At 40.4% G+C, this 922,746-nt stretch carries 803 protein-coding genes, 5 tRNA genes, 1 other RNA gene, 12 pseudogenes, 1 CRISPR repeat array, 3 riboswitches and 2 other annotated features (2 of these 827 cut by a window edge); of the genes and pseudogenes, 507 read left to right on the top strand and 314 right to left on the bottom strand.

Annotated features, from left to right (window positions below):
* The 8 genes from J5M87_RS07820 to J5M87_RS07785 all read left to right on the top strand — a co-directional run.
* Window positions 1–818: the 3' portion of a MetQ/NlpA family ABC transporter substrate-binding protein gene (locus J5M87_RS07820; protein WP_154608339.1), read on the top strand. 37 nt of this gene lie to the left of the window's left edge; 818 of the gene's 855 nt are visible here — the last part of the coding sequence; its start codon lies beyond the left edge, outside the window; its stop codon occupies window positions 816–818.
* A 198-nt stretch (window positions 819–1,016) separates the two neighbouring features.
* Window positions 1,017–2,384: a M20/M25/M40 family metallo-hydrolase gene (locus tag J5M87_RS07815; protein WP_154608338.1), complete on the top strand. Its 1,368-nt coding sequence runs from the start codon at window positions 1,017–1,019 to the stop codon at window positions 2,382–2,384.
* The gene (locus tag J5M87_RS07810; RefSeq protein ID WP_154608337.1) at window positions 2,377–3,441 is read left to right on the top strand and encodes a methionine ABC transporter ATP-binding protein; all 1,065 of its coding nucleotides are present in this window, start codon (window positions 2,377–2,379) and stop codon (window positions 3,439–3,441) included. Before J5M87_RS07815 ends, J5M87_RS07810 begins: the two co-directional genes overlap by 8 nt.
* Window positions 3,442–3,451: 10 nt before the next feature.
* Entirely contained in the window at window positions 3,452–4,144 is a 693-nt protein-coding gene (locus J5M87_RS07805) for a methionine ABC transporter permease (protein WP_067091361.1), read from the top strand.
* 544 nt (window positions 4,145–4,688) lie between these two features.
* Window positions 4,689–5,426 (top strand): metallophosphoesterase family protein, encoded by a 738-nt coding sequence (locus J5M87_RS07800; protein WP_154608335.1) that lies wholly within the window; start codon window positions 4,689–4,691, stop codon window positions 5,424–5,426.
* Window positions 5,427–6,709: 1,283 nt separating this feature from the next.
* Window positions 6,710–7,627 (top strand): glycine--tRNA ligase subunit alpha, encoded by a 918-nt coding sequence (glyQ, locus tag J5M87_RS07795; protein ID WP_154608334.1) that lies wholly within the window; start codon window positions 6,710–6,712, stop codon window positions 7,625–7,627.
* Window position 7,628: 1 nt separating this feature from the next.
* Window positions 7,629–9,668 (top strand): glycine--tRNA ligase subunit beta, encoded by a 2,040-nt coding sequence (gene glyS / locus J5M87_RS07790; protein ID WP_154608333.1) that lies wholly within the window; start codon window positions 7,629–7,631, stop codon window positions 9,666–9,668.
* 8 nt (window positions 9,669–9,676) lie between these two features.
* Complete coding sequence (locus J5M87_RS07785) at window positions 9,677–9,934, top strand: DUF896 family protein (protein WP_067086395.1); 258 nt, start codon at window positions 9,677–9,679, stop codon at window positions 9,932–9,934.
* A 657-nt stretch (window positions 9,935–10,591) separates the two neighbouring features.
* On the opposite strand, the gene J5M87_RS07780 is transcribed toward J5M87_RS07785, so the two are convergent.
* From J5M87_RS07780 to J5M87_RS07765, 4 genes are all read right to left on the bottom strand, one after another.
* On the bottom strand, window positions 10,592–11,926 hold the full coding sequence (locus J5M87_RS07780; protein WP_154608332.1) for an MATE family efflux transporter: 1,335 nt from the start codon (window positions 11,924–11,926) through the stop codon (window positions 10,592–10,594).
* Window positions 11,927–12,139: 213 nt separating this feature from the next.
* Complete coding sequence (locus tag J5M87_RS07775; RefSeq protein ID WP_154608331.1) at window positions 12,140–12,811, bottom strand: potassium channel family protein; 672 nt, start codon at window positions 12,809–12,811, stop codon at window positions 12,140–12,142.
* A 451-nt stretch (window positions 12,812–13,262) separates the two neighbouring features.
* A complete protein-coding gene (locus J5M87_RS07770) occupies window positions 13,263–14,612 on the bottom strand; it encodes a TrkH family potassium uptake protein (RefSeq protein WP_154608330.1) in 1,350 nt (449 codons plus the stop codon).
* A gap of 356 nt (window positions 14,613–14,968) precedes the next feature.
* Window positions 14,969–15,508 carry a Gx transporter family protein gene (locus J5M87_RS07765; RefSeq protein ID WP_067086388.1) on the bottom strand — a complete coding sequence of 180 codons (540 nt, stop codon included), beginning with the start codon at window positions 15,506–15,508 and terminating at the stop codon, window positions 14,969–14,971.
* Between the two features lie 205 nt (window positions 15,509–15,713).
* On the opposite strand from J5M87_RS07765, the gene J5M87_RS07760 reads away from it, so the two are divergent.
* The 5 genes from J5M87_RS07760 to J5M87_RS07740 all read left to right on the top strand — a co-directional run bounded on the left by J5M87_RS07760 (window position 15,714) and on the right by J5M87_RS07740 (window position 21,825).
* Window positions 15,714–17,603: an NAD(P)/FAD-dependent oxidoreductase gene (locus tag J5M87_RS07760; RefSeq protein WP_154608329.1), complete on the top strand. Its 1,890-nt coding sequence runs from the start codon at window positions 15,714–15,716 to the stop codon at window positions 17,601–17,603.
* A 116-nt stretch (window positions 17,604–17,719) separates the two neighbouring features.
* Window positions 17,720–18,715: a polyprenyl synthetase family protein gene (locus J5M87_RS07755; RefSeq protein ID WP_160463237.1), complete on the top strand. Its 996-nt coding sequence runs from the start codon at window positions 17,720–17,722 to the stop codon at window positions 18,713–18,715.
* A gap of 135 nt (window positions 18,716–18,850) precedes the next feature.
* Window positions 18,851–19,384 (top strand): FMN-binding protein, encoded by a 534-nt coding sequence (locus J5M87_RS07750; RefSeq protein WP_154608328.1) that lies wholly within the window; start codon window positions 18,851–18,853, stop codon window positions 19,382–19,384.
* A gap of 436 nt (window positions 19,385–19,820) precedes the next feature.
* Window positions 19,821–20,876, top strand: a complete 1,056-nt coding sequence (locus J5M87_RS07745) for an FAD:protein FMN transferase (RefSeq protein WP_154608327.1) — start codon at window positions 19,821–19,823, stop codon at window positions 20,874–20,876.
* Window positions 20,869–21,825, top strand: a complete 957-nt coding sequence (locus J5M87_RS07740; protein ID WP_230082366.1) for a 1,4-dihydroxy-2-naphthoate polyprenyltransferase — start codon at window positions 20,869–20,871, stop codon at window positions 21,823–21,825. The genes J5M87_RS07745 and J5M87_RS07740 overlap by 8 nt, the downstream gene beginning before the upstream one ends.
* A 134-nt stretch (window positions 21,826–21,959) precedes the next feature.
* Here J5M87_RS07740 and J5M87_RS07735 read toward each other — a convergent pair whose 3' ends face one another.
* Entirely contained in the window at window positions 21,960–22,391 is a 432-nt protein-coding gene (locus tag J5M87_RS07735) for a NusG domain II-containing protein (protein ID WP_160463248.1), read from the bottom strand.
* A gap of 1,064 nt (window positions 22,392–23,455) precedes the next feature.
* Between J5M87_RS07735 and rsmH the strand changes: the two genes are divergently transcribed.
* From rsmH to J5M87_RS07610, 25 genes are all read left to right on the top strand, one after another.
* Entirely contained in the window at window positions 23,456–24,406 is a 951-nt protein-coding gene (gene rsmH, locus J5M87_RS07730) for a 16S rRNA (cytosine(1402)-N(4))-methyltransferase RsmH (protein WP_154608324.1), read from the top strand.
* 9 nt (window positions 24,407–24,415) lie between these two features.
* Window positions 24,416–24,739, top strand: coding sequence for a cell division protein FtsL (gene ftsL / locus J5M87_RS07725; protein ID WP_154608323.1), 324 nt, complete (start codon window positions 24,416–24,418; stop codon window positions 24,737–24,739).
* Entirely contained in the window at window positions 24,739–26,997 is a 2,259-nt protein-coding gene (pbp2x, locus tag J5M87_RS07720; protein ID WP_154608322.1) for a penicillin-binding protein PBP2X, read from the top strand. Before ftsL ends, pbp2x begins: the two co-directional genes overlap by 1 nt.
* 1 nt (window position 26,998) lies before the next feature.
* Entirely contained in the window at window positions 26,999–27,997 is a 999-nt protein-coding gene (gene mraY, locus J5M87_RS07715; RefSeq protein WP_154608321.1) for a phospho-N-acetylmuramoyl-pentapeptide-transferase, read from the top strand.
* Window positions 27,998–28,074: 77 nt separating this feature from the next.
* Window positions 28,075–29,418 (top strand): DEAD/DEAH box helicase, encoded by a 1,344-nt coding sequence (locus tag J5M87_RS07710; protein WP_154608320.1) that lies wholly within the window; start codon window positions 28,075–28,077, stop codon window positions 29,416–29,418.
* Between the two features lie 29 nt (window positions 29,419–29,447).
* On the top strand, window positions 29,448–29,672 hold the full coding sequence (locus tag J5M87_RS07705; protein WP_154608319.1) for a DUF4059 family protein: 225 nt from the start codon (window positions 29,448–29,450) through the stop codon (window positions 29,670–29,672).
* Window positions 29,673–29,694: 22 nt separating this feature from the next.
* Entirely contained in the window at window positions 29,695–30,612 is a 918-nt protein-coding gene (gene trxB / locus J5M87_RS07700) for a thioredoxin-disulfide reductase (RefSeq protein WP_154608318.1), read from the top strand.
* Between the two features lie 10 nt (window positions 30,613–30,622).
* Complete coding sequence (locus tag J5M87_RS07695) at window positions 30,623–31,159, top strand: YceD family protein (protein ID WP_154608317.1); 537 nt, start codon at window positions 30,623–30,625, stop codon at window positions 31,157–31,159.
* Between the two features lie 87 nt (window positions 31,160–31,246).
* On the top strand, window positions 31,247–32,671 hold the full coding sequence (gene gndA / locus J5M87_RS07690; protein WP_154608316.1) for an NADP-dependent phosphogluconate dehydrogenase: 1,425 nt from the start codon (window positions 31,247–31,249) through the stop codon (window positions 32,669–32,671).
* 3 nt (window positions 32,672–32,674) lie between these two features.
* Window positions 32,675–33,367 (top strand): response regulator transcription factor, encoded by a 693-nt coding sequence (locus J5M87_RS07685; protein ID WP_154608315.1) that lies wholly within the window; start codon window positions 32,675–32,677, stop codon window positions 33,365–33,367.
* Window positions 33,368–33,856: 489 nt separating this feature from the next.
* On the top strand, window positions 33,857–34,987 hold the full coding sequence (locus J5M87_RS07680; RefSeq protein WP_154608314.1) for an AI-2E family transporter: 1,131 nt from the start codon (window positions 33,857–33,859) through the stop codon (window positions 34,985–34,987).
* 110 nt (window positions 34,988–35,097) lie between these two features.
* The gene (nrdR, locus tag J5M87_RS07675) at window positions 35,098–35,565 is read left to right on the top strand and encodes a transcriptional regulator NrdR (protein WP_067086351.1); all 468 of its coding nucleotides are present in this window, start codon (window positions 35,098–35,100) and stop codon (window positions 35,563–35,565) included.
* Between the two features lie 8 nt (window positions 35,566–35,573).
* Window positions 35,574–36,725: a replication initiation and membrane attachment family protein gene (locus tag J5M87_RS07670; protein WP_154608313.1), complete on the top strand. Its 1,152-nt coding sequence runs from the start codon at window positions 35,574–35,576 to the stop codon at window positions 36,723–36,725.
* Window positions 36,726–37,625, top strand: a complete 900-nt coding sequence (gene dnaI / locus J5M87_RS07665) for a primosomal protein DnaI (RefSeq protein WP_154608312.1) — start codon at window positions 36,726–36,728, stop codon at window positions 37,623–37,625. It begins immediately after the preceding gene.
* Entirely contained in the window at window positions 37,622–38,335 is a 714-nt protein-coding gene (locus tag J5M87_RS07660) for an NADPH-dependent oxidoreductase (protein ID WP_154608311.1), read from the top strand. Before dnaI ends, J5M87_RS07660 begins: the two co-directional genes overlap by 4 nt.
* Before the next feature lie 13 nt (window positions 38,336–38,348).
* Window positions 38,349–39,659, top strand: a complete 1,311-nt coding sequence (gene der / locus J5M87_RS07655) for a ribosome biogenesis GTPase Der (RefSeq protein ID WP_154608310.1) — start codon at window positions 38,349–38,351, stop codon at window positions 39,657–39,659.
* A 135-nt stretch (window positions 39,660–39,794) separates the two neighbouring features.
* Window positions 39,795–40,022 (top strand): hypothetical protein, encoded by a 228-nt coding sequence (locus tag J5M87_RS07650; RefSeq protein ID WP_154608309.1) that lies wholly within the window; start codon window positions 39,795–39,797, stop codon window positions 40,020–40,022.
* Window positions 40,023–40,892: 870 nt separating this feature from the next.
* A complete protein-coding gene (locus tag J5M87_RS07645; protein ID WP_154608308.1) occupies window positions 40,893–43,988 on the top strand; it encodes a DEAD/DEAH box helicase in 3,096 nt (1,031 codons plus the stop codon).
* 176 nt (window positions 43,989–44,164) lie between these two features.
* Window positions 44,165–44,818 carry a hypothetical protein gene (locus J5M87_RS07640; RefSeq protein ID WP_154608307.1) on the top strand — a complete coding sequence of 218 codons (654 nt, stop codon included), beginning with the start codon at window positions 44,165–44,167 and terminating at the stop codon, window positions 44,816–44,818.
* Window positions 44,815–46,146 carry a UDP-N-acetylmuramate--L-alanine ligase gene (gene murC / locus J5M87_RS07635; protein ID WP_154608306.1) on the top strand — a complete coding sequence of 444 codons (1,332 nt, stop codon included), beginning with the start codon at window positions 44,815–44,817 and terminating at the stop codon, window positions 46,144–46,146. The genes J5M87_RS07640 and murC overlap by 4 nt, the downstream gene beginning before the upstream one ends.
* Window positions 46,147–46,248: 102 nt before the next feature.
* On the top strand, window positions 46,249–46,752 hold the full coding sequence (locus tag J5M87_RS07630; RefSeq protein ID WP_154608305.1) for a GNAT family N-acetyltransferase: 504 nt from the start codon (window positions 46,249–46,251) through the stop codon (window positions 46,750–46,752).
* Window positions 46,753–46,807: 55 nt separating this feature from the next.
* Window positions 46,808–48,541 (top strand): endolytic transglycosylase MltG, encoded by a 1,734-nt coding sequence (mltG, locus tag J5M87_RS07625; protein ID WP_160463239.1) that lies wholly within the window; start codon window positions 46,808–46,810, stop codon window positions 48,539–48,541.
* 80 nt (window positions 48,542–48,621) lie between these two features.
* Window positions 48,622–49,104 carry a transcription elongation factor GreA gene (greA, locus tag J5M87_RS07620; RefSeq protein ID WP_154608304.1) on the top strand — a complete coding sequence of 161 codons (483 nt, stop codon included), beginning with the start codon at window positions 48,622–48,624 and terminating at the stop codon, window positions 49,102–49,104.
* Window positions 49,105–49,330: 226 nt separating this feature from the next.
* Window positions 49,331–50,779: a glycosyltransferase gene (locus J5M87_RS07615; RefSeq protein WP_154608303.1), complete on the top strand. Its 1,449-nt coding sequence runs from the start codon at window positions 49,331–49,333 to the stop codon at window positions 50,777–50,779.
* Between the two features lie 15 nt (window positions 50,780–50,794).
* Window positions 50,795–56,422, top strand: a complete 5,628-nt coding sequence (locus J5M87_RS07610; protein ID WP_154608302.1) for an LPXTG cell wall anchor domain-containing protein — start codon at window positions 50,795–50,797, stop codon at window positions 56,420–56,422.
* Between the two features lie 144 nt (window positions 56,423–56,566).
* Here the strand turns inward: J5M87_RS07610 and yidC are convergent, their stop codons facing one another.
* Together yidC and J5M87_RS07600 are read right to left on the bottom strand one after the other, a co-directional pair.
* The gene (yidC, locus tag J5M87_RS07605) at window positions 56,567–57,487 is read right to left on the bottom strand and encodes a membrane protein insertase YidC (RefSeq protein ID WP_160463240.1); all 921 of its coding nucleotides are present in this window, start codon (window positions 57,485–57,487) and stop codon (window positions 56,567–56,569) included.
* A 63-nt stretch (window positions 57,488–57,550) separates the two neighbouring features.
* The gene (locus J5M87_RS07600) at window positions 57,551–57,835 is read right to left on the bottom strand and encodes an acylphosphatase (protein WP_067086312.1); all 285 of its coding nucleotides are present in this window, start codon (window positions 57,833–57,835) and stop codon (window positions 57,551–57,553) included.
* Window positions 57,836–57,907: 72 nt separating this feature from the next.
* Here J5M87_RS07600 and J5M87_RS07595 point away from each other — a divergent pair, with 72 nt between their 5' ends.
* From J5M87_RS07595 to J5M87_RS07580, 4 genes are all read left to right on the top strand, one after another.
* Window positions 57,908–58,648 (top strand): TrmH family RNA methyltransferase, encoded by a 741-nt coding sequence (locus tag J5M87_RS07595; RefSeq protein WP_154608301.1) that lies wholly within the window; start codon window positions 57,908–57,910, stop codon window positions 58,646–58,648.
* A gap of 46 nt (window positions 58,649–58,694) precedes the next feature.
* The gene (locus tag J5M87_RS07590; protein ID WP_154608300.1) at window positions 58,695–59,174 is read left to right on the top strand and encodes an HD domain-containing protein; all 480 of its coding nucleotides are present in this window, start codon (window positions 58,695–58,697) and stop codon (window positions 59,172–59,174) included.
* 20 nt (window positions 59,175–59,194) lie between these two features.
* On the top strand, window positions 59,195–59,890 hold the full coding sequence (locus J5M87_RS07585) for a Bax inhibitor-1/YccA family protein (RefSeq protein WP_154608299.1): 696 nt from the start codon (window positions 59,195–59,197) through the stop codon (window positions 59,888–59,890).
* A 346-nt stretch (window positions 59,891–60,236) separates the two neighbouring features.
* Window positions 60,237–60,893, top strand: a complete 657-nt coding sequence (locus J5M87_RS07580) for a CBS domain-containing protein (RefSeq protein ID WP_154608298.1) — start codon at window positions 60,237–60,239, stop codon at window positions 60,891–60,893.
* A 145-nt stretch (window positions 60,894–61,038) separates the two neighbouring features.
* Here J5M87_RS07580 and J5M87_RS07575 read toward each other — a convergent pair whose 3' ends face one another.
* Entirely contained in the window at window positions 61,039–61,902 is an 864-nt protein-coding gene (locus J5M87_RS07575; RefSeq protein ID WP_154608297.1) for a YitT family protein, read from the bottom strand.
* 270 nt (window positions 61,903–62,172) lie between these two features.
* Between J5M87_RS07575 and tmk the strand changes: the two genes are divergently transcribed.
* The 10 genes from tmk (at window position 62,173) to J5M87_RS07525 (ending at window position 69,506) form a co-directional block, all read left to right on the top strand.
* Entirely contained in the window at window positions 62,173–62,805 is a 633-nt protein-coding gene (gene tmk / locus J5M87_RS07570; protein ID WP_154608296.1) for a dTMP kinase, read from the top strand.
* A gap of 3 nt (window positions 62,806–62,808) precedes the next feature.
* The gene (locus J5M87_RS07565; RefSeq protein ID WP_154608295.1) at window positions 62,809–63,714 is read left to right on the top strand and encodes a DNA polymerase III subunit delta'; all 906 of its coding nucleotides are present in this window, start codon (window positions 62,809–62,811) and stop codon (window positions 63,712–63,714) included.
* Between the two features lie 3 nt (window positions 63,715–63,717).
* Window positions 63,718–64,035 carry a DNA replication initiation control protein YabA gene (gene yabA / locus J5M87_RS07560; RefSeq protein WP_154608294.1) on the top strand — a complete coding sequence of 106 codons (318 nt, stop codon included), beginning with the start codon at window positions 63,718–63,720 and terminating at the stop codon, window positions 64,033–64,035.
* A gap of 2 nt (window positions 64,036–64,037) precedes the next feature.
* Window positions 64,038–64,901 (top strand): 16S rRNA (cytidine(1402)-2'-O)-methyltransferase, encoded by an 864-nt coding sequence (gene rsmI, locus J5M87_RS07555; protein WP_154608293.1) that lies wholly within the window; start codon window positions 64,038–64,040, stop codon window positions 64,899–64,901.
* 674 nt (window positions 64,902–65,575) lie between these two features.
* Window positions 65,576–66,667, top strand: a complete 1,092-nt coding sequence (gene serC / locus J5M87_RS07550) for a 3-phosphoserine/phosphohydroxythreonine transaminase (protein ID WP_154608399.1) — start codon at window positions 65,576–65,578, stop codon at window positions 66,665–66,667.
* Entirely contained in the window at window positions 66,667–67,227 is a 561-nt protein-coding gene (locus tag J5M87_RS07545) for a GNAT family N-acetyltransferase (RefSeq protein WP_154608292.1), read from the top strand. The genes serC and J5M87_RS07545 overlap by 1 nt, the downstream gene beginning before the upstream one ends.
* A gap of 54 nt (window positions 67,228–67,281) precedes the next feature.
* Window positions 67,282–68,466, top strand: a complete 1,185-nt coding sequence (locus J5M87_RS07540; RefSeq protein ID WP_154608291.1) for a phosphoglycerate dehydrogenase — start codon at window positions 67,282–67,284, stop codon at window positions 68,464–68,466.
* On the top strand, window positions 68,466–68,669 hold the full coding sequence (locus tag J5M87_RS07535) for a DUF6440 family protein (RefSeq protein ID WP_154608290.1): 204 nt from the start codon (window positions 68,466–68,468) through the stop codon (window positions 68,667–68,669). Before J5M87_RS07540 ends, J5M87_RS07535 begins: the two co-directional genes overlap by 1 nt.
* A complete protein-coding gene (locus tag J5M87_RS07530) occupies window positions 68,659–69,159 on the top strand; it encodes a methylated-DNA--[protein]-cysteine S-methyltransferase (RefSeq protein WP_154608398.1) in 501 nt (166 codons plus the stop codon). The genes J5M87_RS07535 and J5M87_RS07530 overlap by 11 nt, the downstream gene beginning before the upstream one ends.
* Window positions 69,153–69,506 carry an arsenate reductase family protein gene (locus J5M87_RS07525; RefSeq protein ID WP_154608289.1) on the top strand — a complete coding sequence of 118 codons (354 nt, stop codon included), beginning with the start codon at window positions 69,153–69,155 and terminating at the stop codon, window positions 69,504–69,506. The genes J5M87_RS07530 and J5M87_RS07525 overlap by 7 nt, the downstream gene beginning before the upstream one ends.
* A 505-nt stretch (window positions 69,507–70,011) precedes the next feature.
* Here the strand turns inward: J5M87_RS07525 and J5M87_RS07520 are convergent.
* The 3 genes from J5M87_RS07520 to J5M87_RS07510 form a co-directional block, all read right to left on the bottom strand.
* On the bottom strand, window positions 70,012–70,599 hold the full coding sequence (locus tag J5M87_RS07520) for a helix-turn-helix transcriptional regulator (protein ID WP_154608288.1): 588 nt from the start codon (window positions 70,597–70,599) through the stop codon (window positions 70,012–70,014).
* A 188-nt stretch (window positions 70,600–70,787) separates the two neighbouring features.
* Window positions 70,788–71,168 (bottom strand): VOC family protein, encoded by a 381-nt coding sequence (locus J5M87_RS07515; protein WP_154608397.1) that lies wholly within the window; start codon window positions 71,166–71,168, stop codon window positions 70,788–70,790.
* Between the two features lie 9 nt (window positions 71,169–71,177).
* Window positions 71,178–72,005, bottom strand: coding sequence for an exodeoxyribonuclease III (locus J5M87_RS07510; protein ID WP_154608287.1), 828 nt, complete (start codon window positions 72,003–72,005; stop codon window positions 71,178–71,180).
* Window positions 72,006–72,202: 197 nt separating this feature from the next.
* On the opposite strand from J5M87_RS07510, the gene metG reads away from it, so the two are divergent.
* From metG to J5M87_RS07450, 12 genes are all read left to right on the top strand, one after another.
* Window positions 72,203–74,203 (top strand): methionine--tRNA ligase, encoded by a 2,001-nt coding sequence (metG, locus tag J5M87_RS07505; protein WP_154608286.1) that lies wholly within the window; start codon window positions 72,203–72,205, stop codon window positions 74,201–74,203.
* A 286-nt stretch (window positions 74,204–74,489) separates the two neighbouring features.
* The gene (locus tag J5M87_RS07500; protein WP_154608285.1) at window positions 74,490–75,452 is read left to right on the top strand and encodes a competence protein CoiA; all 963 of its coding nucleotides are present in this window, start codon (window positions 74,490–74,492) and stop codon (window positions 75,450–75,452) included.
* Window positions 75,453–75,514: 62 nt separating this feature from the next.
* Complete coding sequence (gene pepF / locus J5M87_RS07495; protein WP_154608284.1) at window positions 75,515–77,317, top strand: oligoendopeptidase F; 1,803 nt, start codon at window positions 75,515–75,517, stop codon at window positions 77,315–77,317.
* A 208-nt stretch (window positions 77,318–77,525) separates the two neighbouring features.
* Window positions 77,526–78,245, top strand: coding sequence for an O-methyltransferase (locus tag J5M87_RS07490; protein ID WP_154608283.1), 720 nt, complete (start codon window positions 77,526–77,528; stop codon window positions 78,243–78,245).
* 61 nt (window positions 78,246–78,306) lie between these two features.
* Window positions 78,307–79,299: a peptidylprolyl isomerase gene (locus J5M87_RS07485; RefSeq protein ID WP_154608282.1), complete on the top strand. Its 993-nt coding sequence runs from the start codon at window positions 78,307–78,309 to the stop codon at window positions 79,297–79,299.
* Between the two features lie 198 nt (window positions 79,300–79,497).
* Window positions 79,498–79,992, top strand: a complete 495-nt coding sequence (locus J5M87_RS07480; RefSeq protein WP_154608281.1) for an LURP-one-related/scramblase family protein — start codon at window positions 79,498–79,500, stop codon at window positions 79,990–79,992.
* A 19-nt stretch (window positions 79,993–80,011) separates the two neighbouring features.
* Window positions 80,012–82,630: an alanine--tRNA ligase gene (gene alaS / locus J5M87_RS07475; RefSeq protein WP_154608280.1), complete on the top strand. Its 2,619-nt coding sequence runs from the start codon at window positions 80,012–80,014 to the stop codon at window positions 82,628–82,630.
* 213 nt (window positions 82,631–82,843) lie between these two features.
* Window positions 82,844–83,047: a helix-turn-helix transcriptional regulator gene (locus J5M87_RS07470; protein ID WP_160463249.1), complete on the top strand. Its 204-nt coding sequence runs from the start codon at window positions 82,844–82,846 to the stop codon at window positions 83,045–83,047.
* A gap of 44 nt (window positions 83,048–83,091) precedes the next feature.
* Entirely contained in the window at window positions 83,092–83,289 is a 198-nt protein-coding gene (locus tag J5M87_RS07465; protein ID WP_154608278.1) for a hypothetical protein, read from the top strand.
* Window positions 83,286–83,474 carry a hypothetical protein gene (locus tag J5M87_RS07460; RefSeq protein ID WP_154608277.1) on the top strand — a complete coding sequence of 63 codons (189 nt, stop codon included), beginning with the start codon at window positions 83,286–83,288 and terminating at the stop codon, window positions 83,472–83,474. Before J5M87_RS07465 ends, J5M87_RS07460 begins: the two co-directional genes overlap by 4 nt.
* Window positions 83,475–83,476: 2 nt before the next feature.
* Window positions 83,477–84,226: a DUF3169 family protein gene (locus tag J5M87_RS07455; RefSeq protein WP_160463244.1), complete on the top strand. Its 750-nt coding sequence runs from the start codon at window positions 83,477–83,479 to the stop codon at window positions 84,224–84,226.
* Between the two features lie 10 nt (window positions 84,227–84,236).
* A complete protein-coding gene (locus J5M87_RS07450; RefSeq protein WP_154608275.1) occupies window positions 84,237–84,905 on the top strand; it encodes a CPBP family intramembrane glutamic endopeptidase in 669 nt (222 codons plus the stop codon).
* 727 nt (window positions 84,906–85,632) lie between these two features.
* On the opposite strand, the gene nrdF is transcribed toward J5M87_RS07450, so the two are convergent.
* From nrdF to nrdH, 3 genes are all read right to left on the bottom strand, one after another.
* On the bottom strand, window positions 85,633–86,592 hold the full coding sequence (nrdF, locus tag J5M87_RS07445) for a class 1b ribonucleoside-diphosphate reductase subunit beta (RefSeq protein WP_154608274.1): 960 nt from the start codon (window positions 86,590–86,592) through the stop codon (window positions 85,633–85,635).
* Window positions 86,593–86,895: 303 nt separating this feature from the next.
* The gene (gene nrdE, locus J5M87_RS07440) at window positions 86,896–89,055 is read right to left on the bottom strand and encodes a class 1b ribonucleoside-diphosphate reductase subunit alpha (RefSeq protein ID WP_154608273.1); all 2,160 of its coding nucleotides are present in this window, start codon (window positions 89,053–89,055) and stop codon (window positions 86,896–86,898) included.
* A 33-nt stretch (window positions 89,056–89,088) separates the two neighbouring features.
* The gene (gene nrdH / locus J5M87_RS07435; protein WP_154608272.1) at window positions 89,089–89,313 is read right to left on the bottom strand and encodes a glutaredoxin-like protein NrdH; all 225 of its coding nucleotides are present in this window, start codon (window positions 89,311–89,313) and stop codon (window positions 89,089–89,091) included.
* Between the two features lie 334 nt (window positions 89,314–89,647).
* Here nrdH and J5M87_RS07430 point away from each other — a divergent pair, with 334 nt between their 5' ends.
* The 6 genes and pseudogenes from J5M87_RS07430 (at window position 89,648) to J5M87_RS07405 (ending at window position 110,697) form a co-directional block, all read left to right on the top strand.
* Window positions 89,648–89,911, top strand: coding sequence for a phosphocarrier protein HPr (locus tag J5M87_RS07430; protein ID WP_018378296.1), 264 nt, complete (start codon window positions 89,648–89,650; stop codon window positions 89,909–89,911).
* 4 nt (window positions 89,912–89,915) lie between these two features.
* The gene (gene ptsP, locus J5M87_RS07425; protein ID WP_154608271.1) at window positions 89,916–91,649 is read left to right on the top strand and encodes a phosphoenolpyruvate--protein phosphotransferase; all 1,734 of its coding nucleotides are present in this window, start codon (window positions 89,916–89,918) and stop codon (window positions 91,647–91,649) included.
* Window positions 91,650–92,007: 358 nt separating this feature from the next.
* Window positions 92,008–92,331: pseudogene (locus J5M87_RS09840) on the top strand (transposase); the annotation flags it as partial.
* 501 nt (window positions 92,332–92,832) lie between these two features.
* The gene (locus tag J5M87_RS07415) at window positions 92,833–102,573 is read left to right on the top strand and encodes an Ig-like domain-containing protein (RefSeq protein ID WP_154608270.1); all 9,741 of its coding nucleotides are present in this window, start codon (window positions 92,833–92,835) and stop codon (window positions 102,571–102,573) included.
* 613 nt (window positions 102,574–103,186) lie between these two features.
* Window positions 103,187–109,723 carry a Rib/alpha-like domain-containing protein gene (locus J5M87_RS07410; protein WP_154608269.1) on the top strand — a complete coding sequence of 2,179 codons (6,537 nt, stop codon included), beginning with the start codon at window positions 103,187–103,189 and terminating at the stop codon, window positions 109,721–109,723.
* A 659-nt stretch (window positions 109,724–110,382) separates the two neighbouring features.
* Window positions 110,383–110,697 carry a MazG-like family protein gene (locus J5M87_RS07405; protein WP_154609139.1) on the top strand — a complete coding sequence of 105 codons (315 nt, stop codon included), beginning with the start codon at window positions 110,383–110,385 and terminating at the stop codon, window positions 110,695–110,697.
* Window positions 110,698–111,085: 388 nt separating this feature from the next.
* Here the strand turns inward: J5M87_RS07405 and J5M87_RS09835 are convergent, their stop codons facing one another.
* Both J5M87_RS09835 and J5M87_RS07400 read right to left on the bottom strand, forming a co-directional pair.
* The gene (locus J5M87_RS09835; RefSeq protein ID WP_219916697.1) at window positions 111,086–111,208 is read right to left on the bottom strand and encodes a DUF5960 family protein; all 123 of its coding nucleotides are present in this window, start codon (window positions 111,206–111,208) and stop codon (window positions 111,086–111,088) included.
* A 14-nt stretch (window positions 111,209–111,222) separates the two neighbouring features.
* Window positions 111,223–111,638, bottom strand: a pseudogene (locus J5M87_RS07400) (Y-family DNA polymerase); the annotation flags it as partial.
* 2 nt (window positions 111,639–111,640) lie between these two features.
* Between J5M87_RS07400 and J5M87_RS07395 the strand changes: the two are divergent.
* Window positions 111,641–111,742 (top strand): annotated as a pseudogene (locus tag J5M87_RS07395) (DUF4300 family protein); the annotation flags it as partial.
* 902 nt (window positions 111,743–112,644) lie between these two features.
* On the opposite strand, the pseudogene J5M87_RS07390 reads toward J5M87_RS07395, so the two are convergent.
* A pseudogene (locus J5M87_RS07390) lies at window positions 112,645–113,317 on the bottom strand (IS982 family transposase).
* 166 nt (window positions 113,318–113,483) lie between these two features.
* On the opposite strand from J5M87_RS07390, the gene J5M87_RS07385 reads away from it, so the two are divergent.
* The 6 genes from J5M87_RS07385 (at window position 113,484) to tnpB (J5M87_RS09905) (ending at window position 117,612) form a co-directional block, all read left to right on the top strand.
* Window positions 113,484–114,356, top strand: a complete 873-nt coding sequence (locus J5M87_RS07385; protein WP_160463250.1) for a helix-turn-helix domain-containing protein — start codon at window positions 113,484–113,486, stop codon at window positions 114,354–114,356.
* Window positions 114,357–114,416: 60 nt separating this feature from the next.
* Window positions 114,417–115,322 carry a ribosome small subunit-dependent GTPase A gene (rsgA, locus tag J5M87_RS07380; protein WP_160463251.1) on the top strand — a complete coding sequence of 302 codons (906 nt, stop codon included), beginning with the start codon at window positions 114,417–114,419 and terminating at the stop codon, window positions 115,320–115,322.
* 48 nt (window positions 115,323–115,370) lie between these two features.
* The gene (locus J5M87_RS07375) at window positions 115,371–116,231 is read left to right on the top strand and encodes an ABC transporter ATP-binding protein (RefSeq protein ID WP_160463259.1); all 861 of its coding nucleotides are present in this window, start codon (window positions 115,371–115,373) and stop codon (window positions 116,229–116,231) included.
* Window positions 116,228–116,947: an ATP-binding cassette domain-containing protein gene (locus J5M87_RS07370; RefSeq protein WP_154608537.1), complete on the top strand. Its 720-nt coding sequence runs from the start codon at window positions 116,228–116,230 to the stop codon at window positions 116,945–116,947. Before J5M87_RS07375 ends, J5M87_RS07370 begins: the two co-directional genes overlap by 4 nt.
* Before the next feature lie 97 nt (window positions 116,948–117,044).
* Window positions 117,045–117,230 (top strand): hypothetical protein, encoded by a 186-nt coding sequence (locus J5M87_RS07365; RefSeq protein WP_154608536.1) that lies wholly within the window; start codon window positions 117,045–117,047, stop codon window positions 117,228–117,230.
* On the top strand, window positions 117,211–117,612 hold the full coding sequence (gene tnpB, locus J5M87_RS09905) for an IS66 family insertion sequence element accessory protein TnpB (RefSeq protein ID WP_154608535.1): 402 nt from the start codon (window positions 117,211–117,213) through the stop codon (window positions 117,610–117,612). Before J5M87_RS07365 ends, tnpB (J5M87_RS09905) begins: the two co-directional genes overlap by 20 nt.
* Window positions 117,613–117,804: 192 nt before the next feature.
* Here the strand turns inward: tnpB (J5M87_RS09905) and J5M87_RS07355 are convergent.
* Window positions 117,805–118,236: pseudogene (locus J5M87_RS07355) on the bottom strand (S24 family peptidase); the annotation flags it as partial.
* 120 nt (window positions 118,237–118,356) lie between these two features.
* Here J5M87_RS07355 and J5M87_RS07350 point away from each other — a divergent pair.
* The 5 genes from J5M87_RS07350 (at window position 118,357) to J5M87_RS07330 (ending at window position 125,464) form a co-directional block, all read left to right on the top strand.
* A complete protein-coding gene (locus J5M87_RS07350) occupies window positions 118,357–120,006 on the top strand; it encodes a sensor histidine kinase (protein ID WP_154608534.1) in 1,650 nt (549 codons plus the stop codon).
* On the top strand, window positions 119,999–120,778 hold the full coding sequence (locus J5M87_RS07345) for a response regulator transcription factor (protein WP_154608533.1): 780 nt from the start codon (window positions 119,999–120,001) through the stop codon (window positions 120,776–120,778). Before J5M87_RS07350 ends, J5M87_RS07345 begins: the two co-directional genes overlap by 8 nt.
* A gap of 890 nt (window positions 120,779–121,668) precedes the next feature.
* Window positions 121,669–122,712 (top strand): ABC transporter substrate-binding protein, encoded by a 1,044-nt coding sequence (locus J5M87_RS07340; protein WP_154608532.1) that lies wholly within the window; start codon window positions 121,669–121,671, stop codon window positions 122,710–122,712.
* 12 nt (window positions 122,713–122,724) lie between these two features.
* Complete coding sequence (locus J5M87_RS07335) at window positions 122,725–123,804, top strand: ABC transporter ATP-binding protein (protein WP_154608531.1); 1,080 nt, start codon at window positions 122,725–122,727, stop codon at window positions 123,802–123,804.
* Between the two features lies 1 nt (window position 123,805).
* Window positions 123,806–125,464 carry an ABC transporter permease gene (locus tag J5M87_RS07330; protein WP_154608530.1) on the top strand — a complete coding sequence of 553 codons (1,659 nt, stop codon included), beginning with the start codon at window positions 123,806–123,808 and terminating at the stop codon, window positions 125,462–125,464.
* 427 nt (window positions 125,465–125,891) lie between these two features.
* Here J5M87_RS07330 and J5M87_RS07325 read toward each other — a convergent pair whose 3' ends face one another.
* Window positions 125,892–127,376 carry a DUF1846 domain-containing protein gene (locus J5M87_RS07325; protein ID WP_160463252.1) on the bottom strand — a complete coding sequence of 495 codons (1,485 nt, stop codon included), beginning with the start codon at window positions 127,374–127,376 and terminating at the stop codon, window positions 125,892–125,894.
* 185 nt (window positions 127,377–127,561) lie between these two features.
* On the opposite strand from J5M87_RS07325, the gene J5M87_RS07320 reads away from it, so the two are divergent.
* The 21 genes from J5M87_RS07320 to J5M87_RS09860 all read left to right on the top strand — a co-directional run bounded on the left by J5M87_RS07320 (window position 127,562) and on the right by J5M87_RS09860 (window position 148,960).
* Window positions 127,562–129,151 (top strand): ABC transporter ATP-binding protein, encoded by a 1,590-nt coding sequence (locus J5M87_RS07320; RefSeq protein WP_154608529.1) that lies wholly within the window; start codon window positions 127,562–127,564, stop codon window positions 129,149–129,151.
* Between the two features lie 102 nt (window positions 129,152–129,253).
* Entirely contained in the window at window positions 129,254–129,847 is a 594-nt protein-coding gene (locus tag J5M87_RS07315; RefSeq protein ID WP_154608528.1) for a hypothetical protein, read from the top strand.
* Between the two features lie 9 nt (window positions 129,848–129,856).
* Window positions 129,857–130,894, top strand: coding sequence for a winged helix-turn-helix transcriptional regulator (locus J5M87_RS07310; RefSeq protein ID WP_154608527.1), 1,038 nt, complete (start codon window positions 129,857–129,859; stop codon window positions 130,892–130,894).
* Between the two features lie 646 nt (window positions 130,895–131,540).
* The gene (locus J5M87_RS07305; protein ID WP_154608526.1) at window positions 131,541–132,788 is read left to right on the top strand and encodes a diaminopimelate decarboxylase; all 1,248 of its coding nucleotides are present in this window, start codon (window positions 131,541–131,543) and stop codon (window positions 132,786–132,788) included.
* 177 nt (window positions 132,789–132,965) lie between these two features.
* Complete coding sequence (locus J5M87_RS07300) at window positions 132,966–133,229, top strand: hypothetical protein (protein WP_154608525.1); 264 nt, start codon at window positions 132,966–132,968, stop codon at window positions 133,227–133,229.
* 270 nt (window positions 133,230–133,499) lie between these two features.
* A complete protein-coding gene (locus J5M87_RS07295; protein WP_154608524.1) occupies window positions 133,500–133,736 on the top strand; it encodes a YneF family protein in 237 nt (78 codons plus the stop codon).
* 230 nt (window positions 133,737–133,966) lie between these two features.
* Window positions 133,967–134,761: a glutamate racemase gene (gene racE, locus J5M87_RS07290; RefSeq protein WP_154608523.1), complete on the top strand. Its 795-nt coding sequence runs from the start codon at window positions 133,967–133,969 to the stop codon at window positions 134,759–134,761.
* Window positions 134,758–135,138, top strand: a complete 381-nt coding sequence (locus J5M87_RS07285; RefSeq protein WP_154608522.1) for a hypothetical protein — start codon at window positions 134,758–134,760, stop codon at window positions 135,136–135,138. Before racE ends, J5M87_RS07285 begins: the two co-directional genes overlap by 4 nt.
* Window positions 135,139–135,180: 42 nt before the next feature.
* A complete protein-coding gene (locus tag J5M87_RS07280) occupies window positions 135,181–136,170 on the top strand; it encodes a nucleoside-triphosphate diphosphatase (RefSeq protein WP_154608521.1) in 990 nt (329 codons plus the stop codon).
* Window positions 136,140–136,670: a metallophosphoesterase gene (locus tag J5M87_RS07275; RefSeq protein WP_154608520.1), complete on the top strand. Its 531-nt coding sequence runs from the start codon at window positions 136,140–136,142 to the stop codon at window positions 136,668–136,670. The genes J5M87_RS07280 and J5M87_RS07275 overlap by 31 nt, the downstream gene beginning before the upstream one ends.
* On the top strand, window positions 136,667–137,116 hold the full coding sequence (gene cbpB / locus J5M87_RS07270) for a cyclic-di-AMP-binding protein CbpB (RefSeq protein ID WP_067086286.1): 450 nt from the start codon (window positions 136,667–136,669) through the stop codon (window positions 137,114–137,116). Before J5M87_RS07275 ends, cbpB begins: the two co-directional genes overlap by 4 nt.
* Complete coding sequence (xerD, locus tag J5M87_RS07265) at window positions 137,113–137,859, top strand: site-specific tyrosine recombinase XerD (RefSeq protein ID WP_160463253.1); 747 nt, start codon at window positions 137,113–137,115, stop codon at window positions 137,857–137,859. The genes cbpB and xerD overlap by 4 nt, the downstream gene beginning before the upstream one ends.
* The gene (locus J5M87_RS07260; protein WP_154608518.1) at window positions 137,849–138,574 is read left to right on the top strand and encodes a segregation/condensation protein A; all 726 of its coding nucleotides are present in this window, start codon (window positions 137,849–137,851) and stop codon (window positions 138,572–138,574) included. Before xerD ends, J5M87_RS07260 begins: the two co-directional genes overlap by 11 nt.
* Entirely contained in the window at window positions 138,552–139,127 is a 576-nt protein-coding gene (scpB, locus tag J5M87_RS07255; protein ID WP_154608517.1) for an SMC-Scp complex subunit ScpB, read from the top strand. Before J5M87_RS07260 ends, scpB begins: the two co-directional genes overlap by 23 nt.
* Window positions 139,114–139,845, top strand: coding sequence for a pseudouridine synthase (locus J5M87_RS07250; protein ID WP_154608516.1), 732 nt, complete (start codon window positions 139,114–139,116; stop codon window positions 139,843–139,845). Before scpB ends, J5M87_RS07250 begins: the two co-directional genes overlap by 14 nt.
* Entirely contained in the window at window positions 139,842–140,084 is a 243-nt protein-coding gene (yidD, locus tag J5M87_RS07245; protein ID WP_154608515.1) for a membrane protein insertion efficiency factor YidD, read from the top strand. Before J5M87_RS07250 ends, yidD begins: the two co-directional genes overlap by 4 nt.
* Before the next feature lie 247 nt (window positions 140,085–140,331).
* Window positions 140,332–140,874, top strand: coding sequence for a tRNA (cytidine(34)-2'-O)-methyltransferase (locus J5M87_RS07240; protein ID WP_154608514.1), 543 nt, complete (start codon window positions 140,332–140,334; stop codon window positions 140,872–140,874).
* Window positions 140,875–140,995: 121 nt separating this feature from the next.
* Complete coding sequence (locus J5M87_RS07235) at window positions 140,996–141,520, top strand: hypothetical protein (protein ID WP_154608513.1); 525 nt, start codon at window positions 140,996–140,998, stop codon at window positions 141,518–141,520.
* 202 nt (window positions 141,521–141,722) lie between these two features.
* Window positions 141,723–141,835, top strand: a riboswitch (FMN riboswitch).
* Window positions 141,836–141,952: 117 nt separating this feature from the next.
* Window positions 141,953–142,510 (top strand): ECF transporter S component, encoded by a 558-nt coding sequence (locus tag J5M87_RS07230; protein WP_154608512.1) that lies wholly within the window; start codon window positions 141,953–141,955, stop codon window positions 142,508–142,510.
* A gap of 21 nt (window positions 142,511–142,531) precedes the next feature.
* Entirely contained in the window at window positions 142,532–143,182 is a 651-nt protein-coding gene (locus tag J5M87_RS07225) for a phosphatase PAP2 family protein (RefSeq protein ID WP_154608511.1), read from the top strand.
* 435 nt (window positions 143,183–143,617) lie between these two features.
* Window positions 143,618–148,960 (top strand): lectin-like domain-containing protein, encoded by a 5,343-nt coding sequence (locus J5M87_RS09860; RefSeq protein ID WP_208769374.1) that lies wholly within the window; start codon window positions 143,618–143,620, stop codon window positions 148,958–148,960.
* 299 nt (window positions 148,961–149,259) lie between these two features.
* Here J5M87_RS09860 and J5M87_RS07215 read toward each other — a convergent pair whose 3' ends face one another.
* The 3 genes from J5M87_RS07215 to J5M87_RS07205 all read right to left on the bottom strand — a co-directional run bounded on the left by J5M87_RS07215 (window position 149,260) and on the right by J5M87_RS07205 (window position 151,976).
* Window positions 149,260–151,059: an acyltransferase family protein gene (locus tag J5M87_RS07215; protein ID WP_154608509.1), complete on the bottom strand. Its 1,800-nt coding sequence runs from the start codon at window positions 151,057–151,059 to the stop codon at window positions 149,260–149,262.
* Window positions 151,049–151,477 (bottom strand): MORN repeat-containing protein, encoded by a 429-nt coding sequence (locus J5M87_RS07210; protein WP_154608508.1) that lies wholly within the window; start codon window positions 151,475–151,477, stop codon window positions 151,049–151,051. Before J5M87_RS07210 ends, J5M87_RS07215 begins: the two co-directional genes overlap by 11 nt.
* A 79-nt stretch (window positions 151,478–151,556) precedes the next feature.
* Window positions 151,557–151,976 (bottom strand): low molecular weight protein-tyrosine-phosphatase, encoded by a 420-nt coding sequence (locus J5M87_RS07205; protein ID WP_154608507.1) that lies wholly within the window; start codon window positions 151,974–151,976, stop codon window positions 151,557–151,559.
* Window positions 151,977–152,147: 171 nt separating this feature from the next.
* Between J5M87_RS07205 and J5M87_RS07200 the strand changes: the two genes are divergently transcribed.
* From J5M87_RS07200 to murQ, 18 genes are all read left to right on the top strand, one after another.
* Window positions 152,148–152,660, top strand: coding sequence for a Dps family protein (locus tag J5M87_RS07200; RefSeq protein ID WP_375138172.1), 513 nt, complete (start codon window positions 152,148–152,150; stop codon window positions 152,658–152,660).
* Between the two features lie 653 nt (window positions 152,661–153,313).
* The gene (locus J5M87_RS07195; RefSeq protein ID WP_154608505.1) at window positions 153,314–153,490 is read left to right on the top strand and encodes a hypothetical protein; all 177 of its coding nucleotides are present in this window, start codon (window positions 153,314–153,316) and stop codon (window positions 153,488–153,490) included.
* 4 nt (window positions 153,491–153,494) lie between these two features.
* Window positions 153,495–154,523 carry an acyl-CoA thioester hydrolase/BAAT C-terminal domain-containing protein gene (locus J5M87_RS07190; RefSeq protein WP_154608504.1) on the top strand — a complete coding sequence of 343 codons (1,029 nt, stop codon included), beginning with the start codon at window positions 153,495–153,497 and terminating at the stop codon, window positions 154,521–154,523.
* 80 nt (window positions 154,524–154,603) lie between these two features.
* Window positions 154,604–155,485, top strand: a complete 882-nt coding sequence (locus J5M87_RS07185) for an ABC transporter ATP-binding protein (protein WP_154608503.1) — start codon at window positions 154,604–154,606, stop codon at window positions 155,483–155,485.
* Window positions 155,485–156,213 carry an ABC transporter permease gene (locus J5M87_RS07180; protein ID WP_154608502.1) on the top strand — a complete coding sequence of 243 codons (729 nt, stop codon included), beginning with the start codon at window positions 155,485–155,487 and terminating at the stop codon, window positions 156,211–156,213. The genes J5M87_RS07185 and J5M87_RS07180 overlap by 1 nt, the downstream gene beginning before the upstream one ends.
* Window position 156,214: 1 nt before the next feature.
* Window positions 156,215–157,330, top strand: a complete 1,116-nt coding sequence (locus J5M87_RS07175) for a sensor histidine kinase (protein WP_154608501.1) — start codon at window positions 156,215–156,217, stop codon at window positions 157,328–157,330.
* Window positions 157,311–157,913: a response regulator transcription factor gene (locus J5M87_RS07170; RefSeq protein WP_154608500.1), complete on the top strand. Its 603-nt coding sequence runs from the start codon at window positions 157,311–157,313 to the stop codon at window positions 157,911–157,913. The genes J5M87_RS07175 and J5M87_RS07170 overlap by 20 nt, the downstream gene beginning before the upstream one ends.
* Window positions 157,914–158,560: 647 nt before the next feature.
* Entirely contained in the window at window positions 158,561–158,740 is a 180-nt protein-coding gene (locus J5M87_RS07165; RefSeq protein ID WP_154608499.1) for a hypothetical protein, read from the top strand.
* Window positions 158,741–158,793: 53 nt separating this feature from the next.
* On the top strand, window positions 158,794–159,006 hold the full coding sequence (locus tag J5M87_RS07160; protein WP_154608498.1) for a YqgQ family protein: 213 nt from the start codon (window positions 158,794–158,796) through the stop codon (window positions 159,004–159,006).
* A gap of 3 nt (window positions 159,007–159,009) precedes the next feature.
* Window positions 159,010–159,393 (top strand): rhodanese-like domain-containing protein, encoded by a 384-nt coding sequence (locus tag J5M87_RS07155; RefSeq protein WP_154608497.1) that lies wholly within the window; start codon window positions 159,010–159,012, stop codon window positions 159,391–159,393.
* Window positions 159,394–159,812: 419 nt separating this feature from the next.
* Window positions 159,813–160,352: a 16S rRNA (guanine(966)-N(2))-methyltransferase RsmD gene (gene rsmD / locus J5M87_RS07150; RefSeq protein WP_154608496.1), complete on the top strand. Its 540-nt coding sequence runs from the start codon at window positions 159,813–159,815 to the stop codon at window positions 160,350–160,352.
* Window positions 160,342–160,830, top strand: a complete 489-nt coding sequence (coaD, locus tag J5M87_RS07145) for a pantetheine-phosphate adenylyltransferase (RefSeq protein WP_154608495.1) — start codon at window positions 160,342–160,344, stop codon at window positions 160,828–160,830. Before rsmD ends, coaD begins: the two co-directional genes overlap by 11 nt.
* Window positions 160,817–161,866, top strand: a complete 1,050-nt coding sequence (locus J5M87_RS07140; protein WP_154608494.1) for a SepM family pheromone-processing serine protease — start codon at window positions 160,817–160,819, stop codon at window positions 161,864–161,866. The genes coaD and J5M87_RS07140 overlap by 14 nt, the downstream gene beginning before the upstream one ends.
* Before the next feature lie 469 nt (window positions 161,867–162,335).
* Window positions 162,336–162,902 carry a YutD family protein gene (locus J5M87_RS07135; RefSeq protein WP_154608493.1) on the top strand — a complete coding sequence of 189 codons (567 nt, stop codon included), beginning with the start codon at window positions 162,336–162,338 and terminating at the stop codon, window positions 162,900–162,902.
* Window positions 162,903–162,909: 7 nt separating this feature from the next.
* The gene (gene rlmN / locus J5M87_RS07130; RefSeq protein ID WP_154608492.1) at window positions 162,910–164,022 is read left to right on the top strand and encodes a 23S rRNA (adenine(2503)-C(2))-methyltransferase RlmN; all 1,113 of its coding nucleotides are present in this window, start codon (window positions 162,910–162,912) and stop codon (window positions 164,020–164,022) included.
* The gene (locus J5M87_RS07125) at window positions 164,019–164,534 is read left to right on the top strand and encodes a VanZ family protein (RefSeq protein WP_154608491.1); all 516 of its coding nucleotides are present in this window, start codon (window positions 164,019–164,021) and stop codon (window positions 164,532–164,534) included. The genes rlmN and J5M87_RS07125 overlap by 4 nt, the downstream gene beginning before the upstream one ends.
* A gap of 528 nt (window positions 164,535–165,062) precedes the next feature.
* Complete coding sequence (gene trpB, locus J5M87_RS07120; RefSeq protein WP_154608490.1) at window positions 165,063–166,253, top strand: tryptophan synthase subunit beta; 1,191 nt, start codon at window positions 165,063–165,065, stop codon at window positions 166,251–166,253.
* Between the two features lie 373 nt (window positions 166,254–166,626).
* Complete coding sequence (gene murQ / locus J5M87_RS07115) at window positions 166,627–167,544, top strand: N-acetylmuramic acid 6-phosphate etherase (protein WP_154608489.1); 918 nt, start codon at window positions 166,627–166,629, stop codon at window positions 167,542–167,544.
* A gap of 109 nt (window positions 167,545–167,653) precedes the next feature.
* Here the strand turns inward: murQ and pepC are convergent, their stop codons facing one another.
* Window positions 167,654–168,991 carry an aminopeptidase C gene (gene pepC, locus J5M87_RS07110; protein WP_154608488.1) on the bottom strand — a complete coding sequence of 446 codons (1,338 nt, stop codon included), beginning with the start codon at window positions 168,989–168,991 and terminating at the stop codon, window positions 167,654–167,656.
* A gap of 189 nt (window positions 168,992–169,180) precedes the next feature.
* On the opposite strand from pepC, the gene J5M87_RS07105 reads away from it, so the two are divergent.
* The gene (locus J5M87_RS07105) at window positions 169,181–169,900 is read left to right on the top strand and encodes a pseudouridine synthase (protein ID WP_154608487.1); all 720 of its coding nucleotides are present in this window, start codon (window positions 169,181–169,183) and stop codon (window positions 169,898–169,900) included.
* A 454-nt stretch (window positions 169,901–170,354) separates the two neighbouring features.
* Here J5M87_RS07105 and J5M87_RS07100 read toward each other — a convergent pair whose 3' ends face one another.
* A complete protein-coding gene (locus tag J5M87_RS07100; protein ID WP_154608486.1) occupies window positions 170,355–171,806 on the bottom strand; it encodes a UDP-N-acetylmuramoyl-L-alanyl-D-glutamate--L-lysine ligase in 1,452 nt (483 codons plus the stop codon).
* A gap of 167 nt (window positions 171,807–171,973) precedes the next feature.
* Between J5M87_RS07100 and J5M87_RS07095 the strand changes: the two genes are divergently transcribed.
* The 17 genes from J5M87_RS07095 (at window position 171,974) to J5M87_RS07015 (ending at window position 197,079) form a co-directional block, all read left to right on the top strand.
* Window positions 171,974–173,068, top strand: coding sequence for a cystathionine gamma-synthase (locus J5M87_RS07095; protein WP_154608485.1), 1,095 nt, complete (start codon window positions 171,974–171,976; stop codon window positions 173,066–173,068).
* Window positions 173,068–174,243: a MalY/PatB family protein gene (locus tag J5M87_RS07090; RefSeq protein WP_154608484.1), complete on the top strand. Its 1,176-nt coding sequence runs from the start codon at window positions 173,068–173,070 to the stop codon at window positions 174,241–174,243. The genes J5M87_RS07095 and J5M87_RS07090 overlap by 1 nt, the downstream gene beginning before the upstream one ends.
* A gap of 11 nt (window positions 174,244–174,254) precedes the next feature.
* Window positions 174,255–175,718 carry an SLC13 family permease gene (locus J5M87_RS07085; RefSeq protein ID WP_154608483.1) on the top strand — a complete coding sequence of 488 codons (1,464 nt, stop codon included), beginning with the start codon at window positions 174,255–174,257 and terminating at the stop codon, window positions 175,716–175,718.
* A gap of 12 nt (window positions 175,719–175,730) precedes the next feature.
* A complete protein-coding gene (locus J5M87_RS07080; RefSeq protein WP_154608482.1) occupies window positions 175,731–176,000 on the top strand; it encodes a chorismate mutase in 270 nt (89 codons plus the stop codon).
* 271 nt (window positions 176,001–176,271) lie between these two features.
* Window positions 176,272–181,845, top strand: a complete 5,574-nt coding sequence (locus J5M87_RS07075) for a ZmpA/ZmpB/ZmpC family metallo-endopeptidase (protein WP_154608481.1) — start codon at window positions 176,272–176,274, stop codon at window positions 181,843–181,845.
* A gap of 93 nt (window positions 181,846–181,938) precedes the next feature.
* Entirely contained in the window at window positions 181,939–182,568 is a 630-nt protein-coding gene (gene upp, locus J5M87_RS07070) for a uracil phosphoribosyltransferase (RefSeq protein WP_154608480.1), read from the top strand.
* A gap of 422 nt (window positions 182,569–182,990) precedes the next feature.
* On the top strand, window positions 182,991–183,599 hold the full coding sequence (locus tag J5M87_RS07065) for an ATP-dependent Clp protease proteolytic subunit (protein WP_076996025.1): 609 nt from the start codon (window positions 182,991–182,993) through the stop codon (window positions 183,597–183,599).
* 175 nt (window positions 183,600–183,774) lie between these two features.
* On the top strand, window positions 183,775–184,050 hold the full coding sequence (locus tag J5M87_RS07060) for a YlbG family protein (RefSeq protein WP_154608478.1): 276 nt from the start codon (window positions 183,775–183,777) through the stop codon (window positions 184,048–184,050).
* 88 nt (window positions 184,051–184,138) lie between these two features.
* Window positions 184,139–185,323: an ABC transporter substrate-binding protein gene (locus J5M87_RS07055; RefSeq protein WP_154608477.1), complete on the top strand. Its 1,185-nt coding sequence runs from the start codon at window positions 184,139–184,141 to the stop codon at window positions 185,321–185,323.
* Window positions 185,324–185,471: 148 nt separating this feature from the next.
* Window positions 185,472–186,359, top strand: a complete 888-nt coding sequence (locus J5M87_RS07050) for a branched-chain amino acid ABC transporter permease (RefSeq protein ID WP_154608476.1) — start codon at window positions 185,472–185,474, stop codon at window positions 186,357–186,359.
* A 2-nt stretch (window positions 186,360–186,361) separates the two neighbouring features.
* Window positions 186,362–187,312 carry a branched-chain amino acid ABC transporter permease gene (locus tag J5M87_RS07045; RefSeq protein ID WP_154608475.1) on the top strand — a complete coding sequence of 317 codons (951 nt, stop codon included), beginning with the start codon at window positions 186,362–186,364 and terminating at the stop codon, window positions 187,310–187,312.
* Window positions 187,312–188,076 (top strand): ABC transporter ATP-binding protein, encoded by a 765-nt coding sequence (locus J5M87_RS07040; RefSeq protein WP_154608474.1) that lies wholly within the window; start codon window positions 187,312–187,314, stop codon window positions 188,074–188,076. The genes J5M87_RS07045 and J5M87_RS07040 overlap by 1 nt, the downstream gene beginning before the upstream one ends.
* The gene (locus J5M87_RS07035) at window positions 188,076–188,786 is read left to right on the top strand and encodes an ABC transporter ATP-binding protein (RefSeq protein WP_154608473.1); all 711 of its coding nucleotides are present in this window, start codon (window positions 188,076–188,078) and stop codon (window positions 188,784–188,786) included. The genes J5M87_RS07040 and J5M87_RS07035 overlap by 1 nt, the downstream gene beginning before the upstream one ends.
* 676 nt (window positions 188,787–189,462) lie before the next feature.
* Window positions 189,463–190,524: a zinc-dependent alcohol dehydrogenase family protein gene (locus tag J5M87_RS07030; RefSeq protein WP_154608472.1), complete on the top strand. Its 1,062-nt coding sequence runs from the start codon at window positions 189,463–189,465 to the stop codon at window positions 190,522–190,524.
* Window positions 190,525–191,099: 575 nt separating this feature from the next.
* The gene (gene rnc, locus J5M87_RS07025) at window positions 191,100–191,786 is read left to right on the top strand and encodes a ribonuclease III (protein ID WP_154608471.1); all 687 of its coding nucleotides are present in this window, start codon (window positions 191,100–191,102) and stop codon (window positions 191,784–191,786) included.
* A 2-nt stretch (window positions 191,787–191,788) separates the two neighbouring features.
* On the top strand, window positions 191,789–195,322 hold the full coding sequence (smc, locus tag J5M87_RS07020; protein ID WP_154608470.1) for a chromosome segregation protein SMC: 3,534 nt from the start codon (window positions 191,789–191,791) through the stop codon (window positions 195,320–195,322).
* A 347-nt stretch (window positions 195,323–195,669) separates the two neighbouring features.
* Window positions 195,670–197,079, top strand: a complete 1,410-nt coding sequence (locus J5M87_RS07015; protein WP_154608469.1) for a family 1 glycosylhydrolase — start codon at window positions 195,670–195,672, stop codon at window positions 197,077–197,079.
* Here J5M87_RS07015 and J5M87_RS07010 read toward each other — a convergent pair.
* Window positions 197,076–197,957, bottom strand: coding sequence for a MurR/RpiR family transcriptional regulator (locus J5M87_RS07010; RefSeq protein ID WP_154608468.1), 882 nt, complete (start codon window positions 197,955–197,957; stop codon window positions 197,076–197,078). The two genes, J5M87_RS07015 and J5M87_RS07010, sit on opposite strands and share 4 nt — an antisense overlap.
* 36 nt (window positions 197,958–197,993) lie before the next feature.
* Here J5M87_RS07010 and J5M87_RS07005 point away from each other — a divergent pair, with 36 nt between their 5' ends.
* From J5M87_RS07005 to ftsY, 5 genes are all read left to right on the top strand, one after another.
* A complete protein-coding gene (locus J5M87_RS07005; protein WP_154608467.1) occupies window positions 197,994–199,904 on the top strand; it encodes a glucose PTS transporter subunit IIA in 1,911 nt (636 codons plus the stop codon).
* A 65-nt stretch (window positions 199,905–199,969) separates the two neighbouring features.
* A complete protein-coding gene (locus J5M87_RS07000) occupies window positions 199,970–201,559 on the top strand; it encodes an NAD-dependent malic enzyme (RefSeq protein WP_154608466.1) in 1,590 nt (529 codons plus the stop codon).
* A 319-nt stretch (window positions 201,560–201,878) separates the two neighbouring features.
* Entirely contained in the window at window positions 201,879–202,685 is an 807-nt protein-coding gene (locus tag J5M87_RS06995; protein ID WP_154608465.1) for a Cof-type HAD-IIB family hydrolase, read from the top strand.
* Window positions 202,675–203,502, top strand: coding sequence for a Cof-type HAD-IIB family hydrolase (locus J5M87_RS06990; protein ID WP_154608464.1), 828 nt, complete (start codon window positions 202,675–202,677; stop codon window positions 203,500–203,502). Before J5M87_RS06995 ends, J5M87_RS06990 begins: the two co-directional genes overlap by 11 nt.
* Window positions 203,489–204,820 carry a signal recognition particle-docking protein FtsY gene (ftsY, locus tag J5M87_RS06985; protein ID WP_154608463.1) on the top strand — a complete coding sequence of 444 codons (1,332 nt, stop codon included), beginning with the start codon at window positions 203,489–203,491 and terminating at the stop codon, window positions 204,818–204,820. The genes J5M87_RS06990 and ftsY overlap by 14 nt, the downstream gene beginning before the upstream one ends.
* 834 nt (window positions 204,821–205,654) lie before the next feature.
* Here the strand turns inward: ftsY and zwf are convergent.
* The 4 genes from zwf to J5M87_RS06965 form a co-directional block, all read right to left on the bottom strand.
* On the bottom strand, window positions 205,655–207,139 hold the full coding sequence (gene zwf, locus J5M87_RS06980; RefSeq protein WP_154608462.1) for a glucose-6-phosphate dehydrogenase: 1,485 nt from the start codon (window positions 207,137–207,139) through the stop codon (window positions 205,655–205,657).
* 688 nt (window positions 207,140–207,827) lie between these two features.
* Window positions 207,828–208,643 (bottom strand): TIGR03943 family putative permease subunit, encoded by an 816-nt coding sequence (locus J5M87_RS06975; protein ID WP_154608461.1) that lies wholly within the window; start codon window positions 208,641–208,643, stop codon window positions 207,828–207,830.
* A 1-nt stretch (window position 208,644) separates the two neighbouring features.
* Entirely contained in the window at window positions 208,645–209,547 is a 903-nt protein-coding gene (locus tag J5M87_RS06970; protein ID WP_154608460.1) for a permease, read from the bottom strand.
* 9 nt (window positions 209,548–209,556) lie between these two features.
* Window positions 209,557–209,697, bottom strand: a complete 141-nt coding sequence (locus J5M87_RS06965; RefSeq protein WP_181351479.1) for an SPJ_0845 family protein — start codon at window positions 209,695–209,697, stop codon at window positions 209,557–209,559.
* Window positions 209,698–209,843: 146 nt separating this feature from the next.
* On the opposite strand from J5M87_RS06965, the gene ligA reads away from it, so the two are divergent.
* The 31 genes from ligA to J5M87_RS06810 all read left to right on the top strand — a co-directional run bounded on the left by ligA (window position 209,844) and on the right by J5M87_RS06810 (window position 244,923).
* A complete protein-coding gene (ligA, locus tag J5M87_RS06960; RefSeq protein ID WP_154608459.1) occupies window positions 209,844–211,802 on the top strand; it encodes an NAD-dependent DNA ligase LigA in 1,959 nt (652 codons plus the stop codon).
* A gap of 8 nt (window positions 211,803–211,810) precedes the next feature.
* Complete coding sequence (locus tag J5M87_RS06955; RefSeq protein WP_154608458.1) at window positions 211,811–212,842, top strand: diacylglycerol kinase family lipid kinase; 1,032 nt, start codon at window positions 211,811–211,813, stop codon at window positions 212,840–212,842.
* Window positions 212,843–212,983: 141 nt separating this feature from the next.
* Window positions 212,984–213,187 (top strand): F0F1 ATP synthase subunit C, encoded by a 204-nt coding sequence (locus tag J5M87_RS06950; RefSeq protein ID WP_067089042.1) that lies wholly within the window; start codon window positions 212,984–212,986, stop codon window positions 213,185–213,187.
* Between the two features lie 36 nt (window positions 213,188–213,223).
* On the top strand, window positions 213,224–213,940 hold the full coding sequence (atpB, locus tag J5M87_RS06945) for a F0F1 ATP synthase subunit A (RefSeq protein WP_160463255.1): 717 nt from the start codon (window positions 213,224–213,226) through the stop codon (window positions 213,938–213,940).
* 18 nt (window positions 213,941–213,958) lie between these two features.
* The gene (gene atpF, locus J5M87_RS06940) at window positions 213,959–214,462 is read left to right on the top strand and encodes a F0F1 ATP synthase subunit B (RefSeq protein WP_067089050.1); all 504 of its coding nucleotides are present in this window, start codon (window positions 213,959–213,961) and stop codon (window positions 214,460–214,462) included.
* The gene (locus tag J5M87_RS06935; protein ID WP_067089053.1) at window positions 214,462–214,995 is read left to right on the top strand and encodes a F0F1 ATP synthase subunit delta; all 534 of its coding nucleotides are present in this window, start codon (window positions 214,462–214,464) and stop codon (window positions 214,993–214,995) included. Before atpF ends, J5M87_RS06935 begins: the two co-directional genes overlap by 1 nt.
* A 21-nt stretch (window positions 214,996–215,016) precedes the next feature.
* Window positions 215,017–216,522 carry a F0F1 ATP synthase subunit alpha gene (gene atpA, locus J5M87_RS06930; RefSeq protein ID WP_154608457.1) on the top strand — a complete coding sequence of 502 codons (1,506 nt, stop codon included), beginning with the start codon at window positions 215,017–215,019 and terminating at the stop codon, window positions 216,520–216,522.
* Between the two features lie 12 nt (window positions 216,523–216,534).
* Window positions 216,535–217,410 carry a F0F1 ATP synthase subunit gamma gene (locus J5M87_RS06925; RefSeq protein WP_067089061.1) on the top strand — a complete coding sequence of 292 codons (876 nt, stop codon included), beginning with the start codon at window positions 216,535–216,537 and terminating at the stop codon, window positions 217,408–217,410.
* 379 nt (window positions 217,411–217,789) lie between these two features.
* A complete protein-coding gene (gene atpD / locus J5M87_RS06920; protein WP_154608456.1) occupies window positions 217,790–219,196 on the top strand; it encodes a F0F1 ATP synthase subunit beta in 1,407 nt (468 codons plus the stop codon).
* Between the two features lie 9 nt (window positions 219,197–219,205).
* Window positions 219,206–219,622, top strand: a complete 417-nt coding sequence (locus J5M87_RS06915; protein ID WP_154608455.1) for a F0F1 ATP synthase subunit epsilon — start codon at window positions 219,206–219,208, stop codon at window positions 219,620–219,622.
* Window positions 219,623–219,995: 373 nt separating this feature from the next.
* Window positions 219,996–220,226 carry a DUF1146 family protein gene (locus tag J5M87_RS06910; protein WP_154608454.1) on the top strand — a complete coding sequence of 77 codons (231 nt, stop codon included), beginning with the start codon at window positions 219,996–219,998 and terminating at the stop codon, window positions 220,224–220,226.
* A 73-nt stretch (window positions 220,227–220,299) separates the two neighbouring features.
* The gene (gene murA, locus J5M87_RS06905; protein WP_154608453.1) at window positions 220,300–221,574 is read left to right on the top strand and encodes a UDP-N-acetylglucosamine 1-carboxyvinyltransferase; all 1,275 of its coding nucleotides are present in this window, start codon (window positions 220,300–220,302) and stop codon (window positions 221,572–221,574) included.
* On the top strand, window positions 221,575–221,769 hold the full coding sequence (locus J5M87_RS06900; protein ID WP_154608452.1) for a DNA-directed RNA polymerase subunit beta: 195 nt from the start codon (window positions 221,575–221,577) through the stop codon (window positions 221,767–221,769). It begins immediately after the preceding gene.
* Window positions 221,770–221,905: 136 nt separating this feature from the next.
* Window positions 221,906–222,736: a DNA/RNA non-specific endonuclease gene (locus J5M87_RS06895; protein ID WP_154608451.1), complete on the top strand. Its 831-nt coding sequence runs from the start codon at window positions 221,906–221,908 to the stop codon at window positions 222,734–222,736.
* Between the two features lie 8 nt (window positions 222,737–222,744).
* Window positions 222,745–223,206, top strand: a complete 462-nt coding sequence (locus J5M87_RS06890; RefSeq protein ID WP_154608450.1) for a GNAT family N-acetyltransferase — start codon at window positions 222,745–222,747, stop codon at window positions 223,204–223,206.
* A 215-nt stretch (window positions 223,207–223,421) separates the two neighbouring features.
* Window positions 223,422–224,966: an MFS transporter gene (locus J5M87_RS06885; RefSeq protein ID WP_154608449.1), complete on the top strand. Its 1,545-nt coding sequence runs from the start codon at window positions 223,422–223,424 to the stop codon at window positions 224,964–224,966.
* A gap of 66 nt (window positions 224,967–225,032) precedes the next feature.
* A complete protein-coding gene (locus tag J5M87_RS06880) occupies window positions 225,033–226,061 on the top strand; it encodes a sugar kinase (protein WP_154608448.1) in 1,029 nt (342 codons plus the stop codon).
* A gap of 17 nt (window positions 226,062–226,078) precedes the next feature.
* A complete protein-coding gene (gene uidA, locus J5M87_RS06875; protein WP_154608447.1) occupies window positions 226,079–227,878 on the top strand; it encodes a beta-glucuronidase in 1,800 nt (599 codons plus the stop codon).
* Between the two features lie 45 nt (window positions 227,879–227,923).
* Complete coding sequence (locus J5M87_RS06870) at window positions 227,924–228,637, top strand: FadR/GntR family transcriptional regulator (protein WP_067089108.1); 714 nt, start codon at window positions 227,924–227,926, stop codon at window positions 228,635–228,637.
* A gap of 137 nt (window positions 228,638–228,774) precedes the next feature.
* Entirely contained in the window at window positions 228,775–229,395 is a 621-nt protein-coding gene (locus J5M87_RS06865) for a bifunctional 4-hydroxy-2-oxoglutarate aldolase/2-dehydro-3-deoxy-phosphogluconate aldolase (protein WP_154608446.1), read from the top strand.
* 1 nt (window position 229,396) lies between these two features.
* Window positions 229,397–230,797: a glucuronate isomerase gene (uxaC, locus tag J5M87_RS06860; RefSeq protein WP_154608445.1), complete on the top strand. Its 1,401-nt coding sequence runs from the start codon at window positions 229,397–229,399 to the stop codon at window positions 230,795–230,797.
* 13 nt (window positions 230,798–230,810) lie between these two features.
* Window positions 230,811–231,905, top strand: coding sequence for a mannonate dehydratase (gene uxuA / locus J5M87_RS06855; RefSeq protein ID WP_154608444.1), 1,095 nt, complete (start codon window positions 230,811–230,813; stop codon window positions 231,903–231,905).
* 11 nt (window positions 231,906–231,916) lie between these two features.
* Complete coding sequence (locus J5M87_RS06850) at window positions 231,917–232,756, top strand: SDR family oxidoreductase (RefSeq protein ID WP_154608443.1); 840 nt, start codon at window positions 231,917–231,919, stop codon at window positions 232,754–232,756.
* 502 nt (window positions 232,757–233,258) lie between these two features.
* A complete protein-coding gene (locus J5M87_RS06845; protein WP_154608442.1) occupies window positions 233,259–234,791 on the top strand; it encodes a beta-glucuronidase in 1,533 nt (510 codons plus the stop codon).
* Between the two features lie 307 nt (window positions 234,792–235,098).
* The gene (locus J5M87_RS06840; protein ID WP_154608441.1) at window positions 235,099–235,899 is read left to right on the top strand and encodes an HAD family hydrolase; all 801 of its coding nucleotides are present in this window, start codon (window positions 235,099–235,101) and stop codon (window positions 235,897–235,899) included.
* A 10-nt stretch (window positions 235,900–235,909) separates the two neighbouring features.
* The gene (locus tag J5M87_RS06835; protein ID WP_154608440.1) at window positions 235,910–237,697 is read left to right on the top strand and encodes a glycoside hydrolase family 3 protein; all 1,788 of its coding nucleotides are present in this window, start codon (window positions 235,910–235,912) and stop codon (window positions 237,695–237,697) included.
* 786 nt (window positions 237,698–238,483) lie between these two features.
* Window positions 238,484–240,208, top strand: a complete 1,725-nt coding sequence (locus J5M87_RS06830) for a glycoside hydrolase family 3 protein (protein ID WP_154608439.1) — start codon at window positions 238,484–238,486, stop codon at window positions 240,206–240,208.
* A 439-nt stretch (window positions 240,209–240,647) separates the two neighbouring features.
* The gene (gene pheS / locus J5M87_RS06825) at window positions 240,648–241,694 is read left to right on the top strand and encodes a phenylalanine--tRNA ligase subunit alpha (protein ID WP_154608438.1); all 1,047 of its coding nucleotides are present in this window, start codon (window positions 240,648–240,650) and stop codon (window positions 241,692–241,694) included.
* 9 nt (window positions 241,695–241,703) lie between these two features.
* On the top strand, window positions 241,704–242,222 hold the full coding sequence (locus J5M87_RS06820) for a GNAT family N-acetyltransferase (protein WP_154608437.1): 519 nt from the start codon (window positions 241,704–241,706) through the stop codon (window positions 242,220–242,222).
* A gap of 9 nt (window positions 242,223–242,231) precedes the next feature.
* The gene (gene pheT, locus J5M87_RS06815) at window positions 242,232–244,634 is read left to right on the top strand and encodes a phenylalanine--tRNA ligase subunit beta (RefSeq protein WP_154608436.1); all 2,403 of its coding nucleotides are present in this window, start codon (window positions 242,232–242,234) and stop codon (window positions 244,632–244,634) included.
* 4 nt (window positions 244,635–244,638) lie between these two features.
* The gene (locus J5M87_RS06810) at window positions 244,639–244,923 is read left to right on the top strand and encodes a DUF2087 domain-containing protein (protein WP_067089152.1); all 285 of its coding nucleotides are present in this window, start codon (window positions 244,639–244,641) and stop codon (window positions 244,921–244,923) included.
* A 274-nt stretch (window positions 244,924–245,197) separates the two neighbouring features.
* Here J5M87_RS06810 and J5M87_RS06805 read toward each other — a convergent pair whose 3' ends face one another.
* Entirely contained in the window at window positions 245,198–245,500 is a 303-nt protein-coding gene (locus J5M87_RS06805; RefSeq protein ID WP_154608435.1) for a hypothetical protein, read from the bottom strand.
* 451 nt (window positions 245,501–245,951) lie between these two features.
* Between J5M87_RS06805 and J5M87_RS06800 the strand changes: the two genes are divergently transcribed.
* The 14 genes and pseudogenes from J5M87_RS06800 to J5M87_RS06735 all read left to right on the top strand — a co-directional run bounded on the left by J5M87_RS06800 (window position 245,952) and on the right by J5M87_RS06735 (window position 260,060).
* Window positions 245,952–248,708 carry a GAG-binding domain-containing protein gene (locus J5M87_RS06800; protein WP_154608543.1) on the top strand — a complete coding sequence of 919 codons (2,757 nt, stop codon included), beginning with the start codon at window positions 245,952–245,954 and terminating at the stop codon, window positions 248,706–248,708.
* Between the two features lie 147 nt (window positions 248,709–248,855).
* On the top strand, window positions 248,856–249,515 hold the full coding sequence (locus J5M87_RS06795) for an ArsR/SmtB family transcription factor (RefSeq protein ID WP_154608434.1): 660 nt from the start codon (window positions 248,856–248,858) through the stop codon (window positions 249,513–249,515).
* A gap of 263 nt (window positions 249,516–249,778) precedes the next feature.
* A pseudogene (trxA, locus tag J5M87_RS06790) lies at window positions 249,779–250,096 on the top strand (thioredoxin); the annotation flags it as partial.
* 9 nt (window positions 250,097–250,105) lie between these two features.
* Window positions 250,106–251,026 (top strand): thioredoxin-disulfide reductase, encoded by a 921-nt coding sequence (gene trxB / locus J5M87_RS06785; protein WP_154608432.1) that lies wholly within the window; start codon window positions 250,106–250,108, stop codon window positions 251,024–251,026.
* A complete protein-coding gene (locus J5M87_RS06780) occupies window positions 251,023–251,346 on the top strand; it encodes a hypothetical protein (protein ID WP_154608431.1) in 324 nt (107 codons plus the stop codon). Before trxB (J5M87_RS06785) ends, J5M87_RS06780 begins: the two co-directional genes overlap by 4 nt.
* 110 nt (window positions 251,347–251,456) lie before the next feature.
* Window positions 251,457–252,113 carry a DsbA family oxidoreductase gene (locus J5M87_RS06775; protein WP_154608430.1) on the top strand — a complete coding sequence of 219 codons (657 nt, stop codon included), beginning with the start codon at window positions 251,457–251,459 and terminating at the stop codon, window positions 252,111–252,113.
* Window positions 252,110–252,247 carry a hypothetical protein gene (locus J5M87_RS06770; RefSeq protein ID WP_154608429.1) on the top strand — a complete coding sequence of 46 codons (138 nt, stop codon included), beginning with the start codon at window positions 252,110–252,112 and terminating at the stop codon, window positions 252,245–252,247. Before J5M87_RS06775 ends, J5M87_RS06770 begins: the two co-directional genes overlap by 4 nt.
* A 3-nt stretch (window positions 252,248–252,250) precedes the next feature.
* On the top strand, window positions 252,251–253,303 hold the full coding sequence (locus tag J5M87_RS06765) for an LLM class flavin-dependent oxidoreductase (protein ID WP_154608428.1): 1,053 nt from the start codon (window positions 252,251–252,253) through the stop codon (window positions 253,301–253,303).
* A gap of 3 nt (window positions 253,304–253,306) precedes the next feature.
* Window positions 253,307–253,870 (top strand): TMEM175 family protein, encoded by a 564-nt coding sequence (locus J5M87_RS06760; RefSeq protein ID WP_160463256.1) that lies wholly within the window; start codon window positions 253,307–253,309, stop codon window positions 253,868–253,870.
* Window positions 253,871–254,554: 684 nt separating this feature from the next.
* Complete coding sequence (locus J5M87_RS06755) at window positions 254,555–255,823, top strand: ABC transporter permease (protein WP_154608427.1); 1,269 nt, start codon at window positions 254,555–254,557, stop codon at window positions 255,821–255,823.
* 27 nt (window positions 255,824–255,850) lie between these two features.
* The gene (locus tag J5M87_RS06750) at window positions 255,851–257,218 is read left to right on the top strand and encodes an ABC transporter permease (protein WP_154608426.1); all 1,368 of its coding nucleotides are present in this window, start codon (window positions 255,851–255,853) and stop codon (window positions 257,216–257,218) included.
* Between the two features lie 10 nt (window positions 257,219–257,228).
* Window positions 257,229–257,852: an ABC transporter ATP-binding protein gene (locus J5M87_RS06745; RefSeq protein ID WP_154608425.1), complete on the top strand. Its 624-nt coding sequence runs from the start codon at window positions 257,229–257,231 to the stop codon at window positions 257,850–257,852.
* Between the two features lie 199 nt (window positions 257,853–258,051).
* Window positions 258,052–258,705, top strand: a complete 654-nt coding sequence (locus J5M87_RS06740) for a response regulator transcription factor (protein WP_154608424.1) — start codon at window positions 258,052–258,054, stop codon at window positions 258,703–258,705.
* A complete protein-coding gene (locus J5M87_RS06735) occupies window positions 258,705–260,060 on the top strand; it encodes a sensor histidine kinase (RefSeq protein ID WP_160463257.1) in 1,356 nt (451 codons plus the stop codon). The genes J5M87_RS06740 and J5M87_RS06735 overlap by 1 nt, the downstream gene beginning before the upstream one ends.
* 64 nt (window positions 260,061–260,124) lie before the next feature.
* Here J5M87_RS06735 and J5M87_RS06730 read toward each other — a convergent pair whose 3' ends face one another.
* Window positions 260,125–261,273, bottom strand: coding sequence for a cobalamin-independent methionine synthase II family protein (locus J5M87_RS06730; protein ID WP_154608423.1), 1,149 nt, complete (start codon window positions 261,271–261,273; stop codon window positions 260,125–260,127).
* A gap of 185 nt (window positions 261,274–261,458) precedes the next feature.
* Between J5M87_RS06730 and J5M87_RS06725 the strand changes: the two genes are divergently transcribed.
* A complete protein-coding gene (locus J5M87_RS06725; RefSeq protein WP_154608422.1) occupies window positions 261,459–262,622 on the top strand; it encodes an MFS transporter in 1,164 nt (387 codons plus the stop codon).
* A gap of 863 nt (window positions 262,623–263,485) precedes the next feature.
* Here J5M87_RS06725 and J5M87_RS06720 read toward each other — a convergent pair.
* On the bottom strand, window positions 263,486–264,181 hold the full coding sequence (locus tag J5M87_RS06720; protein ID WP_154608420.1) for an ABC transporter permease: 696 nt from the start codon (window positions 264,179–264,181) through the stop codon (window positions 263,486–263,488).
* The gene (locus tag J5M87_RS06715; protein ID WP_154608419.1) at window positions 264,168–265,064 is read right to left on the bottom strand and encodes an ATP-binding cassette domain-containing protein; all 897 of its coding nucleotides are present in this window, start codon (window positions 265,062–265,064) and stop codon (window positions 264,168–264,170) included. The genes J5M87_RS06720 and J5M87_RS06715 overlap by 14 nt, the downstream gene beginning before the upstream one ends.
* Before the next feature lie 94 nt (window positions 265,065–265,158).
* Here J5M87_RS06715 and J5M87_RS06710 point away from each other — a divergent pair, with 94 nt between their 5' ends.
* Window positions 265,159–266,019, top strand: a complete 861-nt coding sequence (locus J5M87_RS06710) for an Rgg/GadR/MutR family transcriptional regulator (RefSeq protein WP_154608418.1) — start codon at window positions 265,159–265,161, stop codon at window positions 266,017–266,019.
* Window positions 266,020–266,112: 93 nt separating this feature from the next.
* A complete protein-coding gene (locus J5M87_RS06705; protein ID WP_154608417.1) occupies window positions 266,113–266,361 on the top strand; it encodes a hypothetical protein in 249 nt (82 codons plus the stop codon).
* A gap of 482 nt (window positions 266,362–266,843) precedes the next feature.
* Here the strand turns inward: J5M87_RS06705 and J5M87_RS06700 are convergent, their stop codons facing one another.
* Window positions 266,844–267,014: a DUF3042 family protein gene (locus J5M87_RS06700; protein ID WP_082815611.1), complete on the bottom strand. Its 171-nt coding sequence runs from the start codon at window positions 267,012–267,014 to the stop codon at window positions 266,844–266,846.
* Between the two features lie 68 nt (window positions 267,015–267,082).
* Here J5M87_RS06700 and miaA point away from each other — a divergent pair, with 68 nt between their 5' ends.
* The 8 genes from miaA to J5M87_RS06660 all read left to right on the top strand — a co-directional run bounded on the left by miaA (window position 267,083) and on the right by J5M87_RS06660 (window position 276,168).
* Entirely contained in the window at window positions 267,083–267,973 is an 891-nt protein-coding gene (miaA, locus tag J5M87_RS06695) for a tRNA (adenosine(37)-N6)-dimethylallyltransferase MiaA (protein ID WP_154608416.1), read from the top strand.
* A complete protein-coding gene (gene hflX, locus J5M87_RS06690; protein WP_154608415.1) occupies window positions 267,970–269,220 on the top strand; it encodes a GTPase HflX in 1,251 nt (416 codons plus the stop codon). Before miaA ends, hflX begins: the two co-directional genes overlap by 4 nt.
* Window positions 269,207–269,833: a cystathionine beta-lyase gene (locus tag J5M87_RS06685; RefSeq protein ID WP_154608414.1), complete on the top strand. Its 627-nt coding sequence runs from the start codon at window positions 269,207–269,209 to the stop codon at window positions 269,831–269,833. The genes hflX and J5M87_RS06685 overlap by 14 nt, the downstream gene beginning before the upstream one ends.
* A 10-nt stretch (window positions 269,834–269,843) precedes the next feature.
* Entirely contained in the window at window positions 269,844–270,773 is a 930-nt protein-coding gene (gene rnz / locus J5M87_RS06680) for a ribonuclease Z (protein ID WP_154608413.1), read from the top strand.
* Entirely contained in the window at window positions 270,770–271,525 is a 756-nt protein-coding gene (locus tag J5M87_RS06675; RefSeq protein ID WP_160463258.1) for an SDR family NAD(P)-dependent oxidoreductase, read from the top strand. The genes rnz and J5M87_RS06675 overlap by 4 nt, the downstream gene beginning before the upstream one ends.
* Before the next feature lie 827 nt (window positions 271,526–272,352).
* The gene (gene cls / locus J5M87_RS06670; protein WP_154608412.1) at window positions 272,353–273,900 is read left to right on the top strand and encodes a cardiolipin synthase; all 1,548 of its coding nucleotides are present in this window, start codon (window positions 272,353–272,355) and stop codon (window positions 273,898–273,900) included.
* A gap of 172 nt (window positions 273,901–274,072) precedes the next feature.
* Entirely contained in the window at window positions 274,073–274,825 is a 753-nt protein-coding gene (locus J5M87_RS06665) for a response regulator transcription factor (protein WP_154608411.1), read from the top strand.
* The gene (locus tag J5M87_RS06660) at window positions 274,822–276,168 is read left to right on the top strand and encodes a sensor histidine kinase (protein ID WP_154608410.1); all 1,347 of its coding nucleotides are present in this window, start codon (window positions 274,822–274,824) and stop codon (window positions 276,166–276,168) included. Before J5M87_RS06665 ends, J5M87_RS06660 begins: the two co-directional genes overlap by 4 nt.
* Before the next feature lie 122 nt (window positions 276,169–276,290).
* On the opposite strand, the pseudogene J5M87_RS06655 reads toward J5M87_RS06660, so the two are convergent.
* Window positions 276,291–277,851: pseudogene (locus J5M87_RS06655) on the bottom strand (IS1182 family transposase); the annotation flags it as partial.
* A gap of 564 nt (window positions 277,852–278,415) precedes the next feature.
* On the opposite strand from J5M87_RS06655, the gene J5M87_RS06650 reads away from it, so the two are divergent.
* The 17 genes from J5M87_RS06650 (at window position 278,416) to J5M87_RS06570 (ending at window position 293,085) form a co-directional block, all read left to right on the top strand.
* A complete protein-coding gene (locus J5M87_RS06650) occupies window positions 278,416–278,745 on the top strand; it encodes a helicase BlpT (protein ID WP_154608775.1) in 330 nt (109 codons plus the stop codon).
* A 45-nt stretch (window positions 278,746–278,790) separates the two neighbouring features.
* The gene (locus J5M87_RS06645; protein ID WP_154608776.1) at window positions 278,791–278,997 is read left to right on the top strand and encodes a hypothetical protein; all 207 of its coding nucleotides are present in this window, start codon (window positions 278,791–278,793) and stop codon (window positions 278,995–278,997) included.
* A 72-nt stretch (window positions 278,998–279,069) separates the two neighbouring features.
* The gene (locus tag J5M87_RS06640; RefSeq protein WP_181351490.1) at window positions 279,070–279,435 is read left to right on the top strand and encodes a hypothetical protein; all 366 of its coding nucleotides are present in this window, start codon (window positions 279,070–279,072) and stop codon (window positions 279,433–279,435) included.
* Window positions 279,436–279,450: 15 nt separating this feature from the next.
* Window positions 279,451–279,828: a hypothetical protein gene (locus J5M87_RS06635; protein ID WP_154608778.1), complete on the top strand. Its 378-nt coding sequence runs from the start codon at window positions 279,451–279,453 to the stop codon at window positions 279,826–279,828.
* Window positions 279,829–279,854: 26 nt separating this feature from the next.
* Window positions 279,855–280,469, top strand: a complete 615-nt coding sequence (locus J5M87_RS06630; RefSeq protein WP_160463289.1) for a CPBP family intramembrane glutamic endopeptidase — start codon at window positions 279,855–279,857, stop codon at window positions 280,467–280,469.
* A 139-nt stretch (window positions 280,470–280,608) separates the two neighbouring features.
* Window positions 280,609–282,834, top strand: a complete 2,226-nt coding sequence (gene recJ, locus J5M87_RS06625; RefSeq protein ID WP_160463288.1) for a single-stranded-DNA-specific exonuclease RecJ — start codon at window positions 280,609–280,611, stop codon at window positions 282,832–282,834.
* Between the two features lie 114 nt (window positions 282,835–282,948).
* Window positions 282,949–283,461, top strand: coding sequence for an adenine phosphoribosyltransferase (locus J5M87_RS06620; protein ID WP_067088858.1), 513 nt, complete (start codon window positions 282,949–282,951; stop codon window positions 283,459–283,461).
* A 301-nt stretch (window positions 283,462–283,762) separates the two neighbouring features.
* Window positions 283,763–284,704, top strand: coding sequence for a homoserine O-acetyltransferase MetA (metA, locus tag J5M87_RS06615; RefSeq protein ID WP_154608781.1), 942 nt, complete (start codon window positions 283,763–283,765; stop codon window positions 284,702–284,704).
* 9 nt (window positions 284,705–284,713) lie between these two features.
* Window positions 284,714–285,391: a DnaD domain-containing protein gene (locus J5M87_RS06610; protein WP_154608782.1), complete on the top strand. Its 678-nt coding sequence runs from the start codon at window positions 284,714–284,716 to the stop codon at window positions 285,389–285,391.
* A 3-nt stretch (window positions 285,392–285,394) separates the two neighbouring features.
* Entirely contained in the window at window positions 285,395–286,081 is a 687-nt protein-coding gene (locus J5M87_RS06605) for a tRNA (adenine(22)-N(1))-methyltransferase (RefSeq protein ID WP_154608783.1), read from the top strand.
* Window positions 286,068–286,862: a Nif3-like dinuclear metal center hexameric protein gene (locus J5M87_RS06600; protein WP_154608784.1), complete on the top strand. Its 795-nt coding sequence runs from the start codon at window positions 286,068–286,070 to the stop codon at window positions 286,860–286,862. The genes J5M87_RS06605 and J5M87_RS06600 overlap by 14 nt, the downstream gene beginning before the upstream one ends.
* Window positions 286,863–287,524: 662 nt before the next feature.
* Entirely contained in the window at window positions 287,525–288,394 is an 870-nt protein-coding gene (rfbA, locus tag J5M87_RS06595; RefSeq protein ID WP_154608785.1) for a glucose-1-phosphate thymidylyltransferase RfbA, read from the top strand.
* Complete coding sequence (locus tag J5M87_RS06590) at window positions 288,394–288,987, top strand: dTDP-4-dehydrorhamnose 3,5-epimerase family protein (protein WP_154608786.1); 594 nt, start codon at window positions 288,394–288,396, stop codon at window positions 288,985–288,987. Before rfbA ends, J5M87_RS06590 begins: the two co-directional genes overlap by 1 nt.
* 1 nt (window position 288,988) lies before the next feature.
* Window positions 288,989–289,477, top strand: coding sequence for a phosphoribosylanthranilate isomerase (locus tag J5M87_RS06585; protein WP_154608787.1), 489 nt, complete (start codon window positions 288,989–288,991; stop codon window positions 289,475–289,477).
* Between the two features lie 42 nt (window positions 289,478–289,519).
* Entirely contained in the window at window positions 289,520–290,566 is a 1,047-nt protein-coding gene (rfbB, locus tag J5M87_RS06580) for a dTDP-glucose 4,6-dehydratase (protein ID WP_067088890.1), read from the top strand.
* Window positions 290,567–290,612: 46 nt separating this feature from the next.
* Window positions 290,613–292,133, top strand: coding sequence for a glycosyltransferase family protein (locus J5M87_RS06575; protein WP_154608788.1), 1,521 nt, complete (start codon window positions 290,613–290,615; stop codon window positions 292,131–292,133).
* Window positions 292,126–293,085: a glycosyltransferase family 2 protein gene (locus J5M87_RS06570; RefSeq protein WP_154608789.1), complete on the top strand. Its 960-nt coding sequence runs from the start codon at window positions 292,126–292,128 to the stop codon at window positions 293,083–293,085. The genes J5M87_RS06575 and J5M87_RS06570 overlap by 8 nt, the downstream gene beginning before the upstream one ends.
* Window positions 293,086–293,784: 699 nt before the next feature.
* Here J5M87_RS06570 and lysS read toward each other — a convergent pair.
* The 5 genes from lysS to J5M87_RS06545 form a co-directional block, all read right to left on the bottom strand.
* On the bottom strand, window positions 293,785–295,275 hold the full coding sequence (gene lysS, locus J5M87_RS06565) for a lysine--tRNA ligase (protein WP_154608790.1): 1,491 nt from the start codon (window positions 295,273–295,275) through the stop codon (window positions 293,785–293,787).
* Between the two features lie 111 nt (window positions 295,276–295,386).
* Window positions 295,387–295,869, bottom strand: a complete 483-nt coding sequence (locus tag J5M87_RS06560) for an aminoacyl-tRNA deacylase (protein WP_154608791.1) — start codon at window positions 295,867–295,869, stop codon at window positions 295,387–295,389.
* Window positions 295,869–296,711, bottom strand: coding sequence for a DUF368 domain-containing protein (locus J5M87_RS06555; protein WP_154608792.1), 843 nt, complete (start codon window positions 296,709–296,711; stop codon window positions 295,869–295,871). The genes J5M87_RS06560 and J5M87_RS06555 overlap by 1 nt, the downstream gene beginning before the upstream one ends.
* A 203-nt stretch (window positions 296,712–296,914) precedes the next feature.
* Window positions 296,915–297,472 (bottom strand): energy-coupled thiamine transporter ThiT, encoded by a 558-nt coding sequence (gene thiT, locus J5M87_RS06550; RefSeq protein ID WP_154608793.1) that lies wholly within the window; start codon window positions 297,470–297,472, stop codon window positions 296,915–296,917.
* A gap of 66 nt (window positions 297,473–297,538) precedes the next feature.
* Window positions 297,539–297,634: riboswitch (TPP riboswitch) on the bottom strand.
* 26 nt (window positions 297,635–297,660) lie between these two features.
* The gene (locus J5M87_RS06545; protein ID WP_154608794.1) at window positions 297,661–298,500 is read right to left on the bottom strand and encodes a glycoside hydrolase family 25 protein; all 840 of its coding nucleotides are present in this window, start codon (window positions 298,498–298,500) and stop codon (window positions 297,661–297,663) included.
* Between the two features lie 130 nt (window positions 298,501–298,630).
* Here J5M87_RS06545 and J5M87_RS06540 point away from each other — a divergent pair, with 130 nt between their 5' ends.
* From J5M87_RS06540 to tuf, 9 genes are all read left to right on the top strand, one after another.
* On the top strand, window positions 298,631–299,137 hold the full coding sequence (locus tag J5M87_RS06540; RefSeq protein ID WP_154608795.1) for a hypothetical protein: 507 nt from the start codon (window positions 298,631–298,633) through the stop codon (window positions 299,135–299,137).
* The gene (locus J5M87_RS06535; protein ID WP_154608796.1) at window positions 299,118–299,492 is read left to right on the top strand and encodes a DUF4430 domain-containing protein; all 375 of its coding nucleotides are present in this window, start codon (window positions 299,118–299,120) and stop codon (window positions 299,490–299,492) included. The genes J5M87_RS06540 and J5M87_RS06535 overlap by 20 nt, the downstream gene beginning before the upstream one ends.
* A 192-nt stretch (window positions 299,493–299,684) precedes the next feature.
* Window positions 299,685–300,905: a cell division peptidoglycan polymerase FtsW gene (ftsW, locus tag J5M87_RS06530; protein ID WP_154608797.1), complete on the top strand. Its 1,221-nt coding sequence runs from the start codon at window positions 299,685–299,687 to the stop codon at window positions 300,903–300,905.
* A gap of 36 nt (window positions 300,906–300,941) precedes the next feature.
* Window positions 300,942–303,638 (top strand): phosphoenolpyruvate carboxylase, encoded by a 2,697-nt coding sequence (gene ppc / locus J5M87_RS06525; RefSeq protein ID WP_154608798.1) that lies wholly within the window; start codon window positions 300,942–300,944, stop codon window positions 303,636–303,638.
* A 101-nt stretch (window positions 303,639–303,739) separates the two neighbouring features.
* Window positions 303,740–304,237, top strand: coding sequence for an RNA polymerase sigma factor (locus J5M87_RS06520; RefSeq protein ID WP_082815614.1), 498 nt, complete (start codon window positions 303,740–303,742; stop codon window positions 304,235–304,237).
* On the top strand, window positions 304,224–305,297 hold the full coding sequence (locus J5M87_RS06515; RefSeq protein ID WP_154608799.1) for an anti sigma factor C-terminal domain-containing protein: 1,074 nt from the start codon (window positions 304,224–304,226) through the stop codon (window positions 305,295–305,297). The genes J5M87_RS06520 and J5M87_RS06515 overlap by 14 nt, the downstream gene beginning before the upstream one ends.
* Before the next feature lie 129 nt (window positions 305,298–305,426).
* Complete coding sequence (locus tag J5M87_RS06510) at window positions 305,427–305,924, top strand: RNA polymerase sigma factor (RefSeq protein ID WP_257721997.1); 498 nt, start codon at window positions 305,427–305,429, stop codon at window positions 305,922–305,924.
* Window positions 305,911–306,873 (top strand): anti sigma factor C-terminal domain-containing protein, encoded by a 963-nt coding sequence (locus J5M87_RS06505; protein WP_181351492.1) that lies wholly within the window; start codon window positions 305,911–305,913, stop codon window positions 306,871–306,873. The genes J5M87_RS06510 and J5M87_RS06505 overlap by 14 nt, the downstream gene beginning before the upstream one ends.
* A gap of 123 nt (window positions 306,874–306,996) precedes the next feature.
* A complete protein-coding gene (gene tuf / locus J5M87_RS06500) occupies window positions 306,997–308,193 on the top strand; it encodes an elongation factor Tu (RefSeq protein ID WP_067089207.1) in 1,197 nt (398 codons plus the stop codon).
* A 280-nt stretch (window positions 308,194–308,473) separates the two neighbouring features.
* On the opposite strand, the gene hutI is transcribed toward tuf, so the two are convergent.
* Window positions 308,474–309,730 (bottom strand): imidazolonepropionase, encoded by a 1,257-nt coding sequence (gene hutI, locus J5M87_RS06495; RefSeq protein WP_154608801.1) that lies wholly within the window; start codon window positions 309,728–309,730, stop codon window positions 308,474–308,476.
* Window positions 309,731–310,050: 320 nt separating this feature from the next.
* On the opposite strand from hutI, the gene J5M87_RS06490 reads away from it, so the two are divergent.
* From J5M87_RS06490 to J5M87_RS06455, 8 genes are all read left to right on the top strand, one after another.
* A complete protein-coding gene (locus J5M87_RS06490) occupies window positions 310,051–312,081 on the top strand; it encodes a urocanate hydratase (RefSeq protein ID WP_154608802.1) in 2,031 nt (676 codons plus the stop codon).
* 212 nt (window positions 312,082–312,293) lie between these two features.
* Window positions 312,294–313,193: a glutamate formimidoyltransferase gene (ftcD, locus tag J5M87_RS06485; RefSeq protein ID WP_154608803.1), complete on the top strand. Its 900-nt coding sequence runs from the start codon at window positions 312,294–312,296 to the stop codon at window positions 313,191–313,193.
* Window positions 313,194–313,207: 14 nt separating this feature from the next.
* A complete protein-coding gene (locus tag J5M87_RS06480; RefSeq protein ID WP_154608804.1) occupies window positions 313,208–313,834 on the top strand; it encodes a cyclodeaminase/cyclohydrolase family protein in 627 nt (208 codons plus the stop codon).
* Between the two features lie 20 nt (window positions 313,835–313,854).
* Complete coding sequence (locus J5M87_RS06475) at window positions 313,855–315,528, top strand: formate--tetrahydrofolate ligase (protein WP_154608805.1); 1,674 nt, start codon at window positions 313,855–313,857, stop codon at window positions 315,526–315,528.
* Window positions 315,529–315,546: 18 nt separating this feature from the next.
* Window positions 315,547–316,158 (top strand): HutD/Ves family protein, encoded by a 612-nt coding sequence (locus tag J5M87_RS06470; RefSeq protein WP_154608806.1) that lies wholly within the window; start codon window positions 315,547–315,549, stop codon window positions 316,156–316,158.
* 23 nt (window positions 316,159–316,181) lie between these two features.
* A complete protein-coding gene (locus J5M87_RS06465; protein WP_154608860.1) occupies window positions 316,182–317,501 on the top strand; it encodes an APC family permease in 1,320 nt (439 codons plus the stop codon).
* Window positions 317,502–317,524: 23 nt separating this feature from the next.
* Entirely contained in the window at window positions 317,525–319,066 is a 1,542-nt protein-coding gene (gene hutH / locus J5M87_RS06460; protein ID WP_154608807.1) for a histidine ammonia-lyase, read from the top strand.
* 614 nt (window positions 319,067–319,680) lie between these two features.
* Complete coding sequence (locus tag J5M87_RS06455; RefSeq protein ID WP_154608861.1) at window positions 319,681–320,673, top strand: arginase family protein; 993 nt, start codon at window positions 319,681–319,683, stop codon at window positions 320,671–320,673.
* A 116-nt stretch (window positions 320,674–320,789) separates the two neighbouring features.
* On the opposite strand, the gene J5M87_RS06450 is transcribed toward J5M87_RS06455, so the two are convergent.
* Window positions 320,790–323,846, bottom strand: a complete 3,057-nt coding sequence (locus J5M87_RS06450; RefSeq protein WP_154608808.1) for an AAA family ATPase — start codon at window positions 323,844–323,846, stop codon at window positions 320,790–320,792.
* A gap of 190 nt (window positions 323,847–324,036) precedes the next feature.
* On the opposite strand from J5M87_RS06450, the gene tpiA reads away from it, so the two are divergent.
* Entirely contained in the window at window positions 324,037–324,789 is a 753-nt protein-coding gene (gene tpiA, locus J5M87_RS06445) for a triose-phosphate isomerase (RefSeq protein WP_154608809.1), read from the top strand.
* A 239-nt stretch (window positions 324,790–325,028) separates the two neighbouring features.
* On the top strand, window positions 325,029–327,497 hold the full coding sequence (locus J5M87_RS06440; RefSeq protein ID WP_154608810.1) for a GBS Bsp-like repeat-containing protein: 2,469 nt from the start codon (window positions 325,029–325,031) through the stop codon (window positions 327,495–327,497).
* Window positions 327,498–327,694: 197 nt separating this feature from the next.
* On the opposite strand, the gene J5M87_RS06435 is transcribed toward J5M87_RS06440, so the two are convergent.
* The 4 genes from J5M87_RS06435 to J5M87_RS06420 are packed head-to-tail and all read right to left on the bottom strand — an operon-like array spanning window position 327,695 to window position 332,264.
* On the bottom strand, window positions 327,695–328,918 hold the full coding sequence (locus J5M87_RS06435; RefSeq protein ID WP_154608811.1) for an aminoacyltransferase: 1,224 nt from the start codon (window positions 328,916–328,918) through the stop codon (window positions 327,695–327,697).
* A gap of 10 nt (window positions 328,919–328,928) precedes the next feature.
* Complete coding sequence (locus J5M87_RS06430; RefSeq protein ID WP_154608812.1) at window positions 328,929–330,152, bottom strand: peptidoglycan bridge formation glycyltransferase FemA/FemB family protein; 1,224 nt, start codon at window positions 330,150–330,152, stop codon at window positions 328,929–328,931.
* A complete protein-coding gene (gene yidA / locus J5M87_RS06425) occupies window positions 330,152–330,961 on the bottom strand; it encodes a sugar-phosphatase (protein WP_154608813.1) in 810 nt (269 codons plus the stop codon). Before yidA ends, J5M87_RS06430 begins: the two co-directional genes overlap by 1 nt.
* Window positions 330,951–332,264 carry an HD domain-containing protein gene (locus J5M87_RS06420; RefSeq protein ID WP_154608814.1) on the bottom strand — a complete coding sequence of 438 codons (1,314 nt, stop codon included), beginning with the start codon at window positions 332,262–332,264 and terminating at the stop codon, window positions 330,951–330,953. The genes yidA and J5M87_RS06420 overlap by 11 nt, the downstream gene beginning before the upstream one ends.
* A 105-nt stretch (window positions 332,265–332,369) precedes the next feature.
* On the opposite strand from J5M87_RS06420, the gene J5M87_RS06415 reads away from it, so the two are divergent.
* The 10 genes from J5M87_RS06415 to ftsX all read left to right on the top strand — a co-directional run bounded on the left by J5M87_RS06415 (window position 332,370) and on the right by ftsX (window position 343,358).
* Complete coding sequence (locus tag J5M87_RS06415; protein WP_154608815.1) at window positions 332,370–333,263, top strand: sulfite exporter TauE/SafE family protein; 894 nt, start codon at window positions 332,370–332,372, stop codon at window positions 333,261–333,263.
* Window positions 333,260–333,646 carry a DUF1934 domain-containing protein gene (locus J5M87_RS06410; protein WP_154608816.1) on the top strand — a complete coding sequence of 129 codons (387 nt, stop codon included), beginning with the start codon at window positions 333,260–333,262 and terminating at the stop codon, window positions 333,644–333,646. The genes J5M87_RS06415 and J5M87_RS06410 overlap by 4 nt, the downstream gene beginning before the upstream one ends.
* A 197-nt stretch (window positions 333,647–333,843) precedes the next feature.
* The gene (locus J5M87_RS06405) at window positions 333,844–336,540 is read left to right on the top strand and encodes a cation-translocating P-type ATPase (protein WP_154608817.1); all 2,697 of its coding nucleotides are present in this window, start codon (window positions 333,844–333,846) and stop codon (window positions 336,538–336,540) included.
* Between the two features lie 270 nt (window positions 336,541–336,810).
* On the top strand, window positions 336,811–337,611 hold the full coding sequence (locus tag J5M87_RS06400) for a DUF2785 domain-containing protein (protein WP_154608818.1): 801 nt from the start codon (window positions 336,811–336,813) through the stop codon (window positions 337,609–337,611).
* 155 nt (window positions 337,612–337,766) lie between these two features.
* Window positions 337,767–338,264: a TM2 domain-containing protein gene (locus J5M87_RS06395; protein WP_154608819.1), complete on the top strand. Its 498-nt coding sequence runs from the start codon at window positions 337,767–337,769 to the stop codon at window positions 338,262–338,264.
* Window positions 338,265–338,914: 650 nt separating this feature from the next.
* Window positions 338,915–339,412, top strand: coding sequence for a VanZ family protein (locus J5M87_RS06390; protein ID WP_154608820.1), 498 nt, complete (start codon window positions 338,915–338,917; stop codon window positions 339,410–339,412).
* Window positions 339,413–339,450: 38 nt separating this feature from the next.
* Window positions 339,451–340,578: a tRNA epoxyqueuosine(34) reductase QueG gene (gene queG / locus J5M87_RS06385; RefSeq protein WP_154608821.1), complete on the top strand. Its 1,128-nt coding sequence runs from the start codon at window positions 339,451–339,453 to the stop codon at window positions 340,576–340,578.
* A gap of 33 nt (window positions 340,579–340,611) precedes the next feature.
* A protein-coding gene (gene prfB, locus J5M87_RS06380; RefSeq protein ID WP_154608822.1) for a peptide chain release factor 2 occupies window positions 340,612–341,707 on the top strand; the annotation gives its coding sequence in 2 pieces (ribosomal slippage) (window positions 340,612–340,683 and window positions 340,685–341,707; 1,095 coding nt in all).
* Window positions 341,708–341,743: 36 nt separating this feature from the next.
* On the top strand, window positions 341,744–342,436 hold the full coding sequence (gene ftsE, locus J5M87_RS06375; protein ID WP_154608823.1) for a cell division ATP-binding protein FtsE: 693 nt from the start codon (window positions 341,744–341,746) through the stop codon (window positions 342,434–342,436).
* On the top strand, window positions 342,429–343,358 hold the full coding sequence (gene ftsX / locus J5M87_RS06370) for a permease-like cell division protein FtsX (RefSeq protein WP_160463283.1): 930 nt from the start codon (window positions 342,429–342,431) through the stop codon (window positions 343,356–343,358). Before ftsE ends, ftsX begins: the two co-directional genes overlap by 8 nt.
* Before the next feature lie 104 nt (window positions 343,359–343,462).
* On the opposite strand, the gene J5M87_RS06365 is transcribed toward ftsX, so the two are convergent.
* Window positions 343,463–344,104, bottom strand: coding sequence for an MBL fold metallo-hydrolase (locus J5M87_RS06365; protein ID WP_154608825.1), 642 nt, complete (start codon window positions 344,102–344,104; stop codon window positions 343,463–343,465).
* A gap of 139 nt (window positions 344,105–344,243) precedes the next feature.
* Between J5M87_RS06365 and J5M87_RS06360 the strand changes: the two genes are divergently transcribed.
* The 4 genes from J5M87_RS06360 to proC all read left to right on the top strand — a co-directional run bounded on the left by J5M87_RS06360 (window position 344,244) and on the right by proC (window position 350,105).
* The gene (locus J5M87_RS06360) at window positions 344,244–346,718 is read left to right on the top strand and encodes a bifunctional DnaQ family exonuclease/ATP-dependent helicase (RefSeq protein WP_154608826.1); all 2,475 of its coding nucleotides are present in this window, start codon (window positions 344,244–344,246) and stop codon (window positions 346,716–346,718) included.
* A 256-nt stretch (window positions 346,719–346,974) separates the two neighbouring features.
* Window positions 346,975–348,051 (top strand): glutamate 5-kinase, encoded by a 1,077-nt coding sequence (gene proB / locus J5M87_RS06355; RefSeq protein WP_154632452.1) that lies wholly within the window; start codon window positions 346,975–346,977, stop codon window positions 348,049–348,051.
* Between the two features lie 17 nt (window positions 348,052–348,068).
* Window positions 348,069–349,307 (top strand): glutamate-5-semialdehyde dehydrogenase, encoded by a 1,239-nt coding sequence (locus tag J5M87_RS06350; protein ID WP_154608828.1) that lies wholly within the window; start codon window positions 348,069–348,071, stop codon window positions 349,305–349,307.
* A 12-nt stretch (window positions 349,308–349,319) separates the two neighbouring features.
* Window positions 349,320–350,105 carry a pyrroline-5-carboxylate reductase gene (proC, locus tag J5M87_RS06345; RefSeq protein WP_154608829.1) on the top strand — a complete coding sequence of 262 codons (786 nt, stop codon included), beginning with the start codon at window positions 349,320–349,322 and terminating at the stop codon, window positions 350,103–350,105.
* Between the two features lie 827 nt (window positions 350,106–350,932).
* Here the strand turns inward: proC and J5M87_RS06340 are convergent.
* Entirely contained in the window at window positions 350,933–351,346 is a 414-nt protein-coding gene (locus J5M87_RS06340) for a TetR/AcrR family transcriptional regulator (protein WP_067088934.1), read from the bottom strand.
* Between the two features lie 191 nt (window positions 351,347–351,537).
* Between J5M87_RS06340 and J5M87_RS06335 the strand changes: the two genes are divergently transcribed.
* The 3 genes from J5M87_RS06335 to J5M87_RS06325 all read left to right on the top strand — a co-directional run bounded on the left by J5M87_RS06335 (window position 351,538) and on the right by J5M87_RS06325 (window position 353,495).
* Entirely contained in the window at window positions 351,538–352,383 is an 846-nt protein-coding gene (locus J5M87_RS06335) for a DegV family protein (protein ID WP_154608830.1), read from the top strand.
* Window positions 352,384–352,544: 161 nt separating this feature from the next.
* The gene (locus J5M87_RS06330; RefSeq protein ID WP_154608831.1) at window positions 352,545–353,036 is read left to right on the top strand and encodes a rhodanese-like domain-containing protein; all 492 of its coding nucleotides are present in this window, start codon (window positions 352,545–352,547) and stop codon (window positions 353,034–353,036) included.
* 21 nt (window positions 353,037–353,057) lie between these two features.
* A complete protein-coding gene (locus J5M87_RS06325; RefSeq protein ID WP_160463282.1) occupies window positions 353,058–353,495 on the top strand; it encodes a GNAT family N-acetyltransferase in 438 nt (145 codons plus the stop codon).
* 103 nt (window positions 353,496–353,598) lie between these two features.
* Here the strand turns inward: J5M87_RS06325 and J5M87_RS06320 are convergent, their stop codons facing one another.
* From J5M87_RS06320 to J5M87_RS06310, 3 genes are all read right to left on the bottom strand, one after another.
* On the bottom strand, window positions 353,599–354,867 hold the full coding sequence (locus tag J5M87_RS06320; RefSeq protein ID WP_154608832.1) for an aminotransferase-like domain-containing protein: 1,269 nt from the start codon (window positions 354,865–354,867) through the stop codon (window positions 353,599–353,601).
* 61 nt (window positions 354,868–354,928) lie between these two features.
* Window positions 354,929–355,579 carry a PAQR family membrane homeostasis protein TrhA gene (trhA, locus tag J5M87_RS06315; RefSeq protein ID WP_154632453.1) on the bottom strand — a complete coding sequence of 217 codons (651 nt, stop codon included), beginning with the start codon at window positions 355,577–355,579 and terminating at the stop codon, window positions 354,929–354,931.
* Complete coding sequence (locus J5M87_RS06310) at window positions 355,563–356,012, bottom strand: DUF1836 domain-containing protein (RefSeq protein ID WP_067088954.1); 450 nt, start codon at window positions 356,010–356,012, stop codon at window positions 355,563–355,565. Before J5M87_RS06310 ends, trhA begins: the two co-directional genes overlap by 17 nt.
* A gap of 102 nt (window positions 356,013–356,114) precedes the next feature.
* On the opposite strand from J5M87_RS06310, the gene yaaA reads away from it, so the two are divergent.
* Window positions 356,115–356,846: a peroxide stress protein YaaA gene (gene yaaA / locus J5M87_RS06305; protein WP_154608833.1), complete on the top strand. Its 732-nt coding sequence runs from the start codon at window positions 356,115–356,117 to the stop codon at window positions 356,844–356,846.
* A gap of 677 nt (window positions 356,847–357,523) precedes the next feature.
* On the opposite strand, the gene J5M87_RS06300 is transcribed toward yaaA, so the two are convergent.
* The 3 genes from J5M87_RS06300 to J5M87_RS06290 all read right to left on the bottom strand — a co-directional run bounded on the left by J5M87_RS06300 (window position 357,524) and on the right by J5M87_RS06290 (window position 360,782).
* Window positions 357,524–358,525, bottom strand: a complete 1,002-nt coding sequence (locus J5M87_RS06300) for a hypothetical protein (protein ID WP_154608834.1) — start codon at window positions 358,523–358,525, stop codon at window positions 357,524–357,526.
* A gap of 1,149 nt (window positions 358,526–359,674) precedes the next feature.
* The gene (locus J5M87_RS06295; RefSeq protein WP_154608835.1) at window positions 359,675–360,220 is read right to left on the bottom strand and encodes an NADPH-dependent FMN reductase; all 546 of its coding nucleotides are present in this window, start codon (window positions 360,218–360,220) and stop codon (window positions 359,675–359,677) included.
* A gap of 118 nt (window positions 360,221–360,338) precedes the next feature.
* Window positions 360,339–360,782, bottom strand: coding sequence for a MarR family winged helix-turn-helix transcriptional regulator (locus J5M87_RS06290; RefSeq protein ID WP_154608836.1), 444 nt, complete (start codon window positions 360,780–360,782; stop codon window positions 360,339–360,341).
* Window positions 360,783–360,927: 145 nt separating this feature from the next.
* On the opposite strand from J5M87_RS06290, the gene J5M87_RS06285 reads away from it, so the two are divergent.
* The 4 genes from J5M87_RS06285 to J5M87_RS06270 all read left to right on the top strand — a co-directional run bounded on the left by J5M87_RS06285 (window position 360,928) and on the right by J5M87_RS06270 (window position 364,703).
* Window positions 360,928–361,425, top strand: a complete 498-nt coding sequence (locus tag J5M87_RS06285) for a cell wall elongation regulator TseB-like domain-containing protein (RefSeq protein WP_230082378.1) — start codon at window positions 360,928–360,930, stop codon at window positions 361,423–361,425.
* Window positions 361,422–362,600: a pyridoxal phosphate-dependent aminotransferase gene (locus tag J5M87_RS06280; protein WP_154608837.1), complete on the top strand. Its 1,179-nt coding sequence runs from the start codon at window positions 361,422–361,424 to the stop codon at window positions 362,598–362,600. The genes J5M87_RS06285 and J5M87_RS06280 overlap by 4 nt, the downstream gene beginning before the upstream one ends.
* An 84-nt stretch (window positions 362,601–362,684) precedes the next feature.
* Window positions 362,685–364,031 carry an asparagine--tRNA ligase gene (gene asnS, locus J5M87_RS06275; protein WP_154608838.1) on the top strand — a complete coding sequence of 449 codons (1,347 nt, stop codon included), beginning with the start codon at window positions 362,685–362,687 and terminating at the stop codon, window positions 364,029–364,031.
* Window positions 364,032–364,250: 219 nt separating this feature from the next.
* Window positions 364,251–364,703, top strand: a complete 453-nt coding sequence (locus J5M87_RS06270; protein WP_154608839.1) for a TlpA family protein disulfide reductase — start codon at window positions 364,251–364,253, stop codon at window positions 364,701–364,703.
* 136 nt (window positions 364,704–364,839) lie between these two features.
* Here J5M87_RS06270 and J5M87_RS06265 read toward each other — a convergent pair whose 3' ends face one another.
* Window positions 364,840–365,250, bottom strand: coding sequence for an OsmC family protein (locus J5M87_RS06265; protein ID WP_154608840.1), 411 nt, complete (start codon window positions 365,248–365,250; stop codon window positions 364,840–364,842).
* A gap of 135 nt (window positions 365,251–365,385) precedes the next feature.
* On the opposite strand from J5M87_RS06265, the gene J5M87_RS06260 reads away from it, so the two are divergent.
* The 8 genes from J5M87_RS06260 to J5M87_RS06225 all read left to right on the top strand — a co-directional run bounded on the left by J5M87_RS06260 (window position 365,386) and on the right by J5M87_RS06225 (window position 373,053).
* Window positions 365,386–365,766, top strand: coding sequence for a RidA family protein (locus tag J5M87_RS06260; RefSeq protein ID WP_154608841.1), 381 nt, complete (start codon window positions 365,386–365,388; stop codon window positions 365,764–365,766).
* Between the two features lie 12 nt (window positions 365,767–365,778).
* Complete coding sequence (gene rapZ, locus J5M87_RS06255; protein WP_154608842.1) at window positions 365,779–366,666, top strand: RNase adapter RapZ; 888 nt, start codon at window positions 365,779–365,781, stop codon at window positions 366,664–366,666.
* On the top strand, window positions 366,663–367,637 hold the full coding sequence (locus J5M87_RS06250; protein ID WP_154608843.1) for a YvcK family protein: 975 nt from the start codon (window positions 366,663–366,665) through the stop codon (window positions 367,635–367,637). The genes rapZ and J5M87_RS06250 overlap by 4 nt, the downstream gene beginning before the upstream one ends.
* On the top strand, window positions 367,634–368,545 hold the full coding sequence (gene whiA / locus J5M87_RS06245; protein WP_154608844.1) for a DNA-binding protein WhiA: 912 nt from the start codon (window positions 367,634–367,636) through the stop codon (window positions 368,543–368,545). Before J5M87_RS06250 ends, whiA begins: the two co-directional genes overlap by 4 nt.
* A 264-nt stretch (window positions 368,546–368,809) precedes the next feature.
* Window positions 368,810–369,157 carry a 50S ribosomal protein L19 gene (gene rplS / locus J5M87_RS06240; RefSeq protein WP_067085767.1) on the top strand — a complete coding sequence of 116 codons (348 nt, stop codon included), beginning with the start codon at window positions 368,810–368,812 and terminating at the stop codon, window positions 369,155–369,157.
* 103 nt (window positions 369,158–369,260) lie between these two features.
* Window positions 369,261–369,332 (top strand) — tRNA-Arg (locus J5M87_RS06235).
* Window positions 369,333–369,705: 373 nt separating this feature from the next.
* The gene (locus J5M87_RS06230; protein ID WP_154608845.1) at window positions 369,706–371,238 is read left to right on the top strand and encodes a ClC family H(+)/Cl(-) exchange transporter; all 1,533 of its coding nucleotides are present in this window, start codon (window positions 369,706–369,708) and stop codon (window positions 371,236–371,238) included.
* 588 nt (window positions 371,239–371,826) lie between these two features.
* The gene (locus J5M87_RS06225) at window positions 371,827–373,053 is read left to right on the top strand and encodes a chloride channel protein (protein ID WP_154608846.1); all 1,227 of its coding nucleotides are present in this window, start codon (window positions 371,827–371,829) and stop codon (window positions 373,051–373,053) included.
* A 54-nt stretch (window positions 373,054–373,107) separates the two neighbouring features.
* Here the strand turns inward: J5M87_RS06225 and J5M87_RS06220 are convergent, their stop codons facing one another.
* On the bottom strand, window positions 373,108–373,563 hold the full coding sequence (locus J5M87_RS06220; protein ID WP_154608847.1) for a flavodoxin: 456 nt from the start codon (window positions 373,561–373,563) through the stop codon (window positions 373,108–373,110).
* 99 nt (window positions 373,564–373,662) lie between these two features.
* Here J5M87_RS06220 and J5M87_RS06215 point away from each other — a divergent pair, with 99 nt between their 5' ends.
* From J5M87_RS06215 to serB, 11 genes are all read left to right on the top strand, one after another.
* Window positions 373,663–374,601 carry a DHH family phosphoesterase gene (locus tag J5M87_RS06215; RefSeq protein WP_154608848.1) on the top strand — a complete coding sequence of 313 codons (939 nt, stop codon included), beginning with the start codon at window positions 373,663–373,665 and terminating at the stop codon, window positions 374,599–374,601.
* Window positions 374,588–375,520 (top strand): FAD:protein FMN transferase, encoded by a 933-nt coding sequence (locus J5M87_RS06210; RefSeq protein ID WP_154608849.1) that lies wholly within the window; start codon window positions 374,588–374,590, stop codon window positions 375,518–375,520. Before J5M87_RS06215 ends, J5M87_RS06210 begins: the two co-directional genes overlap by 14 nt.
* Window positions 375,521–375,589: 69 nt before the next feature.
* Complete coding sequence (locus tag J5M87_RS06205) at window positions 375,590–376,192, top strand: NADPH-dependent FMN reductase (protein ID WP_154608850.1); 603 nt, start codon at window positions 375,590–375,592, stop codon at window positions 376,190–376,192.
* A 17-nt stretch (window positions 376,193–376,209) separates the two neighbouring features.
* Complete coding sequence (locus tag J5M87_RS06200) at window positions 376,210–377,448, top strand: NAD(P)H-dependent oxidoreductase (protein ID WP_154608851.1); 1,239 nt, start codon at window positions 376,210–376,212, stop codon at window positions 377,446–377,448.
* A 102-nt stretch (window positions 377,449–377,550) separates the two neighbouring features.
* Window positions 377,551–377,793: a type B 50S ribosomal protein L31 gene (locus J5M87_RS06195; RefSeq protein ID WP_067091298.1), complete on the top strand. Its 243-nt coding sequence runs from the start codon at window positions 377,551–377,553 to the stop codon at window positions 377,791–377,793.
* 281 nt (window positions 377,794–378,074) lie between these two features.
* Window positions 378,075–378,758: a Fic family protein gene (locus J5M87_RS06190; RefSeq protein WP_154608852.1), complete on the top strand. Its 684-nt coding sequence runs from the start codon at window positions 378,075–378,077 to the stop codon at window positions 378,756–378,758.
* Window positions 378,759–379,008: 250 nt separating this feature from the next.
* A complete protein-coding gene (locus J5M87_RS06185) occupies window positions 379,009–380,241 on the top strand; it encodes an FtsW/RodA/SpoVE family cell cycle protein (protein ID WP_154608853.1) in 1,233 nt (410 codons plus the stop codon).
* A 6-nt stretch (window positions 380,242–380,247) separates the two neighbouring features.
* Window positions 380,248–380,802 carry a DJ-1 family glyoxalase III gene (locus tag J5M87_RS06180; RefSeq protein WP_154608854.1) on the top strand — a complete coding sequence of 185 codons (555 nt, stop codon included), beginning with the start codon at window positions 380,248–380,250 and terminating at the stop codon, window positions 380,800–380,802.
* A gap of 231 nt (window positions 380,803–381,033) precedes the next feature.
* Entirely contained in the window at window positions 381,034–382,986 is a 1,953-nt protein-coding gene (gene gyrB / locus J5M87_RS06175) for a DNA topoisomerase (ATP-hydrolyzing) subunit B (protein ID WP_154608855.1), read from the top strand.
* A gap of 88 nt (window positions 382,987–383,074) precedes the next feature.
* Window positions 383,075–384,799, top strand: a complete 1,725-nt coding sequence (gene ezrA / locus J5M87_RS06170; RefSeq protein WP_154608856.1) for a septation ring formation regulator EzrA — start codon at window positions 383,075–383,077, stop codon at window positions 384,797–384,799.
* Between the two features lie 50 nt (window positions 384,800–384,849).
* Complete coding sequence (gene serB / locus J5M87_RS06165) at window positions 384,850–385,509, top strand: phosphoserine phosphatase SerB (protein ID WP_154608857.1); 660 nt, start codon at window positions 384,850–384,852, stop codon at window positions 385,507–385,509.
* 29 nt (window positions 385,510–385,538) lie between these two features.
* Here serB and J5M87_RS06160 read toward each other — a convergent pair whose 3' ends face one another.
* Window positions 385,539–385,985, bottom strand: a complete 447-nt coding sequence (locus J5M87_RS06160) for a DUF1694 domain-containing protein (RefSeq protein WP_154608858.1) — start codon at window positions 385,983–385,985, stop codon at window positions 385,539–385,541.
* 129 nt (window positions 385,986–386,114) lie between these two features.
* Here J5M87_RS06160 and J5M87_RS06155 point away from each other — a divergent pair, with 129 nt between their 5' ends.
* The 19 genes and pseudogenes from J5M87_RS06155 to J5M87_RS09900 form a co-directional block, all read left to right on the top strand.
* The gene (locus tag J5M87_RS06155; RefSeq protein ID WP_154608864.1) at window positions 386,115–387,119 is read left to right on the top strand and encodes a YeiH family protein; all 1,005 of its coding nucleotides are present in this window, start codon (window positions 386,115–386,117) and stop codon (window positions 387,117–387,119) included.
* A gap of 124 nt (window positions 387,120–387,243) precedes the next feature.
* Entirely contained in the window at window positions 387,244–388,551 is a 1,308-nt protein-coding gene (eno, locus tag J5M87_RS06150) for a surface-displayed alpha-enolase (protein WP_075099368.1), read from the top strand.
* Window positions 388,552–388,990: 439 nt separating this feature from the next.
* Window positions 388,991–396,691 carry a MucBP domain-containing protein gene (locus tag J5M87_RS06145; protein WP_160463280.1) on the top strand — a complete coding sequence of 2,567 codons (7,701 nt, stop codon included), beginning with the start codon at window positions 388,991–388,993 and terminating at the stop codon, window positions 396,689–396,691.
* A 201-nt stretch (window positions 396,692–396,892) separates the two neighbouring features.
* Window positions 396,893–397,078 (top strand): hypothetical protein, encoded by a 186-nt coding sequence (locus J5M87_RS06140; RefSeq protein WP_154608075.1) that lies wholly within the window; start codon window positions 396,893–396,895, stop codon window positions 397,076–397,078.
* Window positions 397,059–397,409, top strand: a complete 351-nt coding sequence (gene tnpB / locus J5M87_RS06135; RefSeq protein ID WP_154632458.1) for an IS66 family insertion sequence element accessory protein TnpB — start codon at window positions 397,059–397,061, stop codon at window positions 397,407–397,409. Before J5M87_RS06140 ends, tnpB (J5M87_RS06135) begins: the two co-directional genes overlap by 20 nt.
* A 49-nt stretch (window positions 397,410–397,458) precedes the next feature.
* Window positions 397,459–397,665 carry an IS66 family transposase gene (locus J5M87_RS06130; RefSeq protein WP_154632457.1) on the top strand — a complete coding sequence of 69 codons (207 nt, stop codon included), beginning with the start codon at window positions 397,459–397,461 and terminating at the stop codon, window positions 397,663–397,665.
* Window positions 397,637–398,971, top strand: a complete 1,335-nt coding sequence (gene tnpC / locus J5M87_RS06125) for an IS66 family transposase (RefSeq protein ID WP_208769386.1) — start codon at window positions 397,637–397,639, stop codon at window positions 398,969–398,971. The genes J5M87_RS06130 and tnpC (J5M87_RS06125) overlap by 29 nt, the downstream gene beginning before the upstream one ends.
* Window positions 398,972–399,494: 523 nt before the next feature.
* Window positions 399,495–400,862 carry a sugar transferase gene (locus J5M87_RS06120; protein ID WP_154609003.1) on the top strand — a complete coding sequence of 456 codons (1,368 nt, stop codon included), beginning with the start codon at window positions 399,495–399,497 and terminating at the stop codon, window positions 400,860–400,862.
* Window positions 400,863–400,878: 16 nt separating this feature from the next.
* Window positions 400,879–402,039: pseudogene (cps2T, locus tag J5M87_RS06115) on the top strand (beta 1-4 rhamnosyltransferase Cps2T); the annotation flags it as partial.
* A 30-nt stretch (window positions 402,040–402,069) separates the two neighbouring features.
* Window positions 402,070–402,462, top strand: coding sequence for a glycerol-3-phosphate cytidylyltransferase (gene tagD / locus J5M87_RS09810; RefSeq protein WP_230082387.1), 393 nt, complete (start codon window positions 402,070–402,072; stop codon window positions 402,460–402,462).
* Between the two features lie 9 nt (window positions 402,463–402,471).
* Entirely contained in the window at window positions 402,472–403,299 is an 828-nt protein-coding gene (locus J5M87_RS06110) for a LicD family protein (RefSeq protein WP_154609004.1), read from the top strand.
* On the top strand, window positions 403,292–404,245 hold the full coding sequence (locus J5M87_RS06105) for a capsular polysaccharide synthesis protein (RefSeq protein WP_154609005.1): 954 nt from the start codon (window positions 403,292–403,294) through the stop codon (window positions 404,243–404,245). The genes J5M87_RS06110 and J5M87_RS06105 overlap by 8 nt, the downstream gene beginning before the upstream one ends.
* Window positions 404,246–404,260: 15 nt before the next feature.
* The gene (locus J5M87_RS06100; protein ID WP_154609006.1) at window positions 404,261–405,241 is read left to right on the top strand and encodes a DUF6625 family protein; all 981 of its coding nucleotides are present in this window, start codon (window positions 404,261–404,263) and stop codon (window positions 405,239–405,241) included.
* 4 nt (window positions 405,242–405,245) lie between these two features.
* Entirely contained in the window at window positions 405,246–406,475 is a 1,230-nt protein-coding gene (locus J5M87_RS06095; protein WP_154609007.1) for a hypothetical protein, read from the top strand.
* Between the two features lie 9 nt (window positions 406,476–406,484).
* Window positions 406,485–407,531 carry a glycosyltransferase gene (locus J5M87_RS06090; protein WP_154609008.1) on the top strand — a complete coding sequence of 349 codons (1,047 nt, stop codon included), beginning with the start codon at window positions 406,485–406,487 and terminating at the stop codon, window positions 407,529–407,531.
* Between the two features lie 20 nt (window positions 407,532–407,551).
* Window positions 407,552–408,439, top strand: a complete 888-nt coding sequence (locus J5M87_RS06085) for a glycosyltransferase family 8 protein (RefSeq protein WP_160463308.1) — start codon at window positions 407,552–407,554, stop codon at window positions 408,437–408,439.
* A gap of 71 nt (window positions 408,440–408,510) precedes the next feature.
* Complete coding sequence (locus J5M87_RS06080; RefSeq protein ID WP_160463309.1) at window positions 408,511–409,356, top strand: glycosyltransferase family 8 protein; 846 nt, start codon at window positions 408,511–408,513, stop codon at window positions 409,354–409,356.
* Entirely contained in the window at window positions 409,340–410,884 is a 1,545-nt protein-coding gene (locus J5M87_RS06075) for a lipopolysaccharide biosynthesis protein (protein ID WP_154609011.1), read from the top strand. The genes J5M87_RS06080 and J5M87_RS06075 overlap by 17 nt, the downstream gene beginning before the upstream one ends.
* A 576-nt stretch (window positions 410,885–411,460) precedes the next feature.
* A pseudogene (locus tag J5M87_RS09900) lies at window positions 411,461–411,553 on the top strand (DUF1919 domain-containing protein); the annotation flags it as partial.
* Window positions 411,554–412,152: 599 nt separating this feature from the next.
* On the opposite strand, the gene J5M87_RS06070 reads toward J5M87_RS09900, so the two are convergent.
* Complete coding sequence (locus tag J5M87_RS06070; protein WP_154609012.1) at window positions 412,153–413,157, bottom strand: lactonase family protein; 1,005 nt, start codon at window positions 413,155–413,157, stop codon at window positions 412,153–412,155.
* A 144-nt stretch (window positions 413,158–413,301) separates the two neighbouring features.
* Between J5M87_RS06070 and J5M87_RS06065 the strand changes: the two genes are divergently transcribed.
* The 4 genes from J5M87_RS06065 to J5M87_RS06050 all read left to right on the top strand — a co-directional run bounded on the left by J5M87_RS06065 (window position 413,302) and on the right by J5M87_RS06050 (window position 416,866).
* Window positions 413,302–414,474 (top strand): AI-2E family transporter, encoded by a 1,173-nt coding sequence (locus J5M87_RS06065; RefSeq protein ID WP_154609013.1) that lies wholly within the window; start codon window positions 413,302–413,304, stop codon window positions 414,472–414,474.
* Window positions 414,464–415,693, top strand: a complete 1,230-nt coding sequence (locus tag J5M87_RS06060) for a tetratricopeptide repeat protein (RefSeq protein WP_154609014.1) — start codon at window positions 414,464–414,466, stop codon at window positions 415,691–415,693. Before J5M87_RS06065 ends, J5M87_RS06060 begins: the two co-directional genes overlap by 11 nt.
* Window positions 415,694–415,696: 3 nt before the next feature.
* Window positions 415,697–416,413 carry an acetolactate decarboxylase gene (budA, locus tag J5M87_RS06055; protein ID WP_154609015.1) on the top strand — a complete coding sequence of 239 codons (717 nt, stop codon included), beginning with the start codon at window positions 415,697–415,699 and terminating at the stop codon, window positions 416,411–416,413.
* 222 nt (window positions 416,414–416,635) lie between these two features.
* Entirely contained in the window at window positions 416,636–416,866 is a 231-nt protein-coding gene (locus J5M87_RS06050; RefSeq protein WP_154609016.1) for a hypothetical protein, read from the top strand.
* A 269-nt stretch (window positions 416,867–417,135) separates the two neighbouring features.
* Here J5M87_RS06050 and J5M87_RS06045 read toward each other — a convergent pair whose 3' ends face one another.
* On the bottom strand, window positions 417,136–417,606 hold the full coding sequence (locus J5M87_RS06045) for an 8-oxo-dGTP diphosphatase (RefSeq protein ID WP_154609017.1): 471 nt from the start codon (window positions 417,604–417,606) through the stop codon (window positions 417,136–417,138).
* A gap of 29 nt (window positions 417,607–417,635) precedes the next feature.
* The gene (locus tag J5M87_RS06040; protein WP_154609018.1) at window positions 417,636–419,285 is read right to left on the bottom strand and encodes an Rqc2 family fibronectin-binding protein; all 1,650 of its coding nucleotides are present in this window, start codon (window positions 419,283–419,285) and stop codon (window positions 417,636–417,638) included.
* Between the two features lie 512 nt (window positions 419,286–419,797).
* On the opposite strand from J5M87_RS06040, the gene trpX reads away from it, so the two are divergent.
* The 9 genes from trpX to J5M87_RS05995 all read left to right on the top strand — a co-directional run bounded on the left by trpX (window position 419,798) and on the right by J5M87_RS05995 (window position 432,016).
* Window positions 419,798–420,796 (top strand): tryptophan ABC transporter substrate-binding protein, encoded by a 999-nt coding sequence (trpX, locus tag J5M87_RS06035; protein ID WP_154609019.1) that lies wholly within the window; start codon window positions 419,798–419,800, stop codon window positions 420,794–420,796.
* Window positions 420,797–420,871: 75 nt separating this feature from the next.
* Window positions 420,872–421,738, top strand: coding sequence for an ABC transporter permease (locus J5M87_RS06030; RefSeq protein ID WP_154609020.1), 867 nt, complete (start codon window positions 420,872–420,874; stop codon window positions 421,736–421,738).
* Complete coding sequence (locus tag J5M87_RS06025; RefSeq protein ID WP_154609021.1) at window positions 421,735–422,493, top strand: ABC transporter ATP-binding protein; 759 nt, start codon at window positions 421,735–421,737, stop codon at window positions 422,491–422,493. The genes J5M87_RS06030 and J5M87_RS06025 overlap by 4 nt, the downstream gene beginning before the upstream one ends.
* Before the next feature lie 242 nt (window positions 422,494–422,735).
* Window positions 422,736–424,397, top strand: a complete 1,662-nt coding sequence (locus J5M87_RS06020) for a ribonuclease J (protein ID WP_154609022.1) — start codon at window positions 422,736–422,738, stop codon at window positions 424,395–424,397.
* A gap of 178 nt (window positions 424,398–424,575) precedes the next feature.
* Window positions 424,576–425,361, top strand: a complete 786-nt coding sequence (locus tag J5M87_RS06015) for an alpha/beta hydrolase (RefSeq protein WP_154609023.1) — start codon at window positions 424,576–424,578, stop codon at window positions 425,359–425,361.
* Between the two features lie 76 nt (window positions 425,362–425,437).
* Window positions 425,438–427,354 (top strand): ABC-F family ATP-binding cassette domain-containing protein, encoded by a 1,917-nt coding sequence (locus tag J5M87_RS06010; protein ID WP_154609024.1) that lies wholly within the window; start codon window positions 425,438–425,440, stop codon window positions 427,352–427,354.
* Window positions 427,355–428,286: 932 nt separating this feature from the next.
* The gene (locus tag J5M87_RS06005) at window positions 428,287–429,357 is read left to right on the top strand and encodes a galactose ABC transporter substrate-binding protein (protein ID WP_154609025.1); all 1,071 of its coding nucleotides are present in this window, start codon (window positions 428,287–428,289) and stop codon (window positions 429,355–429,357) included.
* A 123-nt stretch (window positions 429,358–429,480) separates the two neighbouring features.
* Window positions 429,481–431,013, top strand: coding sequence for a sugar ABC transporter ATP-binding protein (locus tag J5M87_RS06000; RefSeq protein ID WP_154609026.1), 1,533 nt, complete (start codon window positions 429,481–429,483; stop codon window positions 431,011–431,013).
* Entirely contained in the window at window positions 431,006–432,016 is a 1,011-nt protein-coding gene (locus J5M87_RS05995) for an ABC transporter permease subunit (RefSeq protein WP_244315561.1), read from the top strand. Before J5M87_RS06000 ends, J5M87_RS05995 begins: the two co-directional genes overlap by 8 nt.
* A 363-nt stretch (window positions 432,017–432,379) precedes the next feature.
* Here J5M87_RS05995 and J5M87_RS05990 read toward each other — a convergent pair whose 3' ends face one another.
* From J5M87_RS05990 to murT, 3 genes are read right to left on the bottom strand one after another with little or no spacing between them, the layout of a single operon-like run.
* Complete coding sequence (locus J5M87_RS05990) at window positions 432,380–432,673, bottom strand: lipopolysaccharide assembly protein LapA domain-containing protein (protein ID WP_154609028.1); 294 nt, start codon at window positions 432,671–432,673, stop codon at window positions 432,380–432,382.
* Window positions 432,674–432,682: 9 nt separating this feature from the next.
* Window positions 432,683–433,471, bottom strand: coding sequence for a lipid II isoglutaminyl synthase subunit GatD (gatD, locus tag J5M87_RS05985; RefSeq protein WP_154609029.1), 789 nt, complete (start codon window positions 433,469–433,471; stop codon window positions 432,683–432,685).
* A 1-nt stretch (window position 433,472) separates the two neighbouring features.
* Window positions 433,473–434,816: a lipid II isoglutaminyl synthase subunit MurT gene (gene murT, locus J5M87_RS05980; protein ID WP_154609033.1), complete on the bottom strand. Its 1,344-nt coding sequence runs from the start codon at window positions 434,814–434,816 to the stop codon at window positions 433,473–433,475.
* A gap of 187 nt (window positions 434,817–435,003) precedes the next feature.
* Between murT and cdaA the strand changes: the two genes are divergently transcribed.
* The 4 genes from cdaA (at window position 435,004) to J5M87_RS05960 (ending at window position 439,581) form a co-directional block, all read left to right on the top strand.
* A complete protein-coding gene (cdaA, locus tag J5M87_RS05975; protein ID WP_154609030.1) occupies window positions 435,004–435,858 on the top strand; it encodes a diadenylate cyclase CdaA in 855 nt (284 codons plus the stop codon).
* Window positions 435,848–436,564 carry a CdaR family protein gene (locus tag J5M87_RS05970; RefSeq protein WP_154609031.1) on the top strand — a complete coding sequence of 239 codons (717 nt, stop codon included), beginning with the start codon at window positions 435,848–435,850 and terminating at the stop codon, window positions 436,562–436,564. Before cdaA ends, J5M87_RS05970 begins: the two co-directional genes overlap by 11 nt.
* An 18-nt stretch (window positions 436,565–436,582) precedes the next feature.
* Window positions 436,583–437,935: a phosphoglucosamine mutase gene (gene glmM / locus J5M87_RS05965; protein ID WP_154609032.1), complete on the top strand. Its 1,353-nt coding sequence runs from the start codon at window positions 436,583–436,585 to the stop codon at window positions 437,933–437,935.
* A gap of 104 nt (window positions 437,936–438,039) precedes the next feature.
* Entirely contained in the window at window positions 438,040–439,581 is a 1,542-nt protein-coding gene (locus tag J5M87_RS05960) for an ABC-F family ATP-binding cassette domain-containing protein (RefSeq protein ID WP_160463310.1), read from the top strand.
* Between the two features lie 136 nt (window positions 439,582–439,717).
* Here the strand turns inward: J5M87_RS05960 and tnpC (J5M87_RS05955) are convergent, their stop codons facing one another.
* The 4 genes from tnpC (J5M87_RS05955) to J5M87_RS05940 are packed head-to-tail and all read right to left on the bottom strand — an operon-like array spanning window position 439,718 to window position 441,796.
* Complete coding sequence (tnpC, locus tag J5M87_RS05955) at window positions 439,718–441,052, bottom strand: IS66 family transposase (RefSeq protein WP_208769384.1); 1,335 nt, start codon at window positions 441,050–441,052, stop codon at window positions 439,718–439,720.
* Complete coding sequence (locus tag J5M87_RS05950; RefSeq protein WP_154632457.1) at window positions 441,024–441,230, bottom strand: IS66 family transposase; 207 nt, start codon at window positions 441,228–441,230, stop codon at window positions 441,024–441,026. Before J5M87_RS05950 ends, tnpC (J5M87_RS05955) begins: the two co-directional genes overlap by 29 nt.
* 49 nt (window positions 441,231–441,279) lie before the next feature.
* A complete protein-coding gene (gene tnpB, locus J5M87_RS05945) occupies window positions 441,280–441,630 on the bottom strand; it encodes an IS66 family insertion sequence element accessory protein TnpB (protein WP_154632458.1) in 351 nt (116 codons plus the stop codon).
* Complete coding sequence (locus J5M87_RS05940) at window positions 441,611–441,796, bottom strand: hypothetical protein (protein WP_154608075.1); 186 nt, start codon at window positions 441,794–441,796, stop codon at window positions 441,611–441,613. Before J5M87_RS05940 ends, tnpB (J5M87_RS05945) begins: the two co-directional genes overlap by 20 nt.
* Window positions 441,797–442,244: 448 nt before the next feature.
* Here J5M87_RS05940 and pepV point away from each other — a divergent pair, with 448 nt between their 5' ends.
* The 24 genes from pepV to J5M87_RS05820 all read left to right on the top strand — a co-directional run bounded on the left by pepV (window position 442,245) and on the right by J5M87_RS05820 (window position 463,209).
* A complete protein-coding gene (pepV, locus tag J5M87_RS05935; RefSeq protein ID WP_154608074.1) occupies window positions 442,245–443,642 on the top strand; it encodes a dipeptidase PepV in 1,398 nt (465 codons plus the stop codon).
* A 72-nt stretch (window positions 443,643–443,714) separates the two neighbouring features.
* Window positions 443,715–444,299 carry a uracil-DNA glycosylase family protein gene (locus J5M87_RS05930; RefSeq protein ID WP_154608073.1) on the top strand — a complete coding sequence of 195 codons (585 nt, stop codon included), beginning with the start codon at window positions 443,715–443,717 and terminating at the stop codon, window positions 444,297–444,299.
* 37 nt (window positions 444,300–444,336) lie between these two features.
* Window positions 444,337–445,128 carry a TPM domain-containing protein gene (locus tag J5M87_RS09855; RefSeq protein ID WP_154608072.1) on the top strand — a complete coding sequence of 264 codons (792 nt, stop codon included), beginning with the start codon at window positions 444,337–444,339 and terminating at the stop codon, window positions 445,126–445,128.
* Between the two features lie 122 nt (window positions 445,129–445,250).
* Entirely contained in the window at window positions 445,251–445,829 is a 579-nt protein-coding gene (locus tag J5M87_RS05920; RefSeq protein ID WP_154608071.1) for a LemA family protein, read from the top strand.
* 131 nt (window positions 445,830–445,960) lie between these two features.
* Window positions 445,961–446,635 carry a ribose-5-phosphate isomerase RpiA gene (gene rpiA, locus J5M87_RS05915; protein ID WP_154608070.1) on the top strand — a complete coding sequence of 225 codons (675 nt, stop codon included), beginning with the start codon at window positions 445,961–445,963 and terminating at the stop codon, window positions 446,633–446,635.
* An 86-nt stretch (window positions 446,636–446,721) separates the two neighbouring features.
* Window positions 446,722–447,933 carry a phosphopentomutase gene (locus tag J5M87_RS05910; protein WP_154608069.1) on the top strand — a complete coding sequence of 404 codons (1,212 nt, stop codon included), beginning with the start codon at window positions 446,722–446,724 and terminating at the stop codon, window positions 447,931–447,933.
* Window position 447,934: 1 nt separating this feature from the next.
* On the top strand, window positions 447,935–448,465 hold the full coding sequence (locus tag J5M87_RS05905) for a ClbS/DfsB family four-helix bundle protein (protein WP_154608068.1): 531 nt from the start codon (window positions 447,935–447,937) through the stop codon (window positions 448,463–448,465).
* Window positions 448,466–448,474: 9 nt separating this feature from the next.
* A complete protein-coding gene (locus J5M87_RS05900) occupies window positions 448,475–449,035 on the top strand; it encodes a nucleotidyltransferase family protein (RefSeq protein ID WP_154608067.1) in 561 nt (186 codons plus the stop codon).
* 17 nt (window positions 449,036–449,052) lie between these two features.
* A complete protein-coding gene (locus J5M87_RS05895) occupies window positions 449,053–449,862 on the top strand; it encodes a purine-nucleoside phosphorylase (protein WP_154608066.1) in 810 nt (269 codons plus the stop codon).
* An 11-nt stretch (window positions 449,863–449,873) separates the two neighbouring features.
* Window positions 449,874–450,584 (top strand): purine-nucleoside phosphorylase, encoded by a 711-nt coding sequence (deoD, locus tag J5M87_RS05890; protein WP_154608065.1) that lies wholly within the window; start codon window positions 449,874–449,876, stop codon window positions 450,582–450,584.
* Window positions 450,585–450,754: 170 nt separating this feature from the next.
* Window positions 450,755–453,019, top strand: coding sequence for a glycogen/starch/alpha-glucan phosphorylase (locus J5M87_RS05885; protein ID WP_154608064.1), 2,265 nt, complete (start codon window positions 450,755–450,757; stop codon window positions 453,017–453,019).
* Window positions 453,020–453,271: 252 nt separating this feature from the next.
* Window positions 453,272–454,411 carry a radical SAM family heme chaperone HemW gene (gene hemW / locus J5M87_RS05880; RefSeq protein WP_154608063.1) on the top strand — a complete coding sequence of 380 codons (1,140 nt, stop codon included), beginning with the start codon at window positions 453,272–453,274 and terminating at the stop codon, window positions 454,409–454,411.
* Window positions 454,411–455,151, top strand: a complete 741-nt coding sequence (locus J5M87_RS05875; protein WP_154608062.1) for an acyl-ACP thioesterase domain-containing protein — start codon at window positions 454,411–454,413, stop codon at window positions 455,149–455,151. The genes hemW and J5M87_RS05875 overlap by 1 nt, the downstream gene beginning before the upstream one ends.
* Window positions 455,138–455,755 carry an NUDIX hydrolase N-terminal domain-containing protein gene (locus J5M87_RS05870; protein WP_154608061.1) on the top strand — a complete coding sequence of 206 codons (618 nt, stop codon included), beginning with the start codon at window positions 455,138–455,140 and terminating at the stop codon, window positions 455,753–455,755. The genes J5M87_RS05875 and J5M87_RS05870 overlap by 14 nt, the downstream gene beginning before the upstream one ends.
* 9 nt (window positions 455,756–455,764) lie before the next feature.
* On the top strand, window positions 455,765–456,538 hold the full coding sequence (locus J5M87_RS05865) for a TIGR01457 family HAD-type hydrolase (protein WP_154608060.1): 774 nt from the start codon (window positions 455,765–455,767) through the stop codon (window positions 456,536–456,538).
* Window positions 456,528–457,157: a TIGR01906 family membrane protein gene (locus J5M87_RS05860; RefSeq protein ID WP_154608059.1), complete on the top strand. Its 630-nt coding sequence runs from the start codon at window positions 456,528–456,530 to the stop codon at window positions 457,155–457,157. Before J5M87_RS05865 ends, J5M87_RS05860 begins: the two co-directional genes overlap by 11 nt.
* 89 nt (window positions 457,158–457,246) lie before the next feature.
* A complete protein-coding gene (gene rpsU / locus J5M87_RS05855; protein ID WP_000048054.1) occupies window positions 457,247–457,423 on the top strand; it encodes a 30S ribosomal protein S21 in 177 nt (58 codons plus the stop codon).
* Window positions 457,424–457,488: 65 nt separating this feature from the next.
* Window positions 457,489–458,502: a UDP-glucose 4-epimerase GalE gene (gene galE, locus J5M87_RS05850; protein ID WP_154608058.1), complete on the top strand. Its 1,014-nt coding sequence runs from the start codon at window positions 457,489–457,491 to the stop codon at window positions 458,500–458,502.
* A 229-nt stretch (window positions 458,503–458,731) separates the two neighbouring features.
* Window positions 458,732–459,406, top strand: a complete 675-nt coding sequence (locus J5M87_RS05845) for a Crp/Fnr family transcriptional regulator (RefSeq protein WP_154608057.1) — start codon at window positions 458,732–458,734, stop codon at window positions 459,404–459,406.
* A gap of 11 nt (window positions 459,407–459,417) precedes the next feature.
* Entirely contained in the window at window positions 459,418–460,161 is a 744-nt protein-coding gene (locus J5M87_RS05840) for a nucleoside phosphorylase (protein ID WP_154608056.1), read from the top strand.
* Between the two features lies 1 nt (window position 460,162).
* Window positions 460,163–460,774: an ECF transporter S component gene (locus tag J5M87_RS05835; protein ID WP_119876500.1), complete on the top strand. Its 612-nt coding sequence runs from the start codon at window positions 460,163–460,165 to the stop codon at window positions 460,772–460,774.
* A 12-nt stretch (window positions 460,775–460,786) separates the two neighbouring features.
* Complete coding sequence (locus J5M87_RS05830; protein WP_160463192.1) at window positions 460,787–461,551, top strand: energy-coupling factor transporter transmembrane component T family protein; 765 nt, start codon at window positions 460,787–460,789, stop codon at window positions 461,549–461,551.
* Window positions 461,551–462,396 carry an energy-coupling factor ABC transporter ATP-binding protein gene (locus tag J5M87_RS05825; protein WP_119876501.1) on the top strand — a complete coding sequence of 282 codons (846 nt, stop codon included), beginning with the start codon at window positions 461,551–461,553 and terminating at the stop codon, window positions 462,394–462,396. Before J5M87_RS05830 ends, J5M87_RS05825 begins: the two co-directional genes overlap by 1 nt.
* 3 nt (window positions 462,397–462,399) lie before the next feature.
* Complete coding sequence (locus J5M87_RS05820; protein WP_154608055.1) at window positions 462,400–463,209, top strand: energy-coupling factor ABC transporter ATP-binding protein; 810 nt, start codon at window positions 462,400–462,402, stop codon at window positions 463,207–463,209.
* Between the two features lie 46 nt (window positions 463,210–463,255).
* On the opposite strand, the gene mscL is transcribed toward J5M87_RS05820, so the two are convergent.
* Complete coding sequence (mscL, locus tag J5M87_RS05815; protein WP_154608054.1) at window positions 463,256–463,648, bottom strand: large conductance mechanosensitive channel protein MscL; 393 nt, start codon at window positions 463,646–463,648, stop codon at window positions 463,256–463,258.
* 162 nt (window positions 463,649–463,810) lie between these two features.
* Here mscL and dnaG point away from each other — a divergent pair, with 162 nt between their 5' ends.
* The 3 genes from dnaG (at window position 463,811) to J5M87_RS05800 (ending at window position 467,349) form a co-directional block, all read left to right on the top strand.
* The gene (gene dnaG, locus J5M87_RS05810; protein ID WP_154608053.1) at window positions 463,811–465,601 is read left to right on the top strand and encodes a DNA primase; all 1,791 of its coding nucleotides are present in this window, start codon (window positions 463,811–463,813) and stop codon (window positions 465,599–465,601) included.
* Between the two features lie 2 nt (window positions 465,602–465,603).
* Window positions 465,604–466,722 carry an RNA polymerase sigma factor RpoD gene (gene rpoD, locus J5M87_RS05805; protein ID WP_154608052.1) on the top strand — a complete coding sequence of 373 codons (1,119 nt, stop codon included), beginning with the start codon at window positions 465,604–465,606 and terminating at the stop codon, window positions 466,720–466,722.
* A gap of 303 nt (window positions 466,723–467,025) precedes the next feature.
* Window positions 467,026–467,349 carry a metal-sulfur cluster assembly factor gene (locus tag J5M87_RS05800; protein WP_154608051.1) on the top strand — a complete coding sequence of 108 codons (324 nt, stop codon included), beginning with the start codon at window positions 467,026–467,028 and terminating at the stop codon, window positions 467,347–467,349.
* 37 nt (window positions 467,350–467,386) lie between these two features.
* Here J5M87_RS05800 and J5M87_RS05795 read toward each other — a convergent pair whose 3' ends face one another.
* Entirely contained in the window at window positions 467,387–467,980 is a 594-nt protein-coding gene (locus J5M87_RS05795) for a TVP38/TMEM64 family protein (RefSeq protein ID WP_154608050.1), read from the bottom strand.
* A gap of 101 nt (window positions 467,981–468,081) precedes the next feature.
* Between J5M87_RS05795 and ssrA the strand changes: the two genes are divergently transcribed.
* The 4 genes and pseudogenes from ssrA to J5M87_RS05775 all read left to right on the top strand — a co-directional run.
* Window positions 468,082–468,429, top strand: a transfer-messenger RNA (tmRNA) gene (gene ssrA, locus J5M87_RS05790).
* 7 nt (window positions 468,430–468,436) lie between these two features.
* Window positions 468,437–468,524: transfer RNA gene (locus J5M87_RS05785), tRNA-Ser, on the top strand.
* 521 nt (window positions 468,525–469,045) lie between these two features.
* On the top strand, window positions 469,046–470,059 hold the full coding sequence (gene add, locus J5M87_RS05780; protein ID WP_154608049.1) for an adenosine deaminase: 1,014 nt from the start codon (window positions 469,046–469,048) through the stop codon (window positions 470,057–470,059).
* A gap of 158 nt (window positions 470,060–470,217) precedes the next feature.
* Window positions 470,218–474,261, top strand: a pseudogene (locus J5M87_RS05775) (pullulanase); the annotation flags it as partial.
* 72 nt (window positions 474,262–474,333) lie between these two features.
* On the opposite strand, the gene J5M87_RS05770 reads toward J5M87_RS05775, so the two are convergent.
* The 3 genes from J5M87_RS05770 to J5M87_RS05760 are packed head-to-tail and all read right to left on the bottom strand — an operon-like array spanning window position 474,334 to window position 476,247.
* On the bottom strand, window positions 474,334–475,149 hold the full coding sequence (locus J5M87_RS05770) for a hypothetical protein (protein ID WP_154608047.1): 816 nt from the start codon (window positions 475,147–475,149) through the stop codon (window positions 474,334–474,336).
* A gap of 20 nt (window positions 475,150–475,169) precedes the next feature.
* Window positions 475,170–475,877 carry an ABC transporter ATP-binding protein gene (locus tag J5M87_RS05765; protein ID WP_154608046.1) on the bottom strand — a complete coding sequence of 236 codons (708 nt, stop codon included), beginning with the start codon at window positions 475,875–475,877 and terminating at the stop codon, window positions 475,170–475,172.
* Between the two features lie 4 nt (window positions 475,878–475,881).
* On the bottom strand, window positions 475,882–476,247 hold the full coding sequence (locus tag J5M87_RS05760; protein ID WP_067090724.1) for a GntR family transcriptional regulator: 366 nt from the start codon (window positions 476,245–476,247) through the stop codon (window positions 475,882–475,884).
* Window positions 476,248–476,491: 244 nt separating this feature from the next.
* Between J5M87_RS05760 and J5M87_RS05755 the strand changes: the two genes are divergently transcribed.
* The 5 genes from J5M87_RS05755 (at window position 476,492) to J5M87_RS05735 (ending at window position 484,646) form a co-directional block, all read left to right on the top strand.
* Entirely contained in the window at window positions 476,492–479,599 is a 3,108-nt protein-coding gene (locus tag J5M87_RS05755) for a DNA polymerase III subunit alpha (RefSeq protein WP_154608045.1), read from the top strand.
* A gap of 82 nt (window positions 479,600–479,681) precedes the next feature.
* Window positions 479,682–480,695: a 6-phosphofructokinase gene (gene pfkA / locus J5M87_RS05750; RefSeq protein ID WP_154608044.1), complete on the top strand. Its 1,014-nt coding sequence runs from the start codon at window positions 479,682–479,684 to the stop codon at window positions 480,693–480,695.
* Window positions 480,696–480,748: 53 nt separating this feature from the next.
* The gene (gene pyk / locus J5M87_RS05745) at window positions 480,749–482,254 is read left to right on the top strand and encodes a pyruvate kinase (RefSeq protein WP_154608043.1); all 1,506 of its coding nucleotides are present in this window, start codon (window positions 480,749–480,751) and stop codon (window positions 482,252–482,254) included.
* 89 nt (window positions 482,255–482,343) lie between these two features.
* A complete protein-coding gene (locus J5M87_RS05740; protein WP_154608042.1) occupies window positions 482,344–483,495 on the top strand; it encodes an MFS transporter in 1,152 nt (383 codons plus the stop codon).
* Window positions 483,496–483,602: 107 nt separating this feature from the next.
* Window positions 483,603–484,646, top strand: a complete 1,044-nt coding sequence (locus J5M87_RS05735; RefSeq protein ID WP_154608041.1) for a zinc-binding dehydrogenase — start codon at window positions 483,603–483,605, stop codon at window positions 484,644–484,646.
* A 75-nt stretch (window positions 484,647–484,721) separates the two neighbouring features.
* Here the strand turns inward: J5M87_RS05735 and J5M87_RS05730 are convergent, their stop codons facing one another.
* Complete coding sequence (locus J5M87_RS05730; protein ID WP_154608040.1) at window positions 484,722–485,843, bottom strand: NAD(P)/FAD-dependent oxidoreductase; 1,122 nt, start codon at window positions 485,841–485,843, stop codon at window positions 484,722–484,724.
* A gap of 118 nt (window positions 485,844–485,961) precedes the next feature.
* Here J5M87_RS05730 and J5M87_RS05725 point away from each other — a divergent pair, with 118 nt between their 5' ends.
* From J5M87_RS05725 to J5M87_RS05680, 10 genes are all read left to right on the top strand, one after another.
* On the top strand, window positions 485,962–486,591 hold the full coding sequence (locus tag J5M87_RS05725) for a DUF459 domain-containing protein (protein WP_154608039.1): 630 nt from the start codon (window positions 485,962–485,964) through the stop codon (window positions 486,589–486,591).
* Window positions 486,592–486,638: 47 nt separating this feature from the next.
* Entirely contained in the window at window positions 486,639–487,163 is a 525-nt protein-coding gene (gene lepB, locus J5M87_RS05720; RefSeq protein ID WP_154608038.1) for a signal peptidase I, read from the top strand.
* A 153-nt stretch (window positions 487,164–487,316) separates the two neighbouring features.
* Window positions 487,317–489,131, top strand: coding sequence for a glutamine--fructose-6-phosphate transaminase (isomerizing) (gene glmS, locus J5M87_RS05715; protein ID WP_154608082.1), 1,815 nt, complete (start codon window positions 487,317–487,319; stop codon window positions 489,129–489,131).
* Window positions 489,132–489,957: 826 nt separating this feature from the next.
* Window positions 489,958–490,599, top strand: a complete 642-nt coding sequence (locus tag J5M87_RS05710; RefSeq protein WP_154608037.1) for an amino acid ABC transporter permease — start codon at window positions 489,958–489,960, stop codon at window positions 490,597–490,599.
* 8 nt (window positions 490,600–490,607) lie between these two features.
* Entirely contained in the window at window positions 490,608–491,240 is a 633-nt protein-coding gene (locus J5M87_RS05705; RefSeq protein WP_154608036.1) for an amino acid ABC transporter ATP-binding protein, read from the top strand.
* A gap of 31 nt (window positions 491,241–491,271) precedes the next feature.
* A complete protein-coding gene (locus tag J5M87_RS05700) occupies window positions 491,272–492,111 on the top strand; it encodes an amino acid ABC transporter substrate-binding protein (protein WP_154608035.1) in 840 nt (279 codons plus the stop codon).
* Between the two features lie 938 nt (window positions 492,112–493,049).
* On the top strand, window positions 493,050–494,813 hold the full coding sequence (locus J5M87_RS05695) for a PTS mannitol transporter subunit IICBA (protein ID WP_154608034.1): 1,764 nt from the start codon (window positions 493,050–493,052) through the stop codon (window positions 494,811–494,813).
* Between the two features lie 51 nt (window positions 494,814–494,864).
* A complete protein-coding gene (locus J5M87_RS05690; protein ID WP_154608033.1) occupies window positions 494,865–496,817 on the top strand; it encodes a BglG family transcription antiterminator in 1,953 nt (650 codons plus the stop codon).
* A 1-nt stretch (window position 496,818) separates the two neighbouring features.
* Window positions 496,819–497,256, top strand: coding sequence for a PTS sugar transporter subunit IIA (locus tag J5M87_RS05685; RefSeq protein ID WP_154608032.1), 438 nt, complete (start codon window positions 496,819–496,821; stop codon window positions 497,254–497,256).
* Between the two features lie 15 nt (window positions 497,257–497,271).
* Entirely contained in the window at window positions 497,272–498,417 is a 1,146-nt protein-coding gene (locus J5M87_RS05680; protein ID WP_154608031.1) for a mannitol-1-phosphate 5-dehydrogenase, read from the top strand.
* 309 nt (window positions 498,418–498,726) lie between these two features.
* Here the strand turns inward: J5M87_RS05680 and J5M87_RS05675 are convergent, their stop codons facing one another.
* From J5M87_RS05675 to J5M87_RS05645, 7 genes are all read right to left on the bottom strand, one after another.
* Window positions 498,727–499,923, bottom strand: a complete 1,197-nt coding sequence (locus J5M87_RS05675) for a cation diffusion facilitator family transporter (RefSeq protein WP_154608030.1) — start codon at window positions 499,921–499,923, stop codon at window positions 498,727–498,729.
* A gap of 93 nt (window positions 499,924–500,016) precedes the next feature.
* The gene (locus J5M87_RS05670; protein WP_154608029.1) at window positions 500,017–500,880 is read right to left on the bottom strand and encodes a DUF4097 family beta strand repeat-containing protein; all 864 of its coding nucleotides are present in this window, start codon (window positions 500,878–500,880) and stop codon (window positions 500,017–500,019) included.
* The gene (locus J5M87_RS05665) at window positions 500,867–501,451 is read right to left on the bottom strand and encodes a DUF1700 domain-containing protein (RefSeq protein WP_154608028.1); all 585 of its coding nucleotides are present in this window, start codon (window positions 501,449–501,451) and stop codon (window positions 500,867–500,869) included. The genes J5M87_RS05670 and J5M87_RS05665 overlap by 14 nt, the downstream gene beginning before the upstream one ends.
* Window positions 501,448–501,765 (bottom strand): PadR family transcriptional regulator, encoded by a 318-nt coding sequence (locus J5M87_RS05660; RefSeq protein ID WP_119876537.1) that lies wholly within the window; start codon window positions 501,763–501,765, stop codon window positions 501,448–501,450. The genes J5M87_RS05665 and J5M87_RS05660 overlap by 4 nt, the downstream gene beginning before the upstream one ends.
* Before the next feature lie 439 nt (window positions 501,766–502,204).
* Window positions 502,205–502,843 (bottom strand): helix-turn-helix domain-containing protein, encoded by a 639-nt coding sequence (locus tag J5M87_RS05655; protein WP_154608027.1) that lies wholly within the window; start codon window positions 502,841–502,843, stop codon window positions 502,205–502,207.
* A gap of 171 nt (window positions 502,844–503,014) precedes the next feature.
* Window positions 503,015–504,235, bottom strand: coding sequence for a peptidase T (gene pepT / locus J5M87_RS05650; RefSeq protein ID WP_154608026.1), 1,221 nt, complete (start codon window positions 504,233–504,235; stop codon window positions 503,015–503,017).
* Between the two features lie 22 nt (window positions 504,236–504,257).
* Window positions 504,258–505,073: a Cof-type HAD-IIB family hydrolase gene (locus J5M87_RS05645; protein WP_154608025.1), complete on the bottom strand. Its 816-nt coding sequence runs from the start codon at window positions 505,071–505,073 to the stop codon at window positions 504,258–504,260.
* 798 nt (window positions 505,074–505,871) lie between these two features.
* On the opposite strand from J5M87_RS05645, the gene J5M87_RS05640 reads away from it, so the two are divergent.
* The 8 genes from J5M87_RS05640 to J5M87_RS05605 all read left to right on the top strand — a co-directional run bounded on the left by J5M87_RS05640 (window position 505,872) and on the right by J5M87_RS05605 (window position 514,161).
* On the top strand, window positions 505,872–507,701 hold the full coding sequence (locus J5M87_RS05640) for a BglG family transcription antiterminator (RefSeq protein WP_154608024.1): 1,830 nt from the start codon (window positions 505,872–505,874) through the stop codon (window positions 507,699–507,701).
* Window position 507,702: 1 nt separating this feature from the next.
* Window positions 507,703–508,746, top strand: coding sequence for an aminopeptidase (gene ypdE / locus J5M87_RS05635; protein WP_154608023.1), 1,044 nt, complete (start codon window positions 507,703–507,705; stop codon window positions 508,744–508,746).
* A gap of 11 nt (window positions 508,747–508,757) precedes the next feature.
* On the top strand, window positions 508,758–509,054 hold the full coding sequence (locus J5M87_RS05630; RefSeq protein WP_154608022.1) for a PTS lactose/cellobiose transporter subunit IIA: 297 nt from the start codon (window positions 508,758–508,760) through the stop codon (window positions 509,052–509,054).
* Window positions 509,055–509,072: 18 nt separating this feature from the next.
* A complete protein-coding gene (locus tag J5M87_RS05625) occupies window positions 509,073–509,405 on the top strand; it encodes a PTS sugar transporter subunit IIB (protein WP_154608021.1) in 333 nt (110 codons plus the stop codon).
* A 21-nt stretch (window positions 509,406–509,426) separates the two neighbouring features.
* The gene (locus J5M87_RS05620; RefSeq protein ID WP_154608020.1) at window positions 509,427–510,752 is read left to right on the top strand and encodes a PTS sugar transporter subunit IIC; all 1,326 of its coding nucleotides are present in this window, start codon (window positions 509,427–509,429) and stop codon (window positions 510,750–510,752) included.
* 11 nt (window positions 510,753–510,763) lie between these two features.
* Window positions 510,764–511,822, top strand: coding sequence for a M24 family metallopeptidase (locus J5M87_RS05615; RefSeq protein WP_160463191.1), 1,059 nt, complete (start codon window positions 510,764–510,766; stop codon window positions 511,820–511,822).
* A 4-nt stretch (window positions 511,823–511,826) separates the two neighbouring features.
* Window positions 511,827–513,023, top strand: a complete 1,197-nt coding sequence (locus tag J5M87_RS05610; RefSeq protein WP_160463190.1) for a MalY/PatB family protein — start codon at window positions 511,827–511,829, stop codon at window positions 513,021–513,023.
* Window positions 513,024–513,180: 157 nt separating this feature from the next.
* Window positions 513,181–514,161, top strand: a complete 981-nt coding sequence (locus tag J5M87_RS05605; RefSeq protein ID WP_154608019.1) for a polyprenyl synthetase family protein — start codon at window positions 513,181–513,183, stop codon at window positions 514,159–514,161.
* 460 nt (window positions 514,162–514,621) lie between these two features.
* Here the strand turns inward: J5M87_RS05605 and J5M87_RS05600 are convergent, their stop codons facing one another.
* Together J5M87_RS05600 and J5M87_RS05595 are read right to left on the bottom strand one after the other, a co-directional pair.
* Complete coding sequence (locus tag J5M87_RS05600) at window positions 514,622–516,814, bottom strand: alpha-galactosidase (RefSeq protein ID WP_154608018.1); 2,193 nt, start codon at window positions 516,812–516,814, stop codon at window positions 514,622–514,624.
* On the bottom strand, window positions 516,792–517,640 hold the full coding sequence (locus tag J5M87_RS05595; RefSeq protein WP_067089626.1) for an AraC family transcriptional regulator: 849 nt from the start codon (window positions 517,638–517,640) through the stop codon (window positions 516,792–516,794). Before J5M87_RS05595 ends, J5M87_RS05600 begins: the two co-directional genes overlap by 23 nt.
* Before the next feature lie 154 nt (window positions 517,641–517,794).
* Here J5M87_RS05595 and J5M87_RS05590 point away from each other — a divergent pair, with 154 nt between their 5' ends.
* Both J5M87_RS05590 and J5M87_RS05585 read left to right on the top strand, forming a co-directional pair.
* Entirely contained in the window at window positions 517,795–519,135 is a 1,341-nt protein-coding gene (locus tag J5M87_RS05590) for a glycoside hydrolase family 32 protein (protein ID WP_154608017.1), read from the top strand.
* Window positions 519,128–520,516, top strand: a complete 1,389-nt coding sequence (locus J5M87_RS05585; protein ID WP_154608016.1) for a PTS transporter subunit EIIC — start codon at window positions 519,128–519,130, stop codon at window positions 520,514–520,516. Before J5M87_RS05590 ends, J5M87_RS05585 begins: the two co-directional genes overlap by 8 nt.
* A 23-nt stretch (window positions 520,517–520,539) precedes the next feature.
* Here the strand turns inward: J5M87_RS05585 and cydC are convergent, their stop codons facing one another.
* From cydC to J5M87_RS05555, 6 genes are all read right to left on the bottom strand, one after another.
* The gene (gene cydC / locus J5M87_RS05580) at window positions 520,540–522,297 is read right to left on the bottom strand and encodes a thiol reductant ABC exporter subunit CydC (protein ID WP_154608015.1); all 1,758 of its coding nucleotides are present in this window, start codon (window positions 522,295–522,297) and stop codon (window positions 520,540–520,542) included.
* On the bottom strand, window positions 522,290–524,008 hold the full coding sequence (gene cydD / locus J5M87_RS05575) for a thiol reductant ABC exporter subunit CydD (RefSeq protein ID WP_154608014.1): 1,719 nt from the start codon (window positions 524,006–524,008) through the stop codon (window positions 522,290–522,292). The genes cydC and cydD overlap by 8 nt, the downstream gene beginning before the upstream one ends.
* Entirely contained in the window at window positions 523,998–525,026 is a 1,029-nt protein-coding gene (cydB, locus tag J5M87_RS05570) for a cytochrome d ubiquinol oxidase subunit II (RefSeq protein ID WP_154608013.1), read from the bottom strand. The genes cydD and cydB overlap by 11 nt, the downstream gene beginning before the upstream one ends.
* 2 nt (window positions 525,027–525,028) lie before the next feature.
* Window positions 525,029–526,450, bottom strand: a complete 1,422-nt coding sequence (locus J5M87_RS05565) for a cytochrome ubiquinol oxidase subunit I (protein WP_154608012.1) — start codon at window positions 526,448–526,450, stop codon at window positions 525,029–525,031.
* 79 nt (window positions 526,451–526,529) lie between these two features.
* Window positions 526,530–527,738 (bottom strand): NAD(P)/FAD-dependent oxidoreductase, encoded by a 1,209-nt coding sequence (locus J5M87_RS05560; protein ID WP_154608011.1) that lies wholly within the window; start codon window positions 527,736–527,738, stop codon window positions 526,530–526,532.
* Between the two features lie 15 nt (window positions 527,739–527,753).
* Window positions 527,754–528,656: a prenyltransferase gene (locus tag J5M87_RS05555; RefSeq protein WP_154608010.1), complete on the bottom strand. Its 903-nt coding sequence runs from the start codon at window positions 528,654–528,656 to the stop codon at window positions 527,754–527,756.
* A 232-nt stretch (window positions 528,657–528,888) separates the two neighbouring features.
* Between J5M87_RS05555 and J5M87_RS05550 the strand changes: the two genes are divergently transcribed.
* From J5M87_RS05550 to J5M87_RS05455, 20 genes are all read left to right on the top strand, one after another.
* Window positions 528,889–530,145, top strand: coding sequence for a DUF2130 domain-containing protein (locus J5M87_RS05550; protein ID WP_154608009.1), 1,257 nt, complete (start codon window positions 528,889–528,891; stop codon window positions 530,143–530,145).
* A complete protein-coding gene (locus J5M87_RS05545) occupies window positions 530,142–530,579 on the top strand; it encodes a GNAT family N-acetyltransferase (protein ID WP_154608008.1) in 438 nt (145 codons plus the stop codon). The genes J5M87_RS05550 and J5M87_RS05545 overlap by 4 nt, the downstream gene beginning before the upstream one ends.
* Window positions 530,579–531,349 carry an aminoglycoside adenylyltransferase domain-containing protein gene (locus J5M87_RS05540; RefSeq protein WP_154608007.1) on the top strand — a complete coding sequence of 257 codons (771 nt, stop codon included), beginning with the start codon at window positions 530,579–530,581 and terminating at the stop codon, window positions 531,347–531,349. Before J5M87_RS05545 ends, J5M87_RS05540 begins: the two co-directional genes overlap by 1 nt.
* A 77-nt stretch (window positions 531,350–531,426) precedes the next feature.
* Complete coding sequence (locus J5M87_RS05535; protein ID WP_154608006.1) at window positions 531,427–532,152, top strand: AAA family ATPase; 726 nt, start codon at window positions 531,427–531,429, stop codon at window positions 532,150–532,152.
* Between the two features lie 45 nt (window positions 532,153–532,197).
* Complete coding sequence (gene truB, locus J5M87_RS05530) at window positions 532,198–533,079, top strand: tRNA pseudouridine(55) synthase TruB (protein ID WP_154608005.1); 882 nt, start codon at window positions 532,198–532,200, stop codon at window positions 533,077–533,079.
* 36 nt (window positions 533,080–533,115) lie between these two features.
* Window positions 533,116–534,039 (top strand): bifunctional riboflavin kinase/FAD synthetase, encoded by a 924-nt coding sequence (locus J5M87_RS05525; protein WP_154608079.1) that lies wholly within the window; start codon window positions 533,116–533,118, stop codon window positions 534,037–534,039.
* On the top strand, window positions 534,032–534,775 hold the full coding sequence (locus tag J5M87_RS05520; protein ID WP_154608004.1) for a potassium channel family protein: 744 nt from the start codon (window positions 534,032–534,034) through the stop codon (window positions 534,773–534,775). The genes J5M87_RS05525 and J5M87_RS05520 overlap by 8 nt, the downstream gene beginning before the upstream one ends.
* Before the next feature lie 76 nt (window positions 534,776–534,851).
* The gene (locus J5M87_RS05515; RefSeq protein ID WP_154608003.1) at window positions 534,852–535,259 is read left to right on the top strand and encodes a Spx/MgsR family RNA polymerase-binding regulatory protein; all 408 of its coding nucleotides are present in this window, start codon (window positions 534,852–534,854) and stop codon (window positions 535,257–535,259) included.
* A gap of 2 nt (window positions 535,260–535,261) precedes the next feature.
* Window positions 535,262–535,540, top strand: coding sequence for a UPF0223 family protein (locus J5M87_RS05510; protein ID WP_154608002.1), 279 nt, complete (start codon window positions 535,262–535,264; stop codon window positions 535,538–535,540).
* Window positions 535,530–536,288 (top strand): inositol monophosphatase family protein, encoded by a 759-nt coding sequence (locus tag J5M87_RS05505; RefSeq protein ID WP_154608001.1) that lies wholly within the window; start codon window positions 535,530–535,532, stop codon window positions 536,286–536,288. The genes J5M87_RS05510 and J5M87_RS05505 overlap by 11 nt, the downstream gene beginning before the upstream one ends.
* Window positions 536,288–537,601: an RsmF rRNA methyltransferase first C-terminal domain-containing protein gene (locus tag J5M87_RS05500; RefSeq protein ID WP_154632443.1), complete on the top strand. Its 1,314-nt coding sequence runs from the start codon at window positions 536,288–536,290 to the stop codon at window positions 537,599–537,601. Before J5M87_RS05505 ends, J5M87_RS05500 begins: the two co-directional genes overlap by 1 nt.
* Window positions 537,602–537,722: 121 nt before the next feature.
* On the top strand, window positions 537,723–538,592 hold the full coding sequence (locus tag J5M87_RS05495) for a phosphate ABC transporter substrate-binding protein PstS family protein (protein WP_154632442.1): 870 nt from the start codon (window positions 537,723–537,725) through the stop codon (window positions 538,590–538,592).
* 2 nt (window positions 538,593–538,594) lie between these two features.
* On the top strand, window positions 538,595–539,512 hold the full coding sequence (gene pstC, locus J5M87_RS05490) for a phosphate ABC transporter permease subunit PstC (RefSeq protein ID WP_154607998.1): 918 nt from the start codon (window positions 538,595–538,597) through the stop codon (window positions 539,510–539,512).
* A complete protein-coding gene (pstA, locus tag J5M87_RS05485; RefSeq protein ID WP_154632441.1) occupies window positions 539,502–540,389 on the top strand; it encodes a phosphate ABC transporter permease PstA in 888 nt (295 codons plus the stop codon). The genes pstC and pstA overlap by 11 nt, the downstream gene beginning before the upstream one ends.
* A 15-nt stretch (window positions 540,390–540,404) precedes the next feature.
* Window positions 540,405–541,208: a phosphate ABC transporter ATP-binding protein PstB gene (gene pstB, locus J5M87_RS05480; RefSeq protein WP_154607997.1), complete on the top strand. Its 804-nt coding sequence runs from the start codon at window positions 540,405–540,407 to the stop codon at window positions 541,206–541,208.
* Between the two features lie 12 nt (window positions 541,209–541,220).
* On the top strand, window positions 541,221–541,979 hold the full coding sequence (gene pstB, locus J5M87_RS05475) for a phosphate ABC transporter ATP-binding protein PstB (protein ID WP_154607996.1): 759 nt from the start codon (window positions 541,221–541,223) through the stop codon (window positions 541,977–541,979).
* Window positions 541,980–541,997: 18 nt separating this feature from the next.
* Entirely contained in the window at window positions 541,998–542,654 is a 657-nt protein-coding gene (phoU, locus tag J5M87_RS05470; RefSeq protein ID WP_154607995.1) for a phosphate signaling complex protein PhoU, read from the top strand.
* Window positions 542,655–543,060: 406 nt separating this feature from the next.
* Window positions 543,061–543,735: a response regulator transcription factor gene (locus J5M87_RS05465; protein WP_154607994.1), complete on the top strand. Its 675-nt coding sequence runs from the start codon at window positions 543,061–543,063 to the stop codon at window positions 543,733–543,735.
* On the top strand, window positions 543,725–545,119 hold the full coding sequence (locus J5M87_RS05460) for a sensor histidine kinase (RefSeq protein WP_154607993.1): 1,395 nt from the start codon (window positions 543,725–543,727) through the stop codon (window positions 545,117–545,119). The genes J5M87_RS05465 and J5M87_RS05460 overlap by 11 nt, the downstream gene beginning before the upstream one ends.
* Before the next feature lie 592 nt (window positions 545,120–545,711).
* Window positions 545,712–547,478: a flavocytochrome c gene (locus tag J5M87_RS05455; RefSeq protein WP_154607992.1), complete on the top strand. Its 1,767-nt coding sequence runs from the start codon at window positions 545,712–545,714 to the stop codon at window positions 547,476–547,478.
* Window positions 547,479–547,508: 30 nt separating this feature from the next.
* Here the strand turns inward: J5M87_RS05455 and J5M87_RS05450 are convergent, their stop codons facing one another.
* Genes J5M87_RS05450 through coaA form a run of 3 tightly spaced genes read right to left on the bottom strand, consistent with a single transcriptional unit; the run spans window position 547,509 to window position 549,303 of the window.
* On the bottom strand, window positions 547,509–548,018 hold the full coding sequence (locus J5M87_RS05450; RefSeq protein ID WP_154607991.1) for a DNA topology modulation protein: 510 nt from the start codon (window positions 548,016–548,018) through the stop codon (window positions 547,509–547,511).
* 58 nt (window positions 548,019–548,076) lie between these two features.
* Complete coding sequence (gene rpsT / locus J5M87_RS05445; protein WP_012027069.1) at window positions 548,077–548,325, bottom strand: 30S ribosomal protein S20; 249 nt, start codon at window positions 548,323–548,325, stop codon at window positions 548,077–548,079.
* A 57-nt stretch (window positions 548,326–548,382) separates the two neighbouring features.
* Window positions 548,383–549,303, bottom strand: coding sequence for a type I pantothenate kinase (gene coaA, locus J5M87_RS05440; RefSeq protein ID WP_154607990.1), 921 nt, complete (start codon window positions 549,301–549,303; stop codon window positions 548,383–548,385).
* Window positions 549,304–549,400: 97 nt separating this feature from the next.
* Between coaA and J5M87_RS05435 the strand changes: the two genes are divergently transcribed.
* The 8 genes from J5M87_RS05435 (at window position 549,401) to J5M87_RS05400 (ending at window position 557,167) form a co-directional block, all read left to right on the top strand.
* Window positions 549,401–549,991 (top strand): class I SAM-dependent methyltransferase, encoded by a 591-nt coding sequence (locus J5M87_RS05435; protein ID WP_154607989.1) that lies wholly within the window; start codon window positions 549,401–549,403, stop codon window positions 549,989–549,991.
* Window positions 549,988–551,265, top strand: a complete 1,278-nt coding sequence (locus J5M87_RS05430) for a pyrimidine-nucleoside phosphorylase (RefSeq protein ID WP_154607988.1) — start codon at window positions 549,988–549,990, stop codon at window positions 551,263–551,265. Before J5M87_RS05435 ends, J5M87_RS05430 begins: the two co-directional genes overlap by 4 nt.
* A gap of 15 nt (window positions 551,266–551,280) precedes the next feature.
* Window positions 551,281–551,943 (top strand): deoxyribose-phosphate aldolase, encoded by a 663-nt coding sequence (gene deoC, locus J5M87_RS05425; RefSeq protein ID WP_154607987.1) that lies wholly within the window; start codon window positions 551,281–551,283, stop codon window positions 551,941–551,943.
* A complete protein-coding gene (locus tag J5M87_RS05420; RefSeq protein WP_154607986.1) occupies window positions 551,930–552,319 on the top strand; it encodes a cytidine deaminase in 390 nt (129 codons plus the stop codon). Before deoC ends, J5M87_RS05420 begins: the two co-directional genes overlap by 14 nt.
* A gap of 80 nt (window positions 552,320–552,399) precedes the next feature.
* Window positions 552,400–553,473 carry a BMP family lipoprotein gene (locus J5M87_RS05415; protein WP_154607985.1) on the top strand — a complete coding sequence of 358 codons (1,074 nt, stop codon included), beginning with the start codon at window positions 552,400–552,402 and terminating at the stop codon, window positions 553,471–553,473.
* A 149-nt stretch (window positions 553,474–553,622) separates the two neighbouring features.
* Window positions 553,623–555,158, top strand: a complete 1,536-nt coding sequence (locus J5M87_RS05410; protein WP_154607984.1) for an ABC transporter ATP-binding protein — start codon at window positions 553,623–553,625, stop codon at window positions 555,156–555,158.
* The gene (locus tag J5M87_RS05405; protein WP_154607983.1) at window positions 555,151–556,212 is read left to right on the top strand and encodes an ABC transporter permease; all 1,062 of its coding nucleotides are present in this window, start codon (window positions 555,151–555,153) and stop codon (window positions 556,210–556,212) included. The genes J5M87_RS05410 and J5M87_RS05405 overlap by 8 nt, the downstream gene beginning before the upstream one ends.
* A 1-nt stretch (window position 556,213) precedes the next feature.
* Window positions 556,214–557,167: an ABC transporter permease gene (locus J5M87_RS05400; RefSeq protein ID WP_154607982.1), complete on the top strand. Its 954-nt coding sequence runs from the start codon at window positions 556,214–556,216 to the stop codon at window positions 557,165–557,167.
* Window positions 557,168–557,371: 204 nt separating this feature from the next.
* Here J5M87_RS05400 and J5M87_RS05395 read toward each other — a convergent pair whose 3' ends face one another.
* Window positions 557,372–558,355 carry an L-lactate dehydrogenase gene (locus J5M87_RS05395; protein ID WP_154607981.1) on the bottom strand — a complete coding sequence of 328 codons (984 nt, stop codon included), beginning with the start codon at window positions 558,353–558,355 and terminating at the stop codon, window positions 557,372–557,374.
* Window positions 558,356–558,547: 192 nt separating this feature from the next.
* On the opposite strand from J5M87_RS05395, the gene gyrA reads away from it, so the two are divergent.
* From gyrA to radC, 3 genes are all read left to right on the top strand, one after another.
* Window positions 558,548–560,995 (top strand): DNA gyrase subunit A, encoded by a 2,448-nt coding sequence (gyrA, locus tag J5M87_RS05390; RefSeq protein ID WP_154607980.1) that lies wholly within the window; start codon window positions 558,548–558,550, stop codon window positions 560,993–560,995.
* Window positions 560,996–560,999: 4 nt separating this feature from the next.
* Complete coding sequence (locus tag J5M87_RS05385) at window positions 561,000–561,740, top strand: class A sortase (RefSeq protein ID WP_154607979.1); 741 nt, start codon at window positions 561,000–561,002, stop codon at window positions 561,738–561,740.
* 76 nt (window positions 561,741–561,816) lie between these two features.
* Window positions 561,817–562,497, top strand: a complete 681-nt coding sequence (gene radC, locus J5M87_RS05380; RefSeq protein WP_154607978.1) for a RadC family protein — start codon at window positions 561,817–561,819, stop codon at window positions 562,495–562,497.
* On the opposite strand, the gene J5M87_RS05375 is transcribed toward radC, so the two are convergent.
* The 7 genes from J5M87_RS05375 to J5M87_RS05345 all read right to left on the bottom strand — a co-directional run bounded on the left by J5M87_RS05375 (window position 562,494) and on the right by J5M87_RS05345 (window position 567,642).
* Window positions 562,494–563,186 (bottom strand): gamma-glutamyl-gamma-aminobutyrate hydrolase family protein, encoded by a 693-nt coding sequence (locus J5M87_RS05375; RefSeq protein WP_154607977.1) that lies wholly within the window; start codon window positions 563,184–563,186, stop codon window positions 562,494–562,496. The two genes, radC and J5M87_RS05375, sit on opposite strands and share 4 nt — an antisense overlap.
* A gap of 5 nt (window positions 563,187–563,191) precedes the next feature.
* Window positions 563,192–563,830 carry a redox-sensing transcriptional repressor Rex gene (locus J5M87_RS05370; RefSeq protein ID WP_160463189.1) on the bottom strand — a complete coding sequence of 213 codons (639 nt, stop codon included), beginning with the start codon at window positions 563,828–563,830 and terminating at the stop codon, window positions 563,192–563,194.
* A gap of 110 nt (window positions 563,831–563,940) precedes the next feature.
* Entirely contained in the window at window positions 563,941–564,156 is a 216-nt protein-coding gene (locus J5M87_RS05365; RefSeq protein WP_154607976.1) for a DUF4649 family protein, read from the bottom strand.
* Entirely contained in the window at window positions 564,153–564,506 is a 354-nt protein-coding gene (locus J5M87_RS05360) for a DUF1831 domain-containing protein (protein WP_154607975.1), read from the bottom strand. Before J5M87_RS05360 ends, J5M87_RS05365 begins: the two co-directional genes overlap by 4 nt.
* A complete protein-coding gene (locus J5M87_RS05355) occupies window positions 564,506–565,627 on the bottom strand; it encodes a cysteine desulfurase family protein (protein WP_154607974.1) in 1,122 nt (373 codons plus the stop codon). The genes J5M87_RS05360 and J5M87_RS05355 overlap by 1 nt, the downstream gene beginning before the upstream one ends.
* 9 nt (window positions 565,628–565,636) lie before the next feature.
* Window positions 565,637–566,614 (bottom strand): ribose-phosphate diphosphokinase, encoded by a 978-nt coding sequence (locus J5M87_RS05350; RefSeq protein ID WP_154607973.1) that lies wholly within the window; start codon window positions 566,612–566,614, stop codon window positions 565,637–565,639.
* A 449-nt stretch (window positions 566,615–567,063) separates the two neighbouring features.
* On the bottom strand, window positions 567,064–567,642 hold the full coding sequence (locus tag J5M87_RS05345) for a CYTH domain-containing protein (RefSeq protein WP_154607972.1): 579 nt from the start codon (window positions 567,640–567,642) through the stop codon (window positions 567,064–567,066).
* An 82-nt stretch (window positions 567,643–567,724) separates the two neighbouring features.
* On the opposite strand from J5M87_RS05345, the gene J5M87_RS05340 reads away from it, so the two are divergent.
* From J5M87_RS05340 to mutY, 7 genes are all read left to right on the top strand, one after another.
* Complete coding sequence (locus J5M87_RS05340; RefSeq protein ID WP_154607971.1) at window positions 567,725–568,396, top strand: GTP pyrophosphokinase; 672 nt, start codon at window positions 567,725–567,727, stop codon at window positions 568,394–568,396.
* Window positions 568,380–569,198 (top strand): NAD kinase, encoded by an 819-nt coding sequence (locus J5M87_RS05335; RefSeq protein WP_154607970.1) that lies wholly within the window; start codon window positions 568,380–568,382, stop codon window positions 569,196–569,198. The genes J5M87_RS05340 and J5M87_RS05335 overlap by 17 nt, the downstream gene beginning before the upstream one ends.
* Window positions 569,198–570,094, top strand: a complete 897-nt coding sequence (locus J5M87_RS05330; RefSeq protein ID WP_154607969.1) for an RluA family pseudouridine synthase — start codon at window positions 569,198–569,200, stop codon at window positions 570,092–570,094. The genes J5M87_RS05335 and J5M87_RS05330 overlap by 1 nt, the downstream gene beginning before the upstream one ends.
* Before the next feature lie 23 nt (window positions 570,095–570,117).
* Window positions 570,118–571,113 carry a phosphate acetyltransferase gene (gene pta / locus J5M87_RS05325; RefSeq protein WP_154607968.1) on the top strand — a complete coding sequence of 332 codons (996 nt, stop codon included), beginning with the start codon at window positions 570,118–570,120 and terminating at the stop codon, window positions 571,111–571,113.
* Window position 571,114: 1 nt separating this feature from the next.
* Complete coding sequence (locus tag J5M87_RS05320) at window positions 571,115–572,845, top strand: ABC transporter ATP-binding protein (protein ID WP_154608078.1); 1,731 nt, start codon at window positions 571,115–571,117, stop codon at window positions 572,843–572,845.
* A complete protein-coding gene (locus tag J5M87_RS05315) occupies window positions 572,835–574,595 on the top strand; it encodes an ABC transporter ATP-binding protein (RefSeq protein ID WP_230082350.1) in 1,761 nt (586 codons plus the stop codon). The genes J5M87_RS05320 and J5M87_RS05315 overlap by 11 nt, the downstream gene beginning before the upstream one ends.
* 849 nt (window positions 574,596–575,444) lie before the next feature.
* Complete coding sequence (gene mutY / locus J5M87_RS05310) at window positions 575,445–576,602, top strand: A/G-specific adenine glycosylase (RefSeq protein ID WP_160463186.1); 1,158 nt, start codon at window positions 575,445–575,447, stop codon at window positions 576,600–576,602.
* A gap of 439 nt (window positions 576,603–577,041) precedes the next feature.
* Here mutY and J5M87_RS05305 read toward each other — a convergent pair whose 3' ends face one another.
* From J5M87_RS05305 to J5M87_RS05290, 4 genes are all read right to left on the bottom strand, one after another.
* Entirely contained in the window at window positions 577,042–578,763 is a 1,722-nt protein-coding gene (locus J5M87_RS05305; protein WP_154607967.1) for a phospho-sugar mutase, read from the bottom strand.
* Window positions 578,764–578,853: 90 nt separating this feature from the next.
* The gene (locus J5M87_RS05300; RefSeq protein ID WP_154607966.1) at window positions 578,854–579,423 is read right to left on the bottom strand and encodes an ECF transporter S component; all 570 of its coding nucleotides are present in this window, start codon (window positions 579,421–579,423) and stop codon (window positions 578,854–578,856) included.
* Window positions 579,410–579,958, bottom strand: a complete 549-nt coding sequence (gene coaC, locus J5M87_RS05295) for a phosphopantothenoylcysteine decarboxylase (RefSeq protein ID WP_154607965.1) — start codon at window positions 579,956–579,958, stop codon at window positions 579,410–579,412. The genes J5M87_RS05300 and coaC overlap by 14 nt, the downstream gene beginning before the upstream one ends.
* A gap of 1 nt (window position 579,959) precedes the next feature.
* Entirely contained in the window at window positions 579,960–580,649 is a 690-nt protein-coding gene (locus tag J5M87_RS05290) for a phosphopantothenate--cysteine ligase (RefSeq protein WP_154607964.1), read from the bottom strand.
* A gap of 215 nt (window positions 580,650–580,864) precedes the next feature.
* Between J5M87_RS05290 and J5M87_RS05285 the strand changes: the two genes are divergently transcribed.
* The 49 genes and pseudogenes from J5M87_RS05285 (at window position 580,865) to J5M87_RS05050 (ending at window position 620,257) form a co-directional block, all read left to right on the top strand.
* Window positions 580,865–582,535: a formate--tetrahydrofolate ligase gene (locus J5M87_RS05285; protein WP_154607963.1), complete on the top strand. Its 1,671-nt coding sequence runs from the start codon at window positions 580,865–580,867 to the stop codon at window positions 582,533–582,535.
* 89 nt (window positions 582,536–582,624) lie between these two features.
* Window positions 582,625–583,239 carry a DUF5052 family protein gene (locus J5M87_RS05280; RefSeq protein ID WP_067089964.1) on the top strand — a complete coding sequence of 205 codons (615 nt, stop codon included), beginning with the start codon at window positions 582,625–582,627 and terminating at the stop codon, window positions 583,237–583,239.
* Window positions 583,236–583,733, top strand: a complete 498-nt coding sequence (locus J5M87_RS05275; protein ID WP_154607962.1) for a GNAT family N-acetyltransferase — start codon at window positions 583,236–583,238, stop codon at window positions 583,731–583,733. The genes J5M87_RS05280 and J5M87_RS05275 overlap by 4 nt, the downstream gene beginning before the upstream one ends.
* A 2-nt stretch (window positions 583,734–583,735) precedes the next feature.
* Window positions 583,736–584,389 carry a DNA alkylation repair protein gene (locus J5M87_RS05270; protein ID WP_154607961.1) on the top strand — a complete coding sequence of 218 codons (654 nt, stop codon included), beginning with the start codon at window positions 583,736–583,738 and terminating at the stop codon, window positions 584,387–584,389.
* 9 nt (window positions 584,390–584,398) lie between these two features.
* A complete protein-coding gene (locus J5M87_RS05265; protein WP_160463201.1) occupies window positions 584,399–584,506 on the top strand; it encodes a DUF1905 domain-containing protein in 108 nt (35 codons plus the stop codon).
* A 228-nt stretch (window positions 584,507–584,734) separates the two neighbouring features.
* Entirely contained in the window at window positions 584,735–585,133 is a 399-nt protein-coding gene (locus J5M87_RS05260) for a DUF1310 family protein (RefSeq protein ID WP_154607960.1), read from the top strand.
* A 224-nt stretch (window positions 585,134–585,357) separates the two neighbouring features.
* A complete protein-coding gene (locus J5M87_RS05255) occupies window positions 585,358–585,696 on the top strand; it encodes a lipase family protein (RefSeq protein WP_154607959.1) in 339 nt (112 codons plus the stop codon).
* A 22-nt stretch (window positions 585,697–585,718) separates the two neighbouring features.
* Complete coding sequence (locus tag J5M87_RS05250; protein ID WP_154607958.1) at window positions 585,719–586,114, top strand: DUF1310 family protein; 396 nt, start codon at window positions 585,719–585,721, stop codon at window positions 586,112–586,114.
* A 171-nt stretch (window positions 586,115–586,285) separates the two neighbouring features.
* Window positions 586,286–586,729 (top strand): hypothetical protein, encoded by a 444-nt coding sequence (locus J5M87_RS05245; protein WP_154607957.1) that lies wholly within the window; start codon window positions 586,286–586,288, stop codon window positions 586,727–586,729.
* Window positions 586,730–586,764: 35 nt separating this feature from the next.
* On the top strand, window positions 586,765–587,346 hold the full coding sequence (locus J5M87_RS05240) for a hypothetical protein (RefSeq protein ID WP_154607956.1): 582 nt from the start codon (window positions 586,765–586,767) through the stop codon (window positions 587,344–587,346).
* Window positions 587,339–588,232, top strand: coding sequence for a hypothetical protein (locus tag J5M87_RS05235; RefSeq protein WP_154607955.1), 894 nt, complete (start codon window positions 587,339–587,341; stop codon window positions 588,230–588,232). The genes J5M87_RS05240 and J5M87_RS05235 overlap by 8 nt, the downstream gene beginning before the upstream one ends.
* Window positions 588,233–588,234: 2 nt before the next feature.
* Entirely contained in the window at window positions 588,235–588,528 is a 294-nt protein-coding gene (locus tag J5M87_RS05230) for a DUF4176 domain-containing protein (RefSeq protein ID WP_154607954.1), read from the top strand.
* Window positions 588,529–588,909: 381 nt separating this feature from the next.
* Window positions 588,910–589,170, top strand: a complete 261-nt coding sequence (locus tag J5M87_RS05225; protein WP_154607953.1) for a TIGR04197 family type VII secretion effector — start codon at window positions 588,910–588,912, stop codon at window positions 589,168–589,170.
* A gap of 40 nt (window positions 589,171–589,210) precedes the next feature.
* On the top strand, window positions 589,211–589,549 hold the full coding sequence (locus tag J5M87_RS05220; protein WP_154607952.1) for a YccS family putative transporter: 339 nt from the start codon (window positions 589,211–589,213) through the stop codon (window positions 589,547–589,549).
* Window positions 589,539–590,000, top strand: a complete 462-nt coding sequence (locus J5M87_RS05215) for a hypothetical protein (RefSeq protein WP_154607951.1) — start codon at window positions 589,539–589,541, stop codon at window positions 589,998–590,000. Before J5M87_RS05220 ends, J5M87_RS05215 begins: the two co-directional genes overlap by 11 nt.
* Window positions 590,001–590,153: 153 nt before the next feature.
* The gene (locus J5M87_RS09800) at window positions 590,154–590,900 is read left to right on the top strand and encodes a bacteriocin (RefSeq protein WP_195848017.1); all 747 of its coding nucleotides are present in this window, start codon (window positions 590,154–590,156) and stop codon (window positions 590,898–590,900) included.
* A 3-nt stretch (window positions 590,901–590,903) separates the two neighbouring features.
* On the top strand, window positions 590,904–591,560 hold the full coding sequence (locus J5M87_RS05205) for a hypothetical protein (protein ID WP_154607950.1): 657 nt from the start codon (window positions 590,904–590,906) through the stop codon (window positions 591,558–591,560).
* Between the two features lie 236 nt (window positions 591,561–591,796).
* Window positions 591,797–591,964, top strand: a complete 168-nt coding sequence (locus tag J5M87_RS05200) for a hypothetical protein (protein WP_208769373.1) — start codon at window positions 591,797–591,799, stop codon at window positions 591,962–591,964.
* A gap of 669 nt (window positions 591,965–592,633) precedes the next feature.
* Entirely contained in the window at window positions 592,634–592,870 is a 237-nt protein-coding gene (locus tag J5M87_RS05195; protein ID WP_154632440.1) for a hypothetical protein, read from the top strand.
* Window positions 592,871–592,888: 18 nt separating this feature from the next.
* Window positions 592,889–593,461 (top strand): hypothetical protein, encoded by a 573-nt coding sequence (locus J5M87_RS05190; protein ID WP_154607948.1) that lies wholly within the window; start codon window positions 592,889–592,891, stop codon window positions 593,459–593,461.
* 356 nt (window positions 593,462–593,817) lie between these two features.
* Window positions 593,818–594,156, top strand: coding sequence for a hypothetical protein (locus J5M87_RS05185; RefSeq protein ID WP_154607947.1), 339 nt, complete (start codon window positions 593,818–593,820; stop codon window positions 594,154–594,156).
* A 389-nt stretch (window positions 594,157–594,545) separates the two neighbouring features.
* Window positions 594,546–595,115, top strand: coding sequence for a hypothetical protein (locus J5M87_RS05180; RefSeq protein ID WP_181351454.1), 570 nt, complete (start codon window positions 594,546–594,548; stop codon window positions 595,113–595,115).
* Window positions 595,109–595,444 (top strand): hypothetical protein, encoded by a 336-nt coding sequence (locus J5M87_RS05175; protein ID WP_154607946.1) that lies wholly within the window; start codon window positions 595,109–595,111, stop codon window positions 595,442–595,444. The genes J5M87_RS05180 and J5M87_RS05175 overlap by 7 nt, the downstream gene beginning before the upstream one ends.
* A gap of 62 nt (window positions 595,445–595,506) precedes the next feature.
* Window positions 595,507–596,463 carry a DNA/RNA non-specific endonuclease gene (locus J5M87_RS09795; RefSeq protein ID WP_154607945.1) on the top strand — a complete coding sequence of 319 codons (957 nt, stop codon included), beginning with the start codon at window positions 595,507–595,509 and terminating at the stop codon, window positions 596,461–596,463.
* A 1-nt stretch (window position 596,464) separates the two neighbouring features.
* Entirely contained in the window at window positions 596,465–596,971 is a 507-nt protein-coding gene (locus J5M87_RS05165; RefSeq protein WP_154607944.1) for an immunity protein YezG family protein, read from the top strand.
* A 315-nt stretch (window positions 596,972–597,286) separates the two neighbouring features.
* The gene (locus J5M87_RS05160) at window positions 597,287–597,706 is read left to right on the top strand and encodes a hypothetical protein (RefSeq protein WP_181351452.1); all 420 of its coding nucleotides are present in this window, start codon (window positions 597,287–597,289) and stop codon (window positions 597,704–597,706) included.
* 203 nt (window positions 597,707–597,909) lie between these two features.
* On the top strand, window positions 597,910–598,281 hold the full coding sequence (locus tag J5M87_RS05155; RefSeq protein ID WP_154607943.1) for a hypothetical protein: 372 nt from the start codon (window positions 597,910–597,912) through the stop codon (window positions 598,279–598,281).
* 11 nt (window positions 598,282–598,292) lie between these two features.
* Window positions 598,293–598,655, top strand: a complete 363-nt coding sequence (locus J5M87_RS05150) for a hypothetical protein (protein WP_154607942.1) — start codon at window positions 598,293–598,295, stop codon at window positions 598,653–598,655.
* A 284-nt stretch (window positions 598,656–598,939) separates the two neighbouring features.
* Window positions 598,940–599,287 (top strand): hypothetical protein, encoded by a 348-nt coding sequence (locus J5M87_RS05145; protein ID WP_154607941.1) that lies wholly within the window; start codon window positions 598,940–598,942, stop codon window positions 599,285–599,287.
* Window positions 599,288–599,781: 494 nt separating this feature from the next.
* Window positions 599,782–600,225 (top strand): DNA/RNA non-specific endonuclease, encoded by a 444-nt coding sequence (locus J5M87_RS05140; RefSeq protein WP_154607940.1) that lies wholly within the window; start codon window positions 599,782–599,784, stop codon window positions 600,223–600,225.
* 204 nt (window positions 600,226–600,429) lie between these two features.
* Window positions 600,430–600,684, top strand: a complete 255-nt coding sequence (locus J5M87_RS09870; RefSeq protein ID WP_348271963.1) for a hypothetical protein — start codon at window positions 600,430–600,432, stop codon at window positions 600,682–600,684.
* A 60-nt stretch (window positions 600,685–600,744) separates the two neighbouring features.
* Window positions 600,745–602,232, top strand: a complete 1,488-nt coding sequence (locus tag J5M87_RS05130) for a glycohydrolase toxin TNT-related protein (RefSeq protein ID WP_154607939.1) — start codon at window positions 600,745–600,747, stop codon at window positions 602,230–602,232.
* Between the two features lie 16 nt (window positions 602,233–602,248).
* The gene (locus tag J5M87_RS05125) at window positions 602,249–602,488 is read left to right on the top strand and encodes an Imm59 family immunity protein (RefSeq protein WP_154607938.1); all 240 of its coding nucleotides are present in this window, start codon (window positions 602,249–602,251) and stop codon (window positions 602,486–602,488) included.
* A 29-nt stretch (window positions 602,489–602,517) separates the two neighbouring features.
* Entirely contained in the window at window positions 602,518–602,715 is a 198-nt protein-coding gene (locus tag J5M87_RS05120) for a hypothetical protein (RefSeq protein WP_154607937.1), read from the top strand.
* A gap of 83 nt (window positions 602,716–602,798) precedes the next feature.
* Window positions 602,799–603,101, top strand: a complete 303-nt coding sequence (locus J5M87_RS05115; protein WP_442802879.1) for a hypothetical protein — start codon at window positions 602,799–602,801, stop codon at window positions 603,099–603,101.
* Window positions 603,102–603,145: 44 nt separating this feature from the next.
* Window positions 603,146–603,406, top strand: a pseudogene (locus J5M87_RS09895) (glycohydrolase toxin TNT-related protein); the annotation flags it as partial.
* 51 nt (window positions 603,407–603,457) lie between these two features.
* Window positions 603,458–603,637, top strand: a complete 180-nt coding sequence (locus tag J5M87_RS09790) for a hypothetical protein (protein WP_154607935.1) — start codon at window positions 603,458–603,460, stop codon at window positions 603,635–603,637.
* An 11-nt stretch (window positions 603,638–603,648) separates the two neighbouring features.
* Window positions 603,649–603,870: an Imm59 family immunity protein gene (locus J5M87_RS05105; protein ID WP_154607934.1), complete on the top strand. Its 222-nt coding sequence runs from the start codon at window positions 603,649–603,651 to the stop codon at window positions 603,868–603,870.
* Window positions 603,871–604,372: 502 nt separating this feature from the next.
* Window positions 604,373–605,449 (top strand): aspartate-semialdehyde dehydrogenase, encoded by a 1,077-nt coding sequence (locus J5M87_RS05100; RefSeq protein ID WP_154607933.1) that lies wholly within the window; start codon window positions 604,373–604,375, stop codon window positions 605,447–605,449.
* Between the two features lie 28 nt (window positions 605,450–605,477).
* Window positions 605,478–606,359, top strand: coding sequence for a 4-hydroxy-tetrahydrodipicolinate synthase (gene dapA / locus J5M87_RS05095; protein WP_154607932.1), 882 nt, complete (start codon window positions 605,478–605,480; stop codon window positions 606,357–606,359).
* Between the two features lie 108 nt (window positions 606,360–606,467).
* Complete coding sequence (gene nmlR / locus J5M87_RS05090) at window positions 606,468–606,860, top strand: stress response transcriptional regulator NmlR (protein ID WP_154607931.1); 393 nt, start codon at window positions 606,468–606,470, stop codon at window positions 606,858–606,860.
* A gap of 73 nt (window positions 606,861–606,933) precedes the next feature.
* Window positions 606,934–608,670, top strand: a complete 1,737-nt coding sequence (locus J5M87_RS05085) for an ABC transporter ATP-binding protein (protein WP_154607930.1) — start codon at window positions 606,934–606,936, stop codon at window positions 608,668–608,670.
* A 93-nt stretch (window positions 608,671–608,763) separates the two neighbouring features.
* Window positions 608,764–610,497, top strand: coding sequence for an ABC transporter ATP-binding protein (locus J5M87_RS05080; protein WP_154607929.1), 1,734 nt, complete (start codon window positions 608,764–608,766; stop codon window positions 610,495–610,497).
* Window position 610,498: 1 nt separating this feature from the next.
* A complete protein-coding gene (locus J5M87_RS05075) occupies window positions 610,499–612,244 on the top strand; it encodes an ABC transporter ATP-binding protein (RefSeq protein ID WP_154607928.1) in 1,746 nt (581 codons plus the stop codon).
* A 916-nt stretch (window positions 612,245–613,160) separates the two neighbouring features.
* Window positions 613,161–614,501 carry an FAD-dependent oxidoreductase gene (locus tag J5M87_RS05070; RefSeq protein WP_154607927.1) on the top strand — a complete coding sequence of 447 codons (1,341 nt, stop codon included), beginning with the start codon at window positions 613,161–613,163 and terminating at the stop codon, window positions 614,499–614,501.
* A complete protein-coding gene (locus J5M87_RS05065) occupies window positions 614,491–615,966 on the top strand; it encodes a helix-turn-helix domain-containing protein (RefSeq protein ID WP_154607926.1) in 1,476 nt (491 codons plus the stop codon). Before J5M87_RS05070 ends, J5M87_RS05065 begins: the two co-directional genes overlap by 11 nt.
* A gap of 189 nt (window positions 615,967–616,155) precedes the next feature.
* Window positions 616,156–617,670 carry a glycerol kinase GlpK gene (gene glpK, locus J5M87_RS05060; protein WP_154607925.1) on the top strand — a complete coding sequence of 505 codons (1,515 nt, stop codon included), beginning with the start codon at window positions 616,156–616,158 and terminating at the stop codon, window positions 617,668–617,670.
* A 15-nt stretch (window positions 617,671–617,685) separates the two neighbouring features.
* Window positions 617,686–619,512 (top strand): type 1 glycerol-3-phosphate oxidase, encoded by a 1,827-nt coding sequence (gene glpO, locus J5M87_RS05055; protein WP_154607924.1) that lies wholly within the window; start codon window positions 617,686–617,688, stop codon window positions 619,510–619,512.
* Between the two features lie 37 nt (window positions 619,513–619,549).
* Window positions 619,550–620,257, top strand: coding sequence for an MIP/aquaporin family protein (locus J5M87_RS05050; protein ID WP_154607923.1), 708 nt, complete (start codon window positions 619,550–619,552; stop codon window positions 620,255–620,257).
* Window positions 620,258–620,419: 162 nt separating this feature from the next.
* Here J5M87_RS05050 and pepF (J5M87_RS05045) read toward each other — a convergent pair whose 3' ends face one another.
* A complete protein-coding gene (gene pepF, locus J5M87_RS05045) occupies window positions 620,420–622,207 on the bottom strand; it encodes an oligoendopeptidase F (protein ID WP_154607922.1) in 1,788 nt (595 codons plus the stop codon).
* Between the two features lie 126 nt (window positions 622,208–622,333).
* Here pepF (J5M87_RS05045) and J5M87_RS05040 point away from each other — a divergent pair, with 126 nt between their 5' ends.
* The 24 genes from J5M87_RS05040 (at window position 622,334) to J5M87_RS04925 (ending at window position 650,535) form a co-directional block, all read left to right on the top strand.
* On the top strand, window positions 622,334–622,672 hold the full coding sequence (locus J5M87_RS05040; protein ID WP_067090026.1) for an ATP cone domain-containing protein: 339 nt from the start codon (window positions 622,334–622,336) through the stop codon (window positions 622,670–622,672).
* Between the two features lie 122 nt (window positions 622,673–622,794).
* A complete protein-coding gene (locus J5M87_RS05035) occupies window positions 622,795–623,565 on the top strand; it encodes a hypothetical protein (RefSeq protein WP_154607921.1) in 771 nt (256 codons plus the stop codon).
* Between the two features lie 129 nt (window positions 623,566–623,694).
* Window positions 623,695–624,126 (top strand): Rrf2 family transcriptional regulator, encoded by a 432-nt coding sequence (locus J5M87_RS05030; RefSeq protein ID WP_154607920.1) that lies wholly within the window; start codon window positions 623,695–623,697, stop codon window positions 624,124–624,126.
* Window positions 624,127–624,208: 82 nt separating this feature from the next.
* Window positions 624,209–625,207, top strand: a complete 999-nt coding sequence (locus tag J5M87_RS05025; protein WP_154607919.1) for an NADP-dependent oxidoreductase — start codon at window positions 624,209–624,211, stop codon at window positions 625,205–625,207.
* Between the two features lie 18 nt (window positions 625,208–625,225).
* On the top strand, window positions 625,226–626,062 hold the full coding sequence (locus tag J5M87_RS05020) for an alpha/beta fold hydrolase (RefSeq protein WP_154607918.1): 837 nt from the start codon (window positions 625,226–625,228) through the stop codon (window positions 626,060–626,062).
* Window positions 626,063–626,347: 285 nt separating this feature from the next.
* The gene (locus J5M87_RS05015; protein WP_154607917.1) at window positions 626,348–627,286 is read left to right on the top strand and encodes an alpha/beta hydrolase; all 939 of its coding nucleotides are present in this window, start codon (window positions 626,348–626,350) and stop codon (window positions 627,284–627,286) included.
* Window positions 627,287–627,826: 540 nt separating this feature from the next.
* Complete coding sequence (gene ylqF / locus J5M87_RS05010) at window positions 627,827–628,678, top strand: ribosome biogenesis GTPase YlqF (RefSeq protein ID WP_154607916.1); 852 nt, start codon at window positions 627,827–627,829, stop codon at window positions 628,676–628,678.
* Window positions 628,665–629,456, top strand: a complete 792-nt coding sequence (locus tag J5M87_RS05005; RefSeq protein ID WP_154607915.1) for a ribonuclease HII — start codon at window positions 628,665–628,667, stop codon at window positions 629,454–629,456. The genes ylqF and J5M87_RS05005 overlap by 14 nt, the downstream gene beginning before the upstream one ends.
* On the top strand, window positions 629,443–629,997 hold the full coding sequence (locus tag J5M87_RS05000; RefSeq protein ID WP_154607914.1) for a sugar O-acetyltransferase: 555 nt from the start codon (window positions 629,443–629,445) through the stop codon (window positions 629,995–629,997). The genes J5M87_RS05005 and J5M87_RS05000 overlap by 14 nt, the downstream gene beginning before the upstream one ends.
* A gap of 470 nt (window positions 629,998–630,467) precedes the next feature.
* Window positions 630,468–631,310 carry a DNA-processing protein DprA gene (gene dprA, locus J5M87_RS04995; protein WP_154607913.1) on the top strand — a complete coding sequence of 281 codons (843 nt, stop codon included), beginning with the start codon at window positions 630,468–630,470 and terminating at the stop codon, window positions 631,308–631,310.
* A gap of 101 nt (window positions 631,311–631,411) precedes the next feature.
* Window positions 631,412–633,496, top strand: coding sequence for a type I DNA topoisomerase (gene topA / locus J5M87_RS04990; protein ID WP_154607912.1), 2,085 nt, complete (start codon window positions 631,412–631,414; stop codon window positions 633,494–633,496).
* A gap of 301 nt (window positions 633,497–633,797) precedes the next feature.
* Window positions 633,798–635,138: a methylenetetrahydrofolate--tRNA-(uracil(54)-C(5))-methyltransferase (FADH(2)-oxidizing) TrmFO gene (trmFO, locus tag J5M87_RS04985; RefSeq protein WP_154607911.1), complete on the top strand. Its 1,341-nt coding sequence runs from the start codon at window positions 633,798–633,800 to the stop codon at window positions 635,136–635,138.
* A gap of 1,058 nt (window positions 635,139–636,196) precedes the next feature.
* Window positions 636,197–637,036 carry a BglG family transcription antiterminator LicT gene (licT, locus tag J5M87_RS04980; RefSeq protein WP_119876635.1) on the top strand — a complete coding sequence of 280 codons (840 nt, stop codon included), beginning with the start codon at window positions 636,197–636,199 and terminating at the stop codon, window positions 637,034–637,036.
* A gap of 16 nt (window positions 637,037–637,052) precedes the next feature.
* Window positions 637,053–638,897: a beta-glucoside-specific PTS transporter subunit IIABC gene (locus J5M87_RS04975; protein ID WP_154607910.1), complete on the top strand. Its 1,845-nt coding sequence runs from the start codon at window positions 637,053–637,055 to the stop codon at window positions 638,895–638,897.
* Window positions 638,898–638,907: 10 nt separating this feature from the next.
* Entirely contained in the window at window positions 638,908–640,317 is a 1,410-nt protein-coding gene (locus J5M87_RS04970) for a glycoside hydrolase family 1 protein (RefSeq protein ID WP_154607909.1), read from the top strand.
* A gap of 253 nt (window positions 640,318–640,570) precedes the next feature.
* Window positions 640,571–641,395: an alpha/beta hydrolase gene (locus tag J5M87_RS04965; protein ID WP_154607908.1), complete on the top strand. Its 825-nt coding sequence runs from the start codon at window positions 640,571–640,573 to the stop codon at window positions 641,393–641,395.
* Between the two features lie 12 nt (window positions 641,396–641,407).
* On the top strand, window positions 641,408–642,154 hold the full coding sequence (locus tag J5M87_RS04960; protein ID WP_154607907.1) for an esterase family protein: 747 nt from the start codon (window positions 641,408–641,410) through the stop codon (window positions 642,152–642,154).
* Window positions 642,155–642,168: 14 nt separating this feature from the next.
* Window positions 642,169–643,335, top strand: coding sequence for an ATP-grasp domain-containing protein (locus J5M87_RS04955; protein WP_154607906.1), 1,167 nt, complete (start codon window positions 642,169–642,171; stop codon window positions 643,333–643,335).
* 350 nt (window positions 643,336–643,685) lie between these two features.
* A complete protein-coding gene (locus tag J5M87_RS04950; RefSeq protein ID WP_154607905.1) occupies window positions 643,686–644,438 on the top strand; it encodes an ABC transporter ATP-binding protein in 753 nt (250 codons plus the stop codon).
* Window positions 644,439–644,441: 3 nt separating this feature from the next.
* Entirely contained in the window at window positions 644,442–646,409 is a 1,968-nt protein-coding gene (locus J5M87_RS04945) for an ABC transporter permease (protein WP_154607904.1), read from the top strand.
* A 97-nt stretch (window positions 646,410–646,506) separates the two neighbouring features.
* A complete protein-coding gene (locus J5M87_RS04940) occupies window positions 646,507–647,172 on the top strand; it encodes a response regulator transcription factor (protein WP_154607903.1) in 666 nt (221 codons plus the stop codon).
* Window positions 647,169–648,107, top strand: a complete 939-nt coding sequence (locus J5M87_RS04935; RefSeq protein ID WP_154607902.1) for a sensor histidine kinase — start codon at window positions 647,169–647,171, stop codon at window positions 648,105–648,107. Before J5M87_RS04940 ends, J5M87_RS04935 begins: the two co-directional genes overlap by 4 nt.
* Window positions 648,108–648,116: 9 nt before the next feature.
* The gene (locus J5M87_RS04930) at window positions 648,117–648,833 is read left to right on the top strand and encodes a carbon-nitrogen hydrolase family protein (protein WP_154607901.1); all 717 of its coding nucleotides are present in this window, start codon (window positions 648,117–648,119) and stop codon (window positions 648,831–648,833) included.
* A 190-nt stretch (window positions 648,834–649,023) separates the two neighbouring features.
* Window positions 649,024–650,535 (top strand): phosphohexomutase domain-containing protein, encoded by a 1,512-nt coding sequence (locus tag J5M87_RS04925; RefSeq protein ID WP_154607900.1) that lies wholly within the window; start codon window positions 649,024–649,026, stop codon window positions 650,533–650,535.
* A 40-nt stretch (window positions 650,536–650,575) separates the two neighbouring features.
* Here the strand turns inward: J5M87_RS04925 and xerS are convergent, their stop codons facing one another.
* Window positions 650,576–651,646, bottom strand: coding sequence for a tyrosine recombinase XerS (xerS, locus tag J5M87_RS04920; RefSeq protein WP_154607899.1), 1,071 nt, complete (start codon window positions 651,644–651,646; stop codon window positions 650,576–650,578).
* A 269-nt stretch (window positions 651,647–651,915) separates the two neighbouring features.
* Between xerS and J5M87_RS04915 the strand changes: the two genes are divergently transcribed.
* A complete protein-coding gene (locus tag J5M87_RS04915; RefSeq protein ID WP_160463147.1) occupies window positions 651,916–652,248 on the top strand; it encodes a GNAT family N-acetyltransferase in 333 nt (110 codons plus the stop codon).
* 29 nt (window positions 652,249–652,277) lie between these two features.
* Here the strand turns inward: J5M87_RS04915 and ffh are convergent, their stop codons facing one another.
* The 3 genes from ffh to J5M87_RS04900 all read right to left on the bottom strand — a co-directional run bounded on the left by ffh (window position 652,278) and on the right by J5M87_RS04900 (window position 654,977).
* Window positions 652,278–653,843, bottom strand: coding sequence for a signal recognition particle protein (ffh, locus tag J5M87_RS04910; protein ID WP_154607897.1), 1,566 nt, complete (start codon window positions 653,841–653,843; stop codon window positions 652,278–652,280).
* An 11-nt stretch (window positions 653,844–653,854) separates the two neighbouring features.
* Window positions 653,855–654,187, bottom strand: a complete 333-nt coding sequence (locus tag J5M87_RS04905; RefSeq protein ID WP_154607896.1) for a putative DNA-binding protein — start codon at window positions 654,185–654,187, stop codon at window positions 653,855–653,857.
* 91 nt (window positions 654,188–654,278) lie between these two features.
* Window positions 654,279–654,977, bottom strand: a complete 699-nt coding sequence (locus J5M87_RS04900) for a GntR family transcriptional regulator (protein ID WP_154607895.1) — start codon at window positions 654,975–654,977, stop codon at window positions 654,279–654,281.
* Between the two features lie 129 nt (window positions 654,978–655,106).
* Here J5M87_RS04900 and guaA point away from each other — a divergent pair, with 129 nt between their 5' ends.
* Window positions 655,107–656,654 (top strand): glutamine-hydrolyzing GMP synthase, encoded by a 1,548-nt coding sequence (guaA, locus tag J5M87_RS04895; protein ID WP_154607894.1) that lies wholly within the window; start codon window positions 655,107–655,109, stop codon window positions 656,652–656,654.
* Window positions 656,655–656,806: 152 nt separating this feature from the next.
* Here the strand turns inward: guaA and J5M87_RS04890 are convergent, their stop codons facing one another.
* The gene (locus tag J5M87_RS04890) at window positions 656,807–657,067 is read right to left on the bottom strand and encodes a type II toxin-antitoxin system RelE family toxin (RefSeq protein ID WP_154607893.1); all 261 of its coding nucleotides are present in this window, start codon (window positions 657,065–657,067) and stop codon (window positions 656,807–656,809) included.
* Between the two features lies 1 nt (window position 657,068).
* Window positions 657,069–657,290: a type II toxin-antitoxin system RelB family antitoxin gene (gene relB / locus J5M87_RS04885; protein WP_154607892.1), complete on the bottom strand. Its 222-nt coding sequence runs from the start codon at window positions 657,288–657,290 to the stop codon at window positions 657,069–657,071.
* 165 nt (window positions 657,291–657,455) lie between these two features.
* On the opposite strand from relB, the gene J5M87_RS04880 reads away from it, so the two are divergent.
* Window positions 657,456–658,163: an alpha/beta hydrolase gene (locus tag J5M87_RS04880; protein WP_154607891.1), complete on the top strand. Its 708-nt coding sequence runs from the start codon at window positions 657,456–657,458 to the stop codon at window positions 658,161–658,163.
* A gap of 35 nt (window positions 658,164–658,198) precedes the next feature.
* Here the strand turns inward: J5M87_RS04880 and J5M87_RS04875 are convergent, their stop codons facing one another.
* Window positions 658,199–658,435: a hypothetical protein gene (locus J5M87_RS04875; RefSeq protein WP_154607890.1), complete on the bottom strand. Its 237-nt coding sequence runs from the start codon at window positions 658,433–658,435 to the stop codon at window positions 658,199–658,201.
* A gap of 170 nt (window positions 658,436–658,605) precedes the next feature.
* Between J5M87_RS04875 and J5M87_RS04870 the strand changes: the two genes are divergently transcribed.
* The 5 genes from J5M87_RS04870 (at window position 658,606) to tnpC (J5M87_RS04850) (ending at window position 661,486) form a co-directional block, all read left to right on the top strand.
* Entirely contained in the window at window positions 658,606–659,061 is a 456-nt protein-coding gene (locus J5M87_RS04870; RefSeq protein WP_160463146.1) for a helix-turn-helix domain-containing protein, read from the top strand.
* Between the two features lie 346 nt (window positions 659,062–659,407).
* Entirely contained in the window at window positions 659,408–659,593 is a 186-nt protein-coding gene (locus J5M87_RS04865; RefSeq protein WP_154608075.1) for a hypothetical protein, read from the top strand.
* A complete protein-coding gene (gene tnpB / locus J5M87_RS04860) occupies window positions 659,574–659,924 on the top strand; it encodes an IS66 family insertion sequence element accessory protein TnpB (protein WP_208769382.1) in 351 nt (116 codons plus the stop codon). The genes J5M87_RS04865 and tnpB (J5M87_RS04860) overlap by 20 nt, the downstream gene beginning before the upstream one ends.
* A 49-nt stretch (window positions 659,925–659,973) precedes the next feature.
* The gene (locus J5M87_RS04855; protein ID WP_208769381.1) at window positions 659,974–660,180 is read left to right on the top strand and encodes an IS66 family transposase; all 207 of its coding nucleotides are present in this window, start codon (window positions 659,974–659,976) and stop codon (window positions 660,178–660,180) included.
* A complete protein-coding gene (gene tnpC, locus J5M87_RS04850) occupies window positions 660,152–661,486 on the top strand; it encodes an IS66 family transposase (protein WP_208769380.1) in 1,335 nt (444 codons plus the stop codon). Before J5M87_RS04855 ends, tnpC (J5M87_RS04850) begins: the two co-directional genes overlap by 29 nt.
* Window positions 661,487–661,625: 139 nt before the next feature.
* Here tnpC (J5M87_RS04850) and J5M87_RS04845 read toward each other — a convergent pair whose 3' ends face one another.
* The 21 genes from J5M87_RS04845 to J5M87_RS04745 all read right to left on the bottom strand — a co-directional run bounded on the left by J5M87_RS04845 (window position 661,626) and on the right by J5M87_RS04745 (window position 683,140).
* A complete protein-coding gene (locus J5M87_RS04845; RefSeq protein WP_154608546.1) occupies window positions 661,626–662,057 on the bottom strand; it encodes a hypothetical protein in 432 nt (143 codons plus the stop codon).
* A gap of 12 nt (window positions 662,058–662,069) precedes the next feature.
* Complete coding sequence (locus tag J5M87_RS04840) at window positions 662,070–662,828, bottom strand: SDR family NAD(P)-dependent oxidoreductase (RefSeq protein WP_154608547.1); 759 nt, start codon at window positions 662,826–662,828, stop codon at window positions 662,070–662,072.
* A gap of 193 nt (window positions 662,829–663,021) precedes the next feature.
* Complete coding sequence (gene cas2, locus J5M87_RS04835) at window positions 663,022–663,282, bottom strand: CRISPR-associated endonuclease Cas2 (protein ID WP_154608548.1); 261 nt, start codon at window positions 663,280–663,282, stop codon at window positions 663,022–663,024.
* A gap of 4 nt (window positions 663,283–663,286) precedes the next feature.
* Window positions 663,287–664,795, bottom strand: a complete 1,509-nt coding sequence (locus J5M87_RS04830; RefSeq protein WP_154608549.1) for a hypothetical protein — start codon at window positions 664,793–664,795, stop codon at window positions 663,287–663,289.
* Window positions 664,796–664,913: 118 nt separating this feature from the next.
* Window positions 664,914–666,004: a CRISPR direct-repeat array (repeat unit 30 nt; unit sequence GTCTCAATTCCTTATAGGTAAGGTAATACA).
* Window positions 666,005–666,167: 163 nt separating this feature from the next.
* Window positions 666,168–668,087 (bottom strand): CRISPR-associated endonuclease Cas1, encoded by a 1,920-nt coding sequence (gene cas1 / locus J5M87_RS04825; protein WP_160463266.1) that lies wholly within the window; start codon window positions 668,085–668,087, stop codon window positions 666,168–666,170.
* On the bottom strand, window positions 668,020–668,604 hold the full coding sequence (locus J5M87_RS04820; protein ID WP_181351482.1) for a hypothetical protein: 585 nt from the start codon (window positions 668,602–668,604) through the stop codon (window positions 668,020–668,022). Before J5M87_RS04820 ends, cas1 begins: the two co-directional genes overlap by 68 nt.
* A gap of 4 nt (window positions 668,605–668,608) precedes the next feature.
* Window positions 668,609–670,768 carry a hypothetical protein gene (locus tag J5M87_RS04815; RefSeq protein ID WP_154608551.1) on the bottom strand — a complete coding sequence of 720 codons (2,160 nt, stop codon included), beginning with the start codon at window positions 670,766–670,768 and terminating at the stop codon, window positions 668,609–668,611.
* An 11-nt stretch (window positions 670,769–670,779) separates the two neighbouring features.
* Window positions 670,780–671,634 (bottom strand): type III-B CRISPR module RAMP protein Cmr6, encoded by an 855-nt coding sequence (cmr6, locus tag J5M87_RS04810; protein ID WP_230082372.1) that lies wholly within the window; start codon window positions 671,632–671,634, stop codon window positions 670,780–670,782.
* 8 nt (window positions 671,635–671,642) lie between these two features.
* Window positions 671,643–672,017 (bottom strand): type III-B CRISPR module-associated protein Cmr5, encoded by a 375-nt coding sequence (locus J5M87_RS04805; RefSeq protein ID WP_154608552.1) that lies wholly within the window; start codon window positions 672,015–672,017, stop codon window positions 671,643–671,645.
* 14 nt (window positions 672,018–672,031) lie between these two features.
* Window positions 672,032–672,697 carry an RAMP superfamily CRISPR-associated protein gene (locus J5M87_RS04800; RefSeq protein ID WP_154608553.1) on the bottom strand — a complete coding sequence of 222 codons (666 nt, stop codon included), beginning with the start codon at window positions 672,695–672,697 and terminating at the stop codon, window positions 672,032–672,034.
* Complete coding sequence (locus tag J5M87_RS04795; RefSeq protein WP_160463265.1) at window positions 672,694–673,746, bottom strand: hypothetical protein; 1,053 nt, start codon at window positions 673,744–673,746, stop codon at window positions 672,694–672,696. The genes J5M87_RS04800 and J5M87_RS04795 overlap by 4 nt, the downstream gene beginning before the upstream one ends.
* Window positions 673,743–675,212 carry a type III-B CRISPR-associated protein Cas10/Cmr2 gene (gene cas10 / locus J5M87_RS04790; protein ID WP_154608554.1) on the bottom strand — a complete coding sequence of 490 codons (1,470 nt, stop codon included), beginning with the start codon at window positions 675,210–675,212 and terminating at the stop codon, window positions 673,743–673,745. The genes J5M87_RS04795 and cas10 overlap by 4 nt, the downstream gene beginning before the upstream one ends.
* A 2-nt stretch (window positions 675,213–675,214) precedes the next feature.
* Window positions 675,215–676,324 carry a hypothetical protein gene (locus J5M87_RS04785; protein ID WP_154608555.1) on the bottom strand — a complete coding sequence of 370 codons (1,110 nt, stop codon included), beginning with the start codon at window positions 676,322–676,324 and terminating at the stop codon, window positions 675,215–675,217.
* A gap of 1 nt (window position 676,325) precedes the next feature.
* A complete protein-coding gene (cas6, locus tag J5M87_RS04780; protein ID WP_154608556.1) occupies window positions 676,326–677,066 on the bottom strand; it encodes a CRISPR-associated endoribonuclease Cas6 in 741 nt (246 codons plus the stop codon).
* Between the two features lie 154 nt (window positions 677,067–677,220).
* Complete coding sequence (locus J5M87_RS04775) at window positions 677,221–677,820, bottom strand: lysozyme family protein (RefSeq protein WP_154608557.1); 600 nt, start codon at window positions 677,818–677,820, stop codon at window positions 677,221–677,223.
* Between the two features lies 1 nt (window position 677,821).
* Window positions 677,822–678,796, bottom strand: coding sequence for a nucleoid-associated protein (locus tag J5M87_RS04770; protein WP_154608558.1), 975 nt, complete (start codon window positions 678,794–678,796; stop codon window positions 677,822–677,824).
* Window positions 678,797–678,801: 5 nt separating this feature from the next.
* Window positions 678,802–680,058 carry a serine hydroxymethyltransferase gene (glyA, locus tag J5M87_RS04765; RefSeq protein WP_154608559.1) on the bottom strand — a complete coding sequence of 419 codons (1,257 nt, stop codon included), beginning with the start codon at window positions 680,056–680,058 and terminating at the stop codon, window positions 678,802–678,804.
* Window positions 680,055–680,660 carry an L-threonylcarbamoyladenylate synthase gene (locus J5M87_RS04760; protein ID WP_154608560.1) on the bottom strand — a complete coding sequence of 202 codons (606 nt, stop codon included), beginning with the start codon at window positions 680,658–680,660 and terminating at the stop codon, window positions 680,055–680,057. Before J5M87_RS04760 ends, glyA begins: the two co-directional genes overlap by 4 nt.
* The gene (gene prmC / locus J5M87_RS04755; protein ID WP_154608561.1) at window positions 680,653–681,483 is read right to left on the bottom strand and encodes a peptide chain release factor N(5)-glutamine methyltransferase; all 831 of its coding nucleotides are present in this window, start codon (window positions 681,481–681,483) and stop codon (window positions 680,653–680,655) included. The genes J5M87_RS04760 and prmC overlap by 8 nt, the downstream gene beginning before the upstream one ends.
* Window positions 681,483–682,562 (bottom strand): peptide chain release factor 1, encoded by a 1,080-nt coding sequence (gene prfA, locus J5M87_RS04750; protein WP_154608562.1) that lies wholly within the window; start codon window positions 682,560–682,562, stop codon window positions 681,483–681,485. Before prfA ends, prmC begins: the two co-directional genes overlap by 1 nt.
* Before the next feature lie 8 nt (window positions 682,563–682,570).
* Window positions 682,571–683,140, bottom strand: coding sequence for a thymidine kinase (locus J5M87_RS04745; protein WP_119876664.1), 570 nt, complete (start codon window positions 683,138–683,140; stop codon window positions 682,571–682,573).
* 154 nt (window positions 683,141–683,294) lie between these two features.
* Between J5M87_RS04745 and J5M87_RS04740 the strand changes: the two genes are divergently transcribed.
* Window positions 683,295–683,480 (top strand): 4-oxalocrotonate tautomerase, encoded by a 186-nt coding sequence (locus tag J5M87_RS04740; protein ID WP_154608563.1) that lies wholly within the window; start codon window positions 683,295–683,297, stop codon window positions 683,478–683,480.
* A 174-nt stretch (window positions 683,481–683,654) separates the two neighbouring features.
* On the opposite strand, the pseudogene J5M87_RS09865 reads toward J5M87_RS04740, so the two are convergent.
* From J5M87_RS09865 to J5M87_RS04665, 16 genes and pseudogenes are all read right to left on the bottom strand, one after another.
* Window positions 683,655–683,747, bottom strand: a pseudogene (locus J5M87_RS09865) (GTP pyrophosphokinase); the annotation flags it as partial.
* Window positions 683,748–683,796: 49 nt separating this feature from the next.
* A complete protein-coding gene (locus tag J5M87_RS04735; protein WP_154608564.1) occupies window positions 683,797–684,003 on the bottom strand; it encodes a hypothetical protein in 207 nt (68 codons plus the stop codon).
* A gap of 225 nt (window positions 684,004–684,228) precedes the next feature.
* A complete protein-coding gene (locus J5M87_RS04730; protein ID WP_154608565.1) occupies window positions 684,229–685,575 on the bottom strand; it encodes an MATE family efflux transporter in 1,347 nt (448 codons plus the stop codon).
* Window positions 685,576–685,822: 247 nt separating this feature from the next.
* Window positions 685,823–686,854, bottom strand: coding sequence for a sensor histidine kinase (locus J5M87_RS04725; protein WP_154608566.1), 1,032 nt, complete (start codon window positions 686,852–686,854; stop codon window positions 685,823–685,825).
* Window positions 686,855–687,541, bottom strand: a complete 687-nt coding sequence (locus J5M87_RS04720; RefSeq protein WP_154608567.1) for a response regulator transcription factor — start codon at window positions 687,539–687,541, stop codon at window positions 686,855–686,857.
* Window positions 687,542–687,697: 156 nt separating this feature from the next.
* Window positions 687,698–691,063 (bottom strand): SSURE domain-containing protein, encoded by a 3,366-nt coding sequence (locus tag J5M87_RS04715; RefSeq protein WP_154608568.1) that lies wholly within the window; start codon window positions 691,061–691,063, stop codon window positions 687,698–687,700.
* A gap of 90 nt (window positions 691,064–691,153) precedes the next feature.
* A complete protein-coding gene (locus J5M87_RS04710) occupies window positions 691,154–692,113 on the bottom strand; it encodes an alpha/beta hydrolase (RefSeq protein ID WP_154608569.1) in 960 nt (319 codons plus the stop codon).
* 61 nt (window positions 692,114–692,174) lie between these two features.
* A complete protein-coding gene (guaC, locus tag J5M87_RS04705; protein ID WP_154608570.1) occupies window positions 692,175–693,158 on the bottom strand; it encodes a GMP reductase in 984 nt (327 codons plus the stop codon).
* Window positions 693,159–693,486: 328 nt separating this feature from the next.
* Window positions 693,487–694,110: an endonuclease III gene (gene nth, locus J5M87_RS04700; protein ID WP_154608571.1), complete on the bottom strand. Its 624-nt coding sequence runs from the start codon at window positions 694,108–694,110 to the stop codon at window positions 693,487–693,489.
* 193 nt (window positions 694,111–694,303) lie between these two features.
* The gene (locus J5M87_RS04695) at window positions 694,304–695,374 is read right to left on the bottom strand and encodes an ABC transporter substrate-binding protein (protein WP_154608572.1); all 1,071 of its coding nucleotides are present in this window, start codon (window positions 695,372–695,374) and stop codon (window positions 694,304–694,306) included.
* Window positions 695,374–696,144: an ABC transporter permease gene (locus tag J5M87_RS04690; RefSeq protein ID WP_154608668.1), complete on the bottom strand. Its 771-nt coding sequence runs from the start codon at window positions 696,142–696,144 to the stop codon at window positions 695,374–695,376. Before J5M87_RS04690 ends, J5M87_RS04695 begins: the two co-directional genes overlap by 1 nt.
* Complete coding sequence (locus J5M87_RS04685) at window positions 696,144–696,944, bottom strand: ABC transporter permease (protein ID WP_154608573.1); 801 nt, start codon at window positions 696,942–696,944, stop codon at window positions 696,144–696,146. The genes J5M87_RS04690 and J5M87_RS04685 overlap by 1 nt, the downstream gene beginning before the upstream one ends.
* Window positions 696,928–698,082 (bottom strand): ABC transporter ATP-binding protein, encoded by a 1,155-nt coding sequence (locus tag J5M87_RS04680; RefSeq protein WP_154608574.1) that lies wholly within the window; start codon window positions 698,080–698,082, stop codon window positions 696,928–696,930. Before J5M87_RS04680 ends, J5M87_RS04685 begins: the two co-directional genes overlap by 17 nt.
* Before the next feature lie 147 nt (window positions 698,083–698,229).
* On the bottom strand, window positions 698,230–699,132 hold the full coding sequence (gene murB, locus J5M87_RS04675) for a UDP-N-acetylmuramate dehydrogenase (protein ID WP_154608575.1): 903 nt from the start codon (window positions 699,130–699,132) through the stop codon (window positions 698,230–698,232).
* Between the two features lie 106 nt (window positions 699,133–699,238).
* Window positions 699,239–700,105 (bottom strand): homoserine kinase, encoded by an 867-nt coding sequence (gene thrB, locus J5M87_RS04670; protein ID WP_154608576.1) that lies wholly within the window; start codon window positions 700,103–700,105, stop codon window positions 699,239–699,241.
* 1 nt (window position 700,106) lies between these two features.
* Window positions 700,107–701,393 carry a homoserine dehydrogenase gene (locus tag J5M87_RS04665; RefSeq protein WP_154608577.1) on the bottom strand — a complete coding sequence of 429 codons (1,287 nt, stop codon included), beginning with the start codon at window positions 701,391–701,393 and terminating at the stop codon, window positions 700,107–700,109.
* Window positions 701,394–701,592: 199 nt separating this feature from the next.
* On the opposite strand from J5M87_RS04665, the gene J5M87_RS04660 reads away from it, so the two are divergent.
* On the top strand, window positions 701,593–702,549 hold the full coding sequence (locus tag J5M87_RS04660; RefSeq protein ID WP_154608578.1) for a polysaccharide deacetylase family protein: 957 nt from the start codon (window positions 701,593–701,595) through the stop codon (window positions 702,547–702,549).
* 360 nt (window positions 702,550–702,909) lie between these two features.
* Here the strand turns inward: J5M87_RS04660 and lacG are convergent, their stop codons facing one another.
* The 76 genes from lacG to parE all read right to left on the bottom strand — a co-directional run bounded on the left by lacG (window position 702,910) and on the right by parE (window position 783,720).
* Window positions 702,910–704,319 carry a 6-phospho-beta-galactosidase gene (lacG, locus tag J5M87_RS04655; RefSeq protein WP_154608579.1) on the bottom strand — a complete coding sequence of 470 codons (1,410 nt, stop codon included), beginning with the start codon at window positions 704,317–704,319 and terminating at the stop codon, window positions 702,910–702,912.
* Window positions 704,320–704,328: 9 nt separating this feature from the next.
* Entirely contained in the window at window positions 704,329–706,014 is a 1,686-nt protein-coding gene (locus J5M87_RS04650; protein WP_154608580.1) for a lactose-specific PTS transporter subunit EIIC, read from the bottom strand.
* Window positions 706,007–706,330 (bottom strand): PTS lactose/cellobiose transporter subunit IIA, encoded by a 324-nt coding sequence (locus J5M87_RS04645; protein WP_154608581.1) that lies wholly within the window; start codon window positions 706,328–706,330, stop codon window positions 706,007–706,009. The genes J5M87_RS04650 and J5M87_RS04645 overlap by 8 nt, the downstream gene beginning before the upstream one ends.
* Window positions 706,331–706,363: 33 nt before the next feature.
* The gene (locus tag J5M87_RS04640; protein WP_154608582.1) at window positions 706,364–707,197 is read right to left on the bottom strand and encodes a PRD domain-containing protein; all 834 of its coding nucleotides are present in this window, start codon (window positions 707,195–707,197) and stop codon (window positions 706,364–706,366) included.
* A gap of 167 nt (window positions 707,198–707,364) precedes the next feature.
* Window positions 707,365–708,360 carry a tagatose-bisphosphate aldolase gene (gene lacD / locus J5M87_RS04635; protein WP_154608583.1) on the bottom strand — a complete coding sequence of 332 codons (996 nt, stop codon included), beginning with the start codon at window positions 708,358–708,360 and terminating at the stop codon, window positions 707,365–707,367.
* 29 nt (window positions 708,361–708,389) lie between these two features.
* The gene (lacB, locus tag J5M87_RS04630) at window positions 708,390–708,905 is read right to left on the bottom strand and encodes a galactose-6-phosphate isomerase subunit LacB (RefSeq protein WP_154608584.1); all 516 of its coding nucleotides are present in this window, start codon (window positions 708,903–708,905) and stop codon (window positions 708,390–708,392) included.
* A 30-nt stretch (window positions 708,906–708,935) separates the two neighbouring features.
* Complete coding sequence (lacA, locus tag J5M87_RS04625) at window positions 708,936–709,358, bottom strand: galactose-6-phosphate isomerase subunit LacA (protein ID WP_154608585.1); 423 nt, start codon at window positions 709,356–709,358, stop codon at window positions 708,936–708,938.
* A gap of 271 nt (window positions 709,359–709,629) precedes the next feature.
* Window positions 709,630–710,391 carry a DeoR/GlpR family DNA-binding transcription regulator gene (locus J5M87_RS04620; RefSeq protein ID WP_154608586.1) on the bottom strand — a complete coding sequence of 254 codons (762 nt, stop codon included), beginning with the start codon at window positions 710,389–710,391 and terminating at the stop codon, window positions 709,630–709,632.
* Between the two features lie 144 nt (window positions 710,392–710,535).
* Window positions 710,536–710,904 carry a 50S ribosomal protein L7/L12 gene (rplL, locus tag J5M87_RS04615; RefSeq protein WP_154608587.1) on the bottom strand — a complete coding sequence of 123 codons (369 nt, stop codon included), beginning with the start codon at window positions 710,902–710,904 and terminating at the stop codon, window positions 710,536–710,538.
* A gap of 73 nt (window positions 710,905–710,977) precedes the next feature.
* Window positions 710,978–711,478 (bottom strand): 50S ribosomal protein L10, encoded by a 501-nt coding sequence (rplJ, locus tag J5M87_RS04610; protein ID WP_067090582.1) that lies wholly within the window; start codon window positions 711,476–711,478, stop codon window positions 710,978–710,980.
* Between the two features lie 37 nt (window positions 711,479–711,515).
* Window positions 711,516–711,644: a sequence feature (ribosomal protein L10 leader region), on the bottom strand.
* Window positions 711,645–711,728: 84 nt separating this feature from the next.
* Complete coding sequence (gene yihA, locus J5M87_RS04605; RefSeq protein ID WP_067090585.1) at window positions 711,729–712,316, bottom strand: ribosome biogenesis GTP-binding protein YihA/YsxC; 588 nt, start codon at window positions 712,314–712,316, stop codon at window positions 711,729–711,731.
* A gap of 8 nt (window positions 712,317–712,324) precedes the next feature.
* Window positions 712,325–713,554, bottom strand: a complete 1,230-nt coding sequence (gene clpX / locus J5M87_RS04600; protein ID WP_154608588.1) for an ATP-dependent Clp protease ATP-binding subunit ClpX — start codon at window positions 713,552–713,554, stop codon at window positions 712,325–712,327.
* A 23-nt stretch (window positions 713,555–713,577) separates the two neighbouring features.
* Complete coding sequence (locus tag J5M87_RS04595; RefSeq protein WP_099092175.1) at window positions 713,578–713,748, bottom strand: hypothetical protein; 171 nt, start codon at window positions 713,746–713,748, stop codon at window positions 713,578–713,580.
* 3 nt (window positions 713,749–713,751) lie between these two features.
* On the bottom strand, window positions 713,752–714,264 hold the full coding sequence (locus tag J5M87_RS04590) for a dihydrofolate reductase (protein WP_154608589.1): 513 nt from the start codon (window positions 714,262–714,264) through the stop codon (window positions 713,752–713,754).
* 106 nt (window positions 714,265–714,370) lie between these two features.
* Window positions 714,371–715,210: a thymidylate synthase gene (locus J5M87_RS04585; RefSeq protein ID WP_154608590.1), complete on the bottom strand. Its 840-nt coding sequence runs from the start codon at window positions 715,208–715,210 to the stop codon at window positions 714,371–714,373.
* Window positions 715,211–715,330: 120 nt separating this feature from the next.
* Window positions 715,331–716,173, bottom strand: a complete 843-nt coding sequence (locus J5M87_RS04580; protein WP_154608591.1) for an aldo/keto reductase — start codon at window positions 716,171–716,173, stop codon at window positions 715,331–715,333.
* Between the two features lie 138 nt (window positions 716,174–716,311).
* Window positions 716,312–718,384 carry a bifunctional metallophosphatase/5'-nucleotidase gene (locus tag J5M87_RS04575; protein WP_154608592.1) on the bottom strand — a complete coding sequence of 691 codons (2,073 nt, stop codon included), beginning with the start codon at window positions 718,382–718,384 and terminating at the stop codon, window positions 716,312–716,314.
* A 203-nt stretch (window positions 718,385–718,587) separates the two neighbouring features.
* Window positions 718,588–718,866: a hypothetical protein gene (locus J5M87_RS04570; RefSeq protein ID WP_154608593.1), complete on the bottom strand. Its 279-nt coding sequence runs from the start codon at window positions 718,864–718,866 to the stop codon at window positions 718,588–718,590.
* Between the two features lie 32 nt (window positions 718,867–718,898).
* Entirely contained in the window at window positions 718,899–719,858 is a 960-nt protein-coding gene (locus tag J5M87_RS04565) for an ROK family glucokinase (RefSeq protein WP_154608594.1), read from the bottom strand.
* 66 nt (window positions 719,859–719,924) lie between these two features.
* Window positions 719,925–720,260 (bottom strand): hypothetical protein, encoded by a 336-nt coding sequence (locus tag J5M87_RS04560; protein ID WP_154608595.1) that lies wholly within the window; start codon window positions 720,258–720,260, stop codon window positions 719,925–719,927.
* 9 nt (window positions 720,261–720,269) lie between these two features.
* Complete coding sequence (locus tag J5M87_RS04555) at window positions 720,270–722,141, bottom strand: ABC-F family ATP-binding cassette domain-containing protein (RefSeq protein ID WP_154608596.1); 1,872 nt, start codon at window positions 722,139–722,141, stop codon at window positions 720,270–720,272.
* Window positions 722,134–723,345, bottom strand: a complete 1,212-nt coding sequence (locus J5M87_RS04550; RefSeq protein WP_154608597.1) for a CCA tRNA nucleotidyltransferase — start codon at window positions 723,343–723,345, stop codon at window positions 722,134–722,136. Before J5M87_RS04550 ends, J5M87_RS04555 begins: the two co-directional genes overlap by 8 nt.
* The gene (gene dapB, locus J5M87_RS04545) at window positions 723,342–724,109 is read right to left on the bottom strand and encodes a 4-hydroxy-tetrahydrodipicolinate reductase (RefSeq protein ID WP_154608598.1); all 768 of its coding nucleotides are present in this window, start codon (window positions 724,107–724,109) and stop codon (window positions 723,342–723,344) included. The genes J5M87_RS04550 and dapB overlap by 4 nt, the downstream gene beginning before the upstream one ends.
* 3 nt (window positions 724,110–724,112) lie before the next feature.
* Window positions 724,113–724,964, bottom strand: coding sequence for a DegV family protein (locus J5M87_RS04540; RefSeq protein ID WP_154608599.1), 852 nt, complete (start codon window positions 724,962–724,964; stop codon window positions 724,113–724,115).
* A 1-nt stretch (window position 724,965) separates the two neighbouring features.
* A complete protein-coding gene (locus J5M87_RS04535; RefSeq protein WP_154608600.1) occupies window positions 724,966–725,340 on the bottom strand; it encodes a DUF1149 family protein in 375 nt (124 codons plus the stop codon).
* Window positions 725,341–725,436: 96 nt separating this feature from the next.
* Window positions 725,437–727,392, bottom strand: coding sequence for a PTS fructose transporter subunit IIABC (locus J5M87_RS04530; protein WP_154608601.1), 1,956 nt, complete (start codon window positions 727,390–727,392; stop codon window positions 725,437–725,439).
* On the bottom strand, window positions 727,389–728,300 hold the full coding sequence (gene pfkB, locus J5M87_RS04525; RefSeq protein ID WP_154608602.1) for a 1-phosphofructokinase: 912 nt from the start codon (window positions 728,298–728,300) through the stop codon (window positions 727,389–727,391). The genes J5M87_RS04530 and pfkB overlap by 4 nt, the downstream gene beginning before the upstream one ends.
* Window positions 728,297–729,040 carry a DeoR/GlpR family DNA-binding transcription regulator gene (locus J5M87_RS04520; RefSeq protein WP_160463268.1) on the bottom strand — a complete coding sequence of 248 codons (744 nt, stop codon included), beginning with the start codon at window positions 729,038–729,040 and terminating at the stop codon, window positions 728,297–728,299. The genes pfkB and J5M87_RS04520 overlap by 4 nt, the downstream gene beginning before the upstream one ends.
* A 282-nt stretch (window positions 729,041–729,322) precedes the next feature.
* On the bottom strand, window positions 729,323–730,384 hold the full coding sequence (locus J5M87_RS04515; RefSeq protein WP_154608603.1) for an aminotransferase class I/II-fold pyridoxal phosphate-dependent enzyme: 1,062 nt from the start codon (window positions 730,382–730,384) through the stop codon (window positions 729,323–729,325).
* 308 nt (window positions 730,385–730,692) lie between these two features.
* The gene (locus J5M87_RS04510) at window positions 730,693–733,845 is read right to left on the bottom strand and encodes a pneumococcal-type histidine triad protein (protein ID WP_154608604.1); all 3,153 of its coding nucleotides are present in this window, start codon (window positions 733,843–733,845) and stop codon (window positions 730,693–730,695) included.
* Window positions 733,846–734,766 (bottom strand): metal ABC transporter solute-binding protein, Zn/Mn family, encoded by a 921-nt coding sequence (locus J5M87_RS04505; protein ID WP_154608605.1) that lies wholly within the window; start codon window positions 734,764–734,766, stop codon window positions 733,846–733,848.
* A 321-nt stretch (window positions 734,767–735,087) separates the two neighbouring features.
* Window positions 735,088–735,813 carry a tRNA (guanosine(37)-N1)-methyltransferase TrmD gene (trmD, locus tag J5M87_RS04500; RefSeq protein ID WP_154608606.1) on the bottom strand — a complete coding sequence of 242 codons (726 nt, stop codon included), beginning with the start codon at window positions 735,811–735,813 and terminating at the stop codon, window positions 735,088–735,090.
* Entirely contained in the window at window positions 735,803–736,321 is a 519-nt protein-coding gene (gene rimM / locus J5M87_RS04495) for a ribosome maturation factor RimM (protein ID WP_154608607.1), read from the bottom strand. The genes trmD and rimM overlap by 11 nt, the downstream gene beginning before the upstream one ends.
* A gap of 89 nt (window positions 736,322–736,410) precedes the next feature.
* On the bottom strand, window positions 736,411–736,650 hold the full coding sequence (locus tag J5M87_RS04490; RefSeq protein WP_067089824.1) for a KH domain-containing protein: 240 nt from the start codon (window positions 736,648–736,650) through the stop codon (window positions 736,411–736,413).
* A 22-nt stretch (window positions 736,651–736,672) separates the two neighbouring features.
* Entirely contained in the window at window positions 736,673–736,945 is a 273-nt protein-coding gene (gene rpsP / locus J5M87_RS04485) for a 30S ribosomal protein S16 (RefSeq protein WP_154608608.1), read from the bottom strand.
* Window positions 736,946–737,288: 343 nt separating this feature from the next.
* Window positions 737,289–739,991: a G5 domain-containing protein gene (locus J5M87_RS04480; RefSeq protein WP_160463264.1), complete on the bottom strand. Its 2,703-nt coding sequence runs from the start codon at window positions 739,989–739,991 to the stop codon at window positions 737,289–737,291.
* 83 nt (window positions 739,992–740,074) lie between these two features.
* The gene (locus tag J5M87_RS04475) at window positions 740,075–747,025 is read right to left on the bottom strand and encodes a putative Ig domain-containing protein (RefSeq protein WP_154608610.1); all 6,951 of its coding nucleotides are present in this window, start codon (window positions 747,023–747,025) and stop codon (window positions 740,075–740,077) included.
* A gap of 28 nt (window positions 747,026–747,053) precedes the next feature.
* The gene (locus tag J5M87_RS04470; protein WP_154608611.1) at window positions 747,054–747,485 is read right to left on the bottom strand and encodes a hypothetical protein; all 432 of its coding nucleotides are present in this window, start codon (window positions 747,483–747,485) and stop codon (window positions 747,054–747,056) included.
* A gap of 18 nt (window positions 747,486–747,503) precedes the next feature.
* Window positions 747,504–748,133, bottom strand: coding sequence for a DivIVA domain-containing protein (locus J5M87_RS04465; protein ID WP_160463263.1), 630 nt, complete (start codon window positions 748,131–748,133; stop codon window positions 747,504–747,506).
* A gap of 296 nt (window positions 748,134–748,429) precedes the next feature.
* Window positions 748,430–749,077, bottom strand: coding sequence for a pyroglutamyl-peptidase I (pcp, locus tag J5M87_RS04460; protein ID WP_154608613.1), 648 nt, complete (start codon window positions 749,075–749,077; stop codon window positions 748,430–748,432).
* Between the two features lie 41 nt (window positions 749,078–749,118).
* Window positions 749,119–750,042, bottom strand: coding sequence for a DUF979 domain-containing protein (locus J5M87_RS04455; RefSeq protein WP_154608614.1), 924 nt, complete (start codon window positions 750,040–750,042; stop codon window positions 749,119–749,121).
* Between the two features lie 9 nt (window positions 750,043–750,051).
* Window positions 750,052–750,723: a DUF969 domain-containing protein gene (locus J5M87_RS04450; RefSeq protein ID WP_154608615.1), complete on the bottom strand. Its 672-nt coding sequence runs from the start codon at window positions 750,721–750,723 to the stop codon at window positions 750,052–750,054.
* Window positions 750,724–750,784: 61 nt separating this feature from the next.
* Window positions 750,785–751,549: a class I SAM-dependent methyltransferase gene (locus tag J5M87_RS04445; protein ID WP_154608616.1), complete on the bottom strand. Its 765-nt coding sequence runs from the start codon at window positions 751,547–751,549 to the stop codon at window positions 750,785–750,787.
* Window positions 751,550–752,054: 505 nt separating this feature from the next.
* A complete protein-coding gene (locus J5M87_RS04440; protein WP_160463262.1) occupies window positions 752,055–752,369 on the bottom strand; it encodes a DUF2628 domain-containing protein in 315 nt (104 codons plus the stop codon).
* Window positions 752,370–752,408: 39 nt separating this feature from the next.
* Window positions 752,409–755,588, bottom strand: coding sequence for a carbamoyl-phosphate synthase large subunit (carB, locus tag J5M87_RS04435; protein ID WP_154608617.1), 3,180 nt, complete (start codon window positions 755,586–755,588; stop codon window positions 752,409–752,411).
* Between the two features lie 184 nt (window positions 755,589–755,772).
* On the bottom strand, window positions 755,773–756,861 hold the full coding sequence (locus tag J5M87_RS04430; RefSeq protein ID WP_154608618.1) for a carbamoyl phosphate synthase small subunit: 1,089 nt from the start codon (window positions 756,859–756,861) through the stop codon (window positions 755,773–755,775).
* Window positions 756,862–756,904: 43 nt separating this feature from the next.
* Complete coding sequence (locus J5M87_RS04425) at window positions 756,905–757,837, bottom strand: aspartate carbamoyltransferase catalytic subunit (protein ID WP_154608619.1); 933 nt, start codon at window positions 757,835–757,837, stop codon at window positions 756,905–756,907.
* A gap of 12 nt (window positions 757,838–757,849) precedes the next feature.
* Window positions 757,850–758,380, bottom strand: a complete 531-nt coding sequence (pyrR, locus tag J5M87_RS04420) for a bifunctional pyr operon transcriptional regulator/uracil phosphoribosyltransferase PyrR (protein WP_154608620.1) — start codon at window positions 758,378–758,380, stop codon at window positions 757,850–757,852.
* 413 nt (window positions 758,381–758,793) lie between these two features.
* The gene (locus J5M87_RS04415) at window positions 758,794–760,581 is read right to left on the bottom strand and encodes an oligopeptide ABC transporter substrate-binding protein (RefSeq protein ID WP_154608621.1); all 1,788 of its coding nucleotides are present in this window, start codon (window positions 760,579–760,581) and stop codon (window positions 758,794–758,796) included.
* A 234-nt stretch (window positions 760,582–760,815) separates the two neighbouring features.
* Window positions 760,816–761,460 (bottom strand): Pr6Pr family membrane protein, encoded by a 645-nt coding sequence (locus tag J5M87_RS04410; protein WP_154608622.1) that lies wholly within the window; start codon window positions 761,458–761,460, stop codon window positions 760,816–760,818.
* 77 nt (window positions 761,461–761,537) lie between these two features.
* On the bottom strand, window positions 761,538–761,873 hold the full coding sequence (locus tag J5M87_RS04405) for a zinc ribbon domain-containing protein YjdM (protein ID WP_067089781.1): 336 nt from the start codon (window positions 761,871–761,873) through the stop codon (window positions 761,538–761,540).
* A gap of 59 nt (window positions 761,874–761,932) precedes the next feature.
* Complete coding sequence (locus tag J5M87_RS04400; RefSeq protein WP_154608623.1) at window positions 761,933–762,823, bottom strand: RluA family pseudouridine synthase; 891 nt, start codon at window positions 762,821–762,823, stop codon at window positions 761,933–761,935.
* Window positions 762,807–763,271, bottom strand: a complete 465-nt coding sequence (gene lspA, locus J5M87_RS04395) for a signal peptidase II (RefSeq protein WP_154608624.1) — start codon at window positions 763,269–763,271, stop codon at window positions 762,807–762,809. The genes J5M87_RS04400 and lspA overlap by 17 nt, the downstream gene beginning before the upstream one ends.
* Before the next feature lies 1 nt (window position 763,272).
* Window positions 763,273–764,178, bottom strand: coding sequence for a LysR family transcriptional regulator (locus tag J5M87_RS04390; RefSeq protein ID WP_154608625.1), 906 nt, complete (start codon window positions 764,176–764,178; stop codon window positions 763,273–763,275).
* 218 nt (window positions 764,179–764,396) lie between these two features.
* Entirely contained in the window at window positions 764,397–765,020 is a 624-nt protein-coding gene (locus J5M87_RS04385; RefSeq protein WP_154608626.1) for a hypothetical protein, read from the bottom strand.
* 325 nt (window positions 765,021–765,345) lie between these two features.
* Window positions 765,346–765,735, bottom strand: coding sequence for a DUF1310 family protein (locus tag J5M87_RS04380; protein ID WP_154608627.1), 390 nt, complete (start codon window positions 765,733–765,735; stop codon window positions 765,346–765,348).
* The gene (locus J5M87_RS04375; RefSeq protein WP_154608628.1) at window positions 765,728–766,648 is read right to left on the bottom strand and encodes a hypothetical protein; all 921 of its coding nucleotides are present in this window, start codon (window positions 766,646–766,648) and stop codon (window positions 765,728–765,730) included. Before J5M87_RS04375 ends, J5M87_RS04380 begins: the two co-directional genes overlap by 8 nt.
* 79 nt (window positions 766,649–766,727) lie before the next feature.
* Window positions 766,728–767,147: a hypothetical protein gene (locus tag J5M87_RS04370; protein WP_154608629.1), complete on the bottom strand. Its 420-nt coding sequence runs from the start codon at window positions 767,145–767,147 to the stop codon at window positions 766,728–766,730.
* Window positions 767,148–767,205: 58 nt separating this feature from the next.
* On the bottom strand, window positions 767,206–767,610 hold the full coding sequence (locus J5M87_RS04365; protein ID WP_154608630.1) for a hypothetical protein: 405 nt from the start codon (window positions 767,608–767,610) through the stop codon (window positions 767,206–767,208).
* Window positions 767,611–767,668: 58 nt separating this feature from the next.
* Window positions 767,669–768,082, bottom strand: coding sequence for a hypothetical protein (locus J5M87_RS04360; RefSeq protein ID WP_154608631.1), 414 nt, complete (start codon window positions 768,080–768,082; stop codon window positions 767,669–767,671).
* Between the two features lie 58 nt (window positions 768,083–768,140).
* Entirely contained in the window at window positions 768,141–768,554 is a 414-nt protein-coding gene (locus tag J5M87_RS04355; protein WP_154608632.1) for a hypothetical protein, read from the bottom strand.
* 697 nt (window positions 768,555–769,251) lie between these two features.
* Complete coding sequence (locus J5M87_RS04350) at window positions 769,252–770,115, bottom strand: GNAT family N-acetyltransferase (protein WP_154608633.1); 864 nt, start codon at window positions 770,113–770,115, stop codon at window positions 769,252–769,254.
* A gap of 83 nt (window positions 770,116–770,198) precedes the next feature.
* Entirely contained in the window at window positions 770,199–770,492 is a 294-nt protein-coding gene (gene rpmA, locus J5M87_RS04345; RefSeq protein WP_067089616.1) for a 50S ribosomal protein L27, read from the bottom strand.
* A 51-nt stretch (window positions 770,493–770,543) separates the two neighbouring features.
* Window positions 770,544–770,858 (bottom strand): 50S ribosomal protein L21, encoded by a 315-nt coding sequence (gene rplU, locus J5M87_RS04340; RefSeq protein ID WP_008808969.1) that lies wholly within the window; start codon window positions 770,856–770,858, stop codon window positions 770,544–770,546.
* Between the two features lie 37 nt (window positions 770,859–770,895).
* Window positions 770,896–770,966: a sequence feature (ribosomal protein L21 leader region), on the bottom strand.
* A gap of 50 nt (window positions 770,967–771,016) precedes the next feature.
* Window positions 771,017–771,592, bottom strand: coding sequence for a hypothetical protein (locus J5M87_RS04335; RefSeq protein ID WP_154608634.1), 576 nt, complete (start codon window positions 771,590–771,592; stop codon window positions 771,017–771,019).
* 90 nt (window positions 771,593–771,682) lie between these two features.
* A complete protein-coding gene (thiI, locus tag J5M87_RS04330) occupies window positions 771,683–772,897 on the bottom strand; it encodes a tRNA uracil 4-sulfurtransferase ThiI (protein WP_154608635.1) in 1,215 nt (404 codons plus the stop codon).
* An 11-nt stretch (window positions 772,898–772,908) separates the two neighbouring features.
* A complete protein-coding gene (locus J5M87_RS04325; protein WP_154608670.1) occupies window positions 772,909–774,051 on the bottom strand; it encodes a cysteine desulfurase family protein in 1,143 nt (380 codons plus the stop codon).
* Window positions 774,052–774,375: 324 nt separating this feature from the next.
* Window positions 774,376–775,404, bottom strand: a complete 1,029-nt coding sequence (locus J5M87_RS04320) for a threonine aldolase family protein (RefSeq protein ID WP_154608636.1) — start codon at window positions 775,402–775,404, stop codon at window positions 774,376–774,378.
* A 119-nt stretch (window positions 775,405–775,523) separates the two neighbouring features.
* Window positions 775,524–775,595, bottom strand: a tRNA-Arg gene (locus J5M87_RS04315).
* Between the two features lie 33 nt (window positions 775,596–775,628).
* The gene (gene rpsA / locus J5M87_RS04310) at window positions 775,629–776,834 is read right to left on the bottom strand and encodes a 30S ribosomal protein S1 (RefSeq protein WP_154608637.1); all 1,206 of its coding nucleotides are present in this window, start codon (window positions 776,832–776,834) and stop codon (window positions 775,629–775,631) included.
* Window positions 776,835–776,954: 120 nt separating this feature from the next.
* A tRNA-Gln gene (locus J5M87_RS04305) sits at window positions 776,955–777,026 on the bottom strand.
* A gap of 308 nt (window positions 777,027–777,334) precedes the next feature.
* Window positions 777,335–777,415: transfer RNA gene (locus J5M87_RS04300), tRNA-Tyr, on the bottom strand.
* 51 nt (window positions 777,416–777,466) lie between these two features.
* Window positions 777,467–777,700, bottom strand: coding sequence for a DUF2969 domain-containing protein (locus J5M87_RS04295; RefSeq protein ID WP_154608638.1), 234 nt, complete (start codon window positions 777,698–777,700; stop codon window positions 777,467–777,469).
* A gap of 57 nt (window positions 777,701–777,757) precedes the next feature.
* Window positions 777,758–778,786 carry a branched-chain amino acid aminotransferase gene (locus J5M87_RS04290; RefSeq protein ID WP_154608639.1) on the bottom strand — a complete coding sequence of 343 codons (1,029 nt, stop codon included), beginning with the start codon at window positions 778,784–778,786 and terminating at the stop codon, window positions 777,758–777,760.
* Window positions 778,787–779,066: 280 nt separating this feature from the next.
* Window positions 779,067–781,517: a DNA topoisomerase IV subunit A gene (parC, locus tag J5M87_RS04285; RefSeq protein WP_154608640.1), complete on the bottom strand. Its 2,451-nt coding sequence runs from the start codon at window positions 781,515–781,517 to the stop codon at window positions 779,067–779,069.
* A 259-nt stretch (window positions 781,518–781,776) separates the two neighbouring features.
* A complete protein-coding gene (parE, locus tag J5M87_RS04280; protein WP_160463261.1) occupies window positions 781,777–783,720 on the bottom strand; it encodes a DNA topoisomerase IV subunit B in 1,944 nt (647 codons plus the stop codon).
* Between the two features lie 148 nt (window positions 783,721–783,868).
* Between parE and plsY the strand changes: the two genes are divergently transcribed.
* Window positions 783,869–784,513 carry a glycerol-3-phosphate 1-O-acyltransferase PlsY gene (gene plsY / locus J5M87_RS04275; RefSeq protein WP_154608641.1) on the top strand — a complete coding sequence of 215 codons (645 nt, stop codon included), beginning with the start codon at window positions 783,869–783,871 and terminating at the stop codon, window positions 784,511–784,513.
* A 26-nt stretch (window positions 784,514–784,539) separates the two neighbouring features.
* On the opposite strand, the gene J5M87_RS04270 is transcribed toward plsY, so the two are convergent.
* From J5M87_RS04270 to J5M87_RS04225, 10 genes are all read right to left on the bottom strand, one after another.
* Window positions 784,540–785,811, bottom strand: coding sequence for a dihydroorotase (locus J5M87_RS04270; RefSeq protein ID WP_154608642.1), 1,272 nt, complete (start codon window positions 785,809–785,811; stop codon window positions 784,540–784,542).
* Between the two features lie 10 nt (window positions 785,812–785,821).
* Complete coding sequence (locus tag J5M87_RS04265) at window positions 785,822–786,286, bottom strand: NUDIX hydrolase (protein ID WP_154608643.1); 465 nt, start codon at window positions 786,284–786,286, stop codon at window positions 785,822–785,824.
* Window positions 786,287–786,294: 8 nt separating this feature from the next.
* Window positions 786,295–786,948 carry a uracil-DNA glycosylase gene (locus J5M87_RS04260; protein WP_154608644.1) on the bottom strand — a complete coding sequence of 218 codons (654 nt, stop codon included), beginning with the start codon at window positions 786,946–786,948 and terminating at the stop codon, window positions 786,295–786,297.
* Window positions 786,948–787,943: a Gfo/Idh/MocA family protein gene (locus J5M87_RS04255; RefSeq protein ID WP_154608645.1), complete on the bottom strand. Its 996-nt coding sequence runs from the start codon at window positions 787,941–787,943 to the stop codon at window positions 786,948–786,950. The genes J5M87_RS04260 and J5M87_RS04255 overlap by 1 nt, the downstream gene beginning before the upstream one ends.
* 13 nt (window positions 787,944–787,956) lie before the next feature.
* On the bottom strand, window positions 787,957–788,892 hold the full coding sequence (locus J5M87_RS04250) for a glycosyltransferase family 2 protein (protein WP_154608646.1): 936 nt from the start codon (window positions 788,890–788,892) through the stop codon (window positions 787,957–787,959).
* Entirely contained in the window at window positions 788,889–790,376 is a 1,488-nt protein-coding gene (locus tag J5M87_RS04245) for a glycosyltransferase family 39 protein (protein ID WP_160463260.1), read from the bottom strand. Before J5M87_RS04245 ends, J5M87_RS04250 begins: the two co-directional genes overlap by 4 nt.
* Window positions 790,377–790,468: 92 nt before the next feature.
* On the bottom strand, window positions 790,469–791,098 hold the full coding sequence (pyrE, locus tag J5M87_RS04240) for an orotate phosphoribosyltransferase (RefSeq protein ID WP_154608648.1): 630 nt from the start codon (window positions 791,096–791,098) through the stop codon (window positions 790,469–790,471).
* 27 nt (window positions 791,099–791,125) lie between these two features.
* Window positions 791,126–791,821 (bottom strand): orotidine-5'-phosphate decarboxylase, encoded by a 696-nt coding sequence (gene pyrF / locus J5M87_RS04235; protein WP_154608649.1) that lies wholly within the window; start codon window positions 791,819–791,821, stop codon window positions 791,126–791,128.
* A gap of 186 nt (window positions 791,822–792,007) precedes the next feature.
* The gene (locus J5M87_RS04230) at window positions 792,008–792,958 is read right to left on the bottom strand and encodes a dihydroorotate dehydrogenase (RefSeq protein WP_154608650.1); all 951 of its coding nucleotides are present in this window, start codon (window positions 792,956–792,958) and stop codon (window positions 792,008–792,010) included.
* Between the two features lie 14 nt (window positions 792,959–792,972).
* Window positions 792,973–793,746 (bottom strand): dihydroorotate dehydrogenase electron transfer subunit, encoded by a 774-nt coding sequence (locus J5M87_RS04225; protein WP_154608651.1) that lies wholly within the window; start codon window positions 793,744–793,746, stop codon window positions 792,973–792,975.
* A 306-nt stretch (window positions 793,747–794,052) separates the two neighbouring features.
* Between J5M87_RS04225 and J5M87_RS04220 the strand changes: the two genes are divergently transcribed.
* The 5 genes from J5M87_RS04220 to glgB all read left to right on the top strand — a co-directional run bounded on the left by J5M87_RS04220 (window position 794,053) and on the right by glgB (window position 801,022).
* Window positions 794,053–794,964: a LysR family transcriptional regulator gene (locus tag J5M87_RS04220; protein ID WP_154608652.1), complete on the top strand. Its 912-nt coding sequence runs from the start codon at window positions 794,053–794,055 to the stop codon at window positions 794,962–794,964.
* A 152-nt stretch (window positions 794,965–795,116) separates the two neighbouring features.
* On the top strand, window positions 795,117–796,244 hold the full coding sequence (locus J5M87_RS04215; RefSeq protein WP_154608653.1) for a glucose-1-phosphate adenylyltransferase: 1,128 nt from the start codon (window positions 795,117–795,119) through the stop codon (window positions 796,242–796,244).
* A gap of 12 nt (window positions 796,245–796,256) precedes the next feature.
* Window positions 796,257–797,372: a glucose-1-phosphate adenylyltransferase subunit GlgD gene (glgD, locus tag J5M87_RS04210; RefSeq protein ID WP_154608654.1), complete on the top strand. Its 1,116-nt coding sequence runs from the start codon at window positions 796,257–796,259 to the stop codon at window positions 797,370–797,372.
* Window positions 797,373–797,380: 8 nt separating this feature from the next.
* On the top strand, window positions 797,381–798,826 hold the full coding sequence (glgA, locus tag J5M87_RS04205; RefSeq protein WP_154608655.1) for a glycogen synthase GlgA: 1,446 nt from the start codon (window positions 797,381–797,383) through the stop codon (window positions 798,824–798,826).
* A gap of 354 nt (window positions 798,827–799,180) precedes the next feature.
* The gene (glgB, locus tag J5M87_RS04200; protein ID WP_154608656.1) at window positions 799,181–801,022 is read left to right on the top strand and encodes a 1,4-alpha-glucan branching protein GlgB; all 1,842 of its coding nucleotides are present in this window, start codon (window positions 799,181–799,183) and stop codon (window positions 801,020–801,022) included.
* A 390-nt stretch (window positions 801,023–801,412) separates the two neighbouring features.
* On the opposite strand, the gene J5M87_RS04195 is transcribed toward glgB, so the two are convergent.
* From J5M87_RS04195 to J5M87_RS04165, 7 genes are all read right to left on the bottom strand, one after another.
* Entirely contained in the window at window positions 801,413–802,228 is an 816-nt protein-coding gene (locus tag J5M87_RS04195) for a transporter substrate-binding domain-containing protein (protein ID WP_154608657.1), read from the bottom strand.
* A 537-nt stretch (window positions 802,229–802,765) separates the two neighbouring features.
* A complete protein-coding gene (locus tag J5M87_RS04190) occupies window positions 802,766–803,233 on the bottom strand; it encodes an 8-oxo-dGTP diphosphatase (protein WP_154608658.1) in 468 nt (155 codons plus the stop codon).
* A gap of 9 nt (window positions 803,234–803,242) precedes the next feature.
* Window positions 803,243–803,728: a GNAT family N-acetyltransferase gene (locus tag J5M87_RS04185; RefSeq protein WP_230082373.1), complete on the bottom strand. Its 486-nt coding sequence runs from the start codon at window positions 803,726–803,728 to the stop codon at window positions 803,243–803,245.
* 363 nt (window positions 803,729–804,091) lie between these two features.
* Window positions 804,092–804,982, bottom strand: coding sequence for a glycosyltransferase family 2 protein (locus tag J5M87_RS04180; RefSeq protein ID WP_154608659.1), 891 nt, complete (start codon window positions 804,980–804,982; stop codon window positions 804,092–804,094).
* Window positions 804,983–805,312: 330 nt separating this feature from the next.
* Window positions 805,313–805,522, bottom strand: coding sequence for a hypothetical protein (locus J5M87_RS04175; protein ID WP_154608660.1), 210 nt, complete (start codon window positions 805,520–805,522; stop codon window positions 805,313–805,315).
* Window positions 805,506–805,715 (bottom strand): hypothetical protein, encoded by a 210-nt coding sequence (locus J5M87_RS04170; RefSeq protein ID WP_154608661.1) that lies wholly within the window; start codon window positions 805,713–805,715, stop codon window positions 805,506–805,508. Before J5M87_RS04170 ends, J5M87_RS04175 begins: the two co-directional genes overlap by 17 nt.
* Window positions 805,716–805,971: 256 nt before the next feature.
* Complete coding sequence (locus J5M87_RS04165) at window positions 805,972–806,391, bottom strand: DUF3990 domain-containing protein (RefSeq protein WP_154608662.1); 420 nt, start codon at window positions 806,389–806,391, stop codon at window positions 805,972–805,974.
* Window positions 806,392–806,859: 468 nt separating this feature from the next.
* Between J5M87_RS04165 and J5M87_RS04160 the strand changes: the two genes are divergently transcribed.
* Both J5M87_RS04160 and J5M87_RS04155 read left to right on the top strand, forming a co-directional pair.
* A complete protein-coding gene (locus tag J5M87_RS04160; protein WP_181351484.1) occupies window positions 806,860–807,027 on the top strand; it encodes a hypothetical protein in 168 nt (55 codons plus the stop codon).
* Window positions 807,024–807,617, top strand: a complete 594-nt coding sequence (locus J5M87_RS04155; RefSeq protein WP_154608663.1) for an N-acetyltransferase — start codon at window positions 807,024–807,026, stop codon at window positions 807,615–807,617. The genes J5M87_RS04160 and J5M87_RS04155 overlap by 4 nt, the downstream gene beginning before the upstream one ends.
* Window positions 807,618–807,775: 158 nt before the next feature.
* On the opposite strand, the gene tnpC (J5M87_RS04150) is transcribed toward J5M87_RS04155, so the two are convergent.
* From tnpC (J5M87_RS04150) to J5M87_RS04035, 24 genes are all read right to left on the bottom strand, one after another.
* Window positions 807,776–809,110, bottom strand: a complete 1,335-nt coding sequence (tnpC, locus tag J5M87_RS04150; protein ID WP_208769386.1) for an IS66 family transposase — start codon at window positions 809,108–809,110, stop codon at window positions 807,776–807,778.
* Complete coding sequence (locus J5M87_RS04145) at window positions 809,082–809,288, bottom strand: IS66 family transposase (RefSeq protein ID WP_154632457.1); 207 nt, start codon at window positions 809,286–809,288, stop codon at window positions 809,082–809,084. The genes tnpC (J5M87_RS04150) and J5M87_RS04145 overlap by 29 nt, the downstream gene beginning before the upstream one ends.
* A gap of 49 nt (window positions 809,289–809,337) precedes the next feature.
* Window positions 809,338–809,688: an IS66 family insertion sequence element accessory protein TnpB gene (gene tnpB, locus J5M87_RS04140; protein WP_154632458.1), complete on the bottom strand. Its 351-nt coding sequence runs from the start codon at window positions 809,686–809,688 to the stop codon at window positions 809,338–809,340.
* The gene (locus J5M87_RS04135; protein ID WP_154608075.1) at window positions 809,669–809,854 is read right to left on the bottom strand and encodes a hypothetical protein; all 186 of its coding nucleotides are present in this window, start codon (window positions 809,852–809,854) and stop codon (window positions 809,669–809,671) included. Before J5M87_RS04135 ends, tnpB (J5M87_RS04140) begins: the two co-directional genes overlap by 20 nt.
* A gap of 102 nt (window positions 809,855–809,956) precedes the next feature.
* Window positions 809,957–811,408, bottom strand: a complete 1,452-nt coding sequence (locus tag J5M87_RS04130) for a lipopolysaccharide biosynthesis protein (protein ID WP_154609125.1) — start codon at window positions 811,406–811,408, stop codon at window positions 809,957–809,959.
* 23 nt (window positions 811,409–811,431) lie between these two features.
* Window positions 811,432–811,845, bottom strand: coding sequence for an adenylyltransferase/cytidyltransferase family protein (locus tag J5M87_RS04125; protein ID WP_154609124.1), 414 nt, complete (start codon window positions 811,843–811,845; stop codon window positions 811,432–811,434).
* Window positions 811,814–812,539: an aspartate/glutamate racemase family protein gene (locus J5M87_RS04120; protein ID WP_154609123.1), complete on the bottom strand. Its 726-nt coding sequence runs from the start codon at window positions 812,537–812,539 to the stop codon at window positions 811,814–811,816. The genes J5M87_RS04125 and J5M87_RS04120 overlap by 32 nt, the downstream gene beginning before the upstream one ends.
* A gap of 17 nt (window positions 812,540–812,556) precedes the next feature.
* Window positions 812,557–813,201, bottom strand: a complete 645-nt coding sequence (locus tag J5M87_RS04115) for an NTP transferase domain-containing protein (RefSeq protein ID WP_154609122.1) — start codon at window positions 813,199–813,201, stop codon at window positions 812,557–812,559.
* A gap of 12 nt (window positions 813,202–813,213) precedes the next feature.
* Window positions 813,214–813,816, bottom strand: a complete 603-nt coding sequence (locus tag J5M87_RS04110) for an HAD-IB family phosphatase (protein ID WP_154609121.1) — start codon at window positions 813,814–813,816, stop codon at window positions 813,214–813,216.
* A 10-nt stretch (window positions 813,817–813,826) separates the two neighbouring features.
* Window positions 813,827–814,939: an NAD/NADP octopine/nopaline dehydrogenase family protein gene (locus tag J5M87_RS04105; RefSeq protein ID WP_154609120.1), complete on the bottom strand. Its 1,113-nt coding sequence runs from the start codon at window positions 814,937–814,939 to the stop codon at window positions 813,827–813,829.
* Window positions 814,940–814,959: 20 nt separating this feature from the next.
* Entirely contained in the window at window positions 814,960–815,676 is a 717-nt protein-coding gene (locus J5M87_RS04100; protein ID WP_154609119.1) for a hypothetical protein, read from the bottom strand.
* 39 nt (window positions 815,677–815,715) lie between these two features.
* Window positions 815,716–816,756, bottom strand: a complete 1,041-nt coding sequence (locus tag J5M87_RS04095) for an acyltransferase (RefSeq protein ID WP_154609118.1) — start codon at window positions 816,754–816,756, stop codon at window positions 815,716–815,718.
* A 9-nt stretch (window positions 816,757–816,765) separates the two neighbouring features.
* A complete protein-coding gene (locus J5M87_RS04090) occupies window positions 816,766–817,704 on the bottom strand; it encodes a glycosyltransferase (protein ID WP_154609117.1) in 939 nt (312 codons plus the stop codon).
* Window positions 817,676–818,854, bottom strand: a complete 1,179-nt coding sequence (locus tag J5M87_RS04085; RefSeq protein ID WP_154609116.1) for an O-antigen ligase family protein — start codon at window positions 818,852–818,854, stop codon at window positions 817,676–817,678. The genes J5M87_RS04090 and J5M87_RS04085 overlap by 29 nt, the downstream gene beginning before the upstream one ends.
* Window positions 818,855–818,861: 7 nt before the next feature.
* Window positions 818,862–819,956, bottom strand: a complete 1,095-nt coding sequence (locus J5M87_RS04080) for a glycosyltransferase (protein WP_154609115.1) — start codon at window positions 819,954–819,956, stop codon at window positions 818,862–818,864.
* A 29-nt stretch (window positions 819,957–819,985) separates the two neighbouring features.
* Window positions 819,986–820,840: a glycosyltransferase gene (locus tag J5M87_RS04075; protein WP_154609114.1), complete on the bottom strand. Its 855-nt coding sequence runs from the start codon at window positions 820,838–820,840 to the stop codon at window positions 819,986–819,988.
* Entirely contained in the window at window positions 820,837–822,057 is a 1,221-nt protein-coding gene (locus J5M87_RS04070) for a DegT/DnrJ/EryC1/StrS family aminotransferase (protein ID WP_154609113.1), read from the bottom strand. The genes J5M87_RS04075 and J5M87_RS04070 overlap by 4 nt, the downstream gene beginning before the upstream one ends.
* A 14-nt stretch (window positions 822,058–822,071) precedes the next feature.
* Window positions 822,072–822,752, bottom strand: a complete 681-nt coding sequence (locus tag J5M87_RS04065; RefSeq protein ID WP_160463274.1) for a sugar transferase — start codon at window positions 822,750–822,752, stop codon at window positions 822,072–822,074.
* A 2-nt stretch (window positions 822,753–822,754) separates the two neighbouring features.
* Window positions 822,755–824,566, bottom strand: a complete 1,812-nt coding sequence (locus J5M87_RS04060; RefSeq protein WP_154609112.1) for a polysaccharide biosynthesis protein — start codon at window positions 824,564–824,566, stop codon at window positions 822,755–822,757.
* 30 nt (window positions 824,567–824,596) lie between these two features.
* A complete protein-coding gene (locus J5M87_RS04055) occupies window positions 824,597–825,289 on the bottom strand; it encodes a tyrosine-protein kinase (protein WP_154609111.1) in 693 nt (230 codons plus the stop codon).
* 9 nt (window positions 825,290–825,298) lie between these two features.
* Entirely contained in the window at window positions 825,299–825,997 is a 699-nt protein-coding gene (locus J5M87_RS04050) for a Wzz/FepE/Etk N-terminal domain-containing protein (protein ID WP_154609110.1), read from the bottom strand.
* Between the two features lie 8 nt (window positions 825,998–826,005).
* On the bottom strand, window positions 826,006–826,737 hold the full coding sequence (cps4B, locus tag J5M87_RS04045; protein WP_154609109.1) for a capsular polysaccharide biosynthesis protein Cps4B: 732 nt from the start codon (window positions 826,735–826,737) through the stop codon (window positions 826,006–826,008).
* Window position 826,738: 1 nt separating this feature from the next.
* Complete coding sequence (gene cpsA / locus J5M87_RS04040) at window positions 826,739–828,196, bottom strand: LCP family glycopolymer transferase CpsA (protein WP_154609108.1); 1,458 nt, start codon at window positions 828,194–828,196, stop codon at window positions 826,739–826,741.
* A 1,116-nt stretch (window positions 828,197–829,312) separates the two neighbouring features.
* Entirely contained in the window at window positions 829,313–840,601 is an 11,289-nt protein-coding gene (locus J5M87_RS04035) for a Rib/alpha-like domain-containing protein (RefSeq protein ID WP_154632448.1), read from the bottom strand.
* A 675-nt stretch (window positions 840,602–841,276) separates the two neighbouring features.
* On the opposite strand from J5M87_RS04035, the gene J5M87_RS04030 reads away from it, so the two are divergent.
* Window positions 841,277–841,633 (top strand): helix-turn-helix domain-containing protein, encoded by a 357-nt coding sequence (locus J5M87_RS04030; RefSeq protein WP_154608929.1) that lies wholly within the window; start codon window positions 841,277–841,279, stop codon window positions 841,631–841,633.
* A gap of 389 nt (window positions 841,634–842,022) precedes the next feature.
* Here the strand turns inward: J5M87_RS04030 and J5M87_RS04025 are convergent, their stop codons facing one another.
* The 5 genes from J5M87_RS04025 to J5M87_RS04005 all read right to left on the bottom strand — a co-directional run bounded on the left by J5M87_RS04025 (window position 842,023) and on the right by J5M87_RS04005 (window position 846,428).
* Window positions 842,023–842,151 carry a putative holin-like toxin gene (locus tag J5M87_RS04025; RefSeq protein ID WP_154608972.1) on the bottom strand — a complete coding sequence of 43 codons (129 nt, stop codon included), beginning with the start codon at window positions 842,149–842,151 and terminating at the stop codon, window positions 842,023–842,025.
* 415 nt (window positions 842,152–842,566) lie between these two features.
* A complete protein-coding gene (locus tag J5M87_RS04020) occupies window positions 842,567–842,671 on the bottom strand; it encodes a putative holin-like toxin (protein ID WP_154608930.1) in 105 nt (34 codons plus the stop codon).
* A gap of 296 nt (window positions 842,672–842,967) precedes the next feature.
* On the bottom strand, window positions 842,968–843,072 hold the full coding sequence (locus tag J5M87_RS04015; RefSeq protein WP_195848019.1) for a putative holin-like toxin: 105 nt from the start codon (window positions 843,070–843,072) through the stop codon (window positions 842,968–842,970).
* A gap of 318 nt (window positions 843,073–843,390) precedes the next feature.
* Window positions 843,391–845,379: an excinuclease ABC subunit UvrB gene (gene uvrB, locus J5M87_RS04010; RefSeq protein ID WP_154608931.1), complete on the bottom strand. Its 1,989-nt coding sequence runs from the start codon at window positions 845,377–845,379 to the stop codon at window positions 843,391–843,393.
* Window positions 845,380–845,507: 128 nt separating this feature from the next.
* Window positions 845,508–846,428, bottom strand: coding sequence for a CPBP family intramembrane glutamic endopeptidase (locus J5M87_RS04005; protein ID WP_154608932.1), 921 nt, complete (start codon window positions 846,426–846,428; stop codon window positions 845,508–845,510).
* Window positions 846,429–846,978: 550 nt separating this feature from the next.
* Between J5M87_RS04005 and J5M87_RS04000 the strand changes: the two genes are divergently transcribed.
* Together J5M87_RS04000 and J5M87_RS03995 are read left to right on the top strand one after the other, a co-directional pair.
* Window positions 846,979–849,177, top strand: a complete 2,199-nt coding sequence (locus tag J5M87_RS04000; RefSeq protein WP_154608933.1) for an ABC transporter substrate-binding protein/permease — start codon at window positions 846,979–846,981, stop codon at window positions 849,175–849,177.
* Window positions 849,177–849,917 (top strand): amino acid ABC transporter ATP-binding protein, encoded by a 741-nt coding sequence (locus tag J5M87_RS03995; protein WP_154608934.1) that lies wholly within the window; start codon window positions 849,177–849,179, stop codon window positions 849,915–849,917. The genes J5M87_RS04000 and J5M87_RS03995 overlap by 1 nt, the downstream gene beginning before the upstream one ends.
* A gap of 380 nt (window positions 849,918–850,297) precedes the next feature.
* On the opposite strand, the gene lepA is transcribed toward J5M87_RS03995, so the two are convergent.
* The gene (lepA, locus tag J5M87_RS03990; protein ID WP_154608935.1) at window positions 850,298–852,121 is read right to left on the bottom strand and encodes a translation elongation factor 4; all 1,824 of its coding nucleotides are present in this window, start codon (window positions 852,119–852,121) and stop codon (window positions 850,298–850,300) included.
* Between the two features lie 169 nt (window positions 852,122–852,290).
* Between lepA and J5M87_RS03985 the strand changes: the two genes are divergently transcribed.
* Both J5M87_RS03985 and J5M87_RS03980 read left to right on the top strand, forming a co-directional pair.
* On the top strand, window positions 852,291–852,737 hold the full coding sequence (locus J5M87_RS03985; RefSeq protein ID WP_154608936.1) for a hypothetical protein: 447 nt from the start codon (window positions 852,291–852,293) through the stop codon (window positions 852,735–852,737).
* Window positions 852,738–853,041: 304 nt separating this feature from the next.
* Window positions 853,042–854,577, top strand: coding sequence for an ATP-binding cassette domain-containing protein (locus J5M87_RS03980; RefSeq protein ID WP_154608937.1), 1,536 nt, complete (start codon window positions 853,042–853,044; stop codon window positions 854,575–854,577).
* Between the two features lie 33 nt (window positions 854,578–854,610).
* Here J5M87_RS03980 and J5M87_RS03975 read toward each other — a convergent pair whose 3' ends face one another.
* The 18 genes from J5M87_RS03975 to J5M87_RS03890 form a co-directional block, all read right to left on the bottom strand.
* On the bottom strand, window positions 854,611–854,772 hold the full coding sequence (locus J5M87_RS03975; RefSeq protein WP_154608938.1) for a hypothetical protein: 162 nt from the start codon (window positions 854,770–854,772) through the stop codon (window positions 854,611–854,613).
* A gap of 654 nt (window positions 854,773–855,426) precedes the next feature.
* Window positions 855,427–856,740 carry a GTPase ObgE gene (gene obgE / locus J5M87_RS03970; RefSeq protein ID WP_154608939.1) on the bottom strand — a complete coding sequence of 438 codons (1,314 nt, stop codon included), beginning with the start codon at window positions 856,738–856,740 and terminating at the stop codon, window positions 855,427–855,429.
* Between the two features lie 74 nt (window positions 856,741–856,814).
* The gene (locus J5M87_RS03965; RefSeq protein WP_082815644.1) at window positions 856,815–856,940 is read right to left on the bottom strand and encodes a DUF4044 domain-containing protein; all 126 of its coding nucleotides are present in this window, start codon (window positions 856,938–856,940) and stop codon (window positions 856,815–856,817) included.
* A 69-nt stretch (window positions 856,941–857,009) separates the two neighbouring features.
* On the bottom strand, window positions 857,010–858,794 hold the full coding sequence (gene uvrC / locus J5M87_RS03960; RefSeq protein ID WP_154608940.1) for an excinuclease ABC subunit UvrC: 1,785 nt from the start codon (window positions 858,792–858,794) through the stop codon (window positions 857,010–857,012).
* Window positions 858,795–858,894: 100 nt separating this feature from the next.
* Window positions 858,895–859,641, bottom strand: a complete 747-nt coding sequence (gene ldcB / locus J5M87_RS03955; RefSeq protein WP_154608941.1) for an LD-carboxypeptidase LdcB/DacB — start codon at window positions 859,639–859,641, stop codon at window positions 858,895–858,897.
* Between the two features lie 26 nt (window positions 859,642–859,667).
* On the bottom strand, window positions 859,668–860,063 hold the full coding sequence (locus tag J5M87_RS03950; RefSeq protein ID WP_154608942.1) for a PaaI family thioesterase: 396 nt from the start codon (window positions 860,061–860,063) through the stop codon (window positions 859,668–859,670).
* A complete protein-coding gene (locus J5M87_RS03945; protein WP_154608943.1) occupies window positions 860,057–860,770 on the bottom strand; it encodes a YjjG family noncanonical pyrimidine nucleotidase in 714 nt (237 codons plus the stop codon). Before J5M87_RS03945 ends, J5M87_RS03950 begins: the two co-directional genes overlap by 7 nt.
* A 234-nt stretch (window positions 860,771–861,004) precedes the next feature.
* Window positions 861,005–861,889, bottom strand: a complete 885-nt coding sequence (locus J5M87_RS03940; RefSeq protein WP_154608944.1) for a DUF4300 family protein — start codon at window positions 861,887–861,889, stop codon at window positions 861,005–861,007.
* Between the two features lie 473 nt (window positions 861,890–862,362).
* Window positions 862,363–863,508, bottom strand: coding sequence for a galactonate dehydratase (dgoD, locus tag J5M87_RS03935; RefSeq protein ID WP_154608945.1), 1,146 nt, complete (start codon window positions 863,506–863,508; stop codon window positions 862,363–862,365).
* An 11-nt stretch (window positions 863,509–863,519) separates the two neighbouring features.
* Window positions 863,520–864,902 (bottom strand): PTS galactitol transporter subunit IIC, encoded by a 1,383-nt coding sequence (locus tag J5M87_RS03930; protein ID WP_154608946.1) that lies wholly within the window; start codon window positions 864,900–864,902, stop codon window positions 863,520–863,522.
* A 29-nt stretch (window positions 864,903–864,931) separates the two neighbouring features.
* A complete protein-coding gene (locus J5M87_RS03925) occupies window positions 864,932–865,210 on the bottom strand; it encodes a PTS sugar transporter subunit IIB (RefSeq protein ID WP_154608947.1) in 279 nt (92 codons plus the stop codon).
* Window position 865,211: 1 nt separating this feature from the next.
* Window positions 865,212–865,682, bottom strand: coding sequence for a PTS sugar transporter subunit IIA (locus J5M87_RS03920; protein ID WP_154608948.1), 471 nt, complete (start codon window positions 865,680–865,682; stop codon window positions 865,212–865,214).
* 3 nt (window positions 865,683–865,685) lie between these two features.
* The gene (locus tag J5M87_RS03915; RefSeq protein WP_154608949.1) at window positions 865,686–866,303 is read right to left on the bottom strand and encodes a bifunctional 4-hydroxy-2-oxoglutarate aldolase/2-dehydro-3-deoxy-phosphogluconate aldolase; all 618 of its coding nucleotides are present in this window, start codon (window positions 866,301–866,303) and stop codon (window positions 865,686–865,688) included.
* Between the two features lie 9 nt (window positions 866,304–866,312).
* Window positions 866,313–868,298 (bottom strand): BglG family transcription antiterminator, encoded by a 1,986-nt coding sequence (locus J5M87_RS03910; RefSeq protein ID WP_154608950.1) that lies wholly within the window; start codon window positions 868,296–868,298, stop codon window positions 866,313–866,315.
* Window positions 868,299–868,566: 268 nt separating this feature from the next.
* Window positions 868,567–871,236 (bottom strand): mannosylglycerate hydrolase, encoded by a 2,670-nt coding sequence (gene mngB / locus J5M87_RS03905; RefSeq protein WP_154608951.1) that lies wholly within the window; start codon window positions 871,234–871,236, stop codon window positions 868,567–868,569.
* Window positions 871,237–871,343: 107 nt separating this feature from the next.
* Window positions 871,344–872,438 (bottom strand): PTS fructose transporter subunit IIC, encoded by a 1,095-nt coding sequence (locus J5M87_RS03900; protein ID WP_154608952.1) that lies wholly within the window; start codon window positions 872,436–872,438, stop codon window positions 871,344–871,346.
* A gap of 18 nt (window positions 872,439–872,456) precedes the next feature.
* Window positions 872,457–872,774 (bottom strand): PTS fructose transporter subunit IIB, encoded by a 318-nt coding sequence (locus J5M87_RS03895; protein ID WP_154608953.1) that lies wholly within the window; start codon window positions 872,772–872,774, stop codon window positions 872,457–872,459.
* Between the two features lies 1 nt (window position 872,775).
* Entirely contained in the window at window positions 872,776–873,231 is a 456-nt protein-coding gene (locus J5M87_RS03890) for a PTS sugar transporter subunit IIA (RefSeq protein ID WP_154608954.1), read from the bottom strand.
* A 197-nt stretch (window positions 873,232–873,428) separates the two neighbouring features.
* Here J5M87_RS03890 and J5M87_RS03885 point away from each other — a divergent pair, with 197 nt between their 5' ends.
* Complete coding sequence (locus J5M87_RS03885; protein WP_154608955.1) at window positions 873,429–875,351, top strand: BglG family transcription antiterminator; 1,923 nt, start codon at window positions 873,429–873,431, stop codon at window positions 875,349–875,351.
* Between the two features lie 335 nt (window positions 875,352–875,686).
* On the opposite strand, the gene J5M87_RS03880 is transcribed toward J5M87_RS03885, so the two are convergent.
* The 23 genes from J5M87_RS03880 to J5M87_RS03770 form a co-directional block, all read right to left on the bottom strand.
* On the bottom strand, window positions 875,687–876,187 hold the full coding sequence (locus J5M87_RS03880) for a ribonuclease HI (protein ID WP_154608956.1): 501 nt from the start codon (window positions 876,185–876,187) through the stop codon (window positions 875,687–875,689).
* 79 nt (window positions 876,188–876,266) lie between these two features.
* The gene (locus J5M87_RS03875; RefSeq protein ID WP_154608957.1) at window positions 876,267–876,764 is read right to left on the bottom strand and encodes a YkgJ family cysteine cluster protein; all 498 of its coding nucleotides are present in this window, start codon (window positions 876,762–876,764) and stop codon (window positions 876,267–876,269) included.
* Window positions 876,765–877,068: 304 nt separating this feature from the next.
* Complete coding sequence (addA, locus tag J5M87_RS03870) at window positions 877,069–880,668, bottom strand: helicase-exonuclease AddAB subunit AddA (RefSeq protein WP_154608958.1); 3,600 nt, start codon at window positions 880,666–880,668, stop codon at window positions 877,069–877,071.
* On the bottom strand, window positions 880,658–883,903 hold the full coding sequence (rexB, locus tag J5M87_RS03865; RefSeq protein ID WP_154608959.1) for an ATP-dependent nuclease subunit B: 3,246 nt from the start codon (window positions 883,901–883,903) through the stop codon (window positions 880,658–880,660). The genes addA and rexB overlap by 11 nt, the downstream gene beginning before the upstream one ends.
* Window positions 883,904–885,420: 1,517 nt before the next feature.
* The gene (pcrA, locus tag J5M87_RS03860; protein ID WP_154608960.1) at window positions 885,421–887,691 is read right to left on the bottom strand and encodes a DNA helicase PcrA; all 2,271 of its coding nucleotides are present in this window, start codon (window positions 887,689–887,691) and stop codon (window positions 885,421–885,423) included.
* A gap of 145 nt (window positions 887,692–887,836) precedes the next feature.
* Window positions 887,837–889,207, bottom strand: coding sequence for a H2O-forming NADH oxidase (nox, locus tag J5M87_RS03855; RefSeq protein WP_154608961.1), 1,371 nt, complete (start codon window positions 889,205–889,207; stop codon window positions 887,837–887,839).
* Window positions 889,208–889,373: 166 nt separating this feature from the next.
* A complete protein-coding gene (locus tag J5M87_RS03850) occupies window positions 889,374–889,610 on the bottom strand; it encodes a CsbD family protein (protein ID WP_154608962.1) in 237 nt (78 codons plus the stop codon).
* Between the two features lie 78 nt (window positions 889,611–889,688).
* Window positions 889,689–891,383, bottom strand: coding sequence for a cache domain-containing sensor histidine kinase (locus tag J5M87_RS03845; protein ID WP_154608963.1), 1,695 nt, complete (start codon window positions 891,381–891,383; stop codon window positions 889,689–889,691).
* Window positions 891,380–892,114 carry a response regulator transcription factor gene (locus J5M87_RS03840; RefSeq protein WP_154608964.1) on the bottom strand — a complete coding sequence of 245 codons (735 nt, stop codon included), beginning with the start codon at window positions 892,112–892,114 and terminating at the stop codon, window positions 891,380–891,382. Before J5M87_RS03840 ends, J5M87_RS03845 begins: the two co-directional genes overlap by 4 nt.
* Before the next feature lie 228 nt (window positions 892,115–892,342).
* Window positions 892,343–893,464 (bottom strand): peptide-methionine (R)-S-oxide reductase MsrB, encoded by a 1,122-nt coding sequence (gene msrB / locus J5M87_RS03835; protein ID WP_154608965.1) that lies wholly within the window; start codon window positions 893,462–893,464, stop codon window positions 892,343–892,345.
* Window positions 893,465–893,473: 9 nt separating this feature from the next.
* Window positions 893,474–894,127: a redoxin family protein gene (locus tag J5M87_RS03830; RefSeq protein ID WP_154608966.1), complete on the bottom strand. Its 654-nt coding sequence runs from the start codon at window positions 894,125–894,127 to the stop codon at window positions 893,474–893,476.
* A gap of 29 nt (window positions 894,128–894,156) precedes the next feature.
* Window positions 894,157–894,864, bottom strand: a complete 708-nt coding sequence (ccdA2, locus tag J5M87_RS03825) for a thiol-disulfide oxidoreductase-associated membrane protein CcdA2 (protein WP_154608967.1) — start codon at window positions 894,862–894,864, stop codon at window positions 894,157–894,159.
* 135 nt (window positions 894,865–894,999) lie between these two features.
* Complete coding sequence (gene brnQ / locus J5M87_RS03820; protein ID WP_154608968.1) at window positions 895,000–896,325, bottom strand: branched-chain amino acid transport system II carrier protein; 1,326 nt, start codon at window positions 896,323–896,325, stop codon at window positions 895,000–895,002.
* A 140-nt stretch (window positions 896,326–896,465) separates the two neighbouring features.
* Window positions 896,466–898,295, bottom strand: coding sequence for a heavy metal translocating P-type ATPase (locus tag J5M87_RS03815; protein WP_154608969.1), 1,830 nt, complete (start codon window positions 898,293–898,295; stop codon window positions 896,466–896,468).
* Between the two features lie 59 nt (window positions 898,296–898,354).
* A riboswitch (NiCo riboswitch) is annotated at window positions 898,355–898,463 on the bottom strand.
* A 254-nt stretch (window positions 898,464–898,717) separates the two neighbouring features.
* The gene (locus J5M87_RS03810) at window positions 898,718–905,770 is read right to left on the bottom strand and encodes a MucBP domain-containing protein (protein ID WP_154608970.1); all 7,053 of its coding nucleotides are present in this window, start codon (window positions 905,768–905,770) and stop codon (window positions 898,718–898,720) included.
* 351 nt (window positions 905,771–906,121) lie between these two features.
* Window positions 906,122–912,487 (bottom strand): putative Ig domain-containing protein, encoded by a 6,366-nt coding sequence (locus J5M87_RS03805; protein WP_154632449.1) that lies wholly within the window; start codon window positions 912,485–912,487, stop codon window positions 906,122–906,124.
* Window positions 912,488–912,517: 30 nt separating this feature from the next.
* Window positions 912,518–912,949: a hypothetical protein gene (locus tag J5M87_RS03800; RefSeq protein ID WP_154609034.1), complete on the bottom strand. Its 432-nt coding sequence runs from the start codon at window positions 912,947–912,949 to the stop codon at window positions 912,518–912,520.
* A 17-nt stretch (window positions 912,950–912,966) separates the two neighbouring features.
* A complete protein-coding gene (locus J5M87_RS03795) occupies window positions 912,967–913,593 on the bottom strand; it encodes a DivIVA domain-containing protein (protein ID WP_154609035.1) in 627 nt (208 codons plus the stop codon).
* A 464-nt stretch (window positions 913,594–914,057) separates the two neighbouring features.
* Complete coding sequence (locus J5M87_RS03790) at window positions 914,058–914,663, bottom strand: recombinase family protein (protein ID WP_154609036.1); 606 nt, start codon at window positions 914,661–914,663, stop codon at window positions 914,058–914,060.
* 432 nt (window positions 914,664–915,095) lie between these two features.
* The gene (locus J5M87_RS03785) at window positions 915,096–915,248 is read right to left on the bottom strand and encodes a hypothetical protein (protein ID WP_181352641.1); all 153 of its coding nucleotides are present in this window, start codon (window positions 915,246–915,248) and stop codon (window positions 915,096–915,098) included.
* Window positions 915,249–915,427: 179 nt separating this feature from the next.
* Window positions 915,428–916,675, bottom strand: coding sequence for an ABC transporter permease (locus J5M87_RS03780; RefSeq protein WP_154609037.1), 1,248 nt, complete (start codon window positions 916,673–916,675; stop codon window positions 915,428–915,430).
* Entirely contained in the window at window positions 916,676–917,371 is a 696-nt protein-coding gene (locus tag J5M87_RS03775; protein WP_154609038.1) for an ABC transporter ATP-binding protein, read from the bottom strand.
* Window positions 917,337–918,506, bottom strand: a complete 1,170-nt coding sequence (locus J5M87_RS03770; protein ID WP_154609039.1) for an efflux RND transporter periplasmic adaptor subunit — start codon at window positions 918,504–918,506, stop codon at window positions 917,337–917,339. Before J5M87_RS03770 ends, J5M87_RS03775 begins: the two co-directional genes overlap by 35 nt.
* Before the next feature lie 234 nt (window positions 918,507–918,740).
* Between J5M87_RS03770 and gorA the strand changes: the two genes are divergently transcribed.
* Both gorA and J5M87_RS03760 read left to right on the top strand, forming a co-directional pair.
* On the top strand, window positions 918,741–920,090 hold the full coding sequence (gene gorA / locus J5M87_RS03765) for a glutathione-disulfide reductase (protein ID WP_154609040.1): 1,350 nt from the start codon (window positions 918,741–918,743) through the stop codon (window positions 920,088–920,090).
* A 506-nt stretch (window positions 920,091–920,596) separates the two neighbouring features.
* Window positions 920,597–921,136, top strand: coding sequence for a biotin transporter BioY (locus J5M87_RS03760; RefSeq protein ID WP_154609041.1), 540 nt, complete (start codon window positions 920,597–920,599; stop codon window positions 921,134–921,136).
* A 149-nt stretch (window positions 921,137–921,285) separates the two neighbouring features.
* On the opposite strand, the gene J5M87_RS03755 is transcribed toward J5M87_RS03760, so the two are convergent.
* Window positions 921,286–921,498, bottom strand: coding sequence for a YdbC family protein (locus J5M87_RS03755; RefSeq protein ID WP_067086059.1), 213 nt, complete (start codon window positions 921,496–921,498; stop codon window positions 921,286–921,288).
* 91 nt (window positions 921,499–921,589) lie between these two features.
* Between J5M87_RS03755 and J5M87_RS03750 the strand changes: the two genes are divergently transcribed.
* On the top strand, window positions 921,590–921,901 hold the full coding sequence (locus J5M87_RS03750; protein WP_154609042.1) for an LSm family protein: 312 nt from the start codon (window positions 921,590–921,592) through the stop codon (window positions 921,899–921,901).
* Window positions 921,902–922,247: 346 nt separating this feature from the next.
* On the opposite strand, the gene J5M87_RS03745 is transcribed toward J5M87_RS03750, so the two are convergent.
* Window positions 922,248–922,746, bottom strand: partial view of a peptidase U32 family protein gene (locus J5M87_RS03745; protein ID WP_154609043.1) — the 3' end only. Its footprint extends 791 nt past the window's final position; the window shows 499 of its 1,290 coding nt (coding positions 792–1,290); the start codon falls outside the window, past its right edge; it ends in the stop codon at window positions 922,248–922,250.

Raw genomic sequence — 922,746 nt, 5'->3', positions numbered from 1 at the left:
CTTTTGCTTCAGTTGCAGCTTTGGCAGCATGTGGTTCAGGAGCTTCCAAAGAAGCAAAGAATGACAATGTTCTTCGTGTTGGTGTGATGAGCTTGAGCGATTCAGAAGAAGCGCGTTGGGATAAGGTTCAAGAGCTTCTTGGTGATAAGGTGAAATTAGAGTTTACTCAATTCACAGACTATTCACAACCAAATAAAGCAGTTGCTGAAGATGAGGTAGACATCAATGCTTTCCAACACTATAATTTCTTGGAAAACTGGAACAAGGAAAATGGTCAAGACTTGGTAGCGGTTGCTGATACCTATATTGCTCCAATTCGTCTCTACTCAGGTACAGAAAACGGAAAAAACAAATACAAATCCGTTGATGAAATTCCAGATGGTTCTGAAATTGCAGTACCAAATGACCCAACAAATGAAAGTCGTGCCCTTTACCTTCTTCAAGCAGCAGGTTTGATTAAACTAGATGTATCTGGTACAGAATTAGCAACAGTAGTTAATATCAAGGAAAACCCTAAAAAGTTGAAAGTAACAGAATTGGATGCCAGCCAAACAGCGAGCTCACTTCCATCTGTCGCAGCAGCAGTTGTTAATAATACCTTTGTTCGTGAAGCGGGACTTGATTATAAGAATGCCCTTTACAAAGAGCAAAAAGATGAAAATTCACACCAATGGTATAACTTGATTGCAGCGAAGAGTGATTGGGAAAAATCATCAAAAGCAGATGCGATTAAAGAATTAATCAAAGCCTACCACACAGATGATGTTAAAAAAGTCGTAGAAGAGTCTTCTGACGGTATGGATGAGCCAGTTTGGTAAAAAATACAAAATGCTATGGTGGATTTTCCCCATGGCATTTTAAAATAAAAATCACTTGATTTTAAAAGGGTATCGCGAGAGAAAATCATGATATAATGAAAAGGAATATCATCAGTCAATTTCCCAATTCAAACGGATTGTCTTGGGGAGTAATTGATAGAAAGAAGCTGGAAAGTAGTAATCCAGTAAGGAGAAACGATGTCAAGACAAGAGGAACAAATCAAAAAATTCGAAGCAGATGCGATTGCACAAGCTTATTTTGAAAAACTGAAAGTGCTGATTTCAAAGAAATCGATTTTTGCCCAGCAAGTTGGCTTGTTGGACGTTGCGACCTATCTGAAAGAAATCTTTGAAGAAGCGGGGGCCGAGGTCATTTTGGATGATAGTTATGCAGCTCCTTTTGTCATGGCAACCTTTACCAGTTCGGTACCAAATGCGAAAACACTGATTTTCTATAATCACTATGATACGGTTCCAGCAGATGGTGATCAGGTTTGGACAGACCAACCGTTTGAAGTTAGTGTGCGGAACGGTTACATGTATGGTCGCGGTGTAGATGATGATAAGGGTCATATTACAGCTCGCTTATCTGCTGTCCAAAAATACCTAGCTAATCATGAGACACTACCTGTCAATATCATCTTTATCATGGAAGGTGCGGAAGAATCCGCTTCGGTTGATTTGGATAAGTATTTGGAAAAACACCGATCTCACTTGGTTGGAGCTGATTTGTTAGTCTGGGAACAGGGCGCTCGAAATATCTTAGGTCAACTGGAAATTGCTGGTGGAAATAAGGGAATTGTGACCTTTGATGTGGCAGTTAAGAGTGCAGAGCGAGACATTCATTCCTCTTACGGTGGTGTGATTGATTCAGCTAGCTGGTACCTTATGGCAGCTCTGCAATCTATGCGAGATTGTGATGGTCGTATTTTGGTTGAAGGGATTTATGAACAGGTAGAAGAACCAAATGAACGCGAGCTGGCTTTGGTTGAAGAATTTGCTCTAGCAAGTAGCGAGTCAGCGACAGAGATTTATGGATTGACCTTACCAACTTTAGAAACCGAGAGAGCAGCATTTTTGAAACGTCTCTTTTTCGAGCCGTCTATTACGATTGAAGGATTTTCAACAGGTTATTTAGGGCAAGGAGTAAAAACGATTATCCCTGCTGAGGCTAGTGCTAAAATGGAAGTTCGCCTCGTACCAGGTTTAGAACCGCAGGATGTCTTGGATAAGATTCGCAAGCACTTAGTTAGTCATGGTTTTGAACAGGTTGAAGTGACCTTTACGTTGGGAGAAATGAGTTACCGTAGCGATATGTCAGCTCCGTCTATTTTGAACGTGATTGAGCTTGCAAAACGCTTGACACCAGAAGGAGTAGCTGTTTTGCCAACTTCACCAGGTACTGGACCAATGCATACAGTCTTTCATGCCTTAGGTGTACCAATTGCAGGCTTTGGAATCGGAAATGCCAATAGTCGCGATCATGCAGGTGATGAAAATGTTAGCCTTGCAGATTATTATAGCCATATTGAGTTAGTAGAGGAGTTAATTGCAAGTTATGAGTAAGGAGATTATTACACTAGATAATATTGATGTGACCTTTCATCAAAAAAAACGCACAATTGAAGCGGTAAAAGATGTGACGATTCATATTGAGCAAGGAGATATTTATGGGATTGTTGGCTATTCTGGTGCTGGAAAGTCAACCTTGGTGCGGGTGATTAATCTTTTGCAGGTTCCAACAGCTGGTCGCATTTGTATCAATGATGATGTGATTTTTGAAGGGAATAAAGTGACCTTAAATTCAGCTCAATTGCGGACCAAACGTCGTGAAATTGGAATGATTTTTCAACATTTCAATCTCATGGCTCAGATGACGGCTGCTGAAAATGTTGCCTTTGCCTTAAAACATTCTGGTTTGTCTAAGGAAGAAAAGAAGGCCAAAGTTGCTAAACTATTGGACTTGGTTGGCTTGGCAGATCGTGCAGAGAATTATCCAGCGCAATTATCCGGTGGTCAAAAGCAACGTGTAGCCATTGCTCGTGCTCTTGCAAATGATCCGAAGATTTTGATTTCAGATGAATCGACATCTGCCCTTGACCCAAAAACAACCAAGCAGATTTTGGCCTTGTTGCAAGAACTCAATGAAAAATTGGGCTTGACCATTGTCATGATTACGCATGAAATGCAGATTGTCAAGGATATTTGTAACCGTGTAGCTGTCATGCAGGACGGTCGCCTAATCGAAGAGGGGTCTGTTTTGGAGATTTTCACCCATCCAAAAGAGCCGTTGACACAAGACTTTATCAAAACAGCAACAGGAATTGATGAAGCCTTGGTTAAAATTTATCAGCAAGACATCGTTCGACATCTACCTGAAGATAGTCTCTTGGTGCAATTCAAGTATGCGGGTTCTGCAACGGATACAGCCATTATCAACGATTTATACAAGACCTACCAGGTGTCTGCAAACATCTTGTACGGTAATATTGAAATTTTAGACCATACCCCTGTTGGTGAAATGATCTTGATTTTGTCGGGACATAGAGAACAGTTGCGCGAAGCCTTAACAGCAGTTACGACAGCTAAGGTAGAGGTGACGATTTTGAAAGGAGAGTATTAGGATGAATGAAGTGCTTTCATGGATTCAGGCCAATTTTCCCCATATTTATAAAATGGGTTGGGGTGGTCAGACGGGGTGGGGAACAGCGATTTATAGTACCTTTTATATGACCTTTGTTTCCTTTGGAATCGGTGGGGCAATGGGTTTGATTTCAGGCTTGTTCCTCGTCTTAACAGGTCCTCGTGGGATTGCAGAAAATCGTGTCGCCTTTTGGATTTTGGATAAGGTTGCTTCTATTTTACGTGGAATTCCCTTTATCATTTTGCTCTCAGCTATTTCGCCATTAACCAGGGCTATTGTGGGAACCTCTATCGGAATGAATGCTGCCTTAGTGCCATTGTCTCTATCGGTCTATCCTTTCTTTGCTCGTCAAGTTCAAGTTGTTTTGTCTGAGCTAGATGGAGGGGTTATTGAAGCAGCACAGGCCTCTGGTGCAACCTTTGGTGATTTGATTATGGTTTATTTCCGTGAAGGATTACCAGACTTAATCCGTGTGACAACTCTAACCTTGATTTCCCTTGTGGGCTATACAGCGATGGCTGGTGCAATTGGAGCAGGTGGTTTGGGACAAGTGGCTCTTTCATATGGCTATTTACGCTCAAATGATGATGTTACTTTCCTTGCGACACTTCTTATTCTGATTTTTATCTTTGTTATCCAGTTTGTGGGTGACTTGATTACTCGAAAAATTAGTCATAAATAGAATGAAGCTGGACTTAAGTCCAGTTTTTCTTATCAAGGTTAGTAAAAACAAGTAGTTGATGGAGATGATGTTCGCTTTTATAGTGAATTGAATAAAGGTTAGGACATCGTTCAGTCGCTTTGCTTCAATAGTCCAGTGGACTGTTGAAGGTTGGAAATAGGGATTATGGAGTAATCCTCAATTAACGCTAGTTCTATCTGTAACTCCTTGCCTTGTCCTATTCCTTTCTCAATCCACTATAAAGTTCCAAAGATATCTAATTACCTGTTGATACCCGATTCTAAAAATGAACAATGACAGCTTCCTATTCTTTCTACTTTTGACCCGAAACGTATTGCTACTTGTAAAAACATCAAGTTATGCAGGCTATACGTTTTACTGTTGCTCGCGTTGTTTAATTAGATGGTGAATTTTATAGGGGGATGTGTGTCCCAATTTTAAGGAAGCTTATGTGTTAAGTGGGGAGGGATTTACTGAGTAGTGCAAACATGATATGATTAGTTTAACACTATATTTTAGTGTCTGTCCTATAAGGAGAAGATAAATGACAAACTTTTATATAGCAGATACTCATTTTTCAGATGAGAAATGTCTAAGATATGATTGCCGTCCCTTTCAGAGTATAGAAGAAATGAATGAGCGAATGATTCAATCTTGGAATCGAACAGTTAGTCCAACAGATACAGTATATATTCTGGGAGATGTAGGGGGTAGAAAACTGGCTCCTCTCAAGAAAATCTTACCGAAGTTAAGAGGAAAGAAACAGTTAATTGTGGGAAATCATGACGGAACGATTCTAGCACATTCTTTCCTGAGTAAGTATTTTGAATCAATTAGTGATTATCGAGAGATTACAGACCGCTATAAGGGAAAAGACTACAATATCATTCTTCATCATTATCCTAGCCCTTTTATTAAGGATCATTATCAAGGGAATACGATTTATTTTTATGGGCATGTCCATAATAGCCATGAAGAAGACTATACGCTAGTGGCACGTCTTTACCACTTTTTGAATCATGAGGACAGTATTCGTTGTCATAAAATGCTTAATGTAGGTTGTATGATGCCCTATATGGGCTATCGACCAAGACGATTAGAAGAGTTAATGCCAGTGATGCTCGAGCAAAATCAGGCGCTCTATGATTATGCTAAAGATAAACAAAATGCACTGAAAGAAATCTGGCAAGATATTCATCAGAGTTTAAATTCTCAACGGCCCTTTGAACAGGCATTCATTGCTCATAAAAATGGGGAAATATGCCATGAAAATCCTAGATAAAAAAATTATGAAAGGCATTGCTAAGGTAATACTTGGAGCGTAAGCTTCTTTGTTTCCTGTTGACACATGAACTTAAAATCAATCGAAGTTCTTCTTGTTGCTTGCTATTGAGATTATGAAATAAATGAGAGGAATGACGAATAGGAATACAAAAAGAGAGTAGTGTAAAATCTAGGTTCAAAAGCCGCATGAATTTTTTATAGACAGCGGAGGAATTTTCTGTTATACTAACATGTAAGAAAGAGGGTCTCTTGATACAACCTATAGCGAGTTTGGGATAGTGAAAGCCGAACGGAAGTAAGAGTGATTGGCGCTTTCTCGCTAGTTTTAAGAACAAAATGAAGTAATAAATTAGGGTGGAACCGCGTTTCAACGCCCCTATGGAAACATAGGAGTGTTGGCGCGTTTTTTGCTGTACTATAGTGAATTGAATAAAGGTTAGGACATCGTTAAGGCGCTTTTACTCGTCAAAAATCAAAATCTGACGTCGTTAACTCACCTTGCTTCAACAGTCCTGTGGACTGTTGAAGGTTGGAAATAAGGATTATGCAATAATCCTCAGCTACCATTAGTCCGAACTAGTGGTTCAAAGGGGCGAGCTGTGCTCGTTCTATTTCCAGCCTTCCACAATTCTCAATTGTGGAAGCTAGTCAGATTTTGATTTTTATAGAGTATTGATGAATGCCAGTTCTATCTGCAGCTCCTTGCCTTGTCCTATTCCTTCATAAGATACGAGGGCGTATAAAGCACAAAGTGAAAATAGGAAGTCAGACGAAGAGCCAGTAGACTCTAGGAAGACTTATCTTTTTCACACAGAGCTTAGCCCGAGTTCAGTTTCATAAGATACAAGGGCGTTAATCAACTCCTAGACAAAATAGGAAATCGAAGCAGGTTGGCTTGCAACCAACAAGATTTATCCCTAAAGGGAGCCTCAGCTGTAACCAACTGAAGTTGGAACATCTGCGTCTCTTTTTTACACGGCTCTTAGTCCGTGTTCAGTTCTCAATCCACCATATATGTTTTACAGGTAGGGAAAAATAAGTCTATCCATTCTACATTTCTTCAAATCGTATCGTCCATTATCAAATAGAAAGAGAGAAACCAATGTCTAAAAAATTAACCTTTTACCTAGCCACACTTGCTAACAAATCTAAAGGTTTGAGCAACTAACGGCAATCGCTATGGCGAATTGCCTAGGCTATGCACTTGTTTTCCTTTCAAAAGATGGTTGTTTTTGAAAGAAAAACGTCGCAAATGATAAGTATTAAGAAAGAGAGAAACCAATGTCTAAAAAATTAACTTTTCAAGAAATTATTTTGACCTTGCAACAGTTTTGGAATGAGCAGGGCTGTATGCTGATGCAGGCCTATGACACAGAAAAAGGAGCAGGAACAATGAGTCCCTATACCTTCTTACGTGCAATCGGTCCTGAGCCTTGGAATGCAGCCTATGTAGAACCAAGTCGTCGTCCAGCAGACGGCCGTTATGGAGAAAATCCAAATCGTCTCTACCAGCACCATCAGTTCCAAGTGGTCATGAAACCGAGTCCAAGCAATATTCAAGAATTGTATTTGGAATCACTAGAACGCCTTGGTATCAATCCGTTGGAACATGATATTCGCTTTGTAGAGGATAACTGGGAAAATCCTTCAACTGGTTCAGCTGGTTTAGGATGGGAAGTTTGGCTTGATGGGATGGAAATCACACAATTTACCTATTTCCAGCAGGTTGGAGGTCTAGCGACAGGTCCAGTTACAGCTGAGGTAACCTACGGTTTGGAACGTTTGGCTTCTTATATCCAAGAAGTTGATTCAGTATATGACATTGAGTGGGCAGACGGAGTGAAATACGGTGAGATCTTCCTTCAGCCAGAATATGAGCATTCAAAATACAGCTTTGAAATCAGTGACCAAGATTTATTGCTCAGCAACTTTGAGAAATTTGAAATCGAAGCAAAACGTTGTTTGGATGAGCATTTGGTTCACCCGGCCTTTGACTATGTGTTGAAATGTTCGCATACTTTTAACCTACTGGATGCCCGCGGTGCAGTTTCAGTAACAGAGCGAGCCGGATACATTGCACGTATTAGAAATTTGGCGCGTGTGGTTGCAAAGACCTTTGTAGCAGAAAGAAAACGTCTTGGTTATCCACTTTTGGATGAGGCAACAAGAGCCCAATTATTAGCAGAGGAGGCAGAATAAGATGACGAAAAATTTACTGGTAGAACTTGGTTTAGAAGAGATTCCAGCTTATATTGTAATGCCTGCTATGGTTCAATTGAAGAACAAAATGGCGCAATTTTTAACAGATAATCGTTTGGCTTTTGAAGAAATCCAGATGTTTTCGACACCTCGTCGTTTAGCAGTGCGTGTGCGTGATTTGGCAGACCAGCAGGAAGATTTGACAGAGGATTTTAAAGGGCCAAGTAAGAAGATTGCCTTGGATGCTGATGGTCATTTTACCAAGGCTGCAGAAGGATTCGTTCGTGGTAAAGGGTTGACAACAGCTGATATTACCTTCCGTGAAATCAAGGGGGAAGAGTATGTCTATGTGACCAAGCATGAGACAGGAAAGACAGCTAAGGAAGTTTTAGCAGGCATTCCAGATCTTCTTGCTTCGATGACTTTCCCAGTCAGCATGCACTGGGCTTCAAATAAATTTGAATACATCCGTCCCGTCCATACCTTGACAGTTCTCTTGGATGATGAAGCACTTGAGATGGATTTCCTTGATATTACTTCAGGTCGTGTGAGCCGTGGTCATCGCTTTCTCGGACAGGAAACGGAAATTGCAACAGCAGATAGTTATGAAGACGACTTGCGTAAGGAATTTGTGATTACAGACAGCGCAGAGCGTGAGAGAATGATTGTAGAGCAAATCAAGGCGATTGAAACGGCACAAAACGTAGTCGTTGAAATTGATCAAGAGTTACTGAACGAAGTCTTGAACTTGGTCGAATACCCAACTGCTTTTATGGGTGCTTTTGATGCTAAGTATCTGGATGTTCCAGAAGAAGTTTTGGTAACTTCTATGAAAAATCACCAACGCTACTTTGTTGTCCGAGACAAGGACGGTAAACTCTTGCCGAACTTTATCTCTGTCCGTAACGGGAATGCGGAATTTCTGGCCAATGTCATTAAGGGAAATGAGAAAGTTTTGGTGGCACGTTTGGAAGATGGTGAATTCTTCTGGCGTGAAGACCAGAAGTTACAGATTGTAGACCTTGTGGAACGCTTAAAAGCCGTGACCTTCCATGAAAAAATTGGCTCATTATATGAACACATGGCACGTACAGCTGCCATTAGTAACCTTTTGGCAGATCAAGCAGAACTTTCTGATGAAGAAAAGACAGATCTCGCGCGTGCAGCTGCTATCTATAAATTTGATCTGTTGACAGGTATGGTTGGCGAATTTGACGAATTACAAGGGATTATGGGGGAGAAATACGCACTTCTTGCAGGTGAAACCCCAGCAGTTGCAACCGCTATTCGGGAACATTATTTGCCAAATAGTGCAGAAGGTAATCTTCCTGAAACCAAGGTCGGTGCGGTATTAGCGCTTGCTGATAAACTGGATACAATCTTGTCTTTCTTCTCAGTTGGTCTTATTCCAAGTGGTTCAAACGACCCCTATGCCCTTCGTCGTGCAACCCAAGGTGTGGTGCGGATTTTGGAAGCCTTTGGCTGGACGATTGCAATCGATGAATTGGTTGAAAAACTTTATGCCCTAGAGCATGATAGCCTTGCTTATGAACATCAGGCAGAGGTTCTTGAATTCTTCCGTGCTCGTGTAGAGAAAATGATCGATAAGAGCGTTCCGAAAGATATTGTGACAGCAGTCTTAAATAGCACAAACTTTGTGGTCAGCGATATGGTTGAAACAGCTCGTATCTTGGCAGAACAGACGAAAACAGCTACTTTCAAATCAGGCGTTGAAAGTCTTTCTCGTGTCTTTAATTTGGCAGAAAAAGCAGCGGCAGATGTTGCAGTAGATAGCAGTCTCTTTGAAAATGAAGCAGAAACAGCCCTAGCAGATGCAGTGGTAGGACTTACCTTCACCCAAGATTTAGCAGAAAATATCCAACAATTCTTTGGACTTCAGCCTCTGATTGACGCTTTCTTTGACAATACCATGGTTATGGTAGATGATGAAGCTGTGAAAAATAATCGCTTGGCCTTGCTTGCAACCCTAACTCAAAAAGCACAGAAAGTTGCGCAATTTAACCAAATCAATACCAAGTAGGAGAAAAAATGGAACAAGCAAAAATTGATCGCATCAATGAATTGGCCAGAAAGAAAAAAGAAACAGGCTTGACAGAAGAGGAATTAAAAGAACAAGCAGCCCTCCGAGAAGAGTATATCGAAGGCTATCGCCGTAGTGTTCGGGCTCATGTCGAAGGGATCAAAATTGTCGATGAAGCGGGCAACGATATAACTCCAGAGAAACTCAAACAAGTCCAACGCGAAAAAGGACTGCATGGCAGAAGCCTAGATGACCCTCATTCATAACAGACGAAAACCAGCTAGCAAGAATCTAGCTGGTTTTGTTTTGCGATATAGTGAATTGAATAAAGGTTATACTCTATAAAAATCAAAATCTGACTAGCTTCCACAATTGAGAATTGTGGAAGGCTGGAAATAGAACGAGCACAGCTCGCCCCTTGCAATTGAGAATTGTGGAAGGCTGGAAATAGAGCGAGCATAGCTCGCCCCTTGCAATTGAGAATTGTAGAAGGCTGGAAATAGAGCAAGCGCAGCTCGTCTCCACTGAACCATCGGACTAATGTTAGCAGAGGATTATGTCATAATCCCTATTTCCAACCTTCAACAGTCCGCTGGACTGTTGAAGCAAGGTGAGTTAACGACGTCAGACTTTGATTTTTGACGAGTATTAGGACATCGGTAAGTTGCTTTGATGAACACCAGTTCTATCTACAGCTCCTGGCTTTGTCCTATTCCTTTCTCAACCCACTATAAAATACTGATTTTTGTAGGATAGAACGATTAGAACCTGTATTCACAGCTCAGCAACACTATTCAGGACTTATTTTTCACTACTCATCGTTGCTTTTTTCGAAATACAGTCAGTATTCCTTCAAAAAAACCGCCTTGATTATCGTAAAATGAGCTCCTGATTAGAATTACTTCACTTATGAATGCAGGTCCTTAGATTTGCCCTTTTCTTAGTTTTCTTGTCAACATAATACTACTTGGAACCAAGACCAGAACGCTTCCGATCCAAGCAGCAGGATTGGCTGCAGCAACACCATAAAAGCCGAAATAGATCAGTCCGACAATAGCAACTCCAGCCCGCATGACTAATTCCATGATACCTGCTAGAGTTGGGACAAAGCCTCTTCCAAGTCCTTGGATGAAACTCCGTAAGACAAAGAGAATCGACAAAATCCAGTAGCAAGAGCCATTAATAATATAGTAGGCTAGTGCGAGAGAATAGACTTCTTGATTGCCGTCTGCTAGAAACAGCCGTGAGAAAAATTGATTTGCTGTCACTAATAAAATGGCAAAGACAATAGCCCATGCAATATCAATCAAAACAGCTTTTTTTAGGCCCTCTAAAATTCGCGAGTACAGCTTGGCGCCATAATTTTGAGCAGTAAAGGTTGAGACTGCCAAGCCAAGATTAATCATTGGGAGCATGGCGAGTTGGTCAGTCTTACTAGCAATGGCTTGAGCTGCTATAGCATTGGTGCCTAATTGATTGAGCATGACCTGTAAGGTAATGGCGCCAATAGCGATAATGCTAGCTTGAAAAGCCATGGGAAATCCTAATTGAGCATGTTTGATTAGATTTTTTCGGTCTAATCGAATGTCTGCTTTCGTGATATGGAAATAAGGAATTTTTTTATAAATATAAATGGCAAGATAAAGGACAGAAAAGGCTTGAGCTGTAATCGTTGCTAGACCTGCTCCGAATACTCCCAATCCGACATTTAAAATAAAGAGAAAGTCAAGGGCAATATTGATGAAACAGGCGATAATAAGAGCAATTAGCGGTGTAGTTGAATCACCGAGACTGCGGATGAGATTAGATAGATAGTTAAACAGCACAGAGAAAATCGTCCCACCAAAGATGGCTGTTAAAAACTGCTGCGAATGGGGAAGTAATTCCTCAGGAGTTTGCATGAAAATGAGCAGAGGACGTAGAAAGGTGAGGGCTAAAATGGTCAAAACAAGACTAACCCAAAGAGAATAAAAGAGTCCATGGACAAAACTTTTTTTAACTCCGTCAAAATCGCTTGCTCCAAACCGTTGAGCAGTGACAATGGTCAGTCCGCTGGTTAAGCCTTGTGCAAAGCCAAGAATGAGAAAGACAATGCTCCCAGTAGCTCCGACACTGGCAAAAGCGACCTTTCCTAGGGTATGCCCTACAATAATACTATCTGCAAAATTATAGGCTAATTGAAAAAAACTGCCAATTAACAGTGGCACAGTAAAGCGTAAAATCACGCGAATTGGTTTGCCTTGGGTTAAATCCTGCATAAAAATTCCTTTGTAAAGAGTAGAAGAGCGTGAGACTTGATCATGATTTTCTAGCAATCGCTTTTCCCCACTCCGGTATTTCTAGGTTTGTCAATGTGTAAAAATCCGACAATCCTCGTCTAAATTCGGGTAGCGACGGTTTACGGGACTGTGGTAGCTGCATCAACTTACTTAAATACTTGAGTGAAAGTGATCGATTTTATTGCCTGCAACCTATAGTTTATTTGTGTATTCCTCAAAGTGATCAACCGTATGGTTATCGGTTACAGCCATAATCAATTCGTGCTCGTTAAAGGTATAGTCTGGTGAAAATTGCACATTTAATTTATTGGTTTGTGCATCGCGGTAGCCAATAATATTGAGATTGTAATGCTGGCGTAGCTGGAGTTGGGCTAAACTTTTGCCAATCCATTTTTTAGGAGCATGAAATTCAATAATGGTCACATCCCCGTCTAATTCAATCAAATCAGTTGTATCACGGTGAAGAAGATGCTTAGCTAGGGATACACCAGTTTCTCTTTCTGGAGAAATGACTCGGTCTGCTCCGATTTTTAGTAACACTTCCTTTGCTGTCTTGCTTTTTACCTTAGCAACGACTTTTGGGACATTGAGAGCTTTACAATGGAGAACGGCAAGGACGCTTGATTCTAAGTTGCGACCAGTAGCGACCACAACCGTATCGCATCGGTCAATCCCTGCTGCGCGTAATAAATCCTTATCTGTAATATCTCCCACAATTCCTTTGGTTAAGATCATTTCAAGTTGATTGATACGATCTGCATGGTTGTCTACAGCAATAATATTACAATCGTAATGGTGTAAGGTTTTAGCAATGGTGGTACCAAATACACCAAGACCTAAAATGCCAATCGTTTGCGTTTTCATAATAATCTCCTTAAAGCAAGATACGAGGGCGTTAAAAAAGCGAAAGAAAAATAGGAAATACGACGAAGAAGCACAAGCTTCTAGGAGCATTTATCTTTTTTCCGAGCTTTTAGCCCGAGTTCAATTACGTAAGATACGAGGGCGTTAAAAAAGCGAAAGAAAAATAGGAAATACGACGAAGAAGCATAAGCTTATAGGAGTATTTATCTTTTTTCCGAGCTTTTAGCCCGAGTTCAGTTAAAAACAGGATACAAAGGACGTCGAGAGCAAAGTATACCCCTAGGGCATCCGTATCTGTAGAACGAGTAAGCTCGTAGCAGCTACGGCAATCTATCCCTAAAGGGGAGGCACAAGCTGTAACCGACTAAAGTTTGAACACCTACGTCTCTTTTTCCGAGTTTTTAGTTCAAATTCAATTAACAAGACACGAGAGCTTTTAGCCCAAATGCCGTTACACAATCATAGATGATTTAGCGTATTGTATGGTTTCTTCCTTCGATAATTTCCGAGAAGAAAGACTGATTAAAATTGACATCGGTCCAATTCGGCCAAAGAACATGAGCGCCATGATTACCAGTTGTCCAAGTTGCGATAGTTGTGGAGTTAGATTAGCCGTTACTCCAACCGTTGCTAGGGCTGACATGACCTCGAAAATCAATAAAAGCATGGGTTTGTGGGGGTCTGTCATGCTAATGGCAAAGAGCCCAACTAGAAAGACCATAATGAAAACAATAAAGGTTGCAAAAGCCTTGCGGATGGTTTCATTATCAATGGTTCGTGCCTTAAAATTCGTATGTGGTAAGCCGATAATCTCACTTCTAGCGTAGAGGATTAAGGTCAAAAAGGCTGTAATTTTGATACCTCCAGCTGTTCCACCAGGCGCTCCGCCCAGCATCATTTGAAAGGTATAGAGTAGCAAGGTGACAGGATTGGCCTTGGTGTAGTCAATCGAAGCAAAGCCAGCTGTCCGCATGGTAACAGTCTGGAAAAAGCTAACCAAGATCTTTTGTGGCAAGGATAAGGAGCCAATTGTATCAGGATTTCGATATTCTGTCAGCAGGGTCAGTAGGGTACCAAGCAGCAGAATGGCAGTCGTCATGGTTAGGACAACCTTGGTATGGAAACTGAATTTACGAAAGCTCAAGCGTTTTTGAATTTTTGTCTGCATATCAAACCAGACCGAAAAACCGAGGCCTCCCATGATAATTAGAGAAGCGATAGTTAGGTTAATCAGTGGACTAGTCGCATAATTCACAAGGCTAGTCGCACCAAAGTTATCAAATCCAGCATTACAAAAGGCAGAAATGGCTACAAAGAAAGCTGAAAAAAGCCCACGTTGCCAGCCAAATTCAGGTACGAACTGAAAGGAGAGTATAAGAGCTCCTATCGTTTCGATGGCAAAGGTGAAACCAAAGACAGACTTGATAAAACTACGGAAATGCTTGGTTTCGGTCACATTAAAACTCTCTTGTAGCGTAGCCATATTGATGAAGCTCAGTTTCCGTCCACCTCTTAGAGCAAACAGTCCGATGAAACTAATCAAGCTCAGCCCACCGATTTGAATTAAGAGCATACAAATGAGTTGCCCAAAAGTATTGTAGGTTTCTGCAACAGGAACGGTAAACAATCCTGTCACACAGACCATGGAAATAGTTGTAAAAAGATGATCCCAGTATCTAGCTTCTGAGCTAACCAGTTGTGAAATGGGTAAGGATAAGAGGAGCGAGCCAATCAGAATAACGCCTGCAAAACTGAGGACGATCCGTTGGCTCGGTGTGAATTTTAAACTAAAAGAAGACATATTTCCCTCTCGATAGTAGAATGTGAGGCTATTGTAGCACAAATTATAGTGAATTGAATAAAGGTTATACTCGTCAAAAATCAAAGTCTGACGTCGTTAACTCACCTTGCTGAACTTCAGTTCTAGCTACGATTTCGTTGCCTAGTCAGATTTTGATTTTTATAGAGTATTAAGACATCGTTCAGTCGCTTTGCTTCAATAGTCCAGTGGACTGTTGAAGGTTGGAAATAGGGATTATGGAGTAATCCTCAATTAACGTCAGTTCTATCTGCAGCTCCTTGCCTTGTCCTATTCTTTTCTCAATCCACTATAGTAAAAATGAAAGAAGAATTTACCAAATTAGTAGGAAAGATAGACTACTTCCATTCTGCTAAAATGATTTGATTATAGTGACGCAAGGGACCAACTTTTTGGAGGAGATAGTTGGCAGTTAGACCAACGAGAAAGCCAGAAAGGATACCGGTAAAGGATAAGATGGGTAGATAGTTGAGGACCAAGAGAGATTGGCCAATCAGAGCAAAAACTAAGAGCTGTCCAATGTTATGGAGCATGCCTCCTAGGATAGAGATGCCGATTGCGCTGACCCGATTTGGCCCGAGTTGCTTAGCAGATAGCATACCGATATAACTGAGTGTAACTCCAGCGAATCCATACAAAAAAGTGGAAAATGTTCCGCCTAAGAAAGTAGAAATCAGTAAGCGAATGCTAACGACTTTGACACTGTCTCTAGCTGGAAGAGTAAAAATAGCAATGAGGCTGATGAGATTTCCAAGTCCAAGTTTCGCTCCAGGAGCAAAGGAGAAGGGAGTTGGGATCAGTCTCTCTACCAAAGAAATAACGACTGCCTGAGCAGCTAGCATAGTAATAAATAATACGGTTTGATGTTTTGAATTCATAAGCGTTCTCTATTTAAAGTTTGCCTTACAATACAGCAATCAGATGACAAACTTCATATCCTATATACTATCTGTTTTGGAGGAGATATGCAAGTTTTTTCCGTCAAATCGTTGGCTAAAAACGAATGATTTGATTGTTTAATTTTTCGAAAAAGTGTATAATAGACCTTGTTAAAAAACAGACAAACTAATCGGAGGTTATGTTTTGACTAAAAATATTGTGATTGTAGGGGCTGGTTATGCAGGGATTGCAGCAGCACGCCTACTCGGGAAAAAATTCAAGAAAAACGATGATATTACCGTTACCTTGATTGATAAAAATTCATTCCATACCTATATGACAGAGTTGCATGAGGTGGCAGCTGGACGTGTGGAAAAAGATGCAATTAAATATGATTTGAAACGTATTTTTAACAAGTATCCAAAAGTTGATCTAGTGACTGACAAGGTTGTTGAGATTGACTATGATACAAAGCAAGTCATCGCCGAGCACCAAACCTTGCCGTTTGACTATCTCTTACTTGCTATGGGTGGAGAAGCAAACGACTTTGGCATTAAAGGTGTCAAGGACAATGGCTTTACGCTCTGGTCTATCGAAGCAGCAGAACGCTTGCATGATCATATCATTGATGCTTGCTACCGTGCCATGCGCGAACACGATGCAGAAAAACGCCGTGCTCTTTTAACCTTTACGGTTATCGGTGCTGGTTTTACTGGTATTGAGATGATCGGTGAGCTGATTGATTGGGTACCAATCTTGGCGCGTGAATTTAAGCTAGATCCAGCAGAGTTCTCACTCAAAGTGATTGAAGCAATGCCAAATATCTTGCAAATGGTCACTGAGAAAGAACAAGTTAAGACACGTAAATACCTTGAGAAAAAAGGTGTTGAATTAGTGCTTGGTGATGGAGTTGCAGCTGTTGAAGCAGACAAATTGATTCTGTCATCAGGTCGTGAAATTCCAACCCATACGTCTATCTGGACAGCAGGTGTGCAAGCAAACAGCGACGCTAGCGACTTCGGAATTGAAACAGCACGTGCAGGTCGCTTGATTGCCAACGAATACATGGAAGCTAAAGGCAAGGAAAATGTCTATGTAGCAGGTGATTTGGTATATTATGAAGAGCCAGGAAATGAGGGCAAACCAACACCACAAATCGTTCAAGCTGCTGAGCAAACTGGACATACTGCTGCCCAAAACATTATTGCTGCGATTACTGGTGGTGAAAAACATAGCTACAAAGGGAAATACGATGGCTTTATGGTTTCAATCGGTTCCCATTATGGCGTTGCCTTCTTAATGGGCAAATACCACTTGTCAGGCTTTATGGCGATGTTTATGAAGCATATGGTCAACTTGCTTTATTTCTTTACCATTCGCAGTTTCTTCTATATGGGCTCTTATGTTCGTCATGAATTCTTTGACATTAAGAACAAACGCAACATTTTTGGTGGCCATACATCAGGGAAGGGAAATCTTCTTTGGTCAGCACCACTTCGTGTTTTCTATGGCTCTGTGTGGCTTTATGAAGGGGTGAAGAAAGCCTTTGGATTATTTGGTACAACTTCATGGCTGGGAGATCAAGTCGTTTTCCCATTCCCATGGCTAGCAGATCCTGTCTCTGGTGCATCAGCTGCTGAAGCAACTTCTGGTGCTTCTCAAGCAGTTGCTGAAACAGCCCACGCTATTTTTGGACTTAGCTATGCTTATGGTGAGCAACCTATGACTGTTTTGGACGGCATGCCAGATTGGTTTGCTTCAATCATGCAATTCATGATGCCAAACCAAGAAGTTGCCCTCTTTATGCAAAAATTCATGACCATTGCTGAGATTGGAATTGGTCTTGCTTTGATTGCAGGTGCCTTTGTCTGGATTGTCAGCGCAGCAACAGTAGCCTTGGTTATCATGTTCAGTTTGTCAGGTATGTTCTACTGGGTCAACATCTGGTTCATTCCAGTAGCCATTTCATTGATGAACGGTGCAGGCCGTGCTTTCGGTCTTGATTACTGGATTATGCCATGGTTGGGTCGTTTCCTTGATAAGAAGATTTATGGCAAGCCTAAGCATATTTACACCGTAAAAGAAAAACGATAATGAATAGTGGTTCTTAATTCCATTATCATTGAAAAAAAGATAAAAATGATAAGGACTATTCAAAAAACGAGAAAAAAGTTTGCTGAATAGTTCTTTTTCGATGAAGTAGGAGAATTGTGGTACATCAAATTTGGGAGAATCATCCAGAAATACAAAGGGGCTTAGAACAAGTCAAGCGCATTATGGTGACAGAGATGAAGATGATTCATCCAACTGTGCGTGACAAGATTGTAGAATATATGGAAGCACCGGGGAAATACCTACGTTCTGGTTTGTGCCTTTTATTTGCCCAAGCTGTAGACGGAGAGATTAGACCGGAAAAGCTCTATTTTGCTGCTTACGTAGAGGTACTGCATCTGGCAACCCTGATCCATGATGATGTCATTGATGAGGCAGATGTGCGTCGAGGAATCCGTGCTGCTCACCGTCAATTTTCAAATCGCATTGCTATTTATGCAGGAGATTATCTAATGGCTTATGCAGGGCGCCTCTTAGCAAAAGGAATCAGAATACAGGGGTTGGAGCAGCAGGAAACGACATCTGTCAATGAAAAACTCATGGAAGGTATTTTAGCTGGGGAGTTGTCCCAGCTCATGAATCAATTTAATCCGCAGATGACAATGAGGCAGTATTTGAAACAGATTCAGGGCAAGACTGCTTTCTTATTTGGCATAGCCTGTCAATTGGGAGCACTTCAGGCAACTGGAAGAGTTCGGGAAACGTATCGAGCCTTTCAAGCAGGCCGTTCTTTTGGCATGGCCTTTCAATTACGTGATGATCTGATTGACTACCACTTGACGTTCCAAGAATCGGGGAAACCAGCCCTGCAAGATATCCAAAATGGCATTTATACAGCGCCCCTCTTGTTTGCAATAGAAGAAGATAGCAGTATTCGCCAAAATCTGGTTGATAGCATTGAAAGTGGTCAATGGGAGGCAATTGAGAACTTGATTGAGAAAATGAACCAGACCCAGGCGCAAAATCGAACAGAGAAGTTGATGCGAGCCTATCTCGTCAAAATGGAAAACTATATCTCACTCGTTGAAACCCAGTCTGGATTGGCAATCGACGGACAATGGCTTATCAAAAAGATGCTGAATTGGTCAACTTAACCTTTTTAGTAAATCTTAAATTTTACTTAAATGTATGGCAAACATTGGACAATTTTGCCAAAATGGTATATTATTATAGAGTAAGAAAACGCTTCGGCTTGTGAACTGAAGTTTAAAAAAGGAGTTTTATTTGTAATGAAAACAACAAAAGTCGTTTTAAAAAGTGTTGCAGTTTTAGCAGCTGCTTTTGCCTTGGTAGCATGTGGTGCTAAAGAAGAAAAAAAAGACACAATGATGTCTTCATCTGAAACTGCTATGTCCTCATCTGAGACAAGCATGTCTTCATCAGAAGCAAAAATGATGGCTGAATTGAAAGACGGTATGTATTCAGCAGAATCTGGTGCTGATGAGCGTGGCTACAAGATTGTTCACACAATCACTGTAAAAGATGGAAAAATTACAGAATCTAAGTTTGACTACGAAGACAAAGATGGTAAGATGAAGTCTGAAAACGAAGAATACAACAAAATGATGAGCGAAAAAGCAGGCGTTTCTGCGAAAGAAGCTATTGAAAAATTGAATGCTGGCCTTGTTGAAAAACAAGATGTTGAGGCAGTTGAAGTGGTTTCTGGTGCAACTCATACTTCAGAAGACTTCAAGAAGAGTACAACAGCTCTCCTTGCTGCAGCTGAAAAAGGTGACACTGCTAAAGTGATGCTTGACAAATAATCTAGCACAGAATAGATAGAAATAGGAGGCTGAGTACATAATCCAGCCTCTTTTCTAGTGGATTTTTGGTAAGAAGATGGTACAATGGTATGTAGAATTCCATGAATACTCGTCAAAAATCAGTTGTTTCTGTCGGTAACTCATACTCATTGAAATGCAAGCATAACTAACTTATTTACTATTTAGAACCTGAAAAAATAGAAATTAGTTGCGTTGATAACGTTAGGATAGTGATTGTATCAGGTTGGAAATACGGTAAGCCGAAGGCATTTAAATCTAGGATATTTTTGCAATATATGAATAGAGTATCATCTTATTGAATGATTGAGAAATGGTGTTGCTTTTTCAAGCGCAATCATTCACCGTTTTGTTGCCGAATTCAGCTGTTGATTCTTATAGAGTATTAGAGTATAAAGTAATGAAGGAGAATGAGAATATGAAATTGAAATGGCTAGCACTTCCCTTGCTTATCTGTAGTTTTTTTCTAGTTGCTTGCCAACCCAAACAGATAGCAAAAAATAGCTTACCCGTTATCGAAAAACCGCTGACTCGCACAGAAACCTTGCTTCATACGGTTGTTCAAATTAGTATCTATCACAAGGACCAGGAAGAAGCGATGGAAGACGGGCTTGCCTATGTAAAAGAGATGGAACGACTCTTATCAACGAATCTGGAAGGTTCAGATATTTACCGAATCAATCATGCGGCAGGAAAAGAAGCGGTGAAAGTAGACCCACGAACTTTTGAACTGATCGAACGAGCCTTGGAAACAAGTGAACAGAGCCAGGGACGTTTTGATATTTCAATCGGTGCAGTTAATAACCTTTGGAAAATCGGTTCAGAAGACGCACGTAAACCGAGCGATGCAGAAATCAAGGCGGCCTTGCCGCATATTCACTACCAAGATGTCCAGTTAGACAAGAAAAATCAGACAGTCGCAGTAAAAGAGGGCATGGTCTTGGAGCTGGGAGCTATTTCAAAAGGCTATATCGCTGACGGCTTAAAAAAACTGTTTGCTGAGAAAGGGATTACCACAGCTATTATCAACCTAGGGGGAAATGTCGTTGTTATGGGCTCATCCCCTGCCCATAAAGAAGGTTGGAAAGTAGGAGTGCAAGATCCAGATCAAGTACGTGGAACGGTGGTAGGCTCTGTTTATGTAGTGGATGGCTCTGTTGTGACCTCGGGCATCTATGAACGCTACTTAGAGGTAGATGGTGTAATCTATCACCATATTCTGGATCCTGCAACAGGCTATCCTGTTGAAAACACTATCTCAGGAGTAACCGTCTTTACCAAGACTTCTACTCAGGGGGATGCCTTGTCCACTACCTTGTTCCTCTTAGGAATAGATAAGGGGATGGAATTTATCGATCAACTGGATGGAGTAGAAGCGGTTTTTATTGATAAGAATCGTGGGGTGCATGTTAGTAAAGGGCTCAAGGATCAATTTGAATTGAGTAATGAGGAGTATCATCTTGTCAATGACTAGTCAAAAGGGAAGAATTACCCTACCGATTTTTTTAGAATTTATCGAATTACGGACGAAAGTAGCGAGTGTTTTTCCTATGCTACTAGGTATTTTGTGGTCATTGTATCGCTATCATGTGTTTACTCCCCTCAATACCTTTTTGTTTGTCCTAGCTGTCTTGAGCTTTGACATGTGTACGACAGCCATTAATAATACCATGGACTATGTCAAAGCCAAGGATCAGGTCTACCGTAAAGAGAAAAATGTCATTGGTCGTCATCAACTCGATTTTCGGCAAATGGTAGAGATTATTTTTTTCCTCTTGTTTTTCTCAATTGCCATTTCGCTCATGTTAGTTTGGCGGACGGACTTGATGTTGCTACCGCTGGGTGCCGTGTGTTTCGTGATTGGAATCTGCTACACCTTTGGGCCAATTCCCTTATCTCGGATGCCACTCGGTGAGATTTTCTCTGGCGTAACAATGGGTCTTGGAATTTTCTTTTTAGCTGTTTTTGTCCAGGCTCCTCCTCAACTTTTAGTCAGTCGCTTTGTGGGTCAATGGTTTCAGTTGCAAGTAGCCTGGGGAAAATTCCTTGAAATTGGCTTGATGAGTCTTCCTTTGGTCTGTTTAATTGCCAATATCATGCTAGCCAATAACTTGTGTGACTTGGAAGAGGATATTCGAAATGACCGCCATACCTTGGTATTTCATATTGGTCGTCAAAAGGGCTTGTTACTTTATACCTGCCTTTCCATGCTATCTTGGATCTTGTGGCTGCTCTACCCGCTTCTTGGCTTCTTGCCTTATTGGGCTTGGATAGGATGTGGTGTTGCTTTTCTCTCTTACAAAAGTCTAGGACGTTTTTTAGAAAAGCAAATCAAAGGGGAAACCTTTGTTGAAGCAGTTAAAAGTTTCGTTTTGTTTGCACTGATGTATCTAGTAGTTTTAATCTTAGCAATAGTATTTTAGTGAATTGAATAAAGGTTAGGACAGCCTTCAGTTGCTTTGATGAACGTAGCTCCTTGCCTTTTCCTATTCTTTTTCTCAATCCACTATATAAAGTATTCAAAAGGTCCTGAACTTTGCTCCAGGACCTTTTCTAATTAAATCGGTAAAATCAATTCTTCCTCTTCATCGGATTCTTGGTCTTCAGGGACACGGATTTCAATGATGAGATTGTGTGGGAGGCAGACAGCAATTTCTCCTGGCCGACTAATCCAGCCAGTATTAACAGCTATTTGATCAGGGCTATTGTCTTCTTTGTCACGAATCCGTTCTCCGTCTACTTCAATGATATTGTACTGACCAGGCTTGGGATGGTAGGTGACTTCCTTATGGGGTGTATCTTTTGACAATTTAAATTCTTCAACGACCTCGCCATTAATCCGAATTGAAGCAATCAGATAGGGTTCATCTGTCTGCTGCTTGCTATGGAGATAGGTAAAGGCTGCTGGCGTAAAAGATAGTAGGAGGGTCAAGCCAATCAAGATAAAGTCAAAGGGTTTTAATTGCCGTAAAATCTGTTTCATTCCAATTCTCATTTTCTTGCTAATAAAGAATATTGTAAAGGAATTCTGCTACTTTGTAAACTGTTTGGGGGTTGGAAGGGTTAGTCTGTGTTTCTCTCTAAACTGTATAGTGAATGGAATAAAGGTTAGGACATCGTTAAGTCCTAGTTCTATCTGCAGCTCCTTTCCTTGTCCTATTCCTTCATAAGATACAAGGGCGTATAAAGCACAAAGTGAAAATAGGAAGTCTGACGAAGAGCCAAAGGAGAGTTTGCTCTGCAAACTCCTATCACTCACCTCCAAAGGTATACTATACCTTTGGAGCTAGGAAGACTTATCCCTAAAGGGAGCCTTAGCTGTAACCAGCTAAAGCTGGAGCATCTGCGTCTCTTTTTCACACAGAGCTTAGCCCGTGTTCAGTTTCATAAGATACAAGGGCGTTAAGCAACTCCTAGACAAAATAGGAAATCGAAGCAGGTTGGCTTGCAACCAACTAAAGTTGGAACATCTGCGTCCCCACTAAAGGGAGCCTTAGCTGTAACCAGCTAAAGCTGGAGCATCTGCGTCTCTTTTTCACACAGAGCTTAGCCCGTGTTCAGTTTCATAAGATACAAGGGCGTTAAGCAACTCCTAGACAAAATAGGAAATCGAAGCAGGTTGGCTTGCAACCAACTAAAGTTGGAACATCTGCGTCCCCACTAAAGGGAGCCTTAGCTGTAACCAGCTAAAGCTGGAACATCTGCGTCTCTTTTTTACATAGCTCTTAGTCCGTGTTCAGTTCTCAATCTACTATAGATTCCAAGTTTCGTAATTTTTGTTGAAAAAATGCTTCCTAGCATCCAAGTCTTGTAATCTTCGTTGAAAATTTGTTCCCTAGGTTCTAAGTCTTGCTCTCGTTTGTAGGAACCTGTTCTCTGCAAGATGGAGTGTGTCGCTCGTGCCCAAGCCTGTTACTCATCTATTTCGCAATCTTGATTTCTCTGGCAAATTGTAGCTTTTTATGTCAGCTAGATGCGACATCAGATCTAAAATAGTGTTGAAAATAGTTTTCCGTCTCTTTTTGCCATGAAATGTGGTACAATAGTAAAGATATGATGAAGGAATTTAACCATACGACCGTTTTATTGCATGAGACCGTGGATCTGTTGGCGGTTAAGCCTAATGGGATTTATGTGGATGCGACTCTGGGCGGAGCCGGTCACAGTGAGTATTTATTAAGTCAGTTAAATGAAGACGGACATCTCTATGCCTTTGATCAGGACGAGACGGCTATTTTGAATGCCCACAAACGGTTAGCCCCCTATATTGAAAAGGGAATGGTAACCTTTATTAAGGACAATTTCCGCCATTTACAGGCTCGATTGAAAGAGCAAGAAGTAGAAGAAATTGACGGGATTTGTTATGATTTGGGAGTCTCTAGCCCTCAGTTAGATGAGCGCGAGCGTGGATTTTCGTATAAAAAAGATGCGCCTCTTGATATGCGCATGGATCGTACAGCAGCCCTCACAGCCTATGAAGTGGTCAATCACTATGATTACCATGATTTGGTGCGGATTTTCTTTAAATATGGGGAAGATAAATTCTCCAAGCAAATCGCACGAAAGATTGAGCAGGTGCGTGCCATCAAGCCGATTGAGACGACAACAGAATTAGCAGAAGTGATCAAGTCAGCCAAACCAGCTAAGGAATTAAAGAAAAAGGGCCATCCTGCTAAGCAGATTTTCCAAGCCATTCGGATTGAAGTGAATGATGAATTAGGTGCTGCAGATGAGTCGATCCAGCAGGCTATTGAACTGCTTGCGGTAGACGGTCGGATTTCTGTTATCACCTTTCATTCCTTGGAAGATCGGTTGACCAAACAATTGTTTAAAGAGGCTTCGACAGTCGATGTTCCAAAGGGCTTGCCGTTTATCCCTGATGAGTTGAAACCGAAATTGGAATTGGTCAATCGCAAGCCAATTTTGCCGAGTGAAGAGGAATTGGAAGCCAACAATAGGGCTCATTCAGCCAAATTGCGCGTGGCACGAAAAATACACAAATAGGTGAAGAAGATGTTACAAGAACAGCGAAAAGATGCGACAATGCGGATTATCAGTGAAAAGATTAAAACCTTTTCTCGAGTAGAGAAGGCTTTTTATGGGAGTATTGTCTTATCTGGCTTGACCTTAGCGATTGGGATTGTCTTTATGCAGACAAGGCTCTTACAGGTACAAGCACAAATGGCTCATGTTAATCAAGAAATTAACAATAAGCAAGTGGAGATTGATGATGCGGAGCAGGCAGTTAATGAATTGATTCGGGATTCAAGGCTCTTAGAAATTGCTGAAAAAGCAGGACTCACCTATAATAATGACAATGTTGGAGTAGCAGAATAATGTCGAAACGAAAGAAACAACTTTTGCGCTATGTCTTAAAAAAACGCTATATTCCGTCGCAAAATCGTCGGAGAGTGGGGCAAAATCTCATTCTTCTGACGGTTTTCATCTTTTTTATCTTTTTGATTAACTTTGCCATCATTATTGGAACAGATAAAAAATTTGGCGTTGATTTATCAGAAGGGGCAAGAAGGGTTCATCAGACTGAAATCACAGTGCAGGCCAAACGAGGGACTATTTATGATCGAACGGGTGTTCCCATTGCAAAGGATTCGACAACCTATACTCTTTATGCGATTATTGATAAGGAGTATGTATCAGCCTTACAAGAAGTTCTCTATGTTGAAGCAAGTCAATTTAGTCGAGTAGCGCAGATTTTAAACAAGCATTTGGGTCTTGAAATGGACTATGTGATGCAGCAATTAAATCAACCGAAACTCAAGCAGGTTTATTTTGGAACCTTGGGAAAAAACATTTCATATAGCAAGATGACGGAAATCCAAAAAGAAATGGAAGCTGCTGGCATTAAGGGAATTGCCTTTAATACAAATCCTGGACGCCTCTATCCAAATGGAAACTTTGCCTCAAGCTTTATTGGTTTAGCAAATTTGGTAGAGGATGACAAAGATGGCAGTCAGAGCCTGCAAGGTCAAAGAGGAATGGAATATGCCCTCAATAGTGTTCTAGCAGGTCAGGATGGGAAGATTGTCTATGAGAAAGATAGCAGAGGTCGGATTGTTCCTGGAACGGAAAATGTGAAGGAGGCAAGTGTAGATGGTCAGGATGTTTATACAACGATTTCAGCTGTATTACAGCGTTCTCTTGAGACCAATATGGATGTCTTCTTTGGGAAAACGAATGGTAAATATGCCAATGCAACCCTAGTTTCCGCTAAGACGGGTGAAATTCTAGCAACCACGCAACGACCGACTTATAATCCAGATACCAAAGAGGGAATTGATGATAAAGACATCTTGCAACGTTCCCTTCTCTATCAAGAAAATTTTGAGCCAGGATCTACAATGAAGGTCATGACAGTTGCTGCTGCCATCGATAATGGAACCTTTGCGCCGAATGAATACTACAATCGCTCTGAAATTAAAATTGCCGATGCAACGATTCGGGACTGGGATGTGAATGCAGAGGAAATCTTTGCTCCAATGACTTTGACCTATGCGCAGGGATTTGCCCTATCTAGCAACGTTGGAATGACCATTTTGGAACAAAAGATGGGAGACGAACGTTGGCTAGATTATTTGAGTAAATTCCGCTTTGGATACCCCACTCGATTTGGCATGTCCGGTGAGGAGGCAGGGCTCTTACCAGAAGATAATGTGGTGTCTGTTGCCATGACTTCTTTTGGTCAAGGGATCTTAGCGACCCAGACTCAAATGTTACGCAGTTTTAGTGCAATTGCCAATAATGGAGTGATGTTAGAACCTAAATTTATTACGGGCTTGTATGATTCAAATACGGATTCGGTAAGGCTTGCTCAGACAGAAGTGGTAGGAAAACCTGTTTCAGAAAAAGCAGCAGCAGATACCCGCCAATACATGATTGGAGTAGGGACAGATCCAACTTTCGGAACCTTGAGAGGATCAGGAGGGCCGGTCATTCAAGTAGATGGTTACGATATTGCAGTTAAGTCAGGTACTGCCCAAATTGGTAAAGAAGATGGAACCGGTTATTTGGAGGGACCCAATGATACAATCAACTCAGTTGTTGCCATGATTCCAGCAGAAAATCCTGAATTCATTATGTATGTGACGGTTCAGCAACCAGAGAGTTGGAGTATAGCCTTTTGGAAGGATATTATTAATCCAACCCTAAAAGAGGCCATGCTGTTAAAAGATAGTTTGAATTTGACAACGCCGGCTCCTGCTTTGACGTCAGTTACCAAAGAAACAAAATATAAGCTAGACAATATTATCGGTCAGCAACCGGGTGTTACGGCTAGTAATTTGCGTCAGCAGTTGGTGCAGCCAATCATCCTTGGAAACGGTGCAGAGATTAAAAAAGTATCCGTTGAAGTTGGCTCTAATCTTTCAGCAAATCAACAGATTTTGTTACTGACAGATCGTTTTACAATTGTTCCAGATATGTATGGCTGGACCAAGGAAAATATGGATATTTTCGCCGACTGGACAGGAATTGAAGTTGAATATACTGGAAATGGATCGCGGGTAGTGGGTCAAAATGTCCCAATCGGCAAGGACTTAGAAAAGACGAAAAAAATAAAAATTAACCTAGGAGACTAATATGTATTCTGTCATCATAGCAGGACTGGTCGCCTTTGTGGCGACGATTCTGTTGATTCCGAAATTTATCAAGTTTTATCAAGCAAAACGCATCGAGGGACAGCAAACCCATGAAGATGTAAAGCAACATCAGTTTAAGGCTGGTACTCCAACTATGGGTGGGACGGTGTTTTTGGCAGTAGCCATTGTTGTGACCTTCCTTGTTGCCTTGCTGTCTCAAATGCTGACAGGAGCAGTTTTAGCTATTTTGTTTATTTTATTGCTATATGGAATTGTTGGTTTCTTAGATGATTTCCTAAAGATTTTTCGCAGGGTTAATGAGGGATTAAATCCTAAGCAGAAACTGGCCTTGCAGCTTCTAGGTGGGATTGTCTTTTACCTAGTTCACATGCAGGGTACAGGAGGCGGTACGCTAAATGTCTTGGGCTATCCTCTCCATCTTGGGATTTTCTATGTTGGTTTTGTCCTTTTTTGGCTGGTTGGTTTTTCCAATGCGGTTAATCTCACGGACGGAATTGATGGCTTATCTTCGATTTCTGTGGTGATTAGTCTGTCGGCTTATTCGGTCATTGCCTTTGCTGAGGGACAATTTGATATTTTATTGGTCTGTGTGACTATGATTGGCGCCTTGTTAGGTTTTTTCTACTACAATCACAAACCAGCTAAAATTTTCATGGGGGATGTAGGAAGCCTTGCTCTTGGTGGGATGCTTGCAACGATTTCTATTGCACTTCATCAAGAATGGACCTTGCTTTTTATTGGACTTGTGTATGTAATCGAGACTTCTTCGGTTATGCTTCAGGTGAGCTATTTCAAATATACCAAGAAAAAATTTGGCGAAGGTAGGAGAATTTTCCGTATGACTCCTTTCCATCACCATTTGGAATTGGGAGGACTAACAGGTCGCGGTGAAAAATGGAGTGAATGGAAGGTCGATTTCTTCTTGTGGGGAGTTGGTCTAGTCATGAGCTTAGTGACCCTTGCCATCTTATATTTCTAATACCTAGTCAGTATCAAACAGCAGTCAAATGCTGTTTTTTTTGGTATAATAAGGGGAAGTAGAAAAAAGAGGATCTTATGAAATTTACAGAACTGACTTTAAAACCTTATATTCAAGAAGCACTGAAAGAAATTGGCTTTGTCACGGCAACGGAAGTTCAGGAACGCTTGATTCCCATCGTTTTATCTGGCCGTGACTTGGTCGGCGAATCAAAAACAGGATCTGGTAAGACCCATACTTTCTTGATTCCTATCTTTCAACAATTACAAGAAGATTTGGATCAAGTGCAGGCAGTGATTACTGCGCCATCACGGGAACTTGCTACACAGATTTACCAAGCGGCACGCCAAATTGCCCTTTGTTCTGAGACAGAGATTCGTGTGGTCAACTATGTTGGAGGAACAGACAAGCAACGCCAGATTGATAAGTTGCAGGCCAATCAGCCACATATTGTTATTGGTACGCCGGGACGAATCTATGACTTGGTAAAATCAGGAGATTTAGCCATCCATAAGGCGACGACTTTTGTGGTTGATGAAGCGGATATGACCCTTGACATGGGATTTTTGGAAACAGTAGACCGCATTGCTTCGAGCTTGCCAGCAAACTTGCAGTTCATGGTCTTTTCAGCGACGATTCCACAGAAATTACAGCCCTTCTTAAAGAAATATTTAAGCAATCCAGTAATGGAGCAAATCAAGACACAAACGGTCATTTCAGATACTATTGAAAATTGGCTGATTTCAACAAAGGGGCGGGATAAAAATGCTTTAATCTTGGAGCTGACGAAGCTCATGCAGCCTTATCTTGCGATGATTTTTGTCAATACCAAGACACGGGCAGATGAATTACATAGCTATTTAACAGCGAATGGTCTGAGGGTGGCCAAGATTCATGGGGATATTCCACCACGTGAACGCAAGCGAATCATGAATCAGGTTAAAAATCTAGAATATGAATACATCGTTGCCACTGACTTAGCGGCGCGTGGTATTGATATTGAAGGGGTCAGCCATGTCATCAATGATGCGATTCCACAGGATTTGTCTTTCTTTGTTCACCGTGTAGGACGGACTGGTCGAAATGGTTTGTCAGGAACAGCCATTACCTTGTATCAACCGAGTGATGATGCAGACATTCGTGAACTGGAGAAACTCAATATCCGTTTTGTCCCTAAAATGATGAAAGACGGAGAGTTTCAAGATACCTATGATCGTGATCGCCGCGTGAACCGTGAAAAATCAAGGGAAAAATTAGACCTTGAAATGATTGGTTTAGTTAAGAAGAAAAAGAAAAAAATTAAGCCAGGCTATAAGAAGAAGATTCAGTGGGCAGTTGATGAAAAACGACGTAAAACGAAGCGTATGGAAAATCGCGCTAAGGGACGAGCAGAGCGTAAGGCTAAGCGCCAGACTTTCTAGGACGATGTTAAAATAAAATAGGAAGATATATGTTACAAATACTATTAGGGCTATATATTAAAAGCCTATTGATTGCAACAGTCTTGGTTATCCTTGTCAGTGTTGGATGGTTTTTACTCCGCCTCCTCAAGAAAAAAGACAAAACGCTCCAAGAACGCCAAGAGGTTCTCTTTGATTTATTAATTATCAATGTTATGACCATTCCCATTTTATCATTTGGGATTGTCGGCATTTTGTTGATGATGAGAGTATAAGTATAAGAAAGAAGGAAAATAGATGTACGATACCATTATTATTGGAGCAGGTCCAGCAGGAATGACCGCAGCTTTATATGCTGCTCGTAGCAATTTAAAAGTAGCTCTTTTAGAACGTGGAATTTACGGTGGGCAGATGAATAACACTGCTGAGATTGAAAATTATCCAGGTTACGATAATATTAGTGGACCAGAATTGGCTGAAAAAATGTTTGCACCCCTTGATAAATTTGGTGTAGAGCATCTTTTTGGTCAGGTCGTTCGTGTGGAGACAGATGGACCTGTCAAACGGGTTGTGACAGAAGACACAACCTTGGAAGCCCATACGATTGTTCTTGCGATGGGGGCAAAACATCGTTTGCTAGGAGTACCTGGTGAAGACACCTACAATAGCCGTGGTGTGTCTTATTGTGCAGTCTGTGACGGAGCCTTTTTCCGTGGTCAGGACTTGTTAGTTGTTGGTGGTGGTGATTCTGCCGTTGAGGAAGCCCTTTTCTTGACTCAGTTTGCCAATACTGTGACTATTGTTCACCGACGTGATGAATTACGTGCCCAAAAAGTTATCCAAGAACGTGCCTTTGCCAATGAAAAGATTCAGTTTATCTGGGACAGCGTTGTCGAAGAAATCAAGGGTGATGACATCAAGGTACAAGAAGTCTTGATAAAAAATGTGAAGACAGGCCAAGTAACAACTCATGCCTTTGGTGGTGTATTTATTTATGTTGGTCTTGATCCAATGACAGAAGCAGTCCTTGATTTAGGAATTACCGATGAGCAAGGTTGGGTTGTGACAGATGAGCAAATGGCTACTCGCCAATCAGGAATTTTTGCAATCGGCGATATTCGTCAAAAACAATTGCGTCAAATTACAACAGCTGTTGGGGATGGAGCAATCGCTGGTCAAGAGGTCTACCACTATATCACAGACCATGTGAAGTAAGGGAGAAGTTATGTTTCATATCTATGATATTCAGAAAAAACCAGAAGGAATCTCCTTTGAAGAGACCCTTGAACTCTCTGGTGAGTTAATGGAACGAAATACAGATATCTTAGCTCTTTCACCGATTAGAGTGACAGGCCGAGTGAGTTTTGAAGCAGGACTCTTTCTTTTGAATTATCAAATGGCCTATGACATTACCCTTGCTTCAAGTCGTTCAATGAAACCAGTTGTGCTCTCGGAGGACTTTTCTGTTGACGAAATCTTTGTAGCGAATGAACAAGTACTGAAAGACCAAGATTTGGTGGAAGAGGATTTGGTGCTTGTCGTTGAAGAAGATACCATTGTGCTAGCTGAAAGTGTAGCTGATAATATCTTATTGCACATTCCACTCAAGGTATTGACACCTGAAGAAGCAGCTGGAGAGGATCTCCCGTCAGGAAACAATTGGACGGTCATGACAGAAGAGAGTTATGCGGCAGCAACTCAAGAGAAAAAAGAAGCAAGCAGTCCCTTTGCCCAATTACAAGGACTTTTTGAGGAAGAATGAAATTGACAGAAAATTGGAAAAATCTTGTCAATGGGTCGATTTCATTGTATAATGAAAAGGATATTAAGAAATAGGAGTAGAATATTCATGACAAAAGCAAATTTTGGTGTTGTAGGAATGGCCGTGATGGGTCGCAACCTCGCACTTAACGTAGAATCAAGAGGGTATACTGTTGCGATTTACAACCGTTCAGCAGACAAGACAGAAGATGTTGTGGCAAGCAATCCAGGTAAAAAATTGGTGCCAAGCTATGATGTTGAAAGTTTTGTTCAGTCTATTGAAAAACCACGCCGTATCATGCTCATGGTGCAGGCTGGTCCTGGAACAGATGCGACCATCCAAGCCCTTCTTCCTCATTTGGATCAAGGAGATATCTTAATTGACGGTGGAAATACCTTCTATGAAGATACAATTCGTCGCTCAAAAGAGTTGGCTAATTCCGGTATCAACTTCATCGGAACAGGTGTATCAGGTGGTGAAAAAGGAGCTCTTGAAGGACCTTCTATTATGCCAGGGGGTCAAAAAGAAGCCTATGACTTGGTAGCAGATGTCCTAGAAGAAATTTCTGCTAAAGCTCCTGAAGACGGTGCACCATGTGTGACTTACATCGGTCCAGACGGTGCTGGTCACTATGTGAAGATGGTTCACAACGGTATCGAGTATGGGGATATGCAGTTGATTGCAGAAAGCTATGATTTGATGCAACACTTGCTAGGACTTTCTGTAGAGGAAATGGCAGACATCTTCACTGAATGGAATAAGGGTGAGCTGGATAGCTATCTCATTGAAATTACAGCAGACATTTTAAAACGCAAGGATGATGAGGGCCAAGATGGACCAATCGTTGACTACATTTTAGATGCCGCTGGAAACAAAGGAACTGGTAAGTGGACAAGTCAATCATCTCTTGACTTGGGTGTCCCATTGTCACTGATTACAGAATCTGTCTTTGCCCGTTATATCTCAACCTACAAAGAAGAACGTGTACATGCTAGCAAGATTTTGCCAAAACCAGCTGCTTTCCAATACGAAGGAGACAAGGCTGAGTTGATTGAAAAAATTCGTCAAGCTCTTTACTTCTCAAAAATCATGTCGTATGCTCAAGGCTTTGCCCAACTGCGTGTAGCGTCTAAAGAAAATAATTGGAATCTTCCATTTGGTGAAATCGCAAAAATCTGGCGTGCGGGCTGTATCATTCGTGCACGTTTCTTGCAAAAGATTACGGATGCCTATGGTCGCGATGAAGACCTTGCTAACCTTCTCTTGGATGAATACTTCCTTGATGTGACAGCTAAATACCAACAAGCTGTTCGTGATGTGGTGACCTTGGCAGTTCAAGCAGGTGTTCCTGTGCCAACCTTCTCAGCAGCGATTACCTACTTTGATAGCTACCGTGCTGAAAATCTACCAGCTAACCTCATCCAAGCGCAACGTGACTACTTTGGAGCCCACACTTATGAGCGCAAAGATAAAGAAGGAATCTTCCATTATTCATGGTATGATGAAAAATAAGATATGGTAAAAAAAATCTTAATTGCAGGTCGGGAGCGCAATCTATCTCATTTTGTGTCCATGGAGTTGCAAAAAAAAGACTACTTGGTGGACTATGCTTCAACAGGAAAAGAAGCGCTTCTGCTTGCCCATGAGACGGATTTTGATTTGATTCTCATGAGTTTTCAGCTGTCAGACATGTCAAGCCATGATTTGGCGACTGAATTGTTGACAATCAAACCGTCAATGGTCATGATTGTTGTCGTGGATAGTGAGGATGCGAAAGAGCATGGTGTTGCGATTCAACGCTATGCGGTTTCCTATATTATCAAGCCCTTTGTCATTAGTGATTTGGTTGATCAGGTGACGTCTATCTTTAGAGGGCGGGATTATATTGATGAACATTGTAAACAAGTCAAGCTCCAAGCAGCTTATCGTGATGTAAAGATTGATTTTCAAAATCGCACGGTGACCCGTGGCCGAGAACCAATCAATCTGACCCGTCGTGAATATGATCTTCTTGCGACCTTGATGAATAGTCAAGAAATTCTAACTCGTGAGCAATTGCTAGAACGAGTTTGGAAGTATGAAGCAGCAGCAGAAACCAATGTCGTGGATGTCTATATACGCTATCTGCGTGGAAAATTAGACTTGCCAGGTCAAGAATCCTATATTAAAACAATTCGCGGTGTTGGTTACGCCATGCGAGAAGAATAAATGAGGAAGGTTGGATAAAAGTCCAGCCTTTCTTGGTTTATGAGAGAATCAAAATATAGTGATGTATGGATACTCATACTTATCAAAAATACTATAGTGAATTGAATAAAAATTAGGACATCGTTATACTCTATAAAAATCAACATCTGACTAGGCAACGAAATCGTAGCTAGAACTGAAGTTCAGCAAGGTGAGTTAACGACGTCAGACTTTGATTTTTGACGAGTATAAGTCGCTTTGCTTCAATAGTCCAGTAGACTGTTGAAGGTTGGAAATAGGGATTATGGAGTAATCCTCAATTAACGCCAGTTCTATCTGCAACTCCTTACCTTGTCCTATTCCTTTCTCCATCCACTATACTATCGAGCTTCCTTGAATAGGATTTCCTTGACATCACGATTGTCGATGTTATATAAGGTGCCTTCTGATATGCAAAGAGGCTAAATTATGCTATGATAAAGAAAATATGGATGAAAAGGAAATGAAAAGATGAAGAAAAGTTCGTTTACAGAGAAACTATTATTGATAAGCTTTGCGGCTTTGGTTTTATTGGCAGTACTGAATTATTCGGATATTTATAGTAGCATTAAGGTCTTGCTATCTAGTATGCATGCCTTGTTTATCGGAGCTATTTTCGCTTTTATTCTCAATGTTCCGATGAAAAAATTGGAAGATATGATTGAAAAAGTGTCTTTTTTGCGAAAAAGTAAGCGGACACTCGCTATTATTGGGGTTTTAATTGCTTTTATCTTGATTGTCACAGGAGTAGTCGTCATTATCTTACCGACCTTAGTCACGACGGTATCACAATTAGTCACGGTTACCAATCAAGCGATTCCGCAGCTGATTGCTACCTTGCAGGACAGTGGATTTCTATCAAACAAGTTGGGAAGTCAGCTGAACACCTATGTCACTCAGTTTACAGACTGGTCGAAGTTGTCAGGTTTTGCGACAGCTTTCCTTGCAGGATTAGCCAATAATGTGACTGGTATCTTTTCAAATGTATTGACCTTAATTATGGCTTTCTTTTTTACTCTGAGTATTCTAGGTAGTAAAGAGCAGCTACAAGATATGACTGTTAAGTTACTCCAAGCAGCTTTTCCAGAAAAAGTTGTTCGTGTGATTGCTTACATTGGAGAAGTCATTGTAGAGACCTATGATCGCTTTTTGATGAGTCAGATTGTTGAGGCCGTGATTATCGGTTTACTCGTTTTTGTCAGTTATTCGCTCTTTTCCATTCCATACGCTGGGATGGCAGGGATTTTATCGGGTGTCTTATCTTTTGTGCCTTATATTGGTCCGCTTTCTGCCTGCCTTATTAGTGCCTTATTTGTGTCGGTTCAAAATCCTTGGCTGGCCTTATGGTCTGTTGTGTTATTCCAAATTATCCAGTTAATTGAGGGAAATGTCATCTACCCTCGTGTAGTCGGGCAATCTGTTGGTTTGCCAACCTTGTTTACTTTGGCAGCTGCTTTAATTGGTGGAAATCTATTTGGACTCTTAGGTATGGTCTTTTTCACGCCAATTTTTGCGGTGATTTATCGTCTTGTCAAAGAATGGACCTATGCAAGACTAGAAGCGAAAGAAGCTGAGGGGCAAACGGTTAAGCAAATGGAATAAGAGAGTATTAAAAATTAAATCAGCAGTAGAGCAAGTCGTAGCTTGCTCTCTTTGCTTATCCCATGAAATATGATACAATGAAGTGATAATGATAAAATGGGAGAAGTAGCATGCGTTGCCCGAAATGTACCAGTATAAAATCCAGTGTTGTTGACAGTCGTCAGGCAGAAGATGGCAATACCATTCGCCGCAGAAGAGAGTGTGAGCAGTGTGGTTACCGTTTTACCACCTATGAGCGAGTAGAAGAAAAAACCTTGGTTGTTGTTAAGAAGGATGGGACTCGTGAACAATTTTCCCGTGAGAAAATTTTCAACGGGATTATTCGTTCTGCCCAAAAACGCCCAGTATCCAGTAGTGAAATTGAAGAGGTTGTTAGCCGAATTGAACAAAGAGTGCGTGCCCATAGTGATAGCGAAGTTGAGAGTGATTTGATTGGGAATCTGGTCATGGAAGAATTGGTCGAATTGGACGAGATTACCTATGTTCGGTTCGCTTCTGTTTATCGTTCTTTTAAAGATGTCGGTGAACTGGAAAACCTGCTCAAACAAATTACCAAGGGTAGTAAGGCTAGAAGATAGGACAAAAAATGAAACCAAATGATCTCTATTCTTACATCCGAAAAAATGTGGTGAGTCCGAATTGGCTGAGTTTTATTCTTTGTTATCAACCGATTATTGGCTTAGAAGCAGCGGCAGTCTATCAATTTTTGTGGGCTAGCTATGACCATGGTGCAGGTAAATACCCACTTAGTCGTATTCTGAATCATGTGAATATGGGAATTCCTCATTTAGAACAGACACTAGATGTTCTTGGAGCCATGCAACTGTTAGCCATTTATCAGAAAGGTGATAGCTATGTTTTTCGCTTAGCAGAACCGCTAGCCAAAGAAGATTTTCTTGACAATCCCCTGTATCAAAAACTATTGGCTAAGAAAATTGGTGAGCCAGCTGTTGAGGAACTCATTGTGTCTAAACCAGTAACTGACACGGAAGTGACTAAATCATTTTCAGACGTCTTTAGTATGACGGGAGATATTCCCCTAAAACCCTTCCAAAATTCAAGTTTTGATTTACAGGCTTTCAAAACCATGATGGCGCGTGATCAGTTGCGTTTTCAAAATGAAAGAGATGATGTTATTGCCTTGTATCATTTGGCAGAAAAAAATGGTTGGGATTGGACGCAGACCTATACTATCGCAAAAGAGACTGCAAATGGTCAGGTGATTAGGGTCAACCGGATGGAGCAAAAGGTTGAAGTAAAACCAGTTGTTGTGACGGGGTTGACTAAGCAAGAACAAGCTATTGTTCGAGAGAGTCGTGCAAAAACTGCTCTTGAATTTTTAACGCTCTTAAAAGAAACACGTCATGCGACAGTAACGATGTCAGAGCGTAAGTGCTTGCAGCAATTAGTCGATTTGGGCTTGCTGGATGAGGTGATCAATGTGATTGTTCTCTATACTTTTAACAAGATTGACTCAGCCAATTTACAGGAAGCCTATGCCTTAAAGTTGGGGAATGATTTTTCCTATAAGCAGATTAGGAGTGCGGAACAGGCTGTCCAACATTTACGAGATAGTAAGGGACAGGGCCGTAAGAAACAGGATGCTCCTGCTAAAAAAAGCAATGTGCCTGAATGGAGCAAGCAAGAAGTGAAAACCGAGCGGACTGAGCAAGGACAGGCAGAACTGGCTGCACTCTATCGTGAATTAGAGGCTATGGAAACGAAAGGAGAGGGATAGATGAAGGCTGTTCAAGACAAGGTACCACAGGGCGCTGGACCGGGGAGAAAATCTTACCAAGAACTCTATCAAGAGATTGTCCAAGATAAGGAAGTAGCTGATTTTATCCGTCAGCACCAGTTATCAGAGGATGTAGTGACACGGTCAATTTCAAAGTTCTTTGAATATGTAACAGAGCGCAATAAGTTTTTGCGTAAAGATGCGTCCTACGTTGCAGTGGGTTACCAACCTGTTCTTGTGATGAATGCAGGCTATGCAGATGTTTCTTATTTAGAAACGCCAGAATTGGTGGAATATCGCAAGGCAGAGGCGGTTAAAAATCGTATTCAGCTCATCAATCTCCCTGCTAGTTTAAAAAATATTACGATTGCAGATATTGATCTCAAGGATGAAAATCGTGTAGAAGTTGCTAAAGCCATTACGGAATTTGTCAAGCAGGCAGGTCAGGACAATAAGGGCTTGTATCTCTATGGCAATTTTGGGGTTGGAAAGAGTTATCTCATGGCCTTTTTAGCCAATCTTTTATCCAAGACCCACCAACTATCAACCACTATGTTGCATTACCCAACTTTTGTAGTTGAAATCAAAAATGCCATTGGCGAAGGGTTGGTCAAGGAGAAAATTGATGCCACTAAAACGGCACAAGTATTGATTTTAGATGATATTGGTGCCGAGCAACATAGTTCGTGGGTACGTGATGATGTATTGCAGGTCATCTTGCAACACCGTATGCAGGAAAATTTACCGACCTTTTTCACCTCGAATTTTTCCTTTGCAGATTTAGAACGTCATTTTGCTGCTGGTCGCTCAGGTGATGAAACCTGGCAGGCCAAGCGTGTAATGGAACGCATTCGATTCTTGGCAACTGAATTACAACTAGGAGGAGTGAACCGCAGATGAATGAAACCATTGATTTGATGTTATCCCATAGTTCTGTTCGTCGATTTACGGAAGAAGCTATTTCAGAAGAACATTTACAAGCAATCATCAGCGCAGGACGTGCAGCTTCGACATGGAAGAATTTTCAGTCGTATTCCATTATTGTTGTGCGTTCAAACGAGAAAAAAGAAGCACTTCATGCTCTGACTCCTCAGCCTGCGATTTTACAGGCCGATACGATTTTGCTCTTTGTAGGAGATCATTATCGTGCTAGTAAGGCAGCTGAATTGCATCAATCTGATTTCGATGCGAAAGGCCCAGAAAATCTTTTGATTTCATCGGTTGATGCGGCATTAGCTGGGCAAAACAGTCTCCTAGCAGCTGAAAGTTTGGGCTACGGAGGTGTATTTATTGGAATGATTCGCCACGTAGCCTGCGAGGTAGCAGCTCTCTTTAAGTTACCAGACTACACCTATCCTATTTTCTGTATTGCTTTAGGAAAACCAAACCAGCATTTTCCTGTTAAACCGCGTTTACCTCATGACGCCATTGTCTTTCAGGAAGAATATAAGGAACAGGGACTAGAGACGGTTCTTGCTTATGATCAAATTCAATCAGACTATGCAGGAGCTAGACAGAAAGAAACCTGGTCGGAACGTCTGGTCGCTCAGTTTGGTCAAGCAGAGCAGGAAAGCACGAAAACACTTTTGAAAGAAAAACACTTATTGTAGAAAAGGAGGAGCAATGGCTCTACCAACTATTGCCATCGTGGGACGTCCCAACGTTGGAAAATCAACCTTATTTAATCGGATTGCTGGTGAACGCATTTCCATCGTAGAAGATGTGGAAGGTGTCACTCGTGACCGAATTTATGCAACGGCTGAATGGCTCAACCGTCATTTCAGTATCATTGACACAGGGGGAATTGATGATGTCGATGCACCCTTTATGGAGCAAATCAAGCATCAGGCAGAAATTGCCATGAGTGAGGCGGATGTCATCGTCTTTGTTGTATCTGGAAAAGAAGGTGTGACAGATGCGGATGAATATGTTGCCAAAATCCTATATAAGACTAATAAACCAGTTATTTTAGCAGTGAACAAGGTCGATAACCCTGAAATGCGTAGCGATATTTATGATTTCTATGCCTTGGGCTTAGGAGATCCTTACCCAGTATCATCGGTTCATGGAATTGGAACAGGTGATATTTTGGATGCCATTGTGGAAAATCTTCCAGCAGAGCTTGAAGAAGAAAATCCAGATATGATCAAGTTCAGCTTGATTGGGCGTCCAAATGTTGGGAAATCTAGTCTGATTAACGCTATTTTGGGAGAAGAACGCGTGATTGCGAGTCCCGTTGCAGGTACGACTCGAGATGCGATTGATACAGTTTTTACAGATAGCGAAGGTCAAGAATTTACCATGATTGACACAGCCGGTATGCGTAAATCTGGAAAAATCTATGAGAATACGGAGAAATACTCTGTCATGCGTGCTATGCGTGCCATTGACCGCTCTGATGTGGTTCTCATGGTTCTGAATGCTGAAGAAGGAATTCGTGAGTATGATAAGCGGATTGCTGGTTTTGCTCATGAAGCAGGAAAAGGAATCATTATTGTTGTCAATAAGTGGGATACCCTTGAAAAAGATAATAAGACCATGCAGAATTGGGAAGCAGACATTAGAGATCAGTTCCAGTATCTCTCTTATGCACCGATTATCTTTGTGTCAGCTCTGACCAAACAACGTTTGCATAAATTGCCTGCCATGATTAAGCAAATTAGCGAAAGTCAGCAGACGCGGATTCCGTCTGCGGTCTTGAACGATGTGATCATGGACGCCATTGCCATCAATCCAACACCAACTGACAAGGGTAAGCGCCTCAAGATTTTTTATGCAACCCAAGTGGCAACCAAGCCACCTACCTTTGTCATTTTTGTCAATGAAGAAGAGCTCATGCATTTCTCTTATCTCCGTTTCCTTGAAAATCAAATCCGTAAAGCCTTTATCTTTGAAGGAACACCGATTCATCTGATTGCCCGCAAGCGGAAATAATCCTAGTCAGGAGCTGTCATGTTGCAAGAGCTCATCTTTTTTACAATCAATTATATCTTAGTGAGATTATCTAAACAGTTGCTGAATGGCAATGCTGCGACGTATGTGCCCTTTTCATGGAGGTACTAGGCGAGTTTGTGTGCCTATGCCTACCTCGTCCTCATTACAGTATTTGTAGGTATTCTAGGTATCAATGCAATGATTTCCCTGCTAGCAGGGCTTCAATTGGGCTTAGTAATGGTGTTGGGCTTATCCGTCTGTTTAGCCCTTGTCTGTTGCCGATTATTGCTGACCTATGGCAAAAAGCTAGCCGATGATACCTGCTATTATCGAGCGATGTGGAAAAAGAAGAATGATAGATAGACTGCCAAATACAATTGAAGCGGACATTTCCTATTTCCTTCAATTAGAGCAGTAATATAGTGGATTGAGAACTGAATATGGACTAAGAGCTGTGTAAAAAAGAGACGCAGATGTTCCAGCTTTAGCTGGTTACAGCTGAGGCTCCCTTTAGTGGGGACGCAGATGTCCAACTTTAGCTGGTTATAGCTGAGGCTCCCTTTAGGGACAAATCTCGTTGATTGCAAGCCAACCTGCTTCGATTTCCTATTTTGTCTAGGAGTTGCTTAACGCCCTCGTATCTTATGAAACTGAACACGGGCTAAGCACTGTGTGAAAAAGATAAGTCTTCCTAGCTCCAAAGGTATAGTATACCTTTGGAGGTGAGTGATAGGAGTTTGCAGAGCAAACTCTCCTTTGGCTCTTCGCCAGACTTTCTATTTTCACTTTGTGCTTTATACACTCTTGTATCTTATGAAGGAATAGGACAAGGCAAGGAGCTGCAGATAGAGCTGGCGTTAATTGAGGATTACTCCATAATCCCTATTTCCAACCTTCAACAGTCTACTGGACTATTGAAGCAAAGCGACTTATACTCGTCAAAAATCAAAGTCTGACGTCGTTAACTCACCTTGCTGGACTTCAGTTCTAGCTACGATTTCGTTGCCTAGTCAGATTTTGATTTTTATAGAGTATAACGATGTCCTAATCTTTATTCAATTCACTATAAAAAGTAAACCCAAAACCGAGCTGGTCGTTCCACCTCGGTTCTTTTATCGGTTCATTTTGCGGCTTTTACAAACAAAACGGAATACGGATGAAAAATGAAAAGCCTCTCCTTTAATGTATTGGGGAAAGTATGCTATAATGAAGAGATAAGATAAAGGAGTTTATATGGGTCGATTGATGCCGGGGCGGATTCGCCAAGAAGGAATCTTGCTCTATGAAACAGGACAAGTAGAGGTAAAACAGGTAGATGATAGGCAACTCTTTTTGCGAATTGCTGAAGAGGATTTTTGCTATACCCTAGATGAGACGAATCTTTCTTGCAGTTGTCACTTGTTTTCGCAAAAGGGCTACTGTCAGCACTTGGCAGCTGCCGAATATTTTTTAAAAAATGATATTGAAGGAAAACTCCTAGAAGAAGAACTTTCAACAGACCAAGTAGAACATGAGGAAACCATACGCAGAACCTATTTTGGTGGCTTATTTTTAGATGATTTACTGGCTTCGGATAAAGGGGGAGGTATTCGCTATCGTCTAGCCATAGAAGGTCAACTACTCCTCTTTGATACCAATATCGATTGGAGCTTGAAAATTGAACGTTTGCCAGATCAACGGAGCTATGTAATCCGTGATATTGGAGCATTTTTACAGGCTGTAAAAAAGGGAGGATACTACCAAATTGGTAAAAATTACTATGAGCCTCTCGTTTTTCAACAGTTTGATGTGGCAAGCCAAGATGTACTAGAGTTTTTATGGCAACTTATTCCAGATAAAAAAGTGGGTGATTTGGATATGTTAGTCCATTATGGTCGCCATCTGCGCCTACCGCTAGCCTGTTTTGAAGAAGGACTTGATCTCTTTATGCAGTTGGAATCCTTTGCATTTCAGCACGATATGACAAGTTATTCTGAACTGCACCTGTTGGCCTTTGATGAAAGAGCCGAATGTTACCAATTCACAGTGGTGGTGCATCAGTATATGATTGAATTGCAGATTCTAGAAAGACCTTTTAGAGAACTCTTTAATGGTCGCTACCTTTTAGTAGAAAATCGCCTCTACCAAGTTGATCGCAAGCAAGAGCAGATTCTGAGTTCTCTCAAAGGAGTACAAGCTGATGAGGCAGGAATGAAATCAGTCCAGTTTGATTTTCAAGATCAGGAACGCCTAGCTCTTAGTCTCTTGGCATTACAATTGGTTGGGAAGGTTAAGGCTCCTAAGCGCTTTATCATTCGTGATTTTAAACCGGCATTTGAATTATCCGTGCAAGATGAGGACGAGATTGTGCTTCAATTGATTCTGGAATTTGAGCAAGGGAAGGTCAGAACGCTGACAGAATTACAGTCCCTCCCCTTCTCTTATCATTTTCAACATTTGGAAATGGTAGAAAAAGCAATCCGAGAGGCTGGTTTTAGCGGACGTTTTACTGCTTGCCATCCAAGATTAAATGGAGAAGAATGGTACAAATTTTTCAGTCAGACTGTAGCCAAGTTAAGGGCCTTGGGTCAGGTACATTTATCAAAGGACTTGGAGGATCGTCTCATTGAGATGAAGCCGCAGATTACAGTAGCAACAGGTGGTTCCTTGCTGGATATTTCCTTTGATTTTGCTGGAATATCAGAAGCCGAAATCGATCAAGTAGTGACCGCCTTGTTAGAAGATGCAACGCATTTTACTAGTCAGACTGGAAAAGTCGTCATCTTTGATGAGGAGACGAAAAAAATTAGTCGCACCTTGCAGGAATTACGGGCTCGCCATACGTCAGCAGGACATCTGGAACTCAATCGCTTTGCTTCTTATCAGTTGGCGCAAGTATGGGAACATCAGTCTGGGATTCAATTTTCAAAAGACTTTCAGCAGTTAGCCTATGATCTGGCCCATCCAGAATCGTTTGCCCTACCTGAATTGCAGCTAAATGCTTCCTTACGGGAGTATCAGCAATTAGGAGTTAAATGGATGTCTATGCTGGATTACCATGGTTTTGGTGGAATTTTGGCTGATGATATGGGCTTGGGAAAGACCTTGCAGACCATTGCTTTTTTAACTAGCCATCTGGAGGAAGATTCCAAGGTTCTCATCCTAGCTCCTTCAAGCCTTATCTATAATTGGCAGAGCGAGTGTCAGACATTTGCGCCTGATTTAGATATTACTGTAGCCTATGGGACTAAGGAAAAACGAGAAGAGCAGATTCGTGGCGGACATCAGATTGTAATTACGAGCTACCATTCCTTCCGACAAGATATCGAATGGTATCAAGAGACTCGCTACGATTATCTCATCTTAGACGAAGCGCAAGTCATGAAAAATGCTCAAAGTAAGATTGCCCAGTTGTTGCGCAATTTTGAAGTTGGGAATTGCTTTGCTCTATCAGGGACACCAATTGAGAATCATTTGTCGGAATTATGGTCTATTTTTCAAATTGTCTTACCAGGTCTATTGCCAGGAAGAATGGAATTTACCAAACTCTCAGCAACAGAAGTGGCACGCCTGATTAAGCCGTTTATCCTCAGACGGAAAAAAGAAGATGTCTTGCTTGAACTGCCAGACTTGCTCGAAATGACGGTCTTAAATGAGTTGACAGATGAGCAGAAAGTGGTTTATCTAGCCCAGCTCAAACAAATGCAGTCTCGGATTGCCAGTGCGAGCGATGAGGAGATTCAGCAGAACAAAATCGAAATTCTAGCGGGCATTACCAGATTGCGACAAATCTGTGATACCCCAAGTCTCTTTATGGATGATTATCAGGGAGAAAGTGGCAAACTCGAAAGCCTAAGAGAATTGCTTCGTCAACTCAAAGAAGGCAATCACCGGGTTTTGATTTTCTCACAATTTAGGAATATGCTAGATAGAATTGAGAGGGAAGTAGAGGAACTTGGCTTGACCAGTTATAAATTGACGGGGTCAACTCCAGCCCATCTTCGTCAGGAAATGACAACAGCTTTTAATGCAGGCAGTCGCGATATTTTTCTTATTTCGCTCAAAGCAGGTGGTGTCGGACTGAATCTGACAGGAGCAGATAGCGTGATTCTAGTGGATCTATGGTGGAATCCAGCTGTTGAAGCTCAAGCCATTAGTCGTGCTCACCGCATGGGGCAAACTGAAAAAGTGGAATGCTATCGCCTGATTACACGTGGCACCATTGAAGAAAAAATCCAGGCCCTACAAGAAAGCAAGAAGAATCTTGTAACCACTGTCCTAGACGGTAATGAAAGTCGGGCCAGCATGACAGTAGACGATATCCGAGAGATTCTAGGAATAGTGCAGTAGAATAGGCTGATAAGTTGATTTTAAAGGGAACGTTCAGCTCTTGTTGATTGCTTGATTCTTGTTAGAATGGCTGTTTTCAGGGGGTGGATTAAAGAATGAACCTTGCAACTGAAAAGGGAAAAAGATAGTCAAAGACTAGAAGGTATGGTATAATAATCGATTGAAAGGAATATCTTATGATGAGAATGCAGACTAGATTTCCATTAGTAGCTGACGATGAGTTAATAGTGGGAGAAAATCCTGAGATGAGATTGTACGATGAAGGGGATCTTATCAGCAATATTAGGGGACCTTATCAGGAAAGAGAATTTGTTCAAGAAGGCAGCCCATATCCTATTCAGAACGAGCCTAAGGCAGAGGATAGTTTATTGCCTCCCCTTTTTGAAGCAAAACCGAGCCTGTACTCTCGAAAAGATCGCTATCAAAAGCCTGTTTCAAAAACGCCGATTAAAACACAAGGCCAGTTGGCGCGTGAAATGGCACGTGAAGATTTGAAGAAAAAACGTTCAGCTTCGTATCTCCATCAAGAAAAGCCACATCCCGTTACACCAACAAAACAACAGGTAACAGCTCCTTTGGTTGAAAAAAAGGTACCACATTTAACAAAGTTAGCGAATCGCTTGCGCCAGACCGATTACATTTTAGCAGATATGCCTGCTGTCTATCCTTTGAAGAAGGAAGAAAGAGGGCAAGAGCGACCAATTGCTAAAAATTCGTATGACTTTTTAAAGAAAAGCCAGGTCTACAATTACCCAGATCGCAAGGTTCAACGAGAACGTCAATTGGCACAAGAACTAAACCTAACACACATGGAAGAAGGATTGGAATGACAAAAACCTATCATTTTATTGGAATCAAAGGCTCGGGGATGAGTGCCTTGGCTTTACTCTTACATCAAATGGGACATAAGGTTCAAGGAAGTGATGTAGAAAAGTATTATTTTACCCAACGTGGTCTTGAACAGGCAGGAATTGAGATTTTACCATTTAGTGAGGACAATATCACAGCAGATGTTGAACTTATTGCTGGAAATGCCTTTCGCCCAGATAATAATGTAGAGATTGCCTATGCGGATGCACAGGGGTTCTCCTATAAACGCTATCATGAATTTTTAGGACAATTCATGCGGAATTTTACCAGCTTTGGAGTGGCAGGAGCGCATGGAAAAACTTCTACAACCGGTCTCTTGGCGCATGTTATGCGCAACATCACAGATACCAGTTATTTGATTGGAGATGGAACTGGTCGCGGTTCAGAAAATGCTCAATACTTTGTTTTTGAGTCAGACGAATACGAACGTCATTTCATGCCCTATCATCCAGAATACAGTATCATTACAAACATTGACTTTGACCACCCTGACTACTTTACCAGTTTAGAGGATGTCTTTCATGCCTTTGATGATTACGCAAAGCAAGTACAACAAGGCTTGTTTGTGTATGGTGAGGATGAGCAGCTCCGTCGTATTACTGCGACTGCACCGATTTATTACTATGGCTTCAATGAGGATAATGATTTTGTAGCCTACGATTTACAACCCTCAACGGCAGGATCGCAATTCAAGGTGCGCCATGCCGGAAAAGAATTGGGACAGTTTCAAATTCCAACCTTTGGTCGCCACAATGTCTTGAATGCAACAGCTGTGATTGCGAATCTATTTGTGGCAGGATTTGACTTGAACTTGGTGGCAGAACACCTGAAAACTTTTGGTGGAGTAAAGCGTCGCTTTACAGAAAAGATTGTCAATAACACTGTGATTATTGATGACTTTGCTCATCATCCAACAGAAATTGTCGCAACGCTTGATGCAGCTCGTCAAAAATACCCAAGTAAAGAAATCGTAGCTATTTTCCAACCGCATACCTTTACACGAACCATTGCCTTGTTGGACGAATTTGCCCTTGCTTTAAGTGAAGCAGATGCTGTCTACCTAGCGCCAATCTATGGGTCAGCCCGGGAAACAGATAATGGCCAAGTAAAAGTAGAAGATTTGGCAGAAAAAATCAACAAAAAAGGTGGGATCGTAACAGTTGAAAATACTTCTCCACTCTTAGACCATAACAATGCCGTTTATGTATTTATGGGGGCAGGAGATATTCAGTCTTACGAATATTCATTTGAACGTCTATTATCCAATCTTTCCAATAACGTTCAATAAAATACAGAGGCTGAGACCGAGTACTCAACCTCTTCCTTTTTGTCCGTCTTAACGAGTAGAATGGGACAATTTCATTTAGGTATGGTGTATAAAGGAGAAGGAATGAAAATTCGACATGCACGATTAGCAGATCTGGAACAGGTTCATCAGATTGAACAGGCTAATTTTAGTCCAGAAGAACAAATCGCAAAAGATGTCTTAAGATTTTATCTGGAGCAGGAGACTATGACCTGTCTTGTTATGGAAGATGACGGCAACCTAGCAGGTTATATTTTGGCACTTCCGACAGTACATGCTACCGTAACAGATGACTTATTTGAGCGAAAGAAAAAGGTGGAGGCTTCCTGTTCTCATCTAGCTATCGTGAGCCTTTCGGTCGCAGAAGACTATAAAGGGCAAGGAGTAGGAACGCTTTTACTGGCAGCTATCAAAGAGATTGCAGTACAGGGCGGTTATGAAGGTATTAGCCTAACCTGTAAAGATTATCTACTTTCTTACTATAGTATGTACCAATTTGAAGATTTAGGGGTATCCGAATCTCAGTTTGGTGGTATGGTCTGGTACGATATGTATTGGAGGAATCCCTCACCTAGTAGACATGCTTGATTTTGTTAGTGTTTTAAGATATAATGTCTTGTAACCGTTTGAAAGGAGCTTTATTGTGGCAAACGATTCACATAAAAATGACACGCAATCATCCAGCTTTCGAGACAAGATTTTGCGTGATTTAGAAGAAATAAAAAACCAGACAGATTCAGAGAAAGAATTAAAGTCTTTAGATTCTTCCTTGTTCCCGACAGATGATGTAGTAGAGGCACTATCGACCTCTGAAACTGTTCTTCCTCATAGAGTCAATATCAAGCTACCATTAGTGATGGATGAAGACTCACACTCATTGGTGACTCGTTTTCCAAGTGAGGAAGATGCAGTAGAAGCTACTTCGCATATTTTATCTGATTTTCCTTCAGATACAGATAACCTAGCTTTTCAAGAAAGTGAAGCAGTTGAACCAAGGAATATTTTGTCTGAATCAGCTGAGGTTGAGCTAGACAGACCGAAACTTGAAGCCTCATCAGATGAGCTTGAAGATTTGACGGCGACGGTTGCCCTACCTAGAAACTCTGTAAGAGAAGTGATTAGAGAGATAGAATCTTCGCCAATATCAAGAGCAGAATTGGAGGATACGATTATTCCAACAGTCCCAAGAAAACAGGTGGAAAGTCGAACGATGCAAACTCGTCGACGTCATCACCAACGTAAAAAGCAAGATGGATTAGCTAAACGGATTGTAAAAGTGGTGGTTGTCACTGTGTTGCTCTTGTTACTGTTGACAGGGGTTACAGGCTACTTCTATTTGAAATCAAGCTTAGAACCGGTTAATGCACAAGCAACTGAAATAACTCAAATAGAAATCCCAGAAGGATCTTCCACAAAAGAAATCGCTAAGATTCTGGAAGAGAATCGCTTGATTAAGAATGCGACTGTCTTTACCTACTATTCAAAACTCAAGAGTTTTAATAATTTCCAAAGTGGATTTTATAATTTGAGTCAATCTATGACTGTAGAAGAGCTCGCAAAAGCTCTACAAGAAAGTGGAACACCTACTGCGCAAGAACCAATTGCAGGAAAAGTATTGGTTGTAGAAGGTTATACGATAAAACAAATTGCTCAGGCTGTGACAGACAACGTTCACACGTCTGATAAGGAAGATAAAACCCCATTCACTGCAGAAGCCTTTCTTGAAACAGTTCAAAATGAGGCCTTCATCAATCGAATGGTTGCAACTTATCCAAAATTATTGAGCAATTTGCCAGCAGCAAATAGTGGTGTTAAGTATCGTCTAGAGGGATATCTCTTCCCAGCTACATATGAATACTCAACAAAGACGACAATAGAAGAGTTGGTTGAGCAGATGGTAGCAGCAATGGATAGTCGCTTGCAACCTTATTATGATCAATTAGCTGCAAAAGGTTTGGATGTCAATCAATTATTGACAGTAGCCTCGCTGGTTGAAAAAGAAGGATCAACAGATGAAGATCGTCGAAACATCGCAGGTGTCTTCTTTAACCGACTCAATGCTGGCATGCCTCTACAGTCTAATATTGCTATCTTGTATGCAATGGATAAGTTGGGCGAAAAGACAACCTTGAAAGAAGATGCGACGATTGACACAAACATTGATTCTCCTTATAATATTTATGTCAATGCTGGCTTAATGCCGGGACCTGTTGATAGTCCTAGTCTTTCTGCAATTGAGGCAAGCTTCGCTCCAAATAAGACAAACTATTATTTCTTCGTAGCAGATGTTACGACAGGTTCTGTTTACTTCGCAGAAACAGGCGAAGAGCATAATCAAAATGTTGAAAAATATATCAACAGTAAATTAAACAACTAGAGCAGTTGCTCGGACGAAATTATGTGGTTTTCCGCATAATTTTGTTTTCATTAAAGAATTTTAAAAGGAAGAAAAAGAAAATGGCAGAAAAAACATATCCAATGACACTTGAAGAAAAACAAAAATTGGAGAAAGAATTAGAAGAATTAAAACTCGTTCGTCGTCCTGAAATTGTCGAACGAATTAAGATTGCCCGTTCTTATGGAGACCTATCAGAAAACTCTGAGTATGAAGCAGCAAAAGACGAACAAGCCTTTGTAGAAGGGCAAATCTCCATGATTGAGACAAAAATTCGCTATGCAGAAATTGTTAATAGTGATGCAGTAGCAGCGGATGAAGTAGCAATCGGTAAAACAGTGACTATCCAAGAAGTTGGAGAAACAGATGAAGAAGTCTACCTAATTGTTGGAGCTGCAGGTGCAGATGCTTTCGCTAATAAAGTTTCAAATGAAAGCCCAATTGGTCAGGCTCTTATTGGTAAGAAAACAGGAGATACGGCAACAATTAAAACACCAGTTGGTAGCTATGATGTTAAAATTTTAAAGGTTGAAAAAACAAAATAGAAGTTGAAAGACAATCCTATCATGTTCGAAAGAGAAGATGATAGGATTTTTTTATATAAAACTCCTATTTACTTGACAAAACATACGGGGGGAGGGTAGAATTAACCTGATATTTATAAATTATAGTTTGATTATTCAAAATATTAGCTGTGTTAAGTGGGTAGAGCTTGTTTGTCAATGTGGATAGAAAGCTGGACAGGAGAGTTACGAAAGTGCAGACAGTGCAATGATATATATCTTTAATGAACGCCTCACTACTTCGTCAAGTGGAATCGAGTATGCAGAGGCCCAACTACTACAGATTTTAAAAGAACTTGATGTAGATTTTCGCATGATCTTTACTGGATGGACGAGACCATTTAGTTTGGTAGATTACTCCGATAAAATGAATTATCCAAGGGAAAATATAGTCTCTGTCTTTCATCATTTAACGGATTTACCTCTTTATCCTTCCAGTCTCCTACCTGAAGAAGTTCTTGCCCACTATCCAGATTTCGAGTTTGTCAAGCAGGAAGAAGAACGTATCTTTTATAAGTATGACCAGTTGGAGTTGATTTTTCATTTAATAGAAGATAAGGTCAATGAGGCTGTTTTAGTAAGAGATAGGCGTGTATTGCGTGTGGACTCGTATACTAGGCAGTTATCACACTCGGAGTTTTATGATAATACAGGGCGACTTACTTATATTGAATTTTATAATCAAGATGGTTCCTGTGGTTTACGGGAAACTATAAATGAGTGGGACTCAACCTTTGAAGCTTGTGATAATCGTTGGGAATCAAAACATGAGTTCATGAAGGCTTTTATGGAGCGGTTACAGTTGACTAGTTCGGACATTATCATAATGGATCGTCCTACATTTATAGACGCAGATGTTTTACCCTTTAGCGGAGCAGCAAAGGTTATTACAATGATTCATGCAGAGCATTTTATACGAGAAGTGTATCCTGAGCGACTAATTTTTAATCCTCATTATCAATATACTTTTATGAATCCTCAGTTTATAGATGTCTTTCGGGTCATGACGCAGGCTCAAAAGGAGCAACTGGAGGAACATCTTGAAAGGATAGGTATTCAAAAAAATATTGTAGTTATCCCTCCGACTTTTCTTGAAGAAGCTCCTAATGAATTAAAGAAGGAGTTGGATTACCGTTTGTTGACAGTTAGTCGTTTGGCTCCTGAGAAGCGGTTTGATCTGCTTATTCCAGCTATAGCGAGAGCTTGTCAGGAACTTCCTCAACTTCGACTGGATATTTATGGAGGTGGAGATATTCATGAAGTCCAGGATTTGATAGATTCTGTAGGAATGCAGGACAGGATTTTCCTAAAAGGACATACAGAGAATATTATGAGCTATTATTCTCAATATGATGCTTATATTAGTACCTCGCCAAGTGAATCTTTCGGACTGTCTATTTTTGAAGCCATGAGTCAGGGGTTACCATTTATCTTCCGAAATGTTCCGTACGGAAATCAAGAAGCATGGAATCAGAATGGTTTGTTGGTTGAAGGTGAGACAGACGATGAGGTGATAGAAAATACGGCAAACGCTATTGTGCAATTCTATAGGGAAGACCGTCATGCAGAGTATCAGCAAAATAGCTTATCAAAAGCAAAACAATATAGTAAAGAAATCATAAAACAAAAGTGGAAGGAACTTTTAGAAACAATCTAAAATGGAGTAAATAAAATGGAAAAACAGAATAAATACAGTATCCGTAAATTCAAAGTAGGGGTTGGATCAGTTTTGATTGGTTTTGCCCTAGCAGGGGGTGCTATGACTCCTGTTTATGCTGATGAGACAGCAGAGCTGGTTGCGACAACGGCACAAGAAGTCCCAAATGATCACGATACCTATGAAGAAGCGCCAGTTAAAGATTATTTGATTGTCGAAAACGCTAATAAAGAGTATGGTCAAGGTACAACATCCGATTCAAATGCTAATCGTCGTGTGACGATTGAGGTAGGTGTCAAGCCAACAGTGGAAGATAAGATGGTAGATGGTAAAGAAGTGACCTCTACAACAAATTATATGGTTCGCTACCCTCTTCTGAACGCAGAACCAGCTACCAATGCAAATAACGATGTCGTTGAAGCTACGGAAGCTGCAAAAACAGATAATTATAAAGAACTCGTCATTCCTTATGAAGAAGTCACTGTAAAAAATTACACTGGTCCACAGGATACCCTTGTACTTCAAGGATTTGGTGAAGAGGGGAGATTGGACGTAAATAAATTCCTTGAGCCAATCCGTGATAATTGGGACAACAATACTGCTGACACCAAGCGTGCAGTTGAATTTCGTTTTAAGGATGATACAGGAGATACTACTTACTTTAGAATTCTTCCAGGAGAAAACGGAAGTATTCGACCTGACGACCTTCGCTACCGTGATGCAGCTCTGACTGCAAATGACAACCTTGCCTTACCGCCTACTGCTTCTATCGGTCAAAGCTATACAAGTTATCCTGGGACGACAGATTTTAGAGGTTATGGAAAACGTTTGGATAATATTCCAACTGTAGGTCTCTATAAATATTTGTCGAAAGTTTTAAACCCATTAGACAATCCAGATATTCCAGAAAATCGTTCAACCAATAATCAGTTATATTTCTATAATGGGGAAAAAGATAAAGAACAGAAATTAGAAGTATCGTATCGGTATTATTATGCAGCGACACCACCAAGTTTAGAACCTGGTGCTCCTAATACGGGAGTTTGGGCAGGAGCAAACTATGATCCAGCAGCAGCGAATTCTTGGGAAACGATTGGTAGTGTTACGCTTAAGCCTCACATCCAGTATCTAGCGACAAATGGGCAAATGAGTTCTGAACCCAATCCTAATATTCCTATATCTTCTACATACTGGTATCGTAATCTTTACTCGGTAGATATCTCTCCGAAGACACGGACTGAGGGAGAATATACAATAAATACAACCTATAAGCTTGATAAGGAAACGGGTAGAGCAGTTGCAGTCAACGAAGAGCGGATAAAAACTTCTGAATTACCCAATAATCCATGGCAAACGATCTTCAACTCAGAAGTGATCGGTCTTAGTCTTCCAAAATTTAACAAGGCAGAAGGTGAGGAAGCCTCCGAAAAAGGGACTATTTCAATTTCCGAAAATCCCTTGCTCAAACTAGTATCTGATGCGAACTTTAATGTGAGCAAGACTTATCTAGTAGAGCTGTATAAAAAAGTATATGGTGCAAGCACTGAGAGGGATAGAGAACGTATTGCCAATGCTCTTTTGGAATACCGAGATTTAAACCTCGTTCGTCGAGCTGCAGATATTGATGATCCAAAGAATCTTTACGGTGTCAACAATTTACCTTATCGTGCAGATGTTCGAGAGCAAATTCAAAAAGAATTGGCGGTATACCTTGAAAGCGCACAGCCAAATCGTGCAGCTGTTTTAGTGCCGGATGTACGAGTTCGTCACTGGTTGAAAAAGAAATCTGAAGATCAGTCAACCTTGCTTCTTGAGGAAGAAAAAGGACCGATTACGAAGCTGAATGACTATTTTACGAAAGGTTCAGAAGAGGTTCTTGGCAAAGGATACACCTATCTTCGTGCAGAACATACAGACCAACAGTATATCTACAAAATCGATCAAGAAAATCTCTATTATGATGAATGGCGTAATATCCGTTATAATAGAATCCGCATTAATACCACACAAACGGAAGGATTAGGAACAGTTGCGCCACCATTCTTTGGAGCTAGTGGCTATACAGGAGCTGGGTTCAATGTTGATTATGGTTACTTCCCATTTGTAGAAGCAGTCAGCGATGAACGAGCAGAAGAAGTTCGTAATAATCCAAATGGTGAATACCGAGTGTATGATCGTGCTCGTCATGTAAGGACGATTGATGTTTTCTATGATGAAGTACCAACAGTCACAGAAACGAAAGAAAAAGGTCATGTCGTTGTTCATTATGTTGATGAGAATGGTAAAACCATTAAACCGGATAAAGTCCATGAAGAATTAGTTGTGAATAATATCACGACAACGACTTATCCAAGTGGTCGTGAACCTGAAATTGTAAACACTCCTACAAACGCAACCTATGATGTTAGACCTGATCAGGATGCCACCATCACTTATGAAGGCTTTGAATATAAATTTACAGCAGTAAAAGACAACAAAGAGTTGAGTGGTATCCTCCCAGCTGGCACGACAGAGATTACCTATATCTACAAAGCTGTTCCGCAGATGGAAGAAAAAGTAGAAACTGGAAAAGTTCTTGTATCTTATCGAACAATCGGTGGTACGATTATTAAAGATACCAAGCCGGTAGTTGATACAACGGTCCTTACCAAGATGATGATTACAAAGCTTCCAGACTCCATATCGAAAGAAGTTGAGCGTAATACAGTACAATACCGAACAACTGCGGAAGAAATGGAAGTCGTAGATGGCGTTCCTTACAAATTAGTCGGAATTGCTGGAAATTCTGCTCCTGTAGAAGGACAAGTAGAAGTGGGCGAGAAAGAGGTTATTTATCTCTACTCTCCAATTCAAGACGAAGTCATAACGACAGAAGTCAAGGGAAGCGTTATTGTGCGCTATATTGACAAGGCTACAGGTCTAGAAATCCATAGCCCTGACACAGTTGTGACAGATGGTCTTGTCAGAACAGAGACGCGTACGATTAGTCGATATGCAGATAAGGATGGGAAGTTCCGAGTTCTATCTGATAAAACAGTTCCTAGTCCAACAAATACAAGTTACAGTAGTATCTCTAAGCGTTTAGGCACTATTCCTGTTAATGATTCCATGTATTACTATGTTGAAGTTGATACAGCTGAAAGAGGTATACTTGAAGAAGGTTTGACAGTTATTACCTATAAGTACTTAAAGCCGACTGTCGCTGCTATGGAAGAAAAAGGTCAAGTTTTCGTTCATTATGTCGATACCGCAGGAAATGTCATTAAGACAAGAAAGCAATACAATGAAGTCGTGGTGAATCGTATTGCCACAAGTACCTATCCAGATGGGCACAAAGAGACAACGATTACTCCGACCAATGAGATGTACGATGTCTTGCAAGATCAAGATGAGAGCATTAACTTCAAGAATTACAACTATACCTTTAAAGAAGTCAAAGATAATACTGCCTTAACTGGAACAGTTCCTGTTGGTGAAACGCATATCACCTATGTTTATGAGGCTGTGCCAAAAGAAACAAGAGCAGATGAAAAAGGTCGCGTCATCGTTCATTATGTCGATACCGCAGGTACGACCATTAAAGCTGATAAAGTCTATGATGAAGTTCTAGTTCATTCGACTCTGACGAAGACCTACCCAGATGGACGTACGGTTCCTCAATCAACAGTAAGTGGGGAGCAATACAATGTCATCGGTGACAAGGATGAGAGCATTAACTTTGAAAAATTTGAGTATATCTTTAAGGAAGTCAAAGACAATGTCGCAACAGCTGGAACAGTCCCAGTTGGTGAAACACATATTACCTATGTTTATAGTGTTGCTCCAAAGATTGAAAAAGTAGAAGAAACCGGAAAAGTCCTTGTAACCTATCGAACAGTAAGTGGTAAACTCATTAAAGACACAGCTACAGTAGTAGATACAACAGTTGTCAAAGTGAGCACAACCACTTCAACACCAACGGAAAGCAAGACCGAAATACAACCAATTGAGGTGTCGTACGATACAGCTGCAAATGATACGGAAGTTGTAGAAGGCATAACCTATAAATTGATTGGAACAGATGTCACATCTGCCCCAGTAAAGGGAACTGTTGAAGTAGGTACGAAAGAAGTAATCTATCTTTATGTGCCTGTCCAAGAAGAAGTGAGCAAGAAGGAGACAAAAGGTAGCGTTAGTGTTCGTTATGTGGATATGGATACTAATCTTGAAATCCATAACCCAGATACTGTTGTCACAGACGGTCTGATTAGCACAGAGACTCGTACTATCAAGCGTTATGCTGATAAAGATGGTTTCTTCCAAGTTCTTTCTGATGATACAAATAAGACAACAACAGGAGCGACATATAACAGTACCGATAAGAAGTTAGAGACGATTGATGCCAACGGTGCGACCTATCACTATGTTGAAGTAGACAAACCTGAAACGGCTACTCTTGAAGAAGGTTTGACGGTCATTACCTATAAATATTTGAAACCGACAGTCGTTACGCAAACTGTAACTGGTCACGTAACGGTTCATTATATCATCAGTGGAACAACAACTGTTTTGAAAGATCCGGTTGAGACGATGAAAAATACAGTTGTAAAAACTACAACTACTCAAACTCTTCCAGACAAGACGATTACATCTACAGATGTGGATTATCATGTAGACTATGATACACAACCATTTGTACCACCGATTCTTGTCAAAGATAATGTGGAATATGTCTTAGTTGTGACCCCAGCAAACAGCGCAGGAACAGTGGTAGAAGGAAATACAGATGTTACTTACGAATACCTTCCAAAGATTGTTGAGGAAAAACACGAAGAGCTGAAGGGCTCAGTCGTCGTTCATTATGTGGACGAAGCAGGGAATCCACTTCTGCCGAATAACAATCTTGTCACAGATGTTCTTGTGAAAATAACAGATACAACTGTTATTAGAAATCAAAAAGAGCCCCTTGTGAAAGAGCAAGAATTCACAAGCACTTACATGGCTCACCGCGTAGAAACCTTGGTACACGAAGGCAAGACTTATCAATTAGTACGCGTTTCAGACAGCCATAAAGTTGGTGAAACCGATGTTGTAGCGTCAGATGCACGCATTGGTGAGGCAACAGGTAATGTGCAAGAAGGTATGACAGATGTTATCTATGTTTACCGATTAGTAGACGATTCTAACCAAGAACCAAAACCGGAACCTAAGCCGGAACCAAAACCAGAGCCAAAACCGGAGCCTAAGCCGGAGCCAAAACCGGAACCTAAGCCGGAGCCAAAACCAGAGCCTAAGCCGGAACCAAAACCGGAACCTAAGCCGGAGCCAAAACCAGAACCTAAGCCGGAGCCAAAACCAGAGCCTAAGCCGGAGCCAAAACCGGAACTTAAGCCGGAGCCAAAACCGGAACCAAAACCGGAACCTAAGCCGGAACCAAAACCGGAACCAACACCAGTTCTTCCAACTCCGAATCAGTCAGTTGAACCAAGACAACCAGCTTCTTCGAAAACTCCTGACCTTCCTGTTTCAACTCAAGCATCGACAGAAACATTGCCAAATACGGGTGATATGGCAGGAAACAGTGCATTTGCATATGGTGCGACTGCCTTAGGTTTAGCTGCTTTGATTGGATTCGGAAAGAAAAAATCAGAAGATGAAGAATAATGATTGTTTATTGATTTCACTCTTCTAACAATAGTAAGTACATCCCCAGATAGTCTATCTATTTGGGGCTTGTGCGCCTATTCAGACAAAACAAAAAGACTCTATTTCCTCGTATGGTCGTCATACTCAGAAATAGAGTTTTTCTTATCTCGAACGTTGTTTGCCAGCGTTGCGATTTTTCTTTTTAGAAGAAGATGTGGTAATCGCTGTATCCATTGTTGGGGTGACATCTTTTACACGAGTGCTTGTGTGAAGCGGTTTTGGAGGATTTTGTTCAAATTCTTCTGCAATTTGTCTGCGCAGTTTTGGTTTGAGGAAGAAGTTGGTAATCACTTGTTGAAGGATTCCGATAAATCCACCGACAACCCAGTAAAGAGTGACTCCAGCAGGAGAACTCCATGAGAAGAATGTAATCATGATTGGGTTCATCCACATCATTGATTTCATCTGTTTCTTTTGTTCTTCATCGACACCGACCTGCATGAGAAGGGATTGGAAGTAGTAGAGAACTCCGGCTGCTACAGTAAGAATGAGACTTGGCTTTCCAAGGGCGATTCCCATGAAACTAGCATCCGCAATTCCTTCTGTATAGCGTGCAGCATAGAACAGAGCTGAGAAGAAAGGCATTTGGATGAGGAGTGGTAGACAGCCCATTCCACCAAACATGCTCACACCATATTCTTTCTGAGTAGCAAAGAGTTCTTGTTGAGCAGCCAACTGTTCTTCTTGTGAGCTTGCATTTTTCATTCGCTCTTGGATTGGACCCAAGATAGGTTTGAGATAGTGCATTTTCTCAGACTGGTAGGTTGCTTTCCACGATTGGTAAATACCAAGTGGTAAGATGAGTAAGCGGACACAGATTGTCACGACGATGATAGCAACTCCAAATCCTAGTCCCTGATTTTCAGCGAAGAATTGGATGACATTGCCCATTGGCTCAACGAGGAATTTGTAGACCCAACCTTCCCCAGTCGGTACACCATTTTTGGTCTTTACACAGCCCGATAGGAAGAAGAGCATGGATAGGACAAATCCTGATAATACAATACGTTTTGATGTTTTCACTTTCTCGTTTCCTTTTTTACATGATACATTCTATTTTACTTGTTTTGGAGAAAATATACAAGTCTAATACCACTGTTTGACCTGAAAATCGCTAAAGTCTTCAAAATGAGCAAGAGTGACATCCAGATAGGTTACTTTTGCCATACGAGAGGGGCCTTTTCGGATTTCATGGATAAATTGGCTGAGCTTAGCAGTATCGCTTGATTGAGCAAGAATAGTGACTGTTCCATCATCGTTATTCCAGACTCGACCATAGATATCTCCGATTTCTCCTGCAAGAAATTGGACAGACCAACGGAATCCAACTCCTTGTACACGACCTGATGCAATCATTTTGACTTTTTTCATACATTTCTCCTTTTTGACAAGACCTTCACTTTATTATATCATTGATGATAATGAAAGAAAATGGGGAATAATATGGAAGTGATTCGCTCCAAGTCTAATCGCTTGATAAAGGAAACGAAAAAATTACATCAGAAGAAATACCGCAAAGAATCTTACTTGATTGAGGGCTGGCATTTATTTGAAGAGGCACGTAAAGCGAATGCTGAGATTGAGCGAGTGTTTGCACTCGAAAATCATGTAAATCAGGTAACAGGTTCTATTCCGGTAACGGTTGTCAGTCCAGAGATAGTACAAGAGCTGTCAGATAGTCAAACACCACAGGGTATCGTAGCTCAGGTAGCTCTAAAACAGCCTCTCTTTCCTAAACAATTAACAGGAAAATACCTTGTTTTAGAAGATGTACAGGATCCGGGAAATGTCGGAACCATGATTCGGACAGCTGATGCTGCAGGCTATGATGCCGTTTTTATCTCAGATAAGTCTGCAGATATTTATAGCCTAAAAACCCTACGTTCTATGCAGGGCAGTCATTTCCATCTGCCGATTTATCGTGTGGCAATAGATGATCTTCTTGGCCAGTTCAAAGCAAATCACGTACGCATCTTAGCTACAACCTTATCTACACATTCTGTGGATTACAAAGCGATTCGGGTACCTGATTCGTTTGCAATCATTATGGGAAATGAAGGCCAAGGCATTTCAAGATTGGTAGAAGAGCAGGCAGATGAGTTGGTCCACATTCAGATGCCTGGTCAAGCAGAAAGTCTAAATGTTGCCGTAGCAGCAGGTATTTTACTCTTTAGCTTTATTTAAGCTAGGAAGAGTAAACTGTGGTATAATGGAAAAACGAGGTGATGTGATGACAGTATATACAGAAGATGAAGAGTACATGGCTTATGTTGGATTCTTAATCCAAAAGCCCAAGGTACAAAAGCTCGCTACAATCCCTCATCATTACTATTCGACACGCTTGGAGCATTCCATTCATGTGTCCTATACCAGCTACAGGATTGCTAAAAAATTGGGTTGGGATGCAAAATCAACGGCTCGAGGGGCTCTCTTGCATGATTTGTTCTATTATGATTGGCGCGAAACTAAATTTCGGAAAAGCCATGCGTGGGTACATCCGCGAATTGCGAAGCGCAATGCACAAAAATTGACCAAGCTCAACAAGGTCGAAGAAGATATTATTGTCAAGCATATGTTTGGTGCAACCATTGCTCCACCACGTTATAAGGAATCTTGGATTGTGACGTGTGTAGACAAGTATTGGGCGATAAGAGAAGCAACACTTCCCTTACAAAAAATGTGGAAAGAACGGCATATTTCCATTCGTTGAGTGAAATAGAGGAGGATAAAATGAATCAAGAACAGTTTATTATCAATCAAGTAGATCATACTGCTTTAAATCGTTTCTTTGGAAAAATCTACGGCTTTGTCGCAGCAGGTATCGGACTATCTGCTTTAGTTGCCTACCTATCCTTGACAGTTTTTCAAGGATTTACACTTCGTTTATTATTAGGAGGATCATTTATTATCTGGCTGATTATGCTAGCTGAGCTTGCCCTTGTCTTTGCGGCTTCTCGTATGGCAGCTCAAAATAGTCCCATGGCTTTACCCATGTTTCTAGCTTATTCGGTGATGAATGGCTTTACCCTTAGTATCGTGCTTCTAGCTTATACAGGGGAAACCGTCTTAACAGCCTTTCTAACTGCCGCCTTGATGTTTGTAGCGATGGCGGTTCTTGGTCTGACAACTAAGAAAAACCTATCTGGTATGGGACAGGCTCTCTATGCAGCTTTGATAGGAGTGATTATTGCCAGTGTGGTGAACTTTTTCCTTGCTAGCTCTGGGATGAGCTTTATGATTTCGATCCTTTCTGTGCTGATTTTCTCAGGATTGATTGCCTATGATAACCAACGAATCCGCTATGTTTTTGAAGAAACCAATGGTGAAGTGGGTCAAGGTTGGGTCGTTTCGATGGCCTTGTCACTCTATTTGGATTTTGTCAATCTCTTCTTGAATCTTCTTCGAATCCTTGGTTCAAGAGATTAAATCAACTAATTGAAAGAATATATATGAAAGAAGGCTGCTATAGCGGTCTTCTTTTTGGATAGATTAGGAAGTGACGAGTATGTGACGAGTGTGTTATGATATGCTATTAATATCACTACTACAAAAGTATAGTGAATTGAATAACGGTTAAGACATCGTTCAGTCGCTTTGATGAACGCCAGTTCTATCTGCAGCTCCCTGCCTTGCCCTATTCCAGTTTCAGTTGACTATATTGTTGAATTTTAATGACTATTAAAGAAAAATTTCACTTTTTTTCAATAAAAATTGAAATCGTTTTCTGATTTATGGTATACTAGAATTATAGAAGAGACTAGGAGGATTGCATATGGCAGTTAAAGATTTTATGACACGAAAGGTTGTCTACATTTCCCCAGATACGACGATTGCACATGCAGCTGAACTAATGCGGGAGCAAGCGATTCATCGTCTACCTGTCATTGAAGATGATCAATTAGTTGGTCTTGTCACTGAAGGAACAATTGCAGAGGCGAGCCCTTCAAAGGCGACCAGTCTGTCTATTTATGAGATGAATTATCTCTTGAACAAAACCAAGGTTCGTGATGTCATGATACGAGATGTCATCACTGTGTCTAAATTTGCCAGCCTAGAAGATGCCGTTTACTTGATGTACAAAAATAAGGTTGGTATTTTGCCGGTTGTGGACAATAATCAAATGGCAGGGGTCATTACAGATCGCGATGTCTTTGCGGCCTTTCTACATGTGTCTGGTTATGGTGAAGCAGGCGTGCGCGTGCGCTTTTTGGTAGAAAATAAGGCTGGTGAGCTGGAAAAGATTATCAGATTGATTTCAGAAAAAGGCTACAACATTGTCAGCACTGTTCAGATTGCGGATAAGTCAGGTAGTGTGGTCATCGAAGTACAGATTGAAGGCAAGGTCGACAGTCAGCAGTTAGCAGACACATTTGAACAGGCCAATATCAAAGTGGATAATATGGTGCCAACTGAAACGAAGAAAATCTAAAAAAGAGCAGCTTGCTCTTTTTCTGTTATGATAATCGATACTCTAGAGACAGCAAGAGTTGTGATACTGAATAGCAAGTATACTCTCTTATAGATTAGTTTGAAAGGAATAGAAAAGCCATTCGATTTGAATGAATGGCACATCCTTATTTTTCAAAGGGTTGTTTATTGCTATCAAGTGTAAATCCTTCGCCTAAAACTTCATGGGCATCCGTAATTGTGATGAAGGCATGGGGATCAATACGGTGGATTAGTTCTTTCATTTCTTGTAGCTGACTTTTATAAATGACAGAATAAACCATATCAATCTCTTTTCGACTATAAAAGCCCTGTGCTTTAATCAGTGTAATCCCACGTTCGATATTTTCGTCAATCGCTTGCGCCAATTCATGTGATTTTTCAGAGACAATCATAACGCCTTTACTTCCGTAATTTCCGTCGCTGATAAAGTCAATCACACGGGAGACAATGGTGACCATCATGAGCGTATAGAGAACATTTCTTAAATCATGAAAGACTAGAATAGTGAGGGTTAAGACAAAGATATCAAAGGCTAGGATAATTTGCCCAATCGTATAAGAAGTATATTTGTGACCAATACGGGCTAAAATGTCACTTCCTCCAGTCGTTCCCCCAGCCTTGAAAATCATTCCCAGACCAGCCCCCATAAGAATCCCTCCTAGAATAGCAACTAAAATGAGGTCATTTTCTAAGGGAATGGTAATGGGGATATGTTCAAATATGGCTAGCCAAGCAGTTACGCCAAGCGTTCCCACTAGGCTGTAATAGAGAGTTCGTTTTCCTAGAATTTTCCAACCAATGATAAACAGAGGAATATTGATGAGAATATTCATGAGCCAGGGTTGAATCCCAAACAGATAGTAAAGAATGAGGTTAATACCCGTTGCACCGCCTTCATAGAGGTGGTTTGGAATAATTAAATAGTAGAGGCCAAAAGAAAATAGGCCTGCTCCTACCAGAATAAAAAAAAGATTTTTGGCTCGTAGCATTCACCTTCTCCCTTCATTTCGTCTATTCCCATTCTAACAGATTTAAAAAGGATACACAAGACAAATAAGAAGTGCTTTTTCCTGGCTTTTTTGGTAGAATAAAAAGAAGTGTAGTCATTCGTTTTCACTTAGTCGGTTGTTGCTTGCCTAGTCCAGCTTGGTTATGCCTGCGACTTATTTCCTAACACGAAATGAAAACTGAACGCGACTATATATTCAAGTAAGAGAAACAGATGATGCTGAAAGAGTATCATGAAATAGGGGATTCGTATGACACAAGGAATTTTTATCACATTGGAAGGGCCAGATGGTGCAGGAAAGACAACGGTCTTACAGGAATTGGTGCCTCGCTTGGAAGCATTAGGAAAGCAAGTCATCACGACTCGTGAGCCGGGTGGTGTTGCGATTGCAGAGGAAATTCGCTCAGTTATCCTAAATCCTCAGAATACAGCGATGGATGATAAAACAGAATTATTGCTCTACATTGCGGCAAGGCGCCAGCATTTGAAGGAGCGGATTATCCCAGCCTTAGAAGATGGCGCCCTGTTACTAGTAGATCGCTTTATCGACTCATCTGTTGCCTATCAAGGTTTTGGCCGGGGACTCGACATTGAAGCCATTGATTGGTTAAACCAGTATGCTACAGATGGTCGTAAGCCAGATTTGACTCTTTATTTTGATATTGATGTCGAAGAAGGATTGGCTCGGATTGCTCGAAACAAACATCGGGATGTTGATCGACTGGATATGGAAACCTTGGATTTGCACGAGCGTGTGCGAAAAGGGTATTTAACGATTGTAGACAAGGAAGCAGAGCGTGTGGTGAAGATTGATGCTTCTGAGAATGTGGAGAAAGTGGTAGAGGCAGCCTATACTGCTATCTATGACCGCCTTTTTAGATAAACGATGAAAAAAGAAGAATTACAAAGACTACAACCTCAGCTTTTCCAGTCTTTTCAACTGGTCTTACAACAAGAACGACTAGCGCATGCCTATCTCTTTTCAGGTGATTTTGCGAGTTTTGAAATGGCTATCTTTCTGAGTCAGGCGATTTTTTGTGAGAAGAAGGACGGACATGTTCCTTGTGGCCATTGCCGAACCTGTCGCTTGATTGAAGAAGATGAATTTGCAGATGTAACGATTATCCGTCCCCAGGGCAATACGATTAAGACAGAGACCATTCGAGATTTGGTCAAGCAATTTTCACAGTCTGGTTTTGAATCGACTCAACAGGTCTTTATTATTCGTGATGCGGAAAAAATGCACCCAAATGCTGCCAATTCTCTCTTGAAAGTGATAGAAGAGCCTCAGAGTGATAGTCACATTTTTTTATTGACCAGTCAGGAACAGGCCGTTTTGCCAACCATTAAAAGCCGAGCGCAGTTCGTTACCTTTCCCAAAAATTTACCAATCTTAGAGCGGTTGTTGGAGGAAGAAGGCTTGTTAAAAATGCAGGCCCAACTGATTGCTCGTCTGGTCGAAAATATTGAAGAAGCAAAACAATTAGCCAGTCAGAAATCTTTTTTGGACCTACTAGCATTCGCTAAAAAATGGCTTGACCTGCTGCTGACTCAGTCTGATCAAGCTTATCTGCAGATAGGGGTCTTAGTACGCCTAGTAGGTGAAAAGGGAGAACAGGCAAGGTTGCTAGATTTGCTTACCCTCCTATTAGCAGATCGAATGAGAGAGCCACATGTCTTGATTTACTTAGAACATCTACAACTAGCACGCCGGCAATGGCAAAGCAATGTTAGCTTACAAAACGCCTTAGAATACTGGGTATTAGCAACAGAAAAACAAGTGAAAGGATAGAGGATGGATAAGAAAGAGATTTTTGATGCCCTAGAAGGTTTTTCAAACAACTTACTGATTACGATAGCAGAAGTTGATGCGATTAAGAAACATTTGCGAGGGGTCATCGAAGAAAATACTGCGCTACGCTTAGAGAATTCCAAGCTGCGGGAACGCCTAGAAAAAGAAGACCGTGAACCAAATCGGACAGCGAATTTTGGAAAAGAAAATTTGAAAAGTATCTATGATGATGGCTTTCATATTTGCTCCTATTACTATGGTCAACGTGCGGATAACGTTGAGCCATGTATGTTTTGTGATGAATTGTTGAATAGAGAGTAACCATGCAGATTCAAAAATCAGTCAAACATTCCTTGCCCTATGGCACCCTATACCTTGTCCCAACTCCGATTGGTAATCTTCAGGATATGACCTTTCGAGCGATTGAGGTTCTAAAAGAGGTAGACAGTATTGCGGCAGAAGATACGCGCAATACAGGACTTTTGCTGAAACATTTTGGGATTGAGACGCGGCAGATTTCCTTTCATGAACATAATGCCTATGAAAAAATTCCTATCTTGCTCGATATGTTGCGTTCCGGTCATTCAATCGCTCAGGTGTCAGATGCGGGGCTTCCAAGTATTTCAGATCCAGGGCATGATTTGGTTAAAGCTGCAGTTGCAGAAAATATTCCAGTTGTTGCACTTCCGGGGGCATCTGCTGGGATTACAGCTTTGATTGCTTCTGGTCTAGCTCCTCAACCGCATATTTTTTATGGATTTTTACCACGGAAATCTGGTCAACAAAAAGCCTTTTTCGAAGAGAAAAAGCACTATCCAGAAACACAGATTTTCTACGAATCGCCCCATCGGGTCAAAGCGACCTTGGAAAATATGCAGGCTGTCTACGGGGATCGCTCTGTGGCTGTGGTTCGTGAATTGACAAAACTGTATGAAGAATACCAACGTGGACAGATTAGTGAAGTTGTGTCTTTTATCGCAGAAAATCCCTTAAAAGGTGAATGCCTAATTATCGTAGCGGGTTACGCAGAAGATGAGGTCCTTGTAACAGATGAAGTGGATATGGTAGCAGAAGTGGATAAGCTGATTGCGGCCGGTCATAAGCCCAATCAAGCGATAAAGGAAGTAGCCAAACGCTACCAACTTAAAAAGCAAGAAGTCTATGATCTCTATCATGAGATTGGCTAATCTTTGTAGGATTGATAATACGATAAGGCTATCTACATTAGAATAATTAATTGGGTTGGGTGCGATTACTTCAACCCTTTTTTCTATATGTCCATGCTTATTTTTCTCCTGTGATACATGCTTCTTAGCCTTTGAGCTTTGTAATCTTTATTGAAAACAGCCCGCCTAGGCTTCAAGACCTGATATCTTCGGAGAAAAAACTTAGCCTAGGCATCAAGTTTTACAGTTTTCGCTGAGAGAAAGTTCCCTAGGCTTTAAGTTTTGCTTTCTTCCGTGAAAAACACTAGCCTAGGATTCTATTCTCTCTTTTTTCAGTAGAAACTACCAGTCTAAGATTCTAGTCTCTCATTCTGCAGTGAAAACTATCCGCCTAGGTTTCCAGTCTTTCTTTTTTCAGTAAAGACAGTCAGCCTAAGATTCTATTCTCTCTTTTTTTCAGTAGAAGCTATCATCCTAAGATTCTAGTCTCGCATTCTTCAGAGAAAACTATCCGCCTAGGATTTTATCCTCTCTTTTTTTAATAAAGACAGTCAGCCTAGATTTCCAGTCTGGTTTTTCTCTTGTGAAATTTCTCCTCAAAAGACGAATAAGGGAGCTAACAAGAGTAAAAAAGATGGAATTGTCTGAAAATTTGTGATATAATAAACAAAATCTTTTTATCTTGGAGGAGTATGATGACAATCTATAATTTTTCTGCAGGACCTGCAGTATTGCCTACCCCTGTCTTAGAAAAAGCACAGGCTGAATTACTGGATTACAAAGGCTCAGGAATGAGTGTATTAGAGATGTCGCATCGCTCCAAGGAGTTTGATGACATTATCAAGGGAGCTGAAGCAACTTTACGAGAGTTGATGGCCATTCCAGACAATTATAAAGTTTTGTTCTTACAAGGCGGCGCCTCACTTGAATTTACCATGATTCCCCTTAATTTCGCTCGTGGCAAGAAGGCCTACTATCTAGCAGGTGGTTCATGGGGGAAAAAAGCTTATACAGAAGCAGTCAAACTCTCTAAAACAATCGCTTTTGAGCCGATTTTACTTGGCTCGACAGAAGACATTACCTATGCGGAACTGCCAAGTTTTGATAAGAATACAATCGACCCTGAGGCAGCCTATGTCCACTTGACGACCAACAATACCATTGAAGGAACAGCTGTTTATACGATTCCAGATACCAATGGTGTCCCAGTCATTGCAGACATGTCGTCCAATATTTTGGCGGCTCGCTATCGTGTGGAAGATTTTGCCATGATTTATGCAGGTGCTCAAAAAAATATTGGCCCTGCAGGTGTGACAGTCGTCATAGTCCGTGAGGATTTCTTGAATGATGAGCCAGTCTTGTCAAGCATGTTGGATTACCGCATTCAAGCAGAAAATGAATCGCTCTACAATACACCACCAGCTTATTCTATCTACATTTCGAAACTCGTCTTTGAATGGGTCAAGGAAATCGGCGGTGTCGACCAAATGGAAAAACTCAACCGTGAAAAATCAGGTCTCTTGTATGATTACATTGACCAATCAGCCTTTTACACAAACCCAGTACGTAAGATTGAAGAACGTTCGGTAGCCAATATTCCTTTTGTATCACCAAGTCCAGAACTCGATGCAAAATTCGTCAAAGAAGCGACTGCGGTAGGCTTTAAAAATATCAAAGGTCACCGTTCGGTCGGCGGTATGCGAGCTAGTCTGTACAACGCTTTTCCACGCCAAGGAGTGGTTGATCTGATTGCCTTTATGAAGAAATTTGAAGAGGAGAATGCCTAATGGAAATTCGACTTGCTCACCCCAATGAAGTGACTGCGATTTGTCAGATTTTTCAAGATGCTCGTGATTTTTTAGCACAGTCCGGTAGTAGCCAGTGGCAAGGTGTCTATCCGAGTCAGGATGATGTCTTTGAGGATATTTTATCAGGTCGTGGCTATGTGGCAATTGTAGAGGGACAGGTAGCAGCCTATACAGCTGTCCAAATTGGCAATGAACCAGCCTATAACGAGATTTATGATGGAAAATGGCAGCACAATAATTTTCTCTACACCACTTTTCACCGCGTAGCAGTTGCGCAACAGTTTCGTGGGCAACAAATCATTCAGACCTTTTTACAGGGCCTGATTGAAGGACAAAAGGGTCCAGATTTTCGATGCGACACCCATGAAAAAAATCTGCCCATGCAGCATATCTTGGAAAAATTAGGCTTTGTCTATTGTGGGAAAGTTCCAATTGACGGGGAGCGCTTAGCCTATCAGAAAATAAAAAGTAAGCAAGAAACCAGTTTGTATCAGGAAATTGCAGAAGATGACCGCTGGTTACTAGGACGAAATGACTAAAAAAGAATAGAAAGAGAAGGGAATGGGGATAGCCACTCCCTTTTAGGAAATAACATGGTATTTAGTGTACGAACTTTTAACAATATTAATCAAATTGGCTTGAAAGAACTGGGAAATCAATTTCAGATTGATGGAGATCAGGCAGCTAATCCAGATGCTTTTATTATTCGCTCTGAAAATTTACATGGTGTTGCTTTTCCTGAGAATCTAAAAGCGATTGCTCGTGCAGGTGCAGGAACCAACAACATTCCAATTGAAGAAGCAACAGCCCAAGGAATTGTTGTTTTTAATACACCGGGAGCCAATGCTAATGCGGTAAAAGAAGCAGTCTTAGCCTCTATTTTACTCTCTGCGCGTGACTATATTAGCGCTAGTGCATGGACCAACACCCTATCAGGTGATGATGTGCCAAAACAGATTGAAGCTGGGAAAAAAGCCTTTGCAGGAACAGAAATTACAGGGAAAACTCTTGGTGTCATTGGACTAGGTGCCATTGGAGCCAGAATAGCAAATGATGCTCGCCGTTTGGGAATGAACGTTTTGGGCTACGATCCTTACGTATCGATTGAGACTGCATGGAGCATTTCAAGCCACGTCAAACGTGTTGCTGATTTGAAGGAGATTTTTGCGCAGTCAGACTACATTACAGTTCATGTACCACTAACAGAGCAGACACGTGACTTGTTCAATGCGCAAGCATTTGCGATGATGAAAAAAGGAACGACCATTATCAACTTTGCTCGTGGAGAATTGGTGAATCATCAGGACTTGTTTGATGCTATTGCAACAGGTGTTGTTGGTCACTATGTGACAGATTTCGGAACAGAAGACTTACTCAACAAGCCCCACATTACAGTTTTCCCCCATGTTGGTGGTTCAACAGAGGAAGCTGAGCTAAACTGTGCCATTGCGGCTGGTCAGACAATTCGTCGTTTTATGGAAACAGGAGAAATTACGAACTCGGTCAATTTCCCAAATATGCACCAAGCACTGTCAACACCATTTCGGATTACCTTGATCAATAAAAATGTGCCAAATATGGTAGCTAAGATTTCGACAGCCGTATCTAGCTTAAATATCAATATTGACAATATCTTAAATCGTTCGAAAGGCGATTATGCCTATACCATGCTTGACTTGGATGAAGCAGATATGGAAAAAATCAAGGCACTTGCTGAGCAATTTGAAAGTGATGAGAATATTGTCAAGGTTCGTATCATCGAAGGTAGGAAAAACTAATGGATAAAAAAGAACGAAAAGAATATGTGAAAGAATTAAAAGAACGCTTTGAAGTCTTTCAAGTGAATCTCGTTACAGCCCTCTGGGTGGATAAGGAAACAGGTATCGAGTACCTTCGTCTAGGAGACGGGGAATTGCGTCCCTTGTTGAATCCAGAAGGAAAGCCAAACATCAATAAGAAATTCCAAGATGATGTACTATAAATGCCTGTATTCATCACCGCTAGGGGAGCTGTCTATCATTGCAACAGATAAAGGATTACGCGGTATTTGGTTTGAAAATCAGCAGCATTTTGAACGTGGCATCACAGAAAAACCAATCATGACAGAACACCCTGTCCTAAGACAAGCCGTCTCCTTGTTAGATGATTATTTTGCTGGTCGGACAGTTGATGTTTCCACTTTAGCGCTAGACGTTCCTGCTACACCATTTCAAGAAACTGTTTGGCAAGTGCTTCAAGAAATCCCCGGTGGGCAGACCATGACCTATGGTCAAATTGCCAAGCGCTTGGGTATGGCTTCTGGTCAAGCAGTCGGTGGTGCGGTGGGGAAAAATCCGGTTGCGATTCTGATTCCTTGCCACCGAGTAGTAGGTAGTAAGGGGCAATTGACAGGCTACGCAGCGGGTCTTGAGAAGAAAATTTGGCTACTCACACATGAATCATCAATGAAAAAAGAGGACAATACATGTTAACATTTTATGAATACCCAAAATGCTCAACCTGTCGAGCAGCAAAGGCTGAGTTACAAGCTCTGGGACTTGAATTTGAGGCGATTGATATTAAAACGAATCCACCCAAAGCTAGTCAGTTAAAAGAGTGGATGGAAGCGACAGGGCTTGAACTCAAGAAATATTTCAATACCTCTGGCAATAGCTATCGTGCTTTTGGGTTAAAAGACAAATTTGACCAGTTGACAGTCGATCAAGCCTTGGACCTACTAGCAAATGACGGTATGCTCATCAAGCGCCCTTTACTCATTCAGGACGGCAAAATCCTGCAGATTGGTTATCGAACAGAGTATAGAGCACTAGGGTTGTAAGAGAAGAAAGATAAATGAGCTAATGATGGTGACACTATCCTTGTATCATGAAGTTGAGCATGGCCGTTTATTGCAGATCCTATTCTTTACGTAATATACGCATACCGATACTCTCCAAAACATTATTGAAACATCTAAAAAAGATAGGGATAGGTATCCAATCGCAATACTTGATCATGAAGATGGGTACCTCATTGGCTTTTTTTGTCTGCACATAAATGCTAAGAAGTATGGTTATGATTTAGAGGATTATCTATTTTCTCCAAGGTGGCAGTAATCTAAGAAGTACTTATCTATAGTAAGTGCCACACATTGTATAGTGAATTGAATAAAGGTTAGGACATTGATAAGCTGCTTTGATGAATGCCCAGTTCTATCTGCATGTCCTATTCCTTTCTGAATCCACTATTATCAATCTTAACAGAAAAAACCACAGATATTATTTACTACCTATTTTAGGTGAAACAATGTCTGTGGTTTTGTTATTTTATCTTGCAGAGGATTTTCAAGGAAAGAAGAACAGGCAAATCCCTGCGACAAGAAGGGCAATCAAGGCACTAACGACTGTAAATCCCGCAACAATAAGAACGTTTTGATAAGGTGCTTTAGCTTTCTCCTCGCGTTTTTCGATTTTGCTGAGTGATTTTCCCTCGCTATAGGCAATCAATTCTTTGATAGTTTTCAAATTATATTTCTTCTTGAACCGATCGACCTGATGAGCGTAATAAAGAGAGACTCCCCAGAGAATCAAGAAAATGATAATGCCTGTCCAACCTAGATAGTAAAAGAGTGGAAATGAGAGGACGGCACAAAGAGAGAATCCCCAAGTCATGATGCGTGAATGGCGTTCGTATCTGTTATAGTCTGCTCCGTGGAGAATTTCTCTGAATGTCACAATATCCCCTTGCACGAGTTGGTTCAGGTCAGTATCAAAAATCTGGCAAAGGAGCAGAAGATTTTGAATGTCAGGATAGGTCGTTCCACGCTCCCAATTGGAAATAGTTTGTCGGCTGACAAATAATTCTTCTGCTAAATCATCTTGAGACAAGCCAAATTCCTTGCGATAGTATTGAATCTGTTTTCCAAGTTCCATAATGATTTCCTCCTTCTACCTCTAGCATACTAAATGATTGCATTTCTTGCTAGCAAAATCCTTTGACAAGGGATGAAAAAAGAGCAATGTCAAGGAATTAAGACACGTTCTAAGGCTAAAAATAAGTTGACAGGAAGTTGACAAGGTGTAAATAAAAAGGCAAGAGCGAACTCTTTTGCCTTTTTGCATTATTTGGCGGTGCTTTCTCGTACTGCGATGTAGTGTCCTTCGTTGTCAGCAAAGGTGAAATGAACCATCCCTTGGTATTCCATGATGGGATTGGTGGAAACGCCTGCTTGTGTCAAACGTTCGTACTCAGATTTCAAATCTTCTGTGTCGAACAACAGACTTGGAAAGCCGAGAGTCATACCAGGATTTGCTTTTGCAACCCACTCCTTATCATGAATGCCAAATTTGGTCGTAGCCTCAAGCGACGGCGTAATTTCATAGGAAATAGCGTCTCCGTGGTCAGCTGTATCTAAGAGAACAAAGCCCATTTTTTCGGTCCAAAATTCCATAGCGGCTGTTGTATCCTCTACATAGAGCATAGTGGTTGATGTTGTAATCATCATTTCTCCTTATAAATCAATTTCCATCACGATTGGTGTGTGGTCTTGGCGGGCACCTGAGTCAATCATCTCAGACTTGGTGACCTTATCAGCCACACGATTGCTGGTAAGCCAGTAGTCAATTCTCCAGCCGGTGTTGTTGATTTTGCTGGTCTTGCTGCGTTGTGCCCACCACGTGTATTGATGAGGAAGGTCACCGTGCAAGTGGCGGAAGGTATCGGTGAAGCCTTGGGCAAGTAGATTGGTAAATCCCGCACGCTCTTCATCGGTAAATCCAGGTGATTGACGGTTGCTAGCAGGATTTGCAAGATCGATTTCGTGGTGGGCAACATTATAGTCACCTGTTGCTAAAACAGGTTTTTCTTGGTCTAATGTTGCTAAATATTCTGCATACTTTTCATCCCAGACTTGGCGATCGCTGAGGCGTTTCAACCCGTCTCCCGCGTTTGGTGTGTAGACCTGGGTCACAAAGAAATGTTCGAATTCTAGGGTGATGATTCGACCTTCCAAGTCCATGGTCGTTGGCGCTCCAATTTCTGGGAAAGTAATAGTTGGTGTCAAGCCTTTTTTATAGAGAAACATGGTTCCTGCATAGCCTTTACGAGCTGGTTCGACAGACGAACGCCATGTATTTTCATAATCAGGAAAGAGTTGCTCTAAAATCTCCAAATGCTTTTTAGTAGGTCCTTTGGCTGACAATTTCGTTTCCTGAATGGCGATAATATCCGCGTCTTCTGTAACGATCGTTTGCAAGACAGCTTGTGACAATTGTGCACGGGCAGAGTCGCTAGTTAAGGCTGCATTGAGAGAATCAATATTCCATGAGATGAGTTTCATATTCTATCCTTTTCTTTTTGTTCTTCTTGTATTATATCAAAAAGTGAGAGAAGTAGGCTTTTTTTGTGCTCAATCTTCTGTGGTCATTTCTACACATAGGGAAGTAGAGTACGTGATATTTTGTGTGTTATCAGCTTCTTTTTTATGATATAATGAAGAAATAGAACTGGGTTTCATTTGCCCTGAAAGGAAAAGTTATGACAGAAAAGAATTTTTACATTACGACCCCCATTTATTACCCTTCTGGGAAGCTCCATATTGGTTCTGCCTATACAACGATTGCCTGCGATGTTTTAGCGCGCTACAAGCGCCTTATGGGCTATGATGTCTTTTATTTAACAGGATTGGATGAGCATGGTCAAAAGATTCAGACCAAGGCAGCTGAAGCTGGTATTACTCCGCAAGAATATGTGGACGGTATGGCCGATGAGGTCAAAAAATTGTGGGAACTCTTGGACATTTCCTATGATAAATTTATCCGCACGACAGACGACTATCATGAAACGGTAGTCGCAGAAGTGTTTGAACGTTTGCTGGCACAAGACGATATTTATCTAGGAGAATATTCTGGCTGGTATTCTGTGTCTGATGAGGAATTTTTCACCGAAAGCCAGTTAGAAGAAGTTTTTCGAGATGAAGCAGGCAAGGTGACTGGGGGAATTGCTCCTTCTGGTCATGAGGTGGAATGGGTATCAGAAGAATCCTACTTCCTTCGTTTGAGCAAATATGCGAATCGCTTGGTAGCCTTCTTTAAAGAACGTCCTGATTTCATCCAACCAGATGGGCGGATGAATGAAATCGTGAAAAACTTTATTGAACCAGGACTTGAGGATTTGGCAGTCAGCCGGACTTCCTTTACCTGGGGAGTTCCAGTACCGTCCAATCCAAAACATGTTGTCTATGTCTGGATTGATGCCCTCTTGAACTATGCAACAGCTCTTGGCTATGGTCAAGTAAATCATGCAAATTTTGATAAATTCTGGAACGGAACGGTTTTCCACATGGTTGGAAAAGATATTTTACGTTTCCACTCGATTTACTGGCCAATCCTCCTCATGATGCTCGATTTACCATTACCAGAACGCTTGATTGCTCACGGTTGGTTTGTCATGAAAGACGGCAAAATGTCTAAGTCTAAAGGAAATGTTGTCTATCCGGATATGTTGGTGGAGCGCTATGGACTCGATCCTTTGCGTTACTACCTCATGAGAAGTTTACCGGTCGGTTCAGATGGGACCTTTACACCAGAGGATTATGTAGGACGGATTAACTACGAACTCGCCAATGACCTTGGAAATCTCCTCAACCGTACGGTGGCTATGGTGAATAAATACTTTGATGGACAAGTGCCTACCTATGCAGAAAATGTGACAGCCTTTGATGCGGATTTGGCACAGGTAGCAGCAGAAGCAATCGCAGAATACCATAAGCAAATGGATGCGGTGGATTATCCACGTGCCCTAGAAGCTGTCTGGACTTTAATTGCCCGTACTAACAAGTATATCGATGAAACAGCTCCATGGCTGTTAGCAAAAGAGGAAGACAAACGAAGCGAACTGGCTGCCGTCATGAGTCACTTGGCAGCAAGCCTACGTGTGGTTGCCCACTTGATTGGGCCATTCATGATGGCAACAAGTAGCGCTATCCTAGAGCAGTTGGGAATGGAAAAAGCAAATAGCTTAGAGGATTTAGCACTGGCAGATTTACCAGCAGACTTGCGAGTGGTTACAAAAGGTCAGCCAATCTTCCCACGTCTTGAAATGGACGAGGAAATTGCCTACATCAAGGAACAGATGGCAGCAGGTCAGCCAGCTGTAGCTACTGAAAAAGAATGGAAACCAGAAGAGGTTGAATTGACCCTCAACCGCAAGGAAATCAAGTTTGATGATTTTGAAAAGGTCGAAATCCGTGTGGCGGAAGTCAAAGAAGTTAAAAAAGTTGAAGGTAGTGATAAATTGCTTCAATTCCGATTGGACGCTGGTGACAAGGAAGACCGCCAAATTCTTTCAGGTATCGCCAAATATTATCCAAATGAGCAAGAATTGGTCGGTAAAAAAGTGCAAATCGTAGCCAACCTCAAACCGCGTAAGATGATGGGACACATCAGTCAGGGGATGATTCTATCTGCTGAACATGGAGATAGCTTGACCCTCTTGACAGTTGATGCTACCGTACCAAATGGTAGTGTGATTGGATAGATAACAAAGAAATAGAAAAGATGAGGAGTGAGACAAAAATCGGTATTTCGAAGAAATCGATTTTGTTGTCTCACCCCCGCAAGGTTGACGCGGTTTGTAGAATGTTGATTTATCAACGTTTTACAAACCCGACAGTCCTCGCTTTTGAATTTCTAGGCTCAGGTATCAATAGTCACTCCCCTGACTATTGATATGCGTTAAACTGTTAAATCTATAAAGGAATCGAGGCTGGACATTTTTGTCTCAGCTTCTCTTTTTTTTTACGAATAAATAGACAGGAGGGCTTATGCTAGTTGCACAAAATGAACAAGGACAGTCTGTCCACTTACTCGAACAGCAAACAGTAGACGGTCAAGTGTTTTTTTGTCCCGGCTGTGGTGGACCTGTACGCTTACGCAAAGGGCAAGTTATGCGACCCCATTTTGCGCATATTTCATTGAAAAATTGCCATTATTTTTCAGAAAATGAATCGGAACAACATCTACAATTAAAAATGAGTTTATATCAGTGGGCTTTGCAAGATAGCCAGGCAGAACTCGAAAAACGATTGCCAACGATTGAGCAGATTGCTGATATTTTCATAGCAGACAAACTGGCTCTTGAGGTCCAATGTTCAAGTTTGCCGATTGGTCGCTTACAAGAGCGGACACGTTCCTATAAGCAGGCAGGATACCGCGTTCTTTGGCTCTTGGGGAAAGACTTATGGCTAAAGAAGCGTTTGACCAGTCTGCAAAAACAGTTTCTCTATTTTAGTTCCCACATAGGTTTTTTTCTTTGGGAATTGGATAGGGAGCGTGAAAAAATCCGTTTACGTTATCTTATTCATGAGGATTTGCATGGTCGTGTACAGTGTTTGACCAAGGAATTTTCCTTTGGAATGGGGAACTTATTGACGATATTACGTTTTCCATATCAAGGGGAAAAAGTAGCTGTACTAAAAGGGAAGCCAGATGGACAGTTGTTGGCTTATATCGCAAAACAACTCTATCATCACTCTCCCAAATGGTTGGAACTTCAAGCACACTTTTATCAGAAGGGTGGCAATCTCCTCACTCAAACATTAGATGATTTTTACCCTCAGATTCGTCTACCGGAATCGACAATCGGATTTGCCCAAATTGAGCAAGATTTGTCTGCTTATTATGCTCATTTTTGGCAATATTATCAGCAGTTGGATTGCAAGACAGAGCAGTATCTCTACTCACCAGCATTTTATCAGATAAAGTCAAGGAAAAAACTCGGACAGTAGAGCTAACGTTAGAAGAACTACGTTTGTTATGGTAAAATAGTCTGTACGGAGGTAAATCAATTATGACAAAACAACGTAGTGAAATTGAAGAAAAATACCAGTGGGACTTGACCACCATTTTTCCAACGGATGAAGCATGGGAAGGCGAACTAGCTGCCCTACAAGCTGATGTAGAAAAGACAACGGGATTTGCTGGCCACTTGCTTGATTCAGCAAAGAGTTTACTAGAAATTAGTGAAACTCAATTAGAACTCATGCGCCGTATGGAAACGCTTTATGTCTACGCTTCAATGAAAAATGACCAAGATACACGTGAAGGAAAATACCAAGAATTTCAAGCGAAGGCTTTGGGACTTTATTCAACTCTTTCACAAGCCTTTGCCTTCTACGAACCAGAATTCTTAGAAGCGACAGAAGAGCAGCTGGCAGCTTTCATGGAAGAAGAACCAGCTTTGCAACAGTATAGCCACCAATTTGAGAAACTATTAGCAGGCAAGAAACACGTCCTATCTCAAGAAGTAGAAGAAGTATTAGCTGCAACAAGTGAAGTGTTCGATGCACCGTCAGAAACCTTTTCTGTTCTTGATAATGCTAGCATTCGTTTCCCAGAAATAACAGATGAAGATGGGAATCTTGTTCCCCTATCACACGGCAGTTACATTTCGTTTATGGAATCAAGCAACCGTGTAGTTCGTCAAGAAGCCTATGAAGGTCTGTATAGCACGTATGAGCAATTCCAACACACCTATGCGAAGACCTTGCAATCCAATGTTAAAGTCAATAACTTAAAGGCCCGCTTGCGGAAGTACGACAGCGCTCGCCATGCAGCCTTGTCTGCTAACTTTATTCCAGAGTCTGTTTACGATACTTTGGTAGAGGCTGTCAATAAACATCTGCCACTCTTGCATCGTTATATCAATTTGCGGAAGAAATTATTGGGAATTGACGATTTGAAAATGTACGATATGTACACACCGCTTTCAGATGTTGATTACAAATTCACCTATGAAGATGCTTTAGCTAAGGCTACGGATACCTTAACAATTTTTGGTGATGAATACAGTGCCCAAGTTAAGGAAGCCTTTGAAAATCGTTGGATTGATGTTCATGAAAATGAAGGGAAACGCTCAGGAGCTTACTCTGGAGGAGCTTATGATACCAATGCTTTCATGCTCTTGAACTGGCAAGATACGCTTGATAATCTCTATACTCTGATTCATGAGACAGGGCATTCGCTTCATTCCATGTTTACACGTAAGAATCAGCCATATGTGTATGGTCATTATTCTATTTTCTTGGCAGAAATTGCTTCTACGACTAATGAAAATATCCTGACAGAAAAACTATTGTCAGAAGTCGAAGATGACAAGACACGCTTTGCCATTCTCAATCATTACTTGGATGGCTTCCGTGGTACAGTATTTCGTCAGACACAATTTGCTGAGTTTGAACAGGCAATCTACAAAGCCGATCAAGAAGGTCAGGTATTGACAGCTGAATTTTTGAATAATCTATATAGTGAAATCAATGAGAAATACTATGGTTTATCTGCTGAGGAAAACCCACAAATTCAATTTGAATGGGCTCGTATTCCGCATTTCTACTATGATTTTTACGTATATCAATATGCGACAGGCTTTGCAGCAGCTTCTGCTCTTTCTCATAAGATTGTGCATGGAAGTCAAGAAGACAAGGAGCGGTATTTGGATTACCTCAAAGCAGGAAGTTCAGATTATCCATTAAATGTTATCAAAAAAGCAGGTGTTGACATGACAAAAGAAGACTACCTGAACGATGCCTTCAAGGTATTTGAAGATCGTTTGACAGAGCTAGAAGCTCTAGTTGAAAAAGGTGTTCACCTGTAATATACTCATTCAGTTTTCATGATGACATCGTTGACGTGCTTTGCCTAACTTCAGTTATGTCTGCAACTCGTTTCCTAGTTCTAAATTCAACTGAAAGACCAACGAAAAAGAGTTAGTACATCTAGCTCTTTTTCTGCGGACTGAGAACTCATTTTGATTTTCGAAAAGGATTCTTGACCGCAAAAATCCCTTATGTTATACTGAAAAAATGGTAGAATCATACAGTAAAAACGCAAACCACAACATGCGCCGTCCAGTAGTAAAGGAAGAAATTGTGGAAATGATGCGGACACGTCAGGCGCAAAATATAGGATTTTTGAAAGAGCTGGAAGACTTTGCGCGTAAGGAGAATATTCCGATTATTCCTCACGAGACAACAGCTTATTTTCGCCTACTCATGCAATTGCTACAGCCTGCTGCTATCTTAGAAATTGGGACAGCGATTGGGTATTCTGCTTTGTTAATGGCAGAAAATAGTCCGACTTCCAAGATTACGACCATTGATCGCAATGAAGAGATGATTGGCTTTGCCAAGGAAAATTTTGCCAAATATGATCAGCGAAACCAGATTGAATTAGTCGAAGGTGAAGCGATGGATGTGTTACCGACCTTAGCAGATAATAGCTATGATTTTGTCTTTATGGATTCTGCTAAGTCGAAGTACATTGTCTTTTTACCAGAAGTCTTGAAAAAGGTGAAAGTTGGAGGACTGATTATTTTAGATGATATTTTTCAAGGTGGCGATGTAGCGCGTGATATTATGGAAGTCCGTCGTGGTCAGCGGACAATCTATAGGGGGTTGCAGCGATTATTTGATGCAACCTTGGATAATCCTGACCTGACAGCGAGTTTAGTGTCTATGAGTGACGGTCTACTCATGCTTAGGAAAAACGTAGAAAACGTACGCCTTCAGACAGAAGAAAATTAAGTATTTTTTAAGCATTTGTGGTATAATGGTACAGTTAATAAAAAAGGAGAAGCAATTCACAATGAAGACTAAAAAAATTCTCGCAGGAGCTGTAACCCTATTTGCAGCTGTGACTCTTGCGGCTTGTGCAAATGGATCTGACAAGGATATTGTCACGATGAAAGGAAATACAATCAGCGTTTCAGAATTTTATGAGCGTGTTAAAACCAACCAGCAAGCGCAACAGACCTTATTGTCTATGGTGATTGGTGATGTTTTTGAACAACAATATGGTAAAGAAGTTTCAGCCAAAGATGTAGATGAAACCTATGATAAAATGGCTGAACAATATGGAGAGTCATTTACAGCAGCCCTTACTTCCGCTGGTCTAACACAAGAAACCTATAAGAAACAAATTCGGGCCAATAAATTGGTGGAGTTTGCAGTAAAAGAAAAAGCAGAGAAAGAATTGGATGACGAAGCCTATAAAAAGGCTTACGATGCCTACACGCCTGAGGTAACTGCGCAAATTATCAAATTAGATGACGAAGCAAAAGCAAACGAAGTCTTAGGTCAAGCGCAAGCAGAAGGTGCTGATTTTGCGCAATTAGCAAAGGATAATTCAACAGATACAGCTACCAAAGAAAATGGTGGAACCATTAAATTTGATTCGACATCAACAACTGTACCAAATGAAGTCAAAACAGCTGTTTTTGCTTTAAACAACAATCAAGTAGGCGCATCAGTTGTTAAAAATGTGAATTTATCAAATTATAAAACAAGTTTTTATGTTGTAAAATTAAACAGTAAGACAGAAAAAGCTGCGGATTGGAAAGAATACAAAGACATTTTGAAAGATTCGATTGTTAAGTCCAAACAAAGTGATGCAGCCTACGTTAAAAATGTAATTGCAGAAGCCTTTAAAACAGCGAATGTAAAAGTGAAAGATCAAGCCTTCCAAGGCATCTTATCACAATACATCACTACAGGAGATGCTGCAAGTTCAGAAGCGTCAAGTACAGAGGCTTCAAGCAGTTCTGAAACAAAAGAATCAAGTTCAGAAAAAGATAAATAAGATTAAGAATGGATATTCTATCCCCCTTATTTCAGAGAATTGGCGGTCGGTGCGAGCCATATTATAAGGTAGACTATCTTGCTACTTAGTCATGACAATTGCATAGAAAAAGAGAATGACAAGTTCATTGAATGAAGGTGGTACCGCGGTTTTTCGCCCTTCGTTAGTGTTCTTGTTTTTTCTTTTTGGAGGTCTAGGATGAAACAGTTTCAGATTAAGCAACGTTTTTGGTCCTGGGGTGGCAAATTTGACATCAAAGATGACCGAGGTCAACTATGTTACCAAGTCGAAGGTAGTGTGCTCAAGTGGTTTAAAAACTTTGAGATTCACAATGCTAGTGGACAGCTTGTTAGTACCATTCAGAGGAAATTCTCTTGGTTCTTCTCTCGCTTCGAGGTAACCGTTCAAGGGCAAGCCCCATTCATCATTCAGAAAAAATTCTCTTGGTTCAAGCCTCGTTATGAAATTGAGAATCTAGGCCTGGAGGTGATTGGTGATTTCTGGGATATGCGATTTGATTTGCTCCATAATGGTGTAACCGTTGCCCGTATTGATCAAGAATGGTTTCGAATGACCTCAACCTATCAAGTAAGTGTCTATGAGGATGCTTATGCAGATGTTACGATTGCTTTGGTTATTGCAATTGATTATGTGAAGGAGATGCGGAGTGCCTCAGCAGCTGCCGCAACGTAAAGGAAAGGAAATAGGAAAAATGAAACAATTATCTAGTGCACAAATTCGTCAAATGTGGTTGGACTTCTGGAAGTCAAAGGGACATTCAGTAGAACCATCTGCTAATCTTGTCCCAGTCAACGACCCAACCCTCTTGTGGATTAACTCTGGGGTAGCAACCTTAAAAAAATATTTCGACGGATCAGTAATTCCTGACAATCCACGGATTACTAATGCTCAAAAGTCCATTCGGACCAACGATATTGAAAATGTCGGAAAGACAGCCCGTCACCACACCATGTTTGAAATGCTTGGGAACTTCTCTATTGGAGATTATTTCCGCGATGAAGCAATTGAGTGGGGCTTTGAACTGTTGACCAGCCCAGAATGGTTTGGTTTTTCAAAAGAAAAGCTCTACATGACCTACTACCCAGACGATACCGATTCTTATAACCGTTGGCTTGCTCTGGGGGTTGACCCAAGTCACTTGATTCCGCTTGAGGACAACTTCTGGGAAATCGGTGCAGGACCTTCTGGACCAGATACAGAAATTTTCTTTGACCGTGGAGAAGCTTTTGACCCAGAAAATATCGGCATTCGACTCTTAGAAGAAGATATTGAAAATGACCGCTACATCGAGATTTGGAATATCGTTCTCTCTCAATTCAACGCAGATCCAGAAGTACCGCGCTCTGAGTACAAGGAATTGCCAAATAAAAACATTGATACGGGTGCTGGTTTAGAGCGATTGGCTGCGATTTTCCAAGGGGCTAAGACCAACTTTGAAACAGATCTCTTCATGCCGATTATCCGTGAAGTGGAAAAACTATCTGGTAAAACCTATGATTCAGATGGGGATAACATGAGCTTCAAGGTCATTGCAGACCATATTCGTGCCCTTTCCTTTGCGATTGGTGACGGTGCTCTTCCTGGAAATGAGGGACGTGGTTATGTCCTTCGCCGTTTGCTCCGCCGTGCGGTTATGCATGGTCGTCGCTTGGGCATTAATGAATCCTTCTTGTACCAATTAGTTGTGACAGTTGGCCATATTATGGAAAGTTACTATCCAGAAGTGCTTGAAAAGCATGAATTTATCGAAAAAATCGTTAAACGAGAAGAAGAAACCTTTGCACGGACCATTGATGCGGGTTCAATCCACTTGGATGAATTGTTAGCTGAGTTGAAAGAAGCTGGAAAATCAACCCTCGAAGGAAAAGATATTTTCAAACTGTATGACACCTATGGTTTCCCAGTTGAATTGACCGAAGAATTAGCAGAAGACCAAGGATTTGCCATTGACCACGAAGGCTTTAAAACAGCCATGAAAGAACAGCAAGAGCGTGCGCGTGCGTCTGTTGTCAAGGGCGGTTCAATGGGCATGCAAAATGAGACCCTTGCAGGTATTACGGAGGAATCTACCTTTGTCTATGGTGCAGACGAGTTGACCGCAAGCCTAGTGGTTATTATTGCAGAGAATGCGCGTGTGGATAGCCTAGCAAGTGGCGAAGCCCTACTTGTCTTCAATCAAACACCTTTCTATGCAGAGATGGGGGGACAGGTTGCAGACTATGGATCGATTTTGGATGAAGCAGGTCAACTGGTTGCTCGTGTGACAGATGTTCAGAAAGCTCCGAATGGTCAACCGCTTCATACAGTAGAAGTGCTTGGAGAATTGCATACAGGTGCAACTTATACTCTTGCCATTGATACACTTCGTCGCCACCGTGTGATGAAAAACCATACAGCGACTCACCTTCTTCATGCTGCCCTTCATCACGTGATTGGGGAACATGCAACGCAGGCAGGTTCTCTCAATGAACAAGAATTTCTACGCTTTGACTTTACCCACTTTGAAGCCGTAACAGCTGAAGAACTCCGTCGTATCGAAGAAGAAGTCAACGCCCAAATCTGGGCAGCCCTTCCAGTCGTGACAGTCGAGACAGACATTGACACGGCGAAAGAAATGGGGGCAATGGCTCTCTTTGGTGAAAAGTATGGCAAAGAAGTCCGCGTTGTAACCATCGGTGATTATTCTATCGAATTGTGTGGTGGTACACATGTGGCAAATACTGCTGAAATCGGTCTCTTCAAGATTGTCAAAGAAGAAGGAATTGGTTCTGGAACTCGTCGTATCATTGCAGTAACCAGCCGTGAAGCCTTCCTTGCCTACCGTGAAGAAGAAGAATTGCTTAAAGCAGTAGCTACAACCATTAAAGCACCACAAATCAAAGAAGTACCAAACAAGGTCGCAAGTCTGCAAGAACAGTTGCGTGAATTGCAAAAAGAAAATGCAGCTTTGAAAGAAAAAGCAGCAGCAGCTGCGGCTGGTGATATTTTCAAAGGTGTTAAAGAAGCAAATGGTCTGCGCTATATTGCTAGCCAAATCGAAGTGTCAGATGCAGGAGCACTACGTACTTTTGCTGATAACTGGAAACAAAAAGATTATTCAGATGTCTTGGTGCTCGTCGCTGCTATCGGTGAAAAAGTTAATGTCTTGGTCGCAAGCAAGACCAAGGATGTCCATGCAGGAAATCTGATTAAAGAACTCGCTCCAATCGTAGCTGGTCGCGGTGGTGGTAAACCAGACATGGCTATGGCAGGAGGAAGCGATGCCTCTGCAATTGGAAAACTCTTGGCAGAAGTTGGCAACCATCTATAAGAAGACAAAGTAGTCTGGATTTCCAGACTACTTTTTTAGTGTTCATAGGTCATTTAAGTTGAGTTTTGACAAGGAAACTAGTTATTCTGACTAAGATAATAAACTTTTTGACAAAAATTATTATTTTTTTGACAAATATAGTTGTCAAAAAGAAAAGAATGTGTTACAATAAAATCAAGTTAGGAAGAACTAGCTAGGAAGGAGTTCTCTATGATTCTAAAAAATAGGCTCAAGGAATTACGAGCCAGAGATGGGTTAAACCAAACGGCTTTAGCAAAGGAAGCTGGAGTTTCAAGACAAACCATTAGCCTGATTGAGCGGGGAGAGTACACTCCATCTGTCATCATTGCCCTTAAAATTGCCCAAATTTTCAACGAACCCTTGGAGCAAGTCTTTCGCTTAGAGGAAGAAGAATAGTTCTTCCATCAAGCATGAAGTAGAGTGAGAGTAGGAGAAATAATATGAAAAAGAAACAGATTCAAGCAGGAAATGAGATATCTTTTAAAGTAGTCGCGTTGTTATTTGGACTATTTATGATGGGCTATGTAGCTGGGAAAGTCTTTGCAGGAAACTATGATGTGACAAACGAATTTCTCATTATCCTACCAGCTCTGTCTGGCTTGCTGATAGAAGAAGACAGCAAAGGAGATCAAAAATGAAGAAAAATGAAATCGTTATTACAGGCAGAATGGTACTCAAAGCAAGCTGGATTCTTGGAATGCTTGCCATGTTAGTCAGAATTTTAATGGGAGCGGTTTTCCAGCTAGAAGATTGGCTTATCATTGCTGGGCTTTTAGCAAGTATGGGGAATGCTTTTGGTAAAGATAATGAGGTGAGGGAATGAAAATGCAGAAACGATTACGTACAGTTGGTTTTCTATTTGTGTGTGGATTTGTGTGTGGATTGATTGGTTATTTTTTTGGTAAAGGAATTGCACAAGGTGTTGCATTTAAAGAAGTTATACGCCCATTGTTAATTTTAGACGGATATGTGTACCTTGCTCAAGTAGCAAGTATCTTATTGGCTGGTTTGACATGGTATTTCCTAAGTCACAGTCGTCGAGATATGATCGCCTATCAAAAGGCAGAAGAAAGGGATGACGAGGAAGGGATGGATACGTTTCACACCTCTTCTTTTAGGAAGTTGGAATATGGAACGATTGCCTTTAATATCTTTTCAATCAGTATGATTTTTTCTCTCTTTGGTGGCCTATACATGGTGGTAATTGATTTTACCCATTGGCTGAGTATGATGATTCCTGTGCTATTGTACATCGTTTTGTTCTTCCTTCTGAACGATCTTCAAAAAACGTTTAAGGTTGTACGGAACTATGATTTTCCCAAGTTCGCCATGCCAGAAGATGCTTTGAATTTAGTAAGGAGTTACGATGAGGGAGAGCGAGAGGCGAATTACGAAAATAGCTTTATGACCCTCTTTCAACTGAATCAAATTGTCTTACCAGCCTTGTATCCAATTATCGCTATTATTTCCATGATACTACAAGAATTTCAGCTGTTAGCCTTTCTGATTGTCGCCTTTATCCATATTTATATTAATTTCAGAGGGATTCAGCAAGTTAAAAATTATTTCAAATAAGGAGAAAAAGATGAAAAAAATACTTATTCGCATTGTTTTATGGTTTCTTGCCCTATATGCCTATTTAAATGGAGCCGGTTTATTAACGTTTGATATGGTAGCACATCAGAGACCTGATATACCTGCTGAATGGGTAGAGCGCATGGTGCCGATTTTTGGAGTGATTGGCCTAGTTTTTCTGACAGCCATGTCCTATCTCTACTGGAAGTATGTCTATGGCAAAAAAGATATTACAATTGAACTGCCAAAACCGTGGCTGTCTAACATCCTCTATCCAATCGGCTTGTTTATTCTAGTCCTTGTTGGGCAACAGGTTCTGCCAGTTCCTCCTAGTAATAACCAACAGCTTGTAGAACAAAGTGTCTTATCACAGCCACTCTTTTCTTTCTTTGCAGTTGTCATTTTTGCACCTATTATGGAAGAACTGCTCTTTAGAGGGGTGTTTGCGGGTTACTTCTTCCCAACTTTGACAAAAAAGATTAGTATCATTTTCTATTTGTTCTTGAGCAGTGGTCTGTTCTGCTTGGCACATGGGCCACGTACGTTATCAGACTTTTTGATTTATTTTACCATGGGAGTGAGTCTAGGATGGCTGTACTTGGCAAAACGAGATTTGCGCTACTCTGTCGGACTGCATTTCGCCAACAATCTCTTATCCTTTGTGACGATATTATTCTAAAAAGAAGTGAGGGTATTCACTTCTTTTTTGTAGCTCACTTTTTCACCAGTACATAGTCTACTTGATAGTTAATTAGAATCAATATTTTTGAGGTTTTAGGAGTATTTGCTTCAAGTCTTGCATATCTTTTTTGAAAAACGCCTCCCTAGATTCTAAGTTTTGCAATTTCTATTGAAAACTGGTTCCCTAGATTCTAAGTTTTGTAATCTTTCTTGAAAACTGCTTCCCAAGGTTTTAAGTTTTGCAATTTTTCTTGAAAACTGGTTCCCTAGATTCTAAGTTTTGCAACCTTTCTTGAGAAATGGTTCCCTAGATTCTAAGTTTTGCAATTTCTATTGAAAAATGATTCCCTAGATTTTTAGTCTTGCGTTTTTCATGAAAAACCCCGTTCTCTAAGTTTCAAGTCTTACATTTTTTCTTGAAAAACATTTTCTATTGTTTATACTCATTGAAACTCCAAGATAACCAACTTATCCACCATTTATAATCTTAAAAACACAACTTTTGAGACATTAGACTCAACATTTAGCAATGAAACTCCGAAGGGTTCAACAGTCCAGTGGACTATTGAAGCAAAGCGACTGAACGATGTCCTATCCTTTATTCAATTCACTATATCTAATAAAGTATCGAAAACTGCTACTTTTGATAGTAATAGAGTATGAGACGTATATCGCTGATTATTGGGATAAAAAAGAACTGGAAAATGATTTCCAGTCGTTTTTGTTTATAAACCGTAGAGATAGTCATTGTCTTGCATGGCTTCAACACTACCGAGAAGGTAACCATTTCCGACTTGTGAGAAGAAGTCGTGGTTAGATGTTCCTGTTGAGATACCGTTCATGACAATTGGATTGACATCATCGGCTGAATCAGGAAAGAGTGGATCTTGCCCTAGATTCATGAGAGCCTTATTGGCATTGTAGCGAAGGAAGGTCTTTACTTCCTCAGTCCAACCAACACCGTCATAGAGACTTTCTGTATAGCCTTCTTCATTTTCATAAAGTTGATAGAGGAGGTCATACATCCAATCACGGAGCTTTTCTTGCTCATCTTCAGATAATTCGTTAAACCCAAGCTGGAATTTATAGCCGATATAGGTACCATGAACAGATTCGTCACGAATGATGAGTTTGATGATTTCTGCTACGTTGGCTAGTTTATTATTTCCAAGATAATAGAGTGGTGTAAAGAAACCAGAGTAGAAAAGGAAGGTTTCTAAGAATACACTCGCTACTTTCTTTTCAAGTGGAGAGCCTGTTTCATAAATATCATTGATGATTTTAGCCTTGCGTTGGAGGTATTCGTTACTATTGGTCCAGTCGAAAATCTCATCAATTTCAGATTTAGTATTGAGGGTTGAAAAGATGGATGAATAGGACTTGGCGTGTACTGATTCCATGAATTGAATATTATTATAGACAGCTTCTTCATGTGGTGTACGAATATCGTTACGAAGTGCCTGAACACCTGTTTCAGATTGAAGGGTATCAAGCAAGGTCAAGCCGCCGAAAACTTTTCCAACCAGGTCTTTTTCTTCTGTACTTAATTTACGCCAGTCATCTAAGTCATTCGAAAGTGGGATACGGGTATCGAGCCAGAATTGCTCGGTTAATTTTTCCCAAGTGGACTTGTCGATGACATCTTCAATGGCATTCCAGTTTATGGCTTTGTAGTAGGTTTCCATAAGTATCACTTTCTATTACAGTATTCAGACCATTATACCATATTTTTAGCGAGTGGTCTAAAGGATAGAGATTTATGCAAAAAGAGAGGGAGTGGGCTTCATCGTGATTTCCATGAAATCTTGTCCACACTCCGTTCTATTTATCTTAGAACCTGTATTCACAGGCAACTCTATTCAGGGCTTATTTTTCACTACTCATCGTTGCTTTTTTTCGAAATACAGTCAGTATTCCTTCAAAAAAGTGCCTTGATTATCGTAACATAAGCTCCTAATTAGAATAACTTCGCTTATAAACACAGCTTCTTAAATCACACAGCTTTCACATTGGTTTGCGCCAACTTCTTCACCGTCATCTGTAAAGGTGCGGACGTAGTAGATGGATTTCACACCCTTGTTAAAGGCATAGTTGCGCAAGATTGAAAGGTCACGTGTGGTTTGTTTGTTTTCTGTCTTCCACTCGTAGATACCTTGTGGAATGTCACTGCGCATAAAGAGGGTTAGTGATAGTCCTTGATCGACATGCTCGGTAGCAGCAGCATAGACATCGATAACTTTTCTCATATCCATATCATAAGCTGACTTGTAGAATGGAATCGTTTCTGTTGCAAGACCTGCTGCTGGATAGTAGATTTTACCGATTTTCTTTTCTTGGCGCTCTTCAATTCGCTGGGTAATTGGGTGAATCGAAGCAGAAACATCATTGATATAGCTGATTGATCCGTTTGGAGCAACTGCTAGGCGGTTTTGATGGTAGAGGCCGTCTGCTTGTACCTTGTCACGAAGCGCTGCCCAATCCTCTCCACTTGGGATAAAGATGCCTTCAAAGAGTTCTTTGACTCGAGAAGAATGGGGTTGGTAGTCACCAGTGATGTATTTATCGAAGTAAGATCCATTTGCGTATTTTGACTTGTCAAAGTTGTGGAAGGTGGTCTTGCGTTCACGGGCAATGTTGTTTGACTCGACCAATGTCCAGTAGTTGAGGAGCATGAAGTAGATATTGGTAAATTCAACTGCTTCAGCTGATCCATAATCAATCAAGTTTTGGGCAAGGAAGCTATGTAGTCCCATTGCACCAAGTCCGATTGAATGAGCTTGGCTATTTCCGTGTTCGATAGACGGTACAGCTGAAATATGAGAGTGGTCTGTTACATAGGTTAGAGCACGGGTCATGGTACGGACAGAACGACCAAAGTCAGGTGATTTCATGAGGTTGACAATGTTGGTTGATCCCAGATTACATGACACATCTGTTCCCATTTTGAGGTACTCTTGTGAATCATTCAATTCACTTGGAGCCTGAACTTGGAGAATCTCTGAGCAAAGGTTGGACATGATGATTTTGCCGTCAACAGGATTGCTGCGGTTAGCCGTATCAATGTTAATAACATAAGGATAGCCAGATTCTTGCTGGAGTTTTGAAATCTCTGTTTCCAAATCGCGTGCTTTAATCTTGGTTTTGCGAATCTTTGGATTAGCAACTAATTCATCATATTTTTCAGTAATATCAATGTAGCTATATGGAATACCATATTCACGCTCGATAGAGTAGGGACTAAAGAGGTACATGTCCTCGTTCTTACGTGCTAATTCGTAGAATTTATCTGGAATGGTAATTCCAAGAGATAGGGTTTTAACGCGAACTTTTTCATCCGCATTTTCTTTCTTAGTAGAAAGAAAGGCAATAATATCTGGGTGGAAGACATCGAGGTAGACGACTCCAGCTCCCTGACGTTGTCCTAATTGATTAGAGTAAGAGAAGCTATCTTCAAAGAGTTTCATAACAGGAACAACTCCTGATGCAGCACCTTCGTAGCCCTTGATAGGAGCTCCTGCTTCACGCAGATTGCTGAGGGAAATTCCAACGCCACCACCGATACGAGAGAGTTGGAGTGCTGAGTTAATGGAGCGTCCGATTGAATTCATATCGTCTGTTACTTGAATCAAGAAACAAGAGACCAATTCACCACGGCGAGCACGTCCAGCGTTCAAGAAGCTTGGTGTTGCTGGTTGATAGCGGAGGTGAATCATCTCATTGGCCAAATTCATGGCAAGCTCTTCATCACCTTCAGCGAAGTATAGGGCGTTAAAGAGAACGCGGTCTTCCATACTTTCTAAATAATAGGCGCCGTCATTGGTTTTGAGAGCATATTGATTATAGAATTTATAGGCTGCCATGAACGATTTGAAGCGGAAGTTCTGATCTCGTAAGAACTGAGCTAATTTCTCAATAAAAGCAGGACTATATTGTTCTAAAAAGGCTTGTTCCAAGTAATTTTCTTCTAATAAGTATTGAATTTTTTCTGTAATGCTCACAAATGATTTGGTATTTGGGAGTACATTTTCCTTGAAAAAGGCCTTGAGAGCTTCTTGGTCTTTGTGAAGTGGAATTTGCCCATTGACTGGACGGTTGATTTCATTGTTTAGACGGAAGTAGGAAACATCTCCTAAGTCTTTCAAACTCATATCGTAACTCTTTCTATCTATTTGTATTGGATATTAGGCTGAAACAAGATTTTTTAATTTTCCGGGTTGGAAACCAGAAAAACTTTCCGTTTCAGTTTCAATGACAGGGGCAGCAGAAAATCCGAGACTTTTCACATGTTCGATAAATTCAGGTTGTTCATCGAGATTGATTTCGTTAAATGGAACCTTGTGCTGATCCAAGAATCGCTTTGTCATCTTGCATTGTACACAATCATTTTTTGAGTAAACAGTAATCATACATTTCTCCTTTTTTTAATCACCCATATAGGATACAATGAAATACCAAAATTGTCAACTGAGAAAACTAAATCTTGTGCTCTACTTGACAAGAGGACACAAGATGTAGTGTAATTATTGTTCTAATGCGGTTTGAGAGGCTTTTCCTCATTCTTACAGTATATTTTCATTTTTTTGCACGGATATGATTGATTTTCCTTGCTTTTGCTAGGGGAGGATTTTTGAAAGAAAGATAAAAAATTCTTGAAAATGATTTCAATAAATGATATAATGTGCTTTGTAAGGGTTATCACAAATAACCTTCAATATTGAAAAAATAAAGGAGAATCCAACTATGGCTTCAAAAGATTTCCACATTGTGGCAGAAACAGGTATCCACGCACGCCCAGCAACATTGCTCGTGCAAACAGCTAGCAAATTCGCTTCAGATATCACTTTGAACTACAAAGACAAATCAGTAAACCTTAAATCTATCATGGGTGTGATGAGTCTTGGTGTTGGTCAAGGTGCTGATGTGACAATCACAGCTGAAGGTGCTGATGCTGACGATGCAATCGCAGCAATCACTGAAACAATGGACAAGGAAGGTTTGGCATAAGAGTATGACAGAAATGCTTAAAGGAATTGCAGCATCTGATGGTGTTGCGGTTGCGAAGGCATACCTACTCGTTCAACCAGATTTGTCATTTGAAACTGTTACAGTTACAGATACAGATGCAGAAGAAGCTCGTTTGGATGCTGCTTTAGAAGCGTCACAAAACGAGCTTTCTGTTATTAGAGAGAACGCAGTAGCAAGCCTTGGTGAAGAAGCGGCAGCCGTTTTTGATGCCCATTTGATGGTTCTTGCTGACCCAGAGATGGTCGGTCAGATTAAAGAAACGATTCGTGCGAAAAAGGTAAATGCTGAAAGTGGATTAGCAGAAGTTACCGATATGTTCATTGCTATTTTTGAAGGCATGGACGATAATCCATACATGCAAGAGCGTGCAGCAGATATTCGCGATGTCACAAAACGTGTCTTGGCTCATTTGTTGGGTGTTCGTTTGCCGAACCCTGCAGCAATTGCAGAAGAGTCAATCGTTATTGCACATGACTTGACACCTTCTGATACAGCACAATTAGATAAAAACTTTGTAAAAGCGTTTGTTACCAATATTGGTGGTCGTACAAGCCACTCAGCGATTATGGCGCGTACACTTGAAATTGCAGCTGTTCTTGGTACAAATAACATCACTGAAATTGTGAAAGATGGTGATATTCTTGCGGTAAATGGTATTACTGGTGAAGTGATTATCAACCCGTCAGAAGAACAAATCGCTACTTTCAAAGAAGCTGGTGAAGCCTATGCTAAGCAAAAGGCAGAATGGGCCTTATTGAAAGATGCTCAAACAGTAACAGCTGATGGGAAGCATTTTGAGCTTGCTGCCAACATCGGTACACCAAAAGACGTTGAAGGTGTGAATGACAACGGTGCAGAAGCCGTTGGCCTCTACCGTACAGAGTTCCTTTACATGGATTCACAAGACTTCCCAACAGAAGATGAGCAGTATGAAGCGTACAAGGCAGTTCTTGAGGGAATGAATGGCAAACCAGTTGTCGTTCGTACAATGGATATTGGTGGAGATAAGGAACTTCCTTATTTCGATCTTCCGCATGAAATGAACCCATTCCTTGGTTTCCGTGCCCTTCGTATTTCGATTTCTGAAACTGGAAATCAAATGTTCCGCACACAATTACGTGCTCTTCTTCGTTCGTCTGTTCATGGTCAATTGCGGATTATGTTCCCAATGGTAGCCCTGATTACAGAATTCCGTGCAGCAAAAGCAATCTATGAAGAAGAAAAAGCAAAATTGCTTGCAGAAGGTATTCCAGTTGCGGATGACATTCAAGTGGGAATCATGATTGAAATTCCAGCAGCAGCAATGCTAGCAGATCAATTCGCTAAAGAAGTTGATTTCTTCTCAATTGGTACAAATGATCTGATTCAATACACAATGGCTGCTGACCGTATGAACGAGCAAGTTTCATACTTGTATCAACCATACAACCCATCAATCCTTCGTTTGATTAACAATGTAATCAAAGCAGCACATGCAGAAGGCAAATGGGCTGGTATGTGTGGAGAAATGGCGGGAGACCAACAAGCAGTACCGCTTCTTGTAGGTATGGGCTTGGATGAGTTCTCAATGAGTGCAACTTCCGTCCTTCGTACACGTAGCTTGATGAAACAATTGGATACTGCGAAAATGCAAGAATATGCAAACCGTGCATTGACAGAATGCGCAACAGCAGAAGAAGTCCTAGCTTTGCAAAAAGAATACGTAAATTTTGATTAAAAAAACAGCCCAGTGGGCTGTTTTTTCACGAGCTAGGAAATAAGAGAGCGAGTTAAGTCCAGTGGGCTGTTTTTTCATGAGCTAGGAAATAAGAGAGCGAGTTAAGCCCAGTGGATTATTGGTTCACGAGCTGAAGATTATAAAGTGAAAAAGAGGTCCAAAGGTCCTCTTTTTATGAGCCACGAAATACGCAATCGAGTCAAGTCTAGTGGGCTGTTTCAGCTTGAAGAAAAAGTCCATCTTGGACAATTTTCTTCAAGCTTTTTTCTTTTACTTGAGAAATAAAAACTCTTAATAATACCGCTATATCAGCATTTCTGAGAGTTTCTGTTAAGAATGATTTACGAAGGATTGACCACGAGATTTTAAGATATATGAAGCGAATCCTGTACAAGCTAGTGAGGAATTAGAGCAGTTAGCACGGATGGAAAAAGGAAATCTCAAACAAATTCACTACAATCCAATGTGGACCTATTTCAAGTATCTTGTCAAAGACGGATTGACAAGTGAAGAGGGAGCCGCATGTATGTCAAACGTAAGGTAGATGTCAAACTTGTATTTGGTAGGATGAAAGGTGTTTTTGGCGTGCGCAGATTGCCTGTCAGAGTGCAAAAAGTGGTTGAAACAGAAATAGGATTTCTCCTAATGAGCATGAATTTAGCGAAATTGGCTATGAAATTAGTCCGTGATAATGGAAACAAAAGAAAAAACAGATAGTTCAGCGAGACTTAATCAAAATCGGCTTGACACTATCTGTCTTTTTTTATTATTGGCTAGTTTTTGCCCAGACTCTTTATGTTGCTAGGACTTTTGGTCCAGCCTCATTTTTGTTAAAAAAACTATTTCAAATATTAGGATTTTTGAAACACAAAAATTTATACAATTCACAAGAAAAAAGGAAAACGTTCATGATATAAATTTTCAATCAAGAACCTTGATAAACCAAGAAATTTTTAAATTTAATCAATCCTACCCCACATTGTAGCATATTTTTCCCAAAAAGCCTACTTTTTGAGAAAGTAAAGAACTTAGATATACAAAGGACTTAAATAAATTTCATGTCTGATATTTTTAAACATTTAGGGGGAGTTGACAATCGGTAATTGCCCTGATAAGGCAAAATATAACATCAAACAAAATAGATTAAAGCTCTTGCTTGGTCTAAATATATTAGGAGGAAGAGATGTTTAAAAGAAAGAAAGATCGTTTTTCGATTCGAAAATTTAAGATTGGAGTTGGTTCTGTATTTTTAGGATCATTCCTGTTGGTTGCACCTCAGGTGTATGCGGAGACTGGAGAACTAGTTGAGCTAAATCCAACTTCAGAAAATACCGTGGTAGAAGTACCAGAAAAGAAGGCTGAAGTAGCTAAGGAAGATTCTGTAGATACAGCAAATACAGCTGTAACAGACAAAGCAAGTGACAAAGTTGCATTGAATAAAAATGTGTTACTGGATGAAGTTTCAACATTTGATAATCTAGCAAAGACAGAAAAATATCTACATGCGACAAATAAAAACGCATATGATAAAGAATTATCTCATGCTAAAGACCTATTACAAAAAGAAGGTGCTACACAAGAAGAGATTGACCAAGCTGTAAACAGCCTAACGAAAGAAAGGGAAGCGTTAGATGGAGTAGCCAAGGCAACGGAAGTAGAACGTGTAGCGGCGACGCTTTATAAAGTAGCATACACGGATCAAGAGTCTGGTAAGGAAGTGTATTCTATCAGCCACTCGGTTGCTGAAAAGACAACGTTACCGATTGATCAACCAAAAGAATTCCATGTAACAGTGGATGCTAAGACAGATTTGAAGATTCAACCAGCCCTTCAAGGTTATAAGCTGGCAGAGGACCAAGCAGAAGCGCAAGCAGCTGTTGTTGTAGAGCGTGGTGGACGTAAAAACTTTGTTAACTTCAATGTAGTTCGTGACGACCAGGCAGCTGCTGGGAATAACGGTACGGAAGGCTATACTGGCTTTAGAGCAATCCCATCAACACCAAATCCAGATAATATTGAAAAACTCTATACTCCAGCCTCAGTTGAAAGTGCAGAGCTTTATCGAGATGAAGCTGGAAAAGATACACCTGAATTACTTAAAAATCTGAATTGGCTAGATTGGGGCGATTCACGATATACCCATAACTTAGCAACTGGCGATGAGTTGCAAATTGGTACTTACTATGAAAAAGAACTCTTCCCAGGCTACACTGTAAAAGTAGAAGTGGTTAAGTTGAAGCCGTTCAATGCTTCTGAAACTTTCCATAAACGTGTAGAAGGAACAGAAGATGAATCTGCCTATAATCCAGATGCTATTAATAGCCAAATAGGAAGTCCAACTATTCCTAAGAAAGTTCTTGCAAAAGCGCAAAATGGTTACTCTAACTTAAGACAACAAGGTGTTAATGCAGGTACCAAACCAACCATTGGGGCAGAAGGGAACGCTGGAAATGTCGGAGTACAATTTAAGGTTACAGCAACCTATAATGGGAAGAAAGTTCCAGCCAACTTCTTTGTGGCGACTGGCGAAGAAGCTAGAGGGAATGAAGCTGAAATCTTCGTTACGGATGGAGAACCCTTTGAATTATTAGCAGAAATAGCAACAAATCCAAGAATTAGAGGTTCTTACTATCCTGCAACGGACTTAAAGGATAACGGAGGACTGAAAGACCTTCTCCATAAAGGTGGAACCCAGCTTCCAGAAGGCTATAAAATCAAATATGTTGCCAATATCAATCCTGAAAAATCTCGTGTCGGTATTGAAAGTGTGCTGGACGGAGAGAAGGTTATCTACGGAGATGGGATTGGTACCCGAGTGGCTGGTCCTAACGTAACAGTTAATAATAATCGTTCTGTTCCGATTCTTGTGACACGAAATGTCGAAAATATTGAGTTATATATCATGAGTAGAGGACAACAGTCCTTGATGATGGGGGTTATTGCCTTTGATGAAGGAGATGCACCAGAATCATACGGTTCTGCTCCACACTTGATTACCAATACAGCAGTTCGCCCTCAGCCATTCTTAGGAACTAAGAAAGCCGACTTGGATTATGTTGATCCAGATTTTGAAAAGCTAGACTTTGAAACAGATGACAGAAGTTCTTCAGCAGATGAAGGCGTTCGTCAATTAGTCGGTGCTGAGAATGTCCATGTGACATCTCAAGGTAGAGAAACCTACAGCTTGCATAGAGCGACAGATACGTCTTATACCTTAAAATTCAAAGCGAGCAGCGCTGCTGGTGATAAAGAATATACTGGTGCTACTGAAGGTATTCCTTCTACAGCCTATGCATATGCTTGGGCAGACTTTAACAACAACGGAAAATTTGATGAAGGTGAACGTTCTGAGTTAGTCACTGTAAATGGTGAGTTAGGAGATTACGAATTTACTTGGAATAATGTACCACAAATGGTCGATCCATCTGTTCGTAAAATCGCTGTTCGTGCACGTATTGCGAACAAGGCAGAAGATGTTGCTAAACCAACTGGAGTAGCTTACTCAGGGGAAGTAGAAGACTTTGAAGTACAAGTAACGCATCCACCACGTGGAGATAAAGAAGAAACATCAGGTTATTTAGGCGAAACACAAATGATGCCTATTGAATTCAGAGTTGGTGGGACAAACCCTGTAGTAGAAACGTCAGGCAATGGTCGTGTGGAATTCACAGCTTATGGTCGCTTAGACTATGACTTGGATACAGATAACTCAATTGCAGATGATGCAGAAGTGAAAATTGTTTCTCCAACTGGTGAATTAGTTGATACTTGGACAGAAGCAGGAGAAGGTACTTATACGGTTACTGGTAAGACCATTACCTTTAAACCTGAAGCAACCTTCACAGGAACTGCTAAAGGGGTTGCACTTCGTGTATCAGATAAGAACAAGGTATCAACTGGCTGGTCAGCAGCAGATGCTAATGCTTCTGCAAATGATGATAACAATCCAACGTACCGTAATTTAACAGATGTGAACGATGGAAGTCATACATTGACAACGCCTAGTATGGATGCGGTTTACATTCCACATGTTATCAATAACAAACCAAAAGGAACACCAGCTGAAACAGAAGGACCTCAAGGTGTTGCTCAAACAACAGACGCAAAAGCAATGTTCAAAGAGTACACAACCGATGAGCAAAATGAACCAACAGACACTGTAACAGATAAAGAAGCGTTGAATTATGATAGTTTGACATTATTAGATGCTACAGGTCAAAAAACAAACACTGTCACAGTGGACGGTCAAGGTACGTATACATTAGCTAATGGTGTGATTACTTTCCAACCATTACCAAGCTATACAGGAACAGCTACACCAGTAGAAGTACAAATTGCTGATGCAAGTGGTGACATTGCAAAAACAACGTACACACCAACTGTTAAGCCAATTACACCAACTGCTGTTGAATCAACAACTTCAGGCATTCAAGGAGCTAAACAAACTTCTCCAATCGTTTTTGGAGATGACAGCCAACCGAACTCAGTGAACTTCAAAGCAGGGGCTGAATCAGCTCCAATTGATAAAACAACGGTAACGTTATTAAATGCTGAAGGACAACCAGCTACAACGGTTGAAGTAACCGACTCAACTGGTAAGAAAATTGGTACGTACACACTTGAAGGTGAATCAGTTGTCTTTACACCAGAAAAAGACTTCGTAGGTCCAGCACCAGCTGTGAAACTTCAAGCCAAGGATAAAAATGGTACAGTAATTGAAACCACGTACACACCAACAGTAACAGGTGTTACACCAGTAGGTGAAAGCAAAGAAACAACAGGTGTACAAGGACAACCACAATCAGAAACACCAACCTTTAAAGGTGGCGATCCAGCAGTACCAGTAGAGATTTCAGCAGACAATCCAGCAACATTCTATGATCCAGTAACGAAACAACCAATTACTGACACAACTATCCCAGCGATGAAAGATGGTAAACAAGTTGGTACTTACACGATTGATCCTAAGACTGGTAAAGTAACCTTCCAACCAAATCCAGATTTCGTTGGAACAGCAGAATCAGTGACAGTTCAAGCGAAGGATAAGAATGGAACACCAGCAGAAGCAACGTACACACCAACAGTAACAGCAGTTGAACCAACAGGTACACCAGCAGAGTCAACAGGTAAACAAGGACAACCACAAGAAGGAACACCAACCTTCGAAGGTGGCGATCCAGCTGTGCCAGTGGAGATTTCAGAAAAAAATCCTGCTAAATTCATCGATCCAGTAACAAAACAACCAATTGATGGAACAGAGCTTCCAGCGATGAAAGATGGTAAACAAGTTGGTACTTATACAATTGATCCAGCAACTGGTAAAGTGATATTCACACCGAATAAAGACTTTGTGGGCACACCAGATCCAATAACGGTTCAAGCGAAAGATGAAAATGGTACACCAGCGACAGCAACTTATACACCAACAGTAACAGCAGTTGAACCAAAAGCAGATCCATCAAAAACTTCAGGTATTCAAGGGGCAGAACAAACATCTCCAATCGTATTTGGCGATGACAGCCAACCGAATTCAGTGAACTTCAAAGCTGGCGATGCAGTTGCTCCAATTGATCCTAAGACTGTACAATTGCTAGATGCTAAAGGTCACCCTGCTGAAAGTGTTGAAGTAACAGATGGAACTGGTAAGAAAGTGGGTACTTACACACTTAGAGATGGTTCAGTCGTCTTTACACCAGAAAAAGACTTTGTAGGTGAAGCACCAGCTGTCACACTTCAAGCGAAGGATGCGAATGGTACACCAGTTACAACAACTTATACACCAACAGTTAAAGGTGTTACACCAGTAGGTGAAAGTAAAGAAACAACAGGTGTACAAGGACAACCACAATCAGAAACACCAACTTTCAAAGGTGGCGATCCAGCAGTACCAGTAGAGATTTCAGCAGACAATCCAGCAACATTCTATGATCCCGTAACGAAACAACCAATTACTGACACAACTATCCCAGCGATGAAAAATGGTAAACAAGTTGGTAAGTACACGATTGATCCAGCAACTGGTAAAGTGACATTCACACCAAATAAAGAATTTGTGGGAACACCAGATCCAGTAACGGTTCAAGCGAAAGATGCTAATGGTACACCAGCGACAGCAACTTATACACCAACAGTAACAGCAGTTAAACCAACAGGTACACCAGCAGAGTCAACAGGTAAACAAGGACAGCCACAAGAAGGAACTCCAACATTTACTGAAGGCGACCCAGCTGTGCCAGTAAACATTTCAGCAGAAAATCCTGCTAAATTCATCGATCCAGCAACAGGTGAACCAACTGAAAAAACAGAACTTCCAGCGAAAGATAAAGATGGCAAAGAAGTTGGTAAGTACACGATTGATCCAGCAACTGGTAAAGTGACATTCACACCGAATAAAGACTTTGTGGGAACACCAGATCCAATCGAAGTTCAAGCGAAGGATAAGAATGGTACACCAGCTAAAGCTAAGTACACACCAAAAGTTGAAGGCGTTACACCGATAGGAAAAGATGATACGTCAACAGGTAAACAAGGACAAACTCAAGAAGGAACTCCAACCTTCGAAGGTGGCGATCCAGCAGTACCAGTGAAGATTTCAGCAGACAATCCAGCTAAGTTCATTGATCCAGTAACAAAACAACCAATTGATGGAACAGAACTTCCAGCGATGCAAGGTGAAAAAATTGTTGGTAAGTACACGATTGATCCAGCAACTGGTAAAGTGACATTCACACCGAATAAAGACTTTGTGGGCACACCAGATCCAATCGAAGTTCAAGCCAAAGATGCTAATGGTACACCAGCGACAGCAACTTACACACCAACAGTAACACCAGTTAAACCGACAGGTACACCAGCAGAGTCAACAGGTAAACAAGGACAACCACAAGAAGGAACTCCAACATTTACTGAAGGAGACCCAGCTGTGCCAGTGAAGATTTCAGCAGAAAATCCTGCTAAATTCATTGATCCAACAACAGGCGAGCCAACTGAAGAAACAGAATTTCCAGCGAAGAAAGACGGTAAAGAAGTTGGTAAGTACACGATTGATCCAGCAACTGGTAAAGTGACATTCACACCGAATAAAGACTTTGTGGGAACACCAGATCCAATCGAAGTTCAAGCGAAGGATGAAAATGGTACACCAGCTAAAGCTAAGTACACACCAACAGTTGAAGGAGTTACACCGACAGCAGAACCATCAGCAACAACAGGCATTCAAGGAGCTAAACAAACATCTCCAATTGTCTTTGATAAAGATGATACCGCTAAGTCTGTGAACTTTAAAGATGGTGATCCAGCTGTTAAAGTGAATCCAGAATCTGTAACTTTATTGGATGAAAAAGGTAATCCAGCTGAATCTGTAACGGTAATGAAAGATGGCAAACCAGTCGGAACATATACAATTGAAACTGGAGATAATGGAGAAAAAACGGTAGTCTTTACACCAGAAAAAGACTTCGTAGGTCCAGCACCAGCCGTGACACTTCAAGCGAAAGATGCGAATGGTACACCAGTTACAACAACTTATGAACCAACAGTAACAGCAGTTAAACCAACGGGTGAATCAGCAGTATCAACAGGTAAACAAGGACAAACTCAAGAAGGAACTCCGACATTTACTGAAGGTGATCCAGCAGTACCAGTGAAGATTTCAGCAGAAAATCCTGCTAAATTCATTGATCCAACAACTGGAGAGCCAACTGAAGAAACAGAACTTCCAGCGATGAAAGACGGTAAAGAAGTTGGTAAGTACACAATTGATCCAGCAACTGGTAAAGTGACATTCACACCGAACAAAGACTTTGTGGGAACACCAGATCCAATCACTGTTGAAGCGAAAGATGAAAATGGTACGCCAGTAGAAGCTAAGTATACACCAACAGTAACACCGGTTAAACCGACAGCGGAACCAGCAGAGTCAACAGGTAAACAAGGTGAAGAACAAGAAGGAACTCCGACATTTACTGAAGGTGATCCAGCAGTACCATTGAGCAATGATCCAGCTAAGTTAATTGATCCTGAAACTGGTAAGGAAGTAACAAGCGTTACCATTCCAGGCGAAGGAACATATACAGTTGATCCAAGTGGTAAAGTAACGTTCACGCCAGAAAAAGACTTTGTAGGTAAAGGAACAGGTGTAACAGTTAAACGTACAGATGAAAATGGTACGCCAGTAGAAGCTAAGTACACACCAACAGTGACACCAGTGACACCAACATCAGAACCAGCAGAGTCAACAGGTAAACAAGGTGAAGACCAAGAAGGAACACCAACATTTAAAGAAGGCGATTCAGAAGTACCATTGAGCAATGATCCAGCTAAGTTAATTAATCCTGAAACTGGTAAGGAAGTAACAAGCGTTACCATTCCAGGCGAAGGAACATATACTGTTGATCCAAGTGGTAAAGTAACATTCACGCCAGAAAAAGGCTTTGTAGGTAAAGGAACAGGTGTAACGGTTAAACGTACAGATGAAAATGGTACGCCAGTAGAAGCTAAGTACACACCAACAGTAACACCAGTGACACCAACAGGTGACAATGATTCTTCAACAGGCAAACAAGGTGAAGAGCAAGAAGGAACACCAACATTCAAAAATGGCGATGGTACACCACTTGTTCCAGATGCTTCTAACCCAGCTATGTTGATTGATCCTAAGACAGGTAAGGAAGTAACAAGCGTTACCGTTCCAGGCGAAGGAACATACACAGTTGATCCAAGTGGTAAAGTAACATTCACCCCAGAAAAAGACTTTACAGGAACAGGAACAGGTGTAACGGTTAAACGTACAGATGAAAATGGTACGCCAGTAGAAGCTAAGTACACACCAACAGTAACACCGGTTAAACCGACAGCAGAACCAGCAGAGTCAACAGGTAAACAAGGTGAAGAACAAGAAGGAACACCAACATTTAAAGAAGGTGATTCAGAAGTACCATTGAGCAATGATCCAGCTATGTTGATTGATCCTGAAACTGGTAAGGAAGTAACAAGCGTTACCATTCCAGGCGAAGGAACATATACTGTTGATCCAAGTGGTAAAGTAACATTCACCCCAGAAAAAGGCTTTGTAGGTAAAGGAACAGGTGTAACGGTTAAACGTACAGATGAAAATGGTACGCCAGTAGAAGCTAAGTACACACCAACAGTAACACCAGTGACACCAACAGGTGACAATGATTCTTCAACAGGTAAACAAGGTGAAGAGCAAGAAGGAACACCAACATTCAAAAATGGCGATGGTACACCACTTGTTCCAGATGCTTCTAACCCAGCTATGTTGATTGATCCTAAGACAGGTAAGGAAGTAACAAGCGTTACCGTTCCAGGCGAAGGAACATACACAGTTGATCCAAGTGGTAAAGTAACGTTTACCCCAGAAAAAGACTTTACAGGAACAGGAACAGGCGTAACAGTTGTTGCTAAAGATAAGAATGGTACACCAGCTAAAGGTGTATATACACCAGAAGTTATTCCAAATACTCCTCCAACAGGTGTTTCTCCGACAGTAGTTGTACCACAAGGAAGCACGCCAATCAGCGAGGAAGACTTGATTGCTTCTGTCACTCCAAATGACAAAGAAGATGGAACAGATGTAACTGTAACTGTCAAAGATAATCCAGTTGATTACAATGTACCAGGAGTTTACGAAGTAACATTCGTTGTAACAGACAAGGGAGGCTTAACAACAGAAGTTAAGAAGACTGTAGTTGTTACACCGAAACCAGAGACCCCAGAAGTTCCGACAACTCCAATCGTTGTGGAGCAAGATACACCAATCACTCCAGAGGATGTTGCTAAAAATGTGAAATTACCAGAAGGTGCTAAGGTGAAAACCGTTGGTAAAATTCCAACAACTGAAATCCCAGGTGTGAAGCCAAGTGTGACAGTAACGGTTGAATTACCAAATGGTGACGTGGTAGATGTAGAAGTACCAGTATTTGTTACACCAAAAGAAGAAGAACCAAATACCCCACCGACAGGCACATCACCAACAGTGACAGTACCACAAGGAAGTACACCAATCAGTGATAAAGACTTGATTGCTTCAGTCATTCCAAATGACAAAGAAGACGGCACAGATGTAACCGTAACAATCAAAGACAATCCAGTTGATTACAATGTACCAGGAGAATATGAAGTAACCTTCTTAGTAATAGATAAAGGTGGCTTAACAACAGAAGTTAAGAAGAAAGTTATCGTTACACCGAAAGTTCCGACAACTCCAATTGTTGTGACACAAGATACACTAATCACTCCAGAAGATGTGTCTAAGAATGTGAAATTGCCAGATGGTACTGTGATTACCGAAATTGGTAAAATCCCAACAACTGAAACTCCAGGTAAGAAATCAAGTGTAGCTGTTACAGTTAAATTACCAAATGGAGAATTGTTAATTGTAGAAGTTCCAGTCACTGTTACACCAATACCAGTAGTATCGATTCCTCCAGTAGTGTCAAATACCCCACCAACAGGTACATCTCCACTCGTAACTCTCCCTCAAGGAAGTACACCAATCAGCGATAAAGACTTGATTGCTTCAGTCATTCCAAATGACAAGGAAGATGGTAAAGATGTTGTTGTAACCATCAAGAACAATCCAGTTGATTACAATGTACCAGGAGTGTATGAAGTAACCTTCTTGGTAACGGATAAGGGTGGTTTGACAACAGAAGTGAAGAAGACGATTGTTATCGCACCAAAACCAGTAACATCAGTACCAGAAACTCCAGTTGCTCCAGAAGTTCCAGTTGCTCCAGAAGTTCCAGTTAAAAAAGTAACGCCAAGTCCAGTAATGGATCATCCTAAACAAGCGTTACCAAACACAGGAGATTCATCTGATCAAACAGGTGCTCTGTATGGTGCTGCCGCATTGGGACTTGCTGGTTTAGTTCTTCTAGGAAAACGTAAAAGAGAAGAATAACATCATCATTTGACTAAATAAAATGGTGGTTGCATTGCTTATAGGATAAATAGTGTGGAGGGAGTGGGACTTAATCGTGATTTTGTAGAAATCGATTTTGTCGTCTTACCCCCGCAAGGTTGACTAGGTTTGTAGAATGTTGATTTATCAACATTTTACAAACCAGACAACTACTGCGCTAAACTGTTAAAGCTACAAAAATAATGAGGTCAGGGACTTTTGTCCCAACCTCCTCCACTAGTTTAACAAGTTTGTCACATTCCCTCTTCTACTGTCCAGAAGATTGGCTTTCAGTATAGTGTCAAGGAATTCTTACATAGGAATAAGAGCGACAACACTTTTGTTTCAGTTTCTCTATCAAAGATTAAGAGAGTGGCGAAGGCTTCTCTCTTAGTCCGTTGGTAGAGCATAAGTTGCACACATATATATATATATACCTACAAATGTATGTAATTATCTATGTATATATGGTATTGATAGCTAATTACTTGGAAAAAATAGTTCGTTGGATATGATTCATCTCTGCCGTATATTGGCATGGATAATCGTTAACTTTTTAGTATTTAATAAATGCTTTAGATAAAGTGATTTATTAGAGGAGATAGAAAATAGAATGAATTTAGATAAAAAACAAAAATTTGCCATTCGTAAATTGACCATCGGTGTCTGCTCTGTCTTGTTTGGTATTCTAATGACAACCCCAGCTGTACTAGCTGAAGGGACTGTTACGGATACTGAAAATGGTAACACAGCTGTTGCAGGAAATGATGTATCGGCAACAGGAACACCAGCACCTGAAGCAGCTCCAGTAGCGAGTGACGAGACTGCTGCACCAGCAGCACCTGTAGTAGGAACGGACAGAGCCGTAGGAGATACAGTACCAGCTGTACCAGCACCTGAAGAAGGGCAACAGCCTAAAAACCCAACTTCACAAGGGTATATCAGCAACGCAAATACACGTGAAGTAGCTGAAACAACTCCTTGGCGTGACTCTTTTGACAAAGGGGATTTTGACGGTGCAGTTGAAAAAGCAGCAGAGCGTGATCATGTAATCGGTTTTTACCCACAAAAAGGTGAACCATCAGTTGCACGTAATGAAGAGATTGGATCTGTTCGCTATAAGTGGAAAGAAAAAGAATTTACTGCTGGAGAAGGATATGATGGTTGGACCTTGAAGTCTGGGGACAGCTTTAACGTTGTTCAACCTGAAACTCCAGAGTATATCAATCAAAATATGGATCGCTACCAACGGAGAAAAGTGACAGGGGATAATGGTGAAATTTCCTATGTCTTTGACAAATTGGATCCGTATGTATTAGGCGATAAGGATAAATCGAAGGTTTATGACATCCCTAAAGATGCAGTTGCGGGTGCTGTAGATGGTATCACAGGAGATGGTTATCTACTTAAAGGAACGCCAAAACCAGCGAGTACAGCTGCAGAAAGTGCTTCTATTGGTACTGTAAACTACTATCGTAGTGCGACTTCTACACGTTTTGTAGAGTTGAAAAATCAAGGGACTGAGATTCAGTCATCTCTTTATGCTGTCAATCCGAATTCAACCATTCGTTTCCACTTCTCGTATAAGGGAGCCTTTGATGGATGGAATCCTAGAACAGGACAAGGTGAACAAGGGATTGGTTACCTTGTAGACCAAGACGGAAATGTCTTAACAACAGCTGATGGAAAAACGAAAGAAATCGTCAATTTAGGTGCGGGTGTCTTTGGTTATAGTGAAGCGGGAGCCTTCTATAAGATTCCTGAAAATGTAACAGGTGTCCGTATGGTGCTGAAAGCTGGCGAAAAATCAAAACTGTATCCAAATCATCAGGATGCTGGATATATCTTTGATAACGTCGGTCTTGAGCTTGGAGCTGCATTGAACCATAAACAGATTTTGACAAAGATTCCTAAAGAAGGTGCTAATGTTACTGGAGAGGGAACTTACGGAAAAGATGATGTCTATACTCGTGGTGATAAGATTCAGTATGTACTGAACGTGAAAAACGAAGGTGGAATTACTGCTGCTAACGTTAAGACGAAAATCGTCGTGCCAGAAGGAGTTTCTCTGGATGGACCTTTACCAGCAGGATACACCTATGACGAGGCAAGTCGTACTATTACCGTTCCTAATACTGTTTACGGTGCTTCAGGAGATTCAGCCGCAAATGGATTCCAAGATTATTCGGCAGGACCAGCTTTAGCGGTTATGAAGAGTCGCGACATCACCTTGAACTTCAAGATTGATGACGATACTGATAAGCAAGGGGTCTTCTTTAAAGCGACGACAACATATACCAATAGTACCTATACATGGAGCAATGGGGTATCTGTGAGAGGTTCTGTAACGTCACAAGATGGTTTCACAGGACCACAACAACCACTTTATATTGATACCAAAGCACCAGTCGCGCCAATTGTAGATTCTATCAACACGGCAGCTAAGATTATTCCAGTGGATGTGACAGCAGCAGAAAAAGAAAATACAGCGGACTACACAGACGGTGGCGGTATTAAGTTGAAACTTTCTGTTATCGATCCAGCTTCTCCTGATACACCTGTTTTCGCAGTTGAAGCAACAAGAGATGAAAATGGTGTCTGGAAACTTCCTAACGGAACTGTCGTGGCAAAAAATGCAGAAGGTAAATTAGAACTTCCAGTTCCAGAAGGAACAAAATTGAAAGAGTCTGAGTTATCAATTGTAGCGACGATTCAAGATAGATATGAAAATGTATCTGGAGAGGCAAAAGCAAACATCACTAACGAAGCCCCAGAATTTGTGGTACCAACAACTGATAAGCCAGCTGATCCAATCGAAAAAGGCTCTACATTTACAGATGACCAAATCAAAAACTTGGTAACGAACATTACAGATAAGGAAGACGATTCAGATTCAGCTGATAAGAAAGAAATTGGCGCCGTTACGATTGTTGATAAAGGTGGCTTTGATCCGAATAAAGTAGACGACTACACAATTAAAGTATCTGTAACGGATAGCGATGGTAAAACAACTGAGAAAACATTCGTCTTGAAAGTACAGGATACAACAGCACCAAAAGCTCCTACAGTTGGCACAGTGGATACAGCTGCGAAAGTAGTACCAGTAACACCAAATGATACAGATGAAAAAACAATTGTCGTGAACTTCCCAACTGAAAATGGCACAGAACCAGTTAAAATCACAAAAGATGAAAATGGTGTCTGGAGACTTCCTGACAACACAGAAGTTCCAATTGATGGCAAAACACTTCAAGTACCAGTACCAGAAACAGCGAAATTAACTGAAGGCAAAGATAAGATTACAGCTGTTGCTAAAGATGCTTCAGGTAATACTTCTGAGCCAGGCAAAGGTGCAGTGACCAACGATGCTCCAACCTTTGATGTACCAGCAGAACCAACTGTTATTGAAAAAGGTACTGAATTTGGTGAAGACAAGATCAAAGCCTTAGTAACCAATATCAAAGATAAAGAAGATGGAACAGATTCTACTGATGCTAAAAATGTTGGCGAAGTAGTGATCAAGAATGACGGTGACTTTGATCCAAATACAGTTGGTAAATACACTGTTACGGTAACCGTAACCGATAGCGACGGTAAAACAACTGAGAAAACATTGGTATTGGAAGTGAAAGATACAACAGCACCAAAAGCTCCTATAGTTGGCACAGTGGATACAGCTGCGAAAGTAGTACCAGTAACACCAAATGATACGGATGAAAAAACAATTGTCGTGAACTTCCCAACTGAAAATGGTACAGAACCAGTTGAAATCACAAAAGATGAAAATGGTGTCTGGAAACTTCCTAACGGAACAGAAGTACCAGTTGATGGCAAAGCTCTTCAAGTACCAGTACCAGAAACAGCGAAATTAGCTGAAGGTCCGGATAAGATTACAGCAGTTGCTAAAGATGCTTCAGGTAATACTTCTGAGCCAGGTAAAGGTGCAGTAACGAATGAAGCTCCAACCTTTGATGTACCAGCAGAACCAACTGTTATTGAAAAAGGTACAGAGTATGGCGATGACAAAATTAAAGCCTTGGTAACGAACATTACAGATAAGGAAGATGATTCGGATAAAGCTGATAAGAAAGCAGTTGGCGCCGTTACGATTGTTGACAAAGGTAAATTTGATCCAAATAAAGTGGGCGAGTACACGATTAAAGTATCTGTAACAGATAGCGATGGTAAAACAACTGAGAAAACATTCGTCTTGAAAGTAGAAGATAAAACAGCGCCAAAAGCTCCTACAGTTGGTACAGTGGATACAGCTGCTACAGAAGTTCCAGTAACACCAAACGATGAGGATGTAACCTCTATTACCGTTAACTTCCCAACTGAAGACGGTACAACAGTACCAGCTACTGTAACCAAAGGTGAAGATGGTAAATGGAAAGATAAAGACGGAAAAGAAGTACCCGTTACTGAAAATGGTGAGATTCTAGTTCCAGTTCCAGAATCAGCTAAACTTGTTCCAGGTGGAGATAAGATTACAGCAACTGCAACAGATGCTTCTAATAACCCTTCTGATGAAGGTAAAGGTGAAATCACCAATGAAAAACCAGTTGTAACTGCTAAAGATCAAAAAGCTGAAACTGATGAACCAGTTGATTTGACAAAAGACGTTGTGATTACAGATAAAGAAGATGATAAATCAACTGAAGATACTAAGATGACTGAAGCTCCAACTTACATTATTGTAAAACCTGATGGAACGAAAGTAACCCTAACGGAAGATGAAGCCAAAAAATTTGTTCCAGATCAACCAGGTGAGCACACAGTGACGATTGTGACACATGATAGTGATGGAGAAGAAGGTAAAACAACTGTTAAATTAAATGTTGTTACAACTGCTCCAAAACCAAACCCAACACCTGATAATGAAAAATTTGAACCAACTCCTGGCGAAGTAGTTGTTCCTAAAGGTCAGGAAATTACTGAAAAGGACATTACGGATCAAGTATCAATCCCAGAAGGTTCAGGCGGAACAGCTAAAGTTGTAGGTGAGATTCCAACGACAGAAGAAGCTGGCGATAAAGGAACAGTTACAGTTGAGATTACTTATCCAGATGGAACGAAGGATACAGTTAAGGTCCCAGTAAAAGTTACGGAAACCCCAACACCTGAAAAAGGAAAAGATGCTGACAAGTATGAACCAGGCGTAGGTACAGTAACAGTACCACAAGGTACTCCGATTAAAGCAGATGACATTCTAGGTAAAGTAACGATTCCAGAAGGTTCAGGTGGAACAGCTAAAGTTGTAGGTGAGATTCCAACAACAGAAGAAGCTGGCGATAAAGGAACGGTTACAGTTGAGATTACTTATCCAGATGGAACGAAGGATAGAGTTGAAGTTCCTGTAAAAGTCACGGAAGTTCCAAACCCTACCAAAGATAAAGATACTGACAAGTATCAACCAGGCGTAGGTACAGTCACAGTACCACAAGGTACTCCAATCACTGAAGATACCATTCTAGGCAAAGTAACGATTCCAGAAGGTTCAGGTGGAACAGCTAAAGTTGCAGGTAAGATTCCAAGTTCTGAAACTCCAGGCGATAAAGGCACAGTCACCGTGGTTGTGACTTACCCAGATGGAAGCACAGATACAGTAGAAGTCCCAGTTAAAGTAACCGAAGTGAAAGTACCAGAAGATAAAGACACAGATAAGTATCAACCAGGAGTAGGTACAGTAACAGTGCCACAAGGTACTCCAATCATTGAAGATACCATTCTAAGCAAAGTAACGATTCCAGAAGGTTCAGGTGGAACAGCTAAAGTTACAGGAACGATTCCAAGTTCTGAAACCCCAGGCGATAAAGGTACAGTTACCGTGGTTGTGACTTACCCAGATGGAAGCACAGACACAGTGGAAGTCCCTGTAAAAGTAACCGAAGTGAAAGTACCAGAAGATAAAGACACAGATAAGTATCAACCAGGAGTAGGTACAGTCACAGTACCACAGGGTACCCCAATCACCGAAGATACCATTCTAGGCAAAGTAACGATTCCAGAAGGCTCAGGTGGAACAGCTAAAGTTGTAGGTAAGATTCCAACAACAGAAGAAGCTGGTGATAAAGGCACAGTAAAAGTAGTTGTGACCTACCCAGACGGAAGTACAGACACAGTAGAAGTCCCTGTAAAAGTTACACCAATTGCTCCTAAAGAAACAGATGCTGACAAACATACACCAGTAGTCGGTAGAGTGTCTGTCCCACAAGGAGCTCCAATTTCTGAGAAAGATATTCTTGCTCAAGTAACCATTCCAGAAGGTTCAGGTGGAACAGCTAAAGTTGTAGGTAAGATTCCAACAACAGAAGAAGCTGGTGATAAAGGCACAGTAAAAGTAGTTGTGACTTATCCGGATGGAAGCACAGATACAGTGGAAGTCCCTGTAAAAGTTACACCAATTGCTTCTAAAGAAACAGATGCTGACAAACATACACCAGTAGTCGGTAGAGTGTCTGTCCCACAAGGAGCTCCAATTTCTGAGAAAGATATTCTTGCTCAAGTAACCATTCCAGAAGGTTCAGGTGGAACAGCTAAAGTTGTAGGTAAGATTCCAACAACAGAAGAAGCTGGTGATAAAGGCACAGTAAAAGTAGTTGTGACTTATCCGGATGGAAGCACAGATACAGTGGAAGTCCCTGTAAAAGTTACACCAATTGCTTCTAAAGAAACAGATGCTGACAAACACACACCAGTAGTCGGTAGAGTGTCTGTCCCACAAGGCGCTCCGATTTCTGAGAAAGATATTCTTGCTCAAGTAATCATTCCAGAAGGTTCAAGTGGAGTTGCTAAAGTCGTTGGTAAGATCCCGACTTCAGAAACTCCAGGAGACAAAGGTACTGTTACAGTTGAGATTACTTACCCAGATGGAAGTAAGGATATTGTAGAAGTACCAGTAATCGTCATTGAAGTTACGACTGGTAAGAAAGATAGTGATAAAACGGGTGCAAATCAAACCATCAGCAATGATAGTCAATCAGGAATGGCTCCATCAGTTTCTTCTCCTACTAGTCCTGTACAAGCAGAGGAAAAACGTTTGCCAGCTACTGGAGACTCACATGCAGATACTGGGTTCATCTATATCGCTACAGCGCTTGGCTTAGCAGCTTTAGGTATGGTTGGTAGAAAGAGGGAAGGAGAAGAATAGCGAGAAATGAAAGAGCAAGAATCTAGTTTGTGGTATCAAAGTAGAACATTCATTTGTAAAAGGTGTGGTCAAAAAGTTACTACAATCCAAGGAAAGTTGGATCGTAGGTCTACATTTTGCAGTGCTCTTTGTAGTAGACGTTATTGGCGACATCCTGAAAGACGACGTAAAGCAAGTGAATGTATCTCATAACAATCGATTGATTGTGTAGAGGAGAAGGCGAGAGTCTTCTCCTTTTTCTGTTAGATAACTCATTATTTGGCGCTTATGTGTAGGCTTTTTCAAAATGCGTAAAATTTGATATAATGAATGAAACGTTTTCAAATAGAAGAGAGGAGATCATGAAGGGATCATTTAAGCAATCTTTACAAAAGGAGATTATTAAGAAGAGTAGCTGGTCAGCTTTGATAACCACCGGTATTTTAATGATACTGCTTGTTTCATCCTCTAAAGAGTAGCACTTGCTCGAGGGGTGCTATTGTCTTCTAAATTTTTGTTATTGGATGAGGTTAATTCAATGATTGACGAACAAACAACTAGGGATATAAGGGGATATCTATCACAACGAAACGTAGGTTTTATAGAGGTAGCACATAAAGTTTCCAAAGAGGACAAAATATTGTATAATAAATTTATAAAAGTTAAAAGGATTGTATAATATGATTACGTCATTAAAAGATTGCCAAAAGAAGATTTTAGAAAATAAAAAAATGAAAGGCTTTAATACTACAGATATTAAATTTGAGTTACTATGTTTATATGGAGAGGTTAATGAATTATTTCAGGCATATTTTAAGGATGATGTTTCAAATATTGCAGAGGAATTAGCAGATGTAGCTATTTTTTTACTTGGTATTTCTGAAATTCTCAATGTAGATCTTGAAACTGCAATCATTGAAAAAATTGTAGTCAATGAAAAAAGAATCTATAATGAAAATGGTTCAAAACTATCCACTCCGGCCAAGAAAGTGTAAAGTAGGTTATTTTCAACTATAGTGGATAGTTAGAAAATGCTTTACGTATGAAGTAACCGCATGTAACTATTTTTAGCTACATGCGGTTTTAAAATATTTTCATAAGAATCACAATTAAACAATGATAATATCTCGTCTTCGAAGACATTATAATATAGAAAATGATTAGAAAAGCAGTGTTCAAAATGAAAACACATTATCTGAAAGTTAAATATTTACATTTGTTAGGAGTGGTAGATGAAAAGTAATAAGAAGTTTGGGAGAGAAGCATTTTAGGAACTCGCTGAAAAAATATGCTTATAGACTAAATAAAATGAAAAATAAGGTATCTTGACAAATCATTAAAAAACTCATATTTTTCAATATTGATACCAAAAGAATCGTTTTTTTAGTTTGTAGAGCAAACAGTCTTTAGGTAGACATATTTTCTGATGAGTTTGTTGTTCTCGATAGGCTCAACGCTGAATAGATAGTAGTGGTTCCGATTGTTCTTGGCATTTTCTTTATTCAGTTTAAGGTATGGTTTTTGAGAATATCAGGATTGAAATTGGCCAGTTCTTTGATTGAATGAATACCAAGTTTTTGTAAATGAATCTCGGTTTTACTACCAATCCCCCAAAAGTCTGTTAATCTTGGTATGGACCATACCTTGGTTTCTACATCTTCGTATGACCAGTTAGCCCTCATCGTAGCGGTTTTCTTAGCTTCATTATCAAGAGCTAGTTTAGCTAGGAGAGGGTTGGAATTACTCATTCCCACAGTTGAGATAATACCTGTTTTGCGATAAATATCCCTCTGAATCATAGCCGAAATAGTATCTAACTTATCTTTCCTTGACATTGATTTATCAGAAATAAAGTAAGAAGTGAGCTAGTAAGGTCAATAAAGCCTTCATCGATTGAATAGGGGAGAATATCATCTGGAGCGGCATAGTCTTGAAAGAAAGGAAGATTGCTACCAGTATCTGTTAACGAAATACGCAGACTATACTGGAGAAGGATTGGCAAAACCATTTATCATGGACAATAATAAATGGGCACAGTAATCAACGAATAAAGAAGAAAACAGGAGCTCCTTTCAATAAGCGCCTGTTTTTTTATACCTTCCTGTCTTGTTAGAAGATAGTGAACTACTGTGTATAGGGAAATGATGAATCTGATACTAGCGTTTTCCAACAGCTTTGGTTCTCTAATGTGGTATAATGATAGGTGAATCAATTCGTTCTATTATGCACACCCTTTGAACCTCTTGCACACCCCTAGAAAGGAAAAACTTAAAATTGTATTACAAATTTCTATTATTTGAAATCAGTAGAAGTTAATTGATACAATAGAATGGTTTAAAACCCTTGAAATCGCTTGGTTTCAAGGGTTTTTCTTATGAATTTTAAACTTGTTTTATCTATTTTGCTTAGTAATTAATAATGAGCAATGTAGACCTAATGTAACATAATAGGTAATCGTTTAGATAGTTTCAAATCGTTAAATCGTGAAATTTTTTTATTTCCAATGACGCATCACATTGAGTGTGTTGCTCTGCTCGTAAAATCCTAGAAACCTTTGAACGAAAGGGATAGTAAAAAGCCTTGACATCAAGGCTTTTTGTTGTATGGTGGGTAAGTATCAGAGTGGGAGTTGAAATTGAAGTAGTGGGATTGAAAGCTTGGTGGTATAATTATTTATTCCCGTAAACCCTAGTGGGTATGGGTTTGTTTCCATTGACAAGGTGTTTACGGGAATAGAAACGTACCCTCCTTAAAAATAGCTGAATAGTCGATAGAAGCAAGAATATTGAGATTGATATAGACCTATATTCAGCATAAATAGCGGTATGATATAGTCATTCAGTTTATATTTTATTACGTCGTTAACTCGCTTTGCCGGGCTCCAGTACTGCCTGCAACTCGTTGACTAGTACTAAAAGCAAACTGAAATACTCCCCATGGTGCTAGTTTACTTCAAAATATCTGAGATAATAAGCTAGCAGGATTTGTTCAATCCGTAACTGTAGTCCATCCAGTCCTCTGGCAAGGGTTTGTTCTATATCAAACAAAGCATATAATTCAGAAAAACGAGTTTCAATAGTGCGCTGCATCGCTAACAATCTCCAATTGTTATGCTGATCGGCCCTCTCCATATTCTGTCGCAGCGGAGTCCATAAGTGATATCCTTTCTGTTCCAAATATTGTAGCCAATGTCTGCCTGCCCTGCAAAAATTCTTGCTCTATGGTTGCGAACAGGATGACAAAGAGGTAAAGGAAAACTATCCATGATGACAATGGCGTTAGGTGATAGTTGCCTATTCATGGCTTGGCGAATCAGTTGTACCAGCCCAATTAACTGTATAGCACGACGATTAAAGCGACTTCTTTCCAGCAATCTTCCACAAGGAAAGAAGCAACAGATTCTATAAAAATGACGCTGTGATTTGATTCCCAATTCAGCTTGAAGCACTAATAGAACGAGAATGGATTCATCTGATACTTAGATAAAGCAACATTATGACGATGTTTTAAGGAAGCTGGACAGTAATCACGATAAAGTTGGTGACAAATGTTTGATAATTGTCGCATATTCCATTGTAAGTGACGAGATTTTGCGGTATACTGTAAGTGGCTCATTTGGACTAACCTCCTGTTTGTTTAGGCACTTACAGTATAGTCCTTTTGGGTTTTTTGTGTAGTGGGAAGAGAACTAGCACCAATGGTATATTAAATATAACGTATTTGAATTATTTTAGAAATCGTGAGAAAATACAATTAGAAGTAATAGACTGGAGGAAATAGAGTGGGAAGCTTATTAGCTACTAGGATTAAGAGCAGAAGAAAAGAATTGAAATTATCTCAAAAAGAATGGGCAGAGGGCATTTGTAAACAAGGTCAAATTAGTCGTTTGGAGAATGGAGAATATACTCCAGGTTCAGAAGTATTACATCAACTGGCTAAAAAACTCAATGTCAGTATGGATTATTTTTTTGACGAGCAAATTTTGAATGAGAGTACGGAGCTTATAGAGTTTAAAAAAATAGCTAAAACATTTATTATTCAAAGAAATTATGAATCTTTGAAATATATCTATGAGTTAGAGAAAGGAAAATCTCATCGCTTATCACTGTCAGATAAAATATATCTGGAATGGATTGCTTCATTAGTTGATTTTTACGTTAGTGATAGAAGAGAAAGTGCGATAGAACGATTAGAGAAAGCATTAAAATCAACTCATAAGACAGATATAAACCACCTTCAAATTTCCAATACGCTTTTTAATTTCTATCATGATACAGACAATCTAGCTAAGTTTGATATGATGAAGGAAGAGTTGGTGGCTCATTTGCAGCAACTGACTTTAAATACAATAGAGGAATTGGAGTTGACTATCAAATTTAACTATAACCTAGGTCGCTATTTTTGGCTACGAAAGAATATGGAAGCAGCTATTAAACAAGTAACTGCAACCATTAAATTATGCCAAGAGTATAGAACAACTTATTTATTAGCAGATTCATTTTTGTTGTTGGGAAATCTAAGTCAAAACTTTTCAGAAAGATCGACGGTTAAAACCTACTTTGAGACTGCACATTTTTTGTATAAGCAAATCGAAGATAACACAGAGAAGGCTCTGGCAGTAGAGCACTATATCTCAGATAAATTTCAAAATTAGATAATCGAAGAAAATTTATAGGTGATGCTCTATTTTTATTTTAGTAATATGAGGAATTGGATGAAAAAAGATAATAGTAGAACTTTCATGAGCGCCAGAGTGATTTCTGAACGTAAAAATGATTATGTAGTAGTTTTATCTAATGGAGAAGAAATCGATATCCGAAAAGGTGAACTTAAGTGTTTTGTTGGAGATATAATTGAATTGTCGGAAGAATCTGATTATTTAACAATTAAACAGATTACAAAGAGAGAAAAAGTTGTGGAGAAGTCTAGTAATAAAACGGCAAAGAGCTATAGGTATTCAAAGAGTAATCAGGTTTTAGCTAGCAATGTTGATCAAATATATATATTTATTGCAGTTAATCAAAATTTTTCTTTATCAAAACTAGAGAGATATGTTTTAGTTTTTAGTCAAAAAGATATAGAACTTTATTTGGTCATTACGAAAATAGATTTGACGGATAACTATATTCAATGTGTGAAAACATTTAAAGTTTTGTATCCTAATATAAATATATTGGAAATTAGTATCTATAACAAAGAGAGTCTAAAGAACTTTGAGAATACATTAAAAAGTAAACATGTCGGCCTGTTTATAGGTAGTTCTGGTGCAGGAAAAACAACGGTTATCAATCATCTAAGGCAAAATAATCAGGAAAAAGTAGGGGATGTTAGAAAGGATGGTAAAGGTAAACATACTACTACGATGAGTAAAATGTTGTATTGTCAGAAATATGATTATTATGTCATTGATACGCCGGGATTTAAAGCTATTGATAAAAATGAAAATTTAGACTTGTCTATTCTGTTCTCAGATATTTTGACACTATCAGATAAGTGTCGCTTTTCAGATTGTAATCATGATAATACTCCTGGATGTGAAATTGAGTTAGCTTTGAAAGATGGAAGGATTTCAAAAGAAAAAGTTGAACGTTATGTATATAATCGAACTAAAATATCTTAAAAAAGTAGAAAATAAAGGAAGATACTTTAATGACAAAAAAAATTAACAATATGTGTCTATATTGCTAGATGTTGGAAAATAAATTTATTATTACTTTCTGTAATATTTGGTGGTTCTATCATATCTACATATTGGGGGGTTCTCAGTGCCAATGCACTTACAAGTCTTGTAAATGATGGATTTTCAACATTTATGTATTGGATTAAAATGATGTGTATTTGTTTGGTTGCTTGGGTAATTCAAATAGTGCTCTCAAGTTACTTACATGCTCTGGCTATTCAAAATATGAATATTCAAATCCGAAAAGATATAGCAAGTAATTTAGCTAATGTCGATGAAGAATATATTTATGATAAAGCTACTAGTTCTTATGTTTCTTGGATGGTAAATGATATTGCAACTATCAATGAGTATGGATTCGGAAATTTTTCGATGATCTTATCACAAATTTTTAATATATTAACAGGAGGGTATGTGTTGTTTTCTTTACACTACTCATTAATAGCAAGTATTTTATTATTGACAGTAGCAATGGTTACAGTACCTAAAATGTTTAGTAAAAAGCTAAATGCTTTTATGTTAGATGTTAGTAGAGCTAATGAGAATTTTACACATAATCTAAATGGTTTGTTTAATGGATTACGAGTGTTGTATAGCACTCAATCAATGCCTTACTTTATGAATAAAATTGTTTTGGAATCGAAGCTTTTAGCCAAAAACAAAATTAGATATAGTTCTTATTCCGGTTTAATGCAATCTGCAACAAATGGTGTAAGTATAGCTAGTCAAATTGTATTGCTCATGCAAGCGGGCTGGCTTTATTTTGCTGGGTATGTTGTTATTGGTTCCTTATCAGCGACACAATACCTCTCAGCAACGATTTTTTCGAGTTTAACTGGATTGAAATGAAAACAATTCAAGAAATATTTGATAAGTTTTCTGATATACAAGCTTCTGAAAAGCGAGATGATTTTACTTTACCGTTTTTTGAAAAAGAAATAATCGTGAAAAATGTTGGCTTTACTTATCCCGATTCAGTATTACCAACTCTGAATGATGTCAATTTTACTATTAAAAAAGGTAAAAAATATGCTTTGATTGGCCCATCTGGTAGCGGGAAAACTACCTTATTAAATATACTATTTGGAAGACTTAAATCAACTCAGGGAGAAATATATTATGATTCATATACATATGAAGAATTGAGGACTTCATTATTCCAGAGGATAGCATATGTTGAACAGAATAGTGTTATTTTTTCTGGTAGCATTATTGAGAATATCACTCTTGGAAAAGAATATGATGAAAATAAAATAAAAAATATTTTAAGTTCAGTAGATTTATTAGATTGGGTTGAACAACAAGCAGAAGGACTTATGACATTAATTGATTGGGAGGGAAACATGCTTTCGGGAGGTCAAAAACAAAAGATTGGTATAGCTAGAGCATTATTTTTAGAAAAAGATATTATATTTTTAGATGAAAGTCTTTCTGCCATTGATAAAGTCTCAGTACAAAATATAGAACAATGTCTTTTGAAAAAGACAGATGCAACAGTGGTACTTATTACTCATCATCTTACGCCAGAAATTGAAAATCTACTGGATGGGATTATTGAAATATAAATTTATAGATTAATTGTAACCGCCCAATAACAAGGTATCTATCTAATCACTTCCTCCTCCAGTATACTGTTATAAAAAACAAACTGGAGGATTTTTTATGTCACACCCTATCGTCCCATTAACAGTTCCTCAATCTCATCGCTTTGAAAAGAAAAGCAGAAACGATATTCTGATGAAAATTCGTCTCGGAAAAGTGAAAGTCACATTCTTCCAATCTATCAACCATGAAGTAATGGAAACAATCTTGGATAAGGTACGGAACTATGACCATCCGACTCAATGATTTAGGTCAAGTCCACTTGGTCTGCGGGAAAACGGATATGCGTCAAGGGATTGATTCTCTCGCCTACCTTGTCAAAAGTCAAATTAACCTAGCTCCCTTTTCAGGTCAGGTCTATCTCTTCTGTGGAGGTCGAAAAGACCGATTCAAAGCTCTTTACTGGGATGGACAGGGATTTTGGTTATTGTATAAACGTTTTAAAAATGGGAAATTGAACTGGCCAACCAATGAAGAGGAGGTTAAAGCCCTCACTTCCGAGCAGGTGGACTGGCTGATAATCAGTGATGTCGTATTCGAACTTATCAGGAGTGAAGATAATGCGTTCGTCCTTTATATAAATCATTTCTTTAACGTTCATAGGTATTGTCATCCTCCTCGGTCATAGCAATCAAAATAGAATCTTCTATCAAAAAAGCGTAAGGATAGATTTTTGCATCTTCATTTTGAGGAATAAGAATTTCATCGAATCCTTCATTTTCTAGTCACTCTTCAAAGTTGTCCATATTGAATATTTCAACTTTACAATCAGGGTTGAAGCCATACGTTCCAAGTTCTAAAATATCTTTTAATTTCATGACTATACTCCCTCGACAGGCATAAAGTGTCCCACAACTAGACCAACAATTCTTGGTTCATCCTCATAAGGGATGAACTTCTCAGGATAGTCCTTATTCAGGGAAACCATTCTAAAGCCATCCTCATCACGGTAGAGCTTTTTGATATAGACAGAGTCATTCCAAGATAGTGCATAGACAGCTCCATCATAGTCGAATCCGTTCGAGCGTATAAGTGCGACTTAACCACTCTTATAGATAGGCTCCATAGAGTCTCCCTCAATCCAAGCTGCAATGTCGTAACCGTATTGCTCCTCGTTTGAGTAGACAGTTTCAATCTTAAACTCGTCAAAGAATCCTTCTCCCAGACCAGCAGATAGCTGAACATCTGCTAGCACTTGTACTGAGAAGAGGGGAGTGACGTTAGAGGTTTGTTGTGAGATAAGGAGTTCCTCTCAATGAACAACATGAGATAGGCCCGAAAGGGCTTCTTTTTTGTCCTCCTATAACCTTTTTCAAAATGCGTAAAATTTGATATAATGAATGAAACGTTTTCAAATAGAAGAGAGGAGATCATGAAGGGATCATTTAAGCAATCTTTACAAAAGGAGATTATTAAGAAGAGTAGCTGGTCAGCTTTGATAACCACCGGTATTTTAATGATACTGCTTGTTTCATCCTCTTATGTTTTACAGTATTACCAATTGGTGCGAGATACCGAAGAGATTGTGCAGCATACATACGAGGGTATCGCAAGTAATGAGCTAGTTCTTAAGGAGTTAGATAAGGGAATCGTTCGAGAATTTTTAAAAGGAAATCGTACAGAGCGGGAACTCTATACTTCTTTCTATGAAAAGCGAGCGCAGCCCAAACTGGTTTCTGATTTAATGGTACTGGATAAGGAAGGAAATTCTCTCTTTACGACTAGTCGCTCACGAACAGGCTTGCTGATACCGACCTACTATTTGCAGATTTTAATGGAGCAGTCTTCTGTGGAAACCATTGCTCCTAAGGTCATTGTGTCAACAAATCATGAGCATTATCTCTTGTTTATCCATCCCATTGAGGAAGCAGGAGAGCGAATTGGTTATAGCATTTTATTTATCAATGCTCATGATTTTATTTCTTATGATGATATTTTATCGGCCAAATATATTTTGACAGATAAGTATGGAAATATTTTTGCAAAAAATTCCAATTACTTTACAGTATCGTCCTTAGAAAAATTGGATGAGCAGTTATTGCGACAACAGACCATCTTTAATTCAGAACAGCCAGTCTTGACCTATGAGGCGGAAATTGGACGCTATCTCTATGTCTATACGTTTCAGACCTTCTTTCCTATTCATTTTCTAGCAATTTTCTCATTAGCTATCACGGTAGTTGCCCTAACGGTTTATTTGATTCAGGCTCGCAAAATTGCCCATAAGATTGCTTCTTACAATGCCATTCCCATTGAGTCCTTGGTTCACCAGATGAAGCAGATTATTGCAGCAGATAAGAAGAAGGTGCAGCTAGAAACAGGGGATGAGTTTGAATTCATGGCGGAACAAATCAACCAAATGTTGGAAGAATTGGATTCATTGCATGAGCAAAAATTATTGTTGGAGCGGGAGAAATTGTGGTTTGAACGCAAGATGTTGGAAGCTCAATTCAATCCGCACTTTCTCTATAATACGCTCGAAACGATTAAAATTACTCACGAATTAGATCCTTCTTTGACCAATCAGCTGATTCAGAATCTAACCAGTATTTTACGCTATAGTGTTGCCCAGTTGGACCATGATACTTCTATTGGGGAAGATTTAGAAATTATCCAATCATATTTGGAGATTCATGCGGTTCGGTATGAGAGCTTTACGTATGAGATTGTATGCCCAGAATCTGTCAAACATCAGTTGATACCACGCTTGTTCCTATTGCCTTTGATTGAGAATGCCATGAAATATGGTAGAAAATATCGGATTGATTTGCATATTCGGGTTCAAATTGAGCAGCGGGACTCTTATCTGTATTTCACGGTAATAGACAATGCAGGTGGGTTAACGAAACAGGAGCGTCAAAATATTTTGGAGTCTTTAGAGACCAATCAGACCCAGCATGGAGTTGTGAATAGTTATCGGCGTCTAAAGGAATTTTTCGATGAGGTTCAATGTAATCTTGGGGTCAATCGGAAAGGCGAGACATGGATTCAGTTTGTTGTTTTGGAGGTAGGAGATGTATAAACTCATCATTGTTGAAGATGAGCACTTGATTCGGAAATGGTTATCGTTAGCAGTCGATTATTCCATGTTGGGAATTGAAGTGGTTGGCTTAGCGAGTCATGGCCAAGAAGGGATGTCTCTCATTCGTGACTTGCAACCAGATATCGTATTGACAGATATTACCATGCCCATTATGGATGCCTTTATGATGTTTGAGGTGACAGCTGATATTAGCTATGAGAAGATTATTTTATCAGGCTATAATGATTTTGAAAATGCCAAAAGGGCGATGAAGTTTGGTGTTTGTGATTTTATTAGTAAGCCAATTGATGCAGAGGAGTTAGAATCCTGCTTGAGAACCGTTGTCGAACGCTTAAAGGTGAATTCGGTCAATAGCCTGCCATTTAAGCAAGAATACCAGCAGTTTGTGCAGGAATTTAATACCCTTTCGAGCCAGAATACGTTGATTCAGCGCTTATTGGGTTGGGTTCGGGAACATTATCAAGAGCATTTTACGATTGCAGATATTGCAAGAGAATTTGGCTATAGTGAGAGCTATCTGTATCGGCTGATCAAAGAAAATTTATCCATCACCTTACATGAGTATATTTTGCAGTATCGTCTGAAGCAGGCAGTAGAGATGATGTATCGTTTCCCAGATATGAAGATTTATGAGATTGCGGATAAAGTTGGTATCTCTGATTATAAGTATTTTGGCAAATTGTTTAAAAATTATTTTGGAGTTTCCCCAACGGAATTTAAAGAAACAGAACAAATCAAAAAAATGTCATGAGGGAGGGATTCAATCGTGATTTCTAGGCTCAGCTCTCAATCGTCACTCTCCTGACTATTGAGATAAGAGTTATAAAAGAAGCAAGGCTGGACTTTTGTTTTAGCCTCTTTTTAGCTTAACAAGGAAATGTTAAATGGCCTAGAAAGCAAGAGAGCCTATTTTTCATGAAATTCGATCAGCCTAGAAACTAAGAGAGCTATTTTTCATTAGAATCGGCCAGCCTAGAAACCAAGTAAGTAATTTTTCATGAAATCTAGCTAGCCTAGAAAGCAAGAGAACCTATTTTTCGTGAAGAACAGTTAGCCTAGAAACTAAGAGAGCTATTTTTTATAAAATTCGATCAGCCTAGACACCAAGAGAGCTATTTTTCATTAGAATCGGCCAGCCTAGAAAGCAAGTAAGTAATGTTTCATGAAATCCAGCTAGCCTAGAAACTAAGAGAACTCATTTTTTGTGAAAGAACGTTAGCGCTAGAAGCGCTGTGAGTCAGAATCTAATCCATATTTTTTAGAAAGATAACCATCCACATATTCTAAAACAACTTCCTTCTTGAATGAGGCTGGGACAAACCGTGATGAGAGCGTCGCGCTCACCAACAAAAGAATGTAGTCTTGAAGATTACGTATAAAAAGTCCCTGCCCTCATTACTTTTGTAGATTGAACAATTTAGCGCATATCAATAGTCAGGGGAGTGACGATTGGTACCTGAGCTTGGAAATCAAAAAGCGAGGATTGTCTGGTTTGTCTCAGCTCATTTTATCATCTCATCGAACAGCTTGATTGTTTTCTCACAATGTAGATAATTTTCCCCTATTTTGGAGAGAAAAGGTGGTATGAAAAACGCTTTCAAAATTTTATACTATAATTGATTAAAAAAGGAGGTATCCATCATGAAAAAGAAATGGATCAAATATATGGCAGGTAGCCTTGCAGCAGTAGGTGCACTAACCCTTGCAGCTTGTTCAAACAATAGCGCTTCAGAAGAAGGCGGAAAAAGCGACGCGCTTGTTGTTTATTCGCCAAACTCAGAAGGCTTAATCAACGCAACGATTCCAGCATTTGAAGAAAAATATGGTGTCAAGGTTGAATTGATTCAGGCTGGAACAGGAGAACTCTTTAAAAAATTAGAGTCTGAAAAAGAAGCACCAGTAGCTGATATTATCTTCGGAGGATCCTATACACAGTATGCGACACATGGTGAACTATTTGAGCCATATACTGCAGCAGATAATGATCAAGTAATCGAAGAATATCGTAATACAACAGGATACTCTACACCATATACACTAGATGGTAGTGTCTTGATTGTGAATCCTGATTTGACAAAAGGGATGAAAATTGAAGGGTATAACGATTTGTTGAAGCCTGAGTTGAAAGGAAAGATTGCAACAGCAGACCCTGCCAATTCATCAAGTGCCTTTGCACAGTTGACCAATATGTTGGTAGCAGAAGGTGGCTATAGTGATGAAAAGGCTTGGAGCTATGTAAAAGACATCTTTACTCTGATTGATGGTAAAATTGGTTCTAGCTCTTCAGGTGTCTATAAATCAGTTGCAGATGGGGAAATGGCGGTTGGTCTATCCTATGAAGATCCAGCTGTGAAATTGCTGAATGATGGAGCAAATATCCAAGTCGTTTATCCAAAAGAAGGAACTGTCTTCTTACCAGCAAGCGCAGCGATTGTCAAAAATGCTAAAAACATGGAAAATGCCAAGAAATTCATTGACTTCCTTGTCTCTCAAGAAGTACAAGATACCTTAGGAACAACAACAACAAACCGTCCTGTACGCAAAGATGCTAAGACAAGTGAAAATATGAAACCAATTAAAGAAATCAATACCAAGACTGAAGATTATGACTATGTCATTAAAAATAAGGCAGATATTGTGAAGAAATATAGCGAAATCTTTACAGACATTCAGTCAGGAAAATAATGGAGGAAAACAATGAGTGAGATTAGGATTATCAATGCTAAGAAAGTCTATCATGATGTACCCGTTATTGAAAATTTAAATGTAACGATTCCAAAAGGGAGTTTATTTACTCTTCTAGGACCTTCTGGTTGCGGAAAGACCACGCTTTTGCGAATGATTGCTGGTTTCAATAGTATTGAAGGGGGCGAGTTCTATTTTGGCGATGTGAAAATCAACAATATGGAACCAAGTAAACGCAATATTGGGATGGTTTTCCAAAATTATGCGATTTTCCCTCATCTATCTGTTCGAGATAATGTGGCATTTGGTTTGAAGCAAAAGAAAGTGTCCAAAGAAGAATTAGAACGTGAGACCCAAAAATATTTGGAATTGATGCAGATTGACCAGTATGCTGATCGTAAGCCAGATAAATTGAGTGGTGGTCAGCAACAACGGGTAGCCTTAGCAAGAGCCTTAGCTGTTAATCCTAGTGTTCTACTCATGGATGAGCCCTTGAGTAACTTAGATGCGAAATTGCGTTTGGATATGCGTCAAGCTATTCGTGAAATCCAGCATGAAGTAGGAATTACGACTGTTTATGTTACCCATGACCAAGAAGAGGCAATGGCTATTTCAGACCAAATTGCGGTTATGAAAGATGGTGTGATTCAGCAGATTGGTCGTCCAAAAGAATTGTATCATCGTCCAGCAAATGAATTTGTAGCTACCTTTATCGGTCGGACCAATATCATTGATGCACAATTGGAAACACGCAATGGAGAGGCCTATCTCGTCTTTAATGGTGGCTATACGCTTCGCATTCCATCTTTAGATGGTGTGGAAAATCAGGCAGTTCGTGTCAGCATTCGTCCAGAAGAATTCTTGAGAGATGAATTAGGAGATATTCGTGGTCAGATTACAGATAGTGTCTATCTCGGCATGAATACAGAGTATTTTATTCAAACCGATTTTGCTTCTAAGATTCAAGTTAGCGAAGAGTCAACATTTGAAGAAGATTTAGTCAAAGGGGATAGCGTTACGTTGAGAATCAATGTTCAGAAACTAAATGTCTTTACAGCAGACGGTTCTCATAACTTGATGAAAGGAGAATAGTATGGAACGGAAAAAAGTGACCATTTGGACAAGTTCATCTTTTCTTATTTTCATTACCTATCTCGTCTTTCTGGTCTATCCAATTGTGACGATTTTAAAACAGGCTGTGATTGCGGATGGTAAATTTTCATTTCATCATTTCGCTTCCTTTTTTGAAAAATCTTATTATTCAGATACCTTGGTGAATAGTTTTAAGGTTTCTTTAACAGCTACCTGTACATCGTTGATTGTAGGAACTGTTTTGGCCTATCTGTTCTCCATGTATGAATTTAAGGGAAAGAAATTCCTGCAGATTTTGGTCATCATCGCTTCAATGTCAGCGCCATTTGTAGGAGCTTATTCATGGATTTTGCTCTTAGGACGTAATGGTGTCATTACCAAGTTTTTAACGACAGCCTTTCATTTGCCAGCAATTGATATTTATGGCTTTAAAGGAATTGTGTTGGTCTTTACCTTGCAATTGTTCCCACTTGTCTTCTTATATGTGGCAGGAACGATGAAGAGTATTGATAACTCTGTTTTAGAAGCAGCAGAAAGTATGGGGTCAGTTGGTTTACAACGGATATTTAAGGTGGTCTTACCACTTTTAGTGCCCACCCTACTTGCAGCAGCATTGCTTGTCTTTATGAGGGCTTTCTCTGACTTCGGAACTCCAATGTTGATTGGGGAAGGGTATCGAACATTTCCAGTTCTCATTTATACAGAATTTATCAGCGAAGTTGGTGGTAATTCAGCATTTGCCTCTGCCTTAGCGATAATGGCAATTATCATTGCTTTGGTCATCTTTTTAGTCCAAAAATACATCGCTAATCGCTTTAGTTTTAGTATGAACTCGCTACATCCGATTCAACCGAAGAAAACAACTGGAGGAAAAACTGTTGCGATTTATACAACGGTCTATGGGATTATCTTCTTAGCTGTTTTACCGCAGTTGTACCTTATCTATACTTCATTCTTAAAGACATCAGGAATGGTCTTTGTCAAAGGCTACTCACTCAATAGTTACAAAACAGCCTTTAATCGTATGGGATCAGCAATCTTCAATACGATCCGTATTCCGCTGATTGCCTTGGTACTCGTTGTGATTTTTGCAACCTTTATCTCGTATTTGGCCGTGCGGAAACGCAATGTCTTTACCAATTTGATTGACAGTTTGAGTATGGTTCCTTACATTGTACCGGGAACGGTTATGGGGATTGCCTTTATTTCTTCCTTTAATACAGGTTTGTTTGGCAGCGGAATCTTGATGATTACAGGGACAGCCTTTATCCTAATTGTTTCCCTATCTGTTCGTCGTCTACCATATACCATTCGCTCCTCTGTTGCTAGTTTGCAACAGATTGCACCAAGTATTGAAGAAGCAGCAGAAAGTCTAGGAAGTAGTCGCTTGAATACATTTGTCAAAATCACGACGCCAATGATGTTGTCAGGTATTATTTCAGGTGCGATCCTTTCTTGGGTAACGATGATTTCTGAATTGTCGACCTCTATTTTGCTCTATAATGTTCGGACACGGACCATGACAGTAGCTATTTATACAGAGGTTCTACGTGGAAATTATGGTGTGGCAGCCGCATTATCAACGATTCTCACCCTCATCACGGTGGCTTCCTTGCTCACCTTCATGAAAATTTCAAAAAATAATAGCATTACATTATAAAAAAGAAGTAGACTCAAGCGTTTGGTACAGTACTTGCTTGAGCCTATTTTTATCGTTTATGCTGACTAATACTGATTCATACCCATTGAGATTTCAACCGAACCAATTTATCCACCATTTATAACCTTCAGAAATCTAAATTGATTGCGTTGACAAAGTTAGGATAGTGATGATGTCAGATTGGAAATACAGTAAGCCGAAGGTGGTTGCTTGCGTCTGAACAATCTAATAACGTATCGTAACATGCTACTGTTGATATTAAATAGAGTATAAAATGTTCTGTTATTCCCAGTTGCTCTTTTTAGTAAGAAACTAAGAGAATGGGCACTAGCAGGGGGCAAGGTGAGAAAGGCTTGCTTCTTGTTCAGTGGTTGCATTTCTTTCAGTATAAAACCCCTGATAGTAAGTGACATCAGGGGTTGTTGTTTCATTTATGATAAAACTTATTGTGTTGGTAGTTGGGGTCAAAGGTGACATTAATACCGAGTTTGCGGAGGACATTGCGGTCTTCTTCTGGAAGCGTTACGGTAGAGTGGCATTCGCTACCGCTTAAATTGCCTAATTGTTTCATGGCAAGATCTGCTTCTGGCTTGTTCATAGCAGTAATGGCAAGGGCAATCAGTAGTTCACTAGAGTGCAGACGTGGATTGCGGTTGCCTAGATGATTGATTTTGAGGTTTTGAATTGGTTTGACATACTCTGGTTCAATCAAATGTGTTGCCTTGTCAATATTAGCTAAATTTTTAATGGCATTGATGATAACAGCCGCAGATGGACCAAAGAGGTCAGAGGTTTTACCTGTGACAATCTCACCATTAGGTAGTTCAATTGCAAGGGCTGGCTGACCAGTTGCTTCTGCTTTGGCACGCGCTGCAATAGTTACCTTGCGGTCGCTCGGTGAAACACCCACTTCGTTCATCAAGAGTTCAATTTTTTTCACAGCAGATGCTGGAACTCGTTCAGCCTTGAAGTCTACCAAGGTTTGATAGTAGCGGCGGATGATTTCTTCTTTTGATGCGGCAATGGCTGCCTCTTCATCGACAATCGAGTAGCCCACCATATTGACACCCATATCGGTTGGGGAAGCGTATGGTGATTTGGCTAAAATACGTTCAAAGGTCCGATTAAGAACAGGGAAGACTTCGATGTCACGGTTGTAGTTGACTGCTGTTTTGCCGTAGGTTTGCAAATGGAAGGGGTCAATCATATTGAGGTCATCTAGGTCAGCAGTTGCTGCTTCATAGGCCAGATTGACAGGATGATGAAGCGGTAAATTCCAGACAGGGAAGGTTTCAAATTTGGCATAGCCTGCCTTGATACCGTGCAATTGGTCATGGTAGAGTTGCGAGATACAAGTTGCGAGCTTTCCAGAACCAGGCCCAGGTGCAGTCACCACAATCAGATTGCGACTCGTTTCGATATAGTCATTTTTCCCCATACCTTCTGGTGAAATAATGTAGTCAATATCAGATGGATATCCCTTGATTGGATAGTGGAGATAGGACTGGATACCATTTTTTTCTAATTGATGACGGAAAGCGTCAGCAGCTGGCTGATTGGTGTACTGGGTAATAACGACAGAGCCGACATAGATTCCCAAGTCATTAAAGGTATCAATTAAGCGTAGCACTTCTTGGTCGTAGGAAATGCCTAAATCACCACGGGCCTTAGAATGTTCAATGTTACTTGCGTTAATGGCAATGACAATCTCAACTTGCTCTTTTAATTCTTGAAGGAGCTTAATTTTATTGTCAGGCTCATAACCAGGAAGCACACGGGCAGCATGGAAATCTTCTAGCATTTTTCCGCCGAATTCCATATACAATTTTCCGTCAAACTGCTGGATACGCTCTAAAATATGGTCACGTTGTAGTTGTAAGTATTTTGTTGAATCAAAAGCAATTTTTTTCACATTTTTCACCTCTTTTAAGATTATAATAAAAAGTTTTCAAAAAGAAAACGATTTACCGTTATTTTGGTAAAAATATATTTTTAAACAAATGTTTAATTTTTATTAAATACAATATTGACTTTTCAGGAAATAAGAGTAAAATTTTATTAAACAATTGTTTAACAAAAATAAAGTGAGAAACAAAAATGAACGATATTATGGTACTTTGTAAAAAAGAGTGGCGCAAGGTCAGCCTTTCTATCTTGCTCACCTTGGTGATAGCTGTTGGGAGTCTTTATACTGTCTATGGCAGAATGACGGTTTTAGATATGATGTTGGAGAGGTCTACGGGAGTTTGGTATCAGATTGGTTTTCTGATTCTACTTTTGGTCTTGGTCGAGTGTTTCAACAGCTATCTTCGAATTCTCAATGCACAGATTGTCAAATCTTGGAAGTTGTACTTAGGTAGGTGTATCAGTAGGAATATCGAGAGGATGAGCTATCAGCAGTTTCATGCCCTTGAAGAAGGAGAACACTTGACCAACTACACCTACACTCTTGAGGTTGTGGCCACCTATCTTTTGAATCCCTTGTTGTCCTTTAGTCGTTCTCTAGTCTTGTCTGTGATTTCCTTCTTCTTTCTAGCTTTGATTAGTGGTTGGTTAGCTCTTTTTGCTCTTTTTTCAACTCTTATTTTAGTTTTTGTAGGTGGTCGATTTGGGAAGAAAATCAGCCAAGGCTATACAAACTTGTCCTTGCTAAATGGACAGTTTACCAGTCGTTTGAAAGAATACATAGCTGGCTATGATGTGCTGAGAAATGTGAAGCAACTCTATTTATTGCCACAAAAAATTTATGAACGTCAGCTACAAAAGGAAGCACAGGAGTACGAGATTGCGCGGCTGATGTCTTTTGCTCTATTGAGCTACCAAAGTGTGCAACGTTTGTTTGAAATGCTAATCTTTGCTCTCACGATTATTCTGATTAGTCGAGGAACGATTCACCTTGGAGCTATTGTATCAGCGCCGACTATCTTGAGCATTTTTTTAGAATCGTCAGGCAATCTGACGGATGTATACGCCAAGTTGCGGGGGACTGATGCGCAGTTACATGGATTGATGACGGTGGCAGATTTGGACGAGGAGGAGTTCCCGTCTCCTGTAGACAGCATCTCCTTTTCTCAAGTGGGGCATTCCTACGGAGATAAGCAGATTTTTGAAGGCTTAACTCTTCGCTTCAATATCGGTGGCAAGTACGCCTTGGTTGGAAAAAGTGGTAGTGGGAAATCGACGATTCTCAAATTATTGTTGGGACGTTTGACTTGTGAAGAAGGAGAGATTCGGATTAACGACCAGCCTTATGCTCCGAAAAAAGATGTGAACTTTTCTCGACAGATTGGCTATATGACGCAAGAGGTCTTTCTCTTTACAGATAGCGTTCGATTCAATATTTGCTTGGGAGACATTTTTACAGATGAGGAGATTTGGTCGGTGTTAAGACAGGTAGGACTAGAAAGGTTAGTTAGGGCTTTGCCTAATCAACTAGAGGAAAGTGTTGGCGAATTGGGAGGACAATTTTCTGGTGGTGAAAAACAGCGGATTGCTCTTGCACGAATCTTGATACGAAAGTTACCGATTGTCTTACTGGATGAAGCGACATCAGCTGTTGATGCGCCAACGGCACGCATGATTGAGGAAGCCTTGCTGAGGGATCCAGATCGTACAGTGGTGATGATTTCACACCATTTGCAGGAGGATTTACAGCCGTACTTTACCAGCATCATCACGCTTTCTTGATGAAGAGATGCAGGTAACTGAGAATTTCTGACCACTTACTGGAGCATACTCACCACAAAACAAGAAGACAAGAAAGAGCAAACAGGAAATCTCATTCTAAATATGAAAAATAGTCGAATAGCTTCTTATCAATCAATCCAAAGCATTCCGATTTTAAAAGCGGTGATTTTAGTCTTTACTGCTTTAAATGCTCTTTTTGTCGCCTTGACTCCTTTGATGGTGTTATTGATCAAGGAAACGCCAAGTTTTGTGATTGTAAATTCAGCAACAACGATTGCCTATCTAGTCGGCTCTATCTTAGGGACTCTATTGACCACAAGTTTGTTTAAGGAGATGTCTATTGCACAGGTGACTAAGTGGGTAGTCTATGTTTCTGTCCTTCTCTTTTTGAGCTTTTATTTGCGCTCTGTCTATGGTGTTTTTGCCTGCATGTTTACGCCAGCAGTCCTTGCAGGTGTTATAAACCCCAAACTCAATGCCCTTATCTATCGTGCTTTGCCTGAAGAGCAATTAGCGACGATTAGCGCAGCAGGAATTTCTACCTTTGTTCAATTAGGCATGGTGGTGATGCGTGGAGTCATAGCTATTTTAATTGTAATCTGCTCTGCAGGAAGTCCTTCCCTTGTCTTTCTCTTGCTTTCTCTACTGCTTTTGGTCTATACTATAAGAAATGTAGCATCTGTGGTAGAAGAATAGGATAGTGGTATGGAATTACTGTATAGCAAACATCGTAGTGAAATTGTAGAATTTTTAATGGCTCCTTTCTATGTCCAAAAGGATCAGATAGGGGAATCCGAGGAACGAAGCCAGAAGGAAAAAGAGATTTTAAAAGAGGCGCTGTTGGTGGAGCAACAACTGCAATCGGTCTTTGAGAGTATGAGTGAGCGCTTATCCGTTTACTTGTTTGGGGCCAATTTTAGTTTTCTCCATTATCTGTATTTTGAATTGTTAGAAGCAGGAAAGGATCCGGCAACATTGGAAGAAACCTGCCACTTACTAGCTACTGCTTCCCAAGAAACGGTGGAGCGGGCGATTCGCTTTGCCTTGATAGCGATTAATCGAGGGGAGAACAATCCAGAGGCAGATTTGCTGGAGATGTTAGAGCAGACTGATTTGAAGGCTGAGGACAAGTGGAAATGGTTTCAGGCGATTCGTAAGCCCTTGGAGACAGTCCGTGAGCAATTAGCTTTGGTGGCAGAAGTAGCGTCCTTGTATCGCCCTTATTATGAGTCGTTTCAGCAGCAGAGAGAGGCATTTGCGATGGTCTTTTCCTACGAGGAAATCTATGGTGAAGATGGTTTGTATAAAACAAGTGGTGTCGAAGATTTAGGCTATGATAGCTTACCGTTTTTTGTCCTAAGCCCGTGGTTGATGCATTTTTCCTATATCTGCAATCATCACTATCATACTTACCCCATCATCTTGTGTGCATCGGTGGATATCGATAAATTGCTTCTTATCAAGCAGGCTATTGATGAGGATGTGCTGGCGACGACCTTAAAGGTGATGAGTGATGAAACGCGCTACAAGGTTATGGTGGCATTGACCAAACCGCATGCTAAGAGTAAGGACATTGCGGAGCAGTTGAGCATTACAGGAGCGGCAGTGTCCTTTCACACCCAAAAACTCATCAATGCCAAGCTCTTGCTCTTTAACACGGCTGACAAGACGGTCAAGTTTGATGCCAATAAGGGCTTGTTGCGGGAAATGATTGCGAAGCTAGAAGAAGATTTTGATTTGTAAAAAGGCGAAGTTAGTTTTGTCTAGCTTCTCATTTTTTCTATGGTTGGTAGAGCTTATACTCTATTCCTATCAATATTAGCCTTTTTCGCTACTTTATTAGATATAGTGAATTGAATAAAGGTTAGGACATCGTTAAGTCGCTTTGATGAACGCCAGTTCTATCTGTAGCACCTTGCTTTGTCCTATTCCTTTCTCGATCCACTATAGTGCAGAGGCAATGTTGGATGATGTCATCATCTTTATTTTAAAGCTTCAACAGGCCACTGGACTGTTGAAGCCTTCGGAGTTTCATTGCTAAATGTTGAGTCTACGATTTCAAAATTTATGTTATGAGGCTGGGCAAAAAGTATCAAAACTGATCATTCTATTTAAAGAGGCTAGCAAACTATTCTTTGCTAGCCTTATTTCCAACCTGCCACAATCGCTATCCTACCTTTGTCAACGCAACCAATTTCTATTTTTTACGGTTATAAATGGTGGATAAGTTGATTATTTTTGAATTTCAATGAGTATTAGCAAGTTTTCTCACGGTAAAAACATTCAATCTAGTTACAAGAGAAGATTGCCTAGGTGTTGACTGGGGTTTTCCTTTCCTATTGGTTGCCAAAGTATGGTATAATAGTAAAAAATTTGACGAGGTAGAGGAATGACAAAAGTACCGTTTATCAGTAAAGAAGCGCTAGAAGAGATTACAGCAGTATTTCCAACTCCTTTTCATCTCTATGATGAGAAGGGAATCCGTGAAAAAGCGCGTGCCTTGAATGCTGCCTTTGCTTGGAACAAGGGATTTAAGGAATATTTTGCCGTCAAGGCGACTCCGACACCTGCTATTTTAAAAATCTTGCAAGAAGAAGGCTGTGGAGTGGATTGTGCGACAGATGTGGAAGTAATGATGAGTGAAAAGCTCGGCTTTGAGGACATCATGTTCACATCAAATGACACTCAAGGTTCAGAATTTATCTATGCGCAAGAAGTCGGTGCCATTATCAACTTGGATGCCTATGAACATATTGATTTTTTGAAAGAGGTCGCAGGTATTCCAGAAGTGGTTTGCCTCCGGTACAATCCTGGTGGGGTATTTTCATTGGGAACAGACATCATGGATCATCCAGAAGAATCCAAATTTGGCATGACCAAGGAGCAATTGCTGCAAGGCTATCGGGAGTTGAAGGAACTTGGAGTCAAGGAATTTGGTCTTCATGCCTTTCTAGCTTCCAATACGGTGACGAATGAGTACTATCCAACCTTAGCGAGACAATTATTTGAACTGGCGATTGAAATCCGTGAGCAGACAGGTGTAACCCTTGACTTTATCAACCTGTCTGGTGGAATCGGCGTCAATTACCGTCCGGAACAAGAAGCCAATGATATTGCAGTGATTGGGGAAGGAGTGCGTAAGGTCTACGAAGAGGTTTTGATACCTGCTGGTATGGGTGAGGTGAAAATTTATACAGAGCTAGGTCGCTTTATGCTAGCACCACATGGTCATTTGGTCACCAAGGTTCTTCACCGCAAAAAAACCTATCGTACTTATGTTGGTGTTGATGCGTCAGCAGCCAATCTCATGCGGCCAGCCTTCTATGGAGCCTATCATCATATTACCAATATCAGCCGTCCAGATGCTCCAGTTGAAATTGTGGATGTGGTTGGATCCTTGTGTGAAAACAATGATAAATTTGCTGTTCAGCGGGAATTGGCTCAGGCAGAGGTCGGAGATACCTTGATTATTCATGATGCAGGTGCGCATGGTTTTTCTATGGGATATAATTACAATGGTCGCCTGCGTTCGGCAGAAATTCTGCTACAGGAAGATGGACAGGCTAGAATGATTCGCCGAGCAGAAAAACCGAAAGATTATTTTGCGACCTTATACGGCTTTGATTTTGAGAAGTAAAGAGGTATAAAATGAAAAAGAAGAATTGGCTATGGGTGTTTCCTTGATTGCTCTAATAGGTCGTGGTGCCTATTATTATCAGCGATAAGTCAAGCGGGAAAAGAAACAGAAAGAGTGTGGCCTTGACCGTTTATTGAAGAACAGCAAACAACACAGCGTAAACAGGTTTCAGAAAGCTTGGCAAAAATCGTCGGTGATACCTATTTGAATGGCTATCACTTGGAGAAAGAAGGGGAGACCTATACGCTGAAAGATTCATCAGGGACAGTTGTTGTGGACAAGATTGAAGAATATGAAAATACCCAGACTTCTTTATTTGTCTTTGTCAAAGAAGACAGTATTTATGCAGTGAATATGAAAACCAATACCCATTATGGTCCTTATCTTAGTGCGTCCGTCGTCCAATTGGTAGAAGATGGTCAGCCCTTGTCTGAAAAGTGATTGGCTTATAGAGAGAATGATAGCATTTATGTATTGCGACAGGATGGGCAAACGGAGATAAAAGGAACGGAAGGAAACTTTGAGACAGCAACAACCTTCACCTATATAGTTGATAGTGGCATGTTGCGGGGTGAGTAGTTCTAAAAACACATCAGGTCTTTTTGTTCTCTTGTAGTCGTGAAGAACTTTTAAGATAAATCTTGGAAATTCCCCGTAAATTTGGTATAATAGGGAGAATTGAATTTGTAATTTAGAAAATAGGAGATAGACATGAATTTAGGTCTTGCAATTGTATTGATCATCGTAGCTTTTGCTGGTGGTGTTGCTTTGGGAATCTACCTTTCACGCAAACAGGTTGAAAATTATATCGCAGATAAGCCAATCTTGGATGAAAATGCTCTTCGCGCGATGATGAGCCAAATGGGTCAAAAACCAAGTGAAGCAAAAGTACAACAAGTGCTTCGCCAAATCAAGAGTCAACAAAAAGTTGCAACAAAGAAAAAATAATCAAGTGGGGGAAGTGGGACACCAGTCGAAATGTCGGAAACATCGACTGTCCTCACTCTCCCCTTTTTAGTTAGTGTGTGCTTCTCTTTTTATAGAGTAGTAACCTCTACAGTAGGATTTAAGCCTTACATATAGCAAAAATAGAAGGCTTGGGTGCTGGAAGAGGCTAAAAGACAGTAGAGGGTTATCTTTAAAAGAAGAGGAATAATCACACTCAATAAGGAAAAAGTATGGATAATCGACCAATTGGATTTTTAGATTCCGGTGTAGGTGGTTTGACGGTTGTGCGTGAGTTGATGCGTCAGCTTCCACATGAAGAAATTGTCTATATCGGTGATTCGGCAAGAGCTCCTTATGGGCCACGTCCAGCTGAGCAAATTAGGGAATATACCTGGGAATTGGTTCAGTTTTTAGTAACGAAAAATGTCAAGATGATTGTCTTTGCCTGTAATACAGCAACTGCAGTTGCTTGGGAAGAAGTCAAGGCCAAGCTAGACATTCCTGTTCTCGGTGTGATTTTACCGGGGGCGTCATCAGCTATCAAGGCTTCAAAGTCAGGAAAGATTGGTGTCTTAGGCACGGCTATGACGATTCAATCGGATATCTATCGGGAAAAAATTCAGGCTTTATCACCTGATACGGAAGTTACGAGTCTGGCCTGCCCAAAATTTGTTCCCTTGGTAGAATCAAATAATTATCAGTCAAGTTTAGCAAAGAAAGTGGTGTATGAGACCTTGCGTTCCCTCAAGGGAAGTGTTGATACAGTTGTCTTAGGCTGTACCCACTATCCCTTGCTTCGTCCGATTATCCAAAATGTTTTGGGACAGGATGTGACCTTGATTGATAGCGGAGCAGAGTGTGCACGGGATATCTCTGTCTTACTCAATTATTTTGAAATCAATCATAGTCGGACAGGGAATCAGCCGCAGCATTTCTTTTATACAACAGCTAGTCCAGCTGCCTTTCGGGAAATTGCAGAGAACTGGCTTGGAAAAGATATACAAGTGGAGCATGTTACCCTATGACAGAAAGGATTTACGAATACAAGGACGACCAAGATTGGTATGTCGGGAATTGGCAGGGACACAATCTTATAGCTGGTATGGGTGATTTGCGTATTCATGATGTGCTGCCAGGGTTCTCCTCTGTTGTAGATGGAGATGCAGATCCCTTCTCAGAAGAGGCTTGGAATGCTGGAGGATACGATATTCTGGTCATTCGGTATTCTTCGATTCTTCGGTTGGTTAGCTTTATCATCAACATCATCAACGACAATACCGAGCGCAATCTTGAAGTAGTCGAACACCAAGGTGCAGTCTTAGTAATAGAAGAAGGCCGTTTGCTCTATATTCATCTGCCTAAGGGAGGAATAGAGTTAGAAGACTTTTGGCGTAAATCGTAACAGATAGTACTTTCGACTGGAAAGAAGTGGAGTTTAGAAACGATGACAGAAAAAATATACGAATACAAGGATGCCAATGATTGGTATGTTGGCACATGGGATGGCTTTACCTACCTAACTGTTTTTGGTGACAATGAGAAGTTTGATACTGTGCGGACACGGTTTTATCAGCTAATGGAGCAATTGTCTGTAGAAGGCTTACAGGTTCATGTAGTGAAGATGACATCTAGCTTTTCTTTTTTAAAATTCCTTATTCAGATGATTCAGGAAAAATATGGGCGCAACTTGTCTGTTGTGCAACACAAGGGAGCTATTCTTGTTATGGAAGGCCAGCAGATTATAGATATTCATCTACCACAAGAAGGCATTTCTTCAGATAGCTTTTTCGGTCAGGCAGATATATCGACGGCTTTTGGTGATACGATTTTAATTGCGACCAAAAATGAGGGGAAGACGGCTGAATTTCGTCAATTCTTTGAAAAATTGGGGTACAAGGTAGAAAATCTGAATGCCTATCCAGACCTTCCAGATGTGGCAGAAACAGGGACGACGTTTGAAGAAAATGCACGCTTAAAAGCAGAAACGATTGCCAATTTGACAGGGAAAATGGTACTGGCTGATGATTCAGGACTCAAAGTTGATAAGCTAGGTGGTTTACCGGGGGTCTGGTCAGCACGTTTTTCAGGTCAGGATGCGACGGATGCGCGAAACAATGCTAAATTACTCCATGAGCTAGCTATGGTTTTTGACGTCAAAGATCGGTCAGCCCAATTCCATTGTACCTTGGTTGTTGCGGCACCAGATGTAGATAGTCTAGTTGTTGAAGCAGATTGGGAGGGTTATATTGCAACGATTCCGCAAGGAGAAAATGGCTTTGGCTACGATCCCCTCTTTCTTGTAGGTGAAACAGGACGTACAGCAGCCCAGATGAGCATTGAAGAAAAAAATGCCCAGTCTCATCGTGCCCAGGCATTGGAAAAATTATTGGAGGTATTTCCAGTATGGCAAGAGAAAAATACTATACATGCGTAGTGATGAGTGATTCGCATGGCGATCGTGCGATTGTGGAAGAAGTAAAAGAACGGTACATGGGGCAAGTAGATGCCCTCTTTCATAATGGGGATTCCGAACTAGAGGCGAAGGATCCTTTGTGGGACGGGATTCAGGTTGTGGGTGGCAATTGTGACTATGATAGGGCCTATCCAGATCAGTTGGTGACCACATTAGGCGATGTGACGATTGCCCAAACCCATGGTCATTTGTATGGGATTAACTTTACTTGGATGCGTCTGGATTACTGGGCAGAAGAAGTAGGTGCGGATATTTGTTTGTATGGCCATTTGCATGTTCCAGATGCGACCGTTCGTGGCAAGACCCTCTTTGTCAACCCAGGTTCCATTCGTCAACCTCGTGGTATGATTAACGAATGTCTTTATGCAATTTTAACGATTTTTGAGGATCATATTCATATTGAGTATTGCAATCGCAACCACCAAGTCTATGCGCCATTAACAAAGGATATTCCAAGATGATTACACGTGAATTTGAAACCTTTCTCCTTGCACAGGAAGAAACGTTTTTGACGCCAGCTAATAAACTAGCTGTGATTATTGATACGCACAATGTGAACCATGCAAAGCTCTTGCTCAGCCATATGACCTATTCTCGTGTGCCAGTTGTGACAGAGGAAAATCGCTTTGTTGGGACGATTGGCTTGCGCGAAATTGTCACATACCAGACGGAAAATGAATTGACGGATGAAGAGTTGGAGATGGATATTGCTTTAATTGTGAAACGAGATGTTGCAACGGTTGGTGCCCATTATCACTTGGAAGAAGTCATGCGAAAATTGATTGATCAAGCCTTTTTACCAGTTGTGGGAGAAGATCAGAAATTCTTGGGAATCATCACCCGCAAGTCGATTTTAAAGGCAGTAAATGCCCTCTTGCATAACTTTACATTTCAGTCAAAAGGATGAGGGAGATGACAGACTATATTCAGTCCTTTTTAGCGACGAAACAGCTATCGGACAACTCAAAAACCGCCTATCTCTATGATTTGCAGCAATTTCATACCTATTGTCAAGGAGGCATTAGTCCGACGACACTAGCGTTGTATCAAGGATTTTTACAAAGTCTAAAACCAACGGCACAAAAGCGCAAACTGTCAGCGGTGAATCAATTTTTGTATTATTTATATGAAAATGAGCAGATTGACCGCTTTTACAAGGTGAAAGCAAGTCAACAACTGCGACAGCGTTCCGCAACGGCTAGTTTAGAAGATTTGTCTTTTTTATGGGTAGATAGTCAGTATAAAGAAGGTCAGCGGATTGCCCTCTTGATTGCCTGTTTGGGCTTGCTTCCCAGTGAGTTAGCAACCATTAAACGAGCAGATATAGATGTTTCCTTTCAGGTGTTGACGATTGTGAAGGCTGGTCAAAAGCGGATTCTGCCCCTACCTAATGCGCTACTTCCGTATGTGGAGGAGGGTGAAGGAAATTACTTGTTTGATAAAAAAGGTGCCAGTTATTCTCGTCAATGGTTTTTTAACCGCTTATCAGAATTTTTAGAAGAACAAGGGAAGTCAGAATGGACGGCTCAGAAACTGCGGGAACAGTTTATTCTTGGTCAGTTGGAGGCTGGAAAGGATGTGGCTGCTGTTGCCAAACACTTGGGTTTGAAAACAACAGTCAGTCTAGAAAAATACAAACATGGATATTAAACTAAAAGATTTTGAAGGCCCCCTCGATTTGCTCCTTCACTTGGTGTCCAAGTACCAGATGGATATTTATGAGGTTCCCATTACCGAAGTTATTGAGCAATATCTTGCCTATATTGCAACCTTGCAGGCTATGCGCCTGGAAATTGCTGGGGAATATATGGTGATGGCTAGTCAACTCATGCTCATAAAGAGCCGTAGACTCTTACCCAAAATGGTCGAGCAAGAAGAAATTGTCGAGGATCCTGAGCAAGAATTGCTATCGCAATTGGAAGAATATCGGACCTTTAAGGCACTCAGTGAGAAATTAAAGGAACAACATGAGGAACGTGCCCATTATTTCTCCAAACCAAAATTGGAATTGGTCTATGATGATGTTACATTGGCCCAGGATAAGTCGGTGATTGATATTTTTCTCGCTTTTTCTAAGGTGATGGCAGAAAAGCAGGAAGAACTGCGGACAAGTCACACAACCATTGCTCGTGATGAATATAAAATCGAAGACATGATGGAGCAGGTTCGGAGCTATCTTCAAAGGGAAAAGCGTGTGGCACTGCAGCAATTATTTGTTGAGAGTCGTGACATGAATCAAGTCATTACGCTCTTTTTGGCCACGCTAGAAATGGTGAAAAGTAAGGAAATTACCATGGAGCAAACCGAAAATTTTGGAGAGATTTACGTGATAAGGAGTGAAGATGAGTCGATTAGCCGAGATTGAAGTCCTTTTATTTGTAGCAGGAGAAGAAGGCTTAACGGTACGAAATATAGCAGAAATGCTTGATTTGCAGCCGTCTGCTGTGATACAGCAAATTGAAAAATTAAGGGAGAAATACCAAAGCGACACTCAGTCAGGATTGGCGATATTAGAATCTTCCAATCGCTATAAATTAGTGACTAAAAAAGACTATGCAGAGCTGTTGCGGATTTATGCTAAAACGCCAATCAATCAGTCCATGTCACGAGCCTTACTTGAAACCCTATCGATTATTGCCTATAAACAGCCGATTACGAGGATTGAAGTCGATGATATTCGTGGTGTCAATTCGAGCGGAGCTATTAGTAAGTTGCAGGCTTTTGACTTGATTCGGGAGAATGGGAAAAAGGAAGTGCTGGGTCGTCCGAACCTATACATTACAACCGATTATTTCCTTGATTACATGGGGATTAACCATTTGGATGAATTGCCTGATGTGTCAGAGCTTGTTTTGGTCGATGAAGAAAGCGAATTGTTCGTAGAAAGAAAAGAGATAAAAGAAGATGAGAATCAATAAATACATTGCACACGCTGGTGTAGCTAGTCGTAGAAAGGCAGAAGAGTTGATCAAGCAAGGCTTGGTGACGGTCAACGGTCAAGTAGTGCGTGAGCTTGGAACCACGATTAAATCTGGCGATAAGGTCGAAGTAGAAGGACAACCGATTTATAATGAAGAAAAAGTTTATTATCTCCTTAATAAACCGCGTGGTGTGATTTCCAGCGTGTCAGATGACAAGGGGAGAAAGACAGTTATTGATTTGTTGCCACATGTATCAGAGCGGATTTACCCTGTTGGTCGCTTAGATTGGGATACATCTGGCGTGTTGATTTTGACCAATGATGGTGATTTCACAGACGAAATGATTCACCCTCGGAATGAGATTGACAAGGTCTATGTAGCGCGTGTCAAAGGAATTGCCAATAAAGAAGTCCTACGTCCCTTGACTCGTGGTGTTGTGATTGACGGTAAGAAAACCAAACCGGCTGTTTACACGATTTTGAAAGTAGATCCGGTTAAAAATCGATCAGTCGTTGAATTGACCATTCATGAAGGGCGCAATCACCAAGTCAAGAAAATGTTTGAGGCAGTTGGTTTGCAGGTAGATAAACTTTCTCGAACTCGCTTTGGGAACCTTGATTTAACTGGTCTTCGTCCAGGAGAATCCCGTAAATTGAATAAGAAAGATGTCAGCAAACTCCATACTCTGGCTGTGACGAAGAAGCAGAAATCATGATTCACATCTTGATTGGCTTGGTGCGCTTCTATCAACGATTTATCTCGCCCTTGTTTCCACCCAGTTGTCGCTATCAACCAACCTGCTCTAGCTATATGATTGAGGCACTCCAAAAGCATGGAATTAAAGGGTTGATAATGGGAATAGCACGTATTTTGCGGTGTCATCCTTTTGTTGAAGGAGGTAGGGATCCGGTACCAGATACTTTTAGCTTAAAACGTCAGCAGACCGATGAATAGGCTGTATCATGAAAGTAATGAGAAACAAGTGAAAAAATCAAGGATTTTCAATCATATCGCTTGACGGCTCTCCTTGCTTGCGTTATAATAAGAACAAGATTTTCATTGATTTAAATCAAACCTGTTGTGATTTAAGTGAATGAAATCATCATTCACCATGCTGTTTGCTGAGCCTGACTCCGAGCAGTGTGGCTATTTTTTTGCAATGAGATGCTGATAAGGACCTAAAAGAGTACGAGGAAAATTGATGAATATTGAAGAATTATCTTACCAAGAAGTGCACCCACGCAATCATGTGGTCCTGTTTGAACCACAAATTCCGCAAAATACGGGGAATATTGCCAGAACCTGTGCAGCGACCAACAGTCCCTTACACATTATCAAGCCAATGGGCTTTCCGATTGATGACCGGAAAATGAAGCGAGCTGGTTTGGACTACTGGGATAAACTAGATGTCCGATTTTATGATAGTTTGGAAGAGTTTATGGGGCAGCTAGGAAATGGCAAGGTGCATTTGATTTCTAAGTTTGCTGAAAAAATCTATTCCGATGAGATCTATAACGATCATGCTGACCATTATTTTATTTTTGGTCGTGAGGACAAGGGTTTGCCAGAAGACTTTATGAGAAAACACCCTGAAAAAGCGCTTCGTATTCCCATGAATGATGAGCATGTCCGTAGTTTGAATGTGTCAAATACTGTCTGTATGATTATCTATGAGGCCTTACGCCAACAGGCATTCGCAGGCTTAGACTTGGTCCACCAATATGAGGCAGACAAGCTGAAATAGGGTGGAGGTATTTCTGTCCAAATCTGTAATACCACCAATTTCCAATAATAAATTATACCGCATACTTTTTTTTTTTAGCAAGTGTGATATAATAAATAAAAAAGAAAAGGAAGACTTTATTATGAAAAGATCAAAGTTATTATTGGTTGGACTATCTGTAGGGCTTTTATTCAATTTGGTGGCATGTAGTAGCGCAAAAGACAGTCAAAAAGAGATGCAGTCAGAACAAAATACAGCGCAAGAGACATCTACATCATCGCCTACTCAACAAAAGTATAGCATTGGCGACAAGATTACCTTCGAAGGGAAAGTAGAATATACTGTTACTGGGGCTGAATGGAGTGAGGAGCGAAATCAATTTGATAACAGTAATCCTGAAAAAGTTTTAAAAATGACGTATAATGTGACAAATCTATCAGATAAGGATTTATTGATTGGTTCAGATATTGATTTATATGTGAATGGAAAAAAGATGGAAAGCTATCCTAATGCGCATACGATAGAAACAATTTCAGCAGGAAGAAGCTATGAAGGAGCGATTGAGAACTTTGGGGTAAATGGTAGCGGAGAAATGGAGTTCGAGATTAAGCCGTTTGCGGACTTCAGTGGAACAAAACCAGCTATAGTTGCCTTTAATTTAGATTGATACGAGTTTTATATATAAGCAACTGTTGCGAGACTTGCCTTGGCAAGTCTTTTTTGATATCATGGAAAATAGTTAGTGGAACTGTTCACTAACTAATACTCATCAACCATCAACAACTTTCTACTTTGGTTTCCTATTTGCTGTATTTGGAGGAGGATACGCCAAGTGAAGTGAGAAGTTCATCTGTTAATAGTTGGTGAGGAACAGTCTTCGGGGCAGGGTGCAATTCCCTACCGGCGGTGATAGTCCGCGAGCGAAAGCCGATGTGGTGAAATTCCACAACCGACAGTATAGTCTGGATGGGAGAAGACGGAGAACAATTGATTTGTAGCTGACAAGGCGAGGAAGGCTAACGTATGCTTTCTGCTGCTTTTGATAGGTGCAAAGGATTGATTTCCCACTTCTCTAATTTGTTAAAATTGGAGGAAGAAGATGACACATACACGTAAAATGGCTTTGATTGCCATTCTCTCAGCAGTTTCTTTTCTGCTTATGTACCTAAAATTTCCCTTGATTCCGTCCGCTAGTTTCTTGGAAATTGACTTTTCTATTATTCCGATTTTGATTGGAATGTTGGCCTTAGATTTAGGGTCTGCTTTTACTATTTTGTTGATACGGACAGTTCTCAAGTTCTTGTTCAATAATAGTGGACCGTCAACAGTAATTGGTTTGCCGATGAATATTGTTGCACTTGCTGTATTTCTGCTTGCTTTCTATGTGATTTGGGGCAAGAAACAAACGATTCAACAGTATGTATTCGCTACGATTGTTGGAAGTGCCGGCTTGACACTTGCCATGCTCCTTTTGAATTATATCTACGCAATTCCTGCTTATGCTGCATTTGCGAATTTTGATATTCGTGAGATAATCGGTGTTCGCAACTACCTAGTTGGAATGGTGTTGCCGTTTAATCTCTTGCAAGGTCTGCTCTTTTCACTGATATTTTATCTGGTGTATCGTGCTAGCCAACCGATTTTAAGAAAAGGATAGAAATAAGAATCTCATTCTTGTATGAAAAATAAATCATTATACTTTCGAAATGCTTCTTTTACAGCTCTTTTATTTGTTATTCTAGGATATGGTGTAAAATTTTATCCTCAACAATTGGTGGGCTTTGATAGGAGCATTCAAACAGCTCTGCGTGGGGATTTCCCAGCGCTTGCTACTCGGTTTTGGACCACGGTTACCTTGCTAGGTAATGTAACGGTCTTGCTACCGATTAGTTTGCTTCTTGCCTTCTTTTGTTATAAGAAGAAATGGAAAGTGGAAAGCTACTTTGTTCTTGCTAGTTTTGCGGTGATGGGAGTCCTATCGACAGCCCTGAAATATGTCTACCAACGCCCAAGACCGAGTATTGAATGGCTGATTGATACAATTGGCTATTCCTTTCCAAGTTGGCATGCGGCATCGACCATGATGATGGCAGGTGTCATGGTGATTTTCACTCAGCAACGCCTCAAGCAGCCAATCTTGAAGCGACTAGCGCAGGGAGGCTTGATTCTCCTTGCTAGTTTGGTTGGACTATCGAGAATTTATGTCGGCGTTCATTATCCAACGGATATTATTGGTGGCTGGTTATTGGCTAGTACCCTTTTACAAATCCTGTTTCCATTTTATGACCAATTGCGGTTTACATGGAGATTTCAAGGAAAACAGAAATAAGAATAGGAGAAGCTGGATTCAAGTCTAGCTTCTCTTATTTAGTGAAAACAGATTGATATAGTGCGTAATTGATAGAATGTCCGCTTTTTAAGTTCCAAAGATTGTCTATTGCGCTATTACTATCCAATCCTAAAATGAAAAAACGGGGCTAATCCAATGGATTATTTTAACTGAAGCCTAGAAACCAGAGAAGCGAGCTTTCTTTTCAACTGATTCAAGTTCTTTCCTGCTATGGTATCATCAGCTGGATAAGTAAAAGTATGTACTCTTGGTAGTGTTTGACAAATCCTATCTACACCAGGTTAAAGTGCCTTTTCTTATCATTTTATTAAAAATATACAGGGGGAGGTATACAGCTTTGATATTACATACAAATATGATAAAATGGTAAAGTCAGCTTTTCAAAAAAACTAAGTAAATCATAAAGGGATGAACATGAACCGTAAAAAGTTTAATAGTCAGTTCGATGAGGTCGACCGCAAAAGTCGTGTCAAATTACATAAATCTGGTAAAAATTGGGTGCGTACAGTTCTATCACAGATAGGACTGTTACGTGTTTTGGGAAACAAGAATGCTGCAGAACAAGTTGTCGTAGACATGGATAATGTAGATATTATCGACTCAACTGCATCAGCCTATTTGAAAGCCCTTGTCTCTCTTGGGGTCGTTGGAGGGGGCTCTTTACTAGTACAAACGCATGTCTACGCAGAAGAAACGCCACAAATGGAAAGAGAGCTCTCAAATCAAGCAGAAGGAATTGTTGCAGGCAAGGATAGAGTTGTCTTGTCTAGAGAAGATGATGAAGCTGTTTCGAATTTAACATCAGATTCTTTTTCAGCAAGTACGTCTATTTCAGCAGAGGCAAGTGAGTCTGCAAGCATATCTAGCTCTACTAGTGTGAGTGAATCTGTCAGCATGTCTTTATCAACATCGGACTCTCTTTTTGCGAGCCTATCTACTTCGACTGCTACAAGTGATTCTCTCGTAATGAATGACACAGTTAGTTCAACTGAAGCTTCAATGGCAGAGGTTTCAGAAAATACAGTCATTTCAACACCTAATCGTTCAGTTGTATCACTACCAACATCCGAGACAGTTTCAGATGAGATTGAGAAGATTGTACCGAATGTAACTGGAAATCTCACAACTGCTATTTTGCCTAGTGGGAACTCTTATTCAACAACCGAATCAACTCGTATCCGCACACGTCGGTCATTATTAGAAGGACAACCAATTCCAAGAGGAGCCTATTTCTTTGCCACATCATCTAGAGAAGGCTATGTTCCGATAACATTGGGGAATGCGACCTTGACCGATGATAAAACAAGAATCAAGGTGACGGCAGTCAACCAAAATGAATTTTTCTCAACCAAAGGAACAGCAAAGATTGATTCTGAAGGTATTGTGACACTCACGGAAAATGAATCAGGTCAAGCTGGGGCCTACACCTTAAATACTAAGGTTGATTTGAATCAACCCTTTATCTTCAAGGCGAAAATGAAGTTGGGCGATGCGTTTGACAAGGTATTTACTCCTTCAGGGCATACAGGTGGTGATGGAATTTCGTTCTTGTTTACGACAGGTGCCATCGGTGAGGTAGGCAATGCTTCAGGAAATGGAGCTGGACCGACTCTTGGTTTAGGCGGCGAGAATGTCAAAAATTCCTTTGGCTTTAAATTTGATACATCATGGGATCAGCCGTCAGAGACTAGTAGTGAGAAACAGTATTTTAATGGGGACCCAGCAGTATATAATGCCTCAACAGGAAGACCCTATATGGCGTTTTTCGCAAACAAAGACGGTGTTGTGTCAACAGATTCGAGTCGTAGTGACTCACGTGCGCTGCCTACTTCTGTACTGAACAATGAATTTCAGGATGTTGTATTTGAATATCGTCCTCGAACACCTGAGAATCGCTATCCTACTGTAAGGGTAATCTATAATGGTATTATGATCTCTAAGGATCCACGGGGATGGTTAAGGGAAGCGCGTCTGGTGACAGGTGATGCACAAGGAAGAGAGAAGTTTGCTTTCAGTGTATTTGCGTCTACAGCAGTAGGAACCAACTTGCAGCAGCTTAAATTGGAATCGTTTGAATATACAGCTGCAGGATCACTCATTCAAGTGAAACTAGTCAACGATGAAACTGGAGCTGATATTCGGGAAGCAAAGGTTTTCTCTGCTCCAGAAGGAGAAATACGTGATTTGACACCAGATGTGGCTTTGACCGATCGAATTGTCATTAACGGTGTTGATTATGGTCTGCGCTATGAGCTGAAACAAAGCAATGTCTCAACCGCTGCAGGATTTGTGAGTGGTGATACAGTTTCCTATAAAGAAGGTGTGCAAACCATTACTTATTCCTACCACGATCGTTCCAAGAGTGTGAGAGAGTCTCTAGCTACAAGTGAGTCAGTAAGTACAAGCGTTAAGCTTAGTGAAACTATTAGTCAATCGTTGAGTACGAGTTCAAGTGTTTCGACGAGTCAGTCTCTAAGCACAAGTTCAAGTGTTTCGACCAGTCAATCGTTGAGTACGAGTTCAAGTGTCTCGACGAGTCAGTCTCTAAGCACAAGTTCAAGTGTTTCGACCAGTCAATCGTTAAGTACAAGCACTAGTGTCTCGACGAGTCAGTCCTTAAGCACCAGTTCGAGCGTCTCGACAAGTCAGTCTCTAAGCACAAGTTCAAGTGTTTCAGCCAGTCAATCGTTGAGTACGAGTTCGAGTGTTTCGACGAGTCAGTCCTTAAGCACCAGCGCAAGCGTCTCAGCCAGTCAATCGTTGAGTACGAGTTCGAGTGTCTCTGTAAGTGAATCACTCAGTACCAGCACTAGTGTTTCGACGAGTCAGTCCCTAAGTACCAGCGCTAGTGTTTCCACGAGTGAATCCCTCAGCACCAGCGCAAGCGTCTCAGCCAGTCAATCGTTGAGTACGAGTTCGAGTGTCTCGACGAGTCAGTCTCTAAGCACAAGTTCAAGTGTTTCAGCAAGTCAATCGTTGAGTACGAGTTCGAGTGTTTTTTCGACGAGTCAGTCCCTCAGCACCAGCGCTAGTGTGTCGACGAGTCAGTCTCTAAGCACAAGTTCAAGTGTTTCAGCCAGTCAATCGTTGAGTACGAGTTCAAGTGTTTCGACCAGTCAATCGTTAAGTACCAGCACTAGTGTCTCGACGAGTCAGTCTCTAAGTACCAGCGCAAGCGTCTCAGCAAGTCAATCGTTGAGTACGAGTTCAAGTGTTTCGACCAGTCAATCGTTAAGTACAAGCACTAGTGTCTCGACGAGTCAGTCCCTAAGTACGCGTTCGAGCGTTTCAGCAAGTCAATCTCTCAGTACGAGTTCGAGTGTTTCGACGAGTGAATCCCTCAGCACCAGCGCGAGCGTCTCAGCAAGTCAATCGTTGAGTACGAGTTCAAGTGTTTCGACCAGTCAATCGTTAAGTACCAGCACTAGTGTTTCGACGAGTCAGTCCTTAAGCACCAGTTCGAGCGTCTCGACGAGTCAGTCTCTCAGTACGAGTTCGAGTGTCTCGACGAGTGAATCCCTCAGCACCAGCGCTAGTGTTTCAGCAAGTCAATCGTTGAGTACGAGTTCGAGTGTCTCGACGAGTGAATCCCTCAGCACCAGCGCAAGCGTCTCAGCAAGTCAATCGTTGAGTACGAGTTCGAGTGTCTCGACGAGTGAATCCCTCAGCACCAGCGCAAGCGTCTCAGCAAGTCAATCGTTGAGTACGAGTTCGAGTGTTTCCACGAGTCAGTCTCTCAGTACGAGTGTCAGTGTCTCGACTAGCCAGTCCTTAAGCACCAGCGCTAGTGTCTCAGCAAGTCAGTCGTTGAGTACGAGTTCAAGTGTTTCGACCAGTCAATCGTTAAGTACAAGCACTAGTGTTTCGACGAGTCAGTCCTTAAGCACCAGTTCGAGCGTCTCGACGAGTCATTCTCTAAGCACAAGTTCAAGTGTTTCAGCAAGTCAATCATTGAGTACAAGTGCCAGTGTCTCGACGAGTCAGTCTCTCAGTACGAGTACGAGTGTCTCAACTAGTCAATCCCTCAGCACCAGCGCAAGCGTCTCAGCAAGTCAATCGTTGAGTATGAGTTCGAGTGTCTCCACGAGTGAATCCCTCAGCACCAGCGCTAGTGTTTCAGCAAGTCAGTTCCTAAGTACCAGCGCTAGTGTCTCGACAAGTCAGTCTCTAAGCACAAGTTCAAGTGTTTCAGCCAGTCAATCGTTGAGTACGAGTTCGAGTGTTTCGACGAGTCAGTCTCTAAGCACCAGCGCAAGCGTCTTAGCAAGTCAATCGTTGAGTACGAGTTCGAGTGTCTCCACGAGTGAATCCCTCAGCACCAGCGCGAGCGTCTCTGCAAGTCAGTCCCTCAGTACCAGCGCTAGTGTGTCGACCAGCCAGTCCTTCAGTACGAGTGAGAGCGTATCGACCAGTCAATCGTTAAGTACAAGCACTAGTGTGTCGACCAGTCAGTCACTAAGTACAAGCACTAGTATCTCCACGAGTCAGTCCCTCAGCACCAGCACTAGTGTCTCAGCAAGTCAGTCCCTCAGTACCAGCGCTAGTGTCTCGACGAGTCAGTCTCTAAGCGCAAGTTCAAGTGTTTCAGCAAGTCAGTCTCTCAGTACGAGTACGAGTGTTTCGACGAGTCAGTCCTTAAGCACCAGTTCGAGCGTCTCGACGAGTCATTCTCTCAGTACGAGTTCGAGTGTCTCCACGAGTGAATCCCTCAGCACCAGCGCTAGTGTTTCAGCAAGTCAATCGTTGAGTACGAGTTCAAGTGTTTCCACGAGTCACTCCCTCAGCACCAGCGCGAGCGTCTCAGCAAGTCAATCGTTGAGTACGAGTTCGAGTGTCTCGACGAGTGAATCCCTCAGCACCAGCGCAAGCGTCTCAGCAAGTCAATCGTTGAGTACGAGTTCGAGTGTTTCCACGAGTCAGTCTCTCAGTACGAGTGCCAGTGTCTCGACTAGCCAGTCCTTAAGCACCAGCGCTAGTGTCTCAGCAAGTCAGTCGTTGAGTACGAGTTCAAGTGTTTCGACCAGTCAATCGTTAAGTACAAGCACTAGTGTTTCGACGAGTCAGTCCCTCAGCACCAGCGCAAGCGTCTCAGCCAGTCAATCGTTGAGTACGAGTTCAAGTGTCTCGACTAGCCAGTCCTTCAGTACGAGTGAGAGCGTATCGACCAGTCAATCGTTAAGTACAAGCACTAGTATCTCGACGAGTCAGTCTCTAAGCACAAGTTCAAGTGTTTCAGCCAGTCAATCATTGAGTATGAGTTCGAGTGTCTCCACGAGTTACTCCCTCAGCACAAGTTCAAAATTGTCAGCTAGCCAATCCTTAAGTGCAAGTGAGTCCACAAGTATAAGTCATAGTACAGGCGTCGGTACGGGCGTAAATGAGAATCCATACTTAAGCCTCTCTATTTCAGAAAGTATTAGTACAAGCGCGAGCATCTCCGCATCAATGAGTGACAGTGAGTCTGCAAGTACGTCTATCTCAACGAGTGCAAGTATTTCAGAATCCTTCAGTACCTCACTTAGCGTAAGTCTGTCAGCTTTGACAAGTGAATCATCCAACTCATCAGAAAATCAGGTTGAATTATTGTCGACAATGACGTCGGAATCGGCGATTGAATCTGAAGTGATGAAATCAGTAGTTGCTAAATTACCTAAGACCGGTACAGAAGTAGACAAGGTTAGTCTTCTTGGAGGCTTGAGTGCTCTAGCAGCTTTAGTAGCATTTAAACGGAAGAAGAAAGAAGACGAGACACTTTAAAGCTAAATCATTTTCCTTATGTGACAAGGAATATATCTAGTAATAAAAGAGGCTGGGTCAAAAGTACCAAAATTGCTCATTTTTATAGTTTGATTAGCTTAATGCATATCAATAGTTAGGAGAGTGGCTGTCAATACCCGAGCCTAGAAATGAGAAGGCGAAATTGACAAAATCGATTTCAATGAAATTACGATTGAGTCCCACTCCCTTTCTCATCCGTTGCGGTTTGCATGGAGATATTAAGGAAAATAGAAATAAAAATAAGAGACTAAGCATTCCAGCTTAGTCTCTTATTTTTATTATGGTTTTACAGGTTGGTTGTCTGCTTGTTCCAGAGCAGATTGAATGGTCTGAGCAAAAAGTATTGCTCCATCTGTTGCAAGATTGAAATGGACAAGGTCTGTATTAGTCCAAATGTGCGGATTCTCTTTGGAGACCTGATACCAGTCTGCGATACTGATATAATCGTATTTCTTGGCTAATTGACGTTCATATTGTCCAATTTGGTAAGTCAGAGCTTGTTCTGACGCGTGATTGCCATCATAAGGTGTAACAAAAATCAAGCGGTGTCCTTTTGGAAAGTGCTCGATAAGCTCATCCAATAATTCTTGATAATTTTCACTCGTATTTGTTCCAAGTGCAATGACGACATTTTCTTTTAAAGAATGACTATTTTGATAAAGTTGTACGAGGTTGTCTGCTTCAGATAGATTTCGACTAACAGCTCCATCCAACTGGGCAGTAGGTAAGAGTGATTGGATTCCCTCACTAGCTCGCACGCTGACAGAATCACCGATGATAGTTGTCCCTTTTTCGACATTGTAATTCGTGGCTTGTGCATTTTCAGCTGCAGAACGAGTGGCAGTCATCTGACGTTGTGCTTGATAGAGATTGTTGACAAGGGATTCACGCTCGAAATTCCCTAATTTTGGAGCAAATAAGCTAATGCCGAGAAGGGCTAAGCTAAGTGCAGCAACAGTTCCCCAAATCCATTTTGTATAAGGCTTAAGATCGATGTTGATATGGAAGAAACTACTATTTTTTCCAGCCAAATATGGCTCAAGTAGATAAAAGGAAATTGATGCAAAAAGAATGGAGCAGACAAGAGTCAGCAGCACAGCTAGTGTGTGATTGACCAGTTGTGAAAAGATTGTGTAGAAGGGCCAATGGAAGAGATAAATGCCGTAAGAGATATTAGATAGGGAGAGCAAAATAGCTGGTTCCTTTATATGCTCCGTCTTTTCATGTAAGACACGTGCTCCATAAATCATGGTTGCAGTTGCTAAACTTGAAAGGAGGAATCCAATGAGGTAGGTCCAGATGCTGTCAAAAGGTAAGATAAGGAGGAGGAGCACTTCCACCGCTAGTGCACCTGCAATGACAGATAAGGCTCGTTTGATATCCCAATTAGCGATTACTTTTTCAAATGGTCGGGTTAATGTATTGAGTCCTGTCAAGCTAGCCAAAATACTTCCAAGAAAGAAGGGGAAGATATGGGTCCATGTTGCAAAGTAAATAGTCGAGAAACTAGTGACAAAAAAACTCGAAACAAACATGGTCAGAAAACTAGTTAGAAAGAGGAAACCAGAGGTTAGAAAGACCATTCCACGGACGTGGCCAATCGTTTTCGCAAATCGTGTTATCCCCCAGATAATCAAGGCCCACAGTAGATAAAACTGAACCTCAATGCCTAGGCTCCAAGTATGAAGAAAGAGGTGAGGTGTAAATTGATTTTCGTAGGAACTGCCTGACAATAGTTCAAAGAAATTCGTCATGAATCCCAAAGTTGCCATGATTTGACGACCAATTCCAGCAATAAAATCATTGCGGATGAGTAAGGCAAGTGGTGTTGTAATAAGAAGAGTAAATGCCACTGGTGGGAAAATCCGATAGAAGCGCCGCTGGAAAAAGCGTTTAAAATCGATTGTTTGTTGCTTTTTATATTCGTCAAGAAATAGAGCTGTCGTCAAATAGCCTGATAGGGTGAAAAAGAGGTCTACACCGACAAATCCGCCAGGAAAAAATGAAATATAAAAGTGATAGAGAAGGACAAAGAGCATTCCAATCACTCGGATTGTTGAAAACCATTTAATTCGCATATTGATAAATTCCTTGTTTGAATCTTCCTTCGTAAATAACGTTTGACTCTGTCGTTAATTTTCCGTTACCATCGGCAATGCCATTTTTAAATTCTCCCTCATAAGTCCAGCCAGTAGCCGACACATAAGTTCCTTTACCATTAAAAATGCCATTTTTAAATTCACCTTTGTACTTGTCACCATTTTCAAAGGTTAGACTGCCTTGACCAGACATTTTATTTGCAACAAGGGTACCCTGATAGGTCATTTTTCCATTGTCAAGATTTAGGGTCTGTTTGGCTGGAATTCTTCCTAAGAAGACAGACAAGGCACATAGGAGAATAAAAACGATACTAGCTTTTTCGATATTGGATCTGGTGAGGTAGGATTTTGTATCTTTTAAGTCTAATTTTTGAAGATAATCGAGTAACTGATTCATGCATTTCCCTCTTTCTCGTAGTTCTTTCATTCTATCATTTTTTAGACTTTCTGGCAAAGAGAGTTCACTAAAAAATCGCCTACAAGAGACGATTTTTCCAAACAGCACAACCTTCTTTTACAATTCGATAGGTTTCTTCGAAATCCCCTGTATACCAAGGATCAGGAACACTATGTGTCGTAAAGGGATGAATTTTCGTATGCAATCGCTCTGGTAACATTTTCTTCAAATCAGCGATATTTTGGCTATCCATTCCGATGATGTAATCCGCTTGTTCTGCAGTTTCTAGTGTGATTTGCTGGGATGTTTTTTGAGAATTATAGGGAATGTGATACTGTTGAAAAATAGCTTGTGTTCCTCTGTGAATGGGATTGCCATGTTCCCATGAAGAAGTTGCACGACTTTCAATAATCAGCTGATCTGTGAGATTTTTCATGACAAATTCAGCCATTGGGCTACGGCAAATATTGCCAAGACAGACGAAGACGATTGTTTTCATAGGTTTCTCCTTTGTTTTACTTATTTCCATTATATCCTATTTTGTCACAAAGTGACTGCTGTTATTTTCTGTGAATCGTAGAACTTTTCTCATAAAACTTCAAATACTTGCCATTTTCTCCATCTTTATTTATAATGATTATAAATAAGAGAAAGTAGGTATGAACTTATGATGAATCCATTTTACCAATCTCCAGCTGAAATTGCGAATTTTGCAAAACCACAGCCTGAACCAGAAACAAAGGCACTTTTGAACCAAGCAGTTGCTGATTTGTCAGTTGCTCACTCTATCTTGCACCAAGTCCACTGGTATATGCGTGGACGTGGTTTCCTTGTATGGCACCCAAAAATGGATGACTATATGGAAGAATTGGATAGCTATCTTGATGAGATGAGCGAGCGCTTGATTACCTTGGGTGGAGCACCATTTTCTACCTTGAAAGAATTTAGCGATAACAGCCAATTAAAGGAAGTGCCAGGTGATTATAGCTTATCTATGGAAGCACAATTGGGACGTGTTGTAGAAGTTTTCCGTTACCTTGTCGGACTTTTCCAAAAAGGATTGGATGTGACAGATACAGAAGGAGACGATGTGACAAACGACATTTTCAACGGTGCAAAAGCTAGCCTTGAAAAACACATTTGGATGCTGCAAGCAGAGTTAGGACAAGCGCCAGGCTTGTAATAGCGACAACAATCAAAGTCTGAAAAAGGTTGGGAAACCAGCCTTTTTTCTATGTCTTTTTTAGGAGAAATGGATAGTCTAGCTAGACGTTTTTCAATGAAAACTGCCAGACTAGAAGTCGAGGAAACATCGATTCATTGAAAAACACCAGACTTAGAGCACAGAGGCTCTAACTTTAGTGAAAAAGGCCAACCTTTGGCTCTAGTGAGGCAATTTTCAGTGAGTGCTGGTCAGTCTTTGGTTCTAGTGAGGTAATTTTCAGTGAGTGCTGGTCAGTCTTTGATTCTAGTGAGGTAATTTTTAGTGAGTGCTGGTCAGTCTTTGGTTCTAGTGAAGCAATTTTCAATAAGTATTGGTCAGTCTTTGCTTCTAGTGAGGTAATTTTCAGTGAGTACTGGTCAGTCTTTGGTTCTAGTGAAGCAATTTTCAATAAGTACTGGTCAGTCTTTGGTTCTAGTGAAGCAATTTTCAGTAAGTATTGGTCAGTTTTTGGTTCTAGTGAGGTAATTTTCACTGAACAAGGCCAAACTTAAAAGTCAGTGAGGATTTTATCTGCTATCATATGACATTTGTCATTTCTTCTAGTGACAAACCTATCTAGTGAGGGAAAGGGAGAAGGAGTATACTAGCAATAAAGAGAAAAGGAGCATATTATGAAACAGTGGATTGTAAAAGTCATTGTCCTACCCCTTGTAGGAATGCTCACCTATCACTTTGTAGGGCGACAGTTTGAAGGAGGTTTTCCGTGGGAAGTCTCTGCCAGTTGTTTATATATTCAATCAGATGAGTTAGCTGTTCAAGAAACTCATGAAACTACAAAAGGAGGATAAGTAAATGAAACGTTTTTTGCTAGGATTGGTTGTCGTTGTTCTCACAGGGATTCTGAGTATCGTTGGACTACGAATGTGGAACGACCGACAGTATCAACAAGAGGAAATGGAAAGTCTATCTCATTATCGCAATCCCCAAGATATTTCCCTGTATAATACGACTATTGAGGGTGTCACGGTCGAGCATATTGAAGGAAACTATCTCAATGGCTTTTCCTTGAAACCGAAACTTCGCAAGCATGAGGGTGTCATCGTCACATTTGGTGGCTCAGAAGGAAGCCCAGCCTATGAAAGAGCTGTAATGTTAGCCCAAAACAGCTATAGGGTCTTAGCCTTGTTCTTCTTTGGTATGCCCAATCAGCAGGAGACCTTGGTCGATGTACCAGTTGAGTATTATGAAGAAATGGAAACCTATATCCGTAAAGATTTAGGAGAGTCAGGACCTATTACCTTGATTGGAGCTTCAAAAGGAGCAGAGTATAGTCTTCTTCTGGCTTCTTTATATGATTCGATTGATCATGTGGTGGCTTATGCGCCCTCGAGCTATGTCTTTGCAGGATTGGATTTTCAAAATATTTCGTCATCTTGGTCACAAGCAGGAAAACCGATTCCCTACGTTGATATGACTAAGGCAGGTTCTCTTGCTTTGTTTTGGGATTTCGTGACCAAATCACCTATCTCTTACTTGAAATTGTATCAGACAGCAGTTGATATGGATGAAGAGCGAGCCATGAAACGGATTCCAATTGAGAAAGCTAAAGCAGATATCGTGTTATTTGCAGGAGGGGATGATCAAGTGTGGGAAAGTGGCAAGATGGTAGAGGAGATAAAGGCTCGCCGACCAGATAAGACGATGGTGCACCTTTATCCAGAAGCAGGGCATATATTTGTTGGAAATGGCGTAGCAGATGCAGGTGGAATGTATATGAAGATGGGAGGAACGGAAAAAGCTAACCGAGAAGCGAGAGAAGATAGTGACCGTCGCCTACTTTCGTATTTAGCGAGCTGGCATGCACCAATTGAAAATCAGTAATTCTTTTTTAAAATTTAGGCAAAAGCTGTGAGTATGAAGGATATAGTGAAAATGAGTCAAGTTGCAAAAGGAGGTCAGAAATGAGCATAATTGAAGTCAAAAATATCTCAAAAACGATAAAGGAAAAACAGGTTTTGCGAGATATTTCCTTTGAGATTGGGGAGGGTGAGTGTGTTGCTCTAATTGGGCCAAACGGTGCTGGAAAGACGACATTGCTATCTTGCTTATTGGGAGATTGGTTTGTGACAAGTGGTAGTATTCGTATTCAGGGGAGTCCAGTTACGGATTCAGTTTTGAAAAAAGTAGTCGGTATTTTGTCACAGGAAAATGCTGTTCCGACCAATCTCAGGGTCAGCGAATTGATAGCCTTTTTTCAGGAAATTTACCCCAATTCCTTGTCGAATCAGGAAATTGATGCCCTATTACATTTTTCTCCTGAGCAGAAACAACAGCTAGCTGAAAAATTATCTGGCGGTCAAAAGCGTTTATTGTCCTTTGTATTGGTCTTAATTGGTCGCCCATCCATTCTCTTTTTAGATGAGCCGACAACGGCTATGGATACGTCAACCCGCCAGCGTTTCTGGGAAATTGTCCGTGACTTAAAAGAAAAGGGGGTAACCATTGTGTATTCTTCCCATTATATCGAAGAAGTCGAGCATACAGCAGACCGTATTTTAGTTTTACACCAAGGACAGCTTTTGCGGGATACGACTCCTTTTAACATGCGTTCTGAGGAGCGGGAAAAGCAATTCACCATTCCAAAAGAGTATCGAGCGGTGGTGGAATCGTGGGAGAATGTCTATGGCATGGAAAAAAGTCATGATCGACTCCGTTTTATGACCAAGGAAGCAGATGTGGTTTGGCAAGCGCTACAGAAAGCCAACTGCCCAATCATGGAGATTGAAATGACCAATAAAACCCTACTCAATACCCTATTTGATACGACCAAGGAGGAAGCATAATGAAAGCTCTATTAAGAATTGAATACCTCTTAACCAAGCGAAATGCCTTTGGCTTTATTATGGGAATTGGCATGCCTGTCCTCTTTTTCCTCTTGTTTTCTTCTATGTTTGATTCTTCCTATGGTAATGCGGCTGTATTAACGAGAAATTATTTACTGACGATGACGGCTTTTAGTATGAGCAGTTTTGGGCTCTATGCCTTTCCATCCATGCTTGATACAGATAAACAGAGTCGCTGGCTCTTGCAGATTCAGCATTCTCCCCTGTCCCTTTCCCAGTATTACCTTGCCAAAGTGCTAAACGTTTTTGTTTCGTTTATTCTTTCCATTATTATCAATTTTACAGTTGGCTTTGTGTTTCGAGGGGTGACAATGACAGGAGGAGAGTGGTTTGTGTCCGCTATCTTGCTCTTAGCAACGAGTGTGGTCTATCTGGCTATTGGTTTAGCCCTGACCTTGATTGATAATAAGCAGACGATGACGGTATTGGGCAATATTTTTTACTTCGTGTTGGCTATTTTTGGTGGTAGTTGGATGCCTTATGAAGCTCTTCCTGACTGGATGCAGTCGGTGGCTCATTTTACCCCATCTTACTATGCCAATCAACTAGTCCTACGCTATATCAAAGATCATCATCTGCAAGTCACCTCTTTACTAATGGTCTTGCTGTATACTATAATAATAACAGGTCTAGCCTTGGTGCTAAAAAAGAAACAGGAAGTGAGATAAGGTGAGACAACTATTTGATAAGCTTAAAACGGTTCATATTGCCTATTATATTTCCTTACTCTATTTAGGTTTTCCAATCTATTACATTTTGTTAGGAGTTTATCCGTCTTGGCTGATTTTTCCGACCCTTGGTATGGCTACTGCCTATCTCGGGATTATCATCAGTAAAAAAGTATGGCTCTATCAGCTTTTTTGGCACTATGTGCTTCTTTATATTTTCTGCATGACGATTTTCATTCATCCTCTGAATGGGCTCTTTATCTTTTATATTTCGAATCTTCTGGTGTATCATTTTAAAGAAGAGCATTATTGGAACTATTACCATGTGACATTTTTCTTGCTCATGCTGCTAACTGCACTTTGTTTTTTCGTTAAATATCATGGTGATTATGAGAGTTTATTTGCCGTACTTTTGGTCTATGGTGTTTGTCTTGGGACAATGCATATTATGAAGAGAGCGCTGAAGCAAGAGGAGTTGAAAATGGCTGTACTTGAAAAAAATGCCTCTATCAACCTGCTTTTAGCAAAAAATGAACGCAATCGGATTGGGCAAGACTTACACGATACCTTGGGGCATGTCTTTGCCATGTTGAGTGTCAAGAGTGAGTTAGCCTTGACCCTTATGGAACATGGAGCCTATGAAAAGGCACAAAAAGAAATACAGGACTTGCGGGATATTGCCAAAGATTCGATGCAGGAAGTCAGAGAGATTGTCCAAGCCGTAAAAGTACACAGTCTTGAAGAAGAATTGCAGATTTTAGGAAATATGCTTGAGTTGGCAGGGATTGCCTTAACCATTGAGAAAGAAGAAATAGCAATCGGTCGAGAACAAGAAGCTACTTTGACCATGGCCCTGCGTGAATTGGGGAATAACCTTATTAAGCACAGTCAGGCAAATCACTGTCGCATTTGCTTGCGGGAAAAAGGATACTGGATTCAGGTTCTGGTAGAAGATAATGGCATTGGTTTTGAGCAGGTGACGGGTGAGGAGTTGCACTCCATTCGTGACCGCTTGATTCGCTATCAAGGCAGGATGGAAATCATTTCTAGCAAACAGCCGACACAGATTCAGCTAGAGATTCCAAAAGGAGAACACGATGAACATTTTAGTCGCTGAAGACCAAAGCATGTTGCGGGACGCCCTCTGTCAGCTCTTGGAATTGCAGGACGGTGTAGCCCAAGTATTTCCAGCGAGAAATGGCTTAGAAGCGCAAGCTATTTTACAAAAGGAAAAGGTAGATGTCGCCATTTTAGATATTGAGATGCCTGAGATGACGGGTCTTGATGTCCTTGAATGGGCAAAAGAGGAGTTCCCGAGCTTAAAAGTGATTATGGTGACGACCTTTAAACGGCCGGGCTATTTTGAACGTGCAATTCGAGCAGATGTGGATGCCTATGTCTTGAAAGAACGGAGCATTGCTGAATTGATGCGAACCATTGAACGTGTGCTTCAAGGAAAAAAAGAGTATTCGCCAGAGTTAATGGAAAGCTTTTTCACCATGAAAAATCCCCTGACCAAACAGGAACAAATCCTACTCCAAAAAGTCGCACAAGGTCTATCCAACAAAGAAATTGCCGACCAAATGTATCTGTCAAACGGAACTATTCGCAACTACATGACCACTATCCTCAGCAAATTAGGTGCCGAAAACCGCACCGAAGCCGCCACCACCGCCAAAGAAAATGGGTGGCTCCAATAAGCTGGGAGCTTATTGGAGGTGGGAGATGAGAGAAACGAGGTTTCTTTCATTGCAGTCCAGGGGAGTGCTACAAGTTGGAAAAAAAGCAGAATGTAGACAAACCTCACAATTCAGAAAAACATTACAATGATATTTCATTTTCTGTAGTTTTAAGGTTAGAACATTTGCGAGCGTAGCGAGCACAATACCGACACCTCCGCCGTGCTAAAAGTGGGAGTGAGACAGAAGTCGTGATTTCGTTGAAATCGATTATCCTCGCTCCTTTGTTTCTGGGCTCGGGCTAAAATAATCCACTGGATTATTTTACTCCGAAGGAAGTCGCTGATGTCCGAAAGCACATGAGGATGGTGGCAATAAAAAGACTTTTTCTTCAAGCTGAAAGAAGCTTTGCTTCTAACATTATAATCCGAGGGAGTGCTACAAGTTGGGATAGTGAGAAACGTTCTGTCAGTACAATCTAGGAGGCTGTTACAAATGGATTTTACAATGGTGTTAGCAGTTCTTGCTTTCCCCTACATCTGACATGGCATAGTTTTCAATAGGTGTTGAACAAACTGGGTAAACTTGTTTTTTTAAGGAATATGTGTTATGATTTTAGTTAGGAATGCGTTTTCGTAGTTTGCTTACTAGGAGATTGGAGGATTGCAATGAAAAATCTGATGATTTTATTAGCTTATTTGGCTGGTTTTGCCTTGCTGGCTCGATTGTTCCCAACAGGATATGCCATCATCCAACAAGTGTTATGGTGGATACTGCTTATTATGCTAGGTCATAGGCTGTATATTATGGTTAGAGCCTATATTCGCTTTAAGAAAGAAGAACGATAGTCCGTTTCTTCTTTTCAATTGCAATATTGGTCAAGTTTTGCTACACTTTTTCTATGAAGAAACTTTATGATGTGCAACAGTTATTAAAGCAATTTGGAATCATCATTTACATGGGAAATCGCTTGTATGATATTGAGATGATGCAAATTGAACTGCAGCGGATTTATGAGGCTGGGTTGCTTGACCGAGTGGAGTACATGGAGGCTGAATTGATCTTAAGACGGGAACATCGTTTGGAATTAAACTATCAAGGGAAAAAGGAGTAGGAAATGTCAACACTTTATGTATTACTATTGTTTGTAGCTGTATTAGGAGCGTGGATGGGCTTCAATTATTGGCGCTTACGTCGAGCAGCCAAGGTCGTTGAAAATCATGACTTTGCGAAGAAAATCTATAGTGGGCAACTGATTGATTTACGTGAGCCAACAGAATACCGTAAAAAACATATCATGGGAGCACGTAATATTCCTTATCAGCAATTAAAGCAAAGCCTTGCTGCCCTTCGTAAAGACAAGCCAGTTTTGCTGTATGAAAATGACCGTGGACAATTTGTGACACAAGCAGCCCTCTATTTGAAAAAGCAAGGATTTAATGATATTTATATTCTGAGCTATGGTTTAAATAGCTGGGATGGAAAAGTGAAAACAAACTAAACTGAATATCGTTGAAAGAGAGTAGGAATGCTCTCAGAATGTAGACAAACCTCACAATTCAGAAAAACAGTACAATGATATTTAAATTTCTGTAGTTTTAAGGTTAGAAAATTCGCGAGCGTAGCGAGCACAATGCCGCACCTCCGCCGTGCTAAAAGTGGGAGTGAGACAGAAGTCATGATTTCGTTGAAATCGATTATCCTCTCTCCTTTGTTTCTGGGCTCGGGCTAAAATAATCCACTGGATTATTTTAGCCCGAAGGAAGTCGCTGATGTCCGAAAGCACATGAGGATGGTGGCAATAAAAAGACTTTTTCTTCAAGCTGAGAGCAGGAATGCTCTTTTTTTTGAATTTTTATTAAGGGTGTGTAGATGTTTTTTACTGCTCAGATTGCTAGCAGTTATGCTATAATAAGAACTATGAGAATTATTTCTGGAAATTATGGTGGTAGACCGCTTAAAACCTTGCCAGGTCAAACGACACGTCCGACTTCGGACAAGGTGCGTGGTGCGATGTTTAATATGATCGGTCCCTATTTTGACGGAGGCCGTGTTTTAGATTTGTTTGCAGGAAGTGGTGGCTTGTCCATTGAGGCTATTTCGCGGGGAATGGATCAAGCTGTACTGGTGGAACGAGACCGGCAAGCGCAACTCATCATCGCAGACAATATTCAGATGACTAAGGAAGCTGAGAAGTTTCAATTATTGAAAATGGAAGCCCAGCAAGCCTTACAAGTGGTGCAAGGTCCCTTTGATGTCGTTTTTTTAGATCCTCCTTATGCAAAGGAAACAATTGTAGAAACAGTTACAGCCTTATGTCAGAAAAATTTACTGGCAGAAGAGGTCATGGTCGTCTGTGAAACGGATAAGCAGGTTGAGCTACCAGAAGAAATTGCTGACTTGGGAATCTGGAAAGAAAAAATATATGGAATTAGTAAGGTAACAGTCTATGTCAGATAAAATTGGACTTTTTACAGGGTCATTTGACCCACTGACAAATGGACATCTGGACGTGATTAAACGGGCTAGCCAGTTATTTGATGTCCTGTATGTAGGTGTGTTTGTTAATCCGCATAAAGAAGGTCTGCTTGCTAGTTCAGAGCGGAAGCGCTTGATTGAAGAAGTAGTAGCAGATATGCCAACAGTTCAGGTCTTGGTTGCACAAGATCAATTGGTGGTGGATGTGGCAAGAGAAATTGGTGCGAGTTATTTAGTACGTGGCTTACGCAATGGGATGGATTTGGAATACGAATCTAGTTTTGATTTTTATAATCGTGAGTTGGCTCCTCAACTAGAAACTATTTATCTCTTGGCCAAGCCAGAATACAAGTTTGTTTCATCTAGTCAGGTCAGGGAATTGTTGCAGTTCCACCAAGACATCCGTCCGTATGTGCCAGAAATAATTAGTAAGGAATTACAAAAGAATGAAAAAAAATAAAAAATTACTTCTGATTCTCTCGATAGTTCTCTCGACTGTCCTTTTGTGGGTAGCCTTTCTCTTTCCACTTCCCTACTATGTCGAAAGTCCAGGTGGAGCTTCTGATATTCGAAGTGTCTTGACCGTGGCTGGGAAAAAAGACGACAAACCGGGTTCTTATAATTTTGTCTATGTTCAAGTCAAACCTGCTACTGCTGTTCAACTCTTGCTTGCTGCCCTAGATTCTCATTCGGACATCATTCCAAAGCAAGAATTGGCAGGTGGCGCAAATAGCGAGGAGTTTTACCGGATTAGTCAATTTTATATGGAAACCTCTCAAAATATGGCGAAATATCAAGGTTTAAAACTAGCTAAGAAAGACACCTCTTTGGAGTTCTTTGGAGTCTATGTTCTCAATGTGACGGAAGATTCGACTTTTAAGCAGATTTTGAATATTGCAGACACCGTTGTGAGTGTGAATGGCAAGACCTTTAAGAGTTCTCCTGAACTCATTGACTATGTCAGTGGTTTAACATTAGGCAGCGATGTTGAGGTTGGTTATCTCAGTTCTGGTAAGGAATTGACCGCCAAAGGAAAAATTATTAAACTCGAAAACGGAAAAAATGGTATTGGCATTGGCCTAGTTGACCATACCGAGGTTAAAAGTAGTGAAAAGATTGATTTCCAAACTGGTAATATCGGTGGTCCGAGTGCAGGCTTGATGTTTACACTTGCCATTTACACACAGTTAGCTGATCCTGATTTGCGAGACGGACGAGTAATTGCAGGTACTGGAACGATTGAGCAAGACGGTTCTGTCGGTGATATTGGTGGAGCGGATAAGAAGGTCTTGTCTGCTGCAAAAGCTGGGGCAAGTATCTTCTTTGCTCCCAATAATCCTGTTGATCCTGAAATCTTAAAACAAAAACCAGATGCTAAAACGAACTATGAAGAAGCAATGGAAGCTGTGAAAAAAGATAAATTGACTATTCAGGTTGTTCCAGTGACCAATGTCCAGGAAGCGATTGATTATCTGAAAAAAACCAAGGGCCAGTAGGCTCTTTTTCTTAGCCGTCTAATACTCGTCAACAATCAAATTCTGACGTCGTTAATTCACCTTGCTTCAACAGTCCGGTGGACTGTTGAAGGTTGGAAATAGGGATTATGACATAATCCTCGGCTAACATTGAGGCTGGGCAAAAACTAGCATTAGTCCGATGGTTCAGTAGAGACGAGCTATGCTCGCTCTATTTCTTATCTGCCACAATTCTCAATTGCAAGGGACGAGCTACACTTGTTCTATTTCCAGCCTTCCACAATTCTCAATTGTAAGGGACGAGCTACACTCGTTCTATTTCCAGCCTTCCACAATTCTCAATTGTGGAAGCTAGTCAGATTTTGATTTTTATAGAGTATAAAGAATATGAGAATGTTCTGAAATTTCTCTTATTTATCACTAGCCTATCAAAAATTTTTACAATCATGGTATAATAGTAAGGTTAGTAAGAAAGAGAAAAGGAGGCGTGATGAAAAAAGAAATTGCACCAGAATTGTATAATTATAATAAATTTCCTGGACCTAGTTTTGCCCGTGTTGGAGATAAGGTTGTTGCAGAAAGTATTGAGCTAGACCTCTTGGAAGACTACCGTGAAGCCTTTGATCAGACAGCTTTTGGTCAGCGATTTTCTCCTATTATGTTGAAATTTGATTACATTGTGGGAGATTGGGGAAATGAACAGCTCCGCTTGAAAGGCTTTTATAAGGATGATAAGGCTGTAAAATCAGATATAAAAATTAGTCGATTAGATGATTATTTGACAGAATTTTGTAATTTTGGCTGCGCCTATTTTGTTTTAGGGAATAATCAGCCGCAGGAATTAGCGGTAGAAATGGAAGAACGGCCTAGCCGCAAGCGCCGCAATCGGAGCAATCGTAAGAACCAGCGCTCATTTACTGTCAAAGAAAAAAATGAGAAAAATACTCCACGTATACAAAAGCAGCAGAAGCCTGAACGTAGCAAGAAACAAAGCAAGAAAAAGAATCACGGTGAATCACAAGAAGCCAAACGTGGCTTTGTGATTCGCCAAAAGTAGGAGACGTATGAAACAATCAATTTATAGCCTTAGCCGCACTGATTTGATAGACTGGGTTTTAGCACAGGACGAAAAGAAATTTCGTGCTACACAGATTTGGGAATGGCTGTATCGTAAACGTGTCCAGACCTTTGAAGAAATGACCAATCTATCTAAGGAGTTAATAACGAAGCTCAATGAGCAATTTGTTGTGAATCCTCTTAAGCAGCGGATTGTACAAGAATCAAAAGATGGAACAGTTAAGTACCTGTTTGAATTACCTGATGGTATGTTGATTGAGACTGTTTTAATGCGTCAACACTACGGGTTATCTGTCTGTGTGACGACTCAGGTTGGTTGTAATATTGGCTGTACTTTCTGTGCCTCTGGTTTGATTCGCAAGCAGCGCGATTTGACAAGTGGAGAAATCATGGCACAGATTATGCTGGTTCAGAAATATTTTGATGAGCGCAATCAGGGAGAACGTGTCAGTCATATTGTTGTCATGGGGATTGGTGAGCCATTTGATAACTATAACAATGTCCTTACCTTCTTACGGACGGTGAATGATGATAAGGGAATGGCAATTGGAGCCCGTCATATTACAGTTTCCACATCTGGATTGGCACCAAAAATTCGAGAATTTGCCCGTGAAGGGGTACAGGTTAACCTAGCTGTTTCGCTCCACGCACCTAATAATGACATTCGTTCTAGTATCATGCGGATTAATCGTAAGTTTCCGATTGAAGTTTTGTTTGAAGCAATCGAAGATTATATCGAGACAACCAATCGTCGTGTGACGTTTGAATACATCATGTTGAATGAAGTCAATGACGGTGTGGAACAAGCTCAGGAACTAGCTGATTTGACTAAAAATATTCGCAAGTTGTCCTATGTTAACTTGATTCCCTATAATCCTGTCAGCGAGCATGACCAGTATAGTCGCTCTACGCCAGAAAGAGTAGCTGCTTTTTATGATTGTCTCAAGAAAAATGGGGTCAACTGTGTCGTTCGTCAAGAGCATGGTACTGATATTGATGCAGCCTGTGGACAGCTGCGTTCCAATACGATGAAGAAGGATCGTGAATCGGCACGCGCCCGTATTGCTGCAGCTAAGGCAAAGGCAGGCATTCAGGCATGAAGCAGCTGTTCCAAAGTGATGGAGAATTGACTAAGATAGGGCGCAAGGTAGCCGTATTTTTGGTTAGGCTTTACGTATTGGTTATCTGTGGTCTGTGTTTCCTACCGCAACAGATTTATCCCCAGTACAAGATGTTTTCTACGCCAGGCATTGTCCAAATTGGTCGACTCTATATTTTACCAATTCCCTTTAACAGTTTTGTGAATGCTGATAAGCTTGATAGCCTAGCGGATTGGTGGCTGATTTTACTGCAAAATCTGACCAATATGTTTCTACTCTATCCCCTTGTCTTGGCTTTTGTTTTTCTGTTTAAGAAATGGCAGAGCCTTCGAGCGGTCATCTGTTATAGCTTTTGTATCAGCTTGTTCATCGAGTGTACCCAAATATTGCTAGATCTTCTCTTTGATGCGGGACGCGTCTTTGAAGTAGATGATTTGTGGACGAATACCTTAGGAGGCCTACTAGCCTATTTGACCTATCGTGTCTGGAAGAAAGCCTTTACAAAAAATTAAGATTTTTTCAAAAAAGCACTTGACAAAGTAAAAAAGAAGCCCTATAATGTTTACTAATCAGAAGAAGTAGTAAGTGAGATGCTTTCAGGGAGCTTGTGGTGATTGTGAACAAGTAGCGGACATTTATGAAATGGGCCGAGGATAAAGATGAATTCAAAACAATGAGAATTCGGTTGGCACCCCTTACCGTGCACCTCCTTGTTAGAGGAGATGGAGATATGGAAGGATTCTAGACACTTCCATAAGTGAGGTGGCACCGTGTCATTGACGCCCTCGCATACATGTTTTGTATGCGGGGGCTTTTTTCGTAGCTTGATAGCCATTTATTTTGCCTTATTACGTCGTTAATGCGTCTTACCTAACTTCAGTTATGCTTGCGACTCGTTGCCTAGTACTAAAACAAAATAAATGGCTATCAAGGAAGGGTTATACGGAGGATAATAGTATGGGCAAGCGATGGCGGATATAAAATATAAAGTTGGTATAAATCAGAATAAGAATGTAACGAAAAATAGAAAGAGGAAGAAAATGGCAGAAAAGGGATATTTTGGACAATTTGGTGGTAGTTTTGTACCAGAGGCAATTCAAGCTTTGCTTGATGAATTAGACACAATATTTGAAACCTATCGTGAGGATCCAGTATTTTTGGCAGAATACCATGCCTATTTAAAAGAATATGCTGGTCGTGAAACACCACTTTATTTTGCGGAATCTCTAACAGAGAGCTTGGGTGGAGCAAAAATTTACTTGAAGCGGGAAGATTTGAACCATTTAGGTTCACACAAGCTCAATAATGTTCTCGGTCAGATTTTATTGGCAAAACGCATGGGCAAAACTCGTGTCATTGCAGAGACGGGGGCAGGTCAACATGGTGTTGCAACAGCAGCAGTAGCGGCTCGCTTTGGTATGGGGTGTGATATTTACATGGGAGCTGAAGATGTCAAGCGCCAACGTCTCAATGTCTTTCGTATGGAAATGATGGGGGCTAGGGTACACGCAGTAACAGCAGGGACTCAAACCCTGAAAGAAGCTGTTGATGCAGCATTTGGCGCATGGATGGCAGATTTGGAGGCTTTTTATGTACTAGGATCTGCAGTAGGACCACACCCTTATCCAACGATTGTGCATGAATTCCAAAAAATCATTAGTGTCGAGTCACGCCGTCAAATTTTGGAAAAAGAAGGTCGCCTACCAGACTACGTAATGGCCTGTGTCGGTGGCGGTTCAAATGCGATTGGAGCCTTTTCACAATATGTAGCAGATGAGGCGGTTGGCCTAGTAGGTGTCGAGGCAGCTGGAAAAGGTGTTGATACAAGTTTACATGCGGCCACCATGACCAAGGGAACAGTTGGCGTGGTTGATGGCATGAAGACGATTGCCTTATTCGATGAGCAAGGTGGTGTAGCGCCTGTTTACTCTATTTCAGCGGGGTTAGATTACCCAGGAGTTGGTCCAGAGCATGCATTCTTTAAAGAGAGTGGTCGGGTGGAATATGTCGCAGCAACTGATGATGAAGCAGTTAATGCCCTTCTAACTCTTAGCCGAACAGAAGGAATTTTACCGGCGATTGAAAGTTCCCATGCCCTTGCTGAAGCCATTAAACGGGCGCCGCAATTAGACAAGGACAAGATTATCATCGTCAATCTCTCAGGTCGAGGAGACAAAGATGTTGCAGCGATTGCCGATTATTTGGAAGAAGGAAAAAAGGAAACATACTGAATCACTTAGTATAGTAAAATAGCACCAAAAGGAGAGTGGTCGTCTGTGATGCATATCGCAATAAGCCCCTCTCCTTTTTTTCATAGAAATCTTTTTTAACGTTATACTCTATTCCTATCAACAGTAGCATTTTTCGATACGTTATTAAATTGTGCGGCCACAAGCAACCTCCTTCGGAGTTTCATTGTTAACGATTGAGTCTACGGTATCAACATTTCCGTTATTCGTAACAGCAAAAGATTGCTTGTGTTTGCATTCTTTAGAATAGTTTGTCAAAAATGCTATTGTTAATGTGAATGAGGAAATATATGTTTTATCTTCTGGAGAAAGGTGTATAATAAAACAAGGAACAAGTAACCAAAGGAGACAATTGATGGAGATTCATGCATTACACACGGAACAGCGCAATCCAGCTTCTGCAGCTATTGAAGAGATGAGTGTTGCAGCATTAACAGCCTATATCAATAGAGAGGATCAAACCGTTGCCCAAGCTGTTGCTCAGGTATTGCCACAGGTCAATCTTGTGATAGAACAGGCTGTTCAATGTGTGCGCAATCAGGGAAGAATATTTTATATAGGGGCAGGAACATCTGGACGACTAGGAATTTTAGATGCTTCTGAATGCCCACCGACCTATGGCGTTTCTCCGGAACTCGTACAAGGGATAATTGCAGGAGGATTACCAGCTATTTTAGCTGCTCAAGAGGGCGCAGAAGATAATCAGCTTGCTGCGGAGGAAGATTTACAGGCACATCAGCTAAGTGCTAAGGATATCGTCATTGGACTAGCAGCTTCAGGACGGACACCTTATGTGCTTTCAGGACTCGCTTATGCGAAGAAAATCGGTGCCAAGACGGCTTCGATTTCCTGTGTAAAAGGAGCAGCCTTATCAGATTTCGCAGATATTGCAATAGAAGTGCTGGTCGGTCCAGAAGTGGTTGCAGGATCGAGTCGAATGAAAGCTGGGACGGCTCAAAAACTAATTCTAAATATGATTTCAACAGCTACCATGATTCAGCTAGGTAAAGTCTATAAGGGCTATATGGTCGATGTGCAACCAACCAATGCCAAATTGATTGAACGAGCGAAGCGCATTATACAACAAACCACAGCTTGTAGTGAGGAAGAAGCAGAACGAGTATTTGCCCAATCCAAGCAGCAAGTGAAAAAAGCCATCCTCATGCAGTTGGGGCAACTAAATCTAGCTGAAGCAGAAAGCTTGCTAGAAGCCTATCAAAATCATATTGTTCTTGCCATTCGAGCATTAGGAGATAAAAGTAGCTCGAAATAGATCATAAAAAAACGCATAAAGTCAATGAGAATAGTCATTGATTCTATGCGTTTTTAATATTTGAAGAGTTTATTCACGTTCTCTGCATTTTGTAGTGATTTACGCTTACTTATTTGCTAGCCAATGCTCCCATTGGATCCCATGGTGCAAGAACAATTGGCTCTGCATTGTAGGCTGCAAGCTCTGCCTCTGTTAAGAATTCTTTGCGGACAACGATTTGATAGGTATATTCGTCCATCCAGCTATCGCTTGCAACAAAATATCCCTTATCGCCAACCTTGTCTCCCCAAGAATTTTCAACCTTCCATTTAATGGATTGGCCATTTTCATCAAGATCGACACCTGTTAAGACCATTGCGTGAGTCATCAAACTTTCACTGTAGTCAAGACGACCAGCCTTATCTTGGTGGAGGTCAATTTTCATACTAGAAGCAAAATCATACATGCCATTTGCCATGACACCTGTCTTACGATTACTAGATTGACCGACATCAGACCCAAACCAGACCGTTTCACCAGCCTGCATTTGAGCAATAGCAAGAGATTTCAAGCGATCCATTTCCACGTTAAGATAGCGTACAGGTCGGCTACCCACTACGTTTCCGAGCATTTCAACGGTATAAGACTTGCCATACGGTTTGTCAGTGGTCGGTGCGTTGATGATGGAGACGTAATCATCCAGTTGAATATCCACATATTTTTTGTAAAATTCTTGCGGAGTTAAGCCTGTTTCGCTATGGTAGTAATCGTCCTTATCTCGGTAGGAAAAATCAAAAGTACGAGGTGGTAAGCCAAGCGACATGGCAAGGAAGTTAAAGATTTCTTGCAAGAGTTCTTCTTTTTTTGTCTGAATAGCTTCTTGAGTTTGACCTGCTGTCACCAAATCACGTAAAATTTGGGCATCCTGGCGTAGCAATTTATTGAGGACAGCATTGAGTTCACGGCTGTTGCTGGAAGAGATGGATTCTGGATAGACTGATTTTGGCACAACACCGTATTTTTCAAAGAGGGATACGACCATGTCCCATTGACCACCGTCTTGTTGAGGAACATCTAAAAGAAATTTAACCTTGCGGCTGGTTAATGCTTGATTAGCTGTCGCTAAAATTTGTTCTAAAAACCAGTTGGATTTCTCATATTTATCCCAAAAGAAGGTATGGGCTTGAGAGAGTTCAAAATCTTCCAATTGGAAACCAGCGATCATTTTGTGGCGGAAGGTATTGAGGGCGGCAAACATCCAGCAGCGACCGGAAGCCTTTTGGTTGCTGACCTTGTCTTTGGTTAAATCAATGGAAAAAACAGGGGTATTTTCGACACTGCTACTGCGTTTTTCAAGAGAAGCATAGATACCATTGTGGGTTATTGCATTTTCTATAGCTGCAAAGTGCTGATTGGCTTCATAATCAGCAAAAAATCGATCGGTTAATGATTGATGTAATGTGTTCATAGGATTCTCCTTTTCTATTAAGACCTATTATAGACCTTTTTCGAAAATCTTCAAGTATGGACTAAAAGAGTAAGAAACGGTAGAATAATCAAGTGTTTCTTTTCTTTTTATCAGTTACCTACTCTACTAAATAGAGCTGCTTAAAAGATTGGTTCTGCTAGTCTTTTTTGGATATGGTACAATAAGATTATGCGATTAGATAAGTGTTTAGAAAAAGCGGGTTTGGGCTCGCGCAAGCAGATTAAAACTTTGCTCAAAAGTCGGCAGGTGACGGTGGATGGCATGCTTGCTACGGCTGGTAGTCAAATTGTAGATTCTGGCTTGCAGGTCATAGAGGTAAATGGCAAAAAGGTGGACCTTGAGGCAGCTGTTTATTACCTACTCAATAAACCCGCTGGAGTCGTATCTGCTGTATCAGATGCCGCGCATCAGACGGTGATTGACCTCATTGCAGAAAAAGACAGACGAGCGGGGCTCTATCCAATTGGGCGTCTGGACAGGGATACAGAAGGGTTGTTGCTCATTACCAATAATGGTCCCTTGGGCTTTCGGATGCTCCACCCCAAGTACCATGTGGACAAGGTGTATGAGGTGGAAGTGAATGGCTTCTTAGCTCCTGATGCGGTAACCTTTTTCAAAAATGGAGTAGAATTTTTAGATGGAACGGTTTGTCAACCTGCGATTCTAGAGATTTTGTCAGCAGATATTTCCTTTAGTCGTGCAAGAATTCGGATTTCAGAAGGAAAATTTCATCAGGTTAAAAAGATGTTTTTAGCTTATGGAGTCAAGGTAACCTACCTCAAACGCATAGCTTTTGGTCCGTTTGTCTTAGAAGATGACCTTGCAGTGGGTACTTATCGGGAATTAACCAGCAGGGAAAAAGAAGCCTTAAAAGAATTTCTGGATTAGTAAAATAGTGTAGTGGATTGAGAACTGAACTCGGGCTAAGCACTGTGTGAAAAAGATAAGTCTTCCTAGAGTCTGCTGGCTCTTCGTCAGACTTCCTATTTTCACTTTGTGCTTTATACGCCCTCATATCTTATGAAGGAATAGGACAAGGCAAGGAGTTACAGATAGAACTAGTGTTAATTGAGGATTACTCCATAATCCCTATTTCCAACCTTCAACAGTCTACTGGACTATTGAAGCAAAGCGACTTATACTCGTCAAAAATCAAAGTCTGACGTCGTTAACTCACCTTACTGAACTTCAGTTCTAGCTACGATTTCGTTGCCTAGTCAGATGTTGATTTTTATAGAGTATAACGATGTCCTAATTTTTATTCAATTTACTATACAAAGCCCCCATTAGGTGAGAAATCCTAGTGGGGGCTTTTTATTGTATCATTGATGAGAAGTAGCGGTTAGGATAAATACCGTTTGGCGATGGTCAAGTCACCATCGTAGGGGGTTTTGATATCATTGATAATCTGGTAGCAATCCGCACCTTTTCCTGCAATGATAACAGCATCTGCTGCGTTTCTAGTCATAGACATGGCAGTATGAATAGCTCTTTCACGCTCAACAATAATTTGGCTTGGTCGCTCCATATAGGATTGAATTTCCTGTGCAATAGCTGTGGGATCTTCACGATTAGGATCGTCTGCTGTGAGAATGACCTGCAGATCAGGATAGTGATTAAGGAGAAGACCAAAGTCTTTGCGACGACTTTCTCCTTTATTTCCAGGCGCACCGAGGACAAGAATCACTTGTCCTGTTTGATAGCTAAGGACAACATCAAGCAGTTTACGAACACTATCGCCATTGTGGGCATAGTCGACAAAAACCTTGGCTCCGTTTGTCTGTGTGAGTACCTCCATTCGTCCTGGAACGCTGGTTGCAGCAATTCCCGTGTGAACATCCGCTAGGCTTGCTCCTAAACGCAGGCAGGCAAGACCAGCTGCAATGGCATTTTCTTGGTTAAACTGACCAATCAGCTGAATATTGTAATGCCCAGCGAGAATACCGCTTGCTTCAAATTCAAAGGCATGAGAGCTCAGGATGTGATTGTCGGAATGTGGACCATAGATGTCATGTGGCATATCCAGAACTTGGTCTTTCACTACTTGAAAATGATCCATACCGCTATTTAAAATGACAGCCCTGCTATGCTTCATTAACAGTCGCTTATGGTAAAAATAATCTTCAAAACTAGGATGTTCAATAGGTCCAATATGATCCGGGCTGATGTTGAGAAAGACACCGACATCAAATGTTAGACCGTAGACTCGCTTGACCAAATAGGCTTGGCTAGAAACTTCCATAATTAAATGAGTACGGCCATTTGCAACAGCTTCTGCCATCATGGCAAATAAATCAATACTCTCAGGCGTAGTCAGAGTCGACTTAAAAAAGGTTTGTCCATCTAAAGTCGTATTCATCGTGGACAACATAGCAGGCTTATGGCTTTGGGTGAGGATGGAATAGGCAAAGTAGGCAGCAGTCGTCTTCCCTTTTGTACCAGTAAAGGCAAGGAGTTTTAACTTGTCCTGCGGATTACCGTAAAATTCCATAGCAATCAAACTCATAGCCTGCTTGATGTCCGTCACCATAATGACTGGAATGCCGACTTCATAGTCCATTTCAGCAATGTAAAAGCGGAGGCCTTGTGTGATGGCAGTTTCCAAAAATTCTCGCTTAAATTGAGCTCCCTTGACAAAAAAGAGGGTCTTTTCATCCACTTTGCGGCTATCATAACTGATTTGATGAAAGACTTCCTTATCAGGCCAGTTATAGAAATAATGCCCTTGGTGTAGGATTTGGCGGAAATTCTGATCGTTTTTTAAAATACGTAATACAGTTTCTAGTTTTATCATAGTTCTATTGTAAACTGATTAGGAAAGATTGACAAGTAAAAGAGAAAAGATATAAGAGGAAACTATATCAATACGGCCAAAAAGACTATGACATTTTTCCAGCTTTTGGTGAAAATTCCTCCAATAAATGCTAAAATAACTAATATATGCATAAAGGGAGGGAAGACATGGTAGATTATAAAGTAGACACGCTATTGGCGCATGTTGGAATCAATGCAGATGAAAAGACAGGTGCCTTGGTATCACCGATTCATTTATCAACGACTTATCAACATCCTGAATTTGGTCAATCGACTGGCTTTGACTATACACGGACGAAAAATCCAACACGGGCCAATTTGGAGAAGACACTGGCGGCTATTGAACAGGCGGATTATGCCTTGGTGACAAGTTCTGGTATGGCTGCCTTAGTCTTGCTGTTTAGTGGTTTTCCAGTTGGGAGTCGGATTGTAGCTGCTAGAGATTTGTATGGTGGTAGTTTCCGTTGGTTCAATGAGCAGGAAGCAAACGGGCGCTTTACTTTTACCTATGCCACTAATGAGGAGGAATTACTAGCCCAGATCACAGATGAAACGGACTATGTGTTTATTGAAACACCGACCAATCCCTTAATGGTAGAATTTGACATTACCAGAGTAGCGGAAGTAGCGCATGCCCACGGGGCAAAATTCATTGTAGACAATACCTTTTATAGTCCTATTTATCAAAATCCAATCCCCCTAGGAGCGGATGTAGTGCTTCATTCGGCCACCAAGTATCTGTCCGGTCACAATGATGTCCTAGCGGGTGTGCTAGTAACTAATGACCAAATCTTGTATGACAAGCTCTTTTATGACCAAAATACAACTGGTCCAACTCTGTCTCCTTTTGATGCTTATTTGCTCATGAGAGGTCTTAAAACACTTTCCTTGCGAATGGAGCGCTCTACCAAAAATGCTCAGAAAATAGTAGATTATTTACGGCAATCACCAGCCGTTCGCGAGGTTTACTATACAGGAAAAGGTGGCATGGTATCTGTTAAGGTCTTAGATGAGCAGAAAATCCCTATCATTTTAAATCAACTAAAAGTCTTTACTTTTGCAGAAAGTCTAGGTGGTGTAGAAAGTTTGATTACCTATCCAGCGACCCAAACTCATGCAGACATTCCTGCAGAAGTTCGTCATTCCTACGGCTTGACAGATGATCTGCTCCGTTTGTCCATTGGTATTGAAGATGCAGAGGATTTAATTGATGATTTGAAACAGGCATTGGAGGACGACTAATGGGAAGATTTGATTTTACAACACGGCCGAACCGCCTGGCCCAGCATTCGGTAAAATGGAAAAGCAGCGAGCAAGATCCAGACCTTCTTCAGATGTGGGTAGCCGATATGGATTTTCTTCCTTTTCCAGAGATTCAAGAAGCAGTTACGCAATACGCCACCAACTATATCTTTGGTTATACTTATGCTAGCGATACCCTCTATCAGAGCATTATGGACTGGGAGAAGATGGAGCATGGTTATGAGGTTGAGCGAGATGATATTGTTTTAATTGATGGCGTAGTTCCCGCGATTTCAGTTGCACTTCAGGCGTTTACAAAGGAAGGCGATGCTGTTCTCATCAATACGCCTGTCTATCCTCCTTTTGCTCGTACAGTCAAGCTCAATCAACGTCAGCTGGTAGCTCATTCTCTAATTAAGAAAAATGGCCGGTTTGAATTGGATATTGACCAATTAGAAAAAGACTTTATCGAGCATCAGGTAAAATTGTATATTTTTTGTAGTCCGCACAATCCTGGTGGGCGTGTGTGGACAACGGAGGAATTGGCACAAATTGGTTACTTGTGTCAAAAACATGGCGTTTTACTGATTTCAGATGAAATTCATCAAGATTTAGTCCTATTTGGACACCGTCATACACCTTTTCATACTGTTGATGAAACTTTTAAAGACTTTAGCATCATTTTATCATCGGCGACCAAAACGTTTAATATTGCTGGAACAAAAAACAGCTTTGCCTTGATTCCAAATGCGGGCTTGCGAAAGCAATTTACCAAGCAGCAGTTGCGCAATAACCAGCATGAAATCCCAGCCTTGGGTCTTTTAACAACAGAAGCGGCCTTTCGCTACGGTAAGCCTTGGTTGACGGAATTAAAACCTGTCTTGGAGCGAAATATTCGCTTTGTCGCTGAGTATTTATCAAGTCATACTAAGATTGAGGTGATGAAGCCAGAAGGTACTTATCTCTTATGGCTCGATTTCTCAGCCTATGCCCTCAGTCATGAAGAAATTCAGGACAAGTTAAGAAAGGAAGCGCGTGTGGTCTTAAATGACGGCATCACCTTTGGTAAAGAAGGCCTATACCATACTCGCTTTAACGCAGCAGCACCATTTGAAACGGTTCAAGAAGCCTGTGAGCGAATTGCTGCAGCCTTTGGGCATAAGACAGCGAAATAGGAGATAGGAATATGCAGTGGAAAAAGAAAGAATGGAGTACGATGTTGGGATTGGGAGTCCTCATGGTCTCCTTTCTCAATACAGCTTTGGATTGGCAGTTATTTGATTTACCAAGCCCGACTTTTGCAGCTCTTGCAACCTTAGTTGGAAGTTTGATTTTATGGTTGTTTGTGGCAACAGATTGGCCGAGTTTACTAACATTAGTTAGTCTCGGACTGATTCCAGAAATCACTTATGGACAGGTTTCACAGTGGTCTTTTGGGAATACAACATTTGTATTTTTACTGTTTACCTTTGTGATGACCTATGCCCTGAATCAGACTTCGTTTTTAAAACGAGTCACGTCAAAAGTAGTGCACAGTCGATTCGCAATGAGCCGTCCATCACGCTTCATCACTGCTTTTTTAGGAGTTGTTCTTATCTTGAGTAGCGTGATTTCACCGACAGTTATCTTTATGTTCCTACTACCTCTTTTTGAGGAAATTTGCCTGCAATTTGGCTGGAAAAAAGGGGACAAGTCAGCGTCCCATCTCTTGATTGCCATGTTTGTTACCATTGCGATTGGGACAGCGATGACGCCAATTAACCATGTCTTTGCTATAACAGCTATGGGGCTGTATGCTGCCATGTCTAAGGTAGTCATTAGCAATTTACAATATATGCAATTTGCTGTGCCAGCAGGTCTAGCTATCTTTTTCATCTTGCTCTTATCCATTCGCTTCTTGTTCAAAATCGATACCAAGGAGATTCAATTGAAAGAGCTGAATAGTTTGAGAGATTTGGCTCCAATTGATAAACAGGAAAGCTGGATTGTTGGACTCTTTTTAGGCATGGTCGTTATGTGGTTAGTTCCTGAAATGTTAGTGGGTGCATTTCCTGCATTTGTTAGTTTCTTTAAACAAGCTGGTATTATGTTTCCACCGCTACTGATGACAGCTGTGCTGGCCTTATTGCATGTCGAAGGTAAGCCGCTATTGAATATTTCAGAAGCCATTTCAAAAGGTGTGCACTGGCCAAGTATGCTCTTAGTCGGAGCAACTTTGGCTTTGGGGACGGTTTTATCAAACGAAAAAATAGGTGTGGTTGCTCTTTTGAATGAGCAGCTATCACCATTTGTGGTAGGGCTTAGTTCATTTTCAATGGTGGTGTTCTTTGTTGTTTGGGCAGGTATTCAGACCAACTTTACCTCTAATCTGGTGACAGTTTCTGTCGTGACAACCATGGCTCTGACGATTTTCCAATCGGCAGGAACTCAATTTTCAGCCAATATTGCAGTTATCTGCTGTGCGATTGGTTTTATGGCTTCGCTTGCCTTTGTGACAGCTCCAGCCATGCCTTATGTAGCGATTTCGATTGGTTCAGGTTGGACGAATAGTCGCGATACGTTTCTATTTGGTTGTTGGATGCTCATCTGGTGTATCCTATCAGCCATTGCTATTTTCTATCCACTTGGAGTAGTCATTTTACAGAAATAGGAGAATATTAACATGTTATCAAAACAAAGAGAAAAAATTGATCAGATTGACAAAGAATTGGTGCGTTTATTTGAAGAACGGATGCAAACGGCATTGGAAGTAGTGGCAATCAAGAAAGAACATGGTCTGCCAGTTCTTGATAGCAACCGTGAAGCTCAAGTCATTGAAAAAGTTTGTAGCTACCTCAATGACGAGACATTGCGTCAGCCGTTGACAGAATTGTATACGGAGATGATGCGCTTATCCCGTGCCCATCAACAAAAACAATTGGATGATGAATAAAGAAGAAGGGCTTTTAAAAAGTCCTTTTTGCTTTCTGTAGAAGTGTTGGCAAAAGACTGGCGTACTCAAACAATAATAAGTGTTAATTGCGTTAATCTATGGTATGATATAGTGGATTGAGAAAGGAATAGGACAAGGCAAGGATCTGCAGATAGAACTGGCGTTCATCAAAGCGACTTAACGATGTCCTAACCTTTATTCAATTCACTATCATAAACGTAGTAGATTACTCGTCAGAGTAGGATTGAATAGAGTATAAAATGGAGGAAACATGAAAGAATTTTATCGACAGATTAGTCGTTTTTCAATACGAAAATTTTCAATTGGTGCAGCATCTGTTTTATTAGGAATGAGTTTAGTTGGTGCCTTATCGCCAACGCTTGTTCAAGCTAACGAGCAAGAAGGAACTGCGCACATTACCTATCATTATGTTAGTGAAGACGAACTGACAGAAGATGAGAAAAAGCTTATCACACGTTCGTTACCATCTGATTTTGTCTCTGGAGATACGACCTATTACATGGTCTATCGTCCCTTACCAAGTGGTCAACAGGTCTTGCCGGCTACGGGAATGGAAGAACGTTCAATTCTTCCAATCATTGCTGGAGCTGCCTTGTTAGTGTGTGCGGTGACTTTTCATAAGAAAAAGAAAGCTTGGCTTGCGACCGCTTTTGTTGTAACCAGTTTTGGTCAGGTTCTGTCGATGCCGGAAGTAGCAGCTATTACACATAATCTCTTTGCCCATTATACGCAGGAATTTGATTTAACTAATGGAGTAGCTTTACCAGAAACAGTACGTGAAATTGCAGGCTACCGATTTGTTGGGTACATTGTTGAATCTACTCCTAGAGTAGCTATGGATAAGCTAGAACCACCAAAGATAGAAAACGAGCTATCAGCAGAAATAGAAGAGTCAACTCAACCTCTGGAAGAAGCACCGTTTATTGAACAGTCAACCTTACCAGTAGACGAAGTCCCTCGCTCAGAGGTATCAAGTGCTAATCTTCCAACAGTTTCCAAGCCTGTCGTGCCAATAGAAGAAGTTCCTGTTGATTCAGATCAAGGACAAAATCCTCCTGCTGACTCCACGCCAAATCCAGAGGAAAACACAAGTGTTACTAATGAAGACACACCTAATGCTCCTACTGAACCCTCTAAACCAACACAAGAAGATCCAGTACCATCAGACTCCACGCCAAATCCAGAGGAAAACACAAGTGTTACTAATGAAAACACACCTAATGCTCCTACTGAACCCTCTAAATCGATACAAGAAAATCCAGTATCATCAAACTCCACACCAAGTTTAGAAGAAAATACGGGGTCTACTAATGGAGATACACCCGAGACTCCTATTGAATCAACCAATCCAACTCAAGGGGATTCAGTACCATCGGAATCAACACAGACTTCAGAAGAAAATCCAACCCCTGATAAGGAATCTTCATCCGAAGTTCCAACCAATCCGGTAGAACCAGAAGTTACTGAGGATCCTGTCACTCCAGAACCAGAAAAACACGCGGATGTCCTAGGAGAAGAAGTGTTGACTGTCACGAAGCCACTTGCTCCACTTGAATTGATGGTAGCAGCTGATAAATTAGATCAAGGTTCACAAAAAGAAGTTGATACGACCAACAAAACACCAGAAAGTGTGGCAGCCTATCAAGCAGCAAGAGAAAAAGCTCTCGCGATTCTAGCAGAGGCGAATGCTGTCATTGTAAACCAAGCAGCTAGTTCAGAATCCATTCTTGAAGCGCAGCAGAAGGCAGAAGAGGCCCTTAAAAATCTAGAAGCAGCAGAAGCTGCCCTGCAAAACCGCTCTCTAACAAAGCCAAACTTGAATTTGCAAACCCTAGAAAAGCAAGATAAAGACAAGTCAGTTCGCGTAACCTATCAATTAATGGATCCTGATAATGCCTTTATTTCTGCTACTGCACGAATCTATGCAGGTGAAAAGTTTGTTAAGGAGGTTCAACTTTCCAAGGAAAATCTAACAGGAGTAGTGATTCCAGGACTAGATTATGATGTGGAATACAAGATAAAAACTACTTTTGACTATGCTACAATTGCTGAAAAAGCGAGTGAAGCACTACCAGATAGTGATGCGTTTATCTTAGAGCGTAAGCAGATTGAACTGAAAAATCTACGTGATCTTGCTCTTTACACCTACAAAAATGGAGTCAAGACAAAGGTCATCAGTTTAGAAGAAGTTGGAGCTGTCAGTGATTATTTTGCAAGTTTTGTATCAGAAAATGGCAAGGAAGTACAATTGCCAATCAAGGAAATTGTAGCAGAAGGGAATGCCTTTAAAGTAATAGCCACTCATCCTGAGCTTGTTCAACGCAATGCAGCAGGTAACTACGAAGATGACTACAGCTTTAGGATTGGTCGGATTGCTCCGGGACAAAATGGTATTTATACTTCTTTCAAAGATTTGATCAATTCGATCAATGCTAATCCAAGCGGTACGTTCACTTTAGGAGCTGATTTGGGTGCAGGAGAGTTGGACAAGCCAGAGGCGAGCTATGTAACCGTTCCATTTACAGGCACCCTAAATGGTCTGCATGATGGAAAGAATTACACAATTTATGGTTTGCAAGCCCCGCTCTTTGAAAGTACAAATGGTGCAACTTTGTCTAATCTCAATCTAGCTGATGCAGCTATTAAGAGCGGTAAGCCTGATGTAGCGACACTAGTCAATACTGCGCAAAATACGACCATTCGAAATGTTGCTCTATCTGGTGAGATTGAAGCACCAAATAATGTTGCTAGTTTAGTCTACGATGCCTTGAACACGACGATTCAAGATGTAGAGGCAGACCTTGCTATCCGTACGACAGCTACTACTGGAAAGATGTTATCTGGTGGCTTGGTGGGTCGCTTGAGAGATAGTAGTATTGAAAAAGCTCATATTAATGCCACAATTGATACAACGGTCAACCCAGAACAATATTTTGGAGGCATTGTTGGAACGGCTGAAGGGACTAAAACCAAGATTGAAGATGTCTATGTAGAAGGCCTTTTGGACAATAAAAAAGGTGGTCGTGTTGGTGCGCTTGCTGGTAGTGCTGGCAGGGCGATTTTAAACCGAATCGTATCGGGTATAACCGTCAAAGGTGGCGCAGATTATGTCGGTTCAGGTACTCAAGAAAAAGCAACGGATATCTACCGCATTGCAAATCGTTCAACAGCTAATGTGAAGTCCAATAAGATTTCCGAAGTGACTGCAGATATTGCTACTGAAAAAATTAAAGCTATGGGCTTAATGGCTACCTTGACGGACAAAGAATCGGCTGTCGGTCAAACATCGAAAATGATTGATTACAGCAGTTTGCCAAACTATGAAGTAGTGCGTGAGATTGCTTATCGCAATACGGAAAAACTGTTGCCGTTTTACAATCGTGAATACATTGTCAAGCAAGGAAATAAGATTGCTCCGTCAAGTAAGCTATACACGACTAAGCTCGTCTCAGTTGTTCCGATGAAAGACAAGCAAGTTGTGGCTGATTTCTACAAGGACAAGGGAGCGATTAATCGCCTTCTCTTGAACTATGAGGATGGTACGGTAGAATACTTAGCTGTCGCTCCAGGATCAACCTTTGCAGCTGATACTATCCAGGAATACAAGGTTGCGGGAACAGACCTGCTCTACACACCGGAACAATTTATGTCAGATCCGTCAGAAGTCATTGCAACAGCGATGAAGCGAGTAGAAGGTTTAACTTATTTTTCAGAAGATGTCTGGAAGGTCACCCAAGGTCATCCTGAGAAGGAAACAGATACTCCGAATCTCTCACCAATTGAACCTTACCAAAAGGAAATTTTAGAAGTTCTTTATCTCAAGGATTCCTTTAAGGAAGTTCATAGCCGTGCCAGGGAAGTCTTTGAAGCAGCGCTTTCCCAAAGTGTCGCAGGAGACTTTACAACAACACCGCTCAAAGAGCAGATGAAGGACTATCTGAAAAAGAATGCTGTTGCGATACTTGTGGGAGCAAGCTATCTCAACCGCCTCTATAAGATTCAATTTGGTGATATGAATGTTGGTGAACTTGCTACCTTCTATCAAAACTTCTTTGGGAAGCAAGTCAATAGCCTTGAATGGCTAGCAAATCTTGGTCGTATGGGCAATGATGCTTTGGATATCAAGAACAATCCTGCGACCTATGAGAAATGGATTGCCCCAGTCTCTGGCTATACGAATCTCCGTGATTATCTAAGCGCCTACCGTACACGTTTTACTGCTCTTAGTGAAAATAATTGGTTTAAGTCAGCCACTAAAGCTCATATCGCAGAAGTACAGTCCAAAGAATTACCAGATCAAACGTATCAAGTCTATGATCAGCTCAATCGTATTGATCACCCTCGCATGATCTTACCACTTTTGAACTTGACCTCTGAGGGAATCTACATCATGAGCAATATGACGACCCTGTCCTTTGGGATGTATGATCGGTATATGGACATGTCGCTTAAGGAAACCAACCCTGAGAAATATGCTAGTGAATTAGAACGTGTCAATAATCTAGTAGACTACTTCGCCAAAACACAGGGGGACCACTTTGATTTCTGGTACCGAATTGCGAAACCAGAAGTTAAGGAACGCCTCTACAATCGACGTGATATGCCAATTCCGTCATGGGATGGCTACCTCATTCCGCAATTTGGGAATAAGGCTTCGCACTGGATGCCGAAATTTGGAGAAGGGGCATCTAGTCGGATGACAGATTTCTTTGCACCTATTGGAAAATACTATACTTCAAATGGTCTAGGAGCTTATGCGACGGGATACTTGGTTCATTTTGTTTTGGATGGGATGCTCAACCTATATGGCCAGTCTGTATTTACCCATGAAATGGTTCATAATTTGGATGGAACAATCTATCTAGGCGGTTACGGTCGTAGAGAAGCATTTGGTGCAGAAATCTACGCCCAAGGTCTTTTGCAATCAACTAGCTCAGCTACCAACCAAATTTTCGCACTGAACACCCACGCAGACTTTTCGACAGTTGACGGTGGAAAATTTGCAAACAACCGTGTTCACAATCTATCACCAGACCGCTTCCAAAGCGAAGCAGATTTAAAAGACTACCTTCAAGGACGCATGGATGTCATTTATACCCTAGAAGCCTTGGAAGGAAATGCCTTGGTTGACTTGCCAAAAGAAGATCAAGCCCTGTTCTACAAGAAAATCGAACGCTTAAATGAGCTAGGTGAGTCGAAAATTCGTCAAATGACCGCTGAAGAGTTGAACCTATTAACCTTTACGAGCGTTGATGATTTAGTAGACAATGATATTCTTCTTGGCACTCATGGTTTCCATGGTAACAAAGAGAAGATTGGTAAAAATGGCTATGAGACAGAGGTTCTATTTGCAGCGAATTATAGCGGTTTGACCAATCCACATGGTTCTGTGGACAGCTTGAGTATTAAGCGCTTGAGTAATGAATTACTAGCTGAAACAGGTTATGATGGGTTTATCGCCTACCTATCTAACCAATATCGAGCAGCAGCGCTGGCAGAAGGCAAGACCTTTAACGATGAGTACATTCTCAAGAAAATTACCAATGGTCAATATGCTGATTTCCATGCTTTCAAGAAGGCTATGTACAAACGTCGTTTAGAGAAGGTTGCGCAGTTGAAACCAGTTACCTTCACCTACAACAAGCAGACCTATACAGCAAATCAAGATACGATAAAACAATTGATAAATGAAGCCGTTCAGGCTGATCTTGCAGCCTTCAAGGCTAAGAAAGCGACAAATAGCCTCTTCGCATTAAAAGAAGCTATTTACCGTGCTTATTTACTCGATACAGATGACTTTAGAAGTTCGATTTATCGGTCATGATTTTTCATTCTCTCATAAAAAGTTTGCCATTTTGGCGAGCTTTTTTTCATATTTTTTGGTAAAATAGAAAAAACAAATAGAAGAGGTTACATCATGGAGAAATTCCAAGTTATTGCACATCCACTTATTCAGCATAAATTGTCTATCTTACGTCGTACAGATACATCAACAAAGGCTTTCCGTGAGTTAGTTGATGAAATTGCCATGTTGATGGGATATGAAGTGCTACGTGATTTGCCATTAGAAGATGTTGAAATTGAAACACCGATTACCAAAACAGTTCAAAAACAAATCGCAGGGAAAAAATTAGCGATTGTCCCAATCTTACGTGCCGGAATTGGAATGGTGGACGGTCTACTTAGTCTAGTACCCGCAGCCAAAGTTGGTCATATCGGAATGTACCGCGATGAAGAAACCCTGCAACCAGTTGAATATTTGGTGAAATTACCAGAGGACATCGACCAACGTCAAATTTTTGTAGTAGACCCAATGCTTGCAACTGGAGGCTCTGCTATTTTGGCAATTGATTCGCTTAAAAACCGCGGAGCAACCAATATCAAATTTGTCTGCCTTGTTGCAGCACCTGAAGGTGTCAAAGCTCTTCAAGAAGCTCATTCAGATGTGGATATTTTCACCGCAGCTCTAGATGAAAAATTAAATGAAAAAGGCTACATCGTTCCAGGTTTGGGAGATGCAGGAGACCGCTTGTTCGGTACAAAATAAGAAAGACAGGAGTGAGATTTACTTGTGATTTCGTAGAAATCGCTTGTACTCACTCTTTTTTTGCTATATTGTATCATTTTCTGCCTGTAAAAATAATACTCGCTAATCTTCAAGAAGAGCTATCTTGTCTTATAACTATCTACTCATTAAGAAAATGGAGCGAACGAAGTGAGTCAAAGATGATACTTTCGTAGTAGTGTAAGACTAGCAACTGCAAAACGGTTGCTAGTCACGGGCTTTTTGAGACCTTAGGCTCAAAAATAAGCTATGAAACGCCGAAGGAGGTTGCTTGCATCCGTACTACTTAAAAAAGTATTTCAAAGATATTAGAAGAGTAATCATTATTACGTAGGAGACAATCTCCCTCCGTCTCAAGTTTTTTATTTGACCTTTTTTGACTATTTAAGTATAATAATCTCAAAATCGAAAAGGAGAACACTATGATTCCTGTAGTTATTGAACAAACCAGCCGTGGGGAGCGCTCGTATGATATTTACTCACGCCTCTTAAAAGATCGTATTATCATGTTGACAGGCCCAGTTGAAGACAATATGGCAAATTCTGTTATTGCCCAGTTGCTCTTCCTTGATGCGCAAGATCCAACCAAGGATATTTATCTCTATGTCAATACTCCTGGTGGTTCTGTCTCAGCAGGTCTTGCCATTGTGGACACCATGAACTTTATCAAGGCAGATGTCCAAACCATTGTTATGGGGATGGCAGCTAGCATGGGAACCATTATTGCGTCAAGTGGTGCCAAGGGCAAACGCTTCATGTTGCCACATGCAGAGTACATGATTCATCAACCAATGGGCGGTACTGGTGGCGGTACGCAACAGACTGATATGGCGATTGCAGCTGAGCACCTATTAAAAACCCGTAACACACTAGAAAAAATTCTTGCAGACAATTCAGGAAAAAGTGTTAAACAAATCCACAAAGATGCGGAACGTGATTACTGGATGAGTGCCAAAGAAACCCTTGATTATGGCTTCATTGATCAGATTATGGAAAATAATCAGTTAAAATAGGATGTGAGATTGTCTTACTGTAAATAGAGGTTAGGTACTTTTTCTAGCCTCTTTTTGGTTGATCTAGGGTATGTAGCCATTCTTGAAAGATTGCCAAAAACAAATAGAGTTCATCACTATCAAATGGTCTATTTTTTGATATAATGGAAAATAGAAGAAGTGAAAGAGGAAACGTATGGCATTTGAAAAACAAGAACGAATGAGTTTAGCAGTCTATCTTTATTACAATCGCGATGCGCGAAAATTGAGTCAATATGGAGATATTATTTATCATTCTAGGCGTTTGCGCTATCTACTGTTATATGTTCCTCAGGAGAGCGTTGAAACTCTGATGGCCACATTAAAAAAAGAACGGTTTGTGAAAAAGGTTGTTCCGTCGCATTTTAAAGAAATGGATAGGGATTTTGTCGGTAGTTTATGGCGCCAAGAAGAAGAGAAAAATAGTTTGTAAAATTATTTTTCTTTTTTTGTTGACAATTTTCAGATAATTCAGTATATTAGATACATCGCAAAAATTAAGAAAGTTTTAAGGAGTTTTTATGAAAACAAGTAAATTCAAATTAGCATTGCTTAGCTTTGCTTCTGCAGCGCTTCTTGCTGCCTGCGGAAATGTATCGAGCACCAACTCATCTGCGACTGGTACTGAATTAAAAGAAGATACATTGAAAATCGGTTATAACTTAGAATTGTCAGGTGCTGTTTCATCTTATGGTCAAACAGAAAAAAATGGTGCGGACCTTGCTGTAAAAGAAATCAATGCAGCAGGTGGTGTTGACGGTAAAAAAATCGAAGTAGTTGCTAAAGACAACAAATCAGAAACTGCTGAAGCAGCGACTGTTGCAACCAGCCTTGCTAGTGAAGGTGTAAACATTATCATCGGCCCTGCAACTTCAGGTGCGTCAGGCGCTTCTATCGCAAACGTAACAGCTGCAGGTGTACCAATGATTACTCCTTCAGGAACGCAAACAGACCTTGTTGTTAACAGCGAAGGAAAAGTACAAGATTTCTTCTTCCGTACAACCTTTACGGATGGATACCAAGGTGAAATTATGGCAGAATATGCAACAAAGAACTTGAACGCTAAGAAAGTTGTTCTTTACTATGACAACTCTTCAGATTATGGTAAAGGTGTTGCAGAATCCTTCCAAAATGCCTACAAGGGTGAGATTGTCTCAACTATTACCTTTGCTTCAGGAGATAAAGATTTCCAAGCAGCCCTTACAAAATTAAAAGGTCTTGACTTTGATGCCATTATCATGCCAGGTTACTACAATGAAACAGGGACAATCGTAAAACAAGCACGTGGTCTTGGTATTGACAAACCAATCCTTGGTTCAGACGGTTTTGACTCACCATTGTTTGCAGAATTGGCAACAGCTTCAGCAGCCAACAAGGTTTACTACCTTTCTGCCTTTGTTCCGTCAGCAAGCGAGCGTGCGAAGGAATTCCACGATGCATACATGAAAGAATACGGTGAAGAACCTTCAATGTTCTCAGCACTTGCTTATGACTCAGTTTATATGGCGGCAGAAGCATCAAAAGGATCTAAAAACTCTGTAGAAGTAAAAGATAAATTGGCTGCTTTGAAAGACTTTGACGGAGTAACTGGTAAAATGTCTATTGACAAAGACCACAACGTTGTAAAATCTGTCTACGTGGTGAGCTTGAAAGATGGTAAAGCAGATACAGTTGATACAGTATCTCTTACAGAAGCAGCTAAATAATCAATAATAGTCATTATTATTTACTGATACAAGCAAGGAGTCTAGGACGATTGTCCCAGACTCCATTGCCATGTATAGACAGTCAAAGAATAGCCTTGCGAATTAGGAAAGCGGCTAGTATGAATCTTTTAGAAAGTTTGGTGAACACATGCTTCAACAGCTGGTCAATGGTTTGATTTTAGGTTCCGTGTACGCCTTGTTGGCCTTGGGGTATACAATGGTATATGGAATTATCAAACTGATTAACTTTGCCCACGGGGATCTCTATATGATGGGAGCCTTTATGGGATATTATTTTTTAAATAAGCTAACCTTTATTTCAAATGGAGGTCTTCGCTTATTCGTTGCCTTGATTGCTACCATGATTGGGACAGCAATTTTAGGCGTTGTCATTGAATTTTTGGCCTATCGACCTTTACGAAATTCAACCCGTATCGCAGCTCTGATTACAGCGATTGGTGTTTCCTTCTTCTTGGAATACATCATGGTTTATTTCTTCACTGCAGATGTTAAACCTTTTCCTCAGGTCTTAGATTCCACCAAATTTAACCTTGGCCCTGTTACCGTAGACAGTATCCAATTGATTATCTTAGGTGTATCTCTCTTCTTGATGGTAGCCTTGCAGTTGATTGTTCAGAAAACAAAGATGGGGAAAGCCATGCGTGCTGTTTCTGTCGATAGCGATGCAGCACAGCTAATGGGAATCAATGTCAATCGTACGATTAGCTTTACTTTTGCTTTAGGATCAGCCTTGGCAGGAGCAGCAGGGGTCTTACTCGGTTTATACTACAACCAGATTGAGCCACTTATGGGGATGACACCTGGCTTGAAAGCCTTCGTTGCTGCGGTTCTAGGTGGAATTGGAATTATTCCTGGTGCTGCGCTAGGTGGCTTTGTTATCGGAGTAATTGAAACCTTTACCTATGTTATTGGCTTAGATACCTTCCGTGATGCGATTGTCTACATTGTCTTGATTATCATTTTATTGGTAAGACCAAGTGGTATTCTTGGCAAAAACGTGAAAGAGAAGGTGTAATCATGGCAAGAAATCTAAAAGTAAATGCAATTTGGCTAGCTGTTTTACTAGCTGGTTTTGGAGTCATTCAAGGACTCGTTGCAACAGGTATCTTGAACTTCTACTATATCCAAGTGGTTCAACAAATTGGGATTAACATCATCATGGCAGTCGGTTTGAACTTGATTGTTGGTTTTTCAGGTCAATTCTCACTCGGGCATGCTGGTTTTATGGCTATTGGTGCTTACTCAGTTGGTGTTCTAGGGAAAATGATGCCTAGCTATGCAGGTTTTGCTATTTCGCTACTTGTTGGAATGATACTTGCAGGTGGAGTAGCCCTCTTGGTTGGTTTGCCAACTCTCCGTTTGAAAGGAGATTATCTGGCAATCGCAACGCTTGGTGTGGCAGAGATTATCCGTATTTTTATTATCAATGGCGGAAAAGTAACGAACGGTGCAGCTGGGATTATGGGAATTCCCCTCTTTACCAACTGGCAATTAGTCTATGCTTTTGTGGTGATTACAACGATTTTCACTGTGAACTTCCTACGTAGTCCTATGGGACGGACAGTCATCTCTGTTCGGGAAGATGAAATTGCGGCAGAATCTGTCGGGGTGAATCCTACTAAAATGAAGGTCATTGCCTTTGTCTTTGGTGCCATGACAGCAGCTATTGCGGGTGGTCTCCATGCAGGCTATGTTGGTACGATTGTACCAAAAGACTTTGCGTTCATGACCTCTGTTAATATTTTGATTATCATCGTATTGGGGGGACTTGGCTCTATTACAGGGACCTTTGTTGCAGCGATTGTACTAGGCGTTTTGAATGTCTATCTCAAGAGTTATGCTAGTGTGAGTATGATTATCTATTCATTTGCCCTCATCTTATTGATGATTTTCCGCCCAGGTGGTCTATTGGGAACGAAGGAATTATCCTTTGCTCGATTCTTCAAGAAAAAGGAGGAAGCGAACTAATGGCACTTCTTGATGTACAAAAATTAACCAAAAATTTCGGCGGTTTAACTGCAGTTGGTGATGTCACAATGGAATTACACGAGGGTGAACTGGTCGGCTTAATTGGTCCAAATGGTGCAGGAAAGACAACCCTCTTTAATCTCTTGACGGGTGTCTATGAGCCAAGTGAAGGAACGATTAGCCTAGCAGGTACTCCTTTAAATGGAAAGGCACCTTCTAAAATTGCTTCTCTAGGATTGGGACGGACCTTCCAAAACATTCGTCTCTTTAAAGATATGACGGTTTTGGAAAATGTCTTAATCGGTTTAAGCAATCATGGGAAAAACCATGTCTTTGCCAGTTTTTTCCGCCTACCAGCCTTTTACAAGAATGAGGTAGCTCTGCGTGAAAAAGCCATTGAACTCTTAAAAATCTTTGATTTGGATAAGGATGCAGATACCTTGGCCAAGAATCTTCCTTACGGACAACAACGCCGTTTGGAAATTGTACGTGCCTTAGCAACTGAGCCTAAAATTCTCTTTCTTGATGAGCCAGCAGCTGGGATGAACCCACAGGAAACAGCTGAATTGACCCAATTGATTCGTAAAATCAAAAATGAGTTCAACATTACAATCATGCTGATTGAGCATGATATGAGCTTGGTCATGGAAGTTACAGAACGAATCTATGTCTTGGAATATGGTCGCCTGATTGCACATGGCACACCAGAGGAAATCAAGACCAATAAACGTGTTATCGAAGCTTATCTTGGAGGTGAGGCCTAATGTCAATGTTAACAGTGGAAAATTTATCCGTCCATTACGGTGTCATCGAAGCAGTAAAAAATGTATCCTTTGAAGTCAATGAAGGAGAAGTGGTTACACTAATTGGTGCAAATGGTGCAGGCAAGACCTCTATCTTACGAACCATTTCAGGCTTGGTACGTCCATCTTCTGGTACAATTAGCTTTTTAGGAAATGAAATCCAACGTATTCCGGCTCGTAAAATTGTAGCAGATGGCTTGTCTCAAGTCCCAGAAGGTCGCCATGTTTTTGCTGGTTTGACGGTTATGGAAAATTTGGAAATGGGTGCTTTCTTGCGCAACAATCGTGAAGAAAATCAAGCCAATTTGAAAAAGATTTTTGCTCGTTTCCCGCGTTTGGAAGAAAGGAAAAACCAAGATGCCGCAACCCTTTCAGGAGGGGAGCAGCAAATGCTTGCGATGGGGCGTGCTCTCATGAGCCAGCCAAAATTATTGCTCCTTGATGAGCCTTCTATGGGACTTGCACCTATTTTCATTCAAGAAATTTTTGATATTATTCAAGATATTCAAAAACAAGGGACAACCGTCCTCTTGATTGAACAAAATGCCAATAAGGCACTTTCAATCGCAGACCGAGGCTACGTACTTGAAACAGGGAAAATTGTCCTATCAGGAACAGGACACGAACTCCTCGCCTCAGAAGAAGTCAAAAAAGCATATCTAGGTGGTTAAAAAGGTCCGGTGGACCTTTTTAAGTTGGAAATAGGAACACTGCGAAGCAGTGTGTCCCGTCCAGTTTTCTAAGTCCGGCTTGTTTTAGGTTGGAAATGGGAACTAGCGCAAGCTAGTTTTCTTTACTTAGTCCAGTGGACCTTGAAAGTTGAAAATAAGGATTTGTGGATGCAAATCCTCTTTTTGATAACGTGCAAGGATATTTTTAAGCTGCTGACGGGTTGTTTTAGGATGGAAGTAGGACCTAGCGTAAACTGCTTTTCTTCATTAGTCCAGTAGGCGGAGATAAGTCTGGGCAAATAAATCCAGATTTTCTGTTCAATCTTAGTAAAATAGTTTGTTATCAAGGTTGATTACGCACTTGTTCGTTTTTAATTCCCAAGATTGTCTCATATTCAATTCTAGAAAGTGATGGGGAGCGAAGTTTCTTCTTTCATCATTCGAGTGCTCATACAGAAATTCAAAAGAATACAAAAAATTTCTTCCTACCTCCCTCAAAGCGAAAAATTTGTATGTCAGGCTACTAGTCCGTTTCTAGTAGGTTTTTTACGCGTTTGCCTACCTCCCTCACTTTTTTGTTTAAAAAAAACAAAGAATTTTTTAAGAAAGCGCTTGCAAAAAATAGAAATAGTATGTTATACTAACATGGTAAAAATATTCACAAATGGAGAAAGTTATGAAAGCTTATACATATGTTAAACCAGGCGAAGCAGCCTTTGTTGATGTCGAAAAACCAGTTGTTCGCAAACCGACTGACGCTGTTGTTCGTATGTTGAAAACAACTATCTGTGGAACAGACCTTCACATCATCAAAGGAGATGTTCCTGTCGTTGAAAGTGGTCGTATTTTAGGACACGAAGGTATTGCGGTTGTTGAAGAAGTTGGTGAAGGCGTTACAAACTTCAAAAAAGGTGATAAGGTTTTAGTTTCTTGTGTCTGTGCATGTGGAAAATGTTACTATTGTCGAAAAGGAATCTATGCTCACTGTGAAGACGAAGGTGGATGGATTTTTGGTCACTTGATTGATGGTACGCAAGCTGAATACCTACGTGTACCGCATGCAGACAATACGCTTTACCACACACCAAAAGGTTTGTCAGATGAAGCCTTGGTAATGTTGTCAGACATTCTTCCAACAGGTTATGAAATTGGTGTTTTAAAAGGTAAAGTAGAGCCAGGTTGTACCGTCGCGATTATCGGTTCAGGACCGGTTGGTTTGGCAGCTTTGCTGACTGCCCAATTCTACTCACCAGCAAAGATTATCATGGTTGATTTGGATGATAACCGTTTGGATACTGCCCTTTCATTTGGTGCGACACATAAGGTCAATTCAGCTGATACAGAAAAAGCGATTCAAGAAATCTTTGACTTAACCGATGGACGTGGTGTGGATGTAGCGATTGAAGCAGTTGGTATTCCAGCGACATTTGACTTCTGTCAAAATATTATTGCTATTGATGGTACGATTGCCAATGCAGGAGTGCACGGTGTGCCAGTTCAATTTGACTTGGATCGTCTATGGATTCGCAACATCAATGTAACAACAGGTCTTGTATCTACCAATACAACACCACAATTGTTGAAAGCGATGGAATCGCATAAGATTGCTCCTGAAAAATTAGTCACTCACTACTTCAAGTTAAGTGAAATTGAAGAAGCCTACAAGGTCTTCTCAAAAGCAGCAGATCACCATGCGATTAAAGTTATTATTGAAAATGACATATCTCCAGAAGCATAGTTAAAAGTCGGAAATAAGGGAGTGGGACTCCATCGTGATTTCGTAGAAATCGATTTTGTCGTCCCACCCTCTTTTTAATCGAAAGTTGACTTATCAGCGTTTTACAAACCAGATAATCCTCGCTTTTTGATTTCCAAGTTTAGGTATCAATGGTCATTCCCTGATTATTGATATGTGCTAAACTGTTACATCTACAAAAATAATGTGGTCAGGAACTTTTGTCCCATGTCATTAAATTAAGAGAGTTTATTTCCATTATGTGGAATAAACTCTCTTTTTCTCTGCTCGCTTTCTTCGATGAAAAACTCCTTCCTTATTCTTTAAGTCTTGCATTTCTTGATGAGAAATTGTTTCCCTAGATTTCAAGCCTTGCATTCTTTCACAAAAAATTGTTTCCCTAGACTTCAAGTTTGACTTGCTTTGATGAAAAACAGTTCTCTAAGCTTCGAGTTTTGCTTTCTCATCGGTATGCTCTTTATGGGAGAAGGGGAAAGTAGGGAACAGACTGGCCTTTGTTTTACTGACAAGGGCTTGGAATGTGGTATAATAAGAGGGATAGACAAAAAGGAGTCACTATGCAACAATTACAGAAAAAATTAGCTGTGGACTTTGGAATTGATTTTTCCGATGTAAGCTTGCTGGAAACAGCTTTTACCCACACATCCTATGCCAATGAACACCGCCTTCTAAAAATTTCACATAACGAGCGTTTGGAATTTTTAGGAGACGCTGTTCTGCAATTGATTATTTCCCGTTATTTGTATCAGACCTATCCTCAATTTCCAGAAGGTGAGATGTCAAAAATGCGCTCAACCTTCGTTCGAGAGGAGAGTTTGGCAGGTTTTGCACGTGCTTGTGGATTTGATCGTTTCCTTCGTTTGGGAAAAGGGGAAGAAAAATCAGGTGGGCGCAATCGAGATACCATTTTAGGCGATTTATTTGAGGCCTTTTTAGGAGCCCTTTTGCTAGATAAGGGAATTGAAACCGTGGAGGACTTTCTCTATCAGGTGATGATTCCTCAGTTAGAAGTTGGAAATTTTGAACGGGTAACTGATTATAAAACAGCCTTACAAGAAATGCTGCAGGTGAATGGAGAGATTGCTATTCGCTATCAGGTCATTTCTGAATCAGGGCCGGCACATGATAAAACCTTTGAAGTAGAAGTGTTGGTGAATGATCAAGCCTTGGGCAGAGGTCGGGGACGCTCTAAAAAGCAAGCAGAACAAGCTGCAGCGAAAAATGCAGTAGAGGCAGGGAACTAAGAATGTATCTTAAGTCGATTGAAATGCAAGGATTCAAGTCCTTTGCAGATAAAACAAAGGTTGTCTTTGACCGAGGAGTAACAGCAGTCGTTGGTCCAAATGGGTCAGGTAAATCCAATATTACAGAAAGTCTTCGTTGGGCCTTGGGTGAATCATCAGCCAAAAGTCTCCGTGGAGGCAAAATGCCAGATGTGATTTTTGCTGGAACAGAAAGCCGCAAAGCTCTCAATTATGCTTCTGTCATTGTCACCTTGGATAATAGTAGTGGCTTTATCGCAGGTCGGGAAAAAGAAATTAAGGTAGAGCGCCATATTTACCGTTCAGGCGATAGTGAGTATCTGATTGACGGGCAAAAGGTTCGTTTGCGGGATATCCATGATTTGTTTATGGATACGGGCCTTGGACGAGATTCGTTTTCCATTATTTCTCAAGGTCGTGTAGAGGCTATTTTCAATTCCAAACCGGAAGAGCGTAGAGCTATCTTTGAGGAAGCGGCCGGTGTTCTCAAATACAAGACACGCAAAAAAGAAACAGAGACCAAACTGTCACAGGCTCAGGATAATTTAGACCGTTTGGAAGATATTATCTATGAATTAGACACACAAGTGAAGCCCTTAGAGAAACAGGCTCAGGTTGCAAAGAAATTCTTGGAGTTGGATGAAGAGCGTAAGAAGCTGTACTTGAATGTTTTGGTGGCTCAAATTGCAAAAGGTCGGTCTTTACTTAATCAAAAAGAGGCTGATTTGACTCAAGTCAAGGCTGATTTGACCCATTATTATGCACAAAGAGATAGCCTTGAGACAGAAAATCAGGGCTTGAAGCAGCAAAGACAGCAGTTAACTGCGCAGCTAGAACGTGAACAAGCCGTATTGCTTGATGTTACCAAGTTAATCAGCGATTTAGAGCGAAAGATTACGGTTCACCAACTGGAGTCGAGCCAGAATGAAACCAGTCGCCAAGAAGCACAAGCTAGATTACAGGATGTAGAAGAAAAAGCTATTAAAACAAACGAAGAACTGGCGGAAAAGGCAAGTCGTTTAGTGCAATTGAAGGAAGAATTGACCCAGATTAAACAGATAATTGCCGAAAAAGAGCAGGACTTATCCAACTTTTCTGAAGATCCAGACCAAGTATTGGATCGTCTTAGAGAGCGCTATGTTGGCTTGCTACAAGATGAAGCAGAATTATCGAATGCACTAGCGAAAGTAGAGCAAGACCTTGCCAACCAACAACGCCTTTCTAAAAGTCAATCGGAAGAAATGACTCGCCTGTTGACGGAAAAGGAAACACACCAGTCTGACTTATCCCAATTGGAGATTCAGCTACGAGAAGCTGAGATACGGTTGCAAGAACTATTAGCAGATTATCAGCAGAAACAAACAGAATTAGTTGCCTTAGATCAGGAGTATCAAGCAAGTCAATCGCAGTTGTTTGATGTGTTAGATCAAGTAAAAATAAAGAAGGCACGACAAGCTAGTTTAGAAGCGATTTTGCAAAATCACTCGAATTTCTATGCGGGTGTCAAAGCTGTTTTGCAACAAGCCGATAGAATCGGTGGCATTATTGGAGCAGTTAGTGCCAATGTCACCTTTGAGATGCAGTATCAGACAGCCCTTGACATTGCTCTGGGTGGTGCTAGCCAGCATATTATTGTCGAAGACGAAGCAACTGCCAAAGCAGCAATTACCTTCTTAAAACAAGGTCGCCAAGGACGGGCAACCTTTTTACCACTAACGACCATTAAACCACGTCAGTTAGCAAGTCATCTCGTCAGTCAATTACAATCTTCTAAAGGATTTTTAGGTTTAGCTAGTGATTTAGTATCCTATGATGAAGGCTTAAAGGCTATTTTTCAAAATTTATTAGGGACGATTGCGATTTTTGATACAGTCGAGCATGCCAATCAGGCTGCGAGGGCAACCAAATTCCAAGTGCGTCTGGTAACCTTAGACGGCACCGAAATTCGCCCTGGTGGAGCTTTTGCAGGGGGAAGTAACCGTACCAATAATACAACTTTTGTCAAACCAGAGTTGGATGCCTTGGCAGAAGAAATCAGACTCTTACATCAAACCCTAGTAGAGCAAGAAAAGCAAGTTGCGGCTAAAAAAGAAGCAGCGGAAGCGATTCGCCTTTCCTTGGAAAAAATCAAGGAGGCTGGTGAGGAAGCACGATTGGTGGAACAGCGAATTCGCCTTTCCTATGAACAGCTAGCAGAGAAGGTAGCGGAATTGGATGCCCTCTATGAGCTCCAATCAGGGCAGGCTAGTCAGACTGTATTGTCTGATTTAGAGGACTTGTTGGCCCAGTACCAAGCACAATTGTCCGAGTTTGCCGAAAAGAAAACGACATTGTCAGGGCAGATTGAGGAGATGAAGACCAATCGCTATGCTATCCAAGAGCAAATACAGACTTTACAGGATAGCCTGTCTAGCCTCAAAGTCACTCAAAGTCAGTTGGCTAGTGAGGTAGGCTTTGTTCAGTCAGATCAAACTCGCTTGCAGGAAGAACAGGCTAATTTTACGCATGAAATAGAGATATTACAGGCAGTTATTGACCAAAAAATTGAGGCACAGGACGATACCAGCTTAGAGGTATTAACAGAGCAATTATCTGCTGCAAAAGCAAAACAAGATGAGACCAATCAGCTGCTTGTTCGGATGAAGCTCGAACTAGAGGATATCGAAGGTCAGTTTGACGACATCGCTACACGTTTGGAGCAGATGCGTTTGAAAAATGACGAATTTATTCGCAAGCAAGCTAAATTGGAGGCAGACCATGAGCAAGAAGCTAGCCGCTTAAAACTCTTGTTGGTCAATCTGACAGAGCATTATAAAATGAGTTTTGATGAAGCGAGCCAAAAAGCAGATTCAGTGGAAAACTTGACTCAGGCTGAGCAGACCTTAAAAGAATTGGAGCGAGCGATTCGTAGCCTAGGGCCTGTGAATATCGAAGCTATTGAACAGTACGAAGAAGTGGGGCAACGCTTGCATTTCTTAAAAGAACAGCGAGAGGACATTCTTTCAGCTCGTGATCTCTTATTGGACACCATTCATGAAATGGATACAGAGGTGACAGCACGCTTTAAGCAGACCTTTGAAGCCATTCGTGATAGTTTCAAGCGAACCTTTCAGCAAATGTTTGGTGGTGGATCAGCAGACCTCATTCTGACCAGTTCTGATATTCTAACAGCAGGTGTGGAGATTTCTGTTCAACCGCCAGGAAAGAAAATTCAATCCCTGAACTTGATGTCTGGTGGGGAAAAAGCCTTGTCAGCCCTAGCCTTGTTGTTTTCGATTATTCGTGTCAAAACCATTCCATTTGTCATTTTGGATGAAGTGGAAGCAGCGCTTGATGAAGCCAATGTGAAACGTTTTGGTGATTACCTCAACCGCTTTGATCAATCGAGTCAGTTTATCGTGGTGACACACCGGAAAGGGACAATGGCAGCAGCAGATGCCATGTATGGAGTGACCATGCAAGAATCTGGGGTATCAAAAATTGTCTCTGTCAAATTAAAAGATTTAGAAAGTATGTAGTATGACTATAAAATTAGTCGTAACAGAAGTCAGAATAAGGAACTTGATACAATAGAATGGTTTATAACCCTTGAAATCGCTTGGTTTCAAGGGTTTTTTATGAATTTTAAACTTTTTTTATCTATTTTGCTTAGTAATTAATAATGAGCAATGTAGACCTAATGTAACGTAATAGGTAATCGTTTAGATAGTTTCAAATCGTTAAATTTTATTTTTGCAAGATAACTTGCAAAATGTTAGTTAAATAGAAATAATATTTGATAAAAAATTTCTAAGTGAACGTAAAGCATTGAGTAATCGTTTTCAAAAATATATACTAGGGCTATCAAATGAATGGAGTAACAATTATGAGACAAAACCACCATGAATTCCCAGAAGGTTTCTTGTGGGGAGGAGCGATTGCCGCTAATCAAGCCGAAGGTGCTTATTTAGCTGACGGAAAGGGATTAGATATCTCAAATGGTTTTCCACATGGTATCAAGCACGACTATGACCGTGAACTAAGTCCAGAAAAATTTTATCCAACTCATGAAGCGATAGATTTCTATCATCGATATAAAGAAGATTTAGCTATGATGGCAGAAATGAATTTCAACGTATTTAGAACTTCAATCAATTGGTCACGTATTTTTCCAAATGGTGATGATGCAGAACCTAATGAAGCTGGTCTACGATATTACGATGATCTGTTTGATGAGATGCTTAAACTGGGGATGCAGCCTCTAGTGACCCTAAGTCACTATGAAACACCGGTACACTTGGTTAAAGAGTACGGTAGCTGGCGCAATCGTAAGCTGATTGATTTCTTTGTCAACTATGCAATAACGGTTTTCGAACGTTATAAAAATAAAGTCAAATATTGGCTCACCTTCAATGAAATCAATAATATGCGCCGTATGCCAGGCGGAGCTGGAGGAATTTTCATAGAAGAAGGTGAAGATTTGCAACAGCTAATTTACCAGACAAGTCATCATATGTTTGTCGCAAATGCTTTAACAGTAAAAGCTTTCCATGAAATTATTCCTGATGGTCAAATTGGAGCAATGCTATCACTTTCAAATGTCTATCCGCATACGTGCCGGCCAGAAGATGTCTTTGAAACCATGGAATTGCGTCGTCGCTCACTCATGTTTGGGGACGTGATGATTAGAGGAGCATATCCAAGTTATGCCAACCGAATTTGGGAAGAAGAAGGTGCTGCAGTCATATTTGAAGAAGGTGACGAAGCATTAATCGCTGCACATACGGTAGATTTTCTAGCATTTAGCTACTATCGGACGTCAACACATGAGTACGGTCAACCTTTCTACGGTGATACTGGTGGAGACCAAGGAACACCAAACCCTTATCTTGAAACGACACCTTGGGGCTGGCAGATTGACCCTATAGGTCTTCGCTATACTTTGAACGAGCTTTATGATAGATATCAAATCCCACTCTTTGTCGTGGAAAATGGTTTGGGTCAGATTGATGAGTTGGACGAAAACGGCTTTATAAATGACACTTATCGGATTGATTATGTTCGTGAACACGTTAAATCGATCAAAGAAGCCCTTCGTGACGGTGTAGAGGTCATGGGGTATACTTACTGGGGACCAATTGACATTATTAGTGCTGGCACAGGTGAAATGAAAAAACGGTATGGATTTATCTATGTTGATCGTGACAATGATGGTAATGGGACAATGGAACGCAGAAAAAAAGCGTCCTTTGACTGGTACGCTAATTTGATTAAACATAATGGAAATAATATTTAGTTATCAATATTTGACCTATAATAATAATTACGTTGCTCTTTCCGTTTAGTAAATTCTTTTAAATTTTTGACATTTTGTTCATAGTTAAGTGAAAATATTTCTGCGAAGAGGCAGTCTAATACGAAAAGCATTGCATTTCGTGAGACAAATGATCCCATCTTATGACGGCTTTCAGGAGAATTGATTTTTAGTGTCACTTCAGCAAGCATATCATAAGGCCAGGGATTTTGGGTAGCAGTCAACAAAATAAATGGAATTTGATTTGCGTTTAACTCGTCTACAATATATTGTACTTGAAGACTGTTGACATATTGTGAAATGACAATAGCAACTTGTTTTAATTGAGTATCTGATACTGAAAAACTGTGAGCTTCTTGGAAACCATTTAGGGTCTCTAGAGAAGTATGAAATCCAATCCGCATCATTTTGTAATGAAAATCTTCTGCTATAATCAGTGACTCACCACGGCCATAAATGTGAATAAGATCTGCATTTTGCAGAAGTTTAGCTGCTCTTCTGAGTTGAAGAATATCTAAATTTTTGAACTCATAGTCCAACGTTTTACTATACATGTTATAGAAGGTATTTGTAATCTCGTGTGTGGTTGCTGGTTTATCAAATGGTAAATCTATGGAAATTTCTTCACTTGTTTCACTAATAGTTGTCATTTCCAAAGCTAGTTTAGTTTTAAAATCAGAAAAACCTTTGCATCCCATTTTCTTGCAAAGTCGAATAATCGATGCTTGAGAAACATGGCATTGATCTGCCAAATCTTCCAAAGAAGTTTCAATAATAATACGAGGGAATTCCAAAATATATTTGGCAATATCTCGTTCAGTATGTGTTAATTGTTTACTATTTTTTAGTTGTTCGATCATATTTTTATCAATTTTATATATAAGGAGACTGAGAACATGGCCTATGATTATAAAGAAATCGCCAATATTATCATTGAGAACGCAGGAGGCTTGGAAAATATTTCTAGCGTTACTCGCTGCTCGACAAGACTAAGATTATTTATTAAAGATAAGTATAAAGTAAATATCAATAAAATTCAAGATACCAAGCCAGTGATGGGTGTAGTTTTTCCTAAAGATGAGTTGCAAATTGTTTTAGCTCAAAACTTAATCCCGATTTATGATATTGTATCAAAAGAATTTGATGCTCGTGACAAATCAAAAGATACTCTCAAAACTAGTGAGACGGAGGAAGTACGAGGTTTTAAAGCAAAAGTATCAAAAATTGGTGGAGATTTACTTGCATTTGTTTCTGCTGCAGTAACGCCAATGATTCCAGCTCTAGTAGCGGGTGGGATGTTGAAAGTATTTTTGCTTCTTATCACACTTGCTCTACCAAGTTTTGCTGAATCATCTACCTATAATCTTCTTAGTATGTTAGCTGATGCACCTTTCTATTTCATGCCAATCTTCGTAGCTTATGGTGCGAGTACTAAGTTAGGTGGTACAGCTTTGTATAGTATGGCAGTCATGGGAAGTCTTATTTATCCAACTTTTGTCCAAGCAGTGACGGATAAAACACCTTTAAGTATTTTAGGGCTTCCAATCTTACTGGTTTCTTACAAAGGTACATTGCTTCCGGCACTTTTAATTAGTTATTTTGCCTATCGCTGTGAAAAATTATTTACAAAAATTATTCCAAGTCTGTTACGTTCAATCTTTGTTGGTGTATTCACTATTGCCGTAACCTATGTAGTAGGTGTAACAGTTTTGGCTCCTCTTGGCTATTTTGTAGGTGGTTATGTTGCAGAATTCTTTTTGTGGACATCAACTAATTTTGGTCCTGTAGCAGTTGGATTATTAGCAGCATCTATGCCGTTCCTTGTTTTAACAGGTATGCACCATGCCGTAACACCATTTATGGCACAAGCTGTAGTAGATCCAGGTTATGATGCTTTCTTTAGACCAGCCTATCTTCTCCATAATATGGCTGAAGGGGGTGCAGTTTTAGGTGTAGGATTGCGAGCTAAGGACAAAGCTCTCCGTGCAGAATGTTTCAGTTTGGCATTTGGATGTGTCGTTGCAGGTATTACTGAACCAGCTATTTATGGTGTCAATCTTCGCTTAAAACGTCCACTTTATGGCGTTATTGCAGGAGCAGGACTTGGTGGGGTTGTTTCTGGTTTGCTTGGTGCAACGGCTTACCATTACGGCTATTCAAATCTCCTAGCGATTCCAATTTTTGAAAAAACAATTTTGGCGATTATTATTGCAATAGTTGTTGCGATTGTATCATCATGTGTTATCACGATGCTTTTAGGATTTGATGAATCTATTCTCGTTACTGAAACTTCAGCAACTCATTCAGAAGAAGTGGACACTACAGCATCAGTTGTCTTATCTGATACGAATGCTTCTTCAATTGCAGCTCCGGTATCTGGTGCGGTTGTAGCGCTGTCTGATGTAGATGATCAGGTATTTGCTTCAGGAGCGATGGGAAGTGGTGTCGCAATTAAACCCTCTGAAGCTACAACAACGGTATATTCTCCAGTAGATGGTGTGGTTGAAATGGCATTTGAAACTGGTCATGCCTATGGTCTAAAATCTGATAGTGGTGCTGAGGTACTAATTCATGTTGGTATTGATACTGTTTCACTAGGTGGAAATGGTTTTGAACAGAAAGTTATTGCGAAACAAACTGTTAAAAAAGGAGATATCCTTGGAACATTTGATCCATTAGTTATCGCGAATGCAGGTTTAGATAATACCACAATGGTTATAGTGACAAATTCAAGTGTTTTTGAACATATCAATATTGTAGGAACAGAATTCGTTAATGCTGGCCAAGAACTTATTGAATTAGATTAATCATGGATAGAACTGGGAAAAGAACTCAGTTCTATCTAAATATTTTAGAAAAACTGGGGATAGGTATGAACAAACATTTAGTAAATCCATTTTTGAATAAAGGCTTGAGTTTTTCAGAGACTGAAAGAGAGGAATTCGGACTTATTGGACTGTTACCTCATAAAGTTGTATCGATTGAAAGTGAAATAAAGCGGCTTTATGAGAGACTAGAGATACTTGAAACAGACTACCAAAAGTGCTTATTCTTGAATGATATTTATAATACTAATCGTCAACTTTTCTTTAAATTAGTAGAAGCTTATGTTGTTGAATTGATGCCTATCATTTATACTCCCACGATTGCGGAAAGTGTAACACAATTTTCTAGTGATTTTAAATGGCCACAAGGTGCTCTATACCTTGATACTGACCACCCTGAAGAAATAGGGATTGCACTTGAAAATGCTACACGGGACATGGATGTCTTAGATTGCATGGTAATCACGGATGGGGAAGGTGTACTTGGGATTGGAGACTGGGGCATTAATGGTGTCATGATTTCAGTTGGCAAATTAGGAGTTTATACTGTCGCTTCAGGCCTGAATCCGAGTCGTGTATTACCTGTCGTGATTGATAATGGCACAAACCGCAGTGAATTACTCAATAATCCTTATTATTTGGGAAAGAAAACTAGTCGCAAACAAGGTGAGGACTATCTTAACTTTATTGATCAATTTGTCACTATCGCAGAAGAAAAATTCCCTGGGGTACTTTTACATTGGGAAGACTTTGGGCGAGATAATGCACAGGTTATTTTAGACCGTTACCGTCATCAAGTGACGACTTTCAATGACGACATACAAGGGACTGGTATCATGATGATTGCTGCTTTTGATAAAGCTGTACAAGTTATGGAAAAACCATTCTCTGAACAGCGTATCTGTATTTTCGGTGCAGGAACTGCTGGGGTTGGTATTGCTGAACAGCTTAAAAATGAATTGATTTTCCGTGGACAGACAGAGGAAGAAGCACGAGAACAGATTTTCTTAGTGGATCGAAATGGTTTGGTTGTGACATCAGATACGGCTGTGACACTAGGTCAGAAAGAATTTGCGAAAGATAGTGAAGCGATATTGGATTTGGAATCTATTATAGAGGCTATTCAACCTACAGTTCTAATCGGTTGTAGTGGTCAAGCAGGCAAATTTACTCAAGAGGTGGTTACACGCATGTCACACTATAACGAATTGCCGGCCATTTTCCCTATTTCTAATCCAACACATCTTGCTGAGGCTCAAGCAAAGGATATTATTGAATGGTCCAACGGAAAAGCTCTGGTTGTGACTGGAAGTCCAACTCCCCCTTTTGAATACGGAGAAACAACATTTACTATCGGCCAAGCTAATAATGCCCTACTCTATCCAGGACTTGGTTTGGGAATTATTGCTGCAAAAGCTAAATCAGTAACAAATTCTATGCTACTTGAAGCAGCACATGCTATATCGGATTGGCATATTTATGAAAAAGCAGGTGACGGGTTATTACCACACATAACTCAGTTGAAACAGTGCTCAGATCGTGTTGCTCAAGCTGTTTATATGGATGCTGTGAAAAATAAGCTTTCGTTAAAAACTTTAGAAGAAATGCCAATTGCTATTACTAATATGAAGTGGTAAAAAAGACTCTTTGTCAACTGTAGTGGGTAGATGTCAGCTACCATCTAGGAAGGACCAGCTTGGTCTTCTCTTTTTTGATGTTGATAGTAATCAAACTCTAAAGGAGGTTGTTTACGTTCACATTATCTAGATAACGTATCGAAAAAGGCTACTGTTGATATGAATAGAGTATGAACAGTTGGATTTACAAAAGTTACTTGCTACTCATTCATAAAGTGCGTGTCAGAAAAGGCACGCCTTTTTTGTCGATATGTGATATAATGGGAGAAGAAATTTGGGAATTTTTTGCACACTCCTACAAGGATAAAGGTTAAATTGTATGATTAAGTTGATTGCAACAGATATGGATGGAACATTTCTTCGTGAGGATCATCAGTTCAATCGAGATCGTTTTCGTAAGATATTGGATCAGTTTCATCGAAAAGGCTATCTTTTTGCAGCAGCAAGCGGGCGTTCCTTGTTGAGTTTGCAAGCTATTTTCCAAGGTTTTGAAGATGAGATGGCTTTTGTTGCGGAAAATGGTTCAATCGTATCCTACAAAGGAAAGATGATTTTTGAAGATCAGCCTATTGAACCGATAGTCTATCTAGAGCTTGTCCGCCGATTATCAGCCAGTCCATACGGTCAGAACAGTTGTGTCGTTCTATCAGGGAAAAATGGTGCCTATCTTTTAAAGAGTGGAGATAGAGAGTTTATAGAGAGGATTTCCCCCTTTTATGTGAAAACGAGTCTAGTGTCAGATTTTTCGGAAGTGACAGAAGATATTGTCAAAATTGTGGCTACATTTCCAACTGGAGAAGTAGAAGTGGCACAAGAATGGCTGAATCAAGAGTTTGATGGCGTAACAGCTGTTACGACTGGTTTTAATTCAGTTGATATTATTCTATCAGATAGTCATAAGGCGGTTGGATTGTCCAAATTATGTGAGTATTGTGGTCTAGAAGCGACTGATGTGGTAGCCTTTGGGGACAATCAAAATGATTTGGAAATGCTTGAATTTGCAGGGATAGCCCTTGCAACTAGTAATGCGAGGCCAGAAGTAAAACAGATAGTGGATAGGGTCATTGGCCATTGCAATGATGAAGCTGTCTTGGCGTATATAGAGGAGATGTTAGATGAGTATTAAATTGATTGCCTTAGATTTGGACGGAACCTTGTTGACATCTGACAAGCGAATTTCAGACAAGAACAAAAAAGCCTTGCAAGCAGCAAGAGAAAAGGGAGTTTATGTGGTCTTGACAACTGGACGGCCCTTAAAAGCAATTGAACAATTTTTAGCAGAATTGGATTTACTTGGAGAAGGACAGTATTCAATTACGTTTAATGGTGGGTTGGTTCAAGAAAATACAGGTCGTATTTTAGAAGAAACAGGATTTTCTGTTGAAGATGTGCGTGTGATTCGTGAGGTGACCAACCAGCTTGAATTGCCACTTGATGCGATTCACGGTGGAGATGTCTATTCCTTAGATGCGGCGCGTGCCTCACTCTATTCGACTTGCAATCCGCTTTTACAGATTATTCCAACGACAGATGCCACTCTTCCTGAAGACGTAACGTATAATAAAGCCGTAACAGCAGTTGATGCAGTATTTTTAGACCAACAGATTACGAAATTACCAGTATTTTTGTATGAACGCTTTGAAATTTTTAAGTCACGGGATATTCTCTTGGAATGGAGTCCAAAGGGAGTTCACAAGGCAAACGGTCTTGCCAAGTTGATTGAACATTTAGGAATTGATCGATCAGAAGTAATGGCCTGTGGTGATGAAGAAAATGATCTCAGTATGGTCGAATGGGCTGGACTCGGTGTTGCAATGGCAAACGCCAGTTCAAAACTAAAAGAAGTTGCTAAGGTGGTGTTGCCAGTTACCAATGATGAAGACGGCATTGCTTGGGCAATTGAAGAATATGTAGTAAGTGAGGAAGAAAATGGGACTATTTGATCGCTTGTTTGGTCACAAGGAAAAAGAAGAACTCGCCCTGTCAGAAGAAAACCAGATACAAGAGGAGACAGCAGATTGTGGTGATAGAGCAGAGGCGCTAGATGATATAGAGCAAACCCATGAAGTGGCTGAAGGAATTGAGGAGACGGCTGAGACTGCCGAGGAATTGCCCAAGGAAGTGCTGGACGAAATACCTCTCGTAGAATCCGCTGATTCTGAGTCTTCTGGTGAGACCCTAGATGCCCAAAAGCAGCGGACACTGGACTTTATGGCAGAATATTACGCTGCCAAGGAAGCGGCTGCTCTTCGGATTCAGGAAGCACAAGAGCAGGAAGTTAATCATGCTGTTCAAATAAAAAATGAGCCAGCAGTAGAAGAAGGATTAGCGCCTGAGAGTGAAGAGGAGAAATACCAACGGACTCTTAAGAAAACTCGGACAGGTTTTGGAGCCAAGCTCAATCAATTCTTTGCGAATTTCCGTTCAGTAGATGAGGACTTCTTTGAGGAATTAGAGGAATTGCTGATTACAAGTGATGTCGGTGTACAGGTTGCTTCTAACTTGACAGAAGAGCTACGCTACGAAGCTCGCTTGGAAAATGCCAAAAGGCCCGAAGCTTTGCGCCGGTTGATTATCGAAAAATTGGTTGATATTTACGAAAAAGATGGTCAGTTTAGCGAGCAAATTGCTTTTCAAGAGGGTCTGACAGTCATGCTCTTTGTCGGTGTTAATGGGGTTGGAAAAACAACCTCTATCGGGAAATTGGCTTATCGCTACAAGCAGGCTGGCAAGAAGGTCATGTTGGTTGCAGCAGATACCTTCCGTGCTGGTGCAGTAGCGCAATTGGTTGAGTGGGGTCGCCGTGTAGATGTGCCTGTTGTGACAGGACCAGAGAAATCAGATCCAGCTAGTGTGGTTTTTGACGGTATGGAAAAGGCCATGACAGAGCAGGTGGATATTCTCATGATTGACACAGCTGGTCGCCTGCAAAACAAGGAAAATCTCATGGCCGAGTTAGAAAAAATTGGTCGCATTATCAAGCGTAGTTTACCAGATGCTCCTCATGAAACCTTGTTAGCTCTTGATGCCTCTACTGGCCAAAATGCTCTGGTTCAGGCTAAGGAATTTTCAAAAATTACTCCCTTAACTGGCCTTGTTTTGACGAAATTGGATGGTACTGCACGTGGTGGTGTCGTACTAGCTATTCGTCAAGAACTAGATATTCCAGTCAAACTGATTGGATTTGGTGAAAAGATTGATGACATCGGTGAATTTCATTCGGAATCTTTCATGAGAGGTCTGTTAGAGGGTTTAGTATAGTGAATTGACTAAAGGTTAGGACATCGTTATACTCTATAAAAATCAAAATCTGACTAGCTTCCACAATTGAGAATTGTGGAAGGCTGGAAATAAAACGAGCACAGCTCACCCCTTGCAATTGAGAATTGTGGAAGGCTGGAAATAAAACGAGCACAGCTCGCCCCTTACAATTGAGAATTGTGGAAGGCTGAAAATAGAGCGAGCATAGCTCGTCTCCACTGAACCATCGGACTAATGCTAGCTGAGGATTATGACATAATCCTTATTTCCAACCTTCAACAGTCCGCTGGACTAATGTTAGCCGAGGATTATTACATAATCCTTCAGAATGTAGACAAACCTCACAATTCAGAAAAACATTACAACAATATTTAAATTTCTGTAGTTTCAAGGTTAGAAAATTTGCGAGCGTAGCGAGCATAATACCGCCGCCACCGCCGTGCTAAAAGTGGGAGTGAGACAAAAGTCGTGATTTCGTTGAAATCGATTATCCTCGCTCCTTTGTTTCTGGGATCGGGCTAAAATAATCCGCTGGATTATTTTACTCCGAAGGAAGTCGCTGATGTCCGAAAGTACATGAGGATGGTGGCAATAAAAAGACTTTTTCTTTAAGCTGGAGGATTATTACATAATCCTTATTTCCAACCTTCAACAGTCCGCTGGACTGTTGAAGCAAGGTGAGTTAACGACGTCAGACTTTGATTTTTGACGAGTATTAAGCCGCATTGATGAACGCCAGTTCTATCTGCAGCTCCTTGCCTTGTCCTATTCCTTTCTCAATCCACTATATAAGAAAAAATTCCAATCGGGTGATTGGAATTTTTGTATGTCATCTTACAGCAATCCGCGTTCACGATACCAGACATCTGGCGTCCAGACCCATTTGCTACCGTAGCTTTCTAATAAATCAAATGCGGCTTGTGGTCCCATGCTTCCTGCTGGATAGTAGTGGAGAGGGACTTGGTTGTCTTGCCAGATTCGGATGACCTGATCGATAAATTGCCAGCTGGCCTTGACCTCTTCCCAATGACTGAAGTTGGTGGAATCACCATGTAAGACATCAAAGAAGAGCTTTTCGTAGGCTTCTGGTGAATTGCCAAGAGCTGTTGCATTGTGGCGGAAGTCTAATTTTGCAGGTGTAAGGGCAAAGTGAGATCCGACTTCTTTTCCATTGATAGATAGTGAGAAACCTTCCGTTGGCTGAATGTAAATGGTTAAGATATTTTTTTCTGCTTGCTGTCCAAAAATATCATGTGCCTGTTTGAAGACGATCGTAATCCGTGTTCCTTTTTCCGTCAAGCGTTTACCAGTACGGAAGAAGAATGGGACATCTCGAAATGTATCTGTATCAACAAAGAAAACACCACTTGCAAAGGTTTCTGTCTGAGAATTTGCTACGATATTTGGTTCTTCCAAATAGGCAACATAGTCTTTGCCGTCAATATGCCCAGCCGTGTATTGCCCCCTGATGAAATTGCGTTTGATTTCCTCATCTGTCTGTTGTTTCAGATGTTGGAAAACCTTGATTTTCTCAGCTCGTACATCGGCTTCCTTAAAGCTAGTTGGCTTATCCATAGCAAGTAGCGAGAGAACTTGTAGAGCATGGTTTTGAATCATGTCTTTCAAGGCGCCAGAATGATCATAGTACCCTCCACGGTCTTCAACGCCAATTGATTCTGCGAAGTTGATTTGTACGGATTCGATATAATCACGATTCCAAATGTGTTCAAAAATGATATTAGCAAAGCGAACAGCAAAGATATTTTGGACCATTTCCTTGCCAAGGTAGTGGTCAATGCGGTAGATTTGTTCTTCCTCAAAGGTTTCTGACAATTCCTGATTGAGTTTTTCTGCCGTCTCTAGGCTTGTCCCGAATGGTTTTTCAATGATTAAGCGCTCAAAGCCTTTTCCGTCAACAATTTGTTCGGATTTCAAATGTTTGGCAATGGTTCCGAAAAATTCAGGAGCCATAGAGAGGAAGAAAACCTTGTTGTGTTCGGTTTGGTATTTTGCGCCTAATTCTTCCTGTAATTGTTTCAGGGCAATGTAGTGTTCAGTATCATTGACATCGTGGCTCTGGTAGTAGAAATGACTGGCGAATTCATGTGCTTGACGCGTATTGTCTGGTAAATCTCCGAGCGATTCAATGACAATTTGTTCAAAATAATCCTTGGTCCAAGGACGGCGTGCTGTACCGATGACTGCAAAATGCTGTCCAATATGCCCAGCCTTATATAATCGAAACAGTGAGGGATAGAGTTTGCGTTTAGCAAGATCTCCACTCGCTCCAAAAATAGTAAATAATACGTGTGATGACATAGATAGGTTCCAATCTGTAGAATTTATTAATTAGTATATCATAAATTGTCTGAAAATTCACCTAATACTCGTCAAAAATCAAAGTCTGACGTCGTTAACTCACCTTGCTTCAACAGTCCGGTGGACTGTTGAAGGTTGGAAATAAGGATTATGACATAATCCTCGGCTAATATTAGTCCATCGGACTGTTGAAGGTTGGAAATAAGGATTATGTCATAATCCTCAGCTAATATTAGTCCATCGGACTGTTGAAGGTTGGAAATAAGGATTATGTCGTAATCCTCAGCCAATGTTAGTCCATCGGACTGTTGAAGGTTGGAAATAAGGATTATGTCATAATCCTCAGCTAATATTAGTCCATCGGACTGTTGAAGGTTGGAAATAAGGATTATGACATAATCCTCAGCTAGCATTAGTCCGATGGTTCAGTAGAGACGAGCTATGCTCGCTCTATTTCTTACCTTCCACAATTCTCAATTGCAAGGGGCGAGCTGCACTCGTTCTATTTCCAGCCTTCCACAATTTTCAATTGTGGAAGCTAGTTAGATTTTGATTTTTATAGAGTATAATACTCCATGAAAATGCAAGAGAAAAAGCCGAGCTTGAGCTCGGACTTGTATTTCCCACTTTTTATCGTTTTTATTGTGAAAGCTCATTAGAAATGGCTATTTTAGAGAGATTTTTTCTGCTAAAAGACACGGTAAACATAAGGATTTTTCGGTTGCTCAATCTTGACACATTCTGTTAACTCAAGTGTCGGAAGGGCTTGTTGGAGAGAACTATGATAGGAAAGTTGAATGATTCCCTTAGCTGCAACCCAGGTATTGTCTTGAAATTGGGTGTCTTGGCCAGTTGACAGGAGCCCGTAGACACCGGAGTCAGCAATACAATGGATAATCCCAAATCGGAAGAGAAATTGTTGGTTGGCATTATCAGGGTCATTGTAGACAAAGCCTACCATTTCAATTGTTTTGCCAACAAATTCATTCGGATAATCATAGATAGCTTCCATGACTTCCATGTAATTTTCGCTGGTTACACGAATGGTTTCTTGATTCAGATACCGCTCAGCCACCTTACGCATTTCGGCTTGGTAACTGGACTTGGTGAAATAAGCAGAGGTATCGGGCTTCAAGTATTGAACGGTTGTTCCTTCTTGTTCTTGTATGGCAGTATTATTTCCTGCTGCGAGAGGAAAATGATAGCCCTTAGCAGCCACCGTTGTCGAATCTAGGTGAACGGTCGGAAAGCCCCAAGCAACAAGAAGTGGAATCAGCAGCAGGCCGATACTGGTTAACTTAGCCATTTTGGTAGAAAGATGGCTATGCGTTTCCATTTGCTTCATCCAAATGTAGAGCTGGACGAGGGCTAGGATAAAGGTCAATACCATGGAGAGATAGGCTAAATAAGAATAGTGGAGATTGATATACTGATCCAATTTTCCAGAAATGTAGAGATAGAGCGTCATTTCAAAATAACCCGCTAAAATTAAGAAACGAACCATACTAGATACCTCCTAGCGCAAGACAATACAGGACGATGACAACCGTGATAATGCTGATAAATTGCAGAATAAAGGATGTCTTAAAGGAATGCTTCATCATAATGAGATTTTTAATATCAATCATGGGGCCGATAACGAGAAAGGCCATGACAGGAGCAAAACCAAAGGTCGCAAGCAATGAAGAACCGATAAAGGCATCCGCTTCCGAGCAGAGCGATAGTAAAAAGGCAAGCAACATCATTAAGAGAATAGCAGTTACTGGATTGTGGCCGATTTTGGTCAAGATACTGGTTGGAATGTAAACTTGCACAAGACTGGCGAATAGGCAACCAAAAATCAGATAGCGACCAGTATCGAAAAATTCATCAATACTCTGTACCAAGGCTTGACCAACTTTTTTCCAACCTGTTAGATGGTAAAAGTGATGTTCATGCAGGGGTGTCGAAGTTTCTTTTACAATCGAATCTGTCCGAATAAAACCGAGAAATAGCCCCAAAACCAGTGCTACAAGGATGGAACCAAGGGCACGATAGAGGGCAAATTTGATCGAATTTCCAAAGGCTGTAAAAGTGGCAAATAAGACAATGGGGTTGATAACGGGCGCTGTTGCTAAAAAGGGAATAGCTGTATAAGTAGGAACTTTTTTCTCCAGTAATCGATTAACAATGGGGACAATGCCACATTCACAAGAAGGAAAAATAAAGCCGATAAAGGTTCCGAATAAAATTCTCAAAAAACGATTTTGAGGTAAGGCTTGATGAACACGGTCTGGTGTCACATAGACATCGATAAAACCTGAAATTAAGGAACCAATGAGAACAAAAGGCAAAGCCTCGATGACAATAGAAAGAAAAATCGCTCCTGCTTGTAAGACAGAAGCTGGTAAGTTTTGTAATCCCAACATCAGGCGAACCTACTTTTCTGCAGATTTCTGGTCTTTTGTTTCTTTTTGGGGTTTGGGATCTGGGAACTCCACTTTTTCGAGTGCATCAAAAGAAGCAAATTCTTCTAACATTTTTTCTAAATCATCTTGTCGCTTGTATGTAACAGCCATGAAACACCTCCAAATAATAGTTGTTTGATAATGATAAGTCTATTATACTCTTTCTTCTGGAAAAATACAGAATTTAGCCATTTTTAAAAGTTGAAAAGCAAGTGTTTCGTTTCGGGTTCTGACTCAAATCATGGTATAATAACAGTATGAAAGATAGAATGAATGACTTAGTAAATCAGCTGAATCAATACGCAGATGCTTACTATCGATTAGACCGCCCAGTTGTCTCAGATGCTGAATATGATCAGCTCTATCGTGAATTGGTGGAGCTAGAGGAAGCACATCCTGATTTGGTCTTGCCAAACAGTCCTAGTCATCGTGTGGGTGGGAAACTCCTAGACGGTTTTAGCAAATACCAGCACGAATACCCTTTGTACAGCCTACAAGACGCCTTTTCCTTTGAAGAATTGGAAACCTTTGACCGCCGTATTCGTAAGGAATTTCCAAATGCAACCTATATTTGCGAATTAAAAATTGATGGCTTATCGATTTCGCTGACCTATGAGGCTGGTCAGTTGGTTGTAGGAGCTACTCGTGGAGATGGCAGTATTGGTGAAAATATCACAGAAAATCTCAAACGAGTACAGGATATTCCCCTAACATTGCCAGAAGCCCTTGATATAACTGTCCGTGGCGAATGCTATATGCCCAAAGTTTCGTTTAATCGCATCAATCAGATTCGTCAAGAAGCTGGAGAAGTAGAATTTGCCAATCCACGAAATGCAGCAGCAGGGACCTTGCGCCAATTGGATACCAGAATCGTAGCCAAACGTGGTCTTGCTACCTTCTTATACCAAGAAGCCAGTCCGACAGAAGCAGATAGTCAGTCCCATGTTCTTGATAAATTGACCAAGCTAGGTTTTGTAACCAATCAGGATTACCATTTGGCAGAGACGATTCAAGATGTCTGGGACTTTATCCAAGACTTGGCTAGTCGGAGAGAGACATTGCCCTATGACATTGACGGTGTTGTGATTAAGGTCAATAATCTGGCTATTCAAGATGAATTAGGCTTTACGATTAAGGCACCGCGCTGGGCAATTGCCTATAAATTTCCTGCTGAAGAAAAAGAAGCAGAGATTCTATCGGTGGACTGGACAGTCGGCAGAACGGGCGTTGTAACCCCGACGGCTAATTTGACACCTGTTCAACTGGCAGGGACTACTGTGAGTCGTGCGACCTTGCACAATGTGGATTACATTGCTGAAAAAGATATTCGCCTGCATGATACGGTCATTGTCTATAAAGCGGGGGATATTATTCCAGCGGTCTTATCAGTAGTTCAAGCAAAGCGAGATCAGCAAGAACCTCTCATCATTCCAAGAGAATGTCCGAGTTGCGGTAGTGAGTTGTGTCATTATGAGGACGAGGTTGCTCTCCGTTGCATCAATCCACTTTGTCCTGCCCAGTTAAAAAGTAAATTGGAGCATTTTTCGAGTCGTGATGCCATGAATATTGCTGGTTTGGGGAGTTCGATTGTAGAAAAACTCTTTTCTGCCAATCTAGTCCATGATGTGGCAGATATTTACCGCCTATCTGTTGAGGATTTATTGACCTTAGAAGGTTTTAAAGAGAAGTCGGCTACAAAACTGTATCAAGCGATTCAGGCTTCAAAGACCCATTCGGCAGAACGACTTTTGTTTGGTTTAGGCATTCGTCATGTCGGCAGTAAGGCTAGTAAGATTTTATTAGAAACCTTTACCTCGATTCCCAATCTTGCCAAAGCTGATTTGGAGGAGATTGCAACACTCGAAGGAATAGGAGCCGTTATTGCCCAATCTGTAACGAGCTATTTTGCAAGCGAAGGGGCTAAGGTCTTAGTAGCAGAATTGGAACTGCTAGGAGTCAATCTTACCTACCTTGGTCACAGTCTTGCAACCGATGCTCTCTTATCTGGTATGACCATTGTCTTGACTGGAAAATTAGAGCGCCTCAAGCGGGGCGAGGCCAAGGCTAAACTGGAGCGTTTGGGAGCGACTGTTACAGGATCTGTCTCGAAAAAAACGAACCTTGTAGTAGCAGGCAGTGATGCAGGCAGTAAATTAACAAAGGCACAAGAATTGGGTATTGAGGTGAGAGACGAGGCCTGGTTAGAAAGTCTATAGGTGCATATATGGAACAAAGAAAACGAGCGCGATTGATTTATAATCCTGTTTCCGGTCAGGAAATTATGAAGAAAAATGTAGCAGAAGTTCTGCACATTTTAGAAGGTTTTGGCTATGAAACCTCTGCTTTTCAAACAAGTCCTGAACAAGATTCAGCGAAAAATGAAGCAACCAGAGCAGCTGAAGCAGGTTTTGACTTGGTGATTGCTGCTGGCGGAGATGGAACGATTAACGAAGTGGTGAATGGGATTGCCTTTCTTCCCAAACGTCCGCAGATGGCCATTATTCCAACTGGCACAACCAATGATTACGCAAGGGCCCTAAAAATTCCTAGGGGAAATCCAGTTGAGGCAGCAAAGGTTATTGGGAAGAAACAGACGATTTTAATGGACATTGGTCTTGCGAAAAATCAACAGTCTGGAGACAATTATTTTATCAATATTGCCGCTGCAGGGACCTTGACAGAATTAACCTATAGCGTTCCGAGCCAACTCAAGACAATTTTTGGCTACCTTGCCTATGTGGTAAAGGGAGCAGAATTACTCCCACAAGTTCAGTTTACTCCTGTTCGTGTAGCCTATGACGAAGGCGTTTTTGAAGGAAAAATCTCCATGATTTTTGTCGCCTTAACCAATTCGATTGGCGGTTTTGAGCAGATTGTGCCGGATGCTAAGTTGGACGATGGTATGTTTACCTTGATTATGGTAAAGACAGGCAATCTCTTTGAGATTCTGCACTTGATTCGTCTCGTTATTGACGGAGGAAAGCATGTTGATAGCGATAAGATTGAATACATCAAGACCCGTCAGCTAACGATTGAATCCGTAGATAGCGACAATCGCATGATGTTAAATCTCGATGGTGAATATGGAGGGGATGCTCCAGTTGAGCTGATTAATCTGGCAAATCATATTGAATTTTTCGCTGACACAGATAAGGTGGCAGATGAGGCCATTACCCTTGATACAGACGAATTGAATCGAGAAGATATGGCCAAACGGTTTATTGCGGAAGCAGATCAATTAGATGATACAATATAAATAGGAAGAAAAGATGAACAGTCTTTTCTTTTTTCTATACACCTAAAGTAGAAAAACGCTTTCAAATGCTGTCTTTTCTTGACAAATGCATTTTTTAGGAGTATGCTATCATGGTATAAAAATTTTAAAGGAGAATTAAAAATGGATGTATCTGCATTAGCTTTAGGTGTTGCCTGTTTAGGTGTTAGTGTTGGTGAGGGATTACTGGTTGCAAGTTACCTTAGCTCTACAGCACGTCAACCTGAATTACAAAGCAAACTAATGACAGGAGTATTCATGGGCGTAGCCTTCATTGAGGGTACTTTCTTCGTAACCCTTGCGATGACATTGTTCTTGCGTGGATAAAGAATACCTCAGAATCATTAGAAAGGGGGAGTAATCGTGGAAGGAACTGCAGCTCCAACAATTACTCTGGGTCCTGTAACCTTTGATGTAACCATGGTCATTGTTACAATGGTTACGATTACCATTATATTTTTACTCGTATTTTGGGCCAGTCGCAGCATGACATTGAAGCCGAAAGGCAAGCAAAATGTATTGGAATATGTCTATGAGTTGACAATCAATTTTACAAAAGGAAATTTAGGCGATGTCGAGTCAAAGAGATATGCTCTGTACTTCTTTACGCTTTTTCTATTTCTCTTGCTAGCGAATAATCTAGGATTGATGACGAAATTAGAATCCTCAGAGGGTGTGAATTTCTGGACTTCTCCAACCTCTAATATGGCTTATGACTTTGGTTTGGCCATTATGGCAGTTGTTTTCTGCCACGTAGAAGGGATTCGTCGCCAAGGATTTAAAAATTATTTAAAAGCATTTGTAACCCCTTGGGCAATGGCTCCGATGAATATTTTAGAAGAAGTGACGAACGTAGCTTCTCTCGCGCTTCGTCTGTACGGAAATATCTTTGCCGGTGAAATTTTGGTAACCCTATTGGTGCAGATGTCACAAAAAAGTGCGTTTGCTTATCCCATTGCCTTCCTATTGAATGTCATCTGGACTGGTTTTTCAATCTTTATTTCCTGCTTACAAGCCTATGTGTTTGTGATGCTGGTTTCGATGTATTTAAATAAGAAAATTCAAGGTGAAGGTGAATAGGAAAGGATGTAGGTATTCATGATTACAGGACTAAGTATAAATAGTACCATGCTTGGTAATTTTATTCTAGTTACGGCTTCTTTTGCCGTATTGATTGTGGCAATTCGCCTCTTCGCATGGGATAAAATTACAGGTATTTTTGAAGAACGTGCTGCAAAAATTTCAGGAGATATCGATGCAGCAGAAGAAAAATTAGCAGAAGCCTCAGATCTTGTTCAACAACGAGAACAAGAGTTGGCACAAGGCCGTGTAGAAGGACAAAAGATTGTTCAAGATGCTGTTGACCGTGCAAAGCTAGAGAAAAAACGCATTTTGGAACAAGCTGAAGTGGAAATCGAAGCCTTGAAAAAGAAAGCCGATTTGGAAATTGAAGCTGAGAAGCGAGAAGCTCAAGAGAAATTGCACATTCAAGTTGCAGATTTGGCAGTTGATTTGGCTAGCAAAATTATCTTAGAGGATTTGGATCAGCAAGCGCATAGCGAATTGATTAGTCGCTATATTGATAGGCTAGGAGAAGAATAATGAATGCTAGAGAAACTGCCTTGGTGCAAAAATATGCTCAATCATTCGTTGATAAGGTATATGATCGCGAGGATGTCTGGACGATTTATGACCAAATCTCGGCTATTCTCACGGTTATTCAAGATAGTAAATTAAATCGAATTCTCTTATCTGCAACGGTTTCTCATGCTGAAAAGGCTGAATTTGTTCATGCGATTCGCCAATCAACCTACCGAGAAGTCAATGACATGATTGAAGCTGTAGCGCGTGACGGTCATGCTGATTTGCTCGTTGAAACGCTAGAAGCAGCCCTGCGGTTGATCAGCAAGAGCAAGCAAGAGTTTGATGCCCATATTGTATCTGTCTATCCATTGACAGAGGAACAAAAAGAAAAGGTGCGTCATCTGGTAGAAAATCGTTTTTCGTTGAAAGTTCGTCATATTATAGAAGAAATTGACAGAGAAGTTTTGGGTGGCTTTATTGTGACAGTCAACCACAAGGTTATCGATGCCAGTGTGCGGACGCAATTGAAAGAAATTCGAAATAGACTTTAGAAAATAGAAAGTGGTGTTCTTTTGGTGATTAATGCACAAGAAATTAGCGCTTTACTAAAACAACAAATTGAAGGGTTTCAGCCCGATTTTGACTATACAGAGACGGGAGTTGTAACTTATATTGGTGACGGGATTGCCCGTGCTCACGGATTGGATAATGCCATGAGTGGAGAGCTTCTGATTTTTGAAAATGGTACAATCGGAATGGCTCAAAATCTGGAAACGGTCGATGTAGGGATTATCATCTTGGGACCTTTCACCGATATTCGGGAAGGTTCGGTTGTTCGCCGTACTGGAAAAATCATGGAAGTACCAGTTGGTCAAGCCTTGATTGGACGTGTGGTGAATCCACTTGGACAGCCTGTTGATGGACTCGGTGAAATTCGGACTACTAAGACAAGACCGATTGAGTATCCGGCACCAGGTGTGATGCAGCGGAAATCCGTTAACCAGCCTCTTCAAACAGGCTTAAAGGCAATTGATGCCCTCGTGCCAATTGGTCGTGGTCAGCGTGAGTTGATTATCGGAGACCGACAAACAGGGAAAACCTCGATTGCCATTGATGCAATTTTGAATCAAAAAGATCAAGATATGATTTGTATCTATGTGGCAATTGGGCAAAAAGAATCGACAGTCCGTACTCAGGTTGAAACACTTCGTCAATATGGAGCGCTTGATTATACGATTGTGGTAACGGCTTCAGCTTCTCAACCGTCTCCATTGCTTTTCTTGGCGCCGTATGCTGGCGTTGCAATGGCAGAAGAATTCATGTATGAAGGCAAACATGTCTTGGTTGTTTACGATGATTTATCAAAACAAGCGGTTGCCTACCGTGAATTATCCCTACTTCTTCGCCGGCCACCAGGTCGGGAAGCTTATCCAGGGGATGTCTTTTATCTACACAGTCGCTTGTTAGAGCGCTCTGCTAAGGTATCAGATGAACTAGGCGGTGGATCGATTACTGCCTTACCATTTATTGAAACGCAGGCGGGAGATATCTCAGCCTATATCGCAACCAACGTTATTTCAATCACGGACGGCCAAATTTTCTTGAAAGATGATTTGTTCAACTCAGGAATTCGCCCTGCGATTGATGCAGGTTCATCGGTATCCCGTGTTGGTGGTTCTGCCCAAATTAAGGCGATGAAAAAAGTAGCAGGTACACTTCGGATTGACCTTGCTTCCTATCGTGAATTAGAAGCCTTTACTCAATTTGGTTCAGATTTGGATGCTGCGACTCAAGCGAAATTAAATCGTGGACGTCGGACAGTAGAAGTGTTGAAGCAGCCGCTTCATAAACCATTACCAGTTGAGAAACAAGTTCTTATTCTCTATGCCTTGACAAATGGTTTCTTGGACTCAGTACCAATCGATGATATTTTGGCTTTTGAAGAAGAACTTTATGCCTACTTTGACTTGCACCATGACGGTCTTTTGGATACCATTCGGGTTACAAAAGATTTGCCAGATATAGATGAATTGAATGCTGCTATTCAGGAATTCAAAGACCAGTCTGTCTTTCAGTAAAGGAGAAGTGTTATGGCAGGTTCTCTCAATGAAATAAAAACAAAAATTGCCTCTACAAAGAAAACCAGTCAAATCACAGGTGCGATGCAGATGGTATCGGCTGCCAAACTAGCTAAATCAGAGCAATTGGCAAAGTCCTTTCAGATTTATGCTAGCAAGGTTCGGAAAATTACGACAGACTTGCTCCGTGGTGAATTGATGGAAGGCTCGACCAACCCTATGTTGATTCGTCGGCCAATCCAAAAATCAGGCTATATTGTGATTACCTCTGATAGTGGTTTGAAGGGGAGCTACAATGCGATGATTCTCAAGGCTGTTATGGAAATGATTGAGCAGGACCATACTAGCAAGGATGAGTATGAAATCATTGCTATCGGTGGCATGGGAGCGGATTTCTTTCGAGCAAGAGGCATTCAACCAATCTTCGAATTGCGTGGCTTAGCGGACAATCCAAGTTTTGATGATGTTCAGAAAATCATTTCAAAATCTGTTGAGATGTATAAAAACGAGATTTTTGATGAATTGTATGTCTGCTACAATCACCATATAAATAGTTTGAGTCGTCAAGTGCGTGTACAGCAGATGTTACCAGTCGAAGATTTGGATCACAATGAGGCAGATGGCTATACGGCTACCTTTGAACTGGAACCAAGTAGGGATGCGCTTTTGGGACAACTCTTGACACAATATGCAGAATCAACGATATATGGTGCGATTTTAGACGCTAAAACGGCTGAGAATGCTGCGGGTATGGTAGCCATGCAGACAGCAACAGATAATGCTAAGAGTGTGATTGATGAGTTGACCATTCGTTACAATCGGGCGCGTCAGGCAGCAATTACACAGGAAATTACAGAAATCGTAGCAGGAGCAAGCGCTCTTGACTAGATGATTCAAGAGTAGTTAGTATTTTTCAGCTTTCTTGAAGAGTAGGAGAAAGCTACAGAGTGTGCTTTAAACGGTTCTCGGATTTTGTTTAATTGAACACGGACTAAGAGCTGTGTAAAAAAGAGACGCAGATGTTCCAACTTTAGTTGGTTACAACTGAGGCTCCCTTTAGGGATAAATCTTCCTAGAGTTTTCTAACTCTTCGTCAGATTCCCTATTTTCACTGTGTGCTTTAAACGCTCTCATATCTTAATAAATTGAACACGGACTAAGAGCTGTGTAAAAAAGATAGATTTCCTTGTGTTCATCGAACACATCGTCAATCTCCTATTTTTACTGTGCTCTTGACGTCCTTTGTATCTTGTATAAAGGAGAAAAAATGAGTTCAGGCAAAATTACTCAGGTTGTTGGGCCGGTTGTCGATGTGGCATTTTCGGCTGATGATAAGCTTCCTGAGATTAACAACGCACTTGTCGTTTATAAGAACGATGAATCAAAACAAAAAGTCGTGCTTGAGGTTGCATTGGAGCTAGGCGATGGTGTTGTTCGAACCATTGCTATGGAATCAACAGATGGCTTGACTCGTGGAATGGAAGTTCTCGACACTGGACATCCCATTTCTGTCCCTGTTGGGAAGGAAACGCTTGGTCGTGTCTTTAACGTTCTAGGTGATACGATTGACTTGGAGACACCATTTGACGAGGTAGTGGAACGTCATCCGATTCATAAAAAAGCTCCGACATTTGATGAATTATCAACTGCAACAGAGATTTTGGAAACAGGTATTAAAGTTATTGACCTCCTAGCTCCTTATTTGAAGGGGGGGAAAGTCGGTCTCTTTGGTGGTGCCGGTGTTGGTAAAACGGTTCTTATCCAAGAATTGATTCACAATATCGCTCAAGAACACGGTGGTATTTCAGTATTTACTGGTGTTGGTGAGCGGACTCGTGAAGGGAATGACCTTTACTGGGAAATGAAAGAATCAGGTGTTATTGAAAAAACAGCCATGGTGTTTGGACAGATGAATGAACCGCCAGGTGCTCGTATGCGGGTTGCCTTGACTGGCTTGACGATTGCAGAATACTTCCGTGATGTCGAAGGTCAGGATGTGCTATTGTTCATCGACAATATCTTTCGTTTTACGCAAGCGGGTTCTGAAGTTTCTGCCCTCTTGGGTCGGATGCCGTCAGCTGTAGGGTATCAACCAACCCTAGCAACTGAAATGGGACAATTGCAGGAGCGGATTACCTCAACTAAAAAAGGTTCCGTAACATCTATTCAAGCGATTTATGTCCCAGCCGATGACTATACTGACCCAGCGCCAGCAACAGCCTTTGCGCATTTGGATTCAACGACTAACTTAGAGCGGAAATTGACTCAGTTGGGGATTTATCCAGCCGTGGATCCTCTTGCCTCTAGTTCACGTGCCTTGGCGCCTGAAGTTGTTGGAGAAGAGCATTATGCGGTCGCTATGGAAGTAAAACGCGTCTTGCAACGCTACCAAGAGTTACAAGATATTATTGCTATCTTGGGAATGGATGAATTGTCTGATGATGAAAAGACCTTGGTTGGTCGTGCTCGTCGCATTCAATTCTTCTTATCACAAAACTTTAATGTTGCAGAGCAATTCACTGGTATGCCAGGTTCATACGTACCAGTTGCTGAAACAGTACGTGGCTTTAAAGAAATCTTGGATGGTAAGCATGATACATTACCAGAAGACGCTTTCCGCAATGTTGGTTCAATTGATGATGTGATTGCAAAAGCAGCCAAGATGAGATTTTAGAGGTGTTTTATGGCACAAATGACCGTACAAATTGTAACGCCAGACGGTATTCGGTATGATCACCATGCGGCTTTCGTACTCGTTCGAACAACGGAAGGCGAGCTAGGGATTTATCCTGGGCACGTTGAATTGATTGCTGTGCTAGCGATTGATGAGATCAAGGTGCGCCGGATCGATGATGAAAATCATGTGGATTGGATTGCGGTCAATGGCGGTATTATTGAAATTTCAAAAGATTTGATTACCATTGTATCTGATTCGGCTGAACGGGATCGTGATATTGATGTCAGTCGTGCCGAGCGTGCGAAACTTCGAGCTGAAAGAGAGCTAGAAGAAGCCCAGCATGCACAGAATATTGATATGGAAAGACGGGCAGCCATTGCCCTCCAACGGGCGATTAATCGGATTCGTGTTGGTCAAAAGTAATCGTAGAAGAAATGAATACTGTAAAGGGAGTGAGACAAAAATCGGTATTTCGCAGAAATCGATTATCCTCACTCCTTTATTTCTAGGTTCGGGCTAAACGAATCTACTGGATTCGTTTACTCTTACCCCGCAAGGTTGACGCAGTTTGTAGAATGTTGATTTATCAACGTTTTACAAAGCCGACAGTCCTCGCTTTTGAATTTCTAGGCTCAGGTATCAATAGTCACTCCCTTGACTATTGATATGCGTCAAACTGTTAAATCTATAAAGGAATCGGGGCTGGGCACTTTTGGCTCAGCCTCTTTTTCATGCTCGAGTAGACAGGATGTTTTTCAAAATACGAATTTTTAGAAATTTTTGGTATAATGAAAGCATGGTTAAATCATTGGTAACGGTTTGTAGTCATCTTTTATTTATCTACCTTGCCCATTACTTATTGTTGTCAGTAGTCGATTGGTCGAAGTTGGTAAAAGGGACGGCAGAAAATCAAAAGAAAATTCAACTATTCATTGTATTTGTGGCGATTGCGTTAGGCTACTTGGTCTCTGCTTTCTTTTTGGATGTCTTATCCATTAGCCGCAATCTAACAGAAGTTCTCCGCTAGAAGGACATTAAAAAAGTAGAAACGGAATCAGCTTTCCTTTTGGATGAGCAGATAGTAGTAAAAGGAAATAAAAATGGATAAAATTATTGTCAGAGGTGGGAAAACTCGCCTTAAAGGTGAAGTGACCATTGAAGGGGCTAAGAATGCAGTTTTGCCCTTATTAGCTGCAGCAATCTTAGCGAGTGAGGGGCAGTCACGTTTGCTACATGTGCCGATTTTGTCGGATGTGTTCACCATGAATCGTGTGGTTGATGGGCTAGGAGTAAGGGTTGCATTTGATCAAGACAAGAAAGAGATTTTGGTTGATGCACAAGGCGAATTGGGAAGCGAAGCGCCCTATAAATATGTCAATCAAATGAGGGCTTCTATCGTTGTATTGGGCCCTATCTTAGCTCGCAATGGCTATGCCAAGGTGTCCATGCCTGGGGGTTGCACGATTGGTAGTCGTCCGATTGATTTGCATTTAAAAGGTTTGGAAGCAATGGGAGCAGAGATTCATCAGCGTGCGGGTTATCTTGAAGCAAGAGCTGAGCGCTTGAAAGGAACCCATCTCTACATGGATTTTCCAAGTGTGGGAGCAACCCAAAACCTCATGATGGCAGCTACCCTAGCTGAGGGGACTACGGTCATTGAAAATGCGGCGCGGGAGCCTGAAATTGTTGATTTAGCAATTTTCCTCAATAAAATGGGAGCCAAAGTCAAGGGAGCAGGAACGGAAACGATTAGTATCAAGGGGGTATCTAGTCTACATGGAGCAGAACACCAGGTTGTTCAAGACCGAATTGAGGCAGGAACCTTTATGGTTGCAGCAGCCATGACTGGTGGAGATGTCTTAGTTAAAGATGCGATTTGGGAGCATAATCGTCCCTTGATTTCTAAAATGCAGGAAATGGGTATTGATGTCAGGGAGGAAGACGAGGGGATTCGCGTTCGGTCATCTGTGGAACAATTGAAACCTGTGACAGTCAAGACCTTACCACATCCAGGTTTTCCGACTGATATGCAGGCTCAGTTTACAGCATTAATGGCTGTGGCTAAGGGTGAATCAACCATGATTGAGACAGTTTTCGAAAATCGTTTTCAGCATTTGGAAGAGTTGCGTCGGATGGATTTGCACTCAGATATTTTACGTGATACGGCTATTATTACCGGTGGTAATACGCTTCAGGGAGCAGAAGTCATGTCAACAGATTTGAGAGCCAGTGCTGCTCTTATTCTGACAGGGTTAGTAGCCGAAGGTGTGACAACTGTCGGAAAATTAACACATTTGGATCGTGGGTATTACCGTTTCCATGAGAAATTGGCTGCCTTAGGGGCAGATATTGAACGCATTAATGGAGAAAAATAGATGGATCAAAAAGAAAATCTACGTTTTGTTGGCAATCAAATACTATTGATTCTCTTTGTTATTCTTTTGGCACTGATTATTTTTGCAATTGGACTCATGGTTGGTTATGGTGTCATTGGAGATGGTAGCAATATTTGGGCTATTTTATCCCCTGAAAAATGGCAGGAATTGATTGGTAAATTTACAGGAAAGTAGTCATCAGTGACTGCCATGTTCTAGGATAGGCTGGTTTGGTTCAGCCATTAAAATAGAAAACAGTTCAAGTTAAGAAGATGAGTAGGCTGAGTACGATGGTTCAGCCTCTTTCACTGTAGATTTTGTTAGGAGTAATATGGCAAGGAAAAAAACAAAAAAACAGAGTATGAGTCTAGCTAGCCTAGTGATCACACTCTTACTGGTGGCTGGTGGTTATTTTTGGGCAGAAGAACCTTCGACCGTATCTCATCGACCAGTTACTAGAGTAGAAACCGCTACATCTAGGCCTTCAGAAGAGCTAGCACGTTCCGTTTTGACGGATACAGTACGGGTCCAGTTGGGAGCTGACCTTGTCTACAACGGAGCAGGTGCTTTCATTGTCAATGGCAATCAAACTGATTTGGACGCCTCTGTAGCGAGCGCTCCTTATGCAGATAATCGAACTAAGACTGCGCAGGGGAAACTGGTACCAACTGTCGCAAATGCTCTTTTAAGTAAGGCAACCCGTCAGTATCAAAAGCGTGAAGAAACTGGAAATGGTCCAACCAATTGGAAGCCAGCTGGTTGGCACCAAGTAAGGCATTTAGAAGGGGAATACAACCATGCCATTGATAGAGGGCACTTATTAGCTTATTCCTTAGTTGGTGGGTTAAAAGGGTACGATGCTTCAACCAGTAACCCTAAAAATATAGCCGTCCAGACTGCGTGGTCCAACCAATCCAATCGCCCAGATGCGACAGGTCAAAATTATTTTGAAACACAGATACGTAGAGCCTTAGATCAAAATAAACGGGTACGGTATCGAGTGACATTGATCTATCAATCGCAGGAAGATTTAGTGCCAGTAGGAAGTCATTTGGAAGCGAAAGCAGCAGACGGCAGTCTGGAGTTTAATGTTTTTGTCCCAAATGTCCAGCAAGGTTTAATTATTGATTATTACAGTGGGAAGATTCATCTTAACCAGTAGGAGATGAGATGATTGAGATTGAAGAAAAACTGCGCTTAAGGCGTGGTAAACCAAATGATAGCGAAGCTCTTACTTGGTATCAGAATCAAGAAGTGGTTTATCTTGTAGATGGAGTGAGGGAAAGCTACAGTCTTGAAAAATTACAGCGAATGTATGCTTACTTGGATCAGGTAGGTGAGCTCTATACGATTGAAGTTCAAGAGGAAACGGACTGGAAGGCAATTGGCGATGTCACCTTTTCACAGAATGATTTGCCAATTGTGATTGGGGATTCAGCCTATCGGGGACAAGGACTTGGGAAAAAGATTGTTCAAGCTCTAGTCGCAGAGGCCAAAAAACGAGGCTATTCTGCACTACATGTCAGGGAAATCTATAAGGGGAACTACGCTTCCCAGAAATGTTTTACTGCTTGCGGATTTGAGATTCAAAGGGAGACAGAAAAAGGGTATTCGTATAGACGAGATTTATAATATGAGAAGGAAGTGGTCAGAAGACTTGAAAGTCCTCTGACCTATTTTTGTTAATTATCAGATGTATTTTAGCTTGTTTTTCCCTAAAAATGCCTTTTTTAGAAAAAATACGCAAAAATTGTTGACAAAACATCAGATGAATTATACAATAAAGGTACAACAAAAGCGCTTTCAAATAATGTTGTGGAAAAATATAGAAAATAGGAGATTTTCAAATGGACAAAACAGTTGAACAAAGAACAGCTGATGTGACCTATAATCGTGCAAAATTGTGGCAAATTATTTTATTTGCGACCAACAATACATCTACAAATATTTATCTAGTAGCTTTTAGTTTTGTAACGTATTTTTCAACGGGTGTCCTAGGACTAGCTGTTTTATTTGTTAGTCAATTGATGGGGTATATTCGTATTTTTGATGGATTTATTGATCCTGCGATTGGTGTTTTGATTGATAAGACGGATACTAAATTTGGGAAATATCGTCCTATCCTAGTATTGGGGAATATTATTACCGCTCTATCGTTTGTGTTCTTGTTCAATATTCATCATTTTGGAAGTGCGATGACAATGCCTTTGTTTATTGTCGCTTTGCTTATTCACAAAATTGGCTATTCTTTGCAACAGACGATTACTAAAGCAGGTCAAACAGCTCTTACCAATGATCCAAAGCAACGTCCAATCTTTAATATTGTGGATGGAATCATGTCTGCTATTCTTTTTTCAGGTAGTCAAATTGTGATTTCAAGCTATCTTGTTCCAAAACATGGAGGATTTACAGAAGGCTTCTTTGCAGAGTTGATGCTGGGTGTTATTAGTATTTCTGCAGTGCTAGCAGTCTTATCAGTTATTGGTATTTGGCAAAAAGATAATAAAAAATACTTTGGTTTGGGTGAAGAAAAAACACAGAAAACAACCCTCAAAGATTATTGGAAAATCATCAAAGGCAATCGTCCATTGCAAGTCCTATCGATTTCAGCAGCCCTTGTAAAATTTGTTGCTCAATTATTTAGTGATTCTGTTGTTGTTGTTATGTTGTTCGGTATTTTATTTGGAAATTATGCTCTTTCAGGTGCTATTTCTGGCTTGATGGTGATTCCAAATATTCTTGTCATTGTTTCAGCTGCAACTCTTGCACGGAAAAAAGGTCTGCGTAAAGCCTACGTTACTTCCTTGCAGATTGGGATTGTCGTGATGATTCTACTTGGAACCTTACTCTATTTTGGAGGTCCTGGTTCACTCGATTTCGTGAAATGGAATCTATACAGTGTAGCATTTGTTGTTTTGTATGCGTTGCGGTCATTTGCAACAGCACCTTCTGGACTAGTCTTGACAATGGGGGCAGATATTTCTGACTATGAGACATCTGTTTCAGGCCGTTATGTATCCGGAATGATTGGAACAATCTTCTCATTGACAGATTCGATTGCTTCTTCATTTGCTCCAATGGTAGTTGGTTTTGTCTTGGCAGGAATTGGTTTTGCAAAGGCATATCCGACAGCAGAAACGCCATTGTCACCAGCCTTAAAAGGTGCAATTATTACCTTGCTTGTGTTTGTACCAGCAGCGATGCTGTTGATTTCCTTATTCCTTATGAAGTTCTATACATTGGATCAAGTGACGATGGCACAAGTTCAAGAGAAAATTCATGTCATGAAAGCAGCAAAAGACGAAGAACGAGTCCAAGCGATTGCGAAAAATGTACCGCTATCAGATATGGATTATGTCGATGTCACTAAATATGACGTTGAGGAAAAATAAGAGACTATTAGAATAATGATAGCCTGGCAATGATAAGCTGGGCTAATTTTTTCAGGAGGCTAAGAAATGAAGAAAGTAGTAGGTTTGGGCGAAATATTATTGCGCTTATCTCCACCAAATTATCAGACAATGCTTCAGGCTAGTTGTTTGGAATGTCAATTCGGAGGATCGGAATTAAATGTACTTGCAACCCTGGCTCAGTTAGGACATAAAACGTCATTGATTTCAGCGATTCCTGATAATGAGCTTGGAAAAATGGCAGAGCATTTCTTATTTGCTCGTCAAATTGAGCAACACTATCTGATTAAGCACAAAGGGCGCTTGGGACTCTATTATTATCAAAAAGGTTTTTCTGTTCGTGCTAGTCAGGTGATTTATGATCGGGAGTTTTCTTCTTTTTCACAGGCAACCTATCCTGATTATCCATTAGAAGGAGTCTTTGATCAAGTAGATTGGTTTCACGTGAGTGGTATCACAGCAGCCTTGAATGATGACACCTATGAATTGGCCTACCGATTGATGAAAATGGCCCAAGAAAAAGGGGTAAAAATTTCATTTGATTTGAACTATAGGGCAAGTCTATGGAATTCCTTTGCCGAAGCAAGAGAGAAATTAGCTCCTCTCATTGAACTGGCTAATGTTTGTATCGGTTTGGAGCCTATTTTACTCTTGGATGAAACTGGTCGTGATTTGAAAGATGAACTACAGCTAAAACCACCATATGAAAATAAAGAGGATTTGCTGACAGTTCTAGCAGCAATTGAAAAACGCTATCAATTGGATGCGATTGCCTTTACCCAGCGCGAAATGGGCTATTCGAATGAGTATAAATTAAAAGGATTCTTATATGAGGGTCAAACCCTGTATGAAACGGAAAAAGAAACGATTCAAGTCTTGGATCGTGTTGGAACAGGAGATGCTTTTACAGCAGGAATTATTTATGGTTGTTTAATGGGTCAAGAAGGACAGCAAGTCTTGGATACAGCCATGGCAAGTTTTGTCTTTAAGCATACGATAGAAGGAGATGTCAACATGATTACTCCTTCAGATATTCAGCACTTGTTGGCTCATGACTCCTATGAAATAAAAAGATAAAAAGAAAGAAGGTAACGATGTTATATCCTATTAGTACAAAATCAAGAGCGGTTCATAGTTTAAATGGTGTTTGGCGCTTCATGCAGGGTGCTCATTCTCCGCAAGAAGTGCTTTCAACGAATGAGGTCATGGTGGTTCCGACATCTTTTAATGATGTTGTAGTTGATAAAGACAAACGATCTTATATTGGTGACAACTGGTATGAAACAGAGTTTTCTGTTCCTCGTCTTGACAGCAAAGAGGAATTGGTGATTCGTTTTGGATCGGTGACTCATCATGGTGCAATCTACGTGAATGGGCAATTCTTGGGTGAGCATAAAGGTGGATTTACACCATTTGAGTTTGTTGTCCCAGAAGAACTCTATCAGGAAGAAACAATCCGCCTGACTGTTTGTGTCAATAATGAATTGAACTACACAACCTTGCCTGTTGGAAATTATGTTGAAGAAGTGCAAGAAGATGGTTCTGTTCGGAAAAAAGTGCTTGAGAATTTTGATTTTTACAATTATGCGGGCATTCATCGCAATGTCCATCTCTATACTCGTCCTAAAAATCATATAAAAGATATCATCGTTACAACTCAATTGTCAGAAGACTTATCAGAAGCTGTAGTCAAAGTAGACGTTCAAAGTGTCACACCTGTAGAAGAGGTGCGAATGACTATTTTTGCTGAGGATAAAAAAGTAGTTGGAAGGCTTGAAAATGGTCAACTTCACATTCAATCCCCTCGCCTTTGGGAGGTGCTAGATGCTTATCTCTATAGCGTACGTGTAGAGTTATGGGAGAAAGGTGAACTGGTAGATACCTATACAGAATCGTTTGGAATACGTAGTGTCAAAGTTGAAAACGGCCAGTTCTTTATCAACCAGAAACCATTTTATTTTAAAGGATTCGGAAAGCATGAAGATACCTATATCAACGGTCGTGGCTTAAATGAAGCTGCGAATCTGATTGATTTGAATTTGTTAAAAGAAATTGGGGCCAATTCATTCCGCACATCGCACTATCCTTATTCTGAGGAGATGATGCGTTTAGCGGATAGAATGGGAATTGTCGTGATTGATGAAGTTCCAGCTGTTGGATTATTCCAGCAATTCAGTGCGGCATTAGACTTACTAGGAGATGGTGAAAAGCAACGCAATACATGGGAGCTGATGCAGACAAAAGAAGCGCACGAACAGGTCATTGATGAGTTGATTGCACGAGATAAAAATCATCCGTCAGTTGTGATGTGGGTTGTTGCAAATGAGCCTGCCAGTCATGAGGACGGAGCAAGGGCTTACTTTAAACCCCTCATTGAGCGCATGAGAGAAACAGACCCGCAACATAGACCAGTTACATTGGTGAACATTATGATGGCAACTCCTGATAAGGATCAGGTTATGGATTTAGTAGATGTGATTTCCTTGAATCGCTATTATGGTTGGTATGTTCATCATGGCGATTTATCCAAAGCAGAAAAAGGTCTTCGAGAAGAATTGTTAAGGTGGCAATCCTTGTATCCAGATAAGCCAATCCTCATTACTGAGTACGGAGCAGATACCTTGCCTGGCTTGCATTCAATGTGGGACATTCCCTATACAGAAGGATATCAAATTGACTACTATACGATGAATCATGGTGTATTTGATGAAATTTCAAATTTAGTTGGAGAACAGGTTTGGAATTTTGCTGATTTTGAAACAAACGTGATGTTGATTCGTGTGAAAGGAAATCACAAGGGGCTCTTTTCACGAAATCGCGAACCAAAACAAGTTGTTCGTGAATTTAAAAAGCGTTGGCTAGCGATTCCTGACTACCATTATAAGTCAAAATAAGCTATAATGGTGTGGAAAGTAACTTTTTCCAAGGGGGAATAAGACATGTCAAGACCGTTAGTCGAAAAAACAGCAGATCGATTGTTAGAATTAATTTTAGAACGTGGCTATCGTGTAGGAGATAAATTGCCAAACGAGTATGAACTGGCTCAAGATTTAGAAGTGGGACGTTCAACGATTCGTGAAGCAGTCAGAAGTTTAGCAACTCGCAATATTTTAGAAGTACGTCAAGGGTCGGGGACGTATATTAGTTCGAAAAAAGGAGTATCTGAAGATCCACTTGGTTTTTCTTTAGTACGTGATAGGGTTAAATTAACAACTGATTTATTTGAACTACGCTATTTACTAGAACCACGGATTGCGGAGAGGGTGGCTCAGTTTGCTTCAGCTGAAGATGTTGTGCGCTTGGAAGAAATCGTCTATGCTATTGAGGATGCGGTTCATCGCGGAGATGATGCCCATTTGGAATTAGATGTGCAATTTCATAGCATGCTAGCGGAAATGAGCGGTAATATTGCCATGACCAGCTTGCTACCTGTCATAAATCAGTCGATTCATTTAATTAATGAAAATTACACAAATCGTCAGATGAAAGAAGATAGCCTAAAAGCTCACCGTAATATTTTAGCGGCAATCAAGCAACGACATCCGTTAGCGGCTTATGATAGCATGTTAGCCCACATAGTTGCGGTTAGACAAGCTGTTTTGACAGAATGGTTTGATAAAGATTTGACTATTCATGGTCTACATTCTGAATGAAAAATAAATCGATTTATCAGTCTTCAAGGATTTCTTGGAGACTTTTTTTGTTTTTTAAAGGATTTTTCTTGACAATTCATCTGATGAATTATATACTATAGTTATAGTGATAGCGTTTTCTAACGAGAGGAGAAATCATGTTAAAACAATTAAAAGAAAATTATTTTTTCGCTGTTATCCGCGGAAAAGATGAGAATGATGCGCTTGAGATTGCTCGGCATGCTATTTTAGGTGGAATCAAAAATATTGAAATTACCTTTTCTACGCCAAATGCAGCTCAGGTCATTGCTGAGTTGGATCAAGAGTTCTCAGATGATTTATCCGTTATAGTCGGGGCGGGAACAGTCATGACAACTGATTTAGCTCAGACGGCGATTGATGCTGGAGCGAAGTTCTTAGTAAGTCCGCATTTTTCAGAAGCGATTCAGGACTTAGCTGCTCAACATGATGTCTTTTATTTTCCAGGATGTGCCACAGCGACTGAGATTGTTGCTGCACAGACGGCTGGCTGCCAGATTATTAAGCTCTTTCCAGGTGGTGTATTAGGTCCTACTTTTATTAAAGATATTCATGGGCCAATTCCTGAAGTGAATCTCATGCCTTCAGGTGGTGTGTCTGTTGCAAATGTTGCAGATTGGAAGAAGGCAGGAGCTTGTGCTGTTGGGATTGGTTCAGCTCTTGCAAGTAAGATAGCTGAATTAGGCTATGAGAGTGTTACAGAGATTGCACGTTCTTTTGTAGAAGCAGTGGAGGAATAAGATGGCTTTTAATGATTCGTCATTTATGTTAAAAAATCAACCTGCTCATCAATTGTATGACCAGATTAAACATCTCCCTATTTATGATTTTCATTGTCACCTAGATCCAAAGGAAATCTATGAGGATAAAGTTTATGAGGATATTGTTGATTTGTGGCTAGGTGGTGACCACTATAAGTGGCGCCTAATGCGGGCAAATGGTATTCCAGAAGAAGAAATTACGGGATCAGCTTCTAAATTAACAAAATTTAAGGCTTGGGCTAAGACAGTCAGCAGAGCGTACGGCAATCCACTTTATCATTGGAGTCACTTGGAATTAAAGCAAGTCTTTGGAGTAACGGAACTGCTAACAGAGGAAAATGCAGAAGAGCTCTATGAGCGGTTGAATAGATTTTTAAAGGATGAAAAAGTCAGTCCGAGAAAGTTGATTAGGGACTCTAAGGTGACCTTTATTGGGACTACCGATCATCCTTTAGATGATTTAGAATGGCATAAACGGTTGTCAGAGGAAGAAGGATTTGACACCATTGTGGCACCGACTTTTCGACCAGATGAAGCCTTTGTCGAACATCGAAACTTTGGAGATTTTGTCCGTCGATTAGAAGAAAAAACAGGCTTTTCGATTTCGGACTTTGATAGTTTTGTCGCAGGGCTTGCTGATCGCGTTGCCTATTTTGCACAAGTAGGCTGTCTAGCAAGTGATATTAGTTTTACAGAGATTTGTTTTGAACCAGCCAGCAAAGAAGAGCTCGATGAGATTTTGCAAGCTACAAGAGAAGGAAAGATTCCAAGTTTAGTAGCAGTGAGAAAATGGCAGACAGGTCTATTTAGAGAACTATGTCGCTTGTATAAACAGCATGGTTTTGTCACTCAAGTCCATTTTGGAGCGTTACGGAATAATCATACAGCCTTATTCCAACGCCTTGGTGTGGATATAGGAGTTGACTCAATTGGGGATCAAACAGCCTTGACCAGTCATTTGAACAAGTTGCTAGATGATTTGGTGGAAAGGGATTGGTTACCGAAGATGATTTGGTACAATCTGAACCCGACTTATAATATTGCCTTGGCAAATACCTTGGCGAATTTCCAAGCAAATGAAAAAGGAATTAGAAGCCAATTACAATTTGGAGCGGGTTGGTGGTTTAATGACACCAAGCTCGGTATGATTGACCAAATGAACGCCTATGCAGAGCAAGGGCTGTTCGCGAATTTTGTGGGTATGCTAACGGATTCTAGAAGTTTCTTGTCTTATCAACGGCATGATTACTTTAGAAGAATCTTAGCGTCTTACGTTGGGCAATGGATAGTTGATGAGGAAGTGCCAGAAGATTATCAGGCGCTCGGAAAAGTTGTCCAAGAGATTTCGTATTTTAATGCACAGAAATTTTTTGAAAAATAAATGAGGTAGCACGATGAAAATGTCCTTTCGTTGGTACGGGAAAAATGATCCCGTCAGTTTAGCAGAAATCAAAGCAATCCCAGGTATGCAGGGGATTGTCACAGCAGTTTATGATGTTCCTGTTGGTCAGGCTTGGCCGTTGGAAAAGCTCTTGGAATTGAAAAAAATGGTAGAAGATGCAGGTCTCGAAATTACCGTTATCGAGTCTATTCCTGTTCATGAAGACATTAAGCAAGGCAAACCGAATCGGGATGAGTTGATTGAGAATTATAAAACATCCATTAAGAATGTAGGTTTAGCTGGAATTCCTGTTGTGTGCTATAACTTTATGCCAGTATTTGACTGGACTCGCTCTGATTTGCATCATCCACTTCCTGATGGTTCTACTTCGCTTGCTTTCTTAAAAGAAGATTTAGCAGGGGTAGATCCTGTGGCAGATGATTTAAATTTGCCAGGTTGGGATTCTTCTTACTCAAAAGATGAGATGAAGGCGATTATTGAAAACTATCGTCACAATGTGTCAGAAGAAGATCTATGGAAAAATCTAGCTTATTTTATTCAAGCGATTATGCCAACTGCTGAGGCTGCTGGTGTAAAAATGGCGATTCACCCTGACGATCCACCGTATGGTATCTTTGGACTTCCACGTATCATTACGGGTCAAGCAGCTGTTGAGCGTTTCCTTGGCTTGTACGATTCGCCAGCGAATGGGATTACCATGTGTGTCGGCTCTTATGCTTCTGATCCGAAAAACGATGTCATTGCCATGACTGAGTATGCTTTGAAGCGCAATCGGATTAATTTTATGCATACTCGCAATGTAACAGCAGGTGATTGGGGCTTCCAAGAAACAGCTCATCTGTCACAGGCTGGTGATATTGATATGAATGCGGTTGTGAAATTGTTGGTTGATTATGATTGGCAAGGTGCTTTGCGTCCTGACCATGGTCGCCGTATTTGGGGAGATCAGACCAAGACACCAGGCTATGGGCTTTATGATCGAGCTTTAGGAGCAACCTATTTCAATGGTCTTTATGAAGCCAATATGAGAGCAGCTGGAAAAGTACCAGATTTTGGGATTAAAACAAAGACAGTAGGCCAAAAATAGGAGGAAATGCCATGTCAAAAGTCATTGAATTTAAGGATAAAGTGGTAGTAGTCACAGGCGCAGGAGGTGTTCTATGCGGCTATTTAGCAAAAGAATTTGCAAAAGCAGGTGCCAAAGTTGCTTTGCTCGATTTGAATGAAGCAGCGGCACAACAATTTGTCGATGATATTGTAGCTGCAGGAGGAACAGCAAAGGCCTACCAATCAAATGTTCTGTCAAAAGAGAATTTGGAAGAAGTTCGTCAACAAATACTGGCTGATTTTGGTCCAACAGACATCTTAATCAATGGAGCTGGAGGGAATAATCCGAAAGCGACGACAGACAATGAGTTCCATGAGCTAGATTTACCAAGTGATACAAAGACCTTCTTTGATTTGGATGAAAGTGGAATCAATTTTGTCTTTAACTTGAATTATTTGGGAACCTTACTTCCAACACAAGTTTTTGCGCAAGATATGGTTGGACGAGCAGGAGCGAATATTATTAACATTTCAAGTATGAATGCCTTTACGCCTCTAACAAAAATTCCAGCTTATTCTGGAGCTAAGGCAGCGATTAGTAATTTTACTCAATGGTTAGCAGTCCATTTTTCTAAAGTGGGTATTCGTTGCAATGCGATTGCACCAGGGTTCTTGGTAACAAATCAAAATCGCGGATTGCTTTTTGATGAAAAAGGTCAACCAACGGCTCGTGCTCACAAAATTTTAACCAATACGCCAATGGGACGCTTCGGTGAAGCAGAAGAATTGGTGGGCGGAGTCTTCTTCCTAGCAGATGAAAATCTAGCTAGCTTTGTCAATGGTGTGGTCTTACCGATTGATGGTGGTTTCTCAGCCTATTCAGGTGTTTAACCTTGTTTACTACTCGTCAAAAATCAAAGTCTGACGTCGTTAACTTATCTTGCTTCAACAGTCCAGTGGACTGTTGAAGGTTGGAAATAAGGATTATGACATAATCCTCTGCTAACATTAGTCCGGTGGACTGTTGAAGGTTGGAAATAAGGATTATGCAATAATCCTCTGCTAACATTAGTCCAGTGGACTGTTGAAGGTTGGAAATAAGGATTATGTCATAATCCTCGGCTAACATTAGTCCGGTGGTTCAGTGGAGACGAGCTATGCTCGCTCTATTTCTCACCTTCCACAATTCTCAATTGTAAGGGACGAGCTACACTCGTTCTATTTTCAGCTTTCCACAATTCTCAATTGCAAGGGACGAGCTACACTCGTTTTATTTCCAGCCTTCCACAATTCTTAATTGTGGAAGCTAGTCAGATTTTGATTTTTATAGAGTATAAACGTTTCATGAATTATTGGTAATCGCTCATTGTCTGAGAAAGATAGAGGTATGTTTATGAGTGAAATGATTACGTTAGAATTGGAAAAGCTAGACAAGATACGTGATATCAATCCGCGTTTAGTTTCCTATAATGTTGAGTTTGCAGAAGTAACAGGTGGGACTTTTTGGAAGGCCTATTCTGAAGAGCAGATTGCTGGAACGGAAGACTTTTATGTTGAGCCTTCTGATGAAGGAATCGCAGCGATGTATAAGGATCTTATGCAAGAGTATGATCCGATTGATTTGTCAAATGAGAAACTACGCTACTTGACGAAAGAATTGGGCGAGGCATGGATACGTGTTTCAGGGACTTGGTCAACCAAAACCTATTACGATTTTGATGGAAAAACTGCTGGAGTACCCCCACAAGGTTATCTGAATGTTTTGACAAAAGAACAGTGGATAGGTGTTTTGGATTTTGTGAGAGCAGTTGGTGGACATTTGAAAATTTCCATGGCTAACTGTCCCGGGTTACACTCGGCGGAAGAACCATGGAATCCGAGTGAAGCAGAAAAAATCTTTGCTCTAAGCCAATCATATGGTGTGCCGATAGAAGCTGCTGAATTTGCCAATGAGCCTAATATGTTAGAAGATACTGGGTTTCCAAAGGGCTATACAGCAGCGCATTACCGTCGTGACCAAGATCTTTTCTTCCAGTGGCTAGAGGACAATTATCCAGATTGTTTAAAAGTAGGGCCAAGTTCGACAGGTGGAGATGATATTGTCTTTGGAGATCCAAGTCAGCAAAATAGTATCGGAGGCATTGAACAGCTTATTCATGAAACAGTGAACTGCGAAGATTTGCTAGAAGGAACGAGTGTACCGTTAGATGTCTTTTCGTATCACTATTACAATGGGGTTTCAGAGCGTTTGGCTTCTGTCATGCCAGCAGGGCATTGGTCTGTAGAGGCTGCCTTGTCAGAAAACTATTTATCTGTAGCTTCAAACTTTTGTAAAACCTACCTTCCCCTACGGGATCGATTCGTCCCAGGTGCAGAAATGTGGGTAACTGAGTCAGGAGATGCTGGAGGCGGCGGCAATACTTGGGCATCAACTTATCTTGATGTGCCTCGTACCCTCAATGAGTTAGGGACCTTTGCTTGTTTGACAAACGGTGTTGTTTTTCATAATACCCTAGCTGCTTCTGACTATGGTTATTTAGCACGAGAAGTGTTTGATCCACGTCCGAACTATTTTGCGGTTTTATTATGGAATCGATTGATGGGCTCGGAAGTATTTGATAGTCGCATTCCAATCCATGAAGGTGCGCACGTTTTTGTTCATTCGCGTAAAGATGGTCAAGATGGCAAAGCCATTTTAGTCATTAATAATTCGGAAACAAAAGTCACTAGCCTAGTTTTGGAAAAAGATGCTCAAGTCTATCGCTTGTCAGGAAAAGACGGTGACAAACGTGCAAAAGAAATGTGTTTGAATGGTCATGTCTTGGCCTTGGATGAGGACAATCAATTACCGAATTTGGAGGCAGAAACTATTTCAGCTGGCGAATTGGTGATTGCCCCTACAGAATGTGTATTTGTGCTTGTTTGATGATAGGGGTGAGGCTGGGCAAAAAGTCCAGCTTCTCTTACCGAAGTTCGTAAAAACAGATGGACACAGTGGTTGATAATCAGAATGTGCGCTATCCAACCAACTGAGCCTGAAAAATGAAAAAGCGGGGTCTCTTTTGGGATAATTTGTGTTCTTTCTCGACCCCTCATTTATCAGAAATGTAGAAATGTTTAAGAGTGCTTCATCAGACTGCTGGGGTAACTGGTTAGTATTCTATTTTGATACGTAAGTGTAATAGTATTGCCTATTGCCTTGTCAGATGAAGATAGGAATGAAAGGAGGAAAAATGGTTAAACAAGAAGAATATGTCTTTTGTGTAGACTCGGACGGCTGTGCCATGGATACGATGACCTACAAGCATCAGTTATTTTTCGGTCCATTGGCGGCTCAGTTTTTTGAGGTTCCAAATAAAGAAGCTTTTTTGAAAGAGTGGGATAATATCAACCTCTACTCTCGTACAAGAGGGGTCAATCGTTTTGTCGGATTGGCGATGGGGTTGGAGTATGCAGGTCTGGATGGTATTGATGCTTTGAAGCACTGGGTAGCTACTACCTCATCACTATCAAATGCGTCGCTAGAGAAAGCGTTGGATCAGAAACCGTCAGATGATTTGCAGAAAGCATTGGATTGGTCTAATGAGGTTAATCGACAAATTAAATCTTACAAGGGTGAGGCACTCGCTTTTACAGGTGCTCGTTCGGGTTTGGCAAGACTTCACGAACTTGGAAAGGTATATGTGGTCTCTTCAGCCAATCATGAAGCTGTCGAAGAGGAATGGCGCGATCAAGGTTTGCTAGAGCATGTTGATGAGCTTTATTGTCAAGATCGCGGGAAAAAAGAAGATGTGATTGCTGCTTTAGTAGAGCAAGGATATGTTCAGGAACATATTTTGATGATTGGAGATTCGCCTGGAGATTTAGCGGCAGCTGAGCAAAATCAAGTGGCATTTTATCCTATTTTGGTTGGTAAAGAAGCAATATCTTGGAAAGAATTACAGGAAACATTTTCTCCAGCTTTTGTCGCTGGGCAGGTAACAAAAGAAGATTTAGAAAAACTAAAAGAAACATTTTGGAAACATTTAGACTAGGAGTGATAAGATGACACATTTAGTAGACTTGACTAAAAAGCCTTATAACCTCAATCAAGCAGCTATTGATTGGGTAGAAACAACCCTTGCAAATATGACCCTAGATGAAAAAATTGGTCAGCTTTTTGTGAATATGGGTTCTAGTCGTACAGAAGAGTATTTGACTCAAGTTATGACAGATTATAAGTTTGCAGCGGTAAGGTATGCTCCTGGTCCAGCAGCGGACATTTGGGAGCAAAATTACATTTTACAAACAAAATCAAAAATCCCTCTCTTAATTGCGGCTAATACAGAATCAGGAGGAAATGGAGCTGTCACAGATGGCACTAAGATTGGTGATGAGGTGAAAGTTGCGGCTACCAATGATCCCAAGTATGCTTATGAATTGGGGCGTATTGCTGGACTTGAGGCCTCAGCGGTAGGATGTAATGCCTCATTTGCTCCTATTATGGATTTAAGTCGTAACTGGCGTAATCCTATTATTGCTAATCGTACATGGGGAGCTGAGGTTGAGCAAGTTATTAGCCTTTCAAAAGAATACATGCGTGGTATTATGCAATATGGCATTATTCCTTTTGCTAAACATTTTCCTGGCGATGGTATTGACGAACGAGACCACCATCTTTCATACGCATCTAACCCCATGTCAAAAGAAGAGTGGATGGAAACCTTTGGTCGTATTTATGGCGAAATGGCTGAAGCGGGTCTTCCAGGTATTATGGCAGGTCATATTCATCTACCAAATGTTGAAAAAGAAATGCACCCTGAACGTGATTTGGATGATATGCTACCAGCATCGCTTAATAAAACGCTTCTTGATGAACTTCTACGAGGTGAGTTGGGGTACAATGGGGCTATCGTAACTGATGCCTCTCATATGGTTGGTATGACGGCATCACTTCCACGTCGTGAATTGTTACCAACAGCGATTGAAGCTGGATGCGACCTCTTCTTATTTTTCAATGATCCTGATGAAGATTTCCGTTGGATGAAGGAGGGGTATGAAAATGGTCTCTTAACAGAAGAACGTCTGCACGATGCTATTCGTCGTACTTTAGGGTTGAAAGCAAAACTTGGCTTACATCAATTTGAAGGTCGCCGTGAGGAGATTTTACTTCCAAAAGAAGAAGCGCTAAAAATGATTGGTACAGACGAGGCTAAACGTATTTCAGATGAAGTAGCAGATAAGGCAATCACGCTGGTGAAAGATAAGCAAAAAGATATTTTCCCAGTCACACCAGAACGCTACAAACGTATTCTTTTAGTCGAAGTTGACGGCTATAAAGGTGGTTTTGGAGCCTTGATTAACCAAGGAAAGAAACGTGCTTCTGATACTCTAAAAGAGTTACTTGAAAAACGTGGACACGAGGTTTCAATCTGGGAAAATACAGAAGAACGGATTAAAAAGTTGCCAGAAGAAGAACGTCCAGCAGCTATTCAAAGTGTCTATGCTTCTAAACGACCAATCGCTCAAATTACGGATAAGTATGATTTGATTATCAATATTGTTGATGTCAATTCTGGCGGTACTACCCAACGTATTATTTGGCCAGCAGCTAAAGGAACACCAGACCAGCCATTTTATGTCCATGAAGTTCCAACAATTGTCGTGTCAGTACAACATCCATTTGCCTTGGCAGATATGCCACAAGTCGGAACCTATATCAATGCTTATGATAGCTTACCAAACACTATTGCTAGTTTGGTTCAAAAACTGGCAGGCGAATCTGAGTTTTCAGGAGTATCAAGTGTAGATCCTTATTGTGGCTTAATTGATACGCGTATTTGGCGTTCCTAATTAGATAAAAAGATTGGATTCATTTATCTTGAGTCGGTGAGCTATTTTTATTTATATAGTGGATTGAGAACTGAACACGGACTAAGAGCCGTGTAAAAAAGAGACGCAGATGTTCCAACTTCAGTTGGTTACAGCTGAGGCTCCCTTTAGTGGGGACGCAGATGTTCCAACTTTAGTTGGTTACAGCTGAGGCTCCCTTTAGGGATAAATCTCGTTGGTTGCAAGCCAACCTGCTTCGATTTCCTATTTTGTCTAGAAGTTGCTTAACGCCCTCGTATCTTATGAAGGAATAGGGCACGGCAAGGAGCTGCAGATAGAATCGGCGTTAATTGAGGATTACTCCATAATCCCTATTTCCAACCTTCAACAGTCTACTGGACTATTGAAGCAAAGAGACTTATACTCGTCAAAAATCAAAGTCTGACGTTGTTAACTCACCTTGCTGAACTTCAGTTCTAGCTACGATTTCGTTGCCTAGTCAGATTTTGATTTTTATAGAGTATAACGATGTCCTAACCTTTACTCAATTCACTATAACTATATCCCTCAAGAGAGTAGCCAATGATTGCTATTTTATATTTGCTAGGTGGTGTAAGTGTGATTTATGTCGTCATTTCCCGGCATAGTCTTCATTTGTGAGGCTTGTTTAAAACATAAACAGGTCTCTTTCTACTGATAAAAGACTAAGGAGGAGAAAAAGTATAAAAAGAACATAAACGTGAAGCTTCTTAGACTCAGTCTGAGGACTCTGTTTTTAAAGAAATTTAGATAAAAAGGAGAAATAGAATGGCAAAAATAGTTGATTTACGTAAAAAACCATATCAGTTAAGTGACGATCAGATTGAGTGGGTAGAATCGACATTAGGAAGTCTGACAGATGAAGAAAAAATTGGGCAATTATTTGTCAATTTGTTCTTTTTTGGCGGAGATGCCTTTAGTGGTAATACTTTGACGAACCAGGAGATTATCGAGAAATACCATATTGGGGGCGCCCGCTATATGAATGGTAGTCCTGAACAAGTTCAAGGGCTGATTAATGAGTTGCAAAGCTATTCCAAAGTTCCTTTGCTTGTAGCTGCTAACTGTGATTCTGGGGGAGATGGTGCAGTAAAAGGTGGGACCTATATTTCCTCAGGTGCACAATCAGAAGCGAGTCGTGATACCCGTGTTCCCTATTTAGCAGGATTGGTTTCGGCTCGAGAAGAAACAGCACTGGGTGTCAATGTTAATTTTGATCCTTGTGTGGATATTTTAAAGAACTGGCGCAACACGATTGTGAATACTCGTGCCTATGGAACAACTGCAGAAGATGTAATCACCTATACGAGTGCTTATTTAGATGGTTTAACAGCAGAGCGTGAAGTGATTCAGTGTATCAAGCATTTCCCGGGGGATGGCACAGAAGAACGAGATCAACATTTGGTATTAGGTGTCAATGAGTTATCACCAGAGGAGTGGGAAGCCTCATTTGGTCAAGTCTATCGTCATCATATTGAACGTGGCGTTGAAATGATTATGGCTGGTCATATTGCTCTTCCCCATTATCAACAACAATTGAATCCAAATCTCAAGGACGAGGATATTTTACCAGCAACCTTAGCACCAGAATTGATTGATGGACTGTTGAAGACCAATCTTGATTTTAATGGTTTAGTGATTACTGATGCCAGTCATATGTTAGGAATGACCGCTGCTATGCGCAGGGAAGATTATGTACCAGGAGCCATTGCCGCAGGTTGTGATATGTTCCTTTTCTTCAATGATATGGACGAGGACTTCCAATTTATGCTGAATGGCTACCGCAAGGGGATTATTTCTGAAGAACGCTTGAATGATGCTGTCCGCCGTATTTTAGGGCTCAAAGCAAAATTAAATCTGCATGTCAAGCAGGCAGAAGGAACTCTATTAAAAACAGCAGAAGACTTAGCTGTTATTGGTTGTGAGGAACATTTGGCTTGGCAAAGAGAAGCTGCAGATAAGGCTATTACGCTGTTAAAAGATACGCAGAAAAATCTGCCAATCAGTCCTGTAACCCACCGTCGTATTCGCCTCTATTACCTCGAAGGAGAAAAAGGTGGCATTATGGCAGCAAGTGATGAAGTCGTTGAAACGATTAAGGCTGCCCTTGAACGCCGAGGTTATGAGGTCACAGTCAATGATGGGAATAGTCGCATTAAAGGCTCTACACTAGGCTATCGTGAAGAAGTAGATCTGGCCTTGACCGTTGCCAATGTCGTGGGCTACGGTGCGCAAAATAACTACCGCATTCAATGGAAGACAGCTATGGCAAATGAAGTCCCATGGTATGTCCATGAAGTTCCAACTGTATTTGTGTCATTAAATTACACAACCCACTTGCATGATGTTACAATGGTGAAAACAGCTATCAATGCTTATCACTATAATCCAAATACGATTGAAGCTCTTCTGGATAAATTGGAAGGAAAAGCTGATTTTCAAGGTCTTCCAAATGAGCATGTTTGGGCTAAAAAATGGCAAGCAAAATTATAGCAGGCAAAAACTCCTCTATTTTGATGAGAGGAGTTTTCTAGTATTGCCAAATCTTCCTAATTCTGCTAAAATAAAAGTAATGCTCAGAGGAAATTAACAGCCTATCTGCTGATTTTCACGGGGTATAGTTGTTTCGTTTTGATTTAGTACTAGGCAACGAATCGCAGGTATAACTTAGGTTAGGCAAGATGAGTTAACGACGTAATAAATGAAAACGAAACGACTATAAAATTGAATAGAAGTCTGCAAGACTAGTACATCTAGGGAAACTGTCTAGGGAGATGAGCCGTGACTGGAAGCTCATTCAGTGAAAATAGGTCGAATTCACTTGCACATAGACTTACAAATAAAGGTTTGCAATGCAGCAAATGAAAACGGATGGTACCGCGTGACAACGCTCCGATTGGGTGTAGTCATGCGTTTTTATTTTGGAGGAAATATGTCAACAATTGAACAACAATTAGCTGAATTAAGACAATCAACACTAGATGAATTGAAAAAGATTCGCTATGAAAATGCCAAGGAATTACAAGACTTACGAGTTGCTGTATTAGGAAAAAAAGGGTCTTTGACAGACTTATTGAAAGGACTCAAGGATCTCTCGAATGATATGAAGCCGATTATCGGAAAACAGGTCAATGAAGTTCGTGACGTCTTGACCAAGGCTTTTGAAGAAACGGCAGTCCTTGTCGAAGCAGAAAAAATCAAGGCGCAATTAGCTCAAGAATCAATTGATGTAACCTTACCAGGCCGAAGTGTCAAACAAGGTTATCGTCATGTGTTGACCCAAACGAGTGAAGAAATTGAAGATATTTTCTTAGGAATGGGCTTCCAGATTGTCGATGGTTTTGAAGTAGAAAAGGACTATTACAACTTTGAGCGGATGAACTTGCCAAAAGATCACCCAGCTCGTGATATGCAAGATACCTTCTATATCACTGACGAAATCCTCATGCGGACTCATACCAGTCCTGTACAAGCACGGACCATGGATCAGCATGATTTTTCAAAGGGTGCTCTCAAAATGATTTCTCCAGGACGTGTTTTCCGTCGCGATACAGATGATGCAACGCATAGTCATCAATTCCACCAAATTGAGGGCTTGGTTGTCGGAAAAAATGTCTCAATGGGTGACTTAAAAGGTACACTTGAGATGATTATCAAAAAAATGTTTGGTGAGGATCGTCAGATTCGCTTACGTCCTTCGTATTTCCCATTTACAGAACCGTCCGTTGAAGTGGATGTATCCTGCTTTAAGTGTGGCGGAGATGGCTGTAATGTCTGCAAGAAGACTGGTTGGATTGAGATTTTAGGGGCAGGAATGGTTCACCCACACGTGTTAGAAATGAGTGGCATTGATCCAACAGAATATTCTGGTTTTGCCTTTGGTTTAGGTCAAGAACGGATTGCAATGCTTCGTTACGGAATCAATGATATTCGTGGCTTCTACCAAGGGGATAGCCGTTTTTCTGAACAATTCAAGTAAGGTGTTGCGATGATTAGTGCGATTGAGAAAAAAGACCTACCCTTGCTCCGTGAAATGGCCATGCAAACCTTTCGCGAAACCTTTGGTGCCTTTATCAAAGAAGCTGATTTGGAGTATTTTTATACCCATGATTTGGCACTTGAAACCTTGGAAAAAGAATGGGAAAATCCAGAATCAGCCCATTACTTTGTCCTTCATGAAGGGCAGCCAGTTGGATTTTTGAAGGTGAATTGGGGAGATGCCCAGACCGAGCATGAACTAGAAGATGCGTTTGAAATTCAACGTTTGTATATTTTGCAGTCCCACCAAGGTTATGGTTTGGGAAAGGCCTTATTCGAATTTGCTCTTGAACAGGCAGTAGCAGGTCAGTTTACCTGGGCTTGGCTAGGAGTTTGGGAGAAGAATTTTAAGGCACAAAATTTTTATTTCAAGTATGGATTTGAGCGCTTTAGTGAGCATGAATATGTGACAGGAGATACGGTAGATATTGACTGGCTCCTGAAAAAGCGGATCAGAGAAGAAAAATGAGGAAGTACGATGTTAGTAAGTTATAAATGGTTAAAAGAATTAGTAGATATTGATGTGCCGAGCAAGGAATTGGCGGAAAAGATGTCAACGACAGGAATCGAGGTAGAGGGGGTGACTTCTCCAGCAGATGGTCTGTCAAAAATTGTGGTGGGAGAAGTCCTCTCTTGTGAGGATGTGCCAGATACACATCTTCATGTCTGCCAAGTAGATGTCGGTGAAGAAGCGCCTCGTCAAATTGTCTGTGGAGCGCCGAATGTCCGTGCGGGAATTAAGGTCATGGTTGCTCTTCCTGGTGCGCGTATTGCCGATAATTATAAGATTAAAAAAGGGAAAATTCGTGGCTTGGAATCGCTCGGCATGATTTGTTCTCTAGGCGAGTTGGGGATTTCTGACTCGGTTATTCCAAAAGAATTTGCGGACGGTATCCAGATTTTGCCGGCTGATGCGGTCAATGGTGATGAAGTCTTTTCCTACCTTGACCTAGACGATGAGGTAATTGAACTGTCCATTACACCAAATCGTGCAGATGCTCTGTCCATGCGTGGAGTAGCTCATGAAGTAGCAGCAATCTATGATCAGGCTGTTCAGTTTAAGGAATTTCCCCTTGTAGAAGTAGAGAAAAAAGCGAGCGACGTGATTGAGGTAGCGATTGAGTCTGAAAAGGTTACAGCCTATCGTGCGCGCGTGATTGAAAATGTGACAATCGCACCGAGTCCTCAATGGTTACAAAATCTCCTGATGAATGCGGGAATTCGCCCAATTAACAATGTAGTGGATGTGACCAATTATATTCTCTTGTATTTTGGTCAACCTATGCACGCCTTTGATTTGGATAAATTTGAAGGCCAGAAGATTGTGGCGCGTGATGCACGAGATGGGGAAACCTTGGTGACCTTGGATGAAGTCGAGCGTGAATTGGTAGCAGATGATATTGTGATTTCAGTTGCTGATAAGGCGGTTGCCCTTGGTGGTGTCATGGGTGGCGCTGCAACAGAGATTAATCATCAATCGACAAATGTGGTGTTAGAAGCGGCACTTTTTGATGGAAAATCCATTCGGAAAACATCTGGTCGATTAAATCTACGCTCGGAATCTTCTTCTCGTTTTGAAAAAGGAATTAACGTGGCTGATATTGCAGCGGCTATGGATGCGGCAGCCAGCATGATTGCAGCATTAGCAGGTGGTCAAGTCCTAGCAGGTGTTGTTACTGCAGGAGAAGTAGAGACCAGTCCAGTAGCTGTTTCTGCTAGTCTAGAGTATGTCAATCGCTCTTTGGGAACTAGTCTTGTTTATAGCGATATTGCAGACATTTTCCGCCGTTTAGGGATGGAGATTACTGGTGATGATGCCAGCTTTACTGTTCAAGTTCCACGTCGCCGTTGGGATATTCGCATTCCAGCAGATTTGGTCGAAGAAATTGCACGGATCTATGGCTATGACAATCTTCCAACAACCTTGCCAAAAGAAGATGGAACAGCTGGTGAATTGACAAGGAGCCAAAAACTCCGCCGTCAGATACGTCAGATTGCTGAGGGGGCTGGGTTGAGTGAAATAATTACCTATGCACTGACAACTCCTGAAAAAGCAGCTGAATTTAGCTTGGCACCCACAAGCGTAACAGAATTGATGTGGCCAATGACAGTCGATCGTTCTGCTCTTCGTCAAAACATGATTTCAGGGATATTAGAAACAGTAGCCTATAATGTAGCCCGTAAAAATAAAGACTTAGCCTTGTATGAAATCGGAAAAGTCTTTGAACAGACAGGTAATCCACATCAAGATTTGCCACAAGAAATCACGAAATTCGCTTTTGCTTTGACAGGATTAGTAGCGGAAAAAGATTTCCAAACTGCAACAGTTCCAGTTGATTTCTTCCATGCTAAGGGAATTCTAGAAGCCCTATTTGCCAAGTATTCACTTGAGGTCAGCTATGTGGCAACTAGTAGCCTAGCAGCGCTTCATCCTGGACGAACTGCTCAGATTGAGCTAAATGGCCAGGTGATTGGTGTACTTGGACAGGTACATCCACAGCTTGCAAAAGAATATGGAATTCCTGAAACCTATGTGACTGAAATCAGTATTGATGCCATTGAAGCAGCTCTTCAGCCAGCTAAGCCCTTCACAGAAATTTCAAAATTCCCAGCAGTTAGCCGTGATATTGCCCTCTTGGTAGATAGTGAGACGCAGCACCAAGCGATTCTTGATGCGATTTCGGCTACAAATGTGAAGCGTTTGACGAAGGTAAGTCTTTTTGATATTTATACTGGTAGTAACATTGAAGCAGGTAAAAAATCCATGGCTTATAACTTGACCTTCCAAAATCCACAGGATAGCTTGACTGATGATGAAGTAGCTAAGTATATGGAAAAAATCTCTGCAGCTCTTAGCCAATTAGGAGCAGAAATTAGGTAGGGCTATGGATCAAGCAACTATTCAGCAGAAATATTTCAGACAAGGCCGATTGGTGACCATTCCCAAAAAAGAACAAGCCAAATGGCAATTATTTCATTATTTTCAGCAGCAACTAGCCGAGCAAGGCCAACAGTTTACGGAAAAAGAAATCAATGATTTTTTCAAGACCTATTACGATGACACGGCTATTTTGCGGCGATACTTGGTTGATTATGGTTTTTTAGAGCGTGATTTGTATGGAAAAATCTATACGATAGGAGAGAGAAATGGTTATTTGGATGAGAGATAAGGAAACGATACTCCAGTAGAAGAGATTTCGTGTGTCTCTATCCACTAGTGGTACTTGTCGAAGGTTTCTCATGCAACTATCTTTTGAAAATTGCAATATGGAGGTCGTGATTGACTATGAAAAACGTGAAATTGTTACCTTAAAAGACCTCGTGCCTTACTGATGGGGTGCAGAACGTTATCAAGCAGATGAAGCAGCAGATAGCAAATAGGACATCTCCCTGTCTCTGTTCAAATAAGCAAAAAACTTGGGAATTTCCCAAGTTTTTCTTGTATTATAGTAAAAATAATTCAATTTTAATCTGCTCTGTATCACCGTATTTGGCAAGGAGTTGTTCTGCGATGTCATCATAGAGGGTGTGAATGACGGCGATTTTTTCTGGGAATTGCTTACCGATGTAGTCAAACTTGCATTCAATGGTCAGAAATAACTCGTGAAAGAGCTCATTGATGTGCTCTAACTGGGCAATCAAGTTCTCATCGTCTTTTAGAAAATCAGGAATTTCTGTGCGGTGATCAGCAAAATCATCGATTTTCTTAACAGGAAAGCAGCCGTATTCAAGGCAAAATTCGTACATAGTCAGTCCTCGGTTCTTAAAAAGTAAATCATTGACTTAACTATACCATGTTTGGTATTAGAACCCAACTAATCTGTTTCAGTTTTATGTAAGATGAGTTATGATGTTTCACCATTTTTTATGGGAAAGAGTTTTTTATTTGTAGACGAAGTAAAGGCTTTCTGTGTTTTATCTGTTTATTTATTTAAAGAACAGCTTCGAAAAATATGTTTATTTTTAAAAGTTTTGATTCTGGTTTTTCGAGTTATGTTTTATCTGTTTTTTTGAGTTATTCAAGATAATATCCGAACAAACTATTTATAAAAAGATAAAAAATCAAGCTTTTCACAAAACAAATATAAATATGTTTCGATTTGTCTATCTCTCTTATTTTCTATATAATGGGGACAGAAACAGGGAATAGTAGTCATATTTTTGACCTATCTTTAGAAAATAGAAAGGCATACAAACGATGAAAAAACAACTATATGCTGCAGCAGCGACTGCTGCAATCATCTCAACCCTACCGCAAGCCCTCCAAGCAGAGGAAGTAAAGGCAATTGAACCAGTTGCGAAAATGGAGATGGAAATGCAGCAAGCAGAATCCAACGTCCCAGCAGAAGAGGGAATGGTGAGGACTTCTTTTGCGAATCAGGCAGAGGAAGTAATGCCAAATGAAGCAACTCCGAAAACGGAGGTGGAAATGCAGCAAGTAGATCCTAACTTTCAAGCAAGACTGGCTAACCTTCAACCAAAAGTGATGGAGTTAATGACTCTTGCTGTGAGAAATGATCGGAAGGCCTACTACCAACAGCGTGTTGGTACTCTAAGTCAATTCACTAATGAAGCCCAGTTCAAGGCAGCAATAGGCAAGACATTGGAAGAGTTCAAGACTGAGGTAGACGGCGATTATGCGGAAGTGAAAAGCAACTACATTACAGCTGCAAAGAGTGTTCTAAATCCTGAGAGAGCTGAACAAATTAGGGTATTAGCAAGTGATCCAGCAACAAGCCTTACGACGCTTCAAAACTTGTCTAAACAATTATATGCCGAGTATGCAGCCGAGCTACAAGCCGATAAAGAAAAGACAGCATTGGGAGCTTATAAGAAAAAAGCAATTGGAGAAATTGCTAAAATGAAAGAGTTACCAAATAGTATAAGAAGCGGTTATTTTACTAGGATTAATGAAGCAACTACTACAGAAGTAGTTGATAAGATTAAGCAAGAGGCTACGCAAGATATAAGTAATCGTCAAAAGGTTCAAGCTGAAAAGAAACAAGCTGAAGGAACTATAAAAGGGATGGACTATCTCTATCCTGATGAACGGTCAGACTATTTAGCACGTGTAGAAACAGCTAATACAGAAACTGAAATTGATAGCTTGCTGGTAGAAGCTGAGAGTACCGCTGCAGCGAACAGGGTTATTTTTGAGAAACGCAAGAGTATTCAAGAGCAGGTAAACAAGCTGCCATATTTGACAAAGGAACACCGTAGTGATATTAGTAATGAAATAGAAGAAGAGCGTGCAGAGAGTGGATTAGATCGTATTTACAGCCAAGCACGTAAACAGAATCTAGAAGATGCCAAAGCTCCTCATAAGGAAACCATAAAGAAAATCAAAGAATTGATAAAGGCTGTGGATCGGTTGCCACGATTGACAGATGCGTCTATTTTTGAAGGACAGATGAAAATATGGGAGGAAATCTCTCCAAATGCTGTTGCTTTTATCAGAACATTCGAGAAGACATTGGACGAAGAGATGGCAGCGAAGAATCCTCATCAAGCAGATAACGTTATTAGAAATATAAAAGAATTAGCAGCCTCTGCTGAGATTGAAAAAATTGCTCGTGAATTGGAACAAAAACGGCAGAAGTTTCCAGATGATGAACGCTTGAAAGAGATTCTAAAAGATATGTTTTTCTATCCCTATGGAACAGTTTCAGATTTTCCACTCTATGTTAAGAGGGATATCTATCCAAAGCAAGAACAGTTTAATAAACGTTACGATAATCTGACGAACGACCAAGGTTTTGTTCCGAAATTTGAATTGAAACCTATTCAACAAAAACCAACGGATACAGTTAAACCAAAAGAAACACCTAAAAAAGATTTGCCCCAGTCAGATGCTAAGACCAAGGAGAATTCTTCTATTCCACCAAAACAGGAAATTCCAGATAAATCTAAAGTAGTTCCACAACAAGAGAAACCACAATCGGATTCAAAACCGAAAGTTGATTTTCCTATTCCACCAAAACAGGAAATTCCAGAACAATCTAAAGTTGTACCTCAACAAGAGAAGCCGCAGTCAGATTTAAAACCGAAAGTTGATTCTTCTATTCCACCAAAACAGGAAATTCCAGAACAATCTAAAGTTGTACCTCAACAAGAGAAACCACAATCGGATTCAAAACCGAAAGTTGATTCTCCTATTCCACCAAAACAGGAAATTCCAGAACAATCTAAAGTTGCACCCCAACAAGAGAAACCACAATCAGATTCAAAACCGAAAGTTGATTCTTCTATTCCACCAAAACAGGAAATTCCAGAACAGTCTAAAGTTGCACCCCAACAGGAGAAACCACAATCGGATTCAAAACCGAAAGTTGATTCTCCTATTCCACCAAAACAGGAAATTCCAGAACAATCTAAAGTTGCACCTCAACAAGAGAAGCCGCAGTCAGATTCAAAACCGAAAGTTGATTCTCCTATTTCACCAAAACAAGAAATTCCAGAACAATCTAAAGTTGCACCCCAACAAGAGAAACCACAAAGCGATTCCCAAAACCAAGATAATCCATCTCGTCAATCTAGGTCAGAAGATACTGCTAAACCAAAAGTAACTCCTGAAAAAGATATGTCAAAAGAAGGTTCTTCAAGAAAAGGGAAGTTTGAAACAGGTGCTCCTGCATTTTCGACAAAGCCAATCTTAGAGTTGGGCGGTACAAGAAAGCCTAGCAAACCAAGAGAGAAGGAAGTTCAATCAAATACTTCAACAAAACCAATGTTGAATCTCGAACAACCTAATCCGTCAGGAACAGTAGATCAACTGTCAGAAAAGCAGAAAGCAGCTTCAGATAGGGAATTCCAAAAACCAGTGGAGTTGAAACAAACACAATCAACTGTTAAACCTACCCTACCAAAAACCAATGAAGTTCCTACTCTGGCTTCTTTGATAGGAGTAGCCTTAGCAGGCTTTGTAGGAATCTTTACTCGAAAACGCAAAAACTAAACACTTCTATCCCCCCTAAAAAAGAAGAGGCAGAACATGATTTTTGCCCCTTCTTTTTATTGCACTAGACTACTCCAAAAGAGGAAGTAGTTGACAGGGAGTAGTAAATAGTATACTATTTCATTGAATAGTTGAGGAGCGATGCAGATGAATGCGAAAATGACAGACTACAAAAATAGCTTATACAAGGAATTATCTCGATTGACTAAGGGATTAGGGAGTGAAAAACGGCTTGAGATTTTAAATCTCTTGACCCAAGGCCCCAAGCCAGTAGAGGGAATTGCCCTTGCTACAGGCCTGTCGGTGGCCAATACTTCCCGTCACCTTCAAGTCCTAAAAGAGAGTAATCTAGTTGTTACCAGCCGCCAAGGGAATTTTATTCGTTACAGTCTTGCTTCGGCAAAAGTAGCACAACTCATTTTATTACTATTTGATGTCGGTGAGGAGCAGCTAGCCGAAGTGCGGGCCATTGAAGCAGAGTATGACAGAGAGATTGGTGTGAGCCAAATTAGCCTGCAAGAAGCTGTCGAGCTGTCTGAGCAGCCAGATGTGCTCTTATTGGACCTGCGACCTGTAGAAGAGTTTGAGGCAGGACATCTTCCTCATGCAGTCAATCTTCCAATGGCTGACTTTCATCAGAAAAAAACGCAGCTGCCAAAAGATCGAACGATTATTGTGTATTGTCGCGGTCGCCAGTGTGGCTATGCAAATGTGGCTGCACAAGATCTGCAATCCTTAGGCTATCCTACTTTTAGCCTTAATCGCAGTTTCGCCGATTGGAAGTGGGGCAAACGTGAAGAATTTTAAAACAGTACATAGTCAGTTTGATGGATTCATCAAATTGATTTTTTGTCTATTCATATTTTAAGCAAAATACTTGATTTCTATTTTTGATTTGTTAAAATGTATCTATTCAATAGAATTGTTGAATAGATGTCGATGACGATTCGGTCAGCTATTATTTTGGAAGGGCTATTCAATAAAAATATTGAATAGAGTTTGAAAAATGAACAAACGATGTTGATAGATGTGAACGAGAAGAACAGTCACTAAATAAAAAGAATGGAGAAAATACGATGATAAAACAATTAACAACCGAAACCTTTGCAAAAGAAATTGAATCAGGTGTTACCTTGGTAGATTTTGGTGCGACCTGGTGCCCTCCTTGCCAAATGATGGAGCCTATCGTTGAAGAGTTGGCTCAGGAATTTGAAGGAAGAGCGAGTGTGACCAAGGTGGATGTGGATCAATCCCCAGAATTAGCCCAACTCTTCAATGTGCGTTCCATTCCCACCCTTGTGCTTTTCAAAGATGGGAAGCCGGTTGATGCTACGCTTGGTGTCCAACCAAAGAAGGTATTGGCAGAGAAGATTTCAAGTCAATTATAGGAGAAACAAATGTACGATGCGATTATTATTGGTTCAGGACCTGCGGGCTATACGGCGGGGATCTATCTTAGCCGAGCAGGTCTTAAAAATCGATTGATTACGGGCTATTCAGAAGGTGGTCAGCTCACAACGACTACTCTGGTTGAGAATTATCCAGGATTTGAAAAGGGAATTGACGGGAATGAACTGGTCAAAAATATGCGTCAGCAAGCAGCCTCTTTTGGAACAGAGATGACCTTTGGTTTCGTTGAAAAAATCGAAGGAGAAAGCTCTCCTTTTACAGTGCACCTTGATTCTGGCGAAATGCTGGAAACCAAGGCTGTTATTATTGCGACTGGCTCAATTGCGAATTACCTAGGAATTGAAGGGGAAGCAGAAGCAATCGGTAAAGGTGTTAGTGCCTGTGCAACGTGTGATGCCTTCTTTTACAAGGAACGTGAAATTATTGTCGTTGGTGGTGGAGACGTTGCCATGGAAGAAGCTATCTATTTGACTCGCTTTGCTTCTAAAGTTACAGTTGTCCACCGTAGAGATGAGTTACGTGCGTCTGATATCATGGTACAGCGAGCTAAAAGTCATAAGGAGATTAACTGGGTCTTGAATGCAACTCCAGTTAAGGTTCATTCAGACATGATGGGAATGACGGGGCTAGATATTCGGGATAATGCGACTGGTGAGGTTAGACACCTCAAGGCAGATGGGCTTTTTGTAGCAATTGGTCATCATCCAAATACGGAATTTCTGGGAGGAAAACTAGAATTGGATGCCAAAGGCTATATTCAGACGCAGCCAGGGACTTCTAAGACTTCTGTGCCAGGGATTTTTGCTGCTGGTGATGTTCAAGATTCTAAGTACCAGCAAGCCGTTACTGCAGCAGCCAGTGGTGCAGTCGCAGCCTTGGATACCTTAGAATTTATTGAAAATAAATGATAAAGACCATCACGTCTAGCCTAGAACTGGACGAACTCTTACAGGAAATGGGGCACCTAGCCCTCCTTGTGTCTCCCAATCAGTGCAGTATTGCATCAGTAGAGCAAGGAGTGCTTCTTGCTTTAGCCAAGGAGAAGGGCTTGCCACTGTATCAGGCGGATTTGTTTCAAGTGCCAAGGTTGATGTCTCTGTATGCCCTCAATCCCTCTATGACGAGCCTATTAATCTTTGAAAAAGGCCACTTAGTGACAAAGAAGGAGTATGGATATGGCACGACAAGCCCCGCTACAAACGACAAACCATCTCGTTTAGGGATATAGGAGATGGTTGGAGTGAGGTAGAACTCAATCTGTCAAAAATTGAACTTATGTCGGCTTTGTTTGAGAAAATTTGCTTACAAAGGCATCGTGATAAATAGAAAGGAAACCTTATGGAAATTAGTTATTGGTCAGATATTGCTTGTCCCTTTTGCTATATTGGTGCAAGCCGTATGAAACGTGCGATGGAAGCAGTTGGCTTGGATCCTCATGATTTGAAAATGAAGGCTTACCAACTCAATCCTCATGCCCCTTTGGCAACAGATGAAACCATGTTGACGCAGTTTGCGGCTAGTCATGGTATGACTAAGGAGCAGGCAAGGATGCAGTTTCAGCACATGGCAGAAATGGGAGCTGAAGAAGGCCTCAAGCTAGATGTTGCAGGAGCCATCCCGACAAATACCTTTTCAGCACACCGTCTCATCAAATGGGCAGAAAGTCGTTTGGATAAAAAGACGCATCATCGCCTTATCACGAAACTTTATCAACTCTATTTTGAAGAGCATGCCTCGATTGCTGATACAGCGGTTTTACTGGAAGCGGCAAAGGGAGTGGGCTTACCGCAAGAAGAAGTGACAGCTTTACTTGAAGGAACGGACTTTAGCACTGCTGTCAAGCAAGATATCCTAGAAGCTCAAGAAGCTAGAGTGCAAGGAGCGCCCTTCTTTGTGCTGAATAATAAATATGGTATTTCAGGTGCACAATCGTATGAATACATGCTTGCAGCCCTTAAACAAGTTCAAGCAGAAGAAGGAAACAATAAAAAATGAAAGAATTGAAAATAGACTTTTTGGGTTCTGAGAGTGAAAATGGCGCTTCGCTCGTCTGTGGAGTTGATGGCTGCATGATAGATACAGGTTTACAGCAGGAAAATGCAGATAATTTCAATGAAAGAAAGGACTAAAGGATGGAGTTATCAGCCTTAAATTTGGTGCCGTTGCGGTCGGGCCAGAATTTTCACGAAGCGATAGAGGATATGGTTGAGCTGGCTCAACAATTAGAAGGTTTTGGCTATAAGCGGTATTGGATTGCCGAACATCACAATAGCAAAACCATCGCTAGTAGTGCAACGCAACTGTTAATCCAGCATACGCTGTCGCAGACGAACACTATCAGAGTAGGTTCAGGTGGTGTCATGCTTCCTAATCACAGCCCTTATCTGATTGCGGAGCAATATGGAACGCTTGAAACCCTGTATCCAAAGCGAATCGATTTGGGTTTGGGACGAGCGCCGGGGACAGATATGCAAACAGCACAAGCGTTACGGCGTTCGGATAATCTTAATCCAGATTTTGAAACGGATTTGGCAGAATTGGAGTCCTATTTTAAAGATAGCTCATCTGTCCATGCCTACCCGGCTGCAGGGTTGGATGTACCATTTTATATCTTAGGTTCAAGTACGGATTCTGCTCATTTGGCTGCTAAACTGGGACGCCCCTATGTTTTTGCGGCGCATTTTGCACCAGCAGCTATGGAAGAGGCGATTCGGATTTACAGGCAGGAATTTACACCTTCTTCCTACTTGGATAAACCGTACCTTATCCTAGCTTTAAATGCCATTCTTGCTGAAACAGATGAGGAGGCAAAGGTTTTAGCGACCAGCCAGACTCAGACCTTCTTGAGTATCGTGACCAATGCCCAGAAAGGATTACAGCCTCCTAAGGCGAGCGAGGACGACGTTTGGCGGCATTATGTCGCTGCGGAAAAAGTTCCTCACTTTGGGCCGGTAGCTTTTACAAAGGATTCCCTCATCCGAAGAGAAAAAGCGATTGTGCAACAAATGTCGGCTGTCACCTTGGTTGGAAGTCCAGATACCGTAGCTCGTCAAATTGCCCAATTACACAGTCGTGTGCAGATGGATGAAATCATGGCCAATAGTTTCATTTATGACCAAACAGCCCAAGCGAAGTCGTATGAGTTGTTAGCTAAGGTCATTCAGAAAGAGAATAGCGAGGGATAATCAGTGGATAAAAAACGAATTGAAGCCTTCTCAGACGCTATTTTGGCTATTATTGTCACGATTATGGCGTTAGAATTGCAATTACCACAAGAATTAACACTCTCTGGCTTTGTGGGTATTCTCCCTATGGTCTTCGTCTACATCGCCAGTTTCTTGCAGATTATGACCGTTTGGCTATACTATCACGAGCTCTTTCAATTGCTGGATCAGATGACTTTTCGTGTTTTTGTCGCAAATAGTGTCTGGCTCTTAACGGCCAGCTTGGTGCCCCTAGCAACGAGAGCTGTTGGTCAATACTCTGGTAGTTTTTCTGCCCTCTTATTTTATATCCTTATCTTAGGATTGTGGGATGTCGCCTGGGTCATCATGACCACCGTCTTGTTGAAATCAACTTCCAGACAACTTTCCTTGGACGATAAACGAATTCCCTACCGCTGGGCGAAGCTCTATGCGATTCAGTTACTAGTTATTTTGCTTGTGGGTTATTTGCTTCCTCCTCTGATTCCCTTTGGTCCCTTACTTATGATTGTCAATGTCATCTACGGATTTTTGAGTGATCGGAAATAATGTTAAAGGCAACGAACATGTTTCTGTCGGCATATTAGACAGACTTCTTTTGAGGTCTGTTCAGCTTGAAGAAAAAGTCTTTTTATTGCCACCATCCTTATGTGCTTTCGGACATCAGCGACTTCCTTCGGAGTAAAATAATCCAGTGGATTATTTTAGCCCGAGCCTAGAAACAAAGGAGCGAGGATAATCGATTTCAACGAAATCACGACTTCTGTCTCACTCCCACTTTTAGCACGGCGGTGGTGGCGGTATTGTGCTCGCTACGCTCGTAAATTTTCTAACCTTAAAACTACAGAAAATGAAATATCATTGTAATGTTTTCTGAATTGTGAGGTTTATCTACATTCTGGACAGACTTCTTTTGAGGTCTGTTTTTTGTTGAGGAAAATAAAAAAATGTGATATTTCTGGATTTTCTAAAAATTTGTCGGAATGGGTCTGAAAAAAGGATAGGAGGGGGTAGAAGAAAAGAAAACGTAGAGAAAAAATAGGTGACCGATAGAGAAAGAAGATAGGTGTTTGTTATACTGAGACTAGGATAGAAAATGGAGATAGGGAAGTTAGACTGGGCTAATTTTAAGTAGGGGTAATCCCGCCCTCCGTTTATTTCTTTTACCATTTTCTCATCATACATTATAAGAATTAAACCCATTGTGAATTTTTGAGTCAGAAAGGAGAAGAGATGAATTCCTTTACCCGTGCGAGATTGTATCTTAAGCGTCATCCGGTTAAAACCGCTATTTTAACCGTGTTTCTTTTATTTATTAGTATTGCCCTAAGCCTACTGATTAGCCTAAATTCATCATTAAATCAAGATAGCAAGCGTTTATCAGATAGTCAACTACACCAATCTCTTGTGACAAGATTGAGGGATATTCCAGCCGCACAAGTGAATCCTGCAAGCCGAACCTATTTTGAAGAAGTTGTGTCTGAAAATCATCTGATAGCTTATCATTTGATTTCAGAAGAAGTGACAATTGGAGAGACTGAATCTGAACAAACAAGGGTTTATAGTTTAGTCAATCAAGACTTCTTTGAAAAAAGCCAATTATTCAATAAGGAATTGGTATTGGAAGCAGGAACTTTTTTAAATGAAAACAGTGGTAGTGAGGCTCTCATTAGTCGTAATCTTGCTAATCGCTATCATCTTGCTGTAGGAGATACTATTTCAATCACATCAACAACAGGTCAAAAGCTAGCCTTACGGATTGAGGGCATATTTAAGACCAAACATTCTCCCTTTGCGAATAGGGAAAGCGATACACTTGAACATACTATTTTAACGACAAGAAAGACTCTTACGCAATTGAATCCTCAGTATAGCTACCATACCAGTATTTATCATGCTAAAAATGAAGCAAATATGACACAGGCTAGAGCTTGCCTGCAGGCAGGAACAGAACTAAAAGACTATCAATTAACACAAAATACCAGTATTCAACTGTTCTTAAAAACCTTGAATAGCCAGCAAGGTCTTCTCAAATGGATTCTATGGGGAACCATTGTACTTAGTCACCTCGTTCTTCTCTTTTTCCTTCATTTATGGATGAAGGGTCGGCAATTGGAGATTGGGGTTTTACAATCGCTAGGTAAAAGTCGGATGGAAATCCTACTCCAGTATGTGCTTGAAGTACTGATTCTGGCAAGTATTACTTTGATGATTGGTCTAACGGTGACAAACCTGTTGCTTCCTCCATTAAGGGAAGTCTTGCTAAACGATATGCTGAAAACAAGTTACGAGAATGCCGATAATGGCGAATGGTTACCAGCTGTTTTCTTGGCAAACCATCACTATGTAAAAGAACTACTTTCTCATCCTATCCGTCTTGCGCCTCTTGATATACTCTTGATTGTTGGTAGTGTGTTAGGCTTGTCTGTGGGAGCAGTACTTGTTTCTTGTTTGTCACTACTTCGGTATTCACCGAAAAAAATATTTACAATGATGTCATAAGCTACATGAAGATACAAAGGAGAAATCATGTCATTTATTACGAGAGCGTTGTATTATTTACGACGAAAAACAGTCAGAAATCTGGTTACCTTTTTCCTCTTTGCCACAGTTGCTAGCTCCTTAGTGGCAGTCATGGCCCTATCCAAATCTATGTCGGGAAAGGTGATTGAAAAAAATAATATTGCCCAGACAGTTACATTATCTGCCAGCAACATTTTTGTTGGAGATGGGTATGGATCAGGAGAATTATCCGAAAAAGCGCTGCAAGAAATTGGTCATCATCCAGATGTGGAGAGCTTTGTTTCATCCGTTTCATCCTTTGCTAGTTTAGAAAATGCAAAACCTGTCCCTATTGGAACGAGCGAAGGGGATTATCGTCCTGGAAATCTTGAAACAGTGGTCAATGTTGAAGGGATTTCGACCAGTGAGAAGGATAATCGGTTTACAACCGGCATGCTCAGTCTTGTCAGTGGTCGACATATCACAGCAGGAGACAAGCACAAGGTGATTGTCCACGAAGATTTTGCCAAGCATAACCAGTTAAAAGTGGGAGATCAGTTGACACTTGGTCGTGACCCGATTCGCTATATTGGGACAGATAAGACACCAATTCAAGCAGAAATCATTGGAATTTTCAAAGGAAAAACCTTCAATAGACCTAACTATAGTGATGAATTAGTTTCTAATACTCTCTTATCCGATACGACATTAGCCAGTGAATTATTTGGTTTTGAAACAGGAAAAACCCTCTATAGTGAAGCAACCTATACCTTGAAAAAATCGGCAGACACCAAGGCATTTATTGCCAATATTAAGCAGACAGTTGATACGGTTAACTGGCAAAATTATCAATTAACCGAGCAAAATCCTGCTCTAAAATCCTATAATCGGAGTATTGTTCTCTTGCAAAAGACGGTCAAACGGCTCTTGATTGGGACAATTATCACAAGCGCTATCGTACTCATCTTGCTCTTGATTTTTAATAGTCAAAGTCGTTTACGTGAATCGGGTGTACTCCTAGCGCTTGGTCGTTCAAAATGGGATATTATGGCTCAGCATATCCTTGAAAATATTCTCTTAGCCCTTCCGGCTTTTGCGGTTGCTAGTCTCTTAGGACAAATGCTGGGACAATCGTTTGCCAACCAGACGGTGGACTCTGTTGCCAAAACAGTACGCGCTGATATATTGAAACAGCTAGGAGGCTATAGTCTTGGTGCAGATAGCCAGACGGACTTGATTATGCAAACCGTCAAGCATTTCCAAGTACAATTCACACCAAGAGAATTGTCTCAGATGTTGGTCGTATGTGCTGGTTTGATTGTAGTCGGTATTCTCATTGCAAGCATACCGCTGATGTCTTATAAGCCAAAAGATATTTTAACGAAGATTTCATAAGGAGAAGAGTATGTTAGCGATTAAAGATTTATCCTATACCTATGCAAGTATTAGTCAGCAATCCGTCTTTCAAAACTTGAATTACCAATTTGAAGAAGGGACTTTTTATTCCATTGTCGGCCATTCAGGAACTGGAAAGACCACCTTATTATCGCTGTTAGCAGGACTAGACAAGCCAACCTCAGGTCAGGTATTGCTAGATGGGCAAGATGTCCGAGAAATTGGTTATCAAGCCTATCGCAGAAACCATGTATCCTTGGTTTTTCAAAATTACAACTTGCTAGACTATCTTACTCCTTTGGAAAATATTCGCTTAGTGAATAAAAAAGCTGCTCCACAGGTCTTGCTCAATTTGGGCTTGTCCCAAGAGCAGATTCATCGGAATATCCTACAATTATCAGGTGGGCAGCAGCAACGGGTAGCTATTGCCCGTTCCCTCGTTTCTGGTGCTAACGTCATGCTACTAGATGAACCGACTGGTAATTTGGATGAAGACATTGCAATCGATATTGTAGATCATCTAAAAACCATTGCCCATGAGGAGAAGAAATGTGTCATTATGGTGACCCATAGCAAGGTCTTGGCCAGTATGGCAGATGTGCAGTTGACTTTACGCAATGGCCAGTTTCGCTGATAGAAATAAAAAAAGAAAAAATCTGGCTGAATGGTGGGAAACGATTCAGCCAGTACTCTTATGCAAGAAATAGGAAAATAGGTTATCTGTACTTTGTCTGTTTTTTGATTCACGAACAGAAACTTCCTTGAAACTAGTGTATAATAAAGAAGGAACTTTTTTCACAAAAAGCTATTAGAGTAGGAAAAGGAGAGCAAGAATGTACAAAATTTTAGTGGTGGAAGACGATGCAACTATCAACCAAGTTATTTGTGAATTTTTAAAAGAACATGGGTACCAAGTGAAGGCAGCAGTAGATGGAAAAGAAGCCCTAAATTATTTTGAGCAAGACAGCTTTGACTTGATCCTCTTAGATATTATGCTGCCAACTATCAGTGGTCTAGATGTGTTGAAAGAAATCCGGAAAACTTCTCAGGTACCAGTGATGATGTTGACAGCTCTTGATGATGAATACACTCAGCTCGTCAGCTTCAACCATTTAATCAGTGATTATGTGACTAAACCGTTTTCGCCCTTAATTTTGATGAAACGAATTGAAAATGTTTTACGTAGTTCCATCACCTATTCTGAAATTATCATTGATGACTTACGCGTATCCTTAGAAGATTGTACTGTTTATTGGAAAGGGGAAAAAATGTCTCCGACAAAGACAGAGTATGAGCTGATCGAAACCCTCGCCAAACGCAAGTACCACCTTGTGACCAGAGAGCAGCTGATGGATGTTATCTGGGGTTATAGCGAATTAGATACGCGAGTTCTAGATAACCACATTAAGAATATTCGGAAGAAGATACCAGGTATTCCTTTGGTGACCATCACCGGTATGGGGTATCAGTTGGGGAGAGATGACTAGTGAAAATTGCTAAAAAACACTTTCTCTTAACAAGTGGCATGGTCTTTGTTGTCGTAACGACTTTGCTGACAACTTTGTATTTTGTCATGCCGATTTACTACCAATCAGTGAAAACAGCAGAAGTAACGCAGGAATTTAGCCAAGTTTCCCAAAGCATTCAAGGGAAATCCGAAGAGGAAATCGAGGCTCTTCTCACCTATTACGATAAAAAGAATCTGCGTATGTGGTATGCTTTATCGGATGCGACAGGAAAACTCTACTATCCAAAGATAGAGGCCTCGGATGAGGGGATAGCAGTTCAAGTCAGCCCCTTTATTGTGGCAGATAATGAGCGTGCCCAATTAAAAGAAGTCATCACAGATGCGGACGGTCAAAATTATACTTTAGAAGGCGAATATTCTCTACAACCCGTTTCGGACGCCAGTCAGGTGCTGTTTGAGTTATCACCTTATTTATTGCTCTTTTCTCTGTGTCTAGGAGTCGTTCTGTCCTTTATCTATAGTCGAATTTCGACCAAACGTCTCAAGCAAATTTCTGCCACAACCCGAAAAATGGTGAGCCTATCCCCAGATGTTTTCTGTCAAGTCAATGGAAATGATGAAATTGCTGATTTAGCGCAGGATGTCAATACACTCTATGAAAGTCTCTTGCGTCATATGGAAGCCTTGCGACTAGAAAACGAGAAAGTCGCAGAAAGTGAGCGAAGCAAGGCAGAATTTTTACGGATGACCTCGCATGAACTTAAGACACCGATTGCAGGTATGCTTGGTATTGTAGACGGTATGATTTATGGGATTGGCGATTTTAAGAATCGGGACAAATACCTCAAAAAATGCCGTGAAATGCTGGAAGAGCAATCGCAGCTTGTCCAATCGATTCTAGCGATTTCCAAATTAGAGATGCAGGATGTAGAAGAACAAACCAGTGTCTTTTCCTTATCAGATGTCCTAGATGAGCAGGTTGGATTTTACCAGACCTTGGCTACTGTACAGGGCTATCGATTTGTCGCAAAGATTTTACCAGTAGAGATAGAAGGCAATCAAACTTATTTACTCAAGGCAATCAAGAATATTTTAGATAATGCCTTTCATTATACAAAAGCTGGGGGAGACATTCACTTATCCGTAGACCAACAGCAGTTGATTATTGAAAATGAGGCAGAAAAAATCTTAAGCGAGGAGCAAATCAAACAGATTTTCCAACCCTTTTATCGACCGGATTACAGTCGTAGTCGCAAGGACGGTGGAACGGGACTAGGTCTCTTTATTGTGCAGCAGATTTTAGATCAGCACCAGTTGACCTACCGTTTTGAAGCAATTGATGAGAAGTGGATGCGCTTTAGCATTTTCTTTTAGAGGATAGAAGAAAAGCATAGAAACAGACAAATTTCTATGCTTTTCGTATGTTATAGTGGGAATTTTAGTTTGCCCAGAATTTTTCTGCAATCTCTTGCCCTTGCTTGATTTTAGCCCATTGTTCAGCAGTAGACAATTCATTTCCAGAATCACATGAGGCAAAGCCGCATTGGTGAGAAAGGTAGAGGCGTTCTTTTGGAATGATTTGACTAGCTTGCTCGAGTAATTGGTAGACCCGTTCTTCATCATCGAGGGTGTTTGTCTTACTAGAGAGGAGGCCTAAGACGATTTCAGCTTTGGAATCTTTGAGGCTTTCAAGTGCTTTTAAATCTCCAGCACGCTCGTCATCCCACTCAAGGAAGAAGCGGTCATAGTGTTGATCACGGAGGAATTTTTGAGCGATAGCTTCATAGGTACCACCAGCTGCATGACGGCTTTCGTAGTTTCCACGGCAGTTGTGAGTCCAAACTGTCAAGCCAAGTTCATGAGCGAAATCGACTACCTCATTGTTGAGAGCGACAAAGGAATCTGCCAAATCAGACAGAGCAGCATTGCCGTCAGCAAAGAAGCTAGCTGGGTTGTTTTCATCAAATAATTCCCAGAGACAGTCATCGAATTGGATAATCTTACCACCAGCGGTCTTGTAATCTTCAAGAAATTCTTTGTAGGCCTTGACAACTCCAGCTTGTAATGCCTCTGCTGTTGGGTAAATCTGCCCTTCTCCATATAGGCGGTCGAAGACAGATAGTTCAGTAAAGGCATGAGCAGGTCCCCAGACGGTTAGTTTTGTTGCAGTATCTCCTGCTTCAGCTTTGACCAATTTATAAATGTCGATAAAATGGTGGTTTTTCCCAGATAATTCTTCCGTAATGCGGATACCGATATCCTTACGTGTTTCAAAATGGCCACCGTCATGATCCTTAAAGGTATAACCATGTTCTGCGATATAGCGCTCGATTCCTTTGAAACCCCAGATAAAGTCAAGATGCCACATTGATTTTGAATATTCACCGTCTGTCACGATGTCAATGCCATTTTCCTTTTGTTCAGCAATAATTGCTTTGATATCCTTAGTTTCCGTTTCTTGGTAGCCTGGAAAATCTTGATAGAAAGGATAGTTGATGTCATCACGGTGCTCGATTTGCGTCTTGTAGTCCCGTAAATCAGCTGGACGTAGGAGAGAGCCTACGAGTTGAAATCTTGATCTTGTCATGTTCATTTCTCCATTTCTCGTTGATGTTTTTATTCTATCGAAAGTAGATGAAAATGAAAAATAGTTATTTTGAAAGAAATGCTATAGTCGAAAGCTATATCTTATGGGAATGCCCTTCTAGCCTATTTTCTTCCCTTGAAATATGGTATAATGACTAAAATGACAGCTAGAAAAATGAGGTTTACATGAAGAAACAATCAGTCTTTGTTGCAGTAGGAATTGTGATGTTAGGAGCGGTGATGCGCGTGCCGATTACAGCCATTCCTCCGATTTTAACAGATATTGCAAGTAGCTTGGGAGTGTCGGTCAGTGAGTTGGGGCTTCTTACTTCTATTCCGCTTCTCATGTTTGCTCTCTGCTCTTCTATCGCTCCGAAAGTAGCCAATCGCTTTGGCATGGAGCGGTTGATGAGTGGGGTCTTACTCACTATGGCAATCGGCTCGCTGTTGCGGATTGTCAATCTTCCTTTTTTGTATTTGGGAACGATTCTAGTAGGGGCAACCATTGCTATGATTAATGTCTTATTGCCCAGTATCGTTGCAGCCAGTTTTCCGCATAAGATTGGTCTATATACCACCCTATACATTACGATGATGGGGCTCATGTCTACGGTAGCATCAATGGTGGCTGTTCCCATTGTGGCAGCAACATCATGGTCTTTCTTTATCATCTTGGTGACAGGCTTTGTCGGACTAGCTTTTCTGTTTTGGCTCCCAAATATGCGACAGAATCATCATACTGCCCAAACAGAAGTAATGGCAACTTCATCGCTTTGGAAGAACAAGTATGCGGTCATTTTTCTAGTCTTTAGTGGTCTGCAATCCATGCTCTTTTACACCGAGTTGACATGGTTGCCAACGATGGCACAAACCGCAGGTTTAGCTCAAGCTCAGGCAGGATTTTTAGCTGGGATTTTTAGTTTGGTGAGTATACCTGTTTCCATGGTGATTCCTGGAATTGTCTCACGCCTGAAAAAAGAGCAACGAGCAATCATGATGACTGGCTTATCTTGCCTAACCCTAATGGGTCTCGTCCTGATGTTATTCACACCAACAACCTTTATCATGTGGTTGATTATTCATCTCTTGCTCGGCTTATCTGTCAGTGCTTTGTTCCCTTACATGATGTTGTCGCTGTCCCTAAAAACTAGTAATAGTCAAGCAACGGCTCGCTTATCAGGGATGGTTCAGACCGGAGGCTATCTCATTGCAGCGATAGGACCTGCTGTTTTAGGGTATAGCTATTCGATTGCAGCTTCTTGGGTACCCCTGATTATCAGTCTACTGCTTGTCACACTTGGCATGATAGTCACGATTTTCTTGATTGAAAAAGAAGATGTGATTGTGTGATGAAAAGAAGAAACTGTTGGATCTTCCGTCCAGCAGTTTTTACGTATTATAGTGAATTGCATAAAGGTTAGGACATCGTTCAGCAAGGCGAGTTAACGACATCAGAGTTTGATTTTTGACGAGTATCAATCCACTATACAGCAGTCAGTAGGGGTAAGGCTTGATGTGCTGATTGGCTCAACTAAAAGAACAGAATTTTCTGAAAATAATTGACCGAGCCATTGAAGTAGGATATAATAGTAAGAAAAGAATACGATCCTGTAAGGGCTTTGTTGCTTGTGTTTTGGATAGTTTCATAGTGTGAGGGTAGACAAATGGATAGCGCAATGGGAAAAATCAACAAAATCAAAGAAGAATATCAAGAAACAAGAAGCCATGCAGGAGAAGACTTTTTAGAGTGGGTCATTAAACGAAAGCTTAGCTGGGGAGTGAGGTGGGTCCTTGTTCTCCTGATTGTAGTTGGTTGGCATCTTTTTTTGCTTGATGTGATGAATCTAGCAAGGCTGTTTGGGCTCCTAGTGCTTTTCTTCCTTTGCTTTATGTTAAGGAGTTTGTTCCACTTTTTCGGTTCAATTTATAGGCGAATAAAAAAGAAATGGATAGAATAGAATCCGTTACGCTCTTATCTTGTAGAAATGAAAAAGAGGTTGGGACAAGCTCAGTTTTGAGTCAAAATATAAAAAAACACATAAAATCAAGGTTCAGAGAACATGATCTTATGTGTTTTTACTATTTGAAGAGCTTTGCTCAGCTTTTTTATATTATAATGTTCACACTCATTTTTTTATACGTACTCTTCCCAGATTACATTCTTTTGTGGGTAAGGACGAAGTCACAATGGAGGTTTGTCCCAGCCTCTGAAGTTATTTCAATTCTTTCTTTTTGAATAAGTGATAGCTACTTATAAGGTAGATAATTGTAAAAAAGCAAGCGATGATTGTGCTAGCAGTCCAATTTGTATCCATATTTTGTAAAGCGCGAAATAAGAAAATGTCATTGGGAATAGAAATATGAAGAAGATTATTTGTAATCAGATGAAGAACATTATCGAACAGGAGAACGATGAGAATAAAGGAAAGATAGGACTGATTGATTTTCTTAAAGGCGATAAAGAGGGTAGAAGAGAGTAGGATAATGCAGATGTAAAGAGGGAGTTGGTGAATAAAAATCGACCGACTAGTTGTGATATCAACTTCGCCTCCTAGAAGAATACGCATGAGAAGTGCTAGAGTGTAAGCAAAAAGGATGTATAGTAGGTTGATAACAAGATTTGTGAGAATTTTGTAGAGAAAAATAGCATTTCGTTTTTGTTTTTTGACAATGAGATTGTTAATTGTTCGGTGATGGAAATCTTCTCCAAATAGGAGATTTGTAGGAGCAAGAAAAAAGAGTGGAAGAAACTGTGTCAAGAGCTGAATTAGGCTATAGGAATCCTCCTTTGAAGGGCTACTGCTGAGTAAAAAGGCAGATAGTAGTGATAAGGCAATTAGGATTGAAAGGGATAAAATCAGTTTTCTTTCTTTTAGGATACGATAAAGGTCTGCTTTAAGATAATTCATTGCTAGATTCTCCTTCTTGAATGAGTTGTAGATAGTAGTTTTCAAAAGCGATTTTCTTATTGAAAATTGCTTTTAGTTCAATATGTTCGTGAATTAGCTGTGCTATGAGGGACATAATCTCTGTCTCCTTTGGAAGAATGAGGTAATCATCTTCTTCTTGGAACGAAATGTCTTGTTTTTGCAGAAGAATTTTAGTTGCTTCAAGATTAGTTGTTGCTAGATAGAGTTTTTCTTCTAGTTCTTGTTGGAGTTCTGTTTTTGAAAATTGTCGTAAGATTTTCCCTTTATGCATGATAATATATCGATCTACGACTAATTCTAATTCTGATAAGATATGGCTAGAGATTAAAATAGTCATGTTGTACTGTTCACGTAGAGTAAGAATGATATTTCGCATATCTCGGATACCTGCGGGGTCTAAGCCGTTGATAGGTTCATCGAGAATGAGAAAATCTGGACGATCCAAGATAGCCATAGCAATCGCTAGTCTTTGCCGCATACCAAGGGAAAAATCCTTAGCTTTCTTGTGTGGATCAACCTCTTGGAGACCAACTATTTCAAGAGTTTCTTCAATAATCTGCTGTCTATTTTTTAATCCTAGTTGTAGGGCAATATAGTGAAGATTTCCTTCCGCTGAGAGATTTGGTTGCAGAGCAGGTGATTCAATGAGTGCACCGATGCGATAGGGTTGGGATGAAAAAATTTCACCGGATGTTGGTGCGATTAGACCAGAGAGGATTCGCAAAAGAGTCGTCTTTCCTGCTCCATTTTCTCCGACAAGACCACAGATTTCCCCTTTTTGAATGGAGAAGGAAATGTGGTTGACAGCCTTTTGAGAGGCATACTGTTTTGTTAAGGATTGTAAGGCTAAAAGTGTGGACATGTTGTCTCCTTTCCAATTTCTATTAAACTAGAACTATGGTATACTATTTTTTAACTGAAATAGATTTTATTACATATCTGTAAAGAGGTGTTACATGAAAGAACAGTATGGAAAAGTTTTTAAAATTATTCGAGAATCAAAGAATATGTCTTTAAAAGAGGTCGCTGGAGATTTTGTAACTCCTGCTCAGTTATCACGTTTTGAGAATGGAAAGAGCAATCTGACGGTTGATACATTTTTCCATTGTTTGAATAATATGGATGTTTTGCAGGGAGAGTTCTCAACTTTTTATAACAATTATTATGGTATTGGGGATATACGTTTATCTAATGAACTTTATGAAGCTATAGAAAATAGGAATATTGATTTTTTAAGACGCATTCTTACTGATTATGAATGTAAGTATCGTGATACAGCAAGGAAATCGGATCGTCTGATGATTGCTGTGCTACATGTTTTTATGAATAAGTGTGATTCAACTATTGTTATTCCCAGAGAAGAAAAGAGAGTGATAACCGATTATTTGATGTCTATTGATGAGTGGTGCAGATATGAATTATGGATATTAAGTAATTGTGCTCGTTCTTTAGAAACAAAGGCTTTAGAAGTTTTAGGACAAGAAGCAATAACTCGAAGTCAATTTTATGATAGTATTGAAGAGAATCAAAGAAAAACTTATCGGTTGCTATTGAACATTACAGGAGTTTTATTGGATAGAGGAGAAGAAAGAATAGCCTCTAAGTTTATTAGACTCCTTGATAATTTTAATATTTTAGACAGTTATCTTATGGAAAAATTACGGTTAAAATTTTGCAAAGCTCATTTAAGATATTTACAAGGTTTTGAAGATGCGTTAGATATTATGAAAGAGTGCTTAAAAATGACCAATCTTGTAGAGAGTTATAGTATTTCTAGGCAAATTGAGCAAACTATCAGCCAACTTACAGATATGTAACGATTTTTAAATGAATTGATTTTTCCTGTAGAATGATTCTTGTAAGTCTTACAAACAACAAGCATATATTTATCATCCATTGGAGAGAAAATCATGAAAAAATTATTAGTCGTTATATTATTAGTGGGAATTAGTTTTGTGTCAATATTTCATTTTATTAAACCATCATTAGAAAAGCCAATAAATACTAAATTTATTCCATTTGGGAAGGTTGATTTTTCCGATGATTATGATGATTATAATTCTGATTATGATACAGATGACTCGGATGATATTACCAGTCAATTTGGCAATTTTATTAAGAATCACAAAACTCCGTTTTCTAAAACAATTGAAAGATAGTTGTCTTCTTCTTTTGAGCATGAAAAGATAATGAAAAAGAAATGGATAGGCTAGAATCCGTTACGCTCTTATCTTGTAGAAATGAAAAAATACCCTAGTAGGGTATAACTCGCCTGTTTATTTCCAAGCTCGTGAAAAAATGCTCCACTGGAGCATGACTCGCCTGTTTATTTCTAGGCTCGCGAAAAAACGAGGTTGAGACAAAAGTCTCTTACCTCGTTACGTTACATAGTTTTAACAGTTTAGCGCAGTAGTTGTCTGGTTTGTAAAATGTTGATAAATCAACATTCTAGTAGAAGAGGCTAGCGAACATTTCGCTAGCTCTATTTCCAACCTTTCACAATTCTTAATTGTGAAAGCTAGTCAACTTGCGGGGGTGGGACAACGAAATCGAACTCTTACGAGTTACCGATTTCTGTCCCACTCCCAACTCGCTTTTTGATTTTCAGGCTCGTGAAAAAATGCTCCACTGGAGCATTTTTTTAATGTGCAACACGGCGGCGTGCTGCTTTTTTGCGATTTTCTTCGATGAACGCTTCTTTCTTTTCTTCAGGTTCAATGATTGTTTTATGAATCGTAAAGACAGCACCTGCAGCAAGAGCGACTGTACTAGCTACTCCCGTTAAGAAACCTTTTCCAAAACCTTTAGCCATAGTTCTTTCTCCTTTACTTATGTTATAATAGATTGTAGCGAAAAAACAAAAAATTTTCAAGGAAAAAGATGAAAACAAAGATAATAGCAGTGGTAGGACCGACTGCGGTGGGGAAAACTGCCCTAGGAATTGAGCTTGCACAGCGCTATAATGGAGAGATTATTAGTGGCGACAGTCAGCAGGTTTATCGACAATTAGATATTGGAACAGCCAAGGCAACCAAGGAAGAGCAGGGCCTTGCGCCCCACCATTTGATTGATGTGCGCGATGTGACAGAAGGCTATTCTGCCTATGATTTTGTAGCAGAAGCTAGCCAGTTGATTGCGGAACTTGCTGAAAAAGGAAAGGTGCCGATTATCGTAGGTGGCACAGGTCTTTATATTCAAAGTTTGCTGGAGGGCTATCATTTGGGTGGTCAGGTGGCACATGAGGAGATTCTCGCCTACCGAAAAGAGCTAGACACTTGGCCAGATGAGCGTTTATTTGGGAAAATAGCAGAGCTGGGAATTGAAATTCCCCAAATCAACCGCCGTCGTGCTATGAGGCAATTGGAGTTGGCACATTTTGGTCAAGAGTTGGAAAACCAAGAACCACCTTATGAAGCCTTAGTGATTGGCCTGTCAGATGAACGAGCTGTCTTATATGAACGCATCAACCAGCGTGTGAATCAGATGGTGGAAGTCGGCTTGTTAGAAGAAGCCAAGTGGCTCTATGAAACCTATCCAACAGCTCAAGCCAGTTTGGGAATTGGATACAAGGAATGGTTTCCTTATTTTAAAGGGGAGATAACTGTCACAGAAGCGATTGACAAGGTCAAGCAAAACACCCGCCGCTTTGCCAAACGCCAATTGACCTGGTTTCGTAACCGCATGCAGGTGGTGTTTGACCTCGTATCTGAAGAGGGATTCAAGGACCAGATTTTCCAACGAGTAACGGAATTTTTAGAGGAAAAATCATGATTGAAACGAGAAAAGAAGAAGAGCGTGCCTTGCTGATTGGAGTAGAACTGCAGCAGACAGAAAACTTTGTCATGTCTATGGAAGAACTTGCGAGTCTTGCTAAAACAGCTGGTGCAGTTGTAAAAGGTAGCTACACCCAGAAGCGAGAAAAGTACGACAGCAAGACCTTTATCGGTTCAGGAAAATTAGAAGAAATTAAGCTCATGGTGGAAGCAGATGGCATTGATACCGTCATTGTCAATAATCGCTTGACCCCACGGCAGAACGTCAATTTAGAGGAAATCTTGGGCGTGAAAGTCATTGACCGCATGCAATTGATTTTGGACATCTTTGCCATGAGAGCAAGGAGCCATGAGGGGAAATTACAAGTGCACTTGGCTCAATTGAAGTACATGCTACCACGCCTGATTGGGCAGGGAATTATGCTGAGTCGGCAAGCTGGGGGAATTGGTTCTCGTGGACCTGGTGAAAGTCAGCTAGAGCTCAATCGTCGTAGCATTCGTAACCAGATTGCTGATATTGAACGGCAATTGAAAATCGTTGAGAAAAATCGTGCAACGATTCGAGAGCGCAGAATCCAATCAGGTGTGTTCAAAATCGGTCTTATTGGTTATACTAATGCAGGAAAGTCAACGATTATGAATGCTCTGACAGATAAGCGCCAGTATGAGGCAGATGAATTGTTTGCGACCTTAGATGCAACGACTAAGCAGGTACAGCTGTCCGATACCTTCCAAGTAACGGTGACCGATACGGTTGGATTTATCCAGGATTTACCGACAGAGTTGATTTCAGCTTTTAAATCAACCTTGGAAGAATCGATGACTGTCGACTTGCTACTCCATGTGATTGATGCTTCTGATCCCAATCATACTGAGCAGGAAGAAGTTGTCTTGACCATTTTGCAAGAGTTAGAGATGTTGGACATTCCACGCCTGGCTCTTTATAATAAACTAGATAAGACAGATGATCACTTTACACCGAGTCAATTTCCGCATGTCATGCTATCTGCCAAAGATGAGAATGCCAAATCCCATATCCAGATGATGGTCTTAGCAAAAATCAAAACCATGTTTGAGCCATTTGAGATTCGCGTCCCCCTGAAAGACAGTTATACACTGCATGACCTTGGGCGGATAGCCTTAATCGATATGCGCTTTTATGAAGATGATGTGGAGATCATCAAGGGCTATATTTCAAAGAAAGATAAGTGGAAATTAGAGGAATTTGAAAATGGATTATATTAATCTGGCCTTGAAATACGGTGGTTTTACGAGTCTTGATAGGGTGTATCTGACACGGCAATTAAAAGGCTTAACGGATAGTCAAAAGCTGGCCTTTATCACACCGCCACCCTCTGTGATTAATGCTTATTTTGCAGAAATCTATCAGAAACAAGGACCAAAGGCTGCGACGGATTATTATCTCGAACTATCCTGTCAACTTCATCTCTTGACAGTTTGTCCGTCATTTGAAGAGAAAAAACCATTTGTTCGCCTGAATCTATCTGGAAAGTCGTTTGGTTTTGCCTATCATAATGAGGCAGAATTAGCACAAGTATTTGCTGAAAAAAATGAGCCAGTAACGTCTGATTTGCTTTTTGAGATTGCACAGATTTTTCCTCATTACTCCGTTTTTGTCAAAGATGACCTGATTTGGATGCAGCCCTTGGCTATCGATGAGGACAGTCTTATAGCAGTAGAGAGTTCTTATCTCTTAACAGACCTTGCTGAAAGTGCGGACTGGGTGCAGATTTCAGGTTTTAACCAAGAAGAGGTGATAGAGATTGCAAGCCAGTATTCCGGTCAAGCCTACTATGCTTGGTCAGGAAGAAAAGCGATTATCTCTATTCAAAAATAGAAAGAAGTATATGTATATTCAATTTTTAGGAACTGGAGCGGGACAGCCCTCCAAAGCACGTAATGTATCGAGTTTAGCATTGAAATTACTCGATGAAATCAATGAAGTCTGGTTGTTTGATTGTGGGGAGGGAACGCAAAACCGGATTTTAGAAACTGCTATTCGACCACGAAAGATTAGTAAGATTTTTATTACTCATTTACATGGTGACCATATCTTTGGTTTACCAGGCTTTTTATCGAGTCGCTCTTTTCAAGGAAATGAAGAGCAGACTGATATTGATATTTATGGACCGATAGGTATCCGCCAGTTTGTCTTGACGAGTCTGAAAGTATCGGGTTCTCGCCTACCTTACCGCATTCATTTTCATGAGTTTGATGTTGATACGGTAGAAAGGGTGCTTGATACAGATAAATTCACGGTATTTGCAGATCAACTTGACCATACGGTACCCTGTGTCGGCTATCGTGTGGTTCAAAAAGATTTGGAAGGAACGTTAGATGCAGAAGCGCTTCGTGCGGCAGGTGTACCATTTGGTCCCCTCTTTGGAAAGATTAAAAATGGTGAAAATGTTATCTTAGAAGACGGCAGAGAAATTGTAGCTAGCGACTATCTTTCTCCTCCGCGACCTGGTAAGGTTGTCACAATCTTAGGGGATACCCGCAAATGCCATGCTAGTGTGCGGCTAGCGGTTAATGCAGATGTATTGGTGCATGAGGCGACTTATGGTAAGGGTGATGAGGTCATCGCTCGAAAACATGGTCATTCGACCAATATGGAGGCAGCCTTGGTGGCAAAAGATGCAGGAGCCAAACGCTTGCTGCTCAATCATATTAGTCCGCGCTTCTTATCTAAGGATATTAGTCAGCTTCGCAAGGATGCAAGTACGATTTTTGAGAATGTCCACATTGTAAAAGATTTGGAAGAGGTTGAAGTGTGAGAAAGATTTTAATAACAGGAGCTTCTGGTGGTCTAGTACAAGAAATGGTGCCACTCTTAGCAGAGGATTTTCTGATTTTATTGGGACGAGATAAGGAAAAATTAGAGCAATTATATGCCTTTCATGAGCAAAAGGTTATTTATGATACAGATCTTCGAGATGAAGAGGCCCTAAAGACTCTCATCCAAAAAGTAGAGCGACAAATCGGTCGGATTGATATTTTGGTCAATAATGCTGGATATGGGCGGTTTGCGGATTTTGATGAATTTTCAAGTCAAGAAGTACGGGACATGTTTGAAATTAATACCTTTGCCTTGATGACCCTATCTCGCTTGGTCGGTGAGCAGATGAAGCAGGCACAAAAGGGACAGATTATCAATATTGTCAGCATGGCTGGTTTAATTGCGTCAAGTAAATCTTCTGTTTATTCGGCTAGTAAATTTGCAGCAATTGGTTTTTCCAATGCCCTTCGCTTGGAATTGGCTCCTTCACAGGTTGTCGTCACAACTGTCAATCCTGGTCCAATTGCAACAACCTTCTTTGATCAGGCAGATCCAGAGGGAGCCTATTTAGAATCTGTCAAGGCCTTTTTACTACAGCCTAAAGATGTCGCACGTAAGATTGTTTCCGTTATGGGAACGAAAAAACGAGAATTGAATCTGCCCTGGGTCTTGGCAGTAGCCCATAAATGCTATACCTTGTGGCCTAGCTTAGCTGATTTTTTAGCACGAACTATTTTTAATTATAAATGATTACTATTTATGGATGAATAGAACACGGATTAAGAGCTATATAAAAAAGGGACGCAGATGTTCCAGCTTTAGCTGGTTACAGCAGAGGTTCCCTTTAGGGATAAGTCTTCCTAGCTCCAAAGGTATCGTATACCTTTGGAGCTGAGTGATAGGAGTTTGCAGAGCAAACTCTCCTCTGATTTTTCGTCAGACTTCCTATCTTACCGTAGCTGTTACGAGCTTGCTCGTTCTACAGATACGGATGCCCTAGGGGTACACTGTGTGCTTTTAACGCTCTCGTATCTTATGAAACTGAACTCGAGCTGAGCACTGTGTGAAAAAGAGATGCAGATGTTCCAACTTTAGTTGGTTACAACTGAGACTCCCTTTAGGGATAAGTCTTCCTAGAGTCTGCTGACTCTTCGTCAGACTTCCTATTTTGCCGTAGCTGTTACGAGCTTGCTCGTTCTACAGATACGGATGCCCTAGGGGTACACTGTGTGCTTCTAACGCTCTCGTATCTTATGAAACTGAACTCGAGCTACAACTCACTGACAATCATGTTGGGGTTAGAGTTGCCAACGATAGGTCACAGTAGGCATCTGGTTGTTGCTATCACAACAACCTAGTTGCCTTTGTGGGGGTCTCACGACGAAGCCTAAAGGCTTACTGTTCGGCCGCCTATTTTGTCTAGGAGTTGTTTAACGCTCTCGTATCTTATGAAACTGAACTCGAGCTAAGCACTGTGTGAAAAAGATAAGTCTTCCTAGAGTCTGCTGACTCTTCGTCAGACTTCCTATTTTCCCTGTGTGCTTTTAACGCTCTCGTATCTTATGAAAGGAGATGGCATGACAAAGTTATGGAGATTAATCTATAGTCGTACTTTTATTGTTCTTTTATTGCTTGGAGTGACGGTTGGAGCTGTTTTATGGACTGTGACCTCGGCGACAGCATTGGCTCCAGCCTTGTTATCTGTTTTACAACTCTTTTCGATTCTTGTAGCGATTTCGGTCATCAACCGGCCTATGAATGCTAGTTTCAAGCTGACCTGGCTTATTTTTATTATTGGTATTCCCATTTTCGGCGCTCTTTTTTACTTTATTTTACAGTCCAATATTGAAACCAAACGCTATCGTAAGACGTTTAAACGGCAGAGTTTGTTGCTCCGCCAGTATGGACATACCTCTCATAAGGTACTAAATGCCCTTGCTGAGCAGGATAAGGATCAATTAAAATTAGCCCATTACATGAATCAGTATGTCGGCTATGCCCTTCATGCCAATACGGATGCGACCTATTTTTCATCTGGAGAAGCTAAGTTTGAAGCCTTGTTAAGGGAATTGCGCAAGGCCGAAAAATATATCTTCATGGAATATTTTATCGTTGATTTTGGCTATATGTGGGATTCTATCCTAGAAATTTTAAAGGAAAAGGCAGTTCAAGGTGTAGAAGTTCGTTTTTTGTATGATGGGACCAATTCCTTGACTTTGTTGCCCTATACCTATTATAAAACCCTGAGAAAATATGGTATTAAAGCTAAGGTCTTTTCTCAGATTATCCCAGCCTTATCCACTGTGCAAAACAATCGTGACCACCGAAAAATTGCGGTCATAGACGGAAAGGTGGCCTTTACTGGTGGTGTCAATATTGCAGATGAGTACATCAACCGCAAAGAGCGCTTTGGTCATTGGAAAGATGCCGCAATTATGGTCAAGGGAGAAGCGGTTGCCAATTTTACTCTCATGTTCTTGCAGATGTGGAATTTCAATGAAAAGACACAAAATAATGATTTGACCTACTTGAAAGACCACCATGACCAAGAAAAGGCAATCGTTGACTCAGAAGGCTTTTTCTTGCCCTATGGGGAGAGTCCATTTGACGGAGATGAAGTGGCAAAGCGTGTCTGCTTGGATATGATTCAGTCAGCTACAAAATATATCTATATCATGACCCCCTATCTTGTCTTGGATGATGAAATGATGGACAATTTGACCTATGCAGCCAAACGTGGGGTAACTGTCCGCTTGCTCTTGCCTCATATCTATGATAAGCAGTCGGCCTATCTGGCGGCTCGAACAGATTTCCCAACCTATCTGGAAGCAGGCGTTGAGATTTATGAATACACACCTGGATTTGTCCATTCTAAGGTCGTACTTGTTGATGATAAAAAAGCAACGGTTGGTACGGTCAATATGGATTTTCGTAGTTTCTATCTCAATTTTGAATGTGGTCTGTATATCTACAAACACCGTCAAGTCCTAGCAGATATTCACAAGGATTTTGAAGAATCCTTTGCTAAGTCAGAGCGTATTACCCTCATCGATTTTGCTCGAACTTATCCGTGGTATAAACGCTTTGCAGGCGCGTTTATGAAGATTATCGCTCCCCTCTTATAAGAAGAAAGTTCCTTGGTGCTCCAACACCAAGGTTTTTTTAGTACTAGGAGCACTTCCTAGAAGCAAATTTTTTAAAGGGGAATGGCCTATTTTATAAGTGAAAACGTTTCATTTTATGGTAAAATAGGAACTAGCTAGCTGATCTTGTAGGTCGACAAGGGAGAGGTGAAAAATGAATATTTTTATACTGGAAGATGATGTTGTTCAACAATCTCGAATGGAAGAAGTCGTAGCGGGTCTTATAGCCCAGCACCACTTATCGGTCAAGCGGCTAGAGGTGTTTGGTAAGCCAGAACAATTGCTAGCAGCAGTAGAGGAAAAGGGACGTCATCAGCTTTTCTTTTTAGATATTGAAATCAGAGAGGAAGAAAAAAAGGGACTCGAAGTGGCGCGTGAGATTCGTCAGCTCGATCCCTATGCGATGATTGTCTTTGTGACCACTCATTCTGAATGGATGCCCTTGGCTTTTCGCTACCAAGTGTCTGCTCTTGACTATATCGCCAAGAATCTCCCTTCTGATGAATGGCTAGCTCGAATCGAGAAAGTGCTTCTATATGCAGATGAGCAAGTGACAAAGACAGTGGCGGAGGATGCTTTTTATTATCAGTCCAAGTATGCGCAGATTCAGGTTCCGTTTCAGGACATCCTGTATTTAGAAACCTCCCCTCGCCCGCATCGTGTCATTTTGTATACGGAAAAGGATCGCACAGAGTTTACCGCTAGTTTAGCAGAAGTCTTGCAACAGGAACCAAGGCTCCTTGCCTGTCATCGTTCCTTTGTCGTCAATCCAGCCAATGTTGTCAAAATTGATAAGCATGAAAAAATTCTCTATTTTCGCAATGGCTCTAGTTGTTGGATTGCAAGAAGTAAGTTAGAGACGGTACTAGCTACGATTGAACAGTTACATAAAGGAAGTGGCCTATGATTGTTGGACTACAGGTAATGGTTGTCGTAACTCTTATGCTAATGGAGTTGATCTTATTTTCTAGGATAAGCGGCCGAAAATTGCGCTGGTATGAGGTTCTTCTTGGCATGGCGATTAGAGTTATCGTTGTGAATGGAATACTTTTCTTAAACTACCTTTTAAAGGACAACTGGGGAAACTACTATATAGCCATCTTCGTCGATTTTTTTCTCTTATCTTATTTATTCCTCAGACCTTTATCCAAAACCCTGCTGATTTTCTATAGCCTCCTGCCTATGACCTTGCTCGATTTGTTTAGCGACTCCCTCTCCTTTGGTGCCTATGCGTTTGAAATAGAGGATGTTCTTGCAAAGGGGAACAATTTGGGAGTAGGGATAGAACGGGTGATTGCGATTGTCTTACTTCTTTTGTTTTTGCACTACTTTCACTATGATTTCTCAAAGTTAAGGCGCATCTTCTTTAGCATCCGTGATAAGAAATTCCTTTATCTCGTCAATTGGCTTATGGCTTGTTATTATGGAACAACTCAGCTTCTCTTGTATATGGAAACAGGGCAAGCGGCGGATGTCCTTGTCATTCGTCAGTTTATATTGATTTTTTACCTCCTCATATTTATGAGTCTAATTGCACAACTGGACAAAAATATCCGAGAGACCTTAAAAGAAAAGCTAGATTTTCAAAAGGAGTTGCAACTTCAACATCTAGAACAGTATAGTCAACAGGTGGAGGGATTGTACCGTGAAGTCAGGGGATTTCGCCATGACTATACCAATCTGCTCACAACGCTTCAAGTAGGGATAGAGGAAAATAATCTCACCTTGGTCAAGGAAATCTATGATACAGTGCTGAAAGATTCCAGTAAGCACCTCCGACATCCTAAGTATGACATGGGACGGTTGGTGCAGATTGACAATAATGCGCTCAAGAGTTTGCTGGCCTCAAAAATAGCGCAAGCGACAGAACATCACGTTGCTGTTTCTCTTGAGGTGCCGGAGGTCATCAGGCCAAAAGGGATGGAGTTGGTGGACTTTATTACGATTGTTGCTATTTTATGCGATAATGCCTATGAAGCTGCCCTAGAGACAGAAACAGCTATCATTCGTCTTTCGTACTTTACGCTGGAACAAAAGCAGGTATTTATCATTGAAAATAGTACGCAACAAGAATCTGTGGACATTTCTTCCTTGTATCAGTTTGAAGCTAGTTCAAAGGGGGAACATCGAGGGATTGGCCTCTATACGGTTCTGAAAATCTTGGAACATTATCCAGGAGTGTCGCTCCAGACAAGAAGTCAACACCATACGTTTTGTCAGGTACTTGAAATACAGCTGGTAGATGAGTAAGAGATAGGAGGAGGCTGGGCAAAAACTAGCCAGTAAATAAAAAACACAGATAGATTCAAGTTGATTTTGATGAAATCCAGTCGAACTATTTGTGTTTTTATTTTTGTCTCTATTATATTGGACTAATTTCTTAGCCAATTTCGTGAGATTCATGCTCATTAGGAGGAATCCTATCTCAGTTTCAACCACTTTTTGACCTCTGACATGCACTCTGCGTACGCCAAAAACACCCTTCATCCTACCAAATACAGGTTCGACATCCACCTTGCGTTTGGCATAAATGCGGGCTCCCTCTTTACTTGGCAATTCCTCTTTGACTAAGTTCTTGAAATAGTTCCACGTAGGATTATACTGAATTTGTTTGAGGTTTCCTTTCTCTGTCCGTGCTAATTGGTCTAACTCTTCACTAGCTTGTACAGGATCAGCTTCGTAAATCTTACTATCTTTCTCAAATCCATACTTTTCCGTTCTTCGTGAATAATTCTTAAACGAGTAGACAACTCCATCTGGTTTTATCCACTGGTCAGAATCTTCTAGGTAAGTCCAGTTTTCAGGATTGGCATCACTCTTCTTGTAGCTTTTCTTCTGCTCTTTCTGATATGTTCCGTAGGGAATTAGGGGCGTTTTCTCCAGATTATCAACGATAAAGCTGTAATTTTCTTCACTACCATAACCTGCATCCGCGACAATGTGTTGAAAGAGTTCTAAGGTTTGGATGGATTGAAGAAAAGGTTTGAGTGTACGAGTGTCAGTTGGATTCGGATACAATCCGTAAGCTAAGGCAAACTGGCTATTTGTACCAAGTTGAAGGTTGTAAGCAGGTTTGAGCTGACCATTCCTCATATGATCCTCTTTCATCCTCATAAACGTCGCATCAGGATCTGTTTTAGAATAGGAATTTCGCTCTTGTAAAATCTGTTTATCTCGTTCGTACTTTTGTTTCCGAACAAGAAAATCCTCTTTCAATTTTCTCTTGAGTTTCTTAATTCTTCTTCGTTTCTGTCTGTTGGCCGATCCACCTTTAATGACTTTAGGCTCTTGTGAGATAGCATTTTCCAACTCATCTAGTACTTGTTCGGTCTCTTGTAGGAGTTGGTTTAGTCCTTCGCTAGTGAGACATTCTTCCTTGGACAAGGCAGTATTCACCCCTTCTTGGACTAGCTTGTCATAGAGAGCAGAAATGTTTCCATTCAAGGCATCTTCATAGCGCTCAACGGCCTTTTTCCACGTGAAGGAATACTTGTTGGCATCAGCTTCTACCTTAGTCCCGTCAATGAAGAGAGCTTTATCTTCAATCAATCCATTCTCTCTGAGGAGGAGAGTGAAGTAGATGAAAGCAGTTTTGATAAGCTGGTTGGCGTGTGTAGAGGCCCGAAAACTATTTATGGTTCGATAACAGACGTAGGTATCCTGACTCAGCCATTTCATAGGAATGACTTCCTCATTCATTTGGAGGATTTTTCTACCAGAGAAAACTTGGCGAGCATAGGCGAATAGGGTCATTTTGAGCAACATAGCTGGATGAAAGGCAGGACGACCTGTGTGGGAAGTTTCTTCTAGGAGAACGGATTGAGGAATAGTATCCACAAACTGACTAATCAGACGTGCCTCATGTGTAGCAGGTAAGTCCCAAGCAATATTTAATTCCAAACTAAGCTGATTTGTGTTATACTGTTTATACATTTTCATGCCTTTCTAGTTGTTTTGTGGTTATTATAATTATAAAGCATGAAATGGAAAACGAGCAACTCCTAATTGGAATTGCTCGTTTTTTGTATATGAGCAGCTAGTTTTTGCCCAGCTTCGATTCTCTATCAGAATGGGAGATATACTTCAAGTCATGTATTTTTCTGTGAAAATTTCTTCCCTGTGTTTCAAGCCTTGCGTTTTTTTGTGATAAAATCTTCCCTATGCTTTAAGTCTGTTATTTTTTTGTGAAAATTCCTTTCCTGTGTTTCAAGTCTTGCATTTTTTTGTGATAGAACCTTCCCTATGCTCTAAGTTTTTCCTTCTTTCGTGAAAAATCTCTTTCCTTGGTTTCTTGTCTCTCTTTTTCACCTGCGAATAGCCCTCTTTTATCATTTGAAGGGCTTGGACATTAGAAATGAAAAGAGGTTTGAATAACAGCGGGAACCATTTAGGAATCTTCAATGACCGTTCAGGAAATGAGCAAACTTGTCTATCAATAAGTGCTATACTCTATTTACCAAAGTTAAAGGTAATAACAAATGAAAGAAGGTATGTTTTATGGATACACATATACTAGAAGAAGCCTATTCTTTGATCAATGAACTAGAGAAGATTTTTCAACGAACCTCTCACCAATCGAACTATGACACGATACGATTTCAAGAGAATATACAGGAAATCGTGACAGTATTGAAGAATCGTACAGTCGTGGATAATCAGCTTCTAATAGCTCTTGAAAAATTTTACCAACGAACCAGCTTGTTGATGGGCATTAGTTCCTTAGATGTGACAGAAGACTTGAAACAGGCTTGGCGACGGTATGATCAATTTCATTACGACCAAGTCAAGCCAGTTTTAAAAGTATACGGCCCGATAGGTATGTTATAACGTATTGGAAAATCCCCATAAACTGATTTTTAGGAGAGATTTCAGATGAAAAAAGAAAATCCCGAAACGGGCATCACAAAAGAAAATAGTATATCCATTGGTATTTGCATTGGTCTGTCTTTCGGTAGTCTACTCGGTATATTAGTGGGAGAATTACTAGGAGATATCGCCAAAGGTTTGGCGCTTTCTTCTTGGTTGGGTATCATTGTCGGACTGTTAATTGGTGTAGTCTTACGTGCCAGAGCCAAGTAGTCTACATGATTTTTTCGATCAGAGTTTTTTGTCAAGAAGGACAGTTATTGGCTTAAGAATGTAGAAGGAGACATGATGATGACAAAGCAAGTGAAAATCCTAGCTGTTGTGGTTGCAACAACTGTTTTACAAGTCCTATTTGGTCTTGTCATGAAGGTATCCCTCAGACAAATGCTAGGTGTCCTAGCTTGCACTCTATTGCTGAATGGGTTGAATGCTTGGGCAGATATACGTTCGACTTCTTCAGAGGGTAAGCCGGCTGAACAGTCGCTTACTGTGGGGCAATTTATGAAAAAAACGTGGTTCTTTCAACTCATCATGATTGGGATATTCATTTGGAATCTGCTGAATCAGAGCAGTCCCTTTAATCCATTTTTTCATCTAGCTATCTTACTATTGTGTTATACGATTGGTTTTATCAAAGTGATGAAGGGATAGAAAAGGAGAAGGAATATGGAAAAACAACTACAAAAAGGGAATTGGCTTGTTATCATCCTTGATATTGCGCTCTTTTTTGCATGGATTATTGGAAAAAGAAGCAGCTTTCCTTATTTTATCATCTGTGCAATTCTTGTCTTTATAGGGACTCTAGTTCTTACCATTCGCGCTTACCGTCTTTTGAGACAGAAGGGGATTTCTTACCACTGGCCTCCATATCAAAAATGGATGCTTGGGGTGACCTTCTTGGTGACCCTTGTTCTTTCAGTACTTGACGGTCAGAACCTAGTGCAATTTTGCTCGACCTTTTTTATGTTTTTGACAGGGGTGGTCTTACAGACCTATCCCAATCGTGAAGGATATAAGCAGGCTATTTCATCTGAAATCAGCTAGTGATGGATTTCTTGAAGGAGATTTTAATGATTTTTGAGAAGGTGATGTCATTTTTTGCCGCAATCTTGGGCTATTTTGTCTTTGATCTGATTTGCTGGCAGCTGAACCAAGGAGATTTTCACCAACATCAGCTAGTCTATATTGTGGGCAATAGTCTGATTGTCTTGCTTCTGCTCTATGTGATTTCCAAAGGGAAGATTGCGACCTTAAGGCTTCCAAGCTGGTCGGACTTGGGACTGGTCGTTCTTGCCTTTCTAGCTCTCTTCTTGTTTGATGTGGTGTATACGAATGTTATTTCCTTTCAGTCAGGAGCAGCTCGGGAAGTCCATGATACAATAGTACAGGGGATCAGCCTTTCCTTCTTCATCGATGTTTGCTTTTTTGGTCCAATCCGCGAGGAAATCTTGACGCGAGGTTTTTTGCAAAAAGGTGTCTGTAACAATAGTTGGTGGGGCTTGTTGCTAGCAGCTACCTATTTCTCCATCCTACATGGGCCTGAAAATAGTGCCACTTTTCTATACTACGGAGTCATGGGGGCGATATTTGGCTGGCTTCATAAGAAGTCAGATAATCTAGTGTTGTCGATTCTGCTACATATTGCTTGGAACAGCATGGTGATGTTCTTTGTACTGCGTCATTAGGGACAGGGAGATAACTTCCTGCCTTTTTCGTTTTCCAATAGCTGACGATAACTCTGCTTCGTGATATAATGGTAGACAGACATCATACTCATGTAACATCATTGAATTCTTGATGTTCAAAGGGTATAAGGAGAAGATAGTGATACAATCAACTTATGAATGGACCTTGGTTCCGACAATTTCAGATCAAGCCTTTGTCAAAGTAGCGAAAAAAGAGGGCTTGGACTCGGTGGCAGCAAATGTGCTGTATACGAGAGGAATCCAGACAGAAGAAGCGCTAAAGAAATTTTTACAACCGAGCTTGGACGACTTGCATGATCCCTATTTGCTCTACGGAATGGATAAGGCCGTGGAGCGGATTCGTCAGGCTATTCAGGCAAATGAACTGATTTTGGTCTACGGTGACTATGATGCAGACGGTATGACTTCAGCGTCCATTGTTAAAGAAGCCTTGGAAGAACTTGGTGCAGAATGCATGGTCTATCTGCCGAATCGCTTTACAGACGGTTATGGTCCCAATCAGTCGGTTTACAAGTATTTTATTGAGCAACAGGGCGTTTCTCTCATTGTCACAGTTGACAATGGTGTGGCAGGGCATGAGGCTATAGACTATGCCCAGAGTGTCGGTGTTGATGTTATCGTAACAGACCACCACTCACTTCCTGAAACCCTGCCTGAGGCCTATGCCATTATCCATCCCGAACATCCAGACGGAGCCTATCCCTTTGCTTTTTTAGCAGGCTGTGGAGTAGCTTTTAAGCTAGCCTGTGCTTTATTGGAAACAGTCCAGGTGGAATGGCTTGATTTGGTTGCCATTGGGACAATCGCCGATATGGTGAGTTTGACAGATGAAAATCGTGTCTTGGTCAAGTATGGTCTTTCCATGCTCAAGCAAACGGAACGAATTGGGCTACAGGAGTTGATGGCTCTAGCTGAGATTCAAGCAGACATACTAGATGAGGAAACCATTGGCTTTCAACTGGCTCCGCGTTTAAATGCCCTGGGGCGTTTGGATGATCCTAATCCTGCTATTGACTTGTTGACAGGCTTTGATGAGGAAGAAGCACAGGCGATTGCCCAGCTGATCGACCATAAAAATAGCGAGCGCAAAGCGATTGTCCAAGCTATTTATGATGAAGCAAAGACAATGATTGACAAGGAAAAGCCGGTTCAAGTCTTGGCTCAGGAAGGATGGAATCCCGGTGTATTAGGGATTGTCGCAGGTCGGTTATTGGAAGAATTACAGCAGCCGATTATTGTATTGTCCATTGAGGAAGGAAAAGCAAAGGGATCTGCTCGATCGGTTGCCGCCATTGATATTTTTGAAGCCTTGCAAGCTCATCGTGATTTATTTATCGCCTTTGGTGGGCATGCAGGTGCGGCAGGAATGACCTTGGAAGTGGACAAGCTAGACGCTTTATCTGAAGCTCTTTCTGACTACATCCTTGATAATGGATTGGATCAGGTTCGTAAGGGCGAGTTGTGCCTTGATGAGGAATTGGATTTGGAGGAGTTGTCGCTTGATACCCTAAAATCATTTGAGAAATTGGCTCCCTACGGTATGGACAATAAAAAGCCAGTCTTTTATCTTAAACATGTTCAGGTCGAATCCGCTCGTACGATGGGGCAACAAAATGCTCATCTCAAATTCCGAATCAGTAAGGGGAAGGCCAGTTTTGATGTTCTTGCCTTTGGCATGGGACAGTTTGCTTTAGAAATTGGGCAGAGTAAAGACCTAGAACTGGCTGTTAGTCTGTCAGTCAATCAATGGAATGGCCAGACTACCTTACAATTGATGCTGGTTGACTTGCGGGTAGAGGGGGTTCAGCTCTACAATCTGCGCAGTAAGAAAACACGTTTTCCAGCAGACCTGGTCGTGGTGGATTTTGCACAAGCATTACCAGATGTGACAGGACAAAAAGCCATTGGAATTGCGACAGTTCCAGATGATATCCAAGTTCTCAAGGATTTCTTGCAAGCCCATGACTTTCAAGCCATTTATTTTAAAAATGAGCTGGCAACTCCTTATTATTTGGATGGCTATGGTAGCAGGGAGCAATTTGCGCGCCTTTACAAGACCATTTATCAGTTTAAGGAATTTGATGTGCGCTACAAACTGAAGGAACTGGCGGCTTATTTGAAAATGAAAGAACATCTCTTGATTAAGATGATTCAGATTTTCCAAGAATTGGGCTTTGTTACGATTACAGATGGGGTCATGAAGGTCAATAAGGATGCAGAAAAACGAGAGATTAGCAGCAGTAGTATTTACCAACAGTTGAAAAAACAGGTCGAAGAACAAGAACTACTGGCACTTGGGACAGTCCAAGAAATCTATGCTTACCTAATGGAGAAAACAGACTGAGAACTTCATTTCAAAATCTCCCAAATACGGAAAAAACATGGTATAATAAAGAGTAATGCTCTTGACGATTTTTGAGACAGTCAGAGCACAAAACAACTAAAAAGTGAGAATACGATGAATTTAAAAGATTATATTGCTTCTATTGAAAACTATCCGCAAGAAGGCATTACCTTCCGTGATATTAGCCCTTTGATGGCTGACGGAAATGCCTATAGCTATGCTGTTCGTGAGATTGTTCAATATGCAACGGATAAGAAAATTGATATGATTGTAGGGCCTGAAGCGCGTGGGTTTATTGTGGGTTGTCCAGTCGCTTTTGAGCTTGGAATTGGCTTTGCCCCAGTTCGTAAGCCAGGAAAATTACCGCGCGAAGTGATTTCAGCAGATTACGAAAAAGAATATGGCGTTGATACCCTCACCATGCACTCAGATGCGATTAAGCCAGGTCAACGTGTCTTGATTGTGGATGATTTATTGGCAACTGGTGGAACAGTGAAGGCGACGATTGACATGATTGAACGCCTAGGCGGAATCGTTGCAGGCTGTGCCTTTTTGATTGAATTGGATGATCTTAAAGGTCGCGAAGCGATTGGCGATTATGATTACAAGGTCTTGATGCACTATTGATATAGTAAATTGAATAAAGGTTAGGACATTGTTCAGTCGCTTTGCTTCAATAGTTCAGTGGGATGTTGAAGGTTGGAAATAGGGATTATGGAGTAATCCTCAATTAACGCCAGTTTATCTGTAGCTCATTGCCTTGTCCTATTCCTTTCTCAATCCACTATATCATCATTCAGTTTGATAGTAGGTTGCTAACTCACCTTGTTTAGAATATATAGTTTGAAACTATAAGGATTGCCATTTTTCTTCTAATTGAAAGGCCTATCCCTCCTGTTATATAATAGAAAAAAGGAGGAGTGAAGGTATGCCGATTACATTAAAAAAATCATTACCAGCTGTCGAACAATTAAAAGCAGAGAACATCTTTGTCATGGACGATGATCGCGCAATGCATCAAGATATTCGTCCTTTGAAAATCTTGATTTTGAATTTGATGCCACAAAAGATTGTGACGGAGACGCAGTTGTTGCGCCTTTTAGCTAATACCCCTCTGCAATTAGAAATTGACTTTCTCTATATGAAAAGCCATGAGTCAAAGACAACTCAAGCAGCTCATATGGAAGAGTTCTATCATACGTTTGCTGAAGTTAAAGACCGTTATTTTGATGGCTTGATTGTGACGGGTGCTCCTGTTGAAAATTTGGCATTTGAAGAAGTGGACTACTGGGAGGAATTGGTAGAGGTTTTCCATTGGGCAAAGCAGCATGTCTACTCTACCCTACATATTTGCTGGGGTGCCCAAGCAGGTCTTTATGCTCGCTATGGGATTAAAAAGCATAGCCTGCCTAAGAAATTATCAGGCGTCTATTGCCAGGAAGTAGTGGCTGATCGCAATCCCTTGATGAGAGGCTTTGATGATGAGTTCCGCTCGCCTCATTCTCGCCATACAGATGTGAAAGCAGAAGATTTGGCTCGATTAGACAATTTACATGTCTTGGCAAGAGGAGAAGAGGTCGGTGTCTCTATTGTTGCAAGTAGTGACTTACGTGAGGTGTATAGCTTTGGGCATTTGGAGTATGACCGTGATACCCTTGCAAAAGAATACGAAAGAGATTGTTTAGCTGGTTTACAACCAGACCTTCCAGAACATTATTTTAAACAGGATGATCCGAATTCACGTCCAGCCCTATCATGGAATCTTCCAGCAGCCCAGTTTTTTACTAACTGGATTAACTACGCTGTCTATCAAGAAACGCCGTATGATTGGCAAATTTTTGAGCAATCCGCCTTATCAGCTAGTCTATAAAGAGGAACTATGAATTATTTACAGCAATTTCAGAAGGGCTATTTGGTCTTACCACCCGATTTGCTCTTTCATTTCAAGGATTTATTTCCCTCGGCCGATGATTATGTGGTCTGGCAATTTTTCTTTTATCAAAATACAACGAACATCGAAGGATTGGCTCCGAGTCAGATTGCTGAGGCTTGTGGAAAGACGGTTTCTGAAATCAATCGTTCCATTGAACACTTACAAGAAGCAGGTCTACTTGATTTTAAAACGATTAATTTATCGGGTGAAATTGAGATGATTTTTGATGCTTCCCCTGCTTTGGAAAAACTAGATGCTTTGCTACAACCTAAGGAATCAGGGTATGGACCAACAGCGATTAGCTATGACTTGAAGCAACTGGTTACAGAGTTTGAGGCAGAGTTGGGTAGATTGTTGTCTCCGCTTGAATTGGAAGATTTACAAAAAACAGTAGGTGATGATCAAGTTGCGCCAGAACTAGTGCGCGAAGCTCTTCGTGAGGCTGTATTTAATAACAAGACAAATTGGAAATATATCCAAGCTATTTTAAGAAACTGGCGTCGTGAGGGAATCACGACAGTCGCCCAAGTTGAGGCCAAGCGTGCCGAGCGAGAAGGGCAGCTTCCTCGAAATGTCGCTGTATCATCCGATTTCTTAGAAGCCATGGATTATTGGAAAGAGTAGAAAATGAATCAGAAAATCTCAAAACGTTTAGAAACAGTGGCAAGTTTTGTACCACAGGGGGCTCGTTTGGTAGATGTAGGGAGTGACCATGCTTATCTCCCTCTTTTTTTGGTGGAAAAAGCAGTGATTTCTTACGCCATTGCAGGAGAAGTCGTAGAAGGTCCTTATCAATCAGCCCTGCAACATGTCAGAGAATCAGGTTATACCCAACAGATTGAGGTTCGCTTGGCCAATGGTCTTGCTGCCTTTGATCAAACAGACCAGATGACAGCCATTACCATTGCCGGCATGGGTGGTCGCTTGATTGCAGACATCTTAGAAGCTGGAAAAGATAAGTTGGAAGGGATTGAACGACTTATTTTACAACCTAATAATCGAGAAGATGATGTGAGAGAATGGCTGGAAATACATGATTTTAGACTGGTTGCAGAAACCATGGTCGCAGAAAATGGGAAGTTCTATGAGATTCTTGTCGCAGAGCCTGGGGAACAGTCGCTGACATCCCTGGAGAAACGGTTTGGCCCCTATCTCTTACAGGAAGTTTCTCCTGTTTTTCAGCAAAAATGGGAGCGCGAAGCTGACAAATTGCAGCATGCCTTGGCACAAATTCCGACAGAGCATAGTATAGAACGTGCCCGCATTGAGGAAAAAATTCAGCAAATCAAGGAGGTTTTACATGTTAGCAAGTAAAGTGATTGAACGATATCAGGCTTTTTGTCCTCCGAGTCTGTCCATGGAGGGCGATGTATCAGGTCTTCAGATTGGTACCCTAAATAAGGACATTCAGACCGTCATGGTTGCACTCGACATTCGTGAAACAACGGTCGCTGAAGCGATTGACAAAAAGGTAGACTTGATTATCGTCAAACATGCCCCAATTTTTCGTCCGTTAAAGGACTTAGTGGCAGATGACTTGCAAACGAAAATTTGCCTTGATTTGATCAAGCATGATATTGCAGTCTATGTCAGCCATACCGATATTGATGTGGTTTCGGGTGGGCTAAATGACTGGTTTTGTGACCTATTAGATATCAAGGATACAGACTATCTGCACGAAACGCAGGAAGGTCATGGGCTTGGTCGGATTGGAAGGGTTGAGCAGCAGACTCTAGAAGAATTGGCGCTCAAGGTGAAGCGAGTCTTTGGTTTAGATGCGGTTCGCTTGGTGACTTACGGCCATCAAGCTCAACAATATGTAGAACGGGTGGCTATTTGTGGTGGTAGTGGTGGCAGTTTTTATAAGGCAGCACTTGCAAAAGCAGCGGATGTCTATATCACAGGAGATATTTACTACCATACGGCTCAAGAAATGTTAACACAGGGCTTGCTTGCTATTGATCCAGGGCATCATATTGAGGTACTATTTGTAGAAAAAATTGCCCAAGAATTACAGAAATGGAAAATAGAAGAAGGTTGGGACATTACGATTGAGGCTTCAACTGTATCAACCAATCCTTTTCGGCATGTATAGTGAATGGAATAAAGGTTAGGACATCGTTATACTCTATAAAAATCAACATCTGACTAGGCAACGAAATCGTAGCTAGAACTGAAGTTCAGCAAGGTGAGTTAACGACGTCAGACTTTGATTTTTGACGAGTATAAGTCGCTTTGCTTCAATAGTCCAGTAGACTGTTGAAGGTTGGAAATAGGGATTATGGAGTAATCCTCAATTAACGCCAGTTCTATCTGCTGCTCCTTGCCTTGGCCTATTCCTTCATAAGATACGAGGGCGTATAAAGTACAAAGTGTACCCCTAGGGCATCCGTATCTGTAGAACGAGCAAGCTCGTAACAGCTACGGCAAAATAGGAAGTCTGGCGAAGAGCCAAAGGAGATTTTGCTCTGCAAACTCCTATCACTCACCTCCAAAGGTATACTATACCTTTGGAGCTAGGAAGACTTATCCCTAAAGGGAGCCTCAGCTGTAACCAGCTAAAGCTGGAACATCTGCGTCCCCACTAAAGGGAGCCTCAGCTGTAACCAGCTAAAGCTGGAACATCTGCGTCTCTTTTTTACACAGCTCTTAGTCCGTGTTCAGTTCTCAATCCACTCTATAAGTAAAGCAGGAGATGACAGCTTTGCTTAAAAATGGTAAAATAGAACAAAATAACATTGAAAGGCTTTCGCAACTATGAAAGGTATTATTCTCGCAGGAGGGTCAGGTACTCGTTTGTATCCCTTGACTCGTGCAGCATCGAAACAATTGATGCCCATTTATGATAAACCCATGGTTTACTATCCTCTCTCAACCCTTATGTTGGCAGGAATTAAGGATATTTTAATTATTTCGACACCAACTGATCTACCTCGTTTTGAGGAAATGTTAGGAGATGGATCTGAACTTGGGATTTCACTTTCTTATGCCGTTCAGCCAAGTCCAGATGGTCTTGCTCAGGCCTTTATTATCGGAGAAGAATTTATTGGTGACGACAGGGTTGCACTAATTCTTGGAGACAATATCTATCATGGAAATGGTTTGACCAAGATGTTGCAACGGGCGGCTAGCAAGGAAACAGGTGCAACAGTTTTTGGCTATCAAGTAAAAGATCCAGAACGCTTTGGTGTTGTGGAATTTGATGCGGATATGAATGCCATTTCGATTGAAGAAAAACCGGAACAGCCAAAGTCAAATTTTGCTGTAACAGGTCTTTATTTCTATGACAATGACGTGGTAGAGATTGCCAAAAATATTCAGCCGTCTCCTCGTGGAGAATTAGAAATCACAGATGTGAATAAGGCGTATTTGGAACGTGGTGACTTGTCTGTTGAGTTGATGGGGCGTGGTTTTGCTTGGCTTGATACTGGGACACATGAGAGCTTGTTAGAAGCAGCTCAATACATCGAAACGGTTCAGCGTTTGCAAAATGTTCAAGTGGCAAATCTTGAAGAAATTGCTTATCGCATGGGCTATATTACTAAGGAGCAGGTCTATGAACTCGCTCAACCATTGAAGAAAAATGAATACGGACAATACTTGCTCCGTCTGATTGGAGAGGCCTAATGACAGAGAATTTTTTTGGTAAGACCTTAGCAGCTAGAAAGATTGATGCTATTCCTGGCATGTTAGAGTTTGACATTCCTGTTCATGGGGACAATCGTGGTTGGTTTAAGGAGAATTTTCAAAAAGAGAAAATGTTGCCCTTAGGGTTTCCAGAGACTTTCTTTGCGGAAGGAAAACTCCAAAATAATGTCAGCTTTTCTCGTAAGCATGTCTTGCGTGGACTCCATGCAGAGCCTTGGGATAAATACATTTCTGTTGCGGACGGCGGAAAAGTGCTCGGTTCTTGGGTTGATTTACGTGAGGGAGATACGTTTGGAAATGTCTACCAGACAGAGATTGATGCGAGCAAGGGGATTTTTGTTCCGCGTGGTGTGGCAAACGGCTTTCAAGTCCTATCTGATACGGTAGCCTACAGCTACTTGGTGAACGATTACTGGGCCTTGGAATTAAAACCAAAATACGCCTTTGTCAACTATGCAGATCCAAGTTTGGGCATCAAATGGGAAAATCTTGAGGCAGCAGAAGTATCTGAGGCTGATAAGAATCACCCAATGCTTCAGGATGTTAAACCCTTGAGAAAAGAAGATTTGTAAGATGTATCATCGTTTTTTAGAGATTGCGCAAGCCTTAAATGAATTGGGAATTATTCCTCTTTTAATGGGATCTGTTGGTCTAGAGCAGCGAACAGGTAGAAGTTGGGCTGCTCATGATTTGGATATTCATGTCCCTAGTGACCCTAGGGGTTGGGAAGCTCCTGATGAAGAGCGAATTTATCGAGCAACTGAATTGATTGCAATGATGGAACAACTAGGTTATACCTTGGTAGATCGCCACGAACATGAATTTCAAAAGGAAGATTGTTCAGTAGAATTCGGTGGTCTTCATTCGCTCCCAGCTTTTGCAGGTATTCCACTAGAAGAATTAGAGGAGATAAGAGATGGCGATGTCCGCTATTATTTGCCCACTCTAGAGCAATATCTAAACATCTATCAAGCATCTTCCAAAGACAGTTATCGTAATGATAAGAATAATCAAAAAGACTTTGCTAAAATTGCATATTTAAAAGAAGTATTAAAAAAATAAGCCTAGCTCAGTCAAAATAATAGAACAGTTATCGGAGAAATCATGTCTGAATTTAAAAATATTATCGTCACAGGTGGAGCTGGTTTTATCGGCTCAAACTTTGTACATTATGTCTATAATAATCATCCGGATGTCCATGTGACAGTCTTGGATAAGTTAACCTATGCTGGAAACCGTGCCAATCTAGTTGAGATTCTAGGTGAGCGTGTTGAGCTTGTGGTTGGCGATATTGCTGACAGTGAGTTGGTTGATCAGTTAGCAGCAAAAGCAGATGCGATTGTTCACTATGCCGCAGAAAGCCACAATGACAATTCACTGAATGACCCAAGTCCCTTCATTCATACGAACTTTATCGGAACCTATACTCTGTTAGAAGCAGCACGTAAATACGATATTCGCTTCCACCATGTATCAACAGATGAGGTTTATGGGGACCTTCCGCTTCGCGAAGATTTACCAGGTCATGGTGAGGGCCCAGGTGAGAAATTCACGGCTGAAACCAAATACAATCCAAGTTCACCGTATTCATCAACCAAGGCAGCTTCTGACTTGATTGTGAAGGCTTGGGTACGTTCATTTGGTGTCAAAGCAACAATTTCCAACTGTTCAAACAACTACGGACCTTACCAACACATTGAGAAATTTATTCCACGTCAAATTACTAATATTTTGAGCGGTATCAAGCCAAAATTATATGGTGAAGGAAAAAATGTTCGTGACTGGATTCATACTAATGACCATTCCTCTGGTGTGTGGACGATTTTGACTAAGGGTGAAATTGGTGAAACCTACCTAATCGGTGCTGATGGTGAGAAGAATAACAAGGAAGTCTTGGAGTTGATTTTAGAGAAAATGGGTCAACCTGCTGATGCCTATGACCACGTAACAGACCGTGCTGGTCACGACCTACGTTATGCGATCGATGCAAGCAAACTCCGCGATGAGCTTGGTTGGAAACCAGAATTTACCAACTTTGAAGCAGGTCTGGAAGAAACGATCAAATGGTATACAGACCATGCAGATTGGTGGCAGGCTGAAAAAGAAGCCGTTGAAGCTAACTATGCGAAAACACAGAAGGTCATTAAATAAGGAGGAAAGGTATCCTAACAGATTTTAGGGTGCCTTTTTACTAAAGATGTTACAGAAAACTTATTCATTTTTTAATCGCTTGTTAACCATTGTCATGCTACTCATAGCTCTTTATTGGCTCCTTACGAGTACCATAGTGTTAGCAGGAGCAACGCAAGTCATGCTTGTCATTATTGTTATCGGAATTGCGCTTGTTGCCTTATTGCCTAATCTATGTAGGTGGTGTTATCGCATGCTGATGAGGTATAAGCTGGTGCTTTTAGTTCTTGCTGTCATCTATCAGCTGGTGCTTGTTCTTGTGACTAATCTGATGATTCGTTCGGATGCAGCAATGGTCTTTAGTGGCGCAACTCATATTGTAGATCATAGCATTATCTCCTTATATCTTTCGCGCTATCCAAATAATCTTTTACTGTTCTTATATGAACGATTTTTCTACAATTTATTTTCGGGAAATGCTATCTGGGTTATGCAAGGCTTTAATATCCTCTATGCCAATAGTGCGGGATGGATACTGTATAAGGTTGCTCAAAAGCAATTCGGCCAAGGAATTGCTGATGTAGTATTTAGTTTTTATCTATTTTTTATTGCTTTTACACCACAATTTCTGACCATGTATACAGATATTATGGTGCTTCCAGTGATTGCATTGCAACTCTATTGTATCTTTGAGCTATTCTATTTGAATCAGCATCAAGTTAGTAGGAAATCTTTACTAGCTGTCCTACTTGCTTTGATAACTGCACTTGGTGTGTGGCTAAGACCGACCTTGATCATCTTGCCATTGGCTGTATTTTTGGTTCAATTTTTTGTGCAGAACTGGAAACAGTACCTACAGATTTTGTTGGTATTTCTAGCTGTTTTTGCCGTTAGTTATAAAGGATTGACGAGTGTAAAAGATACCCAAACAGAGGTGATTATTCATAAGGAATATAGTATAACAGCCTTAGCTTATATAGATTTAGGACTGACTTACGTAGGAACAGATCAGATTGATTTTCAGGCGGGATTATCCCAGTTTGTGACTGATGAGACCCGAGTGGATGAAAACTATGATGGTCGATTTTCTAACCAAGTTGTGATGAAGGATATTAAACGCCGATTGAAAGACTACACGCTATCAACTTTTATCGGTCATATTCTGCATAAGCAAAATCTCACTATGCGAGATGGAACCTTAGGGTGGGGGTATCAAGATGCTAGTAAAGAGGGAGTTTATTATATCAACCCTCTTTATGCTAAAACAGTACATCATCCAATTGCGCAAAAGATTCGAAACTATCTAATTTATACAGATCAGCCAAGTTATCGCTATTACCGTTATTTTATTCAAGTTATTTATATCATTTTGATATTCGGATTTGTTTATCAATTCCTGCGTTATAGCCCAGATAGTAGAGAAAGCATGCTTAGTTTAGCTGTCTTTGGTGGTTTGTTGTTTCTGATGATTTTTGAGGGTGGTAAGACTCGCTATCTGATTCAATTTTTACCACAAATTATTCTGTTATCCAGTCTAGGCTATGCTAAATTAGGCAATAGGCTGGTGGGGAGGAGAAAAGATGGCTAGAGTAAATCCAATCCTATACATGGTTATTCCATGTTACAATGAAGAACAGGTATTACCTGAAACATCAGGTCTCTTTTTAGCAAAATTAGAGCAACTCATTGCAGATAAGTTGGTGTCAAAAGAGAGTAGAATCCTGTATGTAAATGACGGTAGTTCGGATAAGACATGGGAGCTGATTGAGGAATATGCACAAAATCCGTATGTAGTGGGCATTGCTCAGTCCAGAAACCGTGGACACCAAAGCACTGTATTAGCAGGTATGATGGAAGCAAAAGAAGCAGCTGATATTGTGATTACGATTGATTGTGACGGACAAGATGATATCAATTGTATGGACGAGATGGTAAAAGCTTATCAAAATGGAGCAGAAGTAGTCTATGGTGTTCGCAAAAAACGCACGACAGACACCTTTTTCAAGCGAGCAACAGCAGAAGGATTTTATAACTTGCTTGAAAAACTAGGGGTTGAAGTCATTTTTAACCATGCAGACTATCGCTTGATGTCAAAGCGTGCTTTAGAAGCTCTGTCAGAATTTTCTGAGGTGAATCTGTTTTTACGCGGAATGGTGCCGATGGTTGGTTTTAACTATGCTATTGTAGAATACGACCGTTTTGAACGGATTGCAGGAGAAAGTCATTATCCACTTAGCAAGATGATAGGCCTTGCTATCGATGGTATTACGAGCTTGAGTGTCAAACCTTTACGGTTTATAACAGGACTGGGGGTGATTACTTCGATAGTTTCTTTCCTATTTATTTTATGGACCATTTTCCGACACTTTTTCGGCTTTACAGTCTCAGGTTGGGCTAGTACGGTTACGATTATTGCCTTTATTGGTGGGATTCAGTTGATTTCAATCGGGATTATCGGCGAATATATCGGAAAAATTTATCTTGAGACGAAAAAGCGTCCCCGCTATATTATTGATAAGCGAACAGATAAAAAAAGGTAGAATGATGTGAAAAGAACCTCTTATAATGGACGGTATAAAAAGTGATATGCTGTTCCTATAAGGAGGTTCATTTCAATGTATCGTGAATTGAATAAAGGTTAGGACATCGTTAAGTCGCTTTGCTTCAATAGTCCAGTGGACTGTTGAAGGTTGGAAATAGGGATTATGGAATAATCCTCAATTAGCGCTAGTTCTATCTGCAGCTCCTTGCCTTGTCCTCTTTCTTTTTCAATCCACTATATCTTTCTTCTTTGCCTCACTACCTTTGTACTCTTCTCTTTCAATTAGTTTGATGTATTGAAATGAAATAGCTATTTTTGAAGTCTAGTGAGGTGAGGAAGGCTTTAAATGAATTGTTTAAAAGGAAAAGGGAGTGGGAACCACGATGAGTGTTTAGCATTCACCCACAAAAGAATGTAATCTGGAAGATTAGGTATCATAAAAAAATCGTGATTTCATAGAAATCGATTATCCTCACTCCTTTATTTCTAGGTTCGGGCTAAAATAATTCACTGGATTGTTTTACTCCCCCGCAACAGTCGTTATCTTTGGAGATTAAAAAGCGAACAAAGGAAGAGTTAAAAACTTAAAACTCTTCCTTTGTTCGCTTTTTGTATATATTTTAGTAAAAGAGACTACATGAAATTATAGAATTTCTAACGTGAAAATCTTTTTGTCCCAGGCTCGTTTTTCTCATCATTATTTCATCGTGGGGAATAGTAAGACGTCACGAATAGTAGTTGTGTCAGTTAGGAGCATGCAGAGGCGGTCGATTCCGATACCGAGTCCGCCTGTTGGGGGCATACCGTATTCAAGAGCTTCTACATAGTCGTAGTCAATGCCAGTTGCTTCATCATCTCCCAATTCTTTGGCTTTAGCTTGCGCCTTAAAGCGTTCCAATTGATCAATGGGATCATTCAACTCAGTAAAGGCATTTCCATACTCTTTGGTCATAATAAAGAGTTCAAAACGATCCGTGAAGCGGTCGTCTTCAGGATTTTTCTTAGCAAGTGGTGACACAGCCACAGGATGTCCATAGATAAAGGTTGGCTGGATGAGGGTATCTTCTACAAATTCTTCGAAGAAGGCATTGATGATTTGACCAACTTCAGTATAATGTTTTTCAACAGGAACCTTATGCACACTTGCAACAGCCTTAGCTTCTTCAAAGGTCATCTCTTGCCAGAAATCAACTCCCGTTTGTTCCTTAATCGCATCAACCATGTGAAGGCGTTTGAATGGTAGGTGAATATTGATTTCTGTACCTTGATAAGTGATTGGTCCGTCTCCGACAACAGCTTTTGCAGTGTGTTGAATGATACCTTCTGTCAAGTTCATGATATCAAGGTAGTCGGCATAAGCTTGGTAGACCTCAATGGATGTAAATTCTGGATTGTGAGTAGCATCCATTCCTTCATTACGGAAGATACGACCGATTTCATAGACACGTTCCATACCGCCGACAATCAAGCGTTTCAAATGTAATTCTGTTGCAATCCGTAGAACCATATCAATGTTTTGGGCATTGTGATGGGTGATGAATGGACGGGCGGCAGCACCACCAGCTTCATTATGAAGGACAGGGGTTTCGACTTCTAAGAAACCAAGCCCGTCTAGGTAACGGCGAATTTCTGAGATAATCTTGCTACGAGTGACAAAGCGGTCAAAACTTTCACGGTTTGAAATCAAGTCTAAGTAGCGTTTGCGGTAAATGGTTTCGGTATCTGTTAAGCCGTGGAATTTTTCTGGTAATGGGCGAAGGGCTTTTGACAAGTGGGTTAATCTGCGGGCATGAATGGATAATTCACCCATATTGGTCCGCATGATGTCTCCCTCAACCCCGATAAAGTCTCCGAGGTCAGCCTTATTGAAGAGTTCATAGTTTTCTTCACCGACATCATCTTTACGGACATAGATTTGGATTTGACCTTCGCGGTCTTGGATGTGGGCAAAGCCTGCTTTTCCTTTTCCACGTTTTGTCATCATACGTCCTGCAATAACAGCAGTAGCACCCAATTCAGCCAAATCTTCCTTGCTTTTATCTTCGTATTGTGCTTTTAATTCTGCTGAATTAGCTGTGCGTTCAAATCGTTTTCCGAATGGATCAATCCCTTTTTCGCTAAGAGCCGCCATTTTTTCACGGCGAACGAGTTGCTGGTCATTTAATTCTTCAAAATGTTCGTTTGACATAGTTGTTTCATTCCTCCAAAGTCTATCTCATTCATTCTAGCATAAAACCAAAAAAAAATCAGCTAGGATAGCTAATTTTTTCTATTATATACATGATTTTAACGGGTTTATCTAGTCAGCTTTGGTAATCAAATCTGCAAATTCTGCTCCGACAAAATCAGCTAATGCTTGGCTATCCATTCGAATAGAGCGGCCAAGTTCTCCAGCTGAGACGATGATTTGTCCCAATTCTAAGGCAGATTGATCGATATAGATTGGAAAACGATGCTTCTGGCGAATACCAATAGGATTGTTGGCACCGTGGACATAGCCGGTTGTTTTTTCCAAATCTTTTTGGGGAATCATGCTGACTTTTTTATTACCAGAAATCTTGGCTAATGCCTTTTCTGATAGGTGTTCTGTAATAGGAACGATGCCGATAACGGGCCCTGTCTTATCACCGATTAAGGCAAGTGTTTTGTAAATCTGATGTTTTTCCACATCTTTCGGTAGTTTGCCTTCAAGTGCGTTGAGTTCAAGACTATCATGGTCAAGCCCTGCCTTATCTAAAATTTGGTCCACCAAGGTTTTTTTGCGTTTCTTTTGCTTGGCCATTACTTGTATTTTTCCTCCAGTTTACTCATCCAAAGACCTAGCCAAATCCCCAATCCAAAGAGGACTAGTGCAAGAAACCAGGTTCCAATGCCTGCGCCAGCGTAGGAAATGGACTCTTCATTTCCAGCTTGAGGAATGAGGATTAAGACAGTACTAGACAGAACAATTCCAATGATGAAGTGATACACTCGAGAATGGTAATATTTGAGAGCCAAGTCCATAGCTTTTGAAAAGGCTAGCATGGCAAGAACACCACCGATTGCAATGGGTAAGAAGGTACCAATCAAATCAAGTGATTTAAAGCCATTGAGCATAGGAGTATAAATCCCTAAAATGAGGAGAAGATTGGAAGGACTGAGCCCAGGTACCAAAATCCCCAAGGCAATCAAGGCTCCAGCCAAAACAAAGCTAGCAAAAGTAGCTGGTAAGGTTCCTACTAAATCATTGAGGAAATAAAGAAGCAAACCAGATAGGAAAAAGGTTCCGCACAGCCAAGCGAGGTCAGCCATATCTCGTTTGCTATGCTGGGTAGATTCCTTGATGAGACTGGGAATCGTTCCGACAATAGCTCCTGCAAATCCCCATAAGACGATGACTTGATAGTGTTCCAAGAGGTATTCGACGGGATAGGAGAAGAGGGCAATTCCTAAAATTCCTCCAATTCCTACTGGAATGAAGAAGAGGACATTTTCAATAAAATTCTCGCGAATATGGGCAAGAAAACGAATCATCCGTTCATAGATTCCCAAAATTGCTGCTAATACGCCTCCTGATACACCAGGTAAGATAAAACCAAGGGCAATAATCATTCCCTTTACAACTCTTGCAATAAAAGATGTCATTATTTCCTCCGAAAAACAAAAAGGTATAAGAATATCAACTGAAACATATCATCATTCAGTTTTCATTTAGTACTAGGCAGCGCGTTGCAGGCATAACTGAAATTAGGCAAAACGTGTTAATGACGTAATAAATAGAAAATGAATGACGAGAAAGCGTTCAAAACGATACTATTATACCATATTTTGTGAGAGAGGTCAGGCCCTTATTTATTTGGCAAGAAAAAACGTGGATTGGCAGGTATGAGAATACCCAAGACAAGTAGGACAACAAAGAGGGTCAGTCCACCTGCTGTTCCATTGACGGTAAAGGAATACCAGTAAGCAGACACGCCTTCAGGAGCATAACTGCCCCAAAAGATAACACCAGCAATGTAGTGAATCACGTAGCGAACAAGGACAGCAAGACTAGTAGCTAGAAAGGCTCGTAGGAGTGCTTTGGTATACTCTTTTGTTTTTAATGCTGTTTGGAAACTAGGTGCCAGATAGCCTGCTAGTCCCATTGCGACAAAGGCAAGAATGTATTCCAAAAAGACTTGAGAGAAGGAGAGATAGTAGACCTTACCAAGGACAAAGTGGAGCAAGCCCCAAATCAAACCTGCCAAGAGCCCGTATTTTGCACCTCTACGTAAAGAGAATAGTATTAAGGGAATAGCGCCAAAGGATGGATTAAACCAACCGATAAAGTCGGGAATAAAGGATAAGACCATAGCAAGAGCCGCAAAGAGGGCTACTTCAACAAGGGCATTGAGATTTTTGGACATAAAGAAAGACTCCTTTTCTTTCACAAAAGGAGCCTTTGGTAGTCGATAGATCAGTAAATGAACGGGTATCGATTCAAACACAATCCCTACGCTAGTGTTAACTAGATCAGGTTCGAGGATTTCGCAGATGCGATCTCAGCCGAAGCACTCCTTTGTGATAGTTATTAAATTAAGGTTAGTATAGCATATTATTCAGGGCTTGTAAACAACTTTTGGTAGACCTCATTTGGCTCTTTTAGTGTTGTAATAAGATTGAGGTCCAAATGATGGGCAAAGCCGCTAAGTGATCCTACAGAGGTATATTGGTGTAAGTCGTAGTCTAAATCAGTCGCAGGAGCAGCATTGTAATAGCCAGAGTTGGTTCCATAAGTCGGAATCCAAAGGGCAGTAAACTTATCAACAGAAATATTGTGTTCCGCCATGAAATAGGTTCCAACATAGATACCGATATTTTTTGCTCCAAGATCGGCTAATTCCTGACGAAAAGCTTCGACACCGGCATTCATATCGTCCATGGTTTTTTCCTCGACATCAAGCCAATAGTAGGTCGGTTTGTATTTAGAAGAGGCTTCATAGAAAGATTTTGCTTCTTTCTTCATCGACTCGATACTATTTCCTGTGACATAGGCATAGACAGCTACTGGAATCCCACGCTCTTGAAATTCCTTGATATGGGTCTTGTAATGTTTATCGAGACCACTTTCATCAGAGGCGTTATTGTCTTTTTTTGTATGCGACCCACTTTGTACTCGAATAATAGCACCAGATATATGAGACGATAGGGTATCGTAGTCAATATCAGATGGCCGTTGCCAGCCAGACACATCGATGATGGGTTTCATTTCGAGGGCATTGGTAATGTGTACGGAACTCGCATGATAGCTCGGTTCGCTGGTACTACTGGAGTCGCTAGTAGCGGAAGTTGCTTGTTCAGTTTGTTCCTGTCCTAAGCCCCTTGTTACCAGAATCAAGCCTGTAAACAAGAGGAAAAAGAGGGCAACAAATATAGGGTGTATTTTCTTTCTCATTGCTCCTATTTTAACCTAAATAGGGGAAAAAATCAAAAAAATAAGCCAGTAGATAGTGAATTTATCTTGACAGGGCTCTTAGTTTTCGTTACCCTAGTATGGGAAATAAAAAGAGGAAGTATTGTGTGCGATGTCAACGAGACAAATGAGCCGAATTGTGATGCTGGTAGCCTTATCTATTGTGCTACGTGCAGCTTTTGCAAGTTTTCCAAATATCAAGCCGATTTCAGCTATCTTTTTGGTGAGTCTTTCCTTTCTATCCTTTGGTGAGAGCCTAGCAATTATGGCCTTGACCATGTTGGGAAGCAGCATCTTGTTTGGCTTTGGTCTGATTGTTTTTTGGCAGATTTTAAGTTTTGCACTAATCATGTTGATTTGGCGTTTGTTGGCTGTTCCCTTTATTCGTAGGAAGCACTTGCCGCTGATAGGACAAAGTGTAGGAGTAGGCTTCATCGTCTTTCTGTACGGTTTTTCAATTAGCCTACCGATTGCCTGGCAATATGGGACAAATCCAATTCTGTACTGGCTAAATGGATTGTCCTTTGATGTCTTGCATAGTGTTTCGACTGTTTTATTTTACCCCATTATTTATTCTATATTTAGGAGATATGCCCCTCATGAAAAAATGGATGCTTAGTATCGTATCACTTATTGCAGGTTTATTTTTGGTTGCCTGTCAACCACAGACAAGTCAGACAGAAACGGAAAAAACCTATACAGCTACCTTAAAAGTAACTTTTCCAGATGATAAGGTAGTAGAGGAAAAAGTAACCTTCAAGGAAGATGATTCTGTTATGGATATCTTAGAAGAACACCATAAAATTGAAGAAAAAGATGGCTTGGTGACTGTCATTGATGATGTCAGCCAAAGCCCTGAAAAAAATACCTATTGGATGTATGATGTCAATGATGAATTGGCACCAAAAGGTGCAAAAGAGATGCACATTTCGGATGGTGATACTGTAACATTCTACTTGCAGACCTTCCAATAAGATACTCGCTTAAAAGAGTTGCAAATGCTTAGAAAGTCCGTGATGAGTTGGGCTACTAAGCATTTTTTGTTACTTTTGAATAGGTGGTGTCCTTGTGGAAACGCTTTTTGCTAAAATTGTCAGATTTTTCCGTATTTTATAGGGAAATATGGTATAATGAGAGCAATACTCTAGAAGATGCTAGGAGAATAGATGAAGATTGATAAACAGCATTTGCTGAACTATTCTATTTTAATTCCGTATTTAATCTTGTCCATTATAGGACTAATTATGATTTATTCAACGACCAGCGCTTTACAGGTGCAAAATGAGGGAAATCCTTTTAAACTCTTGCTCAGTCAGGCTGGTTATTGGGTGATTAGTTTGGTGGCGATTTATATTATTTACCGCATGAAACTAAGTTTTTTACGGAGAACAGGCCTGATTTCTGTTACGCTGCTAATTGATGGATTTTTGCTAGTCATTTCACATTTTTTTGATGCTGTCAATGGGGCACACGGTTGGATTCGTTTGGGTCCAGGAGGTATTATCGGATTGCAACCAGCAGAATATCTCAAATTACTGATTGTCTGGTATTTGGCACATCAATTCGCTAAAATCCAAGGAGAGATTCGTAAGTATGACTATCAAGCCTTAACCAAGGGACAGTGGATTCCAAATAAGCTCAATGATTGGCGCTTGGTCAGCCTCGTCTTTTTGGGTTTGGTAGCTTCCCTACCGGATCTGGGGAATGCAGTGATTGTTGCCCTCATCATTGTGGTTATGGTGACCGCTAGCGGTATTGGTTATCGTTGGTTTTCAACTGCCCTGCTAGGAATTGTGTCTGCTTCAGCCCTGCTTTTAGGAACCATTCGAGTGCTTGGAGTCGAATTTGTGGCAAAAATTCCATTATTTGGCTATATTGCACGACGATTTGCAGCTTATTTTAATCCCTTTGAAAATGCAACAGAATCAGGATGGCAATTAACCAATTCTTACTATGCCATGAGCAACGGTGGTTGGTTTGGTAGAGGATTAGGAAACTCAATTGAGAAAAATGGCTATCTCGTAGAGGCTCATACCGACTTTGCCTTTTCAATTGTCATAGAAGAGCTAGGCTTTTTGGGAGCAAGTCTCATTTTGGCCCTCTTGTTTTTCTTGATTTTACGTATTATCGTGGTTGGTATTCGGGCAAAGAATCCCTTTAATGCGATGATGGCACTAGGTGTAGCAGGCATGCTACTTGTTCAGACCTTTGTTAATATCGGAGGGATTTCTGGACTGATTCCAGCGACGGGAGTTACCTTCCCATTTATTTCTCAAGGGGGAAATAGTTTATTGATTATTTCCATAGGAATTGCTTTTGTACTCAATATTGATGCCAATGAAAAGCGGGAATTGATTCAGGAAGAGATTGAACGAACAATGATCTAGATTGTTCTAGTAAGAAGATTAGGAGAAAAGGAAGATATGGCGATTCAAAAATTAGAAAACTACAACAACAAAGAGACAATCCAAGAAGAAGTAGGAATTTTGACAGATATCTTGCAGGATGTTGCGCGTCAGCTGATGTCTGAAGAAACCTTTGACAAGATTATCGAACTTGGAACTCTTTCAAAACAAGATGATTACAGCCAGTTAATGGAAATTATCGGTCAATTGACCAATGATGAGTTAGCGGTTATTTCCCGTTACTTTGCCGTCTTACCTCTCTTGATTAACATTTCAGAGGATGTGGATTTGGCTTATGAAATTAATCATCAGAATAATTTAGGACAAGATTACCTTGGAAAAATTTCGACTACGATTGATTTGGTTTCCCAGCGTGAAGATGCGGCTGAAATCTTAGAAAATCTGAATGTTGTTCCTGTTTTGACAGCTCATCCAACTCAGGTTCAACGCCAGTCTATGCTCGATTTGACCAAGCATATCCATGAATTGCTTCGTCGCTATCGTGATGTGAAGCTCGGTCTTATGAACCGCACTAAGTGGCTCGATGAATTGCGCTGTTATGTGGAAATCATGATGCAGACAGAGATGATTCGCGAGAAGAAACTCAAGGTAACGAATGAAATTACCAATGTCATGGAGTATTACAATAGTTCCTTCATCAAGGCAGTGACCAAACTCCAGCGAGAATACAAGAATCTTGCAGCAGAACGTGGAGTTGAACTGGTAAATCCGCGTCCGATTACCATGGGAATGTGGATCGGTGGAGACCGTGACGGCAATCCCTTTGTTACAGCAGAAACCCTGAAATTGTCTGCCCTTACCCAGTGTGAAGTCATTATGAATTACTACCATGACCAACTGGAAAAACTCTACAGTAATTTCTCCTTATCAACAACCATTGTTGAGGTCAGTCCAGCAGTTCAAGCCTTGGCTGATTTATCTGCAGATCATTCTGTTTATCGTGAGCATGAGCCCTATCGTAAAGCCTTTCATTATATCCAGATGAAATTGGCCAATACCCGCGATTATCTGATTCATGACCAGAAAAATGATGAGCGGTATGCCAATGTTCGAGAGTTTAAGGCAGACATCATTGCCATAAAAGAATCCTTGGAAGAAAACAAGGGTGTGGCGCTATTAAAAGGTGATTTGACAGAATTATTAGAAGCGATTGAAGCCTTTGGATTTTACTTGGCTAGTATCGATATGCGCCAAGATTCGAGCATTCATGAGGCTAGTGTCGCTGAACTATTAGCTTCTGCGAAAATTGTAGAAGATTACAGCAGCTTATCAGAAGAAGAAAAGTGTCAGGTACTCTTAAAAGAATTGGTTGATGATCCACGGATTTTATCTGCGACCCATATTCCAAAATCAGAGCAGTTAGAAAAGGAATTGGCTATTTTTGCAGCAGCCCGTGAATTGAAAGATAAGCTAGGTGAGGAAGTCATCAAACAGCATATTATTTCTCATTCTGAGCATGTATCTGACTTACTAGAATTAGCCTTGCTCTTGAAAGAAGTTGGTCTGGTTGATGCAGAACGTGCGCGTGTGCAGATTGTGCCCCTCTTTGAAACGATTGAAGATTTGGACAATGCCCCTGCCACCATGCGCAATTACTTGCAGTTAGACGTTGCTAAATCTTGGATTGCAGGCAACAATCATTACCAAGAAATCATGCTAGGCTATTCTGATTCCAATAAAGATGGTGGCTATCTGTCATCTGGTTGGACTCTTTACAAAGCGCAGAATGAATTGACCCAAATCGGTCAAGAGTATGGCGTGAAAATTACCTTCTTCCATGGACGTGGTGGGACAGTTGGACGTGGTGGTGGTCCTTCTTACGATGCCATTACTTCTCAACCATTTGGTTCTATCAAGGATCGGATTCGTTTGACAGAACAAGGAGAGGTCATCGGAAATAAATACGGTAATAAGGATGCAGCCTACTACAACTTAGAAATGCTGGTATCTGCAACCTTAGACCGGATGGTGACGCAGATGATTGTTGATTTAGATGAAATTGATGGCTATCGTGCAATTATGAATGATATTGTTGAGGATAGTTACCAAATTTATCGTGATCTGGTCTTTGGCAATCCGAATTTTTATGATTATTTCTTTGCAGCGAGCCCAATTCGTGAAGTGTCTAGTTTGAATATTGGTTCCCGTCCAGCAGCGCGAAAAACCATTACTGAAATCGGAGGACTCCGTGCCATTCCGTGGGTCTTCTCATGGTCGCAAAATCGTGTCATGCTCCCAGGTTGGTATGGAGTGGGTTCTAGTTTCAAACGATTCATTGACAAAGATCCAGACAATCTTGCTAAGCTCCAACAAATGTATGAAAATTGGCCATTTTTCCGTTCTCTGCTGTCAAATGTGGACATGGTCCTCTCCAAATCTAACATGAACATTGCCTTTGAATATGCTAAGATGTGTGAGGATGAAGATGTGCATTCTATTTTCTATACCATTTTGGATGAATGGCAATTAACCAAAGATATGATTTTGGCGATTGAGCAAAATGATGAATTATTGGCAGAACTACCGTTCTTGAAAGCCAGTCTTGCTTACCGCATGCCTTATTTCAATGTCTTGAATTACATTCAAATTGAATTGATCAACCGCCTCCGTCGTGGAGAATTAAGTGCGGATCAGGAAAGTCTGATTCATATTACCATCAATGGTGTTGCAACTGGTTTGCGGAATTCAGGTTAAGAACAAAAAATCGGTTTTGGCCGATTTTTTTGTCTATTTGCTCAATATGCTGTAACCAATTGTCAATTCATTCGTTCTATTAGTGAAAGGAGGGGAGAAAGATTCGGTTCGACGAATATGAAAAAGAAGTCATGGGCATTGCGAAAGAAATTTCCTATTATCTGCAAAAATCAGGCGCCAATCAAGCAGATAGTGATGATATTGCTCAGGACATTTTGGTTAAAATTCTCGAGGCAGACATTGTTCTTCCCTTCGAGAAATTGCGGGCTTGGCTTTATCGCTCAGCTATTCGAGCCTATATTGATCGGTATCGTAGAGATAGGCGCTACCATGAGATTATCCAGCAGGAATTTTTCCACAAGGAGAAGGCGCTAAAGTACGATACAGCAGATTATGGACCGTTGTATGAGGCGGTAGCAGAATTGCCCACTCAGTACCAGTCGGTACTGGACTGTTATTATTTTCAAGAAATGACGACCAAGGAGGTAGCACAGGTCTTGGGAATTAGTCAAAGCCTGGTTAAGATGAACCTCTATCGTGGTCGTAAGCAGTTAGCAAGATTGCTAAAGGAGAAAGGATACGAATATGAAGACTTTTGAAGTTGCAGCAAAGAAAAGTAAACGAAAGAACAGGGTGAAAACTGTCTTACTTTCGATCGTGACGGGATTTGTACTGTTGGTTGTCGGTTGGAAGGGGCTGGCTTGGATTACCTCTCGTAATGCCAATGAAGTGCGTGATTACCACCAAACAATGACAGAAATCAGTTATCCTAATGTTAGCTATATAAACTGGTCCTTCATTGCAGACTCGGAATTTACCGGAACCTATTATGCCGATCAGGTTAAGGATATTGCAGGAATTACTGTTCCGTTTGAAGATTTTGAGAGTCATTATGGCCTGTATAGGGGCTATGGCTCAAATCAGCATCTCAATCTCTATAAATCATCAGATAATAAGGGTGGCTACACCCACGGGAATAGCTATAAGGTGCCACTTTTTTATAATACCAATCGCAATTATCAGCAAATGGGGGATATCGTCACTCAGGACATCTCTCTCTTATCTCAGATGCCCAATCGCGTAGTTGAAATGGCAGTGACCTTTGATAAGCCCTATACCTTTGATGAAATTCAAACCATGATTCCTAGTCATTTGAACATCAACTGGTACTGGATTGGTAGCACTAGTATCTATGATACGAGTAAGTTAAAGCTCAATGCTCAGATTGGTTTTCAGCCGAATCTCGCTCAACTAGAAACCTATGACGAGATGAAAAAACAGGAAAAACCAGCAAATCTGTCTAAGGAAAAAGCTCAAAAAGCCTATGAGGACTACCAAAAGAAACTGGCTGATTTAACACCTAGTCAAGCCTTCCATAATAGCTATACCTTCTTCCAAGCACATCTGGAGAAGGCTTTGGCGAATCATTGGCTCGGATATAGTGTGGGAGAAGATGGGAAAGACTATGATTTGACCAATGATGTCAAAGACTATCTTAAAAAGAATCAAGACGGAAAAACAGCTACATTTGCTGGTGTGATTTTAACGGGTAAGGCAGAAGACTTTGCTCAACTTGAAAAAGCTAGCTGGATTTTTGCCTCTAATATCGGTCAGGATGTGGAAGTTAAGCCCTATTATCACCTAGAGACCCACAGATAATCCCTTTTTGAATCTCACTTTCTTTCAGATTTTCAGTTTGCGCTTTTACAAATATGATAAAATAAGACTAGACCTGTAACTTTTACGGGTCTCGTTTCGTTTTATTAGTGAGGAAGGGAGGGAAGTGCGATTAAACTAGATGCCTATGAACAAGTCTTGATTGATTTTGCCAAAGATGTCATCGCTTATTTGATGGCATCAGGTGTGCCGAAAGAGCAGGCAGAAGATGTCGTCCAAGATATATTTGTCAAGCTTCTTGAAATGCCAGTTGCAATCCCTGGTGAAAAGATTCGAGCCTTCCTGTACCGCTCTGCCATTCGTCGCTACATTGATAAGTACCGCAGAGACAAACGTTATATGGAAATTTTACGGCAAGAATTTTTCAAACCACATGAACTTTCCCCCTTTGAAACAGACCAATATGACTTTCTCTTGGAAGAAGTAGAAAAATTGCCACAGCAGGATGCGCTTCTCTTGGAACTCTTTTATTTTCAGGGTTTTACTATTCGTGAAATAGCAGAGCTTCTCTCTTATTCCGTCAGCAAGGTCAAAGTCAGTCTGCACCGCAGTCGTCAAAAATTAAAACAAGCCCTTAAACAGAAAGGATATGATGATGGAAACATTTGAAGTATTAGCGAAGAAAACGAGAAGAGAATGGAAAAAACGGACGCTTCTCATTAGTTTTGGATCCGTTTTGTTGGCTAGTGGAGTCGCTTTTCTCATCTGGATGGGACTAGGATTTCTATCTACACAGCAGTATCATCAATTGGACGATTATTACTATAGGCAGACTAGTATTGCCTTTCCGAATATGCAACGGGACAATGTACGAGTCGTATTTGCCAATAACCTTGGTGGAACTTACGAGGCTAATCTCATCAAGGATATAGACGGAATTTCCGTAAAATATGAAGAAATTGCAGCAAATTTTACGGTCATGAACCAGGATCAAGATGCCTTAGCTTCTTTTGTATTACCCGCATCTGTCGAGCAAGATAGTACAGAAATGGCTTATAGTTATAAAAGTCACCAAAAGGCAGCCCTGTTTTTCAATCCCAAGGCTAGCTATGGTTCCGAAGATATTATTCGAAAACCTGCGAAGGAACTGTCTTATTTGTCACAGATGAAAGGGCAGTTGGTAGAAGTAGCTATCAGCTTTGATAAGCAGTACACCTTGGCAGAACTAGAAGAAAAATTGCCTAAAAATCTCAAGATTAATTGGTATTGGATTGGTAGTGTGAGTACTGACAATACAGCGCAAAAGGCTATCAGTCATCTCTTTGGCTGGACACCAAGAAAACAATGGCTGGATTCTTCTTATCAGGAATTTTATGAATTATTGGAAGCATTTAGCCAGAGTAAGGAATTTAAGGAGATGGGGCAAGAAGGGCTAGCAGAAGATGTGACAGCACATCTTGCTTCAGAGGGAAAAGTTGGAAAAGCCAGCTTCGGAGGGGTCATTCTAACAGGTAAGGCAGAGAACTTTGCCCAACTGGAAAATCAGGATTGGATATTCGCTTCAAGCATTGGTGCAGCTATCCCAAATCAGCCTTATTATCAGCTCGATGTGGAATAAATCATAAAAAAGATAGAAAATACTTGCATTTCTGCTACAATTTGATAGAATAGTAAGGTAAAGTTAGACTGTATTGCCTACTGTCTATCTATAAAATATATTTTATTGGAGGCTTTTACCAAAATGGCAAAAGAAAAATACGATCGTAGTAAACCACACGTTAACATTGGTACAATTGGACACGTTGACCACGGTAAAACTACTTTGACAGCAGCTATCACAACTGTATTGGCACGTCGCTTGCCTTCATCAGTTAACCAACCAAAAGATTACGCTTCTATCGATGCTGCTCCAGAAGAGCGCGAACGCGGAATCACTATCAACACTGCACACGTTGAGTACGAAACTGAAAAACGTCACTATGCGCACATCGACGCTCCAGGACACGCGGACTACGTTAAAAACATGATCACTGGTGCGGCTCAAATGGACGGAGCTATCCTTGTAGTAGCTTCAACTGATGGACCAATGCCACAAACTCGTGAGCACATCCTTCTTTCTCGTCAGGTTGGTGTTAAACACTTGATCGTCTTCATGAACAAAGTTGACTTGGTTGACGACGAAGAATTGCTTGAGTTGGTTGAAATGGAAATCCGTGATCTTCTTTCAGAATACGATTTCCCAGGTGATGACCTTCCAGTTATCCAAGGTTCAGCTCTTAAAGCTCTTGAAGGTGACTCAGCATTTGAAGATATCATCATGGACTTGATGAACACTGTTGATGAGTACATTCCAGAACCAGAACGCGATACTGACAAACCATTGCTTCTTCCAGTCGAAGACGTATTCTCAATCACTGGACGTGGTACTGTTGCTTCAGGACGTATCGACCGTGGTACTGTTCGTGTCAACGACGAAATCGAAATCGTTGGTATCAAAGAAGAAACTTCTAAAGCAGTTGTTACTGGTGTTGAAATGTTCCGTAAACAATTGGACGAAGGTCTTGCAGGAGACAACGTTGGTGTTCTTCTTCGTGGTGTACAACGTGATGAAATCGAACGTGGACAAGTTATCGCTAAACCAGGTTCAATCAACCCACACACTAAATTCAAAGGTGAAGTTTACATCCTTACTAAAGAAGAAGGTGGACGTCACACTCCATTCTTCGACAACTACCGTCCACAGTTCTACTTCCGTACAACTGACGTAACTGGTTCAATCAAATTGCCAGCAGGTACTGAAATGGTAATGCCTGGTGATAACGTAACAATCGACGTTGAATTGATCCACCCAATCGCCGTTGAACAAGGTACTACTTTCTCTATCCGTGAAGGTGGACGTACTGTTGGTTCAGGTATGGTTACAGAAATCGAAGCATAATTCGATTACGTTCCCAGAAATAACAATTATAAACAGACAAAAAAGAGCCCTAGCACTTGCTAGGGTTTCTTTTTTGTGAAGGAAAGGAAGTAGTGAGGTAGATAGAAAGAGTCTTCTCTCACTACCCATACTCGTCAAAAATCAAAGTCTGATGTCGTTAACTCACCTTGCTGAACTTCAGTTCTAGCTACGATTTCGTTGCCTAGTCAGATTTTGATTTTTATAGAGTATCAGCTGTTGGCGGCATTAGAGAGGAGACTAGGGAGGGTTAGGAGTTTGTCTAGCCATTTTCGACAACAAGTTGTCCATTCTTATAGACCTGGCTGACGAGGTTGGTAGCAAAGAAGTAGAATGGATAATCAAGGTTTTCTGCATCAAAGATGGTAATGTCTGCCTGCTTTCCACTATCAAAGTTTCCGATTGTCTTTTCACGAGCGACAGAGTAGGCAGCATTGATTGTGACAGCATTCAAGATTTCAATTGGAGTTAAGCGTAACATAAAGCAACCAAGTTGCATTACAAATTGAAGGTTTGCAGTTGGACAACTGCCGGGATTACTGTCGGTCGAAAGCGTAATCGCCATGCCCTTATCCAGCATTTTTAGTGCAGGAGCATAGGTGTCTTCCATTAAACTAAAGGTAGTAGCAGGTAGAAGATTACCGATGACATGTGCTTGGCTCATTTTTTCGATACCTTCATCAGTAGCAACCATTAAATGCTCAGCACTGACAGTTTCGAGTTCTGCAGCAACATCCACTCCACCAATTGATTCGATTTCATCAGCATGAATGCGGAGTTTAAAGCCCATTTCCTTGGCTTTGGAAAGAAGATAACGCGATTCATCTGCGGTGAAAACACCTTTTTCACAGAAAATATCACAAAATTCTGCCAGTTCTTCTTCCTTAACAAGTGGTAACATCTTCTCAACAATTTCGTCTAGGTATTCTTGAGAACGACCTTTATATTCAGGTGGAATGGCGTGAGCAGCCATGAAGGTTGAAATGAGATCGATAGAATGGTCTTTGTCTAGCTGAGCAACTACTTCTAATTGGCGTTTTTCAGTTTCCCAATCTAATCCGTAACCACTTTTTGCCTCAACGGTTGTTACACCGTGGCGTAACATATAGTCTAATAAGCGTTTGGATTTTTGATAGAGGGTATCAAAGGACGCTTCTCTCGTTGCACGAACAGTAGAGAGAATACCACCTCCTTGAGCTAGAATATCTAGATAAGAGACACCAGCTAATTTTTTAGCAAATTCATGCTCGCGACTACCTCCATAGACTAAATGGGTGTGGCAGTCAATTAATCCTGGTGTAGCCACTTTTCCTTTATAAGAACAAAGCTCAGTATCTTTTCCAATCAAGTCTGCTCTCGGCTCACCGCTGCCAACTTCTAGGATTTTTCCGTCTTTGATGGCAATATAGGCATCTGTCAGAATCTGTCCTTCCTTCATTTCAGCTCCCCTCAGGGGGTGACCTGGATCAATTGGACAAAAGAGTTGGTTGAAATGTACGAGTACCTTATCTGCTGTCATCTAGTAAATCCTCCTTTAAATAGATTAAAATTAATTCGAAACATCTAAATTGTAGAAAAAAACCGTCTAATTTTTGTCTAAAATGAATTTCATTTTGCATTCTGCAAAAGAAAAACAAATTTTTTGAGGAACTTGACTATTTGTGGACGGTCATTGAGTAAACTGTAGGGGAAACTAAATCATTTCATACTCGTCAAAAATCAAATCGTGGTCCCCTTCACTTACCATGCTGAACCTTGGTTCGAATCGTGGTCTTGTTGGTCTCATCAACTGTTGATTTTCACAGAGTATTCATTACCATTATATAGGAGGTTTTTGCTATGCATCGTTTTGATGAAACTGAAATTGCTGGTGCAATGACTGTCAAATTAGATGACGTTTTACCAGAGAAAACGGTCTTTCAAGAAGGAATTCGAAGAGCACCGAATAGAGGCTTTCGCTTGACACAAGCTCAAACAGAAATTGCACTAAAAAATGCTTTGCGGTATGTTCCTAAACGCTTCCACGAAGAAGTAATACCAGAATTTTTAGAAGAATTAACAACTCGAGGACGGATTTACGGCTATCGTTGGCGACCAAAAGGTCGAATTTATGGGAAGCCAATTGATGAATACAAGGGAAATTGTACAGCTGCTAAGGCTATGCAAGTGATGATTGATAATAATCTCAGTTTTGAAATTGCCCTCTATCCTTACGAATTGGTTACCTATGGAGAAACAGGTTCTGTCTGTGCCAACTGGATGCAATACAATTTGATTATGAAATATCTGGAAGTGATGACAGAAGAACAAACCCTTGTAGTCGAATCAGGTCACCCTCTCGGACTCTTTAAATCAAAACCAGAAGCACCCCGTGTCATCATTACCAATGGCTTGTTGGTCGGTGAATACGATAATATGAAGGACTGGGAAATTGCAGAAGAAATGGGTGTGACAAATTATGGTCAAATGACTGCTGGTGGTTGGATGTACATTGGTCCACAAGGGATTGTACATGGAACTTTCAATACACTCTTAAATGCAGGTCGTCTCAAACTAGGTGTGCCAGATGATGGAGATTTGACAGGAAAATTATTCATTTCCTCTGGTTTAGGAGGGATGAGTGGAGCTCAAGGTAAGGCTGCTGAAATTGCTAATGCCGTATCCATTATTGCAGAAGTAGATGCTTCTCGGATTGAAACACGCCATACACAAGGATGGATTAGTCAAATTGCTGAGACACCAGAAGAAGCAATGCAACTAGCAAAAGAATATCTCGATAAAAAAGAATCCACTTCGATTGCCTTCCATGGAAATATCGTAGATTTGCTAGAATATGTCAATGAACAGGGCATTCATGTGGATCTCTTGTCTGACCAAACTTCCTGTCACAACGTCTATGATGGTGGCTACTGCCCAGCAGGTATTAGTTTTGATGAGCGTACTCGCCTATTAGCAGAAGATAAGGAAACCTTTATTCGCCTAGTAGATGAAACCTTAGCACGCCATTATGAAGCTATTAAGACACTGACAGAAAAAGGAACCTATTTCTTTGACTATGGAAATGCCTTCATGAAATCGGTATATGATTCTGGTATCAAGGCCATTTCTAAAAATGGTGTGGATGATAAGGACGGCTTTATTTGGCCTTCTTATGTCGAAGATATCATGGGACCAATGCTCTTTGACTATGGCTATGGACCTTTCCGTTGGGTCTGCCTCAGTGGTAAACATGAAGACTTGATGATGACAGATAAGGCAGCGATGGAAGCGATTGACCCAACTCGCCGTTACCAAGACCGTGATAATTATAACTGGATTCGGGACGCTGAAAAGAACCAATTAGTAGTGGGAACACAGGCACGTATCTTATACCAAGATTGCCTCGGCCGTGTCAATATCGCCCTTAAATTTAACCAACTTGTTCGTGAAGGAAAAATTGGTCCTGTCATGATTGGTCGTGACCACCACGATGTGTCTGGTACAGATTCTCCATTCCGTGAAACATCTAATATTAAGGACGGCTCAAATGTTACCTGTGATATGGCTGTTCAATGTTATGCAGGAAATGCAGCGCGTGGTATGAGTTTGGTGGCTCTCCACAATGGTGGTGGTACTGGTATTGGTAAAGCAATCAATGGTGGTTTTGGTTTGGTTCTTGATGGTAGTGAGCGAATTGATGAAATCATCAAATCAGCTATTGCCTGGGATACAATCGGTGGTGTGGCTCGCCGAAATTGGGCTCGTAATGACCATGCGATTGAAACAGCTATTGAATACAACCGTCTACACCAAGGTACAGATCATATTACCATTCCATATTTGACAGATGAAGAGTTGATCAAAGCATCTGTTGAAAAGATTTTTAAATAAGTATAGTGAATTGAATAAAGGTTAGGACATCGTTCAGTCGCCTTGCTTCAATAGTCCAGTGGGCTGTTGAAGGTTGGAAATAGGGATTATGGAGTAATCCTCAATTAACGCCAAGTTCTATCTGTAGCTCTTTGCCTTGTCCTATTCCTTTCTCAATCTACTATAAAATGTAAACGTTATCTAAAATTATATATAAAAGGAGAACTCAGCTTATGGCAAAGATTATTGAATGTATCCCTAATTTTTCAGAAGGACGAAACCAAGTTGTCATTGATGGTCTAGTCGCAACAGCTAAAAGCATTCCAGGAGTGACCTTGTTGGACCATTCCTCTGATCAAAGTCACAATCGTAGTGTCTTCACCTTGGTTGGAGATGAAGAAGGTATCCAAGAAGTAGCCTTTCAACTAGTGAAATTTGCAACTGAAAATATTGATATGACTAAGCACGAAGGGGAACATCCTCGAATGGGGGCAACAGATGTTATGCCATTTGTCCCAATCAAAGATGTGACAACTGAAGAATGCGTTGAAATTTCTAAGAAGGTAGCAGAACGCATTAACAAAGAATTAGCTATTCCGGTCTTTCTCTATGAAGAATCAGCTACTAGTCCAGATCGGAAGAACTTGGCGAAAGTTCGTAAGGGTCAATTTGAAGGAATGCCTGAAAAATTATTGCAGGAAGAATGGGCACCAGATTTTGGTGAACGCAAGATTCACCCAACTGCAGGCGTTATTGCAGTCGGAGCTCGGATGCCATTGATTGCCTTTAATGTGAACTTGGATACAGACGATGTCGAAATTGCCAATAAGATTGCGAAGATTATTCGTGGTTCTAGTGGCGGCTACAAATACTGTAAAGGTATTGGTGTCATGCTTGAAGACCGCAAGATTGCCCAAGTATCTATGAATATGGTCAACTTTGAAAAATGTCCACTCTACCGCACCTTTGAAACCATTCGCTTTGAAGCAAAACGCTATGGTGTGAATATTATCGGTTCTGAAATTATTGGTTTAACACCAGTCAAAGCTCTAGCAGATGTAGCAGAATATTACTTACAGATTGAAGAATTCGACTTCAATAAACAAGTGCTTGAAAATCATCTGTTGGGATAGAAGGGATTATCGGTATGAAATTAGTAGAGATGACTTTGACAGAGTTTGCACAAGTATTAGGATCAGATGCTCCAGCTCCTGGAGGAGGCTCAGCCGCAGCTTTGTCAGCAGTAAATGGGATTTCGTTGACCAAGATGGTTTGCGAATTAACCCTCGGCAAGAAGAAATACGAAGAGTTTCAAGAAGAAATTACTGCTATTCATCAAGCAAGTAGCCAATTGCAATCAGATTTGCTTGCAGCGGTGGATAAGGATACAGAAGCCTTTAACTTGGTATCAGCTGTCTTTGATATGCCAAAAGAAACAGATGAGGATAAGGCTGCTAGAAGACAGGCGATGCAAGATGCGCTCAAAGAAGCAAGCAAGTCTCCATTTAGTATGATGGAAATGATGCTTGAAGCCTTGAAAGTGACAGAAAGAGCTATTGGAAAGTCCAATACAAATGCAGCAAGTGACTTAGGAGTTGCAGCTTTAAACCTAAAAGCAGGTTTACAAGGGGCATGGCTCAATGTTCTCATCAACCTTTCTGGTATTAAAGACGAAGAATTTGTGAGTGCCTACCAATCAAATGGTCAAACAATACTAGACCAAGGCTGCCAACTAGCGGATGATATTTATCAAGCAATCTTACAGGTTGTGTAAGGATATAAAGGAGTAGAAGCATGGTGTTAACGGATATCGAAATTGCCAACTCAGTAGAAATGGAACCAATCACGAAAGTCGCTCAATCAATTGGAATTGAAGAAGATGTATTGACCCTTTATGGAAAATACAAGGCTAAGATTGATGCGCGTGAGCTAGAAAAATTAGCCGATAAACCGGATGGGAAATTGATTTTAGTAACTGCTATTTCTCCAACTCCAGCAGGTGAAGGGAAGACCACCACTTCGGTTGGTTTGGCAGATGCCTTGTCTAAGATTGGGAAAAAATCAATCATTGCCCTACGTGAACCGTCACTTGGTCCCGTATTTGGGGTCAAGGGAGGAGCTGCTGGTGGTGGTTATGCACAAGTGGTTCCGATGGAGGACATTAACCTGCATTTTACTGGGGACTTCCATGCGATTGGCGTTGCCAATAACCTCCTTGCAGCCTTGATTGACAATCACATTCATCATGGAAATGCTCTAGGTATTGATAGCAGGCGTATTACATGGAAACGTGTAGTTGATATGAATGACCGCCAATTGCGCCATGTTGTTGATGGGCTTCAAGGCAAGGTCAATGGTGTACCAAGAGAAGATGGATATGACATTACTGTGGCATCAGAAATTATGGCGGTACTCTGTCTATCAGAAAACATCTCAGACTTAAAAGCGCGCTTAGAACGGATTATTATTGGCTATAATTATAGCGGAGAACCAGTTACAGCAGGCGATTTGAAGGCTGCTGGTGCTATGGCCGCCCTCTTGAAAGAAGCGATTCATCCAAACCTTGTCCAAACCTTGGAACATACTCCTGCCCTTATTCATGGTGGCCCATTTGCCAATATTGCCCATGGCTGTAACAGCGTTTTGGCAACCAAATTAGCCCTAAAATATGCGGATTATGCGGTGACAGAAGCAGGATTTGGTGCAGATTTAGGGGCAGAAAAGTTCATTGATATTAAATGTCGTTTGTCTGGCTTACGTCCTTCTGCAGTTGTTTTGGTAGCGACCATTCGTGCTTTGAAAATGCATGGCGGTGTTCAAAAAGCAGATCTTGGTGCAGAAAATGTTCAAGCTGTTATCGATGGTTTGCCAAACTTAGACAAGCATTTGGAAAATATTCAAGAAGTTTATGGTTTGCCAGTTGTCGTTGCTATTAACAAGTTCCCACTTGATACAGAAGCAGAATTAGAGGCTGTTTATGTTGCCTGTCAAAAACGCAATGTAGAGGTTGTGATTTCTGATGTTTGGGCAAACGGTGGGGAAGGCAGCCGTGAATTAGCAGAAAAAGTCGTTGCATTAGCAGAGCAAGAAAATCATTTTAGCTTTGTATATGATGCAGAAGATTCAATCGAAACCAAATTAACAAAACTTGTCACAAAAGTATACGGTGGTAAGGGAATCTCATTGACCCCTGCAGCTCGTAGAGAAATGCAAGAATTGGAACGCCTTGGATTTGGAACGTACCCAATCTGTATGGCTAAGACTCAATATTCTTTCTCTGATGATGCGAAAAAACTGGGCGCACCAAAAGACTTTGTTGTTAAAATTAGTAACCTCAAGGTATCTGCTGGTGCAGGTTTCATCGTTGCGTTGACAGGTGCGATTATGACCATGCCAGGTTTGCCAAAAGTGCCAGCTAGTGAAAAGATCGACATTGATCATGAAGGCAATATCACAGGACTTTTCTAATCATAGGTAGGTAGAAATATGGTGCAGATCGAACAATTCGACGCCAATGTATTTCAAACATCTAACTGGTCGGGGGGAAAGACGACAGAACTGTATCTTTTCCCTCCGTCTGGTAGTTATCAGCAGCGTGATTTCGAGTATCGCTTATCAACAGCGACAGTTGATGTGGCAGAAAGCCAGTTTACAGCCCTACCAGGAATTCAGCGTTTATTGATGACCTTAGATAAACCGATTACGTTGACACAGATAGGTGAACAAAAGGAGGTGCACTTAGACCCATTTGTCGTTCATTCCTTTTCAGGTAACGATGAGATAAAAAGTAAAGGACAATGTCAAGATTTTAATGTCATGTATACAGCCCATTATAGCGCAGAGTTAGCTCCAATCGCTGTTGGGCAATTGAACATCAAATCAGAAGGAATCCAATTTATCTATGCTTTAGATGAGCTAGCGTATACTCTCAATGAAATTAGTGGGGTGCTACCAGCACATCATCTCATGAAAATCACGCGACAATCGCATGATCCAGAAGTGACCTTTACCCTAACGCCCCACGATTCCTCTTTGGAAACCATAGCCATTTGGGTAGGATTCGTCTATAATAAAGATAGGAGTTTGTCTTCTTTTTGATTGATGGATAGGAGAAGCATATGATGGAATCAAAAAAAATAAGTGCCAAAGAAAGAGAAGAGGCTAAGTTTAGCCTAGGTGGCGCTACCCTGTACGGGATTAATGCCGTAATAGGATCAGGGATTTTCTTATTACCACGGAGTATTTATAAAGATTTAGGACCTGCTTCGATAGCAGTCATGTTTGGAACAGCTGTGTTAACGATTATGTTGGCAGTCTGTTTCGCTGAAGTTTCTGGTTATTTTGATAAAAATGGTGGTGCTTTCCAGTATTCTAAGAAAGCATTCGGAGATTTTATTGGTTTTAATGTTGGTATTTTAGGTTGGATGGTAACCATATTTGCCTGGGCAGCCATGGCGGCAGGATTTGCGAAAATCTTCATCATTACCTTCCCAGCTTTTGAAGGATGGAATATCCCAATCAGTATTGGTTTGGTTCTCATGCTATCCTTGATGAATATTGCAGGATTAAAAACCTCTAAAGTCCTAACCCTTACCGCAACCATTGCGAAGCTGATTCCAATTGTCGCATTTTCAGTTTGTACGATTTTCTTCCTCAAGGGTGGCTTATCAAACTTCACACCATTTGTTCAATTATCACCTGGACAAAATCTCTTCGGGGCTATCTCTGGAACAGCAGTTTACATCTTTTATGGATTTATTGGTTTTGAAACCCTTTCTATCGTGGCAGGGGAAATGCGTAATCCAGAAAAGAATGTACCACGTGCGATTTTAGGATCCATTAGTATTGTGTCTGTTTTGTATATGTTAATCATTGGTGGTACCATTGCCATGCTTGGTTCAGGCATTATGGATACAGATGCCCCTGTACAAGAAGCCTTTGTGAAAATGGTTGGTCCTGTTGGAGCTTGGATGGTATCTATTGGAGCCTTGATTTCCATTACCGGCCTAAACATGGGAGAATCCATTATGGTACCGCGTTTTGGAGCAGCGATTGCCAAAGAAGGATTATTGCCTGCTGCGATTGCTAAAGAAAATCAAAATGCGGCCCCTGTTGTTGCCATTGCGATTTCAAGTTCCATTGCCCTTGTGCTCTTGCTAACAGGTTCTTTTGAAACCTTGGCTGGCTTGAGTGTGGTCTTCCGTTTCTTCCAATACATTCCAACTGCCTTAGCAGTTTTAAAATTACGGAAAATGGAACCGGATACAAAGGTGACCTTCCGTGTACCATTTGGTCCAATTATCCCAATTTTAGCAGTAGTAATTAGTTTAGTGATGATTGTCGGTGATAATCCGATGAATGTTGTCTACGGTATTATAGGAGTTATCATCTCCAGTACGATTTATTATCTAATGCACGGTCGTAAGGGTCAAGCACATTAGTGAGCCATAGGAGGAAAAAACGTATGGTACAAGAAATTATTTTAGATGGAAACAGTTTAACACTTGAAGATGTCATTGCGGTGGCCAGAAAGCATGTCCCATGTCGCATTGCAGAAGAGGCTAAAAAGGATGTAGAAGAGTCTCGTAAAATTGTCGATGATATTGTACGTGAAAAACGTGTCGTTTACGGTGTTAATACAGGCTTTGGATCCCTATGTAATGTCAGCATTTCACCTGAAGATACAGTTCAATTACAAGAAAACCTCATTCGGACTCACTCAAGCGGTTTTGGAAATCCATTACCAGAAGATGCGGTACGGGCGATTATGCTGATTCGTGTCAATTCACTCGTAAAAGGTTTTTCAGGTATTCGTCTGTCTACCGTTGAAAAGTTGTTAGAATTACTGAATAAGGAAGTTCATCCCTATATCCCAGAAAAGGGCTCGCTTGGAGCTTCAGGAGATTTAGCACCTCTTTCTCATATGGTTCTTCCAATGCTTGGTTTAGGAAAAGCCTACTATAAAGGTGAGTTATTGCCAGGTAAGGAAGCCTTAGCAAAAGCTGGTATCGAGCCAATTGAACTAGCAGCTAAGGAAGGTTTGGCCTTGATTAACGGAACAACTGTTCTGACAGGTATTGGAGCTTTAGCAACCTACGATGCTATTCAACTGTTGAAATTATCTGATATTGCAGGTGCCCTTTCACTAGAAGCTCATAATGGAATCACTAGCCCATTTGAGGAAGAATTACATACGATTCGTCCGCAAAGTGGTCAATTAGCCACAGCTCGTAATATCCGTCATCTCATTGAAGGTAGTCAGAACACAACTGTGGCAACACAAGAACGTGTGCAAGATCCATATACTCTTCGTTGTATTCCGCAAATTCACGGGGCAAGTAAAGATTCAATTGCTTATGTAAAAGAAAAAGTTGAGATTGAAATTAACTCTGTAACAGATAATCCAATTATTTGTAAAAATGGTCATGTGATTTCAGGAGGTAACTTCCACGGTGAACCAATGGCACAACCATTTGATTTCCTAGCGATTGCCATTTCTGAAATCGGAAATGTATCCGAACGTCGTGTGGAGCGCTTGGTCAACCATCAATTGAGTAAATTACCTTCCTTCTTGGTGAAACACCCAGGTCTCAATTCTGGCTTTATGATTACTCAATATGCCTGTGCGGCTCTTGCTTCTGAAAACAAGGTCTTATCTCACCCAGCAAGCGTGGATTCTATTCCGTCATGTGAAAATCAAGAAGACTTTGTAAGCATGGGAACCATTGCAGCTCGTAAGGCGGGAGAAGTGTTGAAGAACTCTCGCCGAATTGTAGCCACCGAAATCTTGGCAGCTTGTCAGGCGCTTGATTTAAAACCAGAAAATCATGCACTTGGTAAAGGTACGCAACCAGCCTACGATGTCTTCCGCAAATCTGTGAAGTTTATCGAGTTTGACAAGGACATTGAAATCTATGAAGAACTTAATAAAGCTTCTGCTGTTATTGAAAGTGAAGAATTCCTTGCAGCAGTAGAAGAAGCGGTTGAACTATCTATCCAATTTTAGCGGACATGAGGGAAGATATAAGAGTTCGTAACGTACTCTTATGTTGGACGAACTAAAAGAAGCTGGACTTAGGCCCAGCTTCTTTTAGTAGCAGGATTAGAATGAGATTGGGAAGTAGTTGATTACAAGATAAACGTCCTCAATCTAGTCCCGAACGTTTTGTTGGAAGATCGGCTTCTTAAAGTCAATTCCCACATTTTTCAATGAAAAATGTGTTCCCTAGGGTTCTAGTCTTGCCTCTCACACTGAAAAATACTTTACTCAGGACTAAGTCCCGAAAATTATCGTGTAGAAAGACCTTACTGGGAACTGAGGCAAGCTGTTTTTGCTACAGAACAGTCTTACTTAGCAATAGGAAGACAGTTTTCAGTAAGGAATAGCTGTACTAGACAAAAAGTCTGAGCAAAAAATGCGTTTGTTAGAATAAGACTGAGTAACAATAAGGTCATCCAGTGATAGATTGAGCATAGGAAGAAGGGAGGATTTCGAGTTTCCTTACTTTCTTATTTCTCGCTTCGAGTTAGCAGAATCTACAGGATTATCTTTCTCATTTCCCGTCATTTTGATGAAAAAATAGTATAATGAGAGATAGAAAAACAGAAAAAGGGGTTCAGATGTTAGAAGATTATTACAAGTTGGTCTATCCTTATTATCAAGGAGCGGTAGAAGATGATTTATATGCTGCAAAGTGGGGCATGAGAATTCAATTTTTGGATTTAAATGATGAAGCATTATCTCCCTTTGAAGGAATTAACTTCGGGATTATTGGCTTTAAGAGTGACAAAGGAGTTTATATCAATCATGGTCGTGTTGGCGCAGTGGAAGGCCCAGAAGCTATTCGTCCCCAGCTAGCAAAGTTACCGTGGCACTTGGGGCGTCATGTGCGGGTCTTTGATGTTGGCAATATCGATGGTCCCAATCGTTCCCTGTCTCAACTGCAACACAGCCTAGCCAAGGCAGTCAAGCGAATGAGGGAGTTGAATATCCGGCCGATTGTTCTTGGAGGAGGGCATGGAACGGCTTATGGGCACTACACTGGTTTGAAGAATTCCTTACCTACCAATGAATCCTTGGCTGTAATCAATTTTGATGCGCATTTTGACCTACGTCCCTATGACCAAACTGGTCCGAATTCCGGAACAGGTTTTCGTCAAATGTTTGATGATGCACAAGAAGAAAAGCGAGCCTTCCCCTACCTAGTCTTGGGGATACAAGAGCATAATAACAATCTGTTCTTATTTGATTTCGTTGCTAAATCAGAAGGAATTGAATTTTTAACAGGCTTAGATATGTATAAAATGGGACATGAGAATATCTGTCAATTGGTGGATCGATTTTTAGCAGACAAAGAGAAAGTATATGTCACGATTGATATGGATTGTTTTTCCTTTGGTGTAGCACCAGGTGTGAGTGCGATTCAATCACTCGGCGTTGATCCCAATGTGGCATTGATTGTCTTGCAGCATATTGTCGCTTCAGGAAAATTAGTCGGTTTCGATGTGGTTGAAGTATCTCCACCGCATGATATTGATTTCCATACCGCAAACCTTGCCGCTACCTTTATTTTCTATATGACCCAAATTTGGTCGCAAATTCACCACATCTGATTTTCTCCTATAGAACGATTTTTGGTGATGGAAAGAACTTTTTAAATAGTAAAAACGCATAGAATCAGATAATCAAAAATCTGATTTTATGCGTTTTTTTGTCTGCACGTCTAAGTTTAACCCTCTTTAAAGGCAGGAGTTTGCAAGGCTTGCTTCCATTCTTCCAAATCTGATAGTAATCGACGGTCACGATAGGAATTGAGATGGTGTTTGGCAATACCAAAATAGGTTCCAAAGTCTTGTGATAAGAGGTCGATCAGTTCCGAATTTGTCAGCTTGCCGGCTATGATTTGGTATTTGAGTAGGCTCATCAGATAGTAGACCATTCCCTTATCTCTTGGTGTGGAATAGCGCGACATGAGTTGTTCCTTGTTGAGTAAAATCTGCTGGGCTAAGCTATAATCGCCTTTTTGACAATGGATGAGGGCTAGGTAGACATCTAATTGGACAGCTTTCCAAGGATAAAGCTGGGATTTGGTCATGGCTTCAATCTTTGAAAAAATGCGATCAGCTTCTGTCAAATCTCCTAAGTGATAATAGGAAATACCCAGTCCAATATAAAAAATAGTGTTGGATGACTCTGGGCTAATCTGCTGGGTGAGTTGAATGGCCTGCATTTGATAGGTAATTGACTGGTCTAGATTGCCTCTAATCTGCTCAATTTCAGCTAAATAGTCTAGCGCTGCACCAATTTGAATGGCGTATTTATGACGGAGTGAGGCGGTCAAACTAAAGCAGTCAATGGATTGTTTGAGGAGACGAATGGCTTGGCTTTCTTCACCCATCATCAGGTGATAGAGGCCTTTTAAGCGCAGATGAGTTGCAATTGCCTCGTGGTTATTAGCTGTAACAGCCGTATCTAGTGCCAAATCTGTATAGAACTTCATCTCTGAAAGATTTTCCACCTGAATACAGTAATGGATAATTTGCCTGTAGCCCTCCAAGAGGAATTCGTGTTGATGAAGAGCATGGGCGCTATCAATAACGCTGAGAATGTTTTTTATCCCTTTTTCGTAATGGCCAGTACGAATATCGAAGCGCCCCTCAAGGTAGCGGAAATGGTTGAGCAACTGCTGGAATTCCCTTTGGTGACCATGTTGGTGTTCCAAAGAATGAATTATGTCTTCTAATTGGGTGAAGGTATCTTGAATATTTAAGGTATCTTCAGGAGAAGAATAGTGATCAGCAATCGATTGAGGCGTATAGATTGGAAATAACTCATGATGAAACTGCAAGCTAGTATCCAGATAATAGAGGCTATAGCGGAGGGACTGAATCAGTTGCTTTGCTTCTTTGTAATGGTAGGAAATCGTATGGAGGAGCTCTGTATCTTGCTTATTTTTCTCCCAAACCCCTTCAAGATAATGGGCAATCTGTCCATGTAAGAGACGCTTTTTCCCGTGAGACAGGCTATCATAGCAGTAGATTTTGAGAATAGTTTGATGGAAATAAACTAAAATTTCTTCCTTCCCATTGATTTCAGATAAAATGCGTTGTTGGCAAAGGTTTTCACTCATCTCAATGATTTCGTCAAAAGGTAGAACAAGTAACTGCGCTAGCAATTGCAGGGAGACAGGCTTTTGGAAGCAGGTCAAGTAGTGTAGCAATTCCTCTTCACGACTGCTGAGATAGGAGAGTTTTAATTGCATTTTTGCACGAATGGCTGGAGTGAGCGCTTCAAATTTTTCCCCTCTTTTTACCTGCTCGGCATATTCTTCTAGTAAGAAGGGATTTCCTTGACTAATTTGGAAAATCTGTTCTAATTGTTGAGAAGAAACAGAGTGAGATCCAACCAGCATCTGAAAGAATGCCTGACTTTGCTCACTATCAAATGGCTGTAATTCAATGAATTTGACCTGTTGTTGTAGGATAAGCTGATTAAATAAGGAATCAAGATGAGGAGTAGCATGGAGGTGTTTGGTTAGGACTAGCGCAATTGGACATCCCCTCATGTGATTGAGCAAATGTTGGAGCAGAGTAATACTATCTGTGTCCATCCAATGGCAGTCTTCAATGAGTAAAACAAGTGGCTTTTTCTGAGCGATTTGCTGGAGAATGGTGCTCATTGCTAGCGATAGGGCGTTCATGTCCAGCCTATCTTGGGCATAACCTCCAGATAAGAAGGGAAATTCACGTTTGCAGAGCATTTCCCAAGCCTGAATAGACATGATTTGATGATGAATGAGTAAGTCTTTTAGACCGTTTAAAAGACTACGCCAAGGTTGAAGCCGCAAGGAGCGATCACTATTTAGGCATTCAGCTGTTACGATTTGAAATTGCTGGGTTTGATTGGCAAGCACTTGGCGCGTGACCGTTCGTTTGCCAATTCCGCTCCCACCTAATAGTACAAGGGTACGGACATCCTCTTGTTTGATCACATCTGAAAAATAGGCTTCTAATTGAGAAATTTCTTGGACTCGACCATAAAAATGAGTGGTATTGCGTAAAAACTGTTTGATTTTTCGTTCATTGCGTCCCTGCGCAACGACTTCATCGTAAATTTGCTGCACTTCTTGACTTGGTGCAATTCCTAATTCTTCATCGAGCAGGTTTGCTAGTTTATAATATGTCTTGATGACCTTACCTGCTTGATTATTTTCTTGATAGAGTCGCATGAGCAATTGGTAGTTGGCTTCATCAAATTCATCAATTTCAATCAAACGAAGGATATGCTGCTCGGTTTCTTCTACATCATTTTTGGTCAACTGGTATTTCATCTTATCATGACAGGTTTTGATATAGATTTGTTCATAATAAGACCGCATTTTTTCAATCCAAAAATCAAAGGCTTCTGAATTTTTCAGATAGAAGTCCTTGAGAAACCGACCTTGATAGAGACCAAGAGTCTGTTCAGGATTGGCAAGAAATTGTTCGACATCACTTGAAATGGGTAAGTGCGGATTGAGCGAGAGTAGGGAGCGACTGGGACAAATAATGTACTCATCTCCCAAGAATTTATTGGCTTGATAAATGGTGTTGCGCAAATTTTTCTTTGAGATTTGGGTATTTTTGTTTTCCCACAAAATGCCTGCAATTTCATCACGGCTAACATTTTTTTGAAGTAGGAGATAATATAATAAGGCATTTACTTTAGAAAATGAGAAAAAGATTTCTTCTCCATTTAGAAAAATAGCAGGATTTCCAAATAATTTTAGATAAAGTCCCTTGTTCATGTAAACGCCTCCAAATTCAGTTAATTCTACTATAAACTAAAAGGATACTTTTATCAAGTAGGAAGTCGGACGAGACCAAAGAAAGATAGTTGGTCAAGAAAATAGACCTTCTCTACATAGAAAGACTTTCAACTTTTTCTTTTTTATGATAAAATATATACCGAAAATAAAAATAGAAGAGGTATGTGAAATGTCACGTAAACCAATTATCGCAGGAAACTGGAAAATGAACAAAACTGCTGCGGAAGCTCGTCAATTTATCGAGGCGGTAAAATTGAATATTCCGTCAAACGAACGTATCGATACTGTTATCGGAGCGCCAGCCTTGTTCCTTGAAGGTATGAAAAAAGGTGTTCGTAACTCTGAATTGCAAGTTGCAGCACAAAACTGCTACTTTGAAGATTTTGGTGCCTTTACTGGGGAAACTAGCCCTGCAGCCCTTGCAGCTCTTGAAGTAGACTATGTTATCATCGGTCACTCAGAACGCCGTGATTACTTCCATGAAACAGATGAAGATATCAACAAAAAAGCACATGCTATTTTCAAAAATGGTATGACACCAATCATCTGTTGTGGTGAATCCCTTGAAACGTACGAAGCTGGTCAAGCAGTAGAATTTGTTGGTGCACAAGTATCAGCAGCATTGAAAGGATTGACTGCTGAGCAAGTTGCTTCCTTGGTGCTTGCTTATGAGCCAATCTGGGCAATCGGTACTGGTAAATCAGCAACTCAAGATGATGCACAAAAAATGTGTAAAGCTGTTCGTGATGTGGTTGCAGCAGATTTTGGTCAAGAAGTAGCGGATAAAGTTCGCGTTCAATATGGTGGTTCTGTAAAACCAGAAAACATTGCAGAATACATGGCTTGTCCTGATGTGGACGGTGCACTTGTAGGGGGAGCTTCACTCGAAGCTGACAGTTTCCTTGCTTTGCTTAATTTCTAAAAACTAAGATAAGAGAGTATAAGAACCTGTATTCACAGCTCAGCAACTCTATTCAGGGCTTATTTTTCACTATTCATCGTTGCTTTTTTTCGAAATACAGTCAGTATTCCTTCAAAAAAACCGCCTTGATTATCGTAAAATAAGGTTCCGATTAGAATTACTTTGCTTATGAATACAGGTTCTAAAAACTTCTACCGTTTCGCTAGAAGTTTTTATTCTAAATCCAAATAGGAGAAAAAATGAAGTTTAAAACGCTTGTTTGTTTATCTGGAGTTCTGCTTTCCTGTTGGGCTCTTCCTGTTGCAGCTGATCAGTTGATAGCAGAACCAAAACAATTGACCGTAGTCAATCAAGCCACCCTAGGAGCAACCGTTCAAGTGGTAGAAGAAGAAGGGCGTGTAAAAGCTGTCCTATCCGCTCTACCAGAAGGATTTGGTCAACCAAGTGCAACCTTGTGGTCTAAGGAAGATAAAAGTGATCAAGTGACGGTTTCAGCCTTTGAAAAAGATGCCAATGGCAACTATGTAGCGGTATTACAACGAGATCAGTTTGGTGCCGAGGTTAAAAATTTTTATTTGCAAGTAGTGCTGATCGATGCTACGGGAGCTTCTCAAGCCTTAAATCCGTATCCATTCCAATGGTCATCGACTCAAGAACAGCCTAAAGAGGCTGAAGCAGAGAAAAAAGAGGCTGATAATCGAGCTGCAAGTAATGATAATTCTGTTTATCGCTTATACCACCCTGGCTTACGGGTTCATTTGTACACCAAAGATGCTAATGAATATAAGGTACTCGGTACACGTGGTTGGAAGCAAGAAGGAGAAGCTTGGAAAATCGCTAGTCAGCAAGGTGAAGTTGTTTACCGTCTATATCACCCAGACTTACGCATCCATCTGTATACCAAAGATACTAATGAATACCAAGTTCTCGGCACACGTGGTTGGAAACAAGAAGGAGAAGCCTACCGTTCTTATGGAAATCTCCCAATCTACCGCTTGTATCATCCTGGTTTAAAACATCACTTGTATACCAAGGATGCGAATGAGTATAAGGTCTTGGGCACACGTGGTTGGAAGCAAGAAGGTGTAGCCTTTTATGGTCTTGGTCAAGCAGAAGTTGTAGAGCCAGCTAAACCAGTTGCACTAACGGGTAGCCTTAGTCTGACACCAGCTACAAATGGGACTTTAGATGTCAGCCTTACAAATGTACCTGCGACTGATCAACTCAAGGAAGTTCGTGCTGCTGTTTGGTCAGACCATAATGGTCAAGATGACTTGAAATGGTATCCTTTGGTTAAACAAGCAGACGGCAGTTATCGTTTGACCGTTGATTACAAGAACCACAAGCAGAATATTGGAGCTTATCAAGTTCATATTTACTATGCCCTTACAGATGGCAAAACAGTTGGTATTACAACTGGGAAGACAACTCTTCCACCGGTTGGTTTGGCTGGAAAGATTTCGATTGAAGGAAAAAATAATCAGATTGGTACCTTTGATGTAGTGGTCAGCGATGTCACCAGTCCAAATGGAATCGATTCTGTCCTTGTTCCAGTTTGGTCAGAGAAGAATGGCCAGGATGATATCCAGTGGTATACAGCAACTAAACAACCAAATGGGACGTATCGAGTGAGAGTATCAGCTAGCAATCACCATTATGATGTCGGTAAATACCAAGCTCATTTGTATCTAAAACAAAAAAATGGGCAAATGGTAGGTGTAGCATCTACAGTAACAGATGTTTCGATTACACAGGTAAACCCTAGGGGAACTATTAAAATTCAAAATGTGAACAATACATATGGTTTGTTCGATGTTATTATCTCAGATGTGTTTGCTCCTAAGGGAGTAGATCAAATTCCTGTATCCGTTTGGGGATCGCCAAATGGTCAAAATGACCTTCAATGGTATGATGCCGTAAAACAACCAGATGGTACTTATCGTGTGACGGTTCGTCTATCCCGTCATCAGTACGAAACTGGAACCTATACAGCACATCTGTATATTGTCAGTGATAAGCAGCGATATGATCTAGGAACAGCAACGACAAGAGCCTACTATAGCCGTAAGGCAGATAAGGCTTTTGTGGATGTAAGTAGTCACAATGGCTCCTTGTCTGTGGCAGATTACCGGAGCTTATTGGATAAGGGAATTTCTGGTGTTGTCGTGAAATTGACAGAGGGAACAAATTATCAAAATCCATACGCTAAAGAGCAGATTCAAAATGCCAAGGCTGCTGGATTAAAAGTATCTGTTTACCATTATTCTCACTTTACTGACTCTCAAACGGCAAAGGAAGAGGCGCAGTATTTCACGCAGTTTGCAGCACAATTAGGCTTACCGAAAACAACTGTGATGGTCAATGATATTGAGGAACACAAAACCCGTACCAATATCAATGCCAATATGAAGTCTTGGGAAGCAGAGATGCGCCACTTGGGCTATAATAATTTGGTTCACTATGCAGGTGCAAGTTGGATTGATGTCAATGATTTAGGTCGTCCTGGTCCGATTGAAACAGGTCAGTTTGGTATCGGTAATTTCTGGGTAGCACAATACCCATATCGTACTATGTCATTTGAACAAGCAAAAGAAATGGGCTTACATGCCGGTGCAGCAGCTTGGCAATATACCTCTGCTGGTCAGTTGATCCCTGGTCGTCACCTGTTTGATGTCAACATTGACTATACAGGTCGGTTTACGGATTAAAAAGGATAATCATTTATTTTCTTGTTCATTAGCTAAAGAAAAGTAAAAGAGTATTAAAAAGCAGTTGAGACGTTTTTCTCAACTGCGTTTTGTATTCTTCACAAGAACCAAGTGACAGTCAATCCTTGAAGCTAGAGAATGAAAAATAAAAAAGTGAGAACAGTCGTTTTCTAGCAAGTGACGACTGTTCTCACTTTTTATCTGCCTATGATTTTTTTTAGTAGGCGTAGGACCTTTGCCTTAAATGGCTGTGGATAGTAACGGAAGGTACCCATTCGACGAACGATATGCCCATTGAAATTTTGTTTGAAACGTAGGACACCATCTGATCCATCAAAGATGCCGTCGATGCCAAGGAAATTATAGGAGGTGATGTCTCGCTTGATACTTTCTTTCATGACATATTCCTGTAAAAGAGCTGGGGCGTAAAATTTGTTAAATTCTGGATAAGAGCCACTAAAGAGGTAAGTTGTTTCTTGTGGCGTATAGAGAAAGAGACTAGCTGCTAATAGTTGATCTGTATTACCATATTTTTCGAGAAATACCTGAGTTTCCTGTTTTCGAACGTAGAAGGTTTCGGACTGGCTAGATAATTCTCGCAGCTGATTTTGTTGTTTTATCGTAGTTGGACGTTGTTCCAGTTTTTCGATTTTTTTAAGCAATTGCTGATGCTCTTCATCAATTGCTGTGATATAGTCTTGAAAATTTAGTGTAGCCACCATGAATTCTGCATTATGGCCAAAACTATCATATAAATGTTGATAATAATCCAAGGACTTATCCCTATATTCACGCCGTTCGGAGGTTGCAGTGGTCAGTTTCTTAAAAACAGGTAATTCATCTCGTTTTAATTTACGAATCTTGATACCAAACGTGTTGGCTTTTTTAACCAAGGGTTTTCCTTTTTTACTGAAGGAGTTAAGTAGTGATTCTTCTGTCAATCCTTCTAAGCTTTTTACATAGTGCCAATTAGGCTCTCCCCCAGGATAGCCAGTTTGTAGTCCATCAAATTGGTAACCGATATCTGTCAGCGTCGCAATCATGTCCTTGTGTTCGGGAGTTGTTGGTTGTCCGTTATTATCAAAACTTTGGTAAATTTCATAAGGTTTGACAAGGAGCTCTAAAGCTCCTTTTTCCTTTGCATAGCCCTGTAAAGCCCTGTAAAAAGGTTGGAGATAGCTTGAATCGGTACTCACTGGACCTGAGTTAATCTCCATGTGGAGGCCTCCTGTCATAGGAAGGCTATAAAGGACAGCAGATACTTGGATATTGCCTTTTTCATCTATATAACCGATATACTCAACCTCAGCCCCTCTTTTTTGTAACAGATGAGCCATTTCAGGAGTTTGCATAAAAGATCGCTGTGTTGCACGATTGGCATGTGCAATAAATTCTTCTTCAGTAATACGGGTAAGCGTCATGGGATCCTTTCTAAGAATGTTTGGTTCGCATTTTTTTACGAAGTTTGTAGGCAAAGTTAAAGAGACTATAGAACGGTGAGGTAGGTAGATTAAATTCTCCGATTAATTCTTCAACAGTTGGTAAGAATTGAATTTTAAATTTATATAATCCACCATCAAGTGTATTTTCAAGTCCACCCATATTTTGAGAACGATAGCCTCTCTTGAAAAGATAGTCAACAGTTTCATACCAAACTAGGACAGACCCTTGGTATTGGCCATATTCCGTATCTGTTCCAGCGTACAAATTATCTGAGACTTGCCCGCACTGCAGATTTAGAGTCCCTGCTATTGGAATAGAATCTGGACAATTTTCCTTTTCATACTTATCTTGTAGCCAGACAAATTCCTCAGTTAACCGTTCCTGTGCCTTGCTATTTTCTAAACGTTTGGCTTCCTTGGTTTTCTCCGTAAATTTTGTTTCAGCATCTTTCAGTTTTGCCAGTTCTTCTTGAATGGCAGTTAAGCGATCTGCAATGTGAAAACGGGCAACAGCGATAAAAGAATGTTTAGGATAAGTGTCTATCAGTTTTTGGTAATAATCAGCACTTCTTAGGTTAATCTGTTTCCGGTCTTCAGTCTTTTTCATCACCCGAGCAAATTCTTCTACTAATTCGTTGCCGCCTATCACAATTTCAACATTTTTTTGCCGCGCTGTCTTGATTTTTCGTTTCATTGTTTTTGACAGTCTATCAAAATGGAACTGATTAGCATAGATATTCGCTTGATAACGTGGTTGAATGTTTGCTGCTAAATCAGTGGTTAATCCAGTCCAATCTGCTCCTGCCTCTTGAAGGTTTTGAATGATGTTTAGAGCAGATAGGTTTGGTGTTTTGTCTGCTTGGTCAGAATGAATGCAGTAGATGATAGCAGGGTCAAACTTAACAAATAATGCTTTTGATTTTTTCCCCAACTCTTTTAATGTTTTGACGATGTAGTGGAGTAAATCTGTATTTTCATAATCAAAAATAGGTCCGCGCGGAATATAAAAAATCGTAAATCCTAGGGGAAGTGTTTGAATTAGTATGGTAGCTACACCAACAATCTCATCATCTTTGTAGAAGGCTACACGTTGCGATTGCCAATTATCCTTAATCTTCGCCCAAGAGCTACTTTGCAGAAGGTTAGCTTGAGGCTGAGACTGTACAAATTCGTCATGTACTTCAGCTGGGATATTCAATTTATAGCTGTACATTACTTGAGTACCCACTTTCTAATTGCATAGGCAACACCAGATTCATCATTTGATTTGGTAATATGGGTTGCGATTTTTTTCAGTTCAGGACTGCCGTTTTCCATCACGACAGCAACTCCAGCAGCTTCTAGCATAGAGCGGTCATTTTCTTGATCCCCAATAGCCATCGTTTGCTCCATGCTTAAGCCCAATAAAGCACTGAGCTGTCGAATAGCTTCCCCTTTATTGACGGTTTTAGGGGTTACTTCCAAGTAGAAGGGAGCAGATTTTGCGACAGTAAATCGTTGGGTTATGGATGTTGGAATTTGAGGGATAGCAGCATCTAGCTTTTCAGCCTCATCCACCATCATCAGTTTGATAATCTCTTTCGTTTCCATTTCGTCAGGAGTTCGATAAAAGACGGGGGCATCGACGAGTTGAGATTCATAGAGGGTGTATTTTCCGATGTTTCGATTGGCTGTGAAAATTCCTTCCTTGGTACTAGCATGCATAGGAAGTTTTAAGGTACGTGCTAGGTATTCCAATTCAAGATAGTCAGCATAGCTCAAGCCTTCTTTAAAAACATCATTTCCTGTTGCTGTTTCTTGAACGAGTCCACCGTTAAAGGTGATGACATAGTCGCCCTCGTCTAATAGGTTTAATTCAGTTAAAATCCGCTTGACACCAGAAATTGGTCGTCCAGTTGCAATAACGATTTTTACACCTGCTTTTTTAGCATCTTGAATTGCTTGGTAGACTTCTGGTGTGATTTCATGCTGGCTATTTAGTAAAGTACCATCAATATCAATGGCTACAAGTTTAATACTCATCGTGTTCTCCATAACTAAATTGATCATTGTGTATATAGCTCAGAAAAGTAGCACTTTGTTGGGCAAAGATGCCTGTTTCTTGGAGCATTTCTTTTGGGAAATAGAAGCGACTATCACCATGTACGGTCCCCGCTAGTGAGTGAACAATGGGTGAGAGTTGAGATAATTCAATCAGGCTTCCGTCTTTACGGAGTATCTCAATCTGCGTTCGTTTTTTCTTGGCATTTGGTCGATAAATATCATAGGGTAAATCAAAATTATGATGAATGGCTGTGTAGTAGCTTGGTTCAAAGCCTACTTCGTTGACAATTGCTTCTAAGATATAGAGGTGTGCTTCTGTTTTAGTATCAACGGTGATGGATTTGAAAACCTTGCGATTGATATAGCGCTGAGCCAAGTCAGATAAAATCTTATCTGGACCATCAATCCAAGATTGGAAATAGGTATTCATAACACCATCATCTAGGGCAAGATAGTCTTCTAGCGCATAGGATTGCTCAAAGAAAGGAATCAAACGTGGCGAAGAGCTTTCAAAGAAAGTCTGTAAATCTTGATAGAGGACTTTGGCACGTTTTAGAAGGTTTTGCAACAAGACCTCCATGGAACGGCTGGCAGGGTGGAAATAGACCTGCATATACATCTGATAGCGGCTGAGAACATAATCTTCGACCGCATGCATACCCGATTCTTTAAAAGCAATACCATTTTCTGTCGGCCTGATGACCCGTAAGATTCGTGTTAAATCAAATTGGCCATAGTTGGTTCCTGTAAAATAGGAATCACGTAGCAGATAGTCCATTCGATCTACATCGATTTGACTCGAAATCAGCTGAACAACTTGCTTATTGGGATACGTATGGCGGATAACACTTGCTACCTTTTCAGGGAAATCAGGTGCAATCTGACGCAGTAAGCCATTAATTTCTGTGCCACTATTCGTGATAATCTGGCACGTCATTTCTTCGTGATCTGTATCAAATAAGCGCTCGAAAGTATGGGAGTAAGCGCCGTGGCCTACATCATGTAATAGGGCCGCAACCATGGTCAGAAGTGAATCATTCCTGTCCCAAACCTGCGCATATTTTTGTTCAAAGGTTGAGACAATTTGACGTGCAATTTCATAGGCTCCTAGACAATGCGAAAAGCGGCTGTGTTCACCACCATGAAAGGTATAGGAAGTTGTTCCTAGTTGCTTAATGCGACGTAGCCGTTGAAATTCTTTGGTATTGATTAAATGATAGATCAACTCGTTATCTACATGAATGTAGTTATGGACAGGATCACGAAATACTTTTTCACTCATTCTTCTATTATATCAAAAAAACGGTAATTGTGCTTTTGTGAACTATTTGCTGATTCAAGGTCGAAAGCTATTTACGAAAGTGGCTTTTCATATTATAATAAGAATATGACAGAAGAGATGATTTTACATTTGATACAAGCCCTTTTGGTAGGGCTGATTTTATGGATAGCTTGGACAATTTTGTCCTATGCCAAAGAGCACAAGGTTAACCTTGGGGAGCGGTTTTGGACAGGTTTTGGAATTGGTTTTATCACTGATTTGCTCGATACGCTAGGAATTGGGACTTTTGCAACGACTACTACACTATTTAAAGCAACTAAGCTAGTACAAGATGATCGAAAGATTCCTGCCACCATGACCACGGCTCATATCATACCAGTCTTGGTTGAAGCGCTCCTGTTTATTACCATCGTTGAGGTCGATTTGCTGACCTTGGTTGCCATGGCGACGGCAGCTTTTACAGGCGCATTTGTGGGCGCGCGCGTGACGCAGCATTGGAATACGCAGAAGGTGCAGCGGATTTTAGGGATTTTGCTCGTCATTGCGGCTTTCTTTATGGTCTATCGCATGGTGACCAATCCTGGAGCTGATTTGACCACAGATGTCCGTGGTTTATCAGGCTGGAAATTAGTCCTTGGCATCGCTTTTGACTTTATCGTTGGGATGCTGATGAGCATGGGCTTGGGAAATTATGCACCAGAATTGATTTTCTTTTCTCTGATGGGAATTAGCCCAGCGATTGCGCTGCCCGTTATGATGTTAAATGCAGCTATGATTATGACAGCCGGAGCCAAGCAATTTATTGAATCTGGTCGGGTCAACTGGCCAGGTGTATCAGGCATTATCATTGGCGGAGTTTGTGGTGTGCTGACAGCTGCGAAATTCTTGAGTAGCTTGGATGTCAATAATTTGAAAATTCTTGTGGTCTTTATTGCTTCTTATACGGGATTATCCTTGTTGCGTTCGTCAGTTGTATCACAAGTGAAGGAGAAGAAATGAAGATAGGCATTCACAATGAAATTGATTTGGATGGCCAGCTAGAAGTCATTGAACAGGTGTACGAGGCAGAAGTAGTCGAAAAAGGAGATTTTCTCTACCTGACTTACCAAAATGAGGAAAAAGAGCGCGTGGTCTTAAAAATAAATCAGCAAGAATGCACCATGACCCGCTTTTCAACTCCTAAATCTGTCATGCAGTTTATCAGTAATGAGACAAGTGTGACGCAGATTGCCACTCCAGTCGGTATGCAAATCCTCAATGTGGTGACAGACTTCTACCAGAAAGAAGAAAAACAGGTAACCATTCGCTATGCCTTGCGCATTCCACAAACAGGTCAAGACTTGGCTCGCTATAAACTTTGTATACAGTGGTCGTTATCATAAGAAAAGAAAAATCTTCTTGCCAAAATGTTTCATTTTTGCTATAATAGTCAGCATATCAAGGGAGTAGCTGACGGAAGTATCCGTTACAAGGTCGTCAATCCGAAAGAAATTTCCGGCCTTGTATGAAATAGCGAGACTTGTTTGAATAAAACAAGTCTCTTTTTGTGTTTTCAAAAAGGGACGAAAAGGAGAAAAACATGTCAACAGAACAAAAGCGCCAAGCTTTTTACACCCAAGATTCAGATGCTGTTTTGCGTGAGCTAGAGACAAGTGAGCGAGGCTTAACAACGAGTGAAGCAAGCAAGCGTTTGGAGCAATATGGACGAAATGAACTAGCAGAAGGTGAGAAACGCTCCCTTTTAGCGAAATTCCTAGATCAATTCAAAGATCTCATGATTATTATCTTGCTACTTGCAGCGATTCTATCGGTTGTAACATCAGGTGGTGAAGATATTGCAGATGCGATTATCATTCTTGCTGTTGTCATTATCAATGCAATCTTTGGTGTCTATCAAGAAGGGAAAGCTGAAGAAGCAATCGACGCTCTGAAATCCATGTCTAGTCCCTCTGCCCATGTTTTACGGGATGGTCATGTAACAGAAATTGACTCAAAAGAATTGGTTCCAGGAGATATTGTTAGCCTTGAAGCGGGAGATGTCGTACCAGCTGATATGCGCTTATTGGAAGCAAATTCCTTAAAAATCGAAGAAGCTGCTTTGACTGGAGAATCCGTACCGGTTGAAAAAGATGTCCGTATGACAGTCGCAGAAGATGCCGGAATTGGTGACCGTGTCAATATGGCCTTCCAAAATTCCAATGTCACCTATGGTCGTGGACTTGGTGTGGTTGTGAATACGGGGATGTTCACTGAGGTTGGCCATATCGCAGGTATGCTTCAAGAAGCTGATGAGACAGATACACCACTCAAACAAAACTTGAACAATCTGTCTAAGGTTTTGACCTATGTGATTTTGGTCATTGCAGCAATTACCTTTGCTGTAGCCGTCTTTATTCGTGGTGAACATCCATTAACTGGTCTTTTGACCTCAGTTGCTCTTGCAGTTGCAGCCATTCCAGAAGGTTTGCCAGCTATTGTAACCATTGTCCTATCACTTGGCACACAAGTCCTTGCAAAGCGCAATTCGATTGTTCGGAAATTACCAGCGGTCGAAACACTTGGCTCAACAGAAATTATTGCGTCTGATAAGACGGGGACTCTTACCATGAACAAGATGACTGTTGAAAAAGTTTATTACAATGGTCAATTAGTTGATGCCAAAGAAACCATTGAAGCAGGACTAGATTTACCATTACTGGGTGCGGTTGTTCTGGCAAATGATACGAAGATTGATGCAGACGGTAAACTGATTGGTGATCCAACAGAAACTGCTTTTATCCAATATGCACTGGACAAGGACTATGATGTAAAAGCATTCTTAACGCAATATCCACGTGTTGCTGAGTTACCATTTGACTCAGATCGGAAACTCATGTCGACGATTCATCCGTTACCAGACGGGAAATTCTTCGTTGCAGTCAAAGGGGCGCCAGACCAGCTCTTACACCGTTCAAGCAGGGTAGATATGGCAGGAACGGTTAGTCCATTAACAGATGAAGTAGCCACAGCTATTAAGGTGAACAATTCTGAAATGGCGCATCAAGCGCTTCGTGTTCTTGCAGGTGCTTATAAGATTATTGATAGCATTCCAGAAGAATTGACAACTGAAACACTTGAAACGGACTTGATCTTTACAGGTTTGATTGGTATGATTGACCCAGAACGTGCAGAAGCTGCAGAAGCTGTGCGTGTGGCAAAAGAAGCTGGTATTCGCCCAATCATGATTACAGGTGACCACCAAGATACAGCAGAAGCAATTGCAAAACGCCTTGGTATTATTGACGAACAAGATGCAGAAAACCATGTCTTGACAGGGGCTGAATTGAACAACTTGTCAGATGAAGAATTCGAAAAAGTGGTTGGTCAATACTCTGTTTATGCACGAGTTTCTCCTGAACATAAAGTACGTATCGTGAAAGCATGGCAGAACCAAGGAAAAGTTGTTGCCATGACAGGAGACGGTGTGAACGATGCGCCAGCTCTAAAAACAGCTGATATCGGTATCGGTATGGGAATTACAGGTACGGAAGTATCAAAAGGTGCCTCTGATATGGTCCTTGCAGATGATAACTTTGCAACCATTATCGTAGCCGTTGAAGAAGGACGGAAAGTCTTCTCTAATATCCAAAAAACCATTCAATACCTTCTTTCAGCCAATACGGCAGAAGTTCTGACCATTTTCCTTGCAACCCTCTTTGGTTGGGATGTGCTTCAGCCAGTTCATCTTTTGTGGATTAACTTGGTAACGGATACCTTCCCAGCGATTGCGCTTGGGGTCGAGCCAGCTGAACCAGGTGTCATGAGCCATAAACCTCGTGGACGCAAGTCAAGCTTCTTCTCAGGTGGTGTCATGAGCTCTATTATTTATCAAGGGATTTTACAAGGTGCCTTGGTTCTTGCGGTCTATGGTTATGCGATTGCAAATCCAGTCCATGTTGGTGATATGGAAGCCATTCATGCTGATGCGCTGACAATGGCCTTTGCAACCCTTGGCTTGATTCAGCTCTTCCATGCCTACAATGTGAAGTCTGTTTACCAATCCATCTTGACAGTTGGACCATTCAAGTCGAAGACCTTTAACTGGTCCATTCTTGTTTCCTTTATTCTCTTGGCAGCAACCATTGTTATTGAGCCATTAGAAGCTATTTTCCACGTGACTCATCTTGACTTGACACAATGGGGTGTCGTCCTTATCGGAAGTTTCTCTATGATTATCATTGTAGAAATTGTTAAGTTCGTTCAACGGAAATTAGGTTTGGATAAGAACGCTATTTAGAAATGAGAGAATAGAAGCTGGGCAGAAAGTCTAGCTTCTATTTTTACAGTTAGTATAGGGGATTGAGAAAGGAATAGGACAAGGCAAGGAATTTTAGATAGAACTGGCGTTAATTGAGGGCTACTCCACAATCCCTATTTCCAACCTTCAACAGTCCACTGGACTATTGAAGCAAAGCGACTTAACGATGGCCTAACCTTTTGAACGTTTCAAGCTCTTGCTCACTCCCTTTTCTTCAGTTCTTATGCTATACTGATATAAAGGAGGTGTATGATGAAAAATCGTTTAGAGGAAAAATTACAATCAGAAAAGCCAACCTATTCAGATGATGAAGTGATGTGGTTGTTGGAGCACATCGGTCATTCTGATGCGGCTATTCGTGATGAATTAGTCTATATCAGCCTAGGACGTGGTCTGTTTGAAGGGCTATTTACGAGGGATCAATTTCGCTTATTAGTAGAGAAAAGTCTGGCGAAAGATTATTTACTATATCGCATGGATGAAAGAGGACTTGCCGCCTTGACACGCTCCTTTACGGCCTTGCTGTTAGGGCATCTCTTAGAAGTTAGTTGTCTACTAGATAGTCCCTATTTCCAATTGATTTCTGAGCAAGAGTATCAGAGTATTGGCCAGAAAGCCTATGAGTATTTAGAAAAAGAGCAGGATTTTACTGGTTATTCAGACAACTATGGTTGGGTTCATGCCTTTGCCCATGGAGCGGATTTAGCAGTTGCTCTTGTAAAACATCCCTTTTTTCAACAAGAAGACTGGAGTAGACTATTTCCAATAGTAACAGGTATTTTCCAACGTCTACCTCAGCGATTTGTTGATGATGAGGAATGGCGATTGGCCCGTGTCATCTATGAGGCAATAAAACACGGTCATCTTCAGGAGGGAATTTTGATAGATTGGATTAAAACCTTGCATTTTCCTTTGGAAACCAATCGTGATTTTTATCGGTTTTCAGCTGTGCGTTCCTGCTTGCTAGAGATTTATCTGCAATTGGACAAGGAGAATCTCTTATCAGGAGCCTTAAAACAAGTGATTCAAGACTGGGGAATAGGAGACTAGAAGATGAGCAAGAGAAGCATGGAATACTTACAACTTTCACCAGGAAATCAATCAATTTGACTGGTCATCAGAGGCAGAAAGTGGTAGAATAATGCAAGATTAGTCGGATAAAAACGAGAGGATGTTTTCAATAGATTATTTAGGAGATGAAGAATATGAATTATGCACAAACCTTTTTAATGGCAAATATGAATGCCTTTCCGCCTGAAGCCTTACCGATTATCAAAGAAGAACTGGATCAGTTAGATGAGGATGCGATAACAAGGTTGTTGATGACAGACATCAAAAGTCCGACAACGGCTCTCGTATGTGCTATTTTTTTGGGAGAGTTGGGGATTGATCGTTTCTATATTGGCCATAAGGGAATAGGAATTGCTAAATTGGCTCTTACAGTTGCGGCCTATCTGACCTTAATCATTCTAATTGGTTTGTTCTTATTGGTAGGGGTCTATATCTGGAAATTGGTGGATTGTTTCCTCATCATGAAAGCATGTAAACAGGCAAACTTTGAGCGTTTAATGTGGCAAATCAATCAAGTCAAGCAAGACAAGACATACGCTACAGCTAGTGAAATCAAAAAAGATATTGTTAATGTACCAACAGAGTTGAACGAAGTGATGGAAGTCACTAAAGAGGAAATAAGTGCAGAATAAGTGTTGTATCAGATAACGAGAGTTACTCTTTGCAGAGGAGCAGTAGGATAGTGAAGGATGAATTGAACTTGGTATTGCGAAGGATTTCTTGTCTTAGTTGCCATTTGGAATCTGGACTTTAGTAGACTGGTTCATCATTATGGGAGCAACTAGCTTGAGAAAATCAATACAGCGTTCATGACGGCTTCCTATAGTAAATAAAGAATGAAGAGGCTGAGACAAAAGTGTCCAGCCTTGCTTCTTTTATAGCTTTAACAGTTTGACTGATACCAATCCTCAATTGTGACAGCTAGTGAACATGCAGGGGAGGGAGTAAACGAATCCAGTGGATTCGTTTCAGAATGTAGACAAACCTCACAATTCAGAAAAACATTACAATGATATTTAATTTTCTGTAGTTTTAAGGTTAGAAGATTTGCGAGCGTAGCGAGCACAATACCGCACCTCCGCCGTGCTAAAAGTGGGAGTGAGACAGAAGTCGTGATTTCTTTGAAATCACGATTGAGTCCAACTCTTTTTCTACTGATCTAAAATAGGAATAGAAGCTGTAAAGAAACTGTAATACATAGCCTGATTTGTCATCATTGTGTAACGTTTTTAAGGTTATTTTTTGATATAATGATACAATGCTTATAAAGGGGGAGGGAAGAATGCAGTCTCGCAAAGTAACGATTCTTTTATTTGGAATCTATCTCATGTTTTTGACATGGATTATCTTGTTTAAATTAGACATTTTTTCCACTCTCCAGCTGGCTTATATCGGCTCACGAGAGTCTAGTATCAATTTGATTCCTTTTGCAGGGACAGCCATGTATAATGGGGTGCTGGATTACCAAGAAATCGGCTTAAATGTCCTATGTTTTGTTCCCTTTGGAATCTATCTGGAAATGTTAAATCGAACAGCTACTTGGGGCAAAAATCTTAGCCTTATGATAGCGGTTAGTCTAGCCTATGAAGTACTTCAATACACGTTTAGAATAGGTGTAGCAGATGTGACAGACATTCTTGCTAATGGCTTTGGTGGTGCAATTGGTATCAACATCATGTATGTTTTGACCAGCATTTGGCGTGAAAAAACCTATGAGCGAGTCAATCAACTGGCTTTGCTACTGACGATTTTAGTAGCTAGTCTGCTCTTTTTGATTTAGATATTGCAAAGTTTACTATTTTTGTTACAATAAAAGAAATGAATCTAAAAGAACAAATCATCGCCTTATCGAAGGAAATTGGCATTTCGAAGATTGGCTTTACAACAGCTGACGATTTTGCCTATTTAGAGAAATCCTTGCGGGCCGCAGTCGAAGAAGGACGCACATCAGGTTTTGAACATAAAAATATTGAAGAACGCATTCAGCCCAAATTGAGCCTAGCCTCTGCTAAGACCATTATCTCGATTGCCGTTGCTTACCCAAGAAGATTACCGCAAAAACCGCAGAAAACCCAGTATAAACGTGGCAAGATTACGCCCAATTCTTGGGGCCTAGATTACCACTATATTTTACAGGACAAGTTGGAACGCTTGGCGCGTGGCATTGAAGAATTGACAGCTAATTTTGAATACAAGGGCATGGTCGATACAGGTGCGCTTGTTGATACAGCAGTCGCAAGACGGGCAGGAATCGGCTTTATTGGTAAAAATGGTCTGGTCATTTCAAAGGAATTTGGCTCCTACATGTTTTTGGGCGAACTAATTACGAATTTAGAAATAGAGCCTGATCAGCCAGTAGATTATGACTGTGGAGACTGCAATCGTTGTGTGACAGCCTGCCCCACATCTTGTTTGATTGGGGATGGAACCATGAATGCCAGACGTTGTCTGTCCTTTCAGACCCAAGATAAGGGCATGATGGACCTTGAATTTCGAAAGAAAATCAAGACGGTCATCTATGGCTGTGATATTTGTCAGATTTGCTGCCCCTATAATAAGGGGATTGACAGTCCACCAGTTGTGGACATTGACCCTGATTTGGCTGAGCCAGAACTTATTCCCTTTTTGGAGTTGTCAAATGGCCAGTTTAAGGAAAAATTTGGCATGATTGCTGGTAGCTGGCGTGGAAAAAATATTCTTCAGCGAAATGCCATTATCGCACTTGCAAATGCAAATGACAAATCGAGTATCCCAAAACTCGTAGAAATCATTGATAAAAAGCAAAATCCGATTCACATGGCAACGGCAATTTGGGCGCTTAGTCAGCTGGTCAAACAACCCAATGAGGAGTTGATTTCCTTTATCGAAGACATTACCAGTGACCATCCAGATGTCCTAGCAGAGCGTGAAGCCTTTCTAACGCTCGCTAAAAAGTCACAAGTATGATATAATGAAAAGAATATAGAAAATGAGGTATTTATGGATATAGCAGAAATTCGACAAAAAATAGACGAGCTAGAAGCCAAATTAAACTCATTCAGGGGGTCTCTTTGACTTAGAAGGTTTGGAAGAAGAAATTGCCATCTTGGAAAACAAGATGACCGAACCTGACTTTTGGAATGATAATTTGGCAGCTCAGAAAACATCTCAAGAACTCAATGAATTAAAAGCTACCTATCAAAATTTTCATCAGATGATGGATTTACTTGATGAAGCGGGGATTCTCATGGAATTTTTAGCAGAAGATGATTCTGTTCAAGAAGAACTAGAAGAAAAGCTGTTGGAATTAGACAAATTGATGACTAGCTATGAGTTAACTCTTCTTTTATCTGAGCCTTATGATAGCAATAATGCTATTTTAGAAATCCATCCTGGATCAGGTGGTACAGAGGCGCAGGACTGGGGAGAAATGCTGTTACGAATGTATACACGCTTTGGGAATGCCAAAGGTTTCAAGGTGGAAACCTTAGACTATCAAGCAGGAGATGAAGCAGGGATTAAATCTGTTACTCTCAGTTTTACAGGGCCTAATGCCTACGGCTTACTCAAGTCTGAAATGGGGGTTCACCGCTTAGTGCGTATCTCACCATTTGATTCAGCGAAACGCCGTCACACCTCTTTTACATCTGTTGAAGTCATGCCAGAATTGGATGACACGATTGAAATTGAGATTCGTGACGACGAGATAAAAATGGATACCTTCCGTAGTGGCGGTGCTGGTGGACAGAACGTCAATAAGGTATCAACAGGGGTTCGTCTGACCCATATCCCGACAGGCATTGTGACTCAATCGACTGTTGACCGTACCCAATATGGAAACAGGGATCGTGCCTTGAAATTGCTGCAAGCCAAGCTCTATCAATTGGAGCAAGAAAAGAAAGCAGCTGAAGTGGATTCGCTAAAAGGGGATAAAAAGGAAATTACCTGGGGCAGTCAGATTCGTTCCTATGTCTTTACTCCCTATACTATGGTCAAGGATCACCGCACAGGCTATGAAGTCGCTCAGGTAGACAAGGTCATGGACGGAGATATTGAAGGATTTATCGATGCCTATCTCAAATGGCGTATTAGCTAAACTAAAAAGAAAGGACTGTCTTAGACAGAATACCTTATGGGAATTATTGAAATGAAAGACGTTTCCAAAAAATATGGAAACGGAACAACCGCTCTGCGAGGCGTGTCTGTCAATGTTGAACCAGGAGAATTTGCCTACATTGTGGGGCCTTCTGGTGCTGGGAAATCGACGTTTATCAAGCTCTTGTATCGTGAAGAGAAGTTGGATAAAGGGACCTTGAAAGTTGGAAAATTTGATCTTGGGAAAATCAAGAAAAAGGATATTCCAATGTTGCGCCGCAGTGTCGGCGTTGTCTTCCAGGACTATAAATTGCTTCCTAAAAAGACGGTATTTGAAAATATCGCCTATGCCATGGAAGTTATTGGTGAGAAACCACGTAATATTAAAAAGCGGGTGATGGAAGTCCTAGATTTGGTTGGTTTGAAGCATAAGATTCGTTCCTTTCCAAATGAATTATCTGGTGGGGAGCAACAGCGGATTGCAATTGCTCGTGCGATTGTGAACAATCCAAAAGTTTTAATTGCAGATGAGCCAACAGGAAACTTGGACCCTGAGAATTCTTGGGAAATTATGAATCTTTTGGAGCGTATTAACCTTCAAGGAACGACGATTTTAATGGCGACTCATAATAGCCAAATCGTAAATACACTTCGCCATCGCGTCATCGCAATCGAAGACGGTCGCGTTGCACGTGATGAAGTAGAAGGAGAATATGGATACGATGATTAGACGATTTTTTAGACATTTTATTGAGTCTTTAAAGAGCCTCAAAAGAAATGGCTGGATGACCATTGCTGCGATCTCATCAGTGACGATTACCCTTACTTTGGTAGGAGTTTTTGCTTCGGTGATTTTGAATGCAACGAAATTAACCTCTGACTTAACCAATAATGTCCGTGTCAATGTTTATTTACGGGCCAACTCAACAGATAATCAGCAGACGATTGTCAATGATCAAGGACAAACAGTTGAAAATCCAGATTACCAATCCATCTACAAGCAAATTCTTGCCTTGGAAAATGTGAAAAGTGTTGACTATTCTAGTAAAGAAGAGCAGTTAAATCATTTAACAGAGACCTTGGGAGATACTTGGAATCTCTTTAAAGGAGATGCGAATCCTCTCTATGATGCCTATATCATTGAAACAACAGACCCTCAATATGTGAAATCCGTTGGAAAAGAAATTGCTAAAATTGATGGTGTGACAGAGGTTCGTGATGGAGAAGTAGAGACAGAGAGGATTTTCAAGCTCAACAGCCTTGTCAAAACATGGGGCTTTGCGGCAACCGGCCTCTTGCTCTTTACAGCAGTATTTTTGATTTCCAATACCATTCGAATTACCATTATCTCTCGCAGCCGTGAGATCCAGATTATGCGTTTGGTAGGAGCAAAGAACAGTTATATTCGTGGCCCATTCTTATTTGAAGGGGCATGGGTTGGCTTACTTGGTGCAATTGTACCGTCTGCTTTGGTTTATTTTGCTTATCAGATGATTTATAATTCTGTCAATGCAAATCTAGCATCACAGAACCTATCATTGATTGATATGAAGGTCTTTGTACCTGCAATGATTGCGAGCTTATTTGTCGTAGGAATTGTCATCGGTGCTTTGGGATCAGTGATTTCTATGAGACGATTCTTGAAAATCTAATAATACAAAAACGAAAGTTCAGCTAACTTTCGTTTTTGTATTATTCTCAAATATTATTCAATCGGTCATCTCATTAGTATTTGATGTGTTGTTTTGCCTAGGGGCTATTCGTTTCGAAGAAATGGATTGAAAATCTTTTCATGGGAAATAGTGGTGGACTGCCCATGTCCAGGATAGACTTGGTAATGCCCTGGTAGGGTGAAGAGGTTGGTTTTAATACCAATTAGCAAATCATCAAAGTTGCTGGTTGGTAAATCGGTGCGGCCGATTGATTCTCTAAAAAGGGCATCGCCTGTGATGACGAGTTCTTGATCTGGAAAGATAAAAGATACACCGCCGATAGAATGTCCTGGTGTCTTGACAACTGAAAAATGAAATCCGTCCAACAGATAATCTCGGTCGTATTGAAAGGTTTCCTCAGCCGGGCGACAGACGACATTGTCCATATCATCGTGGCGAACTAGACCGGACAAATTCAACTCAGGAGTATAAAGCCAACTGGCCTCACTTGCTGCGACATAGACAGGAGGTGCCCCAAAATGGTCACGTACCAAGTCTAGGCTCATAATATGGTCATAATGGGTATGGGTCAAGAGGATAGCTGAGATTGGTTTGCCGATTTCTTCGATTGTCCGCTTGATGGTAGCCCAATTGCTTCCAGGATCGACCACGATAAGATGGGAGTCATTTTCAAGATAGTAAGTATTTTCATAGGCAACAGGATTAACGGTTTTATGTAGTTTCATAGCGAATCTCCTTTAGCAATTTGCTATCTCTAGTCTAGCAAAAAAAGCAGAGCTTGTCTGTTTTGGAAAATCGATCTACCGTAAGAATAGTGAAGTCGAAATCCGTTTTTTGGGCAAAATATGGTATAATCTTACTGTTATGACAGAGAAAAAACAGGCAAATCGGTATGCTGTTGTAGATTTGGAAGCAACAAGCAGTAGTAGTTATGCTAAAATCATTCAGATTGGGATTGTTATCGTTGAAGCAGGCCAGATTGTCGAAACCTATGCGACAGACATCAATCCTTATGAAAAACTAGATGTTCATATTCGAGAGTTGACAGGCATTACCGATCAGCAATTAGCAGTAGCACCTGATTTTGGTCAGGTGGCAAAAGAGATTTATGATTTACTAGAGGGTACGATTTTTGTGGCTCATAATGTGTCCTTCGATGCCAATTTACTGGCAGAAGCGCTCTTTTTTGAGGGATATGAATTGCGGACACCTCGGGTTGATACGGTGGAATTAGCCCAATTATTTTTCCCGACCTTAGACAAGTATAGCTTGGTAAATCTAGCTCAGGACTTGGATTTGGAGTTGGAACAGGCTCATACGGCCATTTCAGATGCGACAGCAACGGCAAAATTGTTGTTAAAAATACAAGAGAAGATTCAGCAACTACCTAAGCAGACGGTTGGGCAGATTTTAACCTTTGCAAATCATCTTCTGTATGAATCGCGACTAGTGATTGACGAGCTTTATCCGACTCTTTCAGATTATCTACCAGAGGATATTATCAATGTGAATGGCCTCTGCCTCAAAAAAATAGCAGAGCAGCAACCAACTCGCTACCTATCAAAGAATGTTGCAAGGAATCTAGCGCTTTTAGGGCTTGATGAGCGTCCACAACAGTTGGCCTTTGCGGAGATTGTAGAAAAACGATTAGTTGAAGACCAAGAACGAGTCCATTTTATCCAAGCACAGGCAGGTATTGGCAAAACCTATGGGTATTTATTGCCGCTTATAGCGCAGGGAGACAAGCCTTTATTAGTAGTTGTCCCAACCAAGGTCTTGCAGCAGCAGATTCTGGAAAATGAGGGGTTGAAGCTATCTGAAATATTTCATATCTCGATTGCATCCATCAAATCCTCGCGACATTATATCAAGTTGGATACTTTTTGGCGAACCTTGGAGCGATTAGATGATAATCGCTTGCTCAATCGCTATAAGATGCACCTGTTGGTCTGGCTTTGTGAGACTGAGACAGGAGATATGGATGAGCTCAAGCAGAAGCAGCGCTATCAAAGCTATTTTGATGAATTGCAGCATGATGGGAACTGGAATAGTCAGTCCTTGTTTGGGGAGTGGGATTTTTGGCACAGAGCGCAAGAAACTGCTCAAACGAGTCAGTTAGTCTTGACAAATCATGCCTACTTTTTAGAGCATTTACGGCATACAAATTGGATGAAAGAGCGGATTCTCGTTATTGACGAAGCTCAAAAGTTTATGTTGGCAGCAGAAGAATATGCTAGTCAGGAATTGTCCATTTCAGCTTGTCAAGCCTTGTTGCAAAGTAAGTTGGACCGAGCCAAGGAAGTGTTGGAAACACGTTTATTGGAAGCCTGTTATTTTGAATTACAACATCTGATAGAGCAGTTTCAAACGCAAGGCAAGCGTGCATTGACAGCAGAGGATCTTGCTTCATTAAAGCAAAACTTAGCAGAATTAGATGATGCAGATTTTTGGGACTGGGTAGCACTTCTTGAACAAGACAGAGAATATTGGCTAGAAGAACGTCGTTTGCAAGCGCAACGCTTATTTTTCTTGCGTTCTAGTCAAGTAGATATGCTAGATGTAGCACGATTTTTACCGTCTACGAAGATTTTTTGCATTAGCGCAACGCTCGAGATAAGCAAGAAGGTCAATGTGGCAGACTTACTTGGCTTTCACGAAGTCACTCATGATTGCCTTCCATCTATGGCGAAAAGTAATCAATTGATTATGTACTCCCGTCATTTACCTGACTTAGTATCGATGAATAAAGCAGAACATGCGCACTTTATTTGCCAACAGCTAAACGGCCTTATCCAACTAAGACGTCCCATTTTGGTCTTACTCACGTCGATTCAGTTGTTGCTTGAAGTATCCAATCTGCTAGAAGAAATGGGGATTTCCCATTTATCTCAGCACAAACATGGTCAAGAAATGAGTATCAAACGTCGTTTTGAAAAAGGTGAAGTAGCGGTCTTATTAGGGACAGGAGCCTTTTGGGAAGGAGTTGATTTTGCCAGTCAACCTGAGCTTATCCAAGTCATTCCGCGCTTACCCTTTGAAAATCCCCAAGACCGTTTTGTAAAAAAAGTGAATCGTCGTCTGAAAGCAGAAGGTAAGAATCCTTTTTATGACTATCATCTCCCTATGATGATGTTAAAACTTAAACAGGCTATGGGGCGGAGCAATCGATCAGCTCAGCAAAAATCTTGTGTCCTCTTACTGGACAATCGTCTGATTGAGAAGCAATATGGCCAGCAAATCCAGTATTTCTTGGAGACGGAATACCAAATGGAGCAACTCTCTCAGGAAACTGTGGTGGACAGAATGAGGCGCTTTTTCAAGGAAAATTCCTCTGGTTAAGGTGAATTTTTAAGAGAAACAAGAAAATCACAAAGGATTGTCTGCTTCAATTCTTAGTAGAGCAGGAATTATTGGCTAACCGCATTCGAGCCAAGTAGTTAGACCGACTTTTGGATTAATAGATGGATAGAAGAAGGGAGAGTCATTTTCTCCCTTTTCTTGTTAGGAATTGATCAATCAAGCAATAGAATTTATGGTCAAATTGCTTGAAATATGCTATACTTTTCCTTATCTAATGAGGAAATGAGAAAGTGCAATGAGTGGTAAATTAATTGTATTTAAAGTGGGGACGAGTTCCCTCACGCAAGAAAATGGTAGTTTAGACCGTATCAAAATTGCGCGGATTACTAATCAATTGGCCCAGCTTCATCAAAAAGGATACCAGTTGGTTTTGGTGACTTCAGGATCCATTGCAGCTGGTTTTCGTCGTTTAGGCTTTGACAAGCGACCAACCAAAATTGCAGAAAAGCAGGCAAGTGCTGCGGTTGGCCAAGGGCTATTGATTGAAGAGTATACGCAAAATCTGATGAAAGACGGGATTGTATCAGCCCAAGTTCTCTTAACACAGGAGGATTTTGCAGATGCTAGGCGCTATCAGAATGCTTCACAGGCCTTGCAAGTTCTTCTACATCAGAAGGCCATTCCGATTATCAATGAGAATGATACGATTGCTATTGAAGAAATCAAGGTTGGAGATAATGACACCTTATCTGCTCAGGTTGCTTCCCTTTTAAAAGCGGATTTGCTGGTTCTCTTAACGGATGTGGATGGTCTTTATACTGCCAACCCCAATACAGATCCGAACGCACGCCATTTGGCTGAAATTGCAGAAATTAGCGAAGACTTATTTGCTATGGCAGTAGGGGCAGGGTCAACAAATGGTACAGGTGGCATGACGACAAAATTACAGGCGGCGCAAATTGCCACTAAGTCAGGAGTACCCGTCTTTATTTGCTCATCAAAAGAGGATACAGCTCTTATTCAAGCTGTCACTCAATCTAATAAAGGAACCCTTTTCTTGGCAGATCATGAAGCACTCAACCAACGCAAACAATGGCTAGCCTTTTATGCAAGAACAGATGCTTCGGTAGAGATTGATACAGGTGCAGCAGAGGCCATGCTACTGCAAGGACGGAGCTTACTGCTTGCAGGAATTAAGGCGGTAGAAGGGACCTTTCAGTCAGGTGATATTGTATCTGTCTACCATCAAGATACCCACCGGATCATTGGAAAAGGTCGCGTAAAACTTTCCTCGAAAGAATTAGAGCAAAAATTAGCGACGAAAAGGGCGGAGGGAATCTTTATTCACCGCAATGATTGGGTTAGTTTATAGAAAGGATAAAACAGAATATGACGACAACGCAAGCTTTGTTAGACAGCCTGTTAGCGCATAAGTCTGCTATCAATTTGGCTAGTACAGATCAAAAAAATGCAGCCCTTCAAGCGATGGCTACCCAATTGGAAAGCAATAGTGAGCAGATTTTAGTAGCAAATGCCCGTGATATGGAACAAGCACAAGGAACAATCGCACCTGTCATGCAGGATCGCCTACTCTTGACAGCAGAACGTGTACAGGCCATGGCAGACGGTATTCGAGCCCTCATTGACCTTCCAGATCCTGTTGGTTTGGTTCTGGATCAGTACCAGGCAGTAAATGGACTTGAAATTCAGAAAAAAGCGGTTCCTTTCGGCCTCATCGGAATGATTTATGAAAGTAGACCCAATGTGACCTCGGATGCAGCTGCGCTTGCCATTAAAAGTGGAAATGCCGTCATTCTTCGTGGTGGAAAGGAAGCCTTTCATTCGAGTCAAGCGATTGTCGGCGCCTTAAAGGCTGGTCTTGAGCAGGCAGGAATTGCCCCAGAAGTGATTGAATTGGTGCAGGACACAAGTCGTCGATCAGCTCAAGAACTGATGACAGCTAAGGGGAAGATTGACTTGCTAGTACCAAGAGGTGGAGCCGGCTTGATTCAAGCAGTTGTCGAGCAAGCGACAGTACCTGTGATTGAAACAGGAACGGGGATTTGTCATGTTTATGTGGATCAAAAGGCAGATATTCAAAAGGCTCTGTCCATTGTCAGCAATGCTAAAATAAGTCGCCCGTCTGTCTGTAATGCGGCAGAAGTGTTGCTGGTCCATGCAGATCTTGCAGCCTCCTTCTTACCATTATTAGAAGAAAGACTAGCTGGTCAGGTAGAGTTGCGGGCAGATGAGCGAGCTATTACATATTTAAAACAAGCTCATCCAGCAGGAGACAATGACTTTGATACAGAATTTTTAGACTATATCCTAGCAGTAAAAGTAGTAGATGATGTGGTAGCAGCAACAAGACACATTGCAGCTCATTCGACAGGTCATAGTGAAGCAATTGTAACAGAAGAGGAAGCAACGGCAACCTATTTCACTCAAGTAGTGGATTCAGCAGCTGTCTATGTCAATGCCTCTACTCGTTTTACAGATGGCGGTGAATTTGGTCTAGGCTGCGAATTAGGAATTTCAACGCAAAAAATGCACGCACGTGGTCCAATGGGCTTGCGTGAGATGACGACCTACAAATATATTATTACTGGTACAGGTCAGGTACGATAGAAAGGGCTATTTATGAAAGTTGGATTTATTGGCTTGGGCAATATGGGATCAGCTCTTGCGCTTGCAGTTTCAAAGTTGGCAGATGTAGAACTCCTTCTTAGTAATCATCACCAAGAGCAAGTAGAGGCCTTACAGGAGCAACTAGGTGGACGTATTCTTTCGAATTTTCAAATGGCTCAGGAAGCGGATGTTCTCTTTTTAGGGGTAAAACCCTATCTATTGTCTTCCCTACTGGATAGTTTGAAGGAAGCGATTCAGGAAAATACCTCTGCGGTTTGGATTTCTATGGCAGCAGGCGTTAGCTTGGAACAACTAGCACAGTATTTGCCGATTAGTCAAGTGGTTCGAATCATGCCTAATACTCCTGTTGCAATCGGTCAAGGAATGACAACCTATGCGCTATATAATCCAGATTTGGCTACGATGACTGAGTATCTCTTATCCCAATCAGGTCAAGTCAAGCGAGTGGATGAACAATTGATAGATGCTGCAACAGCTCTTGCAGGATGTGGACCAGCGTTTGTCTATCAATGGATTGAAGCCATGATGGATGCTGGAGTAGCACATGGATTGAGTGCAGATGATGCTAAATATCTAGCAGCTCAGACCCTAGTAGGCTCTGCGCAAATGGTCTTAACCAGTAGCAAACATCCAGCCCAATTACGCCAAGAAGTCACCTCGCCAGGAGGCTCAACCATTGCAGGAGTCATCAGATTAGAAAAAGAAGGCTTCCGCTACACCCTTATGTCAGCCATAAAAGCAGCCATAAAACGGACGAAAGAATTGGGACTAAAATAATCCAGTGGATTATTTTAGCCCGAGCCCAGAAATTCAAAAGCGAGGTTAATCCAGTGGATTATTTTAGCCCGAGCCCAGAAATTCAAAAGCGAGGTTAATCCAGTGGATTATTTTAGCCCGAGCCCAGAAATTCAAAAGCGAGGTTAATCCAGTGGATTATTTTAGAATGTAGACAAACCTCACAATTCAGAAAAACATTACAATGATATTTCATTTTCTGTAGTTTTAAGGTTAGAAAACTTGCGAGCGTAGCGAGCACAATACCGCACCTCCTCCGTGCTAAAAGTGACAGAAAACGGTATTAAATGAAGGTTTTCTGCCACTCGGCATCTTCGAGACCTTAGACTCGAAGATGAATCATGGAATTCCGAAGGAAGTCGCTGATGTCCGAAAGCACATGAGGATGGTGGCAATAAAAAGACTTTTTCTTCAAGCTGAAATAATCCAGTGGATTATTTTAGCCCGAGCCTAGAATCTCGAGAGCTAGATAAGCTAAAACGGGAGTGGGACTCAATCGTGATTTCGAAGAAATCGATTTTGTCAATTTCGCTTTCAAATTTTTAGGCTCAGGTATCAATCGTCACTCCCTTGGCTATTGATATAAGTCAAACTGTTAAAGTTATAAAAAAGCGAGGCTGGACACTTTTGTCCCAGCCTCGTTTTATAGTGGATTGAAAAAGGAATAGGACAAGGTAAGGAACTGCAGATAGAACTGGCATTAATTGAGGATTACTCCATAATCCCTATTTCTAACCTTCAACAGTCCACTGGACTATTGAAGCAAGGCGACTGAACGATGTCCTAACCTTTATTCAATTCACTATAGCTTATCTGTTATTCAACTGATTGGTTTTATCCTTAATCCATTGACTAATATTGGAAAAGGTCTTGGTATCTTCCACCTTTCCTTTTTGCTGCTGAAGAAAGTCTGTAAAGCTTTGTTGGATGCCTTCTTCTTGGACCTTTTTTTGCAGTTGTTGCCATTTGTCCATGAGATTTTGCGATGTTTTGGCATAGGCCAACTCTAAAATTTCCTCTTTGGATTTGTAATTTCGATAAAAAGCATTGCGTGATACACCAGCCTTTTTGACTAATTCGGAAATAGAAATGTGCTTCAGCTCCTTTTTTTCCAATAAAAATAGCAGAGCTGTCTCAATAGATTCACGGGTTAATTGGTTGATTTCGGTATTTGATTGCGAAAGATTTTTTAACGACTTAGGGGAAATCATTCGTTTTTTCATGGGTTTCCTTTACTCATATCAATCGATTTTTTTACGGTATGCTAGTTGCAATGGAAAGAAACATTGGGGCTGTTACAGCCGAAAGAAAATGCTTTCACTTCGTATTGTTTCATGATATAATTGTAAAGTAAGATAGTTTGCTTGTCAAATAAAAATCTTAGCCTTACTACTAATAGAATGGAAATACATTTATGGCTAAATGGAAAATTGTTGCGGACTCAGGATGTGATTATAAAGAATTACCGAATCTTGCACCAGATACGCAATTTGAGATTATCCCCTTTACGGTTCGTGTTGAAAATCAAAGTTTTCTTGATGACAAAGACTTGGACATTGACCAGATGATGGAAGTGATGTATGCCTCATCAGAAGCAGCAGGTTCTGCCTGTCCTAGCCCACAAGCCTATGAAGCAGCTTACCAAGGGGCAGACAATATCATCGTCCTAACCTTGACAGGTTCCTTGTCTGGTAGTTACAATAGTGCTCGAGTTGCTAAAGAAATGTTTTTAGAAGAACATCCTTCAGCCAATATTCATTTGATTGATACCCTGTCTGCGGGGGGAGAAATGGATTTATTGGTTGGAGAAATCAATCGGCTGATTGCTAAAGGACTAGAGTTCGAAGATTTGGTTTCCGCTATTGTCGATTATCAAAAGCGTACAAAATTACTCTTTGTTCTTGCTAAGGTGAATAATTTGGTTAAAAACGGGCGCTTGAGCAAGCTAGTTGGTGCAGTTGTTGGATTGCTTAATATCCGTATGGTAGGGGAAGCAAGTAGCGAAGGCAAATTGGAATTGCTTCAAAAAGCGCGTGGACACAAAAAATCAGTTACAACAGCATTTGAAGAATTGCTAAAAGCAGGCTATAAGGGTGGTCGGATTGTGATTGCCCACCGTAACAATGAAAAATTCTGCCAGCAATTTGCTGAATTGGTGCGCAACATGTATCCGGAAGCCTTGATTGAAGCTCTTCCAACTTCAGGACTGTGTAGCTTTTATGCAGAAGAAAATGGTCTGTTAATGGGCTATGAAATTTAATGATGAGATGAATAAGGCAGTAACTTCGGTTGAATGCCTTTTTCTACTCTTAGATATGCTAAAGATTTTGCTCCTCTCAGTGTGTTTCAATTTACTATTGAGTAAACTAGCCTATTTTTAGTGTTTAATGAGTAGATAGATGATGGAAAATGGGGAGGTCAATGAAGAAATCAGCTAGTATCTTCTTAGCCCTAGTCCTTTTGCTAGGTTTTGTTGGATATGAACAGTTTCAGCCAAAAGCTCCTCCCAAGGAGAATCAGCTGATTAAGACGCAGTTGAGGGGAGGGGGAGGAATGGAAGCAAGAATCAACTGGTCCAAAGCTAGCCAAGATGCGCAGATCTATCAGATTCGTTTTGAACAGGTGCGTGCTGCTGTTATGAATGGTGCTAAGTGTTACGATGTCCGCTCTTTTATCGAATACCAACTCGGTCATGTTGACATTGCAGAACCCCTTCCTTTATCGACTCTAGAAAAGCAGGAATTTCCAAGTCTTATCCATGATGTGCCTATTTATCTTTATGGTTCGGATGGTGTGTCTTCGGCTCAAGCAGCTAGATCTTTGCGTGACCAAGGATTTCGATATGTTTATGATCTTGGCAGCCTTGAACAAATCAAGGTGATTGGCGCTAGATTAAAGGAATGGTGGGAATAAATCAAAGAAAGAGGTGAGAATGTGATAACATTTAAGACTATTGATGAAGAAAACTTTCAAGCCTGTATTGACTTGACAGGTGGTGTAGAGAAAGAACAGAATGATTTTGTCGATTCTGTCCTCTATTCCCTAGCAGAAGCATGGGTCTATCGAGATAGTATGGAGGCCTTTGCGATTTATCAAGAGGAGCAAATTATTGGCTTTGTATCTATGTATGTTGGAGAAGAGAATCCGCAAATCATTAATTTTTTAATTGATATCGCCTTTCAAGGTAGGGGGTATGGGACTCAGGCTGCAAGCCGTTGCATAGAGTATTTGCAAGAAATGTATCGGGCAAAGCGTATTTCGTTACCTGTTCACATTCAGAATGAAAAAGCCCAAAGGTTCTGGGCGAAACAAGGATTTTCATTCTCGGATACGGTTGAACAAGACTATATGTTTATGCGTCGGTATGAGTAATGAGCTTACAGGATAACAAAATATAATCAATTGATTACCTTTGTAATAAAATCATTATCGTCAACATTGTCTGCTTCAAGCAAAAATCAGCTAGGTATAGAATCTAGCTGATTTTTTCTAACTCTTCTATCATCTGTTGCAAGTCTGTTGGAAACGTTTGGTTATAAGATAATTGGAGATAGTCATAGGACTGACCTGTGATGAGCTGGGTATTGACTAGGCCATGTTTGAGACGGGCGCTGATTTTTTCTTTCGGAAGCTGAACGGTCAGTATGTCTTGGGTAAGATGATGAGGATAAGTGAGATGATAGCGGGATAAGCGTTCACGCATTTCTTGCTCATGTGCCTGCTTTAACTGATAGAGGTGGCGTGTATTGCGAGCAAACATACCATTATCAATATAAAGCGAGAGAGCCTTTTGCATGATGAGGTTGGTGTCATAATCAATCAAACTCTTGTGCTGTAAAAAACGAGACCGTAGATAATGAGGAAGTACAATCCCCCCTAGACGCAAAGCCGGAAAGAGGGTAGGAGTAAAGGATTTGATGTAGATGACACGATCATGCGTATCCAGATAATGGAGTGGCAAGGTCTTTGCAGCATCGAAGTCCGCCAGATAATCATCCTCAATGACATAGACATCATATTGGTCTGCTAATTGCACAATTGCCTCTTGAATGGTACGAGTATAGGTTGTCCCCAAGGGATTGTGGAGACGGGGAATAGTATAGAAATACTTAATTTTTCCGCTTTTAAAAATGGTCTCTAGTTGAGTAAGGTCAATTCCATTTAAGGTGCGCTCAATCGTTTGATAGGGGAGTTTCTGCTCATCTAATAGGGTTTTCATCCGATAGTAAGTCGGCTCTTCAATCAGGATTTCCTGTTTGCCTGAAGACAGCTGCATTTGTGTTAGGATGTAGAGGGCTTGTTGGCTACCTGCTGTAATGACCAGTTGGTCTTTTTTACAATAAACATGGTAGTCCATAAGGAGCTGGTAGAGCGAGTCAATCAATTCTTCCAACCCTTCCTGCTGATGATAGTAATTAAAAAGATACTTTTCCCTTCCGACTAGGCTTTCATGGACGCAGGTTCGAAAATCATCGTAGGGTAGTTGCAAAAAATCCTCTGGATTCAGCGAGAGGGTCGTGTCTTGAAAATCTTGGTCTTCTAAGATGTAATAGCCACTTTTTTCTACTGCATAAATCCGATTTTGGTATTTCAACTCCAACATGGCCTTTTGAACAGTGTCTTTACTACACTGGTATTGTTCACTGAGTTTGCGAATGGAAGGTAGTTTTTGCCCTCTTTTAAAACGGTGTTCTTCAATGCCTGTGATAATATCCTGAATAATTGTTTGGTATTTAGTCGTCATAACTGTCCCCCTACAGATAGTATACGGTCTTTTAGTCTTAGAAACAAGTCTTACAGATAGATTAGACCATATAAAAGACAATCGCAAGGTACTGCAAGAAACTAGCTAAAATGATAAATAAGTGCCAAATCATATGAAAATAGGGCTTTTTCTTAGCGTAAAAGATAGCTCCGATACTATAAGCCATTCCCCCTGCCAACATCAGAAACCAGAAAATTGGACCTGTTTGAGCAAGGACTTGGGGGAGGATAAAGACAACCAGCCAGCCCATAATCAGATAAAGAGCTAGACTGAATCGTTCGTTGATTTGTTTGGCAAAAATTTTGTAGAGAATGCCAAAAATCGTTGTTGCCCATTGGATAACTAAAACGAGATAGCCTTGCCAATTGGGCATGAGAGTCAAGAGGATAGGAGTGTAGCTACCTGCAATAGCAATGTAAATCATACTGTGGTCGATAATCCGTAGAATATATTTGTGGGTTGAACCATAGGCCATTGAATGGTAAATAGTGGAGGAGAGAAACATGAGAAAGAGGCTAATAATAAAAATAGACACCTCAATAGCTTGAATCAAGCCAACGCGTTCATAGCTATAAATCGCTGAAAAAGGCAGCAGAAGGAGCATGAAAAAGGCACTAACTGCATGAGTAATGGCATTGCCTACCTCTTCTCCGAATGAGAGTTGGAGGGATAGTTTAAAATGTTGATTCATCAGCTTCTCCTTTCAAGGCTGGAACGAGTGCGAGTGTGGCTTGGTAAGAGTGAATGGTCTGACAGGCTTTTTGTAAAATCAGTGGTTGCTCTTCATTTTCGATACCAGAAAGGCAATCCACAAAGGCATCGTATAGAAGGGAAGCCTCATCATTTTCTGTTAACAGATCAATCATCTCCTGTATGGTTGCAATCGGAAAAATTGGCTTATAAATACTCAAAACAATCAAGCGAGCGACTTGTGTACGACTGTATTTTTTCTTAATCGGTTTAGGAATATAGCCGTGTTTGACATAATTATTGACCATAGAAGCAGTAAGAGGCTTTTCACGATTGGCTAAAAAGGGGAGAGTCTGTTGATTGACATAGAGTAGAACTTGGTCTAGATAGAGATCCAAATCGGGTAATTGCTGCCATTTAGGTAAGGAAATCATTGTTTACTCCTTTATATCTAGTTATTATAACTAGATAATAACATCTTATAAATAAAAAAGCAAGAAAAGAGTAAAAGGAGGAAGGTATGATATAATCAGAATATGAAAATTATCTTGCCAAATGCGAAAGAATTAAATACCAATTTAGACAATCATCCCTTTGTGCCACTTTCTGAAGAATCAAGTGCGGTCTTAGGAGCAATCAGAAATTTGTCTGTAGAAGAACTAGCGGCTTTTTATAAACTAAACAGCGACAAGACAGAACTGGAAGCCGACCGCTGGTACAGAATTGCCCATAGACAAGCCAAGACTTATCCAGCCTGGACACTCTATGATGGCCTTATGTATCGGTATATGAAACGGAGGGAATTGAGCCAAGTAGAGCAGGAATACTGGCAGCGCTATGTTCGAATTGCAACGGGTTTTTATGGTCTGATTTCCCCCTTTACCTTGATTTCTCCACACCGTTTGGATTTTCAAGGTCAGCTAAAAGTTGAGGGACAATCGCTTAAGCAATTTTGGCGGGCTCAATATGATGAGCAGGTGGCAGAAGAGGATTTGATTATCTCCCTTTCTTCATCTGAATTTGAACAGGTTTTTTCACCAGCTATTCAAAAGCGGATGATTCAGATTGTCTTTATGGAAAATCGGGCTGGACAATTGAAAATTCATTCGACCATTTCTAAAAAAGGGCGCGGTCGTCTCGTCTCACTCATGGCAGAACAGGATGTTCAGACCCTTGATGAGATTAGCCAGCTCACCTTTGATGGCTTTGCCTACCGCGCGGATTTGTCAGAGGAGCAAAAATTAGTCTTTGTAAGAAAGCAACCGTAATTTGTTTGTTATAGTGGATTGAGAACTGAACATGGACTAAGAGCTGTGTAAAAAAGAGACGCAGATGTTCCAACTTTAGTTGGTTACAGCTGAGGCTCCCTTTAGGGATAAGTCTTCCTAGCTCCAAAGGTATAGTATACCTTTGGAGGTGAGTGATAGGAGTTTGCAGAGCAAAATCTCCTTTGGCTCTTCGTCAGACTTTCTATTTTCACTTTGTGCTTTATACGCCCTCGTATCTTATGAAACTGAACTCGGGCTAAGCACTGTGTGAAAAAGATAAGTCTTCCTAGAGTCTGCTGGCTCTTTGTCAGACTTCCTATTTTCACTTTGTGCTTTATACGCCCTCGTATCTTATGAAGGAATAGGAGAAGGCAAGGAGCTGCAGATAGAACTGGCGTTAATTGAGGATTGCTCCATAATCCCTATTTCCAACCTTCAACAGTCTACTGGACTATTGAAGCAAAGCGACTTATACTCGTCAAAAATCAAAGTCTGACATCGTTAACTTACCTTGCTGAACTTCAGTTCTAGCTACGATTTCGTTGCCTAGTCAGATTTTGATTTTTATAGAGTATAACGATGTCCTAACCTTTATTCAATTCACTATAATCTAACAAAAAAGCATGTCCTAGCACTAAAGCGAGTGACATGCTTTTTGATTTTCTGTATAGAAGAAATTATTTCATTGAAGAGATAATGGTTTCCATGGTTGATTGTAGGAGAGCGGTATTGCTTGCTTTAGATGAACCAGTAAAGGTAATCAGAGTGTCATTGACATGGAAAACGTAGATAGAGACGATGTAGTTGGATTGGGTATTTGATGTCTGGTTGAAAGATAGGCGATAGCCTTGGTAATTCCCAAGCGTGACTTCTTCCTTGCTTGGGTTGCTATTTGCTGGAGTAACTTGATCAGCAATTTCATTTAGGTTAACGATATAGCCTGTTGTAGAGACTCCTCGGATAGATAAACGAATCCCATTGCTACTGTCTTGGTAAATCGTAGTGTCAGCAGGGACATCTTCCGTATCTTGTTTCCAACTGGTCGGAAGACCAACAGTTAAGGCAGAATTTGGAATAGTTATTGCTTGACCATAGTCAAAGGTAACTTGTCTAGTAGTTGCTAAGCTTGTCCATGTTGCGATAGCCTGTGCTAAAAATTCTTGTCCCTTCTGGTGATTGTCTGGGTGTGTCACAAGAGTAATGAGATGATAGTCTTCTCCTTCTTCATAAAAAAAGAGGACCAGCTGTTTTTCTTTATTGACTTCTTTTGTGAATAGAAAACCTGATTTACCAGCAATAGTAGTTTGAAGTAATTGAAGATTCTCAGTCTTTGTTTCTTGTGAGTTCATTAACAGAGAACGGGCAAAGTCCTCCAATCCCAAGGGCGAGTCTACTTTAGGGTAGAGATTGGCTGTGATGAAGTAGTCATTTCCAGCAGAATAGGCTGAAAAATCATTGCTGGTATCATCTTCACCTGCAATCCAATCGCTTGGTACTTGAATTGAGAATAGACCAGACTTCGCTGGTATTGTTTTGTAGTCAGTAGGGGCCAATGTATTGGTCAAAGCAGGTAGGTCAGATGAAGGGCTGGTTTTTTCTGATGAATGAGAGCAGGCTGTTAATAGGCTGAGTCCCAATAGACTATAGACTCCCATACGGTATACTAATTTTATATTCATGGTATTCCTCCTGTACCTATTATAAGCTAACTAGTCCTTTTTTCCAATAGATAAGGTTGTAAAAAGGTCGGATTCGTTTAGCTTGAGCTGAAAAATAAGGCTGTAAGGGGACTCGATTTTTCTGCTAGCCCTTTTAAGATTAGGTATGAATAAATACTCCCTGTGTGTTACGCTATTCTTATTCAATTTGATTCGAAAAAATAAGGATTATAGGCGAACTTGTTTTCGAGTGAAGCCTTCTTTGTGGAAAAAATCCTTACTAGCACTCAATTTTGATATTCTCTATTGAAAGCCTAGTTCCCTGTGTTATCAGAATAGCATTTTTTATTGAAAGTCAGCTCTCTAGATTTCAAGTCTAACATTTTTTATTGTAAACCAGCTTCCTAAGTTTCAAGTCTCGCATTTTTCATTGAGAGAACAGCTCCCTGAGTTTCCAGTCTTGTATTTTTCACTGGAAAAAGTCTTCCTAGTTTTCGAGTTTCGCATTTGTCCTTGAAAAACAGCTTCCTAATCTTCAAGTTTTTGTATTTTTCATTGAAAGAATCGCTCTCTATGTTCATAGACTTGCATTCTCCATGGAAAACCTGCTGACTTGACGTTATGTAGGACGTTTTTCAGTGAACTATTTAGGGAGTTTATTGTGTAGTACGATAGGTTTTTACCAACTCCAACACTCTGTTCATATCAACAGTAGCATGTTTCGATACCTTATTAGATTGTGCGGATGCAAGCAACCTCCTTCGAAGTTTCATTGCTAACTGTTGAATCTACGGTCTCAACAGTTTACAAAACAGACACTCCTTACTTTTTGATTTCCAAGCTCAGGGATCAATCGTCACTCCCCTGACTATTGATATGCGCTAAACTGTTCAATCTACAAAAGTAATGAGGTAGGGACTGTTTATACGTAATCTTCCAGACTACATTTTTTTGTGGGTGAGCGCGTCGCGCTCATCCTGGTTTGTCCCACTCCAGAATACTACCGCTATTGCAAGAGTATCCTATGTTTCAATGCCTTCGGCTTATTGTATTTCCAACCTGACATTATCACTATCCTAATTTCGTTAACGCAACCAATTTAGACCTTTTAAGGTAGATAGGTTAGTATAAGCAAAACGGTTAGACCTAAGTCCAACCGTTCTTCATTTGTTATCCGATAGCTGCTAAGAGGTCTGCTGCTTGCTTTTCGAGTTGTGCAGCCGTTTCTTCTGATAGAAGAAATTGACCAGTTCCCCATGCTTCTGGATTGATTGGTGAGCCTGTAAATTCACCGACTACCTGTGTGCGGATGAAGGGTAGAAGTTCCTTGTAGGCTGTAAAGAGTGGTTCATGTCCACCATTTGCAGCTGCAGATACCGTCACTAGCTTATCTTGTAAGACAGAAGGTCCTTTTGGATTTGACAAGTCGATGGCACGACTGAGCCAGTCGAGAACATTTTTCACAGGACCAGGAATACCGTAGTTGTAAACTGGTGAGAAAATCCAAATCGCATCTGCTTGCTCAACTGCTTGACGAGCTGCAGCAATTGCAGGAAGAACAGGTGTTTCAAGGTCTTGGTTAAAGACTGGAACTTGGCTGTAATCCAAATAGGATACGGTTGCTTTCTCTTTTAGTAATTCTTCAGCTTGTTTTGCCATTTGGTGGTTGAATGAACCCTCACGTAGTGAACCAATTAAAAATAATACATTTGCCATGGATATGGTCTCCTTCAAAAAATAATAAATGGTGTCTTCATCGATTAGAAAAATCCTCTATGTTGAAAACGATAAAGCTAGCATAACAAAAATATCACTAATTAGCAATAATTTTGTCTCATCTTTTAAATTTTTTTAAAATAGTATTTAATGTTTCTTGTTCTTCAAGGCTTAGCAAATCAAAGATACAGCCAATATTGTCATAATGTTCAGGGAGAATCGCTTCAATCGTCTTGCGACCAAGATCAGTCAAGTGAATCCGCGAAGCGCGTTTATCATCACAATCTGGAACCTTAGTGATATAGCCGTCCCGAATCATATTCTTGATGACGACAGTCATATTGCCAGATGTGCTAAGCAGTTTATCAATCAATTCTTGAATGCGGAGGTCTCCCTTGTTATACAAGGTCTCTAATACACCAAACTGCCCCATGGTCAAATGGTATTTTTTCATGGTTTCGACTTCTTGTTTGTAGATTGTATCGGAGGCTCTATGTAAGATAATCAGACTGCGAAGGGCTTCTTGATTGCGAGCAATAGCTTTTTCGACTTTTTCTATCATAGGACTAGTGTAGCAATATTTGGACGGAACTGCAAGGAGAATCACTCTTAGAAGCAACAGAATCTGACGAAAATGGCTGGAAAATTCGGATAAATGACTAGAAAAAATGGCATTCTAGCTTAAGATATAGTATAATAATCCTATTATGGCAAAAAAGAGAAATGTATCCGACAAAAACGGTATGACACTTGGAAAACAATATGCGGTGGGGCTATTTGTCTTACTGTTTGTGCTGACCTTTTCTATCCTTTATATCATAGAAGTTTCTGCCAAGCCTTTTTTGGAAGGGCAGCAAGAGGCCAAGCAAATTGCGATGGATTATGCAGGAGTAGCATCAATTACGAAGGTTAGTCGTTATACTGGTGAGTCTAGCTATTATAGTATTACAGGGAAAAATCAGTCAGAAGAAGATGTTTTGGTCTTGATACCAGAAGAATCCTCTGCTATTCTCGTTTACAAGGCTACTGATGGGATTTCTCAAGAAGAAGCCAAAGCCATTGCTAAAGAAAATGGAGCAGGTGAGGTGACAAAAGTAACCTTTGGTTATGCAAAAAATCAACCGATTTGGGAAATCAAATCTGGGCAGACCTACTACATGATTTCTTTTGAAAATGGAACATTTCTGAGCAAGGAGGGAATATGAAGTTATCAAAACGAGTGCTTGAAATGGAAGAAAGTGTAACCTTGGCTGCGGGTGCGCGTGCTAAGCAGTTAAAGGCAGAAGGAAGGGATATTTTATCCTTGACCTTGGGAGAACCTGACTTCACCACTCCAGAAAATATTCAAGAGGCAGCCATAGCTGCGATTAGAGATGGTCGTGCGAGTTTTTATACGGTAACAAGTGGGTTGCCAGAATTAAAGGCGGCTATTAGTGACTATTTTGAGAAATTCTATGGCTATTCTGTAGCACCAAATCAGGTGACGGTGGCAACAGGAGCAAAATTCTCTCTCTATACCTTTTTCATGAGCGTTATCAATCCGCTTGATGAGGTGATTATTCCAACCCCTTATTGGGTCAGCTATGCGGATCAGATTAAAATGGCTGAAGGTGTACCTGTTTTTGTACAGGCAAGAGAAGCCAATGATTTTAAGGTGACTGTTGCGCAATTAGAAGCAGCACGAACGGATAAAACAAAGGTCTTGGTTCTCAATTCACCGTCTAACCCAACTGGTATGATTTATAGCAAGGAGGAACTTCTTGCGATTGGAAATTGGGCTGTAGAGCATGACATTCTGATTTTGGCAGATGATATTTATGGACGACTTGTCTATAATGGGAATACGTTCACCCCTATTTCCAGCTTGTCAGAAGCCATTCGTAAGCAGACTGTTGTCATCAATGGTGTATCTAAGACCTATGCTATGACTGGTTGGCGAATTGGCTATGCAGTTGGGGAGCCAGAGATTATTGTAGCAATGACCAAGATTGCGGGACAAACAACGTCTAATCCAACAGCCGTAGCCCAGTATGCAGCGATTGAAGCCCTAATTGGCGAGCAGGATACAGTAGAAGAAATGCGCCAAGCCTTTGAAGAGCGACTCAATACCATCTATCCCTTACTGGCTGAAGTTCCAGGATTTGAAGTGGTCAAGCCACAAGGTGCTTTCTATCTCTTTCCAAATGTAAAAAAAGCCATGGACATGAAAGGTTTCACGGATGTGACAGCCTTTACAACAGCGATTTTGGAAGAAGTAGGAGTTGCCTTGGTGACGGGAGCAGGATTTGGTGCACCTGAAAATGTCCGTCTCAGCTATGCGACAGACCTTGATACCTTAAAAGAAGCTGTTAAACGCCTAAAAACATTTATGGAAGGGTAAGTGAAAACGGAGCTTCGTCCTTGTTGCGGTGGACTACTGCCTAAGAAAGTTAACAGAGCATTATACAAAAGAACAGGAGAAATTATGTCTAAAGAGTTAGTATCGATTATTGATGTCAAAGACCATGTTGGTGAAAAAATAACCATTGGTGCTTGGGTTGCCAACAAATCAGGGAAAGGGAAATTAGCCTTTCTACAGCTTCGTGACGGAACTGCCTTTTTCCAAGCGGTTGCTTTTAAGCCAAACTTTATTGAAACATTTGGTGAAGAAGAAGGAACAGCTAAGTTTGATACTGTTAAAAAACTCAGCCAGGAAACATCTGTGTTGGTAACCGGTATCGTCAAAGAAGATGAACGGTCAAAATTCGGCTATGAGTTGGATATTACGGATCTTGAGGTAGTTGGTGATTCAAAAGACTATCCAATTACGCCGAAAGAACATGGAACGGATTTCTTGATGGACAATCGTCACTTGTGGCTCCGTTCTCGTAAGCAAATGGCCATTATGCAAATTCGTAACGCTATTATTTATGCGACTTATGAGTTCTTTGATCGCAATGGCTTTATCAAGTTTGACAGCCCAATCCTGTCTGGAAATGCGGCAGAAGATTCGACAGAACTGTTTGAAACAGATTACTTTGGAACCCCTGCTTACTTGAGCCAATCAGGGCAATTGTACTTGGAAGCAGGAGCGATGGCACTAGGGCGTGTATTTGACTTTGGTCCAGTATTTCGTGCAGAAAAATCAAAAACACGTCGTCACTTGACGGAGTTTTGGATGATGGATGCGGAGTATTCCTTCCTCTCTCATGATGAATCATTGGATCTGCAAGAAGCCTATGTAAAAGCATTGATTCAAGGCGTTTTGGATCGTGCGCCGCAAGCTCTTGAAGCCTTGGAACGTGATACAGAACTCTTGAAGAAATACATCGCTGAGCCTTTCAAACGTGTATCCTATGATGATGCAATTAGCCTTCTTCAAGAGCATGAAGCAGATGAAGATACAGACTACGAACATTTGGAGCATGGAGATGATTTTGGTTCTCCTCATGAAACATGGATTTCAAACTACTTTGGTGTGCCAACCTTTGTGGTCAACTATCCAGCAAGTTTCAAGGCTTTCTATATGAAACCAGTTCCTGGCAATCCAGAGCGCGTGCTTTGTGCAGACTTACTAGCACCAGAAGGATACGGGGAAATCATCGGTGGTTCTGTCCGTGAAGATGATTACGATGCCCTTGTGGCTAAAATGGAGAGCCTTGGCATGGATCGTTCAGAGTATGAATTCTACCTTGATCTTCGTAAATATGGCTCTGTTCCCCATGCAGGATTTGGAATTGGAATCGAGCGGATGGTAACCTTTGTCGCTGGTACCAAACATATCCGTGAAGCCATTCCATTCCCACGTATGTTACATCGTATTAAGCCATAATCATTATATCCTTGTCTGTGTAGACAGACGAGGATTTTTTGAATGATAAAAAGATATAATGATATAAAGTAATGTGATATACTAATAGAAAAGGCTTCAGGAGGTAAAACTGATGAAAAAAGGAATCGTCTATATAGGATTGTGCTTGTCTGTATTTGCCCTTACGGCTTGTGCGAAAATACTGGAGTCGAATCCTTCTGAACCCCAGTTGCCCAACAGATGGTAGGCAAGGAAGCCCCAGCCTTTACAATCAAAGATAGAGATGGCAATGATGTGTCCTTAGCGGATTTTAAAGGGAAAAAAGTTTATCTCAATCTTTGGGCTAGCTGGTGTGGGCCTTGTAAGCAGGAGATTCCAGAGCTAGAAGAAGTCTATCAAGGGCTGGAGGAGAAGGACGATCTTGTGTTCTTATCTGTTGTGTCCTCAGCTGAAAAAGAGTTTGAAAATGCACGACCAGCGGAGCAGTCTAAGGAACAGATTATGGAAGTGGCAGATGATTTAGGTATTACTTATCCAGTCTTGTTTGATACCAAGGATCAAGTTTTTAAATCCTATCAAGTCAGAGCTTTCCCGACTCATATTTTTATCAATCATGACGGAACCATTGCACAAAAATTTGAAGGAGCTATGACGAAAAAGGAATTAGAGAGTCGCTTAAATAGTCTGAAGTAAAGATAGAAAAATAGCCAACAGTCCGTTGTAGTGGAATTGAATCTATTATTGGTAGTAGCATACAATAAAAAGAGAGTGGACAATCAATTTCTATGAAATCACGATTAAGTCCTACTCTCTTTTAAATTGTGGTCAGTTATGTGTCCCATTCAACCGTTTGGAGTGAAATAGTTTGGCTCTGAGAAATCAGTTTGGAAATGGGGCAACGCTGGTGGGCTTGTTGGACGATGGTTTCCGATTGATCTGTTGTTAGCCCTTCGATGCTAGCCTTAGCATTGACCTGGAAGAAATACCCTGTGCCAATCCTTGCTTCTCGGTGGAGTTCACAAGTCACCTCAACGCGTGATTGGCGCTCTTGCTTTTGACTTTCCAAGAGGGCTTGAATGGTCGCATTTAGGCAGGTTGCCCAAGCTGTTGCCATGAGCTCTTCTGGATTAAATCCTTCTTCTTTAGTGAGGGGATGAGCAGTCGGGACTGATTTTTCGCTAGATAACGACACAGAGCCATGAATACCCTCGTGATTGGTCGCCGTAACAGAATAAAGCATTGCATTCTCCTTGAATTTCAAATTGGTATAGGCTCATTATACACCAAATCAGAAAAGAAAGAGAGCAAGACGATTTGCCTCTCATTTGCTAAAAATGTGCTATAATAAAGAAAAAACGAATGAGGTATTCATGCGATGAAAACAATTCACACAGATAAAGCTCCAGCAGCAATTGGACCGTATGTGCAAGGAAAGGTTGTTGGAAATCTTTTATTTGCTTCTGGCCAAGTACCCTTATCTCCAGAAACGGGAGAGATTGTCGGCACAACGATTGAGGAACAAACACAGCAAGTCTTAAAAAATATTGAGGCTATTTTAACAGAAGCAGGAACAGATTTTGACCATGTGGTAAAAACGACCTGTTTCTTGAGTGATATGAATGATTTTGCAGCCTTTAATGCTGTTTACCAAACTGCCTTTTCATCTGCATTTCCAGCTCGTTCAGCAGTTGAAGTTGCTCGCTTACCACGTGATGTTAAAGTGGAAATTGAAGTGATTGCGCTCGTCGAAGACTAGAAAGGAACTTCTATGTCAGAAAAATTTCATCTGGTGATTGTCACAGGAATGTCAGGTGCTGGAAAGACTGTTGCTATCCAATCGTTTGAGGATTTGGGCTATTTTACAGTTGATAATATGCCTCCTGCCCTCTTACCAAAATTTTTAGAGTTAATGCGCCATAGTCAAGACAATGACAAGGTAGCGGTTGTGGTTGATATGCGTAGCCGTTCCTTTTTTGCGGAGATTCGTCAAGTTCTTGACGAGATTGAATCGGCTGATGATGTGGACTTTAAAATTCTCTTTTTAGATGCTACAGACAGTGAATTGGTTGCCCGTTATAAGGAAACTCGTCGTTCTCATCCACTTGCGGCAGACGGCCGTGTTCTTGATGGCATTCAATTGGAGCGTGAATTACTAGCTCCCCTCAAAAATATGAGTCAGAATGTGATTGATACGACAGAATTGACACCACGCAATTTACGAAAAGAAATTTCAGATCAATTTGCTAGTCTGACCAATCAACCTTCTTTTCGTGTAGAAGTAATCTCATTTGGTTTTAAATATGGTTTGCCACTTGATGCAGATTTGGTTTTTGATGTCCGTTTCTTACCAAATCCCTATTATCAGGTAGAATTACGGAATTTGACAGGACTGGATGAGCCGGTATTTAACTATGTCATGGAGCATGAAGAGTCGGAGTCTTTCTACAAGCATTTGCTTGGTCTAATTGAACCAATTTTGCCTGGTTATCAAAAGGAAGGCAAGTCTGTTTTGACCATTGCAGTTGGCTGTACTGGTGGACAGCACCGTAGTGTGGCTTTTGCGAAACGCCTTGCGGACGATTTAGAAACAGGCTGGACGGTCAACCTCAGTCATCGTGATAAAGACAGACGAAAGGAAACGGTCAATCGTTCATGAGAAAGCCTAGAATTACAGTCATTGGAGGCGGGACAGGCATTCCAGTGATTCTCAAAAGCCTGCGGGATAAGGATGTGGACATTACTGCCATTGTAACCGTAGCAGATGATGGTGGATCTTCTGGTGAAATCCGTCATGCCTTACAGATGACGCCACCCGGTGATTTAAGAAATGTCTTGCTGGCCATGTCTGATATGCCAAAGCTTTATGAGCGTATTTTCCAATATCGGTTTGCGGAAACAGATGGAGCTCTAGCAGGGCACCCGTTAGGAAATCTAATCATCGCTGGTATCTCTGAAATGCAGGGATCGACCTATCATGCGATGCAGTTGCTATCAAAATTTTTCCACACGACTGGTAAAATTTATCCTTCCAGTGAGAATGCCTTAACACTTCATGCAGTTTTTACAGATGGTCACGAGGTAGTAGGAGAAAGTAAGATTGCTGGGTATAAGGGGATGATTGATCGTGTTTTTGTGACCAACTCATACAACCAAGATGAACCAACCGCTAGTCGGAAGGTGGTTGAGAGTATTTTAGAAAGCGATATGATTGTCTTGGGGCCAGGATCCTTATTCACTTCCATTTTGCCTAATTTAATGATTTCAGAGATTGGGCAGGCCTTAAAAGAAACCAAGGCAGATGTGACCTATGTTTGTAACATTATGACCCAGAGAGGGGAAACGGAATTTTTTAGTGATGCAGATCATGTGCGCGTGTTGAACAAGCATTTAGGGGACAATGTGATTGATACGGTTCTTGTCAATATAGAGCCGGTTCCAAAAGAATACATGAATACCTACCAATTTGATGAATACTTGGTGCAGGTAAAACATGATTTTACAGGTCTGCAAGCACAAGCCCAGCGTGTCATTTCTTCAGATTTCTTGCGCTTGGAAAATGGCGGAGCCTTTCATGACGGGGACTTAGTGGTCGAAGAACTCTTGAAAATTTTACAGGTGAAATCATGAGTTTTAGTGTGCAGGTAAAAGAAGAAATTATCAGTCATGGTCAGGTCGAAAAGAGTGAATTAGCAGCTATGATTAAACTATCTGGCAGTCTCGGTTTGGCTTCAACTGGTTTAACCTTGTCGATTAGCAGCGAAAACGCCAAGATTGCCCGCCACCTCTATGAGATGCTCTATCATTTTTATGAGGTCAAGGCTGAAATTCGTCATCATCAAAAGACAAATCTTCGAAAGAACCGTGTTTATACGGTATTTTTAGAGGAGGAGGTCAATGCGATTTTAGATGATCTCTACCTAGCAGACAGTTTCTTTGGTTTGGAAACGGGGATTGCACCTGCTATTTTGGAAAATGATAGCTGGAGCCAGTCCTATCTACGAGGCGCCTTTTTAGCGAGTGGTTCTGTGAAAGATCCAGAAACGGGGAAATATCAGCTGGAAATTGCTTCAATCTATGAAGATCATGCTCATGACTTGGCTAATTTGTTGCAAAAATTTCTTTTGGATGGTAAAGTCATTGAGCGCTCGAAAGGAAGTATTACCTATTTGCAGCGAGCAGAAGACATTATGGACTTTCTTTTAATTGTTGGGGCAGAAGAAGCAAAGACAGAATTTGAAAATGTTAAATTGCTTCGGGAAACGCGTAATGATCTCAACCGAGCTATTAATGCAGAGGCTGCTAACATTGCTCGAACCGTTACGGCCAGTATGAAAACAATCAACAATATTTCTAAGATTATAGAAAGCATTGGTTTAGATCAGTTACCGTCTGATTTGCAAGAAGTCGCTCAATTGCGGATTCAACATCCAGACTATTCGATTCAGCAGTTGGCAGATAGTCTTTCAAAACCAATCACAAAGAGCGGCCTCAATCATCGATTGCGTAAAATCAATAAAATTGCGGATGAATTATGAAAACCGAGCTGGACTTGAATTGGGCTTGGTTTTTATAAGATGAGTGTGAAAAGGAAAATTCGCTGTCCTTAGCTGAGGTATAGTAGCATTTCTCTTGCTTCAAAAGCTAAAGCGACAAACGATTTTCAAAAAATAATCAGATATTTTACTTTACAAGTTCTCAATATTTGTATATAATAGAGGACGTGTGTAATGGACACACAAAAAACGGTTAATCCGCTGAGACCATGCTCTCATGATTGGCAAGATAGGAGAATAGAAAACATGAATCCATTAATTCAAAGTTTGACAGAAGGTCAACTTCGTACTGATATCCCTGCATTCCGTCCTGGTGACACTGTGCGTGTTCACGCAAAAGTTGTTGAGGGAAGCCGCGAGCGTATCCAGATCTTTGAGGGTGTTGTTATCTCTCGTAAAGGTCAAGGAATCTCAGAAATGTATACTGTCCGCAAGATTTCAAGCGGTATCGGTGTAGAACGTACATTCCCAATCCACACTCCACGTGTTGATAAAATTGAAGTAGTACGTTACGGTAAAGTACGTCGTGCGAAATTGTACTACCTACGTGCATTGCAAGGTAAAGCTGCGCGTATCAAAGAAATCCGTCGTTAATCAACGGTTGGTATTTCAATCCAATAGTGGATGCAAGCACTCGCAAGGGTGCTTTTCATTTTTTTCTTGCAATCTTGCCCTGTCTACGATACAATAAAAGAACCTTCCCTTAGTTAAATGGATATAACAAATTCCTCCTAAGAATTAGTTGCAGGTTCGATTCCTGCAGGGGAGATAGGAAAATAGCAAAACCCTTGTAACATCAATGTTTTCAAGGGTTTTTAATATGCTGATTTACTAAAGAGAGATAAGATAAGTTGTAGAAATACCACTCCCACTTGCTCAGCATCGTGAGTATAGTATAAAATCTGAACAAAGCAAATAAAAAATGTACAAATGGTATAGTGAAAAGATAACAACATCGCTATCTTCATTCAGAACTAGACAAATAGAGAATATGTTCATATTTTCTTTGAAGATGAGACAACTTTCCCTCGAAAAAATGGGTTAGATTTGGTAGAATAAGAGTAAGAAACTGTAAATGCTTGCTAAAATAGGCAGTTGCTTATTTATGGAGCTATTCATCGTGGATAAGGATAGGAGAGAGTATGGAAAATCATCATAGGGAGTTCCGGTTTTCAGCAGGCTCGATTATGAGTTTTGTCTGGCGTGGTATAGTGGTTGGGATTGTCTCAGGTGTCGTGGTTAGTTTGTTCCGCTTAGCGATTGAGCTGCTGTTTGAGATAGTTCTGTCGCAGTATCATGCTGCTCAAGCCAATCCGCTCCGCCTAGTACCGATTACCCTAGTCAGTCTACTGGTAGTTTGGCTGATTAGCCTACTAGTCAAGTCTGATCCAGATATTAAGGGCTCTGGGATTCCCCATATTGAGGGAGAATTGAAGGGGCTATTGCGTACGGACTGGTGGAGTGTACTTTGGAAAAAATTTGTGGCAGGCGTATGTGCTATTTCAATGGGATTTATGCTAGGGCGTGAGGGACCGAGTATTCAGTTAGGAGCAATGTCTGCGAAAGGTGTAGCGAAATTCCTAAAAGCCAGTCCATTAGAAACGAGAGCCTTTATTGCTAGTGGTGCAGCCGCAGGTCTTTCAGCAGCCTTTAATGCACCGATTGCCGGTCTTCTTTTTGTAGTAGAAGAAATTTATCACCATTTTTCACGTATGGTGTGGGTAACAGCCTTAGTGGCAAGCCTTGTTGCCAATTTTATTTCCTTGAATATTTTTGGCTTGACCCCCGTCCTATCGATGAATCAAGAATTACCTTTTCTCTCTTTAAAGCAGTATTGGATTTTCGTTCTGTTGGGAATCTTTTTAGGGCTAATGGGCTTTGGATATGAAAAAGTTATTTTAAACTTTCACCGTTTCTATGATTTCTTTGGAGAAAAATGTCGAGTACCGTCTCATGCTTATGGGGTTATTGGCATTTTGCTGATTATTCCGATTGGTTATTTCTATCCACAGCTACTAGGTGGTGGGCATCGTTTGATTATTTCACTTGCTCAGGAACATCAAATCTTAGCGACAATCTGTCTTTATTTTTTCATTCGGTTCGTTTGGAGCATGATTTCGTATAGTAGTGGTTTACCAGGCGGTATCTTTTTGCCCATGTTAACCTTGGGTTCTCTATTGGGCATGACTTTTGGTCTAACTTTTGAGCAACTTCATCTTATTTCGGAGACGGCTCTTCCTTTATTTATCGTATTAGGCATGGCAGGGTATTTTGGTGCCATTTCCAAAGCGCCCCTGACTGCGATGATTTTAGTGACCGAGATGGTAGGGGATTTGAAACAACTGATGGCTATTGGTGTGGTTACTCTCGTCTCTTATATTGTGATGGATTTGCTAAAAGGGGAGCCGATTTACGAAGCCATGCTAGCCAAAATGTCTGTCACAGCACCTTCAAATATTATAGAGCCAACGCTGATTGAGCTGATTGTATCGGACAAGCTAGCTGGGAAACGAGTGCGGGATTTAGCATTACCGAAAAATATTTTACTGACAACTCAGATTTATCATCAGAAATCAGAAGTGGTATCTGGTACTACAGTTCTCCATGCAGGTGCGACCATTTTCTTAGTAGTGAATGAATCAGAAATCAGTAAGGTCAAACAGTTATTGCTATAGCCTTTTTCAAGTGTTTAACCTTAAAAATGGTGAACAGTCCGTTCTGTTTGAATAATCATTTTGGGGGTGGGACAGAAATCGTGATTTCGAAGAAATCGATTATCCTCACTCCTTTATTTTTAGGTTCGGGCTAAACTAATCTACTGGATTAGTTTACTCCCACCCCCGCAAGTTGACTAGCTTCCACAATTGAGAATTGTGGAAGGCTGGAAATAGAACGAGCGTAGCTCGCTCCTTGCAATTGAGAATTGTGGAAGGCAGGAAATAGAACGAGCGTAGCTCGCTCCTTGCAATTGAGAATTGTGGAAGGCAGGAAATAGAACGAGCGTAGCTCGCTCCTTGCAATTAAGAATTGTGAAAGGTTGGAAATAGAGCTAGCGAAATGTTCGCTAATCTCTTCTACTAGAATGTTGATTTATCAACGTTTTACAAACCAGACAATCCTCGCTTTTTGATTTTCAAGCTCAGGTATCAATCGTCACTCCCCTGACTATTGATATGCATCGAACTATTAAAAATATGTAACATAAGGAGGTAAGGGACTTTTGTCTCAGCCTCTGGTAGATTTTTTAAAAAGAAGGAGGAGCGATGATTCCCATAAAAGAAAGTTATCAACATCCCTATAGTGTGACGATTCGTTTAGCTGTGTTTGGTCTAATCGTGGGTCTGATGACAGGTGGCTTAACAACCCTTTTTGGTCGTGTTTTGCTCTGGATTGGAGAATGGCGGACGAGCCACCTTAGTGCTCTCTTGCCTTTTCTGGGACTAGCTGGACTTGTGATTGTTTTTCTTTACCAGCATTTTAGCAAGGAAGCACAAAAAGGAATGGCGCTTGTTTTTGAAGTGGCTCATGGTGAAGATAGAAAGATTCCATCTTCGCTCATTCCACTTGTCATCTTGTCCACTTGGTTAACCCATTTATTTGGTGGGAGTGCTGGTAGAGAAGGAGTTGCAGTCCAACTTGGTGCAGCTATTTCTCATCAATTTGACCGCTTTTTTACCTTTCCTAAGCACGAACAAGTGATTCTAGTGACAGGTATGGCAGCAGGTTTTGCAGGCTTATTTCAAACCCCGCTTGCAGCCCTCTTTTTTGCCTTAGAGGTGCTTGCGATTGGCCAGCTTCAATTGTATGCCTTACTGCCAGCTCTTGTTACGGTCTATACTGCTAGTAGCTTTTCTCATCTCTTAGGCTTGGAAAAATTTACCCATGTGATTGTAACCACTCCAGAGCTAACCGTTTCCGTGTTTGTCAAATATATTCTCTTGGGTCTTTTCTTTGGTCTGACTGGAAATGCTTTTATCTCTCTTCAGCAGTATCTAAAAAAACAGGCTCTTCACTATTTGCCCAATCCCTATTGGAGAATTACCATCATTGGTCTAATGCTTAGTCTAGCCATTAGTTTAGCTCACTTTGGGCGCTATGCAGGTCTGGGAACAAATTTGATTGAACAGAGCTTTTCAAACCAGCAAATCTATTCCTATGATTTTCTACTGAAATTGCTCTTTACCACTATAACCCTAGCGGCTGGATTTCAAGGGGGAGAGGTGACACCCTTGTTTGCTATCGGTGCGTCTCTTGGTGTTATCTTGGCTCCATTTTTTGGACTTCCGGTAGAACTGGTTGCAGCAGCAGGGTATATCAGTGTCTTTGCCAGCGCGACCAATACCCTACTTGCTCCTATACTGATTGGCGGAGAGGTCTTTGGCTTTCATCATCTCCCATTTTTTACGATTACCGTTATCATTAGCTACCAGTTCAATCGCAAGCAATCTATTTATGGTTTGCAACAGGCTTTAGTTATCGATGTAGAATAAATAAGAGAAAAGGAGGCCCACAAAATAGGCTTCCTTTTGGTTAACTTCCATATATTAGGGCTCTAAAGCTGCAACAAGATCTGTTGCGAATTTTTCGAGATTGACAATATCGTCTTCTTCAGCTGCTAAGTCGACCTTGACATTTTCTGCTCCTTTGGTTGCGCCACGTGAAGCGAGCATGAGGTCAAAATCGTCTACTGACTTACAAAAATCTTCATAGAAGGTGTCGCCAGATCCGCAGACGCCGTAGATTTTTCCTGTCAAGTCATAATCAGCTAGGTCTGTATAGAAATCTACAATTTCGTCTGGCAATTCCCCGTCGCCCCCATAAGAATAGGTATAGGTTGCTACGATGATAATATCTGCGTCTAAGATTTCTTCTGTTTCGACAGTAGTACACTCGTCATTGTGCACTTCAAGACCAAGCTCTTCGAGTTTTGTTGCGACAATATCTGCAATTTCTTCTGTATTGCCTGTCATACTAGCGTAGACAATTTTTGCTAGTGCCATAGTTTCCTCCAAAAATAGATGATAGCACTAGTATACCACATTCTCCAAATTTTCAAAAGCGTCATTTTTATGATAGAATGAAAAAAAGGAGTGCTTAGAATGCTAGAAATGATATTAGAAAAAATAAGAGAGTACCAAACCATTGTCATTCATCGTCATATGCGGCCGGATCCAGATGCCCTAGGGAGTCAAGTCGGATTACAGCGCTTATTGCAGAAGAATTTTCCAGAAAAAACGATTAAGGTGACCGGCTATACAGAGCCAAATCTTGCTTGGTTGGCGGAAATGGAAACAGTAGCGGATGAGGAATACCAAGGAGCCTTGGTTATTGTGACGGACACAGCCAATCAAGCTCGTATTGATGACAAACGCTATAATCAGGGCGATTTTCTCATCAAGATTGACCATCATCCAAACGATGAAGTCTACGGAGATCTTTCATGGGTCAATACCAGCGCTAGCTCTTGTAGCGAAATGATTGCGCAGTTTGCCTTTGATATGGGGCTGGAAATAGATGCGGACATTGCCTACCTACTCTATGCAGGTATTGTGGGGGATACAGGGCGCTTTTTGTATCCAGCAACTTCGGCAAAAACATTTGACATTGTGGCAAAACTTCGTCAGTATGAGTTTGATTTTGCAGGTCTTTCGCGGCAAATGGAGTCAGTTGATTATAGTGTTGCTAAGTTAATTGGCTATGTCTATGATCATTTGGAAATTGATGAAAATGGAGCAGCACGTGTGCTTCTCAGCCAAACCTTGCTCAAGGAATTTGGCATTGGAGATGCAGATACCGCTTTTATCGTAGGAGTACCAGGTCGTATCAATACAGTCAAAAGCTGGGGTGTTTTTGTGGAGCAACCTGACGGTTCTTATCGGGTGCGGTTGCGCAGTAAGTTTCTTCCTATCAATGAAATTGCCAAGCGCCATCATGGAGGAGGTCATCCTTTAGCCAGCGGTGCCAACTCATATTCGATTGAAGAAAATGAGGAAATTTACCAAGAATTAAAACAGGTGGCGGCAGATGCAAGCGAGTAGTCGACAACTTCGTCTCATGGGAACAGTCATTGATATTAAAATTTGGCACCAAGAGGCGGAGCCAATTTTAGATCAAGTAGAGGAGCTCTTATATCTGTATAAGGATCGCTTTTCGGCCAACGATTTAACATCTGAACTCATGGAAGTGAATTATAATGCAGGGATTCAAGCAGTCCCTGTTGCGTCTGATTTATTTGAATTGATTGCACTTGGAAAGTTCCATAGTTGCGCTTCCAATAGCCGTTTAAATATCACAATTGGTCCTCTCGTACAAACTTGGCGGATTGGCTTTTCAGATGCGCGTGTCCCTAGCCAAGCAGAGATTGATAAAAAATTAGCCTTAATCAATCCGCAAGACATTGAACTAGATGAGGAAACGCAATCTATCTATTTACGAAAAGAAGGAATGGCCATTGACCTAGGTGCCCTTGCAAAAGGCTACATTGCGGATCGGATTGTCGAACACCTACACCGTGTTGGCGTATCAAAAGGTCTTATCAATCTGGGGGGCAATGTCCTGACATTTGGCCAGGCTAGCCACAATCCAGATGGCCAGTGGCATATTGGTATTCAACATCCAAACCTTCCAAGAGGAAATAATATTGCTATTGTAAAAATTGAAGACGGCTCTGTTGTCACCTCAGGTATCTACGAACGGACCTTTACCTATGAAGGAAAAACCTACCACCATATCTTTGATAGTCAGACAGGCTATCCCGTCACAAGTGATGTCGCAAGTCTGACCATCGTTTCCAAACAATCAGTTGACGGAGAAATCTGGACCACCCGTTTATTTGGACGACCTATTCAAGAAATCTACCAAACAGTTCAAGACCAAGAAGGGATTGAAGCGATTATTCTGACAACTGACAATGAAATGCTGGTGACAGATGGTCTGAGAAATGCTTTGGTAAAATAAAAACGTTTACAAATAATAGCAAAAGTGATAGAATGAATACGAATATATATTAGATAAGAAGGTATAAATATGAAATTCATTGCTATTGTTGGGACGAATTCTGCCCAATCAACCAATCGAAAATTACTTCAATACATCCAAAAACATTTTGCGGATGTCGCAGAGATTGAATTGATTGAAATCAAAGATATTCCCTTATTTAATAAGCCTGCCAATAAAACGGTTCCACCAATTGTGACAGAAATTGCAGAGAAAATCGCAGCTGCAGATGGCGTCATCATTGGAACACCAGAATATGACCATTCTATTCCAGCTGTCTTAATGAGTGCCCTAGCTTGGCTATCCTATGGCATTTATCCACTGTTAAATAAACCGGTGATGATTACAGGTGCTTCCTATGGAACCTTAGGATCATCTCGTGCGCAACTCCAATTACGTCAAATCTTGAATGCTCCTGAGATTAAGGCGAATGTTATTCCAGAAGAATTTTTATTGTCTCACTCTCTTCAAGCTTTTAATAGTGATGGTGACCTCATCGACCTGGATACCATTCAAAAATTGGAAGCCTTATTTGATGACTTTAGACTCTTTGTGAAAATTACAGGTAAATTATCCAATGCCAAAGCCTTATTGCACAAAGAAGCTGAAAATTTTGATTGGGAAAGTTTATAGGAAAAAGGAGTAGAACCATGAAATTTGTAGGACTTGTAGGGTCAAATGCGGACGAATCATACAATCGAAAATTATTAGAATTCATCAGAAGACAATTCAAAGTAAAATTCGAATTAGAAGTATTAGAAATCGATGATATTCCGATGTTCAATCAGGATGAAAACTGGGAAGAATGCTTCCAATTGCGTCTTCTCTACCATAAAATTACCCGAGCAGACGGTGTCATTATTGCGACACCAGAACACAATCATACCATTACAGCAGCTCTAAAAAGCGTGCTTGAATGGTTGTCCTTTAAGGTTCACCCTTTTGAAGACAAACCTGTCATGATTGTAGGCGCTTCTTACTATGATCAGGGAACATCTCGAGCTCAAGTGCATTTACGCAAGATTTTGGACGCTCCAGGAGTCAATGCCTTTACGCTACCAGGAAATGAGTTCTTGCTTGGAAAGGCAAAAGAAGCCTTTGACGGAAATGGAAATATTACCGATCAAGGAACAGTGAAATTCCTAGAAATGTGCCTTGACAATTTCATCAAATACGTAGGAGTTGTGTCTAGTTTGAAGAAACCAAAACCAATTGAAGCAGAAGACCTTTATTGTAAGGGAGCGATTGATACAACTATTCTTGGTATTGATCCAGATGATCCAGACTGGCTAGAAAAGGCTGCAAAACAAGTCAACGCAGTAGAAGGGGATACCTATGTCAAGCTGGACAATGGTTTGTTGACGGTTAATCAACTGAATATGTTTTTAAATGCTATGCCATTTGAATTGACCTATGCTGACGATAACAACCAATTCTTGTACTATAACGATGCTCATCCAGATCCAAATACCATGTTAGGTAAACGTGTAAAAGAACAGGTAGGAAATCGCCTTGGTACAGTTCACGGCACATTGCCACCAGCACGTATGAAGAATGTTGAGTGGGTTGTGGGAACCTTACGAAATGGTAACCAAGAATATGTCCGTACGATTGTTCCGGGAACACCTCCAGAAGTGATTAATACGCATAATTATCAAGCGATGTACTACCCAGATGGATCGTATGCTGGCATAAATGAGATTATCTTCAACTTTAAACCTTGGTTAGACTGGTATCTAAAAGAAACTGGCCAACGATTGGTTGGTGGTACAGGAATGCAAACGGTGCATGGTGCAACAGATGCTGATTCTGGAGCTTCTAGTACCGATGCAGCTGGTTCTGGAGCAGATCTGACAACAGATGCCGATTCGGGTGCCTCTATTCAATAAAAAATAGAAAAAAATAGTTGCCAAGTGTTGGAAAATATGATAGACTATACTGGTATTATCTATGGCTCGACAAAGAGTCCATGGCAGAAAGGAATTTTTAAAATGAAAAAAGATATCCATCCAGAATATCGTACTGTTGTCTTCATGGACACAACTACTGGTTACAAGTTCCTTAGCGGTTCTACAAAGAACTCTAAAGAAACTATCGAATTTGAAGGTGAAACATACCCATTGATTCGTGTGGAAATTTCATCAGACTCACACCCATTCTACACAGGACGTCAAAAGTTCACGCAAGCAGATGGACGTGTGGATCGTTTCAACAAAAAATACGGTCTCAAATAATCAACCGCATTTATTGCTTAAGAATGTTGATGTTAAGCCATTTCCGTTTTCGGGAATGGCTTTTCTTTTTCTAAAAGAATTGATACATGAAAAGTAGCAATTATAGTCCCCTAGTAAGTCTGTAATTTTTCACACAGTTAGGTACCGAGGAAGGGGGCTTTTTCAAAATCGGAGACGTCTCAAAATAAAAAGGGGGAAAAACTTGCTAGAAACGAAAATTTAAAGAGATAAAATAACTATAGCTAGTGATTATGGTATAATAGAGCTAACGGAGGTACAAAATGACCTATAATCAAGATTATTTAGATGATATACTTGTTAGAATGGCGTATCATTCTAGCGGTATTGAGGGTAACACAATTACACTACCTGAAACAGTTAGCATAATTTTAGAAAATACCTTACCGACCAACAGAAAAAGTATTAGAGAATTTTACGAAATTGAAAATCATAAGCAGGCTTTTTCATACCTTTTAGATTTGTTAAAAGATAATAAGCCATTTAATTTAGGGCAAATTCAAGATATACACGCGCTTTTACTTGACCGCCTTCAACACGATAGAGGACAATTCAAGAAGCAACAGAATGCAATTGTAGGGGCAGAATTTAAAACGGCAAGCCCTGAAGAAACTCCTATACTTATGAGACAATGGGCAGATAACACTGCTTATAGATTGGATATAGCAAGTAATGAGACAGAGAAGTTAGAAATACTAGCAGTTACCCATATTGAATTTGAGCGTATCCATCCATTTTCAGACGGTAACGGAAGAACTGGACGGCTTTTACTGATGTACCTTGCTATGAAATACCTAGAAAGTCCCGTTATCATTTTAAAAGATCGTAGGGCGGAGTATATGGAACTTTTAGCAATGCAAGATGTTACAGGACTGGTCGAATTACTCAAGTTATCGTTAGACTATGAGCGTGACCGAGTTAAACAATTTAGCAAAAAAGGCTATTAATAGCCTTTTGATTTATACCATATTTTTTAATAAAAATTCATGTTTTTTATTTTCTAAACTAGACGAGCAAGCGAGTTTGGGTCCACTGGACTGTTTTTTCATGAGTCGAGAAATAAGAGAGTGAGTTCAGGTCCTGCGGGACTTTTTTCATTTTCCCTATTTAAATTATTGTATCCTTCTTATCTTTCTAGTTCAAAATTTTTCTCTTTTCTGCTATACTGGAATGGTGAGTTAGTGGAAAGTATGAGGAATGAAAATGAAGAAAACTCCTTCTTTGGAGAGTCGTGTTGATTATGCCCTAATTTTACCGGTATTTTTTTTATTACTAATTGGCATTGCAGCAGTGTATATTGCAGTTAGTCAAGATTATCCAACCAATGTGGCTACGATTGTTGGTCAGCAGTTGATTTGGATTGCACTAGGCATCGGTTTTTCCTTTCTAGTCATGTTCTTTAGCACCAAATTTTTATGGTATGTTACACCAGTCTTATATGCATTGGGACTAGGATTGATGGTGTTACCCTTGGTCTTTTACAGTCCAGAACTGGTCGCTTCGACCGGAGCAAAAAACTGGGTGACCATTGGTGGAGTCACACTTTTTCAGCCATCAGAATTTATGAAGATTTCCTATATCGTCATGATGGCACGTAGCATCGTGAGCTTTCAGACCAAGCATAGTGAGCGATCGCTAAAAAAAGATTTTCAATTGATTGCTTACCTGATTGTGTGGACAATCCCTGTTCTCATGCTCCTATATTTCCAAAAAGACCTCGGAACCTCCCTTGTGTTTCTAGCTATTTTTAGTGGTATGGTCTTATTGTCGGGTGTATCTTGGAAAATATTGTTGCCGACCTCCCTTACAGCCTTCGTTTTGATTGGTGGGTTTTTACTTCTCTTTATTGCACCTGGTGGCACAACTTTTTTGCATAATATGGGGATGGACACCTATAAAATCAATCGTATTGCAGCTTGGCTTGATCCATTTAAAAATGCAAAATCGACAACCTATCAGCAGGCACAGAGTTTGATTGCGATTGGGAGCGGAGGTCTGACAGGGCTAGGCTTTAATAAGACCAATTTGCTTGTTCCAGTTCGGGAAAGTGACATGATTTTTACGGTAATCGGAGAGGATTTTGGTTTTGTAGGAAGTGTAACGGTGATTGGTTTGTATACCTTACTTATCTATCGCATGTTACGCATTACCTTGCAGTCTAACAATCGCTTTTATACCTATATTTCGACAGGCTATATCATGATGTTGCTCTTCCATGTTTTTGAAAATATTGGTGCAGCTACAGGAGTATTACCCCTAACGGGAATTCCCCTGCCCTTTATTTCTCAAGGAGGATCATCCATTATTTCCAATCTGATTGGGGTAGGACTAATGTTGTCTATGAGTTACCAATACACCTTATCCAATGAGCAATGGCGCAATAAGTCACGTGCATTCAAAAAAATCACGATAAAACGTGTAGAAAGATAGGTTCAAATGAAAAAAGTAGCAGTTGTATTAGCAAATGGTTTTGAGGAAATCGAAGCCTTGACACCCGTAGATGTCTTGCGTCGTGCTTCAATAGAGTGTGACATGATTGGCCTAACTGGTAAAGAGGTAGAAGGCTCACATGGCATTACAGTACAGGCTGATAAGATCTTCACAGGAGATTTAACAGACTATGATTTGGTCGTATTACCAGGAGGTTTACCAGGCTCTACTAATCTCCGTGACCATGGTGAGTTGCTGCAAGCTCTTCAAGCCCTTGCAGCAAGTGGAAAATACCTAGCAGCTATTTGTGCAGCGCCCATTGTATTAGACAGGGCAGGTCTGTTACAAGGACGTCGCTATACTTGTTACCCAGGAAAAGAGGCGGATATTGATTCAGGACACCATGTCAATGAAACAGTTGTTGTGGATGGAAACATCATTACCAGCCGAGGAGCAGGAACCAGTTTAGCATTTGCCTACACATTAGTTGATTTACTCGGTGGAGATGGAGCTGGTCTAGCAAAGGCAATGGTGTATGAACAGCAGAAACTGAAGATCTAGCTAAAAATATTCTAAACTGCCAATAAATAAAGGAATGAGAAAAATGTATATCTGTCAAATGACAATAACTTCTCACTCCTTTTTTTGTAGGAATATAGGGAAAAATATGATATAATAAAGGGTACTAGTTAAGCTAGATTGATTGCGAATAATAGTGTGTAAAATAGTTTTTGTGGCCCCTATCAGCCACTTGTTAGAGACTGTTTTACCTCTAAGATAAAAGGGAAAAGAATGACAGAAGAAACAAAAAATTTACAGGAAAAAGCACAGGAATATGATGCCAGTCAGATTCAGGTTTTGGAAGGTCTAGAAGCGGTTCGCTTGCGCCCAGGAATGTATATCGGTTCAACCTCGAAAGAGGGTTTGCACCATTTGGTCTGGGAAATTGTCGATAACTCCATTGATGAGGCGTTAGCTGGCTTTGCGACCCATATTGAACTCTATATTGAAAAAGATAATTCGATTACGGTTGTTGATAATGGGCGTGGTATTCCAGTTGATATTCAAGAAAAAACTGGACGTCCAGCGGTTGAAACCGTCTTCACAGTGCTTCACGCTGGAGGAAAATTCGGCGGTGGTGGTTATAAGGTGTCAGGAGGCTTGCATGGCGTAGGTTCGTCTGTTGTAAACGCCCTGTCTACCCAGTTAGATGTTCGGGTGTATAAAAATGGTCAAGTTTACTACCAAGAATATCGTCGTGGGGAAGTCGTAGCAGACCTAGAAGTGATTGGTGAAACAGACAAATCAGGAACAACTGTTCATTTCACACCAGACCCTGAAATTTTTACTGAAACGACAGAATTTGACTTTGCTAAACTCAATAAGCGTGTTCAAGAATTGGCCTTTCTCAATCGTGGTTTGCATTTGTCCATCATTGATAAGCGAGAAGGATTAGAACAAAGTAAGGAATACCACTATGAAGGCGGGATTGCTTCTTATGTTGAATACCTCAATGAAAATAAAGATGTCATCTTTGACACTCCTATTTATACAGACGGAGAAATGGATAGCATTACTGTTGAAGTGGCCATGCAATACACGACTAGCTATCATGAAAATGTCGTCAGCTTTGCCAATAACATCCACACCCATGAGGGGGGAACGCATGAGCAAGGATTCCGTACAGCCTTGACCCGTGTGATTAATGACTATGCCAAGAAAAATAAAATTCTCAAGGAAAATGAGGACAACTTAACGGGTGAAGATGTTCGGGAAGGATTGACAGCTGTTATTTCCGTCAAGCACCCTGGCCCACAATTTGAAGGACAAACCAAGACAAAACTCGGAAATAGCGAAGTAGTGAAAATTACCAATCGTCTTTTCTCAGAAGCCTTCTCAGAATTTTTACTGGAAAATCCTCAGGTAGCACGGCGCATTGTTGAAAAAGGAATTCTAGCAAGTAAGGCTCGGATTGCTGCTAAACGTGCGCGCGAAGTCACTCGGAAAAAATCAGGTTTAGAAATTTCAAATCTCCCTGGAAAATTGGCGGATTGTTCATCAAATGATCCAGCGCAGACAGAACTCTTTATCGTAGAGGGAGATTCAGCGGGTGGTTCAGCAAAATCAGGACGTAATCGTGAATTCCAAGCAATCTTGCCGATTCGTGGGAAAATCCTCAATGTTGAAAAAGCAAGCATGGATAAAATCTTAGCGAATGAAGAGATTCGGAGTCTGTTTACCGCTATGGGAACTGGATTTGGAGCAGACTTTGATGTGACCAAGGCACGCTATCAAAAACTCGTCATTATGACAGATGCCGATGTTGACGGTGCCCACATTCGTACCCTTCTCTTGACCCTCTTTTACCGTTACATGCGTCCGATTGTCGAAGCGGGCTATGTCTACATTGCCCAACCACCGATTTATGGTGTCAAGGTCGGAAGTGAGGTCAAAGAATACATTCAACCGGGTGTCAATCAAGAACAGGAATTGCAAGCAGCCTTAGAACGTTATAGTCAAGGGCGTTCGAAACCGACTATTCAGCGCTACAAAGGACTGGGAGAAATGGATGATCATCAGCTGTGGGAAACAACCATGAATCCTGAAAATCGCTTAATGGCGCGTGTATCAGTTGACGATGCGGCAGAAGCTGATAAAATTTTTGATATGCTCATGGGAGATAAGGTAGAACCACGTCGAGAGTTCATCGAAGAGAACGCAGTTTATTCGACGCTCGATGTATGATTTTCGAAAAAACAAGTGCATATCACTAAAAAGTATGATATAATAAAGCGATATTTTCCAGTACAACTTATTATCGAAGGAGATTTACATGTCTAGAGGAACAATCATTTTAATCGTAGCGATTGTTGTTATCTTAATTATTGTCTATATTGCCTGCCTTATCGCCCGCAAACGAAATGATAATTTATTGATTGCATTAGAAGAACGGAAAGAAGATTTATTTAACCTACCAGTAAATGACGAGGTAGAAGTTGTAAAAAGTCTTCATTTGATTGGTCAAAGTCAGGTATCGTTTCGTGAATGGAACCAAAAATGGGTTGATCTTTCCTTAAATTCATTTGCAGATATTGAAAATCACATTTTTGAAGCAGAAGCCTTTAATAATTCATTCCGATTTGTCCGTGCTAAGAGTGCGATTGATAGTATTGAAAGTCAAATTGATTTAATTGAAGAAGACATTGCAGCTATTCGTAAAGGATTGAAGGATTTAAAAGGTCAAGAGGAAAAAAATACAGGCCGCGTTAAGCATGCCCTTGATCTCTTTGATAGCTTGCAAGCATCTGTGCGTGAACATTCTGAGCAATACGGTGAAACCTTGCCAGAATTGGAAAAGCAACTCAAAAATATTGAAGTTGAATTTTCAGAATTTGTCATGCTAAACTCATCTGGTGACCCAATTGAAGCAGCAGGTATCCTAGATAAGACAGAAGAGCACATGATTGCTCTCAATCAAATCATGGATCGAATTCCAAACTTGGTTGAAAAGGTAAATCAATCTTTCCCAGATCAGCTAGAAGATTTGGAAGCTGGATACCGCAAATTGGTTGAAGAGGGCTATCTCTTTACAGAAGGAAATATTGAGACTCGTTTCCAAGAAATTCGAGTGGCTATTCGTGAAACAACTGCTCTTATCGTATCCTTTGACTTAGATGCGGCAGAGGCAGAAATTGACGAAATCCAATCAAAAATTGATTACTTATATCAAGTCTTTACGCGTGAAATTGAAGCCCACAAAGGCGCTGTTAAAATCAGTAAAAACTTGCCAAAATTCTTGGAACATGTGGTTCATAATACAGGTGTCTTGACAGAAGAAGCCGAACGGTTGAATCATTCTTACATTTTGGTGGAAAGCAAGCAAGCACGTATTTCAAAATTAGCTACTAAACTTTCTTCAATGGAAACTGTTGTTCATGATAGTATCGCAGAGCTAGAAAATCCACAAGTTGCTTATTCTATTTTAGAAGAACGCTTAGAGCATGCCTTTACTACTCTCAAGCAAATGGAGGAGGAACAGCTTGTCTTAGCAGATTATTTGAAATCACAAGAAACCTCAGAGACAACTGCGCGTAAAAAAGCAACTCAATATATTAATCAACTACATACCTTGAAACGCTATATGGAAAAACGTAGCTTGCCAGGTATTCCAGAGGATTTCCTATCCATGTTCTTTAAAACAAGTGGGCATGTTGAAGCCTTGCTAGCAGAATTGGACTATAAGCGTATCAATATTGAAATTGTGAACCGTTTGTTAGAAAATGCTACCTTTGACATGAATGAATTAGAAGAAGTAGCTTATACTATTGTTCAAAATGCCGCTCTTACAGAGCAGTTGCTCCAGTATTCAAATCGCTACCGTTCAAATCATTCTTCGATTCAGCAAGCATTTAACAGAGCCTTGTCAATCTTTGAGAAAGACTATGATTATCAAGCAGCTTTTGAGGAAATCTCATTTGCCTTAGAAGCAGTTGAACCAGGAGTAACCGAACGTTTTGTACGTTCTTATGAAAAAACACGAGAGACTATTCGTTACTAAAACAAAAAGCCCTTGGGCTTTTTGTTTTATATAAATAAAGGAGAAGAATCATGACAGTAAAAGGATTAGTAGTCATGGATGTGGACAGCACCTTGATTCTGGAAGAAGGAATTGACTTACTAGGTGAGGAAGCTGGTGTTGGAGAGGAAGTCGCTACTATCACAGAGCGTGCCATGCGGGGAGAATTGGACTTTAGAGAGGCACTAGCAGAACGTGTTGCCCTCTTAAAAGGCTTGCCTGTGAGCGTGTTTGAGCGCATTTTAAAACGGATTCATTTTACACCTGGTGCACGTGAATTAGTTGCTACATTGCACCAGAGAGGATACAAGGTGGCCGTGGTATCAGGGGGCTTTCATGAGACAGTTGATGTACTGGCTAAAGAGTTAGGAATTGATTACGTTAAAGCCAATCGCTTGGAAGCTGAAAATGGGATATTAACAGGTCGGGTGCTTGGTGAGATAGTGACCAAGGAGACGAAAAAAGCTTGTTTGGAAAAATGGGTCCTAGAAAATGGTCTACGTTTAGCTGATACGGTTGCAGTTGGTGATGGTGCCAATGACCTTCCTATGATTCAAGCAGCGGGAATAGGCATTGCCTTTTGCGCCAAACCAATCGTACGAGAACAGGCACCTTATCAAATCAATGAAAAAAATCTGATCAAGGTTCTGGATGTCATGGACGGACTGATGAACAATAAAAAAACGGATTAGAACAGATGTTCCAGTCCATTTTTTATATCTCAACCAAATAATTTTTTCCAGAAGGAGGTTTTCTTCTTGGGTGTAGAAGATGTAGCTAGGAGAAGGGAAGAAAACTGCTGATAGAGGTCAGGTTCGTCCACTTGACTGGGATGATCTGTATGAATGACCAGCCCATATTGTTTTGAACAATCTTCAGAGACAATCGTAGCCTCACAGCCCAATTCCTGCGCCATTTTGAGGTAGAGAATTTGCTTTTGACCATCAATATAGGGAGAAATTTTAACAAAAATAGGTGAAAAATCCTTACTCAGTTGTCGCAATATTTCCTTGAAATGTTCGATCAGTTCTTGCGTATTTGCCTCGTCAATGCTGCATAGGCCAATCACACGCTCTTTAAAAGTATATAGAAATGTTCGCTGTTCATCTGGATTGAGTTTCACCCCTCCAGCAGCTTGTTGCATAATGATGTCATTTATATCTTTCATATACCTAGTATATCATAAGCTAGTCTAAATCGAAAACGAACAAATGAAATCGTTTTAGCTTTTCCTCGGAAAATGCTAGTAACTGTGGTACAATAAGGTCAAGTACAACAAAGGAGAACAGTTATGAAAATGATTCATAAGGAGATCGTGCCAGGTTTTATCCTATCTTTTCTGGTAGCAGTCATTGCAAAAGGTCTCGCAAGGTTTTTTCCCAGTATAGGAGCAGCTAGTTTAGCTATCTGTATCGGGATTTTTTTAGGAAATACAATCTGTAGAAACACGCGATTTGAAAAAGGGACGAAATTTTCAGAAAGTAGGCTACTAGAAATCTCAGTTGCCCTGCTCGGTCTAACCGTGACCTTTCAAACCATTGCCCACTTAGGCTTGTCCGGTCTTTTCTATATTCTTCTCATGATGGCTAGTGTCATCACATTTAGTTATTTTCTAGGGAAAAAATTAGGTTTTAAAGAAGAAATGGCACTTATGATTGCAGGAGGAAATGCGGTTTGTGGCTCGTCGGCTATCGGAGCTATTGCACCAGCTATTCGAGCCGATAGTAAGGACAAGGGGCAGGCGATTGTGCTGATTAATCTCCTCGGTACAATTTTGCTATTTGTCCTACCTTTTATCGGGGTGCAACTGTTAGGTTTTTCTGACTTGGCAAATAGCGCTTTGACAGGAGGTGTTTTACAGTCAGTTGGCCAAGTCGTAGCAGCTGCCAGCCTGATTAATGCAAATGTCACCCAATATGCGACCCTCTTTAAGATTACCCGTATCCTCTTTCTAGTGGTTGTTGTATTTGCCTTTGAGCGCTTGATGACTAGGCAGAAAGGAATAGCCCCTGCTGAAAATACTAATCCACAATCAGTTTTAGCCAGCATTCCTTGGTATATCTTAGCTTTTCTCATCCTTTGTTTCTTGAATAGTTTTCTTCCTCTTCCATTCTTTTTCGGGAAAACATCTACATTTTTTAGTTCTTGGTTTGAATTGACAGCTCTTGCAGCGATTGGGCTACGGCTAGACTTTAAGAAGTTTCTCCAAGAAGGTCTTAAATTCCTGATTTACATGGGATTGATAGGTCTTTTTCAAGTCTGTCTAGCCTTACTATTGATTTTTCTGTTCAGAATTGGATAGAAGTCGAAGCAAGGAAACGTTATCATTCCAATATATACGAAAATTTTGAGTTTTTCCTTGAAAAAAATGCGTTTTTAAGGTAACATGGTTTAGTAAATAAAATTAACTCAAAGGAGAGTAAAAAATGTCAATTATTACTGATGTTTACGCTCGCGAAGTCCTAGACTCACGCGGTAACCCAACACTGGAAGTAGAAGTTTACACTGAATCAGGTGCATTCGGTCGTGGTATGGTTCCTTCAGGAGCTTCTACTGGTGAGCATGAAGCAGTTGAGCTTCGTGATGGAGATAAATCTCGTTACCTTGGTCTTGGTACACAAAAAGCTGTTGATAACGTAAACAACGTTATTGCAGATGCTATCATCGGTTACGATGTTCGTGACCAACAAGCAATCGACCGTGCAATGATCGCTCTTGACGGTACTCCAAACAAAGGTAAATTGGGTGCAAATGCAATCCTTGGTGTGTCTATCGCTGTAGCACGTGCTGCTGCTGACTACCTTGAAATCCCACTTTACAGCTACCTTGGTGGATTCAATACAAAAGTTCTTCCAACACCAATGATGAATATCATTAACGGTGGTTCTCACTCAGATGCTCCAATCGCTTTCCAAGAATTCATGATTTTGCCAGTTGGTGCGCCAACTTTCAAAGAAGGTCTTCGTTGGGGTGCTGAAGTATTCCACGCTTTGAAGAAAATCTTGAAAGCTCGTGGTTTGGTAACAGCTGTTGGTGACGAAGGTGGATTCGCTCCTAAATTCGAAGGAACTGAAGACGGTGTTGAAACAATCATCGAAGCAATCGAAGCAGCTGGTTACGAAGCTGGTGAAAATGGAATCATGATTGGTTTCGACTGTGCATCATCTGAGTTCTACGACAAAGAGCGTAAAGTATATGACTACACTAAATTCGAAGGTGAAGGAGCTGCTGTACGTACTTCTGCAGAGCAAATCGATTACCTTGAAGAATTGGTAAACAAATACCCAATCATCACAATTGAAGATGGGATGGATGAAAATGACTGGGATGGTTGGAAAGCTCTTACTGAACGTCTTGGTAAACGTGTACAATTGGTTGGTGACGACTTCTTCGTTACAAACACTGACTACCTAGCACGTGGTATCAAAGAAGGAGCTGCTAACTCAATCCTTATCAAAGTAAACCAAATCGGTACACTTACTGAAACATTTGAAGCAATCGAAATGGCGAAAGAAGCTGGTTACACTGCGGTTGTATCACACCGTTCAGGTGAAACTGAAGATTCAACAATCGCTGACATCGCAGTTGCAACAAACGCTGGTCAAATCAAGACAGGTTCATTGTCACGTACTGACCGTATTGCCAAATACAACCAATTGCTTCGTATCGAAGACCAACTTGGTGAAGTTGCAGTATACAAAGGGTTGAACTCTTTCTACAACTTGAAAAAATAAATCTTATATAGATTGATAGATAAAACGACTCTCTAGATTGACTTCTAGAGAGTTTTTTGTGTTCTAACGGAGTCCCTGATACTACATTCCACCGTCAAAAAACAAGTTGTCTCATTGTCATCAAATTGTTACAGTATTTTATAAACTACAAGAAACCTATCGAAATAGTGAAAGCAGATGACAAGGGATGTCATAAAACTGATATTATATGTGAAAAAATAGCAACGGATTTCATTAGAAAATAGAGAATTATCTTAGAATAAACAGGCAAATAGAAAGAGGAAAAACTTTGACTAAACAAACTATTTTTTTGAGTGCAAAAACTTGCACGATAGGGGGGAGGGTGGTATAATGTCACTAGTGGCTTTCTGTCTCATAAACAGGAGGAAACTGTCTGTTTAAAAGACAGAAATATTTTAAAAAAATGGGGGAAAGATTGATGTTTTTCAATAGAAAACAACGATTCTCAATTCGTAAGTTTACGATTGGTACGTGTTCGGTCCTTTTAGGAACGGTACTCATAGCAGGAGTGAATCAAGTATCGGCTGAGGAAACGAGTCTTAATGAAGTAGTTTCTTCATCAGTAGAAAAAGAAGACAAGGTTGGAGAGACGGTTGCTAGCGCAACTGTAAGTCCAGTAGCTTCTGTAGAAGCACCGGTTGCAGCAGAAACAACTGAGACTGTAGTAGCGCGCACTTTTGTCGTTAAAAACAAGGTAGCAGTTCTTGATGCAGCAAATCTCAGCGATTCTGAAAAAGCAGCTGTAGTAGCAACTGTTCGTTCAGACAACAACCTAACAGAAGCGTTCAAAGTACTTGTAGCAAACGACGGTTCTGTTACCATTTTGGAAAATGACCAAGAAGTTGCTCGTCTTGCAAGTGCAGAAGTTGTAGAAGTTCATGCAACAACGACACCTGCAGCGCCCGTAGCAGAGCCAACAGTAGCACCAGTTGCTGAACAACCTGCACCAGCTCTTACTGTGTCAGCAGAAACAACAACAGCACCAGCTACTGAGACAGTAGATTTGGCAGCATTGAAAGAAGCAAAAATTGCTGAGTTGAGCACTTATGCACTCTTATCAGAAGCAGTACGTGCAGACTATCGTGCACGTTTCCAAGAAGCAGTAGATGCAGCAGCTCTTGAACTCGTTGCAAAAGAAGCAAAACGTGCACAACGCCGTGCCGCAGCTTTCCCAAATGAAGGTCAAGCAATCCCAACAGGGACTGGCTTCCGTGCGGATGTGCCAGCAGCAAATGAAACCTTAGATACTGAAGGTTGGAAAACACTTGGACGTTTCAGTAATAAACCGGGTGTTTTCTATGTTCAAAAATCTGGAACTGTCAATGGTGGTAATAGTACCAACAAAGAAACAATGATCTATGAAATTGATACTACAACTGGTGAAATAGTGGAAGTTTCTAAAGATGATTTTGAAGGTGGAGGCACTCTTTATGAACACCTTGAAAAGCTTTCTGCAGAGCAAGGATTTTCCCCTTCAAACCCAATTCCAGGAACGACATCTACTCGTGATGGATATAGAGTAGTAAATGCGCTGGGATTGTCGAATGATGGTCGTTATGCGTATGCACTTGGTATTACGTCTCAAATTTTAGTTGATGACCGTACCACCATCAATGGTATTTACCGCTACGACATGGAGTCTAAAAAATGGAGCCTTGTAAGTAACTCTAATGATTGGCCTGAAGGTATGGCAGTAATGCGTACCAATGCATGGACAGCCGGAGCAGTCAATCCAAAAGATGGTAAGTACTACTTCGGTACGTTAACACTTAAGACTGATCCTGCATTCTCACAAGTTGCACCTCGAGATGATGCTGCTTATCAAGCAATGAGAGATAATGGAACATTTGATCTTTACTTCCGTATGTGGTCATTTGATCCAGCAACAGGTAACGTGGCTAGCGCTGGATATATTGATACTAATTTAGTGAAAAGTGGTTCCTTTGACAAAAATGAAGATTACTTTAAACGAGCTGGTGAAAGTTATGTAGTTGGTAACGATATTGCCTTTGATACAGATGGTAATATGAAATTGATTATGAATCAATTTAACTCATCAAATTACTATATCTACTCTGTGGATAAAGCTAATTTTGATGCAGCCGCTGGACAGAATAACAAATATGCTAAGCATAATGGTACTTTATCTAAGAATATCCCTATTTACACAGATATTAACCATAATATTTCTTCTGCCGGTTCTGGGAACGAAGCGGTAGCAGAAGCCATGAAAGCGAATAATGTAACTACAGGTGGACTTGCAATTGATGCGAACGGAGACCTTTTCTTCCACAGCCGTCAAGGTAAGATTGGTAGGATTGTATCAGCATTAACACATGGTGGTATTTTAAACAATGTAGAAGGTCCTACTGGTACTACAACATGGGGAGACGCAGCAAGTATCCGTGGTACTGTTGGCAAAGGTAACGTCTATCGTGAGTACTACATCCAAGGTACAGAAAACATTCTTGCTGGTACAGTTGGTTCTATCGTAGATGGCAAATTCGTACCAACTACTGAGACAACGACAGGTAAAGACGATATTGAAAAAGAGCAGGCTCTTTATAAAAATTATGATGCTACTGTAGGTCGTCCACAAGCAATCCGTGCAGCGGACGGTACGGTATATGAATACGTGCAGGTGAAAGAAAATTCTGATCCTGAAACAGGTGAGGTTAAAAAAGAAGACCAAACTATTAGATATGAATATGCACCAAAAGCTGTAACTGGTAATGTTATCGTTAAGTACATTGATGTAGAAGGTAATATTATTAAAACTGAAGTTAAGGATGAAACAAATGCAGATGCAAACACTCCTTATAACACAGATGAAGACCGTAAATTAGACCTTATCAAGGGAACTAAGGAGTTCAATAATGAAGGTAAGATTTATGAACTTGTTCCTGCAGGTACATACGGTACTTATAATAATAATCCAATTGAAGTTGATGATAATGGTCATTTAACTTCATCTGATTCTACAACTGGTGACGTAGAAGCTGGAAAAACAAAAGAAGTTGTTTATGTTTACCGTGAAGTAACCCAACCAAAAACAGGTGATGTTGTTCTTCACTATGTAGATACAAAAGGAAATGAACTTCAACCAAATCACCACAATTCTGATGATAAACCAGTAGATGAAAGCTACACAGTTAAATCCGCTGAAAAACCAGATACTCTTGAAAAAGATGGCGTTGTTTATAAGAAAGTTGAAGTCTCTGAAACTGGTGTAGTTGATGGGAAGCCTATTGCAACTGAGAATGTAACGACAGACGAGACTGGTAAGATTATCGAAGGTACTAAAAACATCGTTTACGTTTACAAACCAGTTGGATCAGTTGTGATTCATTATGTAAACACTAAAGGTGAAGTTATCAAGCAAGAAGTGAAAGATATCACTGACGGTGATATTGATGCACCGTATAATGCTGCTGATAATAAAGAAAATGCAGATGAAAAACCAGCAACAATTGCAAATGGCGATGTAAACTACAAGTTTAAAGAAGTTTCCACATCCAATACAGTTGGTGGTAAAGTTGTCGTAAGTGAGAATGATACAAACGTCGTAAACGGACAAGAAGGCAAAATCGTTCCAGGTACAACTCACGTTATCTATGTTTATGATGAAGTAGAAACACCAGTTGAAAAAGGTTCAGTAGTAGTTAACTACATTGATACAGAAGGTAATCCTCTTGCAACTCAACAAGATGTTGTCAAAGACCAACCCGTTGGAAGCAAGTATGATTCTACAACTGAAGCGTTGAAACCAGCTGAAATCAAAGTTGGTGATAAGACTTATGTTCTTGCTCCAGCAGATTCATATGAAGGAACATACAACGGTAATAAGATTGTTGTTGATAACAATAACCACTTGGTAGGTTCAGACGCAATTACTGGTGATGTTGCTAAAGAAACGAAGACTATCACTTATGTCTACAAGTTGAAAGAAGAGCCAAAAGAGGAGCCAGTTAAACCAGGTTCTGTTATCGTAAACTACCGCGATGTAGATGGTAACTACTTGCAACCAGAAGACACAGTCTATGATACAAAAGATGGTGCAGATAAATCTGGCTATAATACTATCGAAGACTTACGTCCTAAGACAATTGCGAAAGACGGTAAAGTCTATGAGCTGGTAGAAGAAGCTGGCACTCATAAAGTAGGTAAAGTCGAAGCTAACGGTCATTTGGAAGGTACGGATGATGTAACTGGTACAGTTGAGGCTGGTAAGACGAAGAAGGTAACATATATCTATAAGGAAGTTACACCAGAGCCAAAAGCTGGTAATGTTACTGTTAAGTATGTAGATACAGAGGGTAATCCTTTACTTCCTGAAGCTGTTGATGAACTCAACGCAGCGATTGCTAAAGAGTACACGACAACTGACCATAAACCAAAAACAATTACAACTGCAGATGGAACATATGAACTTGCTCCAGCAGATGACTATATTGTAGGTAAAGTCGGCGAAGATAACACATTGACTGAGTCTAAGAAAGCAGATTTGAAGAAGTCTGATGCTGAGACAGGAACAGTTGAAGAAGGTACTAAAACAATTGTTTACGTCTATAAGAAGGTAGAAACACCAGTAGAACCAAAAGGTTCAGTCGTTGTTCACTATGTCAACGAAGCTGGTGAAGTCATTCAATCTGCATACAAAGATACAACAGATGCAGCAGTAGATTCAACATACAACACGAAAGAAAACCCATTAGAAAAACCACAAGAAATCACATTTGGTGGCAAGACATACGTGTTTAAAGAAGTATCAATGACGTCAAAAGTTGGTCAAAATGATGTTGTAAAAGAAGATGCAGCAAACAGAGTATTCTTCTCAGGAAATGAAACAGGTAAAGTCGTTGAAGGAACAACACATGTAATCTATGTGTACTCTGAAAAACAACCAGAAGAAAATCCAGTGAAACCTGGTGGCGAAGTAACAGCTCAATACTTCGTTGAAGGTGAAGAAACTCGTCTATACGAAGATCCAACTGTAGAAAAAGATACAGTAGTTAAAGAAAAAGACACACCAGTTGGAACTGAGTACAAAGATACACCACCAGCAGTCTTAACTGACGGAAAAGATATCTATGACTTGGTGAAAAAAGAAGACGGTACTCCAAAACTGAAAGAAGATTCAGCGAACCCAACTGGTAGCGTAACTGAAACTCCACAAGTTATCAAGTACGAGTACAAGAAACGTGAAACACCAAAAGAAGAACCAGTAAAACCTGGTGGCGAAGTAACAGCTCAATACTTCGTTGAAGGTGAAGAAACACGTCTTTACAAAGACCCAACTGTTAAAGAAGATACAGTGGTTAAAGAAAAAGACACACCAGTTGGAACTGAGTACAAAGATACACCACCAGCAGTTTTAACTGACGGAAAAGATATCTACGACTTGGTGAAAAAAGAAGACGGTACTCCAAAACTGAAAGAAGGATCAGCAGAACCAACAGGTGAAGTAACTGAAACTCCACAAGTTATCAAGTACGAGTACAAGAAACGTGAAACACCAAAAGAAGATCCAAAACCAGAAGCACCAAAAGGTTCAGTAATCGTTAAATACGAAGACGAAGATGGTAACGAAATTCAAAAACCTAAGGAAGATACGCCATTATCACCAGTTGATACTCCGTACAATACAGTTGATAAACGCGATGAGAAAATTGAAGTTCCAAATCCAAATGATCCAGAAAATCCAACAGTTTACCACTTGACTAAGAATGAACCAAAAGAAGGTGAAGGGGAAGACGACGGTAAAGTTAAAGAAGGCGAAAAAGTTGTAACATACGTGTACAAGAAAGCCGGATCCGTTATCGTTCACTATGTAGACGAAGCTGGAAACGAACTTGCAGACGATCAAGTTGCGAAGAAAAACGAAAAAGACGGAACTGCCTACGACACGACTACGAAAACATTACGTCCAGCTACAATTACAGTAGGGGATAAAGTGTATGAACGTGTGCCAGCAGGCACATACGGTGCAGGTGAAGTTGATGAAGATGGTCACTTGACTTCTACAGATAAAGTTGACGGTTCAGTTGAAGCTGGTAAGACGAAGAAAATCACTTACGTTTACCGTGAAGTGAAACCAACAACACCTCCAACAGAGGAAAAACCGAACAAGTATATTCCATACATTCCGGAAAATCCTGAAGATCCATCAAATCCAAAAGATCCTAAGTATCCAAATGATCCAGAGAACAATCCTCCTCTAGATCCAAATGGAAATCCAATTCCACCAGTGGATTATGACAATACACCGGAAGATCCAAGCAACAATCCTCCGTTACCGGATATCGACGGTTATGTTCCAGTAGATCCAAAAGATCCAAGTGAACCATTGAAACCAAAAGATCCGAACGATCCAAGTAAAGGATATGAGCCACCAAAACCAGTTGATCCTAAGAAAGATACCCCAGTACCTTACGTACCAGCAGGTTCAGTAGTGATTCACTATGTGGACGAAGAAGGTAATGTCATTAAAGACAAACTGGTGGATACAGTAAAAGCGCCAGTTGATTCTGAGTATGATGCAACTGAAAAAGTAGGAAAACGTGAAGAAAAACCGCAAGAAATTACGGTAACTGATGCGAACGGTAAAGAGCGCGTATACGAACTTGTTCGTGTATCAACTTCAAATAAAGTTGGTGATCAAGAAGTTGTTCCAGCAGGTTCAATTGTAGGTGCAGAAACAGGTAAAGTTAAGAAGGGTGAAACAAACGTAATTTACGTTTATAAAGAAAAACCAGGTAAATACATTCCATTTATTCCGGTAGATCCAAATAACCCTAATGACCCAACAGATCCACAAGATCCGACAGTTCCAGAAACTGGTAAACCAATTCCACCTCGTCCATACGATGAGACACCGGAAGATCCGTCAGATGATCCACGTTTACCAGATGTACCAGGCTATATCCCAGTGGATCCAAGTGATCCAAGTGGTAAGACACCATTGAAACCAGTAGATCCAGAAGATCCAAGTAAAGGATATGAGCCACCAAAACCAACAGATCCACATGAAGACACACCAATTCCTTACGTACCAGCAGGGACTGTCACTGTTCACTACGTAAATGAAAAAGGTGAAGTGATCAAGGATCCAACAGTGGACACACCAAAATCACCAGTCGGAACGAAGTACGATACTGATGAAAAAGGTAAGGAAATTCCTAGAGAAATCACTGGTAAAGACGGTGAAAAATATGTACTTGTCAAAGTGAAAGACGGTGATAAACCAACTGGTGAAGTAGAAAAAGGTAATATTGATGTTACGTACATCTACAAGTTGAAAGAAAAACAAACACCACCACCAGTAGAAGAGGAAAAACCGAACAAGTACATTCCATACATTCCTGAAAATCCTGAGGATCCATCAAATCCAAAAGATCCTAAGTATCCAAATAATCCAGAGAAGAACCCGCCTCTAGATCCAAATGGAAATCCAATTCCACCAGTGGATTACGATAATACTCCAGAAGATCCAAGTAACAATCCTCCGTTACCAGATATTGATGGATATGTACCAGTAGATCCAAAAGATCCAAGTAAACCATTGAAACCAAAAGATCCAAACGATCCAACTAAGGGATATGAGCCACCAAAACCAGTTGATCCTAAGAAAGATACCCCAGTACCTTATGTTCCAGCAGGAACCGTTACCGTTCATTATGTGAACGAAAAAGGTGAAGTTATCAAAGATCCAACAGTTGATACTCCGAAATCACCAGTTGGAACCGAGTACAACACTAATGAAAATGGTACTGAAATTCCTAAAGAAATCACTGATAAAGATGGTAATGTTTATGAACTTGTTAAAGTGAAAGACGGCGATTCTGAAACTGGTAAAGTGGTGAAAGGTAACACAGATGTTACTTACATTTACAAGTTGAAAGAAAAACCAGGCGTTCCAGCTCCAGGTACTCCATCTGAGCCAAGTAACCCAGCACAACCAGCTACTCCAACTCCAGTCAAACCAGCAAATACAACCACTGCGAAATTACCAAGTACAGGTGATACTGCAGGAAATGCTACATTTGCATATGGTGCTGTTGCCCTTGGATTTGCTGCTTTGCTCGGATTAGGCAAGAAAAAATCAGAAGACGAAGAATAATTCGAAACCTGATGTACTCAAGATAGCTGATGTCTTCCTCAAGCTATCAAAAGAGTTGTAAAATAACCAGAAAGTTCATCTTTCTGGTTATTTTTTATAGTGGCTTGAGAAAGGAGGTAAGCGCTCCATAACGAGGTATCTAGTAATCCTCTCACTCCTCCAGTATACTGTTAGTAGAAAACAGAATTGGAGGCTATTGTGATGTCACAACCTATTGTTCCTTTGGAAACGCCCCAATCTCGTCGTTTTGATAAGAAAAACAAAAACGAGATGGTGCTGAAAATGCGTATTGGAAGAGTTGAACTAAGCTTGTTCCAATCTCTTCATCAAGAAACACTGGAAACTATTTTAGATAAGGTATTGCTCTATGGCGATTCATCTCAGTGATCTAGGCAAGGTCTATCTTGTCTGCGGGAAAACGGATATGAGACAAGGTATTGACTCGCTCGCTTATCTTATTAAACGTCAATTTGAATTAGATCCCTTTTCTGGTCAAGTTTTTCTCTTCTGTGGTGGCCGCAAAGATCGTTTCAAGGCCCTTTATTGGGATGGTCAAGGATTTTGGCTACTCTATAAGCGTTTCGAGAACGGGAAACTGACCTGGCCGAGTAATGAAAACGAGGTCAAAGCCCTGACACCTGAACAAGTAGACTGGCTGATGAAGGGATTTTCGATAAGCCCTAAAATAAACCCTACAAACAGTCGTGATTTCTATTGAAATCATGGCTTTCTTTTCGGTATAATAAAGAAAACTGGAGGGTGAGACTATGGAAGAGTTATTAGCCATTATTAAACAACAAGCAGCTGTTAACCAACAACTCACAAATGAACTTGCTCTCCTTCGTGAACAAGTAGCTTATCTGACACAAAAGCTCTATGGCAAGTCATCAGAAAAGGTTGTGTATCAACCTGGTCAGCTAAGTCTCTTCGAAGAAGAACCACTTCCTGAAGAAGACGCTAACTTGCCCAGGTGACACAGAAACGATTACCTATAAACGTAAGAAAACCAAGGGAATTCGTCAGGCTATTTTTAGTCAATTCACTCCAGAGATGGTTCATCATGAACTAAAAGGCGAAGACTGCACTTGTCCAGACTGTCACGGTCAGTTGAAAGAGATTGGTTCAACCGTCCAACGTCAAGAATTAATCTTTATTCCTGCGCAATTGAAGCGGATTGATCATGTCCAACATGCTTACAAATGTCAGGCGTGTAGCGAGAAGAATCTCAGTGATAAGATTGTCAAAGCTCCCGTCCCTAAAGCCCCTTTAGCACATAGCTTTGGGTCAGCCTCCATCATCGCTCATACGATTCATCAGAAATTCAATCTCAAGGTACCGAACTACCGCCAAGAAGAGGATTGGAATAAACTTGGCTTGCCTATCACACGGAAAGAAATCGCTAATTGGCACATCAAGTCTAGTCAGTATTATTTCGAGCCGATTTATGATCTTCTGCACGAGAAATTACTAGAACAGCCCATTCTCCATGCGGATGAGACTTCTTATAAGGTCTTGGAAAATGATAGCCAGTTGACCTTTTACTGGACCTTCTTGTCTGGGAAGCATGAAGAACAGGGAATCACTCTTTATCATCACGATAAAGGGCGGAGTGGCTTGGTTGTGAAGGAGTTTCTTGGAGATTACACAGGCTATGTACATTGTGATATGTGGTCGGCATATAGGCAGTTAGACAAAGCTCAGCTAGTTGGTTGTTGGGCTCATGTCAGAAGAAAGTTCTTCGAGGCGACGCCTAAGAAGGCAGACAAGACCTCTTTAGGAGCTAAGGGATTAAGGTATTGCGACCGCTTATTTGCTTTGGAGAATGACTGGGTTGACCTCTCTACTGAAGAGCGACTACATAAACGCCAGGCAGAGTTAGCCCCTTTGATGGATGAGTTCTTCGACTGGTGTCGTGAGCAGGCTGTTTTATCAGGTTCTAAATTGGGCATGGCCTTAGAGTATAGCCTCAAATACGAAACCACCTTCCGAACGATTCTCTCGGACGGCAATCTAGTCTTGTCCAACAACATAGCAGAGAGGGCTATGAAGACCTTGGTTATGGGGCGTAAGAACTGGCTTTTTTCTCAGAGCTTTGACGGCGCTAAGGCGACAGCCATCATCATGAGCTTACTAGAAACAGCTAAGCGTCATGATCTCAACACTGAGAAATACATGACTTATCTTCTAGAACATCTTCCTAGTGAGGAAAGCCTCGTAAATAAGAACGTTCTAGAGGCTTATTTACCGTGGGCGGAAAGTATTCAAAACAACTGTAAATAGAAAACATTCCAGAGTCCGTCCAGACTTTGGAATGTTTTTCAATATACCTCGTTATGGAGCGCTTACGAAAGGAGTAGAACCAGGCAAGGAGCTGCAGATAGAACTGGCGTTCATCAAATATTCAATTTACTATATCTTGCAACATTTCATACTGAGCGGACAGTAACGACTTTGTTTAGCTATACCGAGAGACCGCTTAGGTGAGTTTAAACAAGGATTACCGGATTACCATCGGCATACAGATAACCTTGAAGACTTGATGATTCGTCCCTATTTACTGTTTGACTTTCTACGAATCTATTTAGACAAAATTATTGATAGGATCGTTTAATACAGAGCCTTGTTGATTGGTTACAAAACTTTGAAATAGAAAAGTGTATCTTTTGATTTTTATATGATTTAGTGATATACTTTTAAAGTCTCGGGGGGGGGGTAGCTATTAACAGGCTATTTTCAACGAAGAAAAGAATGTAAACTGCATGTTCCTCCACCTTAGAATGTAAGTATTAAAAGGTGGCGAACGATGTCTATAGATAGAAGGCTTCAACAACTGATACTATTTATAGTTCAGTTGTTTATTGTATTATTGGTGACCGTAGGTGTCCATGTATTTTTGGATGCGAATATGTCACGAAATGGTATCATTATTTTACCACTATTACATGTTATTGTTTCCTATATCTGTCATTATAATGATGAAATATTTCGTAGAGGCGATTTTTTTGAGTTCATTCAGACAATACAATATAGTGTACTCTATACCGTAATGATTACCTTTACTTCTTTTGTGTTGAAGGATAATTTTGATATTTCTCGTAAAGGACTGCTGTATTTGGTAGTTATGAATGCCATTAGTCTTCATATGTTAAATACAATCATTAAACGATTTTATCGAAAAGTTTATCCAAAATTACAAAGGAGTCGTAAACTATTAGTTTTAACAATTGTGGAAAGAGCAACGGAGACATTAGATAGCTTACTAGCTTCTTCCAATTTTTATCATGATATTGTGGCTGTCTCCACTTTAGATGGGGAATATACCCTACCATCAAAGATTGCATTAATTACAAAGAATGAATTAATTCCTTATGTGACAAAGTCTATAGTGGATGAAATCTTCATTAATCTTCCAAGCAGCTATCCGATTCAAGATTATATCGCTCAGTTTGAAGCGATGGGAGTTAGTGTAAGTGTAGCACTAGATTCATTTGATTTTTCTGCTAATGATAAAAAATTAGGTGAAATAGGTGATTTTAATGTAGTGACCTTCTCAACAAACTTCTACAAGACGAGTCATATTTTAGCAAAACGGATATTGGATATTTTCGGAAGTTTGATTGGTCTTTTTTTATGTGGAGTTGCCTACCTGTTTTTAGCACCGAAAATAAAAAAAGATGGTGGTCCAGTTATTTTTAAACAGCAACGTGTAGGTCAAAATGGGCGATTTTTTGATTTTTATAAGTTTCGCTCCATGTATAGGGATGCTGAGGAACGTAAAAAAGAATTATTGACACAGAATACCATGACAGGTGGGATGTTTAAAATGGATAATGATCCACGGATTACTCCAATTGGTCGATTTATGAGAAGGAGTAGCCTAGATGAACTACCTCAATTTTACAATGTTTTAAAAGGTGATATGAGTTTAGTAGGGACAAGACCACCGACTAGGGATGAGTATGACCAATACACTCCTGAACAAAAACGTCGCTTGAGTTTCAAACCAGGAATTACAGGCTTATGGCAGGTCAGTGGTCGAAGTAAAATAACTGATTTTAATGACGTTGTTAAATTGGACTTACAATATATCGATGGATGGACCATTTGGTCAGACATCAAGATATTACTCAAAACGCTGAAAGTAGTGTGGAAGAAAGATGGAGCGAAGTAAGATTCCAAGTACGAATATGAAACAATCTGTGTATATCATAGGTTCAAAGGGGATTCCAGCAAAGTATGGTGGCTTTGAAACTTTTGTGGAAAAACTAACTGAATATCAAAAAACATCAGATATTCGGTATTATGTTGCTTGTATGCGTGAAAATTCGTTGAAGTCGAATGTTTTTGAAGATATTTTTGAGCATAATGGAGCAACTTGTTTTAGTATTGATGTTCCCAATATAGGTCCTGCTAGAGCGATTGTGTATGATCTACTTGCTTTGAAAAAAGCTATTGCTATGTCAAAGGTAAATCAAGATAAGCAGCCGATATTTTACATTCTTGCTTGTCGCATTGGACCATTTATTCATCATTTTAAGAAACAGATTCATCAGATGGGAGGGCAATTATTTGTTAATCCGGATGGACACGAATGGCTTAGGGAGAAATGGTCTCGCCCAGTTCGTCGTTACTGGAAAATTTCCGAAAGTTTGATGGTAAAACATGCGGATTTATTAATCTGTGATAGTCAGAATATTGAACGATATATTCAGCAGAATTATGCTCAATATTCTCCTCAAACAGTCTATATTGCTTATGGAACAGAACTTGAAACATCAAAATTATCATCTAGTGATGATAAGGTAAGGAGATGGTTCTCAGAAAAAGGAACGGCTGAAAATGAATACTACCTTGTAGTTGGGCGATTTGTACCTGAAAACAACTATGAATCTATGTTGCGTGAGTTTATGAAATCAAACTCAAGTAAAGATTTGGTATTGATTACCAATGTTGAAAAAAATGCTTTTTATGAAAAATTAAAAGCAGAGACGGGATTTGACAAAGATAGCAGAGTGAAATTTGTTGGAACTGTTTATGACCAGGAATTATTAAAATATATCCGTGAGCATGCGTTTGGGTATTTTCATGGACATGAAGTTGGAGGGACAAATCCTTCCTTATTAGAGGCGTTATCATCCACTAAATTAAATATTTTGCTTGATGTTGGCTTTAACCGTGAGGTTGGAGCAGAAGGAGCAATTTATTGGGAAAAAGATAATCTTCATCAGGTGATTGATGAAAGTGAAAAATTATCTGAGGTAGAAATTCAGAAAATGGATTACTTATCGACTGAGCAAGTGAAACGGCGATTTACTTGGGATTTTATTGTGGATGAGTATGAGAAGTTATTATTAAATAATGGTAGTAAGGAAAGTAAGATGAAACGCGTAATTACGTATGGAACTTTTGATTTGCTTCACTATGGTCATATTAATTTATTGAAAAGAGCTAAAGCTCTGGGAGATTATCTTATTGTTGTCATTTCATCGGATGAGTTTAATTGGATTGAAAAGCAGAAGAAGTGTTATTTTAATTACGAACAGAGAAAAGCTTTAGTAGAAGCAATTCGTTATGTAGATTTGGTAATTCCAGAAACTAGTTGGGAGCAAAAAAAATCTGATGTTCATGAGTATCATATCGATACATTTGTGATGGGAGATGATTGGAAAGGTAAATTTGATTTTCTGAAAGAAGAAGGAGTAGAAGTCGTTTATTTATCTCGAACTCCTGAAATTTCCACAACGCAGATTAAAGAAGATTTGAATAAGTAAAGGACAATCATGGAACCAATTGAAAAATTACATGAGGTCGATTTAGCAATAGTAAAAAAAGTCATTGCAATTTTTGAAAAATATGAACTAAGCTATTTTATGCTTGGTGGTACGATGCTTGGTGCAATTCGTCATAGCGGATTCATTCCATGGGACGATGATATTGACTTAGGGATGCCTCGTGAGGACTATGAGCGATTTTTGAAGATTGCAGAACAGGAATTACCGGAACATCTGCAAATTGTTCATTACAAAAATACTCCTTCCTATCAGTACTATATTACAAGGGTTCAAGATACGAATGTTAAGGTCGTTGAAGAGCGAATTGGAAATGAGTCAAAATTTACCTTTGCATCAATTGACATATTTCCAATTGATGGGACCCCCAATAACTCTTTGTTGAGAAAAATCTATTATTTTAGAGTTTTGATGCATAGAGTGTTCATGTCCTTGCATTATAAAGATTCTATTGATCGTCATCGAAAACGTGGTTTAGTAGAACGTATTTTTTTATGGGGAATGGAGAAAATTCCTTTTGAAAAAATAATCGACCCATATAAGGAAAAAGAAAAAATCGACAGATTACTTTCACGACAAAAAATCGAGGATTCCAAATATATTGGTAATATTATGGGAGCTTACCGCACACGTGAGATTGTTCCAAAAGAATGGTATGGTCAAGGGACAAAATATACATTTGAAGATATTGAGCTTATCGGATTTGACCGTTATCATGAGTATTTAACATTCACCTATGGTGATTATATGAAGTTACCTCCTGTGGAAAGTCGTAAAACTCATTATATTTTAGAAGGTTTGGAAGTTAAAAATGAATAACGCAGAAAATTCTTTTTCTAAACTATTTAAAAAAGTAAATGGATTTCAGGTTTTAAAGCAATATTTTAACTCTGGAGTCCTGTTCTTTGCTGTTTTTCAAGTACTATTACAGGGGAAAACGAAAAAATCTTTAGAGATTGTTCGTAACTCAGTAGACAATAGAATATTAAAAAAATTAAGGAAGAAATATACTCCCTACATACTTAAAAATAAAGAGAGAATTCTAAGCGAATCCTCAGAACGTCGTCCATCTGATAAGGTATGGGTAATGTGGTTGCAAGGAATGGATGATGCTCCAGAGATTGTTAAAAAGTGTTACGCTTCTTTGATAAAGAATTTACCGAATAAAGAAATTATTCTATTAACAGAAGGCAATTATAGAGATTATGTTACTTTTCCTAACTATATCCAGAATAAGATTGATAAGGGACTAATAGGAAACGCTCATATGTCAGATCTGCTACGTTTGGAGTTGTTGGAAAATTATGGTGGTACATGGATTGATGCGACTGTATTTCTATCAGATGGCAATATTCCAGACTTCATGCTCGATACAGATTTTTTTATGTTTCAGAAATTGAAGCCAGGATTGGATGGGAATCCTCTTTCTATATCAAACTGGTTCATCACGTCCACGACTTCTAATCCTATGTTAAAGATGACCAAAGAGCTGTTGTATCAATATTGGCAGAAAAACAATCAGGCGATGCATTATTTTATATTCCATATGTTGTTTCAACTGGTAATAGAAAACTTTGAAGAGGAATGGAAAAAAGTAGTCCCTGTCTCTAGTTCAACTCCTCATATACTTTTATTGAAATTATTTGATCCGTATAAAAGTGAAGTCATGACTGCGATTTATCGTCAGTCATCCATTCATAAATTAACCTATAAATTGAAAGATGAAGATATTCGATTATCCAAGACGTTTTATCATTTTTTATAGAAGGGAGCAATTAGTGTGAGAAAAAATAGTATTGCCTTGATTGTTCCTTTTTTTGGTCCTTTACCTGAATATACAAAATTATTCTTTTATACTCTTGGCTATCATAAAGAAATTACTGTACTTCTTTTTACAGATCAGCAAGTAGAGAAAGTTCCAGAGAATGTGAAGGTGACACATACATCCTTTGAACAATTTAAAAAACGATTGGAACATCTGTTTGAGTTTGAGATTAGTCTGGAAAAATCATATAAGCTCTGCGATTTTAGACCAGCGTATGGCTTGTTATTAGAAAAGGAGCTACAAAATTATGATTTTTGGGGTTACTGTGACCTAGATATAATCGTGGGAGATATTTCAGGATTTTTACAGCCAAATATTTTAGAGAATTATGATAAGATCTATCAACATGGGCATCTGACTTTATTTCGAAATACTCCTGAAAATAATAGACGTTTTATGGAAAAGGCTGGAATGGACTATCGGGAATGTTTTACTTCGCCGATTAACGCTATTTTTGATGAGGTTTTAGGAATACAGCGGAAATATGAACTGTTAGGAATCTCAACTTATATCTCCAGAGATTGTGCTGATATTTCTCCGTGGCACTATTCCTTTAGACGGGTAGAATCTCATCTAAAAGACAATGAGATGAAAAGCTTAAATTATAATCTACAGGTCTTTTTCTGGGAAAAAGGAAAAGTATACAGGGCGTATTGGAACGAAGAATTATTCACTGTCGAATATGATCAGTTTAATTATCTGCACTTTCAAAAAAGAAACTTATCGTTGTCTTTTTTAGAAGGAAAGATTGAAAAACTGGATTCTTTTTATATTTGCAGAGATGGTTTTCAACCTAAAAAAGTAGGATTTAATGTTACTTTAGATGAGATTCGCTCTTTAAATGGGCATAATCGATTTAAAGACTTACAAAAAAGATGGGAATATAAGTTGTTTATGTGGAAAAGAAGATTCAGTAAATATTTGTTAAAGAAGTAGTGGTATGAAAATAATTATTCGAGAGCAAAATATTGTAACGTTGTATGTGACGACTGTTATATTGGTCTTAGCAGCGCCTTCCGCCATATTTAATGGAAGTGTATTGGTTCAATATTTTGATGAAATTTTTACAGTATTTGCTACTGTACAACTTATTTTTCAATTTCAGCGCATTAAAGTAGAAAAGGACAGTTTTCAACTAGCCCAAAATAGTTTTTTTGTCATTTTTGGGATTGTTATTCTTGGTCTAGTCTCTAATAGTTTTTCTAGGTTAATTCATCTTTCTCCTATTCTAATCGATTTATTAGGAATGATTAAAGCGCCAATCATTTTCTTGTATTGTCTGTCTTTGATAAGGAAGCAGGATAAAATAACCATTCAAGGTAACCTATTAGTTATCGCTAAATTTTTTGTAACAATTGTCTTTTTTACTTCTATTCTTCATCTGTTTGTTGATATTGGTATGACATTTGATATTCGCTATGGACTACGCTCATTTCGTTTTATATATGCTAACCCTGGTGGCTTAAATATAGCCCTGTTTGTAGCTTATGTGATTATCATAACGCAAGTAAAAAGTAAATTTTCCCGTCAGCTATTTGGATTCTTTAGCCTAGTACCAATTATTTTAACCTTTAGAGGGATAGGAGTTGGGACTGTCGGAATTATTCTTATGTTAAAAGTATATGCAGCTAGGGGGGGATTCAATAAAAAATTAACTCTAAAAGATATGATTCCGTTAGGCTTAGGAGGTGTTCTACTTGGATATGGCCAATTAAAAGAATATTTCATAGGTTCAGATTCTATTCGAAGTATTTTATTGCGGAATGCAATAGTAGTGATGACGCGCTATTTTCCTATTGGATCTGGTTTTGCGACCTACGGTTCTGATCAAGCATTTAAGAACTATTCTAGACTATATTATGAATTTGGCTATCATTATATTTATTACTTAAGCCCAGGAAATGGTGCTGTAGCCAATGATAATTTTTGGCCGATGTTAATCGCTCAATTTGGAATAATTGCTGTATTTCTATATCTATATTTATTGTATGCTCAGTTAAAATATGTTTTAACACATTCCTTAGACGATAAATATAAAGTTGCTGCAATTGCCTTATTGTCCTTCTTGTTTATTACCTCGCTAGGGAATGCGGTATATACAAGTGCATCTGGTGTTTTAGCATATATTATGACAGGATTGATGATTATCAAACAAGAGAAAATGGGATAGGAGAGATGAATGGACAAAAAGTTTTCAATTATACTCCCCTTTTATAATGCAGAGGCTACGATTCAGCTAACGCTTGATAGTATCGTACAGCAAAATCAAGAAAATTTCGAAATTATTTGTGTAGATGATTGTTCTACAGATAGATCATTAAAGATTGTCCAAAATTATAGCGAGAATTATAGCAATTTTAAAGTTGTTTCACTTACTTCAAATGTTGGTGTTTCAGAAGCTAGAAATGTTGCATTGAATCAAGCAAAAGGGGAATTTATATTATTTGTAGATGCGGATGATTTATTACCTCGAAATTTCATTGATTTTTTGAATCATTATAAATTTAAAGAGGAGTACGATCTCCTTATATTTAATTATGATACTATTTACCAACAGATAGATGTTGGATATACCTATCCTACTCAAGTATCGGTTAGGAAATTGACGGTTGAAGAATGTCAAGATGCTATCATAGGAATCAAAAGTGGTAAGGAAAGTTGTCCAACTCGTTTAACTTCACTATGGGCAAAAGTATTTCGACGTAAGATTATAGAATCTAATCAGCTTCTATTTGATTCTCAGCTTAAAATTGGAGAGGATAGTTTATTTGTCTTTGATTATTTGCAGTTTGTTAGTGAAATACATTTTTATGATGTGATTGCCTATTATTATTATCAAAACTCTCGTTCTTTAACTCATAGTTTTCAACCTCAAATGGTTGAAAATGATGTAGCTTGGCAACTAGCCTTCTCAGAGCGCGTGAAAAAAATTGCTGATACAGATAAGCAAGAAAAGTATCGTTATTATTCTTTAGCGAAAGGTCTTTTAAATATTTGCTATTTGTTTATTGGTCACAAGGGGTCTAGTTTTAGTATAAACCAGAAAAAAGAATGTTTAAAAGCAATTCTTGAGAATCCAATGTATCAAGATTTATGGAAGATACCTATTTTGAATGAGCTACTGGCATCTTTTTCGCTTCAGGAACATGTCTTGCTTTATTTATTGAAAAATAGACAATATTTGATAATTATTTGGATTTTTCAACTTAAAAATAGAATGAAATGAAATTTAATAAGAGGAGAAATATGCCTAAAAACCAATATGCTACAATGAATATTGTCATGGCTGCCGACTATAGCTATAAAATTCAGGTCGAGACTGTAATGAAATCAATCTTGCAGTATCATACAAAGGTTCAATTTTTTTTAATAAATAAGGATTATCCAAAGGAATGGTTCGTGTATATTAATGAAAAACTAAATATATTTGATTCCTGTATTATGGATAAGAAGATTACACCTATTTTATACAAAAATTTTAAAACTTTTGATCACATTTCAGAAGCAACCTTTTATCGATATCATATTCCAGAATTAATTGAGGAAGATAAAGTGTTGTATTTGGATTCAGATATATTGATAGTAGCAGATTTATCTTCTCTATATAACAGTGATATTGCACACACTAGTCTGGCAGCCGTGAGGGATGCTAATTTAAAAAATGTATTTAATGCGGGGATGCTGCTAATTAACAATCGTAAATGGCGTGAAAAAAACGTTTTAAGTCGTGCACTTAGTATCCACGAACAGTCTGACGATGCTTTAACATTTGCTGATCAAGATGTACTAAATATATTATTTGAAAATGAGTGGTTGGAAATGCCAGATAGATATAATATGCAAATTTTTGGCGGGAAGTTAGATTTGAAGCGCTACACTGTTCCTGCTGATGCAGTTGTGATTCATTATTTAACAGCAATAAAACCATGGTCCACTTACAAGAAAACAATCAAATCAAGGCTTGGGCGATTGTATAGAATCGTGGCAGCATATGTAAGTGGTAGAGATAGAAGATACCCACTGAGAATCGCATTAAAAAATAGAGAGACATTACCATTTGAAAAAAAGTGGCATCAATTGAGTCAATTAAGTTGGGAAGATTTTGTAGAAAATAATAGGAATGCAAAAAATTGATTGAAAAATTTTGCAAGATTGGTAATTAAGCATAGAGAGAAGGGAAAATGTCAGTGGAGAAAAAATATCGGATGAACATTGCGATGGCTACCGATTATCGTATGCATGAGCAGGTTGAAGTAGTGATTAAGTCTATTCTAAAATACCATCGAGGAGTACAGTTTTTCTTGTTAAATAAGGACTATCCTGAGGAATGGTTTGATAGCTTAAATGGACAATTACTAGAATTTGATAGCGTTATATACGACAAAAAGATTCGCTCCCGAAACTTTGAGCAATTGCATACTTATCATTATGTTACAGAGGCAACTTTTTACCGTTATTACATTTCTGAGTTGATAGAAGAAGAGAAAGTCTTATACCTTGATGCAGATATTGTAGTGACAGGAGAGTTGGATTCTTTTTATGATACGGATATTACAAGTTATGCGATGGCTGCTGTAGTAGATCCAATTGTTGCTTATGTACATCAAAGAAAGGATTTTAATGCAGGTGTCATGCTGATAAATAATAATAAATGGCGTGAAAAAAATGTTTTAATGCAAGCCTTACAACTCCATGTAGATTCTTCGGTTTCATTGCCAGATGCAGACCAGAGTGTTTTGAATATTCTTTTCAAAAATGAATGGCTAGAGATGGATGATACATATAATTATCAAATCGTTGCTTCGTATCCAGAAATTCGGAAAGAATTTAAGAGGAAAAGAGGACGAATCATTCATTATACGACGGCGGCAAAACCCTTTTTACAAAGAAAAATTGGGAGAAAGCGTGGATTAAAATTACTGCTGAAAGGGGATATATCTTTTCGAGATTTCTTAAAAAATGTATATACTGTTCCTTTTGCAGATGAGTGGCATCAGGTACAGAAACTAAATTGGGAAGATGTAAAGAAACAGCATGGTAACAAAAACTAGAACACAGCGAGCATTTTATAACTCAGCTTCTAGTCTCGTTCTTTTTGGCTTGAGATTAGTAGTGCAATTTGTCAATCGTAGTTTATTCATCAAGCTATTAGGGATTTACTATTTAGGGTTGAACGGTGTATTTTCTAATATCTTAGGCATGTTGTCTCTTGCTGAGTTGGGCTTGGGAGCCTCTATTGTGTATGCTTTGTATAAACCAATTGCAGAAAATAATAAGGGAAAAGTAATAGCTTATATGAATTTATATAGTAAGGCTTATAAATTCATAGGGTTTATTATTCTAATACTGGGATTAGTCGTATATCCATTCTTGCCAGCTGTTTTACAGATTTCCAAATTAGGGCACGAGGAAACAGTGATTTATATTCTGTTTCTAATTAATTCCGTAATTAGTTATTTATTATTTTCATATAAAAGAAGTCTCTTAAATGCCCATCAAGAAAATTACATTGTCTCTTGGCTAGATTTTGCCCTATATGTTATGATAACAATCTGTCAATGGAGCGCTATGTGGTTGACTCATAATTATATATTGGTGCTTGTACTAAATATTTGCTCAACTATTCTTTCTAATTTCTTGGTTGCATTTGTAACCAATAAGCGTCATCCATTAAAAAATATAATACCAGAACCGATAACTCAGGCAGAAAAAAACTCACTAAAGAAGAATGTACTAGGGAACATTATTGGAAATATTGCGACTGTCGTTGTTTTTAGCACAGATAATATTTTGATTTCTTCTTTTATCAGTGTGACGACAGTAGGGATTTACTCCAATTATACAATGATTACAAATTCCTTTAATACTTTATTATCTCAAGTAATGGTTTCACAATCTGCATCTGTTGGAAATTTGGTCCATACTTCTAATTCAGATAAGGTATATGACGTATATAAGAGATATCAATTTGCTAATTTTATTAGCTCCTATTTGGTTTCACTACTTATATTTATTTTAATCAATCCTTTTATTGTATTGTGGATTGGTAAAGACTACTTATTGTCGACTCAAATAGTTCTATTACTAAGTATGTATATATTTCTGCAAACCTATCGTTATTCGGGTTTTATACTATATAATGCTTATGGTTTATACTGGGAATCTCGCTATAAGCCAATTGTAGAAGCTGTCTTAAACTTAGTATTTTCCTTGTTATTTCTCGTGGTTTTTAAATGGGGTATAAGTGGCATTTTGTTGGGTACAATTTGTTCGACTTTATTGACGAATACTTGGTATGAACCTTACATTATTTTCAAGTATGGTTTAAAACGGACGATGAAGGAGTATATCTGGATAAATATTCAACAGTGGCTGGTTTATTTTGTGACACTAGTTGGTCTATATTTCATAGCTCCTCAGCGATGGTTTGCTCCGAACTTAATAGGATGGCTTCAATTGGCTACTGTGTCAGGTAGCGGATTGACTGTTTTATTATTTATTGTGCTTCATAAGGATGAAACATTAAGATGGTGGCTTAACTTTGTAAGTAAACGATTGCTAAAAATCGTCCGTAGATGAGGATAAGGAGAAAAAATTGCAGTCTTTCTCTCTATCCACTAATTTGATTGATAAATAAATATAAGGTGGTATTTATAAGAACAAAATGGAAAGTGGTTGCACTTCAGCTTGAAGAAAAAGTCTTTTTATTGCTATCATCCTCATGTACTTTTGGACATCAGCGACTTCCTTCGGAGTAAAATAATCCAGTGGATTATTTTAGCCCGAGCCCAGAAACAAAGAAGCGAGGATAATCCACTGGATTATTTTAGCCCGAGCCCAGAAACAAAGGAGCGAGGATAATCGATTTCAACGAAATCACGACTTCTGTCTCACTCCCACTTTTAGCACGGTGGAGGTGGCGGTATTGTGTTCGCTACGCTCGCAAATTTTCTAACTTTAAAACTACAGAAAATGAAATATTATTGTAATGTTTTTCTGAATTGTGAGGTTTATCTACATTCTGAAGTGGATGCACTTCTCATTAAAAAGATTCCTTTTAGGGTTGAAAGAAAAGGAAAGATTGATTACTGGAGAATGAAGTTCAAAAACAAAGATTTTACCATTGTCAGTAATAACTGTTAGGGCGGGAGAGTATATGAGGAGCTGAGTCTTTCATACACTACTCCCTTTATTGTGCTGTATCTGTATCTGTTTACAGAAGATTATATGAAATTGTTAAAAACCTAAAATACTATATAGAAATGGAGTTGCGGTTCACACATACCTCACGCTTCAAACTAGATTATGATAATCGTTATCCTCTTGGTGATGAATTTACAGAAGAGCAGATAGAGCTCCATTTGGTGTATTATTTTAGTGAGTTAGAAGCGCTTGAAACATGTTCTCCTTAGTTCTCAGTCTAGCTTTTCTCGAAGAAACACAGTCGTCTTTGCTTCAAGTTTTGCGCTCCTCACGAAAAAACTGCATCCTTGGTTTTTAGTCCTGCTTTCCTCGTTGGAAACATGTCATCCTTGGTTCCTAGTCTCCCTTTTTTCGTTGGAAACATGTCATCCTTGGTTCCTAGTCTCCCTTTTTTCGTTGGAAACATGTCATCCTTGATTTCTAGTCTTGTTTTTTTCTTTGAAAAACAGTAGCCTTGGTTCCTAGTCTTGCTTTCCTCTTTGAAAAATAGTAGCCTTGGTTCTCAGTCTTGTTTTCCTCTTTGAAAAATAGCTGCCTTTGTTTTCAGTCTTGCTTTCTTCAGCGAAAACGTTCTTACCTGACTGTTAGTCTTTGCAACATCAATAAAAAGCACAAGGCCATTGGACAGCTTTGTGCTTTTTCTGTTATGCAAATGTGATAGCAACGGCTTCTGGTACAATAAAGTCAGAAGATAGGTTGGCTAGTTTTCCAGTTTCGCTATCGCGATGAAAGACACTGACATTGTCGGAATCTTGGTGGGCAACAATAACGAAACGATTGTCAGGACTCAAGATGAAATCACGTGGTGTTTTGCCAAGACTTGGTACGATTTCAACCAACTCAAGGCTAGCATCGCCAAGCACCTTGTAAACAGCAATCGAATCATGTCCACGGTTGGATCCGTAAAGGAATTTTCCGTCAGATGAGAGGCGGATGGCTGCTGTACCATTAAAGTCTGTGTAGTCACTTGGCAGGGTGGAAATGGTCTGCATAAGCTCAAATTCTCCCAGTCCGTCATAGATGAGGACTTCAATGGTGGAGTTCAATTCACAGATCAGATAGGCAATCTTCGCTGTTGGATGGAAGGTAATGTGACGTGGACCAGCTCCTGGTGTTGCCTGATAGCGGGCGAGAGGGGCAAGCTTACCTTGGTCAGAGACGGTGTAGGTGACGACTTCGTCTAGCCCTAAATCGCAGGTAACGAGATAATTGTCAGGAGTCAAATCAGCGAAATGAACGTGGGCACTAGCTTGGTTTGGGTGTGGCCCAGAACCCTCGTGTTGTTGGCAATCGGCTAATGCGAGTCCGCCGTTTTCTAAGCGTTTATAGACAAGCACTTGTCCTTTATGGTAGTTGGCGCCGTAGACAAGCTGACGCTTATCATCTACAGATACATAGCAGTGGGGTGCGCCTTCTTCAACTGCATGATTGATGGGCTCCAAGCTTGGTGTAAATGCAGCCAATCCCCCTTGGGAATCTTCGGCACCAACTGTGTAGAGAAAGTGATCGTTTGAAAAGGCTAGATAGGTCGGATTTGGCTCAGTCGCAACCAAGCGGCGGTTACTTAGTTCTCCTGTTTCTGTATTAAAATCTACAGCATAAATCCCCTCAGAAGCTCGTTTTGTGTAAGTTCCAAAATAAAGTGTCATCATTCATTCCTCACATTTGATATTCTATAGTATGTCAAATTATACCATATTTTTAGGAGAAAGTCCCTCTAATCAATGATTTCTAGGACACGAAAATAGGGGATACGTGGTATAATAGAAAAAAATATATGAAAGAGGTACACTATGGACGATCAAAAGCAAAAATTTTCAACTTCTTGGTTTTTTAAATGGTTTGTCAATAATCAGGCTGTGACATTTTTCCTCGTAACCTTGCTGGTTTTACTGACCATTTTGGTTTTGACAAAGATTAGTTTTATTTTTAGCCCAATTGGTAGTTTCCTAGAAATTATTCTCCTTCCGATGTTGTTGACAGGATTGCTCTATTATTTGCTCAATCCCATTGTTGATATCTTGGAGAAATATAAGGTATCACGAACGGTTGCGATTGGGATTCTCTTTGTCATAATTGCCTTTCTCTTGGTCTGGGGCTTGGCTGTTGCCATTCCAAGTATCCAGAAACAGGTAGTGGGTTTTGCACGGAATCTTCCGGTCTATATTCAAGACATTGAGACACAGGTGACAGCCCTATTACAGGATGATCGGTTTGAGCAGTTTCGACCAACAGCCTTGGAAATCTTGGACAATGTTAATAGTCACATTATTTCCTTTGCGCAAAAGTTATCATCCAGTGCAGTTGATTGGGCCAAGGAATTGATTAGTGCGACCTCACAAGTAGTTGTAGCGGTTTTGATTATGCCCTTTATTCTCTTTTACCTCTTGCGGGACGGGCAACACCTCAAGGCCCATATTACCAAATATTTGCCGACCAAATGGCGGACATCAATCGGCAATGTCTTGACGGATGTCAACAGTCAATTGTCTAACTATGTGCGTGGTCAGGTGACAGTTGCGGCTATTGTTGCCTTGATGTTTTCGATTATGTTTACCGTTATTGGACTGAGCTATCCGATTACTTTGGGAATTGTAGCTGGTTTCTTAAACTTAATTCCCTATCTGGGATCTTTTCTTGCCATGATTCCTGCACTTATCCTTGGAGCTATTGCAGGACCTTTCATGCTGCTTAAGGTGGTCATCGTCTTTGCAGTAGAGCAGACAATTGAGGGACGGTTTGTAACGCCATTGATTATTGGTAGTTCATTGAACATTCATCCGATTACCATTTTATTTGTCCTCTTAACGGCTGGTCAGATGTTTGGTGTTGTTGGGGTCTTGCTAGGAATCCCAATTTATGCCTCTATCAAGGTTATCTTAAAAGCAATCTTTGAATGGTATAAGGAGTATAGTGATTTGTATGAACCAGAAGCAGAAGTGATTGAGGGAATGAATGACAAATAGTGAAAAAATGCTCGTCTGCCTTGAGCAGCAAGACTTACCAAAGGCCATGAAATATTTTCAACGTGCCTTAGACACAGATGAGGATGAGCTGCTGTTGGAGTTAGCAGCCTATCTGGAAAGCATTGGTTTTTTACCGCAGGCAAAAGAGATTTATCTACATTTGCAAGAGGCTTATCCCGAATTAGCCATTCAGCTAGCTCAAATTGCTAATGAAGATGGTTTGGTAGAAGAAGCCTTTGGCTATTTGGAGACGATTGACAGGACTAGTCCTGCTTATGTAGAGGCCTTGCTTGTAAAGGCAGATTTATACCAATCAGAAGGTCTTGCTGATGTGGCAAGAGAAAAACTCTTGGAAGCTAGTCAGTTATCAGCTGATCCGGTCATTTTATTTGGATTGGCAGAGTTGGATATGGAATTACAGGAGTATAAAGAAGCGATTCAGTACTATGCTCAACTGGACAATCGTGAAATCTATGACTGGACAGGTGTATCGACTTACCAGCGGATTGGTCTTGCCTATGCTAGTCTTGGAAAGTTTGAAGTAGCGATTGACTACTTGGAAAAGGCAGTCGAGTTAGCCTATGATGACCAGACAGTTTTTGAATTAGCTACGTTATTGTTAGACCGTGAGGATTATCAGAAATCTGCTCTTTATTTCAAACAGCTTGATACGATGAATCCAGAATTTGAAGGCTACGAATATGCGTATGCCCAAGCCCTTCATGGAGAGCATAAGTTGGTAGAAGCAAGAGAAATGGTTGCAAAAGCTCTAGCCAAAAACGAATATGACCCAACTCTTCTTTTACTAGCTTCTCAGTACGCTTATGAGGACCACGATGTGCAGGCAGCAGAAGCCTATCTCTTACAGGCTAAGACAGATAGTGAGGATGAAAATGAAGTAGTTCTTCGCTTGACCAACCTTTATTTGGAGCAAGAACGTTATGAGGAAGCTGTCAGTCTGTACTCGGAAGAATTGGACCATGTCCTAGCCATTTGGAATATTGCAAAAGCCTATCAAGCCTTGGAAAGAGATGACGAAGCGCTTGCCCTCTTTGAGCAATTAGAGCAGGACTTGGCTGGAAATCCTGAATTTTTAGCAGATTACGTTGAGCTTTTGCGGCAGATTGGTCAGTTAGACAAGGCGAAACACATGGCAGGCCGTTATCTTCAGTTGGTACCAGATGACTTGGTCATGCAGGAATTTTATAATCAGGGATAAGGAATGGAAGCAAATAAATTATTTCAGTATAATACACTAGGGGCCTTAATGGCTGGCTTGTACGGTGGTTCTTTGACTGTTGGAGAATTGCTAGAACACGGTGATTTGGGGCTTGGAACGCTAGATTCCATTGACGGAGAATTGATTGTACTGGACGGAAAAGCCTATCAAGCCAAAGGTTCTGGGGATCAGCCAGAAGTGGTCGAAGTATCGCATGATGTCAAGGTACCTTATGCAGCGGTGATTTTTCATCAAGCAGAAGTAATCTTTAAGCAACGTTTTGAAATGACTGATCAGGAATTACAGGCACGAATCGAATCCTACTATGACGGTGAAAATCTTTTTCGCTCGATAAAAATCCGTGGGCATTTTTCAAAAATGCATGTCCGAATGATTCCCAAATCTTCTTCAGATATGAAATTTGCAGAGGTCGCAACGCATCAACCAGAATACACCGCAGAAGATATTTCAGGAACGATTGTTGGGATTTGGACACCTGAAATTTTTCATGGGGTGAGCGTAGCAGGTTATCATCTGCACTTTATCTCAGATGACCACAGCTTTGGTGGTCATGTCATGGACTATGTCATCAGCCAAGGTTTTGTAGAAGTAGGGGCAGTCGACCAGTTAGACCAACGCTTCCCTGTCCAAGACCGCCAATTCCTCTTTGCTAAATTTAACGCCAAAGAAGTACGTGAAGATATTGACAAGGCGGAGTAATCGTTTTTACGAGCTTGGGACAAAAGTCTGATTAGAAAAGTAAAAAACGGATAAAGGAAGAGCTAAAACCTTAAGACTCTCTCTTTGTTCGTTTTTTGTATATATTTTAGTAAAAAAGACTATGTGAAATGATTGAATTTCTAACGTGAAACTCTTTTGTTCTAAGCTCGTTTTGACATGTAGTGCATTGAATAAAGGTTAAGACCTCGTTAAGTCGCTTTGATGAATACCAATGCCAGTTTTATCTATAGCTCCTTGTCTTGTCCAATTTCTTTCGCAATCCACTATACCATTGCTGTCCTTCGTGGTCTCGGCTTTGAAGTATCAGATATGTGTGGCATCGTACCAGAAAATGACCATACTGAAGATGACGTATGCTTCTATTTTTCTCCAGAAATATGGCAGGAAGTCTTAGCCGATATTCAGCAGTATGAAAGAAAAAGAGGCGGTTAGCCTCTTTCAAAATGTAGAAAAAACCGAGATTTATTTAAACAAATTCAAGAGTTCTGCTAACTGAACAGTTGATTTTTACGATTTTCGCGAGCGGAGCGAGCCTCATCAGATACTTTTCGCTGTGGTAAAAGTAGCGTCAGGACCAGTCATGACGCTACTCGGAAATGTTGAGACTTTAGGCTCAACATTTAGGTATGGAATTCCGTAGGAAGTCGCTACCGTCCGCACCACCTAAGAAAAGTATCTCAAAAACTTTTTCCTTTTATCATCTAATCGTACAATATTTCTTTCGTATGGGAGATGCAGTGGTTTTCTTCATCCCAGTAGTGGATACGCTCAAAGGAGCCTTTGCGCCAGTAGAGGGGAAGTCTATCACGAATATCATCTTGCATGTCCAGCTGGTCAAGTTGGTCAATCGACCACCATTTGGGTGTCCCTTCAGGCGATTCGCTCAAGACCTCGCCCTCAAAATCCTCACAGAGAAAGTCGTAGTAGACATAGCGCTCATTTCCGATAGGATTGGTAAAGCCAGAGATACCTTTTAGCTGTAAGTTGAGAACGGTAAGACCCGTTTCCTCCTTGACTTCACGCACGGCCGCTTCAAAGAAACTTTCTGGGAATTCAACCTTGCCCCCTGGCTGAATCCAGCCCTTAAAATCATCATGTTGGCGGTCTAATAGCAGAATTTGATTGCCTTTTTTGATACACACATTGACATAATTTTTAATGGTTTCGCGCATTTTGCCCTCCTTTCTGTCGTGAGGAGAAGTTATTGTTTCATGGCTTTAATCTTAGCTTCATCAGGTGTGACACGGAGCGTCTTTTGGCCACGATAGGTCACAAATCCCGGCTTTCCACCAGTTGGTTTGTGCAATTTTTTTGCCTCAATCATGTCAACCTGGACCAGATTGGAGTAACGAGATTTGGAGAAGTAGGCTGCCAACTCTGCTGCATCTGTCTTAACTTCATCACTTGGGTTAAGGTTATCCGTGATAATGACATGACTTCCTGGGATGTCTTTGGCATGGAACCACAATTCGCCTTTTTTTGCCAGTTTAAAGGTCAATTCATCATTTTGGAGATTGTTTTTTCCAACGAGAATAATCGTTTTTCCGTCTGTTGCTAGATAGCGCTCTGGTTTTTGGCGCTTGGCGATCTTCTCCCTATGTCGGCGTTTGAGATAGCCGGTTTCAATCAATTCTTCTCTAATTTCGTCAATTTCAGAAAGGCTAGCCTGTCCTAGCATGGTGTCAACACTTTCTAAGTAGGTAATGCTAGCCTTGGTTTCTGCAATCAGATTGGTTAAATGTTTGACAGCTTCCTTTAATTTCTGGTATTTCTTGAAATAACGTTGGGCATTTTGGCTTGGAGTGAGCGCAAGGTCTAGTTCAATCTCCAATGGTCCATTGGTATAATAATTGTCGAGGGTCACACTAGCTTGGTCATTGGGAACTTGGTGCAGGTAGGTTGTCAGCAATTCTCCCTTTTGGCGAACTAGTTCAGCTGTTTCAGTATCGAGGAGTTCTTGTTCTTGCTTGCCTAATTTTTTGCGGTTCTTGTCCAATTCGCTAGCGACTCGTTTGATCAATTCCTGAGCTTGTTGGGCAACACGGTCTCGCTCCGCCTTATCCTGATAATAAAAGTCAAGGAGTTCTGATAGGCTGGCAAATTCTTCCTGACTATCTGCAAAAGGAACAGCAGCGTATGATTTAGCCGTTACGTTAGGTTGGCAGGTTTGGGCAAAAAAGCTACGGAAGTTTTTTAGTTTATCCGTGAGCAGTCGTTCAGACAAGGCTGTTGCAGTATCTCGTCCCAAACCTTGGAAAAGATGTTGCAGGTGCTTGGGAGCGAGGTTTTCTGTACTTAAGATTTCAAATAATTTTTCATCCTTGATCGTAAAGGGATTGTGAGCATTGGTCTCAGGTGGACGAACATAGCTTGAACCTGGTAGAATCGTCCGATAAGAATTTTGTGAGAAGCCGATGTGCTTAATCGCTTCAATGATTCGCTCCTCGGTCTTGTCAATCAGAATGATGTTGCTGTGCTTTCCCATGATTTCAACAATCAAACTGACCTTGATATGGTCTCCGATTTCGTCCTTGTTTGATACGATAAATTCCAAGATGCGGTCATTTTCCCATTGGTAAATGGACTCGATGATTGCTCCTTGTAGGTATTTCCGTAGAATCATGGTAAAGGTGTTGGGGACTTTGGGATTGGTGAATTCTGTCTTGGTCAGCTGGGCGCGGCCAAATACCGAATGAGCAGACAAAAGGAGCTTATGGCTAGCTCGATTGCTCCGGATGTGGAGGACAATTTCTTGCTCAAAAGGCTGGTTAATTTTTTGAATTCGTCCGCCCTCCAGTGCCGTTCGCAATTCCTCTGTCATGTGGTGTAAAAAAAATCCGTCAAAAGACATGGTTATTCCTCATATTTCTAGTTAGTAGTGGTGTTCGTGTTCCGTTTCTTTGCTTCCCAATTATACCATTTTTTAAAAATTTTACAAAAACCTATTGACAAATAAAATGAGAAATTTTATAATGTTTACTAATCAGAAGAAGTAGTAAGTGAGATGCTTTCAGGGAGCTTGTGGTGATTGTGAACAAGTAGCGGACATTTATGAAATGGACTGAGGATAAAGATGAATTCAAAACAATGAGAATTCGGTTGGCACCCCTTACCGTGCAGCTCCTTGTTAGAGGAGATGGAGATATGGAAGGATTCTAGGCACTTCCATAAGTGAGGTGGCACCGTGTCATTGACGCCCTCGCATACAGTTTTTGTATGCGGGGGCTTTTTCATATAGTCTTACTGAGATAAGACTAGTAGGAGGGATTTTGTATCATGAAGAAACGATGGCGTCTGTAAAGATGAGGAGCGCAAATAGACTAAAACGTAGAGATACTTTATAAATGAAATAGGAGATCGATCATGAAAAACAAAAATTTATTAACAACCATTGCAGTGCTTGCAGTAGTCGTAGTTGGTGGTATATTCTTTTCAACAAAGAAGGATATGAAAAAAGAAGCAGGTCAGACAGATGTTGCCAAGGTAGGAGTCCTTCAATTTGTGACCCACGAAGCGCTTGATGAAATCTACCGCGGTATCCAAGATGGCCTTGCAGAAGAAGGATTTGCAGGCGATAAAATCAAAATAGACTTCATGAACTCAGAAGGAGACCAAGGTAAAATTGCAACCATGAGTAAACAATTAGTCGCAAATGGCAACCAAGTGGTGGTAGGAATTGCAACTCCAGCAGCCCAAGGCTTGGCTAGTGCAACGAGTGACCTTCCTGTTATCATGGGAGCAATTACAGACCCAGTTGGTGCAAAATTGGTGAAAAGCCTTGAAAAACCAGGTGCAAATGTGACAGGTGTTGCTTGTCCGCAACCGATTGGGCAACAGCTGGAGTTAATTAAAAAACTAACTCCAAAGGCTAAAACAATCGGTGTCTTGTATTCCAGTAACGAAGATAATTCTAAATTGAATGTTGAAAAATTCACAGAGCTAGCTGAAAAAGAAGGCTATACAGTTCTAGCTTATCCAGTTCCGTCTAGTAATGAGATTGCTTCAACCATGGCTGTCATGACCAGCAAAGTTGATGCGATTTGGGTTCCACAAGACAATGCCATTGCTTCAGCCTTCAAAACAGTTGTAGCGAGCAACAAAGAGGCAAAAGTACCAATCTTCCCAAGCGCAGACACAATGGTGAAAGAAGGCGGTTTGGCATCTGTTGTTGTGAGTCAATACGGTCTTGGTGTTTCAACAGGAAAAATGACTGCTAAGATTTTGAAAGGTGCAAAACCAGCAGAAACACCAGTAGACGTAGTGGATCAAGGAGCACCAATTATCAACAAAAAAGTCGCAGCAGAATTAGGCATTACAATCCCAGAAGAGATTGAAAAAGCTGCTGGTGAAATTGTAGAATAAGCTAGAAAATGAGAGTGGGTCTAAGTTCGTGATCAACATGACCCCACTTATTTCTTATAGTATAGGATAGAAAATATGATTGTATCAATAGTATCACAAGGTCTGGTCTGGTCTATCTTGGGTCTGGGCATTTATATGACCTTTCGGATTTTGAATTTTCCAGACATGACGGCTGAAGGGAGCTTTCCTTTGGGTGGTGCGGTAGCAGTTACGCTAATTAGCGGTGGCATGAACCCATTTCTTGCGACAGGAATTGCAGTCCTTGCTGGTTGTGTGGCTGGTCTTGCAACAGGCTTGCTCTATACCAAAGGGAAAATTCCCACTCTTTTATCAGGGATTTTAGTGATGACCTCCTGCCATTCCATTATGCTGATGATTATGGGGCGGGCCAATCTTGGTTTGTTAGGGACGACACAAATTCAGGATTATCTTCCTTTTACGGATGCTATCAATAATCTAGTAGCAGGTTTGCTATTTGTAGTTGTCGTGATTGCAGCTCTGCTTTTCTTCCTTGATACTAAGTTAGGGCAGGCCTATATTGCAACAGGAGACAATCCAGATATGGCACGGAGTTTTGGCATTGATACCGACCGTATGGAACTCATGGGCTTGGTCTTGTCAAATGGAGTGATTGCACTTGCTGGTGCTTTGATTGCCCAACAGGAGGGGTATGCGGATGTCTCACGTGGAATCGGCGTCATTGTCGTGGGTCTTGCCAGTCTGATTATTGGCGAAGTGCTCTTTAAGAGTCTCAGTCTTGCAGAGCGGTTGATGACCATTGTCATTGGAGCGATTTCCTATCAATTTTTGATTTGGGCTGTGATTGCACTTGGCTTTAATACGAGCTATCTTCGTATTTATAGTGCGGTGATTTTAGCAATCTGCCTCATGATACCGACCTTAAAAGCAAAAGTCTTCAAAGGAGTGACCATTAGCAAATGACAGCAATTGTAGAATTAAAAGATGCCACTAAGGTGGTCAATAGCGGATTTGGCGAAGAAAAAGTGATTTTAAATCAGGTCTCTCTAACGATTCATGAGCATGATTTTATTACGATTTTAGGGGGAAATGGTGCTGGTAAATCAACCTTATTCAACGTGATTGCAGGAACCTTGCCACTGACTAGCGGAACAATTCATATCTTGGGTGACAATGTAACGCATTTATCACCGGAGAAAAGAGCCAACTATCTGGCTCGAGTCTTTCAAGATCCGAAAATGGGAACAGCTCCTCGGATGACGGTTGCAGAAAATCTCTTGATTGCGAAATTCCGCGGGGAAGGGCGTGGTCTTGTTCCACGAAAACTCAGTAGTTACAAGGAAGAATTTCAAGCAACGATTGATCAAATTGGCAATGGTCTTGAAAAGCATCTGGATACACCGATTGAATTTCTTTCTGGCGGTCAACGTCAGGCTTTGAGTCTTCTCATGGCGACCTTAAAGCGACCAGAGTTACTGCTTCTTGATGAACATACAGCGGCGCTAGATCCTAAGACCAGTGTAGCGCTTATGGAGTTGACCGATCGTTTTGTAACAAAGGACCAATTGACAGCTCTGATGATTACTCACCAAATGGAAGATGCCCTCAAATACGGCAATCGCCTCTTGGTGATGAAAGATGGGCAAATTATTCAAGATTTGAACAAAGAAGAAAAACAAGAGATGACCTTAGCAGATTACTATCGCTTGTTTGAATAGCAGAATATTCCCAGTCAGAAGGCTGGGAATTTTTAGGCCAAATCGGCTAAATGCAGATTTTTGTACGAGTATCCCTTCTTGTTCTGTTCAGCGTTCTAGCCTTGTGTGATTTTTTGAGCTATATTTTGAAAAAATACTGAAAAAAAGGTATAATAGTATGGATATGCAAGAGATTGCAAGACTGTAATTCGACTTGGAACTCCAAGGACCGTTAGTAAAAAAAATAGAATGAAGGAGTTATCATGAGTGATATCAAAATTATGGCTTTAGGCGGTGTGAGGGAGAACGGAAAAAACCTCTACATCGCTGAAGTCAATGGCATGATTTTCGTCTTAGATGCGGGATTAAAATATCCAGAAAATGAGCAACTAGGCGTTGATGTGATTGTGCCAAATGTCGAGTATTTGGTAGAAAATAAGGAGCGGGTAGCTGGAATCTTTCTGACCCATGGACATGCGGATGCGATTGGGGCCTTGCCTTATGTATTGGAAAATGTGAGAGTACCAGTATTTGGTTCGCATTTGACCATTGAACTAGCGAAATTGGTCGTAAAAAATTATCATGCAACCAAGAAATTTAAGGATTTCCATGTCATCAATGCAGGGTCCGAAATTGATTTTGGTGCTTCTGTTGTTTCTTTTTTCAAAACAACTCACTCGATTCCAGAAAGTTTAGGAGTGGTTGTCAAGACAGACGAGGGCAATATTGTCTATACGGGTGATTTCAAATTTGACCAAGCAGCCGATCCCTTTTACAAGACTGATTTTGGGCGTTTAGCAGAAATTGGAAATGAAGGAGTTTTGGCCCTCTTATCTGATTCAGCCAACGCAGATAGTAATATTCAAGTAGCAAGTATGCATGAAGAAGCAGAAGAAATTCTCAATACCATTGCGGATTGGGAAGGTCGTGTGATTGTTGCAGCGGTTGCAAGTAATATCGTGCGGATCCAGCAAATCTTTGATGCTGCTGAAGCAACCGGTCGCCGTGTTGTATTGACAGGACACGATGTGGAAAATATTGTCCGCACAGCCATTGATTTGAAAAAATTACGGTTGGTCAGCGAGCGTTTGTTGATTAAACCAAAAGAAATGGCAAAATTTGAAGATAATGAGTTGATTATCTTGGAAACAGGTCGTATGGGCGAGCCCTTGAATGGTTTACGTAAGATGTCGATTGGTCGCCACCGTTATGTGGAAATCAAGGACGGCGATTTGGTCTATATTGTGACAACGCCAACCATTTCAAAAGAAGCAGTTGTTGCGCGTGTTGAAAACATGATTTATCAGGCAGGTGGAGTAGTCAAGTCCATTACGAAAAACTTGCGGGTATCTGGACACGGGAATGCGCGTGATTTGCAGTTGATGCTCAACATCTTGCGTCCCAAGTATTTATTCCCAGTTCAAGGGGAGTACCGTCAGTTAGATGCCCACGCACGTGCAGCACTTGAAATTGGTCACTATCCAGAAAATATTTTTATCGTCAAGCGTGGGGACATCATGAGTTATGAACAAGGCGAATTTGTCCATAATGGCTCTGTGCCAGCAGGGGATGTCATGATTGATGGAAATGCGATTGGAGATGTTGGTAATATCGTGCTTCGTGACCGAAAAATCTTATCAGAGGATGGTATTTTCATCGTAGCCATTACAGTAAATCGTCGTGAGAAACGCATCATTTCAAAAGCCAAGGTCAATACACGTGGATTTGTCTATGTCAAAAAGAGTAGAGATATCTTGCGTGAGGCTTCTGAATTAGTCAATATTACTGTCGAAAATTATTTTACCAAGGATACGTTTGACTGGTCAGAACTGAAATCATCTGTCCGAGATGAACTAGCCAAGTACCTCTTTGACCAAACGAAGCGCCGTCCAGCTATTTTGCCTGTTATTATGGAAGTGAAATAAGATAGTCGTTCAGGTTTAATTGATTGCGTTTTGTCTAACTTCAGTTATGCCTGTAACTCGTGGTCTAGTACCAAAAAAACTGAAAGACGATAGCATAACAGATAAGAATAAGGAGAGAAAGGTGGTAGCTACTTTAACAAGATAAAGTAGCACCTTTTTCTATGATAAGGAGAAGAAAATGGCTTTAATGAGCATTACCTATTATTCGCAAGTAATGGATTTGGATTTGTCGGTGCAAATCTTGTACCCAGACAAGGGACGGGTGGAAAATCCCGATGATACCGATATTCCTGTCCTCTATCTCCTGCATGGAATGGGTGGTAGGGATACGACTTGGCTACGCTTAACCGCCTTGGAGCGCTTGGTGAGAAAAACCAATCTCATCGTTGTCATGCCCGATACCCATAATGGTTGGTATGTCAATACCCAGTATGGCTACCCCTATTTTGACGCCTTAGCCGTAGAATTACCAGCTGTTTTGCAACGCTTTTTCCCAAATATGACTGATAAACGTGCAAAAACCTTTATTGCAGGTCTGTCGATGGGAGGGTATGGTGCCTTGCGTTTAGCCTTAGAAACTAATCGCTTTTCATATGCGGCCAGTTTGTCAGGTGCCCTGAGCTTTAAAGATTTTGATCCGAGAAAAGAAAGTTTAGGAAATGCTGCTTATTGGACAGGGACCTTTGGGGAAATTGCAGACTGGGAAAGCCCAGATAATCCCCATTCCTTGGTGAATCTTGCTAAAACAGCTGACAAAGATACTAAGTTGTATATCTGGTGCGGTGAAGAGGATTTTCTTATCGGTGCAAATGATTTTGCAGCGCAATCCTTTAAAGACTTAGGTTATGATGTGGATTATCAAACAGCACCGGGTAAGCATGAATGGTACTATTGGGACAAGCAGCTTGAGGTTATTCTAGCTTGGCTACCGATTGATTTTCAATTGGAAGAACGCTTGAGTTAGACTGACGAATTGCTGTGTTTATGTAGATCAGGAAGTGGGGAGGACGTGAGTCTAGCCTCGTTGGGATAATAAAGACATGATTATTTTACAAGCGAATAAAATTGAGCGCTCTTTTGCAGGGGAGGTGCTCTTTGAAAATATTAACTTGCAGGTGGATGAACGGGATCGGATCGCCCTTGTGGGGAAAAACGGTGCTGGGAAATCGACCTTACTGAAAATTTTAGTTGGCGAAGAAGCACCAACCAGTGGGGACATCAATCGCAAGAAAGATTTGTCCCTGTCCTATTTAGCGCAAAATAGTCGCTTTGAATCAGAAAACACGGTCTATGATGAAATGTTGCAGGTATTTGCTGAACTGCGTCAGACTGAAAAACGCCTAAGAGATATGGAATTGCAGATGGGTGAATTGACAGGACAAGCCCTTGAGCAGTTGATTCAGACCTATGATAGTTTATCAGAAGAATTTCGAGTGGCAGGAGGCTTTACCTACGAGGCAGATATTCGTGCACTATTAAATGGCTTTAAGTTTGACGAGTCCATGTGGCAGATGAAGATTTCAGCCCTATCAGGTGGACAAAATACCCGTCTAGCCTTGGCGAAAATGCTACTTGAAAAGCCAGAATTGCTAGTCCTTGATGAGCCAACCAACCATTTGGATATTGAAACGATTGCTTGGCTGGAAAACTATCTCGTGCATTACAAGGGGGCGCTACTGATTGTCAGCCATGACCGTTATTTTCTCGATAAGGTTGCTACGATTACGCTCGATTTGACCGCGACATCGCTGGATCGGTATGTGGGGAATTATTCTACTTTTGTGGAGTTAAAAGAGCAAAAATTACTGACAGAATGGCAAAATTATGAAAAGCAGCAAAAAGAAATTGCTAAATTAGAAGATTTCGTTCAAAAGAACATAGTTCGTGCTTCTACGACCAAGCGAGCCCAAGCAAGGCGCAAACAATTAGAAAAAATGGAGCGCTTGGACAAACCAACCTTGCAGCAAAAATCTGCTCATATGGCCTTTCATTCAGAAAAGACCTCTGGGAATATTGTCTTAACAGTAGAGCAAGCAGCAGTAGGTTACCAACATGAGATTTTATCTGAGCCGATTAGCATTGATCAACGCAAGTTAGATGCCATTGCCATTGTCGGTCCAAATGGGATTGGGAAGACAACCCTACTAAAATCTATTATTGGCCAGATTCCCTTTGTCAAAGGAGAGGCAAAGTTTGGAGCCAATGTAGAAGTAGGCTACTATGATCAAACCCAGTCAGCCTTGACACCTTCCAACTCTGTACTGGAAGAATTGTGGTCAGCCTTTCCGACACGACCTGAGGTGGACATTCGCAATCGACTTGGTGCCTTTCTCTTCTCAGGAGATGATGTGAAAAAGTCCATTTCTATGCTATCAGGCGGTGAAAAGGCACGTGTTCTCCTTGCTAAATTGTCCATGGAAAATAATAATTTTTTGATTTTAGATGAGCCGACCAACCACTTGGATATTGATAGTAAAGAAGTTTTGGAAGATGCTTTGATTCAGTATGACGGTACTCTTCTCTTTGTCAGCCATGACCGCTACTTTATCAATCGAGTTGCGACAAAGGTATTAGAGCTATCAGAAACCGGAAGTACCCTTTATCTGGGTGATTATGATTATTATTTGGAGAAAAAAGCAGAGCAACTAGCAAATGCGGAACAGGCAGTAGAAGTCGACAGTACAGCTAGTTCGAGCGGAGCAACCGACTACCAAGCTCAGAAAGAAAGCCAAAAAGAGCAGCGTAAAATCGCCCGTAGGCTTGAGCAAATCGAAACAGAGATGGAGGAATTGGAAGGGCGTTCAACCCAACTCCAAGCTACTATGTTAGAGACCAATGATATTGGAGAATTAACAGATTTTCAAAAGGAAATCGAAGCCCTAGCCCTTCAGCAGGACCAATTAATGCAGGAATGGGCAGACTTGGCTGAAAAGAGTGAACAGCTCTTATCCTCTTAATCTTTCTTTAAATGGTATATATAGTGGATTGAGAACTGAACACGGGCTAAGCACTATGTGAAAAAGAGACGCAGATGTTCCAACTTCAGTTGGTTACAGCTGAGGCTCCCTTTAGGGATAAGTCTTCCTAGCTCCAAAGGTATAGTATACCTTTGGAGGTGAGTGATAGGAGTTTGCAGAGCAAACTCTCCTTTGACTCTTCGTCAGACTTCCTATTTTCACTTTGTGCTTTATACGCCCTCGTATCTTATGAAACTGAACTCGGCCTAAGCACTGTGTGAAAAAGATAAGTCTTCCTAGAGTCTGCTAGCTCTTCGTCAGACTTTCTATTTTCACTTTGTGCTTCATACGCCCTCGTATCTTGCGGAACTGAACTCGGGCTAAAAGCTCGGAAAAAAGATAAATGCTCCTAGAAGCTTCCGCTTCTTCGTCGTATTTCCTATTTTTCATTCGCTTTTTTAACGCCCTCGTATCTTATGAATAGGACACGGCAAGGAGTTGCAGATAGAACTGGCGTTAATTGAGGATTACTCCATAATCCTTATTTCCAACCTTCAACAGTCTACTGGACTATTGAAGCAAAGCGACTTATACTCGTCAAAAATCAAAGTCTGGCGTCGTTAACTCACCTTGCTGAACTTCAGTTCTAGCTACGATTTCGTTGCCTAGTCAGATTTTGATTTTTATAGAGTATAACGATGTCCTAATTTTTATTCAATTCACTATAGATTATTCTGAAAGAGTATCCCTATTCGTATGGGGATATTCTTTTTTACTAAATAAATCTAATCAATATTTACTAAAAAAATAATAAAAATTAGTAAAAAACAGTTGACAAACCAACTGTAAAAATATACTATTGATATATAAAAAGAAATCGCTTTCAAAAAAGAAAAGGTTATCTATAAGCCTATAGAAAGGAAACTTTTAGGATGAAAAAATTTTTAAAATATGCGGCAATTGCTTTTGTGGCAATGCTATTAGTTGCATGTGGTGCAAAAGGCGGAGGAGAGTCTGGCTCTGGAAAAACCTATAATGTAGGGGTTGCCATCTATAAATTTGATGATAACTTTATGACCTTATATCGTGAGGAACTAGAACGGTATTTTGGTGAATTGAGTAAAAAAACAGGCAATAAATATGTCTTGGATATTCAGGATGGAAAACAAGACCAAGCAACACAAACCGAGCAAATCAATAATTTTATTGCCCAAGGAAAAGATGTCATTTTGGCAAATTTAGTAGACCCAACAGCGGCTGGTAGTATTATCAATTCTGCCAAGTCAGCAGATATTCCTGTTGTATTGATTAACCGTGAACCAGAGGTAGCTGAACTAGACATTTGGCCTGGTAAAACAACCTATGTTGGGGCAGATGCTACTCAATCAGGGACTTTCCAAGGGGAAATCATCGCAGCAACAGATTCTAAAGGGGATCTAAATGGTGATGGTGTTGTTAATTATATTACCCTCTTTGGTGATCCAGCCAATGTTGATGCTCAACAACGGACAGCCTACTCTGTTAAAGCGCTTGATAATGCAGGTATTAAACGCAAGGCGCTTGCTGAACCGTATCTTGCTAACTGGGATACTGCAAAGGGTCAAGAAGTAACAGCTTCTGCGCTCGAACAGTTCGGTGATAAGCTAGAAGTTGTATTTGCAAACAATGACGGTATGGCAGTAGGAGCTGTAACAGCTATTAAAGCTGCAAAACGGACGGTTGGTAAAGATATTCTCGTTGTCGGAGTTGACGCAATTCCAGATGCGATGGAACTTCTTGCAAAAGGAGAATTGACCGGTACAGTTTTGAATGACCACTTTAATCAGTCTCACACTGCTGCAAATGTTGCCGTTAAATTGATGAATGGTGAAGATGTAGAGTCTTATTACTGGGTTGACTATGTTAAGGTAACCAAGAAAGAAGATTCTCAACTAAAAGAAGCTGAGCCAAAGACTGAGACAACAAAAGAGGCCAAAGAACGTTACGCAAAACGTGACAAATAGGTCAGCCCGATAGATAACCAGTTTGAAAAATGATTTCTTCTGTCCCACGGACTAAGACACCACGGTGAAAGGATTGTGGGACAGATTTTTTAATGCTGAAAAAGAAAGTAGGTCAAATGGAAAATGAGTGAGTATATTTTGGAGATGCAGCATATCACCAAGACATTTCCTGGCGTAAAAGCATTAGATGATGTTACCTTTCGGTTAAGACCTGGGACCGTGCATGCCCTCATGGGAGAAAACGGTGCAGGTAAGTCAACCCTGATGAAATGTCTATTTGGTATCTACCATCGAGATGGAGGCTCCATTCTCTTTAATGGTGAGGAGGTTGATTTTAAGGATTCAAAAGAGTCGATTGATGCAGGTATTTCCATGATTCATCAAGAATTGCAACCAATTCGAATGATGACGATTGCTGAGAATGTCTTTCTAGGAAATTATCCCCTTGGAAAATTCAATTTAGTGAATCATGCCAAGATGAATGAAGAAACTAGAATCTTATTAGATGAGGTTGGACTCTATCTGAATCCAAATACCTTATTGAACGATTTGACGGTATCGCAAATGCAGTCTGTCGAGATTGCAAAGGCCATTTCGCACAATGCCAAGGTTGTAATTATGGATGAGCCGACTTCATCCCTAACAACATCGGAAGTAGAGAAACTCTTTGAAATTATTGAAAAATTAAAATCAAAAAATATTGGCATTATCTATATTTCTCATAAAATGGATGAAATTTTACGGATATCTGATGATATTACGGTCATGCGAGATGGGCAGTATGTCGGGACTTGGCCTGCCAAAGAAATGACGACTGCAAAGATTATTCAGGCCATGGTTGGTCGGGAGTTGACCAGTCTTTTTCCAGAAAAAACCAATCAAATTTCAGAAGAAATCGTTCTCGAATTACAAGATCTCACCTCGCCAAATCCTCTGTCTTTTAAACATGCGAGTTTTACGCTCCGAAAAGGGGAAGTGCTAGGAATTGGTGGCTTAGTTGGCGCACAGCGGACGGAGCTAATGGAAGCCCTCTATGGTATGCGGGTCTTACAGCAGGGGAAAATTCTCATCAAGGGACAAGAAGTAAGCATCAGACGCCCTGCTGATGCGATTAAAAATCGTATTGCGCTCGTTACTGAAGATCGGAGATACAATGGTATTTTTGGTGTTTTGTCGATTACAGATAATGCCTCTGTGGCAGCTCTGAAAGAGTATGTCGGTCGAATGGGGCTCTTGGATGAAAAGAAAATGAACCATGTCGTTGACGAAAATGTGGAGCGCTTGCGTGTGAAAACGCCTGATAATAAGACAAGGATTGAGAGTCTATCAGGAGGAAACCAACAGAAGGTCATATTGGCAAGATGGCTTGCCAACAATCCAGATATTTTGATTTTAGATGAACCAACGCGTGGGATTGATGTCGGTGCAAAATATGAAATTTATCAGATTATCAATGATTTAGCAGCAGAAGGAAAATCTATTATCATGATTACCTCAGAAATGTCTGAATTACTGGGTGTTTCAGATCGAATCATGGTTATGTGTGAAGGCCGAGTTGCTGGATTTTTAGACCGGGAAGTAGCGACCCAAGAGTCTGTCATGACCCTTGCTACAAAATTTATGGGAGCTCATGAAGGAGGAATGGAAAGTGTTTAAAGTAGATAGTCCAAAAACAGCAAAACCGTTTAGTCTGGGAGATTTTTTGACAAAGAATTCCATGTATATCGTTGTTGCTGTCATGATTTTATATACAGGATTGACGCAGGATAATTTCTTTACGGTGGGAAATGCAGCCAATATCATGGCCAATACCTCCGTTCGTTTTATCATTGCGCTTGGAGTATCAGGCTGTTTGATTATTAGAGGAACAGACCTATCTGCCGGTCGGATTGTTGGTTTGACCGCCATTATTACGGCTACACTTGTGCAGCGTCCTGATTTTGTGGATAAATTTTTCCCAAATCTACCTGACTTACCCATTGTTGTTCCCTTATTGATAGCCTTGCTTGTCGGCGCTACCTTGGGATTGTTAAATGGAGCGATTGTATCCTTTTTAAATGTTCCCCCATTTCTGGCGACTTTAGGAACGCAGATTATGATTTACGGTTTTGTTTTGATTTACTCAAAAAGTAAGCCAATTGGAACGTTCAAGGATGAATTTGTTGCCTTTGGTCAAGGAAAGTTATTTGGATTTCTTCCATATATTACCATTGTTGCGGCGATTATCGGCTTAGCCATGTGGGTACTCTACAATAAAACTCGTTATGGGAAATACATGTATGCTATTGGTGGGAATGAACATGCAGCAGAAGTGTCTGGTGTCAATGTTGGATTTTCTAAAATAAAAATCTTCCTTCTAGCTGGCTTGCTCTATGGTTTGGCAGGTTTCTTACTCTCTGCCAAGACAGGTTCTGCCGGCGCTGGAGCTGGTATGGGATACGAACTAGATGCTATTGCCTCAGCGACCATTGGTGGCGTTTCAACCGCTGGGGGACAAGGTACCGTTCCAGGAATTCTCTTAGGGGTCTTTGTCTTTGAGTTATTGAAAGTCTGCCTCACCTATTTGGGAGTGACCCCAGATATGACCAATGTAATCCAAGGTATTGTCATTGTTGTAGCAGTAGCGCTTGATATTCGTAAGACCATGGTGAAAAAATAAATACGAGTAGGAGATAAGGTATAGCTAGAAGTACAAAAGCTATCGTTCTTTCAAGCAAAAATAAATCCCTCTATCAGTCAAGATAGGGGGATTTTATCGTGGATTGAGAAAGGAATGGGTCGAGGCAAGAAGCTGCAGATAGAACTGGCGTTAATTGAGGATTACTCCATAATCCCTATTTCCAACCTTCAACAGTCTACTGGACTATTGAAGCAAAGCGACTTATACTCGTCAAAAATCAAAGTCTGACGTCGTTAACTTACCTTGCTGAACTTCAGTTCCGATTTCGTTGCCTAGTCAGATTTTGATTTTTATAGAGTATAACGATGTCCTAATTTTTATTCAATTCACTATATCGTGGTCTTATTCTATTGTTTGTCCTTCTTGCTTAGCTTGTTCTTTTAGTGCTTGTTTTTGAGCTTCCAATTCTTTCTTGGCTTGTTTTAGCTCACCTTTGATGGAGAAGTGTTTTCCCATGCCAAGAAGACTAGCGATAATGGCACCAAGTAGGACTGAAATCAGAATCAAAATGATAAGAGGTAATTGGAAAGAACCAAAGAGATAGCTAACCTTGACCGTTGCCATATTGGCAAGAGACAGGCCTGCAATGAGGAGGATTAGTAGTAGGACGATAATGTAGTGTAGCTTTGTTTTCATGAGAATCTCCTATTCTTCTTCAAAACGTGCCTTACTTTTGACATCGCCATATTCTTCAGGTTTTTCAAGAGCTAGAATGTCATCATAAGACGGAAGTTCCATGTCCTGACCGTATTTATTGCGGAGGGCAGTGGTTACGAGGCGGTAAGCGAGGTTGGCATTGCGTGAGAGGATTGGACCGTGGAAGTAGCTTCCAAAAGTATTTTTGTAGTGCATGCCTTCACCGCCGTCTTCGTTGTTATTTCCATTCCCATAAATCGTTTGGCCAAGTGGTTTTTGGTTGTCGGCTAAAAATGTTCGTCCTTGGTGATTTTCAAAACCATAGTAGGTCTCATTAAACTCTTCATTATGAATCTTGATATCTCCAATGAAGCGGTTATTGACTTGGTTGAGCGTATAGTGATTGAGAATGCCTAGCCCATCAATTTTGCGACCACCTGCTTCAATATAGTATTGTCCAAGTAATTGGAAGCCACCACAGATGGCAAGAACCACACCATCATTTTCAATGAATTCAGCGAGTGTATCTTTTTTAGTTGGCAAATCTTTTGCAAGGATAGACTGCTCATAGTCTTGTCCTCCACCGAAAAAGGCAATATCATAAAAATCCTTGTCAAACTGATCTTCTAACGATACGATGTCTACTTGAACACCCGCCCCTAATTTTTCAGCAACATACTTGAGCATAAGGATATTTCCATTATCTCCGTAAGTATTCATCAAATCGCCGTAGAGATGAGCAATGTTGAGCTGATAGGGATAGTCATTAACTGGGCTTAAAAGTGATGTATACACCATATTATTTCATCTCCTTTCCAACGATTTGCCGTTGCGCAAGAATATCGCGCAGTTCTAACATAGCAGTATAGGTGGCAAGAATGTAGGTATGCTGGGTAGGGTTGCTTTCAATAGCAGACAGAACATCTGCAATTGCTTCTTGCTGTTCAATCGCCTCTGCTGGATAGCCTGTTACCCGTAATCTTCGTGCAATTTCAGATGCTCGAGCTCCTCCTGTGACGATACGAGGAATGGACATATCCATTATTCGTTCAAAATCTGCATCCCAAATCCAACTGGTATCAATACCGTCTGCGTAATTAGCATTGAGTAGGACAGCTAAGTTAAATTCGTAAGGTGCTAGTTGAATCATTTCAAGAGCCTGTGTTGCACCGACTGGATTTTTAATCAAGACGAGAGTGCACTCTTTATCTCCTAAGCGGAAGGTTTCTTGACGACCAAAGACCGCCTTACTTTTATCAAAACCAGCCTTGATAATATCAGGAGTTACACCTAGAAATTCTGCTACACTGACTGCTGCAAGGGCATTGTAAATATTATAGAGGCCTCCGATGTTAATCTTGTATTCTTGTCCGTCAATGACGAAGGTAGAAGATACATGCGTAATTTCTTTTAAGTCGGTGAGCTTGTAGTCCAAGTCAGGACGAGAAAAGCTACAAGATAGGCAAATGTAGCTACCAAGATTGGCATAGGTATTCATCTTATACTGCAAAATATGGTGGCAATGCGGACAGAGGATTCCCTCGGTGTTGTAATGAGCGAGTTGTGGCTCGTGTTCGTCTGTTGCAAATCCATAGTATTTTACTGGATTGACCAACTTGGTCGAATGAAAGAGTGGACTATCTCCATTTGCAAGGATAGTAGCAGAAGGTGCCTTAGCAGCTCCGTCAACAATCATCTGATAGGTTGTATAAATCTCACCGTAGCGGTCCATCTGATCGCGGAAGATATTGGTAAAGACAATCAAACTTGGCTGAATAAATTCGGTCACCTTAGCTAGACTAGCTTCGTCAATTTCAAGTACCGCAATTTTCTTTCCATTTTTATTTTTCTTAGCAGACAAGAAAGTAGCGGTAATCCCAGTCAACATATTGGCGCCGCTGGTATTGGTTGTTACGGCTCCAAAGGCCTCTTCTAAAATACCAACCGTCAATGCTGTTGTCAGTGTTTTTCCATTGGTCCCTGTAATGACGACGATTTCATAGTCTTTTGCAAGGCTATCTAAAATGTGTTTATCAAATTGAAGGGCAATTTTTCCTGGCAGAGTGGTCCCGCGACCTAGCTTACTAAGAATCGCTTGAGATGTTTTTCCTGCAAGAAGCCCTAAGGCTGTATTTAGTTTCATCATAGGCTTATTTTAACATAAAATACTCTCTATTTCTAGAAAGGAGACTATCCGGTTTGGAAAATCAATGACGAGAAAAATAAGCTTCTATCATGTGAAGAGCAAGGCATTTTGAAATTCTTTTAAGAAAATTTACTTCAAGTATGGTATAATAGGGACAGTAAGAATTAGAAAGTTTGTGAAGCGGATGCTTAATTTTAGTCAACTATTGGATGTCAACTATTGGTCCAGTTTGTCAGCTAGTCCTTGGACGGTTCTGATACACCTAGTCGATATTACGATTGTTAGTTATCTCATCTATCGTTTTAGTAAGGCCTTAGCAGGCACCAAAATTATGACCTTAGTTCGCGGGGTTTTTCTCTTTTTATTCTTCCAAATTTTGGCAACCTTGCTAGGACTGCAAACCATTTCCTGGTTGATGAATCAAGTCATTACCTATGGGGTTATCGCTGGCGTAGTGATTTTTGCTCCAGAGATTCGTGCTAGTCTAGAGAAACTTGGGCGCACAACCCAGTTATTTGCTCGTGTAGAATTGAGTTCAGAAGAAGCCTTGATACAGGCATTTGTGAAAGCGACAGCCTATTTGGCTCCTCGGAAAATTGGAGCTTTGGTTGCTGTGGAGCGGGCGCAAACCTTGCGTGAGTATTGTTCAACAGGAATTTCTCTTGATGCGGATATCTCGAGTGAATTGCTCATCAATATTTTCATTCCAAATACACCGCTTCATGATGGGGCAGTAATTATTCAAGAAAATAAAATAGCCGTTTCGTGTGCCTATTTACCATTGACTGAGAGTGCGGGAATTTCAAAAGAATTTGGCACTAGGCACAGGGCAGCGATTGGTCTAGCAGAAGTGTCAGATGCCTTTGTCTTTATTGTTTCTGAAGAAACAGGAAGTATTTCTGTGGCCTATAATGGCTCCTTTAAGCACGGCTTGAGCTTGGACGAATTTGAGCATGAATTGCGAACCATTTTTGTGCCTGAGAACGTGAAAAAGAAAAGCTGGTTAGAGCGACTCGGAGGTAGAAAAAATGCACGATAAACTTAAAAAAGTTGGACATTTGTTTCTTTCTGTTTTGATTGCGCTAGTGCTCTTCTTTTATGCAACAACGACCAATTATAAAAATTCAATTACAACTGCCAATACAACCAAGAAGGTCACTGAGTCAGAAACCTATACTCATACGATTACCAATGTGCCAATTGAAATGAGATATGACAATGAAAATTATTTCATCTCTGGTTTTTCACCAACGGTGACAGTCTCATTGACAGCTTCAAATCGTGTCATTTTACAACGAGAATCAGATGAATCGACACGTACCTTTTCAGTGGTAACCGATTTGAATGGATTGGCCAGTGGAACGCATGCCATTGAACTAGTAGCCTCTAATTTACCGACAGGAGTCAAGGCAAAACTAGCCCCCAATACTGTAACGGTTAAAATCGGAAAAAAAGTGAGCAAGAGCTACAGTGTTCAAGGTGTTATTACCAATAATCAACTGGCTGAAGGGTACAGTCTAGGAAAAGTGACGGTCAATGTGTCATCGGTGAAAGTCACAACGGATGAGGATACCATGTCTCATATCGACCATGTCGAAGCAGTTGTGCCAGATGCTAGTAATCTGGATGAGAATTATAGTGGGACAGCTACCTTACAAGCGGTCGATAATCAAGGAAATGTCTTACCAGTTGTCTTATCGCAAGACGGTGCTACCTTGCAAGCAGTTATTACAAAAACAAAATAAGAAAGAGAAAAGATAAAAATGGGAAAATATTTTGGAACAGACGGTGTTCGTGGAGAAGCAAATATTGAATTGACCCCAGAATTAGCCTTTAAATTAGGCCGTTTTGGTGGCTATGTCCTCAGTCAACATGAAACAGAAACACCACGGGTGTTCGTTGGGCGTGATACGCGCATCTCAGGACAAATGTTGGAATCAGCCCTAGTAGCAGGTCTTTTGTCTGCTGGGATTCATGTCTACAAGCTAGGTGTGATTGCAACTCCAGGCGTGGCTTATTTGGTGCGGACTGAAAAAGCAAGTGCTGGGGTCATGATTTCAGCGAGTCACAATCCTGCCCAAGATAACGGAATAAAATTCTTTGCAGGTGATGGCTTTAAGTTAGATGATGCCTTAGAAGCAGAAATTGAAGCACTCCTTGATGCGGAGGAAGATATTCTACCTCGTCCGTCTGCTCAAGGTTTAGGAGATGTGGTCGATTATCCAGAAGGTCTTAGAAAATACCAGGAATTTCTTGTTTCTACTGGATTTGATTTAGAGGGAATGAAGGTCGCTCTTGATACAGCAAATGGTGCAGCCAGTACCTCTGCTCGTCAGGTCTTTGCAGATTTGAGTGCGCAATTAGCTGTTATGGCAGAAAAACCAGATGGCCTAAATATCAACGACGGTGTCGGCTCGACTCACCCTGAAGCCTTACAGGAACTCGTCAAAGAAACAGGTAGCCAGATTGGTCTGGCCTTTGACGGAGATAGCGACCGCTTGATTGCAGTTGATGAAAAAGGTGAGTTGGTTGATGGCGATCGCATTATGTATATCATCGGTAAATACTTGGCTGACCGTGGATTGTTGGCACAACAGACTATTGTAACCACAGTCATGTCAAACCTTGGCTTCCACAAGGCTTTGGACCGAGAAGGGATTGCTAAAGCTGTAACGGCTGTCGGTGACCGCTATGTGGTCGAAGAAATGCGCAAATCAGGCTATAATGTCGGTGGTGAGCAGTCTGGTCACGTTATCCTTATGGATTATAATACGACAGGAGATGGCCAGTTGACAGCTGTTCAATTGACCAAAATCATGAAAGAAACTGGGAAAACCCTGTCTGAATTGGCTAGTGAAGTCACCATCTATCCACAAAAATTAGTCAATATTCGTGTTGAAAATAGCATGAAAGATCAGGCGATGGAAGTTGAAGCAATTGCTGCAATTATTGAAAAAATGGAGCATGAAATGGCTGGTAATGGTCGGATTCTTGTCCGTCCAAGTGGCACAGAACCGCTCTTGCGGGTTATGGCAGAAGCGCCGACCGATGCAGAAGTGGATTACTATGTCGACACGATTGCTGATGTGGTAAGAGCAGAGATTGGTATTGATTAAAGCAATTTTCAGCTTGTGATGGAACAATAACATAAAGGGAAGTTTGGGACCCAATCACTGTCTCAAACTTCCTTTGATATAGGGATGATAAAAGAGGAGAAAACGTGAGTATTTTAGAAGTAAAAAATTTAAGTCATGGCTTTGGGGATCGTGCCATTTTTGAAAATGTCTCCTTTCGCCTTTTAAAAGGCGAGCATATCGGACTCGTAGGAGCAAATGGAGAAGGCAAATCAACCTTCATGTCAATCGTGACAGGTCAATTGCATCCAGACGAGGGAAAAGTTGAGTGGTCACGCTATGTTACAGCAGGGTATCTGGACCAGCATGCTAAACTCGAAAAAGGGCAATCTGTGCGTGATGTGTTGCGAACCGCTTTTGATGAATTGTTTAAGACAGAAGAGCGCATCAATGAGATTTACCTATCTATGGCAGACGAAAATGCTGACATAGATGCCCTGATGGAAGAAGTTGGGGAATTACAAGATCGCTTGGAAAGTCGTGATTTTTATACCTTGGATGCCAAGATTGATGAAGTGGCTCGTGCTTTAGGAGTCATGGATTTTGGGATGGATAGCGATGTTACTGAGTTATCTGGTGGGCAAAGGACCAAAATTTTGCTTGCCAAGCTCTTACTTGAAAAACCGGATATTCTACTGCTTGATGAGCCGACTAACTATTTGGATGCGGAGCATATTGACTGGCTCAAACGCTATTTGCAAAATTATGAAAATGCCTTTGTTCTGATTTCCCATGATATTCCTTTCCTGAATGATGTAATTAACATTGTCTATCATGTGGAAAACCAGCAATTAACGCGCTACTCAGGTGACTATTACCAGTTCCAAGAGGTACATGCCATGAAGCGTGCCCAGTTAGAAGCAGCTTATGAGCGTCAGCAAAAAGAAATTGCCGATCTTCAGGACTTTGTCAACCGTAATAAGGCCCGTGTTGCTACTCGTAATATGGCCATGTCTCGCCAGAAAAAACTTGATAAAATGGAGATTATTGAGCTACAGGCTGAGAAACCAAAACCGTCCTTTGATTTTAAAATGGCACGAACTCCGAGTCGCTTTATCTTTCAGACCAAAGATTTGGAAATTGGCTATGACCGTATTCTTAATCGCAAACCACTCAATCTGACCTTTGAACGCAATAAGAAAATTGCCATTATCGGAGCGAATGGGATAGGAAAATCTACCTTGCTAAAAAGTTTATTAGGCTTGATTCCGTCCTTAGGTGGTCAGGTTGAGCAGGGGGAGTATCTAGAAATTGGTTACTTTGAACAAGAGGCAGCCAGTGGTAACCGTCAAACGCCACTCGAAGCAGTCTGGGACGCCTTTCCTGCCCTCAATCAGGCAGAAATCCGTGCAGCCTTGGCTCGTTGCGGTCTGACATCCAAGCACATTGAAAGCCAGATTCAGGTCTTATCAGGAGGAGAGCAGGCCAAGGTACGTTTCTGTCTTTTGATGAATCGTGAAAACAATGTCTTGATTTTGGATGAGCCGACCAACCACTTGGATGTTGATGCCAAGGATGAATTAAAGCGTGCCCTGCAGGCCTATAAAGGCTCCATTCTCATGGTCTGCCACGAGCCTGATTTCTACCAAGGATGGGTGGATGATGTCTGGGATTTTAATGAGATGTAATTTTCTATTTATAGCAGAGTAAAAAAGGCCATCAATGGTCTTTTTTCCTGTTATTCTCAGTGATTTTTTCGTAAGCGCTCCATAACGAGGTATATTGAAAAACATTCCAAAGTCTGGACGGACTCTGGAATGTTTTCTATTTACAGTTGTTTTGAATACTTTCCGCCCACGGTAAATAAGCCTCTAGAACGTTCTTATTTGCGAGGCTTTCCTCACTAGGAAGATGTTCTAGAAGATAAGTCATGTATTTCTCAGTGTTGAGATCATGACGCTTAGCTGTTTCTAGTAAGCTCATGATGATGGCTGTCGCCTTAGCGCCGTCAAAGCTCTGAGAAAAAAGCCAGTTCTTACGCCCCATAACCAAGGTCTTCATAGCCCTCTCTGCTATGTTGTTGGACAAGACTAGATTGCCGTCCGAGAGAATCGTTCGGAAGGTGGTTTCGTATTTGAGGCTATACTCTAAGGCCATGCCCAATTTAGAACCTGATAAAACAGCCTGCTCACGACACCAGTCGAAGAACTCATCCATCAAGGGAGCTAACTCTGCCTGGCGTTTATGTAGTCGCTCTTCAGTAGAGAGGTCAACCCAGTCATTCTCCAAAGCAAATAAGCGGTCGCAATACCTTAATCCCTTAGCTCCTAAAGAGGTCTTGTCTGCCTTCTTAGGCGTCGCCTCGAAGAACTTTCTTCTGACATGAGCCCAACAACCAACTAGCTGAGCTTTGTCTAACTGCCTATATGCCGACCACATATCACAATGTACATAGCCTGTGTAATCTCCAAGAAACTCCTTCACAACCAAGCCACTCCGCCCTTTATCGTGATGATAAAGAGTGATTCCCTGTTCTTCATGCTTCCCAGACAAGAAGGTCCAGTAAAAGGTCAACTGGCTATCATTTTCCAAGACCTTATAAGAAGTCTCATCCGCATGGAGAATGGGCTGTTCTAGTAATTTCTCGTGCAGAAGATCATAAATCGGCTCGAAATAATACTGACTAGACTTGATGTGCCAATTAGCGATTTCTTTCCGTGTGATAGGCAAGCCAAGTTTATTCCAATCCTCTTCTTGGCGGTAGTTCGGTACCTTGAGATTGAATTTCTGATGAATCGTATGAGCGATGATGGAGGCTGACCCAAAGCTATGTGCTAAAGGGGCTTTAGGGACGGGAGCTTTGACAATCTTATCACTGAGATTCTTCTCGCTACACGCCTGACATTTGTAAGCATGTTGGACATGATCAATCCGCTTCAATTGCGCAGGAATAAAGATTAATTCTTGACGTTGGACGGTTGAACCAATCTCTTTCAACTGACCGTGACAGTCTGGACAAGTGCAGTCTTCGCCTTTTAGTTCATGATGAACCATCTCTGGAGTGAATTGACTAAAAATAGCCTGACGAATTCCCTTGGTTTTCTTACGTTTATAGGTAATCGTTTCTGTGTCACCTGGGCAAGTTAGCGTCTTCTTCAGGAAGTGGTTCTTCTTCGAAGAGACTTAGCTGACCAGGTTGATACACAACCTTTTCTGATGACTTGCCATAGAGCTTTTGTGTCAGATAAGCTACTTGTTCACGAAGGAGAGCAAGTTCATTTGTGAGTTGTTGGTTAACAGCTGCTTGTTGTTTAATAATGGCTAATAACTCTTCCATAGTCTCACCCTCCAGTTTTCTTTATTATACCGAAAAGAAAGCCATGATTTCAATAGAAATCACGACTGTTTGTAGGGTTTATTTTAGGGCTTATCGAAAATCCCTTCATCAGCCAGTCTACTTGTTCAGGTGTCAGGGCTTTGACCTCGTTTTCATTACTCGGCCAGGTCAGTTTCCCGTTCTCGAAACGCTTATAGAGTAGCCAAAATCCTTGACCATCCCAATAAAGGGCCTTGAAACGATCTTTGCGGCCACCACAGAAGAGAAAAACTTGACCAGAAAAGGGATCTAATTCAAATTGACGTTTAATAAGATAAGCGAGCGAGTCAATACCTTGTCTCATATCCGTTTTCCCGCAGACAAGATAGACCTTGCCTAGATCACTGAGATGAATCGCCATAGAGCAATACCTTATCTAAAATAGTTTCCAGTGTTTCTTGATGAAGAGATTGGAACAAGCTTAGTTCAACTCTTCCAATACGCATTTTCAGCACCATCTCGTTTTTGTTTTTCTTATCAAAACGACGAGATTGGGGCGTTTCCAAAGGAACAATAGGTTGTGACATCACAATAGCCTCCAATTCTGTTTTCTACTAACAGTATACTGGAGGAGTGAGAGGATTACTAGATACCTCGTTATGGAGCGCTTACATTTTTTCTTTTCTGAATGTCAAATTCTGCTTTCCTTCACAAAAAATCGCTCCCTAGTTTTCAAGTCTGCCATTTTTTTATGAAAAATAGTTCCCTGAGTTTCAAGTCTGCCATTTTTTTATGAAAAATTGTCCCCTGTGCTTTAAGTTTGCCATTTTTTGGTGAAAAATTGTTTGCTGTGTTCTAAGCCTTGCATTATTTGTTGAAAACTGCTTTCCTGCACTTCAAGTCTGCTTTTTTCTTTAGAGTTTTCTTAACATTTGGTGAAAAGGTGTCTTGTTGGTCTTTTTCTTGTCAAATCTATGAAATCTCTTTCATTTTGTGATAAAATAGTATCACTTCATACTTGAAAAGGAGAATAGAATGTCGATTGATTTTAAAGCAGAAGTGGAAAAACGCCGCGAGGATTTACTAGCTGATTTGTTTAGTTTGCTTGCAATCAACTCTGAGCGGGATGATAGCCTAGCAGATGCCGAGCATCCATTTGGACCTGGCCCTGTTAAAGCTCTCCACAAATTTTTAGAGATTGCAGAGCGTGACGGCTATCCAACTAAGAACGTAGACAACTATGCCGGGCATTTTGAGTACGGTGACGGTGATGAAGTCCTTGGTATCTTTGCTCACATGGATGTAGTGCCTGCCGGAAGCGGCTGGAATACAGATCCTTATACGCCGACCATTAAAGACGGTAAACTTTATGCACGTGGTTCAAGCGATGATAAGGGACCAACTATGGCTTGCTACTATGGTCTTAAAATCATTAAGGAATTGGGCTTGCCAATTTCCAAGAAAGTTCGCTTTGTCGTGGGAACAGATGAAGAATCTGGCTGGGCAGATATGGATTATTACTTTGAGCATAGTGGTGTCAAAGAACCTGATTTTGGTTTCTCACCAGACGCTGAGTTTCCGATTATCAATGGTGAAAAAGGAAATATTACCGAGTATCTTCATTTCGCTGGAGAAAATAGCGGAGCAGCACGCCTGCACACATTTACAGGCGGCTTGCGTGAAAATATGGTGCCAGAGTCTGCAACAGCCCTCGTATCAGGTGCTCTGCCAGACCTAGCAGGCAAGTTAGCAGCTTTTGCGACAGAATACAAGGTCGCATTTGAACTTGCTGAAGAAGATGACAAGTACAAAGTGACCATTATTGGAAAATCAGCTCACGGAGCGTCTCCACAATCTGGCGTTAATGGGGCAACTTATCTTGCTCGCTTCTTGAACCAGTTTGATTTTGCAGGACCAGCTAAGGATTACCTTGCAGTTGCAGGACAAATCTTATTTGAAGACCACAAGGGTGAAGCGCTTGGAGTAGCACATACAGATGAGAAAATGGGGGCACTGTCTATGAATGCAGGTGTTTTCCGTTTTGATGAGACAGTTGCTGATAATACCATTGCGCTCAACTTCCGTTATCCAAAAGGCACAAGTCCAGAAGAGATTCAAGCTGTCTTGAAGGAGTTGGCAGTAGTAGATGTAACCCTATCAGAACACGGTCATACTCCGCACTATGTCCCAATGGAAGATCCATTGGTTGCGACCTTGCTGGATGTCTACGAACGCCAAACAGGTTTGCGTGGTCATGAACAAGTCATCGGTGGTGGAACCTTTGGCCGTCTCTTGAAACGTGGTGTGGCTTACGGCGCTATGTTCCCTGATTATACAGATACCATGCACCAAGCTAATGAATTTGCGGATGTCGAAGACCTTATGCGTGCAGCTGCTATTTACGCAGAAGCAATCTATGAATTGGTCAAATAAGTCATCACAAAAGAAATGTAAAAGAGAGGTTGGGCAGAAAGTCCAGCCCCTTTTTACAAAGGAGGTGTTTGCATGCTAGACTTAGAAGAAATACGTGTAGCAATCATGGCAGATTCGGATAACCAAGTCTATACAGAAAAAGGTATTCAGCCCTTGTTTCAGGTAGACAGTAGGGCAAGAATTGTGATTGTTGGTCAAGCGCCAGGCTTGAAGGCGCAAGAGCGTAGTCGGTTATTTGCAGATCCGAGTGGGGAGCGCTTGCGTGCCTGGCTAGGTGTGGACGAGGAGAGGTTTTACCAGTCAGGACAGATTGCGATTCTACCCATGGATTTTTACTATCCAGGAAAGGGGAAATCAGGCGATTTGCCACCGAGAAAGGGGTTCGCAGAAAAATGGCACTCAGAGCTGTTTGCGATGATGCCCCAGCTTGAGTTGACACTCTTGATTGGTCAATATGCGCAAGAATATTACTTGAGAGACAGACGAAAACGCACATTGACCGAAACAGTCAAAGCCTATGAAGACTATCTACCGCAGTATCTACCGCTCGTACATCCCTCTCCCCGCAACAATATCTGGCAGGCGAAAAACCCTTGGTTTCAAACAGAACTCATTCCAAGATTACAGGAAAACGTAGCACAAATCTTAAATAAATAGGGGAAATATGCTATAATAATACAAAGGAGGTGATCCTATGAAGAAAGGTGTACGTTGGATTGTCGGATTGTTCCTAATCCCTCTGATGTTCCTGTTGCTTACTCCCTCCGTATATGCCCAAGTCCCTGATAGACCGCTAGAATCAACGGTGCTAGATGAGACCCATTCCCTATCAAGTGACACCATTCAAGCCATTGATAGTGAGAATCGTGCTTGGAAATCAACGACCGAGCAACTTCAGGTCGGGGTCTATATGACAGATTCCCTTTCAGGAGATATCGAATCCTTAGCGAATGAAGTGTTTCGCAAATGGCAGGTCGGGTTTTCAGGTACCAATAATGGCATCTTGCTGGTTATTGCCCTAGAAGATCGCAAGTTTCGGATAGAGACCTCAGATAATGCTGCAACTGTGTTGACAGATGTCGAAGCGCGGCGCATCTTAGAGGACGCGCGTAGTTTTTTCCGAGAAGGGGATTACAACGGTGGTGTCCATTATATTGTGGATGCTATTGGCGATGCCTTTTATGGAACAGATCGAGCTCAGGCACGTATGAATGAGTTTGAAGAAGAACATGGTGATGATGAGTCTATCTTTGCGCTTCTTCCTTTCTTAATCGTTGTGATTGTGATGGTGATTATCTTAAAGGGCGGTGGTAGAGGAGGTCGTGGTGGCCGCGGAGGCGGTGGAGATTTACTTCTATGGATGTTATTAAATGGTACATCTGGTAGCTCAAATAGTCGTTCTCATTCATCAGGATCGTCAGGATTCGGCGGAGGTGGCTGGTCTGGCGGCGGAGGTGGCGGAGGCGGTGCCTCATCTGGTTGGTAGTATCGTCCTTTCGTTTTTCTCTATTATGTCGTTAATAAGTCTTGCCTACCCTACCCTATGCCTGCGACTTGCGACTGAATGGTAAATGAAAACGAAAAGACTGTAAAAAGAAAGGAAAAATAATGAACAAAAAATTACTCTATATTGTCATTCCAGTATTAGCGATTGTCTTTATCGCTATGGGAGCCATTGGTCAATACAATGGTTTAGTAGATAGTTATGCTGAGGTTGAAAATGCCCAGTCCAATGTCGATACACAGTTGCAACGGCGGTATGATTTGATTCCAAACGTTGTTTCTTCTGTAAAAGGAGCAATGGAGCATGAGACAGAAGTCTTTACTGCTATTGCTGACGCGCGTGCTAAAATCGGCTCTAGCAAGCAAGGTTCTGCCGAGTACAAGGAAGGGCAAAGCCAACTCGATTCAGCGGTTTCTCGCCTCCTCGTCCTCACCGAAAATTATCCGCAATTAAATTCCAACCAACAAGTCTCTGACTTGATTACAGAGCTTGAAGGAACAGAAAATCGTCTCTTGGTTGCCCGTAAGGATTTCAATACCATTGCGACAGCCTACAATAAGAAAATCAAACGCTTCCCAACAAGTATCTACGCAGGAATCTTTGGTTATGAGAAAGTAGATTTATTCCAAGCGACATCGGATGCCGCAACAACGGTACCAAGTGTCAATCTTGGGGATAAATAAGACAAGCCAGCACCTCTATCTAAGTGATAATTGAGGTGCTTTTTTTGCCCTGTCAAAATGCAATTTTCATTTCCAATACGGATAGTAAAGTGATATACTGTAATAGAAAACGTTTTAAAAGGAGTCGGTAGATGCTAAGTTTGAAAGAGCAGGTGGGGATAAAAGCTGCTGAATTCGTGACAGATGGAATGATTGTAGGTCTGGGAACAGGGTCCACTGCTTATTATTTTGTACAGGAGTTAGGGCGCCGTGTTCAGGAAGAAGGATTGTCCATTGTTGGTGTAACGACGTCCAGTTCTACGTCTGAGCATGCTGCTTCTTTAGGAATTCCTTTAAAATCCATTGATGAGGTAGCCTATGTAGACATCACAGTTGATGGCGCTGATGAAGTGGATGCTGCTTTTAATGGAATTAAAGGCGGTGGCGCTGCTCTTTTAATGGAAAAAATTGTCGCCGTCAATAGCAAGGATTGCATTTGGATTGTGGATGAGTCAAAAGTTGTTGAAACTTTAGGAGCCTTTAAATTACCAGTAGAAGTGGTTCAGTATGGCGCTGAAAATCTCTTTCGGAAATTTGAAGAAAAAGGCTATCGCCCAAGTTTCCGTATGAAAGACGGAGAAAAACTCGTGACCGATATGAAAAACTACATCATTGACTTAGACTTAAAAGAGATTCAGGATGCTGAAGCCTTGGCCAAGGAATTGGATCATACAGTCGGTGTCGTAGAGCATGGTCTCTTTATCCAGTTGGTTTCAAAAGTTATCGTAGGCTATCCAGACGGGCCACGTTTTCTCCAAAAGCACTAGGACAATCCAAACGCTTTACCTAGATATGACTAGGAAAGCGTTTTTGTGTTATAATAGAAATAATCATTCATTTAAAGGAGAAAGAAATGGCAAAATTTAAACGCATGCACGTTGTGGTATTGGATTCAGTAGGAATCGGTGCGGCGCCCGATGCAGATCAATTTTTTAATGCAGGTGAGCCAGATACGACGTCAGATACTTTAGGTCATATCTCAGAAACTGCAGGTTTGAACGTCCCAAATATGGCAAAGATTGGTCTTGGAAATATCGAGCGTGACACACCGCTTAAAACTGTTGCTGCTGAAGAAAATCCAACAGGTTATGTGACAAAATTAGAAGAGGTATCACGTGGAAAGGATACTATGACCGGTCACTGGGAAATTATGGGTCTCAATATCACTGATCCATTTGATACCTTCTGGGATGGTTTTCCAGAAGATTTGCTTCAAAAGATTGAGGCATTTTCAGGACGAAAAATCATTCGTGAGGCCAACAAACCGTATTCTGGAACAGCAGTTATTGATGATTTTGGCCCACGCCAAATGGAAACAGGTGAGTTGATTGTCTACACATCTGCCGACCCTGTTCTTCAAATCGCCGCTCACGAGGACATTATTCCACTAGAAGAACTTTATAAAATCTGTGAATACGCACGTTCGATTACACTTGAGCGCCCTTCTTTATTAGGACGGATTATCGCGCGTCCCTATGTGGGAACACAGGGCAATTTCACACGGACTGCCAATCGTCATGACTATGCTGTTTCTCCATTTGCTCCAACCGTGCTTGACAACTTGAAAGCAGCAGGTATTGATACCTACGGTGTTGGAAAAATCAACGACATTTTCAATAGTGCAGGAATTTCCCACGATATGGGTCATAATAAGTCTAACAACCACGGTGTGGATACCTTTGTCAAGGTCTTGCAAAATGAGGACTTTACAGAAGGTCTGTCCTTTACCAACTTAGTGGACTTTGATGCGGTCTATGGTCATCGTAGGGATACAGAAGGTTACCGCGATTGCTTGGAAGAATTTGATGCCCGCTTGCCAGAAATTATTGAAAACCTTCGTGAAGATGACCTCCTCATGATTACGGCTGACCACGGAAATGACCCAACTTATGTCGGAACAGACCACACCCGTGAGTATGTACCATTGCTTATCTTTGGAAAATCGCTCACAGGTGCAGGCCGTATTCCAGTTGGGCACTTTGCGGATATCTCAGCAACGATTGCAGATAACTTTGGTGTTGAAAAGAGCCAAATTGGGGAAAGTTTCCTAGATAAATTGGTATAAGATGAAAGAATATGAATCCAAGGTAGCCTTGTTAGCAGAAATAAAGCAGAAAGCCGACCTCTTTATTGGAGAATTTTCGGTGATTTCTGAGCAGGACAAGGATTTGCTGCTAGACGGAGTGGATCGCAGTCCAGCCCAGATGCTTGCCTATCAATTAGGTTGGTTGAAACTGTTGCAAGGCTGGGAAAAGGATGAACAGGTAGGACTTGACGTGATCACACCGCATAGAGACTTTAAGTGGAATCAGCTTGGCGGACTCTATCAGCAATTTTATAGAGAGTATGGAGACTATTCTTTACAAGAGTTGATGATGCAGTTTGAAAAAGAGGTGGGCGCTATCTTAGAGCAAGTAAACAGCTATATAGATGAGGAGTTGTTTCAGCCGCATCAGCGCAAATGGGCAAGTTCAACGCCTAGCAAGTGGTCTGTTTGGAAATGGATTCATATTAATACCGTTGCACCTTTTACCAACTTTCGAACAAAGATTCGGAAGTGGAAGAAAGAATATGCAATATTATCAGAAACACAATAAGGTGGTCCTATGATTGAAAAAATAGAACGATTGATTGCTGAAATCAATCGCATTCATCAATTGTATTCAAAAGATTATTTTGAAACAGGAAAGGTGGAAAAAGTCAATCTTTCTCATACCTTTAGGAGAGTTCCGACTGAGCATATCTTATCCTATCGTCTTAATTTACATGAATCTATCAATGATTATTTGTATCGTGCGGATGTGAAAGATATCCATTATTATTACCGTGTCAAGACGGCAGAAAGTATCTTGTATAAGATTGATTCCTATAAAAAAAGAGATAGCCACTATCCAGTTAATAATATTTTAAATGATATTTTTGGTGCACGAGTGATTCTTCAGTCTGAGGAGATTCAGGAGATTTTAGAGCGCTTGGATTATTGGAAGGAAACCTATAGTCTGAAAAATTGGTATATCAGAGATAGGGACGGCTATGTCGGTATTCATATCTATTTTAAAAATCAGAGCAATTTCTACTATCCTTGGGAATTGCAGATCTGGGATGAGAAGGATGCAGAAGCGAATATTGAAAGTCATAGGCTATATAAACGTAGCTTTGTAAACTAATAGGAGAAAGAAAAAAGATGTCATTAATGGAAAAAATTCAAGAAACAAAGAACTTTTTGGAAGCAAAAGGTCTTATAGCGCCAGAATTTGGCTTGATTTTGGGGTCTGGCTTGGGCGAATTGGCTGATGAAGTAGAAAATGCGATTGTCATCGACTATGCAGAGATTCCAAACTGGGGTAAATCGACTGTTGTCGGTCACGCTGGTAAATTAGTCTATGGAGACTTAGCTGGTAAGAAAGTGTTGGCTCTTCAAGGACGTTTCCACTTCTATGAAGGAAATCCAATGGAAGTCGTTACTTTCCCAGTTCGTGTGATGAAGGCACTTGGCTGCCATAGTATCATCGTGACAAACGCAGCAGGTGGTATTGGCTATGGCCCAGGAACCCTTATGATGATCAATGATCATATCAACATGATTGGGACCAATCCGCTCATTGGTGAAAACTTGGATGAGTTTGGTCCACGTTTCCCAGATATGTCAGATGCTTACAGCAAGGATTACCGTGGCAAAGCAAAAGAAATTGCAGAGAAGATTGGTGTTCAGGTAGAAGAAGGTGTCTATCTAGGTGTGTCTGGTCCAACTTATGAAACACCAGCGGAAATCCGTGCCTACCAAACCATGGGCGCTTCTGCGGTCGGTATGTCAACTGTACCAGAAGTTATTGTGGCCGTGCATTCAGGGATGAAAGTTTTAGGAATTTCAGCGATTACTAACTATGCAGCTGGGTTCCAAAGTTCACTCAACCATGAAGAAGTCGTCGAAGTGACTACACGCATTAAGGAAGATTTCAAAGGCTTAATCAAAGCAGTCTTGGCAGGCCTATAAGGAGAGAAGAGATGTCTATTCATATTGGAGCAAAAGTTGGCGAGATTGCTGACAAGATTTTATTACCGGGTGACCCTTTGCGGGCAAAATTCATCGCAGAAAATTTCTTAGAAGATGCGGTGTTGTTCAACGAAATTCGTGGCATGTATGGCTATACTGGAACCTATAAAGGGGAGCGTGTGAGCGTGATGGGAACAGGTATGGGAATGCCGTCTATTTCTATCTATGCGCGTGAGTTGATTGTGGACTACGGTGTGAAACGCTTGATTCGTGTGGGGACCGCAGGTTCACTCAATCCAGATGTCCATGTTCGTGAATTGGTCTTGGCACAAGCAGCAGCGACCAATTCAAATATGATTCGCAACGATTGGCCTATGTATGACTTCCCACAGATTGCTAGTTTCAATCTGCTGGACAAGGCCTATCATATCGCTAAAGAATTAGGCATGACCACGCATGTGGGATCTGTCTTGTCGACCGATGTTTTCTATTCAAACTTCTTTGAGAAAAACGTGAAATTGGGAACCATGGGCGTTCATGCTGTTGAAATGGAAGCAGCAGCACTTTACTACCTTGCTGCGCAGCATGGTGTAGAAGCTCTTGGCATTATGACTATTTCAGATAGCTTGGTCAACCCAGATGAGGATACGACAGCGGAAGAACGCCAAACAACCTTCACAGATATGATGAAAGTTGGTCTTGAAACACTGATTTCTAAGTAAGTTATTTTGACAAAATTTACATCTCTAGGGGTGTAAATTTTTTTCTTGCTCAAGACTTGCCTTTTTTTGAAAAATATAGTATAATATAATAGAAAGCGTTTCCAAAAAAAGTGGAAAACTTGCATATTTATTTCGATAAAAAATGAAAACGGTAGGAGTTTACAAAAGCAATGATCAATTTACAAAATTTTGTTCAAACCATGTATGCAAAGCGCATTGAAGATTGTTCGGATCAGGAATTATATTATGCTCTTCTTGCTTTTACAAAGCAACGGAGTGAAGCAAAATGCACCAATGACCAAAAGAAAAAAGTTTACTATATTTCAGCAGAGTTTTTGATTGGAAAACTCTTGTCGAATAATCTGATTAACTTAGGATTATACGATGAAGTAAAACACCAGTTAGCAGAAGCTGGTAAGGATTTGATTGCGATTGAAGAAATGGAAATGGAGCCTTCTTTGGGCAATGGTGGTTTGGGTCGTTTGGCAGCCTGCTTCCTTGACTCCATTGCTAGTCTTGGCTTGAGTGGTGACGGTGTTGGTTTGAACTATCATTTTGGCTTGTTCCGTCAGTTATTCCAGTATCATCAGCAGTCAGCTGTGCCAAATGAATGGATTACCCCACGTTCTTGGTTGACAGAATCTCCGATTTCCTACCAAGTACCATTTGCGAATTTTACCTTGACTTCAAAACTCTATGACATTGATGTGCCTGGTTATAAGACAGAAAAGAAAAATCGTCTGCGCCTCTTTGATTTAGCATCTGTTGACGACAATATCATTGATGACGGTATCGACTTTGATATGGATGATATTTTCCGTAATTTGACTCTTTTCTTGTATCCGGATGATTCAACAGATCAAGGTAAAATCTTGCGGATTTTCCAACAGTATTTCATGGTGTCAAATGCGGCACAATTATTGATTGATGAGGCAGTTGCTAAGGGATCAACTATCCATGACTTGGCAGACTATGCGGTGGTTCAAATCAATGACACCCACCCTTCCTTGGTTATTCCTGAATTGATTCGTCTTTTGGAACTGCGTGGCATTGCCTTTGATGAAGCTGTGGAGATTGTCAAGAGTATGACAGCCTACACCAACCATACCATTTTGTCTGAAGCCTTAGAGAAATGGCCACTTGAATTTCTGAATAAAGTCGTCCCACACTTGGTACCATTTATTGAAGAGTTGGATCGTCGTGCAAAAGAAATAGAGAACAATCCTGCGGTTAATATCATTGATGAGCATGGTCGTGTACATATGGCGCATATGGATATTCACTATGGATACTCAATAAATGGAGTGGCTGCACTTCATACGGAGATTTTAAAATCATCTGAGCTCAAAGCCTTTTATGACTTGTATCCTGATAAATTCAACAATAAGACCAATGGGATTACCTTCCGCCGTTGGCTCATGCATGCCAACCCACGTTTAGCGCACTATTTGGATGACTTGATTGGTCGTGATTATCACCGTCGGGCAGAGGCCTTGGAAGATTTATTGGCTCATAAGGATGATGCAGCCTTCAAGCAAGAATTAGAAAAAATTAAACACCACAATAAACGGAAATTGCAACGCCATATTGCCAAAACACAAGGGGTTGAGGTCAATCCGGATTCGATATTTGATGTGCAAATTAAACGGATGCATGAATACAAACGGCAACAGATGAATGTTTTATATGTCATTCATAAGTATTTGGACATTAAGGCGGGGAATATTCCTGCTCGTCCATTGACCGTATTCTTCGGTGGAAAAGCGGCTCCAGCCTACACAATCGCGCAAGATATTATCCATTTGATTTTGGTCTTATCACAAGTCATTCAGCATGACCCTGAAGTGAGCCCACACCTACAATTAGTGATGATTGAAAATTATAATGTAACAGAAGCAAGTTTCATCATTCCAGCAGCAGATATTTCAGAGCAGATTTCCCTTGCTTCAAAAGAAGCGTCTGGGACAGGAAATATGAAATTTATGCTAAATGGTGCCTTGACAATTGGTACAGATGACGGTGCAAATGTGGAAATTCATGAGTTAGTAGGCGATGATAATATCTACATCTTTGGTCAAGATAGTCAGACAGTGATTGATTATTACGCAAATGGTACTTACAACCCACATCATTTCTATGAAAAAGACGCTATTCGTCCCTTAGTAGATTTTATTACCAGCGATGTTATTCGCCAAGCAGGGGGAATTGATGAGCGCTTGTGGAGATTGCAAGACAATCTGAAACACAATGACCACTTTATGACCCTCCTTGATTTAGAAGAGTATATTGAAACCAAGGAACGTATGCTTGCGGATTATGAAGACCGTGATGCTTGGTTAGAAAAAGTCATTGTTAATATTGCCAAAGCTGGTTTCTTCTCAAGTGACCGCACGATTGAGCAGTACAACGAAGACATTTGGCATTTGGAGAAATAAAAAGGTCCAGTGGACCTTTTTATCTTGCGCTCAAGCGCAATAAGTGAGTGGTATGTTATAAGAGGAGGATAAGAACAGAAGTTGCTTTCTGTTTAACTCCCTTTCCTATGTGGACCTTTTTATCTTGCGCTCAAGCGCAATAAGTGAGTGGTATGTTATAAGAGGAGAATAAGAACAGGAGTTACCTTCTGTTTAATTCTTTTTCCATTTCCTCTTTCTGACGAAAAGGGATGAGTATGGTATAATAGCTTCATGACAAACAGACCAACATCAGCCTATATTCATATTCCTTTTTGTACTCAGATTTGCTATTATTGTGATTTTTCAAAGGTATTTATTAAAAACCAGCCTGTTGATGAGTATTTAGCTGCTCTCATGGAAGAAGTACGTTTCTATGATTTACCCCCTTTAAAAACGCTCTATATTGGGGGCGGGACACCTTCAGCTCTTTCAGCAGAGCAATTAAATTATTTGCTGACAAATCTAGAAGCTATCCTAGACTTGTCGGAAGTAGAAGAGTTTACAATTGAAGCCAATCCTGGAGATTTGACAGCTGATAAAATCGCTGTTCTCCGAAAATCCAAATGCAATCGGGTTTCCCTTGGTGTACAAACCTTTGATAATCGTATGCTCAAGAAAATTGGTCGTTCCCACAATCAAGCCCAGATTTATGAAACGATTGGTGCTTTAAAAGAGGCTGGTTTTTATAATATTTCGATTGATTTAATCTATGCCTTACCAGGTCAGACCATGGAGCAGGTCAAGGACAATGTAGCAAGAGCTTTGGCGCTGGATATTCCTCATATGAGCCTGTATAGCTTAATTTTAGAGAACCATACTGTTTTCATGAACCGACAGCGCCGTGGTACGCTACACTTGCCCAATGAAGATGTCGAGTCAGATATGTTTGAATACATTCTGCAAGAATTAGAAAAAAATGGCTTTGAACACTATGAGATTTCCAATTTTACCAAGCCAGGCTTTGAAAGCAGACACAATCTCATGTACTGGGATAATGCAGAATATTTTGGACTTGGAGCAGGGGCTTCTGGTTATATCAAGGGGATGCGGTATCGTAATCGTGGGCCGATTCAACATTATTTAAAATCCATTCGTGCAAAAGGTCATGCAAGGCTTCACGAAGAGCAGTTGTCGCAGGCAGAGCAAATGGAAGAAGAAATGTTTTTAGGTTTGCGGAAAAAGACAGGAGTCTCCATTGCACGATTTGAAGAAAAATTCCAGACTTCCTTTGAGAAACGCTATGGTCAGGTAGTAGCAGAATTGAAAGCAGAAGGATTACTTCAAGAAGAAGAGGATTGTATTCGAATGACCAAGAAGGGACTGTTTCTTGGGGATACAGTCGCAGAACGATTTATACTAGGAGAGGACTAATGGGACTACGTTATCAGGAAACACTCACTCTACCTTTTGACATGGTAGATGTCAAGCAAGAGTTAAAAATTCCAGGCTTTTTGGCCTATTGTTTGGCCTTGTCTGGTCGCCAATCGGAACTTCTTGGACGTGCAGACAAAGCTATTTTTGAAGAGTATGGCTTGGTTTGGGTGGTGACGGATTATGAGGTAGATATTCATCGTTTACCACGCTATCAAGAAACCGTTACGATTGAGACAGAAGCAAAGTCTTACAATAAATTCTTCTGTTATCGGACTTTTCATATTTATGATGAAACGGGAGCTTTACTGATTAAAATTTTAGCCTATTTTGTCTTGATTGATTTTGAGACGAGAAAGGTCAGTCCTGTTCCAGAGGAATTGATTGCTCCGTATCAATCAGAAAAAGTGAAAAAAGTAGCGCGCGCGCCCAAATATGACACCTTAGGAGAAAGCGTTGAAGCAGAGCGAGAAGTGCGGTATTTTGACATAGACTTAAATGGTCATGTTAACAATAGTAAATACCTCGAGTGGATGTATGAGAGCTTAGACTATGATTTTCTTCTTCAGCATCGGCCAGTCTATTTTCAGCTTAAGTATATAAAAGAAGTGGCACCAGGGTCTTTAGTGACGACAAAAGCTGTTCAAGAAGAAGGTGTCAGTCAGCACGAAATCTGGTCCAATGGCCAACTCAATGCCCAAGGTATGATTAAATGGGAGAAAAGAGATGACAGAGGATAAGTGGCTCAAGTGGGCAATCCGTTTGCAGGCCTTGGCACAGACAGGTCTGGCTTATGGCAAAGATGTCTATGACATTGAACGATTTGAAGAAATTCGCCGGATAGCTGCTGAAATGTTGGTTGAGCCCTCAGGCTTACCCTTGGAAACAGTACACGATTTATTTTGTAATGAATCAGGTTATCAGACTCCAAAATTAGACACACGAGCAGCGATTATTGAACAAGAGAAGATTCTTTTGGTGCAAGAAAATGATGGCCTATGGTCGCTACCAGGAGGTTGGTGCGATGTTGATCAGTCAACGATGGACAATGTCATCAAGGAAGTACAGGAAGAAGCAGGACTTGAAGTAGAGGTGGAACGATTAGTGGCTATTTTGGATAAGTCAAAGAGCAATCCTAGTCGTTCTGTCCACCATGTGACCAAGATTTTTTACCTATGCCGAAGAATCGATGGGCAATTTCAGGCAAATTCAGAAACCGTTGCAAGTGACTACTTTGCTTTGGATGATTTACCTCCCCTGTCTTTGACGAAAAATACAGCCGAACAAATAGCGCTTTGTTTTGAAGCACATCAGGCGGAGCATTGGGAAGCACGATTTGAATGAGGAGATTAGATGACCTATACAGGATATTTGATTGATTTAGACGGTACGATTTATAAGGGAAAAGATCGCATTCCAGCAGGAGAACGATTTGTTCATGCCTTGCAGGAGCGGAATCTTCCCTATCTTTTTGTGACCAATAATACCACTCGTCGACCAGAAGTGGTTCAAGCTATGTTACGTGAGCAATTTCATATTGATACACCACTTGAAACAATCTATACTGCCAGTCTTGCGACAGTGGATTATATGAATCAAATGGGTAAGGAAAAAACGGTCTATGTGATTGGAGAAGAGGGCTTAAAATCAGCTATCTCTGAAGCAGGTTATGTAGAAGAAACGGAAAATCCTGCCTATGTCGTGGTTGGATTGGACACGGATCTGACCTATGAAAAATTAGTCTGTGCCACTTTAGCGATTCAAAAGGGAGCTATCTTTATTGGAACCAATCCCGACTTAAATATTCCAACAGAACGAGGCTTGTTACCGGGTGCGGGTTCTTTAATTGCCTTGCTAGAAGCTGCGACAAGGGTCAAAGCAACCTTTATTGGTAAGCCCCAAGCAATTATTATGGACAATGCCTTGTCCATTTTGGGAACGGAGCGGAGTAAGACCCTCATGGTTGGGGATAATTATTTGACCGACATTCGAGCAGGGATTGATAATGGATTTCCTACTCTCTTGGTCTTGACAGGATTTACGAAAGTAGAAGAGGTTGCTACCTTACCTATAGCTCCGACGCATATCTTAAACAGTTTAGATGAATGGAGGTTTGATGAAAACTAAATTTTCGCTTATTGCTAGCCTCTTCTTTCTCTTGTCAACAGCGGTTGTTGCTACGATTTACCTAGCTTGGCTCCTCTATCCCTTGGAAGTGAAATGGCTGGGGTTAGAACAGGTTGTCTATATGAAAAGTGCGGATATTGGCTATAATTTTACAATCCTTCTGCGCTATTTGACCCTACCTTGGGAACAAGTTCTAGCCATGCCGAATTTTCCTTCGTCTGCGGACGGATTGCATCATTTTAAGCAAGTCAAATGGCTCTTCCACTTAGCTCAGGCTATTGTTCTGATTAGTTTGCCTGGTTTTCTGTCCTTTTACAAACAGGTGATGAAAAAAGGGTATGGAAAATTGTATCGTCCCATTTTTGTCGTGGCAGCTCTTGTGCCAGTCGTAATTGGAATGGTTGGTTTTATGATTGGATTTGATCAATTTTTTACACTTTTTCATCAGATACTGTTTGTTGGTGACAGCACTTGGCTCTTTAATCCCAATACGGACCCTGTTATTTACATTTTACCGGCTGAATTTTTCCTCCATTGCTTCCTATTGTTCTTTGTCTTGTATGAAGGATTTTGTCTTAGCATGATTCTTGCCTGTAAGTCAAAAAGAAAAGCAAGGTAAAGTTTGAGAAAATTTCTGCAAACACCTTGACAAAATGAAGGGATAGAAGTATAATAGTGTAGACTTTGAAATTGAGGGGAGTGAAAATAATGTCAAAAACAGTTGTACGCAAGAACGAATCACTTGATGATGCTCTTCGTCGTTTCAAACGTGCGGTTACGAAAGCTGGTACTCTTCAAGAAACACGCAAACGCGAATTCTATGAAAAACCATCTGTAAAACGTAAACGCAAATCAGAAGCAGCTCGCAAGCGTAAAAAATTCTAACATTTGAAAAACAGCTGTAAGGCTGTTTTTTCTGTCTAATCTATACTAATATAAAGGAGTTTGTCATGAGTATTTTAGTAACAGGTGGTGCAGGTTACATTGGTAGCCATACCGTGGTTGAATTGTTGAAATTAGGCAAAGAAGTTGTAATTGTCGATAATTTATCCAATTCAAGTTTATTGGTCTTAGATAGAATTAAGGAAATAACAGGCAAAACTCCAACATTTTATGAGTTAGATGTGGCAGATAAGGACGGTCTAAGGGCTATATTTAAAAAGGAACAGATTGATGCTGCGATTCATTTTGCTGGTTACAAGGCAGTTGGTGAGTCTGTAGAAAAGCCTGTCATGTATTATGAAAATAATATCATGACGACACTTGCCTTGGTTGAAGTAATGGCTGAATTTAGTGTGAAAAAGGTAGTTTTCAGCTCAAGTGCAACAGTCTATGGTCTGAACAATCCTTCCCCACTCGTTGAAACCATGCCAACCAGCGCGACCAATCCCTACGGCTATACTAAGGTTATGTTGGAGCAAATTTTGCGAGATGTAGCGGTAGCAGATGGTGAATGGAGTATTGCCTTACTCCGCTATTTCAACCCAATTGGGGCCCACGAGTCAGGTTTAATTGGTGAAGATCCTGCAGGGATTCCAAACAATCTCATGCCTTTTATTGCGCAGGTAGCCGTTGGAAAACGACCTGAATTAAGCATTTTCGGAAATGATTATGATACAGTAGACGGAACAGGAGTCCGTGATTACATTCACGTCGTGGATTTAGCACTCGGGCATATTAAGGCTTTGGAGAAGATTGCAGATACAAGAGGTGTCTACACGTATAACCTTGGTTCAGGTCAGGGTACAAGCGTTTTAGAGCTGGTACAGGCCTTTGAAAAAGTCAATGGCGTGCCAGTGCCCTACAAGATTGTGGATCGCCGTCCTGGGGATGTAGCAACCTGCTTTGCCAATGCAGATAAGGCTCTTGCAGAATTAAGCTGGAAAACCGAAAAAACAATTGAAGATATGTGCCGCGACACATGGAATTGGCAAGCAAAGAACCCGAATGGGTATGAGAAATAAGAAAACTGAAAGGAGTTGGAGAAATCCGGCTTCTTTTTTATCAGTAGCGAAAGACTGGATTTTTATAGGAAAGTTCGCTACAATAAAACAAATGGACAAATGTCTTTGTAAATCCTTGAAAGAGATAAAAAAGAGTGATAATTAAGAGAAATCAAAGACAAATTTCCTGTACAAACCAAAAAGAAAGCGCTATCATTGTAATAAAGAGCGGTAGCGGAGAGGCTAGAAGATGACGTCTGATTTGCAAACCATTGCGACAATTTTAGAAACGGAACCTGTTATTTTCCAATTGCTAAAACAATGTCCTTATGAAATTTTACGGATGATTCGGGTTCGCTGTTATAGGGATGGAGAATTCGAACTAGCTGAGGGACGAGTTCATCACCATTTTTATATCATCGTACGAGGAGAAGTGGATATTTACTCGGAGTCAGAGTATGGCAAGAAATACTTTTTGACGACCTACCATACGGGAAACTTTATTGGAGAAATGGAAATTTTCCAGCAACTACCTTATATTAGCCATGTTCAAGGGAGAGGACAAGTGACGGTCTTGGAGCTGGAACGCTCTCTTTTACTTCGTTGGATGTCGTTAGATCAAAATTTTAATCGTCTCTTTATCCAGAAGATTTGCGAAAGCTCTTATCAGATGTGTGAGCGGATGAAGCGCAATAATCTGTACAATCTAAAGCAGCGAATTTGCTATTATTTGTTGGAACAGTTTGACTTGCGCAACCAGCGAGATATTATTTGGAATTCAGAAGAGATGAGTCAGAAAATGGCTGTTACTCAACGGAGTGTTAATCGCGTCTTGAAAGAATTGCGAGAACAAGGCATCATCTATCTTTCACAAGGAAAGATTCATCTTATCAATCGCTCAAAATTAGAAACTTTATTACGTTAGGAGGAATATTTATGCAACCTCATATTCGTTGTGGAAAAGAGCATGCAGCACGATATGCGATTTTACCAGGAGATCCGATGCGGGTTGACCGAGTCGCGGAGTTTTTAGACAATGCAGTTTCAATCGCCTTTAATCGGGAGCATAAAAGTGTTCGCGGGACTTATAAGGGAATTCCTGTTCTTGTTGTTTCTACAGGTATGGGAGGCCCCTCGACGGGAATTGCGGTGGAGGAGTTGCACAATATAGGAGTGACTCACATGATTCGGATTGGCTCTTGTGGAGCTTTACAAGAGCCGATTGAACTAGGTGATCTGCTGATTTTAAATGGAGCTGTTCGAGATGAAGGGACTTCAAAAGCTTACATTGACACAGCTTTCCCAGCAATTCCAGATACCAAGGTTTTAGTTGCTTTGATACGAGCTGCTGAGACACAAGGGATTAGGCATCATATTGGTATTGGTCGCAGTCATGATAGCTTTTATACCGACCGGGAAGAAGCAATTGATGCGTATTGGTCTAAACAAGGTGTGCTGGGAGCAGATATGGAAAGTGCAGCCCTCTTTACAATCGGTGCACTCAGAGGAGTCAAAACAGGTTCTATTTTAAATACCGTAGCCTTGTTTGAGGGAGATCTGGGTCAGGACATCAATGGCTATGTCAATGGGGATGAGTTGGCAGCAAGTGGAGAAAAAAATGAAATCCTGACCGCTCTTAAAGCAATTGTTCTTTTAGAAAATGAAAGGAAGGAGTCTTGAGATGAATTGGAAACAGAATAATCCGTGGTCGCTAAAGTTTAATACTGCCGCACTCGTGTTGATTCCAGCTGGGGTAGGGATTAACTATATTGGTAAACTCTTTGCAGGGGTACTGAAACTACCGCTTTGGCTCGATTCAATTGGGACCTGTCTATCAGCTTGTTTGGCTGGACCAGTAGTAGGAGCTATTGTAGGAATCATGAATAATGTCATCTATGGCTTGACGGTTGATCCGATTGCTACTGTATATGCTCTCACCAATGCTGCACTAGGAATTACGGTTGGTTGTATGGCCTACTATGGTAGTATGAAAAAATTAAGCGGGGCTCTTCTAACGGGGATTGTCGCAGGTCTTGCTGCGGTCCTTGTTTCCACGCCTTTGAACATGATTTTCTGGGGTGGAACAACAGGAAATCTTTGGGGAGATTTAGTTTATGCTGGTATGCTATCTCAAAACTATCCTGTTTGGCTCGCTTCTTTTATGGATGAAGTCGTGGTAGACATTCCTGATAAAATAGTCGTCCTCATTCTTGTATTGAGTCTTTATAAGAGCTTGCCAAAGAGTCTTTTATCACTCTACCAGACCAACAGTGTGATTGAGAGTTTAGATTAGGAGGAAGACAGTATGAAAACTATGAGTTTATACGAAGAAAAACATTCGTTTCTGAATCGCTTGTCGTCTCTCACAAAGATTGTCTATGTACTAGCAGCTATTGTCATTCCAATCCTTGCTAATGAATGGTGGTGTTTTGGAATCACCATTGTCTTAAGCGCTCTTTTACTAGCTCACTCCAAGGTGATTTCTAGAACATTTCCAATTGTGAGTCTATCGTCCTTTGTTATTTTGACGGTTGCAATTATTCAGGGACTGTTTCGACAAGGTAACGAAACGCCTGTTCTTACGCTAGGACCAGTGACTTTTTATCAAGAAGGGCTTTTATTTGCTCTAGGGATTGCTTTGAATATCTATAATATTATTCTTGCATTTTGTGTATTGATTCTCACAACAAAATCATCAGATATGATTGAAGACCTTGTACGCAAAGGCTTTTCACCACGCATGGGCTATGTCTTTATCTCCCTCTTCCAACTCATCCCTCAGATGACTAGTCGCATGGCGACGATTACAGATGCGCAAAGAAGCCGTGGAATGGAGACCGAGGGCTCGCTATTAGTTCGGATTAAGGCATTCTTGCCTTTAGTATCACCTGTCATAATGAGTTCATTTATTGAAACCAAGGAGCGGGCGATTGCCTTAGAAGTACGCGGGTTTAATTCAAAAGCTAAGAAAACATTTATTACCCCGCCAGTTCGTTCAGTATATGATCGTCCGATTCAACTGATGTGTGTAGCAGGGTTGATTGCAGCATTGATTTGGAGGTTAGTATAATGGCTACGATTCGTATTGAAAATCTAAAATATCGCTATCCTCATACGGAAACCTTGGCCTTAGATGGTATCTCCTGTGAGATTCAACCAGGAGAGTTTATCGGAGTTATTGGGCGAAATGGTTCAGGAAAGAGTACGTTTTGTCAGGCCTTGACAGGCTTGGTGCCTAATTTTTATCGAGGCGCCTATGGCGGGAAGGTATGGATTGACCAGACGGAAGTTAAGACGGTAGAAGTTGATGATTTATGCCAGAAAGTGGGAAGCGTCTTTCAGAATCCTTTCAACCAAGTGACGGGCTCAAAATCAACAGTCTATGAAGAAATTGCCTTTGGACTAGAAAATTTTGGTGTTCCTCGTGGTGAAATGCAGGAACGGATCGAAGAAAGTTTGGAATTGTTGGGAATTTCAGAATACCGCAATCGAGCTCCCTTTGATTTGTCAGGTGGGCAGATGCAACGGATGGCCATTGCAAGTATTATCGCTATGCGACCAGAGGTGATTATCCTAGATGAGCCGACTTCACAGCTAGATCCTCAAGGAAGTGAAGCAGTGTTTCAGGCTATTCAAACCTTGAGTAAACAAGGTATTACCGTGATTATGGTCGAACATAAAATTGAAAAAATCGCGGCCTATAGCGACCGAGTTCTGTTATTAGATGCAGGAAAATTAGTTGCTTTTGATACACCGCAAGAGATATTTTCACGTCCTGATTTAGAAGAACACGGCGTTGTGCCACCGACATTTACGCAGATTTGCAAGGACTTGAATCTTACCTTGCCAGATAGCCATCTTTATCCAGTGACTCTTGAAGAAGCTCAGTATTTATTAGCGAAGAGCGAGGAATAAACTATGAATCAACTGACTATTAAAGACTTACACTTTGCGTATAAACCAGATACTCCGATTCTCACAGGGATTAACTTGACCATCAAAACAGGCTCGACAGCCATTATCGGTCAAAATGGAGCAGGGAAAACTACCTTTGTGAAATTATTGAAAGGCTTGCTAACACCGACAAGCGGAACGATTTCTCTGAATCAACAAGATTTGAGCCAGCAAAGTGTGGCACAAATTGCAAAATCTATTGGCTTGATTTTCCAAAATCCTGACGATCAAATTTTTAAACATACTGTGCTAGATGAGATTATGTTTGGTCCTCTGCAAATGGGACTGTCAAGATCAGAGGCTGAGGCTGCTGCTAAGAAGGCTATGGCCAAGTTAGGATTGGATGGGCAGGAGAAGGTCAATCCTTATGATTTAGGCTTATCAGACCGAAAAATGGTTTCGATTGCAGCCATCATTGCCATGGATACACAGGTTGTGATTTTCGATGAGCCAACGATTGCGCAAGATACAGCAGGAAAACAAAAAATTCAAGCAGTGATGAAGGAATTAGAGAAAGAAGGCAAAGTCGTCATCTCTATTTTACACGATATGGACTTTGTCGCAGAAACCTTTGACCGCGCCATCGTCTTTGCTAAAGGACAAGTCTTGCTAGACGGATCTGTCAAAGAAGTCTTTTCTCAAAAGGAAACCTTAGAGCAGGCTTACCTATCGCAACCAACCACGACTCAGCTTTGTCAAGCCTTGGGTTATGATGAGTTGTTTTTATCACCTGCGGAATTTGTGGTCTATAAACGTTCGTTAGATCATAAATAATAATCATGAGAGCAAAAAAAAGACAGGCCACCTGTCTTTTTCGTTATTATTTATTTTTCAACAAATCGCGGATTTCAGCCAACAATTCTTCTTGGCTTGGTCCAGCAACTTCAGCAGCTGCAGCTTCGTCAATAGCTTCTTGTTTTTTAGTAAGGCTTTGAGCTTTCTCCATACCTTTTACGATGAAGAAGAGAACAGTTCCGACGATGACAAAGTTGATGACAGCACTCAAGAAGTTACCGTAAGCAACACCATTCCAGCTAAGTTGAGCAATTTTTTCTGCACCAGCAGCTTTCAAAGCTGGGTTCAAGAAAAGTGGAGTAATAACATCTTCAACAAGTGAGCTAATGATTGCCCCAAATGCTCCAGCGATGATTACACCGACTGCTAAGTCAACAACATTACCGCGTAGTAAAAACGCTTTTAAATCTTTTAACATATCCTAAATATGTCCTTTCATAAAAATTAACAGTCTTTATTATAGTCCGAAATGTTTTTTTTTACAAGTAATCTAGCTCGGAAATTTTACATTTTTACATTTTTAGTATAAAATAGAACATGTTATAATAGCTGTTATTCTGCACTAGAAGGAGGTGATCCAATGATTTCAAAAGAGAAGATTAATGAAATTAAACAGGCAGTCAATATTGTTGATGTCATTGGTGAAACCATCTCCTTAACCAAAGCAGGGCGCAATTTCTTGGGGCTGTGTCCCTTTCACGGCGAGAAAACACCGTCCTTTAATGTGGTAGAAGACAAGCAATTTTTCCATTGCTTTGGCTGTGGCAAATCAGGGGATGTCTTTAAATTTATCGAAGAATATCGCGGTATTTCCTTTAGTGATAGTGTGCAAGTAGTAGCTGAGAAGGCTGGGATTGAGCTAGAACAGCAAGCGGTTGTCCAGAGGGAAAGACAGGTACATCCTCATCAAGTTCTCTTTGATATTCACGCGGAGGCAGAAAAATTTTATCATGCTCTCTTGATGACGACCAAAATGGGTGCGGAAGCTAGACAGTATTTACATCAAAGAGGTTTGACGGATGAGGTTATCAAGCACTTTCAGCTTGGGCTTGCACCGCAGGAGCAAAATTATCTGTACAGGCATTTGTCTGGTAAGTTTTCTGAACAGGATTTGCTCGCTTCAGGTTTGTTTAATCCTGCTGATAATAACCTAATCTATGACGCCTTTCAGGGAAGAATTATGTTTCCCTTAACGGATGAGCACGGACGGGTGCTTGCTTTTTCAGGTCGGATTTGGCAGCAAAAAGATAGTGAAAATAAACAAATCGCCAAATATAAAAATAGTAGAAGCACTGCCATTTTTAACAAGAGTTATGAGCTGTATCATTTAGATAAGGCCAAGGCAAGTATCAAGAAAAGCCGCGAAGTTTACTTAATGGAAGGCTTCATGGATGTTATCGCAGCTCATCGTGCAGGAATTGACAATGCGGTTGCCTCAATGGGAACAGCCTTGACCAGAGAACATGTTCACCATTTAGCGAAATTCTGTAAAAAGGTGATTTTAACCTATGACGGAGATGCAGCAGGACAGGCAGCAACTGCCAAGGCCCTAGAGGAGTTGCAAGCATTTCAAGTAGAAATTATCAGTCTGCCTGAGAATTTGGATCCTGATGAGTTTCTTGCGAGGAATTCCGAGGAGCTCTTACATCAGGTTTTGACCAACAGTCGGATTAGCGATGTTGAATTTCTAATTCAGTATCTCAAGCCTGAAAATCCCGATAATTTACAAATGCAGATTGATTTTGTAGATCAAATTGCCCCCATTATTGCGAAGAATAAGTCAATTACGGCACAAAATTCGTATATATATAAGGTGGCGGATGTTTTACCTGATTTCGACTATGGCCAGGTAGAAGCTGCGGTCAATCATCTGCGTGTAAATGAGCGACAGGCCAGAAGTCAGATGATTTCATCTAGTCAGCCTCCGTTGACAACATTTGGAGCAGAATTACCACGGCAAGCTCGTTTATCCCGGTTGGTAAGGGCGGAGAATCATTTATTCTATCGTATGGTGACCCATCTTTATATTCTAAATGATTACCGTTTAAGAGAAGATTTTGCCTTTTTTACACCAGAATTGCAGGTCTTATTTGAATTGTTAAAAGAGCATGGGGAGGTGACTGCTTATGATTTGGCACAACAAACAGAACAGGTCCAGCGTGCCTGGTATCAGGTATTGGAGGAAAAATTGCCAGAGGAAGTAGGCGAAAATGAGCTGGAGGAGCTAGAAAGGCGGCGGCACCAAGAACAGCTGAAACGAGAAAATCAGCAGAAATCGCGTGTTATTCGGGAACAGGTTCATGTTGGGAATACCGAAGCAGCACTTGATGAATTGGCACAACTTATTGCACAGAAAAGAAAAATGGAGTAACTATGACTGGTAAAAAAGAGAAAAAACAAGAAGTAACCACTTTTGATGTTCAAGTTGCGGATTTTATCCGTAACCATAAAAAAGAGGGAACCGCAACAGATGATGCAATCAACGATCAGTTAGTCATCCCTTTCACCTTGGATGCAGATGGGATTGATGACCTATTGCAACGCATCCAAGATGCCGGAATTGCGATTGTTGATAAAAATGGAAATCCGAGTGCGCGTGCTCTCCAAGTTGAAGAAGAACCCGAATTGACAGATGAAGAGTTACTGGGTAGCAATTCTGCTAAAGTAAATGATCCTGTGCGCATGTATTTGAAAGAGATTGGGGTTGTTCCACTCTTAACCAATGAAGAAGAACAGGAATTAGCTCTAGCCGTAGAAGCTGGTGACCCAGAAGCCAAACAACGCCTTGCAGAAGCCAATCTTCGTTTGGTTGTTTCGATTGCTAAGCGCTATGTTGGTCGTGGTATGCAATTCTTGGACTTGATTCAGGAAGGAAATATGGGCTTGATGAAAGCTGTTGATAAGTTTGATTACTCAAAAGGATTCAAATTTTCAACTTATGCAACATGGTGGATTCGTCAAGCCATTACGCGTGCTATTGCTGATCAGGCTCGTACTATTCGTATTCCTGTTCACATGGTTGAAACCATTAATAAATTAGTCCGTGAACAGCGCAATTTATTGCAAGAATTGGGTCAAGATCCAACACCAGAGCAGATTGCTGAACGGATGGATATGACTCCTGATAAGGTTCGTGAAATCTTGAAGATTGCCCAAGAACCTGTTTCTCTTGAAACACCGATTGGGGAGGAAGATGATAGTCATCTTGGTGATTTTATCGAAGACGAAGTGATTGAGAATCCAGTTGATTATACAACCCGTGTTGTCCTCCGTGAACAATTGGATGAAGTCTTAGATACCCTAACAGACCGTGAAGAAAACGTTCTGCGTCTGCGTTTTGGACTTGATGATGGGAAGATGCGTACGCTAGAAGATGTCGGTAAAGTCTTCAATGTTACCCGTGAGCGCATCCGCCAAATCGAAGCCAAAGCCCTCCGTAAACTCCGCCATCCAAGCAGAAGCAAACCATTACGCGACTTTATTGAGGATTAAAAACCTCCAGTGGAGGTTTTTAACGCTCGCTCGAAAACTAGAAAGCGAGCCGGTTCGGTGAACCGTTTTAACGCCTGCCTAGAAATAGGCAAGCAGCCTACGGATAGGCAGTATCAGCTCCCACCTAGAAATATGAGAGTGGGCTAGTTCGGGGGAGGTTTTTAACGCTCGCTCGAAAACCAGAAAGCGATTCGGTTCGGTGAACCGTTTTAACGCACGCATTGAAATAGGAGAGCAGGTCTACGGATAGGCAGTATCAGCCGCTCGGCCTGTATCTAATACAACATGAGGAGACAGCTATCAATGGCTTATACAGAAGAACAAGTAAAAGAAATTCAGGAACGGATTTTTCATGCCTTAGAAGAAGTCATTGATCCTGAATTAGGAATTGATATTATCAATCTTGGCTTAATTTATGACATTCGTTTCATGGATGGGAAAACAGAGATTGATATGACCTTGACGACGATGGGGTGCCCCTTGGCTGATTTGATTACTGATCAGATTTACGATGTATTGGGGACGGTTCCAGAAGTGACAGAAGTAGATGTTCGTCTCGTCTGGTCACCAGCTTGGACAGTCCAAAAAATGAGTCGTTATGCACGGATTGCACTAGGAATCAAGTAAAAAAATATTCGTTAGAAATCGCTCTAACGAATGTTTTTTATTTCATAAACTGTTGTAGCCACTGTCCACCATAAATCCAAAAGAGACTATAGGAAACGATGGAAATAGGTCGACACAAGAGAATAATCGTGGTAAATTTGCGATAGCTCATACTGGTCAGACCAGTAATCATCACAAGGACATCAGCTGGGGAAATTGGTGAGAGCATACAGAGGATAAAAAAGACTTCGTAGCTCTTCTTATTGTCAATTTTGCTTTCATACTTGTAAAATGTCTCCTCTGTCATAAAGAGTAGACAGAAGGCTTTGCCATATCTCCGTGCCAACCAGAAAAGAATAATACTTCCGATGGAAATGCCGATATAGTTGACAACAAATCCCCACCAGTGGCCAAAGACAAGGAAACCAACAACAGTTGTAACACCGCCTGGAATAATGGGAAACACTACTTGGATAATTTGAATGAAAATATAGGTCAAACTACCAAAGGCTCCATGACTCTTAATCGTATCAGCTAAAACATTTTGGTCATTTAAAATCCCAATCTTATATAACCAAAAAACAAGAAAGACACTTACAATCAGAGTGAGAATACTAAGGATTTGAAAGGTTTTTTGCCAAAATTTATACATATCTTTATTCTATCATACATTACGCTATTTCGGAAAATAGAAACTGAAATCTATTGCTATTTTTTATCTAATTTGGTATACTAATGTGGTACTCTAATCAAGGGGTCGTTACGGATTCGACAGGCATTATGAGGCTTGTTCTGCAACTCATCTAGCGGATGTAAAACGCCAGTTAAATATAACTGCAAAAAATACAAATTCTTACGCATTAGCAGCTTAATAACCTGCCTGCGTGACTAGTAGCGGATTGCTTGTGTCTGCTGTCTGGTCTTAAATGAGCAAGCTACGTTAGAATTGTGTCAGTAAATTCTAAAAGAGATAGACTGAATCGCTTGTCTGGGGCTTGAGTTATGTGTCCTATCCAGGTTAAATGAAGACATAACCTATGGTTGTAGACGAATAAGTTAGCAGGTGTTTGGACGTGGGTTCGACTCCCACCGGCTCCATGTGGATGATGGAAGATTACTCAAGAGGCTTAAGAGGCCGTGTTGGAAACGCGGTAGGCGTGTAAAAGCGTGCGTGGGTTCGAATCCCATGTCTTCCGTTAAAAGTAAAAAGAAGGGAGTGGGACGAAAGTTCCCGCTCTCATTATTTTTGTAGATTTAACAGTTAAACGCAGTAGTTGTTTGGTTTGTAAAACGTTGATAAATTAACATTCTATTAGAAAAGGCTAGCAAACAATTCTTTGCTAGCCCTATTTCCAACCTTTCACAATTCTCAATTGTGAAAGCTAGTCAACGTGCGAGGGTGGGAGTAAACGAATTCAGTGGATTGTTTAGCCTGAACCTAAAAAGAACGGAGTGAGGATAATCGATTTCTACGAAATCACAATTGAGTCCCACTCCCTTTTTATGTTATACTGTACTATAAGTAAAAGGGAATCTTTTTTATCTTGTACGTTTAGCTCCAAAAGTAGGCTCGTATTAGTCTGTCTAGCTATCTTTTACTGATGGACATACCTTTATCTGTTTTATGTGCAATCATTCTGTTTTTTAGCTATTACTTATTGAAATTTAATTTAAATTTGATATGATGGATAACAATAAACGAATGAAGAGGTGGAAAATGCAGAAAAACATTCTTAAAAAATTAGCAAAAACAGAACTTCATTGTCATTTGGATGGTTCCTTGTCGTTTAGTGCCATTCGACAGTTAGCGAAATGGGCTCATATTGTGCTGCCAGAAAGCGATGAGGAATTGCGACGACTTGTTACGGCTCCAGAAAAAGCAGAAAGCTTGCTGGATTATTTAACGGTTTTTGACTTTATTCGTCCCTTATTGCAGACCAAAGAAGCGCTCAAGCTTGCAGCCTATGATGTTGCTACGCAAGCGGCGAAGGAGAATGTTCTTTATATGGAGATTCGATTTGCTCCGGAATTGTCTATGGATCAGGGTTTGAGTGCTGTTGAGACAGTAGAGGCAGTTTTACAAGGTCTAGAGCAGGCTCAAGACGAATTTGGTATTGTTAGTAAAGTATTGGTTTGTGGTTTGAAACAAAGTTCAGTAAGACAGACACAGGAGCTGTTCACAGAAGTTGTTGATTTAGCAAAAAGAGGATTGGTGGGATTTGATTTTGCAGGCAACGAGGCAGATTTTCCGACACAGGTATTAGAACAAGCAATCAAAGAAATACAAGAGTTAGGATTACCATTGACCTTTCATGCAGGGGAATGCGGTTGCGTAGCAAATGTCGCTTATGCTCTTCAATTAGGTATTCCACGTATTGGTCATGGAACAGCCCTTATCAAAGATTCTAAGATTATGGAGGAGTTTGTTAAGGCAGGGGCAACGATTGAGATGTGTCTGACTAGTAATCTACAGACAGGAGCTGCTCCAAGTTTGGCGGATTTTCCGTATCAGGTCTTGCATGATATGGGGGCAAATATAACGATTAATACTGATAATCGTACCGTATCAGCCACCAACTTAACCAAGGAATACGCTTTATTTGTTGAACATTTTGGCACTACGAAAGAGGATTTTTACCGCTTTAATCAGAATGCTATTCGAGCTAGTTTCACAACAGAAGCAGAAAAAGAAAAGCTCCTGAAACAGCTGGCAATGGCCTATCAGGAATGATAAACAATTCATTCACGGACAATCGTTCGTGAATTTTTTGTATCAATGATGTATGTATTATCTATGTTTTGAAATGTAAGCCTTTACAAAACGACGGTAGAAGATTATAATGGATAAGAAAGCAAACGTTTGCACAAATTTTTTTAGGAGGTTTCTAAATGGAAAAAGAAGCAAATAAGATTGAACGCCATCATTTTGGTTTGCGGACGCTGAAATGTGGGACTGCTTCCGTCTTATTATCGGCTAGTTTATGCGTATTCGGTGCTCCACTTGTTCAGGCAGAAGAAGTAGGTGAGTCCTTGAATACGCAAGTAGATTCTTCAGGAGTAGAAGCTACTGAGAAGTTGGGAGAAAGTGAACAGAGAGTAGCTGAAGAGGTGGAAAACACAATTCCCCAACCTTCAGTTTCTGAAGAAGTTACAGCTATTACTTCAGATGAAGGAGAAATAGGAGACGACATTAAATTCTTACAAGATAAAGGTGTATCTTCAGAAGAAAGTCTAAAAACAACAGATAGACCAACTGTTTTTAGGGCAGTAGGAGCAAGAGCAGAAGAAGATATTCAGGAAGGAAATCTTCGCTTACATTTTAAGAAACTACCTTCTGACAATCTAGAAAGTTTGGGGCTTTGGACTTGGGACGATGTGGAGAAACCTTCTAGTCAGAATGGCGCATGGCCAACAGGAGCAACTAGTTTTTCTGAAGCTAAAAAAGATGATTATGGGCATTATCTTGATGTGCCATTAGCTGCAGAGAAGCGAGAAAAAATTGGATTACTGATTAATAATACAGCTGGTGACAATTTAACGGGAGATAAGAATATTGAGCTAATCAGCCCTAACATGAAGGAAGTCTGGTTTGACGAGGAATACAAATCCTATACTTATGAGCCCTTAGCAGCAGGTATGGTGCGCATCAATTATCTGCGCTCTGATCAGAACTATCATAGAAAGTCTTTATGGCTTTGGGGCGATGTTGAAAATCCTACAACCAATTGGCCAGATGGAGTTGATTTTGCAAAACAGGGGAAATATGGTGCCTATGTGGATGTCAAATTGACGGATCTTGCTAAGACAATTGGATTTTTATTGCTAGATGAAAGTAAATCGGGAGATGATGTGAAAATCCAGCCAAGTGATTATAATTTTACGGACTTGAAAAAACACCGTCAAATTTTCTTAAAAGATGATGATCCAACGGTTTATACCAACCCTTATTTTGTCAATGATGTTAGAATGACAGGGGCACAGCATATTAGTTTGAGTGAGATTGAAACAACTTTTACAACATTGGAAAATGTTACAAAAGAGGATATTTTAAAGAAAATTCAGATAAAAAATAAGGATAACCAATCTGTTCCTATCCAAGATCTTATTCTTGATGAAGTGACGAAAAAAGTGACAGTGAAAGGGGAATTTGGTCAAGAACAATCTCCTTATACAGTCGTGTATGGAGGTGAGCAATTTAAGACTGGTATGAATTGGCAATTAAAAGATAGTCTATATCAGTATGATGGTGAGCTAGGTGCTCGTGTGAGCGAAAATGGTCAAAAAGTAGTGGCTACCTTGTGGTCTCCAAGTGCAGATCAAGTCTCTGTTGTGATTTATGATAAAGATGATCAGAGCAAAATAGTGGGTAAGGTTGCAATGGTCAAGGGAGAAAAGGGGACTTGGAATGTTGAATTGACACCCCAAAATGCACTTGGAATTACAGATTATCGTGGCTACTATTACCACTATGAGATTAAACGTGGAGAAGAGTCCGTCTTGACCTTAGACCCATACGCTAAATCCTTGGCTGCATGGAATAGCGATTTAGCTGAGACAGATTCATCCTATAAGATTGCTAAGGCTGCTTTTGTTGATCCGAAAGCAGTAGGGCCTAAGGAATTAGATTATGCCCAAATTTCTAATTTTAAAGATCGAAAAGATGCTGTTATCTACGAAGCACATGTCCGAGATTTTACATCTGATAAAGCAATTGCCAAGGACTTGAAGTCACCAGCTGGAACATTCTCTGCCTTTATCGAAAGATTAGATTATTTGAAAGATTTGGGAGTGACCCATGTCCAATTGCTACCTGTTTTAAGTTATTACTACGTGAATGAACTGAAGAATGCAGAACGCATGGATGAGTATGTTTCAAGCAATAGTAATTATAATTGGGGCTATGATCCGCAGAATTACTTCTCGTTGACAGGTATGTATTCGAGTGATCCGACCAATCCTAGCAAGCGCATTGCAGAATTTAAAGAATTAGTCAACGAAATCCATAAACGTGGTATGGGTGTTATCATGGACGTCGTTTATAACCATACTGCAAAAACAGCTATTTTTGAAGATTTAGAGCCACACTATTACCACTTCATGGATGCGGATGGTACTCCACGAACGAGCTACGGTGGTGGTCGTTTGGGAACGACACACTATATGAGTCGCCGTGTCTTAGTGGATTCGATTAAGTATTTAACGGATGAATATAAAGTAGATGGCTTCCGCTTTGATTTAATGGGAGACCACGATGCAACAACGATTCAAAAGGCTTATGATGAGGCAAAGAAATTAAATCCAAATCTAATCATGTTGGGTGAGGGCTGGTCAACCTATTCAGGAGATGAAAATAAACCCGTCCAACCAGCAGATCAGTCATGGATGAAATATACCAATTCTGCAGCCGTCTTTTCAGATGATATTCGCAATACCTTGAAGTCAGGTTATCCTAATGAAGGAGCCCCAGCCTTTATTACCAATGGCAAGCGAGATATTGAGAAAGTCTTTAAAAATATCAAGGCTCAACCAACGAATTTTGAAGCGGACGATCCAGGGGATGTGATTCAATATATTGCAGCCCATGATAATTTGACCTTATTTGATGTCATTGCTCAGTCGATAAAAAAAGATCCGGCTAAGGCAGAAAATACAGCAGAAATTCATCGTCGTCTTCGCTTAGGCAATCTGATGGTTTTGACAGCGCAAGGTACTCCATTTATTCATTCTGGACAAGAATATGGCCGGACTAAGCAATTCCGTCACCCAGACTATCGAAACCCAGTAGCAGATGATAAAGTTCCAAATAAAGCTCATCTCTTGACCAATGAAGATGGAAGTCCATTTGACTATCCTTACTTTATCCATGATTCCTATGATTCAAGCGATGCAGTGAATCATTTTGACTGGAGCAAGGCGACAGATAGTGCAACCTATCCGGAAAATGCTAAGAGTCGAGCCTACATGAAGGGATTGATTGCTTTACGTAAGTCAACAGATGCTTTCAAATTACCTTCACGAGACGAGGTTGAAAAGCGTGTGACCTTACTAACGATAGCAGGTAAGGATGGCGTTGGGAAAGAAGATTTAGTTTTAGGCTACAAGACAGTAGCAAGTAATGGCGATGAGTATTTCGTGTTTGTCAATGCAGATACGAAGGAGCGTCGTTTCACCGTTGATCAATCCTTGAAAGCTGCAAAGGTATTAGCAGATGGAAAACAGGCTGGTACAGAAGCGATTCTAGAGCCAGAAGGAGTGAGTCTAACTGAGCAAGGTTTGACACTTGCACCTCTGACTGCAACGATTTTACGGATTGCAAAAGAAGAAGTTGATGTGCCACCGATGAAAGAACAGACCGTAAAAGGTTCAGTAATTATTGAATACCGTGACATCAATGATCGCATTCTGAAAGACAATGCCCTTGTCCATTATAATGCGGTAGCTGGTACTCGTTATGATGCTGAAACATCTGTTCATAAAATGCAGACCATTGTGGGCTATGATGGAAAGAACTATCGCCTCGTTCCAGCAGGGCACTACAAGGTAGGAGATGTTGACAGGTTGAGTCATTTGATATCTTCAGCATCTGTGAGTGGTACGGTTGAAGGTAATACAACCTTGATTGTCACCTATGTCTATCAAGAAGTTGTAGCCTCTTCAGATGTACTGCCTACTAAGAAACTACAAGGTGAATTACAGTTACATCAGGAGAAAAAAACACCAGAAACAGTATTAGCAAGTAGTAAAATGCCTAAAATAGAAGAGCCTGTCTACACTCATTCGATGCCTAAAGAGACAATTGTGTCGACACTGTCTCAGAATACAAGTAAGGAGAATGAAAAGACCCTGCCAAAAACAGGCAGTCAACAATCAGTTGCAGGAATCTTATTGGGAGCAGTATCCCTTGTTTTAAGTCTCGTATTTCTTGGAAAGAAAAAGGAAAGTAATGATTGATTCTCACTAGAAAAAACTCTCTGAAACGTATTGGTTTCAGAGAGTTTTGCTATACTATTGCAAATTCAATTTCTTTGTCATGATGTAGTAGGTACCGAAGTAGTAACCAATAGCAAGGATAATACTAATAATGATACCTAAGATTGTGTGAATGGCTAATGTAGTACTATTTGCTAGGACTCCTGTTGATACGACAAATACAGCTGAAATAAGCCCTTCTACAAAATTGATACCAAAGTAAAAGACAACGGCTAGCAATGTACGATGATCTTTAAATAATTGACCAAGAGAAATCGCGAAGTAAATTAAAAGGATAGAATGAATGGTACCGACAATGAGCGTAATTGCATAACTAATCCCAAAATCCATGCCAGTAAATTCGTGATAAGCTTCGTTGAATCCTGCAGTAATCTCAGGAATATACTCATTGAGAAGCGCACCAAATGAAATAGAAGAAATAAGCCAGAGACAGAGGATAGTAGCAATGCCAGATAAGGTGCTCCAAATAAAGGCAGCAGTCAATTTACTCAGGATAATCTGGTGATTGGTGACAGGAAGAGTCATGGTTAGGTAGCCTTGGCGACCGTAAACATTTTTTCTAAAGCGTTTGATAATGAGAAAGAAGGTTGATAGAAAGAGTCCTGCAATGATGACGGCAAAACCGATAATAATGGCACCAAATAGGATTCCTTCTAGGGTATTAGCAAGAGAAGCACCAATTTCTGTGTCACTAATCGTTCTTTCTGGTCGGTGAACAATATTTTGAATCCAGAAGCCGAGGACAACAGAGAGCAATCCAGCTGCGGCGTACAGTCCTAGATACCATTTTCCAACTGCTTTAAATTCGTATTTTAACAACTTTCCAAACATAGGAATCTCCTTTACTAATACTAAGCCTTAAATTCACGGCGGAAAAGTTCATCAATTGATTCTCCGCTTTCAATTCGTAGGTCATCGACATCGCTATGACGAATCACATTACCGTACTGGAGGAAGATGACTTCATCGAGAATTTGTTCGACATCTGAAATCAAATGGGTTGAAATCAGTACAGAAGAGGTTGGAGAATAGTTAGTGATAATCGTACGCAAGATATAGTCACGCGCAGCAGGATCAACACCGCCAATTGGCTCATCAAGGACATAGAGAAGGGCTTGCCGGCTCATGACCAAAATCAATTGAACCTTTTCTTTGTTTCCTTTTGATAAATGTTTAATACGACTATTTAGCTCAATATTGAGATCTTGGAGGAGGTGAAGGGCGCGTGCCTCATCAAAATCTGCATAGAAATCCTTAAATAAGTCAATCGCTTCTGAAATTCGCATGTGTTCATCTAAATAGGTCGTATCTGGAAGATAGGATACAATTTGCTTGGTTTCTGGAGATGGCTTGCGACCATTGATTAGGATTTGCCCATATTCTGGCTGAAGAAGCCCATTGAGCAATTTGATCAAGGTTGTTTTTCCAGAACCATTTGGTCCTAGTAAGCCAATGATTTTTCCAGCTGAAAATTTGAGGTTGACATTGTTTAGTGCAACTAGTCCGCCGTATGATTTTGAGACTTGCTGAATCTCAACGAGAGTAAAATTCTTTTCCATCTTTTTATTCTCCTTTTAGATATTGTTCTAACTGTTGAATCAGTTCCTCTTGTTTAAAACCTAAATCAAGCATATTGGTCACAAAGTTTTCCAACTCATCTTGAGCTAGGCTGATCCTAGTTTGATTGATTAGGTCCAAGTTATCGGTTACGAAGCGTCCTGTTGTACGGACTGAATAAACAAAGCCCTCGCTTTCGAGATCGGATAAGGCACGTTGAACAGTGTTGGGATTGACTCCAGCAGTTTCCGCTAAATCACGAACGGTTGGGAGTTTGTCGCCAGATTGGAGTTGATGGGTCACAATCTGCAACTTGATAGTATTAGCAATCTGGATATAAATTGGGAAGTTATTATCAAATTTCCAAGTCATGATAGCTCCTTTCTTTTATCATAAAATAGTGATAGATAGTTTTTGTATCTTTGTCTTATACGTATAATACAATAATCTTTTCTAAAATGCAAGAATTCTTTTCGATTTTCGTAAAAAATTGTTTGAGCCCTTGCTCATAGCTGATCATTCTGCTCAGAAAACCGATAGTAGCATGGGGCTTTTTTTTGGTGTATAATAGTACATGTACTATGATGAAAAAGATATAGGATTTAAAGGAGGAGATATGCTGGCACAATTAGATACCAAGACGGTCTATAGTTTTATGGATAGCATGATGACGATTGAGTCTTATGTTGCCCGTGCAAAAGAAATGGGCTACACGCACTTAGGCATCATGGATCGGGATAATTTGTACGCTGCTTATTCCTTTATAGAAGTGTGTGAAAAAGCAGGGCTTCAACCAATCATTGGATGTGAAATAGAATGGCAGGTCTCAGCAGATGAGAAGGTGGTCATTCAATTTATTGCCATAAATACAGAAGGCTATCAAAATCTCTTAAAAATTTCTACGGCAAAGATGATGGGGGAAAAAGAATTTGATCGGATTCGTTCTTATCTAGCAGGTATTGCCCTAGTTATTCCCTATTTTGAAGGAGTCGAAGTCTATGATTTGGGAGTTGATTTTTATATTGGAGTGCGTGCGACAACACCAGCAATTCAATCGAGTCGTCCCTTAATTCCCTTATACACAGTGCGGTACTTTGAAGAAAGTCAAGTTGAAGTCTTACAGGTTCTGCAGGCCATTCAAGATAATATCCCCCTCAATCAAGTCACTCAGTTAGTCCATAACCAAGCATTGTTAAGCCCAGAAAGTTTAGCAGCAATGTTTCAGCAGCGATTTCCAGCAGCGATTGAGGAGTTGAATCGCTTGGTGGCAAGGATTTCTTATCAGCTCGATAAAAACTTGAAATTGCCTCGCTTTAATCGGGAGCGCTTAGCAGTGGAGGAACTGCGTGAAAAGGCTGAGGAAGGCTTGCGAATGAGAGGGATTGATTATCCTGTCTATCAAGAGCGTCTGCAACAGGAACTAGCTATCATTCATCAAATGGGCTTTGATGATTATTTTTTAATCGTCTGGGATCTTTTGCGTTTTGGGCGCAGTCAGGGCTATTACATGGGAATGGGACGCGGTTCTGCAGTTGGCAGTTTAGTGGCCTATGCCTTACAAATTACAGGTATTGACCCTGTCAAACACAACTTACTCTTTGAGCGATTTTTAAATGTCGAGCGCTTTAGCATGCCTGATATTGATATTGATATTCCAGATATTCACCGTGGCGATTTCATTCGCTATGTGAGAGAGCGCTATGGAACGCTTCATGCAGCTCAGATTGTAACCTATTCCACTTTTGGTGCGAAACAGGCACTTCGAGATGTGTTGAAGCGCTATGGAACACCGGAATACGAAGTGAGTGCCATTACCAAAAAGATTTCTTTTCGAGATACCTTGGCAACAGCCTATGAGCGTAATGCCTCCTTTAGGCAAGTAATCAATAGCAAAATGGAATACCAAAAATCCTATGCCATAGCTCAGCAAATTGAAGGTCAACCACGTCAGACATCGATTCATGCGGCAGGTGTCGTAATGAGTGATGAAGAATTGACCAATACCATTCCACTAAAATCAGGTGAAGATATGCTGATTACCCAGTACGATGCCCATGCGGTCGAAGCCAATGGACTCTTAAAAATGGATTTTCTAGGCCTACGAAATCTGACCTTCGTTCAAAAAATGGCAGAAGCAGTTGAGGCCAAATATAGCAAAAAAATTGTGATTGCAGACATTGATTTAGAAGATTCAGAGACTTTGAAACTCTTTGCCAAGGGGCAGACAAAAGGTATTTTCCAGTTTGAGCAACCGGGTGCCATTCATCTGTTAAAACGAGTACAGCCGAGTCGATTTGAAGATATTGTAGCAACGACCAGTTTGAACAGACCGGGTGCGAGTGACTATTCAGATAATTTTGTCAAGCGTAAACATGGTCAAGAGGCAGTAGATGTATTAGATGATTCGATTGCGACTATTTTACAGCCTACCTATGGCATCATGCTTTATCAAGAGCAGGTCATGCAGATTGCCCAGCGTTTTTCTGGTTTTACACTTGGGAAAGCCGATTTGTTACGCCGTGCCATGTCTAAGAAAAATAAGGCTGAAATGCAGAGTATGGAAGCCGATTTCATTGCAGGAGCGCTCGAACAGGGGCATGATGAGGAGAAGGCACGAGCGATTTTTGCTATAATGGCAAAATTTGCTGGCTATGGTTTCAACCGTAGTCATGCCTATGCCTATTCAGCTTTAGCCTTCCAATTGGCCTATTTTAAAACCCATTATCCCGATGTTTTTTTTGATATCATGTTGAATTATTCAAGTAGTGATTACATTTCAGATGCCCTACAATTTGATTTTCAGGTAGCACCTGTTACCATCAATAGTATTCCTTACCACGACAAGTTTGAGGGCAATAAGATTTACATGGGCCTCAAGAACATTAAGGGGTTGCCAAAAGAATTGGCATTTTGGCTCATTGAAGAGCGACCATTTAAGAGCGTAGAGGATTTTATTCTGCGATTACCTACGAATTTTAAAAAACAGGATACGTTAAAGCCCTTGATTCAGCTCGGCTTGTTTGATCCATTTGAACCAAATCGGAAGAAGATTTTGGAAAACTTAGATAATCTTTTCGTCTTTGCAGATACCTTTGGTAGTTTCTTTTCAGAGGAAAATTATAGTTGGCAAGAAGCAGAAGATTACAGTGATAGTGAAAAGTTCAGTCTGGAACAAGCGATTATTGGTGTTGGGATGAGTCCACATCCCTTACTGCTTTTAGCAAAATCGACCAACAGACCTCATACTCCATTTGGTGAATTAGTCGCTGGAAATGCGGTTACGCTTCTCGGTCAGATTCAGTCCATCCGTGTGATTCGCACCAAGAAAACGGGTCAGCAAATGGCCTTTGCGCAAGTGACCGATACCAAGAAGAAAGTAGATGTCACGCTCTTTCCAGAAACCTATCAACGCTATCAAAATCTGTTGAAAGAAGGGGATATTGTTTATCTGACTGGGAAGGTCCAAGAAAGAGAGGGACAATTGCAGCTCGTTTTAGATAACTTAGAGCAGCCCAATGCGGAAAAATGTTGGATTTTACTGGAAAATGGGAAGCATGATCAGGAAATAGCACGCATTTTGGCTGCATATCCAGGGACAATTCCAGTCGTTCTTCATTATCAAGATAGGAATCAAACCGTGCAACTAGAACGGATCTTTATTGAAAAATCAGAGGAATTGCAAACTCGCTTACAGGAATTTTCAATGAAAACGGTTTTTCGGTAAAAAAATAGTAAAAAGTCAAGCATACTGCGGTTAAATGTGGTATAATGGTACAGTTAAAAATGAAAAAAGGAGCATTAGTTAAATGAAACGTATTGCTGTTTTGACTAGTGGTGGTGACGCCCCTGGTATGAATGCTGCCGTTCGTGCGGTTGTTCGTAAAGCAATTTCAGAAGGGATGGAAGTATTCGGTATCAACTACGGTTATGCCGGTATGGTTGCAGGTGATATCTTCCCTCTAACAAAAGAAGGAGTGAGCGGTATCCTTGGTACAGGTGGTACGATGCTGTATTCAGCTCGCTACCCAGAGTTTGCTCAATTGGAAGGTCAATTAAAAGGAATTGAGCAATTGAAAAAACATGGAATTGAGGGAGTTGTTGTTATCGGTGGTGATGGTTCTTACCATGGTGCGATGCGCTTGACAGAGCACGGATTCCCAGCTATTGGTATCCCAGGTACGATTGATAATGATATTCCAGGTACAGACTTTACAATCGGTTTTGATACAGCTTGTATGACAGTTATGGATGCAGTTGATAAAATCCGCGATACGGCTAGGAGTCACCGTCGTACATTCGTTGTAGAGGTAATGGGGCGTCATGCAGGCGATATCGCTCTTTGGACTGGTATTGCGATTGGTGCAGATGAAATTATCGTACCAGAAGAAGACTTCAAGATTGAAGATGTGGTAGCAAGTATCGCAAAAGGATACGAAAAAGGAAAAAACCACAATATCGTTATGCTTGCTGAAGGGGTTATGTCAGCTAATGAATTTGCTCAGAAGTTGAGAGAAGCTGGCGATACAAGTGATCTTCGCGCAATCGAGCTTGCCCATATCCAACGCGGTGGTCGTCCAACGGTTCGTGACCGCGTACTAGCTTCACGCTTAGGGGCTTATGCAGTAGAACTTCTAAAAGAAGGAAAAGGTGGTCTTGCAGTTGGTGTTCATAAAGATGACCTCGTTGCCAATCCAATCCTTGGTTCAAAAGAAGAAAATGCTCTCTTCTGCCTAGCTGAAGATGGTAAGATTGTTGTCAACAACCCTCATAAAGGGGATGCGAAACTAGCTGGTTTGGCTCGTAGCTTGTCTCGTTATTAAACATCCATAATAGTTATTGGAAACTTGTCGCAAAAAAGGAGAAAAAACAAATCATGAATAAACGCGTAAAACTTGTTGCTACATTAGGTCCTGCGGTTGAAATCCGTGGTGGTAAAAAATTCGGTGATGATGGTTACTGGGGTGAAAAATTAGATGTTGAAGCATCAGCTCAGAAAATTGCTGAATTGATTAAAGAAGGAGCAAACGTATTCCGTTTCAACTTCTCACACGGTGACCACCAAGAGCAAGGTGACCGTATGGCAACAGTACGTCGTGCTGAAGAAATTGCTGGTCAAAAAGTAGGTTTCTTGCTTGATACAAAAGGTCCGGAAATCCGTACAGAATTGTTTGAAGGTGATGCAAAAGAATATGAATACACTACTGGTGAAACAATTCGTGTTGCTACCAAACAAGGAATCAAATCAACTCGTGAAGTGATTGCCTTAAACGTTGCAGGTGCCCTTGACATCTACGATGATGTGGAAGTTGGAAAACAAATCCTTGTTGACGATGGAAAACTGGGTCTTCGTGTTTTTGCCAAAGATGATGCAAAACGTGAATTTGAAGTAACAGTTGAAAATGACGGCGTTATCGCAAAACAAAAAGGTGTAAATATTCCTTACACTAAAATTCCTTTCCCAGCACTTGCTGAACGTGACAACGCGGACATCCGTTTTGGTCTTGAGCAAGGCTTGAACTTCATTGCGATTTCATTCGTTCGTACTGCAAAAGATGTGGATGAAGTACGTGCTATCTGTGAAGAAACTGGAAACGGTCATGTGAAATTGTTTGCCAAAATCGAAAACCAACAAGGTATTGATAATATCGATGAAATTATCGAAGCAGCAGACGGTATCATGATTGCTCGTGGAGACATGGGTATCGAAGTACCATTTGAAATGGTTCCAGTTTACCAAAAAATGATCATCACAAAAGTGAATGCAGCTGGTAAAGCAGTTATCACAGCAACAAACATGCTTGAAACAATGACTGAAAAACCACGTGCAACTCGTTCAGAAGTATCAGACGTATTTAATGCGGTTATCGACGGAACAGATGCGACTATGCTTTCAGGTGAGTCAGCAAACGGTAAATATCCAGTTGAGTCAGTTCGTACAATGGCAACCATTGCGAAAAATGCGCAAACTCTATTGGAAGAATATAGCCGCTTGGATTCTTCAACATTTGAACGTACAAGCAAGACAGAAGTTATTGCCTCTGCTGTTCGTGATGCGTGTCACTCAATGAATATCAAATTGGTTGTAACTGTTACTGAAACAGGATTCTCAGCACGTTCAATTTCGAAATACCGTCCAAATGCAGATATCTTGGCTGTTACCTTTACAGAAGAAGTTCAAAAATCATTGATGATTAACTGGGGAGTTATTCCAATTGTGACAGACAAACCAGCTTCTACAGATGATATGTTTGAATTGGCAGAACGTGAAGCAATCAAAGCTGGACTTGTTGAATCAGGTGACGACATTGTCATTGTTGCAGGTCTTCCAGTTGGTGTTGCAGGTTCAACTAACACAATGCGTGTTCGTACTGTAAAATAAAAACAACTAATAAAGCCTTCAAGGTTCAAGTCCTGCTTGTTCCTAAGGCTTTTTTGCTTGTTAGAGTAATTGATATTTTAGGAGAAATCATGAAAAATACTGTCATGATGCGATTTTCACTAGTGGTGATTTCCATTTTTTTAATGTCTCATTTGGCTATTGCTCCAGCCATTCCAAAGCTATACGAATACTATCATGCACAGAATGCGGGTATTGGTCTTGCTTCGGTGGAGAGTTTAGTAACAGTCCCAGCTATGATGATTACGATTACGGTCTTGCTCAGTAATTTAGTAGTTTCTTGGTTAGGGACGAAGAAGACCGTTTTGTTGGGGCTAGGCTTGATTGGTCTATTTGGTGCCTTACCGACCTTTTTAACCTCCTTTCCCCTTATTGTTTTATGTCGCTTATTGCTAGGAGTAGGAATTGGGCTCTATAATTCGCTATCGATTAGCTTGATTAGTGAATTTTACCAAGGAGATTTGCGAGCTCAGATGATTGGTCTGCGAACCGCCTTTTTAAATATTGGTAAGGCCTTGACAACCTTTATAGCAGGCTATGTTTTATTAGTGGGAGTCCATTATACATTTTTAGTGTACTTGCTTGCTTTCCCTGTTCTAATCCTTTTTTATCTTTCTGTTCCTGAGCCTAGTCATTCTCAAACAAGGGTCAAAGAATCTCTCGTATGGAATCAGAAGGTAGGCTTGATTGTAGCTTTGACCTTCCTCGTTGGAATCAGCTATATTGGGGCAACGATTAAAATTCCAAGTTTACTAGTAACCAAATATGGTTTTTCAACGACCTCATCGAGTCAGCTGCTGACTATTTTAGCCCTTAGTGGTATTGTGACAGGTTGTTTCTTTGGGCCAATTCTAAAAAGTTTGGGCAATGCCACCCTTTTTGTTGTGTTGATTTCCATGGGCTTGGGTAATTTTCTCTTTACACTACCTGTTCATTTCCCTCTGTTTGTCCTTGCTAGTATCTTAGTAGGGATGAGTTTTGTTGGTATTATGTCCTTTAATTTTTATTATATTTCTAAGCAATTTCCGCAAGAGCAAGTCCATTTTGTAACGAGTTTAGCCATTACGGGTGGCAATATTGGGGTGGTTCTGACGCCAATTTTACTGACCAAGTTGTTGGAAAAATTCCAGATTGAGACCTTTATTACTCCATTTTATATGAGTAGTAGCTTGATGCTGCTTGCCTGCTTGCTAGCATATGTATTGGTTGGACTCAAGAAATAATTCTTGCTATCCATAACTTCGATTTTTTTAGAAACAATTAGGCTTGACTTGGAGTACACTCCAAGTAGTATACTAGATGTATTCTAGTTTGAAAGTGAGGATATGGAATGAAAACAGCAATTTTTGAAAAGGCTGGGTCGATGATTATCGGTGAGGTTGATAAACCACAGATTCAAGAAAATGATGATGTGATTATCAAGATTATACGTGCTTGTGTATGTGGGTCAGATCTTTGGTCTTATTCACACGGTGATGATAAGGCAGCGCATTCAATCAATTCAGGACATGAGGCGTTGGGAATTGTAGAAGAGGTTGGAAGTGAAATTACCACGGTCAAACCAGGTGATTTTGTTATCGTACCGTTTACGCATGGTTGTGGTCATTGTGATGCTTGTCGTGCAGGATTTGATGGGACTTGTGATAATCACCCTGCGCCGACTAACTGGGGTGGTGGTTTCCAGTCTGAATACCTCCGTTTCCACTATGGAAATTGGGCTTTGATCAAGGTACCAGGCCAGCCCTCTGATTATTCAGAAGGTATGCTCAAATCTCTCTTGACTTTAGCAGATGTGATGCCGACAGGTTACCATGCAGCTCGTGTGGCAAATGTCCAGCGGGGAGACAAGGTCGTGGTCATTGGAGATGGAGCAGTTGGGCAATGTGCGGTTATCGCAGCGAAGATGATGGGGGCTTCTCAGATTGTCTTGATGAGTCGTCATGCTGATCGGCAAGCCATGGCCTTAGAATCTGGTGCGACAGCTGTAGTAGCAGAGCGTGGTGAGGAAGGCATTGCTAAAGTTCGTGAGATTTTAGGTGGTGGAGCAGATGCTGCGCTGGAATGTGTAGGGACGGAAGCAGCCATTGAACAAGCTCTTGGTGTTCTCCATAATGGTGGACGTGTTGGTTTTGTTGGGGTACCGCATTATAATAGTCGACCGCTCGGCTCAACCTTTGCCCAAAATATTTTGGTAGCAGGAGGTTCAGCTTCAGTGACGACTTACAATAAGCAAATCTTGTTGAAAGCCGTTTTGGACGGAGACATCAACCCAGGTCGTGTTTTTACGCAGACCTATGCCCTTGATGACGTTAACCAAGCCTATAAAGACATGGCAGACCGCAAGGTCATCAAATCGATGTTGATTGTGGACTAATACTCGTCAAAAATCAAACTTTGATTTCGACCATTCAAAAGCCCTTCTTCTATCAGGAAGAGGGCTTTTTTAGTGTTAATCATTCTGTTTGATGGTGATATAGGCAGCTGGTGAATAGGGGGTAGCATCAAAGTCATGTGTACGCCCGAGGATAGACTGGGCTAACTGCCAACCGATAAAGGGACCGCAGGTGAGACCAGAAGATCCTAGACCACTTGCTACTAAAATAGACGGTTGATCGGATAGTCGTCCGTAGAAAGGTAGAAAGTCCGAGGTATAGGCTCGCGTACCGACGCGCGTATGGCTAACTTGGTACCGCTCTAAATCTGGGATAAAGGAAGTAGCCATTTCCTTCATTTGTTGAATTTTTTCCTCGTCAACGGTTAAATCAAAGCCTTGATTATTTTCATGGGTGGCTCCGATAACGAGTTTTCCTCCTTCAAATGGCAGAATGTCAATTTCCCCATGGAGCATGCAGCCAGGCCAAGTATCTGTGTTAAAAGCAGTTTGAACTTCGAGCAATTGTCCTTTTTGCGGGACAATATCAACCGTATAACCTAAAGGCTGCAGGGCTTGTGGCAACCAAGCGCCTGTTGCTAAAATTATTTCATCATAAGGATACAATTGTGTGCCTACGCTGACCTGCTTATTAGACAGGAGCTGCGCCTGTCCCTTGATAATAAGACCGCCTTGCTGTTCAACTAGTTTCTGCAATTGGTCAAGGAGCTGTCCACCGTCTACCCGTCCTCCACCACGAGTAAAAACAGCGCCTTGCTCTGTCTCAAGAGGAGGGATAGATTGGGCTAAATCGCGTCCTTTTAGAACGTCAAGTTCTCCAATCATAGGAGACTGGATTCGTCTTTCTTGAGCTAGCTTTGCTAATTTTTCAAGCAGGGAATCCTTTTTTTTAAACACGAGAGTCCCTGTTTGTTTGTAGGGGAGCTGTTCGAGGCCTGCTTCCTGTAAATCCTGCATCAAATCCAAATAAAAGGCCGCCCCCTTATCAACCAATTGATACCAAGCTTGGTTGCGCCGCTGAGAAAGCCAGGGACAGATAATACCAGCAGCCGCTCTTGTAGCATTTCCTTTTCCCTCGTCAATTAGGGTGATTTGTAAATGTGGGTTTTGGGAGAGATAAAAGGCAGCAGTAGAGCCGACAATTCCCCCACCGATAATGATAATCTTCTTTTGTTTCATATTTATAGTATAGCATAAAGAAAGATTGAATTCTGTCTTTTTATCGCCATGTAGAGGAAGTATTCTGCAAAATTGCGCTGATGCTATGAAAATGTTAGAATAGAAAAAAGGAGAAGATATGTCAGATATAATGTACCCAGAAGTCATGACAATTGGAAATGGGGCAATCAAGGTTGCTACTGTTGGTGATAGTTTGACCTATGGTTATGGATTGGAAAATCGAGAAAGAGATGCCTACCCCAGTATTTTAGCTGAAAAATTAGGACACCATTATCAGGTCTTAAACTTTGGCTTGAGTGGCAGATCCCTACAATCAACCTCAGATTATCCCTATTTACAGGAGAAAAATGCCCAATTGTCATTTGAAAGTGAAGCAGATATTGTTATCATCATGATTGGAAGCAATGATAGCAGAGGCCCCTATTGGAATAAGGAACGGTTTATTAGGGAGTACGGCGAGATGGTCGATCGGTATGTACAGATGCCCAGTCAGCCAGATGTGTATCTGATGGTTCCACCTTATGTGCCAACCAGTCGATTTGGTCTGAACAATGACATTGTACGAACAGAATTACAGGAGATCATCCCTCGAATTGCGAAGGAGAAAGGCCTAGAATGGGTCAACTTTTATCCACTAACAGAAGGACACTTAGAGTATTATAGTGATGGTCTGCATCTGACTCCTCTTGGAAATCAGTTTGTTGCAGAGACAGTCTATGCTGCAATCATGGGAGCAAGTCCCAAGTAATTTTTGAAAAAATATGCTATACTGGTAAGAGAGAAATGGAGAGGAAAATGGCAAAAAGGGATTTTATTCATCGCATTATTATGATTAGTTTACTGACCCTAGGGATTATTGCACTGCGCATTTGGGTCTTTGAACCAGTCACCATAACGAAGCAAATGGCAAATCCGTATCTCAAGGAAAATGACCTTGTGATTGCCGTCAAGGGCAAGGAAGTCGAGTATGGAGATTTTGTTTTATATCAAGTAGATGGTACAGAGTATGTTGGTCGTATTATCGCAATGGAAGGCGATAGTGTCACCTATATGGATGATGTTTTGTACCGCAATAATGAAATTATTGACGAAAGCTACCTCAGCAAGTCTCCCAATCATCAAGAATATTACACAGAAGATGTGATTATTCCCAAGGTTGAAAAGATGAATTACTGGATTTTAAATGACATCCGAACCAATCGCGAAGATAGTCGGACACTTGGCTTGATTGCTACAGATCAAATTATTGGGCGTTTGACCTTCCGAGTCAGCCCCATTAGTGAATTTGGCTTTATCGATATTGGACTAACTCATGAGTAGGGTTAGTTTTTTTGTCCACAAATTAGACTATACCAATTTTAAATTTGACAAAAAAATATCTTTAATATATACTGTTTTTATTGGTTTTTTAAAATAAAAATATGACTATACCAATTTTTAAAAATAGTGAAATAGAAATGGATGGTAGTTAATATGTGTGGAATCGTTGGAGTTGTTGGAAATACAAATGCAACTGATATTTTAATTCAAGGACTTGAAAAATTAGAATACCGTGGTTATGACTCAGCAGGTATTTTTGTCACAGGTGGTGCAAGAGGACACTTGGTCAAATCTGTCGGTCGAATTGCAGATTTGTCTGCAAAGGTTGGAGATGCTGTGGAAGGGACAATCGGAATTGGTCATACACGCTGGGCAACGCATGGTAAGCCAACAGAAGATAATGCTCATCCCCATACCTCTCAGACCGGTCGCTTTGTCCTTGTTCACAATGGGGTGATTGAGAATTATCTTGAAATGAAGGATACCTACCTAGCAGGTCATGATTTCAAGGGGCAGACAGATACGGAAATCGCGGTTCATTTGATTGGAAAATTTGTCGAAGAAGACAACTTGTCGGTATTAGAAGCCTTTAAAAAATCTCTACATATTATCCAAGGTTCTTATGCCTTTGCCTTGATTGATGCTGTAAATCCAGATACGATTTATGTCGCAAAGAACAAATCACCACTTTTGATTGGTCTTGGTGAGGGATACAATATGGTCTGTTCTGATGCCATGGCTATGATTCGTGAGACTAGTGAGTACATGGAAATTCACGATAAAGAATTGGTCATCGTTACAAAAGAAAGTGTAGAAGTGACGGACTATGACGGTAATCCAATCAAACGTAACAGCTATACAGCAGAGCTTGACCTCTCAGACATCGGAAAAGGCACTTATCCGTTCTATATGTTGAAAGAAATTGACGAGCAACCAACTGTCATGCGTAAGTTGATTAGTGCTTACTCAGATGCAGAAGGTCAAATGACCGTAGATTCTGAAATTGTCAAAGCGGTTCAGGAAGCAGACCGTATCTACATCCTTGCTGCAGGAACTTCTTACAATGCAGGCTATGCTTCAAAGAATATGATTGAGGCACTGACGGATACACCAGTTGAATTGGGTGTGGCTTCTGAATGGGGCTACCATATGCCTCTCTTGAGCAAGAAACCGCTCTTTATCTTATTAACCCAGTCTGGGGAAACCGCTGACAGCCGTCAGGTATTGGTCAAGGCGAACGAAATGGGCATTCCAAGCTTGACGATTACCAATGTACCAGGATCGACCCTTTCTCGTGAAGCAACTTATACGATGCTGTTGCATGCAGGTCCTGAAATTGCAGTAGCCTCTACCAAAGCCTATACTGCACAAATCGCTGCTCTTGCCTTTTTATCAAAAGCAGTCGGAGAAGCAAATGGCAAGAAAGAAGCACATGAGTTTGATTTAGTACATGAATTGTCCCTTGTTGCCCAATCAATTGAAGCAACCTTGTCTGAAAAAGATATGATTGCTGAAAAAGTAGAGAATCTACTTGCAACAACACGTAATGCCTTTTATATCGGACGAGGCAATGACTACTATGTAACGATTGAAGCTGCTCTTAAATTAAAAGAAATTTCATATATCCAGTGTGAGGGATTTGCAGCTGGTGAATTAAAGCATGGTACTATTTCACTGATTGAAGACGGTACACCAGTAGTTGCCTTGATTTCTGCAAGTGAGAAAGTTGCAGCGCATACGCGTGGAAATATCGCAGAAGTCGTTTCTCGTGGAGCGCATATCTTGACGGTTGTTGAGGAAGGCTTAGAAAGAGAAGATGATGATATCGTTGTGAACAAGGTCCATCCATTCTTGTCTAGCATTTCGATGGTGATTCCAACTCAATTGATTGCCTATTACGCTTCTCTCCAACGTGGATTAGATGTTGATAAACCACGTAATTTGGCTAAAGCCGTTACGGTTGAATAAAAGGATTATCCTCGTATTTCTTCTGCGAGGATTTTTTATACTCTATTCCTATCAACCGTAGCTGTTTTCAATACGTTATTAAATCGTGCGGATGCAAGCAACTTCCTTCGGAGTTTCATTGCTAACTGTTGCGTCTACGGTCTCAACATTTCCGTTCTTCGAGGCTAGGACAAAAGTCTTGATTTTATTATTTTGTAGAGCGCAGTAGTTGTCTGGTTTGTAAAACATTGATCAATCAATATTCTAGTAGAAGAGGCTAGCGAACCGTTCTTCGCTAGCCCTATTTCCACCCTTTCACTATTCTCAATTGCAAGGAGCGAGTTACGCTCGTTCTATTTCCAGTCTTCCACAATTCTCAATTGCAAGGGGCGAGCTACGCTCGTTTTATTTCCAGCCTTCCACAATTCTCAATTGTGGAAGCTAGTTAACATGCGGGGGTGGAAGTAAATGAATCCGTGGATTCGTTTAGCCCGAACCTAAAAATAAAGGAGTGAGGATAATCGATTTCTACGAAATCACGATTGAGTCCCATTCCCAAAGAATAACACTACTGCAAAAGTATCCTGTGTTTAAACACCTTCGGCTTACTGTATTTCCAACCTGATATCATCACTATCCTAACTTTGTTAACGCAATCCATTTCTATTTTTTAAGGTTATAAATGATAGATAAGTTGCTTATGTTTGAATGTCAGTGAGTATTCATCAAGATATCTGACAGTTCATGGAATAATTTTTCAATTTATCTTATAAAAATGCAGAAAATATCTTTTCATTTTCAGAAATTTTTGCTATACTATTTTTTAATTATTATTTTGGAGGAGCTTATGGGATATATTATTGAGATTTTACCGAGCTTATTAAATGGGGCCTTGGTATCGTTTCAGGTCTTTGTCATGGTCTTATTCTTGTCTCTTCCATTGGGAGCACTTGTGGCTTTTTTGATGAAAATATCCTTTAAGCCCTTATTCTGGTTTTTGAATCTTTATGTGCTCATCATGCGGGGCACCCCCTTATTGCTCCAGTTGATTTTTGTCTACTATGTCTTGCCAAGCATTGGTATTACCTTTGATCGAATGCCTGCGGTTATCATTACCTTTACCTTAAATTACGCAGCCTATTTCTCAGAAATCTTTCGTGGAGGAATTGAAGCTATTCCATCTGGGCAGTATGAGGCTGCAAAAGTATTGAAATTTACCCCTGTTCAAACTATTCGTTATATCATTTTACCTCAGGTAGTGAAAATAGTCCTACCGAGTGTCTTTAATGAAGTGACAACCTTGGTCAAGGATACCTCTTTGATTTATGCGTTGGGAGTGAATGATTTACTCCTTGCTAGTCGAACTGCAGCCAACCGTGATGTCAGTCTGGCACCTATGTTTATTGCAGGAGCCCTCTACTTGCTGATGATTGGGCTTGTGACCCTTGTAGCCAATAGGATTGAGAAAAAATTTGAGTATTATAAATAGGAGGTCTTATGTTAGAATTACGCAATCTTTCCAAACGATTTGATCATAAGCAGATTTTTTCCAACTATGACCTCATAATTCCTGAAGGGAAAATTGTTGCTATTGTTGGTCAATCAGGCGGTGGAAAAACCACCTTGCTTCGGATGTTGGCAGGTCTTGAGAGTATTGATTCTGGTCAGTTGATTTATAATGGAAAAGAACTGCCGTTAGAGGAGCTAGAAAAACGACATCTGCTGGGCTTTGTTTTCCAAGATTTTCAGTTGTTCCCGCACTTATCGGTGTTGGAAAATCTAATCTTGTCGCCCATCAAAACGCAGAATATTTCTCGTACAGCGGCTGAAAGCAAAGCCCGTCAATTACTTGAAACTCTTGGTTTAGCTGGTCATGCAGATGCCTATCCCTATTCCTTATCAGGTGGGCAGAAACAGCGTGTTGCCTTGGCACGTGCTATGATGATTGACCCTGAAATTATTGGTTATGATGAACCAACCTCAGCCCTAGACCCTGAGTTACGAAAAGAAGTGGAGAATCTCATTCTTGAAAATCGCAGGACTGGTATTACGCAAATTGTCGTAACACACGATATGCAATTCGCTGAGAATATTGCCGATGAGATTATCAAGATTGAGCCCAAACATTAGCATTCATAGCAGCAGAAAAGAGGAATAGAATATGAACGTAAAATCAATCGTAATCGGTGCAGTAACAATGGTTGCAAGTCTTGTACTTGTAGCATGTGGAGCTGGAGATTCAACTGCAAAGAGAGACAACTGGTCTAGTTATGAAGAAAGTAAGAAAATCACGATAGGCTTTGACAAAACATTTGTGCCAATGGGGTTTGAAGAAAAAACTGGTCAATACACAGGATTTGATATTGAATTAGCGACAGCTGTTTTTAATAAATACGGCATCGCGATTGAATGGCAGCCGATCGACTGGGACTTGAAAGAAACAGAGTTAAATAATGGCAATATTGATTTGATTTGGAATGGCTATTCTGCAACCGATGAACGCCGTGAAAAAGTCTTATTTACAGATGATTACATGGCCAATCTCCAAGTATTGGTGACCAAGAAATCATCCAAGATTGAAACTAGTGCGGATATGAAAGATAAGGTGCTTGGTGCACAGGCTGGTTCATCAGGTTACGCAGTTTTTGAAGCGCAACCAGCAATCTTAAAAGATCTTGTTAAAAATAATGAGGCAACCCAGTACGCAACCTTTAATGAAGCTTTGATTGATTTGAAAAATGATCGGATTGATGGACTCTTGATTGACCGTGTTTATGCGAATTATTACTTGCAGCAAGAAGGTCTGATTAAGGACTACAATATTATCGATGCTGGTTTTGAGAAAGAAGCCTTTGCAGTCGGTGCCCGTAAGGCTGATACAACCTTGGTGGACAAAATCAATGCAGCCTTGACAGAATTGTATGCAGACGGCAGTTTCCAAAAAATCTCTGACAAATGGTTTGGAGAAGATGTTGCAGCAGATGTCATCAAAAAGAAATAAAGTGTAAAAGGCAGGAGATTTCCTGTCTTTTATCATTCTTGTCTTCTAGCCAAGTCTTCGCTTACTGAACATTGTCTGCCTAGCTTCTAAGTGAAGCTGTTCTCCATTAAAATATGTCGACTTGCTGTTAAGTCAGTCGTTTTTTAGTGAAAAAATGGAGCCTAATTCTTTGGGAACTCCTTTTTTCGTTAAATATTCAGGACTAGCTATTAGGGAGATTATCTTGCAATGAAACGTTCGGAACTTGGAAATGAGTAAGACTTTTTCTTATCGAAAACTGCTTTTTTAGCTTTTAAGTATTGGCTTTCTCTGCCGCAACAACCATTCCTAATGGTGTAGTAAGGCTTTCCTATAGTGAACAAGCTAGAATCAACTCTTCTGCTAATCAACTGTTTTTACTAAAGTTATAATGAATGGATTGAAAAAGGAATAGGACAATTCAAGGAGCTACAGATAGAACTAGCGTTCATCAAAGCGACTGAACGATATCCTAACCTTTATTCAATTGAGAATACAAGCTTGAGTTCCGTATGTCACTTCTTTTCCTACCTTGTCAAAATTTTTGTGACAAGATTTGAGTTTTTTTCTGTCAGAGGTGAGTGTATAATAAAATCAGAAAAAATTTTTACTCGTCAAAAATAGCATTCGCATTCTCCCTTTTCAGTTCATTTTTGAAAAGTAGCGAACGAAGCGAGCTAAAGGTGATACTTTCGCCGTAGTGGGAAACTAGCAACTGCTATGCTGTTGCTAGTCACGGCATTTTTGAGACCTTGGGCTCAAAAATGAGCAATGCTTCAACAGTCTGGAGGACTGTTGAAGGGTGGAAATAAGGATTATGAAGTAATCCTCAACTAGTGAGGAGGTTGCTTGCATCCGCACTACCTAAGAACGTGTCATAAATGCTAATTTTGATTTTTATAGAGTAATAGGAGGAAACTATGGAAAATTCTTCATTAAAAGTTCGGATCCAAAAATTAGGAACGACTTTATCAAATATGGTTATGCCAAATATCGGGGCATTTATTGCATGGGGTGTCTTGACATCTCTTTTTATCGAGACAGGTTGGTTGCCAAATGAAACTTTTGCAACGATCGTTGGTCCGATGATTAAATATTTGTTGCCGCTCTTGATTGGTTACACAGGTGGTTACAATGTTTACGGTCAACGTGGTGGTGTGGTCGGTTCCATTTTGACCATGGGGGTCATTGCCGGTTCAGAAGTACCAATGTTTATCGGTGCGATGCTGGTTGGTCCATTTGGAGCTTGGGTGATTAAGAAGTTTGACCAAGCCTTTCAAGAAAAAATTCGTCCTGGATTTGAGATGTTGGTCAACAACTTCTCAGCAGGTCTAATCGGATTTGCTCTGATGTTAATCAGCTTTAAGGTAGTTGGTCCTTTTGTAGCAAGTATGACGACAGCTATTGGAGATGGAGTTCAGACGATTGTTGATATGAAACTCTTACCATTAGCGAATATCATTATCGAGCCTGCTAAAGTTTTGTTCTTAAACAATGCGCTTAACCATGGTATCTTTACACCGCTTGGAACAGAGCAAGTATTGAAAGTTGGAAAATCAGTTCTCTTCCTCTTGGAAGCAAACCCTGGTCCTGGTTTGGGTATCTTGCTGGCCTATGCTTTCTTTGGCAAAGGATCTGCTAAATCGTCTTCATGGGGAGCAATGTTGATTCACTTTGTTGGGGGGATCCATGAAATCTACTTCCCATACGTGATGATGAAACCAGCTCTCTTCCTTGCAGCGATTGCTGGTGGGGTGTCTGGTACATTTACCTTCCAATTGTTGAATGCAGGTCTTGTTGGTGCATCTTCACCAGGTTCAATTATTGCTATCACTGGTCTTGTACCAAAAGAAGGAAATTACTTTGCAAACCTCTTGGCTGTTTGGGGCGGTGTCTTTGCAGGAGCTCTAGCATCCTTCCTAGTAGCCTCTATCATCTTGAAAGCAGACAAGTCAGAAGGTGATTCGCTAGAATCAGCGCAAGCTGCAACAAAAGCTGCAAAAGCTGTAGCAAAAGGTCAAGTCCAAACTCCGGTTTCAACAGCTATTACAACAGATAACGTACACCAAATCATCTTTGCTTGTGATGCCGGAATGGGAAGTTCAGCAATGGGTGCTTCGTTACTCCGTGATAAGGTGAAAAAAGCTGGTTTGACTATTCCTGTTACCAATAAGGCGATTTCTAATCTACAAGATACAGATCATACGCTGATTATTACACAAGAAGAATTGGCAGATCGTGCAGCTCAACGTACACCACGTGCGATTCACGTAGCGGTTGATAATTTCCTTACCTCATCAAAATACGACGAGATTATTGCTCAATTGACCAATCAAACAGATGCGACTGCAGCAAAGCAAGTAGAAACGAAAGTAGCAGATAAGGCTCAAGATGTAACAGATGTAGAGGAAGTCATCTTTGCTTATGGGCAAGCCCAAGGTTCGGCAACAATGGGTCAAGCAACTTTGAGTGCAGTCTTCAAAAACAAGGGAATTAGTATTCCGGTGGTAAGTCTATCATATGAAGCTTTGTCAAGCTATTCGACTACCAAGAGCTTGGTGATTACGACACCTACTGAACAAGCAAAGGTAGCAGAACGAGCACCACATGCACGTTTATTGGTAGTGGATAGCTTGGTTACTACGCCAGAATACAATCAATTGGCAGCACGTTTACAAAAATAAGCTGTTATCACACAAACAGACAATTCGAGTCAACTGTAGTATAATGAAAGTATGTTACTAACGAAACGAGAAGAACAACTGATGAAAGCTTTCCTCCAGGTAGGGAAGCTTTCCTTAAAGGAAATGGCAGATATTTTGCAAGTTTCCTCACGAACGGTTTACCGAACCCTATCAGACTTGACAGAGAGTTTGGTGCGGGAAGAGATTCAATTGATTAAGGACGGGAAGAAATACTATCTATCTGGCAATCTTTCTGCCTTGACGGAATATCAAGCAGCTCCAGCCTATTCTCCTAGTCAGCGCTTGATTCTAATAGCCTATCAATTATTGACTAGTCAGGAGGTTGTGACCAATGAGCAATTTCAGAATCAATTTTTGGTGTCAAATGTGACGGTCATCCAAGATATTGCGGAAATCGAACGTCGTCTTGCTGTTTTTGACTTGCAATTAAGCCGACAACGTGGCTATAGAGTCGAAGGGGCTAGCAGTCACAAACGCCGATTTTTAGCTATTTTACTGGCAAATGCCATTTCTGTACAGGATTTTTGGGCAGATTCGTATCCGGATTTTCCTGTTTTAGAAGCGGTGACAGTAGGGAAAACGCGACAGGTCTTTGAACGTCACCAAGCATTACTCGGGGATTTGGATCCAAAGCTCAAGGAATTTCTCATGATTTTGCTAGCATTAGCAGATAACCAAGAAGCCTTGCCTCAGCAACTTAATGTGTCTAAGGTAGCATTGGATTTTGCCCAGAAAGTCTTTACAGATTTAGCCAAGGCAACCAAATATTTTTATAGTATTCAGGAAATCATCTATTTTGCGGCGATTTTGGATGAGGTGATTATCAAGCGCCAAGAAGTACCCTTGTTCAGCGAGAGCTTTGATAGTGGTTTCTATTACAGCATTTCTCAACTGGTAGATAGTGTGTCGCGCTTTACCAAGATAGAGTTTGTCAAAGATAAGGTGCTTTTTCCTTTGCTTTTTCACCACATTCGCTTGAGCTTAGCTGTACCTATTCTTTTTCCAGATCGATCCACGACCAATGTCGCCTATCTTGCAACCCAGAAAAATCCTTTCTTGCACAGTGTGGTTAGTTTGGTCATGCAGGATATTTTTCCAAGCTATCTGCAAAATGAATATGAATATGAACTGGTGACACTTCATTTTGCTTCTAGTTTGCGTAGAAGTCCAGATATTTATCCAATTCGGATGCTCTTGCTGACCGATGAGCGACCTCTAACAACCAGTGTTCTTGTTTCTAAAATAAAAAGTGTTGCACCTTTTGTTGGGTGGATGGATGTGCAGAGTACGACTAATCTACCGCAACTGAATTTAGAGCAATATGATTATTGCCTTGCTACCAAGCCGATTCCTTATCTGGAACTAGATGTGATTTCAACCTTTCCAAATACCAAGGAAATTTTGGAATTACAGGAAACACTACAAACCATTCAAGAAAATCGTACGGTACTGGCCAGAGAAGAAATTGTGATGAGTAAACAGTATGACTTGCAGGCCTATTTACAGGCAAGTAGTTACTTGCTCCAACAGTTTGCCCTTGATGAGCTAGACAATCATGGAAACTTTGAGGAAACTGTAGGCCAGATTGTTGCCAAACTTTCTTCTGTCAATGATACAGATTATTTGGCTAGAAAGCTCATTTCTCGCTTTGAGATGAGTCCTCTGGCGATTCCAAATACTAATCTGGCCTTAATTCATACCCAGTCTAGTCAAGTAACTCACAGCCAGTTTCAAATTGTAAGCCTGGCTCAGCCAGTAACCGCTCTATCTATGAACAATCAACCAGAACAGGTTCAACGGATTTTAGTGATGTTGACCAAGCTCGGCGAGCAAGAAGAAATGCGAGAGCTGATGACCGCTATCAGCCAGTCTATTATCGAAAATAACCTTTATACCGAAATTTATCGTACCGGAAATCAGGAAATCATCTATCAACTCCTGAATTCTATCTTTAATGAAAAAATCAAACAATGGGAGAATTAATATGGAACTTCAACAAGAATTGATTCAATTAAACCAAACCTTTGCAACCAAAGAAGAAGCGATTCGCTTTTGTGGCCAAAAGTTAGCTGATGCAGGTCATGTCAATGAAGCCTATATCGAGGCAATGATTGAGCGCAATGAAGAATTATCCGTTTATATGGGCAATTTTATTGCTATTCCACACGGAACAGATGCAGCTAAAAAAGAAGTTCATTCATCAGGCATTACAATTGTCCAAGTACCTGCTGGTGTGAATTTTGGGACAGAAGCAGATCCGAAGATTGCAACGGTTCTCTTTGGAATTGCAGGTTTAGGTGATGAGCATTTGGAAATTATTCAAAAAATCTCTATCTTCTGTGCAGATGTAGATAATGTGGTCAAATTAGCAGATGCCCAGTCTAAAGAAGAAGTTGTTGCCTTGCTAAATAGTGTTGGATAAGAAAGAAGGAAAGACATGGAAAAAGCAGTACATTTTGGTGCGGGAAATATTGGTCGTGGCTTTATTGGGGAAATTCTCTTTGAAAATGGCTTTGAAATAGCCTTTGTCGACGTCAATGAACGAATTATTGATGCGTTAAATGAACGTGGTAGCTATGAAATTGAGATTGCAGAAGAAGGGCAACGCCATATTGCTGTCTCAAGCGTACGTGGAATAAACAACGCTACTCACCCTGAGGAAGTAGTAGCAGCTATTGCAGAAGCAGATTTAGTGACTACAGCGATTGGTCCCAATATCCTTCCATTTATTGCTGGCTTGGTAGCACAAGGAATTGAAGCACGTAAGAACGCAGGAAATACGCAACCTCTCGATGTCCTAGCTTGCGAAAACATGATTGGTGGATCAAGTTTCCTCTATGAAGAAGTCAAGAAACACTTGTCCGAATCAGGTTTAGCCTTTGCAGAAGAGCATATCGGATTCCCGAATGCTGCGGTAGACCGTATTGTCCCAGCTCAAAGTCATGAAGATCCTCTTTTTGTAGTAGTAGAGCCTTTCAACGAGTGGGTTGTAGAAACCCATGCCATGAAAAATCCTGACTTAAAACTGGACAAGGTTCACTATGAAGCAAATCTTGAGCCATTTATTGAGCGGAAATTGTTCTCTGTTAACTCAGGACATGCTACTTCAGCTTATACTGGAGCACATTTCGGTGCACAAACCATTTTGGAAGCTCTGCAAAATCCAACTGTTAAAGAAAAAGTTGAAGCTGTCTTAGCAGAAATACGCAGCCTCCTCGTTGCCAAGTGGGGCTTTGAAGAATCAACACTAAAAGACTATCACAAGATTATTATCAGCCGGTTTGAAAATCCGTTTATTATTGATGATGTAGCGCGTGTAGCTCGTACACCGATTCGCAAATTAGGTTATGATGAGCGCTTCATCCGCCCAATCCGTGAATTGCGCGAGCGTGGCTTGTCTTATGATGCCCTACTTCAAACCGTTCGCTATATTTTTGAATACAAGGATCAAACAGATGCCCAATCCCTTGAATTACAGGACTTGCTTGCTAAGGAGTCACTTGCAGGTGTCGTTGAAAAAGTCACAGGTGTGACGGATCAAGCCCTTGTTGCGGAAATCGTTGCAGCAGTAGAAGGAAAGTAGCAGAAACCAAACTAGAAGGTCTAGGATCTTCTAGCTTTTCATTATAAAAAATGGTATAGTAATGGTGAGAGGAAGGAGTGGTTGGCCATGTCTGCGGAATTGTTTCATTTTTTGATCTTTGTCAGAATTTTTGCCCTATGCTGGATTCTTTACCGAATTTACCAGTTGAGAAAGACGAGACCTCGGAAACTGGTTTTCCTTGCCTTTTTTGTCTTTAGTATTTCTTTACTATATGCGATTGTGACCTTGATACAGGTTATTTGGAAATAATAACTGATGAGATAGAAAAAGCTGATACTAGGTGTGACACTAGTTCAGCTTTTTTTCTGTTATTTGGTGAAAGACGACTTGCCAGACTTCATGGCGCCGCCAGAGAGAAGTATGGACTTTATTTCCGATTTCAAATGTTACTAGCTTTGATTTTTGGCTGACTGAAACCATTTGGAAATTGGTCAGATAGGTAGATTGAACGTGGTGTGTTTGAAGCATTTGGTCCTTATTGAGGTATTGACCTTGTTCATCAATCAGGAGATACGTATCCTCAATCAGCTGTTCATAGCCTTTTTCATGGGCCTGGATTTCGGATTCGAAGCGATAGAGTTTATCAAAGACATGCTCATACATTTCATCGTGAGGAATTTCAGACGGCTCTACATGGATATCCACATCAAAGACACCGTGTTTTAAAATTAGGAGCTGTTCTACCTTCTCCGTTACTTCATGGCTTTCATAGACAGACAGGTCAGGATTCATTTCTAAAACAACATCCAGATAGATGTTGGCACCGTATGTCCGACCCCGTTGGGATTTGACGGCACTAATCTTGGGGAGTTTGAGAATATCTGTTTCGTACTTGTTAAGCAACTCCTCATCAAAACCGTCTGACAAAGTAAAGAAACTCTCCATGAAAATACTATAGGCTGTTTTTAAAATGAAAAACGTAATGATAATGGCTGCAAGTTTATCGACAATTGGAAATTGAAAGGCGGCTGCTACAACAGCAATCGATGTCCCGATAGACGTCAGCGCATCAGATAAGTTGTCCTTAGCAGTAGCTTCAAGAGCCTTGGAACGAACTCTTTTTGCTAAATTTTTATTGTAAAGATAGACAGCGAGCATAACGATAGCAGATACAACTCCAATGATAGCTGCCATGATATCAATTTCAGCCACTTCTTTATTAATCAGTTTTTGAAGGGTACTATGCAGAACCTGAAATCCAACGACAAACATGATGAAAGAGGTCATCAGACTGGCCAAATCTTCCATTTTCCAATGGCCGAATTTATGATCTGTGTCTGCAGGTTTCTGCGCCATTTTAAGCCCAACTAGAACAGCGATATTGCCGATAATATCGGAAATATTGTTAAAGGCATCCGCCGTGAGGGCGTCCGAGTGAAAGAGAGAGCCAGCTGCTAATTTTGCCCCAGATAGGAGGACATAGGCGGTGATAGAGACAATGGCCCCACGTTCTGCCAGTTTTAAATTCTGTACTTGTTGCTGCATAGTCCATCCTTTCTACTTGCTTCATTGTAGCAGAATGAGCAGGAATTTTCAAGGGAAGGAAAAAGAGCTAGCTCTTTTGAATGATAGTCTTGCCTACTTCACCCGAATATCTCCTGTATCTGTCTCAAGAATGAGGCGATTCTGGGAGTTGGGTTGGTTTTGGAAGTGATTGGATACGCTACCGAGGTCTGTGTTTGCTTCAATGTTGACAGCTGTTTTAGGATTGAGTTGCAGGTCAATGTTGCCGATGTCTGTAAAGATGCTATTTTGTCCAGTTAGGCTGAGGTTAGTTGCGGTAATATCTCCGGTATTTAAGCTAATCGAGCTTTTGTTCAACAGGCTAGAGCCTTCTTTGACAATTGGGGGAGCTAGACTGACATCTGCCAGTTGAATTTCTCCTGCATCGACATCTAAATGGAGTGTACCGATGTTGACGTTACTTAGTTTGACAGGGCCAACATTGACAGTTAGTTCGGCAGTATCAATGGTAATGTTTTTAAGAGCAATATCTCCTATATCAACAAGACCTTTCAGCTCTTTTAGGCTTGTTCCCTTAGGCACTTCAAGGCGAGGGATGCGTTCTTCAACCCAATTTTGCTGACTAAGATGTAGAACGATATCAAGTAGACCGTCCGTATTGATGAACGAGTTCGGCTGATTATCGTTGATTGTCAGTTGTTTATCTTTTAATCGGTAGTTTACAGGCGGAAACTGATCTTTCAGGTAGTGATAGTAACTCAGATGAAACTGCTTATCTTTTGACGGAGCGATAATGATACTCGTTTGAATATCAAGCGACTCTACCTTGTCAAAGTCAATGGTTTCTAACTTTCGATTGAGAGCGACTTCTTGTTTCAGATTCTTCCAACCGCCTAGTAGAAAGCCAGCACCTGCAAGGCTGAGTCCGACAAAGAGAAGAGTTAGACAGGTTTTGGTAAAACGGTTAAATGATTTCATAGCGGTTTCTCCTAATAACTTTTTCTTGCATCAAGTGAATAAGAGCAAGGACAGTCTTTTTTCCAAGAATAATTGTCATCTGTGTACCAAGAAGCCCTAGAGTAATAGCGGCTAGTCCAAGTCCAATAAAGAGGAGTGAGCTACTCCAGGCGATTGAAAGAACCTGAAAAGCTGTAAAGATAAATCCGATGCCTAAAGCAATAGCACTAATCCATATAGAAGCAAGGACCAACAAGAAACTGAAAACCAGGATAATAGCGGTCAAAAATAAGGCCAAGAGGGTCAGAGCTAAAGGAAAGGCTAAAGGAGCTGCTAGGATACTGAGTATTACAATGAGAATGGTATTTTTAGCCGTAGCAGTACCCATCTCAGTCTTTTTATCATAGAGTTGGTTAAGGATTTCGCGTGCAGCCTGCTTAGGACTACCTAGCTCAGCAATGACCTGTGCCTCGTTTTCTAATCCAGCTTCGTCAAAGTATTCATTAAAATGTTCCATGGCATCTTGATAATCCTCTGCTGGCAAGCGTTTAAGATATTTCTGTAATTGAGTGATATAGTCGTTGCGTGTCATTTACGTAAGCTCCCTTCTATAATACCGTCTATATTGTCCTTGTATTCCGTCCATTCGGTTTGCAAAAAGGTAATCTGCTTGCGACCTTGGTCGGTAATTTTGTAATATTTGCGCTTGCGCCCCTGAAATTCTTGAGAATAGGTCGTCACAAAAGCTGCTTTTTCCAGTTTTTTCAGAATGGGATATAAGGTTGATTCCTTAATATCCGCTACAATCTTAATGGTCTGACTGATTTCATATCCGTAGGAGTCATGTTTTTCGACAATCGATAGAATCAGAAATTCAATCAAGACAGAGGAAACAGGATAGTACATACGTTCACCTCTCTTATATATAAAAATTTTATATATAAATTATATACATATTGCCAAAGGAAGTCAAGAGTAATATATAAATTTTTTATATAATAAAAACAAGCACCTGAAAAAGTGCTTGTTGATTGAAGAAAAAGTTTTTTTGAGATACTTTTTTTAGGTGGTGTGGACGGTAGCGACTTCCTGCGGAGTAAAATAATCCAGTGGATTATTTTAGCCCGAGCCCAGAAACAAAGGAGCGAGGATAATCGATTTAAACAAAATCACAATTGAGTCCCATTCCCTACTTTTACCACAGCGAAAAGTATCTGATGTGGCTCGCTTTGCTCGCGAAAATCGGAAAATCAAATGTTCAGTTAGTAGAGCTTTTGAATTTGTTTAAATAAATCTCGGTTTTGTCTACGTTCTGAACAAGTACCTGAAAAAGTGCTTGTTTCGTCTATTTCATTAGGAGAACTACTAAATGCTGGAAATCAATAAAGGATGTAAATTGTCCCGTTTGGAGTTCAATTCCTCTTTCATTGACGGCAGTTACTTGGCTGAAGAGATAGTGATTTCCACCCCAGAATTGGTTGGTATTCGTGTAGGCTTTACATTTTCCCAAAGCAATCTGATTGTAGGGAATATACTCCTCTTCTTTTTTGACCAGAATATCGATACAGCGATCGAGATGAAAGTAGCCGTAGCGTTGCCGTTTTTCAAAGCAGACCATATTTTGATAGATCCCAACGATTTTGACATTTCGCAGAACTTGGTACCACATCGTATTAAGGGAAACATCGCAAACCTTTCCCAGATAGTCTTGAATAGCAAAACTTGCATTCCGCTGTGGTTCAATCTCTGGTTCAGGATGATGTTGGTCTTGCTGGATTGGTAGATCAATGTCATCACGGACAAGTTGGTCCAAACTCATATCGGCAAAATCAGCTATCTTGATGAGAATGTGCAGATCAGGAATAGCAGTGCCATTTTCCCACTTGGAAACTGATTGGCGACTGACCAGAAATTCTTCAGCGAATTGTTCCTGTGATAATTGATGAATGGTGCGAATGAAACGAATTTTTTCATGTAGTAACATATAGGTCACCTCCTATCCTTACTGTAGCAAATACAAGGATTTTTGCCAAGAAAGCTCAGTTTACATCTTGCTACTGTTGGTTGCGGTGGGAAAAAAACGCCCTAGAAGCATTGAAAGATCAATTGGTGTTCATCTTCAATAACGAGTAAGGGCGCTTATCTGATAAGGCTTTTATTGGTGTCCCACAATTCCTAGAATGACATCGACAGCTTTTTCCATGGTTTCAAGGCTGACAAATTCAAAGCGGCCATGCATATTCTCACCACCTGCAAAGATATTTGGTGTTGGAATACCCATGAAGGAAATTTTTGATCCGTCAGTTCCACCACGAACTGGCTCAATGATTGGTGTGATGCCAAGATTTTCCATGACTTCTTTAGCAATGGTAATGGGGGTCATATCCTTTTCGATGATTTTCTTCATGTTATAGTATTGGTCATGCAAATGAACGATAACACGAGGAGTATCGAATGCTTGATTCATCTTCTCAGCAATATCCAGCATCAACTGTTTGCGGGCTTCAAAATCAGCTTCTTCAAAATCACGAATGATGTATGTTGTTTGTGCTTGATCAACGCTTCCTGACATGTCCATCAAATGGAAGAACCCTTGATACCCATCTGTTTTTTCTGGGCGATCTGCTTCTGGGAGAGCATTATGGAAGTCAATTGCTAGTTGGAAGGCATTGATCATTTGATCTTTAGCAGACCCAGGGTGAACATTTCGTCCAAGGAAATCAATCTTAGCACCAGCAGCGCTAAAAGTTTCGTATTGGAGTTCGCCAAGTGGACCGCCGTCCATTGTATAGGCAAAATCAACATCAAAATCTTCCACATCAAATTTATCTGCTCCCACACCGATTTCTTCATCTGGACCGAATCCAACACGGATTTCGCAGTGTTTGATTTCAGGATGAGCGACCAAGTATTCAATGGCTGTCATAATCTCAGCAATTCCTGATTTATCGTCAGAACCAAGCAAGGTAGTTCCGTCTGTTGTAATCAAGGTTTGCCCGTGATAGTTGTTTAATTGCGGAAAATCTTTTGGATGCAATTCAAAACCAGATGTCCCAAGGGCAATCGGATTTCCGTCATAGTTTTCAATAATCTGCGGATTGACACCTTCGGCATTAAAGTCTGCCGTATCCATATGGGCGATAAAGCCAATCTTACGTGTCAAAGTAGGGGCATTGGCAGGAAGTGTTCCTACGGCAAATCCATTCGGCAGATAGTGGACATTTTGAAGTCCGATGCGTTCCATTTCAGGAAGCAGAATGTTTTGGGCAAACTCAACTTGGTTTTGGGTACTTGGTGTGGTAGTGGACGTCTCGTCAGAGCGTGTATTTTCTTTTACATAGACAAGGAATCGTTCTAAAAGTGTAGGGTATTTCATGATTTTCTCCTTTTGGTATTTTCTACTGCTGTAAAATATGTTTGTAAATGGCTTTAGCAACGCCGTCGCAATCATTGCTATCGGTGACATCATCTGCCAACGATTGGACAAGCTCGCTAGCATTCCCCATTGCAATACTTAGACCAGCAAATTCCAGCATTTCAATGTCATTATTGGCATCACCCATCGCCATAATTTCTTCGGGTAAGATTCCCAAGTGTTCTGCCAATTTTTTGAGAGCAGAAGCCTTATTGGTACCTGTTGGCAAAATTTCAAGCAGGACATCTTGTGAGCGTACGGCATCGAAGTCTTTACGGAGTAGGTCAGCATAGTTGCTTTCAAAGGCATCAGTGGCCTCTTTTGTTCCGACATACATGGCTTGGAAAAGATGACGGCTCTGGTTTGTTGCGTTCTCCATGCTTAAAATCGTTGGCTCTACAAAAACAAGATGAGCATCTGTCCGTGAATGTTCATTTGGTTCATCTTCTAAGACATAATAATGCTCCTCGTCAAATAAGGTCAGCTGCATCTCACTTTCTGGAATAAAGGTTGCTAGATACCGAATTTCATCAGGAGATAGTTCCGCCCAGTCAATCAGTTTCCAGTCACTCGTTTGATGAGTGGAGCAGCCATTATTGACAATGACATATTCATTTTCCGCATCCAGTCCTAGTTGGTCAAAATAAGGCTTGACCCCTGGGAGCATTCTGCCAGTACACAGTACGAGCTTAACCCCCATTTCAATCGCTTTATGAATCGCCTCAATCTGTGGTTGGGTCAGTTGTTTCTGACTATTCAACAAGGTCCCATCCATATCAAGAGCTAGTAATTTAATCATACACACCTCCTCAAGTATTCTATAGACTAGTATAGCATAAAAAACAGCCCAGTGGGCTGTTTTTCCCGCGCTTGTCAAACGGAAAAGCGTGGTTAGCAAGGGGATTGTTTTTTCACGAGCCGAGAAACGAGAAAGCGAGTTAAGGTCCAGCGGGCTGTTTTTCCCGCGCTTGTCAAATAGAAAAGCGTGGTTAGAAAGGTGGATTGTTTTTTCACGAGCCGAGAAACGAGAAAGCGAGTTAAGGTCCAGTGGGCTGTTTCTCCCGCGCTTGTCAAATGGAAAAGCGTGGTTAGCAAGGGGATTGTTTTTTCACGAGCCGAGAAATGAGAAAGCGAGTTAAGGTCCAGCGGGCTGTTTTTCCCGCGCTTGTCAAATAGAAAAGCGTGGTTAGAAAGGTGGATTGTTTTTTCACGAGCCGAGAAACGAGAAAGCGAGTTAAGGTCCAGCGGACTGTTTTTCCCTCGCCCAGAAATAGCAGAGCGAGGTTAGTTGAAGTGGACCGTTTTTTCCCGCGCCTAGAAATTATAGAGCGAGGTAGGGTCCAGTGGGCTGTTCTTTCACGAGCTTGTCAAGAAAAGAGCGAGTAAGGCTTTAGTAGGATTGTTTTTTCCCGAACCATTGAAATAAAAAGGATGGGTGAATTTGTCAAGTTTGTAGACAATAGACGGTCTTGTTTAGGAGCTTAGGGGGAAGAATCAGTTACTTTTTTCAAATTAAAAAGGAAAATATTCATCTTTTGTATTCTAGCTAATCAGTATATAATAGTAGTACAAAATGAAAACGTTTTAGGAGGGGTGTATGAGAAGTGACTTAGTTTTATCTACTATATTGAATAACGAGTATACTCCAGAACAAACTTTGGCCAATTTGTATAAAGTTTCTCGGCGTACGATTCAAAATGATATTAAGTTACTAAATGAGATGAAATCTGGATTTGTGATTGAAAAATATCCACTAGGTTACCGTCTTGTCATTGCTGATAAAAAAAGATTTGAGGACTATTTTGCAACGTTATCTTTTGATGTAATGGATAGTCAGGCGATGAGGAAAAATAAATTATGCTTTTTATTATTGATTTCCTCGGACTATATGACTATTCAATCATTGGCAGATATGGTATTAAGTAGCAGTAGCCAAATTAAAAAAGATCTTCAGCAGATAGAAGTAGAACTGTTAAATCAAGGATTGGTGTTAGAAAGAAAGGCACATTATGGTATTCGTATCTGTGCTTCATTAGCAGAAAAAATAGCTTGGCTCCTACATCATGAATCGTGTAATAGGTTTATCGTAGAATATGTGGCGCAAGAACAACAAGTTATGTTACAGACCATTTTATTTGACTGGTTTCAGACTTGCTCTTATATTCCTGATGTAGCTGAAATTCAAACAGTAAAGCAAGAGTTGCTATTTCTTATCTGTATGGAATTAATGAATCAGACTGTTACGATAGAAGCATTAAATGGTGCTTTACAGAAGGATTTGAATATATTGAAAGCACTCTTTTCTAAAGAAAAATCGGAGTTTCTCGAGAATAGTTTATCGATTCGGACCAAGCAGAAAGTTGATACACGTCCACTATCTCTAAAAAAGAAAATCAGCGAATATTTTCAAGCAATTGATCGAATCAATCGTACAGAATTTTCGAGTGATTATGAGTTTTTAAATCTCGTTTGCTTACATATTGCTGCTTTGATTGAACGAGCAAGAAAGCGGATTGTTAGTATCAATCCCTATGCCAGTCATATTAGTAAACATTATCCTGTTATTTACAACGAAGCCTTGAAATTTTCTCGGTGGTTGGAGGAGGAGTACCACATTCAAATTTCCTCTGATGAGATAGCTTATTTAGCTACCCATATGTTAGTTCCCTATCAGAAAAGTAAGCAAAAACGTTTAGAGCAACGCTACCGCATTGCAGTTGTTTGTTCTTCTGGAGGAGGAATAGCTCAGTTAATTCACTTGAAACTAAGGCGTATCTTCCAAAATGCGTTGATTCAGACATTTTCACTATTGGAAAATCAAGCAATCCAAGAGTTTCAACCGGATTTGGTTTTTTCAATGACTGATTTGAATTTAGCCCTATCTTGTCCAATTCTTCATTTGGATGAAATTCAAGAAAATATAGATGCTATGTCAATGGCGGGTTACCTTGAATCTTTTCGGGGTTCGCGGTCTAGTTCTATGGAAGACTTATTTCTTGAATGGTTGTCTAGTGATTTCTTTAGCATTAAAGGGAAAGAAGACTATCGCACCATTTTATCGGATTTAGCAGCTGAATTAGAAGTTTATAATCAGCAATTGGGTTACCAACATTCGGTATTGGAAAGAGAGGATTACTTATCGACAATTTATGCCAATGGCATTGCAATCCCTCACCCAATGGAGATGAAGGGACAGAAGAATATCATCTCGGTCTGCCTATTGCCAAAGGGTGTAAAGACAGAAGGAATCTATCCAAAAATCATTTTTATGGTATCGCTGAAAGAAGGAGAGGTTGAAAAACATCAAATTATTTCGAAGGTGCTCAGCAAGGTAATGGAAAATCCACTAGGGATTGAATCTTTGAGCAAGACAGAAACATATCATGAATTTCGTTACCAATTAAAGAATATATTAGAAGGAAAATAGTATGAGTATAGAATTTTTGGCAGCCTTATCAAATGCAGACGGTATTGCAAGTAATGAACAAGAAGTTAGACAGGTCTTACTAGATGAATTGGGGGCACTTCCTTTTTCGAAACAATACGATGGCTTAGGAAGCCTGATTTTTACGAAGCAAGGCCGTGATACAAGTAAGAGTATCATGATTTGTGGACATTTAGATGAAGTTGGTTTTATGGTACGTAGTGTCAGTGAGAATGGTCTCATTTACCTGATGGTCGTTGGTGGGGTCAAACCCTTAGCGCAACATTTTCAGAGAGTACGGATTACAACTTTCAATGGAGAAAAAATTTTAGGTTTCATTTCGGGTCGCTATCAAAACGGAATGACGGAAGAGCTAATTTGTGACATTGGTGCTTCATCTTATCAAGAAGTGACAGACTTAGGTATTGAAGTCGGTAATATGGTCTGCTTTGATAGTCAGTTTGAACGCTTAGCACCCCAGTCTATGTATATGGGAAAAGCACTAGATAATCGATTAGCCTGCTATATCATGGGACAGTTAATGAAGAATTTAGCCAATCAAGATCTTCCTCTTACAGTTCATTTTGCCTTTACTAGCAGTGAAGAAGTTGGGATTAGAGGAGCAAAAACTGCTACACAACTAATTAATCCAGACAGTGTCTTTGTCATTGATGTAGCTACTTATAGCGATTCTACAACGAGAAATCACCTCAATCAGAGACAGGTTGGGAAGGGCCCTATTCTAACACATTTTGACCGTACGTTAGCGCCGAATTTGCCGATGGTACAATATGTAAAAAATATAGCCAAACAGTACGGCCTTCCTCTTCAGTTAGATATGTTTTCATCTGGAGGAACTGATGGTGGACAGGCTCATCTCGTTCACGAAGGAAAACCGACAGTTGTCACCATTGTACCTGTTCGGCATGGTCATTGCCCTTATTCTTTAGTAAATGAGGGAGATATCACTCAAATGATAGACTTGCATCAGGCTCTCATTCTGGAGTGTTCAGCAGAGTATTGTGAGCAATTTAGGGCATTTAAATAGGAGAAATTCAGATGGAAGAAATGGATATTGTTAAAATGATTGCAATTTCAGGCGATAGCAAAGCAAAAGCTTTCGAAGCCCTGAAATGTTTGAAACAAAGGGATATTGCAAGAGCAAAGGAATTGATTAAAGAATCTAGACAACTAGATTTAGAAGCACATAATCTTCAAACCAATCTAATCAGTAAAGCGTTGATGGGAGAGGAGGATACAAAGGTCACGTTATTGATGGTCCATGCGCAAGACCATTATATGACAAGTCAACTGGCTAGGGATTTGATTGAAGCGATGATTGCTCTTTATGAATAAATAAAAGGGAGAAGAAAGATGAAAATTTTACTCTGTTGTGCTGGTGGTTTTTCTACCAACATGTTAATGCAAAATATGCGGAAAGTTGTACAAAAAAGTGAAGTTTTAAAAGACGAAGAATTTGATTTTACTGCAATTCCAGCAGATGCTTTAGAACAAGAAATTGATGGGTGGGATATTGTATTAGTTGGTCCTCAAATTGCTCATAAGGTAGATTATATCCAATCAGTCCTTGAACCGAAGGGAATTCCCTATGCTGTGATTGATAAGGATGTCTATGGACAAATGGACGGAGCAACTGTTCTCAAATTGGCTTTAGTGACACATCGAAAACATGTATTAAAGTCATAAAAGAAGGAAAGGACAAGAACTATGTTCGAAAAATTTGAAGCATTTATGAATCGTTTTTTTCTACCCTTAGCACGAAAGGTAGATAATCAACGGCATTTAAGTGCCATTAAGGCGGGAATGGTTGCCATGACTCCTTTTACCATTTTAGGAAGTTTCTTTGCTATTTTACCAGCCTTGCCTAATATGTTAGGGGAAAATAATATTGTTAGTAAATTTATTTTGCAGAATGCAGAATTATTTGATCTTCCAGTTACCTTATCCATTGGGCTCATTGGCTTATATTCTTGTATGGCGATTTCATTTAATTTAGCAAATTATTACAAATTATATATTCCAGGAGCTGTGACACAAGCTGTTTTTGCCTTCTTATTTCTGACAGTCCAATTTACAGAAGATGGAGGCGTCAGTCTGTCTAATTTAGGCGCCAAGGGGTTATTTACTTCTATGATCGCTTCTTTAGTAACGGTGGAACTCTATCAGTTCTGTAAGAAGAGAAACTTGACCATTCGAATGCCAGATGGTGTTCCTGACTTTGTATCCCGTTCTTTTGAGTTAATTCCAGTTACTTTGATTGTCGGTGGAACATTTATCTTGACACGTTTTGTTTTATTGTCAACAATAGGAGAGCTTCCTCCTACCATTTTGACTCGCTTCCTTCAACCATTAGTGGGATCGATGGATAATCCTTGGTCTGTTTTGGCTCTTAACTTCTGTATTTGTACCATCTTCTTCTTTGGGATCCATTCCTCTGTTTTTAGTCCGATTACGCGACCAATCATGGTGGTTTTTATTGCAGAAAATATTGCTGCTTATCAAGCAGGTCAACCCTTGCCTCACTTCTATACTGCTGGAGCTTCTAGTGCTTTCTTTGGTTTTACAGGTTGCGGTATTTCAATTGGTTGTGTCATCGCTTGTATGCTATCTAAAAGTCAACGCTATCGTCAAATCGGAAAAGTATCACTATTCCCAGCTTTATTTGGAATTAATGAACCGATCTTATTTGGAGCACCAATTATTTTGAATCCAGTCATGTTTATTCCACATGTATTTGGTGGAGCTATTATCGGAACATTACCGATGTTTATGATGCATTGGGGCTTGGTAGATAAGCCAATCTTTGATCCACCTTATGTTGGTGTTTTCCTAGAAGGATTTTTAACTAATGGAGATTGGCGGTCAATTGTGGCCAATGCAATCCAATTGGTTTTGACAGTTGCTTTATATTGGCCTTTCTTTAAAATCATGGAAAAACAGGAATTAGAGGCAGAAAAGAAGGCAGAGAGCCAAAAAGATATCTTTACTGCAGCTGATACCGATATTTTAGATGAATTAGGCTTAGACTTTTAAAGGAGAGAGAAGTGGTAGTTGAAAAAGTCTTCCGATTACTGGAAGAAAAGGATTTAGATGCCCTTATTATCAAATCTGTTCCAAATAAACTCTATCTACATTCATTAAAAGGAAGTGGTGTTTATCTTGTTCTAACAAAATCAGCTGTTTTTCAATTTTTTGACGGACGTTATCAACAAGAAATTATCGAGCAGACAGATAAGGACTATCAGCAAAAAGAGGTCGTAAAAGGGAAGTATATAGATGAAATCATCGCTTTTTTGATGAAAGAAAATGTTCAGAGAGTTGGGATTGAATCGAATGGCTTATCAATTCAGGAATATAACTGTTTAGTTCGAACATTTACTGTCTATCTGTTGCATGATGAGCTTGAACGAATTCGTTCTGTAAAAACTCCAGAAGAATTTTTGAAAATCCAAGCAGCTTGCCAATTAACAGATGATATCTATTCTCATATCCTACCTCAAATTAGAGTTGGAATGACAGAATTAGAGTTGAGTGGATTGATTCATTATCAAGCATTGAAAAGTGGTGCAAGTGCTATGGCTTTTGAACCGATTATCGCTTCAGGTGTTCGTGGAGCCTATCCTCATGGTCGTCCAACTAATAAACGCATTGAAAGAGGGGAATTACTAACGATTGATTTTGGGGTTATTTTAGACCATTATCAATCCGATATGACGCGGACAGTTGCAGTTGGTCTTCTTAGTCGGCAGCAAAAGGAAATCTACCAAACTGTTTTACAGGCACAAACTCAAGCTGTTTCGGTAGTGGTTGCAGGATTACAGGGAAGGGCTATTGATAAAGTAGCTCGAGAAGTGATTGAAGAAGCAGGATATGGGGATTACTTTGTTCATGGATTGGGTCATGGTATTGGCTTGGGTGGCGATTTACCCATACTCAGTCCAACTAGCTCTATGATACTCGAAGAAGGGATGGTCATGACCTGTGAGCCTGGAATCTATATCCCTGAGTTTGGTGGTGTTCGTATCGAAGATGTTGTCGCAGTTCAAGAAGGAGTTGGGAAGCGTTTGACCCTTTCCAATAAAGAATTAATAGAAGTAGGGTAAAAAAGTGTATGATTTTAATATCAAAATAGATCGTCGCTTAGGACATTCAAGGAAATGGAATCCTCAACTAATTGCTACTAAGTTTGGTTTGGGAGAAGGAGCTATTCCCTTGGATTTAGCCGATGTCGATGTTGCTGTTGCAGAACCAATTAGAGAGGCTTTAGTAAAGCGAGCAATGGTTCCCGATTATAGCTATACCTTTGTTCCAGATGAATTTTATGATGCTGTAATCGATTGGAATAAGCGTCGTTTCCAACAGGTTATTGAAAAAGAGTGGATTAAGTTAACATTTGGCACAGTTTCGACATTGCACTATATTGTTCAAGCTTTTAGTAAAGAAAAAGAAGCGATACTTATCAATACTCCTGCCTATGCTCCCTTTGCAGAGGCGGTCCTTCATAATGGCCGGACACTGCTAACCAGTTCCTTGATTAATCGTGAGAATCGCTATTATATTGATTTTGAGGATATTGAATACCAATTTCGGACAAACGATGTAAAGATATATATTTTATGCAGTCCTCAAAATCCTTCAGGGCGCGTGTGGACAAAGGATGAATTGAATCGCCTAGCAGAGCTTTGTTTGACTTATCAAGTTCTTCTAGTTTGCGATGAGATTCATCGGGATATTTTATTTGAAGTTGAGAGCTTTACAACCATTGCGAATGCGCATCCTAAAATTATGGATCAGTGTATTCTTTGTTTATCGCCTAACAAAGCATTTAACTTGGGCGGTTTAAAAACTTCTTACGTTGTCATTAAGAATCCTATTTTGCGTCAGATATTTTATCAACAGTTAGAGGCAAATTCCATTACTTCTCCCCATGTTTTTGCTGTACCAGCAATTATTGCAGCCTATACTCACTGTGAGGCTTGGCTCGATGAATGGACAGCTTACATCAAAGAAAATATGAACTTACTTCATCACTGTTTTGAGGATATTCCGGAGGCTATTATTATGCCGGCAGAATCATCCTTTCTAGCTTGGATTGATGTTCATCAACTCTTTCATAATGAGGAGGAAATGACAGCATTTTTCAAGGAGGCAAATTTGACGATGGTACCTGGAAGTTACTTTGTACAAGATGGAGAAGGCTTTGTTCGAATCTGTGTCGGCTTACCAAGAGATACCTGGCTCACCGTACTCGAACGGATTAAAAAGACCTATCTAAACTATAAAAAACGGTCTTTGGAAAAATAAGCATTTATTGATACCTAAGAGGTTGGCATGCTGGAATCAGTAGAAAAACCTTTTAGGTATTTTTTGAATAAAATAGCAATGAAAAATCCAACATACTAGCTATTACAGCCTAAATAATGTAAAATAGAGAGCAGTTAGGAATCAAGGAGATTAGGAAATGGCAGCGTATTGGAGTCGCTATGAGGGTTTGGAGGAAAAACTTGACAGCGTAAGGACCCTGATTGAAAAGAAGGTCCACATACGACATACGGGTATTAAGCAGGCACTAGTAGAGCTAAATAGCGCAGGTGGAAAGTACCTTCGCCCCGCTTTTTTCTTTTTATTTGAGGAATTTGGCGACACACCAAGACTCGATGAGGACAAGTTGATAACCGCTGCAGCTTCTCTTGAGGTCCTGCATTTGGCGACATTAGTTCATGATGACATTATTGATGACTCTCCGCTACGCCGAGGACAGGTGACGATTCAAAGTCGCTTTGGTAAGGATGTTGCCGTCTATACAGGAGACTTGCTCTTTACCGTCTTTTTTGGCTTACTCCTAGAGTCTATGCCTGGCTCTCCTTATATGAATGTCAATGCCAAGGCGATGAAGAAAATACTAGTTGGTGAGCTTGATCAGATGTCTGCCTATTATAATCAAGCACAAACCGTCCATGACTATTTACGAGCTGCTGCTGGGAAAACCGCTGCCTTGTTTAAACTGGCGAGTCGAGAAGGTGCCTACTTTGGTGGTGCTGATCAGGAAATCATCCGCTTGGCGGGGCATATCGGCTTTTATATTGGTATGGCCTTTCAGATGATTGACGATTTGCTAGACTATACAGAAGAACAATCTGCATTAAATAAGCCTGTCTTGGAAGATATTGGTCAAGGTATTTACAACTTGCCCCTCTTGTGTGCTCTACAAAAAAATCCTACCGCCTTTCGTCCTTATTTGGATAAGCGAGAGGATATGACAGAAGAAGATGTGCAGGCTGTTGTTGCTTTAATGAAACAAGAAGGGGGATTGGAGCAGGCAAGGAAGCTAGCAGAGCGCTTTACACAAAAAGCAGTATCTGCGATTGAACAGTTGCCAAATCACCCAGCCAAAGACTTATTATATAATCTAACAAAACAGTTATTAAAAAGAAGTAGCTAAGCTAAAAAAGAGTGAGGCGCAACGGTACGTTTAAAGCGACAGTTGGTCTCACTTTTTGTATGTTGTCCCATTTTTCCAATAGGAGATGTCAAACATAGTACATTGTTTCTTCACTATGTTTCAAGTCTGCCATTTTTCATTGAAACATCCTTGCCAATGGTCTAAGTCTGCCATTTTTTGTTGAAAATTTCCTGACGATATTCTACGTTTCGCTTTCTGCATCGAAAAATCTCCTTTCTCGGTTTTAAGTCCCGCATTTTTCTGTGAAAAAAGGTTCCCTAGCTTTCAAGTCTGGCATTTTTCATTGAAACATCCTTGCCAATGGTCTAAGTCTGCCGATTTTTTCTAAAAATTTCCTGACAATGTTCTAAGTTTTACTTTTTCGGCTGAGAAAATCTTTTCTAGACACTACGTTTTTATGTTTTGTTTGAGAATGCTCAGTCCTAGATAGTGGTCTTGCTTAGTGGTTTTCTCGTTTCTTTTTTAGATAAAGAGTATAGGACTGATAATCACCTTTTTCAAATGATATAAAGAGTCCCGCATTTTTTAAGTCACTACCGGTGTAAGATTCTCCGTTGGAGGTGATGTAATATGCATTGTCGTCTAGGTATGGAATTCGTAATAAATATCCTGTTTGAGATACAGAGTAAGTATTTCGAAATGCGACGAGGTAGTAGTTTTCTTTATCTTCGCTTTCAAATAGCCAAGCAGTCGCATTATGATCAAAAGGAGACAGTAAACGGTAAAATCGACTGGTTTGGATCAGCTGACGTAATGATTTGTATCGGTTAATATGGTGTGCAATGACGTGATTATCCTCTAGTGAGGTTTTCAAGATATTGAGTTCATAACCCATATTGGTCGAATCTGCTAAATCCATGCGTGTTTGTAATGGTGTAGTGCGGTTGGTTTGATGATTTGGGACTGCTGAGACGTGGCCAGTTAACTGATAGGGATGAAAGAGATAACTAGCTCCATATTGAATAGCTTGACGATCGAGTCCGTCGGTGTTATCGCTAAGCCAAGTTTGTGGGAAATAATACAACATCCCAAAGTCTAGCCGTCCGCCACCACTGGAACAATTTTCAAAGAGCAAGTTAGGAAATTGTTGTGTAAGGTAATTTAATACACGGTATAAACCAAGCATATAACGATGAGAAAACTCTTTTGGTAGGAAGTGAGCAAGTTGACTTTCATTTTCAACCAAATGTCGGTTCATGTCCCATTTAATATAATCAACATGATAGGTCTCGATAAACGTGCTCAATGTTTGAATGAGCCAGTCTTGTACCTCTTTTTGTGTTAAATCAAGGACATATTGATTTCGGCCATAGTAGGCTGGAAAATAAGGTGATTTAACAATCCATTCGGGTTTTTCTTTACATAATTGGCTCTGTGCAGAAATCATTTCAGGTTCAAACCAAATACCAAATTTCATACCTTTCTGTTGGCAGGAATTTACCAGAGGCGTGAGATCGTTTGGGAATTTTATTGGATCAACATGCCAATCTCCGAGTGAAGTTTTGCTAGAGTTACGTCCACTAAACCAGCCGTCATCTAGCACAACAGCTTCAAAGCCAAGTTGATGTGCTTGTTCAATGACCTGTAACATTTGTTCTTCATTGACATCAAAGTAGGTCATCTCCCAACTATTGATCAAAATAGGAGCTATTTCGTTTTTGAACTGAGACGGGAGTAAATGATGGCGAGTAAAATGATGGAATTGATGTGACATACCGTTAAATCCAGCATCACTGTATACAAGAACGGCTTGAGGTGTTGAAAAACATTCTTTTGGACCAAGTTTCCAAGAAAACATCTCTGGATTTAATCCAATTTGAAGTCGTAATTGATCGTACTGGTCTCTTTCAATCAATTCAGTGTGATTACCGCTATAAATTAAAGTCAGTGCCCGCACTTCTCCATAACATTCATGTGCTAAATCAGAGATTGCGATAAATGGTGGATATTGTGGGCCACTAGCTCCTCGACTGCTTCCAATTCGAAATTGTCCATGAGTAATTGAAGTATGTTGCAATTGGAACTCTTTCTGATGAGAACCATAGAAGCTAGTGAGTTGTTGACCTTGATAGAGAGTATCGATTGTGGCACTAGCAAAGTGTTGAATTTCAAACTCATCGCTAGATAGATTTGTCAGTTTGCTAGAACGGATGATGGTATTATTATCTTTAAAAATAGAGTAGAAAAGGTCTAGTTGTACCCGTGAAGTTGAGTCGATTAATGTTAAGACAAGTGTTTTTGCTTCATCAATGGTTGCTCTTGCATGAGGTAAATCTGGTAGATTTGGAACTCCGTTAAAAATGTTATAGGAATGAAAGATAGGTCGAAGCATTTCGGATTGGTCAGCTAAACGGAGTTTTAATCCCGCTTCTTTATAATCTCCCATAAAAGATAGAGGACATTCTTGGGGAAGAAATTCAAAAGATTGATTATCTTGCTCCAAGGATTGGAAACTAGCAAAGGTTTTTTTGTAGCTGGGAAGTCGGTTGGCTCCGGAATAGTTCCTAACGGATTTTCCCCAATAGCGATGAATGAGGTAACGATTGTCCAGTAGTTCAATGATGTAGCTGATTGATTGATTGGTCAGATGGAAGTAGTTCGTAGTAGAATCAAATGTGATGGATAACGTCATGTTTGTATTCCTTTCGATAGGTGGTTGGTGCGATTGCGGTTTCTTTTTTAAAGAATTTTGAGAAGGAGAGCGCATCCGAAAAACCAACGGAATGTGCAATCGTATTGATGGGATACGATGTCTCGATGAGCAATTCTTTGGCTTTTTTTATTCTGAGTGTAGAAAGATATTGCTTGGGAGAAATTCCTGTTTCTTTTTTAAAGAGATGAGCCAGATAATTGGGATGGATCCCTATAAAGTCAGCTACATCTGCAATTTGAACAATTTCATGGTAATGTAAATCCATGTAGTGTCGTGCAAGGGTTGAGACTTGCTGTTCAGAAACTTGATCCAGAATTCCAATTTCTTCGACTAATTTTCCTAGTAAAGTATACATGAAGCCATTGATTTTTAAGAAGGAGCTGAAAGTATTCTCAGAGACATCAAGCATTTGATTGATGAGGGCTTCATAATCTTCCGCATTTTTGCAATCAAAGACAAACTGATGTTGTTTCGAGGCTTGGTAGATAAAATTAGACTTGATTCCTAAAAATCCTATCCAGGAATATTTCCATGGATTGTCTGTATCAGCAGTATAGCGAAACCAGTAGCCGGCAGGAATGATAAAGAGTTGGTTTTGCTGGATAATGTAGTGCTTCTCTTCAATTTCAAAAGTTCCCTTGCCCTCTTTAACAAAGAGTATGACGTGATAGTCACGGCTTCGTAAACTGTAGGAATGATTAGGGCGACAGTATTCAATGCCGCTACTATACAAAATGAGGTCTGAAATATGTTTATTATTGAAATCGGTAAATCTATCTGTATATTGTCTTAAATAATGTTCCATACATTTTAGTATAACGAAAAATCAAAAATAGTCTAGTTTATATGAGATTTTTCCATATTCTTGTATAAAATTTCCATGGAATTCCAATCTGTTATCCGTTAAAATAATAAGCAACAACTAGTTGAAAACGCTTTGAAATAAAAGGGAGGAATCTTTGGAAAATCAATATCGGAATGTATTTCATTTGGAGCCTGGTAAAGGCTTATTAAATGACCCTAATGGGCTTGCCTTTTATCAAGGAAAATACTATGTTTTCCACCAATGGAACCGCTTTGAGACAAATCATTCTTACAAAGAATGGGGCTTATTTACTTCAAGAGACTTATTAGAATGGACACACGAAGGAAGTGCGATTTTACCTGACAGAAGGGAAGATAGTTCAGGTGTCTATTCAGGCTCTGCCATTATTGTAAACCAAGAATTAAGAGTATTTTATACAGGAAATAGCAAAGAAAAGGGACAGAGAAAATCGGTGCAGCTACAAGCCATTTCAGATAACGGGAAGACATTTGTCAAAGGCCATATTGCGACTCTAACTCCTTCTCATTTTACAGAACACCATCGTGATCCCTATGTTTGGCAAGCAGAAGGGAAGTTCCATATGATTGTCGGAGCACAAGATAAGAAAGGAAGAGGTTGCATTGCTTATTATCAATCAAAAGATAGTGAAAGCTGGCAATATCAAGGTATTTTCTTTCAATCAGATGACTTAGATCAAATGGCAGAATGCCCCAATATAGCTGATATGGGATCAAGTCAAATTTTATTAGTTTGTCCACAGAAACGAGATTTGGAACAAGATACAGATCTTTCTAGTTATGCAGGCTATTACATCGGAAGCGTAAAAAATGGAGAATTTTTTCCTCATACGGATATTCAAAAAATGGATGAGGGATTTGATTTCTATTCGCCACAGGTATTCCGAGATCCTAGGGGACGACAGTTGATGTGGGCTTGGATGAGTAGGATGACGCAAGAAGAGGAATTAACTTGCCCAACTCAGAAAGATGGCTATCTGCATTGCTTGACGATGCCAAGAGAGTTAAAATTGGTCGACCAGCAGCTATATCAACTGCCTTTAGAAGAATACATCCATCATCGAAGGTTAGTAGAAACGATTACGAGTTCAGAGTATGAAATAGTAGCTACCTCGGGTATGGACATTCTTGAGTTAACTTCAGAAAAATCGATGGATGGATTAGAGGTAGAGATTGGTCATCAGACTGTTTGGCTATCCTATGACAATCAGCAACTGACCCTTAGTCGTAAGAGTTGGGTAAATGGTTCAGTACAAGAAAAAACAATTTTCTTAGAAAATTTACGGACGATGCAGCTATTTATTGATCAATCAGCACTAGAAATATTTATCAATCAAGGAGAGAAAGTGATGAGTTTGCGCTATTTTAATCGTGATCCTAAAAAAATTTATCACCTCAAATCTTCGAATGATATAACAATACATTGCTATAAAATGGAGAAGGAAAAACATGGATAATAAGACATTAGCAAAAGAAATTTTACACTATGTCGGTGGAGTAGACAATGTGAAATCTGCTCAACATTGTGCTACGAGACTACGAATCATCACAAAAAATCAAGACTTAGTCGATGTAAAGGCTATTGAGGACTTGGATAAGGTTAAGGGAAGTTTTTATAATTCAGGACAGTATCAAATTATATTAGGAACAGGTTTGGTAGATAAGGTTTATGAAGAGTTTATGCCGTTAATTGGTCAAAGGCAAGCGGGAAAAGTCGAGGATGAATTGCTAGAGACAGAAAAATGGACGTTTAAACGGGCTATTCGAATTTTTGGAGATGTATTTGTTCCGATTATTCCAGTTCTTGTTGCAACAGGTTTATTCATGGGGTTACGAGGTCTTTTGACTCAGGATACTATTTTGTCCTTCTTTGGTATGACAAATAAAGATGTACCCGTCGAATTGATTCAATTTACCCAGATTTTGACAGATACTGCTTTTGCCTTTTTGCCTGCCTTAGTTGCTTGGTCAACCTTCATCATCTTTGGTGGAACTCCTATTTTAGGAATTGTACTTGGTTTGATGTTAGTCAATCCAGTTTTACCAAATGCTTATTCAGTTGCTTCAGGTGATGCAGAACCAATGGTTTTCTTTGACTTCTTGAAAGTAGTTGGATACCAAGGCTCAGTTTTACCAGCCTTTGTGACAGCTATTGCTGCAACAAAGATTGAAAAAGGATTTAAAAAGATTATTCCAGACTCATTGGATTTAATTTTGCGGCCATTCCTCACTCTTTTGACCGGATTAATTCTTGGGATAGTTATTATTGGACCTATTTTTCATAGCGTAGAAATTTATGTGCTAAATACAGTTGAATTTCTTCTAACCCTACCTTTTGGTATTGGTGGTTTAATCTATGGAAGTTTTGGACAATTACTGGGAATTTTAGGGATTCATCATATCCTCAGCTTACTGGAAATCAATATGTTGGCACGTGATGGATGGAATTTACTGAATCCTATTGGAACATGTGGGAATGTGGCACAAGCAGGAGCAGTACTAGCAGTTGGCATGAAAACAGTTTCTACTAAAATGAAACAAGTTGCCTATCCTTCAGCCTTATCAGCAGCTCTTGGAATTACTGAACCAGCTGTATTTGGTGTAACCTTGCGACTTGGTAAGCCATTCATCATGTCAATGATTGGAGGAGGAGTTGGGGGATTCTTTGCTTCGATTTTCCAATTGAAAGCAACAGGTCTTGGCTTGACTGGAATTCCTGGAACTTTGCTGTATTTGAATAATCAATTGCCACTATATATTGTGACAAATCTTATTGCATTTGCAACGGCTTTTGTTTTAACGTGGACAGTTGGCTATAAAAAAGAAGAAACATTATAAAAAGGAGCTAATGCCGCTCCTTTTTATAATGTTTCTTTTTCTCCATCATCAACTGCTTTGAGATGACGGAAGCGTGGACTAGTTTCAGCTAGAAAGGCAGGAGAGCCTTCCATTTCGAGTTGCCCATTTTCGAGGAAGATAACACGGTCAGCATATTCGATCCCCTTTAAATGGTGGGTAATCCAGATAACGGTTTTACCTTTTAGCTCCTCCATAAAGGTTGTTAGAAGTTGTTTTTCGGTAATGGGATCAAGCCCAACAGTCGGCTCATCAAGAATAACGATAGGTGTTTCTTTTAGAAGAATGCGGGCAAGGGCAATTCGGTGCCGTTCTCCCCCTGAAAAACGCAGACCTGCTTCGTCAACCATGGTATCCAGTCCTTGTGGTAAGGTCGCAACCATTTCTTTTAGGCCAACACGCTCAAGAACATGCCAGACTTGCTCAAGACTAGCCTTTTCATTTCCAAGGCGGATATTATTGAGCAAGCTCGTCCGAAAGAGATAAGGTGCCTGCTGGATAACGCCAATGTAGGCTGGAATAGCTTCGCCAATAGCAGTTACTGGTACACCACCCAGGGAAATGTCTCCTAAACTAGGTGTTAAATCTCCTCTCAACAGAGTTGCAAGGGTACTTTTTCCAGAACCACTCCGACCTAGAATGGCTAGCTTTTGTCCTTGAGGAATGGTCAAGGACAGTTGGTCAAGGACCAGTCGTTCATCACCAGCATAGTGAAAGCTGAGATTGTTTATCTCAAGAGTATAAGGAGCTTGCGGTTGCTGATTTGTTGTCGATTCAGGTCGTAGGCTTGGAAGAGCATTGAGTCGTTCAATCGAGTCCGCATAACTGTTGGTTTCTTGACTGGCAGCAGATAATCCTGCAAAAGCATCGATAATGGGAAGAAGCGATAGGACAAAGGCTGCAACCCAATTGGCTGCTCCTCCATGATGACCAGTAAAATGACTTCCCGCCCAAAGGAAAGTAGCAAGAATCAATCCACCATAAGCTACTTCAAATAGAAGTGCTCGCTTATTTTGGAAGGATTTCATCTTGGCTTGGACTGCCATCAGTTGGTTTTGCGAAGATTCGTGAAGTGCGACATATTCTTGCCCCCGTTGGCTGAAAATCCAGTCTGAAATTCCCAAGACATTGTCAGTTAATTCTGTATACAGGCCATTTTTTAAGGCTTTTTCTTTTTGCTGCCTTGCCCCATTAACGAGAACAGAAACCAGAGGAAAGAGAAAAATCAGAATGGCCAGATAAAGGAACATGAAGAGCGCAAACCACCAAGAAAAGAAGCCTAACCCAATCACGATAAATAGGTAGAGAATCCAAGCGATAACTGTTGGGAAAATGGTCCGCAAGTAAAGATTTTGTAGGTGATTGATGTCTTCTGCTAAGAGTCCAATCACATCTCCCAAACGAAAATCACGTTTGATGAAAATCGCATCCTGTTCCAAGGTCTGATAGAGCTTGAGTCGGAGTTGCGAGGTCATTTTGAGAACCCAATTGTGGCTCGTCAAACGTTCCAAATAGCGGAAGACTGGTCTAGCAATCCCAAAGGTTCTAGTCAGAACAATTGGAATATAAACGAGGAGAATATTGGTTGGTAGAGAGGCAGATTTACTAATCAGAAAGCCTGAGATGAACATCAGAGCACCTGCACTAAAGAAGGTCAGAAAACCAAGAAACAAGGCAGCAACTAAGGCTAGTTTGTATTGTTTGAAAAATGGTTTGACCCAGTGGTCATCTTTCATGACACGAAACAAAGGAATATTAGTCATGACTTCCTCCCATTGCAGTTTTTAAGTGATAGAGTTTTCCTTTTTTGGCTAGGAGTTCTTCGTAGCTTCCCATTTCCACGATTTGTCCTTGATCTACGACCCAGATAGTGTCCATTTGGTGGAGCCAGTGAAGGCGGTGAGTGGCGAGTAAGACCAAGCGGTTCTCCATCAATGGTAACATTTTTTCCTTTAGTTCCAACTCGGTTTCAATGTCAAGGTGGGCGGTTGGCTCATCGAGTAGGAGAATACGACGCTCTTTATCAAGAAAGGCACGGGCAAGAGCAATCCGCTGTGCTTGACCGCCGCTTAGAGGACGAGCCCCATTTCCGATACGGGTGTCAAGACCTTCAGGTAGACTAGCCACCAGTTCATCCAGTCCGACAACTGAAATCGCCTCTCGTACCTCCTCATCGCTGGCTGAAGGGGTATAGAAGGTGATGTTATCACGCAGGCTCATTTCAAAGACATAGGGATTTTGTGGGATGTAAAGGAGTTGCTTACGCCAATCTTCCTGATCAAGGTTAGTGACTTTCTGCTGGTCTATCCAAATGTTGCCCTCGACAGGTGCTAGGAATCCACTCAAGAGATTGATAAGACTAGACTTCCCAGAACCACTCATGCCGATAATACCGATTTTTTGGTAGCCTGTGAGAGTAAGTGATGTTCCTGCAAAAAGTTTTTTATCCTCGTAGGCCATGGAAATCTGATCCAATGCTAAGCGACTGTCTCTCGTCCATGGTGCCATGCTGATTTGTTCCTTGCGAATACTTGTGGTATTCAAGATTTGTTGGATACTTTGCATGGCATTTTTTCCGTCTAAGGTAGCGTGGTAGTCACTTGAAAAATCACGCACAGGTAGGAAATATTCTGGAGCTAAAATGAGAATAGTTAGGGCTGGAAAAAGCAGCATTTGACCGTTGATCAATCGAAGTCCTAGAAGAACTGCGACTACCGCAATGGATAAGGTGGTAAAGAAATCAAGAGCAAAAGTGGATAAAATGCCAATTCGTAAGGCACTCATGGTTGCTTTGCGGAAATTTTCACTGGTTTGGTAGATGTTCTTGGCATAGGGCTTGCTGCGACCGAAGAATTTCAAAGTATCAATACCTCGTAGCGTATCCAAGAAATGGTTGGACAAGAGCTGGTATTGTTGGTACTGACGGTTGGCTCTTGCTTGTGCCGCATATCCCAAGATAATCATAAATAGGATGATAATGGGAAAGACAATGAGGAGAACCAGACCAGATTCCCAGTCTAAATAACAGATATAGGCTAGAATAATCCAAGGAATGATGCTCATATTCATCATTTTATTGAGGATTAGGTGCAGGTAATTTTCGACCAAAGAAATGCCGTCTAAGGTCATGGTGATGACATTTCCTGAACCTTCTTTTTGAACGATATGCGGTCCCAATTCAAAGAGTTTCTGGAGCAGGTTTTCTCGTAGGAGACGCGCCTGTTGACTAGAAAAAACATCCAACCGCTCATCCTTGAGGTAGTTTATACCATGTCGCCCTAGATAGGAGAGAAGAAAGCATAGGATAGGCCAAAGTTGATCGTTTAGAGCTTGTCCCTCCCAGACACCGGTAATGGCCTGACTAAGACCTGCTGCCTGTCCGATAATAAAGATTGCCTGAAGGATGTCCAATCCTGCAAGCAATCCTAATAGTTTATGAACACCGGACAAGCGCATCACAGCTTTATCCAGCATGGTGTTCCCCCGTTCCAACGACTGGTAGCTTAATCCGTTTTCTAAAGATATAGTAAGTCCAAGCAGTATAGGCTAAGACAAAAGGTACCAAGGTTAAGGCTACCATTGACATAATGCTAAGTGTGTAAGGGGATGATGAAGCAGATGCAATGAGCAAATCGTATTTTGAACTGATTGAGCTAATCATGACACGAGGGAAGAGTCCTTGGAATAATAGAACAACAATAGTTACCAAGGAAAGTCCACTAGCGAGAAAAGCTGTCATTTCAGCCTCTTTGAGGACAGATACATGAGCCACTAGAGTAAGAAGGACAATAGCCACTACCAATAACAAGGTTGGTACAAGGTGTAGGGCAAAGAAGTCTGTCTTAAAGAAGAGCAGGGTCGCAAATGCTACCAAACCAAGATAGAGTATCAGGTAGAGTTTTTTTGCATAGTCACGAGCACGAGTGCGGACGTCGCCTTCTGTTTTCAGGCTGATGTAGTTTAAACCATGTAGATAGGTCAAGAGTACCATAGCGACTCCACCAACTAGTGAAAAGAGGTTGAAGTAGTCGCCAAAATGGGCAGACATATTGCCATTTTCATCGAGGGGCATTCCTTGAATGAGACTGATAAACATCACCCCAAAGAAGAAAGGAACGATGAAGGAGCCGATAGACAAGGTCCAGTTCCAACGTTGCTTTTGTGCGGCAGGAACTTTGTGGCGAAATTCAAAGGAGACACCACGGATAATCAAGCCGACTAAGATGACCAACAAGATGAGATAGTAGCCACTGAATAAAGAAGCATACCAGTAAGGAAAAGAAGCGAACATTGCTCCACCCGCAGTGAGTAACCAAACTTCATTGCCGTCCCAAACAGGGCCAATGGTCTGCACAATCTGATCTTTTTCCAGCTCATTTTTGGCGAGTGATTGCACTGCCATTCCTACTCCGAAGTCAAACCCTTCGAGGAAGAAGAAGCCTGAAAAGAGTAAGCCGATGAGAAAGAACCATAACAATTGTAAATTGCTCATGTTTAGAATGCCTCCTTATTAAATGTATCAATGGAAGAATAGCCACCGATGTGCAATCCCTCATGTTCAGGACCCTGGTGCAATTCTCGAATGACCAATTTGATCATGGTTGTTGCTAGAGCAGTGAATAAGATAAAGTAGACGATATTGGAGACAGTCAGAGAAGCAACAGATACATTTGGTGACACACTTTGTTCAATCGTAAAGAGACCGTAAACTGTCCAAGGGTAACGACCTTGCTCTGCCACAACCCAGCCGAAGGTATTGGCTAAAAATGGTGCAAAGGTTGTGAGAGCCACTAGCCAGAGCATCCATTTCTTTTCATAGAGGATTGGATTTTTCTTTCTGGTCCAAAATAGTCCCAAAGCAGATACAAGGAGCATTAAGGTTCCAAAACCGGCCATGATACGGAAACCGTAAAAGAGGAGATTGACCATTGGGAAGTAGTTGCGATCCCCATATTGAGCAATCAATTCTTCATTGGCTGTATCCATTCCTTTAACGGCACCAGACATCTTATGGTAAGACAAAATACTAAGCATATAAGGAATTTTAACACCAAAGACTTGTTTGTGTTTGGCTTCATCTGCCCAAGCAAGGACAGTCCAAGCAGCAGGGTCGCCAGAATCTTCATAGTCCCCTTCCATGGCTGCAAATTTCATTGGCTGATCTTCGATAAGGGCTTGCATTTGCGCATCTCCAGCTCCAAGTACAGAGAGAGAGCCAATAAGAGAAACAATCAAACCAATACGAATAGATTTTTTATAGAGTGCTTGAGTAGTTTCAGTTAGGCTTTCTTTTTTCAAGAGACGGAAGGCTGCCATTCCAGCTACCAAAATACCGCCCATGGTAATAGCACCTGTAATAACGTGGCTGTATTCGTAGATGAACTGTGGGTTGGTAATCAAGGCACCAAAATCCGTCATCTGGGCACGACCATTGACAATTTCATAGCCGACTGGGTGCTGCATGAAGCTATTAGCAATCAAAATCCACATCGCTGACATCAATGAGCCAAATACAACTAACCAGATGAAGGTAGCATGTAATTTCTTGCTGATTTTTTTGTTGTCCCAAGTGAACATCCAGAGTCCTAGAAAAGTGGATTCCATGAAAAAGGCAAAGAGGGCTTCGACCGCAAGCGGTGCTCCGAAGATGTCACCAACAAAGCGGGAATAGTCAGACCAGTTCATTCCGAATTGGAATTCTTGGATAATCCCTGTCACCACACCGACTGCGAAACTGAGCAGCATGATATTGCCCCAGAATTTCGTTAATTTTTTGTACTCTTCCTTGTTGGTCACTACATAGCAGGTTTCCATGATAGCCACCACGAAGGCTGTACCAATGGTAAATGGTACGAAGAAGAAGTGAAAGATAGTGGTCATCGCAAATTGCAGACGAGCCAAGGTTTCTATCGTCATAATAACCTCCAATTGAGGAGCTGAACAAAAGATTCAGCTCATTCCTAAAATTTTTATTTGTATATGATTCGTTTCTTGCTTAATGATAGAGGTCAAAGCGACCGTGTGCTACCAATTCCTTCAATCCTCCCATATCCAGAAGTGATTTGTTCATGATAGCTTTTTTGATAACAGAAGCGGGGTAACCCTTGACTTTTTTATCAAAAGCAAGACCAAGTGCGTGGGTGTTGCCGATAGAGGCAACTGTTCCCTGTGATTGATAGACAAACTCTTCAAGCGGTTCGCCCTTTAATTGATGTTGTAGATTTTTAGCGACATGTTTCCCCATTTGGGTTGCAATCTGAGCAGTTGTTGGGTAAGGGCGACTGGTTGTTGGATCCATAAAGGCGGACACATCTCCGACGATATAGACATTGTCATGGTCAGGGGAACGCAAATCATTTGTTACGACAACACGACCACGGCGTTGGTCGAAGCCAGATTCAGCCATGACAGGACTGCCACTGACACCTGTTGTCCAGATAATAGTTGAAGCAGCGATAGCTTGTAGCTCTTCTCCTGTTTCGGCTGTCGCATAAAGAACATGACCTGGTGTAATCTCTTTAATCATGCAGCCCGTCATGAGACGAATTCCTAGTTTGTCAATCAACTGCAGGGCATAGGCACGCAAGTCGTCATCAAACATCGGTAAAATACTAGTTGCTGCTTCTACACAGATGATCTCAATCTTATCTGGACTAACTCCAGCAAGGTCTGCATAGCGTTTGCGTTCATCGACAAATGCCCCTGCTAGCTCAATACCTGTAAAACCAGCCCCGCAGATTAAGAGGCGCAGATGATTTTCATCTTTGGTTTCACGATAGGCAGCCATTTGATGTAGAATATGCTGATGAATGGCTTCTGCAGTTTCAATATCTACCATTTGTAGGGCATTTTCCATAGCCCCCTTAATGCCAAATGTTTCAGAGGTAAAACCGAGCGCAATGACTAGATAATCGTAGGAGAGTAGACCGCTTGTTTGTAACTGAACTGATTGTGTTTCGCAATCAATAGTCAAAACCTGATCTTGGATAAAGGTCACTCGCTGAGAATCGATGACCTCTTGAATTGGAAATGAAATCTTTCTACTTGGTTGAGAACCAGCTGCAACCTCATGTAATTCAGTCGCTTCATAGTGATAGGGATTTCGATCGACTAAGGTGATATGAACATCACCTGCTTCTTTTTGTAAGGTACGGACAGCTTTCAATCCAGCATAGCCCGCTCCTAATACTAGAATTTCTTTCATAGTATCTACTCCTTTCTAAAGTAAACCGATTCCCAGTGCATAAGTGAGAACTTGAACAGTAGATCCCAAGGCTAAAATCTTGATTGCACATGGAAAGGTTTCTGATTTAACTTGTTTTTTCCATAAGAGCTTGGTCTGTTGCACTATAAAGGGCAACAAGAGTAAGCTGAGTAAACTCGTTATCGGAGCAATTCCTAAAAAGACCTGACAGACAATAGCGAGTAGCGCCATTCCATTTGCAATCGCAAATAGAGAGAGTCCTCCTTTGATTCCAATATAATGAACCAGAGTATAGCGGTGATTTCGCTCATCTTCTTCCTTATCGCAGAGGTTATTGGCCAACATCAGATTGGCAATCCAAAGGGTATTGGGAAGAGAAATCAGAAAAATCTGCGCAAGAGCCCTGAAGCTCCAATCAAAGTCAGGAGCTGTATTGAGGTAGATACAGATGAGACTGATCATAAATCCCATTGTAAAGCCAGAAAATACTTCTCCTAAAGGCAGACTCGATAAGGGTTTTGGACCGGATGAATAAAAGATTCCAACAGCGTAGCAAAATCCTCCCATGATGAGTAAGGGCCAACCAACAAACCATGCTAAGATCAATCCAATGAGGAATGAAATAGTAAAGAGGAACAACATGATCCGTTCTACTGAACGCAAGGATAGGTTTTCCCGCCCGATGATATTGGTTTTTGCTTGATAATCTTGATCCAAGGCATGCCGATAGTCGTTGTAATTATCCCACACATCGACAAACATGTTGAACAAGAGCATTGCGATAAAGTACCAGCCAACATAGAGGGGTTGTAATTCGCCATAGACATAGTAGCTAAAACAAATCCCAATCAAAAAGGGCAAGATACTCGCTGTTTTTGCTTTGATTTCCACCAACTCCAAAAAAATTGGTAAGGTCATTATCTCCACCTTTCTATCACATCTCTTAACCCTATTATTATATAGGAAAAGACTTGAAATTGGAAATAATTAAAACTGAAAAATGGACAAAATACGGAAATTGTTGAAAAATGCTTACTTCCTATTAGAACGGAGAGTTTATAATAGGAGTACGACACAACAAAACCTCGGAATTTTCGAGTGTTTTTTGCTATACTAGAGACAGTAGTTCGAAAGAAGCAAGGAGAAGAGTATGCAGACACTAACATGTCCTCATTGTGGGGTTGCCTTTCAAGTTGATGAAACAGAGTACAGTCAGCTATTAGCACAAGTCCGCGGGGCGGAATTCGAAAAAGAATTGCACGAGCGCTTGGCGCGTGAGACTGAATTGGTTGAGGAAAAGGCTAAAAATGATTTGCACCGCCAATTAGCTGAGCGGGATAAAGAAATCGTAGAGCTGGCTGCCAAGTTAGAACAGGCAGAAAATAAGACAGAACTGGAAATTCGCTCTGCCTTGTCCCAAAAGGAGCAGGAAATCCTGTCTCTCGAAGCTCAGGTAGAGAAAATTCGTTTGGAAAAAGATAATGAGTGGCAACTGGCTCTCGCTTCAATGGAAAAAGAACGTGATGCGGTTAAAACAGAATTGCTCTTGCAGGAACAAAAACAGGAATTGGCACTAGCCACGACCAAGCAGGAGTTTGAACTCCAATTAAAAGCGGCGAATGAGCAAGTTGAATTTTACAAGAACTTTAAGGCCCAGCAATCCACTAAGGCGATCGGAGAAAGTTTGGAATTGTATGCAGAAGCAGAATTTAACAAGGTTCGTCATCTGGCCTTTCCCAATGCCTACTTTGAAAAGGATAATCTAGTGTCTAGCCGTGGTTCAAAAGGAGATTATATCTACCGCGAAGTGGATGAGAGTGGGGTAGAAATTCTCTCCATTATGTTTGAGATGAAAAATGAAGCGGATGACACGGTGAAAAAGCACAAGAACGAAGATTTTTTCAAGGAATTGGACAAGGACCGTCGGGAAAAGGACTGTGAATATGCGGTTTTGGTGACCATGCTTGAAGCCGATAATGACTACTACAATACAGGGATTGTCGATGTTAGCCATAAATATGAAAAGATGTATGTTATCCGGCCCCAGTTTTTCATTCAGCTGATTGGGATTTTACGCAATGCTGCGATGAATGCTCTCAAATACAAGCAGGAATTGGCTCTGGTCAGAGAACAGAATATCGACATCACCCATTTTGAAGAAGATTTGGAAATCTTTAAAACGGCCTTTGCCAAAAACTACCAATCTGCTAGCACTAATTTCCAAAAGGCGATTGATGAGATTGATAAAGCTATTAAACGAATGGAAGCGGTCAAGGCTGCTCTCACAACCAGTGAAAATCAGTTGCGTCTTGCCAATAATAAATTAGAAGACGTTTCCGTCAAAAAGTTAACCAGAAAGAATCCGACTATGAAAGCTAAGTTTGATGCCCTAAAGGAGAAGCAATGATTCGTAGCTACAAAGAGAAGGATGTTCTAGCGTGTCAGCAGTTACTACTAGAGTTGGGCTATCCCAGTCAGATTGAAGAGTTAGATGAGCGTTTGTCCTCCCTTTTGGCACAACCAGACTACGAATTGTTAGTCTATGAAGAAGAAGGACAGGTTCTTGGTCTGCTCGGCTATGCCAAGATGTACTTTTTTGAAAGAAATGGTGCTTACTTGCGGATACTAGCCTTGGTTGTCAATAGTCAGTATCGCCATCAAGGAATTGCAACGGCCTTGCTCGATAGGGTCAGGCAGATTGGTAAAGAAACAGGCTGTCAGACTCTAGCCTTAAATAGTGGTTTGGGAGAGGAGCGACAGATAGCCCACCGGTTTTATGAACACTATGGCTTTGAGAAAACCTCAGTTGGGTTTGCTTATCAGCTTGGGGAGTCATACTAATGGAAATGGATAGCAGAGTATTCCAAATATCAAATCTCATAAAGCGTGATTTGCTCAGCTTACTGGGTTCTAATCTAGTCGGCATATATGTGCATGGTTCTCTTGCCTATGACTGTTTTTCTTGGGAACAAAGCGATATTGATTTTTTAGTAGTAGTTAATGAACCTGTGCAACAAGTACAAAAAGAAAAACTCATTTGCTCCCTACTGGAAATAGAGCGACGTGGTCCCAAAAAGGGAGTTGAGATGAGTGTTGTTTGCAAAAAAGACCTTAAACCTCCACATTTTCCCCTACCCTATCATTTACACTATTCTATCCAACACAGAAAAGCAGCCGAAGAAACTATCTCCTTGTATTGTACAAACATGCAGGGCGTTGATAGAGATTTGACTGCACATATCATGGTCATTTGTCAAAAGGGAATCGTCTTATATGGTGAGGAGATTACCAAAGTCTTTCAGGCGCCCACTCAAAAAGACTACTTAGATAGTGTATGGTATGATATTGAAGATAGTTTAACAACGGTGACAAAAGACCCCGTATCTACTATTTTGAATCTCTGTCGAACGCTTGCTTATGTGAGAGAAGGAAGGATGTTATCCAAGAAAGAAGGTGGAGAATGGGCGCAGGAACAGTTGTCTCAAGGATACTATGAGATGTTGGAGAGTGTTCTTAACGCCTATCAGCATGGGATTTCTCTAGTTTCTACTAGCTTAATGTCACAGTTTGTAGAGGAATGCTTGGCTGAATTGGCTGGGAATATAGTCTAACGTGTTAAACTGGTGGTCTTGCCTCAGATGTTATAGGGGCATATCCATTGTAAGAAGTGGAGAACTGGGAGATAGCAATGAATTTTATCACCAAACTTGAAGTAAAAGACTTGGCAGAAGAAGAGTATTATTTCCGCATTTCTGCCATTCGTGAGCTAAGGACGCTTGATTTATCTTTGCCCATTACCTTTTTTACGGGAGAAAATGGGAGTGGCAAATCAACCTTATTAGAGGCGATTGCTGTTTCTTGGGGCTTCAATCCAGAAGGTGGAAGTCTTCAAGCCTATTTTACGACTAAAGATACCCACTCATCTCTTTGCGACTCTCTCATTCTTTCTAAGAGTGCTAGGCGACCCAAATCAGGTTTTTTCCTCCGAGCAGAAAGTTTTTATAATGTAGCCAGCTATCTCGAAGAAGTGTGGGAGGGAGAAATTCAAGCTGGCTATCAATTGGACCACTATGGTGGCATTCCTCATCAAAAATCGCATGGTCAGGCCTTTATGGGCTTGCTCTTACACCATTTTAAGCCCAATAGTCTCTATCTACTAGATGAACCAGAAGTGACGCTTTCTCCGCAGAATCAGTTGGCCATGATGCGGCGGATATATGAATTAGCCCAGCAAGGCTCTCAATTTATCATTGCAACCCACTCCCCGATTTTGACGACCCTTCCCCATTCACGGCTGTATCATTTCGATACGGAAATCAGGGAGATTGATTACAAGGAATCAGAAAACTATAGGCTGACCAAGATGATGCTAGAAGACCCTGATCATGTCCTCCATTATCTATTAAAAGAGTAAGAATCTTCTACTTGTCCAATTCCATTTCTATGCTATAATAGTTCTATGCTTTCAGGAATTATCAATGTAAAAAAAGAAGCGGGGATGACCTCGCATGATGTGGTATTTAAACTACGTAAGATTTTAAGAGAAAAGAAGATTGGACACGGCGGCACCCTTGACCCAGATGTGACAGGGGTCTTGCCAATTGCGGTTGGAAAAGCGACCCGCCTCATTGAATATATGCAGGAAGAAGGGAAAGTCTACGAGGGCGAAATCACGCTTGGCTTTTCAACGACGACAGAAGATGCGTCTGGTGAAGTGGTGGAGCGGACTGCAATTCCGACGACTTTGACGGAAGAAGAAATCGACCAAGCTATGCAAGGGTTTGTCGGAACAATCACCCAGATTCCTCCTATGTATTCGGCAGTTAAGGTCAATGGCCGCAAGCTCTACGAATATGCACGAGCTGGGGAAACAGTTGAGCGACCTGAGCGTCAGGTAGACATCTATCAGTTTGATCGGATTAGCCCACTCCTTTTTGAAAATGACTGTGTACGCTTTTCCTTTCGTGTGCGTTGTAGTAAAGGAACTTATGTGCGTACCTTGTCCGTGGACTTAGGAACTCAACTCGGTTTTGCTAGCCATATGTCTCATTTGGTGCGGACAGGTTCTTCAGGCATGGTGATTGCAGATGCGTTGACCATTGAAGAAATTGCTCACTTAGTGCAAATGGATGATGTCACATTTTTGCAACCGATTGAGCAAGGAATTGGCGATGTACCAAAAATTTTGCTGACGGAAGAAGAAGTAACGGATGTAAAACATGGACGTTTTGTGGTACTAGATAGGTCAGAAAATGTCCTTGCTGCTTTCTTTGAAGGGCAATTAGTTGCCATGTTAGAAAAAAGAGAAGGTTCCTATAAGCCTAGAAAGGTTTTTATCTAGGTCTTTTTCAGAGCTTTATGATACAATAATACAATGATGAAACGGATAACAATAAACGATTATAAAGACATTCAGCCCCAAGGAGACACCGTATTGGTATTGGGGTATTTTGACGGCATTCATTTAGGGCATAAGGCCTTGTTAGATAAGGCGCGTGCAATAGCAGATCAACGTGGATTGACGGTAACTGTTCTGACCTTTCCAGAGTCACCTCGTCTGGCTTTTACCCGCTTTAGTCCTGACTTACTTCGTCATTTGACAAGTGCAGAGCGTCGCTTCCAGTTATTTGAAGAGTACGGTGTTGATCAACTGTATCTGACAGATTTTACCAGTTCCTTTGCTGCAACAACACCTGAAGCGTTCATTGAAAACTATATTAAAGGATTGCAGGCTAGTGTTGTGGTAGTTGGCTTTGATTATCATTTTGGAAATACTAGAGCAACGGTTGCAGAGTTAAAAGAACTATTTGACGGTGAAGTAGAAGTGGTTGAAGAAGTCCAATTAAATGGAGAAAAAATATCATCCACTCGGATTCGCAAGGCCGTCCAAGAAGGGCGAGTAGTCGAAGCCAATCGATTATTGGGCTATCCTTTTGAAACACGGGGCATTGTTGTCCATGGCGATGCAAGAGGACGGACGATTGGTTATCCAACAGCGAATCTTGCACCACTTGATGCGGTTCACTTACCGGCAGACGGTGTTTATGTTGCAGATGTTGCCATTGCTGGGCAACGCTATCGTGCCATGGCTAGTGTTGGGAAGAATGTGACTTTTGATGGAACAGAGTTACGCTTGGAAGCTCATATTTTTGGCTTTGAACGTTATATCTATGGTGAAAAAATTACGATTTATTGGTTAGAAAAAATACGTGAAATGATTAAATTTGATGGCATTGATGCCCTCATGACACAAATGAAGGAAGACGAGCGAAGGGCGCTCACTTGGAAGGATCATGATTAAGAAAATCATTAAAGATTCGCGCTATGAAGTTGTGATGATTGTGATGGCAGTGCTATACGTGTTGCTGATTATCAGTGAAATGTTGGCCCTTGTTTCCTCTCAGAGCTTATTGTATCATGTGTGTGATACCTTACTTTGGGGGATTTTTGTTTTTGATTATAGCAGTAATCTCTATTATGCAGAGAATAAAGGCGAGTATGTCCGCAAGAATATTCTCGATCTGATTGCCATACTCCCATTTGTGCAGCTGGCAGCCTTTTTCAGAATTGGTCGCATTGCCCGCTTTACAAAATTATTTGGCGTGCTCAAATTTACACGACTGATTGCAATATCTAGTAAGCTATGGGATATCCTGCGTAAATTGATGAATACCAGCGGTTTGTATAAAATCTTGGTCCTCAATTTTGCTGCGGTCATGGTGGCAAGTGGTGTTCTTACTATTGTTGAAAAGCATACCTTTCTAAATGCTCTCTGGTGGTCGATTGTAACCATGACAACTGTTGGCTATGGAGATATTGTCCCCCATACGACGATTGCCAAAGTGATTGCGATTGTCCTCATGCTGATTGGCATTTTGACTTTTGGGATGGTCACTGCGATTATTACCCGCTTCTTTGTTGATAGCGAACGGGATGCCAAAATTGACGAGCTTTCCTTAAAAATTGCAGAGCAACATCTCGTCTTGCAGCGGTTAGAAGCCAAAATCGATGATTTATTAGGGGATAAGCAAGGATAAGTCTGATTTTATCTTGTAAAAGCCTCTTATCTAGTGTATAATAGAAGGTAGGAAAATAAACTAGAAAGGTAGGCTTATGATTACACTGTTTTTATCTCCTAGTTGTACGAGTTGTCGTAAAGCTAGAGCATGGTTAACCAATCATCAGGTACCTTTCTCGGAACATAATATTATGACCAGTCCCTTGACGACAGAGGAATTGAGAAAAATTTTAGCTCTGACAGAGAATGGGACAGATGATTTGATTTCGACACGTTCAAAGGTATTTCAAAAGCTAAATGTTGATGTAGAGGAACTCTCTATTTCAGAGTTGATTGAATTGATAGCAGCTTATCCAAGTTTGCTACGTCGTCCGATTATTCTAGATGAAAAGCGAATGCAGATTGGATTTAATGAGGATGAAATCCGGGCTTTTTTACCACGGAAATATCGAAAGCAAGAATTAAAAAATGCAACCTTAAAAGCGGAAATAGGACAAGGATAGATATGGAAAAGAATTATTCATATCCACTTGATTTCTCGTGGAGCACAGAGGAGTTATCCTCCGTGCTTTCTTTTTTGAATCAGGTGGAAAAGGCCTATGAGGGTGGTGTAACAGTTACAGCCCTTCTTGAAACCTACAATCAATTTAAAACAGTTGTAAAAAGCAAGGGAGAAGAACGCCGAATTGACCGTGAATTTGAAGCAGCTTCGGGTTATTCAACCTATCGCGCAGTCAAGCAGGCAAAGGAGCAAGGAAAGGGAGTGATTTCTCTTGGAAGATAAATATCAATTTGCCAAAGAGCTTGTTTTAGATGCTGGAGAATTTTTAAGACAGCATTTAGAGGATGAATTGGTCATTGAAGAAAAGGGACATTTTACAGATTTGGTCACCCAGTTGGATAAGACGGTTCAGGAAAATCTAACGGCAAAGATTATGGAGCGTTATCCAACAGATCGTATTTTAGGAGAAGAGAGTCTAGAGCATTTACCCTTAGGTCAAGGGAAGGTCTGGGTGATTGATCCCATTGATGGAACGACAAATTTCATCGTTCAAAAGGCAGATTTTGCTGTTTTAGTTGCGTATTTTGAAGATGGTCTTGGTCAATTTGGCCTGATTTATGATGTGATAGAAGATAAACTGTATCATGGTGGAGGTCAATTTCCAGTTTATGAAAATGACAGGCTCTTGCCTCCATTTCAAAGCAAGTCTTTAAAAGAAGGGTTGATTGGTCTCAATGCAGGGCTCTATGCTCAAAATTATGCAGGATTAGGGGATATGGCAGATCACACTTTGGGAACTCGTTCAATCGGTAGTGCAGGGATTAGCTTTGCTCATGTTTTGACAGGCCGTTTACTGGCTCAGGCTTCCTATATCTATCCTTGGGATTACGCTGCAGCAAGTATTTTGGGGGAGAAGCTCGGCTATACCATGATGACAACAAGTGGCAAGAAACCAGCTTTTTACGGTCGTGAGTATATTATTTTTGCCCCAACTGAAAAAATAAATGAGATAAAAAGGTATTTACGGTGATGGTATTACCAAACGATTTTATAGAGAAATACGAACAACTGCTCGGTGCACAAGCACCAGCCTTTTTTGACAGCTTTCAGGAAGAACCAGTAGCTGGCTTTCGGACAAATCCCTTAAAGGAAACACAGTGGTCATTTGATCATAAGATTGAGCAAATGCCATGGTCTTATTATGGAAAGGTATCGGGTCGATCGGTCGAACATGTCACTGGTTTAGTCTATTCACAGGAGCCAGCAGCACAAGTGGTAGGACAGGTAGCTGCTCCTCAAGAGGGCATGAAGGTCTTGGATTTAGCTGCTGCACCAGGAGGAAAATCGACTCATCTCTTATCCTATTTGGGCAATATAGGACTTCTTGTCAGCAATGAAATTTCAAAAAAACGCTCGAAAATCTTAGTGGAAAATATTGAGCGATTTGGAGCTCGCAATGTTCTAGTGACCAATGAATCAGCTGAGCGCTTGGCAGGAGTTTTTGCGGATTATTTTGATATGATTATCTTAGATGCACCTTGTTCGGGTGAGGGGATGTTTCGCAAGGATCCAGGAGCGATAGACTATTGGTCAAGCGACTATCCAAGTGAGTGTGCGGAGTTACAAAAGGAAATTTTAAGGGCTGCGATGGAGATGCTGGCCCCAAATGGTCAGCTAATCTATTCAACCTGCACTTGGGCGCCAGAAGAAAACGAAGAGATTGTTCAATGGTTGCTAGATCACTATGAAGTGGAGTTAGTGGATATTCCTAAAATCAATGGTATGGTAGAAGGAATTGGCTTTTCAGAGACGGCTCGAATGTACCCGCATCTGTTTAAAGGCGAAGGTCAGTTTGTGGCTAAATTTCAATACCATGGCAAGAAGGCTTCAAGCAAGAAGTTAAAAGGCAATCAGTCAAATCTCAATCGTGAGCAGAAGCAATTATGGCAGGAGTTTTCACAAGGCTCTCTCATGTTTAAAGCAGAAGGAATCTTGCAGGTCTTTGGTGATGAACTCTATCTTCTCCCACATGGTTTGCCAGATATTTCAAAGTTGAGAATTGCTCGAAATGGTTTGCATTTGGGAACCTTTAAGAAAAAGCGGTTTGAGCCAAGTTTTGCCCTAGGTTTGGCCTTACGGAGCGACGAGGTCAAGTACCGAGTCGAGATTTCAGAAGAGGACTTTTTCCGATATGTCGCTGGACAAACCCTTGCGGTTTCAACAGAATTGACCAATGGTTGGTATCAAGTTTCAGTAGCTGGAAATGGCCTAGGTTTTGCAAAAGTTGTCTCAGGAACGCTCAAAAATTCTTTTCCAAAAGGGCTGCGTTTTTCATCAAAATAAATGGGTTAGAAATACTTTGCAAGTTAGAATGTTATATGATATAGTGGAATTGTGGAACTTTCGTGTAAATGAGATGTAATTGCAGGGAAAGCCACGCAAAAATGAAAAGGAAAAAGAAAAAATGAAACAAAAGCGTAAGCTTGGCCTCATCGCCTTATGCCTTTCAGCGAGCCTTAGTTTGTCTGCTTGTGCTTCATGGATTGATCGTGGAGAATCCATTACAGCAGTTGGATCGACTGCCCTTCAACCCTTAGTTGAAGCAGCAGCTGATGAATTTAGCGTTGAAAATAAGGGCAAAACGGTTAATGTCCAAGGTGGTGGATCAGGTACTGGCCTGTCTCAAGTTCAGTCAGGTGCTGTTCAGATTGGAAATAGTGATGTCTTTGCTGAAGAAAAATCAGGGATTGATGCTACCCAGTTAGTTGATTACCAAGTAGCTGTTGCAGGCATTGCTGTCATCGTGAATAAGGAAGTTAATGTCAAGGATATTAGCCTTGATCAGCTCAAGAAGATTTTTACGGGTGACATTAAAAACTGGAAAGAACTAGGTGGAAAAGATTTAGAGATTTCCATTATCAACCGAGCAGTCGGTTCTGGTTCACGAGCAACCTTTGATACGGTTGTGATGAAAGGGGAAGAGCCAGCGCAGAGTTTGGAACAAGACTCAAACGGAATGGTTAAGTCAATCGTTTCTCAGACTCCGGGGGCGATTTCCTATCTTGCCTTTTCCTATATCGATGACTCAGTAAAAACAATTCAGCTGAATGGTTTTGAACCTACAATGGACAATGTTGTTACCAATGATTGGCCAATCTGGTCTTACGAACACATGTATACCAAGGGTGAAGCGACTGGCCTTGAAAAGGAATTTCTAGACTATGTCATGTCTGAAAAAATTCAAAAAGGAATTGTCGTTGATATGGGTTATATTTCAGTCAATGATATGAAAGTAACCAAGAGCGCAGACGGTACAGTGAAGGAGAAGAAGTAAGCATGAAAAATGAAAAACTTGCCAAAGAATTGCTGTCCCCTTCTAAAAATTCTCGCTTAGAGAAATTTGGAAAGAGCATTACCTTTTTTTGCCTAGCCTTGATTGTATTCATCGTAGCGATGATTTTACTCTTTGTTGCCCAAAGAGGTTTGTCGACCTTCTTTGTGAATGGTGTCAACATCTTTGAATTTCTATTTGGAACCGTTTGGAAACCAGCCATTAAGTCCTTCGGTGCTTTTCCAATGATTGCTGGATCATTTGTTGTTACGATTTTATCTGCCCTTATTGCAACACCTTTTGCTATTGGAGCAGCTGTATTCATGACGGAGGTATCGCCGAAATATGGTGCCAAGATTTTGCAACCGGTTATTGAACTCTTGGTTGGGATTCCATCCGTTGTCTATGGATTTATTGGCCTTCAGGTCGTGGTACCTTTTGTCCGCTCGATTTTCGGTGGGACAGGTTTTGGTATTTTGTCAGGGGTTTTTGTCCTCTTTGTCATGATTTTGCCAACTGTGACCTTTATGACAGTTGATAGCTTAAAAGCTGTGCCACGTCATTATCGTGAAGCAAGTCTTGCCATGGGAGCTACTCGTTGGCAAACAATTTGGCGTGTGACCTTGCATGCAGCCAAGTCTGGTATTTTTACTGCGGTTGTCTTTGGTATGGCTCGTGCCTTTGGTGAAGCTCTTGCGATTCAAATGGTTGTAGGAAATTCAGCAGTTGTACCAACTTCTCTAACAACACCAGCTGCAACCCTGACATCTGTCTTGACCATGGGAATTGGAAATACGGTTATGGGTACTGTCCAAAATAATGTTCTCTGGTCATTGGCTCTCGTTCTATTATTGATGAGTTTGGTCTTTAACTTGATTATGAAATTTATTACAAGAGAGAGGAAGAGAAACTATGCACGCTAAAAAAGTTGATAAATTAGCGACAGGGATTTTGTACTCGATAGCGATTATTATCGTTGCCATTTTAGCTTCCCTCATTTTGTATATCTTGCTACGAGGTCTTCCTCATGTGAGTTGGTCTTTCCTAACTGGGAAATCTTCTTCCTATCAAGCAGGTGGAGGAATTGGCATTCAGCTCTATAATTCCTTCTTCCTATTAGTGATTACGCTCTTGATTTCTGTTCCACTTTCAATGGGTGCAGGAATTTATCTGGCAGAATATGCGAAAAAGGGTCGCTTGACCAATTTTATCCGTACCTGTATTGAAATTTTGTCTTCTCTTCCCTCTGTGGTTGTTGGTCTCTTTGGTTATTTGATTTTTGTTGTCCAATTTCAATACGGCTTTTCTATCCTATCAGGTGCCTTAGCTTTGACAGTCTTTAATCTGCCACAAATGACGCGCAATGTCGAAGATAGTTTGCGCCATGTTCACCATACGCAGCGCGAAGCTGGTCTAGCTCTTGGTATTTCACGTTGGGAAACAGTATTTCACGTTGTCATCCCTGAAGCACTTCCAGGAATTGTAACCGGAATTGTCCTTGCTTCTGGTCTTATTTTTGGGGAAGCTGCGGCTCTTATCTATACCGCAGGTCAATCAGCGCCAGCCCTTGATTGGTCAAACTGGAATCCTTTGAGTGTTACCAGTCCGATTTCGATTTTCCGTCAGTCAGAAACGCTGGCAGTTCACATCTGGAAGGTTAATAGTGAAGGAACGATTCCAGATGCAACGCAGGTTTCAGCTGGTAGTGCAGCTATTCTCTTGATTTTCATTTTGATTTTCAATGTATCTGCACGTTATATCGGTAAAAAATTGCATGCAAAATTAACATCTGCAGCCTAGAGTAGAGGAGAAAAAATGGCAGAATACAATTGGAATGAAAAGCATATCATCACCTTTCCTCAGGAGAAGATTGCCTTAGAAACCAAGGATTTACATGTCTATTATGGTAGTAAGGAATCGATTAAGGGTGTTGATATGCAGTTTGAAAAACATAAAATTACAGCCCTCATCGGCCCGTCTGGCTCTGGGAAATCAACCTATCTTCGTAGTTTGAACCGTATGAATGATACCATTGATATTGCTAAGGTTACAGGAGAAATTCTCTATGAAGGTGTGGATGTGAACCGCCCTGAAATCAATGTCTACGAAATGCGCAAGCACATTGGAATGGTTTTCCAGCGTCCCAATCCCTTTGCTAAATCAATTTACCGCAATATCACCTTTGCTCATGAACGTGCGGGTGTCAAAGATAAAAAAGTCTTGGATGAGATTGTCGAAACTTCTCTCAAACAAGCAGCTCTATGGGATCAAGTTAAAGATGATTTACATAAGTCAGCCTTGACCCTATCAGGAGGACAGCAACAACGCTTGTGTATTGCTCGTGCTATCGCAGTGAAACCAGAAATTCTCCTCATGGATGAGCCTGCCTCAGCACTTGATCCGATTGCCACTATGCAGTTGGAAGAAACCATGTTCGAATTGAAAAAGAACTATACGATTATCATTGTGACCCACAACATGCAACAAGCAGCTCGCGCAAGTGATTACACAGCCTTCTTTTATTTGGGAGATTTGATTGAGTATGATAAGACAGCCAATATCTTCCAAAATGCTAAATTACAATCAACAAATGACTACGTGTCAGGACACTTTGGATAGAAAGGAACTTTGATGACAGCACCGATTTTACAAGTCAAAGACTTGTCTGTTTATTACAATAAGAAAAAGGCCTTAAACAACGTTTCCATTGACTTCTATCCAAATGAAATCACAGCCCTCATTGGGCCCTCTGGTTCTGGAAAATCAACCCTCTTGCGTTCAATTAACCGCATGGGAGATTTGAATCCGGAGGTGACCTTGACAGGAGCGATTGATTACAATGGTCGAAATATTTATAGTCCTCGCACGGATACGGTTGATTTGCGAAAAGAGATTGGAATGGTCTTCCAACAGCCCAATCCCTTCCCAATGACCATTTATGAAAATGTGGTGTATGGTCTGCGGATTAATGGTGTGAAAGACAAACAGGTTTTAGATGAAGCAGTTGAAAAATCCCTAACGAGCGCCTCGATTTGGGATGAAGTAAAGGATCGTTTACATGATTCTGCAATTGGTTTATCAGGTGGACAGCAGCAACGAGTCTGTGTAGCGCGGGTTCTTGCAACGAGTCCTAAAATCATCTTGCTAGATGAACCAACTTCCGCACTTGACCCTATTTCAGCAGGAAAAATTGAAGATACCTTATATGGCCTGAAAGACAAGTATACCATGGTCTTGGTGACACGTTCGATGCAGCAAGCTTCACGTATTTCAGACAGAACAGGCTTTTTCCTCGATGGCGATTTGATTGAGTACAATAAGACCAAGGAAGTCTTCTTGAACCCTCGCAATAAGGAAACGGAAGATTACATCACAGGAAAATTTGGATAATAAAAAGGAACACCAACTATGTTAAGAACACAATTTGAAGAAGAACTAGATAAATTGCACAATCAATTCTATGCTATGGGAAATGAAGTTCTTGGGCAAATCAATAATACTGTACAAGCCTTTATCTCGCATGATCGTGAATTGGCAAAAGAAGTGATTGAATCAGATGCTAAAATCAATGCTTTTGAAATTAAGCTAGAGAAAAAGTCACTTGAAATTATCGCTTTACAACAACCGGTATCAACTGACTTGCGCACGGTCATCACTGTTTTGAAGGCTACTAATGACTTGGAGCGGATGGGTGACCATGCGGTATCTATTGCAGAAGCAGCTATTCGGATGAAAGGGGAAGTCCGTATTCAGGTTGTGGAAGCTGAAATCAAGAAAATGGGACGGGAAGTCCGTCGCTTAGTTGAGTCTGCCTTGGAATTATATCTCAATGGTGGGGAAACAGAGCAAGCATATGAACTCGCAGCCCATGATGAAATCATCAACCAATACTATACAAGTATCCAGGATTTGGCAACAGAGGAAATCAAAAAAAATCCGGATGCCTTGATTGCTGGTCGGGACTACTTCCAAGTTATTTCCTACCTTGAACGTATCGGTGACTATGCCAAAAATATCTGTGAATGGGTCGTTTACCTCCGCACAGGCAATATTACAGAATTGTAAAAAACTGGATGACTGTCCAAATCAGAATGTAGACAAACCTCACAATTCAGAAAAATATTACAATGATATTTCATTTTCTGTAGTTTTAAGGTTAGAAAATTTGCGAGCGTAGCGAGCACAATACCGCCACCTTCGCCGTGCTAAAAGCGGGGACAGAAGTCGTGATTTCGTTGAAATCGATTATCCTCGTTCCTTTGTTTCTGGGCTCGGGCTAAAATAATCCACTAGATTATTTTACTCCGAAGGAAGTCGCTGATGTCCGAAAGCACATGAGGATGGTGGCAATAAAAAGACTTTTTCTTCAAGCTGAAATCTGGACTCTGTCCAGATTTTTTAGCTTCTTTTAAGTTTAGTGGAGTAAACTATAGGAAATCTCATGGTATAATGGAGAAATAGGAGAGATGGAATGATTAAGATTTTATTAGTAGAAGATGATATCAGTTTATCCAATTCAGTCTTTGATTTTTTAGATGATTTTGCAGATGTGATGCAGGTATTTGACGGAGATGAGGGGTTATATGAGGCAGAATCAGGAGTATATGACCTCATCTTGCTCGATTTGATGTTGCCGGAAAAAGACGGCTTTCAAGTTCTGAAAGAACTAAGGGCTAAGGGGATTACAACGCCTGTTCTGATTACAACCGCTAAGGAAAGTATAGACGATAAGGGGCATGGTTTTGAGCTTGGAGCAGATGACTATCTAACCAAACCCTTTTATTTGGAAGAGTTGAAGATGCGGATTCAGGCCCTTTTGAAACGCTCTGGAAAGTTCAGTCAAAATACCCTCACCTTTGGAGAACTGTCTGTGGACCTTTCAACCAATACAGCTACCATAAATGGGAAAGAAGTCGAACTCTTAGGAAAAGAGTTTGATTTACTACTCTATTTCTTGCAGAATCAAAATGTCATTTTACCAAAGACACAAATTTTTGACCGAATTTGGGGTTTTGATAGTGATACCACTATTTCAGTTGTGGAAGTATATGTCTCTAAAATTAGAAAAAAATTGAAAGGGACGGCCTTTGGGGAGCAATTGCATACCCTACGGAGTGTCGGTTATATCTTGAAAAATGCTGATTAAATTTCGCAAACTCTATCGTACGGATAATTTTTCTTATTTTATCCGTTATTTTGCTGTCTTTACGCTGATTTTCAGCCTGATGACAATCATTATTTTCCAGTTGATGCGTTCAACCATGTATCAGACTTCGGATGAGAATTTTAGAGAAATTGTGAATAATCCGGAAATGATGATGGAATTTGCACGGGCGCGCGGCTTGTCTCCAGAAGCAGAAATCATCTGGGAAAAAAATACAAAGGCTACTAAAAATAATTCAGGGAATTCACAGAAAGAGGATGAGAAAGAGAAGTCTGTTTCCTTTTATTCCAGTTCTAAAATTCGCCTGAATACGAATTACCATGTTATTCTCTATGATAGCCGTGGAAATCGTCTCAATCAAGTAGACTACTTTTCTGGTTTATCTAGTCTTATCTTATCTGCTAAGTCACTGAATACCATTACAGAATGTGAAGTAACAACACCTTTTGGAGAAAAAGAATACTATCGTTGTATGAGTATTGAAGTACCAGAAGAAGCTGCTTCAGCTTATGTGGGTCTAGATATCAAATATGCTACCGTTCTCTTTAATACCAGTCAGATTCGCTTCTCTATTGCATCGTATGAAGCGACGGTTATGATCGTCATGATTGGCTTTTGGTTGATTTCGATTGTCGCAAGTATTTACCTGTCCAATGTCAGTATGCGCCCTATTCTTGCTAGTTTTCAAAAGCAGAAAGAGTTTGTGGAGAATGCGAGTCATGAATTGCGAACACCGCTTACTGTCCTACAAAACCGTTTGGAAAGTCTTTTTAGACATCCTGAAGCAACAATTATGGATAGCAGTGAAAATATTGCTTCTAGTCTTGCGGAGGTGCGCAATATGCGCCTTTTAACAACGAATCTATTAAACCTAGCACGAAGAGATGATGGTTTGAAACCAGAAATTATTGCTGTTCAGCCAGCCTTCTTTGATGAAATATTGGCAAATTATATCATCATGGCGGAAGAAAATGGAAAGATTTTGGAAGTCAATCATACCGTTAAGGAAGTGATTCGTACAGATAAGACTCTGCTCAAGCAGTTACTGACGATTTTAGTTGATAATGCGATAAAGTATTCAGAAGATGATGGACATATCTGGATTGATATTCAGATAAAAGATCGTTTTCTTTCTATTAAAGTAGCCGATAATGGATTGGGCATTAGTCCAGAAAATAAAACAAAAATCTTTGATCGTTTCTACCGGGTTGATAAAGCGAGAACGCGTCAAAAAGGTGGATTCGGCCTCGGTCTCTCTCTTGCGAAGCAAATCATTGATACCTTACATGGAACAATTACCGTTCAAGATCATCAGCCCAAAGGCACTGTTTTTGAAGTTAAGATTCCTAAAGAATACCGTAAATAATGCTTTGTTCAAGATATGCAACTAAACAAGACATATGGCTAGTGATATGATAGGGAGTGGGACACAATCGTGATTTTGTCGAAATCGATTTTGTCAATTTCGCTTTCTCATTTCTAGGCTCCAGTATTAACAGTCTACTGGACTCGCATGCTGCTTAGCTGTCATAATTGAGAATTGTGAAAGGTTGGAAATAGGGCTAGCGAAGAACTGTTCGCTAGCCTCTTCTAATAGAATGTTGATTTATCAACGTTTTACAAAACAGACAATCCTCGCTTTTTGATTTCCAAGTTCAGGTATCAATCGTCACTCCCCTGACTATTGATATGCGCTAAAGTGGTAAAGCTACAAAAATAATGAGATTAGGGACTTTTTATACGTAGTCTTCCAGATTATATTCTTTTGTGGTTGAGCGCATCGCGCTCACCATGGTTTGTCTCAGCAACTTTTTATTGAAAAATGATAATTTTCAGACTTTACTCATAATCGTGGTAACGATTGCATTATTTCTTTTTTGTGCTAGAATAGGAATGTGATATAATGCACATATTATTTCATGCCTATTGCAAAGTCAATAGAAGGAAAAGGAGATAAGATGAAAAGAAGTTTGAAGGTCATACTGCTTAGCTTTGTCGCAGTATTGCTACTATTTGGTTGTTCCACTGCGAAAAAAGGTGGAACCTTTGAAGGTGTTGGTAATGGTAAGCACGGTGAAATTAAAGTGGCTGTCACGATTGCCGATGGAGCTATTACAAAGATTGATGTACTAGAGCAGGATGAAAATAAGGTTCTCTCTGAGCCTGTTTATGAAGAGTTGCAAGAGATGATTATTGCTCAAAACTCAGCAGATGTTGAAGCAGTATCTGGCGCTTCTGCAACGAGTGAAGGCTATATAAATGCAGTTAAAGATGCTGTTGAAAAATCAGGTATCACACTCGTAGCAGCTAAAAAATCAAAACAAGCTAAGGAAAAAGAAAAACTGCCAACAGAACAAACCTTTGACGTCGTAGTTGTCGGATCTGGAGGAGCAGGATTTAGTGCAGCAATTGAAGCAGCTCAGGCTGGTAAATCTGTTGCGATTCTTGAAAAACTTCCTGCAATTGGGGGGAATACCCTCCTTTCTGGTGGTGAAATGAATGCGCCAGGTAACTGGGTACAAAAGAAATTAGGTATTGAAGGCGACTCCGTTGATGTGTATTACCAAGATACTATGAAAGGTGGAGATAACGTTGGTGATCCGAAGATGGTTCGATTGATGGCTGAAAAAGCCTTGGAATCAGCTGAATGGCTTCGCGATGAGATCAAAGTTGAATTTTTAGCAGACCAATTGTTCCAATTTGGTGGACATAGCTACAAGCGTGCCTTGATTCCAGTTGGTCATACAGGTGCCGAATTGATTACTAAATTGAAAATGAAAGCAGACGAGCTAAAAATTCCAGTTTTCTTGAATGTTAAAGCTGAGAAGTTGATGAAAGATGGCAGCGGAAAAATCGTTGGTCTTACTGCAACAGACAGAGAGAAACGCGAATTGACCTTCCATGCTAATGATGCGGTTATTTTAACAACTGGTGGTTTTGGTTCAAATGTTGAAATGCGTAAGAAATACAACAAAGAATACGACGAACGCTACCATTCTACGGATTCTGTTGGTACAACAGGAGACGGAATTATCATGGCACAAGAAGTAGGTGCTGCCCTTACCAATATGGAAAGCATTCAAACCTATCCAATTGCTAATCCAAAAACAGGTATGATTTCCTTGCTAGCTGATACACGCTTTGATGGCGCAATTTTGGTTAACCAAGAAGGAAAACGCTTTGTAGAAGAATTAGAACGCCGTGACGTGATTTCTAAAGCAATCCTTGCGCAAACAGGTGGTTATTGCTACCAAATTTGGAATGACGATATCGATGCGATTTCTAAGACCAAAGAAGCCCACAAGGCAGAATACGATGAGTTGATTCGTGAAAAATTATTGGTTAAGGCTGACACGATTGAAGAAGCAGCAAAATTCTTTGATATTGATGTTGATACCTTGAAAGAAACTCTTACTAAAGTCAATGCCTATGCAAAAGCTGGAGAAGATAAGGATTTCCATCATCGTGCAGGCTTGGTATCTCTTGAAAAAGGTCCATACTACATTGAAAAAGCCGCACCATCTGTACACCACACAATGGGTGGACTTGTCATCAACGAAAAGACAGAAGTCCTAGATGAAAGTGGTAAAGCAATTCCTAGCCTTTACGCAGCAGGTGAATTGACAGGTGTAATCCAAGGTAAAAACCGTCTCGGTGGTAATGCTATTACTGATATTATCACTTACGGACGCATTGCTGGTAAACAAGTTGGCACGATGAAATAATATGCAATAAAAAAGGCTAAGTTTTACTGTTTAGCCTTTTACTTTATTCCTAAATTCATCCAATTCTCTCTGATTGTGAAGGATGGTGACCTTATCCGTATAGGTTTGGGAGATTGTTTGGTAGCGTATCTGGGCTTTTTGTGAACGACCATCTTTTAAAATCCAGCGGATAAATGCCCAGTCAAGTTTTTCGGTACAGCCTTCTGCCATACTATCTCTGACTTTTCCTCTGTATGTGATATAGCGTTTAATAGCTCGAAGTAAACAAGTCCACCTAGAGAAGGTCATTAGGATGATTTGATCGGCTTCTTCCAGCCGTTCTTGATAACAAAACGAACTGTAATTTCCTTCAATGACCCATGAATCATTCTCTAAAAAAGTCTGGAGCTGGTTGCGCATGTCTTCATCTGGTCGTTCCTGCCAGTTAGGAAGAAATCGTAACTTATCCAAATGTAGACAGGGAATCTTATAATGCTTACCGAGATAGCTAGCTAGTGTTGATTTGCCAGAAGCGCTATAGCCGATGATTACAATTTTCATGTCAGAACCTTTCTAGAAATTTGGATAAAAAAAGAAGCCCAAGGGCTCTTCTTTTTTATTAAGCAAGTTTTGATGCAAGACGTGCTTTGTCGCGGCTTGCTTTGTTTTTGTGAATCAAACCTTTTGTTTCTGCTTTATCAATAGCTGAGCTAGCAGCGCGGAAAAGCTCCTCAGAAGGATTTGCTTCAAATGCTTTAATTGCAGTACGCATAGCTGATTTTTGAGCTGAGTTTTTTTCGTTTTGTTTTACGTTCAATTCAGCACGTTTGATAGCTGACTTAATGTTTGCCAATGGTTTCACCTCCACCTTTTCTGTACTAACTATACCATTATATCTGAAAAAATAGATTTTGACAAGTGGAAATTATTTTTTCAAGTAAATTTCATCAATTTCATGATTTTTTGCTTTATGAAGAATAATATCTGCCCGATGTCTAGTTGGCTCAATATAATCTTTGAGATTGACCAGATTGATAGTCTCCCAAATACTATGAGCAAAATGAGAAACTTCCTCTTCTGAGAGCTCTAGGAAGCGATGATAATAGTTATTGGGATTGCTTTGAGCTAATTTCAGTAATTTTCTGAAACGCTCCAAGTACCACGTTTCAATATCATCAACTGCTGCATCAACATAAATCGCTAAATCAAAATAATCGCTGACATACAAGTGCTGATTTTGAGGATTTTGGAAAACATTGATTCCCTCAACAATGAGAAAGTCTGGCGCTGAAATAGTTTGTTGTTGGTCTGGGACAATATCATAAACTTCATGGGAATAGACAGGAATCTGATAATCATGCCCATTTTCAATATGATTTAAAAAGTCCAGTAACAATTCCATATTATAGGATTCAGGGAAACCTTTTCGGTCAAGGATATTTTTCTCTTTTAAAACAGTATTGGGATAGAGAAATCCATCTGTGGTCACCATTTCTACTTTGGCATGCTTAAAGGTTCGGGTTAATAAAATTTGTAAGAGACGACTGGTGGTCGATTTTCCGACAGCGACACTACCTGAGATGCCAATGATAAACGGCTGGGTCTTAATTTTCTTCTGTAAAAAGAGACTCTTGGAAAAAGAAAGATCCTCGCTTGCCTTCTTATAAATCCGAATCAAATTGATAAGGGGTAGGTAGACATCTAGGACATCTTGGAGGCTAATCTTATCATTGAAACTTTTGATTGAATTCAGTTCTTCTTGTGTGAGCGGAACAGTGGTATTTCGGTGTAATTGTTGCCAGGTTTGGCGACTGATTTTTTCAAAATTGATCAATTCATTCTTCATAGCACCATTGTAGCATGATTTTTTACAGGTGTAAAATGATAGGAGGGGGATAAAGCAATCACTTGTAAACGTTTTTATTAAATGATATAATAAGAGTATGGCAAATATGTATTACGAGAAAAATCCTAGTGTGGCTCATGATCTTCATGAGCTTCGTGTCACTCTGCTTGGTGAAGAAATGTTCTTCTTGACAGATGCAGGGGTGTTCAGCAAGAAAATGGTGGACTACGGTAGCCAAGTGCTCTTGAATACAGTAGAGTTGGAAAAAGATAAAAGATTACTAGATGTGGGCTGTGGATATGGTCCACTTGGTTTGACTTTAGGGAAGGTTTTTGGTGTGCGACCAACCATGGTCGATATTAATAGTCGAGCAGTTGATTTAGCCATTCAAAATGCTGAAAAAAATAAGGTTGAAGCCGCTATTTTCCAGTCCGATATCTATGAAGTAGTATCAGGAACTTTTGACTATGTGATTTCGAATCCTCCCATTCGAGCTGGAAAGGCAGTTGTCCATGAAATCATCACAGGAGCTTATGACTATTTGATTGATTCTGGACGATTGACAATCGTGATTCAGAAAAAGCAAGGTGCTCCGAGTGCCAAAGCTAAAATGGAGGAGGTTTTTGGAAACTGTACTATCTTGAAGAAAGATAAGGGGTATTATATTTTAGAAAGCGTGAAAGAATGAGAACAGTCGACTTAATTCAGAAAAAACGAGACGATCATGAACTCACCACAGATGAAATTAACTGGCTGATTAGTGGCTATGCAAATGGTACTGTCCCTGATTATCAGATGGCTGCTTTTGCTATGGCGATTTATTTTAGAGGAATGTCTACTCGTGAAATTTCTGATTTAACCATGGCGATGGTGGCAAGCGGTGAAGAAATTGACCTATCAGCAATTTCAGGTATTAAGGTAGATAAGCACTCAACTGGTGGTGTCGGAGATAAGGTAACCTTAATTTTAGCACCACTAGTAGCTAGTTTTGGAGTTCCTGTTGCCAAAATGAGTGGCCGTGGCCTTGGTCATACGGGTGGAACCTTGGACAAATTAGAGTCAATCAAGGGATACCAGATTGAAGTGACTCAGAATCAGTTTATCAAACAGGTGCAAGAGATTGGCGTATCCGTTATTGGCCAATCAGATAATATGGTAAAAGCCGATAAGTTGTTGTATGCCTTACGAGATGTAACCGCTACGGTTGATATTATCCCTTTGATTGCAAGTTCTGTTATGTCTAAGAAAATTGCAGCTGGTGCGGATGCTATTTTACTAGATGTAACGGTTGGTGAGGGGGCCTTCATGAAGAATATTGAAGATGCTCGTCAATTGGCTCAAACCATGGTCGAACTAGGAAAAGCAGTTGGACGAAAGACCGTTGCAGTAATTACGGATATGTCACAGCCTGTCGGTACCAGTATCGGAAATCGTCTGGAAATTCTCGAAGCCTTGGACATTTTACAAGGTAAGGGACGAAAAGATGTAACAGAGTTTATCTGTGAATTGGCACAGATTATGCTAGGCCTTGCTAATGTTGAAAAGACTATCGAGGAAGTTCATGCTCATTTAGTAGATGGATCGGCTCTGCGCAAGTTTGAAGAAATGGTTCTGGCGCAAGGGGGCGATTTGGACGATTTGTATCGACCAGTCCAAGTGACACATCAAGTGCCGGTATTTGCTCAGGAAAGTGGTTACATTACCGCCTTGCCAGCCTTAGAATTTGGCTTGTTTGCCATGAAGTTAGGTGCAGGACGAGCTGTGAAAACAGACAGCTTAGATTATGAGACAGGAATTGTCTTCCATAAAAAGGTCGGTGAACCTGTTGAAGCAGGTCAAGAAATTGCCACTATTTTTACAAATGAAAATATTTCGGAAAATATGCTTACAAATTTCCAAAAAAATGTTAAAATAGGAAATGTGAGTGTAAAAACGAAAGAAATTATAGAAATTGTTTCATAATGTACGGAGAAAAACATGAAATTAAATAAATATATTGATCACACTCTATTGAAGCCAAATGCTACAAAAGAACAAATTTTAGCGATTATTGACGAAGCAAAAGAATACGATTTTGCAAGCGTCTGTGTTAATCCAACTTGGGTAGCTCTTTCAGCGAAAGAATTACAAGGTACAGATGTCAAGGTTTGTACAGTTATCGGCTTTCCTTTGGGAGCAAATACATCAGCTGTAAAAGCAGTTGAAACCAAGGATGCCATCGCAAATGGTGCCGATGAGATTGACATGGTCATCAATGTTGGTGCCTTAAAATCGCAAGATTACGATACAGTATTGAAAGATATTCAAGCGGTTGTGGAAGCAAGCGGTGATAAGTTGGTGAAAGTCATCATCGAAACCTGTCTTTTGACCGACGAGGAAAAAGTCAAAGCCTGTCAATTATCACAAGAAGCAGGTGCTGACTTTGTGAAAACATCAACTGGCTTCTCAACAGGTGGTGCAACAGTAGAAGATGTAGCCTTGATGAGAAAAACAGTTGGGTCAGATATGGGTGTAAAAGCATCTGGTGGTGCACGTTCATACGAAGATGCCAAAGCCTTTATTGAAGCAGGTGCGACTCGTATCGGAGCTTCTTCGGGTGTAGCGATTATGAAAGGGGAACAGGCAGATGGCGACTACTGATTTGATTGATTTATCTATTGAAGTTAGTAAGAAAGCCTACGTACCCTATTCTCATTTTCCAATTGGAGCTGTTTTAGTTGCTAAGAATGGTCAAATTTTTACCGGTGTTAACATTGAAAATGCTAGTTTTGGATTGACCAACTGTGGCGAACGGACAGCGATTTTCAAAGCCGTTTCAGAAGGTGTCTTGGAATTTTCTGAGTTGATTGTTTATGGTCAAACAGAAAAACCAGTTTCACCCTGTGGTGCATGTCGCCAAGTCATGGCAGAATTTTTTGATCAGGATCTAAAAGTAACATTGGTTGCTAAAGATAAATCGACAGTCGAGATGACAGTCGGGGAGTTACTTCCGTATTCTTTTACAGATTTAACGTAAATCTGTAAGGCAGTCAGTTGACTGTATCATTTCCATTTTGCAACGAAAGTTGCACAAAGAATTTTTAGGAGGGTTCAGAAATGAACAAAAAACTTGTTGGTTTAGGTGTTGCAACACTTGCAACTTTGGCTCTTGCTGCTTGTGGAAGCCGTGCAGCAAAAAATGATGCTGATTCAATGTCAGAAAAAGATTCAGCAGTAAAAGCAGCAGTTGTTACAGACGTTGGTGGTGTTGATGACCGTTCATTTAACCAATCTGCTTGGGAAGGATTGCAAGCTTGGGGTGATGAAAATGGTCTCAAGAAAGACGCTGGTTATACTTACTTCCAATCTGGTAGCGAATCTGACTACGTAACAAACCTTGATTCAGCTGTTTCAGGTGGTTACAACCTTGTATTTGGTATCGGTTTTGCCTTGGAAAATGCGATTGCTGAAGTAGCACCAAACAACCCTGACACAAACTATGTTATCGTCGATAGCGTTGTAAAAGATCAAAAGAACGTAGCAAGCGTTGGATTTGCTGACCATGAAGCATCTTACCTTGCAGGTGTAGCGGCTGCAAAAGCAACAAAAACAAACCACGTTGGATTCATCGGTGGTGTTGAAGGGGTTATCATTGACCGTTTTGAAGCTGGATTTGTAGCTGGTGCAAAATCAGTAAACAAAGACATTAAGATTACAGTTGACTATGCTGCTTCATTTGCAGATGCAGCGAAAGGTCAAACATTGGCAGCTGCTCAATATGCTGCTGGTGCAGACGTTATTTTCCATGCTTCAGGTGGTACCGGTAACGGTGTATTTGCTGCTGCTAAAGCAGAAAATGAAACGCGTAATGAAGCAGATAAAGTTTGGGTAATCGGTGTAGACCGTGACCAATCAGCAGAAGGTAAATATACTTCTAAAGATGGTAAAGAATCAAACTTTGTTCTTGCATCAACATTGAAACAAGTTGGTACTTCTGTAAAAGATCTTGCCAACAAAGCTCTTAAAGGTGAATTCCCTGGTGGAGAAATCATCACATTCTCACTTGCTGATAAAGGTGTAGACTTGGCTGAAACAAACCTTTCAAGCGAAGCGTCAGAAGCAGTAGCTGCTGCTAAGAAAGACATCTTGGACAAGAAAGTTGAAGTTCCAGAAACACCTGAGAAAAAATAACGAATAGTGTGTAATCCGAAACGGCGACCTGACTCGGTCGCCGTTTTAGGAGTTGAGGGGAAGAATTTATTTTCTCTTAGCAAAGCTTATCAGTAAAGGTATTGATAGGTTTTGCTGACAAAAAATAATAGTCTGAAAGGAAGAAGATTATGACAAAAGATTATGTCATTGAGATGCGAGAAATCACAAAAATCTTTGGGGAATTTGTGGCGAATGATCACATCAATTTGAATGTCAGACGTGGGGAAATTCATGCCCTTTTAGGAGAAAATGGTGCTGGAAAATCAACCTTGATGAATATGCTTGCAGGCTTGCTTGAGCCTACAAGTGGTGAAATTGCTATCAATGGCCAAGTGGTTACAATTGACTCTCCTTCTAAGGCGGCTCATCTTGGAATTGGAATGGTACACCAGCATTTCATGCTAGTTGATGCCTTTACAGTAGCTGAAAATATTATTTTGGGAAGTGAGACCACTAAAGCCGGTGTCATTGATATAAAAAAAGCTATTCAGGAGATTAAAGAATTGTCAGCCAAATATGGCTTAGATGTCGATCCGACTGCAAAAGTAGCAGACATCTCAGTAGGGGCTCAACAACGTGTAGAGATTCTAAAAACACTGTATCGTGGTGCAGATTTATTGATTTTTGATGAACCAACTGCGGTTCTAACACCAGCTGAAATCACCGAATTGCTAAAAATTATGAAGGCGCTAGTTCAAGAAGGGAAATCGATTATTTTGATTACCCATAAACTAGATGAGATTCGTGCAGTAGCAGACAGCGTTACAGTTATTCGTCGTGGAAAATCGATTGAAACAGTTGAAGTTGCTGGAGCAAGCAATGAAGACTTGGCAGAATGGATGGTTGGACGTTCGGTATCCTTTAAAACAGAGAAAATTGCGGCCAATCCAAAAGAAGTGATTCTTTCCATTAAAGATTTGGAAGTTAATGAAAACCGTGGCATTCCAGCGGTGAAAGGCTTGTCGCTTGATGTACGAGCTGGCGAAGTAGTGGGAATTGCAGGAATTGACGGAAATGGTCAAAGTGAGCTGATTCAGGCTATTACAGGTCTTCGTAAGGTTAAATCTGGTCAAATTCTGATCAAAGGAGAAGATGTTGTTGGAAAAACGCCTCGTAAAATCACAGAAATGAATGTCAGTCATGTACCAGAAGATCGTCATCGGGATGGTTTAGTTCTACAAATGACCGTGGCAGAAAATATTGCTTTACAGACTTATTATAAAGAGCCTATTTCAAAAAATGGTATTTTAAATTACGATACCATTAATCAAAAGGCCCGTGATTTAATGGCAGAGTTTGATGTTCGTGGTGCAAGTGAAGTTGTTCCAGCAAAGGCACTTTCTGGAGGAAATCAGCAAAAAGCGATCATTGCCCGTGAAATTGACCGAAACCCTGATTTGTTAATTGTCAGCCAACCGACTCGTGGTTTAGATGTTGGTGCGATTGAATATATTCGGAAACGCTTGATTGCTGAACGGGATAAGGGCAAAGCTGTTCTAGTTGTCAGCTTTGAATTGGACGAAATTTTAGATGTGTCTGACCGTATTGCGGTTATTCACGATGGTGTGATTCATGGTATTGTCGATCCTGCCAAGACCAATAAACAAGAATTAGGATTCTTAATGGCTGGTGGAAAACTTGAAAAGGAGGAAGCAAATGCCTAAGAAGTTACAAAATATCACCCTTCCTTTGTTAGCAGTCGTATCTGGATTGCTACTAGGAGCGATTATTATGCTGGTTTTCGGTTATGATCCACTTTGGGGTTATGAAGAATTATTCTATTCTGCCTTTGGTTCTGTCAAATCAATTGGTGAAATTTTCCGAGCGATGGCCCCCTTAATTTTTACAGCACTTGGATTTGCTGTTGCGAGCCGAGCAGGATTTTTTAACGTTGGTTTATCAGGTCAAGCGCTTGTAGGTTGGGTATTTGCTGGCTGGTTTGCTCTCGAAAATCCAGATTTATCAAGACCTATCTTAATTCTTGCAACCATTGCCATTGCTATGATTGCAGGCGGAATTGCTGGTGCCATACCAGGTGTTTTACGGGCTTATCTGGGGACGAGTGAGGTTATTGTGACCATTATGATGAACTATATCTTGCTCTACTCTAGCAACTACATTATTCGCAATGTCTTTGCTTCTGATTTGATGAAGAACAAGGATTCGAGTATCAATATCTCTGCGAATGCTTCTTACCAAACAGAATGGCTTCGTTCTTTAACAGATAATTCACGGATGAATATTGGTATTTTCTTTGCAATTATTGCGGTACTCCTTATTTGGTTCTTATTGACCAAGACAACACTTGGTTTTGAAATCCGCTCTGTAGGATTGAATCCAACTGCTTCAGACTATGCAGGAATGTCAGCAAAACGAACCATTATTCTATCCATGATTATCTCAGGTGCTTTAGCGGGTCTTGGTGGCGCAGTACAAGGACTTGGAACCTTCCAAAATGTCTATACACAGGGCGGAAATTTGGATATCGGTTTTAACGGGATGTCCGTTGCCCTGCTTGCTTCTAATTCCCCTCTGGGTATCCCATTAGCAGCCTTCTTGTTTGGCTTGTTATCAATTGGGGCACCTGGTATGGTCAAAGCACAAATCCCACCTGAATTGATTAATGTCGTGACTGCCTCTATCATCTTCTTTGTCGGTGTGAAATTTGTCTTTGAACAATTACTGAAACGGAACAAAAAAGCGAAAGGAGCTAACTAATATGAATTTGACAATAGTAACGCTTTTAATTTCGCAGATGCTGATTTACTCAGCTCCATTGATTTTCACTAGTTTGGGTGGAGTATTCTCAGAACGTGCAGGTGTCGTCAATGTGGGACTTGAAGGAATCATGGTGATTGGTGCCTTTGCTGGTGTTGTTTTCAATTTGGAATTTGCCAGCAGCTTTGGTAAAGCAACCCCACTTTTAGCTGTCTTAGTTGGTGGGATTGCAGGGCTACTTTTCTCCATTATTCACGCAGTAGCAACTATCAATTTTCGAGCAGACCACGTCGTATCAGGTACAGTTTTAAACCTCTTAGCACCAGCCTTTTCAGTCTTTTTGGTTAAAGTGCTTTATAATAAAGGGCAGACAGACAGTATTCCAGAATCTTTCGGAAAGTTTTCCTTCCCTGTGCTGGAAAAAATTCCAGTGATTGGTGATCTATTCTTTAAAAATACCAGTCTAATGGGATATGTAGCCATTGCTATGGCCTTTGTATCTTGGTTCGTCCTTTATAAGACGAAATTCGGATTGCGCCTACGTTCAGTAGGTGAACATCCTCAGGCAGCAGATACCTTGGGAATTAATGTATATGCTATGCGTTATGCTGGTGTTCTTATCGCAGGTTTCCTTGGAGGAGTTGGAGGAGCTGTCAGCGCCCAAACCGTTAATATTAACTTTTCAGCAACCACAATTGTAGGTTCAGGTTTTATTGCCCTAGCAGCAGTTATCTTTGGTAAATGGAACCCAATTGGTGCTATGCTAGCCAGCCTATTCTTTGGCTTGTCACAGAGTTTATCTGTTATCGGTGGACAACTTCCTGGTTTATCACACGTACCAAATGTTTATCTGCAAATTGCACCATATTTCATTACAGTAGTGGCACTTGCAGCCTTCTTTGGAAAAGCAGTCGCGCCAAAAGCCGATGGTGTGAACTACATTAAATCGAAATAACAAGCTAAAGGAGTTGAGTATTTTGCTCAACTCCTTATTCTATTTTTCCGAGAACTGATACTCTATAAAAAGCAAAATCTTGCTAGGCAAGGAAGTCGCCGGTAGAACTATTAACAACTTCATATTTTGCTTTTTGACGAGTATGAAAAAACCAGCTGTGTCGTTATGACACAGCTGGTTTAGCGTTTATGCACTGTTTTCAGACTAATTTTTGATAGAAGCTGCGATTTCTGGATTTGCAAATGCATCGTCCATGATTTCTTTTAGTTGTTTAGCAGATGCTTGCATCTTTTGCAATTCAGCTTCATTTAATGGGAGATTTACTGGACGAACGATACCATGTGCCCCAATAATAGCTGGTTGTCCAATAAAGACATCTTCAACACCTTCATATTGACCTGCTTGGTAAACAGAAAGAGGAAGTACCGCATTTTCATCATCAAAGATTGCTTTGGTAATACGAGCAAGTGCTGCACCAATACCGTAGTAAGTTGCACCTTTTTTGTTGATGATAGAGTAAGCTGCATCACGAACAGAGATAAATAAGTCTACCAATCCTTGCTCATCAATATCACGATTATCTTGCAACCAGTCGTACAATTTAACACCTGCAACGTTAGCATGTGACCAGACAGCAAATTCAGAGTCACCATGTTCCCCCATGATATACGCATGGACAGAACGGGCATCGATACCGATTTTTTCAGCAAGAGCTTGACGGAATCGTGCAGAGTCAAGAGAAGTACCAGAACCGATTACGCGCTCTTTTGGAAAACCGGAAAATTTCCATGTTGAGTAAGTGAGAATGTCAACTGGGTTAGCAGCGACAAGGAAGATACCATTGAAGCCAGATGCTACAATTTCATTTACGATTTGTTGGTTGATACGAAGGTTTTTCTCAATCAATTGAAGACGAGTTTCACCTGGTTTTTGTGGCAAACCTGCTGTAAGAACAACAAGATCAGCATCATGTGCATCAGAATATTCAGCTGAGTAGATTTTTTTGGGTGAAGTAAAGGCAAGAGCATGGCTCAAATCTTCTGCATCACCTTGCGTGCGGTCTTTGTTAATATCGACAATACCTAATTCTTGACCAATTCCTTGGTTGACAAGTGCATACGCGTAAGCAGAACCTACAGCACCGTCACCGACCAAGATTACTTTTTTATGTTGTTTAGTTGCAGTCATTCTTCTAAACATCTCCTTAGTTTTATTTGGGGACATGTGTCCCGACCATCTATCATTCTAGCACTTTTTGTGTCCTTTGTCACTTGTGAAAGGCACTTTGAAAATGTTTACATTACAAGGTCTTGACAAGAAAATTTCTTCACAATATGTTATAATATAGTAGATACTTTCAAGAGAAAAGAGACAGATTTAATGCATGATAAAAATTTAGTAGATGTAAATCTGACCAGCGAAATGAAGACCAGTTTCATTGACTATGCAATGAGTGTTATCGTAGCTCGGGCTCTTCCGGATGTGCGTGATGGTCTAAAGCCTGTTCATCGTCGAATCTTGTACGGAATGAACGAGTTGGGTATTACACCAGATAAACCACACAAGAAATCGGCTCGTATTACCGGGGATGTCATGGGTAAATACCATCCACATGGAGATAGTGCGATTTATGAAGCCATGGTACGGATGGCCCAGTGGTGGAGCTATCGCTATATGCTCGTAGATGGGCATGGAAACTTCGGTTCGATGGATGGTGATGGAGCAGCCGCACAGCGGTATACCGAGGCACGTATGAACAAAATTGCCTTGGAGATGTTGCGCGATATTAACAAGAATACTGTAAACTTTGCGGATAACTATGATGCTAGTGAGCGTGAGCCAGAGGTCCTACCAGCACGTTTTCCGAACCTATTGGTTAATGGTACGACAGGTATTGCCGTTGGGATGGCGACGAATATCCCTCCTCATAATTTGGGTGAGACAATCGAAGCAGTAAATCTGATTATTGACAACCCAGAAGCAACGACGAGAGAAATTATGGAAGTCTTGCCTGGACCAGATTTTCCAACGGGTGCTTTGGTCATGGGGAAATCAGGTATTCACCGTGCTTATGAGACCGGAAAAGGATCAATTGTTCTTCGTTCCAGGACAGAAATTGAAGAGTATGGCAATGGTCGTGAGCGCATCGTTGTGACAGAATTTCCTTATATGGTCAATAAGACCAAGGTTCATGAACATATTGTCCGTCTGGTTCAAGAAAAACGAATAGATGGAATTACAGCTGTTCGTGATGAGTCCAATCGCGAAGGAGTTCGTTTTGTAATCGAGGTCAGACGAGATGCATCAGCCAATGTCATCTTGAATAATCTTTTCAAATTGACCCAACTTCAGACTAATTTTAGTTTCAATATGTTGGCCATTCAAAATGGAGTACCGAAAATTCTTTCTGTTCGTCAAATTTTGGAAGCCTATGTTGAACACCAAAAAGAAGTTGTTACTCGCCGTACCCAGTTTGATAAAGAAAAGGCAGAAGCGCGTGCCCATATCTTAGAAGGATTGTTGATTGCCTTAGATCATATTGATGAAGTAATCAAGGTGATTCGTAATAGCGAAACAGATGCAGAAGCACAGGCAGAATTGATGGCACGCTTTGAACTATCAGAGCGTCAGAGCCAAGCTATTCTTGATATGCGCCTTCGCCGTTTGACAGGCTTGGAACGCGATAAGATCCAATCAGAATACGATGATTTGATTGCCTTGATTGCAGATTTAGCAGATATTTTAGCCAAACCAGAGCGAGTTGTACAGATTATCAAAGACGAACTAGAAGAAATCAAACGCAAATATGCAGACCCTCGCCGGACAGAGTTAATGGTAGGTGAAGTCCTATCCCTTGAAGATGAAGATTTAATTGAGGAAACAGATGTGCTAATTACCCTATCCAATCAAGGGTATATTAAACGGCTTGCACAGGATGAATTCCACGCTCAAAAACGTGGAGGACGTGGTGTTCAGGGAACAGGGGTCAAAGACGATGACTTCGTCCGCGAATTGGTTTCAACCAGCACCCATGACCGTCTCCTCTTTTTTACCAACAAGGGGCGTGTCTATCGTCTAAAAGGCTATGAAATTCCTGAATACGGCCGTACAGCTAAGGGCTTGCCAGTTGTGAATCTCTTGAAGTTAGAAGAAAATGAGTCGATTCAGACCATTATCAATGTTACCAAGGAGCAAGAAGAAGGACATTATCTCTTCTTTACTACTCGTCAAGGAATTGTCAAACGAACCAGCGTTGCTGAATTTGACAATATCCGTCAAAACGGCTTGAAGGCTCTGAATCTAAAAGAAGATGATGAATTGATTAATGTTTTCTTGACAGATGGTCAAACAGATGTTATCATGGGATCCAAATTCGGTTATGCCGTCCGTTTCACAGAAACAGATGTCCGCAATATGAGTCGTATAGCGACCGGTGTGCGGGGAATGAGACTGCGTGAAGGGGATTGTTTAGTCGGAGCAGCAGTTGTCTCTGATGACCAAGAAGTTCTTGTGTTGACGGAAAACGGTTTCGGAAAACGCACGCCTGCCACAGAGTATCCAACGAAAGGGCGAGGCGGTAAAGGGATTAAAACCGTTAAGGTTGCAGAAAAAAATGGCTATCTAGCAGGCCTAACAACCATTTCAGGCGATGAAGACATCATGGTGATTACAGATACAGGGGTTATCATTCGGACTAATGTTGCCAATATCTCACAGACTGGCCGTTCAACCATGGGTGTAAAAGTCATGCGATTGGATGATGAGGCAAGTATTGTCACATTTGCCTTAGTGGAAGCTGCAGATGCTAAAGATTCAGAGGAAAGATAAGAGTATGAGTAAACGAACCAAAAATAGGAAGAAAAGCGGTAATTGGCGAAATATCTTAGCCGTCCTTCTCCTTCTTATTGCTATTGCATTGATTTTTAATACCTCCATTCGCAATATGGTGATTGCATGGAACAGTAATCGATACCAAGTGGCAAACGTAACGGAAGAAAGTATTGAAAAGAATAAGCAGGCTGAGACAACATTTGATTTTGATCAGGTTGAATCAATCTCGACGGAGTCAGTTTTAAAAGCCCAATGGGAATCCCAACAACTTCCAGTTATTGGTGGAATTGCCATTCCAGATTTAAACGTGAATTTGCCAATTTTCAAAGGATTATCAAATGTCGCTTTAATGTATGGAGCGGGAACGATGAAAGAAACGCAAGAAATGGGACAAGGAAACTATTCGCTTGCGAGTCATCATATTTTTGGGATTACTGGAGCTAGTGAAACACTTTTTTCACCACTTGAAAAAGCAAAGGAAGGAATGAAAATTTATCTGACGGATAAACAAAATGTCTATACCTATGTAGTGACAAGTGTTCAATCTGTGACTCCTGAAAGTGTCTATGTGATTGATGATGTAGAAGGTCAAACAGAGATTACGCTTGTGACATGTGAAGATTTTGAAGCCACAATGAGGACAATCGTCAAAGGAAGACTAGAGAGTAGCATTCCTTACAATGAGACACCAAAAGATGTATTAAAACATTTTGAAAAACAATATAATCAGCTACAATTATAAAAGGTTGGGATACTATTTCCCTTCCTTTTATTTTTTTACGAATAATACTGGTAGAGAGAAAAAAGGAGGATGAAAGATGTATAAGGTATCATTTCAAGAAGAGAAGTTATTGCCGAGGGAACGTTTATTAGAGGTAGGTGCAGAGCGCCTCAGTAATCAAGAATTATTGGCTATTTTACTTCGTACAGGGACTCGGAATCAACCAGTTTCAGTTCTTTCCAATCATCTACTCTCAAAAGTAACCAGCCTGGCCATGTTACGAGAGTTATCCATTACTGAGTTACAAGAATTGGCAGGTATTGGACAGGTTAAAGCAATTGAAATCAAAGCGATGATTGAATTAGGCAGCCGAATTAACCAGTCTGCCTTGCTTGCTGAAACACAAATTGTAGGTAGTGAGCTCCTTGCTAGAAGAATGATGCAAGAAATTGGATCTAACAAGCAGGAGCACCTTGTAGCCATTTATTTGGATACACAAAATAAAATTATTAGTCAGCGGACCATTTTTATCGGTAGTGTGAATCGTAGTATTGCAGAGCCTAGAGAAATCTTGCACTACGCAGTCAAAAGCATGGCTACGTCACTGATTATTGTTCATAATCATCCTTCCGGCTTTGTTCAACCAAGTCAAAACGATTTAGCCTTCACAGAGAAACTAAAAAAGTCCTGTGAGATACTAGGACTTATTCTTTTAGATCATTTAATTGTTGGAAAATCGAACTACTATAGTTTACGAGAAGAACACCAGCTTGATTAGAAGTTTTGGACAAAATAGTTAAAAAGGGATTGAGATGCTACTTGGTTCTCGTAGAGCATTTCAGGATGCCATTGAACACCCAAAAACGGTGTTTGTTCCGTCATGATGACAGCTTCTATTATCTGGTCTTCTGACTGACCGATGACCTGTAAAGGAGTTGCCAATTGGTCTATAGCCTGTCTATGGAAGGAATTAACCATTGGTTTTTCTCCGTAAATCGTCGAAAGTGGCGTGTCCGGTTGGAGATGTATTGGGTGTGACGGACTATTTGCAGCACTCGTTTGCCAATGATTCGGTATTTCTTGATGTAGGCTACCACCCATAGCAACATTAAAAAGTTGCATTCCTCGACAGATACCTAAAATGGGTTTTTGTTGCTTAATAGCTTCCTCGATGAGTGCCATCTCAAAGCGATCACGATTGGGATGATAGTTCTCACTTTCAATCGTCTTTTCTTGTCCGTAATAATGTGGTAAAACATTTTGTCCGCCTGTCAGAATGAGTTTATCAATCATACGGATATAACTTTGTACTAAATCAGGAGAAACAATTGGTAAGATAAGAGGAATTCCCCCAGCAGTTTCAATTGCCCTGACAAAACTAGTTGCTGCGTAGGATAGGAGTGGCTCGGTATCATCGGTTGCATTGAGAAATTCATTACCAGAAATACCGATAATTGGTTTTGTCATAAAAACTAGCCCTTTCTCATGAAATAAAGCAGTGTTTGCAACTCGCTCGTTAAATCAACATATTGTACGACGACATCTTTGGGTACAGATAAGTTGACAGGTGAGAAACTCAAGATTCCCTTGACTCCAGCTTGAACAAGGATATTGGCAACTTCTTGGGCCTTGGTGCTAGGTACTGTTAAGATAGCGGTTTGGGCATTTGCCTCCTTCATTCTTTCTTCGATTTCTGAAATTCCATAGATAGGGACGTTTTCATCAATAGTACCGACGGCTGGGTGATTATCTGCCTCAAAGGCCATGATAATTTTCATTTTATTCCGTTCATGGAAACGATAATGAAGGAGAGCCAGACCCATATTGCCAACCCCAACCAGCATGACATTCGTGATGGAATTATCATTTAAGATATCAGCGAAGAAATCCATCAATTTTTTGACATCGTAACCAAATCCTCGGCGACCTAATTCACCAAAGTAAGAAAAGTCACGACGGACAGTGGCAGAATCAATTCCAATAGCTTCTGCAATTTCCTTTGAACTCGCTTTTTCAATATTTCCAGCATGAAATCGTTTAAATACGCGATAATAGATTGATAAACGTTTGGCAGTAGCACGGGGGATTGGTGTATTTTTTTCGTTTTTCACAATCTTTTTTGCTCCTTTCGATAACTAATTCTATTTTAGTAAAGGTTTGTGAAAAAAGCAACAGATTACACCTAAAAATACAGAAAAAACAAGAATTGCTTCTTGTTTTTTTAGTGATTCTTTGGATCAATTGATTTGAGATAGCGATATAAATCGCCTACCAATCCTTGATAACCCAAGTCATTACCGTCTTGAGTGAGCGAGAGCACGTTTAGGTTATCAGGAATGGTCACACAACCAGAAAAAGCAAGGAGTAGGGCATCAAAATTGCCAAAAGTTTGTGAGCGGATTTGCTGATAAGAATCTTGATAACGTAGCTCAATCATGCTTTTGTACTTTCTTTTGTGAAAATATCTCGGTCAACTAAGCTATCCATGAGGAAGTAAAATTTTTCTTGGATAACTGCATTGCCACCTGCTTTAAAAATATCCACCAAGCGTAAGCCAGATTTATCTGTGATATTGATTTTAAAAGCTGTTAAATCTTTGTTGATGATAATTTTTAAGAGAAAACCTTGATTAGAGTTGGGAATTTCTTCTAGCATACGTGTTAATTGATAATTACCAACTTGGGTTTGTTCAAATGTATTGTCACGTAAGGTGAATTTTTTGATAGCTGGGTGAATCGAGTAGGTATAGTCACAATTTTTTAGGGTTACAGATGTTGTAAAAGCCATTAACAAATGCCTCCGATGATTTTATGTAGTTGATTGATGAGGAAATCTAGTTCCTCTTTGGTATTTTCATGTGAAAAGCTAATCCGAATGGATTCTTTTAGGCGGTGGGAATCTTTTCCGTATAGAGCCTCTAAGACATGGCTATTTTGAATTACACCAGCAGTACAGGCAGAACCACTAGAAACAGCAATTCCTGCAAGATCTAGACGCATGAGCACTTGCTCATTGAGCTGATTGGGAAAACCAATATTGACAACGTAGGGAAGTGTTGGACCTACTTCATTGAGGTAATGCTGAAGAGCTTTCAGATTTTTTAATAGATAGTCTTTTAAGGTCGAAACGCTATTGAAATGTTCTTCTAGCTGAGCTGTTTGTTCTTTCAAAGCTGTCGCCATAGCTGCAATTCCTGCTAGATTTTCTGTTCCTGCCCGGTGTTGTTGCTCTTGGCGTCCTCCGTGAATCAGAGAGTCAAATCGAGGGATGCGGCTGTAAAGGAAGCCTACTCCTTTTGGTCCATGAAACTTATGGGCAGCAGCAGAGAGAAAATCGATTCCCAGTTGTTCCGGTGAAATTGCGACTTTTCCGATTGCTTGGACAGCATCTACATGAAAAACAGCCTGATGTTTGGAAAGTATTTCACCGATTTCTTTGATAGGTAGCAGCAGCCCAGTCTCATTGTTGGCATACATGGCACTAACTAGAATGGTATCTGGACGCAAGGCTTCCTGAATCTGCTGGGCGGAAATCCTTTGATTGATCGGTTGAATATAGGTCACTTCAAAGCCGAATCGCTCACGTAAATACTCCATTGTGTGAAGAACAGCATGGTGTTCGATAGCAGTTGTGATGAGGTGTTTTCCCTTATGCTGATTTGCCAGAGCATAACCTTGGATAGCGAGAGTATCGGCCTCTGACCCCCCTGAGGTAAAAATGATCTGTTCAGGTTTGGTATCTAGGATGTGAGCAATATCTGCTCGAGCTTGGCGGAGAATAGCGTTTGCTTTTCGTCCTGCCCAATGAATACTAGAGGAGTTCCCATAGTATTCTGTTGAAATATCCATGAAAGTTTGAAGGGCAGCTTTCGACAGAGAAGTTGTCGCTGCATTGTCTAAATAAATCAAGGAAATCTCCTAGTGTTCATTATTTGGATGTGTAAAGTTAAAGAGAGGACTGACTGGACGGCGTTCGTGAATGCGGATAATGGCGTCTGCAATCAACTCACTAGCGGTGATAAATGCAATAGCTTTAGGTAATTGTTCTTTGCTGGCAACAGAGTCTGTGACGAGCACTTCCTTAATTGGCGCTTGATCCAAAAGCTCTGCCGCAGTTCCAGCAAACAAGCCATGACTTGCAACCGCATAAATTTCGGTTGCCCCACCTTCTTGTACAATTCGAGCTGCTTCTGAGAAGGTGCGGCCAGTGTTTAAAATATCATCAATCAAGATAGCTGTTTTTCCAGCTACATCTCCAATGATGTATCCTTCTGATCGATCGGCATCGTCTTGAGCATAATCGATAATGGCAATTGGAGAATTAAGGTACTCAGCTAAACTACGGGCACGTTTGATGCCAGAATTTTTAGGACTGACAATCACAACGTCTTCACCACACAAGCCTTTTTCCATGTAATGCTCTGCAAATAGTGGGACCGTAAAGAGATTATCGACTGGAATATCAAAGAACCCTTGCACCTGAACAGCGTGTAAATCAAGTGACAAGACACGATCCACACCTGCTTTGACCAGCATATTCGCAACAAGTTTTGCTGTAATTGGTTCACGAGGAGCAGCTGTACGATCCTGACGAGCATAGCCAAAATAAGGCATGACAACTGTGACAGAATGGGCGCTTGCACGCTTGCATGCATCAACCATAATCAATAATTCCCAGAGATGATTATTAACAGGATAGCTGGTTGATTGGATGATATAAACATCCACCCCACGGACACTTTCTTCAATGTTGACTTGAATTTCTCCGTCTGAGAATTGTCGCGTTGTCATTTTTCCAAGTGGAATCCCAGAGGCTTCGGCAATTTTTTCAGCAATTGCACGGTTGGAATTCAAAGAAAATAGTTTAATTTGTTTATCACCATACGGTTGAACCATGATCAGAAGTACTCCTTTTATTCGATAGTTCTATTCTATCAGAAAATCTAAAAATTTTCAGTAAAGAAATAGATCAGCTTGAAGAAAAAGTCTTTTTATTGCCATCATCTTCATGTGCTTTCGGACATCAGCGACTTCCTTCGGAGTAAAATAATCCAGTGGATTATTTTAGCCCGAGCCCAGAAACAAAGGAGCGAGGATAATCCAGTGGATTATTTTAGCCCGAGCCCAGAAACAAAGTAGCGAGGATAATCGATTTTAGCGAAATCACGACTTCTGTCTCACTCCCACTTTTAGCACGGCGGAGGTGGCGGTATTGTGCTCGCTACGCTCGCAAATTTTCTAACCTTAAAACTACAGAAAATGAAATATCATTGTACTGTTTTTCTGAATTGTGAGGTTTGTCTACATTCTGATAGATTTCTTTTGATTTCGTTAGGATTATGAAATCAAGGCTTGTTCATCAGACAGGCAGCTGTACGGGCAACCTTGCTTTTAGCATATTTAAAGGCAATTTGTCGTTGTTTCAGGTAGTCCTCAAAAGCAATTTTCCCTTGAGTGGCATCGTCTACCTCGACTTCTAATTCATAATCTGTCTGATTAGCATAGCTATTTTCATCAAGAGCTATAAGCCCAATGGGAGTCGCTTTTTCATAGCGTTTTGTGGTCAAATGTCCCCAAACAATCAATCTTTCAAGACCAATTCCAGTTTGTGTGATGAGGTTCAAAATATCTCCCTCAGGTAATTGCACCTTCTGGATTAATTGATGAGCGTGTTCAAGGCTTAGGGCTTGATTGTATTCCTGATTGCCGATGTCCTGCGGAATTTTAAGAGTCAATTCTGCCAGGTCTTCTAGGGTGCGAATTCGTAGGGAATAGCGGTGTTGACGTAGGCTAAAATCTGGCGTATCAATATAATAGTTGGTTTGCAGAACAGGAGCAACATCTGTAAATTCTGCCTGTAATTGTTGAAATTCGGCTGCCGTCAGGAGCGTTTTGTACTCAATTTCTAAATGATTTTTTTTCATAGGATAAAACCTTTTCGTATGGTATAATAGTTCTTGTGTTATTCTATTACAAAAACCAGTATTTGACAAGAAAGGAGCAGTTATGGAGATGAATTGGGAAGCCTTCCTAGACCCCTATATTCAGGCGGTTGGGGAATTAAAAATTAAATTGCGCGGTGTTCGTAAGCAATACAGAAAAGCAAATAAGCATTCACCGATTGAATTTGTGACAGGACGTGTGAAGCCGATTGAATCCATCAAGGAAAAGATGGCTCTACGCCATATTCAGCTCGAAAATTTAGCACAAGACATGCAAGACATCGCAGGATTGCGAATCATGGTGCAATTTGTTGATGACGTAGAAGAAGTGCTTGACATCCTACGGAAGCGAAAAGATATGCGAGTGGTCTATGAACGGGATTATATCAACCATATGAAATCATCAGGCTACCGTTCCTACCACGTGGTGATTGAGTATCCAGTTGATACGATAAATGGAAATGAAACGGTACTAGCTGAGATTCAAATTCGCACCTTGTCCATGAATTTTTGGGCAACGATTGAACATTCCTTGAATTATAAGTATAAGGGGAATTTTCCAGAAGAAATTAGGCAACGCTTGGAAATTACAGCTAAGATTGCTTATCAATTAGATGAGGAGATGCGCAAAATCCGCGATGACATTCAAGAAGCTCAGGCTTTATTTGATCCGGCCCACCGCAAGTTGAATGACGGAGTTGGAAATAGCGACGATACAGATGAAGAATACAGATAGAAAAAAAATCGCCCTGCTCAGCAGTAAAAATCCGAAAAGCCAAGCTGTGATGAATGAGTTGTGGACCAAATTAAAAGAGGCCCAATTTATCTTAACACCTAAAAATCCAGATATTGTTATTTCAATTGGGGGAGATGGGATGCTCTTATCTGCTTTTCATAAGTATGAGGCAATGATGGACCGTGTTCGCTTTGTCGGCATTCATACAGGGCACCTTGGTTTTTATACGGATTATCGCGATTTTGAAGTTGATAAACTGATTGATAATTTAAAATTAGACACAGGAGCTCGTGTTTCCTATCCGATTTTAAATGTGCGAATTAAGCTGATGAATGGCCGGGACATTGTTATGCGAGCCTTGAATGAAGCGACGATTAAACGCTTATCCAAGACCATGGTTGCAGATATTTTTATCAATAAAGTACCATTTGAGCGTTTTCGTGGTGATGGCATTTCGGTGTCAACCCCCACTGGTTCAACAGCCTATAATAAGTCCTTGGGGGGAGCGGTTTTGCACCCGACTATTGAAGCTTTACAGATTGCAGAAGTGGCTAGCCTAAATAATCGTGTTTATCGTACTCTGGGTTCTTCTATTGTTGTTCCTAAAAAGGACAGGATTATGATCGAGCCAAAACATGATGATCGCTATTCAGTATCGATTGATAATCGGACCTTTGTTTATGATAATATTGATCGGATTGAATACCAGATTGACAATAGTAAGATTCATTTTCTAGCTACTCCAAGCCACACTAGTTTTTGGAATCGTGTCAAAGATGCCTTTATCGGTGAGGTAGAGTAATGCGCTTTGAATTCATTGTGGATCAACATGTGAAAATTAAGACATTTTTGAAAAAGCATGATGTGTCAAAAGGACTGCTAGCTAAGGTCAAGTATGAGGGCGGAGCTATTCTCGTTAATGGTCAACCGCAGAATGCGACCTACTTGCTTGATATTGGTGATTGCTTGACCATTGATATTCCCAGTGAAGAAGATATAACAGGGAAATTGGAGCCAATTTCTCATCCCTTAGATATTGTCTATGAAGATGAGCATTTTATGGTTATCAATAAACCGGCTGGTTTTGCTTCCATTCCAAGTGTCCTTCATTCCTCGACCATTGCCAATTTTGTTAAAGGCTATTATTTGGAACAGGGCTATGAAAATAAACAGGTACATATTGTCACGCGCCTTGATCGAGATACATCTGGCCTCATGCTCTTTGCTAAACACGGCTATGCACATGCGAGACTTGATAAGCAATTGCAACAAAAATTGATTCAGAAACGCTATTTCGCTCTGGTGTCTGGGCTTGGCTTGTTAGAACAAACAGGTGATATTATTGCCCCTATTGGTCGTCCAGAAGATAGTATTATTACACGTTGTGTGACTCCAACTGGAAAATACGCCCATACTTCCTATGAAATTGTTGAGTCATGGGGCAATGTCCACTTGGTTGATATTCGATTGCATACAGGGAGGACGCACCAGATTCGTGTTCACTTTTCTCATATCGGTTTTCCCTTATTAGGGGATGATTTGTATGGGGGAAGTATGGAATATGGGATTGAACGGCAGGCTTTGCATTGTCATCGCATTGGATTTTTTAATCCATTTTCAGAAAAAGAGTTAATTTGTGAAAGCGATTTGACAAATGACTTTAAAAGCGTTATCATGAACTTGCAAAATAAAAAATAGAAAGACTAAAAAGGTTAGTAAAAATGGGAATTCGTTCGTTATTTGGTGGTTTGCGTGAAAAAATTGTTGGGAAACAAGTTAAAATTGTGTTTCCAGAAGGAAATGATGAGCGCGTGGTGCGTGCAGCTGCACGGTTGAAATTTGAAGGCTTGATAGAGCCAATTATCCTTGGAAATCCTGAAGAGGTGAGCACTCTACTTGCTGAATTGGGCTTTGCAGATCCACAATGTACGGTTATCAGTCCTGAGGAATACGCAGATTTCGAAGCGATGAAAGAAGCATTTGTAGAAATTCGTAAGGGCAAGGCTACACTCGAAGATGCAGATAAATTGTTACGGGATGTCAATTACTTCGGTGTCATGTTGGTGAAAATGGGCTTGGCAGATGGAATGGTATCCGGTGCGATTCACTCAACTGCTGATACAGTACGTCCAGCTCTTCAAATTATCAAAACAAAACCAGGTATTTCTCGTACATCAGGTGTCTTCTTGATGAACCGTGAAAATACAAGTGAGCGTTATGTCTTTGCTGATTGTGCAATCAATATTGACCCAACTGCTCAGGAATTAGCAGAAATTGCTGTCAATACAGCAGAAACAGCAGCTATTTTTGATATTGATCCTAAGGTTGCTATGTTGAGTTTCTCTACTAAAGGAAGCGCTAAAGCTCCACAAGTAGACAAGGTGGTTGAAGCAACGCGGATTGCGAAAGAATTAGCACCAGATTTGGCCTTGGATGGAGAATTGCAATTTGATGCAGCCTTTGTACCAGCTACAGCGGCGATTAAAGCTCCAGATAGTGATGTAGCAGGTCAAGCAAATGTCTTTGTGTTCCCAGACTTACAAGCAGGAAATATTGGTTATAAAATTGCACAACGCTTGGGAATGTTTGATGCAATTGGTCCAATCTTGCAAGGTTTGAATATGCCAGTAAATGATTTGTCACGTGGATCAAGTGCGGATGATATTTATAAATTGGCGATTATTACAGCTGCCCAAGCATTGGAAAATGAAAAGTAAGATGCAGCCATTCCTGAAGTATGTAAGAGGCTATGTGAAGGAAGCAATTTTAGCTCCCTTGTTTAAGCTCTTAGAAGCCTGCTTTGAGTTAGCAGTTCCTCTTATCATTGCTTTTATTATTGATACAGTTATTCCTCATAGCAATCACAGTCAGTTGGTTGCTATGATTTTGTTATTGGTCCTTTTAGCAGTTATCGGTGTGATTGTGGCTGTTATTGCCCAATACTATTCAGCTAAAGCAGCAGTAGGCTACACCAAGGAATTGACAGAGGATTTGTACAAGAAGGTTCTTTCTTTACCTAAAGCGAGTCGTGATTTGCTATCAAGTGATAGTTTGCTCACACGATTATCAAGTGATACCTTACAGATTCAAACAGGAATCAATATCTTTTTACGTCTTTTTCTAAGAGCCCCAATTATCGTGTTTGGTTCCTTAATCATGGCTTTTTCTATCAGTCCGGGCTTGTCAGTCTATTTTCTGATGATGATTGCTCTCTTGTTCTTAATCGTATCGCTTGTTTCGGTTATGGCAAGCAAGTTTTACGCCTTGATGCGCAGCAGTTTAGACCGTTTAGTTGGACAAGTTCGTGAGACGCTTACAGGAATACGAGTGATTCGTGCTTTTGGACAAGCCTTACGCGAAATCACAGTTTTTCAGCAGTTAAACCAGATCTATACTCGAGAACAGCTGACAGCCGGTTTTTGGTCGTCTTTTCTTTCACCAGCGACTTTTTTTATCGTCAATGGAACCTTGATTGTTTTGATTGTTCAAGGAAGATTGATCGTTGGTCAGGGATTGTTAAATCAAGGAAAATTAGTTGCCTTAATCAATTATTTATCACAAATTTTGGTGGAATTGGTCAAAATGGTCATGGTCATTTCAACGCTAAATCAGAGTTTTATTAGCGCTAGTCGCATAAATGAGATAGTTGAACAAGAATCAGAAGATATTGAACAGCCTTTTTCTTATTCGAGTATTTCAACAGATTGGATTCTTGTTGCGCAAGATGTATCCTTTGCCTATCCGAAAGCAGCAGAAAATGCCTTGACAGCCCTTTCTTTTCGTGCGAAAAAAGGAGAATTTTTGGGAATAATAGGGGGAACGGGTTCGGGGAAGTCTACTTTGGTTGATCTGTTGTTGCACCTCTACCCAGTTGAGCCCCATCATCTCTCTCTCTTTAAACCAGATGGGCACTCGCCAGTCAACTTGAAAGAATGGCGCGAGCAGTTTGCTTTGGTAGGACAACAAGCCCAACTCTTTAGTGGGACCATTCGTTCGAATCTCTTGCTGGGCAAGCAGTCTGCCTCTGAGGATGACCTATGGCAGGTCTTAGAAATGGCGCAGGCCAAGGATTTTGTACTTGAAAAGGGTGGTTTAGAAGCGAGTGTTGAAGCATTTGGACGGAACTTTTCCGGAGGCCAACGCCAGCGTCTGACCATTGCGCGGGCTCTTCTTCAACAAGCTCCTATTTTGGTATTAGATGATGCAACATCAGCCTTGGACTATTTGACAGAAAGAAGATTATTGGATGCCATCAGTCATTTACCGGACAGATTGCTGATTATGATTTCTCAGCGGACAAATAGCCTAGCACAGGCAGATCAGATTTTGGTCTTAGATCAGGGAAAACAAGTTGGTTTAGGCAGTCATGAGGACTTATTGGTAACTTGTGCCATCTATCAAGAAATCGACCAGTCTCAACATGGTCAGGAGGTATCTCATGAGCTCTAATACTAGTTTGAGACAACTTGTGTCTCGTATGTTGCGGCAACCTCTTCATCTTTCGTTGATTGTACTTGGTAGTCTCGTTCAAGTAATCTTATCGGTCTACCTACCTGTTTTAATCGGTCAAGCTGTTGATGCTGTTTTCATCAAGGGGCATTCAGCTCTCTTTAGAGATTTGCTGTTTAGCATGATTTTTGTGATTCTAACCAATACGCTTGTTCAATTCTGTCTGCCACTTTTCATTAATCAATTGATTTTTCGTTTGATAAATGAATTGCGTCAAGAGGTGTATGAAAAAATGCATTCCCTGCCTTTAGCTTATCTTGATCGGCAGAGTATTGGAGATATGGTTGCCCGTATTTCGACTGATAGTGAGCAATTAACCAATGGTTTGACCATGATTTTCAGTCAATTTTTGCTTGGAATGATGACGATTTTCATGACGATTTTTAGTATGGCAAGGCTAGATCAAACCATGATGATTCTGGTAGTTGTGCTGACTCCGTTGTCTCTATTTGTTGCTCGCTTTATTGCCCAAAAAAGCTATGGCTATTACCAGAAACAAACAGAGTCTCGTGGCCAGCAGACCAAATTGTTGGAAGAAAGCATTCGTCAGTTGTCCTTGATTCAATCCTTCAATGCCCAAGAGCAGTTTGTGACACGGTTTGGGCATTCCAATCAGGCTTATGCCCGTTATTCGCAAGCAGCGATTTTTGCTTCTGCAACCAGTAATCCCACAACGCGTTTTATCAATGCTCTTATCTATGCTTTATTGGCTGGACTGGGCGCGCTTCGAATTATGACAGGAAATTTTACGGTAGGAGAGCTAACAACCTTTTTGAGTTATGCTAGTCAGTATACGAAGCCCTTTAATGATATTTCTTCTGTCTTATCCGAATTGCAGAGTGCCTTGGTCTGTGCGGAGCGACTCTTTGAGATTGTCAATCAAGAATCTCTACAGGATGAAAAGAAGCCCCCACTCCTAGAAGAAGCGGTAGCTGGTCAGATTCAATTTAAAGAGGTCGATTTTTCCTATCAGCCTGACCAGCCTTTGATTGAAGGATTAAATATAACTGTTCCTGCTGGTGCTAGAGTTGCGATCGTGGGGCCTACTGGTGCAGGAAAGTCAACTGTCATCAATCTCTTGATGCGCTTTTATGAGGTGAATAAGGGACAGATTTTACTAGATCAGGTACCTATTTCACACTATAGCCGTGAAGAATTCAGACGGCAGATTGGCATGGTGTTACAGGAAACGTGGATTAAGTCAGCAACGATTCATGAAAATATTGCCTATGGTTATCCCGAGGTGACACGTGATGAAGTAGTAGCAGCAGCTAAGGCTGCGAATGCCGATTTCTTTATCCGCCAACTACCTCAAGGTTATGATACGGAATTAACTGACGGTGGAGCTTCCCTTTCACAAGGACAGCGACAATTGTTATCCATTGCTCGTGTTTTTGTCAGTTTGCCTAAAATTTTGATTTTAGATGAAGCGACATCCTCTATCGATACGCGGACAGAAATTCTCGTGCAACAGGCCTTTGAACGCTTGATGCAGGGTAGAACGAGTTTTATCATTGCCCATCGCCTATCGACCATTCAGTCGGCTGACCTGATTCTCGTTATGGTAGCTGGAAAAATCGTAGAGCAAGGAAATCACAAGCAGCTCATGCAGGCCAAAGGATTTTACTATCATATGCAAATGAGTCAAGAGAGTGAAATTGAGAGAAGTCTTGAAGCGGCTCATGGATAACTCTAGTAAGATGAATAAAGGAGTGAGGCAGTTGATTTCTATGAAATCACGATTGCCTCTCGCTTCCTTTTTTTTATTTTCCAATCGATGAGAGTAAAGTATGTGAAAATTAACAAGATAGTTATCTTAAATTATCCTTCTCTAGTTTTGTATTTCTCTCTTAGCTGTAGTAGACGAAAAAGGAGCAATCTGCCAATTTGGCTTCCTCTAGTGCTAGTCTTGCATTCTTCACTAAAAAACCTAGACATTGCTTCAAGTCTTGTATTCTTCATTGGAAAAAACTTAGACAATGTTTCAAGTTTTTCATTTTCTATGAAAAAAAGCCAGACTATGCTGCAAGTCTCGCATGTTTCGTTGAAAAAACCTAGACATTGTTTTAAGTTTTGCATTCTTCATTAAAAAAACGTAGACTTTATGTCAAGTCTCAGCTTGAAGAAAAAGTCTTTTTATTGCCACCATCCTCATGTGCTTTCGGACATCAGCGACTTCCTTCGTAGTAAAATAATCCAGTGGATTATTTTAGCCCGAGCCCAGAAACAAAGGAGCGAGGATAATCGATTTCAACGAAATCACAACTTCTGTCTCACTCCCACTTTTAGCACGGCGGAGGTGGCGGTATTGTGCTCGCTACGCTCGCAAATTTTCTAACCTTAAAACTACAGAAAATGAAATATCATATGTAATATTTTTCTGAATTGTGAGGTTTGTCTACATTCTGAGACTATATGTCAAGTCTGGTGTTTTTTCTTGCATTTTTTACAGACTTAGTTGTGAGTAGAGTGAGGACACATCCATTTTCTTAAGTCTAGCTTCTGGAGAGAGTGGCAATGTTTATGGTATACTGGTCTTATGATTGATTTGAAGAAATATGGCATTGAAATGTGGCCACAAGAAAAGATAGTAGCCTTTCGCAAGGCTCTACTGGACTGGTATGATGCTCATAAGCGAGACCTGCCTTGGCGCCGTACCAAGGATCCCTATGCTATCTGGGTGTCAGAAATTATGTTGCAGCAAACACGCGTTGATACGGTCAAACCTTATTATGAACGCTTTTTATATCACTTGCCGACCATACAGGATTTGGCGACAGCACCTGAGGAAGTCATTTTAAAACTCTGGGAAGGTTTGGGCTACTATTCACGAGTACGCAATATGCAAGAGGCTGCCCAGCAAATGGTATCAGATTTTGAAGGCAGATTTCCTACCACCTATGTAGGCATTGCGAGTTTAAAAGGAATTGGCCCCTATACTGCTGGAGCTATTGCTAGCATTGCCTTTGACTTACCAGAACCAGCTGTGGATGGGAATGTCATGCGGGTTTTGAGTCGCTTGTTTGAAGTAGATTATGATATTGGCGTGCCTGCGAACCGCAAGATTTTTCAGGCCATGATGGAAGAATTGATTGATCCAGAAAGACCGGGGGATTTTAATCAAGCTCTGATGGATTTGGGGTCTGATATCGAATCTCCTACTAATCCCAGACCTGAAGAAAGCCCAGTTAAGGATTTTAGTGCGGCCTATCTCAACGGAACCATGGACAAATATCCGATTAAGGCACCCAAGAAAAAGCCGATTCCAGTTACTTATCAAGCCTTTATTATTCGCAATGAGAAAAACGAATTTTTGTTAGAGAAAAACCAAGAGTCTAACTTACTGGCAGGATTTTGGTCTTTTCCTTTAGTGGAGAAAGCTGAGGCAATTCCTCCGCAGCTCTCTCTTTTTGAAGTTGCAGAAGCTAGTCCGCAAGTAGATGTCAGACAGGAATTTCATAAAATCTACCCATTAGAAGTGGAGTGGCAATCTGAAAGATTTGCTCCTGTGCAACATATCTTTAGTCATCGCAAGTGGCAGATTGAATTACTAGAAGGAATCGCAATAGCAGGCTTTCTTCCAAAGAATCGGGAACTCCAGTGGATTTCAGTTGAGGATTTTCATCGTTATCCCTTTGCTAAACCACAGCAAAAAATGTGGAATAGTTATCTGGCAGGTAAGCAAGAAAGAAAATAGAAAACCTTTTTTTCTAGCATATAAATACTTGAAAATGCTTTATAAAAATGATATGATGGGGGTGAAAAAGGGAAAGAGCTTTTGCTGAATGTGAAAGGAGTAGTTACTTACAATTGCTTACAAACTCTTCTCTAAGGAGAAGAAGTAAGGGGAAAAGTCCATCTTGTTTTATCTTATCTAAGCTTGGGGTCCCTTCTTGAACTCAAGCAAAATACATCAAGCTGCCCTATACGGATTACTATAATATGTATAAAGAATCATGCACGAACTATAGAATTTGGTTTGTAATCGAAAGAGATAAGTGTCGATAAGAATTTGAAGGGGAGCTAATAGACCTATAACACATTATCTTATTTTTTTCCAAAATAATCACTTCCTTATTGGTGGACTTTTCCTGATTTTAAGACATAACAAAAAAGAGGCAATCGCCTCTTTTTTGTTATTCTTTCACAAATGCGTTAATTTCTGCTTCAATAGCAGCGATTTTTGCTTCTGCATCAGCCATATCCGTTCCCACAGTTGCAATGTAGAACTTGATTTTTGGTTCTGTTCCAGACGGACGAACGGCGAACCAAGAATCGTCTGTTAAGGTGTATTTCAATACATCACTTGGTGGAGTTGTCAAGGCTGAGACATTACCTTCCTTATCAGTAGCTGTTTGTTCTTGGAAATCTTCCAAGAGGGCAATGGCTGTCTTGTTAAATTCTGTTGGAGCATTGCCACGGAATTTGTCCATAATCTTCTTGATTTCCGCTTTTCCGTCAACACCTGATAGGGTTACAGAAATGGTTTTTTCTGCATAGTAGCCATATTCTTCAAAAATTTGGTCAATGCCATCTGCCAAGGTCAAGCCTTTAGAGCGGTAGTAGGCGGCAATTTCAGCAACAATTAGAACGGCTTGAATGGCATCTTTGTCACGTACAAATGGCTTGATAAGGTAGCCGAAACTTTCCTCAAAACCAAATAGATAGGTATGGTTGTGTTTTTCTTCAAATTCTTGGATCTTTTCTGCGATAAATTTAAAACCAGTCAAGACATTGAACATAGTTGCGCCGTAGCTCTCTGCAATTTTGGTCACGAGTTCAGTTGACACAATTGATTTTGCTAGAGCAGCATTTGCTGGAAGGGTACCAGCTTGTTTGTGGGCTTCCAAGATGTATTTGGCAATGAGGGCTCCGATTTGGTTACCAGAAAGGTTGCGGTAGCTACCGTCTGCTTGGCGAATTTCAACTCCGAGGCGGTCAGCATCTGGATCTGTTGCGACCAAGACATCTGCATCAACTTGACGGCCTAATTCTTCAGCAAGGGCAAAGGCAGATTGACTTTCTGGGTTTGGTGATTTGACTGTTGAGAAGTTTGGATCAGGATTTGCTTGGCTTTCTACGACTTGGACAGATTCAAAACCTGCTTGGGCAAGGGCACGACGAGCTAGCATTTCACCTGTACCATGTAGTGGTGTAAAGACAATCTTCATATCCCGACCATACTCGTTAATGAGGTCTTGGTTGATATTGACATCTTTGATTTCTTTGAGGTATTCGCTATCGACTGCTTCACCGATAACTTCGATGAGATTGCGTTCTTTGGCAGCTTCCAAATCAGCTACAGCAATGGCAAATGGATCTGTGATGTCACGAATATAGTCTGTAAGGGCATCGGCATCAGCAGGTGGCATTTGACCGCCATCTTCACCGTATACTTTATAACCGTTGTATGGAGCAGGGTTGTGACTTGCCGTAATCATGATTCCAGCAACTGTTTGGAGATGACGAACTGCAAATGATAGTTCTGGTGTTGGGCGCAATTCTTCAAAAACATAGGCTTTGATGCCATGTTCAGCAAGGACACGAGCTGCGTCAAAGGCAAATTCTTGAGAGAAGTGGCGAGAGTCATAGGCAATGGCAACCCCTCTATCTTTGGCTTCTTGACCTTTTGATTCGATAAGGCGTGCTAAACCTTCTGTTGCTTGACGCACGACGTAAATGTTGATTCGGTTAGTACCAGCTCCAATCAACCCACGCATACCAGCTGTTCCAAACTCAAGAGACGTATAAAAGGCATCTTCTTTGGTCTTTTCATCCATATTGCGCAAGTCTTCCTGTAGATAGTCAGGAAGCTCTGCATAGTTGAGCCATGCTTGATATTGTTCTTGATATGTCATTGTCATTCTCCTTTTATATAGTATTCTATTAAACGCTTTCATTATATCATTTTTGAAAAGAAAAAGCACGCTTTCACGTGATTTTCGTATTTATTTTTTTGCTTTTTGCAAGGTCGGTACAATAGCCACTGTCAGAAAGGCTGCAATCAGCATTTCTGCAATCGAATTTGTCCCAATAATAGTTGTTAACATTGCTTGGATATTACCATTATAGACAGATGAAAATAGGAAAAAGATGCTTCCTAGAACAAAGACAGTATTGGTCAATGAGCCGATAGCTCCAGAAATGAGAAGGCCTAGTCGCTTTTGTGATAAGCGATAGATAAAGTATGGCGTTACCCCAATCAATATACGAGGAAGAATAGCGACAACCAAAGAATACCATTGCCCGTTTTCAACGAAAGGAGAAAAGAGATAGCTAGTAGGTAAGAGCATAATCGTATTATGAACCACACTCAATATGCCCATCATTCCTCCTAGAGTTGCGCCAATCTTAGGACCATATAGAATGGAGGCAACAATGACTGGGATATGGACAATCGTTGGTTTGATTGGGACTGGCAAAAGATTAAAAATGACAGAGCTGAGAATGTCAATCACAATCATTGTGGCAAAGAAAATAGCTAGGGTTGCAATTTGCGTAGATTTAGTTTGTCTCATGAAGGATATCACTCACTTTCTCTAAAATAACATCAATATCCGCAAGGGCACCAACTCCGACATCACCACAAGCAAGTAGAGATTCCTTCGGTGAAATTTCCTCAAAGCCATACGTTTGCAATCGTTTGAGATTTTCTTGGGTAGCAGGATTGAGGTACATATTGGTATTCATGGCTGGTGCAATCAACTTGGGTGTAGTGCTAGGTAAGGCTAAGGCTACAGCAGTAACAATGTTGTCAGCAAAGCCATAGGAGAGTTTGGCAATCGTCTGGGCAGAAGCAGGTGCTACTAGAAAGATATCTGTTTGCTTGGCAATATCAATGTGCTTGATAGAGCTAGGATTTTCCTCCAACATCACATCTGTATGAACCAAATTTTTGGACAAAGCCTGTAAGGTTAGCGGTGTAATGAATTGGGTGGCAGCAGTAGTCATTAGGACCGTGACGGAGTGGCCTAGTTTTCCTAGTTGGCTAGTTAAGTCTGCTGCTTTATAAGCGGATATAGAACCTGTAACGGCTAGGGTAATACGGGCCATATTATCTCCTTTTCTCCAATAGTTTTTCTATAATCAAGTCAGCTATTTCTTCCTTGGTCTGAGCGGGATAGGCCTGTTCTCTATCGATGAGATAGGCACCGTGTCTAGTCGGACTAATATCCGCTAAATCGTTGGCCAAGATGTAGTCTGCTTGATTTTTTACGAGACTGTCACGGGCTACTTGAAAGAGTTCTTCCTTGGAAACATTGACTAAGAGTTTAAAGCCAATCAGCTGAATCTCGGGATTCCATTTTTTAACCATGGAAATCACCTTTGGTGTCTTTTTGAGGAAGAGGACTTGGTAGCCATCCTTTGATGAAATTTTTCCTTCAGCATTGGTTTTCTCAAGTAGACTTTCGATAGGTTGTGTATTTTTTACTTGGTCAAGACCGGTCATATAAACAGGGCTATAATCAGATACGGCCATGCTATGGATGAGGACATCGTGAGTTGGTACAAGCTCTTCTAAGGTCTGAGCAAGGCTAGCCACATCTGTAATCTCTACAATGGTTAACGTGTTTTGTGGGCTAGGTTTTACAGCTGTTTTAGTGGTGACAAGGGTTACTTCCAATCCAGTTCTCAAGCATTTTTCAGCAATGATTTTTCCTAGATTTCCTGTCGCATGGTTGGTAATAGAGCGGACACGGTCAATCGCTTCACTCGTTCCGCCAGAAGTAATCAAAATTTTCATGTTTTTATTGTACTAGAAAATTGGCTTTAGGTAAAGTTTTAGCAATGAATCGGCTTTCAGAAGTCTTGAATGAAAGTAGTAGAATAAGGGAATGATTTTATCAAAAAGGTTCTTTAAAATAATAAAAACCGAATGATTGAGAAAAGAATATGAAAAAATGTGCGTTTTCGTTGAAATTTTGCTATACTATTTTCATTAACTAGATGGGGGTTGCTATGAAAACAGATATTGAAATTGCACAAAGTGCGGTGTTACAGCCGATTGTTGATGTGGTTGAAAAAGTCGGAATTAGCTATGATGACTTGGAACTATATGGGAAATACAAGGCTAAACTATCCTTTGAAAAAATAGAAGCTGTCAAAGAAAATGAGCTTGGGAAACTGATTTTGGTAACAGCCATTAACCCAACGCCAGCAGGAGAAGGAAAGTCGACTGTGACCATTGGTCTAGCAGATGCACTTTCTAAGATTGGTCAGAAAACGATGATTGCGCTTCGTGAGCCGTCGCTCGGTCCTGTCATGGGAGTAAAAGGTGGAGCTGCTGGGGGTGGCTATGCTCAGGTTTTACCAATGGAGGATATTAACCTGCATTTTACAGGAGATATGCACGCCATTACCACAGCTAATAATGCTCTTTCTGCTCTGATTGACAACCATATTCATCAAGGAAATAGCTTAGGCCTTGATCAACGTAGAATCATCTGGAAGCGCGTGGTGGATTTGAATGATCGGGCTTTACGAAAGGTAACAGTCGGTCTGGGTGGTCCCTTGAATGGCATCCCACGTGAGGATGGGTTTGATATTACGGTTGCCTCTGAAATCATGGCTATTCTTTGCTTGGCAACGGATTTAAAGGATTTGAAAGAGCGATTGGCGAATATTGTCATTGGTTACCGATTTGACCGCAGTCCAGTCTATGTACGAGATTTGAAGGTTGAGGGTGCGCTCACCTTGATTTTGAAAGAGGCTCTAAAACCCAATCTTGTGCAGACGATTTATGGTACACCTGCCTTTGTTCACGGAGGTCCATTTGCCAATATTGCTCATGGCTGTAACTCTGTTTTAGCGACTTCAACAGCGCTTCGTTTGGCAGATATTGTGGTAACAGAAGCGGGATTTGGGGCAGACCTTGGAGCAGAGAAGTTCCTTGACATCAAAACACCGAATCTCCCTAAAGCCCCTGATGCGGTTGTGATTGTAGCGACTCTCAGAGCTCTTAAGATGCACGGCGGTGTAGCAAAAGAACATCTTTCAGAAGAAAATGTAGCGGCGGTAGAGGCAGGATTTGCCAATCTCAAACGCCATGTTGAAAATATTCAAAAATATGGTATTCCAGCAGTTGTTGCCATTAACGAATTTGTCACAGATACCCCAGCAGAAATTGCTATCTTAAAAGAACTATGTGCTAAAATTGCTGTCCCTGTTGAACTGACAAGTGTTTGGGCAAATGGTGCAGCAGGTGGTGTGGACTTGGCTGAAACTCTCGTCAAAACGATTGAAGCACAACCTGCCCAGTATAAACGTCTTTATCAGGCAGATGATAGCTTGGAAACAAAAATTACTAAAATCGTGACAGAAATCTATGGTGGTAAGGGGCTTGTCTTTGAAAAGAAAGCCCGTACGCAATTGGGTGAATTTGCTAAGCACGGCTGGGACAAGTTGCCTGTTTGTATGGCGAAAACCCAGTACAGTTTTTCAGATGATCCAACTGCTCTCGGTGTCCCTGAAAACTTTGACATCACGATTCGTGAATTCGTACCAAAACTGGGAGCAGGCTTCATTGTCGCTCTGACAGGAGATGTCATGACCATGCCAGGTCTACCGAAAATACCCGCGGCTCTGAACATGGATGTGGCAGAAGACGGAACTGCGATTGGACTCTTTTAAAAGCCGTCACCAATTATGTTTTATCGTAAAACTGGGGATTTTCTCCAGTTTTTTGGTATAATACTTTAGATAAAGGAGGAAATAAAAACATGAAAAAGAAATGGTTGAAAATAGCTCTTGTACTCAGCTTATCGGTCGGCGTATTGGCAGGCTGTCAGTCTATTCAGAACTGGTGGAAAAATACCAAGGCAGAGTGGATTGGACTAGATATGACAGTACGGACCTATGATGAAAATTCCCAACTGATTGATCAAATGTCTGGGAAATCCTTATCGATTGCTCGAAATGAAGAGTTTGATTCGGTGGATAGTGAAGGCAATTCAAAGGGAGATAGTTCCGTTTTGAAAATCACCTTGGGCAAATATGAAATTGATCACGTGGGATCATCCTTGATTGCAGTAGAAGATGGCTTAGAAGATATTTTCTTGAAATACCAAAAGAATGCGACCGCAGACGATCAACAAGCAGCAGTTCCAATACTGAACCGCATGGTTTCGAAATTTAAAAACGACTTTACTGGAAAGGCAAAAGTGATTTTGATTCGTTCACAAAATGGCACTCCGCTTGCGACCTATGCGGGCAATAAGGTTTCCTTGTATGCTTCGGATGCACCAAAGACTTCAGAACTGCTAATTGACGGCAAACGCTTGATTATTTATCGTTGTGACTACACCATTTATGACAGGGAGTTGTTGGAGAGATGATGTTAATTCGCACTGCACAGACGACCGATGCGGCAGCTATTCGAGCAATCTATGCGCCTTATGTAGAGAAAACAGCCATTACCTTTGATTTGGAAGTACCGAGTGTGGCGGATTTTGAACAGAAAATCACGCATATTACGGAGCGCTATCCCTTTCTAGTTGTAGAAGAAAATGCCTCTGTGGTAGGTTATGCCTACGCCTCCACCTACTACGATAAAGCAGCTTACGATTGGACGGCAGAATTAACGATTTATCTGGATGAAGAGAAGCGTGGTTCAGGCGTGGGGAGCGCTTTGTACGATGATTTGGAGAGTGAATTGACCCAGCACGGTTTTAAGAACTTTGTAGTCTGCATTTCTCTGCCCAATGATGCCAGTATGGCCTTTCATAAGAAACGTGGGTATGTGCAGGTGGCGCATTTTAAAAAGGTTGGCTACAAATTTGACAAATGGCATGATATTGTTTGGTTACAAAAGAGTTTATTGGAGGAATAAGGATGCGGGTAGAAGAACTTCAAGACCAATTGAAGGCAGTTGCGTCTGCCGAAGAGGCAGAGAAAATGGCGGCCTACCTTCGCAACCAATTTCCTTTTTTGGGTGTGAGAGCTGGCTTACGCAAGAAAATCAGCAAGGAATTTTTTAAGCCTTATCAGAAGAATCCTATTGATTGGAACTTTGTCGAGCAGGCCTGGGATAATCCCTACCGTGAAATCCATTATACAGCAATTGATTACCTGGCTATGAATAAAGGAAAGTTGACACCAGAGGATTTGCCACGTTTAGAATCCTTGATTACAACGCATTCGTGGTGGGATTCAGTCGATGGACTAGATAGAATTGTGGGGGAGATTGCTTTTTCCTATCCCAAAGCCAAGTCTGTTTTACTGGACTGGAGTGTTTCTGATAATATCTGGTTGCGTAGGGTTGCCATTGATCACCAACTATTGCGCAAGCAAGATACAGATACGGAGTTGTTAGAGCAAATAGTGGTCAATAATCTCGGTCAAACAGAGTTTTTCATCACTAAAGCGATTGGTTGGAGTCTACGAGATTATTCCAAAGTAAATCCAGCTTGGGTGAGGGAGTTCCTTGCTAAGTATGAGGCGAAAATGGCGCCTCTCAGCATTCGTGAAGCAAGTAAGTATATATAAAACGGCAATATCTGTTATATTATTGGCATTCAAAAAAAGATATGCCAGAAAATTGGAAAAGATGCAGGAGATACGGTTGAAGTTGTTATTCAGCTGCAAGAAAAAGATAAAAAGTAAGGACTATTCTGCTTAAAAAGATAGAAGTATATCTGGGCGTGTGGTCACGGGCATGAGAAATAGGAGCAGTCAAGTAATTGGCTGCTTTTTGAATATACTCTAGCTAAAAAGTTCTAAGGTTCTGTCAATAATTTTGTGTAAATAGATAGTAGAAAGTTGAACACGTATTTACAAGTATTTTCCGCAAAAATAGTGTATAATACTATTAAAATAAATGAGGAAATCGAAATGAAAACATGGTTGAAATGGATACTTGGTATTGTCGCTAGCCTATCAGTCATCATTGGCGTAGTGGTGTTGGAACAAGTAAATAGACAAGAACAACTAAAACAAGAGATGATGGAGTTTGTTCAGAGTAAGGAAGTTGAGAGGGTTATAGAGAAAATGCTCAAGCGAGAAGATCCTCAAGCCTTGACCGATGGAGGAACTATCAAGAATTATTCTATTATACATGATTCGATTGAGCATAATCCTATGGGGGGAGTGATGTTTGACATCCTCATTAATAGCAACGAGGAATACTCAGTTGGCTTTATCTTGTATAAGGGTTCTCGTGGCGATGTGGAGGTTAGTAGCACAAGCTGGTCAGAAGCTATTATTAACTTGCTAGAAGGAGAAAGAGAATGAGTAGCTATTCCGATAAGTAACATCTAGATTTAGCGCTCGCAGAGTACAAAGGATATAAACTAAATTCGAAAGTCAAGCTTGAAGATGGGACGATTATTGGTCGTGTCTCCGACAAAGTTGACAATGCTACTGGTAATGGAGAACAGTTTTATACGATTACCAATGGGGACGACTGTGTTCCGCCGACTGCATCAGAAGCGCAACGTTCATCTGTAAAAGAGATTATGATTTTAATGAAAGGTTCTACCGAGCCATTAGGTGGAGCTGACTGGGTAACAGATTGGTTTTTAAATGATTTACCTATGGGAGGTCGTATTCTATCGTCAAATAATACAGATGATCCAAGAGCTGATTACATAGAAAGAGGTACGGGGCAATTAAAAGAAGCCGCAAACTACCTAAATAAAATGATGGAGTTATATCCGAATGCTCGAGTAAATCTTTATGGTCATTCACTAGGTTCGATGGATGTTCAATACGCTGTTGTTAGTACAGATTGTTCAGAAGTATATATTACTACTATTCTAGAGTATTTTCATAAAAAATATTGTATAACAGTGTAGTAAAAGAAGAGAGGGAATCGAAATGAAAACATGGTTGAAATGGATACTTGGTATTATCACTAGCCTATCAGTCATCATTGGCGTAGTGGTGTTGGAACAAGTAAATAGACAAGAACAACTAAAACAAGAGATGATAAAAGTGGTGGAGAGTGAGGAAGCGAAAGAGGTTATAGAGGAAGGGTTGAAAAATTTAGATTCCAAATCTTTGACAAAGGAGGGGGTTATACAATCTTACAACATAGACAGAGACTCCATTGAACATAATCCGATGGGGGGAGTGATGTTTAAAATATACGTTAATCATGATTTGGAATTATATGTTTATTATAACATTGAGAAAAACTGGAACACTGGAGAGTATAAATCCTCAGGAGGGGGATATTCAAGTAAGTTGGATGTTCTGCTTAAGGAGCAATAATGTATGAAATCTCAGTATACAAATTAACAGCATCAAGCCATAGCAAAAAGAGAGTACACAGTTTATAACGTAGGTGACCCTGTTACTATTGATAATAATAGAACTATCGTTGGTTACGTCTCAGGAATTAAAGATACGGCTTCAGGTTTACAAGCCTATGTAGTGACAGATGTGAAGTTACCGAAAAATTCTACTGAGGCTGATTATGATAAAGTAAGTCATGTCACAATGTTGTATCGCGGGTCAAGCGGTTTTAATGAAGTTCTGGAAAAGCCTTGGGATGTTGCGATGGACTGGTTTGAAAACGATATTCCTATGGCTCTACGTATCGCTGTTCCAGATTGGGTTCCCACACAAGGTACGGTTCAGCTTAAAGAGGCAGCTGACTTTGGCAATGCCAGCTTAGCCAAGTATCGCAAAGCCACTTTTTCTTTTTATGGTCATTCACTAGCTTCGATGGATGTTCAACATACGGTTACATCGTTAAAAGATGAGTATTTAGAACGCATTTCAGGCGTTTATATCTATAATGGTCCTAATACATATAGAACACTGCCTGGCGTAGAGTTAAAAAAATTGCAAAAGATAAGAATTGGAAATGGTATAAAAAGTTAGGTTCTAAATGGAAAAAAGGGAGTTTCAATCAGTTTTTGAATACTGTTAACCACTCTGTAATCTCAAAGGTTGCTAATTTTAAAGTATTTGGTAAGTATCCTGTAAAAACTATCAATTCTGTGTTAGGAAAAATAACAGATCCTATAAAAACATACGGAACAAAATTATTTAATTCTGTTAGCAAGTCTAAAATAGCCCATAAACTGAAGTATCTTGGCAAGGCTGCAAAAAGATTAGGTTGGGTTGCTGTGGGAGTTGACGCTGGTATCACAACCATCAGGGAATATAATAACAAGGATAGTCGTGCTCATGGTAGTGTAGGAAAATCCTTAATTCATGCAGGAGTTTCACAATTGAAAAGTGTGGGACCGATTGAAGGAGCAATAGCTGGTTCTGCAATTGGTGGACCTTGGGGAGCTCTTGCCGGTTTTGCAGCAGGCACTGCGAATACTGTTTGGGGTATTGTAGCTCCAAAACATAAAGATAAAATGTATGCTGGGCTTCAAAATTTCTTAGATGATGGCTATGATGCTGTTAAGCATGGACTTGGTAAGGCAGTTAAAGGTACTTGGAATACGATGACAAGTTGGTTTGGAGGAGGTGCACAACATGCGTAAAAAGAGATTATTATCCGCAACATTTGAACAATCAAAAAAGGTTGTTAGTAAGAAGATATTAACAGAAGATGGTGCACAAATTGGTTTGATGTCATCTATGTCCTTCTTAAAAAGAATAGCGGCTTTACTGATAGGTTTGTTTTTTATTGGTCTTCTTTATGCAGTTGGTGTTGGACTTCCCCGTTTTATACTAATGGAGCCAGAAGAAACAAGAATGTTATCGGAATCGACCATCAATTGGATACATTTGATTGGTGTCTATACGACAGGAATTACTGAAAAACTTTTGGTTTTTCACATTATTTTATTTTTCGTAAATTTGATAAGGAAACCTAATTATGCTTTTCAGCTAGCTTACGGTAATCTGACGGTTATTTTGCTAATTATGGAATTTACAACTGGAATTCTCCCTTTTATCGTCGGTCTCACAGTAGGAGCCTTTGGTTGGATTGGGTTTGCTCTTCAACTTTTAGTGTGCATCTATCTCTGGCAATCTTTGGTATTATCCAGTGTAAATCAGCTAAAACAACAGCTTTACAAGGAGGCGCCAGCTGGTAAAGATTGGGGCGATCGTTTGATGGTACTTATCAAGAAATATGGTGGCATTCTCTTATTGCTTTCCATTATCAATCGATGGACATTCAACTTTGGTGAAGTAACGAAAGGACGACCAGATATTTTCAGTTTCTTGTATGGTTGGGCCTTTCTATTAGTGGCTTCACTCATGATTTTTATGATGAGCATGACCTTGAAAAACTTTGTAGCAGCCTTTTACTTTTTCAAGTACCAAAAAGAATATCGCCAGTTCTTTAATGTCACAAATGAGCAATGGTATGGCAAATGGCGCGGAAAAAAGATGGATAAAAAGAAACAAAAGGAGAAATAAAAATGACAAAAGAATTATTACCAATAGGAAGTATTGTGTACTTAGATGAAGCGACAACAAAGTTGATGATTGTAGGTAGAGGCCCTATTTTCGAATCAGAAGGGGAGAACGTTTATAGTGATTACGTAGGGGTTATCTATCCTGAGGGGATCAATCCAGAAGATGCCATTTTCTTCAACCATGAAAATATTGAAAAGATAGTCTTTGAAGGCTATAAAGATGAGGAAGAAGAGCGTTTTATGGAAGTGTATGAAAATTGGGAATCTGGGTTGGAGGTTAAAAAGATCAAAATGTAAGCTTGGCTGAAATGATCACAAAACTCAAATCACTTATTGAAATAAGACATCATCTGCAATCTATCTATATATCAACAATGGGCACTGACTTCGACCAAATCAAGGATATGAAAAGGCAACAGTTTTCTGTACAGTCTTATAAAGTGTTTTTCTTAAGCGATACCTCGCTTGGCTATGGGAGTTTGGTAATTGAGACTACTGTGAAGTCAAGTCAAGGATATATCTTATACCCAGAAGGTGATGAGCTTATTCAATTATTAGAAATGTAGAAAAGAATTTTAATATCATTTATCAGTTTTACCTATTGAGAGTATTGATTATACTTGAGAAGATAATTGAGAAGTTTAACATTTTTATAATACTATTATGAGGAGTCGATTAATGAGTGAGATAAAAAATAACACTGCTTTAGCTGTTAAACGAGCAACAGCTATTGCTAGATCTGTCGAAAGTTTATCTAGTATCACTTCAATTAAGAAAGATGAAAGCACCACTGTGAAAGGAAATGCGAATGCTTCTACTGCAATTGACTTAGCACAGTCAACAGCCAAGCAGATGAGCGCTGTGGTGTCAGCTATGTCCCAAAATATTCAAAACCTGTCTTCAGCGTTTCATGCAATGGATCAAAAAGCAGCAGCGTAGTTATCACGCTTAGAAGATGTAAGCACGAGGTTTACGATAAATGTGTAATGATAGAACGAGTCTCGAGCAGTCACTTAAACATAGGGAAGGCCGCTTAAACAAAGAAAAACGATATCATCAACTGATGCAGGAAGATTATGAGCAGATTTCTAGTAAGAGTGAGCGTTTTTTGAATGATGTTTCTGAGCTGATGAGGAACTCTGAGGAAAGATATTTCTTTCAAGACTTAGAATCCCAGCATTATCAGACAACTCAGAAAGTTCGAACCTATTTTCAGGAAGAAGAAGCCTATCTCAGACAGAAAGAGCAACGACTAGAAGATGACAAAGAGCATCTCCAGAGATTAAAGAAGAAGGAGGAAGACAAGGATGGGCGTTGATATGAATTTGGAAGACTCTCAGAGTCAAGCGACCAGTATATCAGGAGCTATTCATAAGCAGAACTCATCTTATCAATCTTTACAGAGCGCTCTTAGTGATTTTGCGTTTAATAGTGGAGACTTGTCAGGTGTAGCCTATGATTCAGCAAAGGCTTACTGTAGTCAACTATTGCTTCCCTTGACAAAGGCTTGTATTCTATTAAATGAAGCAATAGCAGCAGCAACCAAAAGCTTCCCTAGTACTTACGTCAGTGAAGTTGATAGTGGTAGCTTGAGAGAAGACGAACTCCGCCAAAAGATTACACAGGCTGGTAACCATATTACTTATTACCAAAAATTGCGTAATATGGAATATCGTTCTGAACAGCCAAATTATTCTTTTATTAGTAGTTTAACCAATCATATTGATATTGAGCAGAATATCAAGCGAAAATTGGAGGAGAAGCGTTAAAAACTACTAGCCTTTAACGCTTCTTCTCCGAGTCTCTTTTCGTCTATTGATGGACTTTACCAAGCTGTTCAACAAGGTATATCACAGGCTAAAACTTCGTGGAATCTAGAAACGCAGGCGTTCATTATACCTCCAGCTAAGGATATGGAGTGGGTGAAGACGGTAGAGAAGAAGTGGACTGAAAGTGATTATAAGTCTATTATTGAGAAAATAAAACATGGAGAAGAGTTGACGGATAATGATTTGACTGTTATTGAAAATTATGTCAAATTGAATCCAGATGAGGGATTAGATTCCTCAATTGTTAACTTTTTGATTGGGCATGAATTGAATCGCCATTCCACTTATTTTAATATGGGAAGCTATACAAGTACAGGAAGATTAGCTGGAGCGGAGGCATTGGCCAGCATTAAGAAAATAAAGAATGGAACATGGTGGCGAAAGCCGGTCTCTACAACTTACTCCAAAACTGGCTATAAAACTTGGAAACAGGTAAGCGGGGACGTCTCTCGTTTTAATACTGTCAAGACAGCAAAGAATACCGAAGACTTCCTCAATGGAACAGGCGAGTTTGTTAAGAGGAAAGGAGTTAAGGGAGCTGCAAAAAGCGTTGGTGTATTTGGAGGGACACTAGCGGTTTTAGATGGTGTAACAACCTACTTTGAACGTGTGGACCAATATGGAGCTACAAGTGCTGCAATTGATGGAGTTTCACATACCGGAACAGCTGTAGGAGCTATGTATATAGGGGCGATTATAGGGTCTGCAACCCCTATTCCTGTAATTGGGACGGTTGCTGGAGTCGCGGGTGGTGTTATGTTAAATAATCTATTCAATATTGTTTACGATGGTTTTTCTCATGGAAAATGGGAATGGGGAAATTTATTTAAATTTTGGTGATATATGTTTTTAAGAAAAATTATTTATATAGGAGAGTGTGGCGAGGGAACTGTGTATTTTGATACTGAGCGAAATCTGGCTCTAGTTGCTCCTAAAAGCAAACTTTTAAATACAGCAGGTGCAAGAGAGACCAATCTTTGGATACCTGGATTAATTGCCTTGGGAATTGGTGGAACTGGCTTAGCCGTTACTAATCCCTTTAGTGGCTACTATAGTAAAGCCATGCTAGTATTTCTGATAATCGCTTGGATAGTTGAGTGTGTTGGAATGATTTGGTTATTAGAAAGAGCTCTCTATAAGAACGTTACAGAGGCTCAGCCTACGACACGACAAAACTTTCGAACAGCTGTTTATGGCAATCTATTTTGGAATAATTTTGGAGATAAGAGAGTAACTTTCGGAAAAAAAATGGTTATGTTCATAGTAGTGTGTAGCATGTTGGCAGTAAACTTAGCATTTGTACCAGCATTGATATACGATGTTATCCCCAAGATGTTAAATCAAGTATCTTTGGACAACAGCATTATTATTTTAAGTATTTGGGGTATCATGCCAGCTATTTTAGTATTGTTAATCTGGCAGAATAATCCTATTCGTTGGTTTAACATAGTTGGTAGATATCAACGACGTGAGATTCAATGGGGTAAGAGTGCCAAATAGTTCTCTTATTATTTGTATGATACATAGATGAAAGTACTATTAGAAATGGATAAAAAAATTTTACCGCTAGTTTTGATGGTTATTCGGCCTTTTAGGAAAGTAAAAATCGAGGAGAGAGTACAGCTGGCGCGTTACTAGATGCAACTATACACACAGGTGCTAGCGTAACATTAGCTACTGATGGGAAGAGAAATTTTGGTCTTGGACCAGTCTTTGTATCCCTGACAATAGGAAGTTTGGCATGGTACCTATTAGGAGAAGATACTGTTCTGATTTTGGTTGGTCTATTCTCATTTTTAAGCTATGTATTTACTTGGGAAATCCTACCAATTGCTACGGCATATCAGTATCATAAACTTATGGTTGAAGAGATTCGCCCAACAGTTCATTCTGAAGTAAGGTGATAAACGTATAAAAAACAGATTGAATTGCCACTAACATATAAGCAATCAGCTATGATAAATGAAATGGAAAACGGGATTATACTGGCTACTTTGCTTTAGTTTTAAATCTTGTATATCTAGCTTTCTAGTTAGGAATAAATGATAGCACAGAAGGAGGGCTACTGGTGGTCAATAGTTTCATTTCATTACTGACTTTTACAATATGCAGAACAACGTTGCCTATTACTGTACCGTATAGAGATGGTGCCCTATTATTTAGTGAAATAATAGAAGTGGAATAAAGAACGAGTGGCCTGAATGAACAGAATTTGAAGATAAGATAGATTAATTTGAAGATAAGATAGATTAAATGGTTGTTAATTTATGGAACAACACAATGGACTTTATATCTGACGGCCTAAGTCTCTTAGATTCATTTGAATAAGGAAAAGGAATGGATTGATGGCGGAACTAGAGGGTAATATTTAATAGGAAGCAGATACTCAGGGGGAGTATGCGATTATCTCTGAGAATGGTAAAGAAATCGAGTAGAAAGAAGTTATAGTCTTAGTTCAAACTGGTATCGTAATGTAACTAAATTCTGGATATTTCGTTACAGAAGCACTTAGTTATGGTTTAGTAGCTGGAGCAGCCACAGGTAAAATTGCTGGTACTGTAGTTGCGGGTGGCTTGGCTTCATCTGTCATTGGTGCCCCATTAGCTCCATTTGCAGGTTTGGCAGTAGACTTTCTAGTAACTTCTATTGTTTCTGTTGGTGGAGCAATGTTATTTGATGTTGTTTATGATAATAAAGATAAAGCTATTAGCTGGGGGTCGAATAAAATAAATGAAGCTAATGAAGTATTGAGTAATATTGGTAATGCAGTCTCAGATATGGTTAGTGGCTTGGGAAGTGTTTTTGACTAGAATTACGGGAGAAAAAATATGAGTAATCAGTCTAAAATAGAACTTTTTCATGATGGTGAAAAGACATATTACTATGATTTTCATGATGGTAATATATATATAAAAAATCAAAACACATTGAAATATAGAGAACAATCTCAAAAATTTCTAAAAAATAGTATTGGACTATCGTTGACAATAGGATTATTATCTGTAGTTGTTAATCGGTGGTATAGAATCATTTCCTCCTTTCAACTTAATATTGCTCTATTAGTTATAGGTTTTTTATTCTTTTTTATACTATGCTTTTATTTAGATATGTTTATCAAAAAGAATATAGTAGATGATTCTATATTTATTCCAAGTGATATAGGGGTAATAAATATTGAAAATTTACTTATACAGTCTATAAAGCTTGCTAATTTTTTTAGAAATCTAAGTTTTATATCAATTTTTATGTCCATTGTTGGAATAAGTATATTTTTGAAATTTTCTATATTATTGGGGTTAGGAGTTACAATTTTTTGTTGTTTGTTTTCTTTTGGAATCATACGATATTTAGATATACCGAGGCGTTATAAGGCAATAAAGAAACTCAGAGATCTAATATAATCGTTAACCTGAAAGAGATTTTTTGTACTGATAATTATTTTTACAATGTGAGTTTTCCAGGTTATCAATGAAATTGAAAATAAATTCATCACTAACTAATTTCTAAGTTTGATGAAAAGGAAAAATGAATAAGTTATAAATTTTCGATTATTAATGTAAGTTTGTATTAATTTATAAGTGTTGTTGGCACTATGCTCTTTGACTGGGCTTATGATAATTATAAAGATGATATTATTTCTGCTGGTACACACATTGTTAAATCAGTTGATAAAGCCATAACTAAAGCTGGAGAGGCTGTTTCTGATTTATTTTCTGGTCTAGGAAGTGTATGTAATTAGTGTAAAAAGGAGAAGTGAGTGTTACTGGATAGGACAAAAATACCGTTAGTTAAGGAAATGAATTATTTTATTTATGGAGATAGTCTTACGGGACAGCTATATAAGGCTTTTGAAACAAAACAATTTTCAATGAATCAACATGCACAACTATTTATTTATATTATTGCTGCAATGATTATTAAGCAAATTAATCGCATTTACATACCTTTTTCATCTTTATTTTTTAATATCATTTTACTAATGATTATGATGTTTTTAATCATGATGAGAGTATGGCAGCAATTGAAGGAATGGGAAAATTTTATTGTGTACCAAATTTTTAAAGTTTCTAAAATAGAGATGAAAGATATTAGTTAAAGCACAGAAAAATTTAAAAAGTAATACCGTATTGCTAATTGTTTTAATAGTACTGTTTATAGTAACCGTTTTTCTATTTATTTGTTTTTCCCACATACTTTTTCTTATTATCTCACTAGGATTGTGGTACGTGTTGTTATTGCTAAGTCTAACACTACATCTTAAAGAAAGGAAGCGTTTGCTGGATAATTTAAATAAGAGGTTAGAGAAGGGATAATGTACAAAGGAGTGAATTATAATTATGAGTAAGATGTTACCAATAGGAAGTGTTGTCCGATTAAAAGTAGAGCCGTGAAATTAACATTCGCCATGCGGATGAGGTTGTTAGTGAAGCTGCACAGAACTTCCGATTGAATGTTGGAATGGAATCAAAGCTTATCAGTTAAGCCATGCCCTCAAGCGGTTCTGGGAAACTCTCAGGTCTTGCGGATAACCTCAGTGCCTTTGCGAAGAATCTCGATGGCAGTGTGGATGAGGTAGTAGCAGGGATATCGAAGAATGTGAATGAAAAAAATCTTGTATCTACCTCTTTAGGAACTTTAGAAAATAATGTAAAAATTATTGATTCTGTACAAGCAGATAAAGTGAATAATTGGTGGAAGACTGAAATGGGATATGCCAATCCTCCATATAAGCCAGGAACTACAGTTGATGTTATTACTCTGACAAACGAGACCACTTTTGTACGTGTTTATGACGGAGATGTTTCTGGACAATTTGGAGGCTGGTTGATGAACTTGGATGATATAAAAGGACTAACACCCGAGGAAATTAGAGACTTGTATGCACTGCCTGCTACTCCAAAATATATAACAGATGTCGTACTAGAATCTGAAACAACTTTGAGAACTGGAATTGTGAACCCACTAGAAGGATGGGGAAAAGGTGGCGCGCGACAATTCGATTTAATGGGACAAAGAACAGGAAAATTTATAAATGAAAGGCTGATACAATGGTAGAATTTCAGGAAAAAGTATTACTGATTAATCATAATAAAATAAAGACCTTTGATTTTAATATCAGGACTATAATAGAATTAGAAAAGATTATAATTATTTTATTGGAAATTCCTTTTGAAAATAATGTATATAAAAATAATATTTTAGCTGTGGATTATAATGGTAACGTAGTCTGGACTTTAAATAATATTGGATACACAAAAAATATTTATCCGATGGAGCAGATTAATTTGATTGATGATTATCTGTATGCAACTGATTTTTATGGCCGACGATTAAAGATTTCAGTAGATACGGGAGAAATTATAGAATTTTCAATTTCTAAGTAGTTAATACTATCTACTGTTAGGACATAGGAAGAACTGAGCGGGGACTTCGGGTAGGCTTTGCCATGTTTGACTTGATTCCAGGAGCTAAGTACCTAGGTAGTCTAAGCAAAACAGGAATGAAAGAAGGCTTAGCGGTGGCTAAAAATTCTCTCAAGCTTTCCCTAAAAGAAGGTCTGGAGCAGGGCGCCAAGAATATCGATAATCTTGCGAAGCTGACAACGAAGTTAAGTGATAATGTACTCAGTCAGCTCGACAGTTTTGGCAAACAAGTTGATAATATAGCACGGAGTAGAGTAACATCAGTAGCAGACAACCTAGCAGGGAAACTTCACCATGCGGATGAGGTCATCAGTGAAGCAGCGCAGAACTTCCGCTTGAATGTAGGAATGGAATCACAGTTTGTCAGTGGAAGCATGCCCACAAGCGGTTCTGGGAAAGTCTCAGAGTTTGCGGATAACCTTAGTGCCTTTGTGAAGAATCTCGATGGTAGTGTTGATGAGGTAGTTGAGGCTGGTGCTAAGACAAAAATACCATATGGAGAACATATCGTAAAAGGGAAACATGGGAAGAAACAACTCTTACCTGATATTCAGTATGTGAGTGATGCTGGCTACAAATATACAACGGATTCATTTTGTCGAATCATCTCTGTTGAGGCAGATGACTTAATTCTAGATAAAGCTACTCGAAATCTTTATAGCCAAAGAACAGTAGGTGGTGCGGACAGATTAGCAGATGATGACGGTGGTCACTTGATTGCGAGCATGTTCAAAGGATCTGGCAATATTGATAATTTTGTGGCGATGAATAGTGATATTAATCGAAGTGGTGGAGTATGGTTCAATATGGAACAGGAATGGAAGCAAGCATTGAGTGAAGTTCCTCCTAAAAAGGTTTCTGTTAGTATTGAGCCAGGTTATGGTGCGAATTTAGTTAGGCCGAAAAGTTTTAATATTAGATATCAGATTGAGGGGGAAGATCTTGTATCTAAGACAATTTTAAATCATATGGGAGGATAATATGACAGTTGAAAATCTTATTCAAGAAAAAATAAAAGAACTATTGCAAAGTATCGCTAACTCAATTCCTGTGGAATGGGATGATCTTTATGTTAATGTAGAAATGGCAAATGATGGAGGGAGTATTTATTTTGATTTCAAATCTAGTGGTGATGAAAAATATCATTATAGTTTATCAATACCGAATGACTTCTCTATTGATTCAACAATATTTAGTCAATTGAATAATCAGCAATTTGAAATTAGTAGAGAGTTGTGGGAGATTTTTACTAGACATAATATGGCAACTTGGTCAAGAGCTATTATTTTATTTGTAAATGGTAAATTAGATGTTAAATTTGACTATGCACCATGGATGGAGTCTACATACGGACCAACGACTCGTCGAAATTTTTTTAAATATCAGTATCTGGGTTTTCAACCACGAACAGAAAAGGAAGATAGTTTATTTAAGGAAATGGAGGAGTTCCAAAAAAAGTTTCAACGATTAATCAAATTAAAAAAGTAGGGGTATTACTAGAGGATATTAGGTAAGTATAGATAACTAAAGATGTAGAAATAGTTTAACATACTTTGATGCAGGCAATGATGGTTGGAATGCCATCGCAAAAGTAAATCCTGACTTAGCCTATAAAGTGAATGATGAATTTTTGATGAATCAAATTCGGGAAGGGAAGGATTTTATACTGAGTTCAGATCCTTACAAAGCGCGTCAAATATTTAGAGAAACTCGAAAAGGAGAATCTTATGTAAATGAATTGATGCTATTGAAAAAATTTGGTTACAAAATTAAAGAATATGGAGATTTTTGGAGGGCCTATAAGTGAGAGAAACACATTATTTACCAATAAGAGAGAGTTTAGGTTATCGAAATATAAGAGAAGCTTTAATGGCAATATTTTTCAAAAATTTGGATGATATCCTAATTCGAGAAGGAGAATACGAAAATTTTGCATTTGATTTCTTTTATAAAGGCTATGAGGTTAATATGGGGATAGCTGCAACTGGAAAAAATATCCAATTTGAAGTGGGTGAGGGTGGCTTGTTTGATATTTTATTCCCTTATGACATAGATAAGGAATCGGATTTTGTTTTTTTACATGAAGTCATTAAAGACGAAGTAATTAGCAATAGTGTTAGAAGAGTTTTTGGGAAAAATGAAAAAGATGTTGAATATGCGCTCCTAATTTTAAAAGATTTTTTGGATTCAGACGAAGCTAAAGTATTGTTAAAAAATAAATAAATTTTGTTGGTTTTATCATAAAGAAGAGTACAGCTAGGTTCATTCAGAAACAAGTTGTGCCCTTTCTTCTATCACAAAAGGTTCAGGAGGTGGGAGTTCTGCCTCTTATGGCTATGGTCCTGCAGCTCCAAGCATGTCTTCTAGTTCAGGATTTGGCAGACGCATTCGTGATTTAGTCGAAATCTCTGAAAAAGTAAAAAAAAGTGATTGCGGAGAAGGATTCAGATGGTGCTGTTTCTTTCAGTTACCATGATGATACCGCAGAAGCCCTCGCTCTCCAACAGAAACTCCAACAGTTAGAAAAGTATGCGGGTAATGTCGATAAGTATGTCAAAGAGAAAATTGACCGCCCCTTCTATGAAGCAATGAACAAGGTGGCTGAAAAATTAGAAGCCTTGAACATTGGCAATTATAAGACAGGGAAATATGTTGGTGAAGTTACTTTACCGAAGGGAAGTTTATTGCGAATGGGAGAAGTCAATCCTGTGTTCAGTTTTAAAGGCGGTGGAATACAATTTGATCTAATGGGACAATTTATCGGTGATTTCAAAGAGCTGGGAAAAATAATTGAATAATGAGGTTAATAATGCAAAGTAATATTGTCATAGACGAGAACTTGATAAAACTAAATGGAGTGGAAAATGTCTTCAATTATCCAATTGCAGAGGTCAAACAAATTGGTACACTATATATTGTTAGATTAGCGATTCCAATGAACATTTCTTTAGATAAAGAGGACTTTAACAATGTATATTGTATGGATAATACTGGAAAAATTATATGGCAGATACAAAATATCCAGCCAGTTGATTGTTCAGAGTTTACAATTGCGCCAATCGTTTTGATTAATTTGAATGAAAGTCAGTTGTTTGTAACTGACTTTATGGGGCGAAAATATGAAGTTAAACTCCAAACTGGAGAAATGGAGCTGAAAAGAATCACAAAATAGTTTATAAACTAGTGTTTGTTTTTAAGCTATACTTGCCAGTAAAAGAAAGTTTATGATATGGTAATATCAGGTAAGCACTAAAGACTATCTTTTCGATTGACTTAGATACTCTACCGATTACAATTGGTCAATTTGAAGATTTTGGATTCATGATAGCGTATCACTCTATACAAATTGATATGGGAATTTCTTCAACAGGAAAAAATCTTCAATTCAATATTGGTGAGGGGGAACTTTTGATAGAGTTCCGAAAGATAAATTATAGAAATAGTGTGAGATTCATAATGGAAAAATTAGAAACAAGAAAAAGTGATGCCTTGGAAATTTATAAGACTGACGGAAAATATATTTTACGTTATCCGACATTTAATATTACTATGCCAGAAGTTGAGAAAGAGATTTCTAAAGAGGCAGTTGATAGTTATTTAGCTGGAGAATATACTGGAGAGGAGTTGATTTTCTTTTCAAATACAGGTCTTTGGAGACCAAAGATTAGTCAAGAAGAGTCCGATCGAAAATTTTTAAGAACACATCCTGAATTTGTTTTGAACAACATAGAGGAAACTAAGCAACTTTTTTCAGAAGAAGAGTTTCAAGAATTATTAAAAAAAGCATTGGAAACCTCTGATTAGAAAAAAGCTGATACTGTTTATTGATTTATAATGAATTAGATAAAAGGATTTCTTAATTCAAACTTGATGTAGAGAGTGATAGAGCTTGTTATATTATTCTAATCAAACATACTTGCTTTAGTATAGACTAAGGCAACTTTTGCTATAAAAGGTCTGGAGCAAGGTACTAAGAATATAGACAATCTTGCGAAGCTGACAACAAAGCTAAGTGACAATGTACTCGGTCAGTTGGATAATTTTGGCAAACAAGTTGACAATATAGCAAGGAGTAAGATATCTTCGGTAGCAGACAACCTAGCAGGGAAACTCTCAGGTTTTGCGGATAACCTCAGTGCCTTTGCGAAGAATCTTGATGGTAGTGTGGATGAGATTCTACAGGAAGCTGGGGGAAGAAGGTTTCAAGGCTAGTTGCACAATCTAGTGATAGACTAAGAACATCTCAAACAAAACACTGGTTGGAAGAAGCTAGTGAAATTTTAACGGATGGTAGTCACATGGATGGGAAATATCCAAAACCAAATATCATCTATGAAACAGGGGAACATCGTTATCTTTACAGAACAGATGATTTTGATCGTATTGATCGAGCCTATGCGGAGGACCTCCAATTAAAGCTTCATGATGGAAGATTAAGCCATAATTCTAAAACTCTTGATAAGGAGAGTGGGAATCATGCGGGACATATCTTTGGAGATTTATTTGGTGGGTCTCCTGAATTAGACAACATTGTTTCACAAGCAAAAGATGTTAACTTGAAAGAATATCGCCGTATCGAGCGAGATTGGGCTGATGCTTTACGCACTAGTCCACCTAAAAAAGTCAAGGTAGATATTAAGGTTGCTTATGATGGCGTATCTGGACGTCCATCAAGGTTTGAAATCAATTATAGGATTGATGGTGAGCCCAGATCCGAAATAATAAAAAATATAAATAAATGATAGGAAAAATACCGATATGATAAATTTTGAAGATAGGTTTATGGAAATTCAGTCCGATATGGTTTCTCTTGGACTAGAATATGTTCGTTGGCAAGCTGATAAGGTATACATTTATTCTATTTTAGAACAAGAACTTGTTTCCTTTAATATTTTTTTAAGATTAATAATTCATTGGTGAAAATTCACAAAGTTAATTCAGTCTTAGTGAACAAAGTAGATGATTCCATTCAGTTTGAATTACTACATTATGGCAATGAAGATATAGAAAAAATTATTAGTTTATGTAAGGAGTATAATCGAGAGCATCCAACAGAAATGTGGTTGCTGTATGATGTGAAAAACAATACTTTGGAATCAAGATATAGTTATGAAGCACGTTATGAAAAGGATGAGGAATTAATTCCACGTTTGGAATTTGATAAGTGGTTTGAAGAAATCAACGCAGAAGAAAACAAGTAATTTTTATAGCTGGAATTTTTCCAGCTATAACTTTATATTTGATTATAGGAGTCTGCTGTCGTGAAGGATGCCTATGGAAACCACATAGGAACTCGTGATGTCACTCCTAAAGAGATTGGCATTAAAGAGCTGTATCAAGTAGAGAATCCTTATAAGAAGATCTTGCAGGCTAGTTATGACTCGTACAAGCAAGGCAAAGATTATGATAAACGAGTGACAGTTGAAGATTATCTGATGGTTACTCAGAACACTCGCGCTTTTCAGTATGAATCACTTAGTGAGCAACAGTCCAATGTAGAGACGTGGCGTGATCTTGCTTTAGGAGTAGGAGTGATTGTTTTGAGTATCTTCTGTCCTCCAGCAGGTGCTGTGGCAGGATTTGCGTTAGCTTCGCTTGATGCTTACTCAGGTATAACCGGTAAAGATTGGGGGACAGGCCGAGAGTTAGACGGAATGGAGCGGGGACTTCGGGTAGGCTTTGCCATGTTTGACTTGATTCCAGGAGCTAAGTACCTCGGAAGTCTAGGCAAAACAGGAATGAAAGAAGGCTTAGCGGTGGCTGAAAATTCTCTCAAGCTTTCCCTAAAAGAAGGTCTGGAGCAGGGCGCCAAGAATATCGATAATCTTGCGAAGCTGACAACGAAGCTAAGTGACAATGTACTCAGTCAGCTCGACAGTTTTGGCAAACAAGTTGATAATATAGCACGGAGTAGAGTAACATCAGTAGCAGACAACCTAGCAGGGAAACTTCACCATGCGGATGAGGTCATCAGTGAAGCAGCGCAGAACTTCCGCTTGAATGTAGGAATGGAATCACAGTTTGTCAGTGGAAGCATGCCCACAAGCGGTTCTGGGAAAGTCTCAGGGTTTGCGGATAACCTTAGTGCCTTTGCGAAGAATCTTGATGGCAGTGTTGATGAGGTGGTGGAAAGGACTGGAAAACTCCTAAATCAAAGTAAGGCAACACCGGATGAACTAGTTCGATATTTAGAAAACATAGATTCTAAACTAGCTAAGGAGTTTAAAGAAACGGGTACATGGCCTGCAGAATATCAAATTCCAAAAGATGCAAGTGTACTCACGCCAGAAGGAAAAATTGATTGGAGTCAAACTCCTGAAAACGGTTTTGCGTTAGATGAAACAGGTCATGCAATTAAAGAGGATTATATTCCTAAGATTGGGGAAATTTTTGATAGATACGGACCAGAAACGGGACGATTTACTTCTCCTGTCATAGATGGAGTACCTTTTTCCTATAATCAACGTTCCCTCCCCTACCTTGAGGATGTGACCAAATATCATCAATATGAAATTATTGGAGATCTTTCAAAAATTAAAGAGTATGTTGATGAATCTTTAGATATTACCTTGAAGGAAAAGTTGTATGATGATGTTGCTGTTTTCTATGGAGGAGATTGGAGTAAAATTGTTCCACAATCTGGTGTAATTGCCCCAGGATTTGGAAGTGTTGGAAAAGGTATACAATGGCAGATGCCATTTACAATTAATGAATTACAGAAACTGGGTTTAATTAAAGAAATTATTTAAAAGAAGGTACATATTTATGAATCGTGAGAAACTACTTGAAGCCATATTAGAAGAAAGATTACCTGTTAATTTATATCATGAACATCCATTTCAAGAGTATGAAGTCATTTTAGAGGAGAATGAAGGACAATTTATAGTTTATGCGACAAATGAAAGAGCTGGTCAACAAGGAATAGTTAGTATTTTTGATAATGAAGTAGATGCTTTCAAAGATGTATTAATTAAGGCCAGAATATTGAAAAAAAGATATTATTAATGTTAGGCATTATATAAAGTTATGGAGTGATGAGTAAATTAAAATTGATAGAGGAAAATGTAAATACTCATATGCGTTTTTACATATATTTTTTAGATTGTGAGTGCATTGTTGTTGAATGGGAAGATGCTTATGGAGGGTGTTTCCAAAAGTCTATTTCTAAGTCTGACTATGATTCATATAGAAAGGACGAAAGAGCTGCATATGATATTGTTGCGAAGGCTTAAACAGGGAACTGGCACCAACAAAAAAAGAAAAAGAACAAGCTGTAAGAGAGGGTGCAGTCGCTACAAAAGTAGATTTTTATAAAATGTATGTAAGCAAAAACTACCAATACTTAGACGAATTTATTTCTAAGTTGAAGAAGCCTTATTTAGAAACGAGAGCTTCTTCTATTGTAAACTCTCAAGATATTCAGAGGGCATTTGAACAGTATGGAACAATAGGACGTGGTGAGGCTGGTAATTTTACAACAAGTATACTAGAAGATACTAATTTACTATTTGACACTAATGGAAATATAAAATCTTCTAATGTTATAGAGACAGTAAAAGGTGTTGATGATGGCAAATATATCAATGGTGCATTTCAATATGATTATAGTCCTGATTAGCAAAGGAGTTTAAAGAAACGGGTACATGGCCTGCAGAATATCAAATTCCAAAAGATGCAAGTGTACTCACGCCAAAAGGGAAAATTGATTGGGAGCAAGTTCCAAATGGAGGTTATATTTTAGATGAGACAGGGGTCGCTATAAAAGAAGAGTATATTCCTAAGGTTGGGGAGATCTTTGATAGATATGGTCCGGAAGATGGGAGGTATACTTCACCAGTTAGAGATGGGGTACCGTTTACTTATGAACAACGTTCTCTTCCATATGTTGAAGACACTTCTAAATATTATCAATATGAGGTTATTGGAGATTTTAGTGATCTAAAATCTTATATTGATAATACGATTGATATAGAATTGAAAGAGAAGATTTATAGAGATGTACAAAAATATTATGGAGGAAACTTAAATAATTTACGCACTTATCAGGGAGAAATTGCTCCTGGATTTGGAGCGATTGGTAGAGGGATACAGACTGAAATGCCACTATCTGTTGATAAGCTTCAACAATTAGGTTTATTAAGAAAAATAAAATAAAGGAGTATATCATGACAAAACAAGAAGCATTAGAAATTATTAAAAATGAAAATTTAAAAGTTAATTGGTTCAATAGTCATCCAGTAGAGGAAAATGAAATGGTTATTGAGCAAAAAGAAGAATTCCATAATGTATATGGGACAGATGAAAGAGCTGCAATTTTAGGAATTGTTGAAACATTTAATTCATTAAGTGAAGCTTTAGAAAACTTAATTTATAGAGCACGATTATAATGGAAATTCAGTCCGATATGGTTTCTCTTGGATTAGAATATGTTCAAAGGTAAGCTGATAAGGTATATATTTATACTATTTCAGAACAAGAGCTTGTTTCATTTAACTTTTTTCCAGATTAATCACTTTGTCAGTGGAACCATGCCCTCAAGTTTATAAAGATGGTTATTATAACATAGATAACAATAACCATGCGGAGTTACCAGAGCAAATTTTCGGACTTGCATTGGCGGTAAAATCTGCTATAATAGAACTATGCGATGAGCCGAATGTGGCTGTAGCCACTTTCACGCTAGGGAGGTCAAAACGCAGGAGCGGACCTTGATAAGTTGTGTGAACCTGCTTATCACACGAAAGTGCCCTTAGACTAGGAGAAATCTTAGTCTTTTTTTGTTGCTGCTTTCTCATCTTTTTACCGTAAACATCTTTTCATTTACTGAAAAAAAGTGTATAATAGCAAGCGTAGATAAATTTTTAGAAAATTCGAAAAAAGAGGTAGTTTATGGGATATACAGTAGCTGTTGTTGGTGCAACTGGTGCAGTTGGTGCACAGATGATTCAGATGTTGGAAGAGTCAACCTTGCCGATTGATAAGGTACGGTATTTGGCGTCTGCTCGTTCAGCTGGTAAGGTCTTGCAGTTCAAAGGACAAGATGTGACGATTGAAGAGACAACTGAAGATGCCTTTGAAGGTGTCGATATTGCCCTTTTCTCAGCAGGCGGTTCTACATCAGCTAAGTATGCACCCTATGCCGTAAAAGCCGGAGCAGTTGTGGTGGACAATACCTCCTATTTCCGTCAAAATCCTGCTGTACCATTAGTAGTGCCGGAAGTCAATGCGCATGCCTTAGATGCTCATAAGGGGATTATTGCTTGTCCAAACTGTTCTACTATTCAAATGATGGTAGCCTTAGAACCTGTTCGTCAAAAATGGGGCTTGGATCGTATTATCGTATCAACTTACCAAGCTGTTTCTGGAGCAGGTATGGGAGCGATTCTAGAAACACAGGCACAACTTCGTGCGGTTTTAAATGAGGGTGTAGCACCAAAAGATGTCGAAGCGAATATCTTACCTTCTGGTGGTGATAAGAAGCATTACCCAATCGGATTTAACGCTCTTCCACAAATCGATGTCTTTACAGACAATGATTACACCTACGAAGAGATGAAAATGACCAACGAGACCAAGAAAATTATGGAAGATGATAGCATTGCGGTTTCTGCGACTTGTGTGCGTATTCCAGTTTTATCGGCTCATTCAGAATCTGTTTATATTGAAACAAAAGAAGTAGCACCGATTGAGGAAGTCAAAGCAGCAATTGCAGCCTTTCCAGGTGCTGTATTAGAAGATGATGTGGCTCATCAGATTTACCCACAAGCCATCAATGCTGTTGGAAAACGTGAGACCTTTGTCGGTCGTATCCGTAAAGATTTGGATGCTGAAAAAGGAATTCATATGTGGGTTGTTTCAGATAATTTATTGAAGGGGGCGGCGTGGAACTCTGTTCAAATCGCTGAAACCCTACATGAACGTGGATTGGTTCGTCCAACGGAAGAAATCGTTTTTGAATTAAAATAAATCAAGTTTATCACTTAGGAGGAAAGCAATGTCTGTAGAAGAATTGAGAAAAGCACGCATTATTACGGCGCTTGTGACGCCTTTTCATGAGGATGGGAGTATCAACTTTAAGGCATTACCTAAGTTGATTGAGCATTTACTTGCACACCATACGGAAGGGTTGATTTTAGCTGGTACGACAGGAGAAAGTCCGACCTTAACCCATGAGGAAGAGTTGGAGTTGTTCGCAGAAGTACAGCGAATTGTTGCGGGTCGTGTACCCTTGATTGCAGGGATTGGAACCAACGATACACGGGATTCGATTGAGTTTGCACGTGAGGTTGCAGAATTTGGAGGTTTTGCTGCAGGGCTTGCGGTAACTCCTTACTATAACAAGCCAACTCAAGAAGGTTTGTATCGGCATTACAAGGCCATTGCAGATGCTAGTAGTTTACCTATCATGCTCTATAATGTCCCAGGGCGGACAGTAGCTGGTTTGACTGTAGAAACTTCTCTACGATTGGCTCAACATCCCAATATTATTGCGATTAAGGATTGTACAGGAGTAGCTGCTATTTCCCATCTAGTCGAGAATGCTCCTGAAGATTTCTTGGTCTATACGGGTGAAGATGGGGAGGCATTCCATGCTAAGGCTCTAGGAGCGCAAGGTGTGATCAGCGTAGCAGCTCATACTAATGGAAACGATTTTTATGCCATGTTTGATGCCTTGGATAAGGGAGATGTAGCAGGAGCGGCAGCGATTCAGCGGAAATTATTGCCGAAAGTGGATGCTCTGTTTTCAACGACAAGTCCAGCTCCCCTAAAAGCTGTTCTCAATCACCAAGGATTTGAAGTAGGACCACTTCGTTTGCCACTGGTTGCTTGTACAAAAGAAGAAGCAAAGGCGATTATCGCTGTTATGGAAAAATAGAAAATAACAAATAGTCAACTCTGAAATATCCATTTTAGAGTTTTCTTCTTTCGATTGAGCTAGAGTCCACTCTAGGGTGTAAACGACTAGAAGAAATGAGGTGAGAAGATGAATATCAAGAAAGCGAGTGAATTGTCTGGCCTGTCGAGCGATACAATCCGCTACTATGAAAGAATTGGATTGATACCAGCTATTCACCGTAATGCTGCAGGCGTTCGTGACTTTAGTGAGCGGGATGTGGCTCTACTAGAATTTGTCCGTTGTTTTCGGAGTGCAGGGATTTCGGTTGAGAGCTTGATTGATTATATCAGTCTGTGTCAAGATGGTGACGATGAGCATTTAGAAAAACGCCGTGCTATTTTAATCGATGAGCGCGAGAAATTACAGAAAAAAGCTGACGAATTGCTAACTGCTATCAGCAGATTAGATTACAAGATTGATAATTATGACAAAGTCATGTTGGAGAAGGAAAAACGCTTATTTGAAAGAACTGAATTCTAGTTTAGATAGGTTGTCGTTTGTTGTTTCTTTATCATTTTATAGATAGGATGTTTCATGAACAGAAAGGACTAGCATGACAGTTATCAAAGATTTTTGGTGGTTTTTCAAGGAAGAAAAAAGGCGGTATCTGATTGGAATTGCTTCTTTGGTCCTAGTGACCTGCTTGAATGTTCTTCCACCTAAAATAATGGGTGGTGTCATTGATAAAATTGTCAACAGTCAGTTAAACAAAGGAGACTTGCTTACCCAGCTTTTCTTTCTAATCCTTGTGGCACTGGCGATGTATGGTCTGCGCTATCTATGGCGGATGTATCTTTTAGGAACATCCTATCGGTTGGGGCAGGTGATGCGGTATCGTTTCTTTGAACAGTTGACCAAGATGTCTCCGTCTTTTTATCAACAGTATCGGACAGGGGATTTGATGGCCCATGCCACCAATGATATGAATGCCCTTACTCGTTTGGCAGGTGTAGGTGTTCTGACAGTAGTCAATTCTACAATGACAGGGTTTATTACCTTGCTGACAATGTCGGTGACTATTTCATGGCAGCTGACCTTGGTGGCTGTTCTACCTTTGCCCTTTATGGTTCTGGCAACAACTAAATTAGGCCATAAACTTCAAGGCGCAGTCAAAGAATCTCGGCTGGCCTTTTCTGAATTAACGAACAAGGTTCAAGAAAGTGTGGCAGGTATTAAGGTCAGCAAGTCTTTTGGCTATCAAGCAGCTGAACTGGCTGACTTTCAGACGATCAATGAGCTGACTTTCGTCAAAAAAATGCAAACGATGACTCATCAATCTCTCCTTGATCCACTTTCTTTGCTGTTTATTGGAGTATCTTATGTCCTAACATTGATGATAGGTGCTAAGATGTTGACTCAAGGGCAGATAACAATAGGAGACTTGATAGCCTTTGTGTCTTATCTGGATATGTTGGTCTGGCCCTTAATGGCGCTAGGATTTCTAGTCAATCTAGTGCAACGAGGGAGAGTATCTTATGAGCGACTTCGGAATGTGTTGTCTCAAAAATCAGAGATTACAGAAGTAGAAAATCCTATTGAAAGTATCGCAAATGGTCCTCTAGTCTATCATGTAGAACAGTTCAGCTATGCAGACGATGTAACCTTATCGGATGTTCACTTTGTTTTGGAAAAAGGACAGACCTTGGGATTAGTGGGGCAAATTGGATCAGGTAAAACCAGCTTAATCAAGTTGCTCTTGAGAGAATATGATGTAACAAAAGGAAGTATCTGTCTTAACGGTTTTGATATTCGTAATTATCGCTTGTCTGATTTACGAAATGTGATCGGCTATGTACCACAAGAGCCATTTTTATTTGCGACGACAATTTTAGAAAATGTCCGTTTTGGCAATCCTTCTCTTTCGCTAGCAGAAGTCGAAGCGGCAACCAAACTCTCCCAAGTGTATGAGGATGTCATCGCTATGCCCGACGGTTTTTCTACCCTAATTGGTGAAAAAGGGGTGTCTTTATCAGGTGGTCAAAAACAGCGACTTGCCATGAGTCGGGCCATGATTTTAGACCCAGATATTTTGATATTGGATGATGCGTTATCAGCTGTTGATGCCAAAACGGAGCATGCCATTATCGAAAACCTCAAAGAAACTAGGCAGGCGAAAACGACGATTATCACAGCTCATCGTTTGTCAGCCGTTGTCCATGCAGATTTGATCTTGGTAATGCAAAATGGACAGATTATTGAGCGTGGTCGCCATGAGGACTTACTAAATCAAGGTGGTTGGTATGCCCAGACCTATGCTTTGCAACAACTGACACTGTCTATTTCATATTAGTTCTTTCAATGGTCTCCTAAACAATCATAATATGAAATGTATGCTATAATAGATACCGTATGCTTAAAATGATGTGTATAAGGAAGGAATAGGATGTCTATTATAAAAAATCTCTGGTGGTTTTTTAAAGAGGAAAAACGGCGTTATCTCATCGGAATTGCTTCGCTGAGTTTGGTCGCTGTTCTTAATTTAATTCCACCGAAAATTATGGGATTGGTGATTGATACGATTACACGGGGAGATGTGAAAAAATCAGAATTGCTTGTCCAACTCTTGTATTTGATTCTGGCAGCTTTTGCCATGTATGGTTTACGCTATGTTTGGCGGATGTACATTTTAGGAACTTCCTATCGATTGGGGCAAATCATTCGCTATCGCTTATTTTCACACTTTACTAAGATGTCACCCTCTTTTTATCAACAGTATCGCACAGGGGATTTAATGGCGCATGCGACCAATGATATTAACTCCTTGACTCGGTTGGCAGGAGGAGGTGTTATGTCAGCAGTTGATGCTTCGATTACGGCTCTAGTGACTCTCATAACCATGTTTTTTACTATTTCTTGGCAAATGACCCTGATTGCGGTGCTTCCCTTGCCTTTTATGGCATTAGCCACAAGTCGATTGGGACGTAAAACGCATGAAAGCTTTAAGGATTCGCAGGCTGCTTTTTCGGAATTAAACAACAAGGTGCAAGAAAGTGTGGCAGGAATCAAGGTAACCAAATCTTTTGGCTATCAGGAAGAGGAAATTGCTTCCTTTCAGGAGGTCAATCAAATGACCTTTACCAGAAATATGCGTACAATGGCCTACGATGCTCTTTTTGATCCCTTGGTCTTGCTTTTTATTGGTGCCTCCTATGTACTGACCCTCGCAGTAGGAGCGCTAATGATTGCCCAGAAACAAGTGACAGTTGGCGATTTGGTAACCTTTGTGACTTATCTAGATATGTTAGTCTGGCCCTTAATGGCAGTTGGTTTTTTGGTGAATATGGTGCAACGAGGAAGTGTATCTTATGAGCGGATTCAACAGCTGTTAGATAAAGAATCGGATATTCAAAATCCAGAGAATCCTGTTGAGCGTATTGCAAACGGTCGTCTGGTCTACGATGTAGACCAATTCAGCTACGAAGATGACCAAACCTTATCGGCTATTCACTTTGTGCTAGAAAAAGGACAGACCTTGGGCTTAGTAGGCCAAACAGGTTCTGGTAAGTCAACCTTGATTAAATTGTTATTACGTGAGCAAGATGTTAATCAGGGAAGGATTACCTTAAATGGTCATGATTTACGTGATTATCGTTTGTCTGACCTTCGAAGTTTAATTGGTTATGTACCGCAAGATCAATTCTTATTTGCGACGACGATTTTGGAAAATGTTCGCTTTGGCAATCCTTCTCTTTCGCTAGCAGAAGTCGAAGCGGCAACTAAACTCTCCCAAGTGTATGAGGATATTGTCGCCATGCCCGACGGTTTTTCTACCCTGATTGGTGAAAAAGGTGTGTCTTTATCAGGCGGTCAAAAGCAGCGGCTTGCCATGAGTCGGGCCATGATTTTAGATCCAGATATTTTGATCTTGGATGATTCGTTATCAGCTGTTGATGCCAAAACGGAGCATGCCATCATCGAAAAGCTTAAAGAAACTAGACAGGCTAAAACGACGATTATCTCAGCTCATCGTTTGTCAGCCGTTGTCCATGCAGATTTGATCTTGGTGATGCAAAATGGACAGATTATTGAGCGTGGTCGCCATGAGGATTTACTGAATCAAGGTGGTTGGTATGCCCAGACCTATGCTTCTCAGCAGTTAGAAATGGAGGAGATTTGATATGAAAAAGCCAAATCAATGGATGGTTTTGAAACGACTCTTGTCCTATCTGAAGCCCTATAAGTGGCTAACAACTTTGGCTTTGGGTTTACTGTTATTGACAACGGTTGTGAAAAATAGTATTCCTCTGATTGCCTCTCATTTTATTGACCATTATTTAAGCAATGTTAATCAAACTGCGGTCTTACTCTTGGTAGGCTATTACATGATGTATGTCTTGCAGACAGTGATTCAATATTTTGGCAATCTCTTTTTTGCCAAGGTCTCTTATAGTATTGTCCGTGATATTCGCAGGGATGCGTTTTCGAATATGGAGCGCTTGGGGATGTCTTATTTTGACCGCACGCCTGCTGGCTCGATTGTCTCACGGATTACCAATGATACAGAAGCCATTTCGGAGATGTTTTCTGGGATTTTATCGAGTTTTATTTCAGCTATTTTTATTTTTAGCGTCACCCTTTATACCATGCTGATGCTGGATATTCGTCTGACTGCTTTAGTGGCACTCTTGCTTCCCCTCATTTTTCTTTTGGTCAATCTCTATCGGAAAAAATCCGTTGCCGTTATTACAAAGACCAGAAGTCTTTTGAGTGACATCAACAGTAAATTGGCTGAAAGTATTGAAGGGATTCGGATTGTTCAAGCCTTTGGTCAGGAAGAACGCTTGAAGGCTGAGTTTGAGGCAATCAATCAAGAGCATGTTGTCTATGCCAATCGTTCGATGGCCTTGGATAGTTTGTTTTTGCGACCTGCTATGTCGTTGTTGAAACTCCTAGCTTATGCGCTCTTGATGGCCTATTTTGGCTTTCACGGCTTAGAGGCAGGTATTTCAGCTGGGCTCATGTATGCCTTTATCCAGTATGTCAATCGCCTGTTTGATCCTTTGATTGAGGTGACACAGAATTTTTCGACCTTGCAAACCTCTATGGTTTCGGCAGGGCGTGTCTTTGACTTAATTGATGAAAGGAATTTTGAGCCGAAGCAAGAAAATAGTTCTGCTCAGATTAAACGAGGAATCATCGAATTTCGTGATGTATCCTTTTCTTATGATGGTAAGCGACAGATTTTGGATGGTATTTCCTTTCAAGTGAAGGAAGGGGAGACGATTGCCTTTGTTGGTGCTACGGGTTCTGGAAAATCTTCCATTATCAATGTCTTAATGCGCTTTTATGAATTTCAGTCTGGTCAGGTCTTGATTGATGGTCAAGACATTCGCCAATTTTCACAGGCTGAATTGCGCAAGAAAATTGGGCTGGTCTTGCAAGATCCCTTCCTTTATCATGGAACGATTGAGTCCAATATCAAAATGCACCAAAATCTTTCAGATGAAGAAGTACAATTTGCGGCAGAATTTGTTGATGCAGATCAATTTATCCAGAAATTACCTGGTAAATACCAAGCCCCTGTTGCAGAGCGCGGTAGTAGTTTTTCTACTGGTCAACGGCAATTGCTAGCCTTTGCTCGGACAGTTGCAAGTAAACCAAAGATTTTGATTTTGGATGAAGCAACAGCCAACATTGACTCGGAAACAGAGCAGATTGTCCAACATTCGCTTGAGAAGATGCGACAAGGTCGGACAACGATTGCGGTTGCCCACCGCTTGTCCACTATCCAAGATGCCAACTGTATCTATGTGCTGGATAAGGGCAAGATTATCGAAAGTGGTAGGCACGAGGAATTACTGGCAAAAGCTGGGACCTACCATAAGATGTATCAATTGCAGGCAGGGATGCTGGAGCAATCTTAGAACCTGTATTCACAGTTCAGCACTTCTATCTAAGGCTATTTTTAAGCTACTCATTGTTCGTTTTTTTCAAAATACAGTCCGTATTCCCTCAAAAAACAGCCTTAATTAGCGAAAAACAGTTTCTTACATAAAAGTACTTCACTTGTGTATACAGGTTCTTAAAATATACCATTCCTATCAAAAAAAAAAAAAAACGAATGCTTCCCCGAAATCTCATCGGTTTCTGGAAACATTCCTTTTTTTATAGAGTAGTACAAACCAGACAGTCCTCGTTTTTTGATTTCCAATCTCAGGCATCAATCGTCTCTTCCCTAGCTGTTGATATGCGTTAAACTGTTAATACTCGTCAAAAATCAAAGTCTGACGTCGTTAACTCACCTTGCTGAACTTCAGTTCTAGCTACGATTTCGTTGCCTAGTCAGATTTTGATTTTTATAGAGTATAAATCTACAAAGGTGATAAGGTCAGGGATTTTTATACGTAATCTTCCAGATTACATCAGAATATAGACAAACCTCACAATTCAGAAAAACAGTACAACAATATTTAAATTTCTGTAGTTTCAAGGTTAGAAAATTTGCGAGCGTAGCGAGCATAATACCGCCACCATCGCCGTGCTAAAAGTGGGAGTGAGACAGAAGTCGTGATTTCGTTGAAATCGATTATCCTCGCTCCTTTGTTTCTGGGCTCGGGCTAAAATAATCCACTGGATTATTTTACTCCGAAGGAAATCGCTGATGTCCGAAAGCACATAAGGATGGTAGACTTTTTCTTCAAGCTGACGTAATCTTCCAGATTACATTATTTTGTGGGTGAGCGCGACGTGCTCATCAAGGTTTGTCTCACTCCCAGACGATTGATACATTGTAATCCCTTTCATCATTTATGATATAATAAGGAAAATGGAGGAAATGGTATGAAAATCATAATCGTAGGTGCATCTTTTGCAGGAATGAGTGCTGCCTTGGAATGTCATCAATTATATCCAGATGCTGATATTTTATTAATTGATAAGGAAGAAGAGGTCGGTTACTTTCCAAATGTCTTAAATTGGCAGTTGAAGGGAGAAATGAAGACAGCTGCAGAAGCACAAAGTGGATTGGTGAATCAGATTAAGCAAACGACAATTGATTTTCGCTTGGGAGCAGAACTGGTTCAGCTAGATGCAGAAGACCAGTCCATTATCATTCGACAGGCAAAAACTAGGACAACAGAAGTTTATGATGCCCTTATTTTAGCTATGGGGGCAAGACAAGTATGGGACTTTCCAGATAAAGGCTTGGGAGAGCGTATCTTGTCTTCCAAGTATTTTTCAGATGCCCAAGAGAGCTGGCGAAAAATCGAAAAAGCCCAGTCTGTCATCATCATTGGCGGAGGGCAAATTGGCTTAGAAAGTGTAGAAGCCTTGAGTCAGTTGCCGCTGTCTGTTACACTTTTTGAAGCTGAAACTTCTCCCTTAGCCAAATATGTCGATGAGGAATTGATGCTGGACATTGAAGCTGAATTAAGAAGGCGCCATGTGAAACTTCATGTAGGAGAAACAGTCGAAACAATCTGCTTAACAGAGGATGGGAGCAAGGTTCGTGTTGAAACCCTAAAAGGTCAGTACGAAGCGGATTACCTACTCTTGGCAACGAATTTCCAACCCAATACAGATTTGGTTTCTGATGTTTTAGACTGCAATCCGGATCAGACCATTCAAGTAGATGAGTATTTACAAACGAGTCAGCCTCATATTTTTGCGATTGGCGACTTGATTCAGTTGCCATTTGCCTTTTTTGGTCAGGCTTATCTTCCTCTGATTAACCATGCGATTTTAACCGGTCGACTGGTGGCCTATAATTTAGTGTCTCCCAAGCGTCCTCTAAAAGAAGTTCAACGCATTGTTTCCAGTCATCTCTTTGGCTACAATATGACAAGTGTTGGTTTGACGGAGAGGCAGGCTCAACTTTGGACAGACGTGGATTCCGTCCTCATAAAAGCTCCCTATAGTCAATGGGAGACAGAAGAATTAACCTTCAAATTGATTGTCCAACGCTCGGATGGTCGACTGTTAGGCGGTCAACTCCTGTCGACTTCTCGTCACATTCAGCAGATGAATACCTTGGCCTTGGCTATTTCAAATGGAATGACAGCTCAGGACATGGTCGAGCAAAGTTGGCTCTGTTTGCCACGTTATACCAATCTGGTTCCGATTGTCATCGAAGCCTGTCAACGATACCTTCACCAAAAAGAGGAGGTAAGTCATGCAGATTGAGGATCTTCTGGAAAAACGAGAAAGAGCCATTTATTTTCTGGTTCAGCGCTTGCGCAGTAGTCGATCCAGTTTACCATTAAAAGAATTAAGCCAAGACCTCCAGTTATCACGGGCAACCTTGATTCGCTATATCGAATCCTTTGTAGCAGAAACGCATGATGAACACCTAGGAGTATCGTTGAAAGTTCAAGAGGAAGAAGTCGTCTATACCCGCTCCAACCAGTTAGTGTACGAGAACTGGCTTGCTCATCTTTGTCAATTTAGCACCAAGTACCAGATTTTACTCTATATTTTTGATCGTGAGGAATTTTCCATTCAAGCTCTAGCCCAGCATTTACTCATGAGTGAGGCGAGTTTGAATCGGCAATTGGCTGCACTGAATCATCTTTTACAGGATTTTCAAATCAGTATTCGTAATGGAAGACTAAAAGGAAGCGAATTGCAAATTCGGTATTTTTACTATCAATTATTCTTACATACCAAGGTGTTAAATGAGGTAACACATCATTCTCTCTTTGTTCCTGCTTTTCGTTTTCTTCCCCTTTTTGAGCGGTTCTATGATTCGCACTTCAATTCCTTTCAAGCCTTGCAACTGGCTTTATGGCTAGGAATTTCACAAAGAAGAGGGAGATTACAGGAAGTTGATTTCAGAGAAACCATTCAGCTGATGACACCTTATATGGAGCAGAAATGGTACAAAGAATTACGCCAATTTTCCCTAACTCTCTATCAATACCAACCGTCTACGATGCGAGAAGGAGAGGTGATGTCCCTTTTTGCCTTCTTGTTTAGCCAGTCAATTTTAGCGCCGCAGAAGCTTGAGAGAATGTTGGCATTTGGTGGTCCGATTCGGGAGGCAACAACTTGGTCTTATCATACTATTCGTCAAGAGTTGGGGCAACATTTTCCAATTGATGAAAAAATTCTCTACTATCTCAATCAGTTATTAGGTAGTCTGTATTTTTTCAAAGGATGTCTAAAAGAGCAGGTTTGGACGACCAAGCAGGAAGAATATGTGGCTAGGGCTTCTGACTTTTTGTCCGAGGTTCTTGAGCAATTTTATCAACCGCAATTTCCAACGGTTGCCTTTCAGAGTAAGGAGAAAGTATACCCATTGGCCTCTCTTTTTTCCTATCTTAACCAAGTACGACCGGTTCTTGTTCGTATCGGCTTTCTTTCGTATCAATCGCCCATTTTGGCAGAGCCAATCTTATTTCAGCTCCAAAAAGAATTTGAACGCAAGTATGCTGTGACGATTGAGCCTTTTATGGAAGATAAAGTATATGACCTAGTGATTTCAGAGGGGCAAGAGTGCTTAGCACCGTCTGTTTATTATCTTCACCAAGGCTTGTACGAGCAAGACCTGATTACCCTGAAGAAAATGATTCAGGCTATTCAACTGGAAAAAGAAAAGGTTGCAGGAAGTCGATTAGAAGAGCCTAGTTTTCCAATTGATAGCCGGTAAGGTGATTAGCTTAGCAGCATAAAAGAGAAGAAGCCAAGTAGGATTGAATCCAAACTTGGTTTTTTCGTATCAAAAATTTTCAGGAAAGGAATTTTTTTGATAGGGGTTTAGGAAGAAAATAGTTTACAATAAGAATAGATAGAAAACGGAAGCGTTTTCAAAAAACAAAAAATTAAACGGAGGTCTCCTATGACACAAGAAAAATACATTATGGCCATTGACCAAGGTACGACAAGCTCGCGTGCCATTATCTTCAATAAAAAGGGAGAAAAAGTTGGTAGCTACCAGAAGGAATTTCCGCAAATTTTTCCAAAGCCAGGTTGGGTAGAGCATAATGCCAATCAAATTTGGAACTCAGTCCAGTCTGTCATTGCTGGTGCCTTTATCGAAAGTGGTATCAATCCTGCTCAAATCGAAGGGATTGGAATCACCAACCAACGTGAAACAACCGTTGTATGGGATAAGGAAACTGGTCTTCCTATTTATAATGCAATTGTATGGCAATCTCGTCAGACAGCTCATATTGCTGATCAATTAAAACATGACGGTTACTCAGACATGATTCACAAGAAGACTGGTCTTGTTATCGATGCCTATTTCTCAGCAACCAAGGTTCGTTGGATTTTGGATCAGGTTCCTGGTGCACAAGAACGAGCTGAAAAGGGCGAGTTGCTCTTTGGAACAATTGATACTTGGCTTGTTTGGAAATTGACAAACGGTCGTTGCCATGTCACAGATTATTCCAATGCAGCGCGTACCATGCTTTACAACATCAAGGAACTCAAATGGGATGATGAAATTCTTGCCCTCTTGAACATTCCAAAAGCTATCTTGCCAGAAGTCAAGTCTAACTCAGAAATTTATGGTAAGACAGCTCCATTCCATTTTTATGGGGCAGAAGTTCCGATTTCAGGTATGGCAGGTGACCAGCAAGCAGCCCTCTTTGGACAATTGGCCTTTGAACCTGGTATGGTAAAAAATACCTATGGTACAGGTTCCTTCATTGTCATGAATACAGGCGAAGAGATGCAGCTATCTGAAAATAGCCTCTTGACAACAATTGGTTATGGTATCAATGGCAAGGTCTACTATGCTCTTGAAGGTTCAGTCTTTATCGCAGGTAGTGCTGTTCAATGGTTGCGTGACGGTATGCGCATGGTCAAAGAATCTCCTGAATCTGAAGAATTAGCGCGCAAGTCTACCAGCAATGATGAAGTCTATGTAGTCCCAGCCTTCACAGGTCTTGGAGCACCTTATTGGAATTCAGATGCACGAGGCTCTGTCTTTGGTTTGACACGTGGAACAACAAAAGAAGATTTTGTCAAAGCAACGCTCCAATCCATTGCCTACCAAGTTCGTGATGTCATTGATGTGATGCAAATTGACTCTGGTATGCCAATTTCTGTCTTGAAAGTAGACGGTGGTGCAGCAATGAATAGCTTGCTCATGCAGTTCCAAGCAGATATTTTGGGCATTGAAATTGCACGGGCTAAAAACTTGGAAACAACAGCCCTTGGCGCAGCCTTTCTTGCAGGTCTAGCAGTTGGCTTCTGGAAAGATTTGGAGGAATTAAAGACTCTGAATGCCGTTGGTCAATCCTTCCAGCCAGCCATGAACGATGCGCGTAAAGAACAATTGTACAAAGGTTGGAAGAAAGCTGTTGCAGCAACTCAATTATTTGCTGAAATAGATGAAGAAGAATAGAAAAGAGAGTATAAAATGGAATTTTCAAAAGAAACAAGACGATTAGCCATTGAAAAAATGCAGGATAGACAGCTTGATCTGCTGGTTATCGGAGGCGGCATAACTGGTGCAGGTGTCGCTATTCAAGCAGCGGCAAGTGGAATGGAGACAGCCTTAATCGAAATGCAAGATTTCGCTGAAGGGACCAGTAGCCGTTCGACAAAATTGGTTCACGGTGGCTTGCGTTACTTGAAACAATTTGATGTGGAAGTTGTCTCGGATACGGTATCAGAACGTGCAGTTGTGCAACAAATTGCCCCTCACATTCCAAAACCAGACCCAATGCTCCTTCCTGTCTATGATGAAGAAGGTTCCACTTTTAGTATGTTCCGCCTAAAAGTTGCGATGGACTTGTATGACCTCCTAGCTGGGGTGAACAATACAGATTTGGCTAATAAGGTTTTAACAAAAGAAGAGGTGTTAGAGCGTGAGCCTCACTTGAAACAAGAAGGTCTTGTCGGTGGTGGTGTTTACCTTGACTTCCGCAATAACGATGCCCGTCTTGTCATTGAAAATATCAAACGTGCAGCTAAAGACGGAGCTTTGATTGCGAGCCGTGTCAAAGCGGAGCGCTTTATTAAGGATGAGAATGATAAGGTCGTAGGAATTGTAGCTCGTGACCTTTTGACAGATACCAGCTTTGAAATTCGTGCCCGACTCGTTATCAATACAACTGGTCCATGGAGTGATGAAGTTCGCAATCTCGGTGGTGAAGGTAGTGGTGTATTCCAGATGAGACCGACAAAAGGAGTGCATTTAGTTGTAGATAGTGCTCGCTTATCTGTTCCTCAACCAACTTACTTTGATACAGGAGAGGCAGATGGTCGTATGGTCTTTGTCCTTCCTCGTGAAAACAAGACCTACTTTGGAACAACGGATACAGATTACACAGGTGATTTGGCAAATCCAACGGTAACCCAAGAAGATGTTGACTACTTGCTTGCTATTGTCAATAATCGTTTCCCAGAAGCAAACTTAACCATTGACGATATTGAAAGTGGTTGGGCAGGACTCCGTCCATTATTGTCTGGAAATGGCGCTTCAGATTACAATGGTGGAAACAATGGTAAACTGAGTGATGATAGTTTTAACAACCTGATTGATACGGTCAAAGCCTATCTCAATCATGAAAAATCACGCGATGATGTCGAACACGATTTGACACAACTAGAAGGCAGCGTATCTGAAAAGACCTTGGATCCGTCAGCAGTTTCTCGTGGCTCATCGCTTGACCGTGATGATAATGGTTTGTTGACTCTAGCTGGAGGAAAAATTACTGATTTCCGTAAAATGGCTGAAGGAGCACTTGAAAAAGTGGCAGAAATCCTCGAAACAGAGCACGGTCGCAAATTCAGATTGATTAATTCAAAAACCTATCCTGTCTCAGGCGGAGAATTAAATCCAGCTAATGTAGCAGAAGAAATTGAGCATTTGGCACAATTAGGTGTGAAAAAAGGCTTGCACTACGATGATGCGCTCTATCTTGCGAATTTATATGGTTCAAATGCACCGAAAGTCTTTGCCTTGAACCATAAAGTAGAAGCAGTTAGCCAGCTCAATCAGCGTGATTTATTGTCACTACATTATGCCATGAAAGAAGAAATGACCTTGACAGCTGTTGACTATCTTCTCCGTCGGACAAATTATATGCTCTTTATGCGGGAGCAGTTGGATAGTATTGTCGATGATGTCCTGCTTGAAATGGCAGCTTACTACGACTGGTCTGAGGAAGAACAAGCAGCGCAACGGGCCTTATTGGATGAAACCTTGGTCAAGAATGACTTGGCTTACTTGAAAAATTAGGAAACTTTAATTAATAAAACATAGAAAAGGAGCTATTATGGCAAAAGAATTATTAGGTGAAGTAATTGGAACAGCCTTACTCATCTTATTGGGGAATGGTGTTGTTGCAGGTGTGGTACTTGATAAGAGTAAGAGTAAAGATGCTGGTTGGATTGTGATTACAATTGGTTGGGGACTTGCAGTTGCAATGGCAGCCTTTGTGAGTGGCGTATTAGGCCCTGCTCACTTGAACCCTGCTGTATCGATTGCAATGGCTTATGCAGGCAATCTTCCTTGGAGTTCAGTCCTTCCTTATATCGGTGCACAATTTATCGGAGCCTTTATCGGAAGTATCTTGGTGTACTTGATGTACAAGGATCATTATGATGCGACAGAAGATACTGGAGCAGTGCTTGCGACTTTCTCTACAGGCCCTGCAATCCGCAACACTGTAACCAATACAATCAGTGAAGCAATCGGTACTTTCGTTCTTGTACTTGGCTTACTTGCTTTTGGCAACTATGATATGCCAGCTGGTCTTGGTACCTTGACTGTTGGAGCTTTGATTGTTTCTCTTGGAGTATCTCTTGGTGGTCCAACAGGATATGCCTTGAATCCAGCGCGTGACCTCGGACCTCGTATCATGCACGCTATTCTTCCATTGAAACACAAAGGTGATTCCGATTGGGGCTATGCACTTGTACCAGTTATTGGCCCAATCATCGGAGGTTTACTTGCAGCAATCTTTTACGGACTAGCTTTCTAATTCCTTAGAAAATACAAAAAACTGTCTCAGCTGAAAAACTGAGGCAGTTCTTGTTTTTATACTATAGTGGATTGAGAAAGGAATAGGAAAAGGCAAGGAGCTGCAGATAGAACTGGCGTTCATCAAAGCGACTTAACGATGTCCTAACCTTTATTCAATTCACTATAATTTTTCTAATTTATCAACCAAGGAGCCAATATAGGCAATAGTCTCTTTCAACGGTTTGTCAGTTGACACATCCACCCCAGCATGTTGAGCCAATTCTTGAGCAGACAAGCTAGCACCTAATGAAAGGGTTTCAAGCCATTTTTCGACAACTGCTTCTGGATTTTCCTCAAGCTGTTTGGCCATGGCTGTACCAATCGTGAGACCTGCTGAGTAGGTATACGGATAGAGGCCAATGTAGTAATGTGGCTGGCGCATCCAAATAAGCCCTGCATCTTCTCCGATTTCAAAGTCGTCGCCCCAGAAGGCCTTGATCACATCTAATTTAATTTGGCAGAGAATATCACCATTGAGGTATTCATCATTGTCCAAACGAGTGTAAACTTCTCGTTGGAATGCTGCTTCCAATAGGTGAGTGACCATATTGTGGAAGTAGGTACGGCTAATCAACTCGCTGATGAGGTAGGCTTGGAAATCTGGATCTTGATTTTGTTTCAAGAGGGTATTGCAAGTCAAGACTTCATTTGCAGTAGAAGGAGCTTCGATAAAGTAGAGTGACGGATCATAGTTCAGAATACTTTGCTTTTTCGCTAATTGGAAATGACCGGCGTGCCCTAGTTCATGTGCGAGTACCAAGACCTCGTTCATCAAACCTGTCCAAGATAGGAGGATGTAAGAAGGTCCATCGTAAAGGGTTGCACAATAGCCACCAGTTGCTTTGCCTTCATTTTGAGCAAAGTCAATCCAGCGCTCATCAAAGGCCTGTTCAATCATCTTGATATAGTCCTCACCCAAGATACCGAGACAGTCAATCAAGAATTGTTTGGATTCTTCTGGAGTAATCCGTTGGTTGAAATCTGAAGGAAGACTGATTTTTAAGTCTGCATGGGTAATTTTTTCTAGACCGTGTGCTTTAGCAACTAATTTGACATAGCGGCGCATGTGGGGTGCTAGTTCGTTCATAATCACGTCAATTTGACGGTCAAATAAATCCCGCGAAACATTTTGACTGAACAATAGATAATCAATCGTTGAATCAAAGCCACGTAATTTCGCTTCAATTTGTTCATTTTTGATGTGTGAGAGATAATCAGCTGCCGTTGTATTCTTATACTTACGAAGGGTAGAGTAAAAGCCTTCAGCTGCCTTGCGACGAAGCTCCGTATCATGGCTAATTTCATAATCATTTTCAAAAAGTACATAGCTATTCCCATATGTTTGACCATTTACCTCGATATCGTCAAAGGTCATATCTTCAAATTTTGTTGTCTCATAATTACGGTAAGGTTGGCCAAATGTTGGAGCAAAATTTGCTAACAATTCTTCTTGCAATGGGTGTAATTGATGCGGTTTTTGTCGTAAAATATCATTGATAAAACTGGTCCATTGTGGTTGAGTAGCACTTACTTCCTGTAACAATGCTTCATCCAGTAGGGCAAGTTGGGTAGGTAAAAATGCGATTTTTGGAAAAGTTGAAGCAATGGTTACCTGGTATTCATTGGCAAGCGAAGCCAGCTCTGGATTCATCTTGTCGACATCAAGATTTAAAAAGGCATAGTGGCTTAAATTACTATCGATAGCACGAAGCGTTTCATATTCTTTAAGAGCCTTGATAATCACTTCAAGAGAAGTCAAGTTGTCTTTGTAGGCTTTTTCAAATTGTTCAACTTGCGTTTTGTAAGCAGCAAGACCTTCTTGGTAAGCCTGATGAGAAGGATACATTAGGGAAGTATCCCATGTTAACTGTACATCAATTTCTTGACGTTTTGGCATGGCATTTGTCATTTCATTTCTCCTTTTTTTATACTGAAAATATTATACCATATTCAGGAAAAAAACTTGACAAATTTCCATAATACTTGGATAATAGGAGTAGAGAAGGGTTTGAAAACCGAAAGAAAGGAGCTTTTTATGCAAGTCATTAAACGTAGTGGAGAAGTCGTTGACTTTGATCCAGAAAAAATTTACCAAGCGATTATAAAAGCTGCTCGTACTGTCTATGTCATCGATGACACTTGGCGCCAAAATTTGGCTCAAGTCACTAAAAAAGTCGTTCTAGACTTGGAAGAAGCTCATACGGAGCGTCCAACCATCAGCATGGTACAATCACAAGTTGAACACCGTTTGATTGATGCAGGCTACATTACCATTGCAGAGCACTATATTTCTTACCGCCTCCAGCGTGACCTTGAACGCAATGGTTACGGAGATCGTATCAATGTACATCTGCGCTTTGAGCAAGTACGATAATCAAGAAAGCTATCTATCGATGGCTTTTTATTTTTTACAAATCGAGCAAAAGACTTGCCAAGTTGATTTTCTTATGCTAAACTTGTTCTTGTAATTGATACAACAACAAAGAGGAGAAAACCATGACAAAAGAATACGACAAAAAATTTTCGGTATCTATTTTACTTTGGATGAGAGAGGACAAGCCTCGGCAAGAGGGAATGGACTATTGGTCTGGCCCACATTCACAGATTATTGCCGCCTCACCAGGGCTGTCAGAATACCGCCAACAACATCTTAGTGAAACCCAACATAGTTTTTGGCCAGGTACAGCTGGTCTTGAAACAAGTATTTCACCTGACCGCCGGATAGATGGCATTGCAGAAGTCACCTTTGACAATCTGTTGTCACCAGTTGTAGGTCGTCATCAAACCGCCTTGGCTTTTAAAGACGAAGTAAATGTCTTTCGTCGGACACTGATGCACATGGGCTTTCCCTTTTCGTCCAGATGGTTTAAAACTGCTGAGCAGTCAGGTAGTCAGCTACGAGATGTCCTTTACATCCGTCGAAAAGAAGGGGTCAGCAGTGCTTCCTTTAAAAAATTTATCAACGACAGTTTCGCTCCTGAAATTTCAAAAGTAGCTGGAGTAACGGAAACACGCTCTCAAGTCTACATGCCTTGGAACAAGGCGACTTGGGATACACCAAACGTTGCTCATGACAATCCCAAAGCAGAACACCTACATGCCTCCGTCATTATTGGTTTTAGAAATCAAGAAGCCAGAGAAGAATTTTACAAGACGATTGCCCCTAAGCTAAATCATCAACTGATTTCCCATGCCTCAGCAGTTCATGCCTATCAAATTGATCAGACCTTGACCTATGTTGAAAATGGGCAGAAAACATCCCTGTAGTTGATTTTCAGGAATTTTCTTGATAGATTGCTCGATATTTTTGAAAAAATCGAGCAAAAGACTTGCCAAGTTGATTTTCTTATGCTAAACTTGTTCTTGTAACGAATACAAGAACAGAAAGGAGTCACTATGGATACAAAATTTTCTGTTGCACTCCATATTTTAACGATGATTAGTGAAAGTAAGGAAGTCTTGAGTTCGCAGGCCTTGGCTGTGAGTGTTGGAACCAATGCAAGCTATATCCGTAAGGTCATTGCGCTCTTGAAAAACGCAGGGCTAATTACGTCCCAGCAAGGTCGCTCAGGCTATCAGTTGAGCAAGAACCCTAAGGAAATATCCTTATTGGAGATTTATTTGGCTACTCAGGAAGTAGACCATATCCGTCTTTTTCAAATTCATCAACATGCCAATCAAGACTGTCCAGTTGGTCAGCATATCGAGGGTGCAATGACCCCGATTTTTGCCAGTGTTGAAAAACAATTGGAAGCAGATTTAGCTCATCAAACCCTCGACAATGTGATTGATAACCTTTATCAAATCGCAAAGAAAAGCCGTATCTGACCTGTGTGTCAGATTTTCTTAGACATTAGATATACCTGTAATTGATACAAATACAAACAGAGAGAATAGAAAAGAGAAAAACATGAAAGCAGCACAACACACAAGCTATGATAAACAGAATATTACACTAAGCGTAACTGAAATTGCTAAACCGTCGATTACTAGCAATCAAGTTCTTATTAAGGTAACAGCAGCAGGAGTCAATCCGCTCGATAATATGATTTCACGTGGAGAAGTCAAGATGATTGTTCCTTATAAGCTACCACAAACTGCTGGAAATGAAGTGGTTGGCTTGGTAGAAGAAGTAGGATCTAATGTGACGAAATTTGCAGTTGGAGATCGTGTTTTTGGTCGTCTTCCTCTCGATAACATCGGTGCTTTTGCTGAATACGTAGCAGTTGAGGTTCAAGCATTGGCTAAGGTACCAGATTATTTGACAGATGTGGAAGCAGCTGCGGTTCCGCTCACAGCATTGACCATTATGCAGGCCTTGGATTTGATGAAGGCACAGGCAGGTAAGACTATTTTCATCTCTGGAGGCACAGGAGGTGTTGGTGGTATGGCTATTCCAATTGCGAAAGCTAAGGGCTTAACCGTTATCACTAATGGTGACGGAGTAAATGGAGAGCGTGTCTTGGCTCTAGGAGCAGATCGTTTCATTGATTACAAGACAGAAGATTATACCGAAACCGTGAAAGATGTGGATTACGTTTTGGACACCCTTGGCGGAGCAGAGACTGAAAAGCAAATGTCAATTATGAAAAAGGGTGGGCACTTAGTTTCCCTTCGAGCGATGCCAAATGGGGACTTTGCCAAACGCATGAATCTACCAAAATGGAAGCAAATTTTATTACAGCAAGTTGGACGTAAGTTTGATAAAATGGCAGTCAAGTACGGTGTGCACTACCATTTCATCTTTGTTGAAAGCAATGGGGAACAGCTACAAGAAGTCGCAGATATTTTCAGCAAACTGCAAATCAAACCTTCTATTGATACGGTCTATCCATTTGAGGAAGTGAATGCAGCTCTGGATAAGGTCGCTAATGGTCGCTCTCGCGGAAAAACAGTCCTTAGTTTTTAGAAAATATAGGAGAATTACATGTCTTACATCACCACAAAAAATCAATACGTGACAGTCGCAGGTCAGCAGATTGCCTATCGTGAGCTTGGGCAAGGAAAGTCAGCTATTCCTTTGGTCATGTTAGTGCATTTGGCAGCGACTTTGGATAATTGGGATCCCAAGTTACTGGATCTACTAGCTGAAAAACAGCATGTCATCGTAGTAGACCTTCCTGGTGTTGGAGCCAGTCAAGGAAAAGTAGCCCCGACTATACCAGGAATGGCAGAACAAGCGATTGAAATCTTAAAGACATTAGGCCATGAGCGGATTAACCTCCTTGGTTTATCTATGGGAGGTATGATTGCGCAAGAAATTGTCCGCATCAAAGGTGGCACGGTCAATCGCTTAATCCTAGCTGGAACAGGTCCCCGTGGTGGACTTGAGATGGATAGGGTGACGGGCAAAACCTTCCGTTACATGCTAAAAGCAGGACTAGAGCGCATTGATCCCAAACGCTATATCTTCTATAATCATGATGAAGAAGGAAAAATCGAAGCCAATAAGGTGTTAGGGCGTATGGGCATGAGAAGGGCTGAACATACAGACAAGGATATGAATATTCCTGGTTTCTTGACACAATTAAAGGCAATCAAACGCTGGGGCAAGTCTGCTAAAGACGATATGCGCTATATTACCCAGCCTACACTGATTGTTAATGGGGAAAAGGATATGCAGGTTCCGACAGAAAATTCGTATGTCATGCATGAGAAGGTTGCAGGAAGTAAGTTAATCATTTATCCTAAGGCAGGGCACGGTTCTATCTTCCAATACGCAGATGAATTTTCCAAAGAATTGCTAGCATTTTTGGAGGCCTAAGATGTCTGAAGCTATTTTGGTTACCGTTTTTTTGGAAAATCAGATGATGCTAGGCTCTTTGATAAGAATTGTTTTAAAATAAATCATGGAATTAGCTCCTGTTAGTAGGTTGGTTCATTGCTGTCTACTGTAACAGGTTCTAGTCCTTTTTGTATTTACATAAATTAGTTTGTAGTATAAGTATTTATCTATGAAATGAATAGTCTTTGACAATAAAAAATTTCTTGTAATCTATTTGATTTAGCAGTATACTGTGCATAAAGAATAGACACAAGGAGGTCTAATATGCTTATTCAAAAAATTCCTTTGGATGCAAATGATGAACATGTATCGCTAACAACTTATATTTTAGATGAGTCACAGGAATTGTTATCTGGTAAAAAAAGACCAGCAGTCTTAATTTGTCCAGGTGGGGCTTATTTAAACTGTTCGGCTAGAGAGGCAGAGCCTATAGCCTTACGTTTTGCTGCGATGGGATATCACGCCTTTGTTCTACGTTATCATGTTTTTTTTGATACACCAAATGGATTTGAGCGTTTGTTACAAGGCGAAACATTTGAACCACGGAAAGAGTGTCAATATCCTGCTGCAATTCGTGATATAGCTCATGCCATGACGGTTATTTATAATCATGCAGATGAATGGTTCGTTGATGCAGAAAAAATAGTGCTTTGTGGCTTCTCAGCCGGAGGTCACAATGTCCTGAATTATGCTGTTCATTATGATAAACCGGTGATTACAGATACTTTTGAAGTTAAAAAGATCAGGCCAGCAGCAGTTATCGCCGGTTATCCGATTTCAGATTATCTCTATATGAAAGAGTCTGTTCGCTATCAAGATGATGTCGCACAAAGTCTTTTTAAATTATCTAACCTTGCCTTTTTTGGACAAGAAGAACCAAGTGATGAAGAACTAGCAGAAGTAAGTGCCGCAAGATTAGTGAGTCATTCGACGCCACCAACTTTTATTTGGGCAACAGCAGGTGACAAGCTTGTTCCAGTAGGACATTCTACCCGTATGGCTACTGCTTTAGCTGATGCAGGCGTTCCATTTGAAATTCATATCTATGAAGAGGGGAATCATGCGTTAGCTTTAGCTACTCAAGCTACTGCAACAGCGAAAACAGACCTCAATCCTATCGCAGCTGAATGGATTACCTCGGCTGATATTTGGCTCCAAAAACGCTTTTCCCTACCATTAGAAGAAAAAGGTAGGTGGGCATAGTTCCAAATATATTTATAAATCTTCTCAAATTGGCTGAGAGGATTTTTTCAGCTTGAAGAAAAAGTCTTTTTATTGCCACCATCCTCATGTGCTTTCGGACATCAGCAACTTCCTTCGGGCTAAAATAATCCAGTGGATTATTTTAGCCCGAACCCAGAAACAAAGGAGCGAGGATAATCGATTTCAACGAAATCACGGCTTCTGTCTCATTCCCACTTTTAGCACGGCGGAGGGGGCGGTATTGTGCTCGCTACGCTCGCAAATTTTCTAACCTTGAAACTACAGAAATTTAAATATTATTGTACTGTTTTTCTGAATTGTGAGGCTTGTCTACATTCTGAGACATCATGAATGTTCTTAAACTTTTAGAGAGACAGTGAGAAAAAATAGACCAAATTATGGTAAAATAAAGATTATTCATGATATTGTATGGGGACTAGGCTTTGAAATAGCTTGGTAAGATAAGAAAATCTCTATTTACAAAATGCTTGTGAATGAGAGCTGATTTCTAAAAAGTACTAGGAAAGGAAATATAAACTCATGGCTACTATTCAATGGTTTCCAGGCCACATGTCTAAAGCAAGACGGCAGGTGCAGGAAAATCTTAAATTTGTTGATTTTGTAACGATATTGGTGGATGCACGATTGCCCTTATCGAGCCAAAATCCGATGTTGACAAAGATTGTGGGGGACAAGCCAAAATTATTGATTTTAAACAAGGCAGATTTAGCAGACCCAGTGGCGACCAAGGAATGGCAAGCTTATTTTGAAGCACAAGGCATTCCAACCTTGACTGTCAATTCCAAGGAACAATCTACCGTCAAAAAAGTAACAGAAGCCGCCAAAAAATTGATGCGTGAAAAAATCGAACGTCAAAAAGAACGAGGGATTCAGATTGAAACCTTGCGTACTATGATTATTGGGATTCCCAATGCAGGAAAATCGACGCTGATGAATCGCTTGGCTGGTAAGAAAATTGCGATAGTTGGCAATAAACCCGGAGTTACCAAGGGGCAGCAGTGGCTCAAGTCCAATAAAGATTTGGAAATCCTTGATACACCGGGGATTTTATGGCCAAAATTTGAAGATGAGCAAGTAGCTCTCAAATTGGCTTTGACTGGGGCGATTAAGGATAATCTTCTACCAATGGACGAGGTCACGATATTCGGATTGAATTATTTCAAGACACATTATCCAGCAGCCTTGAAAGAACGCTTTAAGCAGATGAATCTGGAGGATGAAGCCCCTGAAATCATCATGGATATGACGAAAAAACTTGGTTTCCGTGAGGACTATGACCGCTTTTATACCTTGTTTGTGAAAGAAGTAAGAGATGGTAAATTAGGTCTCTATACCCTTGATACAGTTGGTGATGAAGATGGCAACGATTAAGGAAATAAAAGACCTCCTTGAGACCATCACAGATAAAGAGGACACGCGTTTAGAGGAACTGGCTAAGGATACTCGGGCAGGAGTGCAAGCCCTACTCCAGAAGAAACACAAGGATTTTCTGGCAGAAGAAGCAGAAGATGCTCGTTTAGAGCACATGCTTTCCTATGAAAAAAACTTGTATGCGCAAGGAATTGAATTGATTGCAGGCATTGATGAGGTCGGTCGTGGCCCCTTAGCAGGTCCTGTTGTAGCAGCTGCCGTTATATTGCCAAAGGGTTGTAAAATTCGCTTTTTAAATGATTCAAAAAAAATTCCCAAAAGTAAACACCAAGCCATTTATGAAGAAATCATGGATCAGGCAGTAGCAGTAGGAATTGGAATTAAGGACAGTCAAGTCATTGACCAAGTAAATATCTACGAAGCGACCAAGTTAGCCATGCTTGAGGCTTTAGAGCAATTAGCTGTTCGTCCACAGCATTTGCTGATTGACGCAATGAGATTGAATACGCCGATTGCACAGACCTCTATTATCAAAGGAGATGCCAACAGCCTGTCCATCGCTGCTGCTAGCATTGTCGCAAAGGTGACAAGAGATTGCTTGATGGCTGAGTTTGAGGCGAAGTATCCAGGATATGATTTTGCTAAAAACGCAGGTTATGGAACCGCCAAACACTTGGAAGGCCTGCATGAAAAAGGTGTGACCCCCATTCATCGTAAGAGCTTTGAACCGATTAAATCAATGCTTAAGAAGAAAGGGAGCAAATATGACAGAACGTGAAAAAATGCTAGCGAGCAAACTATACGATGCTAGCGATGCAGAATTAGTCCAGTTACGCAGCTTGGCACGTCGCTATCGCATGGAATTTAATCAAGAATTAGATAGTACAAAACGGAGCGAATTGCTTAAATTATGGTTTGGGAGCACTGGTAATCAGATTTATATTGAGCCAGATTTTGCTTGTGACTATGGTTGTCATATTTACGTAGGAGAAAATTTTTACGCTAATTTCAACTGCACATTTTTAGATGTTTGTCCGATTAGGATTGGTGATAATGCCATGTTAGGCCCCAATGTACAACTTCTTACTCCGCTTCATCCCTTGGAGGCAAACGAACGGATTTCAGGTATGGAATATGGCAAACCAATTACAATTGGAGACAATTTCTGGGCTGGTGGTGGTGTGACGATTCTCCCAGGCGTTTCTTTAGGGAATAACGTTGTCGTGGGTGCTGGTTCTGTTGTGACCAAATCTTTTGGAGATAATCTTGTCCTAGCGGGTAATCCTGCTCGTATTATCCAGACACTTGACTTTCCCTAAAGCCCTCGATTGTGTGATTCTAGAAAGAACTAGGCTAATTTGATTAGCATCAGAATGTAGACAAACCTCACAATTCAGAAAAATATTACAACTATATTTAAGTTTCTGTGGTTTTAAAGTTAGAAAATTTGCGAGCACAATACCGCACCTCCGCCGTGCTAAAAGTGGGAGTGAGACAGAAGTCGTGATTTCGTTGAAATCGATTATCCTCGCTCCTTTGTTTCTGGGCTCGGGCTAAAATAATCCACTGGATTATTTTACTACGAAGGAAGTCGCTGATATCCGAAAGCACATGAGGACGGTGGCAATAAAAAGGCTTTTTCTTCAAGCTGAGGCTAATTTGATTAGCATTACTTGAGGTTACCAAAAAATCTTAGCATACGATGCTAGGATTTTTTCTTTTTGAAAAATATGAATAATTTATACAGAAAAATAAATTTTTTTACGAATAAAAAAGGAGAGGTGAAAAAATGAATAACTTTGAATTATTTACATTAAAAAAAGCAGGATTGACGAATCTGCAAATCCATAAGGTATTGGCGACTCAAGATAGTCATAAAAAATCATTATCGCTTAAATCAATAGCTCTTTACTCCACGTGTAAAAATCCTGTCATATTCATCGAAAAATATAAACAGCTGGATCTCAAAAGATGTCGAGAGGAGTTTAATCGCTTTCCTTCTTTTTCCATTTTAGATGAGATTTATCCATTAGAGCTAAAACAGATGTATAACCCACCGGTTTTGCTGTTTTATCAGGGAGATCTTAGTTTGTTGGAACATCCTAAACTTGGAGTAGTTGGAGCCCGTTCAGCAAGTTCAATGGGTACTCAGTCAATCAAAAAAATCATCAGCGAATTGAACAACCGTTTTGTCATTGTCAGTGGTTTAGCTAGGGGAATTGATACAGCAGCGCACATGGCTACTTTAAAAAATGGTGGTAAGACAATAGCTGTTATCGGATCGGGGCTAGCGGTCCATTATCCGAAAGAAAATGCCGTTTTACAGCGTTATCTTGCACGCGAACACTTACTGCTTACCGAATATGCTGCAGATACGCCACCCTTAAAATATCATTTTCCTGAGCGTAATCGGATTATTGCAGGTTTGTCACAAGGAATTGTCGTAGCAGAAGCAAAAATGAGGTCAGGAAGCTTGATTACCTGTGAGAGAGCTTTAGAAGAAGGACGAGATGTTTTTGCTATTCCAGGATCTATTTTGGACGGAAAAACTGCTGGTTGTCATCATTTGATTCAAGAGGGTGCAAAGTGCATTACATCAGGCCTTGATGTCCTTTCCGAGTATCAAATTTAAAATGCGTTTTCCTATAGGAAAAGAAATATCTTGACACTTACCTAAAAATAGTATATTCTTTTTGAAGCTATGCAAGTTTAGAATATGGTAAAGGTAAGAATATGGTAACAACAAAGAAGAAAGCAACGACTAAGAAAAATCTCGTCATCGTGGAATCGCCTGCAAAGGCTAAAACGATTGAAAAATATCTCGGACGAAATTATAAGGTAGTTGCCTCAGTCGGACATATTCGCGATTTAAAAAAATCAAGTATGTCGATTGATTTTGAAAATAATTATGAACCAGAGTATATCAATATCCGTGGAAAAGGTCCGCTAATCAATGACCTAAAAAAAGAAGCTAAAAAGGCCAAACAAGTTTTTCTCGCAAGTGACCCGGATCGTGAAGGAGAAGCAATTTCTTGGCATTTGGCTCATATTTTAGGTTTAGACGAGCAGGACAAAAATCGTGTCGTATTCAACGAAATTACAAAAGATGCAGTCAAAAATGCTTTTAAAGAGCCACGAACGATTAATCATGATTTGGTGGATGCCCAGCAAGCACGTCGTGTTCTAGATCGTATCGTGGGGTATTCTATTTCTCCTATTCTATGGAAGAAGGTTAAGAAGGGCCTATCTGCGGGGCGTGTACAATCCGTAGCCCTAAAACTAATTATTGACCGTGAAAATGAGATTAGAAATTTCAAACCGGAAGAATATTGGACAATTGATGCAACCTTTAAAAAAGGAACTAAAAAATTTCAAGCCAGTTTCTATGGTGTAGATGATAAGAAACTGAAACTCGAAACAAATGAACAGGTAAAAGAAGTCTTGGCACGTATTAAGGGAGAAGATTTCTTAGTTGAAAAAGTTGATCGAAAAGAACGCAAACGCAACGCACCATTGCCATATACCACTTCAACAATGCAAATGGATGCAGCTAACAAAATCAATTTTCGGACACGGAAGACCATGATGGTTGCGCAGCAATTATATGAAGGAGTTAGCCTTGGAACCGGTGGAACGCAAGGTTTAATTACCTATATGCGTACCGATTCAACTCGAATCAGTCCAGTCGCTCAGGCACAGGCAGCAGATTTTATTACAGAACGTTTTGGTACCAAGTATTCTAAGCACGGTAGCAAAGTCAAAAATGCGTCTGGTGCCCAGGATGCACATGAGGCTATTCGTCCTTCTAATGTTCAATTAACTCCGGAATCAATTGCCAAATATTTGGATAAGGATCAGTTGCGACTCTATACCCTTATCTGGAATCGCTTTGTAGCAAGTCAAATGACAGCAGCTATCTTTGATACCATGAGTGTACGGCTCGCCCAAAATGGTGTGTTATTCGCCGCAAATGGTAGTCAAGTAAAATTTGACGGATATATGGCTGTTTACAATGACTCAGATAAGAGCAAAATGTTGCCAGATATGACAGTTGGCGACACAGTTCAACGTGTCTTGACCAAGCCAGAACAGCATTTTACTCAGCCTCCTGCTCGTTATTCGGAAGCGACCTTGATTAAAACGTTAGAAGAAAATGGAGTGGGTCGTCCCTCAACCTATGCTCCAACTATCGATACGATTCAGAAACGTTATTATGTCAAATTAGCGGCCAAGCGATTTGAACCAACAGAATTGGGTGAAATTGTCAATCGTTTGATTGTCGAATTTTTCCCAGATATTGTCAATGTTACCTTTACAGCTGAGATGGAACAAAAGCTAGATGACGTTGAAATTGGTAAAGAACAGTGGCAGAAGATTATTGATAGTTTCTACCAGCCGTTTAAGGTTGAACTAGCCAAGGCTGAAACGGAAATTGAAAAAATTCAAATCAAGGATGAGCCGGCTGGCTTTGATTGTGATGTTTGTGGTCACGAAATGGTGATTAAATTAGGGCGTTTTGGCAAATTCTATGCTTGTAGTAATTTTCCTGATTGCCGTAATACCAAACAAATTACAAAAGAAATTGGCGTAATCTGCCCAGTATGCGACAAAGGTCAGGTCATTGAACGTAAAAGCAAGCGCAATCGTGTTTTTTATGGCTGTGATCGCTATCCAGAATGCGAATTTACTTCCTGGGATAAGCCGATTGGGCGCGATTGTCCAAAATGCCAACATTATCTTGTTGAGAAGAAGGTACGCGGTGGCGGCAAGCAAGTAATCTGTCCAAATGGTGATTACGAAGAAAAGAAGATTAAATAAGAAGGAACCGCTAAATCGTAAAAATGGGTCAATGATTAAAACTAAGAACTGATCATCTACCTTACAGGTTCTTCTTAAAAGATTACCTTGTCTGCCATAGGTGGAATCCTATGGTAGATTTTTTTGATTTCATCATTTGATCAAACATATTGCTTATTCTATTTAATTGGTCTTTGATCGAATTTATGTTATGATAAACAAGTATCAAATTAGAAAGGTTCAGGTGTGGGTAGCCCCCACATCTGGGAAATGAATGGTAGCATAATCTCCTTTTCCATTCATTTTTAGAGGTATTAGTCTATTGTCTCAATCCTATATTACAGTCATTGGAGCTGGTTTAGCTGGCTCTGAAGCGGCTTATCAAATTGCAAAACAGGGAATTCCTGTCAAACTTTATGAAATGCGGGGCGTAAAAGCAACACCCCAACATAAGACAGATCACTTTGCAGAATTGGTTTGTTCTAATTCTCTGCGTGGCGATAGCTTGACCAATGCAGTCGGTCTCTTAAAAGAGGAAATGCGCCGTTTGGATTCGATTATTATGAAAGCAGCGGAACAGACCCGCGTCCCAGCTGGAGGTGCTTTGGCTGTTGACCGAGAAGGTTTTTCACAAATGGTGACAGATGAGTTGCACCAACATCCTCTGATTGAAGTTATTCGTGAAGAAATCACAGAATTGCCAAGCGAAGGAATTACCGTCATTGCGACAGGACCTCTGACCAGTGATGCCTTGGCAGAGAAAATTCACGCCTTCAATGGTGGAGCTGGTTTCTATTTCTATGATGCAGCAGCACCGATTGTTGATGTCAATACGATTGATATGGACAAGGTCTATCTAAAATCCCGCTATGACAAGGGAGAAGCTGCCTATCTTAACGCTCCAATGACCAAGGAACAGTTTATGGCCTTTCACGATGCTCTTGTCAATGCCGAGGAAGCGCCTCTTAATTCCTTTGAAAAAGAAAAGTATTTTGAAGGGTGTATGCCGATTGAGGTCATGGCAAAACGCGGTGTGAAAACCATGCTCTATGGACCAATGAAACCAGTTGGACTGGAATATCCAGAAGATTATACCGGTCCACGTGATGGAGAATTTAAAACACCCTATGCTGTCGTTCAACTACGTCAGGACAATGCCGCAGGCAGCTTGTATAATATTGTCGGCTTCCAAACTCATCTGAAATGGGGCGAGCAAAAGCGGGTCTTCCAAATGATTCCAGGACTTGAAAACGCTGAATTTGTTCGCTATGGGGTGATGCACCGCAATTCCTACATGGATTCGCCCAATCTTTTGACGCAAACTTTTCGTTCTAAGAAAAATCCGCAGCTCTTCTTTGCTGGTCAAATGACAGGGGTTGAAGGCTATGTTGAGTCTGCGGCGTCTGGCCTCGTAGCCGGTATCAACGCAGCTCGCTTGTTCAAAAATGAAGAAGAAATCATCTTCCCTGAAACTACTGCAATCGGCAGTTTACCGCACTATGTCACTCATGCAGATAGCAAGCATTTCCAACCGATGAATGTTAATTTTGGCATTATCAAAGAGTTGGATGGTCCTCGCATTCGTGATAAAAAAGAACGCTATGAGAAAATCGCTGAACGTGCCTTGACAGACTTGAGCCAGTGTATGGAGCATTTATCTTAGGTTAGAAAGCTAGGTTTTCCTGGCTTTTTATACTATACTCCCTTATAATCAATTAAAATCAACGTTAGCATTTTAGGATACTTTCTTAAATAGTGCGGTCGCAAGCAACCTTATATTTCCGACCTCTAACAGTCCAGTGGACTGTTAAAGCAATCTTGAGCCTAAGGTCTCAAAAATGCATGCCTAGCAACTACTTTGCTGTTACTAATCATTCCACTATTTTGAATATATGCCTTTGGCTCACTTCGTTCAATCCATTTTCTTGAAGAGTAGATATTTATAAGAAAAAATAGTTATTTCAGAATGTAGACAAACCTCACAATTCAGAAAAACATTATAATGATATTTAAATTTCTGTAGTTTTAAGGTTAGAAAATTTGCGAGCGTAGTGAGCACAATACCGGCACCTTCGCCGTGCTAAAAGTGACAGAAAACGTTATTAAATGAACGTTTTCTGTCACTCGGCATCTTCGAGACCTTAGACTCGAAGATGAATCATGGAATTCCGAAGGAAGTCGCTGATGTCCGAAAGCACATGAGGATGGTGGCAATAAAAAGACTTTTTCTTCAAGCTGATGCAACACCAGCATTTAAGGGAGTATAGGTATGGAGTACTAAGAATGGAAGGCAATCATTCTTGCTAAGTAAGGACTTACGAAATCCAAAACGGTAGAACAAATTTGCCAGAGCTTGAATGGATTGCAGGCACAATGTCAACCCTATATTGATGTTGGATTTAAAATACGTCTTTCGGAACAAGAGTTTACAGCTGAGGTGTGGATGGAAAAATTGGGTCGAGAGCATTTTCATCCAATTCCGTTGAAAAGACTATGAGGAACAGCTTTTAGAAAAAATAAAAATTTTTCTTGACAAAGTTTTGGCTTTAGGATAAAATTAAAAACGGTTACAATGTTATTACAGATGTAAGCATGATGTAGCTGAATCTTATAATATTATAAAAATGGATGTTATCGCTTTATTGCGAGCAGGAACCTATTTATACGATGCTTTTTTGCGTACGATAAATAAGTTCCTTTTTGTTTTTAGGGAAACACTTTATGATCATAAAACGAATTTTAAACCATAATGCAGTTATTGCGACGAATAAAAAAGATGTTGACATTCTGTTATTTGGTAAGGGAATTGCCTTTTCAAAAAAAGTTGGCGATACGGTAGAAGTAGATGCGATTGAAAAAAGTTTTCTATTGAAAAATAGGGATAATATGACTCGGTTCACAGAATTGTTTATCAATGTACCGCTAGAGCTAGTCTATGTGTGCGAGAAGATTATCAATCTTGGAAAAATCAAATTAGGGAATAATTTTGACGAGATTATTTATATTAATTTAACTGACCATATTCAATCTAGCATTGAACGACACAAGGAAGGGATTGTTATTGCAAATCCTCTAAAATGGGAAATTGCCAAATATTATCCTGAAGAATATAAGGTTGGAAAGCAGGCGTTAGAGATTATCAAAAAAGAAGCCAAGATAGAGTTGGCTGAAGACGAAGCTGCTTTCATTGCTCTTCATTTTGTGAATGCGAATCTGGAGAATAATTTTCAAGAATCGTACAAGATTACCGAAATTATCATGAATATTGAGCAAATTGTGAAAAACTTTTATGTCACAGAATTTGACCAAGAATCGATTGAATACTATCGCTTTATTACCCATATCAAACTTTTTGCCCACCGCTTATTAGCGCATGAATATTATCAAGAAGATGACGATGATGATTTGCTTGCTTTAATGCGGAAGAAATATCCTAAAGAATATGACTGTGGAGAAGAAGTTGCTCGCTATATTCAGAAAGAGTATGATTACCGTCTGAGTTCGAGTGAATTGCTCTATTTAACTGCACATATTCGAAGACTAACTAAGAATCTGTACTAGAATAAAGGAGAACATGATGAAATATAAAGATACTGCTGAAGCTATTTTAAAAGCAGTCGGAGGAGAAGCAAATGTTGCGAGTGCAACTCACTGTGTCACTCGACTACGCCTTGTTTTAAAAGATGAAGAACTGGTTTCGGATGCGGTTGTTAAAAACATTCCTAATGTCATGGGTGTGATGCGTAAAAACGGCCAGTACCAAGTGATTTTGGGAAATGATGTAGCTAACTATTATCAAGCCTTTGTAAAATTGGGGAACTTTGGTGGCGAACAGCCTGTTTCTACCGAAAAGAAAGGATCTGTTTTCGGTAACATTATTGAGTATATTGCCGGATCCATGACTCCTTTAATTCCAGCAATGCTGGGTGGCGGAATGCTTAAGGTTCTTGTGATTATTCTCCCAATGTTGGGATTGTTGTCTGCTGATTCACAAACAATTTCCTTTTTGAGTATCTTTGGTGATGCGCCCTACTATTTCATGCCGATCTTCCTAGCATTTTCAGCTTCGAAAAAGCTCAATGTTACACCAATTTTAGCGATGTCTGTAGCAGGAATTTTGCTTCATCCAAATTTTGTACAAATGGTAGCAGATGCGAATCCTATGGCTCTCTTTGGTGCTCCAGTTACACCAGCTAATTACGGATCATCTGTTATTCCAATTCTCATTATGGTTTGGTTGATGAAATATATTGAAACAGCGGTTAATAAAGTTGTACCAGCTGTGACCAAAAGTTTCTTACAACCAACGATTGTCTTACTTATTTCAGGTTTTATTGCCTTAGTTGTAGTTGGTCCTATTGGAGTGATTGTAGGAGAAGGACTATCTACCCTCATTCAGCAAATGTATGGAACAGCAGGTTGGTTGACCTTGGCAATTTTAGGGGCTATCATGCCATTTATCGTTATGACAGGAATGCATTGGGCCTTTGCTCCGATTTTCCTAGCAGCTTCTGTAGCAACACCTGATGTACTCATTTTACCAGCTATGCTTGGAGCTAACCTGGCTCAAGGAGCAGCTTCTATGGCAGTAGCCCTAAAAAGTAAAAATCCAAATACCAAACAAGTCGCTTTTGCAGCAGGTTTTTCAGCTCTTTTAGCCGGAATTACAGAACCAGCTCTTTATGGGGTTACCTTGAAATACAAGAAACCAATTTATGCAGCGATGATTGGTGGTGGTGTTGCAGGATTGTTTGCTGGAATTGTCGGAATAAAATCTTTCTTGTTTGCAGTACCATCTTTGATTGCCTTACCACAATTTATCAATGCTGATCAGCCAGCCAACTTTACAAATGCCTTGATTGCAACAGCTTTAAGTGTTGTTATCACTTTCATTATTGCTTACATTTTGGGTATTGATGAGGAAGTACAGCCATCTGCTTTGGAAAATGTTCCAACAGGTGTGTCAAACAAAAAAAAGATTGCTTCGCCTTTAAAAGGAACCCTTCTTCCACTTGAACAAGTTAATGATGAAACCTTTGCAGGTAAATTACTCGGTGAGGGGATTGCTATTGTCCCTTCAAATGGAAAAGTCGTTTCCCCTATTGATGGAGTGATTGCCTCTGTCTTTCCTTCTAAACATGCCATTGGGTTGATTAGCCAGGACGGAGTAGAAGTACTAATCCATGTCGGATTAGAGACTGTTAATCTAAACGGTGAAGGCTTTACAAGTTTTGTAAAAGAAGGGGACAAAGTGCAAAAAGGAGATGTTCTTCTTGAAGTCGATATTGCCTCGCTTATTGACAAAGGATATGATGTCACAACACCAATTATCGTAACCAATACTCAAAACTTTTTAGATGTTTTACCAATGAATGAAAAAGCAACTGTTGAGGCAGGAGAAGACATACTAGCTATTTTATAAGGAGGAAACAATGGGAGTATTTCCAGAAAATTTTCTATGGGGTGGCGCATTAGCTGCTAACCAAGTTGAAGGAGCTTATAACGTCGACGGAAAAGGACTTTCTGTGCAAGATGTACTACCAAATGGGGGTCTTGGAGCTTGGACAGAGTCTCCTACTCCAGATAATTTAAAACTTGACGGTATCGATTTTTATCATCGCTACAAGGAAGACATCGCTCTAATGGCAGAAATGGGATTTAAGGTCTTTCGGACATCTATTTCGTGGAGCCGTATTTTTCCAAATGGAGATGAAGAAACGCCAAATGAAGCTGGTCTCCAATTTTATGATGATTTATTCGATGAACTTCATAAATATGGCATTGAACCATTGGTGACTCTGTCACATTATGAAACACCACTCTATCTTGCACGCCAGTATCACGGATGGATCAATCGAGACATGATTGGCTTGTTTGAAAAATATGCCCGCACAGTGTTTGAACGGTATAAACATAAGGTTCGTTATTGGCTTACGTTTAATGAAGTGAATTCTGTGTTAGAACTCCCATTTACCAGCGGTGGTATTGATATTCCAAAAGAGCAATTGACAAAACAGGATTTATATCAGGCAATCCACCACGAATTGGTTGCTTCTAGCTTAGTGACCAAACTAGCTCATGAAATCAATCCAGATTTTAAAGTCGGTTGTATGGTACTTGCTATGCCAGCTTATCCAATGACTTCTGACCCCAAAGATGTCTTGGCTGCTCATCAGTTTGAGAATTTGAACTATCTCTTTTCTGATATTCATGTTCGTGGAGAATACCCGAAATATGCTAACCGATTCTTCAAGGAGCATGGAATTGAGATTCAATTTGAAGAAGGGGATGCTGAACTGTTGAAAAACTATCCTGTCGATTTCTTATCTTTCAGCTATTACATGAGTATTACTGAAGCCTTTGACAAGAGCAAATATGCTTCAGGACGTGGCAATATCTTAGGTGGTTTAAGCAACCCATTTTTGGAAGCCTCTGATTGGGGTTGGCAGATTGATCCAATTGGTCTACGCTTGGTACTCAATCGTTACTATGACCGCTATCAAATTCCCTTATTCATTGTTGAAAATGGTCTGGGAGCCAAAGACGAACTAGTTGTTGGTGCAGACGGGACAATGACGGTTCTTGATGATTACCGTATTGATTATATGCACAAGCATTTAGCACAAGTAAAAGAAGCGATTTTGGATGGGGTAGAGATTATGGGCTACACATCTTGGGGCTGTATTGATTGTGTGTCGATGTCTACTGCAGAAATGTCCAAACGCTATGGTTTGATTTATGTTAATCGACATGATGATGGAAGTGGTGATTTGGAGCGATATCGGAAAAAATCATTCTTCTGGTATCGCGATGTGATTGCAAGCAATGGTGAAAACTTGTAAGACAAGTGAAACGAAGCTGAGCAGTAGATGCTTGGCTTCTTTTTGCTCTTGAGCTAGATAGAGCTGGTCTATGTTCCCTAGCAAACCCTCATCTTTACCAATGAGGATAGACAGTTTTTTAAGGAATGACAAGGGATTTTGAGGAATTTCGTTCGTTTTTTCTGACTATTTTTAAAAATAATAACTAAATTTTCTGAATATTTCATCAAAAGTATGCTATACTAGTCTTAATTGAAATGGAAATGAGAATGTGATGAATAAGTCTTACTTTTATCTTGAGATGAAAACCCACGAATTGGAGGTTCCCTATTCAAAGGAGAAGCGGCGTGTCCGTGTTTTGCTCCCCAAAAATTATGAAACCGATACGGATCAAACCTATCCTGTCGTCTACTTCCATGACGGGCAAAATGTCCTTTATAGCAAGGAGGCCTTTAGTGGGCATTCTTGGAAGGTGATTCCGACGATTAAACGCAATCCTGACATCGCCAAGATGATTGTTGTCGCTATTGACAACGACGGTTTCCAGCGCATGAACGAATATTCTGCTTGGAAATATAAAGAACTCAATATTCCCGGTGTTCAATTTGGTGGTAAGGGAACAGAATATGCTGAATTTGTCATGGAAGTAGTCAAACCCTTTATCGATAGTACCTACCGTACTAAGGCTGACAAGGCCCATACAGCCATGATTGGGTCTTCATTAGGTGGCAATATTACCCAATTTATGGGCTTGGCCTATCAAGACCAGATTGGTTGCTTGGGGGTCTTTTCATCTGCTAACTGGCTCCACCAAGAAGCTTTTGATCGCTATATTGAGCGCCAAGAGCTAGACAAGGAGCAACGTGTCTATATTTATGTAGGGACAGAAGAAGCAGATGATACTGATAAAACATTAATGGCAGGCAACATCAAGCAAGCCTATATCCACTCATCACTTTCCTATTATCGCCAGTTGATTGCGGGAGGAGTGGAATTAGACAATCTCACGCTAGAGGTTATTTCAGGTGCTATTCACAATGAAGAGGCTTGGGCAAAATACCTACCCGATTGTCTGCGATTTTTAAGTGAAAAATGGTAAGGAGATAAATAGATGCACGTAGAATTTTTAAGTCATTGGTCAGGGAATTTAGGTCGAGAGATGAATCTCAATCGCTATGGACATGCTGGTATTCCAGTCGTTGTTTTTGCTTCATCAGGCGGTTCCTATACCGAATATGCCGATTTTGGCATGATTGAGGCTTGTAAAGGATCCATTGAAGCTGGAAAAGTACAGTTTTTTACCCTAACTAGCGTTGATAAAGAGAGCTGGTTGGCAGATTGGAAGCCAATACACGATCGTGCAGAAGCGCATCGTGCTTACGAACGGTATGTGATTGAAGAAGCTATTCCTTTTATCAAACATCAGACAGACTGGTTTGAGCCAATGATGACAACTGGTTGTTCGATGGGGGCTTACCATGCCTTGAACTTCTTCTTGCAACATCCTGATGTGTTTAATAAGGTCATTGCGCTTTCTGGTGTATATGATGCCCGTTTCTTTAATGGGAACCAAGACTATGGCCAAGATGATGCCGTTTACCAAAATTCCCCTGCGGATTACATTTGGAACCAAAATGATGGTTGGTTTATTGATCGCTATCGCCAATCTGACATCATTGTCTGCTCTGGTCTTGGGGATTGGGAACAGGATGGTCTGCCAAGTTTTTACACTCTCAAAGCAGCCTTTGCCGAGAAAAATATCCCTGCCTGGTTTGATGAATGGGGAAGCGATGTGGCTCATGATTGGGTATGGTGGAGAAAGCAGATGCCTTATTTCCTACGTACACTAGATTTATAGAAAGGTGATCTTATATGAATTTCATTGTTATTTCGCCCTATTATCCTGAAAATTTTCAACCCTTTACGCTTGAATTGGCTAAAAAAGGAATCAATGTCTTGGGAATTGGTCAAGAGCCATATGAACAGTTGGGTCCTGATTTACAAGGGGCATTAACAGAGTATTTCCGTGTCGAAAATCTGGAAGATATTGAGGAAGTCAAGCGTGCAGTTGCCTTTTTATTCTATAGGCACGGACCAATTGACCGAATCGAATCCCACAATGAATATTGGCTAGAAAATGATGCAGTTTTGCGAGAGCAATTCCATGTCTTTGGTGCTAAGCCAAAACACCTGCGGAAGACCAAGTTCAAATCAAAAATGAAGAAATATTTCAAGCAAGCAGGTGTTCCAGTCGTTCCTGGTCAGGTCATAAAGACTGAAAAAGACATTGCTAGAGCAGTGAAAACAATTGGTCTTCCGATGATTGCTAAACCGGATAATGGGGTCGGTGCAGCAGCAACTTACAAATTGACCAGCCTAGCAGATGTTGATCATTTTGCAGAGCAATGGGACCATGAAACCGTCTATTTCTTTGAAAAATTCGTTCATTCAAGTGAAATTTGTACCTACGATGGCTTAATAGATGCTGAAGGAAATATTGTCTTTGAAACAACCTTTGATTACCACTATACTCCGCTTGAGCTTTTAGAAGGTCAAAAAGACAATGCTTACTACATTTTGAAAACAATCGATCCAAAACTCCAAGCCTATGGTCGTTCGATTGTCAAAACCTTTGGCATGAAAGAGCGCTTCTTCCATATTGAATTTTTCCGTGAAGGCGATGACTATATTGCGATTGAGTACAATAATCGTCCTGCAGGCGGTTTTACAGTAGACGTTTATAACTTTGCTCATTCGATTGATTTGTACCGTGATTACGCTAGTATTGTGGCAGGAGAAGAAGTAGCTGAACGTCGCTTTGCTCCTCAGTACTGTCTTGCTATTACACGTCGTGACCAAACCCAGTATCAACATAGTGAAGAGGAATTGCGTGAGCACTATGCCAATCAACTAAAAATGGAAAAACGCATGCCACGCGCCTTTGCTGCTCTCCAGGGAGATACAATCTACCTTCTCACAACGGACAGTCGAAAAGAACTTGATGATATGATTGCTTATATCAGTCAAACTCGCTCCTAAAAAGCTCGTCCTGCGCTTAGCAGGCGAGTTTTTTTATGGTATACTCTAAGAAAGAAAATGAGCGATTGCAAAATCTTATACTCTATAACAATCAACATCTGATTAGACAACGACATCAGATGTTCATTTTTGACGAATATTACAAAATTGTAAGGTAGAGTGACAAGTCTGTAAGGTAAGGCTCTATGAAACAAGAGTATAATAAAAGCATAAAAGGAAGTAGGAGAAGTACTAGTTGAAGGAGCCCAAGCAAGCACTATGAATAGCAGTCGCATACCTTCAAAGTCCTCATGTCAAGCAAGGTCATCTTTCTCCTACAAATACATACTGCAAAAGGAAAAGGAGTTTTTATGTTTTTAGAAATCAATCATTTAGAAAAAATCTATCGTACCCGTTTTTCAAAAGAAGAAACACGCGCCCTTCAAGATGTCGATTTTAAGGTCGAAGAAGGAGAATTTATTGCAATCATGGGAGAAAGTGGCTCTGGCAAGACAACCCTACTCAATATCCTGGCTACCCTTGATAAACCAAGCAATGGCAATGTTATTCTCAAAAATCAAGACATTACCAAAATCAAGGAAAGCCAACTAGCGGATTTCCGCCTGCGCAACCTCGGATTTGTCTTCCAAGATTTTAATTTATTGGATACCCTGTCAATACGTGATAATATTTTTCTGCCACTGGTATTGGCAAGAAAATCCTATCACGAAATGGAAGCACGACTAGCGCAACTTGCTCCAAGCTTACGGATCGAAGACTTGCTCAACAAGCGTCCCTTTGAACTTTCAGGTGGACAAAAGCAGCGAATAGCCATTGCCCGCAGTTTGATTACCCAACCGCAATTGATTCTTGCTGATGAGCCAACAGCAGCACTTGACTATCGTAATTCAGAAGATCTATTAACTCTCTTTGAAGAAATCAATACCGCAGGTCAAACCATTCTAATGGTAACCCATTCAGCCAATGCAGCTAGTCATGCTAGACGAGTCCTCTTTATCAAGGACGGCCGGATTTTTCATCAGCTTTATAAGGCTAATAAATCAAGTGGCGATTTCGCCAAGGAAATCTCACTCAGCATGTCTGCACTTCTAGGAGGTGAGTAAGGTATGTTCTATCTCAAATTAGCTTATGGAAATATTCAGAAATCCTTTCAAACTTTTGCGCCCTTTATTCTAGCGACTTTAGTCCTTTTCGTCCTGAATTGTTCGATTATCCTCTTGATGCTAAGTCCTATTGCAAAAACAATGGGAACAGGAGCGCTAGCGCTTGGTTTAGGTAGTGGAGTTCTTACGATTTTTTCTCTTATCATGGAAATCTATAGCTTTAATTTCCTAATGAAGCAGCGTGGTAGGGAATTTGGTTTATACAATATGCTTGGCATGAATAAGAAAAAGCTGGCCCTGATTGCAACGCTTGAATTGCTGATGATTCTTATTCTGGTCATTGTTCTAGGAAGTATCTTGAGTGTAGCATTTGCCAACCTAATGTACTTGATTTTTGTCAATCTACTCCATGGAACCAATCTGCATTTTGAAATCTCTTTCCTAGCTCTTTTCCTCAATAGCCTTATTTTCTCAGGGATATTTTTCCTTTTGGAACTCTTAACTATTTATAAAGTACAGTTCTCATCTCCTCTCATTTTATTTAAAAGTAAAGAAGAAGGTGAGAAAGAGCCAAGAGGGAATAGTCTTCTTGCCATTTTGGCCCTCATTTGTCTTGGTGTAGGGTATTATCTATCTCTTTCATCTAGTCAAGTTACGCCGATTGTCGTTTTATACAGCTTCTTTATTGCGGTTTTATTTGTCATTGCAGGAACCTATCTCTTTTATATTAGTTTTATTGCTTGGTATTTGAAACGTCGTCGCAAGCAGAAGAAGTATTTCTATACACCGGAACATTTCATCGCAACATCCCAGATGATTTTCCGTATGAAACAGCACGCAACAGGGCTTGCCAATATTACTATTCTTGCTATTATGGCCTTTGTGACGATTGCAACAACTACGTCGCTCTATACTAATATGACAAATACTATGGATGTGCTCTTTCCGAAAGAAAGTAGCATTACCTACCACGTTCAAAGCAGGCAAGAAGGAGAAGCAGTTTTTCAGAAAGCGGTGCTTGATACCTATCCGGAAAAAGCAAACGATAGTATCCGTTATCTGAGTTTTGCTGAAACGATTTCCTATGACGGTAGTAAGACCCTTCCTTTAAATAAAGAGACTCTGAATCATCCTTCTATTACTGGATTTACCACTTTGTATATTATGACCCAAGAAGATGTTCGAAAATTGGGCAATACAATTCCTGAGTTAAAAGAGCAGCAAGTTGGATTTTACTGCCCAAATCAGACCAGTCATCTGGAATCAGTTGTTCTTGGAAAAAAGACCTTTGACGTCGTAGAAGGTGTACAAAATATTCAGGTTTCTGACTTGCTAAACACCTATAATCCTGCTCTACTTATCGTCAGCAATGATCAGGTACTCCAAGAATTTGTCCAAGTCTTTAAAGAAAGTAAGGCTGAAGGAGAACAGTTGGTGAATTATCAAGTCCAGACCAATCTAAGCCGTGAGGAATTTCAAGCCTTGGTTGGCTCAACTGCTGGAAATTTCATGACAGAAGACGGTAGTCAGAGTCTGGGGTTTGTTGTCCAAAAAGAAGACTTCCAAAATGAAATACTAGGTTTTGTAGGTGGTTTCCTCTTTACAGGCTTCTTGCTTGGAATCAGCTTCTTATTGGGGGCTGCCTTGATTATCTACTATAAACAGTATTCTGAAGGGCATGAAGATAAGAAATCTTACAAGATTCTTCAAGAGGTTGGAATGAGCCAAACTGCTGTTAAAAAGACCATTAACTCTCAGGTTTTACTTGTCTTCTTTATGCCACTAGGTATGGCCATTCTCCACTTCATCGCCTCTCTTACCATGTTGAAGCAGATGTTGCTCATGTTTGGCGTAACCTCACACAGGATGATTTATACTGTAAGTGGCATAACCATTCTCCTTATCTGCCTGCTGTATTATATCATTTACAAATGGACAAGTAGGGCTTATTACCGCATTATTGAAAGATAGGCCTTGTTCATTAACAACTGGATATTAGGCGTATTCTGTATAGAATAGATTACAGAAAAAGTGGCTTTGTCGGTCACTTTTTTGATACAATAAGACTATGAACAAAGACAAAATTTATATCGTAGAAGATGATGAAACGATTGTACAGCTATTGATGAGTCATCTGAGCCAAAACTATCACGTGAAAAGTGTCCATAATTTTCGTGCAGTGAGCCAAGAAATAGCAGAATGGCAACCCGATGTGGTTCTTATGGACATCAGTCTTCCGTACTTTAATGGCTTTTATTGGACGACAGAAATTCGCAAGACCATGACCATGCCGATTATTTTTATTTCCAGTAGCGATGATGAAATGAACGCTGTCATGGCGATGAATATGGGAGGAGATGATTTTATCGCCAAACCCTTCTCCCTTCCTCTTTTGGATGCTAAAATTGCTGCCTTTTTGCGCCGCATCCAACAGTTCACACAGATTAATCATCTTATATTAGAGGGCTACCAATTAAATATGGATGGGCGTTTCAGCTACCAAGATAAGCACATCCAACTCTCACCGACGGAGACTAAAATTCTCACTACCCTTATGCAACAACAAGGCCAGGTTGTAAGCAAGGAAAAGCTACTGGAACAACTGTGGGAAAACGAGGAATTTATTGATCAAAACACCTTGAATGTCAATATGACACGTTTACGTAAAAAAGTCAGCGAACTGAGATTTGATCGCATTCATACCATTCGTGGAGTGGGGTATATTGTTCAATGATGATAAAATTTTTAAAAGAATATACTGGTTGGTACCTCGTGTATTTCATCATCGGGATCAGTATAGTAGTCCTGTTTCTTCTTTATCAACTTCCTTTTGATTTCCTCTTACAAAGTCTCTTTTTTACCAGTATCCTCCTTGCTATCTGGACCGTTTGGTTATTTTTTCATTTTAAACGAAAACAAGAAATCATTGAAAACTTTACGGGAGAAATAAAAGGAACAGAGCTCAATTTGCCATCTGATTTGGCTTATTTGGCCTTGTTAGAACGCGAGAAAGAAGCAAGTAACGCCCTCATCCTTGCCTACAAATCTCGTGAAAATGAGTGGCAGTCCGTGGTCAAAATGTGGTCTCACCAGATGAAAGTCCCCTTGGCTGCCCTCTCTTTGATGAGCCAAACAAATCAGCTTTCTCAAACTGAGGTCAATCACCAATTATTGCGACTTGACAATTATATGACAAATCTTCTCAATTACATGAAGTTGTCCAATCAGACCAGTGATTTTCGCTTTGAGATGATTGAGGTTCGAGAACTGATTGTCGACTTGGTTAAAAAGTACCGCAGTCAGTTTTTGCAAAAGGAGTTGAGTCTTGACATAAAAGGGGAATGGCAGGTAAAAAGCGATCGGAAGTGGCTATCCTTTGCCCTGTCCCAAGTGATTGATAACGCTATTAAGTACAGTCAAAATAAAAAATCCATTATCATTCATCTGGAAAATGGCGTCACGATTATCGATCAGGGGATTGGAATTTTACCAGAGGATCTTCCCCGCTTATTTGACGAAGGATTTACCGGTTACAATGGGCGTGAACATCAGAAAGCCAGTGGATTTGGTCTTTATTTGACCAAACGGGTGCTCACCCAGTTAGCTTTATCGATTGATATTAGCAGTCAAATTGATCAAGGAACTCAGGTTCGTGTTTGGAAGAAGTAGGAGAAGCAGATGAAGCTAGCCCTTGTTTCTGGTCTCATGACCAGTCATGCACTTGAACTGCAACTGGAACGAATTGAACAATATTGTAAAGAAGCAGCAGAATGCGATATTATCGTTTTCGGAGAAGCCTATCTCCAAGGATTTGATGGCCTTACATGGTCTTATGATAGGGATAAAAAACGGGCAGTTGAACAAAACTCCCCTGAAATAAACAGGCTAAAAACAATTGCTCAAACCTATCAGATGGCCATTTCGATTGGCTTTTTTGAGAAAAATGAAGAAAAACTCTACAGTAGCCAATTATGTATTGGGGCAACTGGAGATATCCTGTCTACCTATCGACGAATTTCACAAGGCTGGAAAGAGAAAGGTGTAGGCAAGCAGTATCAAGAAGGACAGCGTTTTGAAGTCTTCGACTATCAAGGTACACGCTTTGTCACAGCTATCTGTGGTGATTTATGGCACGAAAATTTGTTGAATCGTCTGACTGCCTTAGAATATGACATCTGCCTTTGGCCTGTTTACATCGATTATTCACCTGAAGAATGGCAGACTGCACAGCATGAATATGCGGAGCAGACAAAAAAGCTCTCTAAGCCTATCTACCTTGTTAATTCCTATTCAATAGACAAACAAGAGGCTTATGGTGGAGTCTATCTCTTTGAAAACGGGCAGATTACTCCTATCCTACCAATAGGAAACTACGGAATTGTGAAGATAGAATAGCATTTTTATTTACATAATATAAGTTATGTAAAACATTTATTTCCTTATCTTTCTGTGCCATACTACCTGATATAAGAAATTTGCAGAGTTCAATCGTACTATTAAGCCAAAAATCTCTGTATAGATTCTAAATAAGGACTTGAAAACGGTTTAAAAGATGATATACTAGGAATACATAAAGGAGGAAGTTATGTCACATCATGCTTTGCAAAATGGGTCTGATATTCGTGGAATCGCGATTGCAACAGACGAATTAGCTGTTAACCTCACACCTGAGGCCGTAATCAAAATCGTACATGGCTTAGTTCGTTGGCTGTGTCAAGACGAGACCCTTCATAAGGTCTATCAAGAAGGTCAATTAACGATTGGAATTGGTCGTGATAGCCGACTTAGCGGCCCTAGTTTAGTCGAAGCTTTTACAAAAGAAGCTATTCGTATTGGGGTACAAGTGATTGATTTTGGTCTAGCAACCACACCAGCCCTTTTTATGAGCACGCAGTATGAGGAATTTTCATGTCATGCCGGTATCATGGTAACAGCAAGTCACTTACCGTATTACTTTAATGGGATTAAAATCTTCAGCCAAAAAGGCGGTGCAGAACATGAGGATATTACTTTTATCCTAGAAAATGACGAAGTATTACCCGCTCAGGAAAATGGAACAGTTCGTTCAGAGGATTTGTTGACACCGTACGCAGCTGATTTGGTTGGAAAAATCCGCTTGGCAAATCAAGGTGAAGAAGAACCATTAAAAGGATTGCACATCATTGTCGATGCAGGAAATGGAGCCGGAGGTTTCTTTGCTGACAAGGTCTTACAAGCTTTAGGAGCAGATACAAATGGTTCTCAATTTCTTGATCCAGACGGGACCTTCCCAAACCATATTCCAAATCCAGACAACAAGGAAGCTATGGCGAGTATTCAAGCAGCAGTCCTTAAACATCAAGCTGACTTAGGCATTATCTTTGATACGGATGTAGACCGTGCTGCCTTGGTCACTAAATCAGGAGAGATTTTAAATCGGAATAATCTCATTGCCGTTCTCAGCCAAATCATTTTACAAGAACACCCTGGAACAAGCATTGTAACCAATTCCCCAACTTCTGAGCATTTAAAACGCTTCATTGAAGAACTAGGCGGTAAACAGATTCGTTATATCTCAGGCTATCGTAATGTCATCAATAAAGCGGTTCACACCAATCAAGAAGGGATTGATTGTCAACTGGCTATTGAAACATCTGGCCATGCTGCCTTTAAAGAAAATTATTTCCTTGATGATGGAACCTACGTCGCAGCCAAAATTCTCATGCTCTTGCCACGTTTACAAGCAGAAGGACGGAGCTTAGATGATTTAATTGCCCAGTTGAAACAGCCAGTCGAAACGCAAGAAGTCCGCTTTAAACTAGAAGCACCCGACTATCGTGCGCTAGGTGAGCAAGTAATTGCGGACTTACAAGCACAAATGATTGACGGCTTTAACTTTAATCCAGAAAACGAAGAAGGTGTGCGCTTTGATGTCACCTCGCCATACGGAGATGGCTGGTTCTTACTGAGAATGAGTCTTCATGAACCTTTATTGGTTCTCCAAGTGGAGAATGATCAAGCAGGTTACATTGTTCCAATTCTCAGACGTCTATCTGCATTTTTAGCAGCCTATCCTCAGGTGAATCAAGCAAAAATGAAAGAAATAATCGGAGAATAAAGATAAAATAATTTACATAACAAAAGTTATGTAAATTATTTTATAATTGATCCAAAGCATTTTTCTGTTCATCGTTGACAATGTGGGTATAGAGGTCTGTAACCTGCGTATTCGCATGACCCAATTGATGGCTGACAAGCACTTGAGATTTTGTCGCATCATAGAGACGAGTAGCTAGCGTATGGCGGAGTTTATGCGGTGTGACTCGGATTTTAAAATCTGCAGAATATTTTGCGACCATTTTTTCAATACTGGACGCATCCATACGATTTGGCAAGCCACGGTATTCCGATAAGAAGAAGGCAAGATCCGTCTTTTCAGCCTTGTAACGTTGCTGACGAATGGCAAGATAGGCTTCCAAGTAAGGCTTTGCAAATCCCGCTACATGAACTGAGTCTCGTTTCCCACCTTTTCGTGTAACATCAATCATCATCATCTTTACATTGACATCAGCCAGATTAAGATTGACCGCTTCAGAAAGGCGTACTCCAGAAGCCAGCAGTAGGGCTAGAATGGCTAAATCTCGTTCTTTGTTTTTCTGGAAGGAGGAGAGAGCACGCTTTGATAGTTTGACGGGATATTGGGTCTCAACATACTCTAAAAACTCCATGGTTTCGTCTCCCAAAAAGAGTTTTTGCTTGATATTTTCAGCTCTAGCAGCAAGCGTTTCCTTTTTCTTTTTGGTTGAAACCTTCTTCATAACATTGCGGTAAAAATAAGGCTCTCCCTGATCATTTTCAACTTCCTCAGTCAGGTATTTGTAGAGGCTTGATAGAGCAGACAAGGTACGATTAATTGTCGTTTGTGATACCCCATTTTGTGTCGTATTGGCATTCAGCAAGGGTCTTTCCCGTAGATAGAGAATAAAGGATTCCATGTCTTTCTTAGTGAGCTGTTCCAAGGTATCTAATGGGATTTCAGCTATAGTCGTTGCCGATACCAAATCCGTATCGATCAACCATTCAAAAAATCGTCGGTATTCTTTCAAATATTCATACAAGGTCGTAAAACTGTAGGGGACAGCTAACTTTGATTGGTAGTAGTCCAAGACATACCACGGCATTATTTCCTTTAATTGTTCGATTTTTTCTAGTAGTAATTCGCGGCGCATAAAGATTCTCCAAATTTTCTTCTTATCAAGAGTATAGCACAATAATAGATATATTTCAAGAAAATTATAGTTTTTCGGAAAGATATATGTAGAATTCTCGATAAGTTAACTGGAAATAATTATAACCAAAAAAATTTTTTCAAGAAATTATCTACCTTATTTTATTTTCTAAGAAAAGGAATCATTCATGATAATCCATTTTGAACCTGTAGCTCCTGAAAATGGGCGAGCGCCTCTTACAGTGAGACCTGAACAAGAATACTTTTTCTGTGACGCTTGCAAGAGCCTACGCTTATCGAACGTTAGCAAGTAAAACTCGTTTTATTTACCAAGACCTGGTGCCAATTGGACTTTTTCTCTATTATGATGTTCCTAGTGAAAATGCCTATGTTCTTGCTGAATTTTTTATCGGAGATTCTTATCAAGGAAAATCTTATGGCACCCAAGCTCTCAAGATGTTGTTAAAGCAATTAAAGGACGAAAAACGCTATCCCTATCTCCGCCTGTTCTATATTAAAACGAATCAAGCAGCAAAACAATTTTATGAAAAGGAGACCGGGATGAAGATGAGATTGTCATGGAATATCTCGTTTATAATATAACATAATTAAAATTATGTAAAAAGAAGAGATTATTTTCTCTTCTTTTTTGCTTTCTTCATTTTATTTGCCATGCGCTTCATGGATTGTTTCATGGCAAATTCACCTATTTTACCCTTTAAGCCCCCACCAAACATCTGACTCATATCTGGCATGCCAGCACCACCTAAGGCTGATAAATCAGGCATTCCCCCCTGACCCATCATCCCTTCAAGAGCGGACATATCCATGTTGTTTGGCATATTTTTAGGAAGATTATTGGGATTGATTCCCATTTGTTTCATCATCTTATTCATATCACCAGACATAACCCCCTGCATCATAGCCTTTGCTTGGTTAAAGTCTTTAATGAACTTGTTGACATCGACAAAGCTATTTCCTGAGCCGTTCGCAATCCGACGACGACGGCTTGGAGTCAGCAAATCAGGATTTTCACGTTCAGCTGGGGTCATGGATGATACAATCGCACGTTTTCGAGCAATTTCTCGCTCATCGACCTTGAGATTAGCAAGGGCAGGATTTCCAGCCATTCCTGGAATCATCTTGAGCAGGTCTTCCATCGGTCCCATATTTTGTACTTGGTCTAATTGATCAATAAAATCATTGAAATCAAAGGTATTTTCTCGCATTTTTTCAGCGAGTTCAAGCGATTTCTTCTCATCGTATTCTTGTGAAGCCTTCTCAATCAGAGTCAGCAAATCTCCCATCCCCAAAATACGGCTAGACATACGGTCTGGGTGGAAGGTTTCAATATCGGTAATTTTCTCACCAGTACCTGTGAACTTGATTGGTTTGCCAGTGATATGACGGACAGAAAGTGCGGCACCACCACGAGTATCCCCATCGATTTTGGTTAAGATAACCCCAGTCACCTCAAGCTGGTCATTAAACTCACGAGCAACGTTAGCAGCTTCCTGACCAATCATAGCATCTACGACGAGGAGGATTTCATTTGGTTGACCAAGTGCCTTGACATCTCTCAATTCATTCATCAGCACTTGGTCAATTTGCAAACGCCCTGCCGTATCAATCAAGACGTAGTCGTTATTTTGTTGTTTGGCTACTTCAAGACCTTGCTTGACAATGTCAACTGCTGCGACTCCTGTACCTAACTCAAAGACAGGAACGTCAATTTGTTGTCCTAAGGTTTTTAACTGATCAATGGCTGCTGGACGATAAATATCCGCTGCAATCAGCAAAGGTCGGGCATTTTCTTCTTTTTTGAGCTTGTTAGCTAGTTTTCCAGCAAAGGTCGTTTTACCAGCCCCTTGCAGACCAACCATCATGATAATAGTTGGAATTTTTGGTGATTTGATAATTTCAGCTGTATCAGAGCCTAAAATTGCTGTCAATTCCTCATCAACAATCTTGATAATTTGTTGAGCAGGATTGAGCGTTTCAATCACTTCGTGACCAACTGCACGTTCACGGACTTTCTTAATAAAATCTTTCACGACTGGCAAGGCAACGTCTGCTTCCAGAAGGGCAAGACGGATTTCCTTGGTTGCTTCTTGGACATCACTTTCGCTAATTTTGCCTTTACGGCGCAGATTTTTAAAGACGTTCTGTAAACGTTCGGTTAAACTTTCAAAAGCCATGGTATTCTCCTTTATTCTCTATTATCAATGCTACTTAATATGGTGATTTGTTCTTGCAAAAATTCATCTGCTGGATAGCGTTCTAAAATTTGATCAAAGATTTGGCTGCGGACAATGTAGTCAGAATACATGTGCAATTTCTTTTCGTAATCTTCTAAAATCTTTTCTGTCCGCTTGATATTGTCATAGACCGCTTGACGGCTGACCTGAAATTCTTCTGCAATCTCAGCCAAGCTATAATCATCAGCATAGTAGAGCTCGATATAATTCATCTGTTTATCGGTCAATAGTGCTGCGTAAAATTCAAAGAGGGCATTCATCCGATTCGTTTTTTCAATTTCCATACCTTTTATTATACCAAATTTTTCCTAGAGGATAAAGTCTGTCCATCTCATTTTAAATATAAAAAAGTTTACATAATAAAGATTATGCAAACTAATTGTTTTCCAAGTAAAATTCAAAACGTTCACCAACGTATTGGCTATTTACATATTCAAAAGGTTGACCGTCCTCCAAATACGATACTTGGCGCAGAGCTAAAATAGCTTGATTTTTCGTAATTTGCAAGTGTTTTGCAACCTTTTCGTTGGCCAAACGAGCATAGATTGTTTGGTGGCTTTTCCCGATGCGATAGCCGTTTTCCGTCAAGGTTTTAAAGAAATGGTTGGTCACGTCGCTCTTTTTCACATTGTGAATCAGCCGTTCTGGAATGCTGGCCACCTCGTAGACCACTGGAATATTGTCTGCAAAACGCACACGTTCCATTCGAATAACGGCCTCTCCTGCCTGTAAATTCAGTTGACTAACTTCCTTATCATTGGGCTTTGTTCGGATATAGGATAATAACTGACTAGAGGGAGTTTTGCCTTGTAGTTGAATAATTTCAGTAAAAGACATGGTTCCCCGCATTTTTTCTTGGACACGGGTACTGGCTACATAAGTTCCTGAGCCAACTTTTCTTTGTAAAATTCCTTCTTCCACTAAGAGCGTAATCCCTTGTCGCAAGGTCATTCGTGACACTCCAAACTCATCTGCTAAGTCTCGCTCACTTGGCAAACGTTCTCCAATTTTCCAAACCCCACGGTCAATTTCTTCTTTTAATTTATCATGAATGGCAATATAAGCAGCTTTCATAATCACTCCTCTTTGTTTCTATCTCTATTGTACCAAATTTCTATCTTTTTAACCATTCTTACTGCAAATTGTTCGTTTTTATGTTAAAATAAGAAACATCATGTGATAATTGATTTGAAAGGAAATAAGATGACAAGCAAAAATGTAGAGAAAATTATTGTGTTAGACTACGGTAGCCAATACAACCAGTTGATTTCTCGGCGAATTCGTGAAATTGGTGTATTTTCAGAGCTAAAAAGCCACAAGATTTCAGCAGCTGACGTTAAGGAAATCAATCCGATTGGAATTGTTCTTTCAGGAGGACCAAATTCTGTTTATGAAGAGGGATCGTTTGATATTGACTCAGAAATTTTTGAATTAGGCATTCCAATTTTAGGAATTTGCTACGGTATGCAGCTGATTACCCACAAACTCGGTGGCAAGGTTGTACCGGCTGGAGATGCTGGAAATCGTGAATACGGTCAGTCAAAGCTTACCCATACTCCTTCTCCTCTCTTTGAAGGAACTCCAGATGAGCAATTGGTCTTGATGAGCCATGGAGATGCGGTAACAGAGATTCCTGACAACTTTGTTCGTACAGGCACTTCTGCTGATTGTCCTTATGCAGCCATTGAAAATCCTGATAAGCAGATTTATGGGATTCAATTTCACCCAGAAGTTCGTCATTCTGTTTATGGAAATGATATTTTGCGCAACTTTGCGATTAATATCTGCGGAGCAAAAGGCGACTGGTCCATGGATAATTTCATTGATATGCAGATTGCTAAAATTCGTGAAACTGTCGGAGATAAAAAAGTCCTTCTTGGGCTTTCTGGTGGTGTTGACTCATCTGTCGTTGGGGTTCTTCTGCAAAAAGCAATCGGTGACCAGCTCATCTGTATTTTCGTTGATCATGGGCTTCTCCGTAAGGGTGAAGCTGACCAAGTCATGGATATGTTGGGAGGTAAATTCGGTCTCAATATTGTCAAAGCTGATGCTGCAAAACGCTTCCTTGATAAATTAGCAGGTGTATCTGATCCTGAGCAAAAACGCAAAATTATCGGTAATGAATTTGTTTATGTCTTTGATGACGAAGCAAGCAAGCTAACAGATGTCGCATTTCTTGCCCAAGGAACACTTTATACGGATGTCATCGAATCTGGGACAGATACTGCTCAAACAATTAAATCCCACCACAATGTAGGGGGATTACCAGAAGATATGCAATTCAAATTGATTGAGCCACTCAATACCCTTTACAAAGACGAAGTGCGTGCCTTAGGAACAGAACTTGGTATGCCTGATGAAATCGTGTGGCGTCAGCCATTCCCAGGACCAGGACTGGCTATCCGTGTCATGGGGGAAATCACCGAAGAAAAACTTGAAACTGTCCGTGAATCCGACGCCATTCTCCGTGAAGAAATCGCAAAAGCAGGACTTGACCGAGACATCTGGCAATACTTCACAGTGAACACTGGTGTACGTTCTGTTGGGGTTATGGGAGACGGTCGTACCTATGACTATACGATTGCCATTCGTGCCATTACGTCTATTGACGGCATGACTGCAGATTTTGCCCAAATTCCATGGGAAGTCCTTCAAAAAATCTCTGTTCGTATCGTCAACGAAGTCGATCACGTTAACCGCATTGTCTATGACATTACCAGCAAACCGCCAGCAACTGTTGAGTGGGAGTGAAATAATCCAGTGGATTATGTTAGCTGATTATTTTATTCTTTTTGATATCCATTTAGTAACTAAAAATAGCACCCATTTCAAGGTGCTATTTTTTAATCTAACTTCTCTCAAGTCTGCTTGCGCATAAGGTATAAGAATTATATCTTCGTTTGTTAATAAATATCTCGGCGATGTCCAAATTCAAGTGCTAAAATAATCAACTTATCATCCTGAATATGGCAAATCAATCTATAATCACCGATACGGTAACGCCACTCCTTAGCATGGTTGCCTGTCAAGCCTTTTCCGTTTGCTCTTGGATTATCTGTTCCCTCCAAGTGCTTATCTATCCAAGCAAATAGTAACCTCTGGATTGGTTTATCTAGTTTTTTTATCTGCTTTTGAGCCTTTTTCGAATATTCTATATGGTACATCCTACAAGCCTAGTTCTTTCTTAAAATCAGCATGACTAATCGTTTCAGAGTCTGCCTGATACTCTGCATAAGCTTGATGATAGATTTTCAAATCATATTCATCCTCAATATCACGCTCCAAGGCTTTTTTAAACAAACTAGAAAGGCTTTGCCCTGTCAATTGAGCATAGCTTTTAAAAAATGTTTCTTCTTCTTGATTTAATCTAATCGTAACTGTGCTCATACTTGTTCACCTCGTTTTATTTGTAATACATTGTAACACATTTCAAGCTACTTGTCAATTTATTGGCTAGCTAAACTAACATGGACAGCTATTTCAAACTTCAAGAAATGACAAAAATACTGTATAATAGGAAAGTTAATAGCACATGATGAAAGGATTGGATAGATGAAACGAGGAAAAAAAGTCTTCAAAATTAGCCTACTACTGCTACTTGCTACATTTATTCTAGGAGTTTTTGCGCTCCAGAGTATGACCTATAAACCTATGCCTGAAGCGATAAGGTATGCGAAAGAAGCGAAGAGGGAGGCAGATACAAGCATTTTTACAGCAGAAAAAGAAAAAGGAGTTGTCATATTATACGGAGGTGGCTTGGTAGTTAACCAAAGTTACGCTAAGTTAGGGGCAGGACTTGCCGAACAAGGCTATACAGTTTATCTGCTCCACTCCCCTCTCAATCTTCCCATTTTAGCGACGAATAAAGCCAAAGAAGTAATCAAGTATTATGGCTTGAAAAATGTATACATAGGTGGACATTCCCTCGGTGGCGTCGTAGCTTCCATGAATGCGGAACTGCATGAAATAAAAGGCTTACTATTACTGGCAGCCTATCCACCTGATAACGTAAATTTGTCGAAAAGCTCTCTTTCTGTGCTTTCACTGACTGCCTCAGAAGACAAGATCTTAAACTGGTCGAAATATGAAGAAGCCAAAAAGCGACTTCCAGCAAATACACAGTATAGAACGATTCCAGGAGGTAATCATAGTGGTTTTGGCCTCTATGGTCAACAACGAAAAGACGGTAGTCCTAGCCTGTCTGCTTCTACTCAACAAGATGAAGTAATTCGGCAGATGGTTGCCTTTATGGAGAAATAAACAGTGTACACCTTGTCAAAAAGAAAAAGGTTATCTTAACCCCCTTCTTCTAATAAAAATTCTTTTACCACATCCATTGCCTGCATAACAGTTTGCTGACGAGACTGGTGGAGACCGAGCTCTTCCTTGTCTAATTCATTGTACATTTCATTGGTCAAAAGAATTCTTTTCTGTAACTTTGGCGAATACATAATATAGCCAACCATTTCTAACTCTGTTAATTTTCCAAGAATATCTGTTAAGGTATGAGAATCTGTGGTAGTATACTGCATTTCCTATCTCCTTTTCTACATCTGACCATAGGCATTTGGTCCTATTTATGGTAAAATAAATCTACGAGATTTGTTTTTAAAACATACCAAATGGTATAGAAATATTATACTCATTGGTATCCTATTTGTCAATAAAAATATACGATTATGAATAAAAAATGGAGTCAATCATGGATACAGATAAGAATATTTTTCCAAATAGACTGAAAGAATTACGAAAAAGTGCTAAATTAACCCAACAACAACTATCCAGTGAACTCAATATTAAACAAGGAACCTATTCACGCTGGGAACGTGGCCTGCTTGAGCCAAATATTGCTCAGATTACAGATATCGCTATTTTCTTTAAAGTTAGCGTGGATTACCTAACTGGCAAGCGAGATAAAGAATACAGTACCATACCAGCGCTTAACCATGAGCCGATATCAGTTGCGGAAAGTAGCAAAATTGCTGACTACGTTATTTCCAGTATTTTTACAGCCCTCTCTTCTGCAAAAGAAAAAGGTATCTCTGAGCAAACTATGGTCGCTCTTCTATCAGAATTGGGCTTTGAAAAAGAAGCACAGACTACCCTTATTGAGCAATTGTATGAAACAGGCGCGCTCAAACAGCCTAAAGAACAATGAAGCTGGGCAAAAACTCAATTTTTGACCTTTCTCTTAAAAACTGAACAATATAAAATGGCTTAGAATCAACGTTTCTTGACAACGTTAATCTAAGCCATTTACTCTTTTTAAGACTTTTGCCCAGCCTCATTGTTCTCAGAACGTAGACAAACCTCACAATTCAGAAAAACATTACAATAATATTTCATTTTCTGTAGTTTCAAGGTTAGAAAATTTGCGAGCGTAGCGAGCATAATACCGCCGCCACCGCCGTGTTAAAAGGTAAGCGCTCCATAACGAGGTATCTAGTAATCCTCTCACTCCTCCAGTATTCTGTTAGTAGAAAACAGAATTGGAGGCTATTGTGATGTCACAACCTATTGTTCCTTTGGAAACGCCCCAATCTCGTCGTTTTGATAAGAAAAACAAAAACGAGATGGTGCTGAAAATGCGTATTGGAAGAGTTGAACTAAGCTTGTTCCAATCTCTTCATCAAGAAACACTGGAAACTATTTTAGATAAGGTATTGCTCTATGGCGATTCATCTCAGTGATCTAGGCAAGGTCTATCTTGTCTGCGGGAAAATGGATATGAGACAAGGTATTGACTCGCTCGCTTATCTTATTAAACGTCAATTTGAATTAGATCCCTTTTCTGGTCAAGTTTTTCTCTTCTGTGGTGGCCGCAAAGATCGTTTCAAGGCCCTTTATTGGGATGGACAAGGTTTCTGGTTGCTTTACAAGCGATTTGAAAACGGCAAACTCACTTGGCCTAATGATGAACATGAGGTCAAAGCCCTCACTTCCGAGCAAGTAGACTGGCTCATGAAGGGATTTTCGATAAGCCCTAAAATAAACCCTACAAACAGTCGTGATTTCTATTGAAATCATGGCTTTCTTTTCGGTATAATAAAGAAAACTGGAGGGTGAGACTATGGAAGAGTTATTAGCCATTATTAAACAACAAGCAGCTGTTAACCAACAACTCACAAATGAACTTGCTCTCCTTCGTGAACAAGTAGCTTATCTGACACAAAAGCTCTATGGCAAGTCATCAGAGAAGGTTGTGCATCAACCTGGTCAGCTAAGTCTCTTCGAAGAAGAACCACTTCTTGAAGAAGACGCTAACTTGCCCAGGTGACACAGAAACGATTACCTATAAACGTAAGAAAACCAAGGGAATTCGTCAGGCTGTTTTCAGTCAGTTTACTCCAGAGATGGTTCATCATGAACTAAAAGGCGAAGACTGCACTTGTCCAGACTGTCACGGTCAGTTGAAAGAGATTGGTTCAACCGTCCAACGTCAAGAATTAATCTTTATTCCTGCGCAATTGAAGCGGATTGATCATGTCCAACATGCTTACAAATGTCAGGCGTGTAGCGAGAAGAATCTCAGTGATAAGATTGTCAAAGCTCCCGTCCCTAAAGCCCCTTTAGCACATAGCTTTGGGTCAGCCTCCATCATCGCTCATACGATTCATCAGAAATTCAATCTCAAGGTACCGAACTACCGCCAAGAAGAGGATTGGAATAAACTTGGCTTGCCTATCACACGGAAAGAAATCGCTAATTGGCACATCAAATCTAGTCAGTATTATTTCGAACCACTTTATGACCTTCTTCGTGAGAAGTTGTTGGAACAGCCCATTCTCCATGCGGATGAGACTTCTTATAAGGTCTTGGAAAATGATAGCCAGTTGACCTTCTACTGGACCTTCTTGTCTGGGAAGCATGAAGAACAGGGAATCACTCTTTATCATCACGATAAAGGGCGGAGTGGCTTGGTTGTGAAGGAGTTTCTTGGAGACTATAGTGGCTATGTCCATTGTGACATGTGGTCAGCCTATAGACAGTTAGAACGAGCTGAGTTGGTTGGTTGTTGGGCGCATGTCAGAAGAAAGTTCTTCGAGGCGACGCCTAAGAAGGCAGACAAGACCTCTTTAGGAGCTAAGGGATTAAGGTATTGCGACCAGCTGTTTGCCTTGGAGAATGACTGGGTTGACCTCTCTACTGAAGAGCGACTACATAAACGCCAGGCAGAGTTAGCCCCTTTGATGGATGAGTTCTTCGACTGGTGTCGTGAGCAGGCTGTTTTATCAGGTTCTAAATTGGGCATGGCCTTAGAGTATAGCCTCAAATACGAAACCACCTTCCGAACGATTCTCTCGGACGGCAATCTAGTCTTGTCCAACAACATAGCAGAGAGGGCTATGAAGACCTTGGTTATGGGGCGTAAGAACTGGCTTTTTTCTCAGAGCTTTGACGGCGCTAAGGCGACAGCCATCATCATGAGCTTACTAGAAACAGCTAAGCGTCATGATCTCAACACTGAGAAATACATGACTTATCTTCTAGAACATCTTCCTAGTGAGGAAAGCCTCGCAAATAAGAACGTTCTAGAGGCTTATTTACCGTGGGCGGAAAGTATTCAAAACAACTGTAAATAGAAAACATTCCAGAGTCCGTCCAGACTTTGGAATGTTTTTCAATATACCTCGTTATGGAGCGGTTACGTTAAAAGTGACAGATTCTTCAAGCTGAGAACAATAAAAACTCCACATTAGTGGAGTTTTTATTGTTCTGCTTCTAAGGCTGATGAACGACTGTATCTTCCATATCCAAAATAACCCCATTTTGGTAGACTCGATAGAGCGAGCCGTCTGTTCCTTGCAAAAGATTGTAGGGTACAGAGTCCGTTCGATTGTAATTGCCTTCTACAACAGTCCAGCCCTTGTCTCCTAAAATCATATTGGTATAGTTAATCGTATCTTGTCCACTTTCTAAAGTCACACCTGTATTTTTATCCCCTAGGGCTTCTGCTGCAGCGGAAGTTGTATCAGCTGTACTTGCTGGCTCACTTGTACTTGAGGATGATGATTGAGAAGATGACGAACTTGTCGATACTTGGCTGGTGCTAGATGAACTCGTCATTTTTGTTTGCGTCTCTTTTTTGGAACAGGCAGTTGCTATCGTTAATAGTGCCAAACATGATACGGCAAGAAGTGTATATTTTTTCATCTCGATATCCTCCTAATCTCGGTGAATGGTGAAGCCAGTTGCTTGCTGGGTAGCCATAATGGTCATATCTGAAATCTGAACATGGCGGGGTTGATTAGCAACAAATAGGACACTTTGCGCAATATCCTCTGCTTGTAGCGCTTCAATACCTTGGTAAACCATCGCTGCTCGCTCCTTGTCTCCATGGAAACGTACCTGACTGAAATCTGTTTCTACAATCCCTGGCTGAATGGTCGTTACCTTGATATTTGTTTCAATCGTATCAATCCGGATACCGTCACTCAAGAACTTGACCGCTGATTTGGTAGCTGCATAAACTGCTGCACCAGCATAGGCATAAATCCCTGCTGTCGAGCCAATATTGATGATATGACCTGTATTTTGTGTGACCATGCTTGGCAAAATCTGGCGAGTAACATAAAGAAGTCCCTTGACATTGGTATCGAGCATGGTCACCATATCAGACACGTTCGATTCATAGAATTTATCAAGTCCTAAAGCTAATCCCGCATTGTTGACTAAAATGTCTATTTGAGGAACCTGAGCAAGAATCTGCTCACAAACAGTCACTACTTCTGCTGCTTGTGTGACATCCATTTGGTAGTAATGGACAGTGACACCATATTTTGCTGTCATATCTGCCTGAATCTCTTTTAACTTCTCCACTCTCCGTCCCGTAATAATCAGATGATCTCGGTTTTCAGCAAATGCATAGGCAATCGCCTTTCCGATACCACTTGTAGCGCCAGTAACCAATACATATCGTGCCATACCGCCCCTCCTTTTCTCCTCTTCATTATACCACTTTTTTTGAGAAAGATGAATGAAGAGCAGAAAAAGTTATCCAATTTCATCTATACTGATCAATATAATCCATGCGAAGTTTGGGGAGAATTTTGTAGCTTATTTTTCTATAAATTATGGAATGAAGGAGCGGGATACTTATGTCCCACTCCTTTGTTTTTTATAGAATAAAGGAATTATCCTCTATAACTCCAATCTGCTCTTTTAGAGTGAACTTAGGGGACTCGAGCTGATAAATGATAACGGAATCTACTTGAACATCAATCAATTGACCGAGTTCATACTTTAATTGCCGATACTTTGAAGGAGAAATTTGACCTTCAAAAACCGATTTCTGGATGTGGACAAGGTATTTACGACACGTTTTTAAGACTTTGTTCAAGCGTTTCTGCCCAATATCATAAGAAAGAATAATAAACATTTTTCTACCTACTAAGTATCTTTTTACGGATATAAAAGATGATTCCGAATAATATCATCGTAATTATTGAAAAAAGATGAATGAGCTTAATATCTCCTAAAAAAGATACTTGTTTCCAGAGAACATGTTCTAACGGTAAAATAGGTAAGAGGCTTACACCGGTCAAGAATAGCACTATGTAATTTAAGTCATCATCATTTTTCTTTTGTCGAATTGCTTCTTTAGTCTGACTAATATCATGTAACGAGGAAAGTTGACTGTCCAATAGATCACTGTACTTTTCAATATAGAGAGCATTTTGAAGAAGATGATACAAATCAATTGCCTGCTCTTGCGCACTAATTTCAGGCAGTAAGAATTGATTTTTAAAAATAATATAGTTTTCTTGTAGTTTTAAAATAGATCCCACACTACTACGGACATTGTTTCCAGCATCGTGTGAATACTTCAATATTCCCGTTCTTTGACTAAGCACTATCAGAACCATGTCAAGGTATTCAGAAAGAAAATACTGAGTTAGAAATAGTGGTTGCTGTCCATCTGATAAATAGATAAAAGAATGCTGGGTAACTAGATACAAACTCTTATATTCTGCCCATCTTGGATAGACTGTTTGTTCCAAAATGCTTTGCAACATACTTTTACTTCGACAAGTCGCTGCATCTTTATCAACAAAGGCCAGACTGTAAAGATCTTGCATTTGTTGAGTTGAGAGATTCTCTACTTCAGAAGCTGCCTGAATCAGGGACTCTAATTGTTGATTCCCAATCAGACTATGGACAAACATTCGGTCATCAATAATTGTGTCAAGGTAGATAGACATATCTTGAGGGCACTGTGGGAAAATAGCTTCCTTTGACAGTTGGAAAAAGTCCATGAGCAATTCTCTGGGAGCGTCCATAATGTTATAGGTCTTTAAATAGTCTGATTCTTCAGGAGCATGGGACAATTGATTTTTCTCCAGTAATTGAAGATTATTGGGTGCTTCCGAATAGGTGACATTTTCATTTAAAAAAGGAGTAAAGATTCTGCGACCGTACTGATTGATATAGCCTACTTCTTTTAAGGATGTGTAGGTATGATTTTCTAGAGAAAAGACCAAATACGCCATATCCAAGTCGGGTAAATAGCGCAATAAAATATAGTCAACTTTCAAGTCAAAAAAGTGAAGTGAGCTAGTTGCTACAGCATCTGAAGCAAAATAAGAAATCCGATAATAATATTCCTTTTCAGAAGTGGGTTTATAAATATAATTTTCAACGAGATAGGAAAATTCATCTGTCTCCTTGCCCTCAACAACTGGGCTGTGAATCAATTCTTTTGCTTCCTTATTGAAATAGAAATGATGCGCATAGTGGATGGTTTCATCCTCTCTTAAATAGGGCAACTCTCCCATGACTTGTATTCGCTCCCAATTCTGGCGAGTGAGTTTTGTTGTTATTGCTCCCTTGTTTATGCCTTTCAATAGAAAAGGAAGAATAAAAACATGGTAGCTATAGGCTGATTTTACCACAAGTGGTAACTCCTTTCTAGAAATAGACAATCAGAGGTCGGATTCAAGTTCCTCCTCTGATTTTTTATGATGTCAAGAATGAAATGCACCAGTTACACACTGCTAAGACAAGATAAGTAACTTTTTTCCTTATAGGTAAGGTAATACAAAGAGGAAATAATTATGTTTGCAAATCAAGTTCTTATTGCTGGTCTCAATTCCTTATAGGTAAGGTAATACCCAATTATTCAATCTAACGAAGATAAAGTTCTAGTGGAACTTGGTCTCAATTCCTTATAGGTAAGGTAATACAAAAAGAGGTATTTTTCATGAAACGAAAGAAAACGGAAACTAAATTGTCTCAATTCCTTATAGGTAAGGTAATACCAGTTTATTGAGTATTTCAAAAACGAATTTTTAAAGCGTCTCAATTCCTTGTAGGTAAGGTAATACGTTGAAGCGTTAGATAAAATCAAAAACCAAGACAGACTGTCTCAATTCCTTATAGGTAAGGTAATACACACAGACATCGAACGCCAAATCCAATCGTTAGTTAACGTGGCTAAGGAGCAAGTCTCAATTCCTTATAGGTAAGGTAATACGAATCGTATGTTCACCAGGTGGACACATTAGTGAATACGTCTCAATTCCTTATAGGTAAGGTAATACACATTTACATTTACTTTAAAATCTCTTTTCGGATTTGAGTCTCAATTCCTTATAGGTAAGGTAATACAGGAAAGAAGGAAACATCATGTTCAAATCACTAAAGGCCGTTTGTCTCAATTCCTTATAGGTAAGGTAATACATAAGGAGGAAATATTATGAATATTACAGCGCTCATGCGTCTCAATTCCTTATAGGTAAGGTAATACAAAGAGGAAATAAATTATGTCATACACAGTAACACTTGAAACAGTCTCAATTCCTTATAGGTAAGGTAATACAGGAAAGAAGGAAACCTATCATGAACAAAACGTTCAAACGTATTAAGTCTCAATTCCTTATAGGTAAGGTAATACCACACCTGCTCCAGTTGAAGTCACAAATGAACTTCCTATTCAGTCTCAATTCCTTATAGGTAAGGTAATACATTTTGAAAAAACAGTTGATTTTTCTGATTTTGATTTCGTCTCAATTCCTTATAGGTAAGGTAATACAGGAAAGAAGGAAACCTCATGAATATCATGAAAACAGTAAGTCTCAATTCCTTATAGGTAAGGTAATACAACTGCAAGTAGGGCAGTCAACACTTTAATTATAGTACAAATATGCAAACTATTCAAGTATTTCGTATTAAAAGTCGGTCAATCGCTTAATGGTCGGCAGGCAAAAAGCTTGCTACTGCTGTTTTATAAATTGCAATACAATTTATAAAATCTTCGACCGACTTTTAGTAGTATTTAAATGGTGTAAAGCGCTTTACATCCCTATCACCTAAAATAAATTTTTTAAACAGTTGAACATCACGTTGTATTAACTGATGATAGGTATAGGTGGTATGCTTCAGAACGAGCCGAGTATGGAATTTGCTCTCCAAAGCTTCCAAAACGATTCTTTTACCAGCTGAATTAAGCCACACCGCCCCATCTTCCTTATATTCAAAGTGTTGTGGCATGTGGATTTGATGCCTATTAATCAGAGACAATATGACCCTATCAACAATAATAGGCTTGAAATAATCAGCAAAATCTAGATGAAGCGAATAAGGCCGATTGTTCGAAGCGTGAAGGACAGCTATTTTAGGATCTAAACGAGATTTCCAAATTAAGCGCAGAACTTGGCTGTACAAAACAGTATTACAAAAACTAATTAGAGCATTTAAAGCATCTCGTGGAGGACGTTTTGTTCGCTTTGTAAAACAAAATTGTTCCTGATTGAGTACCTCATTATACAATTGATAGTATTGCTGCTTGGCTCGCGCTTCCAATAACATCAAATCATCGACCGACTTTGTCGTACGAACAGCATTCATTCCATTCGTTAATTCTTGTTCCAGATTCCTGAGTATCCCATTTGACCGAAACTTTTTTAAATAGTAACGACAATTTGCACGCATATTGTGCAAGTGTGCTAATTCAAACTGTTTAGCCACAGTCACTCTCTTCTCCTCCGACAGATACAATTGACTCTGCGCAAGTAAAATAGGAGCACTACTCCTCATGGACTCAGGAATAAAATAAGATTGAATATCTCCAAATTGATTATGTAAAACGAGCGGAATTTTTTTGTCATACAACAAATGTAGGGTTTGCGGACTAATAACTACTTCTGAGTAAATATTAATCTGCTCGACGACCTCAATTGGCAGATGATGTTTATGTTCTTCATTTTCGAACAATAAAGAATAATCTTTTTTATTGAGAATACCATTTTCAATAATATAATATTGCCGGTTTGCAAACTGTAGTTGACTGGGATGCCATCTTGATGAGTAAATAAAACGTGTATAATGATGTTTCTGACATTCGACTATGTTATTTTTCAAATAAAACTCATATCCTAACACGCGTCTATTAAAAGCAGAAAAAATGCCACTTTTCTTCTCATTAATGACAAGTTGAAATTCATCGACTAATAATTGTCTTATTTCTTGATAAATTGGGAGAGCTTCTTCCTTACTTGCAACATAAATATAAAGATTATCTGCATAACGAAGCCAATTAAATCCTCTGGATTCTAAATAGCAGTCTACAGGATGAAGATACAGATTACTCAATATCGGACTAATGGCACTTCCTTGAATTAATCCCTTAAATTGCGTAAATACTCTGCCCTCAGACTCTATACTGCAAAAAAGATAGGCTTGAATAAATTCTCTCACCCTCTGATCCGAAAAATAAGCTTCTAACTGCTGATTCAATCTATCTAAGGGAATTGTGTCAAAGTAATGGTATAAATCTATTTCAATGACAATCGAATTTCCTTGTATGAGATAATTTTTTGCTTGCTGGATGGCTGCTAAGACACCTTTTTCTGCTTGAAAAGCAAAGCTATTCGCTAAAAATAACGGATTCATATACCGTTCAAGTTTTTGCGCCAACATTCGCAATAAAAATCGATCTAAATTGCCAAACAAGGAAATAGTGCGATAACCTCCAGAAGTCTTCAGTAATTGACATTGTTTGACTATCGTTGGAACATAGCTACCGTTCTTAATTTGAGAGAGAATTGCTGATGAATTAAGAGACCAAAATTCTTTTAATTCACTCAAGAGAAGTCCATCACTTCCAAGACTATCCTTTTTAGTCTCTATATAGCGGAGCGCTTCTTTTTGATTTTTGTTTGAAAGCAGTTCTTCTAGACAAAACATCTTCTTCTCCATTTAACAACCTATTTAGTAATACCGCAGATAAGCGAACATCGTCTCGTGCATTGTGCAGATTGCCTACAAATTCGGGACACAATTCTAAGCGATTGACTTGTGGTGGAATACCTTTTGCATATAAGAGGCTACTAATATCAATAAAGGGATAGGGGCCTTGAAAAGTCCGTTTCTTTCTATCATATTCAACCATTTTGTGAAATAGATTGGATTCGACAGGAAAGAGCACATCAGCAAAACAGATTGCTCGTTGTCTATAAGTATCCCACCATGTCCAAACCTCCTCAAACAATGCTTCTTCTGTTTCAAATGGCTGATAGTCGCCAATAACTGGTAATACATTCTCTAGCACCCAGACATCTTTGATAGAAGCTATGTTGCTCGGAAGTCCACCATAAAATGAAGCAATCTCTTGTCCACTCTGATCTGTTACGAGGATAGCTACTGTCAGTAAAGGGCCATATAGGCCGTCAGTTTCTGCATCTATGATAAAACGAAGTTCCATGCCCCTAATATCTCCACTCCTGTGAAAAGGCCCATAAGACTTCTGAGGAAGTATCTGTATGGTCTTTACATGCTTCTAGCTGTTCCCGCCAGCCTTTTAAAACAATCATTGTCTCGTCAAAGGAAATTTCCTTACTGAATATCGATTGTCGAGCTAATTTATCTTCTAAGGATTGGACACATTGAATCGCGCGTTTCAAAGAAGGTGCTGTTTGCTTCTCATAGATTTCTAAGCTAGCACGCGCTGCTAAAATCGCTACTAAACGCAACTGCAGAGTTAGAGTTCCCTTCTTACGGCTACAAATCATAATAGCCTGATCATAATAGCTAAAACTCTCTTTGACTTGTCCTTTTGCCCGATGATATTCTGCCAAATTCCAATAAATAATATCTAAGGGATGATAGTAAAGTGATGAAGCTTGAAGTAAATGAATGTCCGTATTTTTCTTTTCTTTTTGAATCAATTGAAAGATAGGATGCTCAGCTAAACTACTATATAAACAATCTGCCCAATCAGATTTTTCTATCATAGCTTGCGCAAGAATTAAGCTATAGTACATCAGATAAAACAATTGGCTAATAGCAGTCTCCTGTGTGTAGATAGTATCCCAAAATCGCTTTAATTCTTTTTGATTTATCGTTTCACTAAAACAATAGGTTTCATCAATAGCACGCATCAGCCAATAGATAGCCTCCGGTATGTTTCCTTCTTTTTGCTCGATTCGGCTACGGTACTGCAAATGTCGCTCCAACTCTCCATGAAATAGTGGATATTGCTGTAAAGCAGTATCTGATAACTCTCTCAAGAAATCAATTTCCTCAAAAAGTAACTGGTTTCGAAACAACCTCGCATAAATCTCCATACAGAGCACATCGCCATAGTATTCTGATTTTAATGTAGAAAAATTAGTTTGAATCATGGGATAGGTTAGCAAGTTCGTCATCAATCCCTCAAAACTTTCCCTCATCTCTGACATCAGCTGAATAGCAGTTGAAAATTGATAGCTGTCAATATAAAATACTGCTAATTTTTCCCTCATTCGATAAAAAAGAAAGATATTTTCCAAACTGTTCTCTGACAATTGGACAACTTCTTTTAACTGAGTCAATACTGTAACAACTTCTACTAGCTGCCCTGAGCGGAGATACATATCACTGAGTTGTAAAAGAATCTCATATTCTAAGACTTCATAGGGGTACTTTTGAACCTTCAATAAAGGAATCAGCTGTGTTTCTATCTGTTTCAAAAGAGAACTAGCTTCGTCATAATTGTCTTGTCTAGCGCTATAAGCTAAAATCTCAGCTGTTAACTGGCGTATTTGTGATTTTATCAGTCGATAACTCAAATGTGACATTCGTTCTAAAATAAGTTTTAGATACTCTTTCTGCTGCAATCCAGTCATATTTTGAGAAGTAAAAACTTCCATAATGGCTTCTGACAAATCATTTTGTCCAAGAAGAATACGAATTTTTGTGTCAGAAGATAGCTCTGACATGGAAAATGTATAGGCGTCTTCAAATAAAATACTTAGACTGGCTTTACTGTCCCTATCTTTAAATTTCTTTCGATAGTACATCCGTCTCGTATTAGAAGCAAAGTCTGCCAAGATTAAAGGCAAAGATTTCGTAGCCCGTTCTAAATGAAACTGTACTTGAGTGGACTCGTGTACTGTAAATTCATTTCTCTCTTGCTTGTCATGCAAGAGCTTTCGAAAACATCTCACATACTCTTCTTCTGTAATATGAACTAGTTTTTCGTCTCCTTTTTGAGCAAGGCGGCTAGCAATGATAATAGCCAGTTTTATTGGACCATATTTTGCTTCTAGTAATTGTGTTAATTGCAACAAGCCTTCTGACAGTACCTGTAGATAGAGCAAGCGGTTATCGCCATTTCCATAGTATTCAATATTTTCAAAAAAGATATAACGGGCATCCGTATATTTTTTAAAGTCAAGTAATTTCGGGATGACATATTCTTTTTTTGCCTTCATATCCAAAGTCATCGCATGATTGTATTCTTTGGAGGAAAGAAATGTTTTTAAATCAATTTGACTGCTTTTTTCCGTTTCAACTAATACGCCACCAACAAAGGAATATAAGTCCCTACTGTCTGACGTTTCATCAAAACAACCACTTTCATCCAACCATAGTTGAAATTGTTTCATTTGTGCTACCTTTATTCCTTAAACTGACTAAAGCCTGTATTTGTTTTGGCTCCAATTCCAATATCTGTCAAGATTGTTTTAAATAAGCGCAATTTCTCTTCAATAGTGACTTTTTTTCCGCTTGGCAATACACTATCTTGTAACAGAAAGCCAAATTCAAATTGAATGCCAGGCTTTACTTTTAAAAATGAAAGGGGAACTGGATTTTTTATCTTATCTGAGTGCGGAGTAATGTATTCCTGTGCTAGTAATTGTTCTTTATTGCCTTTATTGTCAGCAGTAGGAAAGGCTCCTAAGAACACATCCTGATTCTCAAAAATAGCAGGAATCAACTCCTGAACATCTTGACAGTCCAAATGTGGAAGAATTTCTTGAATATAGGCTGTCTTTAAGATTTCTTGTGTATGCTTAGGAAATATACTTCTTAGATAGCCTTTTAAGCTAGAGCCTGGAATGTAGGGCAAACCTGTGACATAGTCAAAAGAAAAGCCTGCCTTTAACACATCATTTCCATTCAAATCATGAGGATTTCCAGTTCCAATCAACAATCCAGGATACATCGTTTCTAAGGTAATAGAACGATAGGTCGCAATTGCCTGCCACTCTTTTAAGGGACTGGATGCTAAGGGAAAGCGAAAACGATAAAGTGCTTCGTTTCTCTTCCTAAATCCTCCTCCCACTTCAAATGTTGCTTTCTTCTTCTCTTTTGCTTGAATGCCTCCTTGTGTCAAGCCACTAAAATATTCTCTATAGTAGATATAGTGCATATTGGGAGATGTAAAAGAAAAATCTGATTCGCTTTGCCTGTTTTGGGAAGAAGAATGATTCTTTCTATGCATTTTATCATTGTGGAATTTCATATTCATAAGCCACCTCACTTAGTTGGTGAATCTTGATAAAATAAATTCATCGCCAACTTAACAGCTATAGCTGCATGTAATACATTCTCTTTCCCCAACCGTTCATTTGAGTTAACCACATACTCAAATAAGTTACCTTCCGTAACGTTAGTATCATATCTTTTTAAGACATTTAATAAAATCATTGGTAATTTATGGCGATCTTGCTGTGCACCATTTTCTTCAGAAGAGTAAAAGGCTACAGCTGCCGCTAAACTTCCCATAGTAATCGCAGCTCCAAAAGTAGAAATATAGCCTCTAAATTCTTTTGGAATATGTTCACTGGGAAATTCTTCTTTTAATACTTGGTAAGCCAGCGGAAGCATTTGATTTACAGTCCGTTTATTCATCACTAACTCCTCTCTTACAAGCCTGTCATTTTACACAACCCATATCCAATAGAAGCATTGGCTCCAAATTGAACTACCTGATTAGCCACTACTTGATCAAACTGATTCAGTAATTCTAGATTGTCATACTGGGAAACGACAATGAGGTAGAAAATCGTTTTATGCGGAACGACTTCCTCATACCATAAATTTTCACTCTTACCATTATTTAAACAATTTCGAGCCAGTACTGGTAGATCGTGTGCTTCGTACTCATCATTTGAAACGATTTGCAGATTATAATTTTTCTCAATATCCTTAAATAAGGAACTTGTACAAAGAAAGGTTTCTGTTAGCACTTGAAATTGAGTGGCCGCTTCTTGAGGCACTGCTAGTTTGTATGGCTTATCTCCTGCTGTTTCTGGCAAAGGCTGAGCTAACAAGTTAGCACTCAAAAACTTCAGCTGTCCTTGGCTCGTTTCTCGATCACTGCTACCAAAAATTGTATCGATTACGTCTTTATCTATTTTTTTATGTTCAAAAAACTCTCGTAAGGCTCCTTTTACACCTGAAGAGTTAATAGTTGGAAAATTTGTGACGGCATCTCTTTCAATTTCGTTGTCAATCACATTAAAATTTACTTCGCCATTTCCAACATGTAAATTTGTCAGACATTCTAAGATATATGCTTTTGCTTTCATACTGCTTTTTCTCCTTTGATTTTGATAATTGTATTATAACCGGCTATATCGGTCGAGTGAGGACCCTTTTGTCCCACTTCTCCATAAAAGACACTTCCTGCCTTATATAGTAGAATGTCTCTATTATGCCGATTGATGCCTTTTAGGTGATTCTTAGCCTCCCAATTGGTCAAGAGTTGTCGAACCATTTTCTCTTCAATGATAGCAAAACGATTATACTGTAGCTGATTCGTCACATAAATATCCGATAAGGCATAATTCCAAACAAGTCCTTTTGGAGTATGTTTTGAAAAATGCTGAGCAACAGATGTTTGTAATGAATCCTCTTTTTCTTGAACAAATACCTGAAATAGTGAGGATTTCTGCCCCAATGTGACGTAATCATTTTTCAACTCTCCATGTTGTAAGGTCACATAGACAGCAAAACTATAGTCAGGGTTCATATAATGAACTTCTCTTTTAAAAAGAGCGTCCTCTGTCCTCGCTTTACGGTTTCCTGTCAAAATATCTGTTTTAAAAATCTGTTCCTCTTTACAAGATGATGTGATATTATAAAAACCATTTCCATATCCTTCTTTGGCTTTGTAGTCTTCCCTCATAGGAAGCTCTAACAGCCCATGACTCGTCTGCACTGTTCTGTCTAAAGACATTGGCGAAAAGCTTGCTTGTGGCTCTTTGTTGTTAAAAGGATTGGGAATAATAATCTCTTTCCCATTTTTTAAGATAAAAATCGGTGAAATCCCGTGAAGCCAACCAAAAGACTGGGGGCTTCCTTGCAATCGAAAACTGGTCTCTCCTACCACTTCCGCCATTTTTTGTCGCTCTTCTTTACTATAATTGAACCCTTGTTTGATTAAATCATTTTGTTTTAATAATAGGTATCGAAGAGCTCCAAATATGGTTGTTTGTTCTGGATAAAAGTTACTGCGAATAAAATAAGGATTATAGTCTTCCTCAGAAGACTGATTCCGCCCTTCAAACCGGAACTGTCTCTCTGTTCCGAACGAGAAGGCTTCTAACGGCTTAAACATGACCAAATATGTTCTCACGACTCACGTTCTCCTCCCTTAAAGAATTTTATAGTACGTAAAATAGTTGAAAAATGCTGGACGCAATTTTCTTGCTCTTTTAGCTGTATTCTATACCTTCCTCCGTCTTCAATATAAAATATATAAGCAAGTTCAGCAAGTATCTCTACATACTGCTCAAATGATGCTTGATGAATGTGTGCAAATTGATTAGCAAATTTTTCCTGAAACTCTGCTAAAGACAGTTGATTTAATTGGGCCTGACCAAAGAGCAATTCAAATAGAACAGCCTGACTTTCAATGCTATATAGAAGAGATTGAAGTTGTTCTTCTTTTGTTCCTAATTCCTCCATCATTTCAAATAGTTTTTGAAATATCAGATGATTGAAAGATATGGAAAGTGATTGTCCACTATGCTTACTAATGGAGAGAGCTACTTGTCCCCCACCAGCTTGCTTTGCCTTCTGTAATTGCTGCTGTGCTTCTGCAAGCGTTTCGTATAGGGGGAATTTTTCATATCGAATAGCAACGCCAAGGGATATGTCGGACTGCGACTTATCCATCTGCTCTAGTTGAAAGATTTTCTTAAATGCACTGTGTAATTCATTACTGAAAGTAGGAATCATCGCTACTGGGGCTAAAAATAGTAAATCATCACCCCCAGCATAGATAGTCATTCCTCCATGCTGATTGATATCAGTAGCAGCTTTACTTGTATATTCTTGACACAGTTTTGAAAAGTTACGGATTTTCTTCACCTGCTCTGCTAACGGTAAATAGTTTCCTTCCTGATCCTGACACATGCTAGCTAAGAAAGCTCCCATGCGATCTCCATCCGAACTAATAACTGCGAAATACGGAAAGTGTTCTGTCTCTGTCGTATCTCTTGCGATATCCTCAATTGCAATAAACCGTCCTTCTTTTTGCAAAAAATTATCTTGGCTAGGCAGAAGTGGATTATCACGAAGATAGTAATTTCGGTCATTTTTCCGACCGATAAAAATGGTATCAAAAAGATTTGTATTCACGCTATTCTTTGACGCCCTCATCAGCTCAATGGCATCAAGCGCCCAGTTTAGCTCCTCTACTAGGCTTTTACCAAGTAAGGTCTCTTCATCAAAGATCACATAGTCCAAATGCAAGTAATGTTCCAAAAATATTCTTTTTTCTTCCGAACTCACACTAATATATTTTTCCATCTTCTTCTTTGTTTGCGAAATGAGAGACTCTAATTGGTCTTTTGTGGTATCTGAAATAGAAAAGAGAATCCGATCATGGAATGTCCCGATTCCATTTCTCTGTAATTCGTTTGTTTCAAAGTAGGGAGAAAAAATTTCAGCCTCATCTCCATACTCTTCTATCAGACTCTCACAGAACTGCCTTGTGACTTCTGAGAAAAAAGTGCTTGCGTACCACAATCCTACTGGTGAAATAGCTTTGCGAATCGTCTTAAAAATAGGTCCTATTGTAATTCCAACATATTTCATTTCTACTTCCTCTTATTCTTGAAAACTAACGTTTTGATTACAGGTGCATCAGGAAATAATTCTTGCTGCGTGACACTACGATTGTATCTCTTAATAGCATAATCTAAAAATTTCTGCAAATCAAACTGAGAAGGAGTCTGGAGGCGGATTGTTTTTTTATACCCCACTTTAAATTCAAATGTTTGGTCGTAGATTCTTTTGTCTATCTCTTTAGGAATGATATACACTCTATCATGTATGATTTTGAAAAAGAGAGGAGACGGAAAACGTTGAATGCTAAACCCTTTAGGTCTATGATTCACTCTAACTGTTTCAGGTTTCCGAGACTTTTCTCGATCTCTAAATGTCATACTACTTCCTACTCCTAAGACAGCTCGTACATATCTAGGATTCGTATTAATGCTATATTGGGATGAACGATAGCTTCCAAAGCTACTAACAAGCTTTTTCTGCTTTACTTCTGCTTTTTCATTATCAATTCCCTGATCATGCATATAGCAAAAAAGAGAGCTTCGTTGATAGTATTTGCCAGAGTTAATCCCACTCTTTGTTACCGTATAAAATTGCTGAATATAGTCTAGTATGTTTTCTGGTCTCTGTCCCCTACAGTCCATTTCATACAAACAGTCCAAGCTAAATTCCGTCTTTAAAATGCTACATATCTTTTCTCTGGTCATGTCTGGATTTTTCACCAGAAAACTGCCGTAGCCTTTTCCTTGTACTGTCCCGAAATTAGTCACTACAAAAAAACTTTCTAGATGTGCTTCAATCAACCTTTGTAATTCAGGAATAAAACAGGTAATCGTTAATTGAGGATTAGTAATTATCCAGTTTGCACTCTTTGCGTAATACATTGGAATGCGTTTCATTTGACTCTCCAATTCACAACTCTTACTGTCTTCAAACTGCATCTTATAATTTAAAGCATTCTCTGTTAGATAACAATCTAATGAAGCTGAGCTTCCTACTTTTGAGAGCAAGTATCGGTCAAATTTTGGTTTTACCTCACTAGCTCGGAGCGTACATCCTGCATGGTTATGTTGAAAATGAAGCATTGGAGACTGGTGTTCTAATGAGACCAACAGCTTAGCTCCTTTGAATTGTACCGCCATCTTATTTCTCCTTTTTTATAATGCGAAACATGCCAAAACCCATTGAGTTTTTTTCGCCTAAACCAACTTGATATAGAAAATCAAGTACCTCAGGCTTTCCAGAAATCAAATAGTCTCCACTCCAAGCAGTCATGATAAAATTTTTATATTTTGTCACAACTTTCCTAAAGGAGTTTGAGTGCAAGGGTTGAATTGAAAATGATGAATCAGACTCTACTCCATAATAGGCTTTGTATTTATTTTGAAAATTGCGTATCAAGCGACTACTGAACTCTTTTTCATCAGGTCGATAAAAGGTTGTCATGCCACTTTCCTTATCTGTCGAACGAGCGATCACAGGGGAAAGCATTCTAATCTGGTAGTCAGACTCTTCCAATGCGACCAAACTAACCTGTACATCCCTAACGACTAGTCTTTGTCCTGCTAGCTCTACTTCCTTATCTTCAAGCAGACTATTTACAATTTGCAATATCAAGGCTTGATCAATACTTCTAATCTGTAGCACTATAGTATGTAAAAATACTATTTTATCCTGAACAATCTGATACTGGCCTATTAACTGAGAAAAAGTAAATAACTTATAAATTCTTGTTAAACCTTTTGAAAACCCCTGATCATGTACAAATCTGGAAAAATCCGAATTTTTCCTTAACAGTGCATAAATCATCGATTGTACAAGATAGTTATAATTGATAGGTAATTCACATTTTCCTATAGCTTCTAGAACAATCTTTGCCTCCATGTCCTTTATGACCTCCAGCCAAAAATTTTATTACTGATTATCTTTATTATATATCAATTTTCTCATTTTTTATAGTAATTTGAGAACTATTTTTTATTTATGTTACAATCAAAAAAAGATGCTCCCTATCTTAGAAAGCATCTGTATGAACTTCTTATATCGCACTCATCAACCGAATCAGATAAACATTGAATCGTACCTGTCTGGAATAATAGATATTGCCACCATTCACATAGAGTTTGCCACCGTTTAACAGAGCCATGGGGTGATAATAGGTATAGGTTGCGGCGGTGGTATTCCCAAGACTAGGGGCAACCACTTCTCTTGAATAGGTCGTTGCTAGCTCAATCGTATTTTTCCCACCGTTTTGGGCAATGTAATCAATATAAGCTGGTCCATAATTATAGGCTTGAACAGCTGTCCAAACATCGACCTTGGCTTCTTCTGCAAAGGTTAGATTTTGAGTAAGGTACTCGACACCCTGGCGGATACTTTCCTTGCTATCTGTAATGGTATCTGCATATCCTGAAGCTGATTCGCTTGATTGCATGACATCAGCTTGCTGCCCCTTCGTTTCCGTGTAAATCATTGCTAGCACTAATTCTTCATTAGCCTTGGTATCATTTTCGGCCAAGATTTCCTGCACCATAGGTTGATAGGTCATGACCTGTTTGACAGCTTGGTGCACTTTGTAGAATTGGTAAGCTAGAAAAACAAGGACGATGAGGGCAATCGTTCTTGTTAGTTTTCTCATGTTATTTGCTCTTAATATCTTCTATATTCTTGATGAGGATAGAGTAAGTTCCGTTATCATTCTGAATAAATTCAACAGACTCAGCATCCTCATAAATAGTGGTTGGAACAATCAGTTCAATCCCATTTGAGAGGGATAATTTCTGATTTTCAAATTTTTTCAATTGTCGACTACTATCAATTTCCTCAAAGCTCACTCTTTCTGGAATGATATCTTTGAGCTCGTCCACAAATGTCAGGCGGGCAGTTAAGTTATCATCAAAAAGTTGATTGGCCAATTTCTCTGGTGATAGGGCATTGTCTTCTTCCAGATGATTGAAAATAGCTGACTTGATTTTGGATTGGAATTGGAAATCAGCTTGGTTGAAATTCTCTGCAATTTTTTGAGCTGTTTGCTCAACTGCCTTGATTGATTTCTTGGCTGAGATAACTGGATTGTCTTGTAGGACATTATCTGAAAAATAATTTAAGAAGGTTCCATTGTACTTAATCCGTTTTTCAATCAGATGGTATTTATAGTTTTGCAAGTTGAGAATCAGAGCTTCATCGGGAGCAGAACCTGCACTAGGCAGATTATTCTGAGTGAGTTTAAGGGGACTATCGCTTTCTGCCCCTACATGGACTAAATTTTCTCGAAGTGAGATACGTAAAAAGGCAAAATGTTCCACTCCGTTTTTCTCAAAGCGGACAAAAACCAAGTCGTTGGTTTTGAGATTTTCTGAGACGGAAAATTCTTCTTTCCACAGATTGGCAATCGAGACAGAACTCGCTAGCAAATCATCTGACAGATAGTCAAGAAAGGGGCTTTCAGCCCCCAATTGACCAGTCTTTGCTTCATCGGAATAGGAACGTTCAATCTTCTTTCGGAGATATTCCTCAATCTTTGGAGTAATCGTTAAGACCTTATCTGCTAGAATTAGTTCAGTATCTTCTGGACTAAACTGGTGAATAACGGCTTCTTTAATATAGATGTCCATGAAGGTTAAGCCTCATAAAGCGGAAAGGCATCTGTCAAGGCCCGTACTTCTTGGCGTACTTCTTCAAGAACTGCTTCATTGTCTGCATTTTCCAAGGCCTTAATGGTCAATTCAGCCACCTTGCGCGCTTCGTCAATACCGAATCCACGAGCAGTAATCGCTGCAGAACCAATTCGAATACCACTTGTCTTAAATGGTGACAAGGTTTCAAATGGAATGGAGTTTTTATTTAAGGTAATATGGACTTCGTCCAAGAGATTTTGGGCTACTTTTCCATTTTCAACGACCTTGGTCACATCAACAAGGAAGAGGTGATTATCTGTTCCACCTGTGATGACTTGGAATTTGTCATGCGCTAGGAAAACATCTGCCATAGCCTTGCTATTTGCAATGACATTTTGAGCATACTCCTTAAAGGCTGGATCTAAAACTTCCTTGAAGGCAACTGCTTTGGCAGCAATCACGTGTTCCAGTGGTCCACCTTGGATACCAGGGAAAATCGCTGAATTGATTTTTTTAGCTAATTCTTCATCATTGGTCAAAATCAAGCCACCACGAGGTCCACGGAGGGTTTTGTGAGTCGTTGTTGTCGTGATATGAGCATAAGGGACTGGATTTGGATGTAAACCAGCTGCGACAAGTCCAGCGATATGTGCCATATCAACCATAAGTTTTGCACCAACGCTATCTGCGATTTCACGGAATTTTGCAAAATCAATGATACGAGCATAGGCAGAAGCACCTGCAACAATGAGTTTTGGTTGTACTTCTTTTGCTTGGGCTAAAAGAGCATCGTAGTCAAGCAAGCCTGTTTCCTTATCGACATTGTAGGCGACAAAGTTGTAAGTTTGTCCAGAAAAACTAACGGCTGCTCCATGGGTCAAGTGACCGCCTGCTGCCAAGTCCATTCCCATGACCGTATCGCCTGGTTCAATCAAGGCCATATAGGCTGCACAATTGGCTTGGCTACCAGAATGAGGCTGGACATTGGCAAATTTTGCCCCAAAGATTTCCTTAGCACGCTCAATCGCAAGACTTTCCACGATATCTACGCACTCCGTTCCACCATAATAACGGCGACTAGGATAGCCTTCTGCATATTTATTGGTCAAAATAGAACCTTGAGCTGCCATGACTGCTTTTGAAACAACATTTTCTGAAGCAATCAATTCAATATTGTGTTGCTGGCGCTGTTCTTCTGCAGAAATAGCATCCCATAGTTCTTTATCAAATGCCTTGTAATCTTCTTTATCAAAAATCATGCGTTTTCTCCTTTAAATGTGAGTTCTGGTAGCTGAGCGAGAAGGTCCTCGCGAGTGATAGCGCCTTGGCGTAAAATCTGGGCTTCCTCCCCTGACAAGTCCAAAATGGTGGAATCTTGTCCTGTTAAGAAACCATCATCTTTTACCCCAATAACCTCTCCATGGAAGTCCTCTATAATCTGATCAAACAAGACACCACTGGTCTTGCCAGAAAGATTCGCGGACGGTCCAATCAGAGGTCCAAATGATGTAATCAAATCAAGTGTCACAGGGTGGCTAGGAATCCGAAAACCAACTGTCTTCATTCCAGAATTAACCCAGTGAGGAACTTGGTCATTTGCCTGTAAAATAATGGTCAAGGGCCCAGGTAAAAAACGGTCAACGAGCTTCGGTAAAAATGCTGGTTGATTTTTGGAAAAGGCTAGAACCTCTTCTAAAGAGGCAACATTTAAGTTCATCGCCTTATCTAGCGGGCGTTTTTTGAGATCATAGACACGCTGGACAGCTTCTTTATCTAAGGCTCGACCAAACAAGCCATAGACTGTTTCCGTAGGGAGTACGACTGCTCCACCAGTTTCTAAAATTTGTGCAATCTTATCCATGATCCACCACCACCATCCTATCTTGTCCAAATTGGTCTTTGAGAACGCGGACGCGTTTTTCTGGAAAGGCAGTTTGGAAAAGGTCTTTTACTTGTTGTCCCTGTTTATACCCGATTTCTAGGTAAATTTTCCCTTTTTCCGTCAGAAATTCTGCTGCTCTTTCTGCAATCTGTCGATAAATAGCAAGCCCGTCTTCTTCTGCAAATAAGGCTGTGTGCGGCTCTGAATGAAGCACATTTAAGCCAACTTCTTCCACATCTGCTCGTGCGATATAGGGGGGATTGGAGACGATGATGTCATATTGTCCCTTGATGTCCTGCCAAACATTGGACTGGACAAAGGCAAGTTCGATTTGATTCTGCTTTGCATTTTCCTGAGCAACAGCAAGAGCATCTAGTGAAATGTCTGAGGCTATTACCTTCCAGTTCTGCTGCACCTTAGCAAGACTAATTGCAATAGCACCGCTTCCTGTTCCAATGTCGAGTACCGCAAGGTTCGTTGCATTATTTTCTGTCAGAATGAGGTCAACTAGCTCTTCTGTCTCAGGACGAGGAATTAACACTCTTGAATCTACTGAAAATTCCAAACCATGAAAATTTGTCTTTCCAATAATGTATTGGGCTGGAACATGCTGGGCTAGCTGCTGAAAAATCATCTCTAACAGATTCTTATCGTCTTTCGTTACTTCTTTCGTCAGCAATAAAACAAAATCTGTCAGAGTCAGCTGCTTCAATGCACGAAAGGTATAAGCTAGACTTTCTGGCTCTTCTCCTATCTCATCCAACTTGCTTTCATAATGTGAAAACAATTGCGCGTAATTCATTATTTATTCAACTCTTCTAATTTTTGCGTTTGGTCATAGAGCACCAAGGCATCAATTACCTCGTCCATTTTACCAGATAAAATCGTATCGAGTTTTTGAAGCGTTAAACCAATACGGTGATCCGTCACACGGTTTTGAGGGAAATTGTAGGTACGAATCCGCTCTGAACGATCTCCCGTACCAATCGTTGACTTACGCTCTGCATCTTGCTCATCTTGGGCAATTTGGGCAAAGTGGTCGGCAACACGAGCCCGAATGACCTTCATCGCCTTATCACGGTTTTTCTGCTGAGTTCGTTCTTCCTGCATTTCTACCTTGATATTGGTTGGCAAATGGACAATCCGAACGGCTGTTGCAACCTTGTTGACGTTCTGTCCACCAGCACCTGAGGCATGGTAAATGTCAATCCGCAAGTCTTTTGGATCAATGTCATACTCGACCTCTTCGATTTCTGGCATAATCAAGACCGTTGCCGTTGAGGTATGAACACGCCCTTGGCTTTCTGTAACTGGTACACGCTGCACACGGTGGGCGCCTGATTCATATTTCAACTTAGAATAAACCGATTGTCCAGATACCATAGCAACAACTTCTTTTATCCCACCAACGCCATTATAAGAAGCCTCCATGACTTCAAAGCGCCAGCCTTGGCTTTCTGCAAATTTCTGGTACATGGTTAGCAAATCTCCTGCAAAGAGGGCTGCTTCATCTCCACCAGCTGCTCCACGGATTTCCAAGATGATATTTTTGTCGTCGTTTGGATCTTTAGGTAGGAGCAAAATCTTTAATTTTTCCTCGTATGCTTCCTTATCAGCCTTGGCTGTCTTGAGTTCTTCCTTGGCCATTTCTTCCAAGTCCGCATCACCAGAAGCATCCTTGATCATTTCCTCGGCATCAATGATGTTTTGAAGCACCTTTTTGTACTCACGGTAGGCTGTTACCGTATCACGGGTTGCCGCTTCTTCCTTTGACAACTCCATAAAACGCTTGGTATCGCTGACGACATCTGGATCACTTAATAACTCTCCAAGTTCGTCATAGCGATCTTCTACCGCCTGTAATTGATCATAAATATTCATCTTTTCTCCTATCTTTCTGGTGCAAAATAGTGTCTACGACACACAGGGATATAGGTTTCATTGCCCCCAATTTGAATCTGCTCTCCCTCATAAACCGGCTCACCATTCACTGTGCGCAAGACCATAGTTGCCTTTTTGGAACAATATTGACAAATGGTCTTAATCTCATCTAGCTTATCAGCTAAAAGGAGCAAGTGCTTAGAACCTTCAAATAAGTCATTGCGAAAATCATTTTTGAGACCGAAGGCCATGACCGGCACATCTAATTCATCAACCACACGCGCAAAATCATACACATGTTGCTTGGTCAAAAACTGAGCTTCATCAATGAGCACACAGTAGGGTTTTAAGGACAAATTTGCAATGTAATCATAGACATTCATCTCCGTTGTAATGGCAACTGCTTCTCGCTGCATTCCGATACGACTAGCAACCACTCCCACACCTGCGCGTGTGTCCAACGCTGAGGTCATGATAACCACATTCTTGCCCTGTTCCTCGTAGTTATGCGCCACTTTCAAAATCTCAATGGTCTTTCCAGAATTCATGGAGCCATATTTAAAATAAAATTGAGCCACTTTTTTCTTTCCAATCTATCAAACTCATTCATTCCATTCTACCATAAATTCAGCAAATGCGGTACTAGAGAAAATGAAAAAAGCGTTTCCGTTCAGCTATCGCTCTACTAATAAATATGCTATACTAGTCCTAGTAAAGAAAAAGGAGAATCTTATGCCATTTGTACGAATTGACTTATTTGAAGGACGGACTGAAGAACAAAAAATTGCCTTAGCACGTGAAGTGACAGAAGTCGTCTCTCGTAATACCAATACTCCAAAAGAAGCCATTCATGTCTTCATCAACGACATGCCAGAAGGCACCTACTACCCTCACGGCGAAATGAAGCGGAAAGGGTAGAACCTGCTAGACTAATTTTAGACTTGTCCACGCAAGTCTCGGATTGAAGAAAAAGTCCATCTTGGATAAGTTTCTTCAATCTTTTTTCTTTTGCTTGAAAAAATACTTAACAATACTGCTCTACCAACATTTCTAAGTGTTTCTATTATATGGGAGTCAACTTCAAAAATATGATGAAGTATTTTCGATAACATCATGCAGATAAGCAACTGCCTGTTCGTCATCTGTTTTTATAAAACTAGTCACCATTTTGGGATGATCAATATAACTTTATCCGTTTGACGTTTAAGAGCTTTAGTTGTAAGATTACTAGCATTCATGTAGCATTTACTCCTGAAATGAACATATTAGCTTCTCGTTCGGTCACTTCCTCGTAATCTGAAAAATCTCCAAAAAATAAACGGTCATACCATGCCTCATTCTCCACCCAACCATCAGACACAGAATAAACCTCCGTTATCCCATTACAATAACGAACAATTTTAGAATGTTTCGTTTTAATAAAGAAATACTTTGCCTCCATAGTCTATCTCACCAACCTATACTTGTCCTGCTGTTATATGCATTAGCTACTATTCTATAATAAATATGATTCTATTATACCAAAAAAAGCCTTGGAAAGCTCCAAAGCATTGGTATATTATAGTGGATTGAGAAAGGAATAGGACAAGACAAGGAGCTGCAGATAGAACTGGCGTTCATCAAAGCGACTTAACGATGCCCTAACCTTTATTCAATTCACTATATCTTAATCTTTTTCTGCTCGTTTGGCAATACTACGCAAGCGCAGATTCAGACAGATTCCACATATGAAAATTCCCACAACAAGGCCAATCCAATAAGCAAACGGACCTAGTGATGTCCGGCTATCAAGTAAAAAGGCAATCGGGAAGGTCATACTCCAGTAAGAGACAAGCCCAATAATAAAGGGAATCGTCGTATCCTTGTAGCCTCGTAAAATACCTTGTATCGGTGCTGTAAAAGCATCAGCCAATTGGAAAAACAGGGCATAGGTCAAAAATTGAGACGTTAGCCCAATAAAGGCTGGATCATGACCATACAGAGTTGCCACCATTGGTCTAAAGAAATACAGGAAAGACAAGGTTAGGGAGGCAAAACCGAATGCACTCAAACGGCCCAAACGACTATATGCTCTGACATCTTGATAACGCTTGGCACCAATTTCATAAGAAATCACAATTGGTAGAGCTGAAGAAATACTCAGTGGGAAGGCATAGAGCAAGGTCGCAAAGTTCATAGCAGCTTGGTGTGAGGCAATGACCTGTGAAGAGAATTTAGACATATAGAGTCCAACAACAGCAAAAATCGCTACTTCCGCAAAAATCTGTAATCCAATTGGCAGGCCGATTCTCAAATCTTCTTTTATAAAGGACCAATCAAGGGCGCTAATCTTCCAAATTTGATATTCCTTGATTTTGGGATGACGATACATCACCATAAGGACAATCAGCAGAACCGCCCAATAAGAAAGGGCTGTTCCCAATCCTGTACCTGCTCCTCCCAGTCTTGGTAAGCCCCATCTTCCATAAATCAACAGATAATTGAAAAAGGAGTTAAAAGGCACAATCAAGAGCATCAAATACATGGATAGTCTTGTTAAGCCAAGAGAATCAAAAAAGGAACGAAAAACGCTAAATAACAAGAGAGGAAAAATCCCAATCGAAATGTAAAAAAGATAGCGCTCTGCAACTTGAAAGACTGCCTTTTCCAGATGAAGCATTCCCAAAATAGGCACAGCTCCTCCAAAGACAAGAAGCAGTAAAATCAGAGCAAGACCAAGGGCTAAATAGATAAATTGGTGTAGCTCTTTACGAATAGATTCCTTAGCACCGCTGCCTAAATGCTGTCCAATAATAGGAACAAGAGCTGAAACAATTCCCGTCGATAAGGCAAAAAAAGGATTCCACAAACTAGTTGCCATCGAAACGCCGGCTAAATCAACCGTACTGTATTGACCAGTCATCATAGTATCGATAAAACTGGCTGAAAAGTTTGCAAATTGATAAATTAAAATAGGCACAAAAATCTGGATAAATAGGCGGATTTTTTCTCGCCAAGTTGCTGTTTGGTACATGAATACTCCTAGTTTCTAACATATACTATGTGAATTAAATAAAAGTTAAGACACCGTTAAATCGCTTTGCTGAATGTCAGTTCTATCTGCTGCTCCTTACCTTGTCCCATTCCTTTCTAAATCCACTATAATACCTCATTTTAAGAAAGAAATGAACAAATGTCAACTTAAAGAACATAAAAAGGAAGGTCAAGCATTTCTGCCAGCCTTCTGATTCTTGTATCCTACTTTCTTTCCATGGAAAAAGCTACTCTCTCGTCCGTAAAGTGAGCGAAAAAGCCGATCCCTGACCCAATTCACTTTGTACTGTAATCTGTCCATTGAGTTGATGAGCCAATTCTTGTGCAATATACAAGCCCAAGCCATAGCCACCTGTATTCATATTGCGAGAAGATTCTACGCGGTAGAGGAGTTTAAAAATCTTATGCAATTCTTCCTTAGGAATACCTTGTCCTTGGTCTTCAACGGTGATTTTGAGCTGGTCATCCGTTAAGACAGCATGAATTTGCAAGGGCGATCCACTCGGAGAATATTTGAGTGCATTGCTAACGAGATTGACTAAAATGCGCAAGAGCTTATCATAATCACTTATTATTTTAGCAGAGGCAGGTTCTACCTGAATGTCCACCTCTCGACCTTCTTGGTCCAACTTCAATTGAAACTCTGACAAGGTATCAATTAGTAGCTTATCGATAAAAATAGCTTGTAAGGGGCCTTCTTCTCGCTCAAGAGCGTTGAGAGTGACATTATTGAGAGATTCGACCAATTTATTGAGCCGATCTGTCTGCCTACGAATGGTTTTGAGATAATAATCGCGTTCATTTTCTAAAATCAGACCATCCAGCATTCCCTCAACCGTCGCCTGAATAGAGGTAATCGGTGTTTTAATATCGTGCGAGAGCTGCGCAATCATCGTATTTTTTTCTTTTTCGCTGATCTCTAATGACTGAAAGCTATCCTCTAACTTTGAAGTCATGGTATTTAAGGTTTGAGCAAATTCCTGAAATTCAATCGGGCTTTGAATATCATCAATGGTTTCAAAATGATTTTGAGAAATTCCTTCAATATGCTTAGTTAGCTTTTCTAAGGATGTAAACACCCGACTCATCAACATCAGACTGACAAAAGCACCAACAAGACTAGCAACAAGCGTTGTCAACAGAATAAAAATTTCCCCTTTTTCAGGAATCAGCATCCGATTGACAGCCCACATGAGTGATAAGAAAATAATCAAGGTGGAGGTCAAATAGCCGATAAGAATAAAATATTTTAATTTCATTTATACCTCCAATTTATACCCTAGACCCCAAACCGTCTTGATAGTCGGCGTTTCAGAGGTCGCATATTTTGCAAGAGCATTCCGAAGACCATGGATATGGACATTAAGCGTATTAGTATCATCAATATATTCTTCCTGCCAGACACGGTCATAAAGCTCTGTTTTTGAAAAAACACGTTGCGGATTGCTCAACAAAATCCAAAGGAGATCAAATTCCTTATTGGTCAAGTTTAATTCCTTATTTTGGATAAACGCTTGATGCGTGATCTGGTTAATTTTTAAATCACCCACTTGAATATGGTCTTCCTGATGCTGATGACGATGAATACGACGCAGGATATTATTGACTCGCAAGACCAATTCTCGTGGACTAAAGGGTTTACTGATAAAGTCATCTGCTCCCAAGCTGAGCGAGTAAATCTTATCCATATCAGAGGTTTTTGCGGTAATAAACAAAAATGGCTGGTCAGGCGTGATAGCTTGAACTTCACTCATCAAGTCATAGCCATCCATAATAGGCATCATGATGTCCGTGATAATCAAGGCAATGGATTCTTTTTTATAAAGTTCTAGCGCTTCGGCTCCATTGTGGGCAATATGAACTGTATAACCTTCTTGAGACAAATAGCGACAATTGATTTCTGTAATCTCAATCTCGTCATCGACCAATAAGATTGTTTTATTCATCACAAATCCTCCTTTATGCAAAATAGTGCTATACTTCTGCAAGTATAACACTATTGTGGCAAATCTTTCAAGTCATACTCTCAAAAAAACTTAGTCAATATCCTATTCTTATTGGACAAGCAAATTTTTTCTAAGTAGACAAGAAATCATTGAATGTCATTCGTTTTCTGATTTTTTACGTAAAGCAAATCCTGCAAAGCTAGCCAAGGCCATTCCAATCAGCGTAAGGGTAGCTGAACTTTCTGATCCTGTCTGTGGCAACTCTTTTTTCATCATCTTGTCATCCATCATTGCTGCTGTATTTTGTTTCATATTAGTCATTGGATGAACTTGATCTACTTGAGCCTTCATATTCTCTTGCATAGGAGTTTGAGAATTTTGCACCATGTTATTTGGCATGGCTGGTGCAGTTGGAAGTTGATTTTGTTCAGTTTGTTTTTCTATCTTGCGAGTAGAGCCTCCAAAACCAAATATAGATAGGAATACTTGGCGAGTTGCTACAACATTGCTTTCATCAGCTTTACCGTCTTTGTTTCCGAAGACCTTAACGGTTGCAGTATAGGTATGAGTTCCAGCTGCTTTTAATGCGTTAAGTAATTCTTGACCAGTTTTGCCAGTTGCAGGTCCGTCAAGGGCTACTTGGTAGAAGTATTGACCATTTGTCAAACTTTCAAGTGCTTGTAAAGCTGGGTTCATCGCTGAACCGTTGTCAGACCATGGAGCTGTCTCAGAAGCCTTAAGCAATAAGCGAGTAAGCATGCCGTCCCCACCGAAGAATTCAAATGGAATTGTTCCGTTTACCCCAGCAAGGAAAGGACCTGTGCCGTCTGCGTTGGCCTTTTCAAGATAGGCTGCTGGTACTTCTGTCTTCGCCTTAAGATTCAACTCAATAGCATCTTTCACATTTTCAACAGCAGTTAAACCATTGATTGTCACTTTCACTTTGCGAGTTGCCACAACATTGTCTTCGTCAGCCTTACCGTTTTTGTTTCCAAATACATTGACTGTTGCAGTGTAAGTGTTCGTACCAGCTTTTTTCAATGCATCAAGCAAGTCTTTACCAGTCTTCATAGCAACATCTTCTCCCTCAAGAGATACTTGGTAGAAGTATTGCCCTTTTGCAAGTTTATCAAGTGGCAAGATAGGAGCGTTTTTAGCTGAACCATTATCAGACCAAGGAGCTGTCTCAGAAGCCTTAAGCAGTAAGCGAGTGAGCATGCCATCGCCACCGAAGAATTCAAATGGAATTGTTCCATTAACACCTGCAAGGAATGGACCTGTGCCGTCTGCGTTGGCCTTTTCAAGATAGGCTGCTGGAACTGTTGTTTCTTCTTTGATGTTGCCCTCGACAGCTTTCTTCACATCTTCAACAGCAGTCAAGCCATTGATTGTCACTTTCACTTTGCGAGTTGCTACAACATTGCTTTCGTCAGCTTTACCGTCTTTGTTTCCAAATACATTGACTGTTGCAGTGTAAGTGTTCGTACCAGCTTTTTTCAATGCATCAAGCAAGTCTTTACCTGTCTTCATAGCAACATCTTCTCCCTCAAGAGCTACTTGGTAGAAGTATTGCCCTTTTGCAAGTTTATCAAGAGGTAAGATAGGAGCATTCATGTCTGAACCGTTGTCAGACCATGGAGCTGTCTCAGAAGCCTTAAGCAATAAGCGAGTAAGCATGCCGTCCCCACCGAAGGCTTCAAATGGAATTGTTCCGTTTACCCCAGCAAGGAAAGGTCCAGAACCGTCAGCGTTAGCTTTTTCAAGGTAGGCAGCAGGAACAGTTGTTTCAGCTTTGATGTTTTCAGCGACAGCTTTTGTCACACTTTCAACAGCGGTCAATCCATTGATGTTCACTTTTACTTCACGAGTTGCGACTACATTGCTTTCATCAGCTTTACCGTCTTTGTTTCCGAAGACTTTAACGATTGCAGTGTAAGTTTGCGTACCAGCGTCTTTCAATGCGGTAATTAATTCTTGACCTGTCTTATCAGCAACTTCTTTAAGAGAAACTTGGTAGAAGTATTGACCTTTTGCAAGTTTATCAAGAGGTAAGATAGGAGCGTGCATGTCTGCACCGTTGTCAGACCAAGGAGCATTTTCAGATGCTTTAAGGAGCAAGCGAGTAAGCATGCCGTCTCCACCGAAGGCTTCAAATGGGATTGTTCCATTAACGCCAGCAAGGAAAGGTCCAGAACCGTCAGCGTTAGCTTTTTCAAGGTAGGCAGCAGGTAGAGTGGTTTCTGCTTTGATATTGTCTTCAACAGCTTTCTTCACATCTGTTGCGGCAGTCAAACCATTAACGTTGAGTTTTACTTGACGTTCTGCTACAACATTACTTTCATCTGCTTTACCGTCTTTGTTTCCGAAGACCTTAACAGTTGCGGTGTAAGTGTTCGTACCAGCTTTTTTCAATGCATCAAGCAAGTCTTTACCAGTCTTACCTGCTGCTTCTCCCTCAAGGGCTACTTGGTAGAAGTATTGCCCTTTTGCAAGTTTATCAAGTGGCAAGATAGGAGCGTTCATCGCTGAACCGTTGTCAGACCAAGGAGCATTTTCAGATGCTTTAAGAAGCAAGCGTGTAAGCATGCCGTCTCCGCCGAAAGCTTCAAATGGGATTGTTCCATTGACACCTGCAAGGAATGGGCCTGAGCCGTCAGCGTTTGCTTTTTCAAGGTAAGCTGCAGGTAGAGTGGTTTCTGCTTTAATATTTTCTTCGACTGCTTTCTTCACATCTGTTGCGGCAGTCAAACCATTGATTGTCACTTTCACTTTGCGAGTTGCCACAACATTGTCTTCGTCAGCTTGTCCATTCTTATTTCCAAATACATTGACTGTTGCAGTGTAAGTGTTCGTACCAGCATCTTTCAATGCGTTAATTAATTCTTGCCCTGTCTTACCAGTTGCTTCTCCGTCAAGAGCTACTTGGTAGAAGTAAGTTTTTGGTGGCAAACTTTCAACAGGCAAGATAGCTGGGTTGTTTGCTGTACCGTTGTCAGACCAAGGAGCATCTTTAGCTTCTTTTAAAAGCGTACGAGTCAACATACCGTCTCCACCAAAAGCTTCAAATGGAATAGTACTATTAACACCTGCAAGGAAAGGTCCTGAACCATCGGCATTTGCTTTTTCAAGGTAAGCCGCAGGTAATTCTGTTTCAGCGTTAATCGTATCGTTGATTTCACTCTTCACGACATCAGGAGTTACATCCGTAGCAGGACGAGCTCTGAAAGGGCTCTCGTCAGAGATTTTTTCTTCTCCTTCAGTAGCTTTTATTCCAACTTCCTCTTCTTTCGGTCGTTGTTGTTCTAAAACCGGCTCAATTTCTTGCTCATCATTTATTTTTGGAGCTTCTTCATTCGCTTGAGGAGCACTTATTTCTTCTATTTTAGACTCTGAAATTTCATCCGCTTGAACACTTGTCTGATGTCCTAAGAAAATAACTAATCCGCTAGCAATTAGGACAGAAGCGACTCCTGCTTTAAACTTACGAATTGAAAATACTGTATATCGTTCTCTATTTGCCATTTCTGGTCTCCTTTAGTATTGATACACGTATTGTAGCAGAATATTCTTAAACAGATGTAAGCGAATTATTAAGTAATTCTTAAGTGTTTCTTATTTATTACTTATCTCGTTTTGTAAGAGATTTTGCAAATAGTCATCAATTGACATCAAAACCTCTGTAATTTCCTGACCACTAAAGATATGGTTTGCTCCGTCTACCACCTTTAATTGTGCATTCGGTATGCTCTCTGCTGCTCTCTCAGCATAAGGTAAAGGAACAACATCATCTTGATTTCCTTGGATAATCAGCGCTCTTGCTTGAATTTTTGACATTTGTTGGTAAATATCATAATCCAAAAGCCGTTCAAAATAGACTTTTCCAAGATTCGTCCCTCTATGATTGTAAATGTCTGGAATGCTAGCTGTCTCTTCAAATAATTCCCGTGCATCATCAAACAATACAAAAGCGGCATTTAAGGTCACAAGCCCCTTAATCTGCGGATTTTCACCCGCTACAAGGGTTGATACAACACCTCCCTGACTATACCCCATAAGAATGAATGCATTCGTATCCACATAGTCCTTATTACGCCAATAATTTAACACCGTCTGCAAATCTGATTGCTCGGTAAAGACAGACATATCCAGCATACTGCCTCCACTTCTACTTTGAGTGTTGCCTCCGACAAAGTCAAAAGCGTAGACCAAGTAACCCTTATGAGCAAGCTCTTCAGCATAGGAAGCGACAAATTCCAAGGTATTGTTAAAGCCGTGTGAAAAAATAATCATAGGCAACCGCTTGTCTTGATACCCTACTGGCGCAAATAGACGACCGTAAATCTGATTCTTATCCCGTGGAATGAGCACTTCTTCCTGCACAATTTCCTGACTGGGTGTTACCTTATCTGTTTTGGCATTTTCTTTTCTTGAGCTACTTTTAGCATCTGATTTCCTGGTCGAGGAATGACTGGATGAACTAGTAGCAGGAATAGATTGCTTGCTACAAGCACTCAGTAGTAACCCCATCCCAAGTATGGAAACCATAGCAAATATGACAAATTTTCGCTTCATCTTTCCTCCTATTCAAAAAAGAATCTGCTGAACGCTCTATTCAGTAGATTCTTATCTAGTATTAGTGGGCATCGCCATTCCAAATCGAATTTTTCACGATGACATAATCCACATGTTTCAAGCTCGAAATATCTTTGCCACCTGCGTAAGAAATGGAGCTTTGCAAATCTTGTTCCATTTCAATTAAGGTATCTTTCAAGTGTCCTTTAGCTGGCAACAAAATTTTCTTACCTTCTACGTTCTTATAAGCTCCTTTTTGGTATTCAGACGCAGAACCGTAGTATTCCTTGAATTGTTCGCCATCTACTTCAATCGTTTTTCCTGGGCTTTCAATGTGACCAGCAAAGAGTGAGCCAATCATGACCATGCTTGCCCCAAAACGAATGGATTTGGCAATATCACCATGGGTGCGAATACCGCCATCTGCAATAATCGGCTTGCGCGCAGCTTTGGCACACCAGCGTAGGGCAGCTAATTGCCAACCACCAGTACCGAAGCCAGTCTTGACCTTAGTGATACATACTTTCCCTGGGCCAATTCCAACCTTGGTCGCATCTGCTCCTGCATTTTCCAATTCACGAACTGCCTCAGGTGTTCCAACATTTCCTGCAATGACAAAAGTATCAGGTAATTCTTTTTTGATATGTTGAATCATTCGAATCACACTATCGGCATGACCATGAGCAATATCAATGGTAACATATTCTGGTGCATCGTCTTTCAACTGGGTCACAAACTCATACTCGTATTCTTTTACCCCAACTGAGATAGAAGCAATCAAGCCCTGTTCATGCATACGCTTGATAAATGGAATCCGTCCAGCCTCATCAAAACGGTGCATGATATAAAAATAACCATCTTTGGCCAATTGTTCCGCAACTTTTTCATCGATAATAGTCTGCATGTTTGCTGGTACAACAGGTAGTTTAAAAGTATGGTTGCCCAAGGTTACCCGAGTATCCGCCTCTGCACGGCTCTTAATGATACATTTATTTGGAATCAATTGAATATCTTCATAGTCAAAAATAGGGAATTCGTTAAGCATCTCAGCTCTCCTTTATGATAATGACCTACCTATGCCCTTTGGCATCGCTACGCCTTTCCTGACGCTTCCTTAACTTATTATACAGGAATGTTTGGTTTTTGTCAATTTCAAAACTTTATTACTTTTTAATATTCGTTTTTTATAAATATTTTTGTTTTTAAATATAAATATAGTTCGTTTTTTATTTGAATAATCTTTGAAATGTTCTCTTTTTGCTGAGCAATTAGAGAGTTCGAAGATACGCAATTCTCCAAAATAGGAGTATTTTTCCCGCAAAAAATCGCAATCTAACGACTGCGATGAGAGAAAATTATATCTTTGATGTTTCTCAATCAAATTCATATAACTGAGGGTAGTTAGCACATTCTGGATTTTTAGGATGACACACCTCACGACCGAAGTAAATCATCGCCTGATGAGCTTTGAGCCACAATTCTGGCGGCAATACTTCCATGACACGCTTTTCTGTTTCAAGCGGTGTGGCTGATTTCTTAACAATATCATGGTGCTTACAAATCCGACCAACATGGGTATCAACTGCAAAAGCGGGAATACCGAAGCCAACACTCATCACCACATTGGCGGTTTTCCGTCCCACTCCTGATAAGGCTTCTAATTCTTCTCTGGTCTGTGGTACCACACCATTATGTTGTTCTAGCAATTGTTGGGCGCATTCTTTTAGGAATTTTGCCTTGTTGCGATAGAGACCAAGCCGTGAAATATAGCTAGCAATTTCTGACTCACTAGCTGCTGCCATTTTCTCAGGGGTCGGTAGGGCTGCAAACAAAGCTGGTGTTGCTTTGTTTACCGCTGCATCCGTTGTTTGAGCCGATAACATGACTGCCACCAACAGTTCAAAATGATTACGAAAATCCAGACTAGGCTTGGCATCAGGATATAGGGCAATGATTTCTTCAATCACTTTTCTAGCACGTTTTTTTGATAAAACCATACACTCTCACTTCTTCTATTCTTCCTTGAATCTTATTATATCATATAGGGCAGAAGAAAGAAAAAAACTAGTTTGATGACTAAAATTCTTCCATTCTTCGCATTTCATTCTGCAACACATCACCTATTCATCTCGCATATAAAAACACCACAGAAAGTCTGTCAATGCGACGTCGTTTCTGCAGTGTTGCGTTTTATTTCCGATACATCTTAAACTGGAGGTAGAGATCATTGTAATCGCCTAGGAGTTTGCGACCGAGGTTGTCGTAGACTTCTAGATTTTTCAAGGTCTCTTCTGAAGGGTAGAATGCTTTATCGTTTTTGACTTCATCTGGCAACATTTCCTTGGCCTTAGTATTAGGCGTTGCGTAACCGATATACAAGGCATTCTGGTAGGCATTTTCTGGACGTAGCATAAAGTTAATAAAAGCATAGGCACCTTCAATATTTTTGGCTGTTTTTGGAATGACCATGTTATCAAACCAAAGATTTGAACCTTTTGACGGCACAACATAATGCAGGTTTTCATTACCATCTAGCATTTCACTTGCTTCACCTGAGAAACTCACAGCAATAGCAGCCGCATCTTGAATCATGTAGCCTTTGATTTCATCAGAGACAATCGCTTTGATATTAGGAGTCAATTCGTACAAGTAATCCGCTGCTTTTTCCAGCTCGTCTTTGTTACGAGAATTGAGACTGTAGCCAAGGGTCTGAAGACCAATGCCCATTCCCTCACGAGCACCATCTACCAACATGATATTGTCACGGTATTCTTCTGACCATAAATCTTCCCATTCCCGAGGAGGATGTTCGACCATCGTCTCATTGTAGACAATTCCCAAGGTTCCCCAAAAATAAGGAATTGAATAGTCATTTTTTTTATCAAAGCTCAAGCCCAGAAACTTCGGATCAATATTTTCTAGACCCTTGATTTTTTTCTTATCGAGCTTTACCAGCAGATGTTCATCCATCATCTTAGAAATCATGTACTCAGACGGAATGGTCAAATCATAGGTTGTTCCACCCTGGTGAATCTTGGTATACATGGCTTCGTTCGAATCAAAGGTCTGGTAATCAACTTTTATGCCTGTCTCTTCTGTAAACTTTTCTAGCAAGTCAGGGTCGATATAATCTCCCCAGTTGTAAATGACTAATTTTTCTGTCGTTCCCTCATTAGATTGACTTTCTAGTTGATGACTAATTCCAAAGAGAGCAAGAATAATCACGATAATACCGATTAAAAAAGAATACAATCGTTTCATTAGCTGGCCTCCTTTTCACGTGAAATGAAATAATAGCCCACCACCAATAAGATACTAAACAAAAAGACTAGGGTTGATAGGGCATTTATTTCAAGGGAAATTCCCTGACGAGCACGTGAATAAATCTCAACAGAAAGGTTGGAATAGCCATTTCCTGTTACAAAGAAAGTCACGGCAAAATCATCTAATGAATAGGTAAAGGCCATAAAGTAGCCGGCGATAATGGCTGGTGTCAAATAGGGCAACATGATTTCCTTGAGCATTTGGAATTGACTAGCCCCCAAATCATAGGCTGCAAGCACCATGTCATCATTCATTTCCTTAAGTCGTGGTAAAACCATCAGAACAACGATTGGAATTGAAAAGGCCACATGACTCAAAAGAACAGAGATAAATCCAAGTTGGAAGCCAATCACGGTAAAGAGAATCAGGAAGCTCGCCCCAATCATCACATCTGGTGCTACCATAAGAATATTATTGAGGGACAATAAAGTGTTCTGCCATTTTTGCTTGCTTTGATAGATATAAATGGCTCCAAAAGTTCCGATAACTGTTGCAATCAAGGAACTAAGAAAGGCCAATAGGAAGGTTTGAGCTAAAATCAGTATCAAACGACTATCACCCAACATAGAGGCAAAATATTCCGTAGTGAAACCTGTAAATCCGTTCATATCACCGCCTTCATTAAAAGCATAGGCAATCAGATAAAAAATCGGGAGATACAAAACAAGGAAAGTAATGGTGAGATAAACTTTTCCAAATTTTTTCATCATTTCTTCCTCTCTTTCGTTAGCCACATGGTCAAAAGCATGGCCAAAATTAAGACCACACCTACGGTCGAACCCATTCCCTGATTTTGGGTTGTAAGGAAATGTTGTTCAATCGCTGTTCCAAGTGTAATAACACGATTACCACCGATCAAACGGGTCAGCATGAACAAGCTCAAACTTGGAATAAAGACAGCTTGAACCCCACTTCTGACACCATTCATCGAGAGAGGAAAAATAACTTTTGTAAAGGTTTGCCAAGAACTAGCACCCAAATCACGACTGGCATAGATGAGATTTTGATCCAAATCATCCAAAGCATTGAAAATCGGTAAAATCATAAAAGGAATTTCAATGTAGCTTGCAACTGTGATAAAGGAAAAGTCCGTAAAGAGAATCTGCTGCGTTCCCAAGCCTAGAAAACTCAAAAATTGATTGATTGACCCGTATTGGCCAAAAATTCCAATAAAGGCATAGGCTTTCAAGAGCAAATTCACCCAAGTCGGTAAAATAATCAACATCAACCAGAGCTGCTTGTGTTTTAACTGGGTGAGAAAAAAGGCAGTTGGATAGCTAATCACTAAGGTCACGAAGGTAATAATCCCTGCATAGAGAATCGAGTTCATACTCATCCGCAAATAGGTCATGTTGGGAGAGTTGAAATAGGTCTGGTAATTCGCCAGGGTAAAATGCCCATCGATCCCCAAAAATGATTTGTAAATAATCATGGCAACAGGCGCCAAGACAAACAAGGCAATCCAAAGGGCGTAGGGAAGAACGAACAAGCTAGAGGTTTTCTTCATTTCGTTCCTCCTCAATCGCATTGATCAAGCCATCTTCGACTTCTTCAACTTCCACATATTCTTCAATACGGGCATCAAACTCTTCTTCGGTTTCATTGAGGCGCATGATATGAATATCTTCTGGTTCAAAGTCTAGTCCAATCACCTCGCCTTCAATCGCCTTACGGGTCGAATGAATCATCCACTCATTGCCCAAATCATCATAGGCGATAATTTCATAATGAACCCCACGAAAGAGTTGAGTATCCACCTTAACCTTTAATTTTCCTTCTTCTGGCAAGGTAATTTGCAAGTCTTCTGGACGAATGACCACCTGAACCTGCTCATTTGGCTTCATCCCTCCGTCCACTGCTTCAAACCGCTTACCGTTAAATTCGACCAAGTAGTCCTCAATCATGCGACCTGAAATGATATTGGATTCTCCAATAAAGGTCGCAACAAAATGATTGATTGGCTCATCATAAATATCGACAGGTGTCCCTGATTGGACAATCTCGCCTTCATTCATGACAAAAATCCAATCACTCATGGCTAGTGCTTCTTCCTGATCGTGCGTGACAAAGACAAAGGTAATGCCAAGTCGCTGCTGCAACTCACGCAATTCATATTGCATATCGGTCCGCAATTTCAAATCAAGGGCTGACAAGGGTTCATCTAGCAAGACCACTCGTGGTTCATTGATAATGGCGCGTGCAATGGCCACCCGTTGGCGTTGCCCACCAGATAACTTTTGAATAGGTCGTTTTTCATATCCTGCCAAACGAACCATTTTCAAGACTTCTGTTACCCGTTGTTCGATTTCTTCCTTGGGGATTTTTCGTAATTTAAGGGGAAAAGCCACGTTTTCAAATACAGTCATGTGCGGAAAGAGCGCATAGGACTGAAAGACTGTATGGACATCACGTTTGTTGGTTGGTACATCGTTGATTCGCTCACCATCCAGATAAATATCACCAGAAGTCGCATCTAGTAGTCCTGCAATGATATTTAAAATCGTTGATTTCCCTGAACCAGAAGCTCCTAAGAGGGTATAAAATTTCCCTTCTTCCAATTCAAAGTTAATATCTTTTAACACAACTGTTCCACTGTCTTCAAATACCTTTGAAACATTCTTAAATTCGATGATTGGTTTCTTCAATTCTCATAAATTCCTTCTTTATATGGATTACAGATTAGAGGCTCTGTTAGGCCTTTTCTGACTCTAAGGCATGATAACTACCTTCTATACTACCGGCTACGATAGGCTTCACCCCCTTACTGTTTAAAATGCTTTATTTTTATTTCCTTACTCTAAAGAATCACCTAAAATCCGTACTTCCCGTTCTAGGATGACTCCAGAGTGTTGGTTAACCTTGTCAATCACATAGGCTACTAGGTCTTCGTAATCTTGTGCTGTCCCATTTGCGACATTCACCATGAAGCCTGCATGTTTTTCAGATACTTCAACACCACCGATACGATGACCTTTCAAGCCAGCCTCCATAATTAATTGACCCGCAAAATGTCCCATAGGACGTTTAAAGACTGAACCACACGACGGATATTCCAAGGGTTGTTTCAACTCACGTAAATGAGTCAAGCGTTCCATTTCTTGCTGAATAGCCGTATGATTCCCAGGTTTTAAGGCGAATTTTGCAGATAAAACAATCGCTCCATTTTCTTGCAAAATGGACGAACGATAGCCAAATGTCAATTCTCGAGCATCCAGCGTCTCAACATAGCCTTTCGGTGTTAAAATTTGAGCAGAGACCAAAATATGGGCAATCTCTCCACCATAAGCTCCCGCATTCATAAAGACTGCTCCGCCAATACTTCCAGGAATCCCACAAGCAAACTCAAAACCTGATAAGGAATGGTGGGCTGCAACCTGAGTTGTCTGAATCAAATTAGCTCCTGCTTCTGCCTCAATCGTATAGCCTGAAACAGTAATGCTATTTAACTTGTCCATGCGAATCACAAAGCCACGAATTCCTCCATCACGAACAATGATATTACTTGAGTTTCCTAATACCATCCAAGGAATCTTTTCCTCATTGGCAAAGGTTACAATCCGTACCAACTCATAGCGATTCCGAGGAAAGGCCAAGTAATCCACCTTACCACCTACTTTTGTATAGGTATATTCTTTTAAAGGCTCATTAAATCGAATATCGATTTCAGCCAAAGCTGTTCTTATTTTTTCTTTCATCCTAACTCTCATTTCAAACTACATTCAGTCCATTATACCAAAAATCCCAGTAGAAAACGATAAAAAAGGAACAAAAGGAGAATTTCCCTGTTCCTTTTTGAAAATCTTATCTTGATTCTGTACGGACACCTTGGCGATCCACCGACAATACGACACACTCTCCATCTAAGGAAAGAGAATCTATAGCTTCTTTGATAGCTTGTTCTTTGTCCTTACTTGCTAGAATCATGACGGTTGGCCCTGCTCCAGATAGATAGGTTGCATAAGCTCCTAATTCATGCCCTAACTGACGAATAGGATAGAACTCCTGAACCAGTTTTTGACGAAAAGGCTCATGGAACATATCGGCTTCAATGGCTTTTCCTGCTTCTACTAAGTCACCTGTTAGCAATGCCGCAATAGCTACATTAGCAATAGAGCTTGCTGCAACAGCTTTTTTCGATGAAAATTGTGTTGGCAAGACACCGCGACTCTCGCTCGTGCGCAAGGGATAGTTCGGAATAAAGGCAACAAAACTAGCTTCTGGAAAATCCGTTACAATCTTTGCAACTTTTTTATTGACATAACTGGAGATGACCAAATTCCCAAAAATCGCAGGCGCCACATTATCCGGATGTCCTTCGATTTCTGTCGCCAAACGCAGTTTTTCATCATCTGTCAACTCTAAATTAGCTAATTGATTCGCTAGTTCAATTCCTGCTACGATGACAGAACTAGAGGAACCAAGTCCACGCGCGAGTGGAATATCGCTCGTCATCCGCACATGATGTGGCTGCAAGTCTGGATAAACCTTCAAAGCCGTTTTGATGAGCAGATTGTAGCGATCAGAAGGCACAAATTCCAAATCATGCTCGACAAACCATTCCTCCTGCGGTTTAACAATATCAATCGTTAGATATTTTGATAGCGCAACACCGACTGAATCAAATCCTGGTCCAATATTGGCACTGGTTGCTGGTACGATAATCCTCATCTTATTCCCCTAACACTTTAAAGGTATTCTGAAGCATAAAATCTGCAGCTTCTGCTAAGGTGCTTGTCACACGTTCTAACTGAGTTTTACTCATGCTATGGGTCACGACAACGAGATGTGCCTGTTCACCGTCAGAAGCCTGTTGGAGAATTTGCTTGAAGGAAATTTCTTCCGCATTGAAAATCTCAGCCAATTGGAGCAAGGTCCCATTTTTGTCTGGTGCCAAGATAGAGAAATAATACTCACTACGCACATCACTTGGGGCTGCAATTTGGAGTGGACGAGAGAATTCATTAAAGGCTTTCCCAACTGTTTCATCTTTCAAGCGACGAACAATACGAATAATATCTGCTGTTACACTAGCTGCTGTTGGTTTTTGACCAGCTCCTGGACCATAATACATAGATTGACCAATTCCGATTGACTCGACAAATACGGCATTCATTACGCCATTGACACTTGCCAAGGGGTGTTGTTTTGGCAAGAAGGTTGGTGACACTTCAGCTGACAAACCAGAGGCTGTTTCCCTAATATCGCCAACCAATTTGATAACATAGCCCAATTCCTGTGCTACCGCTACATCATCTGGTGAAATAGTCGAGATTCCCTTATGCTCAACATTGTCAAAATCAATCGTCATTCCAAAACCAAATTGACTGAGGATGACTGCTTTGTAGGCTGCATCAATTCCTTCAACATCATTGGTTGGATCAGATTCCGCATACCCTAATTCTTGAGCTGTTTTCAAGGCTTCTTCATAGGTCCATCCCTCGTCTACCATTTTAGTCATCATAAAATTCGAGGTACCATTTAGGACACCTAGGATACGGGTTACTTTATCAGATACCAATGAATTTGACAGGGTACGCAAAATAGGAATACCGCCCGCAACAGCTGCTTCATAATACAGTGCGACATTGTTCTTCTCAGCTAAGATCCGCAATTCACTTCCATGAACTGCCAATAAATCTTTATTAGCTGTGACAACATGTTTTCCAGCCTCCAAAGCGCAACTAATAAAGGTTTTGGCAGGCTCAATCCGTCCCATCAATTCAACAACAATCTGAATATCCTCGTCAGCTAAAATCTCATCTACATTTGTCACAAAATAATAGTCGTGTCCTGCTGCTTCTAAGCGTTCTTTTTCCGCATCGTCTCGTACCAATACTTTTGCAATTTCAATCGTATCTTGAGCAGCTTGCTGAATCTTCTCAGCGTTTTCCTTCAGCAGGAACGGAATCCCACTTGCTACCGTTCCAAATCCTAACAATCCAATCTTTACTGACATACAAACTCCTTATAAAAGTATTTTTATTATTATAGCAGATAATGAGAGAAATTGGCAAAAAATTTGATATAATAGAGGCATATCGAAAATTAGTAGAATGACACTCTAGTCCGTCCAACTATCGCTATCTCGTTGGGGTATTTTTCCTACAAGACAGGTCTGTTGAAGGATGACTAGATAGATGAAAAAGGAGGTTGTCATGGTAGCACAGAGAAGCCGATCCCGTCGTAGAAATGGAAAACGTCAACAGCGTAGAAAGAACCTTTGGGGTATTTTTCTGACTCTAACCGCTATCTTAGCCATTTCTCTCACCCTCTATCTCAAACGTGATTGGCTCTTTGCGGGCACCACGTCAACTCCATCATCAACAATTCAAACCAGTCAGACAACAAAAGAGACACTTGACTCCTCATCAACCAATCATGATACAGCTACCACTGCTGATAAGGAGAATATGGTCTGGGAAAAACAAGAAGCTCCCGTCAGAATACCGATTCTCATGTACCATGCTGTCCATGTCATGGCTGCTGAAGAAGCTGCAAATGCTAATTTAATTGTTGATCCAACTACCTTTGAGAGCCATTTGAAAGCCTTACAAGAAGCAGGCTATTATACTCTCACACCAGAAGAGGCGTACAAAATTCTAACTGAAAATGTCCTTCCAAAAGGTAAGAAAGTTGTCTGGCTTACCTTTGATGACAGCCTTTGGGACTTCTACCGTATCGCCTATCCCTTGTTAAAACAATACAATATGACTGCAACTAATAACGTCATTACAGGTGTTACTGATACACAACCAGACCATTTGACATTGGAACAAATCAAAGAAATGAAAGGCATGGGCATGTCCTTCCAAAGCCATACTGTCAATCATCCAGATTTGGAATATAGCACACTCGAAGCCCAAGCAACCGAGCTAAAAGACTCGAAAGATTATTTAGACCGACAACTGGATCAAGACACCATTACAATCGCCTATCCAGCTGGACGCTATTCTGAGCAGACCATCAAAACGGTTGAGAATAACCACTACAAGCTAGGGGTAACGACCAACGAAGGTCTTGCTTCCGCCGCAGATGGACTACTCACTTTAAATCGCATACGAATTCTTCCTGTCACAACTGCTGACGTATTATTGCAAACCATTGAACAATAAGCAACGACAACCACTAAGGCAATTTCTTAGTGGTTGTTTTTCTTTGTAGTCATACTATCGCTAGAGAAAATCCTTTTTCATGGGAAGTTGGACTCAATCGTCATTTCTTAGAAATCAATTCCCTTCACTCATTCATTTTTGAATTTGGGTTAGAATGATTCATTAGATGATCCTTGCTAAACTCAGCTATCAATAGTCACTTCTCTGACTTTCTTTCAATCTTGGGTATCAAACACAGTTACTTAAACTACATTCGAAGCTTAAAAAGCACACATGATGACAAACAACTACTGTGTCAATCTGTTTTTACGAACTTTGGTAAGAGAAGCTGGACTTTCTGCCCAGCCTCTTTCACTTATATCAGTCAATCACTCGGCTTTCCGCAACTTGCTTATACCAGTAAGCGCTTTTCTTGGGATAGCGTTCTTGAGTTTCGAAATCAACATAGAATAGTCCATACCGCTTTTCATAGCCATTTGACCAAGAGAAAACGTCCATCAAGGACCATAAGAAATAGCCTTTGACATTGGCACCGTCAGCAATTGCATCTGCAATAACTTCTAAATGCTGTTTCACATAATCAATCCGAGCATCATCATAGACCGTACCGTCTACAAACTCATCTTTATAGCCCAAACCATTTTCTGTAATATAGATTTTTTTATAATTTGGATACTGGGTTTTCACGCGCATAATCTGATCATAAAGACCTTGCGGATAAATCATCCAATCCCAATCGGTCCTTGGGACATCTACATCAAATTCTCTGCGACCAACACCCTTGATCTGGTACTTAGAGCCACCTTTTTCCCCTTTGCCATTGTGGGTAATTTCTGTTTCTTCAACATCATCTCCTCTCATCCAATCACTCATATAGTAATTGATTCCAAGGAAATCATTTAAATCCTTTGCAGCCTGTAAATACTCAAAATCTTCATCCAGTAATTCGAGTTGACCTCCATTTACTGCTAGTATTTGGTCAACCCCTTGCATCGTCTCATCTGAATACTTTCCAAGGTAAGTCGCATCTAAAATAAAGCGATTGTGAATAATATCTTCTAACTCTGCCGCCCGAACATCGGCTGGATTTTCAGGATTGTAAGGATATTTTGTCGGTAAAGCATGGACCACCCCAATCTCGCCTGCGTAGCCCTTATCTTTAAAGAGTTTGACTGCACGTGCATGAGCCACCATCATATTATGGTGAGACTGAAAAACTTTTTCAAGATTATACTGAATCCCTGGTGGAAATTTTCCGACCAAATACTGTCCATCACCAATCGGCCCAATCTCGTTAAAGGTTGTCCAAAATTTGACTTCTGGAAATTCTGCAAAGCAGAAGGCAGCATACTCTACAAAATAATCAATCGTATTGCGGTTCAAGAAATCACCTTGAGAATGCAGTGCCTCTGGTGTATCAAAATGATGTAAGGTCACAAAAGGCTCTACATGTCGTTTGTGGCATTCTGCAAACAAACGATGATAAAACTCGACTCCCTTTTCATTTACCTCACCATATCCCTTTGGAAAAATGCGAGACCAGGCAATGGAAATCCGAATACCATTCACTCCGAATTGCTCTGCCAATTCCAAATCAACTGGATAGCGATGATAAAAATCACTAGCAGGGTCTGCACGGTACCAATAATTATCTTCTAAATATTTATCCCATGCAACAGGCCCCTTACCATCTAGCTTAGTCGCTCCTTCTGCTTGATAGGCTGCTGTCGCTCCACCGAAAATAAAATCTTGCGGTAATTGTTTCGCCATACTTCACTCCTAATTTTCTAACTGTTGCTGAACAAAAGCAAGAGCTCCCTTACCGTCACGCGTTAACTTAATGTACTCAGCCCCTTCTGTTTTCGCCAATCGAATATTTAGCGCATCTGTTTCTTGTTTCATATCGGCATAGTTTGAAGCCACTTGAGGCGCAAGAATAACTAGGTCATATTCTGGTAGAATCTCACGGTGAGCACCATAACTTCCTGCCGCAGCTGTTACAGGTACGCCATATTCTTTTGCTGCTTTGGTGAGAGCATTGGCCAATAAACCACTGGTTCCACCACCTGCACAGAGCACCAACACATTGGTTTCCTTGGTGATTGTCTTATCAGACAACTGACGTTCAAGAATAGCATCTGCTTTTGCAGTATTAAAATTCGCTGCTACTTTTTCATGAAGCTGATTATTTTCCTTACCTGCTTTTTCCTCAGCTAAAATTTGGTGGTCATACACCTTTAAGAATGGATAGTAAATCACAATATCTACTACGACCAACAAGGCAGCAAGGACAAAGGCTAGAGGTGCAAAGTTCGTTCCCATAATGATACCCAGTGGTCCAGGTGTTGTCCACGGTAAGTTAACACTAAAACTGTTCATGCCCAATGTATCAACAAAGAATTTGAAAATCCAAACATTGACAATCGGCGCGAAAATGAAAGGAACAAAGAAAACAGGATTCAAAACAATTGGCGCTCCAAACAAAATCGGCTCATTGACACCAAAGAAGGTCGGAACAACGGAAGCACGTCCAATCGCCTTATTGCGCTCAGATTTACAAAACCACATGAACATGAACGGTACGACTAATGTTGCTCCTGTACCACCCATGGTAACAATAAACATCTGTGTACCAGAAGTAAGCACTTTATCCGCATGTTGTCCTGCTTGTAACAATTGAAAGTTCGTTTCAATATTGGCATAGGTAATTGCTGCAATGGCAGGCTCAACGATAGATGGACCATGAATTCCGACAAACCAGAAGAGGGCATAAGCACCAAAGATAATCGTAATTCCTAAGTATCCGTCTGCTGCTGTAAATAATGGCTCAAAGAGTTTTAAAATCGCTTCAGCTACGCTCGTTCCAACAGCATGACGAATTCCCAAATCAATGGAATAGATACCTAAAATAGTAATAGCGTACGGAATAATGTCCTTAAATACTTGCGAAATATTTGGCGGTACTTCCTCTGGCATCCGAATGGTGATATTATTTTTTACACAAACTCGATAAACATTTACTGTCACAAAAGCGGCTACAAAGGCTGTTAACAAACCTTTTGTCCCCATATAGCCATTTGCAAAGCCACCTTCAATACCATCTGAAGCAAGGAGCAAGAAGGCTGAGATAGCCGCAATCATGGTCGAGATAAAGTTGATTTGATTTGTTTTAGGCAAATCACGGTTGATATTATCTGTCAGAGATTTTGCGGTTGTCCCCGCTACTAATACTGCCACAATCCCCATGGTATAACCATAAGGCTTCATGATCATAGCGACTGCTTCATCCGACCAAGTAAAACCAAAAATATTTGGCACAAAAGCAACTAATAAGAAAATACTTGAAAATAGAATAGCTGGAATAGCTGCTATAAAACCATCACGAATGGCACGCAAGTAGATATTCCGTGAAATTTTCTCAAAAAAAGGCTTCCCTCTTTCAATTTGTTCAATCAGTTTATTCATGATTTACTCCTCTTTTATACAATTCAAGCATGTGTGACATCATATCTTTCAACAATAAGGTCGTCATCAAGTGATCCTGACCATGCATAAGCGTCACACTAAAGGCCAAGTCCTCTCCTTGAGCCTCTTTTTGCAACAGACTCGTCTGCGCATGGTGCGCCTCTACAATACATTCATTTGCTGCAGCAATCAACTGCTCAGCTCGAGCAAAGTCGCCTTGTTGAGCTGCTGTCAATGCCTCCAATAATTTGGATCTGGCATCTCCTGCAAAGGCAACAATTTCAAAACCAAGTAGGGTAATTTCTTCTCTATTCATTCTATTTCCTCCTTTTTTTCCTGTATAGAGATATTATAGTAGACGCTGAATATGAAGGACAATATATAATTTTTCTCCTTCGTTTGAACACATGCCTAATTCTGTCGTAATTAAATCATGTATTCGTGTCCCTAAACGATAAGCCTTTGGGTAAGCAATCTGCATGGTAGCTCCCATATCTTCCAGAGAAGAAGTCGAATCCTTTTCCTTATCAGAATAGCGAATAAAGTAAGTTAAATGAATCATCAAGCGATCATAAAATTTACTATTTTCTTTTGTTCTCAGAATACCATTGGCAGCTAATTCTTTTTCTACCGAAGCTAGTACCATTTGTAAGGTTTCAGCTTTTAAGGCTTCCTCAGCTGGTTTGTTACCCTTAGCATTGATAAAATGTAAGGCAATTCTTCCTAGCTCATCTTCTGGAAAATCCCTCAGTATTTTTTGTCTAAAGATAGACAGAGCTTCTTTCGCCATTTGATATTCTACTGGATAGGCTTGCATCATATCAGCTAACCTGTTTTCTTGATAGGTTTGGTCTAAAACCGCTTTATAAGCACAATAGATATGCGTCGTCAGGGTAATATAGATATAATCTTGGACGGGATAATCATACTGATGAGATAGCTGATCAATCAGCTGATAGGTTACGGAAATAAAATCAAGTGGGATGTCTTTTAATAACATCAAGAAATGGTCTTTTGATTCGGAACTTTTTAATGAAAAGATTTTTTCAATCTTGTCAGCATTCACAATATCCCCTTTTTTCTTTTGAAAAGCAAGACCTATTCCCATCACTACTGACTGCTCTCCTCGCTCGTTTTTAACTAGAGCCGCATTATTATTTAAAGGTTGTACAATTCGATACATGTAAATGATATTCTCCTTTATTTTTAAAATACAAAAGACCACAAATGAAATGAAGGATTTTCCCTCATTCATCTGCGGTCTTGCCTAATTTTCTTAGTTACAATCCACTCTATAAAAACTAACGAAACAATTATATCATGAAACAGCATCCTTGTAAACCTTTACATTTATTTAGATGATGAAACTCTTTCTTTCCAAGAATGTGCAGTCTTTTCTAAAACAGCATTGAGCGATTCGATATTTTGACGGCCCTCTGTACGCAACCATTCTCTTGCAGCTTCTTCTCCTTGTTCCATATAGATTTGAACAGAATCAGCCCAAGTAGCACGACCGCATAGTACACCATTGAAAGCTGCTCCAGATTCGTGTGCAAATTCCAAGGTTTCTTGGAAAAGACTGGCAGATACCCCTGCACTCAAATAAATATATGGAAGAGAAGTTGCTTCATCTTGCTGTTTAAAATAAGTTGCTGCCTCTTCTTTCGTATAGGCAATCTCATTTCCCTGCGCAAAGCCTTCTACATAAGCCATGTTAACAGGTACTTCAACCTTCAAAACATCTATTCCAAAACGTTTATCAGAGAAAATACTCATCGCTTCAATCACTTTTCGCGGTTTTACCTTGGCATAAGCGATACTACCTGCATCCTCTATCGTTTCATCATAACTCAAAATTTCCAAGAAAAATGGCAGACCTTCGGCAGCACACTCTGATCCAATGCGCTCAATATAGGCATGTTTCTGCAAATTCACATACGGATCTCCGTCCACATCGTAGTATAAGAGAAACTTAATGGCATCTGCTCCTTCTTTCTTAAGGCGTTTTACTGACCATTCGACTAGGCAATCTGGTAAACGACTGGTCGTTGTTGCGTCATAGCCTGTTTTTTCATATGCCAGTAATAATCCTGACTGAGAATCACGAATCTGAGCAGCAGGAAGTCCATATTCAGGATCAAGCAGGATAGAAGATGAATATGGTGTCAATTCTTCTGAGACGATTGATTTTAATAATTCAATATCTTCTACTGTAGGCTCAGTTTCCTGATACTTAGCCATCATTTTTTTCAAAGCACCACGCTGATCAAAAGCAAGGGCAGAAATGATTCCCTCTTTATTGCTCACTTTTTCCATTAACGCATATTTCTGTGTCTGTACTGTCATTGTATACTCCCTATTTGTATTTGGCATGACTAGTCATGGTATTCGCCACGATTCCATTTTTCAAGAAATTCATCGAAGAAGCTACCATCTGTTTGCTCTTGATTGATTGTTTCAATTTTTGCCAGTTTTTCAATCAACTGCCGATTCTCTTCAGTAGGCTGATATTCTGCTTGAATAAAGGCATCAATAATATCGCACATCAATAATTCGCCAGTTATCTTACCACCAAAACCGATAACATTCGCATTTAATTCTGTTTTAGCATACAAGGCTGATGTCATATCTCTGACAAGGGCTGAACGAACACCTGGTACTTTATTGACAGCGTTATTGATTCCAACCCCTGTTCCACAAATACAGATTCCCAAATCTGCTTCGCCACTAACAACTGCTTCTCCAACCTTTTTACCAAAAATCGGATAATGAGTTCTCACACTGTCATAGGTGCCACAATCCAGAACATCATAGCCTTGATTTTTTAAATAATTCACAACTGCAATCTTTTCATAGGTTACAATATGATCGCATCCAACTGCAATTTTCATGTTTTTTCTCTCCTTTGTATACAACAGATACTAGCACATTTTATTGAGCATATCGACACGAATTTGGTGACGACCACCATCATAGACGCCTTCTACAAATCCTTTCACGATATTCTTCGCTAATCCTTCACCAACAATCTCACTACCAAGTGTAATGATACGTGAATTATTATGTCCACGCGTCATATAGGCAGAGCGTTCATCTGAAACTTCTGCCGCAATCATCCCCTTAAGTTTGGTAGCTGTCATGAAGGAACCAACGCCGTAGGCATCAATTGCAATACCTAGATTGCCTTCTTGTTTATTTACTTCCTTTGCGATTGCTAAGGTAGTGTCTACAAAATCTTTCCCATCACTAACATCAAGAACGGGATAACCCAAATCTACAAGATAATGATACAGAACATTTTTTAGCTGTACACCTGCTGGATCAGCACCGATAATAATTGTCATTGTTTTCTCCTTGTGTAACGTTGTTTCTTTTTCCGGAAAGATTGTTTTGCAAAACAGTGTAAAAGCAGTTTGCTTTTATGTTTGTATTATATCGAAAACAAAACAAGAAGTCAACATTTTTTGTGTTATTTTTGTTGAAAAACACAACAAAAAAGCAACAATAATGACAACTGTTGCTTTTAACATCATATCAAATTATCATTTGATAAAAATGAATAGATTCATCCGACAAACTGTAGGAACAAGCTCATTCATTACTAACCAAACTGGCTTAGGAGCTGATAACTTCTGTATAGGTCGACAAATAGCGGAGCTCTTCATCCTCTACATCGCTATCACAAATAACTGCTGTCACATCATCTAGGTGACAAAAAGTTGTAAAATCTTCTTTACCAATCTTGGTCGTATCGATTAAAAGGTACTTTTCTAGTGAATGTTGCAAGGCCAATTGTTGAGTATAAGCTTCAGTAAGGGTTGATGTCATGATATCTTTACCTTTAACTGCATTGCTACTAAAAAATATTTTACTAAAGTGCATTTTTTCTAAGACAGTATTTGCCATTTCGCCAACAAATGATTCTGTCACTTGTCGCCATTCACCGCCTAGTAAATACAATTGAAATTGCTCTGATTTCTTGTGTGATAAAATCGTAAAGATAGGGAGACAGTTGGTCATGACCGTCAGTTTCGGATTGTCAATCACTTCTGCTAGACAGGCCACAGTTGTTCCTGGTCCTAAAAAGATTGTATCACCATCCTCAATCAGAGCTGCAGCCTTCTTAGCAATATTTCGTTTGGCTTCAATATTTTGAACATGCTTTTCGGAATGAGAAAATTCTCGTAGCAGAAAGGCTTTATTACTGCGGGCTCCTCCATGAATTTTTGTCAATACGCCCTTTTCTTCTAGCTCACTAAAATCTCTCCTAACCGTCATATCTGTCACATTAAGAGAAGCCACAATCTCTGAAATCCGAACCGTCCCTTTTTTATAGACCAACCGTGTAATTTCCTCTAACCGCTCTTGTTTGTTCATTGTCTTTTCTCCATTTCTTTCTTATTTTCATTATACCAAAAATCTATCAAAATGTTGAAAAAAACAACATCTTATGTTGAAATAGGAAACAGATAATAAAAAACATGAGGTAAATACCCCATGTTGCGTAAAATTGCTACTAGATTATTTCAAAGTAACTGAAGCTCCAGCTTCTTCCAATTTAGCTTTGATTTCTTCAGCTTCTGCAGTTGCAACGCCTTCTTTAACCAATGCAGGTGCTCCATCAACAAGTTCTTTAGCTTCTTTAAGACCAAGACCTGTGATTTCACGTACAACTTTGATAACACCAACTTTTTTGTCACCAGCAGATGTCAATTCAACGTCGAATGAATCTTTAGCAGCTGCAGTATCAGCAGCACCAGCTGCAGCAACAGCTACAGGAGCAGCTGCAGTTACACCAAATTCTTCTTCGATCGCTTTTACAAGATCGTTAAGCTCAAGGATTGAAGCTTCTTTAATTTCAGCAATAATGTTTTCAATGTTCAATGCCATTGTTATTTCCTCCAAATAGTTTTGTTTTTATTAAATAATAGATGGTTGTAGCACTAGGCTACGCGTTGACGCATTAAGCAGCGTCTTCTTTGCTTTCTGCAACAGCTTTGACAGCGTATGCAACGTTGCGAACTGGTGCTTGAAGTACAGACAAGAGCATAGAAAGCATGCCTTCTCTGTTTGGCAATGCTGCAAGAGCTTGGATTTCTTCTTTAGAAGAAACTTTACCTTCGATAGCACCACCTTTGATTTCAAGGGCTTCAGCTGTTTTAGCAAAGTCGTTCAAGATTTTTGCTGGTGCAATAACATCTTCATTTGAAAATGCAATGGCAGATGGTCCAACAAAAATTGATGCAAGTTCTTCAAGACCAGCTTTTTCAGCTGCACGACGTAAGATTGAGTTTTTGATAACCTTGTACTCAACTTCGCTTCCGCGTAAGTCACGACGAAGAACGGTATCTTGCTCAACTGTCAAACCACGTGCATCCACAACTACGATAGATGCTGCAGCTTTCATCTTCTCAGCAACTTGATCAACTAATTCTGCTTTTTTAGCGATAATAGCTTCACTCATTAGTGTTTTACCTCCGTTATTATTTTGGGTTTGAGCTTGTTCCAATAAAAAAACGCGCCAAACCTAGACACGAAAGTACAAATACGTTTTCTATCCGTTTTGTGCCTCGGTAGGATATTTATGAGTCCAGCTCCCCTACTGTCTTAGGTCAGTTTTTTCAAACCTTATTTATACTATCATACTTTTTGCGTCTTTGCAAGAGTTTTTACTCAAAAAAATTAAAAAATGTAGCATGTCTTACTACATTTTTCTAAATTTCATTCAAAATGCTCTCCCAAGCCTGATCAAATCCATGTCTTGTCTCTGACGAAAAGACGACAAATTGGTCATTTTTGTCAAAATCTAGTTTTTTCTTAATCATGGATTCATGCTTATTCCATTTTCCACGGGGAATTTTATCTGCCTTTGTGGCGACAACAATAACAGGAATTTCATAATATTTTAAGAATTCGTACATTTGGACATCATCTGCTGACGGTTCATGTCGCATATCGACCAAACTGACTACCGCCCGTAAGTTATCACGGTTCGTTAGGTATTCTTCAATCATTTTTCCCCATTTGGCACGCTCAGTCTTTGAAACTTTCGCATAACCATAACCTGGTACATCGACAAAACGGATCTTGTCATCAATGTTATAAAAGTTTAACTGCTGTGTTTTCCCTGGTTTACTGGAAGTACGTGCAAGATTTTTACGGCCAAGTAGGGTGTTGATAAAAGAAGACTTCCCAACATTTGACCGTCCCGCTAGAGCAATTTCTGGCATATCGTCTTGAGGATACTGAGCCTTAGAAACCGCACTTAAAAGGATTTCTGCATTGTTTGTATTGATTTCCATCTACTTGCTTAAGCCCTTTCTAGGATTGGCTCTGCCTTGCCATCAACTGCGTCTTTGGTAATCCGCACGCGCTTGACTTCGTCCTGACTCGGTATTTCGAACATCACATCTAGCATGGTTTCTTCAATAATAGAGCGTAAACCACGAGCACCTGTCTTTCGCTCAATTGCTTTATTTGCAATTTCTTCGAGCGCTTCCTTGTCAAATTCCAACTCGACACCATCGTAAGATAACAAGGTTTGGTATTGCTTAACAAGAGCGTTTTTCGGCTCTGTTAAAATCCGAATCAAATCATCAATCGTCAACTGATCTAGGGCTGCAAAAACGGGTAGGCGACCAATTAACTCTGGAATAATACCAAATTTTTGAATATCATCAGCTATGATGTGCTGCATGTAGGATTCTTTTTCATCAATGGCACGGTTATTGTGACCAAAACCAATAATTTTTTCACCCATACGTTGCTTGACAATTTCTTCAATACCATCAAAGGCACCCCCAACGATAAAGAGAATATTTTTGGTATCCAATTGAATCATTTCCTGCTGTGGATGCTTGCGACCACCCTGTGGTGGTACACTTGCAACAGTTCCTTCTATAATTTTCAGAAGGGCCTGCTGAACACCTTCACCAGAAACATCACGGGTAATCGAGACATTCTCACCTTTTTTAGCAATCTTATCAATTTCATCAACATAGATAATACCGCGTTCTGCACGGTCAATATTAAAATCTGCTGCCTGTAAGAGTTTTAGGAGAATATTTTCAACATCTTCTCCTACATAGCCTGCTTCTGTCAAGGCTGTTGCATCGGCAATGGCAAATGGGACATTCAAACTCTTCGCTAAGGTTTGAGCAAGAAAAGTCTTACCAGATCCGGTTGGCCCAATCATGAGGATATTTGATTTTTGCAAATCAACATCATCCTCCTCACGGCTATCTTGAAAATTAATCCGTTTGTAGTGATTATATACGGCTACGGCCAAGGCACGTTTGGCACGGTCTTGTCCGATAACGTAATGGTTCAAAATAGTGAGTAATTCCTGTGGTTTTGGCGTATCCGCTAAATCAGTCAAGACTTCTTCTGCTAATTCTTCACGGATAATTTCCTGGGCTAATTCCACACATTCATTACAGATAAAGACATTGTTTCCTGCAATAATTTTTTTAACTTCTTCTTGATTTTTTCCACAAAATGAGCAGTAGATAAGCTCTGATGGGTGGTGGTGTACTGTCATTCTAATCTCGTTCCTATCACTCTTTAAAATAATACGCCATATACGGCATGAATACTATTTACTAAATTGGTTACTGCATTTAAGAGAAAAAGAAGGGCTAGTCCGTAGCGCTTTTTCTGAAAAGCCTGAATCGAACAAAGCACACATATGCCACATAAAACTGCAGTAAATAGACCAAATAAACTTTTCTGCATGAATCAGTTCTCTCTTCTTTCAAATATTCTCACGGTAAAGTCAACAGGATTTTCCGCATCTCGTTCATAGTCGTTCATGCTTGTTTCTTTAAAAACACTCCAATCAAATCCCTTTGGAAAATAGGTATCGCCTTCAAATCGACTATGAATATCTGTTCTGACAATTTCGTCTAAATGGGATTCAAAAGCCGAAAATAGTTGGCCTCCACCAATCACATAGAGATTCTTGTCCTGTTGATTGTACCAGTCTAACACTTCTGAAACATGGTGCATCACAAGAGCACGGTCATCAGCCACTTGATAATCTGGATCATGGGTCAAGATGATTGAAATACGATTTGGAAGAACTCGCTTATTCATTCCTTCAAAGGTCACACGTCCCATGACCATCGCATGGCCTGTCGTTGTTTGTTTAAAATGTTCTAAATCAGCTGGTAAAGACCAGGGAAGACTGCCTTCTTTACCAATTAAACCTTGCTCATCTTGCGCCCAAATGGCTGAAATTTTTTTTGGCATTGTTTCTTCCTTGTTCATTTTTTCTTTGAATTACATTTTACCAAAATTTGGCAAAAAATGCAGAGTCTAGGCATGACCTAGTACCCTGAACCTTATTTTTCACCAGCTAAATCGCTAAATCAAACTTGAGCTGCGGTTTTACTGGATGATAATCAACTAATTCAAAATCTTCCGGTTTGATGTCGTAAAAATTCGTTCCATCTGGTACATTCAAGATTAAGCGTGGCTGACAATCACTCGGCTCCCTATTGAGCAACTCCTTAGCCTGTTCAAATTGATTATCGTAGATATGCAAATTATTGATGAAATAGAAGAATTTCCCAACTTTCCAACCGAAATGTTTGGCAATCATCATTTGGAGTGCCACATACTGCATGGCATTGATATGGTGGGCTACCAACATATCATTACTACGCTGGGTCAATGTGGCATCTAGATAGATGTCTCCATCAACTCGTCTAACATCAAACATGGTCTGAAAGGCGCAAGGCAAGAGACCGTCTGTTTCCTCAAAGGCTTCATAGTCCCAAAGCGAGATAATATTGCGACGGTTCCACGGATTGTCAGTTAATTGTTTGAGAATTTTATCGATAATCTGGTGTTTTTTGACAACAGCCCCATACCGCTCACCAATCGTTCCTGTTGCTCCAACTTCCCAGTCATTCCAATAGGTCACACCGTATTTGTCATTCAAAACGGAAAGGCTATTGGTCTGATCTTGGTAAATCCAGCAAACTTCTTTTATGGCTGCCTTAATCGGAATGGGACGTAAGGTGGTAATGGGAAATTCTCCCTTTGCCAAATCGTATTCCGCAAAGGAGCCTGTAATGTATTTGGAATTTGCAACATTCCCATCTTTATAACGTGGACGGGCATTCTCTGAAAAGACGCCCTCATCGAGTATTTTTTGAATGTTTTCTTTGAAAATTCTATCTGCTTTTGTCATGAATCTAGTATATCACTTCTCTATTATTTTGTCCTTTTTCTAATGTCTATCTAGTCAAAAAAAGAAGGTAATTTTGTACAACTTCCCCTCTTTTTTCTAACATTTTTAAACTAGTATACCTTAAAAATTAACCTGATCAGGATTGCTTTGGCTAGCAACTCCTTCTACTGTATCAAGTATTTCCATGTCAGCACTAGACAATTCAAAGTCAAAAATGTCTAAGTTTGATGCAATATTGGCTGGTGTGACAGACTTTGGAAGTGGTAAAAATCCTTTTTGAAGTGACCAGCGTAATGCCACTTGCGCAACGGATTTACCATAGCGAGTAGCCATTTCTTCAACGACAGGATTCCCAAAAATTTTCCCAGTTCCAAGAGGACTATAGGCTTCGATAACAATGTCGTGTTCCCGGCAAAAGGCCACAAGATCATCTTGACCGCATCCCGGTGCCAATAAAATCTGATTGACCTGCGGTTTGATTTCAGCAGTTTCCAGCAAGGCTTCCAAGTGATGAATCATGAAATTAGAAACCCCAATGGCACGCACCTTACCAGCTTGATAAGCTTCTTCCATGGCTTTCCAGGCACCAGCATTTCCAGCTTTCCAGGCATCATTTTCACGTAGAGCTTTTGGATTTGGCCAATGAATCAAGAGCAAATCGAGGTAGTCAACACCTAATTTGGCGAGCGATTCGTCAATCGAAGCTTTAGCTAATTCATAATCGTGCTTATCATTCCAAACTTTAGTCGTTAGAAAAATATCTTCACGCGCTAGCTGACTGTCTGCAATCGCCTTTCCAACACTGATCTCATTCCCATAAATCTGAGCTGTATCAACATGCGTATAGCCAACAGATAATGCATGAAGCACACTTTGATAGGCAGGATCTCCATCTGGAATTTGCCAAGTACCAAAGCCAATCTTAGGAATTGTTACACCATTTGATAAGATATAATTTTCCATTTTTACCTTCTTTCTATTTCTGCAACTCACCTTTAGTATATACTGCAAAACTTTTTCAATCAAGCAAAAAAATTGAAATGTAGGAAAAGGGACTGGTCATATCCAATCCCTTCTTCAATCTATAGAATATGCGCTTACTTAATTTTTCGCATTTTTCTTAATCCGAATTGCACCGAATAGACTAGTCAAACCAAGTACGGTCAAGAAGCTTGCAGTTGCGCCATCTCCAGTTTTTGGCAAAGCTTTTTCAGAAGGTACAGCTACAGTCGTAGTTGATTTCATTGCAACTGGCATAGCTTGATCGGCTCTTCTATTAGGTTCTTTTCCTTCTAAAGTAGCTAAAGCAGCTGCTTCTTTTTCTACATCAGCCAAGATACGTTTATTGGTCAACGCCTCTGGTCTGTTAGTACCTGCCGGAGCTCCTTGTTCTTCTTGAAGAGATGGAGAAAGAATCGGCTTGTGATTGATTTCAGATTTTGGTACGAATTTCTTTCGATTACCAACTGCACCAGATACTTTTTTACCTAATTTTTCAAGATTTGTTAAATATTCTACAAATACTTCTGTATCTGGATTAATCGCTCCAATTAGTTTCGCATTACGGAATTCGGAGAATCCATCTCCTCCGCCATAAAGAAAGTCATTGATTACTACAGTATAGAGCTTATTTGGATCTAATTGATTACCTAGTTCATCCGTAACCTCTACTACTTGGAAGGGATTTTCTTTGGTTGGATTGTCAGCCTCTGTGTAGGTGTATTTTAGTCCAGAAATTTGGAGGAAGTAGCGCTCTTCTTCGTCATATTGTTGATTGAGAACCTTGAAAATCTGTTCTCCTGTCATTTGCACGATTTGCAAAATATTACCAAATGGCTGAACAGCTTGGGCAGCACCCCAAGTAATCGTACCGTCTGGTTGGACAAGCAAGTCTGCTCGAATACCACCATTATTGGTCATAGCAAAGTCAACAGTGTAGCCAGATTTACGTGCGATTTCTAACTGACCTGTTGTAATCAAATTTCCAACAGGACTTTCTTTAGCTTCATTTAAGTCACGTGTAATGTTTTCACCGCTCTCTGCTGTACTAATCTTAGCATCTGTTACTGTTTTGACAATTCGATTTGCTTCCGCAACAATTGCTTGAATAGATGCTTTTGGCTGCTTATCGGCTGTTGGTTTAACAGCATTTATCGTTGCAGTAGGAACTTTTACAAAATCTTTGGTCTCTGTGTCCAATATACCCCGCACATCTGCATAGGCCTTACCTTGTGACGTTGCCTGTACGATGAGCGTATCTGCATCTGCTAAACCATTAGTGTATACGTGATTGTGTCCCGCAAAGACAATATCTACGCTATTATCTTTATCTAAGTCGTTTAATTTTTCAATCATTTTTTTCGCTTCGCCAAAAGCCTGTCCATCCTTACTAGTAGACGGTACGTGAGCTAGAACAACAATCGCATAGACTGATTGGTCGCGAAGCTCTTTCGCATATTTTGCAATCGCTTCGGCTTCATCAGTAATATCATATTGCTCATGATTTTTACGAAGCACCAGATTCGGAATTTCTTGGGTCACAACCCCAATAAAACCAATCTGAACTTGTTCATTAGAAGGAGTTGTAATAGTCTTAATCGCATAGGGTTTCCAACCGAATGGAATATCACCTGTAGCCTTATCACGAACGTTTGCAATCACAATCTCTTGCTTAGCAGGTTCGTGATTATATTCATCTACAATAGGATAAAATTCCCCAGGAGTTGGTGCCTTCCCTTCTATGATGCGGTCATATTCTGCCAAGCCTTCATCAAACTCATGGTTTCCAAGCGTTCCATACTCGAAGTTCATTTCATTAAAGACTTTTACAGTAGGCTCATCCTGCAATAAGCCTGAATTGGCTGGGCTGGCACCGACCATGTCTCCAGCTTGCACACGGATGCTCTCGCTATGTTTATCCTGATTAGTTTCCTTAAACTCCGTTTCTGCATCATCTAGATAAGTCGCTAATAGAGCTGCTGTTCCTGCACCGGATACTTTTCCACCTGCTTCATCAGGTAGATAGGCATTCCCTGTTGTATCCAAAGCACCATGGAAATCGTTGACACCCAAAATTTGGACTGCAACTTCCTCAGCACTCGCATTTGCTACCCAAAGGCCATAGGTCGCAACCAAAGCAAGGACGCTACTTTTCAACCAAAAACGTTTCTTCATTTCATTCTCCTAACTTTTTTGTTAATAGACATCTATTATTTTACTATTTTTCTTTCATCAACACAAGTTTTTGACATAAAATATATGTGAAAGCGGATAATTTTCGAACAAACTATAGAAACACGTCTCCTTTCCTTCTATCAGCACTATTTCTGCTTGATACAGAAAAAGAGAAAATCAGCTGATTTTCTCTTGAAATCGTATTAGGGACCAAACAAGAAATAGCCTAGTCCATATGAAATTGGAAAGGAGAAAATAAGTAAGATACTGACGAGCATCCACCACCATTTTCGGTAAAAAATCGATAAGAGCAGACTAACGAGTCCAATGGTAGGCACGATAAAAATCGTTGCATAAGCAGCCCAACTAGTTAGCCAAAACCATTCCCTAGGAATTGGTAAAAAGGCAGAAAGCCATATAACAAACCCTGTATAAATGAGGTAGCGATAGCGTTCCTTTAGCAATGACTGCTCAGTTGTCATAGTGATTTCTCCATTTCCTTTATCAAAGCAATCTATTTTAAGACGAGCGATGCGGCACCTAGAACACCGGCATCATTTCCGAGATTTGCTAGAGTCAATTTTGTTGATTGGGCAATCTGAGGGAAGGAATTTTTCAAATAAACTTCATTAACCCCTTCTAGTAAGAAATCACCAGCTGCTGACACACCGCCACCGATGACGATATAAGCAGGGTTTAAGACAGCTGCAATATTGGCACAGGCTGTGCCTAAATAGTGGCAAAAATGACGGTAGACAATCAGAGCAAGGTCATCCCCTTCTTTTGCAAGATCAAAGACATCTTTTGCCGTTACATCCTGACCATCATCAATGCGTTTTTTCAATTCAGCATCACCAGCATAGCTTTCTGCATAACGGCGAGTTAGATTGACAATACCAGTTGCTGAAGCTACTGTTTCCAAGCAGCCTTTTTTACCACAAGTACAAGCAATTGGTTCTTCAAAGTCAACTGTAATATGGCCTAATTCGCCACCAGCACCGCCAAATCCACGAATCAAGTTACCGCTAGCAATAACGCCGCCACCGACACCAGTTCCTAAGGTCATAAAGACGACATCTGGATTGTTATCACCAGCGCCGACCCACTGTTCACCTAAGGCTGCGACATTGGCATCATTGTCGATGAAAAATGGCAAACCAATAGCTGATTCAATTTGTTCCTTGACCTGTTGAAGCGTCTTCCAATTAAGGTTATAGGCCCCAATAACTGTTCCAGCCTTACTATCTACCACACCTGGTGATCCCATTCCAATTCCTAGGAAATCATCTTTTGTTAATTGGTGCGTGTCAAAATGGTGCTGGATACTCTCAATAATATCTGGCACAATGTGACTACCTTCGTCTAAAATATTGGTCTTAATAGACCATTTTTCTTGAATCTCACCTTGCTCTGTTAGAATAGCAAATTTAACAGAAGTCCCACCAAGGTCAATACCGATTATCTTCTTTGCCATAAGTTACTCCTCATAAAAATATTATTTCGCCTTATTATACCACATTGCAAAGGTTTGCACTACTTTTTACCGAAAAATATATAGTAAGATTAAAAATTGCAAATGCAAGAGAAAACGTCCTGCGCTAAACAAGAAAGTATAGATAAACTGTGTTCCCTCTCTCGTACCATTATAAAGAAAGAGACTCGAAATTAAGGTGAAACCGACTGCAAATCCCACCATTTGAACGGGCTGATAACGCTGGGCATAAAAGTATAAGGTGACAAGTAAGAGCAAACAAGTCAGCAAAGTCAACCAGACACATAGACGGTTCATCCGTTTGGTCTTGACATAACTATATGCAGCAGCGATTACCGTCACAAGCAAGTAAATCCCCATATAGACAATCATAATGGTTTTCATATTCTACACCTATCCTTCGCTTAACTCACTCAGATATTCGTAGCGCTCGTATTTAGCTAACAAAATCTCATTTTGCAACTCTAATTCTTTTTGTAAATCAGACAAACGTGTAAAGTCACTGCCGCAATTCTGCATATCTGCTTCAATTTCGACGATTTTCTCTTCGACACTCGCAATATCATCTTCAATTGTTGCCCATTCCTGTTTTTCAAAGTAGGACATCCGTTTTTGTTTCTCACGAGCTTTTTCCTGCTTTTCTTTAGGAGCTACAACTCGATTGGCTTCTGCAGAAGCAAGAAAAGCTTTCTCATCCAGATAATCTGTATAATTGCCGAAGAAGGTGCGAATCCCCTCGTCTTCAAAGGCGAGAATCTTGGTCGCTACTTTATCGAGGAAATAGCGGTCGTGACTCACTGTAATCACTGGTCCTGAAAAGCCTTGGAGAAACTGTTCTAATACGGTTAATGTTGCAATATCTAAGTCATTGGTTGGCTCATCAAGCAGTAAGACATTCGGACGCTCTAACAAAATTTTCAGTAAATAAAGGCGTTTTTTCTCACCACCTGATAACTTTTGAATCAAGGTTCCATGGGTATTGCGCGGGAACAGAAATTGCTCCAAGAGTTCCGCAATCGAAACCATTCCTGATGTTGTTTCTGCTTCTTCTGCTACTTCCTGTAAAAAATTGATGACCCGCTTATTTTCATCCAAGCCTTGAATTTGCTGTGAAAAATAACCGACACGAATGGTTTCACCCACTATGAGTTGACCAGATGTAGGCTGTAATTCCCCTGCAATTAGATTGAGCAGGGTTGATTTTCCTTTTCCATTATCTCCCACAATTCCAATACGGTCCTTGTTTTGTACCAGTAAATCAAAGCCCTTTAAAATATCCTTGTTTGGATAGGCAAAATCCACCTGTTGAAATTCGATGACTTTTTTTCCAATACGACTGGTCTCAAAATTGATTTCGAGCTGACTATCATCTACTGTATGGCTTACATCTGATTTTAAATCGTGAAAACGATTGATCCGCGCCTGTTGCTTGGTCGCACGAGCTTGCGGTTGTCTACGCATCCACTCCAACTCCTGCTTATATAATTGTTCTTTTTTGTGGCGCAAAGCTGCATCGCGTTCGTCCTGCTCAGCTTTTAGTCGCACATAATCTTGGTAATTTCCAAGGTATTCGGTTAGACTAGCTCGGTCCAACTCAAAAATACGAGTTGCTACATTATCCAAAAAATAGCGATCATGGGTGATAAAAAGGACTGTCTTTTTAGTCTGCTTCAAAAAGGTCGTCAACCATTCAATCGTTTCAATATCCAAATGGTTAGTTGGCTCATCTAAGAGTAGCAAGTCTGCATCACCTAGTAGTACTTGCGCTAATTGAACCCGACGACGAAGACCACCTGATAAATCGCCAACACGCTGGTTTGTATCAGTCAAACCGAGTTTGGATAAGACTGTCTTAATCTGATGCTCAATTTCCCAAGCATGTAGAGCATCCATTTCGGCCATCACCTTCTCTAAGCGATTCTGTGTTTGCTCACTATAGGAAGCAACGAGCGCTTCATATTCCCTAATTAATTGTATTTCTCGTAAATCAGAGGACAAAACCGTATCTAAAATCGTCTGACTTTCCTCAAAATCAGGCTCTTGAGTGAGGTAGGCAATCTTATACGCGTTTTTAGTTCGAAAAGGAGAAACATCGCCATCAAAACCTAATTTGCCAGATAATACATCCAAAAGCGTTGTTTTCCCAGTTCCATTGACACCAATAATACCGATACGATCATACTGGTGAATAATAAAAGAAATTCCTGCAAAAACTGTCTTATCTCCTACTGACTTACTCAATTGTTCAACGATAAAATCACTCATTGGCTAGTCTCTCCCCTACAAATGCCATGATAGCAGTGCTGTCATTGGCTAAATCTCCTTCTACAATCGCGTTTTCAACCTCATTTAATAGCCGTCCAAGTAGCGGACCTGGTTTAAGCTGAAAGGTTGTCATCACATCGCCACCTTTTACGACAATCTCATGCTTATCATGAATCGTCAAAGAATGGTCAATTCGATCGATACGGTCATAATCAACCTCAAGTCCCTGAGCTTGTCTGAGTTCTTCAACTAGATAAAGCAATTCCTTGCCGTAATGATAGCAAATCTGCTTATTCACCGATTGTTGCTGGCGTAATTGATAGATTGCAACCAGCTTCATCACTGTTTTTTGAAAATCATTACTGGTTTTCCAATGTTTGAGAAAGTTTTTGGGCGCTGAAAGCTCCAGGCAGATCATCAGCATTGCCCAGGCCTGCTCTGAAGTACGAAAGGCAAAGTCTTCTGAAAGAACTTCCAACAGTTCTTCCAACTCTCTATTTTTCTCTTTCATATCAGGCAGATAATTGTAGGCTTTAGAGTCAATAAGGGCTCTGATTCCCTTACGCCAACTTGTTGCCATCAAGAGCTTGTCACATTCGATAAAAATTCGCTCAATCGAAATCTTCTCCAAGAGAGGGGCAGTTGTTTTCATCGCTTCAAACGTTGTTTCTTCGATTGTAAAATCAAGCGTAGCGGCAAAACGAAAGCCACGCATAATGCGAAGGGCATCTTCTGTAAACCGCTCCGTAGCCACTCCAACGGCCCGCAAGGTTTTGTTTTCCAAATCACGCAGTCCGTCAAACTTATCAATGATTTGTGCTTCTTCATTTAGCGCAAAGGCATTGACTGTAAAATCACGGCGTTTTAAATCTTCTTCTAAGGAACGAACAAAGGAAACCTGACTAGGACGGCGGTAATCTACATAGACATCCTCTGTCCGAAAGGTGGTAATTTCATATTCGCCATGCTCCTCCAAAACAAGGACTGTCCCATGCTCAATCCCGACATCAATGGTACGTGAAAAAATCGCTTTTGTCTCTTCTGGATAACTGGACGAAGCAATGTCAACATCATGAATCGGCCGTCCTAGAATCGCATCTCGGACTGAACCACCGACAAAATAGGCCTCGAAGCCTGCTTGTTTGATTTTCTCTAAAATCGGCAAAGCCTCCTGAAATTCAGAAGGCAAATAGTGTAATCTCATAATAACTGTTCCAAACCATAAACGAGTTGCTCTCGTTTTACTACTTCTTTTATTCCTAAACGGACACCACTCATAAATGAACTGCGGTCATACGAATCATGGCGGATGGTCAAACCCTCTCCCTGCGCTCCGAAAATGACTTCTTGATGAGCGACCAAGCCAGGTAAGCGGACAGAATGGATACGCATCCCATCAAAGTCTGCACCACGAGCTCCTGCAATCAACTCTTCTTCATCTGCCAAGCCCTGTGACTGACTTGTGCGAACCTGTGAAATCAATTCTGCGGTCTTAATAGCAGTTCCGCTTGGTGCATCTTTTTTCTTATCGTGGTGTAGTTCAATAATTTCCAAATTTGGGAAATACTTGGCTGCCTGGGCTGCAAATTGCATGAGTAAAATCGCTCCAATTGCAAAATTTGGGGCAATTAAACCACCGAGTTTTTTCTCAGCTGATAAGGCAGTCAATGCTTCAATTTCTTCTGAGGTAAAGCCTGTTGTCCCAACAACTGGCGCAAAGCCATTTTCAAGTGCAAATTTGGTATGTTCATAGGCAAAGGCAGGTGTCGTAAAATCAACCCACACATCTGCTGAACAACCGATCAACTCCTCTTTTGAAGTATAGACAGGGACGCCATCCACCTCTTTTTCCGTCGCAAATGGATCAAGTAGAGCTGCTAAAGCCAAGTCCTTGTCCTTTTTGACCATGTCAAGAGCTGTAGAGCCCATTTTCCCTTTAAATCCTGCAATAATTACCTGAATTGTCATCTTCTACTCCTCATCAATAATCGGTGAAATACCAAAAGCAATTGCGCCCTCACCTACATGTGTTCCAATAACAGAACCCAAGGATACAATCGACAACTCACAGGCTATGCCATTTTCTTGTAACAATTGTTTAAATTCTTCAGCCTTTTGCGGTGCATTTGCATGAATAATGGCAATTTGATAACGACCATTTTGGGTCTGTTCTAGTAAAATTTCCAATAGGCGCTTCACAGCTTTTTTCTCGGTACGAACTTTTTCGTATACTTCTATCTTCCCTTCATCAGTAAAAGATAAAATTGGTTTGATGCTAAGAAGGTTGCCTAGAAGAGCTGCGCCATTTGATAAGCGTCCTCCTTTGACCAAATGATCCAAATCATCAACCATGATAAAGGCAGCGATTCCAGCTATCTCTTGTTCTAGTTTTGCTAAAATGTCTTCAAAAGACAGGCCTAGTTCATAGCGTTTCAAGATATTTTCTACCATCATACCAAGCGGGGCTGAGGTAATCTTACTATCTGGAAAGACAATTGTCATACCGTCAAATTCGTCTTTTAAATACTGGATATTTTGATAAAAGCCTGAAATCCCAGAAGATAAGAACAAGCCGATAACATGAGTATAGCCTTCTTTTTGTAAACGGCTGAGAATTTCGACCAAATCAGATAGGCTTGGCTGACTCGTTTTTGGTAATTCAGAGGCTGACGCCATTTTCTGATAAAATTCATCTACACTTAGATTTTTCCCTTCAACATAGGTCGTCTCTCCAATCGTTACAGGAATATCTAATACAAAAAGATCATCTCTCTCTACCGGTTGCAGTACAGCTGATGTATCTGTAATTACGGCCAATTTCATGTTAAAACTCCAAATTTACACCCGGGGCATCCAAGGCGATTTCTGTTACTTCATAGGTCAAACGCTTGAGCATATCCAATAGCGGATCAACCAAGAAACGTTTTTCTCCTTCGGTAAATTCATCTACATCCTGAACAACTCTGTCTGTCATATGGATACCTTGACTCATCGCACCTGAAATCACAAAGTGATCCAATACAATCATGAAACGTAAAATCACAATAATCGACATCTTCTGCTCTTCTTCGTTTCGATCAATCAATTGAAAATCAACTTTTAACTTAGTTGTTGGAACACCATTGTTTTCTTCCCATTCGCTATTGCGAACATCAAAATGATACTGGTTAACAAGCTCTTTATCACGAATAATATTCATCTGAATCTCCTAAAAATGGTAATAGCTATATTATATCATATTTCCAGAAAAAAGAGAAAAACCTTATCTATTCCAAGACAAGGTTTTTGCTGTCGATTATTTTGCTTTGCGAAGGGCACCAAAGAGAATACCGGATACAATTGCGCCAACGAGAACAAAGACGAGGTAGAGAAGTGGATTGCTAGTCAAGGCAATCACGAAGATTCCACCGTGTGGTGCCATCAATTTGATACCAGACAAACCTACTAAAGCTCCTGTAATCGCTGATCCTGCTACGAAACTAGGAATCGCACGTGCTGGGTCTGCCGCCCCAAATGGAATCGCCCCTTCTGTAATAAAGGATAAGCCCATAACGATATTGGTCAAACCTGAATTACGTTCTTCTTTTGTAAATTTATCTTTAAATAAGAGAGTAGCAACAAAGACTGCTAGAGGAGGCGCCATACCACCTGCCATAACAGCTGCCATTGCCACAGAACCGCCATTTGCAACGGTTGCTGCCAATGTACCTGTACCAAAGACATAGGCTGCCTTATTGACGGGACCACCCATATCGATTGCCATCATCCCTCCAAGGACGAGTCCCAAGATGACTGCGGAACTTCCTTCTAAACCACTGAGGAAATCATTCATACCAGTATTGATAGCCGCCATTGGGATATTGACAAAGAACATCACAAATCCCGTAATCATAGCGCCAAGCAGTGGCAAGAGAAGAATGGATTTGATTCCTTCAAGAGATTTTGGTAAATGAGCAAGAACTTTTCGTAAGGCTAGGATAACCGCACCTGCCAAGAAACCGCCGACAAGAGCACCTAAGAAACCAGAAGAAACAGCTGCTGGAATGTCAGAGGTCGCTGCCCCAAATGGAATTTTTCCATAAGCCAGACCATCTTTTGCAATAGCACCTGCCACAAAACCAGCAATCAAACCTGGCTTTTCAGCAATAGAATAAGCAATATACCCTGCAAGAAGCGGTAACATAAAGCCAAAGGCTGCGCCACCAATCTTCATAAACATAGATGCTAATTCATTGTAAGAACCAAGACTAGATAATTGATCTTGGGGTACACCCAAGACATTATCAATAAGAAAGGCAAGGGCAATCAAGATACCGCCGCCGATAACAAATGGAAGCATTTGGGAAACGCCACTCATCAAGTGTTTATAGAAGGCCTTTCCAAGGCTCAATGTTTCGGCGGATTCTTCCATACTCGCACCTTCTTTCGCGTAATACAGACTTGCTTCACCGTTTAAGACAAGGTTGATGAGTTCTTCTGTCTTTTTGATACCATCTGCAACGGGGCGTGATACGAGTGGTTTTCCATTAAATCGAGCCATTTCAACAGCCTTATCTGCTGCGATGATAACGCCCTTAGCACGCTTGATATCCTCTGCTGTCAACTTATTGCCGACACCAGATGCACCATTTGTTTCTACCTTGATGTCAATCCCCATTTCAGCAGCCTGTTTTTTCAGTGCTTCTTCTGCCATATAGGTATGGGCAATCCCTGTTGTACACGCTGTAACTGCAACGATAAAGTCTTTTTCTCCTCTGCTGGCACTTGCTGTTTCAACCACTTGACTGGCTTTATCAGCTGCCTCCGCTTCATCAAAGACCGCTAGAACTTCAGCAGATGAGGAAACGTGACGAAGTTTATCTGCAAATCCTGGTTTCATCAAATATTTGGACAATTCTGCAAGGGCTGCTAGATGTGTATCATTAGCCCCTTCTGGTGCAGCAATCATAAAGAATAAATCCGTTGGCTGACCATCTAAACTCTCATAGTCGACACCTTGGTTTGATTTTGCAAAGAGAACTGTTGCTTCTTTGACTGCCGCATTCTTGCTATGAGGCATAGCGATTCCATCACCGAGACCAGTTGTCGTTTGGGCTTCACGGTTCATAATCCCTGTTTTAAAGACATCGAAATCTGTTACAAACCCTTTTTCCACTAAGTTTGTGACCATTTCATCAATAACTGCTTCTTTCGTTCTTGCTGCTAAATCAAGCAACATCACTTCTTGTCGTAAGACATCTTGAATTTTCATAGAATTTCTACCTCCACTTTTTCATACATTTCCTTAATAAACTCAATGCTGGCTAAATCATCTGAGAAAGCTGTTGCCGTTCCGCAAGCAACTCCCCATTTCAAGGCTTCAATTGGGTTATGAGATGTGGTGTATGCACCTGTAAATCCAGCAACCATTGAATCACCAGCTCCGACAGAATTTTTGACCACTCCCTTGATTGGTTTTGCAAAATAGGTTGCCTCTGGAGTCACCAGCAATGCTCCATCACCTGCCATGGACACAATCACATGTTGTGCACCTTTGGTAAGAATTTCTTTTGCATACTGCACAATATCCTCACGCGACTGGAAGGTCACACCAAAAATAGCTTCTAATTCATGATTATTTGGTTTGACCAAGAGTGGTTGATAGGCCAAGGAATCCAGCAGGGTCTGACCTTCAAAGTCACAGACAACTTCTGCTCCAGCCTCTTTGGCTAAGGGAATCAAGCGATTGTAGACTTGGTTTCCCAAACTAGCTGGTGCAGAACCTGCAAAGACCACGGTATCTTCTGTGGTGACATGTGCTAAAATGGTTTCTAATTCTGCCAATTGCTCCTCTGTCACAATCGGTCCTAGTCCATTGATCTCCGTTTCTTGGTCTGCCTTGATTTTGACATTGATACGGGTATCTTGGTCTACCTTGACAAACTGAGTACCAATTTCTTCAGTAGCCAAACTGCTCTTGATAAATTCCCCAGTAAATCCTCCGACAAAACCAGTTGCGGTACTGGCATAGCCAAGCCGTTGTAAAATCCGGCTGACATTGATTCCCTTACCACCAGAAAAGATATCACTACTATCCATGCGATTAACTGCGCCTGATTCTATCTTTGAAAGACGAACAATATAGTCTATCGCAGGGTTTAAGGTGACTGTATAAATCATACTTCAATTACCCTCGTTTTTTTCTTTATAGTTGCCAGTAGATTGCTCTCGGTACGACAACAAATGAGATGTGCTCTTTCGATTTCTGCCACTTTTGTAAAAGAAATCGGACCAAATTTAGACGAATCGACTAAGACATAAGCTTGACTGGCATTGTTCAAAACCGTCCGCTTAATCGCTCCTTCTTCTATGTCTGGTGTCGTGTAGTCATGGCTATCAACACCATTCATCCCTAGAAAGGCCTTGGTGAAATGCAGCTGCCGAATCTGTTCTAGTGCCACAGCTCCGATAGAAGCATCTGTTGACTTTTTGACCTTACCGCCAATGATAATAGTATAAAAGCCCTTATCTACTAGCTTGACAGCATGGTGAACGGAATTGGTCACTACCGTTAAATCAGCTGCCACCAAGTAATCAATCATCAACTCAGTCGTTGTTCCTGCATCAAGAAAGAGGACATCCCCATCTTCTACCAAACTGGCAGCTTTTTGAGCGATTTGTCGTTTTTCTTGAACGTTTTTGACAGATTTTTGAACGATTGATTCTTCTTCCTGAAGATTGGGTAGACTTTCAGCCCCACCATGTACACGGCGCAATTTTCCAGCCATTTCCAACTCATCTAAATCGCGTCTGACAGTTGATTCAGAAGAATGTAGCAATATCACCAAATCTTCTAGCTTAACAAACTGGCGCTCCTTAATGGTTTCCACAATCATCTGTTTGCGTTCTGATTTAAGAATTTCTCTCACCTCCTGCAATCGGTTACAGAAACTATTATACCTGATTTTCTATCATTGTCAATCATTTTCTATCAAAATCTATCATTTTATGTGATAAACTATCTTTTTTATAAAAAATGGACCAGCATATAATCTAAACTTGACTAGTCTTATTCTACAAATCCTATAATTTATCCAAAACAAAATAAAATAGGAGCAGAACTCAATTGTTATTCCTAACGTTGAGTAACTTACTCCTATTTTTGTATATTAGTCAAACGTTTTTAGCGAAATCTGCTTCATTTATTCAGCCATAAGAGAGAGCAGAATCTGCTTCACTAAGGCCATTTCCTCAGGACGACCAATCGCCATACGAATATAACCTGTTAATCTTCCTTCTTGGTAATACTTGAAATCAAAACCCTGTTCTAATGCCTTACGATAAAAGGCTTCTGCTTTGGGAAAGGTAAATGTCACAAAATTTGTCTGACTAGGTAGGGCTTGAGCCTTTGGAATCTGAGCTAGAAAATCCAGAAACTCCCGACGAAGTGCGATAATCGCTTGTCTTGTTTCTTCCACTTGACTAGTGTAATCTAGAGCCGCAGAACCAATCTTTGCCACAACATTTGACACACTAAAAGGCGGGATAGCCTTATCCAATTCATAAATCAACCGCTCATTAGCTATGGCAAAACCTAAGCGCAAACCTGCTAGAGCAAAGGCTTTTGATAAGGTGCGTAGGACAATGAGATTAGGGGAAGTTCCAATCAAACTGACAAAACTCGGGCTGTCTGAAAATTCAATATAGGCCTCATCTAAGACAACCAAGCCCTTAAAGGATTGTAGGATTTGCTCAATTTCTTTGGGATTAAAGGCTACGGAAGAGGGATTATTGGGATTGGATAACATGAGAACCTTAGCCTCCACTCGCTCTGCATAAATCAAAAGTTTTTTTGCTGACAAGTGTAGACTGTCCTGCTCCCACTCTAAGGGATATGCCTCAAAGCGCGAATCATGCAGCTGGTTGTAGACTTGGTACATGAAAAAATCCGGATCAACGGTCAAAAAGACATCTCCCTTTTCTAGGAAGGTCGTTACAATCATGTGAATGAGAAAATCTGATCCCACACCAGCTGTGACTTGTCTAGCATGCACACCAGCATAGTTGGCATATTTTTCAATCACATCACGATAGCAATTATCCCCATAGTACATCAAATCGGACAAGCTCATATTGGCTTGGATATTCTTTAAAAGACCTGTCCAATCCATTAAGCGGTTCTCATTATTGGCTAAATCATACGGAGCAATTTGCCCCAATTTATACGGCTCCCAGCTCGCTAATCCTTGTCTAAATTCTACCATTTTCCTCTCTCCTTCATTTTGTATTATTATACTGTTTTTAAAAGCATTTTGTATAATTATACACAATTGTAGCATAAAATCTCAAAAAATCAAGAATTTATAGTAGATTGAGAAAAGGATAGGATAAGGCAAGGAGCTGCAGATAGAAATGGGATTAATTGAGGATTACTCCATAATCCCTATTTCCAACCTTCAACAGTCCACTGGACTATTGAAGCAAAGCGACTGAACGATGTTCTAACCTTTATTCAATTCACTATGCCGTAAAAAAACTAGTAACTCCTTCTAAGGAAGCTACTAGCTTTTGATTATTCATTCACTGGAAGTTCTTCTAAACTTTCAAGAGAAACAAGAACTGTTTGACCATCTTTTGTCACCAATGAAACCGTTTTTTGCTCTGGTTGGTAGCTAAAACTATCCATAGCCACCTTATATTTTAAAGCAATTGTGACGAGTTTATCTTGGAAATCATCCACTGACATTCCGTATTCTTTGGCTAGTCTTTGTTGCTCCAACTCTTCCTCATCTGGCTCATAGTCCATTGCTTCCTCTTCGGCAGTATCTGAACTATTTATTGTTCCATGCTCACTTGCACTACCAAAACCGTCGTCAGATACTGGACGATCTTCTGGATGTGTCACATAATATTTAACTGTTGCAAGAAATTGTTCCAAGGTATATCCTTCTGGTGCATGATAAAGGTCATCATCAAACCAAGAAAGAGAAACGTTATGGTAGTGATCATAATGCGGAATAATCATCTGTCCATTTTGGAAATCAACCACATATGCGGAGTTGTACGGCATCGCTTCGACTGGGACAATCTTTTCTGCCGCTACACGATTGTAAATAGCAAGTGCCGTTTCCTTTGTTGGATTAGTTGGCTTAGTTTCTGTCTTTTTATTTAAACCAGCCGAATCCACATACTGACGTGCTTCTTCTTGCTCCTTTTCAGACAAATCTTTCTTTGGAATATAATGGCTGTGAGTCATGTGAGGGACTAGATAACCATCATCAAGGTCTTCAACAATGTCCTTGGCATCAAAGATGTAGCCATCTGAAGTCGTATAGCGACCGGCTGCCTTGGCAGCTACAATTTCTTCTGGTGTATAGACAATCTGTGAATTTGGCTTGCCTTCTCGCTCTGGGTGGCTAGCAATTTCAGTCGGCTTACTTTCTGAAGCTACTGGAGTTTCTGGTTTGCTTTCTTCCTCCACAGATCCCCAACCATATTGCGAATATGGACGATCTTCTGGATGAGCGAGATAGTATTTGACGGTTGCAAACAAATCTTCTAGGCTATAGCCACTCGGTGCCTTAAAGAATTCAGAATCATTGAACCAAGAAATCGTTAGGTTATGGTAATGATCTCTGTGTGGGATAATGATTTTGCCCTTTTTCACTTCAGAAGCATAGCCTATATTATAAGGCAAGCGCTCAAACGGAATGACTTTCTTAGCTGCCACTCGTTCAAAGACGGAGTCGGCACTTTCCTTGCTGGCATCAAAGTAAGATACATCATCTGCACTTGGGGCTGTCAAGCCTTTTTCTTTACAGAAAGCCTCAGCTTCTGCTAATTCTTTTTCTGAAAGAGACTCTTTATCCACCCAGTGTGTGTAGTTGTCACGGAAAATGATGTAGGATTCTCCTTCATCGCTAATAATATCTTCAGCCTTAAAGATATAGCCATCCTCTGCTGATATATAGCGTCCTTCCGCTTTTGCTGCGTCCAATTCTTTTTGTGAATACATGGTTTTCTTCGGCTGTTTTTCAGATGCAGGTGCTTCTGGTTTTACAGGTTGGGTAGGCTCTACCGGCTTAGTTTCTGGCTCTAATGGCTTCAGAGGTTCTACTACTGTAGGAACCGTTCCAATCCCAATCATGCGAGCAATTTTAGCTTCTAAAGGTGACATTTGAGAGTAGAGAATAAAATGGAAGTGATCACCATGTGGTACCGCTACTCCATCTTCCGTGCGACGGATAATCTGTGCCGGATCAAAGACCAAGCCATCTGTTTCTACATGACGTTCCGCAAGTGGAGTTGCATACAGTTCCTGCAATAATTGAGAGAGGCTCTTTTCTTGGATACTTGGCTGACTTGGCACCGGCTTCTCTGGCAATGAAGGAGTTAAACCTCCAATAGGATTAGCTTGTGTAGGAGTGGGAGTTCCGTTTTTGTGATCCCAATAGCTTTGGGCAGCGCTCAATTCGCTAGCAGATAAGTCACTCTTAGGAATAAAATGGAAATGATTACCGTGTGGTACCAGAAAAGAATCGCCAAAATCTTTTATCACATCTGTCGGACTAAAGACATAGCCATCATCTGTCGTATAAGGACCGTTATGCCGTTGAGGAGAAGTTGGCTTTTCAGTTGCATTGATTGGTTTTGTTTCAGGAGCAGGGACGATACCATTTGTTCCATGTTCAATCGGTTTTCCAATAGCAATCGCCTGCGCAATTTGTGCCTCAAGGGCTGACATTTGAGAATATGGAATAAAATGGAAATGATCACCATGTGGTACCACTACTCCGCTGTCTGTTCGGCGAGTAATCTGTGCTGGATCAAATACCAGACCATCTGTTTCTACGTGGCGCTCACTAAGAGGAGTTGCATACAATTCCTGCAATAGTTGAGCGATAGTAGGAGCTGACGGATTCCCCGTATTCAAACCTTGAATTTGTACTGGATTACTACCTTGTTTTCTAGCTTGCTCGTAAGACGGACGGATTCCCTCACCTTTTTTACTATTCCAATAATTCTGTGCTGCTGCTAGCTCACTTGGCGACAAGTCACTCTTAGGAATATAGTGGAAATGATTGCCATGAGGAACAATAAAGGCATCACCTGTATCTTCAATGACATCTGTCGGGTTAAAGACATATCCATCATCTGTCGTATAACGGCCTTGTGCTCTTGCAGCCTTGACTTCCTGAGAGACAAACCGGCTACTCTCGCCCGCAGCAACCTTGCTTTGCAGGTGCTCTTCACGCTGACGAGCAATTTCTGCTTTGGTCCGTACATTAGTTGTATGAGCTGGATCTTTTAAGTAAAGATAATAGGTTCCATTGACCTTAATAATATAGCCATCTTTTACCTCATTGACAATATCTGCATCTTGCAATTGGTAAGCAGGATCCTTCATAATCAATTCTTCACTAATAATGGCATCAAACGGAACTTTCCCATTATAGTAGTGATAATGGTCACCATGAGATGTGACATAACCTTGATCGGTTATTTTGATGACAATTTGTTCCGCTTTGATATTTTCTTTGGCATTGATTTGTTCAGGAGTCAAATTTTCAGCTTTTGTCGCGACATTATTTGGAGAAGCTTGCTGATCCACATAGGCTACACGATGACTGTCTTTTGCAGAAAAAGCCTGATGACGACCAAGTTCATAACTACATAAACTAAGAGCAATGGCTGCAACACTACCAATGATATATTTCTTTTTCATCTATTTTAATTCCTTTGCTAATATGGCAATATTTGCCTCTAAATTTTCCAAATAACTGGCTTCATTCTCTGGATCAGCTTCCAGAGGATTCAAGGTTTTCAAGGCGACTCCTGTTGATTTGACCAGGGTTTCAGCTACTTTTGAAGAAGCATTACTCTCGACAAAAATGGTTTGAACCTTGTAATGTTTCACAAATTCTTCAATTTCAGCCAACTGGCGTGGACTAGGTTCTTGTTCTGGTGAAATCCCTGCAATCCCCAATTGTTCTAAGCCAAAACGCTTCGCCAAATAGGAAAAGGCTGTATGTTGAGTGACGAAGGTCTTTTGTGAAGTTTGTTCAAAAATAGGCTGGTATTTTTTGGTTAAAGCATGAGCGTCTTGGCTCAGTTTTTCAGCCTTTTTCGTATACAGTTCCTTATTCGTTGGATCCACTTCTGACAACTGCTGTGCAATAATCTGGGCCTCTTCCGCAACTTTTTCAGGATCTAACCAAGTATGTGGGTCATAAAGTGTTTTCTCATCTATTCCCTCACCAGCTTTCATATCTTCCAGGCCTGGAACCTTATCCAAACTCATTCCTTGAGAGGCTTCAATCACTTTGACAGTTGATTTTTGCAAGGTAGGATCGAGTGACCCAGCCCAAGATTCTAGGGTTCTTGAATGATACACAAAGACATCGGCATCATAGATAGCTGCGACATCATTTGCTGACGGTTCAAAAGAATGAATGCCACTACTTGATTGAATCATACGGACATCATTGACATCTCCAGCAATTTCTCTAACCATAGAATAAATAGGATAAAAGCTCGTAACTATCTTCATTCCCTGCTGACTTTGCTGTGTTTCCCTGCTACAAGCAGCCATTCCAACACAAGAAATAAGGCTACAGAGGAAGAGAAATATTTTTCTTCGTTTCATTGTAACTCCTTTACTGATTATTAACCAGTTATTTATATCTTCAAAAATAAACACAGTTAATTACTTAACTGGTTCTTAAACTAGTTAATAATATACCACTCTATACAATAACTGTCAAGCCTTTTTCGAAAAAATTATAGTGGATTGAGAAAGGAATAGGACAAGGCAAGAAGCTGCAGATAGAACTGGCATTCATAAAAGTGACTTAACGATGTCCTAACCCTTATTCAATTCACTATACATCAAAAAAGTGAAAAGAAACAAATGCATCCTTTCACTCTCTATAGTACATTATCACTTCATACGTAGCAAGTCTTAGACCTAGTCAGCACATCCTAGACTCTTGATTTCTTCTAATATCTTAGTCTCTTCGTCAGATAGCTCGTACTGCTCTAGTAAATCTGGTCTGCGCTCATAGGTTTTTTTCAAACTCTCATACAGGCGCCATTTGCGGATATTTTCATGATGACCACTCATGAGAACATCCGGTACCAGCATCCCCCTAAAATCATAGGGACGCGTATATTGAGGGTATTCCAACAAACCTGATGAAAAACTATCATCTGTATGGCTGGCTTCCTTACCAATCACTTCTGGAATCAAGCGAACAGTCGCATCCACCATGGTCATCGCAGCAAGTTCTCCTCCTGTAAGGACATAATCACCTAATGAAATCTCGTCCGTCACCAAGGTCTTAATGCGCTCGTCATACCCCTCATAATGACCACAGATGAAAATCAAATGGTCTTCCTGGGCTAACTCTTCCGCATAGGATTGATCAAACCGCTTACCAGCAGGATCTAGCAAGATAACACGAGGAGAGGTCTTCTCAATCTGATCATAAGCATCAAAAATCGGCTGAGCTCGTAGCAACATCCCCTGACCGCCTCCGTAAGGTTCATCGTCTACATGGCGAGATTTTTCCGCATTTTCTCTGAAATTATGGTAGGCAATATCAAGCAAGCCTTTTTCCTGAGCCTTACCAACAATCGAATGCTCCAAGGGCGCAAACATCTCTGGAAAGAGGGTCAAAATATCAATCTTCATCGTCTAATCCTTCTGGAATCTCTACTTGGACACGACCATTTGCCACATCTACTTCAAGAACTACAGGCGGAATATAGGGAAGAAGAAGATCGCGCTTGCCTTTCCGCTTGACTACCCAAACATCATTTGCCCCTGGCTGTAAAATTTCCTTGATTGTCCCAAGTAGCTGCTCGCCTTCATAGACTTCTAAACCAATGATTTCATGGTAGTAAAATTCTCCCTCATCCAAATCAGATAAGTCCTCTTCAGCTACTTTGAGGGTAAAATCACGGTATTTTTCAATATCATTGATATGGTACATCCCCTTAAACTTGATGATATCAAAGTTTTTCGCCTTCCGATGGCTAGCGATTTCTACATTCATGACAAATTGGTCTTTGGGATCAAATAGGGCTAACTGGTTGCCTTTTTTAAATCGCTCTTCTGCGAAATCTGTCACAGACAAGACCCTCATTTCGCCTTGAAGTCCTTGGGTATTAACGATTTTTCCAACTTTAAAATAATTCATGTGCTCTCCAAAACTCTATAATATGCCTTATTGTAGCATTTTTTAACCATTTTCTCAAGATAACAAAAAGAGCGGAAAACCCGCTACTTTTACTTTTCATCAATCACAAGACGAACTTTTTTGTCACTTGTTGGAACAGAATAAACAATCGTCCGAATCGCAGAAATTGTGCGTCCTTTTCTGCCGATAACGCGACCAATATCAGACTGCTCTAAGTCTAAGTGATATTCTAAAAATTCAGGTGTATCAACGATTTTTATCGTCAAGCTATCTGGCTGTGAAATCAAGGGTTTCACAATTGCAATAATCAGATTTTCAATCATGTCCATAAGTGTACTCTCTTAATTCGTTTTATTTTGAGAATTTTGAATCGTGGAATTTCTTCAATACTCCAGCTTTTGAAAGGATATTGCGAACTGTATCAGAAGGTTGTGCACCATTTGCCAACCACTCAAGAACACGGTCTTCTTTCAATGTTACTTGGTTTTCAGTAACAAGCGGGTTGTAAGTTCCAACTGTTTCAATGAAACGTCCGTCACGTGGAGCACGTGAATCTGCTACGTTAATACGGTAGAAAGGTTTTTTCTTAGAACCCATACGAGTTAAACGGATTTTTACTGCCATTTTCTATGAATCTCTTTTCTTTTATAATTTATCGGTGAAATAGCAAAAACTATTTATCACATGTTCTATTATATCAGAATTTCAAAAGGTGTCAAGAAAAAAACTTGACACCTGAATGTTTTTAGAAAATATAGTGGATTGAGAAAGGAATAGGACAAGGTAAGGAGCTGCAGATAGAACTGGTGTTAATTGAGGATTATTCCATAGTCCCTATTTCCAACCTTCAACAGTCCACTGGACTATTGAAGCAAAGCGACTGAACGATGTCCTAACCTTTATTCAATTCATTATAAGTACTACTACCATTGACTAGCCCTTACTTGTCAGTAGTTGCTAAGAAGTCTTACTGACCTCTTTTCTTTTTCATCACCATTCCAGCCATCAAGAGAGAGGCTACTGCAGCACTGGCCAAAAACGGTGTTTCGTCTCCCCCAGTCTTTGGAAGAGTCGCTGTTTTTTCCTTACTCTCCGTTGGTTTAATAGTTGCTTGTTTCAATTCTACTGTTTTTTCATCCGCTGAAACCACCTTAGAATCCCCAGCTTTAGTATCCTCTTTTGAAGACTCTAGTTTCTGAGGAGTCTCAATAGTTACAGTTGGTGGTGTTTGTTTATTTGCTTCTTGTCCCCCAGTTTGATACGAGTTAGTCGGCTCTATTTCCTTGGTTCCGAAAAGAATGATTCGAGGAATAGCCTTAAGAACAGTCTCTTCACTAATTACAGTTGTCTGTGCAAGAACTCCATCAATTAAGATATTTTCAACTGTACGGACTATCTGACCATTTTGTCCTTCTTGGTAAACTCGAGTTTCCCCTTTCAATAACGTTGAATCATCACGCCATATCGTATCAAATGGAATAATTTCTTCCTGCTGAGCTTGTTCCCTTTTAATATCAGCCCTTGGTTTTTCCTCAACCGTTGGATAAGCTATTGGCACTTCAAACTTACCTACTCCTTGATTGATAGGTTGTTCTGGAGCAACTGGCTGAGTTGGACCTGTAGCATTATTCGATTGGTCAGATTCGGTTGATTTGATTTTCGTACCAATATAGCGGATTGCATTCACCGCTGGGATACTCGTTCTTTTAATTTCTTTTGAAGTAACCACTTGACCATTCAAATAAATATCTTCATAGGTGATTGTTTCATGCCCTTCTTTACCAGGTTGCAGCTCTTCCTCTCCGACAAACAAGCGATCCGTAGGTTGGGGAATAGTACTAAATTGTACGACTCTTTCTTCTATCCGATCTTTGTTCTCTAGGAGAGCTATTGGCTTATCTTCTTTGATCAGATTTTCATTTAAAACTTCAAAATGACGAGTTGGTTCTACTGGCTTCACTAAATCAGTTTTCTTTGTTCCAGTATAAACTTTCTTGGAAATAGGTTGTTTTGTAATCGTTTCACTAATCTGCTTGGTACTAGTTACGGCACCATCTACTAGAGTATCTTCATAGATGACTTCCTTACTACCTTCCACTCCCTCTTCTGTACGCGTCTTACCTTCTTCAAGATTTGGATCTAGTAGTGATTCTGTCTTGAAGTCAATGTCTTCGATTACTGGACGACGTTTCGTTTCAATCTTTGGTTCAACTAGTTTCACTTTTGTTCCAGTATAGACTTTCTTCGAAACAGGTTGTTTCGTAATCATCTCACTAATCTTCTTGGTACTAGTTACGGCACCATCTACTAGAGTATCTTCATAGATGACTTCCTTACTACCTTTCACTCCCTCTTCTGTACGCGTCTTACCTTCTTCAAGATTTGGATCTAGTAGTGATTCTGTCTTGAAGTCAATCTCTTCGATTACTGGACGACGTTTCGTTTCAATCTTCGGTTCAACTGGTTTCACTTTTGTTCCAGTATAGACTTTCTTCGAAACAGGTTGTTTCGTAATCGTCTCGCTAATCTTCTTGGTACTAGTTACGGCGCCATCTACTAGAGTATCTTCATAGATGACTTCCTTACTACCTTTCACTCCCTCTTCTGTACGCGTTTTTCCTTCTTCAAGATTTGGATCTGAAAGTTTCTCTATATCGAAATCAATTTCTTCAGTTTCAGTACGAGTTTTCTTTTCAGTCTTTGGGGTGATTGGTGCTGAAGGTTTTTTGTTTGGATTTTGCTTGGCAAATTTCGTCAAAGGAAAGTGTGATTCCGAGCTGTCATCGGTATAGCTGATTATCACATTATCGCCATTAAAGGAAATTGTTGCACCATAGTTAATCAAAATCTCGTCAATGATTAAGGTCTTAATTGCCTCTTTGTCCTTTACAGATAACTGATTGATATCATCAACTACTACAAGTTCATAGGGATCATCAAATACAGATTGAATAGACTCTAAATCATATGCTACTGTCGGCTCTAAGTTACTCTCAGATTTTTCTAAATCTTTACGAATCTTTTCAAGACGTGAATCAACTGGCGCCTTTCCAAATTGAGCTAAGTAGTCTCCTTTTAAATGTAAATATGGTGATAACAATTCGCTACCTTTAAGCCAAGCAGTATTGACTTCTTCATCCGTAGCTGTCGTCTTTGGATCTTCTCCTAAATAACTCCAACCCGATTTTCCATCCGGACGATCTTTCCTATGGCGAATGGCATTGATTTCTGACAGAGCATCCTCTAATGCTTGAGAAGTTGAAGCTTGTCGGAGATTATCCAAGAACTTCGTTGATTCTGCAATTGCTACGCTAGCTTGCTTCACTTCATCTTGGTAGTTCTTCCAGCTCTCGGCAGAATAGTGACTTGCTTCTTTAGATGACCATTTTGTTATGCTAGCATTTACATCATCAATTTGTTTTTCAGCATCTGAATAAGATGGAGTTGGATTTTTAGCAAAAGTGCTAATTTCTTCTAATAAGCTAGAGAATTTGAAAATATCAGCCACTTTGTCTTGACGCGTTTTTTCCTCGGCTGCAACCTGTACTGTATGCGGTAAGGCTATTAAGGCAAAACTAGTGCCAATTCCTACGGATAAGGTCCCAACAGCTAATTTTCGAATAGCGTATTTCTGTAGTTTATTCCATTGAAATCCTGATTTTTCTTTCATTTTTCCTCCTAACATGGCCAATTACCCTTCCATATTCGTATATAGAAGGGTATGGCTATTCGTCACAAACGAATGATTATATGTTATTCATCTTCTTGTTTTTTACGAGTTAGGGCGCCTGCCATGACAAGTGCTGTCAGAGCTGCTCCTGCTAAGAATGGACTTGAGTTTGTTCCTGTTTGTGGAAGCGTATTTTCCTTAGATGAATGTGCACTTGACGGTACTGGTGCATTTGGTTGAGGGGTTTCGCTGGTTGAAGGTTCAGGTTGACTTGGTTCCAGTGGTTGATCGTTGCCTGGCTGGCCTGGTTGACCTCCACTTGGTTGTTCCGGTTTACCACTACCTGGCTGGCCTGGTTGACCTCCACCTGGCTGTTCCGGTTTACCACTACCTGGTTGAACTGGTTGACCTCCACCTGGTTGTTCCGGTTTACCACTACCTGGCTGGCCACCTTGTGGCTCATTACCTTTCGGTTGATCGCCTTTTGGTTCATCACCTTTCGGTTGATCGCCTTCTGGTTTCTTAGGATCATCGCATCCGCAGTCTCCGTCTTTACCATCTTTACCATCGCGACCGTCTTGCCCATCTTTGCCGTCTTTACCATCTTTACCGTCTTTACCGTCTTTACCGTCTTTCACAAAGGTGCGAATTACTTCTTTACCATCTCCATCTTTAATGATAATCCAGTAACCTTCATGATGACTACTATCTTGACCTGGGACTGTTTCAACAGTTGGTGTCTTACCATCTTTACCATCTACGCCATCGCGTCCTGGAGCACCGTCTTTACCGTCTTGACCATTTTTCACAAAGGTACGAGTTACTTCTTTACCATCTCCATCTTTAATGATAATCCAGTAACCTTCGTGGTGACTACTATCTTGACCTGGGACTGTTTCAACAGTTGGTGTTTTACCATCTTTACCATCTACGCCATCGCGTCCTGGAGCACCATCTTTACCATCTACACCGTCTCGACCTGGAGCACCGTCTTTGCCAACTGCACCGTCTGCACCTTTTTCACCGTCTGGAATGAAGGTTTCTATTGAATCGCCGTCGCCATTCGTGATTGTAACAATCGTTCCTTGTTTACCACCTTGCTCTCCACGTTTTGTGGTAACAGTTGGGGTCTTGCCGTCTTGGCCAGCTGCACCGTCTGCACCTTTTTCACCATCTGGAATGAAGGTTTCTACTGGGGCGCCGTCGCCATTCGTGATCGTAACAATCGTTCCTTGTTTGCCACCTTGCTCTCCACGTTTTGTGGTAACGGTTGGAGTCTTGCCGTCTTGGCCATCACGACCTGGGGCGCCTTCTTTACCATCTACGCCATCGCGTCCTGGAGCACCATCTTGACCATCTACACCGTCTCGACCTGGGGCGCCGTCTTGGCCAGCTGCACCGTCTGCACCTTTTTCACCGTCTGGAATGAAGGTTTCTACTGGATCACCTTCACCATTCGTAATCGTAACAATCGTTCCTTGTTTGCCTTCTTTTTCTCCACGGGTGGCAGTGACAGTTGGTGTCTTACCATCTTGACCATCACGACCAGCTGCACCTTGTTCTCCCTTGTCGCCTTTTTCGCCATCTGGGATAAAGGTTTCGACTGGGGCTCCATTGGCATTCGTAATCGTGACAATCGTTCCTTGTTTACCTTCTTTTTTTCCACGTTTTGTGGTAACGCTTGGGGTCTTGCCATCTTGGCCAGCTGCACCGTCTGCACCTTTTTCGCCATCCGGAATGAAGGTTTCGACTGGGGCGCCTTCGCCATTCGTGATCGTAACAATCGTTCCTTGTTTGCCACCTTGCTCTCCACGTTTTGTGGTAACGGTTGGAGTTTTACCATCTTGGCCGTCACGACCTGGGGCACCATCTTCACCTTTGTCACCTTTTGTAATAACTGGAACCGCAGTTGTGTTGATTGCATCACTTGGTGTCTTGTCAGTTTCAGTTTGTTTAACGGTTACTGACTGACCTTTTTCAAAGGCTGGAACATCTGTGATAGTCCATGTACCTTCTGCACTTACGGTCGTTGTCTGCGTGGTTCCATCTGGCAAACGAACTTCAATCTTAGCATTTGGAGTTCCTTTACCACTGACAGTTGTAGAGCCTTCAATAACGCTGTTCACGATTGGATCGGCAGATACTAATTTTTCTGCCTTATCTGCTGCTACGGCAGTGGTATTAATCGCATCACTTGCTGTTTTTCCGCTTTCTGTTTGCTTAGCGGTTACCGATTGACCTTTTTCAAAGGCTGGAACATCTGTGATAGTCCATGTACCTTCTGCACTTACAGTTGTTGTCTTCGTTGTGCCGTTTGGCAGGCGGACTTCGATTTTCGCATTTGGAGTTCCTTTACCACTGACAGTTGTAGAGCCTTCAATAACGCTGTTCACGATTGGATCGGCGGATACTGATTTTTCTACCTTGTCGGCTGCTATAGCAGTGGTATTGATGGCATCACTTGCTGTTTTTCCACTTTCCGTTTGCTTAGCTGTTACCGATTGACCTTTTTCAAAGGCTGGAACATCTGTGATGGTCCATGTACCTTCGGTAGAAACCGTTACTTCTTTGATGTCACCATTTGGCAAACGAACTTCAATTGTTGCACCTGCTTGACCACTACCGCTAATCGTTGTATCACCTTCGACAACCTTATTTATGCTTGGATCTGAAGATTGAGTCGCATTCTTATATTCTGGTAACTCAAGTACTGTCAAGTCAAAGAGAGTCGACTTAGTTTTCGTACCTCGAGCATTGGTCAAAGTTACTGGGATTTCGAAGGTTCCGCTCACGCCTGGTTTGCCTGAGAAGGTCTTGGTTGCTTCGTTATAAATTACTCCCTCTGGAAGCATGCTCGTATCAACGTTTAGAGTCGCTCCTTCTGTATGCTTGATGACTGCATTGCGAATGCTTGAGCCCTTCAAGACTGTCTGAATTGGGTGGCTCAAGGTCAAGTCAAGCGAGTCATCCACAACGCTTAGGCTGACCGTTGTCTTCGCTTCAGCGCCGCCGAGCTCAGGAGAATTGCTTGCCTGAAAGACAAGATTAAAGTTCCCGATCTTGCTTGGGGTTCCTGAAAGAGTCTTCGTTTTTGGATCATAACGAAGTCCATACTCACTAAAGACTGCCGCATCGATATTTTCCTCTGGAACGACACTATATGGTGTCCAGAGAGAGACTTCTGAGTGCGGGCTTGAAGTCACTACGATATCTTGTATAGCTGTACCAAGGTCAACAGTTTGAGTCTTCGGACTAGCATCTACAGTAACAGGTAGTGGTGTTACCTTGATTACAATATTCTTCGTCACTTCAGTGTCACTTTCTGCTCCTGGATAATAGGCAGAGACAGGAATTATGGCTCCGTCTTCAGAAGTAACAGCTGTTGGAGTTCCTGAAATCGTTTGAGTGTCTGGATTATAGGTCAAACCTGCTGGGAGAGCATAGCTAAAATCATCCCGAATTTTTGCCCCTTCTGAAACGGCAATCTTAATTGGACTCATCTCACTCAGTACCTGAACTGTCCGATCTTCAGCTGAAATGTCTAACGGTTTTGGTGTGACGGTGATTTTAAAGTTGGTAGTCGCAGTTGCAGATCGATCGAAAGGATAGGTAGCCGTCACTGAAAAATTAAACTCTCCTTTACGAGTTGGTCTGCCCGAAATAGTATTGGTACTTTGATCAAAAGTCAATCCCTCTGGTAAAGCCCAATATCTAAAGTCAACCTCAGCTTTATCACTTACCTTAAAGACAATTGGATCGATTTCATCCAAGACTTGAACCGTTCGATTTTCTGCGGTTACCTCGATTGGTCTAGGCAATACGTTGATTTTTAAGGTTGTCGTCTTCTCATTTCCTCTAATTTCTGGATAGCTAGCACTAACGGTTACCGTAGTTTCACCTTTATAGGTAGGAGTTCCTGAGATAGTCTTGGTCTCGCTATTATAGCTCAAACCATAAGGTAAGTTGTATACACGATCTATCCTTGCTCCATCAGTAACACTTAGAACGATTGGATCAATCGCATCGCCAATCATGACCGTCCGATCTTCACCACTGACTTCCAAGTCTTTTGGAGTAACGGTAATTTTAACTGTGCCTACTGCCGTCTGACTCCCTCGTCTATATACCAATCCCTTCGTATTATAAGGAATATCTGGACCATAAGTTGTCACCTCGAATGTACCAACCTGTTTCGGAGTACCTTTGATCGTTCCTGTAGCTAGATCTATCGACAAGCCTGATGGAAGATTCTCGAAATAAGAATCCCTTTCAATAATTGAATTCTTCGGTATTGGAAGTTTATACTCAAAGTTCTCAAGGACTGGTATGGTCACCTCAACTGGTTCGACTGTAAATTCACCAGGAGTCACAGTGAGTTCGATAAATTTAGTCTGCGTTTTTTTATCAAGGGTCGCTGTCACAGGAATGCGGTACATACCCTCGTAACGACCGATACCAGCAATCGTTTTTGTCTTGCTATTGTAACGTACCCCTACCGGAAGGCGCGATGTGTCAACGGTCAGAGTAGCTCCCTCTGTATGCGTAATGACCATATCTTCGAATCGCGTTCCTTCCGTAACCGTCTGTTTGGCATTAGTGACATCCAACTCTAGGTCGTTGTCTGGATTTGGCTGGACTTCATAGGTGAAAGTGGTCGACGTAACAGAGGTTGAACCATCTCCATTTTGATAAGATACAGTGACTTTGGCTGTTTGATTTTCTGTCGTCTTTTGAATCCCTGTTCCTTCTAGAGTTGAGTCGACATTGTTTGGATTGATCAACGCATAAACATCGCTAGCTTCTACCTTGATGTCGGTAATAGTGCTACCACCTTCTAGACTGACTGGAATGGGGGGAAAGGTTTCTCCTTCTTTCCAGACTTGATGAGCGATTGGATTGATGACATCAGTCACTTCAAAGTCAAAAATCCGATTCGGTGCATTATCACCAAAGTGACCATCTACGGCCTTGACTTCAAACTTGTAGATCCCTGGTGCTAGCTTCGTTCCAGCCTCTTTGACGACCTCACCATTTTCTGTCAAACTTGTGCCAGCTGGGAAGGAAACGGGCTTAATAGTCGCATTTTCCTTGTTTTTCTCCACTGTTCCTAGAACTTGACGCTCCGTAGAAGTCGGTACTGATACACGGGCAGCTCCTCCTAGGAGATAGTCTGGAGAGCCTGTAAAGCGAACATCCGCATTGGTCAAGGCACCATTTTGTGAACGTTCAATAGTTTTAAAGTCTAGGCGGAAGTTTTTTTCTAGTCCAAGGTTATCTACTACCTTGAAAGTAACAAAATAATCTCCTGCCAATTCAGGTAATTTTTTAAAACGAACAACATACGGTGTACTATTTTGACCATTTATGTAGTTACGATTGCTCGTATACCCGCTATGTGGAATATAGGTACGTTTCCCTGGCTCGAGTTTGCTATAATCCAACAGCTCGATTTCAACCTTATCAGACCCTCCTGTTTGTTCAAATTCTGCGATACTGAGATGATTCACAGGGAAAGTCGTTAAATCATCTAAAGCGAATAATTCAAATTTTGCTTCATACTGAGGAGTATTTGAAGTCGCATTTGCGAGAGTTTGGGCCTCTCCTGGCAGCCAATATCCGAAAGGTGTTGTTGTTACATACAATCCTGAATAATTAACAGTGGTAGATGGTTTATTTTCAGTTTCAGAAAATTCTATCCCCTGAGTTCGTCCCCAGTATTGCCCTGTATATTCAGCTGAAGAAATATGATCAATCCAGTTGTTAGTATCGCGATCTCTAAAAGTGACTGATCGCACAAATTCTCTATAACTACCATTGTAGTTTGCACTCGTCTGATTTTCTGGCGTACTATCCAATCTTGGTACAAAACCTGCGTGTGATTGAACAGTAAAATCTGCACTAGCCTTTACAGCTGGATCTGTCTTAGAGACTAACCCAATTTCATAGGTTCCAATTGGTACAGATGAATCAAGAGTTATAGTGCCTGTGATGTAGTTGGAGACTTTATCATAGGTCAGGCCGAGCTTCTTAGCACCTTCTGTCAGATCTACATCATCTGGACTGATCCGCGTCGTCCCCATCTTATAGGAGAGATTTAGGGTATCACCATTTTTAGTTACCTTATAATCAGGATTTGATGCATTGCGGTCTTTTCCCCAGTAGCGTTCGATGGTGATATAGGGTTTGTCATTCGTCGGTATCATCAGGTGGGCACGGAAGTCCGCTCCTTGAGATGGAGCTGCTGCGTTTTCCTTGTCTGCTACGACGTTGAAGTTGAGGACATTGCGACGTTTTTCTGTCACAACTGCTGAGATGGTCTCTACTTGGTCTTGCGCAAGACGATAGCCATTCACTGCTGCCGCAGTTTCTGTTACTTCTGCTGTTGCTGGTTTGTCACTCGTACGAACGGCAAGGGACTTGTTCTCAGATTGGATAATCTTATCTGTTTCCACATCAGTATAGGTCACCTTATAAGTAATTCCAGCAACTCGTTCATCTGCTTTCTTTTCTATTTTTGGTTGCGCTGTATCTTCAGATGCAGCTTGATTCTCTACCGTACTTGCTTCGCTTGCTGCTGCCTTAGCGGCTTCTACACGTTTTTGGACAGTAACTAGTGAATCAGCCTCTTGAATCGCTTGTTCATAGTCAGTTTTTTGGGTATCAGAAAGACCTGCCAAGCCTCGAATGACTTCAACTGCTTCAGCCTTACTCTTTTCAAGTTCCTTCAAGCTAGCAACTTCTTGACTTACTTCAGCCGAAAGATCTGCTACAATTTCTTCCGCTGTACGTGTCTCCTCATCAGAAGAGGCTTCAACTGCTATCTCGCTTGCTGATCCTTCCTCTGCTAGTGTTGCTTCCGCTGTTACTGCTGTCTCCACACCTGAGGAAACAACTTCTGTCGCGTCAGCTGCGACACTATGAGGCTCAATAACGGCTGTTCCGACCATACCGATGGCAGACGCTGCTACGACCGTCTGTAAGGCCTTATTTCGTTTCATTTGATGGACGTATTTTTTCTTACGTTTCTGTTTCATCTATTTCTCCTACTGCTTTACTTCTACTTTACTGTGTACCAAATTGATATTCAATCTCTTTAGCAACGTGCTTAACAAGATTACTACCTAGAATAATACCTTGAAAAATCTGATCAACTGTCTGCTCAGAGACAGATAAGACATATCGCATATAAACCTCACGGTTCTTTGCTATACAAAGATAGTACCCCGTTCCATACGCATCATTCCACTCATTAACAAAATGAAGCCATCTTAACCGCTCTTTCTCTGAGTCACAATATGCAATCGGATGAAAGATTAGTTGTGCAATTCCTTGGCCATGCTCCATGGTGACGGATATGGCAAAAGGAATCGCTTTAGTTCCTAGGTCAATTTTTCCTTTGTAAATGATACCGTTAGCGATTCTTTCTTGTTTCAAGGGAAATGATCGTTCGAGTAATACTGCGTTAAATGCCCTGTTAATAGAGTCCACTAACATGCCTCCTCCTTACTTGTCTTAAAACATTAATTGTTCAAAATTATAAGTAGGAATTTCATCAACTTCTGCTGTCAACTCTTTACTCTTGCGGATAAGATCAATAATTTTCCTATTATTATCTTCTTGGACCACTTTTTCAGAATTCTGAATACGTTCTTTGACATCTTGAGTCAAATCAAAGCTCATATCAATTTCCTGACTAGCATCTACAAAACTTGATAAATCTGTGTTATCCAAGACTTCCAAGTGTTTTTGCAAGACTTCTTTGAGTTCCTTCTTCAAGACATTTTCTTGCATAACGATTTCACGTTTAATAGCTTCTAGCTCAGCCATTGATAATTCAAAATCAGAAAGTCGCTCAGCCACTTCCTGTTCCGTTGAAGTCCGAATATCTGAAGCTTCATCATGAGCATCTTTAATGACATTTTTCGCCAAATCTTTTGCTTCTACGATAACTTCTGAGATTAGTAATTCTTTACTCTGATATCGTACTAAACGCTCTTTCAGATCATTTATGGTATCTTCTTGGTGTCTGATAGTGTCTTTCAACCTTTCTTGATCATGATTCATCTGCCGAATCGTTTCATGAACGGAAGATCGTGAATATCCAAAAAACAACGTTTTTCTTAATCGTACTGCACGGCCCATATATGTGCTACCTCCTAAATGTTTATCCATGGATTTTTATTTGTATACTATATCCAAGGACATTGTACCCTCCCCCCTCCTATATGTCAAGGTTTTTGCCTATTAATCTTATCAAAACCGAACATTCTTTGATTTTCATCTGTTTTTCTGAAAATATTCATAAAAAAAGAGCCAAAATTACTTTGACTCTTCTAATAATAATCGTTTTTATCTTTATACATCCAAAACATATTGGAACTTATTCAACAGGTTTTATAACCTGTATCAACAAAGGACTACTCTCCTACTCACAGCTTTTAATGCGTTTCTCCACCAACGGTCTTTAGGTCTGCCTTATCCTGATAAGATACAATGGCTGCAATTGCCGCTTCGATTCCTTTGACAATATCTGCTAAGCCCATTGAAGCAGTATTTGGCTTGTCTACGACTTGCTCGGTCATAAATGGAATGTGCATGAAGCCTGCTTTCAAACCTGGGAATTTCTTATCCGCCAAGTACAAGGCTTGGTACATCAAGTGGTTGCAGACAAAGGTACCTGCTGTATTTGAGACAGAGGCTGGTAGACCTGCTGCCTTGATTGCCTCTACCATGGCCTTGATTGGCAGAGTCGCAAAGTAAGCTGGTTCACCATCTGCACGGATAACCGTATCGATTGGCTGGTTGCCATCATTATCTGGAATCCGAGCATCATCTTGGTTAATGGCAACACGCTCTGGTGTCAGACCAAATCGACCACCTGCTTGACCGATACAAAGCACAACATCTGGTTGGTAGGCAGCGATTTTTTCTTCCAATACCTGTGCTGATTTGTAAAAAACAGTTGGGACTTCCACCCATTGGACTTCTGCACCAGCAATGTTAGCTGGCAATTGTTTAACAGCCTCTAAGGCTGGATTGACAGCTTCACCACCAAAAGGATCAAAGCCTGTTACGAGAATTTTCATGATCTACTCCTTTTCTCTTTTTCTAACACAAATGCTTCGGCTTAAAATGCGAGCAGATACATCAAGACAATATGAACGACAATCATAATGAGGGCGACCGGCGCCTGCACTTTAATGACCCCATTCTTATCTTTCATATCAAGCAGGGCTGCCGGCAAGGCATTGAAATTTGCTGCCATAGGAGTCAATAAGGTACCACAATAACCTGCTGTCATCGCAAAAGCACTAGCAATAATTGGATCAGCTCCTAAGGCAAAAACAAAGGGAACACCAACACCGGCTGTAATAACGGTAAAGGCCGCAAAGGCATTTCCCATAATCATCGTGAAAATAACCATGCCAAGAACATAAGCTACCACACCGAAGAAACGACTTCCGTCAGGCACAAAGCCACTAATTAGGTTTGAAATCACCGTTCCAACACCAGCTAGGGTGAAGATGGCTCCTAAGGCTGCTAGCAACTGCGGTAAAATACTGCTTGTTGATGTCAACTGAATCATGCGGTTATTTTCTGCCAGCAATTCCTTCGGCTTAGCGCGCGTTATCACAACAATAACAATTGTAGCAACCAAAGCTGCAATTCCCAAGGAAACCGAACTGAATTTTGGATAGAATCTTGCTACAAGGAAGGCCACAATCGCAAGGGTAATAACGGGTACAAAAATTCCAAAACCGTATTTTCGAGCTGCTGCTTCTGCCTTTTCTTCCTTAAATGCTGGTAGGGTACCGATTTTAACCTGTTTGAAGAGTGTAAGCAAGGCCAACAAGACCACTAAGATTCCCGTCACAAGAGAGGGAATATAACTACCTGCAACAAAAATCACACCTAGAATAGCCCAAAATAAGCCTGTTCCAATCCGTGTATCATTGCTCTCATCTTTTACTGCACAATAGGCTGTGTGAAGCAATTGCAGTCCCATGACGACATAGGCAATTTCTAATAAAATGGGTACAAATTTTTCCATAATCTCCTCCTATTTCTGGTGCTTTCTCTGCAATTTCTTATCAAATAAGAAATTCGAAATAAGAACCACAACAAAGGCAGCTCCTGCGATGATTAAAGACGTTAGGGCCAAGCGTGCATTGTTTTCTTCGTAACCTAACGAAACTAAGGTTCCACTAATCAACAGGATACCCGCCGCTCCTGAGAAGGTATTTTGACCAAAGAAATTCCCAAAGTTTTCACTAGCTGCTGCACGACCTTTTAATTCTTCGATTTCCTCTTCTGCTAGTTCTCCATACTTGGCTTGGGCTGCTGCCTGCCCCATTGGCTCAACCAAGGGACGAACAAACTGTGGATGCCCACCCAAGCGGATAGAAAATAGACCACAAACTAAGCGTACCAAGACATATAGGCTGTAAAAAGCACCTGCTGTCAGTGATTTAATGGAGTTCATCATATGAATAGCGCGGTGACGCAAGCCATACTTTTCAGATAATCCAACCAATGGAAGTGTCACCAAGAAAATCGTAACCACTCGCTGGGCGGTGAAATTTTCTCCCAATACTGTCAAAAACTCAACAACTGACATTCCAGAAACCAAGGCAGTAACAAGACCTGCCACAACAACTGTCGCAATCGCATCAAACTTTAGGACAAAGCCTATCACAATGATGAGAATGCCCACTAATTTAATCCATTCCATGATGAATCTCCTCCTTTTCCTATATATTATTATACTATTTTTTTTACAAAAAAGGAAATCCCTATTTTATACTGGTTGCTACTTCCAGAATTCCATAATGAAATTTCTGATTGGGACGAACCAGGCGAGTAAAACCAAGTTCTTCAAAAATAGGATCTCTAAAATGGGCTTTTAAAATAATTTTTTCTTTTGCTACTCGCTTCGCTTCTACGAATAAGTCTTTTGTTAACCTTGCGGGATTAGCCAAATTCTCTATGCCTGCTAAATTCTGTGATTCGACAATGTCCTCAGAAAACATGGGGTCAAAATAGACAATATCAAAGGAATGACTTGCCTGCTGTCGTAAGAAAGTAAGACTATCCATTTCGACCACTTGAATCGACCGCATAGCTGTATTGACCTGCTCCATACCAGTATCCCAATTCTGCAATCCTTGACTCACAATAAAAGCAATCAGGCTCGTAGACTCAATGGCTGTCACTTGATGACCAGCGCTTGCCATCACGATACTATCAGAAGCCAAGCCCATAGTAGCATCACAAATCCTTTTAGGAGTTGAGCCAATCAGCTCTAGCAAGGGATCATGCTGCGATTTGATACGCAACAGTGCCGTATCTGGGTGGAAAAATAATCGCTTTCCTCCAACCTGCTCCAGTAAAAGTCTATCCTGATAGACCACTAAGACTGTCCCATACTGCTCTTGTAGTCGTTTAACAGCCTGTTTTTTCCGCTCAATATAGGGCACACCGAAAGAAGTTGCAATAGTCTTTGCCCTTGCAACCAACTGTTCATCCATACCAAGACTTGTTGTAACAATCCATTTCATACTGCCAGTATAACAAAAAAGATGACTTCTGTCGAAATCATCTTCTGATATCATCTAATTGCTATTGATACTCCATTAAAATTAATTTACCTTTTTAATACTTTCTTACGTCCGCACTATCTAAGAACGTATCAAAAAATGCTAAATAGAGTATGAGTTTTTCAGTGAGAAATTTGATGACTACTCTGTTGCATTTTATAGTGGATTGAGCAAGGCAAGGAGCTACAGATAGAACTGGCATTAATTGAGGATTACTCCATAATCCCTATTTCCAACCTTCAACAGTCTACTGGACTATTGAAGCAAAACGACTTATACTCGTCAAAAATTAAAGTCTGACGTCGTTAACTCACCTTGCTGAACTTCAGCTCTAGCTACGATTTCGTTGCCTAGTCAGATGTTGATTTTTATAGAGTATAACGATCTCCTAATTTTTATTCAATTCACTATACATCAAAGAAAAAGTGAAAATAGTTTATAACTATCCTCACTTTCTTTTATTCTATTATAAATTGACCTTTGTGCGAATGACTTCTGCATCAAAGTCTGTTGCTGGCTTGTAGCCCTTGGCAAAGAGTTCTTTGATATAGAGTTTATTGTAGAAGAAACCCCAAGCAACCCATACTAAAAGGGCGAGAGCAGAGACATCTGAATTAAAGAAAACTCCTCCAATTACCATGTTAACCAAAAACATAATGGCTGCCCACTTCCAGTCCCCACGGAGTAACGGGACCCAGAAATTGAAGAAAAAGGTTGTCCAAGAAAAGCCTACTGGCGCTTGTTTGAATTGCCCAACCGGGCTGACTAGATTTACCTTCACTACACTTACTCCTCTATTCCTTTTGCTTTCTATTATACTCTAAATGGCATTGGTCGTAAAGCTGCGGCTCTCTAACACTTTTAACATAGCGTCTGCCGTATCAAGGGCGGTAAAGAGCGGTGTGCCTGTTTCGATAGCAGAGCTGCGGATGATTTGTCCATCTCCTTCTGCCACACGTTTTGTTCCAACTGTATTGATAATGGCCTGTACTTGCCCCTTACGAACAAGAGCTGGAATGTCATTTTCCTTGTCCTCACCCAGTTTGTTTACTGCGATAGAGTCTACACCATTTGCCTTGAAGAATTCACTCGTGCCTTCAGTCGCAAAAATACCATAGCCAATTGCTTCAAATCGTTTAGCCAAGGCAAGAGCTTCTTCCTTAGTTTCATCTGCAATTGTAAAGACAACATTGCCAAATTCTTCCAAGTGGAAATGACTGGCTTCAAAGGCTTTATACAATGCTTTTTCAAGGGTCGTATCTGTCCCCATGACCTCACCAGTTGATTTCATTTCAGGCCCTAAAAGGCTGTCTACTTTAGCTAGTTTGGTAAAGGAGAAGACAGGAGCTTTTACATGGACATTGTTCGATTCAGGATATAAGCCGTCTGCATAGCCTAATTCCGCTAGGGTTTGCCCTAAAATCAGCTTCGTTGCTACCTGCGCCATTGGAACATCTGTCACTTTCGATAAGAATGGAACGGTACGGCTGGCACGTGGATTGACCTCGATAACATAGACCGTTTCATCCTTGATGACGAATTGAATATTCATCATGCCAATACAGTTCAATCCAATCGCTAACCGCTTGGTATAGTCTGCAATTGTTGCTTGAATTTCCTTTGACAAGGTCTGCGGAGGATAGACGGCCATCGAATCACCTGAGTGGACCCCTGCACGTTCGATATGCTCCATAATTCCTGGAATAAGGACATCTTTTCCGTCCGAAATAGCATCCACTTCACACTCACGACCAACAATGTAAGAATCGACAAGGACAGGATGCTCAGGGCTTGCTTTAACCGCTGTCCGCATATAGCTCCTTAAGTCAATCTCATTTTCAACGATTTCCATAGCTCGACCACCAAGCACATAGGACGGACGAACAAGGACAGGAAAGCCAATCTTGCGAGCAGCTTCAACAGCTTCTTCTTCATTCGTTGCAGTTTGCCCTGGCGGTTGTGGAATACCTAAGTCTTTCAAGGCTTTTTCAAACAAATCACGGTCTTCCGCACGGTCCAAGTCTGCAACTTGGGTACCGATAATCCGCACACCTGCCTTAGACAATGGTTCTGCCAAGTTAATCGCAGTCTGTCCACCAAATTGAACAATGACACCGATTGGCTGCTCAAGCTCAATCACATTCAAGACATCTTCGAAGGTCAAGGGTTCAAAATAGAGCTTATCTGAAACAGAGAAGTCTGTCGATACCGTCTCTGGATTTGAATTCATGATAATCGCTTCATAACCTGCTGCCTGAATGGCCTTAACAGAGTGAACAGTGGCATAGTCAAACTCGACCCCTTGTCCAATCCGAATTGGTCCTGATCCCAAAACAAGGACAGATTCTCGCTCAGAGCGAATCGATTCATTTTCCCATTCATAGGTCGAATAGAAGTACGGAGTGGCACTTTCAAACTCAGCCGCACAAGTATCCACCATTTTATAGACAGGAACAATCCCATTTTCCAAGCGGAACTGACGAACTTCCTCAGTAGTCTGCTGCCATAATTCTGCAATCTTGCGGTCTGCAAAACCATTTTGTTTCGCACATTTCAAGACATCAACATTGCCAATATTGCTAGCTAGCTCTGCTTCTAATTCAATGATATGGACCAGTTTATCCAAGAAAAAGATATCGATTTTCGTTAGATGAGCAATTTCTTCCACCGTAAACCCACGGCGAAGAGCCTCAGATACATAGAAGAGACGATCATCTTGCGCCTTGACAATTTTTTCCACTAAGACATCATCTGTCACGGTTGCCAAGTCTTTCATTTCTGTATGATAGACACCAATTTCAAGCGAACGACAAGCCTTCAAAAGACTTTCTTCAATGGTCCGACCAATTGCCATAACCTCACCGGTTGCCTTCATCTGTGTTCCCAAACGGCGCTCACCTTTTTCAAATTTATCAAATGGGAAGCGAGGAATTTTGGCAACAACATAGTCCAAGGCTGGCTCAAACATGGCATAGGTCGAACCTGTGACAGGGTTAATCATCTCATCCAAGGTCAAGCCTACAGCAATCTTAGCAGCGAGTTTGGCAATCGGATAACCTGTTGCCTTTGAGGCAAGAGCTGACGAGCGAGACACGCGCGGATTTACCTCAATGACATAGTATTTAAAGCTATGCGGGTCAAGGGCCAGCTGCACATTACAGCCTCCTTCAATCTTGAGGGCACGGATAATGCTCAAACTTGCATCACGCAGCAGTTGATTTTCAATATCTGATAAGGTCTGAGTTGGGGCAAAAACAATCGAATCTCCTGTATGGATGCCGACAGGGTCAAAGTTTTCCATGTTACACACGACTAAGGCGTTGTCTGCACTATCACGCATGACTTCGTACTCGATTTCCTTAAAGCCAGCAATCGAACGCTCAATCAAACATTGGGTCACTGGAGAGAGTTTCAAACCATTTTCTGCAATCTCACGGAGTTCTTCTTCATTGGCACACATACCACCACCCGTTCCCCCAAGGGTAAAGGCAGGACGAACAATGACTGGGTACCCAATGGTCGCTGCAAAAGCTACTGCTTCTTCCACGGTATTGACAATTTCAGATTCTGGAATGGGTTGCCCCAAATCTTCCATTAACTGCTTAAACAAATCACGGTCTTCAGCCTGATCAATGGCAGATAATTTCGTCCCTAAGAGTTCAACCCCAAGCTCATCCAAGATACCAGCCTTAGACAATTCCATGGCCATGTTGAGTCCTGTCTGACCACCCAAGGTTGGCAAAAGAGCATCTGGTCGCTCCTTACGCAAAATCCGAGATACAAATTCAAATGTAATCGGCTCAATATAAACCTTATCTGCAATCTCCTTATCCGTCATAATCGTTGCCGGATTCGAATTGACCAAGACAACACTATAACCCTCTTCCTTCAAGGCAAGACAAGCCTGTGTCCCCGCATAATCAAACTCAGCCGCCTGACCAATAATAATCGGCCCAGACCCAATCACCATAATTTTCTTAATATCACTACGTTTTGGCATAATTAAGATATAAAGGGCGTCAAACGAACACAGTCAAAATAGGAGTTTGTTCCGCAGAACAATGAGTTCTAGGACAAACTATCTTTTTGACAAAGTTCGTAGCCCGTATTCAATTTTGCAAATACGGCTCCCTTTGTTTCTCCTTTCTATTCGTCAGCTCTCTGGCTGTCATTAAATATTCCTCTTACTGATTGTTATTTTCAGCTTGAAATGCATCAATCAATTCCATAAAATCGTCAAACAAATAGCTGGCATCATGTGGACCAGGTGCTGCATCTGGATGGAACTGAACAGAGAAGGCTGGTTGATAACGGTGGCGAACGCCCTCGACTGATTTGTCATTGATTTCCTCATGGGTAATCATCAAGCAGTCTGGTAAGTCTTCGCGCGACACCGCAAATCCATGGTTTTGAGAGGTAAAATCGACACGGCCAGTTGCAATTTCACGAACGGCATGGTTAAAACCACGATGCCCAAATTTCATCTTATAGGTGCTAGCCCCATTTGCTTTTGCCAATAATTGATGCCCCATACAGATTCCAAAAATCGGAATTTTTCCTTGAATACCACGAATCATCTCCAAGGCTTCTGGCACATCATCTGGATCCCCAGGCCCATTTGAGAGCATGACACCATCTGGCGCTAAGTTTAAAATTTCTTCAGCAGTCGTATCAAATGGTACTACCGTGATGTTACAATCACGTTTTGAAAGCTCACGTAAAATGGAATGTTTGAGACCAAAGTCTACTAGAACAATATTGCGACCAATTCCCGGTGCAGGGTAGGCAGTCTTAGTTGAAACCTGTTCGATATTATTGGTTGGCAATACTGTCGCGCGTAGCTGATCTGATAAATGCTCAACCGAATCTCCTACATCTGCAAGCGTTGCCCGCATAGTCCCATGTTGACGAATAATTTTGGTGAGAGCGCGCGTGTCAATTCCTGAAATACCCGGAATTTTCTTGGCCTTTAAAAATTCATCCAAGGTTAATTGATTGCGCCAGTTGCTTGCTCGACGAGCCCATTCACGAACTACAACACCCTTACAAGTAGGGGTAATGGATTCGTAGTCATCACGATTGACCCCATAATTTCCAACCAACGGGTAGGTAAAGGTCAAAATTTGACCATTGTAGGACTGGTCTGTAATTGACTCTTGATAACCTGTCATCCCTGTGTTAAAGACAATCTCACCTGTCACATCAATATCTGCTCCGAAGGCTTCACCTTCAAAAATCGTTCCATCTTCTAAAATTAGCAATCGTTTTGCCATTATTTCCCTCCTCGTCTGCTCTCTCTGGAGCCTGTTAACGTTTCTATTTAGTGGCTCTTGCCTGTAAAACAGCTTCTAAAATAGCCATTCTCACAAAAACACCATTTTGCATCTGTCGAACAATGCGTGATTTCGGTGCTTCAACTAAGGCATCAGCAATTTCGACATCACGATTGACCGGAGCTGGGTGCATGATAATAGCTGATTCCTTCATGCGATGATACCGCTCCTGTGTTAATCCGTGCAATTGGTGATACCCTTCTTTAGAAAAATGACCATTCCCATCATGGCGTTCATGCTGCACGCGCAGGAACATCAAGACATCTGCTTGCTCGACAATATCATCCAAGGCTACATGCTGACCATACGGCTCAAATTCTGCTGTATACCATTCACTTGGTCCTGCAAAAAACAATTCTGCACCCAAGCGTTTTAAAATCTGCATATTGGACTTGGCAACACGTGAATGCGTCAAATCCCCTGCAATCATAATCTTTAAGCCCTCAAAGCGCCCAAATTCCTCATAAATGGTCATTAAATCAAGCAGAGACTGGCTAGGATGTTGTCCAGATCCATCTCCCCCATTCACAATCGAAGCCGTAATGGTTGGGCTCTCAATAAGCTCTCGATAGTAATCTACTTCTGAATGGCGGATAACACAGATGTCTACTCCTAAGGCACTCATGGTCAAAATTGTATCATATAAAGTCTCTCCCTTATTGACTGAGCTAGTCTTTGCATCAAAGTCAATCATATTTAGCCCCAAACGTAGCTCTGCCATTTCAAAGGACTTGTGAGTACGAGTGGAATCTTCAAAGAAGAGATTAGAAACATAAACAGGCTGGTCAATCGCAGCGGTCGCTTCTCCCCATTTAAAAGCCAATCCACGCTGAATCAATCCCAATACTTCCTCATTTGTTAGGCTCTCCATGGTCACCACATGCTGGAGTGACACCTTTCCGTCGATGATTGCCATTTTTTCTACCTCTTATTTCGCCTCGTTACTATCAACCAATAACACCGAATCATTGCCATCTGACTCCACCATCTGCACAATGATTTCTTCTGTGCGACTGGTTGGAATATTTTTTCCGACATAATCTGCTCGAATTGGTAATTCACGGTGGCCTCTATCCACCAAAACCGCTAGACTAACTCGGGCAGGGCGACCAAGTGACACAATATTATCAATCGCAGCTCGAATGGTCCGTCCTGTATAGAGAACATCATCAACCAAAATCACATCGCGGTCATTCACATCAGCAGTCATCTCAGTTGTATCTTCTGCGACCTTCATGTCATCCCGAAATGGCTTGGTATCCAGTTCTCCAAGTGGAACATCAATTCCTTCCAACTGTTTCAAGCGCTCTTGGATACGTTTTGCAATATAGACTCCACGTGTTTTAATCCCAGCTAAGACAATATTATCTAGCTCTTTATTGCGTTCGATGATTTCATAGGTAATCCGGGTAATAGCCCGTTTCATGGTCATCTCATCTACTATTTCCTTGGTTTTCATGACAAACTCCCTTCTCGCCTACTGGCGCAAAAAAATCTCCTTGACCACAAGGAGATTCCAGAAAATAAGGTCTTATATTGCTTCTTAAAACGGGTAAAATAAGTGAAATGTGTACCTTGCCTAATGGCAGTTCAACCTGCGATTCAACATCTGACTATTTACTTCGTCTTACTAAGCTATCCAGAAACCTGTTTTAGCTGATACTCCTTGCCTGTTTCACGGAACAGTCCTTAAAGGATTTATTTCTATTAGTATAACAGAATTTTTCTCAAAAAACAAATCGTAGGTCGAAAATGAACAGCACTCCCTAAAACCTAGTAGCGAAACCGTAAGGAACTGTCTAAAATACCACTATTATAGACAAATAAGGACTGGCCGTTCTGCCAATCCTTATATTTTATTTTTCGTCTAGCTTATTTCTCAGCTACACCTTGATCAGCTGTTAATTCAACCTTATTCAATGGTGCTTTAGAAGCTGATCCTAATAGTGTATCTGAATATTTAACACGTTTATTGACAGCTGTAAGGGTTTCTGATTCGAAGGTTGGAATCGCAAATGCTTGCTCAAAGGCATATTTTTGCCATTTCTTGTAATTTTCAAGATTTTTCTTCTCGTCAAATGATTCTTCTGAACCGATAGCCTTGAGTAACTCAGTATTTTCATCTGATACGTAACGAGACATATTGAATTGAGCTTCTGGTCCCCACAAACCTGTTGGATTTGGATCGTAACCTGTTGACCAACCACCAATGTAAGCATCAATATTGGCATCATTTGCTTGAATCATATCATAGAATGAATTCAATTCAATCGTACGACCTGTGTAGAGTTCAACATTTAAGCCAACTTCTTTCCACCAGTTAATGTATTGTTGTACGAGAGCTTCATTTGCCTCAGTCCGTTTACGAGCTGCAAGACTAATCTTGAATGGTTTTCCATTCTTATCTTCACGGATACCGTCTCCGTCTACATCTTTATAACCTGCTTCATCGAGTAATTTCTTCGCTTTTTCTGGGTTGTAAGTGTAGCCTTCTAACTCTGAATCATGTAAATCACCAAAGAATGAAATAATCAATGAAGTTGCTGGGTGATACAAACCATTGTAGAGCTTATCTCCTGCAGTCTTATTATCAAGTGCATACCCCATAGCTTGACGCAATTTCACATCATTCATCTTGGCATCAGGATTCATAACATTTTTATTGGCATCCTTGTCATATTTTCCAAGATTGAACGATACATATTCGTAGCTAGAAGCAAGACGACCAAGGACTGTGATATTAGATAAGTCTTTAAAGGAATCTAATTGGTCACTTGGCATTTCAGCTATATCATAGTGACCTGCTTTCATCTCTGACACAATGGTATCAGGAGATACAATATCCATCTTCACACTATCAACTTTTGGTTTGCCGTCAAAGTAATTTTCATTCGCTACAAAGGTAACCGATTCACCACCGACAACCTCCTTTATTTTGAATGCGCCCATACCAACAAACTTAGTCGTTGCACGTGCATAGTCACTCTTTTCCCAATCAGCAACAGGAATATCCTTGAAGATGTGTTTTGGCATAACATAGGCTGGAACATTTCCTCCTGCATACATCATTGAAGGAGTCATTTCTTTCACAGTTAGGACAGCTGTATAATCGTCAACTTTTTCAATCCCTGAAATCTTATCTGCTTTTCCAGCGACAAAATCATCCATTCCGACGATATTTGTGAAACGCTCATCAAAACGCACACCAGTATAGCCTTTATCAGCCATTTTTTCAATGGTAAAGATATAATCATCAATTGTAAATGGCTGTCCATCAGACCACTTATAATCCTTACCAGTCAATGTCACAGTAAGTTTTTTACCTTTTAAATCGAAGTCAACCTTGGCAAGGCCTGAATCATCTAGCTTACGGTCACCGTCATATCCAAACATGGACTCATCAACCAGACCACCAAAAGAACTATCAACGGTATTATCTGACAATTCATCCATCAACAATCCTGTAGAAGCTGAAGCAGCTACAATTGCATAGTTGAGTTGACCACCTTTGATTGGAGTCCCTTCATTTGTTACTTCCGTTTGGAATGATAAGTTTTCTTGTTCAGCATTTGATGCTTTTTTTGATCCACATGCTGCTAATACAGAAGCGGATAAGAGAGTCACTGCAGCCAGTGAGAACATTTTTGTTGTCTTTTTCATAAAACCATACCTCAAGATTTTTTTGATCTTAGCTAGACACGCATCCTACATGTCTGTTGTTGTATTTTAGCATAAAATTATTCTTTTGTCTGTATTTTTATGAAGGAATATTCAGAATTTTTGCATATTCTAACATTGTCATGTAAGAAAATCCTCCCTAATATGTCAGAATTAAGGAGAATTTCAATCTTTTCATGATATTTTTTGAAAATATATAAGAGTATAAAAGAATATTTAAACAGTACGTGGTTTTCGTGACCGATTTGGTACGCGAATGGATTTCAGCAATAGTAAAGCAAAACCAGCCAGTAAATAAGCAATAAAAATAGTGACTGAATAGTTCAAAACAAAGTTCCAACCGTATTTGGGAACATTTAAGAAGAAATAGGCAAAGGGACTGTCTTTCGCCTCAGGAATGGGCCATTTGATAAACAGACCATTGATGAGAGCAAAAGCTAAATAGATAACTGGCAAGGTTGTCCACCAAATTGGATCAAACCACTTGTATTGTCTTTGCTTGTCCAAAAACAAGGTATCTAGTAGAAAGTAAAGCGGGACAATATAGTGACAGAGAAGATTTTCCACCCGCCAAAAATCTGTCGCTAAGGGAGCTAGCATCAGATGATAAATGACACAGGTAATCATAATCGACATGGTGACTGCTGCTTTTATCCGTAGGAAGGACCGACTTTGCAAGTCTTTTTTACGGTACAGAGCAGAGACCATGTAAGTCGAAAATAGAGCTACCAGCAAATTGGACTGCACGGTATAATACATCAGCATCCCAATACCATACTTAACAATCTCAAGAGTCGTTCCGACAATGGCAAGAATAGCCAACAAACAACGCGAATAAAAATACTTACTTTGATAGTTCAATGTATTCCTCCTAAAATAAGAAGAGGGAGCGAAACAATAACGTGTCCGACTCCCAATTCTTATAAGAACCTATTTGGTTAGATTTTTTTCACAAATTCTGATTTCAATTTCATGGCACCAAAACCATCAATCTTACAATCAATGTTATGGTCACCTTCCACAATGCGAATGTTTTTCACACGTGTGCCTTGTTTCAAGTCCTTCGGTGCTCCCTTGACTTTCAAGTCCTTAATCAAGGTTACCGTGTCACCATCTGCCAAACGATTTCCATTGGCATCGATTGCCACAAGTCCTTCTTCTTCAGCAACCTCTGCGGGGTTCCACTCATAGGCACACTCTGGACAGATGAGCAATACACCGTCCTCATAGACATATTCTGATTGACATTTTGGACAATTTGGTAAAGTTTCCATATTCACTCCTCTTCTTTTGTAACTGTTCTAGTATACCATGCTCGGTTTAATTGAGCAAGTTAGGCTTTTCTGAGTTTCTCTAAGGTTTCATGGAAAATAGTAGGCTCTTCTGCCGTAAAGGTCACAAGCTCACCTGTCTTAGGATGTGTAAAACCAAGGGTCTTAGCGTGTAGGAACTGACCATGACCTTTTAGGGTCTTACGTGGTCCATACACCTCATCTCCAGCAACTGGATGACCAATATAGGCCATATGAACACGAATCTGATGTGTCCGACCCGTTTCAAGGGTTAACTCGACCAAGGTATAGTCTCCAAAGCGCTCTAGCACTTGAAAACGAGTCAGAGCTTCTTTCCCCTTAGCAGATACTGCTTGCTTCTTACGATCCTTGTCCGAACGACCAATCGGCGCTTCAATTACACCTCGATCATTTGGCAAATTGCCATGGACAATCGCCACATATTTTCGTAAGGATTTCTTCGCCTTTAATTCTTCTGCTAATTTCTGGTGGGCTTCATCATTCTTAGCAATCATCAAAAGACCAGATGTATCCTTGTCAATACGATGAACAATGCCTGGTCGCATGACTCCATTGATACCAGATAAATCCTTGATATGGTACAGAAGTGCATTGACCAGAGTACCTGAAGTATGACCAGCTGAGGGATGTACCACCATGCCTTGCGGCTTATTGACAACAGCTACATCTGCATCTTCATACACAATCTCAAGTGGAATCTCTTCTGCGACATAGTCAATTTCTTCCACTTCAGGAATCTCGTATTGGATACAGTCTCCTGTCTGAACCGTGTATTTGGCTTTTTTCACCTCACCATTGACACGGACCAAGCCAGATTTTATCTGCTCATTTGCGACTGAGCGTGATAAAGAAGTTAGGTCAGCCAAGGCTTTATCTAGGCGAATGCCACCTGTTTCAACTTTTATTTCCATTATTCTCTTCTTTCATAATACTGATAAACAAGACTGCTACACCAACCGTCAAACATATATCTGCGACATTAAAAACAGGAAAATCGATAAAATCAAGATGAAACATATCCACAACGTAACCTAGACGAAGGCGATCAATAAAATTTCCGATTCCCCCTGCAATCACAAGAGATAGGCTCCATAGAGTCCAAAGACTCCCCTTGATATGCTTGATGAAATACCAAACAGCTGCTGTTATCACGATGAGAGTCACTAGGGTAAAAAACCATTGCTGATGTTGGAGAATAGAAAAAGCAGCTCCGTAGTTACGTAGGTAATACAAATTGACAATTTTTGGAATAAAAGTACGTTGTTCATTCAAGGCAATGTTGGCTACAGTCCAAGCCTTTACCCATTGATCCATAATGATTAGGCAGACAATCCAAAGTGGAAATCCGATTTTTCTCATGTTATCCTTTCTTTTTGGCAAAATAGTCTTCCATGACGCTGATGAAATCTTGCGCACAAGGACTCAATTCACTATCTTCTCTTTTGACATATACCATGCGATTGCCCTTTTCTTCCTTAAAGGGAATTACCATAATCCCATGTACACTCTCACTATCTAAAAATCCCGAACCAGTCGCATAGGCATCTGTTCGCTCTAAAATACCATTTAGGGTAGCACGATCCGTCACATCGAAGGTTACAGATGAGTCTGAAGTATCAAAGAAATTTTCCGAATAATAGAGATATTCATCCTTTTCTTGGGTAAAACGAACGGTTGGAAGTCCTGTTAAATCTGCTAACTCAATCTCTTTTTTCTTAGCCAAAGGGTGTCCCTTACGGATATAGATATGGGTTTGAAAATCAATCAAATCTACCACTTCCAAACGGAGTTTATCCAACTTTTGCATAATTCCTTTGGTGTTACGATGGTTGAGATAGATAATACCCAACTCGCTGTGTCCTTGTGCAACCTCATCTAAAATCTGTACTGTCGTTGACTCAAACAGACGAAATTTTGGATACTCAGGAAATTGCTGCGAAAATTCCGTAATCAAAGGTGGTAAAAAATCATAGTGCTGACTGGAAATGGAAAACTCTACTTCACCATCATCTGGCTGTAAATACAAGTGTTCGAATTGATCAAACCCCTTTACTAAACTTTGGGCTTTTTCATAAAATTCCATTCCCCGACGTGTCAAGAAGGTGCCTGAGCTAGTCCGACTAAAAATTTTAAAGCCCAATTCTTTTTCCAAATCACGTACAGAAATGGATAAGCTCGGCTGTGAGACAAACATTTTCTCTGCTGCTTCTCGAAAAGTCCCGCTATTTGCAATCGCCACAACATAGCGCAATTGTTGAATATTCATGCTGCCACTTCCTTTGTAAAATACTCTTTATTATATCATAATCCATCGCAAATGGTATAGCGCATGTCGTACAAATTCCTGTAGCAAGGCACATAAAAAACCAGCCAAAGCTGATTTTGTTAGCAGATAACTTTCCTATACTAAGAACAAACACCATCAGACCCACTGTTTAGATATACCCCTGCTCATTGGCTTCTTTAGCACATTCTTCTTATCAGTTACTGCCATTTGTCATCAACCTCTCCTCGAATAATGTTTAAATTATAGACAATTTCTGCATTAGGGCTACCACCGTCCTGTTTATAGATAGCTGTTAGTTGATTATCAGCAACCAGTGCCTCAATATTATCATCAATGTCTCTTGATTTTTCAAGCCTTGCAGCTTCAGGCAAAACAGTTGAATCAGATACATCAATCTCTTCACCATTTTTAGAATTTCCTAGATAAATAATATGATTTCCATCAATAGTAAAATCTATAGCAGTAAGGCCTACATGACTACCGTAAGTAGCAAACATAATATTCTGTTTAGGGACATTGCCGCCTAGTACAGCTCGGTTTCCATCCGTATCATAAATTACTGGAACGATATCTAAACTTTCCGTACTCCTATCCACATAAATCGGGGAGAACTCTACTTTACTCACTCCGGCATAATGTTCCACGATATAGGTTGCGATTTGTTCCTCCAAGAGCGAGAAACCATGGCGATACAAGCCGTCCACTTTCTTTCTATCCATATACCATTTCCCACCTATTAAAAGTGCTATAACTAAGAATAGAATTCCAATCGCTTTTTTCCACTTTGACTTTCTAGGTTTCTTCTTATCAACTACCGCCATTTGTCATCAATCTCCCCTCTAAATAATGTTACAATTGATAGAATGGCGTTTTCCTTATTTTTTGCATATTCTCTTTTGTAAACCATTTTTCATGCGTTACCCTTATCCTTCAAGTAATTGGCGTACTTCACGCGAATAGGTTAAGTTTGCCATCTTCTTTCTGCACCAATCTAAATTGAGTATTACTTCTGACATCATCATACACTTGTGTCACAGTTCAAATAGTCCGATCAGCAGGAGTAGTAACAATCCTATTAAGACTGGGATTTAAATACTCTGTCATTGCAATTTGCAGATGCTCTTCATTAATATACCTTTTCATAACTTATTCCTTTTGATGTTGCTCTTGTGTTTCCCAAAATTCTTTAGAAGTAACATAATAAGCTGATATAAATTTCCCATCTCCATTATCTATTAAGTTCAAGCTGACTGTCATATCCTTGTTGTTATTGATGATTAGTTGAATCATCAAGCCTCCCATAGGATTATAACTCATACTATCTTCATTGACCTCATAACTCTCGATAAAACCTCTGCTTGTAAAAGCATTCGGATCTTCTTGTTTTAAATAGTCCTCATATAACTGTCTTGCTTCCTTACTGTGGGCAATGGCGATCATCTTCTGTTTTTCTTGATAGTGGTACATCCTAAAGCCTCCTATGCCAATCCCGAGGACAAGCACTATCAGCCCGATTCGTTTCAACTGTTTAGACATGCCCCTTTTCCTCTACTTTATCCGTCTGATATAAGTCCTTGTGCTTCTTCAAATATTTCTTGCCGTACCACTCTTCTAAGCTTTTACCTTCCCATTCACGGTATTCTTCGGGGTATTTTAATCGATAGAAGCCCCGTAGCATAAAAGGGAGGACGACATAACTTTCGTACACTATCATGGCGCTATTGACAAAGAACCAAAAAAGCAGAAAGACCAGAATCGCTAACCAACTCCCTACTTCCATCTTAAAGTGGATAAAAGATTTTATGCAAAACCAAAATAATGACAGTAGACCTAAAAGACTCATGAGCCGATTGACACTCTTTCCAAACACAACATTTCTTTTTTGACTTGCTTCTCTAACTTTCCTATACATAAGGTTTAGAAGATCCTTGCTTCTACTTTTTATAATGAAATACCCAACATAGACGTTGGCAAGAAAGAACGAGCTCACACCCAAAAATCCAAGAGTCATATAGAATGCTGTTAAACAAAATAAATTCCATTCAATCAGCAACCATAAAAAGTAGGTCACAAATAAGTGAAATTGTCCTCTATAAATCAATATAAACTGTTGGTAAAACTTTTTGCCAATCAGAATGATAACGAGCCAACTAGTGCCTAAGGCAAGGAATAGCCACTTGGGTAAAAAGTTATGGGTGGCTGGTTGCAAGAGGTTCGTTTCAGTATGCCCCCAAATATAATGACTTCCCTTATATAAAAGCCAATTAGGTCCAAATATACATAAAATCGTCAAGAGGACCAGCCATACATAGGATTTGAAAGTTCCTCGATACTTTTCTTTCTCCTGTGTCTCTGCCAAATTTTTCTTTATAAATTCGCTAGACGCTTGGTCATCTTCCAAATTCAAACTCTCTTCAAAACTGGCGTTAAAAAGTGTTTTCTTTGTCATGGTTTTATCACCCAAATCCTAGCACTTTTCCGAAGTAACAAAAAGGCGTTGAAAAATGCCATTTACCAATTTTTGTAAATTACTCATATAGTTCTCTACCTCCATTTATCGTAAAATACTGTGTTATAGCTTTGTGTTCCATATCTGGATATAGCTCTTCAATATCAAACCCAAAACTTAATACAAAGTAAGAGTCTTCTATATGATTAAAGCGACCTGAAATATTCAGCTCGTTATATTTTTTACCAATAGGAATACCTCCTGCGTCTGGTTGGACTTTCTTTATCTCCATGCTATCCCAATCCCATTGAACACTTTCTATCTTCGGATTCTGGGATTTCACATAGTCCGTCATTTCCTGCTCATGCTCTTTGAGGTAAGCAATTTGTTTATCTCTGGTAGATAGGGAAGGGAGGTTTGGTTTTACCATCTGATAAATCCCCGCACCAAGTATCAATAGAAAACCTAGGCCGAGGATGATATTGAATAATCTGTTCATGAAAAACTCCTTTTAGCCTGTTACGAGATTTGCATAGATATTATAAAAAGTCACCAAATTACTCAAGTAGTTCACCTCCTATACTTAATGGACTTCCAAACCACATACTTTTAATGCGAATCTGCCCATCCTTTTCATATTTAATTCCTATAACAATGCCCCAATCTGAATCTTCAATGTTGTTAAAACCACCATAAACATCTATCGCATCTCCTCCGCCTTGAGGGGTTCCGTTTCCTATCTTTCCCCACTGGGTCTGACTCCAGTCAATTTGAACCGATTCAACTTTCGGGTTGGCTGATTTAACAAAGTCAATAATCTCTTGCTCATGCTCTCTGAGATAGGCGATTTGCTTGTCTCTAGTAGATATGGGAGGGAGGATTGGTTTTACCATCTGATAAATCCCTGCACCAAGTATCAATAGAAAACCTAGGCCGAGGATGACATTGAATAATTTGTTCATGAGAAACTCCTTTTAGCCTGTTACGAGATTTGCATAAAGATTATCAAAAGTTACTAAATTACTCATACAGCATTCCTCCCACTCTAAACGGGCTCTTTAGGTAGATGTTTTCCATTTCTGGATAACCAGTAGTTGGAGATACTTTTAATCCTACTCGGAAATTAGAACGCTCAATATTGTTAAACACCCCTTTGATAGTTACTTCTTTATATTTCTTTCCTCTTGGAATCCCTCCTGCATTTGGCTGAACTTCTTTTGTTTTCACGCTGTCCCAATCCCATTGAACACTTTCCACTTTTGGATTCTGGGATTTCACATAGTCCGTCATTTCCTGCTCATGCTCTTTGAGATAGGCGATTTGCTTGTCTCTAGTAGATATGGGAGGGAGGTTTGGTTTTACCATCTGATAAATCCCTGCACCAAGTATCAATAGAAAACCTAGGCCGAGGATGACATTGAATAATTTGTTCATGAGAAACTCCTTTTAGCCTGTTACGAGATTTGCATAAAGATTATCAAAAGTTACTAAATTACTCATACAGCATTCCTCCCACTCTAAACGGGCTCTTTAGGTAGATGTTTTCCATTTCTGGATAACCAGTAGTTGGAGATACTTTTAATCCTACTCGGAAATTAGAACGCTCAATATTGTTAAACACCCCTTTGATAGTTACTTCTTTATATTTCTTTCCTCTTGGAATCCCTCCTGCATTTGGCTGAACTTCTTTTGTTTTCACGCTCTCCCAATCCCATTGAACACTTTCCACTTTCGGATTCTGGGATTTCACATAGTCCGTCATTTCCTGCTCATGCTCTTTGAGGTAAGCGATTTGCTTGTCTCTAGTAGATATGGGAGGGAGAATTGGTTCTACCAGCTGATAAATCCCTGCACCAAGTATCAATAGAAAACCTAGGCCGAGGATGACATTGAATAATTTGTTCATAGAAGATCCCTTCTGTTTAAAAGCAAATTTCTATCTCTATTATACAATAAAAAATAAGTTTGACCAACGTTAATTTGCGCCATTTTACTGTAACAAGACTTACTCCTACATTCTGACAAAACCACATCTCAAGATAACAAAAAATACTTGTAAAAACAAGTAAATTAAGGGATACTATTTTAGCAAACTGTTAAATCAGCTTGTAATTCCCCCTTTAGGTCAAGGCTAGAAAGGGGGGGCAGGTATATACAGGACCGTAAAGGAAAGCATAAAAGAAAAGAGCTTAATGCTCTAGAATGTATCAATCTAACGATGGCAACCGTTGAACTGATAAAAATCATTCTAGAAGTCATCAAACTCTTCTTCTAAAACCTTAGACAAGTGAGTAGTTCAACTTACTTGTCTTCCCTTGACATTATTATAGCATGGCTTGCTATCTTGTTCAATGATTATACTGCTCAAGAAACTATAATGGATTAGAAAGGAATAGGACAAGGAAAGGAGCTGCAGATAGAACTGGCGTTAATTGAGGCTTACTCCATAATCCCTATTTCTAACCTTCAACAGTCCACTGGACTATTGAAGCAAAGCGACTGAACGATGACCTAACATTTATTCAATTCACTATATTTCATCCACATCATTCGTGTATTAACAGCCCCACAAGGCTTTTTCTTTTGCTCTGCTGTATGCTGTTCTAGTTCTTAGCAGCTAGGTAGACGACTTCTGTAACATCTGTAAAGCCTAGTTTGCGATACAGAGTGGCAGCTACTATGTTTTCTTTTTCAACGACAATCTGAAAGGCTTTATCATTTCGAGAAAGCAACTGACAGATGACCTCTTTCATTAAGTAACTCCCCAATCCTTGACCTTGATGAACAGGTGCTACTCCCAAGCCAAAAATATGGTTATAATCAGATGTCGTATCGATTGTGACCGAAGCAAGGACTTCCTTGTCCTTCATCAATACATATAACAAGGTGTCGTCTCCTTCAAGGCTAGCATGTGCATATTGCTCGCTATTGTCAATGCTCTTCTGAAAGGCTTCAGCTTGAACCTTGGCAATGGCTCCAATCATCTCTTTTTCAGCTAAGACGACTTTACAATCATCACGACTCTCCAGATCATAGGGCTTTCGCTCTCGTCTCAACCACAGTTCTGCATCGTCTTCCTCGACCAAGTTAAAGTGAGAGAGCAACCATGGATTTTTCTCGATAAAAATTCGCTCTGTCTCATAGGAAATCCCTGACAGTTGATATTCTTTGGCAACTTGGATAAATGCTGCTTCCAAGGCTCTTGCAATTCCTTGATTTCTAGCTGACGGTAAGACAAAGAGTGATACACTTACATCTTCAATCTCATCTGCATAAACATAAAGACAGCCCAATAATGTCTCTTCTTCATAGGCCAGAAAGATGCAAGGCATATCTGGATCAACATTATAGTCATTCGCCAAATAAGGGATACTAGCTGTTCCATCATATGCATGACAGGTCTCTAGCAAGTTCAAGACCTGCTTCATTTCTTCATCTGGTAAACAATTTCTTTTCCTAATCCTCATATCGTCCTCCTGAACAAAAAAGAACCTGCCAAAAGGCAAGTTCTCAGGTAAGCTTTCTAAAGCCAGTAATAAGGTGTTCCTTATTATTTCGCGATAGGGTAAACAGATACCTGCTTTTTATCGCGTCCTTTACGTTCAAAACGTACTACGCCTTCAACTTTAGCGTAAAGTGTGTCATCTCCTCCACGACCTACGTTAGCTCCTGGATAGATTTTTGTACCACGTTGGCGGTAAAGAATTGAACCACCTGATACAGTTTGACCGTCAGCCGCTTTAGCTCCAAGACGTTTTGCTTGAGAGTCACGACCGTTTGACGTTGAACCTCCACCTTTTTTGTGGGCGAATAGTTGCAAGTTAGCAAGATTCAAGTTTAACATAATGTTAGTCCTCCAATATTCTGTGATGAGTGTTGTTGCGCCAGGCTAAAATTAAGCGTTGATAGCGTTGATAACAACTTTTGTGTAAGGTTGACGATGACCTTGTTTACGGTGGCTACCTTTTTTAGGTTTGTATTTGAAAGTAACAACTTTCTTTTGTTTTCCTTGTTTTTCAACAGTTCCAACAACAGTAGCACCTGCTACAAGTGGAGTTCCGACAACAGTCTTTTCACCACCAACAAGAACAACTTCGTTAAATGTAACGTCTTGACCAGCTTCAACGTTCAATTTTTCAACGTAGATTGCTTGACCAACTTCAACTTTAACTTGTTTTCCGCCAGTTTTAATGATTGCGTATGTGCTCATTATGCACCTCCTATGATAATATGGGACTTGTCCCGAATTTTTTGTGAAGACTCGCCTAGCATCGTGGGACGAACCTCTTAAACGATGATCGAGCGGTTGCACAGGCTGTGCATAGTCAACATTCTTATTCTATCACTCTTAGCGGAATTTGACAAGTATTACCACTCAATAAATATAATTTTTTTCTGTGAATTGAGGGAAACGGACACCATAGCTCCCTTAGCTGTCTCAGCTTCTCTTGCTTTTTGTTTTGTAGAGTTGGAAACATTCACTAGATGTTGCTCGCCATTTGACGCTTCAAGAGTCATTAAGATTGAAGAATAGTGGCTACGACTATAGCCAATCCTTGTTGTTACTTCCTTTACCTGCATCACCTCTACTTGGTCAACTGTTTGGTTGGCAAAATACTCATAACGCAGCCATACAGTGGATAAACGGTAACATTCGTATGCAGGATAGAAAAGAGCTAAAAGAGGTAAGCTAACAAGTAGCTGTAATTTTTTCTTTGTCATGTGGCTGTCAAATAAGTTCTCTCTTATAGTAAAAAATACTGCTCTCCATCCTCGCCTTCGTAGCTTTCGATAACAGAAAAGATAGACAAGTAAGATGAGCAAGAAACGAAGAAAAGCTCCCACTACATAATACTTAGACGGCACCATTCCCATAATAACATTTTCAACTTCTGCCTTCCAAGATAGTGTATTCCATAGCCCATCTATCACATCTTTTCCCATTCTGTATGTTTCCTTTTCAACTCTTTGTGCCTTGTCAAAGCCTTTCTTTTCGTCAATATCTACTATGTATGTGGCGATCTCAGATGACCATTACAACAAATCGCTAATCAAGTCATCAACTTCATCTTTTTCTGCCTGAGGGGTAATTTCTGTCACCATAATACCACGAACAGCCCGCTCTACCAGCCCCTCTACATCCAAACGGCTTTCGTACTGCTCGACATTTTTTATCTTAGGATTGGTCTTTGGACGGTCTGGGGCAAAAATGGTACAGCAATCTTCAAAAGGCTGAATGGAAATCTCAAAGGTATCGATTTTCTCAGCGATGTCAATAATTTCTAGTTTATCCATGGTCACAACAGGGCGAATGACGGGGGTATTGGTCACCGCGTTAATGGCCTGCATACTTTCTAAGGTCTGACTCGCCACTTGTCCTAGGCTTTCTCCATTGATGATCACAAGACCACCACGTTCTTCACGAATGCGGTCGGTAATCCGCATCATGAAACGACGTGTCAAGGTCATGAGATAAGCTTCAGGCGCTTTTGCCTTAATTTCTTCTTGAATTTCTGTGAATGGAACCTCGATAAATTGGATATTGCCACCGAACTTGGTCAATTTTCGTGTCAAATCCTGCGCCTTTTTCAGCGCACCTGGACTGGTATACGGAGGACTTGCAAAATGCACTGCTTCAATATCTACACCACGTTTAAGAGCTAAGTAACCAGCTACTGGCGAATCGATTCCTCCAGACAGCATGAGCATCCCCTTGCCAGATGTTCCGACAGGAAGCCCACCTGCCCCACGAATGGTTTCATAGGAGATATAGGCTGCTTCTGAACGAATCTCCACTCGCAACTCAATATCTGGAGCTTTCATTTTAACTTGAACATGGGGAATCGCATCAAAAACGGCATTTCCCAAGGTTTGATTGAGCTCACGGCTATCCAGTTCAAAGCCATGGTCGCTCCGCTTGCTAGAGACCTTAAACGTCATTCCTTCTTGGTAGATGTCCATCATAATTTCTTGCACCGCAGCAATCAAGGCTGGAACAGATTTCTCAATCTTGTAAGACGGTGAAAAATTTTGAATCCCAAAAATCTGTTTGAGGCTTTCTGCGACTGGCTTGTAGTCGGTTCCATGGAGATAAACATGGGCCCGATCACGGTCTGCCATGACTTTCACTGCTGGATAGATGGATAAGACATCCTGAATATTATTTCTGAGTTTGTTGATAAAGCGCATCCGATTTTTGCCTTTGGTAGACAATTCTCCGTAGCGAATCATAATTTCTGAATACTGCATAGTTTCTCTTTCTATCTTACTTTTTTCGTTTGTTCATAAATGATTTTAAAGGTCGTCAGTACCTGCTCTATTTGGCTCATATCATTTTCTAAATCCAAACTCATGCGAACGGCTGTTGTTGCAAGCTGAGATTGAACCCCCATGGATAAGAGCGTTCCAGCGGGTTTTCCTGCCTTGGATGAGCAAGCTGAGGTCGTTGAAACATAGATACCATACTCCTCAAAGGCATGGACTAGAACCTCTCCCCGAACCCCTTTGAGACCAAAGGTCAGAATATGCGGGGCAAACTGGTCTTGACCAGAGAAAATTCGAATATCTTCATAGGCGGACAATCCTTGGAGCAACACTTGCTTCATCTGACTAGTTTTGTGGGTAAATTCTTCCTGCCGCTCCATTGCTAGTCGAAGAGCTTTAGCTGTTGCTGCAATCCCTGCTAGATTTTCAGTTGTGGAACGCTTATCTGTTTCCTGCCCACCACCTGTTAGCAGAGGGGTGATTTTCTTTCCATTTTTAATGTAAGCAAAGCCGACACCTCGAAGACCATGAAATTTATGGCTGGAAAAAGTGGCAAAATCAACACGCTCCGTTAAATAAGTAGCTACCGGAATCTTAGCCAAGGCCTGTACGGCATCTACATGAAAGGAAATCGTTGGTTTATCTTTTAGTAAATCCGAAATAGCCTGAATGGGCTGAATCGAGCCAATCTCATTATTGACTGCCATAACGGAGACCAAGATTGTATCTGGGCGTAATAAGGTTGCCAATTTCTCCACATCGACAAAACCTTGCTGATCAACAGGGGCAAAATCCACTTCATATCCTTGTGTTTTCAGCCAAAGTGCAGATTCCTTGACCGCAGGATGTTCAATATCAGACACAACGATATGCTTGCCAAACTGCTCCTTTTCAAAAGCAACACCCTTGATAACCCAATTATCCCCTTCTGTCCCACCAGAAGTAAAAAAAATTTCCTGTGGCAGAACACCTATAAGGTCTGCAATTTGCTTCCTAGAAGCCTGTAAAATTCGGCTTGCCTGACTCCCCAGCTGATGTAAACTGGATGGGTTCCCCAAAATTTTTGAAGCAACTTCTGTATAGGTTGCAAGAGCCTCAGGATAAGGACGCGTGGTCGCCGCATTATCTAAATAAATCATCATCTATCCTCTTTTCATCTATCTTTTCATTATACCAAATTTTAGGGCCTGATAGACAGAAAAAAACTGTAAACCAGGACAAACGCATGAAAAATTGCACCTATCCTAATTTTTGATAAGTGCAATTTTTTACCCATTTCATAACTTTTTTGAAAAAATAGTAACTTTTCTCTCGTTAACGACTTAATTGTACCATCATTTTTTCTAAATACTAATACTAACAATAAAAAAACGATTTCTGAAAACGATATTTTCTTCATGCCTTTGTCGTGACTGTAAACACAGAGAGAACGGGAAGAAACTCATCTTTCTGCCCGTATCAAATTATAAAATCTGAGCTAATGCGTCTATATCTTCCTGACTGGTTGACCAGCTGGTTGCTAAGCGAATAACGTTATAGGTAGCATCATATTTTTCCCAAAATCCATAGCAGACTCCAGCTTTTTCTAATTTTTCTAATTCCGAATCTGTCAATAATAAAAATTGCTGGTTGGTGGGAGATTTAAGATAGAAGCGATAGCCTTTTTCTTCCAATATTCCAATCAATTGCTCAGCCATGGTAATGGCATGACTTCCTAATTGCAGATAGAGATTCTCGGTAAACAAACGATCAAACTGAATACCTATCAAACGCCCCTTTGCTAGGAGTGCACCATGTTGTTTGACAATCGTTGTAAAATGTTTGGGCTGATTAGACTTGGTAAAGACAACGGCCTCTCCCATAAGCGCCCCCATTTTCGTACCACCGATAGAAAAGACATCTGTCAATTCCGCAATCGTTGGCAAATCAAGGTCTGTCGAACGTGCTGCTAATCCATAGCCCAAACGTGCACCATCTAAAAAGAGGGGAATCTGATAGTCCTTGCAGACTGTAGCTAAATCTGACAGTTCTTCCTTACTGTAAAGGGTGCCATACTCTGTCGGATGCGAAATATAGACCATTCCTGGAAAGACCATGTGCTCATGATTGGCATCCGCATAAAAAGTTTCTAAGAGCTGACGGACAGCACTTGCTTGAATTTTTCCATCCTGATGAGGTAGTGTCAGTACCTTATGACCTGAAAATTCAATTGCACCAGCCTCATGCACAGAAATGTGACCAGTGTCTGCTGCAATCACCCCCTCATAAGAAGCTAGGAGAGCATCAATAACCACTTGATTGGTCTGGGTACCGCCTGTTAAAAAAGTAATCTCAGCCTGAGGACACATAGTGGCCTGTCGAATTTTCTCGCTTGCTCGACGACTATACTCATCTGTACCATAGCCCGATAAGCCCAAATCATTCGTTGCAATAAGAGCCTCCAATAGTGCAGGATGCGCTCCCTTATTGTAATCATTTTCAAAATGTAGCATCGTTTCTCCTTATTTACCTATAAGTCAGTTGTTTCGCACCTACGGAGCGGAGCGAAACGGACTGAAAGTCACATAATGAGAAAAAAGCCTTTAAAATCAAGGCTTTTCAAATTATCTAATCCGTCCTGAGGGAATCGAACCCCCATCTCAAGAACCGGAATCTTACGTGATATCCATTACACTAAGGACGGCAAGCGAAAGACTTGCACAAGGCAAGTCTTCGATTACAATTCAATGTCACCGAAAAGATCAGCCATTGAGAATCCAGTTTGAGTTTCTGGAAGTTCAAAATCGCGTTTTTCTTGACGTTTTGGACGGCGTGGACGTGATTCACGCTTTTCAGCTTTCTCTTCACCTTCAGCTTGAGCTGGACGCTCTTCCAAAGCTTTGATAGAAAGGGATACACGTTCATCCGCAGCATTTACTTCAAGAACCTTAACTGTTACATCTTGACCAACTGTAAGCGCATCTTTTGGATTTTCAACACGTTTGTGTGAAATTTGTGAGATATGTACAAGGCCATCAATTCCTGGCAATACTTCTACGAAAGCACCGAAGTCAGTTAATCGTTTTACTTTACCTTCGATAACATCACCAGCAGCTAATTTTTGCTCAACACCATCCCATGGTCCAGGTGTTGTAGCTTTCAATGAAAGTGATACACGACCTTCTTCTTCGTCAATCGCAAGAACTTTTACTTCAACTTCATCACCAACAGTTACAACTGATTTAGGTGATACATTGCGCTCATGTGACAATTCAGTCAAGTGAACAAGTCCATCTACACCACCAAGATCGATGAAAGCACCAAAGCTTGTAATACGAGCAACTTTACCTGTTACGTTTTCACCAACAGTCAATTTGCTAAATACTTCTTGACGAGCTGCAGCAGCTGTTTCTTCTACTACATCACGGCGTGACAAGATGAAACGGTTCTCTGCTGGATCAACTTCTTTGATTTTTGCATCAAATTCTTGACCAACAAAACGCTCAGTGTTACGAGTGAAACGAGTATCAATCATTGAAGCAGGGATAAATCCACGTAAGCCTTCAAACTCAACTGACAAGCCACCTTTTACTGCACGAGTTGCTTTAACTGTAACAACTTCATCTTCACGTCCAACAAGTTTGTCCCATGCTTTGCGTGCTTCTAAACGCTTTTTAGATACAAGATAGGTAACAGTGTCTGTATCTTTACCAACAACTTGGCGAAGTACGAGTAATTCAAGCGTTTCACCAACTTTAACTAGTTCGTTGATGTCAGCTTCACGGTCGTTTGTCAACTCACGAAGAGTTAGGACACCTTCAACACCAGTTCCAGAAATAGCTACATTCGCTTGTCCAGCATCTACTGTCAATACTTCTGCAGTTACCACATCACCAGGTGCAACTTCACTTACACTGTTCAACAAATCTTCAAATTCGTTCATTATAAAAAAACCTCCGACAATCAAGTCTCCCGACTCAACATAAAATATATTTTATTAAGGCACACGCAAGGACAAACAAAAGAGCATCTTTGACGAATTAGGAACTTCCTAATACCTTGACTGGGGTAGCTGGATTCGAACCAACGCATGAGGGAGTCAAAGTCCCTTGCCTTACCGCTTGGCTATACCCCAAAATTGATACTAACTATCCAGTTCATTTAGAACTGAACTCGTGCTAAATCCCTAGTAAAAAAGAGACGCAACTGTTCCGGTCTTAACCGGATTACAGATGTGGCTACCTTTAGGTACAGACTTCCTTGAGTCTAAAGACTCAGCGTCACTCCTCTATTTTCATACGGGATTTTTAACGCACTCGTATCCTATCTAATTGAACACGACCTGAAATTTAGGAAAAAAAGATAAATTGTCTCTTGAACAATGTTCAATTCGCCAATTTCCTATTTTTTCTGTCAATTTCCGCGGTCTTTGTATCTTAGATATGGAGAGAGAGGGATTCGAACCCCCGAACCCGAAGGAGCGGATTTACAGTCCGCCGCGTTTAGCCTCTTCGCTATCTCTCCTAAGTACCGATAGTGACTATTCTATCATAAAATAGTGACCTTTACAAGGGGTTAATGGTGCAAATTGTAATTTTCAATCACATTTCCGACTGCTTTTTCGAGTTTTTTATAAAAACTTTCTGTATTTCCGTTTTTGACAACTGCAAAATGGTGTTCTGCCAATTCCGCAATCTCACCAATCACTTTTTTTCCAATGGTTAGAGTGTAGCCAGGAAACTGCTCTCCATTGACTTGAACATTACCTTCTTCCAGTTGAATTTCAATTTTTTTATCTTTTTTACTCATATCAAACCTCACTTTTTCCATTTTACACAAAAAAACTAGAGCTTGCAAGTACAAGCACTAGTTTTCATTCACTTTTACAATCCAACCTTCAGGTGCTTCAATATCTCCAAATTGAATGCCCGTTAGTTCTTCATAGAGTCTACGGGTAACAGGACCTACTTCTGTTTCGCTATAGAATACATGGAAGTCTTCGCCGTGCTGCACACCACCAATTGGAGAGATAACTGCAGCCGTTCCACAGGCGCCTGCTTCGATAAATTCTGGCAATTCATCCACCAATACTTCACGTTCTACTGCTTTCATCCCTAGGCGATGTTCTGCTAGGTACAAGAGAGAATATTTTGTGATGGATGGCAGGATGGAAGGACTAATTGGTGTGACAAATTCATTGTTTTTGGTAATCCCAAAGAAATTAGCTGAACCGACCTCTTCAATCTTGGTATGGGTCGCTGGATCAAGGTAAATCACATCTGAAAAGCCTTTTTTCTTAGCATATTGACCTGGTAAAAGAGAAGCCGCATAATTCCCACCGACTTTTGCTGCACCTGTTCCATTCGGAGCTGCACGGTCATATTGATCTTGAATGAGAAAATTAGTTGGAGCAAGCCCACCCTTGAAATAATTCCCAACTGGCATGGCAAAAACGGTAAAGATATACTCCTCGGCTGGCTTCACGCCAATAATATCACCAACACCAATCAACAACGGACGAAGATAGAGCGTGCCGCCTGTTCCATAGGGAGGTACATACTCACTGTTTGCCCTCGCTACTGCTTTGCAGGCCTCTACAAATATCTCAGTCGGTACCTGGGGCATTAAAAGACGATCAGCAGTCCGTTGCAGACGCTCGGCATTTTGGTCTGGTCGAAAGAGCTGAATTGATCCATCCTTTGTCCGATAGGCTTTCAACCCTTCAAAGGCTTGCTGCCCGTAGTGAAGAGCAGGCGATGATTCAGACAGATGAAGAGTTGCATCTTCTGTCAGGATTCCTTCATGCCATTTTCCATCTTTATAGGTTGCAAGATAGCGATAGGGCAATTTCATATAGGAAAATCCAAGATTTTCCCAGTCTAGTGATACGGTCATAGGCTTCTCCTTTTTAAGAACCTGTATTCATAAGCGAAGTCATTCTAATCGGGAGCTTATTTTGCGATCATCAAGCCGTTTTTTTTGAAGGAATACTGACTGTATTTCGAAAAAAAGCAACGATGTGTAACGAAAAATAAGCCCTGAATAGAGTTGATGAGTTATGAATACAGGTTCTAACTCTGTGCTTACTATTGTACACCATTTTTCGAGATTTTCAAGCATTGTTTTCAATTTTCAGATAATTTCATCGAAAGAAAAAACAGCACAAGGCTGATTTTTACTTCATATAGGCTTCGCTGACTTCTTCATCTGAAATCGTATCAGAGATAAAGCTGCCATTGCTGGTCCGTTCTGAGAAAGAAAGGTCTGAAAGGTTGATCTCGTATACTTGAGCTGTGGTCGAAATCACTTTCAACATTTGACTTTCTTCTGAGGTTTCACCTTGGTGGAACAGGTCAAAATCAATTGCCTCTCCTTGCACCATTCCTGCAGCAAAGACGCGGTGCGGTTTGGCTTTTAATTCACGCAAGACTTGCAAGCCTCGGTTGGCACGGCTGGTTGCTGGAATCTCCTCAACTGCTACTTTCTTCAATGCCCCTCGATGGGTCAAAAGATAGAAGGCCTTGCTGGATACCAGGAAGGCTGCTGCCACGGTATCATCTCCTTTTAGGTTAATCGCTTTGACACCAGCTGCCTTAGCACCAACAACTGGTACTTCCTCACTATTAAAGCGTAGGGCATAGCCATTTTTCGTGATGAGCATGACATCTTCTAGCTGAGCCGGTGCCACAAACACCACTTGATCCTCATCATTTTTCAATTTGGCAAATTTAAGGGATTTGGACTTATAGGTTCGCCAAGGACTGAACTCACTACGCTCGACACGCTTGATTTGTCCCATTTTGGTTGCAGCAATATAGATACCTGTATCAAAATTGTCTACTAATTCCGCATAGATGATTTCTTCACGAACTTCAAAATTGGAAATGGTCTGGCTGAGGTGTTCGCCAATTTCCTTCCACTTGATGTCCGATAATTCATGAACAGGTCGGTAAATAACATTTCCTAGACTTGTGAACAACAAGAGCTGTTGAGTCGTTTTTGCTGGGCTCATAAAGATTAAGCGATCATCGTCACGTTTACCGATTTCTTCTACAGTTGAAGCTGCAAAGGAACGAGGACTGGTACGTTTGATATAGCCTGCTTTGGTAATGCTTACATAGGTCTCTTCTTCTACCACAAGACTTGCTGTGTCAATTTCAATAGTTTTGGCCATATCTTGCAGCTCACTCAGACGTGGATTGCCAAATTTCTTTTTAACCTCACGAAGTTCTTTTTTCATGAGATTATACATGGTACGCTCATCACCGATAATAGCAGCCAAGTAGGCAATTTTCTCACGAAGCTCTGCTTCTTCTTCCTCCAGAATGACAACGTCCGTATTGGTCAAGCGGTAGAGTTGCAAGGTCACAATCGCTTCTGCCTGCTCTTCAGTAAAATCATAGCTGATCTTGAGATTTTCCTTAGCATCTGATTTGTTTTCGCTAGCACGAATAAGCGCAATGACTTCATCCAAAATCGAAATGACACGAATTAAGCCCTCAACAATATGTAGGCGTTTTTCAGCCTTTTCCTTGTCAAAGCGGCTGCGAGCCAGAATGACTTCTTTGCGGTGGGCAATGTAGCTGGTCAAAATCGGAACAATCCCAACCTGACGCGGTGTGAAATTGTCAATCGCAACCATGTTAAAATTATAATTGACCTGTAAATCCGTATATTTGAAGAGATAATTCAAAATCAAGTCACGATTGGCCTCTTTTTTGAGTTCAATGGCAATGCGCAAACCAGTTCGGTCGGATTCATCACGAACTTCCGCAATCCCAGCTACCTTATTATTCACACGAACATCGTCAATCTTTTTGACCAGAACAGACTTGTTGATTTCATAAGGAATTTCTGTGACAACAATTTGCTCCTTGCCACCTTTTAACTGCTCAATTTCAGTCTTAGACCGTACGACAACGCGCCCTTTTCCTGTTTCATAGGCCTTTTGAATCTCATCTCGCCCTTGGATAATCGCTCCGGTTGGAAAATCAGGTCCTGGCAAGAATTCCATGAGTTTTTCGACCTTGGCAGTTGGGTGGTCAATCATGTAAATCACGGCATCAATAACTTCTGCAAGATTGTGCGGTGGAATGTCCGTCGCATATCCAGCAGAAATCCCTGTCGCCCCATTGACCAAGAGATTTGGAAAGGCCGCAGGCAATACAGTCGGTTCTTTCTCTGTATCGTCAAAATTCCAAGCAAATGGTACGGTTTTCTTTTCGATATCCTCTAGCAGGAAGCCTGCCATTTCAGACAAGCGTGCCTCGGTATATCGCATAGCAGCTGGCGGATCACCATCCATGGAACCATTATTTCCATGCATTTCGACCAAAATTTCACGATTTTTCCAATCCTGACTCATACGAACCATGGCATCGTAAATCGATGAATCACCATGCGGGTGGAAATTCCCCATGATGTTTCCGACAGACTTAGCTGATTTTCGATAGGATTTATCAAAGGTATTGCCATCCTTATTCATGGAATAAAGAATCCGCCGTTGCACAGGCTTCAAGCCATCTCGAATGTCTGGCAAAGCCCGCTCCTGAATGATGTATTTGGAATAGCGCCCAAAACGCTCTCCCATAATGTCCTCAAGGGACATGTTTTGAATGTTACTCATAAGATACAAAGGGACAACTCGGCTTTCCGAAAATTTTCCTAGAAAATTAGTCCCATGCTCAGTTGTAAAGAATCAACTGAACCTTCCTTTCTTACTTTGTTGTTTTTTATATAGTTGCCTAATATACTATAAGATGTCAGCACTCTTATGCTTTTATGCCAAGTTGGGAATCTAAGATTTTTCAATTTATCTTGAAGGTAACCACTCCACACTTATTTTCTTGTCTCTACTTGTTGATAAGTTGTAAGTAATCTTTTCATTAAAAAATCGTCGCTTCTTCCAAGGTAAATCGAACGTTATCTTCAATCCATTTGCGGCGAGGTTCGACCTTATCTCCCATAAGGACAGATACACGACGTTCTGCTCGCGCTAAATCTTCAATGGTCACACGAATCAACGTACGGGTAGCAGGATTCATGGTAGTTTCCCAAAGTTGATCCGCATTCATTTCCCCAAGTCCTTTGTAGCGCTGTAAGTTTGCACCCTTACCAAAATCCTTACGGAGTTGCTCGAGTTCATTATCTGACCACGCATAGGCGATTTTTTCCTGCTTACCTTTTCCCTTACTCATCTTGTAAAGAGGCGGCAGTGCAATATAGACCTTACCAGCCTCCACTAAGGGACGCATATAGCGGTAGAAAAAGGTTAAGAGGAGGGTCTGAATGTGGGCACCGTCTGTATCCGCATCGGTCATAATGATAATTTTGTCATAATTGGCATCTTCTAGATTAAAGTCCGAACCAACACCAGCTCCAATGGTATAAATCATGGTATTGATTTCTTCATTTTTGAGAATATCTGCCATCTTAGCCTTGGCGGTATTGATAACCTTTCCTCGAAGGGGCAGAATAGCTTGAAATTTGCGATCTCGTCCTTGTTTGGCAGATCCGCCGGCTGAATCTCCCTCGACCAGATAAAGTTCGTTTTTGGCTGCATTTTTGGACTGGGCGGGAGTTAATTTTCCTGATAAGAGGCCCTTATCTTTCTTGTTTTTCTTGCCATTTCGGCTTTCATCGCGGGCTTTGCGTGCTGCCTCTCTCGCATCTCTTGCCCGAATGGCCTTGCGAATGAGATTAGAAGCTAATTCGCCATTTTCCAAAAGAAAGAAGGTCAATTTTTCAGATACGATACTATCAACCGCTGGACGAGCAAGGGGACTGCCTAACTTGTCCTTGGTTTGTCCTTCAAACTGCAAATGCTCCTCAGGTACCAAGATAGATAGAATAGCTGCCAAACCTTCACGATAATCGGATCCTTCCAAGTTTTTGTCCTTTTCCTTGAGAAGACCTGTTTTTCTAGCATAGTCATTCATGGCCTTTGTAATCGCCGATTTGAGACCTGTCTCATGCGTTCCACCGTCTTTGGTACGAACGTTATTGACAAAGGAAAGAATATTATCTGAATAGCCATCATTATACTGAAGCGCCACTTCAACTTGGAATCCACTCTCTTCCCCATCGAAATACAGAACAGGTGTCAAGGTTTCCTTGTCTTCATTCAGATAACTAACGAAATCCTGCACGCCATTTTCATAGTGGAATTGGCTTTCTTCACCCGTTCGCTCATCAAGCAGGGTCAAGGTTACTTGTTTCAAGAGAAAGGCTGACTCGTTTAACCGCTCCGCAATGGTATTGTACTTGAAATCAGTCGTTGAAAAAATACTGCTATCTGGCATAAAACGAACCTTAGTGCCAGACTTAGACTTGGGAGCTGTCCCAACCTTTTCTAGTCCTGTTACCGGTTTACCACCATTTTCAAAACGCTGGCGATACACAGCTCCGTCACGTGTAATTTCGACTTCAAGCCAACTAGATAGGGCATTCACTACAGAAGAGCCTACACCATGTAAGCCTCCTGAAGTCTTATAACCACCCTGACCGAATTTACCTCCGGCATGAAGCACTGTAAAAATAACCTCTACTGTCGGAATCCCCATGGCGTGCATCCCAACTGGCATACCACGCCCATGATCCGATACACTCAGGCTACCGTCTTTATGAATGGTGACATCAATCTTGTCACCGAATCCAGATAAGGCTTCATCGACTGCATTGTCCACAATTTCCCAGACCAAATGATGCAGTCCTGCTCCATCGGTTGATCCGATATACATCCCAGGACGTTTCCGAACTGCATCCAGCCCTTCCAACACCTGAATCGCATCATCATTGTAATTGTTAATATTGATTTCCTTTTTTGCCACAAGGAACCTCCTGTGTTGTTCATCCTTATTATATTACAGGTTTTTTCCTATTTTTGCAAATAGTGACAGCTTTCCGCTGTCACATTTTCCATACGATATTTTGGCTTATCAAATAAAGATTTGGGACTTTTCATGGTATAATAGAAGTATGATGAAAACGATAGTACTTTTATTGATTGCTTACTTATTAGGTTCAATCCCTTCTGGTTTGTGGATTGGGCAGATTTTTTTCCATAAAAACATCCGCGAGTATGGCTCGGGAAATATCGGAACGACCAATACCTTCCGTGTTCTGGGCAAACAAGCTGGCATTTCGGTCTTTATTGTAGACTTTTTAAAAGGGACCTTAGCTGTCCTTCTGCCCATCTTGCTTCATGCTGAAGGAGTGTCTCCTGTTATATTTGGCTTGGTGGCTGTGCTAGGACATACCTTTCCACTCTTTGCTCAATTTAAGGGGGGCAAGGCTGTTGCAACATCCGCAGGTATGCTCATGGGATTTGCTCCCCTCTTTTGCCTCTACCTCATTCTCGTTTTTGCGGTTACGCTTTACCTAACGTCAATGGTATCCTTATCAAGTGTCATCGGCGCCCTCCTCGGTATGGTCGGAGCTCTGCTATTTCCAAGTATTGGCTTTCTCATTCCCAGCTATGACCTCGTCTTTACCCTCGTTATTCTCTTTTTAGGAAGCTTTGTCATTGTCCGACACAAAGAAAATATCGAGCGCATTCTCAAAAAAGAAGAAAATCTCGTCCCTTGGGGATTGAATCTAACCAAACAAAACCAAAAAATCTAAGGATATTTTCCTTAGATTTTTCTTTTCTAGTCTACCTCATAGACAATCTCACCATCGCAAATCGTGTAGCAGACCTGACCTACCAACTCTTCACCGACAAATGGCGAATTGCTAGCCTTAGATTGAAAATCAGGCGCAACGGTTCGTTCCGCATCTGGAGCGAAAATCGTAATGTCTGCTGGACCATTTTCTGACAAATACCCTGCATCAAACTGGTAGAGCTTAGCAGGATTCACTGTCATTTTTTCCAATAACTCCATCAAGGTCAAATGACCTGCCTGAACCAAATAGGTCAAACCAAGCGATAGGGAGGTTTCTAGGCCAGTCATGCCAGACGGTGCTTGGGTAATATCTGCTACGTTTTTCTCGTCCTTATGATGAGGGGCATGATCAGTTGCGATAATGGAGATAACTCCTGATTTCAATCCCTCAATGACTGCCAAGCGGTCTGATTCCAAGCGTAAAGGCGGATTCATCTTGGCATTGCTGCCTTGAGTCAAGAGTAGGCTTTCCGTTTTAGAAAAATGCTGCGGTGCTACTTCTGCCGTGACTTGCGCCCCTAATTGCTGGGCAAATTCGACTACCTTGACACTTTCTTCCTTGGACAAATGTTGAATGTGGACAGGTGCTTTAGTGGCATAGGCAATCATGACATCACGCGCCACCATGCTATACTCTGCTACACCTGTTGCACCACAGATATGAAAATGCTTGCGGGCAATTTCTTCATTAAGCCCTAAAATACCATTTAATTCTGGATCTTCTTCATGAAGACTGATAAAGGTCCCTAATTTTTTCGCCTTTTCCAGAGCCTCACGGACCACGCGACTACTGGTCAAGGGAATGCCATCATCTGAGAATCCTGCTGCCCCTGCTTTCAATAAGCCCTCAAAATCCGTCAAGTGTTGCCCATCAAAATTCTCCGTAATGGTCGCCACCGAATGAATATGAATGGCTTCTCGTTTGGCTGATTGTAAGACTTCTTCCAAGGTTTCTACCGTTGAAATAGTTGGGCTGGTATTGGCCATCATGACCACTCGTGTAAAGCCACCAGCAGCTGCAGACAGGGCTCCTGTATGAATATCTTCCTTGTGTGTCTGCCCTGGCTCTCTAAAATGCACATGAATATCAATCAAACCAGGAGCTACAACCATACCTGTCGCATCTACAACACGGGTTGCTTCTGCGTCAATATTCTTTGCAATTTGCACGATTTTCTTGTCTTTAACCAAGACATCACACACCTGATCAAATCCTGTTTTAGGGTCCATCACACGACCATTTTTGATAAGTAACATGTCTACTCCTTTATTCATAAAAATCTACCTGACTGTCTACCAGTTCATCACCCTTGTAGCTAAATTTAGCAGAAAAGAATTGTTTGTCATCCAGTAACCAAGAAACAAAGGTGTGATCACCCTCCCAGGTCGGTTTATCTAACACTTCCTCGTAAGGGACCCATTCAAGCGTTCCTTCGTCACAATCCCTCAACTCACCCTCAAACTCTGTTGCCTTAAAGACATAGGTATACCAATCATGGTCTGGCGTAAATTCTGGAAAGGTAATAATCCCCTTTAAGACGGGCTTTGCATGCAAACCTGTTTCTTCAAAAATTTCTCTCACAGCGCATTCCTGCGGAGTTTCGCCCGCTTCTAACTTACCCCCAACGCCAATCCATTTGCCGGCATGGACATCATTTTCTTTTTTGTTGCGGTGCAACATGAGCAATTCTTTTCCGTTGTCGAGATAACAAATTGTCGCTAATTTTACCATCTTTCCTCCTACAAAAGCCAGTTAATTGGCGTTAGTCCCTTGTTTTCTAAAAAGTGATTGGTTCGTGAAAAGGGCTTGCTGCCAAAAAAGCCACGATAAGCAGACAAGGGACTGGGATGAGCTGATTCAATAACAAAATGCTGAGGATTGGTCACTAAAGATTTTTTCTTACGGGCATAAGATCCCCAAAGAATAAAGACAACTGGGCTTTCTTTTTGATTGACCACCTTGATAATGGCATCCGTAAACGACTCCCAAATTTGTCCAGCATGGCCATTGGCCTGTCCAGCAGGAACCGTCAAACTAGCATTGAGCAGCAAGACACCTTGTTCTGCCCAGGGTGTTAAATCGTGCTGAATTTTTTCACCCACATCATCTGCCAGTTCTTTTAAGATATTTTGCAAAGACGGAGGGGCAGGTAAATCATTGGGTACAGAAAAGCTCAAGCCCTGTGCCTGCTTAGGACCATGATAGGGATCTTGCCCCAAGATAACCACTTTTACATCTTCTAAGGCTGTTGTCTGAATAGCATTAAAGACTTTTTCCCTCGGTGGATACACTACTCCTTGTCCGTAGACAGAATCCAAAAAGTGATTGATTTTTCCAAAATAGCCTTTAGGGAGTTGCTGTTTAATTAAATCATGCCAGGCCGAATGTTCCATTAACTGCCTCTTTCTTCCTCTTCTTCTGGGTAGGTTAAGCCCCAGTCGCTACGTAACTTTGTCATCATCTCCATAACATCACGACTATAAGCTAGATACATCTGATTATCATTGCCTGCTACCGCTCGCTCCATATCAAGAACTTCATAACGAAGGGCATCTTTTGTATCCCCTGTTTCAATCACTTCCTGATGGCCATCTTCTGTATAGGTGATGACTGCTTTTTGACCTCTTGGATATTCATAGAGTTCAATATAGGCCTTGTCATAAGCTAGCATTCCCCTTTTTGGCTGTTTAGCATGAAGACTCAAGCTAATGGTTGCCATTTCCCCTTCTTGATTGGTCAACAAGATTCCTACCTGTTCATCAACACCTGTCGGAGCAAATTGTACTTGAGAAAGGATATTCTGAGGACAAGAAGACATAAACCATCTCACAAATGATAGGGCATAGACACCGATGTCTAATAAGGCTCCACCTGCTAGTTCTCGATTGAAAAACCGATTGGTCATGTCATAATCTTTGTAGCTACCAAAATTCATCTGAATCATTTTGAGTGGACCAAGTTTCCCTGAATCCACCACATCTTTCAACTGGCGATAAATGGGCATGTGGTAAATGGTCATTGCCTCGGCTAATACAAGCCCCTTTTCTTCTGCAAGCTGAATCGCTTCTTCCAATTCAGCACTATTTAAGGTAATAGATTTTTCACATAAAACGTGCTTCCCTGCTGCTAAAGCCTTGCGCAGAAAGTTGATATGCGTATTATGAGGTGTTGAAATATAGATAATATCCACTTCGTCATCTGCAAAAACTTCATCAATCTCACGGTAGACTTTTTGTATGCCATATTGGTCTGCAAAGGCTAATCCTTTTTCATAGGTACGATTGGCGACAGAATAAAGATTTCCACCCAATCCTTGCAACGCTTGAGCAAGTTCATGCGCAATCACACCTGTTCCCAGCGTTGCCCACTTTAATGATTTTTCACTCATCATTTCTCCTTTCTCACACTTCCTTTTTCTTGCTTCTTTCTTTGACTAAATAAATCGGACGTTTCTTGGTTTCTAGAAAGACCTTTGAGACATATTTCCCTAAAATTCCAATGGTCATTAGCTGCAAACCACCTAAAAATAAAATGATACAAATTGTTGACGGCCAACCGATAGTCGGATCGCCGAATACCAAGGTTTTAACGACAATCACTACCATCATCAAAAGAGAAAAGAGAAAGGTCAAAAATCCCAAATAAGAAGCGATATTGAGTGGAACTTCTGAGAAATTGATAATCCCCTCAATCGAGTAAGACAAGAGTTTCCAGAAAGACCAACTGGTTTCACCAGCTACACGTTCGACATTTTCATAGGGCAGATACTTCGTTTCAAAACCAACCCAGGCAAAAATTCCTTTTGAAAAGCGATTGTACTCGGATACCTCTAAGATTCCATCTACCATGTGACGGCGCATCAAACGAAAATCACGGGCTCCGTCCACTACTTCTACCTGGCTGATTTTGTTCATTATTTTGTAGAATAGAGTCGCAAATACGCTACGAATTGGAGGTTCACCAGCACGGGTCACACGGCGTGTTCCAACACAATCCAAATCAGCATTGATGTCTAGCATAGCCTTCATTTCAATCAGTAATTCTGGCGGATCTTGCAAGTCTACATCCATAACCGTGACCAAATCTCCCCTTGCTTCTTTGAGACCTGCATAAAGTGCCGCTTCCTTGCCAAAATTTCTTGAAAAAGAAAGGTATTGAACTGCCATATCTTGACTGGCCAAATCACGCAACACCTCTAAGGTCTGATCTGTAGAACCATCATTGATAAAAAGGTACTCAAAATCTTCCGCCATTTGCTGTCGGATTCTCTCCATTTCCTGATAAAAAATCGGAATTGCTTCTTCTTCATTGAAGCAGGGAACAATGACTGAAATCATATTTTCCTTTCCTTTTGAAACATCCTTGTTAAGCCAAGGCTTGATAGCAATACAATCTGTGGGAAAAACTGTAATAAATACCGTGTCTTTCCGCCCTCGAATATCATGAGAAATAACATACCACCAAAAAGACTCAAACTTAAAAAATTCATGGCATCATCTGACCGATAGCGCCACACCACCCCAAATAAGCCAATAACGGTCACGACCCAAACAACTTGTTTTATCGCTTTGTAAGCAGCATAATACTTCCCGTCATACTCAATGACTGACTGACGAATAACTTCTGCAACCGCATTGTCTTTTGTATAGATATAGAGTGGTGAAATCAAGGGCGTTTTCTCATCTTCAGGCTTGGTATACAACCAATTCAAGGCGCCGTCATACAGGGTGTTTTCCAGCTTGTAACCTAAATGACCTATGAAAGAAATAGGGGTATAGGCATGGAGGCGACGTTTGATTTCTTTGAGTTCATTTGCTTGGGCAAACATGCCATTATTGTAGTTGCTTCTGCGTTCTGGAGCAATATACTGCAATAAGCCTTTTTTCATATCTTCTTGGTCCGTCCCAGAGTAGGTTAAACCTAGATTGATAAAGGTTGTCAGTCCCTTTGCCAAGGTTTCATCATGGACAATCTTTACTTCTTTCTGCTGATTCATTCCATAGCTCAAGCTGCCAAAGATTAGCCCAAAACTACAACCCAAGACAGCCATCGCATGGATAAACCGTTGCCAGTTTCCTTTCAAAAACAAGACCATACCAAAGGCAATCACAATCACCAAGGCAGTAGGACGAAGAACGCTCGCAAGCGCAGTCACCAAGCCCAACAAACACAAGCGTTGAGTACCTTTCTCCTCCTCTTTTAACAGCGCTACCATTAGGTAGAGCTGAGCTGCCAAAAATGGAAGGGATGTAATATCTGTATAGGTTTGAATGACATAGGGCGAAAAGCCAAGCAAGACTAGGTAGAGACTAAAGACCATATCTGCAACTCGCTGACTAGAGAAATCACGACCAACTCGGTACAGAATATAAGCCGTCCCGTTCATATAAAGGATTCCTAAAACTTGGAGTAGCCAAATAGTAGCCTGTCCAAACAGATGATAAAGTCCTCTGGCATATAAAAACAGGGCCAGATTATTAGGATTCCGTGTCAGATAATTGGAGATTGATTGCTCTTCTATCAGATGTAAAGCCCCTGTGATGACTACCGCAGCATCTCGCCTGACCAGCAGATTGGCAGATAACACTACCGCAATTTGAAACAGCAGCGCAAGGGTCAACAAGACTTTTTTATGACACATGGCATAGGCATAAGCCCTACCCAGCAGCTCTTTTTTGACAAGATAGAGAAGGCCAATAATGACAGTAAGACCAATCCCAATCCAAGGCAGAGCTAGTAAATGCTTGACCACAACCGCTAGCCAAAACAGAAGCAGAAGCCACATTATTTTTTGCAGACACTTAAAAAATAACTGATACATACTGCTCATTATAGCATTTTCGATAAAAGATTTCTATTGTTACAAAAAGGGAGCTGATAAACTGTCCAGCTCCACAATGTTTAAAAACAAAACTAATCCTGCCACGTTTCTTGGTTTTCCTTAAATTTCTTCAGCAAGGTCAAACCGTCCGCATTGATGTACCCCTGTACCTTGGCTACCTTGATCAGCTCAGTATAGTTCGATAAGGTCACCAATTTCACACCTGCTTGCTCAAAATTAGCATCCGCCTTTGGCAATTCATAGGTGAAAATAGCGACCACACCTAAGACATCTGCACCCTCACGCTCTGCTGCTGCTACTGCATCAAGTACAGAACCGCCAGTCGAAATCAGGTCTTCAATCACGACCATCTTTTGCCCTTTCACGATGCGACCTTCTACCTGATTGCCTGCTCCGTGGTCTTTTGGTTTGCTACGAATATAAGCAAATGGCAAGTTCATTCGGTCTGCAATAATCGCTCCATGAGGAATTCCTGCAGTTGCAGTTCCTGCAATCACTTCTACTTCAGGAAATTCTTCTTTGATTTTTTCAACAAAACCATTTTCAATCAAGCTACGAGTATCTGGATAAGAAAGGGTAATCCGATTGTCTGTGTAAATCGGTGATTTAATGCCAGATGCCCAAGTAAATGGTTCTTCTGGTTGCAAATATACGGCCTTAATATCGAGCAAGTGTGCTGCAATTTCTCTTGATAATGTCATCATGTACTCCTTTTTGATTCCTGTATTCTATAGTTGATTCCATTCTTTATAAATAGTGCGGTAGGCTTGAACAGGGTCTATTGCCTGCGTAATCGGACGACCGACAACGATATAGTCACTCCCAATCCGATAGGCATCTGCTGGACTGACTACTCGCTTTTGGTCTCCGACTGCTGCACCCTTCGGACGAATTCCTGGGGTCAAACAAACAAAGTCTTCAGAGGTCACTTGCTTGATAGCTGCCGCTTCCTGAGCCGAACATACCACACCGTCTAGACCAGCTTCATAGGTCTTTTGAGCATAATGTAAGACTGATTCTTGTAAACTGCTTTGGATATTTTGGTCTGCTTGCATCTGCTCTTCAGAAGTCGAAGTCAACTGGGTCACCGCTATCAAAATGGCTGATTCCCCCAAGCCACGCTTAGCTGCTTTCATCATTTCGACACCACCAGCCGCATGCACATTTGTCATATCAACTTCCAAATCTGCTAGAACCCGCATAGCTGATTCGACGGTATTTGGGATATCATGCAGTTTCAAATCTAGGAAAATGCTATGCCCCAAATTCTTGATATAACGGATTATTTCTGGACCAGCCGCATAATATAATTCCATGCCGACCTTGACATACAGACTTTCATCACTGGGAAAAAGGGCTAAAAAGGCTTTGACCTGATCAAAAGCTGGAAAATCAAGAGCAATCACGGGACGTTTTTCTCTCATATTCTTTCCTCTCTACAAAAAGAACCTTGCCAGATGAGACAAGGTTGCACGAAAAGAAGGGTAGACCCTAGTTTTCCATGAATACCTTTCTAGCCTCTCTGGACTGAGTTAAAGGGTTTTATCGGATGTTTACTGTTTGCATTCTACTACACACATTGTACTAATTCATCTGGCGATTGTCAACCGCTATCCTAACGAAGAACGCAATTCCTGACGAATGTCACGGCGCAAGTCTTCCAAGCTTGTGATACCATATTTGTCCATTTCCCTTGGCAAATCCTCGATAATGCTTGGACAAGCAAAGGGATCAGTAAAATTGGCTGTCCCAACACCAATGGCTGAAGCGCCCGCAATCATCATCTCAATCGCTTTTTCAGCAGAATCAATCCCGCCCATGCCAATAATAGGAAGATCCGTTACTTGAGCCACTTGACGAATCAGCTTTAGTGCAACAGGAAAGACCGCAGGGCCTGACATACCGCCTGTCCCATTGGCAATAATTGGCTTGCGAGTTTTTAGATTAAACCGCATCCCCACTAGGGTGTTAATCATGGTCAAGCCACTTGCTCCTGCATCTTCTGCTGCTTTTGCCAGTAAGCTAATATCTGCCACACTAGGAGTCAATTTGACATAGACAGGCACGCTGGAGGTTGCCACCGCAGCTTTCACCGCTTCATAGGCTAATTCTGGCACCTGACCAATCAAGAGACCATGATTGCCGTGATCTACATTGGGACAGGAAATATTTAGTTCGATTGCTTTTACATTCTTAGCTTGGGAAATTTTTCCAGCCACATAGGCATATTCTTCATTGGAGAAGCCGGCGACATTTGCGATAATGGGAAGATCTGGAAAATGCTGTGCCAGCCAGGGTAATTTCTCTGCAAGAACTGCATCGACACCGGGATTTTGTAGACCAATGGCATTGAGCATCCCAGACGGGGTTTCAGCCACTCGTGGCGTTGGATTGCCATAGCGAGGTGCTTGGGTCGTCGCCTTAATCATAATGGAGCCAAGGCGATTCAAATCAAAATAGTCTGCGTATTCCTGACCGAAACCAAAACAGCCTGAAGCTGGGATAATCGGATTTTTCAAGTCAAGTCCTGGTAGGGAGATTTTCAAACGATTTTCTGTCATCTCATGCTCCTTTCTCACAATACAAGACTACCTGTTGGAAAGACGGGACCTTCCTTACAGACACGCTTATTTTCATGTTCCTTGCCACCTTTAGGACGAACTACACAGGCGTAGCAAGCTCCCATTCCACAGGCCATACGAGCCTCAAGAGAGAGATAGGCATGCGGATGATCTTCAAAACGCTGGTCCACATAGGTCATCATAGCCGGCGCTCCGCAGGCATAAACTGCATCAAACGCTTGGGACAAGTCATCAACGATTGTCGAAACATAGCCTTTTTGACCATAGCTACCATTATCCGTCGTGACAAATACTTGACCGTAGCGTTGCAATTCCTCTTCTAAAATGACCGCCTGACGATCAGCAAACCCAATTACAGAAACCACCTTGACTCCTCTTTGATGAGCTTGTTTGGCAAGTTCCACCAAGGGAGGAACACCAATGCCACCTCCGATAACGAGAATGGTTTGGCCTGATTCTAGATGATCAAGAGAAAAGCCATTTCCAAGTGGCCCCATGACATCAATCTCATCGCCTGCCTGCATCTGAGAAAAAACAGCGGTGCCCTGACCTTCCACCCGATAAATCAAACGGGCTTCTTGCCGATCAACATCAATTTCTGAAATCGAAATGGGACGTCGGAGAAGCATGGCCTGATCTGGTACCCGCAAATGAAGAAATTGACCAGGCTTCATCTCTCTCACCATTTCTCCTTTTAGAATGAGAGAAAATATTTTCGGGGCCAAGCAATCTTGACGAACAACGGTCATCATCTCTTTTAGAATCATACTTCCTCCTACAAAAAATAACCTTGCCACGAGGCAAGGTTACACGAAAAGAATGAGCCTTTGCAATTCCAACTCTAGTAGCCCCCTCCTTCTCACATCTTTGTGAATCATGCGCGCTACCTGCCTAAAATCGCTCGTCTCTTAGAACCTGTATTCATAAGCTCTAAATAGAACTGCTGAGCTGTGAATATAGGTTCTTACTATCTGTATTCGCCTTTTTTGCCTCTCTGGACTCAATTAAAGGTTTTCTTATCTTGCATTATACATTTTTCGCCTTTTTTTGTCAAATCATGTTACAATAGAGATATGAGAATCCAACAATTACACTACATCATTAAAATTGCTGAAACAGGCAGCATGAACGAAGCTGCCAAACAACTCTTTATCACCCAACCTAGCCTATCCAACGCTGTTCGCGATTTGGAAAAAGAAATGGGTATTGAGATTTTTTACCGCAATCCCAAAGGCATTACCTTGACCAGAGACGGTATGGAATTTCTCTCCTATGCCCGACAAGTCGTGGAGCAGACTGAACTCCTAGAAGAACGCTATAAAAATCCCGGCGCAAAACGCCAACTCTTTAGTGTCTCTTCTCAGCATTACGCCTTTGTGGTCAACGCCTTTGTTTCTCTGCTAAAAGAAACAGATATGGAAGACTACGAACTCTTTTTACGGGAAACACGGACTTGGGAAATTATCGATGATGTGAAGAATTTCCGTTCTGAAATCGGTGTCCTCTTTTTAAATAGCTTTAACCGAGATGTCCTCTTAAAGCTACTTGATGACCACCGCCTAAGCCATACCCACCTCTTTACAGCAAGACCCCATGTCTTTGTCAGCAAGACCAATCCCCTCGCCCAAAAAGAACTCATTAGCCTAGAAGATTTGGCAGATTTTCCCTACCTCAGCTACGAGCAAGGAATCCACAATTCTTTCTACTTCTCAGAAGAGATTCTATCTCAAGAACACCATAAAAAATCAATTGTTGTCTCCGACCGTGCAACCCTATTCAACCTACTAATCGGACTAGACGGCTACACGATTGCTACAGGGATTTTAAATTCCAATTTAAATGGTGATAATATTGTCTCGATTCCTCTTGACTATGATGACGAGATTGAATTAGTCTACATTCAGCATGAAAAGACCATTCTTTCTGAAATGGGTGAAAAATTTATCAGCTACCTCCTAGACGAAGTCAAGTTTGATGGAAACTAGCTTCTTTCAACGGAAAAAAACTGTAAAAAACATAGTGAAAGCGTACCGCAAGAATAAGTGAAAATTATTCATCTATTCTTTCGGAAAACGCTTCCATTATGTTTTTATTTATGCTATAATAAGTCTATCTTATATATAAGGAGTGATCTATTTTGGCACAAAATAAATTATTAGCAATGATTCTTGCCGGCGGACGTGGAACGCGCTTGGAAGGCTTGACCAAAAAAGTTGCAAAACCTGCTGTTGCATTCGGTGGAAAATACCGCATTATTGACTTCCCTCTCAGTAACTGTGCAAACTCAGGAATTGACATTGTTGGTGTTTTAACGCAATACGAGCCTGTCCTACTCAACTCTTACGTTGCCCAATCTCAACGTTGGGGATTAGATGTGCAAGGCTCTGGTGTCTTTGTGCTTCCTCCAAGTGAAAAAATTGAAGGATTCGGTCTCTACAAGGGAACAGCCGATGCTATTACACAAAATATCGACTTCGTTGACTTGCACGATCCAGAATATGTCCTCATCTTATCTGGTGACCACATTTACAAGATGAACTATGACAAATTGTTGGACACTCATATCCAAAACGAAGCAGATGCAACGATTGCCGTTATCGAAGTACCGATGAAAGAAGCATCACGTTTTGGTATCATGAATACCGATAGCCAGTACCGTATCGAAGAATTCGAAGAAAAACCAGCTAAGCCAAAGAGCAATCTCGCTTCAATGGGAATTTACATCTTTACTTGGAAGACCCTCCGGAAATATCTTCTTGAAGATGATAAGCTAGATACGTCATCACACGACTTTGGGCACGATATTATTCCAAAATACTTGGCAGACGGCAAGCGCCTCTATGCTCACCCATTCCGTGGCTACTGGAAAGATGTAGGAACTGTCAACAGCCTTTGGGAATCGAACATGGACTTGATTGACCATGCCGATGACCTAGACCTATCTGATTCATCTTGGAGAATCTACTCAGAAGACTCTGGCTCTCCTGCCCAAGTTATCGGTTCAAACGCAACTGTCCGTAGCGCTTATATCGACAAGGGAGCAATTATTGAGGGAAGTGTTGAACATTCTGTCGTTTCAACAAATGTACTGGTTAACCACGGAGCTTCCGTAAAAAATTCTGTCCTACTACCTGGCGCTACGATTGGTGAAAATGTACAATTAGATTATGCCATTGTTGCGGAAAATGTGAAGATTGCAGAAGGAACCAAACTATCCGGTACTGCTGACTCTATTCTCTTGATTGATAAAAACGTAAGCAAGTAAGAAAGGATTACCATGCTAAGAAATACATTAGGAATTGTCAATATCGAAGGAAATAATGTGCATTTTGGAGATGTCATGGATCACCGCGGCGTTCAAGCCTTTGGTTTCTTGGGACGCTACCGCTTAATCGACTTTGTTCTATCCAACATGTCCAACTCTGGAATCAGTGATTTCCAAGTCTATATGCCAGCAAAAATGCGCTCAACCATTCAGCACGTCGGAACTGGTAAACATTACAACATCAACAGTAAACGTGGAAAATTACGCTTGCTCAACAGCGCAACAGATTTTAACTCAATCTATCAACACGATATCAAGGCCTTCTCAGACCATATCCACTACATTGAAAATTCAAATAAGGAATATGTCCTGATTGCGCCGTCCTACTTTATCTACAGCCAAGACTACTCAAAATTACTAGACGAACATTTAGCAACCAAGGCTGATATTACTGTCTTGTATAAAAATGTCACAAATGCCAAAGAAAACTTCATCGGCTGCCAAACCCTCAAATTTGGCGAAGACAAACGGATTATTGAATTTGAAGAAAATCACGGTAAATACAAGAACCGTCCTGTTTCCCTTGAAGCCTACTTCATGAAACGAACGCTCTTTGTCGAGCTAATCAAACGTGCCAATAAGGTCTCTTCTCTCTACTGGCTCAAAGACATTTTACGAGACGTTGTCGAGCAGTACAAGATTGTGGGCTATGCCCATCGCGATTTTGTTGCTTGTATCAATACTGTTGAAGCCTACTTCCAAACGCAGCTTGACCTCATTGATCAAGATACACGGAAATTACTCTTCAAGCACAACTGGCCAATCCATACACAAACAAGCGACAGCTCTCCATGTCTTTACGGACCACTGGCAGATGTCAAACGTAGCTTGATTTCAAATGGTGGAAATATCAATGGTCAGGTAGAAAATTCCGTCATCGACCGGGATGTCGTCATCGAAGAAGGCGTTGTGATTAAAAATTCTATCATTCTAAACGGTGTAACCATCAAGAGCGGTGCCAATATTGAAAATGCTATTATTGATAAGGCAACCACTATTGCCCACCCAGTTGACATTAAAGGAAGTGCGACAGCACCTGCCTATCTGAAAGCCTATCAAGTTATCTAGGAGGAACTATGTCCAAAAAATCTGTTCTCTTTGTCGCTTCAGAAGGTCTTCCCTTTATCAAAACAGGTGGATTGGCTGATGTGATTGGCTCCTTGCCCAAAGAATTGGTCAAACAAGGAATGGATGTGCGAGTTGTTCTCCCACTCTATCTCAAAATCGCTGTTCATCATCATGCAGACTTTGACTATGTTTCGAGTTTTGATGTACGGGCAGGCGATATCCAGTCTATGGCCAATGTCTACCAACAAGTGGTGGACGGGGTTACCTTCTACTTCATCGAACACCGTGACTTTTTTGAGCGCAAAGATCTCTACGGCTACGATGACGATGCCATGCGCTTTGGTTTCTTTCAACACGCAACCTGTCGCTTGTTAGAAGCACTCCACTTCTTCCCAGATGTCATTCATAGCCATGACTGGCACACGGCTGCCATTCCATTCCTATGTCGGACTTTTTATAGCTATCGTGAAGAATTTCGTGCCATCAAGCATGTCTTTACCATTCACAATCTAGCCTTCCAGGGAATTTTCAACAAACAAGCTCTCTGGTCAGCTTTGGGAATGGATTACAGCTACTATGTAGACGGTATTGCCCGCTTCCATGATGACTGTATCAGCTTTATGAAATTAGGGATTCTCTACGCAGATAAGGTAACTACCGTATCTGAAACCTATGCGCAGGAAATCCTAACAGAAGAATTTGGCGAACACATGCAGCATGTCTTAGAATTGCGCCGCCATGACCTATTAGGAATTGTCAATGGAATTGACTACGATACCTGGAATAGCCAGACAGATGAGTACCTGTCACACCACTACTCACTGGAAACCATTCACAATAAAAAGGCAAATAAACTAGCCCTTCAAGCCCAGTTTGGCTTGCCACAAGATGAACACGTCATCTTAATCGGTATCGTATCTCGCCTAACCTGGCAAAAAGGCTTCTATCTCTTAACAGAAGTCCTCAACCAGCTCTTACAGGCCCATGTACAGTTTGTCATTCTTGGAAATGGAGAATCAGACATCGAACATGCCTTCCACTATTTCAAAGATGCCTATCCGGATAAATTTGCCTTCTATCAAGGCTACAATGAACCCCTAGCACACCAGATTTACGCAGCGAGTGATCTCTTTCTCATGCCATCTATGTTTGAACCATGTGGCATCAGTCAGCTGATTTCTATGCACTATGGTACACTCCCACTTGTCCGTGAGACCGGGGGCTTGCGCGATACCGTCCTTCCTTACAATGGTATGACCAAAGAAGGGCGTGGCTTTAGTTTCTGGGGCAAGGATGCCTACAACATGAAGCAAGTATATGATTTAGCCCTTGATACCTACTATAATCGTCCAGAAGATTGGCAACAATTGATTCGTCAAGCCATGACAGCTGATGTCAGCTGGACAGCCTCTGCTAGCCGCTATATCGATCTCTATAATGAAATCACCTACTAAGAATTGACAAGCCGATCCTACCTGCGGCTGAGCAGAAAAAATGTGTAAAAATAGAATAACGTAGTAGTTGATTGCCCTCTTTGTTCGCTTTTTAAGCTTCAAAGAGGGCTGATCAACTTTGTGGGTGTGATCAGACGAACTCTTTTTAAAGATAGTAGATTGAAAAAGTACTAGGACAAGGCAAGGAGCTGCAGATAGAACTGGCAGTAATTGAGGATTACTCTATAATCCCTATTTCCAACCTTCAACAGTCTACTGGACTATTGAAGCAAAGCAACTGAACGATGTCCTAACCCTTATTCCATTCACCATAATCCGAGTTCTTTTCCACTCCCCTTTTAGGAAGGAGAATACATGACCTTCACAGATCTTGATTTATATTATTTGCATACTGGTGAACATACCAGTCTTTATGAAAAATTGGGAGCGCATATCATCAAGGAAAAAAATAAAATCCTTGGAACTGAATTTCGTGTCTTTGCACCCAATGCTCAAACAATCTTTGTGGTGGGGAGCTTTAATAATTGGCAAAAGACCCACCCGATGCAGCGCGAACTAGACGGTGTTTTCCAACTCTATATTGACGGACTAAAGTCGCTTGAAGATTACAAGTATCTCATCGTCACCCATGACGGCAGAGAACTCTATAAGGCTGATCCCTATGCTTTCTATAGCCAACTCCGGCCCAATACCGCTTCAATTACCTACAATCCTCGCTATAAATTTAAAGATGAGAAATGGATGTATGAACGGGTCAACTATGATTTTAAAGAAGCACCTTTTTCTGTCTATGAAGTCCATCTCGGCTCTTGGAAGCAAAAACTGGTAAATGAAGACGGTGCAAATCCCTTTTATACTTACAAAGAATTAACGCCCCTACTCATCGACTATGTCAAAGAGCATCAATTTACCCATATTGAACTCTTGCCCATCACAGAACACCCGCTAGACGCTTCTTGGGGCTACCAGGTGACTGGTTACTACAGTCCAACCAGTCGTTACGGTAAACCAGACGAGTTGAAATACCTCATTGACCAATGCCACCAAGCAGGAATTGGTGTGATTCTTGACTGGGTACCTCTCCACTTCTGCAAGGATGCCCATGGGCTCTACCAATTTGACGGTAGCTGGCTCTATGAATACGAGGTTGAGGGCGACCGAGAAAACCAACAGTGGGGTACAGCCAATTTTGACCTTGGAAAAGGTGTCACACGCTCCTTCCTCTTATCCAACATCAAATACTGGCTAAACGAATTTCATTTTGACGGTATTCGTGTTGATGCCTTGTCTTATCTCCTCTATTGGCGAGGGGAAACAGAAGATGACAAGCTCAACCACACAGCTATTGATTTTATCAAACGGGTCAATGCCTTGATTCATACCGAATACAAGGGTGTGGTGATGATTGCTGAAGACTCTTCGAGTTATCCAAAGGTTACGCATGCCCTTGAAGAAGGCGGACTTGGCTTTGACATGAAATGGGACTTGGGCTGGATGAATGATACGCTGAAACATATGGAGCGACCATCTATTTTCCGCAAACACCATGCCAAGGAAATTACATTTGGAATGTACTACAACCAGAGTGAGCAATTCATTCTTCCCCTCTCCCATGACGAAGTGGTTCATGGAAAACTGTCTATTGTCAATAAAATGAACGGTGACTACGAAGACAAATTCCATCTGGCGCGTGCTTATTACAGTTACTTCTTTGCCCATCCCGGTAAAAAACTACTCTTTATGGGAAATGAATGGGGCCATATTCGCGAATGGCATGAGTATACCCAAATGGACTGGAGCCTACTCGACTTTCCAATCCATCAATCCTTTGCTCAAATGATGAAGACCCTCACCAACTTCTACCGTCAGCATGATGCTTTCTGGAAGTATGATTACCAAGTCCATGAAAAAGGCTTTAAATGGGCAAAAATCCTAGAAGAAGCCAACTGCTATGCATTTTGCCGTTACAGCGACGAGGAAGAAATCCTAGTCGTCAATAACTTCAATGATCAAGAGGTTTACGATTTGCAACTGGATCTCCCAGAAGGGGCTGAGTACCAACTAGTCTTTTCTTCCAATGCCATTCCAACCGAAACTTTCACATTGAAAGCAGATAAAGACGGCGCACGCATCACCATACCACGCTTAACGACCTACTATCTTAGCCGCCTAGACAGTTCAGCAGATAGTGACTAGAAAAAATGAGCAGAATATTTCTCACTAAGTGCCTAGGCGAGAAAAATTCAGCGAAATTTGCAGACCTTGCATCTAGGATTGACAAACACAGCGAAAAATACCAGACTTAGTAGCTAGGCTGGAAAAATGCAATGAAAAATAGCAGACCTAGCTCCTAGTCTGCAAAAACGCAACGAAATATAGCAGACTTAGCTCCTAGGAGAGAAATTATTCAGCGAAAAATGTCTGACTTTGTGCCTAGGCTAGAAAAATTCAGTAAAAAATACCTGATTTGTAAGATAGACTAGGAATATTTGATGCATATTGACTTCCCTAGTAACTAGACTTGCCTCTTTCAGGCCTTCGCTAGATACACATAACCCCAATCCAAATGCTGGATTGGGGATTTTTCTATTCAACTGCTGTATATTTGGCAACTTCTTTCAAGTAGTTTTCGTACTCACCACTCTCCACAAGTCCTTTAATAATCTTATCGATTTCTGTCTTTAATTCACCGCTGTCTTTTGACATGGCAATAGCCTTTGTATTCGCCTCAGTCTCTGGGAAGGCAATATCTGCAACAGCAAGATCCTTATTTTGAGATGTATAACCTAATGCGACTGGAGAATCCAATAAAACAGCATCGACTTGACCGGATTTCAACTCATTGATTGCTTCTCCTACTTGGGTCAGAGAAACAATACTGGAATCTTTCAACTCCTCTTTGGCATAAGTTTCTTGAGTTGTTCCTTTTTGAACAGCTACTTTTTTACCCGCCAAACTCTCTATTGACCCAAAACTCTTGACGGCATCTTGTTTCACCAGAAGCATATCCTTTACCTTGTAGTAGGCATCTGAAAAGTCAAAGACCTTCAAGCGTTCTTCAGACACAGATAGTCCTGCAATAGCAATATCAGCCTTGCCATTTTGCACACTATTTAGGACATTGTCAAAGTTCATGGATGAAACTTCCAATTTCACGCCCAATTGTTCTGCCAATTTTTCAGCCAGCAGAATATCCGCTCCGACAACCTTATTTTTCCCTTCAACCAAGGTTTGGAACTCAAATGGCGCATAGTCTGGACTGGTCGCAACCACCAAGCTGCCTTTTTCTTTGATTTTTTCTAATGGATCCTTACCCGCATCCTTACTAGAACCACCACATGCGGCCAAGCTCAAACCCGCCACAAGAGCAACTGTTGCTGTCATCATTTTTTTCAATTTCATCTTTTTTCCTCTTTTTCTGTTTCTTTATTATAGTGTATTAAGAAAGGAATCGGACAAGGCAAGGAGCTGCAGATAGAACTGGCATTAATCGGGGATTACTCCATATCCAACCTTCAATAGTCTACTGGACTGTTGAAGGTTGGAAATAAGGATTATGCAATAATCCTCAGCTACCATTAGTCCGAACTAGTGGTTCAAAGGGGCGAGCTGTGCTCGTTCTATTTCCAGCCTTCCACAATTCTCAATTGTGGAAGCTAGTCAGATGTTGATTTTTATAGAGTATAACGATGTCCTAACCGTTATTCCATTCACTATACAATCTTCAAACCTTAGTAAACCCTCTATATCATCGGACTTTTTCTTTCATTTTCATCCTATTTTCTCCTTTTTTCAAAAGATAATCTTATTGTAAAGTATTTTTATTCATTTGTCAACCTTATTTTGTATTTTTATTCATTTTTTGATAAAAAATGCAAAACTATGCTAAATCTAAAACATGAAAACAAGCCCAGTATCCCTTCTGGACTTGCTCACTGATTATCGAAAATGCTTATCCCATTCTCCATTTTCATCTTTTTGCGTATAGAAAAATTCTGACAGACTTGGATCATCCATAACCTTTAAAACTTCTAGTAAATCATAGGCCAAATCCATCTGAGATAATTCGGCTTTGGGAAGCCAAAAGACTTGTCCCTCATCGCTTGATTGTAGCTGACCAGAGAAATGCTTCGCCTTATAAAGAAAAACGATGTAGCGATGACCATCCTTATCCGGCCAATGCTTTAGCCCAACCAATTGAGGATGTTTAATCGTCAAGCCTGTTTCTTCCAAAACTTCTCGGACAACTGAATCATGAAAATTCTCACCAGACTCAATATGTCCTCCCGGAAATGCAAGACCTGACCAGCGATACAGTTTGGGATCTCTACGTTGCACTACTACACGACCCTCACTATCCTCAATTAAGCACATATTGGTCAGCGTGACCAATTCCTTCCGCGACATACTTCCTCCTTAGACTGTATACAGCATTCTTTTTTCAATCAGGTCCTCGCCCAAACGGACCACCTTACTGATTCCGTCAAACCGAAATCCGACACGCTCGTAGAAGCGAATGGCTCGTTCATTGCCTTCCAAAACCCAAAGCGAAACTTGTTGAAACTCCTTCAGCTGTTCCAAGGCAAACTGCATCAGACGATAGCCGATTTGCTGTCCGTAATATTCTGCTAAAATATAAATAGCATAAATCTCTCCGGCATTCTCCAAGTTTTCCTGCTGAGAAGCTGTGCAACAAACAAAGCCGACAACCTTATCCTCTATCTTTGCGACAAAGACATCATTAGGATAGTCAAACGCCCATTTGCGACAGCGTTCCAAGGTATACTCTTTCCAGAAATGATCTGGTAACAAGCGGGAATAGGCTTCTTGCCAGGACTTCCAGTGAACATAGGCCTTAGCTTCTTTTTCCTCATCCGTTAGCATCGGGGTTATAGTGAACATCACACTTCCTCCTTGGTTTCCAAATCAATGTAGCTAGCTAATGCTATAGTGAATTGAATAAAGGTTATACTCGTCAAAAATCAAAGTCTGACGTCGTTAACTCACCTTGCTTCAACAGTCCTGTGGACTGTTGAAGGTTGGAAATAAGGATTATGCAATAATCCTCAGCTACCATTAGTCCGAACTAGTGGTTCAAAGGGGCGAGCTGTGCTCGTTCTATTTCCAGCCTTCCACAATTCTCAATTGTGGAAGCTAGTCAGATTTTGATTTTTATAGAGTATTAGGACATCGTTAAGTCGCTTTCTATCTGCAGCTCCTTGCCCTTTCTCAATCCACTATAATATAAATACAAGCTCTGCTCTCTTAAACTAGCTGATTGAGCTGATACTGCTTGATTAGCTCTTCTGTCTCTTGCTGCAATTCTTCTTGGTGAGGAGAATGATGATTAATCATCTCTTGTACTTCAAGCATGGAAATGATCGTATCTTCTGTCATTGCTTGAAGAGGTGAGTCTGACGGTATATTCTGCCGAAATAGCAGAACATTCTTCAGCACTTGTAAATGGTGAGGCGCATTTTTCACCAAGGAATCAAGAGTCACACTTTGCCCTTTCCTACCAAATAAATACTGGTAAACATTTAAAGGAAGATAGAGCCATGATGTGACATACTGCATAGGAAATAGGCTATATTCCACATCTACATAGTAGATTCCTTCTGTCAAACGAAATGGATGTTTCTGTAACAAAGCAGTCTTATAGGTCAAACTATGCATGGGTAAACGCTTGGGTGGAAGAGTAGACTGCACAAGTCCTGTCAACGAAGAATCTACAGGCTGTTCTAGTATAGATTGTCCATAGGCAGGAATTTGCTTGGTAAAATCGGTCACAAGCATATCTACCTCACTGTCTTTCAAAGCATCCAATAATGCCTCAAAAGCAGGCTTATCCACCCAATCATCGCCATCCAGAATCTTCAGATAAGCTCCCTTTGTCTCAGAAATTCCACAATTGATAGCAGAACCATGTCCACCATTTTCTTTTGAAATCAAGCGAATAGAAGCTCCATCTAACTGCTCCATGCAAGCCTTAATCATCTCTACCGTATGATCGGTACTTCCATCATTGATTACCAAAACCTCAAAACAACTCCAATACTGCTCATCACTAGCAAATAATGACTCAATCGCTCGTGCAATATAGCGCTCCATATTATAAGCAGGGATGACTACTGTTAATACATACTGATGTCCCATAGCTTTCTCCTAAAACTCTCATGCTATCTATCACCACTATACCCCATCTAGCTCAGGCTGTCAATAACCATATGAATTGAATAAAGGGTAAGCGTCCAATACGCAGTTTCAGCACTATTTTTCTTATCAAACCGACAAGATAAGGGAACTTTCAAAGGAACGATAGGTTGGCTCATCAGAATAGCCTCCAGTTCGATTTTCTACTAACAGTATACTGGAGGTGGGAGTGGTTGGATAGGTACCTTGTTATTGGGCGGTTACGGTTAAACTTAAAAAGAGAACAGAGATACCTGCTCCCTCATCCTGTATGATTCATCGATTTAAAAATGATTAGCTACAATACTTGTTCGCAATGTCAACGATATCGGCCGCAATTAAATCTGCTGTGAGGTGTGAACCACCAGCATCCAATTCCGCAAACCAATTGTTCAACACGACATCTGACACCACCTCAACCGTAGCAGGCTCTACATGGTGATTTCTCTCAATATATTGCTCTACATCTTCTCTTAAACGTACTCTTTCAGTAACTGTTAACATAAATTTTCTCCTCCTCCACTAATACAAATCTATCTGCAACACTCTGATGACAGATACAAAGCTGATTGTCTTCTTGATAGTTTCCTAATAAACGCTCGACTACTTCATCCAACTCTTTTTGATGTTCTTTGTAATCTTTCAAAATCTCTTTTAGTTGAGTAATTTGTCCATCAATTACGGGACCAAAAACCATGGGATACTCATGATTCAGCTTGAAGAAAAAGTCTTTTTATTGCCACCATCCTCATGTGCTTTCGGACATCAGCGACTTCCTTCGGAGTAAAATAATCCAGTGGATTATTTTAGCCCGAGCCCAGAAACAAAGGAGCGAGGATAGTCGATTTCAACGAAATCACGACTTCTGTCTCACTCCCACTTTTAGCACGGCGGAGGTGGCGGTATTGTGCTCGCTACGCTCGCAAATTTTCTAACCTTAAAACTACAGAAATTTAAATATCATTGTAATGTTTTTCTGAATTGTGAGGTTTGTCTACATTCTGAACCATGAGATACTCATGATTAGTTTTACCTTTTTTAACATCCAATTGCACACGATTGCTGTAAATAAAATCAAAGAATTTCTCATCAATCTCAAAAACCTTCGTACCAGCTACCGGCTGTCCATGCAATCTGAACAACAGCACTACAGGATAGACGCTTGAATGAAAACCTCGAACATTCTCTAACTTTCTTTTTGCCCACTTAATAGCTTGCTCTTTTCTCGAAGTTAGGTAGAAACCAATTCCAAAATCACAATTTCTCTTACTATAATCCACCTGAATTCCTTCTTTTAAGGAAGTAACTTCAGTGGATAATGTACCATGATACCGATCCCTAGTATGATTAAAAATCTTTCTAAATGCTTCCACAACACATATCCCAACTCTATTATAGCATATTTTACTGATTACAGACTAGTGATAACCGTAAAATACTACTTTAAATAAGCACTTCCCTAATCTTTTATCTAGATAACACTATCGTGTCTATATATCTATTCGTATTTTTCTTTAAAAAGTTTGGGATTTTTTGATTTTAGATGAAGATTAACCTAGTTTTTCAGCGTACATTTTCATTATTATTTTGCTTCTCTTTTTATCAAAACGACAAAATTATCAATTCCTCAAAGGAAATCAATCACTTATACTACCATAACTACTCGTGAAAACGGAGGTTGTGACTTTCACGCTCCCTCTTTCTATATGGCACAGCTAGTTACTGCTACTACTTTTCACCGAAAATATACACTTTTGTGTCGGAAAAACGCCATTTTGTTGTTTTTTTGCAGCTTTTTATGTTACAATAAACTAAAGTTAGCTAACAAAGGAGGTTTTTATATGGCTACAAAAACATTTACCAGTGACTTTAGTTTCACGCCTGAATCAGCGGACAGCCTGCTAAAAGCACTCCGCAAGGATGTGACTCCTAAAACAGTTGATGTTTCGGATGTAAAATATATTAGTGACCCGGAAGAGATAAAAGCGTTTTTTGGAGTAAAACGATGACATTACACGCTTTCTCACTGTCAGATTTGATAAATGCTCTAGGGCTTAATGATGTCAAAACCATTATTAAGTCCTTTAAAAGTATTAATGTAGAAACTTCCACAGTTCATGATGTGGAGGTCTTTTTACATACCAAAGCGATTGAGTTTGAAAAATCAAGTATTTCATCAACTTATCTAGTTTTTGATACACAAACAGGTGACCTTGTCGGTTTCTTCTCGCTTGCTAACAAGCCTCTCATCTTCTCCAAGAAGGATTTTCAGGCACTTAGTAAAAACAAACAGAAACTCTTCAATCGTCATGGGCGGAAATTGGAAAGCGGTGGACATCAAGTCAATAGTTATCTCATTGGTCAACTTGGAAAGAATTACAGCTTACCAAACAATACCATATCAGGTCGCAAGATACTGACACTCGCTTATGACAAAGCCAAAGAAGCTGCACGTATCATTAATACACGCTACATCTGGTTAGAATGCGACAACAATCCTAAGCTTTTGCAGTTTTATCAAAAATTCGGTTTTGTACTCATCGAAAACTTCGAATCTGAAAGCGGGTTGAGAGTCCTCGTAATGAAGATTCATAAATGACAGTCTTATGACTGTTTTTTTATTCTAGAGCGAAGCCCTTGTTGCTGCTACTTATTGGACGCTTACTCTCTTTTTTATCAAAACGAAAAAATGTAACCGCCCCATAACGAGTTATATTGAAAAACATTCCAAAGTCTGGACGGACTCTGGAATGTTTTCTATTTACAGTTGTTTTGAATACTTTCCGCCCACGGTAAATAAGCCTCTAGAACGTTCTTATTTACGAGGCTTTCCTCACTAGGAAGATGTTCTAGAAGATAAGTCATGTATTTCTCAGTGTTGAGATCATGACGCTTAGCTGTTTCTAGTAAGCTCATGATGATGGCTGTCGCCTTAGCGCCGTCAAAGCTCTGAGAAAAAAGCCAGTTCTTACGCCCCATAACCAAGGTCTTCATAGCCCTCTCTGCTATGTTGTTGGACAAGACTAGATTGCCGTCCGAGAGAATCGTTCGGAAGGTGGTTTCGTATTTGAGGCTATACTCTAAGGCCATGCCCAATTTAGAACCTGATAAAACAGCCTGCTCACGACACCAGTCGAAGAACTCATCCATCAAAGGGGCTAACTCTGCCTGGCGTTTATGTAGTCGCTCTTCAGTAGAGAGGTCAACCCAGTCATTCTCCAAAGCAAATAAGCGGTCGCAATACCTTAATCCCTTAGCTCCTAAAGAGGTCTTGTCTGCCTTCTTAGGCGTCGCCTCGAAGAACTTTCTTCTGACATGAGCCCAACAACCAACTAGCTGAGCTTTGTCTAACTGCCTATATGCCGACCACATATCACAATGTACATAGCCTGTGTAATCTCCAAGAAACTCCTTCACAACCAAGCCACTCCGCCCTTTATCGTGATGATAAAGAGTGATTCCCTGTTCTTCATGCTTCCCAGACAAGAAGGTCCAGTAAAAGGTCAACTGGCTATCATTTTCCAAGACCTTATAAGAAGTCTCATCCGCATGGAGAATGGGCTGTTCTAGTAATTTCTCGTGCAGAAGATCATAAATCGGCTCGAAATAATACTGACTAGACTTGATGTGCCAATTAGCGATTTCTTTCCGTGTGATAGGCAAGCCAAGTTTATTCCAATCCTCTTCTTGGCGGTAGTTCGGTACCTTGAGATTGAATTTCTGATGAATCGTATGAGCGATGATGGAGGCTGACCCAAAGCTATGTGCTAAAGGGGCTTTAGGGACGGGAGCTTTGACAATCTTATCACTGAGATTCTTCTCGCTACACGCCTGACATTTGTAAGCATGTTGGACATGATCAATCCGCTTCAATTGCGCAGGAATAAAGATTAATTCTTGACGTTGGACGGTTGAACCAATCTCTTTCAACTGACCGTGACAGTCTGGACAAGTGCAGTCTTCGCCTTTTAGTTCATGATGAACCATCTCTGGAGTGAATTGACTAAAAATAGCCTGACGAATTCCCTTGGTTTTCTTACGTTTATAGGTAATCGTTTCTGTGTCACCTGGGCAAGTTAGCGTCTTCTTCAGGAAGTGGTTCTTCTTCGAAGAGACTTAGCTGACCAGGTTGATACACAACCTTTTCTGATGACTTGCCATAGAGCTTTTGTGTCAGATAAGCTACTTGTTCACGAAGGAGAGCAAGTTCATTTGTGAGTTGTTGGTTAACAGCTGCTTGTTGTTTAATAATGGCTAATAACTCTTCCATAGTCTCACCCTCCAGTTTTCTTTATTATACCGAAAAGAAAGCCATGATTTCAATAGAAATCACGACTGTTTGTAGGGTTTATTTTAGGGCTTATCGAAAATCCCTTCATCAGCCAGTCTACTTGTTCAGGTGTCAGGGCTTTGACCTCGTTTTCATTACTCGGCCAGGTCAGTTTCCCGTTCTCGAAACGCTTATAGAGTAGCCAAAATCCTTGACCATCCCAATAAAGGGCCTTGAAACGATCTTTGCGGCCACCACAGAAGAGAAAAACTTGACCAGAAAAGGGATCTAATTCAAATTGACGTTTAATAAGATAAGCGAGCGAGTCAATACCTTGTCTCATATCCGTTTTCCCGCAGACAAGATAGACCTTGCCTAGATCACTGAGATGAATCGCCATAGAGCAATACCTTATCTAAAATAGTTTCCAGTGTTTCTTGATGAAGAGATTGGAACAAGCTTAGTTCAACTCTTCCAATACGCATTTTCAGCACCATCTCGTTTTTGTTTTTCTTATCAAAACGACGAGATTGGGGCGTTTCCAAAGGAACAATAGGTTGTGACATCACAATAGCCTCCAATTCTGTTTTCTACTAACAGTATACTGGAGGAGTGAGAGGATTACTAGATACCTCGTTATGGAGCGCTTACAGCAAATTTAATACAAATTATCTTTTATTTTTTAGAAATAGTAGTTTGAAAAACATTTCTGAAACCAATTGTCTTTTAATATAAAAATAAGCTATTAAGCTAATAATAATGGTTATTCGTAATAGTATGCTAACATAAGTAATCAATAAAAGATTTCCTATCAATAAAAATAATATCGAAATAAGAACTACCTTTTTTACCTCATAAGGTCTGATTCCTTCACAGTATAAATCGCATACCCTGTTCATAAATATATAATGACATATACTGTATATAATATAACAAAGCAAAGTAGTATAACCTGCTGCTATGTAACCAAAAATTTTTATGAAAACATAATTCAGTACAATATTTACAATGGCACCCGTAATACTTGCAAGCATGATAAATTTTGTTTTCTCATAATAAAATGCAAATTTAGCAAATAAATCGTAGATAAATATAAAATAAATACTCATAGCAACAGGAGGAATAATCCAAATTGCTTCATAATAAGACGGAGGAGCAAAAATTCTCACAGCTTCAGGCGCTAAAATTATAAGAATTAGATTGACCGAAGCAACAATAACCATTGTTGAATATGCAACTGATTTTATAGCATCTACTTCTTTATTTTTTATCTTCTGATACATCCAAGGACTTAAAGTTTGCATTATAGAAGTATTAAATAAAGACATTAAGCCAGCTATAGAGTATGCTAAACTATATATACCAGCTTTTTCAGTCGATACCATATTATTTATCATTATTCTATCTGCACTATTTAAAACTGTTTGAGAGAGGTAGTGGGGAATCAATGGTATATTGAAAACCAAGGCATATCTCCAAAATGATATATTTACCTTGCGTTTTGAATGGTTTAACAATACAAAAAGTAAAGGAACAAAAACTAAGATTTCTATAATTAAAATCGAATAAATTCTAGCGTTCACTTTATCCTTAGAAATTAAAACCATTAGTATACCTAACAGTGGTTTCAAAATAGAAACTAATAAAGTGATACATACAAGCATCTTATACTTGTAGGCTACACGTTGTCTTACTGCCCAAAAGTTAAAGACAGCCGTAGTCCATATCATGATTAACATAGCAAACACTTGACCAAAACTAAGTCCTAATAAATCATTCACTAAATTGCAAAATATACAATATAGAACTACAAAAATAGAAGAAATCAACGTTGATAAAATAAGCAAAGACGAAGTATATTCTTCTTTTTTATCTTCAAACTTGACCAATCCCTGAAGATAGACACCTGATGTTAAATTTAGGGAAACAAAAATAGTAATGATTCCAAGCCAAGAATCAAAAACACTATATTGTCCATATTCTGAAGCAGACATAAGGCGGGTAAAAATAGGAGTTACGACAACTGAAATTCCTTTTTGTACGAAGATACAAATTATAAACCATATTGATGCTTTAATTGGAGTTGATAAACTCTCATATTTTTTTAACAATCTTTTCATTTTCAATATATCAACCCTAAATACTATATGCGTGCATCTGATAATCTTTTTTTAATATCTGATGAACATATACCACTTGTCCTTTTTAAGTGAACTACTTTTTTGCCGTTTGCAAGACACCAATTTTTTAATACTGTAAATCTCTCTGCAGTATGATCTTCTCCTAATGCAAGAATATCAAAATCTAATGAAGATAAAAATTCCGGAGAAGCATTGTGATAAACAACAACTTTATCAACAATTCTAAGCGCTTCTAACATCTCAACACGTTCTTCCGTACTATATAAAATTTCAGCTTCTGGTTTATGTTGTAAAATAAATTCTCCATCTTGTACAGCCACAATTAAATAATCTGCAAATAGGTGACACTGTTTAAATAAGCGTACATGTCCTAAATGTAAAAAATCATATACTCCGAATGTTAATATTTTTTTCATTTATAAATTCTTCCTTTAACTGATTTAAAACTAAAAATAACGGATCATATATATACTCACAGTTAACGCCAGCCGAATACTTCTCATATAAAATTGGTAATTCTGTACACCCTAAAATACAGGCTGTATGCTCATTGATTAAAGAAAGGAAAATTTCACGTATCTCGTCAGAATATTCATTCTGCTTAACACTCTCTATACACTTCCTTAAATTTGTATATTGCTCTTTTTGAGGCACTACACATCTTATCCCTTGACTTTCTAGGATATTTTGATAAATTCTTGATTCAATCGTTCCTTCTGAACCTATTAAAAAAACTTCTTTAATTTGATCGTCTATGACTTTTTTTGCACATACTTCAATTATATTTACAATTGAATCAATATATTGAGGAATTCTTGTCATAATTTCAGGAATAAATAGATGGGAAGTATTACATGCTAACACAACTTTTGTAGCACCCGACTTAACTAGATTTTCAATTGATTCAATCATTTCTTCTACTAGTTGCTCACGCCTTTCTCCATATAAAAATGCTCTTACTCGACTAGGCATTGTACAACGGTTATCAATAATTATCCTAGGTCTTTCCCATTCTTTTTCCGCATTAAATACATGAGCATACTGTTCAAAAAAATGAATAGTAGCATATGTTCCCATACCACCTAAAACACCTATCGTTAATTGATTCATAATAAATTTCCTTCCTATCAATCTATACAACCGTCTCGAAACCACTGTACCGTCTTATCATAATCATCTGAAGTATCTATCTCTCTAGATCTCACTTTGACAAAAGGTAGTGGAAGATATTGTTTCATCATTTCAATAAGACTATCTTTAAATTGATGAAGTCGGGAAGATTTAATCTTAATCAATCCTATCCACTCTATAGAAGTTCTGCTCTGCGAAAACTCAATTACTTCTTTGTTTACATTAGTAACTAAATAAATAGTCTCCTCAGAACTAGGAATACTACCAGCTATACACTCAAATGATAGCGACATAAAAGTGGCAAAATCCTCTGGGTTTACTAATAAATCACCATCAATAGAAACAACATACTTTCTTGCTCCTACCGCTCCTTTTAAAAAACTAGATGCTACCCCTGTTGTTTCGTAGTCATAATTAAAAGCAAAAGCAATATCTTTTCGATACTCTTTGACAACATTAATAACTTTCTGAGCTTGAAATCCCACAACGATTCGAATATCATCATAATCCTTTAACATATCTAAAATATGAATAATTAAAGGCTTTCCTTCGATATTAACTAAAGTTTTTGGAGTACCAATACCTAAGCGAGTTCCCATACCCGCACAACAAATCACAACAGTTACATCTTCTTTATTCATTCTAATTCCGCCTTACAACAATTGTTCTAAAAACCTAGCACAAGTAATATCATTAAAAAATGCATAGTCAATATTTCTTAGCAAGGATGGTGCAATCTCTCGAACTCCTCCAAATCCAATAGCAATTTCAGCTAAACGAGCCATTCCTGAATCATTATCACCATCTCCTATAACAACCAACGGATGAACAAATTGTCTTGCTATCAATTCTTTATCGGCAACACTAACTACGTGGGAAATTTTATTATCTTTAACATTCGCTTTAGAGCAATACAAATGTTCACCCATCCCTAGTTGATTCATAAGAGGTTCAATCCATACATCTAAGTTTCCAGTCACAATGTAACATCTGTCTCGATTGTTACGAATAAAGTCAGCAATTCCTTTATTTAGGGGAATTTTATTTACAATATCTCTCACTTCTTCAACAGGTATATCTTTTAAAATATCCACTCTTTTAAGAAAACTAGTCTTAAATGGCAATTCACCTTGCATAGTTGCTTCAGTCAGTAATCTCATTTCATTTACTTTACCAATTTTTTCTGAAACTGTCGGTAAAATCTCTTGTTTTGTAACTGTTGAATCTAAATCAAATAAAAATATATAATCACTCATTCAAAAATCCTTAAATTTGATAAAGTTTAATTAAATCTTTAAGTGTAATAATACCACTATTTTGAGGTATATTGCATTCAGAAATATCCTTTCCCACAAAGCTTCCGCCTAAATAGTATTCTTTCTCCTCTAACTGTGAATACCAAGAAAGAACTTCATCAGTTTTTGGTACTTGAATCTTTAACAACTCAGCTAATCCTTTTACTATAGCCAACCTATATGGATAACTCTCTATAAAATATCTTGATGCTAAATCCACAATATACTTTCCATTTTCTTTTTGAACTAGCGGTCCTTTTATGGTAGAAAGAGATTTTATCGACTGCAGCTTTTGTGTTAACGCGAATGGACTTTCACTTTCGTAATGAACAGAATAAGGAATCAATTCATCAGTCATAATTCCATTTTTTTGTAGTTCTCTAGCAATTGTATGAAGTTCTCTATCAAGTTCAAAACAAATAGTAGAAGCCGAGTCACGCCACTCGCCGTAAAAATAGGGATTCTCAGCTAACTCCTCCCCTGCCTTATAATCTTGATATAAATCAAATAATCTAGAGGTATGTAAGGTTGGAGTCAGTGTCATAGCCATAAATTGTTTCATGGGTTGACACGGAGTATTAAACAAATTAGCAATGCAAGAAGCCAATTCAACCGCTTCTCCATTTGGAATAGTAGCAATTCGATAATTATTTTTCTTCGAGGCAGAAACTGATTTTCCATATTCCTCTATCCTAGCAACATAAGGAACACGCTCGAAACCAAAAATAGTAAAATTACGATCTATTAGCTCCTTAGTAAGATATTCAATACCACCAGCACCTGGTACGAATCCTATTTTTACGCTGTTATCTAAAAAAGGGATAATTCCAGTTATAGTATCCTTAATTAAAAAAGTTGGTAAACAAATAAATAACATCTCAATGTCTGATACAACTAATTCATAGGAACTTGATACCAAGTGTACATATCCAGTATAGGTAGCTTTAGTAGTATCGTCTATATATATTAATTTATCTGTAAAATTTTCTGGATGACTACTATATAACTTTACCTCATGCTTTCTTCCTAAATCAGCAGCAATTGCTGTTCCTAGATTTCCAGAACCTATAATACCTATTTTCATAAATTCTCTCCACTACTCATTTAAATATCATATACTTTACAAAATCCTCTTTTATTCTCAAGTACATGACAAGCCGGACCAGAACCTGCTACCCAGTTAGGATTTGGAACTCTCCAAGATGGAGTATACAACCCTGCTAAATATTCTTCATATTCATTTGGAACATGAAATTGATTATCGCCAATCTGAATCACCTTAGCTCCCGTTACTTTCACGGTATTAAATGTCCGAACACTTTGCTCAGAATCTGATGAATACTCTTTACCCAATATCCTATAATAAGAATAAAACATAGTCCCATCCTCATTATCAAAATGCCTAAAAAAATCAATATAAGTATTGTTTCTCCGATATGTATGCTCAGTTAAAAGAGTGTTTTCGAAATAAAATTCCTTATATTTAGTAAAGCCTACTTCAGAAAGAGAATTTTCTAAATCTTCCCATGTAAATTCATCAGTTATATAAATCCCATAATCAAGATCATAATCTCCTTGAATCATTCCCCCATCTCTTATAATACCGAGTAACGATCCATTGCCCAAGAAAAACTCTACTCCTTTTTTAGAAAGTAGATTCTCTATTTCCTGCATCGTGTTGATTCCTGTATCTCGAACTTCTTTTCGTCTATTTCTTAAAGAAAAATTCGTTATATGTTTACCAATATATTTTTTATAGATAGGAAATAAAATTTTATTTTTTTGAAATTTTTTCCAATATCTTGTATCTGTAAAATTCATACTTACATGTCCTTCTAAAATTAATAAACAACTGTTAGATTATTCATCAAAAAGCTTACAAATTTTTTGACAATACTCTTTCACATGCATTTTCTCAAAAATTCTTAACCTAATGTAATCAATTATTAAGCATATTATAAAACAGCTAACAGATACCCCTACTAATGAAAAAACAAAACTGAAAAAAGTTTTTTCGGCTAAAAAATATAATTTATCTTTTAAAAACAATTCATAAATAAGAGGTTGATAATGAATTAAGTACACACCAAGGGTCAGGGGACTAAGTATCCTTAATATTTGTTTCAAAAATTCTTTTTTTATATTCAATTTAATAAATATAAGGAATATTGAGAAAGCACTAAATAAAATGGTTGGTGAATTATATGTCAACCAGTAATCTCTATTCAAATATCCTTTAAAGACTACTGTAAAACAAATAGATAATATATATACAGTGAATAATTTTTTATTACTCAATTTTTTAAAATCTAACTTATATAACAAAGCACCAAAAATGTAAAGATTCAATAACCAAATTAAACTAAGCCCTTGGTTTATTCCTAAAAACTTACCATTAACAGACAATATAGTTGGAAAAAAGGAAAAAGTTAAAAATAATACTACGGAAAGTTTTAATAACTCTTTTGTCTCAATCTTTTTTAATATTGGGCCAACGATAGGCATTAAAATCATCATTCCAAAATAAGAAGTAACATACCAATATGTTCCACTAAAAATAGGAAACAGAGAATTTCTCCATAAATCCGATGATTCACTACGATATCCAAATAAAAGTAAGAGTACAGTTCCACCAAAACTATAAAAAATTACTTGACACCACAGCAATAGTAATTTGGAATATTTAAAATCACTTCGCATTCCTAAATATCCACTGATTAGTCCATAACAATTAACATGACAATAAAATGCTACTACAATAGCTGAAACAAAATAATATTTTATTCCTCCAGTATATTGAAGTTTCGTTATTACCCCACCCTCACCAAGTAAATGAATAAAAAATATCATGAACATGGCGATAATTTTTAATAAATCTATTCCAAAATTTCTTCTATACACAACAACTCCTTATTCTATATACTTTACTTGTATTGCTCTTCGTATAGCTTTATAGGGTAACTCTGGGAAGAAAACAAAAGATAATAATATATTTTGAAATGCTCTAATAAAAGAACGATTTTGTATGTTATTCAGAGCTTTTTCTAAATAATTCTTTGCTGTTAAAAACTTCTTCTGTTTCTTAGGTGTAATTTTCTTCTTATCTAGATATATTTTTAAATCGTCTATAGAGTAATTATCAATCCCTTCATTTTCACGTCTTTTCAGTGACAGTCTCAAAATAAATTCGCTAACATAGTACTGCTCTAAAGCTCTGCCTATCGAAGCGCTACTATCTCTTAATCTATATTTTAATAGTATCTGATTAAGATAGCCAATCTTATAGTCTTGTTCAAGCATTCTAAGCCACAAATCGTAATCCTCAGAATTAGGAAATTCTCTATAACCATTTAAATCTTGTAAAACACTTTTCTTTATAAGAACGGTTGGATGATTTATGACATTGCTCCCAAGAAATAGCGATTGTCTTATATTTACAGGTCTCCAATACTCTTGAAAAAATGTATCCCCGTTCTCAGACATATTGATTTTTCCACAAAAAACCATATCATAGTCATTTGCTTCTAAAAATTCCACTTCCTCTTCTAAACGATTTTTTTCAGCTATATCATCAGCATCCATTCTTGCGATATAATGACCTTTTGCCATAGAAATAGCTTTGTTCATAGATTTAGCTAGTCCCAAATTTCTGTTATTTATAAAAATATGTACATTTAGGTTCTTTTTCGAAATAGTACTAAGAAAATCTAATATTCCCTTATCTATATTAGGATTATCTACTATAAGGATTAATTCGAAATCCTGATAAGTTTGACTTAAAATAGATACAACTGATTCCTGAACCCAATTAAGATTTTCATTAAATATACTCATGATTATTGAAATCATATAGCTCTCCTCTATAGTTTTTATACATTCTAGAGTGGATAAAAACTAAACTTAAATTAATCCATAAGAATGCACTAGTAAATCCAGGAATCATGAAAGCCACAATTAATGTAGAAAATAATATTGCAATCATTAAGTTATCTCTTGCTTGAACGGATTCTATAAACGCCACAATAGTAATGCTAATAAATAATAGTAGGCCAATTGTGCCATAATCTGTCATAATCTCAAGTAAGAAATTATGTTGACTCATACGAGGCGCTCCACCATATAGCGGACCTAAAGAAAAAATACTACCTATTCCACGACCATAGATTGGACTAGACTCATATACCCTATAGGCTGCTTGCCATATTCTTATCCGAAATTCATTACTTGAATCATTTAGTCCTTGCATAGTTAGTCTATGGGTTAATGAAGTGGGTAAAAAGAAAGCTAAAAATAGTACTACAAATGAAGAAACTATTCCCATAACAATATTTCTAAAACTAAAAAAGTCATTACTTAGACACAAATAGAGACAGGCAATGACTATACCTAATAATGCTCCACGAGATCCAGTTAAAATTATACCAATTGTCGGGAAAAAAAAGTACAATGAATTTTTTTGGGAAAAACCTTTGAACATACAATTATAAAAAGAAATAACTGCTGGTGCTACTAAGCAAGCACCTAAAAAATTTAAATCTACTGGATGTCCAAAATTATAAATAGTATATCTTCCCACACTAACTCCATGGGTCATATAGGAAGTATGCTGAATTAGTTGTTTTATTACAATGATAATAGCAGAGATTTGATAACTCTTCAATAATAATTTGATTTCATGAAATTTAAATCTTGAATTAATGAGAAAAATAAAAACAATCAACTGAAATAAATGATAAAACATTAATTTTAAAGAATTATCAAACCTATCTAATAAAAAGTAAGTAAAAATAATATCTATTATAAGCAACAGAACCAAACAAGAAGTATGTTTACTTAGTAATCTTATCCTATTTTCAAGTAAAAGAGCAACCATCATCAGTAGCCATAAAGGGAATGTATGTACAAATAATATCCAACCAAATATATTTACTAATGGAAAAAGTAAAATAATAATATAAATAATTATTGAAATTTTGGGTATACGAACTTTTAATTTCATCTTTTCTCTACTCCTTCCTCACCAATACTCTGTACTTATTTTCTAGAATAGATATCGCCTGAGTAATATCATAGCGATAGTCAAAACTTCCGAATTGAGACCTTTTATAAGAAACAAATGTAGTGTCAATTCTAGTTGACCATTTTGATGCATCTTTTAGGGGCAAGAAGTAAATGTTTTTTGATAAATTTATCTCCTTAGCTATAGTATTTGATAAAAAACAAGGAATATTACTTGCTTGAGCTTCAACTGCAACAACAGGAAAACCTTCAAAAAAACTTGGTAATAAAAAAATATCAAAAAGTTGGTACCAACTTGCAGTATTATGCTGCCTACCTACACAGTAAACATTGTTTACTAAATTTTTTTCAACTACTTTGTTCAAAAATTCTTGATAAAGGTCACCATCACCAACACAAACCAATTTATAAGTATTTGATTTTTTTAATAATTCTTCTAAAATTTCTAGCAAAAAGAAAATATTTTTTTCATCACCGAATCTACCAACAAATCCTAAAACCCTATCTTCATTAGAAAGTTTAAGCTTGTTACGCATCTCCACTCTAAGTTTATCATTATAAATAAATTTTTTTGTATCAATTGCATTTGGTATTACATTTTCTTTATCAAAAGATTTTCCCCACATCCACTGACCAGCTTGGATGCCACATGCCCATTTTACTATATCTAATCTTTTAAGATATTTCTGATTTATTTTATTCAAAAACTTTCTCAAAAAACCTTTTGGAGTAGAACTTGAATGAGAATGACAAATAACAATACTTCCACTCCGTTTAGCCCAAAAAATTGGTAAAAGATTTGCAGCAGACTGCATATGGATATGAATAATATCATATGAATTCGTCATTAGATAATTATTAAAACGTTCAATGAATTGCAGAGGACTTTTCTTATAATTAGGAAAGTTTATAATTGTCGCACCTAAAGATCTCATTTCGGTTTCAAAAGCTAGCCCCTCATTATATATGTCAGCAAAGTCAAATTGAAATTGTTCCTTATTTATATACTTCAAATAATTATAAAGAAGATTTTCAACCCCTCCTGGATTTGAACTCAATCCAATATGAAGAATTTTTATCATCTAAAACTCCCTAATTCTCTAAAAAGCTACTATTTTTTTACAATATTTGTCTTCTGTCTAAGCAATGCTGTAAAAATCCAAAAACGAACTTTATTTGGTACTAATGCTACAATTACTTGTATAGCAACTGTTTTATAATAGTCAAATCGACTAATAAAGCCTGTTTCTAAAATCATTTTACGACCGTCACAATATTTTTTCAAATATGAAAAACCACCGCGTCTTTCAATCATACCAGCACCTGTCCGAACATCGACTAAATACTCATCAATGTTCATCCCTTTGGCTCCTGAAAGTAACATTCTTACCCAGAGCATGTCATCCTCCATCAGAGGAGCATCTTCATAATTTCCTGCTTTTAAAACACTACTTTTCTTAAACATGACTGTTACATGATTAAATGCACTTCTGCTTTTTTGATAGTATACAATCTCTTCATGCTCTAGAGGAACTTTTCGGACTGCATTGGGATACTGAGGATCTGTATCAAACTCTAAAATATGGCTACCACATATATCTAGTTCAGGATACTTCTCAAAGCAAGCCAATTGCTTTTCAAACCGATCGTTACGTGCAATATCATCCGTATCCATCCGCGCAACCAATTCATAGCTACAATGCAACATCCCTTCTCGTAGAGCCAAGCCTAACCCTACATTCTTCTCCAATGGAACTCGCTTTATCAATCCAGGATATTGCTCCTGATAAGAATCTAGTACCTGATAAAGTTCTGGTGAAAGTGGACCATCTTCTACAACGACCCATTCTGTTGCGGGCACTGTTTGATTTAATAAGCTATCAAAACATTCCTGCAAATAGCTAGGATTTTCTTTTATGTAAAGAGATAGTAAGACACTAAACTCTTTCTTTATTTCCCCTATCATACAGTTCCTTTCACACTCGCTACAATTTCTTTTAAATTTTCACTAATATACTCCACATCCTCATCACTGAGCTGGGTATGGAGTGGTAAGGTGAGCGTGTGTTCAAAATACCGATAAGCATTGGGATAATCTTTGATGTCAAATCCCATATTAGCGTAAGCTGTTAATAATGGCAATGGTTTGTAATGTACATTACAGGCAATGCCTGCTTCTGCTAGCTTCTCAATGATTTGGTTTCGCTCTTCTAATGTAATCCCATCTATATGCGTAATGTACAAGTGCATAGAAGATACATAATCTGAGTGGATATGCTGCAAGGGATGAATCCTTGTTCCTTCAAATGCTTGATTATAGGTAGCAACAATTTCTGCCCGACGATTCAACAGTCCTTGGTACCGTTTCAGTTGAGCTAGACCAATCGATGCCATAATATCTGTCATATTGCACTTAAATCCTGGAAGAATGATGTCATACTCCCATGCTCCCAACTTAGTCTTCGCCAAGGCATCCTTGGTTTGCCCATGAAGTGATAAAATTTGAAACTGACGATACAAATCTTCATCATCTAAGTCTGGATGAGACTTCCAAGTCACTGCTCCGCCTTCTGCTGTTGTCAAATTTTTAACCGCATGGAAAGAAAAGGCTGTAAAATCTGCGACACTTCCGATTTTTCTTCCCTTATATTCCGCTCCAAAAGCATGTGCGCTGTCCGACAAAACAACAATTCGTCCAAAAACTTCTTGGAGGGGAGTTTTTGCCACAAAGGTTGAACGATAGTTTTCTACAATCTCAAGAATTCGATCATGATCACATGGAATCCCTGCTAACTCAACGGGAATAATAACCTTTGTGCGATTCGTAATTGCTTTTTCTACCGCCTCGTAATCCATTTCAAAATGATTTGCTTGAATATCTACAATGACAGGAGTTGCGCCAACATGCTCAATTACACTACAAGATGCAGTATAGGTCATAGCTGGAACGATAACTTCGTCTCCAGGACCAACTCCCAAAATACGCAAGACAAGTTCCAAACCTGCCGTCGCAGAATTTAAGCAAACTGTCTTATTTGTTCCAGTGTACTCTGACAATTCTTGTTCAAAGCGTTTTGTTTTAGGACCCGTCGTAATCCAACCTGAACGGAGGCTATCTACAACCTCAGCAATTTCTTCCTCTGTAATATCAGGAGGAGAAAAAGGTATATTTTTCTTTTTCATATACTATTACTACCTCATTTCAATACAGCAATGACTGTACGAATCATGATTTTTATATCTTCAAAAATACTAAATGAATTAATGTATGCAATATTCGGAATCATCTTCTTTGGCAAAATTTTTGTGACATAAATTTCGTCTACTTCCATTCCTTCTGTCATATATTGCTTAATTAATTTATCTTCATCTTTAAATTCAATACTTGCTAGCGAAGTGACACCAGCTGGTAGAAGAAGAGTAGTCTTCATCTCTTCTGCATACTGCTCCACATATTTAACCACTTCTGGTCGAGTTCCTACAAAGCTCATATCACCAATCAAGACATTTATAAGTTGCGGAATTTCATCCAAACGATAGTTTCTGATAAAGCTACCTATTCGTGTAATCCTTGAGTCATTTTGAAGAGTCACTAAACTTCCTTTTTTATCTGCATTTTCAATCATGGTTCGAAATTTAAAAATCTTAAATATTCGACCATTTGTTGTGACTCGTTCCTGACGGTAAAATACACTCCCACCATCTTCTAGCTTAATTAACACAGCTAGAATTAAAAATATCGGAGATAAGATACATAAGAGAATCATCGAAACAAATTTATCAAATAAAAACTTACTTGCAAGAGAGAATTTCTTTCTTTCTAATTCTTCTTTTTTCTGTCTGACAACTTGACTATCTAAAAAATCTTTATTAAGCACTCCTACTCCTGTCTTGCGAATTCGATTAGTTTTTCTTTTAGGGTTGTGGTGTCATATCCATTGAGGTGAGAGATGAAGTTCATGACGTCTTCCCATGGTTTTGTGACGACTCTTCCTACGAAGATTTTTTCATGAATCTGCTCACTTACTCGTTCGTCAGAGGTTAATAATTCCTCATATAGTTTTTCACCAGGACGAATGCCTGTTTCAATTATCTTGATTTCATCTTCTTTGTGTCCGCTGAGCGTAATGACTTTTTTCGCTAAATCAACAATCTTGACAGGCTCACCCATATCTAGGATGAAAATCTCTCCACCACGAGCTTGATAGCCAGCCTGAATAACCAAACGACTGGCTTCTGGAATAGTCATAAAATAGCGCGTCATGCGAAAATCTGTGACGGTTAGTGGACCACCTTTTGCAACCTGCTCTTTAAAGACTGGAACGACGCTTCCACGGCTTCCTAAGACATTTCCGAAACGGACAGCCACAAACTGCGTTTTCCCTTGTCCATTTAATCCTGTCACAATCATTTCTGCAATCCGTTTACTTGCTCCCATGACATTTGGTGGATTGACTGCCTTATCGGTTGAAATCATCACAAATTTCTCAACTCCTGCAGCACCTGCTGCTTCCGCAACATTCTTTGTACCAAAGATATTATTTTTGACTGCCTCACGAGGATTATACTCCATTAGTGGCACATGTTTGTGGGCTGCCGCATGATAGACAAAGTGAGGTTGGTAGGTCATCATGATTTCATTGATTAACTCACGGTCTTGGATATCCGCAATAAGAGGGATTATCTCAAACTGACTGCCATATTTGTTACTTAATTCACGGTGAATCAGATAGATTGAATTTTCCCCGTGCCCTAGTAATAGTAGGCGCTCTGGAGAAAATCGTGCTATTTGACGACAGATTTCAGATCCAATAGAGCCACCTGCTCCTGTCACTAATACTGTTTTCTTAGAGAAAAAGTATTGCAACTGACTTTGATCTAGTTTTACTTCATCACGACCAAGAAGATCTTCAATATCTATTTTTCGCAACTGTTGCGTCGATATTTTACCCGCCACAACATCTTCGATACTCGGCATGTTGTTGACCTTTACACCGACACTATTACAAATTTCAACGATATGACTTCTTTCGTTTCCTGACAATGATGGAATCGCAATGGTCACTTGATCCACTTCATATTCTTTCACTAATCGAGGAATGTCAGCTCTATTTCCCAAGACCTTAATACCATGAATATAGGTTCCTTGTTTGTTCTTATCAGAATCAACAATACCAATAATATCCATGTCACTCATATCACTTAAAACAGTATTGATAAAGAGATTTCCACCAGATCCAGCTCCCACAACTAATGTACGCAGTTTCTTCTGCACTTTTATCTTAGTAGAGGACTGATATTCACTTAGCACACGCCACGACAATCTAGGAAAAATGAATAATAAGGATGAAAATAACCACGATAGTAGCCAAAATCGATAGCTGTAGAACTGAAACAGGGCAAAGGCTCCCATAAACAGTACAAGATAGGATAGTGACGTAGCAACTAATAGGCTAAACAAGACACGATAGTCTGTATAGCGATTCAAAACAGAAAATATCCGTAGCTTCGCTGCTATTAGTAGGTATGCAATCAACACAATTAGATAAGAAATGACTAGCTGAGAATCTGATACATTTGCAAAACGATTCACAAAAAAAAGAGAGAATTGCATAGCCATAAATAGCATAATGCCATCTATAATGATAAGTATCACTCTCTTAGTGGACCTACTTAACTGATCTATTCTCATCTCTCCCCCTTATTTTCTAATCCTCTAATCCTATTTTTTCCCGTAATTCCCATAATTGCCGTAGGAGCCATACGCCCCATACTTATCAAGCTGTGCATTATACTTGTTTAAAATCACTCCCAAGAATGGTTTGCGTGTCTGCTCTAGTTGTTCTTTTGCTTTTGCTAATACTTTTTGGCGAACACTTCCTGCTGAAGTGACTAAAACACTCGCATCACAGTTTTGCGTAATGATTGCCGCATCAATCACCAAACCAATCGGTGGTGTATCGACAATAACATAATCGTAATGCTGGTGCAAAATTGTCATCAATTTCTCAAACTGCTTACTCTGAAGAAGGGCAGTTGGGTTTGGTGACATACTTCCTGCAGTAATGACTGATAAATTTTCAATCTCAGTATCACAGAGCCCTTGTGACAAATCAGCTGTTCCTGCAAGGTATTCTGTCAAGCCTGTAATTTTCCCTCTTGCTTTAAAGGCACCAGACATGACAGAATTTCGGATATCTGCATCAAGAAGCAGGGTACGGTAGCCTGCTCTGGCAAAGGAAATAGCTAGGTTTGAAGAGGTTGTGGACTTTCCTTCGCTTGGCTCAACAGAGGTAATAGCAATGATTTTAATATCGCTACCACTTAGTTGGATATTGGTCCTGAGAGCATTGTAATACTCTTCTGCTTTCTTAAATTCATTTAACTTCTTTTTACTTATCTCTAAAACTGGCATATCTTCCCCTTATTTCAACAAATCAATATTTGGTACGATTCCAAGCATTGTAATGCCCATCACTTCTTCGATATCTTCTGGGCGTTTTACGCGATCATCGATGATTTCAGCAACAACCACCATAGCCGTCATGAGGAAACCACCTGCTAAAAATCCGAGTGCTGCATTTCGTTTAACTTTTGGTGAGGACGGTGCAAGAGCTGCGACTCCTTCATCAACAGTTGTCACATCAGAAGCCTTTGTCACTTCAATAATTTTTTCAGATGCTTTTAGGCGGAAGGTATTGACAATCCGTGCTGCTTCTTCTGGGTCTTTATCGGATACGGTGATAGAAATAATCCGTGTATCTGTCGGTACAGTTACCTTGATTTTTGCTGCCAACTGACTTGGTGTTACATCAAGAGCTAGCTCGTCAATCGCCTTTTTTAACACATCCTGAGAAAGAATGATTTCCTTGTAGTCTTTTACTAGATAAGTTCCTGCTTGCAGGTCTTGGTTGGTAATGGCTGCCGCTTCATTATTTTGACGGTTAACGACATAGATCCGTGTCGTACTGTCATAACGAGGTGTAGCTAACAAGAGACTGTATCCTAAAGCAAGGGCTCCTAGTACAGTCGCAAAGACAAGGATTAAGAATTTCTTTTTCCAAATGATTCTAACTAATGATAGAACATCAATTTCCACTTCTGGGGTAGTTTGCTGATTCATGTTATCTCCTAAATAAACTGATCTTTTAGTAATAATTGTTGATTTTCATAAAATAAGGCGCGAGCATAGGACTTACCATATTGCTTGGCAATAAACTCGTAGGCTTCTCTCATATATGGTCTACGATTGCTAAGATTGTGCATATCACTCGCCACAAAATGAACAAGTTTGTGGTCTAAGAAGAAGCGTGCCCGTTTTTTCATAAACTTGTACTTGTCGCCAAACAATTTTGGCTTTAAAACACTGGAACTATTAATCTGCATGTAGCAGCCCATCTCAATTAAATCTTGGACTTTTTTGGCTTCATTTTCTAAACAATGATAGCGTTCAATATGGGCAACAACTGGAGTCAAGCCTAGACGTAAAATGTTGCTTAAGGCTGTATGAATTTCCTTATAGGGAGTATTCATGCTAAACTCGATCAAGACATAGCTCGTTCCTGCAAGTGTTGGAATGGATTTTTTCTCCAGTTTTTCCAAGATATCACTGGTATAGTAGATTTCTGCACCATAGTAAATCGTAAGGTCTGGTGCAATCTGCTGAGCTAGCTGCTCAACTTCTCTGAAATGAGTGGCAATGGTTGCTTCAGGTGTCTCAAACATGTGCTTTCTCCGATGGGAGGTTGCAATGATGGTACGGACCCCTTGGGCATAGCTTTCTGCTAGTAGAGCCTTGGATTCCTCACGATTCTTCGGTCCGTCGTCCACATCAAAAATAATATGCGAGTGAATATCAATCATCTTATTTTCCTTCCATCACCGCTTGAATGGCACTTTTTGCTGTATCCAAACTTGCTTGATCCAACTGCATCATATAGAGATTAGCATCTGGCATTGCGTAAGATGGCAAGCCCATTGTTCCTGTACCTGTTATAGCTTGTGATGTAACGGTATAACTTTGATTTGAGGCAAGTTGAGCGTTAATCAGACTAATCATGGTTTCCAAGTCCATATTTGTCTGAACAGAATCTTGTAATCCCGTGATGATTTCGTTGTAATTCTTAAGGGCATCTGTTGAGGTTAATTTTTTAATAACACCTGCAATGACCTTCTCTTGATTCTTCCCACGGTCATTATCGCCACCTTCAAGGGAATAGCGTTCACGAACAAACTCTAATGCTTGAGTAGAATCTAAATGTACTTTTCCAACTGGGAAATGTGTCTTCTCGTATCCTGTAAACTCTTGGTCGTTGATAACATCCACTCCTCCGACTAGGTCTATCAATTTCAAGAAGGAGGTAAAGTTAAGGCGAACATAGTAGTTCATCTGGATACCGTAGAGATTTTCAAGGGTGTGAATAGAGGCATCAACACCGTAGATTCCTGCGTGGGTTAATTTATCATTTTGGTTATTTCCACCGTCTGCAATTGGTACATAGGCATCTCGCGGTGTCGTTGTTAGCAATACTTTTTTGGTAGTGCGGTTAACGGTCATGATGATATTAACATCAGAGCGCGATACCGATGAGATTGGACCGTAGGTATCAATTCCGCTGACATAGATGTTCATGCTATCACCAAGTGTAGTTGCCGCTTTTGGTTTTTCTGTTTTTTTGTTGAACTTATAAGTATAGATTTTTTTGATTTTCGAAGCGTAATCAGGATCGACACTTTCGATGATGTTCTCAAATGCACTATGGAGGACGATGGCTTGTGTCTCTCCCTTGATGAGGGATTGGTAACCAGCTAGGTAAGACGAGGTCTGATGAACGTCTAGATTGACCTGTTTACTCTGTCTGATATTATCCACTAACTTAGTGATATTTTCATTGTCAATTTCTGTCGGTGCTGTTACACTGGCTAACTCCTGAACTTCTGAAATCGGACTATCTGCTACAACCGCTACGCTCATCTCAAATTCTGAATAATTAGCGCTTGAATTGATACTGCTTGATAAGTCTTGGACTTCTTTCAAGGCATAGATAGCACCTGAACTGACAAGGCAAGCTAGCAATAAGAGAACGAAAGTTGTAATCTGCGCTTTCTTTTTCAAGGTCAACCAACCCAAGAGAGAAAGGAAGAGCAGAGATACAAGTGTAACGATAATGTCGAGATAGCGAAAGGCTAATACGTGGTATCTAAACATGGCATACAATAGGAATGCCAACATGAGTGCCAAGAGACACCAGAGGGCGCTATTGAGGACTTTCCACCTATTTCTCCTTTTTCGACGTGAGGACTGTTTGATTTTATAATTCATCGTATCATCTCCTACTTAATCCTTAAAACTATAAAATATACGTCAACTATTATAATAGGAAATAAAAAATTATTGCCTTAAAATAAGAGACCCTGTTCTGTTTCTTTGTGTTTGTTAAATTATTAACACTTCATTATAGCATGCTACCTCAAAGTGGTCAAATTTTAGCTATTTTTATGGCTTATTTATCAGGAAAAGGATTTATTATACCTCCTAATTGAATAAAAAATCATCAGCTTGAAGAAAAAATCTTTTTATTACCACCATCCTCATCTACTTTCGGACATCAGCGACTTCCTTCGGAGTAAAATAATCGAGTGGATTATTTTAGCCCGAGCCCAGAAACAAAGGAGGGAGGATAATCGATTTCAACGAAATCACGACTTCTGTCTCACTCCCACTTTTAGCACGGCGGTGGTGGCGGTATTATGCTCGCAAATTTTCTAACCTTGAAACTACAGAAATTTAAATATCATTGTACTGTTTTTCTGAATTGTGAGGTTTGTCTACATTCTGAAATCATATCATTGATTCTATTGTATGGTAGATTGAGAAAGGAATAGGGCAAGGCAAGGAGCTGCAGATAGAACTGGCGTTAATTGAGGATTACTCCATAATCCCTATTTCCAACCTTCAACAGTCTACTGGACTATTGAAGCAAAGCGACTTATACTCGTCAAAAATCAAAGTCTGACGTCGTTAACTCACCTTGCTGAACTTCAGTTCTAGCTACGATTTCGTTGCCTAGTCAGATGTTGATTTTTATAGAGTATAACGATGTCCTAATTTTTATTCAATTCACTATATATAAAAAACCTCCCTGTTCTACTATATAGAACAGGGGAGGTTTGCGTTGAAGGTTTTCTAGATTTTAGAAAGCCATTCTTTCGTTTTCGGTTGCTGTAGATATGTTCACAGCATTTTCAACTATTTGTCGATTCCGTCTTTCTGGATGACGCCAAAACCTGCGCTGGCAGAGACTGCTACAAAACTGTGTTCGTCTATCCAATACTCCAGAAGTGGTCGTCACCATGCATTTGCATCGTTTACAGACAAAGGTTCGACTAATGTAGAATTTTGATTTGGTTACTGGCATATACCGTACCTCACTCGACATTATTCTTCGTCTTTTTTACGCTTACCAACCAAACCTAGAGCTGCTAAGCCAAGTGTTGCAGCACCAACTGCAATCGAAGCATTGCTTGATGAATCACCCGTATTTGGTAACTGTTGAGCAGCTGTTGGTTTCACAACTGAAACAGGCTGTTGAGACTTGTCAGTTTGATCAGATTGGGCATCATGCGTATCTAGATTGAGTCTGGAATGAATATCAATGTCCATTTGGTCTATCCGAGGACCCTTAGAGATATTTGGTGGATTATCTCCTAGCTCTACCATTGGCAGAATCAAGTCTTTTGCCGGAATATGCGCGCTTACGTGAGTGCTTGGGTCTGTCACAGTAGCATTTCCTTGATTATCGACTGTAACAGTCTTACCTGGATTTACTTTTTCAACTGCTTCCTTGACTTTTGCTTTCTCATCGTTTGTCAAATGACTGACATCCTTGACTAGAATTTTCTCAATTGGCAAGTTGGCTTTCAGCGTTTCTGCAGCGATACCTAGGTCATATCTTGGTTTACTTGAAGAATTTAGTGGATCAGAACCTTTGGCAACTTCCTCGCCATCACTTACGCCGTCACCATCGGTATCAGCTTTCAATGAATCGGTGCCAAGTTCTTTTTCCTTGCCATCAGATAAACCATCGCCGTCACTATCTGATTTCAATGGATCGGTGCCGTTGGTCTTTTCATCGCCGTCGTTAACACCGTCGCCGTCAGTGTCATGGTTGAGTGGATTTGTTCCATCTTGTTTTTCTTGGCCATCTTCAACTCCGTCACCGTCGGTATCGTGTTTCAATGGGTCAGTATTATTGACTTTTTCTTCACCATCTGATAGACCATCACCATCGGTATCAGACTTAAGTGGATCCGTATTATCAGCTTTCTCATCGCCATCGCTTACACCGTCACCATCTGTGTCGGCTTTAGTATAATCGGTACCGTTTTGAAGTTCTTCACCATTTGTAACACCATCATTGTCATCGTCTTCATCTAACTTCAAGACTGGCTTATCTGGAGTTTCGATACCTGTTCCAGTGTCATGATTTGGTTTACTAGTTGCAGCTTTTGGATCCGTTCCTTTGGCAACTTCTTCACCGTCGTTTACGCCGTCACCATCGCTATCTGCTTTCAACGGATCGGTTCCTAGCTCTTTTTCCTTACCGTCAGATAGACCATCGCTGTCAGTATCGGATTTAGATGGATCAGTGCCGTCTGATTTTTCATCACCGTCGTTAACACCGTCGCCATCTGTATCTGCTTCATTTGGATTAGTGCCGTCTTTGGCTTCGTCCTCATCAGACACGCCATCGCCGTCGCTGTCTTTTGGTGTTTCAGTTGGGGTGCTAGTTATTGCTTTTGGATCAGAACCTTTGGCAACTTCTTCACCGTCGTTTACGCCGTCACCATCGGTATCAGATTTCAACGGATCGGTTCCTAGCTCTTTTTCTTTACCGTCAGATAGACCATCACCGTCTGTATCGGATTTAGATGGATCCGTACCATCTTTAGCTTCGTCCTCATCAGATATGCCATCGTGGTCGCTGTCTTTTGGTGTTTCGGTTGGAGTGCTAGTTGCAGCTTTTGGATCGGTACCTTTGGCAACTTCCTCGCCATCGTTTACGCCGTCACCATCGGTATCTGCTTTAGTCGGATCTGTACCAAGTTCTTTTTCCTTGCTATCAGATAGACCATCGCCATCGGTATCTGCTTTATTCGGATTAGTGCCGTCTGATTTTTCATCACCGTCGTTAACACCGTCGCCATCGCTATCAGATTTCAATGGATTGGTACCGTCGGTCTTTTCATCACCATCATTTACACCGTCGCCGTCTGTATCGGATTTAGATGGATCAGTGCCGTCTTTAGCTTCGTCCTCATCAGATACGCCATCGCCGTCACTATCTTTTGGTGTTTCGGTTGGGGTGCTAGTCGCAACTTTTGGATCAGAACCTTTGGCAACTTCCTCGCCATCACTTACGCCGTCACCATCGGTATCAGCTTTCAACGGATCGGTTCCTAGCTCTTTTTCCTTACCATCAGATAGACCATCACCGTCACTATCTGATTCATTTGGATCAGTGCCGTTAGCTTTTTCGTCGCCGTCATTCACACCATCGCCATCGCTATCAGCTTTCAACGGATCGGTTCCTAGCTCTTTTTCTTTACCATCAGATAGACCATCGCCGTCTGAATCTGACTTCAATGGATCGGTGCCGTTGGTTTTCTCATCACCGTCGTTAACACCATCGCCATCTGAATCTGATTTAGATGGATCTGTACCGAGTTCTTTTTCTTTACCATCAGATAGACCATCACCGTCGCTGTCTGATTTCAATGGGTCGGTGCCGTCTTTAGCTTCGTCCTCATCAGACACACCATCGTTGTCGCTATCTTTCGGTGTTTCAGCTGGTTTGCTAGTCGCAACTTTCGGATCAGAACCTTTGGCAACTTCCTCGCCATCGTTTACACCGTCACCATCGGTATCTACTTTATTCGGATTAGTGCCAAGCTCTTTTTCCTTACCGTCAGATAGACCATCGCCGTCTGAATCTGACTTCAATGGATCAGTGCCGTTAGTTTTTTCATCGCCGTCATTTACTCCGTCGCCGTCGCTATCAGCTTTCATTGGATCAGTGCCGTCGGCTTTTTCATCGCCGTCGTTAACACCATCGCCATCTGAATCTGACTTCAATGGGTCGGTGCCGTCGGCTTTTTCATCGCCATCGTTAACACCATCACCGTCAGTATCTGATTTCAATGGATCGGTGCCGTTAGCTTTTTCATCACCGTCATTTACACCATCGCCATCTGAATCTGATTTCAATGGATCGGTACCGTTGGTTTTCTCATCACCGTCATTCAAACCATCGCCATCGCTGTCTGATTTCAATGGGTCGGTGCCGTCTGATTTTTCATCACCGTCGTTAACACCATCTTCATCACTATCTGATTTCAATGGGTCGGTACCGTCAGCTTTTTCGTCGCCGTCGTTAACACCATCTTCATCGCTATCTGATTTCAATGGATCGGTACCGTTGGTTTTCTCATCACCGTCGTTCACACCATCGCCATCTGAATCTGCTTCATTTGGATTAGTACCATCTTTGGCTTCGTCTTCATCAGATACGCCATCGTTGTCGCTGTCTTTCGGTGTTTCGGCTGGTTTGCTAGTCGCAACTTTCGGATCAGAACCTTTGTCCACTTCCTCGCCATCGTCCACACCATCGCCGTCTGTATCAGCTTTCAACGGATCTGTACCAAGTTCTTTTTCCTTGCCATCAGATAAACCATCGCCGTCTGAATCTGACTTCAATGGATCGGTGCCTAGCTCTTTTTCCTTACCGTCAGATAGACCGTCACCGTCTGTATCAGATTTAGATGGATCGGTGCCGTCTTTAGCTTCGTCCTCATCAGATACGCCATCGTGGTCGCTGTCTTTTGGTGTTTCGGTTGGGGTGCTAGTTGGGTCTAATGGATCGGTACCTGCTTGTTTTTCGTCGCCGTCATTAACACCGTCGCCATCTGTGTCGGCTTTAGTATAATCGGTACCGTTTTGAAGTTCTTCACCATTTGTAACACCATCATTGTCATCGTCTTCATCTAACTTCAAGACTGGCTTATCTGGAGTTTCGATACCTGTTCCAGTGTCATGATTTGGCTTACTAGTTGCAGCTTTTGGATCGGTACCTTTGGCAACTTCTTCACCGTCGTTTACGCCGTCACCATCGGTATCAGCTTTCAACGGATCGGTTCCTAGCTCTTTTTCCTTACCGTCAGATAGACCGTCGCCGTCTGTATCAGATTTAGATGGATCCGTACCATCTTTAGCTTCGTCCTCATCAGATACGCCATCGTGGTCGCTGTCTTTTGGTGTTTCGGTTGGAGTGCTAGTTGCAGCTTTTGGATCGGTACCTTTGGCAACTTCCTCGCCGTCGTTAACACCATCACCATCGGTATCAGCTTTCAACGGATCTGTACCAAGTTCTTTTTCCTTGCCATCAGATAGACCGTCACCGTCTGTATCAGATTTAGCTGAATCAGTGCCGTCTTTGGCTTCGTCCTCATCAGACACGCCATCGTGGTCGCTGTCTTTTGGTGTTTCGGTTGGGGTGCTAGTCGCAACTTTCGGATCAGAACCTTTATCTACTTCCTCACCGTCGTTTACGCCGTCACCATCGGTATCAGCTTTCAACGGATCTGTACCAAGTTCTTTTTCCTTACCATCAGATAAACCATCGCCGTCTGAATCTGACTTCAATGGATTGGTGCCGTTGGTTTTCTCATCACCATCGTTCACACCATCGCCATCGCTATCAGATTTCAATGGATCGGTGCCATTAGCCTTTTCATCGCCGTCATTTACACCATCGCCATCTGAATCTGCTTCATTTGGATTAGTACCATCTTTGGCTTCGTCTTCATCAGATACGCCATCGTTGTCGCTGTCTTTCGGTGTTTCGGCTGGTTTGCTAGTCGCAACTTTCGGATCAGAACCTTTGTCCACTTCCTCGCCATCGTCCACACCATCGCCGTCAGTATCAGCTTTCAACGGATCTGTACCAAGTTCTTTTTCCTTGCCATCAGATAAACCATCGCCGTCTGAATCTGACTTCAATGGATCGGTGCCTAGCTCTTTTTCCTTACCGTCAGATAGACCATCGCCATCGCTGTCAGATTTCAATGGGTCGGTTCCGTCTTTAGCTTCGTCCTCATCAGACACACCATCGCCGTCAGTATCAGCTTTCAACGGATCTGTACCAAGTTCTTTTTCCTTGCCATCAGATAAACCATCGCCGTCTGAATCTGACTTCAATGGATCGGTGCCTAGCTCTTTTTCCTTACCGTCAGATAGACCATCGCCATCGCTGTCGGATTTCAATGGATCGGTGCCGTTGGTTTTCTCATCACCGTCGTTCACACCATCGCCATCGCTGTCAGATTTCAATGGGTCGGTTCCGTCTTTAGCTTCGTCCTCATCAGACACACCATCGTTGTCGCTATCTTTCGGTGTTTCAGCTGGTTTGCTAGTCGCAACTTTCGGATCAGAACCTTTGGCAACTTCCTCGCTATCGTTTACGCCGTCACCATCGGTATCAGCTTTCAACGGATCTGTATCAAGTTCTTTTTCCTTGCCATCAGATAGACCATCGCCATCCGTATCAGCTTTCAATGGGTCGGTGCCGTCGGCTTTTTCATCACCATCATTTATACCATCTTCATCACTATCAGATTTCAATGGATCAGTGCCGTTAGCTTTTTCATCGCTATCGTTCACACCATCGCCATCGCTGTCAGATTTCAATGGATCAGTGCCGTTAGCTTTTTCATCACCATCATTTACACCGTCGCCATCTGAATCTGAGTTCAATGGATCGGTGCCGTCTTTAGCTTCGTCCTCATCAGACACACCATCGTTGTCGCTATCTTTCGGTGTTTCGGCTGGTTTGCTAGTCGCGACTTTTGGATCGGTACCTTTGTCTACTTCCTCGCCATCGTTTACGCCGTCACCATCTGTATCTGCTTTAGTCGGATCTGTACCAAGTTCTTTTTCCTTGCCATCAGATAGACCGTCTTCATCACTATCAGCTTTCAATGGATCGGTGCCGTTGGCTTTTTCGTCGCCGTCATTCACACCATCGCCATCGCTATCAGCTTTCAACGGATCGGTTCCTAGCTCTTTTTCTTTACCATCAGATAGACCATCGCCGTCTGAATCTGACTTCAATGGATCGGTGCCGTTGGTTTTCTCATCACCGTCATTGACACCGTCACCATCTGAATCAGCTTTAGATGGATCAGTGCGATCTGCGATTTCCTGATCATCTGATACGCCATCGCCATCCGTATCTTTATTAGCATCGTGAATAATCTCAACTGGAACATTTACTGTTTCCTTAGTACCATCACCGTATGTGACTTCAACTGGGACTGTGTGTTCACCTACTGTGGTTGGAAGGTCGCCTTGGATGGCTTTATCTGTGATGGTTGCTCCAGCTGGTGTTGGAATGGCATTCTTGATGTCTTCTTCCGTAACGCCTTCGGTTTCTGGTTTGGTCACCTTAGTAGCAGTTGGTTCGTATTTCTGGTTATCATCTACCTTGGTGATTGTAACAGGAACATTTACTGTTTCCTTAGTACCATCACCGTATGTAACTTCTACTGGGACTGTATGCTCACCGACTGTTGTTGGAACATCACCTTTAAGCTCTTTGTTGGTAATCTCAGCACCGGATGGTGTCGGAATGGCATTCTTGATGTCATCTTCCGTGACGCCTTCGGTTTCTGGTTTGCTTACCTTGTTAGCTGTTGGTTCGTATTTCGCGTTATCATCTACCTTGGTGATTGTAACAGGAACATTTACTGTTTCCTTAGTACCATCACCGTATGTAACTTCTACTGGGACTGTATGCTCACCGACTGTTGTTGGAACATCACCTTTAAGCTCTTTGTTGGTAATCTCAGCACCGGATGGTGTCGGAATGGCATTCTTGATGTCATCTTCCGTGACGCCTTCGGTTTCTGGTTTGCTTACCTTGTTAGCTGTTGGTTCGTATTTCGCGTTATCATCTACCTTGGTAATTTCAACAGGAACGTTAACCGTATCTTTAGTGCCGTCTCCGTATGTAACTTCTACAGGTACTGTATGTTCACCGACTGTTGTTGGAAGGTCACCTTGGATGGCTTTATCTGTGATGGTTGCACCGGCTGGTGTTGGAATGGCATTCTTGATGTCATCTGCCGTAACGCCTTCGGTTTCTGGCTTGGTCACCTTGTTAGCAGTTGGGGCATATTTCTGGTTATCATCTACCTTGGTAATCTCAACAGGAACATTAACCGTATCTTTAGTGCCATCGCCATACGTTACAACAACTGGTACTGTTGTTTCACCTACTGCGGTTGGTAATTCGCCTTGGATAGCTTTGTCTGTGATAGTTGCTCCATCTGGTGTCGGGATGGCATTCTTGATATCATCTTCCGTAACGCCTTCGGTTTCTGGCTTGGTCACCTTGTTAGCAGTTGGTTCATATTTTGCGTTGTCATCTACCTTGGTGATTGTAACAGGAACATTAACCGTATCTTTAGTGCCATCGCCATACGTTACAACAACTGGTACTGTTGTTTCACCTACTGCGGTTGGTAATTCGCCTTGGATAGCTTTGTCTGTGATGGTTGCTCCAGCTGGTGTCGGAATAGCATTCTTGATGTCATCTTCCGTAACGCCTTCGGTTTCTGGTCTGCTTACCTTATTCGCTGTTGGTTCATATTTCTGGTTATCATCTACCTTGGTAATCTCAACAGGAACATTAACCGTATCTTTAGTACCATCGCCGTATGTGACTTCAACTGGGACTGTGTGTTCACCGACTGTAGTTGGAACATCACCTTTGAGCTCTTTATTGGTAATCTCAGCACCGGCTGGTGTCGGGATGGCATTCTTGATGTCATCTTCCGTAACGCCTTCGGTTTCTGGCTTGGTCACCTTGTTAGCAGTTGGTTCATATTTTGCATTGTCATCTACCTTGGTAATGGTAACAGGAACATCTACTGTATCTTTAGTACCATCACCGTATGTGACTTCTACAGGAACTGTATGCTCACCGACTGTGGTTGGAAGGTCACCTTTGAGCTCTTTGTTAGTAATTTCAGCTCCAGCTGGTGTCGGGATGGCATTCTTGATGTCATCTTCCGTAACGCCTTCGGTTTCTGGTTTGCTTACCTTGTTCGCTGTTGGTTCATATTTCTGGTTATCATCTACCTTGGTAATGGTAACAGGAACGTTAACCGTGTCTTTGGTGCCGTCTCCGTATGTAACTTCTACAGGAACTGTGTATTCACCGACTGCGGTTGGTAATTCGCCTTGGATAGCTTTATCTGTGATGGTTGCTCCATCTGGTGTCGGGATGGCATTCTTGATGTCATCTTCCGTAACACCTTCGGTTTCTGGTTTGGTCACCTTAGTAGCAGTTGGTTCATATTTCGCGTTGTCATCTACCTTGGTAATGGTAACAGGAACGTTAACCGTATCTTTAGTACCGTCACCGTATGTAACTTCAACAGGGACTGTATGCTCACCTACAGTAGTTGGAACATCACTCTTCAATTCCTTGTTGGTAATTTCAGCACCGGCTGGTATCGGAATGGCATTCTTGATGTCATCTTCCGTAACGCCTTCGGTTTCTGGTTTGCTTACCTTGTTCGCTGTTGGTTCGTATTTCTGGTTATCATCTACCTTGGTAATCTCAACAGGAACATTTACTGTATCTTTAGTGCCATCGCCGTAGGTGACTTCAACTGGTACGTTGTGTGTACCAACTGTTGTTGGAACGTCACCCTTCAATTCCTTGTTAGTGATTTCTGCGCCATTTGGAGCAGTAATGGCATTCTTGATATCGTCTGCTGTAACTGGGCTGGTTTCTGGCTTGATGACCTTGGTAACAGCTGGGTTATATTTATCCTTGTCATCGACATGTGTGATTCCTACTGGGACATTCACCGTTTCTTTGGAATTGTCTGCGTAAGTTACTTCAACAGGAACGCTATGATTGCCAACTGTTGTTGGAAGAGGGCCTTTAACTTCCTTGTTAGTGATTTCAGCGCCGGTTGGTGCCGCAATCGCATTTTTCACTTCGTCTGCTGTAACTGGGTTGGTTTCTGGCTTGATGACCTTGGTAACAGCTGGGTTATATTTATCCTTGTCATCGACATGTGTGATTCCTACTGGGACATTCACCGTTTCTTTGGAATCATCTCCGTAAGTTACTTCAACAGGAACGCTATGATTGCCCACTGTCGTTGGAAGAGGGCCTTTAACTTCCTTGTTCTTGATTGTTGCGCCGGTTGGTGCCGCAATCGCATTTTTCACTTCGTCTGCTGTAACTGGGTTGGTTTCTGGCTTAGTTACCTTGGTAACTATTGGGCTATATTTTTGCGCATCAGACGGATAATTGACAATAACCGTCACAATCTTTTCTTGCCCACTTGGAGTGGTCAATTTGACATATACCGAATTGTTCTTACCTTTTGTTGGCAAAGTTGTGGTTGGTTGTGCAGTAGCAACATCAGCCGAATCAACAATTTCAGCCTGGATTTGATCTCTTGTGATGTTGTATCCAACATTTCCATCTGCTTCCGTTGTGGTACCAAGGTAGTTTTCAAATACCTTATCCTTGATTTCCTCCGCTGTAACCGTTTGATTTGCCTGCTTTTCAATCGGACTTACCGGATCAGTTACACGTAAGGCTGCAATCTTAAACTTCTCAGAAACCGCCTCTTGGTTGGAAGAACCAGTCTCTGCAACAGCTCGAACCGTATAGTATGGAAGATCATTTGTATTTGGGAAATGGTGAACAATATTCCCTCTACTAAAGACAATCTGACTCTTGTCTGCTGGTTGCGTAAAGTTCATCACATCATCATGGACAAATGCTTGTGGATCATTCGGATCGCCCTTACCTCCAGTCAAATGAAGACCAGTAATCGGACGTTCACTCGCAGCTGTAATCGTTCCTGTCGTAAACTCTTTGGTGGTTGGTGTATCTTCCCAGACAAAATAATTTTCAAAATTTGTCGCCTTCGCTACTGCCGTAATCGTAACGGGCACAGTCAATTCATCCCTTGTCTCATCTGCGTATGTCACGACAACTGGCACTTCATAATTTCCAGGTGCACTTGGAAGTGTTGTGCCTTCTTTGAGCGTAACGGTACCATTTCCCTTATCCGTTACAGCACCAGTCACATCAGCTTCTGTCAATCCACCTTCTGGACGCGTCACACGAGAAGCGCTTGGATTGTAGCGCAGATTATCCGGCATTGGAACAGCTCGAGTACTTCCCATGATACGGTTAAATGGATTGACTGCACTACTTGATGTCATACCAGCTAAGAATGGTAAATCTTCTGTAAGATCATCTGGAATTTCTGCAGTTACAACCATTCTATATGCATTGTCACCACCACCTGTTTCCCAAGAAGCATAGACTGCTCCCATTTTGTCCTTAACGTTGCTATCAAGAAAGCTTGTTACCGCTTCATCCCCACGGGAGACACGAGTCCCCCATTCTCTGTCAAATTTTCCATTTTCTCTCGAACCAACAAAACGGCTATTGGTGCTTTTATCAAAATCATTCGGATTAACAGACCATCTGTGAGCCCATTCATGTCCATAGCCATTTCGACCATCATATTTTGCAATCGAATCAATGATCACACCTTTTGGTACAGCAAAGTAGATAAATGGTCTAGTGTTCCATTGCTCATTACTGAGGTTATACTGAATATCCCAAACAACCGAGCGTTTCCCAGTTCTTGGATCTGTCAGGATTCTTTGATCATATACAACGGAACGTTCAACGTAGTTCGTACCATCTTCGCTTCTTGCTCTTAAACCTTTGGTATTGGCTAACTTGAAATTCCCATTGTCTTCTACACTAGCTGCACGGAAGCCTGTTCCTTCTGGAATTGCCTCTGCTGCATGGACAAGTTTTGCCCCTTCAATGACAGAAGTTGCACCATTGTAAACAATTGTAGCCGTTCCGTCAGGAGCGACACTCACGTTTTCAGCACTCAAGAGGGCATTGGCCTTCAAAATCCGCTTCAAGACACGTTCACGGTCATAGTCGGTTAGAAGAGAAATATCCGCCACTGCGATATTTTCTGGAATGACTGGCTCAAAGTCAACAGAAACACTTCTTGTCTCTGCTTCTGCTACTTTTTCTTCATGCTTTTCAAGATCTAGACTAGCTACTTCAAGGGCTGGTAAGGTTTTCTCATCATTCTTTTTCTCAGCTACTGGCGCTGCTTGTGGTGCAAGGACAATAACTTGATCCGCAGCAAGTGAATAAACTTGTCCTTTATAGTGGATAAGAACTTCACCCTTATCAGAGACTTCAATCATCTCAAGGGTCAACTCCTTATTTGCTACTTGATGTGCTGCAAACACAGTCCGCTTCACTTGCACTTTTTCAGCTTCAGTCAACTGGTCTGTACTTGCCACAACCACCTTATCAGCAATCGTTCCAAACACAAATTCTTCACTGTTTACTGCCTCATCTGAATGGGGAGCAACTACTTCTTCTGCCACAACAACCGGCGCTACTACACTTGGTTGACTTTCTGCCTCACTCTTACTTTCATGGGTCACTGTTTCGACCACCTCTGAAGAGAGCACCTCTGGAGTTTCAGCTGATACCGCTGGCACACCGACAATGGCCGCTCCTAAAAAGACAGAAAAAACTCCAATCTTAAACTTTCTTATTGAAAATCGTTCTTGTCGTTTAAAAAACATTCTTTTCTCCTTTGTTTATTTGATTTTTAACGAACAAATGATAGTTCAGTATCATTTTACGAACAACTGCATTCCACCTTTCTTTTCTTGATAAAAAAACAGAGGTTTATTCCCAAAACCCCTATTTTAAAAAATCGATAGAGCAAGAGTCTCAGTTCCCCTCGTCTACCTTGACATTTAGGCAGTAACACGATACAATAAGAATACCACTAATTATTGTGTGTTGGTCAGCCAATCAAATCCGGTTGTCTGACACGCTTTTTATTTACCTGTCAGCTGTGAGACTTGATTTCACTTTCTTTGGATACCTCCCAATACTTTTTTTGAAAGGGAAGGATTGTGAACTGTATTCCTTACATATTTGCAACTGATTTAGGGATTTGGATGATCACCACGCATATATGCGAAAAAGTTTCTTAGTGATTGGGAGTTATCCGCAGAAAGAGATGTACATTTATACCCATCTTCAATAGGTATAACAAAAAAATCAAGAGGTCAATTTCTTTATTATATCTATTGACTGATATCTCCTTCTTATGGAGCTATATTAGGTGAATAAAAATAGACATCTATTTTTTATGTAATCAAGTGATTACACCCCTATTATATAATCACTTGATTACCTTGTCAAGACTTTTACCTTAATTTTTTGATATTTTTTTAGAAAGACTACCTATGTTTACAAAACGATTAAAAGATTTGCGACTACAAGCTGGTCTCACCCAGCGGGAAATTGCTGATTATTTCAACACCAGCCCACAAAGTTATGCCCAATGGGAAAAAGGATTGCGCAAGCCCTCAAGCGACAGTTTAGAAAAGCTAGCTCGCTATTTCAATGTCTCAACAGACTACCTTCTTGGAAAAACCGAGTTCAAACAACCAGCACCCAATCTCCTTAGCGAAGCCGAACAGGCCTTTCAAACTGCTATCGAAATCCATCAGCTCACAGAAACCGCACAAGAAACCCTCAAAGCAGACCTCGTAGCCTTCATCGAAAAACGTGCCAAAGAATTAGCCCTAAAAGGTCGTTAAAAAATCCGCAAGAAAATAGGAAATCTCCTAGAAATGATAAACATTTCATAGGAGATTTATCTTTTTCGCTAGGATTTTAGACCGTGTTCAATTCCGTTAGATTTCGATGATTTTCCCAGTAGAAATAGTCTCTCCCCAGACTATTTCTACACCTCCCTTCAGAATAAGGAGCTACCGTCTCACTTTTCTACTAGAGATTTATTACAGCATAATTTTACAACTATTAACAAGCAAAAGTAATCATTTGTACTTGCATTATATCAGAAAAATGATATAATGAAGATATAAAAGGAGCTGGACGGTAATCCAACTCCCACGTAGAACCGTTTAAGACGGTGACTCGGTTTAACGATTAAAGAATAGCCGTTACTGTTCCAAAGTATTGACGGCTATTTCTTTTTGTCATCATCTTTGAAGATTTTATAGCACAAGCCTATCAAAGTAATAGTAAAGCTACCAAAACCAAGAAGCGTCTGCACAACTTCAAAAGCGGTCAAAAATTCAGCTCCTCCTTTCATCAAGATACAAAGGTCGTTAAAAAATCTGCAAGAAAATAGGAGAGCTCCTAGAAATGATAAACATTTCATAGGAGATTTCTCTTTTTCGCTAGGATTTTAGACCGTGTTCAATTCCGTTAGATTTTGATGATTTGCCCAGTAGAAATAGTCTCTCCCCAGACTATTTCTACACCTACCTTTCAGAATAAGGAGCTACCGTCTCACTTTTCTACTAGAGATTTATTATAGCATATTTTTACAACTATTAACAAGCAAAAAGTAATCATTTGTACTTGCATTATATCAGCAAAATGATATAATGAAGATATAAAAGGAGCTGGACGGTAATCCAACTCCCACGTAGAACCGTTTAAGACGGTGACCTTATTATTAGACTATAACTCGCCCAACAGCTCGGTCAAAAGTGAGGGACGGGTTATTTTTTATCTCGAAGCAAAATTAATGCCATTACAAATGTTAATAAGCTAAGGATGAAACCACCAAATCCTAGCATAATCTGTAACGCTTCTGCAACGGACAAGATTGCTACTCCTTTCTATTTGGAATTCTGTACTTACATTCATAAGCACCACCTCTTTCAAAATTAGTAGCCACCATCTACACTTTTCTACTAGAGATTTATTATAGCACAACTTTACAACTATTAACAAGCAAAAAGCAGCCATTTATACTTGCATTATATCAGTAAAATGATATAATGAAGATATAAAAGGAGCTGGACGGTAATCCAACTCCCACGTAGAACCGTTTAAGACGGTGACCGCATAAATATAAATTACAGTAATCTATCCTAATTGGTCAAAAGTGTTGGACGGATTACTTTTTTGTTGTTTTGATCAGTTCTAAGATGAGCTTCACAAGAGCGATAACAAAGTTACCTGCTACAAATAAAAGCGTCAATACTTCGAACGTTGACAACATGGGCTACCTCCTTTCATTAAGATACAAAGGTCGTTAAAAAATCCGCAAGAAAATAGGAAATCTCCTAGAAATGATAAACATTTCAAAGGAGATTTATCTTTTTCTCTAGGATTTTAGACCGTGTTCAATTCTGTTAGATTTCGATGAATTGCCCATAGGCATCACCTACCTCTCACATGAAAGTAACCACCGTCTCACTTTTCTACTAGAGATTTATTATAGCACAACTTTACAATTATTAACAAGTTAAAACTGTAACTAAATAACACATACAAACCAGCAAGGAACAGCATTCATTGCTGGTTTTATCTATTCTTTCTAATCCAAGGCCTTGATTTCCAAAATCATATCGCGGATTTGGGCGGCAAGTTCGAAGTCAAGCAATTCTGCTGCTTCTTGCATTTGTCCTTCTAGTTTCTTTATCATCTCACGGCGTTCTTGCTTGTTGAGGCTTTCAACATCCACTGTCTCTTCCTTATCAGGCAGAACACTTTTCGTTACGCTGATTAAATCACGGATTTCCTTCTTGATTGTCTGTGGAATAATGCCATGTTTTTCATTGTACTCCATTTGAATCTGGCGACGGCGGGCAGTTTCATCCATGGCTCTCTGCATGGAGTCTGTGACTTTATCCGCATACATAATGACATGCCCCTTGCTATTTCGGGCCGCACGTCCAATGGTCTGTATCAACCCACGCTCATTGCGCAAAAAACCTTCCTTATCTGCATCCAGAATCGCAACCAGACTGACCTCTGGTACATCAATTCCTTCCCGCAATAAGTTGATTCCGATGAGGACATCAAAAACTCCCAAACGCAGGTCACGAATAATCTCCGTTCGTTCAAGTGTCTTAATATCACTGTGCATGTACTTGACCTTGACCCCCATTTCTTTGAGATAGTCGGTCAAGTCTTCAGCCATTTTTTTGGTCAAAGTGGTGATAAAGGTGCGTTCCCCTTTTTCGGCTCGGATCGTAATTTCCTCTAATAAATCATCCATTTGTCCCATGGTTGGACGAACTTCCACTTCTGGATCAAGAAGCCCTGTTGGACGAATGATTTGCTCAACAATGGTATCTGTCTGTTCATTTTCGTAATCTCCTGGTGTCGCAGACACGTAGACAATCTGATGAACATGACTTTCAAATTCCTCACGGCGAAGGGGACGATTGTCAAGGGCACTCGGTAAGCGAAAACCATAATTAACTAGCATTTCCTTACGAGAACGGTCACCATTATACATACCTTTTATCTGCCCCATGGTCATATGACTCTCATCAATCATAATCAGAAAATCATCTGGAAAGAAATCAAGTAGGGTATAAGGTGGCTCACCTTCACTACGGCCATCCATGTGCCGAGAATAGTTTTCCACGCCATTGGTGTAACCCATTTCTCGGAGCATTTCAATATCATACTCTGTTCTTTGTTTGAGGCGTTGCGCTTCAAGGAGCTTTCCTTCTTTTTCAAATACTTGGAGTTGTTCTGCCAGCTCTGCTTGGATTTTAGCGATGGCTGTTTCCATGTAATCATCACTGGTTACGAAGTGAGTGGCTGGGAAAATGGCTAAATGGTCTACTTCTCCCAAGACTTGACCTGTCAGAGCTTCGATTTCACGAATCCGATCAATTTCATCACCGAAAAATTCCACTCGAAAAGCATGTTCATCTCGACTGGCTGGGAAAACTTCAACAACATCACCTCGAACACGAAAACGCCCACGTTGAAAGTCAATATCATTGCGTTCAAACTGAATATCCACTAGGTCATTGAGCAATTTATCCCGTGAGATTTCAAGTCCGGGGCGTAAACTAACCACGCTGTCTGCGTATTCCTTGGGCGATCCCAAACCATAAATACAGGATACGGAAGCAACCACAATCACATCATTGCGCTCTAGGAGGGCAGAGGTTGCAGAATGGCGGAGCTTATCAATCTCATCGTTGACCGAGCTATCCTTTTCAATATAGGTATCGCTTGAAGGGACATAGGCTTCTGGCTGATAATAATCATAGTAGGATACAAAGTATTCCACTGCATTTTCAGGGAAAAATTCCTTGAACTCACCATACAACTGCCCTGCCAAGGTCTTGTTATGGGCAATGACTAGGGTTGGTTTATTGACCCGAGCAATAACTTGGCTCATGGTATATGTCTTACCAGTCCCTGTTGCCCCTAGTAAAATCTGCGCCTTTTCTCCACCTTCAATATTGTCCACTAAGGCTTCAATAGCTTGCGGCTGATCTCCAGACGGCTGATACTTGGATACTAATTTAAACTGATTATGTGTACTTCTATCAATCATACTCTACCTCTTTCTTCTATTTTATCATAAATAGTACAGATTAACTGCTTTTGAAAATGCCAGCTAAAAAGGAGTAAGACCCAAACGTGATTTTGTATTCATCACGTGAAGTCTACTCCTTTATGATGCTATGCTTCTTTTTTTGACCGATACAAATCCCAAGTGAGGTAGAGACAGCCGATTGCAAGAACAATCGAAGCAATGATACTACCTTCTGCACCGAAATCTCCACCCGATAAATAAACTGGAGCTGTGGTTGGTTCAAATCTCATCAATGAGTAGGATATCGTAATACCGCTGACATTGACGCCAAATACCGTTCCTTGGAAGCAATTCCAAGCAGCATGGATAGCTGAGACACCCCAGATATTATCTGTCTTTAAGACATAGAGACAGGCAAAGAGGCCAAACAGGGCAATATTGACCAAGGCAATCCCGTTAACCGACGGATTTCCCAAATGGAGAAGAGCAAATAAAATACTAGATGTCGCTAATCCGATAGGAAGGTTTGTCTTTCTTGATACAACTGGAAAGACCCAACCTCGAGTGGAAAGTTCTTCCGTTCCACTTTGGATAAACCAACATGGAAAAATCAAGAGGAAATTCAGCACTGTAGCCACAGAGATATGAATCCCTGTCAGATGAATACTTCCAGTTATATATTGTAGAAAGACAACTACTGAGATGAGGAAAATCCCGACCCCTAGCCCTTTTGCCAGTTCCTTCACCGCTCCCTTCTGATAAAGACCAAGTCCAGAAATAGGGCGTTTTTCTCCAAACCGTACCCAAAGCATGATTAGCGCAGATGGAAAAGCAAAAACGAGCAATTGTATGAAGATAGGATCCACCACACCAAAGATACCCTCAGATGGACTCACAAGCAATAATGCTTCAGATATTCCAAATAGTATTCCTAAAATGATGAATCCCACAAAAGAACCTACAAATAAGATAAATTGCATAAAAAATGGTATAAAGAGCGCATAGAGCCAATTTAAGATTTTAGTAGGCTGAATCGCTACTGCTTGCAACATTCTATTTTTTTCCATTACAATCCCTCTTTCACACTTTTTCTATTTCTATTGTAACCTTTTTTACCTAAGGAAGCAATGATTTTTTATAGGGAGAAAGATAGCACATGAACATGTTACATCTTCTTACATTCTATCTTTGCAAAGGAGGTAAATTGTGGTATACTATCCATTATGTTTTAGAAATATGCTAGGAAAATATTCTGAAAAAGATTTTTCAGTCAGAATGTAGACAGACCTCACAATTCAGAAAAACATTACAATGATATTTCATTTTCTGTAGTTTTAAGGTTAGAAAATTTGCGAGCGTAGCGAGCACAATACCGCCACCTCCGCCGTGCTAAAAGTGACAGAAAACGTTATTAAATGAACGTTTTCTGTCACTCGGCATCTTCGAGGCCTTAGACTCGAAGATGAATCATGGAATTCCGAAGGAAGTCGCTGATGTCCGAAAGCACATGAGGATGGTGGCAATAAAAAGACTTTTTCTTCAAGCTGTCTGAAAAAGATTTTTCAGTCCATTTTTTTGTGAGAATAACAGCTAGCATTTTAGAAAAGGAGAATTGAAATGAAGAAAAAATGGTTAACATTGGTAGCTTTTCTGCCACTATTCTTTCTCTTCACACCAGCAAAGGCAGCCGATGCGATTGATATTGCGTTCGATTCGACCTATGCACCATTTGAGTTTAAGGATTCCGATCAGGTCTACAAGGGACTTGATGTGGACATTATCGATGAGGTAGCCAAACGTTCAAACTGGACAATCAACAAGAGCTTCCCAGGCTTTGATGCAGCTGTTAATGCTGTTCAATCAGGTCAAGCGGATGCCCTTATGGCAGGAACAACGATTACGGAAGCTCGTAAAAAAGTTTTCACGTTCTCAGATCCTTACTTTGATACAAAAATTGTCATTGCAACGGCTAAAAAATCCCCTGTTTCTGACTATGCTCAATTAAAAGGAAAAACAGTCGGTGTTAAAAACGGTACGGCTGCCCAAAACTTCCTTGACAGGCACAAAAACGAGTATGGCTATACTGTTAAAACCTTTGATGCAGGTGATACCATGTATAATAGCTTATCTGCTGGTGCAGTTGATGCTGTGATGGATGATGAAGCCGTCATTCAATACGCCATCCAAAAAGGGCAAGATCTAGCAATCAACATGAAGGGTGAAGCGATTGGTTCATTTGGATTTTCAGTCAAAAAAGGGAGCCAATACGAATCACTTGTTGACGATTTCAATAAAGCTCTCGCAGCAATGAAAAAAGATGGGACTTATGATAACATTATGAAGAAATGGTTAGGAGGAACAAGTACATCAGCTACGAATCCTTCTGACTATGGGTCACTTCTCAGTCTAACAGGAACGATTGGAACAGTCGCTACTCCTGTCAAGGCATCTTATACGATTGTATCTGATTCTTCTTTTGCTCCATTTGAGTACCAAGGAAAAGATGGAAAATATACTGGAATTGACATTGAGTTGATTAAGGCCATTGCCGAACAGCAAGGATTCACCGTGACCATTCAAAATCCTGGTTTCGATGCTGCGCTCAATGCCGTTCAAGCTGGTCAAGCAGACGGAGTGATTGCAGGAATGACCATTACAGATGCTCGTAAGAAAATCTTTGATTTCTCGGATGCTTACTACACATCCAGCATTCGCCTTGCGGTCAAAAAAGGGAGCGGTATTTCTGGTTACGAAGCTCTTTCTGGCAAAACAGTCGGTGCGAAAAATGGTACTTCTTCTTATAGTTACTTAGAAGAAAATGCTAGCAAATATGGCTATTCTGTCAAAGCCTTTGATGAGGCTTCTACTATGTACGACAGCTTAAATTCTGGCTCTATCGATGCCCTAATGGACGACGAAGCTGTGCTTCTTTATGCTATTCAACAAGGACGCGATTTTGAAACGCCAGTCGAGGGAATCGCAACTGGTAACCTTGGTTTTGCCGTAAAAAAAGGGAGCAATCCTGAATTGATTCAGATGTTCAACAATGGACTTGCTGAATTGGTTCAATCTGGCAAATACGATGAAATCATGAATAAATATTTCAATACTAGCGAAAAGACAGACTCCACCGATTCATCCGTTGATGAATCAACCATTTGGGGCTTGTTGAAAAATAACTACGGTCAATTGTTCTCAGGCCTTGGTATTACGATTGGATTGGCACTTCTTTCCTTCGCGATTGCTATTGTTATCGGAATTATCTTTGGAATGTTTGCGGTTAGCCCATTTAAGACTCTTCGTTTGATTGCTTCTGTCTTTGTCGATGTGGTTCGTGGGATTCCTTTGATGATTGTCGCAGCTTTCATCTTCTGGGGCATTCCAAACTTGATTGAGTCCATGACAGGTCAACAGTCACCAATTAACGATTTTGTGGCTGGTACGATTGCTCTTTCCCTCAATTCAGGTGCTTACATTGCTGAGATTGTTCGTGGAGGTATTCAAGCTGTTCCAGTCGGACAAATGGAAGCCTCACGCAGTTTGGGAATTTCTTATGGTACAACCATGCGCAAGATTATCTTGCCACAGGCTGCAAAATTGATGTTGCCAAACTTTATCAACCAATTTGTCATTACTCTGAAAGATACAACAATTATCTCAGCGATTGGTTTGGTCGAATTGTTCCAAGCTGGTAAAATCATCATTGCTCGGAACTATCAATCCTTCCGTATGTATGCAATCCTTGCTATTATCTACTTGATTGTCATTACGCTCTTAACTCGTCTTGCACGTAAACTTGAAAAAGGAGGCAACTAATGGCTCAATTAAAAATCAATGTCCATGACTTACACAAGTCTTATGGCGAAAATGAAGTCTTAAAAGGTATTACCGCTAAATTTTACGAGGGAGATGTAGTTTGTATCATCGGCCCTTCTGGTTCTGGTAAATCAACTTTCTTACGGACCATGAATCTGCTTGAGACGATTACAAGCGGACAGGTAACAGTGGATGGCTTTGATTTGACAGATCCAAAAACGGATTTGGACACCTTCCGCTCAAATGTCGGAATGGTCTTCCAGCACTTTAACCTCTTCCCACATATGACCGTCTTAGACAATATCACCTTTGCACCGATTCAGCATAAATTGATGGACAAAGCAGAGGCTGAAACAGTCGGAATGGAATTACTTGAAAAAGTTGGTCTTGCTGACAAGCGTGACGCTATGCCTGATAGCCTTTCTGGTGGTCAAAAGCAACGTGTCGCAATCGCTCGTGCTCTTGCGATGAATCCTGATATTATGCTCTTTGATGAGCCGACTTCGGCCCTTGATCCTGAAATGGTTGGGGACGTACTCAATGTTATGAGAGACCTAGCTGAGCAAGGTATGACCATGCTGATTGTCACCCATGAAATGGGATTTGCCCGTAAGGTTGCCAACCGCGTTATCTTTACTGATGGTGGGGAATTCCTCGAAGACGGCACACCTGAACAAATCTTTGACAATCCACAACACCCACGACTCAAGGATTTCCTTGACAAGGTCTTGAATGTTTAGTTTTAAATAGAAAAATCAGGAACAAAACGGTTCCTGATTTTTTATGTTGTCAGTTGTAAACGGTCATCAGCATACAAATTATTTTATGGCTTGAATCCTAGCACTCTCTACTTTGTAAACATAAGACTAGAATGTCATATTAGAATACCTCATTTTTACAATTAAAAGTTCAGGATCAAATGACACACCTGACCTGCTCCACTTGCATGCTTTTGAAGGCAAATCCCCTTGGACTTTTACTAGCCCGATGATTTTACAGGTCGTGAAAAAACGGTCCACTGAACCTAAACTCGCTTTCTCATTTCTTGGCTCGTAAAAAACAGCCCACTGCTCGGAACCCTACGCTAACGCTTGGGAATAGCACAGTCCCCCGGACTGTGCTACTCTTCATCCATGCTCAACACGCTGAGGAAGGCTTCTTGTGGGACTTCGACGCTTCCGATGGCTTTCATGCGTTTTTTCCCGGCTTTTTGTTTTTCAAGGAGTTTGCGTTTTCGAGAGACATCTCCTCCATAACATTTGGCCAAGACATTTTTACGGAGGGCTTTGATGTCGCTACGGGCAACAATTTTTTGACCGATAGCTGCTTGAATTGGGACTTCAAATTGCTGACGCGGAATGATTTTCTTGAGTTTGTCTACAATCAATTTTCCACGTTCGTAGGCAAATTCTTTGTGGACGATAAAGCTGAGGGCATCGACCTTATCACCATTCAGAAGAATATCCATTTTCACCAATTTCGATGGACGGTATTCTGAAATTTCGTAGTCAAAACTTGCATAACCACGCGTTGAGGATTTTAATTTGTCAAAGAAATCAAAGACAATTTCAGCAAGCGGAATTTGGTAAATGACATTGACACGGTTATCATCAATATAATCCATGGTCACAAAATCCCCACGCTTGCGCTGTGCCAATTCCATAACAGCTCCGACATATTCCTGCGGTACCATGATTTGAGCTTTGACATATGGCTCTTCGATGTTATCAATCTTGGTTGGATCTGGAAATTCAGATGGATTGGAAACTTCAATGGTCTCACCGTCAGTCATATTGACATGGTATACTACGGATGGTGCTGTCATAATCAAGTCAATATTGAATTCTCGCTCAATCCGCTCTTGAATGACATCCATGTGGAGCAAGCCCAAAAATCCGCATCGGAAACCAAATCCAAGTGCCTGAGAGGTTTCTGGTTCAAATTGCAAGCTAGCATCGTTGAGCTGTAATTTTTCAAGCGCCTCACGCAGGTCATTGTACTTATTAGAATCAATCGGATAAATCCCTGCAAAGACCATGGGATTCATCTGTTTGTAGCCTTCAAGTGGGGCATCCGCTGGATTAGCTGCAAGGGTGACAGTATCACCGACACGTGTGTCAGCAACGGTCTTGATAGAAGCCGCAATATAGCCAACATCTCCTGTTGCAAGGTAATCGCGACCGACAGCTTTAGGGGTGAAAATCCCTACTTCTGTCACATCAAAGGTCTTGCCATTGCTCATCATCTGAATGGTGTCCCCAGGCTTAACCACACCGTCCATGACCCGCACTTGCAGGATAACCCCACGATAGGCATCATAGACTGAGTCAAAAATCAAGGCTTTGAGAGGCGCTGTCACATCTCCTGCTGGAGCAGGGACTTTTTCTACAATTTGCTCTAAAATCTCTTCAATTCCGATTCCAGCCTTGGCTGACGTCGGCACTGCCTCACTCGCATCTAGACCAATTACATCTTCGATTTCTTGACGAACCCGTTCTGGATCTGCCGCTGGCAAGTCAATTTTATTGATAATCGGTAGGATTTCCAAATCATTATCAAGGGCTAGATAGACATTCGCAAGCGTCTGGGCTTCGATTCCCTGCGCCGCATCAACGACCAAAATCGCACCTTCACAGGCAGCTAAGGAGCGTGATACTTCATAGGTAAAATCGACATGCCCTGGGGTGTCAATCAAGTGAAAAATGTAGGTTTCTCCGTCTTTTGCAGTATAGTTCAACTCAATAGCATTGAGCTTAATGGTAATGCCTCGCTCACGCTCCAAGTCCATGCTATCCAACAACTGAGCCTGCATTTCACGGCTTGATACGGTCTCTGTCTTTTCTAAAATCCGGTCTGCCAAGGTGGACTTCCCATGGTCAATATGGGCAATAATCGAGAAATTCCGAATCTTCTCTTGGCGTTTCTTTAAATCTTCTAGGTTCATATCTCATCCTTTAGGGTATATTCTCTTCATTATACCAAAAATTGGCTCACTTGACCATATCAGTTAAACTGCTTTTCAAAGAATATTCTACTGTTCTTCTTAGAAAATCACTTGATTTTTCCTGCTAAAAAGAGTATGCTAAAGCTAGAAAATACAAGGGGGTCTGACCATGCGGAAACGATTTCTTTCAGGAGAGTTTCTTCTGTTCAATTATCAGTTGATGACCTATTTCAATATTTTCTACTGGCGCAACTATTTTCCTATCACCCAAGAAATTTTCTACTGGTTGAGAGGGGGCTTGGTCATCACATTTTTGGTGGCGCTACTGGGTTACTTCTTCTATCCTCGCTGGAGATGGTCGATCTGGCACCTTTTCTTCTGTTTACTTGCAATCTATCTCCTCATCTTCGGCTACTATGCACTGATAGTTGAAAAACTCACTCACCTGGCGATTTCTCCAGAAGATTTTAGCCACATCCATAGTTATCAGACGTCTAGCCTCTGGGTCTATCCGAGCGCCTTGATTTATACGCTAATGGGCTATCGCCGAATGATTAAAGAGGCGACAGACCCGCAAGAAGATTCCCTCTTTGGGATAAAGCATTTGAAAAAGTAAGTTGACAGCCCTCTATTTCTATGATAGGATAAAACCAACAATACTCGGAGGTAATAGGAGAATGAACAACTAAGTCTATTTGTTAAAGTTGAGAAAGCGTAAAGGAGCAGTTGTACTGCATCCTTTTGCGTGCTACAATACTTTACCAGTAGGCTACAAGTTGTTTGTATCTCCTTTTTGTGTGGGCTTTTGGGCTGTTTTTATTCTAATCAAAACAAAAAATAATAGCTAGTTAAGTTCCATAGAAAATTCTTGATAGAAACAGTCCTACTGGAAAGTAGGGCTCTTTTTGTATGGAGGTTTTATGCTACAGATTACACACTTAACCATGACTCATGAAAAGGATTTGACTGACTTGGTCTCTGACCTGTCTCTGGTAGTGAATAAGGGAGACAAGATCGCATTAATCGGTGAAGAGGGAAATGGCAAATCCAGTCTTCTCAAGTGGATGATGAATCCTACATTCGTCAACTCATACATTCAGTTTAATGGACAGATTCGGCGGGATTTTGGTCAATACAGCTATATCCCTCAACAGTTACCGCAGGAACTAGAAAGGCTATCTCTCAATGACTATTTTTTTGGTCCAAGTGACGTTGCATTTGACTACGCAGCTCTTTACCGTTATGCCAAGGAATTGCAGTTTGACAGCGATCGTTTCGCAGACGCGCAACTGCTTTCAACCCTGTCTGGTGGGGAAAAATTAAAAATCCAGTTCATCAAAGAATTGGCCAAGGAAACAGACATTCTCTTTCTCGACGAACCCTCTAATGATTTGGATTTGGCAACCCTCAAATGGTTAGAGCGTTTTATCCAACAAACTCCCAAAACAGTGATTTTTGTCTCCCACGATGAAACCTTTTTACGTCAGACAGCTACGAAAATCATCCATTTAGAACGCATTAAAAAACGCCTAGTAGCGCGGACAACTGTACAGTCACTGGACTACGCTACCTATGCTCAAGAGCGAAAAGACCAATTTGACCGACAGCTTCAGCAAGCAAGAAACGAGCGCTTGGAACATCAAAAGAAACTGGCTCGCCACCACCGCATTCACCAAAGTGTCGAATATACTGTGCGCACTACCCATGATGCAACCGCAGGGCGACTGATTGCCAAAAAGATGAAGGCTGTCCTTGCTCAAGAAAAACGCTATGAAAAAGAAGCAGCTGCTATGACAGAGATTCCGACTCAGGAAGATCACATTCGCCTGTATTTCAGCGAGATAGAGACCTTGCCCGCCCACAAGCCCATTATCGAACTAGTTGACTATTCTCTTCAAGTAGGACAGACTATCTTAGTTCCGAGTGTGGATTTCCGCTTTTTAGCTCAAGAAAAGATAGGAATTATCGGCGCAAATGGTGCTGGAAAATCGAGTCTCCTCAGACAAATCTATCGTATGTTAAAAAAACAGGCTAGTTATTCGATTGGCTATATTCCCCAAAATTATCCAGACCTGCTTAATCCAACTGCTTCACCACTTGATTTTCTGACACATTCTCCTGATAAAACAGAGGAGGAACGAGTCCTCACTCACCTAGCTAGTCTCCAATTTAGCCGAGAAGAGGCTCGCCACCCCATTTCCTCTCTATCTGGTGGTCAACAGGCGAAGCTATTGCTACTAAAAATGGTCTTGGAGACTAGTCCAGTCTTGTTACTCGATGAGCCAACACGAAATTTTTCACCAACTTCCCAGCCTCAAGTACGGCAACTGTTTCAGGATTTTAAAGGAGCAATTTTAGCTGTATCCCATGACCGAACCTTTCTCAAAGAAGTATGCGATAGGGTTTACCAGCTGAATCAAAATGGGTTAACAGAGATTCGTAAGGACGACCTATAATTGGAATGCAAAAAGCTGGGAATTTCCCAGCTTCTAGCCTTGCTTTTCTTGCTTCATTTTTTCACGCTCAAGGCGGAATTTGCGATTTGGATTGAGTTTATTAAAGAGTTCCTCTAGTTTTTCTGCATTCCAAACATCAGCTGCCGAAACAAAATTTCCATCCTTATCCTTATAGGATATTGGTTTGTCACCCATAATAAAAACCTCCCATTTACTTAGTTTGTATAACCTTGATTTTGCCAACCTCTCATGAGATAGCCCCCATTCGTTACGACACATAGTCAAACCAGTCGGTATTACGGACGAGTACAGATAAATACGATTGATTAGCAAGCGTTACGACGTGAGGAACGGCATTCGGTATTAATCTAGTAATGCCACTAACTACGTTAGTCTTATCTCCAACCTCCAAAGGTTCCCTAAACCTTTGGAGCTAATGAGAGGATTAAGCAGATCGCCATAGCGACTGCCGTCCACTCATTAGATAGCCTCCATTCGTTACTAACTCCGTCCAACCAGTCGATATTACGGACGAGTACAGATAAATACGATTGATCCGCAAGCGTTACGACGTGAGGAACGGCATTCGATATTAATCTAGTGATGCCACTAACTACGTTAGTCTTATCTCCAACCTCCAAAGGTTCCCCAAACCTTTGGAGCTAGTAAGGGGCTTAGGCAAAGTCCCATAGGATTTGCCGTCCACTCATTAGATAGCATCCATTCGTTACGACACGTAGTCCAACCAGTCAATATTACTGGTTGGACGGAGTTAGTAAGGTTGGTAGGTAGACCACCCTAGTGGCTACCGTAGCACATCAAGTCATTGACTTAGATGTGCTTCCAACGTTAATCCACAAACTCAAACTCAAATGTGCCGATTCGGACAATGTCGCCATCCTTAGCACCACGAGCACGGAGGGCTTCATCGACTCCCATACCACGCAATTGACGAGCAAACTTCATGACAGACTCATCACGATCAAAGTTGGTCATGGTAAAGAGTTTTTCCAGTTTCTCACCAGATAAAATCCAACTTGCATCGTCCGCACGACTAATGTCAAATTCTGGTTCGTCTGGGTTAAAGCCATAGTAGGCTTCTTCTGCTTCAAAGTCTGCCTCATCGTACAAGAGGAATTCTGGGGTCTTATCAAGCAATTCAGCCGTTGCTTCTAACAGATTTTCTAGACCTTGATGTGCTAGACCAGAAATCGGAAAAATTTGAGGCAGTTCATCAAACTCATCATAGTTGGCTGCTAATTTTTGCCTGAATACCTTCAAGTTTTCTTCCGCATCTGGCATATCCATTTTATTGGCTACGATAATCTGTGGACGTTCCATAAGGCGGAGATTGTATGTTTCTAACTCATTATTAATTGCGATATAATCCTCATAAGGATCTCGCCCCTCACTGGCAGACATATCAAGAACGTGCAGGATGACTCGTGTGCGTTCGATATGGCGGAGGAACTGAGTTCCCAGTCCCACACCTTGGCTAGCTCCTTCAATCAAACCTGGTAAATCAGCTACTGCAAAAGATTCACCTGATTTGGTACGGACCATGCCTAGATTTGGAACAATGGTTGTAAAATGGTAGGCACCAATTTTAGGTTTTGCGGCTGTAATCACGCTGAGTAGAGTAGATTTTCCAACAGAAGGAAAACCAACCAAACCTACATCAGCTAAGACTTTTAATTCTAATTCGAGTTGGCGTTCTTCACCAGGTTCGCCATTTTCAGAAATTTCAGGAGCAGGATTTTTCGGTGTCGCAAAGCGAATATTGCCACGACCACCGCGACCACCATGCGCTACGATAAACTCTTGACCATGCTCTACCAAGTCTGTAATGACCTTGCCCGTTTCCGCATCTCGGACAGTTGTCCCCTGTGGAACACGAACGAACAAATCTTCTGCCCCACGACCATGCATCCCCTTGGTCATGCCTTTTTCACCAGAATCAGCCTTAAATTGGCGATTATAGCGGAAATCCATCAGGGTTCGCAATCCTTCGTCAACCACAAAAACAACGTTACCACCACGGCCGCCATCTCCGCCCCACGGACCACCATTTGGGACATATTTTTCACGGCGAAAGGCTACCATGCCATCTCCGCCCTTACCAGCCTTAACCTTGATTTTGGCTGTATCTAAAAACATACTCATTTTCTTACCTATTTCTTCCTCTTGCTACTTCATAAAATAAGGGCTAAAGGATTGAGTCCTCCTAGCCCCGCAGATTACCTAATGGCACTAATTGCTGGTAAAATCAGTCCAGCTAGTGTTGCCAAAACCATCACTACTACGATGATCAGGGTGATTTTTTCAAATGTATTTTTCTTGTGTTTTTCTTCTCCAAATGCCATGATGTCTCCTTTTACATATGAATATTCTATACATCTTTCCACTCATTTTATCATGAAAAGCTGATTATTTCAACGCTGATCTTGCTCATTTAGCTTTTCTTTTACCGCTTGTGCCACTTTATAAGGAACACCTGCTTCAGCAATCTCCTGTAAACTAGCTTCTTGAATTTTTGTCAAGGATTTAAAGTGTTTTAACAGAGTTTGTTTACGCTTTGGTCCAAGTCCTTCAATGTTATCCAGTTTGGATGAAAAGGAATTCTTCGAACGAACCTGCCTATGGAAGGTAATAGCAAAACGGTGTACCTCATCTTGAATCCGTTGCAAGAGGAAAAATTCCTGTGAATTTCGAGAAAGGGGAATAACCTGTAAAGGACTCCCAAAAAGCATATCGTGTGTCTGGTGTTTATCATTTTTTTGCAACCCAGCAATCGGAATACTCAGACCGAGTTCTTGTTCAATGACTTTCTTGGCTACATTGACTTGCCCTTGACCACCATCGATGATAATCAAATCTGGCGGTGTTAAGCCCTCTTTTTGGACACGACTATAACGGCGATAGAGCACTTCTCGCATGGAAGCATAATCGTCTGGTCCTTCGACCGTTTTGATTTTATACTTACGGTATTCTTTTTTATTGGGAACGCCATTTTCAAAAACAACCATAGCAGAAACTGGGCTGGTTCCCATTATGTTGGAGTTATCAAAGGCTTCTATCCGAACTGGCGTAGGAATACCAAGCAACTGGCCAATGTTCTCAATTGCGCCTTGCGTTTTTTCCAGATTTTTTTCTAGGAGATTAAATTTCTGCTGCAAGCTGACACGCGCATTCTTGGTCGCAAGTTGGAGAAGCTGTTTCTTCTCTCCACGCTGAGGTTTGACAATCTTAGCAGCAACAAGACTTTTAACTGCTTCTTCATCAATATCCTGTGGAATCAGTACTTCTTTGGGAATTAAATGCTGTTGGTTGCGATAGAATTGCCCCAGATAGGTCAAGAAATCCTCTTCAGCCTCATTGTAATACGGAAAGAGGTTAACATTGCGCTCAATCAGTTTTCCTTGACGGACAAAAAAGACCTGTACACACATCCAACCTTTTTCGACATAGTAACCAAACACGTCTCGATCCTGCAAGTCCTTGGCCATGACCCGCTGCTTGGTGCGTAAGGTTGAAATAGACTGGAGAATATCACGGTATTCGGCAGCTTTTTCAAATTCCCAATTGTCTGCTGCAACCTGCATTTTTTCCTGAAGCTGGTGAACTATCTTGTCATCATGGCCTGTCAAAAATTGGCTGACTTCAGTTGCCATTTGGGCATAATCCTCTCGACTAGGCATGTGCTCACCATGTGCTAAACATTGACCCAAATGGTAATACAGGCAGTATTTGTTTTCTGGCAACTTGCATTTACGAAAGGGATAAAGGCGCTCAAGTAGCTTGAGGGTTTGGTTGGCAGCACCTACATCTGGATAAGGACCAAAATACTGCCCACCGTCCTTACGAACCTGGCGGGTAATCATCAGGCGCGGATGTCGCTCATTACTAATCTTGATAAAGGGATAGGACTTATCATCTTTGAGCATGATATTGTAGCGCGGTTTATTTTCCTGAATCAGATTGATTTCTAAGAGCAGGGCTTCGATATTGGATTCGGTCACAATAAACTCGAAATCCGCAATTTCAGACACCAAAGCCGTTGTCTTGGTATCATGACTTCCACGAAAATAAGACCGAACACGATTGCGCAGATTTTTCGCCTTACCAACGTAGATAATCTTACCGTATTGATTTTTATGCAGATAGCAACCTGGGCTATCTGGAAGTAATTCTAGTTTGTCTTTTATCAAATCGTTCATCACTCTTATTGTAACAAAAAAAGCAGGACTAGCCTACTTTTTTGTTGACTATCATCTCTGCTATTTTTTAATAAACATCCCTATATAAACTTTACACCTTCTAATCCTCATAATCTCCACCTGCGACTCCAAGGTATTCTTCAAGGGTTTGGCCAGATTGATAAATATCTGTCGCTTCTTGTCCAATATAGCGGATATGCCAAGATTCTGCCATGTAACCTGTACTATGCTCTTTCTCAGGTAAATAGCGGACAATAAAGCCGTACTCATGAGCATGTTCTGCCAGCCATTTGGTCGCACTAGGTTCTGTTAGAAGGGCTCCACTACTATCCAAAATATCGTAGGCCAAGCCTGTCTGGTGCTCACTGTAACCAGCTCGTGCGGAATAACGATCTGCATTTTCTTTACCGTCATTTGCCACATAGGATTGGTAGAGGTGCGCCTGCGTTTCGTAGGAGCGAAAACCGCTGTAGTTGGTCGTTGAAACATCATAACCCAGTGAGTGCATCTTGGCTACAATCTCACGAAAGGCAGATACGGCTTCAGGATTTTCTCCCGGTGCATAGTCGCTTGAGAGCGGATGTTTTTTATTGACAATGATAACCTCGCCATATTTGCCCTGAACGCTATAATAAGAACCGTTGAAGGTTACTTTGGCAGCTGAATCCTTTGTTTCTTGAGTTGCCTCTGTCGTTGAAGACTTACTTTCTTCTGCGACCTGTGATTGAGTTGGGGCAAGGGAGGATTCAGTAGTTGATGCTCCTTGCTGTTCAATCTTTGGCTTAGCACAGGCCACGAGTGCTACTAAAGATAAACTGAATAAAATGGATTTCATTTTCATGCACATACCTAGTTTCTATACTTCTTCCAAGACTACTGCAATCGATTTTTATGCTCACCTGTGACAAACATGGTGAAGGTTGCTTTAACGATTTCTTCCTGCTTTTGATTGGTCACGGTCACATCGACCACCTTGGTGGTTCTGCCGTCATGGACACATCGACCATCAATCAAAAGGGTATCTCCTAGCTTACCTGACTTGAGGTAATTGATACTCGATTGGAGCGTTACGGCGTCAACACCCGTCGAAATAGCTACCAAACCGCTAATTTGATCACAAAGCGTAAAGAGATAGCCTCCGTGGGCAAAGCCATAATAATTTAAGGACTTTTCGACTACTTCTGTTGTAACCACGACATGACCCTTTTCAGATGAGACCATTTCAAAATTTTCAAAGACACGAATTTCATGCAAGGATTTCGCTAGCATTTTTCTCCTCCTAACTGATTGACTTTCAATAAGGTTAGCAATTCTTGATAATTGCTGACTTCATAGGTTGGCTTGGCACTAGTGTGATTTTCTAGCCCCTGTGGATTGTACCAAACAGTGTCAATTCCTGCATTATTGCCACCTTGAACATCTGCTGTCAAACTGTCTCCAATCATCAAGGCTGTTTCTTTGGTAAAACCTGTAATCTGCTCTGCTATTTTGTCATAAAAGAGAGCCTCAGGCTTTTTGGTCCCCATTTGCTCAGAAATAAAGATTTCCTTGAAAAAAGGTTGGATTGGTGAATGAGCCATCCGATTTTCCTGAATATAGGTCACACCATTTGTTGCTCCGTAAAGCTCATATCCTAGAGCTGTCAGCTCCTGCAATAACTCTACAACCCCATCAAATGTTTGCCCCTGTTGGCTAATGAATTTCTGGTACAGAAGCGCCATTTCTCGGCCATCTACCTCACGACCAAAATGGGAAAAAGCGCGGGAAAAACGTGTGTTGATTAAATCAAGCTTGCTGATTTTTCCCTGCTCCAAATCCTTCCACATAGCCTGATTCATCGGTTTATAATAGGCTTTAAAGCTCGCCATATCTTTTACTTCCATAGCTTCCAAAAACTGGGTTAAGGCTACTTCCTCCCCTGCTGCAAAATCCAACAAGGTATGGTCAAGGTCAAATAATAGAAATTTGTAATACAATTTTAAGTTTTTCCTTTCTAGGGGTGTGCAAGAGGTTCAAAGGGTGTGCACAATAGAACGAATTGATTCACCTATCATTATATCACATTAGAGAACCAAAGCTGTTGGAAAACGCTAGTATCAGATTCATCATTTCCCTATATACAGTAGTTCACTATCTTCTAACAAGACAGGAAGGTATAAAAAAACAGGCGCTTATTGAAAGGAGCTCCTGTTTTCTTCTTTATTCGTTGATTACTGTGCCCATTTATTATTGTCCATGATAAATGGTTTTGCCAATCCTTCTCCAGTATAGTCTGCGTATTTCGTTAACAGATACTGGTAGCAATCTTCCTTTGTCTCGAATTTAATCGCTTGATAGGGCTCTTCAAACGATAGCTTCTCTACGAATACGAATCCATCATTCGTTGGGACCAATACACCGACATGGCCAATAAAGAGTGCTTCTCCATCCAAGTTATCATGCAAAACGACAGAAAGCATTCTTGCATTTTCGTCAAACTTGAATTGTGAAAGGAAGTTCTCCATTTTTTTCGCATGAACCTTTACATCCGTCGTTGATTCTGTCTTCACTCTTGAGAACAATCGATTAAAGGCTTCTTTATCTTCTGTATCAAATAGCCTTCCGTTTTCAATCGCATCATTGTCTATAAACAGTAGAGCATCATCTTTTTCACTCTGAGGAATGTCAATCTGGTTTTTCAACAGAACATAGCTATTGATACGGCAATTTGTGCCTACAAAATCACTGTGCTTTTCGGTCCATAGGTTGCTGATTTTTTCAACGTCATACTCTGTTTTGCTAAAAGGAGCAAAATCACCTTGTAAACCGGCAGAAGCGACAATTTCGTTATACTCATTCACAAGCTTAAAGAAAGCATCCACACTGTCCTTATCCAAATAAGTCAATAACAAGGTCTGCACATCTTCGACACTAGTCCGACTAGCTAAGTTTGTATAGGTCGCTGTCCATTGTGGCATTTCTTGCTGCGAACTGGCTACTGTCGTTTCATTAGCTACTTGCGATTCTGCTGTTTTTGGTCCCTGTGAACAAGCCCCTAATCCTAAGAGTACCACTGCACAAAGACCTACCTTCATTCCTCTAAAAACGGTTTTCATCTATCTCTTCCCTTCAATGTATTTCTTCCTCGAGTCTCTCATCACAGTTTCAGCCTTAAGACTGTTTTCATGAAGACTATAGTGGATTGAGAAAGGAATAGGACAAGGCAAGGAGCTGCAGATAGAACTGACGACTTAACGATGTCCTAACCTTTATTCAATTCACTATATTAGCCTATTTTATCAAAATTTAACCGGATTTTCTACTCAAATAAATTACAATCCTAACTCTATCACGATTCAAAAAGCTCTTGAAACCAAGCGATTTCAAGAGTACTTATTGGAGCACATCTCCATTCTCCCTGTAATTGGCATATGAGATAAAATAATGATGGGAACAACCTAGCAAACCGTATTCCCAGACTAGATAGTCTATTTTTGAAAAAATACGCTCATCGTTTAAAATAAGCGTATCTCTTATCGATTATAAGATTCTATGTCTATGCATCGAATGACTAGCTATCATTCGTATGTTACCACTCGGCAATTGTACCATCATAGTGTTTCCATTTTGGATTTGTCCAAATCAGTCCTTCCTTATCAATATCTTTGATAAGATCAAGATTCATTTCAAGACCTAGACCTGGACCTCTTGGAATATCAATAAAACCATCTTTGTATTGGAAAATTTCTTTATTGCTGACAAAATCCAATAAATCAAATCCCTTATTATAATGAATTCCTAGACTTTGTTCTTGAATAAAGACATTTGGAGTGCAGGCGTCAACCTGGAATGTAGCCGCTAGTGCGATTGGACCATATGGTGCATGTGGTGCAACCGCCATATCGTACATTTCAGCCATTGCAGCAATCTTACGTGTTTCTAAGATTCCCCCTACCAAAGCTACATCAGGTTGAATAATATCAATAACACCCTTATTGAATATATTCTTAAAGTCCCAACGCGTAACCAAGCGTTCTCCTGTTGCTAAAGGAGTAGAAGTAACTTGAGCAATCTGCTCGAATGCTTCTTCATTCTCAGGAAGCACGACTTCTTCCATAAACATTAATTTGTATTGTTCTAATTCTTTTGCAAGGACCTTAGCCATTGGTTTATGTACACGTCCATGGAAATCTACTGCGATATCCAAATCATAGCCAAAAGCATCTCTCAAAGCTGCTACTCTCTGTGAAACCTGATCGATTTTTTTAAAATTATCAATATAATGTAATTCTTCTGTTGCATTCATTTTGATTGCATTAAAACCACGACTAACTCTATCTTTAGCTTCAGCAACCACATCGTCTGGGCGATCTCCCCCAATCCAAGAATAAACACGAAGAGTATCTCTGGCTGCTCCACCTAGCAACTCATAAACAGGGGCATTAAAGTATTTTCCTTTAATATCCCATAAAGCCATTTCAATCCCTGAAACAATCGTACCGTTGATAGGCCCCCCTCGGAAGAATGAACGATGAAGTTCCTGCCACAATCGTTCGATTTCTAACGGATTACGTCCGATAATACGCTTGCCCATCTCATAAGCACCCGCAACGACCGTTTCTGTCTTGGTGCCTGAAATCATTTCACCCCAGCCATCAAGTCCTTCATCTGTCAAAATACGTACAAAAATCCACCTTGGCTTTACCTTGTATATCTCTATGTCTGTTATTTTCATGGTTATATCCTTTACATTTTATTTGTACTGTCTGTTGTGCCTGCATTTTCAGTAGTAACTTTTCGAAGCTTAGGCTGAACAACATCAAAATAATACCAGCTAGCTGCAATGACTAAAATCATAATCGGCATGGTAACCATAAGATTTCCAGTAAAAGCCATAAAGACTAAGAAGCTTTGAACCATACTTGTTGAAGCAAAGGAAGAAATCATTATCGCTCCACCAGCAATCGCCAAATCAATGCCAACTGTCTGAGCTACCTCTGTCAATACAGGAGCTGTAATCGTTCCGAAATACAATAAGGAGGCAGTTGTAATCAATCCAATAATCAGATTTTTAAAGAGATTTCCACGAGTCAATGCAACAACCATAGCAACACGGAAAGGAATGACCGCTAAGTCAGCAAACGGTAAAACACGATTTCCGGGCAGTATGACTGACATAAAGATTGTAAGAGGAATTAAAATCAATGCCGTCGTAATCACATCTGGATTTCCTACAACAACAGCTGCATCCAAACCGATAAATAATTCTCTGCCTTTGAAATATTTTTGTGTGAAATTTTTAGCTGCTTCTGAAATCGGCATCAATCCTTCCATGAATAACGAGGTCATTTTCGGAATTAAAATGAGAACTGCTGCCATATTGACACCAAGTTCAAAACTTTTAGTAATATCATAACGAGCAAGAAGACCAATTACAAAGCCCATTAGTAAACCAAGAATCATTTGGTCTCCAAAGAAACCAAGATACTTCTGTGCTTCCCTAACTGAAAACCTAATTTTATTCATACCAGGAATACGGTCTAACAGCCAGTTAAGTGGCCAGGCAATCACGAGAGAAGATAACGCAGACACTGTCGGTAAAGTAACCCCTGGAATGCCAAAGAATCGCTCAACAAGAGGTGCTGACCAATCCGCAATCTTAAAGGTTGTAATGGCCATCGTAACAGAGGCAGCAACACCTAGAAAAATATTATTGGTTACAAAATAAACCATAACACCAACAATCGCCATATGATGATAATTCCAAATATCAACATCTAATGTCTTCGTAGCCTTTAAAATAAGCATCAGCATATTTACTGCAAAGATAGCAAAAATTAAAATAGCTATAATAGGTGATGACCAAGTCACGGCTGCAATGGAACCCCAGCCAACATCAAGTGCATCCAATTTTACACCAAGATGTTGTACCATTTCTTTTGCAGCTGGTCCTAAGTTAGTGGACATAAAGTTAATAACTAACTTTATCCCTACAAAACCAATCGCCAATGTTAGTCCCGATTTAAACGCTTTTGCAGGCTTTAGACCGAAGATTAAACCAATAATAGTAATAATAACTGGCAACATAACTGTCGGTCCAGCATTCAATAAAAAATTAAAAAATTGCATATTTCTTCTCCTCACTTAGACATAGCAGATTACCGAATATAGTTCATAATTTCTTCGAGTGTGGCTTCTTCCCCAATACCTGTCAGTAAAGAAATAGCTCCAACAGAGGGAATCGCTACTTCCCCTCCTGTAAATTGTCCAGTTGTTACCAATAAATCAAAGTGACTTGCTTTTCCAGTAACCTCCATCAATTTACATTGAGTAGTATCGACCTGGATTCCATTTTTAAGGGCATAATCTTTGATTTTAGTTGCTACAACCGTTGATGTGGCAATGCCATTACCACAAGCTACTAGAATATGTTTCATTTTACTTTCCTCCGTTTAAGTATTGTAATAATTTATTTACTGATTCTTCATTATAATTTTCTACCAATGCCTGACGCAAACTATCATCTTGAATAATCTGAACAATGCGTTGTAACATTTCAATTTGACCGTGTGGCATATCGATTGCAAGCATGATAACGATACTGATATCTAACGGCTTTTCAATATTTTCCATAGAATAAAATGTTACCGGATTTTCTAAGATACCTATCGCAATTGTCGTTTGATTCACTAAAGTGTAATCCGCATGGGGAATCGCTATATTAAAACCATTGGAAGGCAAGCCTGTTGGATAGACCCCTTCTCGTTCTAGTAGAGCGGTTTTATATGATTCTTTTACAAATCCTTTTTTAGTTAACTCCTCTGCTAAAAATGAAATTACTTCTTCTTTTGTTTTACACTTAAGATCTGAGAAAAAAAGTGATTTGTCAACTATTACCTCTAAATCCATCTATCATTTCACCTCCATTCTTTTCAAAAAATCTCTAACATTTTTAACTAATGTCACCTTATCTTTATTTTTAACTGCCTCTTGAGCAAATAAAGCAGATCCAACACCAATATAGCTAGCCCCTGCCTCTATAAAAGAGCTCACATTCTGAATAGAAACACCACCAACTGCCATCAATGGAAGATCTCCTAGCGGTCCACGAAGCCCCTTGAAAAACGGTTCCCCTACAACATTAGCAGGAAAAACCTTCACAATATCTGCCCCCTTAGTGAACAATGCTTGTACCTCTGTCGGAGTCATAGCAGCTGGCACTGAGATAACATTATTCTCCTGACATAATTGTAGTACCTCTGTCTCTAACATCACCGGAGACAATAGAAACTTTACACCACAATCAATGACTTTACGAGCATCGTCCAGATTTAGTACAGTTCCTGCTCCTATCATCATTTTATCGCCATACTTCGCGACTAATTTCTCTAATGAGTTAAAAACATCTGGGGAATTTAATGTGACTTCCACCGCACAATCTTCATGCTGAATAGCATCCATAATGGTGTCTAAATCCTCAAACTCATAGCCTCGTAAAATAACAGTTAATTTTGGAAATTCAGATATCATCTTCTTACCTCATTTTATTTTTTCAAACAGTTCTTCTGAAGTCCGAGCATTAAAAATTTGCTCTCGCTTCGTATCTACTCTTAATTTTTTATTCAATTCTACCAACCATGGTACATGCTCATTTTCATAACCCGGTGCTAGTGCAATAATCATTCGATAGGATTGCTGATTAGGTGCAATCAGAGGTTTTCTCAACAAAATAATCTGCACATCCGGCTCCAAAACACCATTTTCTGGTAGGGAATGAGGAAGCAAGACCTCATTAGAAATAATTTGTGTTGTATACGATTCGTAGAAAGATTGTTGGCACTTCATAATATAATTTTCTGTTATACTACCTCGACTGTACACTTCCTCGTAACTGCTATAAATAACTTGTTGCCACTCCATTTCCTCTCGAATGGAAATTTGCGAAACTGAGTGTAAAATCGAATTTTTTTCCTGTTTAGGTACTGCTAACTGTCCAAAAAAACCTTCTAAAGCTTCTAAAATATCATTTTTACTCTCCTCAGGTATCAAAGAGGTGATTGAAAAAATAACTTCCTTAGCTTTTAGATTTGGATCCTTTTGGATAGTATCTAATACATCCTGAATCAATTGTTTTTTCTCATCTTCTGATAAAAAGGGCTGGATCATAAAGGTCGGAATAGCAGATTGAATTGGTATAGTTGTAAATATAAAATCTACTTCTGGCTTCACATATTCAAATTGTCTCTTGGACATTATGTGACTCATATGAATATTCGGAAACCAATCACTCATTACATCCGCAAGCAGATGAGAAATAGCCCGTCCATTCTTACAAATAACAGCACCTGTAAAAGGAGTTTTGGCATTAGAAGTTGGTGTCACATTGCCCATTACAATCATCGCGATGAGAACAATCTCATCTTTAGATAAGGGGAGTTGATCAAAAATCGGACTTAAAAAATGAATATGATTCACTACTGCTTCATAGAAGTACCAATATTCCTCTATGAATACATCTGCTATAGCATTGATGACGTGGAGACCCAATTTCACTCGAAATATAGCAGGTCTTAAATGGGCTATTAAATCTTCTTTTATCTTTGTATCATCTCTAAATTGAATCACTAGATTTTTTTCAATAGCTTGAATAAATTGATCTGTACATCTATTTAATAAACATTCTAATTCCGAATCATATTGAGTAGCCACAATCACATTCGAAGACATGACTAAAAACGTTAAATAGAGTAAATCACGTTCTTTCAAAAAGTCGAATTCCCAAAACAAATCTTTGACTGTAATAAACTCTTTTGTTCCCTTTAAATCATGAAACTCCTTTAAATCAACTTGAAATTGTTTAATACGTTTAATAATAGAAAAAAGAGTATATGGTAGTTTGCGAATTAAATCATCTGCAAAAGAAATGTTCATTTTTCCTTCCAAAATCTCTAATTTTGTCCGTAAAAACTGAACAGACGTAAAATCAAATAATCCAGTTCGATATAATATGAGTACACTGTTATTTAATTCAAGAACATCCATTAGTGACGAAACCAATAAACTCCGTAAATGCAATTCATCTCCTGATATAAAGTAACCAGTTCTACGATTATACGAAATGTTAATACTCTTTGCTGAACATTCTTCTTTTAATTCACGAATATCCGCTATAACTGTATTTTTACTAACCTGATTGGCAGCGATAAACACTTCAACAGGTAGGTATTCCTTTTTCATCAGTAGTATGAGGAGAATAATTTTCTTACGAATGCTTCTGTCAAAGATTCTATTGTCTAACTGACTCAGTATTTTGATGATACGTGAATGTTTTTCTAAAATCTCCTGATTAATGGCAACCTTATCTTGTTGGCGATAGATAAGAGGAAGGTGATATTTTAGATTAATCTGCTCGACAGCTGTTGTGAAATCTTTCATGCTTAGATTCAATTCTTTAGCAAGTAACGTAGCTGAGCTATCTTGATCTAATAAAGAATTTATCAGTCTTGATTCTAATACGTTATACATAACCTCCTCCTTCCTGACTTTATTCTAACAAAAATAAAGCGCTTTATTTTTCTATTCATCACAAATGCTTATTTTCAAAATGTAGAAGATTGTGATGAAGTTTCCTATCAATCCTATTTATTTTGACTATGTAAAGAGAAAAAGAGAGAAAACCACTCATCTCTCTTTCTATATACTGAAAATTTGTATAAAACAAATTACCTTATTAAAGCATCACCCATGCTAATACTTCACGTGTTTCCAATTCGGGCATCACACTATTCATTGATTAAAACTCAACGTATAGTGTGATGAATTTGTTATGTGCCAAAGCAGGTAATCTTAGAGTAGTATCAGTTAGAATAATCTCTTCCTTTTTATCCTCCTTTAAATTTACAATTTCTAATACCGTAGGTTTTTGAACAAACTCGATATCTAGCTGACTCATCTGTTTATAATCGCCATTATAAACTCTGATAATATAGCCAGGTCTTTCCTCTGCTTTTTTAACAACACTCAAAAGTGCCGTACCTTTTAACTGAAACAAAGAATGCTCAACTGCTAAATACTTCTTCACAGGAAATTGCGTAAAACGTAAACGAGTATTCAAATAATCTGAGTACTGATAAACCTGGGGGACTTTTAAATAATCACTAACCTTAGCAGCTAAGCCATAGGAATTCATATCTCCTTGATAATATACCACTGCAAATTCAAATTCCATATGCTTATGACATTGAGCATCCGGTGTTGCGATAACTGTTTCACCAGAAGCACGACCAGGACGATAAACTAAATTCTCACGTCCCATAAACCCATAGGTTCTAAATAGAGTCAAGCGAATAGTATCATAACGTTCTCCTACTATTTCATACTCGCGGACTCCTTTAGGAATAACTGCTACTCCTCGTTCACTATTGTCCAATGTAACAAATGACTGACATGTCTCAATCGCAATAGGAACTTCATTCCATTTTTCAGGTTCTAATTGCCATAGTGCCATCTCATCTCGAACAACAGGACGTCGAATACTGCCAAACTGATGATCTGCTTTCGAAAATTGAGAAGCAATCTCACTATTGAATCGAATACATACACGATGACTGTCCACAAAGCGATTATCAACTTGAAGGACATACTCAATCATCGGAGAATCTGCCTTCAATGACACTTTCAGTACTATCGGTAAATCAGTATCACAGACACCCTTTGCTCTTTTTTCTAAATTTTGAGGGACTTTAAATAAATAGGATAAGGAAAGTTCGCTCAGAATTTCAGAAGTGGTAACTTCAACTTTTGGAACAAATTCAGATGAACGAACAATCAAATCTTTTCTCGGTGGAGAATAGTTAAATGAATCTCCATCATCTCCATTTTCTTCAAGAACAGCTTGATTTTTGTATAAACGACCCGTTACTTTATCAAGGATATCCAAGGTATGATTCTCATTGACCGTTATGATATAAAATTCATTTTCAATAGATTGTTTCGTTGAAATGCTCTGAACTCTATGAGTATTTGCTTCCAAATCAAGATAAAAATTCTTATAGCCGAATGCTGGAAGATTCTCAAATTGAATGGCAATAGCTACTTTATATACTTGTTGAGGGCGATAGACTTCTTTCGTCGAGTCTAGTACATTTCCCTGTCCAAGAATATAATTTGTCTGATCTTCTGCAGAAGTAATGGTATAGTAATACTGATTGCCTTCTTCGTCTTTGATTGCAAAATCAAGTTGAGGAACATAAAATTCAGCCTCTACCACACCACTTTTAGGGCGACCAGAAACATTAAATACAGTGGCTGTAATTTCTTGGTTCGTATTTAGATGCATGACTATCTCACGCATTTTTAATTCTGCCAAATTTTCTGCTAAATCACGAGCCTGTTTATAGCGAAGATAAACATCTTCATTTGTCGTATCTGAGACACATGATCCAATTGAATCATGAGCTGCATTTTCAAACATCAGCTTCCAGATTTCTTTCACTACTTCAACTGGATAGTCAAAACCTAGAGATTGTGACAACGATAATAGTGGCTCTAAAACATTCACTAGATAGTTTTGTACTTGGGTATTTAACTTTTTCAAGTCAGAGCGTGATGAAAAGATTGATTTATGTATTCTCATCAATTTTCCATTCAAAAGTTCACCAGCTATTTCTTCAAGTTCTGGGTGTTGTTCTTTTACTGATTCAATATAATCTACATATGTGGATAATTTAAATTCGAATTCACCTTCATAAATTGTCTTCATTCGATCAACTAATTCAGAAATATTTTCGCGTGCTGGTGCCTGATCAAATCCATTTGGAAAAAGCACTTGGTTCGTACTGCTTCTTGACCAGATTGTTTTATAAGGATCTTTATGGAGATAGTTTTTTAGTCTTTCTTCATCTTCTGGAATATCTCCCCCAATGTAATAACCTGCTGGTATCTGATAAGCATTGACAACTGAACCATCCTCACCACGCCATCTAAATTCTGATTGCTTTACATCATCATCACTAACACCACGCCAAAATAATGTGTCCTCAATACCAAATTCCTTATAAATTTGCGGCATTGCTGCAGATTGACCAAAAGAATCAGGCACATATCCAAGGTTCATATATGGTCCAAACTTTTTCGACATATTCATACCATACAGCATATTCCGTACAATACTTTCTCCTGATATAACCATTTGATCCGTTTGAGTATACCAAGGACCAATGATTAATTTCTTTTCCTTTACCAATTGCTCTATTATGGTACGATCTTCTGGACGCCACGCCAAATAATCATCCAATAAGGAGAGTTGCCCGTCGAGCGTATAAACCTCAAAACCACTATTTTCTTGCAACAAATCAATGATTTTCTTCAAATTATGCATGAGATAAATTTTTGAACGACTTGTAGTAAAATACCATTCTCTATCCCAATGTGAATGAGGTACAACGTGAACTGTTTTTATCATCTGATTATCCTTTCTTATAAAAGGAGTTGAGCAATTATACCCAACTCCTCAATACTTATATTTTTATAAATTTGACTCACAAATCGATCAATTCGTACAGCAATGAATTATTCAAAACTAATTTCAATATCATCCGTGCTGATATCTTCTGTTGAAGCTGTTTCTTTGAAGTTTACTAAGATTGGTGCTACAAATCCAATAAATGTTGCACCAGCAAATAATCCTACTAGGTAAGCCCATCCATTTCCAACTGTGAAGAAACCGTAGACTCCACCAACAGGAGGCATCTTGTCGTACATCCCTAACACGATTCCTATTGCAGATGCTATCGCTCCTCCAATCATATTAATTGGCACTAATTTCAAAGGACTCACCATTGTAAACGGAATTGCTCCTTCTGTAATTCCAATGAAGCCCATCACATAATTATTCCGACTGGCATCCAATAACTCTGAACTCATTTTAGTTTTATGGAAAAGAGAAGCTAGTGCATATCCCATCGGTACCGCACAAATTGCTACATTGACAATGATGGCTGGTAGATAAATTCCTTCTGCAAGTAATACATTACCTGCTAGCCAAGATGCTTTATTAATTGGTCCACCTAAATCGGAACCAATCATGGCTCCCATAATCAATGCAAGTACCACTTTATTGACATCATTTTCAATCATATTTTTGATCCACTCGACCAATCCGGTATTGATAGCCCCCAATGGCCCTGCTAAAATAACTCCCATTACAAGAGCTACAGACATGGTAGCAAATAGTGGAAATACAATTAACGGTAGCATTCCAGTATATTTTTCTGAAACTCTAACATTATTCTTACACCAAGCTACGACATATCCTGCAACAAAACCTGCAATCATAGCTCCTAGAAAACCTGCGTTCGTTTTCGAAGCAATTGCTCCTCCAATCAATCCTGCACCGAGTGCTGGTTTATCTGCGATTGAGTAAGCAATAAAACCTGCAAGTACCGTATTAATCAGACCGATACCAGTCCAACCAACCTGTTCAATTTGATACAAATAATGTTCAATCCCTGCGGTCTCAGCAAATGGATCTAGACTTGTAATTCCCATAGCCAATGCAATCATTTTAGGAATTGCAACGACTAATGAAGCTCCAATAATCATTGGGAGAGCATAACTAATACCAGTCATTAAATGACCTTTGGCAGTGTTTAAAAATTTTTTCATCTCTATACTCCTTCTTTATCATTTTGATTTTTTAATAGCATCAACACATTTCGTCAGGACAGCTTCCGGAGCCTTTATACAAGTAGCAATATTAACTCGGATTTGCTTTTTCCCTTCAAAACGTTCTTGTCCTACAATTTTTTGATCCGTGGCAAGTAAGACAAAATCTGCGGCTGCAATTTCTTGTGCTGTCAATTGATTAACTTGCCCCATTGAACCTTGTTGCTCAATTCTGACTTCGTACCCTAGCTTAGGTCCAGCTTTTTCAAGAGCCTTTGCTGCCATTGGAGTGTGCGCTAGTCCTGCAGGACAGGATGTAATTCCTACTATCTTCATCTCATTGTTCTCCTTCCATTACTTTTGAGATAATTTTTTGAAGCTCATCAATATTAGATGAGTTTTTGACACGATTTACAAAGTCTTCTTCAAGAAGAGAAGTCGCAATCCTACTAATCATTTCTAAGTGCGTTGTTCCTTCAAACTGACTAGGTACTAGCAAAGCAAAAACATTTGAAACGGCTTGATCATCAAATGTTTCCCATGCAATTGGTTGCTGTAATTTCAAAAAGAAAATAGCTGGCCTTTTTATAAAGTTCGACTTGGCATGTGGAATCGCAAAAGAATCCTGCAAACCTGTTGAGACTTCATTTTCTCTTTCTATAAATGCTTCTACCAGCCATGAAGCTTCATCTATGATTTCTTCTTCTTTGGCGGAGTTTGCAATATAGTTAAATAATTCAATCTTGTCTTTTACATTTACATTGATAAAAATATTGTCTCGATTAAATTCCATATTTACTCTTCCTTTCGTTTACATTTTCATGATAACACGAATGACTACCACTGTCACTAATACCATTTTCCAACTTTCTTTCGGAAAATCTAAAAAATATACTTTAGATTTTTCAATCTCTTTTTGGAAAAACGATAAAATTTTAACTTCCTATTTTATGCTAAAATAGAAATAGTATCAAATTCAAGGAGAGACGCATGCCTATTTTTGACTTTCAAAGACTCGACAATATATTGAACTTATTAATAGAAAAAAATAAACCAATTCCTATTGATGAACTCAGCTCCTATTGTAATGTCTCTGATAGAACAATCCGCTCAGACATCCATATGATCAATGATTACATAGTTGAACAAGGCGCTACTATCACATTAATCCGAAAGGAGGGGTATATTATTGAATATACTGACAAAGAGGCATTTGAATCATTTTGGAAAAATCAAGATAGCGGTACTTTTCTCTTCACAACATCTGACTCTAGGCTACGGTACCTCATCCGTATCTTTTTAACCTCTGAAGATTATATTAGTCAAGATTATCTCCAATCCATACTATTCGTCAGTCAAAATACTTTATATAATGACTTTCGATCATTAAAACAGTCCATCAGTCCTTATCACCTAAAAATTGTTAATAAAAGTAATCTAGGATACATACTTACTGGATTAGAACAAGACAAGAGAACTGCCATTATTAACCTCATTTTGAAAGAAAATATCTCAGAATATATCATTGGTACCTCGCAGATTGAACGAGATATTTGCATGAATATAGACTATGATGTATTTTCTACTGTCTTTCAACAATTTTTTAGTCAATTCATCCAATCAAGTTCAGATTACTTTTATCGAAATTTATTTACAAGATTACTGTTATCCATTAGTCGTATAAAATACGGTCATAGCATTATTGAATTTCATCAACATATTCAGCTCAATAGGGACACACAACTCATTATTCGGGAGTTTATCCATCATATTGAACAGCTCTTTTCTTTGAAGATATCTTCTGAAGAACAACAATATATTGAATTTTCTGTTGCTGAAAATTTTCCCCATCTCATTGATAATCAATCTACTGATGAAAATCAATTCTTAGCCAAGAACATTGTTTCACTTATTTCTCAAACACTAAAAGAGCTCACTAACTCAGATTGGTATCTAGACAATCAACTACAGAATAACCTTCTTGAACACATCAAGTTATTCCTCAATATTCAAACCATCTCAGGACAGCGGTCTAATCCAATCCTGAAAACAATCAAGAATAATTTCCCCTATGCCTTTGAGTTAGCAATAAACTGTAGCCAGGTCATCATAAAGAAATACAAGGTTCATTTTTCAGAAGATGAAATTTCATATATTGCCCTCCATCTAGCTAATGCTATGGAACGGTATGCTGAGAAAACTCAGAAATTACTCTCACTCGCTATCATCTGCGGAAGTGGAAAAACATTTAGCTCCATTATTGAGTCCAAAATCAAACGTAAATTTCCTAATACTTTTACAAAAATATATAAGTTTTCTTATATGAATTTTCAAAATGAGCAAGATCCTTCTTCGTTTGATATAGTAGTATCAACTGTACCAATTAAACAATTACATAAAAATATATTATTTATTGATATTAATGATTTGGAAACTGCAATGCAACAAATAGAAGATAAGGTGCTAATTATTAGTAAATCTACGCAACCTACTACCCTATTTGCAAAAGAACGTTTTTTACATCTCAAAACGAAAAGTTCCAAAGAGGAAGTTCTAGAACAATTACATCACATTTTACTAGAACAACACTTGGTTACCACACACTTTCTGTCTGAGATTTATGAACGTGAAAAAATTTCTTCTACCATTATAGGAGATACAATTGCAATTCCTCATCCCCTTGGCGATAGTGTTATTACCAGTAATATCTTTCCCGTTATTGCACCGAAGGGCATTACATGGGATTCAAAAAATATAAAATTTGTATTTCTTTTTGCAATAAAACCAGAGGATTCAGAAAACATTCAAGATATTTATGACAAAATTCTTGATTTTATTAATTCTGAAAAGGCACAAGCAAACTTGATAAAGAGACCTTCTTTTGAGTTACTACTAGATTATTTCACTACGTAGTGATGTACTAAGCAATAGGATCCCCTATCTGATGTTGCTCTTATTCATTTTCGTCAAAACACCGCATCTTCAGTAGTAAAGGCGCGGTGTTTTTAGTATGCCGTTTTATTTCATACAACTGATGCTTAACCTTGTACCATAACAGTATAGGTATCAAAAAATACTTGTATCTATTACAATACAAGTACGACCTTCTTTTGAGTTAGTAATTTGTTATGATATTTGTCAGACAGGTTGTCAGCAATATCATCATACATGTTTTTGTATAAAGGATACACAGCAGCTCAAATCCAAACTCTTTTATCATCCACTAGGCCTAGAAAATCACCAGCTGACTAACGTTTTCCAATCGAGCGTTTTGCTAACTGATCTACCTCGTTGTTCCAAGCATTTCCACTATGTGCCTTAACCCAAGAAACAGTCACCTGTAATTCTTTCTGCATAGACTCATAGCATTTCATCGTATGCATCAAATTTGAATAATACCAGCGCCACACCGCTTGTTTTAACCTTTGTTTGAAGATTTCTTTCACATGCCTATTTTTCTTATATCTACGCAAGTATTTATGAAACACTGGCAATCCTTGATAGTCTGTTAGAACATTCACAGAGATAAGGTGGTCATTATCCAGCTTTCGAATAGCTTTCAGGCCGATAATAACAGCTCTCAATTCAGCCATTGTAGAAGACTGCATACCTATTTTTTGAGGATTTACGAAACTCCTACCTTTACACACTAGATTTCCATCCTCATCCAATACAATATAAGCCGAAACTGTTTTTTTATGATTTTCATGGTGAAAAGAACCATCTGTATATAAGATATACTTTGCCATCACTACTACTCCTTTAGAGTTTCTCTAGCTTTGATTCATTAACAGTTTCATCTGACTTTAAAGAACAGAACCTTTCCTCTCACAATCGCTCTCTCAACTTCTCTACAAAGAGGTAGGCTGCGGGGCAGGTAAGGGTATTTTTAATGGTCAAATGGTTGATTTGGTAAATTTTCTTACGGTCCGTGTGGGGAAATTCACGACAGGCTTTGGGGCGAACATCGTAAATACTGCACAGATTATCCTCCCCTAAAAATGGACAAGGCATGGCTTGAAAAACCTTATCACCGTCCTCATCTACCTTGAGATAGAGGTCTTCAAAGACAGGCAGTTTCATCCGAAAATGCTTGGCAATGCGAGTAATATCTGCCTCAGTAAAAAGAGGACCCAAATGCTTGCAACAGTTGGCACAGGCTGTACAATCAATCTCCTCAAAAACCTCTTGATGCACCTGCTGCACAATCTTATCTAAATCCTTGGGCGCTTTTTTCTTTAAAGTAGCTAAAAATTTACGGTGCTCCCCCTGCTTTTGCTGGGCTAATTGTTTGTAATGCTCAATATCAATCTGTCTTTCTTTCATATACCGTTGTACTTCCTTATTCTCGCCTTATTATACCATAGATTTTGGGCATAAAAAAGAAAGACAAAACCCTTCATCATTCACAATGGAAACAGCCTCAATCATAGAAGTAATACTCTATAAAAATCAAAATCTGACTAGGCAACGAAATCGTAGCTAGAACTGAAGTTCAGCAAGGTGAGTTAACGACGTCAGACTTTGATTTTTGACGAGTATAAAATAATTCCTGCTCAAGGTAATCAATAAAAGAGGGAGGACTATCGATTGCTGTGCAATTACGATTGAGTCCTACTCCTCTTCTTTTTTATGGTAAATGAACTACTTCAATCTTCTCCCCACCCAGTAGAATCAAGTATTTTTCAACCCTCTCTACTCGGTAAGCCTGCTTGAGAGCATCAGCATAGAGTTGCATTTGGCTACGATACCGCTCTGCCAACTGACTGGGTTGCTGATAATGGTCCGTTTTATAGTCAAACAGCACGATATAATCTCCATAATGGATAAATCCGTCTATGATTCCACGTAATACATAGTCTTCATTGGCAGACGCATCGGTTTGCAAAACAGCAAATGGCTGTTCTCGGCGAACCAATTCCTTCTGTGTCACTATTTCTTGTCCTAGCGGAGTCTCAAAGAATGCCCTAATCTTCGCTACATCAATTCTTGCCTTAACAGCTTCTGTGGCATGAATCTTTGCAAGGGTCTCTTCTACAAGTTCAACTGTCATAGGATTGACCAGTGGCAAGCGCTGCATCAACTCATGGACAGCAGAGCCAATCTGTGCCCCTGTTACCTGTTGACGACCAAAGTCTGGTAAGCGAAATGTCCGCTTGGGAACAAATTTTTCCATGATAGCGAGTCCATCATCTGCTAAGACTGGCTCGTAGAGTTTTTTAATCTGGCTCGGCGTCCGCACACTGGGCAAGTCAATCGCAGCTTGATAGCGTTGATTGAGTTCTTCAACAGCTTCTAATTGTTTTAGTGCAGCGACAATCTCTTCTGACTGACGGTTATCTCTGACCGTATCCCTTGGTAAAGAGGAGGTTACCTTTAATTGACCGATTTTTTCTGGAGTCAGGTCTTCAGCTCCAACAAAGGTCTTTGTAAAATGCAAATCCTGTCCCTTAAAGGCCTCTTCAATAGCTAAAATCCAATCCTGAAAATTGGTCATTGTCTCTCGTGTAGACTGGGCAAGTACACCGAAACGGGATTTTCCATCGTACTTGTTCGCCAATTTTTCCTGACTTCCTTTTCCGACCAAGTACAGTTTCTTCTCAGCCCGTGTCATTGCCACATAGAGCAAGCGCATCTGTTCAGACAGGCTCAAGCGTTTCAATTCTTCCTTATTGAATTGATAAGGGAGCGTATTGATCCGGACACGCACATGAGGTAGCGGTGTCTCAAACTTATCCCCCATATCTGCTAGGTATTGAGCTCCAATTCCATTTTCCCTGCTCAGAATAATCGGATTCTTGCTTTCTTGACGGCTAAAGTTCTTATCCATGTTCAATAGAAAGACATAGGGAAATTCCAAACCCTTGCTCTTATGAATGGTCATCAGCTGAACGGCATCTTGGGGCTTGGTTACTTCGACATCTGCTAAATCATAATTACTAGCAATGAGCTTGTCAATCATCGTGATAAAACGAGCCAGCCCCTTAAAGCCTGTTTTTTCAAATTGATTGGCTCGTAATCCCAGCGCATAAAGATTGGCTTGGCGCTTTTCTCCATTTGGCAGGGCACCGACATAATCATAGTAAAACTTCTCGTTAAAAATCTTCCAAATCAAATCATAAATGGAATGGGTTTTCGCATAGCTTCTCCAGTTAGATAGATAGGCTTGAATGTGTTCCAACTTCTGCTTGAAAGGAAGGGAAATCAATTCAGGATGCGCTCCACCATCTGTCAAGGCTAGTTGAAATTTCTGATAGAAATACGCTGATTCCGCCTGTAAGGCAATCCGTGTCAACTCATCTTCTGTTAAACGAAACATAGGAGATTTCAAAAGAGCAAGTAAGGGATAGTCATTGAGGGGATTGTTAATTGTCCGCAAGGTATCCAACATGACCATCACTTCCAAGGATTTGAGATAGTGCGCCTCACCTCCGTCAGATACCAAGGGAATCCCATGTTGCTCAAAACTACGTAAAATAGCATCATTTCGTGTCCGAGAAGACACTAGTAAGGCAATATCAGAAAAAGCGACCTGTTCCTCATTATGCAGGCGAATAATTTCCTTAACCACTAGCTCCACTTCACCAGCACTAATACCCTCTTGTTCCAATTCCTCAGCGACATCTGTGTTGTAAATGAGGTATGCCATTTGATTTGCTGGATGAGGGATTTTTTGATTGTCACTTCCTGCAACCAAGGTATGGGTTTCATCATAGGTAATTTGCCCCACTTCCCTGTCCATTAAGCGTGTAAAAATCGCATTCGTTGCATCTAACACCTCAGACTGACTACGGAAATTTTCTTTAAGGAGAATCAATTTGCCAGCTCTTGGATCCGTCTGATACAGTTCAAACTTCGTTTGGAAAATCTGTGGGTCTGCCTGACGAAAGCGGTAGATAGACTGCTTGATATCGCCCACCATAAAGCGGTTATGACCATTTGATAGCAAGTCCAACATCCGCTCTTGAATATGGTTATTGTCCTGATACTCATCGACCATAACCTCGTGATAGGTTGACTGATAGAGTTGCCGAATCTCTGGATAATCTGCCAAAATTTGAATGGCAAAATGGCTAATATCCGTAAATTCATAGCTATTTTCCTGTATCTTTCGCTGAAGGTATTGGTCAGAAAAATCAAGGACAAATTCTCTCAGTAGCGTCAATAATGGCAGTATGTGAGGTTGGTAGTCAAGAACCGTCTTCACATGTTTTAGATTGGTCAAGCGTTCCTGCAAGTCCTTAAAGACTAGATATTTTTCACCAGCCACCGTTACGTCGTCACCAGCAGGCAAGATGGTTACCAATTGCGCAACTAACTTTGGTAGTTGCTCCATTTTCCGACTGCTATCGTGCTTTTCCACCAACTCTCTTAGTTGCGTGATGATGGCGGAATGTTTGCTGTAAGTCGCTGTTGGTTTTCCTGTCTTGGTCGCTTTTTTGTAATCTGGTAAATCCGTCACATCCTGTAACTCATTGGCTACCCGCTCCATGCTGTCTAACAAGCCCTCAAAAATCGAAAAAGGCATGCTTTCAAGGCTCGTCAATTCCTCATGACCTTTTAAGAAGGTTTCTTCTAACCAAACACGGGGATTGCTGGTTGACTGACTAAAGGTGTGAATCTGCTCAACTACATCTCGAAAGGCCTTGCTATCCTTGCGATGACCTGAAAAATTCCGCACCAACTGCTGAAAGACCGCCTGGTCTTTTCCTGTCATATAGTCTGCAAACAGGTCTGCAAATACTTCTTGCTTGAGTAAATCTTGCTCATTTTGATCCTGTAAGATACGAAACGTCGGAGCAAGTCCTAAGAGATAGCCATAGGTTGTCACCAGCTGCTGGGTAAAGGCATCCATGGTCCCAATCGCGGCATGCGGAAGATTTGTCAACTGTTCAGACAGGTGGCGTTTTTGTTCTTCATCCTGACTATCTAGGATAGCCTGTGTCAACTTCCGTTCAATCCGTTCTTTTAACTCGCCTGCTGCCTTAACTGTAAAGGTAGAGATAAAGAGTTGGTCAATCCGAATTCCCCGCTTCAGCTTATCCAAAATCCGCTCCACCATGACGAAGGTCTTTCCTGAGCCAGCTGAGGCAGATACTAAGACATTTTGACCGTTGGTATAAATGGCTTCAATTTGCTCAGGTGTCCGTTTTTGTGGCTTATCCGATTGCACCTCTTCCCTTTGGACTTCCTCAATCTCTAAGGGGCTTAAAAATCGTTCAAAGCTCATCTGCTACTCCTTTCTTCATTCTCTCCAACCATTCTTCTTTCTTGCCACCTCTTATCAATTTGCGGGCTAATGGGAAATGGCGATCTGCTTCAAAACTAGTAATGGCATTTAATTGGTTGCCTGCGATAGAGCGTCCATCTTCAGTATAGGGGTTCACTGCAAACTGTCCTGCTAAAATCCGCTCTGCTGCTCCTCTATATAAGACCTGATTATGGCTCAGCATGGTTCCTAACTCTTCTTGTGTGAAGAGTGAGGACTTAGATTTTGCATAGAATTGATTGAGACGATTGCTTTCTTCTTCGATAAAGAGTCCCTTGTAAATCAAGGATTTGTAGGTTTTTTCAAGCACTTGGTCATCTGATTTCATGTCCGTCAAGGCCACAATTGGGTCTAGCATATGCAGATACATGGCCCCAAAAATCTTCTCTGACTGGCTAAATGCTGGTAATTGCTGAACCGCTGCGATGTAGGTCATCAGCTGTGGACTCAAGCCATTGTAAAAACGGTCAATCTTAAACTGATTTTCACTTGATTTGTAATCCACTACCCCAAAGGCCTGATCTGACGTCAATTGATCCAGACGATCCATTTTCCCCACAACTTGCAGCGGTCGTCCATTCGGCAAGGTTAAAAATGGCTCTTGCTCTCGACCGAAAACAGCTTCATTGGCCACAACTTGCGTAATCGGATCTGCTTGTAAAACAAGAGAGGTTGCACGCGCAATATCAAGCAAAACCGTCTCAGAGAAACGACTTTCTGTATTAAATTGATAGAGTGCTTCAAAAGCTGGCTCTTTACGCGTTTCTGCCATGGCCTCTTGTAATTTTTCATCAAAGGATTGATCGCTCTGATTTGCCGTGACTTTTTCAAAAATACGGTGAAGAAAATTCCCGTGACTTCGTGCATCTGGATGAATACTGTCACGTTCTCTCAAGTGCAAAACATGCTTGATAAAATAGAGGTACTCATTCTGATAAAAATCCGTCAAGCTAGAAGCCGATAAGACAAGTGGTTGGTCTGTAGGATAAAGAACAGCGAGTGTCTCAGTCGCCAAAGGACTTGACTCTACATCACCTGTAATGGCTGGAATGACAATTCTCTCTTGTTCTAATTTCTTACGTAGATAGCGAATCGCTACCAACCAGAAGGTTTCTTCTGTCTTTGTCCATTCGACCTCAAAGGGCAGGCGATTGGCCTCAATCACTCGAGCTAGCAAGCTCTTGTAATGAGCCAAGTCAGACCGTTGAAAACCTGTTTCTTTTCCTTTTTCTTCTTTTTTGATTCCAAACTGCTGTAGGAGTTTCAGGTAAGGTGATAAATCATCATCAGTCTCATTTGTTACTTGTGAAGCAGATAACACCAACTGCTTACTTGCAGCATTGAGCAGAGAAATCATGGCAAAATGATTCTTCTTGGTATGCTCCTGACTGACCACATCAAATCGCGCAAAGGGACCCGCTGCTTCGTTAATCCGCACACGTTCTGCATCTGTCACCAAACTCGTATTCTTGCCGAGCTTTGGAAAGTTGGATTGGGTAAGCCCCAAAGCAAAGACATACTTGGCTGTATGCGGCTCAATCAGATCATAGGATTTGACCCGAACCACATCAACAGTTGCAGGAACTGTTCGATAGGTACTTGCCAGCATTCCAGCACGCAAAATCGCTAGAAAATCAGCTACTGTCAGCTGCTCATCTGAAAAAATCTGATGCATATTCTCTAAGAGATGGCTAAAGCGATTCCAGACTTGCTCATCTTTTTCCTGCTCTGACTCTCCCAAGTGTGCTGATAAGGCCTCCATATTGGTTGGTAAGGCAATTGCCTCGCAAAAGGTGCTGAACTTAGCAAGTAGACTCTTTCCTGATTGAGCACGAGCCTTGAAAAAGACGGCTAAGGGTTCCATGATTTTCTCACGGATCTGATTAAGCGTTTTTAGGTCATACCAATTGCCATTTGTAGCAGTAAAAGCTCGCTCAAATTGAGCCTGTCCCTTCACATCTGCAAATAAGAGATACTGCTCAAAGAGATCTAATTTGTCTTGGGACCACTGCTGGTAGAGACCTGATTTTAAGAGATTGAGCATATCTTCTGTCCGGAAACGATAACGCTTTAAACGCTCCAAAGATTCGATGAAATGAATCAAGGGATGATGGCTCATCTCTTCAGCTCGTCCTAGATAATAGGGAATATCGTACTGGTCAAAGATTTTTCCTAACTGTAAACCATAACTATCCACATCTCCTAAGAGCACAACTATATCCTTATACCGTTCACCTTGGTGGAGTAACTGACGAATATTAAGTGCCAGCTGACGGACTTCTTCTTTTTGATTGGTGACATGCCAGAGCTGGATAGCTGATTGGTCGCTAACTCCCCCTTCTAACTGACCTCCAGAAAAATCATAATGACCTTCGATTGCTTTTGAAATGCTAGCAAAAACATCTCCAGCTGTTTGAGCTTCTAAATAGCAAGGCTTAGCTTGAAAAGTCTGAGCTAGATGACGGAGAAATTCCACCCCTACCTGATAAACATTTCCCTCAATATAAGGAGATTGATAGGCTTTTTGACTGGCATAGGTGGCAATCACTATGTCTGCTACCCGACTATGCAGAGCGGCAATCAGCGCTTCTTCCTCAGCCGAAAAACGGGTAAAACCGTCCACAATTAGGACGACAGCTGCTAATTCCTGATTGAGCTGGCCTGATTCAACAGCCTGACGAAACGAAGCCATCTTACCCGCAATGTGAAAGCCTTCTCGTACCATGACCTCTTCAAAGGCTGTCAAAATCATGACCAAATCTGCCTCTTTGTCTGGAGAATCTAGGTTGATTAAATCCCCAATTGTCAGATTGGAACGCTGCATTTCCTTATACAAGTCCGCTAGTTGCTGAATAAAGGGAATGTCTTGCTTCACCTTTCCATAGACCTTGAAATCTGCCTCGTCCATTTGCGATAAAATCCGAAAGAAGAGCATAATCAAGCCAGTATCATCTAGTGCTTGCTTTTCTTCTGTCTGTTCCAGAGAAAAATAGCGCGCCAACTGCTCAAAGCGTGTGACCATCATGTCAAAGGAACCTTTTTCCTCTAAACTAGCAAGGACAGCTCTCTCTTTTTCAAAAGATAGCGAATTGGGGGCAATATAAAAAACACGCTTGCCTTCCTGTGTATAATCCCTTGCCGTTTTGGCTAAAAAAGTGGTCAAAGGATAGCGAATATCTGCGTAGTATAATTTCATAGGCTATCTGATTTCTCCTATTCTATCAGTCTCTTTCTCTATTATACCAAAAGTCAAACAAAGATACCCTGTTACTTCATTAGTTGACATGCTAAAAAAAGTGATAAACTGATGGTAGAAGGCGATTACGTGACAAATCAACTGACCAGAAAAGAGCCACTATGTCTATCTTGCTCTATTTTCATCTGTTTTTGATGATCATTGTGGTCGCCTATATCCTACTTGGGATTACCTTTATCAAGCGATTCAATACCTTGATTTTATCAAAAACAGTCAAAACAATTTTTCTCCTTGGCTACCTCGCCCTTCTAGGGTGCGTGCTCTACATTATCCTATCATTCCTCTTTCTAGGGTGTAATTGCTAATACTCGATAAAACCGCCTAGACACCATAAGTTCTAGGCAGTTTTTTTATAGAGGTACTCTATCAAAAGCAACGATAATCTTTTGCTCCTCTCTTAAATAGCATAGATGCAAAAAACTCATTTGGCTCGCTTCAGTTTTAGCCTGTCGTTCACGAAAAATCGAGCACTAAATTTCTAGGCTGGCTAACTCTCATGAAAAATGACTCACTAAACTTTTAGGCTGACTGAATTTCATGAAAAATTGACTCATTTGAATCCTAGGCTAGCTGACTTTCATGAAAAATTGACTCATTTGAATCCTAGGCTAGCTGACTTTCATGAAAAATTGACTCAATTGAATCCTAGGCTAGCTGACTTTCATGCAAAAATGACTCATTTGGCTTCTAGGATGGCTGTAACCTCACAAAAAATTAGCTCAATTAGTTTCTAGGCTAACTGAATCTCATGTAAAATGACTCATTTGGCTTCTAGGATGGCTATAACTCACAAAAAATTAGCTCAATTAGTTTCTAGGCTAGCTGACTTTCATGCAAAAATGACTCATTTGGCTTCTAGGATGGTTGTCCTTCATAAAAAAATTGCTCACTTAAATCCTAGGCTAGTTAACTCTCATGAAAAATGACTCATTTGGCTTCTAGGATGGCTGTCCTTCATAAAAAAATTGCTCACTTAAATCCTAGGCTGGCTAACTCTCATAAAAAATGACTCACTAGACTTTTAGGCTGACTGGATTTCATGAAAAATTGACTCATTTGAATCCTAGGCTAGCTGACTCTCATGTAAAATTGACTCATTTGAATCCTAGGCTAGCTGACTCTCATGTAAAATGACTCAATTGAATCCTAGGCTAGCTGACTTTCATGTAAAATGACTCATTTGAATCCTAGGCTAGCTGACTCTCATGTAAAATGACTCATTTGAATCCTAGGCTAGCTGACTTTCATACAAAAATGGCTGACTAGGCTTCTAGGATGGCTGACTCTCATGTAAAATGACCTCACTGTTCTTCTAGTCCCTTTAACATTTCCTTGTTCAGCTAAAAAACACCTAGAAACTATGATTTCTAAGTGTTTTTCAATGCGTATGGTGCAACGGTAGGACTACGACTTTGTAATTGGATTGAACACTCTTCGAGTTCGCTTAGTAATAAGGATTAGTCTGCTTTCTCAATTGGTGCGAGACTGGCTAAGACTTTTTTCAGCCCCAAGTCTGGGAAATTGATTTTCAATTCTTGACTCGCTCCGCTACCAGTCACTTCAAGAACCGTTCCTCGTCCCCATTTGCGGTGAACCGCAATGTCGCCTACTGCCCAGTCTGTTTGCGCAGAGGAGCTGGATTTTCCAAAAGGCAACTCTTCTCCCAAACTGCGTGGCTGAATCTGAGACTTGCGCGATTGAATGGCCTGCTGTAAACTCATACCTTGACCAAATTTGCTCATCTGACCATTGACGTAGGACGCCTTAAAAGCAGTATTGGCAGGTCTTGCTAAGCCTTGGTAATCCAACAAATTACTCGATATTTCTCTAATAAAGCGACTAGGCTGGTTGTAGCTACTGCGACCAAAGAGCAGGCGTGAATTTGCATTTGTTAAATAAAGCTGCTTTTCTGCCCGCGTAATTCCCACATAGGCCAAACGGCGTTCTTCTTCTAATTCATCCTCATCTTCAGCAGCCCGACTGAGCGGGAAGACATTTTCTTCCATTCCAATCAAAAATACTACCGGAAATTCCAAGCCCTTTGCCGCATGTAGGGTCATCAAGGTCACTTCTGAACTCTCTCGGTCTCCGTCATCCGTATCTGCAATCAGGGCTAGATCATTGAGGAAGCGGCTCAAGGTATCCAGACCTGACTCACCTTCCATCTCCGATTCCTCATCAAAATGCTTGGTCACAGAAAGAAATTCCTGCAAGTTCTCTATTCGAGCATTAGCTTCTAATGTTGCTTGCACAGTGAGGGCTTCCATATAGCCCGTCTTTTGCAAAACAGCTTCTACCAGATCCGTAATCGACAGCTCATCTAACTGGTCTCGCAACTGATAGAGTAAGTGGGATAAGTCAAAGATAGCTTGCGCAGCCTTGCCCCTAATACCAGACAGCATAATCTGTTGGCTTGCTTCCAGTAACGATAGCTCCTGCATTTGGGCAAAATCACGAAGTTTATCCACCGTACCAGGTCCCACTCCACGTTTTGGCTCATTGACAATCCGCTCAAACGACAGATTATCCGCAGGATTTGCAATGACATTCAAGTAGGCAATGACATCACGAATTTCCTTACGGCTGTAGAACTTGGTTCCACCGACCATGGTATAGGGAATAGTAGCTTTTAAAAGAGCTTCTTCAATGGTACGAGATTGGGCATTGGTACGGTACAAGACTGCAACATCCCGATATTTTCGACCAGCTCGTACCACTTCATCTATCTGAGTAGCAACATAAAGCGCCTCATCCTGCTCATCTCGTGCTCGGTAGTAGGTAATCTGCTCGCCTTCGTCATTTTGTGTCCAGAGATTTTTCGGACGACGGTTGCGATTGTTTTGGATCACATCATTAGCCGCTTGCAAGACTGTCTTAGTCGAGCGATAATTTTCTTCTAATAAAACGACCTTACTCTCTGGATAATCTTTTTCAAAATCAAGGATATTCTGCATATCCGCCCCACGCCAGCCATAGATAGACTGGTCTGCATCTCCTACAACACAGATATTTTTAAAACGAGAAGCAAGGAGCTTGACCAATTGGTATTGGGCATGGTTGGTATCTTGATACTCATCGACATGGATATACTGGAATTTTTGCTGATAATAGGTTAGTACATCTGGATGTTGATCAAATAAACGCAGGGTCAGCATGATTAAATCATCAAAATCAACTGCCTCACTCATACGCAATTCTTTCTGATAGGCCGTGTAACATTTAGCAACTATCTGCGTATACAGATCACCTGCCTGACTTTCATAGGCTACTTCATCAATCAAATCATTTTTGGCATTCGAAATTGTACCTAGAATGGAGCGTTCACTCCATTTTTTCGGATCTAAATTAAGATTTTTCAAAATCCGCTTCATCAAGGTCCGCTGCTCACCCGGGTCGACAATGGTAAAGTTGCGATTGTAGCCAATGTGATCAGCATCTCGGCGTAAAATCCGTACACACATGGAGTGGAAGGTCGCAATCAAGCAATCTTGCGTTGCAGGATTGAGCGCAAAAGCCCTCTCTTTCATCTCCCGAGCTGCCTTATTGGTAAAGGTAATCGCCAAAATATTCCAAGGATTGACTAATTTTTCATCAATCAAATAGGCAATCCGGTGCGTCAAGACCCGTGTCTTACCAGAACCTGCTCCTGCCATAATCAACAAAGGTCCTTCTGTCGTTTGAACTGCCTCCGATTGTCTATCATTCATTCCATTTAGTAACGGATTCATCTTCTCTCCTTATCTCTTACCCTCATCAGAAACCAAGCAAGCACTGTCGCATTGATTTTCAAGACTTCCAATTTCTTTATTATATCAAAAATCAGGCAAATGAAAAAGACTGAACGATTTGTCCAGTCTTTTCGCATACATTTCCTTATTCTGCACCCAAGGCTGCCATTGTGATGTAGTTGTATGGCTTGTTGAAGTGTGGCAAGAAGAAGATATCAAGAAGCGCTAAGCGTTCGATTGTTACTTTTTCTTGGATAGCTAATGAGAACATGTGGATACCCATTGACATGTCTTCTTTCGAAGCCATTTGCGCTCCAAGAACAACACGTGTATCCTTATCATAAACGATTTTAAGGGTTACTGGGAAGTTGTCATGTTCGATAAATTCTGGTTTTTGGTTATCTGTAAATTCAGTAACAGCTGCATTATAACCGAAGCGTTGTGCTTTTTCAAGTGTCAAACCAGTTGAAACCATCTTAAGGTCATAGATTGCAATACCATTTGAACCTTGTACACCGATTGATTCCAATTCAGTTCCACATGCGTTGTGGGCTGCTACGATACCTGAGCGAACAGCGTTTGTTGCAAGAGCGATGTAGTTTGTATCACCGATTGAGTTGTCATAGACAGTTGCACAGTCACCGATTGCATAAACATCTTTCAAGCTCGTTTCTTGTTTTTTGTTTACAAGGAAGGCACCATTGCGGAAGAGTTCAATCTTACCATCGCCAAGACCAGTATTTGGACGGAAACCAACAGCCAAGATGACCATATCCACATCAAATGTTTCTTTATCTGTTACGATACGTTCTACTTTGCCGTCACCTTCAATTGCTTGTACAGTTTGACCAAATGCCAATTGGATACCGTGGTCTTCAAGGTTCTTGCTCATCATATCTGTCAAATCACGGTCGTAGTAACCTGCCAAGCAAGTGTCCACAACGTCAATCAAGATAACTTCTTTCCCTTTGCGTTCAAAGGCTTCTGCAAGTTCAACACCAATATAACCTGCACCAACAACTGCTACACGTTTGATGTCTTCATCTTTCAATTTCTCAATCACATCTGCTGAGTTTTGGTACAACTTAACAAATTGAAGATTTTTAAGAGTTGCTTCAAATTCACGTGAACCTTCTTTGATTTCAGCACCTTTGATTGGTGGCAAGATTGGTTGTGAACCAGTTGCAAAAATCAATTTGTCGTAGCTTTCAACATGTTTGCTACCATCTTCTAAAAGAACATGTACTTCTTTTTTGTCATAATCTACAGACTCAACTGGTGAGTTCATGTATACTTTTGCACCAAGGCTTTCCAATTGCTCTTTGTCAGAATAGAATAAGCCTTCTGGGCCAGAGATTTGCTCACCAATCCATAGTGCCATTCCACAACCGAGGAAAGAAATATTTGAATTTTGGTCAAATACAACAATTTCGTTATCTGCACCATAGTTTGTTAACATAGTTTTGATACAAGCTGTACCAGCGTGGTTTGCACCAACAACAACGATTTTAGACATAAGTAAATCTCACTTTCCTAAAAAATATTTTTTTACAAGTTACATTATACTATACAGTTGATACCGATTACAATAATTATGCTCAGAAATTCACAACATTTTTTAATAGGCTGTTCCTATAAAAAAATACCCCTTGCGGGGTATGGGGGTAAGCATTACAAAAGCATTATTTACCAAAAACGTTTTTAAGACCTTCTACAGCGCCTTCAACAGCACCTTTTGCCTCATCGGCAAGTTCTTTTGCCTTATCTGTTGCTTCATCAGCCAATTCTTTTGCTTTACCAGCTGTTTTTTCTACAAGGCCTTCTACTTCTGTTTTTTTATCGCCAACCAATTTTCCAGCTGCTTCTTTCAAGCCACCAGTTACTTGGTCCAATTTTGCTGATAATTTTTCTTCTGACATATCCCTGTCCTCCTTTTTCTTTATAGTCAATATAATAACATAACATCTCATTATCTTCAACTAATCTGCTCAAATGGACTACTTTTTAGGAAAGAAAAGAGAGATTCTCGTATGGCTATCTGATTTCGAATCAATTTCCATGTGATAGCCTTGTCCAAACTGCAGACGCAAGCGTTGGTCCACATTTTTTAAGCCAACACCACCGAGTTTTACAAGAAGATTTTCGGTCGTATCATGCGCAATAAAACCACGACCATTATCATAGATAGACACGACAAGAAAGTCTTCTCTTTCTTCAACGAACACGCGCACCAAGCCCTGTCCCTTGATTTCTTTAATCCCATGGTAAATGGCATTTTCCACCAAGGGCTGCAAGACCAACTTGGGTAATTGGAAATCATCAAAGCGCGTATCTTCTTCTATTTCATAGGTCAGTTTGTCCCCGTAGCGCTGTTTTTGGATAAAAAGATACTGGCGTACATGGTCAATCTCATCTTTTAAGGCAATCTGTTCATTGCCTTGATTTAACGCCAAACGGAAATACTTGGCGAGCGATTTGGTTACCTCAACCACTTTCTCACTATTATTAAACTCCGCCATCCAGACAATCGTATCTAAGGTATTGTACAGAAAATGAGGATTGATTTGACTAGAAAGAGCTTGTAGCTCGTATTTGCGGACATTTTGCTCTTCTTCTTTGACTGCCAGCATCAATTTGTCAATCTGATCCAGCATGCGGTTAAATTGATGAGCCAAATCAACCAATTCTGGTGCCCCTTGCTCATTGGCTCGTAAACTGGCATTTCCATTTCCAATGGCCAAAATCGTTTCCTGTAAAGCCCGCAAAGGCTTAATCCAATGCCGTAAAATGAACCAAATTCCTAAAAGACAAATTCCCAAGGCAACCAGCCCCGTTCCTACAAAAGATGTCAACACTTGACCTTGCAGTTGGTGAAGATTTTCCATAGAAGAAACCCCAATCATGACCCAATCACTCTGGGGGATCTGGTACTGATAAACGTAGGAACTATCCTGGTCAACATAGCCATTCTTTTCTTGGATATAGGGTTCTAGGGCTTTCATCTCCTCACTAGATGAATAGACACTCTTCTTTGGATGATAGACAAATTCATGATTGCTATTGACAATAAAGGTAAAGCCTTTTTCTCCGAGCTGTAAGCTATCGAGATAAGCCGTCAAAGTATCATAAGCAATATCAAGACGGACAACCGCTAGATTGTCTCCCTTGCTATCCACCACTTCTTGGGTGACAGACACCACCCATTTCTCATTGGCTTCAGAAAGATTTTGGCGTGCAGGAGTGACAACCGGCATGGCATGTTCATGAATAGCGGCTTGGTACCAAGCTTCTTTCATCATGTCACTGGAGGTTTTCATACTAACTGCTTCATCTGTTGATACTAGGTGGCCTGATTTAGTGACGAGAACGGCAGATACCAAATCACGATCTGTTGATAAAATCGTGCCCAATAGTTTTCTTAACGCTCTCTCATTTTCTACAGTTGCATCTCCTGCGTAAGTCTTGACTAGTTCATGGTTTGCCAAACTACTGGTCGTTTCTTTTAATTTTTCTAAATAAGACTGGACAAATTGACCGCTTTGGGAAATGGTATGTTGTGTACTCTGCTCAGTCGTTTCTCGAATCACATCCGAACTCGTATGATAGTAACCAGCACCGACAATACCAAGCAGCAATAACATGGTAACAGCCACATAAACCACTAACTGAACAAAAAGAGAAAACCGCTTCATCTCTGCTCTCCTTTTTTAAATTGACGAGGTGTCACACCCACAATCTGCTTGAAGCGCTGCGAAAAATAATTCATATCTTCAAAGCCGACTTGCTCCGCTATTTCATAAATCTTTAAATCTGTTGTCAATAGCAGTAACTTAGCCCGTTTCATCCGCTCCTGAATGAGATAGTCCTGAAAGGGCAGGCCCAGTTCTTTTTTCAAAACCACACTGAGATGCGAGGAGCTAAATCCCAAGTCCTGTGCTAAAGACTTGAGTGATAAATCCTGATCAGCTAGTCGTTCTTGGATGAGCTGGGCGAGACTGGATGTTTCACTCTGCTCGACCAAATCACTGATTTGTTGCCGCTTTTCTTCCTTATCTAGCTTCATCTTTACTTTGACGAGCATCTCCTCCACATCTGTCTTGGAAAAAGGTTTGAGAAGATAGTCATCTGCCCCCAATTTAACAGCTGAGAGGGCATAGTCAAAATCATCATAGCCGGTCAAAAACACAATATGCGTCTCTGGATACTGCTCTCTAACTAACTGTGCGAGGCGAATCCCGTTCATCTGAGGCATATTGATGTCGGTTAGTAGAATATCTGCCTGCTCTTTTTGGAAAAATTCCCAAGCCTCCACACCGTTTTCTGCTTCTGCTAAAACTTCCATCCCCAATTTTTCAAAATCAAGCAAGGATGAAATCCCTTGTCGAACAAGGTATTCGTCTTCTACAATCATGAGTTTATACATACAATTCTCCTGTCTGAGATCCTACCTCTAGTATAGCAGAAATAATGACTCTTTCATACACCGTCTGTCACGTTCTATTTCCTATAAAACCAAACGAATAAACCATAAATAAGGCGAGTTTCCCCGCCTTATCGTTCGTATCATCAAATGAAACTGATCATTAGATTGCTAAAATCGCAAGTATAATTGGAGTTAGGAAAGACGATGTTTCAGTTTCAAATGGGTCTACTACACATAATCTAAGAGGTAGCCGTAGCCTTTACTTTCCATTTCTGCTTTTGGAATGAAGGTAATAGAAAGACTGTTGATGCAGTAACGCAAACCACCCTTGTCTTTTGGACCGTCTGTAAAGACATGTCCTAAATGAGAATCGCCAACACGGCTTCTAACTTCTGTCCGTACCATATTGAAGCTATGATCGTCCTTGTAAGTTGCTACATCTGGGCTGATTGGTTTTGAAAAACTTGGCCAGCCACAACCGGAATCAAACTTATCTTTGGAAGAAAATAGTGGCTCACCCGTCACAATATCAACATAAATCCCTTCATCAAACTTATCCCAGTAGCGGTTTGAAAAGGCACGTTCTGTGTCATTTTTTTGAGTCACAGCGTACTCTTCTGCCGTCAACATTTTCTTAATTTCCTCATCGCTTGGTTTGTGGTACAAACTTTCGTCAATGACAGGATAGCTCGCTTGGTTGACGTTGATATGGCAGTAGCCATTCGGATTTTTCTTCAGGTAGTCTTGGTGGTATTCTTCTGCTTCTACGAAGTTTTCCAAGGCACCTTTTTCAACAGCAAGGGGGAGGTCAAATTTCTTTGCTTGTTCGTCAAAGACTTCTTCAATAACCTTTGAATCCTCTTTATCTGTATAATAGACACCTGTCCGATACTGTGTTCCACGGTCATTTCCTTGTTTATTGACACTAGTCGGGTCGATAATGCGGAAATAATGGAGCAAGATTTCACGTAAGGAAATTTGATTTTTATCATAGGTTACTTTTACTGTCTCCGCATGGCCTGTCTGACTAATCAATTCATACTTAGTTGTACTTCCTTTTCCATTGGCATAACCAGATACGGCATCTGCTACTCCTGCAACGCGTGAGAAGTATTCTTCTACGCCCCAGAAACAACCACCTGCTAAATAAATTTCTCTGATATCTTCTTTCATAGACTCTTTCTTTTCCTTTCTTGTCACATCATTTGATTGATTCATCACTGTATCCTTTATTTGAGAAGTCGCTGTTGATGCTGTGGATGAGTTCAGTAAACGACTCCCGAATAAGAAAGCAGCTATAAGGACTAATACGCCTCCAATAATGAGGAAAACTTTAGATTTATCGATCATATCGCCCTCCTATTTAATCTCTTTTAGCTTGTCTTCGATACCAGCTTTATCCATAAATCCTGGATGAACTTCTACTAAGACACCATCGCTACCGATAAAGGCAGAGGTTGGATAGGCACGAACACCGTATTCCTGCAATAATTTACCACTTGAATCAAGAAGAACTGGAGTGTGTGTATAGTCAAGTCCATCATACCATTTTTTGAAATCTTCTGCAGACTTTTCACCCATGTGATCTGGAGAAACGACGGTTAAAATGACATAATCCTTGTTTTCTACTTGACTTGCAAGGTCATCTGTATCCCGTAAAGTTGATAGACAAATGGAACACCATGATGCCCAGAATTTTAGATAGACTTTTTTCCCTTTAAAATCAGATAGGTTATAGGTCTTGCCGTCTACACCTTCTAGACTAAAATCAGGGGCTGGTTTTCCATCGTTCATCATCTTACTTTCTCCTTCTTTCATTTCGTCTTTTTTCATATCATCTTTATCAGACATCTTTTCGTCTTTCATGTCTTTCTTTTCGTCAGACATTTTCTCATCTTTTTTCATCATTGCACTCTCATCTGATTTTTTCATATCATCTGCCTTTTGAGTAGAGCAGGCTGTTAATAGTCCAACTGATAAGAGACTAGCAAGCAATAAGGTTTTGGTTTTCATTTGATTTCTCCTTTTCGTCTGTTTTCGATTTATCCAAATAATTGAGCAAAGATATTTAAATTGCCTAACATGAGTAGAATTCCCATTAGAATAATGATAATTCCACCAATTTTCTTCAAGGTTCCCATATAAGGTTTGAGTTTACTGAAATAGCGTAGAACAAATGAGGAAGCAAGTGCCACTAATAAGAACGGCAAGGCAAGCCCTAATGTGTAGAGTAACATGAGGATTGCACCCTGCCAGGCACCATTTCCACCTGACGCCGCAATCGCAAGCACTGAGCTGAGTACCGGTCCAACACATGGTGTCCAACCAAAGCTAAATGTCAGACCAAGTAAGAAGGCATTGTAGAAATCATTGCGTTTTTTATCCTGCTTAAATTGGACACTCTTTTGCTTTTGTAATTGGGAAATATTGATGATCCCTGTCTGGTGAATTCCTAGAATAACCACGATTCCTCCCAGAACATAGCGGAACCAATCTGTATAAAGAAGATTTCCTAGAAAGCCTGCCCCATATCCTAGCGTGATAAAGACCATGGATAGTCCTGCGATGAAAAAGAGGGTTTTTACAATCCCGTACCAGGCAATTTCCACTCCTAAAAAGCGAACGGTTCGTGGCTCATCTGAATCTAACAAGACACCGACATATACTGGTAATAATGGGAGAATGCACGGCGAGAAGAAAGACAAGATTCCTGCTAAAAACACTGATACTAAAAATACAACTGAGGTCATTTCGTTACTCCTTATCCTTTTGTATCTCTAGTATAGTCCTCTTTGATTCCAAAAACTAGAGAATTTCATGTGGAAAAACTTGAATTTGATAAGGTAAACCAAAAAAATCTACCACTTTCGTGATAGATGACATCGTTATTCCATTTCAAAACTTTCTGCTACTTGCTTGTCTGGCAGGATAAAAGCGATTACTAAACCAATCAGAGCTGGGATAAGCCAGGGAAGTGAAGCACCCGCAAAAGGCAAAGCCTTGATGAGTTTATTTAATCCTTCTAAGTTAAATTGATTACCGATAATGGTTGCAAAAGCTACAATCGTTACTAAGGCAATAGTCAGCTGCATACCGATTTTAGATAAGGGGAGCAGGCGATTGACAATCACCAAGAGCACAATTGCAATGGTAATTGGATAAAGGATTTGTAAAACCGGAATAGAATAGGCAATAATTGCTGACAAACCAATGTTGGCAATCCCAAAACCAATTAAGGTGAACAAGGTCGCATAAACTTTATAGCCTAATTGTGGGAAGGTTTTGACAAAAAATTCTGCTGTCGATACAATCAAGCCCACCGTTGTCGTAAAGCAGGTCATGGTCACCATAATGGCTAGGAAAATCTGTGCGCTAGGACCAAAAATGGCCTGAGTTGCTTGCGAAAGGACATAGACACCTTTATGGACATCTGAGGTCATGACTTCTGCCGGAATTGGAAAATGATTGCCTAAGAAGCCAAGTCCTACGTAAAGGGCACTAAAACCAAGAGCAACAACAACTCCTACTACCCAAATGGTTGAAACGTATTCTCTCTTAGAAGCAAAACCAAGCTGATTCATCGTTTCAACTGCAATCACACTAAAGGCAACAGAAGCAAGGGCATCTAATGTATTATAGCCCTCTAAAAATCCTGTCCCAAAGGCTGAGGTGACATAGGTTCCTGAAGCAGCCATCGGACTTGCACTCCCATACTTTGCAGCTCCTAGAGCCACTAAAACAACGATTAAGAGGGCAAAGAACGGTGTTAATACTCTTCCAACTAAATCTAAGATTTTCGAAGGATTGAGTGCAATGAGATAGGCTATCGCAAAATAGCAGAGAGTAAAAGCTAAGAGTCCCCATTGCGTGTTTCCAGTCAAGAGCGGTGCAATGCCGACCTCATAGGCTGTTGTTGCTGTCCGAGGAATGGCAAAGAACGGACCAATTGCCAGGTAGAGGGCAACCAGATAAATCGTTGCAAAACGTGGTGAAATCTTGCGCGAAATCTCATAAACATAGCCTTTAGGATTCAAGGTTCCAATAATAAGAGTGAGAACAGCGATTCCAACTCCAGACAAGACAAATCCACTAATGGCCGACCAAAATTGTTCCCCAGACAAGGCACCAAGTGTCGGAGGAAAGATTAAATTTCCTGCCCCAAAAAATATACCAAATAACAGCAAACCTGTTAAAGAGCCTTTTTTTATCATAAATATCTCCTTTTTATTCAACAGTTCCTATTATACCAAATTCTCTCCCTAAAACAAAAGGACATTTTTCAGCCATCAAAGGTTTTGTTAATTCAGAATCTTCATACAGATCTATTCTTTCTCTCTATTTTCCCATTTTTTTATTTACTAGAATGAAGCAAGCGTAAGCCATTTAAAATCACTAGAATTGTCGACATTTCATGGAAGAAAACACCCTGTGTTAAATCAAGAATGCCCATAAAATTCAGGACAACCAGTATCAGAATCACACTAAGAGAAAAGCAGATATTCCAACGGGTAATCCGACCGTATTTTCGGCTTAGCTGATACAATAAGGCAACTTTTTCGAGATTATTTTGCGTGATAATTACATCACTCATGTCCATCGCAAGATCCGTACCACTTCCCATTGCAATTCCAATATCTGCATGGGCCAAAATAGGAGCATCATTGATCCCATCTCCAATCATACCAACTACCTTATCTTGCTTTCTGTATTCTTGCAAGTAAGCCACCTTATCTTCTGGCAGACAATGTGCTTGGTAACGTTGAATATGAAGAGTGTCTGCTACAAATTGAGCCGTCTCTAGCCGATCTCCTGTCAACATAGCAACTTCTACTCCTTGTTGTTGCAAGGCAGTAATTGCAGTACTGGCCTCTGATCGTACTGTGTCTACCAATTCAAAATAGCCAACAATCTGATTTACCTTAGCTACGAATAAGAGCGTTCCGTAGCTTTCTTTTGTCAAATAGTGCTTTGGATCTTGATATGTCTGTACGAGTTTTTGATTCCCTATTACCAAATCTCCCATCTCAATGCCATAGCCTACGATTTCTCTAACAGAGCTTGATACTACTGAAGATGGTAAGGGGATTTCACTAAACTGACGGACGATGGATTGAGCAAGTGGATGAGACGAACGACTTTCCATGTATAAGAGAAAAGGGAGCAGTTCTGGCTGATCTAGCTGATAGTTTTGGACACGAAATTCTCCTTTGGTTAGCGTACCAGTTTTATCCGTACACAATACGGTCATCTTCATCATATTTTCTAGTGCTTGACCTGTTTTGATTAAGATACCATTTCTTGCTCCAAAACTCATGGCACTCAACATGGCAGGTGTAATAGAAGCAATCAAGGCACAAGGACTTGCCACCGTCAACAAAATCATTCCCCTATAAAAAGCAGCTACAAAGCTCATCCCCTTGATGAAGTAAAGACTAGCAATAAAGAGAACCACACCGAGCAAGGCAGCAATTACATAGTACTTTTGTAAGCGATGAAGCAATTGATCTCGTTTGCTCTTACTTGTACTGGCCGCTTGAATCAGAGAAACAATTTGAGAATAACGACTCTCATTGCTTTCTTTAACGACTTGATAGGTGCTGGTATCTCCTATATTAAGTGTACCTGCAAAAACTACTTCCCCTTTTTCTTTTGTTACAGGAAGACTTTCTCCAGTTAAAAGGCTTTCATCTACTGACATCCGTTCTTGGGCAAGTCCATCCAAGGCAATTTGTTCTCCTTTGGTTACGACAATGCTGTCTCCTACTCTAATGTCCTCAATTGCTCGTAAGACAATCTGACCATCGCTTGTCAAGACACTAGCTTGTTTAGGTACCTGTATCATCAAGGTTTCCATAGTCTTCATTGATTTTTGAAAAACATACTCTTCTAAAACTTCTGATCCTGCAAAGATAAACAGTAAGATTGCTGCTTCACTAAAATAAGCAATGGAAACCGCTCCTAGTGCAGATACAATCATCAATAAATCCACCTGAAAATCTCTGGTATCGAGCATTTCTTTGATGACATCTTTTCCAATCGGTCCACCAAGAAATCCAATCGCTAGGCAGAGAAAAGCAATGCTCCAGCCTTTTTCACCACCTTCTAATAATAGGCCCATTCCCAAGCATATACTGCCTAATAAAAAGAACAATCCTCTTTTGGTTTTTACGATAGCTTTCATTGATACTCCTCCTTTTTTGCACGAAAAACCGAAAAAAGAGCATACCTATGGACAGTTTGTACTGTCTCACAGATATGCTCAGCTAATCACCAAACAAGTTTCTGCTGTCTAAACCCTTATAGACCCGGCTACGCAACGAAACGTTGCTGCTTGTTCATATTCTATTTCTTTTATATGAATAGTATAGCTCGTTTTAAAACAGCTGTCAAGTGGAAAATGAAGTAGTCCTATCACGAACAATCGTTACCTTCTTTACGTCGTCTTTCAGGATGTCGCCAATAACGTCTACTGCAAAGAGCACTACAAAATGTAGACCTACGATCCAACTTTCCTTGGATTGTAGTCACCTTTCGACCGCATCTTTTACAAATGAAGGTCCTACTTTGATACCACAAACTAGATTCTTGCTCTTTCATGTTTCGCTATTCTTCTTCTTTCCTTTTTTTACCAACCATACCTAAGGCTGCTAATCCAAGTGCTGTCGCCATATAGATGAACTCAGGATTTCCATTAGCATCCCCCGTATTTGGCAATGTTTGGGCATCTGATTTCATGTATATTTCTTTAGAAGGTTGTTCTGGGGTTTGAGTTTCCATTGGTGGAGTCGCTGGCTTACCTGGCTCAATCGGTTTACCTGGTGTCGGTGTTACCTTCTTCTTGTAGACATAGGTAACTTTCTTCTTGCCATTAATGTAGCTACCACTTGGATCATCACCTTCTACACGTACCAATTCATAACCTTCAATCTCTTTTGGAGTTGTCGTATATGGATCGTTTGGTTTACCCTTGCTGTTTTCTTGTGGTGCTACTGGATTTCCGTCTTCATCCACATAGTTAACTTCAAGGTCGCCTTCTTCCACAACTGATTTCACACCTTCTTCCACAACTGGTGGAGGCGTTGGCTTACCTGGTGTCGGTGTTTCCTTCTTCTTGTAGACATAGGTAACTTTCTTCTTACCATTGATGTAGCTACCACTTGGATCATCACCTTCTACACGTACCCATTCATAGCCTTCAATCTCTTTTGGAGTTGTCGTATATGGATCGTTTGGTTTACCCTTGCTGTTTTCTTGTGGTGCTACTGGATTTCCAGCTTCATCCACATAGTTAACTTCAAGGTCGCCTTCTTTCAATTTGTAGATATAGGTAACGTCTGTGTTTCCTTTGACAACCTTACCAATTTCCTTATCGCCTTCTTTCACTTTCACCAGTTCATAGACTAGACCATCTTTACCGGTAATTTCTTTCGGAATTTCTCTACCATTTTCATTGGTATTGTAATCCGTTCCAACTAGTGATTTTGGTGTATCAATTGTTGGATTTTGAATCACTTTACCTTCTTCATTCACATAGTGAACAATTACTGTACCTGCTGGAAGATATGGCACTGGGGTTGGTTTTTTCGGATCTACTGGAGTTGGTGGAATATAGCCGCCATTTGGATCTTTTGGTAATGGTTTCGTTGGATCGCTTGGATCTACTGGTATGTAGTCTGGAACTTCTGGCAATCTTGGATCATCACTCGGATCTTCTGGTGTCTTATCGTACGGTACTTCTGGAATTTTTCCACCTGTCTCTGGAATCGTTGGATCATGAGGATCATTTGGATCTACTGGATTCTTAGGATCTTTTGGAATATAAGGTACATATCTTTCTGGGTTATCTGTTGGTGGAACTTCTTTATAGACATAGGTAATTTCTGTTGTACCCTCAACGACCTTACCTTTTTCAGCTCCGATAGTCTTACTTGGTACAAGCTCATAAGTCTTACCGTCAGCTGTTGTGATGGTGATTGGTTTATGATCGAAGGTTTCATACACTGTACCAGTTGATGTTAACGGTGTATCTGTCTCATCTTTAGCGATTGGGTTACCAGCTTCGTCTACATAGTGGACAACAACATCACCTTTGACCTCTTCGTAAACATAGGTCACTTCAGTCGTTCCTGGTGTTACCTTACCTTCTTCTTCACCTTTCGTCAAATCTGGTACACGTTTGTAAGTCTTACCATCTGGAGTCTTAATTTCCTCTGGACGGTTGTCTTTCGTATCGTAACCTTCACCAGTTGGAGTGTCTTTCTCATCAACCTTGTCCTTAGCAATTGGGTTCCCATCTTTATCTACATAGTGGACGATGACATCACCCTTGACTTCTTTATAGACATAGGTAATTTCTGTTGTACCCTCAACGACCTTACCTTTTTCAGCTCCGATAGTCTTACTTGGTACAAGCTCATAAGTCTTACCGTCAGCTGTTGTGATCGTTGTTGGTTTGTGATCGAAGGTTTCATACACTGTACCAGTTGATGTTAACGGTGTATCTGTCTCATCTTTAGCGATTGGGTTGCCAGCTTCGTCAACATAGTGGACAATAACGTCACCTTTGACCTCTTCATAGACATATGTCACTTCGGTTGTACCTGGTGTGACTTTACCTTCCTCTTTGCCTTTCGTCAAATCTGGTACACGTTTGTAAGTCTTACCATCTGGAGTTTTGATTTCTTCCGGACGGTTGTCTTTCGTATCGTAGTCTTTACCGGTTGATGTTTCTGGAGTATCTGTCACATCTTTAGAAATTGGATTGCCGTCTTTGTCCACATAATGAACGATGACATCACCTTTGACTTCTTTGTAGACATAAGTAATCGTTTGGTCTTCCTCTTTTACTTTACCGTCGACTGGTGCAGAAGTTACCAAGTGGCCATCCTTATCAACGTCACCTACTCCGTATTCGCCTGCCGGTACAAGCTCGTAAGTCTTACCGTCAGCAGTCGTAATGGTTGGTGGTTTTAATTCATCTGTTTTCGTATCGTAATCTGTTCCTGTATCGGCATCTTTTGCAACTTCTTTAGCTGGTGCAATTGGATTTCCATCCGTATCTACATATGTTACATCGACATTACCTTTTTGAAGTTCGTAGTAGTAAACAATACGTGTTGTTCCTTCTACAACGTCTCCGTCTTCTTTTCCAGCAACTTTTTCAACACGTTTGTAGACTTTGCCGTCTGCTGTTGTGATGGTTTCTGGACGATTATCAGTCGTTGTATAGTCTGAACCTGTTGAAGATGCAGGCGTATCAATTACAGCACCTTCCCATTCCGGACGAGCAGTATCATCTTCCTTGTCTTGGGTATCTGCTGTTGAGACATTTCCAATCGTCACGCCATTGCTTCCGACACCGGTAATTGGGTTTCCTGTACCATTTTCACGGTAAAGGACAACGACATCACCCTTGACTTCTTTATAGACATAGGTTACTTCTTTAACCTTACCAGCTTCAACGCTACCATCTGTTGCGTCAGTTGTTGTCAAGTGACCTTGATTATCTACCACACCAGCTCCATAGTTACCTGCTGGAACAAGCTCATAGGTCTTGCCATCTGGAGTTTTAATTGTTTTTGGTCGGTTATCTGTACCTGTGGTATCATACGCTGTACCAGCTTTTTCATTTTCTAAAACTGGTTTACGTCCAGGTACTTCTTTACCATTTTCAACAAAGGTGATTGGATTTCCATTTTCGTCTACATAGTTGACATTAACTGAACCTGCTTTTTCATAGACGTAGATAATGTTTTGTGTACCTTCTTTGACTGGACCAGTTTCATCTGTCACAACGGTATTGGTATCGCTAGTGTCTTTAACAACTTCATTCTTACCGACTGTGGCGCTTGTGGATTGTTCTTTGAGAATGTAGGTCACTTCTTTTGGCTGGCCATCTTCGCCTGTTTCAATACGAGTGAGTTTTTCTGGTTTCTCATCCTTTGTAACAGTATAGGTCTCACTAAGCGGTTTATCATCGGTATTGTGATGGTTTGGCTGAAGGACATTACCTTCTGTATCTACGTAGTGGAGGACGACATCACCTGTGACTTCTTCATAGACATAAGTAACTTCTGTCGTTCCAGGTGTGACCGTTCCTTCTTCTTGACCTTTCGTCAAGTTCGGTACAAGTCTATACTTCTTACCTTCTGGTGTCGTGATGGTTTCTGGACGGTTATCTGTCGTTGAATAGCTTGAACCTGTATCGGTTGATGCAGTATCGATTACAGTACCTGGAAGTTCTGGACCTTTCTTATCGTCTTCCTTATCTTCCGTAGATGATGTTGGAACACTTCCGATGGTTACGCCGTTGTTGCCTAAACCTGTAATTGGATTGCCATTCTTATCAACGTAGTGAACGATAACATCACCTTTGACAAGTTCATAGTAGTAGACAATCCGTGTGGTTCCTTCTACAACGTCTCCGTCTTCTTTTCCAGCAACTTTTTCGACACGTTTGTAGACTTTGCCGTCTGCTGTTGTGATGGTTTCTGGACGATTATCGGTAGTTGTATAGTCTGAACCTGTTGAAGATGCAGGTGTATCAATTACAGCACCTACCCACTCTGTACGATCCGCATCATCTTGCTTGTCTTGAGTATCTGCTGTTGAGACATTTCCAATCGTCACGCCATTGCTTCCAATACCTGTGATTGGAGTCCCTTTTCCATCGTTTACACGGTAAAGGACAACGACATCACCCTTGACTTCTTCATAGACATAGGTAATCACTTTTGGTGTTTCCCCTACTTGACCAGTTGGGTCATCAACACCTTCTGTACCAAGTTTTGAGGTTACTAGGTGGCCATCATTCGCAACATCACCGACTGGATAATTGCCTTCTTTCGTCACTAGTTTATAAGTCTTACCAGTTTCAGGATCTTTGATGGTATTTTCTCTTTGAGGATTTGAATCGTACTCTGTCCCAACTGGCGTATCTTTTGGTTTTACTTCAGCTGGCTCTTTGATTGGTTTACCTTCTGTATCAACGTACTCAACCGTAACTTGACTACCCACCTTTGGAGCATATTCGTACTGGATGGTTTGTTTCTCTTCTGTAACCGTACCTGTCGTTGCAGCTGAACCTGCTTTGATTTTTGGTGTTCCGTCAGGATTTGTCACCAATTCATAAACAACACCGTCCTTATCCTTCAAGGTTGGTGGTGGAGTATCTTCATACTTCGTTCCAACAGGTGTGTCTTGCGCTTTGACAACCGTATCGCTCTTATCTGTATTGTCTTCTGGGTACAGACGAGTTGTTGTGCCTTCTACATAATACTGAGCAGCTACTTCGCCACCTTTTTTAGCAGCATATTGATACTGGATGACTTGTCCGCCACCATAGGCAATTTCACCTTCTTGTGGTGCTGAACCGGATTTTAAGACTGGCTTGCTGTCTTCATTAACGACTAGTTCATAAACAATACCATCTTTGTCTGTCAAAGTTGGTGGAACATCCGTATCTGCATAAGGTTTACCGTCGATGTCTTTAGCAACTTCTTTTTTCTCAGGATTTTCTTTGTCGTAATCTGCTGGGTCAGGATACAAGTGAGTATCTGTACCTTCTACGAAGTACTCTGCTTCAACTTTTTCAATTTTAGCATATTCGTAGATAACGCTGTCTGATGGTCTCCAACCACCACGAATCGTAGCAATTCCTGTTACACCAGCACGGCTATTCAAGACTGGTTCATAGAAAGCAGCACGTGATACTGAATCGATAGGCAACTCTAACGGACGGCTATTTACAACACCGTATTCAAGGTAGCCTGTTCTCCCTTCTGCCCTAAACTGAGAAACCGTTTTTTCTGCGAAAGAGGCACGATAGAAAGCATCTTTATCAGTTTCATAGATGGTTCCACGTTCAGCCGCAATGATTTCATCCTTATACTCTTGGATAGTCTTGCTCGAATCTGCTTGATATCTACGTTCAGCTTCTTGCCGTACCCCTTCTGAATATACCGTTTTAGTCGTAATGTCCGTTTCTGGCATATACACTTTACGCTCATAAGTCGTATAGTTCTCTATATTTTTGAAGAATTCTTCTGCACTTGGAAGTGTTGCAGCTTCATCAGGTTTATTGGCATTTTTTGGACTCACATAGATGGTCATCGTTCCATGTCCATCGTTGGTATCAAACTCCATTTTCCGATAGATGGTCATAGAGCCTCTTCCAAGTGGTGCAACTAGTCTTGTGTAAGTTATATCACCTTTCCCAATGTTTGGAGTTGCTGAAACTGTACCATCTTGATTGGTATTTATCGATACTAATTTATAACCAGGAATGTCAAATGGCTCTGTGGTATAAGCATAACCAGTCCAGCCCGCTTGTTTATAATCATCAAGCAATGGTTTATTAGTCTTGTATTCTACATACTTAGTAATCTGTTCATCGTAACTTGGCGATGGGAGAACGACTTCATCCAGATAGTTAATCGAAGCCGCTGGTGGCGATACTAGATTTTCTTCCGTACCTATTTTATTCGCATTGATTACACCATTACGATGCGGTTTAATGACAACCTGTCCATTGTCAGAAACTGTAATGGTTGGATTTGCAGGGTCAATATTTGTAAATGGAATCGCATCTCCTGGATTGCTAAGTTCTGCTACATAAGAATCCGCTAATGGTTTTCCGCTAGCATCGATTGGAGTCACGTAGACACGAGGAGCTTTGATACCTCCATCTGCTGGTGCTTCGCTATCAACAGAAAGAATATACTTGAAATCTTTATTATTACCATAACCAATAACTGCATAAGTAAATCTTCCTGGTTTCGGATCAACGAATTTAGGAGCTTTCTTAGAGGTATCTGCCTCTGTATTTGGATTAGTAACGCTATAATCATCTTGGATTTTAGATGCATTATCAGCCTGAATAGCATCTTTATTTGGTAATAGCGAAGAAGTAGAACCAGCATCTTCTGTTGTCCGGAAGCCTGTATAGGAATTATCACTTCCTGAAGTTTGATCCTTAACTACTCTAAAGATCGCTGTGTTTCTACGTCCACCACGTTCAACAACAGCCAATTCCACAACAGAAGCTTGATTACGGGCTAATTTCCAACCTGCTAAAGCTGGATTCTGTCCAATTTCACTTTCGACAGCAAGGTTAACTGTAGCTCTTTCTGATTTTGGAAGACTGGTCTTTTCTACTACAGAACGATTGCTTTCGTATACCACTTCAGAAGTTGCTTCATCAACATAGTTTACTTTATAAACTGCAACAATATCTCGCTTAGGAGCGATGGTAAACTCACCAGTTTCCTTAACAGTTACATCCTCTTCTTCTTTAGCAGACGCTTTAGAATCTTCTACTTTTTCAGCAGGTGCCTTTTCTTCAACTTTAGTCGATTCCGCATCTGGTTGACTTTCTAAAACTGCTTTCTCACTGTCAAGTTTTGTGCCAACAGGAGTTTCTGTGGCTTCTGACGTAAGTTTATTTTCTACGGCATCCGTTGCTCCTACAACAGCTTTATTTTCTATGGTTTCCGTCTTCGGAGTAATATCTGATACTACCTCTGTAGCATTCGCTGACTCAATTTGTTCAGCTTGAACGTTATCAATGCTTGCAACAAATGCCGTACCAACGAGCACTGAACAAGCTCCAATCGTAAATTTACGAATCGAAAAACGTTCCTTTTTCTTAAAAAACATGTATTTCTTCCTTTCAATTTATCATCTTAAAAAACTATTTTATCTCTCTATCACTATTCATAGCTAAGTTGAAGCCTCATCTCCCTTCCCTGCTTTAAAGAATTATCAGTAAAAAAGATTAAACTTCAGGTAAAATGAAATAATCATTATACTGAATATCGAAAATCAGAGCATTTGAAAATATTAGTTCCAACGGATACGGTTTCAACCACTAATTTTCGAATAGCATATTTCTGTAGATTATTCCATTTACATCCTGATGTTTCTTTCGTTTGTTCTCCAAGAACACCTACCTTCGTTTGCATCTTAATATAAGGAGTTGACTATTTATCACAAACGAATGATTATATGTTATTCATCTTCTTGTTTTTTGCGAGTTAGGGCGCCTGCCATGACAAGTGCTGTCAGAGCTGCTCCTGCTAAGAATGGACTTGAACTGGTTCCTGTTTGTGGAAGCGTATTTTCCTTAGATGAATGTGCACTTGACGATACTGGTGCATTTGGTTGAGGGGTTTCGCTGGTTGAAGGTTCAGGTTGACTTGGTTCCAGTGGTTGATCGTTGCCTGGCTGAACTGGTTGACCTCCACTTGGTTGTTCCGGTTTACCACTACCTGGCTGGCCTGGTTGACCTCCACCTGGCTGTTCCGGTTTACCACTACCTGGTTGAACTGGTTGACCTCCACCTGGTTGTTCCGGTTTACCACTACCTGGCTGGCCACCTTGTGGCTCATTACCTTTCGGTTGATCGCCTTTTGGTTCATCACCTTTTGGTTCATCACCTTTCGGTTGATCGCCTTCTGGTTTCTTAGGATCATCGCATCCGCAGTCTCCGTCTTTACCATCTTTACCATCGCGACCGTCTTGGCCGTCTTTACCGTCTTGGCCATCTCGACCATCTTGACCGTCTCGACCATCTTGACCGTCTTGGCCATCTTGACCATCCTTGCCATCTCGACCGTCTTGGCCATCTTTACCATCGCGACCGTCTTGACCATCTTTGCCGTCTTTACCGTCTTGGCCATCCTTGCCATCTCGACCGTCTTGGCCATCTTTACCATCGCGACCGTCTCGACCATCTTGGCCGTCTCGACCATCTTGGCCGTCTCGACCGTCTTTACCGTCTTGGCCATCTCGACCATCTTGGCCGTCTTGACCATCTTGGCCATCTCGACCATCTTGGCCATCTTGACCGTCTTGGCCATTTTTCACAAAGGTATGAGTGACTTCGTTACCATCTCCATCTTTAATGATAATCCAGTAACCTTCGTTATCACCACTATCCTTACCTGGAATTACTTCAAAGGTTGGTGTTTTACCATCTTTACCATCTACACCATCGCGTCCTGGGGTACCGTCTTTACCGTCTTGACCATTTTTCACAAAGGTACGAGTTACATCTTTACCATCTCCATCTTTAATGATAATCCAGTAACCTTCGTGATGACTACTATCTTGACCTGGGACTGTTTCAACAGTTGGTGTTTTACCATCTTTACCATCTACGCCATCGCGTCCTGGAGCACCATCTTGACCGTCACGTCCTGCTGCACCTGCTGCACCTTGGTCTCCCTTATCGCCTTTGTCGCCATCTGGAATGAAGGTTTCAACTGAATCTCCAGTGGCATTTGTAATTGTAACGATTGTTCCTTGTTTACCGTCTTTGTCGCCACGTTTTGTAGTAATAGTTGGAGACTGACCATCTTTACCATCTACACCATCGCGTCCTGGGGCACCGTCTTTGCCGTCTACACCATCACGTCCTGGAGTACCGTCTTGACCGTCGCGTCCTGCTGCACCTTGGTCTCCCTTATCGCCTTTGTCGCCATCTGGAATAAAGGTTTCAACTGAATCTCCAGTGGCATTTGTAATTGTAACGATTGTTCCTTGTTTACCGTCTTTGTCGCCACGTTTTGTAGTAATAGTTGGGGACTGACCGTCTTTACCGTCTACACCATCGCGTCCTGGGGTACCGTCTTTACCATCGCGTCCTGCTGCACCTGCCGCACCCGCTTCGCCTTGGTCTCCCTTATCGCCTTTTTCGCCATCTGGAATGAAGGTTTCAACTGAATCTCCAGTGGCATTTGTAATTGTAACGATTGTACCTTGTTTACCGTCTTTGTCGCCACGTTTTGTAGTAATAGTTGGAGACTGACCGTCTTTACCGTCTACACCATCACGTCCTGGAGTACCATCTTTGCCATTGTCGCCTTGTGTAATAACTGGAACAGCAGTAGTATTGATTGCATCACTTGCTGTTTTTCCACTTTCCGTTTGCTTAACTGTTACAGATTGACCTTTTTCAAAGGCTGGTAGATTTTCAAGCATCCATATACCGTTAGGTGCTACTGTAACTTCTTTGATTTCACCATTTGGCAAGCGAACTTCAATTATTGCACCTGCTTGACCACTACCGCTAATCGTTGTATCACCTTCGATAACCTTATTTATGCTTGGATCTGAAGATTGAGTTGCATTCTTATATTCTGGTAATTCAAGGACTGTCAAGTCAAAGAGAGTCGACTTAGTTTTCGTACCTCGAGCATTGGTCAAAGTTACTGGGATTTCAAAGGTTCCGCTAACACCTGGTTTTCCTGAGAAAGTTTTGGTTGCTTCGTTATAAGTTACTCCCTCTGGAAGCATGCTCGTATCAACTTTTAGAGTCGCTCCTTCAGTATGCTTAATAACTGCATTACGAATGCTTGAGCCCTTCAATACTGTTTGGATTGGATGACTCAAAGTCAAGTCAAGCGAATCTTCTACAACGCTTAGGCTAACTGTTGTCTTAGCTTCAGCACTACCGAGTTCAAACGGATTGCTTGCCTGAAAGACAAGATTAAAGTTCCCAATCTTGCTTGGGGTTCCTGAAAGGGTCTTCGTTTTTGGATCATAATGAAGTCCGTACTCGCTAAAGACTGCTGCATCGATATTTTCCTCTGGAACGACACTATACGGTGTCCAGAGAGAGACTTTTGAATGTTCGCTTGAAGTCACTACGATATCTTGCATAGCTGTACCAAGGTCAACAGTTTGAGTCTTCGGATTAGCCTCTACAGTAACAGGTAGTGGTGTTACCTTAATCACAATTTTCTTCGTCACTTCAGTGTCACTTTCCGCTCCAGGATAATAAGCAGAAACAGTAATTGTGTTGCCATCTTCAGAAGTAACAATTGTTGGAGTTCCTGATATTGTTTGAGTATCTGGGTCATAAACTAAGCCTTCTGGAAGAAGATAGCTAATAACATCGCCTCGGATTTTTGCACCTTCTGAAACTGTAATCTTAATCGGAGTCATCATATCCAGTACCTGAACTGTCCGATCTTCAGCTGAAATGTCTAACGGTTTTGGAGTTACTGTGATTTTAAATTTGGTCGTTGTCCGCGAATCACTCCGATCGAAAGGATACGCGGCTGTCACTGAAAGTTCGAAATCTCCTTTACGAGTTGGTCTACCTGAAATAGTCCGAGTCGTTCTATCATAGGTCAAGCCCTCTGGTAAAGTCGATTCATCAAATGAAACCTCAGCTTTATCACTCACTTTAAAGACAATTGGTGTCATTTCATCCAAGATTTGGACAGTCCGATCTTCTGCGGTTACCTCGATTGGTCTAGGCAATACGTTAATTTTTAAGGTTGTAGTCTTCTCATTTCCTCTAATTTCTGGATAGCTCGCTCTAACGGTCACCGTAGATTCACCTTTTTGAGTAGGCGTCCCTGAAATGGTCTTGGTTTCAGAGTTATAAATGAGACCAGAAGGTAATTTATCTACACGATCTATCCTTGCTCCATCAGTAACACTTAGAATGATTGGATCAATCGCATCGCCAATCATGACCGTCCGATCTTCACCACTGATTTCCAAGTCTTTTGGCGTAACAGTAATTTTGAAGTCACCAGTTGCGTATTGTTTTCCACCATTTCTGTCACGACTGTATCTCAAACCATCTTCCCACTCTTCTTCTGGTCCATAGATACCAAGACTAAATTCACCAACTACTGTGGGGGTTCCACTAATTACTCCAGTCTTTTCATCAAAGGTCAAACCACTAGGCAAGTTCCCTATTCCTATTCCACTTGCCTGACTAACTTCAAGGTTAACATCTTCTGCTCTTGGAATTTTATATTCAAACTTCTCAAGGACTGGTATTGTTAACTCAATTGGTTCAACTGTAAATTGACCTGGAGTAACCGTTAATTCGACGAATTTGGTCTTTGTTTTTTTATCCAAGGATACTGTAACTGGAATACGGTAAACACCTTCGTAACGACCAATACCTGAGATAGTTTTGGTCTCACTATTATAGCTTACTCCTATTGGAAGTTTGGATGTATCGACTGTAAGAGTTGCTCCTTGCGTATGGGTAATGACCATATCTTCGAAGTGTTCGCCTTCTTTAACCGTCTGCTTAGCATTGGTAACATCCAAGTCTAGGTCATTATCTGGGTTTGGCTGTACCTCATAAGTAAAGATTGTTGACGTGACAGAGGTTGAACCGTCTCTATTTTGATAAGACACAATGACTTTGGCTGTTTGATGTTCTTTTACCGTCTGAATCCCTGATCCTTCTAAGGAAGACTTGTCAATATTTTTATTAATTATTGCGTAGTTGTCACTGGCTTCGACCTTCATGTCGGTAATGGTACTTCCGCCTTCTAGACTAACTGGAATCGCTGGGAAGACTTCTCCTTCTTTCCAGACTTGGTGGGCGATTGGATTGATAACATCGGTCACTTCAAATTCAAAGATCCGTGTTGGAGCATTATCACCAAAGTGGCCGTCCACAGCCTTGACCTCGAACTTGTAGATACCTGGAGTAAGTTTTGCGCCATCTTTTTTAACAACCTCACCAGTTTCTGTCAACTCTGTCCCATCTGGGAAGGAAACAGGTTTGATCGTGGCATTTTCTTTATTTTTAATCACTTTTCCTAGAACTTGACGCTCTGTAGAGGTCGGTACTGATACACGAGTTGCACCTTCTGCTAGATATTCCGAAGTTCCTACAAATCGAACATCAGCATTGGTTAAGGCTCCATCTTGAGAGCGTTCATAAGTCTTGAAGTCCAAACGGAAGTTCTTTTCTAATCCTAAATTGTCCACGACCTTAAAGGTGACGAAGTAGTCCCCCGCTAGCTCTGGCAATTCTGTAAACTGGACGATGTACGGAGTAGCAACATCGCTACTGTAACGCTCCTCCTTAGTAACTGTACGTCCATTCTCCATTATAGTATAGTTTTTTATTCCAGAATGTGGAGAATACTTTGTCCCAGGATTAGTTTTAGAAAGGTCTTTGAAGGCTATTTTGACCTTATCAGAGCCACCTGTTTGCTCAAAACGGGCGATGGATAAATGATTTTCCGGGAATGTTGACAAACTATCTAAGGCTTCCAACTGAAACAGCGCATCGTACTGTTTCGTTTTAGGGGTTGCACTCGCTACGGTATCATTTTCAATATAATAACCAAAAGGAGTTACAGGAACGAGAAGTTTTCCATAAGTCAGATTGGTAGACGGCTTATTTTCGGTCTCCGAAAATTCAGCACGGCCAAACTCACCAGAAGTTACTTCATTTACAAAATAATCATGTCCCCTTTCAAATTTAACAGGCTGTCTTCTAGTTTCAGCTTTTTGAAAACTTTCCGATAATACTGCATAAGCTGCCCGCGGTACAAATCCTTTATGGGACTGGATTTTCAAATCAGCACTGGCCTTGACTGCTGGGTCTGTCTTTGAGACCAGACCAATCTCGTAGGTTCCGATTTCTACTGAGGCATCTAGCTTGACGGTCCCTGTGATGTAGTTGGAAACCTTGTCATAGGTTAAACCGAGCTTTTTGGCTCCATCTGTCAGCTCAACATCATCTGGACTAATCCGCGTCGTCCCCATTTTATAGGAAATATTAAGGGTATCTCCATTTTTGGTAACTGCATAATCTACATTTTCAAAACGGTTATTCCCCCAATAGCGCTCAATGGTAATATAAGGCTTATCGTTCGTTGGTGTCATCAGATGGGCACGGAAGCTGGCACCTTCAGCTGGGGCTACTACGCTTTCCTTGTCTGCTAAGACGTTGAAGTTGAGGATATTGCGACGATTTTCTGTCACAACTGCTGAAATCGTCTCTGATTGGTCTTCTGCAAGGCGGTAACCATTAAGAGCTACTGCTGTCTCTGTTACTTCTACAGTTGCTGGTTTGTCACTTGTCCGAACAGCCAGTGATTTATTTTCTGATTGGACAACCTTATCTGTCTCCACATCGGTATAGGTCACCTTATAGGTAATCCCAGCAACTCTCTCAGCTACTTTATTTTCCGTTTCTGGTTGCGTTACCGCTTCAGATACAACTGGAGTAGCCACTGTACTTGCCTGGATTTCCTCTGCATTAGCTACTTCTACATGCTTTTCTTCAATTTCCTTTAGACTAGCTACTTCCTGACGTGCTTCAGCTGAAAGATCTGCTACGATTTCTTCAGCCGTACGTGTCTCATCGTCAGATACTGGCAGTGTTTCCTCTGCAACAGCAGATGCTTCTTCCACAGCACCTTGATTTTCTACACTGCTTCTTACAACAGAAGATACCGTTTCTGTTGTGTCAGCAGCAACAGTGCGAGAGTCGATTACAGCTGTTCCAACCACACCGATTGCAGAGGCTGCTACGACTGTTTTCAAAGCTTTGTTCCTTTTCATTTGATGGACGTATTTTTTCTTACGTTTTTGCTTCATATATTGCTCCTTTTGTTTTTTATTTCTAATTTATTTTGTACCGAACTGATATTCAATCTCTTTGACAAGCTGCTTGGCAAGGTTACTACCTAAGAGAATCCCCTGAAAAATCTGATTGACTGTTTCCTCAGATACAGATAGAACATACCGCATATAAACTTCACGATTCTTTGCTATACAAAGGTAATAGCCTGTTCCATACGCATCATTCCAATCATTGATAAAATGAAGCCATTTCAAACGCTCTTTCTCTGACTCACAGCGAGCAATCGGATGAAAAACCAATTGAGCAATTCCATATCCGTTCTCCATTATCAGAGATATCGCAAACGGGATTATACAGTTACCAAAATCCATTTTTCCTTTATAAATGATTCCGTTAGCTATTCTTTCTTGCTTCAAAGGAAACGATTGTTCCAGTAATACTGCATTAAATGCCCTGTTAATAGAATCCACTAGCATATCTCCTCCTTATCTTTTTAAAATAATTGTTCAAAATTATAAGTAGGAATATCATCAACTTCTGCTATTAGTTGCTTACTTTTACTGATAAGGTCAATGATTTTCTTATTCGTGTCTTCTTGAACCACTTTTTCAGAATCCTGAATGTGCTTCTTGACATTTTGCGTTAAATCCAGACTCATATCAATTTCTTGACTAACATCTACAAAAGTCGATAAATCAGCATCATCTAAGACTTCCAAATGCTTTTGTAGAACTCCTTTTAACTCTGACTTCAAGACAGTTTCTTGCGTTACAATTTCTCGCTTGATAGCTTCTAGCTCAGCCATTGATAATTCAAATTCAGACAGCCGTTCTGCTATCTCCTTCTCCGTTGAGCTCCGAATATCTGAAGCTTCTTTGTGGGCATCTTTAATGATATTTTTCGCTAAATCTTTTGCTTCAATAATGACTTCAGAAACAAGTAATTCTTTACTCTGGTATCGAGTGACTTGTTCTTTCATGTCTGCTATGATTTCTTCCTTGTGCTTTAGTGTATCATTCAGACGCTCTCGTTCATGATTCATCTCCTGAATGAGTTCATTCACAGAAGCTCTCGAATATCCCCAAAATAACGTTTTTCTTAATCGCTCTTCATGCACCATGTAATTTTCCTCCCGAAAATTTAAGTAAAGCTATTTAGGCTCGATTTTAACACTTACCTATAAGCTGTAAAATAGTTTAATATTGTCTTTTAGATTACTAACTAATGCTCGATTTGATATTATACCTCTGGAAATAAAAATAGCTTATCTCTTCATTTTTATGATTTTTAAATTTCTGATTTATCAAAAAGAAATTACATTTCAAAAACTAGGATTTTTGAAATAGATATGGTATAATTCGAGGGTGAGCCTATTAATATTAGAAAATCTCTGATTTAGCAAGGGTTTCTAACGATTTTTTGTAAATCTACAATTTTTCATTTTTCCGGAGAATTGCTTACAATATTGTTTTTCAAAAATCCTAGTTTTTGAACCACTTTTTTATAGAAAAATAGAAAATTTTGTTATTAAATCGCCCATTTTTTACATTTTTAGATTTTAAAACCAGCATTAGACCGTATTCTCTACGAAATACCAGCCTTTCTTGCTTTTAACCAACGATAACAAGTAGATTTTGATATCCCTAATTTGTTAGAGGCTACTTGAATTGTAATTTCTGATTTTTCCAATTGTTGCATTACCTGCTCAAAATTTTCCGGTCTTCTTTTAATAGGACGTCCAAATCGGACTCCTTTTTTCTTTGCCTCTCTAATTCCCTCTCTTTGTCGCTGTAGCATATTTTCACGCTCTACCTGTGCTACATAAGATAAGATTTGCAAGACCAAATCTGAAATAAATCGCCCCGTAATATTATTATCAAAAGGAGATTTTGTATTCAGTAAATCAAGTTCCAGCACTTGAATATCCACTTCTCGTTCCCTGACTAAGTAACGCCATTGTTCCAGAATTTCATCATAATTGCGCCCTAAACGATCTATGGACTTAATAACGATTTCATCCCCCTTTTTTAATCGTCGCAACATTCGTTTGTATGCCGTACGATTAAAATCTTTCCCAGACATCTTATCAATATAGAGTTGCTTAGTCGCAATCCCTTCCTGATACATAGCAGTTAGTTGACGGTCAACATTTTGCTCCTTGGTCGATACTCGGATATAGCCGTATTTCATTTTTCATCCTCCTTTACTATTAAAAAAATATTATCTCAATAACTATTCAAATAAACAATAATAAAGATGTAAAAATTACCTATTAAAAACAAACACAGCTAACTACCTCATTCATTTCATAAGAAATATAAATAGATAGAATTAAATCCTTCATTCACACTAAAACAAAACTCTTTTTCAGCAAAATACGATTCATTTTTTACCCTATTCTGAATTTTTAGCACACAAAAAGACTACTAGTAACGGGCTAGTAGTCTAATATAGTTTTTATTCGGGGATATCACATAAAAAGAATAACTACACTCCTTTTTGTTTTCGTATAAACACTCGAATCTTTCCAAAAAGAAATCTCACTTTTCTCTTTCTAAACTCAGGTATCAACAGTTTACTAGACTACTGATACATCTATTCAAGCGAAACCACTATCCTAACTTACTCCCATTCTTCTGGATGGCGGAGCCAGTATAGTTCCTTGTCTGAAAGAGGGAGCTGAATATTCCCAATCAAAGGAAGATTTTTCAAGGCAATGTGATTGTCATTTTCGTAGACATACAAATCGACATCGTGCCCACTCCTTGTCGTCAACACAAAATGATGGGAAACTTTAGCATCAGCAGGCAGGTCCGCAAAGACTTCTCGTCCCTTTTTTCAGCCGTTTCGTCACTTCTAATGGAGCAGACTGACAGTTCAACACAGCTAAGAAAAAGCAAACAAAGATAAACTAATTTTTTCACGATACCACCTCAAGAAGTGATAATCCGATATTACTCATAGCGAAGTGCTTCAATTGGGTCGAGCTTAGAAGCCTTGTTGGCTGGTAAAACACCAAAGAGAACACCGACTGCTGCTGAGAAAGCGAGACTTCCGAGCACCACTGGAATCGAAATAACCGCTGTAATTTCTCCTCCTAGGGCCTTTGTCACATTGATAGTTGTAACCGCCAATTGGGCAATGCCAAGGCCAATCAAACCGCCCAGACTGGTCAAAACCATCGCTTCAATCAAGAATTGCAGGAGAACATTTCTGCGCGTTGCGCCAAGGGCTTTCCGCAACCCAATCTCACGCGTTCTCTCTGTCACAGATACGAGCATGATATTCATGACACCAATCCCACCGACAAGAAGGGAAATACCTGCAACCGCACCAATAAAAGCTGTTATTCCAGCTATCTGAGTATTGAAGGTATCTAAAAATTGTGAGAAATCTTGAATATCGTAGCTAGCTTCCCTTAGACGAGTAGCTCTTGTTAGGTAGGCCGCCGCTGCTTTTCCTACTTCAGAAGAGCGTGAAACATCTTCTACATGGACATAGATTTGCGCATTCTCAGGGGAACCCGTTTCGGCAGCGACTTGAGTATTGGTCATTAAGGCACCACCACCAATTCCAAAACCAGGAAGTCCACCGCCATTATTCTCTTCCTTATAGACACCCACTACCAGGTAGGCCTTATTCGCTAGACTAACTGTCTGATTCAAAGCCGATTGCGCATCATCAAACAAGGTTTCAGCAGTTTCTTTATCTAGCATGATAATCCGAGCAAATTGAGCATAGTCATTTGCAGTGAACTTACGACCTGCTATTAGCGAAATAGACTTAACATCAAAGTAAGATTGACTAACCCCTGTAATAAAGACACTTTCTATCTTTTTTGCACCAACGCTGATTTCTCCATTATTGTTATTGGTTGTATAGTAATTGCTGACACCGTCTACCTCGAGCAAGCCTTTTAAAATAGTATCTGTCACGATTGGTTCTGGCTCGTCGGTTGTTTGTCTTTCAGAAAATTGAGTAAACAAGCCACTTTGCTGCGATTCTGTCGTAGTATTGGAGAAATATAATTGAACATTATTCCGATCGCCTGCTAAGGCGTCAGTCAAACTTCTTTTGAACCCTTCTCCTAAGGCCATAATGACAACAACAGAAGCAATCCCGATGATAATTCCTAACATGGTCAGAAGCGAGCGCATCTTATGGGCAAGAACAGATTTTAGGGCAAATTTAATATTTTCCATTTAGCTCTCCTCCTTGCGTCTATCTTCTGTAATCACACCATCACGGAGAACGATGCAACGTTTGGCATAGGCTGCGATTTCTGGCTCGTGGGTCACCATGATAATGGTCTTGCCTTCACGATTTAGCTCGGTTAAGAGCTCCATAATCTGATCACCTGTCTTGGTATCAAGAGCCCCTGTTGGTTCATCCGCTAAAATGATGGATGGACTATTAACCAAGGCACGTGCAATTGCAACCCGCTGCTTTTGACCGCCTGATAACTCAGAGGGCAAATGTGTCATCCGATCTCCCAATTCCACTTTCTCTAAAAATTGCTGGGAGAGGATTTTACGTTGACTAGCAGGAACTCCTGCATAAATCAAGGGCAATTCAACATTTTGAAGCGCATTTAATTTGGACAAAAGGAAGAACTGCTGGAAGACAAAGCCAATCTGATTGTTCCTGACATGTGCCAATTTGTTTTCTGAAATTTGGCTGACTTCCGTATCTTCCAAGATGTACTCACCAGCTGTTGGTCGATCCAACAAACCGATGATATTCATTAGTGTCGACTTCCCAGAGCCAGACGGCCCCATAATCGCAAGAAATTCACCTTCTTCTACTTCCAAATGAATATCTTTTAACACACGCAGTTCTTGATCTCCATTTTTATAGCTCTTATTAATGTTGGTCAGCTTGATCAATTGTTTCTTCATGCGCTTCTACCTCTTTTCCATCTTCTAAGCTATCGTTTGGATTGGAGATGACGTGATCGTCTACTTTAAGACCTCCTGTTACTTCTTGGTACATCGCATCTGAATTACCAAGTGTCACTTCAACTTTCTTCGCCTTGCCATTTACAATTGTCCAAACAAAGTTTTTGTCTCCCTCTGGCATAACAGCAGCGATGGGAACAAGAATATTTTTACTGTTGTTCACGACTTCAATGTTAACAGAAAATCCTTGTTTTAATTCTCCTATTTCGCTGGTAATCGCTACTTTAAATGGATATTTGGATCCTGAATTGCCACCTGTCGCACCTGGTATAGCAGAAGCCTGCCCACTTTCAGGATAATTTGAAATATAGGAAATTTTTCCAGTCCATACTTTGTCAGGGTATACTTTTGAAGTAATCTTAACCTCTTGATTCACCGCAATATTGGCCAAATCATATTCAGAAAGTTCCCCTGTTACCTGAAGACTGCCTTGATTGACAATATGCACAACTGTTTGATTGGTACTTGTATTTGATTTCGAAACAGATTTGTTAACTTCTACTACTGTCCCGGCAACTGTACTAGTAACAGTTGCGTCATTCAAGATAGCTGCTGCTTTATCCACTGCAGCTTGCGCATCTGCGTACGCATCATTCAAATCTTGTAATTGCATATCAACTGTACGTTGGGCACTAGCAGTTGCTTTTCCATCGATGGCAGGATCTCCTGTTAAATCAACAGATTGACCATTGGTACGCAAATCATAAATTTGACGTCCAACCTTATCACGAGCTCGAACAGCAACATCGTAAGCTGACTGTAATTCCCCAGTATCGTATTGAACAAGCGGTGTGCCAACCTGAACTTGGTCACCTTCTGCAACCAATACGCTATTTAAATTTCCTTTTGAAATATCGTAATAGACATATTGCTCATCTGCAGCAGAAACAGTTCCCGAAAGAAGAGTTGATGAAGCAATGGAACCTTCTTTAACCGAGGTATACATCAAACTGTCATTGACTACTGGTGTTTCAGTAGATTTTCCGCCAAAGAATAACGCCCCTCCTATCAGGGCAGCAGCGGCAAGTCCTATCCCTGCAAACAAAATCATTTTACTTTTCTTGGTCTTAAGCATATCATTTCTCCTTTATTTTCGTCATTATTGTACTAAATATATAGTACACAAATACAATGAAAAATGCAAGCACTTTCTGATATTATTTTATAAAAAAATTCACTTTTTTACTATACCTCTTACCCAACAAGTACCTTACACTTTTGTAAGATTGGGAGAACGTAGCCGATTTTTGCAGGAAGGAGAAAAAAACGTTACAATAAAAGGGAAATGACAATCAGGAAGGAAAACAAGATGAAACGATTTGATATTCTTGCAATCGGAGGCGGTTCTGGAGGAATTGCGACCATGAATCGAGCAGCAGAACATGGCGCTAGAGCAGCGGTCATTGAAGGGAATCTCCTCGGTGGAACCTGTGTCAATATCGGCTGTGTCCCTAAAAAAATTATGTGGTATGGAGCCCAAATAGCTGACAGCTATCACCACTACGGACCTGAATATGGTTTTTCTGCTGAACATATCACCTTTGATTTTGCAACGCTCAAGAAAAATCGCGATGCCTATATTGAGCGCTCTCGAAATTCCTATAAAGGAACGTTTGCACGCAATGGCGTTGAAGTGATTCCAGGTTATGCCCGCTTTGTTGATGCTCATACCATAGAAGTCAATGGGGAGTCTATTTATGCAGATAAAATTGTGATTGCAACTGGTGCAAAACCAATTCCAGCAACCATTCCTGGTGGCGAATACGCTAGCGTCTCAGATGATGTTTTTGCTTGGAAGGAATTGCCCCAATCTGTTGCTGTGATTGGAGCGGGTTACATTGCTGTTGAAATGGCAGGTGTATTGCATTCACTAGGTGTAGAAACAGATCTCTTTGTTCGCCGTGATCGACCATTGCGCCGCTTCGACACCTACATTACAGACGCACTTGTTGCTGAAATGGAACGAACAGGTCTTACTCTTCATTCTCATAAAATTCCTACTCGTATCAATAAAAATGTAGACGATAGCCTCACCATTTACTTTGAAGACGGCAGCCACCATACTGCTGAAAAAATCCTCTGGGCAGTTGGTCGAACAGCGAATGTTGAAAACTTGAACTTAGAAGCTGTGGGAATCAAGACTACTGCTTCTGGTCATATTGCCGTCAATGAATTCCAAGAAACCAGCATCCCACATATCTATGCTCTAGGAGATGTCACAGGCGAAAAGGAACTAACACCTGTAGCTATAAAAGCTGGGCGCACCTTATCCGAACGCCTCTTTAATGGAAAAACTGGCGCCAAAATGGACTACCACTTTATTCCAACGGTTGTATTTTCTCATCCAGCGATTGGTACAATTGGCTATACTCAAGAAGAAGCTGAAAAGGAATTTGGAGCAGACAATATCAAGGTCTATACTTCTGCCTTTACTTCCATGTATACTGCCCTTGCACAAAATCGCCAAGCAGCCAAATTCAAATTAGTCACAACTGGACCAGAAGAAAAAATCGTTGGACTCCACGGTATTGGCTATGGTGTTGATGAAATGATTCAAGGTTTTGCAGTGGCAATCAAAATGGGGGCTACCAAGGCTGACTTTGATGCAACAGTTGCTATTCACCCAACCGGAGCAGAAGAATTTGTTACCATGCGCTAATCGCTTGGAGAAGAATACTCTATAAAATCAACATCTATCACCGTCCACAATCGAGAATTGTGGACGGTGATAGATAAAACTAGCGTAGCTTGTGTCCTAAAAACCGCAGGGATAACGGAGGTTAGCTGAGGATTATTTCATAATCCCTATTTCCAACCTTCAACAGTCCACCGGACTAATGCTAGCTGAGGATTATGACATAATCCCTATTTCCAACCTTCAACAGTCCACCAGACTAATGCTAGCTGAGGTTTATGACATAATCCCTATTTCCAACCTTCAACAGTCCACCGGACTAATGCTAGCTGAGGTTTATGACATAATCCCTATTTCCAACCTTCAACAGTCCACTGGACTGTTGAAGCAAGGTGAGTTAACGATATCAACCTTCATTTTTGACGAGTGTAACCAATACAAGGGTGTGACAGCCGATGCAAAAAGGATTGACTTTTCCTGTCAATCCTTTTATAATTTCGTTACCCTATTAAATTAAAAAGGATAACAATATGGCTAATTCACACACCAAATCACTCATCTATTCTGCCATTGGGGCAGGACTCATTGCTGTCTTATCACAAATTATCATTCCAATCGGTCCTGTCCCCTTTACCCTACAAACACTTGCCATAGGGCTAATCGCCAGTCTCTATTCCCCAAAAGCAGCCATTACTAGCCTTCTCCTCTATCTCTTGCTGGGGGCTATCGGTCTACCTGTCTTTGCAGGCTTTTCAGGCGGAATAGCAAGTCTTTTCGGACCGACTGCTGGCTTCCTCTGGGGATTTTTGCTGTATGCTGGTGTAACGGCTCTTTTCACCTCCGCCCAGTCTTCTAGGATACACATCTTTTTTGCCAATCTCGCAGGCGATGCTCTCTGTTTCCTATCTGGCAGCCTTGTTTTTTCCCTTATCACTTATAGTAGCCTTGAAAAAACACTTGCTATAACGGTTCTGCCCTTTCTGATTCCTGATTTGTTCAAAATCCTCATCATTACAATGGTTCATCGTCCTCTCAGTCGTATCTTATACTCATCAAAAATGAAGGTCTGATATTTATTCGCTCACCTTGCTGAACTTCAGTTCTAGCTACAATTTCGTTGCCTAGTCAGATGTTGATTTTTATAGAGTATAACGATGTCCTAACCTTTATTCAATTCACTATAAAATAAAGGGAAGCAATGGCAACCCTTGATTCTAGACTAATTTCGAAAAGCATCAACCAAGACTTGAAATTCTTCGTTAGAAAGTGTGATACCTTTCCCCATCTTGCTATGGTCTGGACTCCACGTACGGATGTCGTACTTAGCAGGTGCACCATTAAAGCTCACACGGTTTACTTCCTTGGTCCAACCCTTCTCATTCTCTGATAAAACGAGTAACTTTTCCTCAATTTCAAATGTAAATTCTGCCATATCTTCCTCCTCTTATAATCTATTCGCAAACGCTTGTCTTTTTTATCAATTTCCGATATGATAATTGTATCAATCTTTGGAGTATTTTACCATGAAAAAGTTTCTAGCCTTTCTCCTTTATCACCTCAATGTGTTTTTGGGCAATCAACAACCTTACCAAGACCTAAAAGAAGAATATACGCCCAATCTTGATATGATTCAACTTGCCCTCTATAAAAAAGCAGCTATCCATGTCATTTATGCGAATAAAAGTTTCACAGGGGAAATTGTAGCATTTGATCCTGATAAGAATCGAATGATTGTCAAAAACTTTAAGAAAAATGTGACCAGTATCATTTCACTAGACGATATTCAACAAATTTCTCTTGTTCCTGATAGTGTTCGGAAGTCACAACAAGCATAAGAAACGAGGCCGAGACAAAAGTCCCTGACCTCGTTATTTTGTAGATTTAACAGTTTAGCGCATATCAATAGTCAGGGGAGTGACTATTGATACCTGAGCTTGGAAATCAAAAGCGAGGACTGTCTGGTTTGTATCAACATTCTATTAGAAGAGGCTAGCGAACATTTCTTCGCTAGCCTTATTCCCAACCTTTCACAATTCTCAATTGTGAAAGCTAGTCAACATGCGGGGGGAGTGAAATAATCCAGCGGATTATTTTAGCCCGAACTTAGAAATAAAGGAGTGAGGATAATCGATTTCTATGAAATAACGATTGAGTCCCACTCCCGTTTTTTTCATATCTCTATTATGCTCTAATCGTTACAGACTGTCCGTCTTCCTGATACAGATTGATGAGTCCTGACTTGCAGGCACGTACCATATCACCTGGATAGACTTCTTGCGGTAAACGAATGGTCAGGAGTTCCATTGGACGGTTAGCACGCTCAATGGGAAGACCGTCTGAATCGTGTAAGTCTGTAATAGTTGTTTCAAAATGGCGGAAACCTGGTCCGTAAAACTCAACCTCATCTCCTTCGTTGATGACATTGCGCTGACGAATGGTTGCGGTCATCGTATCCTTATCAAAAGCTACAACTTCTGCGATAAACTTATATTCAGGAATTTTACGGCGTGCACCAAATAATTGCTCGTTTTCTGTTGGAGGATTGTAGTAAAATCCTGTTGCTAGCTCCCGTTGAGCTACCTTCCACATCTCGTCAATCAAGTCTTGCTTAATGGCTTCAAACTTTTCTGGACTTTCCAAATAAGCATCAACTGCTGCCTTATAACAGTTGGTTACCGTA

It is taken from the genome of Streptococcus sp. zg-86 (assembly GCF_017639855.1).
Classification (GTDB): Bacteria; Bacillota; Bacilli; order Lactobacillales; family Streptococcaceae; genus Streptococcus; species Streptococcus zhangguiae.
The sequence above is the reverse complement of the archived record's forward strand: the minus strand, read 5'-3'. Positions and strand labels throughout refer to the sequence as shown.

Excerpts from the sequence above, each read along its gene's own strand:
- J5M87_RS07815 (WP_154608338.1), top strand. The coding sequence starts at position 1,017 with ATGTCAAGACAAGAGGAACAAATCAAAAAATTCGAAGCAGATGCGATT.
- J5M87_RS07810 (WP_154608337.1), top strand. The coding sequence starts at position 2,377 with ATGAGTAAGGAGATTATTACACTAGATAATATTGATGTGACCTTTCAT.
- J5M87_RS07800 (WP_154608335.1), top strand. The coding sequence starts at position 4,689 with ATGACAAACTTTTATATAGCAGATACTCATTTTTCAGATGAGAAATGT.
- glyQ (WP_154608334.1), top strand. The coding sequence starts at position 6,710 with ATGTCTAAAAAATTAACTTTTCAAGAAATTATTTTGACCTTGCAACAG.
- glyS (WP_154608333.1), top strand. The coding sequence starts at position 7,629 with ATGACGAAAAATTTACTGGTAGAACTTGGTTTAGAAGAGATTCCAGCT.
- J5M87_RS07785 (WP_067086395.1), top strand. The coding sequence starts at position 9,677 with ATGGAACAAGCAAAAATTGATCGCATCAATGAATTGGCCAGAAAGAAA.
- J5M87_RS07780 (WP_154608332.1), bottom strand. The coding sequence starts at position 11,926 with ATGCAGGATTTAACCCAAGGCAAACCAATTCGCGTGATTTTACGCTTT.
- J5M87_RS07775 (WP_154608331.1), bottom strand. The coding sequence starts at position 12,811 with ATGAAAACGCAAACGATTGGCATTTTAGGTCTTGGTGTATTTGGTACC.
- J5M87_RS07770 (WP_154608330.1), bottom strand. The coding sequence starts at position 14,612 with ATGTCTTCTTTTAGTTTAAAATTCACACCGAGCCAACGGATCGTCCTC.
- J5M87_RS07765 (WP_067086388.1), bottom strand. The coding sequence starts at position 15,508 with ATGAATTCAAAACATCAAACCGTATTATTTATTACTATGCTAGCTGCT.
- J5M87_RS07750 (WP_154608328.1), top strand. The coding sequence starts at position 18,851 with ATGAAAACAACAAAAGTCGTTTTAAAAAGTGTTGCAGTTTTAGCAGCT.
- J5M87_RS07745 (WP_154608327.1), top strand. The coding sequence starts at position 19,821 with ATGAAATTGAAATGGCTAGCACTTCCCTTGCTTATCTGTAGTTTTTTT.
- J5M87_RS07740 (WP_230082366.1), top strand. The coding sequence starts at position 20,869 with ATGACTAGTCAAAAGGGAAGAATTACCCTACCGATTTTTTTAGAATTT.
- rsmH (WP_154608324.1), top strand. The coding sequence starts at position 23,456 with ATGATGAAGGAATTTAACCATACGACCGTTTTATTGCATGAGACCGTG.
- ftsL (WP_154608323.1), top strand. The coding sequence starts at position 24,416 with ATGTTACAAGAACAGCGAAAAGATGCGACAATGCGGATTATCAGTGAA.
- pbp2x (WP_154608322.1), top strand. The coding sequence starts at position 24,739 with ATGTCGAAACGAAAGAAACAACTTTTGCGCTATGTCTTAAAAAAACGC.
- mraY (WP_154608321.1), top strand. The coding sequence starts at position 26,999 with ATGTATTCTGTCATCATAGCAGGACTGGTCGCCTTTGTGGCGACGATT.
- J5M87_RS07710 (WP_154608320.1), top strand. The coding sequence starts at position 28,075 with ATGAAATTTACAGAACTGACTTTAAAACCTTATATTCAAGAAGCACTG.
- J5M87_RS07705 (WP_154608319.1), top strand. The coding sequence starts at position 29,448 with ATGTTACAAATACTATTAGGGCTATATATTAAAAGCCTATTGATTGCA.
- trxB (WP_154608318.1), top strand. The coding sequence starts at position 29,695 with ATGTACGATACCATTATTATTGGAGCAGGTCCAGCAGGAATGACCGCA.
- J5M87_RS07695 (WP_154608317.1), top strand. The coding sequence starts at position 30,623 with ATGTTTCATATCTATGATATTCAGAAAAAACCAGAAGGAATCTCCTTT.
- gndA (WP_154608316.1), top strand. The coding sequence starts at position 31,247 with ATGACAAAAGCAAATTTTGGTGTTGTAGGAATGGCCGTGATGGGTCGC.
- J5M87_RS07685 (WP_154608315.1), top strand. The coding sequence starts at position 32,675 with ATGGTAAAAAAAATCTTAATTGCAGGTCGGGAGCGCAATCTATCTCAT.
- J5M87_RS07680 (WP_154608314.1), top strand. The coding sequence starts at position 33,857 with ATGAAGAAAAGTTCGTTTACAGAGAAACTATTATTGATAAGCTTTGCG.
- nrdR (WP_067086351.1), top strand. The coding sequence starts at position 35,098 with ATGCGTTGCCCGAAATGTACCAGTATAAAATCCAGTGTTGTTGACAGT.
- J5M87_RS07670 (WP_154608313.1), top strand. The coding sequence starts at position 35,574 with ATGAAACCAAATGATCTCTATTCTTACATCCGAAAAAATGTGGTGAGT.
- dnaI (WP_154608312.1), top strand. The coding sequence starts at position 36,726 with ATGAAGGCTGTTCAAGACAAGGTACCACAGGGCGCTGGACCGGGGAGA.
- J5M87_RS07660 (WP_154608311.1), top strand. The coding sequence starts at position 37,622 with ATGAATGAAACCATTGATTTGATGTTATCCCATAGTTCTGTTCGTCGA.
- der (WP_154608310.1), top strand. The coding sequence starts at position 38,349 with ATGGCTCTACCAACTATTGCCATCGTGGGACGTCCCAACGTTGGAAAA.
- J5M87_RS07645 (WP_154608308.1), top strand. The coding sequence starts at position 40,893 with ATGGGTCGATTGATGCCGGGGCGGATTCGCCAAGAAGGAATCTTGCTC.
- J5M87_RS07640 (WP_154608307.1), top strand. The coding sequence starts at position 44,165 with ATGATGAGAATGCAGACTAGATTTCCATTAGTAGCTGACGATGAGTTA.
- murC (WP_154608306.1), top strand. The coding sequence starts at position 44,815 with ATGACAAAAACCTATCATTTTATTGGAATCAAAGGCTCGGGGATGAGT.
- J5M87_RS07630 (WP_154608305.1), top strand. The coding sequence starts at position 46,249 with ATGAAAATTCGACATGCACGATTAGCAGATCTGGAACAGGTTCATCAG.
- greA (WP_154608304.1), top strand. The coding sequence starts at position 48,622 with ATGGCAGAAAAAACATATCCAATGACACTTGAAGAAAAACAAAAATTG.
- J5M87_RS07615 (WP_154608303.1), top strand. The coding sequence starts at position 49,331 with ATGATATATATCTTTAATGAACGCCTCACTACTTCGTCAAGTGGAATC.
- J5M87_RS07610 (WP_154608302.1), top strand. The coding sequence starts at position 50,795 with ATGGAAAAACAGAATAAATACAGTATCCGTAAATTCAAAGTAGGGGTT.
- J5M87_RS07600 (WP_067086312.1), bottom strand. The coding sequence starts at position 57,835 with ATGAAAAAAGTCAAAATGATTGCATCAGGTCGTGTACAAGGAGTTGGA.
- J5M87_RS07595 (WP_154608301.1), top strand. The coding sequence starts at position 57,908 with ATGGAAGTGATTCGCTCCAAGTCTAATCGCTTGATAAAGGAAACGAAA.
- J5M87_RS07590 (WP_154608300.1), top strand. The coding sequence starts at position 58,695 with ATGACAGTATATACAGAAGATGAAGAGTACATGGCTTATGTTGGATTC.
- J5M87_RS07585 (WP_154608299.1), top strand. The coding sequence starts at position 59,195 with ATGAATCAAGAACAGTTTATTATCAATCAAGTAGATCATACTGCTTTA.
- J5M87_RS07580 (WP_154608298.1), top strand. The coding sequence starts at position 60,237 with ATGGCAGTTAAAGATTTTATGACACGAAAGGTTGTCTACATTTCCCCA.
- J5M87_RS07575 (WP_154608297.1), bottom strand. The coding sequence starts at position 61,902 with ATGCTACGAGCCAAAAATCTTTTTTTTATTCTGGTAGGAGCAGGCCTA.
- tmk (WP_154608296.1), top strand. The coding sequence starts at position 62,173 with ATGACACAAGGAATTTTTATCACATTGGAAGGGCCAGATGGTGCAGGA.
- J5M87_RS07565 (WP_154608295.1), top strand. The coding sequence starts at position 62,809 with ATGAAAAAAGAAGAATTACAAAGACTACAACCTCAGCTTTTCCAGTCT.
- yabA (WP_154608294.1), top strand. The coding sequence starts at position 63,718 with ATGGATAAGAAAGAGATTTTTGATGCCCTAGAAGGTTTTTCAAACAAC.
- rsmI (WP_154608293.1), top strand. The coding sequence starts at position 64,038 with ATGCAGATTCAAAAATCAGTCAAACATTCCTTGCCCTATGGCACCCTA.
- serC (WP_154608399.1), top strand. The coding sequence starts at position 65,576 with ATGACAATCTATAATTTTTCTGCAGGACCTGCAGTATTGCCTACCCCT.
- J5M87_RS07545 (WP_154608292.1), top strand. The coding sequence starts at position 66,667 with ATGGAAATTCGACTTGCTCACCCCAATGAAGTGACTGCGATTTGTCAG.
- J5M87_RS07540 (WP_154608291.1), top strand. The coding sequence starts at position 67,282 with ATGGTATTTAGTGTACGAACTTTTAACAATATTAATCAAATTGGCTTG.
- J5M87_RS07535 (WP_154608290.1), top strand. The coding sequence starts at position 68,466 with ATGGATAAAAAAGAACGAAAAGAATATGTGAAAGAATTAAAAGAACGC.
- J5M87_RS07530 (WP_154608398.1), top strand. The coding sequence starts at position 68,659 with ATGTACTATAAATGCCTGTATTCATCACCGCTAGGGGAGCTGTCTATC.
- J5M87_RS07525 (WP_154608289.1), top strand. The coding sequence starts at position 69,153 with ATGTTAACATTTTATGAATACCCAAAATGCTCAACCTGTCGAGCAGCA.
- J5M87_RS07520 (WP_154608288.1), bottom strand. The coding sequence starts at position 70,599 with ATGGAACTTGGAAAACAGATTCAATACTATCGCAAGGAATTTGGCTTG.
- J5M87_RS07515 (WP_154608397.1), bottom strand. The coding sequence starts at position 71,168 with ATGATTACAACATCAACCACTATGCTCTATGTAGAGGATACAACAGCC.
- J5M87_RS07510 (WP_154608287.1), bottom strand. The coding sequence starts at position 72,005 with ATGAAACTCATCTCATGGAATATTGATTCTCTCAATGCAGCCTTAACT.
- metG (WP_154608286.1), top strand. The coding sequence starts at position 72,203 with ATGACAGAAAAGAATTTTTACATTACGACCCCCATTTATTACCCTTCT.
- J5M87_RS07500 (WP_154608285.1), top strand. The coding sequence starts at position 74,490 with ATGCTAGTTGCACAAAATGAACAAGGACAGTCTGTCCACTTACTCGAA.
- pepF (WP_154608284.1), top strand. The coding sequence starts at position 75,515 with ATGACAAAACAACGTAGTGAAATTGAAGAAAAATACCAGTGGGACTTG.
- J5M87_RS07490 (WP_154608283.1), top strand. The coding sequence starts at position 77,526 with ATGGTAGAATCATACAGTAAAAACGCAAACCACAACATGCGCCGTCCA.
- J5M87_RS07485 (WP_154608282.1), top strand. The coding sequence starts at position 78,307 with ATGAAGACTAAAAAAATTCTCGCAGGAGCTGTAACCCTATTTGCAGCT.
- J5M87_RS07480 (WP_154608281.1), top strand. The coding sequence starts at position 79,498 with ATGAAACAGTTTCAGATTAAGCAACGTTTTTGGTCCTGGGGTGGCAAA.
- alaS (WP_154608280.1), top strand. The coding sequence starts at position 80,012 with ATGAAACAATTATCTAGTGCACAAATTCGTCAAATGTGGTTGGACTTC.
- J5M87_RS07465 (WP_154608278.1), top strand. The coding sequence starts at position 83,092 with ATGAAAAAGAAACAGATTCAAGCAGGAAATGAGATATCTTTTAAAGTA.
- J5M87_RS07460 (WP_154608277.1), top strand. The coding sequence starts at position 83,286 with ATGAAGAAAAATGAAATCGTTATTACAGGCAGAATGGTACTCAAAGCA.
- J5M87_RS07455 (WP_160463244.1), top strand. The coding sequence starts at position 83,477 with ATGCAGAAACGATTACGTACAGTTGGTTTTCTATTTGTGTGTGGATTT.
- J5M87_RS07450 (WP_154608275.1), top strand. The coding sequence starts at position 84,237 with ATGAAAAAAATACTTATTCGCATTGTTTTATGGTTTCTTGCCCTATAT.
- nrdF (WP_154608274.1), bottom strand. The coding sequence starts at position 86,592 with ATGGAAACCTACTACAAAGCCATAAACTGGAATGCCATTGAAGATGTC.
- nrdE (WP_154608273.1), bottom strand. The coding sequence starts at position 89,055 with ATGAGTTTGAAAGACTTAGGAGATGTTTCCTACTTCCGTCTAAACAAT.
- nrdH (WP_154608272.1), bottom strand. The coding sequence starts at position 89,313 with ATGATTACTGTTTACTCAAAAAATGATTGTGTACAATGCAAGATGACA.
- J5M87_RS07430 (WP_018378296.1), top strand. The coding sequence starts at position 89,648 with ATGGCTTCAAAAGATTTCCACATTGTGGCAGAAACAGGTATCCACGCA.
- ptsP (WP_154608271.1), top strand. The coding sequence starts at position 89,916 with ATGACAGAAATGCTTAAAGGAATTGCAGCATCTGATGGTGTTGCGGTT.
- J5M87_RS07415 (WP_154608270.1), top strand. The coding sequence starts at position 92,833 with ATGTTTAAAAGAAAGAAAGATCGTTTTTCGATTCGAAAATTTAAGATT.
- J5M87_RS07410 (WP_154608269.1), top strand. The coding sequence starts at position 103,187 with ATGAATTTAGATAAAAAACAAAAATTTGCCATTCGTAAATTGACCATC.
- J5M87_RS07405 (WP_154609139.1), top strand. The coding sequence starts at position 110,383 with ATGATTACGTCATTAAAAGATTGCCAAAAGAAGATTTTAGAAAATAAA.
- rsgA (WP_160463251.1), top strand. The coding sequence starts at position 114,417 with ATGAAAAAAGATAATAGTAGAACTTTCATGAGCGCCAGAGTGATTTCT.
- J5M87_RS07370 (WP_154608537.1), top strand. The coding sequence starts at position 116,228 with ATGAAAACAATTCAAGAAATATTTGATAAGTTTTCTGATATACAAGCT.
- J5M87_RS07365 (WP_154608536.1), top strand. The coding sequence starts at position 117,045 with ATGTCACACCCTATCGTCCCATTAACAGTTCCTCAATCTCATCGCTTT.
- tnpB (WP_154608535.1), top strand. The coding sequence starts at position 117,211 with ATGACCATCCGACTCAATGATTTAGGTCAAGTCCACTTGGTCTGCGGG.
- J5M87_RS07350 (WP_154608534.1), top strand. The coding sequence starts at position 118,357 with ATGAAGGGATCATTTAAGCAATCTTTACAAAAGGAGATTATTAAGAAG.
- J5M87_RS07345 (WP_154608533.1), top strand. The coding sequence starts at position 119,999 with ATGTATAAACTCATCATTGTTGAAGATGAGCACTTGATTCGGAAATGG.
- J5M87_RS07340 (WP_154608532.1), top strand. The coding sequence starts at position 121,669 with ATGAAAAAGAAATGGATCAAATATATGGCAGGTAGCCTTGCAGCAGTA.
- J5M87_RS07335 (WP_154608531.1), top strand. The coding sequence starts at position 122,725 with ATGAGTGAGATTAGGATTATCAATGCTAAGAAAGTCTATCATGATGTA.
- J5M87_RS07330 (WP_154608530.1), top strand. The coding sequence starts at position 123,806 with ATGGAACGGAAAAAAGTGACCATTTGGACAAGTTCATCTTTTCTTATT.
- J5M87_RS07320 (WP_154608529.1), top strand. The coding sequence starts at position 127,562 with ATGAACGATATTATGGTACTTTGTAAAAAAGAGTGGCGCAAGGTCAGC.
- J5M87_RS07315 (WP_154608528.1), top strand. The coding sequence starts at position 129,254 with ATGAAAAATAGTCGAATAGCTTCTTATCAATCAATCCAAAGCATTCCG.
- J5M87_RS07310 (WP_154608527.1), top strand. The coding sequence starts at position 129,857 with ATGGAATTACTGTATAGCAAACATCGTAGTGAAATTGTAGAATTTTTA.
- J5M87_RS07305 (WP_154608526.1), top strand. The coding sequence starts at position 131,541 with ATGACAAAAGTACCGTTTATCAGTAAAGAAGCGCTAGAAGAGATTACA.
- J5M87_RS07295 (WP_154608524.1), top strand. The coding sequence starts at position 133,500 with ATGAATTTAGGTCTTGCAATTGTATTGATCATCGTAGCTTTTGCTGGT.
- racE (WP_154608523.1), top strand. The coding sequence starts at position 133,967 with ATGGATAATCGACCAATTGGATTTTTAGATTCCGGTGTAGGTGGTTTG.
- J5M87_RS07285 (WP_154608522.1), top strand. The coding sequence starts at position 134,758 with ATGACAGAAAGGATTTACGAATACAAGGACGACCAAGATTGGTATGTC.
- J5M87_RS07280 (WP_154608521.1), top strand. The coding sequence starts at position 135,181 with ATGACAGAAAAAATATACGAATACAAGGATGCCAATGATTGGTATGTT.
- J5M87_RS07275 (WP_154608520.1), top strand. The coding sequence starts at position 136,140 with ATGGCAAGAGAAAAATACTATACATGCGTAGTGATGAGTGATTCGCAT.
- cbpB (WP_067086286.1), top strand. The coding sequence starts at position 136,667 with ATGATTACACGTGAATTTGAAACCTTTCTCCTTGCACAGGAAGAAACG.
- xerD (WP_160463253.1), top strand. The coding sequence starts at position 137,113 with ATGAGGGAGATGACAGACTATATTCAGTCCTTTTTAGCGACGAAACAG.
- J5M87_RS07260 (WP_154608518.1), top strand. The coding sequence starts at position 137,849 with ATGGATATTAAACTAAAAGATTTTGAAGGCCCCCTCGATTTGCTCCTT.
- scpB (WP_154608517.1), top strand. The coding sequence starts at position 138,552 with ATGAGTCGATTAGCCGAGATTGAAGTCCTTTTATTTGTAGCAGGAGAA.
- J5M87_RS07250 (WP_154608516.1), top strand. The coding sequence starts at position 139,114 with ATGAGAATCAATAAATACATTGCACACGCTGGTGTAGCTAGTCGTAGA.
- yidD (WP_154608515.1), top strand. The coding sequence starts at position 139,842 with ATGATTCACATCTTGATTGGCTTGGTGCGCTTCTATCAACGATTTATC.
- J5M87_RS07240 (WP_154608514.1), top strand. The coding sequence starts at position 140,332 with ATGAATATTGAAGAATTATCTTACCAAGAAGTGCACCCACGCAATCAT.
- J5M87_RS07235 (WP_154608513.1), top strand. The coding sequence starts at position 140,996 with ATGAAAAGATCAAAGTTATTATTGGTTGGACTATCTGTAGGGCTTTTA.
- J5M87_RS07230 (WP_154608512.1), top strand. The coding sequence starts at position 141,953 with ATGACACATACACGTAAAATGGCTTTGATTGCCATTCTCTCAGCAGTT.
- J5M87_RS07225 (WP_154608511.1), top strand. The coding sequence starts at position 142,532 with ATGAAAAATAAATCATTATACTTTCGAAATGCTTCTTTTACAGCTCTT.
- J5M87_RS09860 (WP_208769374.1), top strand. The coding sequence starts at position 143,618 with ATGAACCGTAAAAAGTTTAATAGTCAGTTCGATGAGGTCGACCGCAAA.
- J5M87_RS07215 (WP_154608509.1), bottom strand. The coding sequence starts at position 151,059 with ATGCGAATTAAATGGTTTTCAACAATCCGAGTGATTGGAATGCTCTTT.
- J5M87_RS07210 (WP_154608508.1), bottom strand. The coding sequence starts at position 151,477 with ATGAATCAGTTACTCGATTATCTTCAAAAATTAGACTTAAAAGATACA.
- J5M87_RS07205 (WP_154608507.1), bottom strand. The coding sequence starts at position 151,976 with ATGAAAACAATCGTCTTCGTCTGTCTTGGCAATATTTGCCGTAGCCCA.
- J5M87_RS07200 (WP_375138172.1), top strand. The coding sequence starts at position 152,148 with ATGAATCCATTTTACCAATCTCCAGCTGAAATTGCGAATTTTGCAAAA.
- J5M87_RS07195 (WP_154608505.1), top strand. The coding sequence starts at position 153,314 with ATGAAACAGTGGATTGTAAAAGTCATTGTCCTACCCCTTGTAGGAATG.
- J5M87_RS07190 (WP_154608504.1), top strand. The coding sequence starts at position 153,495 with ATGAAACGTTTTTTGCTAGGATTGGTTGTCGTTGTTCTCACAGGGATT.
- J5M87_RS07185 (WP_154608503.1), top strand. The coding sequence starts at position 154,604 with ATGAGCATAATTGAAGTCAAAAATATCTCAAAAACGATAAAGGAAAAA.
- J5M87_RS07180 (WP_154608502.1), top strand. The coding sequence starts at position 155,485 with ATGAAAGCTCTATTAAGAATTGAATACCTCTTAACCAAGCGAAATGCC.
- J5M87_RS07170 (WP_154608500.1), top strand. The coding sequence starts at position 157,311 with ATGAACATTTTAGTCGCTGAAGACCAAAGCATGTTGCGGGACGCCCTC.
- J5M87_RS07165 (WP_154608499.1), top strand. The coding sequence starts at position 158,561 with ATGAAAAATCTGATGATTTTATTAGCTTATTTGGCTGGTTTTGCCTTG.
- J5M87_RS07160 (WP_154608498.1), top strand. The coding sequence starts at position 158,794 with ATGAAGAAACTTTATGATGTGCAACAGTTATTAAAGCAATTTGGAATC.
- J5M87_RS07155 (WP_154608497.1), top strand. The coding sequence starts at position 159,010 with ATGTCAACACTTTATGTATTACTATTGTTTGTAGCTGTATTAGGAGCG.
- rsmD (WP_154608496.1), top strand. The coding sequence starts at position 159,813 with ATGAGAATTATTTCTGGAAATTATGGTGGTAGACCGCTTAAAACCTTG.
- coaD (WP_154608495.1), top strand. The coding sequence starts at position 160,342 with ATGTCAGATAAAATTGGACTTTTTACAGGGTCATTTGACCCACTGACA.
- J5M87_RS07140 (WP_154608494.1), top strand. The coding sequence starts at position 160,817 with ATGAAAAAAAATAAAAAATTACTTCTGATTCTCTCGATAGTTCTCTCG.
- J5M87_RS07135 (WP_154608493.1), top strand. The coding sequence starts at position 162,336 with ATGAAAAAAGAAATTGCACCAGAATTGTATAATTATAATAAATTTCCT.
- rlmN (WP_154608492.1), top strand. The coding sequence starts at position 162,910 with ATGAAACAATCAATTTATAGCCTTAGCCGCACTGATTTGATAGACTGG.
- J5M87_RS07125 (WP_154608491.1), top strand. The coding sequence starts at position 164,019 with ATGAAGCAGCTGTTCCAAAGTGATGGAGAATTGACTAAGATAGGGCGC.
- trpB (WP_154608490.1), top strand. The coding sequence starts at position 165,063 with ATGGCAGAAAAGGGATATTTTGGACAATTTGGTGGTAGTTTTGTACCA.
- murQ (WP_154608489.1), top strand. The coding sequence starts at position 166,627 with ATGGAGATTCATGCATTACACACGGAACAGCGCAATCCAGCTTCTGCA.
- pepC (WP_154608488.1), bottom strand. The coding sequence starts at position 168,991 with ATGAACACATTACATCAATCATTAACCGATCGATTTTTTGCTGATTAT.
- J5M87_RS07105 (WP_154608487.1), top strand. The coding sequence starts at position 169,181 with ATGCGATTAGATAAGTGTTTAGAAAAAGCGGGTTTGGGCTCGCGCAAG.
- J5M87_RS07100 (WP_154608486.1), bottom strand. The coding sequence starts at position 171,806 with ATGATAAAACTAGAAACTGTATTACGTATTTTAAAAAACGATCAGAAT.
- J5M87_RS07095 (WP_154608485.1), top strand. The coding sequence starts at position 171,974 with ATGGTAGATTATAAAGTAGACACGCTATTGGCGCATGTTGGAATCAAT.
- J5M87_RS07090 (WP_154608484.1), top strand. The coding sequence starts at position 173,068 with ATGGGAAGATTTGATTTTACAACACGGCCGAACCGCCTGGCCCAGCAT.
- J5M87_RS07085 (WP_154608483.1), top strand. The coding sequence starts at position 174,255 with ATGCAGTGGAAAAAGAAAGAATGGAGTACGATGTTGGGATTGGGAGTC.
- J5M87_RS07080 (WP_154608482.1), top strand. The coding sequence starts at position 175,731 with ATGTTATCAAAACAAAGAGAAAAAATTGATCAGATTGACAAAGAATTG.
- J5M87_RS07075 (WP_154608481.1), top strand. The coding sequence starts at position 176,272 with ATGAAAGAATTTTATCGACAGATTAGTCGTTTTTCAATACGAAAATTT.
- upp (WP_154608480.1), top strand. The coding sequence starts at position 181,939 with ATGGAGAAATTCCAAGTTATTGCACATCCACTTATTCAGCATAAATTG.
- J5M87_RS07060 (WP_154608478.1), top strand. The coding sequence starts at position 183,775 with ATGGCATTTGAAAAACAAGAACGAATGAGTTTAGCAGTCTATCTTTAT.
- J5M87_RS07055 (WP_154608477.1), top strand. The coding sequence starts at position 184,139 with ATGAAAACAAGTAAATTCAAATTAGCATTGCTTAGCTTTGCTTCTGCA.
- J5M87_RS07050 (WP_154608476.1), top strand. The coding sequence starts at position 185,472 with ATGCTTCAACAGCTGGTCAATGGTTTGATTTTAGGTTCCGTGTACGCC.
- J5M87_RS07045 (WP_154608475.1), top strand. The coding sequence starts at position 186,362 with ATGGCAAGAAATCTAAAAGTAAATGCAATTTGGCTAGCTGTTTTACTA.
- J5M87_RS07040 (WP_154608474.1), top strand. The coding sequence starts at position 187,312 with ATGGCACTTCTTGATGTACAAAAATTAACCAAAAATTTCGGCGGTTTA.
- J5M87_RS07035 (WP_154608473.1), top strand. The coding sequence starts at position 188,076 with ATGTCAATGTTAACAGTGGAAAATTTATCCGTCCATTACGGTGTCATC.
- J5M87_RS07030 (WP_154608472.1), top strand. The coding sequence starts at position 189,463 with ATGAAAGCTTATACATATGTTAAACCAGGCGAAGCAGCCTTTGTTGAT.
- rnc (WP_154608471.1), top strand. The coding sequence starts at position 191,100 with ATGCAACAATTACAGAAAAAATTAGCTGTGGACTTTGGAATTGATTTT.
- smc (WP_154608470.1), top strand. The coding sequence starts at position 191,789 with ATGTATCTTAAGTCGATTGAAATGCAAGGATTCAAGTCCTTTGCAGAT.
- J5M87_RS07015 (WP_154608469.1), top strand. The coding sequence starts at position 195,670 with ATGAGACAAAACCACCATGAATTCCCAGAAGGTTTCTTGTGGGGAGGA.
- J5M87_RS07010 (WP_154608468.1), bottom strand. The coding sequence starts at position 197,957 with ATGATCGAACAACTAAAAAATAGTAAACAATTAACACATACTGAACGA.
- J5M87_RS07005 (WP_154608467.1), top strand. The coding sequence starts at position 197,994 with ATGGCCTATGATTATAAAGAAATCGCCAATATTATCATTGAGAACGCA.
- J5M87_RS07000 (WP_154608466.1), top strand. The coding sequence starts at position 199,970 with ATGAACAAACATTTAGTAAATCCATTTTTGAATAAAGGCTTGAGTTTT.
- J5M87_RS06995 (WP_154608465.1), top strand. The coding sequence starts at position 201,879 with ATGATTAAGTTGATTGCAACAGATATGGATGGAACATTTCTTCGTGAG.
- J5M87_RS06990 (WP_154608464.1), top strand. The coding sequence starts at position 202,675 with ATGAGTATTAAATTGATTGCCTTAGATTTGGACGGAACCTTGTTGACA.
- ftsY (WP_154608463.1), top strand. The coding sequence starts at position 203,489 with ATGGGACTATTTGATCGCTTGTTTGGTCACAAGGAAAAAGAAGAACTC.
- zwf (WP_154608462.1), bottom strand. The coding sequence starts at position 207,139 with ATGTCATCACACGTATTATTTACTATTTTTGGAGCGAGTGGAGATCTT.
- J5M87_RS06975 (WP_154608461.1), bottom strand. The coding sequence starts at position 208,643 with ATGGTTCGTTTCTTAATTTTAGCGGGTTATTTTGAAATGACGCTCTAT.
- J5M87_RS06970 (WP_154608460.1), bottom strand. The coding sequence starts at position 209,547 with ATGTTGGGATTACAAAACTTACCAGCTTCTGTCTTACAAGCAGGAGCG.
- J5M87_RS06965 (WP_181351479.1), bottom strand. The coding sequence starts at position 209,697 with ATGGCTGTTACATACAAGCGACAAGATGATTTAGAAAAAATGTTAGAA.
- ligA (WP_154608459.1), top strand. The coding sequence starts at position 209,844 with ATGAAAGATAGAATGAATGACTTAGTAAATCAGCTGAATCAATACGCA.
- J5M87_RS06955 (WP_154608458.1), top strand. The coding sequence starts at position 211,811 with ATGGAACAAAGAAAACGAGCGCGATTGATTTATAATCCTGTTTCCGGT.
- J5M87_RS06950 (WP_067089042.1), top strand. The coding sequence starts at position 212,984 with ATGGATGTATCTGCATTAGCTTTAGGTGTTGCCTGTTTAGGTGTTAGT.
- atpF (WP_067089050.1), top strand. The coding sequence starts at position 213,959 with ATGATTACAGGACTAAGTATAAATAGTACCATGCTTGGTAATTTTATT.
- J5M87_RS06935 (WP_067089053.1), top strand. The coding sequence starts at position 214,462 with ATGAATGCTAGAGAAACTGCCTTGGTGCAAAAATATGCTCAATCATTC.
- J5M87_RS06925 (WP_067089061.1), top strand. The coding sequence starts at position 216,535 with ATGGCAGGTTCTCTCAATGAAATAAAAACAAAAATTGCCTCTACAAAG.
- atpD (WP_154608456.1), top strand. The coding sequence starts at position 217,790 with ATGAGTTCAGGCAAAATTACTCAGGTTGTTGGGCCGGTTGTCGATGTG.
- J5M87_RS06915 (WP_154608455.1), top strand. The coding sequence starts at position 219,206 with ATGGCACAAATGACCGTACAAATTGTAACGCCAGACGGTATTCGGTAT.
- J5M87_RS06910 (WP_154608454.1), top strand. The coding sequence starts at position 219,996 with ATGGTTAAATCATTGGTAACGGTTTGTAGTCATCTTTTATTTATCTAC.
- murA (WP_154608453.1), top strand. The coding sequence starts at position 220,300 with ATGGATAAAATTATTGTCAGAGGTGGGAAAACTCGCCTTAAAGGTGAA.
- J5M87_RS06900 (WP_154608452.1), top strand. The coding sequence starts at position 221,575 with ATGGATCAAAAAGAAAATCTACGTTTTGTTGGCAATCAAATACTATTG.
- J5M87_RS06895 (WP_154608451.1), top strand. The coding sequence starts at position 221,906 with ATGGCAAGGAAAAAAACAAAAAAACAGAGTATGAGTCTAGCTAGCCTA.
- J5M87_RS06890 (WP_154608450.1), top strand. The coding sequence starts at position 222,745 with ATGATTGAGATTGAAGAAAAACTGCGCTTAAGGCGTGGTAAACCAAAT.
- J5M87_RS06885 (WP_154608449.1), top strand. The coding sequence starts at position 223,422 with ATGGACAAAACAGTTGAACAAAGAACAGCTGATGTGACCTATAATCGT.
- J5M87_RS06880 (WP_154608448.1), top strand. The coding sequence starts at position 225,033 with ATGAAGAAAGTAGTAGGTTTGGGCGAAATATTATTGCGCTTATCTCCA.
- uidA (WP_154608447.1), top strand. The coding sequence starts at position 226,079 with ATGTTATATCCTATTAGTACAAAATCAAGAGCGGTTCATAGTTTAAAT.
- J5M87_RS06870 (WP_067089108.1), top strand. The coding sequence starts at position 227,924 with ATGTCAAGACCGTTAGTCGAAAAAACAGCAGATCGATTGTTAGAATTA.
- J5M87_RS06865 (WP_154608446.1), top strand. The coding sequence starts at position 228,775 with ATGTTAAAACAATTAAAAGAAAATTATTTTTTCGCTGTTATCCGCGGA.
- uxaC (WP_154608445.1), top strand. The coding sequence starts at position 229,397 with ATGGCTTTTAATGATTCGTCATTTATGTTAAAAAATCAACCTGCTCAT.
- uxuA (WP_154608444.1), top strand. The coding sequence starts at position 230,811 with ATGAAAATGTCCTTTCGTTGGTACGGGAAAAATGATCCCGTCAGTTTA.
- J5M87_RS06850 (WP_154608443.1), top strand. The coding sequence starts at position 231,917 with ATGTCAAAAGTCATTGAATTTAAGGATAAAGTGGTAGTAGTCACAGGC.
- J5M87_RS06845 (WP_154608442.1), top strand. The coding sequence starts at position 233,259 with ATGAGTGAAATGATTACGTTAGAATTGGAAAAGCTAGACAAGATACGT.
- J5M87_RS06840 (WP_154608441.1), top strand. The coding sequence starts at position 235,099 with ATGGTTAAACAAGAAGAATATGTCTTTTGTGTAGACTCGGACGGCTGT.
- J5M87_RS06835 (WP_154608440.1), top strand. The coding sequence starts at position 235,910 with ATGACACATTTAGTAGACTTGACTAAAAAGCCTTATAACCTCAATCAA.
- J5M87_RS06830 (WP_154608439.1), top strand. The coding sequence starts at position 238,484 with ATGGCAAAAATAGTTGATTTACGTAAAAAACCATATCAGTTAAGTGAC.
- pheS (WP_154608438.1), top strand. The coding sequence starts at position 240,648 with ATGTCAACAATTGAACAACAATTAGCTGAATTAAGACAATCAACACTA.
- J5M87_RS06820 (WP_154608437.1), top strand. The coding sequence starts at position 241,704 with ATGATTAGTGCGATTGAGAAAAAAGACCTACCCTTGCTCCGTGAAATG.
- pheT (WP_154608436.1), top strand. The coding sequence starts at position 242,232 with ATGTTAGTAAGTTATAAATGGTTAAAAGAATTAGTAGATATTGATGTG.
- J5M87_RS06810 (WP_067089152.1), top strand. The coding sequence starts at position 244,639 with ATGGATCAAGCAACTATTCAGCAGAAATATTTCAGACAAGGCCGATTG.
- J5M87_RS06805 (WP_154608435.1), bottom strand. The coding sequence starts at position 245,500 with ATGTACGAATTTTGCCTTGAATACGGCTGCTTTCCTGTTAAGAAAATC.
- J5M87_RS06800 (WP_154608543.1), top strand. The coding sequence starts at position 245,952 with ATGAAAAAACAACTATATGCTGCAGCAGCGACTGCTGCAATCATCTCA.
- J5M87_RS06795 (WP_154608434.1), top strand. The coding sequence starts at position 248,856 with ATGAATGCGAAAATGACAGACTACAAAAATAGCTTATACAAGGAATTA.
- trxB (WP_154608432.1), top strand. The coding sequence starts at position 250,106 with ATGTACGATGCGATTATTATTGGTTCAGGACCTGCGGGCTATACGGCG.
- J5M87_RS06780 (WP_154608431.1), top strand. The coding sequence starts at position 251,023 with ATGATAAAGACCATCACGTCTAGCCTAGAACTGGACGAACTCTTACAG.
- J5M87_RS06775 (WP_154608430.1), top strand. The coding sequence starts at position 251,457 with ATGGAAATTAGTTATTGGTCAGATATTGCTTGTCCCTTTTGCTATATT.
- J5M87_RS06770 (WP_154608429.1), top strand. The coding sequence starts at position 252,110 with ATGAAAGAATTGAAAATAGACTTTTTGGGTTCTGAGAGTGAAAATGGC.
- J5M87_RS06765 (WP_154608428.1), top strand. The coding sequence starts at position 252,251 with ATGGAGTTATCAGCCTTAAATTTGGTGCCGTTGCGGTCGGGCCAGAAT.
- J5M87_RS06755 (WP_154608427.1), top strand. The coding sequence starts at position 254,555 with ATGAATTCCTTTACCCGTGCGAGATTGTATCTTAAGCGTCATCCGGTT.
- J5M87_RS06750 (WP_154608426.1), top strand. The coding sequence starts at position 255,851 with ATGTCATTTATTACGAGAGCGTTGTATTATTTACGACGAAAAACAGTC.
- J5M87_RS06745 (WP_154608425.1), top strand. The coding sequence starts at position 257,229 with ATGTTAGCGATTAAAGATTTATCCTATACCTATGCAAGTATTAGTCAG.
- J5M87_RS06740 (WP_154608424.1), top strand. The coding sequence starts at position 258,052 with ATGTACAAAATTTTAGTGGTGGAAGACGATGCAACTATCAACCAAGTT.
- J5M87_RS06730 (WP_154608423.1), bottom strand. The coding sequence starts at position 261,273 with ATGACAAGATCAAGATTTCAACTCGTAGGCTCTCTCCTACGTCCAGCT.
- J5M87_RS06725 (WP_154608422.1), top strand. The coding sequence starts at position 261,459 with ATGAAGAAACAATCAGTCTTTGTTGCAGTAGGAATTGTGATGTTAGGA.
- J5M87_RS06720 (WP_154608420.1), bottom strand. The coding sequence starts at position 264,181 with ATGAATTATCTTAAAGCAGACCTTTATCGTATCCTAAAAGAAAGAAAA.
- J5M87_RS06715 (WP_154608419.1), bottom strand. The coding sequence starts at position 265,064 with ATGTCCACACTTTTAGCCTTACAATCCTTAACAAAACAGTATGCCTCT.
- J5M87_RS06710 (WP_154608418.1), top strand. The coding sequence starts at position 265,159 with ATGAAAGAACAGTATGGAAAAGTTTTTAAAATTATTCGAGAATCAAAG.
- J5M87_RS06705 (WP_154608417.1), top strand. The coding sequence starts at position 266,113 with ATGAAAAAATTATTAGTCGTTATATTATTAGTGGGAATTAGTTTTGTG.
- J5M87_RS06700 (WP_082815611.1), bottom strand. The coding sequence starts at position 267,014 with ATGGCTAAAGGTTTTGGAAAAGGTTTCTTAACGGGAGTAGCTAGTACA.
- miaA (WP_154608416.1), top strand. The coding sequence starts at position 267,083 with ATGAAAACAAAGATAATAGCAGTGGTAGGACCGACTGCGGTGGGGAAA.
- hflX (WP_154608415.1), top strand. The coding sequence starts at position 267,970 with ATGATTGAAACGAGAAAAGAAGAAGAGCGTGCCTTGCTGATTGGAGTA.
- J5M87_RS06685 (WP_154608414.1), top strand. The coding sequence starts at position 269,207 with ATGGATTATATTAATCTGGCCTTGAAATACGGTGGTTTTACGAGTCTT.
- rnz (WP_154608413.1), top strand. The coding sequence starts at position 269,844 with ATGTATATTCAATTTTTAGGAACTGGAGCGGGACAGCCCTCCAAAGCA.
- cls (WP_154608412.1), top strand. The coding sequence starts at position 272,353 with ATGACAAAGTTATGGAGATTAATCTATAGTCGTACTTTTATTGTTCTT.
- J5M87_RS06665 (WP_154608411.1), top strand. The coding sequence starts at position 274,073 with ATGAATATTTTTATACTGGAAGATGATGTTGTTCAACAATCTCGAATG.
- J5M87_RS06660 (WP_154608410.1), top strand. The coding sequence starts at position 274,822 with ATGATTGTTGGACTACAGGTAATGGTTGTCGTAACTCTTATGCTAATG.
- J5M87_RS06650 (WP_154608775.1), top strand. The coding sequence starts at position 278,416 with ATGGATACACATATACTAGAAGAAGCCTATTCTTTGATCAATGAACTA.
- J5M87_RS06645 (WP_154608776.1), top strand. The coding sequence starts at position 278,791 with ATGAAAAAAGAAAATCCCGAAACGGGCATCACAAAAGAAAATAGTATA.
- J5M87_RS06640 (WP_181351490.1), top strand. The coding sequence starts at position 279,070 with ATGATGATGACAAAGCAAGTGAAAATCCTAGCTGTTGTGGTTGCAACA.
- J5M87_RS06635 (WP_154608778.1), top strand. The coding sequence starts at position 279,451 with ATGGAAAAACAACTACAAAAAGGGAATTGGCTTGTTATCATCCTTGAT.
- J5M87_RS06630 (WP_160463289.1), top strand. The coding sequence starts at position 279,855 with ATGATTTTTGAGAAGGTGATGTCATTTTTTGCCGCAATCTTGGGCTAT.
- J5M87_RS06620 (WP_067088858.1), top strand. The coding sequence starts at position 282,949 with ATGAATTTAAAAGATTATATTGCTTCTATTGAAAACTATCCGCAAGAA.
- metA (WP_154608781.1), top strand. The coding sequence starts at position 283,763 with ATGCCGATTACATTAAAAAAATCATTACCAGCTGTCGAACAATTAAAA.
- J5M87_RS06610 (WP_154608782.1), top strand. The coding sequence starts at position 284,714 with ATGAATTATTTACAGCAATTTCAGAAGGGCTATTTGGTCTTACCACCC.
- J5M87_RS06605 (WP_154608783.1), top strand. The coding sequence starts at position 285,395 with ATGAATCAGAAAATCTCAAAACGTTTAGAAACAGTGGCAAGTTTTGTA.
- J5M87_RS06600 (WP_154608784.1), top strand. The coding sequence starts at position 286,068 with ATGTTAGCAAGTAAAGTGATTGAACGATATCAGGCTTTTTGTCCTCCG.
- rfbA (WP_154608785.1), top strand. The coding sequence starts at position 287,525 with ATGAAAGGTATTATTCTCGCAGGAGGGTCAGGTACTCGTTTGTATCCC.
- J5M87_RS06590 (WP_154608786.1), top strand. The coding sequence starts at position 288,394 with ATGACAGAGAATTTTTTTGGTAAGACCTTAGCAGCTAGAAAGATTGAT.
- J5M87_RS06585 (WP_154608787.1), top strand. The coding sequence starts at position 288,989 with ATGTATCATCGTTTTTTAGAGATTGCGCAAGCCTTAAATGAATTGGGA.
- rfbB (WP_067088890.1), top strand. The coding sequence starts at position 289,520 with ATGTCTGAATTTAAAAATATTATCGTCACAGGTGGAGCTGGTTTTATC.
- J5M87_RS06575 (WP_154608788.1), top strand. The coding sequence starts at position 290,613 with ATGTTACAGAAAACTTATTCATTTTTTAATCGCTTGTTAACCATTGTC.
- J5M87_RS06570 (WP_154608789.1), top strand. The coding sequence starts at position 292,126 with ATGGCTAGAGTAAATCCAATCCTATACATGGTTATTCCATGTTACAAT.
- lysS (WP_154608790.1), bottom strand. The coding sequence starts at position 295,275 with ATGTCAAACGAACATTTTGAAGAATTAAATGACCAGCAACTCGTTCGC.
- J5M87_RS06560 (WP_154608791.1), bottom strand. The coding sequence starts at position 295,869 with ATGGCCAAGCAAAAGAAACGCAAAAAAACCTTGGTGGACCAAATTTTA.
- J5M87_RS06555 (WP_154608792.1), bottom strand. The coding sequence starts at position 296,711 with ATGACATCTTTTATTGCAAGAGTTGTAAAGGGAATGATTATTGCCCTT.
- thiT (WP_154608793.1), bottom strand. The coding sequence starts at position 297,472 with ATGTCCAAAAATCTCAATGCCCTTGTTGAAGTAGCCCTCTTTGCGGCT.
- J5M87_RS06545 (WP_154608794.1), bottom strand. The coding sequence starts at position 298,500 with ATGAGAAAGAAAATACACCCTATATTTGTTGCCCTCTTTTTCCTCTTG.
- J5M87_RS06540 (WP_154608795.1), top strand. The coding sequence starts at position 298,631 with ATGTCAACGAGACAAATGAGCCGAATTGTGATGCTGGTAGCCTTATCT.
- J5M87_RS06535 (WP_154608796.1), top strand. The coding sequence starts at position 299,118 with ATGAAAAAATGGATGCTTAGTATCGTATCACTTATTGCAGGTTTATTT.
- ftsW (WP_154608797.1), top strand. The coding sequence starts at position 299,685 with ATGAAGATTGATAAACAGCATTTGCTGAACTATTCTATTTTAATTCCG.
- ppc (WP_154608798.1), top strand. The coding sequence starts at position 300,942 with ATGGCGATTCAAAAATTAGAAAACTACAACAACAAAGAGACAATCCAA.
- J5M87_RS06515 (WP_154608799.1), top strand. The coding sequence starts at position 304,224 with ATGAAGACTTTTGAAGTTGCAGCAAAGAAAAGTAAACGAAAGAACAGG.
- J5M87_RS06505 (WP_181351492.1), top strand. The coding sequence starts at position 305,911 with ATGGAAACATTTGAAGTATTAGCGAAGAAAACGAGAAGAGAATGGAAA.
- tuf (WP_067089207.1), top strand. The coding sequence starts at position 306,997 with ATGGCAAAAGAAAAATACGATCGTAGTAAACCACACGTTAACATTGGT.
- hutI (WP_154608801.1), bottom strand. The coding sequence starts at position 309,730 with ATGACAGCAGATAAGGTACTCGTACATTTCAACCAACTCTTTTGTCCA.
- J5M87_RS06490 (WP_154608802.1), top strand. The coding sequence starts at position 310,051 with ATGCATCGTTTTGATGAAACTGAAATTGCTGGTGCAATGACTGTCAAA.
- ftcD (WP_154608803.1), top strand. The coding sequence starts at position 312,294 with ATGGCAAAGATTATTGAATGTATCCCTAATTTTTCAGAAGGACGAAAC.
- J5M87_RS06480 (WP_154608804.1), top strand. The coding sequence starts at position 313,208 with ATGAAATTAGTAGAGATGACTTTGACAGAGTTTGCACAAGTATTAGGA.
- J5M87_RS06475 (WP_154608805.1), top strand. The coding sequence starts at position 313,855 with ATGGTGTTAACGGATATCGAAATTGCCAACTCAGTAGAAATGGAACCA.
- J5M87_RS06470 (WP_154608806.1), top strand. The coding sequence starts at position 315,547 with ATGGTGCAGATCGAACAATTCGACGCCAATGTATTTCAAACATCTAAC.
- J5M87_RS06465 (WP_154608860.1), top strand. The coding sequence starts at position 316,182 with ATGGAATCAAAAAAAATAAGTGCCAAAGAAAGAGAAGAGGCTAAGTTT.
- hutH (WP_154608807.1), top strand. The coding sequence starts at position 317,525 with ATGGTACAAGAAATTATTTTAGATGGAAACAGTTTAACACTTGAAGAT.
- J5M87_RS06455 (WP_154608861.1), top strand. The coding sequence starts at position 319,681 with ATGTTAGAAGATTATTACAAGTTGGTCTATCCTTATTATCAAGGAGCG.
- J5M87_RS06450 (WP_154608808.1), bottom strand. The coding sequence starts at position 323,846 with ATGAACAAGGGACTTTATCTAAAATTATTTGGAAATCCTGCTATTTTT.
- tpiA (WP_154608809.1), top strand. The coding sequence starts at position 324,037 with ATGTCACGTAAACCAATTATCGCAGGAAACTGGAAAATGAACAAAACT.
- J5M87_RS06440 (WP_154608810.1), top strand. The coding sequence starts at position 325,029 with ATGAAGTTTAAAACGCTTGTTTGTTTATCTGGAGTTCTGCTTTCCTGT.
- J5M87_RS06435 (WP_154608811.1), bottom strand. The coding sequence starts at position 328,918 with ATGACGCTTACCCGTATTACTGAAGAAGAATTTATTGCACATGCCAAT.
- J5M87_RS06430 (WP_154608812.1), bottom strand. The coding sequence starts at position 330,152 with ATGTACAGCTATAAATTGAATATCCCAGCTGAAGTACATGACGAATTT.
- yidA (WP_154608813.1), bottom strand. The coding sequence starts at position 330,961 with ATGAGTATTAAACTTGTAGCCATTGATATTGATGGTACTTTACTAAAT.
- J5M87_RS06420 (WP_154608814.1), bottom strand. The coding sequence starts at position 332,264 with ATGAGTGAAAAAGTATTTCGTGATCCTGTCCATAACTACATTCATGTA.
- J5M87_RS06415 (WP_154608815.1), top strand. The coding sequence starts at position 332,370 with ATGACAGAAGAGATGATTTTACATTTGATACAAGCCCTTTTGGTAGGG.
- J5M87_RS06410 (WP_154608816.1), top strand. The coding sequence starts at position 333,260 with ATGAAGATAGGCATTCACAATGAAATTGATTTGGATGGCCAGCTAGAA.
- J5M87_RS06405 (WP_154608817.1), top strand. The coding sequence starts at position 333,844 with ATGTCAACAGAACAAAAGCGCCAAGCTTTTTACACCCAAGATTCAGAT.
- J5M87_RS06400 (WP_154608818.1), top strand. The coding sequence starts at position 336,811 with ATGATGAAAAATCGTTTAGAGGAAAAATTACAATCAGAAAAGCCAACC.
- J5M87_RS06395 (WP_154608819.1), top strand. The coding sequence starts at position 337,767 with ATGAATTATGCACAAACCTTTTTAATGGCAAATATGAATGCCTTTCCG.
- J5M87_RS06390 (WP_154608820.1), top strand. The coding sequence starts at position 338,915 with ATGCAGTCTCGCAAAGTAACGATTCTTTTATTTGGAATCTATCTCATG.
- queG (WP_154608821.1), top strand. The coding sequence starts at position 339,451 with ATGAATCTAAAAGAACAAATCATCGCCTTATCGAAGGAAATTGGCATT.
- ftsE (WP_154608823.1), top strand. The coding sequence starts at position 341,744 with ATGGGAATTATTGAAATGAAAGACGTTTCCAAAAAATATGGAAACGGA.
- ftsX (WP_160463283.1), top strand. The coding sequence starts at position 342,429 with ATGATTAGACGATTTTTTAGACATTTTATTGAGTCTTTAAAGAGCCTC.
- J5M87_RS06365 (WP_154608825.1), bottom strand. The coding sequence starts at position 344,104 with ATGAAACTACATAAAACCGTTAATCCTGTTGCCTATGAAAATACTTAC.
- J5M87_RS06360 (WP_154608826.1), top strand. The coding sequence starts at position 344,244 with ATGACAGAGAAAAAACAGGCAAATCGGTATGCTGTTGTAGATTTGGAA.
- proB (WP_154632452.1), top strand. The coding sequence starts at position 346,975 with ATGAGTGGTAAATTAATTGTATTTAAAGTGGGGACGAGTTCCCTCACG.
- J5M87_RS06350 (WP_154608828.1), top strand. The coding sequence starts at position 348,069 with ATGACGACAACGCAAGCTTTGTTAGACAGCCTGTTAGCGCATAAGTCT.
- proC (WP_154608829.1), top strand. The coding sequence starts at position 349,320 with ATGAAAGTTGGATTTATTGGCTTGGGCAATATGGGATCAGCTCTTGCG.
- J5M87_RS06340 (WP_067088934.1), bottom strand. The coding sequence starts at position 351,346 with ATGAAAAAACGAATGATTTCCCCTAAGTCGTTAAAAAATCTTTCGCAA.
- J5M87_RS06335 (WP_154608830.1), top strand. The coding sequence starts at position 351,538 with ATGGCTAAATGGAAAATTGTTGCGGACTCAGGATGTGATTATAAAGAA.
- J5M87_RS06330 (WP_154608831.1), top strand. The coding sequence starts at position 352,545 with ATGAAGAAATCAGCTAGTATCTTCTTAGCCCTAGTCCTTTTGCTAGGT.
- J5M87_RS06320 (WP_154608832.1), bottom strand. The coding sequence starts at position 354,867 with ATGACGACTAAATACCAAACAATTATTCAGGATATTATCACAGGCATT.
- trhA (WP_154632453.1), bottom strand. The coding sequence starts at position 355,579 with ATGAATCAACATTTTAAACTATCCCTCCAACTCTCATTCGGAGAAGAG.
- J5M87_RS06310 (WP_067088954.1), bottom strand. The coding sequence starts at position 356,012 with ATGATTTCCTTACCTAAATGGCAGCAATTACCCGATTTGGATCTCTAT.
- yaaA (WP_154608833.1), top strand. The coding sequence starts at position 356,115 with ATGAAAATTATCTTGCCAAATGCGAAAGAATTAAATACCAATTTAGAC.
- J5M87_RS06300 (WP_154608834.1), bottom strand. The coding sequence starts at position 358,525 with ATGAATATAAAATTAGTATACCGTATGGGAGTCTATAGTCTATTGGGA.
- J5M87_RS06295 (WP_154608835.1), bottom strand. The coding sequence starts at position 360,220 with ATGGCAAATGTATTATTTTTAATTGGTTCACTACGTGAGGGTTCATTC.
- J5M87_RS06290 (WP_154608836.1), bottom strand. The coding sequence starts at position 360,782 with ATGATAGAAAAAGTCGAAAAAGCTATTGCTCGCAATCAAGAAGCCCTT.
- J5M87_RS06285 (WP_230082378.1), top strand. The coding sequence starts at position 360,928 with ATGGCAAAAAAGAGAAATGTATCCGACAAAAACGGTATGACACTTGGA.
- J5M87_RS06280 (WP_154608837.1), top strand. The coding sequence starts at position 361,422 with ATGAAGTTATCAAAACGAGTGCTTGAAATGGAAGAAAGTGTAACCTTG.
- asnS (WP_154608838.1), top strand. The coding sequence starts at position 362,685 with ATGTCTAAAGAGTTAGTATCGATTATTGATGTCAAAGACCATGTTGGT.
- J5M87_RS06270 (WP_154608839.1), top strand. The coding sequence starts at position 364,251 with ATGGTAGGCAAGGAAGCCCCAGCCTTTACAATCAAAGATAGAGATGGC.
- J5M87_RS06265 (WP_154608840.1), bottom strand. The coding sequence starts at position 365,250 with ATGCTTTATTCTGTTACGGCGACCAATCACGAGGGTATTCATGGCTCT.
- J5M87_RS06260 (WP_154608841.1), top strand. The coding sequence starts at position 365,386 with ATGAAAACAATTCACACAGATAAAGCTCCAGCAGCAATTGGACCGTAT.
- rapZ (WP_154608842.1), top strand. The coding sequence starts at position 365,779 with ATGTCAGAAAAATTTCATCTGGTGATTGTCACAGGAATGTCAGGTGCT.
- J5M87_RS06250 (WP_154608843.1), top strand. The coding sequence starts at position 366,663 with ATGAGAAAGCCTAGAATTACAGTCATTGGAGGCGGGACAGGCATTCCA.
- whiA (WP_154608844.1), top strand. The coding sequence starts at position 367,634 with ATGAGTTTTAGTGTGCAGGTAAAAGAAGAAATTATCAGTCATGGTCAG.
- rplS (WP_067085767.1), top strand. The coding sequence starts at position 368,810 with ATGAATCCATTAATTCAAAGTTTGACAGAAGGTCAACTTCGTACTGAT.
- J5M87_RS06230 (WP_154608845.1), top strand. The coding sequence starts at position 369,706 with ATGGAAAATCATCATAGGGAGTTCCGGTTTTCAGCAGGCTCGATTATG.
- J5M87_RS06225 (WP_154608846.1), top strand. The coding sequence starts at position 371,827 with ATGATTCCCATAAAAGAAAGTTATCAACATCCCTATAGTGTGACGATT.
- J5M87_RS06220 (WP_154608847.1), bottom strand. The coding sequence starts at position 373,563 with ATGGCACTAGCAAAAATTGTCTACGCTAGTATGACAGGCAATACAGAA.
- J5M87_RS06215 (WP_154608848.1), top strand. The coding sequence starts at position 373,663 with ATGCTAGAAATGATATTAGAAAAAATAAGAGAGTACCAAACCATTGTC.
- J5M87_RS06210 (WP_154608849.1), top strand. The coding sequence starts at position 374,588 with ATGCAAGCGAGTAGTCGACAACTTCGTCTCATGGGAACAGTCATTGAT.
- J5M87_RS06205 (WP_154608850.1), top strand. The coding sequence starts at position 375,590 with ATGAAATTCATTGCTATTGTTGGGACGAATTCTGCCCAATCAACCAAT.
- J5M87_RS06200 (WP_154608851.1), top strand. The coding sequence starts at position 376,210 with ATGAAATTTGTAGGACTTGTAGGGTCAAATGCGGACGAATCATACAAT.
- J5M87_RS06195 (WP_067091298.1), top strand. The coding sequence starts at position 377,551 with ATGAAAAAAGATATCCATCCAGAATATCGTACTGTTGTCTTCATGGAC.
- J5M87_RS06190 (WP_154608852.1), top strand. The coding sequence starts at position 378,075 with ATGACCTATAATCAAGATTATTTAGATGATATACTTGTTAGAATGGCG.
- J5M87_RS06185 (WP_154608853.1), top strand. The coding sequence starts at position 379,009 with ATGAAAATGAAGAAAACTCCTTCTTTGGAGAGTCGTGTTGATTATGCC.
- J5M87_RS06180 (WP_154608854.1), top strand. The coding sequence starts at position 380,248 with ATGAAAAAAGTAGCAGTTGTATTAGCAAATGGTTTTGAGGAAATCGAA.
- gyrB (WP_154608855.1), top strand. The coding sequence starts at position 381,034 with ATGACAGAAGAAACAAAAAATTTACAGGAAAAAGCACAGGAATATGAT.
- ezrA (WP_154608856.1), top strand. The coding sequence starts at position 383,075 with ATGTCTAGAGGAACAATCATTTTAATCGTAGCGATTGTTGTTATCTTA.
- serB (WP_154608857.1), top strand. The coding sequence starts at position 384,850 with ATGACAGTAAAAGGATTAGTAGTCATGGATGTGGACAGCACCTTGATT.
- J5M87_RS06160 (WP_154608858.1), bottom strand. The coding sequence starts at position 385,985 with ATGAAAGATATAAATGACATCATTATGCAACAAGCTGCTGGAGGGGTG.
- J5M87_RS06155 (WP_154608864.1), top strand. The coding sequence starts at position 386,115 with ATGATTCATAAGGAGATCGTGCCAGGTTTTATCCTATCTTTTCTGGTA.
- eno (WP_075099368.1), top strand. The coding sequence starts at position 387,244 with ATGTCAATTATTACTGATGTTTACGCTCGCGAAGTCCTAGACTCACGC.
- J5M87_RS06145 (WP_160463280.1), top strand. The coding sequence starts at position 388,991 with ATGTTTTTCAATAGAAAACAACGATTCTCAATTCGTAAGTTTACGATT.
- J5M87_RS06140 (WP_154608075.1), top strand. The coding sequence starts at position 396,893 with ATGTCACAACCTATTGTTCCTTTGGAAACGCCCCAATCTCGTCGTTTT.
- tnpB (WP_154632458.1), top strand. The coding sequence starts at position 397,059 with ATGGCGATTCATCTCAGTGATCTAGGCAAGGTCTATCTTGTCTGCGGG.
- J5M87_RS06130 (WP_154632457.1), top strand. The coding sequence starts at position 397,459 with ATGGAAGAGTTATTAGCCATTATTAAACAACAAGCAGCTGTTAACCAA.
- J5M87_RS06120 (WP_154609003.1), top strand. The coding sequence starts at position 399,495 with ATGTCTATAGATAGAAGGCTTCAACAACTGATACTATTTATAGTTCAG.
- tagD (WP_230082387.1), top strand. The coding sequence starts at position 402,070 with ATGAAACGCGTAATTACGTATGGAACTTTTGATTTGCTTCACTATGGT.
- J5M87_RS06110 (WP_154609004.1), top strand. The coding sequence starts at position 402,472 with ATGGAACCAATTGAAAAATTACATGAGGTCGATTTAGCAATAGTAAAA.
- J5M87_RS06105 (WP_154609005.1), top strand. The coding sequence starts at position 403,292 with ATGAATAACGCAGAAAATTCTTTTTCTAAACTATTTAAAAAAGTAAAT.
- J5M87_RS06095 (WP_154609007.1), top strand. The coding sequence starts at position 405,246 with ATGAAAATAATTATTCGAGAGCAAAATATTGTAACGTTGTATGTGACG.
- J5M87_RS06090 (WP_154609008.1), top strand. The coding sequence starts at position 406,485 with ATGGACAAAAAGTTTTCAATTATACTCCCCTTTTATAATGCAGAGGCT.
- J5M87_RS06085 (WP_160463308.1), top strand. The coding sequence starts at position 407,552 with ATGCCTAAAAACCAATATGCTACAATGAATATTGTCATGGCTGCCGAC.
- J5M87_RS06080 (WP_160463309.1), top strand. The coding sequence starts at position 408,511 with ATGAACATTGCGATGGCTACCGATTATCGTATGCATGAGCAGGTTGAA.
- J5M87_RS06075 (WP_154609011.1), top strand. The coding sequence starts at position 409,340 with ATGGTAACAAAAACTAGAACACAGCGAGCATTTTATAACTCAGCTTCT.
- J5M87_RS06070 (WP_154609012.1), bottom strand. The coding sequence starts at position 413,157 with ATGACACTTTATTTTGGAACTTACACAAAACGAGCTTCTGAGGGGATT.
- J5M87_RS06065 (WP_154609013.1), top strand. The coding sequence starts at position 413,302 with ATGGACGATCAAAAGCAAAAATTTTCAACTTCTTGGTTTTTTAAATGG.
- J5M87_RS06060 (WP_154609014.1), top strand. The coding sequence starts at position 414,464 with ATGACAAATAGTGAAAAAATGCTCGTCTGCCTTGAGCAGCAAGACTTA.
- budA (WP_154609015.1), top strand. The coding sequence starts at position 415,697 with ATGGAAGCAAATAAATTATTTCAGTATAATACACTAGGGGCCTTAATG.
- J5M87_RS06050 (WP_154609016.1), top strand. The coding sequence starts at position 416,636 with ATGAATACCAATGCCAGTTTTATCTATAGCTCCTTGTCTTGTCCAATT.
- J5M87_RS06045 (WP_154609017.1), bottom strand. The coding sequence starts at position 417,606 with ATGCGCGAAACCATTAAAAATTATGTCAATGTGTGTATCAAAAAAGGC.
- J5M87_RS06040 (WP_154609018.1), bottom strand. The coding sequence starts at position 419,285 with ATGTCTTTTGACGGATTTTTTTTACACCACATGACAGAGGAATTGCGA.
- trpX (WP_154609019.1), top strand. The coding sequence starts at position 419,798 with ATGAAAAACAAAAATTTATTAACAACCATTGCAGTGCTTGCAGTAGTC.
- J5M87_RS06030 (WP_154609020.1), top strand. The coding sequence starts at position 420,872 with ATGATTGTATCAATAGTATCACAAGGTCTGGTCTGGTCTATCTTGGGT.
- J5M87_RS06025 (WP_154609021.1), top strand. The coding sequence starts at position 421,735 with ATGACAGCAATTGTAGAATTAAAAGATGCCACTAAGGTGGTCAATAGC.
- J5M87_RS06020 (WP_154609022.1), top strand. The coding sequence starts at position 422,736 with ATGAGTGATATCAAAATTATGGCTTTAGGCGGTGTGAGGGAGAACGGA.
- J5M87_RS06015 (WP_154609023.1), top strand. The coding sequence starts at position 424,576 with ATGGCTTTAATGAGCATTACCTATTATTCGCAAGTAATGGATTTGGAT.
- J5M87_RS06010 (WP_154609024.1), top strand. The coding sequence starts at position 425,438 with ATGATTATTTTACAAGCGAATAAAATTGAGCGCTCTTTTGCAGGGGAG.
- J5M87_RS06005 (WP_154609025.1), top strand. The coding sequence starts at position 428,287 with ATGAAAAAATTTTTAAAATATGCGGCAATTGCTTTTGTGGCAATGCTA.
- J5M87_RS06000 (WP_154609026.1), top strand. The coding sequence starts at position 429,481 with ATGAGTGAGTATATTTTGGAGATGCAGCATATCACCAAGACATTTCCT.
- J5M87_RS05990 (WP_154609028.1), bottom strand. The coding sequence starts at position 432,673 with ATGAAAACAAAGCTACACTACATTATCGTCCTACTACTAATCCTCCTC.
- gatD (WP_154609029.1), bottom strand. The coding sequence starts at position 433,471 with ATGGTGTATACATCACTTTTAAGCCCAGTTAATGACTATCCCTATCAG.
- murT (WP_154609033.1), bottom strand. The coding sequence starts at position 434,816 with ATGAAACTAAATACAGCCTTAGGGCTTCTTGCAGGAAAAACATCTCAA.
- cdaA (WP_154609030.1), top strand. The coding sequence starts at position 435,004 with ATGCTTAATTTTAGTCAACTATTGGATGTCAACTATTGGTCCAGTTTG.
- J5M87_RS05970 (WP_154609031.1), top strand. The coding sequence starts at position 435,848 with ATGCACGATAAACTTAAAAAAGTTGGACATTTGTTTCTTTCTGTTTTG.
- glmM (WP_154609032.1), top strand. The coding sequence starts at position 436,583 with ATGGGAAAATATTTTGGAACAGACGGTGTTCGTGGAGAAGCAAATATT.
- J5M87_RS05950 (WP_154632457.1), bottom strand. The coding sequence starts at position 441,230 with ATGGAAGAGTTATTAGCCATTATTAAACAACAAGCAGCTGTTAACCAA.
- tnpB (WP_154632458.1), bottom strand. The coding sequence starts at position 441,630 with ATGGCGATTCATCTCAGTGATCTAGGCAAGGTCTATCTTGTCTGCGGG.
- J5M87_RS05940 (WP_154608075.1), bottom strand. The coding sequence starts at position 441,796 with ATGTCACAACCTATTGTTCCTTTGGAAACGCCCCAATCTCGTCGTTTT.
- pepV (WP_154608074.1), top strand. The coding sequence starts at position 442,245 with ATGTCGATTGATTTTAAAGCAGAAGTGGAAAAACGCCGCGAGGATTTA.
- J5M87_RS05930 (WP_154608073.1), top strand. The coding sequence starts at position 443,715 with ATGCTAGACTTAGAAGAAATACGTGTAGCAATCATGGCAGATTCGGAT.
- J5M87_RS09855 (WP_154608072.1), top strand. The coding sequence starts at position 444,337 with ATGAAGAAAGGTGTACGTTGGATTGTCGGATTGTTCCTAATCCCTCTG.
- J5M87_RS05920 (WP_154608071.1), top strand. The coding sequence starts at position 445,251 with ATGAACAAAAAATTACTCTATATTGTCATTCCAGTATTAGCGATTGTC.
- rpiA (WP_154608070.1), top strand. The coding sequence starts at position 445,961 with ATGCTAAGTTTGAAAGAGCAGGTGGGGATAAAAGCTGCTGAATTCGTG.
- J5M87_RS05910 (WP_154608069.1), top strand. The coding sequence starts at position 446,722 with ATGGCAAAATTTAAACGCATGCACGTTGTGGTATTGGATTCAGTAGGA.
- J5M87_RS05905 (WP_154608068.1), top strand. The coding sequence starts at position 447,935 with ATGAAAGAATATGAATCCAAGGTAGCCTTGTTAGCAGAAATAAAGCAG.
- J5M87_RS05900 (WP_154608067.1), top strand. The coding sequence starts at position 448,475 with ATGATTGAAAAAATAGAACGATTGATTGCTGAAATCAATCGCATTCAT.
- J5M87_RS05895 (WP_154608066.1), top strand. The coding sequence starts at position 449,053 with ATGTCATTAATGGAAAAAATTCAAGAAACAAAGAACTTTTTGGAAGCA.
- deoD (WP_154608065.1), top strand. The coding sequence starts at position 449,874 with ATGTCTATTCATATTGGAGCAAAAGTTGGCGAGATTGCTGACAAGATT.
- J5M87_RS05885 (WP_154608064.1), top strand. The coding sequence starts at position 450,755 with ATGATCAATTTACAAAATTTTGTTCAAACCATGTATGCAAAGCGCATT.
- hemW (WP_154608063.1), top strand. The coding sequence starts at position 453,272 with ATGACAAACAGACCAACATCAGCCTATATTCATATTCCTTTTTGTACT.
- J5M87_RS05875 (WP_154608062.1), top strand. The coding sequence starts at position 454,411 with ATGGGACTACGTTATCAGGAAACACTCACTCTACCTTTTGACATGGTA.
- J5M87_RS05870 (WP_154608061.1), top strand. The coding sequence starts at position 455,138 with ATGACAGAGGATAAGTGGCTCAAGTGGGCAATCCGTTTGCAGGCCTTG.
- J5M87_RS05865 (WP_154608060.1), top strand. The coding sequence starts at position 455,765 with ATGACCTATACAGGATATTTGATTGATTTAGACGGTACGATTTATAAG.
- J5M87_RS05860 (WP_154608059.1), top strand. The coding sequence starts at position 456,528 with ATGAAAACTAAATTTTCGCTTATTGCTAGCCTCTTCTTTCTCTTGTCA.
- rpsU (WP_000048054.1), top strand. The coding sequence starts at position 457,247 with ATGTCAAAAACAGTTGTACGCAAGAACGAATCACTTGATGATGCTCTT.
- galE (WP_154608058.1), top strand. The coding sequence starts at position 457,489 with ATGAGTATTTTAGTAACAGGTGGTGCAGGTTACATTGGTAGCCATACC.
- J5M87_RS05845 (WP_154608057.1), top strand. The coding sequence starts at position 458,732 with ATGACGTCTGATTTGCAAACCATTGCGACAATTTTAGAAACGGAACCT.
- J5M87_RS05840 (WP_154608056.1), top strand. The coding sequence starts at position 459,418 with ATGCAACCTCATATTCGTTGTGGAAAAGAGCATGCAGCACGATATGCG.
- J5M87_RS05835 (WP_119876500.1), top strand. The coding sequence starts at position 460,163 with ATGAATTGGAAACAGAATAATCCGTGGTCGCTAAAGTTTAATACTGCC.
- J5M87_RS05830 (WP_160463192.1), top strand. The coding sequence starts at position 460,787 with ATGAAAACTATGAGTTTATACGAAGAAAAACATTCGTTTCTGAATCGC.
- J5M87_RS05825 (WP_119876501.1), top strand. The coding sequence starts at position 461,551 with ATGGCTACGATTCGTATTGAAAATCTAAAATATCGCTATCCTCATACG.
- J5M87_RS05820 (WP_154608055.1), top strand. The coding sequence starts at position 462,400 with ATGAATCAACTGACTATTAAAGACTTACACTTTGCGTATAAACCAGAT.
- mscL (WP_154608054.1), bottom strand. The coding sequence starts at position 463,648 with ATGTTAAAAGATTTAAAAGCGTTTTTACTACGCGGTAATGTTGTTGAC.
- dnaG (WP_154608053.1), top strand. The coding sequence starts at position 463,811 with ATGATTTCAAAAGAGAAGATTAATGAAATTAAACAGGCAGTCAATATT.
- rpoD (WP_154608052.1), top strand. The coding sequence starts at position 465,604 with ATGACTGGTAAAAAAGAGAAAAAACAAGAAGTAACCACTTTTGATGTT.
- J5M87_RS05800 (WP_154608051.1), top strand. The coding sequence starts at position 467,026 with ATGGCTTATACAGAAGAACAAGTAAAAGAAATTCAGGAACGGATTTTT.
- J5M87_RS05795 (WP_154608050.1), bottom strand. The coding sequence starts at position 467,980 with ATGTATAAATTTTGGCAAAAAACCTTTCAAATCCTTAGTATTCTCACT.
- add (WP_154608049.1), top strand. The coding sequence starts at position 469,046 with ATGCAGAAAAACATTCTTAAAAAATTAGCAAAAACAGAACTTCATTGT.
- J5M87_RS05770 (WP_154608047.1), bottom strand. The coding sequence starts at position 475,149 with ATGTTTGGAAAGTTGTTAAAATACGAATTTAAAGCAGTTGGAAAATGG.
- J5M87_RS05765 (WP_154608046.1), bottom strand. The coding sequence starts at position 475,877 with ATGGAAAAGAATTTTACTCTCGTTGAGATTCAGCAAGTCTCAAAATCA.
- J5M87_RS05760 (WP_067090724.1), bottom strand. The coding sequence starts at position 476,247 with ATGACTTGGAAATTTGATAATAACTTCCCAATTTATATCCAGATTGCT.
- J5M87_RS05755 (WP_154608045.1), top strand. The coding sequence starts at position 476,492 with ATGCTGGCACAATTAGATACCAAGACGGTCTATAGTTTTATGGATAGC.
- pfkA (WP_154608044.1), top strand. The coding sequence starts at position 479,682 with ATGAAACGTATTGCTGTTTTGACTAGTGGTGGTGACGCCCCTGGTATG.
- pyk (WP_154608043.1), top strand. The coding sequence starts at position 480,749 with ATGAATAAACGCGTAAAACTTGTTGCTACATTAGGTCCTGCGGTTGAA.
- J5M87_RS05740 (WP_154608042.1), top strand. The coding sequence starts at position 482,344 with ATGAAAAATACTGTCATGATGCGATTTTCACTAGTGGTGATTTCCATT.
- J5M87_RS05735 (WP_154608041.1), top strand. The coding sequence starts at position 483,603 with ATGAAAACAGCAATTTTTGAAAAGGCTGGGTCGATGATTATCGGTGAG.
- J5M87_RS05730 (WP_154608040.1), bottom strand. The coding sequence starts at position 485,843 with ATGAAACAAAAGAAGATTATCATTATCGGTGGGGGAATTGTCGGCTCT.
- J5M87_RS05725 (WP_154608039.1), top strand. The coding sequence starts at position 485,962 with ATGTCAGATATAATGTACCCAGAAGTCATGACAATTGGAAATGGGGCA.
- lepB (WP_154608038.1), top strand. The coding sequence starts at position 486,639 with ATGGCAAAAAGGGATTTTATTCATCGCATTATTATGATTAGTTTACTG.
- glmS (WP_154608082.1), top strand. The coding sequence starts at position 487,317 with ATGTGTGGAATCGTTGGAGTTGTTGGAAATACAAATGCAACTGATATT.
- J5M87_RS05710 (WP_154608037.1), top strand. The coding sequence starts at position 489,958 with ATGGGATATATTATTGAGATTTTACCGAGCTTATTAAATGGGGCCTTG.
- J5M87_RS05705 (WP_154608036.1), top strand. The coding sequence starts at position 490,608 with ATGTTAGAATTACGCAATCTTTCCAAACGATTTGATCATAAGCAGATT.
- J5M87_RS05700 (WP_154608035.1), top strand. The coding sequence starts at position 491,272 with ATGAACGTAAAATCAATCGTAATCGGTGCAGTAACAATGGTTGCAAGT.
- J5M87_RS05695 (WP_154608034.1), top strand. The coding sequence starts at position 493,050 with ATGGAAAATTCTTCATTAAAAGTTCGGATCCAAAAATTAGGAACGACT.
- J5M87_RS05690 (WP_154608033.1), top strand. The coding sequence starts at position 494,865 with ATGTTACTAACGAAACGAGAAGAACAACTGATGAAAGCTTTCCTCCAG.
- J5M87_RS05685 (WP_154608032.1), top strand. The coding sequence starts at position 496,819 with ATGGAACTTCAACAAGAATTGATTCAATTAAACCAAACCTTTGCAACC.
- J5M87_RS05680 (WP_154608031.1), top strand. The coding sequence starts at position 497,272 with ATGGAAAAAGCAGTACATTTTGGTGCGGGAAATATTGGTCGTGGCTTT.
- J5M87_RS05675 (WP_154608030.1), bottom strand. The coding sequence starts at position 499,923 with ATGCAGCAACAAGTACAGAATTTAAAACTGGCAGAACGTGGGGCCATT.
- J5M87_RS05670 (WP_154608029.1), bottom strand. The coding sequence starts at position 500,880 with ATGAAATCATTTAACCGTTTTACCAAAACCTGTCTAACTCTTCTCTTT.
- J5M87_RS05665 (WP_154608028.1), bottom strand. The coding sequence starts at position 501,451 with ATGACACGCAACGACTATATCACTCAATTACAGAAATATCTTAAACGC.
- J5M87_RS05660 (WP_119876537.1), bottom strand. The coding sequence starts at position 501,765 with ATGTACTATCCTGTTTCCTCTGTCTTGATTGAATTTCTGATTCTATCG.
- J5M87_RS05655 (WP_154608027.1), bottom strand. The coding sequence starts at position 502,843 with ATGTTACTACATGAAAAAATTCGTTTCATTCGCACCATTCATCAATTA.
- pepT (WP_154608026.1), bottom strand. The coding sequence starts at position 504,235 with ATGAAATACCCTACACTTTTAGAACGATTCCTTGTCTATGTAAAAGAA.
- J5M87_RS05645 (WP_154608025.1), bottom strand. The coding sequence starts at position 505,073 with ATGATTAAATTACTAGCTCTTGATATGGATGGGACCTTGTTGAATAGT.
- J5M87_RS05640 (WP_154608024.1), top strand. The coding sequence starts at position 505,872 with ATGAGAAGTGACTTAGTTTTATCTACTATATTGAATAACGAGTATACT.
- ypdE (WP_154608023.1), top strand. The coding sequence starts at position 507,703 with ATGAGTATAGAATTTTTGGCAGCCTTATCAAATGCAGACGGTATTGCA.
- J5M87_RS05630 (WP_154608022.1), top strand. The coding sequence starts at position 508,758 with ATGGAAGAAATGGATATTGTTAAAATGATTGCAATTTCAGGCGATAGC.
- J5M87_RS05625 (WP_154608021.1), top strand. The coding sequence starts at position 509,073 with ATGAAAATTTTACTCTGTTGTGCTGGTGGTTTTTCTACCAACATGTTA.
- J5M87_RS05620 (WP_154608020.1), top strand. The coding sequence starts at position 509,427 with ATGTTCGAAAAATTTGAAGCATTTATGAATCGTTTTTTTCTACCCTTA.
- J5M87_RS05605 (WP_154608019.1), top strand. The coding sequence starts at position 513,181 with ATGGCAGCGTATTGGAGTCGCTATGAGGGTTTGGAGGAAAAACTTGAC.
- J5M87_RS05600 (WP_154608018.1), bottom strand. The coding sequence starts at position 516,814 with ATGACGTTATCCATCACATTTGATTCTACTACGAACTACTTCCATCTG.
- J5M87_RS05595 (WP_067089626.1), bottom strand. The coding sequence starts at position 517,640 with ATGGAACATTATTTAAGACAATATACAGATAGATTTACCGATTTCAAT.
- J5M87_RS05585 (WP_154608016.1), top strand. The coding sequence starts at position 519,128 with ATGGATAATAAGACATTAGCAAAAGAAATTTTACACTATGTCGGTGGA.
- cydC (WP_154608015.1), bottom strand. The coding sequence starts at position 522,297 with ATGACTAATATTCCTTTGTTTCGTGTCATGAAAGATGACCACTGGGTC.
- cydD (WP_154608014.1), bottom strand. The coding sequence starts at position 524,008 with ATGCTGGATAAAGCTGTGATGCGCTTGTCCGGTGTTCATAAACTATTA.
- cydB (WP_154608013.1), bottom strand. The coding sequence starts at position 525,026 with ATGAGCAATTTACAATTGTTATGGTTCTTTCTCATCGGCTTACTCTTT.
- J5M87_RS05565 (WP_154608012.1), bottom strand. The coding sequence starts at position 526,450 with ATGACGATAGAAACCTTGGCTCGTCTGCAATTTGCGATGACCACTATC.
- J5M87_RS05560 (WP_154608011.1), bottom strand. The coding sequence starts at position 527,738 with ATGAAAGAAATTCTAGTATTAGGAGCGGGCTATGCTGGATTGAAAGCT.
- J5M87_RS05555 (WP_154608010.1), bottom strand. The coding sequence starts at position 528,656 with ATGACCTTACCAATTTTTTTGGAGTTGGTGGAAATCAAAGCAAAAACA.
- J5M87_RS05550 (WP_154608009.1), top strand. The coding sequence starts at position 528,889 with ATGCAGACACTAACATGTCCTCATTGTGGGGTTGCCTTTCAAGTTGAT.
- J5M87_RS05545 (WP_154608008.1), top strand. The coding sequence starts at position 530,142 with ATGATTCGTAGCTACAAAGAGAAGGATGTTCTAGCGTGTCAGCAGTTA.
- J5M87_RS05540 (WP_154608007.1), top strand. The coding sequence starts at position 530,579 with ATGGAAATGGATAGCAGAGTATTCCAAATATCAAATCTCATAAAGCGT.
- J5M87_RS05535 (WP_154608006.1), top strand. The coding sequence starts at position 531,427 with ATGAATTTTATCACCAAACTTGAAGTAAAAGACTTGGCAGAAGAAGAG.
- truB (WP_154608005.1), top strand. The coding sequence starts at position 532,198 with ATGCTTTCAGGAATTATCAATGTAAAAAAAGAAGCGGGGATGACCTCG.
- J5M87_RS05525 (WP_154608079.1), top strand. The coding sequence starts at position 533,116 with ATGAAACGGATAACAATAAACGATTATAAAGACATTCAGCCCCAAGGA.
- J5M87_RS05520 (WP_154608004.1), top strand. The coding sequence starts at position 534,032 with ATGATTAAGAAAATCATTAAAGATTCGCGCTATGAAGTTGTGATGATT.
- J5M87_RS05515 (WP_154608003.1), top strand. The coding sequence starts at position 534,852 with ATGATTACACTGTTTTTATCTCCTAGTTGTACGAGTTGTCGTAAAGCT.
- J5M87_RS05510 (WP_154608002.1), top strand. The coding sequence starts at position 535,262 with ATGGAAAAGAATTATTCATATCCACTTGATTTCTCGTGGAGCACAGAG.
- J5M87_RS05500 (WP_154632443.1), top strand. The coding sequence starts at position 536,288 with ATGGTATTACCAAACGATTTTATAGAGAAATACGAACAACTGCTCGGT.
- J5M87_RS05495 (WP_154632442.1), top strand. The coding sequence starts at position 537,723 with ATGAAACAAAAGCGTAAGCTTGGCCTCATCGCCTTATGCCTTTCAGCG.
- pstC (WP_154607998.1), top strand. The coding sequence starts at position 538,595 with ATGAAAAATGAAAAACTTGCCAAAGAATTGCTGTCCCCTTCTAAAAAT.
- pstA (WP_154632441.1), top strand. The coding sequence starts at position 539,502 with ATGCACGCTAAAAAAGTTGATAAATTAGCGACAGGGATTTTGTACTCG.
- pstB (WP_154607997.1), top strand. The coding sequence starts at position 540,405 with ATGGCAGAATACAATTGGAATGAAAAGCATATCATCACCTTTCCTCAG.
- pstB (WP_154607996.1), top strand. The coding sequence starts at position 541,221 with ATGACAGCACCGATTTTACAAGTCAAAGACTTGTCTGTTTATTACAAT.
- phoU (WP_154607995.1), top strand. The coding sequence starts at position 541,998 with ATGTTAAGAACACAATTTGAAGAAGAACTAGATAAATTGCACAATCAA.
- J5M87_RS05465 (WP_154607994.1), top strand. The coding sequence starts at position 543,061 with ATGATTAAGATTTTATTAGTAGAAGATGATATCAGTTTATCCAATTCA.
- J5M87_RS05460 (WP_154607993.1), top strand. The coding sequence starts at position 543,725 with ATGCTGATTAAATTTCGCAAACTCTATCGTACGGATAATTTTTCTTAT.
- J5M87_RS05455 (WP_154607992.1), top strand. The coding sequence starts at position 545,712 with ATGAAAAGAAGTTTGAAGGTCATACTGCTTAGCTTTGTCGCAGTATTG.
- J5M87_RS05450 (WP_154607991.1), bottom strand. The coding sequence starts at position 548,018 with ATGAAAATTGTAATCATCGGCTATAGCGCTTCTGGCAAATCAACACTA.
- coaA (WP_154607990.1), bottom strand. The coding sequence starts at position 549,303 with ATGAAGAATGAATTGATCAATTTTGAAAAAATCAGTCGCCAAACCTGG.
- J5M87_RS05435 (WP_154607989.1), top strand. The coding sequence starts at position 549,401 with ATGGCAAATATGTATTACGAGAAAAATCCTAGTGTGGCTCATGATCTT.
- J5M87_RS05430 (WP_154607988.1), top strand. The coding sequence starts at position 549,988 with ATGAGAACAGTCGACTTAATTCAGAAAAAACGAGACGATCATGAACTC.
- deoC (WP_154607987.1), top strand. The coding sequence starts at position 551,281 with ATGAAATTAAATAAATATATTGATCACACTCTATTGAAGCCAAATGCT.
- J5M87_RS05420 (WP_154607986.1), top strand. The coding sequence starts at position 551,930 with ATGGCGACTACTGATTTGATTGATTTATCTATTGAAGTTAGTAAGAAA.
- J5M87_RS05415 (WP_154607985.1), top strand. The coding sequence starts at position 552,400 with ATGAACAAAAAACTTGTTGGTTTAGGTGTTGCAACACTTGCAACTTTG.
- J5M87_RS05410 (WP_154607984.1), top strand. The coding sequence starts at position 553,623 with ATGACAAAAGATTATGTCATTGAGATGCGAGAAATCACAAAAATCTTT.
- J5M87_RS05405 (WP_154607983.1), top strand. The coding sequence starts at position 555,151 with ATGCCTAAGAAGTTACAAAATATCACCCTTCCTTTGTTAGCAGTCGTA.
- J5M87_RS05400 (WP_154607982.1), top strand. The coding sequence starts at position 556,214 with ATGAATTTGACAATAGTAACGCTTTTAATTTCGCAGATGCTGATTTAC.
- J5M87_RS05395 (WP_154607981.1), bottom strand. The coding sequence starts at position 558,355 with ATGACTGCAACTAAACAACATAAAAAAGTAATCTTGGTCGGTGACGGT.
- gyrA (WP_154607980.1), top strand. The coding sequence starts at position 558,548 with ATGCATGATAAAAATTTAGTAGATGTAAATCTGACCAGCGAAATGAAG.
- J5M87_RS05385 (WP_154607979.1), top strand. The coding sequence starts at position 561,000 with ATGAGTAAACGAACCAAAAATAGGAAGAAAAGCGGTAATTGGCGAAAT.
- radC (WP_154607978.1), top strand. The coding sequence starts at position 561,817 with ATGTATAAGGTATCATTTCAAGAAGAGAAGTTATTGCCGAGGGAACGT.
- J5M87_RS05375 (WP_154607977.1), bottom strand. The coding sequence starts at position 563,186 with ATGACAAAACCAATTATCGGTATTTCTGGTAATGAATTTCTCAATGCA.
- J5M87_RS05365 (WP_154607976.1), bottom strand. The coding sequence starts at position 564,156 with ATGATTGAGCTACGTTATCAAGATTCTTATCAGCAAATCCGCTCACAA.
- J5M87_RS05360 (WP_154607975.1), bottom strand. The coding sequence starts at position 564,506 with ATGGCTTTTACAACATCTGTAACCCTAAAAAATTGTGACTATACCTAC.
- J5M87_RS05350 (WP_154607973.1), bottom strand. The coding sequence starts at position 566,614 with ATGGTTCAACCGTATGGTGATAAACAAATTAAACTATTTTCTTTGAAT.
- J5M87_RS05345 (WP_154607972.1), bottom strand. The coding sequence starts at position 567,642 with ATGAAAAAAAATCATTTAGAAATTGAGTACAAAACGCTCCTGACGGCA.
- J5M87_RS05340 (WP_154607971.1), top strand. The coding sequence starts at position 567,725 with ATGGAGATGAATTGGGAAGCCTTCCTAGACCCCTATATTCAGGCGGTT.
- J5M87_RS05335 (WP_154607970.1), top strand. The coding sequence starts at position 568,380 with ATGAAGAATACAGATAGAAAAAAAATCGCCCTGCTCAGCAGTAAAAAT.
- J5M87_RS05330 (WP_154607969.1), top strand. The coding sequence starts at position 569,198 with ATGCGCTTTGAATTCATTGTGGATCAACATGTGAAAATTAAGACATTT.
- pta (WP_154607968.1), top strand. The coding sequence starts at position 570,118 with ATGGGAATTCGTTCGTTATTTGGTGGTTTGCGTGAAAAAATTGTTGGG.
- J5M87_RS05320 (WP_154608078.1), top strand. The coding sequence starts at position 571,115 with ATGCAGCCATTCCTGAAGTATGTAAGAGGCTATGTGAAGGAAGCAATT.
- J5M87_RS05315 (WP_230082350.1), top strand. The coding sequence starts at position 572,835 with ATGAGCTCTAATACTAGTTTGAGACAACTTGTGTCTCGTATGTTGCGG.
- mutY (WP_160463186.1), top strand. The coding sequence starts at position 575,445 with ATGATTGATTTGAAGAAATATGGCATTGAAATGTGGCCACAAGAAAAG.
- J5M87_RS05305 (WP_154607967.1), bottom strand. The coding sequence starts at position 578,763 with ATGACATATCAAGAACAATATCAAGCATGGCTCAACTATGCAGAGCTT.
- J5M87_RS05300 (WP_154607966.1), bottom strand. The coding sequence starts at position 579,423 with ATGAGACAAACTAAATCTACGCAAATTGCAACCCTAGCTATTTTCTTT.
- coaC (WP_154607965.1), bottom strand. The coding sequence starts at position 579,958 with ATGGCCCGTATTACCCTAGCCGTTACAGGTTCTATATCCGCTTATAAA.
- J5M87_RS05290 (WP_154607964.1), bottom strand. The coding sequence starts at position 580,649 with ATGAAAATTTTGATTACTTCTGGCGGAACGAGTGAAGCGATTGACCGT.
- J5M87_RS05285 (WP_154607963.1), top strand. The coding sequence starts at position 580,865 with ATGAAAACAGATATTGAAATTGCACAAAGTGCGGTGTTACAGCCGATT.
- J5M87_RS05280 (WP_067089964.1), top strand. The coding sequence starts at position 582,625 with ATGAAAAAGAAATGGTTGAAAATAGCTCTTGTACTCAGCTTATCGGTC.
- J5M87_RS05275 (WP_154607962.1), top strand. The coding sequence starts at position 583,236 with ATGATGTTAATTCGCACTGCACAGACGACCGATGCGGCAGCTATTCGA.
- J5M87_RS05270 (WP_154607961.1), top strand. The coding sequence starts at position 583,736 with ATGCGGGTAGAAGAACTTCAAGACCAATTGAAGGCAGTTGCGTCTGCC.
- J5M87_RS05260 (WP_154607960.1), top strand. The coding sequence starts at position 584,735 with ATGAAAACATGGTTGAAATGGATACTTGGTATTGTCGCTAGCCTATCA.
- J5M87_RS05255 (WP_154607959.1), top strand. The coding sequence starts at position 585,358 with ATGATTTTAATGAAAGGTTCTACCGAGCCATTAGGTGGAGCTGACTGG.
- J5M87_RS05250 (WP_154607958.1), top strand. The coding sequence starts at position 585,719 with ATGAAAACATGGTTGAAATGGATACTTGGTATTATCACTAGCCTATCA.
- J5M87_RS05235 (WP_154607955.1), top strand. The coding sequence starts at position 587,339 with ATGCGTAAAAAGAGATTATTATCCGCAACATTTGAACAATCAAAAAAG.
- J5M87_RS05230 (WP_154607954.1), top strand. The coding sequence starts at position 588,235 with ATGACAAAAGAATTATTACCAATAGGAAGTATTGTGTACTTAGATGAA.
- J5M87_RS05225 (WP_154607953.1), top strand. The coding sequence starts at position 588,910 with ATGAGTGAGATAAAAAATAACACTGCTTTAGCTGTTAAACGAGCAACA.
- J5M87_RS05220 (WP_154607952.1), top strand. The coding sequence starts at position 589,211 with ATGTGTAATGATAGAACGAGTCTCGAGCAGTCACTTAAACATAGGGAA.
- J5M87_RS05215 (WP_154607951.1), top strand. The coding sequence starts at position 589,539 with ATGGGCGTTGATATGAATTTGGAAGACTCTCAGAGTCAAGCGACCAGT.
- J5M87_RS05205 (WP_154607950.1), top strand. The coding sequence starts at position 590,904 with ATGTTTTTAAGAAAAATTATTTATATAGGAGAGTGTGGCGAGGGAACT.
- J5M87_RS05190 (WP_154607948.1), top strand. The coding sequence starts at position 592,889 with ATGAGTAATCAGTCTAAAATAGAACTTTTTCATGATGGTGAAAAGACA.
- J5M87_RS05180 (WP_181351454.1), top strand. The coding sequence starts at position 594,546 with ATGCCCTCAAGCGGTTCTGGGAAACTCTCAGGTCTTGCGGATAACCTC.
- J5M87_RS05175 (WP_154607946.1), top strand. The coding sequence starts at position 595,109 with ATGGTAGAATTTCAGGAAAAAGTATTACTGATTAATCATAATAAAATA.
- J5M87_RS09795 (WP_154607945.1), top strand. The coding sequence starts at position 595,507 with ATGTTTGACTTGATTCCAGGAGCTAAGTACCTAGGTAGTCTAAGCAAA.
- J5M87_RS05165 (WP_154607944.1), top strand. The coding sequence starts at position 596,465 with ATGACAGTTGAAAATCTTATTCAAGAAAAAATAAAAGAACTATTGCAA.
- J5M87_RS05150 (WP_154607942.1), top strand. The coding sequence starts at position 598,293 with ATGCAAAGTAATATTGTCATAGACGAGAACTTGATAAAACTAAATGGA.
- J5M87_RS05145 (WP_154607941.1), top strand. The coding sequence starts at position 598,940 with ATGGAAAAATTAGAAACAAGAAAAAGTGATGCCTTGGAAATTTATAAG.
- J5M87_RS05140 (WP_154607940.1), top strand. The coding sequence starts at position 599,782 with ATGGATGGGAAATATCCAAAACCAAATATCATCTATGAAACAGGGGAA.
- J5M87_RS05125 (WP_154607938.1), top strand. The coding sequence starts at position 602,249 with ATGAATCGTGAGAAACTACTTGAAGCCATATTAGAAGAAAGATTACCT.
- J5M87_RS05120 (WP_154607937.1), top strand. The coding sequence starts at position 602,518 with ATGAGTAAATTAAAATTGATAGAGGAAAATGTAAATACTCATATGCGT.
- J5M87_RS05115 (WP_442802879.1), top strand. The coding sequence starts at position 602,799 with ATGTATGTAAGCAAAAACTACCAATACTTAGACGAATTTATTTCTAAG.
- J5M87_RS05105 (WP_154607934.1), top strand. The coding sequence starts at position 603,649 with ATGACAAAACAAGAAGCATTAGAAATTATTAAAAATGAAAATTTAAAA.
- J5M87_RS05100 (WP_154607933.1), top strand. The coding sequence starts at position 604,373 with ATGGGATATACAGTAGCTGTTGTTGGTGCAACTGGTGCAGTTGGTGCA.
- dapA (WP_154607932.1), top strand. The coding sequence starts at position 605,478 with ATGTCTGTAGAAGAATTGAGAAAAGCACGCATTATTACGGCGCTTGTG.
- nmlR (WP_154607931.1), top strand. The coding sequence starts at position 606,468 with ATGAATATCAAGAAAGCGAGTGAATTGTCTGGCCTGTCGAGCGATACA.
- J5M87_RS05085 (WP_154607930.1), top strand. The coding sequence starts at position 606,934 with ATGACAGTTATCAAAGATTTTTGGTGGTTTTTCAAGGAAGAAAAAAGG.
- J5M87_RS05080 (WP_154607929.1), top strand. The coding sequence starts at position 608,764 with ATGTCTATTATAAAAAATCTCTGGTGGTTTTTTAAAGAGGAAAAACGG.
- J5M87_RS05075 (WP_154607928.1), top strand. The coding sequence starts at position 610,499 with ATGAAAAAGCCAAATCAATGGATGGTTTTGAAACGACTCTTGTCCTAT.
- J5M87_RS05070 (WP_154607927.1), top strand. The coding sequence starts at position 613,161 with ATGAAAATCATAATCGTAGGTGCATCTTTTGCAGGAATGAGTGCTGCC.
- J5M87_RS05065 (WP_154607926.1), top strand. The coding sequence starts at position 614,491 with ATGCAGATTGAGGATCTTCTGGAAAAACGAGAAAGAGCCATTTATTTT.
- glpK (WP_154607925.1), top strand. The coding sequence starts at position 616,156 with ATGACACAAGAAAAATACATTATGGCCATTGACCAAGGTACGACAAGC.
- glpO (WP_154607924.1), top strand. The coding sequence starts at position 617,686 with ATGGAATTTTCAAAAGAAACAAGACGATTAGCCATTGAAAAAATGCAG.
- J5M87_RS05050 (WP_154607923.1), top strand. The coding sequence starts at position 619,550 with ATGGCAAAAGAATTATTAGGTGAAGTAATTGGAACAGCCTTACTCATC.
- pepF (WP_154607922.1), bottom strand. The coding sequence starts at position 622,207 with ATGACAAATGCCATGCCAAAACGTCAAGAAATTGATGTACAGTTAACA.
- J5M87_RS05040 (WP_067090026.1), top strand. The coding sequence starts at position 622,334 with ATGCAAGTCATTAAACGTAGTGGAGAAGTCGTTGACTTTGATCCAGAA.
- J5M87_RS05035 (WP_154607921.1), top strand. The coding sequence starts at position 622,795 with ATGACAAAAGAATACGACAAAAAATTTTCGGTATCTATTTTACTTTGG.
- J5M87_RS05030 (WP_154607920.1), top strand. The coding sequence starts at position 623,695 with ATGGATACAAAATTTTCTGTTGCACTCCATATTTTAACGATGATTAGT.
- J5M87_RS05025 (WP_154607919.1), top strand. The coding sequence starts at position 624,209 with ATGAAAGCAGCACAACACACAAGCTATGATAAACAGAATATTACACTA.
- J5M87_RS05020 (WP_154607918.1), top strand. The coding sequence starts at position 625,226 with ATGTCTTACATCACCACAAAAAATCAATACGTGACAGTCGCAGGTCAG.
- J5M87_RS05015 (WP_154607917.1), top strand. The coding sequence starts at position 626,348 with ATGCTTATTCAAAAAATTCCTTTGGATGCAAATGATGAACATGTATCG.
- ylqF (WP_154607916.1), top strand. The coding sequence starts at position 627,827 with ATGGCTACTATTCAATGGTTTCCAGGCCACATGTCTAAAGCAAGACGG.
- J5M87_RS05005 (WP_154607915.1), top strand. The coding sequence starts at position 628,665 with ATGGCAACGATTAAGGAAATAAAAGACCTCCTTGAGACCATCACAGAT.
- J5M87_RS05000 (WP_154607914.1), top strand. The coding sequence starts at position 629,443 with ATGACAGAACGTGAAAAAATGCTAGCGAGCAAACTATACGATGCTAGC.
- dprA (WP_154607913.1), top strand. The coding sequence starts at position 630,468 with ATGAATAACTTTGAATTATTTACATTAAAAAAAGCAGGATTGACGAAT.
- topA (WP_154607912.1), top strand. The coding sequence starts at position 631,412 with ATGGTAACAACAAAGAAGAAAGCAACGACTAAGAAAAATCTCGTCATC.
- licT (WP_119876635.1), top strand. The coding sequence starts at position 636,197 with ATGATCATAAAACGAATTTTAAACCATAATGCAGTTATTGCGACGAAT.
- J5M87_RS04975 (WP_154607910.1), top strand. The coding sequence starts at position 637,053 with ATGAAATATAAAGATACTGCTGAAGCTATTTTAAAAGCAGTCGGAGGA.
- J5M87_RS04970 (WP_154607909.1), top strand. The coding sequence starts at position 638,908 with ATGGGAGTATTTCCAGAAAATTTTCTATGGGGTGGCGCATTAGCTGCT.
- J5M87_RS04965 (WP_154607908.1), top strand. The coding sequence starts at position 640,571 with ATGAATAAGTCTTACTTTTATCTTGAGATGAAAACCCACGAATTGGAG.
- J5M87_RS04960 (WP_154607907.1), top strand. The coding sequence starts at position 641,408 with ATGCACGTAGAATTTTTAAGTCATTGGTCAGGGAATTTAGGTCGAGAG.
- J5M87_RS04955 (WP_154607906.1), top strand. The coding sequence starts at position 642,169 with ATGAATTTCATTGTTATTTCGCCCTATTATCCTGAAAATTTTCAACCC.
- J5M87_RS04950 (WP_154607905.1), top strand. The coding sequence starts at position 643,686 with ATGTTTTTAGAAATCAATCATTTAGAAAAAATCTATCGTACCCGTTTT.
- J5M87_RS04945 (WP_154607904.1), top strand. The coding sequence starts at position 644,442 with ATGTTCTATCTCAAATTAGCTTATGGAAATATTCAGAAATCCTTTCAA.
- J5M87_RS04940 (WP_154607903.1), top strand. The coding sequence starts at position 646,507 with ATGAACAAAGACAAAATTTATATCGTAGAAGATGATGAAACGATTGTA.
- J5M87_RS04935 (WP_154607902.1), top strand. The coding sequence starts at position 647,169 with ATGATGATAAAATTTTTAAAAGAATATACTGGTTGGTACCTCGTGTAT.
- J5M87_RS04930 (WP_154607901.1), top strand. The coding sequence starts at position 648,117 with ATGAAGCTAGCCCTTGTTTCTGGTCTCATGACCAGTCATGCACTTGAA.
- J5M87_RS04925 (WP_154607900.1), top strand. The coding sequence starts at position 649,024 with ATGTCACATCATGCTTTGCAAAATGGGTCTGATATTCGTGGAATCGCG.
- xerS (WP_154607899.1), bottom strand. The coding sequence starts at position 651,646 with ATGCGCCGCGAATTACTACTAGAAAAAATCGAACAATTAAAGGAAATA.
- ffh (WP_154607897.1), bottom strand. The coding sequence starts at position 653,843 with ATGGCTTTTGAAAGTTTAACCGAACGTTTACAGAACGTCTTTAAAAAT.
- J5M87_RS04905 (WP_154607896.1), bottom strand. The coding sequence starts at position 654,187 with ATGGAAATTGAAAAAACGAATCGGATGAATGCCCTCTTTGAATTTTAC.
- J5M87_RS04900 (WP_154607895.1), bottom strand. The coding sequence starts at position 654,977 with ATGAAAGCTGCTTATATTGCCATTCATGATAAATTAAAAGAAGAAATT.
- guaA (WP_154607894.1), top strand. The coding sequence starts at position 655,107 with ATGACAAGCAAAAATGTAGAGAAAATTATTGTGTTAGACTACGGTAGC.
- J5M87_RS04890 (WP_154607893.1), bottom strand. The coding sequence starts at position 657,067 with ATGTACCATATAGAATATTCGAAAAAGGCTCAAAAGCAGATAAAAAAA.
- relB (WP_154607892.1), bottom strand. The coding sequence starts at position 657,290 with ATGAGCACAGTTACGATTAGATTAAATCAAGAAGAAGAAACATTTTTT.
- J5M87_RS04880 (WP_154607891.1), top strand. The coding sequence starts at position 657,456 with ATGAAACGAGGAAAAAAAGTCTTCAAAATTAGCCTACTACTGCTACTT.
- J5M87_RS04875 (WP_154607890.1), bottom strand. The coding sequence starts at position 658,435 with ATGCAGTATACTACCACAGATTCTCATACCTTAACAGATATTCTTGGA.
- J5M87_RS04870 (WP_160463146.1), top strand. The coding sequence starts at position 658,606 with ATGGATACAGATAAGAATATTTTTCCAAATAGACTGAAAGAATTACGA.
- J5M87_RS04865 (WP_154608075.1), top strand. The coding sequence starts at position 659,408 with ATGTCACAACCTATTGTTCCTTTGGAAACGCCCCAATCTCGTCGTTTT.
- tnpB (WP_208769382.1), top strand. The coding sequence starts at position 659,574 with ATGGCGATTCATCTCAGTGATCTAGGCAAGGTCTATCTTGTCTGCGGG.
- J5M87_RS04855 (WP_208769381.1), top strand. The coding sequence starts at position 659,974 with ATGGAAGAGTTATTAGCCATTATTAAACAACAAGCAGCTGTTAACCAA.
- J5M87_RS04845 (WP_154608546.1), bottom strand. The coding sequence starts at position 662,057 with ATGAAAAAATATACACTTCTTGCCGTATCATGTTTGGCACTATTAACG.
- J5M87_RS04840 (WP_154608547.1), bottom strand. The coding sequence starts at position 662,828 with ATGGCACGATATGTATTGGTTACTGGCGCTACAAGTGGTATCGGAAAG.
- cas2 (WP_154608548.1), bottom strand. The coding sequence starts at position 663,282 with ATGTTTATTATTCTTTCTTATGATATTGGGCAGAAACGCTTGAACAAA.
- cas1 (WP_160463266.1), bottom strand. The coding sequence starts at position 668,087 with ATGTTTTGTCTAGAAGAACTGCTTTCAAACAAAAATCAAAAAGAAGCG.
- J5M87_RS04820 (WP_181351482.1), bottom strand. The coding sequence starts at position 668,604 with ATGGAACTTCGTTTTATCATAGATGCAGAAACTGACGGCCTATATGGC.
- J5M87_RS04815 (WP_154608551.1), bottom strand. The coding sequence starts at position 670,768 with ATGAAACAATTTCAACTATGGTTGGATGAAAGTGGTTGTTTTGATGAA.
- cmr6 (WP_230082372.1), bottom strand. The coding sequence starts at position 671,634 with ATGAATATGAAATTCCACAATGATAAAATGCATAGAAAGAATCATTCT.
- J5M87_RS04805 (WP_154608552.1), bottom strand. The coding sequence starts at position 672,017 with ATGAATAAACGGACTGTAAATCAAATGCTTCCGCTGGCTTACCAAGTA.
- J5M87_RS04800 (WP_154608553.1), bottom strand. The coding sequence starts at position 672,697 with ATGAAAGCAAAAGCATATATCTTAGAATGTCTGACAAATTTACATGTT.
- cas10 (WP_154608554.1), bottom strand. The coding sequence starts at position 675,212 with ATGAAATATGTTGGAATTACAATAGGACCTATTTTTAAGACGATTCGC.
- J5M87_RS04785 (WP_154608555.1), bottom strand. The coding sequence starts at position 676,324 with ATGGCGGTACAATTCAAAGGAGCTAAGCTGTTGGTCTCATTAGAACAC.
- cas6 (WP_154608556.1), bottom strand. The coding sequence starts at position 677,066 with ATGGAGGCAAAGATTGTTCTAGAAGCTATAGGAAAATGTGAATTACCT.
- J5M87_RS04775 (WP_154608557.1), bottom strand. The coding sequence starts at position 677,820 with ATGAGAAAACTAACAAGAACGATTGCCCTCATCGTCCTTGTTTTTCTA.
- J5M87_RS04770 (WP_154608558.1), bottom strand. The coding sequence starts at position 678,796 with ATGGACATCTATATTAAAGAAGCCGTTATTCACCAGTTTAGTCCAGAA.
- glyA (WP_154608559.1), bottom strand. The coding sequence starts at position 680,058 with ATGATTTTTGATAAAGAAGATTACAAGGCATTTGATAAAGAACTATGG.
- J5M87_RS04760 (WP_154608560.1), bottom strand. The coding sequence starts at position 680,660 with ATGGATAAGATTGCACAAATTTTAGAAACTGGTGGAGCAGTCGTACTC.
- prmC (WP_154608561.1), bottom strand. The coding sequence starts at position 681,483 with ATGAATTACGCGCAATTGTTTTCACATTATGAAAGCAAGTTGGATGAG.
- prfA (WP_154608562.1), bottom strand. The coding sequence starts at position 682,562 with ATGAATATTTATGATCAATTACAGGCGGTAGAAGATCGCTATGACGAA.
- J5M87_RS04740 (WP_154608563.1), top strand. The coding sequence starts at position 683,295 with ATGCCATTTGTACGAATTGACTTATTTGAAGGACGGACTGAAGAACAA.
- J5M87_RS04735 (WP_154608564.1), bottom strand. The coding sequence starts at position 684,003 with ATGGAGGCAAAGTATTTCTTTATTAAAACGAAACATTCTAAAATTGTT.
- J5M87_RS04730 (WP_154608565.1), bottom strand. The coding sequence starts at position 685,575 with ATGTACCAAACAGCAACTTGGCGAGAAAAAATCCGCCTATTTATCCAG.
- J5M87_RS04725 (WP_154608566.1), bottom strand. The coding sequence starts at position 686,854 with ATGAAATTAAAATATTTTATTCTTATCGGCTATTTGACCTCCACCTTG.
- J5M87_RS04720 (WP_154608567.1), bottom strand. The coding sequence starts at position 687,541 with ATGAATAAAACAATCTTATTGGTCGATGACGAGATTGAGATTACAGAA.
- J5M87_RS04715 (WP_154608568.1), bottom strand. The coding sequence starts at position 691,063 with ATGGCAAATAGAGAACGATATACAGTATTTTCAATTCGTAAGTTTAAA.
- J5M87_RS04710 (WP_154608569.1), bottom strand. The coding sequence starts at position 692,113 with ATGAAGCGAAAATTTGTCATATTTGCTATGGTTTCCATACTTGGGATG.
- guaC (WP_154608570.1), bottom strand. The coding sequence starts at position 693,158 with ATGCTTAACGAATTCCCTATTTTTGACTATGAAGATATTCAATTGATT.
- nth (WP_154608571.1), bottom strand. The coding sequence starts at position 694,110 with ATGGTTTTATCAAAAAAACGTGCTAGAAAAGTGATTGAAGAAATCATT.
- J5M87_RS04695 (WP_154608572.1), bottom strand. The coding sequence starts at position 695,374 with ATGAAACGATTGTATTCTTTTTTAATCGGTATTATCGTGATTATTCTT.
- J5M87_RS04690 (WP_154608668.1), bottom strand. The coding sequence starts at position 696,144 with ATGAAAAAATTTGGAAAAGTTTATCTCACCATTACTTTCCTTGTTTTG.
- J5M87_RS04685 (WP_154608573.1), bottom strand. The coding sequence starts at position 696,944 with ATGAAGAAAACCTCTAGCTTGTTCGTTCTTCCCTACGCCCTTTGGATT.
- murB (WP_154608575.1), bottom strand. The coding sequence starts at position 699,132 with ATGAAAGAAAAAATAAGAACAGCTTTGGCTGAAATCGATATTCGATTT.
- thrB (WP_154608576.1), bottom strand. The coding sequence starts at position 700,105 with ATGAGGATTATCGTACCAGCAACCAGTGCCAATATTGGACCAGGATTT.
- J5M87_RS04665 (WP_154608577.1), bottom strand. The coding sequence starts at position 701,393 with ATGTCAGTAAAGATTGGATTGTTAGGATTTGGAACGGTAGCAAGTGGG.
- J5M87_RS04660 (WP_154608578.1), top strand. The coding sequence starts at position 701,593 with ATGGTAGCACAGAGAAGCCGATCCCGTCGTAGAAATGGAAAACGTCAA.
- lacG (WP_154608579.1), bottom strand. The coding sequence starts at position 704,319 with ATGGCGAAACAATTACCGCAAGATTTTATTTTCGGTGGAGCGACAGCA.
- J5M87_RS04650 (WP_154608580.1), bottom strand. The coding sequence starts at position 706,014 with ATGAATAAACTGATTGAACAAATTGAAAGAGGGAAGCCTTTTTTTGAG.
- J5M87_RS04645 (WP_154608581.1), bottom strand. The coding sequence starts at position 706,330 with ATGAATAGAGAAGAAATTACCCTACTTGGTTTTGAAATTGTTGCCTTT.
- J5M87_RS04640 (WP_154608582.1), bottom strand. The coding sequence starts at position 707,197 with ATGTATCGAATTGTACAACCTTTAAATAATAATGCGGCTCTAGTTAAA.
- lacD (WP_154608583.1), bottom strand. The coding sequence starts at position 708,360 with ATGACAGTACAGACACAGAAATATGCGTTAATGGAAAAAGTGAGCAAT.
- lacB (WP_154608584.1), bottom strand. The coding sequence starts at position 708,905 with ATGAAAATTGCAGTTGGATGCGATCATATTGTAACCTATGAAAAGATT.
- lacA (WP_154608585.1), bottom strand. The coding sequence starts at position 709,358 with ATGACAATTATTATCGGTGCTGATCCAGCAGGTGTACAGCTAAAAAAT.
- J5M87_RS04620 (WP_154608586.1), bottom strand. The coding sequence starts at position 710,391 with ATGAACAAACAAGAGCGGTTAGAGGAAATTACACGGTTGGTCTATAAA.
- rplL (WP_154608587.1), bottom strand. The coding sequence starts at position 710,904 with ATGGCATTGAACATTGAAAACATTATTGCTGAAATTAAAGAAGCTTCA.
- rplJ (WP_067090582.1), bottom strand. The coding sequence starts at position 711,478 with ATGAGTGAAGCTATTATCGCTAAAAAAGCAGAATTAGTTGATCAAGTT.
- yihA (WP_067090585.1), bottom strand. The coding sequence starts at position 712,316 with ATGGAAATCAATACAAACAATGCAGAAATCCTTTTAAGTGCGGTTTCT.
- clpX (WP_154608588.1), bottom strand. The coding sequence starts at position 713,554 with ATGACAGTACACCACCACCCATCAGAGCTTATCTACTGCTCATTTTGT.
- J5M87_RS04595 (WP_099092175.1), bottom strand. The coding sequence starts at position 713,748 with ATGCAGAAAAGTTTATTTGGTCTATTTACTGCAGTTTTATGTGGCATA.
- J5M87_RS04590 (WP_154608589.1), bottom strand. The coding sequence starts at position 714,264 with ATGCCAAAAAAAATTTCAGCCATTTGGGCGCAAGATGAGCAAGGTTTA.
- J5M87_RS04585 (WP_154608590.1), bottom strand. The coding sequence starts at position 715,210 with ATGACAAAAGCAGATAGAATTTTCAAAGAAAACATTCAAAAAATACTC.
- J5M87_RS04580 (WP_154608591.1), bottom strand. The coding sequence starts at position 716,173 with ATGGAAAATTATATCTTATCAAATGGTGTAACAATTCCTAAGATTGGC.
- J5M87_RS04575 (WP_154608592.1), bottom strand. The coding sequence starts at position 718,384 with ATGAAGAAACGTTTTTGGTTGAAAAGTAGCGTCCTTGCTTTGGTTGCG.
- J5M87_RS04570 (WP_154608593.1), bottom strand. The coding sequence starts at position 718,866 with ATGACAACTGAGCAGTCATTGCTAAAGGAACGCTATCGCTACCTCATT.
- J5M87_RS04565 (WP_154608594.1), bottom strand. The coding sequence starts at position 719,858 with ATGGCAAAGAAGATAATCGGTATTGACCTTGGTGGGACTTCTGTTAAA.
- J5M87_RS04560 (WP_154608595.1), bottom strand. The coding sequence starts at position 720,260 with ATGAAAACCATTATGATTGTCTATATGGGGATTTACTTGCTTGTGACG.
- J5M87_RS04555 (WP_154608596.1), bottom strand. The coding sequence starts at position 722,141 with ATGAGTGATTTTATCGTTGAACAATTGAGTAAGTCAGTAGGAGATAAG.
- J5M87_RS04550 (WP_154608597.1), bottom strand. The coding sequence starts at position 723,345 with ATGAGATTACACTATTTGCCTTCTGAATTTCAGGAGGCTTTGCCGATT.
- dapB (WP_154608598.1), bottom strand. The coding sequence starts at position 724,109 with ATGACAATTCAGGTAATTATTGCAGGATTTAAAGGGAAAATGGGCTCT.
- J5M87_RS04540 (WP_154608599.1), bottom strand. The coding sequence starts at position 724,964 with ATGAAATTGGCCGTAATTACAGATACATCAGCTGTACTGCAACCGGTA.
- J5M87_RS04535 (WP_154608600.1), bottom strand. The coding sequence starts at position 725,340 with ATGAATATTATTCGTGATAAAGAGCTTGTTAACCAGTATCATTTTGAT.
- J5M87_RS04530 (WP_154608601.1), bottom strand. The coding sequence starts at position 727,392 with ATGAAAATTCAAGATGTCTTACGACAAGAAGTGATGTTGCTTGATTTA.
- pfkB (WP_154608602.1), bottom strand. The coding sequence starts at position 728,300 with ATGATTTATACAGTCACCTTAAACCCTGCGATAGACTATATTGTTCGT.
- J5M87_RS04515 (WP_154608603.1), bottom strand. The coding sequence starts at position 730,384 with ATGGTAGAATTTAGACAAGGATTAGCGAGCTGGGAGCCGTATAAATTG.
- J5M87_RS04510 (WP_154608604.1), bottom strand. The coding sequence starts at position 733,845 with ATGAAAAAGAAATATATCATTGGTAGTGTTGCAGCCATTGCTCTTAGT.
- J5M87_RS04505 (WP_154608605.1), bottom strand. The coding sequence starts at position 734,766 with ATGAAACGAAGAAAAATATTTCTCTTCCTCTGTAGCCTTATTTCTTGT.
- trmD (WP_154608606.1), bottom strand. The coding sequence starts at position 735,813 with ATGAAGATTGATATTTTGACCCTCTTTCCAGAGATGTTTGCGCCCTTG.
- rimM (WP_154608607.1), bottom strand. The coding sequence starts at position 736,321 with ATGAATTATTTTAAAGTTGGAAAAATCGTTAATACCCAAGGACTTCAA.
- J5M87_RS04490 (WP_067089824.1), bottom strand. The coding sequence starts at position 736,650 with ATGGACATGATTGAAAATCTGATTATTGCAATTGTGAAACCCTTGATT.
- rpsP (WP_154608608.1), bottom strand. The coding sequence starts at position 736,945 with ATGGCAGTAAAAATCCGTTTAACTCGTATGGGTTCTAAGAAAAAACCT.
- J5M87_RS04480 (WP_160463264.1), bottom strand. The coding sequence starts at position 739,991 with ATGAAAGAAAAATCAGGATTTCAATGGAATAAACTACAGAAATACGCT.
- J5M87_RS04475 (WP_154608610.1), bottom strand. The coding sequence starts at position 747,025 with ATGAAACAGAAACGTAAGAAAAAATACGTCCATCAAATGAAACGAAAT.
- J5M87_RS04470 (WP_154608611.1), bottom strand. The coding sequence starts at position 747,485 with ATGTTAGTGGACTCTATTAACAGGGCATTTAACGCAGTATTACTCGAA.
- J5M87_RS04465 (WP_160463263.1), bottom strand. The coding sequence starts at position 748,133 with ATGGGCCGTGCAGTACGATTAAGAAAAACGTTGTTTTTTGGATATTCA.
- pcp (WP_154608613.1), bottom strand. The coding sequence starts at position 749,077 with ATGAAAATTCTCGTAACAGGCTTTGATCCTTTTGGTGGTGAAGCTGTC.
- J5M87_RS04455 (WP_154608614.1), bottom strand. The coding sequence starts at position 750,042 with ATGGAAAAATTTGTACCCATTTTATTAGAAATTGCCTATGTCGTCATG.
- J5M87_RS04450 (WP_154608615.1), bottom strand. The coding sequence starts at position 750,723 with ATGGAATGGATTAAATTAGTGGGCATTCTCATCATTGTGATAGGCTTT.
- J5M87_RS04445 (WP_154608616.1), bottom strand. The coding sequence starts at position 751,549 with ATGAAATGGATTGTTACAACAAGTCTTGGTATGGATGAACAGTTGGTT.
- carB (WP_154608617.1), bottom strand. The coding sequence starts at position 755,588 with ATGCCAAAACGTAGTGATATTAAGAAAATTATGGTGATTGGGTCTGGG.
- J5M87_RS04430 (WP_154608618.1), bottom strand. The coding sequence starts at position 756,861 with ATGGCAAAACGATTGCTAATTTTAGAAGATGGAACGATTTTTGAAGGT.
- J5M87_RS04425 (WP_154608619.1), bottom strand. The coding sequence starts at position 757,837 with ATGGCAATCATCGACGGAAAGGTGTCACTCCAGCATGTGGTGACCATG.
- pyrR (WP_154608620.1), bottom strand. The coding sequence starts at position 758,380 with ATGAAAACCAAGGAAATAGTAGATGAGATGACCATGAAACGGGCTATT.
- J5M87_RS04415 (WP_154608621.1), bottom strand. The coding sequence starts at position 760,581 with ATGAAAAAGACAACAAAAATGTTCTCACTGGCTGCAGTGACTCTCTTA.
- J5M87_RS04405 (WP_067089781.1), bottom strand. The coding sequence starts at position 761,873 with ATGGAAACTTTACCAAATTGTCCAAAATGTCAATCAGAATATGTCTAT.
- J5M87_RS04400 (WP_154608623.1), bottom strand. The coding sequence starts at position 762,823 with ATGGAAATAAAAGTTGAAACAGGTGGCATTCGCCTAGATAAAGCCTTG.
- lspA (WP_154608624.1), bottom strand. The coding sequence starts at position 763,271 with ATGAGAAAAATCGGATTTCCACTTTGGATTGTCTGCCTAATCATTATG.
- J5M87_RS04390 (WP_154608625.1), bottom strand. The coding sequence starts at position 764,178 with ATGAATATTCAACAATTGCGCTATGTTGTGGCGATTGCAAATAGCGGG.
- J5M87_RS04385 (WP_154608626.1), bottom strand. The coding sequence starts at position 765,020 with ATGGCGGTAGTTGATAAGAAGAAACCTAGAAAGTCAAAGTGGAAAAAA.
- J5M87_RS04380 (WP_154608627.1), bottom strand. The coding sequence starts at position 765,735 with ATGTCTAAACAGTTGAAACGAATCGGGCTGATAGTGCTTGTCCTCGGG.
- J5M87_RS04375 (WP_154608628.1), bottom strand. The coding sequence starts at position 766,648 with ATGACAAAGAAAACACTTTTTAACGCCAGTTTTGAAGAGAGTTTGAAT.
- J5M87_RS04370 (WP_154608629.1), bottom strand. The coding sequence starts at position 767,147 with ATGAACAGATTATTCAATATCATCCTCGGCCTAGGTTTTCTATTGATA.
- J5M87_RS04365 (WP_154608630.1), bottom strand. The coding sequence starts at position 767,610 with ATGAACAAATTATTCAATGTCATCCTCGGCCTAGGTTTTCTATTGATA.
- J5M87_RS04360 (WP_154608631.1), bottom strand. The coding sequence starts at position 768,082 with ATGAACAAATTATTCAATGTCATCCTCGGCCTAGGTTTTCTATTGATA.
- J5M87_RS04355 (WP_154608632.1), bottom strand. The coding sequence starts at position 768,554 with ATGAACAAATTATTCAATGTCATCCTCGGCCTAGGTTTTCTATTGATA.
- J5M87_RS04350 (WP_154608633.1), bottom strand. The coding sequence starts at position 770,115 with ATGAGGATTAGGAAAAGAAATTGTTTACCAGATGAAGAAATGAAGCAG.
- rpmA (WP_067089616.1), bottom strand. The coding sequence starts at position 770,492 with ATGTTAAACTTGAATCTTGCTAACTTGCAACTATTCGCCCACAAAAAA.
- rplU (WP_008808969.1), bottom strand. The coding sequence starts at position 770,858 with ATGAGCACATACGCAATCATTAAAACTGGCGGAAAACAAGTTAAAGTT.
- J5M87_RS04335 (WP_154608634.1), bottom strand. The coding sequence starts at position 771,592 with ATGGGAAAAGATGTGATAGATGGGCTATGGAATACACTATCTTGGAAG.
- thiI (WP_154608635.1), bottom strand. The coding sequence starts at position 772,897 with ATGCAGTATTCAGAAATTATGATTCGCTACGGAGAATTGTCTACCAAA.
- J5M87_RS04325 (WP_154608670.1), bottom strand. The coding sequence starts at position 774,051 with ATGATTTATTTAGATAATGCGGCGACCACGCGTCCTTATCCTGAGGCT.
- J5M87_RS04320 (WP_154608636.1), bottom strand. The coding sequence starts at position 775,404 with ATGCTACATTTTGAAAATGATTACAATAAGGGAGCGCATCCTGCACTA.
- rpsA (WP_154608637.1), bottom strand. The coding sequence starts at position 776,834 with ATGAACGAATTTGAAGATTTGTTGAACAGTGTAAGTGAAGTTGCACCT.
- J5M87_RS04295 (WP_154608638.1), bottom strand. The coding sequence starts at position 777,700 with ATGAGTAAAAAAGATAAAAAAATTGAAATTCAACTGGAAGAAGGTAAT.
- J5M87_RS04290 (WP_154608639.1), bottom strand. The coding sequence starts at position 778,786 with ATGACCGTATCACTAGACTGGGAAAATCTTGGATTTTCCTATATGAAA.
- parC (WP_154608640.1), bottom strand. The coding sequence starts at position 781,517 with ATGAGTAACATTCAAAACATGTCCCTTGAGGACATTATGGGAGAGCGT.
- plsY (WP_154608641.1), top strand. The coding sequence starts at position 783,869 with ATGATGAAAACGATAGTACTTTTATTGATTGCTTACTTATTAGGTTCA.
- J5M87_RS04270 (WP_154608642.1), bottom strand. The coding sequence starts at position 785,811 with ATGTTACTTATCAAAAATGGTCGTGTGATGGACCCTAAAACAGGATTT.
- J5M87_RS04265 (WP_154608643.1), bottom strand. The coding sequence starts at position 786,286 with ATGGTAAAATTAGCGACAATTTGTTATCTCGACAACGGAAAAGAATTG.
- J5M87_RS04260 (WP_154608644.1), bottom strand. The coding sequence starts at position 786,948 with ATGGAACATTCGGCCTGGCATGATTTAATTAAACAGCAACTCCCTAAA.
- J5M87_RS04255 (WP_154608645.1), bottom strand. The coding sequence starts at position 787,943 with ATGAGTGAAAAATCATTAAAGTGGGCAACGCTGGGAACAGGTGTGATT.
- J5M87_RS04250 (WP_154608646.1), bottom strand. The coding sequence starts at position 788,892 with ATGATTTCAGTCATTGTTCCCTGCTTCAATGAAGAAGAAGCAATTCCG.
- J5M87_RS04245 (WP_160463260.1), bottom strand. The coding sequence starts at position 790,376 with ATGTATCAGTTATTTTTTAAGTGTCTGCAAAAAATAATGTGGCTTCTG.
- pyrE (WP_154608648.1), bottom strand. The coding sequence starts at position 791,098 with ATGACATTATCAAGAGAAATTGCAGCACACTTGCTCGATATTAAGGCC.
- pyrF (WP_154608649.1), bottom strand. The coding sequence starts at position 791,821 with ATGAGAGAAAAACGTCCCGTGATTGCTCTTGATTTTCCAGCTTTTGAT.
- J5M87_RS04230 (WP_154608650.1), bottom strand. The coding sequence starts at position 792,958 with ATGACAGAAAATCGTTTGAAAATCTCCCTACCAGGACTTGACTTGAAA.
- J5M87_RS04225 (WP_154608651.1), bottom strand. The coding sequence starts at position 793,746 with ATGATTCTAAAAGAGATGATGACCGTTGTTCGTCAAGATTGCTTGGCC.
- J5M87_RS04220 (WP_154608652.1), top strand. The coding sequence starts at position 794,053 with ATGAGAATCCAACAATTACACTACATCATTAAAATTGCTGAAACAGGC.
- glgD (WP_154608654.1), top strand. The coding sequence starts at position 796,257 with ATGCTAAGAAATACATTAGGAATTGTCAATATCGAAGGAAATAATGTG.
- glgA (WP_154608655.1), top strand. The coding sequence starts at position 797,381 with ATGTCCAAAAAATCTGTTCTCTTTGTCGCTTCAGAAGGTCTTCCCTTT.
- glgB (WP_154608656.1), top strand. The coding sequence starts at position 799,181 with ATGACCTTCACAGATCTTGATTTATATTATTTGCATACTGGTGAACAT.
- J5M87_RS04195 (WP_154608657.1), bottom strand. The coding sequence starts at position 802,228 with ATGAAATTGAAAAAAATGATGACAGCAACAGTTGCTCTTGTGGCGGGT.
- J5M87_RS04190 (WP_154608658.1), bottom strand. The coding sequence starts at position 803,233 with ATGTCGCGGAAGGAATTGGTCACGCTGACCAATATGTGCTTAATTGAG.
- J5M87_RS04185 (WP_230082373.1), bottom strand. The coding sequence starts at position 803,728 with ATGTTCACTATAACCCCGATGCTAACGGATGAGGAAAAAGAAGCTAAG.
- J5M87_RS04180 (WP_154608659.1), bottom strand. The coding sequence starts at position 804,982 with ATGGGACATCAGTATGTATTAACAGTAGTCATCCCTGCTTATAATATG.
- J5M87_RS04175 (WP_154608660.1), bottom strand. The coding sequence starts at position 805,522 with ATGTTAACAGTTACTGAAAGAGTACGTTTAAGAGAAGATGTAGAGCAA.
- J5M87_RS04170 (WP_154608661.1), bottom strand. The coding sequence starts at position 805,715 with ATGGTTTTTGGTCCCGTAATTGATGGACAAATTACTCAACTAAAAGAG.
- J5M87_RS04160 (WP_181351484.1), top strand. The coding sequence starts at position 806,860 with ATGGCTACAAAAACATTTACCAGTGACTTTAGTTTCACGCCTGAATCA.
- J5M87_RS04155 (WP_154608663.1), top strand. The coding sequence starts at position 807,024 with ATGACATTACACGCTTTCTCACTGTCAGATTTGATAAATGCTCTAGGG.
- J5M87_RS04145 (WP_154632457.1), bottom strand. The coding sequence starts at position 809,288 with ATGGAAGAGTTATTAGCCATTATTAAACAACAAGCAGCTGTTAACCAA.
- tnpB (WP_154632458.1), bottom strand. The coding sequence starts at position 809,688 with ATGGCGATTCATCTCAGTGATCTAGGCAAGGTCTATCTTGTCTGCGGG.
- J5M87_RS04135 (WP_154608075.1), bottom strand. The coding sequence starts at position 809,854 with ATGTCACAACCTATTGTTCCTTTGGAAACGCCCCAATCTCGTCGTTTT.
- J5M87_RS04130 (WP_154609125.1), bottom strand. The coding sequence starts at position 811,408 with ATGAAAAGATTGTTAAAAAAATATGAGAGTTTATCAACTCCAATTAAA.
- J5M87_RS04125 (WP_154609124.1), bottom strand. The coding sequence starts at position 811,845 with ATGAAAAAAATATTAACATTCGGAGTATATGATTTTTTACATTTAGGA.
- J5M87_RS04120 (WP_154609123.1), bottom strand. The coding sequence starts at position 812,539 with ATGAATCAATTAACGATAGGTGTTTTAGGTGGTATGGGAACATATGCT.
- J5M87_RS04115 (WP_154609122.1), bottom strand. The coding sequence starts at position 813,201 with ATGAATAAAGAAGATGTAACTGTTGTGATTTGTTGTGCGGGTATGGGA.
- J5M87_RS04110 (WP_154609121.1), bottom strand. The coding sequence starts at position 813,816 with ATGAGTGATTATATATTTTTATTTGATTTAGATTCAACAGTTACAAAA.
- J5M87_RS04105 (WP_154609120.1), bottom strand. The coding sequence starts at position 814,939 with ATGAAAATAGGTATTATAGGTTCTGGAAATCTAGGAACAGCAATTGCT.
- J5M87_RS04100 (WP_154609119.1), bottom strand. The coding sequence starts at position 815,676 with ATGAATTTTACAGATACAAGATATTGGAAAAAATTTCAAAAAAATAAA.
- J5M87_RS04090 (WP_154609117.1), bottom strand. The coding sequence starts at position 817,704 with ATGATTTCAATAATCATGAGTATATTTAATGAAAATCTTAATTGGGTT.
- J5M87_RS04085 (WP_154609116.1), bottom strand. The coding sequence starts at position 818,854 with ATGAAATTAAAAGTTCGTATACCCAAAATTTCAATAATTATTTATATT.
- J5M87_RS04080 (WP_154609115.1), bottom strand. The coding sequence starts at position 819,956 with ATGATAAAAATTCTTCATATTGGATTGAGTTCAAATCCAGGAGGGGTT.
- J5M87_RS04075 (WP_154609114.1), bottom strand. The coding sequence starts at position 820,840 with ATGATAGGGGAAATAAAGAAAGAGTTTAGTGTCTTACTATCTCTTTAC.
- J5M87_RS04070 (WP_154609113.1), bottom strand. The coding sequence starts at position 822,057 with ATGAAAAAGAAAAATATACCTTTTTCTCCTCCTGATATTACAGAGGAA.
- J5M87_RS04060 (WP_154609112.1), bottom strand. The coding sequence starts at position 824,566 with ATGAGAATAGATCAGTTAAGTAGGTCCACTAAGAGAGTGATACTTATC.
- J5M87_RS04055 (WP_154609111.1), bottom strand. The coding sequence starts at position 825,289 with ATGCCAGTTTTAGAGATAAGTAAAAAGAAGTTAAATGAATTTAAGAAA.
- J5M87_RS04050 (WP_154609110.1), bottom strand. The coding sequence starts at position 825,997 with ATGAATCAGCAAACTACCCCAGAAGTGGAAATTGATGTTCTATCATTA.
- cps4B (WP_154609109.1), bottom strand. The coding sequence starts at position 826,737 with ATGATTGATATTCACTCGCATATTATTTTTGATGTGGACGACGGACCG.
- cpsA (WP_154609108.1), bottom strand. The coding sequence starts at position 828,196 with ATGAATTATAAAATCAAACAGTCCTCACGTCGAAAAAGGAGAAATAGG.
- J5M87_RS04035 (WP_154632448.1), bottom strand. The coding sequence starts at position 840,601 with ATGTTTTTTAAACGACAAGAACGATTTTCAATAAGAAAGTTTAAGATT.
- J5M87_RS04030 (WP_154608929.1), top strand. The coding sequence starts at position 841,277 with ATGTTTACAAAACGATTAAAAGATTTGCGACTACAAGCTGGTCTCACC.
- J5M87_RS04025 (WP_154608972.1), bottom strand. The coding sequence starts at position 842,151 with ATGAAAGGAGGAGCTGAATTTTTGACCGCTTTTGAAGTTGTGCAGACG.
- J5M87_RS04015 (WP_195848019.1), bottom strand. The coding sequence starts at position 843,072 with ATGTTGTCAACGTTCGAAGTATTGACGCTTTTATTTGTAGCAGGTAAC.
- uvrB (WP_154608931.1), bottom strand. The coding sequence starts at position 845,379 with ATGATTGATAGAAGTACACATAATCAGTTTAAATTAGTATCCAAGTAT.
- J5M87_RS04005 (WP_154608932.1), bottom strand. The coding sequence starts at position 846,428 with ATGGAAAAAAATAGAATGTTGCAAGCAGTAGCGATTCAGCCTACTAAA.
- J5M87_RS04000 (WP_154608933.1), top strand. The coding sequence starts at position 846,979 with ATGAAGAAAAAATGGTTAACATTGGTAGCTTTTCTGCCACTATTCTTT.
- J5M87_RS03995 (WP_154608934.1), top strand. The coding sequence starts at position 849,177 with ATGGCTCAATTAAAAATCAATGTCCATGACTTACACAAGTCTTATGGC.
- lepA (WP_154608935.1), bottom strand. The coding sequence starts at position 852,121 with ATGAACCTAGAAGATTTAAAGAAACGCCAAGAGAAGATTCGGAATTTC.
- J5M87_RS03985 (WP_154608936.1), top strand. The coding sequence starts at position 852,291 with ATGCGGAAACGATTTCTTTCAGGAGAGTTTCTTCTGTTCAATTATCAG.
- J5M87_RS03980 (WP_154608937.1), top strand. The coding sequence starts at position 853,042 with ATGCTACAGATTACACACTTAACCATGACTCATGAAAAGGATTTGACT.
- J5M87_RS03975 (WP_154608938.1), bottom strand. The coding sequence starts at position 854,772 with ATGGGTGACAAACCAATATCCTATAAGGATAAGGATGGAAATTTTGTT.
- obgE (WP_154608939.1), bottom strand. The coding sequence starts at position 856,740 with ATGAGTATGTTTTTAGATACAGCCAAAATCAAGGTTAAGGCTGGTAAG.
- J5M87_RS03965 (WP_082815644.1), bottom strand. The coding sequence starts at position 856,940 with ATGGCATTTGGAGAAGAAAAACACAAGAAAAATACATTTGAAAAAATC.
- uvrC (WP_154608940.1), bottom strand. The coding sequence starts at position 858,794 with ATGAACGATTTGATAAAAGACAAACTAGAATTACTTCCAGATAGCCCA.
- ldcB (WP_154608941.1), bottom strand. The coding sequence starts at position 859,641 with ATGTGCATGAAAATGAAATCCATTTTATTCAGTTTATCTTTAGTAGCA.
- J5M87_RS03950 (WP_154608942.1), bottom strand. The coding sequence starts at position 860,063 with ATGCTAGCGAAATCCTTGCATGAAATTCGTGTCTTTGAAAATTTTGAA.
- J5M87_RS03940 (WP_154608944.1), bottom strand. The coding sequence starts at position 861,889 with ATGAAAACCGTTTTTAGAGGAATGAAGGTAGGTCTTTGTGCAGTGGTA.
- dgoD (WP_154608945.1), bottom strand. The coding sequence starts at position 863,508 with ATGAAAATAACAGACATAGAGATATACAAGGTAAAGCCAAGGTGGATT.
- J5M87_RS03930 (WP_154608946.1), bottom strand. The coding sequence starts at position 864,902 with ATGCAATTTTTTAATTTTTTATTGAATGCTGGACCGACAGTTATGTTG.
- J5M87_RS03925 (WP_154608947.1), bottom strand. The coding sequence starts at position 865,210 with ATGAAACATATTCTAGTAGCTTGTGGTAATGGCATTGCCACATCAACG.
- J5M87_RS03920 (WP_154608948.1), bottom strand. The coding sequence starts at position 865,682 with ATGGATTTAGAGGTAATAGTTGACAAATCACTTTTTTTCTCAGATCTT.
- J5M87_RS03915 (WP_154608949.1), bottom strand. The coding sequence starts at position 866,303 with ATGATATCTGAATTTCCAAAATTAACTGTTATTTTACGAGGCTATGAG.
- J5M87_RS03910 (WP_154608950.1), bottom strand. The coding sequence starts at position 868,298 with ATGTATAACGTATTAGAATCAAGACTGATAAATTCTTTATTAGATCAA.
- mngB (WP_154608951.1), bottom strand. The coding sequence starts at position 871,236 with ATGATAAAAACAGTTCACGTTGTACCTCATTCACATTGGGATAGAGAA.
- J5M87_RS03900 (WP_154608952.1), bottom strand. The coding sequence starts at position 872,438 with ATGAAAAAATTTTTAAACACTGCCAAAGGTCATTTAATGACTGGTATT.
- J5M87_RS03895 (WP_154608953.1), bottom strand. The coding sequence starts at position 872,774 with ATGAAGATAGTAGGAATTACATCCTGTCCTGCAGGACTAGCGCACACT.
- J5M87_RS03890 (WP_154608954.1), bottom strand. The coding sequence starts at position 873,231 with ATGGAATTTAATCGAGACAATATTTTTATCAATGTAAATGTAAAAGAC.
- J5M87_RS03885 (WP_154608955.1), top strand. The coding sequence starts at position 873,429 with ATGCCTATTTTTGACTTTCAAAGACTCGACAATATATTGAACTTATTA.
- J5M87_RS03880 (WP_154608956.1), bottom strand. The coding sequence starts at position 876,187 with ATGGCAAAGTATATCTTATATACAGATGGTTCTTTTCACCATGAAAAT.
- J5M87_RS03875 (WP_154608957.1), bottom strand. The coding sequence starts at position 876,764 with ATGAAAGAAAGACAGATTGATATTGAGCATTACAAACAATTAGCCCAG.
- addA (WP_154608958.1), bottom strand. The coding sequence starts at position 880,668 with ATGAGCTTTGAACGATTTTTAAGCCCCTTAGAGATTGAGGAAGTCCAA.
- rexB (WP_154608959.1), bottom strand. The coding sequence starts at position 883,903 with ATGAAATTATACTACGCAGATATTCGCTATCCTTTGACCACTTTTTTA.
- pcrA (WP_154608960.1), bottom strand. The coding sequence starts at position 887,691 with ATGAATCCGTTACTAAATGGAATGAATGATAGACAATCGGAGGCAGTT.
- nox (WP_154608961.1), bottom strand. The coding sequence starts at position 889,207 with ATGTCTAAAATCGTTGTTGTTGGTGCAAACCACGCTGGTACAGCTTGT.
- J5M87_RS03850 (WP_154608962.1), bottom strand. The coding sequence starts at position 889,610 with ATGTCAGAAGAAAAATTATCAGCAAAATTGGACCAAGTAACTGGTGGC.
- J5M87_RS03845 (WP_154608963.1), bottom strand. The coding sequence starts at position 891,383 with ATGAAGCGGTTTTCTCTTTTTGTTCAGTTAGTGGTTTATGTGGCTGTT.
- J5M87_RS03840 (WP_154608964.1), bottom strand. The coding sequence starts at position 892,114 with ATGTATAAACTCATGATTGTAGAAGACGAATACCTTGTTCGACAAGGG.
- msrB (WP_154608965.1), bottom strand. The coding sequence starts at position 893,464 with ATGATCGATAAATCTAAAGTTTTCCTCATTATTGGAGGCGTATTAGTC.
- J5M87_RS03830 (WP_154608966.1), bottom strand. The coding sequence starts at position 894,127 with ATGAAAACCAAAACCTTATTGCTTGCTAGTCTCTTATCAGTTGGACTA.
- ccdA2 (WP_154608967.1), bottom strand. The coding sequence starts at position 894,864 with ATGACCTCAGTTGTATTTTTAGTATCAGTGTTTTTAGCAGGAATCTTG.
- brnQ (WP_154608968.1), bottom strand. The coding sequence starts at position 896,325 with ATGATAAAAAAAGGCTCTTTAACAGGTTTGCTGTTATTTGGTATATTT.
- J5M87_RS03815 (WP_154608969.1), bottom strand. The coding sequence starts at position 898,295 with ATGAAAGCTATCGTAAAAACCAAAAGAGGATTGTTCTTTTTATTAGGC.
- J5M87_RS03810 (WP_154608970.1), bottom strand. The coding sequence starts at position 905,770 with ATGTTTTTTAAGAAAAAGGAACGTTTTTCGATTCGTAAATTTACGATT.
- J5M87_RS03805 (WP_154632449.1), bottom strand. The coding sequence starts at position 912,487 with ATGAAGCAAAAACGTAAGAAAAAATACGTCCATCAAATGAAAAGGAAC.
- J5M87_RS03800 (WP_154609034.1), bottom strand. The coding sequence starts at position 912,949 with ATGCTAGTGGATTCTATTAACAGGGCATTTAATGCAGTATTACTGGAA.
- J5M87_RS03795 (WP_154609035.1), bottom strand. The coding sequence starts at position 913,593 with ATGGTGCATGAAGAGCGATTAAGAAAAACGTTATTTTGGGGATATTCG.
- J5M87_RS03790 (WP_154609036.1), bottom strand. The coding sequence starts at position 914,663 with ATGAAATACGGCTATATCCGAGTATCGACCAAGGAGCAAAATGTTGAC.
- J5M87_RS03780 (WP_154609037.1), bottom strand. The coding sequence starts at position 916,675 with ATGGAAAATATTAAATTTGCCCTAAAATCTGTTCTTGCCCATAAGATG.
- J5M87_RS03775 (WP_154609038.1), bottom strand. The coding sequence starts at position 917,371 with ATGAAGAAACAATTGATCAAGCTGACCAACATTAATAAGAGCTATAAA.
- J5M87_RS03770 (WP_154609039.1), bottom strand. The coding sequence starts at position 918,506 with ATGCTTAAGACCAAGAAAAGTAAAATGATTTTGTTTGCAGGGATAGGA.
- gorA (WP_154609040.1), top strand. The coding sequence starts at position 918,741 with ATGAAACGATTTGATATTCTTGCAATCGGAGGCGGTTCTGGAGGAATT.
- J5M87_RS03760 (WP_154609041.1), top strand. The coding sequence starts at position 920,597 with ATGGCTAATTCACACACCAAATCACTCATCTATTCTGCCATTGGGGCA.
- J5M87_RS03755 (WP_067086059.1), bottom strand. The coding sequence starts at position 921,498 with ATGGCAGAATTTACATTTGAAATTGAGGAAAAGTTACTCGTTTTATCA.
- J5M87_RS03750 (WP_154609042.1), top strand. The coding sequence starts at position 921,590 with ATGAAAAAGTTTCTAGCCTTTCTCCTTTATCACCTCAATGTGTTTTTG.